This is a genomic window from Streptomyces sp. TE5632, assembly GCF_054061295.1.
Genome location: NZ_JBSSEA010000003.1, coordinates 1 through 914617 on the forward strand (window position 1 = coordinate 1; position 914617 = coordinate 914617).

The 914617-nt window shown below is 71.4% G+C and carries 813 protein-coding genes, 9 tRNA genes, 3 rRNA genes, 26 pseudogenes and 3 riboswitches; of the genes and pseudogenes, 335 read left to right on the forward strand and 516 right to left on the reverse strand.

Annotation, left to right across the window (positions count from 1 at the left end):
- The 8 genes and pseudogenes from ACVW19_RS05020 to fmt all read right to left on the reverse strand — a co-directional run.
- Positions 1 to 553: pseudogene (locus tag ACVW19_RS05020) on the reverse strand (nitrilase-related carbon-nitrogen hydrolase); the annotation flags it as partial.
- A 626-nt stretch (positions 554 to 1179) separates the two neighbouring features.
- Positions 1180 to 2382 (reverse strand): MFS transporter, encoded by a 1203-nt coding sequence (locus ACVW19_RS05025; protein ID WP_457456994.1) that lies wholly within the window; start codon positions 2380 to 2382, stop codon positions 1180 to 1182.
- Positions 2383 to 2741: 359 nt separating this feature from the next.
- Positions 2742 to 3194: an Lrp/AsnC family transcriptional regulator gene (locus ACVW19_RS05030; protein ID WP_109379437.1), complete on the reverse strand. Its 453-nt coding sequence runs from the start codon at positions 3192 to 3194 to the stop codon at positions 2742 to 2744.
- Positions 3195 to 3277: 83 nt separating this feature from the next.
- The gene (locus tag ACVW19_RS05035; RefSeq protein ID WP_457464446.1) at positions 3278 to 4720 is read right to left on the reverse strand and encodes a GuaB1 family IMP dehydrogenase-related protein; all 1443 of its coding nucleotides are present in this window, start codon (positions 4718 to 4720) and stop codon (positions 3278 to 3280) included.
- 282 nt (positions 4721 to 5002) lie between these two features.
- Positions 5003 to 6049, reverse strand: coding sequence for a sugar-binding transcriptional regulator (locus ACVW19_RS05040; protein WP_457456996.1), 1047 nt, complete (start codon positions 6047 to 6049; stop codon positions 5003 to 5005).
- A gap of 78 nt (positions 6050 to 6127) precedes the next feature.
- On the reverse strand, positions 6128 to 6814 hold the full coding sequence (gene rpe / locus ACVW19_RS05045; protein WP_361457917.1) for a ribulose-phosphate 3-epimerase: 687 nt from the start codon (positions 6812 to 6814) through the stop codon (positions 6128 to 6130).
- 90 nt (positions 6815 to 6904) lie between these two features.
- The gene (locus tag ACVW19_RS05050; protein WP_457456999.1) at positions 6905 to 8323 is read right to left on the reverse strand and encodes an RsmB/NOP family class I SAM-dependent RNA methyltransferase; all 1419 of its coding nucleotides are present in this window, start codon (positions 8321 to 8323) and stop codon (positions 6905 to 6907) included.
- Positions 8324 to 8397: 74 nt separating this feature from the next.
- Positions 8398 to 9330, reverse strand: a complete 933-nt coding sequence (gene fmt / locus ACVW19_RS05055) for a methionyl-tRNA formyltransferase (RefSeq protein ID WP_457457001.1) — start codon at positions 9328 to 9330, stop codon at positions 8398 to 8400.
- 233 nt (positions 9331 to 9563) lie between these two features.
- Here fmt and ACVW19_RS05060 point away from each other — a divergent pair, with 233 nt between their 5' ends.
- Positions 9564 to 10133 carry a hypothetical protein gene (locus ACVW19_RS05060; protein WP_457457002.1) on the forward strand — a complete coding sequence of 190 codons (570 nt, stop codon included), beginning with the start codon at positions 9564 to 9566 and terminating at the stop codon, positions 10131 to 10133.
- Positions 10134 to 10154: 21 nt separating this feature from the next.
- On the opposite strand, the gene ACVW19_RS05065 is transcribed toward ACVW19_RS05060, so the two are convergent.
- From ACVW19_RS05065 to pyrR, 14 genes are all read right to left on the reverse strand, one after another.
- Complete coding sequence (locus ACVW19_RS05065; RefSeq protein ID WP_457457004.1) at positions 10155 to 12302, reverse strand: primosomal protein N'; 2148 nt, start codon at positions 12300 to 12302, stop codon at positions 10155 to 10157.
- A gap of 125 nt (positions 12303 to 12427) precedes the next feature.
- A complete protein-coding gene (gene metK / locus ACVW19_RS05070; RefSeq protein ID WP_457457006.1) occupies positions 12428 to 13651 on the reverse strand; it encodes a methionine adenosyltransferase in 1224 nt (407 codons plus the stop codon).
- Positions 13652 to 13887: 236 nt separating this feature from the next.
- Complete coding sequence (coaBC, locus tag ACVW19_RS05075; protein WP_457457007.1) at positions 13888 to 15090, reverse strand: bifunctional phosphopantothenoylcysteine decarboxylase/phosphopantothenate--cysteine ligase CoaBC; 1203 nt, start codon at positions 15088 to 15090, stop codon at positions 13888 to 13890.
- Positions 15091 to 15341: 251 nt separating this feature from the next.
- On the reverse strand, positions 15342 to 15614 hold the full coding sequence (rpoZ, locus tag ACVW19_RS05080) for a DNA-directed RNA polymerase subunit omega (protein WP_006382157.1): 273 nt from the start codon (positions 15612 to 15614) through the stop codon (positions 15342 to 15344).
- An 83-nt stretch (positions 15615 to 15697) separates the two neighbouring features.
- Positions 15698 to 16291, reverse strand: a complete 594-nt coding sequence (gene gmk / locus ACVW19_RS05085; RefSeq protein ID WP_457457008.1) for a guanylate kinase — start codon at positions 16289 to 16291, stop codon at positions 15698 to 15700.
- 60 nt (positions 16292 to 16351) lie between these two features.
- Entirely contained in the window at positions 16352 to 16675 is a 324-nt protein-coding gene (locus ACVW19_RS05090; protein ID WP_003977346.1) for an integration host factor, read from the reverse strand.
- 257 nt (positions 16676 to 16932) lie between these two features.
- Positions 16933 to 17778, reverse strand: coding sequence for an orotidine-5'-phosphate decarboxylase (pyrF, locus tag ACVW19_RS05095; RefSeq protein WP_457457010.1), 846 nt, complete (start codon positions 17776 to 17778; stop codon positions 16933 to 16935).
- A complete protein-coding gene (locus ACVW19_RS05100; protein ID WP_457457012.1) occupies positions 17775 to 18881 on the reverse strand; it encodes a quinone-dependent dihydroorotate dehydrogenase in 1107 nt (368 codons plus the stop codon). Before ACVW19_RS05100 ends, pyrF begins: the two co-directional genes overlap by 4 nt.
- A 74-nt stretch (positions 18882 to 18955) precedes the next feature.
- Complete coding sequence (gene carB / locus ACVW19_RS05105; protein WP_457457014.1) at positions 18956 to 22264, reverse strand: carbamoyl-phosphate synthase large subunit; 3309 nt, start codon at positions 22262 to 22264, stop codon at positions 18956 to 18958.
- Positions 22257 to 23438 carry a glutamine-hydrolyzing carbamoyl-phosphate synthase small subunit gene (gene carA / locus ACVW19_RS05110; RefSeq protein WP_457457016.1) on the reverse strand — a complete coding sequence of 394 codons (1182 nt, stop codon included), beginning with the start codon at positions 23436 to 23438 and terminating at the stop codon, positions 22257 to 22259. The genes carB and carA overlap by 8 nt, the downstream gene beginning before the upstream one ends.
- The gene (locus ACVW19_RS05115; protein WP_457457018.1) at positions 23435 to 24007 is read right to left on the reverse strand and encodes a PH-like domain-containing protein; all 573 of its coding nucleotides are present in this window, start codon (positions 24005 to 24007) and stop codon (positions 23435 to 23437) included. Before ACVW19_RS05115 ends, carA begins: the two co-directional genes overlap by 4 nt.
- Positions 24004 to 25299 (reverse strand): dihydroorotase, encoded by a 1296-nt coding sequence (locus ACVW19_RS05120; RefSeq protein ID WP_457457020.1) that lies wholly within the window; start codon positions 25297 to 25299, stop codon positions 24004 to 24006. The genes ACVW19_RS05115 and ACVW19_RS05120 overlap by 4 nt, the downstream gene beginning before the upstream one ends.
- A gap of 4 nt (positions 25300 to 25303) precedes the next feature.
- Positions 25304 to 26278, reverse strand: a complete 975-nt coding sequence (locus ACVW19_RS05125; RefSeq protein ID WP_457457021.1) for an aspartate carbamoyltransferase catalytic subunit — start codon at positions 26276 to 26278, stop codon at positions 25304 to 25306.
- Positions 26279 to 26386: 108 nt separating this feature from the next.
- A complete protein-coding gene (pyrR, locus tag ACVW19_RS05130; RefSeq protein WP_457457023.1) occupies positions 26387 to 26944 on the reverse strand; it encodes a bifunctional pyr operon transcriptional regulator/uracil phosphoribosyltransferase PyrR in 558 nt (185 codons plus the stop codon).
- 274 nt (positions 26945 to 27218) lie between these two features.
- Between pyrR and bldD the strand changes: the two genes are divergently transcribed.
- Positions 27219 to 27722: a transcriptional regulator BldD gene (bldD, locus tag ACVW19_RS05135; RefSeq protein WP_202276780.1), complete on the forward strand. Its 504-nt coding sequence runs from the start codon at positions 27219 to 27221 to the stop codon at positions 27720 to 27722.
- 236 nt (positions 27723 to 27958) lie between these two features.
- Here bldD and nusB read toward each other — a convergent pair.
- From nusB to ACVW19_RS05225, 18 genes and pseudogenes are all read right to left on the reverse strand, one after another.
- Positions 27959 to 28394: pseudogene (nusB, locus tag ACVW19_RS05140) on the reverse strand (transcription antitermination factor NusB).
- Positions 28395 to 28396: 2 nt separating this feature from the next.
- Entirely contained in the window at positions 28397 to 28963 is a 567-nt protein-coding gene (gene efp / locus ACVW19_RS05145; RefSeq protein ID WP_457457026.1) for an elongation factor P, read from the reverse strand.
- Between the two features lie 57 nt (positions 28964 to 29020).
- On the reverse strand, positions 29021 to 30127 hold the full coding sequence (locus ACVW19_RS05150) for an aminopeptidase P family protein (RefSeq protein ID WP_457457028.1): 1107 nt from the start codon (positions 30125 to 30127) through the stop codon (positions 29021 to 29023).
- 91 nt (positions 30128 to 30218) lie between these two features.
- Positions 30219 to 31088 carry a Pro-rich N-terminal domain-containing protein gene (locus tag ACVW19_RS05155; RefSeq protein ID WP_457457029.1) on the reverse strand — a complete coding sequence of 290 codons (870 nt, stop codon included), beginning with the start codon at positions 31086 to 31088 and terminating at the stop codon, positions 30219 to 30221.
- 248 nt (positions 31089 to 31336) lie between these two features.
- Entirely contained in the window at positions 31337 to 32431 is a 1095-nt protein-coding gene (gene aroB / locus ACVW19_RS05160) for a 3-dehydroquinate synthase (RefSeq protein WP_457457031.1), read from the reverse strand.
- Positions 32428 to 32910, reverse strand: coding sequence for a shikimate kinase (locus ACVW19_RS05165; RefSeq protein WP_457464448.1), 483 nt, complete (start codon positions 32908 to 32910; stop codon positions 32428 to 32430). Before ACVW19_RS05165 ends, aroB begins: the two co-directional genes overlap by 4 nt.
- A gap of 26 nt (positions 32911 to 32936) precedes the next feature.
- On the reverse strand, positions 32937 to 34121 hold the full coding sequence (gene aroC / locus ACVW19_RS05170; RefSeq protein WP_457457033.1) for a chorismate synthase: 1185 nt from the start codon (positions 34119 to 34121) through the stop codon (positions 32937 to 32939).
- A 277-nt stretch (positions 34122 to 34398) separates the two neighbouring features.
- Positions 34399 to 35238, reverse strand: coding sequence for a shikimate dehydrogenase (locus ACVW19_RS05175; RefSeq protein WP_457457035.1), 840 nt, complete (start codon positions 35236 to 35238; stop codon positions 34399 to 34401).
- Positions 35219 to 36979 carry an endolytic transglycosylase MltG gene (mltG, locus tag ACVW19_RS05180; protein WP_457457037.1) on the reverse strand — a complete coding sequence of 587 codons (1761 nt, stop codon included), beginning with the start codon at positions 36977 to 36979 and terminating at the stop codon, positions 35219 to 35221. The genes ACVW19_RS05175 and mltG overlap by 20 nt, the downstream gene beginning before the upstream one ends.
- A 124-nt stretch (positions 36980 to 37103) precedes the next feature.
- Positions 37104 to 37568 (reverse strand): Holliday junction resolvase RuvX, encoded by a 465-nt coding sequence (ruvX, locus tag ACVW19_RS05185; protein ID WP_457464450.1) that lies wholly within the window; start codon positions 37566 to 37568, stop codon positions 37104 to 37106.
- A gap of 44 nt (positions 37569 to 37612) precedes the next feature.
- Positions 37613 to 40282: an alanine--tRNA ligase gene (alaS, locus tag ACVW19_RS05190; RefSeq protein WP_457457039.1), complete on the reverse strand. Its 2670-nt coding sequence runs from the start codon at positions 40280 to 40282 to the stop codon at positions 37613 to 37615.
- Positions 40282 to 40653: a hypothetical protein gene (locus ACVW19_RS05195; protein ID WP_457457041.1), complete on the reverse strand. Its 372-nt coding sequence runs from the start codon at positions 40651 to 40653 to the stop codon at positions 40282 to 40284. The genes alaS and ACVW19_RS05195 overlap by 1 nt, the downstream gene beginning before the upstream one ends.
- Before the next feature lie 7 nt (positions 40654 to 40660).
- A complete protein-coding gene (locus ACVW19_RS05200) occupies positions 40661 to 41104 on the reverse strand; it encodes a DUF948 domain-containing protein (RefSeq protein ID WP_279337050.1) in 444 nt (147 codons plus the stop codon).
- Positions 41105 to 41340: 236 nt separating this feature from the next.
- Positions 41341 to 41955, reverse strand: a complete 615-nt coding sequence (rpsD, locus tag ACVW19_RS05205; protein WP_279337049.1) for a 30S ribosomal protein S4 — start codon at positions 41953 to 41955, stop codon at positions 41341 to 41343.
- A 330-nt stretch (positions 41956 to 42285) separates the two neighbouring features.
- Positions 42286 to 43641 carry a replication-associated recombination protein A gene (locus tag ACVW19_RS05210; RefSeq protein WP_457457044.1) on the reverse strand — a complete coding sequence of 452 codons (1356 nt, stop codon included), beginning with the start codon at positions 43639 to 43641 and terminating at the stop codon, positions 42286 to 42288.
- Positions 43642 to 43684: 43 nt separating this feature from the next.
- Complete coding sequence (locus ACVW19_RS05215; protein ID WP_457457046.1) at positions 43685 to 44344, reverse strand: vitamin K epoxide reductase family protein; 660 nt, start codon at positions 44342 to 44344, stop codon at positions 43685 to 43687.
- Between the two features lie 317 nt (positions 44345 to 44661).
- A complete protein-coding gene (gene hisS, locus ACVW19_RS05220; protein ID WP_457457048.1) occupies positions 44662 to 45924 on the reverse strand; it encodes a histidine--tRNA ligase in 1263 nt (420 codons plus the stop codon).
- 12 nt (positions 45925 to 45936) lie between these two features.
- Positions 45937 to 46647, reverse strand: coding sequence for an MBL fold metallo-hydrolase (locus ACVW19_RS05225; RefSeq protein ID WP_457457049.1), 711 nt, complete (start codon positions 46645 to 46647; stop codon positions 45937 to 45939).
- A gap of 204 nt (positions 46648 to 46851) precedes the next feature.
- Here ACVW19_RS05225 and ACVW19_RS05230 point away from each other — a divergent pair, with 204 nt between their 5' ends.
- Positions 46852 to 47673: a peptidylprolyl isomerase gene (locus tag ACVW19_RS05230; protein WP_457457050.1), complete on the forward strand. Its 822-nt coding sequence runs from the start codon at positions 46852 to 46854 to the stop codon at positions 47671 to 47673.
- A gap of 137 nt (positions 47674 to 47810) precedes the next feature.
- Positions 47811 to 49040 carry a DUF349 domain-containing protein gene (locus tag ACVW19_RS05235; protein ID WP_457457052.1) on the forward strand — a complete coding sequence of 410 codons (1230 nt, stop codon included), beginning with the start codon at positions 47811 to 47813 and terminating at the stop codon, positions 49038 to 49040.
- 110 nt (positions 49041 to 49150) lie between these two features.
- Here ACVW19_RS05235 and ACVW19_RS05240 read toward each other — a convergent pair whose 3' ends face one another.
- From ACVW19_RS05240 to pgsA, 15 genes are all read right to left on the reverse strand, one after another.
- The gene (locus tag ACVW19_RS05240; protein ID WP_457457054.1) at positions 49151 to 51718 is read right to left on the reverse strand and encodes a RelA/SpoT family protein; all 2568 of its coding nucleotides are present in this window, start codon (positions 51716 to 51718) and stop codon (positions 49151 to 49153) included.
- A gap of 195 nt (positions 51719 to 51913) precedes the next feature.
- Positions 51914 to 52462 (reverse strand): adenine phosphoribosyltransferase, encoded by a 549-nt coding sequence (locus tag ACVW19_RS05245; RefSeq protein ID WP_457457056.1) that lies wholly within the window; start codon positions 52460 to 52462, stop codon positions 51914 to 51916.
- Complete coding sequence (gene secF, locus ACVW19_RS05250; RefSeq protein ID WP_457457058.1) at positions 52459 to 53586, reverse strand: protein translocase subunit SecF; 1128 nt, start codon at positions 53584 to 53586, stop codon at positions 52459 to 52461. Before secF ends, ACVW19_RS05245 begins: the two co-directional genes overlap by 4 nt.
- Before the next feature lie 3 nt (positions 53587 to 53589).
- Entirely contained in the window at positions 53590 to 55392 is a 1803-nt protein-coding gene (gene secD, locus ACVW19_RS05255) for a protein translocase subunit SecD (RefSeq protein WP_457457060.1), read from the reverse strand.
- A gap of 128 nt (positions 55393 to 55520) precedes the next feature.
- Positions 55521 to 56030, reverse strand: a complete 510-nt coding sequence (yajC, locus tag ACVW19_RS05260) for a preprotein translocase subunit YajC (protein WP_457457062.1) — start codon at positions 56028 to 56030, stop codon at positions 55521 to 55523.
- Positions 56031 to 56195: 165 nt separating this feature from the next.
- Positions 56196 to 57266, reverse strand: a complete 1071-nt coding sequence (ruvB, locus tag ACVW19_RS05265; RefSeq protein ID WP_457457064.1) for a Holliday junction branch migration DNA helicase RuvB — start codon at positions 57264 to 57266, stop codon at positions 56196 to 56198.
- A 104-nt stretch (positions 57267 to 57370) separates the two neighbouring features.
- Complete coding sequence (ruvA, locus tag ACVW19_RS05270) at positions 57371 to 57979, reverse strand: Holliday junction branch migration protein RuvA (protein ID WP_457457066.1); 609 nt, start codon at positions 57977 to 57979, stop codon at positions 57371 to 57373.
- Positions 57976 to 58533 (reverse strand): crossover junction endodeoxyribonuclease RuvC, encoded by a 558-nt coding sequence (gene ruvC, locus ACVW19_RS05275; RefSeq protein WP_457457067.1) that lies wholly within the window; start codon positions 58531 to 58533, stop codon positions 57976 to 57978. The genes ruvA and ruvC overlap by 4 nt, the downstream gene beginning before the upstream one ends.
- A gap of 204 nt (positions 58534 to 58737) precedes the next feature.
- A complete protein-coding gene (locus ACVW19_RS05280; protein WP_457457069.1) occupies positions 58738 to 59490 on the reverse strand; it encodes a YebC/PmpR family DNA-binding transcriptional regulator in 753 nt (250 codons plus the stop codon).
- Positions 59491 to 59569: 79 nt separating this feature from the next.
- Complete coding sequence (gene pdxT / locus ACVW19_RS05285) at positions 59570 to 60175, reverse strand: pyridoxal 5'-phosphate synthase glutaminase subunit PdxT (protein WP_457457071.1); 606 nt, start codon at positions 60173 to 60175, stop codon at positions 59570 to 59572.
- Positions 60176 to 60177: 2 nt separating this feature from the next.
- On the reverse strand, positions 60178 to 61089 hold the full coding sequence (gene pdxS, locus ACVW19_RS05290) for a pyridoxal 5'-phosphate synthase lyase subunit PdxS (protein WP_202276752.1): 912 nt from the start codon (positions 61087 to 61089) through the stop codon (positions 60178 to 60180).
- A 189-nt stretch (positions 61090 to 61278) separates the two neighbouring features.
- Entirely contained in the window at positions 61279 to 61821 is a 543-nt protein-coding gene (locus ACVW19_RS05295; RefSeq protein ID WP_457457073.1) for a hypothetical protein, read from the reverse strand.
- 78 nt (positions 61822 to 61899) lie between these two features.
- On the reverse strand, positions 61900 to 63063 hold the full coding sequence (locus ACVW19_RS05300) for a glycosyltransferase family 4 protein (RefSeq protein ID WP_457457075.1): 1164 nt from the start codon (positions 63061 to 63063) through the stop codon (positions 61900 to 61902).
- Positions 63060 to 63971 (reverse strand): phosphatidylinositol mannoside acyltransferase, encoded by a 912-nt coding sequence (locus tag ACVW19_RS05305; RefSeq protein WP_457457077.1) that lies wholly within the window; start codon positions 63969 to 63971, stop codon positions 63060 to 63062. Before ACVW19_RS05305 ends, ACVW19_RS05300 begins: the two co-directional genes overlap by 4 nt.
- The gene (gene pgsA, locus ACVW19_RS05310) at positions 63968 to 64699 is read right to left on the reverse strand and encodes a phosphatidylinositol phosphate synthase (protein WP_457457078.1); all 732 of its coding nucleotides are present in this window, start codon (positions 64697 to 64699) and stop codon (positions 63968 to 63970) included. The genes ACVW19_RS05305 and pgsA overlap by 4 nt, the downstream gene beginning before the upstream one ends.
- A 311-nt stretch (positions 64700 to 65010) precedes the next feature.
- On the opposite strand from pgsA, the gene ACVW19_RS05315 reads away from it, so the two are divergent.
- Both ACVW19_RS05315 and ACVW19_RS05320 read left to right on the forward strand, forming a co-directional pair.
- Positions 65011 to 67206 (forward strand): elongation factor G-like protein EF-G2, encoded by a 2196-nt coding sequence (locus ACVW19_RS05315; RefSeq protein WP_457457080.1) that lies wholly within the window; start codon positions 65011 to 65013, stop codon positions 67204 to 67206.
- Positions 67207 to 67516: 310 nt separating this feature from the next.
- Positions 67517 to 69172, forward strand: coding sequence for a hypothetical protein (locus tag ACVW19_RS05320; RefSeq protein WP_457457082.1), 1656 nt, complete (start codon positions 67517 to 67519; stop codon positions 69170 to 69172).
- A gap of 57 nt (positions 69173 to 69229) precedes the next feature.
- Here ACVW19_RS05320 and ACVW19_RS05325 read toward each other — a convergent pair whose 3' ends face one another.
- Both ACVW19_RS05325 and thrS read right to left on the reverse strand, forming a co-directional pair.
- On the reverse strand, positions 69230 to 69778 hold the full coding sequence (locus ACVW19_RS05325) for an HIT family protein (protein WP_457457084.1): 549 nt from the start codon (positions 69776 to 69778) through the stop codon (positions 69230 to 69232).
- 91 nt (positions 69779 to 69869) lie between these two features.
- A complete protein-coding gene (gene thrS, locus ACVW19_RS05330; protein WP_457457086.1) occupies positions 69870 to 71849 on the reverse strand; it encodes a threonine--tRNA ligase in 1980 nt (659 codons plus the stop codon).
- A 329-nt stretch (positions 71850 to 72178) separates the two neighbouring features.
- On the opposite strand from thrS, the gene ACVW19_RS05335 reads away from it, so the two are divergent.
- Positions 72179 to 72904 (forward strand): exonuclease domain-containing protein, encoded by a 726-nt coding sequence (locus ACVW19_RS05335; RefSeq protein ID WP_457457087.1) that lies wholly within the window; start codon positions 72179 to 72181, stop codon positions 72902 to 72904.
- A gap of 77 nt (positions 72905 to 72981) precedes the next feature.
- On the opposite strand, the gene ACVW19_RS05340 is transcribed toward ACVW19_RS05335, so the two are convergent.
- From ACVW19_RS05340 to ACVW19_RS05380, 9 genes are all read right to left on the reverse strand, one after another.
- Positions 72982 to 73053 (reverse strand) — tRNA-Val (locus tag ACVW19_RS05340).
- A gap of 39 nt (positions 73054 to 73092) precedes the next feature.
- Positions 73093 to 73554: an SRPBCC family protein gene (locus ACVW19_RS05345; protein WP_457457089.1), complete on the reverse strand. Its 462-nt coding sequence runs from the start codon at positions 73552 to 73554 to the stop codon at positions 73093 to 73095.
- A 40-nt stretch (positions 73555 to 73594) separates the two neighbouring features.
- Positions 73595 to 76330: an exo-rhamnogalacturonan lyase family protein gene (locus ACVW19_RS05350; protein ID WP_457457091.1), complete on the reverse strand. Its 2736-nt coding sequence runs from the start codon at positions 76328 to 76330 to the stop codon at positions 73595 to 73597.
- A gap of 102 nt (positions 76331 to 76432) precedes the next feature.
- Positions 76433 to 77032, reverse strand: coding sequence for a hypothetical protein (locus ACVW19_RS05355; RefSeq protein ID WP_457464451.1), 600 nt, complete (start codon positions 77030 to 77032; stop codon positions 76433 to 76435).
- Positions 77033 to 77059: 27 nt separating this feature from the next.
- Positions 77060 to 77992, reverse strand: a complete 933-nt coding sequence (locus tag ACVW19_RS05360) for a carbohydrate ABC transporter permease (RefSeq protein WP_457457093.1) — start codon at positions 77990 to 77992, stop codon at positions 77060 to 77062.
- Positions 77989 to 78990 carry a carbohydrate ABC transporter permease gene (locus ACVW19_RS05365; protein WP_457457094.1) on the reverse strand — a complete coding sequence of 334 codons (1002 nt, stop codon included), beginning with the start codon at positions 78988 to 78990 and terminating at the stop codon, positions 77989 to 77991. Before ACVW19_RS05365 ends, ACVW19_RS05360 begins: the two co-directional genes overlap by 4 nt.
- Entirely contained in the window at positions 78990 to 80312 is a 1323-nt protein-coding gene (locus tag ACVW19_RS05370; RefSeq protein ID WP_457457096.1) for an ABC transporter substrate-binding protein, read from the reverse strand. Before ACVW19_RS05370 ends, ACVW19_RS05365 begins: the two co-directional genes overlap by 1 nt.
- 356 nt (positions 80313 to 80668) lie before the next feature.
- Positions 80669 to 80740: transfer RNA gene (locus ACVW19_RS05375), tRNA-Val, on the reverse strand.
- Positions 80741 to 80819: 79 nt separating this feature from the next.
- A complete protein-coding gene (locus tag ACVW19_RS05380; RefSeq protein WP_457457098.1) occupies positions 80820 to 81281 on the reverse strand; it encodes a TIGR02611 family protein in 462 nt (153 codons plus the stop codon).
- A 191-nt stretch (positions 81282 to 81472) separates the two neighbouring features.
- Here ACVW19_RS05380 and ACVW19_RS05385 point away from each other — a divergent pair, with 191 nt between their 5' ends.
- Together ACVW19_RS05385 and ACVW19_RS05390 are read left to right on the forward strand one after the other, a co-directional pair.
- Complete coding sequence (locus ACVW19_RS05385; RefSeq protein ID WP_004002642.1) at positions 81473 to 81886, forward strand: SsgA family sporulation/cell division regulator; 414 nt, start codon at positions 81473 to 81475, stop codon at positions 81884 to 81886.
- Positions 81887 to 82173: 287 nt separating this feature from the next.
- Positions 82174 to 82734, forward strand: a complete 561-nt coding sequence (locus tag ACVW19_RS05390) for a CGNR zinc finger domain-containing protein (protein WP_457457099.1) — start codon at positions 82174 to 82176, stop codon at positions 82732 to 82734.
- A 148-nt stretch (positions 82735 to 82882) separates the two neighbouring features.
- On the opposite strand, the gene ACVW19_RS05395 is transcribed toward ACVW19_RS05390, so the two are convergent.
- Both ACVW19_RS05395 and ACVW19_RS05400 read right to left on the reverse strand, forming a co-directional pair.
- The gene (locus ACVW19_RS05395; protein ID WP_181383571.1) at positions 82883 to 83035 is read right to left on the reverse strand and encodes a hypothetical protein; all 153 of its coding nucleotides are present in this window, start codon (positions 83033 to 83035) and stop codon (positions 82883 to 82885) included.
- A 207-nt stretch (positions 83036 to 83242) separates the two neighbouring features.
- Positions 83243 to 83692 carry a hypothetical protein gene (locus ACVW19_RS05400; RefSeq protein ID WP_457457101.1) on the reverse strand — a complete coding sequence of 150 codons (450 nt, stop codon included), beginning with the start codon at positions 83690 to 83692 and terminating at the stop codon, positions 83243 to 83245.
- A gap of 239 nt (positions 83693 to 83931) precedes the next feature.
- Between ACVW19_RS05400 and ACVW19_RS05405 the strand changes: the two genes are divergently transcribed.
- Positions 83932 to 84450 carry a DsbA family protein gene (locus tag ACVW19_RS05405; RefSeq protein WP_457457103.1) on the forward strand — a complete coding sequence of 173 codons (519 nt, stop codon included), beginning with the start codon at positions 83932 to 83934 and terminating at the stop codon, positions 84448 to 84450.
- Positions 84451 to 84507: 57 nt separating this feature from the next.
- Here ACVW19_RS05405 and ACVW19_RS05410 read toward each other — a convergent pair whose 3' ends face one another.
- From ACVW19_RS05410 to ACVW19_RS05420, 3 genes are read right to left on the reverse strand one after another with little or no spacing between them, the layout of a single operon-like run.
- Complete coding sequence (locus ACVW19_RS05410) at positions 84508 to 85338, reverse strand: GNAT family N-acetyltransferase (protein WP_457457105.1); 831 nt, start codon at positions 85336 to 85338, stop codon at positions 84508 to 84510.
- A 52-nt stretch (positions 85339 to 85390) separates the two neighbouring features.
- Entirely contained in the window at positions 85391 to 86212 is an 822-nt protein-coding gene (locus ACVW19_RS05415) for an aminotransferase class IV (protein WP_457457107.1), read from the reverse strand.
- A gap of 2 nt (positions 86213 to 86214) precedes the next feature.
- Positions 86215 to 87261, reverse strand: a complete 1047-nt coding sequence (locus tag ACVW19_RS05420; protein WP_457457109.1) for a chorismate-binding protein — start codon at positions 87259 to 87261, stop codon at positions 86215 to 86217.
- Positions 87262 to 87416: 155 nt separating this feature from the next.
- Here ACVW19_RS05420 and ACVW19_RS05425 point away from each other — a divergent pair.
- The 5 genes from ACVW19_RS05425 (at position 87417) to ACVW19_RS05445 (ending at position 87881) form a co-directional block, all read left to right on the forward strand.
- Positions 87417 to 87489 (forward strand) — tRNA-Gly (locus ACVW19_RS05425).
- 36 nt (positions 87490 to 87525) lie between these two features.
- A tRNA-Cys gene (locus tag ACVW19_RS05430) sits at positions 87526 to 87599 on the forward strand.
- 1 nt (position 87600) lies between these two features.
- Positions 87601 to 87672: transfer RNA gene (locus ACVW19_RS05435), tRNA-Val, on the forward strand.
- A gap of 19 nt (positions 87673 to 87691) precedes the next feature.
- Positions 87692 to 87763: transfer RNA gene (locus tag ACVW19_RS05440), tRNA-Val, on the forward strand.
- A gap of 43 nt (positions 87764 to 87806) precedes the next feature.
- A tRNA-Val gene (locus ACVW19_RS05445) sits at positions 87807 to 87881 on the forward strand.
- 55 nt (positions 87882 to 87936) lie between these two features.
- On the opposite strand, the gene ACVW19_RS05450 is transcribed toward ACVW19_RS05445, so the two are convergent.
- The 4 genes from ACVW19_RS05450 to ACVW19_RS05465 all read right to left on the reverse strand — a co-directional run bounded on the left by ACVW19_RS05450 (position 87937) and on the right by ACVW19_RS05465 (position 90219).
- Positions 87937 to 88209 (reverse strand): TFIIB-type zinc ribbon-containing protein, encoded by a 273-nt coding sequence (locus tag ACVW19_RS05450; RefSeq protein ID WP_457457111.1) that lies wholly within the window; start codon positions 88207 to 88209, stop codon positions 87937 to 87939.
- Between the two features lie 79 nt (positions 88210 to 88288).
- The gene (locus tag ACVW19_RS05455) at positions 88289 to 89221 is read right to left on the reverse strand and encodes a phosphotransferase family protein (RefSeq protein WP_457457113.1); all 933 of its coding nucleotides are present in this window, start codon (positions 89219 to 89221) and stop codon (positions 88289 to 88291) included.
- Positions 89222 to 89492: 271 nt separating this feature from the next.
- Positions 89493 to 89702, reverse strand: a complete 210-nt coding sequence (locus ACVW19_RS05460; RefSeq protein ID WP_457457115.1) for a hypothetical protein — start codon at positions 89700 to 89702, stop codon at positions 89493 to 89495.
- A 286-nt stretch (positions 89703 to 89988) separates the two neighbouring features.
- Positions 89989 to 90219, reverse strand: a complete 231-nt coding sequence (locus ACVW19_RS05465) for a hypothetical protein (protein WP_109379505.1) — start codon at positions 90217 to 90219, stop codon at positions 89989 to 89991.
- Positions 90220 to 90415: 196 nt separating this feature from the next.
- Here ACVW19_RS05465 and ACVW19_RS05470 point away from each other — a divergent pair, with 196 nt between their 5' ends.
- On the forward strand, positions 90416 to 91807 hold the full coding sequence (locus tag ACVW19_RS05470; RefSeq protein ID WP_457457117.1) for a protein kinase domain-containing protein: 1392 nt from the start codon (positions 90416 to 90418) through the stop codon (positions 91805 to 91807).
- Between the two features lie 56 nt (positions 91808 to 91863).
- Here ACVW19_RS05470 and ACVW19_RS05475 read toward each other — a convergent pair whose 3' ends face one another.
- The 9 genes from ACVW19_RS05475 to ACVW19_RS05515 all read right to left on the reverse strand — a co-directional run bounded on the left by ACVW19_RS05475 (position 91864) and on the right by ACVW19_RS05515 (position 104397).
- Entirely contained in the window at positions 91864 to 92682 is an 819-nt protein-coding gene (locus ACVW19_RS05475; protein WP_457457119.1) for a TrmH family RNA methyltransferase, read from the reverse strand.
- Positions 92683 to 92771: 89 nt separating this feature from the next.
- Positions 92772 to 94031 (reverse strand): uroporphyrinogen-III C-methyltransferase, encoded by a 1260-nt coding sequence (gene cobA, locus ACVW19_RS05480; RefSeq protein ID WP_457457120.1) that lies wholly within the window; start codon positions 94029 to 94031, stop codon positions 92772 to 92774.
- Positions 94032 to 94182: 151 nt separating this feature from the next.
- Positions 94183 to 98031, reverse strand: coding sequence for a nicotinate-nucleotide--dimethylbenzimidazole phosphoribosyltransferase (cobT, locus tag ACVW19_RS05485; RefSeq protein ID WP_457457122.1), 3849 nt, complete (start codon positions 98029 to 98031; stop codon positions 94183 to 94185).
- A gap of 381 nt (positions 98032 to 98412) precedes the next feature.
- On the reverse strand, positions 98413 to 99624 hold the full coding sequence (cbiE, locus tag ACVW19_RS05490; RefSeq protein WP_457457124.1) for a precorrin-6y C5,15-methyltransferase (decarboxylating) subunit CbiE: 1212 nt from the start codon (positions 99622 to 99624) through the stop codon (positions 98413 to 98415).
- Positions 99625 to 99781: 157 nt separating this feature from the next.
- A complete protein-coding gene (locus ACVW19_RS05495) occupies positions 99782 to 100423 on the reverse strand; it encodes a GNAT family N-acetyltransferase (protein ID WP_457457126.1) in 642 nt (213 codons plus the stop codon).
- Between the two features lie 174 nt (positions 100424 to 100597).
- Entirely contained in the window at positions 100598 to 101425 is an 828-nt protein-coding gene (locus tag ACVW19_RS05500; protein WP_457457128.1) for a MetQ/NlpA family ABC transporter substrate-binding protein, read from the reverse strand.
- A gap of 104 nt (positions 101426 to 101529) precedes the next feature.
- Complete coding sequence (locus ACVW19_RS05505) at positions 101530 to 102267, reverse strand: methionine ABC transporter permease (protein ID WP_457457130.1); 738 nt, start codon at positions 102265 to 102267, stop codon at positions 101530 to 101532.
- A complete protein-coding gene (locus tag ACVW19_RS05510) occupies positions 102264 to 103337 on the reverse strand; it encodes a methionine ABC transporter ATP-binding protein (protein ID WP_457457132.1) in 1074 nt (357 codons plus the stop codon). Before ACVW19_RS05510 ends, ACVW19_RS05505 begins: the two co-directional genes overlap by 4 nt.
- 409 nt (positions 103338 to 103746) lie before the next feature.
- The gene (locus ACVW19_RS05515; RefSeq protein WP_457457133.1) at positions 103747 to 104397 is read right to left on the reverse strand and encodes an HAD family hydrolase; all 651 of its coding nucleotides are present in this window, start codon (positions 104395 to 104397) and stop codon (positions 103747 to 103749) included.
- A 69-nt stretch (positions 104398 to 104466) separates the two neighbouring features.
- Here ACVW19_RS05515 and ACVW19_RS05520 point away from each other — a divergent pair, with 69 nt between their 5' ends.
- The gene (locus ACVW19_RS05520) at positions 104467 to 104826 is read left to right on the forward strand and encodes a hypothetical protein (protein ID WP_457457134.1); all 360 of its coding nucleotides are present in this window, start codon (positions 104467 to 104469) and stop codon (positions 104824 to 104826) included.
- Position 104827: 1 nt separating this feature from the next.
- Positions 104828 to 105244 carry a hypothetical protein gene (locus ACVW19_RS05525; RefSeq protein ID WP_457457136.1) on the forward strand — a complete coding sequence of 139 codons (417 nt, stop codon included), beginning with the start codon at positions 104828 to 104830 and terminating at the stop codon, positions 105242 to 105244.
- 10 nt (positions 105245 to 105254) lie between these two features.
- On the opposite strand, the gene ACVW19_RS05530 is transcribed toward ACVW19_RS05525, so the two are convergent.
- The 3 genes from ACVW19_RS05530 to ACVW19_RS05540 form a co-directional block, all read right to left on the reverse strand.
- Positions 105255 to 105752 (reverse strand): GNAT family N-acetyltransferase, encoded by a 498-nt coding sequence (locus ACVW19_RS05530; RefSeq protein ID WP_109379516.1) that lies wholly within the window; start codon positions 105750 to 105752, stop codon positions 105255 to 105257.
- 57 nt (positions 105753 to 105809) lie between these two features.
- On the reverse strand, positions 105810 to 106313 hold the full coding sequence (locus tag ACVW19_RS05535) for a sigma-70 family RNA polymerase sigma factor (protein WP_457457138.1): 504 nt from the start codon (positions 106311 to 106313) through the stop codon (positions 105810 to 105812).
- 76 nt (positions 106314 to 106389) lie between these two features.
- The gene (locus ACVW19_RS05540) at positions 106390 to 107589 is read right to left on the reverse strand and encodes a glycerophosphodiester phosphodiesterase (protein WP_457457139.1); all 1200 of its coding nucleotides are present in this window, start codon (positions 107587 to 107589) and stop codon (positions 106390 to 106392) included.
- Between the two features lie 486 nt (positions 107590 to 108075).
- Between ACVW19_RS05540 and ACVW19_RS05545 the strand changes: the two genes are divergently transcribed.
- The gene (locus ACVW19_RS05545) at positions 108076 to 108747 is read left to right on the forward strand and encodes a lysophospholipid acyltransferase family protein (RefSeq protein ID WP_457457141.1); all 672 of its coding nucleotides are present in this window, start codon (positions 108076 to 108078) and stop codon (positions 108745 to 108747) included.
- Positions 108748 to 108815: 68 nt separating this feature from the next.
- Here ACVW19_RS05545 and ACVW19_RS05550 read toward each other — a convergent pair whose 3' ends face one another.
- The 3 genes from ACVW19_RS05550 to ACVW19_RS05560 all read right to left on the reverse strand — a co-directional run bounded on the left by ACVW19_RS05550 (position 108816) and on the right by ACVW19_RS05560 (position 112861).
- Positions 108816 to 109787: an aldo/keto reductase gene (locus ACVW19_RS05550; RefSeq protein ID WP_457457143.1), complete on the reverse strand. Its 972-nt coding sequence runs from the start codon at positions 109785 to 109787 to the stop codon at positions 108816 to 108818.
- 76 nt (positions 109788 to 109863) lie between these two features.
- A complete protein-coding gene (argH, locus tag ACVW19_RS05555) occupies positions 109864 to 111291 on the reverse strand; it encodes an argininosuccinate lyase (RefSeq protein ID WP_457457145.1) in 1428 nt (475 codons plus the stop codon).
- A gap of 376 nt (positions 111292 to 111667) precedes the next feature.
- The gene (locus ACVW19_RS05560) at positions 111668 to 112861 is read right to left on the reverse strand and encodes an argininosuccinate synthase (RefSeq protein WP_457457147.1); all 1194 of its coding nucleotides are present in this window, start codon (positions 112859 to 112861) and stop codon (positions 111668 to 111670) included.
- A gap of 345 nt (positions 112862 to 113206) precedes the next feature.
- On the opposite strand from ACVW19_RS05560, the gene ACVW19_RS05565 reads away from it, so the two are divergent.
- The 4 genes from ACVW19_RS05565 to ACVW19_RS05580 all read left to right on the forward strand — a co-directional run bounded on the left by ACVW19_RS05565 (position 113207) and on the right by ACVW19_RS05580 (position 117306).
- Positions 113207 to 113794: a pyridoxamine 5'-phosphate oxidase family protein gene (locus ACVW19_RS05565; protein ID WP_457457149.1), complete on the forward strand. Its 588-nt coding sequence runs from the start codon at positions 113207 to 113209 to the stop codon at positions 113792 to 113794.
- Positions 113795 to 113930: 136 nt separating this feature from the next.
- Positions 113931 to 115313 (forward strand): ferredoxin reductase family protein, encoded by a 1383-nt coding sequence (locus tag ACVW19_RS05570; protein WP_457457151.1) that lies wholly within the window; start codon positions 113931 to 113933, stop codon positions 115311 to 115313.
- A gap of 39 nt (positions 115314 to 115352) precedes the next feature.
- Complete coding sequence (locus ACVW19_RS05575) at positions 115353 to 116513, forward strand: FMN-binding protein (RefSeq protein ID WP_457457153.1); 1161 nt, start codon at positions 115353 to 115355, stop codon at positions 116511 to 116513.
- On the forward strand, positions 116506 to 117306 hold the full coding sequence (locus ACVW19_RS05580; protein WP_457457155.1) for an FAD:protein FMN transferase: 801 nt from the start codon (positions 116506 to 116508) through the stop codon (positions 117304 to 117306). The genes ACVW19_RS05575 and ACVW19_RS05580 overlap by 8 nt, the downstream gene beginning before the upstream one ends.
- A 46-nt stretch (positions 117307 to 117352) precedes the next feature.
- On the opposite strand, the gene ACVW19_RS05585 is transcribed toward ACVW19_RS05580, so the two are convergent.
- From ACVW19_RS05585 to argC, 5 genes are all read right to left on the reverse strand, one after another.
- Positions 117353 to 117892, reverse strand: a complete 540-nt coding sequence (locus ACVW19_RS05585; protein ID WP_109379526.1) for an arginine repressor — start codon at positions 117890 to 117892, stop codon at positions 117353 to 117355.
- 112 nt (positions 117893 to 118004) lie between these two features.
- On the reverse strand, positions 118005 to 119201 hold the full coding sequence (locus ACVW19_RS05590) for an acetylornithine transaminase (RefSeq protein WP_457457157.1): 1197 nt from the start codon (positions 119199 to 119201) through the stop codon (positions 118005 to 118007).
- A complete protein-coding gene (gene argB, locus ACVW19_RS05595; RefSeq protein ID WP_457457158.1) occupies positions 119198 to 120163 on the reverse strand; it encodes an acetylglutamate kinase in 966 nt (321 codons plus the stop codon). The genes ACVW19_RS05590 and argB overlap by 4 nt, the downstream gene beginning before the upstream one ends.
- Positions 120160 to 121320 (reverse strand): bifunctional glutamate N-acetyltransferase/amino-acid acetyltransferase ArgJ, encoded by a 1161-nt coding sequence (argJ, locus tag ACVW19_RS05600; protein WP_457457160.1) that lies wholly within the window; start codon positions 121318 to 121320, stop codon positions 120160 to 120162. The genes argB and argJ overlap by 4 nt, the downstream gene beginning before the upstream one ends.
- 112 nt (positions 121321 to 121432) lie before the next feature.
- Positions 121433 to 122473, reverse strand: coding sequence for an N-acetyl-gamma-glutamyl-phosphate reductase (gene argC, locus ACVW19_RS05605; protein WP_457457161.1), 1041 nt, complete (start codon positions 122471 to 122473; stop codon positions 121433 to 121435).
- A 194-nt stretch (positions 122474 to 122667) separates the two neighbouring features.
- On the opposite strand from argC, the gene ACVW19_RS05610 reads away from it, so the two are divergent.
- Positions 122668 to 123534 carry an AraC family transcriptional regulator gene (locus ACVW19_RS05610; RefSeq protein ID WP_457457163.1) on the forward strand — a complete coding sequence of 289 codons (867 nt, stop codon included), beginning with the start codon at positions 122668 to 122670 and terminating at the stop codon, positions 123532 to 123534.
- Positions 123535 to 123635: 101 nt separating this feature from the next.
- Here the strand turns inward: ACVW19_RS05610 and ACVW19_RS05615 are convergent.
- Positions 123636 to 124580: pseudogene (locus tag ACVW19_RS05615) on the reverse strand (barstar family protein); the annotation flags it as partial.
- Between ACVW19_RS05615 and ACVW19_RS05620 the strand changes: the two are divergent.
- Positions 124520 to 124729 (forward strand): annotated as a pseudogene (locus tag ACVW19_RS05620) (VOC family protein); the annotation flags it as partial. The pseudogenes ACVW19_RS05615 and ACVW19_RS05620 overlap by 61 nt on opposite strands.
- 55 nt (positions 124730 to 124784) lie before the next feature.
- Here the strand turns inward: ACVW19_RS05620 and ACVW19_RS05625 are convergent.
- Entirely contained in the window at positions 124785 to 125426 is a 642-nt protein-coding gene (locus tag ACVW19_RS05625; RefSeq protein WP_457457165.1) for an alpha/beta hydrolase, read from the reverse strand.
- A 204-nt stretch (positions 125427 to 125630) separates the two neighbouring features.
- Between ACVW19_RS05625 and ACVW19_RS05630 the strand changes: the two genes are divergently transcribed.
- Complete coding sequence (locus ACVW19_RS05630) at positions 125631 to 126185, forward strand: DoxX family protein (RefSeq protein ID WP_457457166.1); 555 nt, start codon at positions 125631 to 125633, stop codon at positions 126183 to 126185.
- A gap of 236 nt (positions 126186 to 126421) precedes the next feature.
- On the forward strand, positions 126422 to 126862 hold the full coding sequence (locus ACVW19_RS05635; protein ID WP_457457168.1) for a DUF6314 family protein: 441 nt from the start codon (positions 126422 to 126424) through the stop codon (positions 126860 to 126862).
- Here the strand turns inward: ACVW19_RS05635 and ACVW19_RS05640 are convergent.
- Both ACVW19_RS05640 and ACVW19_RS05645 read right to left on the reverse strand, forming a co-directional pair.
- Positions 126844 to 127437 (reverse strand): histidine phosphatase family protein, encoded by a 594-nt coding sequence (locus ACVW19_RS05640; protein WP_457457170.1) that lies wholly within the window; start codon positions 127435 to 127437, stop codon positions 126844 to 126846. The genes ACVW19_RS05635 and ACVW19_RS05640 overlap by 19 nt on opposite strands.
- 142 nt (positions 127438 to 127579) lie before the next feature.
- Positions 127580 to 129049, reverse strand: a complete 1470-nt coding sequence (locus tag ACVW19_RS05645) for an aminotransferase-like domain-containing protein (protein ID WP_457457172.1) — start codon at positions 129047 to 129049, stop codon at positions 127580 to 127582.
- Here ACVW19_RS05645 and ACVW19_RS05650 point away from each other — a divergent pair.
- Positions 129048 to 130049, forward strand: a complete 1002-nt coding sequence (locus ACVW19_RS05650; protein ID WP_457457174.1) for a DMT family transporter — start codon at positions 129048 to 129050, stop codon at positions 130047 to 130049. The two genes, ACVW19_RS05645 and ACVW19_RS05650, sit on opposite strands and share 2 nt — an antisense overlap.
- A gap of 148 nt (positions 130050 to 130197) precedes the next feature.
- Complete coding sequence (locus ACVW19_RS05655; protein ID WP_109380432.1) at positions 130198 to 130392, forward strand: DUF1918 domain-containing protein; 195 nt, start codon at positions 130198 to 130200, stop codon at positions 130390 to 130392.
- Positions 130393 to 130413: 21 nt separating this feature from the next.
- Here the strand turns inward: ACVW19_RS05655 and ACVW19_RS05660 are convergent, their stop codons facing one another.
- Positions 130414 to 131673: a glycoside hydrolase family 10 protein gene (locus tag ACVW19_RS05660; protein WP_457457176.1), complete on the reverse strand. Its 1260-nt coding sequence runs from the start codon at positions 131671 to 131673 to the stop codon at positions 130414 to 130416.
- Between the two features lie 424 nt (positions 131674 to 132097).
- Here ACVW19_RS05660 and ACVW19_RS05665 point away from each other — a divergent pair, with 424 nt between their 5' ends.
- The gene (locus ACVW19_RS05665) at positions 132098 to 132958 is read left to right on the forward strand and encodes a 3-hydroxybutyryl-CoA dehydrogenase (RefSeq protein WP_109380433.1); all 861 of its coding nucleotides are present in this window, start codon (positions 132098 to 132100) and stop codon (positions 132956 to 132958) included.
- 49 nt (positions 132959 to 133007) lie between these two features.
- Here ACVW19_RS05665 and ACVW19_RS05670 read toward each other — a convergent pair whose 3' ends face one another.
- The 10 genes from ACVW19_RS05670 to infC form a co-directional block, all read right to left on the reverse strand.
- Entirely contained in the window at positions 133008 to 133553 is a 546-nt protein-coding gene (locus tag ACVW19_RS05670) for an NUDIX hydrolase (protein ID WP_457457178.1), read from the reverse strand.
- A 181-nt stretch (positions 133554 to 133734) separates the two neighbouring features.
- Positions 133735 to 135075: a transcriptional regulator gene (locus ACVW19_RS05675; protein WP_457457179.1), complete on the reverse strand. Its 1341-nt coding sequence runs from the start codon at positions 135073 to 135075 to the stop codon at positions 133735 to 133737.
- A 274-nt stretch (positions 135076 to 135349) separates the two neighbouring features.
- On the reverse strand, positions 135350 to 136390 hold the full coding sequence (locus ACVW19_RS05680; protein WP_457457181.1) for a PP2C family protein-serine/threonine phosphatase: 1041 nt from the start codon (positions 136388 to 136390) through the stop codon (positions 135350 to 135352).
- 239 nt (positions 136391 to 136629) lie between these two features.
- Positions 136630 to 139176: a phenylalanine--tRNA ligase subunit beta gene (gene pheT, locus ACVW19_RS05685; RefSeq protein WP_457457183.1), complete on the reverse strand. Its 2547-nt coding sequence runs from the start codon at positions 139174 to 139176 to the stop codon at positions 136630 to 136632.
- Entirely contained in the window at positions 139176 to 140297 is a 1122-nt protein-coding gene (gene pheS, locus ACVW19_RS05690) for a phenylalanine--tRNA ligase subunit alpha (protein WP_457457185.1), read from the reverse strand. Before pheS ends, pheT begins: the two co-directional genes overlap by 1 nt.
- A 150-nt stretch (positions 140298 to 140447) precedes the next feature.
- The gene (locus ACVW19_RS05695) at positions 140448 to 141593 is read right to left on the reverse strand and encodes an ATP-binding protein (RefSeq protein ID WP_457457187.1); all 1146 of its coding nucleotides are present in this window, start codon (positions 141591 to 141593) and stop codon (positions 140448 to 140450) included.
- Between the two features lie 130 nt (positions 141594 to 141723).
- Entirely contained in the window at positions 141724 to 142614 is an 891-nt protein-coding gene (locus ACVW19_RS05700; RefSeq protein WP_457457189.1) for a TrmH family RNA methyltransferase, read from the reverse strand.
- 97 nt (positions 142615 to 142711) lie between these two features.
- Positions 142712 to 143095, reverse strand: coding sequence for a 50S ribosomal protein L20 (rplT, locus tag ACVW19_RS05705; protein WP_055470307.1), 384 nt, complete (start codon positions 143093 to 143095; stop codon positions 142712 to 142714).
- 100 nt (positions 143096 to 143195) lie between these two features.
- The gene (gene rpmI, locus ACVW19_RS05710; protein WP_109380440.1) at positions 143196 to 143390 is read right to left on the reverse strand and encodes a 50S ribosomal protein L35; all 195 of its coding nucleotides are present in this window, start codon (positions 143388 to 143390) and stop codon (positions 143196 to 143198) included.
- A 108-nt stretch (positions 143391 to 143498) separates the two neighbouring features.
- On the reverse strand, positions 143499 to 144167 hold the full coding sequence (gene infC / locus ACVW19_RS05715) for a translation initiation factor IF-3 (protein ID WP_457464452.1): 669 nt from the start codon (positions 144165 to 144167) through the stop codon (positions 143499 to 143501).
- 405 nt (positions 144168 to 144572) lie between these two features.
- Between infC and ACVW19_RS05720 the strand changes: the two genes are divergently transcribed.
- Positions 144573 to 144977: a DUF1844 domain-containing protein gene (locus tag ACVW19_RS05720; RefSeq protein WP_457457191.1), complete on the forward strand. Its 405-nt coding sequence runs from the start codon at positions 144573 to 144575 to the stop codon at positions 144975 to 144977.
- A 14-nt stretch (positions 144978 to 144991) separates the two neighbouring features.
- On the opposite strand, the gene ACVW19_RS05725 is transcribed toward ACVW19_RS05720, so the two are convergent.
- Positions 144992 to 145723 carry an SseB family protein gene (locus tag ACVW19_RS05725; protein WP_457457193.1) on the reverse strand — a complete coding sequence of 244 codons (732 nt, stop codon included), beginning with the start codon at positions 145721 to 145723 and terminating at the stop codon, positions 144992 to 144994.
- 70 nt (positions 145724 to 145793) lie between these two features.
- On the opposite strand from ACVW19_RS05725, the gene ACVW19_RS05730 reads away from it, so the two are divergent.
- A complete protein-coding gene (locus tag ACVW19_RS05730) occupies positions 145794 to 146609 on the forward strand; it encodes a serine hydrolase (protein ID WP_457457194.1) in 816 nt (271 codons plus the stop codon).
- A gap of 67 nt (positions 146610 to 146676) precedes the next feature.
- Here the strand turns inward: ACVW19_RS05730 and mycP are convergent, their stop codons facing one another.
- A complete protein-coding gene (gene mycP, locus ACVW19_RS05735) occupies positions 146677 to 147852 on the reverse strand; it encodes a type VII secretion-associated serine protease mycosin (protein ID WP_457457196.1) in 1176 nt (391 codons plus the stop codon).
- Entirely contained in the window at positions 147849 to 149459 is a 1611-nt protein-coding gene (locus ACVW19_RS05740) for a hypothetical protein (RefSeq protein WP_457457198.1), read from the reverse strand. The genes mycP and ACVW19_RS05740 overlap by 4 nt, the downstream gene beginning before the upstream one ends.
- Positions 149460 to 149726: 267 nt before the next feature.
- Here ACVW19_RS05740 and ACVW19_RS05745 point away from each other — a divergent pair, with 267 nt between their 5' ends.
- Positions 149727 to 150929, forward strand: coding sequence for an amino acid deaminase/aldolase (locus ACVW19_RS05745; protein WP_457457200.1), 1203 nt, complete (start codon positions 149727 to 149729; stop codon positions 150927 to 150929).
- Positions 150930 to 150954: 25 nt separating this feature from the next.
- Here the strand turns inward: ACVW19_RS05745 and ACVW19_RS05750 are convergent, their stop codons facing one another.
- The gene (locus ACVW19_RS05750; RefSeq protein ID WP_457464454.1) at positions 150955 to 151860 is read right to left on the reverse strand and encodes a DUF2510 domain-containing protein; all 906 of its coding nucleotides are present in this window, start codon (positions 151858 to 151860) and stop codon (positions 150955 to 150957) included.
- Positions 151861 to 151974: 114 nt separating this feature from the next.
- Between ACVW19_RS05750 and ACVW19_RS05755 the strand changes: the two genes are divergently transcribed.
- A complete protein-coding gene (locus ACVW19_RS05755) occupies positions 151975 to 152664 on the forward strand; it encodes a gamma-glutamyl-gamma-aminobutyrate hydrolase family protein (protein WP_457464455.1) in 690 nt (229 codons plus the stop codon).
- A gap of 54 nt (positions 152665 to 152718) precedes the next feature.
- Here the strand turns inward: ACVW19_RS05755 and ACVW19_RS05760 are convergent, their stop codons facing one another.
- The 5 genes from ACVW19_RS05760 to ACVW19_RS05780 form a co-directional block, all read right to left on the reverse strand.
- Positions 152719 to 153657, reverse strand: coding sequence for a LysR family transcriptional regulator (locus tag ACVW19_RS05760; protein ID WP_457457202.1), 939 nt, complete (start codon positions 153655 to 153657; stop codon positions 152719 to 152721).
- Positions 153658 to 153687: 30 nt separating this feature from the next.
- On the reverse strand, positions 153688 to 154416 hold the full coding sequence (locus ACVW19_RS05765) for a helical backbone metal receptor (protein ID WP_457457204.1): 729 nt from the start codon (positions 154414 to 154416) through the stop codon (positions 153688 to 153690).
- On the reverse strand, positions 154413 to 154982 hold the full coding sequence (locus ACVW19_RS05770) for a helix-turn-helix domain-containing protein (protein ID WP_109380448.1): 570 nt from the start codon (positions 154980 to 154982) through the stop codon (positions 154413 to 154415). Before ACVW19_RS05770 ends, ACVW19_RS05765 begins: the two co-directional genes overlap by 4 nt.
- Before the next feature lie 428 nt (positions 154983 to 155410).
- Positions 155411 to 158032 carry an ABC transporter permease/substrate binding protein gene (locus ACVW19_RS05775; protein WP_457457206.1) on the reverse strand — a complete coding sequence of 874 codons (2622 nt, stop codon included), beginning with the start codon at positions 158030 to 158032 and terminating at the stop codon, positions 155411 to 155413.
- A complete protein-coding gene (locus tag ACVW19_RS05780) occupies positions 158025 to 159113 on the reverse strand; it encodes a quaternary amine ABC transporter ATP-binding protein (RefSeq protein ID WP_457457209.1) in 1089 nt (362 codons plus the stop codon). The genes ACVW19_RS05775 and ACVW19_RS05780 overlap by 8 nt, the downstream gene beginning before the upstream one ends.
- Positions 159114 to 159344: 231 nt before the next feature.
- Between ACVW19_RS05780 and ACVW19_RS05785 the strand changes: the two genes are divergently transcribed.
- The 4 genes from ACVW19_RS05785 (at position 159345) to ACVW19_RS05800 (ending at position 162646) form a co-directional block, all read left to right on the forward strand.
- The gene (locus ACVW19_RS05785; RefSeq protein WP_457464456.1) at positions 159345 to 160274 is read left to right on the forward strand and encodes a 5'-3' exonuclease; all 930 of its coding nucleotides are present in this window, start codon (positions 159345 to 159347) and stop codon (positions 160272 to 160274) included.
- A gap of 94 nt (positions 160275 to 160368) precedes the next feature.
- Entirely contained in the window at positions 160369 to 161226 is an 858-nt protein-coding gene (locus ACVW19_RS05790) for a siderophore-interacting protein (RefSeq protein WP_457457210.1), read from the forward strand.
- A 159-nt stretch (positions 161227 to 161385) separates the two neighbouring features.
- Positions 161386 to 161673 (forward strand): hypothetical protein, encoded by a 288-nt coding sequence (locus ACVW19_RS05795; protein WP_457457212.1) that lies wholly within the window; start codon positions 161386 to 161388, stop codon positions 161671 to 161673.
- A 19-nt stretch (positions 161674 to 161692) separates the two neighbouring features.
- Positions 161693 to 162646, forward strand: a complete 954-nt coding sequence (locus tag ACVW19_RS05800) for a pseudouridine synthase (protein ID WP_457457213.1) — start codon at positions 161693 to 161695, stop codon at positions 162644 to 162646.
- A 261-nt stretch (positions 162647 to 162907) separates the two neighbouring features.
- Here ACVW19_RS05800 and ACVW19_RS05805 read toward each other — a convergent pair whose 3' ends face one another.
- From ACVW19_RS05805 to ACVW19_RS05830, 6 genes are all read right to left on the reverse strand, one after another.
- Positions 162908 to 164473: a cytochrome P450 gene (locus tag ACVW19_RS05805; RefSeq protein ID WP_457457214.1), complete on the reverse strand. Its 1566-nt coding sequence runs from the start codon at positions 164471 to 164473 to the stop codon at positions 162908 to 162910.
- 90 nt (positions 164474 to 164563) lie between these two features.
- Positions 164564 to 165184, reverse strand: coding sequence for a GTP-binding protein (locus ACVW19_RS05810; protein WP_457457216.1), 621 nt, complete (start codon positions 165182 to 165184; stop codon positions 164564 to 164566).
- Positions 165165 to 165569, reverse strand: a complete 405-nt coding sequence (locus ACVW19_RS05815; RefSeq protein WP_457457217.1) for a DUF742 domain-containing protein — start codon at positions 165567 to 165569, stop codon at positions 165165 to 165167. Before ACVW19_RS05815 ends, ACVW19_RS05810 begins: the two co-directional genes overlap by 20 nt.
- A complete protein-coding gene (locus ACVW19_RS05820; protein WP_202279050.1) occupies positions 165566 to 165973 on the reverse strand; it encodes a roadblock/LC7 domain-containing protein in 408 nt (135 codons plus the stop codon). Before ACVW19_RS05820 ends, ACVW19_RS05815 begins: the two co-directional genes overlap by 4 nt.
- Positions 165970 to 167604: a sensor histidine kinase gene (locus ACVW19_RS05825; protein WP_457457219.1), complete on the reverse strand. Its 1635-nt coding sequence runs from the start codon at positions 167602 to 167604 to the stop codon at positions 165970 to 165972. The genes ACVW19_RS05820 and ACVW19_RS05825 overlap by 4 nt, the downstream gene beginning before the upstream one ends.
- Before the next feature lie 550 nt (positions 167605 to 168154).
- Positions 168155 to 171010, reverse strand: a complete 2856-nt coding sequence (locus ACVW19_RS05830) for a DEAD/DEAH box helicase (RefSeq protein WP_457457221.1) — start codon at positions 171008 to 171010, stop codon at positions 168155 to 168157.
- A 293-nt stretch (positions 171011 to 171303) separates the two neighbouring features.
- Between ACVW19_RS05830 and ACVW19_RS05835 the strand changes: the two genes are divergently transcribed.
- Positions 171304 to 171789, forward strand: a complete 486-nt coding sequence (locus ACVW19_RS05835) for a hypothetical protein (RefSeq protein ID WP_457464457.1) — start codon at positions 171304 to 171306, stop codon at positions 171787 to 171789.
- Positions 171790 to 171864: 75 nt separating this feature from the next.
- Here ACVW19_RS05835 and tatC read toward each other — a convergent pair whose 3' ends face one another.
- From tatC to ACVW19_RS05885, 10 genes are all read right to left on the reverse strand, one after another.
- Positions 171865 to 172821 carry a twin-arginine translocase subunit TatC gene (gene tatC, locus ACVW19_RS05840; RefSeq protein WP_457457223.1) on the reverse strand — a complete coding sequence of 319 codons (957 nt, stop codon included), beginning with the start codon at positions 172819 to 172821 and terminating at the stop codon, positions 171865 to 171867.
- Positions 172822 to 172869: 48 nt separating this feature from the next.
- Positions 172870 to 173163, reverse strand: a complete 294-nt coding sequence (gene tatA / locus ACVW19_RS05845) for a Sec-independent protein translocase subunit TatA (protein WP_457457225.1) — start codon at positions 173161 to 173163, stop codon at positions 172870 to 172872.
- Between the two features lie 250 nt (positions 173164 to 173413).
- Positions 173414 to 173608: a hypothetical protein gene (locus ACVW19_RS05850; protein WP_202279055.1), complete on the reverse strand. Its 195-nt coding sequence runs from the start codon at positions 173606 to 173608 to the stop codon at positions 173414 to 173416.
- 34 nt (positions 173609 to 173642) lie between these two features.
- Entirely contained in the window at positions 173643 to 173936 is a 294-nt protein-coding gene (locus ACVW19_RS05855) for a hypothetical protein (RefSeq protein ID WP_457457227.1), read from the reverse strand.
- A gap of 61 nt (positions 173937 to 173997) precedes the next feature.
- Entirely contained in the window at positions 173998 to 174993 is a 996-nt protein-coding gene (locus tag ACVW19_RS05860) for a helix-turn-helix transcriptional regulator (RefSeq protein WP_457457228.1), read from the reverse strand.
- Positions 174994 to 175009: 16 nt separating this feature from the next.
- Entirely contained in the window at positions 175010 to 175963 is a 954-nt protein-coding gene (locus ACVW19_RS05865; RefSeq protein WP_457457230.1) for a helix-turn-helix transcriptional regulator, read from the reverse strand.
- A gap of 162 nt (positions 175964 to 176125) precedes the next feature.
- Positions 176126 to 176497, reverse strand: coding sequence for an FKBP-type peptidyl-prolyl cis-trans isomerase (locus ACVW19_RS05870; protein ID WP_030835713.1), 372 nt, complete (start codon positions 176495 to 176497; stop codon positions 176126 to 176128).
- Between the two features lie 60 nt (positions 176498 to 176557).
- Positions 176558 to 177559, reverse strand: a complete 1002-nt coding sequence (locus tag ACVW19_RS05875) for an FKBP-type peptidyl-prolyl cis-trans isomerase (RefSeq protein WP_457457232.1) — start codon at positions 177557 to 177559, stop codon at positions 176558 to 176560.
- A 135-nt stretch (positions 177560 to 177694) separates the two neighbouring features.
- The gene (gene pafA / locus ACVW19_RS05880) at positions 177695 to 179056 is read right to left on the reverse strand and encodes a Pup--protein ligase (protein WP_457457234.1); all 1362 of its coding nucleotides are present in this window, start codon (positions 179054 to 179056) and stop codon (positions 177695 to 177697) included.
- Between the two features lie 9 nt (positions 179057 to 179065).
- Positions 179066 to 180325, reverse strand: coding sequence for an MFS transporter (locus ACVW19_RS05885; RefSeq protein WP_457457236.1), 1260 nt, complete (start codon positions 180323 to 180325; stop codon positions 179066 to 179068).
- A gap of 129 nt (positions 180326 to 180454) precedes the next feature.
- Here ACVW19_RS05885 and ACVW19_RS05890 point away from each other — a divergent pair, with 129 nt between their 5' ends.
- On the forward strand, positions 180455 to 181471 hold the full coding sequence (locus ACVW19_RS05890) for a LacI family DNA-binding transcriptional regulator (RefSeq protein ID WP_457457238.1): 1017 nt from the start codon (positions 180455 to 180457) through the stop codon (positions 181469 to 181471).
- 65 nt (positions 181472 to 181536) lie between these two features.
- Here the strand turns inward: ACVW19_RS05890 and prcA are convergent, their stop codons facing one another.
- The 6 genes from prcA to arc all read right to left on the reverse strand — a co-directional run bounded on the left by prcA (position 181537) and on the right by arc (position 187688).
- The gene (prcA, locus tag ACVW19_RS05895) at positions 181537 to 182304 is read right to left on the reverse strand and encodes a proteasome subunit alpha (RefSeq protein WP_457457240.1); all 768 of its coding nucleotides are present in this window, start codon (positions 182302 to 182304) and stop codon (positions 181537 to 181539) included.
- A gap of 64 nt (positions 182305 to 182368) precedes the next feature.
- Positions 182369 to 183214: a proteasome subunit beta gene (gene prcB / locus ACVW19_RS05900; protein ID WP_457457242.1), complete on the reverse strand. Its 846-nt coding sequence runs from the start codon at positions 183212 to 183214 to the stop codon at positions 182369 to 182371.
- Positions 183166 to 183741 (reverse strand): endonuclease VII domain-containing protein, encoded by a 576-nt coding sequence (locus ACVW19_RS05905; protein ID WP_457457244.1) that lies wholly within the window; start codon positions 183739 to 183741, stop codon positions 183166 to 183168. The genes prcB and ACVW19_RS05905 overlap by 49 nt, the downstream gene beginning before the upstream one ends.
- Positions 183742 to 183804: 63 nt before the next feature.
- Positions 183805 to 184020 (reverse strand): ubiquitin-like protein Pup, encoded by a 216-nt coding sequence (locus ACVW19_RS05910; RefSeq protein ID WP_457457246.1) that lies wholly within the window; start codon positions 184018 to 184020, stop codon positions 183805 to 183807.
- A 155-nt stretch (positions 184021 to 184175) separates the two neighbouring features.
- Positions 184176 to 185687, reverse strand: a complete 1512-nt coding sequence (dop, locus tag ACVW19_RS05915) for a depupylase/deamidase Dop (RefSeq protein ID WP_457457248.1) — start codon at positions 185685 to 185687, stop codon at positions 184176 to 184178.
- Between the two features lie 234 nt (positions 185688 to 185921).
- Positions 185922 to 187688: a proteasome ATPase gene (gene arc / locus ACVW19_RS05920; protein WP_457457250.1), complete on the reverse strand. Its 1767-nt coding sequence runs from the start codon at positions 187686 to 187688 to the stop codon at positions 185922 to 185924.
- A gap of 245 nt (positions 187689 to 187933) precedes the next feature.
- Between arc and ACVW19_RS05925 the strand changes: the two genes are divergently transcribed.
- Positions 187934 to 188239 (forward strand): ferredoxin, encoded by a 306-nt coding sequence (locus ACVW19_RS05925; RefSeq protein ID WP_457457252.1) that lies wholly within the window; start codon positions 187934 to 187936, stop codon positions 188237 to 188239.
- Between the two features lie 70 nt (positions 188240 to 188309).
- On the opposite strand, the gene ACVW19_RS05930 is transcribed toward ACVW19_RS05925, so the two are convergent.
- From ACVW19_RS05930 to ACVW19_RS05940, 3 genes are all read right to left on the reverse strand, one after another.
- Positions 188310 to 188906, reverse strand: a complete 597-nt coding sequence (locus ACVW19_RS05930; protein WP_457457254.1) for a hypothetical protein — start codon at positions 188904 to 188906, stop codon at positions 188310 to 188312.
- A 215-nt stretch (positions 188907 to 189121) separates the two neighbouring features.
- A complete protein-coding gene (locus ACVW19_RS05935) occupies positions 189122 to 190024 on the reverse strand; it encodes a tRNA (adenine-N1)-methyltransferase (protein ID WP_406728352.1) in 903 nt (300 codons plus the stop codon).
- A 57-nt stretch (positions 190025 to 190081) separates the two neighbouring features.
- Positions 190082 to 191803: a site-2 protease family protein gene (locus tag ACVW19_RS05940; protein WP_457457256.1), complete on the reverse strand. Its 1722-nt coding sequence runs from the start codon at positions 191801 to 191803 to the stop codon at positions 190082 to 190084.
- 268 nt (positions 191804 to 192071) lie between these two features.
- On the opposite strand from ACVW19_RS05940, the gene ACVW19_RS05945 reads away from it, so the two are divergent.
- Together ACVW19_RS05945 and ACVW19_RS05950 are read left to right on the forward strand one after the other, a co-directional pair.
- Positions 192072 to 193049, forward strand: a complete 978-nt coding sequence (locus tag ACVW19_RS05945) for a RecB family exonuclease (RefSeq protein ID WP_457457258.1) — start codon at positions 192072 to 192074, stop codon at positions 193047 to 193049.
- Between the two features lie 14 nt (positions 193050 to 193063).
- Complete coding sequence (locus tag ACVW19_RS05950; protein WP_055597029.1) at positions 193064 to 193735, forward strand: response regulator; 672 nt, start codon at positions 193064 to 193066, stop codon at positions 193733 to 193735.
- Between the two features lie 117 nt (positions 193736 to 193852).
- Here the strand turns inward: ACVW19_RS05950 and ACVW19_RS05955 are convergent, their stop codons facing one another.
- The 3 genes from ACVW19_RS05955 to metH all read right to left on the reverse strand — a co-directional run bounded on the left by ACVW19_RS05955 (position 193853) and on the right by metH (position 200289).
- The gene (locus ACVW19_RS05955; RefSeq protein ID WP_457457260.1) at positions 193853 to 195457 is read right to left on the reverse strand and encodes an ABC transporter substrate-binding protein; all 1605 of its coding nucleotides are present in this window, start codon (positions 195455 to 195457) and stop codon (positions 193853 to 193855) included.
- Between the two features lie 445 nt (positions 195458 to 195902).
- Entirely contained in the window at positions 195903 to 196631 is a 729-nt protein-coding gene (locus tag ACVW19_RS05960) for an HAD family hydrolase (protein ID WP_457457262.1), read from the reverse strand.
- Positions 196632 to 196767: 136 nt separating this feature from the next.
- Positions 196768 to 200289: a methionine synthase gene (gene metH, locus ACVW19_RS05965; protein WP_457457264.1), complete on the reverse strand. Its 3522-nt coding sequence runs from the start codon at positions 200287 to 200289 to the stop codon at positions 196768 to 196770.
- Between the two features lie 293 nt (positions 200290 to 200582).
- On the opposite strand from metH, the gene ACVW19_RS05970 reads away from it, so the two are divergent.
- From ACVW19_RS05970 to ACVW19_RS05990, 5 genes are all read left to right on the forward strand, one after another.
- Positions 200583 to 201347, forward strand: coding sequence for an IclR family transcriptional regulator (locus ACVW19_RS05970; RefSeq protein WP_457457266.1), 765 nt, complete (start codon positions 200583 to 200585; stop codon positions 201345 to 201347).
- A gap of 409 nt (positions 201348 to 201756) precedes the next feature.
- On the forward strand, positions 201757 to 202551 hold the full coding sequence (locus ACVW19_RS05975; protein WP_457457268.1) for an MIP/aquaporin family protein: 795 nt from the start codon (positions 201757 to 201759) through the stop codon (positions 202549 to 202551).
- 110 nt (positions 202552 to 202661) lie between these two features.
- Positions 202662 to 204197, forward strand: a complete 1536-nt coding sequence (glpK, locus tag ACVW19_RS05980; protein WP_457464458.1) for a glycerol kinase GlpK — start codon at positions 202662 to 202664, stop codon at positions 204195 to 204197.
- A gap of 29 nt (positions 204198 to 204226) precedes the next feature.
- The gene (locus ACVW19_RS05985; protein WP_457457269.1) at positions 204227 to 205843 is read left to right on the forward strand and encodes an FAD-dependent oxidoreductase; all 1617 of its coding nucleotides are present in this window, start codon (positions 204227 to 204229) and stop codon (positions 205841 to 205843) included.
- Between the two features lie 501 nt (positions 205844 to 206344).
- Positions 206345 to 207322 (forward strand): PAC2 family protein, encoded by a 978-nt coding sequence (locus ACVW19_RS05990; RefSeq protein WP_457457270.1) that lies wholly within the window; start codon positions 206345 to 206347, stop codon positions 207320 to 207322.
- Between the two features lie 77 nt (positions 207323 to 207399).
- On the opposite strand, the gene mshC is transcribed toward ACVW19_RS05990, so the two are convergent.
- The 4 genes from mshC to ACVW19_RS06010 all read right to left on the reverse strand — a co-directional run bounded on the left by mshC (position 207400) and on the right by ACVW19_RS06010 (position 210932).
- The gene (mshC, locus tag ACVW19_RS05995) at positions 207400 to 208629 is read right to left on the reverse strand and encodes a cysteine--1-D-myo-inosityl 2-amino-2-deoxy-alpha-D-glucopyranoside ligase (RefSeq protein WP_457457272.1); all 1230 of its coding nucleotides are present in this window, start codon (positions 208627 to 208629) and stop codon (positions 207400 to 207402) included.
- Between the two features lie 126 nt (positions 208630 to 208755).
- Positions 208756 to 209589, reverse strand: coding sequence for an SCO1664 family protein (locus ACVW19_RS06000; protein ID WP_457457274.1), 834 nt, complete (start codon positions 209587 to 209589; stop codon positions 208756 to 208758).
- Positions 209553 to 210143 carry a DUF3090 domain-containing protein gene (locus tag ACVW19_RS06005; RefSeq protein WP_202279078.1) on the reverse strand — a complete coding sequence of 197 codons (591 nt, stop codon included), beginning with the start codon at positions 210141 to 210143 and terminating at the stop codon, positions 209553 to 209555. The genes ACVW19_RS06000 and ACVW19_RS06005 overlap by 37 nt, the downstream gene beginning before the upstream one ends.
- 102 nt (positions 210144 to 210245) lie before the next feature.
- Positions 210246 to 210932, reverse strand: a complete 687-nt coding sequence (locus ACVW19_RS06010; RefSeq protein WP_457457276.1) for a histidine phosphatase family protein — start codon at positions 210930 to 210932, stop codon at positions 210246 to 210248.
- Between the two features lie 109 nt (positions 210933 to 211041).
- Between ACVW19_RS06010 and corA the strand changes: the two genes are divergently transcribed.
- Positions 211042 to 212037: a magnesium/cobalt transporter CorA gene (gene corA, locus ACVW19_RS06015; protein ID WP_457457277.1), complete on the forward strand. Its 996-nt coding sequence runs from the start codon at positions 211042 to 211044 to the stop codon at positions 212035 to 212037.
- A 38-nt stretch (positions 212038 to 212075) separates the two neighbouring features.
- On the opposite strand, the gene ACVW19_RS06020 is transcribed toward corA, so the two are convergent.
- Complete coding sequence (locus ACVW19_RS06020; protein ID WP_457457279.1) at positions 212076 to 212864, reverse strand: ferritin-like domain-containing protein; 789 nt, start codon at positions 212862 to 212864, stop codon at positions 212076 to 212078.
- Positions 212865 to 213143: 279 nt separating this feature from the next.
- Positions 213144 to 214199 carry an LLM class F420-dependent oxidoreductase gene (locus ACVW19_RS06025; RefSeq protein ID WP_457457281.1) on the reverse strand — a complete coding sequence of 352 codons (1056 nt, stop codon included), beginning with the start codon at positions 214197 to 214199 and terminating at the stop codon, positions 213144 to 213146.
- Positions 214200 to 214379: 180 nt separating this feature from the next.
- On the opposite strand from ACVW19_RS06025, the gene ACVW19_RS06030 reads away from it, so the two are divergent.
- The gene (locus ACVW19_RS06030) at positions 214380 to 215366 is read left to right on the forward strand and encodes an aldo/keto reductase (RefSeq protein ID WP_457457283.1); all 987 of its coding nucleotides are present in this window, start codon (positions 214380 to 214382) and stop codon (positions 215364 to 215366) included.
- Positions 215363 to 217606 carry a helix-hairpin-helix domain-containing protein gene (locus ACVW19_RS06035; RefSeq protein ID WP_457457284.1) on the forward strand — a complete coding sequence of 748 codons (2244 nt, stop codon included), beginning with the start codon at positions 215363 to 215365 and terminating at the stop codon, positions 217604 to 217606. The genes ACVW19_RS06030 and ACVW19_RS06035 overlap by 4 nt, the downstream gene beginning before the upstream one ends.
- Positions 217607 to 217685: 79 nt before the next feature.
- On the opposite strand, the gene ACVW19_RS06040 is transcribed toward ACVW19_RS06035, so the two are convergent.
- On the reverse strand, positions 217686 to 218390 hold the full coding sequence (locus ACVW19_RS06040) for a hypothetical protein (protein WP_457457286.1): 705 nt from the start codon (positions 218388 to 218390) through the stop codon (positions 217686 to 217688).
- Positions 218391 to 218437: 47 nt separating this feature from the next.
- Between ACVW19_RS06040 and ACVW19_RS06045 the strand changes: the two genes are divergently transcribed.
- Positions 218438 to 218626, forward strand: a complete 189-nt coding sequence (locus ACVW19_RS06045) for a DUF5703 family protein (RefSeq protein ID WP_020276814.1) — start codon at positions 218438 to 218440, stop codon at positions 218624 to 218626.
- 82 nt (positions 218627 to 218708) lie between these two features.
- Here ACVW19_RS06045 and ACVW19_RS06050 read toward each other — a convergent pair whose 3' ends face one another.
- From ACVW19_RS06050 to ACVW19_RS06060, 3 genes are all read right to left on the reverse strand, one after another.
- Positions 218709 to 219464 carry a chaplin gene (locus tag ACVW19_RS06050; RefSeq protein WP_457457287.1) on the reverse strand — a complete coding sequence of 252 codons (756 nt, stop codon included), beginning with the start codon at positions 219462 to 219464 and terminating at the stop codon, positions 218709 to 218711.
- Positions 219465 to 219629: 165 nt separating this feature from the next.
- Positions 219630 to 219863, reverse strand: a complete 234-nt coding sequence (gene chpH, locus ACVW19_RS06055) for a chaplin ChpH (protein ID WP_457457289.1) — start codon at positions 219861 to 219863, stop codon at positions 219630 to 219632.
- 149 nt (positions 219864 to 220012) lie between these two features.
- Positions 220013 to 221341 (reverse strand): M20/M25/M40 family metallo-hydrolase, encoded by a 1329-nt coding sequence (locus ACVW19_RS06060; protein WP_457457291.1) that lies wholly within the window; start codon positions 221339 to 221341, stop codon positions 220013 to 220015.
- A gap of 207 nt (positions 221342 to 221548) precedes the next feature.
- Here ACVW19_RS06060 and ACVW19_RS06065 point away from each other — a divergent pair.
- Positions 221549 to 221636 (forward strand) — tRNA-Leu (locus tag ACVW19_RS06065).
- 133 nt (positions 221637 to 221769) lie between these two features.
- Positions 221770 to 222144, forward strand: a complete 375-nt coding sequence (locus tag ACVW19_RS06070) for a YchJ family protein (protein WP_457457293.1) — start codon at positions 221770 to 221772, stop codon at positions 222142 to 222144.
- A 6-nt stretch (positions 222145 to 222150) separates the two neighbouring features.
- Here ACVW19_RS06070 and ACVW19_RS06075 read toward each other — a convergent pair whose 3' ends face one another.
- Complete coding sequence (locus tag ACVW19_RS06075; protein WP_457457294.1) at positions 222151 to 222852, reverse strand: FadR/GntR family transcriptional regulator; 702 nt, start codon at positions 222850 to 222852, stop codon at positions 222151 to 222153.
- A 136-nt stretch (positions 222853 to 222988) separates the two neighbouring features.
- On the opposite strand from ACVW19_RS06075, the gene ACVW19_RS06080 reads away from it, so the two are divergent.
- The 4 genes from ACVW19_RS06080 to ACVW19_RS06095 all read left to right on the forward strand — a co-directional run bounded on the left by ACVW19_RS06080 (position 222989) and on the right by ACVW19_RS06095 (position 226807).
- Positions 222989 to 223507 (forward strand): gluconokinase, encoded by a 519-nt coding sequence (locus tag ACVW19_RS06080; protein WP_457457295.1) that lies wholly within the window; start codon positions 222989 to 222991, stop codon positions 223505 to 223507.
- Between the two features lie 88 nt (positions 223508 to 223595).
- Positions 223596 to 224993, forward strand: coding sequence for a GntT/GntP/DsdX family permease (locus tag ACVW19_RS06085; RefSeq protein ID WP_457457297.1), 1398 nt, complete (start codon positions 223596 to 223598; stop codon positions 224991 to 224993).
- A 12-nt stretch (positions 224994 to 225005) separates the two neighbouring features.
- The gene (locus tag ACVW19_RS06090; protein WP_457457299.1) at positions 225006 to 225767 is read left to right on the forward strand and encodes an SDR family oxidoreductase; all 762 of its coding nucleotides are present in this window, start codon (positions 225006 to 225008) and stop codon (positions 225765 to 225767) included.
- Between the two features lie 14 nt (positions 225768 to 225781).
- On the forward strand, positions 225782 to 226807 hold the full coding sequence (locus ACVW19_RS06095; protein ID WP_457457300.1) for an L-idonate 5-dehydrogenase: 1026 nt from the start codon (positions 225782 to 225784) through the stop codon (positions 226805 to 226807).
- A 95-nt stretch (positions 226808 to 226902) separates the two neighbouring features.
- Here ACVW19_RS06095 and ACVW19_RS06100 read toward each other — a convergent pair whose 3' ends face one another.
- Together ACVW19_RS06100 and ACVW19_RS06105 are read right to left on the reverse strand one after the other, a co-directional pair.
- Positions 226903 to 228444 (reverse strand): APC family permease, encoded by a 1542-nt coding sequence (locus ACVW19_RS06100; protein ID WP_457457302.1) that lies wholly within the window; start codon positions 228442 to 228444, stop codon positions 226903 to 226905.
- A 118-nt stretch (positions 228445 to 228562) separates the two neighbouring features.
- A complete protein-coding gene (locus tag ACVW19_RS06105) occupies positions 228563 to 229513 on the reverse strand; it encodes a hypothetical protein (protein WP_457457304.1) in 951 nt (316 codons plus the stop codon).
- 282 nt (positions 229514 to 229795) lie between these two features.
- Between ACVW19_RS06105 and ACVW19_RS06110 the strand changes: the two genes are divergently transcribed.
- The 3 genes from ACVW19_RS06110 to ACVW19_RS06120 are packed head-to-tail and all read left to right on the forward strand — an operon-like array spanning position 229796 to position 231134.
- Positions 229796 to 230350, forward strand: a complete 555-nt coding sequence (locus ACVW19_RS06110) for an NUDIX hydrolase (RefSeq protein ID WP_457457306.1) — start codon at positions 229796 to 229798, stop codon at positions 230348 to 230350.
- A gap of 53 nt (positions 230351 to 230403) precedes the next feature.
- The gene (locus ACVW19_RS06115; protein WP_457457307.1) at positions 230404 to 230796 is read left to right on the forward strand and encodes a YidH family protein; all 393 of its coding nucleotides are present in this window, start codon (positions 230404 to 230406) and stop codon (positions 230794 to 230796) included.
- Positions 230793 to 231134: a DUF202 domain-containing protein gene (locus ACVW19_RS06120; RefSeq protein WP_457457309.1), complete on the forward strand. Its 342-nt coding sequence runs from the start codon at positions 230793 to 230795 to the stop codon at positions 231132 to 231134. Before ACVW19_RS06115 ends, ACVW19_RS06120 begins: the two co-directional genes overlap by 4 nt.
- Before the next feature lie 46 nt (positions 231135 to 231180).
- Here the strand turns inward: ACVW19_RS06120 and ACVW19_RS06125 are convergent, their stop codons facing one another.
- Positions 231181 to 232125, reverse strand: a complete 945-nt coding sequence (locus ACVW19_RS06125; protein WP_457457311.1) for an NADP-dependent oxidoreductase — start codon at positions 232123 to 232125, stop codon at positions 231181 to 231183.
- A 177-nt stretch (positions 232126 to 232302) separates the two neighbouring features.
- Here ACVW19_RS06125 and ACVW19_RS06130 point away from each other — a divergent pair, with 177 nt between their 5' ends.
- Together ACVW19_RS06130 and ACVW19_RS06135 are read left to right on the forward strand one after the other, a co-directional pair.
- Complete coding sequence (locus ACVW19_RS06130; RefSeq protein WP_457457313.1) at positions 232303 to 233328, forward strand: phosphotransferase family protein; 1026 nt, start codon at positions 232303 to 232305, stop codon at positions 233326 to 233328.
- 6 nt (positions 233329 to 233334) lie between these two features.
- The gene (locus ACVW19_RS06135) at positions 233335 to 234549 is read left to right on the forward strand and encodes an acyl-CoA dehydrogenase family protein (RefSeq protein WP_457457314.1); all 1215 of its coding nucleotides are present in this window, start codon (positions 233335 to 233337) and stop codon (positions 234547 to 234549) included.
- A 14-nt stretch (positions 234550 to 234563) separates the two neighbouring features.
- Here the strand turns inward: ACVW19_RS06135 and ACVW19_RS06140 are convergent, their stop codons facing one another.
- Together ACVW19_RS06140 and ACVW19_RS06145 are read right to left on the reverse strand one after the other, a co-directional pair.
- Positions 234564 to 235157, reverse strand: coding sequence for a TetR/AcrR family transcriptional regulator (locus tag ACVW19_RS06140; RefSeq protein ID WP_109380545.1), 594 nt, complete (start codon positions 235155 to 235157; stop codon positions 234564 to 234566).
- A 230-nt stretch (positions 235158 to 235387) separates the two neighbouring features.
- The gene (locus ACVW19_RS06145; RefSeq protein WP_457457315.1) at positions 235388 to 236161 is read right to left on the reverse strand and encodes an SDR family oxidoreductase; all 774 of its coding nucleotides are present in this window, start codon (positions 236159 to 236161) and stop codon (positions 235388 to 235390) included.
- A gap of 266 nt (positions 236162 to 236427) precedes the next feature.
- On the opposite strand from ACVW19_RS06145, the gene ACVW19_RS06150 reads away from it, so the two are divergent.
- Together ACVW19_RS06150 and ACVW19_RS06155 are read left to right on the forward strand one after the other, a co-directional pair.
- Positions 236428 to 237687 (forward strand): exo-beta-N-acetylmuramidase NamZ family protein, encoded by a 1260-nt coding sequence (locus ACVW19_RS06150; RefSeq protein ID WP_457457317.1) that lies wholly within the window; start codon positions 236428 to 236430, stop codon positions 237685 to 237687.
- A 646-nt stretch (positions 237688 to 238333) separates the two neighbouring features.
- Positions 238334 to 238936, forward strand: a complete 603-nt coding sequence (locus ACVW19_RS06155) for a hypothetical protein (RefSeq protein ID WP_457457319.1) — start codon at positions 238334 to 238336, stop codon at positions 238934 to 238936.
- Between the two features lie 39 nt (positions 238937 to 238975).
- Here ACVW19_RS06155 and soxR read toward each other — a convergent pair whose 3' ends face one another.
- The gene (soxR, locus tag ACVW19_RS06160) at positions 238976 to 239509 is read right to left on the reverse strand and encodes a redox-sensitive transcriptional activator SoxR (protein WP_457457321.1); all 534 of its coding nucleotides are present in this window, start codon (positions 239507 to 239509) and stop codon (positions 238976 to 238978) included.
- A gap of 132 nt (positions 239510 to 239641) precedes the next feature.
- Between soxR and ACVW19_RS06165 the strand changes: the two genes are divergently transcribed.
- Positions 239642 to 240103: a MaoC family dehydratase gene (locus ACVW19_RS06165; RefSeq protein WP_457457323.1), complete on the forward strand. Its 462-nt coding sequence runs from the start codon at positions 239642 to 239644 to the stop codon at positions 240101 to 240103.
- On the opposite strand, the gene ACVW19_RS06170 is transcribed toward ACVW19_RS06165, so the two are convergent.
- The 3 genes from ACVW19_RS06170 to ACVW19_RS06180 all read right to left on the reverse strand — a co-directional run bounded on the left by ACVW19_RS06170 (position 240094) and on the right by ACVW19_RS06180 (position 242349).
- Entirely contained in the window at positions 240094 to 240738 is a 645-nt protein-coding gene (locus ACVW19_RS06170; RefSeq protein ID WP_457457324.1) for a TetR/AcrR family transcriptional regulator, read from the reverse strand. The two genes, ACVW19_RS06165 and ACVW19_RS06170, sit on opposite strands and share 10 nt — an antisense overlap.
- 111 nt (positions 240739 to 240849) lie before the next feature.
- On the reverse strand, positions 240850 to 241137 hold the full coding sequence (locus ACVW19_RS06175; protein WP_189560488.1) for a YiaA/YiaB family inner membrane protein: 288 nt from the start codon (positions 241135 to 241137) through the stop codon (positions 240850 to 240852).
- A gap of 60 nt (positions 241138 to 241197) precedes the next feature.
- A complete protein-coding gene (locus ACVW19_RS06180) occupies positions 241198 to 242349 on the reverse strand; it encodes an acyl-CoA dehydrogenase family protein (protein WP_457457327.1) in 1152 nt (383 codons plus the stop codon).
- A gap of 60 nt (positions 242350 to 242409) precedes the next feature.
- Here ACVW19_RS06180 and ACVW19_RS06185 point away from each other — a divergent pair, with 60 nt between their 5' ends.
- Complete coding sequence (locus ACVW19_RS06185) at positions 242410 to 243054, forward strand: TetR/AcrR family transcriptional regulator (RefSeq protein WP_457457329.1); 645 nt, start codon at positions 242410 to 242412, stop codon at positions 243052 to 243054.
- Positions 243055 to 243153: 99 nt separating this feature from the next.
- Entirely contained in the window at positions 243154 to 243864 is a 711-nt protein-coding gene (locus ACVW19_RS06190) for an ArsR/SmtB family transcription factor (protein ID WP_457457331.1), read from the forward strand.
- A gap of 34 nt (positions 243865 to 243898) precedes the next feature.
- Here ACVW19_RS06190 and ACVW19_RS06195 read toward each other — a convergent pair whose 3' ends face one another.
- The 6 genes and pseudogenes from ACVW19_RS06195 to ACVW19_RS06220 form a co-directional block, all read right to left on the reverse strand.
- Positions 243899 to 244984 carry a zinc-binding dehydrogenase gene (locus ACVW19_RS06195; protein WP_457457332.1) on the reverse strand — a complete coding sequence of 362 codons (1086 nt, stop codon included), beginning with the start codon at positions 244982 to 244984 and terminating at the stop codon, positions 243899 to 243901.
- 15 nt (positions 244985 to 244999) lie between these two features.
- Complete coding sequence (locus ACVW19_RS06200) at positions 245000 to 246388, reverse strand: aldehyde dehydrogenase family protein (RefSeq protein WP_457457334.1); 1389 nt, start codon at positions 246386 to 246388, stop codon at positions 245000 to 245002.
- Positions 246389 to 246579: 191 nt separating this feature from the next.
- Complete coding sequence (locus ACVW19_RS06205) at positions 246580 to 247848, reverse strand: MFS transporter (protein ID WP_457457336.1); 1269 nt, start codon at positions 247846 to 247848, stop codon at positions 246580 to 246582.
- Positions 247849 to 247880: 32 nt separating this feature from the next.
- Entirely contained in the window at positions 247881 to 249326 is a 1446-nt protein-coding gene (locus ACVW19_RS06210; protein ID WP_457457337.1) for a CitMHS family transporter, read from the reverse strand.
- Positions 249327 to 249497: 171 nt separating this feature from the next.
- A pseudogene (locus ACVW19_RS06215) lies at positions 249498 to 251776 on the reverse strand (molybdopterin oxidoreductase family protein).
- 132 nt (positions 251777 to 251908) lie between these two features.
- Positions 251909 to 252114: pseudogene (locus ACVW19_RS06220) on the reverse strand (TetR/AcrR family transcriptional regulator); the annotation flags it as partial.
- A gap of 265 nt (positions 252115 to 252379) precedes the next feature.
- On the opposite strand from ACVW19_RS06220, the gene ACVW19_RS06225 reads away from it, so the two are divergent.
- From ACVW19_RS06225 to ACVW19_RS06240, 4 genes are all read left to right on the forward strand, one after another.
- Positions 252380 to 252667, forward strand: coding sequence for a hypothetical protein (locus ACVW19_RS06225; RefSeq protein ID WP_457457339.1), 288 nt, complete (start codon positions 252380 to 252382; stop codon positions 252665 to 252667).
- Positions 252668 to 252976: 309 nt separating this feature from the next.
- The gene (gene hmgA, locus ACVW19_RS06230; protein ID WP_457457341.1) at positions 252977 to 254329 is read left to right on the forward strand and encodes a homogentisate 1,2-dioxygenase; all 1353 of its coding nucleotides are present in this window, start codon (positions 252977 to 252979) and stop codon (positions 254327 to 254329) included.
- Between the two features lie 28 nt (positions 254330 to 254357).
- Positions 254358 to 255107, forward strand: coding sequence for a GntR family transcriptional regulator (locus ACVW19_RS06235; protein WP_457457343.1), 750 nt, complete (start codon positions 254358 to 254360; stop codon positions 255105 to 255107).
- A gap of 25 nt (positions 255108 to 255132) precedes the next feature.
- On the forward strand, positions 255133 to 256398 hold the full coding sequence (locus ACVW19_RS06240; protein ID WP_457457345.1) for a type ISP restriction/modification enzyme: 1266 nt from the start codon (positions 255133 to 255135) through the stop codon (positions 256396 to 256398).
- Between the two features lie 207 nt (positions 256399 to 256605).
- On the opposite strand, the gene ACVW19_RS06245 is transcribed toward ACVW19_RS06240, so the two are convergent.
- From ACVW19_RS06245 to ACVW19_RS06255, 3 genes are all read right to left on the reverse strand, one after another.
- The gene (locus ACVW19_RS06245; protein WP_457457347.1) at positions 256606 to 256869 is read right to left on the reverse strand and encodes a hypothetical protein; all 264 of its coding nucleotides are present in this window, start codon (positions 256867 to 256869) and stop codon (positions 256606 to 256608) included.
- Positions 256870 to 256991: 122 nt separating this feature from the next.
- Positions 256992 to 257828: an anti-sigma factor gene (locus ACVW19_RS06250; RefSeq protein ID WP_457457349.1), complete on the reverse strand. Its 837-nt coding sequence runs from the start codon at positions 257826 to 257828 to the stop codon at positions 256992 to 256994.
- Positions 257825 to 258370: a sigma-70 family RNA polymerase sigma factor gene (locus ACVW19_RS06255; protein ID WP_457464459.1), complete on the reverse strand. Its 546-nt coding sequence runs from the start codon at positions 258368 to 258370 to the stop codon at positions 257825 to 257827. Before ACVW19_RS06255 ends, ACVW19_RS06250 begins: the two co-directional genes overlap by 4 nt.
- Before the next feature lie 304 nt (positions 258371 to 258674).
- Between ACVW19_RS06255 and ACVW19_RS06260 the strand changes: the two genes are divergently transcribed.
- Positions 258675 to 260351, forward strand: a complete 1677-nt coding sequence (locus tag ACVW19_RS06260; protein WP_457457350.1) for a serine/threonine-protein kinase — start codon at positions 258675 to 258677, stop codon at positions 260349 to 260351.
- A gap of 30 nt (positions 260352 to 260381) precedes the next feature.
- On the opposite strand, the gene ACVW19_RS06265 is transcribed toward ACVW19_RS06260, so the two are convergent.
- Positions 260382 to 261185 (reverse strand): SGNH/GDSL hydrolase family protein, encoded by an 804-nt coding sequence (locus tag ACVW19_RS06265; protein WP_457457352.1) that lies wholly within the window; start codon positions 261183 to 261185, stop codon positions 260382 to 260384.
- A gap of 771 nt (positions 261186 to 261956) precedes the next feature.
- Here ACVW19_RS06265 and ACVW19_RS06270 point away from each other — a divergent pair.
- The 4 genes from ACVW19_RS06270 (at position 261957) to ACVW19_RS06285 (ending at position 265869) form a co-directional block, all read left to right on the forward strand.
- Entirely contained in the window at positions 261957 to 262778 is an 822-nt protein-coding gene (locus ACVW19_RS06270; protein WP_457457354.1) for a glycosyltransferase family 2 protein, read from the forward strand.
- Complete coding sequence (locus ACVW19_RS06275; protein ID WP_457457356.1) at positions 262775 to 263875, forward strand: glycosyltransferase; 1101 nt, start codon at positions 262775 to 262777, stop codon at positions 263873 to 263875. The genes ACVW19_RS06270 and ACVW19_RS06275 overlap by 4 nt, the downstream gene beginning before the upstream one ends.
- Entirely contained in the window at positions 263868 to 264668 is an 801-nt protein-coding gene (locus ACVW19_RS06280) for a polysaccharide deacetylase family protein (protein ID WP_457464461.1), read from the forward strand. The genes ACVW19_RS06275 and ACVW19_RS06280 overlap by 8 nt, the downstream gene beginning before the upstream one ends.
- A 106-nt stretch (positions 264669 to 264774) precedes the next feature.
- Positions 264775 to 265869, forward strand: coding sequence for a DUF5925 domain-containing protein (locus tag ACVW19_RS06285; RefSeq protein WP_457457358.1), 1095 nt, complete (start codon positions 264775 to 264777; stop codon positions 265867 to 265869).
- Positions 265870 to 265904: 35 nt separating this feature from the next.
- On the opposite strand, the gene ACVW19_RS06290 is transcribed toward ACVW19_RS06285, so the two are convergent.
- Positions 265905 to 266273, reverse strand: coding sequence for a GntR family transcriptional regulator (locus tag ACVW19_RS06290; RefSeq protein WP_457457360.1), 369 nt, complete (start codon positions 266271 to 266273; stop codon positions 265905 to 265907).
- 71 nt (positions 266274 to 266344) lie between these two features.
- On the opposite strand from ACVW19_RS06290, the gene ACVW19_RS06295 reads away from it, so the two are divergent.
- Positions 266345 to 267274 carry a GNAT family N-acetyltransferase gene (locus tag ACVW19_RS06295; protein ID WP_457457362.1) on the forward strand — a complete coding sequence of 310 codons (930 nt, stop codon included), beginning with the start codon at positions 266345 to 266347 and terminating at the stop codon, positions 267272 to 267274.
- Positions 267255 to 267755, forward strand: coding sequence for a DUF402 domain-containing protein (locus ACVW19_RS06300; protein ID WP_457457364.1), 501 nt, complete (start codon positions 267255 to 267257; stop codon positions 267753 to 267755). Before ACVW19_RS06295 ends, ACVW19_RS06300 begins: the two co-directional genes overlap by 20 nt.
- Before the next feature lie 24 nt (positions 267756 to 267779).
- Here the strand turns inward: ACVW19_RS06300 and ACVW19_RS06305 are convergent, their stop codons facing one another.
- Positions 267780 to 268397: a class I SAM-dependent methyltransferase gene (locus ACVW19_RS06305; RefSeq protein ID WP_457457365.1), complete on the reverse strand. Its 618-nt coding sequence runs from the start codon at positions 268395 to 268397 to the stop codon at positions 267780 to 267782.
- Positions 268398 to 268534: 137 nt separating this feature from the next.
- Between ACVW19_RS06305 and ACVW19_RS06310 the strand changes: the two genes are divergently transcribed.
- Both ACVW19_RS06310 and ACVW19_RS06315 read left to right on the forward strand, forming a co-directional pair.
- Positions 268535 to 268669 (forward strand): hypothetical protein, encoded by a 135-nt coding sequence (locus ACVW19_RS06310; protein ID WP_457457367.1) that lies wholly within the window; start codon positions 268535 to 268537, stop codon positions 268667 to 268669.
- A gap of 199 nt (positions 268670 to 268868) precedes the next feature.
- On the forward strand, positions 268869 to 269930 hold the full coding sequence (locus ACVW19_RS06315) for a lytic polysaccharide monooxygenase auxiliary activity family 9 protein (RefSeq protein ID WP_457457368.1): 1062 nt from the start codon (positions 268869 to 268871) through the stop codon (positions 269928 to 269930).
- Between the two features lie 114 nt (positions 269931 to 270044).
- On the opposite strand, the gene ACVW19_RS06320 is transcribed toward ACVW19_RS06315, so the two are convergent.
- From ACVW19_RS06320 to ACVW19_RS06340, 5 genes are all read right to left on the reverse strand, one after another.
- Complete coding sequence (locus tag ACVW19_RS06320; protein WP_457457370.1) at positions 270045 to 270905, reverse strand: esterase/lipase family protein; 861 nt, start codon at positions 270903 to 270905, stop codon at positions 270045 to 270047.
- Between the two features lie 340 nt (positions 270906 to 271245).
- Positions 271246 to 272328, reverse strand: a complete 1083-nt coding sequence (locus tag ACVW19_RS06325; protein ID WP_457457371.1) for a S1 family peptidase — start codon at positions 272326 to 272328, stop codon at positions 271246 to 271248.
- Positions 272329 to 272594: 266 nt separating this feature from the next.
- Positions 272595 to 273452 (reverse strand): slipin family protein, encoded by an 858-nt coding sequence (locus ACVW19_RS06330; protein ID WP_457464462.1) that lies wholly within the window; start codon positions 273450 to 273452, stop codon positions 272595 to 272597.
- Positions 273453 to 273712: 260 nt separating this feature from the next.
- Positions 273713 to 274618, reverse strand: coding sequence for a S1 family peptidase (locus ACVW19_RS06335; protein WP_457457373.1), 906 nt, complete (start codon positions 274616 to 274618; stop codon positions 273713 to 273715).
- Positions 274619 to 274895: 277 nt separating this feature from the next.
- Entirely contained in the window at positions 274896 to 276056 is a 1161-nt protein-coding gene (locus tag ACVW19_RS06340) for a DUF5685 family protein (protein ID WP_457457375.1), read from the reverse strand.
- A 290-nt stretch (positions 276057 to 276346) separates the two neighbouring features.
- On the opposite strand from ACVW19_RS06340, the gene ACVW19_RS06345 reads away from it, so the two are divergent.
- Complete coding sequence (locus ACVW19_RS06345) at positions 276347 to 276784, forward strand: cell division protein SepF (RefSeq protein ID WP_457457377.1); 438 nt, start codon at positions 276347 to 276349, stop codon at positions 276782 to 276784.
- A 35-nt stretch (positions 276785 to 276819) separates the two neighbouring features.
- On the opposite strand, the gene ACVW19_RS06350 is transcribed toward ACVW19_RS06345, so the two are convergent.
- Positions 276820 to 278019, reverse strand: a complete 1200-nt coding sequence (locus ACVW19_RS06350) for an acyl-CoA dehydrogenase family protein (RefSeq protein WP_457457379.1) — start codon at positions 278017 to 278019, stop codon at positions 276820 to 276822.
- 137 nt (positions 278020 to 278156) lie between these two features.
- The gene (locus ACVW19_RS06355) at positions 278157 to 279857 is read right to left on the reverse strand and encodes an MFS transporter (protein ID WP_457457380.1); all 1701 of its coding nucleotides are present in this window, start codon (positions 279855 to 279857) and stop codon (positions 278157 to 278159) included.
- Positions 279858 to 280215: 358 nt separating this feature from the next.
- On the opposite strand from ACVW19_RS06355, the gene ACVW19_RS06360 reads away from it, so the two are divergent.
- Together ACVW19_RS06360 and ACVW19_RS06365 are read left to right on the forward strand one after the other, a co-directional pair.
- On the forward strand, positions 280216 to 281508 hold the full coding sequence (locus ACVW19_RS06360; protein WP_457457382.1) for a mannosyltransferase family protein: 1293 nt from the start codon (positions 280216 to 280218) through the stop codon (positions 281506 to 281508).
- A 248-nt stretch (positions 281509 to 281756) separates the two neighbouring features.
- Positions 281757 to 282779, forward strand: coding sequence for a phosphatase PAP2 family protein (locus ACVW19_RS06365; RefSeq protein WP_457457383.1), 1023 nt, complete (start codon positions 281757 to 281759; stop codon positions 282777 to 282779).
- Between the two features lie 24 nt (positions 282780 to 282803).
- Here ACVW19_RS06365 and ACVW19_RS06370 read toward each other — a convergent pair whose 3' ends face one another.
- The gene (locus tag ACVW19_RS06370) at positions 282804 to 283019 is read right to left on the reverse strand and encodes an I78 family peptidase inhibitor (protein ID WP_457457385.1); all 216 of its coding nucleotides are present in this window, start codon (positions 283017 to 283019) and stop codon (positions 282804 to 282806) included.
- Between the two features lie 354 nt (positions 283020 to 283373).
- A pseudogene (locus tag ACVW19_RS06375) lies at positions 283374 to 284683 on the reverse strand (ABC transporter substrate-binding protein).
- Here ACVW19_RS06375 and ACVW19_RS06380 point away from each other — a divergent pair.
- Entirely contained in the window at positions 284671 to 285489 is an 819-nt protein-coding gene (locus ACVW19_RS06380) for an ATP-binding cassette domain-containing protein (RefSeq protein WP_457457386.1), read from the forward strand. The pseudogene ACVW19_RS06375 and the gene ACVW19_RS06380 overlap by 13 nt on opposite strands.
- On the opposite strand, the gene ACVW19_RS06385 is transcribed toward ACVW19_RS06380, so the two are convergent.
- Positions 285461 to 286105, reverse strand: a complete 645-nt coding sequence (locus ACVW19_RS06385) for a LysM peptidoglycan-binding domain-containing protein (RefSeq protein WP_457457387.1) — start codon at positions 286103 to 286105, stop codon at positions 285461 to 285463. The two genes, ACVW19_RS06380 and ACVW19_RS06385, sit on opposite strands and share 29 nt — an antisense overlap.
- 439 nt (positions 286106 to 286544) lie before the next feature.
- Between ACVW19_RS06385 and ACVW19_RS06390 the strand changes: the two genes are divergently transcribed.
- Positions 286545 to 287378 (forward strand): hypothetical protein, encoded by an 834-nt coding sequence (locus ACVW19_RS06390; protein ID WP_457457389.1) that lies wholly within the window; start codon positions 286545 to 286547, stop codon positions 287376 to 287378.
- Between the two features lie 128 nt (positions 287379 to 287506).
- Positions 287507 to 287944 carry a hypothetical protein gene (locus ACVW19_RS06395; protein WP_457457390.1) on the forward strand — a complete coding sequence of 146 codons (438 nt, stop codon included), beginning with the start codon at positions 287507 to 287509 and terminating at the stop codon, positions 287942 to 287944.
- A gap of 86 nt (positions 287945 to 288030) precedes the next feature.
- On the opposite strand, the gene der is transcribed toward ACVW19_RS06395, so the two are convergent.
- The 5 genes from der to aroH form a co-directional block, all read right to left on the reverse strand.
- Complete coding sequence (der, locus tag ACVW19_RS06400) at positions 288031 to 289509, reverse strand: ribosome biogenesis GTPase Der (RefSeq protein ID WP_457457392.1); 1479 nt, start codon at positions 289507 to 289509, stop codon at positions 288031 to 288033.
- Between the two features lie 71 nt (positions 289510 to 289580).
- Entirely contained in the window at positions 289581 to 290228 is a 648-nt protein-coding gene (locus ACVW19_RS06405; protein ID WP_457457394.1) for a lysophospholipid acyltransferase family protein, read from the reverse strand.
- Positions 290225 to 290905 (reverse strand): (d)CMP kinase, encoded by a 681-nt coding sequence (cmk, locus tag ACVW19_RS06410; RefSeq protein WP_457457396.1) that lies wholly within the window; start codon positions 290903 to 290905, stop codon positions 290225 to 290227. Before cmk ends, ACVW19_RS06405 begins: the two co-directional genes overlap by 4 nt.
- Positions 290906 to 291078: 173 nt before the next feature.
- Complete coding sequence (locus tag ACVW19_RS06415; protein ID WP_457457398.1) at positions 291079 to 292164, reverse strand: prephenate dehydrogenase; 1086 nt, start codon at positions 292162 to 292164, stop codon at positions 291079 to 291081.
- Positions 292161 to 292523, reverse strand: coding sequence for a chorismate mutase (gene aroH, locus ACVW19_RS06420; RefSeq protein ID WP_457457400.1), 363 nt, complete (start codon positions 292521 to 292523; stop codon positions 292161 to 292163). Before aroH ends, ACVW19_RS06415 begins: the two co-directional genes overlap by 4 nt.
- 218 nt (positions 292524 to 292741) lie before the next feature.
- Here aroH and ACVW19_RS06425 point away from each other — a divergent pair.
- Both ACVW19_RS06425 and ACVW19_RS06430 read left to right on the forward strand, forming a co-directional pair.
- Positions 292742 to 293172: pseudogene (locus ACVW19_RS06425) on the forward strand (Rieske (2Fe-2S) protein).
- Between the two features lie 22 nt (positions 293173 to 293194).
- Entirely contained in the window at positions 293195 to 293884 is a 690-nt protein-coding gene (locus ACVW19_RS06430) for a nucleotidyltransferase domain-containing protein (protein WP_457457402.1), read from the forward strand.
- Here ACVW19_RS06430 and ACVW19_RS06435 read toward each other — a convergent pair.
- The 11 genes from ACVW19_RS06435 to ACVW19_RS06485 form a co-directional block, all read right to left on the reverse strand.
- Entirely contained in the window at positions 293881 to 294909 is a 1029-nt protein-coding gene (locus tag ACVW19_RS06435) for an ADP-ribosylglycohydrolase family protein (RefSeq protein ID WP_457457403.1), read from the reverse strand. The two genes, ACVW19_RS06430 and ACVW19_RS06435, sit on opposite strands and share 4 nt — an antisense overlap.
- Positions 294906 to 295625 carry an NUDIX hydrolase gene (locus ACVW19_RS06440; RefSeq protein ID WP_457457405.1) on the reverse strand — a complete coding sequence of 240 codons (720 nt, stop codon included), beginning with the start codon at positions 295623 to 295625 and terminating at the stop codon, positions 294906 to 294908. Before ACVW19_RS06440 ends, ACVW19_RS06435 begins: the two co-directional genes overlap by 4 nt.
- Positions 295626 to 295688: 63 nt before the next feature.
- Positions 295689 to 296738 carry a pseudouridine synthase gene (locus ACVW19_RS06445; protein ID WP_457457407.1) on the reverse strand — a complete coding sequence of 350 codons (1050 nt, stop codon included), beginning with the start codon at positions 296736 to 296738 and terminating at the stop codon, positions 295689 to 295691.
- On the reverse strand, positions 296738 to 297394 hold the full coding sequence (gene scpB, locus ACVW19_RS06450) for an SMC-Scp complex subunit ScpB (protein WP_457457409.1): 657 nt from the start codon (positions 297392 to 297394) through the stop codon (positions 296738 to 296740). Before scpB ends, ACVW19_RS06445 begins: the two co-directional genes overlap by 1 nt.
- Entirely contained in the window at positions 297391 to 298527 is a 1137-nt protein-coding gene (locus ACVW19_RS06455; RefSeq protein WP_457457411.1) for a segregation/condensation protein A, read from the reverse strand. The genes scpB and ACVW19_RS06455 overlap by 4 nt, the downstream gene beginning before the upstream one ends.
- Positions 298528 to 298545: 18 nt before the next feature.
- Positions 298546 to 299127 carry a hypothetical protein gene (locus tag ACVW19_RS06460; RefSeq protein WP_457457413.1) on the reverse strand — a complete coding sequence of 194 codons (582 nt, stop codon included), beginning with the start codon at positions 299125 to 299127 and terminating at the stop codon, positions 298546 to 298548.
- On the reverse strand, positions 299112 to 300104 hold the full coding sequence (locus ACVW19_RS06465) for a ParA family protein (RefSeq protein ID WP_457464464.1): 993 nt from the start codon (positions 300102 to 300104) through the stop codon (positions 299112 to 299114). Before ACVW19_RS06465 ends, ACVW19_RS06460 begins: the two co-directional genes overlap by 16 nt.
- Positions 300105 to 300672: 568 nt before the next feature.
- The gene (ald, locus tag ACVW19_RS06470) at positions 300673 to 301797 is read right to left on the reverse strand and encodes an alanine dehydrogenase (protein WP_457457415.1); all 1125 of its coding nucleotides are present in this window, start codon (positions 301795 to 301797) and stop codon (positions 300673 to 300675) included.
- Positions 301798 to 301930: 133 nt separating this feature from the next.
- The gene (locus ACVW19_RS06475; RefSeq protein WP_457457417.1) at positions 301931 to 304015 is read right to left on the reverse strand and encodes a tetratricopeptide repeat protein; all 2085 of its coding nucleotides are present in this window, start codon (positions 304013 to 304015) and stop codon (positions 301931 to 301933) included.
- Between the two features lie 161 nt (positions 304016 to 304176).
- Complete coding sequence (locus ACVW19_RS06480) at positions 304177 to 304803, reverse strand: NUDIX domain-containing protein (RefSeq protein ID WP_457457419.1); 627 nt, start codon at positions 304801 to 304803, stop codon at positions 304177 to 304179.
- Positions 304804 to 304912: 109 nt separating this feature from the next.
- Positions 304913 to 306559, reverse strand: a complete 1647-nt coding sequence (locus tag ACVW19_RS06485; protein ID WP_202280507.1) for a CTP synthase — start codon at positions 306557 to 306559, stop codon at positions 304913 to 304915.
- Between the two features lie 544 nt (positions 306560 to 307103).
- On the opposite strand from ACVW19_RS06485, the gene ACVW19_RS06490 reads away from it, so the two are divergent.
- Both ACVW19_RS06490 and ACVW19_RS06495 read left to right on the forward strand, forming a co-directional pair.
- Positions 307104 to 308906 carry a glycoside hydrolase family 15 protein gene (locus ACVW19_RS06490; RefSeq protein WP_457464465.1) on the forward strand — a complete coding sequence of 601 codons (1803 nt, stop codon included), beginning with the start codon at positions 307104 to 307106 and terminating at the stop codon, positions 308904 to 308906.
- 50 nt (positions 308907 to 308956) lie between these two features.
- Entirely contained in the window at positions 308957 to 310609 is a 1653-nt protein-coding gene (locus ACVW19_RS06495) for a PucR family transcriptional regulator (RefSeq protein WP_457457421.1), read from the forward strand.
- A 14-nt stretch (positions 310610 to 310623) separates the two neighbouring features.
- Here the strand turns inward: ACVW19_RS06495 and ACVW19_RS06500 are convergent, their stop codons facing one another.
- From ACVW19_RS06500 to ACVW19_RS06520, 5 genes are all read right to left on the reverse strand, one after another.
- The gene (locus ACVW19_RS06500; protein ID WP_457457423.1) at positions 310624 to 311760 is read right to left on the reverse strand and encodes a glycosyltransferase family 4 protein; all 1137 of its coding nucleotides are present in this window, start codon (positions 311758 to 311760) and stop codon (positions 310624 to 310626) included.
- A gap of 227 nt (positions 311761 to 311987) precedes the next feature.
- On the reverse strand, positions 311988 to 313706 hold the full coding sequence (recN, locus tag ACVW19_RS06505) for a DNA repair protein RecN (protein ID WP_457464466.1): 1719 nt from the start codon (positions 313704 to 313706) through the stop codon (positions 311988 to 311990).
- A gap of 146 nt (positions 313707 to 313852) precedes the next feature.
- On the reverse strand, positions 313853 to 314758 hold the full coding sequence (locus ACVW19_RS06510) for an NAD kinase (protein ID WP_457457425.1): 906 nt from the start codon (positions 314756 to 314758) through the stop codon (positions 313853 to 313855).
- The gene (locus ACVW19_RS06515) at positions 314755 to 315570 is read right to left on the reverse strand and encodes a TlyA family RNA methyltransferase (protein ID WP_457457427.1); all 816 of its coding nucleotides are present in this window, start codon (positions 315568 to 315570) and stop codon (positions 314755 to 314757) included. The genes ACVW19_RS06510 and ACVW19_RS06515 overlap by 4 nt, the downstream gene beginning before the upstream one ends.
- Positions 315571 to 315577: 7 nt before the next feature.
- Complete coding sequence (locus ACVW19_RS06520; RefSeq protein WP_457457429.1) at positions 315578 to 315958, reverse strand: hypothetical protein; 381 nt, start codon at positions 315956 to 315958, stop codon at positions 315578 to 315580.
- A 42-nt stretch (positions 315959 to 316000) separates the two neighbouring features.
- Between ACVW19_RS06520 and ACVW19_RS06525 the strand changes: the two genes are divergently transcribed.
- The gene (locus ACVW19_RS06525) at positions 316001 to 316348 is read left to right on the forward strand and encodes an SCP2 sterol-binding domain-containing protein (RefSeq protein ID WP_457457431.1); all 348 of its coding nucleotides are present in this window, start codon (positions 316001 to 316003) and stop codon (positions 316346 to 316348) included.
- On the opposite strand, the gene ACVW19_RS06530 is transcribed toward ACVW19_RS06525, so the two are convergent.
- The 4 genes from ACVW19_RS06530 to ACVW19_RS06545 form a co-directional block, all read right to left on the reverse strand.
- A complete protein-coding gene (locus tag ACVW19_RS06530; RefSeq protein WP_457457433.1) occupies positions 316332 to 317249 on the reverse strand; it encodes an ABC transporter ATP-binding protein in 918 nt (305 codons plus the stop codon). The genes ACVW19_RS06525 and ACVW19_RS06530 overlap by 17 nt on opposite strands.
- Positions 317246 to 318283 carry a FecCD family ABC transporter permease gene (locus ACVW19_RS06535; protein ID WP_453756816.1) on the reverse strand — a complete coding sequence of 346 codons (1038 nt, stop codon included), beginning with the start codon at positions 318281 to 318283 and terminating at the stop codon, positions 317246 to 317248. Before ACVW19_RS06535 ends, ACVW19_RS06530 begins: the two co-directional genes overlap by 4 nt.
- Positions 318280 to 319326: a FecCD family ABC transporter permease gene (locus ACVW19_RS06540; RefSeq protein WP_457457435.1), complete on the reverse strand. Its 1047-nt coding sequence runs from the start codon at positions 319324 to 319326 to the stop codon at positions 318280 to 318282. Before ACVW19_RS06540 ends, ACVW19_RS06535 begins: the two co-directional genes overlap by 4 nt.
- A 70-nt stretch (positions 319327 to 319396) precedes the next feature.
- Complete coding sequence (locus ACVW19_RS06545) at positions 319397 to 320431, reverse strand: HAD hydrolase-like protein (RefSeq protein WP_457457437.1); 1035 nt, start codon at positions 320429 to 320431, stop codon at positions 319397 to 319399.
- A 71-nt stretch (positions 320432 to 320502) separates the two neighbouring features.
- Here ACVW19_RS06545 and ACVW19_RS06550 point away from each other — a divergent pair, with 71 nt between their 5' ends.
- Complete coding sequence (locus tag ACVW19_RS06550; protein ID WP_457457439.1) at positions 320503 to 321789, forward strand: DUF1015 family protein; 1287 nt, start codon at positions 320503 to 320505, stop codon at positions 321787 to 321789.
- 120 nt (positions 321790 to 321909) lie between these two features.
- Here the strand turns inward: ACVW19_RS06550 and ACVW19_RS06555 are convergent, their stop codons facing one another.
- From ACVW19_RS06555 to ACVW19_RS06585, 7 genes and pseudogenes are all read right to left on the reverse strand, one after another.
- Positions 321910 to 322662, reverse strand: coding sequence for a tetratricopeptide repeat protein (locus ACVW19_RS06555; RefSeq protein ID WP_457464468.1), 753 nt, complete (start codon positions 322660 to 322662; stop codon positions 321910 to 321912).
- 267 nt (positions 322663 to 322929) lie between these two features.
- Positions 322930 to 323910, reverse strand: a pseudogene (locus ACVW19_RS06560) (hypothetical protein); the annotation flags it as partial.
- Positions 323911 to 324033: 123 nt separating this feature from the next.
- Positions 324034 to 324150: ribosomal RNA gene (gene rrf / locus ACVW19_RS06565) — 5S ribosomal RNA — on the reverse strand.
- A gap of 102 nt (positions 324151 to 324252) precedes the next feature.
- Positions 324253 to 327374: ribosomal RNA gene (locus tag ACVW19_RS06570) — 23S ribosomal RNA — on the reverse strand.
- 301 nt (positions 327375 to 327675) lie between these two features.
- A 16S ribosomal RNA gene (locus tag ACVW19_RS06575) occupies positions 327676 to 329201 on the reverse strand.
- The 16S, 23S and 5S rRNA genes sit together here, the layout of an rRNA operon.
- 600 nt (positions 329202 to 329801) lie before the next feature.
- Complete coding sequence (locus tag ACVW19_RS06580) at positions 329802 to 330413, reverse strand: DNA-3-methyladenine glycosylase (RefSeq protein ID WP_457457441.1); 612 nt, start codon at positions 330411 to 330413, stop codon at positions 329802 to 329804.
- A gap of 14 nt (positions 330414 to 330427) precedes the next feature.
- Positions 330428 to 330685 (reverse strand): annotated as a pseudogene (locus tag ACVW19_RS06585) (DNA-3-methyladenine glycosylase); the annotation flags it as partial.
- 163 nt (positions 330686 to 330848) lie between these two features.
- Between ACVW19_RS06585 and ACVW19_RS06590 the strand changes: the two are divergent.
- The 3 genes from ACVW19_RS06590 to ACVW19_RS06600 all read left to right on the forward strand — a co-directional run bounded on the left by ACVW19_RS06590 (position 330849) and on the right by ACVW19_RS06600 (position 332917).
- Positions 330849 to 331631, forward strand: a complete 783-nt coding sequence (locus tag ACVW19_RS06590; protein WP_457457443.1) for a sporulation protein — start codon at positions 330849 to 330851, stop codon at positions 331629 to 331631.
- Positions 331632 to 331672: 41 nt separating this feature from the next.
- The gene (locus ACVW19_RS06595) at positions 331673 to 332212 is read left to right on the forward strand and encodes a YbhB/YbcL family Raf kinase inhibitor-like protein (protein ID WP_457457445.1); all 540 of its coding nucleotides are present in this window, start codon (positions 331673 to 331675) and stop codon (positions 332210 to 332212) included.
- A gap of 198 nt (positions 332213 to 332410) precedes the next feature.
- Entirely contained in the window at positions 332411 to 332917 is a 507-nt protein-coding gene (locus ACVW19_RS06600) for an HNH endonuclease (RefSeq protein WP_457457447.1), read from the forward strand.
- Between the two features lie 139 nt (positions 332918 to 333056).
- Here ACVW19_RS06600 and ACVW19_RS06605 read toward each other — a convergent pair whose 3' ends face one another.
- From ACVW19_RS06605 to ACVW19_RS06615, 3 genes are all read right to left on the reverse strand, one after another.
- A complete protein-coding gene (locus ACVW19_RS06605) occupies positions 333057 to 334004 on the reverse strand; it encodes an SPFH domain-containing protein (protein WP_457457449.1) in 948 nt (315 codons plus the stop codon).
- Between the two features lie 147 nt (positions 334005 to 334151).
- Positions 334152 to 334583 (reverse strand): NfeD family protein, encoded by a 432-nt coding sequence (locus ACVW19_RS06610; protein ID WP_457457451.1) that lies wholly within the window; start codon positions 334581 to 334583, stop codon positions 334152 to 334154.
- Positions 334584 to 334687: 104 nt separating this feature from the next.
- On the reverse strand, positions 334688 to 335485 hold the full coding sequence (locus ACVW19_RS06615; protein WP_279336804.1) for an ABC transporter ATP-binding protein: 798 nt from the start codon (positions 335483 to 335485) through the stop codon (positions 334688 to 334690).
- A gap of 152 nt (positions 335486 to 335637) precedes the next feature.
- On the opposite strand from ACVW19_RS06615, the gene ACVW19_RS06620 reads away from it, so the two are divergent.
- Positions 335638 to 336426: a hypothetical protein gene (locus tag ACVW19_RS06620; protein WP_457457453.1), complete on the forward strand. Its 789-nt coding sequence runs from the start codon at positions 335638 to 335640 to the stop codon at positions 336424 to 336426.
- A 93-nt stretch (positions 336427 to 336519) separates the two neighbouring features.
- Here the strand turns inward: ACVW19_RS06620 and ACVW19_RS06625 are convergent, their stop codons facing one another.
- From ACVW19_RS06625 to ACVW19_RS06635, 3 genes are all read right to left on the reverse strand, one after another.
- Positions 336520 to 336765 (reverse strand): chaplin, encoded by a 246-nt coding sequence (locus tag ACVW19_RS06625; protein WP_457457455.1) that lies wholly within the window; start codon positions 336763 to 336765, stop codon positions 336520 to 336522.
- A 220-nt stretch (positions 336766 to 336985) separates the two neighbouring features.
- Positions 336986 to 337627, reverse strand: coding sequence for a response regulator (locus ACVW19_RS06630; protein ID WP_406728246.1), 642 nt, complete (start codon positions 337625 to 337627; stop codon positions 336986 to 336988).
- Positions 337620 to 338807: a GAF domain-containing sensor histidine kinase gene (locus ACVW19_RS06635; protein WP_457457457.1), complete on the reverse strand. Its 1188-nt coding sequence runs from the start codon at positions 338805 to 338807 to the stop codon at positions 337620 to 337622. The genes ACVW19_RS06630 and ACVW19_RS06635 overlap by 8 nt, the downstream gene beginning before the upstream one ends.
- A 473-nt stretch (positions 338808 to 339280) precedes the next feature.
- Here ACVW19_RS06635 and ACVW19_RS06640 point away from each other — a divergent pair, with 473 nt between their 5' ends.
- Positions 339281 to 340009 carry a transglycosylase SLT domain-containing protein gene (locus ACVW19_RS06640; protein ID WP_457457459.1) on the forward strand — a complete coding sequence of 243 codons (729 nt, stop codon included), beginning with the start codon at positions 339281 to 339283 and terminating at the stop codon, positions 340007 to 340009.
- A 130-nt stretch (positions 340010 to 340139) separates the two neighbouring features.
- Here the strand turns inward: ACVW19_RS06640 and ACVW19_RS06645 are convergent, their stop codons facing one another.
- On the reverse strand, positions 340140 to 342704 hold the full coding sequence (locus ACVW19_RS06645; protein WP_457464470.1) for an FHA domain-containing protein: 2565 nt from the start codon (positions 342702 to 342704) through the stop codon (positions 340140 to 340142).
- 242 nt (positions 342705 to 342946) lie between these two features.
- Between ACVW19_RS06645 and ACVW19_RS06650 the strand changes: the two genes are divergently transcribed.
- Positions 342947 to 344938, forward strand: a complete 1992-nt coding sequence (locus tag ACVW19_RS06650) for a streptophobe family protein (protein ID WP_457457460.1) — start codon at positions 342947 to 342949, stop codon at positions 344936 to 344938.
- A 119-nt stretch (positions 344939 to 345057) separates the two neighbouring features.
- Positions 345058 to 346266 carry a phosphoserine phosphatase SerB gene (serB, locus tag ACVW19_RS06655; RefSeq protein ID WP_457457462.1) on the forward strand — a complete coding sequence of 403 codons (1209 nt, stop codon included), beginning with the start codon at positions 345058 to 345060 and terminating at the stop codon, positions 346264 to 346266.
- Positions 346267 to 346352: 86 nt separating this feature from the next.
- On the opposite strand, the gene ACVW19_RS06660 is transcribed toward serB, so the two are convergent.
- From ACVW19_RS06660 to ACVW19_RS06675, 4 genes are all read right to left on the reverse strand, one after another.
- Positions 346353 to 346871 carry a SixA phosphatase family protein gene (locus ACVW19_RS06660; RefSeq protein WP_457457463.1) on the reverse strand — a complete coding sequence of 173 codons (519 nt, stop codon included), beginning with the start codon at positions 346869 to 346871 and terminating at the stop codon, positions 346353 to 346355.
- Positions 346872 to 346935: 64 nt separating this feature from the next.
- Positions 346936 to 347142 carry a hypothetical protein gene (locus ACVW19_RS06665; RefSeq protein ID WP_457457465.1) on the reverse strand — a complete coding sequence of 69 codons (207 nt, stop codon included), beginning with the start codon at positions 347140 to 347142 and terminating at the stop codon, positions 346936 to 346938.
- A 177-nt stretch (positions 347143 to 347319) separates the two neighbouring features.
- On the reverse strand, positions 347320 to 347436 hold the full coding sequence (locus ACVW19_RS06670) for an SGM_5486 family transporter-associated protein (RefSeq protein WP_457457467.1): 117 nt from the start codon (positions 347434 to 347436) through the stop codon (positions 347320 to 347322).
- Between the two features lie 57 nt (positions 347437 to 347493).
- Positions 347494 to 348834: a CynX/NimT family MFS transporter gene (locus tag ACVW19_RS06675; protein WP_457457469.1), complete on the reverse strand. Its 1341-nt coding sequence runs from the start codon at positions 348832 to 348834 to the stop codon at positions 347494 to 347496.
- A gap of 76 nt (positions 348835 to 348910) precedes the next feature.
- Between ACVW19_RS06675 and ACVW19_RS06680 the strand changes: the two genes are divergently transcribed.
- A complete protein-coding gene (locus tag ACVW19_RS06680) occupies positions 348911 to 349603 on the forward strand; it encodes a FadR/GntR family transcriptional regulator (RefSeq protein WP_457457471.1) in 693 nt (230 codons plus the stop codon).
- Here ACVW19_RS06680 and ACVW19_RS06685 read toward each other — a convergent pair.
- From ACVW19_RS06685 to fabG, 3 genes are all read right to left on the reverse strand, one after another.
- Entirely contained in the window at positions 349581 to 349949 is a 369-nt protein-coding gene (locus ACVW19_RS06685) for a hypothetical protein (protein WP_457457473.1), read from the reverse strand. The genes ACVW19_RS06680 and ACVW19_RS06685 overlap by 23 nt on opposite strands.
- A 239-nt stretch (positions 349950 to 350188) precedes the next feature.
- Positions 350189 to 350956, reverse strand: coding sequence for an enoyl-ACP reductase FabI (gene fabI / locus ACVW19_RS06690; protein WP_457457475.1), 768 nt, complete (start codon positions 350954 to 350956; stop codon positions 350189 to 350191).
- Between the two features lie 5 nt (positions 350957 to 350961).
- The gene (gene fabG, locus ACVW19_RS06695) at positions 350962 to 351666 is read right to left on the reverse strand and encodes a 3-oxoacyl-[acyl-carrier-protein] reductase (RefSeq protein WP_457457477.1); all 705 of its coding nucleotides are present in this window, start codon (positions 351664 to 351666) and stop codon (positions 350962 to 350964) included.
- Between the two features lie 277 nt (positions 351667 to 351943).
- On the opposite strand from fabG, the gene ACVW19_RS06700 reads away from it, so the two are divergent.
- From ACVW19_RS06700 to tyrS, 3 genes are all read left to right on the forward strand, one after another.
- Positions 351944 to 353467, forward strand: a complete 1524-nt coding sequence (locus tag ACVW19_RS06700; protein ID WP_457457478.1) for a TldD/PmbA family protein — start codon at positions 351944 to 351946, stop codon at positions 353465 to 353467.
- Positions 353464 to 354867 (forward strand): metallopeptidase TldD-related protein, encoded by a 1404-nt coding sequence (locus ACVW19_RS06705; protein WP_457457480.1) that lies wholly within the window; start codon positions 353464 to 353466, stop codon positions 354865 to 354867. Before ACVW19_RS06700 ends, ACVW19_RS06705 begins: the two co-directional genes overlap by 4 nt.
- An 81-nt stretch (positions 354868 to 354948) precedes the next feature.
- On the forward strand, positions 354949 to 356217 hold the full coding sequence (tyrS, locus tag ACVW19_RS06710) for a tyrosine--tRNA ligase (protein WP_457457482.1): 1269 nt from the start codon (positions 354949 to 354951) through the stop codon (positions 356215 to 356217).
- A gap of 112 nt (positions 356218 to 356329) precedes the next feature.
- Here the strand turns inward: tyrS and ACVW19_RS06715 are convergent, their stop codons facing one another.
- The gene (locus tag ACVW19_RS06715; protein WP_457457483.1) at positions 356330 to 356608 is read right to left on the reverse strand and encodes a GlsB/YeaQ/YmgE family stress response membrane protein; all 279 of its coding nucleotides are present in this window, start codon (positions 356606 to 356608) and stop codon (positions 356330 to 356332) included.
- Positions 356609 to 356887: 279 nt separating this feature from the next.
- Between ACVW19_RS06715 and ACVW19_RS06720 the strand changes: the two genes are divergently transcribed.
- Positions 356888 to 357295, forward strand: a complete 408-nt coding sequence (locus ACVW19_RS06720) for a DUF3099 domain-containing protein (protein ID WP_457457484.1) — start codon at positions 356888 to 356890, stop codon at positions 357293 to 357295.
- Positions 357296 to 357560: 265 nt separating this feature from the next.
- The gene (locus ACVW19_RS06725; protein WP_109383225.1) at positions 357561 to 357785 is read left to right on the forward strand and encodes a hypothetical protein; all 225 of its coding nucleotides are present in this window, start codon (positions 357561 to 357563) and stop codon (positions 357783 to 357785) included.
- Positions 357786 to 357830: 45 nt separating this feature from the next.
- On the opposite strand, the gene moaA is transcribed toward ACVW19_RS06725, so the two are convergent.
- The 3 genes from moaA to ACVW19_RS06740 form a co-directional block, all read right to left on the reverse strand.
- Positions 357831 to 358820 carry a GTP 3',8-cyclase MoaA gene (gene moaA, locus ACVW19_RS06730; RefSeq protein ID WP_457457486.1) on the reverse strand — a complete coding sequence of 330 codons (990 nt, stop codon included), beginning with the start codon at positions 358818 to 358820 and terminating at the stop codon, positions 357831 to 357833.
- A gap of 171 nt (positions 358821 to 358991) precedes the next feature.
- On the reverse strand, positions 358992 to 360620 hold the full coding sequence (locus ACVW19_RS06735; protein WP_457457488.1) for a solute symporter family protein: 1629 nt from the start codon (positions 360618 to 360620) through the stop codon (positions 358992 to 358994).
- A complete protein-coding gene (locus tag ACVW19_RS06740; RefSeq protein WP_457457490.1) occupies positions 360617 to 360973 on the reverse strand; it encodes a DUF485 domain-containing protein in 357 nt (118 codons plus the stop codon). The genes ACVW19_RS06735 and ACVW19_RS06740 overlap by 4 nt, the downstream gene beginning before the upstream one ends.
- Before the next feature lie 316 nt (positions 360974 to 361289).
- On the opposite strand from ACVW19_RS06740, the gene ACVW19_RS06745 reads away from it, so the two are divergent.
- The 4 genes from ACVW19_RS06745 to ACVW19_RS06760 all read left to right on the forward strand — a co-directional run bounded on the left by ACVW19_RS06745 (position 361290) and on the right by ACVW19_RS06760 (position 366709).
- Positions 361290 to 362825, forward strand: coding sequence for a S8 family peptidase (locus tag ACVW19_RS06745; RefSeq protein ID WP_457457491.1), 1536 nt, complete (start codon positions 361290 to 361292; stop codon positions 362823 to 362825).
- 192 nt (positions 362826 to 363017) lie between these two features.
- On the forward strand, positions 363018 to 364472 hold the full coding sequence (locus ACVW19_RS06750; protein ID WP_457457493.1) for a CoA transferase: 1455 nt from the start codon (positions 363018 to 363020) through the stop codon (positions 364470 to 364472).
- 171 nt (positions 364473 to 364643) lie between these two features.
- Positions 364644 to 365651, forward strand: coding sequence for a CopD family protein (locus tag ACVW19_RS06755; RefSeq protein WP_457457495.1), 1008 nt, complete (start codon positions 364644 to 364646; stop codon positions 365649 to 365651).
- Positions 365652 to 365722: 71 nt separating this feature from the next.
- Positions 365723 to 366709: a DEDDh family exonuclease gene (locus tag ACVW19_RS06760; protein WP_457457496.1), complete on the forward strand. Its 987-nt coding sequence runs from the start codon at positions 365723 to 365725 to the stop codon at positions 366707 to 366709.
- Positions 366710 to 366988: 279 nt separating this feature from the next.
- On the opposite strand, the gene ACVW19_RS06765 is transcribed toward ACVW19_RS06760, so the two are convergent.
- On the reverse strand, positions 366989 to 367237 hold the full coding sequence (locus ACVW19_RS06765) for a hypothetical protein (protein ID WP_457457497.1): 249 nt from the start codon (positions 367235 to 367237) through the stop codon (positions 366989 to 366991).
- Positions 367238 to 367384: 147 nt separating this feature from the next.
- Between ACVW19_RS06765 and ACVW19_RS06770 the strand changes: the two are divergent.
- Positions 367385 to 368334 (forward strand): annotated as a pseudogene (locus tag ACVW19_RS06770) (NAD-dependent epimerase/dehydratase family protein).
- 154 nt (positions 368335 to 368488) lie between these two features.
- Here the strand turns inward: ACVW19_RS06770 and ACVW19_RS06775 are convergent.
- Entirely contained in the window at positions 368489 to 369475 is a 987-nt protein-coding gene (locus ACVW19_RS06775) for an SDR family NAD(P)-dependent oxidoreductase (protein WP_457457499.1), read from the reverse strand.
- 417 nt (positions 369476 to 369892) lie between these two features.
- Here ACVW19_RS06775 and ACVW19_RS06780 point away from each other — a divergent pair, with 417 nt between their 5' ends.
- From ACVW19_RS06780 to ACVW19_RS06790, 3 genes are all read left to right on the forward strand, one after another.
- Positions 369893 to 370693, forward strand: coding sequence for an SURF1 family cytochrome oxidase biogenesis protein (locus ACVW19_RS06780; protein ID WP_457457501.1), 801 nt, complete (start codon positions 369893 to 369895; stop codon positions 370691 to 370693).
- 141 nt (positions 370694 to 370834) lie between these two features.
- Positions 370835 to 372616 carry a glycoside hydrolase family 15 protein gene (locus ACVW19_RS06785; RefSeq protein WP_457457503.1) on the forward strand — a complete coding sequence of 594 codons (1782 nt, stop codon included), beginning with the start codon at positions 370835 to 370837 and terminating at the stop codon, positions 372614 to 372616.
- Positions 372617 to 372620: 4 nt separating this feature from the next.
- Positions 372621 to 373376, forward strand: coding sequence for an SDR family oxidoreductase (locus ACVW19_RS06790; RefSeq protein WP_457457505.1), 756 nt, complete (start codon positions 372621 to 372623; stop codon positions 373374 to 373376).
- Between the two features lie 50 nt (positions 373377 to 373426).
- Here the strand turns inward: ACVW19_RS06790 and amaP are convergent, their stop codons facing one another.
- Genes amaP through ACVW19_RS06815 form a run of 5 tightly spaced genes read right to left on the reverse strand, consistent with a single transcriptional unit; the run spans position 373427 to position 375746 of the window.
- On the reverse strand, positions 373427 to 374005 hold the full coding sequence (gene amaP / locus ACVW19_RS06795) for an alkaline shock response membrane anchor protein AmaP (protein WP_457457507.1): 579 nt from the start codon (positions 374003 to 374005) through the stop codon (positions 373427 to 373429).
- Positions 374006 to 374010: 5 nt separating this feature from the next.
- Entirely contained in the window at positions 374011 to 374640 is a 630-nt protein-coding gene (locus ACVW19_RS06800) for a DUF6286 domain-containing protein (RefSeq protein ID WP_457457509.1), read from the reverse strand.
- Positions 374637 to 375023 (reverse strand): hypothetical protein, encoded by a 387-nt coding sequence (locus ACVW19_RS06805; RefSeq protein WP_457457510.1) that lies wholly within the window; start codon positions 375021 to 375023, stop codon positions 374637 to 374639. The genes ACVW19_RS06800 and ACVW19_RS06805 overlap by 4 nt, the downstream gene beginning before the upstream one ends.
- Positions 375020 to 375205: a hypothetical protein gene (locus ACVW19_RS06810; RefSeq protein WP_279336771.1), complete on the reverse strand. Its 186-nt coding sequence runs from the start codon at positions 375203 to 375205 to the stop codon at positions 375020 to 375022. Before ACVW19_RS06810 ends, ACVW19_RS06805 begins: the two co-directional genes overlap by 4 nt.
- 46 nt (positions 375206 to 375251) lie before the next feature.
- Positions 375252 to 375746 carry an Asp23/Gls24 family envelope stress response protein gene (locus tag ACVW19_RS06815; protein ID WP_457457512.1) on the reverse strand — a complete coding sequence of 165 codons (495 nt, stop codon included), beginning with the start codon at positions 375744 to 375746 and terminating at the stop codon, positions 375252 to 375254.
- A gap of 88 nt (positions 375747 to 375834) precedes the next feature.
- Between ACVW19_RS06815 and ACVW19_RS06820 the strand changes: the two genes are divergently transcribed.
- Positions 375835 to 376608, forward strand: a complete 774-nt coding sequence (locus tag ACVW19_RS06820; protein ID WP_457457514.1) for a nucleopolyhedrovirus P10 family protein — start codon at positions 375835 to 375837, stop codon at positions 376606 to 376608.
- Positions 376609 to 376675: 67 nt separating this feature from the next.
- Here the strand turns inward: ACVW19_RS06820 and ACVW19_RS06825 are convergent, their stop codons facing one another.
- The 3 genes from ACVW19_RS06825 to ACVW19_RS06835 all read right to left on the reverse strand — a co-directional run bounded on the left by ACVW19_RS06825 (position 376676) and on the right by ACVW19_RS06835 (position 379848).
- Positions 376676 to 377479 carry an enoyl-CoA hydratase/isomerase family protein gene (locus ACVW19_RS06825; protein WP_457457515.1) on the reverse strand — a complete coding sequence of 268 codons (804 nt, stop codon included), beginning with the start codon at positions 377477 to 377479 and terminating at the stop codon, positions 376676 to 376678.
- Positions 377480 to 377630: 151 nt separating this feature from the next.
- A complete protein-coding gene (locus tag ACVW19_RS06830) occupies positions 377631 to 377852 on the reverse strand; it encodes a helix-turn-helix domain-containing protein (RefSeq protein WP_029385158.1) in 222 nt (73 codons plus the stop codon).
- Positions 377853 to 378249: 397 nt separating this feature from the next.
- Positions 378250 to 379848, reverse strand: coding sequence for an ABC-F family ATP-binding cassette domain-containing protein (locus ACVW19_RS06835; RefSeq protein WP_457457517.1), 1599 nt, complete (start codon positions 379846 to 379848; stop codon positions 378250 to 378252).
- A 286-nt stretch (positions 379849 to 380134) separates the two neighbouring features.
- On the opposite strand from ACVW19_RS06835, the gene ACVW19_RS06840 reads away from it, so the two are divergent.
- The gene (locus tag ACVW19_RS06840) at positions 380135 to 380548 is read left to right on the forward strand and encodes a VOC family protein (protein WP_457457519.1); all 414 of its coding nucleotides are present in this window, start codon (positions 380135 to 380137) and stop codon (positions 380546 to 380548) included.
- An 89-nt stretch (positions 380549 to 380637) separates the two neighbouring features.
- On the opposite strand, the gene ACVW19_RS06845 is transcribed toward ACVW19_RS06840, so the two are convergent.
- The 3 genes from ACVW19_RS06845 to ACVW19_RS06855 all read right to left on the reverse strand — a co-directional run bounded on the left by ACVW19_RS06845 (position 380638) and on the right by ACVW19_RS06855 (position 384171).
- A complete protein-coding gene (locus tag ACVW19_RS06845) occupies positions 380638 to 382089 on the reverse strand; it encodes a hypothetical protein (protein ID WP_457457521.1) in 1452 nt (483 codons plus the stop codon).
- Between the two features lie 224 nt (positions 382090 to 382313).
- Entirely contained in the window at positions 382314 to 383441 is a 1128-nt protein-coding gene (locus tag ACVW19_RS06850) for an alpha/beta hydrolase (protein WP_457457522.1), read from the reverse strand.
- A 61-nt stretch (positions 383442 to 383502) separates the two neighbouring features.
- Entirely contained in the window at positions 383503 to 384171 is a 669-nt protein-coding gene (locus ACVW19_RS06855) for a class II aldolase/adducin family protein (RefSeq protein ID WP_457457524.1), read from the reverse strand.
- Between the two features lie 241 nt (positions 384172 to 384412).
- On the opposite strand from ACVW19_RS06855, the gene ACVW19_RS06860 reads away from it, so the two are divergent.
- The 15 genes from ACVW19_RS06860 (at position 384413) to cobC (ending at position 403804) form a co-directional block, all read left to right on the forward strand.
- Positions 384413 to 385666 carry an anion permease gene (locus tag ACVW19_RS06860; protein WP_457457526.1) on the forward strand — a complete coding sequence of 418 codons (1254 nt, stop codon included), beginning with the start codon at positions 384413 to 384415 and terminating at the stop codon, positions 385664 to 385666.
- A gap of 31 nt (positions 385667 to 385697) precedes the next feature.
- Positions 385698 to 385919 carry a hypothetical protein gene (locus tag ACVW19_RS06865; RefSeq protein ID WP_457457528.1) on the forward strand — a complete coding sequence of 74 codons (222 nt, stop codon included), beginning with the start codon at positions 385698 to 385700 and terminating at the stop codon, positions 385917 to 385919.
- 151 nt (positions 385920 to 386070) lie between these two features.
- Positions 386071 to 386209: riboswitch (cobalamin riboswitch) on the forward strand.
- Between the two features lie 125 nt (positions 386210 to 386334).
- Complete coding sequence (locus ACVW19_RS06870; RefSeq protein ID WP_457457529.1) at positions 386335 to 387300, forward strand: cobalamin biosynthesis protein; 966 nt, start codon at positions 386335 to 386337, stop codon at positions 387298 to 387300.
- Positions 387297 to 388832: a cobyric acid synthase gene (locus tag ACVW19_RS06875; RefSeq protein WP_457457531.1), complete on the forward strand. Its 1536-nt coding sequence runs from the start codon at positions 387297 to 387299 to the stop codon at positions 388830 to 388832. The genes ACVW19_RS06870 and ACVW19_RS06875 overlap by 4 nt, the downstream gene beginning before the upstream one ends.
- Positions 388829 to 392506, forward strand: a complete 3678-nt coding sequence (gene cobN / locus ACVW19_RS06880; RefSeq protein WP_457457533.1) for a cobaltochelatase subunit CobN — start codon at positions 388829 to 388831, stop codon at positions 392504 to 392506. Before ACVW19_RS06875 ends, cobN begins: the two co-directional genes overlap by 4 nt.
- A 169-nt stretch (positions 392507 to 392675) precedes the next feature.
- On the forward strand, positions 392676 to 394685 hold the full coding sequence (locus tag ACVW19_RS06885) for a putative cobaltochelatase (protein ID WP_457457535.1): 2010 nt from the start codon (positions 392676 to 392678) through the stop codon (positions 394683 to 394685).
- Entirely contained in the window at positions 394685 to 395284 is a 600-nt protein-coding gene (cobO, locus tag ACVW19_RS06890; RefSeq protein WP_109379946.1) for a cob(I)yrinic acid a,c-diamide adenosyltransferase, read from the forward strand. Before ACVW19_RS06885 ends, cobO begins: the two co-directional genes overlap by 1 nt.
- Positions 395278 to 396654: a cobyrinate a,c-diamide synthase gene (locus ACVW19_RS06895; RefSeq protein ID WP_457457537.1), complete on the forward strand. Its 1377-nt coding sequence runs from the start codon at positions 395278 to 395280 to the stop codon at positions 396652 to 396654. The genes cobO and ACVW19_RS06895 overlap by 7 nt, the downstream gene beginning before the upstream one ends.
- On the forward strand, positions 396651 to 397400 hold the full coding sequence (gene cobI, locus ACVW19_RS06900) for a precorrin-2 C(20)-methyltransferase (RefSeq protein ID WP_457457539.1): 750 nt from the start codon (positions 396651 to 396653) through the stop codon (positions 397398 to 397400). Before ACVW19_RS06895 ends, cobI begins: the two co-directional genes overlap by 4 nt.
- Positions 397401 to 397489: 89 nt before the next feature.
- On the forward strand, positions 397490 to 398308 hold the full coding sequence (gene cobM, locus ACVW19_RS06905; protein ID WP_457457541.1) for a precorrin-4 C(11)-methyltransferase: 819 nt from the start codon (positions 397490 to 397492) through the stop codon (positions 398306 to 398308).
- Positions 398305 to 399552 carry a precorrin-6y C5,15-methyltransferase (decarboxylating) subunit CbiE gene (gene cbiE, locus ACVW19_RS06910; RefSeq protein ID WP_457457543.1) on the forward strand — a complete coding sequence of 416 codons (1248 nt, stop codon included), beginning with the start codon at positions 398305 to 398307 and terminating at the stop codon, positions 399550 to 399552. The genes cobM and cbiE (ACVW19_RS06910) overlap by 4 nt, the downstream gene beginning before the upstream one ends.
- The gene (gene cobJ / locus ACVW19_RS06915; protein ID WP_457457545.1) at positions 399549 to 401240 is read left to right on the forward strand and encodes a precorrin-3B C(17)-methyltransferase; all 1692 of its coding nucleotides are present in this window, start codon (positions 399549 to 399551) and stop codon (positions 401238 to 401240) included. Before cbiE (ACVW19_RS06910) ends, cobJ begins: the two co-directional genes overlap by 4 nt.
- Positions 401237 to 401824 (forward strand): precorrin-8X methylmutase, encoded by a 588-nt coding sequence (locus tag ACVW19_RS06920; RefSeq protein WP_457457547.1) that lies wholly within the window; start codon positions 401237 to 401239, stop codon positions 401822 to 401824. Before cobJ ends, ACVW19_RS06920 begins: the two co-directional genes overlap by 4 nt.
- A complete protein-coding gene (locus ACVW19_RS06925; protein ID WP_457457549.1) occupies positions 401821 to 402735 on the forward strand; it encodes a sirohydrochlorin chelatase in 915 nt (304 codons plus the stop codon). Before ACVW19_RS06920 ends, ACVW19_RS06925 begins: the two co-directional genes overlap by 4 nt.
- The gene (gene cobC, locus ACVW19_RS06930; protein ID WP_457457551.1) at positions 402725 to 403804 is read left to right on the forward strand and encodes an Rv2231c family pyridoxal phosphate-dependent protein CobC; all 1080 of its coding nucleotides are present in this window, start codon (positions 402725 to 402727) and stop codon (positions 403802 to 403804) included. The genes ACVW19_RS06925 and cobC overlap by 11 nt, the downstream gene beginning before the upstream one ends.
- Positions 403805 to 403917: 113 nt before the next feature.
- On the opposite strand, the gene ACVW19_RS06935 is transcribed toward cobC, so the two are convergent.
- From ACVW19_RS06935 to ACVW19_RS06955, 5 genes are all read right to left on the reverse strand, one after another.
- Positions 403918 to 404889, reverse strand: a complete 972-nt coding sequence (locus ACVW19_RS06935) for an SCO1860 family LAETG-anchored protein (protein WP_457457553.1) — start codon at positions 404887 to 404889, stop codon at positions 403918 to 403920.
- Positions 404890 to 405085: 196 nt separating this feature from the next.
- A complete protein-coding gene (locus ACVW19_RS06940) occupies positions 405086 to 406177 on the reverse strand; it encodes an amidohydrolase family protein (protein WP_457457555.1) in 1092 nt (363 codons plus the stop codon).
- 134 nt (positions 406178 to 406311) lie between these two features.
- A complete protein-coding gene (locus ACVW19_RS06945) occupies positions 406312 to 407142 on the reverse strand; it encodes an amino acid ABC transporter ATP-binding protein (protein ID WP_457457556.1) in 831 nt (276 codons plus the stop codon).
- The gene (locus ACVW19_RS06950; RefSeq protein ID WP_457457557.1) at positions 407139 to 407972 is read right to left on the reverse strand and encodes an amino acid ABC transporter permease; all 834 of its coding nucleotides are present in this window, start codon (positions 407970 to 407972) and stop codon (positions 407139 to 407141) included. Before ACVW19_RS06950 ends, ACVW19_RS06945 begins: the two co-directional genes overlap by 4 nt.
- 4 nt (positions 407973 to 407976) lie before the next feature.
- Positions 407977 to 408828 carry a transporter substrate-binding domain-containing protein gene (locus ACVW19_RS06955; protein WP_457457558.1) on the reverse strand — a complete coding sequence of 284 codons (852 nt, stop codon included), beginning with the start codon at positions 408826 to 408828 and terminating at the stop codon, positions 407977 to 407979.
- Positions 408829 to 409053: 225 nt separating this feature from the next.
- On the opposite strand from ACVW19_RS06955, the gene ACVW19_RS06960 reads away from it, so the two are divergent.
- From ACVW19_RS06960 to thpD, 5 genes are all read left to right on the forward strand, one after another.
- Positions 409054 to 410157 (forward strand): pyridoxal-phosphate-dependent aminotransferase family protein, encoded by a 1104-nt coding sequence (locus ACVW19_RS06960; protein WP_457457559.1) that lies wholly within the window; start codon positions 409054 to 409056, stop codon positions 410155 to 410157.
- Between the two features lie 446 nt (positions 410158 to 410603).
- Entirely contained in the window at positions 410604 to 411110 is a 507-nt protein-coding gene (ectA, locus tag ACVW19_RS06965) for a diaminobutyrate acetyltransferase (protein ID WP_457457560.1), read from the forward strand.
- Positions 411111 to 411197: 87 nt separating this feature from the next.
- A complete protein-coding gene (gene ectB / locus ACVW19_RS06970) occupies positions 411198 to 412469 on the forward strand; it encodes a diaminobutyrate--2-oxoglutarate transaminase (RefSeq protein ID WP_457457562.1) in 1272 nt (423 codons plus the stop codon).
- A 115-nt stretch (positions 412470 to 412584) separates the two neighbouring features.
- Positions 412585 to 412983 (forward strand): ectoine synthase, encoded by a 399-nt coding sequence (locus tag ACVW19_RS06975; RefSeq protein ID WP_279336742.1) that lies wholly within the window; start codon positions 412585 to 412587, stop codon positions 412981 to 412983.
- A gap of 6 nt (positions 412984 to 412989) precedes the next feature.
- Positions 412990 to 413901 carry an ectoine hydroxylase gene (gene thpD, locus ACVW19_RS06980; protein WP_457457564.1) on the forward strand — a complete coding sequence of 304 codons (912 nt, stop codon included), beginning with the start codon at positions 412990 to 412992 and terminating at the stop codon, positions 413899 to 413901.
- 140 nt (positions 413902 to 414041) lie between these two features.
- Here the strand turns inward: thpD and ACVW19_RS06985 are convergent, their stop codons facing one another.
- The 4 genes from ACVW19_RS06985 to ACVW19_RS07000 form a co-directional block, all read right to left on the reverse strand.
- On the reverse strand, positions 414042 to 415094 hold the full coding sequence (locus tag ACVW19_RS06985) for an aminotransferase class V-fold PLP-dependent enzyme (RefSeq protein WP_457457566.1): 1053 nt from the start codon (positions 415092 to 415094) through the stop codon (positions 414042 to 414044).
- 61 nt (positions 415095 to 415155) lie between these two features.
- Positions 415156 to 415866: a DsbA family oxidoreductase gene (locus tag ACVW19_RS06990; protein WP_457457568.1), complete on the reverse strand. Its 711-nt coding sequence runs from the start codon at positions 415864 to 415866 to the stop codon at positions 415156 to 415158.
- 75 nt (positions 415867 to 415941) lie between these two features.
- Entirely contained in the window at positions 415942 to 416448 is a 507-nt protein-coding gene (locus ACVW19_RS06995; RefSeq protein WP_457457570.1) for an N-acetyltransferase family protein, read from the reverse strand.
- A 121-nt stretch (positions 416449 to 416569) separates the two neighbouring features.
- Complete coding sequence (locus tag ACVW19_RS07000) at positions 416570 to 418099, reverse strand: aldehyde dehydrogenase (NADP(+)) (RefSeq protein ID WP_457457571.1); 1530 nt, start codon at positions 418097 to 418099, stop codon at positions 416570 to 416572.
- A 150-nt stretch (positions 418100 to 418249) separates the two neighbouring features.
- Between ACVW19_RS07000 and ACVW19_RS07005 the strand changes: the two genes are divergently transcribed.
- The 3 genes from ACVW19_RS07005 to ACVW19_RS07015 all read left to right on the forward strand — a co-directional run bounded on the left by ACVW19_RS07005 (position 418250) and on the right by ACVW19_RS07015 (position 420547).
- Positions 418250 to 419023, forward strand: coding sequence for an IclR family transcriptional regulator (locus ACVW19_RS07005; protein ID WP_457457573.1), 774 nt, complete (start codon positions 418250 to 418252; stop codon positions 419021 to 419023).
- Positions 419024 to 419228: 205 nt separating this feature from the next.
- Positions 419229 to 419807 carry a SigE family RNA polymerase sigma factor gene (locus tag ACVW19_RS07010; RefSeq protein WP_457457575.1) on the forward strand — a complete coding sequence of 193 codons (579 nt, stop codon included), beginning with the start codon at positions 419229 to 419231 and terminating at the stop codon, positions 419805 to 419807.
- On the forward strand, positions 419804 to 420547 hold the full coding sequence (locus ACVW19_RS07015) for a hypothetical protein (protein ID WP_457457576.1): 744 nt from the start codon (positions 419804 to 419806) through the stop codon (positions 420545 to 420547). The genes ACVW19_RS07010 and ACVW19_RS07015 overlap by 4 nt, the downstream gene beginning before the upstream one ends.
- Positions 420548 to 420615: 68 nt before the next feature.
- On the opposite strand, the gene ACVW19_RS07020 is transcribed toward ACVW19_RS07015, so the two are convergent.
- The 14 genes from ACVW19_RS07020 to ACVW19_RS07085 all read right to left on the reverse strand — a co-directional run bounded on the left by ACVW19_RS07020 (position 420616) and on the right by ACVW19_RS07085 (position 436861).
- Positions 420616 to 421689, reverse strand: coding sequence for a dienelactone hydrolase family protein (locus ACVW19_RS07020; protein WP_457457578.1), 1074 nt, complete (start codon positions 421687 to 421689; stop codon positions 420616 to 420618).
- Positions 421686 to 422813: a pectinesterase family protein gene (locus tag ACVW19_RS07025; RefSeq protein WP_457457579.1), complete on the reverse strand. Its 1128-nt coding sequence runs from the start codon at positions 422811 to 422813 to the stop codon at positions 421686 to 421688. The genes ACVW19_RS07020 and ACVW19_RS07025 overlap by 4 nt, the downstream gene beginning before the upstream one ends.
- Before the next feature lie 93 nt (positions 422814 to 422906).
- On the reverse strand, positions 422907 to 424247 hold the full coding sequence (locus tag ACVW19_RS07030; RefSeq protein ID WP_457457581.1) for a pectate lyase family protein: 1341 nt from the start codon (positions 424245 to 424247) through the stop codon (positions 422907 to 422909).
- A 241-nt stretch (positions 424248 to 424488) separates the two neighbouring features.
- Entirely contained in the window at positions 424489 to 425361 is an 873-nt protein-coding gene (locus tag ACVW19_RS07035) for a rhamnogalacturonan acetylesterase (protein ID WP_457457583.1), read from the reverse strand.
- A gap of 163 nt (positions 425362 to 425524) precedes the next feature.
- Positions 425525 to 426886, reverse strand: coding sequence for an ABC transporter substrate-binding protein (locus ACVW19_RS07040; RefSeq protein WP_457457585.1), 1362 nt, complete (start codon positions 426884 to 426886; stop codon positions 425525 to 425527).
- A gap of 156 nt (positions 426887 to 427042) precedes the next feature.
- Positions 427043 to 428644: a family 43 glycosylhydrolase gene (locus ACVW19_RS07045; RefSeq protein WP_457457587.1), complete on the reverse strand. Its 1602-nt coding sequence runs from the start codon at positions 428642 to 428644 to the stop codon at positions 427043 to 427045.
- Positions 428641 to 429486: a DUF6807 domain-containing protein gene (locus tag ACVW19_RS07050; RefSeq protein ID WP_457457589.1), complete on the reverse strand. Its 846-nt coding sequence runs from the start codon at positions 429484 to 429486 to the stop codon at positions 428641 to 428643. The genes ACVW19_RS07045 and ACVW19_RS07050 overlap by 4 nt, the downstream gene beginning before the upstream one ends.
- Positions 429483 to 430721 carry a Gfo/Idh/MocA family protein gene (locus ACVW19_RS07055; RefSeq protein WP_457457591.1) on the reverse strand — a complete coding sequence of 413 codons (1239 nt, stop codon included), beginning with the start codon at positions 430719 to 430721 and terminating at the stop codon, positions 429483 to 429485. The genes ACVW19_RS07050 and ACVW19_RS07055 overlap by 4 nt, the downstream gene beginning before the upstream one ends.
- On the reverse strand, positions 430718 to 431620 hold the full coding sequence (locus ACVW19_RS07060; protein WP_457457593.1) for a carbohydrate ABC transporter permease: 903 nt from the start codon (positions 431618 to 431620) through the stop codon (positions 430718 to 430720). The genes ACVW19_RS07055 and ACVW19_RS07060 overlap by 4 nt, the downstream gene beginning before the upstream one ends.
- Positions 431617 to 432552 carry a carbohydrate ABC transporter permease gene (locus ACVW19_RS07065; RefSeq protein ID WP_279336723.1) on the reverse strand — a complete coding sequence of 312 codons (936 nt, stop codon included), beginning with the start codon at positions 432550 to 432552 and terminating at the stop codon, positions 431617 to 431619. Before ACVW19_RS07065 ends, ACVW19_RS07060 begins: the two co-directional genes overlap by 4 nt.
- 135 nt (positions 432553 to 432687) lie before the next feature.
- Positions 432688 to 434445 carry an L-arabinonate dehydratase gene (gene araD / locus ACVW19_RS07070; protein ID WP_457457595.1) on the reverse strand — a complete coding sequence of 586 codons (1758 nt, stop codon included), beginning with the start codon at positions 434443 to 434445 and terminating at the stop codon, positions 432688 to 432690.
- The gene (locus tag ACVW19_RS07075) at positions 434442 to 435350 is read right to left on the reverse strand and encodes a dihydrodipicolinate synthase family protein (protein ID WP_457457597.1); all 909 of its coding nucleotides are present in this window, start codon (positions 435348 to 435350) and stop codon (positions 434442 to 434444) included. Before ACVW19_RS07075 ends, araD begins: the two co-directional genes overlap by 4 nt.
- On the reverse strand, positions 435347 to 436081 hold the full coding sequence (locus ACVW19_RS07080; protein ID WP_457457599.1) for a GntR family transcriptional regulator: 735 nt from the start codon (positions 436079 to 436081) through the stop codon (positions 435347 to 435349). Before ACVW19_RS07080 ends, ACVW19_RS07075 begins: the two co-directional genes overlap by 4 nt.
- Positions 436082 to 436261: 180 nt before the next feature.
- Entirely contained in the window at positions 436262 to 436861 is a 600-nt protein-coding gene (locus ACVW19_RS07085) for a TIGR03086 family metal-binding protein (RefSeq protein ID WP_457457601.1), read from the reverse strand.
- A 143-nt stretch (positions 436862 to 437004) separates the two neighbouring features.
- On the opposite strand from ACVW19_RS07085, the gene ACVW19_RS07090 reads away from it, so the two are divergent.
- Positions 437005 to 438270 (forward strand): MFS transporter, encoded by a 1266-nt coding sequence (locus ACVW19_RS07090; RefSeq protein WP_457457602.1) that lies wholly within the window; start codon positions 437005 to 437007, stop codon positions 438268 to 438270.
- Here ACVW19_RS07090 and ACVW19_RS07095 read toward each other — a convergent pair.
- Complete coding sequence (locus tag ACVW19_RS07095) at positions 438207 to 439373, reverse strand: hypothetical protein (RefSeq protein WP_457457604.1); 1167 nt, start codon at positions 439371 to 439373, stop codon at positions 438207 to 438209. The two genes, ACVW19_RS07090 and ACVW19_RS07095, sit on opposite strands and share 64 nt — an antisense overlap.
- Complete coding sequence (locus tag ACVW19_RS07100; protein WP_457457606.1) at positions 439370 to 440311, reverse strand: 5-dehydro-4-deoxyglucarate dehydratase; 942 nt, start codon at positions 440309 to 440311, stop codon at positions 439370 to 439372. Before ACVW19_RS07100 ends, ACVW19_RS07095 begins: the two co-directional genes overlap by 4 nt.
- 233 nt (positions 440312 to 440544) lie before the next feature.
- On the opposite strand from ACVW19_RS07100, the gene ACVW19_RS07105 reads away from it, so the two are divergent.
- The 6 genes from ACVW19_RS07105 (at position 440545) to ACVW19_RS07130 (ending at position 447252) form a co-directional block, all read left to right on the forward strand.
- On the forward strand, positions 440545 to 441354 hold the full coding sequence (locus tag ACVW19_RS07105; protein WP_457457608.1) for an NAD-dependent epimerase/dehydratase family protein: 810 nt from the start codon (positions 440545 to 440547) through the stop codon (positions 441352 to 441354).
- A gap of 374 nt (positions 441355 to 441728) precedes the next feature.
- On the forward strand, positions 441729 to 442499 hold the full coding sequence (locus tag ACVW19_RS07110) for a DeoR/GlpR family DNA-binding transcription regulator (RefSeq protein WP_457457609.1): 771 nt from the start codon (positions 441729 to 441731) through the stop codon (positions 442497 to 442499).
- A 145-nt stretch (positions 442500 to 442644) separates the two neighbouring features.
- Entirely contained in the window at positions 442645 to 444018 is a 1374-nt protein-coding gene (locus ACVW19_RS07115; protein WP_457457611.1) for an ABC transporter substrate-binding protein, read from the forward strand.
- Positions 444015 to 444956: a carbohydrate ABC transporter permease gene (locus ACVW19_RS07120; RefSeq protein WP_457457612.1), complete on the forward strand. Its 942-nt coding sequence runs from the start codon at positions 444015 to 444017 to the stop codon at positions 444954 to 444956. Before ACVW19_RS07115 ends, ACVW19_RS07120 begins: the two co-directional genes overlap by 4 nt.
- Positions 444953 to 445804, forward strand: coding sequence for a carbohydrate ABC transporter permease (locus ACVW19_RS07125; protein WP_457457614.1), 852 nt, complete (start codon positions 444953 to 444955; stop codon positions 445802 to 445804). The genes ACVW19_RS07120 and ACVW19_RS07125 overlap by 4 nt, the downstream gene beginning before the upstream one ends.
- 233 nt (positions 445805 to 446037) lie before the next feature.
- Positions 446038 to 447252 carry a TerD family protein gene (locus tag ACVW19_RS07130; protein WP_457464472.1) on the forward strand — a complete coding sequence of 405 codons (1215 nt, stop codon included), beginning with the start codon at positions 446038 to 446040 and terminating at the stop codon, positions 447250 to 447252.
- Between the two features lie 181 nt (positions 447253 to 447433).
- Here the strand turns inward: ACVW19_RS07130 and ACVW19_RS07135 are convergent, their stop codons facing one another.
- The gene (locus ACVW19_RS07135) at positions 447434 to 448888 is read right to left on the reverse strand and encodes an alkaline phosphatase PhoX (protein WP_457457616.1); all 1455 of its coding nucleotides are present in this window, start codon (positions 448886 to 448888) and stop codon (positions 447434 to 447436) included.
- 171 nt (positions 448889 to 449059) lie between these two features.
- Positions 449060 to 450514: a hypothetical protein gene (locus tag ACVW19_RS07140; RefSeq protein ID WP_457457618.1), complete on the reverse strand. Its 1455-nt coding sequence runs from the start codon at positions 450512 to 450514 to the stop codon at positions 449060 to 449062.
- Between the two features lie 291 nt (positions 450515 to 450805).
- Here ACVW19_RS07140 and ACVW19_RS07145 point away from each other — a divergent pair, with 291 nt between their 5' ends.
- Complete coding sequence (locus ACVW19_RS07145) at positions 450806 to 452632, forward strand: endonuclease/exonuclease/phosphatase family protein (protein ID WP_457457620.1); 1827 nt, start codon at positions 450806 to 450808, stop codon at positions 452630 to 452632.
- 127 nt (positions 452633 to 452759) lie between these two features.
- On the opposite strand, the gene ACVW19_RS07150 is transcribed toward ACVW19_RS07145, so the two are convergent.
- Both ACVW19_RS07150 and ACVW19_RS07155 read right to left on the reverse strand, forming a co-directional pair.
- The gene (locus ACVW19_RS07150; protein ID WP_457457622.1) at positions 452760 to 453155 is read right to left on the reverse strand and encodes a DUF3618 domain-containing protein; all 396 of its coding nucleotides are present in this window, start codon (positions 453153 to 453155) and stop codon (positions 452760 to 452762) included.
- Positions 453152 to 453613: a phage holin family protein gene (locus ACVW19_RS07155; RefSeq protein ID WP_457457624.1), complete on the reverse strand. Its 462-nt coding sequence runs from the start codon at positions 453611 to 453613 to the stop codon at positions 453152 to 453154. The genes ACVW19_RS07150 and ACVW19_RS07155 overlap by 4 nt, the downstream gene beginning before the upstream one ends.
- A 146-nt stretch (positions 453614 to 453759) precedes the next feature.
- On the opposite strand from ACVW19_RS07155, the gene dapA reads away from it, so the two are divergent.
- Entirely contained in the window at positions 453760 to 454653 is an 894-nt protein-coding gene (gene dapA / locus ACVW19_RS07160) for a 4-hydroxy-tetrahydrodipicolinate synthase (protein ID WP_457457626.1), read from the forward strand.
- 80 nt (positions 454654 to 454733) lie between these two features.
- Here dapA and ACVW19_RS07165 read toward each other — a convergent pair whose 3' ends face one another.
- The gene (locus tag ACVW19_RS07165) at positions 454734 to 456083 is read right to left on the reverse strand and encodes a hypothetical protein (RefSeq protein ID WP_457464474.1); all 1350 of its coding nucleotides are present in this window, start codon (positions 456081 to 456083) and stop codon (positions 454734 to 454736) included.
- Between the two features lie 238 nt (positions 456084 to 456321).
- Between ACVW19_RS07165 and ACVW19_RS07170 the strand changes: the two genes are divergently transcribed.
- The 7 genes and pseudogenes from ACVW19_RS07170 to ACVW19_RS07200 all read left to right on the forward strand — a co-directional run bounded on the left by ACVW19_RS07170 (position 456322) and on the right by ACVW19_RS07200 (position 460480).
- Positions 456322 to 456735: an ATP-binding protein gene (locus ACVW19_RS07170; protein WP_457464475.1), complete on the forward strand. Its 414-nt coding sequence runs from the start codon at positions 456322 to 456324 to the stop codon at positions 456733 to 456735.
- A 337-nt stretch (positions 456736 to 457072) separates the two neighbouring features.
- Positions 457073 to 457546 (forward strand): annotated as a pseudogene (locus tag ACVW19_RS07175) (radical SAM protein); the annotation flags it as partial.
- Positions 457547 to 457607: 61 nt separating this feature from the next.
- A complete protein-coding gene (locus ACVW19_RS07180; protein ID WP_457464896.1) occupies positions 457608 to 458099 on the forward strand; it encodes a hypothetical protein in 492 nt (163 codons plus the stop codon).
- The gene (locus ACVW19_RS07185) at positions 458096 to 458734 is read left to right on the forward strand and encodes a dTMP kinase (protein WP_457464476.1); all 639 of its coding nucleotides are present in this window, start codon (positions 458096 to 458098) and stop codon (positions 458732 to 458734) included. The genes ACVW19_RS07180 and ACVW19_RS07185 overlap by 4 nt, the downstream gene beginning before the upstream one ends.
- Positions 458727 to 459233, forward strand: coding sequence for a hypothetical protein (locus ACVW19_RS07190; protein ID WP_457457628.1), 507 nt, complete (start codon positions 458727 to 458729; stop codon positions 459231 to 459233). Before ACVW19_RS07185 ends, ACVW19_RS07190 begins: the two co-directional genes overlap by 8 nt.
- Entirely contained in the window at positions 459230 to 460027 is a 798-nt protein-coding gene (locus tag ACVW19_RS07195) for an STM4013/SEN3800 family hydrolase (protein ID WP_457457630.1), read from the forward strand. Before ACVW19_RS07190 ends, ACVW19_RS07195 begins: the two co-directional genes overlap by 4 nt.
- Before the next feature lie 18 nt (positions 460028 to 460045).
- The gene (locus ACVW19_RS07200) at positions 460046 to 460480 is read left to right on the forward strand and encodes an NUDIX domain-containing protein (protein ID WP_457457631.1); all 435 of its coding nucleotides are present in this window, start codon (positions 460046 to 460048) and stop codon (positions 460478 to 460480) included.
- Positions 460481 to 460618: 138 nt separating this feature from the next.
- On the opposite strand, the gene ACVW19_RS07205 is transcribed toward ACVW19_RS07200, so the two are convergent.
- Both ACVW19_RS07205 and ACVW19_RS07210 read right to left on the reverse strand, forming a co-directional pair.
- On the reverse strand, positions 460619 to 461356 hold the full coding sequence (locus tag ACVW19_RS07205; RefSeq protein WP_457457633.1) for an SAM-dependent methyltransferase: 738 nt from the start codon (positions 461354 to 461356) through the stop codon (positions 460619 to 460621).
- A gap of 107 nt (positions 461357 to 461463) precedes the next feature.
- Positions 461464 to 461547, reverse strand: a pseudogene (locus ACVW19_RS07210) (TetR/AcrR family transcriptional regulator); the annotation flags it as partial.
- A gap of 26 nt (positions 461548 to 461573) precedes the next feature.
- Here ACVW19_RS07210 and ACVW19_RS07215 point away from each other — a divergent pair.
- A complete protein-coding gene (locus ACVW19_RS07215; RefSeq protein ID WP_457464477.1) occupies positions 461574 to 462335 on the forward strand; it encodes a CocE/NonD family hydrolase in 762 nt (253 codons plus the stop codon).
- Positions 462336 to 462643: 308 nt separating this feature from the next.
- Positions 462644 to 462982, forward strand: coding sequence for a YciI family protein (locus ACVW19_RS07220; protein ID WP_457457635.1), 339 nt, complete (start codon positions 462644 to 462646; stop codon positions 462980 to 462982).
- Between the two features lie 4 nt (positions 462983 to 462986).
- Here the strand turns inward: ACVW19_RS07220 and ACVW19_RS07225 are convergent.
- The 12 genes and pseudogenes from ACVW19_RS07225 to ACVW19_RS07280 form a co-directional block, all read right to left on the reverse strand.
- Positions 462987 to 463127 (reverse strand): annotated as a pseudogene (locus ACVW19_RS07225) (septum formation family protein); the annotation flags it as partial.
- 117 nt (positions 463128 to 463244) lie between these two features.
- Positions 463245 to 464234, reverse strand: coding sequence for a 2,3,4,5-tetrahydropyridine-2,6-dicarboxylate N-succinyltransferase (dapD, locus tag ACVW19_RS07230; protein WP_457457637.1), 990 nt, complete (start codon positions 464232 to 464234; stop codon positions 463245 to 463247).
- A 53-nt stretch (positions 464235 to 464287) separates the two neighbouring features.
- Positions 464288 to 464830 carry a TetR/AcrR family transcriptional regulator gene (locus ACVW19_RS07235; protein ID WP_457457639.1) on the reverse strand — a complete coding sequence of 181 codons (543 nt, stop codon included), beginning with the start codon at positions 464828 to 464830 and terminating at the stop codon, positions 464288 to 464290.
- Complete coding sequence (locus ACVW19_RS07240; RefSeq protein WP_457457641.1) at positions 464830 to 465150, reverse strand: DMT family transporter; 321 nt, start codon at positions 465148 to 465150, stop codon at positions 464830 to 464832. Before ACVW19_RS07240 ends, ACVW19_RS07235 begins: the two co-directional genes overlap by 1 nt.
- Positions 465151 to 465278: 128 nt before the next feature.
- A complete protein-coding gene (locus ACVW19_RS07245) occupies positions 465279 to 465611 on the reverse strand; it encodes a metal-sulfur cluster assembly factor (RefSeq protein WP_457457643.1) in 333 nt (110 codons plus the stop codon).
- Positions 465608 to 466072, reverse strand: coding sequence for a Fe-S cluster assembly sulfur transfer protein SufU (gene sufU / locus ACVW19_RS07250; protein ID WP_361459445.1), 465 nt, complete (start codon positions 466070 to 466072; stop codon positions 465608 to 465610). Before sufU ends, ACVW19_RS07245 begins: the two co-directional genes overlap by 4 nt.
- A gap of 19 nt (positions 466073 to 466091) precedes the next feature.
- The gene (locus tag ACVW19_RS07255) at positions 466092 to 467348 is read right to left on the reverse strand and encodes a cysteine desulfurase (protein WP_457457645.1); all 1257 of its coding nucleotides are present in this window, start codon (positions 467346 to 467348) and stop codon (positions 466092 to 466094) included.
- A complete protein-coding gene (gene sufC, locus ACVW19_RS07260) occupies positions 467345 to 468109 on the reverse strand; it encodes a Fe-S cluster assembly ATPase SufC (protein WP_457457646.1) in 765 nt (254 codons plus the stop codon). The genes ACVW19_RS07255 and sufC overlap by 4 nt, the downstream gene beginning before the upstream one ends.
- A 7-nt stretch (positions 468110 to 468116) precedes the next feature.
- Complete coding sequence (locus ACVW19_RS07265) at positions 468117 to 468434, reverse strand: non-heme iron oxygenase ferredoxin subunit (protein ID WP_457457648.1); 318 nt, start codon at positions 468432 to 468434, stop codon at positions 468117 to 468119.
- On the reverse strand, positions 468431 to 469615 hold the full coding sequence (gene sufD, locus ACVW19_RS07270) for a Fe-S cluster assembly protein SufD (protein ID WP_457457650.1): 1185 nt from the start codon (positions 469613 to 469615) through the stop codon (positions 468431 to 468433). The genes ACVW19_RS07265 and sufD overlap by 4 nt, the downstream gene beginning before the upstream one ends.
- 58 nt (positions 469616 to 469673) lie before the next feature.
- Positions 469674 to 471095, reverse strand: coding sequence for a Fe-S cluster assembly protein SufB (sufB, locus tag ACVW19_RS07275; RefSeq protein WP_457457652.1), 1422 nt, complete (start codon positions 471093 to 471095; stop codon positions 469674 to 469676).
- Positions 471092 to 471917, reverse strand: a pseudogene (locus tag ACVW19_RS07280) (helix-turn-helix transcriptional regulator). The gene sufB and the pseudogene ACVW19_RS07280 overlap by 4 nt, the downstream one beginning before the upstream one ends.
- Before the next feature lie 216 nt (positions 471918 to 472133).
- Between ACVW19_RS07280 and ACVW19_RS07285 the strand changes: the two are divergent.
- The 3 genes from ACVW19_RS07285 to ACVW19_RS07295 all read left to right on the forward strand — a co-directional run bounded on the left by ACVW19_RS07285 (position 472134) and on the right by ACVW19_RS07295 (position 474976).
- A complete protein-coding gene (locus tag ACVW19_RS07285) occupies positions 472134 to 473057 on the forward strand; it encodes an ABC transporter ATP-binding protein (RefSeq protein ID WP_384200248.1) in 924 nt (307 codons plus the stop codon).
- 116 nt (positions 473058 to 473173) lie between these two features.
- Positions 473174 to 473890, forward strand: a complete 717-nt coding sequence (locus ACVW19_RS07290; RefSeq protein WP_457457654.1) for an ABC transporter permease — start codon at positions 473174 to 473176, stop codon at positions 473888 to 473890.
- Between the two features lie 87 nt (positions 473891 to 473977).
- Positions 473978 to 474976, forward strand: a complete 999-nt coding sequence (locus ACVW19_RS07295) for a COX15/CtaA family protein (RefSeq protein WP_457464478.1) — start codon at positions 473978 to 473980, stop codon at positions 474974 to 474976.
- 43 nt (positions 474977 to 475019) lie between these two features.
- Here ACVW19_RS07295 and ACVW19_RS07300 read toward each other — a convergent pair whose 3' ends face one another.
- The 3 genes from ACVW19_RS07300 to ACVW19_RS07310 form a co-directional block, all read right to left on the reverse strand.
- A complete protein-coding gene (locus tag ACVW19_RS07300) occupies positions 475020 to 476129 on the reverse strand; it encodes an amidohydrolase family protein (RefSeq protein ID WP_457457656.1) in 1110 nt (369 codons plus the stop codon).
- A 140-nt stretch (positions 476130 to 476269) separates the two neighbouring features.
- A complete protein-coding gene (locus ACVW19_RS07305; RefSeq protein ID WP_457457658.1) occupies positions 476270 to 476650 on the reverse strand; it encodes a hypothetical protein in 381 nt (126 codons plus the stop codon).
- Positions 476651 to 476745: 95 nt separating this feature from the next.
- Complete coding sequence (locus ACVW19_RS07310; RefSeq protein ID WP_457457660.1) at positions 476746 to 477699, reverse strand: heme o synthase; 954 nt, start codon at positions 477697 to 477699, stop codon at positions 476746 to 476748.
- A 342-nt stretch (positions 477700 to 478041) separates the two neighbouring features.
- On the opposite strand from ACVW19_RS07310, the gene tkt reads away from it, so the two are divergent.
- Genes tkt through pgl form a run of 5 tightly spaced genes read left to right on the forward strand, consistent with a single transcriptional unit; the run spans position 478042 to position 484770 of the window.
- Entirely contained in the window at positions 478042 to 480129 is a 2088-nt protein-coding gene (gene tkt / locus ACVW19_RS07315; RefSeq protein ID WP_457457662.1) for a transketolase, read from the forward strand.
- Between the two features lie 37 nt (positions 480130 to 480166).
- A complete protein-coding gene (gene tal / locus ACVW19_RS07320) occupies positions 480167 to 481285 on the forward strand; it encodes a transaldolase (RefSeq protein WP_457457664.1) in 1119 nt (372 codons plus the stop codon).
- 4 nt (positions 481286 to 481289) lie between these two features.
- Positions 481290 to 482813: a glucose-6-phosphate dehydrogenase gene (gene zwf / locus ACVW19_RS07325; protein ID WP_457457666.1), complete on the forward strand. Its 1524-nt coding sequence runs from the start codon at positions 481290 to 481292 to the stop codon at positions 482811 to 482813.
- Positions 482810 to 483988: a glucose-6-phosphate dehydrogenase assembly protein OpcA gene (gene opcA / locus ACVW19_RS07330; RefSeq protein WP_457457668.1), complete on the forward strand. Its 1179-nt coding sequence runs from the start codon at positions 482810 to 482812 to the stop codon at positions 483986 to 483988. Before zwf ends, opcA begins: the two co-directional genes overlap by 4 nt.
- Entirely contained in the window at positions 483985 to 484770 is a 786-nt protein-coding gene (gene pgl / locus ACVW19_RS07335; protein WP_457457670.1) for a 6-phosphogluconolactonase, read from the forward strand. Before opcA ends, pgl begins: the two co-directional genes overlap by 4 nt.
- Before the next feature lie 79 nt (positions 484771 to 484849).
- Here pgl and ACVW19_RS07340 read toward each other — a convergent pair whose 3' ends face one another.
- The 5 genes from ACVW19_RS07340 to ACVW19_RS07360 form a co-directional block, all read right to left on the reverse strand.
- Positions 484850 to 485689 (reverse strand): carbohydrate ABC transporter permease, encoded by an 840-nt coding sequence (locus ACVW19_RS07340; protein ID WP_065003010.1) that lies wholly within the window; start codon positions 485687 to 485689, stop codon positions 484850 to 484852.
- The gene (locus ACVW19_RS07345) at positions 485686 to 487056 is read right to left on the reverse strand and encodes an ABC transporter permease subunit (RefSeq protein WP_457457672.1); all 1371 of its coding nucleotides are present in this window, start codon (positions 487054 to 487056) and stop codon (positions 485686 to 485688) included. Before ACVW19_RS07345 ends, ACVW19_RS07340 begins: the two co-directional genes overlap by 4 nt.
- Positions 487057 to 487061: 5 nt before the next feature.
- On the reverse strand, positions 487062 to 488396 hold the full coding sequence (locus ACVW19_RS07350; RefSeq protein WP_457457674.1) for an ABC transporter substrate-binding protein: 1335 nt from the start codon (positions 488394 to 488396) through the stop codon (positions 487062 to 487064).
- Positions 488397 to 488466: 70 nt separating this feature from the next.
- Positions 488467 to 490089 carry a glycoside hydrolase family 13 protein gene (locus ACVW19_RS07355; RefSeq protein ID WP_457464479.1) on the reverse strand — a complete coding sequence of 541 codons (1623 nt, stop codon included), beginning with the start codon at positions 490087 to 490089 and terminating at the stop codon, positions 488467 to 488469.
- Positions 490090 to 490411: 322 nt separating this feature from the next.
- Entirely contained in the window at positions 490412 to 491686 is a 1275-nt protein-coding gene (locus ACVW19_RS07360; RefSeq protein ID WP_457457676.1) for an ABC transporter substrate-binding protein, read from the reverse strand.
- Between the two features lie 184 nt (positions 491687 to 491870).
- Here ACVW19_RS07360 and ACVW19_RS07365 point away from each other — a divergent pair, with 184 nt between their 5' ends.
- The 3 genes from ACVW19_RS07365 to ACVW19_RS07375 are packed head-to-tail and all read left to right on the forward strand — an operon-like array spanning position 491871 to position 495469.
- Positions 491871 to 492386 carry a PadR family transcriptional regulator gene (locus ACVW19_RS07365; protein WP_457457678.1) on the forward strand — a complete coding sequence of 172 codons (516 nt, stop codon included), beginning with the start codon at positions 491871 to 491873 and terminating at the stop codon, positions 492384 to 492386.
- The gene (locus ACVW19_RS07370; protein WP_457457680.1) at positions 492383 to 493132 is read left to right on the forward strand and encodes an ABC transporter ATP-binding protein; all 750 of its coding nucleotides are present in this window, start codon (positions 492383 to 492385) and stop codon (positions 493130 to 493132) included. Before ACVW19_RS07365 ends, ACVW19_RS07370 begins: the two co-directional genes overlap by 4 nt.
- Before the next feature lie 54 nt (positions 493133 to 493186).
- Entirely contained in the window at positions 493187 to 495469 is a 2283-nt protein-coding gene (locus ACVW19_RS07375) for an ABC transporter permease (protein WP_457457682.1), read from the forward strand.
- Between the two features lie 25 nt (positions 495470 to 495494).
- Here ACVW19_RS07375 and ACVW19_RS07380 read toward each other — a convergent pair whose 3' ends face one another.
- The 11 genes from ACVW19_RS07380 to uvrC form a co-directional block, all read right to left on the reverse strand.
- Entirely contained in the window at positions 495495 to 496433 is a 939-nt protein-coding gene (locus ACVW19_RS07380; RefSeq protein ID WP_457457684.1) for a hypothetical protein, read from the reverse strand.
- 91 nt (positions 496434 to 496524) lie between these two features.
- Positions 496525 to 498180 carry a glucose-6-phosphate isomerase gene (pgi, locus tag ACVW19_RS07385; protein WP_457457686.1) on the reverse strand — a complete coding sequence of 552 codons (1656 nt, stop codon included), beginning with the start codon at positions 498178 to 498180 and terminating at the stop codon, positions 496525 to 496527.
- 253 nt (positions 498181 to 498433) lie between these two features.
- Complete coding sequence (locus tag ACVW19_RS07390) at positions 498434 to 498769, reverse strand: RNA polymerase-binding protein RbpA (protein WP_457457688.1); 336 nt, start codon at positions 498767 to 498769, stop codon at positions 498434 to 498436.
- A 221-nt stretch (positions 498770 to 498990) separates the two neighbouring features.
- On the reverse strand, positions 498991 to 499221 hold the full coding sequence (gene secG / locus ACVW19_RS07395; RefSeq protein WP_457464481.1) for a preprotein translocase subunit SecG: 231 nt from the start codon (positions 499219 to 499221) through the stop codon (positions 498991 to 498993).
- 113 nt (positions 499222 to 499334) lie between these two features.
- Positions 499335 to 500090: a triose-phosphate isomerase gene (gene tpiA, locus ACVW19_RS07400; protein ID WP_219933638.1), complete on the reverse strand. Its 756-nt coding sequence runs from the start codon at positions 500088 to 500090 to the stop codon at positions 499335 to 499337.
- Between the two features lie 39 nt (positions 500091 to 500129).
- The gene (locus ACVW19_RS07405) at positions 500130 to 501341 is read right to left on the reverse strand and encodes a phosphoglycerate kinase (protein WP_457457690.1); all 1212 of its coding nucleotides are present in this window, start codon (positions 501339 to 501341) and stop codon (positions 500130 to 500132) included.
- 148 nt (positions 501342 to 501489) lie between these two features.
- Positions 501490 to 502497 carry a type I glyceraldehyde-3-phosphate dehydrogenase gene (gap, locus tag ACVW19_RS07410; RefSeq protein ID WP_457457692.1) on the reverse strand — a complete coding sequence of 336 codons (1008 nt, stop codon included), beginning with the start codon at positions 502495 to 502497 and terminating at the stop codon, positions 501490 to 501492.
- A gap of 301 nt (positions 502498 to 502798) precedes the next feature.
- Positions 502799 to 503788 carry a DNA-binding protein WhiA gene (gene whiA / locus ACVW19_RS07415; protein ID WP_457457694.1) on the reverse strand — a complete coding sequence of 330 codons (990 nt, stop codon included), beginning with the start codon at positions 503786 to 503788 and terminating at the stop codon, positions 502799 to 502801.
- Entirely contained in the window at positions 503779 to 504849 is a 1071-nt protein-coding gene (locus ACVW19_RS07420; protein WP_457457695.1) for a gluconeogenesis factor YvcK family protein, read from the reverse strand. Before ACVW19_RS07420 ends, whiA begins: the two co-directional genes overlap by 10 nt.
- Positions 504846 to 505868, reverse strand: a complete 1023-nt coding sequence (rapZ, locus tag ACVW19_RS07425; RefSeq protein ID WP_457457697.1) for an RNase adapter RapZ — start codon at positions 505866 to 505868, stop codon at positions 504846 to 504848. Before rapZ ends, ACVW19_RS07420 begins: the two co-directional genes overlap by 4 nt.
- Positions 505865 to 507973 carry an excinuclease ABC subunit UvrC gene (gene uvrC, locus ACVW19_RS07430; protein ID WP_457457699.1) on the reverse strand — a complete coding sequence of 703 codons (2109 nt, stop codon included), beginning with the start codon at positions 507971 to 507973 and terminating at the stop codon, positions 505865 to 505867. Before uvrC ends, rapZ begins: the two co-directional genes overlap by 4 nt.
- Positions 507974 to 508143: 170 nt before the next feature.
- Here uvrC and ACVW19_RS07435 point away from each other — a divergent pair, with 170 nt between their 5' ends.
- A complete protein-coding gene (locus ACVW19_RS07435) occupies positions 508144 to 508368 on the forward strand; it encodes a hypothetical protein (RefSeq protein ID WP_457457701.1) in 225 nt (74 codons plus the stop codon).
- Between the two features lie 286 nt (positions 508369 to 508654).
- A complete protein-coding gene (locus ACVW19_RS07440; protein WP_457457703.1) occupies positions 508655 to 509602 on the forward strand; it encodes a hypothetical protein in 948 nt (315 codons plus the stop codon).
- 31 nt (positions 509603 to 509633) lie between these two features.
- On the opposite strand, the gene ACVW19_RS07445 is transcribed toward ACVW19_RS07440, so the two are convergent.
- Positions 509634 to 510053, reverse strand: a complete 420-nt coding sequence (locus ACVW19_RS07445; protein WP_457457705.1) for a Rieske (2Fe-2S) protein — start codon at positions 510051 to 510053, stop codon at positions 509634 to 509636.
- 223 nt (positions 510054 to 510276) lie between these two features.
- Between ACVW19_RS07445 and ACVW19_RS07450 the strand changes: the two genes are divergently transcribed.
- The gene (locus tag ACVW19_RS07450; protein WP_457457707.1) at positions 510277 to 511383 is read left to right on the forward strand and encodes a LacI family DNA-binding transcriptional regulator; all 1107 of its coding nucleotides are present in this window, start codon (positions 510277 to 510279) and stop codon (positions 511381 to 511383) included.
- Positions 511380 to 512288 carry a carbohydrate kinase family protein gene (locus ACVW19_RS07455; RefSeq protein ID WP_457457709.1) on the forward strand — a complete coding sequence of 303 codons (909 nt, stop codon included), beginning with the start codon at positions 511380 to 511382 and terminating at the stop codon, positions 512286 to 512288. The genes ACVW19_RS07450 and ACVW19_RS07455 overlap by 4 nt, the downstream gene beginning before the upstream one ends.
- Positions 512289 to 512378: 90 nt before the next feature.
- Here ACVW19_RS07455 and uvrA read toward each other — a convergent pair whose 3' ends face one another.
- Complete coding sequence (gene uvrA, locus ACVW19_RS07460; RefSeq protein ID WP_457457711.1) at positions 512379 to 515372, reverse strand: excinuclease ABC subunit UvrA; 2994 nt, start codon at positions 515370 to 515372, stop codon at positions 512379 to 512381.
- Positions 515373 to 515595: 223 nt separating this feature from the next.
- Here uvrA and ACVW19_RS07465 point away from each other — a divergent pair, with 223 nt between their 5' ends.
- Positions 515596 to 516291: a maleylpyruvate isomerase family mycothiol-dependent enzyme gene (locus ACVW19_RS07465; protein ID WP_457457713.1), complete on the forward strand. Its 696-nt coding sequence runs from the start codon at positions 515596 to 515598 to the stop codon at positions 516289 to 516291.
- A 10-nt stretch (positions 516292 to 516301) separates the two neighbouring features.
- Positions 516302 to 516958: an MBL fold metallo-hydrolase gene (locus ACVW19_RS07470; protein WP_457457714.1), complete on the forward strand. Its 657-nt coding sequence runs from the start codon at positions 516302 to 516304 to the stop codon at positions 516956 to 516958.
- A 94-nt stretch (positions 516959 to 517052) separates the two neighbouring features.
- Here the strand turns inward: ACVW19_RS07470 and aroQ are convergent, their stop codons facing one another.
- The 7 genes from aroQ to ACVW19_RS07505 all read right to left on the reverse strand — a co-directional run bounded on the left by aroQ (position 517053) and on the right by ACVW19_RS07505 (position 526490).
- Positions 517053 to 517526 (reverse strand): type II 3-dehydroquinate dehydratase, encoded by a 474-nt coding sequence (gene aroQ, locus ACVW19_RS07475; RefSeq protein ID WP_457457716.1) that lies wholly within the window; start codon positions 517524 to 517526, stop codon positions 517053 to 517055.
- Positions 517527 to 517775: 249 nt separating this feature from the next.
- Positions 517776 to 518897, reverse strand: a complete 1122-nt coding sequence (locus ACVW19_RS07480) for a calcium:proton antiporter (RefSeq protein ID WP_457457718.1) — start codon at positions 518895 to 518897, stop codon at positions 517776 to 517778.
- Between the two features lie 370 nt (positions 518898 to 519267).
- The gene (locus ACVW19_RS07485) at positions 519268 to 520251 is read right to left on the reverse strand and encodes a TerC/Alx family metal homeostasis membrane protein (protein WP_457457720.1); all 984 of its coding nucleotides are present in this window, start codon (positions 520249 to 520251) and stop codon (positions 519268 to 519270) included.
- 317 nt (positions 520252 to 520568) lie between these two features.
- Entirely contained in the window at positions 520569 to 522578 is a 2010-nt protein-coding gene (locus ACVW19_RS07490; protein ID WP_457457722.1) for a TerD family protein, read from the reverse strand.
- A 52-nt stretch (positions 522579 to 522630) separates the two neighbouring features.
- Positions 522631 to 523209: a TerD family protein gene (locus ACVW19_RS07495; protein WP_055597847.1), complete on the reverse strand. Its 579-nt coding sequence runs from the start codon at positions 523207 to 523209 to the stop codon at positions 522631 to 522633.
- A gap of 164 nt (positions 523210 to 523373) precedes the next feature.
- Positions 523374 to 525509, reverse strand: coding sequence for an excinuclease ABC subunit UvrB (gene uvrB, locus ACVW19_RS07500; protein ID WP_457457723.1), 2136 nt, complete (start codon positions 525507 to 525509; stop codon positions 523374 to 523376).
- A 63-nt stretch (positions 525510 to 525572) separates the two neighbouring features.
- Complete coding sequence (locus ACVW19_RS07505) at positions 525573 to 526490, reverse strand: MHYT domain-containing protein (protein ID WP_457457725.1); 918 nt, start codon at positions 526488 to 526490, stop codon at positions 525573 to 525575.
- A gap of 325 nt (positions 526491 to 526815) precedes the next feature.
- Here ACVW19_RS07505 and ACVW19_RS07510 point away from each other — a divergent pair, with 325 nt between their 5' ends.
- Positions 526816 to 527688: a glycerophosphodiester phosphodiesterase gene (locus ACVW19_RS07510; RefSeq protein WP_457457727.1), complete on the forward strand. Its 873-nt coding sequence runs from the start codon at positions 526816 to 526818 to the stop codon at positions 527686 to 527688.
- Between the two features lie 114 nt (positions 527689 to 527802).
- Entirely contained in the window at positions 527803 to 528366 is a 564-nt protein-coding gene (locus ACVW19_RS07515) for a methylated-DNA--[protein]-cysteine S-methyltransferase (protein WP_457457729.1), read from the forward strand.
- A 28-nt stretch (positions 528367 to 528394) separates the two neighbouring features.
- Here the strand turns inward: ACVW19_RS07515 and ACVW19_RS07520 are convergent, their stop codons facing one another.
- Entirely contained in the window at positions 528395 to 528823 is a 429-nt protein-coding gene (locus tag ACVW19_RS07520; RefSeq protein WP_457457731.1) for a VOC family protein, read from the reverse strand.
- A 100-nt stretch (positions 528824 to 528923) separates the two neighbouring features.
- Here ACVW19_RS07520 and ACVW19_RS07525 point away from each other — a divergent pair, with 100 nt between their 5' ends.
- Together ACVW19_RS07525 and ACVW19_RS07530 are read left to right on the forward strand one after the other, a co-directional pair.
- On the forward strand, positions 528924 to 529832 hold the full coding sequence (locus tag ACVW19_RS07525) for a pseudouridine-5'-phosphate glycosidase (RefSeq protein ID WP_457457733.1): 909 nt from the start codon (positions 528924 to 528926) through the stop codon (positions 529830 to 529832).
- 74 nt (positions 529833 to 529906) lie between these two features.
- On the forward strand, positions 529907 to 530797 hold the full coding sequence (locus ACVW19_RS07530; RefSeq protein WP_457464482.1) for a carbohydrate kinase family protein: 891 nt from the start codon (positions 529907 to 529909) through the stop codon (positions 530795 to 530797).
- 52 nt (positions 530798 to 530849) lie between these two features.
- On the opposite strand, the gene ACVW19_RS07535 is transcribed toward ACVW19_RS07530, so the two are convergent.
- From ACVW19_RS07535 to ACVW19_RS07545, 3 genes are all read right to left on the reverse strand, one after another.
- Complete coding sequence (locus ACVW19_RS07535) at positions 530850 to 531644, reverse strand: class I SAM-dependent methyltransferase (protein ID WP_457457734.1); 795 nt, start codon at positions 531642 to 531644, stop codon at positions 530850 to 530852.
- A gap of 140 nt (positions 531645 to 531784) precedes the next feature.
- Positions 531785 to 532213, reverse strand: a complete 429-nt coding sequence (locus tag ACVW19_RS07540; RefSeq protein ID WP_457457736.1) for a CBS domain-containing protein — start codon at positions 532211 to 532213, stop codon at positions 531785 to 531787.
- A gap of 193 nt (positions 532214 to 532406) precedes the next feature.
- On the reverse strand, positions 532407 to 533039 hold the full coding sequence (locus ACVW19_RS07545; RefSeq protein ID WP_457457738.1) for a uridine kinase: 633 nt from the start codon (positions 533037 to 533039) through the stop codon (positions 532407 to 532409).
- Between the two features lie 187 nt (positions 533040 to 533226).
- On the opposite strand from ACVW19_RS07545, the gene ACVW19_RS07550 reads away from it, so the two are divergent.
- A complete protein-coding gene (locus tag ACVW19_RS07550) occupies positions 533227 to 533706 on the forward strand; it encodes an anthrone oxygenase family protein (protein WP_457457740.1) in 480 nt (159 codons plus the stop codon).
- 167 nt (positions 533707 to 533873) lie between these two features.
- Positions 533874 to 535397 carry a glutamate synthase subunit beta gene (locus ACVW19_RS07555; protein WP_457457742.1) on the forward strand — a complete coding sequence of 508 codons (1524 nt, stop codon included), beginning with the start codon at positions 533874 to 533876 and terminating at the stop codon, positions 535395 to 535397.
- Between the two features lie 76 nt (positions 535398 to 535473).
- Here the strand turns inward: ACVW19_RS07555 and ACVW19_RS07560 are convergent, their stop codons facing one another.
- The 3 genes from ACVW19_RS07560 to ACVW19_RS07570 all read right to left on the reverse strand — a co-directional run bounded on the left by ACVW19_RS07560 (position 535474) and on the right by ACVW19_RS07570 (position 537575).
- Positions 535474 to 536280, reverse strand: coding sequence for an SAM-dependent methyltransferase (locus tag ACVW19_RS07560; RefSeq protein ID WP_457457744.1), 807 nt, complete (start codon positions 536278 to 536280; stop codon positions 535474 to 535476).
- Between the two features lie 122 nt (positions 536281 to 536402).
- The gene (locus ACVW19_RS07565) at positions 536403 to 536684 is read right to left on the reverse strand and encodes a DUF397 domain-containing protein (RefSeq protein WP_457464484.1); all 282 of its coding nucleotides are present in this window, start codon (positions 536682 to 536684) and stop codon (positions 536403 to 536405) included.
- Between the two features lie 30 nt (positions 536685 to 536714).
- Entirely contained in the window at positions 536715 to 537575 is an 861-nt protein-coding gene (locus ACVW19_RS07570) for a helix-turn-helix domain-containing protein (RefSeq protein ID WP_457457746.1), read from the reverse strand.
- 215 nt (positions 537576 to 537790) lie between these two features.
- Here ACVW19_RS07570 and ACVW19_RS07575 point away from each other — a divergent pair, with 215 nt between their 5' ends.
- Together ACVW19_RS07575 and ACVW19_RS07580 are read left to right on the forward strand one after the other, a co-directional pair.
- Positions 537791 to 538519 carry an ATP-binding protein gene (locus tag ACVW19_RS07575; RefSeq protein ID WP_457457748.1) on the forward strand — a complete coding sequence of 243 codons (729 nt, stop codon included), beginning with the start codon at positions 537791 to 537793 and terminating at the stop codon, positions 538517 to 538519.
- Between the two features lie 14 nt (positions 538520 to 538533).
- Positions 538534 to 538944, forward strand: coding sequence for a hypothetical protein (locus ACVW19_RS07580; RefSeq protein ID WP_457457750.1), 411 nt, complete (start codon positions 538534 to 538536; stop codon positions 538942 to 538944).
- Here the strand turns inward: ACVW19_RS07580 and ACVW19_RS07585 are convergent.
- The 5 genes and pseudogenes from ACVW19_RS07585 to ACVW19_RS07605 all read right to left on the reverse strand — a co-directional run bounded on the left by ACVW19_RS07585 (position 538934) and on the right by ACVW19_RS07605 (position 542785).
- Positions 538934 to 539140 carry a hypothetical protein gene (locus tag ACVW19_RS07585; RefSeq protein ID WP_457457752.1) on the reverse strand — a complete coding sequence of 69 codons (207 nt, stop codon included), beginning with the start codon at positions 539138 to 539140 and terminating at the stop codon, positions 538934 to 538936. The genes ACVW19_RS07580 and ACVW19_RS07585 overlap by 11 nt on opposite strands.
- Positions 539141 to 539293: 153 nt before the next feature.
- Positions 539294 to 539383 (reverse strand): annotated as a pseudogene (locus ACVW19_RS07590) (DUF899 domain-containing protein); the annotation flags it as partial.
- 138 nt (positions 539384 to 539521) lie between these two features.
- Positions 539522 to 541408: an FUSC family protein gene (locus ACVW19_RS07595; protein ID WP_457457754.1), complete on the reverse strand. Its 1887-nt coding sequence runs from the start codon at positions 541406 to 541408 to the stop codon at positions 539522 to 539524.
- 334 nt (positions 541409 to 541742) lie between these two features.
- A complete protein-coding gene (locus ACVW19_RS07600; protein ID WP_457457755.1) occupies positions 541743 to 541949 on the reverse strand; it encodes a DUF397 domain-containing protein in 207 nt (68 codons plus the stop codon).
- On the reverse strand, positions 541946 to 542785 hold the full coding sequence (locus tag ACVW19_RS07605) for a helix-turn-helix domain-containing protein (protein WP_457457757.1): 840 nt from the start codon (positions 542783 to 542785) through the stop codon (positions 541946 to 541948). Before ACVW19_RS07605 ends, ACVW19_RS07600 begins: the two co-directional genes overlap by 4 nt.
- Positions 542786 to 543099: 314 nt before the next feature.
- Here ACVW19_RS07605 and ACVW19_RS07610 point away from each other — a divergent pair, with 314 nt between their 5' ends.
- The 3 genes from ACVW19_RS07610 (at position 543100) to ACVW19_RS07620 (ending at position 544508) form a co-directional block, all read left to right on the forward strand.
- A complete protein-coding gene (locus ACVW19_RS07610; protein WP_457457758.1) occupies positions 543100 to 543231 on the forward strand; it encodes a hypothetical protein in 132 nt (43 codons plus the stop codon).
- Positions 543232 to 543626: 395 nt separating this feature from the next.
- Positions 543627 to 544091 carry a DUF3592 domain-containing protein gene (locus ACVW19_RS07615; protein WP_457457759.1) on the forward strand — a complete coding sequence of 155 codons (465 nt, stop codon included), beginning with the start codon at positions 543627 to 543629 and terminating at the stop codon, positions 544089 to 544091.
- A gap of 90 nt (positions 544092 to 544181) precedes the next feature.
- Entirely contained in the window at positions 544182 to 544508 is a 327-nt protein-coding gene (locus ACVW19_RS07620; RefSeq protein ID WP_457464898.1) for a hypothetical protein, read from the forward strand.
- On the opposite strand, the gene ACVW19_RS07625 is transcribed toward ACVW19_RS07620, so the two are convergent.
- Positions 544469 to 544843 (reverse strand): hypothetical protein, encoded by a 375-nt coding sequence (locus ACVW19_RS07625; protein WP_457457761.1) that lies wholly within the window; start codon positions 544841 to 544843, stop codon positions 544469 to 544471. The genes ACVW19_RS07620 and ACVW19_RS07625 overlap by 40 nt on opposite strands.
- Before the next feature lie 354 nt (positions 544844 to 545197).
- On the opposite strand from ACVW19_RS07625, the gene ACVW19_RS07630 reads away from it, so the two are divergent.
- The 7 genes from ACVW19_RS07630 (at position 545198) to ACVW19_RS07660 (ending at position 552155) form a co-directional block, all read left to right on the forward strand.
- Entirely contained in the window at positions 545198 to 545602 is a 405-nt protein-coding gene (locus tag ACVW19_RS07630; RefSeq protein ID WP_457457763.1) for a hypothetical protein, read from the forward strand.
- Between the two features lie 3 nt (positions 545603 to 545605).
- Entirely contained in the window at positions 545606 to 547924 is a 2319-nt protein-coding gene (locus ACVW19_RS07635) for a tetratricopeptide repeat protein (protein WP_457457764.1), read from the forward strand.
- A 51-nt stretch (positions 547925 to 547975) separates the two neighbouring features.
- Positions 547976 to 548770: a 2OG-Fe(II)-dependent halogenase WelO5 family protein gene (locus tag ACVW19_RS07640; protein WP_457457767.1), complete on the forward strand. Its 795-nt coding sequence runs from the start codon at positions 547976 to 547978 to the stop codon at positions 548768 to 548770.
- 123 nt (positions 548771 to 548893) lie between these two features.
- Entirely contained in the window at positions 548894 to 549892 is a 999-nt protein-coding gene (locus tag ACVW19_RS07645) for a serine/threonine dehydratase (RefSeq protein WP_457457769.1), read from the forward strand.
- A gap of 98 nt (positions 549893 to 549990) precedes the next feature.
- A complete protein-coding gene (locus ACVW19_RS07650; protein WP_457457771.1) occupies positions 549991 to 551196 on the forward strand; it encodes an amidohydrolase in 1206 nt (401 codons plus the stop codon).
- Between the two features lie 192 nt (positions 551197 to 551388).
- Complete coding sequence (locus ACVW19_RS07655; RefSeq protein WP_457457772.1) at positions 551389 to 551613, forward strand: hypothetical protein; 225 nt, start codon at positions 551389 to 551391, stop codon at positions 551611 to 551613.
- A gap of 221 nt (positions 551614 to 551834) precedes the next feature.
- Positions 551835 to 552155 (forward strand): 3'-5' exonuclease, encoded by a 321-nt coding sequence (locus ACVW19_RS07660; RefSeq protein ID WP_457457774.1) that lies wholly within the window; start codon positions 551835 to 551837, stop codon positions 552153 to 552155.
- Positions 552156 to 552176: 21 nt separating this feature from the next.
- Here the strand turns inward: ACVW19_RS07660 and ACVW19_RS07665 are convergent, their stop codons facing one another.
- Positions 552177 to 552965 (reverse strand): nucleotidyltransferase domain-containing protein, encoded by a 789-nt coding sequence (locus ACVW19_RS07665; protein ID WP_457457776.1) that lies wholly within the window; start codon positions 552963 to 552965, stop codon positions 552177 to 552179.
- A gap of 81 nt (positions 552966 to 553046) precedes the next feature.
- On the opposite strand from ACVW19_RS07665, the pseudogene ACVW19_RS07670 reads away from it, so the two are divergent.
- Positions 553047 to 553274, forward strand: a pseudogene (locus ACVW19_RS07670) (GNAT family N-acetyltransferase); the annotation flags it as partial.
- Between the two features lie 9 nt (positions 553275 to 553283).
- On the opposite strand, the gene pip reads toward ACVW19_RS07670, so the two are convergent.
- The 3 genes from pip to ACVW19_RS07685 are packed head-to-tail and all read right to left on the reverse strand — an operon-like array spanning position 553284 to position 555293.
- Positions 553284 to 554249 (reverse strand): prolyl aminopeptidase, encoded by a 966-nt coding sequence (pip, locus tag ACVW19_RS07675; RefSeq protein WP_457457778.1) that lies wholly within the window; start codon positions 554247 to 554249, stop codon positions 553284 to 553286.
- 38 nt (positions 554250 to 554287) lie between these two features.
- Positions 554288 to 555040, reverse strand: a complete 753-nt coding sequence (locus ACVW19_RS07680; RefSeq protein WP_457457780.1) for a uracil-DNA glycosylase — start codon at positions 555038 to 555040, stop codon at positions 554288 to 554290.
- Positions 555041 to 555089: 49 nt separating this feature from the next.
- A complete protein-coding gene (locus ACVW19_RS07685; protein ID WP_457457782.1) occupies positions 555090 to 555293 on the reverse strand; it encodes a hypothetical protein in 204 nt (67 codons plus the stop codon).
- Between the two features lie 100 nt (positions 555294 to 555393).
- Here ACVW19_RS07685 and ACVW19_RS07690 point away from each other — a divergent pair, with 100 nt between their 5' ends.
- Positions 555394 to 555861: an RNA-binding S4 domain-containing protein gene (locus tag ACVW19_RS07690; RefSeq protein ID WP_457457784.1), complete on the forward strand. Its 468-nt coding sequence runs from the start codon at positions 555394 to 555396 to the stop codon at positions 555859 to 555861.
- A 47-nt stretch (positions 555862 to 555908) separates the two neighbouring features.
- Here the strand turns inward: ACVW19_RS07690 and ACVW19_RS07695 are convergent, their stop codons facing one another.
- Complete coding sequence (locus ACVW19_RS07695; protein WP_457457785.1) at positions 555909 to 556607, reverse strand: class I SAM-dependent methyltransferase; 699 nt, start codon at positions 556605 to 556607, stop codon at positions 555909 to 555911.
- A 121-nt stretch (positions 556608 to 556728) separates the two neighbouring features.
- On the opposite strand from ACVW19_RS07695, the gene ACVW19_RS07700 reads away from it, so the two are divergent.
- A complete protein-coding gene (locus tag ACVW19_RS07700; protein WP_457457787.1) occupies positions 556729 to 556989 on the forward strand; it encodes a DUF6343 family protein in 261 nt (86 codons plus the stop codon).
- A 36-nt stretch (positions 556990 to 557025) separates the two neighbouring features.
- On the opposite strand, the gene ACVW19_RS07705 is transcribed toward ACVW19_RS07700, so the two are convergent.
- The 4 genes from ACVW19_RS07705 to rpsA all read right to left on the reverse strand — a co-directional run bounded on the left by ACVW19_RS07705 (position 557026) and on the right by rpsA (position 560799).
- Positions 557026 to 557406 (reverse strand): tetratricopeptide repeat protein, encoded by a 381-nt coding sequence (locus ACVW19_RS07705; protein WP_384200135.1) that lies wholly within the window; start codon positions 557404 to 557406, stop codon positions 557026 to 557028.
- Positions 557407 to 557456: 50 nt separating this feature from the next.
- Positions 557457 to 558077 (reverse strand): dephospho-CoA kinase, encoded by a 621-nt coding sequence (coaE, locus tag ACVW19_RS07710; RefSeq protein WP_457457789.1) that lies wholly within the window; start codon positions 558075 to 558077, stop codon positions 557457 to 557459.
- A 49-nt stretch (positions 558078 to 558126) separates the two neighbouring features.
- Positions 558127 to 559065 (reverse strand): PAC2 family protein, encoded by a 939-nt coding sequence (locus ACVW19_RS07715; protein ID WP_457457791.1) that lies wholly within the window; start codon positions 559063 to 559065, stop codon positions 558127 to 558129.
- 234 nt (positions 559066 to 559299) lie between these two features.
- Positions 559300 to 560799 (reverse strand): 30S ribosomal protein S1, encoded by a 1500-nt coding sequence (gene rpsA / locus ACVW19_RS07720; protein ID WP_109380611.1) that lies wholly within the window; start codon positions 560797 to 560799, stop codon positions 559300 to 559302.
- 405 nt (positions 560800 to 561204) lie between these two features.
- Here rpsA and ACVW19_RS07725 point away from each other — a divergent pair, with 405 nt between their 5' ends.
- Positions 561205 to 562026 (forward strand): class I SAM-dependent methyltransferase, encoded by an 822-nt coding sequence (locus tag ACVW19_RS07725; RefSeq protein WP_457457794.1) that lies wholly within the window; start codon positions 561205 to 561207, stop codon positions 562024 to 562026.
- 4 nt (positions 562027 to 562030) lie between these two features.
- On the forward strand, positions 562031 to 564601 hold the full coding sequence (hrpB, locus tag ACVW19_RS07730; protein WP_457457796.1) for an ATP-dependent helicase HrpB: 2571 nt from the start codon (positions 562031 to 562033) through the stop codon (positions 564599 to 564601).
- 60 nt (positions 564602 to 564661) lie between these two features.
- Here hrpB and ACVW19_RS07735 read toward each other — a convergent pair whose 3' ends face one another.
- On the reverse strand, positions 564662 to 566461 hold the full coding sequence (locus ACVW19_RS07735) for a lytic murein transglycosylase (protein WP_457457798.1): 1800 nt from the start codon (positions 566459 to 566461) through the stop codon (positions 564662 to 564664).
- A gap of 274 nt (positions 566462 to 566735) precedes the next feature.
- Here ACVW19_RS07735 and ACVW19_RS07740 point away from each other — a divergent pair, with 274 nt between their 5' ends.
- Positions 566736 to 567596, forward strand: a complete 861-nt coding sequence (locus tag ACVW19_RS07740) for a DUF4184 family protein (protein ID WP_457457800.1) — start codon at positions 566736 to 566738, stop codon at positions 567594 to 567596.
- Here the strand turns inward: ACVW19_RS07740 and ACVW19_RS07745 are convergent.
- Together ACVW19_RS07745 and polA are read right to left on the reverse strand one after the other, a co-directional pair.
- Positions 567514 to 567936 (reverse strand): hypothetical protein, encoded by a 423-nt coding sequence (locus tag ACVW19_RS07745; RefSeq protein ID WP_457457802.1) that lies wholly within the window; start codon positions 567934 to 567936, stop codon positions 567514 to 567516. The two genes, ACVW19_RS07740 and ACVW19_RS07745, sit on opposite strands and share 83 nt — an antisense overlap.
- A gap of 381 nt (positions 567937 to 568317) precedes the next feature.
- Complete coding sequence (gene polA, locus ACVW19_RS07750) at positions 568318 to 571044, reverse strand: DNA polymerase I (protein WP_457457804.1); 2727 nt, start codon at positions 571042 to 571044, stop codon at positions 568318 to 568320.
- 192 nt (positions 571045 to 571236) lie between these two features.
- On the opposite strand from polA, the gene ACVW19_RS07755 reads away from it, so the two are divergent.
- The 8 genes from ACVW19_RS07755 to ACVW19_RS07790 all read left to right on the forward strand — a co-directional run bounded on the left by ACVW19_RS07755 (position 571237) and on the right by ACVW19_RS07790 (position 581169).
- On the forward strand, positions 571237 to 573525 hold the full coding sequence (locus ACVW19_RS07755) for an FdhF/YdeP family oxidoreductase (protein ID WP_457457805.1): 2289 nt from the start codon (positions 571237 to 571239) through the stop codon (positions 573523 to 573525).
- A gap of 87 nt (positions 573526 to 573612) precedes the next feature.
- Positions 573613 to 574104, forward strand: coding sequence for a PaaI family thioesterase (locus ACVW19_RS07760; RefSeq protein WP_457457807.1), 492 nt, complete (start codon positions 573613 to 573615; stop codon positions 574102 to 574104).
- 359 nt (positions 574105 to 574463) lie between these two features.
- Complete coding sequence (locus tag ACVW19_RS07765; RefSeq protein WP_457457808.1) at positions 574464 to 574637, forward strand: hypothetical protein; 174 nt, start codon at positions 574464 to 574466, stop codon at positions 574635 to 574637.
- Between the two features lie 699 nt (positions 574638 to 575336).
- Positions 575337 to 576566: a branched-chain amino acid ABC transporter substrate-binding protein gene (locus ACVW19_RS07770; protein WP_457457810.1), complete on the forward strand. Its 1230-nt coding sequence runs from the start codon at positions 575337 to 575339 to the stop codon at positions 576564 to 576566.
- 111 nt (positions 576567 to 576677) lie between these two features.
- A complete protein-coding gene (locus ACVW19_RS07775) occupies positions 576678 to 577610 on the forward strand; it encodes a branched-chain amino acid ABC transporter permease (protein WP_457457812.1) in 933 nt (310 codons plus the stop codon).
- A gap of 5 nt (positions 577611 to 577615) precedes the next feature.
- The gene (locus tag ACVW19_RS07780; protein ID WP_457457814.1) at positions 577616 to 579445 is read left to right on the forward strand and encodes a branched-chain amino acid ABC transporter permease; all 1830 of its coding nucleotides are present in this window, start codon (positions 577616 to 577618) and stop codon (positions 579443 to 579445) included.
- 3 nt (positions 579446 to 579448) lie between these two features.
- Entirely contained in the window at positions 579449 to 580456 is a 1008-nt protein-coding gene (locus ACVW19_RS07785) for an ABC transporter ATP-binding protein (protein ID WP_457457816.1), read from the forward strand.
- Positions 580453 to 581169: an ABC transporter ATP-binding protein gene (locus tag ACVW19_RS07790; protein ID WP_457457818.1), complete on the forward strand. Its 717-nt coding sequence runs from the start codon at positions 580453 to 580455 to the stop codon at positions 581167 to 581169. The genes ACVW19_RS07785 and ACVW19_RS07790 overlap by 4 nt, the downstream gene beginning before the upstream one ends.
- A gap of 74 nt (positions 581170 to 581243) precedes the next feature.
- Here ACVW19_RS07790 and ACVW19_RS07795 read toward each other — a convergent pair whose 3' ends face one another.
- The gene (locus ACVW19_RS07795; protein ID WP_457457820.1) at positions 581244 to 581900 is read right to left on the reverse strand and encodes an ANTAR domain-containing response regulator; all 657 of its coding nucleotides are present in this window, start codon (positions 581898 to 581900) and stop codon (positions 581244 to 581246) included.
- Positions 581901 to 582002: 102 nt separating this feature from the next.
- On the opposite strand from ACVW19_RS07795, the gene ACVW19_RS07800 reads away from it, so the two are divergent.
- Together ACVW19_RS07800 and ACVW19_RS07805 are read left to right on the forward strand one after the other, a co-directional pair.
- Positions 582003 to 582085, forward strand: a tRNA-Leu gene (locus ACVW19_RS07800).
- Between the two features lie 81 nt (positions 582086 to 582166).
- Positions 582167 to 582946, forward strand: a complete 780-nt coding sequence (locus ACVW19_RS07805) for a helix-turn-helix domain-containing protein (RefSeq protein ID WP_457457822.1) — start codon at positions 582167 to 582169, stop codon at positions 582944 to 582946.
- Positions 582947 to 582964: 18 nt separating this feature from the next.
- On the opposite strand, the gene pyk is transcribed toward ACVW19_RS07805, so the two are convergent.
- The 3 genes and pseudogenes from pyk to ACVW19_RS07820 all read right to left on the reverse strand — a co-directional run bounded on the left by pyk (position 582965) and on the right by ACVW19_RS07820 (position 587590).
- Positions 582965 to 584401, reverse strand: coding sequence for a pyruvate kinase (gene pyk, locus ACVW19_RS07810; RefSeq protein ID WP_457457824.1), 1437 nt, complete (start codon positions 584399 to 584401; stop codon positions 582965 to 582967).
- A 207-nt stretch (positions 584402 to 584608) separates the two neighbouring features.
- Positions 584609 to 587123: pseudogene (gene pepN / locus ACVW19_RS07815) on the reverse strand (aminopeptidase N).
- Positions 587124 to 587227: 104 nt separating this feature from the next.
- Positions 587228 to 587590: a chorismate mutase gene (locus ACVW19_RS07820; protein WP_457457825.1), complete on the reverse strand. Its 363-nt coding sequence runs from the start codon at positions 587588 to 587590 to the stop codon at positions 587228 to 587230.
- A 151-nt stretch (positions 587591 to 587741) separates the two neighbouring features.
- On the opposite strand from ACVW19_RS07820, the gene ACVW19_RS07825 reads away from it, so the two are divergent.
- From ACVW19_RS07825 to ACVW19_RS07835, 3 genes are all read left to right on the forward strand, one after another.
- Positions 587742 to 588659, forward strand: coding sequence for a hypothetical protein (locus ACVW19_RS07825; RefSeq protein ID WP_457457826.1), 918 nt, complete (start codon positions 587742 to 587744; stop codon positions 588657 to 588659).
- Positions 588660 to 588823: 164 nt separating this feature from the next.
- Positions 588824 to 589753: a rhomboid family intramembrane serine protease gene (locus tag ACVW19_RS07830; RefSeq protein ID WP_457457828.1), complete on the forward strand. Its 930-nt coding sequence runs from the start codon at positions 588824 to 588826 to the stop codon at positions 589751 to 589753.
- A gap of 53 nt (positions 589754 to 589806) precedes the next feature.
- Positions 589807 to 590655 (forward strand): chitosanase, encoded by an 849-nt coding sequence (locus tag ACVW19_RS07835; RefSeq protein ID WP_457464485.1) that lies wholly within the window; start codon positions 589807 to 589809, stop codon positions 590653 to 590655.
- 155 nt (positions 590656 to 590810) lie between these two features.
- On the opposite strand, the gene ACVW19_RS07840 is transcribed toward ACVW19_RS07835, so the two are convergent.
- The 3 genes from ACVW19_RS07840 to ACVW19_RS07850 form a co-directional block, all read right to left on the reverse strand.
- Positions 590811 to 592274, reverse strand: coding sequence for a glutamate synthase subunit beta (locus tag ACVW19_RS07840; protein WP_457457830.1), 1464 nt, complete (start codon positions 592272 to 592274; stop codon positions 590811 to 590813).
- Complete coding sequence (gltB, locus tag ACVW19_RS07845) at positions 592267 to 596823, reverse strand: glutamate synthase large subunit (RefSeq protein WP_457457832.1); 4557 nt, start codon at positions 596821 to 596823, stop codon at positions 592267 to 592269. The genes ACVW19_RS07840 and gltB overlap by 8 nt, the downstream gene beginning before the upstream one ends.
- Before the next feature lie 542 nt (positions 596824 to 597365).
- Positions 597366 to 598097, reverse strand: coding sequence for a VIT1/CCC1 transporter family protein (locus ACVW19_RS07850; RefSeq protein WP_457464487.1), 732 nt, complete (start codon positions 598095 to 598097; stop codon positions 597366 to 597368).
- 283 nt (positions 598098 to 598380) lie between these two features.
- On the opposite strand from ACVW19_RS07850, the gene ACVW19_RS07855 reads away from it, so the two are divergent.
- The 6 genes from ACVW19_RS07855 to ACVW19_RS07880 are packed head-to-tail and all read left to right on the forward strand — an operon-like array spanning position 598381 to position 605220.
- Entirely contained in the window at positions 598381 to 599418 is a 1038-nt protein-coding gene (locus tag ACVW19_RS07855; RefSeq protein ID WP_457457834.1) for an ADP-ribosylglycohydrolase family protein, read from the forward strand.
- A complete protein-coding gene (locus tag ACVW19_RS07860; protein WP_457457836.1) occupies positions 599415 to 600554 on the forward strand; it encodes an ADP-ribosylglycohydrolase family protein in 1140 nt (379 codons plus the stop codon). The genes ACVW19_RS07855 and ACVW19_RS07860 overlap by 4 nt, the downstream gene beginning before the upstream one ends.
- A gap of 7 nt (positions 600555 to 600561) precedes the next feature.
- Positions 600562 to 601743: an ADP-ribosylglycohydrolase family protein gene (locus ACVW19_RS07865; protein WP_457457838.1), complete on the forward strand. Its 1182-nt coding sequence runs from the start codon at positions 600562 to 600564 to the stop codon at positions 601741 to 601743.
- Complete coding sequence (locus tag ACVW19_RS07870) at positions 601731 to 603137, forward strand: ADP-ribosylglycohydrolase family protein (RefSeq protein ID WP_457457840.1); 1407 nt, start codon at positions 601731 to 601733, stop codon at positions 603135 to 603137. The genes ACVW19_RS07865 and ACVW19_RS07870 overlap by 13 nt, the downstream gene beginning before the upstream one ends.
- On the forward strand, positions 603134 to 604351 hold the full coding sequence (locus ACVW19_RS07875) for a CaiB/BaiF CoA transferase family protein (protein WP_457457842.1): 1218 nt from the start codon (positions 603134 to 603136) through the stop codon (positions 604349 to 604351). Before ACVW19_RS07870 ends, ACVW19_RS07875 begins: the two co-directional genes overlap by 4 nt.
- Entirely contained in the window at positions 604348 to 605220 is an 873-nt protein-coding gene (locus ACVW19_RS07880; RefSeq protein ID WP_457457844.1) for an HpcH/HpaI aldolase/citrate lyase family protein, read from the forward strand. The genes ACVW19_RS07875 and ACVW19_RS07880 overlap by 4 nt, the downstream gene beginning before the upstream one ends.
- A 76-nt stretch (positions 605221 to 605296) precedes the next feature.
- Here ACVW19_RS07880 and lgt read toward each other — a convergent pair whose 3' ends face one another.
- The 11 genes from lgt to hisI form a co-directional block, all read right to left on the reverse strand.
- Complete coding sequence (gene lgt / locus ACVW19_RS07885) at positions 605297 to 606346, reverse strand: prolipoprotein diacylglyceryl transferase (protein WP_457457846.1); 1050 nt, start codon at positions 606344 to 606346, stop codon at positions 605297 to 605299.
- A 77-nt stretch (positions 606347 to 606423) separates the two neighbouring features.
- Positions 606424 to 607203 carry a thioredoxin domain-containing protein gene (locus ACVW19_RS07890; protein WP_457457848.1) on the reverse strand — a complete coding sequence of 260 codons (780 nt, stop codon included), beginning with the start codon at positions 607201 to 607203 and terminating at the stop codon, positions 606424 to 606426.
- 137 nt (positions 607204 to 607340) lie between these two features.
- A complete protein-coding gene (gene trpA, locus ACVW19_RS07895) occupies positions 607341 to 608159 on the reverse strand; it encodes a tryptophan synthase subunit alpha (RefSeq protein ID WP_457457850.1) in 819 nt (272 codons plus the stop codon).
- Complete coding sequence (gene trpB, locus ACVW19_RS07900) at positions 608156 to 609478, reverse strand: tryptophan synthase subunit beta (protein ID WP_457457852.1); 1323 nt, start codon at positions 609476 to 609478, stop codon at positions 608156 to 608158. Before trpB ends, trpA begins: the two co-directional genes overlap by 4 nt.
- A gap of 58 nt (positions 609479 to 609536) precedes the next feature.
- The gene (trpM, locus tag ACVW19_RS07905) at positions 609537 to 609788 is read right to left on the reverse strand and encodes a tryptophan biosynthesis modulator TrpM (RefSeq protein WP_457457854.1); all 252 of its coding nucleotides are present in this window, start codon (positions 609786 to 609788) and stop codon (positions 609537 to 609539) included.
- Positions 609789 to 609810: 22 nt separating this feature from the next.
- Positions 609811 to 610620, reverse strand: coding sequence for an indole-3-glycerol phosphate synthase TrpC (trpC, locus tag ACVW19_RS07910; RefSeq protein WP_457457856.1), 810 nt, complete (start codon positions 610618 to 610620; stop codon positions 609811 to 609813).
- Between the two features lie 180 nt (positions 610621 to 610800).
- On the reverse strand, positions 610801 to 611253 hold the full coding sequence (locus tag ACVW19_RS07915) for a DUF2752 domain-containing protein (RefSeq protein WP_457457858.1): 453 nt from the start codon (positions 611251 to 611253) through the stop codon (positions 610801 to 610803).
- 77 nt (positions 611254 to 611330) lie between these two features.
- A complete protein-coding gene (locus ACVW19_RS07920) occupies positions 611331 to 611582 on the reverse strand; it encodes an HGxxPAAW family protein (protein ID WP_457457860.1) in 252 nt (83 codons plus the stop codon).
- 145 nt (positions 611583 to 611727) lie between these two features.
- On the reverse strand, positions 611728 to 612366 hold the full coding sequence (locus tag ACVW19_RS07925) for a TIGR02234 family membrane protein (RefSeq protein WP_457457862.1): 639 nt from the start codon (positions 612364 to 612366) through the stop codon (positions 611728 to 611730).
- 61 nt (positions 612367 to 612427) lie between these two features.
- The gene (locus tag ACVW19_RS07930) at positions 612428 to 613936 is read right to left on the reverse strand and encodes an anthranilate synthase component I (protein WP_457457863.1); all 1509 of its coding nucleotides are present in this window, start codon (positions 613934 to 613936) and stop codon (positions 612428 to 612430) included.
- A gap of 11 nt (positions 613937 to 613947) precedes the next feature.
- Positions 613948 to 614364 carry a phosphoribosyl-AMP cyclohydrolase gene (gene hisI / locus ACVW19_RS07935; RefSeq protein ID WP_457457866.1) on the reverse strand — a complete coding sequence of 139 codons (417 nt, stop codon included), beginning with the start codon at positions 614362 to 614364 and terminating at the stop codon, positions 613948 to 613950.
- Positions 614365 to 614461: 97 nt separating this feature from the next.
- Between hisI and ACVW19_RS07940 the strand changes: the two genes are divergently transcribed.
- Both ACVW19_RS07940 and ACVW19_RS07945 read left to right on the forward strand, forming a co-directional pair.
- Positions 614462 to 615097, forward strand: coding sequence for a TIGR03085 family metal-binding protein (locus ACVW19_RS07940; RefSeq protein WP_457457867.1), 636 nt, complete (start codon positions 614462 to 614464; stop codon positions 615095 to 615097).
- 63 nt (positions 615098 to 615160) lie between these two features.
- Complete coding sequence (locus ACVW19_RS07945) at positions 615161 to 615559, forward strand: VOC family protein (protein ID WP_457457869.1); 399 nt, start codon at positions 615161 to 615163, stop codon at positions 615557 to 615559.
- An 89-nt stretch (positions 615560 to 615648) separates the two neighbouring features.
- On the opposite strand, the gene hisF is transcribed toward ACVW19_RS07945, so the two are convergent.
- Genes hisF through hisD form a run of 8 tightly spaced genes read right to left on the reverse strand, consistent with a single transcriptional unit; the run spans position 615649 to position 621448 of the window.
- Positions 615649 to 616434: an imidazole glycerol phosphate synthase subunit HisF gene (gene hisF / locus ACVW19_RS07950; RefSeq protein WP_457457871.1), complete on the reverse strand. Its 786-nt coding sequence runs from the start codon at positions 616432 to 616434 to the stop codon at positions 615649 to 615651.
- Entirely contained in the window at positions 616431 to 616841 is a 411-nt protein-coding gene (locus ACVW19_RS07955) for a RidA family protein (RefSeq protein WP_457457873.1), read from the reverse strand. Before ACVW19_RS07955 ends, hisF begins: the two co-directional genes overlap by 4 nt.
- Positions 616838 to 617563, reverse strand: a complete 726-nt coding sequence (gene priA / locus ACVW19_RS07960) for a bifunctional 1-(5-phosphoribosyl)-5-((5-phosphoribosylamino)methylideneamino)imidazole-4-carboxamide isomerase/phosphoribosylanthranilate isomerase PriA (RefSeq protein WP_457457875.1) — start codon at positions 617561 to 617563, stop codon at positions 616838 to 616840. The genes ACVW19_RS07955 and priA overlap by 4 nt, the downstream gene beginning before the upstream one ends.
- Before the next feature lie 4 nt (positions 617564 to 617567).
- Positions 617568 to 618209, reverse strand: a complete 642-nt coding sequence (hisH, locus tag ACVW19_RS07965) for an imidazole glycerol phosphate synthase subunit HisH (protein WP_202280713.1) — start codon at positions 618207 to 618209, stop codon at positions 617568 to 617570.
- A 2-nt stretch (positions 618210 to 618211) separates the two neighbouring features.
- Positions 618212 to 618370, reverse strand: a complete 159-nt coding sequence (locus ACVW19_RS07970; RefSeq protein WP_457457877.1) for a hypothetical protein — start codon at positions 618368 to 618370, stop codon at positions 618212 to 618214.
- A 2-nt stretch (positions 618371 to 618372) separates the two neighbouring features.
- Entirely contained in the window at positions 618373 to 618966 is a 594-nt protein-coding gene (gene hisB, locus ACVW19_RS07975; RefSeq protein ID WP_457457879.1) for an imidazoleglycerol-phosphate dehydratase HisB, read from the reverse strand.
- A complete protein-coding gene (locus tag ACVW19_RS07980) occupies positions 618963 to 620111 on the reverse strand; it encodes a histidinol-phosphate transaminase (protein ID WP_457457881.1) in 1149 nt (382 codons plus the stop codon). The genes hisB and ACVW19_RS07980 overlap by 4 nt, the downstream gene beginning before the upstream one ends.
- Positions 620108 to 621448: a histidinol dehydrogenase gene (hisD, locus tag ACVW19_RS07985; RefSeq protein ID WP_457457883.1), complete on the reverse strand. Its 1341-nt coding sequence runs from the start codon at positions 621446 to 621448 to the stop codon at positions 620108 to 620110. The genes ACVW19_RS07980 and hisD overlap by 4 nt, the downstream gene beginning before the upstream one ends.
- Before the next feature lie 211 nt (positions 621449 to 621659).
- Here hisD and ACVW19_RS07990 point away from each other — a divergent pair, with 211 nt between their 5' ends.
- The 4 genes from ACVW19_RS07990 to ybaK all read left to right on the forward strand — a co-directional run bounded on the left by ACVW19_RS07990 (position 621660) and on the right by ybaK (position 625829).
- A complete protein-coding gene (locus ACVW19_RS07990) occupies positions 621660 to 623237 on the forward strand; it encodes an oxidoreductase (RefSeq protein WP_457457884.1) in 1578 nt (525 codons plus the stop codon).
- A gap of 212 nt (positions 623238 to 623449) precedes the next feature.
- Positions 623450 to 624532, forward strand: coding sequence for a hypothetical protein (locus tag ACVW19_RS07995; RefSeq protein WP_457457886.1), 1083 nt, complete (start codon positions 623450 to 623452; stop codon positions 624530 to 624532).
- An 11-nt stretch (positions 624533 to 624543) separates the two neighbouring features.
- Positions 624544 to 625284, forward strand: a complete 741-nt coding sequence (locus ACVW19_RS08000; RefSeq protein ID WP_457457888.1) for an LON peptidase substrate-binding domain-containing protein — start codon at positions 624544 to 624546, stop codon at positions 625282 to 625284.
- A gap of 44 nt (positions 625285 to 625328) precedes the next feature.
- Complete coding sequence (ybaK, locus tag ACVW19_RS08005) at positions 625329 to 625829, forward strand: Cys-tRNA(Pro) deacylase (protein ID WP_457457890.1); 501 nt, start codon at positions 625329 to 625331, stop codon at positions 625827 to 625829.
- Between the two features lie 165 nt (positions 625830 to 625994).
- Here ybaK and ACVW19_RS08010 read toward each other — a convergent pair whose 3' ends face one another.
- From ACVW19_RS08010 to ACVW19_RS08025, 4 genes are all read right to left on the reverse strand, one after another.
- Entirely contained in the window at positions 625995 to 626768 is a 774-nt protein-coding gene (locus tag ACVW19_RS08010; RefSeq protein ID WP_457457892.1) for an AAA family ATPase, read from the reverse strand.
- A 34-nt stretch (positions 626769 to 626802) separates the two neighbouring features.
- A complete protein-coding gene (locus ACVW19_RS08015; RefSeq protein ID WP_457457894.1) occupies positions 626803 to 627624 on the reverse strand; it encodes an ABC transporter permease in 822 nt (273 codons plus the stop codon).
- A gap of 131 nt (positions 627625 to 627755) precedes the next feature.
- The gene (locus tag ACVW19_RS08020) at positions 627756 to 628730 is read right to left on the reverse strand and encodes an ABC transporter ATP-binding protein (protein ID WP_457464488.1); all 975 of its coding nucleotides are present in this window, start codon (positions 628728 to 628730) and stop codon (positions 627756 to 627758) included.
- 191 nt (positions 628731 to 628921) lie between these two features.
- On the reverse strand, positions 628922 to 630124 hold the full coding sequence (locus ACVW19_RS08025; RefSeq protein WP_457457896.1) for an NYN domain-containing protein: 1203 nt from the start codon (positions 630122 to 630124) through the stop codon (positions 628922 to 628924).
- 222 nt (positions 630125 to 630346) lie between these two features.
- Here ACVW19_RS08025 and ACVW19_RS08030 point away from each other — a divergent pair, with 222 nt between their 5' ends.
- The gene (locus tag ACVW19_RS08030; protein ID WP_457457898.1) at positions 630347 to 630511 is read left to right on the forward strand and encodes a hypothetical protein; all 165 of its coding nucleotides are present in this window, start codon (positions 630347 to 630349) and stop codon (positions 630509 to 630511) included.
- A gap of 151 nt (positions 630512 to 630662) precedes the next feature.
- Here ACVW19_RS08030 and dnaE read toward each other — a convergent pair whose 3' ends face one another.
- On the reverse strand, positions 630663 to 634202 hold the full coding sequence (gene dnaE, locus ACVW19_RS08035) for a DNA polymerase III subunit alpha (RefSeq protein WP_457464489.1): 3540 nt from the start codon (positions 634200 to 634202) through the stop codon (positions 630663 to 630665).
- 194 nt (positions 634203 to 634396) lie between these two features.
- On the opposite strand from dnaE, the gene ACVW19_RS08040 reads away from it, so the two are divergent.
- The 4 genes from ACVW19_RS08040 (at position 634397) to ACVW19_RS08055 (ending at position 639445) form a co-directional block, all read left to right on the forward strand.
- On the forward strand, positions 634397 to 635755 hold the full coding sequence (locus tag ACVW19_RS08040; RefSeq protein WP_457457900.1) for a DUF2252 domain-containing protein: 1359 nt from the start codon (positions 634397 to 634399) through the stop codon (positions 635753 to 635755).
- 101 nt (positions 635756 to 635856) lie between these two features.
- A complete protein-coding gene (locus ACVW19_RS08045; RefSeq protein ID WP_457457902.1) occupies positions 635857 to 636561 on the forward strand; it encodes a hypothetical protein in 705 nt (234 codons plus the stop codon).
- 106 nt (positions 636562 to 636667) lie between these two features.
- Positions 636668 to 637492 carry a thioredoxin domain-containing protein gene (locus tag ACVW19_RS08050; protein WP_457457904.1) on the forward strand — a complete coding sequence of 275 codons (825 nt, stop codon included), beginning with the start codon at positions 636668 to 636670 and terminating at the stop codon, positions 637490 to 637492.
- 267 nt (positions 637493 to 637759) lie between these two features.
- Complete coding sequence (locus ACVW19_RS08055) at positions 637760 to 639445, forward strand: alkaline phosphatase D family protein (protein ID WP_457457906.1); 1686 nt, start codon at positions 637760 to 637762, stop codon at positions 639443 to 639445.
- A 10-nt stretch (positions 639446 to 639455) separates the two neighbouring features.
- On the opposite strand, the gene ACVW19_RS08060 is transcribed toward ACVW19_RS08055, so the two are convergent.
- Complete coding sequence (locus ACVW19_RS08060; RefSeq protein WP_457457907.1) at positions 639456 to 640031, reverse strand: dienelactone hydrolase family protein; 576 nt, start codon at positions 640029 to 640031, stop codon at positions 639456 to 639458.
- Positions 640032 to 640156: 125 nt separating this feature from the next.
- On the opposite strand from ACVW19_RS08060, the gene ACVW19_RS08065 reads away from it, so the two are divergent.
- Entirely contained in the window at positions 640157 to 641359 is a 1203-nt protein-coding gene (locus tag ACVW19_RS08065) for a mechanosensitive ion channel family protein (RefSeq protein WP_457457909.1), read from the forward strand.
- Positions 641360 to 641366: 7 nt separating this feature from the next.
- On the opposite strand, the gene ACVW19_RS08070 is transcribed toward ACVW19_RS08065, so the two are convergent.
- The 6 genes from ACVW19_RS08070 to ACVW19_RS08095 form a co-directional block, all read right to left on the reverse strand.
- A complete protein-coding gene (locus ACVW19_RS08070; protein ID WP_457457911.1) occupies positions 641367 to 642113 on the reverse strand; it encodes an SDR family NAD(P)-dependent oxidoreductase in 747 nt (248 codons plus the stop codon).
- 41 nt (positions 642114 to 642154) lie between these two features.
- Complete coding sequence (locus ACVW19_RS08075) at positions 642155 to 643741, reverse strand: Na+/H+ antiporter (protein WP_457457913.1); 1587 nt, start codon at positions 643739 to 643741, stop codon at positions 642155 to 642157.
- 87 nt (positions 643742 to 643828) lie between these two features.
- The gene (locus ACVW19_RS08080; protein WP_457457915.1) at positions 643829 to 644296 is read right to left on the reverse strand and encodes a GNAT family N-acetyltransferase; all 468 of its coding nucleotides are present in this window, start codon (positions 644294 to 644296) and stop codon (positions 643829 to 643831) included.
- On the reverse strand, positions 644293 to 645237 hold the full coding sequence (locus tag ACVW19_RS08085; protein WP_457457917.1) for an RluA family pseudouridine synthase: 945 nt from the start codon (positions 645235 to 645237) through the stop codon (positions 644293 to 644295). The genes ACVW19_RS08080 and ACVW19_RS08085 overlap by 4 nt, the downstream gene beginning before the upstream one ends.
- A 55-nt stretch (positions 645238 to 645292) precedes the next feature.
- Positions 645293 to 645910 carry a signal peptidase II gene (lspA, locus tag ACVW19_RS08090; protein WP_457457918.1) on the reverse strand — a complete coding sequence of 206 codons (618 nt, stop codon included), beginning with the start codon at positions 645908 to 645910 and terminating at the stop codon, positions 645293 to 645295.
- A gap of 88 nt (positions 645911 to 645998) precedes the next feature.
- A complete protein-coding gene (locus ACVW19_RS08095; RefSeq protein ID WP_457457920.1) occupies positions 645999 to 646946 on the reverse strand; it encodes a TraR/DksA family transcriptional regulator in 948 nt (315 codons plus the stop codon).
- A gap of 643 nt (positions 646947 to 647589) precedes the next feature.
- Here ACVW19_RS08095 and ileS point away from each other — a divergent pair.
- The gene (gene ileS / locus ACVW19_RS08100) at positions 647590 to 650733 is read left to right on the forward strand and encodes an isoleucine--tRNA ligase (protein ID WP_457457922.1); all 3144 of its coding nucleotides are present in this window, start codon (positions 647590 to 647592) and stop codon (positions 650731 to 650733) included.
- A gap of 237 nt (positions 650734 to 650970) precedes the next feature.
- Here ileS and ACVW19_RS08105 read toward each other — a convergent pair whose 3' ends face one another.
- From ACVW19_RS08105 to rsmH, 16 genes are all read right to left on the reverse strand, one after another.
- Positions 650971 to 652224: a DivIVA domain-containing protein gene (locus ACVW19_RS08105; protein ID WP_457457924.1), complete on the reverse strand. Its 1254-nt coding sequence runs from the start codon at positions 652222 to 652224 to the stop codon at positions 650971 to 650973.
- A 52-nt stretch (positions 652225 to 652276) separates the two neighbouring features.
- On the reverse strand, positions 652277 to 652567 hold the full coding sequence (locus tag ACVW19_RS08110) for a YggT family protein (RefSeq protein ID WP_109383520.1): 291 nt from the start codon (positions 652565 to 652567) through the stop codon (positions 652277 to 652279).
- A gap of 50 nt (positions 652568 to 652617) precedes the next feature.
- Positions 652618 to 653259: a cell division protein SepF gene (locus ACVW19_RS08115; protein WP_457457926.1), complete on the reverse strand. Its 642-nt coding sequence runs from the start codon at positions 653257 to 653259 to the stop codon at positions 652618 to 652620.
- Positions 653260 to 653386: 127 nt separating this feature from the next.
- Positions 653387 to 654118 carry a YggS family pyridoxal phosphate-dependent enzyme gene (locus ACVW19_RS08120; protein WP_457457928.1) on the reverse strand — a complete coding sequence of 244 codons (732 nt, stop codon included), beginning with the start codon at positions 654116 to 654118 and terminating at the stop codon, positions 653387 to 653389.
- A gap of 6 nt (positions 654119 to 654124) precedes the next feature.
- Positions 654125 to 654853 carry a peptidoglycan editing factor PgeF gene (gene pgeF / locus ACVW19_RS08125; RefSeq protein ID WP_457457930.1) on the reverse strand — a complete coding sequence of 243 codons (729 nt, stop codon included), beginning with the start codon at positions 654851 to 654853 and terminating at the stop codon, positions 654125 to 654127.
- Positions 654850 to 656043, reverse strand: a complete 1194-nt coding sequence (ftsZ, locus tag ACVW19_RS08130; protein ID WP_109383516.1) for a cell division protein FtsZ — start codon at positions 656041 to 656043, stop codon at positions 654850 to 654852. Before ftsZ ends, pgeF begins: the two co-directional genes overlap by 4 nt.
- A gap of 279 nt (positions 656044 to 656322) precedes the next feature.
- A complete protein-coding gene (locus ACVW19_RS08135) occupies positions 656323 to 657117 on the reverse strand; it encodes a cell division protein FtsQ/DivIB (RefSeq protein WP_457457938.1) in 795 nt (264 codons plus the stop codon).
- 49 nt (positions 657118 to 657166) lie between these two features.
- Positions 657167 to 658261 carry an undecaprenyldiphospho-muramoylpentapeptide beta-N-acetylglucosaminyltransferase gene (murG, locus tag ACVW19_RS08140; protein ID WP_457457940.1) on the reverse strand — a complete coding sequence of 365 codons (1095 nt, stop codon included), beginning with the start codon at positions 658259 to 658261 and terminating at the stop codon, positions 657167 to 657169.
- A 6-nt stretch (positions 658262 to 658267) separates the two neighbouring features.
- On the reverse strand, positions 658268 to 659620 hold the full coding sequence (gene ftsW, locus ACVW19_RS08145; RefSeq protein WP_457457941.1) for a putative lipid II flippase FtsW: 1353 nt from the start codon (positions 659618 to 659620) through the stop codon (positions 658268 to 658270).
- Between the two features lie 80 nt (positions 659621 to 659700).
- A complete protein-coding gene (murD, locus tag ACVW19_RS08150; protein ID WP_457457943.1) occupies positions 659701 to 661128 on the reverse strand; it encodes a UDP-N-acetylmuramoyl-L-alanine--D-glutamate ligase in 1428 nt (475 codons plus the stop codon).
- Complete coding sequence (mraY, locus tag ACVW19_RS08155; protein WP_457464491.1) at positions 661110 to 662201, reverse strand: phospho-N-acetylmuramoyl-pentapeptide-transferase; 1092 nt, start codon at positions 662199 to 662201, stop codon at positions 661110 to 661112. Before mraY ends, murD begins: the two co-directional genes overlap by 19 nt.
- On the reverse strand, positions 662201 to 663631 hold the full coding sequence (locus ACVW19_RS08160) for a UDP-N-acetylmuramoyl-tripeptide--D-alanyl-D-alanine ligase (RefSeq protein ID WP_457457945.1): 1431 nt from the start codon (positions 663629 to 663631) through the stop codon (positions 662201 to 662203). Before ACVW19_RS08160 ends, mraY begins: the two co-directional genes overlap by 1 nt.
- A gap of 4 nt (positions 663632 to 663635) precedes the next feature.
- Entirely contained in the window at positions 663636 to 665213 is a 1578-nt protein-coding gene (locus ACVW19_RS08165; RefSeq protein ID WP_457457947.1) for a UDP-N-acetylmuramoyl-L-alanyl-D-glutamate--2,6-diaminopimelate ligase, read from the reverse strand.
- A 254-nt stretch (positions 665214 to 665467) separates the two neighbouring features.
- Positions 665468 to 667444, reverse strand: coding sequence for a peptidoglycan D,D-transpeptidase FtsI family protein (locus ACVW19_RS08170; protein WP_457457948.1), 1977 nt, complete (start codon positions 667442 to 667444; stop codon positions 665468 to 665470).
- 5 nt (positions 667445 to 667449) lie between these two features.
- The gene (locus tag ACVW19_RS08175; protein WP_457457950.1) at positions 667450 to 667953 is read right to left on the reverse strand and encodes a septum formation initiator family protein; all 504 of its coding nucleotides are present in this window, start codon (positions 667951 to 667953) and stop codon (positions 667450 to 667452) included.
- A gap of 102 nt (positions 667954 to 668055) precedes the next feature.
- A complete protein-coding gene (gene rsmH, locus ACVW19_RS08180) occupies positions 668056 to 669039 on the reverse strand; it encodes a 16S rRNA (cytosine(1402)-N(4))-methyltransferase RsmH (RefSeq protein WP_457457952.1) in 984 nt (327 codons plus the stop codon).
- Between the two features lie 435 nt (positions 669040 to 669474).
- Between rsmH and ACVW19_RS08185 the strand changes: the two genes are divergently transcribed.
- The 4 genes from ACVW19_RS08185 to ACVW19_RS08200 all read left to right on the forward strand — a co-directional run bounded on the left by ACVW19_RS08185 (position 669475) and on the right by ACVW19_RS08200 (position 675090).
- Positions 669475 to 670023 carry a beta-class carbonic anhydrase gene (locus ACVW19_RS08185; protein WP_457457954.1) on the forward strand — a complete coding sequence of 183 codons (549 nt, stop codon included), beginning with the start codon at positions 669475 to 669477 and terminating at the stop codon, positions 670021 to 670023.
- Positions 670024 to 670277: 254 nt separating this feature from the next.
- Positions 670278 to 671351, forward strand: a complete 1074-nt coding sequence (locus ACVW19_RS08190) for an AAA family ATPase (RefSeq protein WP_457457956.1) — start codon at positions 670278 to 670280, stop codon at positions 671349 to 671351.
- The gene (locus ACVW19_RS08195) at positions 671351 to 672715 is read left to right on the forward strand and encodes a DUF58 domain-containing protein (RefSeq protein WP_457457958.1); all 1365 of its coding nucleotides are present in this window, start codon (positions 671351 to 671353) and stop codon (positions 672713 to 672715) included. The genes ACVW19_RS08190 and ACVW19_RS08195 overlap by 1 nt, the downstream gene beginning before the upstream one ends.
- Positions 672712 to 675090 carry a transglutaminase TgpA family protein gene (locus tag ACVW19_RS08200; RefSeq protein WP_457457960.1) on the forward strand — a complete coding sequence of 793 codons (2379 nt, stop codon included), beginning with the start codon at positions 672712 to 672714 and terminating at the stop codon, positions 675088 to 675090. The genes ACVW19_RS08195 and ACVW19_RS08200 overlap by 4 nt, the downstream gene beginning before the upstream one ends.
- Positions 675091 to 675300: 210 nt before the next feature.
- Here ACVW19_RS08200 and ACVW19_RS08205 read toward each other — a convergent pair whose 3' ends face one another.
- The 3 genes from ACVW19_RS08205 to ACVW19_RS08215 form a co-directional block, all read right to left on the reverse strand.
- Positions 675301 to 675714 carry a DUF3040 domain-containing protein gene (locus ACVW19_RS08205; protein WP_202279651.1) on the reverse strand — a complete coding sequence of 138 codons (414 nt, stop codon included), beginning with the start codon at positions 675712 to 675714 and terminating at the stop codon, positions 675301 to 675303.
- 293 nt (positions 675715 to 676007) lie between these two features.
- Positions 676008 to 676778, reverse strand: a complete 771-nt coding sequence (locus ACVW19_RS08210; RefSeq protein ID WP_457457962.1) for a methyltransferase — start codon at positions 676776 to 676778, stop codon at positions 676008 to 676010.
- A gap of 195 nt (positions 676779 to 676973) precedes the next feature.
- A complete protein-coding gene (locus ACVW19_RS08215) occupies positions 676974 to 677576 on the reverse strand; it encodes an SAV_6107 family HEPN domain-containing protein (RefSeq protein WP_457457964.1) in 603 nt (200 codons plus the stop codon).
- A gap of 202 nt (positions 677577 to 677778) precedes the next feature.
- Between ACVW19_RS08215 and ACVW19_RS08220 the strand changes: the two genes are divergently transcribed.
- Positions 677779 to 678408: a TetR/AcrR family transcriptional regulator gene (locus ACVW19_RS08220; protein ID WP_457457966.1), complete on the forward strand. Its 630-nt coding sequence runs from the start codon at positions 677779 to 677781 to the stop codon at positions 678406 to 678408.
- Between the two features lie 464 nt (positions 678409 to 678872).
- Entirely contained in the window at positions 678873 to 680393 is a 1521-nt protein-coding gene (locus ACVW19_RS08225; RefSeq protein WP_457457968.1) for a phytoene desaturase family protein, read from the forward strand.
- Between the two features lie 30 nt (positions 680394 to 680423).
- On the opposite strand, the gene ACVW19_RS08230 is transcribed toward ACVW19_RS08225, so the two are convergent.
- The 6 genes from ACVW19_RS08230 to ACVW19_RS08255 all read right to left on the reverse strand — a co-directional run bounded on the left by ACVW19_RS08230 (position 680424) and on the right by ACVW19_RS08255 (position 685544).
- A complete protein-coding gene (locus tag ACVW19_RS08230) occupies positions 680424 to 681455 on the reverse strand; it encodes an SCO2102 family sporulation regulator (RefSeq protein WP_457457970.1) in 1032 nt (343 codons plus the stop codon).
- Between the two features lie 56 nt (positions 681456 to 681511).
- Positions 681512 to 682435, reverse strand: a complete 924-nt coding sequence (metF, locus tag ACVW19_RS08235) for a methylenetetrahydrofolate reductase [NAD(P)H] (protein WP_457457972.1) — start codon at positions 682433 to 682435, stop codon at positions 681512 to 681514.
- A gap of 106 nt (positions 682436 to 682541) precedes the next feature.
- The gene (thiE, locus tag ACVW19_RS08240; RefSeq protein WP_457457974.1) at positions 682542 to 683216 is read right to left on the reverse strand and encodes a thiamine phosphate synthase; all 675 of its coding nucleotides are present in this window, start codon (positions 683214 to 683216) and stop codon (positions 682542 to 682544) included.
- Positions 683217 to 683437: 221 nt separating this feature from the next.
- Complete coding sequence (locus ACVW19_RS08245) at positions 683438 to 683803, reverse strand: Rv2175c family DNA-binding protein (protein WP_109377886.1); 366 nt, start codon at positions 683801 to 683803, stop codon at positions 683438 to 683440.
- Between the two features lie 116 nt (positions 683804 to 683919).
- On the reverse strand, positions 683920 to 685161 hold the full coding sequence (locus ACVW19_RS08250) for an NAD(P)/FAD-dependent oxidoreductase (RefSeq protein WP_457457976.1): 1242 nt from the start codon (positions 685159 to 685161) through the stop codon (positions 683920 to 683922).
- Positions 685158 to 685544 carry a hypothetical protein gene (locus ACVW19_RS08255; protein ID WP_457457977.1) on the reverse strand — a complete coding sequence of 129 codons (387 nt, stop codon included), beginning with the start codon at positions 685542 to 685544 and terminating at the stop codon, positions 685158 to 685160. The genes ACVW19_RS08250 and ACVW19_RS08255 overlap by 4 nt, the downstream gene beginning before the upstream one ends.
- Positions 685545 to 685593: 49 nt before the next feature.
- Positions 685594 to 685705: riboswitch (TPP riboswitch) on the forward strand.
- Here ACVW19_RS08255 and thiO point away from each other — a divergent pair.
- Positions 685703 to 686887, forward strand: coding sequence for a glycine oxidase ThiO (thiO, locus tag ACVW19_RS08260; protein ID WP_457457979.1), 1185 nt, complete (start codon positions 685703 to 685705; stop codon positions 686885 to 686887). It overlaps the preceding riboswitch by 3 nt.
- Before the next feature lie 30 nt (positions 686888 to 686917).
- On the opposite strand, the pseudogene ACVW19_RS08265 reads toward thiO, so the two are convergent.
- A pseudogene (locus ACVW19_RS08265) lies at positions 686918 to 687883 on the reverse strand (RNA-guided endonuclease InsQ/TnpB family protein); the annotation flags it as partial.
- An 80-nt stretch (positions 687884 to 687963) separates the two neighbouring features.
- On the opposite strand from ACVW19_RS08265, the gene ACVW19_RS08270 reads away from it, so the two are divergent.
- Both ACVW19_RS08270 and ACVW19_RS08275 read left to right on the forward strand, forming a co-directional pair.
- Positions 687964 to 688476 (forward strand): DinB family protein, encoded by a 513-nt coding sequence (locus tag ACVW19_RS08270; protein ID WP_457457981.1) that lies wholly within the window; start codon positions 687964 to 687966, stop codon positions 688474 to 688476.
- An 82-nt stretch (positions 688477 to 688558) separates the two neighbouring features.
- Positions 688559 to 689692, forward strand: coding sequence for an IS630 family transposase (locus ACVW19_RS08275; protein ID WP_457457982.1), 1134 nt, complete (start codon positions 688559 to 688561; stop codon positions 689690 to 689692).
- A gap of 10 nt (positions 689693 to 689702) precedes the next feature.
- Here ACVW19_RS08275 and ACVW19_RS08280 read toward each other — a convergent pair.
- Positions 689703 to 689921: pseudogene (locus ACVW19_RS08280) on the reverse strand (helix-turn-helix domain-containing protein); the annotation flags it as partial.
- A gap of 147 nt (positions 689922 to 690068) precedes the next feature.
- Between ACVW19_RS08280 and thiS the strand changes: the two are divergent.
- The 4 genes from thiS (at position 690069) to ACVW19_RS08300 (ending at position 694258) form a co-directional block, all read left to right on the forward strand.
- A complete protein-coding gene (thiS, locus tag ACVW19_RS08285) occupies positions 690069 to 690299 on the forward strand; it encodes a sulfur carrier protein ThiS (protein WP_457457984.1) in 231 nt (76 codons plus the stop codon).
- Between the two features lie 2 nt (positions 690300 to 690301).
- Positions 690302 to 691096 carry a thiazole synthase gene (locus ACVW19_RS08290; protein ID WP_279336513.1) on the forward strand — a complete coding sequence of 265 codons (795 nt, stop codon included), beginning with the start codon at positions 690302 to 690304 and terminating at the stop codon, positions 691094 to 691096.
- Positions 691097 to 691396: 300 nt separating this feature from the next.
- Entirely contained in the window at positions 691397 to 693325 is a 1929-nt protein-coding gene (gene pknB / locus ACVW19_RS08295; protein WP_457457986.1) for a Stk1 family PASTA domain-containing Ser/Thr kinase, read from the forward strand.
- 48 nt (positions 693326 to 693373) lie between these two features.
- Positions 693374 to 694258 (forward strand): deoxyribonuclease IV, encoded by an 885-nt coding sequence (locus ACVW19_RS08300; protein WP_457457988.1) that lies wholly within the window; start codon positions 693374 to 693376, stop codon positions 694256 to 694258.
- A gap of 36 nt (positions 694259 to 694294) precedes the next feature.
- On the opposite strand, the gene ACVW19_RS08305 is transcribed toward ACVW19_RS08300, so the two are convergent.
- Positions 694295 to 694942 (reverse strand): sulfite oxidase-like oxidoreductase, encoded by a 648-nt coding sequence (locus ACVW19_RS08305; RefSeq protein WP_457457990.1) that lies wholly within the window; start codon positions 694940 to 694942, stop codon positions 694295 to 694297.
- 184 nt (positions 694943 to 695126) lie between these two features.
- Here ACVW19_RS08305 and bfr point away from each other — a divergent pair, with 184 nt between their 5' ends.
- Positions 695127 to 695645, forward strand: coding sequence for a bacterioferritin (gene bfr, locus ACVW19_RS08310; RefSeq protein WP_457457992.1), 519 nt, complete (start codon positions 695127 to 695129; stop codon positions 695643 to 695645).
- An 11-nt stretch (positions 695646 to 695656) separates the two neighbouring features.
- Here bfr and ACVW19_RS08315 read toward each other — a convergent pair whose 3' ends face one another.
- Entirely contained in the window at positions 695657 to 695884 is a 228-nt protein-coding gene (locus ACVW19_RS08315) for a (2Fe-2S)-binding protein (protein WP_457457994.1), read from the reverse strand.
- 161 nt (positions 695885 to 696045) lie between these two features.
- Complete coding sequence (locus tag ACVW19_RS08320; protein WP_457457995.1) at positions 696046 to 697401, reverse strand: class II 3-deoxy-7-phosphoheptulonate synthase; 1356 nt, start codon at positions 697399 to 697401, stop codon at positions 696046 to 696048.
- Positions 697402 to 697644: 243 nt separating this feature from the next.
- Here ACVW19_RS08320 and ACVW19_RS08325 point away from each other — a divergent pair, with 243 nt between their 5' ends.
- Complete coding sequence (locus tag ACVW19_RS08325; protein WP_142195936.1) at positions 697645 to 697701, forward strand: trp operon leader peptide; 57 nt, start codon at positions 697645 to 697647, stop codon at positions 697699 to 697701.
- A gap of 112 nt (positions 697702 to 697813) precedes the next feature.
- Positions 697814 to 699745 (forward strand): anthranilate synthase family protein, encoded by a 1932-nt coding sequence (locus ACVW19_RS08330; RefSeq protein ID WP_457457997.1) that lies wholly within the window; start codon positions 697814 to 697816, stop codon positions 699743 to 699745.
- Here the strand turns inward: ACVW19_RS08330 and ACVW19_RS08335 are convergent.
- From ACVW19_RS08335 to ACVW19_RS08350, 4 genes are all read right to left on the reverse strand, one after another.
- A complete protein-coding gene (locus ACVW19_RS08335; protein WP_457457999.1) occupies positions 699697 to 700692 on the reverse strand; it encodes a 2-hydroxyacid dehydrogenase in 996 nt (331 codons plus the stop codon). The two genes, ACVW19_RS08330 and ACVW19_RS08335, sit on opposite strands and share 49 nt — an antisense overlap.
- Positions 700693 to 700780: 88 nt before the next feature.
- Positions 700781 to 701479, reverse strand: coding sequence for a response regulator (locus ACVW19_RS08340; RefSeq protein WP_457458001.1), 699 nt, complete (start codon positions 701477 to 701479; stop codon positions 700781 to 700783).
- Complete coding sequence (macS, locus tag ACVW19_RS08345; protein ID WP_457458002.1) at positions 701476 to 702741, reverse strand: MacS family sensor histidine kinase; 1266 nt, start codon at positions 702739 to 702741, stop codon at positions 701476 to 701478. The genes ACVW19_RS08340 and macS overlap by 4 nt, the downstream gene beginning before the upstream one ends.
- A 36-nt stretch (positions 702742 to 702777) precedes the next feature.
- A complete protein-coding gene (locus tag ACVW19_RS08350) occupies positions 702778 to 703533 on the reverse strand; it encodes a lysophospholipid acyltransferase family protein (protein WP_457458004.1) in 756 nt (251 codons plus the stop codon).
- A gap of 230 nt (positions 703534 to 703763) precedes the next feature.
- Between ACVW19_RS08350 and ACVW19_RS08355 the strand changes: the two genes are divergently transcribed.
- Both ACVW19_RS08355 and ACVW19_RS08360 read left to right on the forward strand, forming a co-directional pair.
- Entirely contained in the window at positions 703764 to 704561 is a 798-nt protein-coding gene (locus tag ACVW19_RS08355) for an alpha/beta hydrolase (protein WP_457464493.1), read from the forward strand.
- The gene (locus ACVW19_RS08360) at positions 704554 to 705183 is read left to right on the forward strand and encodes a hypothetical protein (protein WP_457458005.1); all 630 of its coding nucleotides are present in this window, start codon (positions 704554 to 704556) and stop codon (positions 705181 to 705183) included. Before ACVW19_RS08355 ends, ACVW19_RS08360 begins: the two co-directional genes overlap by 8 nt.
- 31 nt (positions 705184 to 705214) lie before the next feature.
- Here the strand turns inward: ACVW19_RS08360 and ACVW19_RS08365 are convergent, their stop codons facing one another.
- The 8 genes from ACVW19_RS08365 to ACVW19_RS08400 form a co-directional block, all read right to left on the reverse strand.
- On the reverse strand, positions 705215 to 705973 hold the full coding sequence (locus ACVW19_RS08365) for an endonuclease/exonuclease/phosphatase family protein (protein WP_457458007.1): 759 nt from the start codon (positions 705971 to 705973) through the stop codon (positions 705215 to 705217).
- Between the two features lie 37 nt (positions 705974 to 706010).
- Entirely contained in the window at positions 706011 to 706247 is a 237-nt protein-coding gene (locus tag ACVW19_RS08370) for a hypothetical protein (protein ID WP_457458009.1), read from the reverse strand.
- A gap of 134 nt (positions 706248 to 706381) precedes the next feature.
- On the reverse strand, positions 706382 to 706918 hold the full coding sequence (locus ACVW19_RS08375; RefSeq protein WP_457458010.1) for a VOC family protein: 537 nt from the start codon (positions 706916 to 706918) through the stop codon (positions 706382 to 706384).
- Positions 706919 to 707110: 192 nt separating this feature from the next.
- Positions 707111 to 708064 (reverse strand): ROK family glucokinase, encoded by a 954-nt coding sequence (locus ACVW19_RS08380; RefSeq protein WP_457458012.1) that lies wholly within the window; start codon positions 708062 to 708064, stop codon positions 707111 to 707113.
- Positions 708065 to 708165: 101 nt separating this feature from the next.
- Positions 708166 to 708756, reverse strand: coding sequence for a DUF5304 domain-containing protein (locus ACVW19_RS08385; protein WP_457458013.1), 591 nt, complete (start codon positions 708754 to 708756; stop codon positions 708166 to 708168).
- A 57-nt stretch (positions 708757 to 708813) separates the two neighbouring features.
- Positions 708814 to 710028: an ArsA family ATPase gene (locus ACVW19_RS08390; RefSeq protein WP_457458014.1), complete on the reverse strand. Its 1215-nt coding sequence runs from the start codon at positions 710026 to 710028 to the stop codon at positions 708814 to 708816.
- 59 nt (positions 710029 to 710087) lie between these two features.
- Positions 710088 to 710567: an SRPBCC family protein gene (locus tag ACVW19_RS08395; RefSeq protein ID WP_457458016.1), complete on the reverse strand. Its 480-nt coding sequence runs from the start codon at positions 710565 to 710567 to the stop codon at positions 710088 to 710090.
- A 138-nt stretch (positions 710568 to 710705) separates the two neighbouring features.
- Positions 710706 to 711503, reverse strand: coding sequence for a metallophosphoesterase family protein (locus ACVW19_RS08400; RefSeq protein WP_457458018.1), 798 nt, complete (start codon positions 711501 to 711503; stop codon positions 710706 to 710708).
- Between the two features lie 298 nt (positions 711504 to 711801).
- On the opposite strand from ACVW19_RS08400, the gene ACVW19_RS08405 reads away from it, so the two are divergent.
- Positions 711802 to 713610 (forward strand): AMP-dependent synthetase/ligase, encoded by a 1809-nt coding sequence (locus ACVW19_RS08405; protein ID WP_457458020.1) that lies wholly within the window; start codon positions 711802 to 711804, stop codon positions 713608 to 713610.
- A 121-nt stretch (positions 713611 to 713731) separates the two neighbouring features.
- Here ACVW19_RS08405 and ACVW19_RS08410 read toward each other — a convergent pair whose 3' ends face one another.
- Positions 713732 to 714874 carry a glycosyltransferase family 4 protein gene (locus ACVW19_RS08410; protein ID WP_457458022.1) on the reverse strand — a complete coding sequence of 381 codons (1143 nt, stop codon included), beginning with the start codon at positions 714872 to 714874 and terminating at the stop codon, positions 713732 to 713734.
- A 160-nt stretch (positions 714875 to 715034) separates the two neighbouring features.
- On the opposite strand from ACVW19_RS08410, the gene ACVW19_RS08415 reads away from it, so the two are divergent.
- Positions 715035 to 716264: a glycosyltransferase 87 family protein gene (locus tag ACVW19_RS08415; RefSeq protein ID WP_457464495.1), complete on the forward strand. Its 1230-nt coding sequence runs from the start codon at positions 715035 to 715037 to the stop codon at positions 716262 to 716264.
- A gap of 56 nt (positions 716265 to 716320) precedes the next feature.
- Here ACVW19_RS08415 and ACVW19_RS08420 read toward each other — a convergent pair whose 3' ends face one another.
- The 5 genes from ACVW19_RS08420 to ACVW19_RS08440 form a co-directional block, all read right to left on the reverse strand.
- Positions 716321 to 717511 carry a hypothetical protein gene (locus tag ACVW19_RS08420; RefSeq protein WP_457458023.1) on the reverse strand — a complete coding sequence of 397 codons (1191 nt, stop codon included), beginning with the start codon at positions 717509 to 717511 and terminating at the stop codon, positions 716321 to 716323.
- Positions 717512 to 717544: 33 nt separating this feature from the next.
- Complete coding sequence (locus tag ACVW19_RS08425; RefSeq protein WP_457458025.1) at positions 717545 to 718561, reverse strand: NlpC/P60 family protein; 1017 nt, start codon at positions 718559 to 718561, stop codon at positions 717545 to 717547.
- Between the two features lie 250 nt (positions 718562 to 718811).
- Complete coding sequence (locus tag ACVW19_RS08430; RefSeq protein ID WP_457458026.1) at positions 718812 to 719909, reverse strand: NlpC/P60 family protein; 1098 nt, start codon at positions 719907 to 719909, stop codon at positions 718812 to 718814.
- Between the two features lie 330 nt (positions 719910 to 720239).
- Positions 720240 to 721589, reverse strand: coding sequence for an NYN domain-containing protein (locus ACVW19_RS08435; RefSeq protein WP_457458028.1), 1350 nt, complete (start codon positions 721587 to 721589; stop codon positions 720240 to 720242).
- 65 nt (positions 721590 to 721654) lie between these two features.
- Entirely contained in the window at positions 721655 to 721894 is a 240-nt protein-coding gene (locus tag ACVW19_RS08440) for a hypothetical protein (RefSeq protein ID WP_457458030.1), read from the reverse strand.
- Positions 721895 to 722051: 157 nt separating this feature from the next.
- On the opposite strand from ACVW19_RS08440, the gene ACVW19_RS08445 reads away from it, so the two are divergent.
- The 3 genes and pseudogenes from ACVW19_RS08445 to ACVW19_RS08455 form a co-directional block, all read left to right on the forward strand.
- Complete coding sequence (locus ACVW19_RS08445) at positions 722052 to 722786, forward strand: rhomboid family intramembrane serine protease (RefSeq protein WP_457458032.1); 735 nt, start codon at positions 722052 to 722054, stop codon at positions 722784 to 722786.
- Positions 722783 to 723064: an Lrp/AsnC family transcriptional regulator gene (locus ACVW19_RS08450; protein ID WP_279336483.1), complete on the forward strand. Its 282-nt coding sequence runs from the start codon at positions 722783 to 722785 to the stop codon at positions 723062 to 723064. Before ACVW19_RS08445 ends, ACVW19_RS08450 begins: the two co-directional genes overlap by 4 nt.
- A gap of 174 nt (positions 723065 to 723238) precedes the next feature.
- Positions 723239 to 723622: pseudogene (locus ACVW19_RS08455) on the forward strand (glycerate kinase); the annotation flags it as partial.
- Here ACVW19_RS08455 and ACVW19_RS08460 read toward each other — a convergent pair.
- From ACVW19_RS08460 to ctaE, 6 genes are all read right to left on the reverse strand, one after another.
- Positions 723577 to 724965: an aminotransferase class V-fold PLP-dependent enzyme gene (locus tag ACVW19_RS08460; RefSeq protein WP_457458034.1), complete on the reverse strand. Its 1389-nt coding sequence runs from the start codon at positions 724963 to 724965 to the stop codon at positions 723577 to 723579. The pseudogene ACVW19_RS08455 and the gene ACVW19_RS08460 sit on opposite strands and share 46 nt — an antisense overlap.
- Before the next feature lie 202 nt (positions 724966 to 725167).
- A riboswitch (SAM riboswitch) is annotated at positions 725168 to 725284 on the reverse strand.
- Between the two features lie 135 nt (positions 725285 to 725419).
- On the reverse strand, positions 725420 to 726484 hold the full coding sequence (gene trpD / locus ACVW19_RS08465; protein ID WP_457458035.1) for an anthranilate phosphoribosyltransferase: 1065 nt from the start codon (positions 726482 to 726484) through the stop codon (positions 725420 to 725422).
- A 151-nt stretch (positions 726485 to 726635) separates the two neighbouring features.
- Complete coding sequence (gene qcrB, locus ACVW19_RS08470; protein WP_457458036.1) at positions 726636 to 728288, reverse strand: cytochrome bc1 complex cytochrome b subunit; 1653 nt, start codon at positions 728286 to 728288, stop codon at positions 726636 to 726638.
- Positions 728285 to 729334, reverse strand: coding sequence for a cytochrome bc1 complex Rieske iron-sulfur subunit (gene qcrA / locus ACVW19_RS08475; RefSeq protein ID WP_457458038.1), 1050 nt, complete (start codon positions 729332 to 729334; stop codon positions 728285 to 728287). Before qcrA ends, qcrB begins: the two co-directional genes overlap by 4 nt.
- The gene (gene qcrC / locus ACVW19_RS08480) at positions 729331 to 730143 is read right to left on the reverse strand and encodes a cytochrome bc1 complex diheme cytochrome c subunit (protein ID WP_361462099.1); all 813 of its coding nucleotides are present in this window, start codon (positions 730141 to 730143) and stop codon (positions 729331 to 729333) included. Before qcrC ends, qcrA begins: the two co-directional genes overlap by 4 nt.
- 79 nt (positions 730144 to 730222) lie before the next feature.
- The gene (gene ctaE / locus ACVW19_RS08485) at positions 730223 to 730834 is read right to left on the reverse strand and encodes an aa3-type cytochrome oxidase subunit III (RefSeq protein WP_457458040.1); all 612 of its coding nucleotides are present in this window, start codon (positions 730832 to 730834) and stop codon (positions 730223 to 730225) included.
- 200 nt (positions 730835 to 731034) lie between these two features.
- Here ctaE and ACVW19_RS08490 point away from each other — a divergent pair, with 200 nt between their 5' ends.
- A complete protein-coding gene (locus ACVW19_RS08490) occupies positions 731035 to 731436 on the forward strand; it encodes a hypothetical protein (protein WP_457458042.1) in 402 nt (133 codons plus the stop codon).
- 38 nt (positions 731437 to 731474) lie between these two features.
- On the opposite strand, the gene ACVW19_RS08495 is transcribed toward ACVW19_RS08490, so the two are convergent.
- The 4 genes from ACVW19_RS08495 to ctaC all read right to left on the reverse strand — a co-directional run bounded on the left by ACVW19_RS08495 (position 731475) and on the right by ctaC (position 735981).
- Entirely contained in the window at positions 731475 to 732734 is a 1260-nt protein-coding gene (locus ACVW19_RS08495) for an Ig-like domain-containing protein (protein WP_457458044.1), read from the reverse strand.
- Positions 732735 to 732863: 129 nt separating this feature from the next.
- Positions 732864 to 733262, reverse strand: coding sequence for a cytochrome c oxidase subunit 4 (locus ACVW19_RS08500; protein ID WP_457458045.1), 399 nt, complete (start codon positions 733260 to 733262; stop codon positions 732864 to 732866).
- Complete coding sequence (gene ctaD / locus ACVW19_RS08505) at positions 733259 to 734995, reverse strand: aa3-type cytochrome oxidase subunit I (protein WP_457458046.1); 1737 nt, start codon at positions 734993 to 734995, stop codon at positions 733259 to 733261. Before ctaD ends, ACVW19_RS08500 begins: the two co-directional genes overlap by 4 nt.
- On the reverse strand, positions 734992 to 735981 hold the full coding sequence (gene ctaC, locus ACVW19_RS08510; protein ID WP_457458048.1) for an aa3-type cytochrome oxidase subunit II: 990 nt from the start codon (positions 735979 to 735981) through the stop codon (positions 734992 to 734994). The genes ctaD and ctaC overlap by 4 nt, the downstream gene beginning before the upstream one ends.
- A 365-nt stretch (positions 735982 to 736346) precedes the next feature.
- Here ctaC and ACVW19_RS08515 point away from each other — a divergent pair, with 365 nt between their 5' ends.
- Positions 736347 to 737756, forward strand: a complete 1410-nt coding sequence (locus ACVW19_RS08515; protein WP_457458050.1) for an aminotransferase class V-fold PLP-dependent enzyme — start codon at positions 736347 to 736349, stop codon at positions 737754 to 737756.
- A 39-nt stretch (positions 737757 to 737795) separates the two neighbouring features.
- Here ACVW19_RS08515 and ACVW19_RS08520 read toward each other — a convergent pair whose 3' ends face one another.
- Positions 737796 to 738770, reverse strand: coding sequence for a carbohydrate kinase family protein (locus tag ACVW19_RS08520; protein ID WP_457458052.1), 975 nt, complete (start codon positions 738768 to 738770; stop codon positions 737796 to 737798).
- A gap of 131 nt (positions 738771 to 738901) precedes the next feature.
- On the opposite strand from ACVW19_RS08520, the gene ACVW19_RS08525 reads away from it, so the two are divergent.
- Together ACVW19_RS08525 and ACVW19_RS08530 are read left to right on the forward strand one after the other, a co-directional pair.
- Positions 738902 to 739111: a hypothetical protein gene (locus ACVW19_RS08525; RefSeq protein WP_457458054.1), complete on the forward strand. Its 210-nt coding sequence runs from the start codon at positions 738902 to 738904 to the stop codon at positions 739109 to 739111.
- 880 nt (positions 739112 to 739991) lie between these two features.
- On the forward strand, positions 739992 to 741572 hold the full coding sequence (locus ACVW19_RS08530; protein WP_457464496.1) for a hypothetical protein: 1581 nt from the start codon (positions 739992 to 739994) through the stop codon (positions 741570 to 741572).
- Between the two features lie 116 nt (positions 741573 to 741688).
- Here ACVW19_RS08530 and ACVW19_RS08535 read toward each other — a convergent pair whose 3' ends face one another.
- Positions 741689 to 742045 (reverse strand): HesB/IscA family protein, encoded by a 357-nt coding sequence (locus tag ACVW19_RS08535; protein ID WP_109377461.1) that lies wholly within the window; start codon positions 742043 to 742045, stop codon positions 741689 to 741691.
- Between the two features lie 369 nt (positions 742046 to 742414).
- On the opposite strand from ACVW19_RS08535, the gene nadA reads away from it, so the two are divergent.
- Both nadA and ACVW19_RS08545 read left to right on the forward strand, forming a co-directional pair.
- The gene (gene nadA / locus ACVW19_RS08540; protein WP_457458056.1) at positions 742415 to 743599 is read left to right on the forward strand and encodes a quinolinate synthase NadA; all 1185 of its coding nucleotides are present in this window, start codon (positions 742415 to 742417) and stop codon (positions 743597 to 743599) included.
- 226 nt (positions 743600 to 743825) lie between these two features.
- Positions 743826 to 745197: pseudogene (locus ACVW19_RS08545) on the forward strand (MFS transporter).
- Between the two features lie 57 nt (positions 745198 to 745254).
- On the opposite strand, the pseudogene ACVW19_RS08550 reads toward ACVW19_RS08545, so the two are convergent.
- Positions 745255 to 745555 (reverse strand): annotated as a pseudogene (locus tag ACVW19_RS08550) (hypothetical protein).
- A gap of 158 nt (positions 745556 to 745713) precedes the next feature.
- Between ACVW19_RS08550 and ACVW19_RS08555 the strand changes: the two are divergent.
- Together ACVW19_RS08555 and ACVW19_RS08560 are read left to right on the forward strand one after the other, a co-directional pair.
- Positions 745714 to 746559, forward strand: coding sequence for a helix-turn-helix domain-containing protein (locus ACVW19_RS08555; RefSeq protein ID WP_457458058.1), 846 nt, complete (start codon positions 745714 to 745716; stop codon positions 746557 to 746559).
- Positions 746538 to 746735 carry a DUF397 domain-containing protein gene (locus ACVW19_RS08560; protein WP_457458059.1) on the forward strand — a complete coding sequence of 66 codons (198 nt, stop codon included), beginning with the start codon at positions 746538 to 746540 and terminating at the stop codon, positions 746733 to 746735. Before ACVW19_RS08555 ends, ACVW19_RS08560 begins: the two co-directional genes overlap by 22 nt.
- Positions 746736 to 746800: 65 nt before the next feature.
- On the opposite strand, the gene ACVW19_RS08565 is transcribed toward ACVW19_RS08560, so the two are convergent.
- The 5 genes from ACVW19_RS08565 to ACVW19_RS08585 form a co-directional block, all read right to left on the reverse strand.
- Positions 746801 to 749947, reverse strand: coding sequence for an efflux RND transporter permease subunit (locus ACVW19_RS08565; RefSeq protein WP_457458061.1), 3147 nt, complete (start codon positions 749945 to 749947; stop codon positions 746801 to 746803).
- Between the two features lie 178 nt (positions 749948 to 750125).
- On the reverse strand, positions 750126 to 750812 hold the full coding sequence (locus ACVW19_RS08570) for a response regulator (RefSeq protein ID WP_457458063.1): 687 nt from the start codon (positions 750810 to 750812) through the stop codon (positions 750126 to 750128).
- 25 nt (positions 750813 to 750837) lie between these two features.
- Positions 750838 to 752076, reverse strand: coding sequence for a sensor histidine kinase (locus tag ACVW19_RS08575; protein ID WP_457458065.1), 1239 nt, complete (start codon positions 752074 to 752076; stop codon positions 750838 to 750840).
- A 115-nt stretch (positions 752077 to 752191) separates the two neighbouring features.
- A complete protein-coding gene (gene pspAA / locus ACVW19_RS08580; protein WP_109377634.1) occupies positions 752192 to 752473 on the reverse strand; it encodes a PspA-associated protein PspAA in 282 nt (93 codons plus the stop codon).
- 58 nt (positions 752474 to 752531) lie between these two features.
- Complete coding sequence (locus ACVW19_RS08585) at positions 752532 to 753329, reverse strand: PspA/IM30 family protein (RefSeq protein ID WP_406727951.1); 798 nt, start codon at positions 753327 to 753329, stop codon at positions 752532 to 752534.
- Between the two features lie 255 nt (positions 753330 to 753584).
- Here ACVW19_RS08585 and ACVW19_RS08590 point away from each other — a divergent pair, with 255 nt between their 5' ends.
- Both ACVW19_RS08590 and ACVW19_RS08595 read left to right on the forward strand, forming a co-directional pair.
- Complete coding sequence (locus ACVW19_RS08590) at positions 753585 to 754220, forward strand: DUF3043 domain-containing protein (protein ID WP_457464498.1); 636 nt, start codon at positions 753585 to 753587, stop codon at positions 754218 to 754220.
- Between the two features lie 149 nt (positions 754221 to 754369).
- Positions 754370 to 755083: a class I SAM-dependent methyltransferase gene (locus ACVW19_RS08595; protein ID WP_457464499.1), complete on the forward strand. Its 714-nt coding sequence runs from the start codon at positions 754370 to 754372 to the stop codon at positions 755081 to 755083.
- 72 nt (positions 755084 to 755155) lie between these two features.
- Here ACVW19_RS08595 and ACVW19_RS08600 read toward each other — a convergent pair whose 3' ends face one another.
- Positions 755156 to 755380 carry a hypothetical protein gene (locus ACVW19_RS08600; protein ID WP_457458067.1) on the reverse strand — a complete coding sequence of 75 codons (225 nt, stop codon included), beginning with the start codon at positions 755378 to 755380 and terminating at the stop codon, positions 755156 to 755158.
- 163 nt (positions 755381 to 755543) lie between these two features.
- Here ACVW19_RS08600 and ACVW19_RS08605 point away from each other — a divergent pair, with 163 nt between their 5' ends.
- On the forward strand, positions 755544 to 756743 hold the full coding sequence (locus ACVW19_RS08605) for a bifunctional adenosylcobinamide kinase/adenosylcobinamide-phosphate guanylyltransferase (protein ID WP_457458069.1): 1200 nt from the start codon (positions 755544 to 755546) through the stop codon (positions 756741 to 756743).
- A 14-nt stretch (positions 756744 to 756757) separates the two neighbouring features.
- On the opposite strand, the gene ACVW19_RS08610 is transcribed toward ACVW19_RS08605, so the two are convergent.
- A complete protein-coding gene (locus tag ACVW19_RS08610) occupies positions 756758 to 757876 on the reverse strand; it encodes a methyltransferase domain-containing protein (protein WP_457458071.1) in 1119 nt (372 codons plus the stop codon).
- A 233-nt stretch (positions 757877 to 758109) separates the two neighbouring features.
- Between ACVW19_RS08610 and cobT (ACVW19_RS08615) the strand changes: the two genes are divergently transcribed.
- Entirely contained in the window at positions 758110 to 759177 is a 1068-nt protein-coding gene (gene cobT, locus ACVW19_RS08615; protein WP_457458073.1) for a nicotinate-nucleotide--dimethylbenzimidazole phosphoribosyltransferase, read from the forward strand.
- A 180-nt stretch (positions 759178 to 759357) separates the two neighbouring features.
- Here cobT (ACVW19_RS08615) and ACVW19_RS08620 read toward each other — a convergent pair whose 3' ends face one another.
- Complete coding sequence (locus ACVW19_RS08620; RefSeq protein ID WP_457458075.1) at positions 759358 to 760104, reverse strand: hypothetical protein; 747 nt, start codon at positions 760102 to 760104, stop codon at positions 759358 to 759360.
- Positions 760105 to 760164: 60 nt separating this feature from the next.
- Here ACVW19_RS08620 and ACVW19_RS08625 point away from each other — a divergent pair, with 60 nt between their 5' ends.
- The 11 genes from ACVW19_RS08625 (at position 760165) to ACVW19_RS08675 (ending at position 773625) form a co-directional block, all read left to right on the forward strand.
- Positions 760165 to 760959, forward strand: coding sequence for an adenosylcobinamide-GDP ribazoletransferase (locus ACVW19_RS08625; protein ID WP_457458077.1), 795 nt, complete (start codon positions 760165 to 760167; stop codon positions 760957 to 760959).
- A gap of 294 nt (positions 760960 to 761253) precedes the next feature.
- Positions 761254 to 762834 (forward strand): leucyl aminopeptidase, encoded by a 1581-nt coding sequence (locus tag ACVW19_RS08630; RefSeq protein ID WP_457458079.1) that lies wholly within the window; start codon positions 761254 to 761256, stop codon positions 762832 to 762834.
- Between the two features lie 319 nt (positions 762835 to 763153).
- Positions 763154 to 764542, forward strand: a complete 1389-nt coding sequence (lpdA, locus tag ACVW19_RS08635) for a dihydrolipoyl dehydrogenase (protein ID WP_457458081.1) — start codon at positions 763154 to 763156, stop codon at positions 764540 to 764542.
- A 60-nt stretch (positions 764543 to 764602) separates the two neighbouring features.
- On the forward strand, positions 764603 to 766396 hold the full coding sequence (sucB, locus tag ACVW19_RS08640) for a 2-oxoglutarate dehydrogenase, E2 component, dihydrolipoamide succinyltransferase (RefSeq protein ID WP_457458083.1): 1794 nt from the start codon (positions 764603 to 764605) through the stop codon (positions 766394 to 766396).
- A gap of 283 nt (positions 766397 to 766679) precedes the next feature.
- The gene (locus ACVW19_RS08645) at positions 766680 to 767318 is read left to right on the forward strand and encodes a GntR family transcriptional regulator (RefSeq protein WP_202282380.1); all 639 of its coding nucleotides are present in this window, start codon (positions 766680 to 766682) and stop codon (positions 767316 to 767318) included.
- A gap of 176 nt (positions 767319 to 767494) precedes the next feature.
- Positions 767495 to 768136, forward strand: coding sequence for a cation transporting ATPase C-terminal domain-containing protein (locus tag ACVW19_RS08650; RefSeq protein WP_457458085.1), 642 nt, complete (start codon positions 767495 to 767497; stop codon positions 768134 to 768136).
- Between the two features lie 57 nt (positions 768137 to 768193).
- A complete protein-coding gene (locus tag ACVW19_RS08655; RefSeq protein ID WP_457458087.1) occupies positions 768194 to 768325 on the forward strand; it encodes a hypothetical protein in 132 nt (43 codons plus the stop codon).
- Positions 768326 to 768443: 118 nt separating this feature from the next.
- Positions 768444 to 768833 (forward strand): hypothetical protein, encoded by a 390-nt coding sequence (locus tag ACVW19_RS08660; protein ID WP_457458089.1) that lies wholly within the window; start codon positions 768444 to 768446, stop codon positions 768831 to 768833.
- A gap of 349 nt (positions 768834 to 769182) precedes the next feature.
- Positions 769183 to 771885 (forward strand): pyruvate dehydrogenase (acetyl-transferring), homodimeric type, encoded by a 2703-nt coding sequence (gene aceE / locus ACVW19_RS08665; RefSeq protein ID WP_457458091.1) that lies wholly within the window; start codon positions 769183 to 769185, stop codon positions 771883 to 771885.
- Between the two features lie 73 nt (positions 771886 to 771958).
- Complete coding sequence (locus ACVW19_RS08670; RefSeq protein ID WP_457458093.1) at positions 771959 to 773059, forward strand: helix-turn-helix transcriptional regulator; 1101 nt, start codon at positions 771959 to 771961, stop codon at positions 773057 to 773059.
- Between the two features lie 47 nt (positions 773060 to 773106).
- Entirely contained in the window at positions 773107 to 773625 is a 519-nt protein-coding gene (locus tag ACVW19_RS08675) for a DUF4240 domain-containing protein (protein WP_457464500.1), read from the forward strand.
- On the opposite strand, the gene ACVW19_RS08680 is transcribed toward ACVW19_RS08675, so the two are convergent.
- Complete coding sequence (locus tag ACVW19_RS08680; protein ID WP_457458094.1) at positions 773592 to 774563, reverse strand: peptidoglycan recognition protein family protein; 972 nt, start codon at positions 774561 to 774563, stop codon at positions 773592 to 773594. The genes ACVW19_RS08675 and ACVW19_RS08680 overlap by 34 nt on opposite strands.
- Positions 774564 to 774752: 189 nt before the next feature.
- Between ACVW19_RS08680 and ACVW19_RS08685 the strand changes: the two genes are divergently transcribed.
- Positions 774753 to 775937 carry a MarP family serine protease gene (locus ACVW19_RS08685; RefSeq protein ID WP_457458096.1) on the forward strand — a complete coding sequence of 395 codons (1185 nt, stop codon included), beginning with the start codon at positions 774753 to 774755 and terminating at the stop codon, positions 775935 to 775937.
- Between the two features lie 25 nt (positions 775938 to 775962).
- On the opposite strand, the gene ACVW19_RS08690 is transcribed toward ACVW19_RS08685, so the two are convergent.
- The gene (locus tag ACVW19_RS08690) at positions 775963 to 776454 is read right to left on the reverse strand and encodes an N-acetyltransferase family protein (RefSeq protein WP_457458098.1); all 492 of its coding nucleotides are present in this window, start codon (positions 776452 to 776454) and stop codon (positions 775963 to 775965) included.
- Positions 776455 to 776524: 70 nt separating this feature from the next.
- Here ACVW19_RS08690 and ACVW19_RS08695 point away from each other — a divergent pair, with 70 nt between their 5' ends.
- Entirely contained in the window at positions 776525 to 777460 is a 936-nt protein-coding gene (locus ACVW19_RS08695; protein ID WP_457458100.1) for a TIGR01777 family oxidoreductase, read from the forward strand.
- A 271-nt stretch (positions 777461 to 777731) separates the two neighbouring features.
- The gene (locus ACVW19_RS08700; RefSeq protein WP_457458102.1) at positions 777732 to 779126 is read left to right on the forward strand and encodes an NAD(P)/FAD-dependent oxidoreductase; all 1395 of its coding nucleotides are present in this window, start codon (positions 777732 to 777734) and stop codon (positions 779124 to 779126) included.
- Between the two features lie 110 nt (positions 779127 to 779236).
- Here the strand turns inward: ACVW19_RS08700 and ACVW19_RS08705 are convergent, their stop codons facing one another.
- Complete coding sequence (locus ACVW19_RS08705) at positions 779237 to 780697, reverse strand: regulator (protein ID WP_457458104.1); 1461 nt, start codon at positions 780695 to 780697, stop codon at positions 779237 to 779239.
- A 438-nt stretch (positions 780698 to 781135) separates the two neighbouring features.
- Between ACVW19_RS08705 and lipB the strand changes: the two genes are divergently transcribed.
- The 4 genes from lipB (at position 781136) to ACVW19_RS08725 (ending at position 784354) form a co-directional block, all read left to right on the forward strand.
- A complete protein-coding gene (gene lipB, locus ACVW19_RS08710; RefSeq protein ID WP_202279532.1) occupies positions 781136 to 781933 on the forward strand; it encodes a lipoyl(octanoyl) transferase LipB in 798 nt (265 codons plus the stop codon).
- A gap of 128 nt (positions 781934 to 782061) precedes the next feature.
- On the forward strand, positions 782062 to 783027 hold the full coding sequence (lipA, locus tag ACVW19_RS08715) for a lipoyl synthase (protein WP_457458106.1): 966 nt from the start codon (positions 782062 to 782064) through the stop codon (positions 783025 to 783027).
- 363 nt (positions 783028 to 783390) lie between these two features.
- Complete coding sequence (locus tag ACVW19_RS08720; protein WP_279336436.1) at positions 783391 to 783594, forward strand: SCO2195 family GlnR-regulated protein; 204 nt, start codon at positions 783391 to 783393, stop codon at positions 783592 to 783594.
- A 55-nt stretch (positions 783595 to 783649) separates the two neighbouring features.
- Complete coding sequence (locus ACVW19_RS08725) at positions 783650 to 784354, forward strand: DUF4191 domain-containing protein (RefSeq protein ID WP_457458108.1); 705 nt, start codon at positions 783650 to 783652, stop codon at positions 784352 to 784354.
- A 164-nt stretch (positions 784355 to 784518) separates the two neighbouring features.
- Here the strand turns inward: ACVW19_RS08725 and ACVW19_RS08730 are convergent, their stop codons facing one another.
- Positions 784519 to 784989: an RDD family protein gene (locus ACVW19_RS08730; RefSeq protein WP_457458110.1), complete on the reverse strand. Its 471-nt coding sequence runs from the start codon at positions 784987 to 784989 to the stop codon at positions 784519 to 784521.
- A 257-nt stretch (positions 784990 to 785246) separates the two neighbouring features.
- Here ACVW19_RS08730 and glnA point away from each other — a divergent pair, with 257 nt between their 5' ends.
- On the forward strand, positions 785247 to 786656 hold the full coding sequence (gene glnA, locus ACVW19_RS08735; RefSeq protein ID WP_457458112.1) for a type I glutamate--ammonia ligase: 1410 nt from the start codon (positions 785247 to 785249) through the stop codon (positions 786654 to 786656).
- Positions 786657 to 786803: 147 nt separating this feature from the next.
- Here the strand turns inward: glnA and ACVW19_RS08740 are convergent, their stop codons facing one another.
- The 14 genes from ACVW19_RS08740 to ACVW19_RS08805 all read right to left on the reverse strand — a co-directional run bounded on the left by ACVW19_RS08740 (position 786804) and on the right by ACVW19_RS08805 (position 798068).
- The gene (locus tag ACVW19_RS08740; RefSeq protein ID WP_457458114.1) at positions 786804 to 788069 is read right to left on the reverse strand and encodes a tyrosine-type recombinase/integrase; all 1266 of its coding nucleotides are present in this window, start codon (positions 788067 to 788069) and stop codon (positions 786804 to 786806) included.
- A gap of 75 nt (positions 788070 to 788144) precedes the next feature.
- The gene (locus tag ACVW19_RS08745) at positions 788145 to 788384 is read right to left on the reverse strand and encodes a helix-turn-helix domain-containing protein (RefSeq protein WP_359729493.1); all 240 of its coding nucleotides are present in this window, start codon (positions 788382 to 788384) and stop codon (positions 788145 to 788147) included.
- 472 nt (positions 788385 to 788856) lie between these two features.
- Entirely contained in the window at positions 788857 to 790335 is a 1479-nt protein-coding gene (locus ACVW19_RS08750) for an ATP-binding protein (protein ID WP_359729564.1), read from the reverse strand.
- 2 nt (positions 790336 to 790337) lie between these two features.
- Positions 790338 to 791186 (reverse strand): bifunctional DNA primase/polymerase, encoded by an 849-nt coding sequence (locus ACVW19_RS08755; protein WP_457458116.1) that lies wholly within the window; start codon positions 791184 to 791186, stop codon positions 790338 to 790340.
- A complete protein-coding gene (locus ACVW19_RS08760; protein WP_359729487.1) occupies positions 791183 to 791911 on the reverse strand; it encodes a methyltransferase domain-containing protein in 729 nt (242 codons plus the stop codon). The genes ACVW19_RS08755 and ACVW19_RS08760 overlap by 4 nt, the downstream gene beginning before the upstream one ends.
- Before the next feature lie 90 nt (positions 791912 to 792001).
- Positions 792002 to 792466: a hypothetical protein gene (locus tag ACVW19_RS08765; protein WP_359729485.1), complete on the reverse strand. Its 465-nt coding sequence runs from the start codon at positions 792464 to 792466 to the stop codon at positions 792002 to 792004.
- 207 nt (positions 792467 to 792673) lie between these two features.
- Positions 792674 to 794788, reverse strand: coding sequence for an FtsK/SpoIIIE domain-containing protein (locus ACVW19_RS08770; protein WP_457458118.1), 2115 nt, complete (start codon positions 794786 to 794788; stop codon positions 792674 to 792676).
- A gap of 91 nt (positions 794789 to 794879) precedes the next feature.
- Positions 794880 to 795200 carry a hypothetical protein gene (locus ACVW19_RS08775; RefSeq protein WP_457458120.1) on the reverse strand — a complete coding sequence of 107 codons (321 nt, stop codon included), beginning with the start codon at positions 795198 to 795200 and terminating at the stop codon, positions 794880 to 794882.
- The gene (locus tag ACVW19_RS08780; protein WP_457458122.1) at positions 795191 to 795508 is read right to left on the reverse strand and encodes a hypothetical protein; all 318 of its coding nucleotides are present in this window, start codon (positions 795506 to 795508) and stop codon (positions 795191 to 795193) included. The genes ACVW19_RS08775 and ACVW19_RS08780 overlap by 10 nt, the downstream gene beginning before the upstream one ends.
- Positions 795508 to 795855: an RRQRL motif-containing zinc-binding protein gene (locus ACVW19_RS08785; RefSeq protein WP_457458124.1), complete on the reverse strand. Its 348-nt coding sequence runs from the start codon at positions 795853 to 795855 to the stop codon at positions 795508 to 795510. The genes ACVW19_RS08780 and ACVW19_RS08785 overlap by 1 nt, the downstream gene beginning before the upstream one ends.
- Entirely contained in the window at positions 795852 to 796466 is a 615-nt protein-coding gene (locus ACVW19_RS08790; RefSeq protein WP_457458126.1) for a GGDEF domain-containing protein, read from the reverse strand. Before ACVW19_RS08790 ends, ACVW19_RS08785 begins: the two co-directional genes overlap by 4 nt.
- Positions 796463 to 797359, reverse strand: a complete 897-nt coding sequence (locus tag ACVW19_RS08795) for a DUF2637 domain-containing protein (protein WP_457458128.1) — start codon at positions 797357 to 797359, stop codon at positions 796463 to 796465. The genes ACVW19_RS08790 and ACVW19_RS08795 overlap by 4 nt, the downstream gene beginning before the upstream one ends.
- On the reverse strand, positions 797356 to 797802 hold the full coding sequence (locus ACVW19_RS08800) for a Pycsar system effector family protein (protein ID WP_457458130.1): 447 nt from the start codon (positions 797800 to 797802) through the stop codon (positions 797356 to 797358). The genes ACVW19_RS08795 and ACVW19_RS08800 overlap by 4 nt, the downstream gene beginning before the upstream one ends.
- The gene (locus ACVW19_RS08805) at positions 797799 to 798068 is read right to left on the reverse strand and encodes a DUF6284 family protein (protein WP_457458132.1); all 270 of its coding nucleotides are present in this window, start codon (positions 798066 to 798068) and stop codon (positions 797799 to 797801) included. Before ACVW19_RS08805 ends, ACVW19_RS08800 begins: the two co-directional genes overlap by 4 nt.
- A gap of 565 nt (positions 798069 to 798633) precedes the next feature.
- Here ACVW19_RS08805 and ACVW19_RS08810 point away from each other — a divergent pair.
- The 3 genes from ACVW19_RS08810 to ACVW19_RS08820 all read left to right on the forward strand — a co-directional run bounded on the left by ACVW19_RS08810 (position 798634) and on the right by ACVW19_RS08820 (position 801732).
- Positions 798634 to 799428, forward strand: coding sequence for a GntR family transcriptional regulator (locus tag ACVW19_RS08810; RefSeq protein ID WP_359729467.1), 795 nt, complete (start codon positions 798634 to 798636; stop codon positions 799426 to 799428).
- Complete coding sequence (locus ACVW19_RS08815) at positions 799425 to 800090, forward strand: YdcF family protein (RefSeq protein ID WP_457458134.1); 666 nt, start codon at positions 799425 to 799427, stop codon at positions 800088 to 800090. Before ACVW19_RS08810 ends, ACVW19_RS08815 begins: the two co-directional genes overlap by 4 nt.
- Before the next feature lie 586 nt (positions 800091 to 800676).
- The gene (locus tag ACVW19_RS08820; RefSeq protein WP_457458136.1) at positions 800677 to 801732 is read left to right on the forward strand and encodes a pentapeptide repeat-containing protein; all 1056 of its coding nucleotides are present in this window, start codon (positions 800677 to 800679) and stop codon (positions 801730 to 801732) included.
- 521 nt (positions 801733 to 802253) lie between these two features.
- On the opposite strand, the gene ACVW19_RS08825 is transcribed toward ACVW19_RS08820, so the two are convergent.
- Positions 802254 to 802610, reverse strand: a complete 357-nt coding sequence (locus tag ACVW19_RS08825; RefSeq protein ID WP_457458138.1) for a toll/interleukin-1 receptor domain-containing protein — start codon at positions 802608 to 802610, stop codon at positions 802254 to 802256.
- An 11-nt stretch (positions 802611 to 802621) separates the two neighbouring features.
- Positions 802622 to 803113 (reverse strand): hypothetical protein, encoded by a 492-nt coding sequence (locus ACVW19_RS08830; RefSeq protein WP_457458140.1) that lies wholly within the window; start codon positions 803111 to 803113, stop codon positions 802622 to 802624.
- Positions 803114 to 804665: 1552 nt separating this feature from the next.
- Here ACVW19_RS08830 and ACVW19_RS08835 point away from each other — a divergent pair.
- Together ACVW19_RS08835 and ACVW19_RS08840 are read left to right on the forward strand one after the other, a co-directional pair.
- Positions 804666 to 804938 (forward strand): SCO2583/SCO2584 N-terminal domain-containing protein, encoded by a 273-nt coding sequence (locus ACVW19_RS08835; RefSeq protein ID WP_457458142.1) that lies wholly within the window; start codon positions 804666 to 804668, stop codon positions 804936 to 804938.
- A gap of 10 nt (positions 804939 to 804948) precedes the next feature.
- Entirely contained in the window at positions 804949 to 806367 is a 1419-nt protein-coding gene (locus tag ACVW19_RS08840) for a HEAT repeat domain-containing protein (protein ID WP_457458143.1), read from the forward strand.
- 28 nt (positions 806368 to 806395) lie between these two features.
- On the opposite strand, the gene ACVW19_RS08845 is transcribed toward ACVW19_RS08840, so the two are convergent.
- Complete coding sequence (locus ACVW19_RS08845) at positions 806396 to 806710, reverse strand: hypothetical protein (RefSeq protein WP_457458145.1); 315 nt, start codon at positions 806708 to 806710, stop codon at positions 806396 to 806398.
- Between the two features lie 240 nt (positions 806711 to 806950).
- Between ACVW19_RS08845 and ACVW19_RS08850 the strand changes: the two genes are divergently transcribed.
- From ACVW19_RS08850 to ACVW19_RS08885, 8 genes are all read left to right on the forward strand, one after another.
- A complete protein-coding gene (locus ACVW19_RS08850; protein WP_457458146.1) occupies positions 806951 to 807325 on the forward strand; it encodes an arsenate reductase family protein in 375 nt (124 codons plus the stop codon).
- Between the two features lie 164 nt (positions 807326 to 807489).
- Positions 807490 to 808179: a hypothetical protein gene (locus tag ACVW19_RS08855; RefSeq protein WP_457458148.1), complete on the forward strand. Its 690-nt coding sequence runs from the start codon at positions 807490 to 807492 to the stop codon at positions 808177 to 808179.
- A gap of 229 nt (positions 808180 to 808408) precedes the next feature.
- On the forward strand, positions 808409 to 808531 hold the full coding sequence (locus tag ACVW19_RS08860) for a hypothetical protein (protein WP_109381837.1): 123 nt from the start codon (positions 808409 to 808411) through the stop codon (positions 808529 to 808531).
- A 119-nt stretch (positions 808532 to 808650) separates the two neighbouring features.
- A complete protein-coding gene (locus ACVW19_RS08865; RefSeq protein ID WP_457458150.1) occupies positions 808651 to 809337 on the forward strand; it encodes a winged helix-turn-helix domain-containing protein in 687 nt (228 codons plus the stop codon).
- Positions 809338 to 809417: 80 nt separating this feature from the next.
- A complete protein-coding gene (locus ACVW19_RS08870) occupies positions 809418 to 810437 on the forward strand; it encodes an SDR family oxidoreductase (protein WP_457458152.1) in 1020 nt (339 codons plus the stop codon).
- A 114-nt stretch (positions 810438 to 810551) separates the two neighbouring features.
- Entirely contained in the window at positions 810552 to 811811 is a 1260-nt protein-coding gene (locus ACVW19_RS08875) for a sensor histidine kinase (protein WP_457458154.1), read from the forward strand.
- Positions 811796 to 812449 (forward strand): response regulator, encoded by a 654-nt coding sequence (locus ACVW19_RS08880; RefSeq protein ID WP_457458156.1) that lies wholly within the window; start codon positions 811796 to 811798, stop codon positions 812447 to 812449. Before ACVW19_RS08875 ends, ACVW19_RS08880 begins: the two co-directional genes overlap by 16 nt.
- Before the next feature lie 350 nt (positions 812450 to 812799).
- Positions 812800 to 814365, forward strand: coding sequence for a DUF1996 domain-containing protein (locus ACVW19_RS08885; RefSeq protein ID WP_457458158.1), 1566 nt, complete (start codon positions 812800 to 812802; stop codon positions 814363 to 814365).
- Between the two features lie 112 nt (positions 814366 to 814477).
- Here the strand turns inward: ACVW19_RS08885 and ACVW19_RS08890 are convergent, their stop codons facing one another.
- A complete protein-coding gene (locus ACVW19_RS08890; RefSeq protein WP_457458159.1) occupies positions 814478 to 814921 on the reverse strand; it encodes a hypothetical protein in 444 nt (147 codons plus the stop codon).
- A gap of 180 nt (positions 814922 to 815101) precedes the next feature.
- On the opposite strand from ACVW19_RS08890, the gene ACVW19_RS08895 reads away from it, so the two are divergent.
- From ACVW19_RS08895 to ACVW19_RS08905, 3 genes are all read left to right on the forward strand, one after another.
- Positions 815102 to 815599, forward strand: coding sequence for a tetratricopeptide repeat protein (locus ACVW19_RS08895; protein WP_457458161.1), 498 nt, complete (start codon positions 815102 to 815104; stop codon positions 815597 to 815599).
- Between the two features lie 71 nt (positions 815600 to 815670).
- Entirely contained in the window at positions 815671 to 817623 is a 1953-nt protein-coding gene (locus ACVW19_RS08900; RefSeq protein ID WP_457458163.1) for a hypothetical protein, read from the forward strand.
- Between the two features lie 64 nt (positions 817624 to 817687).
- On the forward strand, positions 817688 to 818383 hold the full coding sequence (locus tag ACVW19_RS08905; protein ID WP_457458165.1) for a TetR/AcrR family transcriptional regulator: 696 nt from the start codon (positions 817688 to 817690) through the stop codon (positions 818381 to 818383).
- Between the two features lie 39 nt (positions 818384 to 818422).
- Here the strand turns inward: ACVW19_RS08905 and ACVW19_RS08910 are convergent, their stop codons facing one another.
- The 5 genes from ACVW19_RS08910 to ACVW19_RS08930 all read right to left on the reverse strand — a co-directional run bounded on the left by ACVW19_RS08910 (position 818423) and on the right by ACVW19_RS08930 (position 828166).
- Complete coding sequence (locus ACVW19_RS08910) at positions 818423 to 818785, reverse strand: 5-carboxymethyl-2-hydroxymuconate Delta-isomerase (protein WP_457458167.1); 363 nt, start codon at positions 818783 to 818785, stop codon at positions 818423 to 818425.
- Positions 818786 to 818839: 54 nt separating this feature from the next.
- Positions 818840 to 824254, reverse strand: a complete 5415-nt coding sequence (pulA, locus tag ACVW19_RS08915) for a pullulanase-type alpha-1,6-glucosidase (protein ID WP_457458169.1) — start codon at positions 824252 to 824254, stop codon at positions 818840 to 818842.
- A gap of 203 nt (positions 824255 to 824457) precedes the next feature.
- Complete coding sequence (locus ACVW19_RS08920; RefSeq protein ID WP_457458171.1) at positions 824458 to 825831, reverse strand: alpha-amylase; 1374 nt, start codon at positions 825829 to 825831, stop codon at positions 824458 to 824460.
- A 186-nt stretch (positions 825832 to 826017) separates the two neighbouring features.
- Complete coding sequence (locus tag ACVW19_RS08925) at positions 826018 to 826404, reverse strand: hypothetical protein (protein ID WP_457458172.1); 387 nt, start codon at positions 826402 to 826404, stop codon at positions 826018 to 826020.
- Between the two features lie 79 nt (positions 826405 to 826483).
- The gene (locus tag ACVW19_RS08930; protein WP_457458174.1) at positions 826484 to 828166 is read right to left on the reverse strand and encodes a glycoside hydrolase family 13 protein; all 1683 of its coding nucleotides are present in this window, start codon (positions 828164 to 828166) and stop codon (positions 826484 to 826486) included.
- A gap of 140 nt (positions 828167 to 828306) precedes the next feature.
- Here ACVW19_RS08930 and ACVW19_RS08935 point away from each other — a divergent pair, with 140 nt between their 5' ends.
- Complete coding sequence (locus tag ACVW19_RS08935; RefSeq protein ID WP_457458176.1) at positions 828307 to 829515, forward strand: RNA-guided endonuclease InsQ/TnpB family protein; 1209 nt, start codon at positions 828307 to 828309, stop codon at positions 829513 to 829515.
- Positions 829516 to 829674: 159 nt separating this feature from the next.
- Here the strand turns inward: ACVW19_RS08935 and ACVW19_RS08940 are convergent.
- From ACVW19_RS08940 to ACVW19_RS08950, 3 genes and pseudogenes are all read right to left on the reverse strand, one after another.
- Positions 829675 to 830587, reverse strand: a pseudogene (locus ACVW19_RS08940) (sugar ABC transporter permease).
- A 13-nt stretch (positions 830588 to 830600) separates the two neighbouring features.
- Entirely contained in the window at positions 830601 to 831605 is a 1005-nt protein-coding gene (locus ACVW19_RS08945) for a carbohydrate ABC transporter permease (RefSeq protein ID WP_457458178.1), read from the reverse strand.
- 96 nt (positions 831606 to 831701) lie between these two features.
- Positions 831702 to 832973, reverse strand: coding sequence for an extracellular solute-binding protein (locus tag ACVW19_RS08950; protein ID WP_457458180.1), 1272 nt, complete (start codon positions 832971 to 832973; stop codon positions 831702 to 831704).
- 479 nt (positions 832974 to 833452) lie between these two features.
- On the opposite strand from ACVW19_RS08950, the gene ACVW19_RS08955 reads away from it, so the two are divergent.
- Together ACVW19_RS08955 and ACVW19_RS08960 are read left to right on the forward strand one after the other, a co-directional pair.
- Positions 833453 to 834487 (forward strand): LacI family DNA-binding transcriptional regulator, encoded by a 1035-nt coding sequence (locus ACVW19_RS08955; protein WP_457458181.1) that lies wholly within the window; start codon positions 833453 to 833455, stop codon positions 834485 to 834487.
- Positions 834488 to 834618: 131 nt separating this feature from the next.
- The gene (locus ACVW19_RS08960) at positions 834619 to 835629 is read left to right on the forward strand and encodes a phosphatase PAP2 family protein (protein WP_457458182.1); all 1011 of its coding nucleotides are present in this window, start codon (positions 834619 to 834621) and stop codon (positions 835627 to 835629) included.
- On the opposite strand, the gene ACVW19_RS08965 is transcribed toward ACVW19_RS08960, so the two are convergent.
- Complete coding sequence (locus tag ACVW19_RS08965) at positions 835626 to 838628, reverse strand: bifunctional [glutamine synthetase] adenylyltransferase/[glutamine synthetase]-adenylyl-L-tyrosine phosphorylase (RefSeq protein ID WP_457458184.1); 3003 nt, start codon at positions 838626 to 838628, stop codon at positions 835626 to 835628. The two genes, ACVW19_RS08960 and ACVW19_RS08965, sit on opposite strands and share 4 nt — an antisense overlap.
- Before the next feature lie 226 nt (positions 838629 to 838854).
- Between ACVW19_RS08965 and ACVW19_RS08970 the strand changes: the two are divergent.
- Both ACVW19_RS08970 and ACVW19_RS08975 read left to right on the forward strand, forming a co-directional pair.
- Positions 838855 to 839013 (forward strand): annotated as a pseudogene (locus tag ACVW19_RS08970) (pyridoxamine 5'-phosphate oxidase family protein); the annotation flags it as partial.
- A 108-nt stretch (positions 839014 to 839121) separates the two neighbouring features.
- Positions 839122 to 839592, forward strand: a complete 471-nt coding sequence (locus ACVW19_RS08975) for a VOC family protein (protein ID WP_457458185.1) — start codon at positions 839122 to 839124, stop codon at positions 839590 to 839592.
- An 82-nt stretch (positions 839593 to 839674) separates the two neighbouring features.
- Here the strand turns inward: ACVW19_RS08975 and ACVW19_RS08980 are convergent, their stop codons facing one another.
- The 3 genes from ACVW19_RS08980 to ACVW19_RS08990 form a co-directional block, all read right to left on the reverse strand.
- Complete coding sequence (locus tag ACVW19_RS08980; protein WP_457458187.1) at positions 839675 to 840940, reverse strand: nucleotide sugar dehydrogenase; 1266 nt, start codon at positions 840938 to 840940, stop codon at positions 839675 to 839677.
- Positions 840941 to 841041: 101 nt separating this feature from the next.
- Positions 841042 to 842214, reverse strand: a complete 1173-nt coding sequence (locus ACVW19_RS08985) for a DegT/DnrJ/EryC1/StrS family aminotransferase (RefSeq protein WP_457458189.1) — start codon at positions 842212 to 842214, stop codon at positions 841042 to 841044.
- The gene (locus ACVW19_RS08990; RefSeq protein ID WP_457458191.1) at positions 842211 to 843455 is read right to left on the reverse strand and encodes a DegT/DnrJ/EryC1/StrS family aminotransferase; all 1245 of its coding nucleotides are present in this window, start codon (positions 843453 to 843455) and stop codon (positions 842211 to 842213) included. Before ACVW19_RS08990 ends, ACVW19_RS08985 begins: the two co-directional genes overlap by 4 nt.
- A gap of 269 nt (positions 843456 to 843724) precedes the next feature.
- Between ACVW19_RS08990 and ACVW19_RS08995 the strand changes: the two genes are divergently transcribed.
- The 10 genes from ACVW19_RS08995 to ispG all read left to right on the forward strand — a co-directional run bounded on the left by ACVW19_RS08995 (position 843725) and on the right by ispG (position 854977).
- Entirely contained in the window at positions 843725 to 844672 is a 948-nt protein-coding gene (locus ACVW19_RS08995; RefSeq protein WP_457458193.1) for a 4-hydroxy-3-methylbut-2-enyl diphosphate reductase, read from the forward strand.
- Positions 844673 to 844790: 118 nt separating this feature from the next.
- Complete coding sequence (locus tag ACVW19_RS09000; protein WP_457458195.1) at positions 844791 to 845855, forward strand: polyprenyl synthetase family protein; 1065 nt, start codon at positions 844791 to 844793, stop codon at positions 845853 to 845855.
- 57 nt (positions 845856 to 845912) lie between these two features.
- Entirely contained in the window at positions 845913 to 847082 is a 1170-nt protein-coding gene (locus ACVW19_RS09005; RefSeq protein WP_457458197.1) for a Gfo/Idh/MocA family oxidoreductase, read from the forward strand.
- Positions 847079 to 847951, forward strand: coding sequence for a sugar phosphate isomerase/epimerase family protein (locus ACVW19_RS09010; RefSeq protein WP_457458199.1), 873 nt, complete (start codon positions 847079 to 847081; stop codon positions 847949 to 847951). The genes ACVW19_RS09005 and ACVW19_RS09010 overlap by 4 nt, the downstream gene beginning before the upstream one ends.
- A gap of 9 nt (positions 847952 to 847960) precedes the next feature.
- A complete protein-coding gene (locus ACVW19_RS09015; RefSeq protein WP_457458201.1) occupies positions 847961 to 849301 on the forward strand; it encodes a M20/M25/M40 family metallo-hydrolase in 1341 nt (446 codons plus the stop codon).
- A 3-nt stretch (positions 849302 to 849304) separates the two neighbouring features.
- The gene (locus ACVW19_RS09020; RefSeq protein WP_457458203.1) at positions 849305 to 850456 is read left to right on the forward strand and encodes an Ldh family oxidoreductase; all 1152 of its coding nucleotides are present in this window, start codon (positions 849305 to 849307) and stop codon (positions 850454 to 850456) included.
- A 27-nt stretch (positions 850457 to 850483) separates the two neighbouring features.
- Positions 850484 to 851437 carry a Gfo/Idh/MocA family protein gene (locus tag ACVW19_RS09025; protein WP_457458205.1) on the forward strand — a complete coding sequence of 318 codons (954 nt, stop codon included), beginning with the start codon at positions 850484 to 850486 and terminating at the stop codon, positions 851435 to 851437.
- A complete protein-coding gene (locus ACVW19_RS09030; RefSeq protein WP_457458207.1) occupies positions 851431 to 851931 on the forward strand; it encodes a DUF6917 domain-containing protein in 501 nt (166 codons plus the stop codon). Before ACVW19_RS09025 ends, ACVW19_RS09030 begins: the two co-directional genes overlap by 7 nt.
- A gap of 41 nt (positions 851932 to 851972) precedes the next feature.
- Entirely contained in the window at positions 851973 to 853823 is a 1851-nt protein-coding gene (locus ACVW19_RS09035; RefSeq protein ID WP_457458209.1) for a 1-deoxy-D-xylulose-5-phosphate synthase, read from the forward strand.
- Between the two features lie 17 nt (positions 853824 to 853840).
- Positions 853841 to 854977: a flavodoxin-dependent (E)-4-hydroxy-3-methylbut-2-enyl-diphosphate synthase gene (gene ispG / locus ACVW19_RS09040; protein WP_457464501.1), complete on the forward strand. Its 1137-nt coding sequence runs from the start codon at positions 853841 to 853843 to the stop codon at positions 854975 to 854977.
- 228 nt (positions 854978 to 855205) lie between these two features.
- Here the strand turns inward: ispG and ACVW19_RS09045 are convergent, their stop codons facing one another.
- The 5 genes from ACVW19_RS09045 to ACVW19_RS09065 form a co-directional block, all read right to left on the reverse strand.
- Positions 855206 to 857644, reverse strand: a complete 2439-nt coding sequence (locus ACVW19_RS09045) for an ATP-binding protein (protein WP_457458211.1) — start codon at positions 857642 to 857644, stop codon at positions 855206 to 855208.
- Between the two features lie 232 nt (positions 857645 to 857876).
- Complete coding sequence (locus tag ACVW19_RS09050) at positions 857877 to 859256, reverse strand: protoporphyrinogen/coproporphyrinogen oxidase (RefSeq protein WP_457458213.1); 1380 nt, start codon at positions 859254 to 859256, stop codon at positions 857877 to 857879.
- Positions 859257 to 859518: 262 nt separating this feature from the next.
- On the reverse strand, positions 859519 to 861123 hold the full coding sequence (locus ACVW19_RS09055) for a class I adenylate-forming enzyme family protein (protein ID WP_457458215.1): 1605 nt from the start codon (positions 861121 to 861123) through the stop codon (positions 859519 to 859521).
- Between the two features lie 57 nt (positions 861124 to 861180).
- The gene (locus ACVW19_RS09060) at positions 861181 to 862224 is read right to left on the reverse strand and encodes a UbiA family prenyltransferase (RefSeq protein WP_457458217.1); all 1044 of its coding nucleotides are present in this window, start codon (positions 862222 to 862224) and stop codon (positions 861181 to 861183) included.
- A gap of 30 nt (positions 862225 to 862254) precedes the next feature.
- Positions 862255 to 863619 carry an FAD-dependent oxidoreductase gene (locus ACVW19_RS09065; RefSeq protein ID WP_457458219.1) on the reverse strand — a complete coding sequence of 455 codons (1365 nt, stop codon included), beginning with the start codon at positions 863617 to 863619 and terminating at the stop codon, positions 862255 to 862257.
- Positions 863620 to 864148: 529 nt separating this feature from the next.
- Here ACVW19_RS09065 and ACVW19_RS09070 point away from each other — a divergent pair.
- Complete coding sequence (locus ACVW19_RS09070; RefSeq protein ID WP_457458221.1) at positions 864149 to 866419, forward strand: MMPL family transporter; 2271 nt, start codon at positions 864149 to 864151, stop codon at positions 866417 to 866419.
- Between the two features lie 159 nt (positions 866420 to 866578).
- Here the strand turns inward: ACVW19_RS09070 and ACVW19_RS09075 are convergent, their stop codons facing one another.
- The 5 genes from ACVW19_RS09075 to ACVW19_RS09095 form a co-directional block, all read right to left on the reverse strand.
- Positions 866579 to 868492, reverse strand: a complete 1914-nt coding sequence (locus ACVW19_RS09075; RefSeq protein ID WP_457458223.1) for a BTAD domain-containing putative transcriptional regulator — start codon at positions 868490 to 868492, stop codon at positions 866579 to 866581.
- A gap of 1074 nt (positions 868493 to 869566) precedes the next feature.
- Positions 869567 to 870313 carry a response regulator transcription factor gene (locus ACVW19_RS09080; protein WP_457458225.1) on the reverse strand — a complete coding sequence of 249 codons (747 nt, stop codon included), beginning with the start codon at positions 870311 to 870313 and terminating at the stop codon, positions 869567 to 869569.
- Positions 870314 to 870373: 60 nt separating this feature from the next.
- On the reverse strand, positions 870374 to 871216 hold the full coding sequence (locus ACVW19_RS09085) for a helix-turn-helix transcriptional regulator (protein ID WP_457458227.1): 843 nt from the start codon (positions 871214 to 871216) through the stop codon (positions 870374 to 870376).
- A gap of 361 nt (positions 871217 to 871577) precedes the next feature.
- Positions 871578 to 873455 (reverse strand): LuxR C-terminal-related transcriptional regulator, encoded by a 1878-nt coding sequence (locus ACVW19_RS09090; protein ID WP_457458229.1) that lies wholly within the window; start codon positions 873453 to 873455, stop codon positions 871578 to 871580.
- Entirely contained in the window at positions 873445 to 874341 is an 897-nt protein-coding gene (locus tag ACVW19_RS09095) for a hypothetical protein (protein ID WP_457458231.1), read from the reverse strand. Before ACVW19_RS09095 ends, ACVW19_RS09090 begins: the two co-directional genes overlap by 11 nt.
- A gap of 359 nt (positions 874342 to 874700) precedes the next feature.
- Between ACVW19_RS09095 and ACVW19_RS09100 the strand changes: the two genes are divergently transcribed.
- Together ACVW19_RS09100 and ACVW19_RS09105 are read left to right on the forward strand one after the other, a co-directional pair.
- Complete coding sequence (locus ACVW19_RS09100) at positions 874701 to 877184, forward strand: LuxR C-terminal-related transcriptional regulator (protein WP_457458233.1); 2484 nt, start codon at positions 874701 to 874703, stop codon at positions 877182 to 877184.
- Positions 877181 to 879772: a LuxR C-terminal-related transcriptional regulator gene (locus ACVW19_RS09105; protein ID WP_457458235.1), complete on the forward strand. Its 2592-nt coding sequence runs from the start codon at positions 877181 to 877183 to the stop codon at positions 879770 to 879772. Before ACVW19_RS09100 ends, ACVW19_RS09105 begins: the two co-directional genes overlap by 4 nt.
- A gap of 4 nt (positions 879773 to 879776) precedes the next feature.
- On the opposite strand, the gene ACVW19_RS09110 is transcribed toward ACVW19_RS09105, so the two are convergent.
- Entirely contained in the window at positions 879777 to 880502 is a 726-nt protein-coding gene (locus ACVW19_RS09110; RefSeq protein WP_457458236.1) for a response regulator transcription factor, read from the reverse strand.
- A gap of 776 nt (positions 880503 to 881278) precedes the next feature.
- Between ACVW19_RS09110 and ACVW19_RS09115 the strand changes: the two genes are divergently transcribed.
- Together ACVW19_RS09115 and ACVW19_RS09120 are read left to right on the forward strand one after the other, a co-directional pair.
- Positions 881279 to 882217 (forward strand): TauD/TfdA dioxygenase family protein, encoded by a 939-nt coding sequence (locus tag ACVW19_RS09115; protein WP_457458238.1) that lies wholly within the window; start codon positions 881279 to 881281, stop codon positions 882215 to 882217.
- A gap of 190 nt (positions 882218 to 882407) precedes the next feature.
- Positions 882408 to 882581, forward strand: a pseudogene (locus ACVW19_RS09120) (transcriptional regulator); the annotation flags it as partial.
- A 67-nt stretch (positions 882582 to 882648) separates the two neighbouring features.
- Here ACVW19_RS09120 and ACVW19_RS09125 read toward each other — a convergent pair.
- Complete coding sequence (locus tag ACVW19_RS09125) at positions 882649 to 884010, reverse strand: glutamine synthetase family protein (protein WP_457458240.1); 1362 nt, start codon at positions 884008 to 884010, stop codon at positions 882649 to 882651.
- 376 nt (positions 884011 to 884386) lie between these two features.
- Between ACVW19_RS09125 and ACVW19_RS09130 the strand changes: the two genes are divergently transcribed.
- Positions 884387 to 885577 (forward strand): globin domain-containing protein, encoded by a 1191-nt coding sequence (locus tag ACVW19_RS09130; protein WP_457458242.1) that lies wholly within the window; start codon positions 884387 to 884389, stop codon positions 885575 to 885577.
- Between the two features lie 55 nt (positions 885578 to 885632).
- Here the strand turns inward: ACVW19_RS09130 and ACVW19_RS09135 are convergent, their stop codons facing one another.
- On the reverse strand, positions 885633 to 886076 hold the full coding sequence (locus ACVW19_RS09135) for an RrF2 family transcriptional regulator (protein ID WP_457458244.1): 444 nt from the start codon (positions 886074 to 886076) through the stop codon (positions 885633 to 885635).
- A 139-nt stretch (positions 886077 to 886215) separates the two neighbouring features.
- On the opposite strand from ACVW19_RS09135, the gene ACVW19_RS09140 reads away from it, so the two are divergent.
- Positions 886216 to 887970, forward strand: coding sequence for an NAD+ synthase (locus ACVW19_RS09140; protein WP_457458246.1), 1755 nt, complete (start codon positions 886216 to 886218; stop codon positions 887968 to 887970).
- Here the strand turns inward: ACVW19_RS09140 and ACVW19_RS09145 are convergent.
- The 4 genes from ACVW19_RS09145 to ACVW19_RS09160 form a co-directional block, all read right to left on the reverse strand.
- Positions 887948 to 889222, reverse strand: a complete 1275-nt coding sequence (locus ACVW19_RS09145; protein WP_457458248.1) for an MFS transporter — start codon at positions 889220 to 889222, stop codon at positions 887948 to 887950. The genes ACVW19_RS09140 and ACVW19_RS09145 overlap by 23 nt on opposite strands.
- 153 nt (positions 889223 to 889375) lie before the next feature.
- Positions 889376 to 890428 (reverse strand): endonuclease/exonuclease/phosphatase family protein, encoded by a 1053-nt coding sequence (locus ACVW19_RS09150; RefSeq protein ID WP_457458249.1) that lies wholly within the window; start codon positions 890426 to 890428, stop codon positions 889376 to 889378.
- 240 nt (positions 890429 to 890668) lie between these two features.
- Positions 890669 to 891328 (reverse strand): TetR/AcrR family transcriptional regulator, encoded by a 660-nt coding sequence (locus ACVW19_RS09155; protein ID WP_457458250.1) that lies wholly within the window; start codon positions 891326 to 891328, stop codon positions 890669 to 890671.
- Between the two features lie 91 nt (positions 891329 to 891419).
- Positions 891420 to 893009, reverse strand: coding sequence for a DHA2 family efflux MFS transporter permease subunit (locus ACVW19_RS09160; protein ID WP_457458252.1), 1590 nt, complete (start codon positions 893007 to 893009; stop codon positions 891420 to 891422).
- Positions 893010 to 893251: 242 nt separating this feature from the next.
- On the opposite strand from ACVW19_RS09160, the gene panB reads away from it, so the two are divergent.
- The 3 genes from panB to ACVW19_RS09175 all read left to right on the forward strand — a co-directional run bounded on the left by panB (position 893252) and on the right by ACVW19_RS09175 (position 896309).
- Entirely contained in the window at positions 893252 to 894127 is an 876-nt protein-coding gene (panB, locus tag ACVW19_RS09165) for a 3-methyl-2-oxobutanoate hydroxymethyltransferase (protein ID WP_457458254.1), read from the forward strand.
- A gap of 248 nt (positions 894128 to 894375) precedes the next feature.
- Entirely contained in the window at positions 894376 to 895410 is a 1035-nt protein-coding gene (locus tag ACVW19_RS09170; RefSeq protein ID WP_457458255.1) for an ATP-binding cassette domain-containing protein, read from the forward strand.
- A complete protein-coding gene (locus tag ACVW19_RS09175; protein WP_457458257.1) occupies positions 895407 to 896309 on the forward strand; it encodes an ABC transporter permease in 903 nt (300 codons plus the stop codon). The genes ACVW19_RS09170 and ACVW19_RS09175 overlap by 4 nt, the downstream gene beginning before the upstream one ends.
- A 224-nt stretch (positions 896310 to 896533) precedes the next feature.
- On the opposite strand, the gene ACVW19_RS09180 is transcribed toward ACVW19_RS09175, so the two are convergent.
- Positions 896534 to 899815 carry a BTAD domain-containing putative transcriptional regulator gene (locus tag ACVW19_RS09180; protein WP_457458259.1) on the reverse strand — a complete coding sequence of 1094 codons (3282 nt, stop codon included), beginning with the start codon at positions 899813 to 899815 and terminating at the stop codon, positions 896534 to 896536.
- A 194-nt stretch (positions 899816 to 900009) separates the two neighbouring features.
- Between ACVW19_RS09180 and ACVW19_RS09185 the strand changes: the two genes are divergently transcribed.
- The gene (locus tag ACVW19_RS09185) at positions 900010 to 900810 is read left to right on the forward strand and encodes a site-2 protease family protein (protein WP_457458260.1); all 801 of its coding nucleotides are present in this window, start codon (positions 900010 to 900012) and stop codon (positions 900808 to 900810) included.
- 38 nt (positions 900811 to 900848) lie between these two features.
- Here the strand turns inward: ACVW19_RS09185 and ACVW19_RS09190 are convergent, their stop codons facing one another.
- The gene (locus ACVW19_RS09190; protein ID WP_457458262.1) at positions 900849 to 901064 is read right to left on the reverse strand and encodes a hypothetical protein; all 216 of its coding nucleotides are present in this window, start codon (positions 901062 to 901064) and stop codon (positions 900849 to 900851) included.
- A gap of 56 nt (positions 901065 to 901120) precedes the next feature.
- Positions 901121 to 901855 (reverse strand): NADPH-dependent F420 reductase, encoded by a 735-nt coding sequence (npdG, locus tag ACVW19_RS09195; RefSeq protein ID WP_457458264.1) that lies wholly within the window; start codon positions 901853 to 901855, stop codon positions 901121 to 901123.
- 139 nt (positions 901856 to 901994) lie between these two features.
- On the opposite strand from npdG, the gene ACVW19_RS09200 reads away from it, so the two are divergent.
- Positions 901995 to 902594 (forward strand): hypothetical protein, encoded by a 600-nt coding sequence (locus ACVW19_RS09200; RefSeq protein WP_457458266.1) that lies wholly within the window; start codon positions 901995 to 901997, stop codon positions 902592 to 902594.
- 26 nt (positions 902595 to 902620) lie between these two features.
- On the opposite strand, the gene ACVW19_RS09205 is transcribed toward ACVW19_RS09200, so the two are convergent.
- Positions 902621 to 902884: a hypothetical protein gene (locus ACVW19_RS09205; RefSeq protein WP_457458268.1), complete on the reverse strand. Its 264-nt coding sequence runs from the start codon at positions 902882 to 902884 to the stop codon at positions 902621 to 902623.
- Between the two features lie 60 nt (positions 902885 to 902944).
- On the opposite strand from ACVW19_RS09205, the gene map reads away from it, so the two are divergent.
- The gene (map, locus tag ACVW19_RS09210) at positions 902945 to 903802 is read left to right on the forward strand and encodes a type I methionyl aminopeptidase (RefSeq protein WP_457458270.1); all 858 of its coding nucleotides are present in this window, start codon (positions 902945 to 902947) and stop codon (positions 903800 to 903802) included.
- A gap of 143 nt (positions 903803 to 903945) precedes the next feature.
- Complete coding sequence (locus ACVW19_RS09215) at positions 903946 to 904614, forward strand: biliverdin-producing heme oxygenase (RefSeq protein WP_457458272.1); 669 nt, start codon at positions 903946 to 903948, stop codon at positions 904612 to 904614.
- Between the two features lie 192 nt (positions 904615 to 904806).
- Here ACVW19_RS09215 and ACVW19_RS09220 read toward each other — a convergent pair whose 3' ends face one another.
- On the reverse strand, positions 904807 to 905364 hold the full coding sequence (locus ACVW19_RS09220) for an ATP-binding protein (RefSeq protein ID WP_457458274.1): 558 nt from the start codon (positions 905362 to 905364) through the stop codon (positions 904807 to 904809).
- Between the two features lie 257 nt (positions 905365 to 905621).
- Between ACVW19_RS09220 and ACVW19_RS09225 the strand changes: the two genes are divergently transcribed.
- From ACVW19_RS09225 to ACVW19_RS09235, 3 genes are all read left to right on the forward strand, one after another.
- Positions 905622 to 906506, forward strand: a complete 885-nt coding sequence (locus ACVW19_RS09225; protein WP_457458275.1) for a helix-turn-helix domain-containing protein — start codon at positions 905622 to 905624, stop codon at positions 906504 to 906506.
- Complete coding sequence (locus ACVW19_RS09230) at positions 906503 to 906706, forward strand: DUF397 domain-containing protein (protein ID WP_457458277.1); 204 nt, start codon at positions 906503 to 906505, stop codon at positions 906704 to 906706. Before ACVW19_RS09225 ends, ACVW19_RS09230 begins: the two co-directional genes overlap by 4 nt.
- 88 nt (positions 906707 to 906794) lie before the next feature.
- On the forward strand, positions 906795 to 907736 hold the full coding sequence (locus ACVW19_RS09235; protein ID WP_457458279.1) for an aminoglycoside phosphotransferase family protein: 942 nt from the start codon (positions 906795 to 906797) through the stop codon (positions 907734 to 907736).
- 372 nt (positions 907737 to 908108) lie between these two features.
- Here ACVW19_RS09235 and ACVW19_RS09240 read toward each other — a convergent pair whose 3' ends face one another.
- Both ACVW19_RS09240 and ACVW19_RS09245 read right to left on the reverse strand, forming a co-directional pair.
- Entirely contained in the window at positions 908109 to 908651 is a 543-nt protein-coding gene (locus ACVW19_RS09240; protein WP_457458281.1) for a DUF1707 SHOCT-like domain-containing protein, read from the reverse strand.
- 103 nt (positions 908652 to 908754) lie between these two features.
- Positions 908755 to 909051 carry a hypothetical protein gene (locus tag ACVW19_RS09245; protein WP_457458283.1) on the reverse strand — a complete coding sequence of 99 codons (297 nt, stop codon included), beginning with the start codon at positions 909049 to 909051 and terminating at the stop codon, positions 908755 to 908757.
- Between the two features lie 154 nt (positions 909052 to 909205).
- Here ACVW19_RS09245 and ACVW19_RS09250 point away from each other — a divergent pair, with 154 nt between their 5' ends.
- On the forward strand, positions 909206 to 909958 hold the full coding sequence (locus ACVW19_RS09250; protein ID WP_457458285.1) for an SCO4225 family membrane protein: 753 nt from the start codon (positions 909206 to 909208) through the stop codon (positions 909956 to 909958).
- A gap of 208 nt (positions 909959 to 910166) precedes the next feature.
- Positions 910167 to 911318: a serine hydrolase domain-containing protein gene (locus ACVW19_RS09255; protein WP_457458287.1), complete on the forward strand. Its 1152-nt coding sequence runs from the start codon at positions 910167 to 910169 to the stop codon at positions 911316 to 911318.
- Positions 911319 to 911381: 63 nt separating this feature from the next.
- On the opposite strand, the gene ACVW19_RS09260 is transcribed toward ACVW19_RS09255, so the two are convergent.
- Together ACVW19_RS09260 and ACVW19_RS09265 are read right to left on the reverse strand one after the other, a co-directional pair.
- Complete coding sequence (locus tag ACVW19_RS09260; protein ID WP_457458289.1) at positions 911382 to 911741, reverse strand: hypothetical protein; 360 nt, start codon at positions 911739 to 911741, stop codon at positions 911382 to 911384.
- 118 nt (positions 911742 to 911859) lie between these two features.
- Positions 911860 to 913002 carry an ROK family transcriptional regulator gene (locus ACVW19_RS09265; RefSeq protein ID WP_457458291.1) on the reverse strand — a complete coding sequence of 381 codons (1143 nt, stop codon included), beginning with the start codon at positions 913000 to 913002 and terminating at the stop codon, positions 911860 to 911862.
- A 90-nt stretch (positions 913003 to 913092) separates the two neighbouring features.
- On the opposite strand from ACVW19_RS09265, the gene ACVW19_RS09270 reads away from it, so the two are divergent.
- On the forward strand, positions 913093 to 914394 hold the full coding sequence (locus ACVW19_RS09270; RefSeq protein ID WP_457458292.1) for a DUF1479 domain-containing protein: 1302 nt from the start codon (positions 913093 to 913095) through the stop codon (positions 914392 to 914394).
- The last annotated feature ends 223 nt before the right edge of the window (positions 914395 to 914617 follow it).

The following is a 914617-nucleotide window of genomic DNA, read 5'->3' on the forward strand; positions in this document are numbered from 1 at the left end:
CACGACGGATTCGGCGACGAACTGGAACGGGTGCATCAGGGCCGTGGGCACCAGGAGGAGGTCGGTGCCCGCCAGGGCGTGGGCGCGCGCGTTCTCCGGGAACTCGACGTCGTAGCAGATCAGCAGGCCGACGGTGAGGCCGTTGAGCTCGGCCTGGACGACCGGCTGGTCGCCCGGGGTGAAGTGCTCGTGCTCGAAGCTGCCGAAGAGGTGGGTCTTGCGGTAGTTCGCGAGGCGGGTGCCGTCTGCGGAGACGAGCTGGACGGAGTTGTGGACCGTGTCGTCGGTGCGTTCCGGGTAGCTGTAGGCGATGGCGAGTCCGTGCCGGGTGGCCGTCCGTGCGATCGCGTCGGCCGCGTCGCCGTCGGCGGGCTCGGCGAGCACCGTGACGTCGTCGCCGATGGCGTACCCCGTCAGGAACAGCTCCGAGGTCACGAGCAGCCCGGCGCCGGCCGCGGCGGCGCGGCCCGCGGCCTCGTCGAGGACAAATTGCCTTGAGGTTCTCGGCGACGGATCCGGGCCGGCCGGAGCTCTGGAGCAGGGCTGTGCGCATGCGTTTTCCTCATCGGTACGCGGGGGTTTCGGGGGTCTCACAGACGCTACGTCCGGTCGGCTCGACCGGACAAGAAGGAGCCGTTGCGCGCCCATGAGCGAACTGTTGCGTCCGCCGTGGGGTCGGCGGCGATTCGTTGCACGCCCCCGGTTCGGCGCCCGTGTCGGGGGCGGACGCGATGCCGAGGGCCGCCGCGTGGGCAGGGCGGGCGCCGGAGCGAACGCGGGCGCGGCAACGCGGGCGCGGCAACGCGGGCGCGGCAACGCGGGCGCGGCAACGCGGGCGCGGCAACGCGGGCGCGGCAACGCGGGCGCGGCAACGCGGGCGCGGCAACGCGGGCGCGGCAACGCGGGCGCGGCAACGCGGGCGCGGCAACGCGGGCGCGGCAACGCGGGCGCGGCAACGCGGGCGCGGCAACGCGGGCGCGGCAACGCGGGCGCGGCAACGCGGGCGCGGCAACGCGGGCGCGGCAACGCGGGCGCGGCAACGCGGGCGCGGCGACGCGGGCGCGGACCGTGGTGGGACGGCCGCTGAGCCGGTGCATGGCTCCCTCCCCAGGACGCCCGGGTGACTGGGCGGGCGAAGTGGCTGCCGACCGGTGTTGCCGGCCGGCAGCGAGACGCGCCCTACGGAATGCCGCGCGGCGAGCGCAATGGCCTCATGAGCATCAGGAACAACGCTGTCACCAGATACGGCAGCGCGAACACGGCGAAGGCCGTGCTGTGTCCGCCGCGTGAGGCGATCACCGCGTAGCCGCCGAACACCGCGACCGTGGCCAGCTCGGTGCCCAGTCCCGCGACCGAGGTCAGGGTGGCCCGCCCGGTGTCCGCGATCCGCCGTTGGAGCCGCGCGTCGGCCAGTACGGTAGCCGCCTGGAAGCCGCCGAAGGCGAGGGCGACGAGCACGAGCCCGGCCGTCGTGCCCGCGGCGGAGCCGACGGCCAGGACCAGCCCGGAGCCCGCGAGCAGGCTCGCGAGTCCGGTCGTACCGAGGCGTTCGCCCTCCCCGGCCAGCAGGCTTCCGGCGGTGGCACCGGCCCAGATCAGCAGGAGCAGCCAGGGAACCGTCTCGTCCGCTGCGCCGGTGTCCCGCACCAGCAGCGGCGTGTACTCGTCGAGGGCGCCCCAGACGGCGCCCACGGCCGGTACGAGCAGCAGCGCGCCGCGCACCGACCGGTCGGCCCGGGCCTCGGCGAGCCCGGCGCGCAGGGTCGCGGTCCATCCCTCGTGCCCGGTCGCCGGGCGGCGGTGCTCCGGGAACCGGAGGGCCGTGGCCGCGGTCAGCACGCACCCCAGGACGCTGGCGGCGCCGACGGCGGTGTGGCCGCCCCAGGCCAGCACCGGACCGGCGAGCCCCATGGCCGCCATCACGGCGACCAGGCCCGCCGCGCGGGCGCGGCCCATGACGCGGGCGTAGCGGTCGGCCTCGTCGAGCCGCTCCAGTTCGTCGTAGACCAGCGCCTCCAGCGCACCGGACGCGAGCGCTCCGCCGGCGCCCCACAGCACGAAGCCGGCCGCGAAGGCACCGTAGGAGGGAAGCAGCACCCACAGGGCGAAGCCGGCGGCGGTGAGCAACGGGCCGAGCCACAACAGCAGGCGCCGGGACACGGCGTCCGCCCAGACACCGGAGGGGACCTCCAGCAGGACGCCGGTGACCGACCAGAGGGCGAACAGGGAGGAGATCTGCCAGACCGTGAGACCGGTGTCGCTGAACAGCAGCGCGTACACCGGGTAGAGCAGCACGAAGTCTTCGAGGAACGCGTAGCCGTACAGCGTGGTCGTCAGCCGTCGGACGCGGGGGTCGGGCGCACGCGTGGTCGTGAGAGTCATGAGGCCTTCCCGTAAGGGCGGTTCGGACACCGGACGTGGAGGACGTACGGCGCCCGGGGCGGCCCACGGGAGGCACGACGGGTGAATCAATGTCGCCAGGTCATGACACCGATGGTAGAGGCCCGAGCCGGATGCGGTCCGTCGTTTCCGTATCCGGCCGACGTGTCCGGCCGACGTGTCCGCCCGGACGGTCACGGCTCCGGGGTGGAGGGCTGAGGGGGCAGCAGCACGTCTCCACTGCGCCTGAGCCGTTGCCAGGGCGGCCGGGATCGCCACCTGGCCGATCCGGTGCAGGTACGGGATGTTCCGGGCCGCGTTCCGGTCGGCGTTCGCCTCGAAGCCGCAGCCGGGGTTCTTGCCTAGGTGGGCGACCCCGACGAGAAGCGCCGCAGCAGCGGTGACAGCACCAGCACGGACTTGGTCCGCTCGACGAACGGCTCCCCCGCGATCCGTTCCAGGACCCGTTCGAAGTGCCGCATGTCGGCGGCGAAGACCTGGGCGACCGCGTCCGCCTCCCCGGTGACGGTGGAGGCGGAGACGACCTCCTGGTAGCGCTCCAGGCCCCGCTGGATGGTCTCCGGGGAGGTGTTGCCGCGGCAGTAGATCTCGACGAACCCCTCGGTCTCCCAGCCGAGGGCGGCGGGGTCCACCCGTACCGTGAAACCGGTGATGGCACCGGTGGCGCGCAGCCGGTCCACGCGCCGCTTCACCGCGGGCGCGGACAGGCCGACGAGCTGGCCGATGTCCGCGTAGGAGCGGCGGGCGTCCTCGGCGAGGGCGTGCACGATGCGTTCGTCGAGATCGTTCAGCACTGCGGGCGGTTCACTTCACTTCTGGGAGGTCCACAACGGGATCGGCGGGCCGGGCCGGTACGGAATCGGCCGGGCCGGGGCGGTCAGGTCCAGCTGGCGTGCAGCGGCTTGCCCTCCGCGTAGCCGGCGGCGCTCTGGACGCCGACGACGGCCTTCTCGGCGAACTCCTCCAGGGAGCCGGCGCCCGCGTACGTGCAGGAGGAGCGGACGCCTGCGATGACCGAGTCGATCAGGTCCTCCACGCCGGGCCGGGCCGGGTCGAGGAACATGCGGGAGGTGGAGATGCCCTCCTCGAACAGCGACTTGCGGGCCCGGTCGTAGGCCGACTCCTCCGAGGTGCGGTTGCGCACGGCGCGTGCGGAGGCCATACCGAAGGACTCCTTGTAGGGGCGGCCGTCCGCGTCGTGCTGGAGGTCGCCGGGGGACTCGTAGGTCCCGGCGAACCAGGAGCCGACCATCACGTTGGACGCGCCGGCCGCGAGCGCCATCGCGACGTCGCGCGGATGGCGGACACCGCCGTCGGCCCACACGTGCTTGCCGTACTTCCTCGCCTCCGCCGCGCATTCCAGCACCGCGGAGAACTGCGGCCGGCCGACGCCGGTCATCATGCGGGTGGTGCACATGGCGCCGGGGCCGACACCGACCTTGACGATGTCCGCGCCGGCCTCGATCAGATCGCGCACCCCCGCGGCGGCGACGACGTTGCCCGCGGCGACCGGGACCTGCGGATCGAGGTCGCGCACCAGCTTCAGCGCGCTGATCATCGACTCCTGGTGCCCGTGCGCCGTGTCGATGACGAGCGTGTCGACGCCCGCCTCCAGCACCTGCCGGGCCTTGCCCGCGACATCGCCGTTGATGCCGACGGCCGCGGCGATCCGCAGCCTGCCCTGCGCGTCGGTGGCCGGCGTGTACAGGGTGGCCCGCAGGGCGCCCTTGCGGGTGAGGATGCCGACGAGGCGGCCGTCCTCGTCGACGGCGGGGGCGTAGCGCCGGTTGGCACCGTCCAGGGTGTTGAAGGCCTCGCGCGGGTCCATGCCCGCGTCGACGAGCAGCAGGTCGCGGGACATGACCTCGGTGAGCTGCGTGAACCGGTCCACGCCGGACAGGTCGGTGTCGGTGACCACGCCGACCGGCCGGTGCTCGTCGTCCACGACGACGCCCGCGTTGTGCGCGCGCTTGGGCAGCAGGGCGAGCGCGTCGGCGACGGTCTGGTGCGGGGCGAGCACGATGGGGGTGTCGAGGACCAGGTGGCGGCTCTTGACCCAGGAGACGACCTCGGTGACGACCTCGATCGGGATGTCCTGCGGGATGACCACGAGACCGCCCCGGCGGGCCACCGTCTCGGCCATGCGGCGGCCGGCGATGGCCGTCATGTTGGCGACGACGAGCGGGATGGTGGTGCCCGTACCGTCCGGGGAGCTGAGGTCCACGCTCTGCCGGGAACCGATGGCGGACCGGTTCGGCACCATGAAGACGTCGTCGTACGTCAGGTCGTACGGGGGCTCGATGTCGTTGAGGAAACGCACGTGCTGCACATCCCGGTAGTTCAGAGGTGGCCCCCGGACAGGTCAGCCAGGGGGAAGAGCACGTACTTCATTGTCCCATGACGGCCAGAACGCCTTCTCCGGTCTGATCGTCCAGGCCGGGCCGCCGGGCACTGGGAGGAATCTCCGAGCGTCCGGGCCACGGTGAGCGGCGGGGCGCGCAGAACCCCGAGCAGGCAGGCGAGAAGGCGGGGACGAGCCGCGGCACCGTGCGCCCGATGCCGCCGCCACGCCCGCCCCGGGCCCACGCGTCGTCGGGGTCGGTCAGGGGCCGTCGGGGTCCGAGCGGTTGAGGGCGGACCTGGGCGCCGGTCCCGCCGCCATCAGGTAGTCCGCGGCCGAGGTGTCCGTCACCAGGCTGGTGACGAGCCCGGAGCGCAGCACCGCGTCGATGGCGGGGCCCTTGCGCTGCCCGCCGGCGATCGCGACGACCTCGGGGACCCGGCGGAGCTGGTCGGCCTTGACCGTGATGCACCGCTCGCCCAGGTCACGGCCGACCCGGCGTCCGTCGGAGTCGAAGAGATGGGCGGACATCTCGGCGGCGACACCGAGCGAGGCGTAGTGCGCGCGCTCCTCGTCCGAGAGCATGTCGTGCACCGTCGAGATGCCCGGCTCCCACGATCCGATGGAGACACAGGCGACCGTGACCTTGTCGAAGTACTCGAAGGCCCGCGCGATGCCCGTCTGGTGGCGCAGCGCCTGAGCGGTGGCCGCGTCCGGCAGCAGCATCGGCGCGTAGATGGGGTGGGCGTCGCCGCCCGACACCTGCGCGGCCCGCCGTACGGCCTCCACCGAGCCGCGCTCGGCGGTCCCGGCGTCGTACACACCCGTCAGCTGCACGACCGTGCAGGGCGGCAGCCGGTCCAGGGCCGCCGCCATGTGGATGGTGGACCGGCCCCAGGCCAGACCCAGCACATCACCTTCGTCGACCAGTTCGCCGAGCAGGTCGGCGGCCACCTCTCCCAGGTTCTCGGGGTCGGGTGTCTCCTCGGCATCGGCCGGGGACTCCACCACGACGGCGTGCCGCAGACCGTAGCGGGCGCGCAGCGCGTCGGAGCGCTCCGCGTCCAGCTCGGCGGGCACACGGATCTCGATGCGTACGAGATCCCGTTCGAGGGCGGTCTCCAGGACCCGGGCCACCTTGAAGCGGCTGACGCCGAACTCCTCGGCGATCTGGATCTTGGACTTGCCCTCGAGGTAGAAGCGGCGGGCCATGGCCGCCGCCTGTACCAGCTCAGCGGGTCCCATCCGCATGGCTGAACGGCCCGCCGCCGACATACCCGACACGGCGTTCTCCTCACTGCTGTTCACACTCTGGATTCGCCGTTCATCCTCGCAGATCCGGCGCGGTCGATCAGCCCTGCTGAAAGCCGTTCATGTTCTCGTGGCTCAGTGGTCGCACGCCCAGGACGCCTTGCCCGTGGCGGCCTCGGCCTGTCGGCGCAGTGCGCGCACCGCCTCGGCCGGGTCCGCCGCCCCGTACACGGCGGATCCCGCGACGAAGACGTCGGCGCCGGCGTCGGCGCACTGCTCGATGGTGGAGGCCGAGACCCCGCCGTCGACCTGCAGCCAGAGCTCCAGGCCGTGCTTGCTGATCAGCTCACGGGTGCGGCGGATCTTCGGCAGCATGATGTCGAGGAAGGCCTGCCCCCCGAAGCCCGGCTCGACCGTCATGATCAGCAGCATGTCGAGCTCGGGGAGCAGGTCCTCGTACGGCTCGATGGGGGTCGCGGGCTTCAGCGCCATGGAGGCCCGCGCCCCCTTGGCCCGGATCTCGCGGGCCAGCCGCACCGGTGCGGCGGCCGCCTCGACGTGGAAGGTGACGGAACCGGCCCCCGCCTCGACGTACTGGGGCGCCCAGCGATCGGGGGCCTCGATCATCAGGTGGCAGTCCAGCGGAGTGTCCGTCGCACGGGCGAGCGACTCCACGACCGGCACACCGAGCGTGAGGTTCGGGACGAAGTGGTTGTCCATGACGTCGACGTGGAGCCAGTCGGCTCCCTCGACCGCCCGCGCCTCGTCCGCGAGGCGGGCGAAGTCGGCGGACAGAATACTGGGGTTGATCTGCGCGGCCATGCATCAAGCCTGCCATGCCCTTCGGGGGTCGGCGGCATCGGTCGGGTACCAATACGGTCGCGTGCGGACCGGCCGCCGCTTCGGGGCGGGTCAGCCGGTCCGGCGGATGAGCGCCAGATACATGGCGTCGGTCCCGTGCAGATGCGGCCACAGCTGTACGTCGGGGCCCTCGCCCAGCTCCGGGACTCCGGGCAGCAGCGGCCGGGCGTCGAGGAGCTCGGTGTCCGGGAACTGTTTGAGCAGGTCGGCGACCACGGCCCTGGTCTCGGCGAGGTGCGGCGAGCAGGTGGCGTAGCCGACGACGCCGCCGACCCGTACGGCTTCCAGGGCGCCGCGCAGCAGCTCCCGCTGCAGCGGGGCGAAGCCGTCCAGGTCGTCCGGCCGGCGGCGCCAGCGCGCCTCGGGCCGGCGGCGCAGGGCACCGAGCCCGGTGCACGGCACATCCACCAGCACCCGGTCGAAGCTGCCGGGCCGCCACGGCGGCCGGGTCCCGTCGGCGGCGACGACCTGGTACGGCCCGGGGTTCCCGGCCAGCGCCTTCGCGACCAGTCCGGCCCGGTGCGGCTGCTTCTCGGAGGCCAGCAGGGCGGCGCCCCGCTCGGCGGCGAGCGCGGCGAGCAGCGCGGCCTTGCCACCGGGACCGGCGCAGCCGTCCAGCCACCTGCGGTCCGGCCCGTCCAGCGGAGCGTTGGCGACGGCGAGGGCGACGAGCTGACTGCCCTCGTCCTGCACTCCGGCCCGGCCGTCCGCCACGGCCGGGATCGCGCCCGGCTCGCCGCCCTCGCTCAACCGCACCGCGTACGGCGACCAGCGTCCCGGGAGCGCGGCCTCCTCGCCGAGCAGTTCCTCGGGGGTGGCGCGCCCGGGACGGGCGACCAGGGTCACCTCGGGCCGCTCGTTGTCCGCCCGCAGCAGCTCCTCTATGCCGGCACGGCCACCGCCGAGGGAGTCCCACAGCGCGGAGACGATCCAGCGCGGGTGCGAGTGCACGACGGCGAGATGGTCCTCGGGGTCCTCGTCGTAGGGCGGCGCGACCCGCTCCAGCCAGCCGTCGAGATCGTGCTGCGCGACCTTGCGCAGCACGGCGTTGACGAACTTGGCCCGCCCGTCGCCGAGCACCACGCGCGCGAGCTCGACGGAGGCGGAGACTGCGGCATGCGTGGGGATCCGGGTGCCGAGCAGTTGGTGCGCGCCCAGGTTGAGCACGTCCAGCACGGGCGGGTCCACCTCCCGCAGCGGCCGGTCGACGCAGGCCGCGACGACCGCGTCGTACGTGCCCTGCCGGCGCAGCGTCCCGTACACCAGCTCGGTGGCGAGCGCCGCGTCCCGGGCGTCGAAGTCACCGCCCTCGCGGGCCCTGCGCAGCAGCGGCGGCAGGACGAGGTTGGCGTAGGCGTCCCGCTCGTCCACGGCCCGCAGGGCCTCGAAGGCGAGGATGCGGACGGGGTCCTTCTTGGGCCGACGGTAGGGCTTGCCGGGTTTGCGGGGCCGACGGGGCTGGTCGCTCACGAAAAGGTGCTCCGGGTGTGGGATGAAGTGCGCGGTCCAGCCTACGTCGTCAAGGGGGCCGGGGTCCCGCGGCGTCAGGCGCCGACTGTCTCCTCCCCGCCGATCCGCGCGCCGCGAGCCCAGTCCGCCGCCCGCATCGGCTTCTTGCCCTGGGCCTGCACCCACAGCAGCTCCACGGCGTGCGAACCGGTGCCGACGTACACGTTGTTCTTGCCCGCGGACACCCGGCCCGGGGCGAGGTCCGTGCGGTCGGGAGCGGGGACGACCTGGACGAGCTTGAGCCGCTCGCCCCGGAAGGTGGTCCAGGCACCGGGTGCGGGAGTGCAGCCGCGCACGATCCGGCCGACGCGCAGAGCCGGGGCGTTCCAGTCGACGCGGGCGTCCTCGACGGAGACCTTCGGGGCGAGGGTGACCCCGTCGGCGGGCTGCGGTACGGCCTTCAGGGTGCCGTCCGCGATGCCGTCCATGGTCGCGGCGAGCAGCCCGGCACCGGCGAAGGCTAGCCGGGTCAGCAGGTCGCCACTGGTGTCGGTGGGGCGGATCTCCTCGGTGACGGTGCCGTAGACCGGCCCGGAGTCGAGCCCTTCCTCGATGAGGAAGGTGGACGCACCGGTGATCTCGTCCCCCGCCATGACGGCGTGCTGCACGGGCGCCGCACCGCGCCAGGCGGGCAGCAGCGAGAAGTGCAGGTTGACCCAGCCCCGCTCCGGGATGTCGAGGGCGGCCCGGGGCAGCAGGGCACCGTAGGCGACGACGGGGCAGCAGTCGGGGGCGATCTCGCGCAGCCGCTCCAGGAACTCCGGGTCCCGGGGCTTCACGGGCTTGAGCACCTCGATCCCGGCCTCCCGCGCCCGCTCGGCGACCGGGGAGGCCACCAGCCTGCGGCCCCGCCCGGCCGGCGCGTCGGGCCGGGTGACGACGGCGGCCACCTCGTGCCGCTCCGAAGCGAGAAGAGCTTCCAGGGCGGGAACGGCAACCTCGGGGGTACCGGCGAAGACGAGCTTCATGGAGTGGTTCGGGCCTCTCGGGCGGGGACGGATGCGGGCAGCGCACCAGTCTATGGGGGGACGACGCGTCGGACGAAGCCGAGGCGCACGCTCCCGCCCGGGGGCGCACGCATATGCCGCCACGCCCCCACCCCGTGACTCACGGAGCGAATCCGCGTTGGTCAAGAAAGAGTTGACCACATCGGGCCCGGACGCGGCCCGCTCCTTTCAACGCCGGCTCGAGAGGCTTGTTCATGGCCGACCACGCAACCCACGACGCCCAGGCCCGCGCCAGCCTGCACTTGCTGGTGCGGGACATCGAGCGGGTCCGCCGGCAGGTGGACGCACTGCGCACGCTCACCGCCCAGCTGGGCAACGTCTACCGCCCGCGCCGCTCAGGCCCCTCCACGGGCTTCGTCGTCTACGGACGTGCCCCCGCTCCGACGGTCCGCCTCGCCCAGGAGCTGCGGGACAGCGTCGAGACCCTGGTCACCGCGGCCGTCGACTTCGACCGTTCGCTGGGTTTCTCGTGGGACGCGGTGGGCTCCGCGCTCGGCGTCACCAAGCAGGCGGTGCACCGCCGCTACGGCGCCCGCCGTGCCGCGGCCGCCCGGACCGCCCCGGCCGTGGAGGCGGAGCGCACCGCGGAGCCGTCGGGGACCCGCACCGTCAACGTGGGCGCCGGGGTCTCCACCGTGCCGACGGTCCCGGCCGCCCGTTCCATGCCGACCCAGCCCACAGCGAGCAGCTCGTCCCTCCGTAACGACCCCCGCCCCACGGCGTTCCCCGCTCCCCCGACCTTCCCGGGCCCCCGCAACGGCTGACCGACGGTCCTACGGCGCCGTTCAGCCGATGTCGGGTGGGTCGATCCGCACCCATACCGGCGTGTCGCCCCCGCGGGCCATACGCGCCGCCTGGGCCGACTTCAGCGCGCCGGTGAGCGCCGCTCCCCTGCCCGGCGGTACCCGGATCAGCGCCCGCTCCCAGTGGTCCCCGGGCGGCGAACCGCCTGGTCGCCGGGGGCGGCCAGCGGGGGTGGGGGGCAACGGGACGGGGCCCAGTACCTCCGCCTCCCCCGGCAGTTCGGCCGCGCGGAGAAACTCCGCCACGGCCTCCCCCGGTCCCGACACGGCCGCCATCCGCGACACCGGCGGAAAGCCCAGCTCGGTCCGCTCGCTCAGCTCCCGCACCGCGTGTCCCACCGGGTCCCACCGCACCAGCGCCTGCACGGGACGCAGCGTCGGCTCGGCGATCACCACCACCGTGCCGCCGGCCGTCTGCGGACGCACCAGCGCCGCCGCACCCACCCATCGGCGCAGCGCGTCCTCTGCGGCCCGCAGGTCGGGCCGGCCCAGCATCGCCCAGCCGTCCAGCAGCAGCGCCGCCGCGTAGCCGCCCTCCGCGACCGGCTCGGCCCCGGGGGTGCTCACCACCAGCGCGGGCGCGCCCGGCACCGTGTCCAGCACATGCTCGCGCCCTGAGGTGCGCACCGGCACGGCGGGGAAGGCCCGCCCCAGCTCCTCGGCGGTCCGGCGGGCCCCCACCACCTGGGCCCGCAGCCGGAACCCGCCGCACTCCGGGCAGTGCCAGCCGGCCTCCTCGCGCCCGCACCACCCGCACCGCAGATCGTCGGCACCGTGCGCCTCCAGCGGCCCGGAGCAGTGCCGGCACCGCGCCGGGGTACGGCAGTTGGCGCACGCCATCCGGGGGACGTAGCCGCGCCGGGGCACCTGTACGAGCACCGGCCCGTGCCGCAGCCCCTCCCTGACGGTCTGCCAGGCGAGCGTCGGCAGCCGGGCGGCACGGGCGGCCTCGTCCCGCGCGAGGTCCCCGTCTCCGACGGTCCGCACCAGCGGCGCGGCGGCCCGCACCCGGTCCCTTCCGGCGACCAGCGGTCCGGCCCAGCCGGTCTCGACCAGCTGGGCGGCCTCCACCGTGCAGCTCCAGCTCCCCAGCAGGAAGCCGCACTTGTCCTGTGCCGCCCGCAGCAGCAGCACTTCTCGCGCATGCGGCTGCGGGGCGTGCTGCTCGCTGTGGCTGGTGTCGCCGTCGTCCCAGAGCGCGATCAGCCCGAGATCCTGGACGGGCGCGAACATCGCCGCACGGGTGCCGATCACGGCGCGCACGGACCCTCGCCGCACGGCGAGCCACTGCGCGTACCGCTTCTCGGGTCCGGCGTCGGCGGTCAGTACGGCATGTCGCCTCTTGCCGAGGAGCTCGGTGAGCGCGGCGTCGACACGGGCGACGGTCCGTCCGTCCGGCAGGACGACGAGCGCTCCGCGCCCCGAGGCCAGCGTCGCCGCTACGGCACGGGCCAGTTCCTCGCTCCACAGCGGCCCGGGCAGCGCGTTCCACACGGCGCGCGGAGCGCCGCCGGAGGCCAGCGACCGGAGGAAGGCCTCCCCCTGTTCGTACCGGGCCCAGGAGCCCGGCTCGGGTGCCGGGGGCGGCGGCGCGGGGTCGGGCGAGGGACGCCGCTCGGCGCGGGCGTTGCGCGGCGGCACGGCGAGCTGAAGCACGTCGGCGAGGCTGCCCGCGTACCGGTCGGCGACCGCGCGGGCCAGCCCCAGCAGCTCCTCGCTCAGGACCGGCTCGGGCGACACCACCTGGGCGAGAGCGGCCAGCGGGCCGGAGTAGTCGGACTCGGCGAGCCGCTCGACGAGGAACCCGTCGATCAGCCCCCCGCCCTCGCGGCGTCCCTCGCGCACCCGGTGCCGGCCGGCCCCGAACCGCACCCGCACCCGCACGCCCGGCTGCGCGTCGGCGTCGAGTTCCTCGGGCACCGCGTAGTCGAAGTACCGGTCGAGGTGCAGCACGCCCTTGTCGACCAGGACGCGCGCGACCGGCAGTTCCCTTGCCAGCGCGGCACCCCGCCAGGTCCGCGGTTTGGCCCGGGGCGTGTCCGCCTTGCGCACGGTCTCGCGGATGAGCGCGAGCTGCTCCGGCGGGGCGCCCCGCGCACCACCGTCCACCTGCCCGTTCTCGCTGCTCACGCTTGCATTCTTACCAAACGTGACTGACAACCGGCGGCGTTCCCGCCCTCAGGAACGCGCCGAGGCCCGGCGCCCCGAAGGGACGCCGGGCCTCGGCGGACGTGCCATGGGTGCGGGCGTGCGGTCTACAGACCCGCCGCCTTGCGCAGCGCGTCCACGCGGTCGGTGCGCTCCCAGGTGAAGTCGGGCAGTTCCCGGCCGAAGTGACCGTAGGCGGCGGTCTGCGAGTAGATCGGGCGGAGCAGGTCCAGGTCGCGGATGATGGCGGCCGGACGGAGGTCGAACACCTCATCGATCGCCCGCTCGATCAGCTCGGTGTCGACCTTGGCGGTGCCGAAGGTCTCCACGAACAGACCGACCGGCTCGGCCTTGCCGATGGCGTACGCCACCTGGACCTCGCAGCGGGCGGCCAGGCCGGCCGCGACCACGTTCTTGGCGACCCAGCGCATCGCGTACGCCGCCGAGCGGTCCACCTTGGAGGGGTCCTTGCCGGAGAAGGCGCCGCCGCCGTGCCGGGCCATACCGCCATAGGTGTCGATGATGATCTTGCGGCCGGTGAGGCCCGCGTCGCCCATCGGTCCGCCGATCTCGAAGCGGCCGGTGGGGTTGACCAGCAGACGGTAATTCTCGGTGTCCAGCTTGATGCCCTCGTCCAGCAGCGCCTTCAGCTCCGGCTCCACGACGAACTCGCGGATGTCCGGGGCGAGCAGCGACTCGAGGTCGATGTCGGAGGCGTGCTGGGAGGAGACGACCACGGTGTCGAGGCGGACCGCCTTGTCGCCGTCGTACTCGATGGTGACCTGGGTCTTGCCGTCCGGGCGCAGGTAGGGGATCGTGCCGTTCTTGCGCACATCGGACAGGCGCTTGGACAGGCGGTGCGCGAGGAAGATCGGCAGCGGCATCAGCGTCGGCGTCTCGTCCGTCGCGTAGCCGAACATCAGACCCTGGTCTCCGGCGCCCTGCCGGTCCAGCTCGTCCGTTTCCCCACCTGCGGCGGCACCCTCGACCCGGCTCTCGTACGCGGTGTCGACACCCTGCGCGATGTCCGGGGACTGGGCCCCGATCGACACCGACACGCCGCAGGAGGCACCGTCGAAGCCCTTCTTCGAGGAGTCGTAGCCGATCTCCAGGATCTTCTCCCGCACCAGCTGCGGGATCGGCGCGTAGGCCTTGGTCGTGACCTCTCCGGCCACGTGCACCAGGCCGGTGGTGATCAGGGTCTCGACGGCGACGCGCGAGGTCGGGTCCTCACGGAGCAGTGCGTCAAGAATGGTGTCGCTGATCTGGTCAGCGATCTTGTCGGGGTGACCCTCGGTCACGGACTCCGAGGTGAAGAGACGACGGGACACAACGCTCCCTGGGGTTGCAGCGGCTGCTGGCTGATCATTGGCGGACGGCGGGGGCTGCACCTCACGCCGTCCGTGGAACAGTTTATCTGTCGCGCTTCGCCACGGGGCCCCCTGTCTCGCCTCTCGGGAGCGCCATGACCTGCGGCACGGGCATTCTGCCCATGCCGAGGCGGGTTGGCCAGAGGCGCCACACCCCGGCGGGCGGCATTTCCGGCCCGTACACCGGATGTTTCCGTTCAGCCCAGGCGTTCGGCGACCAGGTCCCAGACCGTGTCGGCCAGGGCTTCCTTGGGGCCGTGGGCTACGGGCGTCTCGCTGCCGTCGGCCCCCAGCACCACCGCCTCGTTCTCCTCCGAGCCGAACGTCTTGCGCTCACCGACCTCATTGACCACGAGCAGATCGCAGCCCTTGCGCTTCAGCTTGGCGCGGCCGTTGGCGAGTACGTCGTCCGTCTCCGCGGCGAAGCCCACGATCACCTGTCCGGGGCGGGCCCGGTCGGCGGAGATCTCGGCGAGGATGTCCGGGTTGCGCACCAGGGTGACGGGCTCGGGTTCCTGGCCGTCCTTCTTCTTGATCTTGCCGGTCGCGTAGGCCGCGGGCCGGAAGTCGGCGACGGCGGCGGCCATGACCACCGCGTCGGCGTCGGCGGCGGCGCGCAGTACTTCCGCACGCAGTTCCACGGCGGTCCCGACGGGGACGACGTCGACCCCCGCGGGGTCGGGCAGGGACGCGTTGGCGGCGATCAGCGTGACGCGTGCGCCCCGCGCGGCGGCGGTACGGGCGAGGGCGTAGCCCTGCTTGCCGGAGGAGCGGTTGCCGAGGAAGCGGACCGGGTCGAGGGGCTCGCGGGTGCCGCCGGCGCTGACCACGACGTGCCGTCCCTCGAGGTCGGGCTCGGCCGCTCCCCGGTCCAGCACCCGGCGGCAGACCTCGAATATCTCGCCGGGGTCGGGCAGCCGACCCTTGCCGGTGTCCACGCCGGTGAGTCGGCCGACCGCCGGTTCGATGACGACGGCACCGCGGCGGCGCAGAGTCGCCACGTTCTCCCGGGTGGCCGGGTGCTCCCACATCTCGGTGTGCATGGCGGGGGCGAAGACCACCGGGCAGCGGGCGGTGAGCAGGGTGTTGGTGAGGAGGTCGTCGGCCAGGCCGTGCGCCGCCTTCGCCAGGATGTCCGCGGTGGCCGGGGCGACGACCACCAGGTCGGCGTGCTGCCCGATGCGGACGTGCGGCACCTCGTGGACGTCGTCCCAGACCTCGGTCGTGACCGGGTTCCCGGAGAGGGCGGACCAGGTGGCGGCGCCGACGAAGTGCAGAGCGGAGGCGGTGGGCACGACACGCACGTCGTGCCTCGACTCCGTCAGCCGCCTGAGCAGCTCACAGGCCTTGTACGCGGCGATGCCGCCGGTGACGCCCAGAACGACCTTCGGCTTGTCCATGCCTCTCCGTCTCTTTCCGGTTCTTTTCGGTTCTTTTCGGCTCTTCCCGGTTCTTCCCGGTTGCCCGACTCCCGTGCGCGCTTCGGACGGGCGCACACCTCTCATGCTGCACCACCGCGGGGAACGGCCCCCACTCCCCCAACAAGACCACAGGCCCGGCAGCCGTGCTGCCGGGCCTGTGGAAAAGTCGGTTGAGAGCCGCTGATACGACGTTGCGACCGCAGTACCGAATGACTGCGCGACGGTACGACTTACTGAGCGGGGCCTTCGACGGCCTCGGAGGTCAGCAGTCCCGCGTTGATCTCACGCAGGGCGATCGAGAGCGGCTTCTCGTGGACGTGGGTGTCGACGAGGGGACCGACGTACTCGAGGAGCCCTTCACCGAGCTGCGAGTAGTACGCGTTGATCTGGCGAGCCCGCTTGGCCGCGTAGATCACGAGGCTGTACTTCGAGTCCGTGGCCTCGAGAAGCTCGTCGATCGGCGGGTTGATGATGCCCTCGGGCGTGGAGATGGAAGAGGACACGCTCTACCTTCCGATGGATGGGAAAGATGGGTGCAGATGAGGTCTGCGTGATCGTGGGACGGCCGCTGAGGAAACGCTGACGATCACACGACGTTCATCAAGGCTAGCAGCTCGCGGGCCACGTCCTCGACGGAGGTGTTGACCAGGGCCGTGTCGAACTCCGGCTCGGCGGCCAGTTCGATCTTCGCGGCCTCCAGCCGACGCTCGACCACCTCGGGCGACTCGGTGCCCCTGCCCGTGAGCCGGCGCACCAGCTCCTCCCAGGAGGGCGGGGCCAGGAACACCAGCTGGGCCTCGGGCATGGACGTACGGACCTGCCGGGCGCCCTGGAGGTCGATCTCCAGGAGGACGGGCAGGCCCGACTCCAGGTGCTCCAGCACCGCCGCGCGGGGGGTGCCGTAGCGGTTGCCCGCGAACTCGGCCCACTCCAGCAGCTCACCGTTGGCGATCAGCTTGTCCATCTCGTCGTCGGTGACGAAGAAGTAGTGGACCCCGTGCTGTTCCCCAGGGCGCGGCTTGCGGGTCGTCGCCGACACCGAGAGCCAGACCTCGGGGTGGGCCTTGCGCATATGGGCGACGACCGTGCTCTTGCCGACCCCCGAGGGGCCGGAGAGCACGGTCAGCCGCGGACGAGCGTCCGGGGGTACGGGGGTCGTCCCCCGGGGTGTTGCAGCCATGCGGCGATTATTCCAGCAATCCCGGGGTGCCCGGGACGCCGGTCCCGGACCGCCCGGTACTCAGGAGCCGGTGCTGCCGAACTCGCGCTCCAGGGAGGCGATCTGGTTGGAGCCGAGGCCACGCACCCGGCGGCTCTCGGAAATGCCCAGTCGCTCCATGATCTGCTTGGCGCGGACTTTGCCCACGCCCGGCAGGGACTCGAGCAGCGCGGAGACCTTCATCTTGCCGATGACGTCGTTCTCCTGGCCCTGCTTGATGACCTCGTGGAGGGAGGCACCGGAGTGCTTGAGTCGATTCTTGACCTCGGCCCGCTCCCGGCGAGCCGCGGCGGCCTTTTCGAGCGCGGCTGCGCGCTGTTCAGGGGTAAGGGGCGGAAGAGCCACGCCTACGTCACCTCGGATGTCGAACTGTCGGATACGGACCGGTGAGGAACCTGGTCGCCCCACACCTGGGAGTCACGGGCAACATACTCTTACCCGTTCACTCTCCGTCGGAGACTAGCGTCCAACTCCGCCAGAGTCAGCGAGAACAGAGGAAAAGTCCAGGTCAGCCTCGATCAGGGCAAACATTTGGGGCAAAACGCCCCGGATTCTTCATCCTATCCAGGCCTCGGCTGGCTCCTGCGTCCCTCGTCGGAGGCTCAAGCCGGTGTCACGGCCGCCCTGATCTCCTCCGCGAACCGCTCCGTGGCGTCACGCAGCGCGACCACATCGGCACCGTGGCGCAACACGCCCCGGCTCACGTTCGGCACGACATTGCGCACCGCCTTCCCGAAGACCGCCGGGAGATCCGCCGCCGTGGCCCCCTGGGCACCGATGCCGGGCGCGAGAAGCGGACCGTTGATCTCCAGGTCGTACGACGACAGGTCGCCGAGCGTCGCGCCGATCACCGCGCCGAAGGAACCCAGGGGCGCCTCCCCCGCGTTCTCGGCGGCCAGGTGGGCGAGCACGGTCGCCGCGACGCTGCGCCCGTCGGGGCGCACCGCGTGCTGCACCTCGCCGCCCTCCGGGTTGGAGGTCAGCGCCAGGACGAACAGTCCCGCGCCGTTCTCCCGGGCCGTCTCCACCGCCGGGCTCAGCGAGCCGTAGCCGAGATAGGGGGAGACGGTCAGCGCGTCCGAGAACAGCGGGGAGTCCCGGTGCAGGAAGGACTCGGCGTAGGCCGCCATGGTCGAGCCGATGTCGCCGCGCTTGGCGTCCATGACGACCAGCGCGCCGGCCTCCCGCGCCTCGGCGACCGACCTTTCCAGTACCGCGACGCCGCGTGAGCCGAAGCGCTCGAAGAACGCGCTCTGCGGCTTGAGCACGGCGACCCGGTCCGCGACCGCCTCGACGACCGTGCGGCTGAACCGCTCCAGACCGGCCACGTCGTCGTTCAGGCCCCACTCGGCGAGCAGGGAGGCGTGCGGGTCGATGCCGACGCACAGCGGACCGCGCGCGTCCATGGCACGGCGCAGACGCGCGCCGAAGGGGTCGAGTCCGCTCATGTCGTCTTCCTCACGTCGGCGCCCACCGCGTCGGCGAGCGTGCTGTACGGACTGGTGCGCAGCCGCGCGGCGAGTCCCTTGTGGACGGCACGGCTCCAGAAGGGGCCCTCGTAGATGAGGGCGCTGTAGCCCTGGACCAGCGTGGCGCCGGCCAGAATGCGCTGCCAGGCGTCCTCGGCGTTCTCGATGCCGCCGACTCCGATCAGGGTGATCCGGTCCCCCACGCGCGCGTACAGACGGCGCAGCACCTCCAGGGAGCGTGCCTTCAGCGGAGCGCCGGACAGGCCCCCGGTCTCCGCGACCAGGGCGGGCTCGGAGGCCAGGGAGAGCTCCGTGCGCGCGATGGTGGTGTTGGTGGCGATGATCCCGTCCAGGCCGAGTTCCACGGCGAGGTCGGCGACCGTGTCGATGTCCTCGTCGGCGAGGTCGGGGGCGATCTTGACCAGCAGCGGCACCCGGCGGCCGGGGGCGCTGCGGTCGGCGGCCTCGCGGACGGCGCTCAGCAGCGGGCGCAGCCGGTCCGCGGCCTGGAGGTCGCGCAGCCCCGGCGTGTTCGGGGAGGAGACGTTGACCACCAGGTAGTCGGCGTACGGCGCCAGCCGCTCGGCGGACTTCACGTAGTCCGCGACGGCCTCGTCCTCCGGCACCACCTTGGTCTTGCCGATGTTGACGCCCACCACGGTCCGGAAGACGGGGGTGCGGGAGGCCAGGCGGGCGGCGACGGCCAGTGAGCCCTCGTTGTTGAATCCCATACGGTTGATCAGTGCCCGGTCCGGCACCAGCCGGAAGAGCCGCTTCCCGGGGTTTCCGGGCTGCGGTTCCCCGGTCACCGTGCCGATCTCGACATGGTCGAAGCCGAGCATCGCCATCCCGTCGACACCGACGGCGTTCTTGTCGAAGCCGGCGGCGAGCCCGAAGGGGCTGTGCAGACGCAGCCCGAACGCCTCGGTGCGCAGTTCCTTGATGCGGGGGGCGAGCACGGCGGCGACGAAGGTCCGCAGCACGGGGATGCCCGCGACGCGGCGGATCCAGCGGAAGGCCAGCCGGTGGGCCCGCTCGGGGTCCATGCGCTGGAAGAGCAGGCGGAAGAAGTACGTGTACATCGGGTGTCCTGTCCCAGGTGGTCCTCATGAAGAGGGGGACACCGTCGACGGTGTCCCCCTCCGGCGGCTCAGCCCTAGTCGCGGGCCGCTGTCAGATGGTGCGCGTGTTCCTGGAGCGAGCGGACGCCCACCTCGCCGCGGTTGAGGGCGTCGATGCCCTGGACCGCCGCGGCGAGCGCCTGGACCGTCGTCAGGCACGGCACGGACCGCGCCACCGCGGCCGTGCGGATGTCGTAGCCGTCGAGACGGCCGCCGGTGCCGTACGGCGTGTTGACGATGAGGTCGACCTCGCCGTCGTGGATCAGCTGGACGATGGTCTTCTCGCCGTTCGGGCCGGTGCCCTCGGACTGCTTGCGCACCACGGTGGCGTTGATGCCGTTGCGCTTGAGGACCTCGGCGGTGCCGGAGGTGGCGAGCAGTTCGAAGCCGTGGGCGACCAGCTCACGCGCGGGGGAGATCATCAGGCGCTTGTCCCGGTTGGCGACCGAGATGAAGGCGCGGCCCCGGGTGGGCAGCGGCCCGTAGGCGCCGGCCTGCGACTTGGCGTAGGCCGTGCCGAAGACGGAGTCGATGCCCATGACCTCGCCGGTGGAGCGCATCTCCGGGCCGAGGACCGTGTCGACGCCGCGGCCGTGGATGTCACGGAAGCGTGACCACGGCAGGACGGCCTCCTTGACGGAGATCGGCGCGTCCAGGGGCAGCGTGCCGCCGTCCCCCTGGGCGGGGAGCAGGCCCTCCGCGCGGAGTTCGGCGACGGTCGCGCCGAGGGAGATCCGGGCGGCCGCCTTGGCCAGCGGCACCGCGGTCGCCTTCGAGGTGAAGGGGACGGTGCGGGAGGCACGCGGGTTGGCCTCCAGGACGTAGAGGATGTCCCCGGACAGCGCGAACTGGATGTTGATCAGGCCGCGCACCCCGACCCCGCGTGCGATGCCCTCGGTGGAGGCGCGCAGCCGCTTGATGTCGAAGCCGCCGAGCGTGATCGGGGGCAGGGCGCACGCCGAGTCGCCGGAGTGGATGCCGGCCTCCTCGATGTGCTCCATGACGCCGCCGAGGTAGAGCTCCTCGCCGTCGTACAGCGCGTCGACGTCGATCTCGACCGCGTCGTCGAGGAACCGGTCGACCAGCACCGGCCGGGAGGGGCTGATCTCGGTCGACTCGGCGATGTACGACTCCAGCCGGTTCTCGTCGTAGACGATCTCCATGCCGCGCCCGCCGAGCACGTAGGACGGGCGCACGAGGACCGGGTAGCCGATCTCGTCGGCGATGGCCTTGGCCTCGGCGAAGGTGGTGGCGGTGCCGTGCTTGGGGGCCGGCAGGCCGGCCTCCGCCAGGACGCGGCCGAAGGCCCCTCGGTCCTCGGCGGCGTGGATGGCCTCGGGGGGTGTGCCGACGATCGGCACGCCGTTGTCCTTCAGCGCCTGGGCCAGGCCCAGCGGGGTCTGGCCGCCGAGCTGGACGATCACGCCCGCGACCGGTCCGGCCTGCTGCTCCGCGTGGACGATCTCCAGGACGTCCTCCAGGGTGAGCGGCTCGAAGTAGAGCCGGTCGGAGGTGTCGTAGTCGGTGGAGACGGTCTCCGGGTTGCAGTTGACCATCACGGTCTCGTACCCGGCGTCGCTCAGCGCGAAGGAGGCGTGGACGCAGGAGTAGTCGAACTCGATGCCCTGGCCGATGCGGTTCGGGCCGGAGCCCAGGATGATCACCGCGGGCTTCTCGCGCGGGGCGACCTCGGTCTCCTCGTCGTAGGAGGAGTAGAAGTACGGCGTGTCCGCGGCGAACTCGGCGGCGCAGGTGTCGACCGTCTTGTAGACCGGGCGGATGCCCAGGGCGTGCCGGACCTCGCGGACGACGTCCGCGCGCAGGCCGCGGATCTCGCTGATCTGCTCGTCGGAGAAGCCGTGCCGCTTGGCCTCGGCGAGCAGGTCCCGGGTCAGCTCGGGTGCCTCGGCGAGCTCGTCGGCGATCTCCTTGAGGAGGAAGAGCTGGTCGACGAACCAGGGGTCGATCTTGGTGGCGTCGAAGACCTCCTGGGGGGTGGCTCCCGCGCGGATGGCCTGCATGACCGCGTTGATACGGCCGTCGGTCGGGCGGATCGCCTCGTCGAGGCGGAGCGCCTTGTCCCCGGGGTCGCCCACGAGGGTGAACCGGCTGCCCTTCTTCTCCAGCGAGCGCAGCGCCTTCTGCAGGGCCTCGGTGAAGTTGCGGCCGATCGCCATGGCCTCGCCGACCGACTTCATGGTGGTGGTGAGGGTGGAGTCGGCGCTCGGGAACTTCTCGAAGGCGAACCGCGGGGCCTTGACGACGACGTAGTCGAGGGCCGGCTCGAAGGAGGCCGGGGTCTCCTTCGTGATGTCGTTGGGGATCTCGTCGAGGGTGTAGCCCACGGCGAGCTTCGCGGCGATCTTGGCGATCGGGAATCCGGTCGCCTTGGAGGCCAGGGCCGAGGAACGCGACACACGCGGGTTCATCTCGATGACGATGACGCGCCCGTCCTCGGGGTTCACCGCGAACTGGATGTTGCAGCCCCCGGTGTCGACGCCGACCTCGCGGATGACGGCGATGCCGATGTCCCGCAGGGTCTGGTACTCGCGGTCGGTCAGCGTCATCGCGGGCGCGACGGTGATCGAGTCGCCGGTGTGCACGCCCATGGGGTCGAAGTTCTCGATGGAGCAGACGACCACGACGTTGTCGTGCTTGTCGCGCATCAGCTCCAGCTCGTACTCCTTCCAGCCGAGGATGGACTCCTCCAGGAGCACCTCGGTGGTCGGCGACAGGGTGAGGCCCTGTCCGGCGATGCGGCGCAGTTCGTCCTCGTCGTGGGCGAAGCCGGAGCCGGCGCCGCCCATGGTGAAGGACGGGCGGACGACGACGGGGTAGCCGCCGAGCTCCTCGACGCCCTTGAGGACGTCGTCCATGGAGTGGCAGATGTAGGACCGGGCGGACTCGCCGTGTCCGATCTTCTTGCGGACCTCCTCCACGACCTCCTTGAACAGGTCGCGGTCCTCGCCCTTGTGGATGGCCTCCACGTTGGCGCCGATCAGCTCGACGCCGTACTTCTCCAGGACGCCGTTCTCGTGCAGGGAGATCGCGGTGTTCAGGGCCGTCTGGCCGCCCAGGGTGGGCAGCAGGGTGTCCGGCCGCTCCTTGGCGATGATCTTCTCGACGAACTCCGGGGTGATCGGTTCGACGTAGGTGGCGTCGGCAATCTCCGGGTCGGTCATGATCGTCGCCGGGTTGGAGTTGACCAGGATGACGCGCAGGCCCTCGGCCTTCAGCACCCGGCACGCCTGGGTGCCGGAGTAGTCGAACTCGGCGGCCTGGCCGATGACGATCGGGCCGGAGCCGATGACCAGGACGGACTGGATATCGGTGCGCTTAGGCACGCTGGCCCTCCATCAGGGATACGAAGCGGTCGAACAGGTAGGCGGCGTCGTGCGGGCCCGCTGCCGCTTCCGGGTGGTACTGGACGCTGAAGGCCGGCCTGTCGAGCAGGCGGAGCCCCTCCACCACGTTGTCGTTGAGGCAGACGTGGGACACCTCCACCCGGCCGAACGGTGTCTCGGAGACCTTGTCGAGCGGGGCGTCGACGGCGAAGCCGTGGTTGTGCGAGGTGACCTCGACCTTGCCGGTCCTACGGTCCTGCACCGGCTGGTTGATGCCGCGGTGGCCGTACTTCAGCTTGTAGGTGCCGAAGCCGAGGGCGCGGCCGAGGATCTGGTTGCCGAAGCAGATCCCGAAGAGCGGGGTGCCGCGCTCCAGGACGCCCCTCATCACGGAGACGGGATGGTCGGCGGTGGCGGGGTCGCCGGGGCCGTTGGAGAAGAACACCCCGTCGGGGTTGACGGCGTAGACGTCGTCGAGGGTGGCGTTCGCGGGCAGGACGTGCACCTCGATGCCGCGCTGTGTCATGCGCTGGGCGGTCATGCCCTTGATGCCGAGGTCGATCGCGGCGACGGTGAACTTCGCGGTGCCGACCGGGAGGGGTGCGCCGTCGGGGCCGACGGCGGGGACGACGTACGGCTCGGTGGTGGCGACCTCGGCGGCGAGGTCGGCGCCCTTCATCTCGGGGGCTTCCCGCACGTCGGCCAGCAGCGCGGCGTCGTCCCGTACGGCGTCGCCGCTGAAGATGCCGACGCGCATGGCGCCCCGTTCGCGCAGGTGCCGGGTCAGCGCGCGGGTGTCGATGCCGCTGATGCCGACGATGCCCTGGGCGGCGAGCTCCTCGTCCAGGGCGCGGCGGGAGCGCCAGTTGGACGGCACGCGCGCGGGGTCGCGCACGACGTAGCCGGCGACCCAGATCCGCTGGGACTCGGGGTCGTCGTCGTTGACGCCGGTGTTGCCGACGTGCGGCGTGGTCATCACGACGACCTGGCGGTGGTAGGACGGGTCGGTGAGGGTCTCCTGGTAGCCGGTCATCCCGGTGGAGAACACCGCTTCGCCGAAGGTCTCCCCCACCGCCCCGTAGGCACGGCCGCGGAAGACCCGGCCGTCCTCCAGGACGAGTACGGCGGGAATCACCTTCTTGCGAGAGGTGGTTTCCCGGGTGGAGGTTGTCATCGTTCGGCGCCTTCCGTTGTGACGTTCGTCTTGCTCATGGAGTTGACGGCCGGGACCCACTCGTTGTGGTCGGCCGCGTGGTCGAAGCGGAAGCCGGAGTCGATCAGCCGCTCACCGTGTGCCCAGGTGACGACGAGCAGACCGCCCTCGGTGAGCACTTTGCCGGCGATGCCCTTGTCGAGCCGGGCCCCGCGCAGCGCGTCGGCCGGGACGAAGAAGTCGCCGGCTCCGGGGCGTACGACGTCCAGGCCCGCGTCGGTGAGGGTGAGCTCCACCCGGCTGCGGGTGCCCAGGCCGTGCGCCACGATGCGGTCGAGCCACTGACCGGCGGTGGTGGAGCCGTGGTAGCGGCCGCTCGCGCTCAGTTTCGCCGGGCCGGGGTCGTCCGGGGTCGTGGGCAGCCCGGGGAGGTCGCTCTGGAGGGTGCCGCGCCACTTCCAGCCCTCGCGCATCAGCCAGTAGACGAGCGCGACGAAGAGGGCGAGTCCGACGACCCAGCCGATCCTGGCCGCCCAGTCGGTCACTTCCGCCGATCGTTTCTCGGCGGCCAGCAGGATTACAGGTGTCACGTGAGCTTCCCGTCGACGAGCGTGGCCGTGCCCCGGAGCCAGGTGTGCGTGACACGGCCCGGCAGCTCGCGGCCCTCGTACGGGGTGTTGCGGCTGCGCGAGGCGAAGCCCGCGGGGTCCACGGAACCACGGTATGCCGTGTCGACGAGGGTGAGGTTGGCGGGCTCACCCACCGAGACGGGACGGCCGTGTCCCTCGGCCCGTCCGATGCGCGCGGGTGCGAAGGACATCCGGTCGGCCACGCCGGCCCAGTCCAGCAGGCCCGTGTCGACCATCGTCTCCTGGACCACCGACAGCGCGGTCTCCAGGCCGACCATGCCCATGGCCGCGGCCGCCCACTCGCAGTCCTTGTCCTCGTGCGGGTGCGGGGCGTGGTCGGTGGCGACGATGTCGATCGTGCCGTCGGCGAGCGCCTCGCGCAGCGCCAGGACGTCCCGCTCGGTGCGCAGCGGCGGGTTGACCTTGTAGACCGGGTTGTAGGTGCGCACCAGTTCGTCGGTGAGGAGCAGGTGGTGCGGGGTGACCTCGGCGGTGACGCGGATGCCGCGGGCCTTGGCCCAGCGCACGATCTCGACGCTGCCCGCCGTCGACAGGTGGCAGATGTGGACACGGGAACCGACGTGCTCGGCGAGCAGGACGTCCCGGGCGATGATCGCCTCCTCGGCGACGGCCGGCCAGCCGCCCAGGCCCAGCTCTGCGGAGACGACGCCCTCGTTCATCTGGGCGCCCTCGGTCAGCCGGGGTTCCTGCGCGTGCTGGGCGACGACGCCGTCGAAGGCCTTCACGTACTCCAGGGCGCGCCGCATGATCACGGCGTCGTGGACGCACTTGCCGTCGTCGGAGAAGACGGTGACGCCGGCCGCGGACTCGTGCATGGCGCCCAGTTCGGCGAGCGTGCTGCCCTCCAGGCCGACGGTGACGGCGCCGATGGGCCGTACGTCGCAGTAACCGTGCTCCTTGCCGAGCCGCCAGACCTGCTCGACGACACCGGCGGTGTCGGCGACCGGGAAGGTGTTGGCCATGGCGAACACGGCGGTGTAGCCGCCGCTCGCCGCCGCGCGGGTGCCGGTCAGCACGGTCTCGGAGTCCTCGCGGCCCGGCTCGCGCAGATGGGTGTGCAGGTCGACCAGGCCGGGCAGCAGCACCTTGCCGGCGGCCTCGACGACCTCGGCGCCCTCGACGGCCTCGGCGCTCAGTCCGGTGCCGACGGCCGCGACGGTCCCGCCGTCGATCAGCACGTCCTGCGGGTCTCCGCCGAGCACCTTCGCACCGCGGATCAGGGTCTTGCTCATGGTGTTACTTCTCCTCCGTGGTGCGGGTGAGGGCGGGTTCGTTGCCCCCGAGCAGCAGGTACAGGACGGCCATCCGGATGGAGACCCCGTTGGCGACCTGCTCGACGACGGTGCAGCGGCCGGAGTCGGCCACCTCGGCGGTGATCTCCATCCCGCGGACCATGGGGCCGGGGTGCATCACGATCGCGTGCTCGGGCATCCGCCGCATGCGCTCGCCGTCGAGGCCGTAGCGCCGTGAGTACTCGCGCTCGGTCGGGAAGAACGCGGCCTTCATGCGCTCGCGCTGCACGCGCAGCATCATCACGGCGTCGGATTTGGGCAGGGTGCGGTCGAGGTCGTAGGAGACCTCGCAGGGCCAGGACTCGATGCCGACCGGCAGCAGGGTCGGCGGGGCGACGAGGGTGACCTCGGCCCCGAGGGTGTGCAGCAGGTCGACGTTGGAGCGGGCGACCCGGCTGTGCAGGACGTCGCCGACGATCGTGATGCGTCGGCCGGCGAGGTCCTGGCCGATCCCGGCGTCCGGGCCGACGAGCCGGCGCCGCATGGTGAAGGCGTCGAGCAGGGCCTGGGTGGGGTGCTGGTGGGTGCCGTCGCCGGCGTTGATGACGTGCGCGTCGATCCAGCCGGAGGTGGCCAGCCGGTACGGGGCCCCCGAGGCGCCGTGCCGGATGACGACGGCGTCGACTCCCATGGCTTCCAGGGTCTGCGCGGTGTCCTTGAGGGACTCCCCCTTGGAGACGCTGGACCCCTTGGCGGTGAAGTTGATGACGTCCGCGGACAGCCGCTTCTCGGCGGCCTCGAAGGAGATCCTGGTCCGGGTGGAGTCCTCGAAGAAGAGGTTGACGACGGTCCGGCCGCGCAGGGTCGGCAGTTTTTTGATCGGCCGGTCGGCGACCCGGGCCATCTCCTCGGCGGTGTCGAGGATCAGGACGGCGTCGTCGCGGGTGAGGTCGGCGGCCGAGATGAGATGACGGTGCATCTGTCAGGCTCCGTAAGACGGTTCAATCGGAAGAACGGGAGAATCCGGGCATTTGGTGGCGCGGAGGCGCCCCGGGCCGGCGCATGCCGACGACGTGCGCCCGGATCGCTACGGGGAGGTCCGCTTGGCGCCGAGCAGCACGGTGTCGCGACCGTCCTCCTCGGCGAGCAGGACCTTGACCGTCTCCCGCAACGACGTGGGGAGGTTCTTGCCGACGTAGTCGGCACGGATGGGCAGTTCGCGGTGACCGCGGTCGACGAGAACGGCGAGCTGCACCGCGCGGGGACGCCCGATGTCGTTCAGCGCGTCGAGGGCGGCGCGGATGGTGCGCCCGGAGAAGAGCACGTCGTCGACGAGGACGACCAGCCGGCCGTCGATGCCGTCACCGGGGATCTCGGTGCGGGCCAGCGCACGCGGCGGCTGCATGCGCAGGTCGTCGCGGTACATGGTGATGTCGAGCGAGCCGACCGGGACTTTGCGTTCGGTGACCTGCTCGAGCTTGGCGGCGAGCCGCTGGGCGAGGAAGACGCCCCTGGTCGGGATGCCGAGGAGAACCACGTCGTCGGCACCCTTGGCGCGCTCGACGATCTCGTGGGCGATGCGGGTCAGTACCCGCGCGATGTCGGGGCCTTCGAGAACGGGCCGCGCATCGGTGTGCGTGTCCATGTGAACGGACCTCCTTCTCCGCCTCACGGGACGGACCTTAAAGGACGTCGGAATTGCGGCGCCCACGTTATCAGGTCGGCAGCGACACCCCTGTTCACCCCTTCGCCCGCCGCCCCTCACCCCCCTGGCGCAACCGATCCGACGTAGCACGGAAGAGTCGGTGTGGACCATTCGGCTTGACGGGCGAGAGTAACTCTGCGTAACCTCACAGTGAGTTACCAGCCGCGCGGCCTGGAAACATGCCAGCCGCGTCGACACAGTGCCGGGGAGCTATATGTCCAGCGAATACGCCAAACAGCTCGGGGCCAAGCTCCGAGCGATCCGCACCCAGCAGGGCCTTTCCCTCCACGGTGTCGAGGAGAAGTCCCAGGGCCGCTGGAAGGCGGTCGTGGTCGGTTCGTACGAGCGCGGCGACCGCGCCGTGACCGTGCAGCGTCTTGCCGAACTGGCGGACTTCTACGGCGTTCCGGTGCAGGAACTCCTTCCCGGCACCACTCCGGGCGGAGCCGCCGAGCCGCCGCCCAAGCTGGTCCTCGACCTGGAGCGGCTGGCCACGGTGCCGCCGGAGAAGGCGGGCCCGCTGCAGCGGTACGCGGCGACGATCCAGTCCCAGCGCGGCGACTACAACGGCAAGGTGCTCTCGATCCGTCAGGACGACCTGCGCACCCTCTCCGTGATCTACGACCAGTCCCCCTCGGTTCTCACCGAGCAGCTGATCAGCTGGGGTGTCCTGGACGCGGACGCGCGCCGTGCGGTCGCCTCGCACGACGAGAGCTGATCACGGAGCGCTCTGCGGGTTGAGCAGAAACGTACCGCCGGGGTGGCCCGAACCTCACACGTTCGGGCCACCCCGGCGGTCTTCGTCCGGCCCGCCCCGTCACCGGGGGGGCCGGGCGCACCGAGTGCGCCGGAGGGCCCGCAGCGGTCGTGCTGCGGGCCCCTCCGGCGTGTCTGTGTCGGCGCGGGTGCCTGCCGGGCGCCTGTACCGGTTCCTGTCCCGGTGGCGGTGCCCGCTCAGCTCTCGTCGCGGCGCAGTGAGGGCTTGAGTTCCTTGAGCCCGGCCGAGGAGGCCGTTGATGAACGAGGGCGACTCGTCCGTGGAGAACTCCTTCGCCAGCTGCACCATCTCGTCCAGGACGACGGCGTCCGGGGTCTCGTCGACCCAGATCAGCTCGTACGCGCCGAGACGCAGGAGGTTGCGGTCGACGACCGGCATCCGGTCCAGCGTCCAGCCGACCGAGTACTGGGCGATCAGCTCGTCGATGCGCTTCGCGTGCTCCGCGTAGCCCTCGACCAGCTGCATCGTGTACTCGCTCACCGGCGGCTGCCGGGTGTCGGAGCGGGAATGCCGGACCCAGTCCGCGAGGACTGTCAGAACGTCGGCGCCGCGCTGGTCACCCTCGAAGAGGATCTGGAAGGCGCGCTTGCGGGCCGTGTTGCGGGCAGCCACGGTTAGCTGGTCACCCGGCCGAGGTAGTCGCTGGTGCGCGTGTCGACCTTGATCTTCTCACCGGTGGTGATGAAGAGGGGCACCTGGATCTGGTGACCGGTCTCCAGCGTGGCCGGCTTGTTGCCGCCGGTGGAGCGGTCGCCCTGGACGCCCGGCTCGGTCTCGGCGACGGTCAGCTCGACGGCGGCCGGCAGCTCGACGAAGAGCACCTCGCCCTCGTGCTGGGCGACGGTGGCCTCGAAGCCCTCGACGAGGAAGTGGGCGGCGTCGCCGACGACCTTGCGGTCGATGTGCATCTGGTCGTAGGTCTCCATGTCCATGAAGACGAAGTAGTCGCCGTCCATGTAGGAGAACTGCATGTCCCGCTTGTCGACGGTGGCCGTTTCGACCTTCACGCCGGCGTTGAAGGTCTTGTCCACGGTCTTGCCGGAGAGCACGTTCTTGAGCTTGGTGCGCACAAAGGCCGGGCCCTTGCCGGGCTTGACGTGCTGGAACTCGACTACGGACCAGAGCTGGCCGCCTTCGAGCTTGAGCACCATGCCGTTCTTGAGGTCGTTCGTGGAAGCCACGTTGCGGAATCTCCTGGACTGACGTGAGACGACCCGGGGCCGGCACTCGGCGCGAGGCTAGAGCGCCAGCAGTTCCTTGGTCGTGATGGTGAGTAGCTCGGGTCCGCCGTCCGCCTCGGGGCGTACGACGAGCGTGTCATCGATCCGGACACCGCCCCGGCCCGGGAGGTGAACCCCTGGTTCGACGGTGACCGGCACACAAGCGTCCAGTTTACCCATGGCCGCCGGGGTCATTTGCGGGTCCTCGTCGATTTCGAGTCCGACTCCGTGTCCGGTGACGGCCGGAAGGGCCTCGGCGTACCCGGCCCCGTCCAGCACCTGACGGGCCGCGCGGTCCACGTCACGGCAGGCGGCGCCGGGAACGAGGGACTCCCGTCCGGCCCGCTGAGCGGTGAAGACGAGGTCGTACAGCTCGATCTGCCAGTCCGCGGGGGCGGTGCCGATGACGAACGTACGGCCGATCGCGCAGCGGTATCCGCGGTAGGCGGCGCCGAGACAGACGGAGAGGAAGTCGCCCTCCTCCACCCGCCGGTCCGTGGGCCGGTGACCGGGCCGACCGGAGTTCGGGCCGGTGGCGACGGAGGTGGCGAAGGCGGGCCCGTCGGCGCCGTGGTCGACCAGCCGGCGCTCCAGCTCCAGCGCGAGATGCCGCTCGGTGCGGCCGACGAGGATCGACTCCAGCAGCTCGCCCAGGGCCTGGTCGGCGATCTCCGCGCCGATGCGCAGGCAGGAGATCTCCTCCTCGTCCTTGACCACCCGGAGCTGCTCGACCGCTGTTCCGACGTCGGCCAGCCGCAGCCGGGGAGCGGCCGAGCCGAGGGCACGGTGCCGGGTCACGGTGAGGTGGTGCTCCTCGACGGCCAGGGAGTCGGCGCCCTGCCCGTCGGCGAGACCGGCGGCCAGGGCGGCCGGATCGCCGCCGGCCGCCGGCACGACGTGAACACGCAGCGCCTCGTCGGGCCGAGTCTGCGGGGAGCGGTCCTCGAGGGGCGCGGCGCACACCAGCAGGTCCTCGGCCGGGCCCAGCAGCAGCACGGTGTCCTCGGGGACGGCGCCCGCGAGATAGCGCACATTGGCGGGGCGGGACACCAGCGTCGCCGCGCTGCCGCCCGCGTTGCAGCACTCCCTCAGCCGCGTCCGGCGGACCGCGTACACCTCAGACATGACCCGAGCCTATGAGCGATGGCCGGATACCGCCGGTCGAGAGGTCCGAGTGGGCGGACCGGCCCGGGGCGGCGGCCCCGTGGGGCGTGATTCACCAGGCCGGAGGGCTGGCGATGGACCGGGCCAGGACGTCGTCCAGGACCGCGGCCGTTTCCGGTATGCCGAGCTGGGAGTTGTCGATGATCGGGAGGCCCGAGCCGTACCAGCCGGCCATGCGGCCGTGAATGCGGGCTACCTCCTCGTCGCCGAGGCGGCGGTTGCCGGACCGCTCCGCGTTGCGTTCCAGGACGATGTCCAGGCCCGGCAGCAGGACGACGGGCAGCAGGCCCGGCCCCACATGCCGTTTCCAGCCACCGAGGCCGACGACGGGGCGGTCGGGGAAGACGGCGTCGTCGAGGATGCAGGAGATGCCGTTGGCGAGGAAGTTGCGCGCGGCGAAGCCACAGGTGCGGCGGGCCAGCCGGTACTGCGCCTCCGAGTGGTCGTTCCATCCGGTCTGCGGGTCGGCGAAGCCCGACCGCACCCACTCCCGTACGTCGTCCAGGCTGATGTGCGCGGTCGGCACCCGGCGGTGGTCCGCCCAGTACTTGGCGACACTGGTCTTCCCCGCTCCCGCCGGGCCTATGAGCAGCACCGCGAGGGTCGTACCGGCCGGGTCGGCGGCCGCTGGAGCCTGCGGGGCGCTGGGCACGGCCACGGGGCCGCCGGGCGGCAGCGGCATATGACCGGTGGCCTCCGGCGGAATCGAGGGATGCCCGGCCTGCGGAACGCCCGCGGGGCGGGGTACCGGCCCGGGCGGGGGCGCAGGGTACCCCGGAGCAGGAGGGGCTGGAGGGGGCGGGGGCACCGGGGCGGGCCCCTGGTGCGCTCCCGGGTGGTGTGCGGCCGGTGACCAGCCGTCGGCCGGTCCGTGCCCCGGTCGGTGGGGCGGCGGCAGCGGAGAACCCACTGCGTGCTGCATCCGGTGCCACTCCGTCTCGGTCTGCTGGGCTCGGTTCACTCGCCACAGGCGACAAGCACTGAAGGCAGGGTGGGTCCCCGCTCTCCCCCACCCTAGAGCGTCGGGCCGGCTGTTCGAACGGTACGGCTCACTGCCGTTGTCGGATGAACGGCCGGGGGCGTCCCCGAGTGCCCCGATCGCCGGACCGAACGGCCCGGCGATCGGGGCAGGGGGTCTGCTCCGGGTCTGCTCCGGGTCTGCTCCGGGGGCTACTCCCCCACTTCTCCGTAAGCGGCGAGCAGCACCGCCGGGTCCGGGCCCTCCAGCACGGTGGGCCGGGCGAGACCGTCGAGGACGATGAAGCGCAGCAGGTCGCCGCGGGACTTCTTGTCGACCTTCATGGTCTCCAGCAGCTTGGGCCACTGGTCGTAGCGGTAGTGCAGGGGCAACCCGACCGACTCGAGGACGGCGCGGTGCCGGTCGGCGGTGGCGTCGTCCAGACGGCCGGCGAGCCGGCCGAGCTCGGCGGCGAAGTGCATCCCCACCGACACCGCCGCGCCGTGGCGCCACTTGTAGCGCTCGTTCTTCTCGATGGCGTGGCCGAGGGTGTGCCCGTAGTTGAGGATCTCCCGGCGGCCCGCCTCCTTCAGATCGGAGGAGACGACCTCGGCCTTGACCCGGATCGAGCGCTCGATGAGCTCGGCGGTGTGCGGGCCCGACGGGGTGCGGGCGGCCTGAGGGTCGGCCTCGATGAGGTCCAGGATCACCGGGTCGGCGATGAAACCGGCCTTGATGACCTCCGCCAGCCCGGAGACGTAGTCGTTGACCTGGAGGGAGTCCAGGGCGGCAAGGTCGCACAGCACACCGGCGGGCGGGTGGAAGGCACCCACCAGGTTCTTGCCCTCGGCGGTGTTGATGCCGGTCTTGCCCCCGACGGCCGCGTCCACCATGGCCAGCACCGTGGTCGGGACCGCGATCCAGCGCACCCCGCGCAGCCAGGTCGCGGCCACGAAACCGGCCAGGTCGGTGCTGGCGCCGCCGCCCACGCCGACGATGACGTCGGTGCGGGTGAATCCGGACTGGCCGAGCGCCTTCCAGCAGTACGCGGCGACCTCGGCCGTCTTGGCCTCCTCCGCGTTGGGCACCTGGATGGCGATGGCCTCGTAGCCCTGCGCGGCGAGGTCGGCGCGGAGCACGTCGCCGGTCTCGGCGAGCGCCTCGGGGTGCACGATCGCGACCCGCTTGGCCTTGTCCCCGATCAACCCGCCGAGCTCACCCAGGAGCTGACGACCCACCAGGACCTCGTACGGGTCGGTGCCCGCGGTGCCGCCGATGGGGATCCGCGTCACTGCCTCGCTGCTCATGCTTGCTTCATCTCCAGTGCGTCCAGGGCGGAGCGGGTGACTTCTTCCGGCGTGCGGCCGTCCGTGGCCACGACGGCCGTCGCGGCCTCCTCGTACAGATGGCGCCGGGCCTCCATCAGCTCGCGCCACTGCTTGCGCGGATTGACCGCGAGCAGGGGGCGGGCGGCGTTGAGCCCGGTGCGCTTGACCGCCTCCTCGACGTCCATCGACAGATAGACGACCCGCTCCCCGGCGAGCAGCGCACGCGTGTCGGCGTCGAGGATGGCGCCGCCCCCCAGGGCCAGGACGCCCTCGTGCTCGGCGAGCGCGGTGCGCACCGCCTGCTTCTCGATCGCGCGGAAGGCGGACTCGCCCTCGTCCACGAAGATCTCGGCGATGCTGCGGCCCTGCGCGGCGACGATGTCGTCGTCGGTGTCCCGGTAGCCGACGCCCAGCCGCTCGGCCAGCAGCCGCCCGACGGTGGACTTGCCCACGCCCATCGGGCCGACCAGCACGATCAGCGGGGTCACCGGACGGCCAGGTTCTCGAGGTAGGACGTCACGTTGCGGCGGGTCTCGGTGACGCTGTCGCCGCCGAACTTCTCCGCGACCGCGTCCGCGAGGACCAGTGCCACCATGGCCTCGGCGACGATGCCGGCCGCCGGCACGGCGCACACGTCGGAGCGCTGGTGGTGGGCGGCGGCCTCCTCGCCGGTGGCGACGTCCACGGTCCTCAGCGCCCGCGGCACGGTCGCGATGGGCTTCATCGCGGCCCGCACCCGCAGCAGCTCACCGGTGGTCAGGCCGCCCTCGGTGCCGCCGGAGCGGCCCGAGGTGCGTCGGATGCCCTCGTCGGTGGGGACGATCTCGTCGTGCGCCTTGGAGCCGGGCACCCGGGCCAGGTCGAAGCCGTCGCCGACCTCGACGCCCTTGATCGCCTGGATGCCCATGAGGGCGGCGGCCAGCCGGGCGTCGAGGCGCCGGTCCCAGTGCACGTGCGAGCCCAGCCCGACGGGGACGCCGTACGCCAGCACCTCGACCACACCACCGAGGGTGTCGCCGTCCTTGTGGGCCTGGTCGATCTCGGCGACCATCGCCTCCGACGCGTCCGCGTCCAGGCAGCGCACCGGGTCCGCGTCCAGCTTCTCCACGTCGGCCGGGGTCGGGTACACCCCGTAGGGCGCCTTGGCGGCGGCCAGCTCCACCACGTGGGAGACGATCTCGATGCCGGCCGTCTCCTTCAGGTACGACCGGGCCACCGCGCCCAGTGCCACGCGGGCCGCGGTCTCGCGCGCGGAGGCCCGCTCCAGGATCGGACGGGCCTCGTCGAAGCCGTACTTCTGCATACCGGCGAGGTCGGCGTGGCCGGGGCGCGGGCGGGTCAGCGGGGCGTTGCGGGCGAGGCCGGCCAGCACCTCGGGGTCGACCGGGTCGGCCGCCATGACCTGCTCCCACTTCGGCCACTCGGTGTTGCCCACCATGACCGCGACCGGGGAACCGAGGGTGAGGCCGTGCCGGACGCCGCCGAGGAAGGTGACCTCGTCCCGCTCGAACTTCATCCGGGCACCGCGACCGTAGCCCAGCCGCCGCCTCGCGAGATGATCCGCCACCATGTCCGTGGTGATCGGTACGCCGGCGGGAAGACCCTCCAGCGTCGCGACGAGTGCGGGGCCGTGGGACTCCCCCGCGGTCAGCCAGCGCAACCTGCTCAACGGTGCTCCTCGGTACTCGCGCCCTGGTACTGCTCTGCGCACGCGCGTCCTCGCGTACGGCTACGGCGCGACGGGGTGCGCGGCCCCGGCCCGCCGTTTCCGATCCTCCCACGTCCGGGCGGTGCGTCCGGCCGCCGGTCCATCAGACGGACGGGCTGCGGCGGAGCGTAGGCCCCCGAGGAAGTCGGCCCCGCTTCCCTGCCCGTGTCCGGCCGCCCGCGGCCAGGAGAGGCATGCCCCTTCCCTGTTTCACCCCCTGCGGAACCGGGACGGGACCCTATCGGGCCGCGAGAGCGCGCTCGCCTGCTTCTCGCATGACGGCCAGTGGGGCCGGGGAACGCCCCGTCATCTGCTCCACCTGGAGCACCGCCTGGTGCACCAGCAGGTCGAGCCCGCCGATCACGGCGCCGCCGTAGGCCGACCAGCGGGCCGCGAGGACGGTCGGCCAGGGGTCGTAGAGCACGTCGAACAGGGCCACGGGGCGTTCCGGTACGGCTCGGGCGAGGGTGTCGGTGACGCCCGCCGGGGTGGTGGTGACGACCAGCGGGGCGTGCAGGGCCTGCTCGGCATCGTCCCAGTCGGCGATGCGCACCGCGACGCCGAGCCGCTCGGCCCACTGCCGCATCTCGGCGGCGCGGGCCGCGCTGCGGACGTAGACGGCGACCTCGCCCGTGCAGATCCGCGCGAGCGCGGCCAGCGCGGACGAGGCGGTGGCTCCGGCGCCGAGGACGGCCGCGGTGTCCACCTTCTCGATGCCGTGCTCGCGCAGGGCCGCGACCATGCCGGGGATGTCGGTGTTGTCGCCGGTCCGGCGGCCGTCCTCGGCGAACACGACGGTGTTGACCGCGTCGACCGAGGCCGCGGTCTGGCTGATTTCGTCCAGCAGCGGGATCACGGCCCGCTTCAGCGGCATGGTCAGCGACAGCCCGGCCCACTCGCGTCCGAGCGTCCCGAAGAAGCCCGGCAGGGCCCGCTCGTCGACCTCGAACCGGTCGTACGTCCACTCCCTCAGCCCCAGCTCCGCGTACGCGGCACGGTGCAGCACCGGGGAGAGGGAGTGTGCGATCGGCGAGCCGAGAACGGCGGCGCGGCGACGGTCAGTTGCCCGAGCTGGCATCGAACTTGTCCTTCAGCTTCAGGAAATCGTCGTGCGTCCTCGCGAACTCGGTCTTGCTTATTCCGTCGGTGGCCACGAAGTAGATCCAGCCGTCCTTGGTCGGCTTCAGGGCCGCGGTCAGCGCGTCGTCACCGGGGTTGCCGATGGGGCCGGGCGGCAGTCCCTTGCGCGTGTAGGTGTTGTACGGGTCCTTGTTGCTGTTGATCGCGGACTCGCTGATGTGGATATTGCTCTGCTTCTGCAGGTAGTTGTACGTCGAGTCGAACTGCAGCAGTTGGTTGGTCTCGGTGTTGGTGGGCTTGAGGCGGTTGTAGATGACCTCGGACATCTTGCGGAAGTCGTCGTGGGTCTTTCCCTCGGCCTGCACCAGACTGGCGACCGTGACCAGTTCCCACGGCCCTTCGAGACCGAGGCTCTCGGCCTTCTCCGGGAACTGCAGTTCCTCGTACTTTTCAGTGGCCCGGCCCACCATCTCCTTCAGCACGTCCGCGGGCTTCGCGTCCTTGCCCACCGCGTAGCTGGAGGGGTAGAGGAAGCCCTCCAGCGGGTCCTTGACGTCCCCGCCGTTCACCGCCCAGTCGGGCAGGCCGAGCTTCTTCCAGTCCTTCTCGGCGACCTTCGCAGTGGTCCCGTCGTCGAGCTTGAGGCGTTTGTCGATGCGCTCGTAGACGGTGTCGTTGCGCAGGCCCTCGGCGATGATCAGGTTGTCGCGGCTCTTCGGGCTGAGCATGAGCTCGAGGGCGGCGTCGGCCGACATCTCCTTCTCGAGCGTGTAGACGCCGTCCTGGAGGCTCCCGCCCTGCGGGTTACCGGCCTGGGCCGCGATGAAGGCGTCGACGCTTTTCACCACACCGGCGTCCTTGAGCACCTTCCCGATCTGGTTGCCCAGGGCCCCCTTGGGGATCGTGACGGTGACCTGCTCGCCGTTCCCGTCGCCCGCGAAGTCCGGGGCGCTGCCGAAACGATCCTGGAAGAACTGCCAGCCGAAATAGCTCACACCGGCCAGACCGCCGCCGAGGACCAGCACCACCACGAGGCAGGCGGATCCGTTGCGCCGCTTCTTGTCCTTGGCGCCCTTGGCTCCCTTATCGGCCTTGCCGCTCTTGCCTCGGCGCTCGCCGCGGCCGCGGCGAGCGCCCTGATCGTCGTCATCGCCGTCGTCGTCGCCGTCGTCGGCGTCCGAGAAGAAGGCGTGTTCGCCCTGGTCGGGCCCGGGGTCCCAGTCGGTGTCCGGCTCCGGGTCCGCCTCCCGCTCCGGCCGCCGCTCGGGCTCGGCGTTCCGGTGGGCCGGGGGCTCCGGCGGCGGGTAGGCATCCGGTGTGCCGTAGTAGTCGGACTGCTGGGCGCCGTACGCACCGCCCTGCTGCCCGTACGGGTCCGTCGGATCGGCCGCCGCGTACGGGTCCTGCGGCTGGCCGCCGGTGTGCCAGCCGCCGGTGTCGTACGGCTGCTGGCCGGGCTGCTGCATCTGCTGAGGGGCGTACTGCTGGTCGTACTGCTGCTGACCGTACTGCTGCTGGTCGTGCTGCTGCGGGTACTGCTGCTGGCCGTATCCGCCCTGCTCGGCGCTGCCCCAGTCGCCGTACTGCTGTTGCGGGTAATGCTGTGCTTGGCCCTCGTAGGGGGACTGCTGACCCGGCTGGGCCTGCTGGGCCTGCTGCCCGGTCCACCCGCCGTCGCCGTACAGCGGGTCGTCCGGGTGCCACGGTTCGGAGCCTTGGCCCCGGCCATACTCAGTCATCGATCCCCTAGAGCCGCGAGGCGGCGGTCGCGCGGCTGTGGGGGCGCCGGGACCCGTCCCGCCTCTCTCTGTGCGGCGGCTGTTCGAACGCCACCGCATCGCGCGGAACGTTACCGTACCGCGATCACCTCGCCACTTCGACGCCCTCACCGGGTGGTTTGCCTGACACCCGTTCGGATTCGAGTGCCTGCTGGAGGATGATCACCGCGGCGGCCTGGTCGATGACGGAGCGTCCCTTCTTGGACTTCACGCCCGAGGCACGCAGCCCCTGGCTCGCCGTCACCGTGGTCATGCGCTCGTCGACGAGTCGCACCGGCACCGGCGCGATCCCGCGGGCCAGCTCCTGGGTGAAACCGCGGACCTTGGCCGCGGCGGGGCCCTCGCTCCCCTTGAGGGAGCGAGGGAGGCCGACGACGACCTCGATCGGCTCGTACTCCTCGACGAGCTGCCGAAGGCGCCGGTGAGCCGCCGGGACGTCCCGGCCGGGGACGGTCTCGACCGGGGTGGCGAGGATCCCGTCGGGGTCGCACGAGGCGACCCCGATACGGGCGTCCCCGACGTCGATCGCGAGCCGGCGCCCCCGGCGCATCGCGGGGCCGTCCCCGCCCGGCGTGGGGCCGGCCACGGGCTCGTTCACTTGGCCGTGTCCGCCACGAGCCGCTCGACGGCGTCGACGGCTTCACCGACGGCGGCCGGGTTCTGGCCGCCGCCCTGGGCGACGTCCGGCTTGCCGCCGCCACCGCCACCGAGGGTCTTGGCGGCCGTGCGGACCAGGTCACCGGCCTTGAGGCCGCGCTCGCGGGCGGCCTCGTTGGTGGCGATCACGGTGAGGGGCTTGCCGTTGTTGACCGTGAACAGGGCGACGACGGCGGCCCGGCCGCCCTGGATGCGGCCGCGTACGTCCAGCACCAGCTTGCGCAGGTCGTCGGCGCCGGTACCGTCCGGCACCTGCCCGGTCACCAGGGCGACACCGTGGACGTCCTTGGCGGACTCGGCGAGACCCGCGGCGGCCTGGAGCACCTTCTCCGCGCGGAACTTCTCGATCTCCTTCTCGGCGTCCTTGAGCTTGCCGAGCATGGCGGAGACCTTCTCCGGGAGCTCCTCCGGGCGGCCCTTGATCAGCTCCTGGAGCTGGGCGACGACCGTGTGCTCGCGGGCGAGGAAGTTGTAGGCGTCCACGCCGACCAGGGCCTCGATGCGGCGCACACCGGAGCCGATGGAGGACTCGCCGAGCAGCTTGACCAGGCCGAGCTGGGCGGTGTTGTGCACGTGGGTGCCGCCGCACAGCTCCTTGGAGAAGTCGCCGATGGTCACCACGCGCACGCGCTCGCCGTACTTCTCGCCGAACTCGGCGATGGCGCCCTGCTTCTTGGCCTCGTCGATCCCCATGACGTCGGCACGCACGTCGAGGTCGCGGGCGAGCACCTCGTTGATCTTCTGTTCGACGTCGGTCATCACGGCCGTCGGAACGGCGGACGGCGAGCCGAAGTCGAAGCGGAAGCGGCCGGGCTGGTTCTCGGAACCGGCCTGGGCGGCCGTCGGGCCGAGGGCGTCGCGCAGGGCCTGGTGGGTGAGGTGGGTGGCGGAGTGGGCGCGGGCGATGGCCTTGCGGCGGCGGTCGTCGATGGAGGCGTGGGCCTTGGCTCCGACGGTCACCTCGCCGACCTGGACGACGCCCTTGTGGACGTACACGCCCGGAACCGGCTTCTGGCAGTCTCGGACCTCGATGACGGCACCGGAGTCGGCCCTGATCCGGCCGGTGTCGCCGATCTGGCCGCCGCCCTCGGCGTAGAACGGGGTGCGGTCGAGGACGATCTCCACCTCGTCCCCCTCGGTGGCGGCCGGTGAGGAGACGCCGTCGACGAGGATGCCCACGACGGTGGACTCGCCCTCGGTGTCGGTGTAGCCGGTGAAGTCGGTGGCACCGGCCCGGTCGGCGATCTCGCGGTAGGCGCCGAGGTCGGCGTGGCCGGTCTTCTTGGCCCGGGCGTCGGCCTTGGCCCGCTCCCGCTGCTCCTTCATCAGCCGCCGGAAGCCGTCCTCGTCCACGGACAGCCCCTGCTCGGCGGCCATCTCCAGGGTGAGGTCGATCGGGAAGCCCCAGGTGTCGTGGAGCAGGAAGGCCTTGTCGCCGGCCAGGACCGCGCCACCGGACTGCTTGGTCTCGGTGACGGCGGTGTCGAGGATGTTGGTGCCGGCCTTCAGCGTCTTGAGGAAGGCGTTCTCCTCGGCGACGGCGACCTTCTCGATCCGCTCGCGGTCGGTGATCAGCTCGGGGTACTGCTGCCCCATCATCTCGATCACGACGTCGATGAGGTCCTTGACGACCGGGCCGGTGGCGCCGAGGAGGCGCATGTTGCGGATGGCGCGGCGCATGATGCGGCGCAGCACGTAGCCGCGGCCCTCGTTGCCGGGGGTGACACCGTCGCCGATGAGCATCACGGAGGTGCGCATGTGGTCGGTGACCACGCGCAACGAGACGTCGGAGGCCCGGGCGTCGCCGTAGGACACGCCCGTCAGCTCGGTGGCCTTCTTGATGACGGCCATGGAGGTGTCGATCTCGTACATGTTCTGCACGTCCTGCAGAATCATGGCGAGCCGCTCCAGGCCGAGGCCCGTGTCGATGTTCTGGCTCGGCAGGTCGCCGAGGATCGGGTAGTCCTTGCCCGGCCCCTCGCCCCGCTCGTACTGCATGAAGACGAGGTTCCAGATCTCCACGTACCGCTCGTCGTTGACTGCGGGGCCGCCCTCGACGCCGAACTCGGGGCCGCGGTCGTAGTTGATCTCGGAGCAGGGACCGCAGGGGCCGGGGACGCCCATGTCCCAGTAGTTGTCCTTCTTGCCCAGGCGCTGGATGCGCTCCTCGGGCACACCGACGACGTCGCGCCAGATCCGCTCGGCCTCGTCGTCGTCCTGGTAGACGGTGATCCACAGACGCTCGGGGTCCAGGCCGTAGCCGCCCTGCTCCTGGGAGCTGGTGAGCAGCTCCCAGGCGAGCTTGATGGCGCCTTCCTTGAAGTAGTCGCCGAAGGAGAAGTTGCCGCACATCTGGAAGAAGGTGCCGTGCCGGGTGGTCTTGCCGACCTCTTCGATGTCGGGTGTGCGCACGCACTTCTGGACGCTGGTGGCGCGGTCGAAGGGCGGCTTGACCTCGCCCAGGAAGTAGGGCTTGAAGGGCACCATGCCGGCCGGGACGAGCAGCAGAGTCGGGTCGTCCGCGATGAGCGACGCCGAAGGGACGACGGTGTGCCCGCGCTCCTCGAAGAAGCTCAGCCAGCGGCGGCGGATCTCGGCCGACTCCATCAGTGGTCCTCATTCCGGTTGTACGGGTGCGTCAGGTACGTCGAGCCCTCGACGTACCGGGAGTTGTGCTTCGGGCTGTTGCGGTTCTCGATGGCGGCGTACCGGCGGGCCTCCGGGAGTTCCCGGTCGGCGGGGGCGTCGAGGCCGAGGGCGTCGCCCAGTTCGGCCTCGCGCCGGGCCATGTGGTCGCGGACGTCGAACGCGAAGTCCACTGCCCGGTCCTTGAGCCGGCCGCCCGCCTCGATCGCCTTGTTCGCCGCGGTCACGGCGAGGTTCTCGGGGGTCAGCTGCTTCAGCTTGCGGTTGACCTTGGTGGTGGCCCACACCCCGGCGGCGACGCCGGTGCTGAACCAGAAGGTACGGCGGAACATCGCTGCGTCAGTCCTTCTTTCCCCGGGTGCGCCCCGCCCGCCGCATGCCCGGGACGGCGCGGCCCACGATCACGGTGCGTCCCGGTGTCCTGGCGGACGTGTCCTCCTTGCGGCCGCTGACGGCCCGGCGCACGCCGTAGCCGAAGGCGGCGACCTTGACCAGCGGGCCGCCGAAGGTGGAGGCGACGGTGGTCGACAGCGCGGAGGCGTTGGAGGTGACCTCCTGGACGTCGGAGGCGATCGCGTCGACCCGTTCGATCTGGGTCTGCGCGGAGCGCACCGCCGAGGAGGCGTCCGCCAGCAGCGGGACGGCCTGGTCGGTCACGTCCGCCACGAGCTTGGTGGTCGCCCGGAGCGTCTGGGCCAGCCTCGCCAGTGCGACGGCGAGGAAGGAGACCAGGATCGCCCAGAACACGGCCACCAGGATTCCGGCCACCTCTCCACCGGACACTGTGTGCACCTGCTCCCTGAGAAACGTGCCTGCCGCATCGATAGACATCGACGGACACCGAGAACGTCAAGAAATTCGTGCACCGAGCCTATCGCGCCGGTGGCGGGACTCCGTACCTGATTACCGTCCGGCGGGGTCGGCACGTCGCGGCCGGGGCGCCCATGCAGCAGCCCGCCGCCCCGCCCGCCCTGAAGGGCGGGGAGACGGCGGGCTGAGGTACCGCCTGCCTGCTGGGGTCAGCGGGCGTAGAACTCGACGACGAGCTGCTCGTCGCAGATCACCGGGATCTCCTTGCGGTTCGGCTCACGGTCCAGGCGGAACGCCAGGGCCTTGAGGTTCACCTGGAGGTAGCGCGGGGTCTCGCCGTCGGGGGCGAAGCCACCCTCGCGGGCGATCGTGAAGAGCGTCTTGTCCTTGCTGCGCTCACGGACCTGCACGACGTCGTCCGGGCGCAGGAGGAAGGAGGGCTTGTCGACCTTCTTGCCGTTGACCTGGATGTGGCCGTGGGTGACCATCTGACGGGCCTGGTAGATCGTGCGGGCGATGCCCGAACGCAGGACCAGGGCGTCGAGACGGCGCTCGAGCTCGATGACGAGGGCGTCACCGGTCTTGATCGTCGTCTTGGCGGCACGCTCGTACGCGCGCACGAGCTGGCGCTCGCTGATGTCGTACTGGGCGCGCAGGCGCTGCTTCTCCAGCAGACGGACCTTGTAGTCCGAGTTCTGCTTGCGGCCGCGGCCGTGCTCACCCGGCGGGTAGGGGCGGGCCTCGAAGTACTTGACGGCCTTCGGGGTCAGCGCGATGCCGAGGGCACGCGACTTCTTGACCTTGGGGCGGGGCTGATTCGCCACTGTCTCTGTCTCTTTTCCAAAGTTTCCGGCTCACCAGGGTTAAGGGAGGTCGCATCCGCAGCCGGGGAAACCCCGCGGGTCCTGTCGGACCTGCCGGGCAGCCGCTCCCCTGATCTGGGCACATACGTGCAGCACGCGAGTGGCCCACCGACCGCTCCCGGGGCTCCGGGTGGTGGCGGGCTGCCCGCGACACCGTTCGACGGTGCGCGACGCTCCTGGAGATCCATGCCCCAGGGGCATGCCTCCGGCTGGTTGTCCCGCTCTGGTGATGCCGGTTTTCCCTTGCGGGGCCGGACACGGGACGCAGCTTCGGAAGATTCTACAGGGTGCTCACGGCTGCTTCCGACCGAGGTGCTTCCTGGTCCACTCCACCGCGTCGGCGTACCGCGCCTCGGCTCCGTGCCGGGTGGGCTCGTAGTACGCGCGGTCCTTCAGGGCGTCCGGGGCGTACTGCTGGCGCGCGATGCCCTCGGGCAGGTCGTGCGGGTACACGTACCCCTGCGCGTGGCCCAGTTTGGCCGCGCCCTTGTAGTGCCCGTCACGCAGATGCGGCGGCACGGTCCCGGCCAGTCCCTTGCGCACGTCGTCCAGGGCGGCGCCGATCGCGGTGGTGGCCGCGTTGGACTTGGGGGCCAGGGCGAGGGCGATGGTGGCGTGGCTCAGGGTGAGGGCGGCCTCGGGGAAGCCGATCATGGCGACGGCCTGGGCGGCGGCGACCGCGATCGGCAGCGCGTTCGGGTCGGCGAGGCCGATGTCCTCGCTGGCGGAGATCATCAGGCGGCGGGCGATGAAGCGGGGGTCCTCACCGGCCTCGATCATCCGGGCCAGGTAGTGCAGGGCGGCGTCGACGTCGGAACCGCGGATGGACTTGATCAGGGCGCTGGCGACGTCGTAGTGCTGGTCTCCGGAGCGGTCGTACTTCACGGCGGCCCGGTCGACCGTCTCCTCCAGGGTGGCCAGGGAGATCGCCGTCTCACCCTTGTCCAGCGCGGCCCCCGCGGCGGCCTCCAGGGCGGTCAGGGCGCGGCGGGCGTCCCCGCCGGCGATGCGCACCAGGTGGTGCCCGGTGTCCTCGGGGAGGGCGACGGCGCCCTTCAGGCCCCGTTCGTCGCCGAGCGCGCGGTGCAGCAGGCCGCGGACGTCGTCGTCGGTGAGGGGTTCGAGGGTGAGCAGGAGGGAGCGGGAGAGCAGGGGGGAGATGACCGAGAAGTAGGGGTTCTCGGTGGTCGCGGCGATCAGCGTGACCCAGCGGTTCTCGACCGCGGGGAGCAGGGAGTCCTGTTGGGCCTTGCTGAAACGGTGGATCTCGTCGAGGAAGAGGACGGTCTCCGTGCCGTACCCGCCGGAGGCGCGGCGGGCGCCGTCGATGACCGCGCGGACCTCCTTGACGCCCGCGGTGATCGCCGACAGCTCGACGAAACGCTTGTTGGTGGCCTTGGAGACGACGTAGGCCAGGGTCGTCTTGCCGGTGCCGGGAGGCCCCCACAGGAACACCGAGGACGGGCCCGCGGGGCCCGAGGCGCCCTCGCCGACCAGTCGGCGCAGGGGTGAGCCCGGCTTCAGCAGATGCTGCTGGCCCACCACCTCGTCGAGCGTGCGCGGGCGCATCCGCACGGCGAGGGGGCTGCCGGTCGGGTCCTTCTGCTGGCGTTCTTCTGCTGCGGCGGTGAACAGGTCGGGCTCCACGTCGGCAACCCTAAATGACCGCACCGACAACGCGGCGGGCCCGTCAGCTGATCCAGAAATGCCACCAGCGGGTCAGGATCAGCATGCCGATGACGCCGATGTGCAGCACCGGCATGACCCAGGTGAACTCGCCGAAGAAGCTCTTCAGCCAGCCGGGGGCGGGCAGGAAGCCCTTGCGGACGTTGAACGACGTCACGTACCAGAACATGATGATCGTGGCGACCCAGGCCAGGCAGCACCACAGGCACAGGGCGTTGATCCGGTACAGGGACTGGAACATCAGCCAGGCGCAGAAGCCGGTGCCGAACAGGGTGCCCGCGTTGAGGGTGAGCCAGTACCAGCGGGGGAAGCGGGCTCCGGCGAGCAGGCTCATGCCGACGCAGACGACGATGCCGTAGGTGACCAGGCCCAGCATCGGGTTGGGGAACCCGAAGACGGACGCCTGGTCGCTCTCCATCACGCTGCCGCAGGAGACCACCGGGTTGAGACTGCATCCGGGGACGAACGTCTCGCCCTTGACCTTGGCCTCGAGCAGCTTGAACTTGTCCAGCGTGATGACCCACGCGGCCAGTACGCCGGCCGCGCCGGTGATGACCAGGAGCAGGGCGAACGCGCGGCCGGCGCCCTCGCGGGGCGGCCCGGACGCGGGTCCCGGCGAAGGCTCGGGCACGGTGGAAACGTCCTTCACAGTCGTCTTGCTCATCACGCCGATTCCGTCACGGGGAAGTGTGGACCTGCTTCGGGCAGGGCCATTGTGCCGCACGTACCTGTGAACCCACCGCCCACCGGTCGCAAGAACACACGAGTTACCCCTGCGGGTGCTCGGTTTCGGCCGCTGTCTGTGCCATGACCGCACACATGCCCCAGCCGGGTTCCCCGTTCGGGCGAATCGGCGCCCCCCCGTGTTCCCGGGGTTCCCGGCATTGACGGTTCCCGGCATTGACGCCGAAGGCACCGGGTGCCGCAGGGGCACACCGACGCCTCCGTGGCGCGCGGTCCGCGCGTGGCCGCGTACGGGGGTCAGCCGAGCCGTGCCTCCAGCTCGGCCACGATCTCGTTCACGCCGACCGCGGTCTGCTCGCCGGACTCCATGTCCTTGAGCTGGACGACGCCCTCGGCGAGGTCGCGCTCGCCGAGCACCAGGGCGTAGCGCGCGCCCGAGCGGTTGGCCGCCTTCATCGCCGCCTTCAGGCCCTTGCCACCGTAGGCGAAGTCGGCGGCGACGCCGTTCTTGCGCAGTTCGGTGACCTTGGCGAACAGCACCCGGCGGGCCTCGTCGCCGAGCGGGACGGCGAACACTCTGGTGGTGGCGGGGAGCTCGAGTTCGACGCCCTCCGCCTCCAGGGCCAGCACGGTGCGGTCGACACCGAGCGCCCAGCCGACGGACGGCAGCGCGGGGCCGCCGATCATCTCGGAGAGACCGTCGTAGCGGCCCCCGCCGCCCACCGCGGACTGGGAGCCCAGACCGTCGTGGACGAACTCGAAGGTGGTGCGCGTGTAGTAGTCCAGGCCGCGCACCAGCCTCGGGTCGTCCTCGAACGCGACGCCCGCGGCCGTGATCAGCTCGCGGACCTCCTCGTGGTACGCCTTGCAGGCGTCGCACAGGTAGTCGCGCAGCAGGGGGGCGCCGGTCAGCTGCTTCTGGACCGACTCGCGCTTGTCGTCCAGGACGCGCAGCGGGTTGATCTCCGCGCGGCGCAGGGTGTCCTCGTCCAGGTCAAGGCCGCGCAGGAAGTCCTGCAGTGCGGACCGGTAGACGGGGCGGCACTCCTTGTCCCCCAGGGAGTTCAGCAGGATGCGGAAGTCCCTGAGTCCCAGGGAGTGGTACGCCTGGTCCGCCAGGATGATCAGTTCGGCGTCCAGCGCCGGATCCTCGGCACCGATCGCCTCCGCGCCCACCTGGGAGAAGTGGCGGTACCGGCCCTTCTGGGGGCGCTCGTAGCGGTAGTACGAGCCGGAGTACCAGAGCTTGACCGGGAGGTTGCCGGCCTTGTGCAGGTTGGCCTCCAGGGCCGCGCGCAGCACGGAGGCCGTGCCCTCGGGCCGCAGGGCGAGGCGGTCGCCGCCCTTGGTCTCGAAGGCGTACATCTCCTTGGTGACGATGTCGGTGGACTCGCCGACGCCGCGCGCGAACAGCTCGACGTTCTCGAAGCCGGGTGTCTCGATGTAGCCGTAACCGGAGTCGCGCAGCGGGGCGGCGATGGCCTCACGGACGGCGAGGTACTTGGCGCTGTCCGGCGGGATCAGGTCGTACGTGCCCTTGGGGGCCTTGAAGGTGCTCACGGAAGTCTCTCGTCACATTCCTCGTCGGGGGGCGTCCACATCCGCTCCCTGGCCGGCGGCCACCTGCCGCAGGTACGGGTTGGTGGCGCGCTCCTGGCCGATGGTCGTCTGGGGTCCGTGTCCGGACAGCACCACGGTCGAGTCGTCGAGCGGCAGGCACACACGCGCCAGCGAGTCGAGCAGGTCGGCCATGTCACCGCCGGGCAGGTCGGTGCGTCCGATGGAGCCGGCGAACAGCAGGTCGCCCGAGAAGAAGACCGGCGGGATGTCCGCCGCCTCGGGCAGTCCGAAGGTCACCGACCCCTTGGTATGCCCCGGCGCGTGCGCGACCGTCAGCTCCAGCCCGGCCAGTTCGAGTTTCACGCCGTCGGCCAGCTCCTTGACGTCGTCCGGCTCCCCCACGGTCAGCTCGCCCATCAGCGGCATCCCGATGGAGCGGCCCAGGGCCTTCTCGGGGTCGCTCATCATGTACCGGTCCTCGGGGTGGATCCAGGCCGGTACGTCGTGCGCCCCGCACACGGGGACGACGGAGGCCACGTGATCGATGTGACCGTGGGTGAGGACGACGGCCACGGGCTTCAGCCGATGCTTGCGGACCGCCTCCTCCACTCCCGGGGCGGCCTGATGGCCGGGGTCGATGATCACGCACTCCTCACCGGCGGCGGGGGCGACGAGATAACAGTTCGTCCCCCAGGCCCCGGCGGGGAACCCGGCAATGAGCACGATCGTCCTTCGTTGTGTCGAGGGTCGTGTCGACGGTTGTGTCGATACGGGAGGCTTGCGACGGGGCTCGCGCCCGCCGTCAGAGCCTACCGGCGCTGCCGATCCCACAGCGAACCCATATACGGTACGGGGCACACGCAGACGGTCGGTCCGCCGCAGGCACGCGTACCGGTCGGCACACGAGACGCATGAGGAGTAAACCCGGTGGTCAGCCAGGAACAGCGGCGGCGTCAGCTCGCGCGGGAGAAGTTCTTGCGGCAGCAGCAGCGCCGCACCCAGGCACGGCACAAGGCGCGGATCCGCAACTCGGTGATCGCTTCCGCGCTCGGTGTGGTCCTGATCGGCAGCCTCGCCCTGTACACGACCGGGGCGTTCGAATCGGACGGGGACAAGGCCAACGCGAGCGCGGAGGTCACGCCGAGCGCCGAGGCGCCCAGCAAGGCGCCCGACCCGTGCGAGAAGCCGGCCGGGGGCGAGGTCGCGTCGAAGACCTGGAAGAAGGAGCCGGCGATCTCCATCGACGAGTCGGCGAAGTACACGATGACGCTCGAGACGACCTGCGGCACGATCGACATGGCGCTCAAGGCGTCGGCGGCCCCGCACACCGTCAACTCGTTCAACTTCCTCGCCGACAAGGGCTACTTCGACCACAGCAAGTGCCACCGGCTCACCACCAACGGCATCTACGTGCTGCAGTGCGGTGACCCGACGGGCACCGGCACCGGCGGTCCCGGCTACACGATCCCGGACGAGAACCTGAAGGACGAAAGCCTGAAGGACAACACGTACCCGGCGGGCACCGTCGCGATGGCGAACACCGGGCAGAAGGACAGCGGCGGCAGCCAGTTCTTCCTGGTGTACGAGGACAGCCCGCTCCCGCCGAGCTACACGCCGTTCGGCACCGTCTCGGAGGCCGGCATGAAGGTCCTGAAGAAGATCGCCGCCGCCGGTGACAGCACCGGAGCGGGTGACGGCGCGCCCAACGCGACGGTCGTGATCGACAAGGCGACCGTCACCGAATCCTGACCGCCCAACTGCGGAATTTCGGTCGCGCGGGATGCGGACAGGTGTCCCGCCGGTCGCCTATGTTGGCCGTGACGAAAACTGTGGACGATGCCCGGGGGTAGCAAAGCCCTCCGCAGGCATCATGTGGAGGAGGCGCTGTGAGCAGCGACCCGTGGGGCCGCGTCGACGAGACGGGCACCGTGTACGTGCGTACGGCCGACGGAGAACAGGTCGTCGGTTCCTGGCAGGCAGGCTCCCCCGAGGAGGCCCTGGCCTACTTCGAGCGCAAGTACGAGGGCCTGGTTGTCGAGATCGGCCTCCTCGAGAAGCGAGTGAAGACCACCGACCTGTCCTCGAAGGACGCCATGACGGCGGTCGAGCACCTGCGGGAGCAGGTCGACGCCCATCACGCGGTCGGTGATCTGGCCGCCCTGCGCGTGCGTCTGGACAAGCTCGTGGAGCTGGTGGACAAGCGGCGCGAGGAGCGCAGGGCGCAGCGGGCGAAACAGTCCGACGAGGCCCGTCAGGCCAAGGAGACGCTGGTCGCCGAGGCGGAGGAGCTGGCGGGCTCGGACCAGTGGCGGGCGGCCGGTGAGCGGCTGCGGGCGCTGGTGGACACCTGGAAGGGGCTGCCCCGGCTGGACCGCAAGTCCGACGACGAGCTGTGGCACCGCTTCTCGCACGCCCGGTCGGCGTTCTCCAAGCGGCGCAAGCAGCACTTCGCGCACCTGGACGCGCAGCGCGAGGAGGCCCGCAAGACCAAGGAGCGTCTGGTCGCCGAGGCGGAGGCGCTGTCGAACTCCACGGACTGGGGTGCGACGGCGGCACGCTACCGGGACCTGATGGCGGAGTGGAAGGCCGCGGGCCGCGCCCAGCGCGAGCACGAGGAGGATCTGTGGAACCGATTCCGCGGCGCCCAGGACGTCTTCTTCGCCGCCCGCGGCTCGGTCTTCGCCGAGCGTGACGCGGAGCAGGCGGAGAACCTCAAGCTCAAGGAGGAGCTGGCCGAGGAGGCCGAGAAACTCCTGCCGATCACGGACCTGAAGGCCGCCCGTGCCTCGTTCCGCGCGCTCAACGAGCGCTGGGAGGCCATCGGCCATGTGCCGCGGGACGCCCGGCCGAAGGTCGAGGGCCGGATGCAGACCGTGGAGCGGGCCATGCAGGAGGCCGAGGAGGCCGAGTGGCGCCGGACCAACCCGGAGGCACGCGCGCGTGCCGAGGGTCTGACCGGTCAGCTCCAGGCCGCCGTGGACAAGCTGAGGGGCCAGATCGAGCAGGCGCGGGCGCAGGGCAACGAGGCCAGGGCCCAGAAGCTCGAGCGGGAGCTGGAGGGCCGCCAGGCGCTGCTGGACCAGGCGCTGAAGGGACTGCAGGAGTTCGGCGGCTGACGACGGTCGCCGCGCGCTGAGAGGGGGCTCCCGTACCGGGTGTACGGGAGCCCCCTCTTGCGTGTCCTTCGCGGCTTGCGGGCCGGGCGTGTCCTTCGTGCGCGGCGGGTCTACCGGTTGCGGGCCGAGGTCACCCGGTACACGTCGTAGACGCCCTCCACGCCCCGTACCGCCTTCAGGACGTGCCCGAGGTGCTTCGGGTCGCCCATCTCGAAGGTGAAGCGGGAGGTGGCGACACGGTCGCGGGAGGTCTGGACGGCCGCGGAGAGGATGTTGACGTGCTGGTCGGACAGCACGCGCGTGACGTCCGACAGCAGCCTGGAGCGGTCCAGCGCCTCGACCTGGATGGCGACCAGGAAGACCGAGGACTGGGTCGGCGCCCACTCCACCTCGAGGATGCGCTCGGGCTCCCGGGACAGCGAGTCGACGTTCACGCAGTCGCTGCGGTGGACCGAGACACCGCTGCCGCGGGTCACGAAACCGATGATCGGGTCACCGGGGACCGGCGTACAACAGCGGGCCAGCTTGACCCAGACGTCGTCGACGCCCTTGACGACGACACCGGGATCGGCGCTGGTACGGCGCTTGCGACCGCGGCCGCGGGCCGGCGGCACCGACTCGTCGATCTCCTCGGTGGCCGCCTCCTCCCCGCCGAGGGCCTGCACCAGCTTCTGGACGATGTTCTGCGCCGCGACATGGCCCTCGCCGATCGCCGCGTAGAGCGCGGAGATGTCCGAGTAGCGCATCTCGTGCGCCAGCGTGACCAGCGAGTCGCCGGTGAGGATGCGCTGGATCGGCAGGTTCTGCTTGCGCATCGCGCGGACGATGGAGTCCTTGCCCTGCTCGATGGCCTCGTCGCGGCGCTCCTTGGAGAACCAGGCGCGGATCTTGTTGCGGGCGCGCGGCGACTTCACGAAGCCCAGCCAGTCCCGGGAGGGGCCCGCGCCGGCCGCCTTGGAGGTGAAGACCTCCACCAGATCGCCGTTGTCCAGGGTCGACTCGAGCGGTACGAGACGGCCGTTGACCCGCGCCCCGATGGTGCGGTGGCCGACCTCGGTGTGGACCGCGTACGCGAAGTCCACCGGGGTGGCGCCCGCGGGGAGCGCTATGACGTCGCCCTTGGGCGTGAAGACGAAGACCTCGTTGCGGGACAGGTCGAAGCGCAGCGACTCCAGGAACTCCCCGGGATCCTCGGTCTCCTTCTGCCAGTCGAGGAGCTGCCGCAGCCACGCCATGTCGTTGATGGCGGCAGAATCCTTGCCGGCCTTGCCTGCCGCCTTGGGCACGTCCGTGCGGACCTTGGAGGCTCCGGCGACGGCCTCCTGCTTGTACTTCCAGTGCGCGGCGATGCCGTACTCGGCGCGGCGGTGCATGTCGAAGGTGCGGATCTGGAGCTCGACGGGCTTGCCGCCGGGGCCGATGACCGTCGTGTGCAGCGACTGGTACATGTTGAACTTGGGCATCGCGATGTAGTCCTTGAACCGGCCGGGGACCGGGTTCCATCGCGCGTGCACCGTGCCGAGGGCCGCGTAGCAGTCGCGGACGGTGTCCACGAGGACGCGGATGCCCACCAGGTCGTAGATCTCCGCGAAGTCCCGGCCGCGGACGATCATCTTCTGGTAGACGCTGTAGTAGTGCTTGGGGCGGCCGGTGACGGTGGCCTTGATGCGTGCGGCCCGCAGATCCTGCTGCACCTCGTCGGTGACGACGGCGAGGTACTCGTCGCGCTTGGGGGCCCGCTCGGCGACCAGGCGGACGATCTCGTCGTACATCTTGGGGTAGAGGATCGCGAAGGCGAGGTCCTCCAGCTCCCACTTGATGGTGTTCATGCCCAGCCGGTGGGCGAGCGGCGCGTAGATCTCCAGGGTCTCGCGCGCCTTCTTCTCCTGCTTCTCGCGCTTGAGGTAGCGCATGGTGCGCATGTTGTGCAGGCGGTCGGCGAGCTTGATGACCAGGACGCGGGGGTCCTTGGCCATGGCGACGACCATCTTGCGCACGGTCTCGGCCTGCGCGGCCTCACCGAACTTGACCTTGTCCAGCTTGGTGACGCCGTCGACCAGCAGGGCGACGGTGTCTCCGAAGTCGCGGCGGAGCTGCTCCAGGCCGTACTCGGTGTCCTCCACCGTGTCGTGCAGCAGGCCGGCCATCAGGGTGGCCGGGTCCATGCCCAGTTCGGCGAGGATCGTGGTCACGGCGAGCGGATGCGTGATGTACGGGTCGCCGCTCTTGCGCTTCTGGCCGCGGTGCCAGCGCTCGGCGACCTGGTAGGCGCTCTCGATCTGGCGGAGCGTGGCGTTCTCGATCTTGGGGTCGTTGCTGCGGACTATCCGCAGCAACGGTTCCAGCACCGGGTTGTACGGGTTGGCGCGCTGCACACCGAGTCGGGCCAGCCGGGCGCGGACGCGGTTGGAGGAACCGGCGCGGGCGGGCTGTCCGGTGTTCGGGCGGGCCATGGGGGCGGAGCGCTCGGGCGACGGTCCCCCCGCTCGAGCGGAGTCGAGAGGCGGGACGGGCTTGGGACGCGGCTGCTCGGGCTTGTCCGCGGCGGCGGCCTGGGCGTGCTGGACCGGCCCGCGCGTGTCGTTCTTCGCGTAGGGCGTGCTGAGCACGGGCTTGGCCGCGGCAGCCGAGTCGGACTCGGGCTTGTCTGCCGTCAGGTGCTGGGCCTCGTCTGGCAAGAGGACTCCTCGTGCGCTTTCCGGGTCCCCCGGCAGGCTCCGGAGCCCCCATGGTAGCCATCCCCGGCCGGTGGCTGCCCTGCGGACCGGTGTGAGGACCGTATACCCGTGAAACGCACGGGGCGGGCACCGGATTCCCCCGGTGCCCGCCCCGTGCGGTGTTCACCGCGCTCCACGCGCGTCCCGCGTCGGCGCTCAGAGCCTGAGCAGTGCCTCCAGCGGGGCACCGGCCAGGGCCGGTTCCACCCTGGCCCGGCCGCCGAGGAAGCCGAGTTCCATCAGCACGGCGAGGCCCACGACCTCGGCGCCGGCCCTGCGGATGAGCCGCACCGACGCCTCGGCGGTACCGCCGGTGGCGAGCACGTCGTCGATCACCAGGACGCGGTCGGTGGCGGTCAGGTCCTCGGCGTGCACCTCGATCTCGGCGGAGCCGTACTCCAGGTCGTACGCCTGGCTGAGGGTGGCTCCGGGGAGCTTGCCCGCCTTGCGCACGGGGATGAACCCGAGGCCGGCCTGGACGGCGACCGGGGCACCGAGGATGAAGCCCCGGGCCTCCAGGCCGACGATCTTGGTGGCGCCGGTGGCTCCGGCGATCCCGGCGAGGGCGTCGCTGAGCACGGCGAACGCCTTGGGGTCGGCCAGGAGCGGGGTGATGTCCTTGAACATCACACCCGGCTCCGGGTGGTCCTCGACGTCCCGGATACGGCTCAGCAGCAGTGCGGAGGCGTCGGTTGTTTCGGTCATCTGCGCTTTCCTGAGGGTCGGCCGCGCCCGCGGTTGCGGGACGCGGGTTGATGGCGTGGCCCCACAACGGCGGGGGCGGCGGGAACGGCGTCCGCCGGCCCGTCGTCGTGGCTGTCGTCGGGCACCCGGATCTCGGCCGGCTCGCCCGTGTCCGTGCCCTGGGCCCGCTTGGCCAGGACACGCTTCCTCAGGGTCCGCATCGACGGCTCGCGCTCCTTGAGGTCGGCGACGAGCGGCGTGGCGATGAAGATCGAGGAGTACGCACCGGCGGCGAGACCGACGAACAGCGACAGTGAGATGTCGTTCAGCATGCCGGCGCCGAGGACTCCGCCGCCGATGAACAGCAGGGCGCCCACCGGCAGCAGCGCGACCACCGTGGTGTTGACGGAGCGGACCAGCGTGCTGTTGATGGAGCGGTTGGCGATCTCACTGTAGGTCCAGCGGGTCTGCTTGGTGATGTCGTGGGTCTGTTCCTTGAGGCTGTCGAACACCACGACCGTGTCGTAGAGCGAGTATCCGAGGATGGTCAGCAGACCGATCACCGTACCCGGGGTGACCTCGAAGCCCACGAGGGCGTAGATGCCGACGGTGATGGTGAGGTCGTGGATCAGCGCGATGAAGGCGGCTACGGCCATGCGCCACTCGAAGGCGACGGCCAGATAGATCACGACCAGGAACAGGAAGATGCCGAGGCCCAGCCAGGCCTTGTTGGCGATCTGCTCGCCCCAGCTGGGACCGACCAGGTCCGTGTTGATCTGCTCGGGGTCGACCTTCAGGTCCTGGGAGAGCTCCGTCTTGATCTTGTCCGAGGCGCCGGTGTCGACGGCCGCGATCTGGATGCGCAGACTGCCGTCACCGAGCTTCTGGACGATGGCGTCGTGGCCGGAGGCCTCTTCCGCGTAGGTCTCGGCCTGGGCGACCGAGGCGCTCATGTTCTTCGGGGTGGTGAAGACCGCCCCGCCCTGGAACTCGATGCCCATGTGGAGGCCGCGCACCGCCAGGCCGACGATGGCCAGGACGGTGATCAGGATGGAGATGCCGTACCAGATCTTGCGGCTCTTGATGAAGTCGTAGCCGACCTCACCGTGGTGCAGTCGGGCGCCGAGAGTACCGAGCTTCGACATCTCTCACGCCTCCTTCGGACGGGAGGGGGCGGAGTGGTGGCGGGTGCGGCGCAGCGGCGGCTTCACTCCCAGGGCCTTCGGATCGAGACCGGACCACTTGTGACCGCTCGCGAAGAACTTCCGGCGGGCCATCAGCGTCAGCAGCGGCTTGGTGAACAGGAACACCACCACGACGTCGAGCACCGTGGTCAGGCCGAGCGTGAACGCGAAGCCCTGGACCTTGCCGACGGTGACGGCGAAGAGCACCGCGGCGGCGAGGAACGAGACGAAGTCGGAGACCAGGATGGTGCGCCGGGCGCGCGGCCAGGCCCGCTCCACGGCGGGGCGCAGGGTGCGGCCCTCGCGGATCTCGTCCCGCACGCGTTCGAAGTAGACGATGAACGAGTCCGCCGTGATGCCGATCGCGACGATGGCACCGCAGACGGCCGGCAGGTTGAGCGCGAAGCCGATGGTCGGGCCGAGCAGGGCCATGATCACGTAGGTGAGGGACGCGGACACCAGCAGCGAGGCGACGGCGATGAAGGACAGACCGCGGTAGTAGACCAGCAGGTACAGGACGACCAGGGCGAGGCCGATCGCGCCGGCGATGAGACCGGCGTGCAGCTGGTCGCCGCCGAGCGCGGCGGTGACGGTGGTGACGCTGTCCTCGCGGAACGTCAGCGGCAGCGCACCGTAGGACAGCATGTTGGCGAGCTCCTCGGCCGACTTCTGCGTGAAGTTGCCGGAGATCTCCGCGTTGCCGCCGGTGAGGGCCTGGCTGACGTAGGGGGCGGAGACGACCTCGCCGTCCAGGACGATGGCGAACTGGTTCTGCGGGGACGGGTTCTGGGCCAGCTTGCCGGTGATGTCGGCGAACTTGCTGCTGCCCTTGCCCGTGAAGTCCATGGTGACGGTCCAGCCGGCACCGGACTGCGTGTTGAGGACGGCCTTGGCCTGGTCGACGTCCGTGCCGTCGACGGCGGCGGGGCCGAGGATGTACTTCTGCCACTGGCCCTGGGAGTTCTGGCCGCAGGCCACGGTCGAGTCGGTGGACTTGGCGCCGTCTCCGGCGGTGGCGCGGGCGCTCGCCTTGGTGCAGTCGAGCGCGGCGTACTGGGCCTGGAGCCCGCTGTCCGTCTCGCCCGGGGTACCGCCCGTGGCGGAGGGGGAAGGGGTGCCCCCTTCCTCGGCCGGGCCGCTGGGGGTCGCCGACGGCGTGGCGTCGGCCTTCAGGGCGTCGGTGATCGCGCGGCCCTGGGTGGTGGAGTTCGCCGACGGGCTGGTGGAGGCGGACGGGGACCCCTTGTCGGTGGTCTTGTCCGTGGCCTTCTCACTCGCCCTGTCGGTGGCCTTGTCCGCTCCGGCGCCCCGGCTCGAGGCGTCACCGGTGGTGCTGGGCGTGGGGGCGACCCCGCCGGCGGCGAGCTCGGTCGCGAGGACCGGGCGGAAGTAGAGCTTGGCGGTGGTGCCGACCTGTTTCCGAGCCTGTTCGGAGTTGGTGCCCTTGGGGATGTTGACGATGATGTTACGGTTGCCCTGCGTTTGGACCTCTGCCTCGGAGACGCCGAGACCGTTGACGCGACGTTCCATGATGGAGACCGCGGTCGCCATGTTGGCCGGGTTGATCGCGGATTCCTGGCCGGCTTCGGGGACCGCCGCCAGCGTGATGCTGGTGCCGCCGGCCAGATCGATGCCCAGACGCGGGGTTTTGTGCCCGGAGGCGAACATGCCTCCGGTGAGCGCCACGATGGCGATCAGGATCAGGGTGAGCGAGCGCCACGGCTTGCTTGTGACGCTCGCCTTGTTTCCCTTTTTGAGTGCAGCCACCTTCGTACTCCCTCTCGGGCCGCCTCGGGCCCGGTCGATGGGCGGGCGGCCATGACTGGTCTGGGGATTCCGTGCGAGCGTGGCGGGTCCCGGGGTGCGCGGGCGGGCCCGCGCACCCCGGGGCTCGACTACTTCGCCCCGGAACCGCCCTCGGACTTCTTCGGCTGCTCGTCCGTCTTCGCCTTGTCGGCGGCGTCGGCCGGCTCGTCGGCCGTGTCAGCCGTTTCCTTCTCGTCCTTCTTACCGAAATCGACCGGCGCGTCGTCGGAGGCGGCAGCGCCGGGGGAGTCGTCGGTCTCGGTGAGGGAGGAGGCGTCGTCGGGGACGACGTCGGCGTCGGACTTCAGGTCGTGCTCGATGCCGTGGACGATGTGGTTGTACTCGTCGTCGCTCAGGACGGCACCGATGGAGTTCTTCGCGAACAGCAGTTCCACGCCGGGGCCGGCGTCGAGGAGGACCGTGTCCTCACTGACCTCCTTGACCGTGGCGTACATGCCCCCGATCGTGCGGACACCGGAACCCGGCTGCATCTGGTTCCGCATATCGATGGCCTGCTGCTGCTTCTTCTTGGCCGACCGGGTCATCAGGAACATGGCCCCGATGAGCACAATGAACGGGAGGAGGGTCAGGAGACTCACGGGTCGGACTTCCTTCACATGACCGCGATGGTGAACGGCCTGTTGGTTGGGGGTGTGTGATGCCGCCTACAAGCGGTGGCATCGGCGGAGTCTAGGCGAGTCCGCGCGCAGGGAACAACGCTCAGCGTGGCACCGGGGTTCCTGTCCCGGCCGGTGCCGGCCCCCTCATGCCCCGAACAAGTCCCCTTGTCCGTTTCCGGTTCCGCGGGAGCCGGGCGGGGTGAGACCGAGATGCGCCCATGCCGCCGGAGTCGCGACCCGGCCGCGCGGGGTACGGGCGAGCAGTCCCTCCCGGACGAGAAAGGGCTCGGCGACCTCTTCCACCGTCTCACGTTCCTCGCCCACCGCGACGGCGAGCGTGGACAGGCCGACCGGTCCGCCGCCGAACAGCTTGAGCAGGGCCTCCAGCACCGCCCGGTCGAGCCGGTCCAGGCCGCGGCCGTCGACCTCGTAGACCGCCAGGGCCGCCGTGGCGATCTCCCGGGTGATCCGCCCGTCGGCCCTGACCTGGGCGTAGTCCCGGACCCGGCGCAGGAGGCGGTTGGCGATGCGGGGCGTGCCGCGGGAGCGGCCGGCGATCTCGGCTGCGCCGTCGGTCTCTATCCCGACCTCCAGGAGACCCGCCGAGCGGTGGATGACCCGCTCCAGCTCTGTGGGCTCGTAGAACTCCATGTGCGCGGTGAAGCCGAAGCGGTCGCGCAGCGGGGGCGGCAGCAGGCCCGCCCGGGTGGTGGCGCCGACCAGGGTGAACGGGGGCAGCTCGAGGGGGATGGCGGTCGCGCCGGGGCCCTTGCCGACGATGACGTCGACGCGGAAGTCCTCCATCGCCATGTACAGCATCTCCTCGGCGGGCCGGGACATCCGGTGGATCTCGTCGAGGAAGAGGACCTCGCCCTCCTGGAGGGAGGACAGGATCGCCGCGAGGTCGCCGGCGTGCTGGATGGCCGGCCCGGAGGTGATGCGGATGGGGGCTTCCATCTCGGCCGCGATGATCATCGAGAGGGTGGTCTTGCCCAGGCCGGGGGCACCGGACAGCAGCACGTGGTCGGCGGTGGCGCCCCGCGCGCGGGCGGCGCGCAGCACCAGGTCGAGCTGCTCGCGGACCTTCTCCTGGCCGATGAACTCGTCCAGGTCCTTGGGCCGCAGGGCGGCCTCGACGGCCTGGTCCTCCCCGTCGGCGACAGATCCCACCAGCCGCTCCGCGGCGGCGGGGTCGGTCGTGTCGTCCCAGTTCACTGAAGTCTCCTAGCCGGGGTGGGGCGGGCGTGCGGGTGTTCCGGCCGGGGCCGGCGGCCCGGGTGCCGTATCTGGCGGTGGTGGTCCGTGGATCGTGGGCCGGACTACCGGGCGCGGTTCAGGGTCTGCAGAGCCGCCTTCAGCAGCGGGCCCACCTGGGGGGTGCCCTCGGCCGCCTCGGCCTGCGGAGTGACGGCGGCGACCGCCTCGTCGGCCTCGCGTGTCGCGTACCCGAGGCCGATCAGTGCGGCGTGCAACTGGTCGCGCCAGCCCGTGGTGCCGGGAGCGGCCGCGGCCGCCGCCGCGCCCACCGGTGCGCCGAGGCGGTCCTTCAGCTCCAGGAACAGCTTCTGGGCACCCTTCTTGCCGATGCCGGGCACGGCGGTGAGGGCCTTCTCGTCGGTGGTCGCGACGGCCCGGCGCAGCGCGTCCGGGGTGTGCACGGCGAGCATGGCCTGGGCCAGGCGCGGGCCCACGCCGCTGGCGGTCTGCAGCAGTTCGAAGACCTGCCGCTCGTCGTCGTCCGCGAAGCCGTAGAGGGTGAGCGAGTCCTCGCGCACGACCAGGGACGTCGCGAGCCTGGCGTGCGCGCCGACGCGCAGCGCGGACAGCGTGTTCGGCGTGCACTGGACGGCCATGCCGACGCCGCCGACCTCGACGACCGCGGCGTCGGGGGCGAGCGCGGCGACCGTGCCGCTGACGAAGGCGATCATGCGGAGCGCCCCTTCGGTGAGTTCGGTGCTGTGGGTGTGCGCGAGGCGTGCAGGGCGGCCGCCTGACGCAGCCGGTTCTGGGCCGGGGCCCGCCAGATGTGGCAGATGGCGAGCGCCAGGGCATCGGCCGCGTCGGCGGGCTTCGGGGGCGCGTCGAGCCGCAGCAGGCGGGTGACCATCGCGCCGACCTGGGCCTTGTCCGCGCGGCCGGAGCCGGTCACGGCGGCCTTGACCTCGCTGGGCGTGTGCAGGGCGACGGGTATGCCTCGGCGCGCGGCGCACAGCAGGGCGACGGCGCTCGCCTGGGCGGTCCCCATCACCGTCCGGACGTTGTGCTGGCTGAAGACACGTTCGACGGCGACGAACTCCGGCCGGTGTTCGTCCAGCCACTGTTCCAGGCCCTGCTCGATGGCGACGAGGCGGTGTCCGAGATCGGCGTCGGCGGGCGTGCGTACGACACCGACGCCGAGCATGGTGAGCGGTCGCCCGGCGACCCCCTCGACCACCCCGACACCGCACCGCGTCAACCCCGGGTCGACCCCCAGCACCCGCACGCCGGCCTCCCCTCTCTCTGCGGCTCATCCGCCGCCGCTCTCGCGGACCTGGCCGATCGCCGTCGGGGTTCCTCGATCGAGGTCACGGTCCGCGTACGGTGATCTTTGACGTACGCCAGGCTATCGGCTGCCACTGACAGGAGCTGCGGGCCGGTGGGGACATGTCCCCACCGGCCCGCTGGAATCGTCGCGCACGCAGCCGCGTCACACGTCGACCTTCTCCATGATCTCGTCGCTCACGTCGAAGTTGGCGAAGACGTTCTGCACGTCGTCGCTGTCCTCCAGCGCGTCGATCAGCTTGAAGATCTTCTTGGCGCCCTCCTCGTCCAGCTCGACCTGCATGGTCGGGACGAAGTTGGCCTCGGCGGAGTCGTAGTCGATCCCCGCGCCCTGCAGTGCGGTACGGACCTCGACGAGGTCGGTGGCCTCGCTGAGCACCTCGAAGGACTCACCGAGGTCGTTGACCTCCTCGGCGCCCGCGTCCAGGACGGCGGCGAGGACGTCGTCCTCGACCAGCTCACCCTTGGGGACGATCACGACGCCCTTGCGGTTGAACAGGTACGACACCGAACCGGGGTCGGCCATCGAGCCGCCGTTGCGGGTCATCGCGACCCGCACGTCCGAGGCGGCGCGGTTGCGGTTGTCGGTGAGGCACTCGATGAGCACCGCGACACCGTTCGGGCCGTAGCCCTCGTACATGATCGTCTCGTAGTCGGCGCCACCGGCCTCGAGACCGCCACCGCGCTTGATGGCGGAGTCGATGTTCTTGTTCGGCACCGACTGCTTCTTGGCCTTCTGAACGGCGTCGTAGAGCGTGGGGTTGCCGTCCAGATCGACACCGCCCATACGCGCGGCGACCTCGATGTTCTTGATCAGCTTCGCGAAGAGTTTGCCGCGCTTGGCATCGAGGACGGCCTTCTTGTGCTTCGTCGTGGCCCATTTGGAGTGGCCGGCCATCTGACTCTCTCCTTCGCGTAACCCAATCCCTGCAACAAACTCCCCCAGGACTCGAAAGCCCGGGAGGTACCCAGGAATCCTACAAGGCGTCGGCCGCCCGGCACTCGCGTGTCATGGTGACGAACAGGCCGTGCACACGGTGGTCCCCGGTCAGTTCCGGGTGGAAGGACGTGGCCAGGGCATTGCCCTGGCGGACCGCGACGATGTGGCCGTCGTGCTCGGCGACCACCTCGGCCCCGGCTCCGACGGACTCGACCCAGGGGGCGCGGATGAAGACACCGTGCACGGGGCCGCCCACCACTCCCTTGACGTCGACCGCGGCCTCGAAGGAATCGTTCTGCCGTCCGAAGGCGTTGCGGCGCACGATCATGTCGATCCCGCCCACGGTCTCCTGACCCGAGCGCGGGTCGAGGATCTTGTCGGCGAGCAGGATCATCCCGGCGCAGGTGCCGTAGACGGGCATGCCGGCACGCACGCGTGCGCGCAGGGGCTCCATCAGGCCGAACAGGACGGCCAGTTTGGAGATGGTGGTGGACTCGCCGCCGGGCAGGACCAAACCGTCGACCTCGGCGAGTTCGTCGGGCAGGCGCACCGGCCTGGCCACGGCACCGGCCGCGGCCAGGGCGACGAGGTGCTCCCGTACGTCGCCCTGGAGGGCCAGGACGCCTGCCACGACGTCGCTCATGCCTACCAGCCGCGGTTGGCGTAGCGCTCGGCCTCGGGAAGGGTGTCGCAGTTGATGCCGACCATGGCCTCGCCGAGGTTGCGGGACGCCTCGGCGATCACCTTCGGGTCGTCGTAGAAGGTGGTGGCCTTGACGATGGCGGCGGCACGCTTGGCCGGGTCGCCGGACTTGAAGATGCCGGAGCCGACGAAGACGCCCTCGGCGCCGAGCTGGCGCATCAGCGCGGCGTCGGCGGGAGTGGCGACACCGCCGGCGGAGAACAGCACGACCGGCAGCCTGCCCAGCTCGGCGACCTCCTTGACCAGCTCGTACGGGGCGCGCAGCTCCTTGGCGGCGGCGTACAGCTCGTGGTTGTCGAAGCCGCGCAGCCGGGCGATCTCGTTCTTGATCTGGCGCAGGTGACGGACGGCCTCGACGACGTTGCCGGTGCCGGCCTCGCCCTTGGAGCGGATCATCGCGGCACCCTCGGCGATGCGGCGCAGGGCCTCGCCGAGATTGGTGGCACCGCAGACGAAGGGGGTGGTGAACGACCACTTGTCGGAGTGGTTGACCTCGTCGGCCGGAGTGAGGACCTCGGACTCGTCGATGTAGTCGACGCCGAGGGACTGCAGGACCTGGGCCTCGACGAAGTGGCCGATGCGGGACTTGGCCATGACCGGGATGGAGACGGCCCCGATGATGCCGTCGATCATGTCCGGGTCGGACATGCGTGCCACGCCGCCGTCCTTGCGGATGTCGGCGGGCACGCGCTCCAGGGCCATGACGGCGACGGCGCCCGCGTCCTCGGCGATCTTCGCCTGCTCCGGTGTGACGACGTCCATGATCACGCCGCCCTTGAGCTGCTCGGCCATGCCGCGCTTCACGCGGGCGGTGCCGGTCTCGGGAGCCTGGTTTTCGGAGAGCGTGCTGGACACGAATGACCTCACTGTTGCGAAGAGGGGGTTTCTACAGCACTGAGGAAACGTGAACGGACCAGTCCACAGCAAGAGCCAATGATGAGGCGGTGGATCCTTTTGGGCGGATCCTTCCGGGCGGCTCTCCCGGTACGGCTCTCGGTGCGACCGGCTCCGGGCGGGCTCCTGGTCCTCCCGGGCGGGGCCGCGCTACGCGGCCCGCTCCATCAGGGAGGCCGGTGGTTCGTCGTCCATTTCGAAGGCCATCGGGAACGGCGCGTGTCCCGCCAGCCGGAACCAGCGCACCTTGCGGTGCCGGCGCAGAGCGCGTGCGGCCCGTACGGCGTCGTTGTGGAAACGCCGTGCCATGGGCACCCTGCGAACCGCCTCGGCGAGTTCCAGGGCCGCTTCCTCTCCCCCGGGCGCGTCCCTGACCGCGTCCACCTGCTGTGCCTCGGCGAAGACGGCACGCAGCGCCTGGCTCAGTTCACTCTCGGCGACCTCCCGTTGCTCCTCCACCGTCTGCCGCGCGGCGTGCGCGGCCTCGTAGAGCACGATCGAGGCGGCCGGATCGAGCACCCCCGACGTGGCCAGTTCCTGCGCCACTGAGGCGCGACGCAGCAACTGCGCGTCCAGCGCGGCACGGGCGGCGTCGATCCGGGCGTGCAGCCGGTCCAGCCGCCCCGCCGTCCAGCTCAGATAGAGGCCGCTCGCGGCGAGGACGACAAGGATCCAGATGAGGGTTGCGGTCACGGGCGGCAAGGCTACCGGGAGCCCCATCCGGACCCGAACGGGCCGGAGCCCGACCGGCGGGTCAGGCCCTTCCCGGCCTCAGTCCCGCGTCAGACCGAAGCGTGCCCACCGCTTCGTCGTCCGGTCGTCCGCCGCCACCGCGGCCGCGCCGGCGGTCACCGTCTCGTAGACGGACATGATGTCCGCGCCGACGGTCGACCAGTCGAAGCGGCGGACGTGGGCGCTGCCCCGTTCACTCAGCTTCGCGCGGCGCTCCGGGTCCTCCAGGAGGCGTATCGCGGCGTCGGCGAGCGCGTCGGCGTCCTCGTTGGGGAACAGTTCGCCCGCCGCCCCCCGGTCGAGGACCTGGGCGAAGGCGTCCAGGTCGGCAGCGAGCACCGGCGCCCCCGCGGACATCGCCTCGACCAGGATGATGCCGAAGCTCTCGCCTCCGGTGTTGGGCGCCACGTACAGGTCGACGCTGCGCAGGAGCCGGGCCTTGTCCTCGTCGCTGACCATGCCGAGGAACTCGACCCGGGAACGGAGTTCGGCGGGCAGGCTCTCCACCGCCTCCTCCTCGTCACCGCGTCCCGCGACCAGCAGCCGCGCCCGCGGGCGGGCGGCGAGGATCTTCGGCAAGGCCCGCATCAGCACCGGGAGGCCCTTGCGTGGCTCGTCGATACGGCCGATGAAGCCGATCGTCTCCCCCTGCCACCGCGGATCGGCCTCGGCGCGGGCGAAGAAGTCGACGTCCACACCGTTCGGGATCACCACGGCGTCCCCGCCGAGGTGTTCGACGAGCGTGCGGCGGGCGTACTCGCTCACCGCGATCCGCGCGCTGATCTTCTCCAGGGCCGCCTGCAGGATGGAGTAGGCGGCGATCATGGCCCTGGAGCGCGGGTTGGACGTGTGGAAGGTGGCCACGATGGGTCCCTCGGCGGCCCAGCAGGTCAGCAGGCCGAGCGAGGGCGAGGTCGGCTCATGGATGTGGATCACGTCGAAGGCGCCCTCGTGCAGCCAGCGCCGCACCCGGGCCGCCGACAGGAAACCGAAGTTGAGCCGGGCCACCGAGCCGTTGTACGGCACCGGCACCGCGCGGCCGGCCGAGACGACGTACGGCGGCAGCGGGGTGTCCTCGTCGGCCGGGGCGAGAACGGACACCTCGTGGCCGAGCCGGATGAAGTACTCGGCCAGGTCACGGATGTGGAACTGGACGCCACCCGGTACGTCCCAGGAGTACGGGCAGACGATGCCGATTCTCACGGAGTCGCCTCCCGCGCGGGATCGAGGTCCTTGAGCCACAAGCGCTGCAGCATGTGCCAGTCCTCCGGATGCTCGGCGATCCCCGCGGCGAAGGCGTCGGCCAGCGCCTGTGTCATCACGGACGTCTTCTCGGCGCGTGTGCCCGACTCGGGAATTCCGACCGGTGGATGGACCCGTCCTCGCATCACGGGCGAGTCGTCGTACCAGAGCGTCACCGGCAGCAGCAGCGCGCCGGTCTGCTGGGCGAGCAGGGCGGGGCCGGCCGGCATCCGCGCGGTCTCGCCGAAGAAGTCGACCTCCACGCCGGAGGCCGACAGATCGCGGTCGGCGACCAGGCAGACCAGTCCCCCGCCGCGCAGTCGCCGGGCCAGCGTGCCGAACGCGCTGCCGCCGTTGTGCGGGAGCACCTCCATGCCGAGGCCCTCGCGGTAGGCGACGAACCGGTCGTACAGCGTCTCCGGCTTCAGGCGCTCGGCGACGGTGGTGAAGGGGATACCGAGTCCGGTGGTGGCCCAGGCGCCCGCGAGATCCCAGTTGGCGAGGTGCGGCAGTGCCAGGACGACGCCCTTGCCGGCCGCCATGCCGTCGGTCAGACGGTGGATGTCCTCGATGTCCACGCCGCCCGCTATGCGCTCCCGGCTCCAGGCCGGCAGCCGGAAGGACTCCATCCAGTACCGCAGGTACGAGCGCATGCCCGCGCGGGACAGTTCGGCGAGCTGCTCGGGGCCCGCGCCCGGCACCACGCGCGCGTAGTTGCTCTCCAGCCGCAGCACGCCCTTGCCCCGCCGCTTCCAGGCCAGGTCGGCGATGCTCCGGCCGAGCCGTACGGCGACGGGTTCGGGGAGTTTCCTGACGGTGGCCCAGCCGGCGCCGTACAGGGCGTCGGTCAGCCGCTCCTGGACACTCACTTCGCGGTCTCGCTCCCCCGGGTCCGCCGGCCCTCGGCGGACTCCCCCACCTCGGACTCCCGCGCCCCCGCCTCCCGCACCCCGGACTCCCGTTCCGCGGCTTCGGCCTCGGCGGACTCCCGGCGCACGGTGACGACCCGCTGGATCAGCGTGATCAGGCTGCCGACGGCGACGATCCACAGAGCGATCGGCAGCAGGTACTGGATTCCGGGCACACCGAATGCGTGCAGGCCCGCCAGACCCGCCGCGACCAGCGAGATCACCAGCCGCTCGGCCCGCTCGATCAACCCGTTCACGGCGACCGGCAGTCCGATCGACTCGCCGCGCGCCTTGGTGTACGACACCACCTGACCGCTGGCCAGGCAGAAGATCGAAACGGCACACAGCACGAGGTCGTCGCCCCCGCCCGCGTACCACAGGGCGAAGCCGGCGAAGACGGCCCCGTCGGCGACCCGGTCGAGGGTGGAGTCGAGGAAGGCCCCCCAGCGGCTGGAGCGGCCCAGCTGGCGGGCCATGTTGCCGTCGACGAGGTCGGAGAACACGAACAACGTGATGACGACCGTGCCCCAGAAGAACTCGCCCACGGGGTAGAAGACCAGCGCGCCCGCGACCACACCCGCGGTGCCGATGAGCGTGACCGTGTCCGGGCTGACCCCCCGCCGGATGAGAAACGCGGCGAACGGCGTGAGGACACGCGTGAAGAATGCACGCGCGTACTTGTTCAGCATGGCCTTCCCGACGGTCGGTGTGGCCGCGTGGCCCTGCTGGCCACCGGCTGGCCCATCGTAGTCACGCGCGCGTACCGCCGTTGGCCGGGCACCCGAACGTCCGGTGCACGGGCCGACGGCACACGCGGTGGCGGACCGGGAGACGGGATCACGTCCCTCGTATGGACGCACCGTGACGGGAGTGCAAAGCTCGAAGGACCGCGGGCGTCGCCGGAGCCGTCACCGCTCGGGGTGCCCCCGGGCGAGCACCCGGGGGAGGATTCCGCGTGTCCGCGCCCACAGTGACCTCACCGTGCACGGGAGGCAGGACCATGGGCGACAAGGCGCACACACACCCCGGAGCCGCCGGAAGGGCACAGGCGGCCGACCACCCCACGTCCGTACGGAATGTGGTGCTGGTCGGCCACTCCGGATCGGGCAAGACGACCTTGGTGGAGGCTCTCGCGCTGACCGCGGGAGCGGTGAACCGGGCGGGCCGGGTGGAGGACGGCGGCACCGTCTCCGACTACGACGACATCGAGCACCGGCAGCAACGCTCGGTACAGCTCTCCCTGGTGCCCGTCGAATGGGACGGCATCAAGATCAACCTGCTGGACACCCCCGGATACGCCGATTTCGTCGGGGAACTCAGGGCCGGTCTGCGAGCGGCGGACGCGGCCCTTTTCGTCGTCTCGGCCTCCGACGGCGTGGACGGCTCGACCCGGATGGTGTGGGACGAGTGCGCGGCCGTCGGCATGCCCCGGGCCATCGTCGTCACGCACCTGGAAGCGGCGCGCGCGGACTTCCAGGAGATGACGCGCGTCTGCGCGGAGGCGTTCGGCGGGGACGACCCCGACGCCGTACTGCCGCTGTACCTGCCCCTGCACGGCCCTGCGGGGCCTGACGGGCACGCGCCCGTGACGGGGCTGATCGGCCTGCTGACGCAGAAACTGTTCGACTACTCCTCCGGGGAGCGCGAGGAGTCCGAGCCCGGCCCGGACCGGCTGCCGCTGATCGAGGAGGCACGCAACCGGCTGATCGAGGGGATCATCGCGGAGAGCGAGGACGAGACCCTCATGGACCGCTACCTCGGCGGCGAACAGTGCGACGTCGAGACCCTGATCGAGGACCTGGAACGCGCCGTCGCGCGAGGTGCGTTCTTCCCCGTCCTGGCCGCCGCTCCCGCGGCCGAGGGCGCCCGCCAGGGCCTCGGCACCGTCGAACTGCTGGGGCTGATCACCGGCGGCTTCCCGACCCCGCTGGAGCACGTCACACCGCAGGTGACCACGGTCGACGGCACACCGCGCGAGCTGAAGCCGTGCGATCCCGACGCCCCGCTGGTCGCGGAGGTCGTCAAGACGTCCTCCGATCCGTACGTCGGCCGGCTCTCGCTGATCCGCCTCTTCTCCGGCACCCTGCGCGCCGACCAGACGGTGCACGTCTCCGGGCACGGACTGGCCGACCGGGGCCACGAGGACCACGATGTCGACGAGCGGATCGGCGCACTGTCCACGCCGTTCGGCAAACAGCAGCGGCCGGTGCCGCACGTCATCGCGGGCGATCTGGCGTGCGTGGCGAAACTGGGCCGTGCCGAGACCGGGGACACCCTGTCCGCCAAGGACGACCCGCTGCTCATGGAACCCTGGGAGATGCCCGACCCGCTGCTTCCGCTGGCCATCGAGGCGCACAGCAAACCCGACGAGGACAAACTCTCGCAGGGACTGTCCCGCCTCGTGGCGGAGGACCCGACGATGCGCCTGGAGCAGAACCAGGACACCCACCAGGTGGTCCTGTGGTGTCTGGGCGAAGCACACGCGGACGTGGCCCTGGAGCGACTGCGCAGCCGGTACGGCGTCCAGGTGGACGTCGTGGCCCACCGGGTGCCGTTGCGGGAGACGTTCGGCGACCGGGCGGCCGGACGCGGGCGGCACGTCAAACAGTCCGGCGGCCACGGGCAGTTCGCCATCTGCGAGATCGAGGTGGAGCCGCTGCCGGGCGGCTCGGGCATCGAGTTCGTGGACAAGGTGGTCGGCGGCTCGGTGCCTCGGCAGTTCATCCCGTCCGTCGAGAAGGGCGTACGGGCCCAGGCCGCCAAGGGCATCGCGGCCGGCCACCCGCTGATCGACGTACGGGTGACGCTGCTGGACGGCAAGGCGCACTCGGTGGACTCCTCCGACGCGGCGTTCCAGACGGCGGGCGCGCTGGCGCTGCGGGAGGCGGCCGCGGACGCGCGGATCCACCTCCTGGAGCCGGTGGCCGAGGTGAACGTCCTGGTCGGCGACGACTACGTGGGACCGGTGATGAGCGATCTGTCCGGCCGGCGCGGCCGGGTGCTCGGCACCGAGCAGTCGGCCGGCGGCCGCACCCTCATCCGGGCCGAGGTGCCGGAGATCGAGATCGGCCGGTACACCGTCGATCTGCGGTCGCTCTCGCACGGCACCGCGCGCTTCAGCCGCCGGTACGCGCGGCACGAGCCGATGCCACCGCAGGTCGCGGAGCGGGTGCGGGAGGAGGCCCGCAGCGCCTGACGGCGCCGGGCGGGCCTCGCGGCCAACGGTGCGCGGGCCGCGAGGCCGGCGCCGGCGGTGCCTCACCGGTCGGCGCCGGGCGCCCGTGGGGAAGCCCCGCGGGCGCCCGCGTACGCCTTCGCCCGCACGCGCCCCGGGAGCCCGCCGAACACGCCCTCAAAGCGTCGGCCGCCGCCCCGGCAGGCGGCTTTCGGTCGTCCACCGACGGACACCGGTGGCTGCCGATACTCTGAAGTCCAGATCAACAGGTGTGCGCGGCAAGGAAGTCGGGAAGGCCGCAAGACGACAGTCGCGGCGATCGGGGGCGGGAATGACCGTTGAGGGCGGTTACGCGGATTTCTTCGGTCCGCAGGTGCCACGCACCGGCGACGAGGGGCAGACCCCGACGTTCGCACTGGCCTCGGCGGCCTACCGGGACAACGAGGCCGAGGAGATACTCAAGGCCAACAACGAGTGGCACAAGTCGTCCGTCGACAAGCCCAGGATCGCGCTGTTCCGGCCGAACCTGGGCGAGGCGTTCTCCCGGGCGATCATCGACCGGATGCTGGGCTCCGGGCGGGCGCCACTCATCCAGTCCTTCGGCGCCCACCCCCAGGTGGTGGTGGAGCACAGCCTCGCGGCGCACCGCATCCGGCGGGAGCGGGACAACTGGCTGAGTGCCGTGATGGTGCTGTGCGGCCTGCTCTTCCTGCCCGGACTGCTGGTGTGGCTGCTGGTCTTCCAGATCCGCACCACCATCGCCAGACGCGAGGACAAGCGGGCCGGCGCGCTCGCCACCACGCTCCTGGTCGCGGTGGGCGTCCTCGCGGTGATCTTCCTGCTCCGGATGCCCTTCGACGGGTTCTGGGGCTGGTACGCGCGGGCGTCGGTCGTCGCCCCGGTGGTGGGCTGGTTCTGGGCCAAGCGGATCTGCGAGCGCACGGCGCAGGACCTCAGGGAGCGCTGGAGCAGTCTGCTCTCCGGCGGCAGTGTGGGGGCCAAGGTGCCCGAAGCGGTGCCGAGCAGCCCCGGTGAGACGGCCGCCGAGCAGTTGCGTCAGTCGCTGGCCCGGCTCAGCGCCGAACAGCAGTCCAATTCCGTGTTCTACGCCGGGCCCAAGGGGATACTGGGCATGGGCACGCGCTGGGGCAGCTGGCAGCTCGCCGAGGAGCTCATACCGATCGACCCGGACCGGGAGATCAACCCGTTCCGCAGCTGGGACGTGATCAAGGCCATCCACGACCGACTGCGCATGCTGGAGCGCGGTCCGCTGCACACCGGCGGCTTCCCCAAGCCGTCGGTACGGCACTGGATCGTCACCCCGATCGGGGAGAACGCGGACGGGGTGTCCCGGCCCGAGGGCACCGACGTCGAGGCGTACCAGGTCAAGCAGCACGCCATACAGGAGATCTGCAACAACCAGCAGTTCGGCGCGGGCGACCGGCACTACCTGGGCGTGCAGTGGACGCTGTGGGACGGCCAGCTGGTCCTCACCATGCTGATCACGGTGACGGTGCTGCACGAGACGCTGCGCATCGAGGTCACCGGGCATGCCCTGGGGCCGGTGCACTCCCTGTTCACGACCAAGCCGGCGGCCAAGGAGAAGACGGTCCAGAAATCGGTCAGGTTCTGGGAGACCCGGACGGTGAAGCTCCCCCTGGTCGACGCGGACGAGGTGGTGCGCCTGGCCGCCCGGGCGCCGCTGACCTGGTATCCGCCGCTGCTGTACTGGCTGGGCGGCAAGCTCTCGCTGCCCGAGCCCTTCGGCCTGCGGCACGCCTGGGCCGACAAGCCGTGGCGGCACCGTTTCATGGCCGACGACGCGCTGCGCGCCGCCACACCGGTCCTGCGGGCGGTGCACGCGGCGGCGATCAAGGTGCTGAAGGAGAACGGCGTGGACACGGAGAAGTTCGGTGCCCGCTCGGCGGGCCTGAGCGGAGCCGTCCAGGAAGCGGCGCCCAAGAAGGCCGACGTGTACGACGCGTAGGTCTCCGGCGGTGGGCCGGAGACCTACGCGTCCGCCGGTGCGGGCGTCAGCCGCAGATCAGTCCGTCGGCCAGGCTTCCGCGAGCATCTTGCGGGTGTCGCCCAGCAGTTGCGGCAGCACCTTCGTGTGGCCGATCACGGGAAGGAAATTGGTGTCGCCGCCCCAACGGGGCACGACGTGCTGGTGCAGGTGGGCGGCGATGCCCGCGCCGGCCACGGTGCCCTGGTTCATGCCGATGTTGAAGCCGTGGGCGCCGGAGGCACTGCGCAGGGCACTCATCGCCTGCTTGGTGAACTCGGCGAGCTCCGCCGTCTCCTCCGCCGTCAGCTCCGTGTAGTCGGCGACGTGGCGGTACGGCACCGTCATCAGGTGGCCGCCCGTGTAGGGGTACAGGTTGAGCACGGCGTAGACCAGCTCGCCGCGCTTGATGATCAGCCCGTCCTCGTCGGACCTGGCCGGGATGGAGCAGAAGGGGCAGCCGTCGTCGGCACCCGGGCCACTCGGCTTGTTCTCGCCCTGGATGTAGGCCATCCGGTGGGGCGTCCACAGACGCTGGAACGCGTCCTGCGTGCCCACTCCCAACTGCTGCTCCGGCTCACTCGTCATGCGTGCAGCATATGGCGTCGCCGTGGGGTGACGGCAAAGGCCCCCGGGATACATCCCGGGGGCCCGAAGCCCCGCGTCGGCGGGGAGCAGGTCATACCTGAGCGCGACGCTCCACCACGTCAACGAGCTTGGCGATGGCCTCGTCACGCGGAATGCCGTTCTCCTGCGAACCGTCGCGGTAGCGGAACGACACGGTGCCCGCGTTCATGTCGTCGTCACCGACGATGATCATGAACGGGACCTTGAGCTTCTGCTGCGTGCGGATCTTCTTCTGCATGCGGTCCGAGGAGGAGTCCACCTCGACCCGCAGGCCCTGCTTCTTCGCGTCGGCGGCGAACTTCTCCAGGTACTCCACATGCGCGTCGCCCACCGGGATGCCCACCGCCTGCACCGGAGCCAGCCATGCCGGGAAGGCGCCCGCGTAGTGCTCGAGGAGCACCGCGAAGAACCGCTCGATGGAGCCGAACAGCGCGCGGTGGATCATGACCGGGCGGGTCTTGGAGCCGTCCGCGGCGGTGTACTCCAGGTCGAAGCGCTCCGGCAGGTTGAAGTCGAGCTGGATCGTCGACATCTGCCAGGTGCGGCCGATGGCATCGCGGGCCTGCACGGAGATCTTCGGTCCGTAGAAGGCGGCGCCGCCCGGGTCCGGGACCAGCGGCAGGCCCTGCTTCTCGGCGACCTGGCGGAGGGTCTCGGTGGCCTCCTCCCACGCCTCGTCCGTGCCGACGAACTTCGTCTCGTCCTTGGTGGACAGCTCCAGGTAGAAGTCGGTCAGGCCGTAGTCGCGCAGCAGGTTCAGGACGAAGGTGAGGGTCTTGTCGAGCTCCTCGGACATCTGCTCGCGGGTGCAGTAGATGTGCGCGTCGTCCTGGGTGAAGCCGCGGGCGCGGGTCAGACCGTGCACGACGCCCGACTTCTCGTACCGGTACACGGTCCCGAACTCGAACAGACGCAACGGCAGTTCCCGGTACGACCGGCCGCGCGCGTCGAAGATCAGGTTGTGCATCGGGCAGTTCATGGGCTTGAGGTAGTAGTCCACGCCCTCGTCGAGCTGCATGGGCGGGTACATGCCGTCGGCGTACCAGTCCAGGTGGCCCGAGGTCTCGAAGAGCTTCCCCTTCGTCGCGTGCGGGGTGTAGACGAACTCGTAACCGGCTTCCTCGTGCTTGCGCCGCGAGTAGTCCTCCATGACCCGGCGGATGATTCCGCCCTTGGGGTGGAAGACGGCGAGGCCGGAGCCGATCTGCTCGGGGATGGAGAACAGGTCGAGCTCGCTGCCGAGCTTGCGGTGGTCGCGCTTCTCGGCCTCGGCGAGGAACTCCAGGTGTGCCTTCAGCTCCTCCTTGGAGGGCCAGGCGGTGCCGTAGATCCGCTGGAGCTGCTTGTTCTTCTCGCTGCCGCGCCAGTACGCCGAGGCGTTGCGCATGAGCTTGAACGCCGGGATGTTCCGGGTGGTCGGCAGGTGCGGGCCACGGCAGAGATCCCGCCAGCACAGCTCGCCGGTCTTGGCGTCCAGGTTGTCGTAGATCGTCAGCTCGCCGGCGCCGACCTCGACGTCCGCGCCGTCGTCGTGCGACGCGGAACCCTTGATACCGATCAGCTCCAGCTTGTACGGCTCGTCGGCGAGCTCCTCACGGGCCTCGTCGTCGGTGACCACACGGCGGGAGAAGCGCTGGCCGCGCTTCTGGATCTCCTGCATGCGCTTCTCGATGGCCTTGAGGTCATCATCGGGGTGGAAGGGCTTGTCGACGTCGAAGTCGTAGTAGAAGCCGTCCCGGACCGGCGGGCCGATGCCCAGCTTGGCCTCGGGGAACAGTTCCTGCACGGCCTGCGCCATGACGTGCGCGGTGGAGTGGCGCAGGATGTTCAGGCCGTCCTCGGAGGAGATCTCGACGCCCTCGACGGTCTCGCCGTCCTTGACCTCGTAGGCGAGGTCCTTGAGCTCACCGGCCACCCGCGCCGCGATGATCGAGCGCTCGCCTGCGAAGAGCTCGGCGGCCGTGGTGCCCGTCGTCACCACGCGCTCGTCCCGCTCGGAATCGCGTTGGATGATCACACGGACGTCTGACACCGGTCTCTCCTGACTGAAGGCTTTGGCTGCGGCGCCATACCTGAGCGCACGCATGGGTGCGATCGTACCGACCCGGACCGGTCGGGTGCGAAATCATTCCTCGCGGCCGGCCCGCTCGGCCTCGCCGGCCCGTACCGGGTGCGACACGGGCCCTCACTGAGCGTGATCGGCTCGTATCCGGCCCGGCCTCCGCGAGCGCCCACGGCCGCACGGAGCCGGGCGGCGACGGAGCGGCCGGGGCCCGCGTACGGCGCGCACCGGCCGGGTATCACCGGAGCGGGCAGCGGACTTGGCGTCAACTGCCGATGGTGCGCGAGGGGTTGGTGGGCATGAGGTGCTGGTACGAGGGGCCGCTGGCCGCCTTCGACACGGAGACGACGGGGGTGGACGTCGAAACCGACCGGATCGTGTCGGCCGCCGTCGTCGTCCAGGACTCGCCGGGCAACCGGCCGCGGGTCAGCCGCTGGCTGGTCAGCCCGGGGGTGCCGGTGCCGGCCGCGGCGACGGAGGCACACGGGCTGACGGACGAGCATCTGCGGCGCAACGGCCGCTGGCCGGCACCGGTGATGTACGAGGTGGCGGAGGCGTTGGCCGAGCAGGCGGGGGTGGGCCGGCCGCTGGTGGTGATGAACGCTCCGTTCGATCTCACCCTGCTGGACCGGGAGTTGCGCCGTCATCGGGCCACGCCGCTGAGCCGCTGGTTCGAGCGGACGCCGCTGCTGGTGCTGGACCCGCGGGTCCTCGACAGGCATCTGGACCGCTACCGCAAGGGCGGCCGCACGCTCACCGATCTGTGCGCGCTCTACGGCGTCCCGTCGGAGGGCACGCCCGGCGCGGAGGCGGGCGCGGCGGCGGCGCTGGAGGTCACTCGCGCGGTGGGCCGCCGCTTCGCGTCCCGGCTGGAGCACCTGTCCCCCGGCGAGCTCCACACGTTGCAGGCGGTGTGGCACGCGGGCCAGGCCCGGGGCCTGACGTCCTGGTTCGCCCGTAACGGCACACAGGAGGCGGTGGACCCGGCCTGGCCGCTGCGCCCGGACCTGCCGACGGCTGCGTGAGACCCCGGCCAGGAACGCGTGAACACGGGCCGGGGCACACAAAAGCCGGTCCGCCTGTGGCGGACCGGCTTTCCCGGTGGGCGATACTGGGTTCGAACCAGTGACCTCTTCGGTGTGAACGAAGCGCTCTCCCACTGAGCTAATCGCCCGGGAACGGACTGAACAATACAGGTCCGGGCGCGCTTGGTTCAAACCGCTTGCAGGTGGGCGGCCAGGCCGCGCCGCCCGGCCCGCATCATGAGTACGTGGTTCGCGCGGAGGACGGGCCGTCCCGGCCGGGCGAGGCGGCGCAGCAGCGGTTTACGGACGTCGACCTCCTGGGCGTAGCGGGCGAGGGTGCCGCCGGGGCCCCGGGGGACGACGGTCCAGCGGGCCCAGCCGTCGATGTCCCCGGACAGGGCGACTTCCAGGATTCCGGCCGCGGGGTCGCGCCTCGTCTCCCGCACGGTCGCCACCAGGGAGAAGGGCAGCACGGAGCGGATCCGGAGGATCCCCACGCCCCCGCCGACGGCGTCGGCGAGCCGCGTGACCTCTTTCACCTGCGGCCACCAGCGGGGATAGTCCTCGACGCGTTCCAGGGCGCGGTACACGGCGGGCGCGGGCGCCGGCAGGGTCCACAGACTGCGGAAGCGGTAATGGTTCCGGTCCATGGACGGAGTGTGCCCGCCCGCGCCCGCGTCGTGCGGTTCCCTACGGCATCCGGTCGCCGAGCAGGGCCAGGTTCTCTATGGCGGCGAGGCCGTAGAGCGCGGTGTCGTTGGTGGACACCCAGGTGGCCTCGCTGCCGGCCACCAGGGCGGTCGGGCCGGTCACCTTCTCGGTCTTCCAGGGGGCGGATTCCCGGTAACCGTCGGAGTGGTAGAACTTCTCCCAGGCCCGGCGGGCGAGTTCGTCGTCGCCGGTCTGCACGGCGGCGTAGGCGTCCAGGCGGGAGTGGCCCTGGAAGAGGATCAGGCTGCCGAAGTTGCTGCCGTAGCGTGCCGCCTGCTCCGTCTTGCTCGCGTTGAAGTAGCGGCAGTAGTCGTAGTACGCCTCGTTGAACTCCGGCATGTCGACCAGGTCGATGAGTTCGGCGCACAGTTCGTTCAGGCCGAAGACGGCCGACAGGTGGGAGACCTCGACCTTCGGGGTGTCGGCGACCGCGAACCTGCCGGTGTCCAGGTCGTACAGGCCGCTGCCCTGGACGAAGCCGTTGGGCTGGGCGGCGATGGTCTCCATGGTGGACAGGACACGCGCCTTGGCCTTCTTCCACTTGGGGCCCCGGCGTTCCCACTCGGTGAGCCAGGCGGAGACCAGGCCGCTCCAGTCGGTGCCGAAGCCGATCGACAGGGCGTTGCGGTCGGGGGTGTACGGCTCGGTGCGGATCTTGCGCAGGGGGTCCAGGGCGAGGAAGGTCTCGTCGGAGTCGACGTTGGCGTGCATGAGGTCGCCGACGCGTTCGTCGGCGGTGAGGAAGTAGTAGTACCGCCGGTAGGTGGTGTTGGCGATGCGCTGCTGTTTGGCGCTGTCGGCGAAGTGCTGGACGCCGTGCCGGGTGCCGAGGCCGGCCCACTTGCCCAGGTGGTAGACGTCGACCTCGCCGGTGTGCCGGGTCATCGCCTCGGCGAAGCGGAAGATGTCGGCGCGGCCGGAGCGCAGGTAGGCGTACCAGAGCCAGAGGTCTGGCGAGAGTTCGGAGTTGTCCCAGGCGTAGCCGCCGACGTCGTAGCGCCACTGGTGGCGGACGGTGTCGTAGGTGTGCATGACGTCGCCGTAGTCCCAGAAGCCGTACCAACGGCGCATCTCCACCTGGTCCTTGTAGTAGGTGAAGAGGAAGTCGAGGTGGTCCTCGATCTTCGCCTTGGCCGGGGTGGAGCGGTCGGGTTCGGCGAACAGGCCGGGGCCGAACACCTTGGCGCCGATGAGCTGCTTGGGCGGTGCGGCGAGTTGCGGGAGGACGCGGACGGCCTCGACCTGCTCGGCGAGGCGGTCGGCGTTCGGGGTCGACTCGTTGGCCCAGAAGAGGAGTTCGGAGGTACGGGCGATGCCGTAGGGGGTGCCGAACTCGGGCTCGTAGTCCTCGTAGGTGATGTTGAGGCCTTCGAGCTGTTCGGGGAAGGTGTCCTGGCCCATGCCGTCGTGGTAGAAGCGCAGGTCCATGGGCTGTGCCTCGGGCGACCAGAGCCAGAGGGTGACCTCGGCCTCGTCGGTGTGGGCGCCGCGGATGTCGAGCTGGGCGGGGTGTTTCTGCCAGAAGTCGCGCAGGCCGAAGGAGAGTCCGCCGCCGACCCCGCCGACGTAGCCGAAGCCGGAGGCGCGTCTGCCTCCGCCGGCGCCGATCCAGCCGTAGCCCTTCTTGGTGCGCTTGCGCAGGGCGAAGCCGTCGGCGGAGAGCTGGGAGAGGGTGTAGTCGCCCCATTCGGGGATGTACCGCAGGCGGGTGGTGACGCGTTGGTCCCAGGTGGCGGGGTCGGGCAGCTTCTCACCCGCGTACTGGGCCGCCTGCACGGCCGCCCCCGGGTCGCGGCGCAGTCCGGTGACGCCCTTGACGGCTTCGCGCAGCAGGCCGGTGCCCTCGCCGCCGATGCGGATGTGCCGGTCGTAGGCCTCGTCGCGCATCGGCACGGAGAAGCGGACGCCGATGCCACGGATGAAGTCGCCGCTCGCCCTGCCGGGTTCCTGCTGTCCGTCGTAGGTGATGGTGTGCACCATGCGGAAGGAGTCGGCGCCCGCGTAGAAGTAGAGGCGGATGGAGAAGGGGAGCCAACTGCGCTGTCCCTTGCGGTGCTTGCCGTCGATCCGGACGACGGCGCGGACCGGCCCTTCCTGTTCGACGGTGACATCGGTGATGGTGCCGTCGAAGCGTTCGGTCCTGACGGTGGTCTGGTCGCCGTCCTCGAACTCGGGCTGGCGCAGCAGGACGAGGCGCCCGTTCCTGGCGATCTCGGTCGAGCCGCGGGTGACGGACTTGATGATCGTGGCGCCGGACTTGCCGATCCTCGCGGTGATGACGCCGGTCGATACCTCGATGGTGCCGCCGCGTTTGCCGACGGTGACCTTCTTCTCCGGTGCTGCGGGGGTGCCGGCGGTGAGGGTGAGTGTGCCGGAGCCCGAACTCACGGCGTGTGCCGTCCACTTGAGGGAACCGTCGGGCCAGTGGGCGATCGGCCAGGACTGGACGGGTACGGCATTGCCGTCGGAGTCGGCCAGTGCGAAGGTCTGGTCGTCCCGGTGGAGGCCCTTGGGCCAGGGCACGCCGACGGTGGAGCCGGACGCCGCGCCGAGGCCGCCGTCCTCGAGCCAGTCCAGGGTCACGGGGTCGCCGGCGGCGGTTTCGGCTTTCGGCGCGGCGGCGGCATCGCGCGCGCCGAGTGCCCAGCCGAACTGGGCGGCGGCGCCTGCGACGGCGGCTGCCTTCAGGAGGGACCTGCGGGGGACGGGGGACATGGCCTTTCCTTTCCGTGCGGGATGCACCGTGATGTCAAGGGCATGACAGGAAGAGGCGCGACGCCGGGGCGTCGGCCCTGGTACGAAAAGGCACCGCCCGCGTCAGCGGTGCCGGTGGCGCTCTTCCACGGCGACGGCCGCCGCCGCGACGGCCCCCAGGACGGGGAGCGCGAGCGGCGCGCTGAACCAGGCGGAGCAGACCACCACGGCCAGCCCGCCGACGATCAGGAAGGATCCGGCCGGGTCGAGCACGGTGCGGCGGCCGGCCCGCGCGAGCAGCGACCGCCAGGAGGCGCCGGGCCGCCACTCGGCCGCCGCGCGCAGCCCGGCGACGACCGCCGCGATCAGGGCGACCACTCCGACAGCGGCCACGAGCGCACCACCGGGCAGCCCGGCCCGTACGGCCCGTACGTCCACCCACACCACGGCGAGGGCGGCCCATCCGGCGAGTCCGACGAGCCATCCGCCGCGCAGTGCCGACCGGAAGTCGGCCGCGAACTCCCGCAGCCCGCCGTGCTCGTGGGCGAGCCGGCGCCCGAGGTGCCGCGCACCGGCCGCGAACGCGGCGGGGTAGGTGACAAGCGGCAGCGATGCCAGCGCGATCCACACTCCGGTGAGCAGGCACTCGGCGAACAGGGCGAACCTGCCGGTGAACAGTGACTCGCCGCGTTCCCGGAGGACCTCGTCCCGCGCCCTGGCCATCATCGGTTCAGTCATGCTCGGTTCTCCTCAGCCCTTCAGGCCGGACGTGGCCATGCCGTCGATGAGGTGACGCTGGAAGGCCAGGAAGAAGGCCAGTACCGGCAGGAGCGCGACGAGGGACATGGCGATCATGCCGCCGTAGTTCGCCAGCGCCTCCTGGTCGACGAACATCTTCAGGCCGAGGGAGACCGTGTACTTGCCGGGCTCGTTGAGGTAGATCAGCGGGCCCATGAAGTCGTTCCAGGCGTTGATGAAGGTGAAGATGGCACTGGTGATCAGCGCGGGACGGCACAGCGGGAGCACGATCGACCAGTAGATGCGGAAGTGCCCGCAGCCGTCGAGGCGTGCCGCCTCGTCGAGTTCCCTGGGCAGGTTGCGCATGAACTGCACCATCAGAAAGACGAAGAACGCCTCCGTGGCCAGATACTTCCCCAGCAGGAGCGGGGTGTACGTATTGATCATGTCCATGTTGCGGAAGAGCACGTACTGCGGGATGAGCAGCACGTGGTACGGCAGCAGCAGCGTGCCGATCATCAGGGTGAAGAGCAGATTGCGGCCGGCGAACCTGATCTTCGCGAAGGCGTAGGCGGTCAGCGAGCAGGACACCACGATCCCGATCACCGAACCGACCGCGAGGAAGAGCGAATTGAAGAAGAACGTGGAGATCGGGATGTCCGCGATGCCGTCGGCGAGGCTGGTGTAGTTCGAGGTGATCGGGTCGCCCGGGAAGAGGTCCAGGCTGCCGACGATGTCCTCGCTCTTCTTGAACGACCCACCGATGACCCAGATCACCGGGTAGAGGATCACCGCGAGAATCGCCAGCGACCCGAGGTGCCAGGCCAGTGAGCCGGGCAGGCTACGCCGGAAGGCCGTTGTCCGCGGGGAGCGGGCCGGTGTGACGCCGGTGGTCGACGGGGGCGCCCCCTGATCGAGCGAGGTCGAGAGATCGGGGGAGCTCATCGGCCGCCCTCCTCGTAGTGCACCCAGCGTTTCTGGGACCAGAACAGCACCGCGGTGACCAGGGCCACCGCGACCAGCAGCATCCACGCCATGGCGGAGGCCAGGCCCATCCGGCTGTTCTCGAAGCCCTGGACGTACAGATAACAGGTGTAGACCATCGTGCCGTCCGCGGGACCGCAGGCGTTGCCTCCGGCGCCGCCGCCGACGATGTAGGCCGAGCTGAAGATCTGGAAGGAGTGGATGGTCTCCAACAGGACGTTGAAGAAGAGCACCGGGGAGATCATCGGCAGGGTGATGTTCCAGAACTGCCGCAGTCTGCCCGCCCCGTCGACGTCGGCCGCCTCGTACAGCTCGCGCGGCACCTGCTTCAGACCGGCCAGGAAGATGACCATGGGGGCGCCGAACTGCCAGACGGTGAGCGCCACCAGGCTGTAGATGATCAGGTCCGGGTCACCGGTCCAGCCGCCGGCGTCGACTCCGAAGAGCTTCTGCGTGCGGTCGACGATCGCGTCGTCGGAGAAGATCGCCTTCCACACGATGGCGACGGAGACGCTCGCCCCGATCAGCGACGGCGCGTAGAAGGCGGCCCGGTAGAAGGCCTGCCCGCGCCGCTTCTGGGCCAGCAGCAACGCCACCCCGAGCGCGGCGACCAGTTTGATCGGCGTGCCGACGGCCACGTACCAGAGCGTGACCTGCACCGAGTGGCGCCAGCGCGGGTCGGCGAACATCTCGGAGAAGTTGTCCAGGCCGATCCATCGGGGAGCGTCGAACAGGTTGTAGTCGGTGAACGCGAAGTACAGGGAGGCGATCATCGGGCCTGCCGTCAGCAGCAGGAACCCGGCGATCCAGGGGGACATGAAGAGGTAGCCGGCCAGGTTCTCCCGGCGGCCCCGGCGCTTCAGGGCGGCGGGGCGCGGGGACTTCACCGGACCGTGCCGCGGCTCGGAGTCCCGGGTCGGGGCCTCCGTCGCAGGGGCGTGTGTCACGGCGGTTCCCATCAGCCGGCGAGAGCCGTCTTCGACTCGGTGAAGAACTGCTTGACGGCGTCCGCCACGGAGCGCTTGCCCAGGCCCAGTTCCTCCGCGATGCGCAGGAACGCGGCCTCGCAGATGTCGGCGCCGTTCGGGTGCGGGGTGATGGGCTCCAGGACACCCGCGCCGACGAGGGACTCCTCGTAGGCGGCGATCGCCTTGTTGACCGGGTCGGTCGGCTGGTACGCGTCGTACTGTGCCTGCGTCGCGGGCACACCGCGGTCGTATCCCATGATCTTGGCAACCTCGGGATCATGCACCATGAAGTCGATGAACCGGGCGACCTCCTTGGGGTGCCGGGTGCGCTTGGACGCGCTCAGCATCAGGGAGCCGAGGTACTGACCGGTCTTCTTGCCGTCCGTGGTCGGAATGGGCGCGAGACCGTACTCGCTCTTGCCCTCGGAGGTGTAGCGGACGGTGAAGTTGTCCCAGGTGAACTCGGATCCGGCGAGTTCGGCGGAGAGCGCCGCCTTGGGCTTGATCTGGGAGACCTTCCTCGGGTCGGCGAACAGGCCCGACTTGACGCCCTTCTCGGCCTTGGTCCACCACTGGGTGAGATCCGCCTCGGTGAATCCCAGACCGTCCTCGGTGAAGAACGCCTTGCCGTTCTGCCGCAGATACAGGTCGTAGAGGTACATGACCCCGTACATGCCGCTGTCCCCGGCCCGCCCGGTTCTGTCACGGATCTTCGCCATCGCCTCGTCGAAGTCGTCCCAGGTCCAGCCCTGTTCGGGCTTGACACCGGCCCGGGCGAAGACGGGCTTGTCGATGACCAGGGCCATCGAGTTCGAACCCACGGGCACGCCGAGGAGCTTGCCGTCGATCTCACCGAACTTCTCCAGGCCCGCCCGGAACCCGTCCATGGAGAGGTTGCCGGCCTCGACCTGCCCGCTGAGGTCGAGCAGAACGTTCTTCGCGTCGTACTTACGCAGAAATCCGACGGCATTCTGGAACACGTCCGGTGGATTCCCCCCGGAGGCCTGCGTGTTGAACTTCTTCCAGAAGTCGGTATACGGCTGGAAGTCGGTCTTGATCTTGATCTTCGGATACTTCTTCTCGAAAAGCGCGATGGTTTTGTTGATGCGCTCGGCCCGGTCCTCGGCACCCCACCACGAGTAACGGAGCGTCACCGTCCCGTCTCCCGAACCGCCACCGCCACCGCATGCGGTGGCGGTGGCGCCCAGTCCCGCGACGGCCAGCGAGGTGCCCGCCGCCTTGAGGACCGTCCGCCTCCCGACCCGCCCCCCAGCCGGCCTCTCCGTATTCTCGCCGTTCTCGCCCTGCTGCATACGAGCCTCCCCACGACGTCGCGTTCGCCTCATGAATCGTTTCAAGCAAGCGCTTGCTGGCACAAGGTACGGAGGGCCCACGGGCGCGTCAATGATCCGGACAGGAATTGCCGGGCGCGGCGATCGAGCGCGACCGGCGACGGCCCCCCGCCCCCCACGCGGGCGGGGGGCGGAAAGACCCAGGTCTGCGCGGGTGCGACCGACGGACCGAACACCGAAGGGCCCGCCGGAACACGAGCCCGGGAAGGTCACGGTTGAATGAAGGGCGACGCAAACGGGACGGCCGCGCCGATCCCGTGCGCAAACGCGGTACGGCCCGGCTCACCGTCGGTGAGCCGGGCCGTACCGCGATCCGGTGGGCGATACTGGGTTCGAACCAGTGACCTCTTCGGTGTGAACGAAGCGCTCTCCCACTGAGCTAATCGCCCGGACGCAGGAAGAACATTACCCCATGTCAGCCAGTGCCCGTGACGGGCGGGGGGCCGGTCGCCGCACCCCCGCCCCGGCTCACTGGTTCTCGATCTTCCAGGGCATCACAAGGCCGAACTTCCACAGATAGGCCCCGGTCAGCGCGGCCGCGATCACCAAGCCGATCGAGGTCAGGATGATGTTCCGGCGCCGCACCCGTGGATCGAGGGCGCGTTGCGCCGCCTCGGTGACCTTGCGCTTGGTCCACCGGAGCACCATCTGGGCCCAGACGAACTCCGTCGCCCAGATCGCCATACCGGCGAAGATCACCACCCACCCCGGCCCGGGCAGCACCAGCATGGCGGCACCGGCCGCCACCACCGCGAGTCCCACGATGAAGACGCCGACCTGCCAGCTCACGTGCAGGGCGCGCCGCGCCTGGACGAACGCCGGCGCCCGCGAGCCCAGCGCGCGCTCGTCCTTCACCTGGTCCGCCCCGTCCGTCCCCGCCCGATCCGCCGTCATGGCCGCCTCGCCGGGTGAGTCACTCCCCGTGTTCATACCGCCAAACACTACCGGAGCCGATCCGGCCACCGGAACGGGCGCACCGGGCGAACAATCTCTCGGCCGGTTGAGTTACGTATACCGATGCAAAACCCCCAGAGGGGTTTACAACGGCACCGTAGGTGGCATGTCGATTTCGCCGACGTGCGAATCCCCGAGCGCACACTGAGCGAAAGGCCCTGGCGCTTATGAACACCACGGTCAGCTGCGAGCTGCACCTGCGCCTCGTTGTGTCGAGCGAGTCCTCCCTGCCTGTCCCCGCAGGCCTGCGGTACGACACGGCCGACCCCTACGCCGTGCACGCCACTTTTCACACCGGAGCCGAGGAAACCGTCGAGTGGGTGTTCGCCCGCGACCTCCTCGCCGAGGGACTTCACCGCCCCACGGGCACCGGCGACGTCCGCGTCTGGCCATCGCGCAGTCATGGTCAGGGCGTCGTCTGCATCGCCCTGAGCTCCCCGGAGGGGGAGGCCCTGCTCGAGGCCCCGGCACGGGCTCTGGAGTCCTTCCTGAAGCGCACGGACGCCGCCGTGCCTCCCGGCACGGAACACCGGCACTTCGATCTCGATCAGGAGCTCTCGCACATCCTGGCGGAAAGCTAGGGAGGGCTCACCGAACCGCCCGGCGCCGTCGACTCGGGGAGACGGCGCGGGCCCTGACAGCCGTGCGACGGCACACAACGGCGCCGACGCCGCGGGGCACCGCGGGCGGCGCCGTTGTGTTGCGCCCGCGGTCCCGGCCGAGCAGGTGATCTGAAGCCCCGGCCGGCTTTCCCGTGTTGCATTTCGAAGCCATGTGCGGGCCGGACAGCGGTCGGGGGTCGCGGGAGCCACTACCATCGGCCAGCATCGGCGGGCGCCCGCCCGACCCTCAGGCCAGGGAGCGAATCGTGCTGATCACCCACGACACCCGGTGCGCGCTGGACACCGTGGTGGATCTGGTGAACACCGCACCGGAGGACGACTCGGTACCGGACGGACTTCCGGACATCGCGGCGCTCGAGAGCTTCGTGCACTCGCACCAGGTCAGTGAGGTCGGGGTGCTCACGGAGTTCGACCTGTCGGCGGTGCGCAGGCTCCGCGGACGGTTCGCGGCGGTCTTCGCCGCTCCCGACGCCCACACCGCCGCCAAACTGATCAACGAACTGGTCGCGGCCGCGGGCACCACGCCCCGGCTCACGAACCACGACGGCTACGACTGGCATGTGCACTACTTCGCCCCCGGCGCCTCGATCACCGACCACCTGGCCGCGGACTGCGGAATGGCGCTGGCCTTCTTCGTGGTCGCCGGTGAGCAGGAGCGGCTGCGGCGCTGCGAGGCCCCGGACTGCCGGCACGCCTTCGTCGATCTTTCCCGCAACCGTTCGCGCCGCTACTGCGACAGCCGCACCTGCGGCAACCGCCTGCACGTCGCCGCGTACCGCGCGCGGCGCAAGGAGGCGGCTGGCTGATCGCCGGGCTCCCCGGGCCGGGCGTACGGCGTGCCCGGGCATCCGGGCGGGCCTGATGGGCCCGGCAGGCCCGGCGTGGGGACGGGAAGGAAATCGATGCCGTGCCGACGCGGTCCCGACGGGTGGCGCCGGGTACCGCGGGTACGGCTCACAGCCACAGCAGGTCGTGCAGGGCAGCCGTGAGCAGCAGACACCCGATCACCGCAAGGAAGATCATCAGCGGTGGCTGGGAAAGGGCGAAGAGGCATCCGCGCGGCTCTTCCTGCGGCGGCGCGGCCTCGCTCTGTGTCGTGTCCAGCATCTCGCGGCGATCATGACGCATCGGAAGCGCCCGACGCGATCACCACTCAGGGTGTGAACGCGAGTTCACCGATTCCGTGGCCTACGGCCCGAATCGCGATCGTTTACGGGCACTCCGGGACTGACTGTGACGTTTCAGTCGTTTCTCCGACTCAGCCCCCGCGTCGCACCCGTCACCTGCGGAGCGGCACTTTCATGTGCGGCACCTTCATATGCCGTGCTTCTTGAGGATCGCCTCGATGTCGCTGAAGTCGTCGTCGCCCCCGGCCGCGGGCCGGGACGCCGGGCGGGAGCCCTGGCCCAGTGAGGGCGCCGAGGCCTTCGGGGCCACCGCCCCGGGCTGGGCGGCCGCCTCGGCCGAGCGGCGCTCCTTGCGTCCCTTCCGCTCCTCGCGTGTGCCGCCGCGACGGCGCTCCACCGCTCGTGTGGTCATGAACAGCACCCAGGCCAGGCCCAGCAGCCCGAAGCCGGCCCAGGCCGTGGGGCTGAAGGCGGTGTCGGCCAGCCACTCGACGACGCCGGTCATCACCAGGCCGATGGGAACGAGAGAGTAGGCGGCGATGCGGGTCGCGGCGAGGAAGCGCTTGCGCCACGCCGTGACCAGCGCGATGCCCAGGCCGGCCGCGGAGACGGCGGCACAGACGGTCTCGGCAATCATCCGGTCCTCCAGGCAGGGTCGGTTCGGTGGCGACGGGCACGTGACAACCAGCACTTCGTTTCCTTCCATCCTGCACCTTCCGGACCCCGTCGGGCCATGCTCCGATCGCAGATCAGGGACATCTCCGGGTCGGCTCCTCCCCAGGTGCCGGTGCGCCGCACTCCCTCGTCGGACCCGGTACGGACGATCGTCCGAGGTCCGATTGGGTGCTGTGGGACGGGGCTGGGAGACTGTCGGCCATGAGTGACTCCTCCCCCGACCGCGTCGCCGCCCCCGTTCTCGACGTGTGGTGCGAGCTGCAGTGCCCGGACTGCCGCGGCGCCCTCGACGATCTCCGCGCCCTGCGTGCCCGCTACGGCGACCGTCTGGAGGTACGGCTGCGGCATTTCCCGCTGGAGAAGCACAAGCACGCCTTCGCCGCCGCGCAGGCCGTCGAGGAGGCGGTCGAGCAGGGGCGGGGCTGGGAGTACGTCGAGGCCGTGCTGGGGCGGGTCGAGGAGCTGGCCCGTGGGGGAGAGCCCTTCCTGGTCCAGGTCGCCCGGGAACTCGGGCTGGATGCCGAGGAGTTCGACACCGCGCTGATCGACGGCCGGCACATCCTGATCGTGGACGCGGACCAGGCCGAGGGCAAGGCGATCGGGGTGACCGGCACTCCGACCTATGTCATCGGTGGCGAGCGCCTCGACGGCGGCAAGAGCCAGGAGGGCCTGCGCGAGCGCATCGAGGAGATCACGGACCGGCTGCTGGCCGAGCAGTAGGGGTGGACCTGGGCCGCTCGGCCTCCCCGAGCCGGCCCCACCTGCCACGTGGCCCCGTCACAGCAGGTGCTTGTACATCGCGTACCGCGTCGTCCGGTAGCCGAGTGACGCGTAGAGCCGCTCCGCCGGGGTGTTGCCCGTGAAGACGTTGAGCCCGATGGCCCGTTTCCCGGCGGCGACCGCCTGGGCCTCGGCGAGCCGCATGAGGGAGCGTCCGTGCCCCCGGCCGCGGTGCGCGGCGCCGGCCTCGACGTCGAACACGAACGCACGCTCCCCGCGCACCGCGAGCCACAGTGTGCCCACGGCTGTGCCCCGGTGTTCGAGGACGCTGAGGAGCATGCCCTCGGTCCTGAGTCCGTCGGGCAGCAGGGCGGCACGGTCCCCGGCCGCCTTGGCCCGCGCCTCGGCCTCCGGCACGCCGCGCTCGGCCCAGCTCTGCGCGTAGTCCGCCTCGCTCTTGGCGGACCACGGGCCGTACTCGGCATCGGTCATCGGCCGTGCGTGGCTGCCCTCCGGCAGGGCGGGCGGGGCGTCGCCCAGCACCTTTTCCATGGCGTAGTTGCGTACGACGTAGCCGAGCGCCGTGGCGAGGCGGAAGGCGGCGTCAGCACCGGGGTCAGCGGGGACGCTCGCCTCGATGCGGCGGCAGCCCCAGCTCCGCGCGATCTCCTCGGCGGCGAGCGCGGCCACCGTGCCCCGGCCGCGTCTGCGGTCCGGCTCCTCGATCCGCAGGCTCATGATCCGGGCCACGGCGTCACCGAGGACGGGCACGGTGCCGAGTCGTACGCGTCCGACGGGACGGCTGTTCACGCACACCTGGTAGCGGCGGGAACGCGTGCCGTCGGGATTCTCCTGGAGCGGCTCGGCCGGCCGCAGGGTCGTGGTCATCACCGGTGTTCTACCCACTGCGGCCCGTCGGGTCAGCCGAATTTCCGCGCGCTCACGGATCGAGGTCGGCCGTGGCGTGCTCGTCGAAGATCCGCATGGCCTTGGCGGTCACCGGGCCCGGCGCGCCCGGCAGTTCACGGTCGTCGACACGGTGCACGGCCTGCACGTCCCGCAAGGTGGAGGTGAGGAAGATCTCGTCGGCCCGCTGGAGGACGTCCATCGGCAGATCGGTCTCGGCGGCGCCGGTCCACTGGATGACCAGCGCCCGGGTGATGCCAGCGAGGCAGCCGGAGGCGACCGGCGGGGTGTGGATCTCGCCGTCCAGGACCACGAAGACGTTCGAGCCCGTGCCCTCGCAGAGCCGGCCGACCGTGTTGCCGAACAGCGCCTCGGAGGCACCCTGTTCACGGGCGCGGGCGAGGGCGACCACGTTCTCGGCGTAGGAGGTGGTCTTCAGGCCGGTGAGCGCGCCGCGTTCGTTGCGGGTCCAGGGGACGGTGATCACGGCGGTGGAGTCGGGACGGCGGGTGGTGTCGCCCAGGGCGACGAGGAGCGTCGGACCGTGTTCGCCGCGGTCGGAGCCGAGGGGGCCGTGGCCGCCGGTGTAGGTGATGCGCAGCCGGCCGAGCGGCATCGGGTTGGCCTCGAGGACGGCCGCGCAGGCGTGGCGGACCTCGTCGGCGTCGGGTTCGGGCAGGCCGAGGCCGCGGGCCGAGCGGGCCAGCCGGTCCAGATGCCGGGTCAGCGCGAACGGTCTGCCGTTCACGGCCTTCACCGTCTCGAAGATGCCGTCGCCCACGGTCAGTCCGTGGTCGAAGGCGGAGACGCGGGCGGACTCGGTGTCCTGCAGCCCGCCGTCGAGCCAGATCTTCACCTCTAGGTCCCTTCACTCACCTCGTGCCTGCCCGACGCTACCGCGAGCAGCCGGGACGCCTTCAGTTCGGTCTCCCGCCACTCCCTCTCCGGGTCCGATCCCCAGGTGATGCCGGCGCCGGTGCCGAACCGGAGCACGGCGGCGCCGTCCGCCCGCCGGTCGATCCAGAAGGTGCGGATGCCCACCGCCAGCCCGGCGGTGCCCCGGTCGGCGTCGACCCAGCCGATGCCGCCGCAGTACGGGCCGCGGGGCGCCCGTTCCAGGGCGCCGATGATCCGCAGGGCGCTCGACTTGGGCGCGCCGGTGACGGAGCCGGGCGGGAACGCGGCGGCGAACAGGTCGGGCCAGCCGGCCCCGGGCCGCAGTTCGCCCCGCACCGTGGACACGAGGTGCACCAGCCCCGGATGCTTCTCGACGGCGCACAGGTCGGGCACCGTGACGCTGCCGGTGGCGCAGACCTGTCCGAGGTCGTTGCGGACGAGGTCCACGATCATCACGTTCTCGGCATGGTCCTTGTCCAGGAGGTCGGCCTCGGTGCGCCCGGTGCCCTTGATCGGCCCGGACTCGACGGTCCGCCCCGCGCGGCTCAGGAAGAGCTCGGGCGACGCGGTGGCGATCTCCACACCGTGTCCGGGCAGGCGGATCGTTCCCGCGTACGGGGCCGGGTTGCCGCGTGCCAGCAGGGCGGTGAGGGCGTCCACGTCGGCGTCGGCCGGGACGGGTGCGGAGAGCACCCGGCAGAGGTTGGCCTGGTACACCTCGCCGGCGGCTATGTGCTCGCGGATGCGCCGGACGCCGGCCACGTACGCCTCGTGGTCGAGGGAGGATGCCCAGTCGCCGACGGCGGGCCCCTGCCAGCCGCCGGGCACGGGCGCGGGCACCGGCTGCTCGCGGACGTCCCGGAACCGTGCGCAGGTCAGACGGCCCTCGAAGTCCGCGCAGACGGCCCAGAAGCCACGGGAGTCCAGTGCCTCGGGGTCGTCGGTGACGTCGAGGAGTCCGGTGGCCACGCGGCTGCCGAAACGGGCGAGGGGCGGGAGATCGAGCACGTCGTCGAGTCTATGGCGGGGGACGCCGAGGTGACCTGGCCGTGTCCGTGGGCGGGCGCAGCGCAGCACGCTGCACAAACGGGTTTTTGTACTGGCCCCGGAATCCGCTAGAGTTCACCACGTCGCCGGGACGCGGAAGCGGACCGGACCGACAGGCGGACGTAGCTCAGTTGGTAGAGCGCAACCTTGCCAAGGTTGAGGTCGCGAGTTCGAACCTCGTCGTCCGCTCGAAGGAACGGGGGCCTCCCGGGCCCCCACGCTCCTGGTGGAGTGGCCGAGAGGCGAGGCAACGGCCTGCAAAGCCGTCTACACGGGTTCAAATCCCGTCTCCACCTCCATGGACGATTAGCTCAGCGGGAGAGCGCTTCCCTGACACGGAAGAGGTCACTGGTTCAATCCCAGTATCGTCCACTGGATCTTCGGATCCTCCGCGCGATTAGCTCAGCGGGAGAGCGCTTCCCTGACACGGAAGAGGTCACTGGTTCAATCCCAGTATCGCGCACGCACCGTCCGCGATCCGCTCCTCGGAGCGATCGTGGTCCCGAGGACGATTAGCTCAGCGGGAGAGCGCTTCCCTGACACGGAAGAGGTCACTGGTTCAATCCCAGTATCGTCCACCACCCCGGAACCCCCGGCCGTTCAGCGGCCGGGGGTTCCGTCGTCCTCGGGGTGCGATCAGGACGAGAACAGCATACGGCCGAAGCCCTTGTTCCGGTGGTGGCCGTAGTGGTGACCGCCGTGCGGGGCGCCCCAAGCGGGCTGCGGCGCCGCCGGGTACGCCTGCGGGGCGGCGGGCGGCGCGGGCTGGGACCACTGGGCCTCCAGCCGGGTCAGCGACTCGAGTTCGCCGTAGTCGAGAAAGATGCCTCGGCAGCCGCTGCACTGCTCGATCTGGACACCGTTGCGGTTGTAGGTGTGCATCGGCGCACGACACTTCGGACACTGCATGTTCGGTCAACTCCTCGCCGGTCGGCCCTGCTTCGTGTTTCGCCAGGACAGACTCCGTCCGGGTGTGGTCGGTTGCACCCTACTTCGTCGACTTGCGCGTCGACTGGCCCGGGATCGCGGCCATTCGCCGACAGGCGTCGACCACGGCACGGTCCAGCTCGTCCAGGTCCCGCCCCTCCGCCACGGCCTTGGTGACCGTTCGCGCGGCGGTCTGCACGGTGAGGGCGCGGGCCGGGACGTCCAGGGCGGTCCAGGGGTCGTCCCCCGGACCGAACGCGGTTCCGCCCGCGGTCCGGTAGGCGTCGAGGAACCGGGTCCATTCCTCCCCCCGCAGCAGCCCGCAGGCGAACCAGGCCGCGGGGCGTGCGAGGTCCCAGGCCGGGGTGCCCGCGCCCAGATCGTCGATGTCTATCAGTCGCCAGGGCCCCTCGGCCAGGCGTACCAGCTGGCCCAGGTGGAGATCGCCGTGGCACAGGGCGGCCGGCTGCGGCATGGGGGCCTCGGCGCGCGCCCAGGCGGGCAGGGCCGCCCAGGCCCGCAGCACGGGAGCCGCGGCCGGGTGATCGCCGACGGCGCGGAGCCCGGCGACGGCACGGGCCGCCTTGAGGGGGCCGCGCATGTCCGGCGCCGACTCGGGCACGGGTGCGCGGTGCAGCAGGGCGAGCAGGGTGCCGACGGCCTCCCAGGGGGCGGCGTCGGGGTCGTCCGGGTCGACCGGGCTGCCGTACGGCCAGAAGGTCACGAGGCGTCCGTGCAGGTCGACCGGTGCCGGTCCGAGCGAGGGCAGGAACACGTCCGGGAGCCCGGCGGAAATGGTGAGGCGCCGGGCCAGTTCGCCGGCGTCGGTGTCCGGGGCGTGGGCCTTCGCGACGGTGTCCGCGTGCCGGACGACGGTGCCGTCCGGGCGGTCGGCCAGGGTGCCGGCCGCCCCGCAGGGGCAGGTGGGGGCGCGGCTGTGGGCGACGCCTTCGGCCCGGGCGGTGAGGTCGGGAAGAAGGGTGGTGACTGTCACGGGACTCCCAGGGTGCGGCCTGGGGAGAGCGTACGCGGGGCCATGACCGGCGTCGGCCCCGGTGGCGCGGGCGAGACACCGCTCACCGCGATGACGCGGTGCCGAGGGTTCTCTGCGGCCTGATCCGTCGGACGGGTCCGGGCACGGAAAAGTGCCGGCGCAGCTCCCCAGCTGCGCCGGCATTTGTGCCGTCCGCCGCACCCCCGTCCCCACGGGGTTTCATGGGTGGATGTCCCCGCCCGGACCGCTCTTCCGGGCCTGGGGTCGCCGCTCAGCGCCCCAGCATCTCGCCCACGGACGACGCCTGTGTGGCCACCGTCTCCCACCCGTCGAAGACGAGGAGGAGCAGGACCGCCAGGGGGAGAGCCATGAGCGTCGCCACCACGGGGTGGCGACGGCCCTCGCGGCGCGGGCGGAACGCGGCGATGCCCGCCTGCTGTACCCGCGTGCGGACGAGTGTCCGCGGTGCCGTGTGGGCCATGACCCATCTCCTGACCGTTTCTGTTGTCATGCTGCCTCAGGTGCTTTTGTGCGCCTTGGGCAGCGGCGGGCGTCCGACCTCGGGGGACGAGTACCGCACCCGCCGCTCGACCTCAAATCTAGGGGTCCGGCGCCGCCCGGACGTCATGCCCTCGTACCGATTACCGGGCCTCCCGGAGGATGAGCCATGCCCTGCGGCGTACTCCCCTGGGTGGAGACCGGCTCCTCCATGTCAGGGACATCCCCGAGGGGGCGGCCGCTCCGGGCCGCCCCGCCCGTCCCCTCGCCTACTCGGAGTCGTCCGCCCTCGGCACCGGCTGCTCGACCAGCGCGAGCACGCGGTTCGCCATGAAACGGGCGGTCCGCACCACCGAGCCCGTACGCGTGACTTCACTCACTTCCACCACGCCCCGGCGCACCGCTGTCTCCACCCTGCGGCCCGCCCTGCTCGCCACCACCTCGTACGTCCGCGTCGTGTCCCCCGCGTCCACGACTATCTCCACACGATCACCCTTCACTTGATCAATCCCCCTTCGGTGTCAAGTGGTTGGGATCATGCTCGGGCGCGGGCCCGGCATGCTCGCGCCTTCCCCGACCACTCTTCGATTTTCCCACCCACCACTGACAATCCGTCGTCGCGAGAGGGCGCGGCCTCTGCGCAAGGGCGCCCGGGGAAACGTAAGCTGAGGCACGTCACAGGACCGGGCAGCGGGGATGAACATGGCGATGATGCGCCTGAGGCGCGAGGACCCGCGCGTCGTCGGCTCTTTCAGGCTTCACCGACGGCTCGGTGCGGGCGGTATGGGTGTCGTCTACCTGGGCTCCGACAAGAAGGGGCAGCGGGTGGCGCTGAAGGTCATCCGGCCCGATCTGGCGGAGGACCAGGAGTTCCGTTCGCGGTTCGCCCGCGAGGTCTCCGCCGCGCGCCGGATCCGCGGCGGGTGCACGGCCCGCCTGGTGGCCGCCGACCTGGACGCGGACCGGCCGTGGTTCGCCACGCAGTACGTGCCCGGCCCGTCGCTGCACGACCGGGTCGCCGATGAGGGGCCGCTCGGCGCGGCCGAGGTCGCCGCGGTCGGCGCGGCCCTGTCGGAGGGGCTGGTCGCCGTCCACGAGGCCGGGGTGGTGCACCGGGACCTGAAGCCGTCCAACATCCTGCTGTCCCCGAAGGGACCGCGGATCATCGACTTCGGCATCGCCTGGGCCACCGGCGCCTCGACGCTCACCCACGTCGGTACGGCGGTCGGCTCCCCCGGCTTCCTCGCCCCGGAACAGGTGCGCGGCGCGGCCGTCACTCCGGCCACGGACGTGTTCTCGCTGGGTGCCACGCTCGCGTACGCGTCGATGGGCGACTCGCCCTTCGGGCAGGGCAGTTCCGAGGTGATGCTGTACCGCGTCGTGCACGAGGAGGCTCACCTGCACGATGTCCCGGACGCGTTGGCGCCGCTCGTCCGCGCCTGTCTGGCGAAGGACCCCGAGGAGCGGCCCAGCACCCTCCAGTTGTCGCTGCGGCTCAAGGAGATCGCCGCGCGGGAGAGCCAGGGATTCGCCGACGTACGTCCGCCCGCACCCCGTGGCGCGGAGCCGGAGCGGATGACCGGGCGACAGTCCGGCACCTATCCGGACCGCGTGCAGCGTCGGGCCCCGGGTCAGCAGGGCGCGTCCGGAGGCCGGGCCACTCCCCCGCCGTCCGGGGCGTCCGCCGGACGCGGTGCCGCTCCGGCCGGGAGCGGGCCGTCGCCGCGGCGCGGCGACCGGCGGGTGCCCGCGGCGCGCGGGGGCGGCGCGTCACGCGGGGGCGCCTCGCGCGGTGGTACGCCGTCCCGGTCCGGCCCACGGTCCACGTCGGGGTCGCGGAACCCGAGCCGGTCGAGCACCGGCTCCCGTCGTCCCGGGCCCCGGACGGCGGGTGGCGGGCTGCGGCCGGCCAATCCGCGGCTGCTCCGGCAGCGGCTGTTCGTGTTCGTCGTGGTGACGCTGGTCGTCGCGGTCGGCATCGCCCTGGTCCAGGGCTGCCAGGGCCCGGCACACGGACTCGGTGACGACGGCAACGGCGGCGGCAACGGCGTGCGGGCCCAGCAGCAGGAGTGGGGGCGGAGCGGCTAGGGCCGTCCGGCTGATCCGGGCGCAGATCGGCATCCGCCTGACAGGTCCTGCACCCCTCACGGGGCCGGTCGGCCCGTCGCCACCGCGTAGAAGGCGACCGCGGCCGCGGCGCCCACGTTGAGGGAGTCGACGCCGTGGGACATCGGGATGCGGACCCGTTCGTCGGCCGCGACCAGGGCCTGGGTGGACAGCCCGTCGCCCTCCGCGCCCAGCATGAGGGCGACCCGGTCCATCCGGTGCGGGGCGGCCTCGTCGAGGCTTCGGGCCTTCTCGTCGGGTGTCAGGGCGAGGAGTGTGAAGCCCGCCTCGCGGACCGTTTCCAGGCCCTTGGGCCAGTTGTCCAGCCGGGCGTACGGCACGGAGAAGACCGCGCCCATGGAGACCTTGACGCTGCGGCGGTAGAGCGGGTCGGCGCAGTCCGGGGAGAGCAGGACGGCGTCCATGCCGAGGGCCGCCGCCGAGCGGAAGATGGCCCCGATGTTGGTGTGGTCGTTGACCGATTCCATGATCACCACCCGGCGGGTGGTGCGGAGGAGTTCGGCCGCCGTGGGCAGTGGCTTGCGCTGCATGGAGGCGAGCGCGCCGCGGTGCACGTGGTAGCCGGTGACCTGTTCGGCGAGTTTTGGGCTCACGGCGTAGACCGGCGCGGGGAGTTCGTCGATGACGTCACGCATGACGTCGACCCACTTGGCCGAGAGCAGCATGGAGCGCATCTCGTAGCCCGCGTCCTTGGCGCGCCTGATGACCTTCTCGCCCTCGGCGATGAACAGGCCCTCGGCGGGTTCGCGGGTGCGGCGCAACTCCACGTCGGTCAGGCCCGTGTAGTCGTGCAGGCGCGGGTCGTCGGGGTCCTCAAGGGTGATGAGATCGGCCACAGGGGTGATACTGCCTTGTCCTGGATGGGGTGCCAACGGCCGGGACCGGCCGTGTTACCGAGGGTTACTTCCGGAGGGGTCGCCCGGGGTCACCGCGAGGCCCGCGAAGGCTTCGGAACCTGCGCGGACGGGGGGCCGACGTTCACGACCTCCCCGATGACGATCACCGCCGGCGGTCTGACCTCCTCGGCGCGGACGGTCTCGGCGACCGTGGCGAGGGTGGCGTCGACGCGGCGCTGCGCGGCCGTGGTGCCCTCCTGGACCAGGGCGACCGGGGTGTCCGGGGACCTGCCGTGCGCCACGAGGGTCTCGGCGATCCGGCCGATCTTGTCGACCCCCATGAGGACCACCAGGGTGCCGGTCAGCTTCGCCAGGGACGGCCAGTCGGCCAGGGAACGCTCGTCGTCGGGCGCGACATGGCCGCTGACCACGGTGAACTCATGGGCCACACCGCGGTGGGTGACCGGAATCCCGGCAGCGCCCGGCACCGAGATGGAGCTGGAGATGCCGGGGACGACCGTGCACGGGATGCCCGCCTCGGCGAGCGCCTGAAGCTCCTCCATGCCGCGGCCGAAGACATACGGGTCGCCGCCCTTGAGCCGGACCACCGACTTGCCCTGCCTGGCGTGTTCGATCAGCGCGTTGTTGATGGCCTCCTGCGCCATGAACCGGCCGTACGGGATCTTCGCCGCGTCGATCACCTCGACGTGCGGCGGGAGTTCGGCCAGCAGGTCGCGCGGGCCGAGCCGGTCGGCGATGACGACGTCCGCCTCGGCGAGCAGCCGGCGGCCGCGCACGGTGATCAGGTCCGGGTCGCCGGGACCGCCGCCGACCAGGGCGACGCCCGGGGTGCGGGTGCGGTGGTGCGGGGCGACGAGGGTGCCGTCGCGCAGGCCCTCGACCACGGCGTCGCGGATGGCGGCGGTGCGGCGGGGGTCGCGGCCCTTGGCGTCCGTGGTGAGGACGGCGACGGTGACGCCCTCGCTGTGCCCGGTGGCCGGGGTCCAGGCGGTGGCCCGGTCCGCGTCGTCGGAACGGACGCACCAGACGCGGTGGCGTTCCGCCTCGGCGGAGGCCCTGGTGTTGGCCTCGTCGTCGCCGGTGGCGATCAGGGCGTACCAGGCGTCCGCGAGGTCGCCCTCGGTGTACCGGCGCCGCTGCCAGGTGATCTCGCCGGCGTCCGCCATCGCCTCCACCGACGGCGTCGCCTCGGGGGAGACCAGAAGGATGTCGCCGCCGGCCGCGATGAGGGCGGGCAGGCGGCGCTGGGCGACCTGGCCACCGCCGAGCACGACCACTCGGCGGCCGGTGAGGCGGAGGCCCACGGGGTAGGCGGGGTGTTCGGCCATGAGGTGCGGCTCCTCGTACGGGCGGCGTGCGCGGGCGCTACGGCACTGGAGCGGCCCTGACGTGCGGTGTGCGGATGGGGACTTCAGCGTACGGCGGGGGCGGGGCGACGACGGAGTACCGGCCGCCGCCCCGCCCCTTGCCGGGTGCCTGCTACTTCTCGGTGACGCCCGCCGAGTCGAACGTCGCCACCTCGTGCATGGCACGCGCCGTGCTCTGCACCATCGGCAGGGCGAGCAACGCACCTGTGCCCTCGCCGAGGCGCAGGTCGAGGTCGACCAGCGGGCGCAGCCCCAGCTTGTTGAGGGCGGCCACATGGCCGGGCTCGGCGCTGCGGTGTCCGGCGATGCAGGCGGCCAGCACCTCGGGGGCGATGGCACGGGCCACCAGGGCCGCGGCCCCGGCGCTGACGCCGTCCAGGATCACCGGCGTACGCAGCGACGCGCCGCCGAGGAGCAGGCCGACCATGGCCGCGTGCTCGAAGCCGCCGACGGCGGCGAGGACGCCGAGGGGGTCGGCCGGATCCGGCTGGTGCAGTTCGAGGGCACGGCGCACGACCTCGGTCTTGCGGGCCAGGGTCTCGTCGTTGATGCCGGTGCCCCGGCCGGTGACCTCCGCCGGGTCCGCGCCGGTGAAGACCGAGATCAGGGCGGCGGACGCGGTGGTGTTGGCGATGCCCATCTCACCGGTGAGCAGGGCCTTGTTGCCGGCCGCGACCAGGTCGCGGGCGGTCTCGATACCCACCTCGACGGCCTGCTTGGCCTCCTCGCGGGTCATCGCGGGGCCGGTGGTCATGTCGGAGGTTCCGGCCCGGACCTTGCGCGGCAGCAGCCCGGGGGTGGCCGGAAGGTCGGAGGCCACACCCACGTCGACGACGCAGACCTCGGCACCCACCTGGGTGGCGAAGGCGTTGCAGACCGCTCCCCCACCGAGGAAGTTGGCCACCATCTGGGCGGTGACCTCCTGCGGCCACGGGGTGACGCCCTGGGCGTGCACGCCGTGGTCGCCCGCGAAGACCGCGACGGCCGCGGGCTCCGGGACGGGCGGCGGGCACTGGCGGGACAGCCCGGCCAGCTGGGCGGAGATGATCTCCAGCATGCCGAGCGCGCCGGCCGGCTTGGTCATGCGCTTCTGCCGCTCCCACGCCTCGCCGAGCGCCTTGGCGTCCAGCGGACGGATCTGCGCGACGGTCTCCGCGAGCAGGTCGTGCGGGTCCTCTCCGGGCAGTGCGCGCCTGCCGTACGTCTCCTCGTGCACGACCCAGGACAGCGGGCGGCGCTTGGACCAGCCCGCCTGCATCAGCTCGGGTTCGTCCGGGAACTCGTCGACGTAGCCCACGCAGAGGTAGGCGACGACCTCGAGGTGCTCGGGCAGGCCCAGCGCGCGGACCATCTCGCGCTCGTCGAAGAAGCTGACCCAGCCGACCCCGAGCCCCTCGGCGCGCGCGGCGAGCCACAGGTTCTCGACGGCCAGCGCGGAGGAGTAGGGCGCCATCCGGGGCTGGGTGTGGCGGCCCAGGGTGTGCCGGCCGCCGCGGGTCGGGTCGGCGGTGACGACGATGTTCACCGGGGTGTCGAGGATGGCCTCGATCTTCAGTTCCTTGAACTGCTTCGCCCGGCCCTTGGGCAGGGACTTGGCGTAGGCCTCGCGCTGACGCGTGGCCAGTTCGTGCATGCCGCGCCGGGTCTCGGCGGAACGGATGACGACGAAGTCCCAGGGCTGCGAGTGGCCCACGGAAGGCGCCGTGTGGGCGGCCTCCAGAACACGGAGCAGGACCTCGTGCGGGATGGGGTCGTCACGGAAGCCGTTACGGATGTCCCGGCGCTCCCGCATGACCTTCAGCACGGCCTCGCGCTCGGCGGCGTCGTAGCCGGGGGCGGGGGGACCGGCGGGACCGGCGGGCGGTGCGGCGTCGGGCACTCCGGCGCCCTGGGTGTCCAGGTCGTCCGGGTTCTGGGCCGGCTCGTTCTGCGCGGGTTCGTTCTGCGCGGGTTCGTTCTGGGCCGGCTCGTTCTGGGCCGGCTCGTTCTGGGCCGGCGTGGTGGGCACCGCGTCGGTGTCGGCGGCGCCGGCCGGGCGGGGTGCGGGCAGCGGGGCGGCGGCTTCCGCCGCGGGCTGTTCCCCGGTGGGGAGGATCAGGGGCTGCGGCGGCGTCGGCGCGAGGTGCGGGGCGGTCGGAACGCTCCCCTCCACGGAGACGAACTCCCCCAGCGTCTGCTCCGGCTGGGCCTCCGGGAGAACAGTGCCGTCGGGGGCCGCCACGGGTCCGGCGGAAGGGGTCGCGTCCGGCGCGGGGGCCTCGGCGCCCGAGGGGGCCGAGGCCCCGGGAAGCGGCGCCCACGCCTCCTGGACGGGCGGGGCGAAGGGGGCGGTCGGAGCCTGGGGCTGGGTCTGGGCCTGCTGCGGTCCCTGGACCGGGGGCACGACCGGGTGGTGCCCGCTGTTCAGGCTCTCGGCGGCCGGCTCGGCCTCCGTCCGCCGGAGAAGCGGTTCGGCTGCCGCGACGGGAGTGGGCGCCGTGTCAGGGGCGGGTGCGGCGGGCTCGGGGGCTTCGGCCGTCTCCACCGGGCCGGGAGCGGGCACGGACACGGGAATCGGCTGCTCCGTCTCCGTTGCGGAGACGTGCTCGGGGACCGGAACGCTGTCAGCTGCGGCCAGGGGTACGGAGGCTGATGCCTCGTCGTCCCCGACAGCGGTCGCGGCAGGGGCGGCCACGTGCGGGTCGGTCAGGTCGGCGACCGGGCCGTGGGGCTCGTGGGCCCCGGTGTCCGCCTCGTCGGTCGCTGCGGGGACGGCGGCGTCACCGGTCGTCGTCCCCGCCTCGGGGGCAGCGGCATCCGCTGCGCCCGCGTCGGGTCGGTCGGCGTCGGGGGTGACGCTCTCCGGCGTCCGAGCGGCCACGGACTCCTGGTCCGAGGCTCCCGGCACCACGGCGACAACGGGGGTGGAGGCCTCCTGCCCCGCGGCATCGGCCCCGGTGGCCCCGGCGTCGGCCGGCGCGGCGGCCTGCCCGTCGGCAGCCGGTGCCGGAACGGTCCCGGCGCCCTGGCCGGCCTCCGGAGCGACGGGAGGTACGGCGTCCGCGGCAGGGCCCGTGCCGGACCCGTTCGCATCGGCCGCCGTCGGTGCGGACGCCCTCTCAGCGCCCTCAGCGCCCACAGCGCCCACAGCATCCTTGGAGCCCTGCGTCCCCTGGCCGGAACCGGTGTCCGTGCCGGAGGCCACCGCGTCGCCCTGCCATGCCTCCGCGGTTGCTGCCGCCACTGGCGCGGGGGTCTCCGCCGCCGCAGGTGTCGCCGGTGCCTGCGCCGTCGCCGCCGTCGGCCCAACGTCCTGCGGGGCGACCTGCGCCCCGGCGGTGCCGCCCGCCTCCGTCGAGACGCGGGCGACGAGCGCCTGGGCGGCGCCCCCCGGCCGCGGCGACGGAGCAACCGTTTCCGCCTGGGCCGTCACACCCGCGCCCACCGGCGCCGGGGCGCCCCAGGGCTCCGCCGTCTGCGGGGCCGCCTCCCGGGGCCGCGGCACGTCGAGGTACTCCGGGCCGACGGTCGGCGGGCCGACCTGGCGCACCGGCACGTCGGCCGGGCCGCGGTCGGCGAGCGAGCGGACCGGGCCGGTGGTGGCGCTGGGGATGGGCGGGCCGAGGTGCAGCGGACGGCGTGGCGCCGCCGGCGCCTCCGGCTCACGCGTGAACGCGCGGCCGGGTGCCTGCGCCCGCTCCGGTTCGGGGAGGCGGACACCGCCGAGGTCGACCGAGCCGGTGTCCCGGCCGGCCGTCTCGTGCGGTCCCGGCTCGTGCACGGTCTCGACGACCGGCTCGGGCGCGGGTGGGGCGACCTCGTTGCCCCAGGCGCCCTGGGCACCGGGCAGCAGCAGCTCTTCGTCTTCGGCGGAACTCTCGGAGAGGTAGGTGTACGGGTCGGGCGCGGGAACGCCCGGCTGCTCCACCATGCCTGCGTTCTCCGGCAGTCCCTCGCCCGGGACCTGGCCGGTGTCGGTCATGCGTACCCCTCGCCCATCGGTTAGTGCTCCTACGACCAGCTCACCCGGAACGGCGCACCGACCGCCCCACACTGAAGAACGAGCGTGCGTCCCCAGCGGCACGAACGGCCTGCCGAGAAAAGGCGACAAAGCCATTCACTGGCATTGTCGCTGCCGTACTGCCGTCGCGTCAGCTTGATCGGCGACGGTTCCGCTGTGGACTGCGCCACGTTGCGCGTCCTTGGGTTCTGCCGTACCACACACACCGCGAAACGGGCGTGTTTTCGGGACATCGGCCGACGAATCGGCGAGCGTCCGAGTTGCGGTACAACGATCGGCCAGCCTACCGCGAGCGGTACGACAACCCGATCACGGGGACGGCATCGGAACCGGGTGACGCGATCAGGGGGTGCGCGCGGGCAGTACGCCGCTGAGCAGGAACGCGACGCTCCGCTCCGTCTCCGTCCAGACCCTGGTGTCGAGTTCGACGGACTGCAGGAGGGCGCACTCGACGGCGTAGCCGTGTTCCGTCAGTTCCCGGCCGATGCGTTCGGCCGCGTCGCGGGTGGCGGCGTGCGTGACGATGCGCTGCGGGCGGCGGTCGGCGACCGCCGTGACCACGGCCACTCCCCCGCCGCCGACCCGGACGACGTCCGGTTCGGGGAGGTCCTCCAGGACGTGCGGGGCGGTGCCGTGCACGATCTGGAGCTGGACGCCGTACCGGCGGGCGGTGGACTCGGTGCGCGCGCAGGCCCGCGGGTCGCTGTCGACGGCGATGACCGCGGCGCCGGCCCGTGCCGCCTCGGTGGCGAAGGCACCGCTGCCGCAGCCGATGTCCCACACGAGGTCGCCCAGCCGCGGTCCGAGCCGGGCGAGTTGGGAGACGCGCAGCGGCTCCCGCTCGCCCTCTCCGAGTTCACCGCCGTAGGCCTCGGCCGGCAGCGACCAGCCGCGCGGGCCGGCGGCGGGGTCGCGTCCGGCGATCCAGCCGCCGGACTCGCCGGCGGCGGCCGGACCACCGATCACGATGACGACGTTGGGGTCGCGCCAGGTGTGGTCGGCGGCCTTGTCCGAGGTGACGACGCTGACCTGTTCGCGAGCGGTGCCGAGTTCCTCACAGATGACGAAGGTGCGGTGGATGCCCTCCATGAGCAGGCCCAGTTCGGCTGGGCCTGCGCCGGGAGAGGTGAGAACCGCTACTTTGGTGTGGGCTCGGCATACGTTCACCGCGCGTCGCAGGGTTCGGGGGTGTGCGACGACCACCTGTGCGTCGTCCCAGGGCATTCCTGCCCTGGCGAAGGCGGCGGCGACCGGGGAGACGGCGGGGACGACCTCGACCTCCAGGCCGAACTCGGGTGCGCGCAGGGTCCGCACGACGCCGAAGAAGCCGGGGTCGCCGTCGGCGAGGACCACCGCCGTGCCGCGGTGACCGGCGACCCGGCGGGCGGCCAGGGCGGCACTGCCGAGCCGGACGCGCTCGGCGCCCGCGGGTACCTCGGGGAGTTCCAGATGGTGCGGGGCGCCTGCCACCAGGGTGGCGGCGCCCAGTGCGGCGCGGGCCGCTGCGGTCAGCGGCGAACCGTCCCAGCCGATCACCGTGACCCGGTCGGCCATCGTCGTCAGTCTCCTGGGTTGTGCGCGGGTCGTCTGGGGGGGGTGTGCGCGGGTCCGTCGTCGGCCGCTCCGCCCGCGGACGGGCGGGCTTGGTGAGAGTACCTGGTACGGCCATGCAGTGGGTGGACGGTACCGCCGGCCGCGGGTTCGCGGAGGGTCAGCTCCAGTCGGTGAGGGTGGTGAACTCGCCGGTGTCGGCCAGGGGTCCGGACGCGCCCTCGAGGTCCTCCGGCAGCAGGCTCCAGACGATGAAGTCGGTGCGTACGTCCGTCCAGCCGCCTTCCTCGGTGCGGACGTGGGCTATGCAGGCGTTGCGCAGGACGCCCTCACTGATGCAGCCGATCTTCTGGGCGACCTGTTGCGAGGCGGTGTTGTCGGCGGCGGTGCGCAGCTCGACGCGTTCCAGCTTCTGGTCGTCGAAGAGCCACTGGGCGGTGGCGAGCGCGGCCTCGGAGGCGTATCCCTCGCCCCGTGCCCAGGGGGCGACGATGTACGACAGTTCGGTGGACCGGATGTGCCAGTCGGTGCCGGTGAGCCGGATGACGCCGACCAGGCGCTGGGTGAGGAACTCGGTGACGGCGAGGTCGAGCCCGCGTCCGGCCATCCGTTCGGCGGGGGCCTCCTCGGTGATCCAGCTGCGGACGGCCTGTTCGGTGAAGGGCCGGGGAACGTCGGTCCAGGCGGCGACCTGTTCGTCGTTCATCATCTCGGCCAGGGCGGGGACGTCGTCCTCGTCGAGGGGACGCAGCACCAACCGCTCCGTGCTGATGGAGATGTTGGGGAAGGTGCTGCTCGTCATGCGCCGCTCCGTAACCTTCGAGACCTTCGAAACCGTCGGGTCCTGCTGAACTGCCCAGCATGCAGCATGAAAGCACCGAACCGCACCACGGGGGCCACTCCGTGTACCGGAGTGGCCCCCGTGGGTGCCGGACGGGTCGTGCGCGTGGTGCTCGGGGTGCGCGTGTCCCTCGGATCAGAAGGCGGCGACGACCGAGCCGGCGTACTTGTCGTCGATGAACTTCTTGACCTCGTCGGAGGTGAGGAGCTCGGCGAGCTTCTTCACGCGCGGGTCGTCCTCGTTGCCCTCCTTGACGGCAAGGAAGTTGGCGTTCGGGTTGCCCTCGGCGGACTCGAGGACGAGAGCGTCCTCGGCCGGCTTGAGGTCGGCCCCGATGGCGTAGTTGCCGTTGACGACCGCGGCGTCGACGTCGGCCAGGGCGCGCGGCGTCTGGGCCGCCTCCAGCTCCTTGAACTTGAGCTTCTTCGGGTTCTCGGTGATGTCCGAAGGGGTCGCCTCGAAGCCGACGCCGTCCTTGAGCGTGATGATCTTGTTGGCGGCGAGCAGCTGCAGCGCGCGTCCCTCGTTGATGGTGTCGTTGGGGATGGCGATGGTCGCACCGCTCTTGAGCTCGTCGGCCTTCTTGACCTTCTCGGAGTAGAGGCCGAGCGGCTCCAGGTGCACGTCGCCGGCGGGCACGATGTGCGTGCCGTTCTTCTTGTTGAAGTCGTCGAGGTACGCCTGGGTCTGGAAGTAGTTGGCGTCCACCGAGCCGTCCTCCGTGGAGGTGTTCGGCGTGACGTAGTCGGTGACCTCCTTGACCTCCAGGTCGAGCCCGGCCTTCTCGGCCAGGTTGTCCTTGACGAAGTTGAGGATCTCGGCGTGCGGCACGGGGCTCGCGGCGACGGTCAGCGTGCCGGAGGCGTCGGACCCGGATTCCTTCTCCGAGCCGCAGGCGGTGAGGCCGAGGCTGAGGGCTCCGGCGGCGAGGACAGCGGTGGTGATCTTGATGGTGTTACGCACGAAAAGTGCCTTTCCTTCAGGGTGGTGCGGCCCCGACTCGGGTTGGTGCGGGGCCTTCGGGGAAGTGGGGATCAGGGGGCCGGGAGACCGAGGGCGGGCCGGGGTCACCCGGCCTTGCCGGCATCGGCCGTCGCCGGTTCCTCGGCCTTGAGCAGCCGCAGCTTCGGCCCGGCGCCCGGGCGTCCGCCGCGGTGGTGCAGGGAGCGGGCCGCGTAGTCGCCGGCGAACTGGATGAGGGAGATGACCACGGCGAGGATCGCGACGGTGATCCACATCAGCCCGGTCTCGAAGCGCTGGTAGCCGTAGCGGACGGCGAGGTCGCCGAGTCCGCCGCCGCCCACGGTGCCGGCCATGGCCGAGTAACCGATGAGGGCGATGATCGTGGTGGTGGTGCTGGCGATCAGCGAGGGCAGCGCCTCGGGCACGAGGACCCTGCGGACGATCGTCCAGGTGTTGCCGCCCATGGCCTGCACGGCCTCGACGAGCCCGTGGTCCACTTCGCGCACGGCCGTCTCGACGAGCCGGGCGAAGAAGGGGATGCCGCCGATGGCGAGCGGCACGATCGCGGCCTCGCTGCCGATGGTCGTCCCGGTGATCCAGCGGGTGAAGCTCATCAGGGCGACCATGAGGATGATGAACGGCATCGAGCGACCGACGTTCACGATCTGCCCGACGACCTTGTTCACCAGACTGTTCTGCAGCAGCCCGCCCCTGTCGGTGAGGACGAGCAGCACTCCGATCGGCAGACCGACGACCACGGAGATCAGGGTGGACCAGCCCACCATGACCAGCGTTTCCCAGCACGCCTGTTCCAGCAGGGGCTGCATCTGGGACCAGGTCACTTGGCCGCCTCCTTCACGAGGGTCCGCGCGCCCGGTTCCGCCTGCGCGGCCTGCGCCGCCCGCGCTGTCTGTTCGACGATGTCGATCTGCAGCCCCTGCTCCCGCAGGAAGCCGACCGGTACGACGTTGTCCTCGTAGCGGCCCGGGAGTTCGATGCGCATCCTGCCCACCTGGAGGCCTCCGACGGTGTCGATGGCGGCACCGAGGATCGATATGTCGATGTTGTAGGTGCGGGCCAACTGGGAGATGACCGGCTGGGTCGCGCTCTCGCCCTGGAAGGTGACGTCCAGGACGGTGCGGTCGTCGTCCGAGGCCTCACCGGCGACCGGGAACAGCGCGGAGGCCAGTTCGGAGCCGGGGGTGGCGAGGAGTTCGGTGACCGTGCCGGACTCGACGATCCGGCCCTTCTCCATCAGCGCGGCCGAGTCGCAGATCGTCTTCACGACGTCCATCTCGTGCGTGATGAGCAGGACGGTCAGGCCTAGCTGGCGGTTCAGGTCGCGCAGCAGCGCCAGGATCGAGCGGGTGGTCTCCGGGTCGAGAGCGCTGGTGGCCTCGTCGGACAGCAGCACCTTCGGGTCGCCGGCCAGCGCGCGGGCGATGCCGACGCGCTGCTTCTGGCCGCCGGAGAGCTGGGCGGGGTAGGACTTGGCCTTGTCGGCGAGGCCCACCAGGTCGAGCAGTTCCAGCGCCTTGCGGGAACGTTCCTTCCCCGACCGCCCGAGGATCTCCAGCGGCAGTTCGATGTTGTCCTGCACGGTGCGCGAGGAGAGCAGGTTGAAGTGCTGGAAGACCATGCCGATACGGCTGCGCGCCTGCCGCAGTTCCCGTCCGGCGCGCGGGCCGCGCCCGGCCAGGGCGGTGAGGTCCTGCCCGGCTACGGTCACGGTGCCCGAGGTGGGGCGCTCCAGCAGGTTGACGCAGCGGATGAGCGAGGACTTTCCGGCGCCGGACTGGCCGATGACGCCGTAGACCTCGCCTTCGCGGACGTGCAGGTCCACGCCGTCCAGGGCGGTGACCTCGCGTCCGCGAGAACGATAGACCTTGCTCAGGCCCGAGGTGGTGATCACGTGAACATCCGTCACTGTCGAGTGCGCGACACGTCGTGGCGCCGGCACGAGGCATTCAGGGTCGAAAGCAGCCCGTACGCGGCACGGCTTCTCCCGAGCGCGGCGGAGGTGAACCGTGGAGAGACGTGCGCGGGGGGCGTGGTTCCGTCGCGCATGCGGGACCCGGGGGACACGCGGGCGGACGGGAACCGGCTCTCGCTTCGGGGCGCGAGGCTCAAGTGGTGCGGGGGCCCTCTAGAAGGCGCGCATTCGGAGCGGACACATACAACCGGCACCGGGCGGCATGTACGCCTCGGTCGCGGGGCTGCGGTCGCTCATCGTGGTCATGCGGTCAGTAAAGCAGACCTTTACTGCCGACCGGACACCCATGTCCACATTCTGGACAGTCGTGGACACAAGTGAGCGCACGTCAGGGGCGTACGGCGATCTCCACCCCCGCGTCCGTGACCAGTGCGGACAGGGCCGACAGGTCCTTCACCACCAGGTCGGCGGTCAGCTCGTGGGCCTGGTGGGTTGTGGCCAACGCCACGGTGGTCATGCCGGCGGCCCGGCCGGCCTGGAGCCCGGCGGGAGCGTCCTCGAAGACGACGCAGTGTTCGGGGTCCACGCCGAGAGTCCGGGCGGCGAGCAGGTAGGGCTCGGGGTCGGGCTTGCCCCGGGTGATGTCGTCGGCGGCCACCAGGGTCTTGGGCAGGATGCCGGCGGCGGCGAGGCGGGCCTCGGCCAGCCGTCGGGTGGCGGAGGTGACGACGGCCCAGCGCTCGGCCGGCAGCGCGTCGAGGAAGTCCCGGGCGCCCGGCAGCAGAACGGCCCCGCCGTTCGGCACGTCTTCCACCTCCAGGTCCTCGATCCGCGCGACGGCTTCCGGCACGACGTGGGCGGGCAGCAGGTCGGCGGCTATCTCGACGGCCGGCCGGCCGTGCAGCTCGATCCGCCCGAACTCCTCGGCCGTGATCCCGTACTCCATGGCCCACCGCGTCCAGCAGCGCTGCACGGATTCGAGGGAGGACACGAGGGTCCCGTCGTTGTCGAACAGGAGAGCTTGCGCATGGATGGTCATGCCATCGACCATACGGTGCCGGTGGGGCCGGGCACGGTAGGGCCGTTCCGGCGTAATAAGGTCGCTGACATGCTTGATGTCCTGACGCTGACGACCGGCGTCGCCGCGCTGCTGCTGGCCGCCTGGTGCGGCTGGGCCGCCTACCGGGATCAGCCGACGAAGGACTGGCACTTCATCGGCATGGCCGTGGTCACGCTGCTGACGCTGGTTCAGCTGATCGTCGGGATCGTGCAGCTGGCCCGGGGCGAGAAGCCCGAGCAGGGGACGACGATCTTCCTCGCGTATCTGCTGGGCTCGTTCGCGTGTGTCCCGGCGGCGGGCTTCATGTCGCTGGCCGAGCGCACCCGGTGGGGCTCGATCACGGTGGCCGCGGGCGGTGTCGTCCTGGCCGTGCTCGAGGTCCGGCTCTATGACATCTGGGGGGCCTGAGATGGCCGCGCCGGAACGGAAGCCGACCGGGACCCGGCTGATCGGCGGGCCCGGACTGCTGCTGGTGTGGCTGTACGGGGTGATGGTCGTCGGCGCCGTGTCGCGCTCCGCGTACCAGATCGCCACCGAGTTCGACCGGGCACCGCTCGCCTACTCGCTCTCGGCGATCGCCGGGGTGGTCTACGGATTCATCACGTACACCCTGGTACGCGGCGGGGAGACGGCCCGCAGGGCGGCGCTGGTGTGCTGCGCCGCCGAGCTGGTGGGCGTCCTGACGGTCGGCACCTGGACCCTGGCCGATCCGTCCGCCTTCCCCGACGCGACGGTGTGGTCGGACTACGGGATGGGGTACCTGTTCATCCCCGTGCTGCTGCCCCTCACGGCCATGTACTGGCTGCGCAAGGCACGCACGGCGTAACGCCCCCCGGTCAGGCGGTGGTCGCGTACGTCTCGGCCGACTTCTCCAGGACGATCTGCGGTACGCCGTCCGCTCCCCGGGACGTCCCGACCCGCTGGTAGCCGACCCGGCTGTACAGCTGGAGGTTGCTCTCGCTGCGATGCCCGGCGTGCAGGCGGAAGGTCCTGGCGCCCCGCTCGTCGGCGAGGGCGGCCTCGGCGACCCGCAGGAGCCGGGCGCCGATGCCGTGCCCCTGGAGGCGGGGGTGGACACAGAGCTTGCCGATGGCCGCGGCGGCGTCCTCGGTGCTCCTGCCGTGCACCGAGCCGACGATCTCGTCACCGAGGCGGGCGACGAAGACCAGGTCGGCGGCGACCTCCTCGCGGACCGAGTCCAGACTCTGGACGAGCGGGTCGATGCGGTAATTGCCGTACAGCGCCGCTTCGCTCTGGAAGCACAGGTACTGCAACCTGAAGATCTGCTCGGCGTCCTGCTCGGCCGCCGCAGAGATGGTCACGCTCATGCCCATGTGCGCATGCCTCCCGCTCACCTGATCACCTGTGGTCCCTCACTCCTATCCCCGTCCTCAACGCGACGCAACCTTCGGCGCGAGCAATCGGCGCAGACATCCCAGGCATCTGGAACGTTCCGGACCCAGGCTGCCCTGTGAGATACCCAACTCCCCTGCGATTTCCCGGTATGTCGGGTCATGCGGGGCCAGCAGCGCCTCCAGCAGCCGGGGGCAACGGCCGGGCAGCCGGCGCACCGCGTCCCGCAGGGCGCGGCGGCGGGCGGCGGCGACGGCGAGGAGCTCGGGGTCGCGGCCGCGGGGGTCGCCGGGATCGACGGGGTCACCGGCCCACGGCCTCTCGTGCCGGACGGCGCGGCGGCGGCGCCGGGCCTCGGTGCGGACGGCCCTGCGGAGCCAGTCCTGGGGGTCGCGCGGCGGGCCGTGGGCCTCGAGGCGTTCCAGGAGGCGCAGCCAGACCGCCTGTTCCAGGTCGGCGGGTTCGGCCCCGGACGCGTACGCCTCGGCGGAGGCCTCCGCGGTGAGCAGCGGACGGAGAGCGGCGACCAGGTCATGGGTCATATGCGCAACGACACGGCCGCCCCGGGCCCGGTTGCCCGGAGCGGCCGGAAATCACCCTGAACGGGGACAGAGCGGCTCAGCCGTTGACGAAGTCCTCGCGGGCGAGCAGAGCGGTGTCCGGGTGGTCGGTGAAGACGCCGTCGATGCCGGTGGCGAAGTAGGTACGGAAGGCGCCGAAGACGTCGCCGTAGGCGTCGGGGTCACTGCCTCTGCGGAAGTTCGCCGGCAGGAATGGGTTCTCGTTGCGCATCGTGTACGGGTGCAGGATCAGTCCGGCCCGGTGCGCGTCGTGGACGAGGCCGGTGGGCTCGGTGAGGTTTCCGGCCGCGTCCCGGGGGATGACCAGGTCCAGGGTGGGGCCGATGCCCTGGGCGTAGGAGGCGATCTCCTTCAGGCCCTTCGGCGTGATGAGGTCGGCCACCGTGCGCGGGTCACCGTTCTCGACGAAGTCCCAGGGGCGGCTGTTCGCACCGGAGAGCAGCACGGCGAGCGGGTTGCCGACGAGCCTGCTCATCCGCTGGATGCTGGTGGGTTCGAAGGACTGGACGATGACGGGCGAGTTCTTCTTGTCCTTGCCGTACGTGCGCAGCAGCCGGGCGAGGCGCTCCTCGGTGCCCAGGCCCAACCGGCGGAAGTAGGTGGGGTGCTTGAGCTCGGGGTAGATCCAGACCTGCTTGCCGCGCTTGCGGGTCTGCTCGTTCTGCCAGCGCAGCACCTCTTCGAAGGTGGGGATCTCCCAGCGTCCGTCGTAGAGGGTGTTGTGCGGGCGGTTGGCCGGGATGCGCTCGGTGGCCCGGAGCGTCTTGAGTTCGGCGAGGGTGAAGTCCTCGGTGAACCAGCCGGTGACAAAGACGCCGTCGAGTCGCTTCGTGCGCTTGCGGTCGGCGAACTCGGGACGGCTCGCGACGTCCGTGGTGCCGCCGATCTCCGGCTCGTGCCGGCAGACGAGGTGGCCGTCCCTGGTGGGCACCAGGTCACCGGCCTCGACGATGTCGGCACCCATGTCGAGGGCCAGTTCGTAGGCGCCGAGCGTGTGCTCGGGCCGGTAGCCGCTGGCCCCCCGGTGGCCGATGACGGTCGGGACGGGCAGGCCCTTGACGCCCCGTCCGCCGCCGCTGCGCCCCTCGGCGTGCCGGGCCTCGGCCGCTCTCGCCGTGCCGCCCAGCCCGAGGACGGTGCCGCCCGCGCCGAGCACCGCCGCGCCCAGGAGCGCCCGCCGTCCGGTTCCGCCGTCCGCGGCCTTGCCCGTCCGCTCGTCCGACTCCTGCGTTCCCATGAGGTGCCTCCTGCCGTCGACCGTCAGTGCGGGGTGATCGTAGGGGCGCGTGCATGACGAACGGGAGACCGCGGCCGGAACACGCGGGGGCCACCGGATGGCGTACGGCCCCGGGCCCGGCGCGTCGGGCTCCGGACGGGTGCGCCAGGCGGGGGCCTGACGATCCGCCGGCTTCGGAGGCGCCGTACCGGGTACTCGTAGGCATGCCGCCGACGGCGCGCCTCCCGCAGTCCGCGGGTCGCGCGTGCTTCGATCCGGCCGTGTCCGCACCCCGGACCGACGACGCCGCGGATCGGCCTCCGCGGACGCGACGTGCCTCACATCACGTCGTGCGCGTTACGGCCGCACTGCACCACGTCACCGCAGGTGAACATGCGTCTGCACCGCGTGACACCTCGGTGGACCCGACGTGCGCGTCCCCCTCGCCCGCGAGTAATGTCCTTGCCTGCACAGACTCATACCGCATTCCCGACACCGGAGGACCCGTTGTCCCGCTTCGCGCTCATCAAGGCAGTGCTCGGCCCGATCATGCGCTTGATGTTCCGCCCACGGGTGGAGGGTGCGGAGCACATCCCGGGTGACGGTCCGGTGATCCTGGCCGGCAACCACCTCACGTTCATCGACTCGATCGTCCTGCCGATCGTCTGCGACCGCCAGGTCTTCTTCATCGGCAAGGACGAGTACGTCACCGGCAAGGGCCTCAAGGGCCGGGTGATGGCCTGGTTCTTCACCGGCGTCGGCATGATCCCGGTCGACCGGGACGGCGGCCGGGGCGGGGTCGCGGCGCTGATGACGGGCCGTCGGGTGCTGGAGGATGGCAGGGTCTTCGGCATCTACCCCGAGGGCACCCGCTCCCCCGACGGCCGCCTCTACCGGGGCCGCACCGGTATCGCGCGGCTCACCCTGATGACGGGCGCGCCCGTCGTCCCGTTCGCCATGGTCGGCACCGACAAGCTGCAGCCGGGCGGCGCGGGCCTGCCCCGGCCGGGCAAGGTCACGGTCCGCTTCGGTGAGGCGATGGAGTTCTCCCGTTACGAGGGCATGGACCGCGACCGCTACGTCCTGCGGGCCGTGACCGACTCGGTGATGGCCGAGGTCATGCGCCTGTCCGGGCAGGAGTACGTGGACATGTACGCCAGCAAGGCGAAGGCCGCCTGACCTCGCTCGCCGCGAGGACCACGCACGCCGACGGCGGACCGCTGCTGAAGCGGTCCGCCGTCGGCGTGTCAGTGCCAGGCCAGCTGCCCGCGTCGTTCCCAGTACGCGTGCGGGTCCTCGGGCAGCGCGGCGAGGCGGGACAGCTGGTCGTCGTCGAGGTCGACGGCCGCCGCTCGCAGGTTGGAGGCGAGCTGGACGACGGTGGCGGCACCGGAGAGGACGACACCGGCCCAGGGCCGGCGCAGCACGAGCGCGAGGGCGACGGCGTCGCAGTCCAGTCCGGTCTCCGCGGCGACGGCCCTGAGCGCGTCGGGGGCGTGGGCCGCGGCCAGCCGTCCGTTGGCCATGCCCTCCTTGACGATCACCGTGAGCCCGGCGTCGTGGGCCTCGGCCAGCGCGGGCTCGGCGGACGTCTCCAGCGCGTTGTACGTGGACTGGACGGTACGGAAGAGGGGTTCGCCCTCGACCGTGACGGCGAGCGCCGCGCGGATGGCGTCCGCCTGGGCCGGACCGCTGGTGGAGAACCCGACCGTGAGGCCCTGGGCCGCCGCCTCGGCGAGCCGGGCGTGGAGGTCCTTGTCGGTGAGGGCGGGGCTGTCCGGGGTCACCGAGTGGATCTGGTAGAGGTCGAGCCGGTCCCCGAGCAGTGCGTCGGACTCGGCGCGCTGGCGCTCGTACGCGGCGAGGGAGTGCTCCTTGACCTCGTGCCGCTCGGCGTCGGTGGACCAGTCCGCGGTGTACGTGTAGCCCCATTTGCTGCCGATGACGACGTCGTCGGCGTCGGGCCGGTCGCTCAGCCAGCCGGCGAGGAACTCCTCGGACCGGCCGTAGGAGCGGGCCGCGTCGAAGTAGCGGACGCCCTGGGCGTAGGCGGCGTCGAGGAGGTCGTGGGTGCGGGTGCGCAGGGCCTCGACGCTGCGGTCGTCCCCGAGGTCGGCGTCGCGGCCCAGGTTGATGTAACCGGGCCGTCCGACGGCGGCGAGTCCCAGGCCGATGTGGCAGGTGGGGGTCGTCGCGGAGGAGAGGCGTGTGAAGGGCATCGGGGGCTCCGTCCGGTCGGCTCCTTGCGGCTGCCCGACCAACGTAACCCGCGATGCCCCTGCGACACCTGAGTGATTACTTCTTGGCGTTCGCCCACGCGTGCTGGGCGGCCAGGTCCGCCTTGACCTCGGCGAGCTGCGTGGCGACCGCGCTCGGTGCCGTGCCGCCGCGGCCGTTGCGGGAGGCGAGGGCACCGGGGACGTTGAGGACGGTGCGCACCTCGGGGGTGAGGTGGGTGGAGATCTTCGCGAACTGTTCGTCGGTCAGCTCGTCGAGCTCCTTGCCCTCCGCCTCGGCGGCCTTGACGCACTCCCCCGCCACCTCGTGCGCGACCCGGAACGGTACGCCCTGCTTGACCAGCCACTCGGCGATGTCGGTGGCCAGCGAGAACCCGGCCGGGGCCAGCTCCTCCATGCGCTCGCGGTGCACGGTGAGGGTGGCCATCATGCCGGTGAAGGCCGGGAGCAGGATCTCCAGCTGGTCGATGGAGTCGAAGACCGGCTCCTTGTCCTCCTGGAGGTCGCGGTTGTACGCGAGCGGGAGCGCCTTGAGGGTGGCCATCAGGCCGGTCAGGTTGCCGATCAGCCGTCCCGACTTGCCGCGCGCCAGCTCCGCGATGTCCGGGTTCTTCTTCTGCGGCATGATCGACGAGCCGGTGGAGAAGGCGTCGTGCAGGGTCACGAAGGAGAACTCCTTCGTGTTCCAGATGATGACCTCCTCGGCGATCCGGGAGAGGTTCACGCCGATCATCGCGGTGATGAAGGCGAACTCGGCGACGAAGTCCCGGGAGGCCGTGCCGTCGATGGAGTTGGCCGCGCTGCCGTGCTCGAAGCCGAGGTCGCGGGCCACCGCCTCCGGGTCCAGGCCGAGGCTGCTGCCGGCCAGTGCGCCCGAGCCGTACGGCGACACCGCGGTCCGCTCGTCCCACTGGCGCAGCCGTTCGGCGTCCCGGGACAGCGACTGGACGTGGGCGAGGACGTGGTGGGCGAAGAGCACCGGCTGGGCGTGCTGGAGGTGGGTGCGGCCGGGCATGGCCACGTCCGGGTGGGCCTCGGCGAGGCCGACGAGGGCGTCCTGGAGATCGGCGATCAGGCCGCCGAGCGTCCGGGCGTGATCCCGCAGGTACATCCGGAACAGGGTCGCGACCTGGTCGTTCCTGGAGCGGCCCGCACGCAGTTTGCCGCCGAGGTCGGGGCCGAGGCGCTCCAGCAGGCCGCGTTCCAGGGCGGTGTGCACGTCCTCGTCGGCGATGGTGCCCGTGAACGAGCCGTCGGCGACGTCCGCCTCGAGCCGGTCGAGGCCCTCGATCATGCGGGTGAGTTCGTCCTCGGTGAGCAGGCCCGCCCCGTGCAGCACGCGCGCGTGCGCACGCGATCCGGCGATGTCGTAGGGCGCGAGCCGCCAGTCGAAGTGGACGGACGCGGACAGCTTGGCCAGGGCCTCGGCGGGACCGTCGGCGAAACGGCCGCCCCAGAGCCGTACGTCACCGCTGTTGCTGCTCACTTGAAACCTCCGAGGGCGCTTTCGGCTCCAGCCGGGGAATGAATCGAACTTCCGCGGAGCGGAGCTTCACCCGAAAAGTGATAGACCACCCACACGGTTGAGCAAGCTGACTTTCGTGCGTTGCGAGAGCCAAGCACGCGCAGCTCCTTTGTCTTGACGGGCAACCGGGCAGGTTCCGTCCCGGCTGGTGCTGAGAGCGTCAGTCTCGATCGCTCGCTGAGCGAATGAGCTGCTTGAGCCGGGAATCCCCTGCTTCAGCCGGGGGAGGGTTCCATTGCGTTGCCCCTCGAAAAGTGGTGCTGTGTGACCGCCTCCCCACTTTCGGTGAGCGAGGAGGCGGTTGTCAGACTGATGCGGGTGAGGCGACCGGACGCCCCTACGCGAGGTCGCGCCTGGCGGCGATCTTCGACGACAGGCTGTAGATGTCGATGAAGCCCTTGGCCGCCGCCTGGTCGAAGGTGTCGCCGGTGTCGTAGGTGGCGAGGTTGAAGTCGTACAGGGACGACTCGGAGCGCCGGCCGGTGACGACGGCCCGGCCGCCGTGCAGGGTCATCCGGATGTCGCCGTTGACGTGCTGGTTGGCCTCGGCGATGAAGCCGTCCAGGGCGCGCTTGAGCGGGGAGAACCACTGGCCGTCGTAGACCAGTTCGCCCCAGCGCTGCTCGACCTGCCGCTTGTAGCGGGCGAGTTCGCGCTCGACCGTGACGTTCTCCAGCTCCTGGTGGGCCGTGATCAGCGCGATGGCGCCGGGCGCCTCGTACACCTCGCGGGACTTGATGCCGACGAGGCGGTCCTCGACCATGTCGATCCGGCCGACGCCCTGGGCGCCCGCGCGCTCGTTGAGCTGCTGGATGGCCTGGAGGACGGTGACGGGCTTGCCGTCGATGGCGACCGGCACACCTTCCTTGAAGGTGATGACGACCTCGTCGGCCTCGCGCGCCACGGCGGGGTTCTGCGTGTACTCGTAGACGTCCTCGATCGGCGCGTTCCAGATGTCCTCGAGGAAGCCGGTCTCGACGGCGCGCCCGAAGACGTTCTGGTCGATGGAGTACGGCGACTTCTTCGTGGTCGCGATCGGCAGGCCCTTGGCCTCGCAGAAGGCGATGGCCTTGTCGCGGGTCATGGCGTAGTCACGGACCGGGGCGATGCACTTCAGGTCGGGGGCGAGGGCGACGATGCCGGCCTCGAAGCGGACCTGGTCGTTGCCCTTGCCGGTGCAGCCGTGGGCGACGGTGGTGGCGCCGTGCTTCTCGGCGGCGGCGACGAGGTGCTTGACGATCGTCGGCCGGGACAGCGCGGAGACCAGCGGGTAGCGGTCCATGTAGAGGGCGTTGGCCTTGATCGCCGGGAGGCAGTACTCGTCGGCGAACTCGTCCTTGGCGTCGGCGACCTCGGCCTCGACGGCACCGCAGGCGAGCGCGCGCTTGCGGATGACGTCCAGGTCCTCGCCGCCCTGGCCGACGTCGACCGCAACGGCGATGACCTCGGCGCCCGTCTCCTCGGCGATCCAGCCGATGGCGACGGAGGTGTCCAGACCGCCCGAGTAGGCGAGTACGACGCGCTCGGTCACGGGATTCTCCTTACAGTGCATTCGCTGACATGCATGAGTATGCAGTAGAGCGCATGATTCGTCAATCCATCTCTGCGCAGAGGGTGACCCCGGGAGCGACTCCGGGGGTGACTGAACGCGGGAAACCGCTTTCCCGCATCCCCCAGGACGCAGGCGTCGCGTCGGCACGACCGGGACACCAGGAGACACCAGGAGACACCAGGAGACACCGACGAAACCCGACCCCACCCCCTCGACCCGAGTGACGCGACAGGCGCCGTGGCCACCCCGTATTCACGCCGGCCGGGGCGACCACGGGCGATAATCCTTAGACAGTCGAAAGAAACGTGCCCATAATCGGTGCCCATGGGAAAGACCTATGAACGCATAGACGGCCGCCTGCGCACGTTCATCGAGGCGCAACCGCTCTTCTTCACCGCCACCGCGCCCCTGTCCGCCGACGGCACGGTCAACCTCTCACCCAAGGGCCTCAAGGGCTCCTTCGTCGTCCTCGACGAGCTCACCGTGGCCTACCTCGACTTCGCCGGGTCCACCGCCGAGACCATCGCCCACCTGCGGGAGAACGGCCGTATCACCCTGATGTGGTGCGCCTTCCAGGGGCCGCCCAACATCGTGCGCGTCCACGGCCGCGGTGAGCCCGTCTTCCGGGACGACCCGCGCTTTCCCGAACTGCTCGCCCGCTTCCCCGACATCGATCCGACGGCCCACGGCCTGCGCGCGATCGTCGTCGTGACCGCCGAGCTCATCCGTGACACCTGTGGCTACGCCGTCCCGTTCATGGCCTACGAGGCGGAGCGCGACCTGCACGCAAAGCGGTTCGCGCGGGAGGACGACGCCTCGCTGGACGCGTACTTCACCAAGAAGGAACACGTCGCGACGAGCCTGGACGGCCTGCCCGGGCTGCCCCTGCCGCTGCCCCCGTCCCCGGCCTGAGCCGTCAGCCCGGACGCCTCGATCTCCCGAGGGACGTCCCGGGGCTTTTTTCCTCCGCACGCTCCGACGTTTCGCTGAACGCTCCCGAGTCACGGCACGTATGTGTGGGCCAAGGGTCAAGTCCCACGGAGGAACCGTGACCACCACGCTCGCAGGCGGACGTGCCGCCCGCCGTCAGACGATGCGCCGCATCCGTCCGCGCCGCTCCCCCGCCGTGCCCCTGCTGCTCGCCGTGGGGGCGGGCGCGGTGGCCGTGCTGTGGTTGTGGTGGAACAACACACCGTCCATCTCGGACACCACCGGAAGGATCGTCGCCGCGGGACGCATCACCGGCCTGCTGGCCGGCTATCTGATGGCCCTCGTGGTGCTGCAGATGGCCCGGGTCCCCGCACTGGAACGCCGGGTGGGTTCGGACCGGGTCGCCCGCTGGCACGCGATGAGCGGGCGCTACACCATCAGCCTGGTCGTCGCCCACGTCTTCCTCATCATGTGGGGATACGCCCTCCAGGCCGGCAAGGGCCTCGGCGACATCGTCCAGCAGACCGTCACCTCCATCGACCAGCTGCCGGACATGGGCAAGGCCGCCATCGGCACGGGTCTGCTGTTCGTGATCGCGCTCATCTCGATCGGCCCGATCCGTCGCCGAGTGCCGTACGACAGCTGGTACCACGTGCACCTGCTGACGTACGCGGCGATGTACCTGACGTTCTGGCACCAGATCACCACCGGCAACGAGTTCGCCGTCGAGCCGTCCGCGAAGACCTTCTGGTACGGGCTCTACGGCGCCGTGACCGCGCTGGTCCTCTGGTACCGGGTGCTCACCCCGATCCGGCTGAACCTGCGTCACCGGATGCGGGTCGAGGCGGTCATCGAGGAGACGCCGGGCATCACCTCGGTGCTGATCAGCGGGCGCAAGCTGCACCGGATGGGCGCGGAGGCCGGTCAGTTCTTCCGCTGGCGGTTCCTGGCGCCGGGGATGCGGTTCAGCTCCCACCCGTACTCGCTGTCGGCGGCTCCCCGCCCCGACATGCTGCGGATCACCGTGAAGGCGATCGGCGACCACACCTCCCGGTTGCGCGAGCTGGAGCCCGGCACCCGGGTGTGGGCGGAGGGACCCTACGGGGCGATGACCGCCCAGCGCCGCAGCCGCGGCAAGGTGCTGCTGGTCGCGGGCGGGGTGGGGATCACCCCGATGCGGGCCCTGTTCGAGACGCTGCCCGGCGCCTCCGGGGACATCACCCTGCTGTACCGGGCCAACACCACCCAGGACCTGGCCCTGTGGGGCGAGCTCGCCAAGATCGCCGAGGAACGCGGTGCGCGCCTGATGTACGCGGTGAACAGCCCTGAGGGAGAACGCCCCGACATCTCGGCGGACAGCCTTCGGCGGAAGATCCCCGACATCGACGACCACGACGTCTTCATGTGCGGCCCGCCCGGGTTCGCCCAGTCGGTGTACGACGCACTGCGCGGCGCCGGGGTCCCCGCCCGCCGTATCCACCACGAGTCGTTCGAGATGTGAGCGACGGGTCATCCACACCCATCAGGAGCTTGAGAAGCGATGAGGAAGAGTCACCCCGTCCGGCGTGCTGTGCTGGCCACCGCCGCCACCGTCTCCGGGATCGTGCTGCTGCTGACGCTGAAGCCGGATTCCGACCCGGGCTCGGTGGACGCGGCCGGCGGCACGGTCCCGCCCGCGGCCGCGCAGTCCCCGCAGGGCGGCGCCCAGGCCCTCGGCGACGGCACCGTCACCGGTGACGCGGCGCAGACCGAGTACGGGGCGGTACAGGTACGCCTGACGGTCAGCGGCGGGAAGATCACCAAGGCCGAGGCCGTCCAGTCCCCCAAGGGCGGCCAGAGCGACCAGATCAACGCCAACGCCGTACCCAAGCTCAACCAGGCCGTCGTGGCGGCGGGCAGCGCGGACATCGACGCGGTGTCCGGCGCCACCTACACCAGCGCCGGATACAAGAAATCGCTGCAGTCCGCGCTCGACAAGGCCAAGGCCGCCGCACCGGCCGGGAACGGACAGGGCACGGAAAACGCCCAGGCCCTCGGCGACGGCACCGTCACCGGTGACGCGGCGCAGACCCAGTACGGAGCGGTACAGGTACGGATCACCGTCCAGGGCGGGAAGATCACCAAGGCCGAGGCCGTCCAGTCCCCCAAGGGCGGCCAGAGCGACCAGATCAACGCCAACGCCGTACCCAAGCTCAACCAGGCCGTCGTGACGGCGGGCAGCGCGGACATCGACGCGGTGTCCGGCGCCACCTACACCAGCGCCGGATACAAGAAATCGCTGCAGTCCGCGCTCGACAAGGCCAAGGCCGCCGCACCGGCCGCGTCCGACAATGGGTCCGCCGGGAAGAAGGAGTCCGCCGCCGAGGAGCCCGCCGAGAAGGAATCCGCCGGGACCGGGCAGGGCTCGGGGGGCGGGCAGACCCTCAAGGACGGCACCGTCACCGGTGACGCGGTGCAGACCGAGTACGGGGCGGTACAGGTACGGATCACCGTCCAGGGCGGAAAGATCACCAAGGCCGAGGCGGTGCAGGCGCCCAAGGGCGGCCAGAGCGACCAGGTCACCTTCTCGTCCGTGCCCCGGCTCAACAAGGCCGTCGTGGAGGCCGGCAGCGCGGACATCGACGCGGTGTCCGGCGCCACCTACACCAGCGCCGGATACAAGAAATCGCTGCAGTCCGCGCTGGATCAGGCCGGTGGCTGACACCGTGGCCGAGTCCGCACAGGCTCCCGCCGCGGTGCGTCGTACGGAGGAGACGATGGGGACCGTCTTCTCCTTCGACGTCCGCGGCGGGGAACCCGCCGCCGTACACGCGGCGCTGGAGGAGGCGGTCGCCGGGCTGCGCCGCGTCGACGAGGTGTTCAGCACCTACCGCGACGACTCCCAGATCTCGCGGCTGGCACGCGGCGACCTCACGGTCGAGGAGTGCGATCCCGAGGTCGCCGAGGTACTGGAGCTTGCCGCGGAGGCTGAACGGGTGAGCGACGGCTGGTTCAGTCCGCGCTACCGGGGCCGGCTCGATCCGACCGGCATCGTCAAGGGCTGGGCCACCGAGCGGGCCGCGCGGCGACTCGCGGAGGCCGGGGCGGTCGGCGTGAGTCTCAACGGCGGCGGTGACGTCCAGTTGCTGGGCTCCCCGGGAGCCGGGCGGCCGTGGCGGGTGGGCGTGGCGGATCCGCTCCGTCCGGGCGGTCTCGCGGCCGTGGTCTCCGCGGCCGGTGTGGACGAACTGGCCGTGGCCACCTCGGGCACCGCCGAGCGCGGCGACCACATCGTCGACCCGCGCACCGGCCGCTCCGCGGTCACCGACCTGGTCTCGGTGACGGTGGTGGCACCCCGGCTGGTCTGGGCCGACTGCTGGGCCACCGCCGCCTTCGCCATGGGATCGAGGGAGGGGCTCGCCTGGCTGGAGACGCTGCCCGACGTGGAGGCGCTGCTGATCACGGCGGGCGACGAGGTGCGCTGCACGGGGGGCCTGGCGGGCCGGCTGGGGTGATCGGGCTGCTCGGGTGCCCGCGTGCCCCGGCCGGTCCGGTTCGCGCTCAGTGCCCGTTCTGGGCCAGCCGCAGCATGTGCTCGGCCAGGGCCGGCCCGCCCACCGGGTCGCGGCTGATCAGCATCAGCGTGTCGTCACCGGCGATGGTCCCCAGGATGTCGTGCAGTTCGGCCTGGTCGATGGCCGAGGCCAGGAACTGCGCGGCACCCGGAGGGGTGCGCAGGACCACGAGGTTGGCGGACGCCTCCGCGGAGATCAGCAGCTCCTGGGAGAGCCGCCGCATCCGCTCCTCCTTCGCCGACTCCCCCAGCGGTGCGCGCGGGGTGCGGAAGCCGCCCTCGCTCGGCACCGCGTAGATGAGGTCGCCGTCGGTGTCGCGGATCTTCACCGCGTTCAGCTCGTCCAGGTCCCGGGAGAGCGTCGCCTGGGTGACGGTCAGTCCGTGGTCGGCGAGCAGCTTCGCCAACTGGCTCTGGGAACGCACCGGTTGTCGGTTGAGGATGTCCACGATCCGGCGGTGGCGGGCGGTGCGGGTCTGCGGTACGGCAGGCCCGACAGGCTGTCCGTGGTCCTGATCGTGGCTCATCGTCGTCTCATTCTCCGGTCATCCTCGGGGCGTTCCCCGGCGCGTGGTCCGGTTCATCGCCCTGCTCGTCGCCCTGCTCGTCGTCCGGGTCTCGCCCGGCTCGTGGTCCGGCTCACCCTTCCCCGTCCGCCGCCCGGCCGACGGCGTCCAGGACGCCGGGCAGTGCCCCGAGGAAGGCGTCCACCGCGTCGTCCCCGAGGATCAGCGGCGGCATCAGCCGTACGACATCGGGGGCGGGCGCGTTCACCAGGAAACCGGCGTCCTGAGCCGCCTGTTGCACCTGGGGCGCGAGCGGTTCGGTGAGCACGATACCCAGGAGCAGGCCGGCGCCACGGACATGGCTGACCAACGGGTTGCCGAGGGCCTCGATTCCGTCGCGGAGCCGCTCGCCCTGCCGCTTGACGTTCTCGAGCAGCCCTTCGTTCTCGATGGTGTCGAGGACGGCGAGACCGGCGGCGCAGGCGACCGGGTTGCCCCCGAAGGTCGTGCCGTGGTGGCCGGGGTGCAGCAGTTCGGCGGCGCGTCCGAAGGCGACGGCCGCGCCGATCGGCAGCCCGCCGCCGAGTCCCTTGGCGAGGGTGACGACGTCGGGCAGGACGCCTTCGTGGGCCTGGTACTCGAACCAGTTGCCGGTGCGGCCGATGCCGGTCTGCACCTCGTCCAGGACGAGCAGCGCGCCGGTGGCGGCCGTGATGGCGCGGGCGGCCTTCAGATAGCCGGGCGGGGGCACCACGACCCCGTTCTCGCCCTGGATCGGCTCGATGACGACCAGCGCCGTGTCCTCGGTGACCGCGGCGGCCAGGGCCTGCGCGTCGCCGTAGGGGACATGGGTGACGTCCCCGGGCAGCGGCGCGAACGGCTCCCGCTTGCCCGGCTGGCCGGTCAGCGCGAGGGCGCCCATGGTACGGCCGTGGAAGCCGCCGTCGGTGGCGACCATGTGGGTCCGCCCGGTCAGCCGCCCGATCTTGAACGCGGCCTCGTTGGCCTCGGCGCCCGAGTTGCAGAAATACACCCGGCCCTCTCGGCCGAAGAGCCGCAGGAGCCGTTCGGCGAGTGCGACGGGCGGTTCGGCGACGTACAGGTTGGAGACGTGGCCCAGGGAGGCGATCTGCCGGCTGACGGCCTCCACGACGGCCGGGTGGGCGTGGCCGAGCGCGTTGACGGCGATGCCGCCGACGAAGTCGGTGTACTCCTTGCCGTCGGCGTCGCGGACGGTGGTACCCGCGCCGCCGACCAGGGACAGCTTCGGTGTGCCGTAGTTGTTCATGAGCGCGCCCTGCCACCGCGCGCTCAGCTCCTCATTGCTCACGACTCCCCCTGTTCGTGCTGCCCGTGCTGTTCATGCCGTGTGCCGTCGGGTACGGCCCCGGTGGCGTCGGCGGGGTCGTCGGGCACGACCATGGTGCCGATGCCCTCGTCGGTGAAGATCTCCAGCAGGATCGAGTGCTGGACCCTGCCGTCGATGACGCGGGCCGTGGTCACGCCGTTGCGTACCGCGTGCAGGCAGCCCTCCATCTTCGGCACCATGCCCGAGGACAGCTCCGGCAGCAGTTTCTCGAGCTGGGAGGCGGTGAGACGGCTGATCACCTCGTCGGAGTTCGGCCAGTCCTCGTAGAGCCCCTCGACGTCGGTGAGGACCATGAGGGTCTCGGCGTCCAGAGCAGCAGCGAGTGCCGCAGCCGCCGTATCAGCATTGACGTTGTAGACATGGTGGTCGTCCTGGCTCCGGGCGATGGACGAGACGACCGGTATACGGCCGTCGGCGAGCAGAGCTTCGATGGCGCCGGTGTCGATCTCGGTGATCTCACCGACCCGCCCGATGTCGACCGGCTCTCCGTCGATCTCGGGCCGGTGTTTGGTCGCGGTGAGGGTGTGCGCGTCCTCACCGGTGAGGCCGACGGCGAACGGGCCGTGCCGGTTGAGCAGCCCGACCAGCTCACGCTGCACCTGTCCGGCCAGCACCATCCGTACGACGTCCATGGCGTCCTCGGTGGTGACCCTGAGGCCGGCCTTGAACTCGCTGACGATGCCGTGCCGGTCGAGCGCGGCGCTGATCTGCGGGCCGCCGCCGTGCACGACGACCGGTTTGAGGCCGGCGTGCCGCAGGAAGACGACGTCCTGGGCGAAGGCGTTCTTCAGTTCCTCGTTCACCATGGCGTTGCCGCCGAACTTGATGACGACGGTCTTGCCGTGGTGCCGGGTCAGCCAGGGCAGCGCCTCGATGAGGATCTGCGCCTTGGGCAGGGCGGTGTGCTTGCGGGTGGTGGTCATGAGGAGTAGGCGCTGTTCTCGTGGACGTAGTCGGCGGTGAGGTCGTTGGTCCAGATGGTGGCGGTCGCGTCACCGGCGCCCAGGTCGGCGACGATGTGGACCTCGCGGTAGCGCATGTCGACCTTGTCGCGGTCCTCGCCGACGCCGCCGTTCTTGCACACCCAGACGCCGTTGATGGCGACGTCGAGTTCGTCGGGTTCGAAGGCGGCCTTCGTGGTGCCGATCGCGGACAGCACCCGGCCCCAGTTGGGGTCCTCGCCGTGGATGGCGCACTTGAGGAGGTTGTTGCGGGCGATGGAGCGGCCCACCTCGACGGCGTCGTCCTCGGTCGCGGCGCCCACCACCTCGACCTTGATGTCCTTGCTGGCGCCCTCGGCGTCGCCGATGAGCTGACGGCCGAGGTCGTCGCAGACGGCGCGTACGGCCTCGGCGAACTCCTCGTACGCGGGGGTGACGCCGGTGGCGCCGGAGGCGAGCAGCAGCACGGTGTCGTTGGTGGACATGCAGCCGTCGGAGTCGACGCGGTCGAAGGTGACCCTGGTGGCGGCGCGCAGGGCCCGGTCCAGCGTCCCGGCGTCGACGTCGGCGTCGGTGGTGAGGACGACCAGCATGGTGGCGAGGCCGGGGGCGAGCATGCCGGCGCCCTTGGCCATCCCGCCGACGGTCCAGCCGCCGTCCGTCGCCGAGGTGACGACGGCCGTCTTGTGCACGCTGTCCGTGGTCTTGATGGCGATGGCGGCCTTCTCCCCGCCGTGCTCGGACAGCCGGCCGGCGGCCGCCTCGACCCCCGGCAGCAGTTTGTCCATGGGGAGCGTGACGCCGATGAGCCCGGTGGAGCAGACGGCCACCTCGCCCGCGCCGGTCCCGAGCACCTCGGCGGCCTTCTCGGCGGTGGCGTGGGTGTCCTGGAATCCCTTGGGACCCGTACAGGCGTTGGCGCCGCCGGAGTTGAGGACGACGGCGGAGACCTGGCCGCCCTTGAGCACCTGCTCGGACCAGAGCACGGGTGCGGCCTTGACGCGGTTGGCGGTGAAGACGCCCGCTGCGGCGCGGCGCGGCCCGTTGTTGACCACGAGGGCCAGGTCCGGATTGCCGTTCTCCTTGATCCCGGCGGCGATGCCCGCCGCCGTGAATCCCTTTGCTGCCGTCACACTCACTGCGTCTCCTTGTTCGCCCTGCCGCGGTAGCGGCTGATGTCACTGCCGCCCGTGCAGCGCAGAGGTGCGGGCATCGTGCTCGTCTGCGGCCCGGCGGCTGCACGTGCGTCGCTCACGGAGCGACTCCGATCGTCGTCAGTCCGGTGGACTCGTCGAGCCCGAGGGCGATGTTCATGCTCTGCAGAGCGCCGCCCGCGGTGCCCTTGGTGAGGTTGTCGATGGCGCTGATCGCGATGATCCGCCCCGCGGCCTCGTCGTACGCGACCTGGATCTGAACGGCGTTGGAACCGTAAACGGACGCCGTCGCGGGCCACTGGCCCTCGGGGAGGAGACGGACGAAGGGCTCGTCGGCGAACGCCTTCTGGTAGGCGGCCCGGACGGACTCGGCGGTGACCCCGGGCCTGGCCTTGGCACTGCACGTGGCGAGGATGCCGCGGGGCATCGGCGCGAGGGTCGGCGTGAAGGATACGGAGACCCGCTCCCCCGCCGCCGCGCTGAGGTTCTGGATCATCTCGGGGGTGTGCCGGTGGGTGCCGCCGACGCCGTAGGGCGACATCGACCCCATGACCTCGCTGCCCAGCAGGTGCGGCTTGGCCGCCTTGCCCGCGCCGGAGGTGCCGGAGGCGGCGACGATCACTGCCTCGGACTCGGCGAGGCCCGCCGTGTAGGCCGGGACGAGGGCCAGCGAGACGGCGGTCGGGTAGCAACCGGGCACCGCGATGCGCTTGGACCCCTCCAGCGCAGCGCGGCCGCCCGGCAGTTCGGGCAGGCCGTAGGGCCAGGTGCCGGCGTGCGGGGAGCCGTAGAACCGTTCCCAGTCGGCGGCGTCGGCGAGCCGGTGGTCGGCGCCCATGTCGACCACGAGCACCTCCGGCCCGAGCTGCTCGGCGACGGCGGCGGACTGCCCGTGCGGCAGGGCGAGGAAGACCACGTCATGCCGTCGGCCCTGCCCGGCGAGCACGTCGGCCGTGGTCGCCTCCAGCACCCGCTCGGCGAGCGGCGCCAGATGCGGCTGCAGGCTCCCGAGCCGCTGCCCGGCATTGGAGTTCCCGGTCAGCGCACCGATCTCCACCCCGGGGTGCGCCAGCAGCAGACGCAGAAGCTCCCCACCCGCATATCCACTGGCCCCGGCCACAGCCACTCGTACGCTCACGGAAACCTCCTCCTCGACAGCATGACTATACGTACACCCGCACGTTTATGCAACGCCGCACGGGGAGCGCCCGGCGACAGCCTCGTGGCGGAGCCGGCATGCGCACCCGACTCGATCGGGCACAGGATGTCGGGTCCGGCGGGATGCGTGCTGCCTAGCGTGTTGATCGCAAGCAAGAAGGAAGGGGACCGGGCGTGCTGGAGCGGCTCAACCAGGCCATGGAGCAGATCGAGCACGGTCTCGACCGGCCCGTCGATGTGGCGGGGCTGGCACGCACCGCGATGACCTCGGAGTACCACCTGCGCCGGATGTTCTCCGCGCTGGCGGGCATGCCGTTGTCGGAGTACGTCCGGCGTCGGCGGCTGACCGTCGCGGGTGCCGAGGTGCTCGCCGGCCGTGAGCCGCTGCTGGAGATCGCGGTGCGCTACGGCTACGGCTCGGGAGAGGCGTTCGCGCGGGCGTTCCGCGCCATGCACGGTGTCGGTCCGGGCGAGGCCCGGCGCACCGGTTGCGCGCTCGTCTCCCAGCCCCGGTTGACCTTCCGCCTCACCGTCGAAGGGAGCAGCAGCATGCGCTATCGCGTGATCGACCGTCCGGCCTTCACCGTTGTCGGCCTCAAGGCCCGGGTGCCACTGGTGCACTTGGGGCCGAACCAGGCGATCATCGACTTCGTCCGCGGCATCGAGCCGCGGACCGTGGAACGCCTGGAGCAACTGTCGGACCAGGAGCCGCAGGGCATCGTCGCGGTCTGCGACGACCTGGACCCCAGCCGCGCCGAGGGGACCGAACTCGACTACTACCACGGGGTGATCACGTCGGCGGCCGCCCCCGAGGGAACGGCGTCACTGGCCGTCCCGACCGGCGCCTGGGCGGTCTTCACCACCTCCGGACCGGCCCCGCAGGCCATCCAGGAGCTGTGGCGGGACGTGTTCACCCAGTGGTTCCCGTCGAACCCGTACCGCAGCCGCCCCGGCCCGGAGATCCTGCGCACCCGCCTCTCCCCGGACAGAACCGAAGCCGACGCCGAACTGTGGCTCCCGGTGGAGCGTGAGCAGGATTGAACACGGCACCGGGCCGGTAGCCGCCGTCCGGACCGAGTGCCTCAGCCGACAGCACACGCCGGCCGAGGCACTCGGTCCGGACGTGGACGGCCGGCCACGCGTCACACCAGGCTGACGTGCGTGCCGCCCTCGGCCAGGACGTCGAGGACCTCGGCGAACAGGTCGAAGGGCCGGCCGCACGGTGCCGGCTTCCGGGAGAGGTGTTCGCGCGCGGTGGCGGCGTCCCGCCAGAGCAGGGTGGCGGGGGCCGTGCAGCCGAAGGAACCGCGCAGGCAGTCCGTGCGGGCTTCGAGACAACCTCCGAAGTAGCCTCCCGGCCCGTTCACCGCCTCGCCGAGCGCCAGGTAGAGGCCTGGTTCGTCGGTGATCTGCCGGCCGTCGAGTTCGTGGGCGTGGCCAGCCGGCCGGTCACGATGGGTACGACGGCAGGCCCGGTCCCGGGCCAGGTCGAGCCAGGCCTCGCGACGGCGCGTGTCGAGTGCGGCCCAGGCGCCAAGGGTGTCCGGCGGCCCGGCGAACCATTGCTCCCAGACTGATTGCGCGTACCCGGGAACGGGTGTGAAGAGCTCTCCGTCGAGTTCCAGGTCGATCAGGTCCACCCCGTAGGAGGACGGGCCCCGGTCACGGACCGTGGTCCACAACAACCGACCGGTGAGCGGCTCGCCCCGGGCATCCCATATCTCCAGCGCGGCCTGTTCCAGGTCCAGCGCCCGCCGGGTGCCCGTCCTCAGTGCCGTTCGCAGTCGATCACTCCGGGCCAGCCCTCGCAGGACGAGTGGGGGCGCTGCTCTCTCCTGCGGCAGGACGCGGGCGAATTCCCGACAGGAGCCCAGCCACCGACTTCCGTCATGGACTCGGACTGGGCCCCGATGCCCCTCGGGCGGGCCTTCGTAGTCGTCCCGGCCGGTGAGCACGAGGCTGGCCGACCCAGGAAGCAGCCCGAGGCCCTCCGCGTCCTCCAGCAGCCAGGGTTCGAGCACCCCGTCATCCGGTCGTGGCGGCGTACAAGACGGGACTGCCCACGGACGGCATCCCGGCCATCTCCTTCGCCGTGGACGACGTCCACGCGGAGTTCGACCGGCTGCGCGGGCTCGGAGTGCAGTTCACCCGGGAGCCGCTCGAAATGGGCCAGGTCACCACCGCGGTGCTGGACGGCACCTGCGGCAACCTGATCCAGATCGTGCACAGCAGGTAGGGACCCGGCGAAGGCCGGCGGCGCGCCTTCCCTCACCGCCCCCAGGCCCTGCCCCTCAGGCCTCGCCCCACGCGCGTCGCAGGAAGGCCGAGGCGTCGGCCAGTTCCGGGAGGGCGATGGCGTGGCCCAGACCCGGGTAGCGGTGCTCTTCGAGGTGGGCGCCGGATTTCTCGCGGAGCCAGGTCCCGGTCCGGGTGACGAGGTCGGCGGGGATCACCTGGTCGGCGGTGTCGCGGCCCCAGAAGACCGGCGTGCCGGTCAGGCGGCCCTGCTCCTCGGGCAGGTCCGCGTCCCACGGCAGGGTGCCGGACAGGAGGACGGCGGCGGCGAACCGCTCCGGGCGGGCGAGCAGCAGGCCGCCCGCCATGGCCATGCCGCCGGAGAAGCCGAGGAGTGAGACCGACGTGTGGCCGGCGGTCTCGGTGTCGAGCCAGTCGAAGAGCCAGTCGGCGGTGGCCGCGATGGAGTCGGGCAGGGGGCGCCCGATCCCCCGGTTGGCGAACCACGCGTATCCGCCGCCCTCGGCCAGCGGGGCACGCACGAAGGCCGCCGTGGCCTCCTTCGGCAGATGCGGCGCGAGCTGCGCGAACGACGCCTCGTCCGCTCCCCGCCCGTGCAGGGCGACGACGAGCGGCGTGCCGGGCCTGCGGTCGGGTTCGACGGACCAGCTGACCGTGGGTGCGGCGGTGTGGGGCATGGCAGCGGCTCCTTGGGCGGCGTGGGGCAGACACAGGTCTCGGCTCGGGACCGGGCACGGTCGAGCGTACTCGCACTGCTTGAAAGTTGAAGCAAGGGCTATGGTTGGTTTAGCTTGAAGCTTCAAGTTTGCCGGGGCGGGGCGTCGCTCAGTGCCGCGCGGCGCCCCCACCGTCTTCGCCGTCCCCTCCCGAGGAGTCCCCCCATGGCCAGTTCCACCACCTTGTCCCGCCCCGCCGCCGCGACGTCCGGCCAGGACGGCCCCGCCGCTCCCGCCCGCGCCTACGACATCGGGCTGCTGGTCCTGCGTCTCGTGCTCGGCCTGACCATGGCCGTGCACGGCGCCCAGAAGCTGTTCGGCTGGTTCGGCGGGGGTGGTGTCGAGGGCACCGGGATGTTCTTCGAGTCCCTCGGCTACCCCTCGCCCGAGGCGTTCGCCGTCGTGGCCGGGCTCACCGAGACCCTGGGCGGGCTCGGCCTCGCGCTCGGTCTGTTCACCCCGCTCGCCGCCGCGGCCGTCGCCGGCACGATGGTCAACGCGATCGCCGTGAAGTGGGGCGGCGGCTTCTTCGCCCCGGAGGGTGTGGAGTACGAGCTGCTCCTCACCCTGGCCGCGGTGGCGCTCGCCCTGACCGGCCCCGGCCGGATCGCCGTGGACCGGCTGCTGCCCTGGCTGCGCACGCACCGCCTCACGTACGGCGTCGCCGCGGTCGTGCTCGGCGTCGTGGTGGCCGGTGTCACCCTGCTGCTGCGCCACTGACACGGCGGGTGGCCTCCCGGTCGGTGCCGGGTGCGGGCCGCCGTCCCCGTGACGGCGGCCCGCACGCCACCGAGGCCGATCGCCGTGCGGGCCTCGGCCTCGCACCGGTCCCACCCTCGAGAAGTCGTACGCTTGCCCTTCTCCCTCCGGAGGCCGGTTTCGAACGGCGAGACAGGAGAAGGCAGAAGCACGTCAACGGTTCGTGCGACGGCGGACACAACGGAGAACGCGACGGAATGGACGAGTTCTGGCCGGTACCGGACGCGCTCACCTATCTCGGCGGACGCTGGCGGGTGACCCGGACCGTGCGGGACCTCGCGAGCGGCGACCTGGGGCGTTTCGAGGGAACCACGCTTTTCGGCCCGCTCGTGGGCGGCGGCCTGCTGCACCAGGAGTCCGGCACCTTCACCTGGCAGGGCGTCCCCCGGCCCGCCGAACGCACCCTGCGCTTCCTCCCCGGACCCGGCGGCGCGGTGGACGTGCGGTTCGCGGACGGCCGGCCGTTCCACGACCTGGATCTCTCGACGGGCCGGTACGTCGCCGACCACCCCTGCGCCGCGGACCTCTACCGGGGTGAGTTCACCGTCCGCGACGAGGACCACTGGCGGACCCTCTGGCGGGTGCGCGGCCCGGCCAAGGATCTGGAGCTGGCCACCGGCTACATCCGCGTGCGCTGAGGGGAGACACCCTCGATGCGCAGGCTCCAGCGGCCCGCCCGCCCGGTGACGCTGACCCGCGACAGCGCGCGGACGTCGATGTTCCAGTAGGTCGCGGGCGGCGCCTTCAGCGCGTACACCAGCGCGGCGCGGATCACGGAGGGTTCGGCCACCGCGACGACCCGGCAGTTCTCCTCCAGCGGCCGGGTGTCCAGCCAGCCGCCCACGCGGGTGATGAAGTCCAGCAGCGATTCCCCGCCGTGCACGGTGGCCCGCGGATCGGCCAGCCAGGCGTCCACGACCTCCGGCTCCCAGGCCATCGCCTCGCCCAGGGTCAGCCCGCGCCAGCGGCCCATGTCACAGTCGCGCAGGGCGAGCTGGACCAACGGGGCATAGCCGAGCCCGTCCCCGGTGGCACGGCTGCGTGGGCTCGGCGAGCAGTAGCGCAGGTCGGCCGCGGCGAGTGGCAGCAACTCATGGGCGACGCGCTGCACCTCGCTCCACCCGGCCCGGTCCAGTGGCCGGTCGTCCTCGAAACGCTCGGCCAGCCGCGAGGAACTCCCCGCTGCGGCAACGAACGTGACCCGAAGTGCCATGCGGCGATCGTCGACCCCCAAGGTGAGCAAATCAAGGGGTCCGGCCGGGGTGTTACCCAGCGTCCATCAGGCCTTGAGCGCAGATCACCCCTCACCGGACAAGTGCCGCGAAACGCCTGCCCCTTCACCCCCGGTACCCCGGTCAGCCCAGCACCTCGTCGCAGGCGGTGCGCAGTCGTCGTACGCCATCTGTGATCTCGCCGGCGCCCGCGACCGCCGCGAAGCTCAGCCGCAGGTGGGCGGCCGGGGCCTCGGCGCTGAAGTACGGGCGGCCGGGGGTGACGGCGACGCCCGCGCGCAGGGCCGCCGCGGTGAGCGCGGTCTCTCCTCCAGAGCCGAAAGCCCGGGAGGTGCCCCCGGTGCCGTCGGGCAGGCGCAGCCAGAGGTGGTAGCCGCCCGCCGGGATGTGCGGCAGGGCGAGTTCGGGCAGGCGGAGCCGGAGCGCGGTGGTCATCGCGTCCCGACGGGACCGCAACTCGGCGGAAACCGACCGCAGATGGCGCGGCCAGGCGGGCGAGCCGACGAGTTCCAGCGCAGCCTCCTGGAGGGGCCGGGGGACGAAGAAGGTGTCGACGATCTGGATGGCTCGCAGCCGCTCCAGCACCGGACCGTGCGCGACGAGGGCGCCCACCCTGAAGCTCGGCGAAGTCGCCTTGGTGAGCGAGCAGACGTGAACGACGACGCCGTCGGGATCGTCGGCGGCCAGCGGGCGCGGCACTGGGCCCGCGTCCTCGTGGACCAGGTGCCGGACGAAGTCGTCCTCGACGACGAACGCGCCGGCCCGGCGTGCGATGTCCAGCACCTCACCGCGCCGTTCGGGCGCGAGCACGGCACCGGTGGGGTTCTGGAACAGGGGCTGGCAGACGAGGACCCGGGCGCCGGTGGCCCGGAACGCGTCGGCGAGCAGCGTCGGCCGCACCCCGTCGGCGTCCACCGGAACGGGCACCGGCCGCAGTCCGGCGGCGCGGGCGACGGCCAGCATGCCGGGGTAGGTGGGTGACTCCACGAGGACCGGGGCACCGGGCGGGGCGAGTGCGCGCAGGGCGGTGGTCAGCGCGGACTGACCACCCGCGGTGATCAGCACCCCCGCCGCGGTGACTGCGCCTCCGACGCCGCGCGCGAACCACTCGCGCAGTTCCGGCAGCCCTTCCATGGGCGGCCTCCCCCAGGCGCCCGGCCTGCGCCCGGCCCGGGACAGGGCCGCCGCCATCGCCCGCTCCGGCTGCAAGGACGGATGCAGATAGCCGCCGTTGAACTCGATCACCCCGGCCGCCGGAGCGGCGAGGGAGACCAGGACCCCGGAGGCGTCCACCGAGCGCGGTACGAGGTCGGCGGCGCCGTCCGCGCTGAGCGCGACCTCCTGCCAGGACGTGTCTCCCGCCGCGGCGGCCGGGGCCACAGGCCGGTCGGCGCGGAACGCGCCCGCGCCGGGCCGGGTCACCACCAGTCCCTCGGCGGCGAGCTGCGCCAGCGCCCGCGAGACGGTCACGGGACTCACCCGGAACCGCTCCACAAGGGCTCGACTCGATGGGAGCTTTCCGCCGGGCGAGTAGCGGTCCAACTCTCGTCGCAGCTTTTCTGCCAGTTCAGCGACACTGCTACGCTCATGCATGAGAGAACAGAGTAGCGCTACTACCGACGCCCCGATAGCGGTCACCGGCCGTCGGGATCGCGTCGGCTTCGGCACCCTGCAGGCCGCCCTCGGCGTCATCGCCTTCTCGCTCACCTTCCCGGCCACCGCCTGGGGACTTGAGGGGTTCGGCCCCTGGTCGCTGGTGGCCGTGCGCAGCGTGCTGGCGGGGCTGGTAGCCGGCGTCTGTCTGCTCGCGGTGGGGGCGCCCACCATGGGAGCCGGCGCGGCAGGCACGGCAGGAGGGTCCTCGCGCGGGCGGGTTCCGGTGCGGTGGCGCGCATGGCGTGTCCCGCTGCCCGCCCGCCGGCACTGGCCGGGGCTCGCCGTGGTCGCCGTCGGAGTCGTCCTCGGTTTCCCACTGCTGACCACGCTGGCCCTGCAGACGTCGACCACCGCGCACGCGGCCGTCGTGGTCGGGCTGCTCCCGCTCACCACCGCCGTGTTCTCCGCCCTGCGCGTCGGTTCCCGCCCCTCGCGCACCTTCTGGGCGGCCGCGCTGGCGGGTGCCGTGGCGGTGCTGGCCTTCACCGTGCGACAGAGCGGCGGCGCGCTGACCACGGCCGACCTGTACCTCTTCGCGGCGCTGGTGGTGTGCGCGGCCGGGTACACGGAGGGCGGCAGGCTGGCCAGGGTGATGCCGGGATGGCAGGTGATCGGCTGGGCGCTGGTGCTGTGCCTGCCGTTCACCGTGCCCGCCGCCGCCCTGGCGCTGGCCGTCGAGCCGGTGCGGCTGACCGCGCACAGCGTGGCCGGGGTGCTGTGGGTGGCGGCGGGTTCGCAGTTCCTGGGCCTGGTCGTCTGGTACCGGGGCATGGCGGCGATCGGCATTCCCCGGGCCAGCCAGCTGCAGCTGGCCCAGCCGCTGCTCACCCTGGTGTGGTCGGTGCTGCTCCTGGGCGAACATCTGACGGCGGCGGCCCCGCTGACGGCGGCCGCCGTGCTGGTGTGCATCGCCGTCACCCAGCGGGCGCGCACCTGAGGAGCGGTACGGGCCACGGACGCTCGGCCCGTCGCCGCACGGACCCCGGAGCGCGGGGTCGCTCGCGCACGGGGCGTGCCGGGTGGTGCGCTGCGCCGTAGACTCGAAGCCACGGACCGCTGCTCCCGCACTTGGTGAGGAGACCCCGATGCGCGCAACTGTGGGCGACCAGCTTGTTCAGCACGGCAGGGTGGTCGGTCAGCACGACAAGGTGGCCGAGATCGTCGAAGTGATGGGCCAGAAGGGCGATCCGCCCTACCGGGTCCGCTTCGAGGACGGGCACGAGGCCGTGTGCTCACCCGGCCCCGATTCCGAGATCCGGCACAAGAACCGTCAGCGATAGCCCGGCGACCGCCGGGGTGGATCAGCGTGAAGGTGGCGCCGGCTGCCCGTAGTGGTCGGCGACCACCCGCGCCATCGCGCCGACCGGATCGGTGCTCAGCTCCCGGGCGGCGAAGAAGACGTGACCGCGCACCTGCGGGTGCTCCTCGGCGAGTGTGAGGTGCCGGGAGAGTTCGGCCGGGTCCTGCCAGGGGGCGGGCTGCGCCGGGTCGCCCGCCTTGTAGAGCGCCTCGCCCACGTACAGCTGTGTCCCGGAGCCCTCCACCACCGCGGACCACCAGGCCAGCAGCTTCGCGTAGTCGGCGGCGGCGAAGCCGATGTTCCAGTAGAGCTGCGGACAGATGTAGTCGATCCAGTTCTCCCGCGCCCACCGGCGGGTGTCGGCGTGCAGATCGTCGTAGGTCTGCACGCCGGCCCGGGTTTCTGAGCCGAGCTGGTCGGTTGCCGCGTTGCGCCACACCCCGAAGGGGCTGATGCCGAAGCGGGTGCCTGGCCGGATCTCCCGGATGCGGGCCGCCGTCTCGCGCACCAACCGGTCGATGTTGTCCCGCCGCCAGGCCGCCCGGTCGGGGAAGGCCCCGCCGTGGGTGTCGTAGGCGGTGTCGTCGTCGAAGGTCTGCCCCGCCACGGGGTACGGGTAGAAGTAGTCGTCGAAGTGGACCGCGTCGACGGGATACCGGCGCACCGCGTCGAGCATCGCGTCCACGACGAAGGCGCGGACCTCGGGCAGCCCGGGGTTGTAGTAGAGCTTCCCGCCGTACGGGACCACCCAGCCGGGGTTCCGGCGGGCCGGGTGCGTGGCGGCGAGCCGGGTGGGGTCGGTGTGCGGGGCGACCCGGTACGGGTTGAACCAGGCGTGCAGTTCCAGGCCGCGGGCGTGGGCCTCGGTGACGGCGGCGCCCAGCGGGTCCCAACCGGGATGCGCGCCCTGGGTGCCGGTGAGGTACGCGGACCAGGGTTCGTACGGGGACGGCCACAGGGCGTCGGCCGTGGGCCGTACCTGGAGGATCACGGTGTTGAGCCGGTTGCGGACGGCGGTGTCGAGGTGGGCGATCAGCTCGGCCCGCTGCCGGTCGGCGCTCAGTCCCGGACGCGACGGCCAGTCCCGGTTGGCCACGGTCGCCAGCCACACGCCCCGCATCTCCCCCGCCGCCGCACCCCGGCCCCCCGCCGCAGCCGAGGGACCGGGCCCCGGCCGGGCCTGGCCGGCCGAGACGGCCGTCATCATCGTCACGGCCGACAGCGTGGCCGTCGCGAACGCCCTGCGTGACACTCGTCCCATTTCACACCCGTCACAAAAGCTTCGATCCGCCCAGTCCCGCGGCCCGTTTCGCGCTCAGGATGCCCACCCCTACGATCGATCATCGATACTTCGGGGTAACGTGCACGAACGGAGCAGGCCCGGAAGAATTCCGGGCCTGCTCCAGCCCCGATAAGTAGCGAAAGGGACGATTTGAACCCTCCCCCGACTGAAGCGGGGGATTCCCGACTCAAGCTGCTCATTCGCTCGGCGAGCGAGCAAGTCTGACGCTCTCAGCACCAGCCGGGACGAAACCTGCCCGGTTGTCCGTTTAGACAAAGGAGTTGCGCGTGCTTGGTTCTCGCGACGCACACCGGCCACCCTATCCAATCATGTGGGCGATCTCTCATACTTGGGGCAAAACTCCTCCCTCGGCTGCGGCCGGGGCCGCCTTCGGAGGTTCCCGGTGACCGACATCGAACGCGTCGGAGTGGTGGGCTGCGGTCAGATGGGCGCGGGAATCGCCGAGGTGTGCGCTCGCGCCGGACTGCACGTGATGGTCGCGGAGACCACCGGCGAGGCCCTGGAGATCGGCCGTACCAGGCTGTACAACTCCCTCACGAAGGCGGCCGAGCGCGGCAAGATCACGGCGGAGGAGCTGGAGGCCGCCCAGGCCCGGCTGAGCTTCACCACGGACCTCGGCGAGTTCGCCGACCGCGACCTGGTGATCGAGGCCGTCGTCGAGAACGAGCAGGTCAAGACGGAGATCTTCCAGGTGCTCGACCAGGTGGTGACCCGGCCGGACGCGATCCTGGCCTCCAACACCTCCTCCATCCCGCTGGTGAAGCTGGCGGTCGCCACCTCGCGGCCCGACCACGTCATCGGCATCCACTTCTTCAACCCGGCCCCCGTGCAGCAGCTGGTCGAGCTGATCCCGGCGCTCACCACCTCCGAGGGCACGATCAGCCGGGCGCAGATCTTCACCGAGAAGGTGCTGGGCAAGCACGCGATCCACGCCCAGGACCGTTCCGGGTTCGTGGTGAACGCGCTGCTGATCCCGTACCTGCTCTCCGCGATCCGGATGTTCGAGTCGGGCATCGCCAGCCGTGAGGACATCGACAACGGCATGGAGATGGGCTGCGCCCACCCGATGGGCCCGCTGAAGCTGTCCGACCTGATCGGTCTGGACACGGTGGCCTCGGTCGCGCACTCGATGTACGAGGAGTACAAGGAGCCGCTGTACGCCGCTCCCCCGCTGCTCCAGCGCATGGTCGACGCGGGCCGTCTGGGCCGCAAGAGCGGCTCCGGCTTCTACAGCTACGGCTGAGAGACGCTTCGTGGGCCCGGCACCCCGACGAGGCGCCGGGCCGTCGGCGTCAGGACCTGCCGTCCTGGCCGAGCCTGAGATGGTGCAGCAGCAGTAACGCGGCCGCCATGTTGGCGGCCGGGACCTCGCCGCGGGCGACCAGGTCGGGGACCACCTTCAGCGGCACCCACTCCCGGCGGTCCGACTCGAAGTCGTCCACCGGGTGTCCGACGTACTCGCCCTCGTCGGCCCAGTAGATGTGGTGCCGGGCGTCGGTGAGCCCGTTGGACGGTTCCACGCTCATGAGGTGGTGCAGGGGCCCGGGCCGCCAGCCGGTCTCCTCCTCCAGTTCCCGGGCCGCCGCCCGGACGACGTCCTCGCCGTCCTCGACCACACCGGCCGCGAGCTCCCACCCCCAGCTGTCGGTGATGAAGCGGTGGCGCCACAGGAGGAGGACCTCGTTGGCCTCGTTCACCACCGTGGCCACGGCGACGGGCCGCAGCCGGATGAGGAAGTGGTCGAGATGCCGGCCGTCCGGTAGTTCGACATCCGCGAGATTGACGCTGAACCAGCGGTTCGAGTACACAATTTGTTCGTTCTGCTTCGTCCACTGCACGGTTATGCCACCTTCCGCTGAGTACGTGGCAATATCGCAGCAGCAGCGGTCCGGCAGCAGGCGCACAGGAGGCCGCCCGCGACGCAGCGGACGGCGCGACACGGGCGCACGGCGCGGCCACCTGCGGCGGGCCACCGGGAGCACCGCGCGCGCGGACGAGCCACCGGGCACGCTCGGCGGGCTACAGCGGTACACGCAGGGCACCGTCGATGAGTTCGGCCGCCTCACCGGTGCCGGCGCAGCCGTTGCGCACCAGGTGCTCGCGCACGGCGCGCAGTCTGTCGCGCAGTCGCTGCGACTCCATTCCACGGGCCTGCTCGGCCATCTGCACCGCGATGACGACCGCTTTGTCGGCGTTGCCCTGCCGTAGTTCGATGGTGCTCAGCATGGCGAGCCGGTGTACCCGTCCCCGGTCGTGCGCGGGGTTGTCGACGGCGGCGGCCGCGTGCTCGCCCGCCGCGGCCAGCTCGCCGAGGCCGAGCAGTGCCTCCGCCACCTGCACGTTGACCAGGCCGGGTTGGACATAGCCGGTCTCGTCGGGTTCGTGGCCGCGCCGGATGCGTTCGGCGGCCTGCTCGGCACGCCGGATGCAGGACAGTGCGCTCGTGCCGTCGCCGAGGTGTGCGTACGCCTTCGCCTGCATCGCGTACAGGTCGGAGGCGAGGGCGGGGGTGATGTGCCTGCCCGCGGCGCGCAGCGCGGCCTCCGCGAAGGCGACGGCCTGCCGGTACTCCCGCATGAACAGTGACTGGTTGACCAGAAGCGCGATCACGTACGCGCCAAGTCCGCGGTCCCCGCTGGCCTTTGCCAGCCGGAGCGCCTGGTGGAAGTAGCGCTGGGCGAGTCCGTGCGCGTCGGAGTCGTACGCGCAGATCCCCGCGACCGCCACCAATCCGCCGGTGGCCCGGTGCAGTTGACGGCCGGTGGAATCGGTGTAGCTGCCGCGCAGCAGCGGAGCGGCCTCGGTGTTGAGGAAGCCCACGATGCGGGCGCGGGTCGCGACACCGCCGGCCTTGCGGTACATCTGCTCGTAGTGGGAGCGGGCGGAGCGCAGCATGTCCAGGTCGCCCGGCGTGACCCGGTGGCGGCCGCCGCGTGAGACGTCCACGTCCTCGGGCGGGTTCTCCCACTCCCAGACGGGCATCACGGCGGGGGTGCCGGTGACCGCGGGCGCTCCCAGTATGTGCGGGCGCCGCTGCTGGTCGGAGCGCCACAGTGCGGTGGCCCGCTCGACGAAGCCGGAGAGCGAACCGGGGTGCGGGGCGGACGGTCCGCCGGGGACACCGAGGCCGATGTCGTCGAGGGTGACCTGGCGGTGCAGCCGGACGGCCAGGACCTCGCAGATCAGGTCGGGCACCTGGCCGCGGGGCCGCTGCCCCTTCAACCAGCGGGCCACGGCGGTGTGTTCGTACCTGAGTGACAGTCCGCGTGCCCGGCCGGCCTGGTTGACGTGCGCGGCCAGACCGGCGTGCGAGATGCCGGCCTCGTCCAGGACCGCGTCGAGCAGAGTGTTGGGCTGCATGAGGCCCCCCGGAGGATCGGTGTCGACAGAGTAGTGGCCGGGTGTTCACACGGGGTGTGAACGGAGTGCTCGAATCCGCAGTGCGCGCGCGCTGTCGCGGAGAGTTCCCGGACGGTTGACTGAGTTGCCTCGAAAGAGGCCGGCCGGGCCGCCGGCTCCCCCTCGTACAGTGCGGCGGCCCGTATCCGCGCCGTCCGCCCAGCCGCCTGCCCGACACTCCGCGGCGGGGCGGACGGCCCCGCCGGCTGTCCGCGCACGCTGCGGGGGACGCACGCTATGCGGGGAACTGCTGGCGGCTCGCCGCATGCGGGTCCGTCGTGATCGACCGCGGGGATTCCGGCGCGATCGAGGGGGCACGCGGAGACGGGCGCTCGTTCCTGAGGATCATGAAGGCGATGTCGTCCTTGGGTGAGCCGCCGGTGTGGCGGGTCAGCGCCGTGAGGACCGTGCGCAGGACCGCCTGCGGTGTGCGCGGTGCCTCGCGCGCGGCCGCGGCGAGCACCTCCGGCAGCGGGAAGAAGCGGCCGTCGGCGTCCCGTGCGTCCTCGGCTCCGTCCGTGTGCAGGACGAGCATGTCACCGGGCAGCAGTCGTCCGCAGGGGACGGTGGGGAGCTCGGCGGGCAGCGGGAACGGGCCCAGCGGCGGGTGCGGCTCGGCGCGGGCGAGCGGTTCGGCCCGTGCGCCGCTCAGCAGATGGGGCCAGGGGTGCCCGCAGTTGAGCGCCCGGACCTGCCCGTCCGGGAGGATCTCGAGGAGCAGTACGGTGACGAACTCCTCGGCGACCTGATGGCCGTCGGCGCCTGCCGGAAGCTGCTCGGCACGGGCCCGCTCCCGCAGGTGCCGGTCCATCGCCCGCTCCAGCCGGCGCAGCACTCCGGCCAGGTCGGGTTCGTCGTACGCGGCCGCGCGGAAGCCGCCGAGGACGGCGGTGACGGTGGGGACGGCACCGAGCCCGTGCCCGCGGACGTCGCCGATGACCGCCCGTACGCCGTACTCGGTGGCGACCACCTCATACAGATCGCCGCCGAGCCGGGCACCCCGGTCGGCGGAGAGCTGGACGGCGGCGACCGTCAGTCCGTCGACGCGCGGCAGCGGCCGCAGTCTCCGCTGCGCGGTGCGGGCGATCGTGCGGGTCCGCCGCAGCTCCCGCAGCAGGCTCTGCCCGACGTGCAGCGCCAGTCCGGTGCCGATGGCGCTCAGGGCGGTGGGTGGCAGTCCGCGTGCGAGCGCCCGGCGCAGCGGGCAGTGGTCGGGATTCCATGAGGTGGTCCTGGGCCGCCCCGTGCGGGGTGCTCCAGCCTTGAAGCGGATCATGCCGATGGCCCCCCATTGTGGCCCAGACAGCGCAGACCGGCCTCGGAGAGGCCGGTCTGATTCTTTCGACCACACGATCCGATCCGGATGTATCGCCCGAAAAGTCACCCGAACGAGTGAGGTGACTGGCGGTAACAGATGCGTGAGAGACCTACGTGACCCCAGGGGCCCACGGGAACTCGTGCACCCCACGAAAACCCGAGGACCGGCCCCGAAGAGCCGGTCCTCGAGAGGAGCCACTAGCCGCGAAGGACCGCCCCGGTGCGCTCGCCCGCGAGGGCGACCGCCGTCTCCCGGGCCGCGGACGCCTCGTCGACCGTCAGCGTCCGGTCGGGCGCGCGGAACCGCAGCGCGTACGCCAGGGACTTGCGTCCCTCACCCAGCTGCTCGACGTTCTCGTACACGTCGAACAGACGGATGGACTCCAGCAGTTCACCGGCGCCCTCGCGCAGTGCCGCCTCCACGTCCGACGCCGGCACGAACGCGTCGACGACCAGCGCGACGTCCTGCGTGGCGACCGGGAAGGTGGAGATGCCCGGCGCCTGCGGGGTCTCGTCGCCGGCCTGTTCCAGGACGTCCAGGTCGAGCTCCATCGCGCAGCTGCGCGCGGGCAGGCCCAGGGTCTTCAGCACGCCGGGGTGCAGCTCTCCGGCGTGCCCGATCACCCGCTCGGTGCCGTCGACGACGACCGCCAGCTCGGCACAGCGGCCCGGGTGCCACGGGCCGTACTGGCCCTTGCGCACGACGAGTTCGGCGCCCGCCTCCGCGGCGACGGTGCGGGCGGCCTCGATCGCGTCGGCCCAGTCGGCCGGGCGGCCCGCGCCCCACCAGCCGGTCTGCTCGCGGGCGCCGGCGAGGACCGCGGCCACGTGCCGCGGCTGGTCCGGCAGCGCCGCGTCGAGGCCGGCGAGTTCCTCGTCGGTGGGCCGCCGGTCCACCGGCAGCCGGACGGCGGTCCGCTGCTCCTCGCGCGGGAAGAAGACCAGACCGGTCTCGAACAGGGCCAGGTCGTGCGAGCCGCGTCCGTCGTTGCGCCGCAGCGCGCCGAGCAGGCCGGGCAGCAGCGAGGTCCGCAGCGCGGGCTCCTCGTCGCTGAGCGGGTTGGTCAGCTTCACCACCCGGCGGGCCGGGTCATCGGCGTCCAGGCCGAGCTGGTCGAAGACCTGCTCGCTGACGAACGGGTAGTTCGGCGCCTCGACGTATCCGGCGCCGGCCAGAGCCCGGCCGATCCGGCGGTGCAGCCGCTGCCGGGAGGTCAGTCCGCGGCCGGCGGGCGGCCTGGGCAGCGTGGCGGGCAGGTTCTCGTAGCCCTCGAGCCGGATGACCTCCTCGGCCAGGTCGTTCGGGTCGGTCAGGTCGGGCCGCCAGGACGGCACGGTGACGATCAGCTCATCCTGGCCGTAGACGTCGCAGCCGACCTGCTGGAGGCGGCGTACGACGGTCTCGCGGCCGTAGGCGACGCCCGCGACCTTGTCCGGGTGGTCGGCCGGGATGGTGATGGTGTGCGGCGCGGTCGGGGCGACGACCTCGGTGACCCCGGCCTCGGCGGTACCGCCGGCGAGCAGCACCAGCAGGTCGACCGTGCGCTGCGCGGCAGCGGCGGCGGCCTGCGGGTCGACGCCGCGTTCGAAGCGCCGGGACGCCTCGGAGGACAGCTTGTGCCGGCGGGCCGTACGGGCGATGGACACCGGGTCGAAGTGCGCGGCCTCGACGACGACCTCGGAGGTCGCATGGTCGAGGGTGGGGGTCCCCCCGGTCGAGTCTGTTCGAGACCGGGGGAGGTCGGCGATCTCGGTGTCGGCACCGCCCATGACACCGGCGAGCCCGATCGGGCCGCGCTCGTCGGTGATCACCAGGTCCTCGGCGTCGAGCGTGCGCTGCACCCCGTCGAGGGTGGTGAGCTTCTCGCCCTGCTCGGCCCGGCGCACGCCGATGGTGCCCTGGACCATGGAGCGGTCGTAGGCGTGCAGCGGCTGGCCGAGCTCCAGCATCACGTAGTTGGTGATGTCCACGGCGAGGGAGACCGGGCGCATGCCGGCCTTCTGCAGCCGGCGCTGGAGCCAGATCGGGGAGCGCGCGTCGGGGCTCAGGCCGGTCACCGTGCGGGCGGTGAAGCGGTCGCAGCCGACCGGGTCGGAGACCTTCACCGGGTAGCCGAAGGCGTTCGGTCCGGGCACGTCGAGCAGGGCCGGGTCGCGCAGCGGCAGCCCGTAGGCGGTGGCGGTCTCGCGGGCCACGCCGCGCATCGACAGGCAGTAGCCGCGGTCCGGGGTGACGGCGATGTCGAGGACCTCGTCGACCAGCTCCAGCAGCTCGATCGCGTCCTTGCCGACCTCGGTCTCCGGCGGCAGCACGATGATGCCCTTGGAGCCGTCGTCGCCCATGCCCAGCTCGTCGCTGGAGCAGATCATGCCGTGCGAGACCTTGCCGTAGGTCTTGCGGGCGGCGATCGCGAAACCGCCGGGCAGCGTGGCCCCGGGCAGGACCACGACGACCTTGTCGCCGACCGCGAAGTTGCGGGCGCCGCAGACGATCTCCTGGGGCTCACCGGTGCCGTTGGCCCGGCCGACGTCGACGGTGCAGAAGCGGATCGGCTTCTTGAAGCCCTCCAGCTCCTCGATGGTCAGTACCCGGCCGACGACCAGGGGGCCCTTGAGGTCGGCTCCGAGGTGTTCGACCGTCTCGACCTCGAGGCCGGCCGAAATGAGTTTGGCCTGGACGTCGCGGCCGGTCTCCGTTGCCGGCAGGTCGACGTACTCCCGCAGCCAAGAAAGCGGGACCCGCATCAGATCTCCATCCCGAACGGCCGGGTGAACCGGACGTCACCCTCGACCATGTCTCGCATGTCCTCGACGTTGTGGCGGAACATCAGCATCCGCTCGATGCCGAACCCGAAGGCGAATCCGCTGTACTTCTCGGGGTCGACGCCGCAGGCGGTGAGCACCCGCGGGTTGACCATGCCGCAGCCGCCGAGTTCGATCCAGCCCTCGGAGGAGCAGGTGCGGCAAGGGCGGTCGGGGTTGCCGACGGACTCGCCCTTGCAGACGTAGCAGAGCATGTCCATCTCGGCGCTCGGCTCGGTGAAGGGGAAGAAGTTCGGCCGCAGCCGGGTCGTCATGCCCTCGCCGAACAGCGACTGCACCATGTGGTCCAGGGTGCCCTTGAGGTCCGCCATGGTCAGGCCCTCGTCGACGGCGAGGAGCTCCACCTGGTGGAAGACGGGGGTGTGGGTCGCGTCCAGCTCGTCGGTGCGGTAGACGCGGCCGGGGCAGATCACGTAGACCGGCAGTTCGCGGTCGAGCAGGGTGCGGGCCTGCACGGGCGAGGTGTGGGTGCGCAGCACGACGCCGGACTCGGTGCCGCCCTTCGGGCCCTGCACGAAGAAGGTGTCGTGCTCGCCGCGGGCCGGGTGGTCCGGGCCGATGTTCAGGGCGTCGAAGTTGAACCACTCGGCCTCGACCTGCGGGCCCTCGGCGACCTCGTAGCCCATGGCCACGAAGATGTCCTCGATGCGCTCGGACAGCGTGGTCAGCGGGTGCCGGGCGCCGGCCGGTACGCGGTCGTGGGGCAGTGTGACGTCCACTGCCTCCTCCACCAGTACACGCGCGTCGCGCTCGGCCTCGAGCTCGGCCTGGCGGCCGGCGAGGGCCTTGTTCACGGCACCGCGCGCCTGGCCCACGCGCTTGCCCGCGTCGGCCTTGGCGTGCGGGGGCAGGGCGCCGATCTCGCGGTTGGCGAGGGCCAGCGGGGAGGTGGCGCCGGTGTGGGCGACCTTGGCCTCGTGGAGCGCGTCGAGGGAGTCCGCGGCGGCGAAGGCGGCGAGCGCCTCGTCCCGCATGCGCTCGATCTCTTCCGGTTTCAACGCCTCGACCTCTACTGGGTCGTACGACTTATTGGGTGCCGACATCTCTTCCCGTACTTCCGTTTGGCTGGCTGATGGTCCCCGTCACCGGCTCGTGGACGAAGCGTCTTTCGTCTGCGGGACACAATGGTGGCCAGAGGCCGAGTCTAACGGGGTGAGGACAGACGAATGCGCCCGTGGGGCCCTGGGTGCGCTCTAGGTGAGATACGCCGGGGCCGCCACGGGCAACGTGAATCGGAGCTCCGCGCCGCCGCCGCGGGCGCGGCCGACGGTGATGGTGCCGCCGTGGGCCTCGACGATGCCCTTGACGATGTACAGCCCGAGGCCGGTGCCGCCGCGCTTGCTGCCCCGCCAGAAGCGGGTGAAGACGCGGTTCATGGACTCCTCCGGGATGCCGGGGCCCTCGTCGCTCACGGTGACCGACGTGGCCGCGTGCTCGCCGTTCTCCCGGTCTCGGGGGGACGCCGAGGGCGTGATGTCGATGGTGACGGTTCCCTCGCCGTGGCGCACGGCATTTTCCAGCAGGTTGCTGAGCACCTGGTCGACCTTGTCGGGGTCGGCCCACAGATCCGGCAGGGGGTGCTGGATCCGCAGCAGGAACCGGTCGGCGGGCTGTCCGGCGGCGACGTACGCCTGGATGTGCCGTCCGACGGCCGTGCCGATGTCGACGGGCTGGCGGCGCACCTCAAGGCGCCCGGAGTCGATGCGGGAGATGTCGAGGAGTTCGGCGATGAGCCGGGTGACGCGGTCGGCGTCGGCGTCGACGGTCTCCAGCATCAGCTGTTTCTGCTCGTCGGTGAAGCGTTCCCACTTCGCGAGCAGGGTGGCGGTGAACCCCTTGACGGAGGTGAGCGGGGAGCGCAGTTCGTGGGCGACGATGGCGATCAGTTCGGCGTGGCTGCGTTCGGTGCGGCGCCGGGCCTCGGTGTCGCGCAGGGACACCACGACCCGGCGGACCGGGCCGGTGGGGCGGGTGCGGACGTAGCGTGCCGAGACGAGGACCTCCCGGCCGCCGGGCAGCAGCAGGTTGCGCTCGGGCTGGCTCACCCGGATGGCGAGGCCGCCGTAGGGGTCGGTGAGCTGCCACCAGCGCCGGCCCTCCAGGTCCTCCAACGGCAGGGCCGCGTCGAGGCGTTGCCCGAGGGCCTGTCCGGCGGGGACGGCGGTGATCCGGGCGGCCGCCGCGTTGAAGCAGATCACCCTGCCGTGCTCGTCGGCGACGACGAGTCCGTCGGGCAGCTGGTCGGGATCGATGCCGAGCTCGGCGGGGCCGGCGGACCGGGGCGCGGGCGGGTGCGCCGCTTCCGGTGCTCCCGGTGCGCTGCTCGTGCCGACGGTCATCCCCGTACCCCACCTCTCAGAACTCCCTCGGGGCGCCCCGTGCTCCCGGCGGGTGCCCCGGTCCGGGCGAAGCCGGGGGCCTGGGGTACGGCCGAAAGCTCGGGGGAGGGTCCCCGAGCAGGTCACCCTACTAGCTCTCGGTGACGGAGCGGCACCCTCCGGCGGCGCGCTGTGCACGCGCCGACGCGTAGAGACATACGGCGGCGGCGGTGGCGAGGTTCAGACTCTCGGCCTTTCCGTGGATCGGGACGCGGACGACGGCGTCCGTGAGCGCGCGGGTCTCCTCGGGAAGGCCCCATGCCTCGTTGCCGAAGACCCAGGCGGTCGGTCCGCCCATGGTGCACCGGTCGAGTTCGTCGTCGAGGTCGCGGTCGCCCGCGCCGTCCGCCGCGAGCACCCGTACTCCGGTGTCCCGGAGGGCGGCCACGGCCCGCTCTACGGGTACGCCCACGGCGACGGGCAGGTGGAACAGCGACCCGACGGAGGCGCGTACGGCCTTGGGGTTGTACAGGTCGACGGAGGCGTCGGTCAGGACGACGGCCTCGGCGCCGGCCGCGTCGGCGCACCGCAGTACGGTGCCCGCGTTGCCGGGGTCGCGTACGTGCGCGAGGACGGCGACGAGCCGGGGCCGGGCGGCGAGGATCTCCTCGAAGGGGGTGTCCAGGAAGTGGCACACCCCGACGAGGCCCTGCGGGGTGACCGTGGTGGAGATGTCGGCGATGACCTGCTCGGCGGCGAGGTGGACGCGGGCGCCTGCGTCCCGCGCGGCGCCGATGATGTCGGCGTACCGCTCGGCGGCCTCCGGTGTGGCGAACAGCTCGACGAGCGTGGCGGCGCCGGTGGGCCGGTGACCGCCGTCCCGGCCGGCCGTGGCCCGGTGGCCTGCGGCCTCTCGTACGGCCTGCGGCCCCTCGGCGAGGAACAGCCGCTCCTTGCCCCGGAAGTTCCGCTTGGCCAGCCGCCGCGCGGCGGACACGCGGGGCGAGCTGGAGGAGATCAACTCGGGGATGGCGGGGGGCATTCGGTTCACTTTCGCTCGCAACTTCCGCACATACGACGGACCCGCAGGCAGCGCCTACGGGTCCGTTGGATCACGCCGGATCAGGGCCGGCGTGGCGTCACGCGGCCTTGGGCGCGTTCACGTCGGACGGCAGCGCCTTCTGCGCGACCTCGACGAGGGCGGCGAAGGCGGTGGCGTCGTTCACGGCCAGCTCGGCCAGGATCTTGCGGTCGACCTCGATGTTCGCGGCCTTCAGACCCTGGATGAAGCGGTTGTACGTGATGCCGTTCGCGCGGGCAGCGGCGTTGATGCGCTGGATCCACAGCTGGCGGAAGTCACCCTTGCGCTTCTTGCGGTCGTTGTAGTTGTAGACCAGCGAGTGGGTGACCTGCTCCTTGGCCTTGCGGTACAGGCGCGAACGCTGACCGCGGTAGCCGGAGGCCTGCTCGAGGATCGCCCGGCGCTTCTTGTGGGCGTTGACTGCCCGCTTGACGCGTGCCACTTGTTAACTCCTTGTAGCGGGGCCGCGGTCGTTGCTCACACGGCCCGAAATCGATTGGGTCCCGGTCCTGACGTACATACGGCGCCTGGGCGCCGTGACGTCACTTGCCGAGAAGCTTCTTGATCTTCTTGGCGTCGCCCGGGGCCATCTCGGCGTTGCCGGTGAGGCGACGCGTCACACGGGACGACTTGTGCTCGAGCAGGTGGCGCTTGCCGGCGCGCTCACGGAGCACCTTGCCGGAGCCGGTGACCTTGAAGCGCTTGCGGGCACCGCTGTGCGTCTTGTTCTTCGGCATAGCGCCGTTATCTCCTCGTCGGTGGCGCTCCGATGCCCGGTCACGAAAACCGGGCACGGTGGAGCGTCGTACTTGTTTCGGTTATGTCCCGGGGGCGAACCCCCGGAATCACGCCTCGGCGGCGGCCTGGGCCGGAGCTTCGGTCTCCGCCTCGTGGTCGTCGTCGTGGTCACCCTCCGCGGCGTTCTGCGAGCGGCCGGGGTGGGCCTTCGCGTCCGCCTTGCGGGCTTCCTGCGCCTGACGGGCCTCGGCCATCGCCTCGGTCTTCTTCTTGTGCGGACCGAGAACCATGATCATGTTTCGGCCGTCCTGCTTCGGGTTCGACTCGATGAACCCGAGGTCCTGGACGTCCTCCGCGAGCCGCTGCAGCAGTCGGTAGCCCAGCTCGGGCCGGGACTGCTCGCGACCACGGAACATGATCGTGATCTTGACCTTGTCGCCCTGCTTGAGGAACCGGACGACGTGACCCTTCTTGGTGTCGTAGTCGTGCGGGTCGATCTTCGGCCGGAGCTTCATCTCCTTGATGACCGTGTGCGCCTGGTTCTTGCGCGCTTCACGGGCCTTCATGGCCGACTCGTACTTGAACTTCCCGTAGTCCATGAGCTTGCAGACGGGCGGACGGGCGTTCGCCGCGACCTCGACCAGGTCCAGGTCGTACTCCTGCGCAAGCTCCAGTGCCTTGGCCAGCGGGACGATGCCCACCTGCTCGCCACTGGGACCGACAAGTCGCACCTCGGGAACGCGAATCCGGTCGTTGATGCGGGGCTCGGCGCTGATGGATCCTCCTCGATAGCACCACGCGACGGTCTGGCGGACAGCCGCGTAACGTCTGTTTTCGTTAGACCTAACCGCGCCGAAGCAATAAAAATGCCCCGGACGATCACAGGCGGGGCTCCTCGAACTACCGGAGCACCGCCGCGATCACCGCGGGGCGCACTTTCGGGCGGATCGCCGCCGAACGGCACCGCCTGACCGGTGACCTGTCATCCCCAGAGACGATCAGGTGGGAGTTCGAAAGCCTCCACTTGTGGGCCGGGCTCGCATGCCGTGGGCAGACGGGTCCGACCGGTCGTTACACAAGGTTAGCAGCTTCCGCAGGGGTGCGCTAACCGTTCGTCCCGCACTTCTCCGCCGCGCCTCCTGCTGTCAAGAGGACACGCACCTGGCCCTATCGTGTGGGGCATGAGTGAGACCTCCCCCTCGGACACCCCCGCGACCCCCGAGAGCGCCGCGACCCCCGAGATCACCGACACCCCCGACTTCGACGCCATGACCCGGGACATCGCCGAGGTCCCGGCGGTCGAGGTGATCGTGACCGTCGCCGTCAACCTGATGAGTGCCGCCGCGGTGAAGCTCGGCCTGACCGAGGAGGGCGACCAGCACAAGGACCTGGACGAGGCCCGCAAACTGGTGCACGCGCTGGCCGGCCTGCTGGACGCGTCCGCGACCGAGATCAGCTCCTTCCACGCGGCGCCGCTGCGCGACGGCCTCAAGTCGCTCCAGCTGGCGTTCCGCGAGGCCTCGCTCGTCCGGGACGAGCCGGGGCAGGGCCCGGGTGAGAAGTACACGGGCCCGCTCTACGCCTGAGAGGTCCGGCCCCGTCAGGGGCGTACGTAGAAGGGCTCGCCCGGCGGCGTCGCCTCGGCCGGCAGTACTGCCAGGTCGAGGCCGCGCACCAGGCGGGCCCTCAGTGTCTCGTCGGCGGCGAGGCGCTGCGCCACGGACCTGGCCGCCTCGGCCACGGGTGCGGCGGGGTCGAAAACCAGGGCGAGGGTGCCGTCGGCCTGCCCCGGCCCGAGGTGGGCGCGCAGCACGGCGGGCTCCGCGGCGACGACCGCGCGCAGGGCCTCGGTGACCGCGGGGTCGGCCAGCGGGTCGGTCGTCGTGCGTCCCTCGGCGAGCGCGAGCAGCAGCGGCCCGGTCAGCTCGAAGGGCACGGGCCCTGCCAGGTCGAGTACGACCGTGTCGGCCTTCTCGTGCGCGGCGGCCTGCAGGGCCTGGTGCAGCGGTACGGCGACGGGGCGGGCCTCCGGGTCCCAGCGGGCGAGCGAGTCGGTGGAGGTGAACGCGGGCAGCGCGGTGCGGTGGCCCGCCTTCAGGGTGGGGACGGCCATGTCGCTGGTCTTCTCGCGGCGCAGCCCCTGCTCGTCCTCCTCGACCTCGCCGAGCACGGCCACCACGGGGACCAGCAGCCGGGTGCCCTTGAGCGCTTCGAGTACCGGGGTGACGGCGTTGCCGTCCTCGGCCCACGCGGCGAGTGCCGCGCTCAGCCGGGGGTCGGCGGAGCCGTCGTCGTCGCGGTAGCCCGGGTCGGGAATGTTCTTGTTCGCCACGGTCCTCGAGCCTATCGGCCGTCGGTGGCGGGCTCGGACCGGGGCGGCCGAGAAGCGGAAGGGGCAGGAGATGCAGGAGGTGCGGGAGATGCGGGAGGTGCCGGTGAGGTCCGATGGGCTGGGGGCCCGGCTGGCAGCCGCCATGACGGCGGTGCCGGTGGCGGACGGCGCCGAGGTGTCGGTGGGGGTCCTGGATCCGGTTGCCGCGGTCGGCGTCTGCCACGGTGACCGGGCGTTCGTCACCGCGAGCATCGTGAAGGTCGACATTCTGGCGGCGCTGCTGCTCGGGGCGCAGGACGCGGGACGGGAGCTCACCGGGGAGGAACGTGCGTACGCCGCCGCGATGATCGAGCGCAGCGACAACGACCCGGCGTCGGCGCTGTGGCGCTCGATCGGGCGGGCGGCCGGGCTCGACGCGGCGAACGCCCGCTTCGGGCTCACCCGGACCGCGGGCGGCGACGGCCCCCGGTGGGGGCTGACCCGGACCACCGTCACCGATCAACTCCTGCTGCTGCGGCAGGTGTTCGGGGCAGGTGCGGAATCGGAGCTGACCGGGGCCTCGCGGGCGTACGTGCGAGGGCTGATGGAGGGGGTGGTCACGGACCAGGCATGGGGGGTGCCGGTCGTGGCGGACGGCGTCCTGGCGGGCAGAGGCCCGGGGGACGGCTCGGCGTGGGCGGTGAAGAACGGCTGGGTGCCGCGCGACGCGACCGGGCTGTGGGTCGTGAACAGCGTCGGACGCGTCACGGTGGACGGCCGGGACCTGCTGGTGGCCGTGCTGTCCGACGGCAACGCGACGATGGCTCGGGGCGTCGCGCTGGTGGAGGCGGCGGCACGGGCGGCGGTGTCGGTGTTCACGGGGGACGGCGGGCACCGCGCCGGCTGACTCCCGGTGACACCGCTCGGTCCTCGTGGCACCGGACGTCCGGGCGGGCCCGGACGTCCTCGCTCGCCTAGACGTCCTCGCGGCTCGTGCGGCGGCCGCGCCACAGGACGACCGTGGCGACCAGCAGGACGCCGCCCGCGCCGCCCGCCAGGGGTGCGGCCCAGTCGGCGGTGTCGCCGTCGGAGTCGGCGGTCTCCGGGCCGGGGCCGAAGTACGTGTCGCCGTGGGCCGCCGCCTTCAGGCCCTCGGGCTTCAGCCGGGCCGCGGCCTCGATGGCGGCGGCCGGGTCGACGAAGCCGAAGCCGCGTGAGTCGTCGCGGCCGTCGGCGGGGGCGTTGCGGGCGGTGTCCTCCAGGAGGCTCTTGAGCTGGGACGGGGTCAGGTCCGGGTGGGCCGCCCTGACCAGGGCGACGGCGCCGGAGACGAACGCCGCGGCGGCGCTGGTGCCCCAGCCCTCGTAGTACTTGCGGTCGGGGTCGGCGATGATCACGTCGACGCCCGGGGCGCTGACCGTGGCGTACCAGCGCCGGGTGGAGAACGGGGCGCGGGTGCCGTAGCGGTCGACGGCGGTGGCGGCGATGACGCCGGGGTAGGCGGCCGGGTAGGAGACGCGGTCGCCCTTCTCCCCGCCGTTTCCTGCGGAGGCGACGACGGCCACGCCTTTGCGGAGGGCGTACTGGATGGCCTCGTCCTCGCCGGACTCGGGGTGCGCGGAGGCCGAGTCGTCGCCGAGGGAGAGGTTGATGACGTCGGCGCCGTGGTCGGCGGCCCAGCGGATGCCCTCGGCGAGGGCGTTGCCGCGGGTGCGGCGGGCCTCGGCGCGGGACGGGTCGCCGTCCTCCAGGATCACCCGGACGGGGAGGATCTTCGCTCCGGGCGCGATGCCCAGGACACCGTCGGCGTTCCCGGGGCCGTGTCCGTGACCGGCGATGATGCCCGCCATGGCGGTGCCGTGCCGGGCCCAGGCACGGTCGCCGGCTTCGGCGCCGAAGCCGACCAGGTCCTTGCCCTCGAGGACGTTGCCGGCGAGGTCGGGGTGGTCGGCGTCGACCCCGGTGTCCAGGACGGCGACGACGACGCCGTCGCCCTGGGTGGTGCGCCAGGCCTCCTGGGTGTGCAGGGCGTCCAGGCCCCACTGCCGGGCGCGGATGCCGTCGGCGTGCGCGGCGGTGACGGGGAGCAGGGCGAGGGTGGCGGCGAGGAGGGTGCTCAGGGTCGCGGCCCTGGCGGTCGCGGTCCTCATGACGGCTGCTCCGTGGTCGTGCCGACGTTCTTGCGCAGGCCGCGTTCGACGCGGTCGGCGAGGCCCCGTGCCTCGTGGCCGAGGCCCGCCTGGGCGGGGGCACTGGTGGCACCGGACTCCATGGCGTCCGCGGCGGGCTGCGGGGTCTCGACGGCACGGCCGTCGGCCCAGCCGGAGACGGCGTAGACGACGACGGGGGCGTCGGTGAGGACGGAGATCGCCCAGGAGGCACGCTGCCCGGCACCGAAGTCGGCGGCGGCGGTGCCCTTCGCGGGGTACGGGAGGGGCACCAGGTCGGTGCGGCGGTCCAGGCGTTCCTTGTCGACACGGTCGGCGAGGGAGGCCATGGCGGCGGCGTCGGCCTCGGTGAACAGCAGGCCGACGGTGGTGACGTGGCTCTGGGTGGCGTCGGTGTAGGTGGCGCGCAGCAGGCGTTCGCAGCCGAGGGGGGCGAACAGCTTGCGCAGCAGGGGGTCGAAGGCGTCCTCGCAGCCGCTGTCCGGGGCCACGGCTATCCGGGTCCAGAGCCGGTCGGCGTCGCCGGGACCGGCGCCCTTGCCCTGCACGGTGGGCGGGAACAACTGGTCGACCGGGACGCTGTGCCACAGGCTTCCGGCGGCGGTGAATCCGCTGCGGGCACCCGTCTCACCGGAGTCCCCGGCGAGCCAGCTCCCGGTGACGGCGCCGCCTATCAGTCCCACCCCGAGGACGAGGCAGGCCGCGGCGGCCACGATCTGGGACCGGTCCCGCTGCCCGAGGAGCCGAGGCCGGGCGTTCTCGTCGTACCCCTCGGGCCGCGCGAACGACACGACGGGCCGGCGGGGGCCGAAGGCGCCGCCGGGTGTCATGGGGCCGCTCCAGGAGAGCGCGGGGTCGGGAGAGCCCGGCTGCGGGGCCGGAGCCCGGGCGTCGTCCGGTGCCGGGCGGGGCGGCATGGCCGACCGGGGCGGGGTGACCGTGCGGGGGGTCGGTTCGGCGGGTGCGGGTGCGGCTATCGGGCGCAGGCGGGTGGTCGTCTCCGACGGGGTTTCGGCGGGGGTGTCCCGGTGCCGGACGGTGGGGCGGTGGGCGGGCTGCCGCGGTACGGCGGCCGAGCCGTTCGGGACGGTGCCCGCAGACGGTGTCCCCCGGCCGACGGTCGGTGGCGTGTCCGGGAATCGGGCGGAGGCCTGCGGCGGGGGCGGCGTGCCGTCCGGGCCGTGTGTACCGGCCCTCGGTCCGCCGGCGTCGAAGCGTGGGAACCGGGGCCGGGGCGGCGCGGAGTCGGAAGGCGAGAGGCCGGAACGCGAAAGGCCGAAGGGCGAGGAAGCGTCGGGCGGGGCAGCGGCGGGCGACGGTGCCGTCGGCCGCCGTATGTCGAACGCGCCCGTTCCGCCCGAGGTCCTGCCCTTGGGCTGGACCGGCGCGGTGTCGTTCGCCGGTCCCCCGGCGGGTGTCGCGGGTGTCTCCGGGAACGTCTCCTCGGCGCCGGTTTCCGGCTGTCGCCGGTCCGGCTCCCGGGTGCCGTCCGGTCTGCCCGGCGGGTGGGGCGGGCGCGGCGGCGTGGACGGTGGCGGAGGGGTCGTGGGGCGCGGAGGGCGGGAGGCGCGCTGCGCTTCCGTGCTCATGCACCCCCCGTTTCGTCGTGCCCGGACCGTTTCCTCGCGGCGGGCCGGTGTCTGCTGCCGTACCCGGTACGAAAGTCGTCCCGGGCAGAGATACCCGCACGGGTGGAGCGTCATCCCGGTACGAGCCTTCGTCCGGCGTGGTTCTGCCGGGTGTGCGCGTCACTCTACGGCGTGATCCCGATCGAACGGGAACCAGTCGGCAGGGCCGCGGCATCTGCCCGGAACATCCCCCTACCCTGCGGTAATCCTTTCTGGCAGGCTTCGTTCATGACTGTGCGCGCCTCCGACCGGGCCCGTTACGACCAGGCCACCGCCCATCTCGACGCCCCGCTCGCGATCGTGGATCTGGACGCCTTCGACGCCAACGCGGACGATCTGCTCCGCCGGGCCGGCGGGAAACCGGTCCGGGTGGCGAGCAAGTCCGTACGCTGCCGCGCCCTGCTCGAACGGGTCCTCGCCCGGGACGGTTTCGCGGGGGTCATGTCGTTCACTCTCGCCGAGTCCCTGTGGCTGGCCCGCTCCGGTTTCGCCGACGTCCTGCTCGCATATCCCTCCGCCGACCGCGCGGGGTACGCCGAGTTGGCCGCCGATCCCAAGCTCGCCGCCGCCGTCACCGTCATGGTCGACGACCCGGCGCAACTGGACCTGATCGACGCCGCGCGCGCGGGCGGCGGTGAAGTGGTGCGGGTCTGCCTGGAGTTGGACACCTCGCTGAAGCTGCTCGGCGGCCGGGTGCGGGTCGGGGCGCTGCGTTCCCCGCTGCACTCCCCCGCACAGGCCGCCGAGGTGGCACGCGCTGTGGTCCGGCGCCCCGGGTTCGAACTGGCGGGGATCATGGCGTACGAGGGTCATGTCGCGGGCGTCGGTGACGCGGTGGCCGGGCAGCCGCTGCGCTCCCGGGCCGTGCGGCTGATGCAGGCCGCCGCACGGCGGGAACTGGCCGGGCGGCGTGCGGCGGTGGTGCGGGCGGTACGGGAGGTCGCACCCGATCTGGAGTTCGTCAACGGCGGCGGTACGGGCAGTGTGCAGTTCACCGCGGAGGAGGACGCGGTCACCGAGGTCGCGGCGGGTTCGGGGCTGTACGTGCCGCGGCTGTTCGACAACTACACGTCGTTCACCGGGCGTCCGGCGGCGCTCTTCGCCCTGCCCGTCGTACGGCGGCCGGGCGTGGGCGTGGTGACGGTGCTCGGCGGCGGGTACCCGGCCTCCGGCGCGGCCGGCGCCGACCGGCTGCCGGTGCCGTATCTGCCCGAGGGCCTGCGCTACGACCCGCGGGAGGGGCCCGGCGAGGTCCAGACGCCGCTGCTGGGCCCGCCGGCCGACGATCTGCTGATCGGCGACAAGGTGTGGTTCCGGCACGCCAAGGCGGGCGAGCTGTGCGAGCGGTTCGACGCGCTGCGGCTGGTCGAGGGCGGCGAGGTGACGGCGACCGTGCCGACGTACCGCGGCGAGGGCATGACGTTCCTCTGACACCGGAGCCCCGGCCCTGCGCGGGTCACGGGCGGGGGCCGACGCTGCTGCCCACGCCGCCGCCCGGGTCCGCGTCGCCGACCGCGCGGATGCCCTGGGTGATGCGGTCCATGTCGGACAGGGGCGGGGCGTCCTCGCCGCTCTCGAAGACGTAGCGGACGACGACCGGCGACTCGGTGCCGACGCTGGACGGGAAGACCAGCGACTGCACATGGCCGCCGGGCCCCTTGCCGGTCGTGACGCGCCAGCGGACGAGGTACCCGGCGCGGCCCGCCACCGCGACCGGGCCGGACTTGACGACCTTGTGGGACTCGATGCCGCCGTAGGGGCTCTGGTCGAGGGCGTCCTCCTCGAAGGCGTCCTCGGCGGCGTCGGAGATGTCCTGCTCGGCGAGCAGTTCGGGGGACGTCTCGTCGGTCGCGGTCACCGTGCGGGAGATGACCATGCCGGAGCGGCAGACACTGCCCTCGCCGGGGCAGTCGTGGATGTCGGGGGTGGTCATGACGACATCGGGCCGGCTGACGTGCTCTGGCCGGACCCAGCCGTCGAGGAGCGGGAAGGTGACGCCGTTGAGCTGGTCCTCGACGACGGTGGGGGCGTCGGCGGATTCGGACGCGGACTCCGGTGCGGACCGTGAGGGGGTCTCACTGTCCGGTGCGTGGGCGGACGCCGTGCCCGTGGGGCCGGTCCTGGTCTCCGGGGCGCCGTCGTCGCCCAGCAGTACCGCGCCGGTGACGACCGCGGTGACGAGCACGGCCGCCGCCGCGGTGAGGGCGATGGCCCGGGCACGGCCGGTGCCGCCGGGAGACGGGGGTACCGGCCCGCCGGGGACTTCGGGGGCGCGCCGGTGCTCGGTCCAGGCCGCACCGTCCCACCAGCGTTCCAGGTGCGGGGCGTGCGGGTCGGGATACCAGCCTGGTGCGGGCGTCATGCTCATCCGGGCACTGTAGGGGGAAAGCCGTCGCAGCCCCTAGTGCGATGGGACGTGCGCCCCCGGATTCCGCCGTCCACGAGGAAGCCGGTGGCGTCGACGAAGGAGTACGGCATGGTGGCCAGGCCGCTGATCGGCACCAGTACGTATGTGGAATCCGGGGTTAGTTGGGGTGTGTGGCAGCTGGACGCCGCACTGCTGCCCCTCGGGTATCCGCGGCTGGTACAGCGGGCGGGGGGATTGGCCGCGATGCTCCCGCCGGACGCGCCCGAGCACGCCGCGGCGGCCGTGGCCAGGCTCGACGGGCTGGTCGTCGCGGGCGGTCCGGACGTGGAACCGGTCCGCTACGGCGCCGAGCCCGACCCGCGCACCGGGCCGCCCGCCCGCGCCCGGGACGCCTGGGAACTCGCCCTGATCCGGGCGGCCCTCGACCGCCGTGTCCCACTGCTCGGGATCTGCCGGGGCATGCAGCTGCTGAACGTCGCCCTGGGCGGCACCCTCGTCCAGCACCTCGACGGCCACGCGGAGGTGCCGGGGGTCTTCGGCCACCACCCGGTCAAGCCGGTGCCGGGCACCTTGTACGCCGGTGCCGTCCCGGAGGAGACCTCCGTACCGACCTTCCACCACCAGGCGGTGGACCGCCTCGGCGAGGGCCTGATCCCGTCCGCGCACGCCGCGGACGGCACCGTGGAGGCGATCGAACTCCCCTCCGCCGACTGGGTACTGGGCGTGCAGTGGCACCCGGAGATGGGCGAAGACCTACGCGTCGTGCGCCACCTGGTCCGAGCGGCCACGACGCTCTGACCCACCCGCCACACCCCTCGGCCCTCCCTCCCCCGGCGTACGGCGGGCAGGTGCTCAGCCGCGGGTCAGGGTCAGCAGGTCGCGGGCGGGGCCCGTGGGGCGGTGGCCGGTCGGCCAGACCGCGCGGAGGTCGCGGGCCAGGGCTATGCCGTGTACGGGGATGCGGATCAGACGGCGCATCGCCAGCTCCTCGCCGACGGCCAGTTCGCTGAGGACGGCCGGGCCGGCACCGCTCACCGCCGCGGCCTTCACGGCGGTCGTGGACGACAGTTCGATCAGCGGGCGGGCCAGACCGCCCAGGGCGGTGTCCAGGACCTGCCGGGTGCCGGAGCCCTTCTCGCGCAGGATCAGCGGGGTGGTCGCCAGTTCCTCGGTGGCGAGCGGGCGACGGCGGCGGGCCCAGGCATGCGTCGGTGCGGTCACCACGATCAGCCGGTCATGGGCGATCACCGCGGAGTCCAGGCCAGACGGCACCGTCACCCCCTCCACGAAACCCACGTCCGCCTCGTCCGACAGCAGCCGCTGTGCGACCGACGCGGAGTTCCCGGCCAGCAGCGACACCGCCGTGTCCGGCCGCTGCGAACGCAGCGCGAGCAGCCAGCCCGGAAGCAGATACTCGGCGATCGTCATGCTCGCCGCCACCCGCAGCCGTGAGTCCCGGCGGTCCCGCAGTGCCTGCGCCCCCGCGTCGAATGCCTCCGCCGCCTCCACGATCCGCCGGGCCCAGTCGGTGACCAGCGCGCCCGCGTCGGTCAGCCGCGACCCCCGCGGTGAGCGGTCCACCAGTGCCACGCCGAGCTGCCGCTCCATGGACCGGACCCGGCTGCTGGCCGCGGGCTGGGTGATGCCCAGTTCGCGTGCCGCGCCGCCCAGGCTCCCGAGCCGTGCCACCGCCAGCAGCAGCTCCAGCGCCCCGAGGTCCGGCACCCGGTGGGTCAGGGTGCCGGCGGTCACGGACCTGGGTCCCGCACGGCCGTCGTCCGTCGCACTCATAAGGTCAGCTTATGCCCTGCCGCTGGGGTGTCAGCGGCGCGCTGCTCTCAGCTCCCGGGGCAGCACCGTCGCGGCTTTCGCCAACGACGGCCCGTACCAGGTGAGCCACCGGCCCCCGACCAGCGCGCACGGCACTCCCGGGAAGGCGTCCGGGCCGTCGGCGGCGGTGAAGCGGTAGGGCTCGTCGGGCAGCACGACGAGGTCGGGGGCCGCCGCGCGCAAAGCGTCCAGGGGGACGCGGGGATAGCGTTCCCGGTGATCCGCGTAAAGGTGGTCGACGCCGAGGCGGGACAGCAGATCGCCGGCGAAGGTGTCCCGGCCCAGCACCATCCAGGGCCGCCGCCAGACGGGCACGACCGCGGTCCGGCGCGTCTTCGAAGGCGCCACGGCGTCCCAGGCGGCTTCGGCGTCGTCCAGCCACCGGGGGCGCGCGTCCACGCCGCACGCCGTGAGCACCCGAGCCAGCTCGCCGAAGGCCTGGGGCAGCGTCCGTACCTCCGTCACCAGCACCTCGAGGCCGGCCGCGCGCAGGTCGGCGAGGTCGGACGGGCGGTTCTCCTCCTCGTTGGCGATCACCAGGTCGGGGGCGAGGGCGGCGATCCGCTCCGCCTTCGGGTTCTTCGTGCCGCCGATCCGTACGACGTCGAGATCTGCCGGGTGGGTGCACCAGTCGGTGGCACCGACCAGGGCGCCGGGGGCGGAGAGCGCCACGGCCTCGGTCAGGGACGGGACGAGGGAGACGATCCGCACGGAACTCATCGGCGCGGCTTGTCCCGGACCGCCTCGATGTGCTCCGCGACGGCGACGACGATCAGCCGGGTCTCCGCGACCGTGGCCCGCCACCGGTGCCGGACGCCTCCGGTGAGGTACAGGGTGTCGCCGCGGCCGAGGCGATAGGCGCGGCCCTCCGCCTCGATCTCCACGGCGCCGTCCGCCACGTACATCAACTGGTCGTTGCGGAACTGGAATTCGCGCCCGGCGTCGTGGTCGCCGGTGAACTCGGAGGCGTGCATCTGGTGATGACCGCGCACCAGGGACCGGACGCGCGGTTCGAGCAGCGGCTCGGTGTCCTCCGCGCGGACGACGTCGACGCTGCACGCCGGGTCGGCGGCGGCGAGCAGTTCCACCGCGGTGGTGCGCAGGGCGTCGGCGACCTTCTCCAGGGAGCTCTGGCTGGGGCGCGCGCGCTCGTTCTCGATCTGGCTCAGGAACGGGACCGACAGGCCGCTGCGCTCGGCCACGACGGCAAGGGTGAGGTCCAGCGCCCGGCGTCGCCGCCGCACGGCCGCGCCCACCCGCAGAGGCTGCTCTTTGTGGTCGCCCATCGCTCCGGCTCCCTCCTTCGCCCGTCGTCCCGTACCCGGTGTGTGCGCCGCTGTCCGGCGCACTCCTTCTTTTGAGCTGTCTGCACCCTACGCATGTTCGGCAAACCGTTTCAGGCGCCTGTCACGTCGGCGTCATGAGCGATCGCGCACGACCCCACGGTTCACGCCGGCCGGCGCCCGGTCTGTTCGGTTCGATGTGCGCAGGGTGCCAGGTGTTTCCGCCATTGTCGCCCGAAGTGGGGCGGGAGGTCACGGGGAGGTGCCCTGAGGCCGGGAAGGGCCTCGCGGTGTGTGATTGTCCGGATCCTCACCGTGCTCCGGACGTGCCCGAGGGGCGGGCCCGGCCCCGCTGTCAGGTGCGGGGCCGGGCCCGCCCCTCGGGGCGGCCGGTGGCGGCCGGCGCGGTGGTCACCGCGGCGGCGTCGCCGTCACTGCGGGGTCATGCGCTCCGGTACGTCCGGGTGTTCCTCCAGCCAGGCGGCGACGGCTTCCTCCTCCTGGCCCTGGCCGCGGTCCTTGATCTCCTTCTCGAGCGTGCCGAGTTCGTCCTCGCTCATCGTGAATCCCTTGATCCACTTCGTGAGTTCGGGGTACTGCTCGGGGAACTTCTTGCTCGCGATGGTGTGGATGGTGTTGCTCTCGCCCCAGGCGCCCTTGGGGTCCTTCAGCTTGGTCAGCTCGTACTCGCTGTACGTCCAGTGCGGCGACCAGAGGGTGACCGCGATGGGCTCCTTCTTGCTGTGGGCCCGCTTGAGCTCGGCCAGCATCGCCGGCGAGGAGCCGTCGACGACCTTGTACTCCTTGTCCAGGCCATAGGCCGGCAGGACCTTGTTCTTGAGGAGGTCCATCTGGCCGGTGCCCGGCTCGATGCCGACGATCCGCCCCTTGAACAGGTCGGCCTTGCCCTTGAGGTCCTCGAGCGACTTGACGTCCTTGACGTACGAGGGGACGGAGACCTCCAGTGAGACCGGTTCGTACCAGGTACCGAGGTCGGTGAGTTTGTCCTTGTTCGGCTCGTAGAAGTTCTTCTGGGAGTGCGGCAGCCAGGCGTCGAAGTTGAGGTCGAGATCACCGGTGGAGAGGCCCGTGTAGACCGGCCCGACGTCCATCTGCTTCAGGTTCAGCGTGTAGCCGCGCCGCTCCAGGACGTTCTTCCACAGGTAGGTGATCGCGACGTCCTCCTCCCAGGGGAACCAGGCCACGTCCAGCGGACGCTTCGCCTCGGCGGGAGTGTCACCGGAACCGGACGACTGCACGGGCGCGAGCTTGTCGACGATGCCCGGGTTGCCCTTCAGCCAGGCGCGGACGGCTTCCTGCTGCTTGCCCTTGCCGGCCTTGTTGATCTCGGCCTCCAGGCTGGTGAGTTCCTCCTCGGTCATCGAGAAGTCCTTCAGCCACTTGCCGACGGTGGGATGGTCGGCGGTGAAGTCCTTGCGGGCCAGGGAGTGCACGCCGTCGCCCTCGCCCCAGGTGCCCTTGGGGTCCTTCAGCTTCTTCAGGTCGAAGTCGCTGTACGCCCAGTGCGGCGACCAGAGCGTGACGACGATCGGTTCCTTCTTGCTGTAGGCCCGCTTGAGCTCGGCCAGCATCGCCGGCGTGGAGCTGTCGACGACCTTGTACTCCTTGTCCAGGCCGTACTCCTTGACGACCTTGTCCTTCAGCAGGCCCATCATTCCGGCGCTGGACTCGATGCCGGTGATCTTCCCGTTGAAGGTGCCAGCCTTGCCCTTGAGGTCCTCGAGGGAGTCGAAGTCCTCCATGTAGGCGGGCACGGCGAGTTCGAGCGACGTCTCCTCGTACCAGGTGCCGAGGTCCTCGAGCCGGTCGCCGTACTTCTTCCAGTACTCGGCGTGGGTGGTGGGCAGCCACGAGTCCGTCTGGAAGTCGATGTTGCCCTGCGCGAGCGCGGTGTAGAGCGGGCCGGCGTCGAACTGCGTGGCCTCGACCTCGAAGCCCCGCTGCTCGAGCACCTCCTTCCACAGGAAGGTGGAGGCGACGCCCTCGTCCCAGGGGATGTAACCGATGGAGATCTTCTCGCCCTTGCCGACGTTCTTGCCGTCGGCGGTGGTGCCCGTGCCGTCGGTGGTACCGCCGAAGATGCTCATGCCGCCGGCCACCAGGGCGAGGACGACGACGCCGATCACGGCGACCTGCGGACGCGGCCGGTAGGACCAGATCTTGAGTCCCTGCGCGGCACGGGCCTTGGCAGCGGCGCGGCGGCCGAGCGGGGACACCTGGGTGCCCAGGGCACTGGTCATGCGGTCGAGGTAGATCGCCAGGATGACGATGGCGAGGCCGGACTCGGCGCCCAGACCGATGTTGAGCTGGCCGATGGCCTCGATGACCGCGCCGCCCAGGCCACCGGTGCCGACCATGCCGGCGATCGCGGCCATGGACAGCCCGAGCATGATCACCTGGTTGACGCCCGCCATCACGGTGGGCAGCGCCAGTGGCAGCTGGACACGCAGCAGGGTGTTGCGGGGCGTGGTGCCGAAGGCCTCGGCCGCCTCCACGAGGTCCTTGTCGACCTGGCGGATGCCCAGCTCGGTCATGCGCACGCCAGGGGCGAGCGCGAAGATCAGGGTGGCGACGATGCCGGGGGCGGGGCCGGTCCCGAAGAAGAGGATCGCCGGGATCAGGTAGATCATCGCGGGCAGCGTCTGCATGAAGTCCAGGACCGGCCGCACGACGGCACTGACCCGGTCCGAGCGCGCCGCCCAGATACCCACGGGCACCGCGACGACCAGCGCGATGACGGTGGCGACGATGACCAGCGCCAGCGTGACCATCGAGTCCGCCCACAGTTCCATGGAATCCAGGAAGGCGAATCCCAGGAAGGTGAGGACACCGGCGAAGGTGCCGCGCAGCCAGAAGGCGATCAACGCGAAGATACCGGCGAGCAGCAGCGGTTCCGGTGCCTGCAGGACGGCGTTGACACCGTCGTAGGCGCCGGTGAAGACGGCCTTGAAGAAGTCGAACAGCCAGGTCACGTTGTCGAGCAGCCAGTCGACGCCGCTGTTGACCCATTCGCCGAGCGGAATCCTAGGCACGGGCCATCACCTTCTCGCCCTTGCCCCGCTGGGAGTCGCAGGTGCCGGGAGCGGCCTCCTCGTCGCCGAGGAAGCCCACCAGCCGCTGCCGGGGCACGACCCCGACGACCGCGCCCTCGCCGTCGAGCACCGCCACGGGGTGCGCCGCGCGGGCGCTGATCGCGCACAGCTCGGTGAACGGCGTCCGAGGTGTCGCGGTCTCGCAGTCGCAGTCGGCCTCGTCGCCGCGCACCTGCTGGTCCATCACGGCGCCGGCGGTCAGCACTCTGGAGCGGTCGACGTCCTGGGTGAAGGAGGCGACGTAGTCGTTGGCGGGGCGGATCAGGATGTCCTGCGCGGTACCGATCTGCACGATGCGGCCGTCACGCATCACCGCGATGCGGTCGCCCAGGCGCATGGCCTCGTTGAGGTCGTGGGTGATGAAGACGATCGTCTTCTTCAGCTTCTTCTGCAGCTCCACCAGCTGGTCCTGCATGTCGCGGCGGATCAGCGGGTCGAGCGCGCTGAAGGACTCGTCCATCAGCAGCAGGTCGGCGTCGGTGGCGAGCGCGCGGGCCAGACCCACCCGCTGTTGCATACCGCCGGACAGCTCGTCGGGCCAGGACTCCTCCCAGCCGGCCAGGCCGCACAGAGCGAGCGCCTCGTCGGCGCGGCGTTCGCGCTCGGCGCGGGGCACGCCCTGCACTTCCAGTCCGTAGGCGACGTTCTCGCGAACGCTGCGGTGCGGGAACAGAGCGAAGTGCTGGAAGACCATGCTTATCTTCTTGGAACGGACGTCGCGCAGTTCCCGGTCGGACAGCGCGGTGAGGTCCTCACCGTCGAAACGCACCTGTCCGGAGGTCGGCTCCGACAGACCGTTGAGCATGCGCAGCAGGGTGGACTTGCCCGATCCGGACAAGCCCATGACGACGAAGATCTCGCCCGGCTCCACGGTGAACGAGGCGTCGATGACGGCGGCCGTGACCCCCTGGTCGCGCAACTCCTCGCGGTCGGTCTCGTCGTTACGCAGTCTCTCGACCGCCTGTCCCGGTCGTCTGCCGAACACCTTGTACAGATGTTCCGCTTCTAGCCTGGTTGACACGCGCACCTCGTTGTCTCGACAGCAATGGCAGGAGCGATGCCCGGCGGTAGGCTCACGCGGTTCTGAACAGTTGAACCTGCAACCGGCATCGCTCCGTGGCGGCGCCTCCCCTGTTTCAGCCAAGCCAAACGTGTGTCCTGCTTCACAGAAGAAGCGCATGGCGCGAAGCGTTGCGCATCCCGCCCTCCCTGTCGTGCGACTGGGGGGGCACTGTCGGTGGCGTACGGCATGATGCGGAACGTGACCGGACGACTCATGCTCCTCGACACCGCCTCCCTCTACTTCCGCGCCTACTTCGGCGTCCCGGACTCGGTCAGGGCCCCGGACGGCACGCCGGTGAACGCCGTGCGCGGGCTGCTCGACTTCATCGACCGCCTGGTCAAGGACCACCGGCCGACCGATCTGGTGGCGTGCATGGACGCCGACTGGCGTCCGAAGTGGCGGGTGGAGCTGATCCCCTCCTACAAGGCGCACCGCGTCGCCGAGGAGCGCCCGTCGGGCCCCGACGAGGAGGAGGTACCCGACACCCTGTCCCCGCAGGTGCCGGTCATCGAGGCCGTCCTGGACGCCATCGGCATCGCGCGCGTGGGGGTCGCCGAGTACGAGGCGGACGACGTCATCGGCACGTTCACCGCGCGGGCGCGCGGTCCGGTCGACATCGTCACCGGCGACCGCGACCTGTACCAGCTGGTGGACGACGCGCGGGGGGTGCGGGTGCTGTATCCGCTGAAGGGTGTCGGCACGCTCCAGACCACCGACGAGGCCGTACTGCGCGAGAAGTACGGGGTCGGCGGCACGGGGTACGCGGATCTGGCGCTGCTGCGCGGCGACCCGAGCGACGGCCTGCCCGGCGTGCCGGGCGTCGGTGAGAAGACGGCGGCCAAGCTGCTGACCGAGTTCGGCGACCTGGCCGGGATCCTGGCGGCGGTGGACGATCCGCGGGCCCGGCTCACGCCGACCCAGCGCAAGCGCCTCACCGAGGCGCTGCCCTACCTGGCGGTCGCGCCCAAGGTCGTCCGGGTCGCGGACGACGTACCGCTCCCGGACGTCGAGACGGCGCTGCCGCGGGCGCCTCGCGACCCGGACGCCGTACGGGCCCTGGCGGCCCGCTGGGGCCTGGGCGGGTCCCTGGAGCGGCTGCTGACGACCCTCGCGCGGTAGGGACCGAGCCGGGGGCGGCAGCACGCGGGCGGGAGGCATTCCCTGGACGAAGGTGTTAGGTTAGGTAAACCTAACTGAGCAACAGGGAGCCTCCATGGCAGAGCGACCGGGACGCCAGCCGCGCAAGCCGCACTCCGGGCAGGTGATCCGCACCGAGCAGCTGACCCCGAACATGCGGCGCGTGGTGCTGGGGGGTGACGGCCTGGCCGACTTCTCGGCGGACACAGCCACCGACCACTACGTGAAGCTGCTGTTCCCGGCCGAGGGCGTCACCTATCCGGAGCCGTTCGACATGAAGCGGATCCGCGAGGAGTTCCCACGCGACCAGTGGCCGGTGACCCGGACCTACACCGTGCGCCACTGGGACGCCGAGCAGCGTGAGCTGACCCTGGACTTCGTGATCCACGGGGACGAGGGGCTGGCCGGTCCGTGGGCCCTGCGGGTCCTGCCGGGCGAGACCGTGTTCCTCATCGGGCCCGGCGGCGCCTACGCTCCCGACCCGGCCGCCGACTGGCATCTGCTGGCGGGCGACGAGAGCGCGCTGCCCGCGATCGCCCGGTCGCTCGAGGCGATGCCGAGCGGGGCCGAAGTGCATGCCTTCGTCGAGATCGACGGCCCCCAGGAGGAACAGAAGATCGACTCCGAGGTGGCGGTCACCTGGCTGCACCGCGGGGACCGCCCGGTCGGCGAGGCGCTGGTGGAGGCCGTGCGGGGCCTGGAGTTCCCCGAGGGCCGGGTGCAGGCCTTCGTCCACGGCGAGGCGCACTTCGTCAAGGAGCTGCGCCGTCTGCTGCGGGTCGAGCGGCAGATCCCGCGCGAGGACCTCTCGATCTCCGGCTACTGGCGGCTCGGTCACAACGAGGACGGCTGGCAGGCCTCGAAGCAGGATTGGAACACACAGGTCGAGGCGGAACAGGAGCAGACGCCGCAGCAGGCCGCGGCAACCTCCTGACCCTCCGCACTCGAAACCCGAACCGGCGTCATCCGATCCGCCCGGCCGGAACGGGTGCCTCGCGTGGCGGCGCCGGTCGGGTGAACCCTGGGTCCCGCGCCGCGGTGGGCGGCGTGGCGAGACCGGCCGGGCCGGGGTACTGGCCGAGGATCCGGGCGCGTGGCAGACACCTTTGAAGAACTTGTGGCCAAGCAGCGCGCGGCGGACGAGGCACATGTCCGCGTACGTCATCTGCAGGAGACCTACGGCCCGCCCACCCGGACCAGGTGGAGCGGGCAGCAGACCAGCACCTGGGAGACCGCCTGGCGGGCCTGGCGCGACCTCGCCCGGGAGGTCCAGCTGGCGGTGAGCGAGTACGCGCGGGCCGAGGGAAAGCCGCGCCACGTGGTCGAGGCCGAGGTCAAGCAGGCGGTACGGCACGAGGAGCAGGGCGGGCCGGACATGTAGCCCCGTAACCTTGGCCCTCGTGACACGCAGACGCCGGATCCTCCCGCCCTCCCCGCTGCCCCAGCGCGACGGTGTGGACCCGGTGCGGCTACGGCTGCCCGCGGCGGGGCCGGGGGCCACCGTGCGGGAGCATCTGGTGTCCCGGCTCCCGGCCGGCGCCGGTGTCATCGACGGCATGTTCGACGCGGGGCTGATCGTGGGGGTGGACGGGCGGTCCGTACCGGCGGACACCCCGTACACGCCGGGGCTGTACGTGTGGTTCCACCGGGAGCTGCCCGCCGAGGTGCCGGTTCCCTTCCCGCTGGAGATCGTGTACCGGGACGAACACATCGTCGTCGCCGACAAGCCCCACTTCCTGGCCACCACACCGCGCGGCAGTCATGTCGCCGAGACCGCGCTGGCCCGGCTGCGCCGCGAGCTGGGCATCCCCCGGCTGGGTGCCGCGCACCGCCTGGACCGGCTCACCGCGGGGCTGGTGCTGTTCACCGTGCGGCCCGAGGAGCGCGGCGCGTACCAGACGCTGTTCCGGGACCGGCGGATGCACAAGGAGTACGAGGCCGTCGCCCCGCACGATCCCGCGCTCGTACTGCCCCGGACCGTGCGCAGCCGGATCGTGAAGGAGCGCGGGGTGCTGGCCGCCCGCGAGGTCGAGGGGGAGCCGAACGCGCTCAGCCGGGTCGAGCTCCTGGGCCACCGGGCGGACGGACTGGCCCGGTACCGGCTGGTGCCCGGCACCGGGCAGACCCATCAGCTGCGGGTGCACATGACCGCTCTGGGCGTGCCGATCCTCGGAGACCCGCTGTACCCCGAGGTGACAGCGCCCGTCCCGGCCGGTGTTTTCCGGCGCCCGCTGCAACTGCTGGCACGGACGCTGGAGTTCACCGACCCGGTGACGGGCACGGAGCACCGGCTGCACAGTCGCCGGACACTCGCGGCCTGGACCTCGTACGAGCAGTGGGCCGCTGGTCATTGACGCCCTCACCTACGTGAACGCAGGCGATTTCGGTCAGCACCGCTACGCGGCGCTCCCTCGGGTTCCTGCTTCACAGGCCCTTGCCACCCGGAGGTGGTCTTACCAGACCTCCACAAGCCCGACTTCCCGCCCGTCCGGCGGTAGGTCCGCCAACTGCGTTGTCGGACAAGGCGACTTCAGCAGTGACACTGCGTCCCTACGGGCCGCTATGGCGAGGGCGCCCAGTGCTCCACCCTGAAGGGCGGGGCGCTGGGCAAGTGTTCAGTGGCCGCCCCACCACCGCAGGAAGCGTTGCCGGGCGCCGGCCGGGCGGGCTGGTTCGGCGGCCGCGGTCGCCGTCGGTTCCGCCACCGGCCCGGCGGGCTGTGGCGGGGCCGGAGCCGGGGACCGCGGCGCGGGAACGTCGTGGTGCCCGAACGGCTCGGGGCGGACGTCCGGCTCGGGGCGGACGGCGGGCGACGGCGTGGCCTGCCGCTCCGGTTCGGGGGCACCGATGTGCCAGTTGGGTCGCGGGGCCGGCCGGTGGTCGTGGTTCGGCTGCTGGGTCACCTCCTGGGGCGGCCTGGGCATGAACTGGACGGGCAGCTCGATGAGATGCCGGGAGGCGATGGACTCGGCGTGGCGCAGGTCCTCGTCGTCGACGTCGAGTTCGAGGTCGGGCAGCCGCATCAGCAGCGCGTCGACGCCGATCTCGGCGATGGCGCGCCCGATGTCCTGTCCGGGGCACTCGTGCGGGCCGCCGCCGAAGGCGAGGTGGGAGCGGTTGCCCTGCATGTGGGCGGCGGGGTCCGGGCGTACCCGCGGGTCCACGTTGGCCGGGGCGGGGGCGAACAGCAGACCGTCGCCCTTGCGGATGCGCTGGCCGCCGAGTTCCGTCTCCTGCTTGGCGAAGTAGGCGAAGATGGTGCTGAACGGCGGTTCGTCCCACAGCAGTTGCTCGACCGCCTCCGGCACCGTCATCTGCCCGCCGTTGAGCTGGGCGCGGAAGCGCGGGTCGACCAGCACCGTGCGCAGCACGTTGGCGAGGAGGTTGGCCGTCGACTCGTAGGCGGCGATGAGCACCACCCGCAGGTGCTCCCTGACCTCGTCGTCGGTCAGCCCGGCCGGGTGGGTGACGAGATGACTGGCGAAGTCCTCCCGCTGCTCCGCCCTGCGGCGCGCGGTGAGCCGGCTCAGGGCGTCCCTGATGTACTCGTTGCTGGCGATGGCGGTCTCGGTGCCCCTGAGCATGTCACGGGCCGCCTCGACCATCCGGTCGTTGTATTCGTCGGGCATGCCCAGGACGTGGCACATCACGGCCATCGGCAGGTGCTCGGCGAACTGGCTGACGACCTCGGCCTCGCCCACTTCGCAGAACCGGTTGACGAGACGCTGGGTGCAGCGGTTGATGTGTCGGCGCAGACTGCGGAAGTCGATGGTCGACACGGCGAAGTCGATCACGCCGCGCAGCCGCTTGTGTTCGTCGCCCTCGGCGTGGGCGCACATCGGCTGCCAGGCGATGTGCGGCATCAGCGGGTGGTCGGGTTTGACCAGGCCGTCCCGGAGCGGGGACCAGATACGGCTGTCCTTGGTGTACTGCGCGGGGGTGCGCACCATGTGCAGGTTCTCGGCGTGACCGAGGACCACCCACACGGGCACGTCGTCGTGGAGCAGCGCCGGGGCCACGGGGCCGTGTTCGGCGCGGAGTTCCTCGTACAGCTTCTTCAGGTCCGCCGACTCGTGCAGCCGGGGCAGCCCTCCGGGGCCCAGGCCGTGCGCGGGGCAGCCGGGGGGCGGGCCAAGCCGGGGGGCGTCCGTTCCGGCCGGGGAGTGGGATTCAGGCGTCACAGTGGTCGCTCCGGAAAAGGAGGGAGAGCAGGGGGCGGGGGTGAGACGGTTCGGGACACACGGTGCGAAGGGGCGGGCCGGACGGCGGGGTCAGGCGAGCGACCTCGTCATGGCGAGCGAGTGCAGGAACCGCATCAGCGTCATCAGGACGTCCCGGCTGGAGGCCCGGCGTCGCACATCGCATTCCATGATGGGAACGTCCTCGGACAGATCGAGCGCCGTACGCAGATCCTTCAGCGGGTAGCGGGGCGCGTCCGGGAAGGAGTTGACGGCGACGACGAACGGCACTCCGCGTTCCTCCAACCGTCCCATGACGTCGAAGCTGACTTCGAGGCGCCGCGTGTCGACCAGCACCACCGCACCGAGCGCTCCCTCGAACAGCCCGTTCCACAGGAACCAGAACCGCTCCTGGCCCGGGGTGCCGAAGAGATAGAGCACCAGCTGGTCGGTGATCTTGATGCGGCCGAAGTCCATGGCCACCGTGGTGGCCGTCTTGGTCGCGGAACCGAAGTTGTCGTCGACTCCGACGCCGGCCTGGGTCATGGTCTCCTCGGTGGTCAGCGGCTTGATCTCGCTGACCGACCCGACCATGGTCGTCTTGCCGACCCCGAACCCGCCCACGATGACGATCTTCGCCGCGGCCTCGGCCGTGTGCGGCAGCCGATCCTCGGTTCGTGGGCCCGGGATGGTCTCAGAGCCTTTGAAGTCCATGCATCACCGCTTCGAGAAGGGAACGGTCGGGGAGCGCCTGACGGACGATCGGGGCGCGCGCCTGCACCAGTTCCGCCGTCAGCATCTCGGTGAGCAGCACGGTCACCACGCTGAACGGCAGGCTGAGATAGGCCGAGAGTTCGGCCACGGACAGGGGGGCGGCACAGAGCCGGAGCAGTGCCGCCTGCTCGGGTGTGGCGGAGGGCGGCGGGTCCTCGACCCGCGCCACGATCAGCGTGACGAGGTCGAGGTTCGCGCGGTTCCCGTCCGCCCCGGCGACGACGTACAGCCGTTCCGGGTTGGGCAGCTCGCCTTCCTTGGCCTGGACCGGCTTCGGAGGGGGGCCCTCCCTGGCGGTGCGCCTCTGGCGTTGCGGAGGCGTCATACGGTCTGCCCGTTCCGACGGGGCGGGCTGGTGAGGTGGGCGCCGATGCGGACGACGAGGTCGCGCATCATGGCCCCCATCCGCCCGGGTTCGCAGGTCATGTCGGAGAGCACCGCGAGGTAGGCGTTGGCGCCGGCGGCCATCAGGTAGAAGTAGCCGCCGTTGATCTCGATGATCACCATCTTCATCTCGCCGTCGCTGCGCGGGAGTTCCCCGGCGACGGCACCGGCGAGGCTCTGCACGCCGGCGCAGGCCGCGGCGACCCGGTCGGCGGCGTCCGGCTCGCCGCCGTAGCGGGCGATGCGCAGGCCGTCCGCCGAGAGGACCACGATCATCTCGACGCCGGGTACGCCGTCGGCGAGCTCCTTGAGCATCCAGTCGAAGTTGGCGCGTTGCTGGATCACTTCAGGTCCCCCTCGTCGTCGGCCTCGGTACGGGCCGGTTCGTTGATCAGATGCAGGTACGCGGTCGGGTTCCGGGTGAAGTCGGTGGGGTGGACGCCGGGTTCGAGGTCCTTCTTCAGGCCGTCCCAGAACGCGTCGACCCACAGACCGGGTTCGCGGTCGTCCTTCGGCTCCGCGGGCTCGGGTTCGGGCGTCGCCCAGGGGGACCGGACGGTCTCGCCCCGTTCGGCGGCCTCCCGTTCGGCCCGTTCGGCGGCGGCCTGTTCGGCGTACCGCTGGGCCAGCGGGGTCTTCACCCGGCTGCGGCGCTGCGGCAGGCCGCCCGCGGTCCACTCGGTGACCACGGGGACCTCGTCCTCCATGGAAACGGTGGTGGGAATGGTCGGGCTGGTGGGGCGGCGCTTCTTGGGGGCGCGCTTGGGGCCCGGGAGCGCGTCGATCTGCATGGGCACCGCGGTCGCCCCGATGCCGTGGGCGAGGCCGACGCCGGGTTCGGTGGTCATCATGTTGCTCGGCACGACGAGGACGGCGCGGACGCCGCCGTAGGCGGAGGCCCGCAGCGAGACCTGCATGTCGTAGCCGGAGCAGAGCCGGCCGATGACGGCGAGGCCCAGGCGCGGGCTCACCCCGAGGTCCTGGAGGTCGACGCCGGCCTTGGCCTGCTCCAGCTTGGTCTCGATCCGGGTCCGGGCCTGCTCGTCGAGGCTGACCCCGGCGTCCTCGATCTCGATGGCGACGCCGGTCTGCACCTCGATGGCGGTGACGTGGACCTTGGTGTGGGGCGGCGAGTACCGCGTGGCGTTGTCGAGGAGTTCGGCGACGGCGTGGATGACGGGCTCGACGGAGATGCCCTTGATGTTGACCTTGGCGATGGACTTCAGGTCGATGCGGCGGTACTCGAGGATGCGGGACATGGCGCCGCGCAGCACGCTGTAGAGGGCGACCGGCTGGGGCCACTGGCGTCCGGGACGGCCGCCGCCGAGTACGGAGATGGAGTCGGCGAGGCGGCCGATCATCGCGGTGCCGTGGTCGATGCGGAGCAGGTCGTCGAAGACCTCGGGGTTGCGGCCGTGGTCCTCCTCCATCTCCCTCAGTTCCTTGGCCTGCTGGTGGACGATCGCCTGGACGCGGCGGGCGATGCTGACGAAGGAGCGCTGGGAGGAGTCGCGCAGTGCTTCCTCGTCGTCGATGATCTTCAGCATCGTCTTGAGGAGTTCGATCTGGTACTGGGGCAGATCACGCCAGGCCGGGTTGACCTCCTTGAGGTGGAGGAGCACTTCCCTGGGGGTGTTTCCGCGGTGCAGGAAGTCCAGGGCCTCGGGTACGACGGCGTCCGCGAAGTGCAGCGTCTCCGTGTCGTGGGCGGCGATCCGCGCCTCCAGATACGCACGGTGACGATCGTGCCCGGCGCGCTCGTCCCGCAGGAGGCGGCCGCGGCGTACCGCCTCGGCCGCGGCGGCGGTCACCAGCAGGGTGGCGACGGCACCGCACACGCCGACGGCGATCCGGGCGGGCTCCGTCACCAGGGCGACGGCGGCTCCGGTTGCCGCGGCCATCAGTATGGCGGGGAGCAACAGCACGCGCGCATAGGGAAGTTCACTGCGAACGGGCGGGGATTGGACACTCACCATGTAGGCCTCTGAAACGAATCGGCTGGCGGTCGGGGGACATACGAGATGCGATGGATCAGGAAACCGCGGAAGACATCCACACAATGGGGAACAAGCGCACGGATTCATCCCAACTCGGTGCGCTGCGGGCGAGCTTAGTCCGACCGGATCATCGCCGTGTCATATTCAGCAAGTGCCGGAAATGGCCGATGGGACAGGAGTACCCTCGAACCCATTTGCACGCTGGGATTCCGATCGAACACCGTGCGTAACGGCGCACGGGTGTGCGGTGTTCACTCACCGTGAAGGGTGAAGGGCACTCGCGCTGCGCGGTGTCGCGGAGAAGGGGTGAGGTGCCCGGGACGGGCGTCTCGGAGAAGTCCGGGGTGGTGCCGGGGCCGTGCGGGTCCCGATTCTGCCCACGGAACCACCACGTCATGCTCCCGGCAGGGGCGCACCGTACGCAGAAGCCCGGCGCGCACGGAGCGCGCCGGGCTTCACGGCGTACCGGACGGGGCCGACCGGGCGGCCGGTTCGGGGCGGGGCCGGGCGGGGTGGAGCGCCGGGACGGTCAGCCCACGGACGAGTAGGCCACCACTCCCCTCAGCAGCGCGTCCACCGCCCTGCGGGCGTTCTTCGCTACCGTCGAGCCCTCCACCGCCGGTGCCGCGGCCGAGATCTGGCCCAGTACGTCGATGACCTGCTTGCACCAGCGCACGAAGTCCCCCGCCGGCATCTCCGCCTCGCGCAGCACCTCGTCGAGGCCCTTGCCTGACGCCCACATGTAGGCGGCCCAGGCGAAGCCGAGGTCGGGCTCGCGCTGCCCCACGCCCTCGGTCTGGGTGATCCGGAAGTCCTCCTCCAGGGCGTCGAGGCGCCCCCAGATCCGGACCATCTCGCCGAGCGCGGCCTTCGCCTTGCCGGTGGGCACCTTGGGCGCCATCGCGTCGTCGCTGACCCGGGCCTCGTACACCAGCGCCGAGACGCAGGCTGCCAGTTCGGCCGGGCCCAGCTGCTCCCAGACGCCCTCGCGCAGGCATTCGCTGGCCAGCAGGTCGAGTTCGCCGTACAGCCGGGCGAGCCGCTTGCCGTGCTCGGTGACCTCGTCGCCCCGCAGATAGTCCAACTCGGTCAGCAGGGCGACGATGCGGTCGAAGGTGCGGGCGATGGTGTTCGTCCGGCCTTCGATGCGTCGCTCCAGCTGCGCGGTGTCCCGCCGCAGCCGGTGGTAGCGCTCGGCCCAGCGGGCGTGGTCCTCCCGGTCGTCGCAGCCGTGGCACGGATGCGCCCGGATCTCCTTGCGCAGCCGGGTGATCTCCCGGTCGTCGGCCGCCTGGGAACGCCGCTTGCGGTGCCGCTCCGGCACGATGTGCCCGGCCTTGGTGCGCAGGGCGGACGCCAGGTCCCGACGGGACTGCGGTGAGCGCGCGTTGAACGACTTCGGGATGCGCATCCGCTCCAGCGCCTCGACGGGCACCGGGAAGTCGATCGACGCCAGCCGCTTGACCTGCCGCTCCGCGGTCAGCACCAGGGGGCGCGGACCGTCGTGGTACTCGACGCCGCGGTGGCCGCCCGCGCGGCCCGCGGGCAGCCCCGGGTCGAGGACCAGCGCCAGCCCCGCGTACTTGCCGGTGGGTACGTGGATGACGTCACCGGGCTTGAGCTTCTCCAGCGCGACGGCCGCCTCCGCGTGCCGCTGCGCCACGCCCTCGCGGGCCAGCTCCGTCTCCCGGTCCTTGAGGTCGCGGCGCAGCCGCGCGTACTCCTCGAAGTCACCGAGGTGACAGGTCATGGAGGCCTGGTAGCCCTCGAGGCCCTCCTCGTTGCGCTGTACCTGCCGCGAGATGCCGACCACCGACTTGTCCGCCTGGAACTGCGCGAACGACGTCTCCAGCAACTCGCGCGAGCGGTGCCGGCCGAACTGCTCGACCAGGTTGACCGCCATGTTGTACGACGGCTTGAAGCTGGACCGCAGCGGATACGTACGCGTGCCGGCCAGTCCCGCGAGGTGCTCGGGGTTCATGCCGCGCTGCCACAGCACGACCGCGTGGCCCTCGACGTCGATGCCGCGCCGGCCGGCCCGGCCGGTCAACTGGGTGTACTCACCGGGAGTGATGTCGGCGTGCTGCTCGCCGTTCCACTTGACGAGCTTCTCCAGCACCACCGAGCGGGCGGGCATGTTGATGCCGAGGGCGAGGGTCTCGGTCGCGAAGACCGCCTTGACCAGGCCGCGGACGAACAGTTCCTCGACGACCTCCTTGAACGTCGGCAGCATGCCCGCGTGGTGGGCCGCGATGCCGCGCTCCAGGCCCTCCAGCCACTCGTAGTAGCCGAGGACGTGCAGGTCCTCGGCCGGAATGGAGGCGGTGCGCTCCTCGACGAGGGAGCGGACCTGCTCCCGCGCCTGGTCGTCGTTGAGCCTGAGGCCCGCGTACAGGCACTGCTGGACGGCGGCCTCGCAGGCGGCACGGCTGAAGATGAAGGTGATGGCGGGCAGCAGGCCCTGTGCGTCGAGCCGCTCGATCACCTCGGGGCGGCCCGGTGTCCAGACCCGTGAGCGCTGTCTGCGCTCACGCTCCCGGTCCGCCTCGCGCATGGCGCGGCCGCGGCGCCGGTCGCCCCACGACGGGCGGGTCGCCTCCATCCGGGCCATTCGCACGAGGTCGGGGTTCACGGCCTTCTTCTGGCCCTCGCCCTCCTCGAACAGGTCGTAGATCCGGCGCCCGGCGAGCACGTGCTGGAACAACGGCACGGGCCGGTGCTCGGAGACGATCACCTCGGTGTCACCGCGGACGGTGTCCAGCCAGTCGCCGAACTCCTCGGCGTTCGACACCGTCGCCGACAGTGACACCAGGGTCACCGACTCGGGAAGGTGGATGATCACTTCCTCCCAGACGGCGCCCCGGAAGCGGTCGGAGAGGTAGTGCACCTCGTCCATGACCACGTACCCGAGGCCGAGGAGCGTCTGCGAGCCCGCGTACAGCATGTTCCGCAGCACCTCGGTGGTCATCACGACCACGGGGGCTCCGGAGTTGACGCTGTTGTCGCCGGTGAGCAGACCGACCTTGTCGGTGCCGTAACGGCGGCACAGATCGGTGTACTTCTGGTTCGAGAGCGCCTTGATGGGCGTCGTGTAGAAGCACTTCTTGCCCTGCTGGAGGGCGAGGTGGACGGCGAACTCGCCGACGATCGTCTTGCCGGAGCCGGTGGGCGCGGCCACCAGCACGCCCTTCCCCGCTTCGAGCGCCTGGCATGCCTCGATCTGGAAGGGGTCGAGGCCGAAGTCGTACATCTCGCGGAAGGAGGCGAGCGCGGTGGCCTGCTCGGCAGCGCGCCTGCGTGCTGCCGCGTACCGCTCGGCCGGTGAGAGGTCCTCTGTCATCGTGCTCCCGAGCGTACCGGGCCGCACTGACAACAGGACGATCATTATCCCGAAGGGGCGGCCACGCGACGTGAGCACGGGCGCCCCGGCCTGGAGTCCGGAATGCGGCCTGTCAGAGGCAGGTGTGACGCCCGCCTCAAGAAGCAGTTCAGCAGGCGGAGCCTCGGGCCGACTTCGAGATGCATTTCAGTCATATTCCGAAATGACCTTGACACCCTCCGCGTCCTCCGCGTCCTCCGCGTCCTCCGCGTCCTCCGCGAAATGATCACACCACGGTGAACACACGTTCGCTGATCGTTCGGATCCTGTCGATCGGGAGAGGCATGAAGCGTAGGATCGTGCGCTTGACCAGTGCCGCCGCGGTAGTGGGCATGACTGCGGCTGGCGCAGTCGTCATGACGCCGGGCTCTGCCATGGCTGCCGCTGCCACCAAGTGCAGCAGCCAACAGCACAAGGAGTTCGACACGGTCGGGCCGAACCTCGATCTTTATGTCACGCTCTGTGTACACCGCAGCTCCAGCAACTACTACAACGCGTACGCCGACATCTCCTGGAAGGACGGCGGCGGCGGCCTGAGCGCCGGCATGGAAGACCTCGTCCTGAACCTCCGGCTGGAGCGGAACGACGCGGACTACAAGAACCAAAACTTCAACATCGCGGGGACCGTCAACTACAAGGAATCCGGGAGCACCCGGGTCACGGGCGACAGTCACTACAGCAGCACCACGGGCGGATGGACCGCCGATGGTCACGTTGCGTGGGATATTCAAAATGACGGCGCAGGTGGCGGCACCTGGTCTCTCGGCGGCTCCCCCAGCATCTGACATCTGACCGATGACGAAGGGCGGCCCACTGCTTGACGGTGGGCCGCCCCCATTGGGTTCATGACACTGTGGAGCTCAGGTGATGTCCTCGAACCCCTTCGTGCGCCCTGAATCGTCGTTGGCCTGTTGCGGCAGCTGCCGACTGGCCGACACGGGCTCGGCCTCGCCCACATCCTCTGGAGTCAAATCAAGCACCGATGCCTCGTCGTCGGCGGGGCCTTCGGCTTCGCGGCGGGCCCGGCGCCGGTCGTTGAGCAACGCGACCGACACCGCGCCGAAGTACAGGACCCAGATGGGACCGGCGAGCGCGAGCATCGAGATCGGGTCGGTGCTGGGCGTGGCGATCGCCGCGAAGAGCGTGATGCCCATGATCATTCCGCGCCACCAGCCTGCCATCCTCTGGCCGGACAACACAGACCCGAAGTTGAGCATCACCAGAAGCAGCGGCAGCTCGAAGGAAAGACCGAAGACGATGATCATCCGCATGATCAGCTGCAGGAGATCATCGAGAGGCAGTTGGTTGTCGCTTCCGATGATGGAGAACTCGATCATTACCGAGGCCATCTTCGGCAGCGACCAGTATGCGAAGTAGGCCCCCGAGACGAACAAGGGGAACCCGGCAGCCACGAAGGCGAGGCTGTACTTCTTCTCGTGACGATGGAGCCCCGGCGCGACGAAGGCCCAGAGTTGGTAGAGCCACACGGGTGTGGCCAGTACGACACCTGACGACAGCGCGACCGTGAGGGCGAGGGTGAACGGACTCAGCAGGCCGTTCTGCACGATACGCGCACACTGAGTCTCGCTGGTGCCCTTCGCCAGTTCGGCGAAGCTGTACTCACACCCCACTGCAACCAGGATGGGATCCGTGAAGAACTCAATGATGTCCTTGTAGAAGAAGGCCGTGATCACAGTTGCGACGACGATCGCCGCGAGACTCTTCACGAGCCGGTTGCGGAGCTCGCGAAGGTGCTCCGCAAGAGGCATGCGCCCCTCAGAATCCTTCTTCTTCGTGTTGCGGGCAGTCTTGAGCAACCCACGTTCCCATCTCGTGCGGCGGGCTGGAGAGCGTCCGGCCCTGCGTCAGCGCTTGGTCGTGTCCGTCGGCTCCGCGACCGGGCGGGAGCTGGTCACGTCACCGGGGGCGGCCTGGATGGTGCGCTGCGCCGAGGACTCGTCGCCGGGGGCGGGCGGGTCGGCCGGGGCGGAGGACTTGTCCCCCTTGTCCTCCTTCATGGCCTTCGCCTCGCTCTTGAGGATGCGGGCGGACTTGCCGAGGGACCGCGCCATGTCCGGAAGCTTCTTCGCACCGAACAGCAGGATGACGACGACGAGGATGAGAACGATCTCGGGGGTGCCGATCTTGCCACCGAACATAATCTTTACCTTCTCACCGAGGCTGCTGGGGGGTGGGTGCTGCTGTGCCCGACCGTACGACCGTTCAGACACGCGTCCGACAATCGCGTTGCCAGCGATCGTAACGCTCAGGGGTGAACGTGAGGCTATCCCCGTGCGTACTCCCGTCCGCGGTCCGGGCCTCGTTCTCCGGGCCGCGGTCAGCCAGCGTACCCGCCCGGGTCGGCAGGGTGACAGGGCGAAGCGGCCAGGAGGGCGGTCCGGAAACCGATCAGAGGGCCTCCGCGGAGCGGGCCGCGCCGGTCGCCGCCCGCTCCAGGTCCTCCGCGGCCCGGTTGATGCGCCGCGCCGAGTCACTGACCTGTCTGCCGAGCCGCTCCGCCTCGACGAAGACCCGTACGGCGAACACCCCGAGCACCACAAGACCCAGGAACCCCACAGCAACCGCGAACATCGGCCAGAACATGGGGTCGAGCCTAGACCGTCCCGCCGCGGAGGTCCTACGCGGTGGAGTGCAGCCGCAGGGTGCTGACCCCGCCGCCGGTGAGCAGTTCGACGACCCGCTCTCCGGCCGGCTTGCGGACCGCGGTCTCGCACGCGGGGCAGGTGAACGAGTAGAAAGTGGTCCGTCTGCTGGCGCCTATGACCAGACGCAGCGCGCTCGCGGCGAGCTCGAAACGCCCCCTGCAGTCCGGGCAGCCCGCCCGGAACACGACCGGCGCCACGCTTCTCATCCCGGAGAACGCGGACGCCACCGTGATGCCCCGAACACCAGGGGTCGCCGACTCGCTCACAGCCCTCGCTCCTGCCTGTCGTCCTGCCCGCCCCGGACCACGCGTACGGCGCGCGGTCCGCTCATCCGGCCGCCCCGGCCCCGTCGTACGCCGCCAGCGCCTCGCGGGCCGCCCGCCGGGCACTCTCGGCGAGATCGTGCGGCGCGACGATCCGGCCGTCCTGCCCGAGCCGCAGCGCCAGCCGCTTCAGCGACGCCGGGTCGGGCGTCCGCAAGGTGATACGCAGCCCGCCGTCGGCCAGCTCATCCGCGCTGTCGTGCGGGTAGTACTCGGCGACCCAGCGCCCGCCCGGCCCCACCTCGACCACGACCTCCGGATCCTCCGCGGCCGGCTGTACCAGCCCCTCCGACAGGTCCCGCAGTTCGACCTCGGGCGGCGCGGACGGTTCGTCGAGGATGCGGATCTCGGCGACCCTGTCGAGCCGGAACGTGCGCCGCGCCTCGGAGCGACGGCACCATGCCTCGACATAGGTGTGCCCGACGCTGACCAGGCGGATGGGGTCGATCTCACGCTCGCTGAGCTCGTCGCGTGCGGGCGAGTAGTAGCGGATCCAGAGTCTGCGGCGCTCGGCGATGGCCCGGTCGACGTCCGCGAACACGCCGCCCTCGGACTCGAAGGTCACCGACAGCCGGGAGCTGGCGCCCGCCGCCTCACCGGCCGCCGTCTCCACCTTGGCGGTGGCCCGCAGCAGCGCCTGCCGGTCGCTCTCCCGCAGACCGGGCAGCGTGGCCACGGCCCGTGCGGCGACCAGCAGGGCGGTGGCCTCGTCTGCGGCGAGCCGCAGCGGTTCCGCGGCCTCCGCCCCGAGGGCGGCCGGGTTGTGCCACCAGATGCGCTCGCCGTCGGTGTCGATGTCCAGCAGATCGCCGCCTCGGAAGCTGGTGCCGCACATGGGCAGCACGTCGAGGTCGGAGACCAGCTCGTCCTCGGTGATGCCGAAGGCGCGCGCGACGTCCTCGATCCGGGCGCCGGGGCGCTCCCGCAGATAGGTCACCAGGGAGAGCATCCGCCGGGTCTGGTCGATGGCGTTGACTGGCCTGACCGGTTTGCCTGCCACGTTCTTGTCCGTCCCCTCAGCCCTTGGCGACGGCGCGCAGCCGGTCCACCACGTCGGCCCGCAGCTCGGCGGGCTCCAGGACCACCACGTCCGCTCCGAACTCCACCAGCCAGGCATCCAGGCCGTGCCCGTACGGAATCTCCAACTCTTCCCAGCCGTCACCGAGTTCCCGTACCGCGGTGGCTTTCGCCCGAAGGGGGTACCCCGCGTCGGAGCGCAGCCGGATGCGCGCGGAGCGGTCGGCGCTCTCCCCCGCCCAGCTCGCCACCGTCTCGCGGACGGTGACGACGTCCGGCACCGGGGTGGTGTAACGAGTGCCGCGTGAGCGCACCTTGCCGGTGATCCGGGACAGCCGGAACACCCGCTCGGCGCCTCGGTCGCGGTCCCAGCCCGCCAGATACCAGTGGCCCCGCCAGCATTCCAGCGCCCATGGCTCGACATGGCGGGATTCGGGTTGCACGGCGTTGGCCTTGCGGTAGTCGAAGACGACCGGCCGGCGGTCGCGGCAGGCCAGCATCAGCGGTTCGAAGGCGGCCTCGTGCACGGGGATGCGCGGTTCGAGCGCACTGTGCGCCCCGTAGGGGTCGACGTCCTCGGGCAGCCCCGCCGCCCGCAGCTTCTGCAGGGCACCGCTGGCCGCACCGGCCAGTCTGGCCTGCTGCCACACCTTGGCCGCCAGCCCCAGCGCGGCGGCCTCCTCCGCGTCGAGGGTGATGGGCGGCAGGCGGTTGCTGTCCCGCCGGGCCAGATAGCCGACCTCGCCGTCGAGGTTCTCGACGGTCTCGATGACGAGCCCGAGTTCGCGCAGATCGTCCTTGTCGCGCTCGAACATCCGGTTGAAGGCGTCGTCGGAGGCCGCCTCGAGGTATGCCTCGACGGACTCGCGCAGCTCACGCTTGCTCAGTGGCCGCCGCGTCCCCAGCAGACACAGCGCCAGGTTCATCAGCCGCTCGGCCTTGGCAATGGCCATCGACGCCCTTCGCCTCCCTATGGTGCTCAGTCCGATGACCGTACCGCCCCGTGGTGGCGCGGCAAAAGCCGAGGGCCCATGCCCGGGCAGGCATGGACCCCAGGTGATCGACTCCGGTCGTAACCCGACCCGACGGCGATCAGGCCGCGATCGAGTGGGCGATCAGACGCCGAGCAGGTCGACCACGAAGATCAGTGTCTCGCCGGGCTTGATCGCCGGAGTCGGGCTCTGGTTGCCGTAGGCGAGGTGGGCGGGAATGGTCAGCTGGCGACGGCCACCGACCTTCATGCCCTGCACACCCTGGTCCCAGCCCTTGATGACCCGGCCGCCGCCCAGCGGGAAGCGGAACGGAGTGCCACGGTTCCAGCTGGCGTCGAACTCCTCACCCGTGCTGAAGGCGACACCGACGTAGTGGACGGTGACGGTCTGACCCGCCTGCGCCACCTCCCCGTCGCCCTCCCAGATGTCCTTGATCTCGAGGTCCGCCGGGGGCTCGCCGCCCGGGAAGTCGATCTCGGGCTTGTCGATGCTCACGTCTAACGCTCCTGCTTGTCTACGGAAAGGCGAACACACACAGTCTTACATCACGCGCGGTCACAACTTCGCGAGGATGTCGACCGAGAAGACCAGTGTGGAGTCCTTCTTGATGTCACTGCCCTGCGGCGGGTTGTCGCCGTAACCCAGCTCCGGCGGAATGACGATGAGGACCCGGCTGCCGACCTTCTTCCCGGTGAGTCCCTGCGCCCAGCCCTTGACGACCTGCTGCAACGAGAACGAGGTCAGCTGCTCCCGGGAGTACGTCGAGTCGAACTCCTTGCCGCCGTCCCACAGCACGCCCTTGTACTGCACGAGCACGCTGTCCTCGGCACCGACCTTCGGTCCGTCGCCCTCGAGGACGTAGCTCGACACGAGCTTCTCCGGGGCGGCCGCGTCGGGCACCTCGATGGCGGGGGCCTTGCCGTCGGTGTTGGTACCCACCTTGGGCAGACCGGTGTCGTCCTGGGCGACCTCGGTGCCCTTGGCGGAGCTCTTGGCATTGAACGCGTCCTGCACGTCCACCACGAACACCAACGTGTCGGTGCCCTTGATGCCCCCCTGCTCATTGCCCTGCGTGCCGTATCCCCAGGTGGGCGGGACGGCCATCTCGACCCGGCTGCCGGCCTTGCGGCCAGCCAGCGCGTACCGCCAGCCGTCGATGATGCTGCCCTGGGCCAGCTGGATCGCCAGCGGGCTCTTGCGGTCGTAGGAGTTGTCGAACACCTTCGCCGTGCTCCACACCTGGCCCAGGTAGTGGGCCACCACGAAGTCGTTCTCGGCGATGGTCCTGCCGCCGCCCGCGATGACCGTCTTCACCGCGAGATCCTTGGACGGCTCACCGCTGCCCTTCGCGATCGTGGGCTTCTCGCCGAACTTCACGCCCTCGGTGATCGCCGGCAGCGGACCGTCGACGATCTTCGGCGACGGCGCGGCCGAGGCGTCCGGAGCCGACGGCGAGGCGCTCTCGCTGGCCTCGCTCGAATCGGACTCACCGTCGCCGCACGCGGCGAGGGTGACCAGTCCGGCGGGTACGGCAATGAGGAGTGAGCGTCGGCGCACGGTGGGGGCCTCGTAATCGTTGATCCTGTGGGTGGCGTCCGCGCAACTCTACGGCGTGAGAAGGGCGCCGCACTGAGTAACGTGCGGCGCCCGTGTGGCGTTCCACGGTTCCTGGGATCCGCGGAACACTCTGTCTCACATTCCGGCGATCAGCTTCTCCACCCGCTCGTCCACCGACCGGAACGGGTCCTTGCACAACACCGTCCGCTGTGCCTGGTCGTTGAGCTTGAGGTGGACCCAGTCGACGGTGAAGTCCCGCCGCTGCTCCTGCGCCCGACGGATGAAGTCACCGCGCAACCGCGCCCGGGTGGTCTGCGGCGGAACGGACTTGCCCTCGAAGATCTTCAGATCGTCGCAGATCCGGGCGGCCTGCCCCTTCTTCTCCAGCAGGTAGTAGAGACCACGACGGCGGTGGATGTCGTGGTAGGCGAGGTCTATCTGCGCGACCCGCGGATGCGACATGGTCATGTTGTGCTTGGCCCGGTACCGCTCGATGAGCTTGTACTTCATGACCCAGTCGATCTCGGTGTCGATACGGTCGAGGTCCTCGGCCTCGATCGCGTCCAGCGTACGGCCCCACAGTTCGAGCACCTGCTCGACGGTGCCGGTGCGGATACCGCGACGCTCGCAGAAGTCCAGCGCCTTCTCGTAGTACTCGCGCTGCACCTCCAGCGCGGAGGCCTCACGGCCGCTCGCCAGGCGGACCTTGCGGCGGCCGGTGATGTCATGGCTCACCTCACGGATCGCCCGGATCGGGTTCTCCAGGGTGAGGTCACGCATCACCGTGCCCGCCTCGATCATGCGCAGCACCAGATCGGTGGCGCCGACCTTCAGCAGCATGGTCGTCTCGGACATGTTCGAGTCGCCCACGATGACGTGCAGCCGGCGATAGCGCTCGGCGTCCGCGTGCGGTTCGTCACGCGTGTTGATGATCGGCCGGGAACGGGTCGTCGCCGAGGAGACTCCCTCCCAGATGTGCTCCGCCCGCTGACTGACGCAGTAGACGGCTCCACGCGGCGTCTGCAGCACCTTCCCGGCACCGCACAGCAGCTGGCGGGTCACCAGGAACGGGATGAGGATGTCCGCGAGTCGCGAGAACTCCCCGTGCCGCGCCACCAGATAGTTCTCGTGGCACCCGTACGAGTTTCCCGCCGAGTCGGTGTTGTTCTTGAACAGGTAGACGTCGCCTGCGATTCCCTCCTCGTGCAGGCGTCGTTCGGCGTCCACTTGGAGCCCTTCGAGAATGCGCTCCCCGGCCTTGTCGTGCGTGACCAGCTCGGTCACGTTGTCACATTCGGGCGTGGCGTATTCCGGATGCGACCCCACGTCGAGATAGAGACGGGCGCCGTTGCGCAGAAAAACATTGCTGCTTCGGCCCCATGACACAACACGGCGGAAGAGGTACCGCGCCACCTCGTCAGGAGACAGGCGCCGCTGTCCCCTGAACGTGCACGTGACGCCGTACTCGTTCTCCAGCCCGAAAATGCGGCGGTCCATGACTGAACATTACGCCCGATCCCCTGAACCCAAACGAGGTTCGAGGGCACGGTTCGGATCATTTTCCGAACCGACCGCAACGACCGCCCCCTGAACGGCAACCCCCAATACCCGTCCGGTGGAAATCAAAACCAGCAAAGCCACAGCTCCCGCGGCGGCCGGAACCGCGAACCCCCACTGCGCGCCACCCGCCTCGACCACCGGGCCCGCCAGGCCCGTTCCCACCGAGGCACCCACCGTGAACATCGTCACCAGCCACGAGAACGCCTCCGTGACCGTCCCGGCCGGCGCGTGCCGGTCCACCAGCACGAAGGCACAGGCGATCACCGGGGCCAGGAACACACCCGCGAGCACCGTGAGGAAGGTCATCGCCACCGCGCCCGGCATCAGCGTCAGCGGCAGGTAACACACCGCCAGAAACGCGACCAGCACCTGAAGTCGCCGCGCCGGCTCACCCGCCCACTGCCGAGCCCCGTACGCCATACCGCCGATGAGCGCGCCGAAACCGAGACCCGCCATCAGCCAGCCGTACACATGGTCGCCCCCGTGTCCGTCCGCGTACGGCACCGACGCCACCGTGATGGACCCCATCGCGACACCGACGAACAGGAAGGCGCCCAGCAGCGCCAGCAGCCCCGGCGAGCGCAGCGCGCCCAGCCAGTGCGCCTCACGCGGCGCCGACCGCCACGCGCGCGAGGGCGCCGACACGACCACGGACAGGGCGCCCAGCACCCCCAGCACGTTCAGCACCAGCAGCGCGGCCTGGGGCGACCACAGCGACGCGCACACCGTCACGAGCAGCGGCCCGACGGTGAACATGACCTCCTGCGCCACCGCGTCCATCGCGTACGCCCGGTGGATCTGCTCCTCCCGGTGCAGCACCGAGGACCACAGGGCCCGCAGCCCGCCCTCCAACGGCGGTGTGAACAGCCCCGCGGCGGCCACCGACGCGTAGGCCGCGGTCCGCGGCTCGATCCCCACGAAGGCGAAGACCGCCATCGCCAGCGCCGACAGCACCGCGGCCGGCAACTGCACCCGCGGCTGCCCCCGCAGATCCACCAGGCGCCCCAGCACCGGCTGGCCGACCGCGTTGGCGACGCCGTACACCGCCGCCAGGGCACCGGCCAGACTGTACGAACCGCCCTGCGCGCGGACGAACAACACGATCGCGATGGCCGCGGTCGCGTTCGGCAGCCGCCCGACCAGCGTGCCCACCAACAGCCGAGTGGCGTGCCGCGCCCGGAGGATCTCCAGGTATCCCGTGGCCATGCCGCGCCTCCACTCACTACCGGCGTCCACCGGAATCATCGACGTTGTACGTATAACTAAGGTCCCCATACGTACCATGTCGGCTGTTCGCCAGTCCAGACGGAGTCCAGACGAAGGAGCGGCCCCACGGTGGCCCGAGCCCAGATCCGCCCCACGAGCAGGGACGTCGCCCAAGCCGCCGGCGTCTCCCAGGCCGCCGTGTCCCTCGTCATGGGCGACAAATGGCGCGGCCGCGTCTCGGAGGCCACCGCACAGCGCGTACGCGACGCCGCGCACCGCCTCGGCTACCGCCCCAACCTCGCCGCCCGCAACCTACGCCTCGGACACACCCGCACCGTCCTTCTCGTCGTCCCCGCCCTCACCACCGAGTTCTTCGCCGGCGTCTACACCGGAGCCGCCCGCATCGCCGCCCAGCACGGCTTCGGCGTGGTCCTCTACCCCTCACCCGAGGGCATCGGCCCCGCACGCAACCCCTTCGCCTCGGCGCAGGCCGCGCTCGACGGCGTCATCGCCTCCTCCATGGCCGCCGACGCCCTGACCGACATCCGCGGTGACCAGCTCCCCCTGGTCATGCTCGACAGCGACCCCGCGAGCAACCCGGGCGCCGCCACGGTCAACCTCGACATCGCCGACGGCATCCGCCAGATCACCCGCCACCTCGTGGCCCTGGGCCACCGCAGCTTCCTCCACCTGGCCGCCGACGTCCCCTCCTGGACCTTCGAGGTACGCGCCCGCGAACTGACCACCCGACTGGCCGCGACCCCCGGCACCACGCTCCGCACGGCCCGCTCGCCCATCTCCATCCAGGGCGCCGTCACCGCCGCCCAGGCCGCCCTCACCGGACCCGACCGCCCCACCGCCGTCATCTGCGACGACGACCAGCTCGCGGCCGGCACCTACAAGGCGGCCCGCCGCCTGGGCCTGCGCATCCCCGACGACCTCTCCGTCACCGGCCTCGACGACCTGGCCCTGGCCACGGCCCTCGACCCGGAACTCACCACGGTCCGCCTCGACGCGGAGCTCTTCGGCGAACGCGGCATGCAGGCCCTCCTCGCGGTCCTGGACCACCGCGACCCCGAGGCCGGGGACATCCCCGTCCACCTGGTGCCCCGGGGCTCGACCGGCCCGGCCGCCGCACACCCCTGAAGCGGAAAGGTGACGGGGCGGGGGTCGCCCCCGCCCCGTCACCGACAGGCCCGCTCCGGACGCGCCTACTCCTCGCTCCCGGCCCCGGTCTCCGTGTCCGTCCCGGCCTCCGCCTCGGACACCGTCTCCGCGCCGCCGGCCTCCAGCAGCCGCGCCAGCTGCCGTCCCGTGATCCGCCGGAACTTCCGCTGCTGCGGCCGCGTGCGGTCCAGCACCGCCACCTCCAGCCGCTCCGCGGGAATCTCCCGCTCACCGCCGTTGGTGTCCCGCGACAGCGACTGCACCGCCAGCTCCAGTGCCTGGGCCAGCGTCATCCCGTCCCGGTGGCGCTGATCCAGATACCCGCTGATCTGCTCCGCGTTGCCCCCCACCGCCACCGAGCCGTGCTCGTCCACGATGGAACCGTCGTGCGGCAACCGGTAGATCTGGTCGCCCTCCGGGGTCTCCCCGACCTCGGCCACCACCAGCTCCACCTCGTACGGCTTCTCCGCCGCACTCGAGAAGATCGTCCCCAGCGTCTGCGCGTACACGTTCGCCAGGCCCCGGGCGGTCACGTCGTCACGGTCATAGGTGTAACCCCGCAGATCGGCGTAGCGCACACCGCCGATCCGCAGGTTCTCGTACTCGTTGTACTTGCCGGCGGCGGCGAAGCCGATCCGGTCGTAGATCTCACTGAACTTGTGCAACGCACGGGACGGGTTCTCACCGACGAACACGATGCCGTCGGCGTACTGCAGCACGACCAGGCTGCGGCCACGGGCGATCCCCTTGCGGGCGTACTCCGCCCGGTCGGCCATCGCCTGCTGGGGTGAGACATAGAACGGCGTCGACACGGGTCAACCGTCCCTTTCTGTCGAAGTCACTGGATGGAGGTCCCTCGGCATCGAACCGCCCGCCCTACAGCAGCGAGGCCCGCGGGCCGTCCGGCTGCTCCAGCCGCCGCTCCAGCACGGACCGGGCGATCCCGGACGCCTCGTCCTCGGAGAGCCTGCGGTAGCCGTCCTCGGTGATCACCGTGACGATCGGGTAGATCCGCCGGGCGACATCGGGACCGCCGGTCGCCGAGTCGTCGTCCGCCGCGTCGTACAGGGCCTGCACGACCAGTGTGGTCGCCTCGGTCTCGCTCAGGTCGTCCCGGAAGAGCTTCTTCATGGCGCTGCGCGCGAAGACGGACCCGGAACCGGTGGCGGCGTACCCCTTCTCCTCCGAGCGCCCGCCCGTGACGTCGTAGGAGAAGATCCGCCCCTTCTCCCGGTCCGTGTCGTACCCCGCGAACAGCGGGACCACGGCCAGCCCCTGCATCGCCATCGCGAGGTTGGACCGGATCATGGTCGACAGCCGGTTCGCCTTGCCCTCCAGGGACAGCTGCGTCCCCTCGACCTTCTCGAAGTGCTCCAGCTCCAGCTGGAACAGCTTCACCATCTCCACGGCGAGCCCCGCCGTACCGGCGATGCCCACCGCCGAGTACTCGTCCGCCGGGAACACCTTCTCGATGTCCCGCTGAGCGATGACGTTGCCCATGGTGGCCCGGCGGTCACCGGCGAGCACGACACCACCGGGAAAGCTCGCGGCCACGATCGTCGTACCGTGCGGCGCCTCGAGCACGCCCTGAACGGGCGGCAGCTGCCGCTTCCCCGGGAGCATCTCGGGCTGATGCTCGGACAGGAAGTCCATGAAGGACGACGACCCAGGAGTCAGGAAGGCAGCCGGTAGACGCCCGGTGCTACGAGTGTTGGCTTCCACGCGATTCCTTCCACGTAAGCGGCAGCCCGCCTTATGGCATCGGGCCGGTCCTTGAACTGCCCCAGTGCGGCATTGCAGCTGAAGCACAGTACGCCACGGACCCTACCCGTCTTGTGGCAGTGATCCACATGTGCGGCCGGGGCAGACAAACATATGCAGCAGGCGCCCCCTTGAGAGGCGATCAGCTCGTCACGCTCAGCTTCGGTGATGCCGTACTTGCGCTTCAGGCGGCCTGCACGCCCCTTGTCCGCCCGGCAAGCCTTGCAGCTCGTCAAAAGGCCATCGGAAGCGCCGGCATTGCGATGCCACTCGCTGTGAGGTTTGGTCTCACCGCGGCTGCGACAGAACTTGTGCCCCTCAGGCGCCTCCACCCTCGGCCGGACCTTCTTCCCCCTGGCCAGTTGGCGGGCCCGGTGGTATCCCGCCCAGCATTTCCGGCAGTAGGCCCGCAGCCCCTCACGGGCCGCTCTGTTGCCGGTGAAGGCTGCCCGCGGCTTGGACTCTCCGCACCGCGAGCAGCGCTTCACCGTCTGCTCTTTCCGCACTCACGACCCTCGACGCGCATCCTTCGATCCGAAGGATGAAGCGACCTACTGGCCACCCTTTTGAACGAAACTTCGAACGAAATCCTCTGCGTTAGCCTCGAGGACGTCATCGATCTCGTCGAGGACGTCGTCCACATCGTCGCTCAGCTTCTCCTGGCGCTCCTGGAGGTCTTCGGATGCCTGTACCTCGGGCGCCTCCTCGACCTCCTCGGTGGAGCGCGTCGCCTTCTGCTGTCCGCCGCCGGTGTCCTTGGTCGCCATAACCCTCACCCCGCTCGGTTCGACGTTCTTGATCAGACCCTACAAGCAGGGTCCGACATGGGCCCCGTAGTTCCTGAAACGTACGGTGGCCCCCTGGATGATTCCCTGTCGCCGAACTTTCCACCCTGTCCGACGGCCCGGTCATGCGTGTCGGCTCAGCCGCCGGACAACACCCTGACCAGGTCTTCTGCCGTGCGGCAGCGGTCCAGGAGCTCCTTGACGTGATTACGCGTTCCGCGAAGCGGTTCCAGGGTTGGGACGCGCTGGAGCGAGTCCCGGCCCGGCAGATCGAAGATCACCGAGTCCCAGGAGGCCGCCGCCACATCGTCCGCGTACTGCTCCAGGCAGCGTCCGCGGAAGTAGGCGCGGGTGTCCTCCGGCGGCTTCGTGCGGGCCCGCTCGATGTCCCTCTCGTCCAGCAGCCGCTTCATGCGGCCGCGGGCGACCAGGCGGTTGTAGAGCCCCTTGTCGGGGCGTACGTCGGCGTACTGGAGGTCGACGAGGTGCAGTCGGGCGGCGTCCCAGTCCAGGTCGTCCCTGCGCCGGTAGCCCTCCATGAGTTCCCGCTTGGCGACCCAGTCCAGCTCGCCGGCCAGGCTCATGGGGTCGTTCTCCAGGCGGTTGAGGGTGTCCTCCCAGCGGGCCAGGACGTCCTTGGTCTGGTCGTCTGCGTCGGCCCCGTACCGTTCCTCGACGTATTTGCGGGAGAGCTCGTAGTACTCCATCTGGAGCTGGACCGCGGTGAGTGTGCGACCGCTGCGGAGGGTGACGAGCCGTTTCAGGCTCGGGTCGTGCGAGACCTGGTGCAGCGTCCGTACGGGCTGGTCGACCGCGAGGTCCACGGCGATGAAGCCGTCCTCGATCATCGACAGGACGAGCGCGGTCGTGCCGAGCTTCAGGTAGGTGGAGATCTCGGACAGGTTCGCGTCACCGATGATCACGTGGAGCCGGCGGTGTTTCTCGGCGTCCGCGTGCGGTTCGTCGCGGGTGTTGATGATGGGGCGCTTCAGCGTGGTCTCGAGGCCGACCTCGACCTCGAAGTAGTCCGCGCGCTGGCTGAGCTGGAAGCCGTGCTCGTGACCGTCCTGGCCGATGCCGACGCGGCCCGCGCCGGCGAAGACCTGGCGGGAGACGAAGAACGGGGTGAGGTGGCGGACGATGTCCGAGAACGGGGTCTCCCGCCTCATCAGGTAGTTCTCGTGGGTGCCGTAGGAGGCGCCCTTGTTGTCGGTGTTGTTCTTGTACAGGTGGATGGGCTGGGCGCCGGGGAGCGCCGCCGCCCGCTCCGCGGCCTCGGCCATGATCCGTTCGCCGGCCTTGTCCCAGAGGACGGCGTCGCGGGGGTTGGTGACCTCCGGGGCGCTGTATTCGGGGTGCGCGTGGTCGACGTAGAGTCGTGCGCCGTTGGTGAGGATGACATTGGCCAGGCCGATGTCCTCATCGGTGAGCTGGCTGGCGTCGGCGGCCTCACGCGCGAGGTCGAAGCCTCGCGCGTCGCGCAGCGGATTCTCCTCCTCGAAGTCCCAGCGGGCCCGGCGGGCCCGGTGCATCGCCGCCGCGTAGGCGTTCACGATCTGGGACGAGGTGAGCATGGCATTGGCGTTGGGGTGGCCGGGGACGGAGATCCCGTACTCGGTCTCGATGCCCATTACTCGCCGTACGGTCATGCGGCCCTCCTTGCCCGGCGGCGTCCCCGGTCGGGGGCGCTGCTCAAGTACCGCTGGCGCTCCGTGCGTGTGCGGTGCCCGTCCCCGCACCGCGCGACTCGGCGGTACCGAAGAGCCTAGAACGCCTTTGCGCTAGTGGGGAGATCATTTGCGTCTTTGCCGTGTTCCCGGTCATGTCCCAAAAAGCGGTCGGCTGCGGGTACCCGTCGAGGGCACCCGCAGCCGCCCTGCTTTTTACAGGTATTGACCGGTGTTTGCCACCGTGTCGATGGAGCGTCCCGTGTCCGCGCCCTGCTTTCCGGTGATGAGGGTACGGATGTAAACAATCCGCTCACCCTTCTTACCGGAGATTCGGGCCCAGTCGTCGGGGTTGGTGGTGTTGGGCAGGTCCTCGTTCTCCTTGAACTCGTCCACACACGCCTGGAGCAGGTGGGAGACGCGGAGACCCTTCTGGCTCTTCTCGAGGAAGTCCTTGATCGCCATCTTCTTGGCACGGCCGACGATGTTTTCGATCATGGCGCCGGAGTTGAAGTCCTTGAAGTAGAGGACTTCCTTGTCTCCGTTGGCGTACGTGACTTCCAGGAAGCGGTTTTCCTCGCTTTCGGCGTACATCTGTTCCACCGCGGTCTGGATCATGCTCTGGACCGTCATGCCCCTGTCGCCGCCGTGCTCGGCGACGTCGTCGCCGTGCAGCGGGAGGCGCTGGGTGAGGTACTTGCCGAAGATGTCCTTGGCCGCCTCGGCGTCCGGACGTTCGATCTTGATCTTCACATCGAGCCGGCCGGGCCGCAGGATGGCGGGGTCGATCATGTCCTCACGGTTGGAGGCACCGATCACGACCACGTTCTGCAGGCCCTCCACGCCGTCGATCTCGGCGAGGAGCTGCGGGACGATGGTGTTCTCCACGTCGGAGCTGACGCCGGAGCCGCGGGTGCGGAAGAGGGATTCCATCTCGTCGAAGAAGACGATGACGGGGGTGCCCTCGCTGGCCTTCTCGCGGGCCCGCTGGAAGACCAGGCGGATCTGCCGCTCGGTCTCACCGACGTACTTGTTCAGCAGCTCGGGGCCCTTGATGTTGAGGAAGAAGCTCTTGCCGGCGGCCTGGCCGGTGACCTCGGCGACCTTCTTGGCCAGCGAGTTGGCGACGGCCTTGGCGATGAGCGTCTTGCCGCATCCGGGAGGCCCGTAGAGCAGTACGCCCTTGGGCGGGCGCAGTTCGTGCTCCCTGAACAGGTCCGGATAGAGGTAGGGCAGCTCGACGGCGTCGCGGATGGCTTCGATCTGGTTGCCGAGGCCGCCGATCTGCTCGTAGCCGATGTCGGGGACTTCTTCGAGGACGAGCTCCTCGACCTCGCTCTTCGGGACGATCTCGTAGACGTACCCGGAGCGGGGTTCGAGCAGGAGGGCGTCACCGGGGCGGATGGTGATGCCCAGCAGGGGTTCGGCGAGCCGGACCACCCGTTCCTCGTCGGTGTGCCCGAGGACGAGGGCTCGTTCCCCGTCCTCGAGGATCTCCTTGAGGGTGACGATGTCACCGACGCGCTCGAACTCCATGGCCTCGACCACGTTGAGCGCTTCGTTGAGCATCACTTCCTGGCCACGCCGGAGCTCGTCGAGGTCGACGCTCGGGCTGACGTTCACCCGGAGCTTTCTACCGCCGGTGAAGATGTCGGCGGTGCCGTCCTCGTTCGCCAGGAGGAAAACTCCGAAGCCGGCCGGTGGCTGGGCCAGCCGGTCCACTTCCTCCTTGAGGGCCACGATCTGGTCGCGGGCCTCTCGGAGCGTGCCGGCCAGTCGTTCGTTCTGGGCGGACACGCCGGCCAGGTTGGTCTGCAGCTCGACGATCCGCTCTTCGAGAATCCTCGTGTGTCGCGGAGAGTCGGCGAGCTTGCGGCGCAGGACGGCGATCTCCTGCTCAAGGTAGGCGATCTGCCCGGCCGGGTCGTCGGACCCGCGTCCCGAGCGGATGCCGCGGTTCATGTCGTCGTCGTGGGCTGCCACGGTCCTCACCTCCTCCAAGGGGAGCTGGACGCTTCCAGACCCTACCTGGGCGGGTGTCGATTGAAACCCCTAGATCACAAAGACGGTCGAGGTGTGTCCGATCTTCACCCTTGCGCTCTCCCTCACGCCAGGGGAATACCCACCGAGGGTGGCGGGAACCCCGGCGGAGGTAGGGTCGATGTGTTCAACACCCGTCGGAGCTGGCTGGATTCCCGTCCGGTCCGACGCGAAGGACGGCAGGGGAGATGAGCGTGCAGCAGGAAGCCGGAGTCGACGCCGGGGCTCTGGAGGTCTGGATCGACCAGGACCTGTGTACCGGTGACGGCATCTGCGCGCAGTACGCGCCCGAGGTGTTCGAGCTGGACATCGACGGTCTGGCTTATGTGAAGGGCCCGGACGACGAGTTGTTGCAGGCCGAGGGGGCGACGGCGCGGGTGCCGCTGCCGGTCCTCACGGATGTGGTCGATTCGGCGAAGGAGTGTCCGGGCGAGTGCATTCACGTGCGGCGCGTGGCCGACGGCGTGGAGGTGTACGGCCCGGACGCCGGGTGACCGGTTTGACGCCTTCCGTCACCACTCTCCGATTTCTCACATGTCCGTTCTCGCCTCACGCGCGCGGGGTTCACGCGTTCCGGGCGTTGGAGGACGCGGACCGGACGAACGCGCCGTTGCCCCAGTGCCACTTCAGGCTCTTGCGCACGTCGGGACAGCAACTGGGTATGTCGGAGGACGAGTAGCCGAGGAGTGCCGCGGTGATCTCGCCGTCGCGTACGGCGAAGTCGTCGACGTTGGTGCGGTCCTTGGGGTCGACGAGGGTGGCCACCACACGTGGTGTGCCGGCTCCGGCGGCCTCGGTCAGGACGTACATGCCGTCGGGCGGGGTGCCCATGGGTGCGTCGCAGTGGACGACCACCACGGTCTCGGGCCGTCCGTCGCCGTCGAGGTCGCCGGCCGCCTCCTTCTTGACCACAGCCTGCACCGGACCGCATTCGATCGGGAACTCGACGTCCGCGGGGTCCGGCGGGGCGATGTGCGCCGGGGCACTCTTGGTCTGCGGGGTCTGCGGGGTCTGCGGGTCGGGTGTCTGGGCCGCGGTCGCGGCTCCGGGCTGCAGCAGACCGGAGAGCGCCACGACTCCGGCGACGGCCGTGGCGGTGGCGACCCAGTGGATCGGGCGGGTGTGCGTGTGGGCGAGTTCCGGGACGGCGGATGACTGCACGAGGAGTGTCTCCTGTGAGAGCTGTGCCGGTGGGGGTGGCCAGCATCGTGCCACACGTCACAGTGCGGGGGAACGCCGGGGTGTGCGGTTCCGGTGCGGGGCCCGGGAAGACACCGACCGCCCGCGCGTCAACATGAGGGCGCCGTGGCGCAGTTCCCGGTGCGGTCCGGGAACTGCGCCACGGCGCCGGTGCGTTGTCGTGGTGGTGGGACGGGTCAGCGGGCTGTGCCCGCGTCGGCGTTGGGTCCCGAGTAGTCCTCGCCGTAGGCGCCCTTGGCGGGGCGGCGTCGACGCATGGGGGGCTCGACCCCGTCCGCGAGGCGGCGGGCGGTGAGCAGGAAGCCGGTGTGGCCGATCATCCGGTGGTCCGGGCGGACGGCCAGTCCTTCGATGTGCCAGTTGCGGATCATGGATTCCCAGGCGGTCGGCTCGTTGAAGGAGCCGATCTCGCGGATGGACTCGACGGTCCGGGCGAGCTGGGTCGTGGTCGCGACGTAGCAGCAGAGGATGCCGCCGGGGACGAGCGCCTTGGAGACGGCTTCCAGGCATTCCCAGGGGGCGAGCATGTCGAGGATGACGCGGTCGACGTCGGTGTCGGACAGATTGTCCTGGAGGTCGCCGACGGTGAGCTGCCAGGCGGGGTGCGGGCCGCCGAAGTAGCGCTCCACGTTGGCCTGGGCGATCTCGGCGAAATCCTCGCGGCGTTCGTAGCTGTGCAGCATGCCCTGGTCGCCGATGGCGCGCAGCAGGAAGCTGCTGAGCGAGCCGGAGCCCACGCCTGCCTCCACGACGCGGGCGCCGGGGAAGATGTCGGCGAAGGCGAGGATCTGTCCCGCGTCCTTGGGGTAGACGACGGCTGCCCCGCGGGGCATGGACAGGACGTAGTCGGGGAGCAGGGGGCGCAGCGCGAGGTAGGCGACGTTCCCGGTGGTGCGGACAACGCTGCCCTCGGGTGCGCCGATCAGTTCGTCGTGGGGGAAGGAACCCTTGTGGGTGTGGAAGTTCTTCCCGGCCTCGAGCGTGAACGTGTAGTGGCGGCCCTTGGGGTCGGTCAGCTGTACCTGGTCCCCGACCTTGAAGGGCCCACGTCGGCGGGCGGCACCGGTCGGTTCGGACATGTGACCAGCCTACCGGTCCCGACGTGGGCCACTGACCACTCGAGGGCGGGGCGGATGTCAGGCGGGGCGGGCCATGGCCTTGACGAAGGCCCGCTCGACGTCGGCCGCGGACAGGACGCCGTAGATCTCGCCGGTGGTCTCGACGACCAGGTACTCGGTGGCGGGGGCGGCGCGCAGGGCCTCGAGGAGGTCCTCTCCCGCGAGCTCGGCGGAGACGCGCATGCCGTCGGTGAGGTCCTGGGCGAGTCCGCTGACCGGGATCCAGGGGCGGCGGTGTTCGGGTACGCCGACGATGGCGGCCTCGCGCACCAGGGAGAGCGGGGTGCCGTCGGGGTCGACGACGACCAGGGCCCGGGCTCCGGCGGCGTTGGCGCGGCGCAGGGCCTCGGAGAGCGGGGTGTCCGTCTCCACGGGCACCGCGCGGCGGGTGAGGGCGCGGGCACGCAGTTCGGGAAGGTGTTCGCGCAGGCGGGCCATGCGCAGGCTGTTGCCGGCGCCGGTCCAGATGATCGCGGCGAGGATGGCGGCGAGCAGCGCGTCGAGGACGGTGTCCATACCGACGCTGTCCTCGGCGGCGGAGCCGAGGGCTCCGGACTGGGTGAGCAGGGGAAGGCCGATCAGGACGGAGACGGCGAGGGCGCGGCCCACCCAGGCGGCGGCGATGGTGCCGCTCATCGGCTTGCCGGTGAGTTTCCAGACGACCGCGCGGAGCATGCGTCCGCCGTCGAGGGGGAGGCCGGGCAGGAGGTTGAAGACGGCCACGATGAGGTTGGAGATCATCAGGCCGGCCAGCAGGACGCCGGGGACGGAGCTGGGTTCGACGGCGAGCAGGGCGACGTAGAACAGGCCGGACAGGACGAGGGAGAGCAGGGGGCCGACGAAGGCGAGCACGAATTCCCGCCCGGGTGTCTCCGCCTCCTTCTCGATCTCGGAGACGCCGCCGAAGAACTGGAGCTGGATGCGGCGCACCGGCAGCTTGAAGCGGAGGGCGGCGAGGGTGTGGGCGAGTTCGTGGACGAGTACGGAGGCGTAGAAGGCTACGGCGAAGAACAGCGAGACCAGATAGCTGGCGGCGCCGAGTTCGGGCAGCACGCGGTCGATCTGGCCGCCGAAGACCCAGGTGATCAGGATGGCGACGAGGAACCAGCTGGGGGCGACGTAGACGGGCACGCCGAACGGGCGTCCCATCAGCAGTCCACCGCGCTGCTGCTCCGGGGGACGCGGGGCGGTCCCCTTGCCGGATCCGGAATGGGCGAGGGTGCGGTCGGCGCTGTGGGGCTCGGAGGGCTCGGGCCGATGGCCGTCCCGCGGAGCACCCTCGGACGGAACGCCCGCGGGTGCGGGGGACTCGGACCGGCCGTCGTCCGGGGTCCGCGGGTCATGGTGCTCGGCGGGCCGGCTCGGACCGCCCGGCTCCCCCGGACGGTCCGGGCCGGCCGGACCCTGCGGATTCTGCGGGTGGATGTCGATGTCCGGGGCAGGGGGTTGCGCGGGCTCCCCGTTCCGGGGCGTGACCCCGGTGTCCGCCGGAGCCGGGGTCTCCCCGGTGTCCGCCGGAGCCGGGGTCTCCGCCGGGGTACCGCCGGTCCGTGACGGAGCGTCGCCGGAGGCCGACGGGTCACGGTCGGCGGTGCTGTCGTCGGGGGTGCTCGAGGTGGTTTCGGCCGGGTCGAAGCGGCCCCCGTCCGTGGGGGGTGTGCCCGCCGGGGCCCCCACGTGGCGCTCGGCCGGCTCGTCGTTGCCGGATCGCGGCTGCCCGCGTCCGCCGCTTGCGTCCACCGGTGTCCCCTCGTCGCTGCGTTTCCCGTGCCTGCCGGACGGGAGGCTCTGGTATCGATGGTATGCGGCCGTCGCCACACCTCTCGCCTCGGCACCCCTGTCTCTTCCCGTCCGGCACCGCGCCCGCTCGCCTTCTCCTCTCCTTCTCCCCTTCCTCTTTTCCCCTTTACCCCTTGCTCCTTGCTCCTTGCTCCTTGCTCCTTCTCTCCCCCCTCGTCACCCTTGGCGTGCGGATCCCTGTCAGTACCGGGCCGTAAGGTCTGTGGGCATGGAGACGAGCACCGAGGGCACGGGACGGCCCGACAGCATGCCGGTCGTGGCGGCGGATCCGCCGGTGGTGGCCGGGGCCCCGCCCGGGGCGGCCGCCGCGCCGCCCGCCTCGCTGTCCCCGTCGCGTGCCAGTGACTTCATGCAGTGTCCGCTGCTGTACCGGTTCCGGGTCATCGACCGCCTGCCGGAAAAGCCGAGCGAGGCGGCGACCCGGGGCACGCTGGTGCACGCGGTGCTGGAGCGCCTTTTCGACGCTCCGGCCGCCGAGCGCACGGCACCGCGGGCGAAGGAACTGGTCCCGGGCCAGTGGGACCGGCTGCGGGAGTCGAGGCCGGAAGTCGTGGAGCTGTTCGCCGAGGACCCGGAGGGCGAGCGGCTGGCACGCTGGCTGGCGGAGGCGGAGCTGCTGGTCGAGCGCTGGTTCACCCTGGAGGATCCGAGCCGGCTGGAGCCCGCCGAGCGGGAGCTGTTCGTCGAGGCCGAGCTGGATTCCGGGCTGAGGCTGCGCGGCATCATCGACCGGGTGGATGTGGCGCCCACCGGCGAGGTGCGGCTCGTCGACTACAAGACGGGCAAGGCGCCCCGGCCGGAGTACGCGGAGGGCGCGCTGTTCCAGATGAAGTTCTACGCCCTGGTGGTGTGGCGGCTGAAGCAGGTGATCCCGCGCCGGCTGCAGCTCGTGTACCTGGGCAGCGGTGACGTGCTGACGTACGACCCGGTCCGCGCCGATCTGGAGCGCGTGGAGCGCAAGCTGCTGGCCCTGTGGGAGGCGATCCGGCTGGCCACGGAGACGGGTGACTGGCGGCCACGTCCCACCAAGCTGTGCGGCTGGTGCGACCACCAGGCGCACTGCCCGGAGTTCGGCGGCACTCCCCCGCCGTATCCGCTGCCGGTGCGGGTGTCCGGGCCGGCGCCGGCCGATGTGCCCCGGAGGCAAGAGGGGCAGGGCACGCAGGGCACAATGGGGGCGGACTAGCGAAGGAGAGTCACGTGGCCATCCGCGTCCTACTGGTTGACGACCAGCCGCTGCTGCGCACGGGCTTCCGGATGATCCTGGAGGCCGAGCAGGACATCGCGGTCGTCGGTGAGGCCGGGGACGGCCTCCAGGCCCAGGACCAGGTGCGGGCGCTGCAGCCCGATGTGGTGCTGATGGACATCCGCATGCCGCGGATGGACGGGGTGGAGGCCACCCGGCAGATCACCGGCCCGGAGCGGGACGGCCCGGCGAAGGTGCTGGTGCTCACGACGTTCGATCTCGACGAGTACGTGGTGGAGGCGCTGCGGGCGGGTGCCAGCGGCTTCCTGCTGAAGGACGCCCCGGCCAATGAACTGGTGCAGGCGATCCGGGTGGTGGCCGCCGGTGAGGCGATGCTGGCCCCGAGCATCACGCGCCGGCTGCTGGACAAGTACGCCACGCATCTGCCGTCCGGTGACGAGCCGGTGCCGGACACACTGCACACCCTGACCGACCGTGAGGTCGAGGTGCTGAAGCTGGTGGCACGGGGGCTCTCCAACGCGGAGATCGCCGCGGACCTGTTCGTCAGTGAGACGACCGTGAAGACGCACGTCGGTCATGTCCTGACGAAGCTGGGGCTGCGTGACCGGGTACAGGCCGCGGTCTACGCGTACGAGAGCGGTCTGGTGCGCCCTGGGGCGCAGTAGCTCCCGCTCCGGTTCACACACCGGCTCCGATCCACACACCGAGGGCGCCTCCGACTTCCGCAAGACGGGAAGTCGGAGGCGCCCTCGGTGTGTGCGCCCGCTCGGGGCTCCGCGGCGTCAGCCGCTCACGCCTCGTCCCAGCTCCCATATCTGGAGCGTGGAGGAGGAGTTGAGCATGTAGGCGGTGCCGGTGATGTTGTCACGTGCGGCGCCGTACTGCTTGCCCTGCCACAGGGGCAGCACGGGCACGTCCTCCGCGACGATGTCCTGGATGTCGTTCAGGTTGCCGACCGCGGAGAGCCGGTCGGCCTGGCGGCGGGACTGCGGGATGAGCTCCTTGCGGATCTCGCTGTTGGCGTACGGCGAGTTGAGGAAGTTGTCCTCGTCCAGGAACGGGGCGAGGAAGTTGTCGGCGTCCGGGTAGTCGGGGAACCAGCCCATGCCGTAGACGTCGAACTTGCCCTTCTTGCCGTCCGGCCGGAAGGTTTCCCAGGCCGCGCCCTTGATGTCGGTGTCGAAGAGGCCGCTGTCGTTGAGCTGCTTGCTGAGCTGCTCGAACTCCGCCTTGGTCGCGGGACCGTAGTGGTCGGTCGTGTAGTGCAGCGTCATCTTCACCGGGGTGGTGACACCGGCCTTCTCCAGCAGCTGGCGGGCCTTGGAGACGTCGGGGTCACCGTACTTGTTGAAGAACGCGTTGGAGTGACCGGTGACGGCCGCGGGGACCAGCGAGTACAGCGGCTCGGCCTGGGAGCCGTAGACCTTGGCGACCAGTTCGCTGCGGTTGATGATCTGGGCCATGGCCTGGCGGACGGCCTTGGTCTCCACGCTGGGGGCTTCGGTGTTGAAGGCCAGGTAGCGGATCTCCAGACCCGGCGACTCGACGAGGTTGATGGCGTCCTCGTTGTCGTCGCTGAGTTCCCGGATCTGCTCCGGCGACATGCTGCGGGTCATGACGTCGATGTCACCGTCCGCGAGCGCCTGGCCCATGGCCTCGGCGCTCTCGAAGCTGTGCATCTCTACCTTGTCGTTGGCCACTTCCAGGGACCCCTTGTAGGAGGGGTTCTTGACGTAGGTGGCGCGGACCAGTTCATCGCCCTCGACCTCGGTCTCGAAGGTGTACGGGCCGGAGCCGTCGACGTCGAAACCTTCGCGCAGCTTGCCCTTGTCGTACTTCTTCTCGCTGAGGATGCCCGCGACCGGGGTCGACAGCTTGTAGGGGAAGGTCGCGTCGGCCGACTTGAGGTGGAAGATCACCTCGCGGTCGCCCTTGGTCTCGACGGTGTCGATCGTGGACAGCAGTGCGAACACACCACTGTCGGACTGGATCGAGAGGGCGCGGTCGATGGAGAACTTCACATCGGCGGCGGTGACGGGCGAGCCGTCCGAGAACTTCAGTCCTTCGCGCAGGGTGCAGCTGTACCGCTCGTTGCCGGTGTCGGTGAAGCCGCAGCTCTCCGCGGCCTCGGGCACCGGCTCACCGTCGCCACGCGGCTGGATCAGCAGGGTCTGCACCGTCTGGCGCAGGATGTTCCAGGTGCCGACGTCGTAGGCGTACGCCGGGTCGACCGGAGCGGGCTCCTCCTCCGAGACGGTGAACCGGTCCGTGGTGCCGACGACGATCGCGTCGCCGCCGCCGCTCCCACCACCGGTGTCGCCACAGCCGGCGAGTACCGGCGCGAGCAGGCCGATCGCGGCCGCCAGCACCAAAGTCTTGCGGTTCATGCTCGAGTTTCTCCAGAGCTGTCGACTCCGTGTATGCGGCATACGGGGTTGTTACTGCCGGCCACGGGGATGGGGGCGATGTTCTCGCGATGAGATTAGTCCGCGCCCGCAGGGAGGGTCGCGGCGACCGGAGTTGAGCCGCCATCACGCAGTGGAACCGGGTGTGAACGCACCGGCGAACGTGGACGGAGCAGGATTGGGGCAGCGTTCCACCAATCGGGACACAAAGGAACGCGAACGACCTCAGAAACGGCGCGGACACCACATGCCGACCCCCCTGCCACCCCCTCAAAAGGTGGTGAACATCACACGATAACCAGGTCGGGTGGTACCGGAATTCATCAGCCGGTAGCGCTCCGAATTCCTTCGGACACACAACCCGCCGACCCGAACGCGGGCCCTGGGGAATTCCGGTCCCGCAGGCCGCTCCACACTGGGTGAACCCCTAGCGCATTTCCGTCATCAGCCCGCGCAGAAAAGTCAGATCGACCGTTTCCAACGACGGTACGACGGTCCGCCGGGCGGCCGGCGTGATGGGGGCCACGGAGGGCACCGCCACGACGTGACAGCCCGCGGCCTCGGCGGCGGCCACACCGGTCGCCGTGTCCTCGACGACGGCGCACCGCACGGGGTCCACGCCGAGACCGAGGGCGGCGGTCAGGTACGGGTCGGGGTGGGGCTTGGTGCGCGGGACCTCGTCACCGGCCACCGACAGCGCGAAGTGGTGGGCGCCCAGCGAGGTCAGTACGCGGTCGATGATGCGCCGGTGCGAGGCGGAGACCAGGGCCGTGGGGACGCCGTGCTCGGACAGTTCGGCGAGCAGCCGGGCGGCACCGGGCATCAGCGGCAGGGCACTGGAGATGCGGTCCTCGAAGCCGTCGTTGAGCAGTACCGTCAGTTCGGCCAGGGGGATGTCGGCCCCGGTCGCCTCGATGAGGAAGCCCGCGCTGCGGGTCATGGGGCCGCCGACCACGACATGGCGCCACGAGTCGTCGAGGGCGTGGCCGAGGGAGGCGAACACCTCGACCTCGACGTCCCACCAGAAGCCCTCGGTGTCGACCAGGGTGCCGTCCATGTCCAGGAGCACGGCCTGCAGGGGGGAGCCTTCGGCCGGGGAGGAGTCGAGGGCCTGGGGGAGAGTGCCGAGCGCGGTAACCGGAACCGTACTGGTCATCCACGTACCTCCTTCAAGGGACGATCAGGCCGGTTCCCACAAGGGGAACCGGCCTGCGGTGGACCGACCAGTGTACGTCGTGCGCGACGCAGCCGCTCATGACGCTCCGCGAGCCCGGGCGAACCGCCGGACGGGGTCAGCGGGCGTTGAAGTACTTGGCCTCCGGGTGGTGGATCACGATGGCGTCCGTGGACTGCTCGGGGTGCAGCTGGAACTCCTCGGACAGGTGGACGCCGATGCGCTCCGGCTGGAGCATCTCCGCGATCTTGGCACGGTCCTCCAGATCGGGGCAGGCGCCGTAGCCGAGGGAGAAGCGGGCACCCCGGTACTTCAGGGCGAACATGTCCTCCATCGCGGCCGGGTCCTCACCGGAGAAGCCGAGCTCGGAGCGCACCCGCGCGTGCCAGTACTCGGCGAGCGCCTCGGCCAGCTGCACGGACAGCCCGTGCAGTTCGAGGTAGTCGCGGTAGGCGTTGGCCTGGAACATCCGCGCGGTCTCCTCGCCGATGCGGGAGCCGACGGTGACGATCTGGAAGCCGACGACATCCGTCTCCCCGGACTCCTCCGGGCGGAAGAAGTCGGCCAGGCACAGGCGCCGGCCGCGGCGCTGGCGCGGGAAGGTGAAGCGGGTGCGTTCGTTGCCCGCCTCGTCCAGGACGATCAGGTCGTCGTCCTTGGAGACGCACGGGAAGTAGCCGTACACGACGGCCGCCTCCAGCAGGTTGTCCGTCTGGAGCCGGTCCAGCAGGCCGCGCAGCCTGGGCCGGCCCTCGGTCTCCACCAGCTCCTCGTACGTCGGCCCGTCACCCGTGCGGGCCTGCTTCAGGCCCCACTGGCCCTTGAACAGGGCGCCCTCGTCGAGCCAGCTCGCGTACTCCTTGAGCTGGATGCCCTTGATCACCCGGGTGCCCCAGAACGGCGGCTCGGGGACCGGGTTGTCGGTGGCGACGTCCGAGCGGACGTGCCCGGCCTCGGGGCGCTCGTCGATCTCCACGGTGGCCGCGCGGACCCGGCGCTGCCGCAGCTCGGGCAGCTTGGCGCCGGGCACACCGCGCTTGATGCCGATGAGGGCGTCCATCAGGCGCAGCCCCTCGAAGGCGTCGCGGGCGTAGCGGACCTCGCCCTGGTAGATCTCGTGCAGGTCCTGCTCGACGTAGGCGCGGGTCAGGGCGGCGCCGCCCAGGATGACCGGGTAGTCGGCGGCCAGTCCGCGCTGGTTGAGCTCCTCCAGGTTCTCCTTCATGATCACCGTGGACTTCACCAGCAGCCCGGACATGCCGATGACGTCGGCCTTGTGCTCGTCGGCGGCGTCCAGGATCGCGGAGACCGGCTGCTTGATGCCGAGGTTGACGACGTTGTAGCCGTTGTTCGACAGGATGATGTCGACCAGGTTCTTGCCGATGTCGTGCACGTCGCCGCGGACCGTGGCCAGCACGATGGTGCCCTTGCCCAGGTCCTCGCCGTCCTCGACCTTCTCCATGTGCGGTTCGAGGTGGGCGACGGCCGTCTTCATCACCTCGGCGGACTGGAGCACGAACGGCAGCTGCATCTGGCCCGAGCCGAACAGCTCGCCGACCACCTTCATGCCGTCCAGCAGGGTGTCGTTGACGATGTCGAGGGCCTTGCGGGTCTCGAGCGCCTGGTCGAGGTCGGTCTCCAGGCCGTTGCGCTCACCGTCGATGATCCGCCGCTTGAGCCGCTCGTCCAGGGGCAGCGCGGCCAGTTCCTCGGCCTTGTCGGCCTTCAGGGACTTGGCGGTGGCTCCCTCGAAGAGCTGCATCAGCTTCTGCAGCGGGTCGTAGCCCTCGCGGCGCCGGTCGTGGATCAGGTCGAGGGCGGTGGTGACCTCCTCCTCGCTGAAGCGGGCGAGGGGCAGGATCTTCGACGCGTGCACGATCGCCGAGTCCAGGCCCGCCTTGACGCACTCGTCGAGGAAGACGGAGTTGAGCAGGATGCGGGCGGCCGGGTTGAGGCCGAAAGAGATGTTCGACAGTCCCAGGGTGGTCTGCACCCTGGGGTGGCGCCGCTTCAGCTCGCGGATGCCCTCGATGGTGGCGCTGCCGTCCTTGCGGGACTCCTCCTGGCCGGTGCAGATGGTGAAGGTGAGGCAGTCGATGAGGATGTCCTCCTCTCGGATGCCCCAGTTGCCGGTCAGGTCCTCGATGAGGCGTTCGGCGATCTCGACCTTCTTCTCGGCGGTGCGGGCCTGGCCCACCTCGTCGATGGTGAGCGCGATCAGCGCGGCACCGTGCTCCTTGGCCAGCTGCGCGACGCGCGCGAAGCGGGACTCGGGGCCGTCGCCGTCCTCGTAGTTGACCGAGTTGATGACCGCCCGGCCGCCGAGCTTCTCCAGGCCGGCCCGGATGACGGGGACCTCGGTGGAGTCCAGCACGATCGGCAGGGTGGAGGCGGTGGCGAACCGGCCGGCCAGTTCCTCCATGTCGGCGACGCCGTCGCGGCCCACGTAGTCCACGCACAGGTCCAGCATGTGCGCGCCCTCGCGGATCTGCTCCCGGGCCATCTCCACGCAGTTTTCCCAGCGGCCCTCGAGCATCGCCTCACGGAACTTCTTCGACCCGTTGGCGTTCGTCCGCTCACCGATCGCCAGGTAGGAGGTGTCCTGACGGAAGGGAACGGTCTGGTAGAGGGATGCCGCACCGGGTTCCGGGCGCGGGTCGCGCTCCGCCGGGGCGAGGCCGTGCACGCGCTCCACGAGCTGCCGCAGGTGCTCGGGCGTCGTACCGCAGCAGCCGCCGACCAGGGACAGGCCGTAGTCGCGGACGAAGTTCTCCTGTGCGTCCGCCAGCTCCCCAGGAGACAGCGGGTACCGCGCGCCGTCCTTGGTGAGTTCCGGCAGACCGGCGTTCGGCATGCACGACAGCGGGATGCGGGAGTGGCGGGCCAGGTAGCGCAGGTGCTCGCTCATCTCGGCCGGGCCGGTCGCGCAGTTCAGCCCGATCATGTCGATGCCCAGCGGTTCCAGCGCGGTGAGCGCGGCGCCGATCTCGGAGCCCAGCAGCATGGTGCCGGTCGTCTCCACCGTGACCGACACGATCAGCGGGACCTCGTGGCCGGCGGTCTCCATCGCGCGGCGGGCGGCGATGACGGAGGCCTTGGTCTGCAGCAGGTCCTGGGTCGTCTCCACCAGCAGCGCGTCCGCGCCGCCCGCGAGCAGGCCCTCGGCGTTCTGCTGGTAGGCGTCCCGGATGGCGGCGAAGGTGGTGTGGCCGAGGGTGGGCAACTTGGTGCCGGGGCCCATCGAGCCCATCACCCAGCGGAGGCGGCCGTCCCGCCCCGTGAACTCGTCCGCCGCCTCGCGGGCGATGCGCGCGCCCGCCTCGGACAGTTCGACGACGCGGTCCGCGATGTCGTACTCACCCAGGGCGGTGAGGTTGGCGCCGAAGGTGTTGGTCTCGACGCAGTCGACACCGGCGTCGAAGTACGCGGAGTGGACCGAACGGACGATGTCCGGGCGGGTCAGGTTCAGGATCTCGTTGCAGCCCTCGAGGTCCTCGAAGTCTTCGAGCGTGGGGTCCTGTGCCTGGAGCATGGTGCCCATCGCTCCGTCGGCGACCACCACTCGGGTGGCGAGCGCCTCTCGGAGAGCGGACACACGGGTCCGGCTGTCGGCGGAAGGGGTCAGCGGCAACGAGGCCATGTACGGGGCTCCCTCAGGTGCGACGGCTGTCGGCTTTGCGGCTGTCCGGAAAGCACCCTGGTGGCGCTCCCGGGCAGGGGCACGCCGCCAGGGTATCGGGGACCGGGTCCCGGTGCTCAGGAGGTCCACAGGCCGGACGAAGATGGCCGGGTTCCGACGCCCCGCGTACGGGTGACGCGGCGGATGGCGGCGGATCATTGGCGGGAGATCGGCATCGAGCGGTAGTGTTCGGCATTGCCGAACAATGGCAGCGACCGCGCGCGACGGTCGAAGGGGACGGAGGCAGCACGGCGATGGCACGGAACATCCAGTCGCTCGAACGGGCGGCGGCGATGCTGCGCCTGCTGGCGGGCGGCGAGCGGCGGCTCGGCCTGTCGGACATCGCCTCGTCCCTGGGCCTCGCCAAGGGCACCGCCCACGGCATCCTGCGCACCCTCCAGCACGAGGGCTTCGTCGAGCAGGACGACGCCTCCGGGCGCTACCAGCTGGGCGCCGAACTGCTGCGCCTGGGCACCACGTACCTCGACGTGCACGAGCTGCGGGCACGCGCCCTGGTCTGGACCGACGACCTGGCCCGCTCCAGCGGTGAGAGCGTCTACCTCGGCGTGCTGCACCAGCAGGGCGTGCTGATCGTGCACCACGTGTTCCGCCCCGACGACAGCCGGCAGGTCCTGGAGATAGGGGCCATGCAGCCACTGCACTCCACGGCCCTGGGCAAGGTGCTGTCGGCTTACGACCCGGTGGCGCACAGCGAGGCCCTGGAGGCCGACCGCAAGGCGTTCACCGACCGCACGGTGTGCGATCCGGACGCCTTCGAGCACATCCTCGACCTCACTCGCGCGCGTGGGTACGCGGCGGACGTCGAGGAGACCTGGGAGGGCGTGGCCTCGATCGCGGCCCCCGTCCACGACCGGCGGCGGATGCCGGTCGGCGCGGTCGGCGTCACGGGCGCGGTGGAGCGGCTGCGGCAGGGCGGCGAGCTGCGTCCGGAGCTGATCGCGGCGGTGCGGGACTGCGCCCGCGCGGTGTCGCGGGACCTGGGCGCCCGGCGGTTCTGAGCGGACCGGGCGAGCACGGGCGGGACGAACACACTCCGACACACTCCGAAGAGCGGGCCGGGACGCCGTACGGCGTTCCGGTCGTCGCCGTACCCGGGGTCGGGCGAATCGGCCGACCCCGGGTACGGCGGCAGATCCGGCAGACCCGGCAGATTCCCCGGCGAAGATCAACGACTCGGCGCAATCGATGCGATCGATAACGATCGCATTTTCGACAACCAGACCCTTGACGTGCGTGCGGGGCGGGGAAAGACTCCCGTCCATCGGTCGGCATTGTCGAACAGCTACCGGCAATACGCGTTAGGGTGTGACAACGCCAAGGGCCGACATCGCTCTCACCCCTGAGGGCGCCGATCCCCGGCGGGACCCGGGGGTCGGCTTCCCTGGACGAAGGACAAAGGAGTCGCGGGTGTCCAGCTCCGACATCTTCATCGGCGAGACCCTCGGTACCGCCGTACTCATCCTGCTCGGCGGCGGCGTCTGCGCCGCCGTGACGTTGAAGGCCTCGAAGGCCCGTAACGCCGGCTGGCTCGCCATCGCCTTCGGGTGGGGCTTCGCCGTCATGACGGCGGTGTACATCGCGGGGCCGCTCTCCGGCGCCCACCTCAACCCGGCCGTGACCCTGGCGCTCGCCATCAAGGACGGCGAGTGGAGCAACGTCCCGGTCTACTTCGCCGGAGAGTTCCTCGGCGCGATGATCGGTGCGGCGCTGGTCTGGGTGGCGTACTACGGACAGTTCCAGGCCCACCTGACCGACCAGGAGATCGTCGGCGGTCCGGGCGCACAGGCCACTGCGGCCAAGGCCGTGGAGGCACAGGAGAAGGGCGCCGGCCCCGTGCTCGGCATCTTCTCCACCGGCCCGGAGATCCGGAACGCGGTGCAGAACCTCGCCACGGAGATCATCGGCACCATGGTGCTGCTGCTCGCCGTGCTCACCCAGGGACTGAACGCCGAGGGCAACGGCCTCGGGGTGCTGGGCGGTCTCATCACGGCGCTCGTGGTGGTCGCCATCGGCCTGTCCCTCGGCGGCCCGACCGGCTACGCGATCAACCCGGCCCGTGACCTCGGTCCGCGCATCGTGCACGCCCTGCTGCCGCTGCCCAACAAAGGCGGCTCCGACTGGTCCTACGCCTGGGTTCCGGTCGTCGGTCCGCTGATCGGCGGCGCCCTCGCGGCAGGCTTCTACAACATCGTCCTCGCCTGACGGCGACCCTGCTGCCGCGCGACCCCGAGTCTCGTGGAAACGCCGTCCGTACAGCCCCGCAATCAAGGAACCCCCAGGAGCACACAGTGACCGACGACCAGACCGCCGGCATCGCCTCCCACGGCCACGGCCCGTTCATCGCCGCCATCGACCAGGGCACGACCTCCTCCCGCTGCATCGTCTTCGACCGCGACGGCCGCATCGTCGCCGTCGACCAGAAGGAACACGAGCAGATCTTCCCCAAGCCGGGCTGGGTCGAACACGACGCCACCGAGATCTGGACCAACGTCCAGGAGGTCGTCGCCGGTGCCATCGAGAAGGCCGGCATCACCCGGGACGACATCAAGGCCATCGGCATCACCAACCAGCGCGAGACCACCGTCCTGTGGGACAGGAACACCGGTGAGCCCGTCCACAACGCCATCGTCTGGCAGGACACCCGCACCGACGCCCTGTGCCGCGAACTCGGCCGCAACGTCGGCCAGGACCGTTTCCGCCGCGAGACCGGGCTCCCCCTCGCCTCCTACTTCGCCGGCCCCAAGGCCCGCTGGCTGCTCGACAACGTCGACGGGCTCAAGGAGCGCGCCGAGGCGGGCGACATCCTCTTCGGCACCATGGACACCTGGGTCATCTGGAACCTGACCGGTGGTACGGACGGCGGCCACCACGTCACCGACGTCACCAACGCGTCCCGCACGATGCTGATGAACCTGCACACCATGCAGTGGGACGAGCGGATCGCCGAGTCCATCGGCGTCCCGACGGCGATGCTGCCCGAGATCCGCTCCTCCTCCGAGGTCTACGGCGAGATCAAGGGCGGCAGTCTGGGCGACCTGCTCGGCGGCATCCCGGTCGCCTCCGCGCTCGGCGACCAACAGGCCGCCCTGTTCGGCCAGACCTGTTTCGCCGAGGGCGAGGCCAAGTCGACGTACGGCACCGGCACCTTCATGGTGATGAACACCGGTGACAAGATCATCAACTCCTACAGCGGCCTGCTGACCACCGTCGGCTACCAGATCGGCGGCCAGAAGCCGGTCTACGCGCTGGAGGGCTCCATCGCGGTCACCGGTGCGCTGGTGCAGTGGATGCGCGACCAGATGGGCCTGATCTCCACCGCCGCCGAGATCGAGACGCTCGCGCTCTCGGTCGAGGACAACGGCGGCGCCTACTTCGTGCCGGCCTTCTCCGGTCTGTTCGCCCCCTACTGGCGCTCCGACGCCCGCGGTGTGATCGCCGGCCTGACCCGGTACGTCACCAAGGCGCATCTCGCGCGCGCCGTCCTGGAGGCCACCGCCTGGCAGACCCGGGAGATCGCCGACGCCATGACGAAGGACTCCGGCGTCGAGCTGACCGCCCTCAAGGTCGACGGCGGCATGACCTCCAACAACCTGCTGATGCAGACCCTCTCGGACTTCCTGGACGCGCCCGTGGTGCGTCCCATGGTCGCCGAGACCACCTGCCTCGGCGCCGCCTACGCCGCCGGCCTCGCCGTCGGCTTCTGGAACAGCACCGACGACCTGCGCGCCAACTGGCGACGGGCCGCCGAGTGGACCCCCCGCATGGACGCGGAGATCCGCGACCGTGAGTACAAGAGCTGGCTCAAGGCCGTCGAGCGGACCATGGGCTGGCTCGGCGACGAAGACTGACACAGCCCGACGAGGAGCAAGAACCCGACATGACCACTCAGTCCACCCTGCAGTCCGTGCCTGCCCTGGGGACGCGCCCGGCCTCCCGCTCGAACCCGAGCCGGGCCGAGACCCGGGAGCGGCTCGCCAAGGCGTCGTACGACCTTCTCGTGATCGGCGGCGGCATCCTGGGCATCTCCACCGCCTGGCACGCCGCGCAGTCCGGCCTCAGGGTGGCACTGGTGGACGCCGGGGACTTCGCCGGCGCCACCTCCTCCGCCTCCTCCAAGCTCCTCCACGGCGGTCTGCGCTATCTGCAGACCGGCGCGGTGAAGCTGGTGGCGGAGAACCACTTCGAGCGCCGTGCGGTCTCCCGCCAGGTGGCCCCCCACCTGGCGAACCCGCTCACGTTCTACCTCCCCGTGTACAAGGGCGGGCCGCACGGCGCGGCGAAGCTCGGCGCCGGTGTCCTCGCGTACTCGGCGCTCTCGGCGTTCGGCGACGGCGTCGGCCACCTGCTCTCCCCCGCCAAGGCCGCGCGGGACGTGCCGGAGCTGCGCACCGAGAACCTCAAGGCCGTGGCCGTGTACGGCGACGACCAGATGAACGACGCGCGGATGGCGTTGATGACGGTCCGCGCGGCGGCCGATTCGGGCGCGGTCGTCCTCAACCATTCCGAGGTGACCGGTCTGCGGTTCACCCGGGGCCGGGTGACCGGCGCCGAACTGCGCGACCGGCTGTCGGGCGAGGAGTTCGGCGTCGACGCCCGCCTCGTGCTGAACGCGACCGGCCCGTGGGTCGACCACCTGCGCCGGATGGAGGACCCGAACGCGGCACCGTCCATCCGGCTGTCGAAGGGCGCGCACCTGGTCCTGAAGCGGACCTCCCCGTGGAAGGCCGCCCTGGCCACGCCGATCGACAAGTACCGCATCACCTTCGCCCTCCCCTGGGAGGACATGCTGCTGCTCGGCACGACCGACGAGGAGTTCGAGGGCGACCCGGCGGATGTCGCGGTCACCGAGAAGGACACCGCCCAGATACTCGACGAGGCCGCGTTCTCCATCCGCGACCAGCAGCTGGACCGCGATCTGATCACGTACTCGTTCGCGGGCCTGAGGGTGCTGCCGGGCGGCCCCGGGGACACGTCGAAGGCCAAGCGGGAGACGGTCGTCAGCGAGGGCCGCGGCGGGATGCTGTCCGTCGCGGGCGGCAAGTGGACCACCTTCCGTCACATCGGCCGTACGGTGATGCGCAAGCTCCAGGAGCTGCCGGGCCACCCGCTGGGCGACGACTTCGAGCCGGTCGCCTCGCTGCCGAGGAAGCTGCCGCTGCCCGGGGTGGCCAATCCGCGCGCGGTCGCCCACCGGCTGCTGGTCGACCACCCGGCGCCCGGCCCGCGGATGGCGGCGGACACCGCCCGGCACCTGGCGACCCACTACGGTTCGCTGGCCTTCGACATCGCCCGGCTGGCCAACGACGACCCGCGGCTGGCCCGGCGCGTCCATCCGGACGCTCCGGAGATCTGGGCTCAGGTCGTCTGGGCCCGGGACCACGAGTGGGCCGAGACGACGGACGACGTGCTCCGCCGCCGCACGACCCTGACCATCCGGGGGCTGGCCACGGACGAGGTCCGCGCCGGGGTCCAGGACCTGCTCGACGAGAAGTAGGGGGCAGGGTGCGGGCACCGGCTCCCCGTACGGGAGCCGGTGCCGGGAAGGGGCGACTCCGCGCCGACGGAGCCGCCCCTTCCGCCTGCGCCCCGCGTCCGGCGGCTCCCTCGCCGCCGCTCCGACCCCCACCGGGCGGTCCCGGCGGTCCTGCGGGGCCAGGGCACGGAAGCCGGGACACGGAAGCCCTGAGACGGGGCCAGGGCACGGAAGCCGGGACACAGAAGCCCTGAGACGGGGCCGGGACACGGAAGCGGCGCGGTCGTGGGCGGCCCCGTCCGCATCGCGAGCGCGGAGCAGTGGCAGCGGTCCGCTCCCCGGCACCCGAGCGTCCGCACCGTGAGCCGCTCGCGTTCCCCAACGGCTCCACCCCTGCGGGGTGTTTCCGGGTGCCTCCCGGGGCAGTGTTCGGTCATTCCCCCTGCGAGGGGGCTGCGTACGCCCCCTTGGCACGCCGTAAGGTTGGTGCGTACGCGAGGGCACGTCGGAAGGAGGCGCTGGGTGATCGAGCTCGAGGGGGTTCCCGAGCTGATCGACCCGGTCATGGTGGCCGCGTTCGAGGGCTGGAACGACGCCGGCGACGCCGCCTCCACCGCGGTCGCGCATCTGGACAGGGAATGGAAGGGCGAGGTGTTCGCGGCGCTGGACGCCGAGGACTACTACGACTTCCAGGTGAACCGGCCCACGGTGTTCATGGACGGCGGGGTCCGCAAGGTCACCTGGCCGACGACGCGGTTGTCGGTGGTCCGGGTCGGCGGCGACAAGCCACGCGATCTGGTGCTGGTCCGCGGTATCGAACCGTCCATGCGCTGGCGCTCGTTCTGCAACGAACTGCTGGGGTTCGCCCATGAACTCGGGGTGGAGATGGTGGTCGTCCTGGGCGCCCTGCTCGGTGACACCCCGCACACCCGTCCGGTCCCGATCAGCGGGACCACGTCCGATCCGGACCTGGCCCGCCGTATGGATCTGGAGGAGACCAAGTACGAGGGCCCCACGGGGATCGTCGGCATCCTCCAGGAGGCGTGCACCCATGCCGGTGTCCCCGCGGTCTCGCTGTGGGCGGCGGTCCCGCACTACGTGTCGCAGCCGCCCAACCCCAAGGCGACGCTGGCCCTCCTGAACCGGCTCGAGGACCTGATCGACGTGCGTATCCCGCTGGGCGAACTGTCCGAGGACGCGCGCGCCTGGCAGGTGGGAGTGGACCAACTGGCCGCCGAGGACAGCGAGGTCGCCGAGTACGTCCAGTCACTGGAGGAGGCCCGGGACACCGCCGAGCTGCCGGAGGCGTCGGGCGAGGCGATCGCCCGCGAGTTCGAGCGCTATCTGCGCCGCCGTGACGGTGGGTCCGGCCCGCCGCAGCCCGGTGGGCACGCCACTGCCGACGGCTCGGACGGCCCGTCGTTCCGGCGGGAGGGCCCGGGCAGCCGGCCCCGCCCGCCGAAGCCGGACGCGGACGGCCAGGATTCCCCGGAGGACTGACCGGAACGAGGGGGGCGCCCCGTCCATGGACGGGGCGCCCCCCTCGACCGTTCGCGCCTGTGGTGGTGTGCCGGCGGCTACAGTGCCACGCCGAGCAGGGCGTCCACCGCGCGGGAGACGATGCCGGGCGCGCCCGCGTCCGTGCCGCCGTTCTGCTCCTGGGCCACGGCCCAGCGGTCGACGGCGGCCAGGGCTGCCGGGGCGTCCAGGTCGTTGGACAGGGCCTCGCGGATCTCCTCCACGAGCGCCTCGGCGGGCGGGCCGTCGGGGCGGGAGACGGCGGCCCGCCAGTGTCCGAGCCGGGTCCCGGCATCCAGGAGGACCTGGTCCGTCCATTCCCAGTCGGCGCGGTAGTGGTGGGCGAGCAGCGCCAGCCGGATCGCCGCCGGGTCCACGCCGTCGCGCCGCAGTCGGGACACGAAGACCAGGTTGCCCTTGGACTTGGACATCTTCTCGCCGTGCAGGGCGACCATTCCGGCGTGGACGTACGCCTTGGCCATGGGGAACTCCCCGGTGAGCACCTGGGCGTGCGAGGCGCCCATCTCGTGGTGCGGGAAGACCAGGTCGGAACCGCCGCCCTGGACGTCGAAGCCCATGCCCAGATGGTCGAGGGCGATGGCCACACACTCGATGTGCCAGCCGGGTCGGCCCCTGCCGAGCGACCCGCCGTCCCAGCTGGGTTCGCCCTCGCGGGCGGCCATCCAGAGCATCGGGTCGAGGGGGTTCTTCTTGCCCGGACGGTCCGGGTCGCCGCCGCGTTCGGCGGACAGCAGCCGCATGGCGGCCGCGTCGAGGTTCGAGACCCGACCGAAGTTCGGGTCGGACTCCACGGAGAAGTAGACGTCGCCCTCGAGTTCGTACGCCGCGCCGAGGTCGCGCAGTCGTTCGACGAGCGGGACGATGCCGGGTATCGCCTCCACCGCGCCTATGTACTGCTGCGGCGGCAGCATCCGCAGGGCCGTCATGTCCTCGCGGAAGAGCCGGGTCTCCTGCTCGGCGAGCGCGGCCCAGTCGACGCCGTCCCGCTCGGCCCGCTCCAGCAGCGGGTCGTCGATGTCGGTGACGTTCTGGACGTAATGAACCTGCCGCTTGGTGTCGAGCCACACGCGCTGCACGAGGTCGAACGCGTTGTACGTCGCGGCGTGTCCGATGTGGGTGGCGTCGTACGGGGTGATGCCGCAGACGTAGATACGGGCGACGGGGCCGGGGTCGAGCGGGGTCAGGCCCCCGGTCGCGGTGTCGTGGATCCTCAGGTCGCGCCCCTGACCGGGAAGGGCGGGGACCTCGGAAGCGGGCCAGGCATGCATCCCATGAGCGTAACCGGACCGCGGTCCCCAATACGAACCGGAGCAGCTCGGACGACCGGGAAGGCACTCTTGCGCACCACCGCCGGACGTGCTCCGTCGCGCGGGAGCCGCGTGCCGGCGCTCGGGTCAGACGGGTGGCCAGGGAATCGCCGGCCACCGGCCGCCGGGCTGCGGATGGGTGCCGGAGGCGAGCAGGGACGCCACCCGCGCGCGTGTCGCGTCGATCTCCGCGCGGGTGATCAGCGGGGCCAGCGAGGCGGCCAGCGCGCCGCCTTCGGCGAGTGCCTTCCCGAGGACCTCGAGGACGTCGTGCGCCTCCTCGGTCAGCGGTTCCCCCGCCCAGCCCCACAGCAGGGTGCGCAGCTTGTCCTCGGCGTTGAAGGTGACCCCGTGGTCGATGCCGTAGAGCCGGCCGTCCCGCGTGGGCAGCAGGTGCCCGCCCTTGCGGTCGGCGTTGTTGATCACCGCGTCGAGCACGGCCAGCCGCCGCAGCCGTACGTCGTCGGCGTGCACGAGCAGCGCGGTGCGTCCCTCGCCCACCTCGGCGAACCCGACCGCCTTCCAGCCGGGTCCGGGCTCCTCCCGGTCCACCAGCGCGAGCAGTTCCGCCTCCGGCGTGGCGTCGATCCACAGCTGGCACATGCCCTCGCCGTGCGGCCCGTCCCGCAGCACGGTGGGCGGCACCAGCCCCCAGCCGGTCGCCTCGGAGACCTGGTACGCCGCAACCTCGCGCCCGGCGAGCGTCCCGTCGGGGAAGTCCCACAGGGGACGCTCCCCCGCGACGGGCTTGTAGACGCAGGCGGCCTCGCGGCCCTCGTGGGTCACGGTGCAGTACAGCGCCGCGTTCGACGCCTCACGGATGCGTCCGCGCACGGTCAGCTCGCCCTCGGCGAGCAGCACCGCGGCGGCGGGGTCGACGGTGGTCACGCCCCGCGGCGGTATCCGTTCTGGCGCGGACATACGTGTCCTTCCGGGTCGAGGGGGAGGCTGCACAGCGGGCACGGCGGCCGTCCCGCGTTGACGACGTCGAGGGCGCGCTTGGCGAAGGCACGGGCCTGGACCCCGGTGAGCCGGACCCGGAGCATCGGGGGCCCGTTCTCCTCGTCCTGGAGCAGCCTCTCCTCCGCCTCGGCGAGATCCTCCTCGGACTCGGCGTCCAGCTCGACGAGTGCCTGCGCCTCGACGATCATGCACTCCTCCTCGCCGTCCCAGGCGAGGGCCATGGTGCCGACACGGAACTCCTCCTCCACCGGAGCGTCCAGCGGGGCGGTGTCGGCGATCTCGGCCGGTGCCACGGCGGGCACCGCGGCGCTGCCCCCGCTACGGCGTACGACCTCGTCGAGCAGTTCGTCCATGCGCTCGGCGAGCGCGGCGACCTGGGTCTTCTCCAGAGCCACGCTGGTCACCCGGGAGCCGGCTGAGGCCTGGAGGAAGAACGTACGGCGCCCTGGCAGTCCGACCGTACCGGCCACGAAACGTTCCGGTTGGTCGTAGAGGAACACCTGACGGGACACGTCCTGTCTCCATTGAGAGTTGTGGGTACGGGTATCAGTTGACCCGGCTGACACGGCTGACACGGTGCTGCTGCGACCGCTTCACCCTACTGCGGCGGACGATCACGGTGCGCCCGCACCGCCCCCGACCGGGGCGTCGTCGGCGGGCGGTTCCTCGCGCGGCACCAGGGAGGCGAAGTCACCGGTGTCGCCGAGCCGGACGAGGTAGGGGCGCAGCCTTGTGTACCGGATCGCGGTGATGGAACACGGATCGACGGAGATCCGCTGAAAGAGGTCGAGATGAAGTCCGAGCGCGTCCGCGACGAGGGACTTGATGATGTCCCCGTGCGAGCACATGAGGTACACGGCGTCGGGGCCGTGATCGCGTTCCACTCGCGCGTTCCACTCGCGCACCGCCTCGGCGGCGCGTGTCTGCATGGCGCGCATGGACTCCCCGCCGGGGAAGGCGGCCGCCGACGGATGGGCCTGCACCACCTCCATGAGGGGCTCGTCCTTCAGTTCGGCGAGCTTGCGGCCGGTCCAGTCGCCGTAGTGGCACTCCCCGATGCGTTCGTCGGTGTGGACGGTGAGGCCGGGCCGGGCCCTCAGCAGCGGCTGGATCGTCTCCTGGCAGCGCTGGAGAGGGCTGGCGACGATCTCGGAGAGGGGCAGTTCGGCGAGCCGTCCGGGCAGCGCGGCGGCCTGCGCGGCCCCGCGTTCGTCCAGGGCGACGCCGGGCGACCAGCCTGCGAGCAGTCCCTCGGTGTTGGCGGTGGACCGTCCGTGCCGGACCAGGAGCAATGTGGGCATGCGGACCAGGGTAGGCGCACGCACGTGTGTGCCGTCAGGTGCTGTGCCGGGGGTACCGGCGGTTGTGCTGCCGGTGTGCCGGCCGGCCGGTGAAGGGAGAATGCGTTCCGTGATCGTCGACTGTGCCATCTACCGGGGCGGGCACCGTACGGAGGGGCCCGAGGACTTCTCCGACGCGCTGGAGGACGCGCGGGCGGCGGGGGGTTTCGTCTGGATCGGGCTGCACGAGCCGACGGCGGACGAGTTCGCCCTGGTCTCGCAGGAGTTCGGCCTTCATCCGCTCGCGGTCGAGGACGCCCTCAAGGCACATCAGCGGCCCAAGCTGGAGGTGTACGACGACTCGCTGTTCATGGTCCTCAAGCCGGTCGAGTACGAGCCGGACAACGACACCGTCTCCACCGGCGAGATCATGATCTTCCTGGGCGACTCGTTCGTGGTGACCGTCCGGCACGGCGAGGGCTCCCCGCTGAACACCGTGCGCAGCCGGCTGGAGCACGAACCGGAGCTGCTGGGCAAAGGACCGACGTCGGTGGTGTACGCGATCGCCGACGCCACCGTCGACCACTATCTCGTCGTGGCGACCGAGCTGCAGACCGATCTGGAGGAGCTGGAGGCGGAGGTCTTCTCACCGGAGGGCGCCGGCACCCGGCTCACCGCGTCCCGGATCTACATCTTCAAGCGGCAGATCCTGGAGTTCCGCCGGGCGACCGGGCCGCTGACACCGCCGATGGCGCGGCTGGCGGAGGTGGGCGCGTTCGGTGCGGCGGTGCCCTTCGTGTCCGAGAAGGCGCGCCCCTTCTTCCGTGACGTGCACGATCACCTCACGCGCGTGAACGATTCCGTGGAGGGTCTGGACCGGCTGGTTTCTGACATCCTCTCGGCGCATCTGGCCCAGGTGAGCGTCCGCCAGAACGACGACATGCGGAAGATCTCCGCGTGGGCGGCCATGGCCGCGATCCCCACCATGCTCGCGGGGATCTACGGCATGAACTTCGAGCACATGCCGGAACTGCGGTGGGAGTGGTCCTACCCGGTGGTGATCCTGGTGATGGCCGCGCTGGAGGTGCTCCTGTACCGGTTGTTCAAGCGGCGCGGGTGGATGTAGCGGGGCGGGACGCGGGCCTCCTCCAGGGGTCCCGGGAGTCAGGCGAACTCGGGCGCGGTGCTCGCGGGACCGCCCAGGGCGTTGCGGCGTTCCGGCATCCTCAGGGAGACCATGCGGCGCCAGCCGCCCAGGCGCTCGTAGGCGTACACCGCGTGGATGCCGGCCGCCAGGAGCGCCCCTCTGGCCCGGGACCAGCCGAGGATGTCTCCCATCCGGGCCATCACCGCGAGGCTGACGTCGCGGTGGACGCGGATCTCGGTGAGCGCGCACGCGCGCAGGGTGCGCTGGATGGCGCGGCCGTGGCCGGCGTACGCGAAGCGCAGCAGTTCCTCGTGGCAGTAGGCGAGGTGGTTGTCCTCGTCGCGGGAGATCATCGTGACGGCGCGGCCGAGTTCGGGGTGGTCGGCGAAGTGCTTGCGGAGCAGTTCCATCTGCTCGGAGGCGCGCTGTTCGGTGACCCGGCTGTGCGCGAGGTAGGTGACGATGTCCTGGACGGTGAGCGGTTCGTCGCGCCTGAGCTTGTCGTGCGCCAGGCCGATGCCGCTCCGCTCGAGGAGCATGGTGTAGTCGGTCTCGGGCGGGACGGGGACCGGTCGCACACCGCGCTTCTTCATCAGGGCGTCGAAGATGCGGCCGTGCTTGTCCTCGTCGGCGCCGTGCCTGGTGATCTTGGGGGCGAGTCCGCGCTGGCTCTCGGGAACCAGGGCCGCGATCCGGGCGTTCTCCCAGCCGCCCTGTGACTCGCCGCTGGCGGCGATGGAGCAGAACAGCGCGAAGGAGTCGTCGTCGTCGAGGATCTCCTGGAACAGACTCTTGGCCGACAGCATCTTGGGCCCCTCTCCGCAACGATTCCGCACGTTCCGTGGTCCGGTGCTTCCGTGCTCCGGTGGTTCCGTGGTCCGCGAAGAACGAGTCAATTGCGAGGAGGCGCGCACGGCAACAGGTGTGCCCGACAACTCCGCCAAAAGGCGGACGGGCGCGGGGGCGTAACCGGAGGGGGCCGCCGGGCGTTGTGGTGGGTGACGGCCGTGGCGGGGAAGCCCCCCCGAGCCCCCGCCACGGCCGCGGAAACTTCGCATGCGGCGCCCGGCGCCCCGGGGCAGGGCCTACGCGAGGCCCGCGCGCTCCAGCGCCTCGGTGCCGGCGCGCAGGGAGGCGAGGCGCTCGTCGAGCGTGAAGCCCGCGGGGGCGAGGGTGAGGGTGGTGACCCCCGCTGCCGCATAGGCCTTCATCCGGTCCGCGATGCGGTCCACGGAGCCGAGCAGTGTCGTGGAATCGATCAGGTCGTGCGGCACGGCCGCGGCGGCGCCCTGCTTGTCGCCTGACAGGTACTTGTCCTGGATCTCGGCGGCTTCCCGCTCGTAGCCCATGCGCCCGGCGAGCTGGTTGTAGAAGTTCTGCTTGCGGCTGCCCATGCCCCCGACGTACAGCGCGGTGTAGGGACGGAAGGTGTCGGCGAGGGCGGCGACGTCCTTGTCGTCGCCGACGGCGAGCGGGAGCGTGGGGCAGATGTCGAAGCCGTCGAGGGTCTTGCCGGCCTTCTCTCGGCCCGCCCTGATGTGCTTGACGGCGGTGTCCTCCAGGTGGTCGGCGGAGGGGAAGATCAGCAGCGCGCCGTCGGCGATCTCACCGGTCTGCTCGAGGTTCTTCGGGCCGATCGCGGCGATGTAGAGGGGGATGTGCTCGCGCTGCGGGTGCACGGTGAGCTTGATGGGCTTGCCCGGACCACCGGGCAGGGGCAGGGTCCAGTGCTCACCGTCGTGGGAGAGACGCTCGCGCGTCATGGCCTTGCGGACGATCTCGACGTATTCGCGGGTCCGCGAGAGGGGCTTGTCGAACTTGACGCCGTACCAGCCCTCGGAGACCTGGGGGCCGGACACGCCGAGACCGAGGCGGAACCGGCCGCCGGAGAGGGAGTCGAGGGTGGCGGCGGTCATCGCGGTCATCGCGGGCTGACGGGCCGGGATCTGGAAGATGGCCGAACCCACGTCGATCCGCTCGGTCTGGGCGGCGACCCAGGTGAGCACGGTGGCCGCGTCGGAGCCGTAGGCCTCGGCGGCCCAGCAGACCGCGTATCCCAGGCGGTCGGCCTCCTGCGCCACGGCGAGGTTGTCCGAGTCCATTCCGGCACCCCAGTAGCCGAGGTTGATCCCGAGCTGCATGACCCTCTCCCCTTACCCATCAGTAACGTCGCTTGCGGTGACCCTATACCGCCGACGGCCGGGCCGGGGGGTGGTGCCGCGCCGCAGGAGACCGGGCCCGGGGGAACCTGGGGAAACCCGGGGAAATCAGTTGTCCACAGGCACCCGCACCGCAGGTCCCGGCCAGTAATCTCGGCGTTCATGGAGCAGAGGCATCTCGGCCGTACCGGCCTGCGCGTGTCCCGCATCGGTCTCGGGACCCTGACCTGGGGTCGGGACACCGACGAGCACGACGCCGCGGACCTCTTGAAGACGTTCTGGGAGGCGGGCGGGACCCTCGTCGACACCGCCGACGTGTACGGCGACGGGGAGGCCGAGTACCTGCTCGGGCAGCTCATGGGCGGGCTGGTGCCGCGCCGGGACCTCGTCATCTCGACGAAGGCCGGGAGCGTACCGGACCCGGAGCGCAGATTCGACGGCTCGCGCGGTCATCTGCTCTCCGCCCTGGACGCCTCGCTCGCCCGTCTCGGCACCGATCACGTCGACGTGTGGCACGTCCACGCCTACGACCCCTCCACCCCGCTGGACGAGACGCTCCAGGCCCTCGACATCGCCGTCGCCAGCGGGCGTGCCCGCTATGCCGGGGTGTCCAACTTCTGCGGCTGGCAGCTGGCCAAGGCGGCGACCTGGCAGCTCGCCGCGCCGGGGGTGCGGGCCCGGCTGGCGAGTACCCAGATGGAGTACTCGCTGCTCCAGCGGGGCGTGGAGCGGGAGGTGCTGCCGGCGGCCGTCGACACGGGGATCGGGATCCTGCCGTCCTCGCCGCTCGGGCGGGGCGTACTGACCGGCAAGTACCGGGGCGACGCCTTGCCACCGGACTCGCGGGGTGCCTCCGAGCACATGGCGCCGTTCGTCGCGCCGTATCTCGACGACACGGCGAGCAGGATCGTGGACGCCGTGACCACGGCGGCGGACGGGCTCGCCGTGACCGCGCTCCAGGTCGCCCTCGCGTGGGTGCGGGACCGGCCGGGCGTGGCCGCTCCCATCGTCGGCGCGCGCAACGCGCGGCAGCTCGCGGCGGCACTGTCAGTGGAGGCGCTTAGTCTTCCTGACGAGATCTGCCGGGCGCTCGACGACGTGTCGGCGCCCGTGCATCGCTATCCCGATCACGACTGGAGCACGCTGTGAGCACGGAGCCGTCCGAGACCGCGGAGGACGCCGAGCCGGGGACGCCGGACGAGCCGACTCGGACCGAACGGGCCGGGGCGGAGGCCGACCCGGCCGGGCAGGGCGGAGACGCGGCCGAGCAGGGCGGAGACGCGGCCGAGGGGCGGCAGGTGTCCGAGGCCGAGGCCGAGTTGCTCGCGCAGCGGGCCGAGCGGGAGCGGATCGAGCGGCGGAAGGCGGAGCGGCGGGAGCCGATCGAGGCCGGCGCCAAGCTGAGCGGCCGGGCCGCCGATCTGCTCGCCGCCGTGCGGGCCGTGGAGAGCGGCGAGAAGCCGGTGGCCGCCGTGTTCGAGGAGGCGGCGCCCGCGCCGCGGCGGCCCGCTCCCGAACCGGAGCGACCGGCGCCGCCGGTGACCGTCGAGGCGGCTCCCGCCACCGAAGTGGTCGCGGCCGTACGCGCGGTACTGGCCCAGGGCGGTGCACCCGAGACGCTCGCCGTACAGACCGCCGGAGTGCTGGGCGAGGGGGCCGAGGAGGCCCTGCGCGCCGATCCGTGGCAACTGCTGCGGGTGACCGGTGTACGGCCGGTGCAGGCGGACGGGTTCGCCCGTGCGCTGCTCGGCTCCGCTGCCGGGCCGGACGACGCGCGGCGGGTGCGCGCCGTCACCGGGTGGCTGTTGGAGCAGGCCGCGGCGGCCGGGCACACCGCACTGGAGATGTCCGTGCTGACCGCCGCCCTCGCGCAACAGGGGGTGCCGGATTCCGAGGAGGCCGTGCGGAACTCGGTCTCGGACGGTGACGTCCTCGTCTTCCAGGACCCGATGCCGGAGGCGGGCGCCCCTGCACCGCAGCGGGGCAGTGCCGGAGCCGGGGAGCGCGAGGACGGAGCGGACGAAGCGGACGGAGCGGACGGAGCGGACGAGGAGCGGCCCGTCAGGGTCCTCGTGGGGCTGGAGCGGTACGCGATGGCCGAGGAGAGCCTCGCCGACGGCCTGGCCCGGCTCGTCGGCTCCGCTCCCCGGCAAGAGGCTTCGGGTGCCGGGTGGGAGCGGGCCGCCGCCTCGGCGGGCGGCTCCGGGGGTGAGCTGATCCGCGCGGTCGCCGGCCACGGCCTCGTCCTGCACACCGGCGGGCAGGCGTCCCTCGCCGAGCCGGCGGCCCTGCTGCGGGCGGCGCACGGTCTCGGGCTGCGCGCCTGGGCCGCCGCACACGGTCCGACCGGGCGCGCCCGGTTCGCGGCACTGCTGGAGGCCGCCGCGACCGAGGGTGCCGGGGCGGCCGACGATGCCGGAGCCGAGCGTCCCGGGGTCGCCACCGTCGCCGGGCTGCTGTCCGGTGCCGAGGGGCCGGGGCGGGACGCCGACGGGGCGCTGCGGCTGGATCTGCTCGTCGTGCTGGACGCTCCCCAGCTGGACGTCGAGGCGGCCGCGCTGGTCACGGAGTCGCTGCCGGACGGTGCCCGGCTGGTGCTGGCCGGGGATCCGGGGGTGCTGTGGTCCGTCGGTCCGGGACGGGTGTTCGCCGATCTGCTGGCGGCGCGCGTCTGCCCGCAGATCGCCTCCCGGCGGCCGGATCCGGGGCCGCTGGGCGAACTGGTCTCCGGTGTCGGCGTCGGTGAGCTGAACCAGGTGGCGGCGCCCGGCAAGGAGGTCGTCATCGTGCCGGTGCGGGATGCGGGCGAGGCCGTGCACCGGACCGTGCAGCTCGTGGTGGACTCGGTGCCGCGCGCGATCGGGGTACCGGCCGAGGAGACGCAGGTGATCACCCCGGGTCACGGGGGCGCGGTGGGCACGCGCGCGCTGAACGCCGCGTTGAAGGAGCGGCTCAATCCGGGACCGGGGCGCTTCGGCGGATTCGACCCGGGCGACCGGATCGCCTACTCCCCCGCCCGGGGCCGTACGGTGCCGGGCCGGGTGGTGCAGGCCGACGCCGACGGCCTGCACCTGTCCTGCGCGGGCGAGGCCGTCGTCGTGCCGCAGGAGCGCGTGGAGGAGTCCGTACGGCATGGTTGGGCGCTGACCGCGCACCAGGCCGTGGGGTGCCGGTGGCCCGCGGTGGTCGTGGTGCTGCCGGGCGATGCCGTTCCGGCGTTGAGCCGGCCCTGGGTGTACACCGCGTTCAGCCGGGCGGACCGCCATCTGTCCGTGGTGCACGGTGTGGAGCAGGCGCTGCCGCACGCCGTGGCGGAAGTGGCGGCCAAACCCCGGACGACCCGGCTCCCGGTGCTGCTGGCGCCGCAGATTCCGGCAGCGACCGGCTGACTCCCGCCACCCGCGACGGCGACGGCGGTGACACCGGGGGTGTCACCGCCGTCGCCGTGTGTCCGGGTCCCGAGCCCGGTCAGCGATCCGCGTCCAGGGGCTCCAGATCCTCGTCCTCGTCCGGGATCCGCACCTGCCGGACGACGAGGTCGTCGTCCCTGTCGTCGTCGAGGTCGTCGTCCAGGTCCTCGTCGAAGACCGCGCTGACGTCGAAGCGGCACACGACCCGGGCCGGGTCCACCTGCTCGAACGGGGCCGCCAGCCATTCACCGGGCTCCGCCGGTTCGTCCGATGCCGTCACCCAGAGCGTGGAATCCCCCTCCTCCAGGCCGAACTCCTTGTGCCGGGATGCGATCTCGTCCGGTTCGAACTCTCCGAACAGGACGCCGAGCGCGCCGTGGACGGTGGCCGAGGTGTCCGAGCCCTCCTCGTCGTCCGCCGCATCGATCCGCTGTGCGTGCGCCAGCAGCCGCTGTGGTTCCACGACGGCGTAGTCGCGGCGGATCAGCACGCTCAGCGCGTTCGGCTCCTCCGGTCCGGTGTAGGGCGGCAGGGCGTCCTCCGCACCGGGGATCTCGAAGGGCGTCACCTCGTCGTGGCGGTCGTAGAGCAGTTCGTCGTACGCCTCAGCGGCCACGGCCAGCTCGTTGAACGCCTCGTAGACGGCCGGGTCGTCCTCACCCGACCGGCGCTCGACCGCGGCCAGGTGGCGGTCGAGCGCGGTCTTGACCGCCTCGGCGGCGGCGCGTACCTCGGCAGCGGTGGGCTGCGCAGCATCAGACATAGTGCAGACGCTATCCGTACCGGGGCCCAGCACGCACAATAGATGCGATGCCGGAATACGAATTTGTCGACGTGTACGTACCGCGCGGGGTTTCCCGCAAGGAGGCGGCACGTCTGCTGACGGACCACGCAGAGTACGGTCACTGGGAGTTGGACCGTCTGAGCCTGCTGCGCGACGGCAGCCGCAAGGTGCGGCTGCGGCGGCGGATCATCCGCCAGGTACGCGCGACCTGGTGAGCTCGGGCCACCTGCCGACAGCTACGAGATCAGCACATGGAGCGGGCCCCGCGACTGCGGGGCCCGCTCCATGTGCTCTGCGTCACGCGGCGGCCCGTGCCTTGCGGTAGAGGACCGCTCCGGCGAGCAGCGCGCCCGCGCCGACCGGCAGGACGAGGCCCATAGGCAGCTCACTGCCGGTCCGGGCGAGCTGCGCTTCGGCCTGGGGCGCGGCGATGGACCGGGGGCCCGGCTGGTTGCCCTGCGAGGGGCCGGCCGGGGTCTCGTCGCGCGGAGCGGACGGCGTGCTCGGTTCGTCACCGGGCTCCTGCGGCTCCGCCGGGGTGCCCGGGTCGCCGGGCAGGCCGGGCGTCCCGTGGTCGCCGTCGGCGCAGTCGTTGCCCGTGGCGGCGTTACCGGCGCCGATGACGTCGACGCTGTTGCCGCAGACGTTCACCGGGATGTGGATCGGTGCCTGGATCTGGTTGCCGGAGAGCACGCCGGGCGAGTCGGCGGCGTGTCCGTCGGCGTGCGAACCGCCGTGGCCGCCGGAGTCGCGGTGGCCGCCGGAGTCGCCGTGGTAGACGGACTCGCCGTGGCCGGCCGAGGCGGAGCCGCCCTGGTTGGCGCAGGAGTTACCCACGGACGGGTTGAGGACGCCGACGACGTCGACGGTGTTGCCGCAGACGTTGACCGGCGCGTGCACCGGCGCCTGCACCGTGTTCCCGGAGAGCACGCCGGGCGAACCCACGGCGGCGCCCTGCGCGCCGGAGTCGGCGTGGGCGACCCCGCCCGCGGCGGCGATCACGCCGGTGGCGGCGGCCACGGTCATCAGGCCCTTGCGGGTGACCTGTCGCATAGCTGAAATTCCTGCCTTCGACCTTGTGCCGGGAATTCCGTCCGTCGGGTTCCCGGTGTTCCGACGTTCTGCGAAACCGGTCGGCCCCGGAGCGCATGGCGGACGCCCCGGGACCGACGAGCTCAAACACTGGAAAGTGCTTGCCCTAAGGGGCGAGGCACAACGTCACTGGTTGACGCAGACGTTGCCGACGGCGGGGTTCAGCAGCCCGATCACGGAGACCGTGTTGCCGCAGACGTTCACCGGGACGTGCACCGGGGCCTGAACGACGTTGCCCGAGAGGACACCCGGGGAGTGCACGGCGGCGCCCTGGGCACCGGAATCGGCGGCGGCCATGCCCGCACCCGCGAGAACCAGTCCACCGGTGGCGGCGGCGACAGCGACGACCTTCTTGATCATTATTCCTCCTCGTTGGCAATGCGATCCCAAGTCGCGGATCACATCACGGGTAACGAGGAAGGAGTAATGAGGCTACGAGCTTATCGTCGCATTCACTCTTCCCGGTCAACTCCGCACGTCTGCACGATTGTTGGAATCGCCGGAATACCTCAGGAGGCGTCCAGGAACCGGTCGAGCACCCGCACGCCGAACTTCAGGCCGTCCACCGGCACCCGCTCGTCGACCCCGTGGAACATTCCGGCGAAGTCCAGCTCCGGCGGCAGCTTCAGCGGGGCGAAGCCGAAGCAGCGGATCCCGAGGTCGTCGAAGGACTTGGCGTCGGTGCCGCCGGAGAGCATGTACGGCACCGCCCGCGCGATCGGATCCTCGGCGCCGAGCGCCAGCTGCATGGCGTCGACGAGCCGGCCGTCGAAGTCGGTCTCCAGCGCCTTGTCGGCGTGCACGTCCTCCCGCCTCACGCGCGGGCCGAGGATGCGGTCCAGGTCGGCCAGGAACTCCTCCTCGTGTCCGGGCAGGAAACGGCCGTCGACGTGGGCGGTGGCCTGGCCGGGGATGACGTTGACCTTGTAGCCGGCGCCGAGCATGGTGGGCGCCGCCGAGTTGCGCAGCGTGGTGCCGATCATGCGGGCGATGCCGCCGAGCTTGGGGAGGGTCTCCTCCATGTTCTCCGGATCGAGCTCGGTGCCGAGCGCGTCGGAGAGCTCGTCCAGGAAGGCCCGTACGGTCTTGGTGACCCGTACCGGCCACTTGTGCCGGCCGAGCCGGGCCACCGCCTCGCTGAGTTCGGTGATCGCGTTGTCGTCGTTGGTCATCGAGCCGTGGCCCGCCGTGCCGTCGACGGTGAGCCGCATCCAGTGCATGCCCTTCTCGGCGGTCTCGACGAGGTAGAGGCGCAGCTTCTCGTTGACGGTGAAGGAGAACCCGCCGACCTCGCCGATCGCCTCGGTGACACCCTCGAACAGCTCGGGGTGCTTGTGGACCAGATGCTTGGCGCCGTAGGTGCCGCCGGCCTCCTCGTCGGCGAGGAAGGCGAGGACGATGTCGCGCGGGGGCTTGCGTCCGCTGCGCATGCGGTCGCGGACGACGGCCAGCGTCATCGCGTCCATGTCCTTCATGTCGACGGCGCCGCGCCCCCACACGCAGCCGTCGGCGATCTCGCCGGAGAAGGGGTGGTGGGTCCAGTCCTCGGCATTGGCCGGCACGACGTCGGTGTGGCCGTGGATCAGCAGCGCGGGCCGCGAGGGGTCCTCCCCCTCGATACGGGCCACGGTGGAGGCCCGGCCCTTGTGGGACTCGAAGATCTGCGGTTCCAGGCCCACCTCGGCGAGCTTCTCGGCCACGTACTCGGCCGCCTCGCGCTCGCCGGGGCCCGAGTGGTCGCCGTAGTTGCTGGTGTCGATCCGGATCAGGTCGCGGCAGAGGTCCACGACCTCGTCCTCACCGGTGACGCCCTTGGCCGTGCCGTCCGTCGCGCTCACGTGTTCCTCCCGCTGTCACTGCTGGTGGGTCCCCCTCATCCTCTCCCCTGGACGCGTCCGCCCCAAGACCGGACCCGGCCCGTCACACGGTGTTCACCCCGGGACGGAGCAAGCCGGCAACGAGCCCACCGGGGTGATCGGCCACCCCGGAAAGCCTGGTAATGTTTACGTCGTCGCAGCGGGGAGAACCCGCGCGTCAGACACCTTGTCCGGGTGGCGGAATGGCAGACGCGCTAGCTTGAGGTGCTAGTGCCCTTTATCGGGCGTGGGGGTTCAAGTCCCCCCTCGGACACCAGTGAGAACGAAGAAGGGCCCTTGATCTTCAAGGGCCCTTCTTCGTTGCTCGACCGTCCGGGTCGGCACGTCAGGCACAGGCCGCCCCGCACACCGGGCTTCCGCTTCGACGACGACAGGACAGAATGGCCGACATGACCACGCGTTCCTGCCCCTGTGGGCTGCCCCAGGCGTACGAGGCCTGTTGCGGCCGCTTCCACACCGGTGCCGCTGCCGCACCGACCGCCGAGAAGCTCATGCGGTCGCGGTACTGCGCCTTCGTGCGGCTGGACGCCGGTCATCTGCTGCGGACCTGGCATCCGCGGACGCGGCCGGAGCGGGTGGACCTCGATCCCGGGATGCGGTGGACCGGGCTGGAGATCCTGGACACGGTCGGCGGGTCCGCCTTCCACTCCACCGGGACGGTGACCTTCCGGGCGTCCTACCGGGGCGGTTCACTGCACGAGCGCAGCCGCTTCGAGCGGGTGGACGGGGCGTGGGTGTACGTCGACGGGGACTTTCTGAGCTGACGTCACTCAGGGCGCCAGAATGTCCAGTTCCTCGAGTGCGCCGACCGTGATCTGGCGGGTCAGCTCCTCCGCGCGGGCGGCGTCGCGCTCGCGGACCGCCTCCGCGACCTGGACGTGCAGCGTGACGGCGGCCGGGTCCGGGTCGTCGAACATCACGTCGTGGTGCGTGCGGCCGGCCAGGACCTCGGCGACGACGTCACCGAGGCGGGCGAACATCTCGTTGCCGGACGCGGTGAGGATCACGCGGTGGAAGGCCATGTCGTGGACCAGGTACGCCTCCAGCTTGTGACCGCGTGAGTTGGCGACCATGCCGATGGCGCACTCGGTGAGTTCGGCGCACTGCTCGGCGGTGGCATGGCGGGCGGCGAGCCCCGCCGCGACCGGTTCGACGGCCGAGCGCAGCACCGTGAGGGAACGCAGTTGCCGGGGGCGGTCCGCGCCGGCCAGGCGCCAGCGGATGACCTGGGGGTCGTAGACGTTCCACTCGCAGGTCGGGAGGACCGTCACGCCGACGCGGCGCCGGGACTCGACCAGATGCATGGACTCCAGCACGCGGACCACCTCGCGCATCACGGAGCGCGATACGTCGAAATGCTGGGCGAGTTCGTCGGTGCGCAGGACGCTGCCCGGCGGGTATTCGCCTGCGGTGATCTCGGGGCCGAGGGTGTCCAGTACACGGCCGTGCAGTCCCCGGCCCGTTGCGCTCATGGACACAGAGTACGGGGCAGATCACAGAGACGAAAAGTCAGATGTTTACGTCACATCCTCTTGTATTCGTCTTACCAATGGGTTTCAGTTACCCCGACATCACGTGTCAACGAAGACATAAGACAGTGAGGCAGCGATGAACACCCCCCATGTCGTCGTGGTCATGGGCGTCGCAGGCACCGGCAAGACCACCATCGGTCCCCTGCTCGCGACCCGGTTCGACGTCCCGTACGCCGAGGCCGACGAGTTCCATCCGGAAGCCAACATCGCCAAGATGTCGGCCGGTACCCCGCTCACCGACGAGGACCGACTGCCCTGGCTGGATGCGATCGGTGACTGGGCACGCGGGCGGACCGGCCTCGGCGGGGTCGTCAGCTGCTCGGCACTGAAGCGCTCGTACCGCGACCGGCTGCGGGCCGCCGCGCCCGGCGTGGTCTTCGTGCACCTCACCGGTGACCGCGCGCTCATCGAGGACCGGATGTCGCACCGCGAGGGGCACTTCATGCCCACGGCCCTGCTCGACTCCCAGTTCGCCACCCTCCAGCCGCTGGAGCCGGACGAGGTGGGAATCGCCGTGGACGTGGCGGGCGGCCCGGAGGAGATCACCGAGCGGGCGGTCACCGCCCTTGAGGGCCTCTCCGAGCCGGCTCCGTAGGTCCCGCCCCGGACCCCACATTCCCCCGGGGCGCACCCCGCCGCCCCGGTTTTTTTCTCCAACTCCCCGTACTGACAAGGGATCCACCGTGACCAGACTCAGTGTCGAGATGCTGGCAGCGGACGTACCCGAGCCGATCACCTCGGCCGGCCACGCTCAGCTGGGCATCGCCGTCCTGGCGGGCATCGCCGTCATCGTCCTGCTCATCACCAAGTACAAGTTGCACGCCTTCCTGGCGCTGACCATCGGCTCACTGGCGCTCGGCGCGTTCGCAGGGGCGCCGCTGGACAAGGCCATAGCCAGCTTCAGTGCCGGACTCGGCTCCACCGTCGCCGGTGTCGGCGTGCTCATCGCCCTCGGGGCGATCCTGGGCAAGATGCTCGCCGACTCCGGCGGCGCCGACCAGATCGTCGACACCATCCTCGCCAAGGCGAAGGGCCGCACCATGCCCTGGGCGATGGTGCTGATCGCCTCGGTGATCGGTCTGCCGCTGTTCTTCGAGGTCGGCGTCGTCCTGCTGATCCCGGTCGTGCTGATAGTCGCCAAGCGCGGCAACTTCTCCCTGATGCGCATCGGTATCCCGGCGCTCGCCGGTCTGTCCGTGATGCACGGTCTGGTCCCGCCGCACCCCGGCCCGCTGGTCGCCATCGACGCGCTCAGCGCCAACCTCGGCGTGACGCTGGCGCTCGGTGTGCTCATCGCCATCCCGACGGTGATCATCGCCGGTCCGCTGTTCGCCAAGTACGCCGACCGCTGGGTGGACGCCCAGGTTCCCGACCGGATGATCCCCCAGCGCGCCTCCGAGGACCTGGAGAAGCGCCCCGGCTTCGGTCCGACCCTGTTCACCATCCTGCTGCCGGTCGTGCTGATGCTGGGCAGGGCCCTGGTCGAGATCGTCGTCGACGACCCGGAGAACGGCGTTCAGCGCGTCTTCAACGTCGCCGGCTCCCCGATGATCGCCCTGCTCGCCTCCGTGCTCGTCGGCATCTTCACCCTGGGCATGCCCGCCGGGTTCAGCAAGGAGCGGATCTCGCAGCTGGTCGAGAAGGGGCTCGCCCCGATCGCGGGCATGCTGCTGATCGTCGGTGCGGGCGGCGGCTTCAAGCAGACGCTGATCGACTCCGGCGTGGGCCAGATGATCCTGGAGATCTCCAAGGACTGGTCGATCCCGACGCTGCTGCTGGGCTGGCTGATCGCGGTGGCGATCCGGCTGGCGACCGGTTCGGCGACCGTGGCCACCATCTCGGCGGCCGGCCTCGTCGCGCCGCTCGCGGCCGACCTGTCGACCACGCACGCCGCCCTGCTGGTCCTCGCCATCGGCGCCGGCTCGGTCTTCTTCAGCCACGTCAACGACGCCGGCTTCTGGCTGGTGAAGGAGTACTTCGGCCTGAGCGTCGGCCAGACCATCAAGACGTGGTCGGTCATGGAGACGATCATCTCGGTGGTCGCCGGCGGTCTGGTCCTGCTGCTCTCGCTCGTCATATAGGGGTACGGAAAGATGACGGCTCATTCCCTGTTCGACATCAGTGGCCGCACGGCCCTGGTGACCGGCTCCAGCCGGGGTATCGGACTCGCTCTCGCCCGCGGACTGCTCGAGGCGGGCTGCAGGGTCGTGCTCAACGGGCGGGACGGCGAACGCCTCGCCGAGGTCGCGGCCGAACTGCCGGGCGACGTCCACACGGCCGCGTTCGACGTGACCGACAGCGCCTCGGTGGCCGCGGGGATCGCGGATGTGGAGGAGCGGGTGGGCCCGCTCGACATCCTGGTCAACAACGCGGGCATGCAACTGCGCGCCCCGCTGCTGGAGTTCACCGACGCCGACTGGCACCGCATCCTCGACACCAACCTCACCAGCGCGTTCCTGGTCGGCCGGGAGGCCGCCCGCGGGATGACGGAACGCGGCCACGGGAAGATCATCAACATCTGCTCGCTGCAGAGCGAGGTGGTCCGCCCCGGCATCGCGCCGTACGCGGCCACCAAGGGCGCGCTGAAGATGCTCACCAAGGGCATGTGCGCGGACTGGGGCCCGCACGGGGTTCAGGTCAACGGGCTCGGCCCCGGCTACATCGAGACCGAGCTGACCGAACCGCTGGTGAAGAACGAGGAGTTCAGCGCCTGGGTGCGCAAGCGGACGCCCGCCGGGCGCTGGGGGCGTACCGAGGACCTGGTGGGCGGGGTGCTGTTCCTCGCCTCTCCCGCGGCCGACTTCGTCGGCGGGCAGGTGCTGTACGTCGACGGCGGCATGACGAGCGTGCTGTGAAAGAGGTGGCGGAAATGCTCGGTTGTGTGATTCACGGTCAGGGCGACCTGCGGGTCGAGGAGCAGGCGGTGCCGGCCCCCGGTCCGGGTCAGGCGCTGGTCGCCGTCCGGTACGGCGGGGTGTGCGGTTCCGACCTGCACTACTGGCGGCACGGCGGGGTGGGCGACTTCCGGCTCCGGGAGCCGATGCTGCTCGGGCACGAGGTCGTCGGCACCGTCGTCTCGTACGGTGACGGGGCCTCGGGTCCGGCCGCCGGTACGGCCGTCGCCGTGCACCCGGCGACCCCGTGCGGGGTGTGCCCCGAGTGCGTGGACGGGCGGCGCAACGTGTGCCGGGACACCCGGTACCTGGGCAGCGCGGCGCGCTTCCCGCACGTGCAGGGCGGTTTCGCGGCGCAGATCGTCGTCCCCGCCGAGCAGCTGCGTCCGCTTCCCGCCGGGCTGGAGCTGCGGCGGGCGGCTCTCGCCGAGCCGCTGTCCGTCGCCCTGCACGCGGTGCGGCGGGCCGGGGAGGTGGCCGGCCGGCATGTGCTGGTCACCGGGGCCGGGCCCATCGGCTGCCTGGTCGTGGCGGCGGCGAAGGCCGCCGGGGCGGCGAAGGTGACCGTCACCGATCTGCTGCCGAAGGCGCTGGAGTACGCGCGGGCCGCGGGCGCCGACATCCTCGTACGCGCCGACGACCCGGACGACGCCGGGTGGCCGGCGGAGGTCGACGTGGCGATCGAGGCGTCCGGCGTGGCGGCGGGGCTGGAAGCCTGTCTGCAGCGCGTGCGGCGAAGCGGCGTCGTCGTGCAGCTCGGCATGCTCCCGGCAGGGCAGAGCCCGTTCGCGGGCAACCTGGTGGTGAGCCGGGAGATCGAGCTGCGCGGGGCGTTCCGCTTCGACACCGAGTTCGACGCGGCGCTCGACCTGCTCGCGGCCGAGCCGTCGTTCGACGACCTGGTCAGCGCGGTCGTACCGGTACGGGACGCGGAGTCGGCGTTCACCCTCGCCGCGGACCGGAGCCGGTCCTGCAAGGTGCTGCTGGACTTCGCCTCCTGAGCCCTTCTGGCCACCGCCTTCCCGGCACGGCCCCGGCGGGTCCACTGACCCGCCGGGGCCGACGCGTTCCCTCGGACGTACGTTGCCCGTCCGTCCTACGCGCCGCGCTCGGCCTCCTTGTCCAGTCGGAAGGCCTCGTTGCCGAGCCCGATGCGGGCGTGGACCTCGGGCGCGCGGGCGCGCAGGACCAGGCCCTGGACCAGGCCGGCGACGAGGGCCAGCCCGATGACGCCGGGCAGCAGCCGGCTCAGCGCGGAGCCGGGGCCGGCGCCGACGAGGACGTCGAAGTCCTTGACGGTGTACCCGGCGATCACGACCAGGGCGAGGCCCGCCAGCGCCGAGGTGGCCAGCCGCCAGGCCTGGGCGCCGGCGGCCCCGCGGCGGACGAAGAAGACGACGACGGACAGCGAGGCGATCGCCATCAGCACGATCACTCCGAGGGCGCCGATGTTGCCGAACCAGGTGAACAGGTGCAGGACGGGCGCGGTCGGGTCGCCGGTCGGCTTGTCGTCGGTGAGCGCGAAGGCGAGGACGAGCACCACGGCGATGCCCGTCTGGAGCAGCGAACCGGTGCCGGGGGCGCCGCTGGTGCCGGTGGTGCGGCCGAAGGCGCCGGGCAGCAGGCCCTCGCGGCCCATGGCGAAGGCGTACCGGGCGACGACGTTGTGGAAGCTGAGCAGCGCGGCGAACATGCCGGTCACGAAGAGGACGTGCAGGACGTCCGTGAAGGTGCCGCCGAGCCGGGCCTCGGTCAGGTGGAAGAGCAGTCCCGCGCTCTGTTCCTGCGAGGTGGCGACGACATCGGCGGGGCCGGTGGCCACGGTGAGCGCCCAGCTGCTGATCGCGAAGAAGACGGCGACGCCGGTGACCGCGAGGAACATCACGCGGGGCACCAGGATGTGCGGCCGGCTGGTCTCCTCCGCGTAGACCGGGGCCTGTTCGAAGCCGAGGAAGGCGGCGATGCAGAAGCACAGGGCGGTGCCCACGCCGGCGCCGGTGAGGGTGTCCGGGTTGAAGGCGTGCAGTGACAGCCCTTCCTTGCCGGGGTCGGCGATGGCGGCGACGTCGAAGACGACGACCAGGAGCACCTCGATGACCAGCAGGACGCCGAGCACGCGCGCGTTGACGTCGATCTTCAGCCAGCCCAGCGCGCCGACGGCGACCGCGGCCGCGAGCGCCGGTATCCACCAGGCGACCTCCAGGCCGGCGTAGGTGGCGAAGAGCCCGGAGACCTCGAAGCCGAAGATGCCGTAGATGCCGACCTGGAGCGCGTTGTAGGCGACCAGCGCGACCATGGCGGCGCCCGCGCCGGCGGTGCCGCCGAGGCCGCGGGAGATGTACGCGTAGAAGGCGCCGGCGTTGTGGACGTGCCGGCTCATCTCGGCGTAGCCGAGGCTGAACAGCACCAGCACGGTACCGAGGACCACGAAGAGCAGGGGCTGGCCGACGATTCCCATCACCGCGAATGTGGTGGGCATGACACCGGCGACCACCATGAGGGGGGCGGTCGCGGCGAGCACGGAGAGCAGCAGACCGCCCGTGCCGAGACGGTCGGCGCGCAGGGCGCGCTCCTGCCCCTTGAAGGTGCTGATGCCGTCCGCTGCGGATCTGCTCGGGCTCGAACTGTCCGTGGTCATCGGGAGACCGTCCTTGGGTCGGGAGTGGTTGTCGGGTGTGACTGCGGGGCGTGGCTGCGGGCGTGATGCGGCGAGCCGGTTCGGGTTCCCGGGTCGGCCGGATCGGGCTCGTGCGGGTTCATCCGGTGCCGAGGGCGGCGGCCCGCGCGGCGCGGAAGGCGGTGAGCGGGTCGCGGTCGGGGTACGACCAGGGGGCCGGGGTGGCCTTGTCGCCGATGCGGTGGAACAGGGCGGCGGCCTCGGCTCCCCGGCCCTCGCAGACCTTGGCGTGGGCGAGGAAGTTCAGGTCGATCAGGCGGCGCGGATGGCCTTCGTGCTCCCACTCCAGCCACCAGTCGAAGGCGGCCTTCATCACCTGCCGGGCACGGCGGCCCACCCAGTGGCCGGAGGCGGTCGGATCGGCGCGCTCGTGGCCGGCGGCGGCGAGTGCGCGGTAGCGCTCGGCGTGCGCGATGACCGGCAGCATCGCCAGGGGGGAGTCGGCGGGCGCCTGTTCGGCGGACCAGTTGGCGAAGTCGTAGACCTCGTGCAGCGGGTCCGGGCCCGTCTCCACACGGCGTTCGGCGAGCCAGGCGACCACCAGGTGGTGGGCGTGGTGGTGGTCCGCGTACCGGGTGCGGACCTGTTCGAAGATCCGCACCACGTCGCCCTCGGTGCCCCGGGCGCACTCCAGCAGCAGCAGACCGAGCCACGGGGTGGGGTCGGCGGGTGACGCCGCGGCCGCCTGGCGGCAGGCCTCGCGCGCGTGGGCCGCCTTCTCCTTGCCGCGCAGGGCGCGCCTCACCTGGGCCAGGGCGAGCAGGACCGACGCGTCCCCGGAGTCGGGCTCGGCGAGCAGCCAGTCGCGGACCCAGGCGGCACTGTAGGACTCCCGGGCGAGCACGGTGATCCGGTGGCCGCGGCGGTCCCAGTCGTCCCCCGTACGGACGAGCAGCGAGCGGGCGTTCTGCCACCGGCCTCGCGCCAGCGCGGCCCGCGCGGCGACGAGTTGCTCGTCGTCGAGGGCCTCGTCGAAGGCCTGTGCCGCACGTCTGCGGGCACGGCCGAGGGGAGGCGGGGGTGGAGACACCGCGGACTTCCTCACGCGCTCTTCTTGTGGCTCGGCCCATGTCGGACGGTCGGTCGGTACGGCAGTGGTCGGCTGCCGATAGCCATGGGCTGATCACGGACAGCAAACCGGCAGCCAACAGTTGACGTCAAGGGCACCCGAGTCATTACACGCGTCAACCAGCGTCACGGACAGGTCACTTGGGATTCGGCGGCCGGGCTCACGTCCGTCCGGCGGGACAGAGCCGGCAGCCCCCAAAAGCCGTATCCGCCGCGGACGGCGGGGCCTGCTTGGATGGGGGTCATGAGTGCCGCTGACGGACCCGCGCGTGCCGCCGACGAGATCCTCGACATCGTGGACGAGGACGACCGGGTGACCGGCCGGTCCCCGCGCGGTGAGGCCTACGCCCGGAAACTGCGGCACCGTTGCGCGTTCGTCCTGGCCAGGGACGCCGAGGGCCGGATCTTCGTGCACCGCCGCACTCCGACCAAGCTGGTCTTCCCCTCCCTGTACGACATGTTCGTCGGCGGGGTCGTGGGCGCCGGGGAGAGCTACGACGAGGCGGCCCTGCGCGAGGCCGAGGAGGAACTGGGCGTGTCCGGGCTGCCCCGCCCCGAGTACCTCTTCAAGTTCCTGTACGACGACGGCGCCGGCCGGACCTGGTGGTCCGCGGTGTACGAGGTCCGTTGCGACCCGCCCGTACGGCCCCAGGCCGAGGAGGTGGCCTGGCACGCCTTCCTGACCGAGGCGGAACTGGAGCAGCGTCTGGACAAGGGGAGCGAGTGGACGTGGACACCGGACAGTCTGGCGGCGTACGAACGGCTCAGGGCCACCCGGAAGCCGGAGCGTCCGAGCTAGGTGCTGTCCGGGCTAGGTGCTGTCCGGGCAGGGCACCCCGGTAGGGTCGCGGCGTGATCGACTTCGTACGGAACGTCCGGCTGTGGTTCGCGCCCGAGGACGTGCGGCAGGAGGGGGACACGCCCGACTACCGGTTCTCGCTGGCGAACGAGCGTACGTTCCTGGCCTGGCTGCGCACCGCCCTCGCGCTGATCGGCGGTGGCTTCGCCGTGGACCAGTTCCTGCCGGACCTGCGCTGGGGCTGGCGGGTCGGGCTCGCGCTGACGCTGCTCGCCGCCGGGGTGCTGTGCGCTCTGCGCGCGGTCGATCACTGGGTGCGCTGCGAGCGGGCCATGCGGCGCGGTGAGGATCTGCCGGTGTCCCGGTTCCCGGTGCTGCTGAGTCTGGTCGTCGCCGTCGTCGCCGTCGCGATGATCGTCATGGTGCTCGTCGGGTGGGAGGGGTGAGCGGGTCGGCCGGGGCCCGGGCGGCCCGGGACCCCGGGCTGCAGCCCGAGCGGACCCGGCTCGCGTGGCGGCGTACGACCCTCGCGTGCACCGTCGCGTCCGTGCTCGCGGTGCGCACGGCGCTGAGCGGCGGGATGTCGGCTGCCGGGGTGGTCCTGTGCGCGCTGTGCTGCGCCTGCTGGCTGGGGTTCCTCCTGGTCGCCCACCGCCGGATCCACGCCCTCGCGGCCACGGCCGCCCCGGCCGCGTCCTCCCCCCGGCGCCTCACCGCGGCGGTGCTCTGCACCGGGGCCCTGGCCTTGTGCGGGGCGGTCCTCGTCCTGCTGGACGGACCCTAGGCGCGCTGTCCGGAGAGGTCGGTGACGTGGTTCCCGGAAGGCCGCCTCACCGGTCCTCCGTCTCCCCGTCCACGGTGACCACGATCTTGCCCCTGGTCCGGCCCTCCTGGTTCAGCCGGTGGGCGTCCGCCGTGCGTTCCAGCGGGAACGCCTTCGAGACGTGCACGCTCACCACGCCCTGTTCCGCCAGTTCGGACAGGTGTCCGAGGTCCCGGGGATCGGGGCGGACGAAACAGTAGCGGCCTCCGTAGCCCACCACGTCGTTGTCGGCGATCGACGCCAGCCGGCCCTCGGGGGCCAGCAGGTTCGCCGAGACCTTCAGGGCGTCGCCGCCGACCGTGTCGAACACCGCGTCAACGCCTTCGGGGGCGATCCCCCGCACCCGCTCGGCGAGGCCCTCGCCGTAGGACACCGGTTCCCCGCCCAGCTCGCGGACGAAGTCGTGGTTGTGCTCACTCGCCGTGCCGATGACCCGGGCACCGAGGTGGACGGCGAGCTGGACGGCGACGGAACCGACGCCGCCGGCCGCGGCGTGCACCAGGACGGTCTCGGCCCGCTTCACCTCAAGGGCCCTGTACAGCACCTGGTAGGCGGTGAGTCCGGCGAGGGGCAGTCCGGCGGCTTCCTCGAAGGACAGGTTGCGCGGCTTGCGCGCGAGGGCCCGTACCGGGGCGGCCACGTACTCGGCGAAGGTGCCGCGGGAGAGGAAGTCCTCACGCACATAGCCGATGACCTCGTCGCCGACGGCGAACTCGGGGACCGCGACACCGGGCCGTACGACCACACCCGAGACGTCCCAGCCGGGGATCACCGGGAACACCGGGGCCAGGACCGGGTCGAGATGGCCCTCGCGGCACTTCCAGTCGACGGGATTGACGGCCGCCGCCCGTACCTTCACCAGCACCGAGTCCGGGCCGACCCGGGGGTCGTCGACCTCCCCGTACTCGAGCACCTCGGGGCCGCCGTACCGCGCATAACTGATCGCCTTCATGGGGTAGACCCTCCGGCGTCGCCTCCCGCCGCGCAAGCCGAATGGCCGAACGGGTGTGCCGCGTGCGCGTGCGGTGGACGGGGCGTGGCTCCGGTCACGTTTCGCTCACCCCCTGGACGACATACCGACCGGTCGGCATCATGTGTCGGGTACCGTCGCCTGCCCGTAGGAGCGAGAATGAGCCCCGACCACCCGCCCGGACTGGATCTCGACCGGCTGAGTGCCCTGCTCGAGCGGGAGCGCCCCGGTCTGGTGAACGGCCCGCTCTCCGGCCGGCTGATCGAGGGCGGCAGGTCGAACCTCACCTACGCGCTCTCCGACGGCACCGCGCGGTGGGTGGTACGGCGCCCGCCGCTCGGGCATGTGCTGGCCACCGCGCACGACATGAGGCGTGAGCACCGGGTGATCACCGCGCTGCACCCGACCGCCGTGCCGGTGCCCCGCACCGAGTTGCTGTGCGAGGACGAGGAGGTGCTCGGGGCGCCCTTCTACGTCATGGAGTTCGTCGACGGCGTCCCGTACCGGACGGCGGACCAGCTGGTGCCGCTGGGGCCGGAGCGCACCCGTCGGGCCGTGCTCGGCCTGGTGGACACGCTCGTCGACCTGCACGCGGTGGATCCCGGCGAGGTGGGTCTGGCCGACTTCGGCCGCCCCGAGGGCTTTCTGGACCGGCAGCTGCGGCGCTGGGGCAAGCAGTTGGACGCCTCCCGCGACCGGGAGCTGGCCGGGATCGACGAACTGCACGCCGCGCTGGGGCGGGGGCTGCCCCGCTCCCCCGCGCCGGCCGTGGTGCACGGTGACTACCGCCTCGACAACGTCCTGATCGGCGAGGACGACGACGAGATCAAGGCGATCCTCGACTGGGAGATGTCCACGCTCGGCGATCCGCTGACCGACCTCGGCCTGCTGGTGATGTACAGCATGCCGCTGGCCATGCCCGACTCCCCCGTCTCCACGACGGCCGAGGCGCCCGGGCATCCGGCGCCCGCCGAGCTGATCGAGCGGTACGCCGCCCGCTCGGGACGCGACGTCTCCGCGGTGTCCTGGTACACGGCGTTCGCCTGGTTCAAGCTCGCCGTGATCCTCGAGGGCATCCACTACCGCTACACGCTGGGCCAGACGGTCGGCCGCGGTTTCGACCGCATCGGCGATCTGGTCCCCGTCTTCATCGAGCACGGTCTGACCACTCTTCAGGAAGGCTGACGGGACATGGACTTCGCGTTCGACGCGCGCACCGAGGAGCTGCGCGCCAGGCTGCTCGCCTTCATGGACGAGTACGTCCACCCGGCCGAGCAGGTCGCCCACGAGCAGCGCGCCGGGCTGGCCTCACCCTGGGACACCGTCCCCGTGGTGGAGGACCTCAAGGCCGAGGCCCGTCGGCAGGGGCTGTGGAACCTGTTCCTGCCCGACTCCGCGTACGGTGCCGGCCTCACCAACCTCCAGTACGCCCCGCTCGCCGAGATCACGGGCCGTTCCCCGCATCTGGCGCCCACCGCCACCAACTGCGCGGCGCCCGACACCGGGAACATGGAGGTGCTGGCCCAGTTCGGTGACGAGCAGCAGAAGAAGCAGTGGCTGGAGCCCCTGCTGGCGGGGGAGATCCGCTCGGCGTTCGCGATGACCGAGCCGGAGGTGGCCTCCTCGGACGCCACCAACATCACCACGCACATCGAGCGGGACGGCGACTCGTACGTCGTCACGGGCCGCAAGTGGTACATCTCCGGGGCGATGAACCCGGACTGCCGGATCTTCATCGTGATGGGCAAGACCGACCCGGACGGGGCGGACATCCGCCGCCAGCAGTCGATGATCCTCGTGCCCCGCGACACGCCCGGCGTCACGATCACGCGCGCCATGCAGGTGTTCGGTTACGAGGACCACTCCCACGGCGGCCACGCCGAGGTGGTCTTCGACCGCGCGCGCGTGCCGGTGGCGAACCTGATCGGTGAGGAGGGCGGCGGTTTCGCCATCGCCCAGGCGCGGCTCGGCCCCGGCCGGATCCACCACTGCATGCGGTTGATCGGCATGGCCGAGCGGGCGATCGAGCTGATGTGCCGGCGAGCCGTGTCCCGTGACGCCTTCGGCAAGGCACTGGCCCAGCAGGGCGTGGTGCAGAACTGGATCGCGGACGCGCGGGTCGCGGTCGAGCAGCTGCGGCTGCTGGTGCTGAAGACGGCCTGGATGATGGACACCGTGGGCAACAGGGGCGCCCACACCGAGATCCAGGCCATCAAGATCGCCACCCCTCGCACGGTCGTCGGCATCCTCGACCGGGCCATCCAGTTGTACGGGGCGGGCGGGGTCAGCCAGGACTTCCCGCTGGCCGAGCTGTACGCCGGTGCCCGCACGCTGATGATCGCCGACGGCCCGGACGAGGTGCACCAGCGGTCGCTGGCGCGACGGGAGCTGAAGAAGTACCTGTAGGAAGCTCCGGTACCTCAGGGACGGAGTGCGCGCAGCAGCAGGTCGGCGAGGTGGTCGGCGACCTGCTGCGGCGTGAGGGGCCCGTCGGGGCGGTACCAGGTCGACAGGTGGTGCACGGAGCCGAAGTGGTAGTCCACCACCAGGTCGGCCGGGGTCGCCGTGGAGAACACGCCCGCCGCCTGGCCCTCCTCGATCAGGGCGCGGAAGCGCTCGTGGTAGCGGCGGCGCTCGGCCCGTACCTGTTTGTTCTTCTCCGGGCTCAGATGGTGCATGGAGCGGAAGAAGATCGATGCGTCGTCCAGGTTCTCGATCGTCGTGACGACGACGTCGGCCGCGGCGCCGCGCAGGCGCTTCTCGATCGGCTCGTCGGCGCTCGCGTAGGAGTCCAGGCGTTCCTGCTGGAGGCGCAGCATGCGCGCGTAGACCTCGTGCAGCAGGTCGTCCTTGGAGCCGAAGTAGTGGTAGAGCGCGCCCTTGGTGACGCCGGCCGCCTCGACGATCTCCTGCACGGAGGTGCGGTCGTAGCCCTGCTCCGCGAAGAGCCGGGTGGCGGCGGCCAGGAGCCGCTGCGGTACCGGGGGCCCGTCACCGTCCGTCGTCCTGGGCACTGCCGCCACCTGCCTTCCGTGTCGCTGTCGCTGTTCGTTGTCGCTGGCCGCTACCGGCCGTCGTCACCACTGGTCGTCGCCGCCGCCGGTGCCGCCGGCCGTCCCGCGTCGGGGAAAACGGTTCCCCGACGGGGATCTTCCCACCTGCCGTCCGCGACGCGTCGGGCAGGATCTCCGGCTGCCGCGCGGGCTCGCGTGCGGTCACGGCCGGTCATGGCCGTCCGGGCGGCTCACCGGGTGGCCTCCCAGTGCCGCTGGATGCGGTTCATGCCGCCGAGCCAGCGCTCCGGGTCGGCGGCGCGGGCCTGGTAGTACTCGGCGACCTCGGGGTGCGGCAGGATCAGGAAGCGGTCCTCCTCGATGCCGCGGAACAGGGCGTCGGCCACGTCGTCGGGCTCGATCGCGGTCGGCTTGAGCACCAGGTCGCCCGCGCTGCCGCTGTCGGTGAGCATGTCGGTGCGCACACCCTGCGGGCAGATCGCGTGGACCTTCACACCGCGGTGGCGGTACGTCAGGGAAAGCCATTCGGCGAAGGCGTAGGCGCCGTGCTTGGTGACGCTGTAGGGGGCGGTGCCGATCATGGTGAGCAGTCCGGCGGCGGAGACGGTGGAGACGAAACGGCCGCTGCCGCGTTCCAGCCAGTCGGGGAGCAGCGCGTGCGCCGCGCGGACGTGGGCCATGACGTTGACGTCCCAGGAGAGTGCCCAGCCCTGTTCGTCGAGCGGCCCGCCGGGCTCCCCGCCGTCACGGCCGACGCCGGCGTTGGCGCAGTAGACGTCGATCCTGCCGCCGAGCGCGTCCAGGGCCTCGGGGACGACGCGGGACGCGTCGCCCGGGACCGCGATGCCGCCGATCTCCTCGGCGACGGCCTTGACGCGGTCGGCGTCCAGGTCGTTGACGACGACCTGGGCCCCCTGGCCGACGAAGCGACGGGCGAGTGCCGCCCCGATGCCGCCCCCGGCGCCCGTGACGACCACCTTCGCACCCTGCACGGCTTCCACCATCGGACTCCTTCGACGCGGCGGCCGGCCGCCTGCCCGGCCGGCTCTTTTCCCGGTGATTCCGGCGATTTCGGCGATCTCGGCTCGGCCGCGGTGGTGACGCGCCGCGTTGCCGCCGTCACGCCGCTCGCACCACGCCAGACTAACCGGTCGGTATGCCGGGCGGAAGAAGAAGACGGGAACCGGCCAGGTCCGACTCGTTCCCCGGCACGGTTCACGCGCGTTAACGTGCGTGGGCATGACACCGCAGCGATCACGGAGGTCACAGTATGAAGCTGTCCAGACGGAGCCTGCTCGCCACCACCACAGCCACCCTCGCGGCCACCGCGGCCACCGCCGTCCCGGCACACGCAGCCCCCGGACGGGCCCCTGCCGCGGGCCGCAGGCTGCGCACCGGCTTCGAGCAGCTCGCGGCGGACGGTTACGCGCTGCTCGACGGCCGACGCGTCGGTGTGGTCACCAACCCGACGGGCGTCACCCGGGACGTACGGCACATCGTCGACGTCATGCACGCCGACGACCGCGTGGACCTGACCGCCGTGTTCGGGCCCGAGCACGGCTTCCGGGGCACCGCGCAGGCGGGCGGCTCCGAGGGCCGTCACGACGACCCGGCGACCGGCCTGCCCGTCTACGACACGTACCTGAAGAGCGGCCGGCCGCTCGCCGACGTCTTCACCGCGTCCGGCGTCGACACGGTCGTCTTCGACATCCAGGACGTGGGCGCCCGCTTCTACACGTACATCTGGACGCTCTACGACTGCATGGAGGCGGCGCGGCTCGCGGGCAAGCGGTTCGTCGTCCTCGACCGGCCGAACCCGATGAGCGGGCGGGCCGCGCTGGGGCCCGTGCTGCATCCGGAGTTCGCGACGTTCGTCGGGCGGCAGCCGATCTCGCAGGCGCACGGGATGACGGTGGCGGAGCTGGCGCGGTTGTTCAACGCGGAGTTCCTGGCCGATCCGGTGCGACTGGAGACGGTACGGATGTCGGGCTGGCGGCGGTCCGACTTCTACGACGCCTCGGGGCTGCCGTGGGTACCGCCCAGCCCCAACATGCCGACGCCCGAGACGGCCCTGGTGTACGCGGGGACGTGCCTCTTCGAGGGCACCAACCTGTCCGAGGGGCGCGGGACGACCCGGCCGTTCGAGCTGCTGGGCGCGGAGGGGATCGACGGACGCTGGGCGGCCGAGGCGAACGGGCTCGGCCTGGCGGGCGTGCGGTTCCGTGAGGCGTACTTCGCGCCCACCTTCTCCAAGTTCCAGGGGAGGACCGTCGGGGGCGTGCAGCTCCATGTGCACGACCGTGACGCGTTCGATCCCGTACGTACGGGAGTGGGGCTGCTGGTCACCGCCAAGCGGGTGTGGAGCGGATTCGCCTGGCGTCCGGACAACTGGATCGACAAGCTGACCGGCTCCACGCGCGTGCGCACGATGATCGACGCGGGCGCGGACACGGACGAGGTCGTGGCCGGCTGGCGGGACGAACTGGCGGCGTTCCGGCGGATGCGCCGGGAGTATCTGCTGTACCGCTGACGCGCGGGCGTTCGCCCGGCGAGCAGCCCGCCGGGCACGCGCCGTACGGCGACCACGGCGACAGCGGTGACAGCGGTGACAGGAACGGCGGCGGGCCGGGCAGTGGCCCGCCGCCGTCCGGTTTTCGCATGCCGGTCGTCCACCTGCTCACCGAGCACCACCCGCATGTCGTTCACCTCTGCGACCTGCGGCGATGCCGTTCCTGCCGCGTTCGCCGGGACAGCGGGGCGATCAGGGAAGCGATCGGTGCGCATAACGCCGCGCTCTTCAGGAACCCGTGGAGGCCGCGGGGAGTTCCCAGACTGTCGAGGGGTGTGCGCGGCACGCCGCGGCACGGGGGCTCCTCCCGACGGGGACGGAGCGGGACGTCACCGCCGGCATCCCCGCGAGGGAAGGTGAACACGCGTCACTTTCCGCTGCGGCGGCGCTGGAGATGTCCACGAGGGACCACAACTGAATCATCGGACACGGGAGTTGACCGGTGACTCACCACGACCGACCGATGGCCGGCCCGTGACCGCCCGACAAGGGGCCATCGAAAAAAGATGGAGCCGATTCGCGTGTCGATACGTCTACTCGACGACGTCCGTTCGACGACGCCGAAGTGACCGGATTACAGGTGCAGGTGTGACGGAGGTGCAGGATGATGGCCGGTTTCCGAAGTCTGGCGAGACAGGTCCGCGATCCACGGTGCGACCTGGCGCTGCGGCGCTATTCACTGCGCAAGTGCCTCGAGCGATTCGCTCCGTACGGGCACAGGGCGACCTGGGACCATCTGTGCTCACGTGCCGGGTTCGATCCCGAGGACCGCTCCGTCGACCCAGCGCGGCTCGTGGCCGCACTGGACGAACTGGAGGAGGCCCGGGCGGTCTGGCAGTCCTACGAGGTCGAGTTCGCCGAGCGCCGCAGGAAGGAGAAGCACGACGGCCTGCGCAGGCCGGGCAGCGTGGACGACTGGCACCGGCTGACCTGGGGCGGTTTCGGCGTGGCCTGGTGCGACGACCCGCGCGTGCATCCGCGTGAGCCACTGGCCGAGGTGCTGCGACGACTGATCGCCGCGCTGGAACGAGAGCCGGGTGCGGCCTGCCCCGTGTGCCGGGGGGAGCGGCTCATGTGGCGGTACGACCTGGACCACGAGCCGTCGACGGGCCCGGTCTGCACGGACTGCGGAATCCTGGTGCCGCGCCCCGTCCTGACCGCCGAAGCGCTGGCGGACGCCAGGCGGTCGAAACTGCTGGTGTCGGCCTGAGGGGTGTGGGGGCGCGCCGGGGATGCCGCGCCCCCACTGTCACACGGACCCTCGCCCGGGCGGAACCCGGCCCACCCGGTTGCCCGGTCGTCCGCCGGCTGTGTTCTCGGGGTTCTCGGGCTTCTCGGGCAGCAGTCGCGAGCCCGTCAGGCGTTCGCCGAAGACGTCGTCCGGGTTGGACAGGACGCAGGTGTCCAGTGAGAGGCAGCCGCAGCCGATGCAGTCGGTGAGGTGGTCGCGCAGCCGGTTGAGCTGCTTGATGCGCTCGTCCAGTTCGGCGCGCCAGGCCGCGGAGAGGTGCGCCCAGTCGCCCCGGGTGGGAGTACGTTCCTGGGGGAGCTCGGCGAGCGCCCCGCGGATCGTCGCGAGCGGGATGCCGACGCGCTGGGCGGCCCGGATGAACGCCACCCGGCGGAGAGTGTCACGGCTGTAGCGGCGCTGGTTGCCCGTGGTGCGGCGACTGCTGATCAGGCCCTTCGACTCGTAGAAGTGCAGGGCCGACACGGCGGCGCCGCTGCGCGCGGAGAGCTGGCCGACCGTGAGTTCGTGGATCTTCTCCGGAATCTGGGGCACCCCTCGAAGCCTACCCGTCCCGCACGGCGCCGGTCCGTTGACAAGGACCGCACCGCCGACCATGCTAAGCAGTCGCTTAGGCAGACGCGCGCGGGTGGGCGCGTGCGATCACGTGACGCGAAAGGCCGGGACATGGCAGAGCCGAGAATCTTCACGTCCGTCGACGACCTGAAGGCGGCGGTGGGTGAGCAACTGGGGTACACGGACTGGCTGGAGATCGACCAGAAGCGGATCGACCTGTTCGCCGAGGCCACCGGTGACCACCAGTGGATCCATGTCGATCCGGAGAAGGCGGCGGCCGGGCCGTTCGGCACGACCATCGCGCACGGCTATCTGACGCTGTCGCTGCTGCCGCTGTTCGGCCCGCAGCTGCTCTCCGTCGAGGGCGTGAAGATGGGCGTCAACTACGGCACGAACAAGGTGCGTTTCCCCGCGCCCGTCCCCGTCGGGTCGCGGGTGCGTGCCACCGCGAAGGTCACCGCCGTCGACGAGGTGGCGGGCGGCGTCCAGGTGACCACGGCTTTCACCGTGGAGCGCGAGGGCGGCGAGAAGCCGGTGTGCGTGGCCGAGTCGGTGGCCCGCTACTACCTCTGAACGGTGCCCGTCCGGTCGGCGCCGACCATCCGCAGTACGAGATCGGCGTAGAGGGCGCCGACCTCCTCGGGGGTCCGGGCGCCGTTGATGTTGAACCAGCGTGCCACGTCGACGCAGAGGGAGAGCACGGCGCGGGTGGCGCCCCGCACGTCGGGGACGTCGAACTCGCCCGTGCGCACGCCCTCCTCGATGATCCCGCGCACCTCGGCGTCGACCTGCCGGCGCAGGGCGATGATCTCGGCGCGGGCGTCGGGGCCGAGCGAGTCGAGTTCGTACTGCACGACCCGCGCGGTGGTACGCCCGCCGGCGTGCCAGCGGACGAAGGAGCTCACCGCGTCGGCGAGCCGTTCGGTCGGGCTGCCCTCGGCACGGGCCGCGGTACGCAGGATGTCCACGGCCTTCTCGTGGCCGATCCTGCTGATGCGGTGGAGCAGCTCTTCCTTGGTCTTGTAGTGGATGTAGAGCGCGGCCGGGCTCATGCCGGCGCGGCCCGCGATGTCGCGGGTCGTCGTGGCGTGGTAGCCGCGTTCCGCGAACGCCTCCACGGCGGCGAGCAGCAGCCGTCGGGCCGCGTCGGGTGTGACCTCACCCCACGGCTGCGCCCCATCGTCGGCCGTGTCCTCCGCCGCACTCATCGCTCACCCCATTCGCTGACAGGGGTAACACCATACCGGCAAGGGTGAGCGGGCGCTTAGGGCCGGACCGGCGGATCCCGGCGGAGAGGCGGCTGAGCGGCGGGTCCGGTGTCAGAGCTTCTGCAGCGGGTCGTGTTCGGCGAGGAGCTTCTCCAGGCGGGCCTGGTCGACACGGTTCACGATCTGCCCGGCCTCCTGGCGGTCACGGATGACCTTGGCCAGGGTGAAGGCGGAGGTGACGAGGTACAGGACCGCGATGCCCAGGAAGGCGCGGACCCAGGCGTCGGTCTCGAGGTTGAAGATGCCGACCGCGGTGGCACCCATGGCCACTCCGAAGGACGCCACGGCCTGACCGTAGAAGGCGGCCGTGCTCTGCTGCTTGACCGGTGTGTCGCTCATGGGGACAAGAATCGGCGGATGTGGCCGCGGCCACATCCGCTCGGATACCCAGGCAGGTACTCAGAACGCCGAGACTCCGGTCAGGGCGCGTCCGATGACCAGCTTCTGGATCTGGCTGGTGCCCTCGTAGAGGGTCATGACGCGGGCGTCGCGCAGCAGCTTGCCCGCCGGGTACTCGTCGATGTAGCCGTAACCTCCGTGGACCTGGAGGGCGTTGTTCGCGGCGCGGACGGCCGCCTCCGAGGCGAAGAGCTTGGCCTTGGAGGACTCCACGGCGAACGGCTGTCCGCGGTCGATCAGGTCCGCGACCCGCCAGGTCAGCAGTCGGGCGGCGTCGACGTCCACGGCGATGTCGCTGATCAGCTCCTGGACGAGCTGGTGGTGGGCAATGGTCTTCCCGAACTGCTCGCGTTCGCCCGCGTACCGCACGGCCGCGTCGAGCGCGGCCTGGGCTATGCCGACACAGCCCGCCGCGACCGACATGCGCCCCTTGGCGAGGGCGGACATGGCGACCGAGAAACCCTTGCCCTCGGGGCCCAGCATCGCGGACGCGGGCACACGCACGTCCTCCAGCACCAGCTCGGCGGTGGCCTGACCGCGCAGACCGAGCTTGCCGCGCAGGGTGCGACGCGTCAGGCCGGGGGTGTCGGCGGGAACGAGGAAGGCGGACATCCCCTTGTGGCCGGGGGCGTCGGTGGAACGGGCGAAGAGCAGGACCACGTCGGCCCAGGTGCCGTTGGTGATGAACATCTTGGTGCCGTTGATGACGTAGTCCCCGCCGTCGCGCACCGCGCGGGTGGAGACGGCGCCGGCGTCGGAACCCGTGCCCGGCTCGGTGAGGCCGAAGCAGCCGACGTACGCGCCCGAGGTGAGCCCGGGAAGCCAGGCCCGCTTCTGCTCCTCGTCGCCCCAGGCGGCGACCGTCTTGGCGACCAGCCCCAGGGACACGGAGACGATCCCGCGCACGGAGGAGTCGCCGCGGCCCAGTTCCTCGGTCACCAGGCAGTACGCGAGGTGGTCGCCACCGCAACCCCCGTACCGCTCGTCGATCGTCAGCCCGAGGAACCCGACCTCGCCGAGCTTCTTCACGATGCCGCGGTCGACCTCCTCGGCCCGGTCCCAGGCCGTGGCGTGGGGGACGACCTCCCGCTCGACGAATTCCCGGGCGAGCCGGCGGACGGCGCTGTGCTCCTCGCTGAGCTCCAGGTTCATGACGGCCACCCCACTTGATTAGCACTGCTAGTTTTATGGTGCAGCCCTACTATGTGCGCCATGGCCCGACCACGCAAGCCCCTGCTCAGCCCCGACCGGATCGTCGAGACGGCCCGTGCGCTCGTGGACGCGGAGGGCCTCGCGGCCGTCTCCACGCGGCGGCTCGCCGCACAACTGGGGGTCAGTGGGCCCTCGCTCTACAACCACTTCCGCACCAAGGACGAGATCCTCGAGGCGGTGGCCGACTCGGTGAGCGCGCTGGTCGACCTGTCGATGTTCGAGGACGGCCGGGACTGGCGGACCGCGCTGCACGACTGGGCCGTCTCCTACCGCGCCGCACTGCGCGACCACCCCAACATCGTGCCGGTCATGGCACGCGGCCCCGGCCGCCGCCCGGCCGGCCTACGGCTCGCCGACGCGGTCTACGGCGCGATGGTCGACGCCGGCTGGCCGCCGGCGCAGGCCACGTCCATCGGTGCGCTGATGCGGTACTTCATCATGGGCTCGGCGCTCGGTTCCTTCGCCGGTGGTTTCGTGGACGACGCCGGCGCCTACGATCCCGCCGACTACCCCCACCTCGGGCAGGCCCATCTGCTCGCCGAGAAACAGGAGAAGATCGACGAACGGGCCTTCGAGACGGGGTTGACGGCGCTGCTGGACGGTCTGGCCGAGCAGTACGAGCAGGTGCGGGGCGGCACGGCTTAGCCGCGTACGGCGCTGCAAGTGGTGCGGCGGGGATCCGGGGCGGTGGCTGCGCGGACGGTTCGGCCGGCGCCGAAGAGTGCGTGCCGCATGCTGGGGCGCATGACGTCGAAGGACCTCCGGGCCCCCGGGCTCGCCCGGCTCGCCGGGCTGATCGCCGACGAGACACGGGCCGCGTGCCTGCTGGCCCTGCTGGACGGCCGGGCGTGGACGGCGGGCGAGCTGGCGCGGCACGCGGGCGTCGCCCCGTCCACGCTGAGCGAGCACCTGGGCAAGCTGGTCGCCGGCGGGCTGCTCGCCGAGGAACGCCAGGGCCGACACCGGTACGTACGGCTCGCCGACGCGCGGGTCGCCCAGTTGGTGGAGGAACTGGGCGGGCAGGTCGCCCCGGACGCTGCCGTGCGCCCGCGCACCCTGCGGCAGGTCGGCGCGGGCTCGGCGATGGCCCGTGGACGCACCTGCTACGACCATCTCGCCGGCCGGCTCGGCATCGCGGTGACGGACGCGTTCACGGCACGCGGACTGCTCCGCCGGGACACCGGGTTCGCGCTCACCGACGCGGGCCTGCGCTGGTTCGACGCCCTCGGCATCGGACTCGACCGCCGCGGCCGCCGCCCGCTGGCCCGCGCCTGCCTCGACTGGACGGAACGCCGCCACCACCTCGCCGGAGTCGCCGGCGCGGCCCTGTGCCGGCACGCCCTGGACGCACGGTGGTGTGTCCGCATCGGCTCCGAGCGCGCGGTGAAGGTGACGGAGGCGGGCGAGCGGGCGCTGTCCGGACTGCTGGGGATCGAGGAAGCGGCCCTGCACTGACCGGCGCCCCGCCGCGCCGCCCCCGTACCACGCCCTAGAAGACCACCAGGGCTCGTCCGCCCTTGCCCGCCGACATGGTGTCGAAGGCCGCCGGGATGCCGTCCAGGGTGATCCGTTCCGTCACCAGGGCTCCCAGGTCGAAGCGGCCCGCTCGGATGTGTCCGGCGAGGACGGGGAGGTCCCGGGCGGGGTCGGAGTTGCCGTAGACGCAGCCGGACAGGGTCCTGCCCCAGTGGAAGATCTCCAGGGCGTTGAAGGTGACCTGCTGGTCCTTGCCTCCGATGCCGACGACCGTGGTGCGGCCGCCACGCCGGGTGGAGTCCCAGGCGGTGCGGATGGTGGTCGCGCGGCCGACGCATTCGACGGCCGCGTCCACGCCCTGCTTCCCGGTGAGGGCACGGATCTCGCGGGCCGTGGTGTCCGAGGCGACGAGATAGTCGGTCGCCCCGGCGGAGCGCGCCAGTTCCTCCTTGGCCGGGGAGACGTCGACCGCGACGATCGTCGTCGCGCCGGCGATCCGGGCCGACTGGAGGGCGGCCAGGCCCACTCCCCCGACACCGAACACCGCGACCGACTCGCCCGGCCGGACCTGCGCGCAGTGGTGGACGGCGCCGTAGCCGGTGAGCACGGCGCACCCCAGCAGGGCGGCGTCGGTGAGCGGGACGCCGTCCGGAGCGGGCAGGACGCAGGACGCGGGCACCACCGTCTCCTCGGCGAAGGCGGCGACGTTCAGGCCGGGGTGCAGCGGGGTGCCGTCGTCGGCACGGTGGGCGTGCACCCGGGCGGCACCGCCCAGGGCGTCGGCGCACAGCCACACCTCGCCGCGTGCGCAGGCGGGGCAGACGCCGCAGGAGGGCGCCCAGTTGAGGACGACGCCGTCGCCGGGAGCGACACGGGTGACGCCCCCGCCGACGGAGACGACCGTGCCGGCACCCTCGTGGCCGAGCACGGCCGGGACCGGGAGACGCATGGTGCCGTTGGTCAGGGACAGGTCGGAGTGGCAGACACCGGCGGCGGCGAGCCGGACCCGGACCTGGCCGGGGCCGGGCTCGGGCAGGTCGATCCCCGTGGTCTCCAACGGGGCGTCGACGGCGGACAGTACGGCGGCACGGACGGACATGATGGATGGACTCCCCTAGAACTGGAGGGACTTGGTCTGGAGGTACTCGGTCAGGCCGTGCACGCCGAGTTCGCGTCCCACGCCCGACTGCTTGTAACCCCCGAACGGCGCCAGGGGGTTGAAGCGGCCACCGTTGATGTCGACCTGACCGGCATCCATGCGGCGGGCGAACGCCGTCGCCTTGGCCTCGTCGCCGGCCCAGACCGCGCCGGCGAGTCCGTAGACGGTGCCGTTGGCGATGCGCAGGGCGTCCTCCTCGTCCTCGTAGCGCAGGACGGACAGGACGGGCCCGAAGATCTCCTCCTGGGCGATCGTCATGTCCGGGGTGACGTCGGCGAAGACGGTGGGGCTGACGAAGCACCCCTTCTCGCGCGGGGCGTCGGGGCCGCCGGTGACCAGACGCGCGCCCTCGGCGACGCCCTTCTCGATGTAACCGCGCACGCGTTCCTGCTGCTTGGCGTTGACGAGGGGGCCGATACGGTCGCCGTACTTCGCGGCGGCGGCCGCGGCGAGCTCGACGGCCTCGTCGTACTGGTCGCGATGGACCAGCATGCGGGTCCAGGCGCTGCACGTCTGGCCGGAGTTGGACATCACGTTGGCGACCCCGACGTTGACCGCCCGGGCCAGATCGGCGCCGGGGAGGATCACGTTGGCGGACTTGCCGCCCAGTTCGAGGGCGACCTTCTTGACCGCGCCCGCGGCGACGGCGCCGATCCGGCGGCCGACGGCGGTGGAGCCGGTGAAGGAGACCAGGTCGACGCCCGGGTGTTCGGCGAGGGCCTGGCCGGCCACCGGGCCGAGGCCGGTGACCAGGTTGAACACGCCGGCCGGAACCCCCGCCTCGTGCACCGCCTCCGCGAAGAGCCGGGCGACCAGCGGGGTGTCCTCGGCGGGCTTGACGACGATCGTGCAGCCGGCGGCGAGGGCCGGGGCGGCCTTCGCGACGATCTGGTGGAGGGGGTAGTTCCAGGGCGTGATCGCACCGACCACACCGACCGGTTCGTGCAGGACGGTCGAGTTGCCCGTCTTCTCCTCGAAGGGGTACGTCGCCGCCAGCTCGGCATACGAGCCCGCCACCGCGACGGGCACGCCCGCGTGCACGGTCTGCGAGAGCTTCAGGGGCGCGCCGAGCTCGGCCGTCACCGTCCGGGCGATCTCCTCCTGCCGGGCCACCAGCACGTCACGGAGGGCGGCGAGGCGGGCGGCGCGCTCCGCGGGCGGGGTGGCGGCCCAGGCCGGCAGGGCGGCACGGGCGGCCCGTACGGCGGCGTCCACGTCCTCGGCGGTGCCCGCGGGGACGGTGGCGATCACCTGCCCGTCGGCCGGGTTCACGACCTCGATCACGTCCGGGCCGGCGGCGGGGCGCCAGGCGCCGTCGATGTACATGCCGTCATATGCCTTCATCGCGCTTCCTCCGGGGCAGGGGTCGACGTCCGCCACATAAACTAGCGATGCTAATTTCCTGGCGCCAGAGGGACCGTGTCACTCGTTCGGGTAGGGCAGCCGTGCCGGGTTGGAGCAGCTGCGGTCGCCGTGCCGGTCGAAGACGAACAGGCGGGCGGTGTCGACGCCCGGAACGGAGCGGACGGACGCGTTCAGCCCGATCGACGTGGCGCGTCGGCGCGTCTTGCCTCAGCCGGAGACCCTCCGCCGGCCGGAGACCCTCCGCCGGGCGCCGACGGGCCGGCCCGCTCCGTCGGCCGGGACGGCGCGCGCAGCGCCACCCCCGCGGAGAGGAACAGCAGCGCGCCCAGCATGACGAACGGGGCCGCCACGCCCGCCACTCCGGCGATCAGGCCGGCCGCGGCGGGGGTGGCGACCTGGCCCAGCCGGTTGCCGGTCAGGCGGAGGGCGAGAGCGGTGGAGCGCGCGCCGGCCGGGGAGGCCTGGACGACCGTCGTCATGGAGAGCGGCTGGCCGACGCCCAGGCAGAAGCCGAGCACCGCCAGCATCACCGCCAGGACCCACCCGGGTACCGGCAGGGCGATGCCCGCGCAGAGCAGTGCCGCCAGCAGACAGGTCACCGTCAGCAGCAGGGTGCGGCCGAGCAGCCGCAGCAGCGGGGTGAGGACCAGCCGGCAGGCGATGGTGGCCGCGGCCCGCAGGCTGAGCAGAAGACCGATGACGGACGGGGCGATGCCCCGCTGTTCTCCGACCACCGGCAGGTAGGCGGTGAGGATGTCGGTGGCGGACAGCACGGCCAGGCTGACGAAGATGCCGGCGGGCACCCCCCGGGCCCGCAGGATGCGCCCGACCGGGACGCGCGCGCCCGGTGCCGGACGGGACCCGGGCGGCGTCGGACGCTCTGTGCGCCACAGCGAGGTGAACGCCATCGCCGCTCCCCCGCCCGCCGCCAGCAGGGCGAACGCACTGCCGGCGGCCATGTCGGCGCCGCCGACCAGCGCGCCCGCCGCGATCGGGCCGATCAACTGTCCGAGGGAGGCACCGATGGTGAAGTGGCCGAAGTTGCGGTCCTGTTCGTGCGGCGCGGACCGGCGGGCGACGAGCGACTGCGCGCCGATGACGAAGCAGAGGTGGCCGAGCCCCATCACCCCGCTCCACAGGGTCATCGCCCACAGGGAACCGGCGAGCCCGCTCAGGGCGCAGCCACCGGCTATGAGGACCACGCCGACGGACAGCAGGGGCGCGCAGCGGCCGTGGTCGGTGCGCCGGCCGAGCGGCACGGCGGCGAACAGGGGCAGCAGCGCGTACACTCCGGCGATCACACCGACCGCCCGCTCGTCCGCGCCCAGCGCGAGCGCCCGGTAGGAGACGGCGGGCCGGGCCATCGACACGGCCCCCTGCGCGAAGCTGAAGGCGATGACGAGGCGGAGCAGCCAGCCGCGGTTCCCGCCGGGCGCCATGGTCGGGTCCTCTCTCGAGCCGGGCCGGGGTCTCAGATGATGCCGAACAGGATTCCCGCTGCGAGGATCACCAGACAGACCAGGGCCGCCCACTTCACCACGAACCGCGTGTGGTCGCCGAACTCGACCTTCGCCATGCCGACCAGGACGTAGACCGCGGGGACGAGCGGGCTCGACATGTGCAGGGGCTGGCCGACCAGCGAGGCACGGGCCATCTCCAGCGGGGAGACGCCGTGGGCCGCGCCCGCCTCGGCGAGGACGGGCAGGACGCCGAAGTAGAAACCGTCGTTGGACATGAAGTAGGTGAGCGGCAGGCTCAGCAGTCCGGTGACGAGCGCCATGTGCGGGCCCATGCCCTCGGGGACGATGTCGACCAGCCAGGTGGCCATGCCGTCGACCATGCCGGTGCCCTGGAGGACGCCGGTGAACACGGCGGCGGCGAAGACCATGCCGGAGACGTTCAGGACGTTGTCGGCGTGGGCCGCGATACGGGCCTTCTGGTCGGGGATGTGCGGGAAGTTGACGGTGAGGGCGGTCGCGGCGCCGAGCAGGAACAGTACCGGGATCGGCAGCAACTGCATGATCATGGCGGTGAGCAGGACGATCGTGAGCAGCGCGTTGAACCAGTACAGCTTGGGCCGCAGGGTGGGGCGGTCGGGGTCCAGGCCACGGAAGTCGTCGGCGCCGTCGGCCTCCGGGCCCGCGCCGGGACCGTCGGCGGGGAGGGCGCCCTTGCCCGAACCGGCGCCGGAACCGGAAGCGGTGCCGGTGCCCGCGCCGACCAGCGCGGTCGCGGGACGGCGCACCACGGTGTCCGCCCCGGCGTCGGTCTGCTCCGTCTCCAGCGCCTCGTCCAGGGTCAGCACGCCCAGCCGCCGGCGCTCGCGCACCCCGAGCGCGTACGCCAGGACGAAGACGCCCAGCAGACCGGTCAGCAGCGCCGGGATCATCGGCACGAAGAGGTCGCCGGCGTCGAGCTTCAGCGCGGTCGCGGCACGGGCCGTCGGGCCGCCCCAGGGGACGGTGTTCATCACGCCGTTGGCCATCGCGGCGACACCGGTCATCACGACCAGGCTCATCTTCAGGCGCTTGTACAGGGGGTACATCGCCGAGACGGTGATCATGAAGGTGGTGGAGCCGTCGCCGTCCAGCGACACGATCGCGGCGAGGAGCGCGGTGCCGACGACGATCCGCATCGGGTCGGCCTTGCAGAACCTGAGGATCCCGCGGACGATCGGGTCGAAGAGCCCGACGTCGATCATCACACCGAAGTAGACGATCGCGAACATGAGCATCGCCGCGGTGGGGGCGAGGGTGGACACACCGTCGATGACGTAGTCACCGAGGTGCGCACCCTTGCCCACGAAGACACAGAACAGCGCGGGGATCAGCACGAGCGCCGCGATCGGCGACATCTTCTTCAGCATGATCAGGACCAGGAAGGTCGCGATCATGGCGAAGCCGAGGATGGTCAGCATGGGGGGGTACCTAACGTTCGCCCTTGAACATCCCACCGGGGACGGCGGTGCGACGACGTTAGGACCCCCGAAGCCGCGTTAACAAGACGTTGACATGCGAGCAATAAGCGCAAAACACCAGGTCACAGCTTTGCTCAGGTCAGCGCGGTGCGCTTTTCGGTCACGAGGCGGTCATGGGTTGTCCCCGGGGGCGATCTCGACGGGCACCCCGTTGAGTACGGCGTTGCCCGACAGCGGGTCGAGGAGGCTGCCGTCGAGCAGCTGGTTCACGTTGACGCCGGGGTCGGTCGTGGCGTGCCGCAGCCGGGTGCCGGGCCGGTCGTGGCCCCAGCCGTGCGGGAGGCTCACCACGCCCCGGCGTATCCCGTCGGTCACCTCGGCGGGCGCGGTCACCTCTCCCCCGGCGCCCTTGACCCGTACCGGCCCGCCGTCGCGGATGCCGAGGCGTTCGGCGTCGTCGGGGTGGATCTGCAGGGTGCACCGGTTGGAGCCGCCGGTGAGGGCGGGGACGTTGTGCATCCAGCTGTTGTTGGAGCGCAGGTGGCGGCGGCCGACGAGGGCGAACCCGCCGGGGCGTTCGTCGAGGGCGGCACGCAGCCGGGGCAGGTCGGCGGCGATCGGTTCCGGCAGCAGCTCCACCCGGCCGCTGCGGGTCCTCAGGGGGTGCGGAAGGCGCGGGGGCGCAGTGGGCCGAGGTCGATGCCGTGCGGGTGGGCGAGCAGTTTGTCCAGGCTGAGGCCGTCCGGTTCGGCGCCGAAGCCGTCGCCGTAGGGGCCGAGGCGGAGCATCATGTCCAGCCGCCGCTCGGGCCCGTCGTCGCCGGTGAGCAGTTTCGCGAGTTCCTCCGGGTCGCGGCCGTGCACCGGGGAGTGCGGGTCGTTCACCGCCTTGCCGAGGGTCTGGTCCACGACCAGCCGGTCGACGGCCGCCGGGTCCGTACCGTGCTTCCCCAAGCTCTCGGCTCCGCTCGAGCAGGGGAGACCCCAATCCGTGACGGCGAGGACGAGCCGGGCCAGGATCTCGGTCTCCGCCATGCGGCCGGGCTCCAGTGGGAGCGCGGGGCGGGTGTAGCGGACCTGGTTGCGCACGGCGAGGGCGTTGAAGGCGAAGTCGTGGTGCGGGCTCTGCGCGGGCGGGGGCGGCGGGAGGACGACGTGGGCGTGGCGGGAGGTCTCGTTGAGGTACGGGTCGACGCTGACCATGAAGTCGAGTGAGGCGAGGGCCTTGTCGAGGCGGTCGCCGTCGGGTGCGGAGAGAACCGGGTTGGCGGCGACGGCGATGAGGGCGCGCACCGGCTCACCCCCGTCGGTGGCGGTGTCGATCTCCTCGGCGAGGGCGGACAGCGGCAGTTCGCCCTTGGTCTCGGGGTGCCGGCTCACCCGGGAGTGCCAGCGTCCGAGGGCGAAGCCGCGGCCGGGTCCGGCGGGGCGCGGGGCCCTGGCGGTGGCGGCCAGCGGGAAGAGGACGCCGCCGGGTCGGTCGAGGTTGCCGGTGAGGGTGTTGAGGACGTCCACGAGCCAGCTGGCCGAAGTGCCGTGCGGGACGGTGCAGCTGCCGATGCGGCCGTAGACGGCGGCGGTGGGGGCGGCGGAGAGTTCGCGGGCGAGGGTGCGGATGGTGGCGGCGTCCACGTCGCAGGCCGGGGCCACGGCTTCGGGGGTGAAGTCGTGCAGCGCCGCGTCGACTTCGTCCACACCCTGGATGTGCGGCGCCCGCTCCCCCAGGTCGACGAGGCCCTCGTCGAACAGGACGCGCGCCATGGCCGCGAGCAGCAGTGCGTCCGTGCCGGGCCGGATGGCGATGTGCCGGTCGGCGAGGCGGGCGGTGCGGGTGCGGCGCGGGTCGATGACGGTGAGGGTGCCGCCGCGGGCCCTGAGTGCCCGGAGGCGGCCGGGGAAGTCGGGTGCCGTGCACAGACTCCCGTTGGATTCCAGGGGGTTGGCACCGATCAACAGCAGGTGGTCGGTGCGGTCCAGGTCGGGTACGGGGATCGCGTTGGCGTCGCCGAAGAGGAGCCCGCTCGAGACGTGCTTGGGCATCTGGTCGAGGGTGGAGGCGGTGAAGAGGCTGCGGGTGCCGAGGCCGGCGATCAGGACGGGCGGGTACAGGGCACCGGCCACGGTGTGCACGTTGGGGTTGCCGAGGACGACTCCGACGGAGTGCGGGCCGTACCGTTCGACGACGGGCCGGACACCGGCGGCGACCGCGTCGAACGCCTCCTCCCAAGTGGCCTCGCGCAGCTCGCCGTCGACCCGGACGAGGGGGGTGCGCAGCCGGTCGGGGTCCGCGTCCAGGGCGGGGAAGGAGGCGCCCTTGGGGCAGATGAACCCCTTGCTGAACACGTCGTCACGGTCGCCCCGGGCGCCGGTGACGCGTCCGTCGTCGAGGGTGAGGGTGAGGCCGCAGGTGGCCTCGCACAGCGGACAGATGCGAAGGGCGGTGCGGGGCACGGGGCCTCCCGGGTACGGCGGCGGTGACGCGCGGGCGGACGGGCGGACACCCGGAGCATACCGACCGGTACGCATGTGGGGGAGCCTCTTGCAGGGACCTTCTCGGCCGATCGGCCGAGCCGCCCCGGACGGTCAGTCCAGTACCCGCGCCGGACAGGCCCGCAGCATCTCCCGCAGTTCGGCGATGACCTTCTCGTCGCCCTCGGGCGCCGTGTGGAGGGCGAGGTGGATGAGGGTGCCGGCGGTCTCGACGCGATGAGGAAGGCGCGGCGCGGGTCCTCGTCGGGTTCGCGTCGCAGGTGGCCGGAGAGCAGATCGGTGAGCCGGTCGGCACTGCGCCGTTGCACGGGTGCGCTGCAAAGCGACGTCGCGTGGGGCACGGACCTCATGACGCCCGTCGGGTCCCCTCCGGCGCACCTCACCCCCCGACAGGGCCGCGGCCCTCCGCCATGGAGGAGGGCACGGCGGGGGCACGGTCTGGCGCCTGGCGGGAGTCGCGGTCGGGGCCGGTTCCGAGACCGTGATGTCGACCGTGCTCTCCACCGGCTTTCCGCGTACGGCCCACACCGAGTCGTCGTCCGCGTAGAGGCGGGCGGTGACCTGGTGCGTGCCGCGCCGGACGGTGTGGGCGGGGAGGTGGTGACCGGGGGTGCGCAGCTGTGCGACGAGGCGGTCGTTCACGTAGAGGTGGGCGAGGCCGCGGCCGGGCACCGCCCGGCGGGCGGTGCCGTCCGGCGAGAAGCGGAAGTTGCGCACGGTCAGCCGTACGTCCCAGCCGCCGTCGGCGTCGGGCGTCACCTCGACTCCGACCTCGGGTGCGTCCTTCTCCTCCACCTCGCGGCAGGGACGGCCCTCGTCGTCCTGCTCCTCCAGGAGCCTGCCGACCGGTGAGGGCGACTCACCGTTCTTCCCCCGTTCCGCACGCGCGCCGCAGCCCGTGGTTCCGGCCAGCAGTACGACACTGACCGCGAGTGCGGTGACCGGCTTCCCCGTCCACACCATGCCGGGGAGCGTAGAACGCGGGTACGGATTCCCGGATCCCCCCGGAGTCGGGTTGCCGCGTCCTCCGCCAAGAGCAGGACGCGGCCCGGGAGCGGGGACGGCCGCGACACGAGGGACGGGATCGCGCAGCCCTCTTGCGCCGGGGAAACCGCAATCCTACGGTATTACATAGGAATCGCACGCAAGGGAGCAGCGAAGATGAGCGATGGGGGCACCGCCCGCGCGAGCACATTCGAGCGTGGGGGAGCGCGCAAGACCGCCGAGGGACTCGACCACCTCTCCGGTTTCGGCAACGAGCACAGCTCCGAGGCGCTCCCGGGCGCCCTGCCCGAGGGACGCAACTCACCTCAGCGCGCGCCGCTCGGGCTGTACGCGGAGCAGCTGAGTGGTACGGCGTTCACCGAGCCTCGGGCCGACAACCGCCGCTCCTGGCTGTACCGGATCCGCCCGTCGGCCGCGCACCCGGCGTTCACCCGCACGGGCAACGGAGCGGTCCGCACCGCGCCCTTCACCCAGACCGTGCCCGACCCCAACCGCCTGCGCTGGAACCCGCTGCCCGCGCCGGCGGAGGGCACCGACTTCCTGGCCGGCCTGTGGACGCTGGGCGGCAACGGCGACGTCACCCAGCGCACCGGAATGGCGGTGCACCTCTACCACGCGACCGCCTCGATGGAGCGGGTGTTCAGCGACGCCGACGGTGAGCTGCTGATCGTCCCGGAGCAGGGCGGGCTGCTGCTGCGCACGGAGTTCGGACTGCTCCATGTGGAACCGGGACACATCGCGCTGATCCCTCGCGGGGTGCGCTTCCGTGTGGAGCTGCTGGACGCCTTGGCCCGCGGTTATGTGTGCGAGAACTACGGGGCGCCGTTCCGGCTCCCCGACCTCGGCCCGATCGGCGCCAACGGGCTCGCCAACGCCCGGGACTTCCGGGCCCCGGTCGCCGCGTACGAGGACGTCGAGGGGCCGGTGGAGGTGGTGAACAAGTTCTGCGGCAACCTGTGGTCGGCCACCTATGACCACTCCCCGCTGGATGTCGTCGCCTGGCACGGCAACCATGTGCCGTACGCCTACGACCTGCGCCGTTTCAATGCGATGGGCACCATCTCGTACGACCACCCGGACCCGTCGATCTTCACGGTGCTGACCTCGCCGAGCGACACCCCGGGGCTGGCCGGGGTGGATTTCGTGGTCTTCGCCCCGCGCTGGCTGGTGGGCGAGGACACCTTCCGGCCGCCGTACTTCCACCGGAACGTGATGAGCGAGTACATGGGCCTGATCGAGGGCGCGTACGACGCGAAGGCGGAGGGCTTCGTCCCCGGTGGGGGCTCGCTGCACAACATGATGTCGGCGCACGGCCCGGACCGGGAGACCTTCGAGAGGGCGAGCTCCGCCGAGCTTCGCCCGCAGAAGATCGACGACGGCCTGGCCTTCATGCTCGAGACCCGCTGGCCGCTGACCCTGACCCCCGAGGCGGCCCGGGCGGAGCACCTGCAGCAGGGCTACGACAACGTGTGGCAGGGTCTCGAACGTCACTTCCGCCCGTTGCACTGAACGTTCCCCGACCGGTACGGATGACCCCGTGACCTCCTTCGCTCCGGACTCGATCGTCCTGAACCGCAAGTTGCCGCTCTGGTATCAGGTGTCGCAGTCGCTGCGCGCCTCGATCCTCAGCCGCTCACCCCAGGACCCGCTGCGCCTGCCCACCGAGGAACAACTGGCCGGGCACTACGGGGTGAGCGTGCTGACCATGCGGCAGGCGCTGAAGGAACTGGAGGACGAGGGGCTGATCACGCGGCACCGCCGGCGCGGCACGTTCATCGAGCCGGATGCCCGGCGGGGCGCCCCGGTGCGCCTGCTGGGCTCGGTGGACGCGATCGTGGCCCAGCAGTCCGGTATGACGACCGAACTGCTGGAGCACGGCCCGGTGCCGGTGCCGGCCGAACTCACCGAGTACTTCCCGGACTTGTCCGAGGCGGCGGCGTACCACCGGCTGCGCAGCGACGAGAGGACGGGAGAGCCGACCAACCACGCCCGCAACTACGTCCGGCCCGAACTGGCCACCCGTATCGACCTGGACGACCTGGTGCGCTGGCCGATGACCAAGGTGCTGCGGGATGCCGTCGGGGCTGACATCAGCCGCATCACGGACATCGTGGAGGCGCGGCTCGCGGACCCGGAGACGGCCCGGCTGCTCCAGGTCCCGCTGCTCAGCCCGATCCTGCACTACACCGGGATCACGTACGACACCGACGGCCGGCCCCTGGACGTGGCCGTCATCAACTACCGGGGCGACCGCTTCTCCTTCACGGTGACCCTGGAAGCCACCTGATCCGGTCGGCCCTTCAGGCCGTACGATGCCCAGCGTGACGCACGACGACGCTCCGCTGCTGGCGGACCTCATGCCGTGGTCCGTCGCACCGCCGCGTCTCGGCCGGGGGTGGCCGGCGGCCCCCGACCCGGCGGCCCTGAAGGCCCGTTGGGACGCCCTGCTGAAAGCCGTGGGGCCCGACCGGGAAGCCCTGTTCCAGCCGACGCGTTCGCGGACGGTGCACACGGCGGTCGGGCAACTGCCGGGCCGGTCGGGCGGCACGGAGAAGCTGGCGCGCGCCTCGGGCCCGTGCCCCGAGCCGGTCCGCGTGCTGCACTCCCCCTTCGACGAGCGGTGGCTGATCCCCGACCAGCGGTTGATCGACGCGGCCCGCCCCGAACTGTGGCGGGTGACCGACGAGCGGCAGGTCTTCGTCGTCGAGGCCACCACGGGGCGGAGCGACCGTATGCGGGGTGAACGCACGCGGAGCGACCGCCCGCCGGGTGGATGCGCCGGGAGCGGCGGGGCCGGCGCCGACGGCCCCGCCGGTCCGCTGCTGCTCGCCACGTCCCTGCTGCCGGTGCTGCGTCCCGGCCGTGTCCGCCCGCTGTACCGCCGGCCCGGAGGCACGGAACCGAACCTGGCCCCGACCCTGTCCGGGCACCTCGCGGCACGGCTCGGCCGGGAGGTCCCGGCCGTCGACGTGCTCGCCTGGACGATGGCCGTGGTGCGCAACGGGCCCGGCGGGCTCACGGTGCCGCTCACCGGGGACGCCGAGGTGTGGGCCACGGGCGTGGAGATGGGTCACCGGCTGCTGTGGCTGATGCGGCGCGACGGGGAGCGCCCCCGGCTCCCGGGCGGACGCCGCCCCTACGTCCGGGCCCCGCTCCCCTCCCGACCGCTGACCGTGCGCTACGACCCCGACGCGGAGGTCCTGTTCCTCGACGAGGGCCGCATCTCACCGGTGCCGCCGACGGCCTGGGAGTTCGAGGTGGCCGGGGTCCGGGTGCTGGAGCGCTGGTGCGCGGCCCGCACGGACGAGGCCGAGCCGGGCACCCTGGACGCGATCCGTCCGGCCGTCTGGCCGCAGACCTGGACCTCGGAGCTCCTGGAGCTGATCACGATCCTCGCACTCATGGCCGAACTGCGCCCGCGTCAGGTCGCCTTGAGGAACCGTTTGGCGGCCGACCCGATCACGTCGACGGAGCTGCACCGGGCCGGCGTGCTCCCGGCGCCGAGATCCGCGCACCGGCCCGCCTCGGTACTGGACGCCCACGAGGAGGGACCGGAGGGCCAACTCGCCCTGCTCTGACGCGCCGGACAGCGGCGCGCCGCCCGGACCGCGACGGAGGCGGACGCGACGAGTACGACAGGGGGCGACACGGCGGGACCGTGGGCCGGGGAAGGGGTGTGGAAGGGGGGCGACGTGCCGGTGCTCGGGGTGTGCGTCGTGTGCCGTGGGGTGACAGGGGACGCGCGTGGTGCCGCGCCAGGACGGTGGGCCCGTCCGGGCGCGGGTCTAACGGCTGCCGAACAGGGAGCGACGCAGCCGACGCAGCGGAGCGAAGAGCGAGACACGGCTCGTCCGTTCCCGCACGCCTCTGACTCCGTGGTCGCGTGCGGTCAGCTCACGCATCAGCGACGTCGCCTCGACCGTCTCCCGCTGCGGGACGGCGGGTCCCGCCAGCACCGAGAGGTGGCGGTCCAGGCGCGTACTGGTCGCGCTGCTTCCACAGGTGATCGCAGGGACCCTGGCCCTGCTGTGCACCGTTATCCGTTCCATGTCACTCCCCACCCGTACGAGTCCACCCCGGGCAGGGTAACCCTATCGCCCCGTACGGGGACTCGTGTATCGCGGTCGCAGGATTCACCTTCCCCGTAAGGAGGTTGACGAACACTCGACGATTACTCTCCGAATCCGACCGTTTTCAGGGCGAGTTGGACGACAGGCTGGGTGGTGGGCTGCGGAGATCCACCGTCAGGCTCGACGGTCACGGCGAGTGACGTCGCGGATGTGTCGAGGTCGGAGGCGACCAGGGGCGTGTCGGCCTCGAAGAGCCCCAGGGAGCGCGGTTCGGCGCCCGGGCGCATCAGCCACAGTTGGCGCACACGTCCGTTCGGCGGGTTGCCGTATCCGCCGAGGGTGACGACCGCGCTCCCCGCCGATACGGAAGCGATCACTCCGATCGTGCCGCCCGCAGCGCCCCGGCCGCTGCTCGCGCGGGCGTCCGGGGCCGCGAGAACGTGTGCGATCTCACGTGAACGGTCCCGTTCGGCGTTCAGTTCGTCCTGGGTCCGGTCCGCCTGGACGGCGAACAGCGAGGCGACGACGAGGGCCGCGGCAGCCGTGGCCGTCGCGAAGGGGACGAACAGCGGCATCCCGCGCCGCTCACGGACCGGCGGCGGGGACTCGGCACCCCATGTGCGGGGCGGCAGTTGCGGGGCACGCGCGCGTATCTGTTCCCGGGGCCCGGACACGGCTTCGGGGGCGGAGTCCTGCGGGGTGGTCCGTACGGCGGCCAGCACCCGGTCGCGCAGGGCGGGCGGCGCCGGGGCGGCGGTGGACCAGGCGAGGCGGACGGCGTCCTCGGCCAGGACGCGCACCTCGGCGGCGCAGCGGCGGCAGGCGCTCAGGTGCCTCTCGAAGCGGACGCGCTCGGCGGGTTCCAGCGCGTCGAGCGCGTAGGGGGCGGCCAGTGAGTGGAGGTCCCCTCGGCGCGACAACCGGTCCAGGACGCTCATGCGGCACTTCCCAGGCAGTCACGCAGTCGGGTGAGGCCGTCGCGCATCCGTGTCTTGACCGTGCCCAGCGGCAGGGAGAGCCGCTCGGCCACCTCACGGTAGGTGTAGCCGTCGTAGTAGGCGAGGGTGACCGACTGCCGCTGCAGGGCGGTGAGGCGGTCCAGGCAGCGGCGCACCCACTCGCGTTCCAGGCCGGCCTCGACCTCCTCGGTGACCTGGTCGAACGCGGGCCCGCTGCCGTGCCGGGCGGCCTCCCGCCGCTCGCGCTCGTCGGCCGCGCGGGCACTGCGCACCCGGTCGACGGCCCGGCGGTGGGCGAGCGTGAGGACCCAGGACAGCGCGCTGCCCCGTCCGGGGTCGAACCGGGCGGCGGAGCGCCAGAGTTCGAGCAGCACCTCCTGCGCGACCTCCTCCGACTGGGCGGGATCGCGCACCACCCGCCGCACGAGCCCGTACACCGGCCCGGACACCAGCCCGTACAGCGTCTCGAATGCCTTCTGGTCGCCGCCTGCCACTCGCACCAGAAGCTCGTCCGCCTCCAACACGCCTCCCTTCTCCCGGCCCCGCGGGGCCACCTGGTCGCACGAGGCATGCGCCATGAGCATCCCTCCGGAGGGGAAGTACGGATCAGCGGCCCGAAAACGCGGGTCGAGCAGCGGGAAATGTCTCGTCGCGCGGTACGACCTCACGGCGGTCGCGCTCGTGCGCCGGAGCGCACCCCGGGGGTCGGCGTGCGCCGTCGTGGCCCTGGAGGCCGGATTGCCGTCCAGGGGGGCGGCATCCGCACTCGGCTGAGTTACTTTCATGAGGAAACGGAGAATTCGCCCGGATGCGATGGGGGGCGCCATGTCCGAGGAACCAGGCAGTGAGCGGGTGGTCGCGGGCCGGTACCGGCTGCTGTCCCCGCTGGGCGAGGGCGGTATGGGAACCGTGTGGCGGGCCCGCGACGAGGTGCTGCACCGCGAGGTCGCCGTCAAGGAGGTACGTGCCCCGGCCGGACTGCCGGCGTCCGACGTGGAGCGGATGTACGCCCGGCTCGAGCGGGAGGCGTGGGCGGCCGCCCGGATCACCGACCGCAATGTGGTGACGGTGTACGACGTGGCGACCGAGGGCGGTCGTCCGTGGATCGTCATGGAACTGGTCCGCGGTCTTTCCCTGGCCGATGTCCTGGAAGCCGAGGGCCCACTGGACCCGCAGCGCGCCGCGCACGTCGGCGCGGAGGTGCTCGCCGCGCTGCGCGCCGCGCACGGTGCCGGGGTGTTGCACCGGGACGTGAAGCCCGCCAACGTGCTGATCGCGAACGACGGGCGGATCGTGCTCACCGACTTCGGGATCGCCGTGGTCGAGGGCAGCTCCGCGCTGACCATGACCGGGGAGGTCGTCGGATCACCCGAGTTCCTCGCCCCGGAGCGGGCGCTGGGCCGCACCCCCGGCCCCGAGTCGGACCTGTGGTCGCTCGGTGTACTGCTGTACGCGTCGGTGGAGGGCTGTTCGCCGTTCCGTCAGGACACCCCACTGAGCACCCTGCGTGCGATCGTCGACGAGGAACTGCCGCCGCCGCGCCGGGCCGGGCCGCTGGCCCCGGTCGTCGAGGGGCTGTTGCGCAAGGACCCGGCCGAGCGGCTGTCGGCGGCGCGGGCGCAGCAGGACCTGCGGCTCGTCGCCGCCGGGGGTACCCCCTCCCGGGGAGGCACGCCCCGCGCCGGCACGGCGGGGTCGGCGCCGTACATCCCCACCGTCACCACGCACCCCCACCCGCACGGAGCCACTGCCTCTCCCCCGCCCCTGCCCCTGCCCCCGACCCCGACTCCGGCGGCCGGGGCCACCGAAACCACCCGCCCCTGGCGTGGCCGCCGTACCGCCGCCGTCCTGATCGCGGGCGTGGCCGTACTGGTCCTGGCGCTGGCCGGGCTGACGTACGCGCTGCTGAACCGCGGGAACGGCGGGGACGCTCACGGCACCGGCCCCCGGGGAGGCGGCGCGAGTTCGTCCGTACGGACCGGCGACGAGAACCAGGACAAGGGCGGCGGGGAGACGGCCGGGCGGACCGACGGACCGGCCCCGACCGACTCCGCGAGCGGCAACGGCAACGGCAACGGCAACGGCAACGACGAGACCACCCCGCCGCCGCAGTCGGTACGGGTGACGGTGGAGGGCGCGCACACGGAGTACTCCGGGGTCTGTCCGCCGCCGAGGGAGCGGGCACCGGCGTTCACGGCGACGTTCACGGTGGGCCGGCTGCCCGCGGAGGTGTCCTACCGCTGGGTGTCCGAGGACGGTTCGGTGGCCGACCGGGGGTGGCGGACGCTGTCGTTCCCACGGGACGGCGGGCGCACCAAGCGGGACACGGTGATCGTGACGACGTACTCGACGACCGGGATGTTCGAGAACTGGATCGGTGTGGAGGTGCGGGAGCCGGTGCGCACGACGTCCGACTCGGTGCCGTTCTCGGTGACGTGCGAGACGGAGGCCCCGTCGGACGGGGCCTCCCCTTCTTCTTCCGGTTCGGTGGCCGCCCCCTGAGCGGACGGCCACCGGGGTCTTGCGTCCGGATCAGGCCGCGCTGTTGAGCACCGGGAGGTAGCCGCCGGACTGGCCGGCCGCCTTCGGGTGGTAGGACTCACCGATGTTGAGCCAGTTCACGCTGTGCAGCCAGGAGTTGGCGGAACAGATCTCGTGGCCGGTGAAGGGGGTGCGTACGTCGCCGAAGGTGAAGGCGTGTGCGCGGGCGCGCTGGGCGATGGTGGTGGCGAGGAGGTCGGCCGCGTCGTTGATCGCCTTCCGCTTGGTCTCGGAGAGGCCGACGCAGGACGTGCCGAGCTGGTAGAAGCGGGGGTAGCCGAGGACGACGACATGGGCGTTCGGGGCCCGGGTGCGGATGGCCGAGTAGACGCTGTCGAGCCGACCGGGCAGCGTCGACTCGACGTACGCCCGCGCGGTGGCGATCCGCGAGAGACAGGTGCTTTCGGACTGGAGCACACAGGTCGTCATGACGTCGGCGAAACCGGCGTCGTTGCCGCCCACGCTGATCGAGACGAGTCCGGTGGTGGCACTGAGCGGGCCGAGCTGCCCGGAGACGACGTCATTGGTCCGCGCGCCCGAGCAGGCGGTGAAGTCGAAGGACGAGGGTGAGTTGGCGGCGGCCCAGAGGTAGGGGTGGGCCTTCGTGCTGCGCTTGCAGTCGCCGCTGGAGCCGATGTAGCTGCCGGCTCCGACGCCGGAGGAGTAGGAGTCGCCGAGCGCCACATAGCCGTCGGCGGCCTGTGGGGAAGCCTGCGCCGTGGCTGCCCCGGTGAGGGCGGTCGCGACGGCGAGGAGGAGTGAGCCGAGAAGGACGGAAAGTCGGGAACGTCTCATGGAACCTCCCTGTAGCAGGATCTCTGCCGCAACTTTCATAGCAACTACGCGCGTTGACTGGAAGTGTCCATGCCAAAACTGTGACTTCCCCCAAGGAGCAGGCGGCTTGCCCGCTTCGGACCTCATCCGGGCAGGCCCGTTCAATCCCGGACGAATTCAGGCCTTAGGGCCGTTCGGGCCTTGACGCCCACAACGGGCTGCGCCACATTGAAGCCCGGCATCCGGCGCTTCGGGGGGCAAAGTCGGCCATGCAGACCATGCGGATCATGCAGACCATCGGCGTCAACTCGTCTTCACCGAGGCCTTCTTCGGAACCCGCCGGTCCAGGATCTTCCGGCCGGCCGGCCGGAAGGCCTTCTTCGTGCGGGCCGGGACCATCCGGCCAGAGGCGCACGTGACAGCCGAACCAACAAAAACGTGAGATCTGACTCCAGGTCTTGCCATACGGTTTCAATCATCAATACCGTCGCACATTGCGATACATCTCACTCGCACCGGTTCGTCAGTATGCGGCTCCAGGGGAGGGCTCAGGACCGCGACGAACCGAGGCGGGGCGCGGTAGGGGGGTGCCGTGCTCGGTGACCGCAACGGTGACCGAGCCGTGCCGCGCGGTCGGCCGTCGCATTCTGCGGCCGGCCAGTTTTGCCAGCTCACCCGGCGTGCGCGGAACTCCGTTCCGTCGTGCCGCGGGTGAGAACCCCCCTTTCGAACCGGACGAATAGCCGGGCCACCCGGGGGCGGGCGGCCCACCGGACGAGAGGGACCAGACTCATGAGTTCCGTTCTGCAGCCGGCGACCGCGGACGAGAATCCGCCGGCCACCGGAAAGTACCGGCCCGTCTCCTCGCACCTGGCCATCGCACCGCCGGTGAGCGTGGTGATACCGGCCATGAACGAGGCGGAGAACCTGCCGTACGTCTTCAAGACGCTTCCCGACTGGATCCACGAAGTGGTCCTGGTCGACGGCAACTCCACCGACAACACCGTCGAAGTGGCCCGCGGGTTGTGGCCGGACGTCAAGGTCGTCGAACAGCGCGGCAAGGGCAAGGGGGACGCCCTGAACGCCGGGTTCCAGGCCTGCACCGGCGACATCATCGTGATGGTCGACGCGGACGGCTCGGCCGACGGCAACGAGATCGTGTCGTATGTCTCCGCCCTCGTCTCGGGCGCCGACTTCGCCAAGGGGTCCCGCTTCGCCAACGGCGGCGGCACCGACGACATGACCTTCATCCGCAAGCTCGGCAACCGGGTCCTGTGCGGCGTCGTCAACCGCAAGTTCGGCGCCCGCTACACCGACCTCTGCTACGGCTACAACGCGTTCTGGCGGCACTGCCTGGACAAGATCGACCTCGACTGCACCGGCTTCGAGGTCGAGACCCTGATGAACATCCGGGTCGTCAAGGCCGGGCTGAGAGTGCAGGAGATACCCAGCCACGAGTACCTGCGCATCCACGGCACGAGCAATCTGCGGGCCGTGCGGGACGGGTTCCGCGTCCTCGGGGTGATCCTCGGGGAACGCTCCAACCGGCGTGCCCTGCGCCGCCGTCCGCATCACTCACCGCTGCTCGAAACGGTCCGGGGGAAGGTGTCTTGAGCGATCCCGGCATCCCCGGTGTCCCCGGTGTCCCCGACAACTGTGGTGACACCGGGATCTCGGTCGTGATCTGCGCCTACACCGAGGACCGCTGGGAGGATGTCCTCGCGGCGGTCGCCTCGGTGCGGGCGCAGTCCCGGCCGGCCCTGGAGACCCTGCTGGTCGTGGACCACAACCAGGTTCTGCTGGACCGTCTGGTCAAGGAGTACAAGGACACCGACGACGTGCGGGTGCTCGCCAACGCGGGCCCCCGCGGCCTGTCCGCCGGCCGCAACACCGGTATCGCCGCCTCGCGCGGTGAGATCGTCGCGTTCCTCGACGACGACGCCGTGGCCGAACGCGACTGGCTCAGGCACTTCGCCGAGGGCTACGCCGATCCGCGGGTGATGGCGGTCGGCGGGCGCACCGAGCCCGTCTGGGCGTCGGGCCGGCGCCCCGGCTGGTTCCCCGAGGAGTTCGACTGGGTGGTGGGCTGCACATACCGGGGGCTGCCGCGCGGGCGGGTGCGGGTGCGCAACGTCCTCGGCGGCAACGCCTCCTTCCGGCGCAGCGCCTTCGACGCCGCGGGCGGCTTCGCCACCGGTATCGGGCGGGACGGCGACAAGCGCCCGCTGGGCGGGGAGGAGACGGAGTTGTGCATCCGCCTCAGCCGCGCCCGGCCCGACGCGGTCCTGCTGATCGACGACCGCGCGGTGATCCACCACCGGGTGCCCCATGTCCGCGAGCACTTCCGCTACTTCCGCACCCGCACCTACGCCGAAGGGCTGTCCAAGGCGCTGGTGGCGCGGAGCGTCGGCACCGGGAAGGGGCTGGAGTCGGAACGCCGGTACGCCACGCGTGTCCTGCCGGCCGGGGTGGTACGGGGGTTGCGCGACGCCCTGCTGGCCCGGCCGGGTGGCGCGGGACGCGCGGGCGCCATCGTCGCCGGGGTGCTCACGGCGGCGGGCGGATACGTGGTGGGGAGCGTCCGGGCCCGGCGGGGCGGGGTCACGTTCTCCGTGGTGGACGTCGGCGGCGAGGTCCGCCGTGCCGGGGAGCGTCCGGTCGGGGAGCGTCCGGTCGGGGAGCAAGGGGGCGCCCGTGGCCGACGTGACTGACGAACGCGTCCCGATCCTCATGTACCACTCGGTGGCCACCGAGCCCAACGACGCCACCCGCGCGCTGTCCGTGACCCCGCAGGCGTTCGCCGAGCAGATGACGGTGATCGCCGAGCGGGGCCTCACCCCCGTGGACACGGCGGAACTGGCCGCCTGCTGGCGCACGGGACGCCCGCTGCCCGAGCGGCCGGTGCTCGTCACGTTCGACGACGGCTACGAGGGCGTGCACCGGCACGCCCTGCCCGTGCTCGCCCGGCACGGCTTCCCGGCCACCCTGTTCGTCTCCACGGGATGGCTCCGGGGACCGTACGACACCGGCGGCGGCCTGGACACCATGCTGGACTGGGACCAGGTGCGCGAACTGGCCGACGCGGGGGTGGAGATCGGCGGCCACAGCCACAGCCACCCACAGCTCGACCAGCTCGACGACCGGCGGCTGCGCTCCGAGCTGATCCTCTGCAAGGAGATCGTCTCGGACCAACTGGGCCGTGCGCCCGCCTCGTTCGCCTATCCCTACGGCTACTCCAGCCGCCGGGTGCGGGAGGCGGTGCGGGAGACGGGGTACGCGCAGGCGCTCGCCGTCGGCAACGGTCTCGCCCGCCGTGCCCAGGGGCCGTACGCGCTGCGGCGGGTCACCGTGCGCCGGTCGACGGACACCGCCGAGTTCGAACGGCTGGTGGAAGGCCGCGCCCTCAGCCGTGTGTTCGTCCGGGACCGGGCCCTGACCAAGGGGTACGCGGTGGTCCGCCGGGCGCGGCACGCGCGACGGCTGGCGGCGCACGGTCTGCGATGACACCGTCCGGCACGCCCGGGCCGGCCACCGCCCCGGGCGGCCCGGGCGGTCCGCGCGCCCACGGAAACCGGGTGCGCGGGGCGCCCGGGTGACCGATCATGGCGGCATGCCTGCAGACCCGTGCGACGCCCTGCCGATCCGGCTCAACGTCGACGACAGCGACTCCCCGTCCGACGTCGTCGACGCGCTGTTCCTCGGCCGCTTCGCCACGGGCGAGCAGCCGTTCGCGCACGCGGCCACCATCGACCGGGTGCGCTCCGCCGCGACCCTGCTGCCCACCGGCGCCGAGGTGCTGCGGGTCGCCCGGGACGACGACCGGAGCGCCACCCTGGCCGAGGGCGACGGCTGGACTCTGCTGGTCTCCCGCTGGAACCGGGGCGCCGACGTCACCGTCACCGCGACCACCGCCGAACTCGCGGCGAAGATCCTGGACGAGGCGACGGACGGCGCGGCGGACGAACCGGAACCGCAGCCGGAGAACGTGCCCATGGGATTCTGGTACGTCTCCCCGCGCCGTGGTCCGCACCGCACCACACGGCAGATCTCCGCGGGCACCTGGGACGAGATCCGGCCCAACTACACCGCGCCGGTGGCCCACGCGATGGACCGACTGATGGAGACCACGCCCGAGGACATCGCGGGCCGGCTGCTCCTGCTGCACGGCCCGCCGGGCACCGGCAAGACGTCCGCGCTGCGCACACTGGCCCGTTCCTGGCGGGACTGGTGCCAGGTGGACTGCGTCCTGGACCCCGAGCGGCTCTTCTCCGACGTCGGTTATCTGATGGACATCGCCATCGGCGAGGAGGACACGGCGGGGAAGGGGCGCTGGCGGCTGCTGCTGCTGGAGGACTGCGACGAGCTGATCCGCGGCGAGGCCAAGCACACCGCGGGACAGGCCCTGTCCCGGCTGCTCAACCTCACCGACGGCCTGCTCGGCCAGGGCCGCAACGTCCTGGTCGGCGTCACCACCAACGAGGACCTGGAGCGCCTCCATCCGGCCGTCGTCCGTCCGGGCCGCTGCCTCGCCCGCATCGAGGTGGGGCCGCTGACCCGGACGGAGGCGGTGGACTGGCTGGGCCACGAGGACGGCGTCGGCCGCGAGGGCGCCACCCTGGCCGAGCTGTACGCCCTGCGCCGGGGCACCTCCCCGACGGCACTGCCGGAGCCGCGCGGGAGGGCGGAGGCAGGGCTGTACCTGTAGCCGTCCGCGGCTACCTCCCGTAGGCCGCCCGCGGCTTACCCCCTGTAGGCCGCCCGCAGCGCGTCCCGTGCGGCGGCCAGGGCCGCTTCCTCGCTCAGCCCGAGCCTCCGCACCCGCTCCGCGTAGGCCTGGGCCGCCGACGCCGTCTCCCGCTCCGCGGCGGAACCCGCGGCGGCGACGAACGTGCCGTTGCGGCCGCGGGTCTCGATCACGCCGTCCGCCTCCAGCGCACGGTAGGCCTTGGCCACCGTGTTCGCGGCGAGGCCGAGCGTCTCGGCCAGGCCCCGCACCGTCGGCAGCCGGTAGCCCACCGGCAGGGCTCCCGACCGTGCCTGCTCGGAGATCCGCGCCCGCACCTGCTCGTACGGGGGCGCGCTGTCGTCGATATGGATCTTCAGGGTCACGGCCCGATTGTCCCGCACCCTGCGGAAAATGAGAGGCAGCACCAGCGCGTCCCTGCGTAACGTGCGCCCCCATGGCCATCATCGTGCGCGACCTGCGCCCCGAAGTCCGGGCCGACGTGGAGGGGTTCTCCCACGTCCGCAGGCTCGCCATCCCGTTCATGCTGTCCACCCCCGAGTCCGTGCTGCACCATCTGCGGCGCTCCCACCCCGACGCCCACTTCGGGCAGCTCGTCGCCGAGGAGGACGGGGAGATCATCGGCACCGTCCAGCTCAGCCTCGCCCACGACAGTCCGGAGCCCGGTCAGGGCTCCGCCAACGTCTACGTACGGGCGGACAGGGCCCGGCGCGGCGCCGGGTCGTTGCTGCTGCGCGCCGCCGAGGAGCGCCTGGCCGCCCTCGGCGCCCGCAAGGTCTACGCCTGGGTCATGGACGCCCCGGACAACCGCGCGTTCGCCGAGCTGCGCGGCTACCGGGCCAGCCGGTCGGCGTACTTCCTGCGGCTGGACCTGGCCGGCGGCACCCTGCCGCCGCTCCAGGATCCGCCGCCCGGCGTCGAACTGCGCACCGGCGCCGACTTCGCCGACGACCCGCGCCCGCTGTTCGTCCTGGACGCGGAGACCTCGTCGGACGAACCGAGCGACATCGACACCGAGTTCGCCGACTACGAGGCATGGCTCGAGGAGACCTGGCGGCACCCGCTGCTCGATCCCGCCCTGACCACGGTCGCGGTGGTCGACGGCAGCCCCGCCGCCTTCACCGCGGCCTACACCGACGGCGCCGGCCGCTACAGCACCGCCATGACCGGTACCGCCCGCGTCCACCGCGGCCGGGGCCTGGCCAAACTCGCCAAGAACGCCTCCCTGCACCGCGCCCGCGCCGCCGGGTGCACGGAGGCCTTCACGGGCAACGACACCGGGAACGAACCGATGATCGCGATCAACAAGTGGTTCGGCTACGAAATCTGCGCAACGGAGGTACGCCATGTCCGCGAACTCGTCTGAGAGCCCCTCACACGTCGAGGTCGTCCTCGTCAAGGCGGGCCGCACCAAGATCCGCTACCCCGCCGACCTCCTCTCCGACGACGGCACCCGCGTCACCGTGCGTGCCCCCTGGGCGGGCGACGGCACCCGCGACTTCGGCTTCGTCCGCTTCGAACCCGGTGACGTCTTCACCGAGCACTACTGGCGCGACCGGTGGTACTCCGTGAAGGAGGTGCGCACCGCCGGGGGCACCCTCAAGGGCCACTACTGCGACATCACCCGCCCGGCCGTGCTCACCGGTACGGAGCTGGTGGTCGAGGACCTCGACCTGGACCTGTGGCGCTCCGCCGACGGCACGGACGTACGACGGCTCGACGAGGACGAGTTCGCAGCGAGCGGCCTCCCGCAGACGGACCCCCGGGCGGCGGCCACCGCCGTCGCCGCCCTCGACGAACTGGAAGCCCGAGCCCGCGGGGGCGACTTCGACGCGCTCCTGAAGTGAGGAGGTGGGTCGGCCGGGCCCGTCTCACTCCGGCATCGCGACCACCGCGTACCGCTCGTCCCCCACCTCCCTCCCCCACAGCGCCGTCTCGTCCGACAGCCCCTCGACCCGCACCTGTCCGGCGAGCGGGGCGAGGAGCGAGGTGAGCCGGTCCTTCGGTATGCCGGCCGGACTCACCGTGCCCCAGACTCCCTCCACCAGCACGAGCCGGCCGCCGGGACGCAGCAGCTCCCGCCAGTGCCGCAGCACCCGGGCCGGATCGGGCAGTGTCCACAGCACATGCCGCACGAGAACGACGTCGTAACGCCGATCCCCCGTCGGGGGCGCCGCGGCGTCACCGAGGAGGAACACCGCGTCGCGTCCGGCGAGCTTCTCCCGGGCGAGCGTCACCATGGCCGGGGACCGGTCGACTCCGGTCACCCGGTGTCCCTGCTCGGCGGCGAGCAGGGACAGGCTGCCGGTGCCGCAGCCGAGGTCGAGGACATCGCTCGCCCGAGCGGGCAGCCAGGAACGCAGCCGCCCGGCCCAGGCCTCGCGCACCCGGGGATCGCGCAGCCCGTGGTCCGGTTCCTCGTCGAAGGCCGCGGCCGCCAGGTCCCAGTCGACACCCACCGTGCCCGTGACGTCACTGTCGTCGGTCATGGGGCAAGAGTGGCAGCTGCCACTGACAATCGATTCGTGATCGGGGCCACAGACAGATCGGGATCGATGAGGAACTCTCCCCCGAAAGGTCCACCTCTGCGAGACCGCGGTGTCCGTGGACCCCGGAGGAGGCAGCCATGCGCCGTGTCACCGCACAGAAGCCCCCGAAGAAGACGGAAGCCCGCCGGATCCGCGAGAAGACCGACGAGCCCGCGGCCACACGCCCGGAGATCCGCGAGGACATCGCCCGCACCTGGTGGCCGGACGGCTGAGCCTGTGCGGTCGGCGGCGTCCGTCACGCCGCTCGCGCTTCTACCTGATCTCAGCCTGAGCGCTTCCTTAACGCGGCCATAAGGATCTCCTCGCACAGCCTCTGCCAGGCGATCTCACTGTTCCTTGGGGCTAGTTTCTGACCCGTCCCCCCACGGGATTCCCCCAAGTCCAGTGATCGTTCCGAGGAGTTGCTGCCCCATGACCGCACGCCGCAGGGCCGCTGTCGCCGCCGTCGGTATCGTCCCGCTCGCCCTGACCGGCCTGTCCGCCGCACCGGCGGCCGCGCACGGTTCGATGGGCGACCCGGTCAGCAGGGTCGCGCAGTGCTTCGCCGAGGGTCCGGAGAGCCCGAAGTCGGCGGCGTGCCGGGCGGCGGTCGCGGCCGGCGGCACCCAGGCGCTCTACGACTGGAACGGCATACGCATCGGCGACGCGGGCGGACGCCACGAGGAGCTCATCCCCGACGGCAAGCTGTGCAGTGCGAACAACGAGGCGTTCAAGGGGCTCGACCTGGTCCGCGACGACTGGCCGACCACTTCGGTGAGCAGCGGCTCGTACACCTTCAAGTACCGGGTGACCGCCCCGCACAAGGGCACCTTCGAGGTGTACATCACCAAGCCCGGCTACGACCCGTCCAAGCCGCTGGGCTGGGGCGACCTGGATCTGGCGAACCCGGTGGCGACGTCCACCGACCCGGCCGCCTCCGGCGGTTTCTACACGTTCACCGGCACCCTCCCCGAGCGCTCCGGCAAGCAGCTGCTGTACGCGGTGTGGCAGCGTTCGGACAGCCCGGAGGCGTTCTACTCCTGCTCGGACGTCACGTTCGGCGGGGCGAACGGGAGCACCGCTGGAAGCGGTGCCGAGTCCGGCGGCGACACTCCCAAGAGCGCGGCCGCCCCGGCGCCGGTCGCCTCCGCGCCCTCCGAGAAGCAGGTCGAGGACGGTGCCGAGAAGTCGACCATCGAGAACCACGGGCACGGGGACGACGACCCGCACACCACGGCGCAGCCGACCCCGGCGGCCGACGACGCCTCCGGTGACACCGCGGACGACGGCTCCGACGCGACGGCCGACGACACCACCGGGACCACCCCCAACCAGCCCAAGGCGGCCGGTGCTTCGGAGAACCTCGCGGAGACCGGGGGCGACGGGAACACCCCGTACCTGATGGTCGGCGGAGCCGCGGCGCTGGCGCTCGGTTCGGCGGCGCTGTTCGCCTCCAACCGGCGGCGTGCGGCGAGCGGACGGAACGGCCGCTGACCCGACTCCGCCCGTACCCGGGGGCCTGTCCGGCGGCTCAGGCCGGACAGGCCCCCGGCACGCGTGTCACCGACCGCACGTGTCACCGGCTGCACGTGTCACCGGCTACACGTGTCAGCTGAACACCGAAGCGCAGGTGGTGGGTTGGGCGTGGGCCGGGTCGAGGGCGTTGGCGACTTCGTGGAAGGCGATCCGGTCGAGCACCCCGATCGCCAGATGCTCGGACAGGTCGAGCGGGCACAGGTCCTGGAGCAGGACGTTGCGCACGTTCGGCCCGCTCAGGTACTGGCTGCGGTAGGGGGTGACCACCTCGTCGTACCGGGTGGCGAGGACGGTGTAGCGGACGCCGGGCACGGTGTCGCCGCCCGCGTTCAGCTTGGCGAGGAAGGCGGATCCGGCGATCTGCTGGGCGAGTGCGGGGGTGTTCTCGTTCAGCAGGTCCCCGGCGCCCGGGAAGTAGGGCAGCAGGTTGGTGAGGCCGCCGAGGGTGGTGCCGTGATTGCTGGGCGCGATCCCGACGAGGGCGTTCACCTCGTCGGCTCCGCCGAGGAACTTGAGGTAGTAGCGGGGCATCATGCCGCCCTGCGAGTGCCCGACGAGGTCGGCCTTGGTGGCGCCGGTCGCGGCGAGCACCTTGTCGACGAAGGCGTCGAGCTGTTCCGCGGACCGCTCGATGGGGCCGAGGCCGTGGAAGAGGGGGACGCCGGCGAGCTGGCCGTAGTCGAGGGAGAAGACGCAGTAGCCGCGGTGCTTCAGATAGGGCGCGAGGCCCAGCCAGTTGTCGACGGAGTTCCCGAAGGTGCCGTGGACCAGGACGACGGGACGGGGATGGGCGGCGGACGGCTTGCAGGTGTAGTCGTTCCAGCCCGAGCTGGGTGCAGCCGCGGCGTGGGCGCCGGTGGTGGGGACGGTGAGGGCCGCGGTGGCCAGCAGCAGTGCGGCCAGCGGTCTGGCCACTCGCTTCCAGGGCAGCATCGAGTGATCTCCTTGCGCGTCGAGGGGAGAATGCGACGGCCTTGCGCCCTGTGACCCGGATCACGAGGATGTTGTTCACTCGTCAAGTTACGGGTGAGTAGCCACACAGGGAAGTTACGCGTCAGTAAAAACTTCCCGTGGCGGCCGACGACGTGCGACGCCACCTGATAATGAGTCACCAAGCGGGACGAAAAGGCCCGTTGGGTGCAATGTGCAGCAGACCTGCGCGCAGCAACCGCGCTTCCCGCACCGGGCGGGCACACGAAAACGTCCCGCCCCTCACGTGGAGGGACGGGACGTCCGTGTGCGTACCGCAGGTACTACGGGTACCGCGGGTGGATCAGCCGATCTGGGTGCCGGTCGCCGAGAGGGCCTCCGTCACCGGCTGGAAGAAGGTCGTGCCGCCGGAGGTGCAGTTGCCGCTGCCGCCGGAGGTCAGACCCACCGCGCTGCTGCCCGAGAAGAGTGAGCCGCCGCTGTCGCCCGGCTCGGCGCAGACGTCGGTCTGGATCAGCCCGTTGACGATGTCGCCGTTGCCGTAGTTCACGGTGGCGTCCAGGCCCGTGACCGTACCGGAGTGCACCTGGGTCGTGGAGCCGCTGCGGGTGACCTGCATGCCGACGGTGGCATCGGCGGCGCCGGAAATCGCCCGTGTGGAGCCGTCGTAGAGGTTCACCTCACTCGGGTGGTCCACGTCGGCGGTGTACTTGACCAGGCCGTAGTCGTCGCCCGGGAAGCTGGACGCCTCGTTCTCGCCGATCACGTTGCCGGAGGAGTCCGACCACGTGGAGATGCCCTCGGTGCAGTGCCCGGCGGTGAGGAAGAACGGCTCGCCGCCCTTGGTCACGTTGAAACCGAGCGAGCAGCGGCCGCCGTTGCCGGTGATGGCGTCGCCGCCTGCGACGAAGGTCTTGAACTCATCCTTGGTGCGCTGGAGTTCGGCCTTGGCCCCGAGCCCGTCGACGACCTTCGTCAGGGCGGCCCACTCGGCCTCGGAGACCGTGCGGTCCGCGGTGACGACGACCTTGTTGGTGGTCGGGTCGGTCACCCAGGAGGTGCCCGGGATGGTCGCGTCCTGCTTGAGGGTGGTGTGCGCGTTCTTCAGCTCCGCGAGGGAGTTCGCCACGACTCTCGCCTTGGCGCCGGCCGCCTCGACGGTCTCGGCGGCGGCCTCGTCGAGCACGTTCACCACGAGGCTCTTGCTCTTCGCGTCGTAGTACGTTCCCGCCGCGTCGGCGCCGAGGTCCTCGGCGAGCGTCGAGGCGAGGTTTCCGGCCGCCGCGATCGAGAGAGTCCGGGGCGTGGAAGCCTCCGGGGTCTCGCTGGCGTTCGCAGTCTGGAAGGTGATTCCCGCGGCGACCAGTGCGGTGATGCCCGCACCCGTCATGGCAACGCGCCGCTTGGGTATGCGTCGGTGCTTCAACTCACGTCCTCCTGTGGGGGGACGGTCCGGGAGGTTGTGGGGACCTCACGGACCGGAAGGCGTACGGCTACGGGGGCGGCACACAAAAAGCCGCACCCCTGCCGGTTGAACGCCGCCCACTATTCCGATGCCCACCGGGAGCACACAAGGTCGACTTCAGGACGCGCGTACGGCAACGTCCGTGCGCCCCCCATGTCCTGACAGGTCATGGACACGCAGGTCGGTTCACATCGCAAACGCTACGAGCGAGTAACCCGCAGGGGGATTCAGGGGGTCTGGCCCTGGCTTGAATTCAACCCCTCCTGGTCCACATTCGAGCGGGACGGGGCGGACTGACGTTGCTCCACCGAGCCCTGGGCCGGCTGCTGGGCGGACCGTTCCAGGAAGCGCAGCAGCTCCACCGGGAAGGGCAGCACCAGCGTGGAGTTCTTCTCGGCGGACACCGCCACGATGGTCTGCAGCAGCCGCAGCTGCAGCGCGGAGGGGGTGTCCGCCATCTGCTGGGCGGCCTCGGCCAGTTTCTTCGACGCCTGGAGTTCGGCGTCGGCGTTGATGACCCGGGCCCGCCGCTCGCGGTCGGCCTCCGCCTGCCGGGCCATGGACCGCTTCATCGTCTCGGGCAGCGAGACGTCCTTGATCTCGACCCGGTCGATCTGCACGCCCCAGCCGACCGCCGGGCTGTCGATCATCAGCTCCAGGCCCTCGTTGAGCTTCTCCCGGTTGGACAGCAGGTCGTCGAGGTCGCTCTTGCCGATGATCGAGCGCAGTGAGGTCTGCGCCATCTGGGAGACCGCGAACCGGTAGTCCTCCACGTTGATGAGCGCGGCGGAGGCGTTGACGACCTTGAAGTAGACGACCGCGTCCACCCGTACGGTGACGTTGTCCCGGGTGATGCCCTCCTGTGCGGGGATCGGCATCGTGACGATCTGCAGATTGACCTTGTGCAGCCGGTCCACGAACGGAACGACCAGGGTGAGCCCCGGCCCCCGCACCTGGGGGCGGAGCCTGCCGAGCCGGAGGACCACCCCGCGCTCGTACTGCTTGACGACCCGCGCCGCCGACATCAGACCGACCGCTCCGGCGGACGCCAGCGCCACTCCCGCCGTCACCAGTTCCTCGACCATCACGGCCCCCCAGGGTCCGAAGTGGCGCATCAGGTGATCCCGCGACCGGCGCCGCCCGGCGCGTCCTGGTGTGTGTCCCTCGACGGTAACTCCGTGCCCCCACAAGAGCGAGCCCCCGCACGGCGATTGCCGTGCGGGGGCTCGTCATGCAGCCGGCTGCGGTGAAACCCGCGGGGGCCGGTGGTACCGGCCGGCTCCCGGTCCGTCCTCCTGGACGGGCGACCCGCTGCTGGTCCGTCGACCCAGCGGGTCCGGCAGACCTAGTAGACGCTGACGCCGTAGGCGCTCAGGGCCTCCGTCACCGGCTGGAAGAAGGTCGTGCCGCCGGAGGTGCAGTTGCCGCTGCCGCCGGAGGTCAGACCGTACGCGGTGCCGTCGCTGCCGTAGAGCGAGCCGCCGGAGTCGCCGGGCTCGGCGCAGACCGTGGTCTGGATGAGACCGGAGACGATGTCGCCGCCGCCGTAGTTCACGGTCGCGTTGAGCGCGGTGACCCGGCCGCTGTGCGTCCCCGTGGTGGAGCCGTCACGGATGACGGTGGTGCCCACGGCCGGGGTGGCCGCGCGGGTGATGTCGACGCCGTTCGCGGTGCCGGGGCGGCTGACGGAACCGGTGTAGCGCACGATGCCGTAGTCGTTGCCCGGGAAGCTGGAGCCGGCGGTCGTGCCGATGGCCGTGGTGCGGGCGGAGTTGGAGTACCAGGTGCCCGCGCCGTCGGTGCAGTGACCGGCGGTCAGGAAGTACTCGACACCGCTGCTGCTGCGGACGTTGAAGCCGAGGGAGCAGCGCCAGCTACTCGCGTAGATGGCGTCGCCGCCCTGGATGAGCTTGCTGAACGTACCGGGCGTGCGCTTGATCTGCAGCGCGCCGGCGTCGGCACCGGCCTGCTGCTTGATCTGCGCGATCTCGGCCTGGGACACCGTGCTGTCGACGGTGACGACGACCCGGTTGGTCTTGCTGTCGACGGCCCAGGCGGTACCCGGGATGTCGGCCTCCAGCACCGATCCGCTGACGCTCTTGAGCTCGGCGGAGCTGAAGGTGGTGGGTGTTTCGGACGCGTTCGCGCTGGGGATCGCGATCGCGGCGGCGGCCACGAGGCCGGTGGAGACGGCGATCAGCCGGGTGCGTCTCGAGATGCCGCTGCGGGGGGTGGTGCGCTTGATCCTCACTTCTCGTTCCTCCACAAAGGAAGTAGGGGGCCCCGTGGGGTTCGGGCCCGTGAGGCGCAGTCAGGGGACCGGCCGTCCGGATTCCGAACATGCCGTGCCCCTGACAAGCGCTGGGGGTGAGTATTCGGCCGAACGACCGGTCGGCGCAAGAGTGCCTTTCGGCCGTCACCCGCCCGGAGATGACCGGAAGTCGCCCCTCCGATTCTTCTCCGGTTCCCCTTCGGGTCCTTCCGGCCGCTTCTGCGGATCTCCTCCGAACACCTTTGCGGACGCCGGTTCAGCAGTCGCAGCCGCAGTCGCAGCCGCCGTCCTCGCCGCAGCAGCTGCAGCACTCACAGCAGTTGCAGCAGTCGCAGCAGCCGCCGCAGTCGTACCGGGAGCAGACCGTGTCCTTGCGCTCCCGGCTCCAGGGGTCCTCGTAAGTGCCGCAGCACATCTGGCACGTACAGGCCAGCCCCAGCCACACGGCGCAGCCGGCGAGCAGCCCGCGCCGGTCGCGGCGCGGCGGATCGGGCGGCATCGGGCCTCCGGGCATGCCCGGTGTGCCGGGCGGTGCGTAGGGGCCGGAGCCGTGGGCACAAGAAACGGTGTCGAAGGCACGGTGGACGGAGTTGGGCAGTTCATGGACGAGCAGCCGGTGCGCCAGAGTGCCGTCGCCGAACTCCACCTCGCGCAGCGCGAGCCGGATGCCGTGCACGGCGTCGTCGGCGAGCCGGCGGGCCTCGGTGAGGGGGGTGCCGGTGGCGGCGAGGGGGTTCCACGCGCCCGCCGCGGCGTCGGCCTCCCGGTCCTCCACGGCGTCCAGGAGATGGGCGAGCCGGCCGAAGAGACGCCCGGCCTCGGCGAGCGGCCCGGCGTTGTGCGGGCGCCCGGCGAGCACCGCGGTGTGCGCGAAGGCCGCCGCGGTGGCGGTCTCGGTCGGTTCGGTGACGGTGAGGATCGGGGTGCCCGGCCCGGCCAGGACCTCGATGCCGGCCTGCCGGTCGACGGCGTCGACCAGGACGGCCGTGTCGAACCCGACGTCCGAACCGGTCCGCGCCCCGGCCCGGTCCCAGCTCGCGGCGACGCGGCGAGCGGCGAGCGCCACCGGCCGGCGGGCCAGCAGCCCGTCCCCGTCGGCCACATGGTCGCGCACCTTGGCGGAGGCCAGGACCAGCGAGACGGCCGCCGCGAGTCGCGCGCCCTCACCGTGCGCGACGGAGGCGGTCCGCATGCCGCGCAGCGGACACGGCCCCGCCGTGCGCCGTCCGGCGTCCGCGCGCATCGCCTGAGCCTCCGTCAGGACCGAGACGAGCAGCCCGTCGTAGTTGGTGACCACGCGTGCGAGCTGCCCGTGGTCCCCGCGCAACGCCAGGCACAGTCCGCACAGATGCGCCGTCCACTGAGTCGTGAGTCGTTCACCGAGCCGATGCCGGCAGGGCCTGACCATTCCGAACATGACGTTCCCCCGTGGGTGCCGCGAAGTGGAGCGGCGGCATCGTATCGACTGTCGCGTTCACCCGTACGCGCCGTTCATCACCCATACGCCGAGAAGAATCATATTTCACTCACAGTCAGCATCCGCTTACGCCAAGGCCCTTGGGGGGCTTGGGCTCTCGACGGATTCTCCGTGCACCAGTACCGTCACAAACCCCCCGCGCGGCGTCCCATCACTTGGCGCGCCATCCGCATCATGGACGACCATAGGGATGCGGAAAGCAAGAAGGACCGCTGTGAGAGGAGGCGTCCATGGGATCGGTACGCAAGGCAAGTGCCTGGCTTGGCCTCGTCGACGACAACGAAGACGAGCGTTACTACGACGACGACTACTCCGACGGGACCGAGCCGGGGGACGCCTGGGTCACCGATCCGCGGGTCAAGGTGGCCACGGACGTCGCCGAGGAGAGGGGCCGCCGCATCGGCACGGTCACCCCGGACAGCTTCCGGGACGCCCGCGCCATCGGCGAGCTGTTCCGGGACGGGGTCCCCGTCATCATCAACCTCACCGCCATGGACGCCGGTGACGCCAAGCGCGTCGTCGACTTCGCCGCCGGGCTGATCTTCGGTCTGCGCGGTTCCATCGAGCGCGTGTCCAACCGTGTGTTCCTGCTCAGCCCGGCCGACACCGAGGTCGTCAGCGGAGAGCCCGCGGTACACCGGTCGGACGGCTTCTACAACCAGAGCTGAGGCAGGGCCGCTCGTCGGCCCTGCCCCCACCGGGCCTACCGGAACGCGTCGATTCCGGTGAGCGCCTTGCCCAGCACCAGCTGGTGCATCTCCACGGTGCCCTCGTAGGTGAGCACCGATTCGAGGTTCGTCGCATGCCGCATCACGGGGTATTCGAGCGAGATCCCGTTGGCGCCGAGGATGGTGCGGGCCGTGCGGCAGATGTCGATGGCCTCGCGGACGTTGTTCAACTTGCCGAAGCTGACCTGCTCGGGACGCAGGCGGCCGGCGTCCATGCGCCGCCCGAGATGGTGGGCGAGCAGTATCCCCTTGTGCAGTTCGACCGCCATGTCGGCGAGTTTGGCCTGCGTCAGCTGGAACCCGCCGATGGGCCGCCCGAACTGCTCCCGCGACTTCGCGTAGTCGACGGCGGCCTCGAAGCAGGCGCGCGCCGCGCCCATCGCGCCCCAGACGATCCCGTACCGGGCGTGCGTCAGGCAGCTGAGCGGTCCGCGCAGCCCGGTCACCTCGGGCAGTACGGCGTCGGCGGGCAGCCGTACGTCGTCGAGGACCAGCTCGCTGGTGACGGAGGCGCGCAGCGACCACTTGTGCTTGATCTCCGGCGCCGAGAACCCGGCGCTGTCGGTGGGCACCACGAACCCCCGGATCCCGTCGTCGGTCTGCGCCCACACCACGGCGACACCGGCCACGGATCCGTTGGTGATCCACATCTTGCGACCGTTCAGGACCCAGTCCCCGCCGTCGCGCTTGGCGTACGTCCGCATGGCCGCGGGGTCGGAGCCGTGGTCGGGTTCGGTGAGCCCGAAGCATCCGATGACCTCACCAGCGGCCATCTTCGGCAGCCACCGCTGCTTCTGCTCCTCGCTGCCGAACCGGTGGATCGCGTACATGGCGAGCGAGCCCTGTACGGAGACCAGGGACCGGATGCCGGAGTCGGCGGCCTCCAGTTCCAGGCAGGCGAGCCCGTACTGCACGGCCGAGGCGCCCGCACAGCCGTAGCCGCGAAGGGGCATGCCGAGCGCGCCGATCCCGCCGAGCTCCCGGGCCAGTTCCCGGATGCCGGGCAGTTCGCCCTTCTCGTACCAGTCGGCGACGTGGGGCAGCACCCGGTCTCCCGCCCAGGCGCGCACGGTGTCCCGGACCGCCAGGTCCTCCGGCTCCAGCAGGTCGTCGAGACCGAGCGGGTCGGCCGGGTCGAAGGGGGGCAGCTTCGCTGACTTCGCTGACGCGGACATGGGACACCCTCCGAGGATCTGACCGGGGCGGAGCAGGCCGGCGCACTTGTCAACTAGCGCTGCTAGTCACGGCTTGGACCGACCTGACGTTACGACGCGGTGTCGCGCACGTCCACCCGGCCCGGCAGCGGTGTGCCTCACACCGAGACACGGGAGTTTGCGGCCGCCCGCGGCGCGGGCACCTCGGCGGCTTTGCCCGATTCGCCCGAGGGTGCATCGGCGGGCACATCCGTGGACACGTCCGCGGGGGCCTCGGCCGGCATGTCCGCGGGTGCCTCCTCGGCCGTCGCCGTCTCGCAGTGCATCGCCCTCGGCAGCCGCAGCGCCATCGCGGCCCCGAGCAGCAGCAGGCCGGCGCTGACCAGCAGGGTCACATGCAGCCCGTGCACGAAGGCGTGGCGTGCCGCGTCCAGCAGGGCGGATCCGGCGGGCCCGCCCAGTCGGGTGGCGACCTCGTGGGCCTCCCCCAGCGAGTGTCCCGCCGCCGTGGACGCCGACGCGGGTACCCCGGGGACGCCGGTGAGGCCGGGCGCGTAGGCGGCGTTCATGACACTGCCGAGGAGCGCGATCCCGATGCCGGCGCCCAGCTGGTACGAGGTCTCGCCTATGGCGGCGGCCCCGCCCGCCTGTTCCGGGGGCGCTTCGCTCAGCATCGACTCGTACGCCCCGAACAGGGTGGTCTCCAGGCCGAAGCCGAGCAGGACGAATCCGCTCAGCAGCAGGGTGCGGTTGTCCTGCTCGCCCATCGCGGTCAGCAGCAGCACCGCGGCGGCCGTCAGACAGAAGCCGAAGCAGACCATGCGGCGCGGCCCGAACCGGCGCAGCAGCCGCGCACCCGCCAGCCCCGCCGCCATCGCCGCGAACGTCAGCGGCAGCAGGCGCAGTCCGGTCTCCAGCGGGGACAGTCCCAGGACGAGCTGGAGGTACTGCGCGGCGATCAGTTCCAGGCCCACCAGGGCGAGCATCGCCAGCACGATGCAGCCCACCGACGTACTGAACGCCGGCCGGGCGAACATCCGCAGGTCGACCAGTGGATGCGCGCGTCGCCGCTGCCGGCGGACGAAGGCGGCCAGCAGGGCGGCGCCCGCGACCAGCGCCAGGGCGGTCCACACACCGCCGCCGGCGGCGGATTCGCCGCCGCCGAGCCGCTTCACGCCCAGGACCACCGCGAACAGCCCGGCGGCGGCCATCAGCGCGCCCGCCACGTCCCAGGGGCCGCTGCCGTCGCCCTTCGACTCCGGCAGCAGGATCCGCCCCACCGGGAGGCTGACCAGCATCAGCGGAATGTTGATGAGGAAGACCGAACCCCACCAGAAGTGCTCCAGCAGGAACCCGCCGAGCAGGGGTCCGACCGCCGCACCGACCGCGGCGACCGCGCTCCAGATGCCGATGGCGAGCGCCCGCTCGCGCCGGTCCGGAAAGACCTGCCGCAGGATCGACAGCGTCGCGGGCATGATCATCGCGCCGCCGACGCCCAGCAGCGCCCGCGCCGCGATCAGCACCTGCGCGTTGTCCGCGAGGGCCGCGATGCCGGAGGCGACGCCGAACAGGGCGTAGCCGAGCAGGAGTACGCGTCTGCGTCCGACCCGGTCGCCCAGGGTGCCGAACAGGATCAGCAGTGAGGCGCAGACCAACGGGTAGGAGTCGACGATCCAGAGCAGTTCCATCCCGCCGGGCCTGAGGTCCTCCGTGACGGCGGGGACCGCCACGTGCAGCACGGTCGCGTCGACGGCGACGAGCAGCAGACTGGCGCAGAGGACGACGAGTACCACCCAGCGGTTGGCACCGGCCCCGGCCGCCCTACGGCGCAGCGCGGCGGCCGTGGTCGTCCCGGACATGCACAGACCTCCCAGATGTTCCCTCGCGCTCGGCGGGCCCGCGGGGTGGGGGGACTCCCCCCGCGACTCGACCGGAGAGGAGCGGTGTGGCCTCCGGCCTGCGCAACGAACGGCGAGTGACACGTCAGCGTACGCGAGGGAACGGCGGTATCGAGTGGCGGGCCTCTCACAGATTCGGCAGAAACGTGTGGCGTACACCACTTTCTTTCGGGTTCCTTTCGGGCCGCCTCCGGTACCTTCCGGTCGTCCCCGTGGCCCGTACGCCCTGCCGGGCCGCCCGTCCGGGTGGGCAGCCCGGCAGGGAGGACCGGACGCGTGGCGGGCCGCCCCGCCACGCGTCCGGTCGATAATCGGGCCCGTGACCGATCTCGAGACGCGTGCCCTGCCGTCCCGCCCCGGTGTGCTGCGCCGGGCCGCGCCGGCGCTCCTCGGGTACGCGGCCGTGCGCGCCCTGGGCCTGGTCACCCTGGCTCTGTGGAGCGAGGCGCGCGGCAAGAGCGCGTACACCCTGCTGACGGCCCGCTGGGACGCGCTCTGGTACACGAGGATCGCCGAGCTGGGGTACGGCTACGAGGTGCGCCTCCCGAACGGGGACGTGCACTCGAACCTGGCCTTCTTCCCCCTGCTCCCCTGGCTGGAGCGGCTGCTGGCGGCGGTGTCCCCGCTGTCGTACGCCGACGGGGGCTTCGTCGTCGCCGTGCTGGCCTCGCTCGCCGCCGCCTGGGGGATCTTCGCGGTGGCGGACCACGTGCACGGGCCGCGGGTCGGGGTGTGCGCGGTGCTGCTCTGGGCGGTGCTGCCGGTCGGTGTCGTCCAGTCGATGGCGTACAGCGAGTCCCTGTTCACGGCACTCGCCGCGTGGTCGTTGTACGCGGTGCTGACCGGGCGCTGGGTGACGGCCGGGGGGCTGGCGTGTCTGGCCGGCCTGACCCGCCCGGTGGGGCTGGCGGTGGCCGCGGCGGTCTGGGTGGCGGGCCTCGCCTCTCTCGCGCACAGCCGCCGCTTCCCCGCCGGCTTCCGCTCGTTCGGGGGAAGCCGGGGTGCGGCAGCGGTGGGCGGCGCGCGCTCCGGGGAACGCGCCGCACCGCACGAAGACACCCGGCGTGTTCCCGCACCCGAGGGCGCGCACGTGCCGCCGGGCGCCCCCGGCGTCCGCGTCCGCCGGGCGCTCGGCATGTTCCTCGCTCCGCTCGGCGCCGCCGGTTACGTTCTGTGGGTCGGCCACCGGACCGGGAAGGGGCCGTTCGGGTATCTCGATGTGCAGGCCGGATGGCGGAACGGGTTCGACGGGGGTTATGCCTTCGCCCGGTTCACCCTCGAGAAGTTCACGTCGTTTCCGTCGGCCCTGGCGGGGCTCGGACTGGTCCTCGGAGTCGGTCTGCTGGTGCGGCTGTACGTGATCTGCGTACGGCAGCGCCAGCCGCTCCCGCTGCTGGTGTACGCCGGTGTCGTCACCGCCCTCGCCCTGTGCGCGTCGAGCTACTTCGGTTCGAAGCCACGTCTGCTCATGCCTGCCTTCCCGTTGCTGCTGCCCCTCGCGCAGGGCCTGGCCCGGCTGCGTACGCCCAGGTCGGCGCTGGTGGTGGCGTCCGTCGCGGTGGCCTCGGCGATGTACGGAGCCTTCTGGCTGAACGGTTCCGGTCCGCCCTGAGCCCGCCCCCGCCCCGCCCGCCGGCGGTGAGCACCGGGGAAATTCCGCGCCATCCCCTGGTGAACGAATTCCAAAAGCGCGATAAATCTTCGCCATCGAATGATCAAAAGAATTGAGGGAGACGATGTCCGGGGATTATCGATTCACCAAGAATAAAGGTCACCCTGAGAGTAATCCCACATCACATCGTCATCACAAAGCCGCTGATTCGGCGGGGCTGCGCGTTCACTCCCTGTAACGTCGATTGGGTGCGTACCGAACGTAAGCCCACCCGTCTGGACCGGGTGTTCGCGAGGCTGGATCGTGAGCCGGAACGACCGGCTCACATCGACATGCCCCGAATGAGCCGGCACCGGACGGTGCTCTTCGGCTCCGCCCTGGCCTTCTACGTGGCGATCGTGTGGGCCGTCGTCATCACGTCCTGGCTGGTCCGGCTGGACTGGCGGGTGATGTTCTTCCGCCCCTACGAGCAGTGGGCACAGCTCCACGCCTTCGTCGACTACTACGTGGTGCTCGGCCAGCGCGGCCCGACCGCGGTGATGGTCGCCGCCTGGCTGGGCTGGCGCTCCTGGCGGCAGCACACGCTGCGTCCGCTGCTCGCGCTAGGGGTCTCCCTGCTGCTGCTCAACATCACCGTCGGTGCCGCGAAGTACGGCATGGGGCGCCTCGGACCGCACTACGCCACCGAGATCGGATCCAGCGAGATGTGGCTCGGCGGCAGTATATTTCCCAGCGGCCACACCGCCAACGCCGTGGTGACCTGGGGAATCCTGGCCTATCTGGCCTCCACTCCGAGAGCCCGGCGCTGGCTGTCCGCCCTGTCCGCGGTGACCTCGCTCGGTGTCGGTCTGTCCACCGTCTACATCGGCACCCACTGGCTGAGCGACGTACTGCTCGGCTGGGTGGCCGGCCTGCTGATCCTGCTGGCGCTGCCCTGGTTCGAGCCGATGATCGCCCGTGCCGAGGACCGGATCTTCGTCTGGCGCGACCGCCGGCGCGAGCGCCGGTACACACGTCAGGGCCGTACGGCGCCCGCCGCCCCCCTGCCCGCCGCAGCGCCGGTCGTGCTCAAGCCGCTCGCCGACCGCGAGGACACCGCGGCCCCCGAGCCGGTCTCCGCGTCCCGTTCCACCACCCGGTCACCCGTCTACCTGGCGCCCGGCCCGCACACGGGCCGGGCGGAGCGCAGTCCGGTCACCCCGACGGGCAGCCGCCGCCCGTCGCACGGGGAACGCCAACCGCGCGGCAACGCGCCGTCGGCCCGCTCCTGACGGATCCCGGGGCGCCGCCGTGTCTCAGCCCTTCCAGGACCGCGCCACGCTGCCGTCCCTCACCTCGAAGTTCAGCCGTCCCACGAGGTACTCCATGGTGATGATCGCCCCCGGCGGCAGCGCCCGCACCGTCGACCAGCCGCGCTCGCGCGCGAGCTGCTCGGCGCGGTCCGCGGGCAGGCCCACATAGGCGTCCGGGCTGTCGTCGGGTTCCGCGGAGGGTGTCGGAATGGGTGCCATACGGTCACGCTATGCCCTGCCCGGCGGACGGGGAAGGCCCGGCCGGGAACACGCTCCGAGATCCCCCGAGGGTCACACTTCTGTCACAGGATCACGACAGGCGTTTATGTCCGCGACCATCACACGAATGGGTGATTCGGCGTCTCTTCCGGAGGAAGTCGTGGACAATTCCCGAGCGTCGCGCCGGGGCACGAATAAATCCGGCAGCGGGCCCCGGAAGAAACGTCCGGGGCCTCATGCATTTCGCCGTCCGCATGCCCGTGAAGGCGTTACCGCACAGAATGTTCGCGTTTCCCTCACACGGCCCGCCGTCTTCGCGGTCCCGGCGCGGGAACCGGGACCGCGGCCGATGCCTCAGGGCTTGTAGGCCAGGTGCGGTACGTCGAAGCAGGTGCGGTTCATGTCGCCCTGGGAGATCCAGCCCTCGCCGTCCCGCCAGCGGGCCACCGACAGACAGGTCCTGCCGGCCCCCGGCGGTTCGGGCGAGCGGGCGAACGTGACGGGAAGCAGCAGCCCGCCCGCGGTGTAGCCGTGGGCGCGGTTCACGAAGTCGTCGACGCACGCGCGCGTGACGCCCGTGCGGGCGCCCGTGCGCGCACAGGACCTCGCCGCGTCGGTGAACCAGCGCGCGGCGGCCCACCCCTCCGACTGCCACTGGGAGTGTGTCTTCAGGCCCTCGGTGGCGGCCCGGAACTCCCGTACCGCCTTGTGGCCGGTGTCGTCGAAGTTGCGGCTGGAGCCGGTGGCCCACAGGGCGTTGCGGCAGTGCGGGGCGTCCTTGTAGTCCTCGGCGACGGTGGACGTCCAGTTCCGCACGTTGGTGACCTTGGCGGTGACCCGGGCGCCGGCCTCGTCCATCGCCTGGCAGAGGCGTGCGTTGCCGTGGCTGTCGATGGAGTCGAAGACGAGGTCGGCGCCCTGCTGTTTCAGGTCGGCGGCCACCGCGCGGAAGTCGGGCAGGGCGAAGTCGACCTCCTCGGTGACCACCTTGTAGCCCTCGGTCCTCAGCCCCCGCTCGACGAGCCTGGCGTAGGCGGCGGACGCGGACTGGTTGTAGGAGACGACGGCGGCCGTGCGGGCACCGTACTCGCGCTTGAAGTAGCGGTAGACCTCGGTGCCCCGTACAGCAGCCCGTTCCAGCCGGGTGTGCCGTTCCGGGGCGCCGTGCCGCCGTGGATGCCGTACAGGTGCGGGTAGGTGTCGTGGGCCGCGCCGATGGGCTGCCCGCCGATGTCGGGCACGCGCGCGTGGGAGACGCGGGAGGCACCCGCGTAGTCCAGGGCGGTGGTCGCCACCAGGGCGACGACGTGGTCCTCGTCGATCAGCCTGTGCACGCACTCGTTGTTGCCGACACCGCTGCCGCCGTCGTCGCACAGACGCACTTCGACCCGGCGGCCGTCGATGCCGCCCCGCGCGTCGAGGCGGTCGAAGTAGGCCTTGGCACCGTCGCGCGGGCCGGTGAAGGCGCTGCCGCCGACCGGGCTGGTGGCGCTGGTGATGATGCCGACGCGGATCGGCTCGGTGGTGGCCCGGGTGGGCGCGGGCGGGCGGCCGTCGTGCTCGAAGTCGCTCTCCGGCAGGCGGCTGCCGCAGGCCGCGGTCAGGGCGAGCAGCAGGACTGCGGCGACTGCCTCAGCACCCCGGGACGGCCGTGGCCGAGCCATTGCCACTCTGTTGCACCAGCGCGCACAGGGTCTTGGTGGCCCCCGGCCCGGGCCTGACCGTGCTGCTGGGCCGCAACGGCTCCGGCCGTACGACCGTCCTGCGCGCGCTGGCCGGTACGGTGCCGCTGTACGGCGGGGCGGTGGTGTGGGACGGCGCCGACGTGACGGGCGTACCGGCCCATGCTCGGGCCCGGCGCGGGATGCGCCTGGTGCCGGAGCGGCAGGCGGTGTTCGACTCCCTCACCGTGCGCGAGAACCTCGTGCTCGCCGCTCCCGCGCGCGCCGGGGTCGGCTCCTCCGGCGACTTCGCGGTCCGCGGCGCGACGGCCCTCGACCCGGCGGCCCTCGACGCCTATCCGGAGCTGCGGCCGCTGCTGGAGCGCCGCGCGGGCACCCTTTCCGGCGGTGAGCAGCGCATGCCGGCCCTCGCACGGGCGTTGTCGGCCCACGCGCGCGTGGTGCTCGTCGACGAGCCCGCTCAGGGCATGTCGCCGGCGGTCGCGGCCCGCACGTACGGACTGCCGGCCGCGGCCGCGCTCCACGCGTGCGTGGTGATCGCCGAACAGCGGCTCCCGTCCGCGCTGCGCGACCGGCCCGCCTTCGTCTACGAACTGCACCGGGGTGCGGTGGTGTTCGCCGGGGAGGCGGGGGGAATCCGGCCGCCGGACCTGACACCGGAGGCCCCGTCCGGGCGGCCGAGGACCGGCGGCCGCCCGGACGGGGCCTCACCTCGGGTGGACCGGGCCTCACCTGGGGCCCTGGTCCACCCGGAACGGTTCAGAGCGCGAGACGCTGTCCGGGCATGATCACGTCGGGATCGCCGCCGATGACCTCCTTGTTGGCGGCGTACAGCCGCTGCCAGGTGGTTCCGTGCCGGGCGGCGATCCCGCTCAGTGTGTCGCCCTTGCGGACGGTGTAGTAGCCGCCGGACGAGTCCTGCTTCGCGTCGCCCGACGACTGTTCCGGTGCCTTCGCCGGCTTCGCCGGGTCCTTCTGCGCGGGCTCCGGGTCGACAGCGGGTGCGCTCCCGGACGCCCCGGCGCGTACCGAGCAGGTGGGCCAGGCGCCCCACCCCTGGGTCTGCTGGACCTTGGTGGCGACAGCGATCTGCTGGGACTTGGTGGCCCGGTCGGCGGTCGGCGCATAGGCCGTGCCGCCGAAGGCGCGCCAGGTGGAGGCGGTGAACTGCAGCCCGCCGTAGTGGCCGTTGCCGGTGTTCATGTGCCAGTTGCCGCCACTCTCGCACTGCGCGATGCGGTCCCACACTCCGCTGTCCGCCGCCGCGGCGTTGCCGGTCCCGGCCAGCAGCCCGAGGGGCGCGAGCAGTGCCGCGCCGGCCAGAACCGCCGCCGTACGGGGCCTCTGAACCTTCCGGGCGTCGTCGTGGATGTTGCCGCGGGTGTTGCCGGCACATTCGAACATGTAGTTCCCTCTCCAAGGACTCGGGGTCCCCCAAGGCGGAGCGCCGCCACCACGTCATGGGACGCCGTGCGTCAACGCCCGAACCGGCAGGATCAAGCAACTCCCCGTCCTCCCAGGCCAGTTCACCTTTACCCTAAGTAGCGTCAGTTTCCGGACACCCACTTTATTCCCCTATTTCCTGATTTACCGACCGACACGCCGGATGCCTCGTGAGCCACTTCATCCGGGTAACACCATTGATGTCGCAGGCAGTTGACGACGAGTGTCCGATTCCGCGCCGGAAGTGACCGTGTGCGCCAGATGGTTCGATTCCGTTCGCTCCAGGGCGTGACTCCCCCCGCAGATCGCCCGTTGTCTTCTGTATGAGCCGGGGACCCACCCGGACCACGGGCCGGGAGCCCCCGGCCTCGCCACGCACCGCATCCCGAGGGAGCCACCCGTGCCGCGCATGCTCGACGTCAGCGACGAGGTACGCGCCGAGATCGGCGACGAAGAAGCCGACCGCCTGCTCGCCGGAGATTCCGCCCCGGGCGGCTACGACTGCACCTCCTGCCGCACCCCGGGCGACCCGGAGCAGGAGCGCACCAGCACAGTCCTGTTCATCGGGGACGAGACCGCCGTCCTCGCCTTCGCCCACTCCACCTGCCTGCCCTCGCAGGTCGTCCAGGTCACCGAGGAGCAGCTCCAGGGAGCCGTGCGGTCCATCGGCGGAAACGACGCCGCGCCCGCACAGGCCGCACCCGCCATGCGGGCCGCACACGTCGCACCGGGGCACACCGCACCGGAGCAGGTCGTACCGGAGCAGGCCGTGCTCGGCGTGACCAGCGGACTGGTCCTGATCGCCGGGGAGCTGCACCCGGCCCTGGTCGTCGAGCCGACCGCGCCGGTCGCGCGGCCTGGTTCGCTCGCGTCCGGCGACGACTTCCTGCCGCTGCTCGCCGAACAGGGCTTCATCCCCGTGACCGAGCTGTCCACCACACCGCCCGTGCTGCACGGCTGGTCGGTACTGCTGGCCGTGGGCCAGTTGCACGCGGTGCTCCAGCCGAATCCGAACGGCGGACAGCCGGTGGCCTGGTGGCAGGCGCACCAGCCGCTCCAGGTCACCGAGGGCTGGCGAACGGCCGCCAACAAGCACCAGCAGGTGCTGCTGTTCGCGGCCCCGGTCGGCTCGATCGGCCGTCAGCCGCGCGAGGACCTGCTGCGCGACGCCCTGGACCGGGCGGCGGCGAACGGAAGGCTGGTCGCGGCGGCACTGCCGCTCGCCGGCCTCTGACCGGCGAAGAGCGTCGGCCGTCGGACGGGCGAAGGGGGTCGGCCGTCCGACGACGGCCGTCCGGCCGGTGACCGGCGAAAACCCCACGTGGGCCGCATCCCTTACCGGGCGGGGTCGTTTGGAGATATGTGCACGCATACGACGCTCCCCGCCGCCAGACCTTCCCGTTGGTCCCCGCCCCGGTGCGGTCGGCTCAGGGCTCCACGAGCGGCCCTTCGGCCACGCCGATCTACGACGCGCTCTACGCCGAGTACGTGAAGTCCTTCCGCTCACTGCCGGGCGACCGCAGCGGCGAGGAGAAACTGGGCTTCACCGCCTTCGGAAGCATCCCGCACAGAACGAGCCCCTCCGCCGGTACGGACTCGTCCGTCGGCCACGGTTCGGGGACCTTCGGCGGTTCCCTCGGCGGCGGATCGTACGGCTCCTACAGCGCGGGGGCGAGCAGCGCCCGTCAGACCGCCGGGCAGCAGCCGCAGTGGCAACAGGTCACAGCGGTCGGCCGGCACGCCATCGGGATGCACCACGTGCCGGCGGCACTGCCCCCGGCCCCGCGCCGGGAGTCCTGACCGAGGGCCACCGAGCCCGCAGACGAGGCAGGGTGAAGGGGGCGGTCCCGTTCGGGACCGCCCCCTTCATCCTGTGTGCCGTCGGGTCACTTCTTCTGGCCGCGCTTTTCGCGCACCCGCACCGAGATGTGGATCGGCGTGCCCTCGAAGTCGAACTCCTCGCGCAGCCGGCGCTCGATGAACCGCCGGTAACCCGCCTCGATGAAGCCGGAGGCGAACAGGACGAACCGCGGCGGCTTGGTGCCGGCCTGCGTGCCGAACAGGATGCGCGGCTGCTTGCCACCCCGCACGGGGTGCGGGTGGGAGGCGACCAGCTCGCCGAGGAAGGCGTTCAGCCTGCCCGTCGGGACACGGGTCTCCCAGCCCGCCAGGGCCGTCTCGATCGCCGGGACCAGCTTCTCCATGTGGCGTCCGGTGCGGGCCGACACGTTCACCCGCGGCGCCCACGTCACCTGGCCGAGCTCGGTCTCGATCTCCCGCTCCAGGTAGTAGCGGCGCTCCTCGTCGAGGGTGTCCCACTTGTTGAAGGCCAGGACGAGCGCCCGCCCCGCCTCTACGGCCATGGTGACGATGCGCTGGTCCTGTACCGAGATGGAGTCGGCGGCGTCGAGGAGGACGACGGCCACCTCGGCCTTCTCCACGGCGGCGGCGGTGCGCAGCGAGGCGTAGTAGTCGGCGCCCTGCTGCAGGTGGACGCGCTTGCGGATGCCCGCGGTGTCGACGAACTTCCAGGTCTTCCCACCCAGCTGGATCAGCTCGTCGACCGGGTCACGGGTGGTGCCGGCGATCTCGTTGACGACGACGCGCTCCTCACCGGCCACCTTGTTCAGCAGCGAGGACTTGCCGACGTTCGGGCGGCCGATCAGGGCGACCCGGCGGGGGCCGCCGACCACCGTGCCGAAGGTCTGCGCGGGTGCCTGAGGCAGCGCCTCCAGGACCTGGTCCAGCATGTCGCCGGTGCCGCGGCCGTGCAGGGCCGAGACGGGGTGCGGCTCGCCCAGGCCCAGGGACCACAGATAGGAGGCGTCGGCCTCGCCGCTCGGGCCGTCCACCTTGTTGGCGCACAGGACCACCGGCTTGCCCGCCTTGCGCAGCAGCCGGACGACGGCCTCGTCGGTGTCGGTCGCGCCGACCTTGGCGTCCACCACGAACACCACGGCGTCGGCCGCCTCGATCGCGTACTCGGCCTGCGCCGCCACGGAGGCGTCGATACCGAGGACGTCCTGCTCCCAGCCACCGGTGTCGACGACCTTGAAGCGGCGGCCGGCCCACTCGGCCTCGTAGGTGACGCGGTCGCGGGTGACGCCGGGCTTGTCCTCGACGACGGCCTCGCGGCGGCCGATGATGCGGTTCACCAGGGTCGACTTGCCGACATTGGGGCGTCCGACGACGGCGAGCACGGGCAGCGGACCGTGTCCGGCGGCCTCGATGGCGCCCTCGACGTCCTCGAGGGCGAAGCCCTCCTCCGCGGCGAGCTCCATGAACTCCGCGAACTCGGCGTCACCGAGCGCCCCGTGGTCGTGCTCGTGCTCGGCCGAGCCGTCGGGCTGGATGTGGTCGTTCATGAAGTCGTACCTCGTTGTCCATCGTGGTCGGTGGAATGCCCGGTTCCGGGTGATCCACTACTCAGTGTCGCCTAGCGCCCGGTGAGGCGTCTGGCGTTTTCCAGGTGCGCGGTGAGCTGCTTCTGGATCCGCTCGGTCGCCGCGTCCAGCGCCTTGCGGGTGCGGCGGCCGTCGCCGTCGCCCGCGTCGAACGGGTCGCCGAAGACGACGTCGACACGGGAGCGCAGCGGGGGCAGCCCCTTTATCAACCGTCCGCCCCGCCCGGAACTTCCCAGCACGGCGACGGGCACGATCGGCGCGCCGCCGCGCACGGCGAAGTACGCGAGCCCCGCGCGCAGCGAGGCGAAGTCGCCCTCGCCCCGGGTGCCTTCGGGGAAGATGCCGAGGACGCCGCCCTCCCGCAGGACGCCGAGCGCCCGGGAGATCGCCGTGCGGTCGGTGGTGGCCCGGTCCACCTTCACCTGGCCGATGCCGGTCAGGAACGGGTCGAGCGGTCCGACGAACGCCTCCTTCTTGATCAGGAAGTGCGTCGGCCGGGGCGCCACGCCCATGACCATCGGTCCGTCGATGTTGTGGGAGTGGTTCACGGCGAGCACCACCGGACCGGTCGCGGGCACCCGCCAGGCGCCCAGCACGCGCGGCTTCCACAGCCCGTACATCAGGCCGACGCCGATCCGCCGCCCGACCTCGGCGCCCCGCGCCGACGGAAGTTCGGTCACCGTCCGGCTCTCTTCTCCTCGACGAGGGTGACGACACACTCGATGACCTGCTTCAGCGTCAGGTCGGTGGTGTCCACCTCGACCGCGTCGTCCGCCTTGGCCAGCGGGGAGGTCTTGCGGCTGGAGTCGGCGGCGTCCCGCTTGATCAGGGCCTCGCGGGTGGTGTGCAGGTCGGCGCCCTTCAGCTCACCGCTGCGGCGGGCGGCGCGCGCCTCCGGGGAGGCGGTGAGGAAGATCTTCAGGTCGGCGTCGGGCAGCACGGTGGTCCCGATGTCGCGGCCCTCGACGACGATGCCGGTGACGGCGGAGCCGGCGATCGTGCGCTGCAGCTCGGTGATCCGGGAACGCACCTCGGGGACCGCGCTGACGGCGCTGACCTTGGAGGTGACGTCCTGCTCGCGGATCGGACCGGCCACGTCGACACCGTCGACCGTTATGGTCGGTCCCGCCGGGTCGGTGCCGGAGACGATCTCGGGCTTGCCGGCCACGGCGGCGATCGCGGAGGGGTCGGTGACGTCGATGCCGTTGGTGACCATCCACCACGTGATCGCCCGGTACTGGGCGCCGGTGTCCAGGTAGCTCAGGCCGAGCTGTGCCGCCACGGCCTTCGACGTGCTCGACTTGCCCGTGCCGGACGGACCGTCGATGGCGACAATCACTGGCGTGGCGCTTTCCACAGTGGGGACCTTCCTGGACCTGGCTGGCGGGGAGCGGGGCGCGACTGCCCTGGACAAGGTTACTGGGTGTATGTCCCCCGATCGGCCCTACCCGCTCCCGGCTGCGCGCAGGGCCCCGGAAGCGGTACGGGCGCTGTCGCGGGACACACCGCCCGCCCGCCGCCCGGCGGGTGCTACTGGCGGATCGCCCAGCCCCGCTCCCGGAGTGCCGCGGTGAGTACCGGGGCCGCGTCGGGTTCCACCATGAGCTGCATCAGACCGGTCTGCTGCCCGGTCGCGTGCTCGATGCGCACGTCCTCGATGTTGACGCCCGCACGTCCCGCGTCGGCGAAGATGCGGGCCAGTTGGCCCGGCTGGTCGTCGATGAGCACCGCCACGACCTCGTAGACGCGCGGCGCGGAGCCGTGCTTGCCGGGGACCCGGACCTGCCCGGCGTTGCCGCGGCGCAGCACGCCCTCGATGCCGGTGCTGCCCTCGCGGCGCTTGTCCTCGTCGGAGGACTGCAGCGCGCGCAGGGCCCGCACCGTCTCCTCCAGGTCGGTGGCGACGTCGGTGAGCAGGTCGGCGACCGGTCCGGGATTCGCGGAGAGGATGTCGATCCACATCCGGGGGTCCGAGCCGGCGATCCGGGTCACGTCCCGGATGCCCTGCCCGCACAGCCGTACGGCGGCCTCCTCGGCGTGCTCCAGGCGCGCTGCGACCATGCTGGACACCAGGTGCGGCATGTGGGAGACGAGGGCCACGGCACGGTCGTGGGCGTCGGCGTCCATGACGACCGGCACGGCCCTGCAGTGCGAGACCAGTTCGAGGGCGAGGTTCAGCACCTCGGTGTCGGTGTCCCGGGTGGGGGTGAGCACCCACGGGCGGCCCTCGAAGAGATCCGCGCCGGCGGCCAGCGGGCCGGACTTCTCCCGGCCGGACATGGGGTGGGTACCGATGTATGCCGACAGGTCGAGCCCCCGCTGCTCGAGCTCACGGCGCGGACCGCCCTTCACGCTGGCGACGTCGATGTAGCCGCGCGCCGCACCACGGCTCATGGCCTCGGCGAGGGCTTCGGCCACGTGGGCGGGCGGGGCGGCGACGATCGCCAGGTCCACCGGCCCCTCCGGCTCCCGGTCGGTGCCGGCGCCGAGCGCGGCGGCCGTACGGGCCTGCTCCGGGTCGTGGTCGACGAGGTGGACGACGACGCCCCGCCGGGACAGGGCGAGGGCGGCGGACGTGCCGATCAGCCCGGTGCCGATGACGAGTGCGGTTCTCACTGGGCGATGTCCTTGCGCAGGGCCGCCGCGGCACCGAGGTACACATGGGCGATGTCGGCACGCGGCAGGTCGGACTCGACGTGCGCGAGGATGCGGACGACGCGGGGCATGGCGCCCTCGATGTCCAGTTCCTGGGCACAGATCAGGGGGACGTCGACGATGCCGAGCTTGCGGGCGGCAGCGGCGGGGAAATCGGAGTGCAGGTCGGGCGTGGCCGTGAACCAGATGCTGATCAGGTCGTCCACTGCCAGACCGTTGCGCTGCAGAACAGCGGTGAGCAGGGCGCCGACCTGCTCCTCCATGTGGCCGGACTCGTCCCGCTCGAGCTGGACGGCGCCCCGGACCGCTCGTACCGCCACGGCGATGCTCCTTGCTGGTGCGCTGATGTACGGGTGTACCGGAGTGCCTGCGTGTTCACTCGCCGGCACTCCGACGTGGGTGTCGGTCGTCCAGCCTAGTCAGAACGGGCGCGGCCGGTGTCCGGTGCCCGCCCGCCGAGACGGACGGCGCGTCCGGTGCCAGACTGCTGGGGTCCCCTCCACCTCGCCCACGGTTCTCTCCCCCCGGAGGTGACGACATGCCCCCTCCCGAAACGCGGCGCACGGTCCTTCTCGCGACAGGCGCGACGGCACTGGCCGCCGGCTGCGGCGGGGGCGGGAACAGAGCGAGGGTTCCTCGCCGGACTCCGCCACGGACACCGCCGCGCCCCACGCGTCGGCAGGCCGGGAACTGGCCTCGACCGGCGACGTCCCGGTAGGTGGAGGGGTGATCCTCAAGGACGAGAAGATCGTGGTGACGCAGCCGGAACAGGGCGACTTCAAGGCCTTCTCGGCGATCTGCACCCACCAGCACTGCCTCCTGGCGAACGTCCCGGACGGCACCGTCAACTGCGCCTGCCCCGGTAGTCGGTTCCGGATCACCGACGGCTCGGTGGACCGGGGCCCGGCGACCAGTCCGCTGCCTTCGGAGCAGATCACGGTGGAGGGAAATTCGATTCGCCTGGTGTGAGCCGCCGCATACGCTCCCGGGCATGCGCCCCGAGCACCTGGTCCGCGACCACACCGTCTACGCCTGCGTCATGGGGTCGCGTGCCTTCGGTCTGGCCGCGGAGGGCAGCGACACCGACCGCCGGGGCGTCTTCCTCGCCCCCACTCCCCTGTTCTGGCGCTTCGAGAAGCCGCCGACCCATGTCGAAGGACCGGTCGAGGAGCAGTTCAGCTGGGAGCTGGAACGCTTCTGCGAGCTGGCCCTGCGGGCCAACCCCAACATCCTGGAGTGCCTGTACTCCCCGCTCGTGGAGTACGCCGACGACACCGGACGCGAGCTGCTCGCCCTGCGCGGCGCGTTCCTCTCCCGCCGGGTCCACGAGACGTTCACGCGGTACGCCTACGGCCAGCGCCGCAAACTGGAGGCCGACGTCCGCGCCCACGGGGTGCCCCGCTGGAAGCACGCCATGCATCTGCTGCGTCTGCTGGCCTCCGCCCGCGACGTGCTGCGCACGGGCACCCTCACGATCGACGTGGGCGAGGAGCGCGAGTCGCTGCTCGCGGTGAAGCGGGGCGAGGTCGCCTGGCCCGAGGTCGAGGCGCGGATGACGCGCCTGGAGCGGGAGGCCGGGGAGGCCGCCCGCCGCAGTCCGCTCCCCGCAGGACCGGACCGCCGACGGGTGCAGGACTTCCTCGTCCGCACCCGCCGCGCCTCGGCCCTCCGGGCGGGTTAAAAACGGGCGTCCCAGAGCGTACCGAGCGCCAGCAGCTCCTCGCGGTACTCGATGCGGTCCGCCCACTCGGCGGGCCAGGCGTCCGCGCCCAGGTGGGCACCGGCGAAGGCGCCCGTCAGGCAGGCGATCGAGTCGGAGTCGCCCGCGGTGCAGGCGGCGCGGCGCAGGGCGGTGAGCGGTTCGTCGACGAAGAGCAGGAAGCAGAGCAGGCCGGTCGCCAGGGCCTCCTCCGCGATCCAGCCCTCCCCCGTCGCCAGGCACGGGTCGGTCTCCGGCGAGACGGTGCGCACGGCGTGCTGGAGGCGTTCCAGGATGTCCAGGCACTCGTCCCAGCCGCGGGTGATGAAGTGCTCGGGGGTGGGGTCCTGGGCGCGGGTCCACAGGTCGCCGAGCCAGAACTCGTGGTAGCGGGTGCGGTTCTCGTAGGCGTAGGAACGCAACAGGCCGATCAGGCCGGTGGGTTCGGCGCCCTCGGCGAGCAACCGTACGGCGTGCGCGGTGAGGTCGGAGGCGGCGAGCGCGGTCGGGTGCCCATGGGTGAGGGCCGACTGCAACTGGGCGGCGCCCGCGCGCTGTTCGTCACTCAGCCCGGGGACCAGACCTATGGGCGCGACCCGCATGTTGGCGCCGCAGCCCTTGGAGCCGACCTGGGAGGCGTCCTGCCAGGGCCGGTCCTCGCGGGCCAGCAGGTGGCAGGCCTTGAGGCAGGTGTTGCCGGGGGCGCGGTTGTTCTCGGGCGAGCGGTACCACTCCACGAACTCCTCGCGCACCGGACGCTCCAGCCCTTTCGGGGTGAGCACGCCCCGGTCCATCGCCGTCCGCAGGCCCCTCCCCAGAGCGAGGGTCATCTGGGTGTCGTCGGTGACGATCGCCGGCTTCGGCAGGTCCATCCCCCGCCAGGGACCGAACTTGGCGAGGATCGACGGAACGTCGTTGAACTCGGTCGGGAAGCCCAGCGCGTCCCCCAGGGCGAGTCCGGTGAGCGCACCTGTGGCGGCGCGCTTGGTGACGGTGGTCGTGGTCATGCGGGACGTCCTTCCGGAGTCGGCCGGAGCAGTGGTGGGTGGAGGGTGGCGGCGGTGCCCGCGCGGTACAGCGCGGCGGGTTTGCCCCGGCCGCCGGTGAGGCGCGCGGCGCCCGGGACGGCCTCGACGAAGCCCGGGGTGGCGAGCACCTTGCGCCGGAAGTTGGGTCGGTCGAGCGCGGTGCCCCACACGGTCTCGTAGACCTGCTGCAGCTCCCCGAGGGTGAACTCGGGCGGGCAGAAGGCGGTGGCGAGGCAGGTGTACTCGAGCTTGGCGCCGACGCGTTCCCGGGCGTCGGCCAGGATCCGGTCGTGGTCGAAGGCGAGCTTCCGCGCGAAGTCGTACGGCGTCCAGCGGGCCTGTGCCGCGTCGCTGCCGCCATGCGCCTCGGGAGCGTGGGGCAGCAGCGCGGCGAAGGCCACGGACACGACGCGCATCCGCGGGTCCCGACCGGGTTCGCTGTAGGTCCTCAGCTGCTCCAGATGCAGCCCGGACACGTCCGTCAGCCCGGTCTCCTCGCCCAGCTCGCGCCGCGCGGCGCCCTCCGCGGACTCGTCCGGCCGGACGAAGCCCCCCGGCAGCGCCCACCGGCCGGCGTACGGCTCCTGGCCGCGTTCGACGAGCAGCACGTGCAGCGCGCCCCCGCGGATCGTGAACACGGCGAGGTCGACGGTGACGGCGAAGGGTTCGAAGGCGTACTTGTCGTAGCCGTCCATGACCCACACCCCCTTTTATAGTCAGGACGACTATAAAAGGGGGTGTGGGTCGGCGACAAGCCTTTAGAGCTCGACCTCCTGCATCAGCATGCCGACCTCGGTGTTCGACAGCCGGCGCAGCCAGCCCGACTTCTGGTCGCCCAGGGCGATCGGCCCGAACGCCGTGCGCACCAGCTTGTCGACCGGGAAGCCGGCCTCCGCGAGCATGCGGCGCACGATGTGCTTGCGGCCCTCGTGCAGGGTCACCTCGACGAGGTAGTTCCTGCCGGTCTGCTCGACGATGCGGAAGTGGTCCGCGCGCGCGTAACCGTCCTCCAGCTGGATGCCGTCCTTCAGCCGCTTGCCCAGGTCGCGCGGGACCGGTCCGATGATGTGCGCGAGGTAGGTCTTCTTCACCCCGTACCGCGGGTGGGTCAGCCGGTGCGCCAGCTCACCGTGGTTGGTGAGCAGGATGACGCCCTCGGTCTCGGTGTCGAGCCGGCCGACGTGGAACAGCCGGGTCTCCCGGTTGGTGACGTAGTCGCCGAGGCACTGACGCCCATCGGGGTCCTCCATGGTGGAGACGACACCGGCGGGCTTGTTCAGCGAGAAGAACTGGTAGGACTGGGTGGCGACGGTCAGCCCGTCCACCTTGACCTCGTCCTTCTCGGGGTCGACCCGGCGGCCCTGCTCCAGCACGATCTCGCCGTTGACCTCGACCCGCGCCTGCTCGATCAGCTCCTCACAGGCGCGCCGGGAGCCGTACCCCGCGCGGGCGAGCACCTTCTGCAGCCGCTCGCCCTCCTGCTCGGCGCCCGGGAAGGTCTTCGGGAGCTTCACGTCCTTCTTGCCCGCGTACCGGTCGCGGTTGCGCTCCTCGATCCGCGTCTCGTACTCGCGCGAACGCCCCGGGGCGGTACGACCGCCCCGGCCGCCGCTCTTCTGGGACGGCGGCTTGGCGCCGCCACGGCCGGACTTGGGGCCGTCCTTGGTGTCCCCGGGGCCCACGTCGTAGCGGCGCTCCTCGGGGCGGGGCTTGTCGGGGCGGCCCTGCCCCTGCCTCTGGCCCCTGTTGCCGCCTGCCCCGCGGGGGGTACCGCGTCCGCCGCTCTTGCCGCTGCCGCTGCTTCGCATCACAATTCCGTGTTCGTAGGGGGACCGTCGTCCGGGTCCGGGGCGTCCGGATCGAACGACGGTACGGCTTCCTGGGTCTCGGCCTCGATCGCCTCCGCCTCCGGGAGGAAGGGCGCGAGCTCCGGGAGCTCGTCCAGACCGCGCAGGCCCATCCGCTCCAGGAAGTAGTTCGTCGTCGTGTACAGGATCGCACCTGTTTCGGGTTCCGTGCCCGCCTCCTCGACCAGACCGCGCTGCAGCAGGGTGCGCATGACCCCGTCGCAGTTCACTCCGCGTACGGCGGAGACCCGGCTGCGGCTGACCGGCTGGCGGTAGGCGACCACCGCGAGGGTCTCCAGGGCGGCCTGGGTGAGCCGGGCCTGCTGGCCGTCCAGGACGAAGCCCTCGACGGCCGCGGCGTACTCGGGGCGGCTGTAGAAACGCCAGCCGCCGGCGACGATCCGCAGCTCGAAGCCGCGCCCCTGCACGGTGTACTCGTCGGCCAACGCGCGCAACGCGTCCGCGACCTGGCGTCTCGGCCGTTCCAGTGTCTTCGCCAGGTGCTCCTCGGTCACGGGCTCGTCCACGACCATGAGGACCGCCTCCAGGGCGGGCCCGAGGTCGAGGTCCGCGACGGTGCGCAGCCCCGCGGGAACGTCGGTCGTGTCCTCGCTCACGCCTTCTCCTCCTCCGGCCGTCCCTCCGGCCGTCCCTCCGGCCGCTCCTCCGACTCCCTCTGCTGCTCGGGCGGCCGGTCGAACTCGTCGGTGACGGCGGGGGCGACGTCCCCGTCACCGCCGGTCCAGCGCACGGTCAGCTCGGCGAGCGCGGTCTCCTGCTCGAGGGCGACGGCCTTCTCCCGGTACAGCTCCAGGAGCGCGAGGAAGCGGGCGACGACGGTCAGCGTGTCGTCGGTGTCCTCGATCAGCTCCCGGAAACCGGCCTCGCCGAGTTCCTTCAGCCGTGCGACGACGATCCCGGCCTGCTCCTGCACGCTGACCAGCGGCGCGTGGATGTGGTCGACGTACACCTGCGGCTTGGGCTTGGGCTGCATCGCCTTGACGGCGAGCCTGGCGAACCCCTCCGCGCCGATGTTAATGACGACCTCGGGCAGCAGCTCGGCGTGGTGCGGCTCGAGCCCCACGGTCCGGGGGTGGCGCCGGGCCTCCTGGTCGAGCCGCCCGTCGAAGATCTCCGCGATCCGTTTGTACGCCCGGTACTGGAGCAGGCGGGCGAACAGCAGGTCCCGGGCCTCCAGCAGGGCGAGGTCCGCCTCGTCCTCCACCTCGGCGGCGGGCAGCAGGCGTGCCGCCTTGAGATCGAGCAGGGTGGCCGCCACGACCAGGAACTCGGTCGTCTCGTCCAGGTCCCAGTCCGGTCCCAGTGCCCGGATGTACGCCATGAACTCGTCGGTCACCCTGGACAGCGCGACCTCGGTGACGTCCAGCTTGTGTCTTGAGATCAGCTGAAGCAGCAGGTCGAACGGTCCCTCGAAGTTCGACAACCGGACCTTGAACCCGCCGTCGCCCTCCTCGGTGCCCTCGGTGCTTTCGGCACCCTCAGCCCCCTCACCCGCCTCAGGGCTCCCGGGTGCCGGCTCGGGCGGCCGCCCGGCGTCCGGTACGTCCTCCAGGGCCGCCGGAGCCGGAGCCTGGACCTCGGGGGGAGGCACGGTCATCGGTCCCGGTCCCTCGGCCCCCGCCTCCGCGGGCGGTGTCACCGGCGGCGCGACCCCCGGCCCCCGCCCCAGCGCACGCCGGCGGCCGGGCCGCGGACCGTGGCCGGTGGCGGGGGTGTCGTTCGAGGTCATGGCCTCCGCAGGCTACCCCTACCGCCCGCGCAGGCGCCGTACGAGGATGCTGGCGTCTCCGCGGGACTCCAGGTCGGCGAGGACCACGGCGACCGCCTCGCGGACGATCCGGCCCCGGTCGACGGCCAGTCCGTGCTCGCCCCGAAGCACCAGACGGGCGTGCTCGAGGTCCATGAGCTCCTCGGCGGACACGTACACCGTGATCTTCTCGTCGTGCCGCTCACGTCCACTGGGCCGTCGCGCCACCGCTCTTCCGCGCTTGCGCGGGGCCGCCTCGGCGGCCGTACCGGCGGAGCCGGCCGAACCCGTCGCCCCCTGCCGTCGCGCGGGGCGCTCCTGCGCGGCGCGGCTGCGGGACTCGCCGGCTTCGGCCGGCTCGGCGTCCGTGGCGACGTGCTCGGCACCCTCGCCGTCGCCGCCCTGCGCGGGCACCGACTGCGGAGTGTCGTTCTGGGCCGCGGCCGCGCCGCCCTCCCCCGCGGGAGCGGGGACCCGGGCCTCGCCGCCCGCCTGGCGCCTCGGCGTGGACGCCTGGAGCGCCATCCCCCCTGTCGTACGGAAGAGTTCGTCGGCCCCCGGCAGACTCACTCGGCGTGACACCGGGCGAGCACCTCCCTGGCAAGCTGGCGATAGGCGGCGGCACCGACGGAGTTGGACGCGTACGTGGTGATCGGCTCACCGGCGACGGTCGTCTCCGGGAAGCGGACCGTACGCCCGATGACCGTGTGGTAGACGTGGTCGTCGAACGCCTCGACGACGCGTGCGAGCACCTCGCGACTGTGCACCGTGCGCGAGTCGTACATCGTGGCGAGGATCCCGTCGAGCTCCAGCTCGGGGTTGAGCCGTTCCTGGACCTTCTCGATGGTCTCGGTGAGCAGCGCCACACCGCGCAGGGCGAAGAACTCGCACTCCAGCGGCACGATCACCTTGTGCGCCGCCGTCAGCGCGTTGACCGTGAGCAGGCCGAGCGAGGGCTGGCAGTCGATCACGATGTAGTCGTAGTCGTCCATGAGCGGCTTCAGCGCGCGCTGAAGCGTCGACTCGCGGGCGACCTCGGAGACGAGTTGGACCTCGGCCGCCGACAGGTCGATGTTGCTGGGCAGCAGGTCCATGTTGGGGACCGCCGTCTTCAGCAGCACCTCGTCGGCCGCCATGCCCCGCTCCATGAGCAGGTTGTAGACGGTGAGGTCGAGTTCCATCGGGTTGACGCCGAGCCCGACCGACAGCGCGCCCTGCGGGTCGAAGTCGACGAGCAGCACCCGGCGGCCGTACTCGGCGAGCGCGGCACCCAGGTTGATGGTCGACGTCGTCTTGCCGACGCCGCCCTTCTGGTTGCACATCGCGATGATCTTCGCGGGGCCGTGGTCGGTCAGCGGGCCCGGGATCGGGAAGTACGGCAGCGGGCGGCCGGTCGGGCCGACGCGCTCACGGCGCTGGCGGGCAGCGTCGGGCGCGAGGGTGGCCGCGTACTCGGGATCCGGCTCGTACTCGGCGTCGGGGTCGTAGAAATGCCCCTCGGGCAGTTCGTCGTAGTCGGCGAGTTGGTTGTGGGGCGCGCCACTTCCGTCGCCGGCCATGGCGTTCACGTGATGGCCATCCATGCTCGGGTGTGCAGTGAGAGTCGCCTGCTGACTCTGTTGGGCTGCGAAGGTGTGCACGGCGACGGAGCCGACAGCAGCGAACCCCGCGGGACCCCGGTCCCGTGCAGGCGTTCCTGGTTGACCACCCCCGGGAGTAAATGTCGACTCATTCACAAGTCGTCTTACCTCCTTGGTGACCAGGAAACTTCTAGACAGGTCAGCGTGGCATCATGCCGACGGTTGGCGACTCTATGGCGTGTCGGCGGTCCGCAGCAACACAATCCGCCGGACCCGGCCCGATGTGTCGACAATGAAACATCCCTCTGTCAAGGGCGTACGACCGTCGCACAGCAGGTTTCACCGGTGTGCGAATCGGTGGAAGCGTTACGTTCGAGGCGAGTTGCCCTGGATCCGTGAAGTGACCATACACACATCTCGCCGGGCCTGACGGGCAAGGCCGGGCCGAGTCGGCCGCGTTGATGAAGGAGGTTGACCTATCGCCTTTGCCGGTCGGTGACTTGGTCGACTTGACGCCCGGAGGTCACCTTCCCCTCCTCCCCCGGGTTCAGTCGAGCAGCGCGGCGACTTCCACGTGGTCCAGGCCGTGGGCTTCGGCGACCTCCTGGTACACGACCTTGCCGTCATGCGTGTTGAGGCCCTTGGCGAGCGCGGGGTCGTGGCGCAGCGCCTCCACCCAGCCGCGGTCGGCGAGTTCGACGACGTAGGGCAGCGTGGCGTTGGTGAGGGCGTAGGTGGAGGTGTTGGGCACCGCGCCGGGCATGTTGGCGACGCAGTAGAAGACCGATTCGTGGACCGTGAAGGTCGGCTCGGCGTGCGTGGTCGGGCGGGAGTCCTCGAAGCAGCCGCCCTGGTCGATCGCGATGTCGACAAGGACACTCCCGGTCTTCATCCGTGAGACGAGGTCGTTGGTGACCAGTTTCGGCGCCTTGGCGCCGGGAATCAGCACCGCGCCGATCACCAGATCGGCCTCCAGGCAGGCCTTCTCCAGCTGGAGGGTGTTGGAGACGACGGTCTGGATCCTCGTGCCGAAGACCCGGTCGGCCTCACGGAGTTTGTTGATGTCCTTGTCGAGCAGGGTCACGTGGAACCCCATGCCGACGGCGATCTGCGCGGCGCTCCAGCCGGAGACTCCTCCGCCGATGACGACGGCCCGGGCCGCCTGCACCCCGGGGACACCGCCGGGCAGCACGCCGCGGCCGCCGTTGGCCCGCATCAGGTGGTAGGCGCCGACCTGGGCGGACAGTCGCCCCGCGACCTCGGACATGGGCGCGAGCAGCGGCAACGCACGGCCGGGCAGCTCGACGGTCTCGTAGGCGATCGCGGTGGTGCCGGACGCCAGCAGCGCGTCCGTGCACTCCCTGGAGGCGGCCAGGTGCAGATAGGTGAAGAGCGTCTGGTCCTTGCGCAGCAGGCGGTACTCCGCGGCGACCGGCTCCTTGACCTTCAGCAGCAGGTCGGCGGCGGCCCAGACCTCGTCGGCGGTGTCCAGTGTCTGCCCTCCCGCGGCGATGTACTCACCGTCCGGGATCGAGGAGCCGACGCCTGCGCCGCGCTCGATGACGACCTGGTGGCCGTGGCGCACCAGCTCGTGCACGCCGGCGGGGGTGATGGCCACCCGGAACTCGTTGTTCTTGACCTCGCGGGGGATGCCGACCTTCACATCGATCACGGTCCTCGGTTCGCAGGGTATGAGGTATTACTACCCCTCCCCGGGCACACGCGCGCACACCGGGAGACCGCTGAAGGAAACGCCGCAGCACCTTCCCAATGAAGGCCTTACCGCTGCCCGGCCTTGCAAAGCATCAACTCTCCGCAGGGACCCCACGAATTTCACAGGCGCCGCCTCCTTGTTCCGGGCGGATGCCGGATGCCTGGGACGCCTCGGCCTCCTCCTGCAGCATCCGCTCGGCCGTTTCCCGGTGCAGCGCGGCCGACGCGGGGTCGCCGAGGTGCTCGAAGGTGTCGGCGAGCCGCAGGTGCAGCGCCGCCTGCAGCCGGGTGTCCTCGGCCCGCCGGGCCCACTCCACCGCCTCCCGGCAGGTGCGCATCGACTCCTCGGGCCGGCCCGCGTACTCCTGGACCCGGGCCAGTTCGCTCAGCGCCCGCGCCTGGGCGGTCACATCACCGCTCTTGCGGTACCCGGCGACCGCCGCCCGCCAGTTCCGCAGCGCCTCGCCGTAGCGGCCGACATAGGTGTGGGCGGCGGCGATCCGGCCGTAGAGGCGGGCGGCGTCCGCGCGCTCGTCCCGGGCGAGCCGCTCGGCGAGGGCCCGCCCGAACCAGTCGGCGGCCCGGTCGAAGTCCCCGAGCTCCAGATGGGCGCCTCCCACGGATTCCATCGCGCGGCCGGTCGCGTACGGGTCGTTCGCCGCGCGTCCGGCGTCCAGCGCGGCCCGGTAGCGCGCCAGCGCGTCGGCCGTGCGGCCGGTCCGGGCGTCGAGGTCGCCGAGGTTCAGCAGGGCCGCGGCCTTCTCGCGGGGCAGTCCCCGGCGCTCGGCCACGTCGAGGACGAGGTGGTGGATGCCGTACAGGTCGCTCGCGGCGGCCTGGGTGCCGAAGTGGGCCACCATGGCACGCACCAGCTGCGACATCAGGCGGCGGGCCAGGGTGTCCAGCGTCCCGTCGGCGACCGCGAGCCGGGCCGAGGCCAGCAGGGCGGGCCTGCGGGCACGCAGCCAGTCGGCGGCGTCCCGGGGAGTGGCGAAGCGCAGGGAGCGCGGCATCCCGAGCAGTTTCTCGCGTGCCTGGGGACTGTCGGTCTCGGTGATGGCCCTGCACGACTGGAGCAGCCGTACGGTCCGCTCCAGCATGCGGGCGCGGGCCAGCTGGAGCTCCCCCGGCCGTTCATGGGTCTCGGCGAGACCGCGCAGCAGGGGGTGCAGGCAGCAGGGCACCTCGTACTGCGGCAGCGACGACCCCACCGGGTGCAGCAGGCCCACGGAGACGAAGTCGTCCAGGGTGGCGCGTGCGCTGCTCACCGGGCAGCCGGCGAGCGCGGAGGCGGTGTGCGGGTCGACCAGGCCGGCCGGGGCCAGGCTCAGCAGGCGCAGGGTCCGAGCTGCGGGCGCGGGCAGTTCGGCGTGCACGAGGTGGAGGACACGGCTGACCGCGGTGCCCGCGGTGCCGACGGTGCCGTTGTCGGGGTCGGCGTGCAGCTGCCTGGCGAGGTCGGCGACGGCGGCCTTGGGCCGGGCGGCGAGCCAGCCGCCGGCCAGCACCAGGGCGGCCGGCTGCCCCTGACACTGTTCGGCCAGGCCCTCCGCGGCCCGGGGGTCGACGGTGATGCGGACCGAGCCGGTGGACCGGGAGAGCAGTTCCACGGCGGACTTGGTGTCGAGGCCGCCGAGGGTGCACGGGCGGACGTCGGAGATACCGGTCAGCGGACCCTCCGAGACGGCGACCACCAGGCAGTCGGGGTTGTCCGGCAGCAGGGCGTCGACCTGCTCGGCGTCGGCCGCGTCGTCCAGCAGGAGCAGCACCCGGCGGCCGGCGAGGGCGGTCCGCAGCGCCTCGACGAGATCGTCCTCGGCGGCGCCGGCCGGGGCGGACACCTCGAGCGCGTCGAGCAGTTCGCGCGCGGAGCGCTCGACGGGCACGCGTGTGCCGTCGGTTTCGCTCAGCCGGGCGCGCAGCACCCCGTCGGGGTACCGGTCGGCGACCTGGCGTACGAGTTCCTCGCCGAGAGCCGTACGGCCCGAACCCGGCCGGCCGGCGATGAGCAGCACACGCGCGCGGGGAGCCTTGCGGCCGGAGAGGGTGTCCAGTCCCGCGCGCTCGATGTCGGCGCGCAGTTCCTTCAACTCCCTGGCACGGCCCAGGAATCGATCACCCACGGTAACGTCCTGGGAGAGCCGTGCACCGTCCGTGTCCATCGCCTGATCCGTCACGGGCCACACTCCCGTCCCACCGCACGCGCAAGCCCGCCGGGACTCCGGATCGGGCGTTTTCCCGAGCCTAGTTCACGCTCTGCTACGTTCCGTGTGGAGCGCGGCGAATGCGTCCCTCGATCGGATCAGCCGATGGTCACATCGCAAGGGGCCGAGGCGGTTCAGACCTCGAACGGGCGCGCCGGCCACGGCGCCTCGGCGGGGCGCAACGCGTCGAGCCCGTCCCCGCCCCGTGCGGCGACGAGCGAGAGGACGCCCACCACCAGGCAGTTGTTGTGCAGTTCACCGGCCAGCACCTTGCGGACCAGGTCCACGGCGGGCACCCGGGCCAGTTCCATGTCGGCCTCTTCGTCCTCGACCTCGAAGCGGTCGCCCTCGGCCTCGGACAGTCCGCGGGCCAGGAAGATCCGTACGGCCTCGTCGCAGCCGCCGGGGGTGGTGTAGACGTCGGTCAGCACCCGCCAGTCCTCGGCCTTGACGTGCGCCTCCTCGTAGAGCTCCCGCTGGGCGGCGCGCAGCGGGTTCTCGCCGGGTACGTCGAGCAGACCGGCCGGGATCTCCCACAGCTTGTGGCGCACGGGGTGGCGGTACTGGCGCAGGACCAGAACGCGATCGGCGTCGTCGAGGGCAAGGACGGCCACGGAGCCCGGGTGGACCTGGTAGTCGCGGTGGGCCACGGTCCCGTCGGGCATGACCACGTCGTCGGTGCGGACGGAGGTCTTGTTGCCGACGAAGGGGGTCCGGGTCGCCCGGATCTCCCACTCCTCCGGGGTGTCCTTGATCGTCATGCCCGTCCTTCCCGACGTACAGGGGTCGTGCGATTGCGGTGGGTGAGAAAAGCGGCCGGGGTGCTCACCCTTTGAGGGTTCGCACCCCGGCAACCGTACAACCGGTGTGTTACTTCGAGATCTTCCGCTCGACGGCGGCCCTGACGAGACCCGCGAACAGGGGGTGCGGACGCGTCGGACGCGACCGCAGTTCCGGGTGTGCCTGGGTCGCGACCAGGTACGGGTGGACCTCGCGCGGGTACTCGACGTACTCGACGAGCTTGCCGTCCGGGGAGGTACCGGAGAAGACGATGCCGGCCTTCTTCTCCAGCTCCGCGCGGTAGGCGTTGTTCACCTCGTAGCGGTGCCGGTGGCGCTCCTCGACGTACTCCTTGCCGTCGTACACCTCGCGCACGATCGAGCCCTCGGCCAGCTTCGCCGGGTACATGCCGAGCCGCATCGTGCCGCCCAGATCGCCCTCACCGGCGACGATGTCGAGCTGCTCGGCCATGGTGGAGATGACCGGGTGGGAGGTGGCCGGGTCGAACTCGGTGGAGTTGGCGTCGGAGACGTCCGCGAGGTTGCGGGCCGCCTCGATCACGATGCACTGCAGGCCCAGGCAGAGACCGAGCAGCGGAATCCGGTTCTCGCGCGCGTAGCGGATCGCGCCGACCTTGCCGAGCACACCGCGGTCCCCGAAGCCGCCGGGGATGCAGATCGCGTCGACGTCACCGAGCTGCGCCTGGGCGCCGGCCGGGGTCTTGCAGTCGTCGGAGGTGACCCACTTGATCTTCACCCGGGCCTTGTTGGCGAAGCCGCCCGCGCGCAGCGCCTCGGTGACCGACAGGTAGGCGTCGGGCAGGTCGATGTACTTGCCGACCAGGGCCATGACGATCTCGTGGTCGGGGTTGTGGACCCGGTCGAGCAGGTCGTCCCAGGTCGTCCAGTCCACGTCCCGGAACGGCAGGTCCAGCTTGCGCACGACGTAGGCGTCCAGGCCCTCGGCGTGCACGACCTTCGGAATGTCGTAGATCGAACGGGCGTCGGGGCAGGCGACCACGGCGGCCTCGTCGACGTCGCACATCAGCGAGATCTTCCGCTTGATCGCGGTCGGCACCTCGCGGTCGCAGCGCAGCACGATCGCGTCCGGCTGGATACCGATGTTGCGCAGCGCGGCCACCGAGTGCTGGGTCGGCTTCGTCTTCAGCTCACCCGAGGGGCCGATGTACGGCAGGAGCGAGATGTGGACGACGAACACGTTGTCACGGCCGACCTCGTGCCGCACCTGGCGGACGGTCTCCAGGAACGGCAGCGACTCGATGTCGCCGACCGTGCCGCCGACCTCGGTGATCACGACGTCGACCTCGTCCGTCGCCATCCGGCGGATGCGGTGCTTGATCTCGTTGGTGATGTGCGGGATGACCTGCACGGTGTCGCCCAGGTACTCGCCACGCCGCTCCTTGGCGATCACCGTCGAGTAGACCTGGCCCGTGGTGACATTGGCGGAGCCGTCCAGGTCACGGTCGAGGAAACGCTCGTAGTGCCCGATGTCCAGGTCGGTCTCGGCGCCGTCGTTGGTGACGAACACCTCACCGTGCTGGAAGGGGTTCATCGTGCCGGGGTCGACGTTGAGGTACGGGTCGAGCTTCTGCATCACGACGCGCAGGCCGCGGGCCTTGAGCAGCATGCCGAGGCTGGAGGCGGTCAGGCCCTTGCCGAGAGAGGAGGCGACACCCCCGGTGACGAAGATGTGCTTGGTCGTCGTGGATTTTGGCATGGCCAAGAGGGGGCTCCCGTGGTCGCGGTCTGGGGGTGCGGGGCGGCTGCCTGCCGGAGGTCTCCGACGGTGCCGTCGCTGCGGTTCGGGGGTGCCCTGTTCGGATTTCCCTCTGGGGAAGGGGCCCACCGGTCCACGGGCTACCAGCGTATCAGCGACGCGGGGCGATGCCGTCCGGCCACGCTCCGCGCACGCTCCGGCACGGGTCCGTCACCTCTCACAGGCCCATCACCCGCTGCTCACCCGTTCGGCGGTGGTGCGTTGCCCGGAGCGGCACACAGACCCTCTATGTGCGTCGTATCCTGCTCGGACACCCCACTGTCGAGCCCGACCGGCCGGACGGCACCACCCCAGCCCGTCACACCGGAACAACGAAAGCTCGTCAGTTCGTTGACTAATAATCGGCGCTTTGCATTCATGGCTGAGCGACTGCTTTGCTTCGTCGCTCAACGACGCATGACGTCATTCATCGTTCACTGTCCCCTTGACCGCACTAGCGACAGCCCCCTCGTGGGGTGACGTGGCCGTTCGACTGGAGTTGCACGTGGCCGGGCGCATCGAAGACTACGCACTCATCGGAGACATGCAGACCGCCGCCCTGGTCTGCCGGGACGGCACAGTCGACTGGCTGTGCCTGCCCCGCTTCGACTCGCACGCCATCTTCGCCGGCCTACTGGGCACCGAAGAACACGGCTTCTGGCGGATCGGCCCGGCGCACGCCCCCGACGCCCCGCCACCGGCCGCGACCCGGCGCGGCTACCGCGGCGACTCGCTGGTCCTGGAGTCGGAGTGGGACACCGGGCACGGGACGGTCCGGGTGATCGATTTCATGCCCCCGCGCGACGGCGCCCCGCAGCTCATCCGCATCGTGGAGGGCGTCTCGGGCCGGGTGCCGATGCGTTCGGCGCTCCGGATGCGCTTCTCCTACGGCCGGGTGGTGCCGTGGGTGCACCGGCACGAGGAGCGCACGGTCGCCGTCGCGGGCCCGGACTCGGTGTGGTTCGACACATCCGCCAAGACGTACGGGGAGTCGCTGACGACGTACTCGGACTTCACGGTGGCGCCGGGCGACCGGATCGCGTTCACGCTCTCGTGGCAGCCCTCGCACAAGGAGCCGCCGCCGCTGCCGGAGCCGGAGCAGTCGCTGGAGGCGACCGAGGAGTTCTGGCGGGAGTGGGTGGAGCACTGTACGTACCACGGTCCCTACCGCGAGGCCGTGATCCGCTCCCTGATCACGTTGAAGGCCCTCACCTACGCCCCGACCGGCGGCATCGTCGCCGCGCCCACCACCTCCCTGCCGGAGGACATCGGCGGCGTCCGCAACTGGGACTACCGCTACACCTGGCTGCGGGACGCGGCGATCACCCTGTCCTCGCTGCTGCGCACCGGCTACCGCGAGGAGGCCCGCGCCTGGCGCGAGTGGCTGCTGCGCGCGGTGGCCGGCGACCCGGAGAACCTGCAGATCATGTACGGCATCGCCGGTGAGCGCGAGCTCGGCGAGGCGGAGCTGGACTGGCTGCCCGGCTACGAGAACTCGACTCCGGTCCGGGTCGGCAACGGCGCGGCTCACCAGCTCCAGCTGGACGTGTACGGCGAGGTCACCGAGGCCCTGCACCTGGCCCACATGACGGGTCTGACACGCAACGACTACGCGTCCCTGCTCCAGGTGAAGCTGATCTCCTACCTGGAGAAGCACTGGACGGAGCCGGACGAGGGCATCTGGGAGGTGCGCGGCCCGCGCCGCCACTTCGTGCACTCCAAGGTGATGGCCTGGGTCGCCGTCGACCGCACCATCAAGCTCATCGAGTCCGGTGACGCGGACGGCCCGCTGGAGCGCTGGAAGCAGCTGCGCGACGACATCCACCGGGACGTGTGCGAGAAGGGCTACGACAAGGAGCGCAACACGTTCACGCAGTCGTACGGCTCCAAGGAGCTGGACGCCGCGCTGCTGCTGATCCCGCAGGTGGGCTTCCTGCCGCCGGACGACAAGCGGGTGATCGGCACCATCGAGGCGATCCAGCGCGAGCTGTCCACCCCGGACGGCTTCATCCTGCGCTACCCGACGGAAGGCGCCGACGAAGGCGTCGACGGGCTGCCGGGCGACGAGGGCGCCTTCCTCGCCGTTTCGTTCTGGATGGCCGACGACCTGGCGATGATCGGCCGCGTGGACGAGGCCCGCAGGCTGTTCGAGAGGCTGCTGGCCCTGCGCAACGACCTCGGCCTGCTCGCCGAGGAGTGGGACCCGGTCAACCAGCGCCAGGTCGGCAACTTCCCCCAGGCCTTCAGCCACGTCCCCCTCATCGACACGGCCCTGCGCCTGACCGCCTCGGGGGCGTACGGGGGCTGAGGGGCCGCCCGACGACCCGTGCGCCCGTGCGCACGGGTAGCGTCCGGTGCATGGGCGGCAGCGACAGGGGCAGGGACGGCGAGTACGACACGCAGGGTGCCGGGATCACCGTGCGGCAGGCGCTGGAACTGCCCGCGCTGCGCAGCGGGCTGCCCGAGGTGGTGGCCGGAGCCGACGGCCTGGGGCGCACGGTGCGCTGGGTGCACGCGGGCGAGGTGCCCAACATCGCCTCGCTGCTCAAGGGCGGGGAGCTGCTGCTGACCACCGGATACGGTCTCGGCAGCCGCCCCGCCGAGCAGCGGGCGTTCGTGCGCACACTGGCCGAGCGGGACATCGCGGCCCTCGTCGTGGAGCTCGGCACCCGCTTCACCCGCCTGCCCGCCGCCCTGGTCGACACGGCACGGACGGCGGGGCTGCCCCTGGTCCAGCTGCACCGCGAGGTGCCGTACGTGACGGTGACCGAGGAGATCCACACCGAGATCGTCAACGGTCACTACACGCTGCTGCGGCGCGCCGAGGAGGTGCACCGGCGCTGCACCGAGGCGCTGCTGGGCGGTGGGGGTGTCCCCCAGGTCCTGCGGATCCTGGCCGACGTCAGCGGCAACCCGGTGTTCCTGGAGACGACGGACGGACGGCTGCTGTACGCCGCCGGGGAGGGCCCCGAGGGCGCCGACCCGCTTCAGGTGTGGGAGGGGCTGCGCGACCGGCACCAGGACGCCCCGCCGGCCGGTTCGGCGCTCGTCGACGTGCCGGGCGGCGGGCCGGGCGGCGGCGGGGTGCGGGCGCGTCTGGTGCTGCTTCCGGTGCGGACGGCGCCGGCGCCGGTGCACCGCATGGCGGCCGAGCGTGCGGCGGGCCTGCTCGCCGTGGTGCTGATGCAGGCCCGTCAGGAGGAGGAACTGGCGGCACGCGGACGCGGCGACTTCCTCGTCGACCTCTCCGAGGGCCGGGTCGCCCCGCAGGACGCGCCCGCGCAGGCGCGCGTGCTGGGTTTCAGACCGGGCACCGGCCCGCTGCTCCCGGTGGTGATGCGGCTCGACGACGTCCTGTCCCCGCAGGACGGCGGCTGGGCGGTGCTGGCCCGCGCGGTCGCCGAGGAGCTGGCCTCGCTCGGGGTCCCCGTACTGCTGGGTGTGCGGCCGGTGGAGGGGCGGGTGCCGCTGCTGCTCGGGCTGCGCGCGCAGACGGAACGGCCGGCGATCGCGGACCGGGTGGCGGCGGCGCTGCGCGCCGGGGCGGAGCGGGCGGGGATGATGCCGCCGGGGGCACGGCCGCCCGTGGTGGTGGTCGGGGCGGCCGGTGACTGGGCGGCGGCGTCGGCGGGTCTGCGGCACGCGACCCGGACCGCGAGCGCGGCGCAGGGGCTGCCGGACCGTCCCTGGTACGACGCCCGCCGCCTGGACATCGACCTGCTGATGTGGCGGCTGCGCGACCAGCCGGACCTGGCGGCCTTCGTGGACCGCGCGATCGGCCCGGTCCTGGAGCACGACCGCCGCTCGCGGCCGCCGCTGCTGCCCACCCTGGAGACCTATCTGGCCCATGCGGGCCGCAAGGCGGAGACGGCCCGCGAACTGCACCTGAACCGCCAGACGCTGTACAACCGGCTGGCCCGGATCGGGGAGTTGCTGGGCAGTGACCTCGACGACCCGCACACGGTCCTGACCCTGAGCCTGGCCCTGCGGGCACGGCGGCACGTGCCCTGACGCGGCAGGTGACGTCAGATCAACGGGCGGTGCTGCGTCAACTCGTCGTAGACACTGAGCACCTGGGCCACCGCCTCGTCCTCCGTCGGCCACCCGGCCGCCTGCCGGGTGGCCCTGGCCCTGAGTTCCTCCCGGCGCCCCGGGTCGCCCAGCAGCCGTACGACGGCGTCGGCGAGCGCACGCGCGTTGCCGGGGGGAACGAGTTCGGCGGCGTCGCCGACGAGTTCGGGCATGCCGCCGGCCCTGGTCGCGACGAGCGGCACGCGCGCGTGGAGGGCCTGCTGGGCGAGCGCGGAGCGCCCCTCCCACCGGCTCGGCAGCAGCGCGAGATCCGCGGCCTCGAGCAACTCGGTGACGTCGTCGCGTCGTCCGACGAGCCGGACCGGCAGTTCCTCGTCCGCGATCCGCCGTTGGAGTTCACCGCGCAGCGGGCCCTCCCCCGCGACGACGACCAGCGGCACGGGGTCGAGGCGGCGCCACCCGTGCGTGGCGTCCAGCAGGGTGTGGTGGCCACGGCGCCGTTCGAGGGAGCCGACCGCGACCAGTAAGGGGCGACCGACGGCGCCGAGTTCGGCACGCAGTTTGGGCCGCGCCCCGTCGGAATCCTCCGGCTCCTCGGCCGTGCGGGGCGCGGGGAAGGCGGCGGCCGCCAGCCGCGCGTCCCGCGCTCCGGTCCGGCGGGCCCGGTCGACCAGGGCGGAGGTGGTTCCGAGCACCACGGTGGCCGCCTTGACGACCCTCCGCTCCAGCAGCCGCAGGAAGTGCGCGCGGGCGCCGTCGGCGGGCGCCCGGTCGTGCCAGGTGACGATCAGCGGGGTGTGCCGGCCGCTGAGGGCGAGCACGGTCCGGAAGGAGGCGTGCAGGCCGTGCGCGTGCACCAGGTCGGCGTTCGCACAGGCCGTCCGCAGGGCGGCCACCGAGCCGGGGTCGCTGCTGCGCGGGACGTGCACATGGCCGGCGCCGACGCCCGTGAAGTCGTGGGTGTGCTCCGCCTCGGCGGGGGCGCACACCGTGACCCGCACGCCCCGTGCGACGAGCCCCGCCGCCAGTGAGCGCACATGGGCGCTGGTGGCGGCGTTGCCACCGCCCAGCACCTGCACGGTGCGCAGCGGCGACTGGCCGTGCGGTGAGTGGCTGCTCACGGGGGTCACGTGGCCGAGCTCCTGGTTCGGGTCGGATGGTCCCGAAGAACGTACAGAAGGACCGTGCGGAGAGGGTGTACCGCACGGTCTTTCACGCGTGCTCCGCCAAGCATGCCAGGGCGCACGGGGATCGCGGCAACGACGGGAGCGCCCGCCTGCACCGGACCGGACAGAAATTTCACCCACACGAGTGCGGAAGAACCTCCCGTCGGCCGAGGCGCCGGGAGGTACGACGGCTAGCCCTCCGCGCGGGCTGTCGCCAGGAGTTCCTCCGCGTGGGCACGGGCCGTTTCGGAGTTCTCCTGGCCGGCCAGCATCCGGGACAGTTCCCGGATCCGTTCCTCCCCTTCGAGCACCTTCACGCCGGACCGGGTGACCGACCCGTCGTCGGTCTTCGCCACCAGCAGCTGCCGGTCGGCGAACGCGGCCACCTGCGGCAGATGCGTGACGACCACGACCTGCGCGCTCTTCGCCAGTTTGGCGAGCCGCCGTCCGATCTCGACGGCCGCCTTGCCGCCGACACCGGCGTCGACCTCGTCGAACAGATACGTCGGCACCGGGTCCGTCCCGGCGAACACGACCTCCACGGCCAGCATCACGCGCGACAGCTCACCGCCGGACGCGCCCTTGGCGATGGGCCGGGGCGGCGCCCCGGGGTGCGGGGCCAGCAGCAGCTCGACCTCGTCCACACCCGAGGGCCCGTGGGCGACGGTGCGCCCGCCGACCTCGACACCGTCCGGGTCGTCCGTCTGCCGGATGTCGAACGACACGCGCGCGTGCGGCATGGCGAGGGACGCCAGCTCCGCGGTGACGGCCGCCGCGAACCGCTCCGCGGCCTCGGTCCGTACCTCCGACAGCGCCTGCGCCAGCCCGCCCAGTTCGGCGCGCAGGCCGTCCCGCTCGGCGGTGAGTTCCTCGATCCGCTCGTCGTCACCGTCCAGTTCCGTGAGCCGCGCGGCGCTCTGCTCGGCCCAGGCCAGTACGGCGGCGACGTCCTCGCCGTACTTGCGGGTCAGCCCGGTGAGCGCGGCCCGCCGCTCCTCGACGGCCGCCAGCCGCAGCGGGTCGGCGTCCAGGTCCTCGGCGTACCCGGCGAGCTCCCCGGCCACGTCACGCAGCAGGATGCCGATCTCACCGATCCGGTCGGTGAGATCGGCCAGCGCGGGATCGTGCGCCCGGACGGCCTCCAGGGCCCGCTGGGCGCCCGCGACGAGCGTTCCGGCGTCGACGCCCTCGGGGTCCTCCGGGTTACCGGCGAGGGCGGTGTGCGCGGCGTGCGCGGCGGATGCCAGGGCCTCGGCGTGACCGAGCCGCTCGGCCTCCTCGGCCAGCTCCGCGTCCTCACCGGCGCGGGGCTCCACGGCGGCGATCTCGTCGAGCCCGAAGCGCAGCATGTCGGCCTCCTGGGCCCGCTCACGCGCGCGGGTGGTGATCTGTTCGAGCTCCGCGGCGACGGCCCGCAGCCGCTTGTACGCCCCGGTGTACTTGGCGAGCGGACCGGCGACCGCGTCGCCCGCGTACCGGTCGAGCGCCTGCCGCTGCCGGGACTGCTTCAGCAGCCCCTGCTGGTCGGTCTGCCCGTGCACGGCCACCAGGTCGTCGGCGAGTTCGGCGAGCAGCCCCACGGGCACGCTCCGCCCGCCCAGGTGCGCCCGTGAGCGCCCCTCGGCGGAAACGGTGCGGCTGATCAGCAGCGCTCCGTCGTCGAGCTCGGCCCCGGCCTCCCCCGCGCGTGCGACGGCCGCGGCGTCCTCGGGCACGGCGATCCGCCCTTCGACGACCGCGTTTCTGGCGCCGATCCGCACCAGGGCCGCGTCCGCCCTTCCGCCCAGCAGCAGCCCGAGGCTGGTGACCACCATGGTCTTGCCCGCGCCCGTCTCACCGGTGACGGCGGTGAAACCTGGTGACAGCTCGACCACGGCGTCGTCGATGACTCCGAGCGACCGTATCCGCATCTCCTCCAACACGTCCCAGACCTTACGAGGTTTTCCTCGTGCTGTGCGACGCCGCCCCCCGGCCGTCCGGGATCGTGGCAGGCCGTCACCCGTGAGTGGGAACCGCTCCCCGGCGGGTCCGGCCACGCACCGCCTCAGGGCACGCCCTAGTGCGGAGCCCCCCGCCACCCCGAGACCGGCAGGGCGAACTTCGCGACCAGCCGGTCCGTGAACGAGGCGTGATGCAGCCGGGCCAGTCGTACCGGTACCGCGCCGCGCCGCACCTCGACCCGCGCCCCGGGCGGCAGCTCCAGGGTCCGCCGTCCGTCGCACCAGAGCACACCCGGCGGAACGTGCGGCAGGACCTCCACGGCCAGCACCGAGTCCGGCGAGGTCACCAGTGGCTTGGCGAACAGCGCGTGCGCGCTGATCGGCACCATCAGCAGCGCCTCGACCTCCGGCCACACCACGGGCCCGCCCGCGGAGAACGCGTACGCGGTGGATCCGGTCGGGGTGGCGCACACGATCCCGTCGCAGCCGAATCCGGTCACCGGCCGCCCGTCGATCTCCAGCACGACCTCCAGCATCCGCTCGGCGGACACCTTCTGCACGGCTGCCTCGTTCAGCGCCCAGTCCGTGTGCACGATGGTGCCGTTCCGGTGCACGACGACATCGACGGTCATCCGTTCCTCGACCTCGTACGCCTTGCTCACCACCCGGTCGACGACCTTGTCGAGGTCGTCCCGCTCGGCCTCGGCGAGGAATCCGACGCTGCCGAGGTTCACGCCGAGCATCGGCACCCCCGAGGCGCGGGCGAACTCCGCGCCACGCAGCAGCGTGCCGTCACCGCCCAGCACGATCAGCAGTTCGCAGCCGTCGAGGCACTCGGGCGTGGCCTCCTTGACGGTCTCCACCTCGTCCGGCAGCGGCAGGTCCTGTGCCTCGGCCTCCAGCACCCGCACGCCGAGCCCGGAACGCAGCAGCCCCTTGACCACGAGCTCCGCGCTGCGGATGGCCGCGGGGCGGCCGGTGTGGGCGAGCAGGAAAACGGTACGAACTCGATTCGGTGTCAACGCGGCCCCTCCGCCACTGCACGGTCAACGTCGGCCGGGTCCAGTTCCGGAGCCCCGGCCCGCAGCCACAGAAAGTATTCGACATTCCCCGAGGGTCCGGGCAGCGGACTCGCCGTCACGCCCTTCGCTCCCAGTCCCAGCTCCCAGGCCTTGGCGGCCACCCCCCGCACGGCGTCGGCGCGCAGTTGCGGACTGCGTACGACTCCGCCGCTGCCCAGCCGCTCCTTGCCCACCTCGAACTGCGGCTTGACCATCATCACCAGATCGGCGTCCGGCCGCGCGCACCGTGTCAGGGCGGGCAGGACCAGCCCGAGCGGGATGAAGGAAAGATCCCCCACGACAAGATCCACAGGCTCCCCATCGATTGCTTCAAGCGTCAACTCCCGTACGTTCGTACGGTCCTTGACGGTGACGCGTTCATCGTTGCGGAGAGACCACGCGAGTTGTCCGTATCCGACGTCCACGGCGACCACGTGCGCGGCCCCGGCCCGCAGCAGGACGTCGGTGAAGCCCCCGGTCGAGGCGCCGGCGTCCAGCGCCCGCCGCCCCTCGACGACCAGCCCTCCGGGCATGAAGGCCTCGAGGGCGCCGGCGAGCTTGTGGCCGCCGCGTGACACGTAGTCCGGGTCTCCGGCGTCCTCGGCGACGAGGATCGCGGCGGCGGTCTCCACCTGCGTGGCGGGTTTGGTCGCGACGGTCTTGCCGACGCTGACCCGCCCGGCGGCGATCAGCTGGCCCGCGTGTTCACGCGAGCGCGCGAGCTTCCGGCGGACCAGCTCCGCGTCGAGACGGCGGCGTGCGACTCCTGCCACGTTCGGTTCAGCTCCCCTGTCGGTGCGGCGAATGGGACTCGTGACCCGAGGGGCCCCGGTGAGGGGTGGTGGTCGGGTGACGGGTGGGAGCCGGAGGCCCCGGGCGGGCGTCGAGCTCGGTGAGCGCGTCGCGCAACCCCCGGTGCACATCTTCGTACACCTCGACATGGCCGTCCGTGGTGAGGTGGTCGGCGTCGGCCAGCCGCTCCAGCCGCGCGTCCACCTCGGCGTCGCCGGTGGGGGTACGGGGCACGTTCAGGGGTGCGGGGGCGGCGGGGGCGTACTCGGGCGCGGTGCGGGGTGTGGTGTCCTCGGCCGGTGGTGCGGCCTGCTCCGCCTGCGGGGGCGGCTGCTGCGCGCTCCCCGGCCGGGGTACTGCGTCGTTCATGCTCCGACGCTACCGCGAACCACTGGGGTACCGTCGTCCGCGATGGCCACGATCGAGGAGTGCCGCGCCGCGCTCACCAGATTTTCGGACAACATGCAGCACGCCGAGGGCGACGTCCGTGCGGCGGCGGCGATGGACCGCTCCGTCAGCTGCCACATCACCGACCTGGACGTGACCTTCGTCGGCCGCCTCACCGGCGGGCGGATCGAGGTGCACGACACCCTTGAGGGCCCTCCGCGCGAGAAGGCCCAGCTCAGGCTCGCCACGAAGGGGGAGGACCTGCTGGCCCTGGTCGACGGCGAACTGCACTTCGCCAGGGCCTGGGCCTCGGGCCGGGTGAGACTGGAGGCGGGTCTGCGCGACCTGTTCCACCTCAGGAAGCTTCTCTAGCGCCCACCTTCTCCTGCCGGCCCGCGACCCGCCTGGTGCCGGCTGCGACGCGCGCCTTGCGGGCCGCCGGCACGATCAGCGGCGTGCCCGTCTCGGGGTCGTCGATGACCTGGCAGCTCAGTCCGAAGACCTGCTCGACCAGCCCGGCGGTGACGATCTCCTTCGGCGCACCCTGCGCGATGACCTTTCCCCCGCGCAGGGCGATGAGGTGGGTGGCGTACCGGGCGGCGTGGTTGAGGTCGTGCAGGACGGCGACGAGGGTGCGTCCCTGCTCCTCGTGCAGTTCCGCGCACAGGTCGAGCACGTCGATCTGGTGCTGGATGTCCAGGTAGGTCGTCGGCTCGTCGAGGAGCAGCAGCGGGGTCTCCTGGGCGAGCGCCATGGCAATCCACACGCGCTGGCGCTGTCCGCCGGAGAGTTCGTCGACATGGCGTTCGCCGAGGTCCGCGATGCCGGTCCGGGCCATCGACTCCTGGACGACCCGCTCGTCCTCGGCCGACCACTGGCGCAGGATGCCCTGATGCGGGTACCGGCCCCGGCCCACCAGGTCGGCGACGGTGATCCCGTCGGGCGCGATGGACGACTGGGGCAGCAGTCCGAGGGTGCGGGCGACCTTCTTCGCGGGCATCGACTGGATGACCTGGCCGTCCAGCAGCACCCGTCCCTGAGTGGGCTTCAGCATCCGCGAGAGCGCCCGCAGGAGCGTCGACTTGCCGCAGGCGTTCGGGCCGACGATCACGGTGAAGGAGTTGTCCGGTATCTCCACCGACAACTGCTCGGCGATGACACGCTGGTCGTAGGCGAGGGTGACGTCCTCGGCGGACAGTCGGTTCACGGTGCTCCTTCGGTTGTTCCGTCCGCCGCCGGCGGTGGTGGGGTTCCTGGCGCTCCCGGTGCTCATATCCGGCCCGCCTTGCGCTCGGTGACCAGCAGCCACAGCAGGTAGACGCCGCCGAGTACCCCGGTGACCACCCCCACGGGCAACTGCTCGGCGCCGAAGGCCCGCTGCGAGATCCAGTCGGCGCTCACCAGCAGGGCGGCGCCCATGCACATCGACGCCACCAGGTTGGGACCGGGCGAACGGGTCAGGCGCCGGGCGAGCTGCGGCGCGGTGAGCGCGACGAAGCCGACCGGCCCGGAGGCGGCGGTCGCGGACGCGGTGAGCAGTACGGCGGAGAGCATCAGCAGCAGCCGTACGCGCTCCACCCGGACCCCGAGGGCGTACGAGATGTCGTCGCCCATCTCCATCATCCTGAGCCCGCGGGAGTTGGCGAGGACCAGCGGCACGAGGATGACGCACAGCGCGAGCAGGGGCCAGACCTGGTCCCAGTCACGGCCGTCGAGGGAGCCGGTCATCCACACCACCGCACGGGCCGCGTCGACGATGTCGGACTTGGTGAGCAGATAGCCGTTGACCGCGGTGACGATCGCGGAGACACCGATACCGACCAGGACCAGCCGGTATCCGTGCACGCCCCGCTTCCAGGCGAGCACATAGATGGCGAACCCGGTCACCAGTCCACCGATCAGCGCACCGACGGCGACCTGGTTGGCGGTCCCGGAGAACAGCACGATCATCACGAGTGCGCCGGCCGTGGCTCCCTGGCCGAGGCCGAGGACGTCCGGACTGCCCAAGGGGTTGCGGGAGATGGACTGGAACAGCGCACCGCCGAGCCCGAGCGAGACGCCGACCAGCAGTCCGACCAGCACCCGGGGCAGCCGCAGTTCGGTGACGATGAACTCCTGGCCCGGGTCGCCCTCGCCCAGCAGGGTCCGGATCACGTCGGCAGCCGGGATCGGGAAGTCGCCGGTGCCGATCAGCACCACGCTCGCGGTGAGCGCCACGAGCAGGAGCAGGACGGCGACGACGAGGGCCCGCACGTCCACCCGGAACGAGAGGCCGCCCGGCGTCCGCACAGCACGGTTGGTCTTCACAGCTGGGCCGTCCTCCGCCGTCGTACGAGAAAGATGAAGACCGGGCCGCCGATGATCGCGGTGACGATGCCGACCTGGAGTTCCGCGGGCCGGGCCAGCACACGGCCGAGGACGTCGGCTCCGAGCAGCAGCACCGGCGACAGGACCGCCGCGTACGGCAGGATCCAGCGCAGGTCGGGTCCGGTGAACGAGCGCACGACGTGCGGCACCATCAGACCCACGAAGACGATCGGCCCGCAGGCGGCCGTCGCGGCCCCGCACAGCACGGTCGCGGCGAGCATGGCCAGCGCCCGCGTGCGGTTCAGGTTGGCGCCGAGGGCCCTGGCGGTGTCGTCACCCATGGCCATGGCGTTCAGCGGCCGGGCGAGCAGCAGCGCCAGCACGAAACCGACCAGCAGGAACGGCAGTACCTGCCGGATGACCGAGCCGCTCGCCGAGGACAGCGACCCGACCGTCCAGAAGCGCATCCTCCCCAGGGCCGCCTGGTCCAGGATCATCACCGCCTGGAGGTAGCCGTACAGCGCCGCGGTGATCGCGGTGCCGGCCAGCACCAGGCGCACCGGGGTCGCGCCCCGGCTGCCGCCGAGGAACCACACCAGGGCCCCGACCCCGGCCGCCCCGCAGAACGCGAACCACACATAGCCCGACAGCGACGTGACGCCGAAGAAGGTGATGGCCGTGACGACCGCCGCCGACGCACCCGCGTTGATGCCGAGCAGTCCCGGATCGGCGAGCGGATTGCGGGTGAGCGCCTGCAGCACCGCCCCCGCCAGGCCGAGCGCGGCGCCGGCCAGCGCGCCGAGCAGGGTCCGTGACAGCCGGTCGGCGACGACGACGTCACCGTAGGTGCCCGATTCCTCGAACAAGCCGTGCCAGACCTGGTCCAGGGACAGGTCCTTCGCCCCGATCGCGATACTCGCCAGGGCGATGACCACCAGGATCGCGGCGGAGAGGAACAGACCGAGGACGCGTAGCATCGCCCGGCGGTTCGGGGGCGCGGGAGAAATGTCCGCGCGCGGTTCGGGAGGACTGTCGACCAACACGCAGTTAGGTTAGCCTACCCTCCCAAGCGATCACGATCCTGAGGTTCTGAGGTTCTGAGTCGAGGGTGCCTCACAAACCCAGCCGGGCCAGCGCCTTCGCTCCGTCCAACGCGCACACGCCGTCGCCCGCCGCTGTCCACGCCGCCGCGCACAACGCCCGCAGCCCGTCCAGAGCGGCACCGTCCCCGTCCAACGCCAGGGCCCCGCCGTCCGCTGCCGCCGTCCAGCCGCCGCACCGGAATCCGCCGTCGCCGTCCGCCACGGTCACTTCCGGCTGCCCGGTGAGCATCCCGCGCAGGTCGGCGTCGACGTAGGTCGGCCGGTGCTGGGGCGGCGCGGCCAGCAGCTGCGCCCCGTCGGTCACCCCGGTCAGCACCAGCAGCGAATCCACCCCGCCGTTGAACGCGCCCTCGATGTCCGTGTCCAGCCGGTCCCCCACCACCAGGGGCCGTTCGGCGCCCGTGCGCAGAATCGTCTCCCGGTGCATCGGCGGCAGCGGCTTGCCCGCCACCTGCGGCTCGGCGCCCGTGGCGATCCGTACGACCTCCACCGCCGCGCCGTTGCCCGGGGCGATGCCCCGCCCGCTGGGGATCGTCAGATCCGTGTTGGACGCGAACCACGGCACCCCGCGCGCGATCGCGTAACTCGCCTCCCCGAACCGGCCCCACGGGAAGTCGGGCCCGCCGTACCCCTGGGCCACCGCGACCGGATCGTCGTCCGCCGAGTCCACCGGCACCAGGCCGCGCTCACCCAGCGCCACCCGCAGGCCCTCGCCGCCGATCACCAGCACCCTGGCCCCCTGCGGCACCTGCTCGCTGATCAGCCGCGCGACCGCCTGCGCCGATGTGATCACGTCTCCGGCGTCCGTCGGTATCCCCAGCTCCGTCAGATGCGCGGCCACCGTGTCCGGAGTGCGCAGGGCGTTGTTCGTCACGTACGCCAGGTGCATGCCTCCCTCGCGAGCCGTGGCCAGCGAGTCGACCGCATGGACGATCGCCTCCCCGCCCGCGTACACCACACCGTCGAGGTCGAGCAGCGCCGTGTCGTACGCCTCGCTCAGGGCCTGCCCACTGCCCCCGGGCCTCGTCCTGACGCTCCGGCTCATTCCGCATCGCTCCTCGTTCGACGGCTTTCCCCCGATCATCCCTCATGCCACCGGCCCCGTACGATGCCCTGATGAAGACTGCAGGTCCCTCGGAAGCAAAAGCGCGCCGAGGCCTGGAACTCACCCCGTTCCAGGGCCTTCGCTACGATCCCGACCGGGTCGGCAGCCTGGCCGCCGTGACATCCCCGCCGTACGACGTCGTCGTCCGCCCCGACGGGCTGCATCACCTGCAGTCCGCCGACCCCTACAACATCGTCCGGCTGATCCTGCCCGAGGCCGACACCCCCGAGGCCCGCAACGTCCAGGCCGCCGACACCCTGAACCGCTGGCGCGCCGAAGGCGTCCTGACCGCGGACCCCGAACCCTGCCTGTACGTCTACGAACAACGCGACGGCGACGGCCTGCTGCAACGCGGGATCATCGGCACCCTGCGCGTCTCGGACCCCGACGAACGGCTGGTCCTGCCGCACGAGGACGTCATGCCGCACATCGTCGCCGACCGCGCGGCCCTGATGCTGGCCACGTCCGCGAACCTCGAGCCCCTGTTGCTGAGCTATCCCGGCGACGGTTCGACCGATGCCACCGCCAACCTGATCGAGCGCACGGCCAAGACCTCTCCCCTCCTCGCGACCACCACCGAGGACGGCTTCTGTCACCGGCTCTGGTCCCTCACCGACCCCGCCGACCTGGCCACGGTCCGGACCGACCTGGCCGGCCAGCAGGCCCTCATCGCCGACGGCCACCACCGCTGGGCGACCTACCGCCGGCTCCGCTCGGAGCACCCCTCCCCCAGTCCCTGGGACGACGGCCTGGTGCTCCTGGTCGACACGGCCCGGTACCCGCTGCGTGTCCGTGCGATCCATCGCCTGCTGCACGGCCTGCCCGTCGCGGACGCGCTGGCCGCCCTGCACGGCCTGTTCCGGGTCCGCCGCGTGGACGCCCCGTTGCCGGACGCCCTGGAGGTACTGGCCGAGGCGGCCGGCACGGGCAACGCCTTCCTGCTGGCCGGTGACGGCACCTTCCACCTCGTCGACCGCCCGGACCCTGATCTGCTGGCCCGCACCGTCCCCGGCGACCGCCCGGCGGCCTGGCGCACCCTGGACGCCACGGTCCTGCATTCCACGCTCCTGAAGCAGGTGTGGCGCATCCCCGAGGACTCCCCGGCCCATATCGCCTACATCCACGACACTGCCGCGACCGTCGAGAAGGCGGAACGCGACGGCGGTACGGCGGTACTGCTGCACCCGGTCCGTGAGGAAGTCGTCCGCGACCTCGCCCGCCAGGGCGTGACGATGCCCCGCAAGTCGACGTCCTTCGGGCCCAAGCCGGCGTCGGGGCTGGTGCTGCGCGCGTTCTGACGGGTGGCTCGGGAAACAGAAAGGGGGAAAGGGGGGAAGGGGGAAACGGGAAGGGGTGGGATTCCCGGTCAAGGGAACCGGAAATCCCACCCCTTCGTCCTGCGTCACAGGCGCGATCCGTCAATCCTTGTCGGCTTCGCTCTCGTCCTTGCCCTCCGAGGCGTCGGAGTCGGCGTCGATGTCGTCACTCTCGTCGTCGAGCGCGTCCGTGAACTCCACGCCGTCCAGTTCGGCCAGCCGGTCCGAAGCGTCCGTGCTGCCGTCCCGGTCGGCCTCCACGGCCTTCGCGAACCACTCCCGTGCCTCGCCGGCCCGTCCGGCGGCGAGAAGCGCATCAGCGTACGCGTACCTCAGCCGCGCGGTCCACGGCTGCACGGAGTGGGACGCGAGCTCGGAGCTCTGCAGCGTCACGATGGCGGCGTCCAGCTGCCCCATGTCACGCCGAGCGCCGGCCGCGACGAGCCGCATCTCGACCTGCCCGGCCTTGTCGAGCTTCTGCACTTCGGGAGCACCGGCCATGTCCAGTGCCTTCTCCGGTCGCCCGATCCCACGCTCGCAGTCGGCCATGAGAGGCCACAGCTCCGCGGTCCCGGTCATCCGCCGCGCCGCCCGGAACTCGGCAAGCGCCTCGGAGTACTTCTGGTTGGCGTAAGCGGCGAAGCCGGCGGCTTCCCGTACAGCGGCGACACGCGACGCCAGCCGCAGAGCCACCTTGGAGTAGCCGTAAGCGCCCTCGGGGTCCTCGTCGATCAGCCGGGCGACCATCACCAGGTTCTTGGCGACATCGTCCGCGAGGGTCTTGGGCAGGCTCTGCAGCTCCTGCCGTACGTCCTTGTCGATCTCCTCGCCCGTGACGTCCTCGGGGATCGGCAGCCGCTTGATGGGCTCGCGGTCCCGGTCGCGCTCCTCATGGAACCGGCCGCCTCCGTGCCGGTCGTCGCGCCCGCGGAACCCACCCGGTCGCCCACCCCGGTCATCCCGGCGCGGCCCACGCCCACGGTCGTCGCGGCCACGGTCCTCGCGACTCCGGAAGCCGCCCCGCTCGCCGCCACGGCTGTCGTCGCGCCGACCGTAGCCCCGGTCGGCACCGCGGCTGTCCTCGCGGCCCCGGTAAGCACCCCGGTCACCACGATCGTCACGCCGGTCATCCCGGCGGTCGTCACGCCGGTCATCCCGGCGCCCGTAACCCCGGTCGTCGTCGCGGCGGAAGCCGGAACGCTCGCGTTCACCGCCACGGTTGTCGTCACGGCCTCGGAAACCGCCCCGCTCACCACCACGACTGTCATCGCGACGGAAACCACCACGATCACGGTCACCACGGTCGTCACGGCGGAAGCCGCCACGATCGCGGTCGTCACGGTCGTCACGGCGGAAGCCGCCACGATCGTCACGCCCGCGGAAACCGCCCCGCTCGCCGCCACGGCTGTCGTCGCGCCGACCGTAACCCCGGTCACCACCACGGCTGTCCTCGCGGCCCCGGTCACCACCACGGTCCTCGCGGCCCCGGTCACCACCACGGTCGTCGCGGCCCCGGTCACCACCACGGTCGTCACGACGGAAACCACCACGATCGCGGTCACCACGGTCGTCACGGCGGAAGCCGCCACGATCGTCACGCCCGCGGAAACCGCCCCGCTCGCCGCCACGGCTGTCGTCGCGCCGACCGTAACCCCGGTCACCACCACGGCTGTCCTCGCGGCCCCGGTCACCACCACGGTCGTCGCGGCCTCGGTAAGCACCCCGCTCACCACGGTCGTCACGCCGGTCATCCCGGCGGTCATCACGCCGGTCATCCCGGCGCCCGTAACCCCGGTCGTCGTCGCGGCGGAAGCCGGAACGCTCGCGTTCACCACCACGGCGGTCGTCGCTGCGGTCGTCCCGACTGCGGTAACCACCGCGCTCGCCACCACGGTTGTCGTCACGGCCTCGGAAACCACCGCGCTCCGGCCGGCTGCCACCACGGTCGTCCCGACGGAACCCGCGGTCGCGGTCTCCGTCCCTGCGGTCATGGTCACCGGACCGACGCGGGCCTCCTCGCTGACCGCCACGGTCCGAACGGTCACCACTGTCCCGTCGCCGCTGGTCGCGCTCCGGTCGATCGTCGGGAGAGTTGGTGGACATGGGTGACTCCTGTCTTCGGTACCGCAAACATTCTCGCGCAGCCGGACCCCCGGTGCGCTCCAGAAATAAAAAAGGACCCTTGGTCCCAGCTGAACGCTGGGACCAAGGGTCCTTCCAAAGATTGTTCGGCGGCGTCCTACTCTCCCACAGGGTCCCCCCTGCAGTACCATCGGCGCTGTAAGGCTTAGCTTCCGGGTTCGGAATGTGACCGGGCGTTTCCCCTACGCTATGACCACCGAAACCCTAATGGTTTCGAGCGAACAAGCACACTCTTCTATTGTGTTCCGCTCAAAGCCGACAACGGTCGTTGTCTCAGAACTTACACAGTGGACGCGAGCAACTGAGGACAAGCCCTCGGCCTATTAGTACCGGTCAACTCCACACCTTACGGCGCTTCCATATCCGGCCTATCAACCCAGTCGTCTACTGGGAGCCTTACCCCATCAAGTGGGTGGGAGCCCTCATCTCGAAGCAGGCTTCCCGCTTAGATGCTTTCAGCGGTTATCCCTCCCGAACGTAGCCAACCAGCCATGCCCTTGGCAGAACAACTGGCACACCAGAGGTTCGTCCGTCCCGGTCCTCTCGTACTAGGGACAGCCCTTCTCAAGACTCCTGCGCGCGCAGCGGATAGGGACCGAACTGTCTCACGACGTTCTAAACCCAGCTCGCGTACCGCTTTAATGGGCGAACAGCCCAACCCTTGGGACCGACTCCAGCCCCAGGATGCGACGAGCCGACATCGAGGTGCCAAACCATCCCGTCGATATGGACTCTTGGGGAAGATCAGCCTGTTATCCCCGGGGTACCTTTTATCCGTTGAGCGACGGCGCTTCCACAAGCCACCGCCGGATCACTAGTCCCGACTTTCGTCCCTGCTCGACCCGTCGGTCTCACAGTCAAGCTCCCTTGTGCACTTACACTCACCACCTGATTGCCAACCAGGCTGAGGGAACCTTTGGGCGCCTCCGTTACCCTTTAGGAGGCAACCGCCCCAGTTAAACTACCCATCAGACACTGTCCCTGATCCGGATCACGGACCCAGGTTAGACATCCAGCACGACCAGACTGGTATTTCAACGACGACTCCACCACCACTGGCGTGGCGGCTTCACGGTCTCCCAGCTATCCTACACAAGCCGAACCGAACACCAATATCAAACTGTAGTAAAGGTCCCGGGGTCTTTCCGTCCTGCTGCGCGAAACGAGCATCTTTACTCGTAGTGCAATTTCACCGGGCCTATGGTTGAGACAGTCGAGAAGTCGTTACGCCATTCGTGCAGGTCGGAACTTACCCGACAAGGAATTTCGCTACCTTAGGATGGTTATAGTTACCACCGCCGTTTACTGGCGCTTAAGTTCTCAGCTTCGCCACCCCGAAGAGTGACTGACCGGTCCCCTTAACGTTCCAGCACCGGGCAGGCGTCAGTCCGTATACCTCGCCTTACGGCTTCGCACGGACCTGTGTTTTTAGTAAACAGTCGCTTCTCGCTGGTCTCTGCGGCCACCCCCAGCTCACCGAGTAAATCGGATCACCGGTGATGGCCCCCCTTCTCCCGAAGTTACGGGGGCATTTTGCCGAGTTCCTTAACCATAGTTCACCCGAACGCCTCGGTATTCTCTACCTGACCACCTGAGTCGGTTTGGGGTACGGGCCGCCATGAAACTCGCTAGAGGCTTTTCTCGACAGCATAGGATCGTCCACTTCACCACAATCGGCTCGGCATCGGGTCTCAGACTACGTGTCAGACGGATTTGCCTGCCTGACGTCCTACACCCTTACCCCGGGACAACCACCGCCCGGGCTGGACTGCCTTCCTGCGTCACCCCATCACTCACCTACTGCAGGTCTGGTCCGTCGGCTCCACCACTCCCCTTCACCCGAAGGATCCGGGGCGGCTTCACGGACTTAGCATCGCCTGGTTCGATGTCTGTCGCTTCACAGCGGGTACCGGAATATCAACCGGTTGTCCATCGACTACGCCTGTCGGCCTCGCCTTAGGTCCCGACTTACCCTGGGCAGATCAGCTTGACCCAGGAACCCTTGGTCAATCGGCGCACACGTTTCTCACGTGTGTATCGCTACTCATGCCTGCATTCTCACTCGTGAACCGTCCACAACTCGCTTCCGCGGCTGCTTCACCCGGCACACGACGCTCCCCTACCCATCACGATCCCCGTTGGGGGCACATATCGCAATGACACGACTTCGGCGGTACGCTTGAGCCCCGCTACATTGTCGGCGCGGAATCACTAGACCAGTGAGCTATTACGCACTCTTTCAAGGATGGCTGCTTCTAAGCCAACCTCCTGGTTGTCTGTGCGACTCCACATCCTTTCCCACTTAGCGTACGCTTGGGGGCCTTAGTCGATGCTCTGGGCTGTTTCCCTCTCGACCATGGAGCTTATCCCCCACGGTCTCACTGCCGCGCTCTCACTTACCGGCATTCGGAGTTTGGCTAAGGTCAGTAACCCGGTAGGGCCCATCGCCTATCCAGTGCTCTACCTCCGGCAAGAAACACGCGACGCTGCACCTAAATGCATTTCGGGGAGAACCAGCTATCACGGAGTTTGATTGGCCTTTCACCCCTAACCACAGGTCATCCCCCAGGTTTTCAACCCTGGTGGGTTCGGTCCTCCACGAAGTCTTACCTCCGCTTCAACCTGCCCATGGCTAGATCACTCCGCTTCGGGTCTTGAGCGTGCTACTGGGGCGCCCTGTTCGGACTCGCTTTCGCTACGGCTTCCCCACCCGGGTTAACCTCGCAACACACCGCAAACTCGCAGGCTCATTCTTCAAAAGGCACGCAGTCACGACGCGGGGACGAATCCCCGCGCGACGCTCCCACGGCTTGTAGGCACACGGTTTCAGGTACTATTTCACTCCGCTCCCGCGGTACTTTTCACCATTCCCTCACGGTACTGTCCGCTATCGGTCACCAGGGAATATTTAGGCTTGGCGGGTGGTCCCGCCGGATTCACACGGGATTTCTCGGGCCCCGTGCTACTTGGGTGTCTCTCCAACGAGCCGCTGACGTTTCGACTACGGGGGTCTTACCCTCTGCGCCGGACCTTTCGCATGTCCTTCGTCTACGCCAGCGGTTTCTGACTCGTCTCATGGCCGGCAGACCATGACCGAGAGATCCCACAACCCCGCATGCGCAACCCCTGCCGGGTCTTGCACGCATGCGGTTTGGCCTCATCCGGTTTCGCTCGCCACTACTCCCGGAATCACGGTTGTTTTCTCTTCCTGCGGGTACTGAGATGTTTCACTTCCCCGCGTTCCCTCCGCACTGCCTATGTGTTCAGCAGTGGGTGACAGCCCATGACGACTGCCGGGTTTCCCCATTCGGACACCCCCGGATCACAGCCTGGTTGACGGCTCCCCGGGGCCTATCGTGGCCTCCCACGTCCTTCATCGGTTCCTGGTGCCAAGGCATCCACCGTGCGCCCTTAAAAACTTGGCCACAGATGCTCGCGTCCACTGTGCAGTTCTCAAACAACGACCGACCACCCGTCACGCACCGCGTGCGCGGTGCTGTACCGGGGCCGGCAACTGAGGGTTCGTTCCCTCAGACACCCAACAGCGTGCCCGACACGGCCGGCCGACCAGATCAGCGTTCCACGCCCCGAGGGGCAGTACTAGCGCCTGGTCCGTCCTGGACCGTGCCGAATAATCAACGTTCCACCCATGAGCAACCAGCACCGGACGTGCGCCGGTGTTCTGGCCCCTGACCCGGACAGGTCCGGGTGAGAAGTGCTCCTTAGAAAGGAGGTGATCCAGCCGCACCTTCCGGTACGGCTACCTTGTTACGACTTCGTCCCAATCGCCAGTCCCACCTTCGACGGCTCCCTCCCACGAGGGGTTGGGCCACCGGCTTCGGGTGTTACCGACTTTCGTGACGTGACGGGCGGTGTGTACAAGGCCCGGGAACGTATTCACCGCAGCGATGCTGATCTGCGATTACTAGCGACTCCGACTTCATGGGGTCGAGTTGCAGACCCCAATCCGAACTGAGACCGGCTTTTTGAGATTCGCTCCACCTTGCGGTATCGCAGCTCATTGTACCGGCCATTGTAGCACGTGTGCAGCCCAAGACATAAGGGGCATGATGACTTGACGTCGTCCCCACCTTCCTCCGAGTTGACCCCGGCGGTCTCCCGTGAGTCCCCAGCACCCCGAGGGGCCTGCTGGCAACACAGGACAAGGGTTGCGCTCGTTGCGGGACTTAACCCAACATCTCACGACACGAGCTGACGACAGCCATGCACCACCTGTACACCGACCACAAGGGGGCGCCCGTCTCCGGGCGTTTCCGGTGTATGTCAAGCCTTGGTAAGGTTCTTCGCGTTGCGTCGAATTAAGCCACATGCTCCGCCGCTTGTGCGGGCCCCCGTCAATTCCTTTGAGTTTTAGCCTTGCGGCCGTACTCCCCAGGCGGGGAACTTAATGCGTTAGCTGCGGCACCGACGACGTGGAATGTCGCCAACACCTAGTTCCCACCGTTTACGGCGTGGACTACCAGGGTATCTAATCCTGTTCGCTCCCCACGCTTTCGCTCCTCAGCGTCAGTGTCGGCCCAGAGATCCGCCTTCGCCACCGGTGTTCCTCCTGATATCTGCGCATTTCACCGCTACACCAGGAATTCCGATCTCCCCTACCGAACTCTAGCCTGCCCGTATCGACTGCAGACCCGGGGTTGAGCCCCGGGCTTTCACAATTGACGCGACAGGCCGCCTACGAGCTCTTTACGCCCAATAATTCCGGACAACGCTCGCGCCCTACGTATTACCGCGGCTGCTGGCACGTAGTTAGCCGGCGCTTCTTCTGCAGGTACCGTCACTTGCGCTTCTTCCCTGCTGAAAGAGGTTTACAACCCGAAGGCCGTCGTCCCTCACGCGGCGTCGCTGCATCAGGCTTGCGCCCATTGTGCAATATTCCCCACTGCTGCCTCCCGTAGGAGTCTGGGCCGTGTCTCAGTCCCAGTGTGGCCGGTCGCCCTCTCAGGCCGGCTACCCGTCGTCGCCTTGGTGAGCCGTTACCTCACCAACCAGCTGATAGGCCGCGGGCTCATCCCTCACCGCCGGAGCTTTCAACCCCCGCCCATGCGGGCGGGGGTGTCATCCGGTATTAGACCCCGTTTCCAGGGCTTGTCCCGAAGTGAGGGGCAGATTGCCCACGTGTTACTCACCCGTTCGCCACTAATCCCCACCGAGGTGGTTCATCGTTCGACTTGCATGTGTTAAGCACGCCGCCAGCGTTCGTCCTGAGCCAGGATCAAACTCTCCGTGAATGCTTCCGGGGTGTCCCGGTGACACACACGGGAGCGGAACCGCCGGAGGAATGATCCGGCGGTTCACAGCGTCCTCGCTGTGTTTTTTCAAAGGAACCTCGTCCCGGCCCTGGGGGCCGGAGACGGGGTATCAACATATCTGGCGTTGATTTTTGGCACGCTGTTGAGTTCTCAAGGAACGGTCGCTTCCTTTGTACTCACCCTCGCGGGTTTTCCTCCGGGCGCTTCCCTTCGGTCCTGCGTTTCCGACTCTATCAGACTCTTTCGGTCCTGATTCCCGGTCGGCGGGACGTACCGTCGGCTTCAGGGCTTTCGCTCGTCGGCCTTTCGACATTCACTACGTTAGCCGATTCCCCCGCTCGATTCATAATCGGGCTTCCGGGTTCGAAATTCAGGCATGCGAGCATGACGAATTCGACCCCGATGAGGGGCGATCTTGAGTAGTGGGTTGGCCGCTCCGGCTGCAGGCGATTGCCGTACCCGGTTCAGCGGCTCGGGCCACGTTACGCGTCTTCCAGGGGGGAGTCAACTTCGTCAACGCTTCGGGACATGGGCCCGGTACGGGCTCACCGTCGGCTCGCCGGCGCGGCGCACAGCGGCTCAGGCTCCGCCGGACTGCTTGGCCCTCGGGCTCAGTCGGTACGCCGAGACTGATGGATCACCGGCGAGGTAGAAGCGATGCTGCCAGTCATGGGCTCTGCTCACACCCACCCGAGGGCCGACCCGGATGAGTGCGGCGGGTACCGGCTCGCCCTCGGACAGCACGACCGAGGCGCCTGTCAGCAGGTCTGTGCCGTTGTGCTCTGCCGTGATGCCGAGCGCCTGGCAGAAGTTCCCCGGACCGCGCGCAAGGCGTGGGCTCTCGATCTTCGCCCCTCGCCGCTTGCGTGCCAGGTCTTCCCCTTCGATAACCCTGCCCGCGCGGATGAGGACGGCCGAGGCGGTGCCGTCTGTTCCGGTGACGATGTTGGCGCACCAGTGGAGACCGTGAGACCGGTAGACGTACAGATGTCCCGCGGCCCCGAACATGACGGCGTTGCGGGGTGTCCTGCCTCGGTAGGCGTGGGAGGCGGGGTCGGCCGCACCGGAGTACGCCTCGGTCTCCGTGATGGTGATGCTCACGGTCCCCTCGTGGGTCTCGTGGGTGAGGACGGCACCGAGCAGCTCGGGGGCGACTTCTTCAGCGGGGTGAGCGAGATCCACAACGTTCATGCCGACCGCCTTGGCATGCCGTAGGTGGAGTAGACGTATACGTGGCCGGGGGGACCGGACATCACACCGTTGCGAGAGGCGCGTCCCCGGTAGACGTGGGAACCGGGATCGTTGGAGCCGTCGTAGGCCTCGACCTCGGTCAGGCGGAGGGCGATCGGACCGTCCGGGGTGGTACGCGCGACGATTCGGCCGAGCAGGTCGAGGGCGACCTCGAGGACAGGGCGGTCGAAGAACTTCCTGAGCAGGGGCGTACGGTCAGGGGTCGCGATCATGGCGTCCGAGCGTACTCCTGCCAGGGTGCTGCCATGGGGTGGTCACCGGACGCCGTGCTTGCAAGGGTGACGGACACGGAACCGGCCAGGGCCGGATCGCGTTGTTAGGGATCGAAGGTCCACGCGTGGCAACGACGCGATAGAGGACGACAAGGGGAGAGACATGGCGTTCAAGAAGCTGCTCGCGAGCCTGGGAGCCGGCGGGGCTTCGGTCGAGACGGTGCTGCACGAGGACAACGTCGTTCCGGGTGGGGTCGTCCAGGGTGAGGTTCGCATCCAGGGCGGGTCCGTGAACCAGCAGATCGAAGGTCTGTCGGTCGGGCTGCAGGCCAAGGTCGAGGTGGAGAGCGGCGACGAGGAGTACAAGCAGAACATCGAGTTCACCAAGTCGCGGCTCGGCGGCGCCTTCGAGCTCCAGGCGGGCGCGGTGCACGCGGTGCCGTTCGGGCTGGAGATCCCGTGGGAGACGCCGATCACGATGATCGACGGGCAGTCGCTGCGCGGGATGAACATCGGTGTGACCACGGAGCTGGCGATCGCGCGGGCCGTGGACTCGGGTGACCTGGACCCGATCAATGTGCACCCGCTGCCGGCGCAGAAGGCGATCCTGGACGCGTTCATCCAGTTGGGCTTCCGGTTCAAGAGCGCGGACATGGAGCGCGGGCATGTCCGGGGGACGCGTCAGCGGCTGCCGTTCTACCAGGAGATCGAGTTCTTCCCGCCGCAGCAGTACCGGGGGCTGCACCAGGTCGAGCTGACCTTCGTGGCCGACGAGCAGGCGATGGACGTCGTGCTGGAGATGGACAAGAAGCCCGGTCTGTTCAGCGAGGGCAGCGACACGTTCCGGTCGTTCAAGGTGGGGCTGAACGACTACCAGGGCACGGACTGGGCGGCGTACCTCAACCAGTGGCTGTCGGAGGTCGGCAGCAAGCGCAACTGGTTCTAGGCTCGCCTCCGACTGAACGCAATCGATCAGGAGGTACCGAGGTGACCGAGCTCGAGCGGCGTCCGCTCCCCCATGACTTCCACCCGCCCGTGCCGTCGTTCACGGTGACGAGCGAGGACGTCGAGGAGGGCGCGACGCTCCCGGACGCCCAGGTGCGGGCGGGCGGCAACACGTCGCCGCAGCTGCGCTGGTCGGGCTTCCCGCCGGAGACCAGGAGCTTCGCCGTGACCTGCTACGACCCGGATGCCCCGACGGGCAGCGGGTTCTGGCACTGGGTGGCATTCGACATCCCGGTCTCGGTGACCGAGCTGCCGGCCGGCGCGGGCAGCGGCGGGTTCGAGGGACTGCCCGAGGGCGCGATTCAGGCGCGCAACGACTACGGCACCAAGGACTTCGGCGGGGCCGCGCCGCCTCCCGGGGACGGGCCGCACCGGTATGTGTTCACGGTGTACGCCGTGGATCAGGAGAAGCTCGGTCCGGACTCGGACGCGTCCCCTGCCGTGGTGGGCTTCAATCTGCGGTTCCACACGCTCGCGCGGGCCCAGCTGATCGGTGAGTACGAGGTGCCCGCCGGCTCCTGAGCCGATCCCGGCGTTCACGGAACGTTTGCCCGCCCCTGGTCTTGGAATTGATCAGGGGCGGGCATTTTTGTTGCCGGGGGCGCGGGGGTCGCCTCCCGTCGAAGCAGCAGATATTGCGTTGTTCATCCCGGCGTGCCCGGCCAGAGTTGATCCCAGCCCGCCGAGGGGTGGGCCGGTGCACACGGGAGGTGGGCTGGTATGCGGGACACGCTGGTACTGAACGCGAGCTTCGAGCCGCTGTCGACGGTGACGCTGAACCGAGCCGTCGTTCTGGTGCTCCAGGACAAGGCGGTCGTCGAGCAGGCCCACCCCGAACTGCGGATGCGGGGAGCCGAGGTGGACATACCGGTGCCACGGGTGATCAGGCTCTGCCAATACGTCAGGGTGCCGTTCCGAAGACGGGCGCCGTGGTCGAGGCGGGGTGTGCTGGTGCGGGACCGGCACCGGTGCGCGTACTGCGGGCGGCGGGCCACCACCGTCGACCACGTGGTGCCGCGGTCGCACGGTGGGCAGGACACCTGGCTGAACACGGTGGCCTCGTGCGCGGAGGACAACCACCGCAAGGCGAACCGGACTCCGGAGCAGGCGGGGATGCCGCTGCTGCGGCAGCCGTTCGAGCCGACGCCGGCGGACGCGATGTTGCTCGCGCTGGCGAGAGACGATCTTGAGGCGCTGCCGGACTGGCTGGTGCTGGACGCGGCGTGAGGGTTTCGCCGTAGGGCTTGGGGTTCCCGGCTGCGGGTTGTTCGTGGCTGATCGCACCCGGGGGGGGGCGGAGCTGCGCATCGAACAGGTCCCCGCACCCCTGGAGGGGTGCGGGGACCTGTTCGATGCGCAGCGGCGGTCAGTCGATGGAGGGCTTCTCGCGGCGCTCCGGGATGCTGCCGGAGGCGCTGTTGCCGCCCGAACCGCCGCCCAGGCCACCGAAGTTGCCCATGGCGCCGGAGAGTCCCTTGAGTGCGTCGCCGATCTCGCTGGGGACGATCCAGAGCTTGTTGGCGTCGCCCTCCGCGATCTTCGGGAGCATCTGGAGGTACTGGTAGGAGAGCAGCTTCTGGTCGGGGTCGCCCGCGTGGATCGCCTCGAAGACCGTACGGACGGCCTGGGCCTCGCCCTCGGCCCGGAGGGCTGCGGCCTTGGCCTCGCCCTCGGCGCGCAGGATCTGGGACTGCTTCTCGCCCTCGGCCCGCAGGATCTCGGACTGCCGGACACCTTCGGCCTGGAGGATCGCGGCGCGCTTGTCGCGGTCGGCGCGCATCTGCTTCTCCATCGAGTCCTGGATGGAGGTGGGCGGCTCGATCGCCTTGAGTTCGACGCGGTTGACGCGGATGCCCCACTTGCCGGTGGCTTCGTCGAGGACCCCGCGCAGGGCCGCGTTGATCTCCTCGCGGGAGGTCAGGGTGCGCTCGAGGTCCATGCCGCCGATGATGTTGCGCAGGGTGGTGACGGTGAGCTGCTCGATCGCCTGGATGTAGCTGGCGACCTCGTAGGTCGCGGCCCGTGCGTCGGTCACCTGGTAGTAGATGACGGTGTCGATGTTGACGACCAGGTTGTCCTGGGTGATCACCGGCTGCGGCGGGAACGGGACGACCTGTTCACGCAGGTCGATCCGGTTGCGGATGGTGTCGATGAACGGGACGACGATGTTGAGGCCCGCGTTGAGTGTGCGGGTGTAGCGGCCGAAGCGCTCGACGATGGCGGCGCTGGCCTGCGGGATGACTTGGATCGTCTTGATCAGGGCGATGAAGACCAACACCACCAGGATGATCAGAACGATGATGATCGGTTGCATCGTCGGTTTCCCGAACCCTTCTTCGCCTCGGCGTTTTCGTCAGATCCTGTGCCGGTTACGGATCTTGCTGTCGAGTCTGACAGACCGTCGTGCAACTCGGTGGCCGTTCGGCCCAGTTGTTGTCCTGTGTGAGCCGGTCGTGCGGGATCACATGACGATCGCCGTGGCTCCCTCGATCTCCACGACGTCCACTTCCTGGCCCACTTCGTAGACGCGGGAGGCGTCGAGGGCACGTGCCGACCAGATCTCGCCGGCCAGCTTGATCCGGCCGCCGGAGCCGTCGACCCGCTCCAGCACGACGGCCTGCTTGCCCTTCAGGGCGTCGACGCCGCTGGCGAGGTGGGGTCGTTGTGCGCGTTGTCTGTTCGCGATGGGGCGTACGACGGCGATGAGGGCGGTCGAGACGACGGCGAAGACCACGACCTGGACCACGGCGCCGCCGCCGAAGATTCCGGAGACCACCGCCGCGGCGACGGCGCCCACCGCGAGCATGCCGAGTTCGGGCATCGCGGTGATCACCAGCGCGATGCCGAGTACCGCCGCGCCAATCAGCCACCACAGCCATGCATCGATGTCCACATGGGCATGGTAGGACCGCGCACCCGGTCACCGACAGGGCGCCGGGGCATTCGAAAGGGCCTTCCAGGCCCGGTTTCTGAGTGGGCGGAACCCGCCGACCGGGTTCAGGCCATCGGGAGGCCCTGCGCGGTCCAGCGGTCGCCGACCTGCTCCACGACGAGCGGAAGGCCGAAGCAGAGGGAGAGGTTGCGGGAGGTGAGTTCGAGCTCCAGCGGGCCGGCGGCCAGGATCTGGCCCTGGCGGATCATCAGAACGTGGGTGAAGCCGGGGGCGATCTCCTCGACGTGGTGCGTGACCATGATCATGGAGGGGGCGATCGGGTCGCGGGCGAGGCGGCCGAGGCGGCGCACGAGGTCCTCGCGGCCGCCCAGGTCGAGGCCGGCGGCGGGCTCGTCGAGGAGCAGCAGCTCGGGGTCGGTCATCAGCGCGCGGGCGATGAGGGTGCGCTTGCGCTCACCCTCGGAGAGGGTGCCGAACCTGCGGTCGACGAATTCGGACATGCCGAGGCGGTCGAGGAAGGCGCGGGCGCGCTGTTCGTCGATGTCCTCGTACTCCTCCTGCCAGCCGGCGGTCATTCCGTAGGCGGCGGTCAGCACGGTCTGCAGGACCGTCTGGTTCTTGGGGAGCTTGTCGGCCATGCCGTTCCCGGCGATGCCGATGCGCGGGCGCAGCTCGAAGACGTCGATGCCGGGGGCGCCGAGGGTCTCGCCGAGGATGGTGGCGGTGCCCTTGCTCGGGAACAGGTAACTGGAGGCGATATTCAGCAGGGTGGTCTTCCCGGCGCCGTTGGGACCGAGGATGACCCAGCGCTCGCCCTCCTTCACCGACCAGGAGACCTGGTCCACCAGAGCCCGGCCCTCGCGGACCACGGATACGTCCTGAAGCTCCAGAACATCGCTCATGAGCGCGTTGTCTCCCCTTACAGTGTGGCCGGGTTCTCGGCTCTGTCGTACGCCTGTGGTCGGTCCGCCGTGCCCGTGGACGCGGCCCTCCATGAAATCTACGCCACCGGTCGGCCCGGACATCCCCTCGGTCCTGTCCTTAGGGTGGAGGCATGCTCTCGGAACCACGTTCAGGACGTCTCACCTCTTGGGGAAATGCCCTTATTGCCGGTCTTGTCTCGCCGGATGACGCCGTGCTCGCCATCGTCGGCGAGGACGCGGTGCACCGGGTGGAGGGGGTGCCGGGTGAGTCCGCGCCGGTGGGTCTCACGCTGGCGCTGGGGCGGCTGCGGACGCTCGGGGTGACCGGGCTGCGGGTCGCGCTGCCCATGCCGGGGCATCCACTGGGGCTGAGCGGTCCGCCGGAGTTCAACGCGCGGGCGCTGGAGGCCGGGGAGGCGGTGGTCGGTCACGGGGCCGCCTTCGGGCTGGTGCCGCAGGTACGGGAGGCCGGGCCCGCGGGTGATGTGCATGTGGAGGTCGTCTGGCACTGCCTGGCGGTGCGGGAGGCGCCGCCCGCCGACGTGCCCTCGCTCGGCGAGGCGGAGCGGGAGCTTGCGGAGGCGCTCAGGGAGGCGACCGAGGTGCTGACGCGGCTGGACGTGGCCGGCTCGGGACCGGTGGCCGAGGCGGCGATCGACGCGTACCGGGCGCGGGCGGAGGCAGGCCGTGAGGTGCTGGCGCCGGGGTATCCGCCGCGAGCGGTACGGGTGCTGGAGCTGGCGCGGCGGGTGGGGACGCTGGTCTCGCTGGCCGGTGCGAACGGGCACGGGGGCGCGGTGAGCGCCTCGGAGATGGCGGCGCGCGGGGAGGCCCTGCGGCCGGTGGAGCGGACGGCCCGGCGGGCGCAGGTCGCGGCGTACAACTCCGTTGTGGAGGAACGGGAGCGGGGAGTCGGGTGAGTCCCGGCCCCTGCGGTGACCGGCGCGGGCAGGCCGAGCGGCCTCCCGGGTGGGGCCGGGAGGCCGGGAGCGTCACCGGTGGGGTGACGGGCGTCAGCCGTTGACGGCCACGTTGCCGAAGGCGGGGTTCAGCAGGCCGATCACGTTGACGCTGTTGCCGGACACGTTGACCGGGACGTCGACCGGGACCTGGATGACGTTGCCCGAGACGACGCCCGGGGAGCCCACGGCCTTGCCGCCGGCGTGCGCGCCGTCGGTGGCGGAGGCCATGCCCGTACCGGCGGCGAGCAGACCGCCGGCCACCATCGTCACGGCCGCTGCCCTCTTCAGGTTCTTCACTTTCCGAGCCCTCCTCGCGGTCACCGCGGCAGGCGCCGCGGTACGCACTGGAGAACGGCGGGAGGCCGAAGAAGGATGCGCCATCCGGGGGACATTCCCACTACGGTATGAATCTCGCACCGGAGGGGAACCATCCGCCCGACCCGGTACGTCACGGGTCGGCCTCCCCGGCTCCCCGGCTCACCTGCTCGGCTACTCGGCTACTCAGATGCCCGGGTGCTCAGCCACTCAGGCCGTGGCGCACCGCCCACAGGGCGGCCTGGGTGCGGTCCGCCAGGTCCAGCTTCATCAGGATGTTCGAGACATGCGTCTTCACGGTCTTCTCGGAGAGGACCAGGGCGCGGGCGATCTCCCGGTTGGAGCGGCCGTCCGCTATGAGGCCGAGCACCTCGCGCTCCCGCTCCGTGAGCGAACCGGCCCGGCCCTGGCCGGAGTGGGTCTCCTCCTGGGCCAGCAGGGCGCCGGCGACCTCGGCCTGGAGGAGGACGTGTCCGGCGTGCACCGAGCGGATGGCTCCGGCAAGCGCGTCGGGGTCGATGTCCTTGTACACGTATCCGGCGGCGCCCGCGCGCAGGGCCGGGACCACAGTGCGCTGCTCGGTGAAGCTGGTGACGATCAGCACGCGCGCGGGGTGGTCCAGTTCGCGGAGCCGGCGCAGGGCCTCCACGCCGTCCATGCCCGGCATCCTGACGTCCATCAGGATCACGTCGGGCCGCAGCTCCCCGGCGAGGGCGACTCCTTCGGCGCCGTCCGCCGCCTCGCCGACGACCTCGATGTCGTCCTGCACCTCCAGAAAGGTGCGCAGCCCTCGGCGGACCACCTGGTGGTCGTCGACGAGCAGCACCCTGATCGCGTCAGCCACCGGGGACCTCCATCTCGATCGTGGTGCCCTTGCCGGGCGCCGATTCCACGGTCAGGCTGCCGCCGACCCCGCTCGCCCGGTCACGCATGGAGACCAGGCCGAGATGTCGTCCTGCGCTGCGGATGATCTGGGGGTCGAACCCCTTGCCGTCGTCGGTGACCCGCAGAACGGCGCCACTGCCGCGGCGGCCCAGGGTGACGTCGACATGGTCCGCCCCCGAGTGCCGCAGGGCGTTGTGCAGCGCCTCCTGGGCGACGCGCAGCACTGCCTCCTCCTGTGCGGCGGGCAGGGCCCGCGCACCGTGCCCGGCGAAGGTCACACGCGCGGTGTGGGCGCGGTCGAGGACCTGGATCTGGGTACGGAGGGTGGGGACGAGGCCGTCTTCGTCGAGGGCCGCGGGGCGCAGCTCGACGACCGCGGCGCGCAGTTCGTCGGCGGCCTCGGCCGCCAGGGCGGCCACCTGCTGGAGCTCCCCCTTGGCCCGGGTCGGGTCGCGGTCCACGAGGCGGGCGGCCGCCTGGGCGGTGAGGCGCAGGGAGAACAGCTTCTGGCTGACGGCGTCGTGCAGTTCATGGGCGAGGCGGGAGCGTTCCTCGGCGATGGTCAGTTCGCGGCTGCGCTCGTAGAGCCGGGCGTTGGTGAGGGCGATCGCCGCGTGCTGGGCCAGGATGCCCAGCACGTCCTCGTCGTCCTGGGTGAACCCGCAGGTGCCCTCGGGTGCGGGGCACGGAGGGCCTGAGGGGTCTTGGGGGTGTTCCCCCGCGGGGGTCCGTTTGTTGGCCAGGAACAGGGCGCCGATGACCTCGTCGCCGTCGCGGATGGGCAGGCCCAGGAAGTCGACCAGGTCGGGGTGGGCACTGGGCCAGCCCTCGAAGCGGGGGTCCCTGCGTACGTCGGCGAGGCGCTGGGGTCCGTCCTCCCGGAGCATCGCGGCGAGGATGCCGTGCTGGCGCGGGAGGGGACCTATGGCCTTCCACTGGTCGTCGCTGACGCCGTCGACCACGAACTGGGCGAAGCCGCCGTGGTCGTCGGGGACGCCGAGCGCGGCGTACTCCGCGCCGAGCAGTTCGCGGGCCGAGGCGACGATCGTCTTGAGGACGTCACGCACCTCGAGGTGCCTGCTCATGGCCAGCAACGCGGTGCTCACCGCTGCGAGGCCGGACCGGGGGCCGTGGCTCATGTCCTCACGGTACCGGCGGGCACCGGCACCGCGGATCCGACCAGTAGCGGCGGCGACCTGGGCCGGAGGTCCTAGGACCTCCGGTCTCCCCGGGGCGGACCCTGGTCCTTTCGCGGGCCGGCCCAGGGCTCGCCACACCCCTCACACAGAGCATTGCGCCAGCAACTCCAGGTAAGGGCGACGGCCGCCCGGTGTGAGGCCGGGCATAGGGCACACATCACGTACGAAGGAGCATAGGAGGGCCATAACGGGCATGTGAGCGGCGAAAATAGTCCCCTCTGCCCTGTTTTGACCTCCCCCGATCCACTACCCGGCTTCGTACGTCACACCTTTGCCTAGCCATTTTGCGGCCGCTAAGAATGGCTCCCGTCGCTCAGCGCCGCGGGTTCCGCCCGCGGCGTTCGTGCCGGAAGAACCCCTGTCCCCACCGGACGCTGAGCGACCTCCGCGCTATTCGAAGAGGTCCATCACCCATGTCGAAGAACTTCCTCGCCCGAGGTCGCATTCGTGCTCTGAACCGTCACCACAAGATCGCCGTCGCCGGTGTCGCCGCCCTCGGTGCCGCCGCCATCGCCTTCTCGGCCACGCCGAGCGAGGCGTCGACGACCGTCACGAGCGAGGCCGCTCCCACCGCGCAGGTCGCCTACAGCACCGAGCCGATCAAGGACGTCAAGGGCACCGTCACCGACCAGCTCGCCGTCTCCGGCGTGAAGACCGAGCAGATCGCGGCGAAGAAGCAGGCCGCGGCCGACGCCGTCGCCGAGAAGCAGGCCGCGGCGGCTGCCGCGAAGGAGCAGGCCGCGAAGGAGCGCGAGGCCGAGCAGGCCGCAGACCGCTCCGCACAGCGGGCCGAGGTCGACAAGGCCGCCCCCAAGACCTACAGCAACAACCTGGACGGCTGGATCCGCGAGTCCATGGACATCATGAAGAAGCACGGGATCCCGGGTTCCTACGAGGGCATCCACCGCAACATCATCCGGGAGTCCTCCGGCAACCCGATGGCCATCAACCTCTGGGACATCAACGCCAAGAACGGCATCCCGTCCAAGGGGCTGCTGCAGGTGATCCCGCCGACGTTCGAGGCGTACCACGTCCCGGGCACGCCGAAGGACATCTACCACCCGGTCTCGAACATCACCGCCGCCTGCAACTACGCGGCCGACCGGTACGGCTCCATGGACAACGTCAACAGCGCGTACTGAGGTCGGCGCGGACCTCTTCACGCGGCCTGACGCGCCCGGATACGCCGAAGGGCGGCACCCTCCTGACGGGGTGCCGCCCTTCGGGCGTACGGCGCGCGAACGGCCGCGCCGGTCACTTGCGTTACTCGCGTTACTTGCGCATGACCTCGGGCTCGTGGCGACGCAGGAAGCGGGCCACGAAGAAGCCGCAGATCACGCCGAGGGCGATGAGCGCGCCCATGTCCATGAACCAGGCCCCCGCCGTGTGCTCCCACAGCGGGTCGGGGTCACCTGCGGTCTCCGGCGGGCTGATCCTGTTGAAGTCCAGCGTGGCACCGGAGGCGGCGACCGCCCAGCGCGACGGCATCAGGAACGAGAACTGGTTGACGCCGATCGAGCCGTGCAGCGCGAACAGACAGCCGGTGAAGACGACCTGGACGATCGCGAACATCACCAGCAGCGGCATGGTCTTCTCGGCGGTCTTCACCAGCGAGGAGATGATCAGGCCGAACATCATCGAGGTGAAGCCGAGCGCCATGATCGGGATGGACAGTTCCAGCAGCGTGAAGCCGCCGAGGACCAGCCCCTCCTCGGGGAGCTCCCGGTTGGAGAAGCCGATGACGCCGACCATCAGGCCCTGCAGCACGGTGATCATGCCGAGCACGAACACCTTGGACATCAGATACGCCGAGCGGGACAGGCCGGTCGCGCGTTCCCGCTCGTAGATGACCCGTTCCTTGATCAGCTCACGGACGGAGTTCGCGGCACCGGCGAAGCAGGCGCCGACCGCGAGGATCAGCAGGACCGTGGTCGCCGTGCCGTTCGGGATGATCCGGCCGGTCTGCGGGTCGGGCGGGTTCGGCAGCAGACCCTTGTCGGCCTCGATGAGCAGGCTGACCGCGCCGAGGACGGCCGGCAGGATCACCGTCAGGGCGAGGAACCCCTTGTCGGAGACGATCACCGAGATGTAGCGGCGCACCAGGGTGGTGAACTGTGACATCCAGCCCTGCGGCTTCGGCGGCTTCATCGCCTGCATCGCCGGGACCTGTACGGACTGCGGCGCGACCGCGTCGATGTCCGCCGCGTACATCTGGTAGTGCTGCGAGCCCTTCCAGCGGCCCGCCCAGTCGTAGTCGCGGTAGTTCTCGAAGGCGGAGAAGACGTCGGCCCAGGTGTCGTAGCCGAAGAAGTTCAGCGCCTCCTCGGGCGGACCGAAGTAGGCGACCGAGCCGCCGGGCGCCATCACCAGGAGCTTGTCGCAGATCGCCAGCTCGGCCACCGAGTGGGTGACGACGAGGACGGTGCGGCCGTCGTCGGCCAGACCGCGCAGCAGCGTCATCACGTCGCGGTCCATGCCCGGGTCGAGACCGGAGGTCGGCTCGTCCAGGAAGATCAGCGACGGTTTGGTGAGCAGCTCCAGGGCCACCGAGACGCGCTTGCGCTGGCCGCCGGAGAGGGAGGTGACCTTCTTCTCCTTGTGGGGGTCCAGTTTCAGCTCGCGCAGCACCTCGTCGATGCGGGCGTCGCGCTCGGCGGCCGTGGTGTCGGCCGGGAAGCGGAGCTTGGCCGCGTACCCGAGGGCCTTCTTGACGGACAGTTCCTTGTGCAGGATGTCGTCCTGCGGGACCAGACCGATGCGCTGGCGCAGTTCGGCGAACTGCTTGTAGAGGTTCCGGTTGTCGTAGAGGACCTCGCCCTGGTTTGCGGGCCGGTACCCGGTGAGCGCCTTGAGCAGGGTGGACTTGCCGGAGCCGGAGGGGCCGATGACCGCGATCAGCGACTTCTCCGGGACGCCGAAGGAGACGTCCTTGAGGATCTGCTTGCCGCCGTCGACCGTGACGGTGAGGTGGCGGGCCGAGAAGGACACCTCACCGGTGTCGACGAACTCCTCGAGCCGGTCGCCGACGATCCGGAACGTCGAGTGGCCGACGCCCACGATGTCGGTCGGGCCGAGCAGTTGCGTGCCGCCCTTGGCGATCGGCACACCGTTGACGTAGGTGCCGTTGTGCGAGCCCAGGTCGCGGATCTCCATGCGGCCGTCGGGCGTCGAGTGGAACTCGGCGTGGTTGCGGGAGACCTGCAGGTCGGAGACGACCAGGTCGTTCTCCAGAGCACGGCCGATACGCATCACGCGGCCGAACGAGAACTGGTGGAACGTGGTCGGGCTGCGGTCGCCGTACACCGGCGGCGCCCCCGCCGCGCCACCGGGGCCCTGCTGCTGCGGGACATACGGCGTGGACTGCTGCTGCGGCACCGGCTGCTGCGGCTGTGCCTGCTGCTGCCAGCCGGCCTGCGCGGACTGCTGCTGATGCATCTGCTGCTGCCCCTGCTGGACCCAGCCCGGGACCGCCCCCTGCACCCCCTGCGCCGCGTACGGCTGTTGCGTCTGCTGCGGTTGCTGCTGCGGCGAGGCGGCCTGGGCCGCGGTGCCGGACAGGGTCACCCGCGGCCCGTCGGTCGCGTTGCCCAGGTTCAGCGCCGTACCGGAGCCGATCTCCAGATGATGGATCCGCTGCCCCTGCACGAACGTGCCGTTGGTGCTGCCATGGTCCTCGACGACCCAACTGCGGCCGTTGAAGCTGATCGTGGCGTGTCGCCAGGACACCCTGGCGTCGTCCACCACGACGTCCCCCTGCGGATCGCGTCCCAGGGTGTAGGACCTGGACGGATCGAGCGTCCAGGTCCGTCCGTTTGATTCCAGTACGAGTTCCGGCACTCCATGCCCCACTGAGTTGTCCCCCGAATTCCCCCCGTCGCAGGGAGTCTAGGGATGTCGAACATCGGGGGGAACTATTTCAGGCTCGGCCGCCGAACCGGAAGCCGGGCCATGGGAAGGGGGCTCTCGGACGTTTTCCGTGCTCCCGTCGACGGGGTTGAAACCGGGCCGGAGAGTGGTAATCCACCCGAGGGGGACATGCGCGGCCACCGTGTGCCGCGCCGCGGGTCGGGGGGTCTGCCATGAGCGCTGCCACGGGCGTCGGTACCGCGGGGCACGGCACGCGCGTGCCGTGGGTGGACGTCGTGATGTCCGCGGTCGCCGCGGTGAGCTGGACGCTGATCGGGATGGCGGGGACGGCGGCGCTCGGGCTGCGTCTGCTGGACGCGGACTCGGCGGGTTCGCTGGGGCCGATGACGGCCGCGGTGGTGGCGTCGGCGGCCGGCGGCTCGGTCACGCCGTCCGTCGAGATGTCGGCGTTCGGGCTGTCGGGCGCGGAGGCGAGTACGGCCGTCGGGGTCACGCCGCTGGGAGTGAGCCTGGTGGGCGCGCTGCTGCTGTCGTCAGTCTTCCTGCGGTCGCTGCGGACTGCGGGTGACGTCCTGTCCCCGGCCGAACTCGCCGCACGCGCCGGCGCGGTCGTGACGCTCTTCGTGGGGATGACGGGCGGCCTGGTGTGGGCGGGTCACGGCGTCGTCTCCATCGACGGGGACGCGCTGGGTCCGGACGGGTGGCCGGGCGCCGGCGGGGGCGACGGCGGGATCGAGATCCCGGGACTGGGTGATGTCGGGGGTCTGCTGCCGGAGCGGATCGGTGATCTCGTCGACGCGAAGGCCGCGGTCGGGTTCACCGTCGACACCGTGCCGACGGTGCTCGGTGGCCTGGGCTGGTCGGTCGGCGTCCTGGTCGTCGCGTTGCTGGCGTCCAGGCGCACTCCGCTGCCGCGTGGCTGGACCGTCCTGCACCGCGCCGTACGGCCCGCGGTGTCCGCCCTCGTCGTGGTGGGGCTGGTGGCGGTGGCGGCGGGGTACGCGGCGGCGGGGTGTGCGGCGACCGGTGACGACCATCCCCGGCGGATCGCGGGAGCGGCCCTGCTGGGGGTGCCGAACGGGGTGTGGCTCGGCATCCCGGTCGGGCTGTTCGTGCCGTGGGAGGGGCGGGCGACGGGGGCGCTGCTCGGCGTTCTGCCGCACCCCTTGGACGACCTGCTGCGGATGGACTCCGGCCGGCCGGTCACCCTGGCCCGGCTGGCCGGGTTCGACGGGCGGGTGTGGCTGCTGGGGGTGGCGGCCGCGGTGACGATGCTGCTGGCCGGTGTGCTGGTGGCGGCGCGGACACCGCTGGGGGTGGCGGGTGGTGCCGGTGGTGTACGGGAAGGGGGCGCCGCGGGTTTCGCCGGGCGGTGTGCGCTGCGGTTGGGGGTCGCGACGGCGTCGGCCCTGCCGCTGCTGGTGTGGCTGACGGAGGTGTCGGTGGACGCCTCGCTGTCCGTGCTCGGCTTCGACGCGTTCGGCGCGGGCGTCGAGCTGCGCGGTCACCTCGGCGTGGCCCTGCTCCTGGGGGCCGTCTGGGGTGCGGGCGCGGGCGCGGCGGGGGCTCTGCTGGCATGGGTGAGCGGGGTCGCGGGTCGGCGGGCGGCGCCATGGGCGCGGGTCGCGGCCGGGGGCGGGGCGGTGGAAGGCGCCGGGAGCCCGGGGTGCACCGAGGGTGCCGCCGGCCCGGGGGACGGCACGGGGGCCGGGCCCCGACCTGCCGGGGCGGAGGTCGGACCGTATGCGCCGGGGGTGCCGTATCGGCCACCGAATCCGGGGACGAATCCGTACCTGGTGGTGCCCGAGGAGCTGCGGGGGCGGGCGGAGGCCCGGCCGGGTGGTGCGGGGCGGTGGCCCGGCGCGTGGTCGGGGCACGCTCCCCCGCCGGAGCCCGATGACGCGCGGCCGCCCGGCCCGCCGGCGGCACTCGGTGACATGCGGCCGCCCGGCCGGCCCCCGAACGAGCCTCCCGGGGACGACGGCGTGCCGGACGACGGCGACGTCTCCGGCGCTCCGACCGTGATCCGTCCCGTCGAGCCGCCGCCACCGGGAAGGGCCGCGCGCGGGAGGCCCGGGGGCGGACGGTCCGGGCGTGGTGCCGGATCCCCCACGGGGAAGCGCCCCTCACTGTGGCCGGACGAGGGGCCTCCGCCTCCGCCGCCCCCTCCCCCGGCGCCACGTCGACCCGGCGGGGACCGGTGAGGCGGGCGGCGGCCAAAGCGCGTAAGGTCCAAGACACCTCGGCGACGCCGAGAGTTCGCTGTCCGCCAGACGGACCTCGGGCGCGCAGGGCACTGCGTGCCCGATACGGTAAGAACACCATGAACGCATCGCAGACCTCGGACGTTCCCACACTCCTTGTCAAGATTTTCGGCAAGGACCGACCCGGTATCACCGCCGGTCTCCTCGACACCCTCGCCGCCTACTCCGTCGACGTGGTCGACATCGAGCAGGTCGTCACCCGTGGCCGAATCGTGCTGTGTGTGCTCGTGACCCAGCCGGCGCAGGGCCTGGAGGGCAGCCTGCGGGTGACCGTCCACAACTGGGCCGATTCGATGAAGATGCAGACGGAGATCATCTCCGGCATCGGCGACAACCGTCCGCGCGGGCTCGGCCGTTCCCTGGTCACCGTGCTGGGCCACCCCCTGACCGCCGAGACGGCGGCGGCGATCGCCGCGCGGATCACGAAGACCGGCGCCAACATCGACCGTGTCTTCCGGCTCGCCAAGTATCCGGTGACCGCGGTGGAGTTCGCGGTGTCCGGCGTGGAGACGGAACCGCTGCGCACCGCCCTGGTGACCGACGCGTCGAAGCTCGGGGTCGATGTCGCCGTGGTCGCGGCCGGTCTGCACCGCCGGGCCCAGCGCCTGGTCGTCATGGACGTGGACTCCACACTCATCCAGGACGAGGTGATCGAGCTCTTCGCCGCCCATGCCGGCTGCGAGGACAAGGTCGCCGAGGTGACCGAGGCGGCGATGCGCGGGGAACTGGACTTCGAGGAGTCGCTGCACGCGCGTGTGCGGCTGCTGGCGGGGCTGGACGCCTCCGTGGTGGACAAGGTGCGCAGTGAGGTGCGGCTGACACCGGGTGCCCGCACCCTGGTCCGCACGCTGAAGCGGCTCGGCTATCAGGTGGGCGTGGTCTCCGGGGGGTTCACCCAGGTCACGGACGATCTGAAGGAGCGGCTGGCGCTGGACTTCGCCCATGCCAACACCCTGGAGATCGTCGACGGAAAGCTGACCGGCCGGGTCACGGGCGAGATCGTGGACCGGCCGGGCAAGGCGCGGCTGCTGCGCCGGTTCGCGGCCGAGGCGGGTGTCCCGCTGTCGCAGACCGTGGCGATCGGCGACGGCGCGAATGACCTGGACATGCTCAACTCGGCGGGTCTCGGCGTCGCGTTCAACGCCAAGCCGGTGGTGCGCGAAGCGGCCCACACCGCGGTGAACTTCCCCTTCCTGGACACGGTCCTGTATCTGCTGGGCATTACGCGTGAAGAGGTCGAGGCGGCGGACATCCTCGACCTGGACTGAGCCACGCGGGCCCACGGCATCCGGTTCACGGCGGTGCGGGGCCCGGCGCCGGACCGGTGCCGGGCCCCGCTGTCATGGCGTGTGGGTCACTCGCTGGGCGCCCAGTAGTCGAGCAGGGTGGCGACCCCGGGCTCGAGGGACTTCCAGGAGCCGGTGAAGGACAGCACGGCGAAGGCGGCGGCGGGATAGCCGCGACGGCTCATCCGCTCACCCGCGTCCCCCTCGGCCGCCCCGGAGAGGATCTCGGCGGCTCCCTGGACGCCGGGATTGTGGCCGACCAGAAGCACGTTCTGCGCGTCGTCGGGGGTTTCGTTCAGCAGGGTGATCAGCTCACCGGGCGAGGCCTCGTAGATCCGCTCCTCGTAGACCGTCTTCGGGCGCTGTGGGAACTCGTGCACCGCGAGTTTCCACGTTTCCCGGGTCCTGGTCGAGGTGGAGCAGAGGGCCAGGTCGAACGCGATGGCGGAGTCGGCGAGCTTGCGTCCGGCGACTGCGGCGTCCATCCTGCCGCGCTCGGCGAGCGGACGCTCATGATCGGTCACCGGTGGCCAGTCGGCCTTCGCATGCCGGAAAAGGACAATCCTGCGGGGTTCTGCGACGCTCATGTGCCCCAGCTTCGCATGAAACAGGCCATGGGGCGCGGGTAGTTGACGGCCACTTCCGGGGCACTCAGCGGGTTATGAGCTGTTGAACACGCTCGAGGAGGTGGGTGATCCCGGGCTCGGCGGTCACCGCGTGCGCGTCGGCGGGATTCAGGATCAGCGCGAGCAGCGTGCCGAAGGCGAGCGTGGGCAGGGCGAGGGCCCACCACGGCAGCCGGCTGTCGACGCCGCCCCGGAGGGCCGGGTGGGGCCGGGTGTGGGTGCTCGCCGACATGGGGGCCTCCGCTCTTCGAGTGTTCCGGGCCGCGTCCCGCGGCCACATCTCGAAGGTATGTACTCCTCGGCCCTCAACCCATCCGGTGACCCACCCACTTGACCCTGAGCCTGGCCCCCTAGGGGACAGGGGGGCCAGCACCACCATGGCCCCCGGACAGGGCCGGTGCCGGGGGTGTCACGGCGCGAGGAGGGTCGCGATCACACCGATGACGATGAAGATGGCGAAGAACGCTCCGAAGACGAGGAGCAGCTTCTTCTGGCCGTTCTGCGGGTTCGGGTCGAGGACTGGCATGGGTCAAGTCTCGCACCCGTCGGCGCTGCAGCGCGCCCGGGGTCGGGCGGAGCGGGCTCAGCGGGCCGCCGCCTCGTCCTCCACCGTGCGGTCACGGCCCGCCAGGACTCCGGCGATCGTCTGCGGGATCATCAGGCCGGCCAGGAGCGCGAGCGGCAGGCCCCAGCCGCCGCTGTGCTGGTAGAGCACGCCCACCAGGAGAGGGCCCGGGATGGAGATCAGATAGCCGGTGCTCTGGGCGAAGGCCGACAGCTTGGCCACGCCCACGCCGGACCTGGCCCGCATCCCGACCATGGTGAGCGCGAGGGGGAAGGCACAGTTGGCGATGCCCAGCAGCAGCGCCCAGACCAGGGCGCCGGCGGCCGGTGCGAAGTACAGACCGGTGTAGCCGATCAGGCCGCTCACGCCGAGCACGAGCACGATCGGGCCCTGCTGGGGCAGGCGCGTGGCGAGGCGCGGGATGACGAAGGCGAGCGGCACGCCCATCATCATGATGAACGCGAGCAGCAGCCCGGCCGTGCTCGCGGGCACGCCCGCGTCCCGGAAGATCTGTGGCATCCAGCCCATGGTGATGTAGGCGACGGTCGCCTGGAGCCCGAAGAAGACGGCCAGCGCCCAGGCGGTCCGGCTGCGGGTGATGCGCACCTCGGGCGCGGGCGCGCCCGCCGACGCCGCCGTGCCCGCGGACGACGGCCCGGGCACGGGGGCCCGCTCGGCCGGTGGCCCGCCCCGCTTTCCCGTGTTTCCCGCGAACGGGATCCAGGGCAGTACGGCGGCCGCGGCGAGCGCCGCCCACAGGGCGAGTCCCGACCGCCAGTTCCCGCCCAGTGCCTCGGTCAGCGGCACGGTCACCGCGGCGGCCGTGGCCGTGCCCAGGGCGAGGGCCATGGAGTACAGGCCGGTCATGGAGCCGACCCGGTCCGGGAACCACTGCTTGACGATGACCGGCATCAGGACGTTGCTGACGGCGATGCCCATGAGCGCGAGGGCGCTGGCGGCCAGGAAGCCCGCCGTGCCTCCCGTGAACGGGCGTATCAGCAGGCCCGCGCCGATGGCGACCATGCCGGCGCACACCACCGCGCCCGCTCCGAAGCGGCGGGCCAGCCGCGGGGCGGTGACACCGAAGACGGCGAAGCACAGCGGGGGCACGGAGGTGAGCAGCCCGGCCACGCTGCCGCTCATGGCGAGGTCGGTCCGGACCTCCTCGAGCAGTGCGCCGAGGCTGGTGATGGCGGGACGGAGGTTCAGCGCCGCCAGCACGATGCCGACGACGAGCAGCCGGATCGTCCACGCGTGCGGGGCGGTATCCGCGGTCTCCCGGGGTTCGGACGGAGTCGCCGTGCGTACGGTCGTGGACTTGAGCGTCCGGGTTTCCTCACCAGCCATGAGAGACATCATAGAATCATGGGATGATTGGTTGTCCATGGCGAGACTACCGTCCGGCGTCAACGCTCCTGCCGTGCAGAGGTGTGTCATGTCCCTGAGCCATCCCCGTCGTTCCGCGCTGTCCGAGCAGGTCATCGCTGCTCTGCGGGCCCAGATCACCTCAGGTGAGTGGCCGGTCGGCTCCCGCATTCCGACCGAGCCGGAGCTGGTCGAGCAGCTCGGGGTGGCACGCAACACAGTCCGCGAGGCCGTGCGCGCCCTGGCGCACAACGGGCTGCTCGACATCCGTCAGGGCTCGGGCACGTATGTCGTCACCACGAGCGAGCTGGCCGGGGTGATGCAGCGCCGTTTCGCCGACGCCGACCCCGGGCACATCGCGGAACTGCGCTCCGCCCTGGAGTCGTCCGCGGCGCGGCTGGCCGCCGAGCGGCGCACCGAGAAGGACCTCAAACAGCTCGACACCCTGCTGCTGCGCCGTGAGGAGGCCTGGGCGTCGGGTGCGGCGGAGCAGTTCGTGGCGGCGGACACGACGTTCCACCTGGCCGTCGTGGCGGCGTCGCACAACGACGTGCTGACCGAGCTGTACGCGGACCTGAGCGAGGTGCTGCGGGACTGGCTGCGCGACGACGTCGGCCGGGAGCTGACCCCGGAGACCCACACGGACCACGCGCGGCTGCTGGACGCGATCCGCGCGGGCGACGCGGCGACGGCGGCCGAGGAGGCCGCCGCCCACTCGCTGATGTGCCGTCCGGGACGGTTCAGTCCGCCTTCCGGTGGCTGATCCACGCGGCTCCGACCTCCTTCCAGCAGCGGCCGGTCAGCCGCACGGTCTGTGCGGGCGCGACGGCCACCGGGGCGCTGTCGCTGTCGAGGTCCCACCAGGGGACGCACTCGATGTGCAGGCTCACATGATCGGTGTCCGGATAGGGGTTGTGGCAGTACGCGGTCACCCGGGAGCCGTCGGCCTCGATCCGGCAGGCGGCTCCGAACGGATCCTCGGACTCCGCGCCGTCTGACGACGACCCGACGGCCGACGCCACGCGCGCGTGCGACGTCGCCTCGTGCGGCATCGCCTCGTACGCCAGGGCGGGCACGAGAGCGATGCCGACAGCGATGGTGAAGGTCACTGAGGCCAGGCGGTAAAAGCGCACAAGGGGACCTCCTCGGCCGTGCTGGGAGGGAGATCAAGCGGGGATCAGGCAGGGATCACGCGATGTCCGCATGCTCACAGTGACCTGTCGCTCCACAGTGCCCCGCCGGCGCCGCGCACCGCCCGCGCTGCTGAGCCGAACGGGTGACGCCGTGAGGGCCCGCACCCTTCCCGGGTACGGGCCCTCACCGGCCGCTTCGGGCCAGGTCGCGGCGCTCAGGCGCCGATGGCGTGCAGACCGCCGTCCACGTGGACGATCTCGCCGGTGGTCTTCGGGAACCAGTCGCTCAGCAGGGCGACGATGCCGCGGCCGGCCGGCTCCGGGTCCTTCAGGTCCCACTCCAGCGGCGCACGGGTGTCCCAGACGGAGGCCAGCTCGCTGAAGCCCGGGATGGACTTGGCGGCCATGGAACCGAGCGGGCCCGCCGAGACGAGGTTGCAGCGGATGTTCTGCTTGCCCAGGTCGCGGGCCATGTAGCGGCTGGTCGCCTCCAGGGCGGCCTTGGCGGGGCCCATCCAGTCGTACTGCGGCCAGGCGTACTGCGCGTCGAAGGTGAGGCCGACGACGGAGCCGCCGTTCTGCATCAGCGGCAGGCAGGCCATGGTCAGCGACTTCAGGGAGAACGCCGAGACGTGCATGGCCGTGGAGACCGACTCGAACGGCGTGTTGAGGAAGTTGCCGCCGAGCGCGTCCTGCGGCGCGAAGCCGATGGAGTGCACGACGCCGTCGAGGCCGCCGAGCTCCTCGCCCACGACGTCCGCGAGGCGGCCCAGGTGCTCGTCGTTGGTGACGTCGAGCTCGATGACCTTGGCGGGCTTGGGGAGCTTCTTGGCGATGCGCTCGGTCAGGGTGGGCCGCGGGAACGCGGTCAGGATGATCTCGGCGCCCTGCTCCTGTGCCAGCTTGGCGGCGTGGAAGGCGATGGAGGACTCCGTCAGCACACCGGTGATCAGGACGCGCTTGCCCTCGAGAATTCCGCTCATGTCTTTCAGTGACCCATTCCCAGTCCGCCGTCAACGGGAATGACGGCTCCAGTGATGTACGAGGCGTCGTCCGAGGCGAGGAACCGCACGGCCGCGGCGATCTCCTCCGACTGCGCGTACCGGGCGAGCGGTACCTGCGCGAGGATCTTCGCCTGCTGTTCCTCGGTGAGCTCCCGGGTCATGTCGGTGTCGACGAAGCCGGGGGCGACGACGTTGAAGGTGATGTTGCGCGAGCCCAGCTCACGGGCGAGGGAACGCGCGAAGCCGACCAGCGCGGCCTTGGAGGCGGCGTAGTTCGCCTGCCCGGCGGACCCGAGGAGCCCGACGACCGACGAGATGAGCACGACGCGGCCCTTCTTGGCCCGCAGCATGCCCCGGTTGGCGCGCTTGACGACACGGAAGGTGCCGGTGAGGTTGGTGTCGACGACGGACGTGAAGTCCTCCTCCGACATCCGCATCAGCAGCTGGTCCTTGTTGATGCCGGCGTTGGCGACCAGCACCTCGACGGGACCGTGCGCTTCCTCGATCTCCTTGTAGGCCTGCTCCACCTGCTCGCTGTCGGTGATGTCGCACTTGACGGCGAGGAAGCCCGTGGGGGGCTCGCCCGAGCGGTACGTGATCGCGACCTTGTCACCGGCATCGGCGAACGCGCGGGCGATGGCGAGGCCGATCCCCCGGTTACCTCCGGTGACGAGAACCGAGCGGCTCAACGGATCACCCTTTCGATAGCGGTCTGGAGCCCCTGCGCGCGGCAGGCGCCTTCACCGAAAACCTATCGGTCCACCCGCTCCCCGGAGCGATCGGGCACCGACAGTGACACCGGGTTGCCACTGTTGGATCCCTACAGTCGGCGGGCTCACAGACTCCCTTGGACACGACCGCCGTCCCGGGGGCGTGCTGTCGGCTCTGATGCGTCGCAGGTGTCTCCGTGCGTGATTCACTGCCTTCGACGGTCAGCAGGCGAGCGCCCGAAGGGAACCCCCACTCGTGCCCCATGAAGTCGATCAGTCGTTCCTGGCACTGCCCCTGCGCGCCCTCGCCGACGCCGCGCTCGCGCGGGCGCGGGCGCTCGGGGCGGAGCACGCGGACTTCCGCCTGGAGCGGGTGCGCAGCGCCTCCTGGCGGCTGCGGGACGCCAAGCCGGCCGGGTCGTCGGACACCACCGACCTCGGGTACGCGGTGCGCGTGGTGCACGGCGGGACGTGGGGGTTCGCCTCCGGGGTGGACCTCACCCTCGACGCCGCCGCCAAGGTCGCCTCGCAGGCCGTGGCGATGGCGCAGCTGTCGGCGCGGGTGATCCGGGCGGCCGGGTCGCAGGAGAGGGTCGAACTCGCCGACGAGCCCGTGCACGCCGAACGGACCTGGGTGTCGTCGTACGAGGTCGATCCGTTCGCCGTGCCCGACGCGGAGAAGGCCGGGCTGCTGGGCGAGTGGAGCGCGCGGCTGCTGGCGGCGCGCGGGGTGGACCACGTGGACGCCTCGCTGCTGACCGTGCACGAGAACAAGTTCTACGCCGATACGGCCGGGACCACGACCACCCAGCAGCGGGTGCGGCTGCATCCGGTGTTCACGGCCGTGTCGGTGGACGAGTCGAGCGGGGAGTTCGACTCCATGCGGACGCTCGCGCCGCCGGTGGGCCGTGGCTGGGAGTACCTGAGGGGCACCGGCTGGGACTGGGACGACGAACTGGAGCGGATCCCCGAGCTGCTCGCCGAGAAGATGCGCGCGCCGAGCGTGGAACCGGGCCTGTACGACCTGGTCGTCGACCCGTCCAACCTGTGGCTGACCATCCACGAGTCCATCGGGCACGCGACGGAGCTGGACCGGGCCCTCGGCTACGAGGCGGCCTACGCGGGCACCTCGTTCGCCACCTTCGACCAGCTGGGGAAGCTGAAGTACGGCTCGGAGCTGATGAACGTCACCGGTGACCGCACCGCCGAGCACGGGCTGGCGACGGTGGGGTACGACGACGAGGGGGTCGCGGCGCAGTCCTGGGACCTGGTGAAGGACGGCACACTGGTCGGCTACCAGCTGGACCGGCGGATCGCGAGGCTGACCGGGTTCGAGCGGTCCAACGGGTGCGCGTTCGCGGACTCCCCCGGGCATGTTCCGGTGCAGCGGATGGCCAATGTGTCGTTGCGGCCGGATCCGGCGGGCCTGTCGACCGAGGATCTGATCGGGAGCGTGGACCGGGGCATCTACGTCGTCGGTGACCGGTCGTGGAGCATCGACATGCAGCGGTACAACTTCCAGTTCACCGGGCAGCGTTTCTTCCGGATCGAGAACGGGCGGCTCACCGGGCAGGTGCGGGACGTCGCCTACCAGGCGACGACCACCGACTTCTGGGGCTCGATGACGGCGGTCGGCGGTCCGCAGACGTACGTCCTCGGGGGCGCCTTCAACTGCGGCAAGGCCCAGCCGGGGCAGGTCGCGGCGGTCTCGCACGGCTGCCCGTCCGCCCTCTTCAAGGGAGTCGGCATTCTCAACACCACCCAGGAGGCGGGGCGATGAGCGCTCGTACCACCAAGCCGTACGAGCTCGTCGAGCGTGCTCTGGAGTTGTCCCGGGCCGACGGCTGTGTCGTGATCGCCGACGAGGAGTCGACCGCCAATCTGCGCTGGGCGGGCAACTCGCTCACCACGAACGGTGTCACGCGCGGGCGCACGCTCACCGTCATCGCGACGGTGGACGGCCGGGAGGGCACGGCGTCCGGCGTCGTGTCCCGGTCCGCGGTGACCGTCGACGAACTGGAGCCCCTGGTGCGGGCCGCCGAGGCCGCCGCGCGGGGCGCCGGGCCGGCCGAGGACGCCCAGCCGCTGGTGACGGGGGTGACGGGGACGACTGAGTCTCCCGATTTCAGGGAGGCGCCCGCGGAGACCTCCTCCGCCGTGTTCGCCGACTTCGCACCCGCCCTCGGTGAGGCGTTCGCACACGCGCGTGCGGGCGGCCGGGAGCTGTACGGCTTCGCCAACCACGAGCTGGTCTCCAGCTACCTCGGTACGTCCACGGGGCTGCGGCTGCGGCACGACCAGCCGAGCGGGACGCTGGAGCTGAACGCCAAGTCTTTGGACCGTACGCGCTCGGCGTGGGCGGGCCGTGCCACGCGGGACTTCAAGGACGTCGACCCGGGGGCGCTCGACGCCGAGCTGGCCGTGCGGCTGGGCTGGGCCGAGCGGCGGCTCGAGCTGCCCGCGGGCCGGTACGAGACGCTGCTGCCGCCGACCGCCGTCGCGGACCTGCTGATCTACCAGCTGTGGTCGGCCTCGGGCCGGGACGCGGCCGAGGGCCGTACGGTCTTCTCCAAGCCGGGCGGCGGCACCCGGGTCGGCGAGCGGCTGACCGGGCTGCCGCTGAGCCTGCGCAGCGACCCCGCCGAGCCGGGGCTGGAGTCGGCGCCCTTCGTGATCGCCCACTCCTCCGGTGGCGACCGGTCGGTGTTCGACAACGGGCTGCCGCTGACGGCCACCGACTGGGTGCGCGACGGCGAACTGAACCGGCTGACCACCAGCAGGCACAGCGCGGCCCTCAGCGGGCTGCCGGTGGCTCCGGCGATCGACAACCTGGTCCTCGACGGGGGCGAGGACCGCTCCCTGGAGGAGATGGTCTCCGCCACCGGGCGCGGGTTGCTGCTGACCTGCCTGTGGTACATCCGCGAGGTGGACCCGGCGACGCTGCTGCTCACCGGTCTGACCCGGGACGGCGTCTACCTCGTCGAGAACGGCGAGGTCATCGGCGAGGTCAACAACTTCCGGTTCAACGAGTCGCCGGTGGACGTACTGGGCCGTGCCACGGAGGCGGGGCGTACGGAGAGGACGCTGCCCCGGGAGTGGGGCGACTGGTTCACCAGGGCCGCGATGCCGCCGCTGCGCGTCCCCGATTTCAATATGAGTTCTGTCAGCCAGGGCGTATAACCTCGTAGGCGTTCGCCCTCGGCGGTCACCCGACCGGCCGAGGACCGGCGAACCGAAGATCTTCGAGGAGACGCGAGAACCGTGACGGACATCGTCGACGAGCTGAAGTGGCGCGGGCTGATCGCCCTGTCCACCGACGAGGACGCTTTGCGCAAGGCGCTCGCGGACGGTCCCGTCACGTTCTATTGCGGCTTCGACCCGACCGCGCCGTCACTGCACGTCGGACATCTGGTGCAGGTGCTCACGATGCGTCGGCTCCAGCAGGCCGGGCTCCGGCCGCTGGCGCTGGTGGGCGGTGCCACGGGCCAGATCGGCGACCCCCGCCCGACGGCGGAGCGCACGCTGAACGACCCGGAGACGGTGGCCGGCTGGGTGGACCGGCTGCGCGACCAGATCGAGCCGTTCCTGTCCTTCGAGGGCGAGAACGCGGCCACGATGGTCAACAACCTCGACTGGACGCAGAACCTGTCCGCGATCGAGTTCCTGCGGGACATCGGCAAGCACTTCCGCGTCAACAAGATGCTGACGAAGGACTCCGTCGCACGGCGGCTGGAGTCCTCCGAGGGCATCAGCTACACGGAGTTCAGCTACCAGCTCCTGCAGGGCATGGACTTCCTCCAGCTGTACCGGCGCTACGGCTGCACGCTCCAGCAGGGCGGCAGCGACCAGTGGGGCAACCTCACGGCCGGGCTCGACCTGATCCACCGCCTGGAGCCGGACGCCGGGGTGCACGCGCTGGCCACGCCCCTGATGACGAAGGCGGACGGCACCAAGTTCGGCAAGACCGAGGGCGGTGCCGTCTGGCTCGACCCGGAGATGACGACGCCGTACGCGTTCTACCAGTTCTGGCTGAACGCGGACGACCGGGACATCTCGTCGTACATGCGCATCCTGTCCTTCAAGTCCCGCGAGGAGCTGGAGGAGCTGGAGCGGCAGACGGCGGAGCGTCCGCAGGCGCGTGCCGCCCAGCGCGCCCTGGCCGAGGAGCTGACGACCCTGGTGCACGGTGCCGACCAGACGGCCGCCGTGATCGCCGCGTCGAAGGCGCTGTTCGGTCAGGGTGAGCTGGCGGAGCTGGACGAGCGGACGCTGGCGGCGGCCCTCTCGGAGGTGCCGCACGTCCGGGTCGCCGAGCTCGGTCCGGTCGTCGACCTGTTCGCCGAGGTCGGCCTGGTGGCGAGCAAGTCGGCCGCGCGGCGCACGGTCAAGGAGGGCGGCGCCTACGTGAACAACGGCAAGGTCGCCGCCGAGGACGCCGTCCCCGCGAAGGAGGACCTGCTGCACGGGCGCTGGCTGGTGCTGCGCCGGGGCAAGAAGAACCTGGCGGCGGTGGAGGTCACGGCCGCCTGAGCCGCTGAAACGTCCGGGCGTCCGGTTGCCGTCCGGGCACCCGGACGTCCGAGGGGGCGAACAACCTCGCAGGATGCCGGGTGCCCGGACGGCACCTCGTGGGGCCCGTGCGTCAGGCCCGCTGCTGTTTGCGGCCCCGCATCTGCATGTAGAGCATGTCGACGAAGAAGACGATGACGATCGCCGCCACCAGCTGGAAGATGTGCCGACCCCAGTCGATGCCCGAGGTCTCCGCGATACCGAAGCCGCGCGCGATCGCGTTGCCCGCGATGGCGCCGAGGATGCCGCAGATGGTGGTCAGCCACAGCGGGCTGTGCTGCTTGCCGGGGATGACCGCCTTGGCGATCAGGCCGAGCACGAATCCCACGATGATCGCCCACAACCAGCCCATGACTGCCTCCCATATGCCTAGACGCGAGCATTACGGCCAGTGTCGGCCCGAATCCGTTGCGCCGCATGTCGGGTGCGCCGCAGAGGCTGCGGCGCAGGCAGGGCGGACGGAAAGGGGGTACGGACAGGGGACGTGGACGGACCCGCGGACCGGGGTGCCCCGGTCTCGTGGGCGGTGCGGGCGCGGCGTAACGTGGTCCGCGTACGAGCCCGGTGCCCCGGCCGGTCGCGAGGCGGCCAGGGGCGGGAAAAGTCCGATACGGGCGGATGGTGGAATGTGATGCGGAAGCAGCACGGCAGCAGCGTCCAGGTGTTCCGGATCACCGGAGCCAGGGCGGGCCTCCAGGACGATGTGCGTGCGCGGCAGCGCCGGTATGTGATCTCGATGACCGTTCGTACGATCTCGGTCATCCTCGCGGCGTCGCTCTGGAACGTGGAACGACACGTCGCGATCGTGGCGCTGGCCCTCGGCATGCTGCTGCCGTACATCGCGGTGGTGATCGCCAACGCCGGGCGTGAGAACGCACCGTCACTGCCGTCGGCCTACATGTCGACGCAGATGCGGCCGATGATCGAGCCGTCGGCGACGGATGACGACACGGCGGAACCCGGGACGGAGGGTGCGGGGTCCGAACCCACCCCCGAGCCCACGCCCGGCACACGAACGGAGCGGCCCGGGCCGTCATGACCTTCGGAACATGACCATGACCGGCCCGGAACCAAAAGACACTTCCCCGCCAAGCTCAAGAAAAGCTCAGATCAATCATGTTGTTCCGGTGCCGGGGGCGGGGTGACCCATGACATACTTCGTACGCGCTCCGCATCCCCCGTCGGAGCGACAGACCGACGCCGGGCAGCTCCCCCCGTGGCTGCTCGGCGTCGCCTTTGCGCCGGGTGCGCCAGGTGCTCCCGGCCGTTGCCACTGAGCCGGTCGGGTTAGGGTCGGCGGTGTGATGGACCCTGATCCCGAGACACCGATCTGTTCCGCCAAGGGCTGCCGTGCCGCCGCCGTGTGGGTGCTCGCCTGGAACAACCCGAAGATCCACACGCCGGAGCGCCGTAAGACCTGGCTCGCGTGTGAGGAGCACCGGGAGCATCTGTCGCAGTTCCTCGGCGTACGCGGGTTCCTGAAGGACGTGGTGCGCTTCGAGGAGTGGCGGGCGCCCGAAGAGGCGTAGTCCCGACCCCTGCCCCGGCCTCCGAGCCCCAGCCCTTCGGCCGCTTCAGCCGCCGATGGCGGACATCGGGCGGTCGGGCTGCACGAACGTCGGGTCGTCGAGGCCGGCGCCCGCCTTCTTGCCCCACATGGCCAGCCGCCAGATCCGGGCGATCTCCTCGTCGGTCGCGTCGGAGCGCAGGGCCGCGCGCAGGTCCGTCTCCTCGGTGGCGAACAGGCAGGTGCGTATCTGTCCGTCGGCGGTGAGCCGGGTGCGGTCGCAGGCCGCGCAGAACGGGCGGGTGACGGAGGCGATGACGCCGACGCGGTGCGGGCCGCCGTCGACCAGCCAGCGCTCGGCCGGGGCGGAGCCGCGGGCCTCGTCGCCCTCGGGGGTCAGCTCGAAGCGGGTGCGCAGGGAGGCGAGGATGTCGCCGGCGGTGATCATGCCGTCGCGCTTCCAGCCGTGCTGGGCGTCCAGGGGCATCTGCTCGATGAAGCGCAGCTCGTAGCCGTGTTCCACGGCCCAGGCCAGCAGGTCGGGGGCCTCGTCGTCGTTGAGCCCCGGCATCAGGACCGAGTTGACCTTCACCGGGGTCAGGCCGGCCTCGCGGGCCGCGTACAGGCCGTCGATGACGTCCTGGTGGCGGTTGCGGCGGGTGAGGGTCTTGAAGACGTCCGGGTGGAGCGTGTCGAGGGAGACGTTGACCCGGTCCAGGCCCGCCTCCTTCAGGGCCGCCGCGGTGCGTCCGAGGCCGATGCCGTTGGTGGTGAGGGACGTCTGGGGACGGGGCTCCAGGGCCGCGACCCGCTCGACGATGCCGACCAGGCCGGGGCGGAGCAGGGGCTCACCGCCGGTGAAGCGGACCTCCTCGATACCGAGGGAGGTGACGGCGATGTCGATGAGGCGGACGATCTCGTCGTCCGTGAGCAGGTCGGGCCTGGCCAGCCACTGCAGACCCTCCTCGGGCATGCAGTAGGTGCACCGCAGATTGCACCGGTCGGTCAGTGACACCCTCAGGTCGGTTGCCACGCGGCCGTACGTGTCGATGAGCACGTGGCCCCCTCCCTCGACTCGGATCACTCGGATCACGCGTACTCCGGCTGTCTGCGAGCCTACGTGACGGCACCGACAAGCACAGCGTCCCGAGGCGGTGGGATGTACGACGGCCGCGTCGTGCGGACCTCCGGGGAGGTCCGCACGACGCGGCCCGGCCGCCGGTGCGGGTCAGTGGGCGCCGGTGCCGGTCAGCGACCGGACCTCCAGCTCCGCGTACTTCTTGGCGTCCGGTTCCTCCTTGGACAGGACGGTGCCGAGCCAACCCATCAGGAAGCCGAACGGGATGGAGATGAGTCCCGGGTTCTTCAGCGGGAACCAGGAGAAGTCGACGTCGGGGAACATCGCGGTCGGGTCTCCGGAGACGACGGGCGAGAACAGCACCAGGCCGACGGCGACGATGAGACCGCCGTAGATCGACCACAGGGCGCCCTGGGTGGTGAACCGCTTCCAGAACAGGCTGTAGAGGATCGTCGGCAGGTTGGCGGACGCGGCGACCGCGAAGGCCAGCGCGACCAGACCGGCCACGTTCAGGTCGCGGGCGAGGGCGCCGAGCGCGATGGAGACGACGCCGATGAGGACGGTCGCCCAGCGGGCCGCCCTCATCTCCTCCTTCTCCGTGGCCTTCCCCTTGCGGATGACGTTGGCGTAGATGTCGTGCGCGAAGGAGGAGGACGAGGCGAGGGTGAGACCGGCGACCACGGCGAGGATCGTGGCGAAGGCGACCGCCGAGATGGTGGCGAGCAGGATCGCGCCCCAGGTCGAGTCGGTGCCGCCCAGGTGCAGGGCGAGCAGCGGCGCGGCCGTGTTGCCGGACGGGTTGGAGGCGATGATCTCGTCCCGCGAGATCAGCGCGGCGGCGCCGAAGCCGAGGGCGATGGTCATCAGGTAGAAGCCGCCGATGATGCCGATGGCCCAGTTCACGGACTTACGGGCGGCCTTGGCGTTGGGCACCGTGTAGAAGCGGATCAGGATGTGCGGCAGACCGGCGGTGCCGAGCACCAGGGCGATGCCGAGGGAGATGAAGTCCAGCTTGGTGGTGCCGCTCGCGCCGTACTGCAGGCCGGGCTCCAGGAAGGCCGCGCCCGCGCCGCTGTTGTCGGCGGCCTTGCCCAGCAGGTCGGAGATGTTGAAGTTGAACTTCAGCAGCACCAGGAAGGTGATCAGGATGGTGCCGCCGATGAGCAGCACGGCCTTGATCATCTGCACCCAGGTGGTGCCCTTCATGCCGCCGATGGAGACGTAGACGATCATCAGGACGCCGACGAGGGCGACGATGAGGATCTTGCCGGCGTCGGAGGTGATGCCGAGCAGCAGCGAGACGAGGACGCCGGCGCCCGCCATCTGGGCCAGCAGGTAGAAGATCGACACCACGATGGTGGAGGTGCCGGCCGCGGTGCGCACGGGCCGCTGGCGCATGCGGTAGGCGAGGACGTCGCCCATCGTGTAGCGGCCGGAGTTCCGCAGCGGCTCGGCGACCAGCAGGAGGGCGACCAGCCAGGCGACCAGGAAGCCGATGGAGTAGAGGAAGCCGTCGTAGCCGAAGAGGGCGATGGCGCCGGCGATGCCGAGGAAGGACGCGGCCGACATGTAGTCGCCGGAGACCGCGAGTCCGTTCTGGAAGGCGCTGAACTGCCGTCCGCCCGCGTAGAAGTCGGCGGCGTCCTTGGTCTGCCGGCCCGCCCAGACGGTGATGCCGAGGGTCGCGACGACGAACAGCGCGAACAGCGTGATGATCAGTGCGCGGTGTTCGCTCGCCTCGTTCGCGGCGAGGGTGACGTGGGTGATCGCGGGGCTCATGCGCCGCCCTCCATACGGGTCTTGATGGCCTCGGCCTTGGGGTCGAGGTTGGTGGCGGCGTGCCGGGAGTACCACCACGCGATGAGGAACGTGGTGACGAACTGCAGGAGACCGAAGACGAGGGCGACGTTGATGTTGCCGAACAGCTCCGTGCCCATGAAGCCGCCCGCGTAGTTCGAGAGCAGCACGTACAGCAGGTACCAGAGGATGAAGCCGACGGTCAGGGGGAAGGCGAAGGAGCGGTGGGAGCGGCGCAGTTCACCGAACTCAGCGCTCTCCTGCACCGCGGTGAACTCCTCGGGTGTGGGGAGTTTGTGTTCCTCTGCTGAGGGGGATGGCGCTTCGGCGGCCACGGAGTCTCCTCGCGTTGCGGGTGCGGTTACGGCGGAATGACGGAATGACGGAACGACAGGACTACGGAACTACGGGACTACGACGGGAACGGGGGCGAGTGTCCTCGCGCTCCCTGCACAACGTCACGGCGCCACGCGAGCACCGGTTCAACGGTCCGCGTTTTCTTTTCGGGGGACGTTTTCCGAAGTCGTTACGGCAAAACGTTGTTGCCCGGAGAGGGCACGGGATAACTTCACCCTGCACCACCCGTCATGTCCCTGCCCGAGCACCACCTGTGCCTCGGGCGGTTTCGTTTCCGGATGATGTGGAGATCCCATGGCTCATCTGCGTTCCAGACGCCGTCTCGCCCTCGCCGTGCCTGTCGCGCTGTCCCTGACCGCCTCGCTCGGCTTCCTGCCGGTGGCGGCGTCGGCGGCTCCGCAGGCGGTGCCGGCGGCGAAGCAGGCGACGGACGCGCCCGCCTTGGCGTATGTCGTCAACACCAAGGCGGACCACCGCACCATCGCGTCGGTGAAGAAGGCGATCGCCGCGGCCGGCGGGACCGTCGTGGTCACGTACGACAAGATCGGTGTGATCGTCGTCCACTCGGCGAACCCGGACTTCGGCAAGGAGATCCGCGCCGCGCGGGGAGTGCAGTCGGCCGGGGCCACCCGTACCGCGCCGCTGGCCCCGGCCGGGACGACCGACGTGGGAGCCGCCGACTACATGACGGCCGCCGAGGCCGCGAAGACGAAGGCCGCCTCGGACAAGGTCCCCGGCAGCGAGCCCCTCGAGGCCGACCAGTGGGACCTGCGGGCGATCGGCGCCGACAAGGCCGCGCGGATCAACCCCGGTAGCCAGAAGGTGACCGTCGCCGTGATCGACACCGGCGTCGACGACACCCACGACGACCTCAAGGCGAACTTCTCCGCCGCCCAGTCGGCCAACTGCGTCGGCGGCAAGGCGGACACCAGCGAGGGCGCCTGGCGTCCGTACACGGACGACGACTACCACGGCACCCACGTGGCCGGTGAGATCGCCGCGGCCCGCAACGGCATCGGCGTCGCCGGTGTCGCGCCCGGCGTGAAGGTGTCCAGCATCAAGGTGAGCGACCCGGACAACGGTCTCTTCTACCCGGAGAACGTCGTCTGCGCCTTCGTGTTCGCCGCCGACCACGGCGTCGAGATCACGAACAACAGCTACTACGTGGACCCCTGGCTGTACAACTGCAAGGAGGACCCCGACCAGAAGGCGATCGTCGACGCGGTCAACCGGGCCCAGCTGTACGCCCAGAAGAAGGGCACCCTGCACGTCGCCGCGGCCGGCAACTCCAACCACGACCTGGCCTCGGACGCGATCGACGACGCCTCCAGCCCGAACGACACCACTCCGGTCGAGCGCACCATCGACCCCTCCGAGTGCCTGGACCTGCCGACCCAGCTGCCGGGTGTGGTCACGGTCAGCGCGACCGGTGTGCACAACGCCAAGTCGTTCTTCTCCACTTACGGCAACCGCGTGGTGGATGTCGCGGCACCGGGCGGCGACAGCCGCTACCAGCTGCCGGACACACCGTCGAAGAACGGCCGCATCCTGTCCACCATGCCGAACAACGCGTACGGCTTCCTCCAGGGCACCTCGATGGCCTCACCGCACGCCGCCGGTGTGGCCGCGCTGCTGAAGTCCAAGCACCCGTGGGCGACCCCGGCCGCGCTGCAGGCGCTGCTGAAGGCGCAGGCGGACAACCCGGGCTGCCCGGCGTCCTACGACCAGGACGGCGACGGAGTGCAGGACGCGACGTGCGAGGGCGGCAAGCGGGTCAACGGCTTCTACGGCTTCGGCATCGTCGACGCGCTGGACGCGGTGAAGCGATAGGCAGAGCAGTAGCAGCACCGCGTGACCTGTGCGACCTGTGAGACCTGTGAGAGGTGAAGGGCCGGGCGATCCGCCCGGCCCTTCCGGTGTCCCGGGGGCCCTACGGGTGGATCGTGGGCGGGGCGTCAGCGGGTGCCCGAGTGTGATGATCGGCTCGTGCCGCATGGGCGGCCGGTGCGGCACAGTGCACCCATGCCCAACACCGAATCCCGCGTCGGCCTCGCGGCCGCGTGGTCCTCGCTCGGCGGCGATCCCGCCCTCCTCACGCGCGTGTCGACCGTCGAGCGCCCCGAAGTGCTTCCCGCCCGGCTGCCGGTACGGGAGCTGGCGCGCGCCTGTGTGGGCGCGTGCGCGCTGGCCGCGGCCGAACTGGGCGCGCGGCGGGCGGCGCGCACGCCTTCGGGGCGCGCTCCTACGGGACGTCCCGAAGTCTCCGGGACGCCCGCTGTGCGAGTGGACGACGGAGCGGTGGCCGCGGCGTTCGTCAGCGAGCGGCATCTGCTGGTCGACGGGCGGGCCCCGGTGGCCTTCGCGCCGCTGTCGCGTTTTTGGCGCACGGCCGACGGATGGGTGCGCACGCACGCCAACTACCCCCACCACCGGGCCCGGTTGCTCGCCGCGCTGGGGACGTCCGAGGACACGCAGGCGGTGGCGGCGGCGCTCGCCGAGCGGTCGGCCGTCGAGGTCGAGGAGGCCGTGTACGCCTCCGGGGGACTCGCCGTCGCGCTGCGGACGCCCGGGCGGTGGGCGGCGCACGAGCAGGCCGCGGCGGTGGCGGAGCGTCCGCTGGTGGAGCGCGGGCGGCTGGACGCCGCACCCGCGCGCGTGCTCGCCCCCGTGGGCCGCGATCCGCTGCTGCCCGCGGCAGGGCTGCGGGTGCTGGACCTGACGCGGGTCATCGCGGGGCCGGTCGCCACCCGCACGCTGGCCCTGCTCGGCGCGGACGTGCTGCGCCTGGACTCCCCGCGGCTGCCCGAACTCCCCGGCCAGCACACCGACACGGGGTTCGGGAAGCGCTCGGCCCTGCTGGATCTGACGGCCGACCGGGATGCCTTCGAGGAGCTGCTCGCGGCCGCGGACGTGGTGGTCACCGGGTACCGGCCGGGGTCCTTGGACCGCCTCGGGCTGAGCCCCGAGGCACTGGCCGAGCGCCGGCCCGGGGTGGTCGTGGCGCAGTTGTCGGCGTGGGGTGCGTACGGGCCGTGGGGCGACCGGCGCGGCTTCGACAGCCTGGTGCAGGTGGCCACGGGGATCGCCGCGAGCGAGGGTTCACCGGAGCGGCCGGGGGCACTCCCGGCGCAGGCCCTCGACCACGGCACGGGGTATCTGCTGGCGGCGGCGGTGCTGCGGGCGCTGACCGAGCAGGCGGACGAGGGGGGCAGCCGGTTCGTGCGGCTGGCGCTGGCGCGGACGGCGGGCTGGCTGCTGGAAGGAGCCGCACACACGCGTGCGCCGGCCGGAGGGGCGGCAGCCGCTTCCGCCCCGGTCGCGGGCGGGTCCGCCGACGCCTGGCTCACGGAGGCGGACAGTGCGCAGGGCAGGCTGCGGTACGTCCGGCCCGCGGTGTCGTTCGCCGGAGGGCCCCGTGACTGGGCCCGGCCGCCCGGACCGTGGGGGGCGGACACCGCGCGGTGGGGACGGGGCTGACGGTGGGGACGGCGCCGGACAGCACTGGAAGCGTCGGGAGGGACGGACCGCGGCCGGTGTCGGCAGGCCGCACGAGCACGGCCGGGGCGTTGGATCCGGTTTTGGCGCGAACCGTCCCCTCCTCCGCACCCCACGCTTGCCCGTTCTGTGAGCGCTTGTGAAGATCCTGGGGTGACTCTGACAAATCCCAGGTTCGGGGCGGCCGGTGCGCACAGCGGTACGCGGCGTTCCGGCACCGGCCCGGCCGTCGCCGTACTCGTGCTGGTGGCGCTGGCGGCGCTGATACCCCTCCTCGGCCCGTCCCCCGCCCTGCGCGGAACCGGTGAGGCCCAGGCGCCCGGTACCGGCGGCATAGCCCTGCTGCGGACGGTGCTGTTCGCGGCTCTGGCGATACCCGTCGGCGAACTGTTCGTGAAGCGGCTCCTGCGTTCCGTGCCCGACGCGCCCCCGCCCGCGCCCCGCAGCTGGTCGACCGTCGCGAACGCCGTCGGTTTCGCGGCCGCCGTCGGACTCGCCTCCGTCGTGGCCACCGGCAACCTGGTTCCCGAAAGCCTCGCCGCCATCGACGTGGGCGGCCTGTACGACTCCCGGGACGGCAAGCTGGCCCTCCTGGAGGTCAACGCGTTCCTGCTCGCGGCCCTGTGCGCCGCCTCCGGCCGCCCGGGCACGCAGGCCTGGCCGCTGGCCGCGGTCATCGCCGCCGAGGCCCTGCGCGCGCACCCGAAGACCGAGTACACCCCGTTGATCGGCTCCGGCCTGACGCTGATTCACCTGACCTGCGCCTCGCTCTGGGTGGGCGGCCTGCTGTACGCGCTGCGCACCACGCGGGCGTGGCGGGGCTCGGAAGCGGGTGGCGTGCTGCTGGGGCTGTACGCGCGCGTGGCGGCCGTTCTGCTGGCCGCCATCACCGCGACCGGGGTGTGCAGTTCACTGCGCCGGATGCCGCCGGGGACGATCCTGGAGCAGCTGACGGACACCGCGTACGGGCGTGTCCTGCTCGCGAAGGTGATCCTGATGGCCGGCGTCTCGGCCCTCGCCCTGTGGGCCCGGATCCGACTGGCCCGCGCGGCCGATCCGCTGAGCGCCCGCGGCCCCGCGTGGGCGGAGGCGTACCTGCTGGCCCTGGTGGTGGCGGTGTCGGGCCTCCTGACGGCGCTTCCGGTACCGATCCGCTGGTGAGGCCGGGCGGCGGGGCCCGCAGGGTACCTGACGGGCAGGGCTGTCAGTCGTGGCCCGTATCCTCATGAACCATGCTCGAAGACCTCACGACCGCAGCATCCTCCGCCACCGTCTGGCCGGCCTCGTATCCGCGGGGGTACGCGGTCGTCGACGTGGAGACCACGGGACTCGCCCGGGACGACCGCATCGTCTCCGCGGGCGTCTACCGGCTGGACGCGCGCGGTGAGGTCGAGGACCACTGGTACACGGTGGTCAATCCGGAGCGGGACCCCGGTCCGGTGTGGATCCACGGTCTGACGAGCGAGTCGCTCGAAGGGGCGCCCCTCTTCGGTGACATCGCCGAAGAGTTCGCCACCCGGCTGGAGGGGCGGGTGCTCGTCGCGCACAACGCCGTCTTCGACTGGCAGATGATCGCCCGCGAGTACGCCCGCGCCGGCGCGCAGGCGCCGGTGAAGCAGCGGCTGTGCACGATCGTCCTCTCCAAGGAGCTCCGGCTGCCGCTGCCCAACCACAAGCTGGAGTCGCTCGCCGCGCATTTCGGTGTGGTGCAGCAGCGCGCGCACCACGCGCTGGACGACGCGCGGGTGCTGGCGGAGGTGTTCCGGCCCAGCCTGCGGGCGGCGGCGGTGGGCGGGGTGCGACTGCCACTGCACGAGTGTCTGCCGCTGACGGAGTGGACCGACCGGCCTCGGGTCGCTCAGCAGGCCGGGTACGGCGGCGGTTCTCGGTCCACCGGTTGGCGTCCCTCCCGCAAGCGGCCCGCGTGCCCCTACCCCAACCCGGGACGGTACGAACCGGGCAAGCCGCTCAAGCAGGGCATGCGGGTCGCGTTCTCCGGTGACACCTCCGTGGAGCGGGACCTGCTGGAGGACAGGGCGACCGAGGCCGGGCTGCACGTCGCCACCAGCCTGTCCCGGCTGACCAGCCTCCTCGTCACCAATGATCCGGACTCGGGCACGTCCAAGGTGGTCAAGGCCCGGCAGTACGGCACCCCGGTCGTGGACGAGGCGGCCTTCGGCCAGCTGCTCGGTGACGTCGCCCCCGCGTCGGAGGGCTGACCGCGCCGACGGCGGGCGGGACGCCGCACGCCCGCCGGAGCGCGGAGGGGGCCGCACGCCCGCCGGGGTGCGGTCAGCCGTGCGGGCGACTCACCCGTCGCCCGCTCGCCCGCACCGGCGGCCCGCCCCGTGGCGCACGGCGACATGTCACGGGGCCCGGTCCTCGGCGGTCCCGGCGCCTGCTGCCCGGTACAGGCCGAAAAGGCCGCGGCGGCCGGTTCCGCTCGGCCCGCGCCGGTCTTCCCCGCATCCTGACCCGAACGCCAAGGAGCCTGTCGGCTACACCGCAGAACCCACCTTGTCCACGATGCCGACCTTGCCCTCCGCGCGGGCGCAGTGGGCGCCGCAGTACCAGTGGCCGTCCACCTCGACACCCTGGCCGATGATCTGCACCCGGCAGTGCTCGCAGATGGGGGCCATCCGGTGGATCGCGCAGGCGAACGAGTCGAAGACGTGACGCGCCCCGTCCCGGGTCTCGACGGTGAACGCCAGCGCGTAGTCGTTCCCGCACACTTCGCAACGTGTCATAGCCTCATCGTCGGAGGCGGGACGGGCGCTCGCAAGCCGGCGCCACCCGGAGCGCAATTTCTGCATCAGGTGACAATCGGCCCGTAAGGGACTCCTCGGGGACATCCGGACGCGCCCGGCAACCGAGAGCACCGTGAAGGAGACGTCATGTCCACTGCCGACGGTGATCTGCAGGTCGTACCCGGCTCCGGACCGGCAGGGTCTGCACTGGCTCAGGAACTGGTCCGCCGCGGCCACGCAGTGCGTCTTGTCGACCGCAAGGCCACAGGCCCTGAGGTGGCCGGGGCGGAGAGGTACGCCGCGGACGTGAGCACCGCAGAAGGTGCCAGGGCGGCATCGGCGGGAGCCGCCGTGGTCTACCACTGTGTGAACGTCGGCTATCACCTGCAGGTGGAGGTGATGCCGCGGATCCAGGAGGCAGTGCTCGACGCGGTGGAGACCACAGGAGCGCGTCTGGTGGTGCTCGACACCCTCCACCCGTACGGCGAAACCCACGGGAGGCCGATGACCGAGGACACGCCGTGGAACGCCACCACACGCAAAGGGCGCATGCGCGCGGAGCTCGACAGGAACTACCTCGCCTCCCACCGCGAGGGTCGCGCCCGCGTGGTGCTGGGCCGGTCAGCCGACTTCGTCGGCCCCGGAGTGATCAGTTCGACCCTCGGCGGAGCCGTGTTCCCCGGCGCCCTGACCGGTACTGAGGTGCTGGGTCTGGGCGACATCGATCTGCCGCACAGCTACACGGACACAGCCGATGTCGCCGCGGGGCTGGCCACGCTGGGCGAGCACCCGGAAGGCGACGGTCGGGTCTGGCACCTCCCCACAGCACCCGCGCTCACCACGCGCTGGATCCACGGCATGATCGAAGAGCGCGTCGGCCGGCCACTGAACGTCGTCGTCCTCCAAGAGGCACGCCCGTTCGGCCCCTTCGACCAGACCTTCATGAACGAGTACGCCGAGCTCTTCCACCAGCACACCGAGCCGCAGATCATGGACTCCTCCGCCTTCCAGGACACCTCCGACGCGCTCCCGCACCGCTCACGCAGACGCTCGACAGCACCCTTGCCTGGTACCGGGAACGGCTCGCCCGCCGATGAACCCGTCGTCTCAGCCTGTCGTCGGGGCGCCGTGCCCCGACCGTTCCCGACGGGGCGGGGGACTCGGGGATCCCCACGGATCAGGTGTGCGCCCGGGGTCACCTGCAAACACCCGGGGGCACCTGCAAACAAGGGCTCGGCATACGGTGGCCTCTCAGACGTCGGCCGTGAACGCGTCGACACCTGTGAGCTCGGCCGAGAGCCTCCACAGCCGCGCCGCCTGCCCGGGGTCCGTCGCGTAGGCGCGTACGCCCTCGGTGATCTCCCCGTCGCCCGCGGACTCCGCGTCGTCCGTGAGCTCCGCGATGTCGCAGTCCTCGCAGTACACGCCGCCCATGCCCGCCAGCTGCGGGGAGGTCGCCGCCCACACCTGGGTCGCCGCCCCCTGGGCCGGGGTCTTGAACCCGGCGTCCACCGGGTTGCCGTCCTCGTCGATCCAGCCGGCAGCGAACATTTCCTCCCTGGGCACGTGGCGCCCCAACCGGGTGGCGACAATGACGCCGGGGTGCACCGAGAACGCCCGTACACCGGTGTCCCGGCCGAGCACGTCGAGCTGTACGGCGAACAGTGCGTTGGCCGTCTTCGCCTGACCGTATGCCTGCCACTTGTCGTAGCCGTGCTCGAACTGCACGTCGTCCCAGTGGATGCCCGAGAACTGGTGGCCGCTGGAGGACACCGCGACGACTCGCGCCCCGCCCTGCGCGATCGCCGGCCGGAGCCGGTTGACGAGCGCGTAGTGGCCGAGGTGGTTGGTGGCGAACTGCGCCTCCCAGCCCGGTCCGACCCGTGTCTCCGGGGAGGCCATGATCCCGGCGTTGTTGATCAGCAAGTCGACGCTGCGGCCGGAGGCGAGGAAGCGTTCGGCGAAACCGCGGACACTCCCGAGGTCGGAGAGATCCAGTTCGTCGACCTCCACGCCGCCGATGCCGGCGACCGCCTCCTGGGCGGCCGCGCGGCGCCGGGCGGGCACCACGACACGGGCGCCGGCGCCGGCGAGCGCGCGCGTCGTCTCCAGCCCGATGCCCGAGTAGCCGCCGGTGACGATCGCGAGCTTTCCGGTGAGGTCGATCCCGCGCAGGACCTCCTCCGCGGTGCTCCGCGCTCCGAAACCCGACCCGATCCTGCGCTGCGGAGTTGCCATGCCGCCAGGCTACGAGCGGGAAAGCCGATCGAAGCCACATGCGCGGCCGAGCCCTCGCCCGGTTCACTCCGGTGACGGTCCGCAGGGGTGCAGGGCCGGCACACCCGAGTGGAGGAACCTCCTGCCGGACCGCCGAGAGCCCCAGCCCGACGTCGCCGGAGGCCCGGGCCTCCTCGAAGCCGGCCGCCCCGGAGACCCACCTCGCCCTGCGCGGAGACGGACTCCCCGCCGCCGTCGCCGAGAGCAACTCACCGGGGGCTCGTGGGCAGGGCCCGCCCGGGTGCTCCTCCCGCACGCTCCACCGCACGGCCCCGATCTGCGAGCACTGCGCGCGGAGGGAAGGGCGGGCCTCGTCGACCGGGTGTGAGGACGTACCCGCCTGAATGCACCCCACGGCCCTGGTTGTACGGTCGTGGGGTGTACCGCTTCCTGTTGTCCCGCCAGTGGGTGATCCTCACCCTCCTGGCACTCGTGCTCATCCCGACGATGATCGAGCTGGGCTTCTGGCAGTTGCACCGTCACGAACGCAAGGTCGCCCTGAACCAGGTGATCGCCAACTCCCTGGCGGCCGAGCCGGTGCCCGCCGAGTCCCTGACCTCGCCCGGGGCCAAGGTCGAGCACGAGCACCTGTACCGCAGGGTGACGGCGAGGGGAAGCTTCGACACCGCCGACGAGGTCGTCGTGCGCCGCCGGACCAACGCGGACGACAAGGTCGGCTACCACGTGCTGACCCCGTTCGTCCTCGAGGACGGCAGGGTCCTGCTGGTCAACCGGGGCTGGGTTCCCGCGGACGGTCCGAGCCAGAGCGAGTTCCCCGAGATCCCCCCGCCGCCCGAGGGTGAGATCACCGTCACCGGACGGCTGATGCAGGACCAGACGACCGAGGACAGCGGCATCAAGAACCTCCAGGGCCTGCCCGACCGGCAGATCATGCTGATCAACAGCGAGCTGGAGGCCGAGCGGCTCGGCAAGGAGGTCCTCGGCGGTTACGTCGACCTGACGGAGCCCGCGCCGAGCGAGGGCTCCCCGGAGCTGATCCCCGAGCCCGTGCACGACGAGATCGGCCCGCACATGGCGTACGCCGTCCAGTGGTGGCTGTTCACCGCGGGCGTCCCCATCGGCTGGGTGATCCTGGTCCGCCGCGAGGCACGGGAGCGGGCGGAGCGGGCGGCAGCCGGGACGGCGGACTCGGAGCGGGCCGAACCCGCGGCGCTCTAGGACCTGGCCGGTGACGGGGCGGCCTTCCGGGCCGTCACCGTCGCCACCGCCGTCACCGTCGCCGTCGCCGTCGCCGCGACGGTCGTCACTCCCCGGCGCCGTCCCTGATTGCCGCCCCCGGTGGCCGGGCATCCGCACCTCGTGCACCGCATCGAGGACTACGCGCTCATCGGCGACGAACAGACCGCTGCCCTGGTGGGCGCGGACGGGTCCGTCGACTGGCTCTGTCTGCCCCGCTTCGACTCCGGTGCCTGCTTCGCCCGGCTGCTCGGCGACGAGACCAACGGTCACTGGCGACTCGCGCCGCTGGGCGCCGAGCGGTACACGCGCCGCGCCTACCGCCGGGACACCCTCGTCCTGGACACCGAGTGGGAGACCGACGAGGGCGCGGTGCGCGTCACCGACCTGATGCCGCAGCGCGACCGTGCCCCCGACCTGGTCCGCATCGTCGAGGGCGTGCGCGGCGAGGTGACCGTCCGCAGCACGCTGCGGCTGCGTTTCGACTACGGCTCGGTGGTGCCCTGGGTGCGCAGGGACGACGGCCACCGGGTGGCGGTCGCGGGGCCGGACTCGGTGTGGCTGCGCAGTGTGCCGGAGGTGCCCACCTGGGGGGAGGACCTCGGCACGCACTCCGAGTTCACGGTCGGGCCGGGCGAGCGGGTCGCGTTCGTCCTCACCTGGCACCCCTCCCACGAGCCTCGCCCGCCGCTGGTCGACCCGTACTCCTCGCTGCGGCACAGCATCGCCGACTGGCGTGCGTGGGTGTCCCGGTGCCGTTACACCGGCCCGCACCGGGACGCGGTGGTCCGGTCCCTGATCACGCTCAAGGCGCTCACCTACTCCCCCACCGGCGGTATCGTCGCCGCGGCCACCACCTCGCTGCCGGAGGAGCCGGGCGGGGTGCGCAACTGGGACTACCGCTTCTGCTGGCTGCGTGACTCCACGCTGACCCTGAGCGCGCTGCTGGCGGCCGGGTACCAGGAGGAGGCGGAGGCCTGGCGCAACTGGCTGCTGCGCGCGGTCGCGGGCGACCCCGCGGATCTGCAGATCATGTACGGGCTGGCGGGCGAGCGGCGGCTGCCCGAGTACGAGCTGCCGTGGCTGCCCGGCTTCGACGGCGCCACCCCGGTACGGGTCGGCAACGACGCCGTGAACCAGCTCCAGCTGGACGTGTACGGCGAGGTCGTGGACTCGCTGGCGCTGGCCCGGCGTGCGGGCCTCTCCCCGCACCCGGACGTGTGGGCCCTGCAGACCGTGCTGCTGGACTTCCTGCGCACGGCCTGGCGGCAGCCGGACGAGGGGCTGTGGGAGGTGCGCGGCGGCCGCCGCCACTTCGTGCACTCCAAGGTGATGGTGTGGGTGGCCGCGGACCGTGCCGTGCGCCTCCTGGAGGAGAGCCCGGACCTCGAGGGCGACGTCGACGGCTGGCGCGCGTTACGTGACGAGGTGCACCGTGACGTGTGCGAGAAGGGGTACGACCCCGAGCGGAACACGTTCACGCAGTCCTACGGATCGCGCGAACTGGACGCCGCGCTGCTGCTGATCCCCCGGGTGGGTTTTCTGCCGCCCGACGATCCCCGGGTGCTCGGCACGATCGACGCGATCCGCGCGGAGCTGGGCCAGGACGGGTTCGTACGCCGTTACACCCCGGACGCCGCATCCGTCGACGGTCTGCCCGGTGAGGAGGGCACGTTCCTGGTGTGCTCGTTCTGGCTCGCGGACGCCCTGCACATGGCGGGCCGGACGGATCAGGCACGTGAGCTGTTCGAGCGGCTGCTGGGGCTGGCCAACGACGTGGGTCTGCTGGCGGAGGAGTACGACGCGGTGGGCGGGCGGCTGCTGGGCAACTTCCCGCAGGCGTTCAGCCACATCGGCCTGGTGAACACCGCCCTCGCCCTGTTCGGGGACGAGGAGGCAGGATAGGGCCATGGATCTTGGACTGAAGGACCGGGTGTACGTCGTCACCGGGGCGACCCGCGGGCTGGGCAACGCCACCGCGCGCGAACTGGTCGCGGACGGTGCGAAGGTGGTCGTCACGGGCCGGGAGGAGAAGAGCGTCGCCGAGGCGGTCGCCGGTCTCGGGCCGGACGCGGTCGGTGTGGCGGTCGACAACGCCGACCCCCGGGCACCGGAACGGCTGATCGCGACCGCGCGTGAGCGGTTCCACCGCTTCGACGGCATCCTCGTCAGCGTGGGCGGACCGCCGCCCGGGTTCGTCGCCGACGCCACCGATGAGCAGTGGCAGTCGTCGTTCGAGTCGGTGTTCCTGGGCGCGGTGCGACTGGCCCGTGCCGCCGCCGCGGAGCTGGGCGAGGGCGGCGTCATCGGCTTCGTGCTGTCCGGCTCGGTGTACGAGCCGCTTCCCGGTCTGACCATCTCCAACGGCCTGCGCCCCGGACTCGCCGGCTTCGCCAAGTCGCTCGCGGACGAGCTGGGCCCGCGCGGCATCCGCGTCGTGGGGGTGCTCCCCGGGCGGATCGACACGGACCGGGTCCGTGAGCTCGACGCCCTCTCCGCCGACCCGGAGGCCACCCGTCAGGCGGCCCGGTCCCGCATCCCCCTGCGCCGCTACGGCACCCCGGCCGAGTTCGGCCGCACCGCCGCCTTCCTCCTCTCCCCGGCCGCCTCCTACGTCACCGGCGTCATGGTCCCGGTGGACGGCGGGGTGCGGCACGGGTTCTAGGGTCGCGTCCGGCACCGGGACCCGTCCGGTTCCGGGTCGGGGGGCCGGGGTCAGCTGACGCGTTCCGCGCGGTGTTTGACCGCTCGTAGGCGGACCTCTGCCGGGAGGGCGGTCAGGCCCGTCGCCTCCCGGGCATGGGTGAGGGCTCCGGTGGTGAGGGTGTTCAGCGCGGTGCCGGGATCGACGTGGGGCTCCAGACGGAGGCGGACATGGGTCCGCGGGGCACCGCGGCGGCCGGTCAGCCGGACGTGGGCCTGGTCGACGCCGTCCAGCCGGCCCGCCTCCTCGGCGAGTGCGGCCTCCAGGGCCCGGCCGCGCAGGATCGCTCCGTCGCCGTCGCCGGTGTCGACGAACACCTCGGCCGGCCGGCGCCGGCGCATGACCGCGACCAGCCACCAGAGCAGGAGCAGGATGAGGACCGCGAGTGCGGCGATCACGACGGGCCACCACCAGCCCGCGTCCCGCCACCGGGTCCGCTCGGCGTCGCTCAGCAGTACGTCGTGCCGTCCGTGGTGCAGCCACCAGGAGGGCGCCGGCGCCCCCAGCCCGATGGCCAGCACGGACCCTCCGAGGGCCACCAGGAGCAGGCCCGTGATCCCGAGCAGTACACGGTTGACGACCCTGATCACCGGCCTCACCCCTTCCGGCCGGGACGTCGTACCCGTACCGACAGGGCGGGCGGCCGGGACAGCCCCAGGCCCCTGACGGTGTCGGCGAGTACCGCGTCCAGATCGGCCCGTACGTCGTCAGGTTCACGGAAGTGCGACACCGCGCGGACGTCGGCCCGCTTGCGGGCCACCCGTACCCGCACCGTCTGCACCCCGGCGATCTCCATGGCCCGGTCCCGCAGCACCATCGCCGCCGCCTCCCGGTCGAGCCCGGCGCGGACGTCGGAGTGGGTGCGGCGCATCGGGAGCAGGGCCCGCAGCCCGGGGGTGAGGGCCAGCAGGAGCAGCCAGAGTCCGAGGGCGACGGCGACCCCGGCGCCCAGCAGCACCCAGACGTCGTCCAGCGGCCGTTCGGCCAGTTGGCGGGCCAGTTCCCGGCGCCAGCTCATCGCGGGCCGGCCGGCGCGCACCGCGGCGATGTCGTACAGGAACGCCACCGCGATCACCAGGAGCAGCAGCGCGAGCAGGCCCGCGGGGACCTTGCGCGCCGACCAGAAGCGCCGGGGGCCCAGGGCCGCGGCGTCGTCCGGCGCGGGGGGCGGTGTCTTCTCCAGGACGGTGCCCGCGGGCTGCTCGACGGCTCCGGGTCCGCTCATCGGGTCCTCCCCCGTGCCGCTCCCGGCGCCGCTTCCAGGTGCAGCCGTTCCACCTGGACGACGACCTCCGGCACCTGCATGCCCGCCAGCACGGACACCCGTTCGACCACCTGGCGGCGTACCCGCCCGCACCGGCCGCCGATGTCGCCGGGGTAGCCGAGTTCGACGTGGACGCGGACCCGCGCGGTGTCGTCGCGGTGGACGACGACCGTGGCGTGCGGCGGCTCGGCGTCCGGGGGCAGCGGTCCGAGCGCCTCACGGGCCGCCTGGGAGGCGATCTTCGCGACCACCCGGTCGGCGATGCTGGTCGCACCGCGCTCGCGCGGCGGCACGACGACGCGAGCGCCGTCGGCTGCGCCTTGCCCCGTGCTCACCGGTGTCACCTCCGACGATCGTCACGGGGGCGGAAGAAGTCACCGAGCTCCAGGTCCCCCTGGAGGAACCGCCCGGCGACGAAACCGACGGCCCCCAACGCGGCCACCAGCACGAAAGCCCCGAATCCGCCGAAGTATCCGGCGAAGCCCAGCGCCATGCCGGCGATCATGCCGACCACGGCCATGTTCATGGTGCGCTCCTCAGCTCCTCAGCTCCTCGACTCCCACGGGTCTGCCTCACTGGAGACGGGTCTCCGGCTCCTCTTCTTCCTCGTCCGGCAGTTTCACGTCGCTCACCGCGATGTTGACCTCGACCACCTCGAGGCCGGTCATCCGCTCGACCGCCGCGACGACGTTCTCCCGCACGTCCTTGGCGACGTCGCTGATGGACACGCCGTATTCGACGACGATCTCCAGATCCAGCGCGGTCTGTACCTCACCGACCTCGGCCTTCACCCCACGCGTCACCGATTTCGACCCGCCCGGTACCCGGTCGCGCACGGCCCCGAAGGTCCGGGACAGGCCGCTGCCCATGGTGTGCACGCCGAGCACGTCCCGCGCGGCGAGACCGGCGATCTTCTCCACGACGCCGTCGGCGATCGTGGTGCGGCCGCGGGTGGCGGGTTCGCCTCCGCCGCGCCGGGTGCCCGGCCCCTTGCGCGTGGAGGTGTCCGGCACGGTCTTCTCGAGGTCGGTAGCCCTCGTCGAGCCGCCCTCCGTCATGTCGGTCATCGGTGCACGTCCCTTCCGGTCGTCGTCCACGTGCCCACCGTATGCGCGGTTGCGTGATAGCGCGCCGTGGATACGGCAGGCTGGAGGAATGACGGCGGACCGGTGGACTCGGACAGTGCGACAGCAGTTGGGGCTGGGCAGACTTCTGCCTCTGGGCGGACCGCGGGACGGCGCGTGGATCTCCGAAGCAGCCGCCGGGGAGGCCCTGCGGCGCGCGGTGGCGCGGGACGAACCGGGCGTGCGCGTGGACGGACTGCGGATCGCGCTCGCCGATCCGCAGGAGGCCGGTGAGTCGGTGGTGCCGCTCCCGCCGAGCGCCCTGCCACCGGGGGCGCTGCGGGTGACGGTCCGGTTCGCGGCCACGGCGGCAGAGCCGCTGCCGGTGACGGCGGACCGTCTGCGGGCTGTGTTGTCGCGGGCCGCGGCGGAGCGGATCGGGCTGGTGGTGGCGGAGGTGGACCTGCGGGTGACCGAACTGCTGGACCCGCAGGCCGGGCCGCCTCCGGGCCCGGCGTCAGGTGCGGGGGCGGCGGGCGGTCCCGTGGAGGGGGCGGACGGGTCGGCCGACGCCTCGCCGTTCGGCGCGCCGGAGCCCGGTGACTCCGACGGGAGCCGGGTGGCCGCCGCGGCGCTCGCCGTCCCGGGGGTGTCCCGGCTGACGGGCGCCCTGGGCCGCCCGGTGCACCTGACGGCTCACCAGCAGCCCGGCGGAGCCTTTCTGGCCCGCCGTCACGCGCGCGTGGACCTCGCCGCCCGAGCGGACCGCCGGGCGGTGGACGTGGCCCGAGCGGTCCGCTCGGCGGTGTCGGCCGCCCTGCCGGATCACCCGACGGTGGCGGTACTGGTCACGGCGCTCGACTGACGCTTCCCGCGCTTCCCCCGTGCCTCATCTGCGCCTCCCGGTTCCTCATCGGTGAGGCGCGGGTCCCTCACTCGCCGAGACCGGCCAGATCCCGCAGCCTGCGGCCCTGGGCCGCGCGCTCGGCGACCCGCTGCTCCTCGTACGTACGCTCCTGGGCGCCGCGCAGGAGCGCCTTCGTCTCGATCACGGCGTCGCGGGGCGCGGCCAGCAGCGCCGCCGCGAGGTCGCGCACCGCCGAGTCCAGTTCGTCGCCCGGCACGGCGAGGTTGGCCAGCCCGGTGCTCACGGCCTCCTCGGCCGTGACGAACCGCCCGGTCACGCAGATCTCCAGCGCGCGGGCGTACCCGACGAGCCCGACCAGCGGATGCGTGCCGGTCAGGTCCGGTACCAGCCCCAGGCTGGTCTCGCGCATGGCGAACTGGACGTCGTCCGCGACGATCCGCAGGTCACAGGCGAGGGCCAGCTGGAAACCGGCCCCGATGGCGTGTCCCTGCACGGCCGCGACGGACACGAGGTCACTGCGCCGCCACCAGGTGAACGCCTCCTGGTACCCGGCGATGGTCGCGTCGAGCTCGGCCTCCCCACCGCGCGCGAGGTCGACGAACGAGGTCTCGCCCTCGATCCCCTCGGGCGTGAGCATCTGCCGGTCGAGCCCGGCGGAGAAGGACTTGCCCTCACCCCGGAGCACCACGACCCGGACGGAGCCCGGCAGCAGCCGGCCCGCCTCGGTCAGCGCGCGCCACAGAGCGGGGCTCTGCGCGTTGCGCTTGGCCGGGTTGGTCAGTGTCACCGTGGCGATCGCGTCGTCGACGGTGAGCCGTACGCCGTCCTTGTCGAGTACCGGACCGAGGTCCTGGGCGGACGAAGCCATGGGGCGCCTCCGATGGGTGCGGTCGTCTTCCGCACCGCACGACGGCGTCGAGCCGTCCTGCGGCACAGCTAAGTGACTGCACAGTAACCACCCGGCCGGTCAGTCGGCCGACCGGGTGGCCACCATCGGGGTCGAAAGGCGGCGCCCGGAATCAGGCCGAAGGGGCCTTCTTGCCTCGCGTCGCCCCGCCACGCCCTCGGAGCGTGACGCCCGACTCGCTGAGCATGCGGTGCACAAAGCCATACGAGCGGCCGGTTTCCTCGGCCAACGCCCGGATGCTCGCACCGGCGTCGTACTTCTTCTTCAGGTCTGCCGCGAGCTTGTCGCGCGCGGCGCCGGTCACCCGGCTGCCCTTCTTCAGAGTCTCGGCCACCCGTGCCTCCTCATGGGAAGTGCGCTCTGGTCTCCTCATGATCACCCCTCTCGGGCCCGATGGCCACCCATTCGGCAAGGTCCGTGCGACAAGGTTGTGACGACAGGAGCGCATCCCCACAAACGGAGTAATAGATTCCGCCGGATGCCGAGGACACCACCGAACGGGTTGTCCCGCGAAGTCCCAGGTCAGAAAGACGTCGCGGCCGAGCCCCGGGGAATCAGGGGCTCGGCCGCGAAACGCGTGGAGGACACACCTCGGTATGAGGGGATCTCACACGAATGGTGGATCACCGATGGGCCGAATGATCCATACGCGGTGGATCACTCCGTCGATCATGTCAGCAGTCACTCCCGCGGTCGCACCTGCCGTCACGCGCGCGGCGGCCCGAGGCGGCTCAGGCGAGGGCGACGAGGTCCGCGTAGTCGGCGCCCCACAGGTCCTCGACGCCGTCCGGCAGCAGAATGATCCGCTCCGGCTGGAGCGCCTCGACGGCGCCCTCGTCGTGGGTGACCAGAACGACCGCGCCCTTGTAGGTGCGCAGCGCGCCGAGGATCTCCTCGCGGCTGGCCGGGTCGAGGTTGTTGGTGGGCTCGTCGAGGAGGAGCACGTTCGCCGAGGAGACCACGAGGGTCGCGAGCGCGAGACGGGTCTTCTCGCCGCCGGAGAGGACAGCGGCGGGCTTGTCGACGTCGTCGCCGGAGAACAGGAACGAGCCGAGCACCTTGCGGACCTCGACGAGGTCCATGTCGGGCGCGGCGGAGCGCATGTTCTCCAGCACCGTGCGGTCCTGGTCGAGGGTCTCGTGCTCCTGGGCGTAGTAGCCGACCTTGAGCCCGTGGCCGGGCACGACCATGCCGGTGTCGGGCTGTTCCACTCCGGCGAGGAGGCGCAGCAGGGTGGTCTTGCCCGCACCGTTGAGACCGAGGATGACGACCCGGGAGCCCTTGTCGATGGCCAGGCCGACGTCGGTGAAGATCTCCAGGGAGCCGTACGACTTCGACAGGCCCTCGGCGGTCAGCGGGGTCTTGCCGCAGGGTGCCGGGTCGGGGAAGCGCAGCTTGGCGACCTTGTCCGACTGGCGGACGTCCTCGAGACCGGACAGCAGGCGCTCCGCGCGGCGGGCCATGTTCTGCGCGGCGACCGTCTTGGTGGCCTTGGCACGCATCTTGTCGGCCTGGGCGTTGAGGGCCGCGGCCTTCTTCTCGGCGTTCTGCCGCTCGCGCCTGCGGCGCTTCTCGTCGGCCTCGCGCTGCTGCTGGTAGAGCTTCCAGCCCATGTTGTAGATGTCGATGGTGGAGCGGTTGGCGTCCAGGTAGAACACCTTGTTGACGACCGTCTCGACCAGGTCGACGTCGTGGGAGATGACGATGAAGCCGCCGCGGTAGGTCTTGAGGTAGTCGCGCAGCCAGACGATCGAGTCGGCGTCGAGGTGGTTGGTCGGCTCGTCGAGCAGCAGGGTGTCCGCGTCGGAGAACAGGATGCGGGCCAGTTCGACACGGCGGCGCTGACCGCCGGAGAGCGTGTGCAGCGGCTGGCCCAGGACCCGGTCGGGCAGGTTCAGCGCGGCGGCGATGGTGGCGGCCTCGGCCTCCGCGGCGTACCCGCCCTTGGTGAGGAACTCCGTCTCCTGGCGCTCGTACTGCCTGAGTGCCTTCTCCTGGGTGGCGCCCTGGCCGTTCGCGATGCGCTGCTCGTTCTCGCGCATCTTGCGGATCAGGACGTCCAGGCCGCGGGCGGAGAGGATGCGGTCGCGGGCGAGCACGTCGAGGTCGCCGGTGCGGGGGTCCTGGGGGAGGTAGCCGACCTCGCCGGAGCGGGTGACGTTGCCCGCGGCGGGGATGCCCTGGCCGGCGAGGACTTTGGTGAGCGTGGTCTTGCCGGCGCCGTTGCGGCCGACCAGGCCGATGCGGTCACCCTTGGTGACGCGGAAGGTGGCGCTCTCGATGAGGACACGGGCACCGGCGCGCAGCTCGATGCCGGAGGCGGAGATCACGGGTCAGACTCCAGGCGTTGGGGTCCCCTGCTCGAACGGAGCCCGGGGGAAGTCGGCGGTGGGCGGCTGAGGGCGTTCCCGCCGTCTAATGCACAAGGAGAATGGCCATGCGAGCCATTCTAACGGGGTCGCGCAACCACTTTCCCGGGGTGCGGGTGTGCGATGCCCCGCGCCCGGCCGGGTCACGGGGCGTTGTCAGTGGTCGCTGCCAGACTGGCGGAAGGTCGAGTTTCCGGTGGTTTTCCCGTCGCGGGGCATCCGGCTGCGGGAGGTGAGGAGTGGGGCCGTGGCAGGTACGGGTGGCGGGCGTCCGAGCATCTTTCCGACGCTGTTGTACGCGGACGCGAAGGCGGCGATCCGGCAGCTCACGGAAGCCTTCGGCTTCACGGAGCTGTCGGTGTACGAGGGCGAGGACGGCGCGGTGATGCACGCCGAGCTGGTGCAGGGCAACGGCGCGGTGATGCTGGGGTCCCAGGGCCGCGGCGGCGTGTTCGACGCGGCGATGAAGGGTGCGGGGCCGGCCGGGGTGTACGTCGTCGTGGACGACGTCGACGCACACCACCGGCGGGCGGTGGAACAGGGCGCGGAGATCCTGATGCCCCCGACCGACCAGGACTACGGCTCGCGGGACTACACGGCCCGGGACCGCGAGGGCAACATCTGGAGCTTCGGTACGTACGCGCCCGAGACCGGGGCCTGAGCCCGGTCCCGGGCCGACGGAGCCGGGACGTCGCCCTCGCGGGCCGGTGGGATCTCGTGGGACTCCGCGGGACGGCGGCGGCGGCGGTGTCAGCCTCCGGTGTGCACCTGGAAGGCTGCCCGCCGGACTGCCTTGGCCAGGGCCGGGTCGGGGTGCGCGGCGGCGAGCGCGACCAGTACCTGCACGGTGCGCGGGTGTCCGACCGCGCGCACCTCGTTCAGCAGCGCGGGGACGGTCGGCTGGACCGCGGACTCCAGGTGCCGTACCAGCAGCGGGGCCTCACCGTGGTCGGCGACCGCGGCGGCGGTGTCCACCCACAGCCAGGTGGCCTCGTCCCGGGTGAGGACCTGGTGGGCGTCCTCGGGGTCGGCGCCCTCGTACTCGGCCAGCCACAGCAGGGCGTAGGGCCGCAGCGTCGGCTCGTCGTGCACGGCGCGGACCTCGGGTTCGGCGGGGGCGCCGACCACGCGCAGCGCCTCGAATGCGAGGCCGCGCAGCAGGGCGTCCTCGCCCCGGGCGGCCTCGAGCAGTTCGGTGACGGCGCCGGCGACCGGGCGGGCGGCGAGCCAGGCGCGGTACTCGGCGCGGGCCGCGTTGGGGCGCAGCTGGGCGCAGCCGCGGAGCATGTCCTCGGCGCTCTGCTCGATGTTCCCGGCGGGGCTCTGCGCGGCGACGCAGATCTGCTCCAGCTTGACCCAGACCGCCCAGCTGCCGAGCGGGGTGAGCGTGGCCTGTCCCTCACCGTAGGTGAGGGCGCCCACCGCGGCGAGGGCGCGCAGGGCCCATTCGAGAAGCGGGGCGAGCGGGGCGTCGGCGGCGCCCGGCTCGACGGGCGCGGGCCGGGCGGAACGGAGTGCGGGGCCGGGAGTGGCCCCGGGGTGGGCGGTGTCGGCGGAGTGGGGCGCGTAGTCGACCTCGCAGCGCTCCGTGCGCAGTTCGGTGACCCGTTGCTGCAGGAGGTCGAGGAGCTGGGGCACGGGGACGGGCCCGGCCGAGAGCTGGAGGAAGGAGAGCACCTGCGGCATGGCCGAGACGACCTCGCTGACGGTGGCGGGTTCGTGGTCCTCGGGTTCCGGGTGCGCCAGCGACCAGGCGTCGAAGAGGGCGACCCAGCCCCGCAGCACGGCGCTGTCGTCGCGGTCCCAGGCGCGCAGCCGCCAGCCGGGACGGGCCGTGTCGCCGTGCACCTCGACCAGACCGGCGAGCCGGGCCGTGTCCCAGTCGGCCCGGACCTGAGCCGGGGTCAGACCCAGGTCGTCGGCCGCCCACTCGGCGGTCGTGTCGGAGAGGATGGCCTTGCCGGCGGCGGTGGCGCTGCTCCGGCCGGGACCGAGGGCCGCGTCGGCCCAGCGGGCGACGCGAGCCGCGCCGGCCAGACCGGAGCGTGCCATCCTGGCCAGCTCCGCGGGGGCCGGTGTGCCTTCCGGAGGGCGCGGCGCAGGACGGCGCGAGCGCTGCTGGTTCATCGCCCTGGGGGCGGCGGCCAGGGGTCGCGGGCGGACAAGTCGAAGCCTGGAGTCGCGCGGGATACGGGACGTCACGGGTGCAGTCTTGCGGTTGACGGTCCGAAAACCCAAACGGAATGTCACGGGCGGCGACGGAGAGGGCCAACGCACCGGGTCGCGCGGGCGGTCGAGAGGTGGTGACAGGCCGGTGCCACGGCCCCGAGCGGAATCCCCGGCGGGGACCCGCTCCACCGGCCACCCGCCGGAGCGGACGAACCGGACGGGCCGGGCACAGGGGTCACACGCGGAAGGCTCGGGGGTCACATGAGAGGGGTGAGGAAGCGGCGCAGGGCCTCTTCGTAGGCGTCCTGGTCGGCGTTCCACATGGCGCCGTGCGGAGCGTCCTCGACCGTGAGCAGGGTGACCGTGTTGGGCTGGGCGGCGGCCAGGCGGCGGGAGAGCCGCCAGGGGGCCACCACGTCGCCGGGGCCGTGGACGATCAGGGTGGGCACGTCGACGCGTTCCTCCCCCGCGGTGCCGGGGTGGTGGTCGCCGTAGCGGCCGGTGCGGCCCTGGGCGGCGCGGACCGCCAGCGGCAGCAGCGCGCCCGGGGTGCGGCGGGCGGCGGCGAGGGCACGCAGGGTCGATTCCCAGCTGAGCACCGGGGAGTCGAGGACGAGCCCGGCGATGTGGTCGCGCAGGGTGGAACGGGCTGCGGCACGCAGCGCCATGGTCGCTCCGGTGGACCAGCCGAGCAGGACGACCTGCCGGGCACCGGCGTCCAGCGCGTGGCGGATCGCCGCGTCGAGGTCGCGCCACTCGGTCTCGCCGAAGTGGTTGAGGCCGTCGGGCGAGCGCGGCGCGCCCGGATCGCCCCGATAGGAGGGAACGAGTATCGGGAAGTGGTGGCGGTGCAGGAACTCCATGACGTTCATGGGGTGTTCCCGGGTGGTGCCGAGGCCGTGCACCGCGAGCACCCAGGTCTCCCGGACGCCCGGCAGGAACCAGGCGGGAAGGGGGCCGAGTTCGCCGAGGACGACGACGTCGGTGTGGTCCAGGCCCAGTGCGGTGCCCGGGTCGCCTATGTACAGGTTCGGAGTGAGCCAGGCCCGGTCGCCGGGCTTCAGGGTGCCCCGCACGACGCGTTCGAGACGGCGTACGACGGTGTCGGCGGAGTCCGACATGCCTTCCAGTACGGGTCCGACGACCGCGTGGGAGTCGTCACCGGCGAGGCCGTAGCGGCCGGGGCGCAGCGCGGCGAGGTCCCGGGTGAGGCTGACCTGGCCGGCGGCGGTGCCGTGCACGGTGAGCCGGGGCTCGGTGGGCAGCGGTCTGCCCGGCGGCGCCTTGAGGGCCGCGTCGCTGGCGAGCCGGCCGGCCGCCACCGCGGCGGCTCCGGCACCTATCACGGCGGTGACGGCAGCGGCCGTCGCTCTGACAGTGCGCACGGAACCCAGTGTCCCGGGGGACCGGTCCCCCGGCCAGTGGACGTCCCGCCCGGGGGACACCTCAGCCGCGCTGCCCGTAGCCCCGCAGGCGGTCCGCGACCTCTGCCAGCTGGTCGGCCGACAGGAGGGCCGGGGAGCGGCCCGGGACGGACGACGCGGTCAGCCAGAGCCTGCACATCCACTCCAGCTGGGCGGTGCGGTCGTAGGCCTGGTCGAGGGTGGTGCCGTGGGTGAGGGTGCCGTGGTTCCTCAGGAGGCAGCCGGTGCGGCCGTCGAGGGCGCGCAGCATGTGCTCGGCCAACTCGTCGGTGCCGTACGTCGCGTACGGGGCGACCCGGACGGGCCCGCCGAGCGCGGCGGCCATGTAGTGGACGAGCGGGAGTTCGTCGACGAGCGTGGAGACCGCCGTCGCGTGCACGGCGTGCGTGTGCACCACGGCGCGGGCTCCGGTCGTGCGGTACACCGCGAGGTGCATGGGCAGCTCGCTGGTCGGGACCAGGGTGCCGAGGACCTGTCGGCCGGTGAGGTCGACACCGGTCACGTCGTGCGGGGTCAGCCGGTCGTAGGGCACTCCCGACGGGGTGACCAGCACGGTCGAACCGACCCGCACCGAGACATTTCCGGAGGTGCCGACGACGAGCCCGTCGGAGACGGTCCGGCGGGCGGCCTCTACGAGGCCGGTCCAGGCACGCGTCTCCTCGTCACTCACGTCCCGTCGCTGCTCGGTCATGCAGTGATCCTGCCGGGTGACGAAGGTCTCTTCAACGGCTCCGCGGTCGGCCGCGGACGCCCGTCGACGGCGCACAGCCCTTCAGCCGCACCGCCACGGAAGGGACATGGTGGACATAGGGCCGTCCGACGGAGCGGCCACACCCATCACGGTCATCCCGGCGCCCATCCCAGTTCATCTTCTGTTCACTCAGGTTACCTACGTTCAACGCGCCAATGACTTCGAACGATTGCCTGGGTAAATGGAAAGCTTCTCGCTGATCCTCGCGATTGTGGTGGTAACCGCACTCGCGTTCGATTTCACGAACGGTTTCCACGACACCGCGAACGCGATGGCGACAACCATTTCGACCGGTGCTCTCAAGCCCAAGGTCGCGGTGGCCATGTCCGCCGTGCTGAACCTGGTGGGCGCCTTCCTCTCCGTGGAGGTCGCCAACACGATCTCCAAAGGCCTCGTCGACGAGGCCGGCATCCGTCCCGAGGTCATCTTCGCCGCACTGGTCGGCGCGATCCTCTGGAACCTCCTGACCTGGCTGGTCGGTCTGCCGTCCAGCTCCTCGCACGCCCTGATGGGCGGCCTGATCGGCGCCACCGTCGCCTCGGCGGGCTTCGGCGCGGTGCACGGTGACGTCCTGGTCACCAAGGTGCTGATCCCCGCGATCGCCGCGCCGCTGGTCGCCGGCCTCGCCGCGATGTTCGCGACGCGGCTGACCTACCGTCTGGGCAAGAAGGCCGACGGCAAGGCGTCCGAGAAGGGCTACCGGGCGGGTCAGATCGCCTCCGCCGGCCTCGTCTCGCTGGCCCACGGCACCAACGACGCGCAGAAGACGATGGGCATCATCACCCTGGCCCTGGTCGCCGGCGGCACCCTCGCCCCGGACTCCGACCCGCCCCTGTGGGTCATCGTGTCCGCGGGCGTCGCCATCGCGCTCGGCACCTACCTCGGCGGCTGGCGCATCATCCGCACGATGGGCAAGGGCCTGACGGACCTCCAGCCGCAGCAGGGCTTCGCCGCCCAGACCAGCGCCGCGACGGTCATCCTGGCCTCCTCCCACCTCGGTTTCTCCCTCTCCACCACGCACTCGGTCTCCGGTGCCGTGATGGGTGCGGGCCTGGGCCGCAAGGGCGGTGTCGTCCGCTGGTCGACGGCCACCCGGATGTTCGTCGCCTGGGGCCTGACGCTGCCGGCGGCGGCCCTGGTCGGGGCCATCGCCGAACTGGTCTGCCGGGCCGGCAGCTGGGGCACCGCCGTCGTCGCCGTCTTCCTGGTCGCCTCCAGCGCGGCGATCTGGAAGATCTCCCGGCGTGAGGTCGTCGACCACACCAACGTCAACGACACCGGCGCCACCGACGCCACCGCCGAGGAGCCTGCCGGTGTGGTGACCGCCGCCATGGCCGCGGTGACCCCGCCCCCGGCCGGCAGCCTGAGCGAGGAGCTCTCGGCCACCATCCCGGCCCCGGTCCCCACCGATCCGGCAGCCAAGACCACCGTCTGACCGCGCCCCGGTACGAAGGAAGAAGAGCACCATGAAGATCGACTGGGCGGCCCTCGGTTCCGTCTTCGGCGTCAGCCTCGTGGCCACCGTGGCCCTGGTGGCCCTGTTCACCCTCGGCATCGTCGGCCTGTCCCGCCATGAGCGGGCCGCCGCCCAGGGCGGGTCCGCGGCCCTGGCGGTCGCCGGCGCCTACGCCTGCTTCGCGGCCTGCACGGCGGCGGTGGCATACGGGATCTATCTGATCATGGCTTGATCGAGGCCTGATCAAGGCCTGATCAAGGTCGTCTCCGTCCGACGGGCGGTGCGGGGCTTCGCGCCCCGCACCGCCCGTTCGCGTTCCCCCACCGGAACCCCTCTGTGGGCCTCAGCACACTTCAGCCTCGCAGGTCAAAGGCAGGTTGACGGTTCTTCCGGACCGTGGTGGACTGCCGGATGCCAATGCGGCGGCAGGAGAGGAAGCCGGTGGAAGTCCGGCGCGGTCCCGCCACTGTCACCGGGGTGAACACCCCGGGAGCCAGGAACTCTCACCGCCGGTCTCGTCGAACCAGGGCGCGGACACCCTGAGTGAGGACATATCGCCATGCCCGGCTGCCCGTCGAGGTCGACCAGCGACGCCCCACCCCGGCTCGGGGCGGACATTTCCACCGGATCCCCCACCGGCTGAACCCGTGGGTGCCGATCGCGAGTTCGCGTACGGCGCCGCCGTCGGCCTCCTCGGCGACCTGCTCCTCGGCGATCCCCGCCGGGGGCATCCGGTCGCCGCTTTCGGGCGGGCCGCGGCTGCCGTGGAACGGGTGCTGTGGCGGGACGACCGTGGCCGGGGCGCGTTGCACACCGCCGTCTGCGTCGGCGGGGCCCTCGCTCTGGGGAGCCTTGCCGCCCGGTGCGTACGTTCCTCCCCCGCCGCCTCGGTCGCCCTGACCGGCGCCGCCACCTGGGCCGTCGTCGGCGGGACGTCGCTGGCGGTCGAGGCCCGCGCCATCGGGCAGGCCCTTCAGACCGGGACCGCCGAGGGCATCGAGGCGGCGCGGGCACGGCTGCCGCACCTGTGCGGCCGGGACCCGCAGGCGCTGGACGCCGACGGGATCGCCCGCGCGGTGGTGGAGTCCGTCGCCGAGAACACCTCCGACGCCGTGGTGGGCGCCCTGGTGTGGGGCGCCGTCGCCGGGGTGCCGGGACTGCTCGGGTTCCGGGCCGTCAACACCCTGGACGCCATGGTCGGCCACAAGTCGCCCCGGTACCGGCGCTACGGCTGGGCCTCCGCCCGCCTCGACGACGTCGCCGGGTGGCCCGGGGCGCGGCTGACCGCCGTACTCGCCGCGGTCGCCGGGCCGGACCCGCGGGGCGCCGTCCGGGCGTGGCGCGCGGATGCCGCGAAACACCCCAGCCCCAACGCCGGCCCCGTGGAGGCGTCCTTCGCGGGCGCGCTCGGCGTGCGGCTCGGCGGAACGCTGTCCTACTCCGGGCGGGTCGAACACCGGCCCGTCCTCAACGGCGCCGGCCGTCCCGTGGCCGTGGCGGACATCGACCGGGCGGTACGGCTCTCGCGGCGCGTCGGCTGGCTGGCGCTCGGCGTCGGTGCCGTCGCGCGGATCGTCGCCGCGCGGATCGTCGGGAAGGGACACAGGTCATGAGCGGTGGGGGTCTGCTGGTCGCCGGTACCACCTCGGACGCCGGCAAGAGCGTCGTGACCGCCGGGATCTGCCGGTGGCTGGTACGGCAGGGCGTCAAGGTCGCGCCGTTCAAGGCGCAGAACATGTCGCTGAACTCGTTCGTGACGCGCGAGGGCGCCGAGATCGGGCGGGCACAGGCCATGCAGGCCCAGGCCTGCCGGGTCGAGCCGACCGCACTGATGAACCCCGTGCTGCTCAAGCCGGGCGGCGAGCGGAGCAGCCAGGTGGTGCTGCTGGGCAAGCCGGTCGGCGAACTGAGCGCGCGCGGCTACCACGGCGGACGGCAACAACAGTTGCTGGGCACGGTGCTGGACTGCCTCGCACAGTTGCGGGGCACGTATGACGCGGTGATCTGTGAGGGGGCAGGCAGCCCGGCCGAGATCAATCTGCGGCGCACCGACATCGTGAACATGGGGATCGCCAGGAACGCCGGGCTCCCCGTCCTCGTCGTCGGCGACATCGACCGCGGCGGGGTCTTCGCCTCCTTCTTCGGCACCGTCGCCCTGCTCTCCCCCGAGGACCAGGCGCTGGTCGCCGGGTTCCTGGTGAACAAGTTCCGGGGCGACGTGACCCTGCTGCAGCCGGGCCTCGACATGCTGCACGGCCTGACCGGGCGGCACACGTACGGCGTACTGCCCTTCCGGCACGGGCTCGGCATCGACGAGGAGGACGGGCTGGGGGTGTCCCTGCGCGGTGCCGTGCGGGAGTCGGCCGTCGCCCCGCCGGTCGGCGAGGACGTGCTGCGGGTCGCCGTGTGCGCGGTGCCGTTGATGTCCAACTTCACGGACGTGGACGCGCTGGCCGCCGAACCGGGCGTCGTCGTGCGGTTCGTGGACCGGCCCGAGGAACTGGCCGACGCCGACCTCGTCGTGCTGCCGGGAACCCGCGGAACCGTGCGGGCCCTTGAGTGGCTGCGCGAGCGGGGGCTGGCGGACGCCCTGGAGCGGCGGGCTGCCGAGGGGCGGCCCGTGCTGGGGATCTGCGGGGGTTACCAGATCCTCGGCGAGCACATCGAGGACGAGGTCGAAAGCCGCGCGGGGCACGTCGACGGGCTCGGACTGCTGCCCGTACGGGTGCGGTTCGCGCGGGAGAAGACGCTGACCCGTCCCGTCGGGGAAGCCCTCGGGGAGTCCGTCGAGGGGTACGAGATCCATCACGGGGTCGCCGACGTGCAGGGAGGCACAGCGTTCATCTCTGATGACAGTGGACACGGCCTGGACGGCTGCCGGGTCGGCCAGACCTGGGGCACGCACTGGCACGGCTCACTGGAGTCCGACGGCTTCCGGCGGGCCTTCCTGCGCGAGGTGGCCGCCGCCGCGGGGCGCCGTTTCGTGCCGGCCCCCGACACCTCGTTCGCCGCGCTGCGCGAGGAGCAGCTCGACCGGCTCGGCGACCTGATCGAACAGCACGCGGACACGGACGCGCTCTGGCGGCTCATCGAGTCGGGCGCGCCACAAGGACTGCCTTTCATTCCACCGGGAGCGCCCGCATGAGCACAGTGTTGTTGTTGTCGACCGCCGACACGGACCTGCTGGCGGCCCGCGCCGCCACCGGCGTCTCCTACCGGATCGGCAACCCGACCCGCGTGGACGTGGCGGCCGAACTGCCCGCGCTGCTCGACGGCGCGGACCTCGCCGTCGTACGGCTGCTGGGCGGCAAGCGTGCCTGGGAGGACGGACTCGCGGCGCTCCGGGCGTCCGGCATCCCGACGGTGCTGCTCGGCGGCGAGGCCGTGCCGGACGCGGAGCTGATGGCCGAGTCGTCGGTGCCCGCGGGTGTCGTGGCGGAGGCACTGAAGTACCTGGTGGAGGGCGGCCCGGACAACCTGGCCGAGCTGGCCCGGTTCCTGTCCGACACCGTGCTGCTCACCGGCGAGGGCTTCGAGGAGCCGCGCAGGATGCCGGAGTACGGGGTGCACGGCTCCCGCATCGTGTCGCCGGACCGTCCGACCGTCGGCGTGCTCTTCTACCGCGCCCACGAACTGAGCGGCAACACCGCCTTCGTGGACACGCTCTGCGACGCGATCGAGGCACACGGCGCCAACGCCCTGCCCGTGTACTGCGGTTCACTGCGCGGCGCCGACCCCGGGCTGTACGAGATCCTCGGGCGGGCGGACACCCTGGTCGCCACCGTGCTCGCGGCCGGCGGCACGCACGCCTCGCAGGCGTCGGCGGGCGGGGAGGACGAGGCCTGGGACATCGGGGCGCTCGCCGACCTGGACGTCCCGGTGCTGCAGGGACTGTGCCTGACCTCGTCACGCGCCGCCTGGGAGGAGTCGGACGCCGCCCTCTCCCCCATGGACGCGGCGATGCAGGTCGCCATCCCGGAGTTCGACGGACGGCTGATCACGGTCCCGTTCTCCTTCAAGGAGCGGGTCGACGACGACGGGGCCGACGTCCCGGTCTACGTCGCCGACCCCGAGCGGGCCGCGCGCGTCGCCGGGATCGCCGTACGCCACGCCCGGCTGAAGCACCTGGACAACGCGGAGAAGAAGCTCGCGCTGGTCTTCACCGCCTACCCGACCAAGCACTCCCGCGTCGGCAACGCGGTGGGGCTCGACACCCCCGCCTCGGCGGTACGGGTGCTGGACGCGCTGCGGGACGCGGGGTACGGGGTGCACGGGTACCCCGACAACGGCGACGAGTTGATCCACCGGCTCATCGAGGCGGGCGGCCACGACGTGGAGTGGCTGACGGAGGACCAGCTGGCCGCCGCGCCCGCGCGGGTGCCGCTCGCGGACTACCGGGCCTGGTTCGAGAAGCTGGACCCGGAGCTGCGGGACGCGATGACCGAGGCGTGGGGCGAGCCGCCGGGCTCGCTGTACGTCGACGGCGACGACATCGTGCTGGCCTCCCTCCAGTTCGGGAACGTCGTGGTCATGATCCAGCCGCCGCGCGGCTTCGGCGAGAACCCCATCGCCATCTACCACGACCCCGACATGCCGCCGTCGCACCACTACATGGCGGCCTACCGGTGGCTGGAGGCCGCGACATCGGAGGGGGGTTTCGGCGCCGACGCGATCGTGCACATGGGCAAGCACGGCACGATGGAGTGGCTGCCCGGCAAGGGCCTCGGGCTGAGTTCGGGCTGCGCGCCGGACGCCGTCCTCGGCGACCTCCCGCTGATCTACCCGTTCATCGTCAACGACCCGGGTGAGGGCACCCAGGCCAAGCGGCGCGGGCACGCGACGGTGGTCGATCACCTCGTCCCGCCGATGGCCCGCGCCGACACCTACGGCGACCTGGCCAAGCTGGAGCAACTCCTCGACGAGTACGCCCTGGTCTCCGACCTGGACCCGGACAAGGCCCCGGCGGTACGGGCGCAGATCTGGACGCTGGTGAAGGCGGCCGAACTCCACCACGACCTGCACGTGGACGACCAGCCGGACGACGACGACTTCGACTCGTTCGTCATGCACATCGACGGCTATCTGTGCGAGATCAAGGACGTGCAGATCCGCGACGGCCTGCACGTTCTCGGCGGCGGCCCGGTCGGTGAGCCGCGCGTCAACCTGGTGCTCGCGGTGCTGCGCGCCTCACAGGTGTGGGGCGGCCAGGCGAACGCGCTGCCGGGGCTTCGGGCTTCCCTCGCCGAGCACTTCGGCCTGGTGGAGAAGGAACTGCTGGCCGAGCCGGGCGCCCCGCTGAAGGTGCCGGCCGAGCTGACGGACCTGGTGGACGGCCCGGCGCGGTCGGCCTCCGACGCGATCGACCTGCTGGAGCAGCTGTGCCGGCGGATCGCGGAGGGCATGGAGGAGCGCGGTTGGGCGGTCGAGGCGAGCGCGCCGCTGGTGCGCGAGGTGCTGGGTGCCGAACTCCCGGACCCTGTGGCCGTGGTGGAGTTCGCCTGCACCGAGGTCGTACCGCGGCTCGCCCGGACCACGGACGAGATCGGGCACATCCTGCGGGCGCTGAACGGCGGTTACGTCCCGGCGGGCCCGTCGGGTTCACCGACGCGCGGGCTGGTCAACGTCCTGCCGACCGGCCGGAACTTCTACTCCGTCGACCCCAAGGCGATCCCGTCCCGGCTGAGTTGGGAGGTCGGGCAGTCGCTGGCGGACTCTCTGGTGCAGCGGTACCTGCAGGACACGGGTGAGTATCCGAAGTCCGTCGGCCTGACGGTGTGGGGTACCTCCGCGATGCGCACCCAGGGCGACGACATCGCCGAGATCCTGGCGCTGCTGGGCTGCCGTCCGGTGTGGGACGACGCCTCGCGCCGGGTGACCGGCTTCGAGGTGGTCGGGCTGGAGGAGCTGGGCCGGCCGCGCATCGACGTCACGGTCCGCATCTCCGGCTTCTTCCGGGACGCGTTCCCGCACGTCGTCGGGCTGATCGACGACGCGGTGCGGGCGGTGGCGGAGCTGGACGAGCCCGCCGAGCAGAACTACGTCCGTGCCCACGCCGACGAGGACACCGCCGAGCACGGCGACCGGCGCCGGGCCACGGCCCGCGTCTTCGGCTCCAAGCCGGGCGCGTACGGCGCCGGTCTGCTGCCGCTGATCGACGCGCGGAACTGGCGCAGCGACGCGGACCTCGCCGAGGTGTACGCGGTCTGGGGCGGCTACGCCTACGGGCGCGGGCTCGACGGCCGGGCGGCGCGCGGCGACATGGAGACGGCGTTCCGGCGGATCGCGGTGGCGGCGAAAAACGTCGACACGCGCGAGCACGATATCCACGACGCTGACGACTACTTCCAGTACCACGGCGGCATGGTCGCCATGGTGCGACACCTGACGGGCGAGAGCCCGGAGGCGTACGTCGGGGACTCGGCGACACCGGACCAGGTGAAGACACGCACGCTGGGCGAGGAGACGCACCGCGTCTTCCGGGCGCGGGTGGTCAACCCCCGCTGGATGGCCGCGATGCGCAGGCACGGCTACAAGGGTGCTTTCGAGATGGCGGCGACCGTCGACTACCTCTTCGGCTACGACGCCACGGCCGGGGTCGTGGACGACTGGATGTACGAGAAGCTCAGCGCCGAGTACGTCTTCGACGCCGAGAACCGGGACTTCATGCGGAAGTCGAATCCCTGGGCCCTGAGAGGCATCACCGAAAGGTTGCTGGAGGCGGCGGACCGTGGCCTTTGGGCGGAGCCGGACCAGGAGACCCTGGACCGGCTCCGGGCGACCTACCTCGAGCTCGAGGGCGATCTGGAGGGAGACGCGTGATCTCCCCGAACATCCCCGCATCGGCGGGGAGCAGTCGACAAGGTCGTGTTCCCGAATGTCGACGTTCGGACCATCCCCGCGTCGGCGGGGAGCACCTCTCGACCATGGCAGCTCGGCAGCCGGCGCTCATGGAGACCTGGCATGAATCACCCGGAGGAGTGATCAGTTCGTGAGTACCCCCTACCCGTTCACCGCGATCGTCGGCCAGGACGATCTGCGCCTCGCGCTGCTGTTGAATGCCGTCTCCCCGGCAGTCGGCGGTGTGCTGGTGCGCGGCGAGAAGGGCACCGCGAAGTCGACGGCGGTACGCGCCTTGTCGGCACTGCTGCCGGAGGTTGCAGTGGTGCCCGGCTGTCGCTTCTCCTGTGATCCCTTGGCCTCGGACCCCGCATGTCCGGACGGCCCGCACGAGTCCAGCGGGAGCACCGCTCGGGCCGCACGTATGGTCGAGCTGCCCGTCGGTGCTTCCGAGGACCGGCTGGTGGGTGCGCTCGACATCGAGCGGGCGCTCGCGGAGGGTGTGAAGGCGTTCGAGCCGGGTCTGCTGGCCGACGCGCATCGCGGGATCCTGTACGTCGACGAGGTCAATCTCCTGCATGATCACCTCGTCGACCTCCTGCTCGACGCCGCCGCCATGGGTGCCTCGTACGTCGAGCGCGAGGGTGTCTCCGTGCGGCACGCGGCGCGTTTCCTGCTCGTCGGGACCATGAACCCCGAAGAAGGCGAGTTGCGACCCCAGCTGTTGGACCGTTTCGGGCTCACCGTGGAGGTGTCCGCCTCGCGGGAGCCCGATCAGCGGGTGGAGGTCGTCCGTCGGCGGCTGGCGTACGACGACAACCCGGCCGGCTTCGCCGCACGCTGGGCCGACGAGGAGGCCGCCGTGCGGGCGCGGATCGTGGCGGCGCGGAAGCTGCTGCTCTCGGTGCGCCTCGGTGACGGGGCGCTGCGGCAGATCGCGGCGACCTGCGCGGCTTTCGAGGTGGACGGTATGCGGGCCGACATCGTGATGGCGCGGACCGCGACCGCGCTGGCGGCCTGGGCCGGACGGACCGACGTGCTCGCCGAGGACGTGCGGCAGGCCGCGCTGCTGGCGCTGCCGCACCGCAGGCGTCGTTCGCCGTTCGACGCGCCCGGACTCGACGAGGACAAGCTCGACGAGACGCTGGAGGAGTTCGGCGGGCCTGGTGAGGACGGGGGCGAGGACGATCCCGACCCGGGACCCGGCGGTGGCCCGGGTGGGCAGCCGGCACCCGATGAGGGCCCTCAGGGCGATGGTGACACCGCTGCCCGGCCCGAGGCCGGTGAGGGCGGGGAGCCTCAGGCGGGACCCGGTGCCGGGGAGCAGTCCGCCGTACGGGCCGCGGAGCCGTTCCGGACGAAGGTGCTGAACGTGCCGGGCATCGGCCAGGGGGCCGCCGGGCGGCGTTCCCGCGCCCGGACCGAGCAGGGACGGACCACCGGGGCCCGGCGGCCGCAGGGGACGCTGACCAAGTTGCACCTCTCGGCGACCGTGCAGGCGGCGGCCCCGCATCAGCGGGCGCGGGGGCGCAGTGGCCCGGGGCTCGTGGTGCGGCGGGACGATCTGCGGCAGGCGACGCGGGAGGGGCGCGAGTCCAATCTCGTCCTTTTCGTCGTCGACGCCTCCGGTTCGATGGCCGCGCGGCAGCGGATGAGTGCCGTGAAGGGTGCCGTGCTGTCGCTGCTCCTGGACGCCTATCAGCGGCGGGACAAGGTGGGGCTGGTCACCTTCCGGGGATCGGCCGCCGAGGTGGCGCTGCCGCCGACCTCGTCGGTGGACGCGGCGGCGGCCCGGCTGGAGTCGCTGCCGACGGGTGGGCGTACGCCGCTGGCGGCGGGGCTGCTCAAGGCGCACGACGTGCTGCGGGTGGAGCGGTTGCGGGACCCGGCGCGACGGCCGCTGGTGGTCGTGGTGACGGATGGCCGGGCCACCGGCGGTCCGGAACCGGTCGCCCTCGCGGGGCGGGCGGCGCGGCTGTTCGCCGCCGACGGGACCGCGTCCGTGGTCGTGGACTGCGAGTCGGGGCCGGTGCGGCTGTGGCTCGCCGGGCAGCTCGCGGGTGAGCTGGGCGGTACGGCGGTGACGCTGGACGAGCTGCGGGCGGACTCGATCGCCGGGCTGGTCAGGGACGTACAGGGGACTTCGAGGAGGGCCGCGTAATGCCGAAGGGGCAGCCGAGTGTCGTACCGGACGACGGACTGACGACACGTCAGCGGCGCAACCGGCCGCTGGTCGTGGTGCACACGGGCATCGGCAAGGGCAAGTCGACCGCCGCGTTCGGGCTGGCGCTGCGGGCCTGGAACCAGGGGTGGCCGATCGGGGTGTTCCAGTTCGTCAAGTCGGCGAAGTGGAAGGTCGGCGAGGAGAACGCGCTGCGGGTGCTCGGCGCCTCCGGCGAGGGTGGCAGCGTCGACTGGCACAAGATGGGCGAGGGTTGGTCCTGGGTCCAGCGGGACGCGCAGATGGACAACGAGGAGAAGGCCCGCGAGGGCTGGGAGCAGGTCAAGCGCGACCTGGCCGCCGAGACGTACAAGTTGTACGTGCTGGACGAGTTCGCGTACCCGATGCACTGGGGGTGGATCGACACCGACGAGGTCGTGTCGGTGCTGCGGGACCGGCCGGGGACGCAGCATGTGGTGATCACCGGGCGGAACGCGCCCGACGAGCTCGTGGAGTTCGCCGACCTGGTGACCGACATGTCCAAGGTCAAGCACCCCATGGACGCCGGGCAGAAGGGGCAGAGGGGCATCGAGTGGTGACCTCCGTACCCCGGTTGGTGATTGCCGCGCCCTCTTCGGGCAGCGGCAAGACCACCGTCGCCACGGGGTTGATGGCCGCGCTCACCGCGCGGGGGCTCGCGGTGTCCCCGCACAAGGTCGGGCCGGACTACATCGACCCCGGGTACCACGCGCTCGCCACGGGACGGGTGGGGCGCAACCTCGACGCGTACCTGTGCGGTCCGGAGCTGGTCGGTCCCCTGTTCGCGCAGGGTGCGCGCGGGTGCGACATCGCCGTGGTCGAGGGCGTGATGGGGCTGTACGACGGGGCCGCGGGGGAAGGGGAGTTGGCGTCCACGGCCCATGTGGCGAAGCTGCTGCGGGCGCCGGTGGTCCTGGTCGTGGACGCCTCGTCGCAGTCGCGGTCGGTGGCGGCGCTGGTGCACGGGTTCGTGACGTGGGATCCGGAGGTGCGGGTCGGGGGCGTGATCCTGAACAAGGTCGCGTCGGACCGGCACGAGGTGTTGCTGCGGGAGGCGCTGGACTCCGTCGGTGTGCCCGTGCTGGGTGTGCTGCGGCGGACCGCCCGGGTCGGGACGCCGTCGCGGCATCTGGGGCTGGTGCCGGTCGCCGAGCGGGGGGCCGCGGCGGTCGGGGCGGTTGCGGCCATGGCCGCGCAGGTGGAGGCGGGGTGCGATCTGGAGGGGCTGGTCGCGCTGGCTCGGGGTGCTGGTGCGTTGTCGTGTGCTGCGTGGGATGCCGCTGAGGTCTTGGGTTCCTCGCCCCGGGGGGCTGCACCTGCGGACCCGTTGGTTCGGGTCGCCGTCGCCGGTGGGGCCGCGTTCACGTTTTCCTACGCCGAGCACTCCGAGTTGCTCGCCGCCGCCGGAGCCGAGGTCGTCGTCTTCGACCCCCTGCGGGACGATGAACTGCCCGACGGGACCCGTGGGTTGGTGATCGGCGGCGGGTTCCCCGAGGTGTACGCCGCGGAGCTGTCCGCCAACGAGTCACTGCGCAGGGCCGTTGCCGAACTGGCGTTGAGCGGTGCGCCGGTCGCCGCCGAGTGTGCGGGGCTGCTGTATCTGTGCCGGGAGTTGGACGGGCTGCCCCTGTGCGGGGTGCTGGACGCCTCCGCGCGGATGAGCGAGCGGCTGACCCTGGGCTACCGGGACGCCGTTGCCGTGACCGACAGTGCGCTGGCCGCCGCCGGGACGCGGATGCGGGGGCACGAGTTCCACCGGACGGTCGTGGAGCCGGGGGCGGGGGCTGCCCCCGCGTGGGGGATGCGTGCGCCCGAGCGCCGCGTCGAGGGTTTTGTACAGCGAGGTGTGCACGCGAGCTTCCTGCACACGCACTGGGCGTCCGAGCCCGGTGTCGCCCGTCGGTTCGTGGAGAGGTGCCGGACGTCATGAGCAGCAGGCTGATCGGAGTCGGGGTGGGCCCCGGGGACCCCGAGCTGGTGACCGTCAAGGGCGTCAACGCCCTGCGCGCCGCGGACGTCGTCGTCGTACCGGTGATGGCCGCACCCGATGGAAGGGACGGCGGGGAGCCGGGGCGGGCCGAGGCGACCGTGCTGCACTACGTGCCCGAGGAGAAGGTCGTCCGGGTGGTGTTCGCGCTGAACGAGCGCACCGACCGGGCGCGGCGCGAGGCGGCCTGGGACGCTGCCGGTGAGCGGGTGGCCGGGTTGCTGCGGGAGCGGGGCCATGTCGCGTTCGCGACCATCGGCGACCCCAACGTGTACTCGACGTTCACGTATCTCGCCCAGACCGTCGCGGAGTCGGTGCCGGGGACGGTGGTCGAGACCGTGCCGGGGATCACCGCGATGCAGGATCTGGCGGCGCGTTCCGGGGCCGTGCTCACCGAGGGGACCGAACCGCTCACCCTGGTGCCGGTGACCGCCGGGGCCGCCGTGCTCAAGGAGGCGCTGGCCGGCCCCGGCACGGTCGTCGCCTACAAGTTCGGGCGGCGGGCGGGCGAGGTGGCCGAGGCGCTGCGGGAGAGCGGGCGGCTCGGTGACGCCGTCTGGGGGTCGGCGCTCGGGCTGCCGGAGGAGTTCGTCCGGCCGGCCGCCGCGCTGGACGGGTCGCCCCTGCCCTATCTGTCGACGCTCATCGCGCCGCCCCGGCGCGACGGCGGGCGGGGCGGCAAGCTGTGAGCGGGCAGCCGGGCGAGGGCAGCCGACCGCCCGGTCCCTTCGCAGACATCACACCAACCGCACGAACCGCACGAGAGGATCGTTTCCCCATGGCCGATGCCCCCACCGGCAAGGTGACCTTCGTCGGTGCCGGCCCCGGCGCCGCCGATCTGCTGACGTTGCGCGCCGCGCGCGCGATCGCCGAGGCCGACATCGTGATCTGGGCCGCCAGCCTGGTCCAGGCGGAGGTCCTCGAGCATGCGCGGGAGGGCGCCGAGATCCTCGACTCGGCGACGATGTCGCTGGAGGACGTCGTGGCCGTGTACGGGCGGGCCCGCGCTCAGGGGCTGAGGGTGGCCAGGATCCACTCCGGGGACCCTGCGCTCTGGGGCGGCACGCAGGAGCAGCTCGACCGGTGCGTGGAGCTCGGCATCGCGACCGAGATCGTGCCGGGTGTGTCGTCCTTCTCCGCCGTCGCGGCGCTGGCACAGCGGGAGTTGACCATCCCCGAGGTGGCGCAGTCCGTGGTGCTGACCCGGCTCGGCGGCGGCAAGACGCCGATGCCGCCCGGGGAGGAGGTCCGCGAGTTCGCACGGCACGGCACCACCATGGCGATCTTCCTGTCGGCCGCGCGCAGCGGGCAGCTGGTGCGGGAGCTGCTGGAGGGCGGCTATCCGACGAGCACGCCGGTGGTGGTCGCGTACCAGGCGACCTGGCCGGAGGAGCTGGTCGTGAAGTGCACGATCGGCACGCTGGAGGAGACGGTCAAGGAGCACAGGCTCTGGAAGCACACGCTGTTCCTGGTCGGCCCCGCCCTCGACGCGCGCGGCACCCGCTCGCACCTGTACCACCCCGGTCACTTCCACGGCTACCGCAAGGCCGACCCCGAGGCCCGCAGGGCGCTGCGCACCCGGGGCGCGAACACGTGATCACGGTCGTCGGTACGGGGACCGGGGCGCCGGTCGAGGAGGCCGTGCTCGCCGGGGCGGAGCTCGTCGTGGGCGGGCGGCGGCACCTGGACGCCGTTCGGCTGCCCGAGGGAGCCGAGCGGGTCGTCCTCGGGGCGCTGGCTCCCGCGCTGGACACCGTCGGGAAGTACGTCGCCGAGGAGCGTCCGGTCGTCGTGCTGGCCTCCGGCGACCCGGGGTTCTTCGGGGTCGTACGGGCGCTGGCCGAGCGGTTCGGGTCCGAGCGGCTGGACGTGCGGCCGGGTGTCTCCTCCGTCGCCGCCGCCTTCGCACGGGTCGGATTGCCCTGGGACGACGCCGTGGTGGTCAGCGCGCACGGCCGGGATCCGCGGACGGCCGTCAACCTGTGCCGGGCTCACCCGAAGGTCGCCGTGCTGACGGGACCGGGGGCCGGTCCGGCGGAGCTGGGGGCGGCGCTGGCCCGGCACTCCCCCGGCCGGGTCCTCGTCGTCGCCTCCGCGCTGGGCGACCCCGGGCGGGAGCGGGTGGAGCGGGTCACGCCCGCCGCCGCGTCGGCACGGGACTGGGGTCCGGCGGTCAGTGTCGTGCTGTGCCTGGACGAGTCGCGGGCTCTCGGTCCCGTGCGGACCGTCGCGGGCTCCTGCGCGCCGCCCGCCGGTTGGGCGCTGGACGAGGCCGGGTTCGCCCACCGGGACTCGATGATCACCAAGTTCGAGGTGCGGGCGCTGGCCCTGGCCCGGCTCGGGCCGCGCCCCGGCGAACTGGTGTGGGACGTCGGCGCGGGTTCGGGGTCCGTGGCCGTGGAGTGCGCCCGGCTGGGCGCCGCCGTCACCGCGGTGGAGAAGACCGCGGACGGGGTGGGGCGGATCCGCGCCAACGCCCTGACGCACGGGGTGGACGTCCACGTGGTGCACGGGGAGGCGCCGACCGTGCTCTCCGATCTCGACGACCCCGACGCCGTGTTCGTCGGCGGGGGCGGGCGGGAGCTGCCCGCCGTCGTCACCGCGTGCGCGCGGCGGGCGCGGCGCACGGTCGTCGTCGCCCTGGCCGCCCTGGACCGGGTGCCGGCCGTGCGCGAGGCGCTGGCCGGTGCCGGCTTCAGCTGCGACGGGGTGCTGTTGCAGTCGTCGCGGCTGGCGCCGCTGCCCGGGGACGTGACCCGGCTGGCGGCGGCCAATCCCGTTTTCCTGCTGTGGGGTTCCAGATCCCCCGCACGTACCGACATCGAAGGAGCCGCCCTGTGATCGGCCTCATCTCCGCCACCGCGGCGGGAGCCGCCGCGCGGGACCGACTGGCAGCCGCGTGGCCGGACCGTACGCGGGTGTACGAGGGTCCCGTCGGGGACGCCGTACGGGCCGCGTTCGCGCAGTGCGAGCAGCTCGTGTGTTTTCTGGCCACGGGTGCCGTGGTGCGGCTGGTGGCACCGCTGCTGGACGACAAGGCGAGCGACCCGGGCGTGGTCTGTGTCGACGAGGGCGGCCGGTTCGCGGTCTCCCTGGTGGGCGGGCACGGCGGCGGGGCGAACGACCTCGCCCGTGAGGTCGCCGAGGTGCTGGGCGCCGAACCGGTGGTGACCACGGCGACCGATGCGGCGGGGCTGCCCGGTCTGGACACGCTGGGCCTCCCGGCGGAGGGCGACGTGGCCGCCGTGTCGCGCGCCCTGCTGGACGGTGAACCGGTGGCGCTGCGCACCGAGGTGGCCTGGCCGCTGCCCCCGCTGCCGGTCGCGGACGAGGGTGCGTACACGATCCGTCTCACGGACCGGCTGGTCGAGGCGGGGCAGCGGGAGGCCGTCCTCCGGCCGCCCACCCTCGTGGTCGGGGTGGGTGCCTCGAAGGGTGCCCCCGTCGAGGAGGTGCTCGCGCTGGTCGAGGGCACCCTGCGTGAGGCCGGTCTGTCGGCCGCGTCGCTCGCCGAACTGGCCACCGTGGACGCGAAGTCCGACGAGCCCGGCATCGTGGAGGCGGCCCGGCGGCTGAACGTGCCGCTGGTGGCGTACGCCGCCGAGGCGCTGGCGCGCATCGAGGTGCCGAACCCCTCCGACGCGCCGCTCGCCGCCGTGGGAACCCCCTCGGTCGCGGAGGCCGCGGCGCTGGCGCGCGGGGGTGAACTCCTCGTGCCCAAGCGGAAGTCGGAACGTGCGGACGGGCAGCCGGCGATGGCGACCTGTGCCGTCGTACGGCGGCCGGGGCGCGGGCGGCTCGCGGTGGTCGGACTCGGGCCGGGTGCCCGGGACCTGCTCACCCCGCGGGCGAAGGCGGAACTGCGGGGCGCGTCCGTGCTGGTGGGCCTCGACCAGTACGTCGACCAGATCCGCGATCTGCTGCGGCCCGGCACCCGGATCCTGGAGTCCGGGCTCGGCGCGGAGGAGGAGCGGGCGCGCACGGCCGTCGAGGAGGCCCGCCGGGGGCGGACGGTCGCGCTGATCGGCAGTGGGGACGCGGGCGTGTACGCCATGGCCTCCCCGGCGCTCGCCGAGGCGTCCGACGACATCGACGTGGTCGGCGTGCCCGGGGTGACGGCGGCGCTGGCGGCCGGGGCGATCCTGGGCGCGCCGCTGGGCCACGACCACGTGTCGATCAGTCTGTCCGATCTGCACACGCCGTGGGAGGTCATCGAGCGGCGGGTGCGGGCGGCGGCCGAGGCGGACATCGTGGTGACGTTCTACAACCCGCGCAGCCGGGGCCGTGACTGGCAGCTGCCGAAGGCGCTGGCGATCCTCGCCGGGCACCGGGAGCCGACGACGCCGGTGGGTGTCGTACGGAACGCGTCCCGTGCCGACGAGTCCAGTCGTCTGACCACGCTCGCCGCGCTCGACCCGGCGACGGTCGACATGATGACGGTCGTGACCGTGGGCAACACGGCGACCCGTGAGATCGCGGGGCGCATGGTCACCCCGCGCGGCTACCGCTGGCAGGAGGAGTCCCGGTGAAGCGTGTGGTCCATCCCATCGAGCAGGAGTCCTTCCGCCGGTTGCGCGCCCGTCTGGACACCGGGCACTTCCCGCCGCTGACCCGGGCGGTCGTGGAGCGGGTCATCCACTCCTCGGCCGATCTGGCGTACGCGGACGATCTCGTCATGGACGAGGGCGAGTTGGCGAAGGCGCACGCGGTGCTGCACGCCGGGGCGCCCGTCGTGGTGGACGTGGAGATGGTCGCGGCCGGGATCACCCGGCGCGGGACCGTCTGCCGTCTCAAGGATGCCGAGGCCGGGCCCGAGCTCACGCGTTCGGCGCACGCGATGCGTCTGGCGTACGAGGAGGTCGGCCCCGGGGCCCTCTGGGTGATCGGCTGCGCGCCGACCGCCCTGGAGGAACTGCTGACCCTGGACGCCTCCCCCGCGCTCGTCATCGGGCTGCCCGTCGGTTTCGTCGGAGCGGCCGAGTCCAAGGCCGCGTTGCGCGAGAGCGGACTGCCCGCGGTGAGCAACGTGTCCGAGAAGGGCGGTTCGGCGGTCGCCGCAGCCGCGCTCAACGCCCTGCTGTACCAACCCACTTCGCTTGAGGAGACCTTGTGACCACCCCGCCCGCCCTGCTCATCGCCGGACACGGCACCCGGGACGACGCCGGAGCACAGGCGTTCCGCGACTTCGTAGGGGAGTTGGGGCGTCGTCACCCCGAACTGCCCGTCGCGGGCGGCTTCATCGAGCTGTCCCCGCCGCCGCTGGGCGAGGCCGTCGCCGAGCTGGTCGGGCAGGGGGTGCGGCGGTTCGCCGCCGTGCCGCTGATGCTGGTGTCCGCCGGGCACGCCAAGGGCGACATCCCGGCGGCGCTGGCCCGTGAGAAGGAGCGCCACCCCGGGATCTCGTACACCTACGGCCGTCCGCTGGGCCCGCACCCCGCCCTGCTGAGCGTGCTGGAGCGGCGGCTTCGGCAGGCGGCGGATCCGTCCTGGGACCCCGCCGAGGTGACGGTGCTGCTGGTGGGGCGCGGTTCGACGGACCCGGACGCCAACGCCGAGGTGTTCAAGGCGGCGCGGCTGCTGTGGGAGGGGCGCGGCTACGGGGCCGTGGAGACGGCGTTCGTGTCGCTGGCGGCGCCGGACGTGCCGAGCGGGCTCGACCGGTGTGCGCGGCTCGGCGCCCGGCGGATCGTCGTCCTGCCGTACTTCCTGTTCACCGGCATCCTGCCGGACCGGGTGCGGCACCAGACCGAGCAGTGGGCGGCGGCGCACCCGGAGACGGAGGTGCGGTCGGCGGACGTCATCGGGCCGGAGCCGGAGCTGCTGGACCTGGTGATGGAGCGGTACGCGGAGGCCGTGCAGGGCGATCTGCGGATGAACTGCGACAGCTGCGTGTACCGGATCGCGCTGCCGGGCTTCGAGGACAAGGTCGGGGCGCCGCAGCAGCCGCACTTCCACCCGGACGACGACGGCCACCACCATCACGGCCACCACGGGCACGGCCACACGCACTCCCATGCGCACTGAACCGGAAGCCGCCGCACCAATGACGGTGCACGACCTGCGGCACCACGGGGACGCCGAGGTCCGTGACGACGGCGCCGCTCTGGTCGACCTCGCCGTGAACGTCCGCGCGGACACGCCCCCGGCGTGGCTGCGGGAGCACATCGCCGCCTCGCTCACCGGTCTCGCCGCCTACCCGGACGGGCGGGCGGCGCGGGCGGTGGTGGCGGCGCGGCACGGGCTGCCGGTGGAGCGGGTGCTGCTGACGGCGGGGGCGGCGGAGGCGTTCGTGCTGCTGGCGCGGGCGTTGACGGTGCGCCGGCCGGTGGTGGTGCATCCGCAGTTCACGGAGCCGGAGGCGGCGCTGCGGGACGCGGGGCACACCGTCGGCCGGGTGCTGCTCCGCGCGGAGGACGGTTTCCGGCTGGACCCGGCGGCGGTCCCCGAGGACGCGGACCTGGTGGTGATCGGCAACCCGACGAACCCGACGTCGGTGCTGCACCCGGCCGCGGCGATCGCCCGACTCGCCCGTCCCGGGCGGACGTTGGTCGTGGACGAGGCGTTCCTGGACGCGGTGCCGGACGAGCGGGAGGCGCTGGCCGGCCGGACGGACGTACCGGGCCTGGTGGTCCTGCGCAGCCTCACCAAGACGTGGGGGCTGGCGGGGCTGCGCATCGGTTACGTCCTGGCCGCGCCGGAGACCGTCACGGTGCTGGAGCGGGCGCAGCCCCTGTGGCCGGTGTCCACACCCGCGCTGGCGGCGGCCGAGGCGTGCGTGGGGGCCGGGGCGCTGGCGGAGGCGGCCGGGGCGGCCCACCGCATCGCCGCGGACCGGTCCCATCTGCTCGCGGGGCTGGAGAAGTTCGCCGCGCGCGGTCTGAGCGTCGTGCGTCCCGCCGAGGCTCCGTTCGTGCTGCTCCGGCTGGAGCACGCGACCGTCGTACGCCGTCGGCTCCGCGACCTCGGCTTCGCGGTACGCCGCGGAGACACCTTCCCGGGGCTGGACGAGCGGTGGCTGCGCCTCGCGGTACGCGACCGGCAGACGACGGACGCGTTCCTGGGGGCGCTGGAGCAGGCGCTGGACGGAAGCTGACCTGACCTGCCCTGCGCGGCCCGCGGGGAGGGACCGGCCGTCGGTGTCCCGGTGGGTACGGCGGGGGCCGGCGGTGGGAGCGCCGGTCCCCGTCGACATACCGGTGTCCGGCGTCAGTTGCGGCGGCCCCGGCGGGAGAGGGCGACTCCCGCGCCGCCCGCCGCGAGGAGCGCGACGGCGGCGCCCGCGATGTACGGGGTCGTCGAGTCGCCGCCCGTCTCGGCCAGGTCCGCCCCGGCCGGCTGCTCGGCGGGGGCCGCCTGCCGGGCCCGCGCGCCCTGGGGCTGCACGTCGGCGGTCTTGGACTCCTCGGACTCCGCCGGGGCCGCCTGCTCCTCGGCCGGGGCGGGCTGCTCGGCCGGTGCGGCGGGGGCCTCGCACGTCGCTTCGGCCAGGGTGACGGTGCCGTTGACCTCGGCGACGTTCAGCTTCGACGGGTTGACGGAGACCTTGAGCTGGAGCGCGGTGGCGGCGGCGGTGCGGGACGTGGTCTCCGTCCTGGACAGGTCCAGGCGGACCTCGCCGACGCCCGGCACCGCGACCTCGGTGGTGCCCTCGGAGGTCAGCGTGACGCGTTTGCCGAGCACGGTCACCGAGCCGGGCAGGGTGGCCGAGGCGAGCGGGGTCCGGCCGGTCTCGCAGACGGCCTTGGAGGTGACCTTCTCGAGCTCGATCAGCGACAGCAGCGGCAGTCCGGGCACCTGGACCCGGGCCTTGGCGAGGGTGGTGGAGGACTCGGCCCGCTCCCCCTCCACCGTCGCCTTCGCGTCGGCCACCTCCGCGCGCAGCACGCTGAAGGGTCGGCCCTTGTCGACGCCCTCCAGGTCCGCGGTGAGGACGGTCTTCTGCGCGCTCTGCGGCGCGTGGACCTCGTTGAGGGTGACGCCGAGCGGGACGTTCGCGCTCTTGTCGAGCAGGGCCACGTCGAGCCCGGCGCGCAGGACGGCCGCGCTCGCGCTGCCGTGTTCCCCGGTGGCCTGCGCGGAGCCCGCTCCGGCCAGCGCCGCGGGACCTGCGGCGAGGGCGGTGGCCGCGGCGACGACGGCCAGGCGGCGTGCGGGCATGCGGAAGTTGGTGCTGTTCAAGGTGGTGGGACCCCCATGAGACGTGAGTGGGACCCGGAAAGAATGACCGCCCCGGGAGACCACCGTCAGCGATCCGAGGACACTTCACTCCTTCGTGGCGGGCCCGTCGGCACATTCGAATCCCGGGGCACGGTTGTTCCCCACCGCCGCCCACGCGTCACCCGGTGGGCGGGTTTCACCCGCCGAGCAGCGGGTCCTAGCCGACCACGCGCCCGTTCAGTACCACCCGGCGCGGATCGGTGAGCACCCGTACGTCCGCGCGCGGGTCGGACGCGTAGACCACGAGGTCGGCCGGGGCGCCCTCCTCCAGGCCGGGGCGGCCGAGCCATGCCCGGGCGGCCCAGGTGCCGGCCGCGAGGGCGTCGACGGGCGGGATGCCGGCGGTGACCAGTTCGGCGACCTCGGCCGCCGCCAGGCCGTGCGGGAGGGTGCCGCCCGCGTCCGTGCCGACGAAGACGGGGATGCCGGCGTCGTAGGCGGAGCGCACGGTGTCGTAGCGCCGCTCGTGGAGCCGGCGGAGGTGGGCCGACCAGCGCGGGAACTTGGACTCGCCGCCGTCGGCGAGTTCCGGGAAGGTGGCGATGTTGACGAGGGTCGGGACGATCGCCACGCCCCGTTCGGCGAACAGCGGGATGGTGTCGTCGGTCAGGCCCGTCGCGTGCTCGACGCAGTCGATGCCGGCCTCGACCAGGTCCCGCAGGGAGTCCTCGGCGAAGCAGTGCGCGGTGACGCGGGCGCCCAGCCGGTGCGCCTCGGCGATCGCCGCCTCGACGGCGCCGCGCGGCCAGCAGGCCGACAGGTCGCCCAGGTCTCGGTCGATCCAGTCGCCGACGAGTTTGACCCAGCCGTCGCCGTGCCGGGCCTCCTGGGCGACGTAGGCGACGAGGTCGTCGGGTTCGACCTCCCAGGCGTAGTTGCGGATGTAGCGGCGGGTGCGGGCGATGTGCCGGCCGGCCCGGATGATCTTCGGGAGGTCGTCGCGGTCGTCGATCCAGCGGGTGTCGGAGGGTGAGCCCGCGTCCCGCAGCAGCAGGGCGCCGGCGTCGCGGTCGGTGAGCGCCTGCTTCTCCGCGACCTCGGCGGGGACCGCGCCGTGCCGGTCGAGGCCCACATGACAGTGGGCGTCGACCAGTCCGGGCAGCACCCAGCCCTCGACGGTCCGGACGTCACGGGCGGTGCCGGGACGGTCGTAGGAGATCCGCCCGTCGACCACCCACAGTTCGTCGCGGACCTCGTCGGGCCCGACGAGGATCCGCCCCTTCACGTGCAGCACCGCGCGTTCACTCATGTACGGCACCCTAGAGCCTGCCGTCCGGACGGTGCCGGGCTCCCGGGACCGGGCACCGCCGCCCGGTCCGGCGCGATCCGGACGACGGACCCGGACGAAGGACCCGGTGAGCCGCTGCCCGCCGCGCCCACGGCTCACTCCACGGACTTGCCCACCTGGTCGGAGGTCTCCTCCTCCACGTCCGCCATGGCGGGGTCGAGGAGCCGGGAGAGGAAGTGCCGGGTGCGTTCGTGCCGCGGGGCGCCGATGACCTGCTCGGGGGTGCCGTCCTCGACGATCACCCCGCCGTCCATGAAGACGACCCGGTCGGCGACCTCGCGGGCGAAGGTCATCTCGTGGGTGACGACCATCATGGTCATGCCCTCGTTCGCCAGCATCCGCATCACGGCGAGCACGTCGCCGACCAGCTCGGGGTCGAGCGCCGAGGTCGGCTCGTCGAACAGCATCACCTCGGGGCCCATCGCCAGCGCGCGGGCGATGGCGACGCGCTGCTGCTGGCCGCCGGAGAGGGAGGACGGGTAGGCGTCCGCCTTCTCCGCGAGGCCCACCCGCTCCAGGTTCGCGGCGGCGATCCGGGCGGCCTCCGCCTTGCCCCGCCGGAGCACCCGGCGCTGCGGCAGGGTGAGGTTCTCGGTCACCGTGACGTGCGGGAACAGGTTGAACTGCTGGAAGACCATGCCGATACGGCGGCGGGCGGCGTCGATGTCGACGTCCGGGTGGGTGAGTTCCGTACCGCCGACGTACACCTGGCCCTTGGTGGGTTCCTCGAGGAGGTTCACGCATCGGAGCAGGGTCGACTTGCCCGAGCCGGACGGGCCGATGACGCAGACGACCTCGCCCCGGCGGATCTCCAGGTCGATGCCGCGCAGCACCTCGTTGCCGCCGAACGACTTGTGCAGCCCGCTGACCCGGATCTCCGGGCCGCCCTCCGGCCGGTTCTCCGATCGCTTGTCCGGTCGGCTCATTTGACGGCCTCCTGGGCCTTGGCCTCCATACGGCGTACGACGAAGCCGAGCGGGATGGTGATCAGCAGGTAGCACAGGCCGGCGACCAGGATCGGGGTGGAGTTGGCGGTCTGGCTGGCCAGGTCGCGGCCGTACTTGGACAGTTCGCGCTCCTCCAGGGTGACGCCGAGGAACAGCACCAGCGAGGAGTCCTTGAAGAGCAGGACGAGTTCGTTGGTGAGCGGCGGCAGGATGATCCGGAACGCCTGCGGGATGATGATCGAGATCATGGCCCGCGCGGGCGAGAAGCCCAGTGACCGGGCCGCCTCCATCTGTCCCTTGGGCACGGCCTGGATGCCCGCGCGGATCGTCTCGGCCATGTAGGCGGCGGCCACCAGGCCGAGCGCGAGGGCGACCTTGCCGTAGGTACCGCCGATGATCTCCGTACCGGGGAAGGCGAGCGGCACGGCCACACCGATGAAGATGAAGATCAGCAGGGCGGGCAGGCCCCGGAAGATCTCGATGTAGACGCCGGCCAGCCAGCGGTACGGGCCGACCGACGACAGCCGCATCAGCGCGATGACCATGCCGAGGGCGAGCCCGACGGCGAAGCCGGTCAGCGTGTAGATCACGGTGTTCTTCAGCGCCAGGGTGATGACGTCCGGGAACATCCGCTCGGCGATGTCGGCCTGCGCGAACTGGTTCTGCAGCCTGCCCCAGTCGGCCGAGGCCGCGAAGGCGGCCACGGCCGCGACGAAGACGACGTACTGGGCGCCGCGCGACAGGCCGCGCTTCTGACGTCGCGTCAGGCCCTTCTTCCTCAGCTCCGGTTGCACCTTCGTGTCGGCCATGGGATCAGGTGGCGGACGGTTCGGCGGCGGACTCGTCGTACGGGCCGATCCACTGCTCGTACAGCTTCTGGTACGTGCCGTCGGCCTTGGCGTCCGAGAGCGCCTTGTTGACGGCCTCGCGCAGCTCGGTGTTGCCCTTCTTCACCGTGAAGCCGTACTGCTCACCGGTGTCGAGGTTGTCGACGACCTCGAAGGAGTCGGCAGTGGCCTTGTCCTTCAGCCAGCCCTGGACCACCGGGAAGTCGATGACGACGGCCTTGACCTGGCCGGTGCGCAGGCCGTTGAGGACGGCGTCGGAGGACTCGAAGGAGACCGGGTCGAAGCCCTGCTTCTTGGCGTAGTCCTCGCCGGTGGTCTGCGCCTGGGCACCGAGCTTCACGTTCTCGGACTTCACCTCGGCCAGCGAGGTGACGCCGGCCTTCTTGTCGACGAGGACGGCCTGGGTGGCGTTGAAGTACGGGTCCGAGAAGTCGACGTTCTTCTTGCGCTCCTCGGTGATGGTCATGCCGGCCGCGGCCAGGTCGCACTCGCCGGAGTTGAGGAAGGCGCCGGTCTTGAAGTTCTCGAACGGCGTGTCGAGGATCTGCTGCTCCACGCCGAGGTCGTCGGCGACCAGGTCGATCACCGCCACGTCGAAGCCCTGCACCTTGCCGTCGATCTCCGACTGGAAGGGCGGGTACGGGAGGTGGGTGCACGTGGTGAGCTGCCCCGCCTTGACGAGTTCCACACCGCCGGCCGTGGTCCTGGAGGCACCGTCTCCGTCGTCGCTGGAGGTGCAGGCGGTCAGGAGCACCAGCCCGGCCGTAGCGGTGGTGGCGGCCAGAACGCGGGTCCGGCGGCCGAGGGGCGTCTTCACGTGGGCCTCCTGTCAGGGAACTGTGGGTTCTGATTATAAGGAGAGGTTTAGGCATCTCAAACCAAACCGATGGTTGGAGAGCCGTCCGACCTAAGAACCCGGCGTCGGACAGGCTCCCGTACGCTCGCAGATGTACCCCACGACCTCGTGCAGGCCCGGCCTCGCGCAGGCACGGCATCGTGGCGGCACCACCTCGTGAAGCCGCGACCTGGAGAGAGCACCGCCGTGAGCACCCACCCCTTCCTCGGCCTGGCCCCGCTGAGCGCCACGCGCTTCGCCTCGATCGAGGACCGCGTGGCACGGCTGCTGCGCACCACGCAGGACGTCGTGATCATGCAGGGGGAGGCGCTGCTGCCGCTGGAGGGCGCGATCCGCGCGGCCGCGGGCCCCGGCACGACCGCCCTGAACGTCGTCACGGGCCCCTACGGGCAGACCTTCGGGGACTGGCTGCGGGACTGCGGCGCCACGGTGGTCGACCTGGCGGTGCCGTTCCACACGGCGGTGACGGCCGGACAGATCCGCGAGGCCTTCGCCGAACATCCGGAGATCGACTTCGTCTCCCTGGTGCACGCGGAGGCGGCCACCGGGAACACCAACCCGGTCGCGGAGATCGGCGAGGCGGTGCGGGAGCACGGAGCGCTGTTCTACCTGGACGCGGTGGCGTCGATCGGGGCGGAACCGGTGCTGCCGGACGCGTGGGGCGTGGACCTGTGCGTGATCGGGGCGCAGAAGGCGATGGGCGGTCCGGCGGGCGTGTCGGCGGTGTCGGTGAGCGAGCGGGCGTGGGCCCGGATGGCGGCGAACCCGCGGGCGCCGCGCCGCTCGTACCTGTCGCTGCTGGACTGGAAGGAGCGCTGGATCGACGGGGGCCGTACGGCGCTGCCGCACGCGCCGGCGCAGCTGGAGATGCTGGCGCTGGAGGCGTGCGTGGAGCGCATCGAGGCGGCGGGCCTGGACACGGTGACGGCGCGGCACGCGGCGGCCGCCGCGGCGACGCGGGCGGGTGCGCTCGCACTGGGCGGCGGCCTGGTGCCGTACGTCCACGAGGCGTCCGAGGCCGCTCCGGTCGCCACGACCCTGCGGGCCCCGTCGGGCACGGTGGCCGCGGAGCTGGTGGCCCACGCCCTGGCCGTGGACCCGGCGCTGCCGCTGGCCGCGGGGGGCGGGGCACTGGCCAAGGAGATGATCCGCGTCAACCACTACGGCTCCGACGCGACCCGGGGCGCGGTGCGGGCGAGCCTGGCGGCCCTGGGCACCGCACTGGCGGAGCAGGGCCTGACGGTGGACGTGCGGGGCGCCCTGAGCGCGGCCGACGACGCCTGGCGGTAAGCCCGCGCGGGACGCCCCGAAGCGGAGCGGGAGTGCGCCGACGGCACGACGGGGACCTGAGCGACCGGTCGGCCACGGATGACCGAATCGTGAATTCCACAGGATTACCGGAACCAATCGAGGGCATTCTTGACCGGCATTCTCCCGCTTATTTCAATATGACCTTCCAGAGCAGCTTCCCACTTCCTTCTGCCCGCTTTTCTCGGACCTAAACGCAGCGATTCAGCGGGGCGGGAAGTGACGCATCCGGGGCCCCCTCACGGGAGTTACGTACTTGTGACCAGCCCCACAGCGCGACCGATTTGCGCCTTGTATTCACTGCAAAACGGGGCATCTCGCCGAGCTTCCGCTTGCGGCTTCACGCCCGCGCGATAACATAGTTCAAGCCACCAGGTAACCCCGGCAGTCGATGCATTTTCGAATTTACCTGGGTAAGTTGAATTCACATGACTGCCGCTCAAGCAGACCCGAAAATCGACCGCCCCGCCCTGGCGGACGGAGCCGCGCTGTGGCGGATAGCGAGGGACTCGAAAACCCTCGACCTGAACTCGTCGTACAGCTATCTCCTGTGGTGCCGGGACTTCGCCGCCACCTCGGCCGTCGCACGCGACGCCGGCGGGGAGGCGATCGGCTTCGTCACCGGCTACGTACGGCCGAGCAGCCCGCACACCCTGCTCGTCTGGCAGGTCGCGGTGGACGAGGCGCACCGCGGCCGCGGTCTGGCCGCCGCGCTGCTCGACGGTCTGGTCGCACGGACCACCGCGGAACACGGAGTGAACACCGTGGAGACCACCATCACCCCGGGGAACACCGCCTCCGAGCGCCTGTTCACCGCGTTCGCCGAACGCCACGGCGCCCGGCTGGAGCGCGAGGTGCTGTTCGAGACCGACCAGTTCCCCGACGGACCGCACGCCCCCGAGGTCCTGTACCGCATCGGTCCCCTCGCCCCCTGACCTTCGGCCCCCGCGCACGAAGAAGTGCCTCACTCCGCCGATCCCCGTCTCCCTCCGACCTCCCACGCCAACGAGGAGCGATTCGTCGTGACCATCACCCAGCCCGATCTGAGCGTCTTCGAGACCCTTGAGTCCGAGGTGCGCAGCTACTGCCGTGGCTGGCCCACCGTCTTCGACCGCGCACACGGCAGCCGCATGTACGACGAGGACGGCCACGAGTACCTCGACTTCTTCGCCGGAGCCGGTTCACTCAACTACGGCCACAACAACCCCGTACTGAAACGGGCGCTGATCGACTATCTGGAGCGGGACGGCGTCACCCACGGGCTCGACATGTCGACGACGGCCAAACGCGCCTTCCTGGAGTCCTTCCAGAACTGGATCCTGCGCCCGCGCGACCTGCCGTACAAGGTCATGTTCCCGGGCCCGACCGGCACCAACGCCGTCGAGTCGGCGCTGAAGCTGGCGCGGAAGGTCAAGGGGCGCGAGTCGATCGTGTCGTTCACCAACGCCTTCCACGGCATGTCCCTGGGCTCGCTCGCCGTGACCGGCAACGCCTTCAAGCGGGCCGGGGCCGGCATCCCGCTGGTGCACGGCACGCCCATGCCGTTCGACAACTACTTCGACGGCACGGTCGAGGACTTCCTGTGGTTCGAGCGGCTGTTGGAGGACCAGGGCTCCGGCCTCAACAAGCCGGCCGCCGTGATCGTCGAGACCGTGCAGGGCGAGGGCGGCATCAACGTCGCCCGGCCCCAGTGGCTGCGCGCCCTGTCCGAGCTGTGCGCACGCCAGGACATGCTGCTCATCGTCGACGACATCCAGATGGGCTGCGGCCGCACCGGCGCCTTCTTCTCCTTCGAGGAGGCGGGCATCACTCCGGACATCGTCACCGTGTCCAAGTCGATCAGCGGCTACGGCCTGCCCATGGCGCTGACCCTGTTCAAGCCCGAGCTGGACGTCTGGGAACCGGGTGAGCACAACGGCACCTTCCGCGGCAACAACCCGGCCTTCGTCACGGCGACCGCCACCCTGGAGGCCTACTGGGCCGACGGGGCGGCGATGGAGAAGCAGACCCGTTCGCGCGGCGAGCAGGTCGAGCAGTCGCTGATCGCCATCGCCGAGGAGAACCTCGCCGACGTGAAGGAGTACCGCGGTCGCGGGCTGGTGTGGGGCATGGAGTTCCACGACAAGGAGCGCGCGGGGCGGGTCGCCGAGCGCGCCTTCCAGCTCGGACTGCTGATCGAGACCTCCGGCCCCGAGAGCGAGGTCGTCAAACTCCTCCCGGCCCTGACCATCACCCCGGACGAGCTGGACGAGGGGCTGAGGACGCTGGCCCGCGCCGTCCGCGAGACCGCCTGAACCACCTGAACCACCTGCTGAGCCGTCCGGGCCCCCGGCCTCGGCCCGGGGCCCGGACGACCCGCAGGCACCATCACCACCATCGCCACCATCGCCAAGGAGGCATCGCAGCACCGTGATTGTCCGTTCCTTCAAGGAGCTCGAGGGCACCGACCGGCATGTGAAGTCCGCGTCGGGCACCTGGGAGAGCAAGCGCATCGTCCTCGCCAAGGAGAACGTCGGGTTCTCCTTGCACGAGACCGTCCTGTACACCGGTACGGAGACGTCGATGTGGTACGCCAACCACATCGAGGCCGTCGTCTGTGTGGAGGGAGAGGCAGAGCTCACCGACCACGACTCCGGGCTGACGCACACGATCACGCCCGGGACCATGTACCTCCTCGACGGGCACGAGAAGCACACGCTGCGGGTGAAGAAGGACTTCCGCTGCATCTGCGTCTTCAACCCGCCCGTGACCGGACGGGAGGACCACGACGAGAACGGCGTATACCCGCTGCTCACCGAGGAGGTGTGAGGTTCCATGACCACCGTGACCCCCAGCACCGAGACGCACGTCCCCGACCTCTATCCCACCCGCGGCTCCGCCGAGGTCATCACCCCGCGGCAGGACCCGGTCGTCTGGGGCGCCCCGGACGCGCCCGGCCCGATCTCGCCGGCCGACCTCGGGGCGTTCGAGCGTGACGGCTTCCTCGCCGTCGATCAGCTGATCACCGAGGACGAGGTCGCCGTCTACCGGGACGAACTGAACCGGCTGGTCGCCGACCCGGCGATCCGGGCCGACGAGCGGTCGATCGTCGAACCGCGGTCCAAGGAGATCCGCTCGGTCTTCGAGGTCCACCGGATCAGTGAGGTGTTCGCGCGGCTGGTGCGCGACGAGCGGGTGGTCGGCCGGGCCCGGCAGATCCTCGGCTCGGACGTGTACGTCCACCAGTCCCGGATCAACGTCAAGCCGGGCTTCGGGGCCAGTGGCTTCTACTGGCACTCGGACTTCGAGACCTGGCACGCCGAGGACGGTCTGCCGCGGATGCGGACGGTGTCCGTGTCGATCGCGCTGACCGAGAACTTCGACACCAACGGCGGACTGATGATCATGCCGGGGTCGCACAAGACGTTCCTCGGGTGTGCGGGGGCCACACCGAAGGACAACTACAAGAAGTCGCTGCAGATGCAGGACGCGGGCACGCCGTCGGACGAGGCGCTGACCGCGCTGGCCTCCGAACACGGCGTCAAGCTGTTCACCGGCGCGGCCGGCTCGGCTACGTGGTTCGACTGCAACAGCATGCACGGCTCCGGGGACAACATCACGCCGTTCCCGCGCAGCAACGTGTTCATCGTGTTCAACAGCGTCGAGAACACCGCCGTCGAGCCGTTCGCGGCGCCGGTCCGGCGTCCCGATTACATCGGGGCGCGGGACTTCACGCCGGTGACGTGAGCGCGGGACCTGAGACAGGTGCCGCGAACGCGTGACGTGCGCGCGTGACGGCGGCTGCGGGCCGGGCCTCCTCGTGTGGGACGGGAGGCGCCGGCCCGCTGTCGTGCGCGTGACCGGGCCGGCGTGGGTCCCCGGCCTTCTCAGCCGGACAGGGCGTCCAGCAGCCGGTCCACCTCGGACGGTGTGTTGTAGAGGTGGAAGGACGCCCGCAGATGGCCGGCCCGGTTGGACAGAGCGAGGCCGGCCCTGTCCAACTCGGGCTCGAGACGGCCCAGTTCCGGCACGGAGACGATGGCCGAGCCGGGTGCGGGCACGGGCTCGTGGCCCAGCCCGGCAAGCCCCGCCCGGAAGCGGTCGGCGAGGGCGAGGTCATGGGCGTGGATCGTCTCCACACCGATCTCCTCGACGAGTTCGAGGGAGGTACGCAGTCCCGCGTAGGTGAACAGGGCAGGGCTCACGTCGAACCGGCGGGCCGAGTGGGCGAGTTCGGTGACGGGTCCGTAGCAGCTGTCCCAGGGCCTCTCCGCCGCGACCCACCCCGCCTGCACCGGGGTCAGCCCACCGAAGTCCTCCGGCACGACGAGGAAGGCCGCCCCGTGCGGGCCGAGCAGCCACTTGTGGACGATGGCGACGGAGTAGTCGTGTGCGTCGGCCTCGACCGGCAGCCAGCCGGCCGCCTGGGAGAAGTCGACATAGGTGCGCGCCCCGTGCTCCCCGGCCGCCTCCCGCAGCGCGGGCAGATCGGCGATCCGGCCGTCGGCGGACTGCACGGCGCTCACGGCGACCAGGGCGGTGTCCGGACGGACGGACTCGGCGAGCCGCTCCAGGGGAACGGCCCGCACCTTGAGGTCGCCGCGGACGTGGAACGGGTTGAGCACCGAGGTGAAGTCACCCTCGACGGTGAGGACTTCGGCGCCCGGCGGCAGTGCGGCCGCGATCAGCCCGGTGCAGAGAGCGGCGGTGGCGCCGGCCGCCACGCGCTCGACGGGGACACCGGCCAGCCGGGCGTAGGCGGCCCGGCACGCCTCGACGTCGTCGAACAGCGGATCCAGCGGGCCGCCCTCGGCCCTCAGCCGAACGGCCTCTTCGAGGGCGGTCACCGTACGTGCGGGCAGCAGGCCACTGCTCGCGGTGTTCAGAAAGGTGCTCTTCGGGGTGAACTCGGCACGGACGAGGTTCGCGAAGGTCTCCATGGCACCACTCTGTGGTCCCGGGACCTCCCCGTCCATCGGCTTTCAGGCCCGTCCGGCGGAGTCAGCTCTGCGGGACCGCGCAGCCGTCGGGGCCGCAGGCCTCCGCGTCGCCGTCGACGATCTTCAGCGGCGACCGTTCGCCCCACGCCTGGGTCAGCGCCCGGGCGAACACCTCGGCGGGCTGGGCGCCGGAGACGCCGTACGTGCGGTCGAGGACGAAGAAGGGCACACCCCGTGCGCCGAGTTCCGCGGCGTCCCGCTGGTCCTCGCGCACCTCTGCGGCGTACGCGTCCGGGTCGGCGAGGACCGCGCGGGCGGCGTCGGTGTCGAGGCCGGCGTCGGCGGCGAGTTCGAGGAGGCGTTCGTCGTCGCCGAAGACGGACCGCTCCTCGGCGAAGTTCGCCCGGTAGAGGAGGTCGAGCAGCTCCACCTGGCGGCCCTGGGTGCGGGCGAAGTGCAGCAGGCGGTGCATGTCGAAGGTGGCGCCGTGGTCACGGCCCCGGGTGCGGTACGGCAGTCCCTCGGCCGCGGCCTGGGCGCCGAGGTTGTCCTCACCGGCCTCGGCCTGTGCCTGGCTCATGCCGTACTTCTTGGTCAGCATCGTGAGCACGGGCTGGATGTCGTCCTTGGCCCGGCCGGGGTCCAGCTCGAAGGAGCGGTGCACCACCTCGACGTCGTCACGGTGCGGGAACTCGCCGAGCGCCTTCTCGAACCGCGCCTTGCCGACATAACACCAGGGGCACGCGATGTCCGACCAGATTTCGACACGCATCGTTCAGGCACTCTCCCGGCCGTGGGGACACGGAGACTCCCTCCGCTGCCTGCGTGAACGTTCAACCAGTGGGGTTCATTCCCCCGGCACGGCGAAGCACAGGTGGAGGTGGTGGTCGTCCTCGGCGGGCGGATGCCCCGGGTCCGGGATCCAGCCCCGGCGGGCGTAGAAGGCCTGGGCCCGCCGGTTGTCGGCGTGCACCTCGAGCACGGCGGTCCGCCGGCCCTGCGCCCGCCACTCCTCGACGCAGGCGGTGTGCAGGGCCGTGCCGATGCCGGCGCGCCACTGGCCCGGGTCGACGTGGAACTGGAACAGCTTGACCGTGCCGGCGGGGGCGTCCGGCGGGGTGCGGAACGAGGCGATGCCGGCCAGTTGGCCGTCCCGCACCGCGCACAGCACCTGCCCGTCGGGGTGCTCGACGGCCTCCTGCCAGCGCGCCCGCCAGTCGGCGCCGTCGTCGGGGAGGCCGTCCGGGTAGTACGTGGACCGGGCGCGCAGGTGCAACGCGGCGATGTCCGCGACCTCGGCCGTCAGGGCGGTCCTGATCAACAGGGAGTCCGTGGTCCGGTGCGATCTGATCATGCGCTGTACGACGTTCCCCGGCGGGCGGGTGGTTCCCGGGGGGCGGCTTCCGTCGCGCGGGGGCCCCTTCGGCGGGTCGTGCCGGAGGGGCCCCGCGTGCCGTGCGGTGCCGGGCGCGCGTTCAGCGCTCCAGGCTCCCGTTGAAGCGGCGCGGCAGTTTCTGCGGGTTGTCGTCGCGCAGTTCCGGCGGCAGGAGGGCGGCCGGGCTGTTCTGGTAGGCGACGGGACGCAGCCAGCGCTCGATGGCGGTGCCGCCGACCGAGGTGGAGGTGGAGGTCGTCGCCGGGTACGGGCCGCCGTGGTGCTGGGCCGGGGCGACCGCGACGCCGGTCGGCCAGGCGTTGACGAGTACCCGGCCGGCGAGCGGGGTCAGCTCGGCGAGGATCTCGGCGCCCCGGCCCTGGCCGGTGCCCTCCTCCTCGGACAGGTGGACGGTGGCGGTGAGGTTGCCGGGGAGGCGGGAGAGGACGGAGCGGACCTCGGTGTCGTCCTCGTAGCGGGCCACGACGGTGACCGGGCCGAAGCACTCCTCCAGCAGCAGGTCGTGCTCGCCGTCCGTGGCGAGCCTGCTCGCCGGGACGGTGAGGAAGCCGGCGCTGACGGTGTGCTCGCCGCCCGAGCCCGGGGTCACCGGGGACTCCACGTCGGGCAGTTGGGCGCGTTCGGCGACCCCGGCGACGAAGTTGTCGCGCATGCGGTGGTCGAGCAGGACACCGGCGTCGGTGTCGCTGACGGCGTCGGTCAGGGACTTGACGAGGCGGTCGCCGGCCGCGCCGGCGGGGGCGAGGACGAGGCCCGGCTTCACGCAGAACTGGCCGACGCCCAGCGTCATCGAACCGGCGAGACCGGCGCCGATCGCCTCGGCGCGCTCGGCGGCGGCGGCCTCGGTGACGAGGACCGGGTTCAGGGAGCCCAGCTCCCCGTGGAACGGGATCGGGACCGGGCGGGCGGCCGCCGCGTCGAAGAGAGCCCGGCCGCCGCGCACCGATCCGGTGAAGCCGGCTGCCGCGACCAGCGGGTGCCGGACCAGTTCGACGCCGGCCTCGAAGCCGTGCACCAGGCCGAGCACGCCCTCGGGGACGTCGTGCCGGGCCGCCGCGCGGCGCAGCACCTTGGCGACCAGCTCGGACAGGCCCGGGTGGTCGGGGTGGGCCTTGACGACCACCGGACAGCCGGCCGCGAGCGCGCTCGCGGTGTCGCCGCCGGGGACGGAGAAGGCGAAGGGGAAGTTGGAGGCCGAGTAGACGGCGACGACACCCAGCGGGACCTTGTAGCGGCGCAGGTCCGGGACGGGCGGGGTCGCGGTGTCGTCGGGGTGGTTGATGACGACGTCGAGGAAGGCGCCCTCGTCGACGATGTCGGCGAAGGCCCGCAGCTGGTAGCAGGTGCGGGCGAGTTCGCCGGTCAGCCGCACGGGGCCGAGGGCGGTCTCGGCGTCGGCGGCCTCGACGAGCCGGCCTTGGGCCGCCTCGAGTTCGTCTGCGGCGGAACGCAGGAAGGCCGCACGGACGGTGCGGTCGGCCAAGGCGCTCCGCGCGTCGTGCGCGGCCCGGACGGCGGCGTCCACCTCCTGGGCCGTGGCCTCCACCGCAACCTGTTCCCGCTGCTTCCCGGTTCGGGGGTCGACGCTCCAGACTGGTGCTGCTGCCACCGCGAGTCCCTCCACTTGACTGCCGCCCTCAATGCCGCAGTATGTACGTCACCCGTCGGCGGCGTTCGATATACTGAACACTGTCTCTGATGATGAATGTGCTGCTGGAGACTATAACTTCAGCTTCTCGTCGAACGAAGGGTCAAGGGCATGTCGGCTGGCGAGACGGGCGGCGGCGCGCAGGTCAAGTCCGCGGTGCGGACCGTTGAACTGCTCGAGTACTTCGCCGGGCGCCCCGGCATGCACTCCCTGGCGGCGGTCCAGGAGGCCGTCGGCTACCCCAAGTCCAGTCTCTACATGCTGCTGCGCACCCTTGTCGACCTCGGCTGGGTGGAGACGGACGCGACGGGCACGCGGTACGGCATCGGCGTGCGGGCGCTGCTCGTGGGCACGTCCTACATCGACGGCGACGAGGTGGTGGCGGCGGCCCGTCCCACCCTGGACCGGCTCTCGGACGACACCACGGAGACCATCCACCTGGCCCGGCTCGACGGCACCAACGTCGTCTATCTGGCCACCCGGCAGTCGCAGCACTACCTGCGCCCCTTCACCCGGGTCGGCCGCCGGCTGCCCGCGCACTCGACGTCGCTCGGCAAGGCGCTGCTGAGCACGTACGCGGACGAGCAGGTGCGCAAGATGCTCCCTCAGACGCTGCCCGCCCTCACCGAGAACACCATCACGGACCGGGAGAAGCTCATCGAGGAGCTGCACCAGGTGCGTGAGCAGGGCTTCGCCGTGGACCGCGAGGAGAACACGCTCGGGCTGCGCTGCTTCGGGGTGGCGATCCCCTACCGCACGCCCGCACGGGACGCGATCAGCTGCTCGGTGCCGGTCGCCAGGCTCACCCCCGCGCACGAACAGATGGTCAAGGACGCCCTGTTCGACGCGCGCGACCGGCTGACCCTGGCCACCCGGAGGCTCTGACCGCGCAGACCGCCCTGCGCGCGGTGCCGTGCGACGGCGACCCGATCTCCCCGCCCGCCACGCCTCATTCGGCTGCGCCTCGTGTTCCGGGTTCGGGCGACGACCGGTCGTGCACCGTTCGATCAGCCATACGAACCGACGGGTGATCACTGCTACGCTCCGGGGCTCGCGGGGCACCCGACACCGCTGCGAGGGGAGGTGGCCCGTGGGCCCGCCCGTCGAGGACGCCGCCTCCGTGGAGTTCCACGCCTTCTTCGAGCGTCACTACGCCGAACTGTCCCGTCTGGCCTGGCTGCTGACGGGCGAGGCGGACGCCGCCGACGACCTGGCCGCGGACGCGCTGCTGGCCTTGTGGCACCGCTGGGACCGGGTACGCGCCGCCGAGCATCCGGTGGCGTACGCGCGGGGCGTGGTCGCCAACATGGCGCGTACCCGCATCCGCGGCGCGGTGCGCGAGCGGCGCCGGATCGCCCTGTTCTGGTCGCAGCGCGAGGAGCGGGTCGAGAATCCGGACGTCGCGGGCGTGGTGGATGTGCGGGAGGCGTTGCGCAGGCTGCCGTTCCGCAAGCGGGCGTGTGTGGTGCTGCGGCACTCCTTCGACCTGTCGGAGAAGGACACCGCGCTGGCTCTGGGCGTCTCGGTGGGTACGGTGAAGAGCCAGACCTCGAAGGGGATGGCCGAACTGCAGCGGCTGCTGGGCACGGCGGAGGTGCCCCGAAAGGTGCACGCCGCGGCGGGGTGCCCGGGGAGGCCCGCCGGCGAGGACACGGGAAGGGACCGATGACGATGCGGCGGGACGTGCACGACGAGCTGCGCGCCCGGCTGCACGAGGTCGCCGGGGAGCACGAGCCCGACCGGGAGCGCATCCTGGCCCGGGTCGAACGCGGCACGGCCGGGACGGTCCGTCCGGTCCGACCGGCCTCGCGTCCACCGGTGTCGGGCTGGGTCCGGGTGACGGGCGCGACGGCCGCGGTGGCCGGTGTGCTCGTGGTGGGCGGTTACACGGTGACATCAGCGGTACGGGGCGACGAGGCACGCCCGCAGCGGCAGGTGGCCGTCTCCCCGGCCCCCGTGCCGACGTCGGCACCGGACGCGCCCGGCACGGTGGGGCCGCCCGCCGGTGTCGAGGACGGTCCCCTGTGGTCGGACGGTGCGGTGAACCCGCACAGCAACGAGTTCTGGGCGCAGAGCGACGTCACCCTGCGGACGAGTGAGCCGCTGACCGCGCTGACCGTGCGGCTGCGGATCGCGCAGACCGGCGGGGTCTCCTCGACGGGGGCCTGGCGGTCGCTGCCCGAGGAGGACTTCGCACTCACGGTGGACGAGCGGAACGGTCACCTCGTCTACACCTGGACGCTGAAGGGGGGCCGCACGGTCCCGCCGGGCGAGTGGGTGTTCGCCGGGCAGTACAACCATGCGCGCGGCGGCCGGGACGCGCGGAACGACACCTATGCGGCGACCGCCGCCGGGGGGTCCGAACAGCTCTCCGTGGGCGGCGGCTTCGCGACCGACGACGGAGCGTGACGGACTTCGTGACAGGCTTCGCGACGGACTTGCCCGGTCCGGTCGAAGGGTCGGGGGGCGGGTGGCCCTCACAGGACGGAGCCGAGCCAGGCGTACACCTCGTCCTGCATCGCGTCGTCGAAGACGTGGCCCCTGTCCGGCCACGTCTTCAGCCGCAGCCGGTCCTCGGCGCCCTGTGAACGCCAGACGGCACTCAGCTTGTCGTAGGCGGTACGCACCCCGTCGGCGGGGAACAGGGCGTCGAGCCCGCCGTGGAAGAACAGCATCGGCCGGGGTGCGGCGATGCTCGCCACGTCGGGGATGTCCAGGTGCCGGGCGAGCCCGGGGTGGAGCATGTGGAACGCCGACTGCCCGCGCAGCGTGTTGTTCCCGGGCACCATCATCTCCTTCAGCCCGGTCATCCAGCACACGCTCGCCGCCGCCGCGATGTGGTCGCTGAGCGCGGCCACCTGCCAGGACCGGTAGCCGCCCATGGAGAAGCCGAGGGCGGCGACCCGGCGCGCGTCCACCCGGTCGAGGCCGGCCAGGAAGGCGGCGGCCCGCTGGTCCTCGCGGGCGTGGAGTCCGGCGAGTGAGGAGCCGAGGTGGAAGAGGTTGCTCGCCAGTTCCTGCTGCCGCTCGTAGACCAGCGGCCCCCGCTCCCCCCAGCCGAGGGCGTCCAGGCAGAGCACGACATGGCCGCGCCGGGCGAGTTCGTCGCCGACGAAGCGCCCGGCGAAGTACCGCTCGGCCCACTGTTCGGCGGAGGCGAGTCGGGTGTCGTCGTACCAGGGCCGGACGCCCTTCTCCTTGCCGATGTCGAAGCGGGAACCGTGGTCGTGCAGGAGCAGTACGGCTGGGAAGGGCCCGGCGCCCCACGGGGTGAGCAGGGCGCCGCGGACCCTGCCGTACCGGGTGAGCGAGAGCTCCACGCACTCGCGGGTGTAGCCGTCCCCGGGAGGGCCCGCGGTGAACTCGGGCGCGTACGGTGTGCCGTCCTGGTCCGCCACGACGAGCAGTTCCCCGACCTTGTCCCGGGCCGTCCGCCGCCACGCCGGGAAGTCCCGGACGGGTGAGGTGCCCCAGGCCAGTGGGAACGTCAGGTCGTCCTTGAGCGCCGGATGGAGGCCGGGCGGACCGGGCGGACCGGGGACGGGGTTCACGGGCCGGTCCGGGGGCGCCAGTCGCCGAGGTGACTCTCGCGGGTGTGGGCGGCGGCCTGGGCGCGGGTGAGCCGGGGCCGGTTCTCGGGGACGGTGACCACGGAGCCGGGACCGGAGTTGCAGTACTCGGCGAAGCGCTGGCCCTGCCAGGGGTGGCCGCTCGCCATGTCGGTGTACGGCGCGACGGCGTCGATGCCGGGGCCGAGGTGGGTGTCGCGGACGGTGAGCATCGGGCGGGCGGTGGGGTCGGAGCTGGGAACCCAGGGGCGTGCCAGCTTGTAGTAGCCGTCGGGTGCCTCGCTGCTGATCCTGCTCCGCGTGACGAGGTAGCCGCGCGGGTTGGCGCCGGCCGTGGAGGGCGCGAAGACGAAGCCGTGCGGGGGGCCGGTCAGGTCCGGACGGATCAGGGTGCGGAAGTGGCAGTGCTCGAAGACGGCGGTCGCCCGGCCGAACACGAAGTCGACGTCGCCCTCGGCGTAGCAGTGGGAGAAGTACTGGCGGGCGAAGGTGCCGAGCGCCGTGGAGTCGGCGTACAGGGTGTCCTGGTGGCCGAGGAACCGGCAGTGTGTGAAGGCGCTGCGGTCGCCCTGCACCTTGAGGGCGACGGCCTGGGTGCCGCTGGTGCCGGGGAGGTCGGTGCGCAGCCAGTCGTTGGCGAAGGTGATCCAGCGGGCGGTGAAGCCGTCGGGGCGCACGGTGGTGGTGGCGGAGCCGGAGGTGCCGTGGTTTCCGGAGCCGTCCGGTTTCGGGGTGCCCGCCGCGTTGTCGTACACGATCACGACGTCACGGGGGTTCTGCGAGGCGCCGATCCAGGTCATGTCGGTGCGGTCGGCGGCCACGGACACCGTCTCCCGGTAGGTGCCCGGGGCCAGGACGAGGACGCGTCCGGTGCCGGTCGCGGCGGTCACGGCCGCCTGGACCGAGGTGAAGTCACCGGCGCCGCCGAGGTGGACGTACAGGGTCCCGGGGGTCAGGCGGTCGGCCGGCGAACCGTACCGGCCGAACGGACGGCGCGGGTGGTGGGCCGCCCGGGCGGGTGCCCCGTCCGCCAGGGCGAGCGCGGTGGCGGCCGAGGCGCCTGCCAGCAGCAGACCCCTTCTGGACACGGGCAGCGAGGAGGGCATGCGGGGCTCCTTCGGTACGGGAGGACCGGGGCGGGCGCGCGCCACAGTGGGGGTGGAACGCGCCCGCCCCGGCGAACGGGGGTGCGAGGGGTGTCAGCGGATGCGGCCCGCTCCCGCGCCGTGCTCGACCAGCGCCGGGACCGCCTGCGCCGGGTGGACTGCGGTGCGCAGGGTGGGCGTCCAGCCGGCACCGGACCGGAGGGTCCCCTCGGGGTTCTCCGCGTTGTGCACGGCGATCAGGTCGACCTGCTTGCCGTTGACGCGGTTGTTCCGGGCGGTGAGCGGCGAGTCGTTCCACCGCTTGAGGATCTTCGCCGGGCTGACGCCCTTGGCCAGCGTGAACGCGTTCTGCTCGGCGACGAGTTGGGACTCCTTGCCGACGCCGAAGCTGTAGCCGTAGCCCTGGCCGGCCACGAAGTGGTTGTTGTAGACGTCGACCTGTCCGAAGCGGACGCGCGGTGCGCGCTCGACCAGCTTCGAGAACAGGTTGTGGTGGAAGGTCACCTTCAGCTTGCCCCGGTCGCCGACGGCCGTGGACTCGCTGTCGCTGTTGCCGATCAGGATCGTCTTGTCGTGCTCGGTGAAGACGTTCCAGGAGGCGGTGACGTGGTCGGCGCCCCGGACGATGTCCAGCTCGCCGTCGTGCTGCTGGTACAGCATCCCGAAGTGGGTGGGGGCCTCGCTGTCGGGGTGGTCGCCGTCGGTGAAGGTGTTGTGGTCCAGCCAGACATGGGTGGAGCCGTACACGACGGCGGTGTCGTACTCGGAGTTCCAGTTGCCCCGGTCGCCGTCGGTCGGGTCCCACTGCGGGAAGCAGTCCACCGGGCTCTCGAGGGTGAGGTTGCGGACGATGACGTTGTCCACGCCCTTGATCTGCAGGCTGGCGCCCTTGAACCCGGCGTTCCGGCCAATGCCGATGATCGTGGTGTTGGCGGGGATGTTCACCTTGACGGCGGTGTCCTGGTTGGCGGCCGAGGCCCTGCGCAGGCCCTCGGGGCTGTCGTCGGGCTCGTCGGCCAGGTCCTGTTCCAGGCCCCAGGTCTCGGGCGCGTACTTCTCGAGGTAGTCGTCGAAGTCGTAGCCGGGGGCGGCGAGCGCGGCGCAGCCCTCGGAGACCGCGTCGATCGTCCCCCGCACCTTGATGATCTTCGGGGCGCTGCCGCCGTCCGCCAGGGCCGCCTTGAATCCGGCCCAGTCGCTGACGGTGTGGACGTGCTCGGCAGTGGCGTCGGCGCCTCCGGTGGTGCCGGTTCCGTGGGACGCCCAGCCGTCGTTCGCGCCGAGCGTCTGCCGGGCGACGTCGCGGGGGTGGCCGGGGTGATGGCCGGAGTGGGCCAGGGCGCCGGTGCCGGTCAGGGCCAGCACGAGGGCGGTGCAGCCGGCCAGCGAGGCGGCTCTCACTATGGCATGCCCCTGCCATTTCGGTCTGTTCATCAAGTCTCTCCGTACAGCGGGAGTCGGGTGGATTGAGTGGTGGAGTCGGCTTCGCCCTGCTGGCGAAAACCAAGTCGGTCGGGTCTGCCGCCGGGGCGGCGGGATGTCAGGTCTGTGGAGCCGGCTCAAGACCGATGGCTGGCACACCGGCCCCTGCCGTTCATTCGGGCCGGCCGCTGTCGATGAAGCAGAAAAACCGACCCGCGAGGGCTGAATCTCCCTGCTTCGGCTGGGAGAGATGTCAAGGTGCCGCTCTCCCTTGTTTCTCGTGGTCCTCGTGGTCCTCGTGGTCCTCGTCAGATCGGTCAGCCGCCGGTGAGACGGCGTCCGGCCAGGTGATCCAGGACTCGGGGATCGCCTCGTCCAGCCGGCGCACGTCCCGCGGCGCGAGCACCCGGGTGCGCAGCAGTTCCCGGGCGACCAGCCGGGCCACGGCGATCGCGCCGGGCGGGTTGAAGTGCGTGTTGTCCTGCTCGGTCGGCGTCCAGTTGAAGTACTTCTTGGTCTCCTCGACGCCCAGCTCCTGCCACAGCGCCAGCGACAGGGCCTGGACGTCGAGCAGCGCGACCCGCTCCTCCTCGGCCAGCGCCCGCATCGCCTCCGGGTACGCGCCGTGGCTCGGCACGGCGTCGCCGGCCGGGTCGAACCTCCGGCGCTCCACGGCGGTGGCCAGCACGGGCCGCGCCCCGCGGGCCCTGGCCCCGGCGACGTACAGCCGCAGGTGCTCCCGGTACGTCGTCCAGGGCTCGGTGTAGCGGCTCGGGTCGGTGGCCTTCTCGTCGTTGTGCGCGAACTGGATCAGCAGGAGGTCACCGGGCCGGATGGCGTCGAGGACGGCGTCGAGCCGTCCCTCGTCGACGAAGCTCTTCGAACTCCGTCCGTTCACGGCGTGGTTGGCGACCACGAGGTCATGGCGGAGCAGGAAGGGGAGCGCCATGCCCCAGCCGGTCTCCGGCGCCGCGTCGGCGTACTTCTGGGCCGCGGTGGAGTCCCCGGCGATGTAGAGGGTGCGGGGCCGGGGCCGCCGGGGCGCGGCCTGGGCGGTGCCGGTCACCGCGAGGGCGAGGGGAAGGCCGAGTCCGGCGGCGGAAACCTGTCTGCGAGTGAGCGACACAAGCCTGTGCCTTTCAGCAAGGGTCCGAAAGAGCGCCTCTCGGGGGCGCGGGACTGTACCTGTGTGCGGGTGGCCGCGCCGCGGGGGCGCGGCCGGGCGCGGGGACGGCCGCGGCCCGGAGCGAACGGGCCGGCGGCCGCCCCGCGGTGACGCCGGGAACCGCTCAGGCCATCTGCTCCTGCCACTCGGCCTGGGCCTCGTTGAGCTGCTCGGCCAGGTTGTCGAGGAAGTCCTTCGCGCTCATGTCCCCGAGCAGCACCTTCTGGAAGTTCGGCTCGTTGTCGGCCTTGGAGATGGTGTTCCAGTCCGGCAGGTAGTACGGCAGCTGGACGATGGTCGTCGACCCGTCGCTCAGCGCGTCCGCGGCCAGCTTGGTCGGCTCCGCCTCGGCGATCCAGTCGTCCTTGGCGGCGTCCAGGTTCGAGGGCACCTGGCCGGCGGACTCGTTGAACTTCGAGTTCGCCTCGGCCGAGACGGCGTACTCGATGAACTTCCAGGCGGCGTCCTTGTTCTTGGAGCTCTGGAACACGCCGAGACCGTCGACCGGGTTGGAGACCTGGACCCGGCCGCCGTCGGGGCCGGTGGGCTGCGGGATGCCCCGGAACTTGTCGTCGCCGAGCGCCTTCACGTGGTCCTGGTACGAGCCGAGGTTGTGGTTGAGCATGCCGATGGTGCCCGAGTCCCACTGCGCGACCATCTTGGTGAAGTCGTTGTTCAGGTCGGCGGCGGGAGTGACCTTCTTGAACAGGCCCGCGTACTTCTCGAGGGCGTCGACGTTCTTCGGGTCGTTGACCGTGGTCTTCTCACCGGTGGAGTCCCAGAACGTGGTGATGCCGGACTGGCCGTACATCGCGTCCAGGGCCTGGGCGATGGAGCCGGCGCCACCGCGGATGGTGTAGCCGAACTCGTTCTTGCCCTTGTCGCTGAGCTTCTCCGCGGCCTTGAAGAAGCGCTCCCAGCTGGTCGGTTCCTCGAGGCCCGCCTTCTCGAACAGGTCGGTGCGGTAGTAGAGGACGCCGTTGTTCGCGGAGGTCGGGACCGAGTACAGCCGGTCGTCACCGCCGCCGGCGGCGCGCAGCGACTCGATCATGTCCTTGTTGAGCTTGCCGTCGAGGGGCGACTTGCCCAGCCGGTCGTCCAGCGGGGCGAGCGCCTTCTGGGCGGAGAAGCCCGCGAGCATCGACGCGCTGATCCCGCCGACGTCCGGCAGGCCGCCGCCCTGGATGGCGGTGTCGACCTTGGACTGGTACTCGGTGGCGGCGATCCCGACGTACTCGACGTCGATGTCCGGGTTGGCCTTCTCGAAGTCGGCGATGATCTCCTTCCAGATCGCGGTGCGGACACCGCCGTTGTTGTCCCAGAAGGTGATCTTGCCCGTGCCGCTGCCCTCGGCACCCTTGTCGCCGCCGGCTCCGCTGCCGTCGTCGCCGCAGGCGGTGACGGTCAGCGCGAGCACGGCGCCCAGGGCGACGGCGGCCGACGTCCGGCGCCTGCCTGTGCTGCTTCTGCGATTGCTGATCTTCATTGGTCGGCTCTCTTCTTCTGGTTCCAACGGGATGTGCGGGTGTGGGGGCGTCTCGCGGTCGTCCGGTGGCGCTCAGCCACGTGGGGGCGGTGTCGGCAAGCGCTTGCCGTGGAGATGCGTCATTGCGGCTCCCGACAGGCTCACGGAGGAGGGTGGTTACGCGGCGCTGATCCTGAACTGCGTGAAGGTCGCCGTCCCGGCGTGCCCCTGGCCCGTCGGGGCGAGGGCGACCAGGCCGAGCAGGGCGCCGACCCAGCGCCACGGAGTGGCGGCGAAGATCTGCCCGGAGGAGCGGAAGCCGTCCCCGGTGTCGTACGAGAAGCGGCAGCGGGCTCCGGCACCGGCCTCGATCCGCAGCCTCGCCCGGCCCTCGGGGGCGAGCCGCGGGTGGGCGGCGTCGCGTTCCTTCTCGGCGGCCGTCTCGGCGAACCGGTGCACCAGGTGCGCGGTGCCGTCCGGTCCCCGCTGGAGTCCGATCCAGCGGTAGGCGTCGCCGAGGACCGCGAGGCCGGCCCGTGCCCCGGGCTCCCGGCTGTCGAGCCGCAGCTCCACGTCGACGGTGCACGGGGTGCCGGGCAGCCGCTGGGTGAGCACGTTCGCCAGCCTGCGCAGGTCGTGTGCGTCGGCGGTGCGCACGCAGGTCAGCCGCAGCCCGTCGGCGGAGTGCTGGGTGGCCCAGCCGTCGTGGGGGTCCCCCCTGCTCGTGGGGGTCCCCCCTGCTCGAGCAAAGTCGAGAACTTGGGGGAGGAGCCGAGAGCTTGGGGGAGGATTGGCGGTCCACTGCCACTGGCTGCCGTGGCGGCCTCCGGGGAAGTCGTCGTCGGTGGCGGGCGCCGTGGCCGGCTGCGCGGGCAGGTCCGGCCGGCGGTGCCCGGCGACCGGCGCGCCGGCGTCCCCCAGCACTGGCCAGCCTCCCGCGGACTCCCAGCGCATCGGCTGGAGGTGCACGACCCTGCCGTACGCCCCGCGCTGCTGGAAGTGCAGGAACCAGTCCTCGCCGGACGGGGTGCGCACCCAGCCGCCCTGGTGGGGGCCGTTGACGTCGGTGTCCCGCTGTTCCAGGACGACCTTCTCCTCGTACGGCCCGAAGAACTCACGCGACCGGAAGGCGCCCTGCCAGCCGGTCTCCACTCCCCCGGCGGGCGCCAGGATCCAGAACCAGCCGTCGTGCCGGTAGAGCTTGGGGCCCTCCAGGGTGAACCAGCCGGGTATGCGGTCGGCGTCGACGATCACCTTGCCCTCGTCGAGGAGTCCGGTGCCGTGGGGATGCATGCGGTGGCCGGTGAGCCGGTTGTTGACGCCGCTGCGGGACCTGGCCCAGGCGTGCACGAGATACGCCTCGCCGCTCTCCTCGTCCCACAGCGGGCACGGGTCGATCAGGCCCTTGCCGGCCTTCACCAGGTGGGGGCGGGTCCAGGGCCCCCGGATCTGCGGGGCGTTGACCTGGAAGATGCCCTGGTCGGGGTCGCCCCAGAAGATCCAGAACCGGTCGTCGTGGTGGCGCAGGGACGGCGCCCAGACCCCGCAGTCGTGCCGGGGGACCGCGAACTCGCTCTCGGGTTCCAGTCGTTCGAGGGCATGACCGACGAGCGTCCAGTTGACCAGGTCGCGGGAGTGCAGCAGCGGCAGACCGGGGACACGGCCGAAGCTGGAGGCGGTCAGGTAGAAGTCGTCGCCGACGCGGATCACGTCGGGGTCGGACCAGTCGGCGTTCAGGACCGGGTTCTGGTAGGTGGCGTCCGACGGCGCGACGCTCATCGGCTCACCGCCTTGCGGACCAGGGCGGCGGCGTCGTCCCGGCCGAGCCGGCCGTCGGCGACGACGGTGACGACACGGCGGACCACCGTCTCCCCGGGCGGGATCGGCAGCCGTTCGTCGTGGGCGAGGGAGGAGCCGACGCCGGGGTACTCGGCGGTGCGCACGAACCAGGGGTCGCGGCGGGTCGGTTCGGTGGCCCCGGCGAAGACCAGCGTCCAGCGGGTGCCGGCCAGGGCGAGCCAGTCGGCCCGGTGCCCGTGTGCCGCGGCCTCGCCCTCGGTGGAGGCGGTGAAGACGTCCGGTGCCGTCGCCTCCTTGCGGGCCCGCCAGAAGAAGCCTCCGTAGGCCGCGCCGGGGCGGCCGTTGGTGGCCGGGCTGCCGATGGAGAGCGGGAGCCCGGTGGCGTTGGTGAGGGAGAAGGTGAAGTCCAGCGCCCAGGCGGTGTCGGTGAGTTCGGTGGCGGTGACCGTACGGCGCTCCCGCAGCAGCTCGCCCGGTGCGGCGATCCAGCGCAGTTCCTCCACGAAGCCGTCGGGGTCCCGCAGCTGGAAGGAGGTGTGCCGCTGGGAGCCGTGGTTGTCCAGTTCGGTCGGGCCCCGGTCGCGGACGTAGGTGCGTCCGCCCCAGAAGTTGTGCCCCTCGACGTCGGGAACGGCGACACCGACGCCGAGGTGGTGGGTGTGGTCCGCGGGGGACAGTTCGGTGACCGCCGTGCCGGCCAGGGTGGTGACGGGGTGCAGATAGGGGCGCGGGGAGAGCCTGCGGGGCAGCTCGGGCCGGGGGACGTACCGGCCGACCGGCCGCCCGGCGACGCGCAGGACCGTGGAGTCGTCGCTGGTCATCGGGTGTTCACCTCTTTCGGCGGGTGCTGTGCGGGGCGCTGGGCGGGCGGCGCCCAGGGGGCGCCGAGTTCGGAGTAGAGGGACAGGGTGTCGGCGGCGGCCTCGACGAGCCGGTCGATGCCGGGCACGGCACGGCGGTTCTCGCCGGGAACGCGGTGCCAGGCGCCGTCGGGCAGCGGGGCGGGGTCGGGGGCCTGCCGGATCGCCTCGACGACCTTCATGAAGGCGCCGGTCGCGTCCGGGGGGACCAGCAGGGGGGCGTCGGTGGTGAGGTGCGCGACGAGGTTCTCCAGCAGGTCGGTGCGGTCGAAGTGGAGTTCCTCGGGACCGTGGCCCGCGCGCTGGAGCAGTACGCGGTCCTGCTTGTACCAGAAGGTGATCCGGCCGCTGGTGCCGTGCACGAGGACGTACGGCTCGTCGGCCCGCTCCGCGCACAGGGTCGCGGCGACGGTGACCGGCCGGCCCTGGGCGGTGGTGACCCGGACGCAGGAGGTGTCGTCGGACTCGATGTCGTTGGCGCGCAGCAGTTCGGTCTCGATGCCGGTGACGTCCTCGGCGCGGGTGCTGTTGCCCAGCGCCAGCGCGGTGGCGACGGCGTGGGCAAGCGGGTTGGTCAGCGCCCCGTCGACCACGTCGACGCCGTTCAGCCGGCGCCGGCCCGCCCAGGGCGCCCGCCGGAAGTAGTCCTCGGCGCGCACCCAGGCCCCGGCGCCGCCGATCCCGGTGACCCGGCCGATCGCGCCCTCGGCGACCAGTTCGCGGATCGCGGGCACGGCGTGCGAGCCCAGCGACTGAAAACCGATCTGGCAGGCGACACCGGCTGCGGCGACCCCGTCGGCCATCCGGCGGAACTCGGCGTAGGACGGCGCGGGCGGCTTCTCCAGCAGGAGGTGCACGCCCCGTTCGGCGGCGGCGAGGGCGAGGTCGGTGTGGGTGGGGATCGGGGTGCAGACGACGGCGATCCCGGCTCCGGTGTACTCCAGCAGGGCGCCGAAGTCGGCTGACTGCTCGGGAAGTTCGTCCCCGGACCCACCCTCGAACTCGTCCTCGGTGAGCGGGGTGAGCTCGCAGACGCCGGCCAGCCGGACGAGTCCCGCCTCCTGGAGCCGGCGGATGTTCTCCAGGTGCCAGCGTCCGTGGCCGCGGGCACCGGCGAGCACGACGGGGATCGGCGGGGGCGCGGACCGGGGCGCGGACCGGGGCGCGGACCGGGGCGCGGACTGGGGCGCGGTCATCCCTTCACCGCCCCCGCGCTGAAGCCGGTGATCAGCCACTTCTGGATGAAGGCGAACACGATCACGACGGGCACGGCCGCGATGATGCCGCCCGCGGCGAGGGCGCCGAGGTCGACGCTGTCCGCGCTCATCAGGGTGTTGAGGCCGACCGGGATGGTCTGCTTCTCCTGGTTGTTGAGGAACATCAGGGCGAACAGGAAGTGGTTCCAGGAGTGGACGAAGGCGAACGAGCCGACGGCGATCAGACCGGGCCGCAGCAGCGGCAGGACGACCACCCGGAACGCCCGCATCCTGCTGCACCCGTCGACCCAGGCGGCCTCCTCCAGGGAGTACGGCACGTTCTTGATGAAGTTGCTGATGAGGATGATCGACAGCGGCAGCTGGAAGACCGTCTCGGCGATGATGACGCTGCCCAGCGAGTTGATCATCTGCAGCCCGGCGAAGATCTCGAACAGCGGGACCAGGAGCAGCGCGCCGGGCACGAACTGGGAGCACAGCAGGGCGAGCATGAAGACCCGCTTGACGCGGAAGTCGAACCGGGCGAGCGCGTAGCCGCCGGCCAGTGCGACGAGCGTCGTCGCGAGCAGGGTGGCGACGCCCACGAGCACGCTGTTCTGGAAGAAGGTGCCGAAGGCGCGGTCCGTCCAGACCTTCTCGAAGTGGACCGTGGTCATCGGCCAGGGCACCAGCGAGGTCGAGCCGGCCGGGCGCAGGGCGAAGAGCAGGATCCAGTAGAAGGGGATGAGCGTGAACAGCAGGTAGATGCCCAGCGGGAGGTAGATGTGCCAGCGGGGCACCTCGTCCCAGGCGCGGTGCTTCCTCCTCGCGGGGCGGCTCGGCGGCTCGGCGGTGGAGCGCGCGGGGGCGGGGGCGGCCGGGGCCGCCTCTTTGGTGATCACTTGCTTTCGCCTCCGAACTTGCTCAGCCGCAGGTAGACGATCGAGCAGAAGAGCAGAATCACGAACGCGACCGTGGTGAGCGCCGAGGCGTAACCGAAGTTGTGGGCGTCGACGCTGGTGTTGGCGATGTAGAGCGGGAGCGTCGTGGTCACGCCGGCCGGTCCGCCGCCGGTCAGGGTGTAGAGCAGGTCGACGTTGTTGAACTCCCACACCGCGCGCAGCAGCGTGGACAGGATGATGGCGTCCTTGAGGTGGGGCAGGGTGATGTGCGTGAACTGCTGGAAGCGGCTGGCCCCGTCGACCTCGGCGGCCTCGTACAGGTCCTTGGAGACGGACTGGAGGTCGGCCAGGATGAGGATGGCGAAGAAGGGGACACCGCGCCACAGGTCGGCGACGACCACCGCCGAGAAGACGGTGGAGGTGTCCGACAGCCAGCTGGTGCCGTAGTCGCCGATGCCCATGTCGGCGAGGTAACGGGTGATGCCGGTCTGGGAGTTGTAGAGGAGCACCCAGATCGCCGAGGTCAGTACGCCGGAGACGGCCCACGGGGAGAAGACCAGGGCGCGGCCGATGCCCCGGCCGACGAAGGTCTGGTTGACGATGAGCGCCAGCGCGAGCCCGAACATCAGCTGCAGGCCGACCTCGACGAAGACCCACTTGGCGCTGAAGACCAGGGTGTCCCAGAACAGCGGGTCCTCGGTGAAGAGGTGGACGAAGTTGTCGAAGCCCGCGAATCCGTTCCGCCACGGCTTGGTCGGGTTGTAGTGCTGCAGGCTGTAGTAGAAGACGCTGATGACGGGGTAGGCGATGAAGCCCAGCATGAGCAGCCCCGCCGGGGCGATCAGCAGGTACGGCAGTCTGCGCGGCGTGGCGGAGGCACGGCGCCGCCTCGGTGGCGTGGGCGGTTTCGCCACGGCTGCGGCTTGGGCCATGACTGTTCTCCGTTTCTCGGTACGTCGTGCTGTGCGGTGCGGTGCCGGTGCGGTGCGGTGCCGGTACGGTGCGTTCCCGATGCGGGGTGAAGCGCTTTCTACATGGGTGTGCGGACAGGCCGGCGATCCGGCGGATCAGCCGGCGTAGGGGTCCTGCACCGCGCCCGGCCGGGCGAGGAACTCGAAGTCGCAGCCGGTGTCGGCCTGGGTGATCTGCTCGTTGTAGAGCGCGCCGTAACCGCGCTCGTAGCGCACGGGCGGCGGCGTCCACTCGGCTCTGCGCCGCGCCAACTCTTCTTCGTCCACGTTGAGTTGCAGCTTTCGCTGCTCGACGTCGAGGGTGATCGAGTCGCCGGTGCGTACCAGCGCCAGCGGCCCGCCGACGTACGACTCGGGGGCGACGTGCAGCACGCAGGTGCCGTAACTCGTGCCGCTCATCCGGGCGTCGGAGATCCGCACCATGTCCCGCACCCCCTGCTTGAGCAGGTGGTCGGGGAGGGGCAGCATGCCGTACTCGGGCATGCCGGGCCCGCCCTTGGGGCCGGAGTTGCGCAGCACCAGCACGTGGTCGGCGGTGATGCCCAGGTCCGGGTCGTTGATGGTGCGCTGCATGGTCCGGTAGTCGTCGAAGACGACCGCGGGCCCGGTGTGCCGCAGCAGGTGCGGTTCGGCGGCGATGTGCTTGATGACGGCGCCGTCCGGGCAGAGGTTGCCGCGCAGTACGGCGAGCCCGCCCTCGTCGGCGACCGGCTTGTCCCTGGGCCGGATGACGTCGTCGTGGTGCACCTGCGCGCCGGCGATCTGTTCGCGCAGGGTGTCGTGACAGACGGTGGGCCGGTCCAGGTGGAGCAGGTCCGGTATCCGGGAGAGGAAGCCGGGCAGACCGCCCGCGAAGTGGAAGTCCTCCATCAGGTACGTCTGTCCGCCGGGCCGTACGTTGGCCAGCACCGGGACGGTGCGGGCGATGCGGTCGAAGTCGTCGAGGGTGAGTCCGACGCCCGCGCGGCCGGCCATCGCGATCAGGTGGATCACGGCGTTGGTGGAGCCGCCCAGGCCCAGGACGGTCGTCACCGCGTCCTCGAAGGCCTCCGCGGTGAGGATGTCGCTCAGTCTCCGGTCCCGGTGGACCAGTTCGACGATGCGCAGGCCGGCCGCGGCGGCCATCCTGTCGTGCCCGGAGTCGACGGCGGGGATGCTGGAGGCGCCCGGTACCGTGACGCCGAGGGCCTCGGCGGCGGCGGTCAGCGTGGAGGCCGTCCCCATGGTCATGCAGTGACCGGGCGAGCGGGCCAGGCCGCTCTCGATCTCCTGCATCTCGCAGTCGCCGATGACGCCGGCCCGCTTGTCGTCCCAGTACTTCCACATGTCGGTGCCGGAACCGAGCACCTCGCCCCGCCAGTGGCCCGGCAGCATGGGCCCGGCCGGGACGAAAACCGTCGGCAGGTCGGCGCTGGCCGCGCCCATGAGCAGGGCGGGCGTGGACTTGTCGCAGCCGCCCATCAGCACGGCGCCGTCGACCGGGTAGGACCGCAGCAGTTCCTCGGTCTCCAGGGCGAGGAGGTTGCGGTAGAGCATCGGGGTCGGCTTCTGGAAGGTCTCGCTGAGCGTGGAGACCGGGAACTCGAGCGGGAAGCCTCCTGCCTGCCAGACACCCCTCTTGACCGCCTGCGCGCGGTCGCGCAGGTGGCTGTGGCAGGGGTTGATGTCGGACCAGGTGTTGAGCACCGCGATGACGGGCTTGCCCAGGTGCTCCTCGGGCAGGTAGCCGAGCTGACGGGTGCGGGCGCGGTGGCTGAAGGAGCGCAGCCCGTCCGTGCCGTACCACTGGTGGCTGCGCAGCTCCTCGGGCCGCTTCTTCGGGGTGTCCATCGGGGTGCCCAGCGGGGTGCTCATACGGACCACCCCGCGGCTATCGCGGCGACCTCGGCCCGCTCGTGCTCGGCCAGTTGCCTGCTCGGCGGGCGGACCTCGCGGCGGCACAGCCCGAGGGAGGCGAGGGCCTCCTTGACGACGGTGACGTTGTCGGCGGAACCGTTGGCGCCGCGCAGTTCCTCGAAGCGGCGGATCTGCTCCCAGACCTTCATGGCGGTCGCGTAGTCACCCGCCCGGAGCGCCCCGATCATGTTCAGCGACACCGACGGGGCGACGTTGACCAGGCCGGAGGTGAAGCCGGTGGCGCCCGCCGAGAAGTAGGAGGGGGCGTACGGCTCGGCCAGCCCGGCGACCCACACGAACCGCTCGATGCCGGCGTCCCGCGCGAAGGCGGCGAACTTCGCCGCGTCCGCCACGGAGTACTTCACGCCGATGACGTTGGGGCAGGCGTCGGCGAGTTCGGCGAGGCGGGAACCGGTGAGCCGGGCGTTGCGGATGTAGGGGACCACGCCCAGTTCCGGCACGGCCTCGGCGACGGCGCGGTGGTAGTCGACCCAGCCGCTCTGGGAGACGTAGGGGTGGACGGGCTGGTGCACCATCACCATCCGCGCGCCGAGGTCACGGGCGTGCCGTGCGGAGGCGACCGCGGTCGGTACGTCGTGGCCCACGCCGACCAGGACGGACGAGCCGTCACCGGTCTCCTGCATGGTCAGCTCGGCGACGGTGCGCCGCTCCTCGGGCGTCAGGGCGTAGAACTCGCCGGTGTTGCCGTTGGGGGTCAGGGTGGTGATGCCGGCGTCGAGGAGGCGGCGCAGCAGGGCCCGGTAGCCGGCCGGGTCGACGGAGCCGTCCTCGGCGAACGGGGTCACCGGGATCGCCACCACGTCGGCCAGGGCCGCCCGCTGGGTCTCGAACGTCGTCGTCATGCCTGACCGTCCTCGCTCTTCTGGTTCTGGGCTTCCGGTACTTCCGGTACTTCCCTGGCTGCCCGGGGTACCTGGGTGTCGAGGTCCGCGTCGAGGTCCGCGTCGGGAAAGGCCCGGCGCACGAAGGACGCGATGTGCGCGTGCAGGGCGCGTGCCGCACCGTCCGCGTCTCCGCCCAGGGCGAGGCGCAGGATCTCGCGGTGCTCGCTCGCCTCCCGCTCCCAGGAGGGGTCGGCGGCCCAGGCCACGGTGGAGACGAGCGCCGCCTGGTCGCGGACCTCGTCGAGCATCCGGCCGAGCAGCGGGTTGCCGCACGGCAGGTACAGCGCGCGGTGGAACTCGCGGTTGCTCAGGGAGCGTTCGGCGGTGTCGGTGGCCTCGTCGGCCCGGGTCAGCGCGTCGCGCGCGGCGTCCAGGGAGGCACCGCGCCGGACGGTGCGCCGGAGCGCCTCGGGTTCGAGGAGGAGCCGCACGTCCTGGACCTCGCGCGCCATGTCCGCGTCGACCATGCGCACCGTGACGCCCTTGTACTGGCTCATCACGACCAGCCCGGTACCGGCCAGGGTCTTGAGGGCCTCGCGCACCGGGGTCTTGGACACCCCGAACTGCGCGGCGAGGTCGGTCTCGACCAGAGCCTGGCCCGGTGTCAGCCGGCCGGTGAGGATGCGTCGTTTGATCTCCTCCAGCACGTACTGCGTGCGGGAGGGGATCGGCATGGGCACAGAGGTCATGCGCGCCTCTCGGATCTCACATATCGCGTCTCATATATGACGTACGAAGTACGACGCGATGAAACTAGAAGCGGCCCGGGGTTTCGTCAATGCTTCTGACAAAGGAAGTTCCGGGGCCGCGCACGCGACGGCCGGGCACCCGCCTCGTCCGGGTGCCCGGCCGTCCGGGAGAACTCCTGGTCAGGCCTTTCGCGTCCACCCCGGATCGCGGCCGCTCAGCCCCACGGTCCGGTCCAGCAGCGGGGCTTCGGGCGGCACCGGCACCACGGGGCCGAAGATGCCCTCACCGCCGTCCCGGCCGGGTTCCGCCGCGGCGGCGCGGAGGAAGGCGTGCGCGGCGTCGAGGGCGGCGGGGTCGGGCGCGTAGTCCTGGCCGGTGGCACGGGCCAGGTCCCAGCCGTGGATCACCAGTTCGTCGGCGGCCACGGCTCCGGCCACCTCGCCCGGCAGGTCCACTCCCCCGGCCCTGGTCATACCGGCCCAGGCCCCGGGGTCCCGCCAGGCGTCGGCGAGTTCGCCGAGCACCCGGGGCAGCTCCTCGCGCCAGCCGGGCCCGAAGTCCGGCAGGGCGGTGTCCGGGCTGGTGTCGGTGGTGGCGCCGAGGTCCTTGCGCCCGGCGTCACGAAAGGCGGCGGACAGCCCCACGAGGTGGCTCAGGATGTCGCGCACCGCGTACCGCGGGCAGGGCGTCCCGTCCACGAGCTGCACGTCGGCGACCCCCTCGGCAAGCCGCGCCACGACCCGCACCTGCGGCCCGAGGTCGAGAATCGAGTCGGTCATGGGCTGCTCCTCCGTGGCCGTGCATGGATGTGCTTCCTGGGAGGTGGACCTATGCCGGACCCGGAACTCATCGCTCCTCCCTGTCCCCTCTACGGCGCCTGCCCGATCCCCGCGTCCGGTCCTTAGCCCCACGATGACCGGGTATGACGACGAACAGGACGACAGGCAGGACGCCGAACGGCCCGACGTGGGCGCTGGTGCGCGTGCTCCGTGACCCGAATGCCGGGCTCCTCCTCGCCGGGGTCGTGGTCTCCGGCTTCGGCACCTCCGCGCTGTGGCTCGCCTCCGGGATCTGGGTCAAGGACCTCACCGGCTCGGACGGCCTCGCCGCCCTGTGCCTGCTGGCCATGTGGGCGCCCGCCCTGGCCGGCCCGCTGCTGGGCACACTCGCCGACCGGGTGCCTCGCAAGCCCCTGCTGATCGGCACGAGTCTGCTGATGGCCGCGCTCCTGCTCACCCTCCTCACCGTCGACTCACCGCAGACCGTGTGGCTCCTCTACGCCGTCCTGGTCATGTACGGCGCGGCGGGCGTCGTGAACGACGCGGCCGAGTCGGCGCTGGCCGCCACCGCCGTGGACCGGTCGCTCCTCGGTGACCTGGGCGGGCTCCGCATGACCGCCACCGAGGGCATGAAACTGCTGGCCCCACTGGCGGGCGCGGGGCTCTACACGGCCCACGGCGGACCGGCAGTCGCCTTTCTGGACGCAGTCACGTTCGTAGGCGCGGCGGTGCTGTACCTGTTTCTGAACGTCCGCGAGAAGCGTCCCGCGCCGCCGACCGACGGCCGACGTGGACGGACCGCCGAGGGTGTCCGCTTCCTCCGCTCGCACCCGGTCCTGCGCCCCTTGGTCCTGGCGGGTGGCGCCACGATGCTGTGCGCGGGGCTGAACGGTGCGCTGGTCCACGCCGTCGTCGACGGCCTCGGCCACTCCCCCGCGTACTCCGGTGTGCTGTACGCCGTCCAGGGCGCCGGGTCGGTGGCGCTCGGCCTGTGCGCGGGGCCCGCCCTGCGCCGCCTGGGCGAGCGGCGGTTCGCGGCGTACGGGATCGTCCTGCTGGCCGGTGGGGTGGCACTGCGGGCGGTGTCGTCCGATCCGGTGGCGTGGGCGTGCAGCGCGGCGATCGGTGCGGGGCTGCCCGCCCTGCTGATCGCCGCGCTGACCGCCGTGCAGCGCGAGACCCCGGGCCCGCTGCTGGGCCGGGTCACCGCCACCGCCAACACCCTGGTGTTCACCCCGAACGTGATCGGGCTGGCGGCCGGCGCGGCACTGGTGGAGCTGATCGACCACCGGCCCGTACTGGCCGCCCTCGGACTCGCCCTGCTGGTGCCGGCGGCGGGGTTGTTTCAGAGCGCGGCGAGCGCCGAGCGCACCGCCTCCAGGTCGCCGTCCGACGCCAACCCGGCGTGATAGAGCCGTAGTTCCGTCGCGCCGAGGCGGCGGGCCTCGGACGCGTCCGTGGTGAGGGTGCCGGGGTTGCCGCCCATGCCGGAGACCACGGTGAAGTTGGCGGCGAGGACGCTCCCGCCGTGGTTCTCCTGTGCGAACGGTGTCAGCAGGCCGGGGCCCCCGGTGCAGGGGACGACCACACCGTCGGCGACGGAGAGGATGTGCGCGGGGTCGACGCCGGCGTTGGCGCCGCAGTGGTACGGCACCGGGTCCGCGTGCAGCAGGACCTGGAAGCCCTCGGGCGCCGCGCCGCGTACCGCCCGGACCGCCGCCTCCTGGAGCGTGCGGGCCGTTTCCTCGCGCCACGCGCGCGTGGCGGCCGCCGTCTTGGCACCGAGGAGCTTCTCGACGCCCGTCCAGCCTCCCCCACCGGAGGCCGCTCCCCGCCACACCGGCTCCAGCACGGTCCGCACGGACGCGGCCAGTTCACCGGCGTCCAGGCCCTGGGCCCCGTAGCCCTCACGGCAGGACGGGCAGAAGCACAGGGACATCAGGTACTGCCCCGCGTCCCCGAGGCCGACCCCGGCGGTCTTGTCGTGGGCGTGCAGATGCGCCAGCCCGTACCAGCCGAGGGACTCCAGCTCGGTGCCGCGCGCTCCGGGCCGCACCGCCGCCTCGGCCGCCAGGTCGGTCAGGTACGCGCGCGTGGCGGGCTGCGCGATGCACGGTGCCCAGGGGTAGCGGTCGCTGTAGGCGTTGACGACCGAGGTCTCGGGGTGTTCGGCGCCGAGCCGCGAGTTGTGCGCGAGCACGACCCAGGTGTGCACCTCCATGCCGGCGTCCGCGAGCGCCGTCGCGGCCTCGCCGAAGGCGTCGCCGGGGGCCCAGTCCCCGGCCGGGTGGGGGCGCGGGGTGCGGCCCGACCAGTGGGCGCCGGCCGGGTAGAGCACGGCCGCGTGCTCGGCGGTGACGACGCGGTGGCGCGGGTGGCGGGGGGTCAGCGCGCGGGTGGAGTGGTAGGCGGAGGCGAGCGTCACCTGCGCCACGCCGAGCGCGGCGATCCGCGCGGGGGCCTCCGGGTCCCCGTTGACGTCCCAGGGGTAGACGAACGCCGATGCCTTCACTTGGCCTCCTCGAGCAGCGCGAGTCCTCGCTCGATCAGCCGAGCGAGTTGTTCGACATGATCCCCGGACGGCTCGTTCAGCGGCGGCCGTACCTCGCCCACGTCGAGTCCGCGCAGCCGTACCCCGGCCTTGACCAGGGAGACGGCGTACCCGGGGCCCTGGTCGCGCAGTTCGACGAAGGGCCGGTAGAAGCCGTCCAGCAGGCGGTCCACGGTGACCCGGTCGCCGGTGCGCAGGGCCTGGTGGCAGGCGAGGGCGACCTCGGGCAGGAAACAGAACACCGCGGACGAGTAGAGGGTGACGCCGATGCCCCGGTAGGCGGGCTGGGTCAGTTCGGCGGTGGGCAGCCCGTTGAAGTACAGGAAGTCACCGGGAGCCTCGGTGCGTACGGCGCTGACGGTCCGCTGCAGGAGGTCGAGGTCGCCGTGGCCGTCCTTGAGGCCGATGATCCCGTCGGTGCGGGCCAGTTCGACGACGCTCGCGGGGGTGAACACGGCGTTGTCGCGCTGGTAGACGATCACCGGCAGGGCGGTCGCCGCGGCGAGTTCCCGGTAGTGCCGCAGCAGCCCCTCCTGACCGGCCCGTACCAGGTAGGGCGGCATGGCGAGCAGCCCGTCCGCCCCGGCGCGTTCGGCGAGCCCGGCCCAGTGCACCGCGAGCTTGGTGCCGTAGCCGGCGCCCGCGACGACCGGGACGCGTCCCTCGGCCGCTTCGACGGCGGCCCGCACACAGGCCTCGAACTCCTCGGGCGTCAGAGCGTGGAACTCCCCGGTCCCACAGCAGGCGAAGACGGCGGCGGCCCCGGCCTCGACCCCGCGCCGTACATGGAGCCGGTAGGTGTCGAGGTCGATGGTGCCGTCGGTTCCGTAGGCGGTGACCGGGAAGAACAGCGGTCCGCCGGGGTTGCCGAGTCGGGTGGCGAGAGGGGCTGGTGTCACAAGCTCTCCCTGGTCATATTCGTGATTGACGTCTACATCCCTGAATCGTGTCACGCTAAGGCGCCCCGGGGACGCCGGTCAAGCACGCCAGCCCGGCAGACACCAACCGATTCCCCTCCATCCGCGGGAAGACGCGGGATACTTGACGGGCCACGGCCCACCTCCTTAGCGTGTCCACGAACATGAATGCCGTGCATGCATGTGCACGGCCGGTGACGCAAGGAGATCCCTGGATGCCCGCTCCCCGCACCGTTCTGCTCACCGGCGCCGCCGGCGGCCTCGGCACCCTGATGCGGGGCCTGCTCCCGGACTACGGCTACGAGCTGCGCCTGCTCGACCTGCATCCGGTCGAGGGCGAGCCGGACGCGATCGTCGCGGACCTGGCCGACAAGGAGGCCGTGCGCGAGGCGGTCCGCGGTGTCGACGCGATCATCCACCTCGCGGGCATCTCCCTCGAGGCCTCCTTCGAGAAGATCCTCGCGGCGAACATCGAGGGCACCTACCACCTGTACGAGGCCGCGCGCGAGGAGGGCGTCGGGCGCATCGTCTTCGCCTCTTCCAACCACGCCGTCGGCTACACCCCCCGCCCTCCGGCCGGCGACCCGCTCATCCCCGTCGACACCCCGCACCGCCCCGACACCTTCTACGGCCTGTCCAAGTGCTTCGGCGAGGACCTCGCCCAGCTCTACTGGGACAAGCACGGCCTGGAGACCGTCTCCGTACGCATCGGGTCCTGTTTCCCCGAGCCGACCAGTGTGCGGATGCTCTCGATCTGGATGAGCCCCGCCGACGGCGCCCGCCTCCTGCACGCCGCCCTCACCGCCGAGCACGTCGGCCACACCGTCGTCCACGGCTCCTCCGCCAACACACGCCTGTGGTGGGACCTCACCTCCGCGCGTGCGCTCGGTTACGACCCGCAGGACGACTCCGAGCCGTTCGCCGCGAAGCTCGTCGCCGAGCAGGGCAAGCTGGATCCGGACAACGAGGCGCACGCGCGCATCGGCGGCCACTTCGTGACCGACCCGCCGATCTGGCCGTACTGAGACCACGAGTCCGACGCGCCACCGAAGCCGCGGGCCCGACATCGACACCGGCACCGGCACCGGCACCGGCACCGGCACCGGCACATCGACGGCACGCGTATGCGCGGCCGCGGCAAGAATCCGACGCCCCACGGCGGGCGGGCACCGAACGGGCCCGCCCGCCGCCGCATTCGGGCACGCGTGATGCCCGTTTGCGTGCCGCGGTCCGTCCCCGCGCAGGTCCGAGCCGGACACAGCCGGAGCCTAACGGGCAAAAACAGGCAGTACCGATTCCACAACAGACCTGGTCAGCAGCGCACATCACCTGTACAACTGCCTGCAAGGCCCCCACAGGGCCCGAACGGGCAGCGACATCAGGAAGCAGGTGTTCGGCCATGCGCGACAGAACGGCCGAAGAGCGCCAGCGTGAGATCGTGCGGGTGGCGCGCGCCACCGGCTCGGTCGACGTCACGACGCTCGCCACCGATCTGGGCGTGGCCAAGGAGACCGTACGACGGGACCTGCGCGCTCTGGAGGACCACGGCCTGGTGCGCCGCACCCACGGCGGCGCCTACCCCGTGGAGAGCGCCGCCTTCGAGACCACGCTCGCCTTCCGCGCCACCAGCCATGTGGCCGAGAAGCGCAGAGTCGCGAACGCCGCGGCCGAACTGCTCGGCGACGCGGAGACGGTCTTCGTCGACGAGGGCTTCACCCCGCAGCTCATAGCCGAGGCACTGCCCCGGGACCGGCCGCTCACCGTGGTCACCGCCTCCCTGCCGGTCGCGGGCGCGCTCGCCGAGACCGGCACCATGTCCGTACTCCTGCTCGGCGGCCGGGTCCGCTCCGGCACCCTCGCCACCGTCGACCACTGGACGACGAAGATGCTCTCCGGCTTCGTCGTCGACCTGGCGTTCATCGGAGCCAACGGCATCTCCCGCGAACACGGTCTGACCACGCCCGACCCGGCGGTCAGCGAGGTCAAGACGCAGGCGGTCCGGGCCGCGCGCCGGGTGGTGTTCGCGGGCGTCCACACCAAGTTCGGGGCGGTCAGCTTCTGCCGGTTCGCCGAGGTCGGCGCGTTGGAGGCGGTCGTCACGAGCACGCTGCTCCCGGCGGCCGAGGCCCACCGCTACTCCATGCTGGGACCCCAGGTCATCCGGGTCTGACCCGGCGGAACCGCACCCCGCGCACCCCACGCATCACACGCACCGCGCACCGCGCACCGCGCAAGGTTCCGCCTCCCCGCGGGCCGAGCCGTCCGGGCGACGTCCGGTACCTCCCTGTACCACCGCTTTCGTCGAGGAGTGATCCATGCGAACCCAGAGCCGACGGCGGCCGCCGCGAGCCACGCTCGCCGCGGTCGCCGCAGGGACGCTGCTCGCCCCGCTGCTCTCCGGTTGCTGGGTCGGAGCGGGCGGGGCCGGATCCGGCGGTGACGCCGTCAACGTCCTGATGGTCAACAACCCGCAGATGGTGCAGTTGCAGAAGCTGACCGCCGCGCACTTCACCAAGGACACCGGCATCGAGGTGAACTTCACCGTGCTGCCGGAGAACGACGTCCGCGACAAGATCAGCCAGGACTTCGCCAACCAGGCCGGCCAGTACGACGTCGCCACCCTGTCCAACTACGAGATCCCGATCTACGCCCGCAACGGCTGGCTCCGGGAGATGGACTCCTACGTCGCCGAGGACACCGCCTACGACGAGCAGGACATCCTGGGGCCGATGCGCCAGTCCCTCAGCGGGGACGACGGCAGGCTCTACGGCCAGCCCTTCTACGGCGAGTCCTCGTTCCTGATGTACCGCAAGGACGTCCTCGAGCGGGAGGGCCTGACGATGCCGGCCGACCCCACCTGGGAGCAGGTGGCCGACATCGCCGCGAAGCTCGACGGGGCCGAGCCCGGCATGAAGGGCATCTGCCTGCGCGGGCTGCCCGGCTGGGGCGAGGTCATGGCACCGCTGACGACCGTGGTGAACACCTTCGGCGGCACCTGGTTCGACGAGGACTGGAACGCCCGCCTCGACTCCCCCGAGTGGCACGAAGCGACGAAGTTCTATGTCGACCTGGTCCGCGAGCACGGCCAGGCCGGCGCCGCCCAGTCCGGCTTCGCCGAGTGCCTGAACAACACCACCCAGGGCAAGACCGCCATGTGGTACGACGCCACCTCCGCGGCCGGTTCCCTGGAGTCCGCCGGCTCCCCCGTCAGGGGCAAGATGGGCTACGCCCCCGCCCCCGTGGAGAAGACGGAGTCGGCCGGCTGGCTCTACACCTGGGCCTGGGGCATCCAGAACGCCTCCCGGAACCCGGACAACGCCTGGAAGTTCGTCTCGTGGGCCTCCGGCAAGGAGTACGAGCGGCTGGTCGGCGACGAGATCGGCTGGTCGAACGTCCCGGCCGGCAAGCGCGCCTCCACCTACGAGAACCCCGACTACCGCGCGGAGGCCGCGGCCTTCCAGGAGATGACCAGGTTGGTCATCGGGCGAGCCCGCCCGGACGACCCGGGTGTGCAGCCGCGGCCCGCGCCCGGCATCCAGTTCGTCGGCATCCCCGAGTTCACGGACCTCGGCACCCGGGTCTCCCAGGAGATCAGCGCGGCCATCGCCGGACGCCAGTCCGTCGAGTCGGCCCTGAGGAAGTCCCAGCGGCTCGCCGAAGAGATCTCCGAGGAGTACGAGGGACGGTGACCGCCACGACAACGGCCCCCGTGGCCGCCCCGGACATCCGCCCGAGCGGCGGCCGGCGCTCCGACCGGCTGCGCGGCTGGGCCACCAGGGCCCCGCTGCTGCCCGCCCTGATCTTCATGATCGCGGTCACCCAGCTGCCCTTCGTGGCCACGCTGGTGATCTCCTTCTTCGACTGGAACTCCCTCTATCCCGACGCCCGGCGGTTCGCCGGCTTCGAGAACTACGGAGAGGTCCTCGGCGACCCCGGCCTTCGCCAGTCGGTCTGGACGACGATCCTGCTGACGGTGGCGGTCGTCCTCACCAGCCTGGTCCTCGGACTGCTGCTCGCCCTGCTGCTCGACCGGAGGTTCCGCGGCCGGGGCATCGTCCGCACCCTGCTCATCGCCCCGTTCCTGGTGGTGCCGGTGGCGGCGGCCCTGCTGTGGAAGCACGTCCTCTACAACCCCGAGTACGGCCTGTTCAACGGCCTGCTGCACTCCGTCGGCGGGCCGCAGCCCGACTGGATCTCGGGCACCCCGCTGCTCGCGGTCCAGGCCGCGCTGGTGTGGCAGTGGACGCCGTTCATGATGCTGATCCTGCTCGCCGGGCTGCAGAGCCGGGACCAGGAGCAGATCGAGGCGGCCCGCGTCGACGGTGCGAGCGACTGGCAGATCTTCCGCCACCTCACCCTGCCCCACCTGCGCCGCTACCTCGAACTGGGCGCCCTGCTCGGCTCGATCTACATCGTGCAGAACTTCGACGCGGTCTTCACGCTCACGTCCGGCGGCCTGGGCACCGCCAACCTCCCGTACACCGTCTACCAGACCTTCTACCAGGCCCATGAGAACGGTCTGGCCTCGGCCGCCGGCGTCCTGGTCGTCATCGGTTCGATCATCATCGCGACCTTCGCCCTGCGCGTCGTGTCGTCCCTGTTCCGTGAGGAGGTGGCCCGCGCATGAGCACCACCGCCGTACGCGGCCACGGCCGGATCCGCAAGGGAGCGGGTCTCGGCCTGGTGGCCTGGCTGGCCGGGATCGTCTTCTTCCTGCCCATCGCCTGGATGGCTCTGACGTCCTTCCACTCCGAGGAGGACGCGGCCACCAACCCGCCGTCCTTCACCGCCGCCCTCACCCTGGACGGCTACCGCGAGTTCTTCGGCGCGGGCGGCGGCGCGAGCCCCTGGCCGTCCCTGATCAACTCGACGGTGGCGTCCGTGGCCTCGGTGGTCCTGGTCCTGCTGCTCGCCCTCCCGGCGGCGTACGCCCTGTCCATCCGTCCGGTGAAGCGGTGGACGGACGTCCTGTTCTTCTTCCTCTCCACCAAGATGCTGCCGGTCGTGGCCGGTCTGCTGCCGATCTACCTGTTCGCCAAGAACGCCGGGATGCTCGACAACATCTGGCTGCTGGTCCTGCTCTACACCTCCATGAACCTGCCGATCGCCGTGTGGATGATGCACTCGTTCCTCTCGGAGATCCCGGTCGCGGTGATCGAGGCCGCCCAGATCGACGGAGCCCGGCTGCCGACGGTACTGGCGCGCGTGGTCGCCCCGATGGCGCTGCCCGGCATCGCGGCGACGGCCCTGATCTGCTTCATCTTCAGCTGGAACGAACTGTTGTTCGCCCGGGTGCTGACGGGCGTGGTCGCCGAGACCGCCCCCGTCTTCCTGACCGGCTTCATCACCAGCCAGGGCCTCTTCCTGGCCAAGGTGTGCGCCGCGTCGCTCGTCGTCTCCCTGCCGGTGCTCGCCGCGGGGTTCGCCGCTCAGGACAGACTCGTCCAGGGTCTGTCGTTGGGAGCCGTGAAATGAAGGCCGCCGTCATCGAGCCTGAACGGCGACCGCGCCGCCCGCTTCCTCACCGCGGTCACCACCGCCGGCGCCCCCCGGCTCGTCATGGCCCGCTGGACCGGCAACTACAAACACGGCAACGAACGCACCGCCCGCAACCACCCCCGCAACCGGCGCTGAGCGTCACCGCCCCGTTCGAGCCACAGGTAAGGGAACGGTAAATCGCCTCCGCTCGTTCACCCGGCATGACAGCTATGACCCCCGGCTCGAACATCCCCCTCCCCACCGCCCGTGTGACGGTGGACGTCGCCGCCCCGGTGCGGCTCGACGTATCGGGCCTGCTGCTCACCGCCGACGGCAAGGTGCGCTCCGACGACGACTTCATCTTCTACAACCAGCCCGCGGGCCCCGGTGTGACCTACCGTTCCGGCGGCGGCACGGCCCCCGACGCCATCACCATCGACACCGCGGCGGTCCCGCCCGGCATCGAGAAGATCGTCGTCACCGCGAGCCCCGACGCCCAGGGCCAGACGTTCCAGGGCATCGAACCGACGGCCACCATCCGGAGCGCCGACGACAACGCGGTCCTGGCCACCTTCACTCCCCCGCGCCTCGGCACCGAGACCGCCCTGGTGATCGTCGAGATCTACCTGCGCAACGGCGCCTGGAAGGCCCGCGCGGTCGGCCAGGGCTACGCCAACGGCCTGGCCGGCATCGCCACCGACTTCGGAGTCACGGTCGAGGAACCGGCCGCCCCCGCCCAGCCGACCACTCCGCCCCCGTCCGCCATACAGCCGCCGGTGAGCCCGCCGGCCCCGCCGATGCCCTCCCCGCAGGCCCCGGCGGCGCCCGCCGCTCCCCCGGCGCCGCCCGCCGCCGCACCCGGCACCGGGAAGATCAACCTGGACAAGGGCCGGGTCAGCCTCCAGAAGAACCAGACCGTCTCCCTGATGAAGGGCGGCCGCCCGCTGCTCTCGCGGGTCCGGATGGGCCTCGGCTGGGAGCCCGCGTACCGGGGCAAGGACATCGACCTCGACGCCTCGGTCATCGCCTACGGCCCGCAGCGCAACCACATCGACAGCTGCTACTTCGGCAAGCTCCAGATCGTGGGCGGCGCGATCCAGCACTCCGGCGACAACCTCACGGGCGAGGGCGGCGGGGACGACGAGACGATCACGGTCGACCTCGGCCGCCTCCCCCAGGACGTCACCGGCCTGGTCTTCACGGTCAACTCGTTCTCCGGCCAGAAGTTCACCCAGGTGGCCAAGGCGTACTGCCGCCTCCTGGACGCCACCACCGGCGAGGAACTGGTCCGCTTCGACCTCACCTCCGCCGAGCCGCAGACGGGCGTGATGATGGCGAAGCTGATCCGCCAGTTCTCCGGCGAGTGGGAGATGACCGCGCTGGGCGAGTTCGTGAAGTCCCGCACGGTACGGGGCATGGTCAAGCCGTCCGCCCAGTCCCTCTGACCGCGCGGACGAACCGACCGCGCGGACGTGCCCGGGGGCGCCCCCGTCCGCAGGGGGCGCCCCCGGGGCACCCGGCCCCGGACCGGGGGGCCACGGTCGCAACCCCTCCCTCAGCGGTCCCGAACACCGGCGCAAGCGCTGCTCCTCGCCACCGTGATGGCGGGTGACACGGGCAGAGGGTTCAGTCGCGCTGCTGGCGCTTCCAGGGGCCGGTGACGGCGAGCATGATGCCCGGTTCCTGGATGTTGGCGTACAGGGTCTTCCCGTCGGGCGAGAAGGTGACGCCGGTGAACTCGCTGAACTCCGGCTCCTGTTCGGTGCCGATGTTCAGCTCGTTGCGTGCGATGGGGTAGGTCCGTCCGCCGTCGGTGGCGCCGAACAGGTGCTGCACGCCGTCGCCGTCCTCGGCGATGACCAGCCCGCCGTACGGGGAGACGGTGATGTTGTCGGGGCCGTCGAAGGCGCCGTTTTCGCCAGGGTCGGGGTTCACGCCGAGCAGGACCTTGAGGGTCACCGTGCGGCGCCGGGGATCGTAGAACCAGATCTGGCCGTCGTGCTGAACGGGGCTCTCCTCACGGGCGTACGAGGAGACGAAGTACGCCCCGCCGTCGCCCCACCACATGCCCTCCAGCTTGCGGCCCCGGGTGATCTCGCCGGGCCCGAACTGCTCGCGCACGGAGACGGTCCGCGCGTCGCGGTCCGGTACGTCGACCCAGTCGACGCCGTACACCGTGCCGGTCCTCGTGGCGCGGGAGAGGTCGTCGACGAACCGGCCGCCGGAGTCGTAGCACTTGGGCGCCTGGAGGACTCCCGCGTCGTCGGCGAGGGCGCGGAACCTGCCGGGGCCGTGGCGGAAGTCCTTGGGCGGGGTCCAGCGGAAGAACAGGCCGTTGGGCTCGTCGGCGTCCTCGGTGAGGTAGGCGTGGCCGCGCCTGGGGTCGATGACTACGGCCTCGTGGTCGTAACGGCCGAAGAACTTCAGCGGCTTGGGGTCGCGGTTGGCGCGCCGGTCGGCCGGGTCGACCTCGAAGACGTAGCCGTGGTCCTTGGTCATGCCGTTCTCGCCGGCCCGGTCGGAGTTCTCCTCGCAGGTGAGCCAGGTGCCCCAGGGGGTGCTGCCGCCCGCGCAGTTGTCGGCGGTGCCGGCGATGCCGACCCACTCGGCGACGCTGCCGTCGGGGCGCACCTCGACGACCGTGCAGCCGCCGGGGGCGCCCGGGTCGTAGACGAGGCCCTCGGCGAGCGGAACCGGGTGCTCCGCCTCGTCGCGCGGGCCGTCGATCTCGTGGTTGTTGACCAGGAGGGTGGTGCCGCGGGGGCCCTCGAAGGCGGCGGTGCCGTCGTGGTCGGACGGGGTGAACTCGCCGGACTCGAGCCTGGTCCTGCCCGTGTACGTGAGGATGCGGTACGAGAAGCCGGCGGGCAGGGCGAGAATGCCGTCGGGGTCGGGGATCAGGGGGCCGTAGCCGACCGCGGGGTGGTGCCGGGCCTGCTCCCGCTCCTCCCCCACGCTCTCGGCGTCGTGGGACGCGAGGGCGTGGGGTGCGGAGGCGAGGGCGCCGACGCTGCCCACCAGTGCGACACCGGCACCGGCGACCGCGGTTGTTCTGGTGAAGTCCCTGCGGGTGAGCGACATGGAGTCTCCTGTGGCGGTGGGTTGCCGTGAGGACCGACCTCGTACACCGTCACGCTTCCGCCCACGCCTGAACGCCGATTGAACTCCACGGGACACCCCGGCGGCCGCTTCGGTGAACCGCGCGGGGCCGTCCGGCCCCGCGCGTGCTCCAAGGCCCCCGAGCGGGAACCCTCAACCCCCGTGCTGCGAGCGGGCCTTGAAGGCTGCCTTGCGGGCCTCCTTGGCGATCTTCTTGTCCGGGTGCAACCGGCCCATCGCCTCCAGCACGTCCGCCGTGGCCGGGTGCTCCACCCGCCAGGCCGTGGCGAAGAATCCGCTGTGCTGGCGGGCCAGCCCCTCCACCAGGGCCCGCAGTTCCTCGGAGTTGCCCTCGGCGGCGAGCTGCGCGGCGACCGTGTCGACGGTCAGCCAGAAGATCATTGCCTCGGAGGGCGGCGGGACGTCGGTGGCTCCGTGCTCGGTCAGCCACACCCGGGCCAGCCCGCCGAGTTCCGCGTCGTCGAGCACCTCCCGCAGGGCGGGCTCGGCCGAGAGGCCGACCAGCGACAGCGCCTGCTGGCACTGCAACCGCCGCAGTGGGGCGCTCTTGTCGCTCCCGCGCGCCGCGGCCAGCAACTCCCGTGCCGCGGCGAGCGGTTCACGCCGGGCGAGCCACTGTTCGGTCTCCGCGTGGGCCGCCGCCGGCGGGAACACGGCCGTGCCGTCGAGCAGCGCGTCGGCGCCCTTGTCCGCGAGGTCCCCGACCGCCGGTGCCTCGAACCCGGCTTCCAGCAGCCGGGCGCGCAGCCCGTACAGCCCGAGCGGGGTCAGCCGCACCACGCCGTAGCGGGAGACGTCGGTGTCGTCCTGCGGCTCCCCGGACTCCGCGGGCTCCCCGGGCTCTTCATCGGTCTCGACCAACAGCGCCTCGTCGACCGGCTGGTACTCCACGAGCCCGACCGGCTCCAGCATGCGGAACTGGTCGTCCAGCCGCATCATCGCGTCGGACACCTGCCGCAGGACGTCGTCGGTGGGCTCCGGCATGTCGTCGGGGACGAGCACGGACGCGGCCAGCGCGGGCAGCGGCACCGGTGCCCCGGCGGGGCCTTCCTCGCCGGCGGTCAGCAGATAGAGGTTGCGGAGCACCCCGTCCAGGAACTCCGCCTCGGCCTCGGGGTCCCAGTCGAGCGAGGAGAGGTCGAGTTCGCCGGATCCGTCCCCGGCGGCGATGGCGTCGACGAGCCCGTCCAGGTCGGGCACGCTCGCGTCGGCGAGCACCGTCTCCAGGGCGGCGAGCCAGACCGTGAGGACGTCCTGCGGCGAGCCTCCGGTGAGCAGCGCGAGGTCGGCACCCGTGGTGACGGTGCCCTCCTCCTCGTCGACCACGTCGACGAGCCCGGCGTCCACGGCGACGCGCCATGCCTCACCGGCGTCGGCGGCGGCCTCCTCCCCGCTCAGCCCGAGCGCCTCGGCCGCCGCGGGCAGCTGCTCGTCGACGAGCCCGCCACCGGCGTCGACCCGGGTCGCGGGCCCGGCCCAACGGGCGAGCCGGACCGCCCGGGACAGCAACGGCGTGGACAGTGCTTCACGCGCCAGCTCCGCGTCGGGGTGCAGCCGCACCGGCGGCAGGGTGGAGCTGTCTGACATCGGCTGTTTCTCCTAGGTGCTGTCCTCGGCGCCTCTTGCGACTCAACCGCCCAGCCTAGACGGATTTCCCCCCAAGCCGCCCGCTTCACCTCTCCTTCAGCCGCCGTACATGGCTGAAACCTTGACAAGTGGCCTGGCCAGGCTGGAGATTGACGCGCGTAGAAAACGGCGGACGGTTGTTCACCGGACCCGCACGGGCCCATCCCGTCCCGCATGTCCTGCACGCACGCCCCGCACGTCGCACCTGCCACTCTCGCCCCGGCACTCATCACGTTTCCCGGAGGGAATCCGTTGCCGAGCAAGTCGTCCGCGCGCCTCGCCGCGCTCACCGTCGCCGCCGTGTGCGCGGCGTCCACCGTCACCCTCGCTTCGCCCGCGCACGCGGAGTCCGTGCGCATCTACGACATCCAGGGCGACACCCGGATATCGCCGTACGCCGGACAGCAGGTCACCGACGTGACCGGAATCGTCACCGGTGTCCGCACCTACGGCTCGTCCCGCGGCTTCTGGATCCAGGACCCGAACCCGGATGCCGACCCGGCCACCAGTGAGGGCGTCTTCGTCTTCACTAGTTCGACCCCCCAGGGGGTGGCCGCAGGCGACGCCGTCACGGTCTCCGGCACGGTCACGGAGTTCGTCCCCGGCGGTACGGCCTCCGGCAACCAGTCGCTGACGCAGATCACCCGCCCCACGGTCGCCGTCGTCTCCCGCGGCAACCCGGTCCCGGCCGCCACCAGGATCGACGCGAGGTCCGTCCCCGCCGCCTACGCCCCGGCCGGCGACCCCGCCGCGAACGGCTCGGTCAACGCGCTCCCGCTGCGCCCCGAGCGGTACGCCCTGGACCGCTACGAGTCCCTGGAGGGCATGAACGTCCGGGTCTCCGACACCCGGGTGGTCGGCGCCACCGACCCGTACACCGAACTCTGGGTCACCGTGAAGCCGTGGGAGAACCGCAACCTGCGCGGCGGCACGGTCTACGGCTCCTACGACGACCGGAACACCGGCCGCCTGCAGATCCAGTCCCTGGGCCGAGCCGCGGACTTCCCCGACGCGAACGTCGGCGACACCCTCGCCGGCACCACCGCGGGCCCGCTGGACTTCAACCAGTTCGGCGGCTACACGCTCGTGGCGGGCGAACTCGGCACGCTCGAGAGCGGGGACCTGCGGCGCGAGTCGACGCGCGCGCAGCGCTCCGGCGAGCTGGCGGTCGCCACGTACAACGTGGAGAACCTGGACCCGTCCGACGACACGTTCGCCGCGCACGCCGAGGCGATCGTGGGCAACCTGAAGTCGCCCGACATCGTGTCCCTGGAGGAGATCCAGGACAACAACGGCGCCACCGACGACGGCACGGTCGCCGCCGACCGGACGGTGGCCCGGCTGATCGACGCGATCGAGGCGGCGGGCGGCCCGCGCTACGACTGGCGCGGGATCGACCCGGCCGACAAGGCCGACGGCGGCGAGCCGGGCGGCAACATCCGCCAGGTGTTCCTCTTCAACCCGGAGCGGGTCTCCTTCACCGACCGCGCGGGCGGCGACGCCACGACGGCCACCGGCGTCACCAAGGTGCGCGGCAAGGCGGCCCTGACGGTCTCCCCCGGCCGCATCGCCCCCGGTGCCGAGGCGTTCGAGGGCAGCCGCAAGCCGCTGGCCGGCGAGTTCGTCTTCCGCGGCCGCACGGTCGTCGTGGTCGCCAACCACTTCGCCTCCAAGGGCGGCGACCAGGCCCTGACGTCGCAGTACCAGCCGCCGTCGCGCAGCTCGGAGACCCAGCGCCACCTCCAGGCGAAGGAGGTCCACGACTTCACCGCGAAGATCCTCACCGCCCAGAAGAACGCGGACGTCGTCGTCCTCGGTGACATCAACGACTTCGAGTTCTCCACGACCACGAGGATCCTCGAGGGCCGGGGCACGCTCTGGTCGGCGGTCAAGTCCCTGCCTCGGAGCGAGCGTTACTCGTACGTCTACCAGGGCAACAGCCAGGTGCTGGACCAGATCCTGATCAGCCCGTCGATCCGCCGCGGCGGGTCGTTCACGTACGACAGCGTGCACCTCAACACCGAGTTCCACGACCAGATCAGCGACCACGACCCGCAGATCCTGCGTTTCCGCCCGTAGGGCGTACACCCGCGTCGGGGGCCGGCCGGACGCTCCCGTCCGGCCGGCCCCCGGCCGTGCCCGCCCGGCCGTGCCCGCCCGGGTCCGCGGCGCTTCCGGTCCGCGGCCGGTACACCCCGGTCCGCGGTCAGTGCGCCCCGCGCCGCCGCAGCACCGCCATCCCGGCCGTCGCGGCCAGCCCGGCCGCCGTTCCCCCGGCGACCATTACCGGCCACGGCTTCCGTGTTCCGGCCCGCCGGACCTGGGTGGCGCTGCTCCGCAGCTGCACGGTCATCGCACCGGCCTTGTCGCGCAGGTCGTCCACACGGGCCAGCGCATGCCCCTTGACGTCCATCTTCCCGGCCAGCTCCTCGACGGTGTCGCCGAGTTCGTGCCGGGTCCGCTCGATCTCCTGCCGCAGTTCGTCCGGCCCCTTGGCTCCGCGGGCGGCGGTGTCCTGCTCGACCCCGGGCTCGATGTGGGCCCCGGAACCGGAACCCACCGCCCTCGCAGGCGGGTTCGCCCCGTTCACATCCCGCGTCATCGGTGCGCCCTCCCCTTGATCTCCTCCACGTCGGCCTTCACGCTGCCCAGCGTCTGTTCCGGGGTGGCCGGCGTGGCCTTCCTGAGCTCGGCCCGGCCGAGCGCGGCCAGCACGGCGGCGATCACGAACAGCACGGCCGTGATGATCAGCGCCGCCGCCCACACCGGCAGGACGAGAGAGAGTGCGGCACCGCCGGTGAAGGCCGTCGCCAGCAGGCCGGCGTAGGCGAAGGCGCCCGCGGCGCCCAGCATGCCGCCGCCGCGTCCGGCCCGGCGGCCCTTCTCGGCCAGCTCCACCTTGGCCAGGGCCACTTCCTGCCGCACCAGCCGGGAGACCTGCTCGGTGGCCTGTCCGACGAGTTCGCCCACGCTGTGCTCGTCATGGCTGTATTCGGCGCGGCTGCCGCTGTCGCGGCTGCGCGTGTCGCGAACCGGCGGTTGCTCGATGGTTGCGGTCACGGTGTTCCGCCTCCTCTCGGTCGGGTGCCTTCCGAGTACCCGGAGCGCGGGGCGCCTATCCTGAGCGCCATCCCTTACTGATGCTTATCAATAAAGGATAGAAGATTTAAGTAGAGCTACACAGTGATCGGGCAGAGACTGCTCCCATGACCCCATCGACGCCCCCCTTCGGCCGCGCCCTGTGCGCCATGGTCACGCCGTTCACCCCTGTCGGCGCCCTGGACCTGGACGGTGCCGCGCGTCTGGCCGACCACCTGGTGAGCCACGGCTGCGACGGCCTGGTGCTGTCCGGTACGACGGGCGAGTCCCCGACCACCACGGACGCGGAGAAGTCGGCCCTCATCACGGCGGTACGGGAGGCCGTGGGCAACCGCGCCTCGATCGTCGCCGGCGTCGGCACCGCCGACACCGCGCACACCGCCGACCTCGCCCGTGAGGCCGAGCGGGCGGGCGCCGACGGTCTCCTGGTCGCCACCCCGTACTACAGCCGCCCGCCGCAGGACGCGATCGAGGCGCACTTCCACGAGGTCGCGGACGCCACGGGCCTCCCCCTGGCCCTGTACGACATCCCGGCCCGCACGGGCACCCGCATCGAGCCGGACACGATGCTGCGGCTCGCCGAGCATCCCCGGATCGTGGCGGTGAAGGACTGCTCGTACGACTTCCTGGCCGCCCAGAAGATCATCGCCCGCACGGATCTCGCCTACTACGCGGGCTGCGACGAGCACATCCTCGCCCTGTACGCGGTCGGCGGCGCCGGGTACGTCAGCACGGTCGCGAACGTGGTCCCGGACCACCTGCGCTCCGTCCTGGACGCCTTCGACGCGGGCGACACGGCCCGCGCGGCCGACCTCCAGCAGCGGGCCACCCCCCTCATCGAGGCGATGACGGCGAACGGCCTCCCCGGCACGGTCACCACCAAGGCCCTCCTCACCACCCTCTCCCTCCCCGCAGGCCCACCCCGCCCGCCCCTGAAGCCTGCCGACCGCGCGACAGTCGACGGGCTCAGGTCCACCTACGACGACCTCATGGCGAACTGACCGCCCGGCTGCCGGGTCGCCCAGGAGTTGTGGCCCGAGAACCTTCGGGGTTTGCCGACAACTCCCGGAGGCACCCCGATTCAGGCCTTGGCCGCCGCGACCTGGTGTACCCGGCCGGTCAGCTCTCGCACCGCGCGCGTCTTGGCGTACGGTGTCAGGTCCTTGCGCATCGTGGCGAAGTGGTCGTCACCGCGGACGGACGACACATGCTCGTACTCGTCCAGGAACCGCCCCCACGACTCGCACGACGCCTCCAGGTGCCCGTGCCGCAGTTGGCGCTGCGCCAGGAGCGCGTGGGCGTGGACACGGCCCTGCCGTTCATTGGCCGGCTGGACCTTGATGGACTGTCGCAGAGCATTGATGCTGCCGGGCAGATCGTTCTCCTCCATGAGCACGTGGGAGACGTGGAAGAGGTAGGCCGTCTGGTCGTAACCGCCGATCGCGTCACGCCGGTTGTCGGCCTTCGCAAGCGCCGTCTCGGCTTCACTGAGCCGGGCATGGGCCTGACGCCGGTCCCCGACCATGCTCGCCGCATGAGCCTGCTGCCCCCGCAGGAACGCTACAAGGCGCGGGCCCGCCGACGGCGCTGCCTCAGCAGCGGAGTCCGCCAACTCCAGTGCCATCCGCCCGTGCCGCAGGTTCGAAGCCTGAAGCGACATGCCGCGCAGCGTGCGGCAGTAGGTGACGTGGTCGTTCGCCTCATCAGCGAGCTTGAGCGCCCGGACGTAGTACTTCTGTCCCAGGCCGTGGGCTTTCTCGTACATGGCCATCCACCCGGTCAGATAGGTCAGGTCGGACGCTGCGGCCAGTATGTCCCGTTTCACCGGCTCGGACGCCTCCACTTTGAGCCATGGACCGACTGTGTTGACGAGGAACGCGGCCGCCATGGGGCGCGCGTGACCGGCACCGAACTCGTCGAGGATGTCGGCGATCCGCGCCGTCATGGAGCGCACCGATGCGACTTGGGAGGCCCCGATCCGGGTGGTGGCCTTCCCTGGGACAACCGGATCCGTAGCGGCTCGGGCACTGTGCTGGAACCCGGGAACGGAAAGAGCCGCGGAGAACAGAGTCACGGCCAGGACACCGCGACGGGATGGGTCCATATCCGCCCTTCCTAGTTCGATCAACTCCTCCACAGTGTCGACTGGTTGCGAGCCGTCGGCGGACACAGCAGGCCGGAGCCCAGCTTCCGCGTGGGTGATCGGCCGCCCCAGCCGAGCAGACAAGGCTTCAAGAATCAGCGGCCTGACCTCGGGCTTCGGCGGTGTACCGGCGATCCAGTGCGCAACGGCCGTCCGGTCGTACGAAAGGTGCAGCCCGGCTTGCGGGCCGAGCCTGTTCACCTGCTGGGCCAGCTGCGTACGAGTCCATCGTGCCTGCTCAAGCAACCTGTCCAAGGCAGGGTTGGGCGTGCGTTTCCTCGTGGCCATGTTCTCAACTCCCGATAGCCCCATGGCGTTCACGGTGTTCACGGTCCCACCTGCCATCAACGGTACCCGCAGACAGTGACCGCGCGGTTACCTCTTACGAGTCAAGCAACCGATCGTCCCTTGGGAGCAGAGGGTGACCAGCGCACCACCATCGAGAAAAGGCGCCGCCGCGGAGGCAGGCGGTCATGGCCAGGAGCGTCGGCCCGGGCAGACACGCCTGACCAACGATCTGTTGAGCGTGTGCTTCGAGATCTCCCCGGGCCGGGCCGGGGGCGACATCGCCGAGGACGACGCGCGTCGTGTGCAGATGGCCCGGCGGGTGACCGCGGCCCGGCTGCGGTACTGCGGACTGGAGAGCCTGGTCGACGACGCCACGCTCATCGTCTCGGAGCTGGTCACCAACTCCATCCAGCACAGCGGCGGCACACGGATCACCTTCGTCCTGACGGTCGACGGCGGCTTCCTGCGTATCTCTGTGCACGACGAGATGCCCGGCCGCCCGGTCGTCTGCAACACCGACGACGATGCCGAGCGAGGCCGCGGCCTCTTCCTCGTCCAGTGCCTCACCGCCGCCCACGGCGGCACCTGGGGAACCAGCAACGACGGAGCCACCACTTGGTGCAACCTCGCTCTCCCTGGCGGCCGGCCGTGACCGCCCAGGGCACCGTGCCAGTCCTGGTCCGCTTTGCCCTCCAGCGAGAGGGCGAGGAAGCCGCCCCGGACAACCTCACTGGTCCGACGGCTCAGCTCCTTCCGGCGCATGGACCTGGGCGAACTGGTGCATGAACTGAAGTTCGCCGCATAGACACCTGCCCCGGCGGACCGAATGTCCTCTCGAAGCCGGGACCGACCGGAGCAGGACCAACTCCCGGTGCCGGTTGTCTGACCTGCTCCCCCACTGATCCAGTGCCGGTCCCGATCCCCCTTTGCCTCGCTGCCCTCGACGGAGCAGCAAAGGGGCTCTCCCGAAGAATGGGTTGGAGGCCCACGTGCAAGAACTGACCAGGCCCGCAGAAACCGACATCGTCGACTTCACGGCCCTGCGCAACTTCGCTGCGCTTCGCGGGCAGCTCCGCGTCTCTTTCACGCCGCGGTGCAACATCGCCTGCTGGTTCTGCCACAACGAGGGCGACGTTCCGCCCCCGCTCACCAAGGTCGACCGCTCCCGGCAGCCCCGCGCCCGCGCGCTGGATCCGGACGGCTATCTGGCGATCGTCAAGACGCTGATGGACGCAGGTCTCAGGCGCGTGTACTTCACCGGCGGTGAACCGCTGACGTCCCCCATGGCCCGGCCGGTCCTGGAGAACCTGCCGGAGCAGGGCCCGGACGCCTCGTACACCCTGCTCACCAACGGGACCCGCATCCGCACCCACCGGGCATGGCTGGCACGCACCCGGTTGGACAAGGTGAAGGTGTCGCTGCACTACTTCTCGGACGAGAGCCTGCGCGCCATCGCCGGAACCCGCATCAGCATCGACACCATCCTCGACGGCATCGAGGCCGCCCGGGAAATGTTTCCCCCAGGTGGAACTGAACACGCTGCTCCAACGGGAGAACGCGCACGAGGTCGAACGCATCCTCGACTTCGCCCTGGAGCGGCGCCTGCCGGTGCAGTTCATCGAGTTGGTGAGTACGGACTTCAACGAAGGCCGAGCCTTTTCCGCGGTGTCGGCCGAAGCGATCCTGAACCACCTGCGCACGCTCACCACGGACGAACACGTGGAGGTCGCCGGGGTCGGCCAAGGCCGGCGCGTCTTCCGTATCGACAGCATCGAGGTCGACGTCATCCACCGCAACCTCGGCCGTCACCACGTCGGCCAGTGTGGCGCCTGCCCCCGCCGCACCGAGTGCGTCGAAGGCTTCTGGGCGCTGCGGGTCGACCACAACGGCGGCGTCCAGCCGTGCCTGCTGCGCGACGACCTGCGCCTGAACGTCAACGAGTTCCTGGCCGACCCGAAGCGGCTGGTCGAAGTCGTCGCCGGACACATCACGTCATTCACGGAAGGGACGCTATGAACCGCTTACCACCTCCCTACCAACCGCTCTTCTTCGAGAGCCGGCCGCAGCCGGTCATCGTCCTCGAAGGCGTCTCCGGGATCGGCAAGTCCACACTCGCCGACCTGCTGGCCCGGCGCCTGAAGGCGTCCAGCTTCCACACCCTGCCGGAGCCACACACCGGCTGGTCGCCCACCATCAACGCGCACCTACGGTCTCTGCCGCAGTTCGCGTTCTACCTCTCCGGCGTACTGCATGCTTCCGACCGCGTACGCCACGCCCGCACACTCGGCCCCGTGGTGGCGGACCGCTACGTGTCGTCCGTCATCGCCTGTCACGCCGCCGTCCATCACGTACCGGTGGACACCGTCGCCAATCTCCTGGAGCCCTTCCGCCCCTACCTGGTGACGCCGACCCGCACCGTCTATCTGCGCTGCTCGGAGGAGTCGCTGCGTGAGCGGATGGCGGCCAAACAGGACGTGAAGAGCGACGACACCGACCTGTTCGAGGTTCCCGGCCGACTGTCCCGGCTGCTCGCGAACTTCGCCCATGTGGCCGAACGAGACAAGACCGCGGTCTGGCTCGACACCGACGGCAGGACGCCGGAGGAACTCGCCGACCAGGTCCTTGCCGATCTGGAGCACACCCTTGCTTAACCCCATCGACACGGCCGCCGTCATCCGTGACGGCGGTGCGGTCGGGCAGTACCCCGACCAGATCCACGAAGGCGTCGCCTGGTGGCTCGGCGCCTGCATGATCGTCACCCTCCAGGCATCGCGGCTCGCGGTCGCTCACGACGGACACCCCGTCAGCGCCGTGTTCGCAGAACGACTGTGCCGAGGAGCGATCAACGCCCAGCACTACGCCTGCAACGTCCGCCACCTCGGCCAACAGTCCGAGCAGGAACTGCTCGCCGCCATGACCGACCCCTACCGGGCCCCTGGAGCGTGGTTGTCCGCCGACGTCGCCGAGAGCTTCACCACCATGCGGATCCGTCTGTACGACTCGCACGGCGCGCTGCTGGACGACGCCAACGGCCTCGCCGCGATCCGTGACCTCATCGCCCAGGACCGCGTACCGATCCCCGTGAACACCCGGGCCAAGGGGAGCATCGAGTCCTGGCAGCCCCAGACGACCGAGGGAGGCCGCCCGTGATCGACGCAGCACGGATCATCGACTCCGGCACCAACATCCTGTTCGTGACGTTCGACTCCCTGCGCCACGACGTCGCCCGCACCGCACTGGCAGAAGGCCGCACCTCACGACTCGCCGGATACCTTCCGGGCGGGCAGTGGGAACGACGGCAGACTCCCGGCACCTTCACGCTTCCCGCGCACATGGCGTTCTTCTCCGGCTTCCTGCCCAAGCTGCCCCAGCCCGAGCAACCGGCACGCCTGTGGGAGTGTCGGCCGCCGGCCTTCAAGACAGTGCCGACCGAGACGTTCGTCTTCGACGCTCCGAATCTCCTTGAGGGTCTCGCCATGCACGGCTACCGCACCGTGTGCGTGGGCGGAGTCACCTACTTCTCCCAGGAGACGCCTCTCGGATCGGTGCTGCCCGTCATGTTCCACGAAGCGCGCTGGCGACCCGAGTTCTGCTCCCCGGCGATCGAATCCACCCGCCACCAAGTGGACCAAGCCCTCGACATCGCTGACCGCGCCGGCAGCCGCACGCCGCTGTTCCTGTTCGTGAACGTCTCCGCCACGCATGTGCCGCACAGCCACTATCTGGGCAGCAGCGAGGACACCACCGCCTCACAAGCCGCGGCGCTCGCCTATGCGGACGGGCACGTGGGGAGGCTGCTCGACGGGCTGACCAGCCGGGGAAGTTGGCTCGTCATCATGTGCGCCGACCACGGCGACGCCTACGGTGACGACGGCTGTCACGGCCGCGGCATCGCCCACCCCGTCGTGTGGAACGTGCCGTTCGCCTCCTGGGTGCAGGGCTGAACGCTACGCTCGCTCACCATGAGCGAGGGATCGATGCGCGACGCCTCCGTGGTCCTGGCACGCGACGCAGACGACCTGGTCGCACTGCTGAGCGCGGACTTCCCCGCCCATGGAGGCGAGTACCTGTTTCTTCCCGGCGGCCGCCGGGAAGACGGCGAGAGCCCGCTGGAATGCGCCCGCCGTGAACTGCGCGAGGAAGCCGGCGTGACCGCACAGCGGTGGCGTTCACTCGGATCGCACGCGATCACGCAGGCCTCCCCCGCGCGCGTCCACCTTTACGAGGCCCGTGACCTGACACTCGGCCCGCAGGAACTCACCGGGACGGAACAAGGTTTCAAACTGATGTGGTGGACGATGACGGACGCCCTCCAGGCCGTCCACGAGGGGCGGTTCCTCCTTCCTGCCGGGCCGCTCGCCCTGCTCCTCGCAGAGCACCGCCCCACGGGCGGCTGAGGCACCGACTCGCCGAGGGGAACTCGGGCTCTTCGTCCGCCCCTGAAGCCCGCCGACCGTGCAACGGCCGACGGGCTCAGCTCCCTCTACAAGGCCCTGACCACAGCCTGCCCCCACCAGCGCAGCTTCGCCCAGAGTTCAGTCCCGCGTCGGACGCAGGACGAGGCAGACGAAGCCCAGCACGTCCCGGTAGACACGCAACCATTGGTCGCGGTGAGTGGTGGCCACCTCGAGCGCCTGGGCGCTGCCTGGATCGTCGGGATGGTCCAGGGCCCATGAGGCCAGCGACCCCGTCCAGGCCCACTCGTAGTCGTCGAGCTCCTGGCGGGTGCTGATATGTCCCTGGACAGGCGTCCACCCGTCCGCGACGACCCGATCCAGCGTGGTCGGCAGGTCGGCGAGGTCCCCGAACAGCTCGACAGCCTCGGGAGAGGGCTCCCGGTCCCAGAATCCGTCACCGACCAGAATGCACCCCCCGGGGGCCAGGTGCTCACGCGCCGCCGCAAGAGTGGGGAGCAGGCCGCCGAAAGCGTGCGTGGCTCCCACACAAAGCACCAGGTCGAAGGCGTGGGAGGCCGCGAAACGCACAGCGTCCTGATGATGGAGGACCAGGCGGTCCTCCACCCCGAGCCGACGCGCAGCCTGACGCGCTTGTGCCAGCGAGCTCTTGGAGATGTCGACGCCCTCGGCCCGCAGCCGCGGATGCACGGCCAGGGCCCGCAGGAGCCACTCTCCGCCGCCGCAGCCGAGGTCGAGTACGCGCTCGGCACCGCGTGAGAGACCACGTTCCAGCAGTCGGCGCACCGCGTCGTCGTCGAGCGGGGCTGCGATCGGATGGTCCGCATGAGCACGCCTGGAGATCTGTTCCCGGTCCACGGGCGGAGCCTGACATGCCCGGCGATTCACACGCACCTGATTTCCGGTCGGCCCCCGGGCCGGAGACCGGATTCGACCGTTCTCACGGTCGGGGCAGGCGGTCGGAATCAGTCGGTGGTGAGGCCGTCGATCAGGCGGTTGAGGAATCGGGTGAAGGTGGCTTCGGGGGCGAGTGGGCGGCCGGGGGCGCAACGAGGCCGCCGACGGGCGGGCCACGGTGTCCTGGCTGCGTGAGCAGCCCTGGTTCAACGGAACACTCGGGACCGTCGGCCCCAGTCACCTGGGCTACGTGCAATGGGCCCTCGCCCTGGACCCGCCGCCGGAACTGAAGGCGATGGTGGTGCAGGTGGGCCTGCACGATCCCTACGCCCTGTTCCACACGCGCGGTGCGCTGCGCCTGGAGAACGCCCTCGCCGTCGGGGTGGGCATGACCTACCAGCACCAGGGCATGGCACCCTTCCTGAGGGCGACTCTGCGCCTGCAGCGCCGTCTACGCGACGTCACCACCGCCCAGCCCCTGCGCGGGGCGTACGCAACGGCCCTCGGGGGCGAGCTGCCCTGGCTGGACGACGCCATGACGCACCCGGACCCCAAGAACCCGTACTGGCACGGCGCGTCATTGGCGCGGCCGGCGGAGCGGCTCGGCGTGCCCACGAGCCTGATCACCGGATGGCACGACGCGCCGGCCGGTCAGACCTTCGAGCAGTACGACCGGCTGCGGCGGGCCGGCTGCGAGACCGCCCTGCTCGTCGGCCCCTGGATCCACACCTCCGCCCTGCAACAGGGCCGGCCCGAGGTGTTCGCCGAGAGCCTCGCCTGGCTGCGCGCCCACCTGCACGCCGATGCTCGATCGGCTTTACGGGAGTCGACGGCGAGGGATTCCTGGAGCCGGACGTCGACAAGTGGTTCACCGCAGTCGGCCACCGGGATCGCCGCGATCTTCGGATCCGACATCAGCACGATCTCGTTCATGTACTGATCATTGCCGCTCACCCCGCTCAACGGCGATGCCCCTGCTCCCCCTTGGCCAGAAGCCGTCGGCTCGTCCCCGTGACGGCCTTCGCTGCACCATGTCCCAGACGTCGCTGCGGTACTCGTCCGCCGACCCGGTTCTGAGGGTGATCCCTGGGTCATTACCCGTACGACGGCTTCACTCGGCGCCCCAACATGCCTACAACGGGCGTTGGGGCCTGTTTCGAAAGCCGGGGAGAGCATCGGCTCTGAGGGGAGGCGTTCGTCGTAGGGTGAGAGGCGGCCGAAGGAGGCCACCGGCCGAGGGAGCCATGGATGACGCGGTACCTGATCTCGTTCGATGACGGCGCGATGACCTTCCCCGAGGAGGAGTTGCCCGAGGTGGCCGAGGCCTCGCACAAGGTGGTGCGGGAGGCTCAGGACGCCGGTGTGTGGGTCTTCGGCGGCGGACTGGAAAGACAGCAGGCGAGCGTCGTGGCCACCGACGGGACCGTCACCGAGGGCCCGCACCCGGAGACCAAGGCGGTGCTCGGCGGGTTCTCGGTCATCGATGTGCCCTCACGCGAGGACGCGCTGGAGTGGGCTGCCAAGATCGCCGCCGCGTGCCGCTGCGCGCAAGAGGTCCGGGAGATCATGCCCGACCCGACCGTCTGATCGAAGACGAAGCCACCGTCCTCAGCGTCGCACGGAGCTTGCCGACCTCGGTGCCCTCGATACCGCTCAGGCCCTCGACGTGTGCGTCGAGAGCGGCCGCGACGGCCTTGGCCTGCGCCTTGTAGCCGGCCAGGTCGTCCTCGACGATGGGAGCCGGGAGCCCCCTGTCCACGCACGAGCGCCCTCCCGGGCCGTTCTGGGGCCGTGGAAGGGCGCTCGGTGTGGTGACCGCGGTGCCGACGGAGCTGCCGGCTGCCGGTGGTCAGTTGTGGCGGTGCAGGACGTCGTTGAGGCCGCCCCAGACCGCGTTGTTCGGGCGGGCCTCGACCGTGCCGGTGAGCGAGTTGCGGCGGAAGAGGATGTTGGAGGCGCCGGACAGCGCGCGGGCCTTGACGACCTCGCCGTCGGGCATGGTCACACGGGTGCCCGCGGTGACGTACAGGCCGGCCTCGACCACGCACTCGTCGCCGAGTGCGATACCGACGCCCGCCTCGGCTCCGATCAGGCAGCGCTCTCCGATGGAGATGATCACGTTGCCGCCGCCGGACAGCGTGCCCATCGTGGAGGCGCCGCCACCGATGTCCGAGCCGTCGCCGATGACGACGCCCGCGGAGATGCGGCCCTCGACCATCGAGGTACCGAGGGTGCCCGCGTTGAAGTTGACGAAGCCCGCGTGCATGACCGTGGTGCCCTCGGCGAGGTGGGCGCCCAGGCGGACCCGGTCCGCGTCGGCGATGCGGACGCCCTTGGGCGCCACGTAGTCCGTCATCCGGGGGAACTTGTCGATGGACGTGACGGCCAGGTGCAGGCCCTCGGCGCGGGCGTTCAGCCGCACCTTCTCGATGTCGTCGACGGCGACCGGGCCGAGCGAGGTCCAGGCGACGTTGGCGAGGAAGCCGAAGATGCCCTCCAGGTTCTGGCCGTGCGGCTTGACCAGACGGTGCGAGAGCAGGTGGAGACGCAGGTAGGCGTCGTGGGCGTCGACCGGCTTCGCGTCGAGCGAGGAGATGACCGTGCGGACCGCGACCACCTCGACGCCCCGGCGGGCGTCCGGCCCGATCGCCGCGGTCGCGCCGGCGCCGAGCAGTTCGGCGGCGCGCTCGGCGGACAGCCGCTCGGTGCCGGACGGGCCCGGCGCGTCGGAGAGTTCGGGGGCGGGGAACCAGGTGTCGAGGACGGTGCCGTCGGCGGCGAGGGTGGCGAGGCCGGCGGCCACCGCGCCGGTGGTGCTCTGAGCAGTCGTGTCGGTCATGAGGGCAACCTAACCGGGGAGAGCCCGGCGATGCGAACCGGTGTCGCGCCGTCTCAGCTACCGGAGACGACCCGGTCCAGCATCTCCCGCGCGTACGCCTCGTCGTACGGCGTGTCGGTCAGCAGTACCTGGAGGCAGATGCCGTCCATCAGGGCGACCAGGGCGCGGGCCGTGACCGGGTCCGTGCGGCGGGACAGCAGCACGGTGACGTCCTCGCACCACTCGGCCGCCACGGGGCGCAGCGCGGGCCGGCGCAGGGCGGCCAGATACAGCTCGTACTCCAGCTCGACGCCGGTGCGCTCGCCCGCGAGCCATTCGCCGAGCAGCCCGGCGAGCTCGGTCGCCAGGTCGGTGCGCGTGTCCTCCAGGCCGCCGCGTGAGGCGACGGCCTTGGCGAAGCCCTCGTTCGCCTGGCGCAGCGCGGCGACCATCAGCTCGTCGAGGGTCTTGAAGTGGTACGTCGTGGAGCCGAGCGGCACATCGGCCTCGGCGGCGACGCTGCGGTGGCTGAGCCCCGCGATGCCGCTCCTGCCGACCACCCGGATCGCCGCGTCGATGATCCGCCGGCGCCGCTCGGGGTCGTACCGCCGGGCCATCAGTGCGCGCCGCCGAGGTTGAGCACGACCACGCCCACGATGATCAGCGCGATGCCGAGGGCCTTGACCGCGGTGAGCCCCTCCCCCATGAACATGACGCCGATCGCGGCGATGGCGGCGGTGCCCACCCCGGCCCAGATGGCGTACGCGGTGCCGATGGAGAGGGTGCGCAGTGTCTGGGCGAGCAGGCTGAAGGAGACCACGTAGCCGAGCAGGGTCAGCAGTGAGGGCCAGAGTCTGCTGAAGCCGTCGCTGTACTTCATGGCGGTGGTGGCGCCCACCTCCGCGACGATCGCCCCGGCGAGCAGCAGATATCCCATGTGTACGAGCGTACACAACGGACGGCCACCCGAGCGTGGAGAACGGCAAAGAGGAACGGCGGGTGGTGATCCCCCTGTGGGGATCACCACCCGCCGTTCCTCCGACGTGCGTGCGCCTGCCGTGTGTCTCAGACGTTGAAGCCGAGCGCCCTCAGCTGCTCACGGCCGTCGTCCGTGATCTTGTCGGGACCCCACGGGGGCATCCAGACCCAGTTGATGCGCAGTTCGTTGACCAGGCCGTCCGTCACGGACTTGGCCTGGTCCTCGATGACGTCCGTCAGCGGGCAGGCCGCGGACGTGAGGGTCATGTCGATGGTCGCCACATTGCTGTCGTCGACGTGGACGCCGTAGATCAGGCCGAGGTTGACGACGTCGATGCCCAGTTCGGGGTCGACGACGTCCATCAGGGCCTCGCGGACCTCCTCCTCGGAGGCCGGTTTCATCTCCACGGTCTCGCTCATGCCGTTGTCCTTTCGGCGTCGGAGCCCAGCGCCTGGGCCGTCGCGTCCTTCCACGCCATCCAGCTGAGGAGGGCGCACTTGACCCGGGCCGGGTACTTGGAGACCCCGGCGAACGCGACCGCGTCCTCCAGGATCTCCTCCATGGCGTCGTCGGGCTCGATCTTCCCCTTGGACTGCATCAGTTCCAGGAAGGTCTCCTGGATCTTCCGCGCCCTGGCGAGCTCTTCTCCGACCAGCAGCTCGTTCAGCACGGAGGCGGAGGCCTGGCTGATGGAGCAGCCCTGCCCCTCGTAGGAGACGTCGCTGATCGTCGTGCCGTCGTACTTCACGCGCAGCGTGATCTCGTCGCCGCACGTCGGGTTGACGTGGTGCACCTCGGCGTCGCCATCCCGCAAGCCCCGCCCGTGCGGGTTCTTGTAGTGGTCCAGGATGACTTCCTGGTACATCGAATCCAGCTTCATGCGATCGCTCGCCAGCCCCTCAGCCGAAGAAGTTCCGTACGTGCTCCAGTCCGTCGACCAGAGCGTCGATCTCGGCCGGCGTGGAGTACAGATAGAACGACGCTCGCGTGGTCGCGGGAATTCCGTACCGGAGGCAGACCGGCCGCGCGCAGTGGTGGCCGACCCGGACCGCGATGCCTTGCTCGTCGAGGACCTGGCCCACGTCGTGCGGGTGGATGTCCCCCAGCACGAAGGAGATCGCGGCGCCGCGCTCCTCGGCCGTGGCGGGGCCGATGATGCGCAGGTCCGGGACCTCGGCCAGCCGCTTGACGGCGTACTCGGTGATGGCGTGCTCGTGGGCGAGGATCTTGTCCATGCCGATGGCGCTCAGGTAGTCGATCGCCGCGCCCATGCCGACCGCCTGCGCGACCGGCGGGGTGCCCGCCTCGAACTTGTGCGGGGCCGGGGCGTACGTCGACGAGCTCATCGACACGGTCTCGATCATCTCGCCGCCGCCGAGGAACGGCGGCAGGTCCTCGAGCAGTTCCTGGCGTCCCCACAGGACGCCGATGCCGGTCGGAGCGCACATCTTGTGGCCGGTGAAGGCCACGAAGTCGGCCTGGAGGGCCTGTACGTCCATCGGCATGTGCGGCGCGGCCTGGGAGGCGTCGATGCACACCAGGGCGCCGACCTCCTGGGCGCGGCGCACGATCGCCTCGACCGGGTTGACCGTGCCCAGGATGTTGGACACCAGCACGAAGGAGACGATCTTCGTCTTCTCGGTGATGATCTCGTCGATGTTGGACAGGTCGAGGCGGCCGTCGTCGGTGAGGCCGAACCACTTCAGCTTGGCACCGGTGCGCTGCGCGAGCAGCTGCCACGGCACGATGTTGGAGTGGTGCTCCATCTCCGTGATGACGATCTCGGTCTCGTGGTCCACCCGGTAGGGCTCGTCGGCCCAGCCGAGCATGTTCGCCACGAGGTTGAGCGACTCGGAGGCGTTCTTGGTGAAGATCACCTCGTCGCGGCTGGGCGCGTTGATGAACGCGGCGACCTTGTCGCGTGCGCCCTCGTACAGTGCCGTGGCCTCCTCGGCGAGGACGTGCACGCCACGGTGGACGTTGGCGTTGTGACGCTCGTAGTACTCGCTGAGCGCGTCCAGCACCTGACGGGGCTTCTGGCTGGTCGCCGCGTTGTCCAGGTAGACCAGTTTCCGCCCGTCGTGGAGCTGGCGGTCCAGGATCGGGAAGTCCTTGCGGATCGCCTCGGTGTCGAGGAGGCCCGGCAGCTGTGTCACGCGGATGCGCCACCCTTCACGTATGCCTCGTAGCCCTCGTTCTCCAGCTTGTCCGCGAGCTCGGCGCCGCCGGACTCGGCGATCCGGCCGTCGGCGAACACGTGGACGTAGTCGGGCTTGATGTAGCGCAGGATGCGCGTGTAGTGCGTGATCAGCAGGGTGCCGACCTCGCCGGACTCGCGGACCCGGTTGACGCCCTCGGAGACGATGCGCAGCGCGTCGACGTCCAGGCCGGAGTCGGTCTCGTCGAGGATGGCGACCTTGGGCTTGAGCAGCTCCAGCTGGAGGATCTCGTGGCGCTTCTTCTCACCGCCGGAGAAGCCCTCGTTGACGTTGCGCTCGGCGAAGGCGGGGTCCATGTGGAGGCGCTCCATGGTCTCCTTGACCTCCTTCACCCAGTGGCGCAGCTTGGGCGCCTCACCGCGGATGGCGGTGGCGGAGGTGCGCAGGAAGTTGGAGACGGAGACACCGGGGACCTCGACCGGGTACTGCATGGCGAGGAACAGGCCGGCGCGGGCGCGCTCGTCGACGGTCATCTCCAGGACGTCCTCGCCGTCGAGGGTGACGCTGCCGCCGGACACGGTGTACTTGGGGTGACCGGCCAGGGCGTAGGCGAGGGTCGACTTGCCGGAGCCGTTGGGGCCCATGATGGCGTGCGTCTCGCCCTGCTTCACGGTGAGGTCGACGCCCTTGAGGATCTCCTTCGTGGCGTTGTCGGCCTCGACGGTGACGTGCAGGTCTCGGATTTCAAGCGTTGCCATGGGTGCCTCAGGACTCCTGGGTGAGGGAGACGAGCACGTCGTCCCCTTCGATCTTTACGGGGTATACGGGGACGGGGCGCGTGGCCGGAAGACTGTCGGGCTTGCCCGAGCGGAGGTCGAAGCGCGAGCCGTGCAGCCAGCACTCGATGTGGCAGTCGTCGACCTCGCCCTCCGAGAGGGAGACGTTGGCGTGCGAGCAGATGTCGTTGATCGCGAACACCTCGCCCTCGGTGTGCACGATGGAGACCGGCGTGCCGTCGAGTTCCACCCTTTTCGGGGTGTCCTCCTCCAGCTCGCTCAGCCCGCAGGCGCGTTGGAAGGTCATGCGACCGCGGCCTCCAGCTCCTCCTCGATCTTGGCGATCAGGCGCTCCTCGATGTCCGGGACGCCGATCTGCTGGACGAGTTCGGCGAAGAATCCGCGGACCACCAGGCGGCGGGCGTCCTTCTCGTGGATGCCGCGGGCCATCAGGTAGAAGAGCTGCTCGTCGTCGAAGCGGCCGGTCGCGGAGGCGTGGCCGGCGCCGACGATCTCACCGGTCTCGATCTCCAGGTTGGGCACGGAGTCGACGCGGGCGCCGTCGGTCAGCACCAGGTTGCGGTTCATCTCGTAGGTGTCGGTGCCCTCGGCCTTGGCCTCGATGAGCACGTCACCGATCCACACGGCGTGCGCGTCCTCGCCCTGGAGCGCGCCCTTGTAGACGACGTTCGACTTGCAGTGCGGAACGTTGTGGTCGACCAGGAGGCGGTGCTCCTGGTGCTGGCCGGCGTCGGTGAAGTACAGGCCGAACAGCTCGGCCTCACCGCCGGTGCCCGTGTAGGCCACCCGGGGGTGCAGCCGGACCACGTCGCCGCCGAAGGTGACGACGACCGACTTGAAGGAGGCGTCGCGGCCGACGAGGGCGTTGTGCTGGGCGACGTGCACGGCCTTCTCGTCCCAGTCCTGGACGGAGACGACGGTGAGCTTGGCGCCGTCGCCGAGGACGTACTCGACGTTCGCGGCGAGCACCGCGTCACCGGTGTGGTCGAGGACGACGACCGCCTCGGCGAAGGCACCGAGCTCGATCACCTGGTGCCCGTAGGCGGCGCCGCCCTCGCCGTGCACCGCGATGCGGATCGGCTCGGTGAGGACGGTCTCCTTCGGCACGGTCACGACCGAGGCCTGCTCGAAGGCGGAGTACGCCTGGGCGGCGACGCGGTCGACCGGCTTGCCCGCCCGGCCGAGCCGCGCGTCGTCGCGGCCGACGGTCTCGACGCGGACGCCCTCGGGCACGTCGACGGCGACCTTGACGCCTTCGCCGGTGGCGACGGCGGTGCCGTCGTGCAGACCGCGCAGCCGCTCCAGCGGGGTGAACCGCCATTCCTCCTCACGGCCGTGGGGGACGGGGAAGTCCGCCACGTCGAAGGACGGGGGCGCGCTCATGCGGGTGGCGACGGTCGACTCGGCGGCGACCGCGATCGAGCCCGTGGTGGTGGAGCCCACGGGGATGTTCTGAGCCTCAGCCATGGCTGTCGTAGTGCTCGCTTTCCTTTGCGTAAGGGGCTTGACGGAACGGCGTGGTGTGTTAGCCGACCGCGCCTTCCATCTGCAGCTCGATCAGCCGGTTGAGCTCGAGCGCGTACTCCATGGGGAGTTCCTTGGCGATCGGCTCGACGAAGCCGCGCACGATCATCGCCATCGCCTCGAACTCGGTCAGACCGCGGCTCATCAGGTAGAAGAGCTGGTCCTCGGAGACCTTGGAGACGGTCGCCTCGTGGCCCATGGACACGTCGTCCTCGCGGACGTCGACGTAGGGGTAGGTGTCGGAGCGGGAGATGGTGTCCACGAGCAGCGCGTCGCACAGCACGTTGGACTTGGCGCCGGGAGCGCCCTCGCCGATCTCGATCAGACCGCGGTAGGAGGTACGGCCGCCGCCGCGCGCCACCGACTTGGAGACGATGTTCGACGAGGTGTTCGGGGCCATGTGGACCATCTTGGCGCCGGCGTCCTGGTGCTGGCCCTCGCCGGCGAAGGCGATGGACAGGGTCTCGCCCTTGGCGTGCTCGCCCATGAGGTAGACGGCCGGGTACTTCATCGTCACCTTGGAGCCGATGTTGCCGTCGACCCACTCCATGGTCGCGCCCTCGTAGGCCACGGCGCGCTTGGTGACCAGGTTGTAGACGTTGTTCGACCAGTTCTGGATCGTCGTGTAGCGGCAGCGGCCGCCCTTCTTGACGATGATCTCGACGACGGCGCTGTGCAGCGAGTCCGAGGTGTAGATCGGGGCGGTGCAGCCCTCGACGTAGTGGACGTAGGCGTCCTCGTCGACGATGATCAGCGTCCGCTCGAACTGGCCCATGTTCTCCGTGTTGATGCGGAAGTAGGCCTGCAGCGGGATGTCCACGTGGACGCCCTTGGGGACGTAGATGAACGACCCGCCGGACCACACGGCCGAGTTCAGCGACGCGAACTTGTTGTCGCCGACCGGGATGACGGTGCCGAAGTACTCCTGGAAGAGCTCCGGGTGCTCCTTCAGCGCGGTGTCGGTGTCGAGGAAGATGACGCCCTGCTCCTCCAGGTCCTCGCGGATCTGGTGGTAGACGACCTCGGACTCGTACTGCGCGGCGACACCGGCGACCAGGCGCTGCTTCTCCGCCTCGGGGATGCCGAGCCGGTCGTAGGTGTTCTTGATGTCCTCGGGCAGGTCCTCCCAGGAGGCGGCCTGCTTCTCGGTGGAGCGCACGAAGTACTTGATGTTGTCGAAGTCGATGCCCGACAGGTCCGAGCCCCAGTTCGGCATGGGCTTCTTGTCGAACAGCCGCAGACCCTTCAGCCGCAGCTTCAGCATCCACTCCGGCTCGTTCTTCTTCGCGGAGATGTCGCGGACGACGTCCTCGTTCAGACCGCGCTTGGCCGCGGCGCCTGCCTCGTCGGAGTCGGCCCAGCCGAATTCGTACGTACCCAGGCCCTCGAGTTCGGGGTGGGCAGTCTCCGTGGGGAGAGTCATGCGGGGTTCCTCCCGGCCGTGCTTGCAGATGCGTTGTGGATGTGCGGCGAAGTCTTCTTCGCAGAAGTCTTCGAAGTCTGTGAGGTGCGTGCGGTCCTGGCGGACCGCGGCGCGGGCTGCGGTGCGGACGTCGCCGTCTGCGATCCCTTCGGGATGAAGGTGGTGCAGACACCGTCGCCGTGCGCGATGGTGGCCAGCCTCTGCACATGAGTACCGAGCAGCTCGGCGAAAAATTCCGTCTCCGCCTCGCACAGCTGCGGGAACCGCTCGGCCGCGTGGGCGACCGGGCAGTGGTGCTGACACAGCTGCTCGCCCTGCTGCGGGTCGGGGGCGCTGCGCGCCGTGGCAGCGTACCCGTCCGCGCTGAGCGCCTTGGCCAGCGCCCGGGTCCGCTCCTCGGGGGCCCGCGGCCTCGACCGCCTCGCGGTACGCGCCCGCCTGGGCGGCGATCCGGGCGCGGGCGAACGCCGCGATCGCCTCGTCGCCGCCCCCCTGCTCGCCGATCCAGTGCAGGGCGTCCACGGCCAGCTTGTCGTACGACTGGTCGAAGGCGTCCCGTCCGCAGTCCGTGAGGGCGAAGACCTTGGCCGGGCGCCCGCGGGTGCGTGCTCCGTAGACCCGTCGTTCGCGCGCCTCCACGATCCCGTCGGTGGCCAGGGCGTCGAGGTGGCGACGGACGGCCGCCTGGGTCAGCCCGAGCCGCTCGGCGAGTTCGGAGACGGTCGACGGGCCGTGGTCCAGCACGGACCGAGCGACCCGGTTGCGGGTGGACCGCTCACCGGTCGCAAGTTCCTCCTGGGGAGCCTCGCCAACCTTTTTCACAACGCCATTGTTGCGTAATTCATCAGGGCCGGGCAAGCCGCACCCGATCACCCCCGGGTGCACTTCATCACTTAGGTAAACCTAATCCGACCTGCGGAAACGATCTTTGATCGCTCGGACCAGCGGTTTCCGGTGCCGCTTCCGGCACCCTCCCGGGCATGCCCGCACCCGCCCCCGGCGTCCGGGGGTCCCGGCGCGTCCCTAGACTCGTGACCCATGCGAAGTGAGCCCGTGGTCCAGGTGCAGGCCCTGGTGAAGCGGTACGGCACGAAGACCGCGGTGGACGGCCTCGACCTGGTGGCACGGCAGGGCGTGACGGCCGTGCTCGGACCCAACGGGGCGGGCAAGACGACCACGGTCGAGACCTGCGAGGGATACCGGCGGCCGGACTCCGGCACGGTGCGCGTCCTGGGCCTGGACCCGGTCCGGCAGTCGGCCGCGCTCCGGCCCCGGGTCGGCGTGATGCTCCAGTCCGGCGGCGTCTACTCGGGCGCGCGGGCCGACGAGATGCTCCGCCACACGGCGAAGCTGCACGCCCACCCCCTGGACGTGGACGCGCTGATCGAACGCCTCGGGCTCGGCTCCTGCGGCCGTACGACGTACCGGCGGCTCTCCGGCGGCCAGCAGCAGCGGCTCGCGCTGGCGATGGCCGTGGTCGGGCGCCCGGAGCTGGTGTTCCTGGACGAGCCGACCGCCGGACTCGACCCGCAGGCCCGCCGCGCCACCTGGGACCTCGTACGGGATCTGCGCGCCGACGGGGTCTCCGTCATCCTCACCACGCACCACATGGACGAGGCCGAGCAGCTCGCCGACGACGTCGCGATCATCGACGCCGGCCGGGTGGTGGTCCAGGGCAGCCCCGAGGAGCTGTGCCGGGGCGGCGCCGAGAACACCCTGCGCTTCTCGGGCCGGCCGGGGCTGGACGTGGCCTCCCTGCTCAAGGCCCTGCCGCCCGACTCCCAGGCCGCCGAGCTGACCCCCGGCTCGTACCGGGTCGTCGGCGAGGTGGACCCGCAGCTGCTCGCCACGGTCACGTCCTGGTGCGCACAGCACGGCGTGCTGCCGGACCGGATCTCGGTCGAACGGCACACCCTCGAGGACGTCTTTCTGGAGCTGACGGGCAAGGAGCTGCGTTCGTGAATCCAGTGAACCCGGTGAACCCGGTAAACCCGGCGAACCCGGTGAATCAGGCGACTCCGGCACCCCCGGGATCCGGCGCCTACGCGCCGCGGCCGGGCGCGGCTCCGCTCCCCCGCATGATCGCGGCGCAGGCCCTGCTCGAGACGAAGATGCTGCTGCGCAACGGTGAGCAGCTGCTGCTCACCGTGGTCATCCCCACACTGCTGCTGGTGCTGTTCAGCACCGTGGACATCGTGGACACCGGCGAGGGCGAGGCCGTGGACTTCCTCACCCCCGGGGTCCTCGCGCTGGCGGTGATGTCGACGGCGTTCACCGGGCAGGCCATCGCCACCGGCTTCGAGCGCCGGTACGGGGTGCTGAAGCGGCTGGCGTCCTCACCGCTGCCGCGGTGGGCGCTGATGACCGCGAAGACGCTGTCGGTGCTGGTCACCGAGGCGCTCCAGATCGTCCTGCTCACGGTGATCGCGTTCGCGCTGGGCTGGTCGCCGCAGGGCAACCCGCTCGCCGTGCTTCTGCTGCTGGTGCTGGGCACGGCCGCCTTCTCGGGACTCGGTCTGCTGATGGCGGGCACCCTGAAGGCCGAAGCGACGCTGGCCGCCGCCAACCTGGTGTTCCTGCTGCTGCTCGTCGGCGGCGGGGTCGTCGTGCCGCTGGACACCTTCCCGGAGACCGCACAGAACGTCCTCGGCCTGCTGCCCATCGCGGCGCTGTCGGAGGGCCTGCGGGACGTGCTCCAGCACGGGGCCGGGCTGCCCTGGGGCGACCTCGGGATCCTCGCCGTGTGGGCGGCGGCGGGGCTCGCGGCGGCCGGCCGGTTCTTCCGCTGGGAGTGAGAAGGCTCCCGGTACCACCGACCCACCGACCAGGACCCTCGTGAAAGCGTGCACAAGCGGGCGCCCTACGATGGACGCGTGCCAAACGTGACCCGCGCCGACGCCCAGGCGGTCCTGCGCAACCCGCTCGCCTTCATCGCCGCACGCTGGACCCCGGACCCCCGGACGGTCCGGCGGGCGGCCCTCGCCGCGCTCGTCATGGCGGTGGTCATCGTGGTCACCGGTGGGGCCGTGCGGCTCACCGGCTCCGGCCTGGGCTGCCCCACCTGGCCCAAGTGCACCGACGACTCGCTCGTCTCCACCCGGGAGATGGGCCTGCACGGGGTCATCGAGTTCGGCAACCGCCTGCTGACGTACGTGCTGTGCGCCGCCGTCGGCTGGGCGATCGTCGCCGCGCGCTCCCAGAAGCCGTACCGGCGCAGACTGACCCGGCTGGGCTGGGCGCAGTTCTGGATCGTGATGGGCAACGCGATCCTCGGCGGCATCGTGGTCCTCGTCGGCCTCAACCCGTACACGGTCGCGGCGCACTTCCTGCTCTCCTCGGCGCTGATCGCGGTGGCCGCGGTGATGTGGCAGCGCGTCCGTGAGGGCGACGGGGAGCCCCGGCCGCTGGTCGGCGCAGCCGTGCGGCAGCTGGTGTGGTTCCTGGTGGTGGCGTCCGTCCTGGTCATCGCGGTCGGCACGGTGGTGACCGGCTCGGGACCGCACGCGGGTGACTCCAGCGAGGTCGCGCGGATGCCGTTGGACCCGGCGATGGTCAGCAAGGTGCACGCCGTGCTGGCGTGGATCGTGGCGACGCTGACGTTCGCCCTGTGGTTCGTGCTCAAGGCGGTGGACGCGCCCAAGGGGCCGCTGCACCGCACCCGCGAACTGTTCCTGATCATTCTCGCGCAGGGTGTGATCGGTTACGTGCAGTACTTCACGGACCTGCCCGAGGTCCTGGTCGGCGCCCACATGTTCGGCTCCTGCGTCATGTGGATCTGGGTGGTGCGGGTGCTGCTGTCCCTGCGGGAGCGGCCCGAGGCCGTGGCCGATCTGCCGGGTCCGGCGGACGCGGCGGCCGAGACGAAGCTGACGACCGCCTGAGCCTGCGGGGCGGTGGGCCCTCGGTTCCGGTCCCCCGCAGCCGTCAGTCCAGCCCGTACACCCGGCCCGCGTTCCCCGACGCGATCATCCCGGCCACCCGCTGCGCGTCCTCCAGGGACCAGGCTCCCTCGGTCACCCAGGCGCCCAGCACCCGGCCGAGCGCCTCACGGAACAGCCGGGCGCCCACGACGTGCAGTTCGGGCAGTCCCTGGGCGCCGCTGGAGAAGAGGATCTTGCCGAAGGGCGCGAGTTCCAGGACCTCCTCGAGGACGGTCGCCGCGCGGGCGCCGGTGCGGGCCAGGGCGGCGCCGGAGTCGACGTAGACGTGCGGGTGGACGCCGGCCAGGTGGGCGGCGTGGCGGTGGTCCGGGTAGCCGTGCAGCAGGACGAGGTCGGTGCCGAGCCCGGCGGTGGCCCGGACGAACCCGTCGAGGAACCCCTGGTCGGTGCCCTCCGCCCGGGAGCCGCCGGGCGCGCCGAGCCCCGCGTGCAGTTGCAGGGGCCGGCCCGAGGCGACGGCGGTCCACAGCAGGTGCCGCAGCAGCACCGGGTCGCTCGGCTCGTCCCCGACCCGGCGTGCGGCCAGCCACCGCGCGGCCGCGCCGCGCACCTCTCCGGGCCCCGGCGGATCGGGCGCGAGCGCCGTCCCGTGCCGTATGCCGGCGACGGAGGTGAAGGCGACGGTGTGCGCGGCGGCTCCGTGCACGGACTCGGCGAGGTTGGCGAGGAAGGACTCCACGGTGCCGGAGGTGTCGGCGACCTGCTGGGCCAGCTGTTCCAGGCGCACGATCTCGTGGGCCGCGGCGGCGCCGGCCGTGGCCAGCTCGGCCGTGCCGGTGAGGTCGCCGGGCAGTCCGGTGTCGACCAGGTAGGTGGTGATGCCACTGGCCCGCAGCAGCCGGCGGGCCGTCTCGGCCACGCCCAGTTCGCGGCGCCGGGCGAGATAGCGGACGGGCGGGCAGTGCGGCTCCAGGCCGAGCAGGGGCGGGCACCAGCGGCGTACGGCGAAGCCGGTCTGGGTGTCGAACAGGGTGGTCCCCGGGGCGGGCGGGCCCTCGGTGCGGACCAGCTGGGCCTCGAAGGTGCCGAGGCCCAGCTCGGTGCGCAGCACGCCGTGGCAGTACTGGTCCACGAGGGACGGCATGTCGATCATCCGGGCTCCCCGCGAGAGACGCTGTGCCTGCTTCCACAGGTCTCTAACGGGTGAACCGGGGTCGAGGTGTTGCGGTGCGTCCGACACGGTGCCTGCCGCGGACGGCCGGTGGGCTGATCGGTGGGCCGGCAGGCCCGGGGTCAGCCGTTGGCCGGGCCGCCGATCTGACTGCCCGCCATCCGGGTCCACTCGTACGGGCCGGTCCTGACCTTGGCCGCGAACTCGCCGTCGAAGTCCTCGTGGAGGGTGATCCCCGCCTTCTCGGCCGCCTTCTCGGCGATCGCGTAGGAGTGGGCGACCAGGTCGCCCCAGTCGCCGTCCTCACCGACGAGCACGATCCGGGCGCCGCGCTGTCCCAGGTAGGCGATCTGCCCCTCGGCGCCGCCGTGGGCCGTGGCGAAGCCGTTGATCCGCTTGGTGAGCCGGGCCACCTTCCGCGCGGCCTTGCGTTCGGTCCTCTGCTCGGCCCGCTGACCGCTGTTCTGCTCGGCCGCCGGGTCCGCCTGCTGCTTGTCTGCCATGACCAGGATGCTACCGACGGGTAGATCGAACGGCGACGGGCGGGGTCCGTGGCCTTGGCCACGGACCCCGCCCGTCGGAACGTCTCCGAGGTCGCCTACCGCAGGAAGGGGTCCACCGCGACGGCCACGAAGAGCAGCGACACATAGGTGATGGACCAGTGGAACAGGCGCATCTCCTTGAGCTTGCTGCCGGTCACCTCGGACTTGGCGCGGTTGAGGAGCGCGTGCGCCTCCCACAGCCACCAGCCGCCCGCGGCCAGCGCGACCGCGGTGTAGAACCAGCCGGTGTAGCCGAGCGGGGTGAGCAGCAGCGACACCGCGACCATGACCCAGCTGTAGAGCACGATCTGCTTGGCGACGACCTTGTTGCTGGCGACCACCGGGAGCATCGGCACGCCCACGCGCGCGTAGTCCTCCTTCACCTTCATGGACAGCGGCCAGTAGTGCGGCGGCGTCCAGAAGAAGATGACGAGGAAGAGGATGACCGGTGCCCAGGACATCGAGTTGGTGACCGCGGACCAGCCGATCAGCACCGGCATGCAGCCGGCGATGCCGCCCCACACGATGTTCTGCGCCGTACGCCGTTTGAGGATCATCGTGTAGACGACGACGTAGAAGAAGAGCGCCCCGAGGGAGAGCCAGGCGGACAGCCAGTTGACGGTGAGGCCGAACAACAGCGTCGAGACGACGGCCAGGGTGATGCCGAAGGCCAGGCACTCGCGCGGGCTGACCATGCCGGTGACCAGGGGGCGCTGCGAGGTGCGGTCCATCAGCGCGTCGATGTCGCGGTCGAGGTACATGTTGAGCGCGTTGGCACCGCCCGCCGACAGGTAACCGCCGACGCAGGTCAGCAGCACCAGTCCCAGGTCGGGCACACCCTGCTGCGCCAGGAACATCACCGGGACCGTGGTGATGAGCAGCAGTTCGATGATCCGCGGCTTGGTCAGCGCCACGAACGCCCTGACACGGGCCCCGAACGGCCGGTGACTCGGGCTCTGGCTGGTCCCGACAATCCCCGCAGGACGGGATTCAACGGCCGTCACTCGCACCCCTGACAGAGTTCCCAGCAAGCCCTCCCGTGTGAGGTGTCGGTAAAGGCTCGCGCGTACCACGCCACCTTAGACGCTGCCCAGACCCGGACAATCGCGGGGGTCCGGTCGTGTTGGCGGCGGCCGCTCACAACAGAGTCCCGAGCTCGATTGAGCAACCGGATGAGCGGCTCCGTATTCATCTGCCGAACGGGAAGACTTCCCAGTCAGGAGGCGGATCGCCGGGACTCCCGGCAGTCTGGAACGACTCGGGGGATGCGCGTCCTACGGGGGTAGGCTCGACCTCGCCGGTGTGTACTCATCCGGCATCCGAAAACATGTGGAGAGGAGCCCTGACTCAGGGTGAGCACCAAGCCGACCACCACAGACCTCGAGTGGACCGAACTGGACCAGCGGGCCGTGGACACCGCCCGCGTCCTGGCCGCCGATGCCGTACAGAAGGTCGGCAACGGCCATCCCGGTACGGCGATGAGCCTGGCGCCCGCCGCGTACACCCTCTTCCAGAAGGTGATGCGGCACGACCCCGCGGACGCCGACTGGGTCGGGCGGGACCGTTTCGTCCTGTCCGCCGGCCATTCGTCCCTGACTCTCTACACCCAGCTGTACCTGGCCGGTTTCGGTCTGGAACTGGACGACCTGAAGGCGTTCCGCACCTGGGGTTCGAAGACGCCGGGTCACCCGGAGTACGGGCACACCACGGGCGTGGAGACGACGACCGGGCCGCTGGGGCAGGGCGTCGCCAACGCGGTCGGCATGGCCATGGCCGCCCGCTACGAGCGCGGGCTGTTCGACCCGGAGGCCGCCCCGGGCGAGTCTCCGTTCGACCACTTCGTCTACTGCATCGCCGGTGACGGCTGCCTGCAGGAGGGCATCTCCGCGGAGGCGTCCTCGCTGGCAGGCCACCAGAAGCTCGGCAACCTGGTCCTGCTCTGGGACGACAACCACATCTCGATCGAGGGTGACACCGAGACGGCCGTCTCCGAGGACGTCACCAAGCGGTACGAGGCCTACGGCTGGCACGTGCAGCGGGTGGCCCCGAAGCCGGACGGCGACCTGGACCCGAACGCGATCTACGACGCCGTCCAGGAAGCCAAGAAGGTCACCGACCGGCCGTCGTTCATCGCGATGCGCTCGATCATCGCCTGGCCGGCCCCGAACGCGCAGAACACCGAGGCCTCCCACGGTTCGGCGCTCGGCGACGAGGAGGTGGCGGCCACCAAGCGGGTGCTGGGCTTCGACCCGGAGCAGACCTTCGAGGTGACCGACGAGGTCCTCGGCCACACCCGTGGCGCGCTGGAGCGCGGCAAGCAGGCGCGGGCCGAGTGGGAGAAGTCGTTCCAGGAGTGGCGGAGCAACAACGCGGAGCGCGCGGCCGAGTTCGACCGGATCGCGGCCGGTGAGCTGCCCAAGGGCTGGGAGGACACGCTTCCCGTCTTCGAGCCGGGCAAGGCGGTCGCCACCCGTGCCGCCTCCGGCAAGGTGCTCCAGGCGCTCGGCGCGGTCGTCCCGGAACTGTGGGGCGGCTCGGCCGACCTGGCGGGCTCCAACAACACGACGATCGACAAGACGTCGTCCTTCCTCCCGGTCGGCAACCCGCTGCCCGAGGCGAACCCGTACGGCCGCACCATCCACTTCGGTATCCGCGAGCACGCCATGGCCGCGGAGATGAACGGCATCGCGCTGCACGGCAACACCCGGATCTACGGCGGCACCTTCCTGGTGTTCTCCGACTACATGCGCAACGCGGTGCGGCTGTCGGCGCTGATGCACCTGCCGGTGACGTACGTGTGGACGCACGACTCCATCGGTCTGGGCGAGGACGGCCCGACCCACCAGCCGGTCGAGCACCTGGCCTCGCTGCGCGCCATTCCCGGTCTGAACGTCGTCCGCCCGGCGGACGCCAACGAGACCGCGATCGCCTGGCGCGAGATCCTCAAGCGCTGGACCAAGGAGTTCGGCAAGGGCCAGCCGCACGGTCTGGCCCTCACCCGCCAGGGCGTGCCGACGTACGAGCCCGACGAGGACGCGGCGCGCGGTGGTTACGTGTTGTTCGAGGCGGACGGCGGCAAGCCGCAGGTCGTGCTGATCGCCACCGGTTCCGAGGTGCACGTCGCCGTCGAGGCCCGTGAGCAGCTCCAGGCCGACGGGGTACCGACGCGCGTGGTGTCCATGCCGTCGGTGGAGTGGTTCGAGGAGCAGGACCAGGGGTACCGGGACAGCGTCCTGCCGCCCTCCGTGAAGGCGCGCGTCGCGGTGGAGGCCGGTATCGGTCTGACGTGGCACAAGTACGTCGGGGACGCCGGGCGCATCGTGTCCCTGGAGCACTTCGGCGCGTCCGCCGACGGCAAGGTGCTGTTCAAGGAGTTCGGCTTCACCGCCGAGAACGTGGCGGCCGCGGCCCGGGATTCACTCGCCGCAGCCCAGCGCTGACGCTCACATACGACACGTAGTAGGAGATGGAATTTCCATGACAGACGCATTGAAGCGCCTTTCCGACGAAGGCGTCGCGATCTGGCTGGACGACCTGTCGCGCAAGCGGATCACGTCCGGCAACCTCGCCGAGCTGATCGACCAGCAGCACGTCGTGGGCGTCACCACCAACCCGTCGATCTTCCAGAAGGCGATCTCCGAGGGTGACGGCTACGAGCAGCAGCTCGCCGACCTCGCCGCCCGCAGGGTCACGGTCGAAGAGGCCATCCGGATGATCACCACGGCGGACGTCCGGGACGCCGCCGACATCCTGCGCCCGGTCTTCGACGCCACCGACGGCAAGGACGGCCGGGTCTCCATCGAGGTCGACCCGCGTCTGGCGCACGAGACGCGCGCCACCGTCGCCGAGGCCAAGCAGCTGGCCTGGCTGGTGGACCGGCCCAACACCCTGATCAAGATCCCGGCGACCGAGGCGGGCATCCCGGCGATCGCCGAGGTCATCGGCCTGGGCATCAGCGTCAACGTCACGCTGATCTTCTCCCTGGAGCGGTACCGCAAGGTCATGGACGCGTTCCTGACCGGCCTGGAGAAGGCCAAGGAGCGCGGCCTGGACCTGTCGAAGATCCACTCGGTGGCGTCGTTCTTCGTGTCCCGCGTGGACACCGAGATCGACAAGCGGATCGACGCGCTCGGCACCGACGAGGCGAAGGCGCTGCGCGGCAAGGCCGCCGTCGCCAACGCGCGCCTGGCCTACCAGGCGTACGAGGAGGTCTTCGCCACCGACCGCTGGAGCGCGCTGGAGCGTGAGGGTGCCAACAGGCAGCGTCCGCTGTGGGCCTCCACCGGGGTGAAGGACAAGGCGTACAAGGTCACGATGTACGTCGACGACCTGGTGGCGCCGAACACGGTGAACACCATGCCGGAGGCGACGCTGTTCGCCACCGAGGAGCAGGGCGAGATCAAGGGCAACGCCGTCGCCGGCACCTACGAGCAGGCCCGCGCCGACCTCGACGCCGTGGAGCGGCTGGGGATCTCGTACGACGACGTGGTGCAGCTGCTGGAGGAGGAGGGCGTCGAGAAGTTCGAGGCGTCCTGGAACGACCTGCTGAAGTCGACCGAGGCGGAGCTCGCGCGCCTCGCCCCTTCGGAGGGCTGACACCTTGTCGAGCAGCAACCCGCTGCGTGACCCAGCGGACCGACGGCTCCCGCGTATCGCGGGGCCGTCGGGCCTGGTCATCTTCGGCGTCACGGGCGACCTCTCGCGCAAGAAGCTGATGCCGGCCGTGTACGACCTCGCCAACCGGGGTCTGCTGCCGCCGGGCTTCTCGCTGGTCGGGTTCGCCCGCCGCGAGTGGGCGCACGAGGACTTCGCACAGGTGGTGCACGACGCGGTCAAGGAGCACGCCCGCACTCCGTTCCGCGAGGAGGTCTGGCAGCAGCTCATCCAGGGCATGCGCTTCGTCCAGGGCACCTTCGACGACGACGACGCCTTCGAGCGGCTGCGCGGCACCATCGAGGAACTGGACAAGGCGCAGGGCACGGGCGGCAACTTCGCGTTCTACCTGTCGGTGCCGCCGCGGTCCTTCCCGGTGGTCATCCAGCAGCTGAAGAAGCACAGGCTGGCCGACCAGAGCAGCGGTTCCTGGCGGCGCGCGGTGATCGAGAAGCCCTTCGGCCACGACCTGAAGTCGGCCGAGGAGCTCAACGCGATCGTCCACGAGGTGTTCGCCCCGGACCAGGTCTTCCGGATCGACCACTACCTGGGCAAGGAGACCGTCCAGAACATCCTGGCGCTCCGCTTCGCCAACACGATGTTCGAACCGATCTGGAACCGGTCCTTCGTGGACCATGTGCAGATCACCATGGCCGAGGACATCGGCATCGGCGGCCGGGCCGGCTACTACGACGGCATCGGCGCCGCCCGTGACGTCATCCAGAACCACCTGCTCCAGCTGATGGCGCTCACCGCCATGGAGGAACCGGCCTCCTTCGACGCGGACGCGCTGGCCGCGGAGAAGACCAAGGTGCTCGGCGCCGTGCGGCTGCCGAAGGACCTGGGCCGGGACACCGTGCGCGGGCAGTACGCGGCGGGCTGGCAGGGCGGCGCGAAGGCGGTCGGGTACCTGGAGGAGGAAGGCATCAACGCCTCCTCGAGGACCGACACGTACGCCGCGATCAAGCTGGGGGTCGACAACCGCCGCTGGGCGGGCGTCCCCTTCTACCTGCGCACCGGAAAGCGGCTGGGCCGCCGGGTCACCGAGATCGCGGTGGTGTTCCAGCGGGCGCCGCACTCGCCGTTCGACACGACGGCCACCGAGGAACTGGGCTCCAACGCGATCGTGATCCGCGTCCAGCCGGACGAGGGTGTCACGGTGCGGTTCGGCTCCAAGGTGCCGGGCACGTCGATGGAGATCCGGGACGTGTCGATGGACTTCGCCTACGGCGAGTCGTTCACCGAGTCCAGCCCGGAGGCGTACGAGCGGCTCATCCTGGACGTCCTGCTCGGTGACTCCAATCTCTTCCCGCGCACCGAGGAGGTCGAGCTGTCCTGGAAGATCCTCGACCCGATCGAGGAGTACTGGGACAACCACGGCCGACCGGCCCAGTACCCGGCCGGTACCTGGGGGCCCGTGGAGGCGGACCACATGCTCGAGCGAGACGGACGGAGCTGGCGCCGGCCATGAAGATAGACCTCACGGACACCACGGCCGGCGAGATCAACAAGTCGCTGGTGCGGGCCCGCCGGGCCATCGGCACTCCGGCGGTCGGCATGGTGCTCACCCTGGTCATCGTGACCGACGAGGAGAACGCCTACGACGCCCTGAAGTCAGCCGGCGACGCCTCGCGCGAGCATCCCTCGCGCACCCTGGTCGTCATCAAGCGGGTGTCCCGCTCCCCCCGCGACCGCACGCAGTCCCGGCTGGACGCCGAGGTGCGGGTCGGCGCGGACGCGGGCACCGGCGAGACGGTGGTGCTCCGGCTGTACGGCGAGGTCGCCGACCACGCCCAGTCGGTGGTGCTGCCGCTGCTGCTGCCGGACGCCCCGGTGGTGGTCTGGTGGCCGGTCAACGCCCCGCTGAACCCGGCCGGCGACCCGCTGGGCGCGCTGGCCCAGCGCCGGGTGACCGACACCTACGCCTGCGAGCAGCCGGTGCGGGAGCTCGCGGCCCGCGCCGAGGCCTACACCCCGGGCGACACGGACCTGTCCTGGACCCGGATCACGCCCTGGCGTTCGATGCTGGCCGCGGCTCTGGACCAGGTGACCTGCGAGGTGCAGGGCGTGGAGGTCGAGGGCGAGGAGTTCAACCCGAGCTGCGAGCTGCTGGCGATGTGGCTCGCGGACCGGCTGGGCGTGCCCGTGAAGCGCTCGCTGTCGAGCGGTCCGGGGCTCACCGCGGTCCGGCTGTCGACCGACTGCGGCCCGATCGTGCTGGACCGTGCCGACGGTTCGCTCGCGACCCTGTCCATCCAGGGCCAGCCGAAGCGGGCGGTGGCGCTCAAGCGCCGGGACACCGCGGAGCTGGTCGCGGAGGAGCTGCGCCGGCTGGACCCGGACGACACCTACGCGTCGGCCCTGCGGTACGGGATCGAGCGGCTGCGGAGTCCGGCGACGGGGGCGGGCGCGACGAAGGCGTCGTCCGGTGCTCTGGACGAGGTGTCGCGCGGGCTGACCGAGGCGTCGACCGCGCTCGACGAGGTGTCGCGCGCGCTGGACGAGGCATCGGGCGGCTCCGGGAAGCCGGCGGGTGAGTCGCCGGCCAAAGGAGCGGCGGGCACCGCTTCCGGCGGACCGGCTGCGGAAGGTTCCGCGGGCGAAGCGACGGCGCAGGCAACGTTGAAGAAGGTGGAGGCGAAGTGAGTACGGCACCGCAGCTGGTCGTGCACCGCGACAAGGAGCTGATGGCGCAGGCCGCGGCGGCCCGGCTGATCACCAGGGTCGTGGACGCGCAGGCCTCGCGGGGTTCGGCGTCCGTGGTGCTGACCGGCGGCCGCAACGGCAACGGTCTGCTGGCCGCGCTCGCGGCCGCGCCCGCCCGGGACGCGGTCGACTGGAGCCGGATCGACCTGTGGTGGGGCGACGAGCGGTTCCTGCCGGACGGCGACCCGGAGCGCAATGTCACCCAGGCCCGTGAGGCGCTGCTCGACGCGGTGCCGCTGGACCCGAAGCGCGTGCACGCCATGCCCGCGTCCGACGGACCGCACGGCGCCGACGTGGACGCGGCGGCGGCCGCGTACGCCGAGGAGCTGGCCCGTGCCGCGGGCCCGACGGACCACGGCGCGGTGCCGACGTTCGACGTGCTGATGCTGGGTGTCGGCCCGGACACGCATGTGGCTTCCCTCTTCCCGGAGTTGCCCGCGGTGCGGGAGACGGAGCGCACGGTGGTCGGCGTCCATGGGGCGCCCAAGCCGCCGCCGACCCGGGTGACACTCACCCTCCCGGCGATCCGCGCGGCCCGCGAGGTGTGGCTGCTGGCGGCCGGTGAGGACAAGGCGGAGGCCGCGGCGATCGCCCTGTCGGGCGCGGGCGAGATCCAGGCCCCGGCGGCGGGCGCGTACGGCAGGGCCCGCACCCTGTGGCTGCTGGATGCGGCGGCGGCCTCGCAGCTGCCGCGGTCGATGTATCCACCGGCGTCGGCGTAACGCGCGCGGCGCACGAGACGCACGGACCCCCGCTTCCTGACGAAGCGGGGGTCCGTGCGTCTCGGGTGGGACGGTGTCGTCACTTCACCGAGCCCGCCATCACCCCCTGCACGAAGTGCCGCTGGAAGGCGAAGAACACGGCCACCGGCACCACCAGCGACAGGAACGCGCCCGGCGCGAGCACGTCGATGTTGCTGCCGAACTGGCGGATCTGCGACTGGAGTTCCACCGTCAGCGGCTGCGAGGAGCTGTCCGCGAACAGCAGCGCCACCAGCATGTCGTTCCAGACCCACAGGAACTGGAAGATGGCCAGGCTGGCGATCGCCGGCCGCCCGACGGGCAGGATCAGCCGGGTGAAGATGCGCCACTCGCTGCCGCCGTCCATGCGGGCGGCCTCCAGCATCTCCTTGGGCATCTCGGCGAAGTAGTTCCGCAGCAGGAACACCGCGAACGGCAGTCCGTACGCCACGTGGAACAGCACGACCCCGGGGATGGTGCCGAACAGGCCCAGCTGGCCGAAGAGTTTGGCCACCGGCAGCAGCCCGATCTGCACGGGCACCACCAGCAGGGCGACCACGACGAGGAAGATCGTGTCCCGGCCGGGGAAGTCCAGCCAGGCGAAGGCGTATCCGGCGAGCGCCGCGACGATCACCACCAGCACCGTGGTCGGCACCGAGATCAGCACGGTGTTCCAGAACGCCTGGGTCATCCCCGAGTTCTTCAGCAGGGCCGCGTAGTTGTCGAAGGACAGCTGCCCGGGGCTGGTGAACACCGTCCACCAGCCGCCCTTGGCCGTGTCCTCGGCGGAGCGCATCGAGGACAGGAACAGGCCGGCCAGCGGGGTCATCCACACCAGGCCGATCACGACCAGGAAGGCCTGCACGACCGCGTTGCCCAGGCCGCGCCGGATCGCGTTCATCGCTGGCTCCTTCGGAAGCGGCGGACGTTGAAGGCCATGGCGGGGACGACCAGCAGCAGGAGCAGCACACCGAGCGCGCTGCCCATCCCCTGGTCGTTGCCGCCGCCGAACGACACCAGCCACATCTGGGTCGCGAGCACGGTCGCGTCCTCCTGCACGGGTCCGGGCGCGATGATGTAGACGAGGTCGAAGACCTTCATCACGTTGATCACCAGGGTGACGAAGACGACGGTGAGGACCGGTGCGAGCAGCGGGACGGTGATCCGGCGGAAGATCTGCCACTCGTTGGCGCCGTCCATCCGGGCCGCCTCCAGCGCGTCCCGCGGCAGCGCGGCGAGGCCGGCGCCGATCAGCACCATCGCGAACCCGGTCCAGATCCACAGGTAGGCCCCGATGATGGCCGGGGTGACGAGTGCCGGTCCGAGCCAGGAGATGCCCTGGTAGGGGGGTGCGAAGTTCTCGGCGGGCAGTTTCAGCGTGTAGGGGCCGTCGTCCAGGCCGGTGAAGCGGAACGAGCCGTCGGCCCCGGTCGTCGTGCTCGCGACCGTGCGTCCGTCGCGGAGCGCCTCGACCTTCATCCCGGGCAGTCCGCTCTCCCCCTCGTCGACCCGGCCCTGCTCTCCTCCCCCGCCGGGGGTGAAGTCCAGGTACACCACGCCGCCGACCTCGTCGGCGGCCGCCTCGCGGGAGGCCGCCGGGGAGGCGGGTGCCGCGTCGCCGGGCAGGTCCTTGGGGGCCACGCCGACCAGGCCCAGCGCCGCCGTGCCGCCCGGCGACACGTCCGTCCCGGTCACGTACGAGCCGTCCGCCTCCTTGGTCAGGCTTGCGCCGTCGCCCTCGCGGGCGCGGGCCGTCGGGTACGAGGAGCTGCCCTTGAAGGTGTCGTGGACCGAGACGACGGCCGCGTTCAGCACGCCCTTGTCCGGGTCCTCGTCGTAGGCGAGCCGGAAGACGATGCCGGCCGCCAGGAAGGACACCGCCATCGGCATGAACAGCAGCAGTTTGAAGGCGGTGGCCCAGCGGATCTTCTCCACCAGCACGGCCAGGATCAGGCCCAGGCCGGTGAGCAGGGTGGGGGCGATGACGACCCAGATCGCGGTGTTCCGGACGGCCTTGAGGGTGACCGGGTCGCGGAACATCTCGAGGTAGTTCTCGCCGCCCACGAACCGGGTGCCGGAGGCGTCGAAGAGGCTGCGTCCGACGGAGAACAGCACCGGGTAGACGACCAGCGCGCCCAGCAGGAGCAGGGCGGGCAGCACGAACAGCACGGCGACGATCCGCCCCCGCCGGCGCAGGCGCCGGCGGCGGGCACGATCGGGGTGCGAAGGAGCCGGAGGGCTCGCCTCTTTCACCAGGGTGGCGGTCATGACCGTCAGTTCCCGTAAGCCTTGGCCGCCGCCTTCTCCAGCTCGGCCGCGGTCTTCTTCGGGTCGGACGGGTCACGCAGGAAGTCCTGGAGGATCTTCCACTCGCCCTTGCCCTGGGTGCCGCCGAAGGCCGCCGGGGCCTGGTCCGACATGTCGAAGCGGACCGAGTCGCCGGCCTCGATCAGGGACTCGGCGGTGGCGCGGGTGACGTCGTCGCCGTAGGAGGAGAGGTCCAGCTCCTTGTTCGGGGAGAGGAAGCCGCCGGCCTCGGCCCACACGGCGGCGGCCTCCGGCGTGGCGAGGTACTCGAGGAGCGCCATGCCGGCTTCGGCGTTCTTGCCGTCCTTGAGCACCACGGCCGCGTCGCCGCCGCTGACCACCGGAGCCTCGCCGTCGCCGACCGGCGGGAACGGGAAGAAGTTCGCGTCGGTGCCGATGTTCTTGCCGAACTGGTCCTTGGCGACGCCGGCCACGAAGTCGCCCTCGTAGACCATGGCGGCGTCCGGCTGGGGACCGAAGACCTTCTCCACCGAGCCGGGGAAGTCGGTGTTCAGGGCTTCCTTCTGGCCGCCCGAGACGAGTTGCTTGTCCTTGAAGAGTTCGCCGAGCGTGGTGAGCGCCTTGACCACCGTCGGGTCGGTCCACTTGATCTCGTGCGCGGCGAGGGCGTCGTACTTCTCGGGCCCGGCCTGGGAGAGGTAGACGTTCTCGAACCAGTCGGTCAGCGTCCAGCCGTCCTGTCCGGCGACCGAGAAGGCGGCGAGGCCGGAGTCGGAGACCGTGCGTCCGTCCTTCAGCATGGCGTCGTAGGTCTTCGGCGGGGTGATGCCCGCCTGCTCCAGGGCCTCGGGGCTGTACCAGACGGTCGACTTGTGGGCGGCCTTGAAGTAGAGGCCGTACAGGGTGCCGTCGACGCTGCCGTAGTTCTGCCACACCTCGGCGAAGTTGTTCTCCACGGTGCCCTGGACCTTCTTGTCCAGCGGCTTGAGCCAGCCCGCCTCGGCGAACTGCTTCAGCACGCCGACCTGGGGGACCATCACGACGTCGGGGGCGTTGCCGCCCTCGATCTTGCTGCCGACGACGGTGGAGACGTTGTCGCCGGTGGAGACGAACTCCGTCTTGGCGCCGGTCTTCTCGGTGAAGGCGTCGAGCACCTTCTGGAAGTTCTTCTGCTCGCTGCCGGACCAGACACCGGCGACGGAGACGGTCTGGCCGCCGAGCGCCTTGTCACCGTCACCGCCGCCGGCCGAGACGGGCTCGCCCGAGCCGCAGGCGGTGGCGCCGAGGGCGAGCACCAGGGCGGTGCAGCCGGTGAGCAGGGTGGTACGTCGTCGCATCATCGTTGATGTCCCTTCAGAAGCGTTCGAGATTACGTTCGGAAGACTTTCGGGTGCGTGGAGTGAGCGGGTTTCAGGAGTCGTCGATCCACCAGGCGGCCGTGGCACCGGGGAGGACTCCGTCCGGGCACGGGCCGCTGGCCAGCAGCGGGGTGCCGGGGACCGGCGCGGGTGCGGGGGCGGTGCCGAAGTTGACGGCGCACACCAGGCCGTCGGCGCGGACGAAGGCCAGGACGTCCGGCTCGGTCTCCAGCCAGCGCAGTGTGCCCTCGCCCAACTGGGGCAGCGTGGCCCGCAGTTGCAGACCGTCGCGGTACAGGTGCCAGAAGGAGCGGGTGTCGGCGAGGGCGCGGTCGGTGGCGTGTTCGGCGAACCACTCGGGCTGCGGCAGCCAGGGGGCGGCCCCCTCGGTGCCGGAGGTGAAGCCGAACGGGGATGCCTGTCCCGACCAGGGCAGCGGCACCCTGCAGCCGTCGCGGATCCGGGCCCGGCTGCCGGTGCGGCGGAAGATCGGGTCGGTGAGCACGTCGTCGGGGAGGTCGACGACCTCGGGCAGGCCCAGTTCCTCGCCCTGGTAGACGTAGGCGGCGCCGGGCAGCGCCAGCATCAGCAGCGCGGCGGCGCGGGCGCGGGCGGCGCCGAGGCCGCTGCCCTGGGGGGTGGGTTCGCCGTAGCGGGTGACGGTGCGGACCTGGTCGTGGTTGTTGAGGACCCAGGTGACGGTCGATCCGGTGCCGGCGATGTCCTGCATGGCCTCGGAGATGACCTTGCGGAAGGCGTCGGCGTCCCAGGGGGCACCGAGCAGGTCGAAGAAGAAGGCCTGGTGGAGCTCGTCGGGGCGGACGTAGCGGGCGTGTTCGCGGGCGGTCGGCACGGAGACCTCGCCGACCAGGAGCCGTTCGCGGCCGTCGCGGGCGGTGTACTCCTCGCACACCGCGCGCCAGTGCCGCCACACGTCGTGCACCTCGGGCTGGTTCCAGGCCAGCGGGTTGACCGAGTCCCGGGTGCGTGCGTCGGCCTCCGGGTCCGGGGAGTCGGGAAGTTCCGGGTGCTTGAACAGGCCGGCGGCGACATCGATGCGGAAGCCGTCGACGCCCCGGTCCAGCCAGAACCGCAGGGTCCGGTCGAAGTCGGCGGCGATCTCGGGGTTGCGCCAGTTCCAGTCCGGCTGTTCGGGCGTGAACATGTGCAGGTACCACTGGCCGGGCCGGCCGTCCGGCTCGGTGACGCGGCTCCAGGCGGGCCCGCCGAACATGGCGTGCCAGTTGTTGGGCGGCTCGGCGCCGTCGGGGCCGCGGCCGTCGGTGAAGTGGAAGCGGGCGCGTTCCGGGCTGCCGGGGGCCGCGGCGAGTGCCTCGCGGAACCAGGGGTGCTCGCTGGAGCAGTGGTTGGGGACGATGTCCAGCAGCACCTTGATGCCGAGCCGACGGGCGGCCCCGATCAGCAGGTCGAACTCGGCGAGGTCGCCGAAGACCGGGTCGACGTCGCGGTAGTCGGCCACGTCGTAGCCGTGGTCGTGCTGCGGCGAGGGGTAGAAGGGGCTCAGCCAGATCCCGTCCACGCCGAGCTTCTTCAGATAGGGCAGGCCCGCCCTGACCCCGGCGAGATCGCCGATGCCGTCACCGGTGCTGTCCAGGAAGCTGCGGACGTACACCTGGTAGATCACTGCGTCGCGCCACCAGCGGTGGGTGTCGATGCGCTTGAGACTCACCCCGTCGACCCGTCTGTGCGTGCGGAGACCCGGGACTCCCGGGCCGGCGGTACCGGCCGCCGTTATGCATGCATGTTAGGTAGAGGTGTCGCGAGGGTGTCAATGAACGAACACAATCTGTCGGGCAGTCGACATGGACGAACGCTCACCTATCTGGATACATCGGGCACAGTTGAGACGTCCGCGTTACCTAACGGGTAATTAGAGGCAGCCGGCTGGGATGCGAGGCCCCGGGAAGCCGCGGAGGAGCGGCCCGGGAAGGGGCGGCCCGGGGAGGAGCGGCCCGGGGAGGGGCCCGAAGGGCCGTCTAGCGCGCGGAGACGGCGGCGAGTTCGCGCGCCAGCCGCCGCACCGCCGCACCGGGCGTCTGCCGCCCGGCCATCGCGTCGTGCACCACCGCCTGCACGACCAGGCTCACCTGGTCGTAGTGCGGGCTCTTGGGGCGCGGGGCGGCGGCGAGCACGCTCTCGCGCAGCGTCGGCAGATAGGGGAACCGCCGGATCAGTTCCGGATCGTCGTACAGCGCGGCCCGTACGGGCGGCAGCGCGCCCCGGGTGAGGACCTGGCGCTGGACGCTCTCGCCGGTGAGGTACGCGATCAGCCGTGCGGCGGAGTCGGGGTGGCGCGCGTGGGTGGCGACGGCGAGGTTGGAGCCGCCGAGGACGCTCGTGCCCGGCCCGTCCGGTCCCGGCAGCGGTACGGCGCCGACCCTCCCGGCGACCGCGGAGTCCTCGGCGGACGCGGCGACGTAGGCGTAGGGCCAGTTGCGCAGGAAGAGCAGCCGGCCGTCCTGGAATGCCTGCTTGGACTCCTCCTCCTTGTACGTCAGCGCCTCCTCGGGGATCCAGCCCTCGCGGACCCCGCGGGCGAGGAACCCGATGCCCTCGCGGGCCGCCCGGGAGTTCACGGTGACGCGCTCGCCCTCGTCGCCGAGGATGGTGCCGCCCGCCGAGTAGACGGCCTCGGCCGCGTTGACGGTCAGGCCCTCGTAGGGCAGGAACTGGCCCGCGTAGCCGTCGAGGCCGTGCCGCGGGGCAAGGGTCTTCGCGGCCCGTTCCAGTTCGGCCCAGGTGCGCGGGGGCGCCACGCCCTCCGCGTCGAGGACGTCCCGGCGGTACAGCAGCAGGCCGGCGTTGGTCACGTACGGGACGGCGTACAGCCGGTCGTCGTAGGTCGCGGTGTCCACCACGCGCGGCAGGAACGTGTCCAGCGGGAAGCGGTCGCGCGGCAGCGGGCGGATCCAGCCGGCCGCGGCGAACTCCGAGGTCCAGCTGACGTCGATGTTGAGCACGTCGAAGCGGCCGCGGCCGGCGTCGCGCAGCTCAGTGATCATCTGCGCGCGGGTCTCGTCGGCCGAGTCGGGCAGTTCGACGAGGGTGACCTCCTCGCCGGGGTGGGTGCGGTTCCAGCCCTGGAGCAGCGGGCCGAGATAGCCGGTGAGGTCCCCGGCGGTGGCCAGGGTGAGCGGACCGCGGCCGTCGGCGGGAGCGGCCTGTTCGGCCCGCGCACCGGAGGCAACACCCACGGTCAGGAGCACGACGAGGACGAGAAGGCCCCTACCCGCGGCATGGATCCACCGCATAGGTTCCTCCCTGTGCACCGGCACCCGGGCACCCTTGCCGGGGTCAGAGGCCATGTATACCTGTTAGGTATGGGCGATACTAGGGCCCGCGACACATTGCGTCGGGTGAGACATCGCGTCGGGCGAGACGCTCGGCATCGGACGCGTGGCACACGGCACGAAGGACGCGGGGAGGAGAGCACGAGTGCGGCAGTCCCTCCTGGCCCTGCTCGCCCGCGGCCCGGCCCACGGCTACGAGCTCAAGCAGGACCTTGAGCAACTGCTGGGCTCCGCGTACCCTCAGCCGAACGTCGGCCAGATCTACGTCACCCTGGGCCGCCTCGAGAAGTCGGGGCTGATCGAGGGCGAGGACGTCGAGCAGTCCAGCCGGCCCAACAAGAAGGTCTACCACCTCACCGACGCCGGGCGGGAGGCGCTGCGCGCCTGGTTCGAGGAGACCGCGGACGAGCCGCGGGTGCGGGACGAGTTCTTCATGAAGCTGGCCCTCGCACCGCAGAGCGGGCTCGCCGACCAGATCGCCCTGATCAACCGGCAGCGGCGCCAGTACCTGAACACCATGCGGCAGTTGTCGAAGCTGGCCGCCGCCGAAGACCGGGACAACCGGGTCGCCCATCTGCTGATCGAGGGCGCGATGCTGCACCTGCAGGCCGACCTCGACTGGCTGGAACGGTGCCAGGAAGAGCTGGAGGAGCTGGAGTGAGCGAGAGCACCGCTCCCGTGCTGCGCGCCGAAGGCCTCGTCAAGACGCATCACGGTGAGGGAGCCCCGGCGCACGCGGTGCGCGGGGTCGACCTGCGGGTGACGCGCGGCGAGTTCGTGGCGGTGACCGGGCCGTCCGGCGCCGGCAAGTCGACCCTGCTGCATCTGCTCGGCGGGCTCCAGGGGCCCGACTCCGGCAGCATCTGGCTGGACGGCGAACGCACCGACGCCTACAGCGAGGCACGCTGGGCGGTGGAGCGCAGGAAGCGCATCGGGATCGTCTTCCAGTTCTTCAACCTCGTCTCCGACCTGTCGGTCGCCGACAACGTGGAACTGCCTGCCCTGCTCGCCGGGACGTCGCCGAAAAAGGCCCGCGCCGAGCGGGAGGGGCTGCTGGCCGAGCTGGGCCTGACGGGCAAGGAGCGGAGCATGCCGGGCGAGCTGTCCGGCGGTGAGCAGCAGCGGGTCGCGCTGGCCCGTGCCCTGGTCAACCATCCGCCGCTGCTGCTCGCCGACGAACCCGCGGGCAGCCTGGACAGCAAGGGCACCCGCGAGGTGATGCGGCTGCTGTCCCGCTTCCACCAGCGTGGCCAGACGATCCTGCTGGTCACCCATGACGCCCGGCTGGCGAGCGCCGCCGACCGGGTGATCAGTTTCTTCGACGGGCGGATCGCCGACGACGCGGAACTCGACGGAGCGCCCTCGCGCGGCCGGGGCATCTCCGGGGTGCTGGAGCTCAAGGACTGACATGCGGATGTACGACGGTCCGGGCGTCCGGCGTGAGCGAAGGGGCTGACACCGGTGCGAGCGACCCTGCGCTGGGCGCACTCCGATCTGCGCACGCACCGCGGTGAGGCGCTGTTCCTGGTCCTCGCCACCGCGGGCGTCGTAGCCTCCCTGCTGCTGGCCACGGCCCTGTTCGGGTACGCGACCAACCCCTGGCAGCGGATCTTCGCCCAGGCGCGCGGCGCCCACGTCACGCTGCACACCACCGCCCCGGCCGACGCCGCGAAGCTGGCCGGCCTGGACGGCGTGGAGTCCGTCGCCGGCCCCTACCCCACCGCCGCCGTCACCCTCGCCGCCCGCGGCAGCCGTGCCTCCGCCGAACTGCGCGGCACCGCCGAACAGCCCGGCACCGGCCGCCCGCTGATCACCTCGGGGCGCTGGCTGGACCCCGGCACCCCCGACGGCGTGGTCCTGGAGGGCAGTCTCGCCCGTGCCCTGCTCACCACGCCGGGCGACACCCTCACCGTGCCCGGCACCGCGCGGACCCTGACCGTGGTGGGCGTGGCCGACAGCGCCGAGCCGCGCTACCGGCCGGGGGAACAGCCCGGCCTGGTGTGGGCGCTGCCGTCGGCCGTGACCGACCCCGACGGGCAGGTGACCGGGCTGCGGCTGACCGACCCCGCCGACACCGGGTACGCGGTGCAGCGGGCGGTGACGGTACTGGGTGCGGGCGCCATCGGCGAGGTCTCCACCTGGCAGCAGGCACGGGCCGAGGCGCAGGGCGACAACCGGCTGCTCGGCCAGGTGCTGGGGCTGTTCGGTCTGGGCGCGCTGGTCGCCGCCGGTTTCGCCGTGCACGGGGCGATCAGCACCCGGATCCGGGGGCATCTGCGGGACATCTCCGTCCTCAAGGCGATCGGCTTCACCCCGGGACAGGTCGTCCGTGTCTTCCTGCTCCAGCATCTCGGCTACGCCCTGCTGGGTGCCGTGGCCGCCGCCGCGCTGACCGGGGCGCTGGGCAGCGGCATACCGGGGCGGCTCGGGGAGGCGGTCGGCGTGTGGCAGGGGCTGCCCGGCCACACCCTGGCGCTGTTCGTGGTGCCCGTGGGGGCGGTGCTGTTCATCGGCGCCACCACCGGGCTCGCGGCGTGGCGGGCGGGCCGGGTGCCGCCGGTGCCGGTGCCGAGGCCGGCGGCGCCCGAGGCGGGCGGGCTGACGGGCGTGGCGCGGCGGGCGCTCGGGGCGCGGGTGCCGCCCGCACTGGTCCTCGGCTGGCACAAGGCGTTCACCCGCCGCCCGCGTGCGCTGGGCACGGTGGCCAGGCTGACCCTGCCGCTGCTGCTGATCGTGGTGGCACTGAGCGCGTGGACCACCATCGACCGCTTCCAGAGCAGCCCGGAGCGGATGGGGCTGCCCACCGCGCTCAGCGTCCGTGCGGACACCTCGCTCAGTGACGGTCAGGCCCGCGCCCTGCTGGAGCGCGATCCGCAGGTCGCCGCCGCCCACCCGGGCGTCGAGGTGGCCGCCCTGGTGCCCGGCCAGACCGCCACGATCGCCCTGCGCGGCTACGGCACCCACCAGGAGCCGTACCCGTTCGCCCTGGCCGAGGGCCGCGCGGCGCACGGGCCCGACGAGGCGGTGGCCGGGCAGGGGCTGCTCGACCTGCTGCACGTCCAGGTCGGCGACTGGGTGCGCATGACCGTCGGCGACCGGCCGCAGATCCTGCACATCGTCGGACGCAGCATCGAACCGGAGAACGCCGGCCGGACCATCTCCACCTCGCTCGACACCCTCCGCGGCAACGACCCCGACCTGCGGCCGACCCTCTACCAGCTCCGGCTGGACCCCGGCGCGGACCCGCAGACCGTCGCCGAGCGGCTGACCAGGGCCGGGGGCGGCCTGCTCGACGTGCACACCGTGACCAACCCGGCCGACGGGCTGTCCCCGCTGCGCGCGGTCGTCCTCGGTCTGATCGCCGTACTCGCCCTGATCGGGTTGGTCGAACTGCTCACCGCGATCGGCGGCACGGTCCGCGAGGGCGAACGGGACCTGCTCGCACTCAAGGCCATCGGCCTCTCCCCGCGGCAGATCACCGCGATCACGGTCACGGCCACCGCCGGTACGGCGCTGGCCGCCGTGCTCGTCGCCCTGGCCCTGGGGCTGCCGCTGGCGCACTGGCTGATCGACGAGCAGGGGAGGTCGAGCGGCATCGGCGCCGGTATCGCCCGGGGGCCCTCCCCCGTGCTTCTGCTGCTGCTCGGCGCCGCCGCGGTGCTGGGCGCCGCCGCCCTGGCCGCCCTCCCGGCCGCCCGCGCGGCCCGCCGCCGCCTCGCGGACACGCTGAGCGCGGTGGCCTGACGTCGGCGCCGGGACGCCCCGGCCGTCAGCCTCCGTAGGGGTGACGCCGCGGTGGGTACGGCGGCTGCGGAGGCGGGGCGTACGGATGCCGCGGGCCGGGCGCGTACGGGTTGCCGCCCGTCGCGGGCGGGTGCGGGTGGCTGTAGGGGTTCCCCTGTGGCGGTACGTGCGGCAGCCCGGTCGGCGGCATCGGCGGGACGGTGCCGGGGGCGGGGGTGGACGGAAGGCTTGCCGGGTGCGTGCCGAGCCGGATGCCGTAGCGTCGCTTGAGCCGGCTCGTCTCCAGCAGTGCGATGGCCGTGACGGTGACCGGGGCGCCCAGGATGAAGACGACGCCCATGGTGAGGCTGAGCCCGTGCAGGTCACCGGTGACCAGGTCGGGGACGGCCATCAGCCAGCTGGTGACGGTGGCGAGCAGGGCCGGCAGCGAACGGTGCACGGCGGCCGTGCCGAAGAAGTTGCCGGAGACCCGCACGGCTCCCCAGACCACGAAGACGACCATCCACAGCAGCATCCCGGCGGTGGCCAGGGACAGCAGCACGCCCCCCGACGTGCCCGACGTCTGCGTCAGCAGAACCAGCGCCGTCACGCAGCCGATGAACAGCAGGAGCAGCTTGAGGGAGTTGAGCAGCGGGGCCCGCAACTGCCGCACGGTACCGGTGCGTCGCCAGACGAGGAGCATCACGCCGACCGTGAGCGGGGTGAGGATCAGCAGGACCGCGGAGGCGGTCATCGTGTTCTCCAGCAGCTCCGTGAAGTCGAAACCGCCCTGGACGAAGGTGTAGACACCGAGCGACGCGACCACCCCGGCGACGACCCGCATGCGTTTGAGCCGCTCGATGGACGGATCGGGCGAATCCGGTATCCACGCGGGATGGAACAGCACCCGGGCGACCTTGTGGGGCTTCAGGAAGGACCCGGCCGTCAGCGTGCCGTCCGTCCAACCACCGCTTGCACGTGCCACCTCGTGTTCCCCCGCGAGCGTCCGCCTGCATGATCGCCGGGGATTCTACGGGAAGCGGACGGCACCCTGCCGTCCGCTTCCCGCACCGTGCTCACCGCCGGCCGCGCAGCTCCCGGTAGGTGGCGACCAGGGCCTGGGTGGAGGCGTCCAGGCCCGGCACGCCGGCGCCTTCGGTGAGCGCGGGCTCGACGCGCTTGGCGAGCACCTTGCCCAGCTCGACACCCCACTGGTCGAAGGAGTCGATGTTCCAGATCGCGCCCTGCACGAACACCTTGTGCTCGTAGAGGGCGACGAGCTGGCCGAGGACGGACGGCGTCAGCTCACGCGCGAGGATGGTGGTCGTGGGGTGGTCGCCCTTGAAGGTCTTGTGCGGCACCAGTTCCTCGGGCACGCCCTCGCTGCGCACCTCGTCCGGGGTCTTGCCGAACGCCAGGGCCTGCGTCTGGGCGAAGAAGTTGGCCATCAGCAGGTCGTGCTGCGCCTTCAGGTCGTCGCTCAGCTCGGCGACCGGCTCGGCGAAGCCGATGAAGTCCGCCGGGATCAGCTTCGTACCCTGGTGGATCAGCTGGTAGTAGGCGTGCTGCCCGTTGGTTCCGGGCGTGCCCCAGACGACGGGGCCGGTCTGCCACTGGACCTCACGCCCGTCCCTGCCGACGTACTTGCCGTTGGACTCCATGTCGAGCTGCTGGAGATAGGCGGTGAACTTCGACAGGTAGTGCGAGTACGGCAGCACCGCGTGCGACTGGGCGCCCAGGAAGTTGCCGTACCAGACGCCCAACAGGCCCAGCAGGAGCGGCACGTTGGACTCGGCGGGAGCCGTCCGGAAGTGCTCGTCGACGAGACGGAACCCGTCGAGCATCTCCCGGAAGCGGTCCGGGCCGATGGCGATCATCAGGGACAGGCCGATCGCCGAGTCGTACGAGTAGCGCCCGCCGACCCAGTCCCAGAACTCGAACATGTTGGCCGTGTCGATGCCGAAGTCGGCGACCTTCTCCGCGTTCGTCGACAGGGCGACGAAGTGCTTGGCGACGGCGGCCTCGTCCCCGCCCAGCGCGTTCAGCAGCCAGGTCCGGGCGGAGGTGGCGTTGGTGACCGTCTCGATGGTGGTGAAGGTCTTGGACGCGATGATGAACAGCGTCTCGGCCGGGTCCAGGTCGCGGAGGGCCTCGTGCAGGTCGGCGCCGTCCACGTTGGACACGAAGCGGACCGTGAGGTCGCGGTCGGTGTAGGCGCGCAGCGCCTCGTACGCCATCGCGGGGCCGAGGTCCGAACCGCCGATGCCGACGTTGACCACGGTGCGGATGCGCTTGCCGGTGTGGCCGGTCCACTCCCCGGAGCGGACCCGGTCCGCGAAGGCGGCCATCTTGTCGAGGACCTCGTGCACACCCGGTACGACGTTCTCCCCGTCGACCTCGATCACCGCGTCCCGCGGCGCCCGGAGCGCGGTGTGCAGCACGGCCCGGTCCTCGGTGGTGTTGATCCGCTCACCGCGGAACATGGCGTCGCGCAGTCCGAACACATCGGTGGCCGAGGCCAGTTCACGCAACAACCGGAGGGTCTCGTCGGTGACGAGGTGCTTGGAGTAGTCGATGTACAGGTCACCGACCCGGAGGGTGTACCCGGTGCCGCGGTCGGGATCGGCGGCGAACACCTCGCGCAACCGCACGTCCCCGAGTTCCTCCCGGTGCTTGGCCAGTGCGGTCCACTCGGGGGTCTGGTCGAGCCTGGTACGGCCGTCTGCGTTCATCTCGGACTCAGCCTTCTTCCTTGCTGCCTGTGCTGCGTATCCGCCCCGCTGCCGGTTCCAACCTAATGGAGCAGCGGTGGACGTGACCTGTCGTGCCGCCCTCGTGGGGCACGACAACAGATACGGCCGTCCGGCCCCCGGGTATCAGCACGGCGACAGGCGGGACGGCGAACGGAGCTGCGGGCAGGAGGAAGAAGCCGACCGTGAACGGCGCGGCCGACCGTTGGTGCGACTGCGGCGACTACCGCAACTGCTAGATCTCGCCCCGCAGTTTGGCGAGCGCCTCGGCGAGAATCGCCTCACCGTCCGCGTCGCTGCGCCGCTCGCGCACATAGGCGAGGTGCGTCTTGTACGGCTCGGTACGCGGCGGGTCCGGGGGGTTCTCACGGTCCTGACCGGCCGGAAAGCCACAGCGGGTGCAGTCCCAGGTATCGGGCACCTGCGCGTCGCTCGCGAAGCTCGGCTGGGTCTCGTGCCCGTTGGAGCACCAGAAGGAGATGCGCAGCCGCGGCGCGGACTCGCCGCGCTCGGCCTCGCCCATCGGCCCCGCCCCGACCCGGCTTCCCCGGATCGCGTTGCCACTTGCCACGGTCGTAACTCCCTGCGTGATGGTGCGGCGAAACGAGTCGGCGTGCCGCTTCGCTGCGAGCGCCTCAGTCTACGTAAGGCCCAACGCGCGTCCAGTCATTGGAGTTACCGCTCCCCCATCCAGACGCAAGCCCCATGATAGGACGCGCTGTGCTGCGCGTACCGGACATGGGGCCTTACGTATGGAATGCGTACCCGATGCGTACGGATTGTTCTCCCGGGTCAGCTGTTCGTCTTCATCATGATGCCCAGCACGACGATGCACGCGACCCAGAGCAGACCCACCACGAGGGTGATCCGGTCGAGGTTGCGCTCGGCGACCGAGGAGCCGCCGACGGAGGACTGCATGCCGCCACCGAACATGTCGGAGAGGCCTCCGCCCTTTCCCTTGTGCATCAGCACCAGCAGCATCAGCAACAGGCTGAAGACGATCAGGGCGATCGAGAACCCCAGAACCACGGCTGGACCAACTTCCTCGGATTCGGATGGACGACGCGGGGTCCAGTACAGGACTGGACCCCGCAAGGGTACGACGGATCGCCGCTAGCGCATACTCACTGCTCGGCTCACTGGTCGCGGAACCGGACGATCTTGACGAACTCGTCCGCGTCCAGCGAGGCACCGCCGACGAGGGCGCCGTCGATGTCGGCCTGCGCCATGATCTCGGCGACGTTGCCGGACTTGACCGAACCGCCGTACTGGATGCGGACCTGGTCGGCGACGTCCTGCGAGTACAGCTCGGCGAGCTTGCCGCGGATGGCGGCGCAGACCTCCTGGGCGTCCCCGGCGCCGCAGACCTTGCCGGTGCCGATGGCCCAGACGGGCTCGTAGGCGATCACGACGGACTCGGCCTGCTCGGCGGGGAGGTCCTTCAGACCGCCCTCGACCTGGGCGAGGGTGTGGGCGACGTGGTTGCCGGCCTCGCGGACGGACAGCTCCTCGCCGACGCACAGGATCGGGGTGATGCCGTGCTTGAACGCGGCCTTGACCTTGGCGTTCACCAGTTCGTCGGTCTCGCCGTGGTACTGCCTGCGCTCGGAGTGCCCGACCGCCACGTACGTGCACTTCAGCTTGGACAGCATCGGGCCGGAGATCTCACCGGTGTAGGCGCCGCCGTCGTGCGCCGAGATGTCCTGGGCGCCGTACTTGATCTTCAGCTTGTCGCCGTCGACGAGGGTCTGGACGGAGCGCAGATCGGTGAAGGGCGGCAGGACGGCGACCTCGACGGCCTCGTAGTCCGTGTCGGCCAGGGCGAAGGCGAGCTTCTGGACGTGGGCGATGGCCTCGAGGTGGTTGAGGTTCATCTTCCAGTTGCCCGCCATCAGCGGCATGCGGCCTTTTTCAGCAGCGGTCATTGGGGGTCAGTCCTCCAGTGCGGCGAGGCCGGGGAGCGTCTTGCCCTCGAGGTATTCGAGGGAGGCGCCGCCTCCGGTCGAGATGTGGCCGAATGCCTTTTCGTCGAAGCCCAGGATGCGTACGGCCGCGGCGGAGTCGCCGCCGCCGACCACGGTGTAGCCCGGGGAGTCGAGAAGGGCCTGGGCGACCGCCTTGGTGCCCTCGGCGTAGTCGGGGTGCTCGAAAACGCCCATGGGGCCGTTCCAGAAGACGGTGGCCGCGTCGGCGAGCTTCGAGGCGTACAGGGTGCGGGTCTCAGGACCGATGTCCAGGCCCTGCCGGTCGGCCGGAATGGCGTTCGCGGCGACGGTGGCGGGATGGGCCGGAGCCTTGGTCTTCAGGTCCGGGAACTCCTCGGCGACCAGCGTGTCGACCGGCAGCACCAGCTCCACGCCGTTCTTCTCGGCGCGTTCCAGGTACTCGGTGACGGCGGACAGCTGGTCCTCCTGGAGCAGCGACGTGCCGATCTCGTAGCCCTTGGCCTTGAGGAAGGTGTACGCCATGCCGCCGCCGATGAGGATGCGGTCGGCCTTGCCGAGCAGTTCGTCGATGACGGCGAGCTTGTCGGAGACCTTGGCGCCGCCGAGGGCCACCACGTAGGGCCGCTCGACGTCGTCGGTGAGCTTCTTCAGGACGCCGACCTCGGTGGCGATGAGGAAGCCCGCGGCGTGCGGCAGGCGCGCCGGGAGGTCGTACACGGACGCGTGCTTGCGGTGCACCGCGCCGAATCCGTCGCCCACGTAGAGGTCGGCGAGCGCGGCGAGCCGGTCGGCGAAGGCCCCGCGCTCGGCGTCGTCCTTGGCGGTCTCGCCGGCGTTGAAGCGCAGGTTCTCGAGGACCGCGACCTGTCCGTCGGCGAGGCCCGCGACGGTGGCGGTGGCGGAGTCGCCGACCGTGTCCGTCGCGAACGCCACGTCGGTACCGAGGAGTTCACCGAGGCGCGCGGCGGCCGGGGCGAGCGAGAAGGCGGGGTCCGGGGCACCCTTGGGGCGGCCCAGGTGCGAGGCGACGACCACGCGGGCGCCCGCGTCGGCGAGGGCCTTGACCGTGGGCAGCACGGCGCGGATACGGCCGTCGTCGGTGATGGTGGTGCCGTCCAGCGGCACGTTGAGGTCGGCGCGGACGAAGACCCGCCTGCCCTCGACCCCTTCGGAGAGGAGTTCGTCGATCGTCTTCATGAGGGGACTCCTTGAAGAGAGCTTGTGTTCGCTCGTGATCGCTCGTGATCGGAAGAGGTCGACCGCTCCGATACGTGCGTCAGGGCTCGGACAGCGCTGTGGCGCGCCGGCCGAGCCCTGCACTCATATCAGGCGGTCTGCTCCACGATCAGAGCTGGTTGCCGACGAAGACCGTGAGGTCGACGAGGCGGTTGGAGTAGCCCCACTCGTTGTCGTACCAGCCGATGATCTTCACGCTCTTGCCGTCCTGGACCATGGTCAGGGACGAGTCGAACGTGCAGGACACCGGGGCGTTGACGATGTCGGAGGAGACGATCGGGTCCTCGGTGTACTCGAGGAGGCCCTTGAGCTCGCCCTCCGCGGCCTTCTGGAAGGCGGCGTTGACCTCTTCCTTGGTGACCTCGCGGCCGAGCTCGACGACCAGGTCGGTGACCGAGCCGGTCGGGACCGGGACGCGCATCGCGATGCCGTCCAGCTTGCCCTTGAGCTGCGGCAGCACCAGGGCGGTGGCCTTCGCGGCACCGGTGGTCGTCGGGATGATGTTCTCGGCGGCGGCACGGGCGCGGCGCAGGTCCTTGTGCGGGAAGTCCAGGATGCGCTGGTCGTTCGTGTACGCGTGCACCGTCGTCATCAGGCCCTTGACGATGCCGAAGTTCTCGTCGAGCACCTTCGCCATCGGCGCCACACAGTTGGTGGTGCAGGAGGCGTTGGAGATGACGTGGTGGTTCGCCGGGTCGTACTTGTCCTGGTTGACGCCCATCACGATGGTGACGTCCTCATCCTTGGCCGGAGCCGAGATGATGACCTTCTTGGCGCCACCGGCGATGTGCTTCTCGGCGTCCGCCTTCTTGGTGAAGATGCCGGTCGACTCGATGACGACGTCGACGCCCAGCTCGCCCCACGGGATGTCCGCGGGGTTGCGCTCCGAGAGCACCTTGATCGTCTTGCCGTCCACGGTGATCGTGTCGGCGGTGTGGGAGACCTCCTGCTTGAGGCGCCCCAGAATGGTGTCGTACTTCAGCAGGTGGGCAGTGGTCGCGGTGTCACCCAGGTCATTGACCGCCACGATCTCGATGTCTGCGCCCTGCTCGAGCAATGCGCGGAAGTAGTTCCGACCGATGCGGCCAAACCCGTTGATGCCTACGCGGATCGTCACGAACCGATCTCCTCGTTGGTGCGCCGGCTCAAGTCGCCGGCGAGCTGTATGGGATGTCCCCGACCACCCCCGACCCTACCTCTCCGGGGCCCCGGCCGTGACATTGAGTCGACGCATACCCGGCACGACGCCCTTTACCCGTCGGTAAGGCATGGACCGCCCAGTCCGATGCGCCTGGTCGGACCCAACCACCGGGGCCCCGCGGCCCCTTCCGGCTCGACCGAAAACCTCCGGCTCCCTTGACGACCGCCGACCGGCCGTGCACACGGCCGTTGCCGGTCGGCTGCGGGCGGGTCAGGGGTCAGCCGACGAGGTTGTCGGCGAGTTCCTCTCCGATGTGGGCCTCCGTGCCCGGGATGCCGAGGTCGGCGGCGCGCTTGTCGGCCATGGCGAGCAGCCGGCGGATCCGCCCGGCGACGGCGTCCTTGGTCAGCGGCGGGTCGGCGAGCGCGCCCAGTTCCTCCAGGGAGGCCTGCTTGTGCTCCATGCGCAGCCGGCCGGCCGCGGCGAGGTGCTCCGGGACGTCGTCGGCGAGGATCTCCAGGGCGCGCTGCACCCGGGCACCGGCGGCGACGGCCGCGCGGGCCGAGCGGCGCAGGTTGGCGTCGTCGAAGTTGGCCAGCCGGTTCGCCGTGGCGCGCACCTCGCGGCGCATCCGGCGTTCCTCCCAGGCCAGCACCGAGTCGTGGGCGCCGAGCCGGGTGAGCAGGGCACCGATCGCGTCGCCGTCACGGACGACGACCCGGTCCACGCCGCGCACCTCGCGGGCCTTGGCGCCGATCGACAGCCGCCGGGCGGCGCCGACCAGGGCGAGCGCCGCCTCGGGGCCGGGGCAGGTCACCTCCAGGGAGGAGGAGCGGCCCGGCTCGGTGAGGGAGCCGTGCGCCAGGAAGGCCCCGCGCCAGGCAGCCTCGGCATCGCAGGTGGCCCCAGAGACCACCTGCGGAGGCAGGCCGCGGATCGGGCGGCCCCGGCCGTCCACCAGGCCTGTCTGGCGGGCCAGCTGGTCGCCGCCCGCGACCACCCGGACGACGTAGCGCGAACCGCGGCGCAGCCCGCCGGGTGCCATCACGATCAGTTCGGAGCTGTGGCCGAAGATCTCCAGGACGTCCCGCTTGAGGCGGCGGGCGGCCATCGCCGTGTCCAGCTCCGCCTCGATCACGATGCGCCCGCTCACCAGGTGAAGGCCGCCGGCGAACCGCAGCATGGCGGAGACCTCCGCCTTCCTGCAGCAGGTCCGGGTGACGGGGAGCCGGGAAACCTCGTCCTTCACCGCTGCCGTCATCGCCATGGGCCGATCCTTCCATGCATCCGAAAAATACGGTCGTACGCGGCGGCCAACAGCTCCGGGTCGTGCCTGGGGCTTCCGTCGGGCCGGGCCACCGGCGCCAGCTCGACCGCGGCACCGCCGAACCCCTTCGCGGCCTCGGTCAGCACATCGCGGTCGGGTACGGCGGCCTCGTCGGCCAGCACCACGTCCAGGGCGAGTTTAGGGGCGTGTCGCCCCAAAACCTCCAAATGACGCTGCGGGGAGAAGCCCTCGGTTTCTCCGGGCTGCGGGGCGAGGTTCAGGGAGAGCACCCGGCGCGCCTTCGTCTCGACGAGCGCCTCCAGCAGTTCGGGCACCAGGAGGTGCGGGATGACCGAGGAGAACCAGGAACCGGGACCGAGCACCACCCAGTCGGCGTCGAGGACCGCCGCGACCGCCTCGGGGACGGCGGGCGGGTCGTTCGGCACGAGGTGCACGGACTGCACCTCGCCGGGGGTGAGGGCGACGGTCGCCTGTCCCCGGACGGTCTCCACGGCGTCCGGATGCTCGGGGTCGTGCCCCTTGACCAGCGCCTGGAGCTCCAGTGGCACCGCGGACATGGGCAGCACGCGCCCGTGCGCGCCGAGCAGCCGGCCGACCAGGTCCAGGGCCTGGACGTGGTCGCCGAGCTGCTCCCACAGGGCGACGATCAGCAGGTTGCCGACCGCGTGCTCGTGCAGGTCGCCCTTGGACTGGAAGCGGTGCTGGATGACCCGGGCCCAGGTCTGGCCCCAGTCGTCGTCGCCGCACAGCGCGGCCAGCGCCTTGCGCAGATCGCCGGGCGGCAGCACGCCCAGTTCGTCGCGCAGCCGCCCGCTGGAGCCGCCGTCGTCGGCCACGGTGACGACGGCGGTGAGGTCACCGGTGATCCGGCGCAGCGCGGCGAGCGAGGCGGACAGCCCCATGCCGCCGCCGAGGGCCACCACCTTGGGCTGGGTGCCACGGCGTCGCGGCTTGGCCCCACGGGCCCCGACCGGCCGGCCGACGCGCCCTTCGGGCTGCGCCCGGCGCAGCCGGTGCAGCCTCGGAGTACGTGCGGTCATTCCCGGCCCATGTCCCGGTGGACGACCACCGTCTCCACGCCCTCCGCGGCGAGGCGGGCGGCGAGCTTCTCCGACATGGCGACCGAACGGTGCTTGCCACCGGTGCAGCCGACGGCGATGGTCACATAGCGCTTGCCCTCGCGGCGATAGCCCGCGGCGATCAGCCGCAGCAGCTCGGTGTACCGGTCGAGGAACTCCTTGGCGCCGGGCTGGTTGAAGACGTACGCGGCCACCTCCTCGTGTCGGCCGGTGAAGGGGCGCAGCTCGGGAACCCAGTGCGGGTTGGGCAGGAACCGCATGTCCACCACCAGGTCGGCGTCGACCGGGAGGCCGTACTTGAAGCCGAAGGACATCACGGTGGCCCGCAGCTCGGGCTCCTCGTCACCGGCGAACTGGGCGTCCATCTTGGCGCGCAGCTCGTGCACGTTGAGGCTGGAGGTGTCGATCACCAGGTCGGCGTCGCCGCGCAGTTCGCGCAGCAGTTCCCGCTCGGCGGCGATGCCGTCGACGATGCGGCCGTCGCCCTGGAGGGGGTGCGGGCGGCGCACCGACTCGAAGCGGCGCACCAGGGCATCCTCTGAGGACTCCAGGAACACGATCCGCCGGGTGACGCCCCGGGTGTCGAGGTCGGCGAGCGACTCGCGGAGGTTGTCGAAGAAGCGCCGGCCGCGGACGTCGACGACGACCGCGATCCGGGCCACGTTGCCCTGGGAGCGGGCTCCGAGCTCCACCATGGTGGGGATCAGCGCGGGCGGGAGGTTGTCGACGACGAACCAGCCCAGATCCTCCAGACACTTCGCGGCCGTGGAACGGCCGGCCCCGGACATGCCGGAGATGATCACCAGCTCGGGGATCGCCGTCTCGGAGACCCCGGCCTTTTCCTTGCCCGTATTCACCTGTGCTCCGTCGTTCTGACGCGTCTCGTCGTGTGTGCCCCGACCCGCGTCCTGTGCAGCGTCATGGGGTGTGCCATGGGATGTCTCATGGCCTGCGTTCCGGTGTGTCTCGTGCTCGGTCATCTCTCCAGCCCCCGTCGGTCGTCCGGGGCGCCCGCGGACACGGGCTCCCCGGGGGAACCCGGCGCCTTCCCGGGTTCTTCCACGTCATCCATGATCTCGCCCGTCGCCGTGTTCACGGCCGGGGCGGCCGGGGCCGCCCCGGCGAGGGCCACGGCGATCACCTCGGCCGTTTTGCGGCCTATGCCCGGCACTTCACAGATCTGCTCGATCGTCGCCGAGCGAAGCTTCTTCACCGACCCGAAGTGCTTGATCAGTGCCTGCTTGCGGGTGTCGCCGAGGCCCGGCACATCGTCCAGCGGACCGGACCGGAAGCGTTTGGCCCGCTTGACGCGCTGATAGCCGATGGCGAAGCGGTGGGCCTCGTCACGGACGCGCTGGAGCAGGTAGAGGCCCTCACTGGTGCGGGGCAGCACCACCGGGTCGTCGTCGTCCGGCAGCCACACCTCCTCCAGCCGCTTGGCGAGACCGCACACGGCGATGTCGTCGATGCCGAGCTCGTCCAGGGCCCTGCGGGCCGCCGCCACCTGGGGGGCGCCGCCGTCGACGACCACGAGCTGGGGCGGGTAGGCGAAGCGCTTGGGGCGGCCGTCGTCCTCGGTGAGCGTGCTCGCGGGCGGCTCACCGGGGGTGCCGGCGGGGGTGCTGTCCGCTCCATCGGGCACGCCGTCGGTCGCCTCGGTGCCGTCGGTCCACTCGCCGGTCCTCTCCTTGTCGGCGAGGTAGCGCCGGAAGCGGCGGGTGATCACCTCGTGCATGGAGCGGACGTCGTCCTGGCCGGCGAAGCTCTTGATCTGGAAGCGGCGGTACTCGCTCTTGCGGGCCAGCCCGTCCTCGAAGACGACCATGGAGGCCACGACGTCGTCGCCCTGGAGGTGCGAGATGTCGTAGCACTCGATCCGCAGCGGGGCGCTGTCCAGGTCGAGGGCGTCGGCGATCTCCTCCAGCGCGCGCGAGCGAGTGGTGAGGTCGGAGGCGCGCCTGGTCTTGTGCAGGGCGAGAGCCTGCTGGGCGTTGCGCTGCACGGTCTCCATCAGGGCCCGCTTGTCCCCGCGCTGCGGGACCCGCAGGGAGACGCCCGACCCGCGCCGCCCGGTGAGCCACTCCTGGACCGGCTCCAACGGGTCGGGCAGCGCGGGGACCAGGACCTCCCTCGGCACGGCGTCGCCGGTCTCCTCGCCGTACAGCTGCTGCAGGGCGTGCTCCACGAGGGCGCCGGTGGTGATCTCCTCCACCTTGTCGGTGACCCAGCCGCGCTGGCCGCGCACGCGTCCGCCGCGGACGTGGAAGATCTGGACGGCCGCCTCCAGCTCGTCCTCGGCGACCGCGATCAGGTCGGCGTCGGTCGCGTCGGCGAGTACGACGGCGCTCTTCTCCATGGCCTTCTTCAGGGCGCCGATGTCGTCACGCAGCCGGGCGGCCCGTTCGTACTCCATGTCCTCGGCCGCCTCGGTCATCCGCTGCTCCAGGCGGCGCAGATAGGTGCCGGTGCGGCCGGCCATGAAGTCGCAGAACTCCCCGGCGAGCTCGCGGTGCTCCTCGGCGGAGACCCGGTCCACGCAGGGCGCCGAGCACTTGCCGATGTAGCCGAGCAGGCAGGGGCGGCCGGTGCGGGCGGCGTTCTTGAACACACCGGCCGAGCAGGTGCGCACCGGGAAGACCCGCAGCAGCAGGTCCACGGTGTCGCGGATCGCCCACGCGTGCCCGTACGGACCGAAGTACCTCACGCCCTTCTTCTTGTGACCCCGCATCACCTGCACGCGCGGGAACTCCTCGTTCATCGTCACCGCGAGGTACGGGTAGCTCTTGTCGTCGCGGTACTTGACGTTGAACCGGGGGTCGTACTCCTTGATCCAGGAGTACTCCAGCTGGAGCGCCTCGACCTCCGTGGACACCACCGTCCACTCCACGGAGGCGGCCGTGGTGACCATGGTGCGGGTGCGCGGGTGGAGTCCGGCGAGGTCCTGGAAGTAGTTCGCCAGGCGCTGGCGCAGGCTCTTCGCCTTTCCGACGTAGATCACCCGGCGGTGCTCGTCGCGGAACCGGTAGACCCCCGGCGAGTCGGGGATCTCACCCGGTTTGGGGCGGTAGCTGGAGGGGTCGGCCATGTCTCACACCCTACTGGCGAAGACCGACACCGCGGCGGGGCCGCGGAACCGCCGGACGGGCGTCGCTCCGGAAGGTTACGGCCGCCGGGAAGCGGGAAGATGGGAGGTCCGGCCTGAGGACAGGCCGCAGGACGGGAAGCGGACGCGGTCACGAGTCGGAGGCTGGTCGAATGCGGCAGACACAGGTCGAGAAACGGCGAACGCCGGCCCGCGCGCGCCGGTCCGCGGACGAGACGGCTCCATTCCTCGACTCCTTCGACTCCTTCGACCCCTTTGGCTCCTTTGGCTCCTTTGGCTCCCTGGGCCCCTTCGACCCGCGCGATCCCGCCATCGTGCGCGCCAAGCGCCTGCGCGCGCGCCTTGCGGACGACCATGGCCGAACCGGCCGCTCCTAGAGGGCTCAGTCGCGGCAGAGCCGCAGTTCAGGGGCCGTACCGACCTTCGGGTCCGGTACGGCCCCTGAGTTGTGTGCTCCGCGCGTACACACCGTGCGGGTGCGCCTCCGTCGGGCATCAGGTGTTGTCGGGAATTGGTCAACACGCTTCAATGCGGGGGAACTCGGGGCCCTGAACGACGGCGTACGGATGTGAACGCTCCGCCGCGCCGACGGGGGGCGGACCCGGGGTGCCCCGAGCGAACGGTCTGACCAGCCGTTGTGGACATTCAGAGAAAGGCCCCTGCATGCCGCACGCCACACCGCACACGGACACCACCACCGCGGAACTGGACTCGGTTCTGCGGGGCGGGCCCTTCCATGTCGCCCTGCGGGCCGCGATAGCCGCCCGCGGACTGCCGCTGCAACGTGTGCAGCACCATCTGTCGCGCCACGGCGTGAAGGTGGGCGTCACCAGCCTCAGTTACTGGCAGCAGGGCGCCCGCCGCCCGCAGCGTCCCGAATCGCTGCGCGCCGTACGGGCCCTGGAGGAGATTCTGCAGTTGCCGGAGGAGTCGCTGATCCGCCTGCTCGCGGATTCCGGCGATCAGGCACCGGACCGCGGCCCGGCAGGCCGCTCCTACCGCTCGCTGGTGGAGGCTTCGGGCGTCCTGGCGGGGCTGCTGGCCGAGCTCGGCGTCACACGGGACAACGGGCTGCACACTCTGGCGCACCACGAGCGGGTCCTGATCGGGGCACACCGCGAGCTTGCGGAGCGCGAGTCGCACCACATCGTGCGCGCCCAGCGGGACGGCATCGACCGCTTCGTGGCCGTCCACCACGGCGATCCCGGTTCCGCGCCGGCCCGGATGACCGTGCACGCCCTGGAGAACTGCCGCACCGGCCGGATCCGCCTGCAGCAGGACACCGGTGTGCTCGCGGCCGAGCTGCTCTTCGACACCCGGCTGCGGACCGGTGACACGTTCCTCTTCCGCTACGCCGTCGAGGACGGCACGGCCGGCGTCTCACGCGAGTACGTGCACGGGACCGACTCCCCCGGCGGCCAGTACGCGCTCCAGGTGTGCTTCGACGCCGGAGCACTGCCCGCGCGCTGCCACCGGTTCACCCAGCACTCCGCAGCGGCACCGCGCGGCGGTCACCAGGAGCTGGCGGTGAGCGACCTGCACCGTTCGGTGCACCTGGTCGAACCGCGGCTGCGGTCGGGGTACGTGGGGATCGGCTGGGACTGGGACTGAGGCCGGGTGAGGGCCGGGCCGGGCGGCCCGGTCAGCTCTGCGGGCCGGCGACGATCGTGCCGTTCCGCACGTCCACGGAGAGCGGTGTCAGCGGCGCCACCGCGGGCTCGCGCAGCACCTTGCCGGTGGTGGCGTCGAATTCGCTGCCGTGGCAGGGGCAGATCAGCTTCGTCCCCTCCAGCTTGCCGATGGCGCAACTCGCGTGCGTGCAGACGGTGCTGTAGGCCGTGAAGGAGTCGTCCGCGCCCCGGCTGACGACGATGTTGTGGTCCCGGAACAGCTTGGTGCTCCCCGGAGCGATCTCGCTCTCCGCGCCGAGCTCGACGGGCTCGGTCGGCGGCGCGGGCCTCTCCTCGGGGGCCCCGCAGGCGGTGAGGCCGAGTCCGGCGACTGAAGTGAGGGCCACGCCTCTGAGAACGGTACGACGGCTCGCGGCGGGTCGGCCGGGCATGGGAACTCCACTGGTCGGACGGTTGTACGAGGCCGACCATACCGGGGGCGGCCGTTCCGGTTTCCGGGCGGGGAGCGAGTGAGCCGCCGGGCGGGCGGGCTCCCGCCGCCGGACGTAAACGCTTGCGCAAACGTTTACGTCTGCTGCCGGATGGGATACCTTCCTCGTCACGGCGCCGCGAGGACGGACGGCAGCCGGTACACGGACCGGAAAGGGGCGGGCGATGGCGACCATGACGGACGTGGCGCGGAGCGCCGGTGTCTCGGTCGCGACCGTCTCGCACGTCCTGAACGGCACCCGGCCGGTGCTCCCGCACACGCGCCAGGCGGTCCTGGACGCCGTGGAGGAGCTCGGCTACACCCCGAACACCCTGGCCCGCTCACTGGTCACCTCCCGCACCCGCTCGATCGGGCTCGCGGTGTCGGCGATCAGCAACCCGTACTTCACCGAGATCCTCCAGGGTGTCGAGGCGGCTGCCCTGGAGCGCGGCTACAGCCTGCTCATCGCCGACCCGCACGACGACCCGGAGCACGAGCGCAAGGTCGTCCAGCTGCTGCACGAGCGCCGGGTGGAAGGCATGATCGTCGCGCCTTCCGCGCATCCGCGCGAGCTCCTCGCCTACCTCGGGCGTCACCGGGTGCCGGCCGTGTTCCTCGACCGGGTGGTCGAGGAACCGGGGGACGGCGGTCCGCGCTTCGACCAGGTCTGCGCCGAGAGCGCGGAGCCCGTGGCCCGCCTGGTCACGCACCTGGCCGGGCTCGGTCACCGCCGGATCGCCCTGGTGGCGGGGCTGCCCGGGTTCAGCACCACGTCCGAGCGGATCACCGGGTACCGGCACGGCCTCACGGGCGCGGGGCTGCCGTTCGACGAACGGCTCCTGGTGCACGGCGACTCCGAGTCGGCCGGCGCCGAACGGGCCACCGGTGCCCTGCTGTCCCTCGACGCTCCCCCGACCGCCCTGGTCACCGCCAACAACGCCATGACGATCGGCACGCTGCGCGCCCTGCGCGCCCACGGTCTCTCGGTGCCCGAGGACATCGCGCTGTGCTGCTTCGACGACTTCGCCTGGGCGGACCTGTTCTCGCCCCGGCTCACCGCGATCGCCCAGCCCAGCAGGGAGATCGGCGCCCGGGCCGTCCAGGTGCTCCTGGACCGTCTCGCCGCGCCGGACCGACCCGCGCGGACGGTCCGGCTCCCCTGCGCCTTCGTGCACCGCACCTCCTGCGGCTGCCCGGACCGGCCGGAGCAGCGCGCACGGCCCCCGCAGCCGCCACGGACACAGCGGCCCGGGCAGAAGACCCAGCAGCCCGAGAAAGGGAACCCCTCGTGATCGTCGTAGCCGGTGAGGCACTGATCGACCTGGTACCGCGGGGCGCGGACGCGCTCGCGGCACTGACGCCGGCGCTCGGCGGCGGCCCCTTCAACACGGCGGTGGCGCTGGGCCGTCTCGGCTCCCCCACCGCGTTCTGCTCCCGGGTGTCCCGCGACGCCTTCGGCGAGGCGCTGCTGGACCGGCTGCGCGGGACCGGCGTGGCGGTCTCGGCGGTGCAGCGGGGCGACGAACCGACGACACTCGCCGTCGCCACGGTCGGCGCGGACGGCTCCGCGGTCTACTCGTTCTACGTGGAGGGGACCGCGGACCGGCTGTTCACGGCGCCCCGGGCGTTGCCTCCCGGTACCCGCGCGGTGTCCTTCGGCACCTGCTCGCTCGTGCTGGAGCCGGGGGCGAGCGCGTACGAGGAGCTGATGCGCGCCGCTCACGCGCGCGGCGTGTTCACGGCGCTGGATCCCAACATCCGGCCGGGGCTGATTCCGGACGCCGACGCCTACCGGGCCCGGTTCAGGAGGTGGCTGCCGTCGGTGTCACTGCTGAAGCTGTCGGAGGAGGACGCCCGGTGGCTCGGCGGCACCCCCGAAGAGTGGCTGGCGGCCGGTCCGGCGGCGGTCGTGGTCACCCGGGGCGGTGACGGGCTGACCGCCTTCACCCGGGACGGCGGCGAGTACTCCGTGCCGGGTGAGCCGGTCGAGGTGGTGGACACGATCGGCGCGGGCGACACGGTCAACGCGGCGCTGCTGCACGGCCTGGCGACCCGGGACGCGCTCAGTGAGCGGGGGACGTCCGCTCTGGGCGCGGACGGATGGGGGGACGTGCTCGGTTTCGCGGCCCGCGCGGCGGCGATCACCTGCTCACGCGCGGGGGCGGAACCCCCGTACGCCCACGAGCTGGCGGGCTGAGCACACCGTCCGAGCCGTCGGACCGAGCCTTCGCGCGGGTGCCCCGCGGGACGTTCCCGCGGGGCACCCGCGCGGGAACGTCCCGCGGGGTCAGGCCTTGGCCGCCCGGGGCGCTCCCTTGGCGCCGGTTTTGGCGGTCGCCGCGGTCTTCCGGGTGGTGGCCTTGGCGGCGGCCGTCTTCTTCACCGCGGTCTTCGCCGCCGTCTTGCGGGGGGCGGGCACCGAGGCGGCGTCGCTGATCCTCTCCGCTCCCAGGACGTCTCGGAGGAACTTGCCGGTGTGGCTGGTCGAGACGGCCGCGACCTGCTCGGGGGTGCCCTCCGCGACGACCAGGCCGCCACCGGCGCCGCCCTCGGGGCCCATGTCGACGACCCAGTCGGCGGTCTTGATCACGTCGAGGTTGTGCTCGATGACGATGACCGTGTTGCCCTTGTCGACCAGGCCGGAGAGGACCGCCAGCAGCTTGCTGATGTCCTCGAAGTGCAGGCCCGTGGTCGGCTCGTCCAGGACGTAGACCGTGCGGCCGGTGGAGCGCTTCTGCAGTTCGCTGGCGAGCTTCACCCGCTGCGCCTCACCGCCGGACAGGGTGGTCGCGGCCTGGCCGAGCCGGACGTACCCGAGACCGACGTCGTGGAGCGTCTTCATGTGGCGGGAGATCGCCGGGACGGCCTCGAAGAAGTGCATGGCCTCTTCGATCGGCATGTTCAGGACGTCGGCGATGGACTTGCCCTTGTAGTGGACCTCCAGGGTCTCCCGGTTGTAGCGGGCACCGTGGCAGACCTCGCACGGGACGTACACGTCCGGGAGGAAGTTCATCTCGATCTTGATGGTGCCGTCGCCCGCGCAGTTCTCGCAGCGTCCGCCCTTGACGTTGAAGGAGAAGCGGCCGGGCAGGTAGCCGCGGACCTTGGCCTCGGTCGTCTCGGCGAACAGCTTGCGGACGTGGTCGAAGACACCGGTGTACGTCGCCGGGTTGGAACGCGGGGTGCGGCCGATGGGCGACTGGTCGACATGCACGACCTTGTCGACGAGGTCGTCGCCGTCCACCCGCGTGTGTCGGCCGGGGACGCTGCGTGCGCCGTTCAGCTCGCGGGCCAGATGGGTGTACAGGATGTCGTTGACCAGGGTGGACTTGCCGGAGCCGGAGACTCCGGTGACCGCGGTGAACACCCCCAGGGGGAAGGACACGTCGATGTCCTGCAGGTTGTTCTCGCGGGCGCCGTGCACCGTGAGCCGGCGCGCCGGGTCGTGCGGGCGGCGGACGTCCGGCAGCGGGATGGCCTTCTTGCCGGACAGGTACTGGCCGGTCTGCGACTCCGCGTTGTCCAGCAGCTCCTTCAGAGCGCCGCTGTGCACGACCTTGCCGCCGTGCTCACCGGCGCCCGGACCGATGTCGACGATCCAGTCGGCGACCTTGATGGTGTCCTCGTCGTGCTCGACGACGATGAGCGTGTTGCCCATGTCGCGCAGCCTGACCAGGGTCTCGATCAGCCGGTGGTTGTCGCGCTGGTGCAGGCCGATGGACGGCTCGTCGAGGACGTACAGGACGCCCACCAGGCCGGAGCCGATCTGGGTGGCCAGGCGGATGCGCTGGGCCTCGCCACCGGAGAGCGTGCCCGCGGCGCGGTTCAGCGAGAGGTAGTCGAGGCCGACGTCGACCAGGAAGCGCAGCCGCTCGTTGACCTCCTTCAGCACGCGCTCGGCGATCTTCTTGTCGCGGGCGGTGAGCTTCAGGGCGCCGAGGAAGTTAGCGCACTCGCTGATCGACATGGCCGAGACGTCGGCGATCGACTTCTCCATGACGGTGACGGCGAGAACGATGGGCTTGAGGCGGGTGCCCGCGCAGGAGGGGCAGGCCACCTCGCGCATGTAGCCCTCGAAGCGCTCACGGCTGGCATCGCTCTCGGCCTCGCTGTGCCGGCGCTTGACGAAGGGGACGGCGCCCTCGAAGGCCGTCGTGTACCGGCGCTCCCTCCCGTACCGGTTGCGGTAGCGGACCTCGACCTGGGTCTTGTGGCCGTTGAGCAGGGCCTTCTTCGCGCGCTGCGGCAGACCGGCGAAGGGGATGTCCGTACGGAAGCCCAGCGCGTCGGCGAGGGCGCCGATCAGACGGGCGAAGTAGTCCTTGGTGTGGCCGTGCGACCAGGGGTGGATGGCGCCCTCGTCGAGGCTCTTCTCCTCGTCGGGGACGATCAGCTCCGGGTCGACCTCCATGCGCGTGCCGATGCCGGTGCACTCGGGGCAGGCGCCGAAGGGCGAGTTGAAGGAGAAGGAGCGGGGCTCCAGTTCCTCGAAGGACAGGTCGTCGTACGGGCAGTACAGGTGCTCGGAGAACATGCGCTCGCGCTCGGGGTCGTCCTCCGGGAGGTCGACGAAGTCGAGCACGACCATGCCGCCGGACAGGCCGAGCGCGGTCTCGACGGAGTCGGTGAGCCGGCGCTTGGCGCTGTCCTTCACCGTGAGGCGGTCGACGACCACCTCGATGGTGTGCTTCTCCTGCTTCTTCAGCGTGGGCGGGTGGGAGAGCTGGACGGTCTCGCCGTCCACCCGCGCGCGGGAGTAGCCCTTGGTCTGGAGGTCGGCGAAAAGGTCGACGAACTCGCCCTTGCGCTCGCGCACCAGCGGCGACAGCACCTGGAAGCGGCTGCCCTCCGGCAGCTCCAGCACCCGGTCGACGATGGCCTGCGGCGACTGGCGCGAGATGGGCCGGGCGCACTCGGGGCAGTGCGGCTTGCCGATGCGCGCGAAGAGCAGCCGCAGGTAGTCGTAGACCTCGGTGATGGTGCCGACCGTGGAGCGCGGGTTGCGCGAGGTCGACTTCTGGTCGATGGAGACCGCCGGGGACAGGCCCTCGATGAAGTCGACGTCCGGCTTGTCCATCTGGCCGAGGAACTGCCGGGCGTACGAGGAGAGCGACTCCACATAGCGCCGCTGGCCCTCGGCGAAGATCGTGTCGAAGGCCAGCGAGGACTTGCCCGACCCCGACAGGCCCGTGAAGACGATGAGCGAGTCGCGGGGGAGGTCGAGCGAGACGTTCTTGAGGTTGTGCTCGCGTGCTCCACGGACGATGAGACGGTCGGCCACGCCGGTCCGCACCTTTCTTGAGAGAAGTGACAGGGGCGGGACCCCCGTGCTTTCTCACACTAGGGCGAGCCACTGACAACGCCGGTCGGATTCACGGGTTGACAACAATCCCCGGCTCTCCAGCATGCCCGACGCCGGAAACGACCTTATAGCACGTGCATTCGATTTACGGCCCTTCTTCGCCGCCTTCACCCGAAGGTGTGGCGGGGCTAGGGTCGGTCCCATGACCGATCACGCTCATGACCTGGCATCTGTACGTGCCGCGACCGAGCGGCTGCTCGACGCGGTCGGCGCACTGGACAACGCCGCTGTGACCCAGTCGTCACGGCTTCCCGGCTGGACGCGTGGACATGTGCTGGCCCACCTGGCCCGCAACGCGGACGCCCTCGTGAACGTCCTGGAGGGGCGTCCGATGTACCTCTCCGCCGAAGCCCGGGAGGCCGACATCGAACGGGACGCCCCGCGCCCCCTGGACGTCCAGCTCGCGGACCTGCGGGAGACCGGGGCCCGCTTCCAGGAGGTGGGCGCGGCGCCTGCGGACTGGTCACGCACCGTGGCACTGCGCAACGGGGTCACGGACCGGGCGGCCCGGGTGCCGTTCCGGCGCTTGATCGAGGTGGAACTGCACCACGTGGACCTCGGCATCGGCCACGAGCTGGAGGATCTTTCGGCGGAGTTCACCGAGCGGGAGATCCGCTTCCTGGTGGCACGGTTCAAGGGCCACCAGGACGTGCCCACGACGCGGCTGACCACGAGTGACGGCCGGAGCTGGACCACCGGCGGCGGGGCGCCGGACGGCCCGGTCGAGGTCGAGGTGGAGGGTCCGGCCGCCGACCTGCTCGGCTGGCTCGCCGGACGCCGCGACGGCTCCGGGCTGACGGTGAAGAACGGCCCGCTGCCCGCCCTTCCTCCGATATAGGCTGGCCGCCATGACCTACAGCGGGCAGGTGTCGGTCGGCGGGCCGGCCGACGTGCACGAACTCAAGGACCTGATGATCACCAAGGTCGCGGTCGGGCCCATGAACAACAACGCCTATCTGCTGCGTTGCCGGGCCACCGACGAGCAGTTGCTGATCGACGCGGCCAACGACGCGGAGACCCTGCTGGGCTCGATCGGTGACGACGGCATCGCGTCCGTCGTCACCACCCACCGGCACGGCGACCACTGGCAGGCGCTCGCCCAGGTCGTGGCGGCCACCGGCGCGCGCACCCACGCGGGCCGGGACGACGCCGAGGGCATCCCGGTGCCGACGGACGTCCTGGTCGACGACGGCGACACGATCCGGGTGGGGCGGGTGGAGCTCACCGCGCGCCATCTCGTCGGCCACACTCCCGGGTCGATCGCCCTCGTCTACGACGATCCGCACGGGCATCCCCATGTGTTCACGGGGGACTGCCTGTTCCCGGGTGGTGTGGGCAACACCCACAAGGACCCGAAGGCGTTCGCCAGCCTGATCCACGACGTGGAGACCAAGATCTTCGACGTGCTCCCGGACGAGACCTGGGTCTACCCCGGACACGGCGACGACACCACGCTGGGCGCGGAGCGTCCGCATCTGCCGGAGTGGCGCGCCCGGGGCTGGTGAGCGCCACCGGGCGACGCTGCGGACGGACCGGTAAGGGTTGCGGGGCCGGCGCGGGTGAGGGGCGCCCGGAGGGCGCCCCTTTTGTTCGGGGCTCTCACGCCTGTGCCCTGCCCGGGCCGGCCAGCGCCGCGATGCGCTCCACGGCGAACACATAGCCCTGCACCCCGCACCCCGCGATGACCCCGTCGGCCCGCAGCGAGACGTAGGAGTGGTGCCGGAAGGACTCGCGCCGGTGGATGTTGGAGATGTGGACCTCCACCACGGGCAGGCCGTCACAGGTGTTGAGTGCGTCGAGGATCGCGACGGAGGTGTGCGAGTAGGCGCCGGGGTTGATCACGATGCCGCAGTGGTTCAGCCGCGCCTCGTGGATCCAGTCCACCAACTGGCCCTCGTGATTGGACTGCCGCAGATCCACCGTGCCCCCGTGCGGGCCCGCCGCCTCGACGCACAGCGCCTCGACATCGGTGAGCGTCTCGGAGCCGTAGATCTCCGGCTGGCGCTGCCCGAGCAGGTTCAGATTGGGGCCGTTGAGAATCATGATCGGGGCATCGGCCAGGTTGCGGCGCACAGTTCCTCCGGTCTGTTCGGAAGGTTCGCGATGAAACGGGCATGAAAAATTCAGGAACCGGCATGAACCGGCATGAAGTCGGTCGCAACGGCCGGTCGTCGCCGGAACGCTGCTCGGACCGGTCTATCACGGGGCCCCGGACGCACGCCGGGCCCCCGGGGGTGCCGACGGAACCGCCTCCGGGTGGGGGTGCGCCCGCGCGTGTGCCGCGGGGCGCGCGCCCGCCCGGAGGCGGTTCCGCGATCGGTGTTACGGGTTGAGCGCCAGTTCGAGATAGGCGGCGAGGATCACCAGGTGCACCCCGCCCTGGAGCGGTGTGGCCCGGCCGGGGCGTACGGTCAGGACGCCGACCATCACGGTCAGAGCGAGCAGCACCATATGGGTGTTGCCGAGGCCCAGAACGAGCGGACCGGAGAGCCAGAAGGAGGCGATCGCGACCGCGGGGATGCTCAGTCCGATACTGGCCATCGCCGAACCGAGTGCGAGATTGACACTGGTCTGCACACGATTGCGCCGCGCGGCCCGCACGGCTGCGATGGTCTCGGGAAGCAGGACCAGCAGCGCGATGATCACACCGACGACGGCGTGGGGCAGCCCGGCAGCCGATACACCGGACTCGATGGCGGGCGAGACTCCTTTGGCAAGGCCGACCACCCCGACCAGGGCCAGGCCGAGCAGACCGAGGCTGATCAGCGCGGTGCGGTTGGAGGGCGCGACGGCGTGCTCGTCCTCGTCCTCGACCTTCGTGACCGGCATGCCCTGCTTGCCCAGCTTCTGTACGGGCAGGAAGTAGTCACGATGTCGAACGGTCTGGGTGGCGACGAACAAGCCGTAGAGGATCAGTGAGGTGACCGCGGCGAAGGTGAGTTGCACCGCGGAGAATTCCGGCCCGGGCTTGCTGGTGGTGAACGTCGGCAGCACGAGGGTGAGCCCCGCCAGCGTCGCCACCGTGGCGAGCGCCGCACTGGCGCCTTCCGGGTTGAAGACGGCCATGCCGTGACGCAGTGAGCCGACCAGAAGACTCAGGCCGAGAATGCCGTTACAGGTGATCATCACGGCTGCGAAGACGGTGTCCCTGGCCAGGGACGCGGTCTCGGGCCCCCCGTCGATCATCAAGGTGACGATCAGCGCGACCTCGATGATCGTGACGGCGACCGCGAGGACCAGTGAACCGAAGGGTTCACCGACCCGGTGGGCCACCACCTCCGCATGGTGCACGGCGGCCAGCACCGCTGCCGCCAGCACGACGACCGCCACGGCGACGACCGCTCCGGGCAGTTCGCGTCCCCAGGTGAGCAGCAGAAGCACCACGGCGAGCACCGGCACCACGGTCGTCCACCGGTTCGTCAGCCCTTTGACCCACCTGCTCATGAAGCGAGGCTCTCGGAGATGAACGAGCATCGCATTCCGGTCTCCCCGAGCTCTGACGGCCCGCTCGTCACACCGGCTGCCTCAACATCCGCACTGCCGGCGGGTCTCGGGCAGTACGGCCGGTCTCGCCGGTGTCCGGCGAGCCCCATCGCTTGCACGTTCCTTGTCGTTCTGGGGTAGTCGTTGTCGCGCATGATCTCCTCTACTGCTGGAGGAATGGTCAGTGACGGGCGGCAGCGAGTGTGGCCGCGATTCCTTCCGCTGAGGTTTCCTGTCGTGATCCGGCGGGAGACAGGCAGATACCGGGAGCGGTGCTCGGCTGTGGGCCGCGCCCCGCTCCCGGAAATTTCCTGTCCGGTTACGGACCGGGTCAGACGTCGATGCTGTTCTTGTCGACGGAGCCCTCGGCCTGGGCCTGCTTCTTGGAGGCCCGCAGGCTGGTGATCGTGGTGACGATCAGGACGGAGCAGATCACGCCCAGCGACACCGGGATGCTGATCACGGGAACGTGCACCCCGGACTCGTGCAGCGCGTGCAGCACCAGCTTCACGCCGATGAAGCCGAGGATGATCGAAAGGCCGTAGGCCAGGTGGACCAGCTTGCTCAGCAGGCCGCCGAGGAGGAAGTAAAGCTGCCTGAGGCCCATCAGGGCGAACGCGTTCGCGGTGAACACGATGTACGGGTCCTGGGTCAGGCCGAAGATCGCGGGGATCGAGTCGAGCGCGAAGAGCACGTCGGTGGTGCCGATGGCGAGCATCACGACCAGCATCGGGGTCATGACCCGCTTGCCGTTCTGCTCGATCCACAGCTTGGTGCCGTGGTACCGGTCGGCCACGCCGAACCGGCGCTCGGCGGCCTTGAGGAGCTTGTTCTCCTCGAACTCCTCCTCCGCTTCGGGAGCGCGGGCCTCCTTGATGAGCTTCCACGCGGTCCAGATGAGGAAGGCGCCGAAGATGTAGAAGATCCACGAGAAGTTGGCGATGATCGCGGCGCCCGCGGCGATGAAGACGGCCCGCAGCACCAGGGCGATGAGCACACCGACGAGGAGCACCCGTTGCTGGTACTGCGAGGGCACCGCGAATTTCGTCATGATCAGGACGAAGACGAAGAGGTTGTCGACGCTCAGCGACTTCTCGGTGATGAAGCCGGCGAAGAACTCACCGGCGGGCTGGCCGCCGCCGAAGACCAGCAGGCCGAGTCCGAAGAGCACGGCCAGGACGATCCAGACGATGGTCCAGATCCCGGCTTCCTTGATCGATACGTCGTGCGGCTTGCGGCCGATGAAGAAGTCGACCGAGATGAGGGCGGCAAGGCCCACGATTGTCAGGACCCACAGGGTCAGGGAAACATCCACTACGCCTCCGGCAGATACGTCTCACGGCAAAAGTCAGCGTCGTCGCTGCCGGAGGTCTCTTCCACCCGGGTTCCGGCGTTCGAAAGCAGCGCCGGACAACACCTCGGGCCGACGCCCCGGGATCAGGTCTGATCCGTATTGACGGGGTCGCCGCACAGGCAGGGAGTACTCCCCTCCGTGCGGAAAACTTTACCCCCATGCCCAAGGATTGGTAAAGAGGTGGGTAAAAGAAAGGCCAAAGTGCCAGATGAGACGTGGTGCGATGGGCACTCGTTCCAAGGGGCGGGACACGCCCGGTCGGGCGGACCGGGGCGCGGTCAGGGCCCCCAGGCGCGGCGGGCCTCGGCGACCCGGGTGAGCACCTGCTGGAGGACCTCGCTGCCGGGCGGCACCAGCGGGGGCTCGTACGTCCAGGCGTGCCCGACCCAGGGGTCGGCCAGGTGACTGTCGGCGACCGGTGTCAGCCGCAGCAGCGCCCGCCACAGCGGGTCGAGCAGCGGGCCGTAGCCGGCGGACTCCTCACGGTCGGCGACCATCATCAGGTGGACGCCGACGGACGGGCCCTCGTCGGCGAGGTACCGCAGCTGGTTCACGGCACGGTCGTCGAAGCCGTGCGGGAAGTCGTTGACGATCAGCAGTTGCTGGGAGGTGTCGAAACCGGGCGGCAGCGAGTCGGCCGCTCCGCCGCGCAGTGCCATCTGCACCAGGTCGACCCGCTGGGTGAGCCGGCTCAGGACCTCCGCGACGCCCGCGGCGCCCTGGGCGGGCGGGGCCGCCAGCACACCCGCCCGCGTCAGCGGTGCCAGCGGCTGCGCGCCCGATCCGGCCGGGTCGATGACGTGCACGGTGAACTCGCCCGCCGGATGGACGGCGAGCAGCCGGGCCGCGTGGGACACGGCCGTCTCCATGGCGAGGCGTCGCATGTCGTGGGGGTCGGTGAACGACTCGTCCAGCGCGTCGGCCCGTCCGCTGTCGATCCACAGACCGCGTTCCAGCGGCAGCCGGAGCAGCATCGGGATGCGGAGGCGGTCGGCCTCGGGCAGCCGGAGGTCGCCCAGGCGCAGCGCCATGGGTATCTCCATCGGCACCCGGTAGGCGTGCCAGACGGGGTTGTCCCAGCGCGCGTAGGCCGGCGGGAGGGCGGGCTCGACGACATCGGCCTCGGCGACGAGCTGGGCGAGGTCCCGGTCGAATACCTCCCTCGCCTGGTCGACGAGCTGGGCCTGCCGTGCCCTGGCCGCCTCGCGCGCGGCGTCGCCCTGGCTCCCGATCCGGCTGCGCGGGTCGGACAGGACCTGTTCCAGCTCCTTGTCCATGCGTGACTCGGCGAAGTCGACGGCGCTGCGGTAGGCGGCGGTGGTGCGGGCCAGGTCCTCGAACATGCCCCAGACCTGGTTGTAGAGGCGCTCGTCCATGGACCAGCCGGTCGCGTCACCGGCGACGGGCCGGGCGGGCTGTCCCGGCTGGGCCGGGGGCGCGGTCGGCGGGGGCGGCGGCGGAGCGGCGTTCCGCCGGCGGGGGTGGCTGTAGTCGATCGGGCCACCGGTGGTCGCCGCGGACGGGTCGGCGGCTCCCCCGGGGTACGCCGGCTGCGGTCCGCCCTGTCCCGGCGGGCCGGCCGGCTGACCGCCGTACGCGGGCGGCACGGGGTCGGAGGTGCCCTGTGGTGCGGTGCCGGCGCCCTGGTCGAGGTGGCGGGCCGGGGTGGCCGTCTGCCGGGAACGGTCGCCGTCGGACGGACGGGACGAAGGTGCCTGTACGGAGCGGGCGAGGCCCCGCGCGACCGCTTCGTCGATGTCGCCCGCGAGCTGCCGTGCCTGGGGCAGGCCCTGGTCGGTGAAGAGTTCGGTCAGGCCCCCGGCGTAGCCCTGGCCGACCGCACGGACCTTCCAGGCGCCCTGGCGCCGGTAGAGCTCCAGGGCGACGACGGCCGACTCGGCGTCCAGGCCGGTGACGGTGTAGCTGGCCACTTCGGTGCCGTCCAGCCCGGTGACCGCGACGAAGGGGGCGGCGACGGCGCCGAAGCGGGCGGGGCCCCGGCCGTCGGCCGCGGCGGGCAGGGCGAGCAGCACGCTGACGCGGTGGACCGCGTCCGCCAGCGCGTCCAGGTCCACCGCGAGCCGGTGGTCGGCCGCGGCCTGCCGCGACACCTCCAGGCCGGGCCGGGTGGGCGCGCCCGGGTGGGCCACCCACTCCACCCCGTGGATCCGGCCGTTCTCGTCGCCGAGCGCGGCCGCGGTCACGATCGGCGTACCGGCCGAGACCCGGATCTCGAGACGGGACTGGGAGAGCGGGTGATTCTGCCCCCGCACCAGCTCAGCCGTCATTGCCTTCGTCCCCCTGTGTCACGTGCGGTGCGGTGGTCGCGTGCGGTGCGGCTCAGAGCACCGGCAGGATCGACGGCATCAGGTCCTGGAAAGTGCGGCCGTTGGCCGGGTTGCCGAGGGCCGTCATCGTCCAGCCCGTGCCCGAGCGGTGCACCTTCGCCATGAGCTGGGCCGTGTAGGCGCCGCCGCCGGCCAGCGTGTAGCGGGCCAGTTCCTGGCCGTTGGTCTCGTCGACGAGCCGGCAGAACGCGTTCTGCACCTCCTGGAAGGTCTGGCCCGTGAAGGAGTTCACGGTGAAGACGATCTGGTCGATGTGGACCGGGACACGGGAAAGGTCGACGAGGATGGCCTCGTCGTCGCCGCCCTGGCCGACGCCACCGACGAGGTTGTCGCCGGTGTGGCGCACGGAGCCGTCGTCGCTCACCAGGTGGCGGAAGAAGACGACGTCGACCGGCTGCTTGTCGGCGAACAGAACGGCGGAGGCGTCCAGGTCGATCTCCCGGGTACGCGAGCCGAACAGGCCGCGGCGGGGGGCCGCCTGCCAGCCGAGACCCATACGGACCGCGGTCAGGCTGCCGCCGTCGTTCTTCTGCAGACTGATGGCCTGACCCTTGGTCATGTTGACGGTCACGCGCTGATTCCCCTCTCGGACTTCCCCTGTTGCCGCGGAACCGCGGTTGCCCAGAACCCTACGCAGGGGCACTGACGGTGACGTACCCCGGTCCGTACTTTGTGTCGGTCTTGCAACACAGTCCGTGCGGGGCGGAGAACCGCACGAGCCCGGCGCCGGCGCCGTCAGGACAGGCCGGCCTCGCGCATCTGGCGCAGTTCCTTCTTCATCTCGGAGACCTCGTCACGCAGCCGGGCCGCGATCTCGAACTGGAGGTCGGCGGCGGCTGCCCGCATCCGCGAGGTCAGCTCCTCGATCTGTTCGGCGAGTTCGGCCGCGGGGCGGTCGGTGGGCACCGGCTCGGCGCTCTTGGCCCTGCCCTTCGCGCCCTTCGCGCCCTTCCCGAGCGCGGGCGCGGGTGCCTTGGCCGCGCCGCCGTCCTTCTTGGCCTTGCGGTAGCCGGAGTCGAGCAGCTGCTCGGTGTCGATGTCCTCGCGGGCGATCTGCGCGACGATGTCGTTGATCTTCTTGCGGAGCGGCTGGGGGTCGATGCCGTTGGCCTGGTTGTAGGCGACCTGCTTCTCCCGGCGGCGGTTGGTCTCGTCGATGGCCTTCTCCATCGCCGGGGTGATCTTGTCGGCGTACATGTGGACCTGGCCGGAGACATTGCGCGCGGCCCGGCCGATGGTCTGGATCAGGGAGGTGCCGGAACGCAGGAAGCCCTCCTTGTCGGCGTCGAGGATCGCCACCAGGGACACCTCGGGCAGGTCGAGGCCCTCCCGCAGCAGGTTGATGCCGACGAGGACGTCGTACTCGCCGCTGCGCAGCTCCCGCAGCAGCTCGACCCGGCGCAGGGTGTCGACGTCGCTGTGGAGGTAGCGCACCTGGATGCCGAGTTCGAGGAAGTAGTCGGTGAGGTCCTCGGCCATCTTCTTGGTGAGCGTGGTGACCAGGACACGTTCGTCCTTCTCGACGCGCGAGCGGATCTCGTGCACCAGGTCGTCGATCTGGCCCTCGGTGGGCTTGACGACGACCTCGGGGTCGACCAGTCCGGTGGGGCGGATGATCTGCTCGACGACTCCGTCCGAGCGGGAGAGCTCGTACTGGCCGGGGGTGGCCGAGAGGTACACGGCCTGACCGATGCGCTCCTGGAACTCCTCCCACTTCAGCGGGCGGTTGTCCAGGGCGGAGGGGAGCCGGAAGCCGTGGTCGACGAGGGTGCGCTTGCGTGAGGCGTCCCCCTCGTACATGGCGCCGATCTGCGGCACGGTGACATGCGACTCGTCGATGACCAGGAGGAAGTCTTCCGGGAAGTAGTCCATCAGGGTGTTCGGCGGGGAGCCGGGCAGGCGGCCGTCGAAATGCATCGAGTAGTTCTCGACGCCGGAACAGCTGCCGATCTGGCGGAGCATCTCGAGGTCGTAAGTGGTGCGCATCCGCAAACGCTGGGCCTCCAGGAGCTTGCCCTGCTTCTCCAGCTCGGCCAGGCGCTCGGTGAGCTCCTTCTCGATGTCGCCCACGGCCCGCTCCATGCGCTCGGGGCCGGCGACGTAGTGGGAGGCGGGGAAGACGTACAGCTGCTGGTCGTCGCTGATGATCTCGCCGGTGACCGGGTGGAGAGTGGAGAGCGCCTCGATCTCGTCGCCGAACATCTCGATGCGGACGGCGAGCTCCTCGTAGACCGGGAAGATCTCGATGGTGTCGCCGCGGACGCGGAAGGTGCCGCGGGTGAAGGCCAGGTCGTTGCGCGTGTACTGGATGTCCACGAAGCGGCGCAGCAGCTCGTCCCGGTCGAACTCCTCGCCGACGCGGAGCGGCACCATGCGGTCGACGTACTCCTGCGGGGTGCCGAGGCCGTAGATACAGGAGACGGAGGCGACCACGACGACGTCACGGCGGGTGAGCAGGGAGTTGGTCGCGGAGTGGCGCAGCCGCTCGACCTCCTCGTTGATCGAGGAGTCCTTCTCGATGTAGGTGTCCGACTGCGGGACGTACGCCTCGGGCTGGTAGTAGTCGTAGTACGAGACGAAGTATTCGACCGCGTTGTTCGGCAGTAGTTCGCGGAACTCGTTGGCCAACTGGGCGGCCAGCGTCTTGTTCGGTGCCATCACCAGGGTGGGGCGCTGGAGCTTCTCGATCATCCACGCGGTGGTGGCGGACTTGCCGGTGCCGGTCGCGCCCAGGAGGACGACGTCCTTCTCACCGGCTTCGATACGCCGGGCGAGATCGGCGATGGCCGCCGGCTGGTCGCCGCTGGGCTGGTAGGGGCTGACGACCTCGAAGGGCGCCACCGTGCGTTCGATCTGGGAAACGGGCCGCATGTCACCCACCGTACGACCCGCCACTGACAACGGGTCCCGACCGGGCCCGGTGGAGGACTGCGGTCAGCGCTTCTGCGGGGTGCGGGAGCGGTGCTCGACGGGGCCGCGGGCACGCAGCCGAAGACGGGTCGGAAAGGAGGCGGCTGCGGAGGCGGCGGAGGTGGAGGAGGTGGAGGAGGAGGTGGAGGAGGAGTGGTGTCGGCGGTGGGCGGGGACGCCGGGCTTGTGCTCGGCGGGGGCCGGGCCTGGCCGCCCCATGATCATCAGCGGGTCGAAGATCACCACGACACCGGCCAGGACGAGGAGGGCGAGCGGGCCGAGCATCATGGGCGCGAGCAGGGAGGCCGCGGACTCTCCCTCGGCGGGGGCGGCCGTTCCGTGGACGTGGACCTCCAGGGCGGCCATGCCGGTGTAGTGCATGCCGGTGACCGCGAGGCCCATGACGAGGCTCGCGCCCACGCTCCACAGGAAGCCTCTGGCCTGTCCGGCCGCCCACAGGGCGGCGGTGGCGGCGACCATGGCGATGGCGACGGACGCGGAGACGGTGAGCGTGTCGTACTCCAGCGTTCCGTCGAGGCTCATGCTGGCCATGCCCAGGTAGTGCATGGAGGCGATACCGAGGCCGGTGATGGTGCCCCCGGTGAACAGCGGAGTCCCGGTCGCGCCCCGGTAGCCGACGATGAAGATCCCGATGCCCACCATGGCGAGGGCGACACCCAGGCTGGCGAGCGTCGTCACACGGTCGTAGTGGATGGGCGTTCCCTCGATCGTGAAGCCCGTCATCGCGATGAAGTGCATCGTCCATATACCGGAGGCGATGGCCGCCGCACCCAGGGCGAGCCAGCCGGGGCGCCAGGACCGGGCCACGGCGAGGGGCCTGGTGGCGCACCGCAGGCCCAGGGCACCGCCGAGGCAGGCCATGAGGAAGGCCGCCACCGGTGTGACCATGCCGTAGCTGAATCCGTCGACCGTGCTCTGCATGCGCGGCTGCCCTTTCCCGCCGTTTGCATCCCGGAATCGTGTGTCGTGAACCCCCTCCCAGGACCGCTCGGCGGTCAGGGTTGACGCAGAGAGTATGACTGCCACCGGAATGGTCGAACGACTATCCGGGCAAAGAAACACGCTCTTGCCTCACTTGTGCGGCTCCAGTGTGCGGAGTTGGGGCAAGGCCGTTCAATCCGTGGTCATCCCGCACCCGTCCCGCGTTGACCTTCTGCTGTCAGAGTTGCACTGTCCGCATTGCTCGGGATGTCTGAAACATCCGAAACGACCGGAACAGCCCGACCGCTCGACGCGAGGAGTCCGCATGTACATGCGCGCCGTTGTCGCCTCGACCACCGCGCTCCTGGGAACCACCGCTCTCCTGCTTCCCCTCTCCGCCGCGCGTGCCGCCGACAGCGGCGCACCGCCCGTGGTGGTCGCCCACCGGGGCGCCTCCGGATACGCGCCCGAGAACACCCTGGCAGCCGTCGACGAGGCCGCCGCACTCGACATCGACTGGGTGGAGAACGACGTCCAGCGCACCAAGGACGGTGAACTCGTCGTCCTGCACGACGACAGTCTGGCGCGCACCACGAACGTCGAGACGGTCTTCCCCGGCCGGTCGCCATGGAAGGTGAAGGACTTCACAGCCGCGGAGATCGCCCGTCTCGACGCGGGCAGCTGGTTCGACCCCGCGTACGCGGGCACGCGCGTGCCGACTCTGGAGCAGTTCGTGCGGCGTGTGGAGCAGCACGACCAGAAGCTGCTGCTGGAGCTCAAGAGCCCGGAGCTGTATCCCGGCATCGAGCAGGAGACCCTGAAGGTCCTGAGCAACGAGGGGTGGCTCGACCGCGCGCATCTGAGGGACCGGCTGGTCGTACAGAGCTTCAGCGTGGACAGCGTGCGGACCGTCCACGAGCTGAAGCCCGGGGTGAAGACCGGTGTCATCGGTGCGCCCCCGGTGAGCGATCTGCCCGCGTACGCGGACTTCGCCGACCAGATCAACCCCCCGCACACTTCGCTGTCCGGCGCCTACGTCGCGGCGGTCCAGGCCTTCGACGGGCCGCACGACAAGCCGCTGGAGGTCCTCACCTGGACCGTGAACGACGCGGCGGCGGCCCGGCGGGTCGCGGGATTCGGGGTCGACGGGATCATCAGCAACAAGCCCGACGTGGTGCGGGACGCGGTGGACGGCTGACGGCTGACGGCTGACGGCCGATGGCCCACCGCACGGTGCCCCTCGCGGTTCTTCGCGGTTCTTCGCGGTTCTTCGCGCCCGGCGTTGTCAGTGGCGGGTCGTACGGTGGGGCGCATGGACAGCCATGGGCAGTACGAGCAGCGGGTCGTGTGGGCGGTCGTCGGCACCGGCATCGGCCCACTGCTGCTGGCCGCGACCCGTGAGGGCCTGGTCAACGTCGTGTTCCACGCCACCGACGAGGTGCGCGACGGCGCGCTGGAGCGGCTGGCGTCCCGGCTCGGCACCGAGCCCTCCGAGGACCCCGGCTCCCCGCTGCTGACCGAGGCGATACGCCAGGTCGAGGCGTACTTCGCGGGCGAGCTCCACGACTTCGACCTGCCACTGGACTGGTCGCTGGTCTCGGGGAACTCGGGCTTCAACCGCGCGGTCCTGCGGGAGCTGGCCTCCGGTGTTCCGTACGGCACGGTCGTCGGGTACGGCGATCTGGCAGGGCGGGCCGGTCAGCCCGGCGGCGCCCAGGCCGTCGGCATGGCGATGGGCGCCAATCCGCTGCCGGTGGTCGTGCCCTGCCACCGGGTGGTGGAGAGCGACGGCGGCATCGGCGGGTTCGGGGGCGGGGTGGAGACCAAGCGCCGACTGCTCGCGCTGGAGGGTGTGCTGCCCGAGCCGCTCTTCTGACGGGCGCGTCAGTCCGCGTCAGTCCGCGTCAGTCGTAGTGGCGCGCTTCGAGCACGTTGCCGTCGGGGTCGCGGAAGTAGAAGCTGCGCCTGGCCGGGCCGCGCGCCCCGAAGGAGTCGTGCGAGAAGTCCGTCACCGGTACGGAGCGTTCCTCGAGGCGCCCGCGCAGTGCCTCGAAGTCGTCGGCGGGCAGGGACAGACAGACGTGGTTGACGGGGTGACCGGAGCTGTCGGCCGCGCCGGGGAGCATCGTCATCCGTTCCGCCATCGTGAGGGGCATGAGGTCGAGGAGGGTCTCCTCGTTGACCCGTACCGAGGGGAAGGGCGCCTCGCCCGCGGCGAAGTCGGCGACCCTGACCGGTTCCAGGCCGACCGCCTCCTCGTAGAAGCCGGCGGCGGCGATCGGGTCGCGCACCCAGAGGACGACGTGGTCGAGACGTGCCGTGCTGTCCGTCATGGTTCCCAGGCTCCGTGACGTCCATGACGGGGCGCAAGAGGTTTGTCTCGGCGTCCGGCCCGCCAGGGATGAGGGAGGAGCGACAGACGGGAGACGGCGCGTGACCCTGACGGTGTCCGAAGAGGTACGGGAGGCCATCGCCGCGCGTCGGCCGGTGGTGGCCCTGGAGTCCACGATCATCGCGCACGGGCTGCCCCGGCCGCGCAACCTCCGGGTGGCGACGGAGCTGGAGGCGGCGGTGCGGCAGGAGGGTGCCGTACCCGCCACGATCGCGGTGCTGGACGGGCGGCCCCAAGTCGGCCTGGACAAGGATCAGCTGGAGCGGATCGCCCATGAGGACGGCATCCGCAAGCTCGGCCATCGTGACCTGCCGCTCGCGATGGCCTCCGGGACGAGCGGCGCCACCACGGTGTCGGCCACCGCCCTGCTCGCGGCGCTGGCGGGCGTACGGGTCTTCGCGACCGGTGGGCTCGGCGGGGTGCACCGCGAGTGGATCGTGACGCAGGACGAGTCGGCCGACCTGGGGCTCCTCGCGCGGACCCGGATCACCGTGGTGTGCGCGGGGGTGAAGTCGATCCTGGACGTACCGGCGACGCTGCAGCGGCTGGAGACCCTGGGGGTCGCGGTCGCCGGGTACGGCACGGACCGCTTCCCCGGCTTCTACCTGTCGGACTCGGGACACCCCGTGGACTGGCGGCTGGACACCCCGGAGCAGGTGGCCGGGGTGATGCGGGCGCAGGACGCGCTCGGTGGGCCCGGGTCGGCGCTGATCGTGGCCAACCCGGTGCCCGAGGAGGAGCAGTTGGATCCCGGGCTGCACGCGCGTGTGCTGGACGAGGCGCTGCGCGCGTGCGAGGCGGAGGGCGTCACCGGTCAGGCCGTCACTCCGTTCCTGCTCGACCACGTGGTGCGCCACACCGACGGCGCCTCCCTCGCCGCCAACCTCGCGGCGGTCCGGGGCAACGTACGGCTGGCGGCACGTGTCGCGGCTGCCTGGACCGGGGCGTGACGGAGCCCTGGCCGGGCGACGGGTCCGGCGCCGCGGGCCGCACGGCGGGGCCGGCCGGCGGACGTTCTGGTGCGCTGCTGGTCGTCGGTGACGTCATCACCGACGTGGTGGCCCGGCACCGGGGGCCGCTCGCCCCCGGTACGGACACGGCGGCGGCGATACGGACGGTCCCCGGTGGCGCGGGGGCCAATGTGGCCTGCTGGGCGGCGTGTTGGGGTGACACGGAGGTGCGGCTGCTCGGACGGGTGGGCGAGGACTCGGCGACGTGGCACACCCGGGAGCTGATCGCCCGCGGGGTGCGCCCCTCGCTGGTGGTCGATCCGCGGGCACCGACCGGGACGGTGATCTGCATGGTCGACGAAGGTGCGGCGGCCGAGCGGACCTTCCTGACCGACAGTGGCGCCTCCCTGCGGCTCGAACCCGGTGACTGGTCGGACGCGCTGCTGGACGGGGTGGCCCGGCTGCACCTGTCGGGATATCTGCTGTTCGCCGAACCGAGCAGGGCGTTCGTGGCGGTGGCCGTGAAGGCGGCACGCGCACGTGGGGTGCCGGTGAGCCTGGATCCGGCGTCGGCCGGTTTCCTCGCGGAGCTGGGTACGGACCGTTTCCTGGCCCTGGTCGAGGGGGTGGACGTCCTGCTGCCGAGCCGTGACGAGGCATGCCTGCTCACCGGGGCGTCCGAGACGGCGGACGCGGCGGCCCGGTTGAGCCGACGGTTCCCCCTGGTCGTGACCAAGCAGGGCGCCGAGGGCGCGTTGCTGGCCCGGTCCGGCCGGGTGTGCGCCCGTATATCCGCCGTGGCCACGACGCCCCGGGACAGCACGGGCGCCGGTGACGCCTTCACCGGCGCGTTCCTCACCGCCCTCATGGCGGGCGCCGGTCCGCGGCACGCGGCGGCGGAGGGGTGCAGGGCGGGTGCGCTGGCGGTGCGACAGGTGGGCGGCCGCCCGCCCTCACCCGTGTGACGGGCCCGACCGTCCGGCCGGCCACGCGTCCGGGCATCCGGCGGCCCCGGGCCTACGCCTTGCGTCCCCAGGCCGAGATCATCGGGGCCGTCGCCAGGTCCAGGGTGCCGGAGGCGACGTTGGCGAGGTGGCGGTCGATGTCCTGGGCCGTGGCGATGCCCGCGGTGACGAGTTGGTCTCGGACGAGGCGGATGGTGGCGGACTCCAACGCCTCACAGGCCGGTGCCGCGACCGGGAAGTACGCGTCGGCCCGCACCTCGGTCAGTCCGGTCTCCCGCAGCAGGCGCGGGAGTCTGCGGCCACGGGCGAGGTCGGTCCCCCGGTCGCTGAGGAGCTTGCGCAGGCCCTGCCGGAGCCGGTTCGCGAGCCGCTGTTCGGGGCCGTACTCGTCCGGGCAGACCAGGGGCTGCAGGGCGGGGTCGGTGTCCTCGACCAGAAGACGCCCGCGGGGGCGCAGGGCCCCGACCATCGACCGCACCGCACGCTCGCGGTGCGCCACGTCGATGAGCGGGAGCCGGACGTGCACCAGGTCGAAACCGCCCGCCGGCGGCTCCTCCGTGCCGATGTCGTGGATGCGTACCTCCACCGGCGGGCGGGCGACCGGGGCGAGCCGGGTGACGTCGGTGCCGGTGACCAGCACCCGTCCGGTCGGTCCGACCTTCTTGGCGAGCCAGGACACCACGGAGACGCCGTCGGCGCCGACCTCCCAGCAGCGCCAGCCGGGCCCGACGCCGACCCCTTCGAGATACCGGAACGTGGTGGGATCGAACAGATCGGCGAAGGCGTCGAGGCGCTCCGCAGCCTCGGTCTCCCGGTGATCGAGCGGGTACCCGTCGGTTCGCATCATGCCGCGATCATCCCAGTTGCCCGGCTTGTCCGGCACGGGTGACGCTCCGGCCCGTTCGTGTCCACAGCCCAGCCGGAAACCAGGCGGACGGGACGGACGGAGAGGCAGAAGAGCGGGAGGACGGCGGTGGGGAACGGGGGTCAGCCGGTCGCGGTCCTGGCGTAGACGTTCTCGGCCCAGGTGGCGAGCTGGTCGTCCGTCAGGTGCCGGGCGAGATCGGCTTCGCTGATCATGCCGACCAGGCGCTTGTCGTCGATGACGGGAAGCCGGCGGATCCGGTGCGTCTCCATCTCCTGGAGGACCTCGCTGACGTCGGCGTCCGCCTCGATCCAGCGCGGTGTCCCCTTGGCCATCTCACCCGCGGTGGTCCTGGCCGGGTCGTGGCCCATGGCGACGCAGCCGACGACGATGTCGCGGTCGGTGAGAATGCCGCAGAGCCGCTCGTTCTCATCACTGATGGGCAGCGCGCCGACGTTCAGGTCGCGCATCAGCTGGGCTGCGCGGTCGAGCGTCTCGTGGGCGGGGACCCACTGGGCGCCGCGGTGCATGATGTCTCCGGCGGTGGTCATGAGGTGCCTCCCGATACCGGACGGCCGGCGCGGCACGGGGCGCACCGCGAGTACCGGCGCTCTCCATTGTCCGCCGCACCACACGGGCCCCGCACTTCCGCCCGGCCCCGGCACGTGTGCGCGACGTCCCGACCCCGCGACGTCCCGGCCCCGCGACGTCTCAGCCGTTCCAGGTCACAGCCGCTGCCAAGTATCAACCGTGCCAGGCCGGGTGGCGTGGGTCGTCGGCGCGCACCAGGACGTCGGCGGTGCCGGCCGGGTCGGTCTCCTGCTCGTAGCGCTCGAAGGCGGGCAGGGTCCAGTGCCCGGACTCGGGGGTGCGACGGCGCAGGGCGCCCGGGGAGAGCGAGACGTGGACGCTCAGGTCGAAGGGGAACCAGTGCCGCAGGAGGAGCGGGCCGTGCAGCAGCAGTACGCCGCCGGGCGGCAGCGGGACACGGGGGCTGCGGGTGGCGCGGTCGGTGACCGGGTCCCACAGGTCGGGCAGGACCCGTCCGCTCCCTCCCGGTTCGAGGGGCCCGAAGACCTCACGCCGGAGGGCGCCGGTGTCGTACCAGCCGTCGTAGTAGGACTCCGGGTCCTGGCGGCCGTACTCCAGCCGGACCGAGGCGGGACGCAGGAAACCGTCCGCGTTCACGACGAGGGAGGGGCGCCCGAGGACGCGCAGGGACGCGGCGACGCGTTCGGCGAGATCTCCGGGACGGCCGGCCGGGGCGCCGTCGAGGGCGACGCGCGGCCAGGGGCTGCCGTCGGCCGTCCGCAGCGTCGTCAGGCGCTCGGCGAGGAGGTCGCCGAGCCGGTCCCAGGTGATCGCTTCGAATCGCACACGGCCATGATGCGCCGTCCGCCGGCGACGACACCCACCTGCTCCGGGTTCTCCGCCGGAGGCGCGCTGGACGTCCGCGTACGGTCCCGCGACGCTCGGCCATGGGCACCGGGCCCGTGTCCGGCTTCACTGGTGGTGACGGTGGGCGGCGGGAAAGGGTCCCGGCCGCCGGACGGGAGTCGACGACGTGATCGAGGGACCATCCTCCGTGCTGACGGTGCCGGGGGTGCTCGGGACCGGGCTGGTGGCGGGAGTCTTCTGCGCCTTCTCGACGTTCGTGATGAGAGGGCTCGCGGCGTTGCCGCCCGCGCGGGGCGTGGCCGCGATGCGGTCGGTCAATGTGGCCGCGGTGCGGGCGCCCTTCATGCTGGTGTTCCTCGGCTCGGCGCTGCTGTGCGCGGCGATCGCCGTGGTGACGTCGCTGAGGTGGCCGGACGAGGGCGCGGTCGAACTGCTGGTCGGCAGCGCGTTGTATCTGTTCGGCGGGTTCGGGGTCACCGTGGTCGCGAACGTGCCGCGCAACGACGTGCCGGCCGGGCTCGCCCCGGGCACCGCCGAGGCCTCCGCGTACTGGACCGCCTATGTGCGCGAGTGGACGCGGTGGAACCACGTGCGCACGGCCGCCTCGGCGGGTGCCGCGCTGTCCTATGTACTGGCCCTCACCTGACGGAGGCGAAAAGCGCTGTCCGCAGGCCTGCGCGCGGGCATGAGCAGTCGTATCGTGGCCAAGGAGCAGAGCGCCGGGGAGAGCGCACCCGAGGGGTGCCGCCCCACCGCCGAGGAGCGCCGCCCCACGACGCCTGGCCCGTCACCGCGTACGCAAGGAAGACGGCCATGGCCGATCCCAAGGGTTTCCTGACCACGCCGCGCCAGGACCGGCCGCGCCGGCCCGTCGAGGAGCGGGTCCGCGACTGGGACGAGGTGTACGTCCCCGGCGCGCTGCTGCCCATCGTCAGCAAGCAGGCCGACCGCTGCATGGACTGCGGTGTCCCCTTCTGTCACGAGGCGTGCCCGCTGGGCAATCTGATCCCCGAGTGGAACGACCTGGTCTCGCGCGAGGACTGGCGGGCCGCTGCGGAGCGGCTGCACGCCACGAACAACTTCCCCGAGTTCACCGGCAGGCTCTGCCCGGCGCCCTGCGAGGCGGGATGTGTGCTGGCCATCAACCAGCCCGCCGTCACCATCAAGGACGTCGAGTGCGCCATCGCCGACCGCGCCTGGGCGGAGGGCTTCGCCGCACCGGTCCCGCCGGACCGGCTCTCCGGCCGTACGGTGGCGGTGATCGGCTCGGGTCCCACCGGTCTGGCCGCGGCCCAGCAGCTGACCCGGGCCGGTCACACGGTCACCGTGTACGAGCGGGACGACCGGCTCGGCGGGCTGATGCGGTACGGCATCCCCGAGTTCAAGATGGAGAAGCGTCATCTGGAGCGGCGCATCGAGCAGATGCGGACCGAGGGGACGACGTTCCGTACGTCCACGACGGTCGGGCGCGATGTCGACGCCGCCGAGCTGCGGGCGCGTCACGACGCCGTGGTGATCGCCACCGGGGCGACCGCGTGGCGTGAACTGGCCGTCCCGGGACGGGAACTGACCGGTGTCCACCAGGCCATGGAGTATCTGCCGCTCGCCAACCGGGTCTGTGCGGGGGACCTGGAGACGTCCCCGCTGTCCGCCGCGGGCAGGGATGTCGTCATCGTCGGGGGTGGCGACACGGGCGCCGACTGTCTGGGCACGGCCGTGCGGGAGGGAGCGGCGTCCGTGACCCAGCTGGACATCTACGAGCGGCCGGGCGCCGTTCGCGACGAGGAGACCGAGCCCTGGCCGACGTACCCGAAGCTCTACCGGCTGTCCCCCGCGCACGAGGAGGCCCGCGCCCTGCGGACGGCACCTGCGGTAGCCGAACATGCCGACAATGCCGGGAATACCGGGAATTCCGACGCGCGGCTGTTCGCGGCGTCCACGCTCCGCCTCACCGGCGACGCGGACGGGCGGGTCCGGGCGGTGCACCTGGTCGAGGTGGACGCGGAGCGCCGCCCCGTACCGGGCACCGAACGTGTTCTCCCGGCCGGCCTCGTCCTCCTCGCGCTCGGCTTCTTCGGACCGGACCGGGCGGACGGGCTCGTCAGCGGGCTCGGTCTGGAGCTGGAGCCGCGCGGCACGATCGCGCGCGACGCCGGCTTCGCCACGAACGTGCCGGACGTGTTCGCGGCGGGGGACGCCGCCCGTGGGCAGTCGCTGATCGTGTGGGCGATCGCCGAGGGCCGGGCGGTGGCGGCGGCCGTCGACCGTCACCTGACCGACGGCACCACCCGTCTCCCGGCTCCCATCGGCCCGTACGACCGCCCGATGAGGGCATGACGCACCGACGGGAACCGCCCCGGGCAACCCGGCCGACCCGCGACCCGTACGAGCCGCGCCCCGCGGGCCCCGCGGCCTACGCCTTGCGCCCCACCGCCCCGTATCCCGGGATCACCCCGTCGTCCTGGCCGGGCACGGGCTCGCCCAGCTCGGGGTGCCACAGGTGGGGCACCTGGACACCGGGTTCGACCAGTTCGAGGCCGTCGAAGAAGCGGGTGAACTCCTCGCGGGAGCGCAGGGCCAGGGTGACGCCCGCGGCCCTGAGCTTCTCGGTGGCCGCCTTCGACTCCTCGGGGGTGAAGTCGGAGGTCGCGTGGGAGATCACCAGGTGGCTGCCGGAGGGCAGCTCGGCCAGCAGCCGTCCGACCAGCTCGTGGGCGCCGTCCTCGTCGGAGACGAAGTGCAGCAGCGCGATGAGGGAGAGCGCGACCGGCCGGCCGAAGTCGAGGATCTTCCGCGCACCCTCCAGGATGGATTCCGGCTCGCGTACGTCGGCCTGGATGTACTCGGTCACCCCCTCGTCGGTGCCGCGCAGCAGCGCCCCGGCGTGGGCCAGCACGATCGGGTCGTTGTCGCAGTAGACGACGCGCGCGTCGGGTGCGATCCCCTGGGCGACCTGGTGGAGGTTGGGCTCGGTGGGGATGCCGGTGCCGATGTCGAGGAACTGGCGTACGCCCTGGCCGGCCAGCCAGCGCGTGGCGCGCTGCATGAAGGCGCGGTTCACCCGGGCCATCACCGGCACTCTCGGGTCGAGAGCGAGCATCTGCCGGCCCATGGCCTCGTCGACCGGGTAGTTGTCCTTCCCGCCGAGGTACCAGTCGTACATCCGCGCGGTGTGCGGCTTGCTCGTGTCGATCTCGACGGAGGGCTGCTGCCCGGTCATGACGAACTCCGTAAGTGTCTGCAACTGTCAGTGATCAATTTCAGGGCCGAACCAGGGTGCGGGGGGAAACAATCAACGTCGGCTTGTACGCAGGGAGGCAACGGTAGAACGGTCGGCAAGCGTCAGGACAGCAGGAAATCCGCCTCTCCCGCTTTCGCTCCCTCGATGAAGGCCGTCATCTCGGCCGAGGTGTAGATGAGCGCCGGCCCGTCCGGGTCGGTGGACTGCCGTACGGCGATCCGGCCGTCGTCGAGCTTCATCGCCTCCAGGCAGTTGCCGCCGTTGCCGCCGCTCCACGGCTTGTGCCAGCCCTCGCTGCCCAGCTCCCGCGCGGGCATGCCGTTGTAGATCCGCTCGGTGCGGACCCGCGGCCGGGGCAGCGGGAGGGGGGAGCCCAGTGCCATGGACAGGGACAGGGACGTGAGGTGGTTCATTCACAACTCCTTGCGGAGATCCCTGAGGATCACCTTCGTGCGATGTGCTGTGGCGGCCTGCGCCGCCATGCGGTCCATGACCTCGAGGTGGGTCGCCACCTCGGCACGCGCGTCCAGGTAGACGGCACCGGTCAGGTACTCGCTGTAGACCATGTCCGGCAGTTCGGGCATGCCGAACCGGAACAGCACGAACGGCCCGTACGTGCCGGGGTGCGGACCGCCCGCGAACGGGGCGACCTGAAGCGTCACGTTGGACATCTTCGTGGCGTCGAGAAGTCTGTCGATCTGGGCACGCATCACCTCCGGGCCGCCGACCGGGCGGCGCAACGCCGTCTCGTCCATGACGACCCACAGCCGGGGCGCGTCGTCACGGGTGAGCAGTTCCTGTCGTTGCATGCGCAGCGCGACGTGACCCTCGATGTCCTCGGGACTGGTCTGCCCGATGGCACCCGAGCGCAGCACGGCACGCGCGTAGTCCTCGGTCTGCAGCAGTCCGGGGACGAAGTGGGGCTCGTAGCTGCGGATGAGGGTGGCCGCGCCCTCCAGGCTGACGTACATCGAGAACCAGCCGGGCAGGATCTCGTGGAAGCGCTGCCACCAGCCGGGCCGGTTGGCGTCCTCGGCCAGCTGCACGAAGGCGTCGGTCTCCTCGTCGGAGACGCCGTATGCCTTCAGCAGCATCTGGAGGTACGGGATCTTGAGCGCGACCTCGGCCGTCTCCATGCGGCGGATCGTGGCAGGGGCGACGCGAAGGACGCGGGCGGCCTCCTCACGCTTGAGGCCGGCGCTTTCCCGCAGATCCAGCAGACGCCGGCCGAGGACGACCTGGCCGACCGTCGGCGCGGACCGCGGTTCACTCACGCTCCACCTCCACGAAAAGGATTCCTGACAGCCCGGCGGCGCCAATCCGAGAGCTCCTCGAAGATCCGTCCACTCATGCGAACTTTTCTTCGACAGCCTCAACTGGCGCCGCGCGGGGTGCTGTTGCGAGCAGTGTGCCACGGCCGTCCAGACCGTCACACAGCACTCTGGATTTTTCAGAGTGATGCTTGCCAAGTGTGCACGGCGGGGCGATAGTGGCAAGCGTGATTCCGCCCGCGCCCTTAGAAACAGACACCGCTGCGAGCCCCTCCGGTCTCGGCCCCGCCCCGGGAGCCACCGACGCCGCAGGGGCTGCCGCCCGGCGCCGGTTCCGTTTCGAACTGGCCGCCCATCCGGGTTCCCCCGCGCAGGCCAGACGCCTGACGAGGGCCCGGCTGACCGGCTGGTCGGTGAGCGAGGACACCTGCGACACGGCGGTCCTGGTCGTCTCCGAGCTCGTCACCAACGCCATCGTGCACACGGCCAGCAGCCACATAGTCTGCGAGCTGCACGACGGCGACGATCTGGTGCGCATAGCCGTGCGGGACGAGGGCTGCGGCCCCGACCAGCCCCGGGCGAACACCCGGCGGCAGCCGGAGGACGAGCACGGAAGGGGCCTGCTTCTCGTCGACGCCATGTGCCACGCCTGGGGCGCCCACGAGCACGGTCCCGGGCTGCTGGTCTGGGCCGAGCTGCCCCGCAAGACGGGCCTGGCGCGCCCTCCCAACGAGCCGCACAACGACCTCGGCTGGGGCGAGCGGCCCAAGCCGGACCCCGCCGGCGGCCCGGACGGCGCCCCGGACGACGAAGAAGCCCAGCAGCGACACCACGCCGCGGCGGCCCCGAAGCCCGCGGCGTCCGCGACATCGACGGCAGCCCCGCACGCACATCAGCGCGAGTACGTCCCCACGCACCGGCACAGCCTCGACGGAGGACGGGCGTGACGGGCGCTCGCACCATGAGCCTGAACACGCTGGTCCACCTCCAGCGCGGGCGGCACGCCCCGGCCGTACCGCCCCGGCGGCTGCCCGTCCCCGACGGGATGACGGCGCCGATGGGCTGCGACGCGGTGGCGGTCCCGGCCCGCTTCGGACCACTGGTCATGCCCCGGCTGCCCCGGGTGGGATGCGTCTACGCCGACGAGACGCACTGGTGGTGGCTGGTTCCGTCCGATTCCGACTACGCCCTGGAGTGGCCCGCCCCCGCGCGCTACGACACCGGTGCCCTCGTGCCGGACGCCCCGCACCTCCCCGACCTGATCCACCGCCCCGACTGCACGCTCCCGTACACCCCGCCGATACCGCTCTACCTCGCGGTGTGCCGCCTGACGGACACCACCCCGAGCTGGTCCCGCCCGATCACGGCCTAGGCACCGGGCCCCCCGCGGCCGCGGGGGCGCCGCCGTCGCCGCCGCGGACGATCACCAGGAACATGTCGGTCGCGAGGTCCATGACGACCTCGGCGGGCAGGCCCTCCAGACGCCGTGCCCGCGCGAACTCCTCCGCCGGCCAGGACCCCCGCGGCCCACCCGCGGGAAAGCGTTCAATCACCGTTCGCCCGTTCACCTGCTGCCTCCCGTTCGGCGTCGCACTCGTAGAGTCAAACGCCGACGGCAGAGGAAACGCCTCGCCCAGTGACGCTACTGAGACCTACTCGTCACCCGTTCACCGTCAGGAGTGGGCCACCTCTCCGTCCTACTCGTCGTACTCGTCGTGATAGCGCGCGCGGGTGACGACCTTCTCCTTGACCAGGAGTCCCTCGCGCGCCGCGCGCCAGTCGGCACGCGAGACGATCTCCGGAAGCGACATGGTTCCTCCTGTGCGACGGTCCCGTTGCGAGGGGTGACCGACGACGCCTTCGGAACTCATCGGAACCCGCCCGCCCGGTTCCAGGATTTTTCGCACCGGTCGCGCGAGCGCGGGTGCGCCGAGGGGGGTACCGGCCGCTCACGGCAGCACGGACCGCACCCCGTCATCGGCTCGCCCGGCGACGGGCAGCTCCGGCAGCCGGCCCCCGACGCGCTCGCGGCGCCGGTCGAGGGCGTCCCGGAGTTCGGCGAGCTGCTCGGCGTGACGGGCGTCGAGCCGTCCCGTGTCGTCGAGGTGGACGGCGCAGGCGGTGGTGGTGTCGACGAGCCGTTCGAGGAGGGCGGCGAACTCGTCCGCGCCGTCGGCGTGCCGGGCGAGCGCGGGCAGCTCCGCGGAGGCGAGCGCGATGGCGCCGCGGGCCTCGGCGAGGGCGCGGTAGGCCTCACGGCGCAGGACCCAGCGGGCCGCGCGGTCGCCGGACCCTTCCAGCACATGGGCGAGGTACGCGTGCGCGGCCTCCCCCGCTTCCGTGAGCCGGACCCGGATGGCGCCGCCGCGCCGCACGGGCATCGGCAGGTGTCCGACGACGAGCACGATGACACAGGCCAGCAGCGTCTCGCCGATCCGTGCCACGGAGGCCTGCGGTTCACCTCCCACCATCACCAGGGCGAGCACGAGCACGGTGATGACGGTGGTCTGCGCGGCGAAGTGCCGGGCGGCGACCGGGATGAGCGCCCCGCTGACCGCCACCAGCGAGATGAGTCCTTCCGGCCGGGGCAGCACGGCGGCGGACCCGGCGAACAGGAGCGCCCCGAGCACCGTTCCGGCAGCCCGGTTCAGCACCCGCGAGGCGAGCGGTCCGAGGTCGGGCTTGACGAGGAAGACGGCGGTGACGGGCAGCCAGTACCAGTACTCGTGTTGCCCGTACCAGCGGGCGTGGTACAGGGCCTGGGCGACGGCGACGCTCACGCCGAAGCAGAGGGCGACCCGCAGGCCGTACTCCTGTCCCCGGGTGCCGAGGAGGGTACGGGTGAGAGCGGCGCGGGACCGGCGGCGCGTGTGCAGGTCGCCGCCGTCGGCCCGGTCGAAGGCCACGGCGGCGCGCAGGAGGGCGTCGTCGAGGGCGCGCAGCGCGGGGACGGACCGGGAGGGTGCGGGCAGCGGCCCGCTGGGGACGCCGCCGCGTACGGCGACGGCGAGCCGCCGGGGCCCTTCGGACGCGCGAGCCGGTACGACCTCCCCCGCCCAGGCCAGCGCGGTCGCGGCCTCCGCCAGCGGCAGCGCGGCGGCGTACTGCGCGTGCAGTCGCCGTTCGGCCGCGGAACCGGCGTACCGCCGCAGCCGGGGTCCGGCGAGCGCGTCCTGCGCGTGGTCGAGGGCGGCGGTGAGTGCGGCGCGCCGCGCGGTGGCGGTGGGTGAGCCGGCGGCGTCGAGCAGCGCGGCGACGGCCTCGTACACGCCGGCCACGGCATGCCGCTCGCCGTCGAACCGGAAGTCTCCTGCGAGGGACCCCGGAGCGGGCAGCGCCAGCCGCAGCAGGAGCAGCCACGCGGCTCCGGCGAGGAAGGCGAGCGCCCGCTGCCCTCCGGGTTCGGGCAGGGGCATTCCGGCGCCGACGGCGGCCCCGACGAGCAACTGGATCCCGGCGGCGGAGCCGATGGGACTCAGCGCGCTGACCGCGCCGGCGACCAGCCCGCACCCGGTCAGTGTCAGCGTCAGCAGCACGGCTGGGAGGTGGTCCCCCGCGTGCGTCCCGACGAGGAGTCCGGCCGCCCCGGCGAGCGCGGGCGCTCCGATCCCGCTGACGGAGGCGCGTCGGCTGCCCGGCCGGTCGTTGATCCCGGCGAACATGGCGCCGATGACGGCTACGACGCCGAGGGTGGGCCGCCCGGCGAGGACGGCGGCGACCAGCAGGGGTCCGCCGCCCAGCACTCCCCGCGTGACCGCGCTCCACGGGACCGGTCCGCGCTGGGCCCGCAGGGCGTGGGCGAGCCAGAGAGGTACGGCGGGCGTGGTGCGGGACACGGTGCTCCAGTCGTCTCGTCGGGGGCGGGGTCGGGCTCGCGGGCGACGGTGACCGGGCAGGGGCGCGGTGTCCACCGTAAACGGGACTGTCGGAGGGAAGGGGGCAGTCTCGTTTCCAGGATGTGACGGTGCGAGCGAAAGGGGTGTTCTCGGAGGAACACGGTCCGCGGTGCGCTTGTTCCGTGGGATTCCCGCAGGACCGGGGTCGGTCCTCCCTCCCGTGGGCCACGGGTGCCGAGATCGCGGCCGGCCGCCGGCCGCCGCAGTCCTCGTGGGTACGCCGGTGCCCCATGACCCAGGTCAGCGGTCACGGGGCACTGGGGTGCTCTTCGCTCTACGCGGTGTGCCGAGCGGCGAACCCGACGAACTCCGCCCACGTCTCCGGTGCGAGGCTGACCATGGGGCCAGCCCTGTGCTTCGAGTCGCGCACATACAGGGCGCCGCTCCCGGCAGCCACCTCGACGCACTGGCCGCCATCTCCAGCGCTGTAACTGCTCTTGAACCACGCCAAGTCATCGAACCTGGCCTTGTCCCCGCTCATCTCTCTCCCAGCAACTTCTCGATCAACGCAAGCGAGTCTGTCGGAGTGAGGGCCTGCGCGCGAAGGATCCCGTACGTGCGCTCAAGACCTCGCACTTTCTGACGCTCTGTGTGGACACGGCTGTCACCTTGCACTTCCGTGTAGGCGATCCTCCGCTCATCCCTGGTCTCCATCAAGGTGAACGGGCCGGCCAGTCCCGCGTGTTCCTGACGAGCGAGCGGCATCACCTGAATCACCACGTTGCGCTTCTCCGCTATCAGCATCAGGTGCTCCAACTGGCCCCGCCAGGCTGCCTTGCCGCCAATCGGGCGGAGCAGGACAGTCTCCTCGATCACGAAGCTGAGGTGTGGCGCGGGGCGCCGAGTGAAGATCTCCTGTCGTGCCAGTCGCGCGGCGACACGCTGCTCGATGATCGCCTCATCCGGAAGCGGCTGCCACATGGCGAAGACCGCCCGCGCGTACTCCTCCGTCTGCAGCAGCCCGTTGACCAGATGAGTGTCGTACAGGTGAATTTCAACCGCCTCGCCCTCCAACCGCGCCGCATCCCGAAAGAACGCCGGATACTGCGCCCGAGCCACCTCCCCCTTCCCCGCCTTCAACAACCCACCCGCGTGCAGCAGTTCATCCGCGTTGTCGATGAACTTGGGCGGCGGGATCCGCCTCCCCTGCTCAAAGCCGGCGGTGGTCGACGCGGAGTACCCCGCCCTGCTCCCCAGCGTCGCCCGATCCAGCCCCGCCCGCTCCCTGCACAGCTTCAACTGCCGCCCGAAGACGTGCAGGATGCCCGCGCTCGCCTCCTGCTCCCGGCCGTCCACCTGCTGCCGCTGTTCCTCCACGCCCGGCACCTCCCGTACGTACTCACCGCCGAACACCCCGCGTGGTCATCGCGTACGCAACCAACCCGCCCCGCGGAGGCCCCGTCACGGCTCACCCCGTGTACAAGCCCCGCGTCGGCGACGTACAGCCACCGCCGGTCAGCGCGTCACACCCACCCGACGCTACGTACAGTTCGCAACGGTTACCCCATGGAGTCGGCAGCTCCCCCGCAAAGACATACGTCCCGGCCGACCCACACGTTCGCGATGCAGTTCACCTCGACCCCGCGCGGCGCGCGCCTCGCCCGCCGGCTGGTCTCGCACCGCCTGGACGCATGGGCCGCCCGTACGCCTCACCGGCGAACGAGACGCTCACCCTGACCGTCTCCGCCGACCCGATCGGGCTCGGCTTTCCGCTCGAGTGCGTCGACGGCGAAGTCAGCAGCACCTACAACGAACTGACCTGAAGCGGACCAGGCCCCGAGCCACGGTGAAGGTCGAGGCCCCCTCACCGGTCCGCTGGTCACTGACCAGCGGACCGAACGGGAACCACCACACCCCGCCTCGGGGCACCACCGCCAGTCGCCCGGTCGGCAGTCACCGTCGGCTGCTGCCGGCCGTTTTCCCGTCGGTCACCGTGGGAGGTACGTGAGGGTCCGTCGCTGACACGGAGGTGACACGGGCATCGGGTTTCACTGTCATGAGGCAAAAGATCCCCAGGTGGTCTGCCGGCATGAAGCCGAGAGATCGCATCTCTCCGTCATGGTTCGGGCATCTTCCGTGTGACACTTCTGCGGGCGCCGTGACCAGGCGCCCACCGTGCCGGTCGTCCCCGACGCGGACGGAACCAGTGGGGGAACTGATGGAAGCTCTTTTCTACGTCATACCTGTCATCGTGATCGTCGGCGTGTCCGTCATGGCCGCCAGGACCATCAGCCGCAGCAGGCAGGTCAGCGGCGCCTGGAACCACGGCCTCACGGCCGAGGGGAGATGTCTGCGGACCTACACCAGGGCCAGAGGCGGCGCGGGGGACACCGGCGTGCGCACCACCCTGCACCACGTCTACGAGTTCACGACCCGGGAGGGGCGTGTCATCCGCTTCGACGAGCCGAACGGCCCGTCGACGGTCGTCGTGGGCGACCACGTCACCGTGTACTACCTCGCCGACAGCCCGGAGCGTGCCACGGCGCACGCCCCGGCCCGCGGGAAGCTCGCCGCGGGGACGGGTTGCGTGCTCGCCTTCCTCGGTGTGGTCATCGCCGCGTGCGTGGGCTTCATGGTGTTCGCCCACACCGTGTTCATGGAGGCGGACGACCTCCTGCCGTAGGACTTCCCGCACGACTGTGCGGCCGCGCCCGGAATGGGTCATGGAGCCGCGGACGGCGTCCGGCGCGGGCGCGGACCGAAGCTCTCGGCTTTGCTCGAGCAGGAGGGGCTCCATCGCGTCGACGTGTCCAGCTCCGCCCTGCGCTTCCTGTCCGCCAAGCTCCGCAACGGCCACCCGTACGCCCAGCCCGCGGCCGGGTTCGGCATCAGAACCACGACACACGGCATCGGCTCGCTGACGCGCCTCATGTACGGTCCGGGTCCGCGCCTCGGCGGTGTGGATGTTGATCACGTACTGGTTCCCGCGGGCCTGGTACACCTGCCCGTTGCCCGAGGCGCGGCCCCGCGTCCCGGCGCCCTCGCCATCCTCCGGTTCTCTCATCGCCCGATGATGTGCTGGTCCCGGCCCGCCTGGTAGGCGCGGGCGTTGCCCTCCGCCCGCGCCTCCATGCGCACGTCGCCGCGGATCTCCTGGCCGCCGGCCGCCCGCCGTTGCGACCCGTCCACCAGGTCCCGCAGTTCGTCGGCGGCCTCGGGGTGCTCACCGAGCGGCGCGGCGAACCGCCCGACCCACTGCCCCTCCAGCCGCCCGGCCGGATCGGGACCGTCCCCCTCACCGGCGTCGAGCACGGCGGCCCGGGACGCTTCCAGCTCCCGCTCGACCTCCTCGGCGACCCCCGGACGGAAGCGGCGCCAGACGGTCACCACCCCGTCCCGCGTCTGCTGCCAGCCCTCGGCGACGAGCAGTCCCACCAGGGATGTACCGGCCGTACCGGCCAGTGTGAGCAGACAGGGACCCGTCGAAGCCCCCGAACCTTCCGATCCACCGGGAGGCGTGCGTTCCCCCCGGCCGCGACGATGCCCCCTCCGTAACCCAACCCCCCGCTCTGAACAACGTCGTTGGCCCCCGCGATCGCGCCCTCGAGCGCTCCGCCCCGCACCACCGGTTCACCACCCCCTCGCCGGACGGAAAGAAGAGAGGAAAGGCAACTCGCGTTACCCAAGGGATAAAAGGGATTTGTTCAAGCATGTCCGTGAAGCGGTGGAATGGCTCTACAGTTGAATTCCGGCCGACCGATGAGGGGGGACGTGTTGGATCCGATCACCATGGCTCTGGGAACGGCGCTGGTGTCCGCGATGGCGACCGACACCTGGAAGCAGGCCAAGGACGCGCTGGTGGCCATGTGGCGCCGCGGGCGGCCGGAAACGGCCGAAGCGGTCGGCAGGGAACTGGAAGTGCTGCGGCCGCAGGTCGTGTCGGCCCGGGAGGACGAGGACACGGCGACCGAGGAAGCCCTGGCGGGGATGTGGCGGCTACGGCTTCAGGAGTTCCTGTCGGAACACCCCGCACTCTCGGCGGAGATGCGGACGGTACTCGAGGAGCGGATCGTTCCCACGCTGGAGCCGGACGAGCAGGACCAGGTCCGGTCGATCGTCGTCAAGACGGAGACGCACGACCAGTCACGGGCCTACATAGCCGCCCGGGACATGCACATCACCGACGGGGATTGACACATGGACTGCCAGGACCCGGCGTCCGGACCGGGCGACCGGGGTCCGCACGACCAGGACCCGCGGTACGGGCAGCGGGATTCCGAGCACATCCCCTCCGGCACGTCGCTCAACGCCTCCGGCAGCAGCCGGGTGGCGTTCGCCTACCGTGACATCAACTACTGGTATCCGCACCACTCGGACCGGTCGGCCGAACAGTTCCGTGCCCACTCCATCGACGTACCGTTGACGGACTATCCGCACCGGCTGCGTGGCCGGGACGGTCTCCTCGCGGTCCTGGAGCCCTCGTTGGCCCTGGTGCCCGCGGCGGCCGACGGGGACGACGCGCAAGCCCGGGTACACGTGCTGCACGGGCTGGGAGGCTGCGGCAAGAGCCGGATCGCCCAGCAGGTCGCGTCGCAGGCCACCGGCAACGGCAGGATGGTGTGGTGGATCGACGCGCGCGGCGCCGCCCGCATCAGCAGCGGACTGCGGGAGGTCATCGGCCGGCTCGGGGCCGACCCCAGTCAGGTGGACATCGCCTGGTCCGGCAAGCGCAGCCCGGCCGACCTGCTGTGGGACCACCTGGACGCGCTGAGGACGCCGTGGCTGCTCATCTTCGACAACGCCGACGAGCCGGGGCTGCTGGCCGCGTCCGGGCGCCCGGTGCCGGACGGGACCGGCTGGCTCCGGCCGCCCCGTACGCCCTTCGGCAGGGTCCTGATCACCTCACGCAACGGAAGTGTGGGGGCGTGGGGGGCGTGGGTGCGGTTGCACCACGTGGACGTCGTGGATCCCGCCGTCGGCGCGCTCATCCTGCTGGACTACGCGGGCCCGGACGCCGGTCCGACGGCGGAAGCCCACCGCCTGGCCGAGCGGCTGGGAGGGCTGCCCCTCGCGCTGCGAGCCGCCGGACGCTACCTGGCCAGCGAACTGGCCGGTCCGGTCTGGCGCTCGGGCAGTACCACCCGGACGTTCACGCAGTACCAGGCCGCCCTCGATCGGGCCCTGGGCGATTCGTGGCAGCATCCGCGGGAGATGGGCCCCGAGGAGCAGACCGTCATGGAGGCGGTGCACCAGACGTCCGAGCTGTCCCTGACGCTGCTGGAGAAATCGGGACTGCCCGTCGCCCGGCCGCTGCTGAAGCTGCTGGCCCTGCTCGCCGACGCGCCCCTGCCGTATGCGGCGGTGCTCAGCCACCTGGTGATGCGGCGCACTCCGCTGTTCGCCGACATCACCTCGGCCCAGTTACGGGCGACCGTCCGCGCGCTGTCGGACATGGCGCTGGTGGAGCTGGGCAGCACCGCCGGGGCCACCGATCCCACGTACTCTCACCATCTGACCATTCATCCCCTGGTGCGTTCGAGCTGCTGGACGGGGCCGGGCGAGAAGGACCGCACCCGGTACCAGGAACTGGTCATCGACCTTCTGACGGACGCGACGGCAGGCCTGGACCCGGACGCCCCGGAGTGCTGGACCTCGTGGTTGCGGCTCAGCCCGCACTGCGCGGATCCCCTGCTGCGCGCGCTGCGGCGGGAGGTCCCGTTGCGGCTGCCCCTGCGCAAGGAGGCCCTGCGCCTGATCCGTGTCGTCGCCAGGTACATCATCGCGTCCGGGCTCCCGCGGCAGGGCGAGCTCTTCCTGCGTGACGTGCTCGCCCTCGACGCGGTCCGCTCCGAGGACTGCCGTGCGAGGGTCCTCGCCGTCCGGCACGAGTACGCCAGGTCGTTGTTGGAGCAGGGCAAACTGCATGCGGCGGAAGCGGAGTTCAGGGAGGTCCTGGAGGCCAGGACGGCTCTGCTGGGCATGGCTCACGCCGACTGCCTGGCGACCAGGCACAAGCTGGGCCGTTCACTGCTGGAACAGGGCCGCTGGGGGGACGCGGAGGAGCAGTTCTCGGTGGTCGTGGCGGACGAACGGGTGCTGCGCGGGGAGAGCCACCCCGACACCCTCACCGTCCGGCACAGTCTGGCGCGTGCGCTGCTCCAGCTGGATCGTACGGAGGAGGCCGAGCGGGAGATACAGGAGATCGCCACGTTGTGGGAGCGGCGGGGGGAGTCGAGTGCGCCCGAAGCACTCAACGTCCGGCACAGTCTGGCCAGAACGCTGCTGAGACACGGTCGCACCGAGGAGGCAGAGTACATCCTGCGTGAGGTGCTCGTGGCCCGTCTCCAGCTCTGGGGGCCGCTCAACCCCGAGACCCTGGCGGTACGCACCACGCTGGCCGACGCCCTCGACGCACTGGGCAAGCAGGAGGAGTCGGCTGCGGAGCGCGCCACGGCCGAGCAGGGAGGTCGGGAAGTGCTCGGCTTCGAGATCGCATGGCGTGATTGCCGGACCTGAGGAACGGTGCGGTCGGTTCCAGGAGAGCAGTGAGACAGCGGAGGCTGTGTGATGGAGAACGCGCCGGAATTCGTCGACGACGACGTACTCAGGGCTCCCCGGCTCACCCGGTCCGCTCTGGCCGAGGTCTTCTCCGGCCGGGTGACCATGGTCCAGGTGGCCCAGGTGGTCGCGGAAAAGGAGTGCCGTCTCGCCGTCGACGAGATCACGGCCGCCGGAACCGGGGAGTACGACCGGAAGGTCGTCTTTCCCCCCATCGCCAAACTGGGGCCCGCGGTCAACGAGTTCGAGGCGGCCACCGCGCTGCCCGCCCCGTACTGGGAGGAAGCGGAGCGCGCGGACCGGTTCTGGCGGACGACGTCCTGGGGAGGCGGGCTTCGCAGCCGGGTCCTCGCCGCGGTGGGTGAGGCGTGGGGAGCACCGGTGACGCGAGCGCCGCTCCAGGGCCGCAGGCTGTATGCGGGAATGGTGCGGGAGATCAACCACGGAACACATGTTCATTTCGATGACGTCCTGCACGAGTGCCCCGAACTGTTCAGACCTCTGGATCTGATAGGGCAGGCCGCCATGAACGTGTTTTTATCGGTTCCGGAGAGGGGCGGAACCACACATGTGTGGCGTCACCGCTGGCAGCACGGGGACGAGGAACGGAGACGGGGATACGGCTACGAGGACGACGTGGTGTCCAAAATCGCCGGCGCGACGGTGGCACCCGGGATCGGAGATGTCGTGCTGCTCGGATCCCGCTGGTTCCACAAAGTGGACCCGTCCGAAGGGGGCAGGCGTATCACGTTGAGCTTCTGCCTCGGACTGACGGCCGACGGTCATATCATCACCTGGTCCTGAAAGATTAGAAGAACCCCCTCCGGAACGTCTCTTCAGCCGTTTCCGACAGCGGACCGCGGAATTCCCCTCACATCCACCAACCCCCTATAATCCCCTCACATTTTCCGCAGACAAGGAGATGCGATGCTGGCACAACGGGACATCCTGGAGGCGGCGGATCGCATTCGGTCACACGTACGCCGGACTCCGGTGATCAGCGTCGACTTCCCGAACATGCGAGGGATTCATTTCAAACTGGAGAGCCAGCAGGTCACCGGATCGTTCAAACCCCGCGGCATCTTCAACAAGATGCTCCTGGCCCGGCAGGCGGGCACGCTCGGACCGGCCGGGGCCGTGATCGCGTCCGGCGGGAACGCCGGGCTCGCCGCAGCACACGCGGCACGCACCCTCGGGGTTCCGGTCCGCGTCTTCCTGCCGCGGACCGTCTCCCCCGTCAAGGTGCGCAAGCTGGAGCAATGGGGCGCGCAGGTCTGCATCGACGGCGACTTCTACCCGGACGCGCTGGCCGCCAGCCAGGCACACGCGAAGACGTCGGGCGCGCTGTTCCTGCACGCCTTCGACCAGCCGGAGGTGGCCATCGGCCACGGCACCATGGGCCTGGAGATCATCGAACAACTACCGCAGGTCGACACGGTGTTGGTCGCGGTGGGCGGCGGCGGACTCCTGGCCGGGGTGATCGCGGGCACCCCGGCGCACGTCCACGTCGTCGCGGTGGAGTCGGAGGGCTGCCCCTCCCTGCACCGGGCCATCCGGGCGAGCGGACCGGTCGACGCCCCGGTGGGCGGCATCGCCGCCGACGCGCTGGGGGCCAGCCGGGTCAGCCGGCTCGCCTACGACCAGGCCGTCTCGCGCGAGGTGTCGAGCGTACTGGTCACCGACGAGGCGATCGCCGCGGCCCGGCGGGACCTGTGGAAGGCGGCCCGACTGCCGGTCGAATGGGGTTCGGCGGCACCACTGGCCGCCCTGCTCTCCCACGTCTACGAGCCGAGAGCGGACGAGACCGTGGCCGTGGTGCTGTGCGGCGCCAACACCGACCCCGGCGACCTGGAGTCAGCAATGCCGGGCAAAGCCACCACATCCGAGGCGAAACAGCCCGCCACCGGCATGGTCAAAACGCCCTGAACCGACCTCACCGCTCTGCTAGTCTCGGCGCTCATCGGCCAGAGGACGCGGTAAGGCCGCGCGCGCCGGACGCATCCCCATCAAAAGCAAAGTTGACCATGGACTCAGCGACGCTCAACACGTTGATCGAAATCAGGCGCCGTATTCACGCGAACCCTGAAATCGCACGTCAGGAATTCGCCACGACCGCGCTTGTCGCCGACACGTTGCGGGGGTTAGGGCTCGAACCCCGGTTGTTCCCCTCGGGGACGGGCGTTTTCTGTGACATCGGAACCGAGAACGGCCCGATCGTGGCATTGCGCGCCGACATCGACGCTCTTCCGGTGACGGACGAGAAAGACGTTCCCTACAGGTCGACGAAGCCCGGTTTCTGTCACGCGTGCGGTCATGATGTGCACACGACGGTCGTCTTGGGCGTGGGGATGGAACTCGCTCCTCGTGCCGACGAACTGGAGGGGCGCGTCCGGCTGATCTTCCAGCCCGCCGAGGAATCGGTGCCGAGCGGTTCACTCGATGCCATCGACGCCGGAGTGCTCAAAGACGTTTCGGTGATCTACACACTGCACTGCGATCCCGCCGGTGAGGTCGGTACGGTCGGCGTCCGGGTGGGCCCCATCACCTCCAGCCTGACCACGTTCGACCTCCGCCTCACCCATGCCGAAGCGAGCCCGGCGCGGCGCGTGGATCTCATCGCGGTGGCGTCCCTGCTCGTCGTCCAGATGCCGCGGGCCCTCCAGGACGCTTTGACGCCGGGACCGGACATGGTCTCGTCCGTGGTCTTCAGTGCCCTCAACAGCGACGCCGGGACCGGTGACGGACCGGCGGGGGTCACCGCCCGGGGGACCATCCGCTCGCTGCACCGTGACGCCTGGGCGGAGGCGCCCGGCCACTTCGACCGCATCGCGAGCGCCATCGCGGCCACCTACAACGTCACCTGTGCCACGGACTTCGTACAGGTCGCGCCGGCGGTGACCAACGATCCGCAGGCGATGGCGGTGATGAGCAAGGCCGTCACCGACGTACTGGGACCCGGAGCCACCTACCCCACCCCGCAGAGCCTCGGTGGCGAGGACTTCGCCTGGTACCTCGAACAGGTTCCGGGAGGGCTGCTGCGGTTGGGGGTCCGGGAACGCGGGCGGACAAGCGCCCCGGACCTCCACTCGGGCGCGTTCGACGTGGATGAGGAGTGCATCGCCGTGGGCGTCCGGGTCATGAAGGCCACGGCTCTGTCCGCTCTGAGCGCGCACGCTCCGGTGCTGGAGACCGACGCCCTCGGTTCGTCCGCCGTACTGGCCGACGCGTAACCCGCGCCGACCGGCCGTCACAGCCCCGGCGGCAACCGTCACCGCCTGAAGGTCGCACAGTTCGTTCCTGTCCCGCCGAGGGGCTTCGCCACCGTCCGTCGTGGTCGGTGGCGAAGCCCCTCGGCGGATGTCCTTGTCCACCTCCAGGACGGTTCGGCGGGGTGGCTGCGCCACCGCTACCGGCACATCGTCGTGGACGAGGCCCAGGACCTGCGCCCGGGCCACTGGAAGACGCTGCGCGCCATGGTCACCCGCGACCGCAACGACATGTTCCTCGTCGGCGACACCCACCAGCGCGGCTACGGCAACCAGGTGACGCTCGGCAGCTTCGGCGTCAACGTCCGCGGCCGCTCCGCCCGGCTCACCTCGGCTACCGCACCACCCGGCAGATCCTCGGTTCGGCGCTCGGGCTGCTGAGCGGGGAGCCGTTCGACGACCTCGACGGCAGCACCTCGACGGCAGCGAGGAGACCCCTGCCGGATACCGGTCGGTGCTCAGCGGCACCCGCCCGCTGCTGCGTGCGCCGACTGGGAGGACCATCGGGAAGCCGTCGCCGAGCTGGTCACGGAGTGGAGCGACGTCCCGTCGGAACAGATCGCGGTCTGCGTACCGACGAACGACATGGCGTGGAGGTCGCCGTGGCTCTCCGGCAGGCGGGCGTCCACGCGGTGGAGACCGGTCCGGACGGGCCACGCGGCGACGAAGGCGTGCACATCGGCACGATGTTCCGCTTCAAGGGCCTGGAGTACCAGCGCATGATCGTCGTCGGCGCGGCGGAAGGCCTCGTGCCGCGCGCGGACGTGATCCGCGTGCAGCACACCGACGCGCTACGCCACCGCCGGGAACTCCAGCGGGCCCGCTCCCCGCTCTTCGTCGCGGCCACCCGCTCCCGCGACGCCCTGGCCGTCCTCTGGCACGGCACGCCCAGCAGATTCCTCGCACCGCTGCTCGCCGGCTGACACCGCCGACGCCGCCTGCGCTCAGCCGGATCGCCGCCGGGCCGTCTCCACGGCCCGGCGAAACAGCGCTTCGGCTGCCGTGACCGCGCGCACGAGATCGTCCGGGCTTGCCGTCAGTCCCTCCAGCAGAGCGTCGACTTCGGTCAGTCCCGCCCGGTGGATCAGGCCCTTCTCATTGGTGACCCACTCCCCCCGCGCCGCCATCACCGCGTGCGCGGTGTGGGTCGCGGCGACGGCGACGGCCCCCGCGACCTGGGTGAGGGCGCCCTTGGGCGCGTGGCCGGCCTTGGCGTAGGCGAGGGTGGCGGTGGCCGTGCCGTACCAGCGGGGCGGGGCGGTCTCGCGCAGGGCCCGCGGGTAGGCGGCGGGGCCGGGGAGGTCGCCGCGCAGCACCCTGTTGATCGCGAGCTCCGCGACCAGCAGGTATGTCGGGATGCCGGCGAGGTGGAACATCAGCGGCTCGACGCGGAAACGACCGTGCTCCGCCTCGGTCAGCTCGTGCTCGACGACGTCGAGGTCACGGTAGTGGACGTCGACGCGGCGCTCGTCGACGGTCAGCCAGGCGCCGCCGTTGAAGACGCCGCCGCCCCAACCGCCGATCTCGGAGACCTCGCCCTCCCAGCCGACGGCGCGCAGGTCGTCGGGGTCGAAGGATCCCCGGTAGTAGACCGCCAAGTCCCAGTCGCTGTCAGGCCGTTCGGCGCCCTGGGCTCGTGAGCCGCCGAGGGTGACGGCCCGGACGCCGGGGAGGGTGGCGAGCCGGTCGGCGGTGCGGTCGAGGAATGCCCGGTCGGGGAGGGAGGGGGGCACTGCGGAGCTCCTGACGGTCATCGGTGTGCGGGGTGGCCGACGCGCAGGGTACGGGGGTGGCCGAGGAGGGGCGAACGAAAAGAGGAGCCGGCGCAGTTGTACCTCGCCCCCGAGTGGCGCGGGCTCGGTGACCGGTTCGTCGCGCCGGCCGAGGAGCGCGGCCCCGAGGGGCTTTCCCCGTGGACCTTCCAGGTCAACGCGCCCGCGCACCGCTTCTACGAGCGGCACGGCTTCGAGGCCGTGGAGTGGACGGACGGTTGCGGGAACGAGGAGCGGGAGCCGGACGTGCGGTACGTGTGGCGGCCGTAGGGCGGATCGTCAGCCGTGAGTGCGCGCGTACCGGTCGGTCGCTGCCACCAGTACGTCGTTCCCGGTCGCTCCGGCGTCGTGCCCGGCCTCGTCCACGATCACCAGTTCGCTGTCCGGCCAGGCGTGATGGAGGCGCCAGACGGTGCCGAGGAGGTTGCCGAAGTCGAGGCTGCCCTGGACCAGGGTGCCGGGAATGCCCTTCAGCAGGTGCGCGTCGCGGAGGACCACACCCTCGTCGTTGCCCTCGCCCAGGAAGTGGTCGTGGCCCCAGTAGTGGGTGACGGCGCGGGCGAAACCCGTACGGAACTCCGGGTCCTCGAACCGCGCGACCGAACCGGGCGGGGCGGGGATCGTCGCCGTCTCCCAGTCGGTCCAGGCCCGTGCGGCCCGTTCCCTCACTTCCGGGTCGGGGGACTCCAGCAGCCTGCTGTACGCGGCGGCCAGGTTGCCGTCGCGCTCGTCGGCGGGCAGTTCGGCGAGGAAGCGGGCGAAGGCCTCCGGGAAGAGTTTCCCCAGTCCTCGGGTCAGCAGGGCCACTTCTGGGTTGGAACCGGTCGCCACTGCCGTCAGCACCAGCTCGGACACCACCCCGGGGTGCGTCTGCGCGTACCGCAGTCCCAGCACCGAACCCCAGGACGCGCCCCACACCAGCCACCGCTCGATGCCCAGGTGGGCGCGCAGCCGCTCCAGGTCGGCCATGAGGTGCACGGTCGTGTTGACGCTCATGTCGGTGGCGGATTCGGCGGAGTGAGGGGTCGAACGTCCGGCGCCGCGCTGGTCGAGCAGCACGATGCGGTACGCGGCCGGGTCGAAGTAGCGCCGGAGGGTGGGGCTCGCGCCGCTTCCCGGTCCGCCGTGCAGCACCAGCGCGGGCTTGCCGTGCGGGTTCCCGCAGGTCTCCCAGTACACGCGGTTGCCGTCGCCGACGTCGAGCATGCCGTGGTCGTACGGTTCGATCTCCGGATACAGGCCCATTGCTGCACCGTAGCGGGCCGTGCAGCGCGGGCTCATCTCTATTTCCGCGTGGGCAGCCCCGCCGCCTCGGCTGCCGCGTACAGCACCTCCCGGAGCATTCCGGGGGTGAGTTTGCCGGTGAAGGTGTTGCGCTGGCTCACGTGGAAGCAGCCGTACAGGTGCAGGTCGTCGCCGTCCGGGGTGGGGAGCGTGACACGGGTGCCGTGGGCGAAGGCCGGGCGGGGGCGGGGCACGGTCCAGCCCGCCTCGGTGAGCGCGGGCAGCGCGGCCTGCCAGCCGAAGGCGCCGAGGACGAGCGCGGCCCGCAGCGTCGGCCGCAGCAGCCGCAGTTCCCGGACCAGCCAGGGCCGGCAGGTGTCCCGTTCCCCGGGGGTCGGCCTGTTGGCGGGCGGGGCGCAGTGCACGGGTGCGGTGATGCGTACGCCGTACAGTTCCAGGCCGTCCCCGGCGTGCGTGGAGGTCGGCTGCGAGGCGAGTCCGACGTCGTACAGCGCCTCGTACAGCACGTCGCCGGAGCGGTCCCCGGTGAACATCCGGCCGGTGCGGTTGCCGCCGTGCGCGGCGGGTGCCAGCCCGACGATCAGCAGCCTGGCGTCCGGCGACCCGAATCCCGGCACCGGCCGGCCCCAGTACGTCCAGTCGGCGAACGCGGCGCGCTTGGTACGGGCGACCTCCTCCCGCCAGTCCACCAGCCGCGGACAGGCGCGACAGCCGGCGATGCGCCGGTCGAGGTCGAAAAGGCCCGGGAGGTCGTGGGTGCCGGCCGGGCCGGGGAGGCCGCTGGGGTCCATAGCTCCACGGTAGGACGGGCCGCCGTCCGCGGGTTCACGGCCCGCGGGTTCACAGCGCTGACCGGATGGTGCCGCGCGCCGCCGACACGGCGGGCCGGTCGGGCTCGCGCAGCCACAGGAGAGCTCCCGAGAGCAGCATGGCCGCCGTCAGCAGCCAGGGCAGCGACCCGGGGCAGCCAGGGCAGAGCGCAGACGGTGACGTAGCGGCGTCGGACCGTCCGTGTCTCCGGCGGCCCAGCGGTTCGGCGCTCACGCCGTTCCCTCCAGGGCGACGGATGCGGAACTTCTTTGGGATCTTGGTTCCGGCGAATTCCCTTCCCGCCCGGCCGTCCCGGAGGGCTAAGGTCGGGACCATGGCTTCCGAGGATCCGAAGACCGCCGCCGCTGTGGCCGCTGCCGAGGCTGCCGGCCCGCAGGCCGGCGAGACCGTTCGCACCGACAGCTGGATCTGGTCCGTGCGCCTGCTCAAGACGCGTTCCCTCGCTTCCACCGCCTGCCGGGGCGGCCATGTGCGGGTGAACGGCGAGCGGGTGAAGCCCGCGCACTCCCTGCGCGTCGGTGACGAGGTGCGGCTGCGGCACGAGGGCCGGGAGCGGGTCGTCGTCGTCAAGCGGCTGATCCGCAAGCGGGTGGGCGCCCCGGTGGCCGTCCAGTGCTATGTCGACAACTCCCCGCCGCCTCCGCCCCGCGACGCCGTCGCCCCCGCCGGTGTCCGGGACCGCGGCGCGGGCCGCCCGACCAAGCGCGACCGACGCGAACTGGAACGCCTGCGAGGTCTGGGGGGTCCTGGCGTCCCCGGCGGCACGGCGCCGCGCCCCTGAAGGAACGGCGCCGGTCCGAGGCGGGCCCACGATCAGGACGGGCGGTGTCACCGGCTCTCCGGCGCCACCGCCCTCACCCAGATCCCGTCCTTCGTCAGATACCGGTCCACGGCCAGGCCCGCCTCCTCCAGCGCCTCCTCGAACTGCTCCCTCGTCAACCGCCGCGACCGGAACGTCTGCGTCCATACCGCGTCCGGGAACACGTACTCCGCGTGCACGGAGTCGACCCCGTCGCCGACCGGCTCGGCCGACACGATCCGCACGGTGAAGCCGGCCGGGTCCACCCGCTCGCGCGGCAGATTCGTGTGGTAGTCCTCGCCCTCCCGCTGGATCAGTACGCACCCTCCCTCCGCCAGATGCCGCGCGCAGGTACGCAGCATTCCCCGCCGTACCTCCGGGTCGCCCGCGTGCACCAGGAACGACGCGAGGAGCACCACGTCGAACGTCTCGTCCAGTCGCAGCTCCTCTACGGGGCCGCATATGGTCCGGGCCCCGCGGACGCGCTCCAGCATCTCGGCGGACTCGTCCACCGCGGTGACCTCGAATCCGCGCTCCAGCAGCGCGTGGGTCATCCGCCCCACTCCACTGCCCAGTTCCAGGATGCGCGCGCCGGCCGGAACGGCGGCGGCGATGATGTCCGGCTCGTCACCGACGGGCAGTCGCGAGTACAGCTCCACCGCGCAGCCGTCCGGGGTGATCGCCCCGGGGCCCGTCCCCTTGTATCCCTCACGCGTTCTCGGCTCCATGTCCGTCCAACGGACCGGATCCGCAAGCCCGTTCCCCTCCTCCCTCGGTCCACCCGAACGAGTGAAGACGCCGCCCCTCGCCGTCCTGGCGTACGGTGAAGTCGGGAGGGGTGGTGACGAGATGCGTACAGGCAGTGAGCCGAGGACCGCGCGCAGTGCGCTGCGCGCGCGGCTCTGGCTGAGTGTGTGGGGCGAGGTGTGGACGGTCTGCGGGACGGTGGCGTTCATGCTCTCCGGCCACCCGGGCTGGGCGCTCCTGTGCGGGGTGCTGTGGCTGGTCGTCACGATCGATCTGATCGTGGTCGTCCGGCACCTCCGTCAGGGGCCGCACTACCAGCCGGGCCGCGGCGTCCCCCCGTACGAACCGCCCAGGGGCCCGTGATGACCGTGTGACCGGCGGAAGCGCGGGCGGTCCCGCTCAGGTGTCGAAGCTCGCGGCCTTCAGGTACTCCGGGTTCGGGTCCAGCGCGGCGGCCAGCCGGAAGTGGCGCCTGGCCGGGTCGGGCCGGCTCTGCCGCTGGTAGGTACGGGCGAGCGCGAAGTGCGCGAAGGCGTTGTCCGGCTCGCGCTCCAGGACGATGGAGAACTCGAGCTCGGCCGGCCTCAGCTGGGCCGCCGCGAAGAACGCACGCGCGCGCAGCAACCGCGCAGCGGTGTTCTCCGGGTACGCGTCTATGACCCCGTCGAGCAGCTTCACCGCACCCCGCGGGTCCCGCGAGGCGAGCAGTTGCTCGGCGGCACGGAAGTCGATGACATGCGTCTCCGGCGTACGTCCGGTCGAACCACTGAGCTCGGGCACAGCCGCATCCTTCCCTCGTCGAACCGGTTCAACGCCCCGGACGGGGGCGCCTATTCCTGCGCGGGCCGACGGGCCGCCCGCTCCCTGCGGACGAGTTCGGCCCATACGTCCTTCACCCGCCGCGCCAGGTCCTCCAGGGGGACGTCGTTGTCGATGACGATGTCCGCGATCTCCCGGCGCTGCTCGCGCGTCGCCTGGGCCGCCATCCGCGCGCGTGCGTCCTGCTCGCTCATGCCGCGGCGGCCCGTGAGACGGTCGAGCTGGGTCTCGGCGCTCACGTCGACCACGATCACGAGGTCGTAGAGGGAAGCGAGGCCGTTCTCCGTGAGGAGGGGTACGTCGTGGACGACGACGGCGTCCTCGGCGGCGGCTTCCTCCAGCTCACGGGAGCGTGCGCCCACCAGGGGGTGGACGATCGAGTTGAGGACGGCGAGCTTCTCCGGGTCGGCGAAGACGATCGATCCCAGTCCCGGCCGGTCCAGGCTGCCGTCCTCGGCGAGTACGCCCTCGCCGAAGGACTCCACGACCGCCGTGAGTCCGGGTGTCCCCGGTGCGACGACCTCGCGCGCGATGCGGTCCGCGTCGATCAGTACGGCCCCGCACTCGACGAGCAGCCGCGACACCTCGCTCTTGCCGGCTCCGATCCCGCCGGTCAGGCCCACCGTCAGCATGACCCGAAGCTTAGGGCCTGCCACCGGCGGCGACGGTGGCGGCCCTGTCTCAGTTGTCGCCTTCGCGCTCCGCGAGGAACCGCTCGAACTCGAGCCCGATCTCGTCCGCCGACGGGATCTCCACCGGCTCGGCGAGCATGTTGCCCCTGGTCTCGGCGCCCGCGGCGGCGTCGTACTGGTGCTCGAGGCCCTGGATGAGGGCCGTGAGCTCGTCGTCGCCCTCCCGGACCTGGCGGTCGATCTCGGTCTGCGTGCGGTGGGCGTCGGTGCGCAGGGAGTGCGCCACACCCGGCAGGACCAGGCCGGTCGCGGCCGTGATGGCCTCCAGGGCGGTCAGCGCCGCGTCCGGATAAGCGGAGCGGGCGATGTAGTGCGGCACGTGCGCGGCGACACCCAGCACGTCGTGCCCGGCCTGCATGAGCCGGTACTCGACGAGTCCCTCGGCGCTGCCGGGCACCTGCGCCTCCTCGAAGGGGCCGGTGTGGCCCGGGACGAGGTCGGTGCGGTTGCCGTGCGGGGTGATGCCCACCGGCCGCGTGTGCGGGACGCCCATCGGAATGCCGTGGAAGTTCACCGACAGGCGGACGCCGAGCCGCTCCACGATCTGCTGCACCGCGGCGGCGAACCTCTCCCACTCGACGTCCGGTTCGGGCCCGGACAGCAGCAGGAACGGCGCCCCGGTGGCGTCCTGGACCAGTCGCACCTCGAGGGCGGGCACCTCGTAGTCGGTCCAGCGGTCGCGGGTGAAGGTCAGCAGTGGGCGCCGGGCCCGGTAGTCGATGAGCCGGTCGTGGTCGAATCGGGCGACCACCTGGTGGGGCAGCGAGTCGAGCAGCCGCTCGGCGATCTGGTCGCCGGTCTCGCCCGCGTCGATGTACCCGTCGAAGTGGTAGAGCATGACAAGTCCGGCCGATTCCTGGGCGAGCGCCATGTCGACGACGGCCAGCCCCTTCGGCTCCCATGCGTACAAACCCTGCGGATCAAGCACCGTGACCGCTCCTCCTCGTGTTCCTAGTGGACAACGTGACGCGCGGCACCTGCATTCCCGGGTGAGGACAACTCCCTGAGGGGCGCGGGGCTGTGTCGACGCGGCTCCGCCGCACGGGCGCGACAGGCCCCCGCCGGCCCACGGGCAACGTCCGACCCCGAAGCGCAGCACTGAGGGGCCGCACCTCGAAAGGTGCGGCCCCTCAGTTACCGGCTAAACCTCAGCGACCGGAGTTCAGCTCTGGCCGCCGGCCAGCTTCTCCCGCAGCGCGGCCAGCGCCTCGTCCGAGGCCAGCGCACCGGAGTTGTCGCCGCCCTCGGAGGAGTACGAGCCGCCACCGGACGCGGCCGGAGCCGCACCCGCGGTGTCGCCACCCTCGGCAGCGGCCTTCTCGTCCGCCTCGCGGGACTTGATGACCTGCGCCTGGTGCTGCTCGAAGCGGGACTGCGCCTCGGCGTACTGGGTCTCCCACGCCTCGCGCTGAGCCTCGTAGCCCTCGAGCCAGTCGTTGGTCTCGGGGTCGAAGCCCTCGGGGTAGATGTAGTTGCCCTGGTCGTCGTAGGACGCGGCCATGCCGTACAGGGTCGGGTCGAACTCGACCGCCGTCGGGTCGGCACCGAAGGCCTCGTTGGCCTGCTTCAGCGAGAGGCTGATGCGACGGCGCTCGAGGTCGATGTCGATGACCTTGACGAAGATCTCGTCGTTGACCTGGACGACCTGCTCCGGGATCTCCACGTGGCGCTCGGCCAGCTCGGAGATGTGGACCAGACCCTCGATGCCCTCGTCCACGCGGACGAACGCACCGAACGGAACCAGCTTCGTGACCTTGCCGGGCACGACCTGGCCGATCTGGTGGGTGCGGGCGAACTGCTGCCACGGGTCTTCCTGGGTCGCCTTCAGCGACAGGGAGACACGCTCGCGGTCCATGTCGACGTCGAGGACCTCGACGGTGACTTCCTGACCGACCTCGACGACCTCGGAGGGGTGGTCGATGTGCTTCCAGGACAGCTCGGAGACGTGCACCAGGCCGTCGACGCCACCCAGGTCCACGAAGGCACCGAAGTTGACGATCGAGGAGACGACGCCGGAACGGACCTGACCCTTCTGGAGGGTGGTGAGGAACGTCTGGCGGACCTCGGACTGAGTCTGCTCCAGCCAGGCACGGCGGGACAGGACCACGTTGTTGCGGTTCTTGTCCAGCTCGATGATCTTCGCCTCGAGCTCCTTGCCCACGTAGGGCTGGAGGTCGCGGACGCGGCGCATCTCGACCAGGGAGGCCGGGAGGAAGCCGCGGAGGCCGATGTCGAGGATGAGACCACCCTTGACGACCTCGATGACGGTACCGGTGACGATGCCGTCCTCTTCCTTGATCTTCTCGATGGTGCCCCAGGCACGCTCGTACTGGGCGCGCTTCTTCGAGAGGATCAGGCGGCCTTCCTTGTCCTCCTTCTGGAGAACAAGGGCTTCGATCTCGTCACCGACGGCGACGACCTCGTTGGGGTCGACGTCGTGCTTGATCGAGAGCTCGCGGCTCGGGATGACACCTTCGGTCTTGTAACCGATGTCGAGCAGGACCTCGTCCCGGTCGACCTTCACGATGACGCCGTCGACGATGTCGCCGTCGTTGAAGTACTTGATCGTCTCGTCGATCGCTGCGAGGAAGGCTTCCTCGTTACCGATGTCGTTGACCGCAACCTGCGGGGTGGTGGCGGTGGTCTCGGTGCTGCTCGTCATGTGGGAAAGGGCTCCGGTACGGACAGTGAGTCGTAGGTACTGCTACGCCGGAGCCCGTTTCGCTCTGCAGAAGCCGGACAGCAAAAGAAGCGCCGTTCCAGACACCGGGTATACCGGTGGCGCCTCGAGAACCGAGGGGACATACAACAGATGCGAGCGCAGCCTGCTATGTCTGAGGCGCGCAGGCCCGCAGCGCAACTTGTAGCATACGGGGGCAGCCGGGCAGGGTCAATGCGCGAAGCCCCCCACCCGGGGCGGATCGCCACATAACCGGCACAATTCCCCCTTCTGGGGGAGCGCCGCATGTCAGATGCCGCCTCGAGACCACGCGGACCCGCGCCACGCAGGACCTCACGCGCCCCCATGTAGGCGACAGCCGGGGCAACTGGACGGAAGAGTACGACGATGGAGCCGATCATCCAAGAGCCCGAAGCGTCCGAACCCGAGGCGACCCGACGGAACGCCGGCGTCACCGAGAGCTCCCGCGCCAACCGGGGCTGGTGGGACCGCAACGCGGACGAGTACCAGGTCGAGCACGGCACGTTCCTCGGCGACGACCGCTTCGTGTGGTGCCCCGAGGGGCTGGACGAGGTGGAGGCCGAGCTGCTCGGCCCGCCGGAGGACCTGAAGGACCGCGACATCCTGGAGCTCGGCGCCGGCGCGGCCCAGTGTTCCCGCTGGCTGGCCGCGCAGGGCGCGCGTCCGGTGGCCCTGGACATCTCGCACCGGCAGTTGCAGCACGCGCTGCGCATCGGGGGCCCGTTCCCGCTGGTGTGCGCCGACGCGGGCGCCCTGCCGTTCGCGGACGGCTCCTTCGACCTGGCCTGCTCGGCGTACGGGGCGCTGCCCTTCGTCGCCGACCCGCGGCTGGTGCTGCGCGAGGTGCGCCGGGTGCTGCGGCCCGGGGGCCGGCTCGTCTTCTCCGTCACGCATCCGATCCGCTGGGCGTTCCCGGACGAGCCCGGCCCGGAGGGACTGAGCGTCTCCGGGTCCTACTTCGACCGCACGCCCTACGTCGAGCAGGACGAGCAGGGCCGCGCGGTGTACGTCGAGCACCACAGGACGCTCGGCGACCGCGTCCGCGACATCACCGCCTCGGGCTTTCGTCTGGTGGACCTGGTGGAACCTCAGTGGCCGGAGTGGAACACCTCCGAGTGGGGAGGCTGGTCCCCGTTGCGCGGACACCTGATCCCGGGCACGGCGATCTTCGTGTGCGTACGGGACTGAGTGCGTGATCCGCCACGACGCTCTCGACGCCCTCCCGGTGCGCGAGGCCCTTCCCGCGCTGACCGACGCCCTGGAGGCGCACGGCACCGCCGTTCTCGTCGCACCGCCCGGCACCGGGAAGACGACCCTCGTGCCGCTGGTGCTGGCCGGGCTGATCGGTGGCGGGCCCGCGCGGCGGGTGGTGGTCGCCGAGCCCCGGCGGATCGCGGCGCGGGCGGCGGCCCGGCGGATGGCCTGGCTGCTGGGCGAGAAGGTCGGCGGGTCCGTGGGTTTCACGGTGCGCGGGGAGCGGGTGGTCGGGCGCCGCACGCGCGTGGAGGTCGTCACGACCGGCGTGCTCCTGCAGCGGCTGCAGCGGGACCAGGAACTGACCGGGGTGGACGCGGTGGTGCTCGACGAGTGCCACGAGCGGCATCTGGACGCGGACACGGCGGCGGCGTTCCTGTGGGACGTGCGCGAGACCCTGCGGCCGGAGCTGCGGCTGGTGGCCGCGTCGGCGACGACCGACGCGGCGGGCTGGGCGCGGCTGCTGGGCGACGCGCCCGTGGTCGAGGCGCACGGCACGGCCCATCCGGTGGAGGTGGTGTGGGCCCCTCCCGCGCGTCCGGTACGGCCGCCGCACGGCATGCGGGTCGACCCGGCGCTGCTGACGCATGTGGCGTCGGTGGTGCGGCGGGCGCTGGCCGAACGGGACGGTGACGTCCTGGTGTTCCTGCCCGGCGTGGGCGAGATCGCCCGGGTCGCCGCGCGGCTGGGGCAGCCGGGGCAGCGCGGAGAGGTCGAGGTGCTCCAGGTCCACGGGCGGGCGCCGGCATCGGTGCAGGACGCGGTGCTGGCACCCGGACAGCGGCGCCGGGTGGTGCTGGCGACCTCGGTGGCGGAGTCGTCGCTGACGGTTCCGGGGGTCCGGGTGGTCGTGGACGCGGGGCTCGCGCGTGAGCCCCGCGTCGACCACGCGCGCGGGCTGAGCGCGCTGACGACGGTACGGGCCTCGCAGGCGGCGGGCAGGCAGCGGGCGGGGCGGGCCGGACGTGAGGCGCCGGGTGCGGTGTACCGGTGCTGGGCGGAGGCCGAGGACGCGCGGCTGCCCCGGTTCCCCGCTCCCGAGATCAAGGTGGCCGACCTGACGTCGTTCGCGCTGCAGGCGGCCTGCTGGGGCGATCCGGACGCCTCCGGGCTCGCGCTGCTCGATCCGCCGCCGCGCGGGGCGATGACGGCGGCCGGCGCCGTCCTGACGGCGATCGGGGCCGTCGGCGCCGACGGGCGGGCCACGGAGCGGGGCACGCGGCTGGCCCGGCTGGGCCTGCATCCCCGGCTGGGGCGGGCGCTGCTGGACGCGGCACCGGCCGTGGGGCGCGCGCTCGCCGCCGAAGTGGTCGCGCTGATCGGCGAGGAGGCACCACGCAGCTACGGGGACGATCTCGCCGATGCGCTGCGCACCGCGCGGCGCGGGGACGACGCCTATGCGCAGCGGTGGCGGGTGGAGGCGCGCCGGCTGCGGTCGCTCGCCTCGGAGGTCTCCCCGGAGGTCTCCCCGGAAGCCGTCCACGCCGCGCCGCCCGTGCCGACGGGCACGGTGGGCGGCGGTAGCCGGGAGGGCGGGGAGGGCGCCCGTGTCGGGCTGGTGGCCGCGCTCGCGTTTCCCGAGCGGATCGCCCGCGCGGAGGGCGGTTCGTATCTGATGGTGTCCGGGACGCGTGCCGAGGCCGGCGAGGACACCGGGCTGCGGGGCGCTCCCTGGATCGCGGTCGCCGCCGCCGACCGGCCGGTGGGGCGGGGGCACGCGCGCGTGCAGCTCGGCGCGGTCGTCGACGAGGAGACCGCGCGGTGGGCGGCCGGGGCCCTGCTGGAGACACGCGAGGAGGTGCACTGGGCCGACGGCGATGTCGTAGCCCGCCGTGTCGAGCGGCTGGGGGCGGTGGAGCTGGCGGTACGGCCCCGCACCGACGCGGAGCCCGCCCTCGTACGGGCCGCGCTGCTGGACGGGCTGCGGCAGGAGGGGTTCGGGCTGCTGCGGTGGCCGGCGGGAGCGGCCGTGCTGCGGCAGCGGCTGGCCTTTCTCCACGGCCGGCTCGGCACCCCCTGGCCCGATGTGTCCGACGACGCGCTCCACGCGCGCGTGGAGGAGTGGCTGGAGCCCGAGCTGAGCCGCGCCCGGCGCCGGGCCGACCTGGCGCGGATCGACGCCGGCCAGGCCCTCGGCCGGCTGCTGCCGTGGGCGTCCGGGCAGGCCGCCCGGCTGGACGAGCTGGCCCCCGAGCGGATCACCGTACCCAGTGGGTCCGCGATCCGGATCGACTACTCCGACGCCGGACAGCCGGTGCTCGCGGTGAAACTCCAGGAGATGTTCGGGCTCCAGGAGACGCCGCGGGTGGCCGGGGTGCCCCTGCTGGTGCATCTGCTCTCCCCGGCCGGGCGGCCCGCCGCCGTCACCTCCGACCTCGCCTCCTTCTGGCAGGACGGGTACAAGGGCGTACGGGCCGAGCTGCGCGGCCGTTACCCCCGGCATCCGTGGCCCGAGGACCCGGCTGCCGCCGAGCCGACCCGGCACACCAACGCGCGGCTCAGGCGGTGACCTGCTCCTGCTCCGTCTCCGACCCGCGCCCTGTGACCGGGCCGGTAGGGGTACGGCCGGCTATGAGCCGGTGGTGGGGCCGGGGGACGCCGTCTCGGCGGTGGCCACGGTCAGTTCGACCGTGAGGGTCGCGCCGCCCGCGGTGGTGACGCGGAGCAGGAAGGTGCCGGTGGTGTCGTCCGCGTAGAGCTGCGGCAGCGTCAGAAGACCGTCCGCGTCCGTCTCCAGACCGCTCAGGGTGCGGACGGCCTTGCCGTCGCCGTCCTTGAAGTAGGGGCCCTCGTCGTTGACGGCCGGGTCGTCGGCCGACGTGATCAGCGTGGCGGTGGCCGCGACCTTGCCGGCCGGGGCGCCGTCGTGGGTGGCCCGTACCTCGACCCGGTGGGCGAACTCGCCGCCCGGGGTGCAGGTCAGTGCCTCGTCACCGGTGCGCACAACGGTGTCGGCGGTGCGCTCGGTGACGGTGGCCCGGTAGTCGAGGCCCGGGACGACGCGGCCGACGACGGTGGCGCGGACGGTGACGTGGCCCGTCTTCTCGCCCGCCCGCAGCGCGGGCGCCACGGCGACACCGGCGCTGTCGGTGACGACGGTGGCCACGCTCTCGCCGCCGGTGAAGGTGGTGTCGGTGTCGCCGAGGACGGTGAAGCGGATCCGCACCTTCGCGACGGCCTTGCCGTCGTCCGTCTCCGCGCGGGCGCGGATCCTCTCGGTGAACGCGTCGCCCGCCCTCGCGGTGAGCTTGCCCGTGCCGGCGTTCTCCAGGTGGTCCACCGTGTCGGTGGGCGTGGGGGGCTTGCTGGGCGGCGATGCCGTCGGGGGCTGTGTCGTCGGGGGCGGTGTCGTGCCCGGCGGTGTGCTCGGCGTGCCCGGGGAGGAGGCCGGCGGCTTGGGGCCGGTGCTGCTGCCGCCACCCGGCTTGTCGGGGCTGGGCTTCGGCGACGTGCCCGGGGCCGCCGGGGTGGTGCCCGGCTGCGTCGACGGCGTCGACGGCGCCGACGCCGCCGGGGTGGGGCGCGTGGTGTGGTCGTCGCTGCGTTCGCCGGGCAGGGCGCCGGTGCCGTCCGGGATCTCGTGCGTGCCCTTGCGGTAGTACTCCAGCCACGACAGGACGGTGTTCAGGTAGTCCCTCGACGGGTTGTAGCTGAGGATCGCCTTGTCGAGGTCCGCCCGGTCGGACATGTCCCAGCCGAAGCGGCACAGGTAGTGGCCGGCGGCCAGGGCGGCGTCGTAGATGTTGTTGGGGTCCTTGCGGCCGTCGCCGTTGCCGTCGCGGCCCGCCCACGCCCAGGTGGACGGGATGAACTGCATGGGGCCGACGGCGTTGTCGTAGGCGCTGTTGCCGTCGTACACGCCGTTGTCGGTGTCCCGGATGAGCGCGAAGCCGTTGCCGTCGAGCTGCGGGCCGATGATCGGGGAGAGGGTGGTGCCTTCGGCGTCGACGCGTCCGCCGCGGGCCTGGCCGGACTCCACCTTGCCGATGGCGGCGAGCAGTTGCCAGGGCAGGTTGCAGCCGGGCTTGGACTCGCGCAGCGCCGCCTCGGCCTTCTTGTAGGCGTCGAGGACGGTCGCGGGTATGCCCGCCTCGGAAGCGCCCGGCGTGAGCGGGTCGGTGCTCGCGGACGGAGAGGGGTTGGGGCTGTTGAGCGGCGGCAGGTCCGTGTAGTAGGGCGAGTTGCCGGTCGCTCCGGGGCCGTCGGCGCTCTCCTCGGGCGCCGAGGCGGCGTCCGGGGCGGCCCGTCCCGCCGGGTCGTCGATCGTCGCACCCGGAGCCTGGGACGCGGACAGGGCCGCCACCGCGGCCGCCGCCACGGCGGTGGTTGCCGCTCCCTTGCGCAGCCTCCTGCCGAAATGCGCCGCCATAGAGTGAACCCCTCCCCGCGGACACCGGAGCATCCGTCAACGTCTGCCACGCTCGCCCAGTTGTGACGATTCAGCCCGCCCGCCGGTTGCACCTGGCACGGCGACTCTCGCGACCCTACGGCAACATCCTTTGCCCGCACACCTGTTCACGCCCGGTATTCGCCGGTTGGCCACGTTCGTCCCCGCACGGGCACGGACGGGGTGTCGCGCATACTGGGGTCCGCCGAGCGCCGGGGCCGACCAGCCCGGTCAACGACCCACCCGAGGAGCCGAGTTGCCCTTCACGTTGAGCCATGCGGCGGCGGTCCTGCCCGCCGTACGAACCGACGGGACCGGCCGGGGCCCCCTGGTGCCGGCCGTTCTCGTGGCGGGCAGTCTCGCTCCGGACCTGACCTACTACGCGGCCAGTGTCCTGTCCGGAGCAATGGAGTTCGGAGACTTCACCCACTCGTTCCCCGGCGTTCTCACCGTGGATGTGTGCATCGCCTGGGCGCTGGTGGGTCTGTGGCTCCTGATCCGCGAACCGCTCGTGGCGCTGCTGCCGCGGCCCTGGCAGGGCCGGCCGGCCGCCCTGCTGCGCTGCGGCACGCCCCCCGCGCGCGTGCGGGCCTCCCTGGTGGCGCGCTGGTACGTCTCGGCCGTGCTCGGTGCGCTGACGCATGTGGTGTGGGACGCCTTCACGCACCTCGACCGGTGGGGGATGCGGGTCTTTCCCGTCCTGGGACGGGAGATCGCGGGCTCACCGCTGTACTGGTACCTGCAGTACGGCGGTTCGGCGGTGGCCGCGGTGGTGATCGTCGTGTTCCTGGCGCGGGCGCTGAAGCGGGCGGCGCCCCGGTCCGCGCCGGCGGGAGTGCCGTCGCTGTCCACGGCCGACCGGTGGGCGGCCGCCGCGCTGCTCGGCGGCTGCGCGCTGGCGGGGGCCGTGCATCGGGCCTCGCGGTGGTGGGACTACTGGGGAGCGGCCGCGAAGCCCTGGGAGTTGATCCCCACGGTGTGTTTCGGAGCGGGCGCCGGGCTCGTGGCCGCGCTGCCGCTGTACGCCGTGGCGGTCAGGGCGCTGCGTCCGGTCCCGGCCACCGGGGATCCCGATGACGTCGGTACGGGGCGGCCGAGCCGTACGGCCGCACGCTGAGGGTCTCCCCGGCCGCCACGAACACGGTGACGGTACGGACGGGGCGGGGGCGGGGCAGCAGGGTGAGGGCGAGCGCCAGATAGCTGCGGGTCAGCTCGGCCCACAGCCGCCACGGGGGCCGCTCGCCGACGCCGGGCGACGGGGCGGGCGGTGCTGCGGTGGCACCGCGGCCGGTGCACCGTCGGCCGGCGCGGCGCAGCGCGGTCGTGAGGGGGGCGGGAGTACGGGCGGTACTTGCGGTGGCCGCGAAGACCGGAACCGGCGAGAACGCCTCGAGGGTGGGTCCGTCGGCGTCGGTCGGCGGGGGCCCCGCTCTGCGGTGAAGCATGCGTATACCCATGCCCCGCATCCTGGCGCCCGGCCCCCGCGACGGCCCGCCCGCGAGGTCCACGCGAGTGAGACCCCATCACGGACACGGGACACGGGCGTGGCCGGCACACGGTGTGCCGGCCACGGACCGCGAAAGCCCCGAGGAGGGGACACCCGACAGCCCCGGCCGGCCCCGCCACGCGACGGACGGGTGGCCTACCGCAGGTGCCGTCAACAGCGGGGCCCTGGTGCCCGCGGCGGCCTGCGCTCGGCGGGCCGGCCCCGTGGCCACCGCACTGGGCCGGGCCGGCACCTTCGGGCGGCCTGCCCGCGCACGGGGCGTCACGGGTTCGTGCCGGAGGGCGCCCGTCGAGCGCCCTCCGGCACGACCCACCGACTCCGCCCGGCAGGGCTAGTGCGCCGCCGACTCCCAGTCCGGGCCCGCGCCGACCGAGACGCCCAGGGGGACGCGGAGCCGGACCGCGGCGGCCATCTCCCGGCGGATCAGCTCTTCCGCGGCCGGGCGCTCGCCGGGGGCGATCTCCAGGACGATTTCGTCGTGGACCTGGAGGAGCATCCGGGACGTGAGGTCCGCCTCGCGCAGCGCTCGGTCCACGTTCAGCATGGCGATCTTGACGATGTCCGCCGCCGTGCCCTGGATCGGCGCGTTCAGCGCCATCCGCTCGGCCGCCTCCCGACGCTGGCGGTTGTCGCTGTTGAGGTCGGGCAGGTAGCGCCGACGGCCGAAGAGGGTCGCCGTGTAACCCGTGGCCCGAGCCTCGTCGACCACGCGGCGCAGGTAGTCCCGCACCCCGCCGAACCGCTCGAAGTACGCGTCCATCAGGGCGCGGGCCTCGGCCGCCTCGATGTTCAGCTGCTGGGAGAGGCCGAAGGCGGACAGTCCGTACGCGAGGCCGTACGACATCGCCTTGATCTTGCGGCGCATCTCCGCGTCGACCGCGGACTGCTCGACCCCGAACACCTGCGCGGCGGCGGTGGTGTGCAGGTCCTCGCCGGAGGTGAACGCCTCGATGAGTCCGGCGTCCTCGGAGAGGTGGGCCATCACCCGCAGTTCGATCTGGCTGTAGTCCGCCGTCATCAGCGACTCGAAGCCTTCCCCGACGACGAACCCGCGACGGATCGCGCGGCCCTCGTCGGTACGGACCGGGATGTTCTGCAGGTTCGGGTCGGTCGACGACAGGCGGCCGGTGGCGGCGACCGTCTGGTTGAACGTGGTGTGGATGCGGCCGTCCGCGGCGATCGTCTTGATCAGCCCCTCGACGGTGACGCGCAGCTTCGCCTGCTCACGGTGCCGGAGCATGATCACCGGCAGCTCGTTGTCGGTCTGGCCCGCCAGCCAGGCCAGGGCGTCGGCGTCGGTGGTGTACCCGGTCTTGGTCTTCTTCGTCTTCGGCAGGCCGAGTTCACCGAAGAGGACCTCCTGGAGCTGCTTGGGCGAGCCCAGGTTGAACTCGTGTCCCGCCGCCGCGTGCGCCTCCTTCACGGCCTGCTGCACGGCGCCCGCGAACATCTGCTCCATGCCCTCGAGGTGGGCCCGGTCCGCCGCGATGCCGTGCCGCTCCATGCGGGCCAGCAGGACGGACGTCGGCAGTTCCACGTCCCGCAGCAGATCCGCGGCGCCCACCTCCTGCAGGCGGCCCTCGAAGGCCTCGCCCAGGTCGAGGACCGCGCGGGCCTGCACCATCAGCGCCTCGGCCTCGGCGGTGTCGTCCGCGCCGAAGGCCAGCTGGCCGTCGGCCGCGGCGGCGGGCGCCAGCTCGCGGTGCAGGTACTCCAGGGACAGCGCGTCCAGGTCGAAGGAGCGGCGGCCCGGCTTGACCAGGTAGGCGGCGAGCGCGGTGTCCATGGCGACGCCCCGGATGCTCCAGCCGTGCTCGGCGAAGACCCGCATCGCGCCCTTGGCGTTGTGGAACACCTTGGGCCGGTCCGCGTCGGCGAGCCATGCGGCGAACGCCTGCTCGTCGCCCTCGTCCAGCTCGGCCGGGTCGAACCAGGCGGCCGGTCCCGCGGCCGCGGCCAGGGCGATCTCGGCGACCGAGCCGGTCCCCAGCGCCCAGGTGTCGACCGTGGCGACGCCGAGGGGCGCGGTGCCGTGCTCGGCGAGCCAGCCGGCCAGCTCGCCCGCGCCCAGGACGGTGCCGTCCAGCTCCACCCCGTCCGCGACGACCGGGGCGGCCTCAAACTCCTGCGCGCCCGGGTCGACGGCGAAGAGCCGCTCACGCAGCGACGGGTTCCTGATCTCCAGGGTGTCCAGGATCATCGCGACGGCCTTGCGGTCGTAGGCGGTCCGCTCCAGGTCGGCGACGCCCCTGCCCAGCTCGACCTGCCGCTCCAGCTCGGTGAGGCGGCGGTTGAGCTTGACCGACTCCAGGTGGTCGCGCAGGTTCTGCCCGGCCTTGCCCTTGACCTCGTCGACGCGCTCGACGAGGTCCGCGAAGGAACCGAACTGGTTGATCCACTTCGCGGCCGTCTTCTCGCCGACGCCGGGAATGCCGGGCAGGTTGTCGGACGGGTCGCCGCGCAACGCCGCGAAGTCCGGGTACTGCGCGGGGGTCAGCCCGTACTTCTCGACCACCTTCTCCGGGGTGAACCGGGTCAGCTCGGAGACGCCCTTGGTCGGGTACAGCACCGTGGTGCGCTCGGAGACCAACTGGAAGGAGTCCCGGTCGCCGGTGACGATCAGCACGTCGAAGCCCTCGGCCTCGGCACAGGTGGCGAGCGTGGCGATGACGTCGTCCGCCTCGAAGCCCTCGACGGCGAAGCGCGGGGCGCGCATCGCGTCGAGCAGCTCACCGATCAGCTCGACCTGTCCCTTGAACTCGTCCGGTGTCTTGGAGCGGTTCGCCTTGTACTCGGGGAACTCCGCCGACCGCCAGGTCTTGCGGGAGACGTCGAAGGCCACCGCGAAGTGGGTGGGCGCCTCGTCGCGCAGCGTGTTCGCCAGCATCGACGCGAAACCGTAGATCGCGTTCGTCGGCTGGCCCGTCGCGGTCGTGAAGTTCTCCGCGGGCAGCGCGAAGAACGCGCGGTAGGCCAGCGAATGCCCGTCCATGAGCATCAGTCGCGGACGGGCCTCGCCGGAGGTCTGGTCGGTCTTCTTCGCTGCTGTCTCTGCCACGCCCCCGATCCTGCCACGCGCCACTGACACTCGGCCCCGCCCCCGTACCCCGCGGCTGCCCGCGGCTGCCCGCGCTCCGAATCCTTCGGCGTCCTTCGGCATCCTTCGACGTCCTTCGGCCTCCCTCGTCGTCACCGCCGCGTGCGAGGATCGGAGGCTTACGTCACACGTGTACGCGAAGAGGAGTGCGCGATGGCCACCAAGCCGCCCAAGGGTGATCCGGTCCAGGACGCGCCGCAGGTCACCGAGCCGAAACACGCGGCCGCGGGCCTCACGGCGATCGGCCACAGCCTGCGTATGGCGCACCAGCAGATGGGCCTGAGACGGACGGCGCTGACCCTGCTCAACGTCAACCAGAAGGACGGCTTCGACTGTCCGGGCTGCGCGTGGCCGGAGCCGGAGCACCGGCACACCGCGGAGTTCTGCGAGAACGGCGCGAAGGCCGTGGCCGAGGAGGCCACCCTGCGCCGGGTCACCCCCGAGTTCTTCGCCGCGCACCCCGTCGCCGACCTGGCCGGCCGCAGCGGCTACTGGCTGGGCCAGCAGGGCCGCCTGACCCACCCCGTGTACCTCCCCGAGGGCGGCGACCGCTACGAGCCCATCACCTGGGAGCGTGCCTTCGACATCGTCGCCGAGGAGATCGCCGCCCTCGGCTCCCCCGACGAGGCCCTCTTCTACACCTCCGGACGCACCAGCAACGAGGCCGCCTTCCTCTACCAGCTCTTCGCGCGCGAGCTCGGCACCAACAACCTGCCCGACTGCTCGAACATGTGCCACGAGTCCTCCGGCTCCGCCCTGTCCGAGACGATCGGCGTCGGCAAGGGCAGCGTCCTGCTGGAGGACCTCTACAAGTCCGACCTGATCATCGTCGCCGGACAGAACCCCGGCACCAACCACCCCCGCATGCTGTCCGCCCTGGAGAAGGCCAAGGCGAACGGCGCGCGGATCATCACCGTCAACCCGCTGCCCGAGGCGGGCCTGGAGCGCTTCAAGAACCCGCAGACCCCCAAGGGCCTCACCACCGGCGCCGCGCTGACCGACCTGTTCCTGCAGATCCGCCTCGGCGGCGACCAGGCCCTCTTCCGCATCCTCAACAAGCTGATCGTCGACACGCCCGGCGCCGTCGACGAGGACTTCGTCCGCGAACACACGCACGGCTACGAGGAGTTCGCCGAAGCCGCCCGCGCCGCCGACTGGGACACGACGCTCACCGCGACCGGCCTCACGCGCGGCGACATCGAGCAGTGCCTGCGCATGGTCCTCGAATCGAAGCGCGTCATCGTGTGCTGGGCGATGGGCCTCACCCAGCACAAGCACTCCGTGCCCATGATCCGCGAGATCGTCAACTTCCTGCTGCTGCGCGGCAACATCGGCCGCCCCGGCGCGGGCGTCTGCCCGGTGCGCGGCCACTCCAACGTGCAGGGCGACCGCACCATGGGCATCTTCGAGAGACCCGCACCGGAGTTCCTGGACGCCCTGGAGAAGGAGTTCGGCTTCGCGCCCCCGCGCGAGCACGGCTACGACGTCGTACGGGCCATCCGCGCGCTGCGCGACGGGAAGGCGAAGGTGTTCTTCGCCATGGGCGGCAACTTCGTCGCCGCCTCCCCCGACACCGAGGTCACCGAGGCCGCGATGCGCCGGGCCCGGCTGACCGTGCACGTGTCGACCAAGCTGAACCGCTCGCACGCCGTCACCGGCGCGCGCGCCCTGATCCTGCCGACCCTGGGCCGCACCGAACGCGACCTGCAGGCCGGCGGCGAGCAGTTCGTGACGGTCGAGGACTCCATGGGCATGGTGCACGCCTCCCGCGGCCGCCTCGAACCGGCGAGCGGGCATCTGCTGTCCGAACCGGCCATCGTGTGCCGGCTGGCCCGCCGGGTCCTCGGCGCGGACAGCAAGGTCCCGTGGGAGGAGTTCGAGAAGGACTACGCGACGATCCGCGACCGCATCGCGCGCGTGATCCCCGGCTTCGAGGACTTCAACGCACGCGTGGCGCGCCCCGGAGGGTTCACCCTCCCCCACGCCCCGCGCGACGAACGGCGCTTCCCCACGGCCACCGGCAAGGCCAACTTCACCGCCGCGCCGGTGGAGTACCCCGAACTGCCCGAGGGGCGGCTGCTGCTGCAGACACTGCGCTCGCACGACCAGTACAACACCACGATCTACGGCCTGGACGACCGCTACCGGGGCATCAGGAACGGCCGCCGCGTGGTGCTCGTCAATCCGCAGGACGCGCGGGAACTGCGGCTCGCGGACGGCTCGTACGTCGACCTGGTCAGCGAGTGGAGGGCCGACGAGGACAACGTGGAGCGCAGGGCGCCCGGTTTCCGCGTGGTGCACTACCCGACGGCCCGCGGCTGCGCCGCCGCGTACTACCCGGAGACCAACGTCCTGGTGCCGCTGGACGCGACCGCGGACACCAGCAACACCCCGGCCAGCAAGTCCGTCGTGGTCCGCCTGGAACAATCGGCGACCGACTGAGCGTTTGCTCAGTGGCCACCGCCGCGGTCGCGGCGGTGGCCGCAGTGCCGTATGCCGTAGTGATCACGACGAACGGAGCCGGGCCCCATGGGAGAGCAGCAGCACGTGAAGTTCCCGCAAGAGGTCATCGACGAGTACGCCGCGCTCGGCGTGGATCTGCAGGCGCTCTTCTCCGCGGGCCATCTCGGTACGCGCATGGGCGTGCAGATCCTGGAGGCCTCGGCCGAGCGGGTCGTCGGGACGATGCCGGTGGAGGGCAACACCCAGCCCTACGGGCTGCTGCACGGCGGCGCCTCCGCCGTACTGGCCGAGACCCTGGGCTCGGTGGGGTCGATGCTGCACGGCGGCAGCTCCAAGATCGCCGTGGGCGTCGACCTCAACTGCACCCACCACCGGGGCGCCCGCTCCGGCCTGGTCACCGGCGTCGCCACCCCGGTGCACCGGGGGCGGTCCACGGCGACGTACGAGATCGTCATCAGCGACGAGGCCGACAAGCGGGTGTGCACCGCGCGCCTGACCTGTCTGCTGCGGGACGTGAACCCGGGCGACGCGGAGCGGACGGCCGGCGCCACGAACTGACCGGCATGTGAGGGTGCGGGGGCGGCCGTTCGGCCGCCCCCGCACCCGTTCCCCGGCCCGGCCTCGCCGCGGCCCCGCACCGCCGTCGCCCGGGGGCGGCGGGCGCTCTATCGTTTCGGCCATGAAGCGGGGAGGCGTCCTTCGGCCCGCGGGGCGGGCTCTCGGCCCCCCGCTCACCGCGGTACCGCTCCTGACGGTCGTCCTGGCCACCGGCTGCGGCCCGTCCGGAACCGGCCGCACCGGCGCTCCTCCTTCGTCGTCACCGTCGGCAACCTCCGCCGAGGACGTGTGCGTGCGGCTCGTCGCCCCCTGGGCCCGCGAGGTGCCGAACCGGGACCTCCTACGGCGACTACCGGTCGATGGGGCTGTCCAACGGCCAGTACGCCATCCTGTGCGAAGCGGTGGACGCCGCACGCCCCGTCAGGAAACGCCAAGGCGCCGAGGCCGCCCATGGAGTGATCGACCGTCAGGTGCGTGAGGCCTGCGCCGAGCGGTACCGCGCCGACACGCCGGGCCCGGCCCCCTGGAGATGAGCGGGGCGGTCCCGTGGACGAACTCGCCGCCCTCCCCGTCGTCCAGCCGAAACCGCAGGTCACACCCCCTGAAACAGGAAAACGGAACGCCATGTCCGCCGCCGGGCTCCGGGCGGAATCCCGCACTACGGTCACCGTTACGGTGACATCCCGGCCATAGGCGTCCTTTCCGCTCTCCCCGCCCCACGCATCCCCTTTCCGGACAAAGAACCGACTCTCCCCGCAAGATCACCACCGGGTCCGTGCACCCCGGAGTGCAGAAACGTTCCACGGAACGCCGAGTTCCCCTTCCCGGCCGTGACTCTACGTATTACGTGTGCAATACAGGTATTATCCTTCACTCCTGGATCACACCCCCCACGGAGCTTCTCACACCCCTTGCAAGTCGCCCGCGGCAACGAATTCAAGTAATCACCAAAACGGCTGATACACCTGAACACCCCCCGCCGGGTCCTGCGGTTTCTCATGATGCGGACGGGGCAAAACGGCGGGAATTCCACCGTTCCCCCCGCCAAGTACCGCTCTGCAATACGTCGTGTCATAACAAGAGAGTCACAGCCTTGGTCAGACCCTCCTCCCTATTCCCCACACCCGCTTAGAGTCACGGCCAGTCACCGCGCCGCCTGATTGTCATTTCGGCCCAGCGCTCGACTCGGCCGTTTCCACCGGGAAACGCCCGTCAGGGGAAAGGACTGGATCGTGCGTCAACGTTCGCTCATCGCCATCACTGCCGCGCTGGCAGCGGGAACGCTCACCCTCACCGCCTGCGGCTCGCGAGGCGGAGACGAAGGCTCGGACTCCGGCAACGGCGGCACCACCGTCACCATCGGCGTCGACGCCCCGCTGACCGGCGACCTGTCCGCACTGGGTCTCGGCATCAAGAACTCCGCCGACCTGGCCGCCAAGACTGCCAACAAGCAGAACTTCGTCAAGGGCGTCACCTTCAAGATCCTGGCCCTCGACGACCAGGCACAGCCCTCCTCGGGCCAGCAGAACGCCGTCAAACTCGTCGCCGACAAGACCGTCCTCGGCGCCGTCGGCCCCCTCAACACCTCCGTCTCCGAGTCCATGCAGAAGGTCTTCGACGACGCGAAGCTGGTCCAGGTCTCCCCCGCCAACACCGGCCCCTCCCTCAGCCAGGGCCCCGACTGGCAGACCAAGAAGGTACGCCAGTACAAGGCGTACTTCCGCACCTCGACCACGGACGCCGTCCAGGGCCCGTTCGCCGCGCAGTACGTCTACAACGACGCCAAGAAGAAGAAGGTCTTCGTCATCGACGACAAGAAGACCTACGGCGTGGGCCTCGCCGGCACCTTCACCGAGGAGTTCAAGAAGCTCGGCGGCAAGGTCGTCGGCACCGAGCACATCAACCCCGACACCAAGGACTTCTCCGCAGTCGCCACCAAGGTGAAGAAGTCCGGCGCGGACGTCGTCTACTACGGCGGCGAGTACCCGCAGGCCGGCCCGCTCAGCAAGCAGATCAAGGCCGCCGGCGCCAAGATCCCGCTCGTCGGCGGCGACGGCATCAACGACGCCGACTTCGTCAAACTGGCCGGCCCCGACAGCACCGGCGACCTCGCCACCTCCGTCGGCGCCCCGGTCGAAGAACTCGACTCCGCCAAGCAGTTCGTGGCCGACTACAAGGCCGCCGGCTACACGGACGAGTACTCGGCCTACGGCGGCTACTCCTACGACTCCGCCTGGGCCATCATCGAGGCCGTCAAGAAGGTCGTCGAGGACAACGGCGGCAAGCTGCCCTCCGACGCCCGCGCCAAGGTCACCGAGGCCATGCAGAACGTCTCCTTCGACGGAGTGACCGGCAAGGTCTCCTTCGACGAGTTCGGTGACGCCACCAACAAGCAGCTCACCGTCTACACCGTCAAGGACGGCGCCTTCGCGCCCGTCAAGTCCGGTACCTTCACGGGCTGATCAAGTCCCACCACTCACCAGCCGCGCGGAGCGCTGTTCCACTGGCGCTCCGCGCGTGCTCGCATCCGGCCACAATCCGTCGAAGCATCCGAAAGTCTCGGAGGACATGCGGTGAACGAACTGCCGCAGCAGCTGGTCAACGGCCTGCTACTGGGATCCATGTACGGGCTGGTCGCCATCGGCTACACAATGGTCTACGGCATCGTCCAGCTCATCAACTTCGCCCACGGCGAGATCTTCATGACCGGCGCCTTCGGCGCACTCTCGGTCTACCTGTGGGTACTTCCGAACGGCACGTCCATGTGGATCGCGCTGCCGCTCATGCTCCTCGGCGCCATCATCGTCGCCGTCCTCGTCGCCATCGGGGCGGAACGGTTCGCCTACCGCCCCCTGCGCGGCGGCCCACGCCTGGCGCCCCTGATCACCGCCATCGGCCTCTCCCTCGCCCTGCAGCAGGCGGTATGGGCCTGGTACCCGGAAGCCAAGTCCGCCCGCCCCTTCCCGCAGATCGACGGAGGCCCCTTCGAGATCGGCAGCGTCACCATCCAGACCGGTGACATCTTCGTCTTCTGCGCCGCCCCCATCAGCATGGCCATCCTCGGCTACTTCGTCATGAAGACCCGCACGGGACGCGGCATGCAGGCCACCGCCCAGGACCCCGACACCGCCAAACTCATGGGCATCAACACCAACCGCATCATCGTGGTCGCCTTCGCCCTCGGCGCCACCTTCGCCGCCGTCGGCGGTGTCGCCTACGGCCTCAAGTACGGCCAGATCGAATTCCGCATGGGCTTCATCCTCGGCCTCAAGGCCTTCACCGCGGCCGTCCTCGGCGGCATCGGCAACATCTACGGCGCCATGATCGGCGGCATCGTCCTCGGCGTCGCCGAAACCCTCGCCACCGCCTACATCTCCGACATCCCCGGCATGCACCAGTTCGGCAGCCAGTCCTGGGCCGACGTCTGGGCGTTCGTACTCCTCATCCTCGTGCTGCTGTTCCGGCCCCAAGGCCTGCTCGGCGAGCGCGTCGCGGACAGGGCGTGACACCGATGACCACACAGACCACCGCACCCGAAACCCCCAGCGCCCCCACCACCGGCAGCGAACCCACCGGACTCATCCCCCTCCCGGAACACATCGGCCGCGCCCTGGCCACCGGCGGCGCCCTCCTGACCATCGTCTCCACCTTCCTCGCCTGGACCTGGACCTCCGCCTTCCCCGGCAACCTCACCGTCTATGGCTACCCCGGCGGCCTCCAGGTACTCGTCCTCATCAGCGGAACCCTGACCGCCCTCTTCGCCCTCTCCTCCTACACCATCAAGGGCCTCGGCTGGGCCACCCCCGCCGGCGCCGACGCCGCCATCAAACTCACGGCCCTCGCCACCTTCGGCACCACCTGGTACACGGTGCTCGCCATCAGCGTGAAACTCGGCGGCGTCGTCAACCTGGAACCCGGCGGCTACCTCGCCGCCGCCACCAGCCTCACCGCCCTCCTCGGCGCCCTGGCCCTCCCCTTCGAACACCCCGACCCCGACCCCATCGACCCCGACGACAACGGCTGGAACCAGCTCAAGCACAAAACAGCCCACCGCAGGAAGCAACTCCAGGCAGCCTTCGCCACCGGCACCACCCGCCCCCTCGGCAAGCTCCCCTCCTACGCCGAAATCCTCATCATCATCGCGGCCATGGCCATCGGCCTCACCGTCTTCACCTACGGCATCGGCACCGCGTACGACGAACTCTTCATCGGCTTCCTCATCACCGTCGGCTTCTGCTTCACCGCGCTCCTCAAGGCCGGACTGGTCGCCCGCATCTCGACGATCACCGCCAAACACCGCAACATCACCATGATCGGCGCCTTCGTCGCGGCCGCCGCCTTCCCCTTCACCCAGTCCGACGACCAGTACGCGACCATCGGCGTCTACATCCTGATCTTCGCCACCGTCGCACTCGGCCTGAACATCGTCGTCGGCCTCGCCGGCCTCCTCGACCTCGGCTACGTCGCCTTCCTCGGCGTCGGCGCCTACACCGCCGCCCTGGTTTCCGGCTCACCCTCCTCACCCCTGCACCTTCAACTGCCCTTCTGGGCCTCGGCACTGCTCGGCGCCCTGGTCTCCATGATCTTCGGCGTCCTCATCGGCGCCCCCACCCTGCGACTGCGCGGCGACTACCTCGCCATCGTCACCCTCGGCTTCGGTGAAATCTTCCGTATCGCCGTCCTCAACACCGACGGCACCTCCGGACCCGACATCACCAACGGCTCCGCCGGCATCTCCTCCATCCCGAACCTGGAGATCCTCGGCTTCGACTTCGGCCAGGAACACACCCTCCTCGGATTCACCATCGGCCGCTTCGCCAACTACTTCCTGCTGATGCTGCTCATCACACTGGTCGTCGTAGTGGTCTTCCGGCGCAGCAGCGACTCCCGCATCGGCCGCGCCTGGATCGCCGTCCGCGAGGACGAGACCGCCGCACGCGCCATGGGCATCAACGGCTTCCGCGTCAAGCTCATCGCCTTCGCCCTCGGCGCCACCCTCGCCGGCCTCGCCGGCGCCGTCCAGGCCCACGTCACCTACACCGTGACCCCCGAGCAGTACATGTTCGCCCACGTCGTCCCGCCCAACTCCGCCTTCCTGCTCGCCGCAGTCGTCCTCGGCGGCATGGGCACCATCAGCGGCCCGCTCGTCGGCGCAGCCCTGCTCTACCTCATCCCGGCCAAGCTCCAGTTCCTCGGCGACTACCAGCTCCTGGCCTTCGGTCTCGCACTCGTCCTGCTGATGCGCTTCCGCCCGGAGGGCCTCATCCCCAACCGGCGCCGCCAGCTCGAGTTCCACGAAGACACGGAAACGCCCGCAGCCCTCAGCAAGGCAGGGGTCTGACCCATGACAACCGACACCACCACCAAGGGCACCACGCCCGACGCGACCGCCCCCCGCGAGACCGTCCTCGACGCACGAGGCGTCACCATGCGCTTCGGCGGCCTCACCGCCGTACGCGGAGTCGACCTCACCGTCAACAGCGGCGAGATCGTCGGACTCATCGGCCCCAACGGCGCCGGCAAGACCACCTTCTTCAACTGCCTGACCGGCCTCTACATCCCCACCGAGGGCGAAGTCCGCTACAAAGACAAGGTCCTGCCGCCCAAATCCTTCAAGGTCACCGCAGCCGGCATCGCCCGCACCTTCCAGAACATCCGCCTGTTCGCCAACATGACAGTGCTGGAAAACGTACTCGTCGGCCGACACACCCGCACCAAAGAAGGACTCTGGTCAGCCCTGCTGCGCGGCCCCGGCTTCCACAAGGCCGAAGCCGCCTCCCGCGAACGCGCCATGGAACTCCTCGAGTTCGTCGGCCTCGCCCACAAGGCCGACCACCTCTCACGCAACCTGCCCTACGGCGAACAGCGCAAACTCGAGATCGCCCGCGCGCTGGCCAGCGAACCCGGCCTGCTGCTCCTCGACGAGCCCACCGCCGGCATGAACCCGCAGGAAACCCGCGCCACCGAGGAACTGATCTTCGCCATCCGGGACATGGGCATCGCCATCCTCGTCATCGAGCACGACATGCGGTTCATCATGAACCTCTGCGACCGCGTCGCCGTACTCGTCCAAGGCGAAAAGCTCATCGAAGGCGACAGCGCCACCGTCCAGCACGACGAACGCGTCATCGCCGCCTACCTCGGCGAGCCCTTCGAGGGAGCGCCCGGCGAGGAGGAGAGGGCCGAGGTCGAGAGGGCCGAGGTCGAGAGGGCCGAAGCGGCCGAGACGCAGGCCGAAGTGGCCGAGACGCAGGCCGAGACGCAGGCCGGGGCAGAGGCTGAAACCACGACAGACGCCGAGGCCGCCGACACCACGACGGACGCCACGCCCGGCAAGGAGAACGACCGATGACCGCACTGCTCGAAGTCGAGGACCTCCGCGTCGCCTACGGCAAGATCCAAGCCGTCAAGGGCATCTCCTTCACAGTCGAGGCCGGCCAGATCGTCACCCTCATCGGCACCAACGGCGCCGGCAAGACCACCACCCTGCGCACCCTCTCCGGGCTGCTCAAGCCGGTCGGCGGACAGATCAAGTTCAACGGCAAGTCGCTGAAGCAGGTCCCCGCCCACCAGATCGTCTCCCTCGGCCTCGCCCACTCCCCCGAGGGACGGCACATCTTCCCGCGGATGACGATCGAGGACAATCTCCGGCTCGGCGCCTTCCTCCGCAAGGACAAGGACGGCATCGAAAAGGGCATCCAGCACGCCTACGACCTCTTCCCCATCCTGGGCGAACGCAGAAAACAGGCCGCAGGCACCCTCTCCGGCGGCGAGCAGCAAATGCTCGCCATGGGCCGAGCCCTGATGTCCCAGCCGAAACTGCTCATGCTCGACGAACCCTCCATGGGCCTCTCCCCGATCATGATGCAGAAGATCATGGCAACCATCGCCGAACTGAAATCCGAGGGCACCACAATTCTGCTCGTCGAGCAGAACGCCCAGGCAGCACTCTCCCTGGCCGACCAGGGCCACGTCATGGAAGTCGGCAACATCGTCCTCTCCGGCACCGGACAGAACCTCCTCCACGACGAATCCGTCCGCAAGGCCTACCTCGGCGTCGACTGACCCACCCACAACGCAACACAGCACTGAGGCCCGGCTCCCCCTTGGAAACCGGGCCTCAAGCGCACAACCCACACCTACCCCTTCGACGCCTTCTTCTCCGCCGCATCATCGATAACCGCCTGTGCCACCTGCTGCATCGACATCCGACGATCCATCGACGTCTTCTGAATCCACCGGAACGCCGCCGGCTCCGACAACCCGTACACCGTCTGCAACACCGACTTCGCCCGATCCACCAACTTCCGCGTCTCCAACCGCAGACTCAGATCCGCGACCTCACGCTCCAGCTCCCGCAACTCCGTGAACCGCGACACCGCCATCTCGATCGCCGGCACCACATCACTCTTCGAGAACGGCTTCACCAGATACGCCATCGCCCCCGCATCCCGCGCCCGCTCCACCAGATCCCGCTGCGAGAACGCCGTCAGCATCAACACCGGCGCGATACTCTCCTCAGCGATCTTCTCCGCCGCCGAGATACCGTCCAGCTTCGGCATCTTCACATCGAGAATCACCAGATCCGGCCGGTGCTCCCGCGCCAGCTCCACCGCCCGCTCACCGTCACCGGCCTCACCGACGACGGTGTACCCCTCCTCCTCCAGCATCTCCTTGAGATCGAGCCGGATCAGCGCCTCGTCCTCAGCGATCACGACACGCGTCGTCATCGGAGGCACGTGCGACTTGTCGTCGTCGGACGCGTCTACTGGCTGGGGCAACTCGGGGACGCTCACGTGGGCTCCTTGATGGCAGGCCGGGCAGGTGCTGCTGCCTATGCAGCCTACCTAGCAGCGGCGACTACGGCTGACCCGGTATGCTTCCGAACAGCCAGTCCTGCCGGGTTGGTGGAATGGCATACACGGATGTCTCAAACACATCTGCCCGAGAGGGCTTGCGGGTTCGAGTCCCGCACCCGGCACCCAGCAAGCGGAGGATCACATTCGCGCGATCCTCCGCTTTTCCATGCACTCAGTGATGATGCATGACGCACAGTGGCCGCATGGATCAGCACAGCCCTTCGATCCGCGCGCAGGCTGTCGGCCTGATGCGCCAAGGCGTTCCGAACCGTGTGGTCGCGGAGCGGCTCAGAGTCCCCCGGGGTACCGTCGGCTGGTGGCGCAGCGAGGACCGCAAAGCACGCGGCGAGGTGTACGAGCCGCCGACCGACTGCCCCCAATGCATCGACCGCGAGTTCGACACCGGGGCGTACTCATACCTGCTGGGTCTGTACCTCGGTGACGGACACATCATCTCGAAGCGCAAGCAGCACCATCTGTCGATCTTCTGCAACGCCACCCAGACCGGCCTGATCGCTGCCGCCGAAGATGCCATGCGCAGGGTCATGCCGTTACCCAGCGTGTCGCAGCGACACAAGACCGGCTGTGTCGAGGTGAAGTCGTACAGCAAGCACTGGATCTGCATGTTCCCCCAGCACGGCCCCGGAAAGAAGCACGAGCGCCTGATCGTCCTCGAGCCCTGGCAGCAGGCCGCCGTCGACGCTCACCCCTGGGAGTTCGTTCGCGGCCTCATTCACTCCGACGGGTGCCGGATCACCAACTGGACCACCCGCATGGTCGGCGGTGAGCGGAAACGCTATGAGTACCCCCGGTACTTCTTCACCAACAAGTCGGACGACATCCGGAGGCTGTACACCCACACCCTGGACCGGCTCGGTGTCGAGTGGACGCACTGCACCCGGGGCGGCGCCCCCTTCAACATCTCCGTCGCCAAGAAGGCATCCGTCGCCCTGATGGATCTCCACGTGGGCCCCAAGTACTGAACCGGGGCCCTGCGAAGGCTATTTGGGGGTGTCGTCCTCGCCGATGTGGTGGACTCGGACGAGGTTGGTCGAGCCGGGGACGCCGGGTGGGGAGCCGGCCGTGATGACGACCGTGTCGCCCTTCTCGCAGCGGGCGTACCGCAGGAGGAGCTCGTCGACCTGGTCGACCATGGCGTCGGTGGTGCCGACGTGGGGGCCGAGGAAGGTTTCGACGCCCCAGGTGAGGCTGAGCTGGGAGCGGGTGGCGGGGTCGGTGGTGAAGGCGAGGAGGGGGATGGGTGAGCGGTAGCGGGAGAGGCGGCGGGCGGTGTCGCCGGACCGGGTGAAGGCGACGAGGAACGTGGCGTCGAGGAAGTCGCCGATTTCCGCTGCCGCGCGGGCCACGGCGCCGCCTTGGGTGCGGGGTTTGTTGCGTTCGGTGAGGGGTGGGAGGCCTTTGGCGAGGATGTCTTCTTCGGCTGCTTCGATGATGCGGGCCATGGTGCGGACGGTGTGGATGGCGTGTTTGCCGACGCTGGTTTCGCCGGAGAGCATGACGGCGTCGGTGCCGTCGATGACGGCGTTGGCAACGTCGGAGGCTTCGGCGCGGGTGGGGCGGGCGTTGTCGATCATCGAGTCGAGCATTTGGGTGGCGACGATGACTGGTTTGGCATTGCGTTTGGCGAGTTTGATGGCGCGTTTTTGAACGATGGGGACTTGTTCGAGTGGCATTTCGACGCCGAGGTCTCCGCGGGCGATCATGACTGCGTCGAAGGCGGCGACGATGTCGTCGATGTTCTCGACTGCTTGGGGTTTTTCGATTTTGGCGATGACGGGGAGGTGGCGGCCTTCTTCTTCCATGATGCGGTGGACGTCCTTGATGTCGCGTCCGCTGCGTACGAAGGAGAGGGCGATGGTGTCGAAGCCGGTGCGCAGGGCCCAGCGGAGGTCGTCTTCGTCTTTTTTTGAGAGGGCGGGGACGGAGACGGCGACGCCGGGGAGGTTGAGGCCTTTGTGGTCGGAGACCATGCCGCCTTCGATGACGGTGGTGTGGACGCGGGGGCCGTCGATGCCGGTGACTTCGAGGGTGACTTTGCCGTCGTCGACGAGGATGCGTTCGCCGGGGGTGACGTCGTCTGCGAGGCCGGCGTGGGTGGTGCCGCTGGTGTGGCGGTCGCCTTGGGCGCCGTCTTCGACGGTGATGGTGAAGGTGTCGCCGTGTTCGAGGAGTACGGGGCCTTCGGTGAAGTGGCCGAGTCTGATTTTCGGGCCTTGGAGGTCGGCGAGGAGGCCGACGCTGCGGCCGGTTTCGTCGGCGGCTTTTCGTACGCGGTGGTAGCGCTCCTCGTGCTCGGCGTGGGTGCCGTGGCTGAGGTTGAATCGGGCGACGTCCATTCCGGCGTCGACCAGGTCTTTGATCTGGTCGTATGTGTCGGTGGCGGGCCCTAGCGTGCAGACGATTTTGGCTCGGCGCATGGTGTGAGCCTAGGGCTTACCGATGGGTAGCGATGAGGTCATATGTGACCGTTTGGCGGACTGCGCATGAATGGTTATGGGCAAGAGTTGAATTGTGCGACCGGATGCTCGTATGAGCATTCATGGCTACCGCCCATATGTCGGTCATGAGTTCGCATGGTCGGGGTGCCGTGAGGTGCGGCGCCCCGACAGCGAAGCGTCCGCAATTTATGCCTGGCGTACGCGCAGTGCCCGGGCCAGGTCGTCGAGCTGGTCGACGAGTTTGCGGCGGAGGGCGGGGGTCGGGTCGGCCTTGCGGAGGCATTTCTCGCCGAGGCGGAGGGTTTCGGGGTCGACGGCGTGGACGGGGAAGGCCCAGTGGCCGGCGGCTTCGGCGATGGCGGGGCCGCGGCGGGCGGCGAGGGCGACGGCGTCCTTGTAGTAGCGGGCGACGTAGGGGCGTACGAGGTCGGCTTGTTCGGGTTGCCAGAAGCCCTGGGCGGTGGCGGTGAACAGGTAGTTGGACAGGTCGTCGGTGTGGAACATGGCGTCCCAGGCGCGGGCCTTGGCGTCTTCGTGGGGCAGGGCGGCGCGGCAGCGGGCGGCGCCTTGCTGGCCGGTGGCGCTGGGGTCGTGGGCGAGTTCGGCGGCGATGGCGGTTTCGTCGGTGGCGTCGAGGACGGCGAGGCGGGTGAGGATGCGCCAGCGGAGTTCGGGGTCGAGTTCGGGGCCGCCGGGGACGGTGCCGTCGGCGAGCCAGGCGGCGATGGTGTGGGGGTGGGCGGCGGTGTCGATGCGGTGGCGTACGGCGATGAGGCGCAGGTCGGGGTGGTCGCCGTCCTCGGTGCGGCGGATGAGGTCGCGGCACAGGTCGGTGAGGGTGGTGAGGGCGGCGGGGCGTTGTTCGGGGGTGATGTAGCGGTCGGCGATGTGGGTGGTGGCGAAGGCGAGGGCGCCTTGGGCGAGGGCGAGGTCGGTTTCGTGCGGGAGGTGGGTGCGGGCGATGTCCAGGTAGGTGGTGGGGGGGAGGTCGCCGTCGCGGACGGCGTCGCGCAGGGCGTTCCAGACGACGGCGCGGGTGAGGGGGTCGGGCAGTCCGGACAGGTGGGTCCGGATGGTCTGGAAGGACTGGTCGTCGAAGCGGATCTTGGCGTAGGTGAGGTCGCCGTCGTTGAGGACGAGGAGGGCGGGGCGTGGGCCCGGGGCGCTGATGGTGGTGTCGCCGTGGGTGGGGAGGTCGGCTTCCAGGCGGGTGCGGGGGGTGAGGCTGCGTGTGTCGTGGAGGTCGTGGTCGTAGAGGCCGAGGGTGATGCGGTGGGGGCGGTTGTCGCCGTCTGTGTGGCGGATGGTGAGGTGCCAGTGTCCGTTGTCGGTGTGGAGTTGGGGGGTGAGGGTGTCGACGCCGGTGGTGCGGAGCCAGGCGTTGGCCCAGGCGTGGACGTCGCGGTCGGTGGCGGAGGCGAGGGAGTCGATGAAGTCGGCGAGGGTGGCGTTGGCGAATTTGTGCCGGTCGATGTGGGTGTTGATGCCGGCGAGGAAGTCCTTTTCGCCGAGCCAGGTGACGAGTTGGCGTAGTGCGGAGGCGCCCTTGGCGTAGGAGATGCCGTCGAAGTTGAGGAGGGCGGAGGCGGTGTCCTGGACGTTTTCGGGGGCGACGGGGTGGGTGGAGGGGCGTTGGTCGGCGTCGTAGCCCCAGGGTTTGCGGGTGATGCCGAAGTCGGTCCAGGTGTCGGTGAAGCGGGTGGCTTCGGCGGTGGTCTGGTAGCCCATGTATTCGGCGAAGGACTCGTTGAGCCAGATGTCGTCCCACCAGGTGAGGGTGACGAGGTCGCCGAACCACATGTGGGCCATTTCGTGGGCGATGACCATGGCGCGGGTCTGGCGTTGGGTGTCGGTGACGGCGGAGCGGAAGACGAATTCGTCGCGGAAGGTGACGAGTCCGGGGTTTTCCATGGCGCCGGCGTTGAATTCGGGGACGAATGCCTGGTCGTAGGAGTCGAAGGGGTAGGGTTCCTGGAATTTTTCGTGGTAGCGGTCGAAGCAGGCGCGGGTGATGTCGAGGAGTTCGTCGGCGTCGGTGTCGAGGTGGGGTGCGAGGGAGCGGCGGCAGTGGAGGGCGAAGGGCAGGCCGCGGTGTTCGGTGCGTACGGTGTGCCAGGGGCCTGCGGCGACGGCGACGAGGTAGGTGGAGATGAGGGGGGTGGGGGCTGCTTTCCAGCGGCCTTGGCCGAGGTGTCGGGTGATGCCGTTGGCGAGGACGGTCCAGTTGTGGGGGGCGGTGACGGTCACGTCGAAGACGGCTTTGAGGTCGGGTTGGTCGAAGGCGGCGAAGACGCGTTGGACGTCGTCCATGAAGAGCTGGGTGTAGGTGTAGGTCTCGCCGTCGGCGGGGTCGGTGAAGCGGTGCATGCCTTCGCCGGTGCGGGAGTAGTGCATGGTGGCGTCGACGCGTAGTTCGTGTTCGCCGGGGGTGAGGTTCTTGAGCGGCAGTCGGTTGCCGTCGAGGGTGTCGGGGTCGAGGGGGTGTCCGTCGAGGGTGACGGAGCGCAGCTCGGCGGGCTTGACTTCGACGAAGGTGTCCGTGTTGTCCTGGTCGGTGAGGACGGTGAAGCGGATCAGGGGTGTGGGAGTCGAAGGTGTCGTCACCGGTGGTGAGATCGAGTTCGATCGTGTAGCGGTGGACGTCGAGGAGCTGTGCTCGGTTGTGCGCTTCGTCGCGCGTCAGTACGGACATGCAGGCCATGCTGCCCGATGCCGCCGGTGTGGCACAGGGGCGGATCGGTACGCGGTGTATGTCCGGTGTTGTCGGGGCTCTCCGATGCGCGCCTCTGTGGGTTTTCGGGGGTGTCAGTCGGTGGTGGGTGGGGGGTTGCCGGTGGTGTTCTTGGTGGTGGTGTCGGCGATGTGTTCGTGGTGGCGGATGACCTCGGCGATGATGAAGTTGAGGAATTTCTCGGCGAAGGCCGGGTCGAGTTTGGCGTTCTCGGCGAGGGTGCGCAGTCGGGTGATCTGTCGGCTTTCGCGGGCGGGGTCGGCGGGTGGCAGGTGGTGGCGGGCTTTGAGGCGGCCGACTTGTTGAGTGCATTTGAAGCGTTCGGCGAGCATGTGGACGACGGCGGCGTCGATGTTGTCGATGCTGTCGCGCAACCGGGCGAGTTCCTCGCGGACTGCGGGGTCGTTGTGTCCGGTACCGGTGTTGCTGGTGGTCATGGGGTGGCAGCCTACGGGGCGGTGGTGGGTGGGGGGTGTGGTGTTCGGGGTGTGGACGGTCGGGGGTGGTTGTCGGGGGTGGTCGGTCGGGGGCGGTTGTCGGGGCGGGGCCGTAGGGTGGAATCGGTTTTTGGCGTCTTGGGGGTGAGGCGTGGCGAACGGTGGGCCGGTGGAGCACGGTTTTCCGCATCTGGAGACGGTGCGGTCGGCTGTCACGGCGGTGTACCGGCGTTTGTCGTACGACACGGTGCGGTCGTTCTCGACCAGTGTGGCTCCGGTGGATGTGGCGTTCGACGACCTGGATGATCTTCATTTGGGGGCGCAGCGGGTGGCGCGGGAGTTGGTGCGGCATTACCGGTTGCCGGATGCGCGGTTGATCGTCGGTTTTCGTGAGATGCGGCATGCGGCGAATGTCGAGCTTGCGGCTGGTCCGGAGTATTTCGTGGAGCTGAATGATCGGTTCCGGACGCATCGGCGGGATATCGGGGCGGCGCTGGCGCATGAGGTGATGCATGTGTATCTGCATCGTCTGGGGTTGTCGTTTCCCGGTACGCGGGACAACGAGATCCTGACGGACACGGCGGCGACGTATCTGGGTGCGGGGTGGCTGCTGCTGGACGCGTTCCGGGAGGACGGGGTGTCGTCGCAGAAGCTGGGGTATCTCACGCCGGAGGAGTTCGGGTATGTGCTGGCGAAGCGGTCGCTGGTGTTCGGTGAGGATCCGTCGGTGTGGTTCACCAGTGCGCAGGCTTATGCGGCGTATGTGAAGGGGATGGATTTGGCGCGGCGGGACGGGCAGCAGCCGCCGTTGGCGGCGGCCGGCTGGGTGGGGCGTCGGCGGTACGCGCGGGACCGCCGGCAGGCTGGGGAGCGGCGGCAGGCTCTCGTCGCGGTTCCGTCGGCGTCGGGGGGTGTGCCGTACAGCTTCACGTCCGGCGGTGACGGTGAGGGGGCGTTGCGGGTGTCGTTTCCGTGTCCGACCTGTCATCAGTGGATCAGGGTCGCGGTGCGGGGGCGGGTGCGGGTGCGGTGCGGGTTGTGCCGGACGGTGCTGGAGTGCGACACGTAGGGGTGGGCGTCCGGGGCGGGCGTCCATGGTTCTCCGGGGTGGACCGCGGCCTGCGGCCCGGGCGCTTCGACCCCGCTTCCGCGTGACTGCACCGATGTTCGATACTTTTGTTCGCCGCCGTCCCCGCCGGCTCGTCCGTCCCGTCCCTCACAAGGAGCCGGCTCGTGGATTCCGAGTCCACCGTCACCACCTGTTACCGCCATCCCAGGGTGGAGTGTCACGTCAGCTGTGTGCGCTGCGAGCGGTACATCTGTCCGGACTGCATGCGGGAGGCGGCCGTGGGCCACCAGTGTCCCGAGTGCGTGAAGGAGGGCGTGCGGTCGATGCGGCAGGCCCGCACCGTGGTGGGTGGCCGGGTCTCGGCGGTGCCGGTGGTGACGTACGCGCTGATCGTCGTCAATGTGCTGGCCTATCTGGCGGAGGTGGCGCTGCCGGAGGTCGTGGACCGGTTCGCGATGCTGGGCGCGGGGTTGGTCGGGCCGGACGGCGGGCACTACGTGTGGGTCGAGGGCGGGTACTTCGGGGCCTTCCGTCCGGAGGGTGTGGCGGGCGGGGAGTGGTACCGGCTGCTGACCGGCGCGTTCCTGCATCTGCCGCCCACCGGGGGAACGTTCGGCATCCTGCACATCGTGATGAACATGGTGGTGCTGTGGAACCTGGGCCGGGTCGTCGAGCCGATGCTGGGCCGCGTCCACCATCTCGCCCTGTATCTGCTGTCGGCGCTGGGCGGTTCGGTGCTGGTGCTGCTGCTCGCGCCGCAGGACGTCGTGGTCGGGGCGTCCGGGGCGATCTTCGGGCTGGGGGCCGCGTACTACGTCGTGGCGCGTCGGATCGGTGCCGACATGAGCGCGGTCAACCGGTTCATGGCGGGGCTGCTGCTGTGGCTGGTGGTCTCCGCGGTGTTCACGTCGTGGGAGGGGCACCTGGGCGGGCTGCTGGCGGGCGGTGCGGTGGCGGTGGCCTTCGCGTATGTGCCCAGGGGCAGGCACCGTGCGTTGTTGCAAGCGGGGGCGTGTCTGGTGCTGTTCGCGCTGCTCGTCGTCCTGGCGGCGGTCAAGGTGGCGGATCTGACCGGTGGAGGTGTTTTCCGGTGAGGCGTCCGGCGCTGCTGATCGCGGCCGTTCCGGTGGTGGCGACGGCCGTGTACATGCTGATGCCCGGTGGGTCGGACGGTGCGGCCGCCGGCCACGGTCCGGCCGTGTCCGTCTCGCCGAACGCGCGCGAGCAGGCCAAGGAGCGTGCCGAGTCGGAGTCGGCCAAGGACGACGCGCTGGTGGCGAGCCGGCCGCCGGGTCTGGCCGACCCGGCGAAGAAGGAGCTCGCCCAGCAGCTCGTGGCGAGTGCCGAGAACTCGACGCTGCGCTGGCGTGAGACCTACGGCGCCATCGAGGACGTCGGGGACGGTGTCGGCTACACGGCCGGCATCGTCGGCTTCACCACCGGCACCCACGACCTGCTCGCCCTCGTGGAGGGCTACACGAAGGATCACCCGGACAACGGGCTGGCGGAGTTTCTGCCCGCGCTGCGTGAGGTGGACGGCACGGACTCGCACGAGGGTCTGGACCCGGGCTTCACAACGGCCTGGCGGGCGGAGTCGGAGAAGCCTGCTTTCCGCGCGGCCCAGGAGGCCGAGCGCGACCGGGTCTACTTCGATCCGGCGGTGCGCATGGCCAAGCTGGACGGTCTCGGCACGCTCGGCCAGTTCGTGTACTACGACGCGATGGTCCGGCGTGGTCCCGACACCGGCCCGGACGGTTTCTACGGCATGCGGGAGCAGGCCATGCGCAAGGCGAGGACGCCGGGGCAGGGCGGTGGTGAGGAGGCGTTCTTGGAGGCGTTCCTCGATGTGCGCCGCGCGGCCGTGCTCGCGAGGAAGCCGGGCGCCGACACGTCCCGGGTGGACACCGTTCAGCGCCGGTTCCTGCGGGAGGGGAATCTGGAGCTGGCGACGCCGCTGACGTGGCAGGTGAACGGGAGCACCTTCCGGGTTCCCTGACGGGATGCGGCGGCGCCTGCCCGGTTTCGTCCGGTCGGGGACGGCGGGCAGGCGCCACCTGGTGTTCCGTACGCCGTTGTACGGGACCTCTGTGGGGGACCGTCAGGTCCCTCGTGCGGTGCGGTCCGCCACCGGGTGGTGGGCGGGGCGGGCCGTCACACCGTCAGTGAGCGGTCGGTGGGGCGGATCGGTGCGGGCAGGTCGCTCGCGCCGGTGAGGTGTCGGTCGCAGCCGCGGGCGGCGGAGCGGCCCTCGGCGATCGCCCACACGATGAGGGACTGGCCGCGGCCGGCGTCACCGGCGACGAAGACACCCGGCACGCTGGTCTGGAAGTCGGTGTCTCGGGCGATGTTACCGCGTTCGTCGAGGTCCAGGCCGAACTGCTCGACGAGGCCGTTGTCCCGGTCGGTGCCGGTGAAGCCCATGGCGAGGGTGACCAGCTGGGCCGGGATCGCCCGCTCGGTGCCGGGCTTGTGGGTGAGTTTGCCGTCGACGAATTCGACCTCGGTCAGGTGCAGCCGCCGCACGTTGCCGTCGGCGTCGCCCTCGAAGTGGGTGGTGGAGACGGAGTAGACCCGCTCGCCGCCCTCCTCGTGCGCGGGGGTGACCTTGTAGAGCATGGGGAAGGTCGGCCACGGCTGGGAGAGCGGGTTCCGTTCCTCGCCCGGGCGGGGCATGATCTCCAGCTGGGTGACGGAGGCGGCGCCCTGGCGGTGGGCGGTTCCCACGCAGTCGGCGCCGGTGTCGCCGCCGCCGATGACGACGACGTGCTTGCCCTCGGCGGAGATCGGCGGGGTGACGTGGTCGCCCTCCTGCACCTTGTTGGCCAGTGGCAGGTATTCCATGGCCTGGTGGATGCCGCCGAGTTCGCGGCCCGGCACCGGCAGGTCGCGTGCCGTGGTCGCGCCGACGGCGAGGACGACGGCGTCGTAGCGTTTGCGCAGTGCGGTGGCCGGCATGTCACGGCCGATCTCGATGCCGGTGCGGAACTTGGTGCCTTCCGCGCGCATCTGCTCGATACGGCGGTTGATGTGCCGCTTCTCCATCTTGAATTCGGGGATGCCGTAGCGCAGGAGGCCGCCGATGCGGTCGGCCCGTTCGTACACGGCGACGGTGTGGCCGGCCCGGGTCAGCTGCTGGGCGGCGGCCAGGCCGGCGGGGCCGGAGCCGACGACGGCGACGGTCTTGCCGGAGTGGCGTTCGGGGATGCGCGGGGCGACGTCGCCGGTCTCCCACGCCTTGTCGATGATCGAGACCTCGACGTTCTTGATGGTGACGGGCGGCTGGTTGATGCCGAGGACGCACGCCGATTCGCAGGGGGCGGGGCACAGGCGGCCGGTGAACTCCGGGAAGTTGTTGGTGGCGTGCAGGCGCTCGGAGGCCGCCTGCCAGTCCTCGCGGTAGGCGTAGTCGTTCCACTCGGGGATGAGGTTGCCCAGCGGGCAGCCGTTGTGGCAGAACGGGATGCCGCAGTCCATGCAGCGGCCGGCCTGCTTGCTGATGATCGGCAGCAGGGAGCCGGGGACGTGGACCTCGTTCCAGTCCTTGACGCGTTCGGTGACCGGGCGGGAGGTGGCGACCTCGCGCCCGTGGTTCAAGAAGCCCTTCGGGTCAGCCATGGGTCGCCGCCTCCATCATCTTCTGGTGGGTGTCGGACTCGGAGAGTCCGGCTCGCTCGGCGGCGTCCTTGGCGGCGAGCACTGCCTGGTACGTACGGGGGGTGATCTTGCTGAAGCGGGCAGCGCCCGCGCCGGGGCCGTCCCACTCGGCGAGCAGCCTGGCGGCGACGGTGGAGCCCGTCTCCTCCTGGTGCCGGCGCACCACGTCGTGCAGCCAGGCGCGGTCGGTGTCGTCGAGTTCGTGGACGGCGTCCAGGTTGCCGGCGTTGACGTTGTCCCGGTCGAGGTCGATGACGTAGGCGACGCCGCCGGACATGCCGGCCGCGAAGTTGCGGCCGGTCTCGCCGAGGACGACCGCGTGGCCGCCGGTCATGTATTCGCAGCCGTGGTCGCCGACGCCCTCGGAGACGACCAGCGCGCCGGAGTTGCGGACGCAGAACCGTTCGCCGACCTTGCCGCGCAGGAACATCTCGCCGCCGGTGGCGCCGTAGGCGAGGGTGTTGCCGGCGATGACGCTGTACTCGGCGAGGTGGTCGGCGCTGTGGTCGGGGCGGACGACGATGCGGCCGCCGGAGAGGCCCTTGCCGACGTAGTCGTTGGCGTCGCCCTCCAGGCGCAGGGTGATGCCGCGGGGGACGAAGGCGCCGAAGGACTGGCCGGCGGAGCCGGTGAAGGTGATGTCGATGGTGTCGTCGGGCAGGCCGGCGCCGCCGAACTTCTTCGTCACCTCGTGGCCGAGCATGGTGCCGACGGTGCGGTTGATGTTGCGGATGGCGACCTGGGCGCGGACCGGCTGGGCGTCGGGGGCGCCGTCGGCGGCGAGTGCGTCGGCGGCGAGTTTGATCAGCTCGTTGTCGAGGGCCTTGGCCAGTGCGTGGTCCTGGGGGACGGTCCGGTGGCGGGCGGCGCCGTCGGGCAGGTCCGGGACGTGGAGCAGCGGGGCCAGGTCCAGGCCCTGTGCCTTCCAGTGGTCGACGGCGCGGGTCACGTCGAGGACCTCGGCGTGGCCGACGGCTTCCTCGAGGGAGCGGAAGCCGAGTGCGGCGAGGAGTTCGCGGACCTCTTCGGCGATGAACCGGAAGAAGTTCACGACGTGCTCGGCCTTGCCGGCGAACCGGTCGCGCAGCACCGGGTTCTGGGTGGCGATGCCGACCGGGCAGGTGTCCAGGTGGCAGACGCGCATCATGACGCAGCCGGAGACGACCAGGGGTGCGGTGGCGAAGCCGAACTCCTCGGCGCCGAGGAGGGCGGCGACGACGACGTCGCGGCCGGTCTTGAGCTGGCCGTCGGTCTGGACGACGATCCGGTCGCGCAGGCCGTTGAGGAGGAGTGTCTGCTGGGTTTCGGCGAGGCCGAGTTCCCAGGGGCCGCCGGCGTGCTTGAGGGAGGTCAGCGGGGCGGCGCCGGTGCCGCCGTCGTGTCCGGAGATGAGGACGACGTCGGCGTGTGCCTTGGAGACGCCCGCGGCGACGGTGCCGACGCCGACCTCGGAGACCAGTTTGACGTGGATGCGCGCCTGGGGGTTGGCGTTCTTCAGGTCGTGGATGAGCTGGGCGAGGTCCTCGATGGAGTAGATGTCGTGGTGCGGCGGCGGGGAGATGAGGCCCACGCCGGGCGTCGAGTGGCGTGTCCTGGCGATCCACGGGTAGACCTTGTTGCCGGGCAGCTGGCCGCCCTCGCCGGGCTTGGCGCCCTGGGCCATCTTGATCTGGATGTCGTCGGCGTTGACCAGGTATTCGGAGGTCACGCCGAAGCGGCCGGAGGCGACCTGCTTGATGGAGGAGCGGCGGGCCGGGTCGTACAGGCGCTCGGGGTCCTCGCCGCCCTCGCCGGTGTTGGACTTGCCGCCGAGCTGGTTCATGGCGATGGCGAGGGTCTCGTGCGCCTCCTGGGAGATGGAGCCGTACGACATGGCGCCGGTGGAGAACCGCTTGACGATCTCGGAGGCCGGCTCGACCTCGTCGAGGGGGATCGGTTTCCGGTCGGTGGTGAAGCCGAACAGGCCGCGCAGCGTCATCAGGCGTTCGGACTGCTCGTTGACGCGGTCGGTGTACTGCTTGAAGACGTCGTAGCGGCCGGAGCGCGTGGAGTGCTGGAGGCGGAAGACGGTCTCCGGGTCGAACAGGTGCGGTTCGCCCTCGCGGCGCCACTGGTACTCGCCGCCGATGTCGAGGGCGCGGTGGGCGGGGGCGATGCCGGAGGCGGGGTAGGCCTTGGCGTGGCGGGCGGCGACCTCCTGGGCGACGACGTCGATGCCGATGCCGCCGATCTTGGTGGCGGTGCCGTGGAAGTACTTCTCGACGAACCGCTCGTCGAGGCCGACGGCTTCGAAGACCTGGGCGCCGCGGTAGGAGGCGACGGTGGAGATGCCCATCTTGGACATGACCTTCAGGACGCCCTTGCCGAGGGCGTGGATGAGGTTGCGGATGGCCTTCTCGGACTCGATACCGGGCAGGAAGGTGCCCGCGCGGACGAGGTCCTCGACGGACTCCATCGCCAGGTACGGGTTGACGGCGGCGGCGCCGTAGCCGATGTGGAGGGCGACGTGGTGGACCTCGCGGACGTCTCCGGCCTCGACGAGGAGGCCCACCCGGGTGCGCTGCCTGGTGCGGATGAGGTGGTGGTGGACGGCCGCGGTGAGCAGCAGCGACGGGATCGGCGCGTGCTCGGCGTCGGAGTGCCGGTCGGACAGGACGATCAGGCGGGCGCCGTTGCCGATGGCGGCGTCGGCCTCGGCGCAGATCTCCTCGATGCGGGCGGCGAGGGCGTCGCCGCCGCCGGAGACCCGGTAGAGGCCGGAGAGGGTGGCGGCCTTGAAGCCGGGCAGGTCGCCGTCGGCGTTGACGTGGATGAGTTTGGCCAGCTCGTCGTTGTCGATGACCGGGAAGGGCAGGACGACGGAGCGGCAGGACGCGGCCGTCGGCTCGAGCAGGTTGCCCTGGGGGCCCAGGGAGCTGCGCAGGGAGGTGACCAGTTCTTCGCGGATCGCGTCCAGTGGCGGGTTGGTGACCTGCGCGAACAGCTGGGTGAAGTAGTCGAAGAGCAGCCGGGGGCGGTCGGAGAGCGCGGCGATCGGGGAGTCGGTGCCCATGGAGCCGATCGGCTCGGCGCCGGTCTTGGCCATCGGGGCGAGCAGGACGCGCAGTTCCTCCTCGGTGTAGCCGAAGGTCTGCTGGCGTCGGGTGACCGAGGCGTGGGTGTGCACGATGTGCTCGCGCTCGGGCAGGTCGGACAGTTCGATCTCGCCGGCTTCCAGCCACTGGGCGTAGGGGTGCTCGGCGGCGAGGGCGGCCTTGATCTCGTCGTCCTCGATGATGCGGTGCTCGGCGGTGTCCATCAGGAACATGCGGCCGGGCTGCAGGCGGCCCTTGCGGACGACCTTCGCCGGGTCGATGTCGAGGACGCCGACCTCGGAGCCGAGGACGACCAGGCCGTCGTCGGTGACCCAGTAGCGGCCGGGGCGCAGGCCGTTGCGGTCGAGTACGGCGCCGACCTGGGTGCCGTCGGTGAAGGTGACGCAGGCGGGACCGTCCCAGGGCTCCATCATCGTGGAGTGGTACTGGTAGAAGGCGCGCCGGGCTGCGTCCTTGGAGTTCATCGATGCGTGGTTCTCCCACGCCTCCGGGATCATCATCAGCACGGAGTGCGGCAGTGAACGCCCGCCGAGGTGCAGCAGTTCGAGGACCTCGTCGAAGGAGGCGGAGTCGGAGGCGTCGGGGGTGCACACCGGGAAGATGCGCTCGAGGTCCTTCTCGGGACCGAACAGGTCGGAGACCAGCTGGGACTCGCGGGCGCGCATCCAGTTGCGGTTGCCCTTGACGGTGTTGATCTCGCCGTTGTGGGCGACGAAGCGGTAGGGGTGCGCGAGCGGCCACGACGGGAAGGTGTTCGTGGAGAACCGGGAGTGCACGAGCGCGATCGCGGAGCCGAAGCGGCGGTCCGACAGGTCCGGGAAGAAGGGCTCCAGCTGGCCGGTGGTGAGCATGCCCTTGTAGACGATGGTCCGCGCGGACAGCGACGGGAAGTAGACGTCGGCTTCGCGCTCGGCGCGCTTGCGCAGCGCGAAGGCCGTGCGGTCGAGGTCGATGCCGGTCGACGCGTGGTCCGTGACGAAGATCTGGCGGAAGGCGGGCATCGTGGAACGGGCGGTGGCGCCGAGCAGTTCGGGTGCGACGGGCACGTCGCGCCAGCCGAGGACGGTCAGGCCCTCGTCGCGGGCGATCTCCTCGATGTGGGCGGCGGCCTCGTCGGCCGTGTCGAGGGGGAGGAAGGCGGTGCCGACGGCGTAGGCGCCGGCCTCGGGCAGTTCGAATCCGGCCACCTCGCGGAAGAAGGCGTCCGGGACCTGGGAGAGGATGCCCGCGCCGTCGCCGGAGTCGGGCTCGGAGCCGGTGGCGCCGCGGTGCTCCAGGTTGCGCAGGACGGTGAGTGCCTGCTCCACCAGGGTGTGGGACGCCTCGCCGGTGAGGGTCGCGACGAAGCCCACGCCGCAGGCGTCGTGCTCGTCGCGGGGGTCGTACAGGCCCTGGGGGGCGGGGCGGGCATCCATGGAGGACCGGTTCTGGCCTTGTGCGGAATGCTGGCACGGCTGACGCGGCATACGCATCGGCTCTCCCGTCGTCGTCATGTGGCATGTGCCGAGGGACGACGTTGGCCCTCTGCGTGGCTGGGAAATTTCGTGCGGATTACATGATGGATCAAGTCCCGGAAAGCGGGATTTTCCATCCCATTATGCGGACATTTTGCAGGTCAAGGCGGGGTTCCGCACCTGGCGGTGGAGGCTGGGGGGACCGGGGCGGACAGATCGGTGTCCGCCGGTCCGAGGGCGGGGGGAGGGCGTCTTCGCCCGCCCTCGCGGGTGCGTCACGAGCTTCATTACCCGCAGCGCTTTCGGCTCATGCCCCGTCGTCACACGCTCGAAACCAACGAGTAACGGCTACTTGTGCGGTCCGCCGCACGAAAGCGGAGCCGGATCGCCGGACGGCCCGGTCGGATCACGCGAGCCGCGTGATCCGACCGGGCCGTTCGAACCGGATCATCCGAACCGGATCATCCGAACCGGATCGCCCGTCCGGGCCGGGTGGAGCCGGGTCATCCGATGGCGGTTCCGAACAGCGTGCCCAGGGCGTAGGTCACGCCGGCCGCCGCGCCGCCGAGGGCGAGCTGCCGCAGCCCGCTGAACCACCAGGTCCGCGCGGTCACCTTGGCCACCAGCGCGCCGCACAGGAAGAGTCCCAGCAGGGCCACCAGCACGGCCGGCCACAGGCTGCTCGCGCCGAGCAGATAGGGCAGTACGGGCAGCAGCGCGCCCAGCGCGAAGGCGCCGAAGCTGGAGACGGCGGCCACGGTGGGCGAGGGCAGGTCGCCGGGGTCGATCCCCAGTTCCTCGCGGGCGTGGATCTCCAGCGCCTGCTCGGGGTCCTTCGACAGCTGCCGGGCCACCTCGCGGGCGAGCTCCGGCTCGACACCGCGGGACTCGTAGAGACCGGCGAGTTCGGCCTCCTCGTCCTCGGGGTGCTTGCGCAGTTCGCGCCGTTCGACGTCCAGTTCGGCTTCGACGAGGTCGCGCTGGGAGGCGACGGAGGTGTATTCGCCGGCGGCCATGGAGAAGGCTCCGGCCGCCAGGCCCGCGAGGCCGGTGATGACGATGGTCTGCTGACCGACCGAGCCGCCGGCGACGCCGGTGATCAGCGCGAGGTTGGAGACCAGTCCGTCCATCGCGCCGAACACGGCGGGGCGCAGCCAGCCGCCGTTCACGTCACGGTGGGTGTGGTTGTCGCGGTGCGCCTCGTGCAGCGTCGCCTCGGTCTCGATGATCGCCATGCGGTCCCCCAGGGAGTTCACGGGAGCGTCTGCGAACAGACGCAACTTTAGACACGTTCTACTTTTTTACAACGCTCAAGATACCCCTCCTGATTCCCCTCCGCCAGCAAGGAAAGGCTGGGCTAACCTGCGGTTTTGCGGATCCTGCACGTCTGTGCGGAGGGCCGCGCAGATGTCGACCGGGTGACGCTGAGGCGTGTGAGGCTGCGCCGCACACCTCACCGGGGACAGTTCCGCAAAGGGCTTCGCGCCTCTCGGGGCGCCCCTGAGAGGAGAGCCGCGTATGGCATCGATCGCCTGCATCCCCTCCGCCCCGGCGCCCGAAGGCTCCGCCGGGCTCCGCGAGCGGGCACGCGGCACGCTGCTCGGCCTGGCCGTCGGCGACGCGCTGGGCGCCCCGGCCGAGAACATGCGGCCCTCCGAGATCCGCGCCCGGTGGGGCCGTATCACCGGGTACGTCGCGGAGCACCCCGCGGGCACGGACGACACCGAGTACGCGATCCTCACCGGCCTGCTGCTGGCCCGGCACGGCTCCGCGCTCACCCCGGAGCAGGTGGGGGCGGCCTGGCACGAGTGGATCGCGGACCGCTCCGAGGGGTCCTTCCGTGGTGCGGGCTTCAGCGAACGCGGCACCCTGGAGAACCTCCGCCGAGGACTGGCCGCCCCCCTCTCCGCCCAGCACCGCCACCCCTGGAGCGACGGGCTGGCGATGCGGGCGGCACCGCACGGCGTCTTCGCGGCCGGCCGTCCCGCCGAGGCCGCCCGGCTGGCGGCCGTCGACGGCTCGGTCAGCCACGACGGCGAGGGCATCTACGGCGGCCAGGCGGTCGCGGCGGGCGTGGCGGCGGCGATGGCGGGGGCACCGGTGGTCACCGTCGTCGCCTCCGCGCTGGCCCTGGTGCCGGAGGACTCCTGGACCGCCCGTTCCCTGCGCCGCGCCGTCACCGCCGCCCACCTGGGCGAACGCGCGGTCCGCTCCGCCGTCGTGGTCGGTGGCTACCCCTGGACCGACCTGGCCCCCGAAGCCGTCGCCCTCGCCTTCGGCGCGTACGCGGCCGCGGACGGCGACTTCGAACAAGCGGTGCTGACGGCCGTCAACATGGGCCGCGACGCCGACACCACGGCGGCCGTGGCGGGCGCCCTCGCGGGGGCGACCCGGGGTGTTCACGCGATCCCGGAGGCCTGGGCCGCAGCCATCGGCCCGGCCCGCGGCAGCTGCCTCCCCGCGATGGCCGGCCACCACGTCCTGGACATCGCGGACCTGCTCGCATCAGGCACTTTCGTCCTGGCAGCGGACAACGACATGGAGGCCCCGGCATGACCCCACCCCCTTCCCCGCCGCCACGGGCGCGCATCGAGGGCCTGCTGCTCGGCCTCGCCGCCGGTGACGCCGCCGGCTGGCCCGCCGCACGGCACCGGGCCGCCCGGATGCCCGAGTGGACCCGGCGGCTCACCCGGGAGCTGGACGCCTTCGCCGAGCAGAACGCGACCACCACCCTCCCCGTGCCGATCGCCCTCAACCAGTGCCCGGAGCCCTTGCGGCTCGGCCCCTCCGACGACGCCGAGTGGGCGGCGTTCGCGGCCGAGGCGGTCCTGCTGGCCGGCCACGACAGCGTCCTGGGGGACCTGAGCCGGGAACGCCGCACCCGGGCCGCCATCGACCTGACCTGGAACGTCGTGGCCGGCGAGGTCGCCGCGGCGGCCGCCCGCGCCCCCGAGATCGAGTCGGCCGTGCTCCCCCTGCGCGCCCGCATCTCCGTACGGGCCGGGCTCGGCAACCTCGCCACGGGTCTGCGTCCGCCCGCCACCGGCCACGACAACCCGCACTACTTCGACGACGCGGCCTGCGTACGGGCCTGCGTGCTGGCCGTCGCCCAAGCCGGAGACCCCGCACGCGCCGCGGCGCTCGCCGAGTTCGACGCCCGGTACACCCAGGACGGCGACGGGGTGCACGGCGCCCGCGCGATGGCCGCCGCCGTCGCCCTCGCGCTGGCCGGAGCGGACGTGGCGGCGTGTGTCGCCGCCGCGGTCGCCGAGCTGCCCGAGGAGACGGAGATCGGCCGCAACGCCCGGCACGCCCTGCGGCTCGCCGCGGACACCGACGGCGCCTTCGCCCTCGTACCGCTTCTGGAACACCAGATCGTCGACCACGTCTACAGCTACGGCGTCGCCGCCGCCGAAACCGTCCCCGTCGCTCTCGCCCTGGCCACCGCCGCCCACGGCCGGATCGCGGAGGCGGTCCCCGCCGCGGCCTGCCTGTCCCGGGTCGCGGACTCCGCCCCCGCCCTCGTGGGCGCCCTGACCGGCGCGCTGGGCGGCGGTGCGGCGATCCCCGGATCGTGGCGGGAGAGCTGCCGCACCCTCTCCGGCTGCGCGCTCCCCCGGTTCACCGGCACCGACCTGGTGGAACTCGCCGGACTCCTGGAAGCCGCGCAACCGCCCCCGCCAGGGGGATGATTCGGACATGACGCTCACAGAGGACGACAAGCGGGGCCGGGGTGCGCCCCTGGAGGAGCGGATCACCGGCGCGCTGGTGGGAGCCGCCGTCGGCGACGCGCTCGGCGGCCCCGTCGAGGGGTACTCCCCCGAGCAGATCGCCGAACGCCACGGTGGCCGCGTCCACGGTGTCGTCGGCCCCTGGAACGGCGACGCCTGGCGCACCGCCCGGCCCATCGCCCCGTACCACAAGGGAGACGGACACGTCACCGACGACACCCTCATGACGCACGCCCTGGTCCGGGTGTACGCGCGGGTCCGGGACCATCTGGACGCCCACGCCGTCGCCGACCATCTGGTGCCGGACCTGATGGGCACCCCGCGCTGGATCCCGGAACTGGAGGCGGAGGCGCTCCCGCTCCAGCGGATCTTCCTCGCGGAGAAGTGGCTGGTGGCCCGGATCCACTACGGCCACGTCGACCCGCGCGAGGCGGGCGCCGGCAACATCGTCAACTGCGGTGCCGCGATGTACATGGCCCCCGTCGGCCTGGTCAACGCGGCCAACCCGGCGGGCGCGTACGCCGAGGCGCTGGATGTCGCGGGGGCCCACCAGTCGTCTTACGGCCGGGAGGCGGCGGGGGTGCTCGCCGCGGCCGTGGCGGCGGCGTGCGCGCCGGGGGCGAGTGCGGACTCGGTCGTCGACGCGTGCCTGTCGCTGGCGAAGGACGGCACCCGGGAGGCCATCGAACGGGTCTGCGAAGAGGCGTCCCGGCACCCGGACTTCGAGTCCGCGCTGCGCCCGCTGCGGGAGGCGGTGGCCCCGTACGACACCGTGGGCCCCGACTACCGCTCCCCCTCACTGGGCGCCCGCCGGCCGTCCCGGCTGCACGCCGTCGAGGAACTCCCCGTCGCGCTGGGCATGGTGGTGGTGGCCCGCGGCGACTTCCGGCAGGCGGTGCTGGGCGCGGTGAACTACGGCCGGGACTGCGACTCCATCGCCACGATGGCCGGGGCGGTGACCGGCGCCCTCGGCTCGCCGGTCCCCGGGGACTGGGCGAAGACCGTGGCGGACGCCAGCCGTCTCGACCTCTGGGCGCCCGCGGTCGCGCTGACCGCGGTGACCTGCGAGGTCTTCGCGCGTGACGTGTCCCGACGCCGAGCGCACGAGCAGGCGTTCGCCGAGTTGGGAGGCCCGGCATGCTCCGACTGACCTGGGTCCAGCCGGAGGACCTGATCGGCCACGAGCTGCGCCAGGCGGCCCAGGACGGCAGGGCGCCCTCGGCCGTCGCGGCCCGCTGGCGCGCGGCGGGCGGCTCCGAGGCCCCGCTCCGCGCCGGCGCCTCCCCGCGTCCGGTGTCCCGCTACCTCAGGCTGCTGGCCGGGGACCTCCTGGACGAACTGGCCGACCTGCCCAGCAGCCTGGCGGACGACGAGCCGACGGACCTCGCCGCGATCAAGTCCCTGTGCCCCGACTGGCCCTCCCCCGCAGGCACCGGTCCGCCGGCTCCCGGCCACGCCGACGCGGACCACCGCCGTACCGACCGCCTCGAAGCCGCCTGGCTCGGCCGGGCCGTCGGCTGCCTGCTCGGCAAGCCCGTGGAGAAGCTCCCCCTCGACGGCATCCGCATGCTCGCCCGGGCCACCGGGAACTGGCCCTTGAACGGCTACTTCACCGCCCGCGGAGTCCCCGGGGAACTGGCCGCCCGGTACCCCTGGAACCGTCGCTCCGCGGCCACGTCCCTCGCCGAGAACATCGACGGCATGCCCGAGGACGACGACCTCGACTACCCCCTCCTCAACCTGCTGCTGCTCCAGCGGTACGGCAGGGACTTCACCACCACGGACGTGGCCCGGCTCTGGCTGGACGAACTCCCGGCGGGCCGCGCCTTCACCGCCGAACGCATCGCCTACCGCAACCTCCTGAGCGGCCTGGAGCCCCCGCGCACCGCCCGGCACCGCAATCCGTTCCGCGAGTGGATCGGCGCCCTGATCCGCGCCGACGTGCACGGCTGGACCAACCCGGGGGACCCGGCGGGCGCGGCGGAACAGGCCCACCGCGACGCGACCCTCACCCACACCGCCAACGGCGTCTACGCCGCGATGTTCGCCGCGGCCGTCATCGCCGCCGCCGCGGACCGCGCCGCCGGCAGCGGCGGCGGCCAGGACGTGCATGCCTGTCTGCGGGCCGGTCTCGCCGTCGTACCGCCCCGCTCCCGGCTCGCCCGCGCCGTGCGCCACGCCGTGCGACTGGCGCACGAGCACGACGACTTCGCCACCGTCGTCGACGCGATCCACGCCCGGCACGCGGACGTCCACTGGGTGCACGCCGTGCCCAACACCGCGCTGATCGCCGCCGCCCTCACCCACGCGGACGGCGACTTCACCGGCGCGATCTGCCGCACCGTGTCCGGTGGCCTCGACACGGACTCGGGCGGCGCGACCGCCGGCGGCATCGCCGCTCTCCTCGCCGGCTCCCCCACCGCGCTCCCCGAACGCTGGACGGCCCCGCTGAAGAACCGGCTGGCCACCTCCGTCGGCACCTTCGACGGCATCGGCTTCGACACCCTGGCCCGTCTGACCCACCTGGAGGCCTCCCGCCCATGACCCGGCCCACCGCCCCCACCGCCCCTGTCGGCCCCCCGCTGACCGGCCTGCGCGTCCTGGACCTCGCCACCCTCTTCGCCGGGCCCCTCGCCGCGACCCTGCTCGGCGACTTCGGCGCCGAGGTCGTCAAGGTCGAGCACCCGAGGAAACCGGACCCCTCCCGCGGCCACGGACCGTCGAAGGACGGCGTGGGGCTGTGGTGGAAGATGCTCGGCCGCAACAAACGGACCATCACCCTCGACCTGTCCACGCCCGGCGGCCGGGCGACCCTGCTGCGCCTCGCCGAGACCGCCGACGTGATCATCGAGAACTTCCGGCCGGGCACCCTGGAGAAGTGGGACCTGGGCTGGCCCGAACTGTCCGCCGCCAACCCCCGGCTGGTCCTGGCCCGGGTCACCGGCTTCGGCCAGTTCGGCCCGTACGCCCATCGCCCCGGCTTCGGCACCCTCGCCGAGGCGATGAGCGGCTTCGCCGCCATCACCGGTGAACCGGACGCGCCCCCGACGCTGCCGCCGTTCGGGCTGGCCGACTCCATCGCGGGCCTGACCACGGCGTACGCGGTGCTGACCGCGCTCGCCGGGCGCGCGCACACCGGCGAGGGCCAGGTCGTCGACATGGCCCTCATCGAACCGATCCTCACCGCGCTCGGCCCGCAGCCGACCTGGTACGACCAACTGGGCCACGTCCAGCCCCGTACCGGGAACCGCTCCCAGAACAACGCCCCGCGCGGCACCTACCTCACCGCCGACGGCACCTGGGTCGCCGTCTCCACCTCGGCCCAGTCGGTCGCCGAGCGGGTGATGCGGCTGGTGGGACGGCCCGAACTCATCGACGAACCGTGGTTCGCCACCGGCGCCGGCCGGGCCCGGCACGCGGACACGCTGGACGAGGCCGTGGGCGGATGGATCGCCCGCCGCACCCGCACCGACGTGCTCGCGGCCTTCGAGAAGGCCGAGGCCGCGGTGGCCCCCGTCCAGGACGTGCGGGACGTGATGACCGACCCGCAGTACCAGGCCCTGAACACCATCACCACGGTCGACGATCCGGAACTGGGCCCGCTGCGCATGCAGAACGTCCTCTTCCGGCTCTCCCACACCCCCGGCGCGATCCGCTGGGCGGGCCGCCCGCACGGCGCGGACACCGACGAGGTCCTGACCGAACTGGGCCTCACCCCGGCCGAGCTGACGGCGCTGCGCGCGGAGGGCGCACTGTGACGGGGGCGGTGCCCGGGGCGGCCGTGCCGGGGACGACGGCGAAAGCCGCCCCGCTGACCTGGCTCTACGCCCCCGGCGACCGGCCGCGGGTGGTGGCGAAGGCCCTCGGCTGCGGGGCCGACGTGGTGGTGATCGACCTGGAGGACGCGGTCGCCCCCGACCGCAAGGCGTACGCCCGTGCCGCCACCGCCGAGTTGCTGCACGACCCGCAGCCGGTCCCGGTCCACGTCCGCGTCAACGCCCTGACCGGTCCCTGGGGCGAGGCCGACCTCACCGCCGTCGCCCCGGCCCCGGGCCTGGCCGGCCTCCGGCTGCCCAAGGTGTCCTCACCCGCCGACGTCGTACGGGCCGCGCAGCGGGCCGTGTCCGCCCGCGGCGGCGCGCTCCCCCTGTACGCACTGCTGGAGACGGCCCTCGGCATCGAACGGGCGCACGCCGTGGCCACCGCGCACCCGTCCCTGCGCGGCATCTCGATCGGCGAGGCGGACCTACGGGCCGACCTGGGCGTACGGGACGACGCGGGCCTCGACTGGTCCCGCTCCCGTGTGGTCGTCGCCGCGCGGGCGGCGGGGCTGGCCCCGCCGACCCAGTCCGTCCACCCGGACACCCGCGACCTGGACGGCCTCCTCGCCTCCTGCCTCCGTGGCCGCGACCTGGGCTTCATGGGCCGCGCCGCCATCCACCCCCGACAGCTGCCGGTCATCGAGCGCGCCTATCTGCCGACGGAGCAAGAGATCGAACGGGCGGAGCGGATCGTCAAGGCGGCGGTCGGCGAACGGGGCGCCCAGGCCCTTTCCGACGGCTGCTTCATCGATGCGGCGGTGGTGACGGCCGCCCGGTGCGTCCTGTCCCTGGCCCGCCGGGCCTGAGGGCCACACACGCCGTGGAGCGCCCGGAGGTCCCGGGCGCCCCACGGCGTCGTTGTCGCAGAAGGCCGGCAGGCCGTCAGTTCTTCTTCGCCGACCCGGCCCCGTCCTTGGAACGGGCGTCCCCGGAAACCGCCTCGGCGTCTTCCTCGGCCTTGGCGCTCTTGGCGTCTTCCTCGGCGTCGGCGTCTTCGCCCGCCTCGGTGTCCTCCGTCGGCTCGGCGTCGTCCTTCGCCTCCGGGGAGTCCGCCTTGCCCTTCTCGCCGGTCCCGGTCCCACCGGAGGCCTCGGCCGCACCGCCGGAGGCGGCAGCCGCGCCCGGTTCCACCACGTCCTCGCGTCCCGGCCGCTTCTTCGCCGACACCACGATGTAGACCACCGCGAGCACGAACACGATCATCGCGGTCCAGTTGTTCAACCGCAGGCCCAGGATGTCGTGGGCCTCGTCGACGCGCATGTACTCGATCCAGAACCGGCCCGCGCAGTACGCCGCGACGTACAGCGCGAACGCCCGCCCGTGCCCGAGCTTGAAACGACGGTCCGCCCAGATGACCAGCAGGGCGACACCGACGCACCACAGCGACTCGTACAGGAACGTCGGGTGGTAGTACCCCGGTACCCGGCCACCCTCCGTGGACGTGATGTGCAGGGCCCAGGGAAGATCCGTCTCCCGCCCGTACAGCTCCTGGTTGAACCAGTTGCCCCAGCGTCCGATCGCCTGTGCCAGTGCCAGCCCGGGGGCCACGGCGTCGGCGTACGGCGGCAGGGCGATGCCCCGGCGCCGGCAGCCGATCCAGGCGCCCAGGGCGCCCAGGGCGACGGCTCCCCAGATGCCCAGGCCGCCCTCCCAGATCTTGAAGGCGTCGACCCAGTCGCGGCCCTCTCCGAAGTAGAGCTGGTAATCGGTGATGACGTGGTAGAGACGGCCGCCGACCAGGCCGAACGGGATCGCCCAGAACGCGATGTCCCAGGCGGTGCCCTTCTGGCCACCGCGCGCCACCCACCGGCGGTCGACGATCCAGAGGGCGACGAAGAGGCCGGCGAGGATACTGAAGGCATAGCCGCGCAGCGGGATGGGGCCCAGGTACAGCACCCCGCTCGACGGGCTGGGAATGTAGGCAAGTTCCATGGCAGGGTCGACGCTACCGTGCCGGACCGGTCCCACGTCGGGTGGCCCGGCTACGGCTCCATAACGGGAAGGCGCGCCTACTGTCCCTGATTGGCCTTCCGGACCATCTCCTTCAGCTTCGCCGGCGTCATCGTCTGGTCCTGGTAGATGTTCTTGTCGCCGAGCAGGACGGTCGGTGTGCCCGAGAAACCGCCCTTCTGGAAGGCCTGCTGGGACTTTCCGATCCAGCTGTTGTGCGTGCCGTCCTCGACACAGCCGCGGAAGGCGGGCGTGTCGAGACCGTCGACCTTGCCTGCCAGCTCGATGAGCTTGCCGTTGTCGGCGAAGGCGTCGTCCGTCTCCTGGGGCTGGTTGTCGAACAGCACGTCGTGGTACTCGGCGAACTTGCCGGCGTCCTGGGCGCAGGCCGCCGCATTGGCGGAGTTGCGGGAGCCGGTGCCGCCCATGTTGCCGTCGATGAGCGTGACCAGGTGGTACTCGATCTTCAGCTGGCCGGACCCGGTCAGCTCGTGCAGGGTCGGGCGGTACGCCAGCTCGAAGGACCTGCAGGCGGGGCAGCGGAAGTCCTCCCACACGGTGAGCGTGGACTTGGCGTTCTCCTTGCCGACCGGGATGGCGAGGCCGTCCTTGCCGAGGGCCCCCGAGGGCGCCACCACCGGGCCGGCCTCTTCACTTCCGTCGTCCTTTCCGGCGTTGGCTGCGACGACTCCGATCACCGCCGCGAGCGCCAGGACACAGACCACGCTCGCACCCACGATCAGGGTGCGGCGCCGCCTGTCCGCCGTCCTCTGCTTCTCGCGCTCGACCGCCAGCCGCTCCCGGGCGGTGCGCTTTCCCTCACGATTCTTCTCGCTCACACCCCGCAGAACGAACCGGGGAGGCGCACCGCGCCTCCCCGGCCTCAGGTCCACCCGTACGAGGGACCCGTATGACTATCTGCTGACGACTTGCGGATGACCGGCCACCCGCGGTGTCCGGTCCGGGAACGGCGTGCTCACGCCTGTCCGCGCACGCCCTTGGCGAGTTCGCCGGCGAGCGCCCGGACGGCCTGGATCCCGGCGGCCGGGTCGGGGGCGTCCAGCATCCGCTTGACGAAGGCGGAGCCGACGATCACACCGTCGGCGAAGCGGGCGACCTCGGCGGCCTGGGTGGCGTCGGAGACGCCGATCCCGACGCACACCGGCAGGTCGGCGCGGCTCGCCCGGGTGCGTGCCACGAGTTGCTCGGCCTGCGTGCCGACCGACTCGCGGGTTCCGGTGACCCCCATGAGGGACGCGGCGTAGACGAAGCCGCTGCCCGCCGCGGTGATCTCCGCGAGCCGCTCGTCCTTGCTGCTGGGCGCGACGACGAAGACGGTGGCGAGCCCGTGCTTGTCGGCGTGTTCCCGCCACAGCGCCGACTCCTGGACGGGCAGGTCGGGCAGGATGCACCCGGCACCGCCCGCTTCGGCGAGCTCGGCGGCGAACCGCTCGACGCCGTAGCGGTCGACGGGGTTCCAGTACGTCATGACGAGGATCGGCTTCCCGGTGGCCCGGTGCGCCTCCCTGACCGTGCGCAGCACGTCGGCGATCCGGACGCCGCCGCGCAGGGCGATGTCGTCGGCGGTCTGGATGACGGGCCCGTCGAGGACGGGGTCGCTGTGCGGCAGGCCCACCTCCACGACGTCGGCACCGCCGTCGATGACGGCCTTGACGGCGTCGATGCCGCCGTCCACGGTCGGGAACCCGGCCGGGAGGTAGGCGATGAGGGCGGCCCGGCCCTCGGACTTGGCCGCGGCGAGGGTGTCGCTCAGCAGCTGCACGTTCCCGCTCACTTGGCGTCCCTCTCGATCTCGGCGGTGTCGGTGTCCGCGTCGGCGGCGACGGTCTTGTCCGTGGTGGCGGTGGTGGCACCGGCGTCGGCGGGGCCGGTGTCGTACAGCCCGAAGTAGCGGGCGGCGGTGTCCATGTCCTTGTCGCCCCGGCCGGACAGGTTGACCACGATCAGCCCGTCCTTGCCGAGTTCCCTGCCGACCTCCAGGGCACCGGCCAGCGCGTGGGCGCTCTCGATGGCCGGGATGATGCCCTCGGTGCGCGACAGCAGCCGCAGTGCCTGCATGGCGGCGTCGTCGGTGACCGCGCGGTACTCGCCGCGGCCGGAGTCCTTGAGGTAGGCGTGCTCGGGTCCGATGCCCGGGTAGTCGAGCCCGGCCGAGATGGAGTACGGCTCGGTGATCTGGCCCTCGTCGTCCTGGAGGACGTAGGAACGCGAGCCGTGCAGGATGCCGGGCTCGCCCGTGGTGAGGGTGGCCGCGTGCTCGCCGCTCTCGATGCCGTGGCCCGCGGGTTCGCAGCCGATCAGCCGTACCGAGGCGTCCGGGATGAAGGCGTGGAAGAGTCCGATGGCGTTGGAGCCGCCGCCGACGCAGGCGACGGCGGCGTCGGGCAGCCGTCCGGCGCGCTCCAGGAGCTGGCGGCGGGCCTCGACGCCGATGACCCGGTGGAAGTCGCGCACCAGGCCGGGGAAGGGGTGGGGCCCGGCGACGGTGCCGAAGAGGTAGTGCGTGTTGTCGACGTTGGCGACCCAGTCGCGGAACGCCTCGTTGATGGCGTCCTTGAGGGTGCGGCTGCCGGACTTCACGGCGATGACCTCGGCGCCGAGCATGCGCATCCGGGCCACGTTGAGGGCCTGACGCCGGGTGTCGATCTCGCCCATGTAGACGGTGCAGTCGAGGCCGAACAGGGCGCAGGCGGTGGCGGTGGCGACGCCGTGCTGGCCGGCGCCGGTCTCGGCGATGACCCGGGTCTTGCCCATGCGCCTGGTGAGCAGCGCCTGGCCCAGCACGTTGTTGATCTTGTGTGAGCCGGTGTGGTTGAGGTCCTCACGCTTGAGGAAGACCCGGGCACCACCGGCGTGTTCGGCGAAGCGCGGCACCTCGGTGAGGGCGCTCGGGCGGCCGGTGTAGTTCACCAGCAGGTCGTCGAGTTCGCGGGCGAACTCGGGGTCGGCCTTGGCCTTGTCGTACTCGACGGCGACCTCGTCCACGGCGGCGACGAGCGCCTCCGGGATGAACTTGCCGCCGAACGCTCCGAAGTAGCCTTCGGCGTTGGGGGTTTGACCCTCCGGGTCGGGGATGAAGAACTGGCTGGGCATGCGGAAACCTCACGGTGAGCGTTGTTCTCGGTCACTGGTCGCCGTGGGGGCGGGGGTGTCAGGCCGCTGCGGGCCGTGTGCGGCTCGTCGCGTCCGCGCGACGGAGCCGCACGTGTTCAGGTACAGTCCCGCGCCCCTGGAAGGGGCGCTGCCATCGCATGCCGTTGACCTGACCCGGCTCGTCACCGATCGCGTACCGGACCCGGCGCCCGTGGACCCGGCGCGCGGGCGCGCGGCAGCCGCGCGGGCGGCAGCCACGGGCGAGGCGCGCGTACGGGTCCCTGGCGGTCAGGGTGATCGGGAGCGTCATCGGGGCCAAGCCTACCGGGGGGTCAGCCGCGGCCGTGCCGCAGCGCCGGGTGCTCGCCCGCCGCCACCAGGTCGGCGACCGCCGTCTTCGGGTCGCGGCCGGTGACCAGGGACTCGCCGACCAGGACGGCGTCGGCGCCGGCGTTGGCGTAGGCGATCAGGTCGTGCGGGCCCCGGACGCCGGACTCGGCGACCTTGACGAGGTGGTCCGGGAGCTCGGGGGCGATCCGCTCGAAGGTGCCGCGGTCGACCTCGAGGGTCTTGAGGTTGCGCGCGTTGATGCCGATGACCTTGGCGCCCGCGTCGATCGCGCGCTCGGCCTCCTCCTCGTCGTGCGCCTCGACGAGCGGGGTGAGCCCGATGGACTCGGCACGCTCGATCAGCGACTCCAGGGCCGGCTGGTCGAGGGCGGCGACGATGAGCAGCGCGAGGTCGGCGCCGTGCGCCCGCGCCTCCCAGAGCTGGTACGAGGTGACGATGAAGTCCTTGCGCAGGATGGGGATGTCCACGCGCGCACGGACCGCCTCCAGGTCGGCCAGCGAGCCGCCGAAGCGGCGCTGTTCGGTGAGGACGGAGATGACGGCCGCGCCGCCCGCCTCGTAGTCGGCGGCGAGTCCGGCCGGGTCGGCGATCGCGGCGAGCGCGCCCTTGGACGGGCTGGAGCGCTTGACCTCGCAGATCACCTTGACGCCCTCGCCCCGCAGGGCGGCCACGCCGTCCTTGGCCGCGGGGGCCTTGGCCACACGCTCCTTGAGCTCGTCGAGGCTCACACGTGCCTGCCGCTCCGCGAGGTCGGCACGGACTCCGTCGATGATCTCGTCGAGCACACTCACGCGAGAGGCCCCCTTCCAGACGGTCCGTCTTCAGTGCGTTCGTTTCCGTCCCGGGGCGTCCCCGCCCTCATGGTCGGGTCGCCGGACGAAACCGGTGGTCATTGCGATGGTATCCGTAATGGGGCGTACCCCTCGCATCCGGTGGATGCCGGTCCCACTGGCTGGACGTTCAGCGGTTGATCAAGGGTGCAGCCAGCTGCCGAACGGCAGGTTCCGGACAACCGTGAAGACCAGCAGCAGCGCCCCCAGGGACCACAGGAGTGCGGGTGGGGGGTCGATGCGCAGGGGCTTGCCGCGCGCCGCGCGGGCCACCCATGCGGTCCAGAGCACGGCGAGGGCCGCGTAGCCGAGGACCGCGGGCGCGTTGGCCTGGAGGGCCGTCAGGAGGTCGCCGTGGACGACGGCGTGGGCGCTGCGCAGCCCTCCGCAGCCGGGGCAGTACAGGCCGGTGAAGCGCAGCAGCGGGCAGACGGGGTAGTGGCCGGGTTCGTTGGGGTCCACCGCTCCGACGTAGGTGAAGGCCCCGGCGACGGCGGCGAGCGCCCCGGCGGGGAGGGCCAGGCGTGCGGCCCTGCCGCGGGGTGCGCGGGGCGTGCCGGGTGTGCGGGGGCTGACGGCGTTCACAGGGTGCATTGTGCCCCGCGCGCATGCGTCAGGGGCGGTTGCGGCACCCGTGTGCCGACCGCCCCTGGCCGGAGCGCTCCCGGCGTTCAGCTCTGGGCGCGGGCCGGCTCGCGGTCGCCGGTGGCCTGGTTCAGGGGGTGGACGTGCTCCGGCTTGCCCATGCCCATCTTGCTCATGATCCCGCCGACGGCACCGCCGAGCAGCGCGATGCCGATGCCGGCCCAGAAGCCGACCGGCGAGCTCACGACCGTGAACACGCTCGCGACGCAGAAACCGATGAAGGCGATGATGACACCGGTCCAGGCGGCCGGGGTGTGACCGTGGCTGCTGCCCGCCATTGCTTGCTCCTCGTTGCTGTGTACTTGTCTGAGCAGGATGCTCGGACTCATTGTCCCGCACCCGCGTGCGTGCCGTCAGTGGGGGTGCACCTCCGCGCGGCGAACATGCCTTCCGGTGCTCGACCGGACCGCGGTGCGGCCCGGTTCAGGTCCCGGTCGGGTCCTCCCCGCGGTCGAGGGCCTTCCACAGTTCCTCGGGCCGGTCGGGATCGGCGGCGGCCGCGCGGCGTGGCCGGGGGGCACCGCCGCGCTCGTAGCGGCCGGACATCGCGGGCCACAGCCTGCCGTAGCGCAGGGCGAGCGCGCCGGCCAGCAGGAGCAGCAGACCGCCCACGGCCGCGACGTAGGGCCAGGCCGTGTGGCTGAGGGCCGCCACCGTGGCGGAGGTGTCGCCGGAGACCTCGGCGGCCTTGTCGTCGAGCGCGGAGCTGTCGGAGGCGCCGAGCAGGGCGGCCGTGACGATGCCCGCGCCGGACAGGGCGAGCAGCGCGGCGACGGCGAGGCGGCCGGTCCGCCGGACGGCGAAGACGGCGACGAGCGCGGCCAGACCCACCACGGCGAGGGCGGCGGGGACGCCGGTGACGTCACTGCCGTTGGCGGTCAGGGGAAAGGCGCCGCCGGCCACCGTGGCGGTGCCCTGGGACCACTGCTGCCGGGTGGCGAGCAGGGCCACGGCCGCGCCCAGGGCCCCGCACAGCAGGGCGACGGCGAGACTGAGGCGGCCGGCGCGGGCGGGGCCGGCGGCGTCGGAACGGGGGGGAGGTGCAGCAGTCACGTACTCCACTATCGCGTGACCCGTGCGCGAACCGTCACCCGGGGCTCGTCCCGGACCGCCCCGCACCGTCTCACACCGTGCCCAGCCGGTTCGCCGTGTGCACGGCCCGCAGCACCGCGGCCGCCTTGTTGCGGCACTCGACGTCCTCGGCCACCGGGTCGGAGTCGGCGACGATTCCGGCGCCCGCCTGGACGTACGCGGTGCCCCCGCGCAGCAGCGCGGTGCGGATCGCGATGGCGGTGTCGGAGTCGCCCGCGAAGTCCAGATAGCCGACGCAGCCGCCGTACAGCCCGCGCCGGGACGGCTCGAGTTCGTCGATGATCTGCATGGCCCGGGGCTTGGGCGCACCGGAGAGGGTGCCGGCCGGGAAGCAGGCGGTGAGCACGTCGAAGGCGGAACGGCCGGCCGCGACCCGGCCGGTGACCGTCGAGACGATGTGCATGACGTGCGAGTACCGCTCGACGGACATGAAGTCGACGACCTCGACGGAACCGGGCTCGCAGACCCGTCCGAGGTCGTTGCGGCCCAGGTCGACGAGCATGAGGTGCTCGGCGCGCTCCTTGGGGTCGGCGAGCAGTTCCTCCGCGAGGGCCTGGTCCTCCTGCGGGGTGGCGCCGCGGGGCCGGGTGCCGGCGATGGGGTGGACCATCGCCTGCCCGTCGTCGACCTTCACGAGTGCCTCGGGGGACGATCCGACCACGTCGAAGGCCTCGCCGTCCCCGTGGGGGAACCGGAACAGGTACATGTAGGGCGAAGGGTTGGTGGCCCGCAGCACCCGGTAGACGTCCAGGGCACTCGCCGTGCACGGGGTCTCGAACCGCTGGGAGGGGACGACCTGGAAGGCCTCCCCCGCGCGGATGCGTTCCTTGATGTCCTCGACGGCCGCGCGGAAGTCGGGGCCGCCCCACAGCGCGGTGTGGTCGGGGAGTTCGGAGGGCGGGAGGACGGCCGGGGGCTGGGCCACCGCGCGGGTGAGGTCGGCCTCCATGGCGTCCAGGCGGGCCACGGCGTCGGCGTGGGCCTCGTCGACGCCGGTGTCCAGGTCGTTGTGGTTGATCGCGTTGGCGATCAGCCAGACGGAGCCCTCCCAGTGGTCCATGACGGCGAGGTCGCTGGTGAGCAGCATGGTCAGTTCGGGCAGTCGCAGGTCGTCCCGTTCGCCGGGGCCGATCTTCTCCAGCCTGCGCACGATGTCGTAGCCGAGGTAGCCGACCATGCCGCCGGTGAAGGGCGGCAGGCCGAGGTCGTGGGCGAGGTCGCGCGGGGTGTGCAGGGTTTCGAGCGTGGCGCGCAGCGCGACGAGCGGGTCGCCCTCGGCCGGCACTCCGACGGGCGGGGTGCCCTCCCAGTGCGCCTGTCCGGCGCGTTCGGTGAGGGTGGCGGCGCTGCGGACGCCGACGAAGGAGTACCGGGACCAGGACCTGCCGTTCTCCGCGGACTCGAGCAGGAAGGTGCCGGGGCGCTCGGCGGCGAGCTTGCGGTAGAGGCCGACGGGGGTGTCGCCGTCGACGAGGAGCTTGCGGGTCACCGGGATGACCCGGCGGTCGGTGGCGAGCTTGCGGAACGTCTCGAGGTCCATGCCGGCCGACCTTACTGATCCGAGGCGGGCACGTCGGTGCCGGCGCCGTCCGGGCGGGCGTCCGTGAGCAGCACGTCGGCGTCGAAGCAGGTGCGGGCGCCGGTGTGGCAGGCGGCGCCGACCTGGTCGACCTTGACCAGGAGGGTGTCGGCGTCGCAGTCCAGGGCGACGGACTTCACGTGCTGGACGTGTCCGGAGGTGTCCCCCTTGACCCAGTACTCCTGGCGGCTGCGCGACCAGTAGGTGCAGCGGCCGGTGGTCAGCGTGCGGTGCAGCGCCTCGTCGTCCATCCAGCCCAGCATCAGCACCTCCTGGGTGTCGTACTGCTGGGCGATGGCGGGCAGGAGACCGTCGGGGCTGCGCTTGAGCCGTGCGGCGATCTGCGGGTCTAGGCGGCCGGGCCGGGACGTGCTGGTCATGGGGACCATTGTGCCGTGCGGGACGGGTGTGCCCGGGTCCCGTCCACCGACTGGAAAGGGGGCGGATCGGGTGGGCGGGCCGGGCGGGTCGCCGTAGGCTGACCCCATGTCGACCCATGCCAAGCGTGAACGACTTCTCCTGGCCGATCTGCTGGAGACGGCGGGCCCGGAGGCCCCCACTCTCTGCGAGGGCTGGCGCGCCCGTGATCTCGCCGCGCACGTGGTGGTGCGCGAGCGCCGTCCCGACGCCGCCGGCGGCATCCTGGTCAAGCAGCTCGCGCCGCGTCTGGAGCGGGTGATGGCGGAGTTCACCGCCAAGCCGTACGAGGAGCTGATCCAGCTGATCCGTACCGGCCCGCCGCGCTTCTCGCCCTTCAACCTCAAGCAGGTCGACGAGCTGTCGAACATCGTCGAGTTCTACGTCCATACGGAGGACCTGCGCCGCGCCCGGCCCGACTGGACGCCGCGTGAGCTGGACCCGGTGTTCCAGGACGCCCTGTGGTCCCGGCTGGAGCGCAGCGCCCGGCTGATGGGCCGCGGCGTCCCCACGGGCCTGGTGCTGCGCCGTCCGGACGGCCAGACCGCGGTGGCCCACCGCGGCACGCCCGTGGTCACGGTGACCGGCGAGCCGTCGGAGCTGGTGCTGTTCGCCTACGGGCGGCACGGCGCCGCCAAGGTCGAGCTGGAGGGCGACGCGGACGCGATCACGAAGCTGAACGAGTCCAAGCAGCTCGGGATCTGAGACTTCGTTCCCCCGGAGATCTGATAGATCTGAGGCACCTGAGAGATCGGAAGAAGAAGTCCCATGATCAAGGTCGCCATGACCAGCGTGTATGTCGACGACGTCGCGAAGGCGCACGCGTTCTACACCGATGTGCTCGGCTTCGAGACCCGTACCCGGATGGACCTGGGCGGCGGCACGCTGTTCATCACGGTCGGGGCTCCCGAGGGCGCTCAGCGGGACCTGGAGCTGCTGCTGGAGCCCGGCCAGGGGCCCATCGCGGAGCCGTACCGCAGGGCGGTGCGTGAGGCGGGCCTGCCCGCCATGGTGTTCTCCGTGACGGACCTCCGCGCGGAGTACGAGCGGCTGCGCGGCGAGGGCGTGATCTTCGTGCAGGAGCCGCAGGAGCAGGGCCCGGTGGTCACCGCCCTCCTGGACGACACGGTGGGCAACCTGGTCCAGCTCTCCCAGCCCAAGGACTGAGCGCCGGCGGCGCATGCGTCCGCCCCGTAGGGCAGTTGGCCCCGGCCGTCTCGAGACGGCCGGGGCCAACTGCCCTACGGGGCGGGGCGTCACCGGACCGGGTGGCCCGCTTCCCGCAGGGTCTGCTTCACCTGGCCGATGCGCAGGTCGCCGAAGTGGAACACCGAGGCGGCGAGGACCGCGTCGGCGCCCGCGGCGACCGCGGGCGGGAAGTCGGTGAGCCGGCCGGCGCCGCCCGAGGCGATCACCGGGACGGTGACGTGCTTGCGGACGGCGGCGATCATCTCCAGGTCGTAGCCGTCCTTGGTGCCGTCCGCGTCCATGGAGTTGAGCAGGATCTCGCCCGCGCCCAGCTCCGCGGCCCGGTGCGCCCACTCCACGGCGTCGATGCCGGTGCCCCGGCGGCCGCCGTGCGTGGTGACCTCGAAGGAAACGCCGGACTCACCGGACTCACCGGACTCGGTGGACCCGGTGCGGCGGGCGTCGACCGACAGGACGAGGACCTGACGGCCGAAGCGTTCGGCGATCTCCCGGATGAGGTCCGGGCGGGCGATCGCCGCGGTGTTGACGCCGACCTTGTCGGCGCCCGCCCGCAGCAGCTTGTCCACGTCCTCGACGGTGCGGACGCCGCCGCCCACGGTCAGCGGGATGAACACCTGCTCGGCGGTGCGGCGCACCACGTCGTAGGTCGTCTCGCGGTTGCCCGACGAGGCGGTGATGTCCAGGAACGTCAGTTCGTCGGCGCCCTCGGTGTCGTACACCTTGGCCATCTCGACGGGGTCGCCCGCGTCACGCAGGTTCTGGAAGTTGACGCCCTTGACGACCCGGCCGTTGTCCACGTCCAGGCAGGGGATGACTCGTACGGCCAGGCTCATGCGGGTACTCCGTGGTCTCCGCCGGGACGGAACGCCTCGACCTCGATCTCGACCACCAGGCTGGGGTCGACGAAGCCGGAGACGATGATCATGGATGCGGCGGGGCGGACGGAGTCGAACAGCTCCTTGTGTGCGCGCCCCACCTCGTCCACGTCCCGGGCGTGGGTGATGTACATACGTGTCCGTACGACGTCGTCACGGCCGAGGCCCAGCTCCTCCAGCGCCGCGAACGCGACGCCGAAGGAATTGACGGTCTGCTCGTACGGGCCGCCTCCGACGATCTGACCGTCCACGATCGACGTGCAGCCGGCGACCAGCACGAGGCCGTTCGGCAGCTGGACCGCCCGGGAGTAGCCGAACGACTCCTCCCAGGGCGCGCCGGTCATGACGCGTCGTACGTCGCTCACTGGGCTACCGCCTCCAGGGCCGCCTCCAGGGTGAACGCCTTCGCGTACAGGGCCTTGCCCACGATGGAGCCCTCGACACCGAGCGGGACGAGCTCGGCGATGGCCCGCAGGTCGTCCAGCGAGGACACGCCGCCGGAGGCCACCACGGGGCGGTCGGTGGCGGCGCAGACGTCCTTCAGCAGCTCCAGGTTCGGGCCCTGGAGGGTGCCGTCCTTGGCGATGTCGGTGACGACGTACCGCGCGCAGCCCTCCTTGTTGAGGCGCTCCAGCGTCTCGTAGAGGTCGCCGCCGTCCCGGGTCCAGCCGCGTCCGCGGAGGGTGGTGCCGCGCACGTCGAGGCCGACGGCGATCTTGTCGCCGTGCTCGGCGATGACCTTGGCGACCCATTCGGGGGTCTCCAGGGCGGCGGTGCCGAGGTTCACGCGGGTGCAGCCGGTGGCCAGGGCGGCGGCCAGGGAGGCGTCGTCGCGGATGCCGCCGGACAGTTCCACCTTGATGTCCATGGCACGGGCGACCTCGGCGATCAGCTCGCGGTTGTCGCCGGTGCCGAACGCGGCGTCCAGGTCGACCAGGTGCAGCCACTCGGCACCCGAGCGCTGCCAGGCGAGCGCGGCCTCCAGGGGGGATCCGTAGGAGGTCTCGGTGCCGGACTCGCCGTGCACGAGGCGGACGGCCTGGCCGTCGCGGACGTCGACGGCGGGGAGGAGTTCGAGCTTGGCCATGTCGCTACAGGGTTCCGATCCAGTTGGTGAGGAGCTGGGCGCCGGCGTCGCCGGACTTCTCGGGGTGGAACTGCGTCGCCCACAGGGCACCGTTCTCCACCGCGGCGACGAACGGCTTGCCGTGCGTGGACCAGGTGACCGTCGGCGCCCGCATCACCGGGTTGTCCGCCGGGAGGGTCCAGTCGTGGACGGCGTAGGAGTGCACGAAGTAGAAGCGGGCGTCCGCGTCCAGTCCGGCGAACAGTTCGGAGCCGGCCGGCACGTCCACGGTGTTCCAGCCCATGTGGGGCACGATGTCGGCCCGCAGCGGCTCGACCGAGCCGGGCCACTCGTCCATGCCCTCGGTCTCGACGCCGTGTTCGATGCCCCGCGCGAACAGGATCTGCATGCCGACGCAGATGCCCATCACGGGCCGGCCGCCGGACAGCCGGCGGTCGATGATCCAGTCGCCTCTGGCCTCCCTGAGGCCCTTCATGCAGGCGGCGAAGGCGCCGACGCCGGGGACCAGCAGGCCGTCGGCGTTCATCGCCGTGTCGAAGTCGCGGGTGATCTCCACGTCGGCGCCCGCGCGCGCGAGGGCGCGTTCGGCGGAGCGGACGTTGCCGAAGCCGTAGTCGAAGACCACGACCCGCTTGGTGGCGCTCACGGTCACACCTCCAGCCGAAGGACGCCGGCGGTCAGACACATCGCGGCGCCGATCGCGAGCACCACGACGAGACTCTTGGGCATCTTCTGCTTGATGAACGAGACGACCCCGCCGACGAAGAACAGGCCGACGACGATCAGGGCGGTGGACAGGCCGTTCATGCCTACAGGGCGCCCTTCGTGGAGGGCACGATGCCCGCCGCGCGGGTGTCGCGTTCGGACGCGTACCGCAGGGCCCGGGCCAGTGCCTTGAACTGGCACTCCACGATGTGGTGCGCGTTGCGCCCGTACGGCACGTGCACGTGCAGGGCGACCTGGGCCTGGGCGACGAAGGACTCCAGGATGTGCCGGGTCATCGTGGTGTCGTACTCGCCGATCATCGGCGCCATCTTCTCGGGCTCGGTGTGCACGAGGTAGGGGCGGCCGGACAGGTCGACGGTGACCTGGGCGAGGGACTCGTCCAGGGGGACCGTGCAGTTGCCGAAGCGGTAGATGCCCGTCTTGTCGCCGAGCGCCTGCTTGAAGGCGCCGCCGAGGGCGAGGGCGGTGTCCTCGATGGTGTGGTGGGAGTCGATGTGCAGGTCGCCCTCGGTCTTCACGGTCAGGTCGAACAGACCGTGCCGGCCGATCTGGTCGAGCATGTGGTCGTAGAAGCCGACCCCGGTGGAGATCTCCGTCTTTCCGGTGCCGTCGAGGTCGATCTCGACGAGGACCGACGTCTCCTTCGTCGTCCGCTGCACGCGTCCTACGCGGCTCATGCGCTCTGCTCCTTAGGGGGTGTGGGGGTGGCCCCCACGTAACTGACCAGTTCACGGACCGCGTCGAGGAACGCGTCGTTCTCGGCCGGGGTGCCCGCGGTGACCCGCAGCCGTCCCGGTACTCCGTTGTCCCGGACCAGGACGCCCCGGTCGAGGATCTTCTGCCAGACCACGTGGGCGTCCGCGAACGTGCCGAACTGGACGAAGTTCGCGTCGGACGCGGTCACGTCGTAGCCGAGGTCACGCAGTTCGGTGACCAGCCGGTCCCGCTCCCGCTTCAGCTGCTCGACGTACTTCAGCAGCGTGTCGGTGTGCTCCAGGGCGGCCAGCGCGGTCGCCTGGGTGATCGCCGACAGGTGGTAGGGCAGCCGGACGAGCTGCACGGCGTCCACGACCGCCGGATGCGCGGCGAGGTAGCCGAGGCGCAGGCCGGCCGCGCCGAACGCCTTCGACATGGTGCGGGAGACGACGAGGTTAGGGCGTCCCTCGAGCATCGGCAGCAGCGAGTCGCCGTGGCTGAACTCGACGTACGCCTCGTCCACGACCACCATCGACGGCTTGGCCGCCTGGGCGGCCTCGTACAGCGCGAGGACCGTCTCGGCCGGGACCGCGTTGCCGGTGGGGTTGTTGGGGGTGGTGACGAAGACGACGTCCGGGCGGTGTTCGGCGATCGCCTTCTCGGCGGCGGGCACGTCGACGGTGAAGTCGTCGCCCCGGGGGCCGGAGATCCATTCGGTGCCGGTGCCGCGCGCGATGAGTCCGTGCATCGAGTACGACGGCTCGAAGCCGATCGCCCTGCGGCCGGGCCCGCCGAAGGTCTGCAGCAGTTGCTGGATGACCTCGTTGGAGCCGTTGGCCGCCCAGACGTTCCGGGCGCCTACGGGGTGCGAGCCGGTCTTCGTCAGGTACTCGGCCAGCCTGGTGCGCAGCTCGACCGCGTCCCGGTCGGGGTAGCGGTTGAGGTGCCGGGCGGCCTCACGGACCCGCTCGGCGATCCGCTCGACGAGCGGTTCGGGCAGCGGGTAGGGGTTCTCGTTGGTGTTCAGCCGTACGGGGACGTCCAGTTGGGGCGCTCCGTAGGGGGACTTGCCGCGCAGTTCGTCCCGTACGGGGAGGTCGTCGATGGTGACGTGCGTGTCGTTCACTTGCTCTCGGGCACCTTCCAGCCGAACCTCGCCTTGATCGCCGCGCCGTGTGCGGGCAGGTCCTCCGCCTCGGCCAGTGTGACCACGTGGTGCGCGACGTCGGCCAGCGCGTCCTCGGTGTAGTCGACGATGTGGACGCCGCGCAGGAAGGACTGGACGGACAGGCCCGAGGAGTGGCAGGCACAGCCGCCGGTGGGCAGGACGTGGTTGGATCCGGCCGCGTAGTCGCCCAGGGAGACGGGGGACCAGGGGCCGACGAAGATCGCGCCGGCGTTGCGCACCCGGTCGGCGAGTGCGGCGGCGTCGGCGGTCTGGATCTCCAGGTGCTCGGCGCCGTAGGCGTCGACCACCCGCAGGCCCTCGTCGAGGCCGTCGACCAGCACGATCGCGGACTGCCGGCCGGCGAGCGCCGGGACGATCCGGTCCTCGATGTGCTTGGTGGCCTTGACCTGCGGCTCCAGTTCCTTCTCCACCGCGTCCGCGAGGTCCGCGGAGTCGGTGACCAGGACGGCGGCGGCCAGCGGGTCGTGCTCGGCCTGGCTGATCAGGTCGGAGGCGACGTGCACCGGGTCGGCCGTGGCGTCGGCGAGGATCGCGATCTCGGTCGGGCCGGCCTCGGCGTCGATGCCGATCCTGCCGGTGAAGTAGCGCTTGGCGGCGGCGACCCAGATGTTGCCGGGGCCGGTGACCATGGGGGCGGGCGGGCAGGACTCGGTGCCGTACGCGAACATCGCGACGGCGGTGGCGCCGCCCGCGGCGTACACCTCGTCGACGCCGAGCAGCGCGCACGCGGCGAGGATCGTCGGGTGCGGCAGTCCGCCGAACTCCTTCTGGGCCGGCGAGGCCAGCGCGATCGACTCGACGCCGGCTTCCTGGGCCGGGACCACATTCATGATCACGGAGGACGGGTAGACGGACCGGCCGCCGGGCGCGTACAGGCCCACTCGGTCGACGGGCACCCACTTCTCGGTGACCGTGCCGCCGGGCACGACCTGGGTGGTGTGGGTGGTGCGGCGCTGTGCGCGGTGGACGAGGCGGGCGCGTCGGATGGACTCCTCGAGGGCCGCGCGCACGGCCGGGTCCAGCTGCTCCAGCGCGTCGGTGAGGGCCCGCGCCGGCACCCGGACGGACTCCAGACGCACGCCGTCGAACCGTTCGGCGAAGTCGATCAGCGCCGCGTCGCCCCGATGATGCACGTCCTCGCAGATGGGCCGCACCTTCTCCAGGGCGGCCGCGACGTCGAAGTCGGCTCGGGGCAGCAGGGCGCGCAGGGCGGGGCCCTCGGGGAGGGCGGCGCCGCGCAGATCGATTCGGGCCAGGAAGGAATGTTGCAGCACGGGGTCAATTCTCTCAGACCCGCGCCGGACGCCGTGCGAGCGTTCCAGTGACTGATACGGACTCCTCACGGTGACGCATTGTGCACATCGAGAAGACCTTCCTCACTTTCTGTGTTCAACGGGTCACCCAGTGGGCATGAACCGCTGTACGAAGAGACGAACTCGCAAGTATCCGGGGAAACACCTGGAAAGGCCGGAAAGGGGGGAGGACGTGACCGAGGGAGCGGGGCCGCGCGCCGGGGAGCCGCCGGACGACCTGACCGCCGTGGAGGCGGGCATGTGGCAGGCCTTCCGCAACGGCAGCGTGTACGACCTGAGCAGCGGGGACAGCGTCGTCGACGATCCGCACGGAGGGCACCCGTGGGGGCCGGAGCGGACCGTGCGGGCCCGCGTCGTGTGCTGGCTCCTGCTGGACGGACCGTCCGCGCTGGCCGGCCGGGTCTCCTCACTGAAGCTGGTCGGAGTGCGGATCAGCGGTGTGCTGGACCTGGCGGGCGGCACGGTGGCGCCGTACGTCGAGATGCGCGACTGCCGCTTCGAGCGGGACGTGCTGCTGCCGGAGGCCCGGTTCACGACGATGCGGCTGGTGGACTGCTCGGTGCCGCGTCTGGAGGCGGCCCGGTTGCAGACGGAGGGCGATCTGCATCTGCCGCGCTGCCGGTTTTCGGGTGGCATACGGCTGACCGACGCCCAGATCGGTACGGATCTGCTGCTCAACCAGGCGGTCGTGCACCGCGACCGCAGCGGCCGCTCGATCGCCGCGGACGGCATGACCGTCGGCCAGGACCTCCAGGCCGAACTGCTGGAGTCGCACGGCGAACTGAGCCTGCGGACCGCGCAGATAGGTGTCTCGCTGAGTCTGCGCGGGGCCCTGCTGGACAATCCGTCCGCCCGGCTCGCGCTGAACGCGCCCCAGCTGACCGTCGAGCGGTCGCTGTATCTGACGCCCGCCGGGGTCGGTTCCCAGGCGAGGAGCGGGATGACACCGGCGCGCGGGACGCGGATACAGCGGTTCGAGTGCCGGGGCGGGGTGCGGCTGGACGACGGGCGGTTCGGTGACGCGGTCGACTTCGAGCGGGCCCGGTTCACCCTGACCGACGACCAGGAGCTGTCGCTGTGCCGGGTGCAGACGCCGGAGCTGCGGTTCCTCGGGGAGCGGCCGGCCCGCGGGCGGGTGACGCTGTCGGGAGCACGGGTGGTCAACCTGGTGGACCGGGCGGACAGCTGGCCGGGGCCCGGTCGGCTGCACATGGGCGGCTTCGTCTACGAGACCCTCGTGCCGCGCGGGCCGTTCTCGCTGGCGGAGCGGCTGGAGTGGGTGGCCGCGGCGAGCGCCGAGTACACCCCGGAGCCGTACGAGCGGCTGGCCGCCGTGCTGCGGGCGGGCGGCGAGGACGAGGACGCCCGCGAGGTGCTGCTCGCCAAGCAGCGCAGGCGCCGCGAGAGTCTGCCGGTGGCGGCCAAGCTGTGGGGCTACGCGCAGGACTGGACGGTCGCCTACGGCTACCGGCCGGGGCGGGCCGCGGTGTGGATGGCGGTGCTGTGGGCGGGTGGCTCACTGGCGTTCGCGCACGCGCACCATCCGCCCATCAAGGACGGCGAGCACCCGACGTGGAATCCCGCCCTTTTCGCCCTGGACCTGCTGTTGCCGGTGATCGACCTGGGCCAGGTGGGGTTCTGGCAGCTGCGCGGCGGCTGGCAGTGGCTCGCGGCGGCGTTCATCCTGCTGGGCTGGATCCTCGCCACAACGGTGGCGGCGGGGGCCACCCGAACCCTGCGCCGCCTCTGACCTTCTCCGACTCCCTTCGACACCCTTCGACACCCTTTGATGCCCTTTGACCCCCTTTGATCGGCCCTGCCCGGACCAGCCCCGACAGCACTCCCCCGGCCCCGGCAGTCCCGGCGAGCCCGGGGGCTTTTTACCCGGCCTTGACCAGGTCGCGTACAACTTTCCGTGACTTCCGTGAAGGGTCTGGCGCTGCTGTGACCTGCGGTCTTTCAATGGTCGACACCATGGCTCTGCTGCATGCGTTCACCCGTGCGTCCCGGGTGCGAGGAAAGACGGGCACCGCCTCGCCCACCGCCCCTGTGCTGCCCGCCGACGACGAGGTGCTCCTCGACGCGCCCGACGAGGCGCTGGGTCCGGCACTGGTCGGGGCCGCCGCCGGCGACCCCACGCCCGCCGCCGAACTGCTCGCCGCCACCCGGCGCAGCGGGGCCTGGGAGCACCGCGACCGGAAGGTGCAGAAGCTCGCGGCCTTCGCGCGCTCGCGCCCCGAGTGGCTGGACACCTGGCGTGTCCTCGACCCGCACAACCCCGACGGGCTGCTCGTGGACGCCCAGCGGGCGGTGCACCGCGCCTGGGACTCACCGGCCCGCGCCGAAGCGCTGCGCGAGGTGAGCCCGCTGATCACGGCCGCCGCCCGGGCCGACCACCGCGACCCCGTGCCGTGGCGGCTCGCCCTGGACCACGCCCGCGGCGCACGCGCCGGACACCGGTACTTCCAGGAGCTGTGGGAGGCGGCGGTCCGCCGCGCCCCGCACCACTACGGCTGCCATGTGGCGGCCCTGCGCTACCTGGCGTCCTCCTGGCACGGCGCGCACCACGAGTGCTTCGACTTCGCCGACCAGGCCGCGCAGGACGCGCCGGAGGGCTCGCTCACGCAGGCGCTGCCGCTGTGGGCGGCCTTCGGTTACCTCACCGACGGCTGCGGTCCCGAGGTGCCGCGTGCTCGGCTCGAAGCGGCGGCCGACCGCGCCGCGTCCCTGTCCGCCCGGCTTCCGGCGGCCCACCCCCGGCCGGCCGAGCTGCGCAACCTGCTGGCCTACGTCCTCCTGCGCCTGGAGCGATGGCCGGACACCCTGGAGCAACTGCGCCTCACCGGCCCGTACGCCACCTCCTCGCCCTGGGACCGGGACACGGACGATCCCCTCGGCCGGTTCCTGGAGGTTCGCCGGGGCGTGTACGCGGCGGTGGCCGCCGGTCCCGCCGCCGCCTCCACCACGGGCTCCGGCGCCTTCACCACGGGCTCCGGGCATCCACGGAGTGAACGTGGCGGCCGGGTCCGCTTCGGCGACCATTAGGCTTTTGCGTCGTGACCACCGTCCGGCTCCCGCTCTTCCCCCTGAACTCGGTGCTGTTCCCGGGGCTCGTGCTTCCGCTCAACATCTTCGAGGAGCGCTATCGCGCCATGATGCGCGAGCTTCTGAAGACCCCCGAGGACGAGCCGCGCCGGTTCGTCGTCGTGGCGATTCGCGACGGCCACGAGGTCGCCCCGAGCGCCCCCGGCATGCCCGACCCGACGGCCGTACCCGAGCGGGGCCCGGCGGCGGGCTTCGGACCGGACCCGCTGCGGGCCTTCCACAAGGTGGGCTGTGTGGCCGACGCGGCCACGATCCGGGAGCGGTCCGACGGCACCTTCGAGGTGCTGGCGACGGGAACGACCCGGATGCGGCTGCTGTCGGTCGACGCCTCCGGGCCGTTCCTGACGGCCGAGCTGGAACCGGTGGCCGAGGAACCCGGTGAGGAGGCGGGGGCGCTCGCGGAGGGGGTGCTGCGGGCGTTCCGCCAGTACCAGAAGCGGCTGGCGGGAGCGCGGGAGCGGTCGCTGGCGACCGGCGCGGAACTGCCGGACGAGCCGGGAGTGGTGTCGTACCTGGTCGCCGCCGCGATGATGCTCGACACGCCGACCAAGCAGCGTCTGCTCCAGGCACCGGACACGGCGTCCCGGCTCCGCGACGAGCTGAGACTCCTTCGCACGGAGACGGCCATCATCCGCCACCTGCCGTCGTTGCCCGCGGCCGAGCTGACCCGCGGACCGACCAATCTCAACTGAGGCAGCAGAGGCAGTAGCGGCAGCGGCAGGGCCAGGGGGCAGGAATGGCGAAGAAGTCCAAGAAGCAGCAGCCGGGCGGTACGCCCGCGACGGTGGCACTCACCGCGGCCGGGGTGCCGTTCACGGTCCACTCCTACCACCACGACCCCGCGCACCCGTCCTACGGCAAGGAGGCGGCCGAGGCGATGGGCGTCTCCCCGGACCGTGTCTTCAAGACGCTGGTGGCGGACGTCGACGGCGTGCTGACGGTGGCGGTGGTCCCGGTGGCGGGGCAGCTGGACCTGAAGGGCCTGGCGGCGGCGGTGGGCGGCAAGCGGGCCGCGATGGCCGACCCCGCCCTCGCGGAACGCACCACGGGCTACGTCCGCGGCGGCATCTCGCCCCTGGGCCAGCGCAAGAGGCTCCGGACGGTCCTGGACGACTCGGCCGGCCTGCACGAGACGATCTGTGTCTCGGCCGGCCGCCGCGGCCTGGAGGTCGAGCTCGCCCCGGGCGACCTGGCCGAGCTGACCGCGGCGGTACTCGCCCCGATCGGGCGTGTCTGAGCCCTCGACGAGCCCCACTTCTTCGGTCGATCAGAAGAGGCACGGCGGGGCTTGTCGGAGAAAACCCGCAAACGCAAGTGGCGCACCGGGACGGGCCGTGCGAACCACGGCAGGCGCCCCGCCCGAACCGGACCTCCGCACGCCCCGCCCCGGACCGCCGGGGAGCTACGCTCCCGGGGCCCCGTCGTCCGGCCGCTGCGGGACGTACGGGACATAGGAGTCCACCGGCGGGAAGGGGTCGGGGTCGCGGGGGCCGAAGAGCGCGGTCAGTCCCAGGTGGACGACCAGCCCGGCGAACGGCCAGGCCAGCAGCGCTCCTTTGGCGCTCAGCTTCAGTGGCGCGTCGAACGTCACCCCTTTGCCCACGTCCTTCGCGTGGGCGACGACGTCCTGCGCGGGCCCGAGCCACACCCCGAGCCGCCACGCCAGCAACGACCCGAGCAGCCCGCCGACCCCGAGCGCCACCACGAGCGGCACGCCCCCGCGCCGTCGCACGAGGAACGCGGCGAGCGCGCTCACCGCGCCGAGCCCCAGGGCGAGCAGCGTGAACGTCCCGTCCACCCCGATGGCCTGCTCACCCTCGGTGTCCTTGAGGTAGACGACCCAGTTGTCGCCCACGACGTCGCCCGTCAGCGGCACGCGCGGCGCCAGCCACCACCACAGCACGCCGAGCAGCACCCCGCCGAGCGCCACCGCCACCGCGGTCACGGCGGCCTCGCGCAGTTCCGTCCTCATCCCGGGGCCGTCCTGTTCGTACCAGCCGTAGCCGGTGTGGCCACCGTGACCGGCGGGCCCGGCGGATCCGGCGGGCCCGGTATGGCCGGGGCCGGTGGACCCGTCCGCGGACGCGGCGGCCACCTGGCCGGCCGACGGCGGCTGCCACCCGCCGTGCGGGGAATGTTCATGCGGAGGCGGTGGTGGTGTCAGAGGTGCGCTCACCCTGACATCGTGCCAGGCCCGGCTGTGCGACGCGTCACCGGACAGCGGCCCTGCGGTACGCCCAGGTCGCCACGGCCAGCGAGAGCACACCGACCACCCCGCACACGGCGAGGTCGCCCAGGACCAGGGCCCAGTCGGGATGCGGCGCGAAGGTCCGCGCGAGGGCCTCGACGCCGTACGTCGACGGCAGCAGGTCCCGGGCCAGGCGTACCGCCTCCGGCATCCGCTCCGCCGGCAGCACACCCAGCAGCAGTGCCGCCGACATGCCCAGCTGGCCGAGGAGCGTGGCGAACTCGGCCCGCGGCGCGAGCAGCCCCAGCGCGGCCCCCAGCCCGGCGAGCGCGGCTCCCGAGAGCGGGATCACCGCGGCCAGCACCCACAGATGCGTCAGCGGCAGCCCGAACAGCACACATCCGAAGGCCGCGGTCACCACGGTCCCCGGCACGGTGAACGAGGCGTAGGCGCCGGCGGCTCCCAGCACCACCGCCGCCGGCGGGACGGGCAGGGTCGCGTAGTGGTCGAGGCCGCCGCCGGCCCGCAGCTGTCCGAAGTACTGCGCGAGCAGGTTGAGCGCGACGAAGGCGACGACCAGGACGGACGATCCGGCGACCACCGCCCGCGCCTCACCGCCGCCGTCCACGACCCCGCGCATCAGGATCATGATCCCGACGGACTGGAAGGTCGCCACGAACAGCAGCGGGATCCGCGCCACCCGCGCCCGGGACAGCTGCGCCCGGTACACGGCCGCCAGTGAGGGCCACAGCCGCGCCCGCGGCCCGAGTACGGCCGGCTCCGGCGCGGCCTCCTCCGCGGCCAGGGCGCCACCCGGCAGGACATCGGCGGGTACGACACTCACGTCGCGCTCCCCTTCCCATTCCAACGGAGGTTCCCTCGGAGGTTCAGCCGGAGACTCACTCGTATCCACCCCGGCAGCCGTCCTGTTCCGTACGGATACGGTGCCCGGTGCGCTCAGCGCCCCGCCGTCGCTCACGCCTTCACCAGTCCCTGCCGCACGGCACCGCCCAGCGCCAGGTACACGTCCTCCAGACTGGGCGTGGCGAGCGTGAAGTCGTCCAGCGCGGCGAAGGCGGCGCCGCCGGTGACGGTGGCGACGACCGTACGGGCCTCCTCGGGTGCGAGCCGCAGCGTCCAGCGGCGACCCGACTCGACGGCGCGGTCCACGAGCGCGGCCACCTCGGGCACGTGCAGCGGGGCCGCCTCGCGCCACACCAGGTCGACCCGTACCTCGCCCGCGACCCGCTCCTTCAGCCCGGCCGGGCTGTCACAGGCGATCACCCGGCCCCGGTCGAGGACGGCGACCCGGTCGAGGACGGTCTCGGCCTCGATGACGTTGTGGGTGACCAGCAGCACGGTGGTGCCGTGCTCGACCCGGCGCCGGTCGACGGCGGACCACACGGCGCGCCGCGCCACCGGGTCCATCCCGGAGGTGGGTTCGTCGAGCACGAGCAGCGGCCGCTCCCCCACCAGCGCGGTGGCGAAGCAGGCCAGCCGGCGCTGACCTCCGGACAGCTTCTTCAAGGGGCGTCCGGCGATCGGGGTGAGCCCCAGTTCGTCGAGGACGGCGTCCCGGTCCGTACGAGCCTGCTTCGCGTCGAGGCCGCGCAGCCGCGCGGTGGTCTCGACGGCGAGCGAGACCGTCAGCTCGTCGAGCGCGGTGGACTCCTGCCCGAGGTAGGCGAGGATCCGCGCGGCGCGCTCGGGGTGACGCACGATGTCGTGGCCGAGGATCCGCACACTGCCGTGGTCGGGCCGCATCAGACCGGTGAGCTGTCGTACCAGGGTGGACTTGCCGGCCCCGTTCGGCCCGAGCAGCCCGAAGATCTCACCGCGCCGGACGTCGAGCGTCACGTCGTCGGTGGCCCGGACCTCGGGGGTCGCCGGGACTCCGCGGCGTCCGCGGGCCGCCGGATACGTCTTGGTCAGCCCGCGCACCGCGCACACGATGTCGCCATCGTGCCGGAATGCGTGTACCGCGCGCGTGCTCACAAGGGACGAGACTACGGGGTCCGCGGCCCGGGTCCGCTCCCGGGTCGGCCGACCGCCCCAAAACCACCGGTAGAACGACAAACCCGCCGCACCCGCCGCGAAGGGCCGCCGTCGCGCGGCGGCGCGGACACCGGGCGGGCTCTCGGTCACTCCGCGGCCGCTGCGCGCTCCGTCCCCGTGCGCAGGTCCAGCTCGCGCCAGAAGCCCGCGCGGATGGCGTACCGGTCGCGTTCGTCGATCTGGTCGTCCTTGTGGGCGAGCAGGCCGAAGCGGGCGGCGTAGCGCAGCAGCTCGCCGTCGACGCGGTGCGGGATGCGGGGGTACATGGCGGACAGCCTCTGGATGCCGCTCTGGTCCCCGAGCCGGTCCACCCAGCGGCGGGCGAAGACCTGCCCCACCTCGAAGGGGTCTCCGCCGACCGTGGTGATGTCCTCCTCGCGGTCGGCCCATCGCTGCTCCGCGGAGGTCAGCTGGGCGAGCGTCGGCAGCGATGCGGCGTCGGCGGGCTCGGTGACGGACCGGTCGACCCAGCCCTTGTCGGAGGACCAGCGCAGGGTGGCGGACTGCGGCTGGTGCGGGTGCGGGGCACTGGGGCCGCGGAGGGCCGCCAGATCCTTGGGGGTGGGTACGCCCTTGGGGGCGGGCGACCGCTCTCCGGTGCCGTTGTGCCCGGCGCCGACCGGATGCGGGGGTTCCTGCTCGGCCTGCTCGGCGGCCGGGGCGGACTCCGGCAGCGGGGCGGAGAGGATCGCGGCGATGTCGGGACGGGCGGGGGGCGGCGGGGCGCACACCCCGGAGAAGTCCTTGGCCCGCACCGCCTTGGTGATCCACGCACGGTCCAGCACCCGGCGTTCGTCGGCCTCGGCGACCAGGTCCTCGGACTGGTTGTAGTCGCCGTCGGCGGCCTGCACGGCCCACAGGTGGACGGCGACGCCGTGCTCCTTGGCCGCCATCATGCCGGGCAGCAGATCGCCGTCGCCGGTGACCAGGACGATGTCGGAACAGGCGCGGTTGCGGGCCAGCTCGGTCAACTCGGCGTGCATGGCGGCGTCCACGCCCTTCTGCGCCCAACGGCCGTCACTGCGCGTGAGAGCTCCGAGCCGAACGGTGACCCTGGGCATCACCCGCAGCCGGCGGTGCTCGGGCTGCGGCACGCGGTCGGGGGCGCCGTCGAACCAGTAGATCCGCAGCAGGGGCTGACTCGTGTCGGACTCGGCACGGTCGCGCAGCCCCTGGATGAGGGCGGCGTGATCGACGGTGATGCGGGACCGCGAGGGCTCCCCGGCGAGGAGACTGGCGGCGGCCCCCAGCAGATACCCGGCGTCCACCAGGACGATGCAGCGGTCCACGCGATCCACCCTCTTTCCGGGAGGTTTGCTTCGGGCTTGCTTCGAGTCTGCCCGACCGTGCCGGGGTTAACGGTCCGAACTCGATCTTCGGCGTGGCGTTTCCACACTCCCTTCGCCCACTCACCCTGTCACACACGGTAATTGTCCGACATGCGACCATCACTCTGCTATGTGAGTCTGGTCCCGGCCCTGGCCCCTAGATCCCCCACAGGAGGCATCACCATGGCCAAGAACAAGAACCGTGAACGGAAGCAACAGCCGGCCGCGCGCTCCCAGCAGGCGACCCAGCCGGCCGCCGCGGAACCGCAGACCGAGCAGCACGGCCCGCAGATCACTCCCGGCGACATCTCCCGCAAGGGCCGGCAGAAGCGCTTCGGCCACAACTGACACCTGCGCGAGGGGCCGTTGAGCGCCCCGCGCACGGTACACGCAGAAGGGTGCGCCCGTCACCGGGCGCACCCCTCTTACGTCTCGGGTATCTCTTCACACGTCGGCCGACCGGCCCGGCGCACACCGGTCCCTGGGGTCCCTCGGGGTACTAGCCCGCCAGGCAGGACGGGCCGAGGAGGACCTTGAGGTCGCCGAACAGGGCGGGGTCCGGCTTGACCCGGTGCCGGTCCAGGCGCAGCACCGTCGTCTTCGTCGGCCCCTGGAGCCTGATGCGGACCTCGCTGTCGCCCTTGTGGTGGCCGAGGATCTCGCCGAGGCGGCTGACCATCGGCGGGGTGACCCTGGTGGCCGGGATGGTGAGCACGACGGGCGCGTTGGTGCCCGCGTTGGACAGGTCGGGCACCTGGAGCTCCATGGCGACCAGGCGCGGCACGTCCTCGCGCTTGTCGAGCCTGCCCTTGACGAACACCACGGCGTCCTCGACGAGTTGGGTCGAGACGAGCTGGTAGGTCGCGGGGAAGAACATGCACTCGAGGGAACCGGCGAGGTCCTCCACGGTGGCGATCGCCCAGGCGTTGCCCTGCTTGGTCATCTTGCGCTGGAGGCCCGAGATGATGCCGCCGATGGTGACCACCGCGCCGTCGCCGAAGTCACCGCCGGTGAGCTGGGAGATGCCCGCGTCGGCCTTGTCGGACAGGACGTGCTCCAGTCCGAACAGCGGGTGGTCGGAGACGTACAGGCCGAGCATCTCCCGCTCCTGCGCGAGCAGGTAGGTCTTGTCCCACTCGTCGTCGGTGAAGGTGACGTCGAGGCCGAAGCCGGGCTCGCTGGTCTCCTGCTCGCCCATGCCGCCGAAGAGGTCGAACTGTCCCTCGGCCTCCTTGCGCTTGACCGCGACCACGTTGTCGATCATCGGTTCGTACTGGGCGGTGAGGCCCTTGCGGGTGTGCCCCATGGAGTCGAAGGCACCCGCCTTGATCAGTGACTCCGTGGTCCGCTTGTTGCAGACGACCGCCTCGACCTTGTCGAGGTAGTCCGGGAACGAGGCGTACTTCCCCTTGGCCTTGCGGCTCTTGATGATCGACTCGACGACGTTGGTGCCGACGTTGCGGACCGCGGACAGGCCGAAGAGGATCACGTCGTCGCCCTGCGCGGCGAAGTTCGACTCGGACTCGTTGACGTTCGGCGGGAGCACCCTGATGCCCATGCGGCGGCACTCGTTGAGGTAGACGGCCGACTTGTCCTTGTCGTCCTTGACCGAGGTGAGCAGCGCGGCCATGTACTCGGCGGGGTGGTTGGCCTTGAGGTAGGCGGTCCAGTACGAGACCAGTCCGTACGCGGCGGAGTGCGCCTTGTTGAAGGCGTAGCCGGCGAAGGGCACCAGCACGTCCCAGAGGGCCTGGATGGCTTCGTCGCTGTAGCCGTTCTTGCGGGCGCCGGCCTGGAAGATGACGAAGTTCTTCTCCAGCTCCTCCGGCTTCTTCTTGCCCATCACGCGGCGGAGGATGTCGGCCTCGCCGAGTGAGTAGCCCGCGATGATCTGGGCGGCCTTCTGCACCTGCTCCTGATAGACGATCAGGCCGTAGGTGACCGACAGCACCTCCTGGAGCGGCTCCTCCAGTTCCTTGTGGATCGGCGTGATCTCCTGGCGGCCGTTCTTGCGCTCCGCGTAGTTGATGTGCGAGTTCATGCCCATCGGGCCCGGCCGGTAGAGGGCCGAGACGGCGGAGATGTCCTCGAAGTTGTCGGGCTGCATCTGGCGGAGCAGCGAGCGCATCGGACCGCCGTCGAACTGGAAGACACCGAGGGTGTCACCGCGGCAGAGCAGTTCGAAGGTCTTGGGGTCGTCCAGCGGCAGGGCGAGCATCTCCAGGTCGATGCCCTTGTTGGCCTTCACCATCTTGATGGCGTCGTCCATGATCGTGAGGTTGCGCAGGCCCAGGAAGTCCATCTTCAGGAGGCCGAGCGACTCGCACTGGGGGTAGTCCCACTGTGTGATGGTCACGCCGTCGGTGTGCCGCACCCAGATCGGGGCGTGGTCGACGATGGGTTCGCTGGACATGATCACGCCGGCCGCGTGCACACCCATCTGCCGGACCAGGCCCTCGACGCCCTTGGCGGTGTCGATGACCTTCTTCACGTCCGGCTCGTTCTCGTACATCGCGCGGATCTCGCCGGCCTCGTTGTAACGCGGGTGCGAGGGGTTGGTGATGCCGTCGAGGTCGATGCCCTTGCCGAGGACGTCGGCGGGCATGGCCTTGGTGAGCCGGTCGCCCATGGCGTACGGGTAGCCCAGCACGCGCGCGGAGTCCTTGATGGCGTTCTTCGCCTTGATCTTGCCGTAGGTGCCGATCATGGCGACCTTGTCGGCGCCGTACTTCTCCGTCACGTACCGGATCACCTCGACGCGCCTGCGCTCGTCGAAGTCGATGTCGACGTCGGGCATGGAGATGCGCTCGGGGTTGAGGAACCGCTCGAAGATCAGGCCGTGCGGGATCGGGTCGAGGTCGGTGATGCCGAGGGCGTAGGCGACGATCGAGCCGGCGGCGGAGCCACGGCCGGGGCCGACCGCGATGCCCTGCTTCTTGGCCCACATGATGAAGTCGGCGACGACGAGGAAGTACCCGGGGAAGCCCATCGAGATGATGGTGTCCATCTCGTACTCGACCTGCTTCATGCGGTCGTCCGGGATGCCGCCCGGGAAGCGGCGGTGCATGCCGCGCAGGGTCTCCTCGCGGAACCAGCTGACCTCGGTGTACCCCTCCGGAATGTCGAACTTGGGCATCAGGTCGCGCTTCTCGAACATGCCCGTGGTGTCGACCATCTCGGCGATCAGCCTGGTGTTGTCGCAGCCCTGCTGCCAGGCGTCGGAGGAGTCGATGGCGTACATCTCCTCGGTGGACTTGAGGTAGTAGCCGGTGCCGTCGAACCTGAAGCGGTCGGGGTCGGAGAGGTTCTTGCCGGTCTGGATGCACAGCAGCGCGTCGTGGGCGGTCGCCTCGTGCGCGTACGTGTAGTGCGAGTCGTTGGTGACCAGGGGCGGGATGCCGAGCTTCTTGCCGATCTCCAGGAGGCCGTCGCGGACCCGGTGCTCGATGTCGATGCCGTGGTCCATCAGCTCCAGGAAGTACCGGTCCTTGCCGAAGATGTCCTGGTAGTCGGCGGCCGCCTTGAGCGCCTCGTCGAAGTGGCCGAGGCGCAGCCGGGTCTGGACCTCACCGGAGGGGCAGCCGGTGGAGGCGACGAGCCCGGTGGACCACTGGGCGATGCTCTCCTTGTCCATCCGGGGCCACTTCTGCAGCCAGCCCTCGGCGTACGCGTCGGAGGAGAGCCGGAAGAGGTTGTGCAGACCCGTGCTGTCGACCGCCCAGATGGTCTTGTGGGTGTAACCGCCGGAACCGGAGACGTCGTCCCGCTTCTGGTGCGGCTGGCCCCACTGGATCTTGCGCTTGGTGCGCCGCGACTCGGGCGCGACGTACGCCTCGATCCCGATGATCGGGGTGACTCCGGCCTTCTCCGCGGTGTGGAAGAAGTCGTACGCGCCGTGCAGGTTGCCGTGGTCGGACATGGCGATGTGGCTCATGCCCATCTCGTTGCAGGCGTTGAACATGTCCTTCAGCCGCGCGGCACCGTCCAGCAGCGAGTACTGGGTGTGGACGTGCAGGTGCGTGAAGGGCGACTTCGGCACGGTGCGGCCTCCGAGGAGAACGAGGGGTGACGGGCAGGTGGTCAACGTCGAAGTCTATGCTCCGGCACTGACACTCGAGGGCCCCGCCGTCGTACCTTCCGGCGAGTGGCGCGGGCACTCCCGTGACGCGCCGCGCGTTAGGCAGGGGACGGATCAGCCGTCCCCGGACGTCCCGTACCAGGAGGCACTCAGCGATGTCGGTCCCGCAGCTCGACGACGAGCACCGCGGCGAGGAGATCCTCGCCGTTCTCGACACCGCCTTCGGCGAGCTCCTGGCCGCCGACCCGGCCGCGTTCCGCGTGAAGTTCCGGAAGATGGCGGCCTCGGCGTTCGCGTTCTACCGGGGCACGGCGTGCCTTTTTTACCATGATCAGAAAGCTGAGAAATCCGAGAACGCCGGGCGGGGTGGTGGGAGGGTGTACAGCGGCCCGTACCTGGACGACCGGACGTCCCGGGTGTGGATCCACGGCGATCTGCACGCGGAGAACTTCGGCACGTACATGGACTCCAACGGCCGCCTGGTCTTCAACGTCAACGACTTCGACGAGGCCTACGTCGGCCCCTTCACCTGGGACCTCAAGCGCTTCGCCGCCTCCATGGCGCTGATCGGCTACGCGAAGGCGCTCAGCGACGAGCAGATCACCGAGCTGGTGCGGATCTACACGGCCGCCTACCGGGAGCGCGTCCACGCGCTGGCGACCGGAGCGAAGCGCGACGAGGTGCCGCCGTTCACGCTGGACACCGCGCAGGGTCCGCTGCTCGACGCGCTGCGCGACGCCCGCTCGCTGACCCGTTTCGGGCTGCTGGACTCGATGACCGTCATCCGTGACTTCGAGCGCCGCTTCGCCTCCGGCGGCGGCGCGGTCGAGCTCGACGCCGCCACGCGTTACAAGGTCCTCGCCGCCTTCGACGGCTATCTGGAGACGCTGCCGGACGCCTCGCTGGCCCGCCCGGACTCCTACCGCGTGAAGGACGTCGTGGGCCGCCGGGGCGTGGGCATCGGCTCGGCCGGGCTGCCGTCGTACAACATCCTGCTGGAGGGGCACAGCGACGCCCTGGAGAACGATGTGGTGATCTACATCAAGCAGGCGCAGACCCCGGCCGTCTCCCGGCACATCACCGACCCGTCGATCCGGGACTACTTCCAGCACGAGGGCCACCGCACGGTGATCTCCCAGCGCGCCCTGCAGGCGCACGCCGACCCGTGGCTGGGCTGGACCGAGCTCGACGGCGCGGGGCAGCTGGTCGCCGAGGTCTCGCCGTACGCCGTGGACCTGGACTGGGGCGACATCGACGAGCCGGAGGAGATGGCCCAGGTCGTCGCCGACCTCGGCCGGGCCACGGCCACGATGCACGCGGCCGCGGACGACACCTCCGGCGAGTCCCTGGTGCCGTTCTCCACCGAGCGCGCCATCGACGCGGCGATCGCGGCCGACGAGGACGGGCTGGAGCCCCTGCTGGTCGACTTCGCGCACACCTACGGCGCACGCGCGCGCCGTGACCACCAGATCTTCCTGGACCTGTTCCGCAACGGCAGGATCCCGGGCCTGTGACCTTCCCCCTGCCCGGGGAGGCACGGCCCGCCGGGGAGACACAGTCCACAGGACCCCTTCAGGGATCCCTTACCGGAGCACGTGACACACTCGTTCCCATCATGGACATACCCGGAGCCCCGCTCAGAGCCGTGCGCGCGGCGCTGTTCACGACCATGGTCGTGACCCTCAGCGCCGCGTCGCACGTGCTGCTGTCCGGGGCTCCGCTGCCGCTGAACACGGTGGCGATGATCGCCGCCGCCGTGTTCGTCCTGGCCTACGCGCTCGCGGGCCGGGAAGGCTCCTTCGGGCGGATCGCGGCCCTGCTGATCCCGCTGGAGCTGGCCGCCGACACCGTGTTCACCACCGGGCAGCACCTCTGTTACGGACGGATGGGCGGCCCGGTCGCGGGTCCGCTGCGCTCGGTCGGCTTCGACCTGCTGTGCGGCGACGGCGGCAGTGTGGGCACCCCGCTGACCCGGGTGGCCGGCACCGCGGCCGAGGGCGGTGACCGGTTCGCCGGTCTGCTCGCCCAGGCCGACCCCGCCATCGCCTGGCTGCTGCTCGGCGCGCACATCGGCGTCGGCCTGCTCGCCGCCGCCTGGCTGCACCGCGGCGAGCGTGCGCTGGCCCAGCTGCTGGGCGCGATGGCGGCGAACACGTTCCGGCCGCTGCTGCTGGCGGTCGCCGCGGTGACCGTGCGCCGGGCCCCGAAGGCCCGTCGGCCGCATCGCCCGGCCCTCCGGACCACCACGGCCGTGGTGGTCCGGTTCCTCGTGCACTCCCTGGGACGGCGCGGACCGCCGCGCTCCGCCGCCCTCGTCTGAGGCGGCCCTCCGCCCCGGCGTCGGCGACCCGGAGTCCGAGCATCTGCAGTCCCCCCATACGTATCCCGCACACACACTGTGCGCGTCCCCTGTGGAGAGCATCACCATGAGCAAGCGGAACAGCCAGGCGGCGAAGACGGCGGCCCGTGAGCGTCTGCGCGTCGAGCGCGAGCGCGAGGCCAAGAAGGCCAAGGTCAAGCGCCAGCTCGTCGTCGCCGGCTCGATCGTCGGCGTCCTGGCGATAGCCGGCGGCATCGGCTACGCGATCGTCCAGGCCAACCAGCCCAGCGCCTGGGAGGCCGCGGCGGACGCCAAGCTCGTCAAGCCGGCCAACAGCAGCGGCGAGAACGGCACGACCGTCGTCGTCGGCAAGTCCGACGCGAAGAAGACCTTGAAGCTGTACGAGGACCCGCGCTGCCCGGCCTGCGCCGCCTTCGAGCAGCAGGTCGGCCCGACGATACACAAGGACGTGAAGGCCGGTAAGTACAAGATTCAGTACGTCGGCGCCACCTTCATCGACAACAACGTCCCCGGCGAGGGCTCCCGAAACGCCTTGAGCGCACTGGGCGCCGCTCTGAACGTGAGCCCCGAGGCGTTCTTGGACTACAAGACGGCCCTCTACTCGACGGAGTACTACCCCGAGGAGACGGACGACAAGTTCAAGGACGACGACTACCTGATCAAGGTGGCGAACAGCGTCGACGCGTTGAAGGGCAACACGGCGTTCCAGAAGGACGTGAAGGACGGCACCTACGACAAGTGGGCGTTGCTCATGAGCGACAAGTTCAACGAGGACGGGAACAAGTACGACTTCCGGGGAACCCCGAGCCTGGTCATGGACGACAAGAAGGTCACCGGGAGCGACGGCCAGAACACCCCCATGACCGCCGAGGAGTACACGACGGCGATCGACGCGGCGCTCAAGGGCTGATTCCTCCGCACGACGTGGCACTGCCCCCGGGGGCGGGCGGCCGGGTATCGCGCCGCCCGGGACTTCAGCGTTACCGAGACAAACCGGGCCCTTCTGGAGGTTTGCCTCAGAAGGGCGCCGACGGCACTCTCACGTACTGCTCCGGCAGCAAGGAAGGCAGGGCCTGAGCCCGTGAGAAGCCCGGTCGGCTGACCACGCACTGAAGAGCGGGCGAACTTTTGCGAGTTCGCCCGCTCTCACGTGTACCTGCCAGTAACCTGATCGGCTGTGACCAGTCGACACAGATCATCCGAGAGCACCGGCTCCGCCGCCGCGGACGCCAACTCCCTTGCTCCGCGCCGCCGTACGGTCGTCAAGGCAGCCGCCGCCGGTGCGGTCCTGGCGGGGCCGCTCGCCGCCGCGCCGTCCGCCCGCGCCGCCACCGCCCCGGCCCCCGCCTTCCTGCACGGGCTGGCCTCCGGCGACCCGCTGCCGGACGGCGTCCTGCTGTGGACGCGGGTGACTCCGACGCCGGAGGCGATACCCGGCTCCGGACTCGGCCCCGACACCGAGGTCAGCTGGACCGTCGCCCTGGACAAGGCGTTCAGCACCGTCGTCGCGAAGGGCTCGACCCGCGCCACCGCCGCCTCCGACCACACCGTCAAGGCCGACATCCGCGGCCTGACGCCGGCCACCGACTACTGGTTCCGCTTCTCCGCCGGCGGCACCGATTCCCCCGTCGCCCGTACCCGCACCGCCCCGGCCGCCGACGCCGCGGTGACCGGTCTGCGCTTCGGCGTGGTCTCCTGCTCCAACTGGGAGGCCGGGCACTTCTCGGCGTATCGCCATCTCGCGGCCCGCGGCGACCTGGACGCCTGGCTGCACCTCGGCGACTACATCTACGAGTACGGCACCGGCGAGTACGGCACCCGCGGCAGGACCGTCCGCCCGCACGCGCCCGCCCACGAGATCGTCACCCTCGCCGACTACCGCGTCCGGCACGCGACGTACAAGACCGACCCCGACCTCCAGGCGCTGCACGCCAAGGCACCGGTCGTGGCGATCTGGGACGACCACGAGTTCGCCAACGACGCCTGGTCGGGCGGCGCCGGGAACCACACCGAGGGCGCGGAGGGCTCCTGGGCCACACGTCAGGCCGCGGCCAAGCAGGCCTACTTCGAGTGGATGCCCGTGCGTCCCGCGCTGGCCGGCACCACCTACCGCCGACTGCGCTTCGGCAGGCTCGCCGACCTCTCGCTGCTGGACCTGCGTTCCTTCCGCTCCCAGCAGGTCCCGCTCGGCGACGGCGAGGTCGACGACCCGGACCGCACCCTCACCGGCCGCGCCCAGCTCGACTGGCTGAAGGCGGGACTGTCGGCGTCCGACACCACCTGGCGGCTGGTCGGCACCTCGGTGATGATCTCGCCGCTCGCCCTCGGCGCGCTCCCGGCCAGTCTGCTGAAGCCGCTCGCCGAGCTGCTGGACCTGCCGCAGGAGGGCCTCGCCCTCAACACCGACCAGTGGGACGGCTACACCGACGACCGCCGCGAACTCCTCGCCCATCTGCGGACGAACGCGATCGGCAACACGGTCTTCCTCACCGGCGACATCCACATGGCGTGGGCCAACGACGTGCCGGTGAACGCGGGCACCTATCCGCTGTCCCCGTCGGCGGCCACCGAGTTCGTCGTCACCTCGGTCACCTCCGACAACCTCGACGACATCGTCAAGGTTCCCGAGGGCACCGTCTCCACGGTCGCCTCACCGCTGATCAGGGCCGCCAACCGGCATGTCCACTGGGTCGACACCGACCGCCACGGCTACGGCGTGCTGGACGTCACCGCCGAGCGGGCGCAGATGGACTACTACGTGCTGTCCGGCCGCACCGACCCGGCCGCCACGTCCGCGTGGGCCCGCTCGTACCGGACCCGCAGCGGCACGCAGCGGGTCGAGCGCGTCCACACCCCGGTCTGACGTCCCCGGATCAGTCCTCCAGCGAGTCGAGGAAGCCGAGCGCCACCCGCCAGGTGGCCTCGGCGGCCTCCTCGTCGTGGTCCGGCAGGCCGGGGTCGGTGTAGAGGTGACCGGCCCCCGCGTACCGGTACACCTCGACGTCGGCTCCGGCGCGGCCCATCTGCAGGTACCAGGCACTCAGCCAGTCGTCGGTCTCGAACGGGTCCGGCTCGGCGACGTGCAGTTGCACCGGAAGGTCGTCCACCTCGGCGTTCGCCGCGATGTCCGAGGTGCCGTGCAGAAGCAGCAGCCCGCGCGCCTTGCCGTCGCCCAGGGCCAGCGTCTGGGCGACCGAGGCGCCGAAGGAGAAACCGGCGTACACCAGCCCCCGCTCCGAGTAGGGCGCGGCGGCGAGGACGGCCCGTCTCAGCAACTCGTCCCTGCCGATCGACTCCTGGTGGGCCATGCCCTCCTCGACCGTGTCGAACGTACGGCCCTCGAAGAGGTCGGGCGTCCACACCTCGTGTCCGGCGCCGCGCAGCCGGTCCGCGGCCCGGGACACCGCGGGCCGGAGGCCGTAGGTCGAGTGAAACAGCATGATGTTCATGACGCCCATGGTGCCAGCCGGGTGTGACATCCCGTGCCGGCCCGGTCGGCCGGGCCGGGGGCCGTACCCACGACGGCGCGAACCTCACATGTTCACTCCGCGCGAGGCCGGTTACGTTCGAGGGCATGGAAGATGTGCTCCGCCCATTGATCGTGGTCGGCGGCTCGGTCGTGCTCACCCTGGTGCTCGGCTGGGCCACCGACCGACTGCTGCGCAAGGCCGACGAACAGCACCCCGAGACCCCGCTGTGGGAGCTGCTCCGCCGCGCCCGCATCCCCTACCAGCTGCTGATCTGCGCGGCCCTGCTGAGAGGGACGTACGACCAGGCCCGGCTGTTCGAGGACCACCGGGAAGGCATCGGGCGGATTCTGACGCTGGTGCTGATCGGATCGGTCGCCTGGATGGCGATCCGGATCGCGGCGGCCGTCGTCGAGACCTCGTACACCCGGTACGCCAACGTGCACCGCGAACGCTCCCCGGCCAGGGTCCGCCGGGTGCGCACCCAGGTGACGCTGATCAGGCGGGTGGTCTCGGCGATCGTCGGGGTGGTGGCGGCGGCCGCGATGCTGCTGACCTTCCCCGCGATGCGCACGGCCGGTGCCTCGCTGCTGGCCTCGGCCGGTGTCCTCGGCATCGTCGCCGGTGTCGCCGCCCAGTCCACACTCGGCAACCTGTTCGCCGGACTGCAGATCGCCTTCGGCGACATGGTGCGCATCGGCGACACGGTCGTGGTGGACGGCGAGTGGGGCACGGTCGAGGAGATCACCCTGACCTTCCTGACCGTGCGCACCTGGGACGAGCGCCGGATCACCATGCCGGTGTCGTACTTCACGTCCAAGCCGTTCGAGAACTGGTCGCGCGGCACACCGCAGATGACCGGCACCGTCTTCTGGCACCTCGACCACTCGGCCCCGCTGGAGGCGATGCGTGAGAGGCTCCGCGACATCCTGCGGGAGTGCCCGGCCTGGGACGGCCGCGCCTACAACCTGACCGTGACGGACAGCACGCCCAGCACCATGGAGGTGCGGGCCCTGGTGACGGCCAGGGACGCGGACGACATATGGACGGTACGGGTCACGGTCCGCGAGCGGATGATCCGCTGGCTGGCCGAGGAGCACCCCTACGCCCTGCCCCGGGTCAGCACGGCCGCCGCGCAGCTGCCGCCGGGCCTGGCGCCGGAGTTCGACGGCCACCGTCGCTCCCCCGGCACCGTACCGGCGGCCCGCGGCCCGCACGAGACCACCGGGAAACGGGAAACGCCTGCAAACCCGTCAAACCCGGCAAACGCAACAAGCTCAACAAGCTCAACAAGCACCGACCAGCGCTGACGGCGTCTCAGTGGCCGCGTTCCGCACCGCCGTTGACCTGGATGATCTGCGAGGTGATGTGCCCGGCGCCCGGGGAGGCCAGCCAGTGCAGGGTGGCGGCCACGTCCCCGGGCCTCCCGGCCCGGCCGTCGGACGTCTCGGCGATCAGCCGCGCCCGCCGCTCGTCGTCGAGGCCGTCGCCGAAGAAGGCGGTGTCCTCGATGTAGCCGGGCGCGACCACGTTGACCGTGATGCCGTGCGGCCCCAGCTTCCGGGCGAGGTCGTGGGCGTACGGGTGCAGCCCGGCCTTGGCCGCCGCGTACGCGAGCTGCCCGGACCCCCGGTAGGCGGCGATGGAGCTCAGGAACAGCACCCGCCCGCCGGGCTCGGCGAGCCGGTCCTTCAGGGCCTCCGTGAGCAGTACGGCGGTCAGCAGGTTGAGCCGGAAGTTGACCGTCCAGTGGCGGGCGACGGCGTCGAGCGGGTCGTCGCCCCCGGCGGGGGGCTCGAGGAGGCCGTTGCCCCCGGCGCTGTGGATCAGCACGTCGACGGCCCCGAACTCCCGGCCCACGAAGCCGCTGACACCGCGCACGGCCACCGGGTCGGCGAGGTCGGCGGCGTACACCGACGCCCCCGGCACCCCGGCCCCGGCCCGCTCCAGCACGTCCCCGCGCCGCCCGAGCAGCAGCACCCGGTCCCCGTCCGCGGCGAACATCCGTGCCGCCGCCAGCCCGATCCCCGTACCGCCCCCGCTGATCACCACGTTTCTCGTCATACCCCGACCCTACGAACAGAGGGCCGCACCAGGGGACGAACTCACCGCATGCTCCGCACATCCAGATGTCGCAGCACCCGGTCCACCACCCCGGGATCGGCCCCCGCCTCACTGCGCGCCGCCAGCACCTCGTGCCGGGCGGCGCTCAGCATCTCGCCCTGGATCCGCCGCACCCGCTTCGCCCGCCGGGCCCGCTGCCGGTGGAACTCCCGCCGCTCGTCCTCCGCCATGTCCGGGTTGATCCGCATCCCGATGTCGAAGGCGCTCCTCAGCATCTGCTCGGCCAGCTCCTCCGGCAGCTCCTCGACCTCCTCGATCTCCCGCAGCCGCCGCTTGGCCGCCCGCGCCGCCCGTACCGCGAGATCCCGCTCGTACTCCTTCTCCCGCCCGGTGTCGGCCTCCACTCCCAGCCGCTTCACCAGCCACGGCAGGGTCATCCCCTGGACCAGCAGCGTCGCCATGATCACACCGAACGCGATGAAGACGATCTCACTCCGGACGGGAAAGGCGTCCCCGGCATCGGTCTGCAGCGGAATCGCCAGCGCCAGCGCCACGGAGGCCACCCCGCGCATCCCGGACCACCACATCACCACGGCTTCGCGCCAGCCGACCGGAATCTCCTCGTCGAGGTTCCGCGCGGAGTGCAGCCGCTTCGTCAGCCAGGTCGCCGGCAGCAGCCACAGCAGCCGGACGAGGACGACCACGCCCACGATCGCCGCCGCCCAGCGGAGCAGCTCGCCCCAGTGGCCGGCCGCGGTCCTGAGCGCGTTGTGCAGTTCGAGGCCGACCAGCCCGAACGCGACGCCGGTGACGAGCGTGTCCACGATGTCCCAGAAGGCGTGCCCGGCCAGCCGGGTCATGACCTCGTCGGCGTCGGTGGCGTACTCCACCAGGAACAGCGCGGTGGTGAGTACGGCGAGCACCCCCGAGCCGTGCAGTTCCTCGGCCAGGGCGTAGGCGGCGAACGGCACCAGCAGGCTCATCGCGATCTGCAGGGTCGCGTCCCCGAGCAGGCCCATCAGCCTGTTGGCCCCCCAGCCCAGCGCGAGGCCGACCGCGACCGCCACCACCCCCGACAGCACCAGGTCCAGCCCCGCCCGCCAGGGCGAGAAGGTTCCGCTCACGGCGGCGGCGATCGCCACGTGGTACAGCACGATCGCCGTCACGTCGTTGAACAGGCCCTCGCCCTCCAGGATCGACACCAGCCGGCGCGGCAGCCCCAGCTTCCCGGCGACGGCGGTCGCCGCAACCGGGTCGGGCGGCGCGACCAGCGCACCGAGGGCCACGGCGGCGGCCAGCGGCAGACCCGGCACGATCGCGTGCGCCACGACGGCCACACACAGCGTGGTGACGAACACCAGCGCCACGGCCAGCAGGAGGATCGGTCTGACGTTCGCGGCGAACTGGCGCCAGGACGTCCGGCGGACGGCGGCGTAGAGCAGGGGCGGCAGCAGCAGCGGCAGGATCAGGTCCGGCGGAATGTCGATGTTCGGGACGAACGGCAGCAGCGCCAGGGCGATCCCGAAGACCGTCATCAGCACCGGCGCCGGCAACCCCAGCCGGTCCCCGACCGGGACGCTCACCACGGCCCCGAGCAACACGGTGAACAGCAAGGCCAACTGATCCACGGTCAGCGCTCCGGGCGGGTCGACGGTCGCACAGCAGGCTTCCAGCCTGCCACGTCCCTGCCCTCACCAGGCCGTTCGATGCCCCGGTTACAGAACGCGCCGCATGGCCCGGTGCGGCATGCCCGCGTCCGGGAACTCCGGCCCGTACGCCTCGTACCCCAGCCGCTCGTAGAACCCCAGGGCATGGGTCTGCGCGTGCAGGTCGACGGCGGTGAGTCCGCGTGCGCGGGCCGCCTCCTCGATGCCCCGCACCAGCGCCGCCCCGACGCCGAGCCCGCGCGCCCGGCGGGTCACCGCGAGCCGCCCCAGAGCGCCGACCGACGCATCCCCGCCGTTCTTCGCGGCGGCGGCCTCGCCGTGCAGCAGACGACCGGTGCCGAGCGCCGTGCCGTCCTCGCCGAGCGCCAGCACATGCACGGCACCGGAGTCGTACGCGTCGTACTCGAGGTTCTCCGGCACGCCCTGCTCGGCGACGAAGACCTCCTTGCGCACCGCGAAGCACGCCTCCCGGTCGCCGGGCCCCACCGCCTCGCGGACCACGTACGGGGTGCTCACGCGTACGTCTCCTCCCGGACCTGGTCCAGCGCCTGCTGCAGGTCATCGGGGTAGTCGCTGGTGAACTCCGCCCACCGGCCGTCCCCCGGGTGCTCGAAGCCGAGCCCCACGGCGTGCAGCCACTGGCGGGTCAGGCGGAGCCGCTTGGCGAGCGTGGGATCGGCGCCGTACGTCAGGTCGCCCACGCAGGGGTGCCGGTGGGCGGCCATGTGGACGCGGATCTGGTGGGTGCGGCCGGTCTCCAGCTTGACGTCGAGGAGGGAGGCGGCGCGGAAGGCCTCGACGAGGTCGTAGTGCGTGACGGAGGGCTTGCCCTCGGCGATGACCGCCCACTTGTAGTCGTGGTTCGGATGGCGGCCGATGGGCGCGTCGATGGTGCCGCTGGTCGGGTCGGGGTGGCCCTGGACCAGCGTGTGGTAGCGCTTGTCGACCGTGCGCTCCTTGAACTGGCGCTTCAGCGACGTGTACGCGTACTCGGACTTGGCGACCACCATGAGACCGGAGGTGCCGACGTCCAGGCGGTGCACGATGCCCTGGCGCTCGGCGGCGCCGGAGGTCGAGATCCGGTACCCGGCGGCGGCGAGACCGCCGATCACGGTCGGTCCGGTCCAGCCGGGCGAGGGGTGGGCGGCGACCCCGACCGGCTTGACGATCACGACCACGTCGTCGTCGTCGTGCACGATCTCCATGCCCTCGACGGGCTCGGCCACCACCTGGACCGGCGCGGGCGCCTGCGGCATCTCCACCTCGAGCCAGGCGCCGCCGCTGACCCGCTCCGACTTGCCGACCACCGATCCGTCGACCGTGACCTTTCCCGCGGCGGCGAGCTCGGCCGCCTTGGTCCGGGAGAAGCCGAGCATGCGGGAGATGGCGGCGTCGACGCGCTCGCCCTCCAGGCCGTCGGGCACGGGCAGGGTACGGATCTCGGGAATGGTGCTCACCCGTCGAGTATGCCGGACCGGTCGGACAACCCCGTACGCGCGTTCAGTGGGCCGGTCAGTCCTTGTGGACGGTTCCGTCCGGGTCCAGGCCCCGGAAGGACAGCAGGACGATCAGGATGCCGCCGCAGACGATCGCCGAGTCCGCCAGGTTGAAGACGGCGAAGTGCTTGGGCGCGATGAAGTCCACGACCGCTCCCCGGAAGACACCCGGGGAGCGGAAGATCCTGTCCGTGAGGTTGCCGAGGGCACCGCCGAGCAGCAGCCCCAGTGCGATCGCCCAGGGCAGGCTGTACAGCTTGCGGGCGAGCCGGACGATCACCACGATCACCGTCGCCGCGATCACTGTGAAGATCACGGTGAATGCCTCGCCGAAACCGAAGGCCGCGCCCGCGTTGCGGATGGCCTCGAACCTCAGCCAGTCCCCGATGATCTCGATGGGCTCGTGGTGCTCCAGCTTGGCGACCACGATCATCTTGCTGATCAGATCGAGGGCGTAGGCGACGGCGGCGACGGCGAACAGCACGGCCACCCGCCGCTTGCCGCGGGATGTCCCGGCTGCCGTGTCCTGACCATCGGCCTGGGCATCGGCCCGGACCTCCTCGGCCCGGTCCTGCCCGTCCCGGTCCGCGTCCGGGGTCTCCGGCGTACCGATGATGCGCTCCGCCTCTGCCACGTGAGTCCCTCAACCTAGGTACCTGACTGAGGACGAGGGTACGACACACCCCGCACGGCCCCCGTGCTCAGGAGGCATATGGAGGTGATCAGTAGCGTCGCTCCTGCTTCTGCTTGCACTCGACGCACAGCGTGGCCCGGGGGAAGGCCTGCATACGGGCCTTCCCGATGGGGTTGCCGCAGTTCTCGCACAGGCCGTAGGTGCCGGCGTCCAGACGCTGCATGGCGCGCTCGTACTGGGTGAGCATCTCGCGCGCGTTGGCGGCGAGCGCCAGTTCGTGCTCCCGCGTGATGTTCTTCGTACCGGTGTCGGCCTGGTCGTCGCCCGCGCCGTCACCGGAGTCCCGCATCAGGCCGGCCAGCGATCGCTCGGACGAGCTGATCTCCTCGCGCAGCCGCAGCACCTCGGTCATCAGTTCGACCCGCGCGTCCTCGACCTCCTCCGGTGTCCAGGGATCCTCGCCCGGGCGCACCGCGAGATCGCCGGGCTCCACCGCCGCGATCCGCGCCTTGGGCACGGCGGTCTTCGCCGCCGTCGCCGTACCAGGAGTCTTCTTAGCACCCACCGTGGTCGCTCCCGTCTGCGTCGCGGTCCCGGCCGCGCCCGCGTCAGTGGCCGTGCCGCGCCCGGCCATGTCCTGTGTGCCCCCGCTGGTCCTGGTGGTGCCCTTGTGTGCGGCGCCCCGGCCGGTCCGCTCCCCGGTGCCCCGCGAAGCACCGGCCCGCCCGACGCCGGCCCCCGCTCCGGCCGCTTTCCCGCCCGAGCCGTCGGCCGCCGCCGCTGCGGAGACCGCCTTCTTCGCGGCCGCCGCCTTCCCCGCCGTTCCCTTCGCGGCCTTTCCCCCCGCCTTCTTCGCGGCCGCCTTCCGCATGGCCGTTCTCTTCGTGGCCGTCGCCTTCCCGGCCGCCTTCTCCGCCGTCGTCTTCCCGTCCCCCTGGGCACTCCTCCTCCCGCCCTCCCCCTTGGCTCCGCCGCCGGGAACGGGCGCGGCCCTGCTGGACGCCGACTTCTCGTCGGCGGTCTTCTTCGCCACCATGGCCGCGGCCCCTTCACATACCGTGATCTTGCGCGCGAATCGTGCTGGGACGATAAATCGACTCGGGTCCCGCGGCAACGGGGCGCACCGCCCGATTCGCCCGCCCCGCCGACGCCGCGCGGCGGACCTGCATGCGTTGTGCCCAGCTCCCCGCCGGGTATGCCATCAAGCCGGACGTCCGCGAATCCGAACGTCCGTACCACTCCATTTGGGCGTATGTCACCCCACAGGGAGTCTCCGCGGCGCCCGCGCGGGCCTCGCCCGCCGCCCGCTCGACAACCGGTCGGCCGCTGTCGCCTCCGCGCCGTACACTGGGCGCAGCGAAAAGCGTGGATGGGGACGAGTAGCGGCGTACGCAGCCCAGAGCGACCCGGGGACGGTGTGAGCCCGGGGGCGAGCCCGACGTGAAGATCACCCCGGAGCCGCCGGAGGAAAGTCCTGGACAGTGGGCTCGGCCCACAGGTCCGCCCGGGCGAGTAGAACCGGCATCGCGACCCCAATGAGGGGGCTCACCGGAGCACACGACGCACCGGGGGGCCAAGGAGGGTGGTACCGCGGGAGCGCGCCGACGGCGGCGCAGGGATCGACACAGCTCTCGTCCCTCCGGACGGAAGGCAGCAAGTCCGCCGGAGGAAGCCCGCTGATGACAACGCCGACTTACCGACAGGTGCCAGCCCAGGTCGACCTGCCCGCCCTCGAGCACGCCGTGCTCGACTTCTGGCGGGAACAGAAGATCTTCGCCAAGAGCCTCGAGCAGTCCGAGGGCCGCCCCGAGTGGGTGTTCTACGAGGGCCCGCCCACCGCCAACGGCATGCCGGGCGCCCACCACATCGAGGCGCGCGTCTTCAAGGACGTCTTCCCCCGCTTCCGGACCATGCAGGGCTACCACGTGGGCCGCAAGGCCGGCTGGGACTGCCACGGCCTCCCGGTGGAGCTGGCGGTGGAGAAGGAGCTCGGCTTCTCCGGCAAGCAGGACATCGAGGCGTACGGCATCGCCGAGTTCAACGCCAAGTGCCGCGAGTCGGTGACCCGCCACACCGACGCCTTCGAAGAGCTCACCACCCGGATGGGCTACTGGGCCGACCTCAACGACCCCTACCGCACCATGGACCCGGAGTACATCGAGTCCGTCTGGTGGTCGCTGAAGGAGATCTTCAACAAGGGTCTGCTGGTCCAGGACCACCGTGTCGCCCCCTGGTGCCCGCGCTGCGGCACCGGCCTGTCCGACCACGAGCTGGCGCAGGGCTACGAGACGGTCGTCGACCCGTCCGTCTACGTCCGCTTCCCGCTCACCTCCGGTCCGCTGGCCGGCGAGGCCGCGCTCCTCGTGTGGACGACCACCCCCTGGACCCTGGTCTCCAACACCGCGGTCGCCGCACACCCCGAGGTGACCTACGTGGTCGCCACCGACGGCGAAGAGAAGCTGGTCGTCGCCGAGCCGCTGGTCGCCAAGGCCCTCGGCGAGGGCTGGGAGACCACCGGGCAGACCTTCACCGGCGCCGAGATGGAGCGCTGGACGTACCGGCGGCCCTTCGAGCTCGTCGAGTTCTCCGAGCCGGCCCACTACGTGGTGAACGCCGACTACGTCACCACCGAGGACGGCACGGGTCTGGTCCACCAGTCCCCCGCCTTCGGTGAGGACGACCTCAGGGTCTGCCGCGCCTACGGTCTGCCGGTGGTGAACCCGGTCCGCCCGGACGGCACCTTCGAGGAGGACGTCCCGCTGGTCGGCGGCGTCTTCTTCAAGAAGGCCGACGAGAGGCTGACCGAGGACCTGGACAGCCGCGGCCTGCTCTTCCGGCACACCCCGTACGAGCACAGCTACCCGCACTGCTGGCGCTGCCACACCGCGCTGCTGTACTACGCGCAGCCGTCCTGGTACATCCGGACCACGGCCGTCAAGGACCGGCTGCTCGAGGAGAACGAGAACACCAACTGGTTCCCGGACTCGGTCAAGCACGGCCGGTACGGCGACTGGCTGAACAACAACATCGACTGGGCGCTGTCCCGCAACCGCTACTGGGGCACCCCGCTGCCGATCTGGCGCTGCGCGGACGACCACCTCACCTGTGTCGGCTCGCTCACCGAGCTGACCGGGCTGACCGGCACCGACCAGTCGGGCCTCGACCCGCACCGCCCGTACATCGACGAGGTCACCTTCGCCTGCCCGCAGGACGGCTGCGCGAAGACCGCCACGCGCGTGCCGGAGGTCATCGACGCCTGGTACGACTCGGGTTCGATGCCGTTCGCGCAGTGGGGCTACCCGTACAAGAACAAGGAACTGTTCGAGGCCCGCTACCCGGCGCAGTTCATCTGCGAGGCCATCGACCAGACCCGCGGCTGGTTCTACACCCTGATGGCCGTCGGCACGCTGGTCTTCGACAAGTCGTCGTACGAGAACGTCGTCTGCCTCGGCCACATCCTCGCCGAGGACGGCCGCAAGATGTCCAAGCACCTGGGCAACATCCTGCAGCCGATCCCGCTGATGGACCAGCACGGCGCGGACGCGGTCCGCTGGTTCATGGCGGCCGGCGGTTCCCCGTGGGCGGCCCGCCGGGTGGGACACGGCACCATCCAGGAGGTCGTCCGCAAGACGCTCCTGACGTACTGGAACACGGTCGCCTTCCAGGCGCTGTACGCGCGCACCTCCGGCTGGGCCCCGTCCGAGGCCGACCCGGCGCCCGCCGACCGTCCGCTGCTGGACCGCTGGCTGCTCTCCGAACTGCACGCGCTCACCGACCAGGTGACCCGGGCGCTGGAGGGCTTCGACACCCAGCGGGCCGGCAAGCTGCTGTCCGCGTTCGTCGACGACCTGTCCAACTGGTACGTCCGCCGTTCCCGGCGCCGCTTCTGGCAGGGCGACAAGGCCGCGCTGCGCACCCTGCACGAGGTCGTGGAGACGGTCACCAAGCTGATGGCCCCGCTGACCCCGTTCATCACCGAGCGGGTCTGGCAGGACCTGGTCGTGCCGGTCACCCCGGGCGCCCCGGAGTCGGTCCACCTGTCCTCCTGGCCCGAGGCGGACCTGACCGCGATCGACCCGGAGCTGTCCACCCAGATGGTGCTGGTGCGCCGCCTGGTGGAGCTGGGACGGGCCACCCGCGCGGAGTCGGGGGTCAAGACCCGCCAGCCCCTCAAGCGCGCCCTGATCGCGGCGAGCGGCTTCGGCGCCCTCCACCCCGAGCTGCACACGCAGATCACCGAGGAGCTGAACGTCGAGTCCCTGGCGTCGCTGTCCGAGGTGGGCGGCTCACTGGTGGACACGACGGCGAAGGCCAACTTCCGCGCGCTGGGCAAGCGGTTCGGCAAGCGGGTCCAGGACGTGGCCCGGGCCGTCGCGGACGCGGACGCCGCCGCGCTGTCCCTGGCGCTGCGCGAGGGCACCGCCTCGGTGGAGGTCGACGGTGAGACGATCACCCTCTCCCCGGACGAGGTGATCATCACGGAAACCCCGCGTGAGGGCTGGTCGGTGGCGTCCGACTCGGGTGCCACGGTCGCACTGGACCTGGAGATCACCGAGGAGCTGCGCCGCGCGGGCCTGGCCCGGGACGCGATCCGGCTGATCCAGGAGGCCCGCAAGAACAGCGGCCTCGATGTGGCCGACCGGATCGCCCTGCGCTGGACGGCCACGGAGGCCGCCACCGTCGCGGCCCTGACCGAGCACTCCGCCCTGATCGCCGAGGAAGTCCTGGCGACGGACTTCGCCCAGGGAGAGGCGGACGGCTCCTACGGACAGGCGTTCACGGACGAAGGCCTGTCCCTGACGTTCCGGCTGCGCAAGGCGTAGGCACCCGGGCACCCGCCCCGCGTCGCCCAGTACCCCCGAGGGCCCGGGCCCGCCGAACTTTCTCGGCGGGCCCGGGCCCTCGGCGTTGTGTCCGTCGGACAACTGCCCCGGGTCTCGAACAACCACCGCGAAGAGCCCGAACGCGCGTAGCGAAAGGGCGGGGCCCCGGGTTGTCGAACCCGGGGCCCCGCCCTGAACGCTGTCGGCCGTCAGGCCGTACTCATGGCCGTGAGGCCGTCAGTTGTCGTCCTCGTCGATCAGGAACCCGCGCATCGGCGAGGGGGCCTGACCCATCGGCGACGGCCCCTGCGGGCGCACCGGCGCCATGGGCTGGGTCATCGCCGGCTGCATCTGCTGCTGGCTGCCGTAGGACGGGCCGGGCTGGGCGCCCGGACCGCCGCCCATCGGCTGGTTGCCGCCGTAGGACGGCGCACCGGCACCGGCCGGAGCCATCGAGGGCGCCGGGGACGGCGGCAGCGACGCGGCGGCCGGCTGACGCGGCGGGGCGAGCGAGTCGTCCGCCTGGGTCTCCAACTGACGCAGCTGCGACTCCAGGTAGGACTTCAGCCGCGTGCGGTACTCGCGCTCGAAGCCGCGCAGGTCCTCGACCTTGCGCTCCAGCGTGGCGCGGGCGGACTCCAGGGAGCCCATCGCGACGCGGTGCTTCTCCTGCGCGTCCCGCTCCAGGGCGTCCGCCTTGGCGCGGGCGTCCCGCTCGAGACCCTCGGCACGCGAACGCGCCTCGCCGACGATCTTGTTGGCCTCGGAACGGGCCTCGGCGATCGCCTGGTCCGCGGTCTGCTGGGCCAGCGAGAGCACGCGGGCCGCGCTGTCGCCACCGGGGCCGCCCTGCTGGCCGGGGAGGCCGGGAGGACCGCCCATGGGGCCGCCGGGGCCGCCCATCGGGCCGCCGGGGCCCATCTGGCCCATCTGGCCCATCTGGCCCTGCATCGGACCGCCCTGGCCCATCTGGCCCTGCATCGGACCGCCCTGGCCCATCTGGCCCTGCATCGGGCCGCCCTGGCCCATCGGCCCGGGACCCTGGCCCATGGGACCCTGACCCATGGGGCCGGGACCCTGCGGGCCGCCCTGTCCGCCGGGGCCGGCGGGCAGCTGCGGCGCACCGCTCGGCAGCTGGGGCGGACCACCCATGGGGCCACCCATCTGCTGCTGCGGCGGGCCCGATATGCCGGCGGGCACCGGTCCGCCGGGACCTCGCATGCCCTGCTGGGGCATGCCCTGGGGGGGCGGCCCCTGCTGGCCCTGCTGGTCCTGCTGTTCAGGAGGCTTGCGCATGTTCTGCTGGTTCTGGGCAGCAGCGCGCGTGGCCGCGGCCAGTTTGGCGCGCAGGTCCTCGTTCTCGCGGAGCAGGCGCGTCAGTTCGGCTTCGACCTCGTCGAGGAAGGCATCGACCTCGTCCTCGTCATAGCCTTCTCGGAGGCGGACGGTCGTGAACTGTTTGTTCCGCACGTCCTCGGGGGTCAACGGCATCTCTTCACCTCAACGTAGTCATCGGCAGTCGGCAGGCCCATGTCGTCCACAGTCACCTCAGCGCACTGCCCACGAGGGAGATCAAAATGTAGACAATGATCATCAGTACGAAGAAGGACAGGTCGAGCGCCACGCCCCCGAGACGCAGCGGCGGGATGAACCGCCGCAGAAGCTTGAGCGGTGGATCGGTGACAGTGTAGGTGGCCTCCAGGACGACCACCATCGCCTTGCCGGGTTGCCACGAGCGGGCGAACTGGAAGACGTAGTCCATGACCAGACGGAAGATGAGCACGATGAGGAACACCATCAGCGCGATGTAGATCACCTGCGCGAACACGCTCATGGTCTGTCGGTCCCTCTCCCCTGTGTCCTGCTTCTGTCCGGTACTGCGTCTCAGCTCTGGTTGAAGAACCCGCCCTCTGCGATACGGGCCTTGTCCTCCGCCGTGACATCGACGTTAGCAGGAGACAGCAGGAACACCTTCTGCGTCACCCGCTCGATGCTGCCGTGAAGACCAAACACCAGACCGGCCGCAAAGTCGACAAGTCGCTTCGCGTCTGTGTCATCCATCTCAGTAAGATTCATGATCACCGGAGTGCCCTCACGGAAGTGTTCCCCGATGGTACGGGCCTCGTTGTAGGTCCGCGGGTGAAGTGTGGTGATCCGGTAAGGCTCTCGTTCCGACACGACCTTGGGCATGATCACCGGTGCGTTCTTCTCCAGGTTCGCGCGCTCTTGTGTGATGGATGCCACGGGCGCGATCCGCGCCGGGCGTGCCGATTCAGCGGGAAGCGAAGCGGACCGGGCAACCGGTTCGCGGGGCGGGGGCGGTTGCGCCACTCGCACCTCTTCGTCCCTTTGGAGTTGATGTGCCCCATGCAACTGGTGCGACGGTTCGTGCCGCCGGTGGTCCCGTTCGGGCTCCGGGTCGAGTTCGGGCTCGAAGTCGTCGTCTGGGTCAAATCCGCGGCCGTCGTACCCATCGTCCTCCACGAGGCCGAGGTAGACCGCCATCTTGCGCATCGCGCCGGCCATGCTCCGAGTCCTCCTCTGTGGTGGATCCGCTGACGACCGCCAAGTGCCTGCGATCCACAAGGTCCTCAAGTCCGCCCATCAGCGGCAATGACCATATTTTCTACTGTGGTCCGACTTCCTGGCGACGTTACCCGAGCCCGGGGCGGACTCCGAGTACCGCACTGCCGACGCGCACATGTGTCGCTCCGGCCGCAACGGCCTGTTCGAGATCCGTACTCATCCCCGCAGAAACCATTTTCGCAGCCGGATGAGCCTTGCGCAGGTCGGTCGACAAATCCATCAAGCGCTCGAACGCCGCCCGTTGCCGCCCGGCGTACTCCCCGGCGAGCGGGGCGACGGTCATCAGCCCGTCCAGCCGCAGCCCTTCGGACCCGGCGATCAGATCGGCCAACTCCGCGACACCGCCCGGCGCGACGCCACCGCGCTCCCCGCGGCCCCCGCCCGCCGCGCGTTCATCGGCGTCGAGCGCGACCTGGACGAGGCAGCCGAGTTCGCGCCCGGCCCGCACGGCCTCCTTGGCGAGAGCTGTGACAAGACGCCCACGGTCGACGGACTGCACGAAATCCGCGTAACCGACCACGGATCGCACCTTGTTGGTCTGAAGTTGTCCGACAAAATGCCAAGAAAGGGGCAGATCGGAGCATTCGGCCGCCTTGGGGGCGGCGTCCTGGTCACGGTTCTCGGCGACATGACGTACACCGAGTTCCGACAGGATCCGCACATCACCGGCGGGGAAGGTCTTGGTGACCACGATCAGGGTCACCTCGTCCCGCCCACGTCCGGCGGCCGCGCACGCGGCGGCGATCCGTCGCTCCACATCCGCGAGGTTCGCGGCGAGTTCTTCCCTACGTTCCGTCATGCCCCATCAGTCCAGCCACACATAGCCCGCGAGCCGCCCGGTGGAGCGGTCGCGCCGGTACGAGAAGTGATCGTCCGACTCCAGAGTGCACACCTGCGACCGCTCGCGGTCGCGCACCCCGAGCCGTTCGAGCTGGGCGTGTACGCCCCCGTCCACATCGACCGCCGGCGTCCCCCAGCTCGTCTCGGCGTGCGCCGCCGGTTCGACGGCGGCCACGTCGGCGCGCATCTCCCCCGGCACCTCGTAGCACCGGCCGCAGACGGCGGGCCCGGTGCGGGCGACGATCCGGGCCGGGTCGGCGCCGAGTCCGATCATGGCCCGCACGGCGGCGGGGACCACCCCCGCGACCAGTCCGGGCCGTCCCGCGTGGGCCGCCGCGGCCACACCGGCGACGGGGTCGGCGAGCAGCACCGGCACGCAGTCGGCGGTGAGCACGGCAAGGGCGAGGCCCCGTCGCGCGGTGACGACCGCGTCGGCCTCGGGGACCGGACGATCGACCCACGGCGCGTCGACCACCTCCGTGTCGGCGCCGTGCACCTGGTTCATCCACACCACCCGGGCCGGGTCGAGGCCGAGGGACTTCGCGGCCAGTTCACGGTTGACGCGTACGGCGTCGGGATCGTCGCCGACCGCTCCGCCGAGGTTGAGTTCCGCATACGGAGCGGCGCTCACCCCGCCCCACCGGTCGGTGAAGGCGAAGTGCGCGCCGCGCACGCTCTCGTGCCGTCCTATCACTTGAGGAAGTCCGGGACGTCCAGTTCCTCGGCCGCGCTGTCCGAGTAGGCCCTCGTCGGCTGGACCGGCGGCTGGGCCACCGGGATGTCACTGACCGGCTCGGGGGCCGGCTCCGGCTCCTCCTTGGGCGTGACGCTGCCGAGCGAGCCGAAGGACGGCCTGCTCTCGGGCTGCCGCGCGGGGGCGGGCTCCTCGCGCTTGGCCGAGGACGAGCCGAGGACGTTGTCCCGCTTCGCCGGCGGCTGGCCTCCGTCGAAGCCGGCCGCGATCACGGTGACCCGGACCTCGTCGCCCAGCGCGTCGTCGATGACCGCGCCGAAGATGATGTTGGCCTCCGGGTGGGCGGCCTCGCTGACCAGCTGGGCGGCCTCGTTGATCTCGAACAGGCCGAGGTCTGAGCCGCCGGAGATGGAGAGCAGCACGCCCCGGGCGCCGTCGATGGAGGCTTCCAGCAGCGGTGAGGAGATCGCCATCTCGGCCGCCGCCACCGCGCGGTCGTCGCCGCGGGCCGAGCCGATGCCCATGAGGGCCGAACCGGCCTCGGACATGACCGACTTGACGTCGGCGAAGTCCAGGTTGATCAGGCCGGGCGTGGTGATGAGGTCGGTGATGCCCTGTACACCGGAGAGCAGGACCTGGTCCGCCGACTTGAAGGCGTCCAGGACCGAGACCTGGCGGTCCGAGATGGACAGCAGCCGGTCGTTGGGGATGACGATGAGGGTGTCGACCTCTTCGCGGAGCTCGGCGATGCCGTCCTCCGCCTGGTTGGCGCGGCGCCGGCCCTCGAAGGTGAACGGGCGGGTGACCACGCCGATGGTGAGAGCGCCGAGCGAGCGGGCGATGTTGGCCACGACGGGGGCGCCGCCGGTGCCGGTGCCGCCGCCTTCACCGGCCGTCACGAAGACCATGTCGGCCCCCTTGAGGACCTCCTCGATCTCCTCGCGGTGGTCCTCGGCCGCCTTGCGGCCGACGGCCGGGTTGGCTCCGGCGCCGAGTCCGCGGGTGAGTTCCCGGCCGACGTCGAGCTTGACGTCGGCGTCGCTCATCAACAGGGCTTGCGCGTCGGTGTTGATGGCGATGAACTCGACGCCCTTGAGACCGACCTCGATCATCCGGTTGATGGCATTGACACCACCGCCGCCGACACCGATGACTTTGATGACTGCGAGGTAGTTCTGCGGTGCTGCCACGTCGAAGGCCTCTCGCCTCGAGTTACGTGTCGCCGTCTCACGGCCTTGCCGCGGTCCGACGACTGATGCCGATGGGGACGGTCCGTATCACCGACCCGAACCCTAACGTTGAAGTTTAGGGTTACCAGTGTGTCTGCTCCCTGGAGTCTTCTGAACAGGACACTAAGTCGACAAGTGGCGCGCGTTCAACGAACACGCCGAACCTCCCGTTTTTCTTTTCACCCTATGTGATCAGCCGTGGCACCGCCCAACCAGGGGGTTGACGTGCACTGATGCACGTCAACCCCCTGATGACGCGGGGGCGGTGGGCACGCTCACGTCGAAGTGCCGCGCGTCCGGCGCCGCTTTCAGCAGAGCGGTGAGGGTGCGACCCTTCGCGGCACCCTTCTCCGCGCTCCCCCAGACGACCTCCCTGCCGTCCGTCAACTTGAGCGAGATGTCGTCGTGGGTACGGACGTTGACGCTCCGGATGACCCGGGCGACGGAGTCCGGGACGTCGCGGACGACCCGGACCGCCTCCCGCACCAGCCGCGCCTCGCCGAAGCGACGCAGACTCGCGGCCGTGGTGCCGCTCCGGCGGACGGTCAGTTCCAGCCGGGGAACGCCGCGGGGAGCCTTGGAAACCGTGGCGTACCGGACACCCTCGGCGTCGATCTCCACGAACTCCCCGCCCTTTTCCATCAGGAGAACCGGGGCGCGCTCGGTGATTTTCAACCCGATTTCGTGCGGCCAGGAACGAACCACGTCAACCGTTCCGATTCGGGGCATTTCCTGGCGGAGCCGCGATGCGATCGCCTCGGTGTCCACCATGGCCAGCGGGTCCCCGAGGGGAACGTCGGCGACCTCGCGCACCTGCCCGGGAGTCAGAACACGGGTCCCGGACACGGAAACCCGCTCCACCCTGGCCAGATCGGAGCCGTACAACAGCCAGAACGTCCCGCTCCCGAGGAACACCAGGGCGACCGCCAGGATGATGATCAGACGAAGGTGCCGCCGCCTCAAGCGCCTGACGGGCGGCGGGCCGGACGACTCCCGCTGGCGTCCACCGCGCTCAGCGGTCGTCGATCCGGCCACGAATCCTGCCTCCCGTCATCCGCGTTCACCTACGCGTCCAGGGCCTGTCCTAGTGCCGCGCACGGGCGGCGATCGCCTCGTACACCATGCTGACGAGCAGGTCGTCGGCGTCCCGGCGGCCGAACTCGGCGGCGGCGCGGGACATCTCGTACAGCCGGTGCGGGTCGGACAGCACCGGCAGCACGCTCTGCCGCACCCACTCCGGCGTCAGCTCCGCGTCGTCGACCAGCAGACCGCCGCCGGCCTTGACCACCGGCTGGGCGTTCAGCCGCTGCTCGCCGTTGCCGATCGGCAGCGGAACGTAGGCGGCCGGGAGCCCGACGGCGGAGAGTTCGGCGACGGTCATCGCGCCCGCGCGGCAGAGCATCATGTCGGCCGCGGCGTACGCGAGGTCCATCCGGTCCAGGTAACTTACCGGGATGTAGGGGGGCATTCCCGGCATCTGCTGCACCTGGGGCAGCTCGTTCTTCGGGCCGACCGCGTGCAGGATCTGGATCCCGGCCTGCTGCAGCCACGGCGCGACCTGCTGGACGACCTCGTTCAGCCGGCGGGCGCCCTGCGAGCCGCCGGAGACCAGCAGCGTGGGCAGGTTGGGGTCGAGCCCGAACGCGGCGCGGGCCTCGGGGCGCATGGCGGCCCGGTCCAGGGTGGCCACGGAGCGGCGCAGCGGGATCCCGATGTAGCGGGCGTCGCGCAACTTGCTGTCCGGGGTGGAGACCGCGACCTGGGCCGCGTACCGGGAGCCGATCTTGTTGGCCAGGCCGGGGCGGGCGTTGGCCTCGTGGACGACGATCGGCACACCGAGCCGCTTGGCGGCGAGGTAGCCCGGCAGGGCCACGTAACCGCCGAAGCCGACCACGGCGTCCGCCTTGGTGCGTTCCAGGATCTGCTCCGTCGCCTTGATGGTGCCGCGCAGCCGGCCCGGGACGGTGATCAGCTCCGGGGTGGGCTTGCGCGGCAGCGGTACGGCGGGGATCAGCGCCAGTTCGTACCCGCGCTCGGGTACCAGACGTGTCTCGAGACCGCGTTCCGTGCCCAGGGCCGTGATGCCCACGGTCGGATCCTGCCTGCGCAGGGCATCCGCGAGGGCGAGCGCGGGCTCGATGTGGCCCGCGGTTCCTCCGCCGGCGAGTACGACATGCACCGAAATTCACCGCTCTCCGGACGAACGTGCCGCCGTGGCGCGCCGTCGCATCGTGTTCCATCTCCGGGGCTGCTGAGAACCCCCGGCCCGCTTTCTACCAAAGCGAGGTTGCCGCATCGCAAGCGCCGCCCGCGCAGCGGGCTCGTCACGCGCGAAGGCGATCAGCAGCCCGATGGCGAACATGGTCGGCAGCAGGGCGGACCCCCCGTAGGAGAACAGCGGGAGCGGGACACCGGCGATCGGCAGCAGTCCGAGGACCGCACCGATGTTGATCACGGCCTGCGCCGTGATCCAGGTGGTCACGCCTCCCGCGGCATACCTCACGAAGGGGTCCTCCGTGCGTCCGGCCACGCGGATACCCGCATAGCCTAGAGCCGCAAACAGGGCGAGTACCGACAGCGTCCCCGCCAGGCCCAGTTCCTCACCGGTGACGGCGAAGATGAAGTCGGTGTGGGCTTCCGGTAGTTGGCCCCATTTCTCCACACTCGCACCCAGTCCGGAACCGAAGATCCCGCCGGACGCGAGGGCGTAGATCCCGTGCACGGCCTGCCAGCAGTCGACGGGGCCCGCCTGGGGTTCGGTGGCGCCGAGGCAGGCGAGCCGGGCCATGCGGTTCGGGCTGCTCCAGATGAGGAACGCGCCGATCAGCGTGGCGACGGCCAGTACACCCGCGAACAGCCGGGTGGGGGCCCCCGCCAGCCAGAGCAGGCCGAACAGGATCGCCGTCAGGATGATCGCCGTGCCCATGTCGCCGCCCAGCATGATCAGTCCGAGCAGCATGAAGGCGGCCGGGACGAGCGGCACCAGCAGGTGCTTCCACTGGGCCAGCAGCCTTCTGCCCTGTTTGCGGGCGAGCAGGTCGGCGCCCCACAGCACCAGGGCGAGCTTGCCGAACTCGCTGGGCTGGAGCTGGAAGGAGCCGCCGAGGTCGATCCAGTTCTGGTTGCCGTTGACCGCCATCCCTATCCCCGGCACCTGCACCAGGACCATCAGGAAGACGGAGCCCGCGAGGATGGGGTAGGCCAGCGCCCGGTGCAGTTTCACCGGCATCCGGGCGGCCGCGAGCAGCAGCACGGTCCCGATGCCGGCGGCCAGGAGCTGTTTGCGGAAGAAGTACGAGCCCGGCAGCGACTTCTGCAGCGCGGTGATCTGGGAGGCCGAGTAGACCATCACCAGACCGAGCACGGTGATCAGCGCGCTGCCGCCGAGGATCACGTAGTAGGCGGTCAGCGGCCGGTCCCAGGCCCTGCGCGCCCGTGTGTGCAGGGTACGGACGGTGTTCCGGCGGGCGGGCCGGGGCGCGGTGGGCGGGCGGGGCGCCCGCGGCGCGGGCGGCCGCCCGGTGCGGCTACTGGGCATGGTGGCCTCCGCTGTGCGCCCCACGGTGCCTCGACGGTCCCACAGGTCCCTCCCAAGGTCGCCCGGCGCAGGCGGCCGGGTCAGGCACCGAGTTCGCGCACCGCCTGTGCGAACGCCTCACCGCGCCTGTTGTAGTTGGCGAACATGTCCATCGATGCGCAGGCCGGGGCCAGCAGCACCGTGTCGCCGGGCCGTGCGAGCCGCTTCGCCTCCTGGACAGCCTGGAGCATCGCCCCAGTGTCGGTCCGGCCGAGGTCCACCACGGGTACCTCCGGGGCGTGTCGCGCCAGGGCTTCGCGGATCAGCTCGCGGTCCCGGCCGATCAGGACGGCGCCGCGGAGCCGCTTCGCCGCCCCCGCGACCAGTTCGTCGAAGGTGGCGCCCTTGGCGAGTCCGCCGGCGATCCACACGACCGACTCGTAGGCCGCCAACGACGCCTGTGCCGCATGGGTGTTGGTCGCCTTGGAGTCGTCGACCCAGGCGACCCCGTCCACGTCGGCGACGTGCGCGACGCGGTGGGCGTCCGGGGTGAAGGCCCGCAGCCCGTCCCGTACGGCCGCCGCCGGCACCCCGAAGGCGCGCGCGAGGGCGGCCGCGGCAAGGGCGTTGGCGATGTTGTGCGGGGCGGGCGGGTTGACGTCGGTGACCTCGGCGAGTTCCTGGGCGCTGCTGTGCCGGTCCTCGACGAAGGCGCGGTCGACCAGGATGCCTTCGACGACGCCGAGTTGGGAGGGGCCAGGGACGTTGAGGGTGAAGCCGACGGCGCGGCAGCCCTCCTCGACGTCGGCCGCGCGGACCAGGTCCTCGGTGGACGGCTTGTCGGTGGCGTCGGCGTTGTAGACGCAGGCGACCCGATTGCCCTCGTAGACACGGCCCTTGTCGGCGGCGTACGCCTCCATGGAGCCGTGCCAGTCGAGGTGGTCGGGGGCGAGGTTCAGCACCGTCGCCGAGTGGGCGCGCAGGGACGGCGCCCAGTGGAGCTGGTAGCTGGACAGCTCCACGGCGAGCACGTCGTACTGTTCCTCGCCGGTGACGACGTCGAGCAGGGAGACGCCGATGTTGCCGACGGCGGCCGTCCGCAGGCCCGCGGCGCGGAGGATCGACGCGAGCATCTGGACGGTGGTGGTCTTGCCGTTGGTGCCGGTGACCGCGAGCCAGGGCGCCGCGTCGGGCCTCCTGAGCCGCCAGGCGAGTTCGACGTCGCCCCACACCGGCACCCCGGCCTCGTCCGCCGCCATGAACAGCGGCTTGTCCGGCTTCCAGCCGGGAGCGGTGACGATCAGCTCGGTGCCGTCGGGCAGGGTCGCGCCGTCACCGAGGCGCACGGCGATGCCGAGCGCCTCCAGTTCGGCGGCCTGCTCGCGGGCGCGTGCGTCGTCTCCGTCGTTGACGACGGTGACCCGCGCGCCGAGCCCGTGCAGCACCTTCGCCGCCGGGACACCGGAGACTCCGAGCCCGGCGACGGTGACGTGCTTGCCCTGCCAGTCGGTCACTTGTCCGCTGCCCATCCCGCGTAGAAGATGCCGAGTCCGACGATCACACAGATGCCCTGGATGATCCAGAAGCGGACCACCACAAGGACTTCGGACCACCCCTTGAGTTCGAAGTGGTGCTGGAGCGGCGCCATCCGGAAGACGCGCTTCCCGGTGAGCTTGAAGGAGCCGACCTGGATGACCACCGACATGGTGATGAGGACGAACAGGCCGCCCAGGATGGCGAGCAGCAGCTCGGTGCGGGAGCAGATCGCGAGGCCCGCGAGGACACCGCCGAGCGCGAGCGAACCGGTGTCACCCATGAAGATCTTGGCCGGCGAGGTGTTCCACCACAGGAAGCCGAGGCAGGAACCCATCAGCGCGGAGGCGACCACCGCGAGGTCGAGGGGGTCCCTCACCTCGTAGCAGGCACCCGGGTTGGTCAGGGTCGTCGCGTTGGCGCAGGACTCCTGGAACTGCCAGACGCCGATGAACGTGTAGGCGCCGAAGACCAGCACGGAGGCGCCGGTGGCCAGACCGTCCAGGCCGTCCGTCAGGTTCACGCCGTTCGACATCGCGAGGATCATGAACAGCGCCCAGACGACGAACAGCACCGGGCCGATCGTCCAGCCGAAGTCGGTGATGAACGACAGCTTCGTGGACGCCGGGGTGTTGCCGCGGTTGTCCGCGAACTGCAGCGAGAGCACCGCGAACGCGATACCGACGATCAGCTGGCCGGCCATTTTCGCTTTGGCCCGCAGGCCCAGCGAACGCCGCTTGACGATCTTGATGTAGTCGTCCAGGAAGCCGACCAGGCCCATGCCCACCATCAGGCCGAGCACCAGCAGACCCGAGAAGGTCGGCGCCGCGTCGACCTTCGGGTCCACGTAGCCCGTGACCAGTTTCGCCAGGAAGTACGCGGCGACCGTCGCCAGGATGAAGGCGATACCGCCCATGGTCGGCGTACCGCGCTTGCTGGCGTGCTCGCGCGGGCCGTCGTCACGGATGTACTGCCCGTACCCCTTGCGTGCGAGCAGCTTGATCAGCAGCGGGGTGCCGACCAGCGTCAGGAAGAGGCCAATGACTCCTGCGAACAGGATCTGCTTCATCATCGGGTGACGACCTCACCCTCGGTACCGGTCGCGAGCAGCGCCTGCGCCACGCTCTCGAGACCGACCGAACGGGACGCCTTCACGAGAACGACGTCTCCCTGGCGCAATTCGCTGCGCAACAGGTCGACAGCCGCCTGTGCGTCGGACACGTGCACCGACTCCTCACCCCACGAACCCTCGTTATATGCGCCCAGTTGCAGCCAGGCGGCTTCCCTGCCCCCGACCGCGACGAGCTTGCTGACGTTGAGCCGGACGGCGAGCCGTCCGACCGCGTCGTGCTCGGCGAGCGCCTCGTCCCCGAGCTCGGCCATCTTGCCGAGCACCGCCCACGTACGGCCCCCCTTCGCCTGTGAGGCTTTGCCCATGGCCGCGAGCGCGCGCAGGGCGGCTCGCATGGACTCGGGGTTCGCGTTGTAGGCGTCGTTGACGACCGTCACGCCGTCCGGGCGCTCGGTGACCTCCATCCGCCAGCGGGAGAGGGAGCCCGCCTCGGAGAGCGCGAGTCCGATCTCTTCTGCGGACATGCCCAACTCGTGGGCGACGGCGGCCGCGGCGAGCGCGTTCGACACGTGATGCTCACCGTACAGGCGCATGGTCACATCGCTTGCACCGGAGGGTGTGTGAAGCCTGAACGAGGGCTGTCCGCTGTCCGTGAGTCGCACGTTCTCGGCCCGAACGTCCGCTTCGTCGGTCTCTCCGAAAAGGAGCACCTTCGCCTTCGTACGGGACGCCATGGCGCGTACGAGCGGGTCGTCCGCGTTGAGGATCGCGGTGCCGCCCTCCTCGGCCGGCGGCAGGGCCTCCACCAACTCGCCCTTGGCCTGGGCGATCTGCGCCCGGCCGCCGAACTCGCCGATGTGGGAGGTGCCGACATTGAGGACGAGTCCGACCTTCGGGGGCGTCAGGTCGGTGAGGTACCGGATGTGGCCGATCCCGCGGGCGCCCATCTCCAGCACGAGGAACTTCGTCTCCTCGGTGGCGGTGAGCGCGGTCAGCGGCAGCCCGATCTCGTTGTTGAGCGATCCGGGGGTGAAGACGGTGGGCGCCTTGCGCCGCAGCACCTGCGCGATGAGGTCCTTGGTGCTGGTCTTGCCGGACGAGCCGGTGAGTGCGACGAGGGTCGCGCCAAGGCGCTGCACGACGTGCCGGGCGAGGGCGCCCAGCGCTCTTGGGACGTCGTCGACGACGATCGCGGGCACGCCCACGGGGCGGGAGGCGAGCACGGCGGCCGCGCCCGCCTCGACGACCGCGGCCGCGAAGTCGTGGCCGTCCACGCGTTCGCCGACGAAGGCGACGAAGAGGCTGCCCGGACCCGCCTCCCGCGAGTCCCGGACGACACCTCCGGTGACCTGGACGGACGGATCCGGTATGTCGTGCGTCTGCCCGCCGACGACTTCGGCGATCTCGGCGAGGGAGAGGGCGATCACAAGTTCATCCCTGGGTCTGCTGGATAGCTTCGCGAAGCACCTGGCGGTCGTCGAAGGGACGCACCACCCCGGCGATGTCCTGCCCCTGCTCGTGGCCCTTGCCCGCGACCAGCACGGCGTCGCCGGGCTGCGCGCGGGCTACGGCGGCGGCGATCGCCGCGGCCCGGTCCTCGAAGACCTGCACCTCGCCGCGCTCGTGGGCGGGCACGGAGGCCGCGCCCTGGAGCATGGCGGCGAGAATGGCGAGGGGGTCCTCGGAGCGGGGGTTGTCGGAGGTCAGTACGGCGGTGTCGGCGAGCCGGGCCGCCGCGGCGCCCATCGGCTCGCGCTTGGTCACGTCCCGGTCGCCGCCGCAGCCGAGCACCACGTGCACCTTGCCCTCGGTGACCCTGCGCAGGGCGCGCAGCACCGACTCGACGGCGTCGGTCTTGTGGGCGTAGTCGACCACCGCGAGGTACGGCTGGCCCTCGTCCACCCGCTCCAGCCGGCCGGGCACGCCGGGGACGGCGGCGACACCGTCGGCGGCGGCCTGCGGGTCGAGTCCGGCGGCGGCCAGGGCGACGATCGCGGCGAGGGTGTTGGCCACGTTGAACGGGCCCGGCAGCGGCGACCGGGCGGTGATCCGCTCGGCCCTGGGCCCGATCACGGTGAACGTCGAGTCGGTCGGGCCGACCTCGACGTCCTCGGCGCGCCAGTCGGCGTCGGGGTGCCCCTCCGCGGAGTAGGTGATGACGGGGACGCCGGCCTCCTTGGTGAGGCGGCGGCCGTACTCGTCGTCGGCGTTGACCACGGCGAGCCGGCTGCGCCGGGGGGTGAAGAGCTGCGCCTTGGCCGCGAAGTAGTCCTCCATGTCGGAGTGGAACTCCATGTGTTCCGGACTGAGGTTGGTGAAGACGGCGATGTCGAAGACACAGGCGTCCACCCGGCCCAGCACCAGGGCATGGCTGGAGACCTCCATGGCGACCGCGTCGACCCCGCGTTCGCGCATGACGGCGAACAGGGCCTGGAGGTCGGTGGCTTCCGGCGTGGTGCGTTCGGACTTGATGCGCTCGTCACCCACGCGCATCTCGACGGTGCCGATCAGCCCTACCCGTCGCCCGCCACCACCCTCGACCGACGGCGCTTCGCGCCGGCCCCCCTCGTCCGTGCTGTGGACGGCCCTGAGGCCCCCCTCGACGAGATAGGCGGTGGTGGTCTTGCCTGAGGTGCCGGTGATGCCGATCTGGAGCAGATCGCGGCCAGGGTGGCCGTAGATCGTGGCCGCCAGTTCGCCCATCTCCCCGCGGGGGTCGTCGACCACCAGCGCGGGCAGTCCGGCCGCGGCGACGCGTTCGGCACCGCTCGGGTCGGTGAGCACGGCGACCGCGCCGAGGCCCGCGGCCTGGGTGACGAAGTCGGCGCCGTGCGCGCGGGCGCCGGGGAGGGCGGCGTACAGGTCGCCGGGACGTACGGCGCGCGAGTCATGGGTGATGCCCGTGACGTCGGCGGTCCGGGACGGTGCGGTGACACCCAGTTGACCGGCGAGTTCCGCGAGGGGGGTGGCGGAGACCCGCGCCGGCCGGGGCGGCCCGGGGAATGTCACGGGTTGACCCTTCTGAGTGGTTTGCGACTGATCAGCGTGTGGCACGGCGGTGAGCGTACCGGGCGCACCCGCCGCGGAGCCAAAGCGGGGCTCGCCCGCGGCCCCGTCCGGCGGGGGTGACGGGGGGAGCGGCGTGGACGAGGGGTCCGGTACACGGCGGGGGGCGTCCCGGTTCCCGGGATCGGGGGTGATCGTTGTCACGGGCTGTTCCTGGGTGGTTCCGTGCCGGCCGGACGCGAGGGGTTCGCGGCCGGTCAGCGTTTGAAGGTGACCGGGAGGTTGGCCGGTTCGGCACCGGTCGGCGGCACCTGGAGGGTCTTGAGGGCGAACTCCATGACCTTCTTGTAGACGGGTCCGCAGATCTGGCCACCGAAGTAACTGCCCTCGGTGGCGTTCTGGATGGCGCAGTAGACGGTGATCCGGGGCTTGTCCGCGGGTGCGAACCCGGCGAAGGAGGAGGTGTAGCCGTGGTACTTGCCGGTGGCCGGATCCACGCGGTTGGCCGTACCCGTCTTCCCCGCGACCCGGTAGCCGGGGATGCGCGCCTTGGTTCCGGTGCCCTCCTCGTCGTCCACGACCGACTCCAGCATCCGGGCGAGGGTCTTCGCCGTCTTCTCGCTGACCACCCGTGACTTCTCGGGCTCCGGGGCGGGGGTGAAGCGTCCCTCGGGTCCCTTGGTGCCGCGTACGAGCGTGGGTTCGATGCGTACGCCGCCGTTGGCGATGGTCGAGTAGACGGACGCGGCCTGCATGGCGTTGACGGACACTCCCTGGCCGAAAGGAATCGTGTACTGCTGCGAGGTCGACCAGGCGTCGGGCGGGGCGAGGATGCCCTTGGTCTCGCCGGGGAAGCCGAGTCCGGTGTGGCTGCCGAGGCCGAACTTGCGCAGGTAGTCGTAGAGGACCTTGTTGGCCTGGGCCTGGGTCTTGCCGAGCTGGCCGGTGGCCAGGATGGTGCCGATGTTGCTGGACTTGGCGAGCACCCCGTTGAGCGTCAGGTACCAGGTCGGGTGGTCTACGTCGTCCTTGAACAGCCGGTCGCCGCGGTGCAGCCGGTTGGGCACGACGACGTGCGTCTGCGGGGTGGCCGCCTCCTCCTCCAGTACGGCCGCCATCGACATGACCTTGGCGGTGGAGCCGGGCTCGAAGGCGTCCTGGAGGGCCGCGTTGCCGAGCGCCGCCGGATCGGCCTCGGAGAGGTCGCCCGGATCGAACCCGGGCGCGTTGGCCATGGCGAGGACCTCACCGGTGCGGGTGTCCTGGACGATGACGTAGCCGCGGTCGGCCGCGGACTTCTCGACCTGCTCGCTGATGGCGTTCTGCGCGGCCCACTGGATGTCGCGGTCGACGGTGAGCTCGACGTCGCTACCGGGCACGGCCGGTGTCTCGCTGGACCCCGCGGTCGGCACCAGACGGCCACCGGACTGGACGAAGCGGATGCTGCCGTCCTCACCGGCGAGCCGCTTGTTCAGCTGGAGTTCGATGCCGCCGCCGCCCTTGCCCTCGGCGTTGACCCAGCCCAGTATCCCGGCGGCGAGTTCGTTGTTCGGATAGACCCGCTTGCTGGTGGGCACGGACAGGACGCCCGCGAGGACGTTGGCGGAGGACGTGTCGGTCTCCGCCTTCTTCGCCAGCGCGGCCTTCAGATCCTTGATCTGCTTCCAGACCTGCGGGGTCTGGCGGCTCGCGAGTTTGACGTAGCGCAGGGCCTTGTTGTCCGGCCGCAGCTTCTCGACCAGCTTGTCCTGGTCCTGGCCGAGGATCGGGGCGAGGAGGGCGGCGGCCTGTTCGGGGCCGTCGGCGATCTCCAGCTGGTCGGGGGCGAACATCGTGGGGTCGGCGGTGATGTCGTAGGCGTCCTCGCTGGTCGCCAGGGCGACGCCGTTGCGGTCGGTGATCTCGCCGCGCTCGGCGTCCAGCACCTGGCCGACCTGGAGGTTCTGTCCGGCCTTCGCCGCATAGGTGTCGGCCTCGACGGCCTGCACCTGGAGCAGGCGTACGACGAAGACGCTCATGATGAGGGTCAGGGCCAGGCCGACCAGGCGCAGGCGGGGGCGCGGGCTGCCCAGCCGGAGGGCCTTCGGGGCCGCCGGGCGGGGCGGGGCGGGGCGGCGGGCCGGGCGGTGTCCGGGTCCGGGGCGCTGCCGGGCTCTCGGGCGGGCGGGCCCGGGCACGCGGCGGCGCGGCGGTTGCCTGGCGGTGTTTCCGGTGTTTCCGGTGTTGTCGGCCACTTCCGTCACCTGCCGGGAGTCGACGCGGGCGTGGGCGTGACCGCGGGGGTCGGGGGAACGGCTGCGATGCTCGGTACCGCGTAGGGGGGCGGGGCCGTCGCGGTGGCCAGTGCCTCGGGGGGGATCACCAGGGGGGCGCGGGCGGCGGAGGCCGGGGCGGGGGCGCCCTTGACCTTGCCGTCGGGGCTCAGGAAGGCGGGGTCGCCGCCGGGCACCATGCCGAGTTCGCGTGCGCGGCGCTGCAGGGCGTCGGGGGCGGAGTAGGTGTCGATGTCCCGTTGCAGGGCCTGTTCCTCGTCGGTGAGGCTCTTCGTCTCCCGCTTGAGGTCGTCGAGTTCGAACGCGCCCTCGCTGAGGGCCGAGTTCAGCACCAGGAGCCCGATCAGGCCACCGCCCAGGAGGAGGACGACGAGCAGCACGAAGGGGGTGCGGGCCGCCTGGGCCCGTCCCGTGGGGAGGAGCCTCGCGAGACGGGCCGCCCTCCCCTTCAGTTCGGGTTTCCTGCTCACTCGCGCTCCCTTGGGTTCGCCTGCCTTCCGCACCCGCATGCCCTGCGCGGCGCCGGGCTCACGTGTCGTGACCGCCTCACGCGCCCCTCCGCCTCACACGTCTCATTCAAGGTGCTCCCTGATCCGCTGGGCCCCCCGCAGTCGTGCGGGTGCGGCCCGCCGGTTCTCGGCGATCTCCTCCTCGGTGGGAAGTTCGGCACCACGTGTGAGCAGCTTGAGCCGGGGCTGGTAGCGCTCGGGGACGACGGGCAGCCCGGCGGGCGCGGTGGTGGCGGCGCCCGCCGCGAACACCTGTTTGACCAGCCGGTCCTCCAGGGAGTGGTACGACAGCACGGCGATCCGGCCACCGACGTCGAGCGCCTTCACCGCGGCCGGGACGGCCCGCTCCAGTACGGAGAGTTCGCCGTTGACCTCGATGCGCAGGGCCTGGAAGGTACGCTTCGCCGGATTGCCACCGGTGCGTTTGGCGGCCTGCGGAAGCGCGTCCCGGATCAGCTCAACCAGGCGTGCGCTGTTGGTGAACGGCTCCTTCTCCCGCTCGCGCACCACCGCGGCCACGATCCGCTTGGCCTGCTTCTCCTCGCCGTAGGCGCGCAGGATGCGGACGAGTTCACCGGGCGGGTAGGTGTTGAGGACGTCGGCGGCGCTGACGCCGGTCGTCTGGTCCATGCGCATGTCGAGCGGGGCGTCCTGGGCGTAGGCGAAGCCCCGGTCGGCCTCGTCGAGCTGCATGGAGGACACTCCCAGGTCGAACAGGACGCCTTGCACGCGCGCGATGCCGAGCCGGTCGAGCACCTCGGGGAGTTCGTCGTAGACGGCGTGCACCAGGGTGGCGCGCTCGCCGAACGGGGCGAGCCGTTCGCCGGACAGGCGCAGGGCCTCCTTGTCCCGGTCCAGGGCGACCAGCCGCGCCTCGGGGAACCGCGTCAGCAGGGCCTCGCTGTGGCCGCCGAGACCGAGGGTGCAGTCGACGACCACCGCTCCCGGCTGCTCCAGGGCGGGCGCCAGCAGGTCCAGGCACCGCTGGAGCATCACCGGGACGTGCCGACTCTGCCCGCCCGTGTTCGCAAACGCTTCGCGCCCCATTGGATCTGGGCCCTCTCAAGGTCCGGCGCGGCCGTGACGCACCGCCGGGTCCCCGCCCCTCCCCCGGTGTGGACGGGGCGGCCTGCCGGCGCCGGAGGCGTCAGCCGGCCGGGAACGGGAGGAGGCCGAGCCGTACGTACGCGCAGCGCACGCGGGGAGATCTCCGGGACGCTGCCCGGGTCTCCGGGGGAAATCAGTGCAGTGGGGAGGGTGTCGCCTCCCGCTCCGCGTCACTTTAGTCCACGGTTTCGCCCGGTCAATCAACCGGCCTGTGCGGCGCGGCCCTCGGCTCGGCGACACCCCTCGTCGAGGGAAACCACCCGTACGAGGAGGATCACGCCACCCTTGTGGGTCATCTCACTCCAAAGCATGATGACGTTCTTTGTCCTGTCTCACAGCAGGACCGGAGAGCATGTGGCCAGTACCGTCATGGCTATGACGACTTCTGCATCGGTTCCCGCGAGCTCCGGAAGTGCGACGGTCGACCACGGCACGGTCACCGACCGGCTGGTCGATGCCAACGAGCAGTACGCCGGCGCCTTCACCGATCCCGGGATGGACGCCCGCCCCGTTCTGCGCGTCGCCGTGGTGGCCTGCATGGACGCCCGGCTCGACCTGCACGCCGCGCTCGGCCTCGAGCTCGGCGACTGCCACACCGTCCGCAACGCGGGCGGTGTGGTCACCGACGACGTGATCCGGTCGCTGACCATCAGCCAGCGCGCGCTGGGCACCCGCAGCGTGGTGCTCATCCATCACACCAACTGCGGCCTGGAAGCCATCACCGAGGAGTTCCGGCACGAGCTGGAGATGGAGGTCGGTCAGCGTCCGGCCTGGGCCGTGGAGTCCTTCCGCGATGTCGACCAGGACGTACGGCAGTCGATGCAGCGGGTGCGCACCTCACCGTTCCTGCTGTACACCGACGACGTGCGCGGGTTCGTCTTCGACGTGAAGACCGGCCTGCTGCGCGAGATCGACCCCGCCTGACCTGCTGCCCCGCCCCGAGGGTGACCGGTCTCCGGCTCCACAAAGGTCGCACGACATGCCATATCGCCGCCGGTTGTCCACAGGCGAGTGACACGAATCGGTAACGGCGGCAAGAATGCGGGAGTGGTGCCGCGCGGAACTTTCCCGCGCGGTGTCCGTGATTCGGGGTGAGCCGGGCCGCACAGCAAGGTGCCGGCCCGGACATTTGGGGCCCTTGTTCCTTGGGAGCGAGGGGAAAGGCCGAGGAGGGCCGGGTGCCGACCTATGACGATCGAGCGAGCCTTGGGGGTTCCCCCACGCGAGCGCAGCCCAGCGTGGGGGATGACCTGACCGCCGTGGTCGAGCGGGTGCGGGATTCGGTGGAGAGCGTGATCGAGGGCAAGCCCGAGGTCGTACGGCTCTCGCTGACCGTGCTGCTCGCCGAGGGACATCTGCTCATCGAGGACGTTCCGGGAGTCGGCAAGACGATGCTGGCCAAGGCGCTGGCGCGGTCCATCGACTGCTCGGTGCGGCGCATCCAGTTCACACCGGACCTGCTGCCGTCGGACATCACCGGTGTGTCCATCTGGGACCAGCAGCGTCAGGACTTCGAGTTCAAGCCGGGTGCCATCTTCGCGCAGGTGGTGATCGGTGACGAGATCAACCGCGCGTCGCCGAAGACGCAGTCCGCGCTCCTGGAGTCGATGGAGGAGCGCCAGGTCACCATCGACGGCAGGACCTACGAGCTGCCCAGCCCCTTCATGGTGGTGGCGACGCAGAACCCGGTCGAGATGGAGGGCACCTATCCGCTGCCGGAGGCCCAGCGCGACCGGTTCATGGCCCGGGTCTCGGTCGGCTATCCGAGCGCGGAGGCCGAGCTGCAGATGCTGGACGTGCACGGTGGGGTCTCCCCGTTGGAGGACCTCCAGCCGGTGGCCCACGCGCACGAGATCCTGAAGCTGATCGAGACGGTGCGCGCCGTCCATGTCGCCGAGCCGATACGCCGGTACGTGGTGGAGCTGGTCGCCGCCACCCGCACGCACCCCGACCTCAGACTCGGTGCCTCGCCGCGCGCGACGCTGCACCTGCTGCGCGCGGCGAAGGCGTCCGCGGCGCTGAGCGGCCGGGATTACGCGCTGCCGGACGACGTGCAGGCGCTCGCCGTGGCCGTGCTGGCCCACCGGCTGCTGCCCACCGCCCAGGCCCAGCTCAACCGCCGCACCGCGGAGCAGGTGGTCCAGGAGATCCTGCAGCGCACCCCGGTACCCGCCGCCGCCCCGCAGCAGGCCGGCATCGGCCTGGGCCGGGGCGGTCTGGGGTACGGCCGGCACCAGCTGCGGAGGCTGTGATGACCACCGCGGGATCGGCCCGAGCGGAGGGTGACCGCGGTGACAGGGGCGGCCTGCGCACGGCTCTGGCCGGGTTGACCACCCGCGGGCGCTCCTTCCTGGCCGCCGGTGTGGCCGCCACGGTCTGCGCCTACGTGCTCGGGCAGAGCGATCTGCTGCGGGTCGGGCTGCTGCTGGCGGTGCTTCCGCTGCTGTGCGCGGGCGTGCTCTGCCGCACCCGCTACCGGGTGGCGGGCAGCCGCCGGCTGTCCCCCGCGCGGGTGCCCGCCGGCTCCGAGGCGCGGGTGCATCTGCGGGTGGACAACGTCTCCCGTATGCCCACGGGCCTGCTGATGCTCCAGGACCGGGTGCCCTACGTGCTCGGGCCGCGTCCCCGGTTCGTGCTGGACCGGGTGGAGGCGGGCGGCCGCCGCGAGGTGTCCTACCGGGTCCGCTCCGACCTGCGCGGCCGCTACCCGCTCGGCCCGTTGCAGCTGCGCCTGTCCGACCCGTTCGGGATGTGCGAGCTGACCCGGTCCTTCTCGACGTACGACACGCTGACGGTGATCCCGCGCGTGGAGCCGCTGCCGCCGGTGCGGCTGAGCGGTGAGGCGAAGGGGTACGGCGACGGACGGCAGCGTTCGCTGGCGCTGGCCGGCGAGGACGACGTGATCCCTCGCGGCTACCGCTACGGCGACGATCTGCGCCGGGTGCACTGGCGTTCCACCGCGCGCTACGGCGAGTTGATGGTGCGCCGCGAGGAGCAGCCGCAGCGGGCCCGCTGCACGGTGCTGCTGGACACCCGCGCCGTCGCCTACGACGGCGCGGGGCCCGACTCGGCGTTCGAGTGGGCGGTGTCGGGTGCGGCCTCCGTCCTGGTGCACATGCTGGAGCGGGGCTTCTCGGTGCGGCTGCTGACCGACACCGGCAACTCGGTGCCGGGCGAGGGCTCCGACGGGTTCGCGGGCGCGAGCCAGGAGTCGGCGGACGCGGCCGGGCTGATGATGGACACCCTCGCCGTGGTCGACCACTCCGACGGGGCGGGCCTGTCCCGGGCGTACGACATGGTCCGCGGGGGGAACGAGGGGCTGCTGGTGGCCTTTCTCGGCGATCTCGACGAGGAGCAGGCGGCGGTGCTCGCCCGGATGCGGCAGCGCAGCGGGGGCGCCGTCGCCTTCGTGCTGGACAGCGGGACCTGGCTGCGGGAACCGTCGAACGTGTCCGGCCCGTTGGACGGGGGCGGGCAGCGGCTGCGGATGCTGCGCGAAGCGGGCTGGACGGCCGTGAGCGTGCCGCGGGGCGCCTCCCTGGAGGAGCAGTGGCGGCTGGCCGACCGGGAGCGGTTCGGTCTGGTGGCGGCGCGCGGTGGGGAGGGAGCAGGGTGAGCGGACGACTACGGCTGACGCTGGCCTCGTGGGCGGCCACGCTGCTGGCCGCGTGCGCGCTGCTGCCCCTGGTCAAGCCGGCCTCCTGGATCGTGCAGGCGGCCTTTCTCCTGACCGTGCAGTCCGGCGCGGGCGCGCTGGCCCGGCGGGTGCCGCTGGCCCGCCCGCTGACCGTGGCCGTGCAGGCGCTGGTCGCGCTTGTGCTGCTGACGCTGGTGTTCGCGCGTGAGCACGCGTTCGCCGGCCTGGTTCCGGGACCTGACGCCTTCCGCTTCTTCGCCGAGCTGCTCGGACAGGGCGGTACCGACGTCGGCCGTTACGCGATACCGGCGCCGTTGTCCGACGGCATCCGGCTGATGCTGATCGGCGGGGTCCTGGTGATCGGGCTGCTGGTGGACGCCCTCGCGGTGACCTTCCGCAGCGCGGCCCCGGCCGGGCTTCCACTGCTCGCGCTGTACTCGGTGGCCGCTGGGCTGTCCGACGGCGGCAACGACTGGCTGTGGTTCCTGCTGGCGGCGGTCGGCTATCTGACGCTGCTCCTCGCGGAGGGGCGTGACCGGCTCTCCCAGTGGGGGCGGGTCTTCGGCGGGGCGGCTCGGGGTCCGGCCACCGAGTCGACCGGAGCCCTCGCCCCGGTACGCACCGGCCGGCGGATCGGGCTGCTGGCGGTGGGCATCGCCCTGGTGGCGCCGCTCGCCCTGCCCACGATGAACGGCGGCCTGCTGGACCCGGCGGGTTCGGGCGCCGGGTCGGGCTCCGGCGGGGGTGGCACGATCTCCGCGGTGAACCCGCTGGTGTCGCTGCGCGACTCGTTGAACGTGGACGAGGACCGCCAGGTCATGTCCGTGCGCACCGGGATGGAGGACGTCTCGGACCTGTATCTGCGGATCGTCTCCCTGGACGACTTCGACGGCACCACCTGGAAGCCGTCCAAGCGGTCCATCACCACCGTGCCCGACGGCGCCTTCCCGACTCCGGCCGGCCTCGGCCCGGACATCGAGCGTGCGGAGATCGCCACGACGGTCTCGACCGCCGACTGGTACGGGCAGGACTGGCTGCCGATGCCGTACCCGCCGAGCGGCGTGGACATCAGGGGAAACTGGCGCTACGAGCCCGTCGGGATGACGCTGGTCGGCGACCACGGCCAGAACACCCGGGGACTGACGTACAGCGTGCGCAGCCTCGACGTGCGGCCCACGGCGGAGCAGCTGGCCGACGCGTCGGCACCGCCGGCCGCCCTGAAGCGGGACTACACCGAGCTGCCGGACTCGCTGCCCGCGCTGGTGTCCCGGACCGCCCGCCAGGTCACCGAGGGGGCGACGAACGACTACGACCGGGCGGTCGAGCTCCAGGAGTACTTCGCCTCGACCGGCGACTTCGAGTACGACACCGAGGTCGCCGTCGGAAGCGGCTCGCAGGCGATCGCCCGCTTCCTGAGGGACAAGGAGGGCTTCTGCGTCCACTTCTCCTTCGCCATGGCGTCGATGGCCCGGTCGCTGGACATACCCGCCCGGGTCGCGGTGGGCTTCGCGCCCGGCACCCCGCAGGCGGACGGCTCGGTGTCGGTGGGACTGCGGGACGCGCACGCCTGGCCGGAGCTGTACTTCGAGGGCGTGGGCTGGACCCGCTTCGAGCCGACCCCCACCCGTGGTTCGGCGCCCTCCTACACCGTGCCGGACACCTCGGACAGCACGGTGCCCGACCCGGCCCAGCCGTCCGAGGCCGCGTCCTCGGAGCCCTCGGCCGCCCCGTCGTTGCGCGAGGGCTGCACGCTGGAGCAGAGGAGGCTGGACGGTGACTGCGAGAGCGAGGCGCCGTCGGCGGCGCTGCCCACGGACGGCGACGGGCCCCGGTGGTACACGGCGCCGGCATGGGCGCTGGCGGGTCTCACCGTCCTGGTGCTGCCGCTGGCGCCGATGTTGTGGCGGCTGCGGATCCGGGCGGTGCGCCTGGGCGCGCACGGCCGTTCGGAGGCGGACGCGGCCACGCACGTCCTGGCCGTCTGGGACGAGCTGACCGACACCGCGTGGGACTTCGGCATCTCCCCGGACGAGTCACTGACCCCGCGCAAGGCGGCGGCCCGGATCGTCCGGCTCGGCCGGCTCGACCCGGATGCCGCGGCCTCGGCGCACCGGGTGGCGGACGCCGTGGAGCAGGTCCTCTACGCGCCGCGGCCGCGCCCCGCGGTGGGGCCGGCGGACGACGTGCGCCGGGTGACGGCCGGTCTGCGGTCCGTGGCCGGCCGTGGCACGCGGCTGCGCGCGCTGTTCGCCCCGCGCTCCACGGTGCGGGTGGTGTGGACGGCGTCGGCCCGGTGGGCCGGCGTCCGGGAACGCGCCCTCGCGCTGCGGCCGACGTGGCGGCGGCCCACGTAGTGGGAAGCCGCCGCAGGAGCCCTTGCGGCAGCAGGGGTGAAGCGGGAGTGAAGCAGGCGGGGTGGGGCGGGGGCCGAGCGGAGCTGTGAGGCCCCCGCCTCCGGGCCCCGGTGCGGACATGGATCAGGGGGTGGCCACCGGGTCGGTGGCCACCCCCTGATCCATGTCTTCAGATGTCCTGGAGCTGTCTGCGGGAGCCGGGTGCGGGAGCTACTGCCCGCCGCCCTGTTCGTCGCGGCGGCGCTGCCAGCGCTCCTCTATGCGGTTCATCACGGAGCGCCGCTGCCTGCCCTGACGGCCGGACTGCGGCAGACCCGTGGAGCCCTCGGCTCCGGCGGCCTGCTCACCGGGCTTGGGTGCCTTGCGCCAGCCCGTCACGGCGAGAACCGCGCAGCCCAGCATGACGAGGAAGCCCACCACACTGAGCCAGACCTGCTGGGCGACCATTCCGGCCATGAGGAGCGCAATACCTACGAGGAAGCCCGCGATCGCCTGGTAGACCCGCCGACGGGTGTACGTACGCAGGCCACTTCCCTCGAGCGCCGACGCGAACTTGGGATCTTCGGCGTACAGCGCTCGCTCCATTTGCTCGAGCATGCGCTGCTCGTGCTCCGAGAGCGGCACGGCGTCCTCCTCATCGTGCAAGTCGCCGGGGCGACCCGGGGGGTCCCTTCAGGATAGGCGGGGAATCGACCCCGTGAAACCCGCCCCTCTGCGCCAATTGGCCGACCGGAACCCGCCATGCTCGTCCCGGGCCGCTCGAGACTTCTCATTCCCCGATGGCCGAGCCGTCATGCCGGACGGTCTCCCTCGATCATACGGTGCCCCGCCGCCATTCGGGGGGCCTGTGGCGCACTCCATGCACAGGCGGGCCGGCGGACGCGTCGCTGATCAGCGACGCGTCCGCCGGCGATCACTCAGGCCCCGGTGGTCCCCCGCGCCTCACCGAGCACATGGAGTTGGGTGGCCACGGAGTGGAAGGCGTCGAGTTCCGCCGCCGCGGCCTCCAGCTTCAGCAGCGCGTCCAGGGCACCGGGCTCGGTGTCCACGAGCACGCCGGGGACGAGGTCGGCGAAGACCCGCACCCCGTGCACGGCGCCGACCCGCAGTCCCGCGTCCTCGACCAGACCGGTGAGCTGGTCGACGGTGAAGCGGCGCGGTACGGGATCGCCCGTGCCCCATCGGCCGTTCGGGTCATCGAGCGCCTGCCGGGCCTCCTTGAAGTGACCGGCGAGGGCGCGGGCGAGCACGGCGCCGCCGAGGCCGGCGGCGAGCAGGCTGAGAACACCCTCGGGGCGCAGGGCCGCCACCGTGTTGCGCACGCCCTCGGCCGGGTCGTCGACGTACTCCAGGACGCCGTGGCACAGCACCGCGTCGTAGCCGCCGCGCTCGGCCACGTCGAAGAGACCGTGCACGTCGCCCTGGACGCCCCTGACCCGGTCGGCGACCTCCTCCTCGACGGCGCGGCGCTCCAGGGCGAACAGCGCGTTGGGACTGGGGTCGACGACGGTGACCCGGTGGCCGAGACGGGCCAGGGGCACCGCGAAGTTGCCGCTGCCGCCGCCGGTGTCGAGGACGTCCAGCGCCGGCCGGCCGGTCGCCTCGGCCCGGCGTCGCAGGGCGTCCTGAAGGATCTCCCAGACCACGGCGGTACGGAGAGCGGCGCGGGGGCGCAGGGTGTCCGACACGGCAGTTGACTCCTCGGCGCGGCACCGCCTCATCCACGGCGGAGCGATCGGGCTGCCTCCCCGGCCCGGACACAGGTAAGGGCGGCGGAGGCTTCAGGCGCCTTCCACCCTATTGCCTGCGGCACGTTCCCCCGCCACCGCGGGGCGGCACCCCGGGCCGCCCCGCGGTGGCGGGCGCCGGCGCGCCCGCGCGGGTCAGCCGGCGTCGGGCATGTCCCGGTCCGCGCCGCCGCCGGGGTCGTGGCCGTCGGGGTGGGCGGCGCGGGCGGTGCGGTTCGGGCGCTCCGTGTCGGTACGGGGCTGCGGGAGGACCGGCTGGAGGACGAGCATCCGCTCCACCAGGCGCAGGAACATCGCCACGTCCCGTATCAGGTCGTCGGCGTCCCGGTCGCTCGCCGCGTCCCGGATGCCCGCCTCGGCCCGCGCGCGACGCCGGGCGCCCGAAGCGAACAGGGCGCTCCACTCGGTGAGTTCGGGCACGATTTCGGGGAGAACGTCCCAGGCGCTGCGGATCCTGCTCCGGGCCCGGGGCGTGGTCTCGGGCCGCCCCCGCGCGGCGAGCACGGCGGCGGCGGTGCGCAGGGCGGCGAGGTGGGCCGTCGCATAGCGCTCGTTGGGTGGGTCGAGGACGGTGGCCTCGTCGAGTCCGGCACGGGCCTGGGCGAGCAGGTCGAGGGCGGCGGGCGGGGCGGTGGCACGGCGCAGCACGGGGTGGACGTCGTCCGCCGGGCCGGTCAGTGAGGGGGCAGGGCCGGTTGCGCGGCGCCGACGGGCGGCCGCTGCGGAGGAGTGGGCCATGACGAACCTCCTGTCGTCTTCGTGACGGCATCCCCTGCTACCGGGTGCCGTATGCGCTCATCGTGCGGTATGGCACTGACAACCCGTTCCGACCTGAGGTTTTACGGGGTTCTGCTTCGATCGACAGTTCGAGCCCGGACCGGCCGCCCCCTGGGCCGAGCCTGTGGAGGGGCGGGGCGGCGGTCCTGTGACAATCAGGGCCATGGAACGCAGCAGCACCACGTCGGGCGGCAGCACCCGCCGCGAGGTCACCCGGCAGAAGCTCTACGAGGCGGCCGTCACCCTCATCGCCGAACAGGGTTTCTCCGCCACCACGGTGGACGAGATCGCCGAGCGGGCAGGGGTCGCGAAGGGCACGGTCTACTACAACTTCGCGAGCAAGTCGGTCCTCTTCGAGGAGCTGCTGCGGCACGGGGTCGGGATCCTCGCCGCCTCGCTGCGGGAGGCGGCCGACCGGACGGCCCTCCAGGGCGGCGGGAGGGGCGACGCCCTGGACGCGATGATCCGCGCGGGGCTCGTCTTCATCGACCGTTACCCGGCCTTCACCCAGTTGTACGTGGCCGAACTGTGGCGCACCAACCGGGCCTGGCAGTCCACGCTGCTGGTGGTCCGGCAGCAGGCCGTGGCGGTCGTCGAGGACGTGCTGCGCGAGGGCGTGGAGAGCGGCGAGTTCAGCGCGCAGACCGACGTTCCGCTCACGGCCGCGGCGCTGGTCGGCATGGTGCTGGTGGCCGCCCTGGACTGGCAGGCCTTCCAGCCGGGGCGCTCCCTGGACGAGGTGCACGCGGCGCTGTCCCGGCTGCTGCCGGGACGTGTGGGCGGCCGCCCCTGAGCCTACCGGTCGGGCGGTGCCACCCGGTCGTGCGCCCCGGCGCGCACGAAAGCGCCGGTCCGGCGGTGGCTGCGTCCCCCGCGAGCCACTGCCGGACCGGCACCTTCCTGCTCCCCCGTGGTTCCCCCTGTACGTCCCCCCGCAGGGCCCCCGTTGCGGTCGTCCCCCGGTACCCCCCGTGCCTCGCTCCCGCCGACGACGCCGGCGGAAGGAGCGGATCGCGGGCCGGTCCGTTTCCGGCGCCCCGTGTCGCCGGTTCCGGAGCCGTGCCCCTCTCCGTGCTCTCCACTTTCTCGTTTCCGCAGGTCGTGGCCCATCCGCGCGCGTACTCATCTCGGGAACTAGGTACGGATACTCAGTCCTGCGCACCCGCCCCCACGACGCCGTGTCGCCGGCTGGTCACCGGAGCGGGGGCGCCGGTACTCGGGGCCGGGGTGTCAGCAGGGGCGGATAAAGTCCCTGGCATGGCACGGATTGCGGTGATCGGCGCCGGGATGGGCGCGATGGCGGCCGCTGCCCGGCTGGCCGTCGCGGGCCACCGGGTGGCGGTGTACGAGCGGACGGACACGTACGGCGGCGCGCTGCGCCGGCTGGAGCGGGACGGCTTCGCGTTCGACACCGGCCCCGGACTGCTCCCGCTGCCCGCGGTCTACCGCGACCTGTTCGTCAAGACCGGCAAGGAGCCGTTGGACGCCTGCGTCGACCTGGTCCAGGTGGACCCGTCGTCCCACCATGTGTTCGCGGACGGTACGCGTGTCTCGCTGCCGAACGCGTCCCGCGCGGGTGTCGTCTCCGCCCTGCAGGAGGCCCTCGGTCCCGCTGCCGGACAGCGCTGGGGCGACTTCCTGGTGCGCGCCCGCGAGGCCTGGGACAGGACCCGCCGACCGCTCCTGGAGGAGCCGCTGTGGCCCAACTGGCGGGTGCTCGCCGACCGCGAGCCCTACCCGGCCGTCCCCCACAAGAAGCTGCTGCGCACGCGCACCGCGGGCACGCTCGCCGAGATCGGTGCCTGGGAGCTGCGCGATCCCCGGCTGGTCTCCCTGCTGGGGAGTTACGCGCTCGAGCACGGCCTCGACCCCCGGTCCACGCCGGCGAGCGCGGCGGTGCTGCCGTACATGGAACACGCCTTCGGCACCTGGTACGTCCGCGGCGGCATGCGGGAACTGGCCCGCGCGGTGTACGAGCGGTGTGTGGCCCGCAGGGTGAAGTTCCACTTCGGCTCCGAGGTCACCGGCGTGCTGGAGAAGGACGGCCGGGTGGCGGGCGTGGAGTTCGCCGGGGGCCGCTCCCCGGCCTCCGGGGGCAAAACGGTGGCCGAGGCGGACCACGTGGTCGCCGGGGTGACGCCCGCGGTGCTGGACCGGCTGACCCGGGGGAGCCGGGTACGGGGTGACGGCGAGGTTCCGGGCAGGACCGGGGCGGCGAGCCGTCTGACGGTGCTGCTGGCGCTGCGCGGGGGGCGTCCGGAGGGGACACCGCACCGGACGGTCGTGCACGCGGAGGACCCGGAGGCCGAGCTGGAGTCCCTGACCGGCTCCCCCGCGAGCCTGCCCGCGCACCCCACGGTCACGGTCCTGCGGCCCGACGACCCGGCGCTGGTCCCCGACGGCGCCCATGAAGCGGTCACCCTCACCTCGGTGGTGCCCCCGGGCGCCGGGCCGGGCCTGGACGGGCACGCGCAGCGCATGATCACCGCCGCCGAGCGGGCGGTACCCGGCCTGCGCGACCGGCTGATCCGGCACGAGGTGCGCACTCCGGCCGACATCGCGGAGGCGACGGGCGCGGAGGGCGGAGCCGTGCCCGTACCGGCGCTCGCCGCGGCGGACGGACGGCTGCTCCACCCGTCCAACGGCACGCGCGTACCCGGGCTGTTCACGGTCGGCGGCTGGTCGCATCCCGGCGGAGGGCTGCCGCACGCCGGGATGTCGGGCGCGTTGGTCGCCGGCCTGATCGTGGAGGGCCCGGAGTTCCGCGGCTCCCAGTGAACGACGGGGACGCTTTCGGATCCTGGCTGATCAGTAACGGTACTGCTGTTCGTCGTACCCGTTGCCGTTCCCGGGCGCCTGGCCCGTCTGGCCGTCGCCCTGGTACGGGTACGGCTGCTCCTGCGGGAGTTCACCGCCGTACAGGTCGTCGGCGTTGCGCTGCTGCGGAACCCACAGGCCGCCGGCCGGAGTCTCGCCGCCGTAGGTGCCGCCGTCGTAGGTGCCACCGCCGTACTGGTCCTGGCCGTAGTCCTGTTGGCCGTACTGCTGCGGGTCGGCGTAACCGGTGCCGTACGAGGCGTCGCCATAGCTCGAGTTGCCGATGTACGGGTCGGAGTAGGCGGCGTACTGCTGCTGTTGGCCCGTGCTGTCGTAGGCGGCCTGCTGCTGGCCGTAACCGGAGTAGTCGTAGGCGTAGTTCTGGTCGGTGGCATAGCCCTGGTCGGGGCTCTGGGCGGTCGCCGCGTACTGGTCCTGGGCCGGGGTGCCGTACCCGTTGTCGCCGTTGTCGCCGTAGACGCCGTACGAGCCGGTGTCGTCGGGCATGGGCTGCGGCTCGTAGACGGCGGTGGTCTCGGCGGCCGTCGGCTGCTCGGTGCGCGCCGGCGTGAACACGTCGTCGCGGTCGTAGTCGTCCGCGGCGTAGGAGTTCCGGTCGGTGCGGTAGGCGGCGGCCTCGTCGCCGTAGCCGTCCCCGCCGCCATAGCCGTCCCCGTGGCCGTCGCCGGTGGCCTCCAGGCCGGAGACCTCCAGGGTCGGTTCCTGCCGCCCGCGGTCACCCCGGCCGCCCTTGACGGCGGCCAGCGCAGGGGCGTTGACCGCCCAGCCGGCCGCGAAGCCGCGGCGGAACGACAGGGTGACGTAGGTCTGGCCGATCGCGAAGGCCGCGGCACCCAGTCCGATGACGAGGACGGCCTGGATCAGCACACCGAGCACGACGCCCAGGAAGCCGGCGAAGGCGAGCAGCCGCCAGCGCAAGCGTGCCTTGTACTGCAGCAACACCTCGCCGAGCAGCCACAACGCGACCACGCCGAACGCGATGTAGAGGACCGTCCAGCCCATGTACGCCCCTCTCCCAGCGGCCGCTACGCAGTGTGTCGTACACCGGTGCGACCGGTCTAGGCCCGCAGCGGGTGGTGCAGGCCCAGGTTCTCGTAGATTTCCAGCGTCGCCGTGGAGTTGTTGAGCGTGATGAAGTGCAGTCCGGGCACTCCCTCGGCCAGCAGCCGCGCGCAGAACTCCGTGGCGAAGTCGATGCCAATGGAGCGTACCGCCGCCGGATCGTCCGCCGCTGTGAGGATCCGCTCTTTCAGGGCATCCGGGAACGACGCGTTACTGAGCTGCGGCAACCTCTCCAGCATCTTCACACTGGTCACCGGCATGACCTCGGGAATCACCGGCGTCTCACAACCCGCCGCGTCGACTCGGTCACGCAGGCGCAGGTACGACTCGGGGTGGAAGAACATCTGGGTGATCGCGTAGTCGGCGCCCGCCCGGCACTTGTCGACGAAGTGCGCGACGTCCGTGTCCCACTCGGCCGACCTCGGGTGCATCTCCGGGAAGGCGGCGACACCGACGCAGAAGTCACCCGACTCCTTGATGAGCCGGACGAGTTCGGCGGCGTAGGTCAGCCCCTGCGGGTGCGGGATCCAGTCGGCCATCGGGTCGCCGGGCGGGTCGCCCCGCACGGCGAGCATGTTGCGGATCCCGGCGTCGGCGTACTGGCCGATGATGTTGCGCAGTTCGGCGACGGAGTGGTTGACCGCGGTGAGGTGGGCGACGGGGGTGAGGGTGGTGTCCGCGACGATCTGCTCGGTCTCGTGGACCGTGCCCGCGCGGGTGGATCCCCCGGCACCGTAGGTGACGGAGACGAAGTCCGGGGCGACCGCCTCGACCCTGCGCAGCGCGCTCCAGAGGTTCCGCTGACCCTTGGGAGTCTTCGGCGCCGAGAACTCGAACGAGTACGTCGTCTTTCCGGCGGCGAGCATGTCGCGCACGGTGCGTGCGCGGTCAGTCCTGGTCGATGCGGTTCCGAGGGCCATACCGGCAGGTTAGCCAGGGGGCGGCGGTCACCCAACCGAATGGGGGTTATTTGCCCGGTTGGCCGCTTTCTTGTCCACCCTTTGGACAAACCTGAGACGAACTCGGTCACCGGGTGCCGGGCGCCGCGCGCAGCCGCTTCGCGAACTCGGACGCCGCCGCGCCCGGGTCGTCCGCCTCGGTGACGGCCCGTACGACGACGACCCGGCGGGCGCCGGCCTCCAGCACCTCGTCGAGGTTGCCGAGGTCGATGCCGCCGATGGCGAACCAGGGGCGGTCGGTGCCGAGGGCGGCGGTGTACCGGACCAGGTCGAGGCCGGGGGCGTGGCGGCCGGGCTTGGTGGGGGTGGGCCAGCAGGGGCCGGTGCAGAAGTAGTCCACGCCCTCCTGCACGGCCGCGGCGGCTGCCTCGGGCTCGGCGTGCGTGGAGCGGCCGATCAGGACGTCCTCGCCCAGGACGGCTCGGGCCGCGGGGACGGGAAGGTCTCCCTGGCCGAGGTGCAGTACGTCGGCGCGGGCGGCGTGGGCGACGTCCGCGCGGTCGTTCACCGCGAGCAGCTTGCCGTGCCGGGCGCAGGCGTCCGCGAGGACCGCCAGGTGCTCCAGCTCCTCGCCGGCCTCCATGCCCTTGTCCCTCAGCTGCACGATGTCGACGCCACCGGCCAGGACCGCGTCCAGGAACTCCGCGAGATCACCCTGCCGCTTGCGGGCGTCGGTGCAGAGGTAGACCAGGGCGTCGGAGAGCCGGGCGCGCGCGGTAGTACCTGCGGTGGTGACTGGCATGCGGGTGTCCCCCCGTGTGTCGGTGGCGGCCGGACCGGGGCGCCCCGGGGCCGGGTGGAGCACGGCCCACGGCGGACTACGGCACGGGGTGCCGGACGGTCGCGGGCCCGGGCCCGGCGCCCTGGGACAGCGGCGCCGGGCGGCGGTTCACAGCCGGATGCGGGTCCCCGTCCCGATGCGGGTACGGGCCGGGGCCCGGGCCCGGGTGTGTCGTCGCGGGCTCAGACGGCGAGCGCCTGGGCGCGGCGCTTCACCTCCGTGCCGCGGTTCTCGCTCAGCGCCTGCGCGGGCGTGCCCGGCAGGCTCTCGTCGGGGGTGAAGAGCCATTCCAGCATCTCTTCGTCCGTGAAACCGTCGTCCCGCAGGAGCGTCAGGGTGCCGGAGAGGCCCTTGACGACCTTGTCCTCGTCGATGAAGGCGGCGGGGACGTGCAGTGCGCGGTTCTCACCTCGGCGTACGGCGATGAGCTGGCCCTCCTTGACCAGCTGCCGGACGCGCGTCACCTCGACACCGAGCATCTCGGCGATGTCGGGCAGGGTGAGCCAGGCGGGGACGAGAGCATCGATCTTTGCGTCAATCTCGGTCACGGGACAAGCGTGCCATCTGGCACTGACAGTCGGAAGCCGAGCCCCTCCGCCCGGGGTCCGTCCGGCGGATCACCGTGCACGGACGTGTCGGCCGGACGGACTCCAGGGGCCGGGGTTCACCCCTTCGCCGACTTCAGTGGCCTCGCCGGGTCGGCCAGCAGCTCCGCGTCCATCACCGTGCCCGCCTCGATCAGGCGGCGCCCCTGGGCCAGGTCGCGGGGGCGGCCCACCGCGAGCAGCGCCACCAGCCGGGACGCGCGGAGCCAGCAGACCGTCCAGGCAGGCCCGTCGGCGTCCCCGCGCCACACCGTCCGGTCGGCGTCCGCGTGATGCCCGGCGTACTGGACGAAGCGGCCGAACTGCTCGGACCAGAAGTAGGGCACCGGGTCGTACACCGCCGGAGGTTCGCCGGTGGCCGCCCCGAGGATGTTCGCCGCGACCGTGCGCGGGCCCTGCAGGGCGTTGTCCCAGTGGTGCACCAGCAGGCGTTCGCCGTACCGCCCCGAGGGGAAGGACGCGCAGTCGCCGACCGCGTACACGTCCGGCACGGAGGTCATCAGGTGCGGGTCGGCGATCACGTCACCGCGCTCGCCGAGCTCGACCCCGGAATCGTCCAGCCAGGCGGTGGCGGGGCGGGCCCCGACCCCGACGACGACGGCGCCCGCGGACAGTCGCGAGCCGTCGTCCAGCACCACCGCTCCGGGCTCGACGCGCTCCACGCGCGCGTGGGTGCGCAGCACCACCCCCGCGTCGCCGTACCAGGCGGTCATCGGGGCGGTCACCTCGGCGGGCAGCGCCTCGGCCAGCGGCCGGTCGGCCGCCTCCACGACGGTGACCGCGCAGCCCGCCTCGCGCGCAGCCGTGGCGAACTCCGCGCCGATCCAGCCGGCGCCGACGACCACGATGTCCTGGCGGCCCGCGAGCACCGGCCGCAGCCGTTCGACGTCGTCCAGGGTGCGCAGCAGATGGACGCCCGGGACCCCGTCCGCGCCCGGCAGCCGGACCGGTTCGGCACCGGTCGCGACGACCAGGACGTCGTAGGGGACCGGACCGGCCTCCGTGTCCAGTTCGTGGTCGGCGGGACGCAGCCCGAGCACCTCGCAGCCGAGCCGCAGTTCGATGCCGAGCGCCTCGAAGTCGACGTCGAAGGCGGAGCCCTCCGCCTTGCCGAGCAGCACCGCCTTGGACAGGGGAGGCCGGTCGTACGGCTGGTGGGGTTCGGCGCCGATCATCGTCACGGTGCCGGTGAATCCCTGCTCCCGGAGGGCGACGGCGGTCTGCACACCGGCCATTCCGGCCCCCGTCACCACCACGCGCCGCGGCTCGGACGGTCCCCGTTCCTGCGTCTGCTCGCTCACCTGATCACCATAGACACCTGACCATCGGTCAGTCGGTCTCCGGCTCTCGTGAGCTGCTCCACGACGCTGGTCCCGCTGCCCGGCTGCGACTCCCACTCCCAGGTCTCCTCCAGCCGCACCCGCCCGTCGGGCAGCTCCACGACCGTCGACACGCAGTGTCCCGAGGACGTGGTGCCGTCCTGCTTGAGCTGCACGTACCGGAAGTCCAGCCGGTCCCCCTCCCGGGTGCCCACCAGGTACCCGCGGACGACGTCACCACCCGCGTACTCGGCCCAGATCCCGCCGTCCCGCTCGTGGTACGTGAACCGGGTGCGGGTGCCGACCTGGCCCGGCGCCTGGTCGGCGACGGGGGCGAGGACGAGACCGTCGAGCGAACCGGCCATGCGAAGGCTCCCTACACGTTCGTTGATCCGGAGGCTAGGGTGGCCAACGTAAGACACTCGCGGGAGCCCGGACGCACCGGGCTGAGAGGGAGGCTGGCGGCCTCCGACCGTATGAACCTGATCCGGGTCATGCCGGCGAAGGGAGGGGCTGGACGCCCATGCCGCCCACACACACCTCGCAGCGCTCCCCCGACGTCCTCGTCGTCGGGGGCGGCGTCATCGGTCTGGTCACGGCCTGGCGGTCCGCGCAGCGCGGGCTGGCCACGACCGTGCTGGACCCCGAGCCGGGCGGCGGCGCCGCCCAGGTGGCCGCCGGGATGCTGGCCGCCGTCACGGAACTGCACTACGGCGAGCAGACCCTGCTCGGCCTGAACCTCGCCTCCGCGCTCCGCTACCCCGACTTCGCGGCCGAGCTCACCGAGGCCACCGGTCACGACCTCGGCTACCGCCGGTGCGGCACCCTCGCGGTCGCGCTGGACGCCGACGACCGCACCCATCTGCGCGAACTGCACGTCCTGCAACAGCAGTCGGGGCTCGACGCGCAGTGGCTGTCGGGGCGGGAGTGCCGGCGCCTGGAGCCGATGCTCGCACCCGGTGTGCGCGGCGGGCTGCGGGTGGACGGCGACCACCAGATCGACCCCCGGCGGCTGGCGGCGGCGCTGGTGACCGCCTGCGAGCGGGCGGGCGTGGTCCTGCACCGCGCGTGGGCCGACCGGCTCACCGTCTCCGGGGAGCGGGCCACGGGCGTGGTCACCGCCGACGGCGCCGAGCTGACCGCCGGACAGGTGGTGCTGGCCGGAGGCAGCCTCAGCGGGCGGCTCGCGGGCGTCCCCGCGGACCTGCTGCCTCCCGTGCGTCCCGTGAAGGGGCAGGTGCTCCGGTTGGCGATGCCCGACCGGTTCGGTCCGTTCCTGAGCCGGACGGTGCGTGCGGTGGTGCGGGGCAGCCAGGTGTATCTGGTGCCGCGCGAGAGCGGGGAGCTGGTGATCGGGGCGACCAGCGAGGAGCAGGGCTGGGACACCACCGTCACCGCGGGCGGGGTGTACGAGCTGCTGCGCGACGCCCACGAACTGGTTCCCGGCATCACCGAGCTGCCGCTCACCGAGACCCGGGCCGGACTGCGCCCCGGCACCCCCGACAACGCGCCCCTGCTCGGCCCGTCCGGGCTCGAGGGGCTGGTCCTGGCGACCGGGCACCACCGCAACGGTGTGCTGCTCACTCCGGTCACCGGCGACGCCCTGGCGGAGTTCCTGGCCACCGGTGAACTCCCGGCACAGGCCCGTCCCTTCACCCCCCGGCGGTTCGCCGCGACCGCCGCCGCACTCACGGAGCAGCCCGTTTGACTTCCTCCCCCTCCCGAAGGAGGGGGAGTCCTACGGCTCGCGCCGTGGGGTTTCCTGCTTCACTGCCGACCGCCCGCCCGGAGTTCTCCGTTGAGGTCTTACACCGGCTCCACAGGCCGACACCGCCAGTCCGACGGCCAGCAGGTTCTGCGCCGCGTTCACGTCCCGGTCATGGACCGTGCCGCAGCTCTCACACGTCCAGGCGCGGACGCCGAGCGGCATCCTCTTTGCGAGGGTGCCGCAGGCGGAGCACAGCCGGGAGGAGGGGAAGAAGCGGTCGACCGCGATCACTTCCCGCCCGTACCAGGCGGCCTTGCACTCCGGCAGGCTCCGGAACTGCGACCACGCGGCATCACTGATGGCGCGGGCCAGGCTCCGGTTCTTGACCATGGTGCGCACGGCCAGGTCCTCGATCACGAGCGTTTGGTTCTCACGCACGAGTCGGGTGGTCAGCTGGTGCAGCACGTCCCGCCTGCGGTCGGCGATGCGGGCGACCCTGCGCCGGGCCTTGGCCCGGTTGGCCGAGCCCTGCGTCTTGCGCGACAGCTCCCGCTGGGCCCGGGCCAGACGGGCGCGGTCGCGGCGCTGGTGCCGGGGATTGGTGACCTTCGCCCCGGTGGAGAGGGTCAGCAGGTGGGTGAGGCCCGCGTCGATCCCGACCGCCGTACCGGTGGCGGGCAGCGGCCGCACGGCGGGGTCCTCGCACAGCAGGGACACGAACCAGCGGCCGGCCGCGTCCTGCGAGACGGTCACCGTGGACGGCTGCGCGCCCTTTGGCAGCGGCCGGGACCAGACGATGTCCAGCGGCTCGCCCATCTTGGCCAGGGTCAGCTTCCCGTGTCGGTAGCGGAACCCGCTGGTGGTGCACTCGGCGGACTTTTTCGACTTCTTCGACTTGAAGCGCGGATACTTCGCCCGCTTGCCGAAGAAGCCGGTGAACGCCGCCTGCAGGTGGCGCAGGCACTGCTGGAGCGGGACCGAGGAGACCTCGTTGAGCTAGTGCCGCATCAGGCAACGTTCGCCCTGTTGTGAGGTCCCGCCTGTCAACCTCTTCGGCCCCTGGTGATAATCGACCGATGAGCGCCATCGAACGTCCCATGCCGCCCCTGAACGTCGACGAACGCGCCACGCTCGAAAGCTGGCTTGACTTTCACCGCACCACCCTCGCCATGAAGTGCGAAGGTCTGGACAATGGGCAGGCCACCGTCGCGTCCGTGCCGCCGTCCGGCTTTACTCTGACAGGCCTCGTCCAGCACATGGCGGAGGTGGAGCGGAACTGGTTCCGCCGAGTGTTCGCCGGAGAACAGGCCCCGCCCATCTACAACCCGCAGGCCGACCCGTCCGCCCCTGACGGCGGCTTCGACCTGGCCGAGGGCGCCACCCTGCGTGACGCCCTCACCACCTGGCAGGAGGAGATCGCCCACGCCCGCAAGCACTGCGCCGACCGTGCCCTGACCGACACGGGTCGCTTCATGGACCAGGACGTCAGCCTCCGCTGGATCTACGTCCACATGATCGAGGAATACGCCCGCCACAACGGCCACGCCGACCTGCTCCGGGAACGCATCGATGGCAGCACCGGTGTATGACGCCAGATCAGGGAGCATTCGCCTGTCGTGACGTGCCGTCCAGAAGCTGTGCTGGACGGCACGTCACCGGCATCCTGTCGGGGTGGCTGAACGAGTACATGTACGCGAGATCGACGATGACGAGGGCCGACGGCTGCTGCGGATCATCCGCCGTGGCACGGGGTCGGTGGTGACCTGGCGGCGGGCCCAGATGGTGCTGCTGTCCGCGCAGGGCATGCCGGTGGCGAAGATCGCCGAGGTGTCGTTCACCAGCGATGACCGGGTCCGGGACGTGATCCACAACTTCAACGCCGACGGCTTCGAGTCGCTGTATCCGAAGTACAAGGGCGGCCGCCCCAAGACGTTCACGCTGCCCGAGCGGCGCGAGATCAAGAAGATCGCGAAGTCGAAGCCGACCGAGCACGACCTACCGTTCTCCACCTGGAGCCTGACAAAGCTGGCGGACTTCCTGGTTGCCGAGGGGGTGGTCGACGACATCAGCCACGAGGGCCTGCGCATCCTGCTCCGCGAGGAAGGCGTCTCGTTTCAACGCCTGAAGACCTGGAAGACCTCCCGCGATCCGGACTACGCGGCCAAGAAGGCACGCGTCGAACACCTCTACGCGATCGCCGACGGCGAGGTCATACCCGAGGACGGCGAGCCTGAAGTCATTTTCTGCCTCGATGAGTTCGGACCGCTCAACCTGATGCCCCACCCGGGCCGGCAATGGGCCGAGCGCGGCGGCAGGCACAAAGACCCCGCCCGTGAACCACGCCGCAGGCGGCGGGCGACCTACAACCGCTACGGCGGAGTGCGGCACCTGTTCGCCGCCCTGGACCTGTCCAGGGACAAGCTCTACGGCCACATCAAACCGGTCAAGAAGCGGACGCAGTTCCTGGAGTTCTGCCGCTACCTGCGCAGCCTCCACCCTCCGACGGTGCGGATCGCGATCGTCTGCGACAACTTTTCCCCGCATCTGACCACGAAGAGGTGCCAGCGGGTCGGCACCTGGGCGGCTGCGAACAACGTCGAGATCGCCTACACCCCGACCAACTCCTCCTGGCTCAACCGCATCGAGGCCCAGTTCACGGCCCTGCGCTACTTCACCCTCGACGGCACCGACCACGCCGACCACAAGGAACAGGGCAGCATGATCCGCCGCTACATCATCTGGCGAAACCGCCACGCCGACGACCAGCGCCTACGCGTCGTCGTCGACAGGGCGAACGTTGCTTGATGCGGCACTAGGCGAGTTCCTCGGTCTTCTTCCAGGTTGTCAGCAGCGCCGACGTCTGGTTGCAGTTGACCCGTTCCTGGCGTGCCCAGGCCTCGGTGTGGGCCGCGAGGGCCAGGTCGTAGACCTTCCGCACGCAGCCGAACGTGCGCGACAGCTCGGCCGCCTGCGCGTCGGTCGGGTAAAAGCGGTACTTGAACGCCCGCTTCACGCACGCCGTGGTCACGCTCACAAACTAGTGCGACTGCCTGTGAGCATCAAATCTGCCGGTCAGGGCATAGTTCTCCGCCTTGACGGCGGAAAACCGCTCGATGTCCCGATCCGCGGGGGTTTCGTTTCTCCCCTGCCTGAAGGCGGGGGTCTCCACGAAAGGACTCAGATGAACACTCCTGCGCATACCCCGGTCACGGTCCCGGTCACGCTCAACGGGGAGCCGCGCGAGGTGGCTCCCGGTACGGCGCTCGACGCGCTGGTCGGCACGCTCACCGAGGCGCACTCCGGGGTGGCCGCCGCCCTCAACGAAACGGTCGTCCCGCGCGCGCAGTGGCCGCTCACGCCCCTCGCCGAGGGGGACCGGGTGGAAGTCCTGACCGCCGTGCAGGGAGGCTGATCATGGCCGACGATCCGTTCGTCCTCGGCGGTACGTCCTTCACGTCCCGTCTGATCATGGGCACCGGCGGGGCGCCCAGCCTCGAGGTGCTGGAGCGGGCGCTGGTGGCGTCCGGGACCGAGCTGACGACCGTCGCGATGCGGCGGGTGAACCCCTCGGTGCACGGCTCGGTGCTCTCGGTACTGGACAGGCTGGGCATCCGGGTGCTGCCGAACACGGCGGGCTGTTTCACCGCGGGGGAGGCGGTGCTCACCGCCCGTCTCGCGCGGGAGGCACTCGGCACCGACCTGGTCAAGCTGGAGGTCATCGCCGACGAGCGCACCCTGTTGCCGGACCCCGTCGAACTGCTGGAGGCGGCCGAGACCCTGGTCGACGACGGGTTCACGGTGCTGCCGTACACCAACGACGATCCGGTGCTGGCGCGGAAGCTGGAGGACGTCGGCTGTGCGGCGGTCATGCCGCTCGGGTCGCCGATCGGGTCGGGGCTCGGCATCCGCAACCCGCACAACTTCGAGCTGATCACGCAGCACGCGCGCGTGCCGGTGATCCTGGACGCGGGTGCCGGTACGGCGTCGGACGCGGCGCTGGCGATGGAGCTGGGGTGCGCGGGGGTGATGCTCGCCTCGGCGGTGACGCGGGCGCAGGAGCCGGTGCTGATGGCCGCCGCCATGCGGAGCGCGGTCGAGGCGGGGCGGCTGGCGCGGCGGGCGGGGCGGATTCCGCGGCGGCACTTCGCCGAGGCGTCCTCTCCCGCGGAGGGGCTGGCCGTGCTGGATCCGGAGCGGCCGGCGTTCTGAGGGTGTTCTCCCACCCGCGCACCACCCGTTTCCAGTCGGCCGAGAGGCGGAGGCTCCCCGCGGGGGCCGAGCACCACCGGCGACCGCGGCTGCTGCCGACGGCGGCAACCGCAGGCACCGAGCCCCAGCGGCGGCCGCAGGACCGAATCGCACCGACGGCCGCGGGAGCCGGTGAGACCGGCGGGCGTAGGGGGTTCCTTCGTGGGGTGCGTCACAGGCCGGCTGCAGTCGTGCCCCGATCCGGGACCGTTCCGGATCGATCCGGTCGGCGCCGTCGGCGGCTCCTCGTAGACTCCCAGCGTGGACACGACCCTTCAGGACCCTCTGGTCGGGCAGCTGCTCGACGGCCGGTACCGCGTCGAGGCGCGTATCGCGGTCGGCGGGATGGCCACGGTCTACCGGGCCGTGGACACCCGTCTGGACCGTGTGCTCGCGCTCAAGGTGATGCACCCTGCGCTCGCCGCCGACGGCTCCTTCGTCGAGCGGTTCATCCGCGAGGCGAAGTCGGTCGCCCGGCTGGCCCATCCGAACGTGGTGCAGGTCTTCGACCAGGGCACCGACGGCGCGTACGTCTACCTGGCGATGGAGTACATCGCCGGCTGCACCCTGCGTGACGTGCTGCGCGAGCGCGGTGCGCTGCAGCCGCGGGCCGCGCTGGACATCCTGGAGCCGATGCTGGCCGCGCTCGGCGCCGCGCACCGGGCCGGGTTCGTGCACCGGGACATGAAGCCGGAGAACGTGCTGATAGGGGACGACGGCCGGGTCAAGGTCGCCGACTTCGGGCTGGTCCGGGCCGTGGACACGGTGACGAACACCACCGGCACCGTGCTGGGTACGGTCTCGTACCTGGCGCCGGAGCAGATCGAGAGCGGCAGCGCCGACCCCCGCGTGGACGTGTACGCGTGCGGCATCCTGCTGTACGAGATGCTGACCGGTGAGAAGCCGCACGACGGCGACTCCCCCGCGATCGTGCTCTACAAGCATCTGCACGACGACGTGCCGCCGCCGTCGGCCGCCGTTCCCGGTATGGCGTACGCGCTGGACGAGCTGGTCGCCTCGGCGACCGCGCGCAACCCGGAGGTCCGCCCGTACGACGCGGTGGCACTCCTCGCGCAGGTCCGCGAGGCGCGCGGCGGACTCGACGACGAGCAGCTGGACGCTATGCCGCCGCAGGCGCTGACCTCGGAGGACCAGTCCGTCCGGGGCGCCGAGAACCGTACGAGCGTCATCCCGCGCGCGCTCACGGTGCCCCGCCCGCTGCCCGTCGACGAGGACCGCCACACCAGCCGGCTCCAGTCCCCGGCGCCGCCGCCCCGGCGCGGTGTGTCGCTGCGTGGTCCGCTGCTGCGGCGCGGCCCGATGGCGATCGTCGTCGCCGTGCTGCTGGTGCTGGGCGCCGGGGCAGGCGTGTGGTACATCAACTCCGGCCAGTTCACCAAGGTCCCGCCGCTGCTGGCGAAGACCGAGAAGGAGGCCCGGGAGCGGCTGGCGGACGCCGGGCTGGGTGTCGGCCAGGTCGAGGAGGCGTACAGCGACACCGTGGAGCGGGGCACGGTGATCAGCACGGATCCCAAGGCGGGTGCCCGTATCCGGGGCACCGACTCGGTCTCGCTCACCCTCTCCAAGGGGCCGCAGACCGTGCGGGTTCCCGATGTCGACGGCTACCGGCTGGACAAGGCGCGGTCCGTGCTGAAGGACGCGGGCCTGGAACCGGGCATGGTCACCCGGGAGTTCAGTGAGGACGTGTCCAAGGGCTTCGTGGTCTCCACCGGGCCGGGCAAGGGCACGAAGGTCCGTGCGGGCTCGGCGGTGGCGCTCACCGTGAGCAAGGGCAGCCCGGTGGACATCCCCGAGGTGGTCGGCCAGGACCTGGACGACGCGCGCGCCGAGCTGGAGGAGGCCGGTCTGAAGGTGAGCATCGCCGCCGAGCGGGTCACCTCCGAGCACGACGCGGGCCGGGTGGCCCGGCAGAGCCCGGAGGCCGGCCGTGAGGCCGCCGAGGGGGACAGCGTGACGCTGACGCTGTCCAAGGGGCCCGAGATGGTCCCGGTCCCGGACGTGGTCGGCGACAGTGTGGACGAGGCCACCGGGAAGTTGGAGGGTGCCGGGTTCCGGGTCAAGGAGGACCGCGGGCTGCTCGGTCTGTTCGGCGACACCGTCAAGGCCCAGTCCGTGTCCGGCGGGGACACCGCGCCCAAGGGCTCGACGATCACCCTCAAGATCCGCTGACGGAGGGCTCAGGGGCTTCGGCGACCCGGGGCATGACACCCTGGAAGGGTGAAGAGTCACCTGTCCGGCCCTGCCCGCAACCCGGTCGGCGGCCATGTCCCCGTGGCCGGCGGTCTGCATTCCGTCGGTCTGTCCTATGCCCGTGAGCTGAGCGCGGAGGCCGTGCAGGTCTTCGTCGCCAACCCGCGCGGCTGGGCGACGCCGACCGGCAACCCGAAGCAGGACGCGGCGTTCCGCGAGGCGTGTGCGGCCGAGTCGATCCCGGCGTACGTGCACGCTCCGTATCTGATCAACTTCGGGTCCCACACCGAGGCGACCGCCGAACGGTCCGCCGAGTCGCTGCGCCACTCGCTGCGGCGCGGGCGCGAGATCGGGGCGCTGGGTGTGGTGGTGCACACCGGAAGCGCGACCGGCGGACGGGAGCGGTCGGTGGCGCTGAGGCAGGTACGGGAGTACCTGCTGCCGCTGCTCGACGAGCTCACCCATGACGACGACCCGTTCCTGCTGCTGGAGTCGACGGCCGGCCAGGGCGCCTCCCTGTGCTCGCTGATCCGGGACTTCGGTCCGTACTTCGAGGTGCTGGACGCCCATCCGAAGCTGGGCGTCTGCCTGGACACCTGCCATGTCTTCGCGGCCGGCCACGACCTGACCGGGCCGAGCGGGATGCGCCGGACGCTGGATCTGCTGGTGGAAACGGTCGGCGAGGGTCGGCTGAAGCTCATCCACGCCAACGACTCCATGGATGTGGTCGGCGCACACAAGGACCGTCACGCGAACATCGGCGCAGGCCACATAGGCGAGGAACCGTTCCGCGCGCTGATGACGCATCCGGCGACCGAGGGAGTGCCCCTGATCATCGAGACCCCCGGCGGCAAGGAGGGTCATGCTGCGGACGTGGAACGCCTGAAGAAACTCCGGGATCAGGGCCTCTGATCCGCAGATCAGGGGCCTGCGGGCCGCCCGGCCCGGTCAGAGTTCGGGGCCGTCCCCGGGTTCCTCCTGGTAGGAGTAGCGCTGTTCCCTCCAGGGGTCGCCGACGTTGTGGTAGCCGCGCTCCTCCCAGAAGCCGCGGCGGTCGGCGGTCATGTACTCCACGCCGCGGACCCACTTCGGCCCCTTCCAGGCGTAGAGGTGGGGGACGATCAGACGGAGCGGGAACCCGTGCTCGGCGGTCAGCAGTTCGCCGTCCTTGTGCGTGGCGAAGAGCGCCTGCTCGGACGAGAAGTCCGCCAGCCGCAGGTTGGAGCTGTATCCGTACTCGGCCCACACCATCACATGGGTGACGTCGGGCGCGGGCGGGGCGATTTCCAGGAGGGTACGGGCCGGAATCCCGCCCCATTCGGCGCCGAGCATGCTGAACTTCGTGACACAGTGCAGGTCGGCCACGACACTGTGGTACGGCAGGGACGTGAACTCCTCGTGGTTCCAGCAGTGCTTGTCGCCGTCGGCGGTGGCGCCGAACACCCTGAACTCCCAGCGCTCGGGCCGGAACCTGGGGACGGGCCCGTAGTGCGTGACCGGCCAGCCCTTCTGCAGCCGCTGCCCCGGCGGAAGCTCGAACCGCGCCGCTCCCTCTGCTGTGCGCTCCCCCGATTCGCGTTCCGCCGGCTGACCCATGCTTCCATCCTGACAGACCCGGTACGACGCATCGGACCGGGGCTCCATGAAGTCGGACAATATCTGTCAAATAGCAGCAAGCACTCCCTTACTTAGTAAGTATGGGCTTACTGGACGATCTTCTCGGCCGGTGGAATCATGCGGCGCATCTGGCCCGTTCATTCGCATGGAAGGAGCCGCTGCGATGCAGGGCGATCCCGAGGTCATCGAATTCCTCAACGAGCAGCTGACCGCCGAGCTGACCGCGATCAACCAGTACTTCCTGCACTCGAAGCTGCAGGACCACAAAGGATGGTCCAAACTCGCCGAGTACACGCGCGCCGAGTCCTTCGACGAGATGCGGCACGCGGAGGTCCTCACCGACCGCATCCTGCTGCTCGACGGCCTGCCCAACTACCAGCGGCTCTTCCACGTCCAGGTCGGGCAGACGGTGACGGAGATGTTCCAGGCCGACCGGAAGATCGAGGTCGAGGCCATCGACCGCCTGCGCCGCGGCGTGGAGGTCATGCGCAACAAGAACGACATCACGTCCGCCAACATCTTCGAGGCGATCCTCGCCGACGAGGAGCACCACATCGACTACCTGGACACCCAGCTGGAGCTCATCGAGAAGCTGGGGGAGGCGCTGTATCTGTCGACGGTGATCGAGCAGTCGCAGCCGGACTCCTCGGGCCCGGGGACGAGCGGATTCTCGACCCACTAGGACGACAGGGCTTACGCGGCTTCGGGGAGCTCCGTCGTGAGGGGCGGCCGGTCCTGGCCGGTCGGCTGCCGACCGGGGCAGGCACCACGCCCGAGCAGCGCCTGGATGCGTCGCACGCAGCCACCGCAGTCAGTGCCCGCCTTGCAGGCGGAGGCGATCTGCCGGGGAGTGCAGGCCCCGGCGGCCGCGTGGCTCCTCACCTGCTCCTCGGTCACTCCGAAGCAGCTGCAGACGAACACGCGGTCCACCTCCCGAGGTAGTGCTGGGTCGTGCCGTCCCGACCCCTGATCGGTGAGGCTAACCTAACCTTACCTGCCGTCCGGAGGGCAGAAAAGTGGGGTGGGGCCCGATCCTGTGTGATCCGTGCCCCACCCCTCGCCGTTTCGGCAGGTGAGCGGTGTTACTGGTCCCGGTACATCTCGGCGACGAGGAACGCCAGGTCCAGCGACTGGCTGCGGTTCAGCCGGGGGTCGCAGGCGGTCTCGTAGCGCTGGTGCAGATCGTCGACGAAGATCTCGTCGCCGCCGCCCACGCACTCGGTGACGTCGTCGCCGGTGAGTTCCACGTGGATGCCGCCCGGGTGGGTGCCGAGCGCCTTGTGGACCTCGAAGAAGCCCTTCACCTCGTCGAGCACGTCGTCGAAGCGGCGGGTCTTGTGCCCGGAGGCCGCCTCGAAGGTGTTGCCGTGCATCGGGTCGGTCACCCAGGCGACGGTGGCACCGGAGGCGGTGACCTTCTCGACCAGCTCGGGAAGCCGGTCGCGGACCTTGTCCGCGCCCATCCGGACGATGAAGGTCAGCCGGCCCGGCTCACGCTCGGGGTCGAGCCGCTCGATGTACTGCAGCGCGTCCTCGGCGGTGGTGGTCGGGCCGAGCTTGACGCCGATCGGGTTGCGGATCTTCGAGGCGAACTCGATGTGCGCGTGGTCCAGCTGCCGGGTGCGCTCACCGATCCACACCATGTGCGCGGAGACGTCGTACAGCCGGCCGGTGCGCGAGTCGACGCGGGTCAGCGCCGACTCGTAGTCCAGCAGCAGCGCCTCGTGCGAGGAGAAGAACTCGACGGTCTTGAACTCCTCCGGCTCGACCCCGCAGGCCTGCATGAAGTTCAGCGCGTTGTCGATCTCGCGGGCGAGCTGCTCGTAGCGCTGGCCGGACGGGGACGACTTCACGAAGTCCTGGTTCCAGGCGTGCACCTGGCGCAGGTCGGCGTAGCCGCCGGTGGTGAAGGCGCGCACCAGGTTCAGCGTGGAGGCCGAGGCGTTGTACATCCGCTTCAGCCGCTCGGGGTCCGGGACGCGGGCCTCTTCGGTGAAGTCGAAGCCGTTGACGGAGTCGCCGCGGTAGGTGGGCAGGGTCACGCCGTCGCGGGTCTCGGTCGACTTGGAGCGCGGCTTGGAGTACTGGCCGGCGATCCGACCGACCTTCACCACGGGCACGGAGGCGGCGTAGGTGAGGACGGCGCCCATCTGAAGCAGGGTTTGGAGTTTGGCGCGGATGTGCTCGGCGGACACCGCGTCGAAGGACTCGGCACAGTCGCCGCCCTGCAGCAGGAACGCCTCGCCCCGAGCGACCGCGGCCATACGCGCGCGCAGCTGGTCGCACTCGCCGGCGAACACCAGTGGGGGATACGTTTCAAGCTCGGCGATCACATCGCGCAGAGCCTCGGCATCCGGGTACTCGGGCTGCTGCGCCGCGGGCAGGTTTCGCCAAGTCGCCTGAGCGGCGACGTTTCGAGAATCAGCGTTCACGGTCACGGGTCCAACAGTACGCGGTCGATTCGGCTATCCATCGCCACGCTCAGTCCGTGAGACGGGTCTGCCCGGCCGGTGCGAACCGGGGCACAGACCCTCACATCCCCACAGCGGCGGGGAGCAACCGCACGACGCCCATCTGGAGCAACGTCTTGAGCGGAGCGCCCCCGCCTCGGCGGGGAACATCGTGTGCAACGACGCGGGACGGCACACGTCACGCATCCTCATCGTGTTAGCGTGCGTGACATGTTCGCGCACTCGATCCAGAACTGGTGGTGGACCGCTTCTCCGGCGGCCCACTGACTCATCGCGCGTACGCAAGACTCCGCGAAGGCCGCCCGAGGGGCGGCCTTCGGCGTTTTCGCGGCCCGCGCGGCGCCCCGGCCGGCCCTCCGTCACCGAGGGACCACGACCGATGAACCTGCTCGACCTGCTGGACGACCCCCGCCCGTTCGCCCTGCTGCGCCGCCGCACCCCCGGCCACGACGACACCGTGGTGGAGCTGCTGCTCGGCCCCGTCAGCCCCCGTGACCGGCTGGCCGACCTGCCCGACGAGGGGCTGGCGCTCATCCCCTTCCGGCAGATCCGGGAGCGCGGTTTCGACGTGCGCGACGACGGCACCCCGCTGCTGGTGCTGACTCCCGAGGAGCGCCACGAGATCCCGCTCTCCGCTGCCCTGGAACAGCTGCCCGCGCACGACGTCCGGGTGGAGGGCGGCGGCTTCGACGTCGACGACGACGCGTACGCCGAGATCGTCGGGCGGGTGCTGCGGGAGGAGATCGGACGGGGCGAAGGCGCCAACTTCGTGATCCGGCGGACCTACGAGGGTGAGATCCCCGGGTTCGGGCGGGCCGACGCGCTGGCGCTGTTCCGGCGGCTGCTGGAGGGCGAGCGGGGCGCGTACTGGACGTTCGTGGTGTGCACCGGGCAGGAGGCGGGCGGGCGGACGCTGGTCGGCGCGAGCCCCGAGGTGCATGTGCGGGCGTCCGGCGGGACCGTCGTGATGAACCCGATCAGCGGCACGTACCGCTACCCGGCCGGGGGACCGACCCCCGAGCACCTGCTGGACTTCCTCGCCGACGGCAAGGAGATCGAGGAGCTGTCGATGGTCGTCGACGAGGAGCTCAAGATGATGTGCACCGTCGGTGACATGGGCGGGGTCGTGGTCGGTCCCCGGCTGAAGGAGATGGCGCATCTCGCCCACACCGAGTACGAGCTGCGCGGCCGCTCCTCGATGGATGTGCGGGAGGTGCTGAAGGAGACCATGTTCGCCGCGACCGTCACCGGGTCGCCGGTGCAGAACGCCTGCCGGGTGATCCGGCGGCACGAGCCCGCCGGGCGCGGGTACTACGCGGGAGCGCTGGCGCTGATCGGCCGGTCCGCGGGTGGCGGGCGGGAGGGGTCCGTCGGTGCGCAGAGCCTCGACTCCCCCATCCTCATCCGCACCGCCGACATCGACGCGGCGGGGCGGCTGCGGGTGCCGGTCGGCGCCACGCTGGTGCGGGGCTCGGACCCGGCGGCCGAGGTCGCCGAGACCCATGCGAAGGCGGCCGGGGTGCTGGTCGCGCTGGGGGTGCGCCCGGGACGGCCGCGTGAGGAGTCCGTACGGCCGCGGCTGGCCGACGATCCGCGGGTGCGGGCCGCGCTGGACGGGCGGCGGGCCTCACTGGCCCCGTTCTGGCTGCGGATGCGGGAGCCGTCGGCCGCGCCGGCGGGACGGGCGGGACTCGCGGGACACGCCCTGGTCGTCGACGGGGAGGACACCTTCACGGCGATGCTCGCGCATGTGCTGCGCTCCTCGGGGCTCGCGGTCACCGTCCGGCGGTACGACGAACCGGGGCTGCGGGAGACGGTGCTCGGGCACGAGGGGCCCGTGGTGCTGGGGCCCGGCCCCGGTGACCCGTCCGACACGGCCGACGCGAAGATGCGGTTCCTGCGCGGCCTGACCGCCGCGGTGATCAGGGACCACCGGCACGGCGTCCTCGGCGTCTGCCTCGGCCACGAGCTGATCGCGGCCGAGCTGGGTCTCGACACGGTCCGCAAGGAGGTGCCGTACCAGGGGGCGCAGACCGGGATCGACCTGTTCGGGCGGCCGGAGACGGTCGGCTTCTACAACAGCTTCGTCGCCCGGTGCGACGACGGGGCGGCGGCGGAACTGGCCGCGCACGGCATCGAGGTGAGCCGCGCGGCGAACGGCGAGGTGCACGCCCTGCGCGGGCCCGGCTTCGCGTCGCTGCAGTTCCACCCCGAGTCGGTGCTCACCCTGAACGGCGCGGCGCTCGTCGCGGAGCTGATGGGTCAGCTGCGCGGTACGAGGACGTTCTCCGAGCGGCGGCCCTCGGTGTAGTCGAGGACGTTGCGCACCGTGGTCTCGATGATCTGGCTGACCGCGTCCACGGTGTAGTACGCCTGGTGGGACGTCACCAGGACGTTGGGGAAGGTGACGAGGCGGGCCAGGGTGTCGTCCTCGACGGCCTCCAGGGACTTGTCGAGGAAGAACAGGCCCGCCTCCGCCTCGTACACGTCCAGTCCGACGCCGGTGAAGCGGCCCGCGCGCAGTTCGGCGACGAGGGCGGCGGTGTCGACGAGTCCGCCGCGGCTGGAGTTCACCAGGATCGCGTCGTCCCGCATCGTCCTCAGGGCGGGTCCGTCGATCAGCCGCTGGGTCTCCGGCACGAGCGGAACGTGCAGGGTGACCAGGTCGGACTCGGCGAGCAGTTGCTCCTTGGGGACGTAGGTCATGCCGAGTTCCCGGCAGGCGGGGTTCTCGGCGACGTCCCAGCCGAGCAGCCGCATGCCGAAGCCGTGCGCGATCCGGGCGAACGCCTCGCCGATCTTGCCGGTGCCGAGGACGCCGGCGGTGCGGCCGTGCATGTCGCGGCCCATCAGGCCGTCGAGGCGGAAGTCGAAGTCGCGGGTGCGGGTGGAGGCGCGGACGATACGGCGGTTGACCGCCATGGCGAGGGTCCAGGCGAACTCGGCGACCGAGTGGGGCGAGTAGTACGACACCCGGGCGACCGTCAGGCCGAGCCGCTCGGCCGTCTTCAGGTCGACGTTGTTGAAGCCGGTGGACCGCTGGGCGATCATCCGGGTGCCGCCGGCCGCCAGGTTCTCGAGGACCCCGGCGCCGAGGTCGCAGTTGACGCTGGTGGAGATCACCTCGTGGCCGGTCGCGATGAGGGCGGTGTCCTCGTTGAGGAAGACGTCCAGGCCACGTACCTCGTGATGGCCCCGGAAGGCCCGTTCGATCATGGGCTTCTCGTCGGACTGCACACCGAACGCGAGGATTTCCACGGGGTCCCTCCGGGGGTCGTGCCGGGCTTGTCGCCTCATGCGTGAATATACGGGGCTGGAGCGGAGTGCGGCTGGGGCCTGACGGGCCCTACTCGTCGTCGAGGCCGCGTTCGATGGCGTAGCGGACGAGTTCCACGCGGTTGTGCAGCTGGAGCTTGCCGAGGGTGTTCTGGACGTGGTTCTGCACCGTGCGGTGGGAGATGACGAGCCGTTCGGCGATCTGCTTGTAGCTGAGGCCCTTGGCGACCAGACGCAGCACCTCGGTCTCCCGGTCGGTCAGCCGGGGCGCCTTGGTTCCGCCGCTCTCCGGGACGGGTGCCGGATCGGAGGCCAGACGGCGGTACTCACCGAGGACCAGCCCGGCCAGGCCCGGGGTGAACACCGGGTCGCCGGCCGCCGTACGGCGCACCGCGTCCTGGAGCTCCTGGGTCGAGGCCGACTTCAGCAGATAGCCGGTGGCGCCCGACTTCACCGCTTCCAGGACGTCGGCGTGCTCACCGCTCGCCGAGAGCACCAGCACGCGCAGGGCGGGGTCCGCGGCGACGACCTCCTTGCAGACCTGGACACCGGGCTTGCCGGGCAGGTTCAGGTCGAGGACGAGGACGTCGGGGACGGCGGCCCTGGCGCGGCGCACGGCCTGGTCGCCGTCACCGGCGGTGGCGACCACCTCGAAGCCGGACTCGGACAGGTCGCGGGCGACGGCGTCGCGCCACATGGGGTGGTCGTCGACCACCATCACCTTGACCGGGCCCTGGCCTGTTCCCCGTTCGGCTGCCGTGTCCGTCATCGCTGCTCCGCCTTCCCCCGCGGGTCGTCCGCTTCCTTCATGTCCTTGGGCACCTTCAGCTCGACCTCCGTGCCCTGGCCCGGCACCGAGATCAGTTCCGCGCTGCCGCCGAGGTCGCGCAGCCGTCCGCGGATCGACAGGGCCACCCCGAGCCGTCCCTCACCCTCGGCCTGGGCGAGCCGGCCCTCGGGGATGCCGGGCCCGTCGTCGCGGACGGTGACGATCACCTCGTCCGGTTCGTCCTCGACCAGGATCCAGGCGCGGGCGTCCGGCCCGGCGTGCTTGCGCACGTTGTCCAGGGCCGCCCCGACGGCGGCGGCGACCTCCCGCGCGGCGGCCGGCGCGAGCGGCACCGGCGCCCCGGGTTCGGCGAGGTTGACCAGGGCACCGGCGTACGGGGCGAGCAGGGCACGCAGGTCGACGGGGCCGTCCCCGCTGCCGTTCTCCGGGACGCCGCCGGCCGCACCGGCGGTGTCGTCCACGGTGCGTACGGCCTCTCCCCCGGCCGTGTCCCGCGGGGCCCTGGGTACGGGCACCAGGCCGCCGGAGACCAGTGTGCGCAGCGCCACCTCCTGCTCGCCGGCCATCCGGCCCAGTTCGGCCGCCTCGCCGCCGATCACCGCGCCGCGCCGCTGCACCATCGCGAGCACCTGGAGCACGCCGTCGTGGATGTCGCGCGCGAGCCGCTCCCGTTCCCTGGTCGCGGCCTCGATCTCCAGGGCGCGGGCGAGGGTGCGCTCGGAGGCGCGGGCGACCTCGACGACGTAGCCGATGGCGATGGCGGCGACCCAGACGAGGATCACGTTGTGCACGGTGTCGCGGGCGGGGCTGCCGCGCTCGATCAGGTTGGCGACGGCGACCAGGGTGGAGGCGAGGGCCGCCCAGCGCCAGCCGCCCTTGATGGCGAAGGCGAGCACCGAGCCGGCGGTCCAGATCGAGGGCATGGTCGGGCCGCCCGCCTGGACCCGCTCGTGGGCGTCGGCGACGGGGGTGAGCAGGATGCCGACGAGTGCGACGGTCAGGTCGGCGGTGAGGAAGGGCTTGGTGCAGCGGGCGGCGTTCGCGATCCGGGGCAGGGTGGTCAGGGTCCACACGGCCAGCACGGCGAAGTAGGCCACGGCGAGCCAGGGGCGCTCGAACTCGTCGTGGGCGGTGGCGAACAGGCCGACCGCGTAGACCATGGCGAGGACCCGGTAGCCGGTGAGCGCGCGCCACAGCGGCTGCTCGACCGACATCCTCATGACTTTCCCACCCCTGGGCATGTCCTCCCCCACTCCCGCCCCGGACCCGCCGACGGACTACTGGGGATCGGACCGCCGCTGCTCGGCGGCCTCGTCCCGCTGTGCTTTCCTCTCCGCCTTCTCCGCTTCCTTGTCGGCCTTGGCCGCGTCCGCGAGCTGCCGCTTCATGGCGGTCGCGTAGATGTCGACGTACTCCTGGCCGGAGAGCTTCATGATTTTGTACATGACTTCGTCGGTCACCGCGCGGAGCACGAAACGGTCGTGCTCCATACCGTGGTAGCGGCTGAAGTCCAACGGCCTGCCTATGCGGATGCCCGGCCGGATCAGCTTCGGGACGACCTTCCCGGGCGGCTGGACCTTCTCCGTGTCGATCATGGCGACGGGTATCACGGGCGCACCGGTGGCCAGCGCCACGCGCGCGAGACCGCCGGGCTTGCCCCGGTAGAGACGCCCGTCGGGCGAGCGGGTGCCCTCGGGGTAGATGCCGAACAGCTCACCGCGCTCGATGACCTCTATACCGCTTTTGATCGCCGCCTCGCCCGCGCCGCGCGCGCCGGAACGGTCGACCGGAAGCTGACCCACACCTTTGAAGAAGGCGGCCGTGAGCCGGCCTTTGACACCCGGGCTGGTGAAGTACTCGGCCTTGGCGATGAAGGTGACCTTGCGGTCGAGCACGGCCGGCAGGAAGAAGGAGTCGGAGAACGACAGGTGGTTGCTGGCCAGAATGGCCGGGCCGTCGGCGGGTACGTTCTCCAGACCGTCCACCCAGGGCCTGAAGGCGAGCTTCAGCGACCCTCCGACGGTGAACTTCATCGCGCCGTACAACAACCGAGTGCCTTCCTCTGCGTGTGGGTCAGACCATATCCCGGGGCACCGTCAATGGCTCCGACGGCCCTGGTCGGTGTCAGTGCGGTCGCGTACGGTGAAGGTCCTGCAACTCGTGTGCGGGCGCGACCCATGACACCCGCGCCATGACCGTCATGGCGTACAGCCCCTTTGTACGACTGCTACGACTCCTACGACTTTCAGACCGGGAGGCCAAGGTGCCGCTCCTGACCGGAGCCGAGCCGTATCGCCATGAGGGCGGAGAGACCGCGGTCCTCCTCTGCCACGGCTTCACCGGTTCGCCGCAGTCGCTGCGCCCCTGGGCGGAGCATTTCGCCGAGCACGGCCTGACCGTCTCGCTGCCCCTGCTCCCCGGGCACGGCACCCGCTGGCAGGACCTGCGGGTGACCGGCTGGCAGGACTGGTACGCGGAGGTGGACCGCGAGTTGCGGCTGCTGCGGGACCGGTGCGCGCGGGTGTTCGTGGCCGGCCTGTCCATGGGCGGCGCGCTCGCCCTGCGGCTGGCCGCGCGGCACGGCGACGCGGTGAGCGGCGTCATGGTCGTCAACCCGGCGAACAAGGTGCACGGACTGACCGCGCACGCGCTCCCCGTGGCCCGCCATCTGATCCCCACGACGAAGGGGATCGCGAGCGACATCGCGATCCCGTCGGTCACGGAGCTGGGGTACGACCGGGTACCGCTGCACGCGGCCCACTCCCTGCGCACCTTCCTGCGCATGCTCGACGGCGAACTGCCCCAGGTCACCCAGCCGCTGCTGCTTCTGCGCAGCCCGCAGGACCATGTGGTGCCGCCCGCGGACTCGGCCCGGATCCTCGGCCGGGTCTCGTCGCTCGACGTGACGGAGATCCTGCTGGAACAGAGCTACCACGTGGCGACGTTGGACTACGACGCGGAGCGGATCTTCCAGGAGAGCACCGCGTTCATCGGCCGGCTCGCACCCGGCGCCGTCAACGAGCCCGGTCTCGGCAAGGAAGGGACGACCACAGGTGGCTGAGCACGACTCGGACCGTGAGGACCGCGAAGGGCGTGAGGACCGGGAGGCGCGCGAGGTCGGCCGGGGCCGTGACGGCCGGGGTCCGGAGGAACAGGCCGTTCCCTTCGACGAGGATGCCGCATGGGCGGCGATCGTCGCGGGGTACGGGGACGAGCCGCCGGACCCGGCGGGCGCCAAGCCGTTCAAGTCGGTCGAGGATCTGGCGTTGCTGGAGTCCGAGACCAATGACGAGGGGCCGGCGCAGGCCGAGGCCCCGGCGAAGACCGGGGAGAAACCGGCCAAGCCGCTGGGCGGCTCCATCGCCTTCGCGCCGGGCGTGGGCCCGCGCGACTACAGCGTGTCCGAGCCCTCGGACGACGACTTCGACGACGGCGACGAGGGCCACTTCGTACCGCCGGAGCCGCCGCCGCTGCCCGAGTCCGACCTCACCTCCAAGGCCGCCTGGCTGGGGGTGCTGGGCGGCCCGGTGCTGCTCCTGCTGGCGATACTGCTCGGCTGGGAGATGACCTGGTGGCTGACCACGCTCTGCATCGGCGGCTTCCTGGGCGGCTTCGCCACCCTGGTGATGCGGATGCGCACCGGCGACGAGGACGACGATCCCGGCCGCGGCGCGGTGGTCTGAGAGCGGGCCCCTCACCCGCACGGCCCGCGCTCTACGCGACCGCCGGCACTCTGAGAGCGGCCAGGACCGGCAGGTGGTCGGTGGCCGCCCTCAGGTCGGCCTCGCTCACCCCGGGCTGGTCGAGCGGGACACCGCAGCCCAGGACCTCGACGCCCTCTGTGGTGAACAGGGCGTCGATGCGCTGATGCGGCTCGGTGGGCGTCGAGGTGTACTCACCGCCCCAGGGCGCGGCCGCCCAGCAGTCCGTGAGGGAGTCGCCCAGCCGCCGGAAGGTGCGGCCGTCCGGCCGCTCGTTGACGTCACCGCCCGCGACCGCGTGCTCCACGCCCATCCCGGCGAGCCGGTCCAGGAGCATGCCGCCCTGCGCGTACCGCTCGTCCTTCGCCAGCGACAGATGGCAGCTCAGCACCCCGAGCCGGGCACCGCCGAACCGTACGACGGCGGTGGCGAAGCCGCGCCGGTGCAGCCCCGGGGTGAGCGGCAGCAGCACGTCCTCGGTGCGTTCGACGGTCGCCCGCAGGGAGCACAGGACGGCGGGCCCGGCGGCCGTGGCACCCCCGGACAGCGTGACCAGTTTGGAGGCGGAGGCGAGCCGCGCCAGTTTCTTGCGCCACCGGAAGAACCGCGGCGCCTCCTGCACGAGCACCAGATCGGGCGCACACGCCCCGATCACCCGGGCCAGCGCGTCGGTGTCATCGCGCATCGAACGGATGTTGTAACTCAGCACCCGGACCACGGCCGAACCGTCCGGCTCGGTACGGGAGTCGGGCAGCAGCGGAGTCGTCGCCATGGGGATCAAGATACGCCGACCCGCCCGGCCGGGAGGGTCACACGGGTCGGCGTCGGCCCGGAACGAACCGGGTCGGCGTCTCCTCCGCCCGTTCGACGAAGACGGCGGTCGGCATCCGTCTTCCCTGCTCGACCGAAGCGACCGACGCGTGCGGGCGGTTGGGCCGCCCGGCGAGCTGCTCCTGGGCGGGCAGGGCACGTTTTCGGAACGTCTTCGGGGCCGCCCCGAAGGCCTTGAGACCGTCGGACGACTCAAGCGTGCTGCCGTTCGCCATGGACGACGACCCCCCTGTCGCGCTGGTGGCACACCTTGCAGCCGTACAACGCCCAGGCGGCCGGGCGGGTTGCGCGTGAAGCCCGGCCACGGCCCGTACGGGCCGCCGTGTGCGGGCCGTGAGCCCGCCGCGGGTCATCCGGTCGTCGACCTGACCGGGGCACTGGCGCGCCCCTGGCGCCGGCCGCTGAGCTCGGCGTCGAGCGTCTCCTGGGCCACCCGCATCCCCTCGGCGTACACGGGGTCCTGCAGCCGCTCCCACATCTCGTCCTCGGAGAGGTCCTCGACGTGGCTGGTCACCCACCAGATGTTGCCGAAGGGGTCCTTGACACGCCCTCCCCGCTGCCCGAAGGCGTCGTCGGCCACCGGAGTGACGACCTGGCCACCCGCCGCTACGGCCCGCGCGCACGCCTGGTCCGCGTCGGCGACGAACACGGTCAGCAGGCTCGGCAGGGCGGGCCAGTCCGGGCGCCGGTCGAAGGCCGCCACGACGGTGTCCCCGACCCGGATCTCACCGTGCCCGATGGAGCCGTCCCCGGTCCGCACCCTGCCGCGCTCCTCACCCCCGAACGCCCGGGTGACGAAGTCGAGGAAGGCCCCCGTGTCGTCGGTGACGACCCGGGGCGCGACGGTGGTACGGCCCTCCGGTGCGGCGTCGGTCTGCTCGGGCATCGCGTTCCCTTCGCTGAAGTCGACGGTCGACGGTCGACGGCGACGGTAGGCGAGGAATAGGCCTGCGGCCGTCCTGCACAGCCCGCGGCCGTCCTCTGCAGAAGGCCGCAGGCACGTGCGGTGCGGAAACGGCGGCGCCCGCCGTCCCCGAGGGGACCGGGCGGGCGCCGCCGTGCGCGTGGGAAAGGGAGATCACATGATCGGGTCGGGCTGGCGGGCCAGGTCGGCTGCGCCCACCAGGCCGGCCTTGTTGCCGAGTTCGGCGGCGCGGACCTCGGCCACCGGGCGCCAGTTGCCGCCGACCAGCCAGCGCTTGTAGGACTTGCGGATCGGGTCGAGGACCAGCTCGCCCTCCTCGGAGAGACCGCCGCCGACGATGAACGCGGACGGGTCGAAGAGGGAGGCCAGGTCGGCGAGGCCCGCGCCGACCCAGCGGGCCAGCTCGCGGTAGGAGTCGACGGCCACCGGGTCGCCCTGGCGGGCGGCCATGGAGACGTGCTTGCCCTCGATGCCCTCGGGGGTGCCGTCCCCCAGGGAGAGCAGCGTCTCCGCGCTCTCGGGAGTCGCGTTGGCGCGCTGGGTGGCGTACCGGACGAGGGCGCGGCCGGAGGCGTACTGCTCCCAGCAGCCCTGCGAGCCGCAGCCGCACAGCAGGCCGTCCGGCACCATCCGGATGTGCCCGAACTCGGCGGCCACGCCGAAGTGGCCCCGGCGCAGCTTGTTGCCGATGATGACACCGCCGCCCAGGCCGGTGCCGAGCGTGATGCAGATGACGTTGCGGTGGCCCTTGCCGGCGCCGAACTTGTACTCGCCCCAGGCCGCGGCGTTGGCGTCGTTCTCCACGACGACGGGAAGACCCGTGCGCGCCTCGACCTTCTCCATGAGCGGCTCGTTGCGCCAGTAGATGTTGGGGGCGAAGTACACCGTCGAACGCTGGCGGTTGACGTATCCGGCCGCACCGATGCCCACGCCGACGATCTCGTGGCCCGCGCGCGCGCCCTCCACCGCGGAGGCGATGGCGTCCACGATGCCGTCGGGCGTGCCCGGGGTCGGCACCTTGTGGACCGAGAGGATGTTGCCGTCCTCGTCGACCACGCCGGCCGCGATCTTGGTGCCGCCGATGTCGACGCCGATGGTGAGTCCCATGAATCCCTCAGTTCCGGTCGAGCCCCGCTACCGCCCACGGTACCCGAGGCCCTGCCGCCGGGTTCCCGGCACCGGCGGGACCGGCCATCGGCTTCGGGCTCTCAGTCCAGGTCGATGCGTTCCCCGCCGGGGCCCGGCTCGTCGCCCCGGTCCGGGCCCGGGTCGTCCTCGTCGCCCTTGTCGCCCTCGTCCCGGGCCTCGTCGGGGTTCCAGGCACGGGTGTCCCGGGTCGTCCAGCGGCGTTCCTGGTCCTGGACCGCGGAGCGGTAGGCGGCGAGCAGTTCGTTGCCCGCTGCGGCAAGGTGGTCGAAGACGTCCGGGTTGCGTTCGACGACCGGTTCCACGGCCGCCTTGGCCTGCTGGACGACCTGGCGCACCATCTGCTGCGCGGCCGGCCCGGCGACCGCGCCGAACAGGGGGGACTGGAGGCCTCCGGTGAACTGGTCGAACTTCTCGGCGACCGCGTCGACGAGCTTGCGCAGTTCCTCGGCCGCCGAGCCGGGCGGCGGTCCGTACTGGGCGCGGCGGCGGACCTTCTCCGCCTCGAGGTCCTCGGCGCACGCCGTCGCCCAGGCATCCGCGTCGGAGGCGGTGCGCGCCTCGTCCACGGCGCGTACGTCGTCCTCCACGGCGCGCACGTCGTCCACGGGCTCGTCCCCGGCGGCGTCGGGCGGGGGGAGCTGATCGCTCATGATGGACTCCTGACTACGGTGGGCCCCTCCGACGTTACCCGAACGGCCGCACCGGCTTCACGAGGTGCGCGGCCACAGCCGCGGGTCCGGCCGGAACCGGATGCGCAGCTCTCCCTCGCGCAGGGCCGCGCCGTCCACGGTGCAGCGGCGCAGCGCGGAGGGCAGCGGGACGGTCCGCCGGAACGGCCCGGCGGTGACGGCGAGTTCGTCGCCGCGCCGGATCAGGTCCAGTTCCTCGCGCCGGGCGCCGGGCAGGGGGATGTGCCAGACCAGTACGCCGTCGTCGGCGGCGGAGGGCTCCCCGCTCGAGGGGAGCCGGGAGTGGGGAAGGCCGGTGACGGGCCACTCGACCCCGGCCCGCGCCCCCTCGACGGCCGGCATGCCGGGCACGGCGAGCGCGGCGAGGTCGTCCGGCCCCCGCGGGTCGCGTCCCAGGTGGGCGACCGGGTGGACGTCGTACGTCTCGCGCCACTCCTCCAGGGTCTTGCGCTGCTGGGCGACCAGGCCGGCGAGCCGGCTGTCCTCGACGTTCTCGGGCAGGAGGCGCCCGGCGACCAGCGCGTCGGTGCGCAGTCCGCGCAGGGCGAGGCCCAGGCCCGCGGTGCGTACCGCGTCGGCGCCGGCCGGTCCGGGTTCGGCGACCAGCCGTACGGCGGTGCCCCGGTCGGCGAGGACGGCCTCGACCGCGGCCAGTTCGGTGTCCCAGCGGGCGGCCGTCTCGTACAGCCACTCCGCGGGCATCGGGACCCCGGCGAGGCGGCCGAGTACGGGACGCAGGGCGCGGGCGGCCTGGCGTTCCGGCGGGAGCAGGCGGCGCAGGCAGCGGCGGAGTTCCTCGGGGAGGGCGAGGAGGGCGAGGGCCTGCGGGGTGGGCGGGAGATCGACGACGAGCAGGTCGTACGCCTCGGACAGCGCCGCGTCCCGCAGGGCGCGCAGCACGGAGAGCTCCTCGGCGCCGGGCAGCGGGCCGAGGTCCTCGGGGTCGAGCCGGGACGCGCCGAGCAGGTCGAGCACCGTGGCGGCCCGGTCCTGCAGGGCGGCCAGGTCGGCGCGGAAGTCCGCACCGGCGTCGACCCGCCGGGCGGTGAGCCCCTGCTCGACCTCGACGGGCTCGGCGCCCACGGGTGTCCCCAGTACGGTGCCCAGCGTGTCCACCCGGTCGGTGCCCAGCACCAGGACGCGGGCGCCTCCGCGGGCGGCGGCGAGCGCGGTGGCCGCCGCGACGGTGGTACGTCCGTTGCCGCCGGGGCCCGTGATCAGGAGGGTACGCATGAGGGTGAACGGTACCCGGGCCCGTGCCCGACCGGCGCCGCTCCCTCCCGGCCGGTGCTCTACTCCGCCGCCGGCTTTCCGCCGGACCCGGCGGCCGGCTCCTCGCCCGACTCCACCCGCTTCTTCAGTCCCGCCAGGGCCCGGTCGATGATGACCTTCTCGGCCTTGCGCTTGATCATGCCGAGCATCGGGATCTTGACGTCGACGGTGAGCCGGTAGGTGACCTCGGTGGTGCCCGCGCCGGTCGGCGTCAGGAGGTAGGAGCCGTCCAGGGAGCGCAGCATCTGGGACTTCACCAGCGTCCAGGAGACCTCGTGCTCACCGGTCCAGGTGTACGCGAGGGTCTGGTCGTCCTTGATCGCGCCGGCGTCCATGACGAGGCGCACCTGCTCGGCCCGGCCCCGGTCGTCGGACGTGAGGACCTCGGCCTCCTTCACCTCGCCGGTCCAGTCCGGATAGCGGGCGAAGTCGGCGATCACCCCCATGACATCGGCCGGTGCCGCCTCGATCGTGATGCTCGAGCTGGTGTGTTCCGCCATCGCCGTGGCTCCTCCAGGTGCGGGCCGGTAGTTCGGATCGCCGTGCGTGGCCCCCGCGCACGCCCGTGCAGCGGAAGGCTATCGCGCACCCGGCGGGCGCCACTCATCCGACCGCGACTCGTCCGACCTGGGACATCCTCACCACTCGAGGGCCCAGGGCCGGCCGCCGGCCGCGAAGTGCCCCACGTTCACGCACTCGGTGGCCCCGATCCGCATGCGCCGGACCAGCGGCTGGTGCACGTGCCCGAACAGCGCGTACCGCGGCCTGGTGCGGTGGATGGCGTCCAGCAGGGCCCGGCTGCCGCGCTCGAAGCGGCGCGCGACGGTGTCGTACACCAGCTCCGGGACCTCCGGCGGAATGTGCGTGCACAGCACGTCGACCTCGCCGACGGCCTCGATCTTCGCCGCGTACTCCTCGTCGCTGATCTCGTACGGCGTTCTCATGGGCGTGCGCAGACCGCCGCCGACGAAGCCGAACACCCGGCCGCCGATCTCCACCCGTTCGCCGTCGAGGACGGTGGTGCCGGGGCCGGCGTACTCCTGCCACAGAGCCGGTATGTCGACATTGCCGTAGGTGGCGTACGTGGGTGCGGGGAAGGCGGCGAACAGCTCGGCGTACTGCTTGCGCACCGCCTTCTCGATCGCCCCGGCGCGGTCCGCGCCGATGCCCGCCCACAGCCGGGACTGGAACGCGCGTGCCTCCTCGAAGCGGCGGGCGGTGCGCAGTTCCACGATCCGGTCGGCGTTCTCCACGCCGAACAGGTCGGGGAAGATGCCGCGGGAGTGGTCGGCGTAGTCGAGGAAGAGCACCAGGTCGCCCAGGCAGATCAGGGCGTCCGCGCCGTCGCCGGCGCGGGCCAGGTCACGGGCGTTGCCGTGCACGTCGCTGACCACATGGACGCGCGTGCGCCGGTCCCCGTCTGGTGTGGAAGCCATGGCGATCAAGGGTAGGCGTGTACGTCCCGTGTGAACAGTGGTGACCGGACCTGCGGTAACTGGCTCGGCGGTGCGGCAGTGGAATACTGTGCGTGATGAAGCACCCAGCTGTGTGACGCAGCGAACATCTCCCCGGGCCCCCTGTCGTAGTACCCATACCGACGGGTAACGTCCGGGCAGTCCACTCGTGCTCGGGTTTTCAACAGCTGAATCCTCGAGTACCCGCCCAAGCCTTGGACCGCACCTTCGTCGCGTCGCACAACGTCGTGGCGCCGGCGCCCTAAGAGGAGCAGCAGTCTTGCGCGAGTTCAGCCTTCCGGCTTTGTACGAGGTCCCCGCGGACGGCAATCTGACCGACATCGTCCGCAGAAACGCCGCGCAGCACCCCGATGTCGCCGTCATCGCCCGCAAGGTCGGCGGCGCGTGGCAGGACGTGTCGGCGACCGCCTTCCTCGGCGAGGTGCGGGCTGCCGCCAAGGGGCTCATCGCCTCCGGTGTCCGGCCCGGCGACCGGGTGGGGCTGATGTCCCGCACCCGCTACGAGTGGACCCTGCTGGACTTCGCGATCTGGAGCGCCGGCGCGGTCACCGTGCCGGTGTACGAGACCAGTTCGCCGGAACAGGTGGCCTGGATCCTCGGCGACTCCGGCGCCACCGCCTGTGTGGTGGAGAGCGACGGCCACGCGGCTGCGGTGGAGTCGCTGCGCGACCGGCTGCCCGCGCTGAAGCACGTGTGGCAGATCGACGGCGCGATCGCGGGCGGAGCGATCGAGGAGCTGGGGCGGCTCGGTCAGGACGTCACCGACGAGACGGTCGAGGAGCGCAGCTCCGTCGCCAGGGCCGACGACCCGGCGACCATCGTCTACACCTCCGGCACCACCGGCCGCCCCAAGGGCTGTGTGCTCACCCACCGCAGCTTCTTCGCCGAGTGCGGCAACATCGTGGAGCGGCTGCGCCCGCTGTTCCGCACCGGCGAGTGCTCGGTCCTGCTCTTCCTCCCGCTCGCGCACGTCTTCGGCCGGCTGGTGCAGATCGCGCCGATGATGGCGCCGATCAAGCTGGGCTGCGTCCCGGACATCAAGCAGCTCACCGACGAACTGGCCGCGTTCCGGCCGACGTTGATCCTGGGCGTGCCGCGGGTCTTCGAGAAGGTCTACAACTCGGCGCGGGCCAGGGCGCAGGCCGACGGCAAGGGCCGGATCTTCGACCAGGCGGCGGACACCGCCATCGCGTACAGCAAGGCGCTGGACACGCCGTCGGGCCCGTCCCTCGGTCTGCGGATCAAGCACAAGGTCTTCGACCGGCTCGTGTACGGCAAGCTGCGCGCGGTGCTCGGCGGGCGCGGCGAGGCCGCCATCTCCGGCGGCGCGCCGCTGGGCGAGCGCCTCGGCCACTTCTTCCGCGGCATCGGCTTCACGGTGCTGGAGGGGTACGGGCTCACCGAGTCCTGCGCGGCCACCACGTTCAACCCCTGGGACCGGCCGAAGATCGGCACGGTCGGACAGCCGCTGCCCGGCTCGGTGGTCCGCATAGCCGATGACGGCGAGGTGCTGCTGCACGGCGAGCACCTGTTCAAGGAGTACTGGAACAATCCGGGCGCGACGGAGGAGGCGCTGGCCGACGGCTGGTTCCACACCGGCGACATCGGCACCCTCGACGAGGACGGGTACCTGAGCATCACCGGGCGCAAGAAGGAGATCCTCGTGACCGCGGGCGGCAAGAACGTGGCGCCGGCCGTGATCGAGGACCGTATCCGCGCGCACGCGCTGGTCGCGGAGTGCATGGTGGTCGGCGACGGGCGGCCGTTCGTGGGCGCGCTGGTCACCGTCGACGAGGAGTTCCTGGTCCGCTGGGCGGCGGAGCACGGCAAGCCGGAGGGGGCCACGGCGGCGTCGCTGAGCGAGGACCCCGATCTGATCGCCACGATCCAGACGGCGATCGACGACGGGAACGCTGCGGTCTCCAAGGCGGAGTCGGTGCGGAAGTTCCGGGTGCTGCCCGCTCAGTTCACGGAGGAGTCGGGGCACTTGACTCCGTCGTTGAAGCTGAAGCGGAACGTGGTGGCGAAGGACTACGCGCACGAGATCGAGGCGATCTACGCGAAGTAGGACTGCGGTGCCGATTGGGGTGCCGGGGGCGCTGCGCCGGCGGGCGCGGGTTGTTTGTGGCTGATCGCGCCCACACGGCGGAGCCGCACAACGTCACAGCCCCGCGCCCCTGGGGGTTGTCCTACAGCAGCGCTTTCAAGTGTTCGGCCAGGAGGTCCCAGCGCCATTTCTCCTCGACCCAGGCCCGGCCCCGCTCGCCCATCCTGCGGCGGAGTTCGGGGTCGGCGAGGAGGGTGATGACGCGGTCGGCGGACTCGGCGGGGGTGTCGCCCCGGACGACCCAGCCGGTCTCGCCGTCGAGGACCGCGTCGGGGGCGCCGCCCGAGTCCCCGGCGACGACGGGCAGGCCGGTCGCGGAGGCCTCCAGGTAGACGATGCCGAGCCCCTCCACGTCCAGTCCGCCGCGCCGGGTGCGGCAGGGCATCGCGAAGACGTCGCCGGCGCCGTAGTGGGCGGGCAGCTCGGACCAGGGCACGGCGCCGGTGAAGCGGACGGAGCCGGCCACCCCGGTGTCCTGGGCGAGCCGGCGCAGGTCCTTCTCGTAGGGCCCGCCGCCGACGATCAGCAGCACGGCGTCCGGCTCGGCGGCCAGGATCGCGGGCATGGCGCGGATCAGTGTGTCCTGCCCCTTGCGCGGCACCAGCCGGGAGACACAGACGACCACCGGGCGGTCGGTCAGGCCGAGCCGGGCCCGGACCTCGTCGCCGCCGGAGCCGGGGTGGAAGGTCTTCTCGTCGACCCCGGGCGGCAGCCGCGTCATCCGCGAGGCCGCCCCGGGCGTGAGCGCCCCCGCGATCCGCGAGCGCGTGTACTCGCCGAGGTAGGTGATCGTGTCCGTGGACTCACCGATCCGGCGCAGCAGTCGCCGGGCGGCGGGGAGCTGGGCCCAGCCCGCCTCGTGGCCGTGGGTGGTGGCCACGATCCGCTCGGCGCCCGCCCGGCGCAGCGCCGGTGCCATCAGCCCGAGCGGCGCCGCCGCTCCGAACCACACCGAGGTGCAACCGTGTTCGCGCAGCAGGGCGACGGCCTGCCGGGTCGCCTGCGGGGTCGGCAGCAGCATCGGCGTACGGGCGCGTACGACGGTGAAGGGCTGCTCGGCGTCGAAGGCGGCGGTCGCCTCGATGCCCTCCCGGGTGCGCTTCCAGGTGGAGGCGTGGACGACGAGGCGCTCGGGGTCGAGCCGCAGCGCCATGTTGTGCAGGAATGCCTGGATGCCGCCGGGCCGGGGCGGGAAGTCGTTGGTCACGATCAGGGTCTTGTGCATCGTCGCCGACCCTACCGAACCGCCGGCACCCGGCACCGAACCGGCCGGGTGGGCTGGTCGGCACCGGGTCCCGGCGGGCCGCTGTGGCACGCTCACCGGGGTCCGCGACATCATGGCCCCTCAGGACCGCACACGGACGGGCAGGAATCACGTGGACACGATGGGCTCGCGCGGGTTCCCGGCTCGGCCGCTCGCACTCTGGGGGCTGACGAGAACCGTCCTGCTGCTGTGGGTCCTGAAGGTGGTCGTCTTCCCCGGCCCTGACGTCACCAGCGACGTGTCCGGGATCTACCGGGGCTGGTACGACGTCCTGCGCACCGGAACGTTCCCGCTGGACGACGTGACCTGGCAGTACCCGCCCGCGGCGGCGCTGGCGATCCTCTCCCCCGGCCTGCTGCCGTTCCTGGAGTACGCCACGGCGTTCTTCGTCCTGGTGCTCCTCGCCGACCTGGCCACCCTGGCACTGCTGCTGTACGCGGGCGGACGGCCGGGCCGAAGCCGTCGCGGCGCCTGGGTGTGGGTGGCGGGCGTGCCGCTGCTCGGGCCGACGGTGTACGCCCGCTACGACGTGATGGTGACCGCGGTGGCGGTGGCCGCGCTGCTGGCCGGTGCCCGGCGCCCCCGGCTGCTGGGGGCGCTGGCGGCCTTCGGCGCGTTGCTGAAGGTGTGGCCGGCGATGCTGCTGCTCGGTGTCCGCCGGCGTTCCGCGTGGGTGTCGGCCGCGGTGACCGGTGTCGCGGTGGCGGGCGGGTTCGCGGTGTTCATGCCGGGCGCGTTCGCGTTCCTGGGCTTTCAGCGCGACCGGGGCACGGAGGTGGAGTCGCTGGGCGCGCTGGTCTTCCATGTCGCCCGGCACTACGGCTGGGACGGCCAGGTGCTGCTCAACTACGGCTCGGTGGAGTTCCTCGGCCCGTATGTGACCTGGGTGAGCACGGGCGCCATGGTCCTGACCGGGGCGGCCCTGGCCTGGCTGGTGCTGTGGCGGCTGCTGGCCACCCGCTTCGAGCCGCACACCCTCGCCGACGCCGCGTTCGTGGCCGTGCTGATGTTCACCACCACCAGCCGGGTGATCAGCCCGCAGTACATGGTGTGGCTGGTCGGGCTCGCCGCGGTCTGCCTGTGCCACCCCGGGAGCCGGATGCGGCTGCCGGTGGCCCTGGTGCTGGTCGCTTCGTTCGTGACGGTGCTGGAGTTCCCGCTGTGGTTCGCGCACGTCGTGGCCAGTGACCCGCTCGGCATCGCCCTGCTGTTCCTCCGCAACGGCCTGCTGGTGGCCGCCACCTTCCTCGCCGCCCGCGCCCTGTGGCGCGCGACGGTCCCCCGGGGGCTCCCGCCCGCGGCCCCCGCTCCCCATCCCCGAAGCGCCACGCGAGCACCGGTCTCCTCCTGACCGGTCTCCTCCTGGCTCCGGCCCGGCCTCCCGGTGCGGCGAACGCCCGGGCCGGATCAGTCGAGTTGCTCGCGCAGGTAGTCCTGCCAGGCGACGGTGAAGGCCTCCGGTGTGGTGCCGAGGACCCGGTGCATCGCGTCCTCGACCGCGCCGTCCCGCTGCGCGTGCGCGCCCACGGCACGGTAGAACGCGCCGAGGCGTTCCTCGCCCCAGCGCTCCGCGATGAGGCGGCAGGCCATCCAGCCGCTCTCGTAGGCGCGGGCGAGGCCGTCGGCGTCGCCGGAGAAGCCGAAGTCGCCGTCGTCCGGCAGCCCGGAGGGCACCTCCCCGTGGCTCACCGCACGGGCGAGTTCCGGTGCCGCGTCGGCCGGGAGGAGGTCGCCGCCCCGGTAGCCGACCCAGTCGGCGAAGCCCTCGGACAGCCACAGCGGGGTCGAGGCGGTGGTGTGGGCGCGGGTGGCGACGTGGGTGGTCTCGTGGGTGACCACGACCTGCCGGCCCGAGTCGCCGAGCAGTCCGAAGGCATCCGGGTTGACGATGACCCGGTCCGCGGGTGACTTCGCGTCGGCGCCGGTCTCGCCGGTGGTGACGGCCGCGATCCCCCGGTAGGAGGAGGCGGGCGAGCCCAGCAGCCCCGCCATCTCCTCCAGGGAGCCCGGGACCAGGACCACCACGCGCCGTTCCCACCGCGGGCTCCACGCCTCCGACACCGACGGCACCGCGCGGTCGGCCAGTTCGGCGTAGTCGCGCAGTTTCCCGTCGGACTGCCCGACACCGAGCACCAGGCTCCGTTCCCCGTGCACGGCACGCACCGCGCCCTGGTCCCAGAGCTGCCGGCCGGTCTTCCCGGCCGGCCGGTCGGAGTCGACGGACCACCGGCCGTCGTCGTGCCGGGTCAGGCGCAGGGTGCGGGCGGTGGTGACCGGGGCCCGGTCGTAGCCCGCGACGCGGTAGCCGAGGTAGGCGTCGACGGTGGCGGTGTCACCCGTGCGGCGCACCGCGGTCACGCGGTAGGTCCAGTCGGCCAGCGGCACCTCACGCAGGCTGTCGTACCCGGCCCGGGTGCCGGTACGGGCGTAGGCGGCGGCGTCGTGGCCGAGGACGGCCCCGGCCCGCCGGTCGAGCAGTGCCTGCACCTCGGCGTGGGCGCCGTCGACGGCCGGCCGGTCGCCGCAGCCGACCAGTGAGACGAGCAGCAGGCACAGCGCCATCACCGGCGCACCCGACACCCGCCTCCGACCAGCCACCCTTGTGAGGGTACGGGCGCCGGGCCGCTCCGGTCAGACCCTGGTGACGGACGAGACCGGCATCATCCCGACCGGGTCGTAGCGCACGGGGGCGCCGGGGTAGGGCGCGTGGATCACCTGACCGTTGCCCGCGTACATCCCGACATGGCTGGCGTCGGACCGGTAGAGCACCAGGTCACCGGGCCGGGCCTGGGAGAGCGGGACCTGCCGGCCGGCGTGCCGCTGGGCCTGCGAGGTGCGTGGCAGGGCCACCCCGGCCTGCGCGTACGACCATTGCATCAGGCCGGAGCAGTCGAAGCCGGAGGGCCCGTTGGCGCCCCAGACGTAGGGCGAGCCGAGGGCGGAGCGGGCGGCGGCGACGGCGGCGGCCGCGCGGCCGGAGGCGGCCGCGGCGCCGACCGGGCCGGGCAGGCCGGAGCGGCCGGATCGGGCAGTCCGCTCGTAGGCGGCGCGTTCGGCGTCGGGGAGCGCGTCGAGCAGCCGCCGGGCCTCGGCGAGTTTGCGCTCCACGGTCTTCTTGTGGGCGGCGGCCGCCCTGCGGCTCCGCTCCAGCTCTTCCAGCTTGTGGGAGGTCTTCGCCCGGTTCTGGTCCAGGGAGCGCCTGGTCTTCTGGAGTTCCTTCAGCCGGCCGGTCTGGCGGACGGTGAGCCGGTCGAGCACCGAGGCCCGCTCGAGGTAGTCCTCCGGGTCCTCGGAGAGGAGCAGGGTGAGGGAGGGGTCGAGCCCGCCGGAGCGGTACTGCGCGCCGGCCAGCGAACCGAGCGACTCCCGCAGGGTGTTGACACGCTCCTGCTGCCGGGCGATCTCGTCCTGGACGGTGTTGATCCGCCCCCGCAGGGTGTCCGCGCGGGAGTCGGCCTCGTTGTACGCCTCGGTCGCCCGCTCGGCCTCCTCGTAGAGGCGGTCCACGTCGGCCGTCGGGTCGTCGTGCGGGACGGCCGTCGCCGGTACGGCGCCCAGGGCGGCCGCCGCCGCGGACAGGAGACCTACGGCGACGGTGGTGCCCCGGTCGAGACCGGGAGAGGGTGCAAGGCGTCGATGGGACCCCACGGGGACCGCGCTCCTTCCGCTGACGGACAGGGAAACGCGGCAGACAGTAACCCCGAGGCGGGCGGCCGACCAATGACCCGGCCGGCCACACACGGTGACGCCCCGCCTCTGACCGCAGGTCACAGGCGGGGCGTGGGGTCGGACGGCGGGCCACGATTCCCCCGAACGGAGGTACGCGGCCCTGCCGCGGCCGACAGGAGGCCGAGAGGAGTACGAGCCGGGTCCGACAGACCCTGCGCTCCGACCCCTTCTAGACGCGGACGCCGAACATGAACGGGCCGCCGATGGTGTTCATCGACTCGTAGCGGACGACGGTGCCACTGCGCGGGGCGTGGATGATCTGGCCGTTGCCCGCGTAAAGACCCACGTGGTGCAGGTCGTTGAAGAAGAAGACCAGGTCGCCGACCTGGAGCTGGCTGGCCGAGTAGATCCTGGTGCCCGCGCCGGTCTGCGCCTCGGAGGTGCGCGGGAGGCCGACGCCGGCCTGGGCGTACGCCCAGGAGGTGAGGCCCGAGCAGTCGAAGGAGGACGGGCCGGTGGCACCGTAGACGTAGGGGGTGCCGAGCTTGCTCTGGGCGGCGGCGAAGGCGGCACCGGCGCGGCCGGAGCCGCTCGAGACCGGGGCGGAGGTACCGGTACCGGCGGCGGTGCCGGCGTCGGCACCGGAACCGGCGCCGGAAGCCTTGAGGACCTCCCGCTCGCTGGCGCGGGTGGCGCGGGCCTCCTCCTCGGCGAGCTGCGCCTTCTCCTCCGCGGTCAGGCTGTTGAGCAGCTTCTGCGCGGCGCCCAGCTTGCCCTGGACTTCCTTCTTCTTCTTGCCCAGTTCGGTGCGGGTGGAGGCGAGGTCCTCGAGCTTGCCGGATGCCTCGGAGCGCTGCTGGGCGAGCTCGCGCTGCTTCTCCTGGATCTTCTTCAGCGCGTCGACCTGCTGGGTGCTGAGCTGGTCGAGGGTGGACGCCTTGTCGAGGTAGTCGTCCGGGTCGGCGGAGAGGAAGAGCTGGAGCGAGGGGTCCAGGCCGCCGCTGCGGTACTGGGCACTGGCCATCGAACCGAGGCCGTCGCGCAGCTCGTTGAGCTCCTGCTGGCCCTTGGCGACGTTGTCCTGGATGGTGGAGATCTCCTTCTGGAGCTTCTCCTGCTTCTCCTTGGCGCCGTTGTACTTCTCGGTGGCCTGCTCCGCCTGCTGGTAGAGCTTGTCGACCTTGGCCTTCACCTCGCCCTTGCTCGGCTTCTCGCTGGGGGCCGCGTTGGCGGCCTGCGAACTCAGGACGACGGCAGCTGCGGCAGCGGTGGTGAGCACAGTGACACGTGCCCGGTTCGGCTGCTTGGGACGACGGTGGGACGCCACGAAGGCGAGCTCCTTCTTCCTCCAGCCGCCTACCGACACGCCGGCGGGCGGGACCTCCGCCGTCGCCACCCCATGTGAACGATCACCCGAGCGGAGGTTCGAGGCCTGACCCTAGTGATTCTCTTGTGATCAGTTCAAATCCTCGGGCACAAAATCTACGTCACAGTACGTTTCTTTGCCCTCAACTCACGTGCAGTGATATCGACCTGACGCTACGTTGCGTGAATACCGCGCCAATTCGGTCAATCGGCAGGTACGTTGCGGTTGGGGCTTACGTTCCGGATGGGACGTACCGCTCCGCCGTCGCCACCGGGCTCCGCGCTCTGCGCTCTACGCCCGGGAGAAGCGCTTCAGCAGGACCGCCGAAGCGACCGGGCGGGCACCCGCGCGGGCGACTCCGTCGGCGACCTCGCGGTCGGTGGAGACGACGATGACCGGCCGCCCCGGCGGCTCGGCCCGGACCAGCTGGCGGATCAGCTCGTCGGCGGTGACGCCGGGCTTGGAGAACAGCACCCGCACCCCGCGCGGCGGCGCCAGCAGTACCGGAGCGGCCAGTTCGGCCCCGTCGAAGACGCAGGTCACCTCGGCGCCGGTCTGCGCGGCGAGCTGGGCGAGCTGGCCGAGCACCCGCAGGCGCTGCTTCTCCAGCGGCATCTGGGGATAACCGGTCTTGGTGACGTTGTAGCCGTCGACCACGAGATGCGCCTGCGGCAGCGCCAGCAGCTGCTCGAGGACGGCCGGGTCGTCCTCGGACAGCGCCCGGGCCGCGATGTCCTTGGGGGACATGCGCCCCGGCTCGACGGCGTCCACGGTCTCGGCGGGCCGGACGGACACGGGGGGCAGCGCGAGCTCGCGCCGGAGCCCCTGGGCTGCGTCCAGCACGGTGTCCAGGAGCAGCCGCACCCGCATGTCCTCGACGCTGCGGCCCTCCCGGGCGGCCCGGCGGGCGGCCTCCAGGGCCGCCTCCGACTCACCGAGGCGCGCCTTGAGCCGCCGGCTCTCGCTCTCGGCGGCGGACACCTGTGCCTGCCCGTCGGCGCGGACGGCGTCCAGCTCTCCCTGCAGTTTGCGCAGCGCGGCCGCACCGCGCTTGACGTCACTGAGCGCGGACCGCAGCTTGCGGTGCAGGGAATCCGCTTCTTTCCTGGCCGAGTCCAGGTCGCCACGCAGCCGCTCGGTCTCGGACCTGGCGTGCTCGCGGGCACGGACGAGTTCGGCGCGCAGCCGCTCCACCTCGGCCCGGCTCTCCTCGTCGGCGCGCTCGGCGTCGGCCCGCTGGGCCTCCTCGCCCGCGGCGGTCACCAGCTTCACCCAGCCGGGCGGCCGCATGACATAGGCCGCGGCCGCCACGTCCAGCGGGTCGGCGGCCGGGGGCGGGGAGCCTGCCTCTAGGGCGCCGGACAGTTCCGGCTGGGCCTCTTTCAGCCGCTCCGCGATGCGCTGGCGGAACAGCGGTTCGCTCTCCAGCGCGGCGGCCATGGCGTTGCCGGCGAACTTGGCGCGGCGGTTCGGGGCGAACCGGGCGTACTGCCTGAGCTGGGCGGGCAGCTCGGTGACCGTCAGTCCGCCGAAGCCGTCGGAGACGATCTGGACGACCCGGCGGCGCACGCCGTCGGGCAGCGGACGGTCGAGCACCTCAGCGGCGCCGTCCTCCGGCCTCCCGTCCGCGGTCTCCACCATCCGTCACACCCCAATGCCTGTGTGCGACCCCGCGTGCGGGGTCTGCTGAGCGGGGCCCGCTCCACTCAGGAGCCGGCGCCCGGCCTGTCGACGAGTTCCACCTGGTCCACGGCGTTGCACCAGCGGCACCGCACCGACTCGATCGTCTCACCGAGGACCTCGCGCTCCTCGACCTTCGGCTCCCCCGCCAGGTCGAGGTGGACGTACTCGACGACCTTGGACGAGCGGGTCACGTCGAACCGGGTGAGGTTGCCGCAGAGGGTGCAGCGCCACCGTGTCGCGGCAGTCGGCTGGGGGACCGTCATCGTGGCTGTTCGCCTTTCTTCCAGTGTCCGTGACGCGCCGGGCACCCCGGCGCGTGTGGCACGTAACCCTACGGCCTGGCGGGTCCTCGCCGCCCGCCCGTCCACGGCGGCGAGGCGGTCTGTGCGGTTGCGTCCCCTTACGTCATGCTCTGTGTTCATGATCCGTGACTGGGGGGCGTCGGCCGCCGGAGCGCTGAGGCGCCCGTCGGCACCGGTGACCCACACCCTCATCGTCCTGTGCTGCGCGGTCTTCCTCATGGGACCGGCCTCGGGGCTCGATCCGGCGTACGGGTCCGGGGAGGAACTGCTGGCCGCGCAGCGGAGCTACTTCCGCCGCTGGGGCGTGATCCCCGCAGAACTGTTCGAGGGCTCCCCCGGCGCCGCTCTCACCCCCGCCACGGCCCTGTTCGTTCACGGCGGCTGGGTGCATCTGCTCGGCAACATGCTCTTCCTCCATGTCTTCGGGACGATGGCCGAGGCACGGATGGGCCGCCTGCAGTTCCTCCTGTTCTACGTCGGCTGCGGCTACCTGGCCCTGCTCGGGTACGCCGCCGTCCACACGGACTCCGAGCAGTCCGTGGTGGGGGCCTCGGGAGCGATCTCGGCGGTCCTCGGCGCGTTCCTCTTCCTGTTCCCCCGGGCGCGGGTGACCAGTCTGCTGCCGTTCCTGTTCTTCCTGCCGGTGCGCTTCCCGGCATGGGTCGTGCTGCCGTTCTGGGCGGTGCTGCAGTGGCTGGCGGCGGTGCCCGCCTCCGACGGTCCCGGGGTGGCGTATCTGGCGCACCTGGTGGGCTTCGGGCTGGGCTTCTGCTGCGCGTGGGCGCGTTTCCGAGGGGCGACTACAGTGAGAGCCGCCCCAGCTCCGGCTCCCGAGGGAGAGAACCAGCCGTGATCACCGCGATCGTCCTCATCAAGACCAGCGTGGACCGGATCCCCGAGATCGCGGAGCAGATCGCCGCACTGGACAGCGTCAGCGAGGTCTTCTCCGTCACCGGCACCTACGACCTGATCGCCATGGTGCGGGTCAAGCAGCACGAGGACCTGGCGGAGGTCATCCCGGGCCGGATCAGCAAGATCCCGGGCGTGGAGGGGACCGACACGCACGTGGCGTTCCGCGCGTACTCGCAGCACGACCTGGAGGCCGCGTTCGCGATCGGTCTGGACAGCTGAGGCGACCACCGCGACCACCGCGGCCGGGCGGCCGGAGATGAGGAGTCCTTCGTCTCCTGCTCATCCGCGCAGTCCGGTCGGGTGCGCAGGACCGGGTCCATGGTTTTCACCCGCCGGACGGCGGACCTGGCCGCCGTCGCACTGATCCCGCCGGGCATCGCCGCGACCGGTTTCGCGCTCTCCGACAGCCCCGCACAGCCCGAGGGCGCCCTGGACCACCGGACACCGCGCGGGAAGGTACCGGCGGAGGTGGCCCGCCGCGCCGAGCTGTACGGGCGGCGGGCGGTGCTCGCCCTGGCCGGGACGCTCGGCGAGGGCGCGCACGAGGTGCCGGGCGTGGACGCCTGCCACGGCGTCCTCCCCGCCCCGACGCCCCTCGCCGAGGCGCCGGCCCGCGGCGCCGAACTCCTCACCGGCGCCACGGAACGTGCCCTGCGCGTGATCGTCCCGGGCACCCGCCTGCCCGGCCCCGCCTCCGCCGGGCTCCGGCCCGGTGCCCTGGGCGGCCCGGCTCAGGCGGACGTGTCCGGTACGCAGCGGCCGTCGACCGTGCGGTAGCTCCACCGGGCGCCGTCCCGCACGAGCTCCCTGACGGCGCGGACGAAGCGCTCCACGTGTTCGTCCGGGGTGCCCGCGCCGAAGCTGACGCGGATCGCGTCGAGGGGCCTCTCGCCGGACGCCGCCTCGGGGGCACCGCACTCGCCCGGGGTCCGCGGGTCGCCGCCGAGCAGGGCGCGCAGCAGCGGGTGGGCACAGAACAGCCCGTCCCGTACGCCGATGCCGTACTCGGCGGACAGGGCCGCGGCGAAGTGGGAGCTGCTCCAGCCGTCGACGACGAAGGAGAGCACGCCGACGCGCGGCGCGTCGTCCCCGAACAGCGACAGGAACCGCACCTCGGGCACGTCCGCGAGCCCGTCCCGTACCGTGCGGATCAGCCGCTCCTCACGGGCGGCCAGCGCGTCGAACCCGGCCTCGCCGAGCGCCTCGCAGGCCGAGGCGATGGCGTGGGCTCCGATGACGTTGGGCGAGCCCGCTTCGTGCCGGGCCGCACCCTCGTGCCACCGGACGTCCAGCGAACCGTCCGCGCGCCGGGTGACGGTGCGGCTGGCGCCGCCGCCCGCGAGGTAGGGCTCGGCCCGGCGCAGCCAGTCGGCGCGGCCGGCCAGGACACCGGAGCCGAACGGCGCGTACAGCTTGTGGCCGGAGAAGGCCACCCAGTCGACGTCCAGGTCACGCACGCTCACCGCGCGGTGCGGGGCGAGCTGGGCGGCGTCCAGGACGATCCGGGCGCCGTGCGCGTGGGCGGCGGCGGCCAGTTCCCGTACGGGCCACAGCTCGCCGGTGACGTTGGAGGCGCCGGTGACGCAGACCAGGGCCGGGCCGTGGGGCTCACGGTCGACGAGGGCGTGCTCCAGGGACCGCACGGCCTGCTCCGGACTGTCCGGGGCGTCGAGGAGGGTGACGCGGGAACCTCCGCGCCAGGGCAGCAGCGAGGCGTGGTGCTCGGTCTCGAAGACGAAGACCTGGCAGTCCTCCGGGAGGGCGGCGGCGAGCAGATTGAGCGAGTCGGTGGTGGACCGGGTGAAGACCACCTGGTCCCCGTCACGGCAGCCGAGGAACTCGGCGACGGTCCGGCGGGCGTTCTCGAAGAGCTCGGTGGAGAGCTGGGAGAGATGTCCCGCGCCCCGGTGGACGCTGCCGTAGTACGGCGCGTACGCGGCCACGTCGTCCCACACGCGCTGGAGCGCGGGGGCGCTGGCGGCGTAGTCGAGCGCGGCGTGGCCGATCTCGCCGCCGGTGACGAGCGGGACGGCGACGTCGCGCCCCAGGACCGGCAGCAGCGCACCGCCGAACCGGTCGTCGGCGACGGGGGCGACAGCGGGGACAGTGGAAACGGACATGGGTGAACTCCCGTGGAGGCAGGCGGAATCACCACGCGAGCGCACACGGCTCGAGCGTGGGAGAGGCGAAAAGGGGGTGCGGAGGCGGGGCTCTGCGGCCTCTTCGGGGCCGTCAGAAACGCCCTAGCGCATTCGCTGGTTCACTGGGAGGCTCCCTCGAACGACCAGGACCCCTGGTGTGTCCACTCGATCGAGTGCGAGGGGTCCGCGCTTGCCGCGAGCCCTGCTGCTCGCGGCCTGGTCCTCACCCGGGGCACCCCGCCACGGACGGAGGGTTGCCGGACAGCCGGCCGGGGCCTGATGGCTGTCACTCATGACCTGGTCCGAGATCCTGCCACACGGTCCGCGACACGCAAGGCGCGGTCCGGATCCTGGACGGTTCCGGACCGCGCCCCTGTCGCGTCGGATGCGGCCGGGCGGCGGCCGAACGGGGGCCGGCCGCCGCGGCGGCGGTTCACGCGTTGCTGACCGCCACCCAGTGCTCCAGGACCCGCTTGGCGGCTCCCGAGTCGATGGAGTCGGCGGCCTCGGCCATCCCCGCCCGGATCTGCTCCACCAGGGTCCCGGTGCCCGGCTTCAGCGCCACCAGCGCCGCCGCCGAGTTCAGCAGCACCGCGTCCCGCACCGGGCCCCGCTCGCCGTCCAGCAGCCGCCGGGCGACCTCGGCGTTGTACGAGGCGTCGGCGCCGCGCAGCGCCTCCAGCGGCACGGGCTCGATGCCGACGTCTCGCGGGTCGAAGTGCTCCTCGGTCACCTTGCCGTCCCGGACCACCCACACCCGCGAGGTGCCGGTGGTCGTCAGCTCGTCGAGGCCGTCGTCACCGCGGAACACCAGCGAGGAGTGACCGCGGTCGGCGAACACACCGGCCATGATCGGCGCCATCCTCGGGTCGGCGACCCCGACGGCCTGGGCCCGGACCCGGGCCGGGTTGGCCAGCGGGCCCAGGAAGTTGAACACCGTACGGACACCCAGCTGTCCTCGCGCGGCGGCCACATGGCGCAGCGCCGGGTGGAACTTCACCGCGAAGCAGAAGGTGATCCCGGCCTCCTCCGCGACCTCGGCGACCCGCTGCGGGGTCAGCTCCAGGTTGACGCCGAGCTTCTCCAGGACGTCGGAGGCGCCGGACGCGGAGGAGGCGGCCCGGCTCCCGTGCTTGACGACCTTCGCTCCGGTTCCCGCGATGACGATCGAGGACATCGTGGAGATGTTCACCGTCTTGGCGCCGTCGCCGCCGGTGCCGACGATGTCGACGGTCTCCCCCGGCACCTCGATCGCGACGGCGTGCTCGTACATCGCCCGGACGCAGCCGACGATCTCGTCGACCGTCTCACCCTTGGCCCGCAGGGCCACGGCGAACCCGGCGATCTGCGCGTCGGTGGCCTCACCGCGCATGATCAGGTCCATCGCCCAGGCGGTGTCGTCGGCGGACAGGTCGTGTCCGTCCAGCAGTCCGTTCAGCAGGACGGGCCAGGAGCGGTCCGCCGCGGTGTTGCCTCCTGCGGGGGTCACAGCGCTCATCTGCCGCTCCTGGGTCATAGACAGGTGTAAAGAAGGGGTTCGTCTCCCACCTTATCCAGCCCGGAGCACGGCGAAGGGCCCCCGTCCGGTCTGCGGACGGGGGCCCTTCGCCGTCGTGTGGCGACTTGGGTGTCGTACGAGGTTCAGGTGATCAGTGGTGGCCGTGGCCGCTCGTGATCTCCTTGTACTCCTCGACGGTCGGCTTCGAGATCTGGGATCCCTCGCCGTAGTACCCCTTGCTGAGCTTGGCGCGCAGCTTCTCGGTCGGCTTCACCTTGCGCTCGACGCCGTTCTCGTCGACCAGCGGGCCGATCTCGACCGGCTTGTACTGCTCGTGCGCCGTGAGGGTGTGCAGCTGCTCCTGGCTGAGCGGCTCGTGGACCTCGATGAACTCACCGTGCGGCAGGCGCTTGATGATGCCCGTCTCGCGGCCGTGCAGCACCTTGTCCTTGTCCCGGCGCTGCAGGCCGAGGCAGATCCGCTTGGTGACGATGAACGCCACCACGGGCCCGGCGAAGAACCCGATGCGGACGAACCAGGTGATCGCGTTGATCGACAGGTTGAAGTGGGTGGCCCACAGGTCGTTGCCACCGCCGACGAGGGAGATGAAGTACAGGGTGATCCACGCGACGCCGAAGGCGGTGCGCGTCGGGGCGTTGCGCGGGCGGTCCAGGATGTGGTGCTCGCGCTTGTCCCCGGTGACCCAGGACTCGATGAACGGGTAGACGGCGATGGACACCAGGACCAGCCCGAAGACCATCAGCGGGATGAACACACCCAGGGCGAGCGTGTGGCCCCAGAAGTTGATCTCCCAGCCCGGCATCACACGGACCAGGCCCTCGGAGAAGCCCATGTACCAGTCGGGCTGGGCTCCGGTGGAGACCATGTCCGGCCGGTAGGGGCCGATGTTCCAGACCGGGTTGATCGTCGCGACCGCCGAGACGACGCACAGCACACCGAAGACCAGGAAGAAGAAGCCTCCGGCCTTGGCGACGTACACCGGCAGGAACGGCATGCCCACGACGTTCTTGTTGCTCTTGCCGGGGCCCGCGAACTGCGTGTGCTTGTGGTAGAAGACCAGGATCAGGTGCGCCACCACGAGGCCGAGCATGATGCCCGGCAACAGCAGGATGTGGATCGAGTAGAACCGGGCGACGAAGTCGTCCCCCGGGAACTCCCCGCCGAAGAGGAACATCGAGATGTACGTGCCGACGATCGGGACGGACAGGATCGCGCCCTGCGTGAAGCGGATGCCGGTGCCGGAGAGCAGGTCGTCCGGGAGCGAGTAGCCGGTGAACCCGGTGAACATGCCCAGGACGAGCAGCAGGAAGCCGAACACCCAGTTGACCTCACGCGGCTTGCGGAACGCGCCGGTGAAGAACACACGCATCATGTGCACGAACATGCCGGCCACGAAGATCAGCGCGGCCCAGTGGTGGATCTGCCTGATCAGCAGACCGCCACGGACGTCGAAGCTGATGTCCAGCGTCGACTTGTAGGCCTCACTCATCAGCTGTCCCTGCATCGGGACGTAGCTGCCGTGGTACACCACCTCGTTCATCGACGGGTGGAAGAACAGCGTCAGATACACACCCGTGAGGATGATGATGATGAAGCTGTAGAGGCAGACCTCACCCAGCATGAACGACCAGTGGTCCGGGAAGATCTTGCGCATGTTGGCCTTGGCCAGGGAGTAGATCCCCAGCCGGCTGTCCGCCCAGTCGGCGACCCGTTCGCCGGCCGGCGCCTTCCCACGGGAGCGACCCGCGCCCGATGGGTTCGTGCTACTGGTCGTGGTACTCATCCGCGCTCCCAGAATGAAGGACCGACGGGCTCGTCGAAGTCGCCGAGCGCTTCGAGGTAGCCCTCGTCGTTCACACCGATGCGCAGCTGCGGCAGGGCGTGTCCGGCGGGACCGAAGATGACCCGGGCTCCGTCGGCAAGGTCGAAGGTGGACTGGTGGCAGGGGCACAGGGCGTGGTGCGTCTGCTGCTCGTACAGGGAGATCGGGCAACCGACATGGGTACAGATCTTCGAGTAAGCGAGAATACCCTGGTGCGACCACTCGAGCGACTGCTTGTCCTTGATGTTGTCCGGCTGGATGCGGACGAGCATCAGGGCGGCCTTGGCGATCTCGTTCATGAACCCGTGCTCGTCCTCCTCCAGGCCCTCGGGCTTGGCGAAGGTCAGCGAGCCCACGGCGATGTCGGACGGCCGCATGGGCTCGTTCGTGTTCATGTTGATGAGCAGCTTGCCCTTGGACCACAGGGTGTGGCGCAGCTTGTCCTCGGGCAGCGGCCCGAGGTCACGCAGCAGCACCACTCCGGAGAGCGGGAACAGGGCGAGCGCGCCGAACATCGTGTTGCGGATCAGCTTGCGCCGTCCGAGCACCGACTCCTTGGCGCCCTGGCGGAAGTCGTCCATGACCTTCTCGCGGACCTCGGGCGGTGCCGCGATCGGGTGCCGCTCGTCGGTGAGCTCGTGGTCCGACATCAGCGTGCGGGCCCAGTGGACCGCGCCGGCGCCGATGGCGAACAGGGCGACACCGAGGGTCGTACCGAGCGCGAAGTTCAGCGCGCCGATCTGACCCAGCGGGAAGATGTAGACGGACTTGTCGATCGGGATCGCCACGAACGCGACGATGAAGGCGACGGTGGCCAGCATCGACAGCGTGAACAGGAGGGCGACCGTACGCTCGGACCGCTTGGCGGCCCGCTCGTCGATGTCCTGGATCCGGGGCTCGTGCGGAGGCAGCCCGGGGTCGGCGAACGGGTTCTTCTCGTCCGCGACGCGGACCGCGCCGCCCTGCTCTGCGGGCAGCTTCTCGTCGGGGGTCTCTTGGCTACTCATGACTTCCTGGCCTTTGCGGTCCGAGCGGCGACCCAGACGGCGGTCACGATCAGCCCGCCGAGTCCGAAGATCCACGCGAACAGACCCTCGGACACCGGGCCGAGTCCGCCGAGCGTCAGACCGCCGGGGCTCGAGGTCTCCTTGCCGTTGACCGCGTTCACGTAGGCGATGACGTCCTTCTTGTTCTGCTCCGACAGCGAACCGTCGGGGAAGGAGGGCATGTTCTGCGGACCGGTCAGCATGGCCTCGTAGATGTGCTTGGGGTCCACGTCCTCGAGGCTCGGGGCGTACTTGCCGTGCGTGAGCGCACCGCCCTGGCCGGTGAAGTTGTGGCACTGTGCGCAGTTGTTGCGGAACAGCTCACCGCCCTTGGCGATGTCGGCGCCCTCGGGGCCGTACTGCTCCTCGGTGGGAATGGCCGGGCCGGCGCCCAGGGAGGCGATGTACGCCGCCAGCTGGTCGATCTCGGCCTGGTTGTAGACGGCCTTCTTTCGCGGGAGCTGCGCGCTCTGCGAGGTGGCGGCCGGCATCCGGCCGGTGGCCACCTGGAAGTCAACGGCCGCGGCGCCCACGCCCACCAGGCTGGGGCCGTCGGTGGTGCCCTGACCGCCGGTGCCGTGGCAGCTGGCGCAGCCGACGGCGTAGAGCTTCTTGCCCTCCTCGATGGCGAGGGACTGGGCGGTTTCGTCGGCCTGCGCCTTGCTCGCGGGTGCGAACACGGCGTACAGCCCCCCGGTGCATGCCAGCGCGAGGAGCAGAACGACGAGCGCCGCCAACGGGTGGCGTCGTCGTGCGGAGAGCTTTTTCACGGATTACCCCGGTGTCAGGATCTTCTGCGTCGATGCTTCTGGATGGATGCGCTCTTCGAGCGCGCGGATTCGAGCCCGCCTACTTGATCATGTAGATCGTGGCGAAGAGGCCGATCCAGACGACATCGACGAAATGCCAGTAGTAGGACACGACGATGGCCGCCGTCGCCTGGTCATGGGTGAACCTCCGAGCCGCGTAGGTCCGGCCGAGGACCAGCAGGAAGGCGAACAGGCCGCCCAGAACGTGCAGGCCGTGGAAGCCGGTGGTCAGATAGAAGACCGAGCCGTACGGGTCGGAGGAGATGGTCAGACCGTAGTGCTTGACCAACTCGGTGTATTCCAGGACCTGACCGCCGACGAAGACCGATCCCATGATGAACGTGACGATGAACCACGTCCGGAGCTTCTTCACGTCACCGCGCTCGGCTGCGAACACGCCGAGCTGGCAGGTGAGGGAGGAGAGCACCAGGATCGTGGTGTTCGTCGCCGAGAACGGGAAGTTCAGGGTGTCGGCCTTCTCCGACCAGAAGTCGGGTCCGGTCACCGATCGCAGGGTGAAGTACATCGCGAAGAGGGCCGCGAAGAACATCAGCTCGGAACTCAGCCAGATGATGGTTCCGACGCTGGTGAGGTTCGGTCGGTTGACCGACGGGAGCGCGTGCCCGGTGTCTACTGTCGTTGCTGTCGCCACGCCGACATTATGTCGGTCGCTTATCCCGCCCTCACCCCGGGGGGTGCCGTTCGGTGTGTTCGCCCCTCCTGTAGTGCCCGGATGGCCCATCGAAGCGACGTCCGAACCAGTGTTGACAAGCTGCCGGAAGGGGTAGCATCCGCGCCATCGGCACGCGCGGTACCGCCGATGCCGAGCCCCCTCAGAAGCGTGGAGGAACAATGCAGGCGACCGCCACGGTGCTGGTCTACAGCGACAACGCCAACACCCGGGAGCAGGTGCGGCTCGCCACCGGCCGGCGGCCGGCCCCGGACGTGCCCGTCGTGGAGTTCTTGGAGTGCGCGACCGTCCCGGCCGTCCTCAAGGAGCTGGACCGGGGCGGCATCGACGTCTGCGTCCTGGACGGCGAGGCCACGCCCATGGGCGGCATGGGCCTGTGCCGGCAGATCAAGGACGAGATCTTCGAGTGCCCGCCGGTGCTGCTGCTCATCGGCCGGCCCCAGGACGCCTGGCTGGCCACCTGGAGCCGCGCGGAGGCGGCTGTGACGCTGCCGGTGGAGCCGGTGGAGTTCGCCTCGGCCCTCGCCTCCCTGCTGCGGCAGAAGAGCGCCCTGAACGTCTGAACGCACGGTCCTCACCGGCGCGGCGCTCGCGGTGGCTCTCAGGCCGGCTGCGGGCGCAGGCGGGCCTTCTCCTCCGGGGCGGGGCCCCCCGCGGCGCCGCCCGTCAGGGCGCTGCCCGCGCGCCAGTCGGTCCAGCTGAGGTTCCAGTCGCCGAAGCCGTTGCCGAACGGCTCCATGTCGGCGCCGCCCGAGTTCACGACCGTGACCAGGTCCCCCCTGCGGACGGTGGCGTAGAACCACTCGGCCTCACCGGTGCTCATGCCGACGCAGCCGTGGCTGACGTTGGCGTACCCCTGGGAGCCGACGGACCAGGGGGCGGCGTGCACGTACTCGCCGCTCCAGGTCACCCGGGCGGCGAAGTGGACGGGCATGTCGTACGACTCGGCGGAGCCCTCGGCTATGCCTATGCTGCTGCTGCGCATCCGTACGGTGCGCTCCTTGCCGAGGACCACCTTGACGCCGTTGCGCGTCTCGAACCCGGGTTTGCCGGCGGTGACGGGGATCGTTTTGATCTGCTTGTCGCCCTTGTAGACCGTCAGCCGGTGCGACGCGACGTCGGTGACGGCTATGACGCGGTCGCCGGTCCTGATCGTCAGCGGTTCGGTCCGGCCGCCCCGGAGGCGGTCGTTGATCCTGACGCCCTCCAGGGTGCTGCGCACCCGGACGGTGGCGTTCTCGGGCCAGTAGTCCTTCGGACGGAAGTGGAGCTTCTTGTCGTCCACCCAGTGCCAGACGCCCTGCACCGAGGGCGTGGAGGACACCTTCAGGCCGCGCTCCACGACGGCGCGCTGCGCGGGGTCCTTGACCGGCTCGGTCAGCTCGGCGGTGAGCGGCTGGCCGACGCCGTAGGTGCCCGCCTCGGGGCCGAAGGCGACGCCCAGGCTCTTGCTGGCCGGCTTGCCGGTGGTGAGGGCGAGGACCTTGCGGCCGGGAGCCCCGTCCACGCCCTCGGTGCTCACCCGGATCGTGTAGCTCGCGTCGGCGACGAGCGGGGAGGTGCTGTGCCAGCGGCTGCCGTCGGCGGCGAGTTCGCCCGCCACGTGGCGGCCCTTGGTGTCCACGGCCGTGACGTCGGTGATGCGCCCGTCGGAGTCCTCGGCGACGACCTCCAGGGGCGTGTCCGGGTCGGCCGTCCCGCCCTCGGCGGTGGGGCCGTTGAAGGATATCTGGTCCGCCGCGTCGTAGGGCTCGGCAGACAGCGGGTCGCCGGCGGCGGAGCAGCCGGCGACGCCCGCACCCAGGGCGATCACCAGCAGCGTGCAGCCGACGACGGTGCGGTTACGCGGATCACGTCTCATGGCCTCACGCTAGGAAGCTTCGTCAACCCTGGCGCGCCGAAAGACTCGAACGAGTGACATATGACATGGCAGACGCAGGGCCCGGACGCTCCTGACGGAGTGTCCGGGCCCTGCGGCGCGCGGCATGTGCTACTGGGTGCGGTTCTCACCGTGGTAGTACTCGAAGACCCAGCCCCAGATACTGAGCAGGATCAGCGGCAGCGCGAAGTACATCAGCCACCAGCCGACGGCGATGGCCAGGAATCCGAAGGCGCCACCGAGCCCCAGACCGAGCGGCTGCCAGCTGTGCGGGCTGAAGAACCCGACTTCGCCGGCGTCGTCGGCGACGTCCGCCTCCTTGTTGTCCTGCGCGCCCACGTCGACCCGCCGGGCGGTGAAGCCCAGGTAGAAGCCGACCATGATGCTCAGGCCGAAGGCCAGGAAGAGGGCCGTGGTGCCGGCCGGCTCCTTCGACCACACGCCGTAGACAACCGCCACGACGAGCAGGAAGAGGCTCAGCCACATGAACATCTTGCCCTGGATCTTCACTTGCCGGCCTCCTTACCGCCGGAGAGGGCCTTCTCACCGTGACCGGCGTTCTCGAGCTGGTCGAGAGCGGCGATCTCCGGGTGGTGCAGGTCGAAGGCCGGGGATTCGGAGCGGATCCGCGGCAGGGTGAGGAAGTTGTGCCGCGGCGGCGGGCAGGAGGTGGCCCACTCCAGGGAACGGCCGTAGCCCCACGGGTCGTCGACCTCGATCTTCTCGCCGTACTTGGCCGTCTTCCAGACGTTGTAGAAGAACGGCAGCAGCGACATGCCGAGCAGGAACGAGGCGATCGTGGAGACCGTGTTCAGCGCGGTGAAGCCGTCGGCCGCCAGGTAGTCCGAGTAGCGGCGCGGCATGCCCTCCGCACCCAGCCAGTGCTGGATCAGGAAGGTGCCGTGGAAGCCGATGAACAGCGTCCAGAAGGTGACCTTGCCGAGCCGCTCGTCGAGCATCTTGCCGGTGAACTTCGGCCACCAGAAGTGGAAGCCGGCGAACATCGCGAAGACGACGGTGCCGAACACCACGTAGTGGAAGTGCGCCACGACGAAGTACGAGTCGGTGACGTGGAAGTCCAGCGGCGGCGAGGCCAGGATGACACCGGTCAGGCCACCGAACAGGAAGGTGACCAGGAAGCCGATGGACCAGAGCATCGGGGTCTCGAAGCTCAGCGACCCCTTCCACATGGTGCCGACCCAGTTGAAGAACTTCACGCCGGTCGGGACCGCGATCAGGAAGGTCATGAAGGAGAAGAACGGCAGCAGCACCCCGCCGGTGGCGTACATGTGGTGTGCCCACACCGTCACCGACAGACCCGCGATGGCGATCGTCGCGCCGACCAGACCCATGTAGCCGAAGATCGGCTTGCGCGAGAAGACCGGCACGATTTCACTCACGATGCCGAAGAACGGCAGCGCGATGATGTACACCTCGGGGTGGCCGAAGAACCAGAACAGGTGCTGCCACAGCAGCGCCCCGCCGTTGGTGGCGTCGAAGATGTGCGCGCCGAACTTCCGGTCGTACTCGAGCGCGAACAGCGCGGCGGCCAGCACCGGGAAGGCGAGCAGGACCAGGACACCGGTCAGCAGCACGTTCCAGGTGAAGATCGGCAGGCGGAACATCGTCATGCCCGGAGCGCGCATGCAGATGATCGTGGTGATGAAGTTGACCGAGCCCAGGATGGTGCCGAAGCCCTGCAGGGTCAGACCCATGATCCACATGTCGGAGCCGGCGCCCGTCGAGCGGACGGCGTCCGAGAGCGGGGCGTAGCCGGTCCAGCCGAAGCTGGCCGCTCCGTCCGGGGTGAGGAAACCGCCGATCGCGATCAGCGAGCCGAACAGGTAGAGCCAGTAGGCGAACATGTTCAGCCGCGGGAAGGCGACGTCGGGCGCGCCGATCTGCAGCGGCATCATCCAGTTCGCGAAGCCGACGAACAGCGGCGTCGCGAACATCAGCAGCATGATCGTGCCGTGCATCGTGAACGCCTGGTTGAACTGCTCGTTCGACATGATCTGCAGACCAGGCCGGGCGAGTTCCGCGCGCATCACCAGCGCAAGGACGCCACCGACGCAGAAGAACACGAACGACGTCACCAGGTACATGGTGCCGATCGTCTTGTGGTCCGTGGTCGTCAGCCACTTGACCACGATGTTGCCGGGCTGCTTGCGCCGTACCGGCAGCTCGTTCTCATAGGAGTCCACAGCTGCCGCGGCACCCTGGGATTCGTTGAGGATGCTCACAGTGTGCTCGTCTCCCGGTTCTTCTCGTGGCTCGTCTGCGCGATGCCGGCGGGAACGTAACCGGTCTGTCCCTTCTCCGCGAGCTCCTTGAGGTGCGCCTCGTAGCGCTCGGGGGAGACGACCTTCACGTTGAACAGCATCCGGGCGTGGTCGACACCGCAGAGCTCGGCGCACTTGCCGAGGAAGGTGCCCTCACGGTTGGGGACCACCTCGAAGGCGTTGGTGTGGCCCGGAATGACGTCCTGCTTCATCATGAACGGCACCACCCAGAAGGAGTGGATGACGTCGCGCGAGGTCAGGACGAACCGGACCCGCTTGCCCTCGGGCAGCCACAGGGTGGGACCCGGGTTGTTCGTCTGCGGGTTCCGCGTGGAGGGGGTACCGCAGTCGTTGACACCGCCGGCGTCGGCCGGGAAGGCGTTCTTGTAGCGGTCCGGGATCGCGTCGAGTTCCTTGGAGGTCTTCGCGTCGCCGGAGGAACCCTCCACGTTCTCGATGTAGTTGAAGCACCAGCTCCACTGGAAGCCGACGACGTTGACGGTGACGTCGGGCTTGTCGAGCTTCATCAGCTCGGACTCGTCCCGGGCCGTGAAGTAGAAGAAGACCGAAACGATGATGAGCGGAACCACGGTGTACAGCGCCTCAATGGGCATGTTGTACCGGGTCTGCGGAGGTACCTCGACCTTGGTGCGGCTGCGCCGGTGGAAGAAAACACTCCACAGGATCAGGCCCCACACGAGCCCGCCGATGGCGAGCGCGGCCGCCCACGAACCCTGCCACAGGGAGAGGATTCGCTCCGCCTGCTCTGAGGTGGGGGTGGGCATACCAAGGCGAGGGAAGTCCTCCCATGTGCAACCGGTGGCGGTCGCCAGGACCAGGCCCGCGGTCAGTGCCTGCAGCAGCTTCCGCTGCATCGGGCGCCGCGGCTTGGGGGTACCACCCACGCCCTTCAGGCCGTGGGGGAGGTCGGAGCCGTTGGGACTCACGTAGCGCCTTCCCGAGAGTCTCGCCCGCGCTGTACGGCTGCGGCCTGGCCTTCTCGCTGGTCGGTCGCCGCCCTGCGTCGGGCAGGGGTTTGGATGTTTATGCGGACCAAACCCTAGCCGACGCCTTCCGAGGGGTCGCGGGGAGGGGGGCATACGCGCCGCCCGTCACCCCGAAGAGAGGGGAAGGAGGCGTCCTGTCACCTGAAAGTACCGCTCACACGGGGGACTCGGCCGGCGGGACGGGTGTGGGACGGGGCCGAGGCGGGTACAGAAGGGCCGGCTCGTCCGCCCTTCCCCGTGGCAAGACAGCCGAGGGGCGCGGCCCCTGGCCGCTCTCCGGCCGGGCCACGCCTTAACGTTGCCGTATGGCCTACTTTGACGCCGCGTCCTCCGCCCCGCTTCACCCCGTCGGCCGTCAGGCCCTGCTGGCCGCACTGGACGAGGGGTGGGCGGACCCCGCGCGGCTGTACCGGGAGGGCAGGCGGGCCCGGCTGCTGCTGGACGCGGCGCGCGAGGCGGCCGCCGAGGCGGTGGAATGCCGCCCGGACGAGCTGGTGTTCACCCCGTCCGGCACACGGGCGGTGCACGCCGGTGTCGAGGGGGCGCTGGCCGGGCGGCGACGCGTCGGATCGCACCTGATCGTGTCCGCGGTCGAACACTCGTCGGTCCTCCATACGGCGGAAGTGCACGAGGCCGGGGGCGGTTCGGTCACCGAGGTCGCGGTGGACCGTACGGGTGCCGTGGATCCCGCGGCGTACGCACAGGCCCTGCGGCCGGACACCGCGCTGGCCTGTCTCCAGTCGGCCAACCACGAGGTGGGGACCGTGCAGCCGGTGGCCGAGGTGGCCGAGGCGTGCCGGGCGGCCGGCGTACCGCTGCTGGTGGACGCGGCCCAGTCGCTGGGCTGGGGGCCGGTGGCGGGTGACTGGTCGCTGCTCACGGCGAGCGCCCACAAGTGGGGCGGCCCGTCGGGGGTCGGGCTGCTCGTGGTGCGCAAGGGGGTGCGGTTCGCTCCCCAGGGGCCGCCGGACGAGCGGGAATCGGGGCGGGCGGCCGGGTTCGAGAACATCCCGGCGGCGGTGGCCGCGGCGGCGTCGCTGCGGGCGGTGCGCGCCGAGGCGGCCGAGGAGGCGGCCCGGCTGCGGGAGCTGACGGAGCGGATCCGGACGCGGGTGCCGGCCCTGGTGCCGGACGTGGAGGTGGTCGGCGATCCGGAGCGGCGGCTGCCGGGGATCGTCACCTTCTCGTGTCTCTTCGTCGACGGGGAGACGGTGCTGCACGAGCTGGACCGTGCGGGCTTCTCCGTGTCGTCCGGTTCCTCGTGCACGAGCAGCACGCTCACCCCGAGCCATGTGCTGAGGGCGATGGGGGTGCTCAGCGAGGGCAACGTCCGGGTCTCGCTGCCGCCGGGGACGGAGTCCGAGGACGTCGAGCGGTTCCTGACCGTCCTGCCCCGGGTGGTGGCGGAGGTGCGGGAGAAGCTGGGGGCTCCGGTGGCGGCGGGGGCCGCGGGAGCCGGGGAAGCTGCCGAGCACACCGCTGGGGGAAGCGGCGCCCTGGTGGTGGACGCGCTGGGCCGGCGCTGCCCGATCCCGGTGATCGAGCTGGCCAAGGTGATCGGCGACGTGCCGGTGGGCGGCACGGTCCGGGTCCTCGCGGACGACGAGGCGGCCCGGCTGGACATCCCGGCGTGGTGCGAGATGCGCGGGCAGGAGTACGTGGGCGAGGAGCCGGCGGACCACGGCTCGGCCCATGTGGTCCGCCGGCTCTCCTGAGCGGGCGGACCACATGGGCCGGGGAACCCGTCGGGGGCGTCAGGCCAGGTGCTTCTGCACCTCGGCCGCGGGCTCGTCGCCGTAGGCCTGCGCGAAGCGCTCCATGAAGTGGGCGCGGCGCAGCTGGTACTCCTGGGTGCCGACGGTCTCGATGACCAGGGTGGCGAGCATGCAGCCGACCTGCGCGGCGCGCTCCAGTGAGACGCCCCAGGCCAGTCCGGACAGGAACCCGGCGCGGAAGGCGTCGCCCACGCCGGTCGGGTCCGTCTTGCGCTCCTCCCGGGCGCAGCCGACCTCGACGGGGTCCTCACCGGCGCGTTCGATGCGTACGCCCCGGGCGCCGAGGGTGGTGACGCGGTGGCCGACCCTGGCGAGGATCTCGGCGTCGGTCCAGCCCGTCTTGGTCTCGATGAGCCCCTTCTCGTACTCGTTGGAGAAGAGGTAGGTCGCCCCGTCCAGCAGTATGCGGATCTCCTCCCCGTTCATCCGGGCGATCTGCTGGGAGAAGTCGGCGGCGAACGGGATGCCCCGCGAGCGGCACTCCTCGGTGTGCCGGAGCATGGCCTCCGGGTCGTCGGCGCCGATGGAGACCAGGTCGAGGCCGCCCACCCGGTCGGCGACGGTCTTCAGCTCGATCAGCCGGGCCTCGCTCATCGCGCCCGTGTAGAAGGAGCCGATCTGGTTGTGGTCGGCGTCCGTGGTGCACACGAAGCGGGCGGTGTGCAGCGTCTCCGAGATGCGGACGGACGCGGTGTCGACGCCGTGCCGGTCCAGCCAGGCCCGGTACTCGTCGAAGTCGGGGCCCGCGGCGCCGACGAGGATCGGCCGGGTGCCGAGCTGGCCCATGCCGAAGGCGATGTTCGCGCCCACGCCGCCCCGGCGCACGTCGAGCTGGTCGACCAGGAAGGACAGCGAGACCGTGTGCAACTGGTCCGCGACGAGCTGGTCGGAGAAGCGCCCGGGGAACGTCATGAGGTGGTCGGTGGCGATGGAGCCGGTGACTGCGATGCGCACGGCGTGGACTCTCCTGAGGGAGGGGGGATTGACACCCCACGCTACCGGGTACCAGCCGTCCACTTGAAGCCGACAAAACTACCCGATAGTAGATCTTTCTTCGTGACCTTCGACATGCGTACGGTGCCGCTATGACGAACCTCAAGGTGCACGTCCCCACGCAGGCCGACCTCGAAGGCGACCTGGAGTCGCTGCGCGGCGACTGCGCCCGGATGGCCTCCCGCTGGGCGGCGCCGGATCACGGCGACACCCGGCCGGTGCCTCCGTCCCTGATCCACGGCGTGTCCGTGCCGTCGTCCTCGGCCCGGCTGCTGGACGCCATGTCGGATTACGGCGACTGAGCCGGGCCTTCGCCGGTCAGGATCACGGCTCCCGGGGAAACAAACGGGAACCGTGCGCTCCCCCGCTGCGTCCCATCGCTGTCCCCCGTAAAGGGGATACGGGATACGACCCACCAGCAGTCCCGGTGCGACCGGGAAGGGTCGTCAGGGACAGCTGTGCAGCCGAAGGAGCGATGCGGTGAACACCGAGCGGCCCGACAACGACGACGCCGAGGCGAGGGCCTCCGGCAGCGCGCGCGACACCGGGGGCGCTTCGGCCGACGGCCCGACGAAGGACGCCCCGGAGCAGCAGGCCCCGGACCGAACCCCCGCATCCGGCTCCGCCACGCCCGAGGCCACCGCCGAGGAAGCCGTCGAGGACGATGCAGCGAAGGCGCCGGAGCCGTCGGCGGACGACCCGGAGACCACCCCGGCAGGGGAAGCCGCCCCGCAGGCCGCCGGCGGCAAGGGCCCGGAGAACGGCCCCGCGGAAGCCCCCCGGCCCCAGGCCGGACAGCCGGAGGCCGAAGGTCCGGACTCCGGTGACGCGAAGGTCGGCACCACCGAGCCGCAGACCCCGGAGCCCGAGGACACGAAGCCCCCGGAAGGCGAGCCCGAGGCACCCTCGGCGGACGGCACGGACAGCCCGGCACCGGAAGCCGCGGCCGCGGAGGCGGGCAGCAGCGAGGACCCGGCCCCGAAGAGCGAGCCCTCGACGGCCGACCAGGATCAAGGCGAGAACCCGGAGACCGGGGCCTCGGAGGCCGACGCCACGCGGGCCGACGCCGCCGAGCCGTCGACGCCGGAGCCCGAGAACGCGAAGGTCCCAGAAGGTGAGCCCGGGGCCCCCGGGAGCGAACCCGGTGAGACCCGTCCGGACCGGGACGGGCAACCGGAGGCCGTGGGCGGCGGGGCCGAGGTGCCGGAGGGTGACGCAGGAGCGTCTGAGCCCGCCGCCCCGCAGGCGGCCGTCAGCCCGGAGTCCGGGAGCGGCGCCGGTCGTGACGGAGACGGCGGCGGAGCCGGGTGGCGGCGGTCGCCGGTGCTGGTCGCGTCGGTGGCCGCGGCCGTGCTGCTGGTCGGGGGCGGCGGAGCGTACCTCGCCGCCAGTGCCGTCGGCGGGTCGGGCGGCGGTACGGCTCCGGGGGCGAACGGGGACGCCACTCCCCCGCCGCTCACCCTCGACGCCTACGCCGAGGGCGGGCCGCACGGCATCGCGCCCGGTGAGCCCAACCCGTACGGCGCCGCCTACCGCGCCGACGGCGCTCTCCCCGACGGCCCCGACTCGGCGCCGGTCTACCGCGCCCGGGGGCAGATCACCGAGGCGCAGGTGGCCGACCTGGCGAAGGCGCTCGACGTCGACGGCAAGCCGGTGGCGGAGGGCGACTCCTGGCGGATCGGCGGCAAGGACGGCAGCGGGCCCACCCTGCGGGTGGACCGGGACGCCCCCGGCACCTGGACGTTCAGCCGGTACACGCCGGGCACCGACGACTGCAAGGGCGAGACCTGCCGGACCCCGCCGATCGGCGGGGATCCGGCGGTGACCGAGGAGGCCGCGAGGAAGGCCGCCGCGCCCGTGCTGAAGGCGCTCGGCCAGGACGACGCGAAGCTCGACGCGAGCCAGGTCATGGGCGTCAAGCGGGTGGTGAACGCGGAGCCCGAGGTGGGCGGGTTGCCGACGCACGGCTGGACGACCGGCGTGGTCGTCGGCGCCGGAGGCGAGGTCGTCGGCGGCAGCGGCCGGCTGTCGACGCCGGTGAAGGGCGACACGTATCCCGTGGTGAGCGCCGAAAAGGCGCTGGCGCTGATGAACACGGCACCGGGCGCGGGCGACCGTGCGGAGATCGGCGGCTGCGCCACTCCCGTACCGCTGGAGGGCGAGCAGCAGGAGCAGTCGGAGCCGTGTGTCACGGCGACGACCCTGCCGGCCAAGGACACGGTCACCGTCGACAAGGCGGTGTTCGGGCTGGCCGCGCACTCGGTGGACGGGCGGCAGATGCTCGTACCGTCCTGGCTGTTCGAGACGCGGCCGACGGCCTCGCAGGACGGCGGCACGGTGACCTATCCGGCGGTCGCCCCTGAGTACCTCGCCCCCGGGGCCCGGCCCGGGGAGTCCGGCACCGGGCGGCCCACGGAGCCGGGCAACGGCGACGAGCCGACCTCGGCGCCGTCCACCCGCGAGGTCGGGGTCGAGGGCTACACCGCCGAGGGCGGCGAGCTGACGGTGACCTTCACGGGCGGGGTGTGCGCCGACTACGAGGCGACGGCGAGCGAGCGCGGGGACCGGGTCACCGTCACCGTGACCGAGACGCCCTGGCCGAACAAGGTGTGCATCCTGATCGCCAAGCAGTACCAGCAGACGGTACGGCTCGACGCGCCGCTGGCCGCCCGTGAGGTGGTGGACGCCGACGGCGAGCCGGTGCCGCTGCACAAGGACGGCGCGCGACTGCCCACGGCACCCTCCGCCGACAGGACGCGATGAAGCGCTGAGAACGTCCGGACAGCACGAAGGCGGCGGCTCCGTCGGAGGGGGCCGCCGCCTTCGTCATGTGCCGTGCCGTTCCGTCCGGGAGGGGTCCCGGCCCGGAAGGGCCCGGCTCAGCTGAAGGAGTCGCCGCAGGCGCAGGAGCCGGTGGCGTTCGGGTTGTCGATGGTGAAGCCCTGCTTCTCGATGGTGTCGACGAAGTCGATGGTGGCGCCGCCCAGGTACGGGGCGCTCATCCGGTCGGTGACGACCTTCACCCCGTCGAAGTCCTTCTCCACGTCGCCGTCGAGGGAACGCTCGTCGAAGAAGAGCTGGTAGCGCAGGCCGGAGCAGCCTCCGGGCTGGACGGCGACGCGCAGCGCGAGGTCGTCACGGCCTTCCTGGTCGAGCAGCGCCTTGACCTTCGCCGCGGCGGCGTCGGTCACGATGATGCCGTCGGTGGCGGTGGTGGTCTCGTCCGATACGGACATCTACATCTCTCCCGGGTTGTACGGAGACTGCTTGCCGACGGTTGCAACCGGCGGGGCCGCGGATTCATTCCGGGCCGGGAGCTTGTTCTCTCGGCTCCGTCTTCATGCTCGCACACGCCCCGGCGGGCGGAAAACGGTCCATGCGGCCCCCTTCGGAATCGTTCCGAATCGTTTTGGCGGGGCTTCGGGAATGAACGGCGGGGCGCCGGGATTCACGTCACATGGACGCTATGGCCGTCGTCAAACTGACGTGAACCGGATATGATAATAGCGTCAATTCGACGAGAAGTCGTCGAACCGGTGTCCCGCTTGTCCCGCCGGGCCGTTCCTCACGGCCCGGCGAGCCGCAGAACAGAAAGGGTGCGTGTCGTGACCACCGCCCAGACCCAGGAGCTCGACGTACAGCCGACGCCCCTCGCCCTGCTGCTCCTCGGCCGAGAGGCCGACCCGAGGAGCGAGCGCGGTGTGGAGTGTCCCGGCGACCTGCCCTCGCCGTCCGACCCGAACCTGGTGGAACGCGCCCGCGCCGCCAAGGAGAAGCTCGGCGACAAGGTCTTCGTGCTCGGCCACCACTACCAGCGCGACGAGGTCATCCAGTTCGCCGACGTCACGGGCGACTCGTTCAAGCTGGCGCGGGAGGCCGCCGCGCGTCCGCAGGCCGAGTACATCGTGTTCTGCGGCGTGCACTTCATGGCCGAGTCCGCCGACATCCTCACCGGTGACGACCAGAAGGTCGTCCTGCCGGACCTCGCGGCCGGCTGCTCCATGGCGGACATGGCCACCGCCGAGCAGGTCGCGGAGTGCTGGGACGTGCTGACCGAGGCCGGCATAGCCGACCGGGTCGTGCCCGTCTCGTACATGAACTCCTCCGCCGACATCAAGGCCTTCACCGGCAGGCACGGCGGCACCATCTGCACCTCCTCCAACGCGAAGCGCGCCCTCGACTGGGCCTTCGAGCAGGGGGAGCAGGTCCTCTTCCTCCCCGACCAGCACCTCGGCCGCAACACCGCGGTGCGGGACATGGGGATGTCCCTGGAGGACTGCGTCGTCTACAACCCGCACAAGCCGAACGGCGGGCTGACGGCGGACGAGCTGCGGGCCGCGAAGATGATCCTGTGGCGGGGCCACTGCTCGGTGCACGGCCGCTTCAGCCTGGACTCGGTCAACGACGTGCGCGAGCGCATCCCGGGCGTCAACGTGCTGGTCCACCCCGAGTGCCGGCACGAGGTCGTGGCCGCGGCGGACCATGTCGGGTCGACCGAGTACATCATCAAGGCGCTGGAGGCGGCCCCGGCCGGCTCCAAGTGGGCCATCGGCACGGAGCTGAACCTGGTCCGCCGACTGGCGAACCGTTTCGCCCCCGAGGGCAAGGAGGTCGTCTTCCTCGACAAGACGGTCTGCTTCTGCTCCACCATGAACCGCATCGACCTCCCCCACCTGGTCTGGGCCCTGGAGTCCCTCGCCGAGGGCAAGCTGGTCAACCGCATCGAGGTCGACAAGGAGACCGAGGAGTACGCCAAGCTGGCCCTGGAGCGGATGCTGGCGCTGCCGTAGCCGGGCCGTTCCTCGGCACGAGGAACTCCCCCGCGCGAAGGCCCCGAAGATTCCCCGCAGGACACCCGTCTCGGGCCCCTGCCCGGAACCTTCGGGGTCTTTCCGCCGATGCGGCCGAAACCCGCTGACGGATCGAGGCTGAGCGCTAAATTGTCGACCGCCTGGTAACGCCACCCGGGGTCGCGGCAACTGCGCGGGCTCCCGCACCGCGCGCGGAAGGATCCCCATGTCGACCGTGGCCACAGAAAAAGGCCTGGGCCTGGGCTCCGTCGCCGCGAGACTCGAACGGCTGCCGCACTCTCGGTGGCACGTCAAGGTCCGCTTCCTGATCGGCGCCGTCACCTTCTTCGAGGGGTTCGACCTCCTGCTCGCCGCCTCCGCACTGCCCGTCCTGACCGAGCAGTGGAACCTCTCCACCGGCCAGGCGACCTTCGCCGTCACCGCCGCCTCGGTCGGCATGCTGCTCGGCGCGTTCGGCGCCGGCTGGCTCGGCGACAGGATCGGCAGGGTGCGCACCGTCGCCCTCGGCGTGCTGATCACCGGCCTCGCCGGCATCCTGGTGGCCTGCTCCGCCGACATCGAGATGTTCGCCGGCTTCCGCTTCGTCCAGGGCATCGGCATCGGCGGCGTGGTGCCCATCGCCGCCACCTACATCAACGAGATCGCCCGCTCCGACAACCGCGGCAAGCTGGTGCTGCTCTACGAGTTGATCTTCCCCGCCGGTCTCTCGGCGGCCTCCCTGACCGCCGTCTGGATCGTCCCCAACCTCGGCTGGCAGGCGATGTTCCTGATCGGCGGCCTGCCGGTGCTGCTGGCGCTGCTCCTGGTCCGCAAGGTGCCCGAGTCGCCCCGCTGGCTGGCCTCCCAGGGACGCCTGGAGGAAGCCGAGGAGGTCATCACCGAGGATCGAGGCCGAGGTCCGGGCCTCGGTCAAGGAGCCGCTGCCCCAGCCCTCCCCGGACATCCCGGCCGAGGAGTCCCGCGGCCGCCTGCGCGAGATCTTCCAGGGCCGCTATCTGCGGCGCACCGTCATCCTGTCGACCCTGTGGTTCGCGGCCTACTACGTGAACCACGGCATCATCACCTGGCTGCCGTCGCTCTACACCAAGCAGTTCGGGCTGGACCTCACCGCCGCGCTGACCTACTCCCTGATCAGCAACGCCACCGGCCTGCTGGGCACGCTGATCGCCGCGCTGGTGGTCGACCGCATCGGCCGCAAGCCGCTGCTGCTCACCGCACTGCTCGGCACCGCGGCCGCGCTGGCCGCGCTCGCGGTGGCCGGCGCCACCTCCGGCGGCCAGGTCGCGCTCTTCGCCTCCTGCGCCACCTTCTTCGTCTTCGTCATCAACGCCTCGCTCTACCTCTACTCGCCGGAGCTGTACCCGACGCGCAACCGCGCCAAGGGCGCCGCGTTCGGCGGTGTGTGGAACCGCCTCGGTGTGATCCTCGGCCCGATCACGGTCGGCGCGATCATCGCCTCCGGAGCCAGCCTCGACGTCATCTTCATCCAGCTGGCGGGCGTCGCCGCGGTGGGCGCGATCGTCGCCTGCTTCGCAGTGGAGACCAAGGGCAGGACACTCGAGGAGCTCAACGCCTGACGGCTGCCTCCGCGCTCGTATCGGGCGGTCGGCCGGCGGTACCGCCGGCCGATCCGTTCACGGTTCCGGCAGGCGGGCGCCTCGGCTTGCCGCGATCCGGAGTGCGTCCGTGAGGGCTTCGGCGAGGCGGGTGCCCGCGAAGCGCAACTCCCGCTCCCCCCGCGCACTCGTCGGCGAGCAGCGGCTTGGCCTGGGTCAGGACCGTCTCGGCCGAGTCGAGCAGGTCGGCCTCCAACTCGTCGGCCAGGCGGGACAGTCGGCTGTGCGGGTCGTCCGTGCTCAGGTAGCAGGGGGCGCCCTCCGGTGTCGTCCACGGCAGCAGCCGCAGTGGCGTGCCGTCCCGTCCGTCGCGGATCATCCTGTCGCTCCCTCCGGTGAGATCCGGCCGTTTCGCTGCGGAGCCGGATCCGCCTTCATTACTTTCCGTGTCGCCATCGTCGCGCTGCGGGACCTGCTCGCACCAGGAGCGCCGCGTCCCAGCGTGGAGAACGAGACGATCAGCCAGAGAGGCAGCCGATGACGTTCAAGCCGCAGACCCTGACCCCCTATCTGTCCGCCCGCCACTACTTCGGCGCCGAACAGCGTCGTCATCGCGAGGCCGCCCGGCTGTCGTTGCTGCAGCTCGCGGACATCCTCAACTCCAGCAAGAGCACGCTGGCGCGCATCGAGACGGCGGAGCTGATGCCGCCGCCGGACCTGCCGGACCGGCTGGACGCCGCGTTCGGCACGGACCGGCACTTCCACGGGCTGTACGAACTGGCCAAGCGCGAGGCGCACCCGGACCAGTACCGGCGGTTCATGGACTTCGAGGCGCAGGCGGAGGTCGTCGAGAACTTCGGGGCGCAGGCTCTTCCGGGGTTGTTGCAGACCAGGGAGTACGCCGACGCCCAGCTCAGCCTGCGGGAGGAGTTGCTGCCCGATCAGGTGGAGGAACGGGTCAACGCACGGATGTCCCGACAGGAGAGGATCCGCTCGGCCCAGCCCCCGCTGCGGTGGGCGATCATCGACGAGTCCGTGCTCCTGCGCCCCTTCGGCAGCCGGGAAAGCATGTACAGGCAACTGGCCCGGCTGCTCGAACAGATGGATACTCCAGACAGCAAGGTCCAGGTGATGCCCTTCAGCGTTGGTGCGCACTACCTGATGGGCGGCGCGCTGACCCTGCTGACCCTTCCCAACGGCTCAACCGTGGCCTACGAAGAGGGCATCGAGGTCGGTCACCTCTACGAGGACCGGGACTCGGTGAAGAAGTGGCGACGGCACTACGAGGTGCTCCGCGCCAAGGCTCTCTCTCCGGCTGCCTCGGCGGAGCTGATCCGACAGGCGATGGAGGACTACAAGCCATGCGACACAGCCCCGAGCTGATCTCTGCCCGCTGGCGCCGAAGCAGCTACAGCAACGCCAACGGGGGCGAATGCATCGAGATCACAGGGGACTTCCCCGGCATCGTCCCCGTGCGCGACAGCAAGACCCCCCACGGCCCCGTCGTTGTCGTCCCGGCTGCCGCCTGGGACGTCTTCGTCAACTCGCTGAAAGCGTAAGCACGTACGAAGGGGCGCCCCGGGATGACTCCACGGGGCGCCCCTTCGCCGTACGCGTACGGCCGTCAGACCTGCGCGGCCTCCGGCTCGCCGGACTCGGCGGACTCCTCCGCTTCCGCCGGCTCCACTTCGTCCCCGGCGGCCGTGCCCTTCTTCAGCGCCTTCTTCTTCGCCCGCCGCTCCTTGCGGAGCTCCAGCATCGCGTAGAGGGTCGGGACCAGGAGGAGCGTCAGCAGGGTCGACGTGATCAGGCCGCCGATCACCACCACCGCGAGCGGCTGGGCGATGAAGCCGCCCTCGCCGGTGACGCCGAGCGCCATCGGGAGCAGGGCGAAGATCGTCGCCAGGGCCGTCATCAGGATCGGGCGCAGCCGGTGACGGCCGCCCTCCAGTACGGCCTCGACGACGCCGTAGCCGCGGTCGCGGTACTGGTTGATCAGGTCGATCAGCACGATCGCGTTGGTCACCACGATGCCGATCAGCATCAGCATGCCGATCATCGCCGGGACGCCCATCGGGGTGTCCGTGACGATCAGCAGGCCGAGTGCGCCGGTCGCCGCGAACGGGATGGACACCAGCAGGATCAGCGGCTGGGCGAGCGACCGGAAGGTGCCGACCAGCAGCATGAAGACGATCGCGATCGCCGCGAGCATCGCCAGGAGGAGGTTGGTGAACGCCTCGTCCTGGTCCGCGGTCACGCCGCCGATCTCCGCCGTCGCGCCCGCCGGGAGGGAGAGCGCGTTGATCTCGGCCTGGAGTTCCGCGCTGACCGCGCCGGTGTTGTCGCCGGTGGGCCGGGCGGTGACGGTGGCCGAGCGCTGGCCGTCGATCCGGGTCATGGACACCGGGCCGTCCACCAGCTCGACGGTGGCGATGTCACCCAGCTTCACCGGGCCGAGCGGCAGCTTCTTCAGCTCGGCCAGGGTCGTGGCCGACTGAGCCGACCGGACGACGACGTCCCGCTCGGTGTCGTCCAGCACCGCCTTGGCGGCCGGGGTGCCCCGTACCGCCTGGGCGACGGCCGCGCCGAGCGTCTGGTCGTTGAAACCGGCCGCGGCGGCACGGGAGTTGGCCTTGACCGAGATGCGCGGCACGCTCTGCGCCAGGTCGCTGGTGACGTCGGTGACGTCGTCCAGGGAGGCCACGGCCTTCTGCACCTGGTCGGCCGCCTTGCGCAGCACCTGCGGGTCGGCCGCCTTGACGACGACGCTCAGGTCCTGGTTGCCGAAGCCGTCGCCGGCCGCGACGGTGGTGGTGCCGATGCCGTCGAGGCCGGCGAGCCCCTTCTCGAGGCTGTCCCGCACGTCCTCGTGGGAGGCGGAGTCCTCCAGCATCACCTGGTACGTCGCCTGGTTGGTTTCCGTACCGCCGCCGAAGGCCGCCATGAAGCCGGAGGAGCCGATCGTGACCTGGTGGTCCTTGACGCCCTCGGTCTCGCCGAGCAGCTTCTCGACCTTCTCGGCCTGGGCGTCGGTGGCCGCGAGGCTGGTGCCCGGCTTCAGCTCCTGACGGAGGGTGAGGACCTTCTGCTCGCCCTGGTCGAAGAAGTTGGTCTTGAGCAGCGGCGTCATGGCGAGCGTGGCGATCAGGACGACGACCGCGATGGCCAGGCTGGCCAGCCTGCGCCGGGTGGCGAAGCGCAGCACGGAGAGGTAGCCGCGCTGGAGGCGGCTCTTGGCTTCCTTCTCCTCGGCCAGCCGGCGGGCCTCCTCGGCGTCCTCGGGGGTGCCCTTCGGGGGCCGCAGGAACCAGTACGACAGGACGGGGACGACCGTCAGCGACACCAGCAGGGACGCCAGCAGCGCGGCGGTGACGGTGAGGCTGAAGGAGCCGAACAGCTCACCGACCATGCCGCCGACCAGGCCGATCGGCAGGAAGACGGCGACGGTGGTGAGCGTCGCGGAGGTCACCGCGCCGGCCACCTCACGCACCGCCTTCATGATCGCCTCGTGGCGCTCCTCGCCGTAGCCGAGGTGCCGCTTGATGTTCTCCAGGACGACGATGGAGTCGTCCACGACCCGGCCGATCGCGATGGTCAGCGCGCCCAGGGTCAGCATGTTCAGCGACAGGTCACGCGTCCACAGCACGATCAGGGCGAGGACCACGGAGAGCGGGATGGAGACCGCCGTGACCAGCGTCGAGCGGATCGAGGCGAGGAAGACCAGGATCACCAGGACCGCGAAGACGAGGCCGAGCGCGCCCTCGGTGGTCAGGCCCTCGATGGCCTGGGACACCGCCGGGCCCTGGTCGCTGACGACGGTGAGCTCAGCGCCCGAGCCGAGGTCCTCGCGCAGGCCGGGCAGCAGGTCGGCGACGGCGTTCGAGATCGTGACCGCGCTGCCGTCGTGGTCCATGGTGACCACCACGGCGAGGCTGGGGCTGCCGTTGGTGCGGGTGAGGGAGTCGGTCGTGGCCTCCCGCTGTTCGACGTCGGCCACCGAACCGAGGCGGACCGGCTTGCCCTTGCCGGGCTCGCCGGTGACCATCAGGTCCTCGATCTGCTGGATCGAGGTGTAGCCGCCGCCCACCTGGACGGTGCGGTTGGCGCCGTTCTCGTCGAAGGAGCCGGCCGGGACGGTCGCGCCGCCCGCCTGGAGGGCCTGGGTCAGTGCCTGCGGCGTGAGACCGGCCTTGGCCAGCCTCGCGTCGTCGGGGGTGACGGTGACCTGGAGGTCCCGTACGCCGTCCACCATGACCTGGCCGACACCGTCGATGTCCTTCAGCGCGGGCACCACGGTCCGGTCGAGCTGCCCGGCGAGGGCCTGCTGGTCCTTGTCGGAGGTGACGGCGAGGACCACGGTCGGCATGTCGTCGGTGGAACCGGCCACGACCTGCGGGTCCACGCCGTCGGGCAGCATCGCGCGGGCCCGGTTGACGGCCTGCTGGACGTCGGCGACGAGCTGCTCGGTGTCGTTGCCGAAGTCGAAGGACGCCATGATCACGGCGCTGCCCTCGCTGGCCTTCGAGGTGACGCCGGAGATGCCGTCGACGGCCTCCAGGTTGGCCTCGATGGGCTCGACGACCTGCTTCTCCACCACGTCGGGGGACGCGCCCTGGTACGGGGCGATCACGGAGACCATGGGCAGTTCGATGGTGGGCAGCAGCTGCTGCTTGAGCTGAGGTATCGCGATCGCCCCGAACACGAGCGCGATGATCGACATCAGTCCGATCAGCGCCCGTTGTGCGAGGCTGAATCTGGCCAGCCAGGACATGGGTGACGGGTCTCTCTTCTGTGAACGGTCAGGGGTACGGGACGTACCTGGGAGGGGTAGGGACGGGCGCGAGAGGCGTCCGTTCTCCACACTGGGGCATCGACGAGGGCCGATCCGTAGGCCCGAGGTCCTGTTCCTCGGGCGGCGGGTACTCCCGCCGCAGTACGCGCGGTGGCGTTCACTCCACCCGCGGGCGTACCAGCCCCGACTCGTAGGCGGTCACCACCAGCTGGGCCCGGTCGCGGGCGCCGAGCTTGGCCATGGCCCGGTTGACGTGGGTCTTCACGGTCAGCGGGCTGACCTCCAGGCGTTCGGCGATCTCGTCGTTCGAGTGGCCGCCGGCGACCTGGACCAGCACTTCACGCTCCCGCACGGTCAGTGAGTCGAGCCGCTGTGCGCGGGCCGGGTCGCGGTCGGTGTCGTCGGCGGTGCCCCCCTGGGCGAGGAAGCGGGCGATCAGGCTCTTGGTGGCGGCCGGGGAGAGCAGCGCCTCGCCCTCGGCGGCGATCCGGATGGCGTTCAGCAGTTCCCCGGGTTCGGAGCCCTTGCCGAGGAAGCCGGAGGCGCCGGCCCGCAGCGACCGCACCACGTAGTCGTCGACCTCGAAGGTCGTCAGGATGACCACGCGGACCCCGTCGAGCTCGGGGTCGGCGCTGATCAGCCGGGTGGCCGCGAGGCCGTCGGTGCCGGGCATCCGGATGTCCATGAGGACGATGTCGGCGCGCTGTTCACGGGCGAGGCGGACCGCCTCGGCGCCGTCGGACGCCTCGCCCACCACCTCCATGTCCGGCTCGGAGTCGACGAGCACGCGGAACGCGCTGCGCAGCAGCGCCTGGTCGTCGGCGAGCAGGACTCGGATCGTCATACGGATTCCCCCCGGGGGGCGCTGGTCACGGACCGTCCTGGGCTGCGGACGTGCGGGGCTCGACGGGCAGGATCGCATGGACGCGGAACCCGCCGCCGAAGCGGGGGCCGGTGGTGAGGGTGCCGCGCAGGGCGGTGACGCGTTCCCGCATGCCGAGCAGGCCGTGCCCGCCGCCGTGGCCGGCGCCCTGCCCGCCGTCACCGTGGCCGGCGGCTCCGGCGCCGTCGTCGAGGACGGTGATCTCGATGCGGGGCCCCACCCTGACGACGCTGACCTCCGCCTTCGCCTCGCTGCCTGCGTGCTTCTGGACGTTGGTGAGGGCCTCCTGGATGACCCGGTAGGCGGCCAGGTCGACGGCGGCGGGCAGCGCGGGGCCCTGGTCCTCGCGGGCGACCAGGACCCGCAGGCCGGCGCTGCGGAAGGTACCGGCGAGTTCGTCGAGGCGGTCCAGCCCGGAGGTGGGCTCGGTGGGTGCCTCGGGGTCGTCGGACTGACGCAGCAGACCGACGGTGGCGCGCAGTTCGCCCAGCGCCGAGCGGCTGGCCTCCCGTACGTGGGCGAGGGCCTCCTTGGCCTGGTCGGGCCGTTTGTCCATGACATGGGCGGCGACCCCGGCCTGGACGTTGACCAGGGCGATGTGGTGGGCGACGACGTCGTGCAGGTCGCGGGCGATGCGCAGGCGTTCCTCGGCGACGCGGCGGCGGGCCTCCTCCTCACGGGTGCGTTCGGCCCGCTCGGCGCGTTCCCGGATGGCCTGGACGAAGGCGCGGTGGCTGCGGACGGCGTCCCCGGCGGTGGCGCCGATCCCGGTCCAGGCGAAGAGCCCCAGGTTCTCCTGGGCGTACCACGGCAGCGGGCCGGCGATCACGGCGGCGCCGGTGAGGACGGTCATGGTGAGCAGGCCGACCCGCCAGGTGGTGGGGCGGTCGGTGGTGGAGGCCACGGTGTAGAGCGCGACGACCACGCACATCGCGACCGGGGCGCGGGGGTCGCCGGTGACGGACTCGACCACGGAGGCGGCGCCGGTGAGGGCGAGGACCGCGCGGGGTGCCCGGCGCCGGAGGACCAGCGCGGCGGCGCCGAGGGCCATGAGGGCCAGGCTGAGCGGGTCGGGGGTGCGCAGCTCCCAGGTGACGCCGTGCGGGCCGTGCGGGTCCACGAAAGACCCTGCCACCATGCACACCAGGACGCCCGCGGCCAGGGCGGCGTCCAGGGCGAAGGGATGGGCGCGCAGCCGGCACCGGGCGCGCTGGATGGTGCTCACGACCGTTCACCGTACGGCGCCCCCGTGACGTCCGGTGCGGCGCCCGGTGCGCGGGCCGGTCGTGGACCGCCCGTGGGGGGGGACCCGGCGGGCCCGGGGTTCCCGGGCCCGGTGTTCACGGCCCCGGGATCAGTCCGTCGTCGCTGAGCAGCTCCCGGACCTCCTCGATGGTGGCGTCCGGGGAGGGCAGGATGAGGTCGGAGGGTTCCAGCGCGTCGTCCGGCAGCGGTTCGCCGAGCTCGTGGACCCTGGACAGCAGAGCGGTGAGGGTACGGCGGAAACCGGGGCCGTCGCCGGTCTCCATCTCGGTGAGGAGTTCCTCGTCCAGTTTGTTCAACTCGGCGAGGTGGCTCTCGGCCAGAGCCACCTGCCCCTCCCCCATGATCCGTACGATCATGTCGGCCTCCTGGGTCCGGCGAGGACCTCGGTCGTCGGCACGGCTTCCCGTGCGGCGGTCACTGCTTGTCGAACCGCGGGGTGTCCTGCGGCTGCTGCTGGGCCTGGGACTGCTCGCTGCCGCCCTCGATGGCCTGCTGCTCGGCGGAGGGGCCTCCCGCCAGCTCGGCCTTCATGCGCTGCAGCTCCAGTTCCACGTCCGTACCACCCGAGAGCCGGTCCAACTCGGCCTGGATGTCGTCCTTGTGCATGCCGGACTGGTCGTCCAGGGCACCGGAGGCCAGCAGTTCGTCGATGGCTCCGGCCCGCGCCTGGAGCTGGGCGGTCTTGTCCTCGGCGCGCTGGATCGCCAGCCCGACGTCGCCCATCTCCTCGGAGATGCCGGAGAATGCCTCGCCGATCCGGGTCTGCGCCTGGGCCGCCGTGTACGTGGCCTTGATGGTCTCCTTCTTCGTGCGGAAGGCGTCGACCTTGGCCTGGAGCCGCTGGGCCGCGAGGGTGAGCTTCTCCTCCTCGCCCTGGAGCGTGGCGTGCTGCGTCTCCAGATCGGTCACCTGCTGCTGGAGGGCGGCGCGGCGGGAGAGCGCCTCGCGGGCCAGGTCCTCCCGGCCCAGCGCGAGCGCCTTGCGCCCCTGGTCCTCCAGCTTGCCCGACTGGGACTGGAGCTGGTTGAGCTGGAGCTCCAGGCGCTTGCGGCTGGTCGCCACGTCGGCGACACCGCGCCGGACCTTCTGGAGCAGCTCCAGCTGCTTCTGGTACGAGTAATCGAGGGTCTCGCGCGGATCCTCGGCCCGGTCAAGGGCCTTGTTCGCCTTCGCGCGGAAGATCATCCCCATACGCTTCATGACACCGCTCATGGGCTTCGCGCGCCCCCTTCTGACGGACTCCGGCTCACAGCTCTGCGACAGAACCCACAGTACGGGCCCTGCATCCATTACCGCACTGTTCGGGGACCGATGCGCTCATCCCCAAGGACGACTGAGTGGCCGCCCGCTCCGGCCCAGGGAGTAGGTGACCCCCGGGGCGGACGGGACAACACACCCCAAGACGTGCGCAACGTCCCCTCTGTCCTTCTACAGACGACTGGTGTTGCCGGATCGTTCCCCCCGGGACTGGGGTCCAACCCCACGGACCCCGTACCCTTGGGTTTTGTGTTCCGTAGCCGTGCCAAGGAAGAGAAGGCCCACGCCGACAAGGCGACGGTGACCGACTCCAAGCAGACCCGCCACCCGGAGGCCCCCAAGGGCCGTCCCACGCCCAAGCGCAGCGTGGCCCAGACCCAGCGCCGCAGCGTGGCCAACACGTCGATGACGCGCAAGGAGGCCGCCAAGCGGCAGCGTGACGAGCGCCGTGCCGCGATGGAGCGTCAGCGCCAGGCGCTGGCCAGCGGCGACGAGCGTTACCTGCCCGCCCGTGACAAGGGGCCGGTGCGCCGCTTCGCGCGCGACTTCATCGACTCGCGGTTCCACATCGCGGAGTACTTCCTGCCGATGGCCGTGGTCATCCTGGTGCTGAGCATGGTCCGGGTCCCCCAGTTGCAGAACATCGCGCTGCTGCTGTGGCTGCTCGTGATCGTGACGATCGTGCTCGACTCCATCGTGACCGGCTTCCGGCTGAAGAAGCGGCTGGCCGAGCGCTTCCCCACCGACAACCGGCGCGGGGCCGTCGCCTACGCCCTGATGCGTTCGCTCCAGATGCGCCGGCTGCGGCTGCCCAAGCCCCAGGTCAAGCGCGGAGAGCAGCCCTGAGCACCCTGCCGTTCGCCGAGGGCGAGGCGCCCTCGGCGAGTCCGGCGACGAGTCCGGCACAGCCCGCGGTACCCGCGCCGGCCTCGCCGGTCGGGACCGGCGGACCGGGCGGGTCCGGTGGTGTGCCGGAGGTCGTACGGCTGGAGCTGGTGGCCCGTCAGCTGGACGAGCAGATAGTGGGACGGTTCCCGGTCGGGCGGCGGCTGCGCGTGCTCGACGTCGGCATGGGCCGGGGCTCACAGGCACTGCGGCTGGCGCGGGCCGGTCACTCGGTGACCGGTCTCGAGCGGGACGCGGAGATGCTCGCCGCCGCGCGTGCGGCGCTCGCCCGGGAGCCGGAGGGCATCCGGGAGCGGATGCGGGTCGTCGAGGGCGACGGCCGGGACACCGGGGTGCACTTCCTGCCGGGCAGCTTCGACGTGGTGCTCTGCCACGGCGTGCTCATGCACGTGGCGGAGCCGGACCCGCTGGTGGCGGGGCTGGCCCGGATGCTCGCCCCCGGCGGACTGCTGTCGCTGCTGGTGCGCAACGGTGACGCGCCCGCGATGCGGTCCGGCCTGCGCGGCGACTGGGCCGGCGCGCTGACCGCGTTCGACGCGACCTGCCACGTGGACGAGGAGTCGGGGCTCGAGATACGGGCCGACCGGCTGAAGAAGCTGACGGCGACCCTCGCCGGGCTCGGGGCGCCGCTGCACACCTGGTACGGCGTGCGGGTCTTCACGGACACGGCGGCGGGCGACACGCGCGCCCCCGGCGTCCCGGACGACCTGGCGACCCTCCTGGAGGTCGAGGAGCGGGCCGGGCGGACGGACCCCTACCGCGGAGTGGCGTCGCTGCTGCACCTGTGCGGCGTACGGGGCTGACGCGGGCACGGCCGGGCGGGCCCGAAGTGGGCGAGGGCCGGAGCCCTCGCCCATCAGCTCAGGTCTCAGACCTCAGACCTCAGTACTCGCCTGGTCAGCGTGGAGACTCATCGGCCCGTAGATCTCCGTGGTGTCCTCCAGCAGCCGCACCTGGTCGGCGCCGCCCTCCTGCAGGGCCTTCCAGTTCTCCCCGATCCAGGACTCGGCGTCCCCCTGCGTGGTGAACTCCTCCGGCTGCACCGCGGGCTCGACCTGCGTCCCGTCGGCCTTCTCGAACCGCCACGTCCATGCCGCCATGTACGCCTCCGTGGGTGTCAGCACACTGCACAACAGGAGCCGGATCTTGGTCCGGCTCCTTGCAAGAGCCTAGGCCAGGACGTGGCGTCCGTGCGGTGGATCATGTGGGGTGGTTGCCCGGTCGGGCGCGCAGGAGCCCTGGGGACGGGTGAAAATCGGGTCCGTGGAACTCACTCTGCTCGGTACCGGTGCCCCGGCGGGGCTGCCCCGCCCCGACTGTCCCTGCGCCGCCTGCGCGTCCGCCGCCGGCCCGCACGCACGCGCGGCGACCGCGCTGCTGGTGGACGGCTCACTGCTGCTCGACCTCATGCCGGGTGTGGCGTTCGCGGCGGCCCGCGCGGGGCACTCGCTCGGCGGTGTGCGCCAGGTGCTGCTCTCCCATCCGCACGACGGGCCCCCGGTCGAGGTGCCGGCCGGCCTGCCGCAGCCCGGCCGGGTGCCGGACGGGCGGGAGCTGGCGCTGCTGACGGGCCACAGGGTGCGGGCGGTGGCGCTGGACTCGCCGGGCACCGGGTACGCGGTGACCGGCCCGGACGGGCAGCGGCTGCTGTATCTGCCGCCGGGCGCGGCGCCGGCCGGTCTCGAGGAGCCGGCCGAACCGTACGCCATGGTGCTGCTGGACGTCGTGGGGCGCCCGGACGCGCTGGCGCGGTTGCGGGCGGTGGGCGCGGTCGGGCCGACGACGGACGTCGTCGCCGTGCACCTGGACCACGACGTGCCGCCCGGCGCGGAGGTGCGCCGTCGGCTCGCGGCGGCCGGGGCGCGCGCCGTGCCGGACGGGACCACGCTGGAGGTGGGCGCCTACGAGGACGTGCCCGATCTGCCGCGGCGGACGCTGGTGCTGGGAGGGGCCCGGTCGGGCAAGTCGGTGGAGGCCGAGCGCCGGCTGGAGACGCTCCCTCAGGTGCTGTACGTGGCGACCGGCGGGTCCCGCAACGGGGACACCGAGTGGGCGGCCCGGGTGTCGGCCCATCAGGAGCGGCGGCCCGGGTCGTGGCGGACCGTCGAGACCTGTGATCTGGTGCCGCTGCTGGAGGACGACGGGCCGCCGCTGCTGGTGGACTGTCTGTCGCTGTGGCTGACGGACGCGATGGACTCCGTCGGGGCGTGGGACGACGCCGAGTGGGCCGACGGCGGGGAACGGGCGCTCAGGGAGCGGGTGCGTGAGCTGACGGACGCGGTGCGCGCGACCCGGCGGACCGTGGTCGCGGTCTCCAACGAGGTGGGCTCGGGCATCGTGCCCGCCACCGCGTCCGGCCGCCGTTACCGGGACGAACTCGGGCGGCTGAACGCGGCGTTCGCGCAGGAGTGCGAGCAGGTGCTGCTGGTGGTGGCGGGGCAGGCGCTGATGCTGAAGGGGTGAGCGGGCGGGCCGGGTCAGCCCGTCGGCTTTCTCGCGATGATCCGGTACGCGTTGGCGAACGGGGTGTGCCGCAGCAGCGGGGCCAGCGCGAGGTCCGTGATCGCCGCGGCGGCCACCACCGGGGTGCCCGCGCGCAGCAGGACGGTGCGCGCATGCCGCTGGAACGGGGTCGGCGGGATGGCGCGCCAGGGGGCGTCCGGGGCGGGCAGGGCGTGGGAGAGGGCCAGCGCGGTGGCACCGGCCAGGTCGTACGGGACGTGCACCGCGCGGTGCCCGGAGCCGGATCCGAACGGGGCTCCGGACCTGGTGGTGACGATCTCGCAACCGAGCCGCTCCAGTTCGGCGCGGAGGTTGTGCGGCGGGAGCAGGTGCAGTCGGCGGGGCTGGTCGTAGGAGAGCCACCACCGGCCGAACAGGGCGGCGAACGCGCTGCGGGGGTCCAGGGTCTCGATGAGCAGATGGCCGCCGGGGCGCAGGGCGTCGAGGGCGGCGTGGAGTTCCGCCCTCGGGTCGGTGGTGTGTTCGAGGTGGTGCAGCATGCTGACCACGTCGTAGCGGCCCGCCACCCGGGCCCGCAGCCGTGGGGACGTCAGCGGGCCGATGTGGGCCTCCTCGACCCGGCCGAGGACGCGGGCGCGTTCGACGCGCGGGGTGAGGTCGGTGCCGTCGAACGCGGTGTACGGGAAGAACTCCCGCGCGGTGTCCGGGAAGCGGGCGTGGCCGGTGCCGACGTCCAGCCAGCTCTCCGGTTCGCCGAAGCGCAGCATCGTGCGGGCCGTGGCACGGCGGCGGCGCGGGGCGTCGCGCAGCGCGAGGACGGCGTCGGTGACGGCGTCCCGGGGGGCTCCGCGCAGCACCCGCCGGTGGAAGGCGAGGCCCTCGGCGGTGAGGCGGGGGTTCTGGAAGGTGTGCCCGCAGTCCCGGCAGGCGTCGACGGTGAACCGGCCCGGCCGGTGCCGCCGCAGGTCGCCGGTGCGCAGCCGGTTGCGCAGCCGTGCCGAGCCGCACCAGGGGCAGTCGGCGCGGCGCGGCTCGTGCACCCGCGCGGAGGCCTGCTGGGCGGGTACGACAACGGCGCCGGCGCCGGGCAAGGCGGCCGACGGGGAGGCGATGGGTGCGTCGGGCACGGACATGGGCGGCTCCCGGTGGGTCGGGCGGGCGAGCGGACGAGCGGACGAGCAGGGGGACGCAGGGGCGGGCGAGTGGAACGTCGGCACGTGCGGATGACATTCCACTGCAAAACGTTACGGATCGGATGGCCGTCCGAGGCGTAACGACGTCGGGGTGGCGTCACCCGGCGGGCGGGAAATCATCGACGGGACCTGGGACTCCGTGGTGTTCGATCCGGGCCGGTACTGTTCGGCGAATGAGCTCGCTTAATCTCGACGACTTCACCGATCTGATCGAGCGTCCGGACGGCGGGGTGCGCCGTGACGCGGAGGAGCACCGCGAGCGCCGGGTCGTACCGCCCGGGTCGCTGGGCCGCCTCGACGAACTGGGCGAGTGGCTGGCCGCCGCGCAGTCCGCGGTGCCGGTGCGGCCGGTCGAACGGCCGCGGGTCGTCCTCTTCGCCGGTGACCACAAGATCGCCGAACTGGGCGTCTCGGCGCGGGCGGCGGGCAGCGCCGGGGAGCTGGTGCGCGAGGTGCTGGAGGGCGGCCGTCCGGTCTCCGTGCTGGCACGGCGGCTCGGGGTGCCGGTGCGGGTGGTCGACATGGCCCTGGACTGCGATCCGGAGACCCTGCCCGAGGACGTCGTACGGCACAGGGTGCGGCGCGGGAGCGGACGCGTCGACATCGAGGACGCGCTGACCCTCGAGGAGGCCGAGGCGGCGTTCCGGGCCGGGGTCGCGGTGGCCGACGAGGAGGCCGACTCCGGTACGGATCTGGTGGTGCTCGGCGACGTGAGCGTGGGCGGCACCACGGCGGCGGGTGTGCTGGTGGGTGCGCTGTGCGGGACGGACGCGTCCGTGGTCACCGGGCGCGGCGGGCTGGCCATCGACGACCTGGCCTGGATGCGCAAGTGCGCGGCGATCCGCGACGCGCTGCGGCGGGCCCGGCCCGTGCTCGGCGACCAGTTGCAGCTGCTGGCGACGGTGGGCGGGGCCGATCTCACCGCGATGACGGGCTTCCTGCTGCAGGCCGCCGTACGGAAGATGCCGGTCGTGCTCGACGGCGTCGTGACGGCGGCGTGCGCGCTGGTGGGGCAGCGGATCGCGTTCCGGGCACCGGACTGGTGGCTGGCCGCGCACGACAGCGGGGAGCCGGGGCAGGCGAAGGCACTGGACCGGATGGCGCTGGAGCCGCTCCTCACCCACGGGGTCACCGTGGGCGAGGGCACGGGGGGCCTGCTGGCCCTCCCCTTGGTGCAGGCCGCGGCCGCGCTGGCGGCGGAGCTCCCGGAGAAGCCGGGGGAGCCTGAGAAGCCGGAGTGACCGAGGGCGTCTGCCCTTTTTCCTCGCCCCCCGCCTCCCCTTCCCTCCCCCGAGCTCTCGGTTCCTCCCCCGAGCTCTCGGCTCCGCTCGAACAGGGGGGACCCCCATGAGCAGGGGGACCCCCATCGTCCCTGGGGCTCCGCCCCCAGCCCCCCCGTTCGCGCAGTTCCCCGCGCCCCTTCAGGGTCGGGGTGGGTCCGGTTTGCCGCCGAGCCAGTCCTCGAAGGCCCGGCGGGGGCCGGACCAGCGGCGGTCGTGGTGGTAGGCCCGCAGGAGGGCCTTGGCGCGGGCGCGGTGCCGGCTCCGGTAGAAGCGTCTGGCCCACGGGGAACCGGGGCGGGCCAGGCGCAGCGAGCCGATCAGGGCGACGACGGGCACGATCACTCCGAAGACGGCGGTCCTGGTCTTGCCCTTGCTCAGGGCGATCAGGGAGAAGAGGAAGTTGACCGCCACGTTCAGGGCGACGCTCGCGCGGTCCTGGAGTTCGTCCTGGGAGACGTCGTCGACGCCGAACGGCGAGAACCCGGCCAGCAGCAGTCCGACCAGGGAGGCGGTGATGACGACCACCTCGACGCTCTGGCGGCCGGCCTCGGTCCAGTAGACGTCCTGGAGGTGCAGGATCAGCGCGAACTCGTCCAGGACCAGGCCGGCGCCGATGCCGAAGGCGACCGCGCTGAACGCCGAGCCGAAGCCGTGCCGGCCGCTCGCCACCGCGCCGAAGCCGCCGACGACGGTGAGGATCACGCCGGGCACGACGTGGTGGACGTGCACACCGCCCGACTCGACGTTGCCGAAGGGGCCCTTGCCCGCCCGGATCAGCCGGGTGACGACCCGGGTGATCACGAAGGTGAGGACGAAGGCGGCGAGGGCGAGGAGCAGCGGCAGCTTGCCCGGTTCGATGATGTTCCGCTGCAACCAATGTCCCATAAGCGCACTTTATCCACGACCGCCGGGGGCACCCTGCTGACCGCCGGATAATCTGCGCCGGTGCCCGCGCCCTTCCCGACCCCCCTGACCGACGGCCTCCGCTTCGCCTTCGGCACCCTCACCGTGTTCCCCGTCGAGGTGACCCGCTGGGATCGCCCGGCCGCACGCGGCGGCATGCTGTGCGCCCCGCTGGCCGGGCTGGCGGTCGGTGCCGTGGCCGCCGCCTGCGGACTGCTGCTGCTGTCCCTCGGGGCGGGCGCGCCACTCGCCGCCGTCGCCACCGTCGCCGCGCCCGCCGCGCTCACGCGCGGGCTGCACCTCGACGGGCTCGCCGACGTCGCGGACGGGCTCGGCAGCGGAAAGCCGGCCGAGGACGCGCTGCGGATCATGAAGCAGTCGGACATCGGGCCGTTCGGCGTGCTCACCCTCGTCCTCGTGCTGCTGGCGCAGGTGGCCGCGCTGGCCCAGGCATACGGCGACTCCTGGGCGCGGGGGGCGCTCGCCGCCGTGGTCGCGGCGGTCACGGCCCGGCTCGCCCTCACCCTCGCCGCCCGCGCCGGGGTGCCGCCCGCCCGGCCCGAAGGGCTGGGAGCCGCCGTCGCCGGGGTCGTCCCACCGGCGGGTGCGGTGGCCGTCGCCCTCGCGGTGGCCGGGGCGGCGGCCGCCGCCGGGGGCGCCCTGCTCGGGGTGGACGGTGCCGTCCGCGCCGTCCTCGCGGTACTGCTGTCCGTCGCGGCCGCGGAGCCGCTCCTGCGGCACTGCGTCCGCCGCTTCGGCGGGATCACCGGCGACGTGTTCGGCTCGCTCGCGGAGACCGCGGCGACGACCGCGCTCGTCGTCGCGGCACTGGGCTGAGAGCCCGGCGGCCCGCGCCCGCCTCCCGGCAGGCACGGCGCCGGCCCCCCAGTTCGTAGGGTGGTCCTTGAGGGGGGCGGGGCCCGGAAGGTGTCCGTCACGTCACCGAACGGTGAAGACCGCGCGAGGGAGCGTACGCGCAGACGCGCGTAGGCTCGTCCGCAGTGTGCGCCGTACCGGGGCAGGCCCCGCCGAGACCGTACCGCCAGGTCGTCGTTAGGGTCGGCGCCGGGCCCGGTCGACCCACGCTTTTCGGCCACAGCAACTTCACATCGGAAGCGAGAATTCACCACCGTGACTGCTCTCACTCTCAGCACCGCCGCGATCCCCGGTCTGAAGGCCGACGCGATCGTGATCGGTGTCGCCAAGGGCACTGCGTCCGGGCCCGGGGGCCTGGTCGTCGCACCGGGTGCCGAAGCCGTGGACAAGGCCTACGACGGCGGGCTCACCGGCGTCCTGGAGACCCTCGGCGCGTCCGGCGCCGAGGGTGAGGTGACGAAGCTCCCCGCGCCGGCCGGCTTCAAGACGCCGCTCCTGGTCGCGGTGGGCCTGGGCACCCAGCCCGAGAAGGACGCCGCGCCCGACCCCGAGGCGCTGCGCAAGGCGGCCGGTGTGGCCGCCCGTGCCCTCACCGGATCCAAGAAGGCCGCGTTCGCCCTCCCCCTGACGGACGCGGCCGACGCCGGCGCGGTCGCCGAGGGCGTGCTGCTCGGCGCCTACTCCTTCGACGCCTACAAGAGCAAGGACGTCCACAAGAACAAGGACGCCTCCAAGAACAAGGCCGAAGGCGGCAAGGACAAGAAGAAGGACGCGAAGGCGCCCCTCGCCGAGGCCGTGCTGCTCTGCGACAAGTCCCGCGACAAGGCGTACACGGCGGCCGTGGAGCGTGCCACCACGGTGTCCGAGGAGCTCAACCGGGCCCGCGACCTGATCAACACCCCGCCCAACGACCTCGACCCCGAGGCGTTCGCCGCCGTCGCCCAGGCCGCGGCCAAGGAGCACGGCATCAAGGTGCAGGTGCTCGACGAGAAGGCGCTGGCCAAGGGCGGCCACGGCGGCATCCTCGGCGTCGGCGCCGGCTCGGCGTCGGGTCCGCGGCTGGTGAAGCTGTCGTACACCTCCGCCAAGGCGAAGAAGCACCTCGCCTTCGTCGGCAAGGGCATCACCTACGACTCGGGCGGCATCTCGCTGAAGCCGGCCGGGCACAACGAGACGATGAAGTGCGACATGAGCGGTGCCGCCGCCGTGTTCGCCGCGGTCGTCGCCGCCGCCCGCCTCGGTCTCGAGGTCAACGTCACCGGCTGGCTGGCCCTGGCCGAGAACATGCCCTCCGGTTCCGCCACCCGCCCGGGTGACGTGCTGCGCATGTACAGCGGCAAGACGGTGGAGGTGCTCAACACCGACGCCGAGGGCCGGCTCGTGCTCGCCGACGCGCTGTGGGCCGCCTCGGAGGAGAAGCCGGACGCGATCGTGGACGTCGCGACCCTGACCGGCGCGATGATGCTGGCGCTGGGCAACCGCACGTTCGGGATCATGGCCAACGACGACGCCTTCCGCACGGCGGTGCACGAGGCCGCCGAGGAGGTCGGCGAGCCCGCCTGGCCGATGCCGCTGCCGGAGCACCTGCGCAAGGGCATGGACTCGGCCACGGCCGACCTCGCGAACATGGGTGAGCGGATGGGCGGCGGGCTCGTCGCCGGGCTCTTCCTGCGCGAGTTCGTCGGCGAGGGCATCACCTGGGCCCACCTCGACATCGCCGGTCCGGCCTTCAACGAGGGCAGCCCCTTCGGGTACACGCCCAGGGGCGGTACGGGCTCGGCGGTACGGACGCTGGTCCGCCTCGCGGAGCAGACGGCGGCCGGCGACCTGGGCTGAGCCGACCGGTCACCGGCGGGGCCCCGTGCGCGGGTAGGACGGGGCCCCGCCGGCCGGCGCGTCATGCGGATCCGCCGCGGGTGTCGGCGCGTGTGCCGGGGCATGCGGTCCCGGAAGTCCTCGCGCGTGTGATCGGGCGGACGTTCGAACGTGGGACGTGTCACACCCCTGCCCCACGTCTCGTTCGGCTCGGACAAGTGCGAGGATAGGGCTCGGCAGGACAGGGCCCCACCGAAGGGCCGAAGGCAAAAGCGGCCGGACACCAGCCGCCGACCGGTCACTGGAGACCGGCGTGGCGCACATGCATGGAGGACGTGACGTGGCGAACGACGCCAGCACTGTTTTCGACCTAGTGATCCTCGGCGGTGGCAGCGGTGGTTACGCCGCGGCGCTGCGCGGGGCGCAGCTGGGCCTGGACGTCGCCCTGATCGAGAAGGACAAGGTCGGCGGTACCTGCCTGCACAACGGCTGCATCCCCACCAAGGCCCTGCTGCACGCGGGCGAGATCGCCGACCAGGCCCGCGAGAGCGAGCAGTTCGGTGTGAAGGCCACCTTCGAGGGCATCGACATGGCGGCCGTCAACAAGTACAAGGACGACGTGATCTCGGGCCTGTACAAGGGCCTGCAGGGTCTGATCGCCTCGCGCAAGGTGACCTACATCGAGGGTGAGGGCCGGCTGTCGTCGCCGACCTCCGTCGATGTGAACGGTCAGCGGATCCAGGGCCGCCACGTCCTGCTGGCGACCGGCTCCGTGCCGAAGTCGCTGCCGGGCCTGGAGATCGACGGCAACCGGATCATCTCCTCGGACCACGCCCTCGTCCTGGACCGCGTGCCGAAGTCCGCGATCGTGCTGGGCGGCGGCGTCATCGGCGTCGAGTTCGCCTCCGTGTGGAAGTCCTTCGGCACCGACGTCACGATCGTCGAGGGCCTCAAGCACCTCGTCCCGGTCGAGGACGAGAACAGCTCGAAGCTGCTGGAGCGCGCCTTCCGCAAGCGGGGCATCAAGTTCAACCTGGGCACCTTCTTCCAGAAGGCCGAGTACACCCAGGACGGCGTCAAGGTCACCCTCGCCGACGGCAAGGAGTTCGAGGCCGAGGTCCTCCTCGTCGCCATCGGCCGCGGCCCGGTCTCGCAGGACCTGGGCTACGAGGAGGCCGGGGTCGCCATGGACCGCGGCTACGTCCTGGTCGACGAGTACATGCGCACCAACGTCCCGACCATCTCCGCCGTCGGCGACCTCGTCCCGACGCTCCAGCTGGCGCACGTCGGCTTCGCCGAGGGCATCCTGGTGGCGGAGCGGCTGGCCGGCCTGAAGGCCGTCCCGGTCGACTACGACGGCGTGCCGCGGGTGACGTACTGCCACCCGGAGGTCGCCTCCGTCGGCATCACCGAGGCCAAGGCCAAGGAGATCTACGGCGCGGACAAGGTCGTCGCCCTGAAGTACAACCTGGCGGGCAACGGCAAGAGCAAGATCCTCAAGACCGCCGGCGAGATCAAGCTCGTCCAGGTCAAGGACGGTGCCGTGGTCGGCGTCCACATGGTCGGTGACCGTATGGGCGAGCAGGTCGGCGAAGCCCAGCTGATCTACAACTGGGAGGCGCTGCCTGCCGAGGTCGCGCAGCTGATCCACGCCCACCCGACGCAGAACGAGGCGCTCGGCGAGGCCCACCTGGCCCTCGCGGGCAAGCCCCTCCACTCCCACGACTGACGCCTTCGGTCACGGGCACGACGACACAGACTTCCGCACTTCTAAGGAGCAACCGAAACCATGGCGGTTTCCGTAACCCTTCCGGCGCTCGGTGAGAGCGTCACCGAGGGCACTGTCACCCGCTGGCTGAAGGCCGAGGGCGAGCGCGTCGAGGCCGACGAGCCGCTGCTCGAGGTCTCCACCGACAAGGTCGACACCGAGATCCCCGCTCCGGCCTCCGGCGTGCTGTCCTCCATCAAGGTCGCCGAGGACGAGACCGTCGAGGTCGGTGCCGAGCTGGCCCTGATCGACGACGGCAGCGGAGCGGCTGCCGAGGCTCCGGCCCCGGCCGTCGAGCAGCCCGCCGCACCGGCTCCCGAGCCGGCCGCCGCGGCCCCCTCCACCGAGCAGGCCGCCCCGGCGCCCGCTCCCACCGCTGAGGCCGCCGCCGGCGGCGGCTCCGCCGAGGGCACGGACGTGGTCCTGCCCGCGCTCGGCGAGTCCGTCACCGAGGGCACCGTCACCCGCTGGCTGAAGTCGGTCGGCGACAGTGTCGAGGCCGACGAGCCGCTGCTCGAGGTCTCCACCGACAAGGTCGACACCGAGATCCCGGCGCCCACCTCCGGTGTGCTGCTGGAGATCACGGTCGGCGAGGACGAGACCGCCGAGGTGGGCGCGAAGCTCGCCGTCATCGGCGCTCCGGGTGCCGCCCCGGCGGCCGCTCCGGCACCGGCGGCTCCGGCCGCCCCGGCGCAGCCCGAGCCCGCCCCGGCCCCGCAGCAGGCCGCTCCGGCTCCCGCGCCGGCCGCTCCCGCCCCGGCTCCCACTCCCGCCCCGGCTCCGGCTCCTGCCCCGCAGGCCGCCCCGGCACCGGCCGCCCCGGCCCCCGCCGCCCCGCAGGCCGCTCCGGCCCCGGCTGCCGCTCCGGCCGCCGCGCAGCCGACCGACGAGGGCGCCTACGTGACCCCGCTGGTGCGCAAGCTCGCCGCCGAGCACGGCGTCGACCTGTCCACCGTCAAGGGCACCGGCGTCGGTGGCCGTATCCGCAAGCAGGACGTCGTCGCCGCCGCTGAGGCCGCGAAGGCCGTCCCCGCCGCGGCTCCGGCCGCCGCTCCGGCCGCGGCGAAGCGGACCCCGGTCCTCGAGGCCTCGCCGCTGCGCGGCCAGACCGTGAAGATGCCGCGGATCCGCAAGGTCATCGGCGACAACATGGTCAAGGCGCTGCGTGAGCAGGCGCAGCTGTCCTCGGTGGTCGAGGTCGACGTCACCCGGCTGATGAAGCTGCGGGCGCGGGCCAAGGACTCGTTCGCGGCCCGCGAGGGCGTCAAGCTCTCCCCGATGCCGTTCTTCGTCAAGGCCGCCGCCCAGGCGCTGAAGGCCCACCCGGCCGTCAACGCCCGGATCAACGAGGCCGAGGGGACCATCACGTACTTCGACACCGAGCACATCGGTATCGCGGTGGACTCCGAGAAGGGCCTGATGACCCCGGTCATCAAGAACGCCGGTGACCTCAACATCGCCGGTATCTCCAAGGCCACGGCGGAGCTGGCGGGCAAGGTCCGGGCCGGCAAGATCACCCCGGACGAGCTGTCCGGCGGGACCTTCACGATCAGCAACACCGGTTCGCGCGGCGCGCTGTTCGACACGATCATCGTGCCTCCGGGCCAGGTCGCGATCCTCGGTATCGGTGCCACGGTCAAGCGTCCGGCCGTCATCGAGACGGAGGAGGGAACGGTCATCGGCGTCCGCGACATGACCTACCTGACCCTCTCCTACGACCACCGGCTGGTGGACGGTGCCGACGCGGCCCGTTACCTGAACTCGGTCAAGGCGATCCTGGAGGCGGGCGAGTTCGAGGTCGAGCTCGGCCTGTGATCCACGGCCGCTGATCCCGGTCACCGGTGCCCCCGTCCGGAGCTTCCAGGCTCCCGGGCGGGGGCACTGTCGTGGGCACGGCGTGAGCCGCGCCGTATGCGCCGTGTAAGCCTCGTCTCACCTGGGCGAAAGCACCCCGTGCGCCCCTCCGGGACGGTGTGTCAGCCGTATTGTCTAAGGGTCAATCGACCTCAAGGGTCCTGTCCGTCGTCCGTCCGCCGCCCCTCGACGGGGCCTTTCGGGCGGCTGCCCCGGATTCACGAGCCCTGTCCAAGGAGCACTCATGACCGCGCCCGTCGTCCACTCGCTGCGCGAACAGATCCGCGAGCACATCCTGGAAGGGATCATCAGCGGGCGCTGGCAGCCGGGCGAGCGGATCGTGGAGCGGCGGATCGCGACCGAGCTGGAGGTCAGTCAGACACCGGTGCGGGAGGCGCTGCGCGAGCTGGAGTCGCTGCGGCTGATCGAGTCGGCGCCCAACAAAGGCGTGCGGGTGCGCAACCTCTCGGCCACCGACCTGGAGGAGAGCTACCCCGTACGGGCGGGTCTCGAGGCGATCGCCGCGGAGCTGGCGGCGGAGCGGCTGGCGGAGGACTGCTCGGCGCTGGAGCCGCATGTCGCCGCGCTGTACGAGGCCGACCGCACGGCCGACGGCACGGCCCAGGTGCGGCACACGGTCGCCTTCCACCGTGAACTGGTCCGCGCGGCCGGCAACTCGGTGCTGCTGCACACCTGGGAGGGCCTGGGCATCGAGGTCTTCACGGCCCTGTCCATCCGCTGGCTGGGCACGGTCCAGCAGTCCTATGCCGAGGAGCACGAAGAGCTGGTCGCGGCGTTCCGGCGGCAGGATCCGGACATCGGCCGCCTGGTGAAGGAGCATGTGCTGGGCTGCGCGCCGCACGCCGCCGACGCCCCCGCCTGATCTCCCGTCCGCACCCGTTCCGGCCCCGGCACCGCCCTCCCGCCTCGCCGCGCCCGGCCGGCCGTACCGTCGCCGTCACGGGCGACGGCGCCAACGACGCGCCCGCCATCCGGATCGCCGACGTCGGCACCGCCCTGGGATCCCGGGCCACGCCGGCGGCCCGCGCCGCCGCCGGCGTGCTCGTCACCGACGACCGGATCGAGACCATCGTCGACGCCTTCGTCGAGGGCCGGGCCATGTGGGGCTCGGTGCGCAGGGCGCTGGGCATCCTGCTCGGCGGCATTCCGGGAGAGACCGTCTTCACGCCGGCGACCACACTGTTCACCGGGTGCAGCGCGCTCAACGCCCGCCGGCTGCTCCTGGTCGACCTGCTCACGGACATGCTGCCCGCCATGGCCATCGCCGCCCGGCCGCCCGCCGACCACCCCGCCCGGCGGCTCGCGGAGGGCCCGGAGGCCTCGCTCGGCAAGGCACTGATCCGTCACATCCGGCTGCCTGCCGCCGTCACCACGGCGGCGGCTACGGCCGCCTGGATCGTCGCCCGGGCCACCGGCACCCGGGGGCGCGCCGACACCGCCCTGGCCGCCCTGGTGACCTCCCGGCTGTTCCAGACGCTCCGGGACGCGGGCCGTGATCCGGTGGTGGGCGTGCCGGGGCTCAGCCACTTCTTCGGCAGCCGGCCCCCGGGCCCCGCGGCCTGGACGATCGCGCTGGCGTCGGCGGCGGGATCGGTGCCGGTGCCCCTCGCGGTCCGGGGCGCCGCCGGTACGCTGAAAAAAGTTCACCTGCAGAACACCCGTGTGCAGCCTGCTGGATGACATCGGGGCCGACAAAGGAGTCGTACCCGGCACGACACACACGAAAGGCGGCGGACCATGCCGCACATCCTCACCACGATCCTGACCCAGGCGGCGGTCGCCCTGCTCGAGGCCGCCGTGGTCCGGCTGGCCGTCCAGCTCTGGAAGGCCTTCGGCACGAGCGGGCGCCCGGCGACCGCACACGCCTGAGCGACCCCGAACCGGCTTGCCCGAATTGTCCGTTCAGGCGGGTTTATTCGCGTGCGTTGATGGAAGGCGGCCAGGAAGACCCCTCGCCACTCGCGCCTCACGGCAGGAGAGGACGGAGATGACTTCCCCAGAAGCACAGACCCAGCCACCGCAACAGCAGGCCCCGACGGAGCGCCCGGAGGAGAAGCGGACGGGCGGCAAGCTGCTGCACCTGCACACCGCGCACGCCCGGGTTCCGATCCCCTACGTGACCCCGGGGGACATGTTCTCCGGCGCCCGCAAGGCCGCACCCGTGTCCACGGCCACCTCCCTGCTCCCCTCGCCCCGCAAGCTGGCCCTCTACGGCGTCCTCGGCGGCATGACCGTCGCCGGAGCCATCGGCTGGCCGGTCGCGGTCGCCGTCGGCGCCGCCACCGAGGTGATCACCCGCGAGCAGGCGGCACGGCAGCGCCAGGGGCACGAACACACCGAACGGACGGAGACCGTGACGCAGCCGCTGCCGGCCTGACAGTCCCGCCCGGACGCCGGTGGGGTCGAACACCCGGAGGCCACCCGGGTGTTCGACCCCACCGGCGTTCAGCACGTCCGAGCCGGCCCGCACCCCGCCCGAATCGGCCGCCCATCCCTCAGATGAGCAGGGAAAATGCGGCACCGCGTGCCTGAATCTCCGGCACAGGATGCCAATTTCTTGATATCGAGACTTTTTCGGCCTAGTACCTTTGATCGATCATCGATCAGCGGGTTATTGTCGCCAGCGGGGTCTCCACCAGAGCCCCAGCCCTGTCCTGCCAAAGACCAAGGGCACCCCCGAACCCTTACCGATGAGGGAACCCCCTTCGACTGAGGAAGGCGGCGACATGACCGACCCCAAGGCCATCCAGCCGAGCGAGCTGGACCAGCTCCCGGACCGCGACCCCGAGGAGACCGCCGAGTGGCAGGCCTCCCTCGGCGCCGTCACCGAGGCAGCCGGGCCGCACCGTGCCGCGTACCTGATGCGCCGTACGCTGGAGCGCGCCGAGGAGGCCGGCGTCGCACTGCCGAAGCTCCTCGAGACCGACTACATCAACACCATCCCCACCTCCGCCGAGCCCGCGGTGGACGGCGACGAGGCGATGGAGTCCCGCATCACCGCGTGGAACCGCTGGAACGCGGCCGCGATGGTGACCCGCGGCAGCGAGTACGGCGTCGGCGGCCACATCGCCACCTTCGCCTCCGCGGCCTGGCTCTACGAGACGGGCTTCAACCACTTCTTCCGCGGCAAGGAGGCCGACGGCTCCGGCGACCAGCTCTACATCCAGGGCCACGCCTCCCCCGGCATCTACGCCCGCGCCTTCCTCGACGGACGGATCGGCGAGCGGCACCTGGACAACTTCCGCCGTGAGGCGGGCGGTGACGGCCTCCCCTCGTACCCGCACCCGCGGCGTCTGCCCTGGCTGTGGGAGTTCCCCACGGTGTCGATGGGCCTCGGCCCGATCTCCGCGGTCTACCAGGCGCGGTTCAACCGCTATCTGACCAGCCGCGGCATCAAGGACCTGACGAACTCCCACGTGTGGGCGTTCCTCGGCGACGGCGAGATGGACGAGCCGGAGTCCACCGCCGCCCTCACCCTCGCCTCCCGCGAGGGCCTGGACAACCTGACCTTCGTCATCAACTGCAACCTGCAGCGCCTCGACGGTCCGGTCCGCGCCAACTTCAAGATCGTGCAGGAGCTGGAGGCCCTGTTCCGCGGCTCCGGCTGGAACGTGGTCAAGAGCCTGTGGGGCACCGCCTGGGACGAGCTGTTCCAGCTGGACACCACCGGCGCGCTCGTCCGCCGTCTGCGCGAGGTGCCCGACGCGCAGGTCCAGACGTACCAGACCCGCGACGCGGCCTACATCCGCGAGGACTTCTTCGGCAAGGACCCGGCGCTCGTCGAGATGGCGAAGCTGCTGAGCGACGACAAGATCCTCGAGTGCTTCCACCTCTCGCGCGGCGGCCACGAGTCCCGCAAGGTCTACGCCGCCTACCGTGCCGCGCTCGCCCACAAGGGCGCGCCGACCGTGATCCTGGCCCAGACGGTCAAGGGCCACACGCTCGGCGAGGGCTTCGCCTCGAAGAACGCCAACCACCAGATGAAGAAGCTCTCGGTGGACGAGTTCAAGGCGATGCGCGACCGCCTCGACCTGCCGATCAAGGACAGCGACTTCGTCGACGGCGTGGTCCCCTACGGCCACCCGGGCGCCGACTCCCCCGAGGTCCGCTACCTCCAGGAGCGCCGCGCCGCTCTCGGCGGTCCGGCCCCGGCCCGCCGCGTCCACCCCGTCGCCCCGCTGCCGGCCCCGGCCGACAAGGCGTTCAGCGCCTTCGACAAGGGTTCCGGTTCGCAGAACGTGGCGACCACCATGGCCTTCGTCCGCCTGGTCAAGGACCTGGTCCGCGACAAGGAGACCGGCAGGCGCTGGGTGCCGATCGTCCCCGACGAGGCGCGCACCTTCGGCATGGAGTCGCTCTTCCCGTCGCTCGGCATCTACTCGCCCAAGGGCCAGACGTACGAGCCGGTCGACCGCGACCAGCTGATGTACTACAAGGAGGCCAAGAACGGCCAGATCCTCAACGAGGGGATCACCGAGGCCGGTTCCATGGCCAGCTTCATCGCCGCCTCGACGTCGTACGCGACGCACGGCGAGCCGGTGATCCCGTTCTACATCTACTACTCGATGTTCGGCTGGCAGCGCACGGCCGACCAGATGTGGCAGCTCGGCGACCAGCTCGGCCGCGGCTTCCTCGTCGGCGCCACCGCCGGCCGCACCACGCTCACCGGTGAGGGCCTCCAGCACGCCGACGGTCACTCCCCGGTCATCGCCGCGACCAACCCGGCCGCGCTGACGTACGACCCGGCGTTCGCGTACGAGATCGCCGTCATCGTCAAGGAGGGCCTGCGCCGGATGTACGGCGCGGCGGCCCCGGACGAGGACCAGGACGTCTTCTACTACCTGACGGTCTACAACGAGCCGCTGCGGCAGCCCGCCAAGCCGGCCGGTGCCGGGGTCGACGAGGGCATCCTCAAGGGCCTGTACCGCTTCAACACGGCGGAGTCTGCGGGGCTGACGGCACCCGCCAACGCCCCGCGCATCCAGCTGCTCGGCTCCGGTACGGCGATCCACTGGGCGCTGAAGGCGCAGCAGCTGCTCGCCGAGGAGTGGGGCGTGGCGGCCGACGTGTGGTCGGCGACGTCGTGGACCGAGCTGCGCCGGGACGCCATGGAGGCGGACGAGGCGCTGCTGCGCGGCGAGGAGCGGGTGCCGTTCGTCCGGCAGGCGCTCCAGGGCGCCGAGGGTCCGGTGCTGGCGGTCTCGGACTACATGCGCCAGGTTCCCGACCAGATCGCGCAGTGGGTCGAGCAGGACTACACCTCGCTGGGCACCGACGGTTTCGGCCTGTCGGAGACCCGCGAGGCGGCCCGCCGCTACTTCGGTGTCGACGCCGAGTCCATCGTCGTCGCGGCCCTGGCGCAGCTCGCCCGGCGCGGCGAGGTGCAGGTGACGGCCGTGAAGGAAGCGCGCGAGAAGTACGGTCTGTAGGCACCCGGGTGCTACGGATGTGAGGCAGGAGGCCCCCGCTGCGGCGGGGGCCTCCTGCTGCATGATGGGCCGTATGCGCGCTGCCCGGCTGATCAAGATGGTGCTGCTGCTCCAGTCCCGGCCCTCCATGACCGCCGCCGAGCTGGCGCGGGAGCTGGAGGTGTCGGAGCGGACGGTCACCCGGGACGCGCAGGCGCTGTCCGAGGCCGGGGTGCCGGTGTACGCGGACCGGGGACGGGTCGGGGGCTACCGGCTGGTCGGCGGGTACCGGACGAGGCTGACCGGGCTGGCCCGGGGCGAGGCGGAGGCGCTGTTCCTGTCCGGGGTGCCGGGGGCGCTGCGGGAGATGGGGCTCGAGGACGCGGCCTCCGCGGCCCGGCTGAAGGTGTCGGCGGCACTGCTGCCCTCCCTGCGGGACGCGTCGCGGACGGCCGCGCAGCGCTTCCATCTGGACGCCCCGGGCTGGTTCCGTGAGCCGGTGACGCCCGAACTGCTGCCGGCCGTGGCGGACGCGGTGTGGGACGACCGCCGGGTCACCGCCCGCTATCTGCGCGGGGAGGGGGAGCACCGGCGGGAGGTCGTGCGGGAGCTGGAGCCCTACGGGCTCGTGCTCAAGGCGGGCGTCTGGTACCTGTGCGCGCGGGTGCCGGGGCACGGGGCGTTCCGGGTGTACCGGGTCGACCGGTTCACCGCGGTGGAGCCGGTCGACCCGGGCCCGGCACACCCCGCACGCTTCGAACGCGACCGGGAGTTCGAGCTGCCCGTGTTCTGGGAGGAGCGGGCGGAGGAGTTCGCACGTTCGCTCCTGCGGACGGAGGTGGTGGTGCGGCTGTCGCCCGAGGGGGTACGCGCGCTGCCGCACTCCGTTGAGGCGTCGGCCGCGGCGGCCGCACGGGAGGCACTGGCCGCGGCGGCCGAGGCCGCTGAGGCGGCCGACGCAGCCGGGGAGTTCGGAGGGGACGGCGGCGGGTGGGTGACGGTGACCCTGCCGGTGGAGTCCGAGGAGGTCGCCCACACCCAGCTGACGGCGCTGGGTCCCGAGGTGGAGGTGCTGGCGCCCGCGTCGTTGCGGGAGCGGTTCGCCGCCCAGGCCGTGCGGCTGGCCCTGCTGTACGGGAGGGACGCTCCCGGCACCGACACCGGCCCTGCCCCTGCCCCTGAGCGATCCGGGTGACACTCCGGGGTGCGCCCCCCGGTCCCAGGGCCGATGCTTGACGCGTGATGGACGAGACGGAGTTCTGGGAGCTGGTCGACACCGCCCGCGAGGACGCCGGGGGCGACCCGGAGGAGCAGGCCGACCTGCTCGTGGAACGGCTCGCGCGGCTGGACCCGGAGTCGGTCCTGGACTTCGCCCGGCACTTCGAGTCCCGCTATCACCGCGCCTACCGCTGGGACCTGTGGGGCGCCGCCTGGGTGCTGCTGGACGGGGCGAGCGACGACGCCTTCGACTTCTTCCGGTGCTGGCTGATCGGCCAGGGCCGTGAGGTCTTCGAGGGCGCGCTGCACGATCCGGACGCCCTGGCCGGCCTGCTGGAGGACTTCGACGAGGAGGTCGACGGCGACGCCGAGGACCTCGGCTACGCGGCGGACGAGGCGTACGAGCAGCTCACCGGCACGGTGGCGCCCGATCTGGACCTCCCGCCGGCCCCCGCGGAACCCGAGGGCACGCCGGTCGACTTCGAGAACGAGTCCCGGCTCGCCGAAGGCTACCCCCGGCTCTGGGAACGGTTCCGGTCCTGATTCCCGTGCTGTTCCCCGTGCTGATTCCCGCCCTGCTCCCCGCCCTGTCCCTCGTCCCGCCCCCCGGAGGACCCCGCGATCCGGCTGTCCTCCTGCTGCCGGGCGCCCGGCCGGCGGCCCTGCAGTTCCGCGGCCCGTTGCCTGATCGCCGGGAGGCGGGCCTGCAGGGCGGCGCCCGGGCAGCTGGTCATGTAGCCGTCGCTGTGGCCCGCGAGGGCGGGCAGCACGGCCGTGGTGCCGGCCGCGTACCGGCTGGCGCCGTTGCTGGAGACCAGCCGGACGTCGGAGCGCGGGTCGGTGCCGGACAGGCCGAGCTTCCAGGCGGCCAGCTCGGCGATCGCGCGCTCCATCGCGGGCGGCACCGGCACCCCGGCGGTAAAGGTGCCGAGGGCGGCGATCCCCGCGGTGCGGTGGTTGAAGCCCTGGGTGTGGGCGCCGGTGACGGGACGGTCGGTCCCGCCCGCGCGGCCCTCGTAGATGGTGCCGCAGCGGTCGACGACGAAGTTGTAGCCGATGTCGTCCCAGTCCCGGCCCAAGGTCTGGCCCTCGTAGACGCTGCGGATGTTGGCCGGGGCCTCGGCGCAGTCGTAGTCGTTGGGCGAGTCGGTGTGGTGGATGAAGACGGCGACGACCTCGTCGTCGTAGCGCGGGGGCGGCTGCTCGTGGGCGGCGCCGGCCGTCCAGGCCGCTCTGGACACGATGGGCGGCCTGGGCGCCGTGTACGCGGCCGCCTCGCGGGTGGCGGTGGGGGCGGCCGAGGACTCCGCGGCCCGCTCGACGCCGTACGCGCACAGCACCAGCGCGACGGCCGCGGCGATGCCCGGCAGACAGCCGAGCAGCACCTTGACGCCTCTGGGCAGGCCCGTGAGGCCCGGGCTGTGGGGTATCCGGGAAGCAGGGCGCCGCCGCGCTCCCCGCGGCCTCATGAGGACACGCATGGTTTCACTGTCGGTCGGATCCACCCCGTCCGCGACGTGTGCTGTGCCGACCGGTGGAACCATCTCCCTGGTCCGCCGCGTTCTTCCGAGTGCACGCGCGCGTGACCGCTTCCGTGGTTCCACGCGCGCGTGGCTGATCACCGGGCCCCTCCCCCACGTATGAGGGGGTCCGAGAGAAAGGCGGCGTGCGTGGACCTGCTCGACATTCTGCTGCTGCTGGTCGTCCTGGCCTACGCGGCGTCCGGCTACCGGCGCGGTCTGCTGGCCGGCTGTGTCTCGCTGGCCGGTTTCGTGGGCGGTGCGGTCGTCGGCGTGTGGATTCTGCCCTGGGTGACGGATCTGGTGGACCCGGGGACGACCGCGGCGACGGTGACGGCCGTTTTCACGGTGCTGCTGCCGGCCGCGGTGGGCCATGAACTGGCGGGCCGGCTGGCGCTGCGGTTGCGGCGGGAGCTGGACCGGGGGCCGCTGCGGGTGGCGGACGGGATCGGCGGGGCCGCGGCCAACTCGGTGGCCGTGCTGATCGTGGCCTGGGTGGTCGCGTCCGTGCTGGGCGCCTCCTCGTCCCCGCTGGTCACCTCCGCGATCCGCGACTCGCGGCTGCTCGGCGCGGTCCACGAGGTGATGCCGGACACCACGCCGGCCTGGTTCTCGCGGGCCACCTCGGAGCTGACCGAGGCGGGCTTCCCACAGGTCTTCAACCCGTTCGAGAACGAGTCGACCGCCGAGGTCGCCGAGCCCTCCGGCGACAGTGTCACCGCGGCCGCCACCCGGGCCGCCCAGCGGAGCACGGTGAAGGTCGAGGGCGTCGCGGGCGTCCAGGGCCGCGAGGGCAGCGGCTTCGTGTACGCGACGGAGCGCGTGATGACCAACGCCCATGTGGTGGCCGGGATCGACGAGCCGACCGTGCGGGTCGGCGGCGTCGGGCGGGCGTACGAGGCCCGGGTGGTGCTGTTCGACCCGCAGAAGGACGTGGCCGTGCTGTACGTCCCCGAACTGCGGGCGCCCGTCCTCCGGTTCGACGACGACGCCGACCGCGGCGACGCGGCGGTCGTCGCGGGCTATCCGCAGGACGGCGATCTGGACCTGCGGGCGGCGACGGTCGCCAACCGGGTGCAGGCGAAGGGGCAGAACATCTACGGCGACCGGTCGGTCGTCCGCGAGATCTACTCGATCCGTTCCCTCGTGCGCCCCGGCAACTCCGGCGGCCCGCTGCTGACCACCGACGGCCGGGTGTACGGCGTGGTGTTCGCCCGTTCCACCTCGGACGCGGAGACCGGCTACGTACTGACGGCGGACGAGGTCGCCGACGACGCGCGGCGCGCGGCGAACGCCACGGCACCGGTGGACACGGGCGACCTGACGACGTCGTAGGACCACGCCCGGGCGGGGCCGGAGGTCAGAGCAGGGACTGCCCCATCAGCACGTCGTCGACGTATGTGCCGTCGAGACAGAACTCCTCCGGCTGGACGCCCTCGACGACGAAGCCCTCGGACGCGTAGAGCGCGCGGGCGGCAAAGTTGTGGCCGAGGACGCGCAGGGTGATGCGGCGCGCGCCGCGCTCCCGGGCCTCCCGGACGGCCGCCCGCACCAGGGCCCGGCCCACTCCCGTGCCGCGGGCCGCTTCGGCGACGGCGAGACCGCGGATCTGCTGGACGTGCGCGTTCGAGGACAGTTCCGTGGGGAAGCCGAGGCGCACATAGCCGACGACGCGGCCCGCGTGCTCGGCGACGATGTGGTCGCGGGGGCCGGACCGCTCGCTGAAGAAGGAGTCGTACGGCGGCTGCGGCGGCGGGGTGACGGCGTGCAGGACGGACCAGGTCTCCCGGTCCAACAGGGCCAGTTCCCTCTCGTCGGCGGGGCGGGCGGCGCGTATCAACGGCTCGGGCATGAGGGTCACTTTACGACCGCTCGCGCGGTGCGCCCGCGGTGTCGCCCGGGCTGCGTGCAGGATGGTCGCCATGAGTTCTGCATCCTCTGGGTCCTCCCGGTCTTCCCGGCCCTCCCGCATCGCGGTGGCCGGCGCGTCCGGTCTCATCGGCGGCGCGCTCGTACGGTCCCTGACCGCCGACGGGCACACGGTGGTACGCCTGGTGCGGGCCGAGCCGCGCGCGGCGGACGAGGTCCGGTGGGACCCGGAGCGCGGCTCCGTGGACGCGGCCGGTCTCGCCGGGTGCGACGCCGTGGTCAATCTCGCCGGTGCCGGGGTGGGCGACCGGCGCTGGACGCCCGCGTACAAGGAGCGGATCCGCACCGGCCGGGTGCGGGGCACGGCGGCGCTCGCCGAGGCCCTCGCCGGGCTCGCACCGGACGTACGGCCCCGGGTGTTCGTCAACGGCAGCGCGATCGGCTACTACGGCGAGACCGGTGAGCGGACCGTCGACGAGAGCGCGCCGGCGGGCACGGGCTTCCTGCCGGAGCTGTGCGTCGAGTGGGAGGCCGCGGCGACGCCCGCGCGGGAGGCGGGCGTGCGGACGGCGTTCGCCCGGACCGGTCTCGTGGTGGCCCGCGAGGGCGGGGCGTGGGCCAGGCTCTTCCCCCTGTTCCGGGCCGGACTGGGCGGGCGGCTGGGCGACGGGCGCCAGTACTGGTCGTTCGTCGCGCTGCACGACGAGGTGGCCGCCCTGCGTCATCTCCTCGACACCGACGGGCTGTCGGGGCCGTTCAACCTGACCGCGCCGCATCCGGTGACCAACCGTGAGGTCACCGAGGCGATGGCGCGCGTGCTGCACCGGCCGGCGGTGTTCGCGGTGCCCGCGCCGGTGTTGCGGACCGTGCTCGGCGAGATGGCCGGGGATGTGCTGGGCAGTGCCCGGGTGCTGCCGACCCGGCTGCTGGAGTCGGGGTTCCGTTTCGCCTTCCCGGAGATCGACGGCGCGATCCGCGCGGCCCTGTGAGCCTCCGTCAGCACACCTGAGCCGCGCCCCTCCCGCCCCGAGGGGCGGGCGGGAGGGGCGCGGAGGGCCGGTGCCCGAAGCCGGTGCGCCCCCGGGGGTCCGTGCGGTGACCGTCCGGCGTGTGTGTGCGACCGCCGTGCGCCCGTGCCCCTGCCGATGCGCGACGCCACGCGATCCGTCACGGACCTAACCTCGACCAGAACTCGGGTATTCCTGGGGCCTGTTGGGGGCATCACGTCTCCAGCGTCCGCGCAACCTCGAGGAGGGGCACGTGCTTGAGCCCACGTACCAGGCGGACGTCGTCGTCGTGGGAGCCGGGGTCGCCGGACTCTCCGCGGCGCGACGCCTGACCAGCGCTGGAGTCACCACCGTGGTCCTTGAGGCCGCCCATACCGTGGGCGGCCGGATGGCGACCGACAAGGTCGACGGCTTCCGGCTCGACAGAATCGGGCAGTTGCTGTCCACGGCGTATCCCGAACCGCGGCCGGCCGCCGACCGGGACGGGCTCGCCCTGCGCCCGTTCGCACCCGGCGTCCTGCTGCACAGCGGCGGACGCCACCACCGGGCCGGCGTACCGATCGGTGCGAGGGGCGCAAGGGGCGCACTTCACACGGTGCGCGCCCTCGCGAGCGCCCCCCGGGCGGGGGCCGCGCCCAGGAGGCCGGCGGCCGTTCCCGGACGGCAGGTGTCCACGCCCCGGAGCCGGACCGGCGCCCCGCTGGGCACGGCCGTCGACCAGGCCCGCCTGGGCGCCGCGTTCACCCGGCTGGCCGGCACTCCGGTGGAGCGGCTGCTGGCCCGGCCCGAGTCGACCGCCGCCGAGGCACTCACCGCCCGGGGCCTGCCGGCCCGCACCGTCGACGGCTTCCTCCGACCGCTGCTCGCCGCCCTGCTGAGCGACCCGGACCTCACCACGTCGAGCCGGTGCGCGGATCTCGCGCTGCGTGCCTTCGCTGCCGGGCGGCTGTGTGTGCCGGAGGGCGGCGCGGAGGCGCTGCCGGAGTTGCTGGCGCGGGGGCTGCCGCCGGGGACGGTGCACACGGGCGTCCGGGTCACCTCCGTCTCCACGACATCGGTGACCACCGCCGAGCACGGCGAGTTCCGCTGCCGCGCGGTGCTGATCGCGACGGACGCGCGGGCCGCCGCCCAGCTGCTGCCGGGACTGCGGGTGCCGGACTTCCACCCGGTGACGGTGGTGCACCACGCCACCGACGAGCCCCCGGAGACCGGCGCCTCGCTGCTCCTGGACGCCGACCGGGGCGGACCGGTGGCGCACACGACGGTGGTCAGCCGGGTCGACCCGTCCCGGGCCCCGGCCGACCGCGCGCTGGTCTCGTCCACGGTCCTGGGCCCGCCCGGCGCCCAGATCGACACCGGTGTGCGCGTGCATCTGGCCAGGCTGTACGGCACGTCGACGGCGCGCTGGGAGACGCTCGGGGTGTATCACACCGCCGACGCCGTCCCGGCCATGCGGCCGCCGCACGATCTGCGGCGGCCGGTGCGGCTGCTGGCGGGCCTGTACGTGTGCGGCGACCACCGGGACACCAGCACCGTGCAGGGCGCCCTGCACTCGGGCCGCCGCGCCTCGGCCGCGATCCTCACGGACCTCGGCGCGGGCCGCCCGATGCACAGGGCGGACCCCCTCCCCACGGCCCGAGCGGCCTGACCGGCCGCTCCCCCCAGCCGCCCCGCGTCCCTTCGGTGACCACCCCCGGAGGGGCGTGGTGGCTCCAACCACGCACCACCGCGGTGGCTCGGCCGCGGTGGCTCAGCGGCTCAGCAGTACGCCGCGATCCTGTCGCGGTAGACGCGTACCGGCGCCGTGTCGCGGTAGGGCTCCAGTCTGCGTTCGAAGTCCCGGACGTACTCCACGGCCCGCACCGAACGCATCTCGGACGCCTGGCCGGCCGCCTCGGCGGCGAGCAGGCAGGCCTGGTCGAGTTCGCCGAGGCCGAGGCGTGCGGTGGCGAGGACGACCCGGCAGAACAGGCGGCTGCGGGCGTAACCGGGGGCGCGCAGCTGCAGCGAGCGCTCCGCGTGCTGGGCCGCGGCGCGGTACTGCTGGAGGTCACGGTGGCAGTGGCCGAACTCGTCGGCGAGCTGGGCCTCGTCGAAGAACCGCACCCAGTGCGGGACCTCGTCGCCGGGCCGGGCGTTCTCCAGGGCGCGTTCGGCGCGCACCAGGGCCGCGGTGCAGGCCCGTACCTCGCCGAGCACGCCGTGCCCGCGTGCCTCGACCGCGTGCAGCAGGGACTGCACGGCGGGCGGGGCGGAGCCGCCCGCGCCCTGCTGGGCCACTCGCGCGAGCTGCACCGCCTCCCGCCCGTGGCCGAGGTAGACGGCCTGCCGGCTCATGGTGACCAGCACGTACGCGCCGTAGGTCCGGTCCGCGGCGGCCTGCGCGAGGCGGAGCGCCTGCACGAAGTAGCGCTGGGCGAGTCCGTGCGCGCCGATGTCGTACGACGTCCAGCCGGCCAGCCGGGTCAGGTCGGCGACGGCGGCGAACAGGCGGCGGCCGGTCTGCTCGCCGTAGGTGCCGCGCAGCATCGGCTCGCACTCGTGCTCCAGGTAGCGCACCAGGGCCTGGCGGGCGTGGCCGCCGCCGTAGGCGTCGTCGAGGGTGCGGAACAGCTCGCCGACCGAGCGCAGCGCGGCGATGTCGCCGCCGGTGACCCGCTGGCCGGGGCCGCGCTCGGCCGTCCGGCGGCGGGTGCCGAACTCGGGCAGCCCGGTGGGGCGGCCGACCGGACGGGCCTGGGCGGGGACGCGGACCGGCGGCTCGAGGCGGGCCACCTTCTCGTCGGCGCGGCCGATGAGCCAGTCCCGGCTGGGCACGACGAGCCCGGCCGAGGTGAAGGCGATCTTGCGCAGCTCGGCGTGGCTGCCGGAGTCCTTGCGCCACAGCCCGCTGACGATGTCCACGGCCTCCTCCGGGGAGGCGGCGAACTCCAGGCCCGCGTAGACGGGGGCGCAGGCGTCCAGGCCGAGGTCCTGGGCGGTGAGCCGACGGCCGAGGCGCCGGGTGAAGACCTCGGCGATCAGCGCGGGTGTGGCCCCCCTGGGCTGCTGCCCGCGCAGCCAGCGGGTGACGGAGGTCTTGTCGTATCTCAGGTCGAGCCCGTGTTCAAGACCGAGCTGGTCCACGCGACGGGCGAGTCCCGCGTTGGAGAACCCCGCTTCTGCGATGAGCGCGGCGAGCTGGCGGTTGGGGGTGCGCTGCGCGGATCGTTCCGTCATCTGTGGTGCGGTCTCCTGCCTTCCGGCGAACGTTGATGCCCGGATTACCTGTGAGCAGCCCTTATGGCCTCCTGGACGGCGCGAATGTAGCGGAGAGTAAACGCCTGGTCGCACATTTCGATCCGCATTCATCCGATCGTGTGAGAATTACCGCTGAGGCTGACGGACAGCGACCGGCACGGGGCCCGCACGCGCGCCGAACGCGCGCCGGACGCGCGCCGGGACTGCCACCGGAGCCGCCCCCCGGAACCGCCGCCGAAAGGAAAGCCGGTCGTACGGTCGTACAGTGGCTTGGGCACCTTTCGTGCCTTACTGCGCTCCGCGTTGTTCCGCGTGGTTCCGCGTGGTTCCGCGTGGTTCCGCGTGGAACCGCGTGGTTCCGCGTGGAACCACGTTCCACCTTTGTTCTGCCTTACTACCTTCCGGGAGGCGCTCGCCGTGAGTGAGTTGCGGTTCGTCCGAATGGGCTTCGGGGCCGAGGCCGTCGACTACCAGGTGGCCTGGGACGAGCAGCGCCGGGTGCACGCGGCACGGTTCGCCGACGAGGTGCCCGACACCGTCATCCTGCTGGAGCACCCCCCGGTCTACACGGCCGGCCGGCGCACCCAGGACAGCGAGCGCCCCCTCGACGGCACCCCGGTCATCGACGTGGACCGCGGCGGCAAGATCACCTGGCACGGTCCCGGCCAGCTGGTGGGCTACCCGATCCAGAAGCTGCCCCGCCCGGTGGACGTGGTCGCCCACGTCCGGCGCCTGGAGGAGGCCCTGATCCGCACCTGCGCGGAGTTCGGCGTGGAGACCACCCGGGTCGAGGGACGCAGCGGTGTGTGGGTGCTCGGCGACCCTGTCGAGCAGCGCCCGGCGCTCGGCGGGCTCTCCCTGGACTTCGACCCCCGCCTGCACGACGAGGAGTTCGACCCGCGGCTGAACGGCCCCCAGTACGCCCCCTCCAACGCCGGCCAGCGCCGCGAGGACCGCAAGATCGCCGCGATCGGCATCCGGGTGGCCAAGGGCGTCACGATGCACGGCTTCGCGCTCAACGTGCAGCCCGACAACAAGTGGTTCGACCGGATCATCCCGTGTGGCATCCGCGACGCGGGCGTCGCCTCCCTCGCGAGCGAACTGGGCCGTGACATCACGATCGAGGAGGTGCTCCCCGTGGTGGAGCGGCATCTGCGCGACATCCTGGAGCACGCCGACCTCAAGCCGCGGGAGATCGTCCGCGCCACCGCCTGACCCGGCGGTCACGACCGTCCGACGCGGTGGGAATGGGCCCCGGGTCTCGGAGGTTGGCCTGACCGTCAGGCCCGTCAAACACGGGCGTACCCTGGTGTACGCCGAAGAATCGAAGCTAGGGAGCCGACGTGTCCGCAGTCGCACCGGACGGACGCAAGATGCTGCGCCTGGAGGTCCGCAACAGCCAGACCCCGATCGAGCGCAAGCCCGAGTGGATCAAGACCCGGGCGAAAATGGGGCCCGAGTACACGAAGATGCAGAACCTCGTCAAGAGCGAGGGCCTGCACACGGTCTGCCAGGAAGCCGGCTGCCCGAACATCTACGAGTGCTGGGAGGACCGCGAGGCGACCTTCCTCATCGGCGGCGACCAGTGCACCCGGCGCTGCGACTTCTGCCAGATCGACACCGGCAAGCCCGAGGCGCTCGACCGTGACGAGCCGCGCCGCGTGGGCGAGTCCGTGGTCACCATGGACCTGAACTACGCCACCATCACCGGCGTCGCCCGCGACGACCTGGAGGACGGCGGCGCCTGGCTGTACGCCGAGACCGTGCGCCAGATCCACGCGCAGACCGCCGGGCGCGCGGACGGCCGCACCAAGGTCGAGCTGCTGGCCCCCGACTTCAACGCGGTCCCCGAGCAGCTGGAGGAGGTCTTCTCCTCCCGTCCGGAGGTGTTCGCGCACAACGTCGAGACGGTGCCCCGCATCTTCAAGCGGATCCGCCCCGGCTTCCGCTACGACCGCTCCCTGAAGGTCATCACCGCCGCCCGGGACTACGGCCTGGTCACCAAGTCGAACCTGATCCTCGGCATGGGCGAGACCCGCGAGGAGATCAGCGACGCGCTCCGGCAGCTGCACGACGCCGGCTGCGAGCTGGTCACCATCACGCAGTACCTGCGCCCGTCGGTGCGGCACCACCCCGTCGAGCGCTGGGTGAAGCCGCACGAGTTCGTGGAGCTGAAGGAGGAGGCCGAGCAGATCGGCTTCTCCGGTGTGATGTCCGGCCCGCTGGTCCGCTCCTCGTACCGGGCCGGCCGCCTCTACCGGATGGCGGTCGAGAAGCGCGGTACGTACATCGCCGCCCAGGCCGTCTGACACTGCGTCCCCCGCGTCCCGGTGTCCCCGCGTCCCGCACTCGCGCGGGACGCGGGGACACCGCGATGCGGTGTGCGGCATGCGTGTGAACTCGCGCACAAGAAACTACCGGCCAGTAATGGCCGAGACGACGCGGTCCCGGCCGTCCTCGCAGATGAGGGCGTACGCCGGGGCCGCGTCGGCGTTCGCGAGGCTCGAACCGGGGCTTCATGTGCGTTTGACCGGGGGGTCACGCCCTGGTAACACCAATCAGTGACCCTGGAATCACGGCACGTGCACCCGCGCTCACAGCCGCACCCACTTGCCGTGCTCGCAGTCGCACCCGCACCCGTACCCGAAGACGCTTCGAGAGGGACCTCCACGATGCAGGCCGCGCCGGTCCGTGCCACCGCCATCCCGTCCTTCGGCACCGCGCTGCGCGCCGTCGAGTCACTGCTGATGAGCAGCGGCCAGCGCACCGCCCGTCGCAACGCCTGGACCTCCGTCCTGGAGGACCGCCGTCGCGCCAAGGACCGGGTGGAGGCGGAGCGCGTACTCGACCAGTCCCCGACCGTCACCGGTCTCTGAGCCTCCGAAGGCACTGCCGTCGTCCTCGCTTCCGGGGACACGTAGACTTCGTGGCATGGCGAGGAAGGAAACCGCAGCGGACGCTGCGAACCCCGGGCGACTGAAACAGATCGCTCTGACCTACAAGATGACCCGCAGGGTCGACAAGAAGATCGGCCTTGTACTCGCGGCTATCGGAATCGTCACCTTCGGTGTCTTCCTCGCGATCGGCTTCTTGATCGGTCACCCCGTTTATCTCGGCATCCTGGGCGTCCTGCTCGCCTTCCTCGCGACGGCGATCGTGTTCGGGCGCAGGGCCGAGCGGGCGGCCTTCGGGCAGATGGAGGGACAGCCGGGCGCCGCCGCGGCCGTACTGGACAACGTCGGCCGGGGCTGGTCGACGACCCCCGCGGTCGCGATGAACCGCAACCAGGACGTGGTGCACCGCGCGGTCGGCAAGGCCGGCATCGTGCTGATCGCCGAGGGCAACCCGAACCGGGTGAAGAGCCTGCTCGCCGCCGAGAAGAAGCGGATGAACCGCATCGTCGCGGACGTCCCGGTGCACGACATGATCGTGGGCACGGGCGAGGGCCAGGTCGAGCTGAAGAAGCTGCGCACGACCATGCTCAAGCTGCCCCGTGTCCTCACCGGCCCGCAGGTCACCGCGACCAATGACCGGCTGCGCGCGCTGGGCGACCTGATGAGCAACATGCCGCTCCCGAAGGGCCCCATGCCCAAGGGCATGAAGCTCCCCAAGGGCGGCGGCCCGAAGTCCCGCTGAGGCCGCGGTACACACGGTTCACGCCGCGGTACACACGGTTCACGACGAGGGGCGCCCGGAATGTTTCCGGGCGCCCCTCGTCGTGAACGACGGTCCTGCCTGCTGCTCTGTCGTCGCTGTCCTTCGGGGTCCCTCGGGTGCCCTCGGGGTCCTTCGGGTCCGGCTCAGATCCGGACCTCGACCGTGCGGGCCAGTCGGTCGTGCAGGCCGCGGCCGTCGTGGTCCCAGATCAGGGCGGGGACGGCGAGGCAGAGCAGCGCGGAGCGGACCAGGGCGCGCAGCGGCTGCACCCGGCCGCTGTCCACAGCGACGACGCGCAGGCCGAACAGGCGCTTGCCCGGAGTGAACCCGACCGTGCCGACGGTGAGAACGCTCAGCACGAAGAACACCAGCAGCGTCCAGTTGCTGGTCGTCTGCCCGTTGAAGCCGTTGGTGATCAGGCCGGATGCGACCAGCGCGCACAGGCCCCAGTCGACGGCCAGGGCGCCCAGCCTCCGGCCCGGACGGGCGATGGAGCCCGGCCCGTCCTTCGGCAGCCCGAGCTGCTCACCCCGGTATCCGAAGTCGGCGCCGGCTTCTTCCAGGGCCGCGCGCGGCCCCGAAAGCCACGATCCGATTACCTGCCTGTTGTCCACCCCTACACGGTACTGCGCCCGAATACGGCCGAGGGACAGCGGGGTGCGGGCCGGGGGCGGTCCGGGCTCGGGACGAGGCGCGACGGCGACGCGTGTCCGGACTACCGTGAGGGATGTGCCGGTTAACTTGTGCGAAACAAATGGGTCACGCCGGAGAAATGCCCCGTCCCTAGGGTCGAGTACGACGCGGGCCACCTGCACCGGCCGCACGAACGATCTACCACCCCGGCGGGACGGTCGGGAGTAGGAGGAGCTGGATGTTCCAGAACGCCGACGAGGCCAAGAAGTTCATCGCGGACGAGGACGTCAAGTTCATCGACGTCCGCTTCTGCGACCTCCCGGGTGTGATGCAGCACGTCACGGTGCCCGCCGAAGCGTTCGACCCGGACGAGGAGCTGGCCTTCGACGGATCCTCGATCCGTGGTTTCCAGGCCATCCACGAGTCCGACATGTCGCTGCGCGCGGACCTCTCGACCGCGAGGCTCGACGCGTTCCGCCGCGACAAGACGCTGAACATCAACTTCTTCATCCACGACCCGATCACGGGCGAGCAGTACTCCCGCGACCCGCGCAACGTGGCCAGGAAGGCCGAGGCGTACCTGGCCTCCACCGGCATCGCGGACACCGCGTTCTTCGGTCCCGAGGCCGAGTTCTACGTCTTCGACAGCGTGCGCTTCAAGACGTCCGAGAACGAGTCCTTCTACCACATCGACTCCGAGGCGGGCGCCTGGAACACCGGTGCGCTGGAGGACAACCGCGGCTACAAGGTCCGCTACAAGGGCGGCTACTTCCCGGTCCCGCCGGTCGACCACTTCGCCGACCTGCGCGCCGAGATCTCGCTGGAGCTGGCCCGCTCCGGCCTGAAGGTCGAGCGCCAGCACCACGAGGTGGGCACCGCCGGCCAGGCCGAGATCAACTACAAGTTCAACACCCTGCTCGCCGCCGCCGACGACCTGCAGCTCTTCAAGTACATCGTGAAGAACGTCGCCTGGCGCAACGGCAAGACCGCGACCTTCATGCCGAAGCCGATCTTCGGTGACAACGGCTCGGGCATGCACGTCCACCAGTCCCTGTGGGCGGGTGGCGAACCGCTGTTCTACGACGAGCAGGGCTACGCCGGCCTGTCGGACATGGCCCGCTACTACATCGGCGGCATCCTCAGGCACGCCCCGTCGCTGCTGGCCTTCACCAACCCGACGGTGAACTCGTACCACCGCCTGGTGCCGGGCTTCGAGGCCCCGGTGAACCTGGTGTACTCGCAGCGCAACCGTTCCGCCGCGATGCGTATCCCGATCACCGGCTCGAACCCGAAGGCCAAGCGCGTCGAGTTCCGCGCCCCGGACGCCTCCGGCAACCCGTACCTGGCGTTCTCGGCCCTGCTGCTCGCGGGCCTGGACGGCATCAAGAACAAGATCGAGCCGGCCGAGCCGATCGACAAGGACCTCTACGAGCTGGCTCCCGAGGAGCACGCCAACGTGGCCCAGGTCCCGACCTCCCTCACCGCCGTCCTCGACCACCTCGAGGCCGACCACGAGTTCCTCCTCCAGGGCGACGTCTTCACGTCCGACCTGATCGAGACCTGGATCGACCTGAAGCGCACCACCGAGATCGCCCCCCTGGCCCTCCGCCCGCACCCGCACGAGTTCGAGCTGTACTTCGACGTGTGATATTGACCCAGGTCAGAGCGGGTTTCCGCTCCCCTGGGCCGTCTGTGGGCCGTCGGCCGTGTCCTTCCTGCGTGGAAGGACACGGCCGACGGCCTGTTTCGGGCCCTGCACCGCGAACGATCGTCGGGGCTACGGCCGGGCCGTCGCTCAGATCAGCGCATCAGCTTCGCCAGGACCGGTGTCCGCACCCGGCACGCCGAACGCGGCATCGATGGCCCTACGGGCACGGTCCTGACTGTTCGGCATGAGGTGCGTGTACGTCCGGAGCGTGAATCCCGGGTCGGAGTGACCGAGGTACTCGGCCAGGGCCTTGATGTTCTCTCCCGAGTCCAGCAGCACCGACGCGTAGTAGTGCCGCAAGGCGTGCATGCCGTGCTCACGCGACGGCTTGAACCGCTCCCCCGGCACCCGTTCCGGAATGACGCCGGCAGCAATCAGAGCGGGCTTCCACAGGTACATGTTGAAGTAGTTCCTGTTCAGCGCCTTACGCTCCCGCGAGTAGAACAGCAATTTCGCTGTGACCGGCGGGCCGTCCGGGGTCTTCCACGGCAGAGTGACGTCAGTAGGGGGCCGGCGGGTGATGTGTGCGGCAAGCGCATCCGACACCACGTCGGGCAGCGGCACGTCTCGCAGCTTGCCTCCCTTGGGCGGGGCAAACACCATCTGCGGGCCGACCAGCTTGACCTGTCGCACGACGTGCACCACTCCCCCGACGAAGTCGACTTCGTCGACGGCAAGCCCGAAAATCTCGCCCTGCCGCAAACCGCACCCGGCACCGACGTCGACGGCCATCGCGTACTGGCTCGGGAGTCCGTCCCGGACGGCGACCACCCGGGCACGTGTCCACGGCTTGATCTTCCGCCGATCCAGCTTGGGCGCCCGTACGGAGCCTGCGCGGCAGGGATTCCGGGCCAGAATGCCGTCGTCCACGGCAGCACCGAACACAGCAGAGACGTTCGCGAAGACCGTCCGCTGATACGACGCTGCCATCCCGGAGTCTGCGAGGGCCCGTGCCCACATGCGGATATGGGCAGGTTGAAACACGCTCAGGGAGCGAGAGCCGATGTAGGGGAAGGCGTGCAGCCGGAGCCTCAGCTCCATGTTCACGATGGTGGAAGGATCTGTGGTCTGAGATGCCAGCCACTGAGTGGCGAACTCCCTGAACGTCACCTTGCCGGCCGACGGATCGACGTACTGGCCACGGGTCATGTCAGCCGCGATCTGCGTCAGCCACGCTTCTGCGAGTCGCTTCTGTTTGTCCGGGAAGGACCTGCTGCGTTCGCTCCCGTCCGGGGCGACGTAGCGGGCCCGGTAGCGCAAGCCCGTCCCATATCGGTCGGTCTTTGCCCTGATCGTCCTGCCATTGGATGCCGTCTCGGTCTTGTACCAACGGTCTTGGATGTGGCCAGCCATACGGCGGCGGTCCTCTCGACATGCAGCAGGGAGAGCCGCCCGCGGCGGTTCTCCCTGCTATCTGGGGTTGGTTGGCTACGCGGTGCCCTGGCAGGCGCTCTTGCGCTGAATGACGTAGGCGCGCACGTCGGCCGGGTCGTAGCGGAGGTGCTTGCCGATACGGAAGCCGGGCGGTCCGGTGCGCTTCCTGCGCCACTGGTAAACGGTTTCGAGCGGCACGCCGAACATGTCGGCGATGTCGTCGGGGGTGAGATACCGGTCTGGGAGACCGCCGCGGAGGGTCACGCGGGGGTCGCTCGCGACAACGGTCGGCACGTCGAGACCTCCAGAGAAGGCGGAGCCTGCGAATGGTGTTGGTTTCAGTGGCTCAGCAGCCCGCGTCTGTCCGAGGGGCGGATTTCTGCGTCACCGCGTCATCTGTGTCATACATGGCTCTGACCTGCGGGTTTGAGCGACGCAGGGGGTTCGGGATGCGTCATCCGGTGACGCAGGCTTTCGTCACCGGGTGACGCGGGTGACGCGGGGTGACGCAGCCTTTGCCCATCTGCGTCACCGCTCTATCGGCAGGTCACGGGCCGTTTTCCGTCCATGGGTGACGCAGGTGACGCAGCGTCTCTTTTCTTCGGACAAGAGAGGCGGTGTCTGTTGTGGTGCGCGGCTCAGAGCGTGAAGAAGGAGCCGCTTCGCGGCGCGACCATCGCAGGGCGGCACCGCCGCCGAACAGCAAGAGGAGCACGTCTGGCGGGGGTGCTCCTCTTGCTTGTGCCGGCGTTCGTAGTGCCGCCGGTCAGAACGCCGCTTCCTGCTCCTGCGGGGGCAGTGAGGCCGGGGGTCGGGTCATTTCGATGTAGCGGGCCGTTCGGGTGCGGCCCCAGTCAATGAGGACGCCCCGGGCCGCGAGGGTGGGCTGAAGGCGCTTGAGGCGGTCGGAGAGCACCTTGCCCGTGGTCGGCCAGCCCTTGGGCAGGGGACGGCACTCCTCACCGCTGTAGAGACCGGTGAGGCAGTGCAGCCACTCGGTGGACGTCATCCGCTGCTCTGCCCCGGCATCCAGGCCGACGGCGTGCTTCAGCACGGTCTGCGCCAGGAGGTCGCCCTCGATGACGTCGTCGTTGAGGTCGTCCAGGGCGGCCCGGTAGGCGCCCAGCGCTCCGAGACCGGTCGCCGCGTCGAGCTGCGCGCACAGGTGGGCGAAGTCGGCCATCCGCAGGTCGGTGGGGATGTCCGCCTCCGCCGCCCGCACCTGCACGGTGAGGTCGAGGAGGGAGCCGAGGACGATGGGCAGGACTTCTTCGAACTCCGCCCACAGTTCGGCTTCGGTGCGCCGGGTGCGGGGGCGTTCCAGGCGCAGCGGCAGGAGGCGTTCGGCGAGGTCGGGGCGGATGACGCCGACGTCGATGCCGGTCAGGAGCAGGGGGCGGCGGTAGCGGGCGCGGACGACGTCGCCGTCGGTGTACAGGGCGCGTTTGATGGTCTCGGCGCCGGTGACGATGCAGCACATGAGGTCGGACAGGTCTGGTGCCAGGTGGGAGAGGTTGTCCAGGGCGGTGACCCATCCGGCGGCCACGGCCGCGATCAGGTTCTCCTCGTCCTTCGGCGCGCGGCGCAGGTCACCACTCATCCCTTCGATGATCCGCACGAGCATCCGCCCGCCGGTGGACTTGCCAGCGCCCTGCGGGCCGGTGAGGAACGGGGCGGGGACGGGCACGGACGGCCCGAGGCAGCCGATGAGCCAGGCGACGGCCAGGCACTCGGTCTCCGCGGTGGCGAAGTTGCACAGCCGCAACAGCAGATCGATGCCCTTGCCGTCGGTGTCCTTGACCGGCAGGGGCAACTCTCCGGTGAGCTGGGTGCGCCGCCAGCACACCTCCCGCGGGTCGGGGACGGTGATGTCCCAGCCGGTGGGGTGGATACGGACGGAGCGCCCGTCATCGCGGCCCAGGTCCAGCCACGTCGCCCCGTCGAATCCCGGCGCGACGCGGATGTGCACGGGCTGCACGTCCTGGCTCATCGCCAGGGCTTCGATCAAGTCCAACGCCTCCTTGAGCGCGGTGCCGTTGAACACGCCCAGTCCGTCGCGGAAGAGACCGACCATGAGTTCCTGGCGGTGGCTGCCCGAGGTGCCCTGGGAGCGGATCGGACGGGCCACGGGGTGGCCGTTCTTCTGCGCGAACACGGTCCCGTCCGCAGTGCGGAAGTACCGGAAGTGCGCTTGCGCGTAGTCCGCGATGACCTCGCGGGCGGGAGTCTTGTCGTCGTCGGACATGGTCACAGTCCCAACGTGGTGCGGGCGTTGGTCCACGCGTCGGTGCAGTGCCGCGGGGTCTCGCCCTTGGCCTGCGCGGCGGTGAACAGCCGCGCCATGTGGGCGTCGGTGAGGCAGCCGCACCGGCCGTGGACGGACAGCACGGCGAGGAAGGTCCGGTACACGGTGGCGTGGATCGCGCTGCGGGCGTCGGTGATGCGCTGCTCGGCCATGGCGATGCCACGCTCCAGGTAGGCGGGCGTGCGATGGCGACACTCCCCGTCCCCGGACCGTGCGGGAACGGTGAGGGCGTGCGACGCCGGCCGGACCGTGGGAGGTTCCTTCACGGCCAGCGCGCGCACGGCGTCCGGCAGGGCGGTCATGGTGCCGGTGCCGGGACCGAGGTAGCGGGCGTAGGCCATGGTCGACTTGATGTCGATGCCGTCACGGACGGAGTTCACGGAGCGCATCGCGCCCCGGTAGATCCAGTGCTCACCGCGCGTCGTCGGCACGGTCCGCGTGGCGGGCAGGGCACTGTGGGCCCATGCGATAGCTGCCGCGTTGTCCAGGTCCACCACGGTCAGACCGGCGCCGCCGGGGTGGTAGGCGACGGAGACGGCCCGCCGCCATGCGGCCGTCCACAACGGGGAGGTGAGGGCGGCTGGGTTGGTGGTGGCGGCGGCCCATGCGTGGCAGACACCGGGGCACCGGCAGGACCCCGGGTGCTTCATGTTCGGCCGGCCGCCGCACGCGTTGCCCGCGCAGGAGCGGCAGTTGCCGAACGGCACCTTGCCCCGCCGCAGGGGCAGCACCGGCACGCCGGACGCCGCGAGGCTCAGCGCAGTGGGCAGGGGGCGCAGCGTCTCGCTCATGCCGCCACCCCCAGCGCGGCCGTGGTGAGGAAGGCGCGGCCGATGTGCTGGGTGTAGGCGGGCGGGATGGCCTCGGTGAGTTCCTCGCGGACGTCGGTCCAGTCGATGCCCATCGCGGCTTGCAGCTCGAGGACGGTGGGTTTACCGCCGCCGTTGCCGTAGGCGGCGACATACGGACCGTCGTAGAAGCGGCCGTGCCGGTAGCCGCGCACGCGGCCCCGGTGCGGGCGGTGCGCCGGCCGTGCGATGGTCCAGCGGCCCAACTCGAAGTTGCGGTGCCGGATCACCCCGAGCCCGAACATCTCCCCGCACAGGGTCAGGTCCTTACGGATCTCCGCACGGCCGTTGGGCTGCTCGATGACGTACGGCAGACCCGTCGCGTCCAACAGGGCGCGGGTCGGCGCCACAAGGTCGACGTGTGTGCCGCCCCAGCCCTGAGAGGCGTTCGTGCCCACGGTGAGCGCGCATCCGTGCTGGCAGGGCGGGGAGGCGTGGACGAACGCGTACCGGCGGATTCCCCCAGAGGCGATCAGCGCCGCGAGGTATTCCAGGGCGTCACCGTGGTGGTAGGGGAAGGGGTAGTTCGGCCGGTCGGCGATGTCGCAGCCGTCCACGTCGAACCCTGCCCGCGCGTAGCCGGTTCCGGCACCGCCCGAGCAGCAGAACAGATCCAGCAGCCGTGGCCGTGGGCCGACCGCTCGCCGGATAGTGGTGGGTTGGGTCATGCTGGGGTTCTCCAGTTTCTTGAACGGATGCTGGCGAGCAAGGGCGGCCCCGCGTTCATTGGCGTGAGGTGGGGGCCGCCCTTGGCGTAGCTACTGGTGGAAGTGGTTGCGCTTGATGACGGCCCGGCGGATGTTCACCGTGCTGCCGCCCCGGTGGCCGGTGCCGGTGAAGACCTGGACGGCGATCCAGCCGCCGAAGACGACGGCGGCCAGGGTGATGAGCTGGGTGATGAACGCGGTCAGGGCGGCGATGAACGAGGTGAGCAGCAGCAGTCCGCCGCAGACCGCGAGGAACCCGACGCCCCCGAGGGCGACGTTCACCGCCGCGCGGGAAACGGCCGGCTTGACCGCAACCGGCTCGGGCTGAACGGGGCTGATCGCGTAGCCGGTGACGACACGGCCGTCCGGCAGGACGATGCTCGCCACCGCCGGGACCGCGCCCGGCTGCACCGCAACGACCGGCGCCGGGACGGCGACGGCGGGCGGGAGCGGGGTAAGGTGGTGGACCTCTATGGTCCGTTCGGCGGGCGGGTGGTGGGTGTGGTCGGGGTACATGCGGAATCCCTTCCGGCGCTAGGCCAGGGAGGTGGAGACACCCCCTTGGGGGTGCCGTGTGGAGGGGTGTTCGGGGGGTCTGAGCTGCGTGCCGCCCTGACTCCCTGAACGATCATTCGTGCAGGTCAGGGCCAGGGAGTCGGGTCAGGGAGGCGGTCAGGGAGTTCTCCCTGCCTCCCTGACCCGTCGGCGGTGCGCTCCCTGTCGTCAGTCGGCAGAAGCGGAACCCTCGGTGTCGCGGTGGGCGAGGGCGCGGGCGACGCGGTCGCGGGCGACGACCATCACGCCGTCGGACTTGTAGGGCTCGGCGCCGGCGTCGTCCAGGACGCGCTTGAGGTCGATGAACGACCAGCCGCCGTAGGCGTCCGCGTTGAGCGTGGCGAGCCGCGCCAGCACGTCCTTGGTCCGCACGCGGGGCGCGTCGCCGACGACGGCGGCGACGTCGGCGAGCGGATCGTGTGCCGCGCCCCGCGCGACGGCGTGCAGGGTCGTGACGCCGTCGCGCAGGGCCCTGGCCCTGTCGGTGATCGCGGTGGCGGCGTCGTCGTCGATGTAGTGCGTACGCACCGTGAGGGACGCCTGTCCGGCCGGGATGGTGATGCCGTCGGAGGCGACGACCAGGGTGCCCCGGTCCAAACCGGGCCGGAGCAGGTTCGGAGCCGCGCCGCCGTCGACGGCCTTGTCCCCCAGCGCCATCCGGGCCTGCGACTCGGTGCCCAGAGCGAGCGAGGCGCGAGTGTGGGCGCCCTCGCGGACCAGCTTGGGCAGGTTCTCGTTGGTCGGGTCCTGAGTGCCCTGCCACATCAGCACGTTCACCGCCCGCCCCTGATTGTGAATCTTCCGGACGGCCATGAAGTACCGGGAGTTGGCCTTCGACCCGCCATACGGGCGCCTGTCCTCGTCCTTGGCCGGGCACATGAACGCCACCTGCGCCTCATCCACCAGCACGATCAGCGGCGGGAACACGGTGCCGGGCGGGGCCTGGATCCGGCGGTTCATCTCGTCGACCGCGCCCTCGACCATCTCGGTCACCTGGATCACGTGCTCATCCGTCGGCCCCTGGATCAGGGTGGTGGCGAGCCCGTCGAACATGGCCCAGTCGCCCACGCCCTTGAGGTCACCCATGAGGAACTGCACCGACCTGTCCAGCGACAGCCACAGCGCCAGAGAGCGCAGGGCAACCGTCTTGCCCTGATTCGACAGGCCCGTGATGAGCAGGTGACGCTGGTACAGGCTCAGCGCGGCGGCGTCCCCGCGCAGGTCCTGCCCCCACGGCGCCTTGCCCTTGGCGTAGTCGGCGGTCATCGACTCGTCGGTGACCAGCGGCGACGGCCCGATCGGCTCGTCCAGCGCCCCCGAGTCGGCGACCCACAGCCGCACCGTCCGGGCGGCCTGGGGGATGGTGATGAACACCTCGTGCTCGTGCCGGGTCAGGTTCTCGGCAAGCTTGCGCCGCTTGCCCTGCACCTCGTTGGTCGACACCCCGGAGGGAAGGGTCACGTCGACCTCGACACCGCATCCGGCGATGGTGATCGGTCCGAGCATGGACGCGCCGGCGTCGCCCATCTCCTTGATGGCCCGTGCCAGGGCGGGCACCCCCAAGTCTCGGAGGGCCTTGACCACGATCGACGGCGTGATCGGCTCCCCCTCGCCGTTGCGCACGTTGGCGGGCAGGGCCCAGGCGGGGGCGGCGTGCTGCTTGCGTCCGACGGCCCACAGGGCGAGCAGGGCCAGGAACGGGCCGATCGTCAGCGCCGGACCCCACACCACCTGCACGATCCGGATCAGCAGGGCGATGAAGTCGACGGTCGCCGACAGCGGGGTGACGACGTCCCCGACGTGCCCGGTGTTGAGGGCCATCACGACCCCGAGGGCGACCAGGACACCGACGCTCATGCCGGCGCCGACGGCCACCCCCTTCGCGGCGTCGATGGGGGAGTGCAGGAGGTCCATGCGGCGGTGGTGGCGGGCGGCGCGGAAGCGCTGCAGCCGCTCCTCCCACTCCTCGGCCGCTTCCAGGTTTCCCGCGGCTTCCGCCGTCCGGATCATGCGCTCGTAGCGGGCGCCGGTGCGGCCGTCCCAGGTGCGGCGGGCCACGATCCGGCCCCCGTTGAGGGTGTAGAGGCTGTGCCGGGCCGCCGCGCGGACCGTCGCCCGGGTCGTCTCGTGCGTGGCGGCGGTCTTCACCGCGCGGCCGGAGCGGACCCACAGCGGCACGGGGGCGGCCGGGGCCGGGTCGGGCACGACGGTGAGCACGGTGGGGGCGGTGTCGGGGGTCGGGGGGTCGGTGGGCTTGTGCAGGTGAACGACGTTCTCGGACATGCGGGAGGTTCTCCTGACTGCCCCACAGGGGGGCCGGAAGCGGGGCGAGGCACCGCCCCCGCCCGGCATCGGCACGGGCGGGGCGGGCGGGTCAGCGGTTGTTGCGGGCGCGGGTTTCGGCGCGGCTGAGCTGGGAGGGGTCGGTGCGCGGTCCGTCGATCCAGCAGAACGGGCGGATGGTGTCGGCGGCCTTGAAGGTGCGGAGCGCGGCGCCCGCCGGGGCGTTCGGCAGGGCGTGGACGCGGCCCCGGTCCAGGGAGGCGAGCAGTCGGGCGCCGTGGTGCTCGCAGCCGTTTGCCCCCGCGCCCGTGGCGTCCAGCACGGTCACCGCGAGCGGACCGGTGCACGGCGTCGGGTCCTCGGGGTGCGCGGCAGCGCAGCGCCGGGCGGTGTGCCGCACCGTCACCACCACCCCGACGACTTCTTGGCGGCCTTGTCGCGGGCGGCCTCGGTGATGAGCCGCTGCCGCTCGGCGTGCAGGGCGGTCAGTTCCGCGTTCAGCCGCATCTCGGCCGCGCTGCCGGTGGAGTCCATCTGCGACTCGGCACGGCCGGTGCTGCGGCCACGCACGACGCGGTAGGAGCCGCCGGCCAGCGCGCGGGCCATGGCCCGGCGCTCGCTGCCGTTCAGCGGCCACCACTCACCGCGGCGGACCGCTTCCAGCTTCTTCGCGGTCACCTTGATCTCGCGGTCCAGGCGGCGCAGGTCAGCATTGCCCATCAGGTGTTCCCTTCGGAGTCGTGCGGGTCGGGGTAGGCGCAGGGCACGCAGGTGCCGAGCGCGGCGGGGATGACGTAGCCGGCATCGCGCCGGCAGGCGGGGCAGGTGCGGCGGGCCCGGTTCGCGGCGGCGAGCGCCGCCCACCGGGCCGGCGTCATCGGCCGTACCGGCTTGGCCAGGTCGACGCGGTAGAGGTAGGCGACCAGCGGGCCCCGGCGGCGGCGCGGCCGCTCGAGCTGCGCGGCCACGTCCTGACCGCCGGGCCGCAACCCTTGGGCGCGGAGCTGTCGGCGGGTGGCGTAGCCGTCCGGGGCCAGCCGCCACGGGTAGACGGGCAGGGTGCTCATGCCGCGCCCCGGCGGCCGGGCCGGCGGCCCATGACGCCGGTGAGCAGGCGGCCCAGAGCGGCGCGGTGGACGCGGCCGGGGCCACGCTTGGCCGCATACATGGCCTCATCCGCCCGCCGCAGCAGCCCCGACAGGTCATCTGACGGATGGTCACCGCGCCGGACCCAGCCCAGCGACACCGTGGTGTGCACCTCGGGTGCGGTATCGACGGGGCGGGCCAGGACGCGGGAGAGGACGGCGAACCGGTCGGCGGCCGTATGGTCGTGGTCGATGAGCACGGCGGCGAACTCGTCGCCCCCGAGCCTGCCGGCCACGCCGGCACGGCCGACCGCGTGGGCGAGCCGGTCGGCCGTTGCGGCCAGCAGGGCGTCACCGGCGGCGTGGCCGTGGGCGTCGTTGACCTGCTTGAAGCGGTCCACGTCCGCCAGGACCACCACCGCGTGCGGGTTGCGCAGCAGGCGGCGGGCCCGGCGGGTGAACGCCTCCCGCGTCCATAACCCCGTGAGCGGGTCCCGGCGGGCGGTCCGCAGACGGCGGGACATCCACCATCCGTGGACACCCCACACCAGCGCCACACCGGCCGCGATCAGAACCAGCGCCGGTGTACTCACGAGGTCGCCCCCGCCCCGGCGCGTTCGGTAAGGATCGTGTCCCGCAGCGTCCGCGCGTTCACCGGCGACGTGCGCACCGCGCGGCGGATGCCCTCGGCGGTCACCTTCGAGTCCGGCCAGCCGGCCGTCACCGACCGTGCTTCGGCGAGCAGTTGTTCCGGCGTGCGCCTGGGTCGACTCGACTTCGCCACCGCCGGGACACGCCCGGTGGCGCGGCGCGATCGGGTCGACTCTGCCGCCACCGGGCGCCGCTCGATCGAGACGACGGGGGCCGGTGCGATCGAGGGCAGCGGCTTGGCCGGAAGACTCGACTTCAGGAAGCCGACGGCCACCGGTCGGGGCAGCACCGCCGCGTTCGACGTGATCGGCGCCGGGGTCGATACCGCGAGGTCAGCCGTAGACCGTTTCCCATCGGTCTCGGTCGCTTCCTCCGCATTCGTACTCACGGGTGGAATCGGGCCGGGGCGGCGGTGGAGCACCTTGGCGACCAGATCGGAACCGAAGTAGATCGATCCGACCGGCAGCGACGTGGCGAGCAGCACGAGCGCCCAGTTCGCCGGGTCCCAGTCGGCCAACCGGCCGAAGTCGACCGTGCCGTCGTGCAGCTCCGGAACGAGTCCGTGCACGTAGTTGAGGACCAGGGAAGCGACGGTGTAGGCCCCCAGCACCCGCAGCGCGAACGTCCGGTCGCGGTCGGCGAGTACGAGGGTGGCGACCAGGGCGAGCGCCATCAGGCCGTCGACCACGAATGGGTACAGCATGGCGGCCGTGTCGTCGGCTCCGACGGCGCCGGCGATGTCCCGCAGCGCGTTCCAGGACACCCGGAACGCCATGGCGACGACGGCGACCAGGGCCAGCACCAGGGCGGCGCGTCCCTTGCGGTGAAGGTTCATGCCGCACCCCCGAGGGCGAGCAGGGCGGCGAGGATGAGCAGGGCGCCGCCGGTCAGGGTGAGGTCGACCGCGCGGCGCAGGCAGGTGAACTTGGCGACCGCGAGGCGGGACAGGCCGGCGATGTCGGCGGCCGGATCCGAGGCGACGGCGGTACTGATCTCCTCGGCCGGGAGCGTGGCCCACAGCGGGAAGCCGTGCCGGCCACGCAGGTTCGGGCGCACCGACCGCAGCAGCAGACCGGCCGCGCCGACCAGCAGCGCCAGACCGCACCCGCCCGCCACACAGGCGGCGGGGTTCAGCGGCAGGTCGCGGGCGACCGTCCACGTGCCGGCGAGGACCGCGCCGACGAACGCCAGCAACAGCGCCGTCTTCGTGTCCGTCCGCGTAATCTCCGCCTTCACCTCGGCGTGCGCGGCACTCAGGTTCCGGTCGGTGACGCTCACGCGACACCCCCGGGCAGGCTCGCGCCGGCCGTGCGGTTGAGCAGCGCGACCCGCGCGGCCAGCGCCCGACGGCGGGCCCGGCGGATGCGGCGCGCGTCCAGCTCGGTCGGCGTGCGGTCCAACGTGATGATCTGCGCGTCCAACAGGTCGACATCCGCGAGGATCACGGGCATCTCCCGCTCGATCGCGTCCAACTCCGCGGCCGTCGGCTCCATGAAGTCGGCGAACGCGGTAACAGCATCCTGAACAGTGACGATGTGGTTCATGGGTCGTGGTCTCCCTAGCAGGTGAAACGGCCCGAACAGCGCCCCCGGTGTTCCAGCACCGGGGGCGCACGCCGTTGGAGTCGGTTCCGGCTCCCCGCGCTCCCGTCCGTACGTCCTCACGCAATGCGCGGAACGGACGGGCGGGAGAGGCAGTCGGCCGCAGCGTCACGCACTGCGAAACCGGATGAGATGGACCGGGCTTGTCGTACGGGCGCCGCCGGTCGATCCATCGCGGCGGTCGCCCAAAGTCTTCGTCGGTACACCGGGATTCCTCTCAGGCGAAAACAACAGGGATGAAGCACTGCAAGGGGGACCACGTCCCCACTCGCCGGCCGTTGCTCGCGGTCACCGGGCCACCTCGCCAGTCGGGCCGAAACCCTGTCCCCTGGCCTTTACGGGCGGTCTTGCAGCGTCCTCCGCCCTGCGCTCGGACAGCCCAAATAGGACTCTCCTTACCCGCTGTCCTAGGACTGCGAGCCGCTAAGCAAGACAATGGCTCACAGTCCCAGGACTGTCAACAGTCCTGGGACTGTGTTTCACTGGTCGATGTCGAGAGGAGTGCTGCATGGCGCCGAAGTGGCGGGAACTTGCGGACCGGCTGGCCGAACAGATCAGGAACGGCGAGTACGCGCCCGGTGCCCAGTTGCCGCAGATCAGGGAGCTGGTGGAAGCGGGTGAAGGCTCGAAATCCACTGTCCACGCGGCGTACAAGGCACTGGAAGCCGAAGGGCTGGTCACGTCATCGCGGGGCCACGGCACGGTCGTGCGCGAGCAGACACCGCTGAAGCGGCTGGGTATCGCGCGGTACGACAAGGCGAAGTGGCGCGACGGCGACGAAGTGGCGTTCATCGCGGACCGCGTGGCGTCCGGACGCACGTACAAGCGGAACGAACAGACGCAGACCGTCAGCCGAGTGAAGGCGCCGGCCGCCGTCGCCCAAGCGCACGGCCTGCCGGAAGGCGCAGAGGTCTACGCACGTGCGCGCGTGGTGAAGGAAGGTACGCAGCCGACGCACACGCTGACCAGCTACTACCGCCCCGAACACGTCGAAGGCACGCGCATCGTCGACCCCACGCCGGGACCAGCCGGGCGAGGCGGTGGCTTCCGTGTTCTGTACGACGCCGGGTACGAGATTGACCACATGGAGGAGACCCTGTTCGCGCGTGTCCCCACGGCGGAGGAAGCGCAGCTCCTCCAGCTCTCGCCGGGGGAGTGGGTGGTGGAGCTGCACCGGACGACCTGCACCGCGGATGGAACCGTGGTGGAGTTCGCGATTGGAGTTCACGCGGCGACACGCTTCGCGTGGACGTACGACTTCAAGGTTCCCGACTCAGCGAAGGCAGAGGGCGAGAGCAAGTGATCTCAGCGCAGGCATGGGCGGACGCGCAACGGGTCTGGGACTTCCAGCAGATGGGCCACGACGTGCGCCCATGCTCTGTCGCCATCGGGCTGGGCAGCCATGACCTCGGGGTGGCGGACACGACCGCTGATCTCTACCACCGCGGCATGATGCCCCTGATCGTGTTCACGGGAGCGACCAGCCGGACGACTCGTGAGCGCATGCCCCGCGGCGAGGCCGAGCACTACCGCGAACGAGCGGTAGAGCTGGGGGTGCCGTCCGAGGCGATCCTTGTTGAGCCGCGGGCCCGGAACACGGGAGAGAACATCCGCTTCTCCCGCACGCTCTTGGAAGAACGGCATGCCCCCGTCTCGTCGGCCCTGCTGATCAGCAAGCCGTACGAGGAACGGCGGTCCTACGCGACGGCGTGCAAACTGTGGCCCGAGGTTGAGTGGGTCAGCGCGTCAACACCCATGACCATGTCCGAGTACGTCGATTCCATCGGGGACGCACACTTGGTCATCGACATGCTGGCCGGCGCACAGCAGCGGCTCATGATCTACCCCCGGCAGGGATTCATGACTGAGCAGAACGTTCCCGGGGACGTGACCACAGCGTATGAGCGCCTACGCGACGCCGGTTTCACCAGTCGGCTTGTGCCGGAGACCACAGAGCGGAATTGAGGTGCTGGACGGCGCCGCGCGACGTGGTGCGGCCACCCTCCGGCCAAACCGGCCGCGCACGTCTGTGGTTGCAGCAGAAAGGAGCAGGTCAACGACCGTGTGGGCAGCGATAACGGGACGCTCTTGAAACCGTCATGCTCCCAACGCGGTACAACTTTCTCTACTTCATCAAGGCCCGCGCACGGCGCGGGCGCGCGCCGCCTTGTCGGCGGGGCCGCCGCCCTGTCTTCGCCAGCGGCGGCCCCGCCCGGCGGCGCGCTAGCGGCTGCGGGCATGAAGGTGGGAGACACCCTCTGTGGCTGGGGCGGTCGGCTCCACGGCTTTAGGCAGCCACTTTGGGGCGAGCCTCGAAGATCATGGCCCCAACGTCGTGCTTTAACGGGCAGGTCCACAGACTGCCCGACTCGCCGGAAGCTTACGGGGCCATGATCACTCGCCCCAAAGCAGCTCCCGCCCAAAGCCGCTCCGCCGACCTTCGTACACCCTGTTGGCTTCCTTGGTTCTCGTACCTCAATTGTTCCTCAGAGTTGCACAGTTCAGTGGTTGTGTCCTTGCTCGCCGAGGCATGAGGGCATGGGTGAAACCTGTGAGTATCGGTCTTGCGGTCGCCGCGGTCGTGCTGGGATATGGGCTCCTCCTTTGGAAGGGGCCCTGGTGGTTCGATAGCAGCCACCTGCGACAGAAAGATCTCCAACCCGCAGACGGTGTTGTCATCACGGGCTTCCGCACGACCCTCGTAGCACTGGGCGCAGGGGCGATCGCTGGACTCGGGCTTTACTACACCCACCGCAGCCATAAGCACACAGAAAGACTCTTCGAACAGTCAGAGAAACTCTTCGAGCACACGCGAGAGAAGGACCGAGAGCAGGCGCAGCTTACCCGCGAGGGTCAAGTAACTGACAGGTACGTAGAGGCGATCAAACTCCTGTCTTCGGAAAATATGACAGTGAGGATCGGCGGGATTTTCTCGCTCGAACGCATCGCCAGGGATTCAAAGGACGATAGGCCCACGGTGGTGGAGCTACTAACAGCCCATATCCGTGAGAACACCAGAGATGATCCGCGTTCCCCTAAAGATACTCATGTGACCGCAGACGTTCAGGCCGCCCTCACCGTGCTTGGAAGGCGATCATTCGACCCGAGCGACTCCAGGCTGGACTTCTACCACTGTGGATTGACTGATGCTCATCTGCGTGGAGACTACCGGAGGTCTATGTTCTACTACAGCAACTTGACCGGAGCCGGGTTCTCAGGCGCACAGCTCGACGGTGCGGGCCTGTCTTTCTGTGAGGCAGAAAGAGCAGCTTTCACGCGCTCCACTGCCCGTGGAGCCAACTTCGTGAATGCCATTTATCGAAACTGCTGGTTTCTTGCAGCCGATCTAGTGGATTGCGATTTTTATGGCTGCGACCTGAGTGGATCTGATTTTGGGCGAAGGTATGCAGAAGATGGGAACCCCCCGCTACCCCCCGCAATCCTGAGAAATGCAAGGTTCACCCGCGCAAAACTTAACGGAACTAACCTTCGCGGCGTCGACTTGAGTACCGTTCGCGGACTGGAGCAAGATCAACTAGCCGAGGCAATAACTGATGAAAATACAGTTCTTCCGTTGAAATGGGGCGGAGGGGAGGATGAGTACTGACGCGGAAGGTTACTCACGGCCCTGCCGCAGTAATCGCGGGTAGCAGCACTTCAAACACCCGAACACGGCGATGCCGTTCAGGGCAGCGCGTCGCAGGCGCGGGAGCTTTGCAGTGCATTTCTAATTGCGTGACAACGCCGACGTGAAGCAGCAACCAACCGCGCACATCCACGCACCACGGCCGCAGGTGAGAGGCGCAGCGACCCCAGGTCAGGCGCCCGCTCAGGTCGCTTCGGGACGAAGAGGTCGTGTGGTGCCGGCCAGGCATAACGCAAGCTGACGGTGAGGAGAATCGGCCCCGTGCTCCTGCGTCAACCGGAAATAACCTGATCTAAGTCCGGGACGTCCCTGGGCTGTTCAAGGTCAACCCGCGCCGACCAACAACGACAGAAGCCCACGACATCTGACCTGGTCAAAGCCGTGAGCCTCTTTTGTTCCGCTGGAAATCGGAAGGAGTAATCAGTAAACCGGCCGCTACTCACACTCAATGATTTTGACTCACTCATAAGGATCCACGGGCCTTATGGAACCGCAACCACTGTCACAGGAGAAAAGCTCCTAGACCAAGGCCATCGAGCATCAGCAGGATGCACGACAACGTCGCCAGGCAGCACCGCTAGCATTTCGATCCCCATGTGCAGCGCAGTATCAAACTCCCACCGAGTCCATTCAGTAGTCAGATAGCTGTCCGACCGAATGGCAACGAAGATGTCTGCACACGTTAGCGCGTTTACTACAGACTGCACTCTATCGGCACCCAGGCTGTGAGCCTCTAGGTCATCCACATAGACGTGACCTGCCTCACCGAGGAGCGCTCGCACTTCGTGCAGGCGCTCGACGCTGTTATCACGCCTTGCATAACTCACAAAGTAGCGCACCAACTAGCATCCTATCCATCGAGCCAACCGACGGCGTAGGCCCATGACGCAAGGGCGAACAATACGCCGAGGATTGCATAGTAAGCCATCGATGCGTTGAAAGCCGCGCGCCAGGCAGTAACGGCGCCCGACGTCGGAACAGATGGCGGAGGATTCTCGCCAGCCGGACAACGCTGCACTCTCCGTTGCCAAATATCAACCATCGCCCCCCTGATCTTCCTCTGATAGAAGTAGCTGAAACTGTCAGCAACCCAAAAGGCGATTATTACCATAAGGCCAGCCGCGAATAGTGAAGGCCCCGGCTTCTTGTCACCAAAGGAAGTGATGATGGTCCCGACCGGAACAAGAATAAGAGCACACAGCTTCTTGAGTTCTAGGCAAGCTTCTGAAGCCTTCAGTGTTGCCGCATGAAGCTGGTCAAGCTGTTCCTTGTCGAGGTCGTCTGCTGTCGGAGAACTCACTTCTGCGCCATCCGTGTGTCGAGGGGTGGGCTCGGCCTGCATCACTACAGCTGACGGACATCCCACCACGAACCAACTGGCACTGTGTGTGGATTCAGTGATCTAGTGGCGCAGCCTCACGCACGAGCGCCCTCCCGGGCCGTCCTCGGGCCGTGGAAGGGCGCTCAATGATGACCAACGTCGACAACTGCCGACAGCTCGGCAGCAGGTCAGGACGTTGATCGGTAAGGCGGCCGCAGGTCACGGCCGCCGGTGATCAGTTGTGGCTGTACAGCAGCGAAGTACAGCAACCTCGTCGACCAACTTCAGCCGTCTGTGTCGCTCACAGCCCGTCTGACCAGCCCAGGAGACCTCAGCGACCGCCCCGCCCGTAGTTCGCATCGAGGGGCACACCACGACACCCCCGCTCGGGCCGTCTCTGGGCCGTGCGGGGGTGCTCAACGACGACCAACGTTGACAACCGTTGACAGCTAAGCCGCAGGTCGCAACGTTGATCGATTAAGCGGACGCAGGTCAGGGACCCGGCCCGTCACTTCTTCGACGTGTGAGACCCGAGGTCGGGCGACCCGGCCTTGTGCACCGGGTGTGCACCGCCCGGCCCCTTTTCTGATCTCGTGCCAGAGACGCCACGAGGGCCGCCACCCCATGGTCGGGGTGGCGGCCCTCGCCGAATCTCCAGGCTCTGTGTACGGCGGCAGCCTCCTTGCTCTCCTGGTGAGGAGAGCAGGGCGAAGCCCGGTGAGCATCGCTGTCTCCTTGGGCCGGCAGCGGAGACATCTCCCGCTCGACCAGGGATTTGAGCAGGTCGAGCGCCGCGCCGCGTATGGGCGCGAGGGGACTCGGGGCCTTGTCGGGGCGTACGACACCGCTCTCGACGATGCTGCGGAGAACGGTGGTCACCTCGGCGGAGTCGGTTTCGGCCGAAGCAGCTGCAAAGCGCAGAGCATCCGTCCGGGGCCCCGTCGTCCAGCGCTCCGCCAGGTGCAGGACGCGTACCCGAGGCGCCGTGCCGAGTTGCTGCCGCGAGGGCGGCGAGGGTGAACTGCACGGCTTCATCCTCACTGTCCCAGCGGTCCAGGAGGTACGGCGCTGCGGCTTCGACCGCGTGACGGGCCGCGCGTTCGTCCGCTGTCCCCTCCAGTGGAATACCCGGGGCGACTCTGTGGTCGGCCCCGGAAGCAGCCAGGCGCTGCCCGGCGGCGGCTGCTTCGAAGTTCCCCGACCGCCCGGTGGGGCGGCGGTCTCGACGTGTGCGCTGCCGGGACACGCGTCCATGCCCCGGGGAGGACACACCGCCCCGAAGGCGTGAGCACTTTGACCAACACTGTCCCGATAGCGCTCGTTTGAGCGCTCACGTGACACATATCCGCTGACTGCTCACGGTTTTCCGCAGGGCATCCGTCTCCGGCCCCGCAGCATCGGGGCTGCGGAGATCCCCCTGCACCACCCGGCGGGACACCGTCTTGATACGGCGCCCCTGCCCCTGTGTCTCCGGGAGCAGGGGCGTCTCGCGTGTCCGGAACATGCTTTCCTCGGCGGGGCCGGAGAGGGATGATGGAAAACTGACACTGCTGTTCGAGAGAGGTTCACGGGGATGCCCGAAAGGGACGACGAGGAGCGCGAGTTCGACATCAAGTGGGCGGACAGGGCCGAGCACAAGGAGCCGTCGGCCCGTGCCCGGATGCTCGCCGCGCGCTGGAAGGACAACCCGCCCGGTCCGGTCCCGTTCCGCGGCGAGCCGGAGCACAGGGGATCCCGACGGTCGTCGCCCCGGGGATCGTCGTCCTGGGCGTCCACGGCCGTGGTCCTCGGCTGCGTCGCCGCGGTGATCGTTTTCCTCGGCTACATCAACTTCCGCCCGTACTGATCAGCACGGGATGAACGAGGACGTCGTCAGCGGGGAGACGGCGGCGGTGCGCCTGGCCCGGGGGGCCGCCCTCGGTGAGGTGCTGGACATCGCCGACCCGAGTGGGAGTGCCTGGATCTCGCTGGACGAGGGCGTGCGCGCGTCGGCGTGGTGTCGGCCCGCGCCGCTGCCGGACGCAGGGTCCGTGGAACTGCCGGAAGAGTCGTGGCTGGCTCTGGCGTTGTGCCATCCCGACGGGCGGATACGTGAGCGTGCGCTGGCCGGGGTGGCGGAGCACCCCGCACTGCTGCCCCTGATCGTCGTGCGTGCCGCCGACTGGGCCGGACCCGTGCGCGAACGGGCCCGGCAGTTGCTGGGCGAGGCCCTTGCCGGGGAGGTGAGTGCCGAGAGGGTCGTCTCCCTCGCACCGCTGGTTCTGCGGGTCGCCCGCCGCGAGCGCGGGGACTTCGGTCTCGAACTGCTCGGCACCGCGCTCCGCCGGGCTCCGCACGAGCTGCTGCTGCCCCTGTGCGCCCACCCCGACCGCCTCCTGCGCCGGTTCGCCTTCCGGGCGGCCGTCGAAGGAGGTCTCCTCTCCCCCGGTGAGCTGGCCCGCCACGCCGCACGGGACGACGACGCGGTCGTCCAGACCCTCTGCGCCGACGCCGCCCTGGCTGCCCCAAGCACCGGCGACGGCCGGGACGACTGGGACGACGTGCTGGAGCCGCTGCTGGGCGCGCGCAACCCGCGGGCACGGTCGGCCGGTGTCACCGCGCTGAGGCGGGCCGGGCGGCCCGAGCGGGCAGTGGAGTTCCTCGCCGACCGGTCCGCGGTCGTCCGGGCCTGCGCGCGCTACGTTCTACGACAGCACGGGACGGATCCGCTGCCCTGGTATCGGGAGCGGTGCACGGACCCGGCGGTGCCGCCCGGTGCGGTCATCGGACTGGCGGAGTGCGGGCAGCGCGCCGACGCGGAACTGCTGTGGCCGCTGCTCGCCCACCCGGCACCGGCCGTACGGGCACGGGCGGTGGCCGGGCTGCGCACCCTCGACGTGAGCGCCACGGAGCAGCTGTTGCCGCTGCTCGACGACCCCGCGTCCGGTGTGGTGCGGGAGGCGGCCGCCTCTCTGCTTCCCCTGGCCGGGGCGCTCCCCGCCGGCCGTCTGCTGGGGCTCCTCGACAGCGGGTGCCCCCGGCATGTCCGGGTCACCGCGTTCCGGTTGCTCGACGCCCGGGGCGGGGTCATCGGGCTACGGGCGGCGGTCACCCTGCTGGAGGATCCGGACGACAAACTGCGGATGTGGGCCGGACAGTCGGTGCAGCGCTGGCATCCGGCCGCCGACACGCGCCCCGGGGACCCGGAGGTGGGCGAACTGCTCGACCGGGCCGGCCATCTGTTCAGCGAGTACGTCCTGAAGCGACGCAAGTGGGAGGCGGGGCTGCCCTCCTGAGACAGACCCCGCCCGTCGGCCCTGTCGGCTAGCGGTTGTGGCGCATGAAGGTGCGGACCATGTGGCAGGTCGTGTGCGACGGCGGGTGTATGCCGATCAGTTCCGCCGTGCTTCGTATCGTCTCGTCGGGTGCCTGGTCGGGCAGGTAGACGCCGGAGTCGAGCAGGGCGATGGCGAGCCGCATCGCCTTGAGCCGGCGGTTGTGCGTGACGTACCACTCCCGCGGACGGCTCGGCGGCAGCGGCCGCTTCTCGACGGGCGCGCAGGGCGTTTCGAGCAGGACGGGACGCTTCGCGGTGGACTGGGTGGGCAGGGGCTTCGGCTTCAGTGCGGCAGCGGGCACGGCATCCTCCTGTCGCGGTCAGGGTGCCCACCGAGATCCACGCCGATCCCGGTAACACCCTCGAACACTGCATCCAGTTTACTGCCCGGCACTGACATCCGGGGGTCCCTGAACGTTCGCCGAATGCCCAGGTGAAGAAGGGGTTCCGGCCATGGAACCCCTGGTTCGGAAGATGTCCCCGAGGTGACGGGGAATTCGAACAGCGGCTTGGCGGAGCGGAGGGGGCGTACGGTGAGCGGCATGGAGATCTGGATCAATCCGGCCTGTTCCAAGTGCCGCAGCGCCCTCACCCTGCTGGACGCCGAGGGCGCCGCCTACACCGTCCGCCGTTATCTGGAGGACGTGCCGAGTCAGGGCGAGATCCGTGAGGTGCTGGAGCGGCTGGGACTGGAGCCGTGGGACATCACCCGCACCGGGGAGACGGCCGCCAAGGAACTCGGTCTCGGGGAGTGGCCGCGGGACGCCGGCTCACGGGAGCGCTGGATCGCGGCGCTCGCCGAACACCCCGTGATGATCCAGCGCCCGATCATCACGGCCGAGGACGGCACGGCGGTCGTGGCCCGCAGCGAGGAGGCGGTACGGGACGCCCTGTCCCGTCAGACGCCTGACACCTGACGCCTGACACCTGACGCCTGACACCTGAGACCTGAGACCTGAGACCTGAGACCAAGCGGCCTGTGACACAGGCCACTTCGGGGAGTCGACCGGACCGCTGAGTAACTTCGTTCGGCATCTCGTACATAGCGGCGTACGTTCCCCTACCGCTTCAGGAGGCGCGCATGTCGCGCAGGAGAACTCTCGGCCCCAAGAAGAAGCTCGCGTTGCTGCTGAGCGCCGCGACGGTGGCCGGTGGCGGCGCCTTCGTCATGGCGACCACGTCGAACGCCTCCCAGACGACGGCGGCCACCACCAAGTCGGCGGCCGACTCGACGGTCTGCCAGGGTCTCGCCACGGCGCTCGGCAACAACCAGAAGTTCATCGAGGGCCAACGGGCCAATCCCGACGCGCAGTCCGAGGCCCGGATCGCCAACCGCGAAGCGGTCATCGCGGAGATCGAGCTCAAGCAGCGGGCGTCCGGGTGCACGGTTGGGGAGTCGGCTCAGGACTCCCAGCCCGCACAGCCCTCGCAGCCCGCACAGCCCGAGCAGCCCGCCCCCGGTGAGCAGGCCGGTGGGGGCGACGCCGCGCAGAACCCGGGCGGCGACGGCGCGGCGGCCTCCGGCCAGCAGGTGTGCAACGGCTCCACGGTCACCCTCTCCGGTGAGGCCGGCGCCCCGGCGGCGTCCAGCAACCAGTTCCCGGCCGGGACCAAGCTGAAGGTCACCAACCTGGACAACAACAAGTCCACCACGGTGGAGGTCACCGGGGTGTCCGGCAGCTGCGCCCTGCTCAACGACGCGGCCTTCGAGCAGGTCCGGGAGCCCGGCAAGTTCCTGATCCGCCGGGCGCTCATCGAGAAGGTGGGCTGACCTCGGGCAGCCACAAGCCCCCCGGGGCGGAGACCCAGTTCGGGGGGCGGGGCGTGCCACGGTACCGCCCCGACCCGGGTCGCCGCCCCGGGGTGTGACCGGAGCCCTTCCCCGCTCGACCGCCGTCGAGAGCGGGGGAGGGCTCCCTGCGTCCGGGGGCGAGGGCCCCACGCAGTCCACGTTGTGAACCGGGGTTCCTGCTGGGGCCCCGGTCTGCTTCAATCGGCGCATGGACGGTTTCCGGGAGCTCATCGCGACAGGTCGTCAGGACCTCGAGCCCTTCTGGCCCTCCCGTCAGCACGACGACTTCGACCGCGAGTGTTGCCGCGCGACGACCGCGCCGGCCCTCTGACGCCGCACCTCCCGGCCTTCCACCGGCGCGAACCGCGTACGTCCTCGACCAGCCCGACCACGAACTCGTGGCGGTCGAGTCCTCTCGACGAACCCTTCGCGCGAAAGAGCTGACCCCTCATGGCGACCACTCGTTCCCTCTCCCCCGCGAATCCCGTGAACCCCGCGAACGCTGCGGCCCCCGCGAACTCCGTGCGCGCTGCGAACTCCGTGGCCCCGGTGGCCTCGGCGTCCTCCTCACCCGCTGCCCCCATCGCACCCCGTACCGCCCCGGCCGACGGCCGCCCCCGCCACCGGCTGCGGGCCGTCGCCCCGGACGAGGTCGTCACGGTCGCGGACCTGCTCCCTCCGGGGGCCACCTGGCTGCCCGCACCCCAGCACACCCTGCCCGTCCTGCCCGGACGCCCGCCCATGGTCGGCTACCTGGTGCTGGTCCCCGCCGACCAGCAGCCGCCGTTCCCGGTGGCGGTACCGGACGCCGGCCCGTCGTCCGCCCTCGCCGCGCCCTCCGGGCCCGACGAGGCCGACGAACCGGTCCGCGTCGACACCGTGCGGCGCACCGCCGAGGTGGACGGGCGGCAACTCGACCTCACTTACCTGGAGTTCGAACTGCTCGCCCATCTCGTGGCACACCCGAACCGGGTGCACACCCGCGACCACCTGGTCGCCACCGTGTGGGGCTACGGCCATGTGGGCGATGGCCGCACCGTCGACGTCCACGTCGCACGGCTGCGCCGCAAGCTGGGCGCCGAGCACCGGGGCAGGATCCAGACCGTGCGCCGGGTCGGCTACAAGTACACGCCTTGAGGGCGGCCCGTCCCTGCTCTGCTCTGCCCTCGGCAGATTCCTGTTCCCCCGGCCCTCCCGACCCGGCAGAGTCGGACGGTATGAGGCTTCTGATGCTGGGTGGCACGGAGTTCGCGGGGCGGGCCGTCGTGGAGGCGGCGCTCGGGCGGGGCTGGGAGGTGACCGTCTTCCACCGGGGGCGGCGCGGGGCCCCGCCGGGCGTCCGGTCGCTGCTGGGCGACCGGACCGCGGTGGACGGTCTGGCCGCGCTCGACGAGGCGGCCGGCGAGTGGGACGTCGTCGTCGACACCTGGTCGGCCGCCCCGCGCGCCGTCCGGGACACGGCGCGGCTGCTGCGGGGCCGCGCAGGGCGGTACGTGTACGTGTCGAGCTGCTCGGTGTACGAGTGGCCCGCGCCCGCCGGGTACACCGAGCAGGCCCCGGTGGTGGCGGGCGCCCGCGCGGACGCCGACCACACCGAGTACCCGCAGGACAAGCGGGGCGGTGAACTGGCCGCCGTGGACTCCTTCGGCGCGGACCGGTCGGTGCTGGTGCGGGCGGGGCTGATCCTCGGGCCGTACGAGAACGTCGGCCGGCTGCCCTGGTGGCTGAACCGGATGGCACGCGGCGGCCCGGTCCTCGCTCCGGGGCCGCGTGACCTGCCCGTCCAGTACGTCGACGTCCGCGACCTCGCCGAGTGGATCCTCGGGGCGGCCGAGCGGGAACTGGGCGGGCCGTACAACCTGTTCGGCCCGCAGGGGCACGCCACGATCGGCGCACTGCTGGAGGCGTGCGCGGAGGTGACCGGGGGCGCGGCCGAACTGCGCTGGACCGCGCCGGAGACGATCCTTCAGGCCGGCATCGAACCGTGGACGCAGCTGCCGGTGTGGGTGCCGCCGGACAGCGAGGCGCACGGCGCCCTGCACCGCGCGGACGTCTCCCGGGCGGTCGCGACGGGGCTGCGCTGCCGTCCCGTCGCCGAGACCGTGGCCGACACCTGGCGCTGGCTGCGGGCCATCGGCGGAACCTCACCCCAGCGTCCGGACCGGACGTTCAAGGGGCTCGACCCGGAGGTGGAGGCGAAGGTGCTCGCGGCGGAGGGAGGCCGGGGCGAGCCGTAGAGCAGGGTGAGCCGTAGGGCGGGGGGTGTGCCCGGCCGGGTGTACGTGGCACCACCCCGTGACCGGGGGTTCGGGCCAGTGACCCGGGTGTCGGTGCTCGGACAGACTTGTGACATGAGCATCGACACGAGAAGCGGCACCAGACGTACGAAGGGCCTTGCGAAGGCCGCACTGCGGGGGTTGGGGCTGGCGCTGGTGTCGCTCCCGCTGTCAGTGCTGTGCTTCACCCTGACCCTGCTGTCGATCGCGCTGATTCCGGTCGGGATCGGCATCGTCACGACGCCGTACGTGCTGACCCGGGCGCGCACCTACGCGAACTGGCGGCGGGTGCTGGCCGCCGAGTGGGGCGGGGTGCGCATCCCGCCCGCGTACCGTCCGCTGCCGAAGGACGCCAACCCGTGGGCGCGTACCTTCGGAATGCTGCGAGATCCGGCGACCTGGCGGGAACTGTGGTGGCTGCCGGTCGACATGACCGCGGGGTTCGTCACCGCGCTGCTGCCGGCCGTGCTGCTGCTGTACCCGCTGGAGGGGTTCGCGCTCGCGGCCGGGCTGTGGCGGGTGATGCCGGACCCGTACTGGTACGGCTTCGTCCCGGTCGGCGACCAGGCGTCCGCGCTCGGCGCCGGCGCACTTGCCCTCGGTCTGGTCTTCCTCGCCCACTTCGTCACCCCGTCGGCGCTGAACGCCCATTACCGGCTCACCCGCGCCGTCCTCTCCCCCAGTCAGGGTGAACTGAGCGAACGGGTGAGGGTGTTGACCGAAACGCGGCGTGACGCCGTCGACACGTCCGCGGCCGAGCTGCGGCGCATCGAGCGGGATCTGCACGACGGGGCGCAGGCCCGGCTGGTCGCGATGGGCATGGATCTGGGGACCGTCGAGACACTGCTCGACAAGGACCCGGAACGGGCGAGGGAGTTGATCGGACAGGCCCGCAGGTCCTCGGTGGAGGCGCTGTCGGAACTGCGGGAGCTGGTGCGCGGTATCCATCCGCCGGTGCTGGCCGAGCGCGGCCTGGGCGACGCGGTGCGGGCGCTGGCACTGCGGCTGCCGGTGGCCACCGAAGTGAACGTGGAGTTGCCGGGCCGGGCCGGGGCGCCGGTGGAGTCGGCCGTGTACTTCGCCGTCAGCGAGGTGCTCACCAACGCGGTGAAGCACGCGGACGCCGACCGGATCTGGGTCGATCTGCACCACACCGGCGGCCATCTTCGGGTGAGCGTCACCGACAACGGCAAGGGCGGGGCGGTGATCGGGGCCGGCTCGGGGCTGACCGGGGTAGAACGGCGCCTGGGTACATTCGACGGCGTCCTGGCCGTCAGCAGCCCCGCGGGCGGTCCCACCATGGTCACCATGGAGATCCCTTGCGAGTTGTCCTAGCCGAAGACCTGTTCCTGCTGCGCGACGGGCTGGTCCGGCTCCTTCGGGCTCATGACTTCGAGATCGCCGCGGCCGTGGAGTCCGGACCCGAACTGGCCCGGGCACTGGCCGAGTCGGAGCCGGACGTGGCCGTGGTCGACGTACGGCTGCCGCCGACGCACACCGACGAGGGGCTGCAGTGCGCGCTCGAGGCACGGCGCCGCAGGCCGGGGCTTCCGGTACTGGTGCTGTCGCAGCACGTGGAGCAGTTGTACGCGCGGGAGCTGCTGGCCGACGGCAGTGGTGCGGTGGGCTATCTGCTGAAGGACCGGGTGTTCGACGCGGAGCAGTTCGTGGACGCCGTACGGCGGGTGGCGGGCGGGGGTACGGCGATGGACCCGCAGGTGATCCAGCAGTTGCTGGCGCGGCGGTCGGGTGACGACCGGCCGCTGGCGCGGCTGACGCCCCGGGAGCGGGAGGTGCTGGAGCTGATGGCGCAGGGGCGCTCCAACGCGGCGATCGCCGGCAGGCTGGTGGTGACGGAACGGGCCATCGCCAAGCACACCGCGAACATCTTCACCAAACTGGGACTGGAGGTCTCGGACGACGACAACCGTCGTGTGCTGGCGGTTCTCGCGTATCTCGACCAGGACCGGTGAAACCGGGCCCGCACCCTCACCCGACGTCCATGACCAGCAACTCCCCGTTGTTCCAGAGGGCGTTGAAACCAGAGGGCCGTACGAACTTCTCATCAATTTCCGTGACGGTTGAACACCCCCGGGGCGGCTCCCGTACTCAAGGGAGCCGCTCCGCTTCTGTTGGGCGATTCGATGCCCGTAAGGGGGTGCTCCTCAACAAGGTCAGAGGAGTTCCGTGACTCCACCCACCGCTGAGGCGGCGGGCTTCCAACCCGAAGGTTGCGGTCCAGCCCGAACCGACCCCTTTGCGGGGGCAGAGCGCAAATTACCAGAGCACCGGGAAGGCCAAGGGCCCCCTTGCGAGGAGAATGATGGGACGCAATACAAGAAAACGCCGTATGCCGTTGGCCGCCAAAGCCGTGGCCGGGACGGCGGCCTTGGCACTCGGTGGGGGCGGGCTGGTCTGGGCGAACTTCTACGCTTCGGCCGGCGAGTCGGACCCGTCGCAGAGCCGGACGAAGGCGAGCGCGGCGCAGATCGCCACGATCGACTGCCCGGACGTCGGTCAGCAGCTCTCCGACGTGCCGGACCAGGCACGCGGTGAGGTCGACGGTGAACTGGCCTCGATGGACCAGCAGATCACCGACGCCTACCAGCGCCTGGTCACCACGCGCCAGGCACAGGCCGGGGACTCGCGGTACGTCCAGAATGCCATTCTGGGTCCGCTCAAGGACCGTCGTAAGGTGCTCCTCGACCGGATCAAGCTGGAGATCAGCCGCGCGGGCGGCCAGGCTCCCGGAAACCTGGACGAGCTCGCCTCCTGCTCCGGCCGTCCCGCCGACCAGCCGCAGCCGACCGACGGCCAGAACGGCGACGGTCAGAACGGCGAGGGTCAGGACAACGGCCAGGACAACGGCCAGGGCAATGACCAGGGCCAGGACAACGGCCAGGGCCAGGGCGACGGTCAGGACCAGGGCGAGGGGCAGACCCCGAACGACAACGGCAACGGTGCCGCGGGTCCGTTCGCCGAGGACTTCATCGACATCAACGACGTCCCGCCGAACTCGCGCAACCTGCCGAACGGTCTGGCCGCCAACGGCAGGTCAGGCTCCAAGGGCAGCTTCACCACGAAGTGCGGCGTCAACGAGAACAAGCTGTACAACAGCGACAACATCATCGTGGCCCCCGGTGTCGCGAACGGCGCGCACCACATGCACGACTACGTCGGCAACCAGAGCAACAGCTCGCTCTCCAGCGACGACGACCTGGTCGCCGCCGAGACCAGCTGCCAGAACCAGGGCGACAAGTCCTCGTACTTCTGGCCGGTGCTGCGCGTGCAGGACGGCACCCAGGAATTCGACGCGGCCGACCAGGGCGGCGGCGCCGAGGGCAACGTCGGCAGGATCCTGCAGGTCCAGGAGGCCCAGCTCCGGTTCGTCGGCAACAAGCGGAGCAAGGTCGTCGCGATCCCGAAGCTCATGCGCATCATCACCGGTGACGCCAAGGCGTTCACCAACGGCCTCAAGAACGCCAACACCTCGTACAGCTGCACCGGCTTCGAGGACCGGCAGTCCACGGACAAGTACGTGCTGTGCCCCGAGGGCAGCAAGCTCGTGCGCACGTCCAACTTCCAGAGCTGCTGGGACGGACAGAACGCCGACAGCGCCAACCACCGCGACCACGTGGCGTTCGTCCAGGCGGACGGCAGCTGCGCGAACGGCTTCAAGGCCATCCCGCAGCTCCAGGTCCGCCTGGTGTACGACGTTCCCACCCCGACCATCGAGAACGGTCAGGTGAAGAACCCGTACGCCGTGGACAGCTTCCCGGAGCAGCTGCACAAGCCGATCACCGACCACAACGACTTCATCAACGTCATGGACGAGAGCCTGATGAACAAGGTGGTCAAGTGCATCAACAAGGGCAAGAAGTGCACGTAGTTCCATCGGTTCACTCGGTCGCCCACTGAGAGGAGGAGGGCCGGCGGCGGGATTCCCGCCACCGGCCCTCCTCTCGTGTGCCCTGTGTGCCCGGTGTACCCGGTGAGCTTGTTCAGCCTCCGTGCCCGGCGTGGCCGGACGCGTGCGCACCGCCTCCGTGGTCCATGTTGCTGTGGTCGATGCCCTCCTCCACGTCTCCGCCGAGCCGGCCGCGCAGGTCGTCGAGCACATTCTCCTCACCGACGGCGACCCACTTGCGCCCGACTAGGTAGTGACCGCCGTAGTCCTTGGCCATGTCGATCCACTCGCGCTGGCCGCGGTCGGTGGCGAAGGTGGCCAGGACGTACTTCTCCTTGCCCTTCTTGCAGATGGCCTGACGGATCGTGTCGGCGTCGGTCTGCATGTCCGGCTTGCACTTCGCCTCGGCGGCCAGGTGCTCCAGACTGCCGGTGGCCGTGGCGGGCACCTCGCTCTCGGCTTTGCCGGACCCGCAGCCCGCCAGCGCCAGTACCGCCACCGCGCCGGTCAGCGCGAGCACCTGTCGGGTCAGCCTCATGAGTTCCTCCGGTCCTTCCGGCGACATGCCGCACGGAGCCCCGGCAGGGGGCTCTTCGCCTTCGATACGGCTCCGACGCCCGGACTGCTCAATCCCGGGCGCCGGAATGTTCGCTCCCGGATGCGTCGGAGCGCGGCCGCGTGCGAGGGTGACCCGGTGGACAAGGACTGGGAAGATCGCATGACCGCCGCCTGGGCGACGTTCGACGACTATGCGGAGGACGAGGCGCCCGCCTTCCGCGCCGTGATCGACGCGCTCGTCGCCGAGCTGCCCGACGGCAGTCCGCTCGGGCCGTTCGAGCGGGCCTGTGCCTGGGACTCGACGGGACGCTCGGACCATGCGGTTCCGCTCTACCGGCAGGCGCTGGAGGGCGGACTCGCCGGTCTCAGCGGATACAAGGCGCGCCGGGCGAAGATCCAACTGGCCAGTTCCCTGCGGAACATCGGCCGGGCGGAGGAGGGAGTACAGCTACTGACGCCCGAACTGGACTCCTCCTCGGACGAGTTGGACGACGCCGTACGGGCCTGTCTCGCACTGTGCCTGTCGAGCCTCGGACGGGACCGCGAGGGGCTGTCGCTGGTCCTCGGAGCTCTCGCCCCTCATCTGCCGCGTTACCAGCGCTCGATGGCCGCCTACGCCCGGTTGCTGGTCGATGGGGAGGAGCAGTCCGGCCGTTGAGGGCCCGCTCGGGCGGACAGTGACGCTCCGCAATCAGGTGACCATCGACCGGTTTGCTCGTTCTGTTGGGCGTGCAGTCACAGCATGCCGCCCAGCGCCTCCCGCACTCCTCCCCCGACGGCCCGGTCGTCGATGTCGAGCAGGCCGAGGCCGCGCTCGCCGAGCACTATCCGCGGCTCGTCCGGCTCGCCTACCTGCTGCTGCCACCGGGTACGGGCCGGAGCAGGCGGGTGCTGACCGCGCACGCCCTGGCCCAGCGCGCGCTGCCCCGCGGCCGCACCACGGCGCCCGTGATCCCCGCCCAGACCACCCAGGCCGTCCAGTCCGCCGAGGCCCCGCAGGCCGCCCCGTCCCCCGGGTGGGACGGCGATCCCGGGTACACGCTGGTCCGGCTGCAGGTGGTGCGTACGGCGCTGCGGGCGGGCGGGCCGCTCAGGCGGGCGCTGCTGTCGCCGCCGTTGCCCCGGGTGTGGGGGCTGCGGCTGCACCCGCGGTCCGGTGGCGCCGACGAACTCGCCCTGGACCAGCGGTTGTCCGCCCTGTCCGGACCGGCCCGCGCCGCCTACGTGCTGCGGGGCCTCGAGCGGCTCGCGGACGACGACGTACGCAAGGTGCTCACCGACGCGGGGGTCGCCGACGCGGCCGCCGCGCTGCGCGAGGCCGACGGGGTGCCGGCCGAGTACCGGCTGCTCGACTCCGCCGAGTTCGACCCCTGCTCGCTCCAGGCCCGGCCCACCGATCTGCTGCGCCGCCGCCGGCACCTGAAGGCCGGGCTGACCGCGGGGTGCGCGCTCGTCGTCTGCGGCGCGCTGCTCGGGCTGCCGGGTGACGGCTGGGGGCCCGACGGTGCCGCCGCGCCGCCGTACGCACGGAACCCGGCCGCGCAGGCCGCCCTGGACCCGGCGAAGCTGACCCGGGTCTCCCCCGCCGCCTGGAAGACCTCCGCGCGCACCGACTTCTCCGTGTGGCCCGCCCGCGGCGACCTGACCGGTGACACGGACCTGCTGCGCCGCGCCCTCGCCGTGTGGGCCCGGCCCGGCGAGCGGGTCCAGGTGTCGGCGACGCCGGGCACCCCGTCCGGCGGCCCGGCCGGACCGCCCCAGTTGCTGTACGCGGGGGCGGTCGACAGCGCGCGTGTGGTGATCCTCCACGACGGTCTGCGCATCGCCAGGTACGCCGAGCCGAAGGGCGGCGCCCGGGGCGCCGTTCTCGACCTCGCCCGGGTCGACGGCACGGACAGGGCCGGGGCGAGTGCGGTGGTGCTGAGCCGGGTCGACGGCAACGTCCGTTATCTGACGGCCCCTTGGGTACGCGAGGCCCGTCATCGGGACCTGCGCGAGCCCGACACCGACGCGACGGACCTCACGCTCACCGGCGGCGTCACCTCGCCGCTGGCCAGTCCGGCGCTGCGGGCCGGCTCGTGCACCTCGTGGAACGTGCTGGAACTGACCGACGGGACCGGCACCCGGCTGATGACCGACCTCGCCGAGCTGGTCCCGGCCCGGCTGACCGCGGGACGGCCCGGGGCCGCCGGTGAGGCGTCCGGCGCCGAGGCACTGCGTGCCTGGGCGCCGTTCGCGTGCTCGCTGACCTCGGTGCGTTCGGCGGGCGTACGGAGCGTGAACACGTGGACGTTCGCCGAGCAGCCGCTGCCGGACGGCGGGGCGGGTCCGGCGGACTGGGTGTGCACGCGGGCCGAGACCTGGCGGGGCGGTGGCACCCGGGTGCTGGCGCAGTTCCACACGCCGGGCGGGCCGGTCGGGACGGTGGTGGCCAAGGCCGAGGACGTTCCGCAGTGCGGGGCGCGTGAGCCGCGGGTGCTGGCCGGGGTGCTGTGGAAGTCCCCGGCGGGCACCTGGTACCTGCTGGCCGCCGGCAGCCGCGGCACGACGTCCGTCACCGCGACGGGCGGTGTCGAGGGCACCGCGCAGGGCAACCTGCTGACCGTCGAGGCCGAACAGGGCTCCCAGGCCGACCTTGTGGGCACCCTGAAGGACGGGGGCTCGATCACCGGGCTCGGCTGACCCGGTGATCACCGCCGCCCGGTCCGGACCGTTCGAGTCCGGAATCGATCGGTAGGCTGTGGGTATGACTACCGGGGCACGCCGCAGAATGGGAGTCGAGGAGCGCCGGCAGCAGTTGATCGGCGTCGCCCTCGAACTGTTCAGCCGTCGCTCGCCCGACGACGTCTCCATCGACGAGATCGCATCGGCGGCCGGTATCTCGCGCCCGCTGGTCTACCACTACTTCCCCGGCAAACTCAGCCTCTACGAGGCCGCGTTGAGGCGTGCCTCGGACGACCTCGCGTCGCGGTTCGTGGAGCCGCACGAGGGCCCGCTGGGGGCTCGGCTGCTGCGCGTGATGGGCCGGTACTTCGACTTCGTCGACGAGCACGGGCCGGGTTTCTCCGCCCTGATGCGCGGCGGCCCGGCGGTCGGCTCATCGACCACCAACGCGCTGGTCGACTCCGTACGGCAGCGGGCGTACGAACAGATCCTGTCGCACATGGGCGCGGTGGACCCGCCCGCGCAGCTGGATCTGGTGGTGCGTTCCTGGATCTCGCTCGCCGAGTCGACGGCGCTGATCTGGCTGGACGGCCGGCGCATACCGCGGGCCGAGCTGGAGGCCCAGCTGGTGCACGACTTCGCGGCGCTCGCCGCCGTCGCCGCGGCGCACGACGAGGAGCTGAGCACACTGCTGCGCGGCCTGCTCAAGGACGAGCCGGGTGACGGGCCGTTCACCGACCTGGTCACCCGGCTGATCGCGCTGGCGTCCTCGTCCTGACCGGCCGCCCGGCTGCTGCTCCCCTACGGCCCTACGCCCCTACTCTTCGAATTTCCGGTACGAAGCGTCGAGCTCGCGTACCTCCGCGGAGGCGTGCAGCATCGTGCCGTCGAGGGACTTCACATGCTGCCGGACCAGTTCCAGGACGGCCTCGGTGAGCCGGGCCTTGGTCTCCTCGGTCCGCCCGGGGAGCAGTCCGATGTGGACGTGCACCAGGGCGTGGCCGTCGATGTCGGGGCCGACCACGACGTCCTCGGTCCGGCGGAACCGGGTCTTGCACGCCGCCGGTCTCGCCGTCGCGATCTCCACCACGGTGGTGTGCAGGTCCCGTGCGAAGGCGCGCCGGTCGAAGTCGAAGCCGGCCTTCAGCTGATCGGAGTAGTCGACGGTGATCTGCGGCATCGGTGGGCCCTCCAGTTGCAGGTCGGAGGGCCCACCCTAGCCGCAGCCGTCCGGTCAGCCGGTCGTGGTGAACACCGCGACCGTGCGGGCCGGGACGGTGAAGGTGCCGGTCTTCGCCGCGTAGGACGAGGTCTTCACCACCGGGTCCGACCCCGCGGCCTGCACCGGGTGCAGGCGGTGGCCGGTGCCGGCGAGGGCGTCGACGCGCTGCTTCTGCCGCTCCGGCGTGGCGTTGAAGACCACGACCAGGTCACCGAGCCGCATCGTGATCACGCCGGGTGTCTCGTCCTTGCCGGACAGCGGGAAGGACAGCCGGGACTGCACCTGCTCCGCGGTGTCGAGGGAGAAGACCTTCTCCGACGTACGGATCTTCAGCAGGTCCCGGTACGCGGCCGAGGCGCCCTCGATCTGCGGGCAGCCGACCTGTACCGCGCCCAGCAGGGGTGTGGCGTAGGGCCACTTGTCGGCGTTGTCGGCGGCCGGCGGCAGACCGCGGCCGAAGCCGTTGCCCGCGGCGCAGTTCCAGTGGATGGCGTTGAACCAGTCGCCGCTGTCGTAGGAGTTGCGGTCCAGGGACTTGGAGCGCAGCAGGTCGGTGCCGGCCTGGGAGAGCGCCGGGCCCTGGGACAGGGTGGCCGTCGCCATGGCGAGGACCTGCGCGCGCGCCCGGTCGTCGGCGCTCACGGAGACCGGCAGCTTGAAGGCGAGCGCGTCGAACAGGGACTCGTTGTCGTGCGCGTCGGCGTAGGCGAGGGCGTCGCCCGGCACGGCCGCGTATCCGGCGGGCGAGCCGTTGTAGTCGACCTGGGAGCCCTTGACCTCCTTGCCGTCGGTGTCGGTGAAGCGGTACTCGGCGAGGTTGCCGCTCAGGCCCACCTTGATCAGGTCCTGGTAGTGCAGGAGCCGGGCCTTCTGCTCGGTCTCGGTGCCGTTGCTCTTGGAGGAGTTCGGGTCGGTGTGGAGGCCGGACGCGAAGCCCTGGACGCCGGGGTCCTCGTCGAAGGGGCCGCCGCCGCGGACGGCGTCACGGGCCCGGTCGGAGAAGGTGGCGATGCCGGTGCCGGCCATGTTCTGCTGCGTGGCCTGCTCGAAGCGGGCGTCGTCGGCGATCTCGCCGAAGTTCCAGCCCTCGCCGTACAGGATGATCTTCTTGCCGTCGACGCCGTCCTTCTTCGGGGTCAGCGCGTCGAGGGCCTTGCGCACGGCGAGCATGTTGGCCTTCGGGTGGTGGCCCATGAGGTCGAAGCGGAAGCCGTCGACCTTGTACTCCTTGGCCCAGGTGACGACCGAGTCGACGACGAGCTTGCCCATCATGGCGTTCTCGGGCGCGGTGTTGGCGCAGCAGGTGCTGTTGGCGACGGAGCCGTCGGCGAGCAGCCGCTGGTAGTAGCCGGGCACGATGCGGTCCAGGACGCTGGTGTCCGCCTGGCCGCTCGCCGCGGTGTGGTTGTAGACGACGTCCAGCACGACGCGCAGGCCGTCCTCGTTGAGCGCCTTGACCATCTTCCGGAACTCGACCGTGCGGGTCGTGCCCTCCGGGTCGGTGGCGTAGGAGCCCTCGGGGACCGTGTAGTGGTACGGGTCGTAGCCCCAGTTGTAGGCGTCCTTGGCGGCGGCCTTCGCCACGCACTCCTGCTGCTTGTCGGAGTCGGCCGGGAAGGAGGCCGGGTCGCAGTCGACGGTGGCCTGGTCGGACTTCTTCTCGGGGATGGTGGCGATGTCGAACGCGGGCAGCAGGTGCACGTACGAGGTGCCGGCCTTCGCCAGCTCCCGCAGGTGCTTCGAGCCGTCGCTGTCCTTTTCGGTGAAGGCGAGGTAGGTGCCGGGCTGCTTCGCCGTGCGGTCCTCGACGGAGAAGTCGCGGATGTGCAGCTCCTGGATCTGGGCGTCCTTGAGCGGTACGGCCTTCGGCTTGTCCAGGTCCGACCAGCCCCTGGGGGCGAGCTCGCGGTCGCCGAGGTCGACGACGAGGCTGCGCTTGGAGTCGGTGGTCAGGGCCAGCGAGTACGGGTCGGTGACCTTGTTGGTGACGATCTCGCGGGTGCTGGGCGCCCACACCTTCACGACGTACCGGTAGGGCTTGCCCTTCCAGGACTTCGGACCGGTGACGGACCAGACGCCGGTGGCCTCGTCGCGCTGCATGCGGGCGGTGGAGCCGCCGATCTCCAGCGAGACGTGCTGCGCGGTCGGCGCCCACACGGAGAGCGTGGGCCGGCCGTCACGGAAGACGGGGCCGAGCTGCGCCCTGGTCGCGCCGGCCGCGTACAGGTCGTCGAGGACGCCCGCGATCTGTACCCCGGTCGCGGCGAGCACGGCGCCGGTGGCGGCCCGCTGGGAGGCGACGACCTGGCCGCGCAGGGCCTCGCGTACGCGGTCCCGGTCGCGCGGGTCGACGGTCCAGGCCGTGTCGCCCCTCAGGTGCGGGAACCTCGCCTGCTGGGCGTCGGTGAGGGACGTCTTGGTCAGCCGGAGCACGCGCGTGTCGTCGCCGCCGGTGAGCGTGCCGTCCTGCGCCCTGATCGAGCCGGTGCGGGAGGCGAGGAGCTGGGTGGAGGCGGCGGCGTCGGAGCCGTTCCAGACGACGGTGTCCCGGTCGATCCAGACCGCCTTGGAGGTGGTCAGGTCGAGGGCGGCCGCGGAACCGGCGGGCTGCGGCAGCAGGTACTTCTCCTGGCCGCTCACCAGCCACACCTCGTGGCCGTTCGCCTTGAGGTCGAGCGACTGGTCGGACGGGAGGTCCTTCTCGTCGCCCTTGTGGATGATGTAGCTGAGGCTGGTGGCACCCTCGGTGAGCGGCACCTCGAAGACCGCGCCATAGGGATCAGTCTTCACCGGCTTCAGGGGGTTCGACCAGTCGGTGGGGTTCGCGGCGCCGGCCCAGGTGTGCAGACCCCAGCCGTCGTAGTTCCCGTCCGCGCGGTGGTAGTGGAGCACCGCCTTGGTCGTGTCCTGCGCCGGGTACTCGGGGCGTTCGGTGGTGACGGTCTCCTTGCCCTGCTCGATCCAGATCTCACCGGTCCTGGTGACGTCGATCGTGCGGTCGGTGGAGACGTCCTTGTTCCCGTCCTTGTCGATGACGAGGAAGCCGACGTCGGACGCGCCCGGCTTGAGCTTGACGTACGCGAAGGCGCCGTAGGCGTCGCGGCCGGTGAAGGGGTGGCTGTCCGGCCATTCGGTGGCCTCGCCCTCGGCGAGGTCGCCCCAGGCGTACAGGCCCCAGTCGTCGTAGTCGCCGTCGGCGCGCTGGTAGTGGACGATCGCGTGGTCGCGGGAGGCGGCGGAGGGCGGCGCCTCGACGGGCGGGATGCCGGTGGTGGAGGCGGCCGTCGCGCTCGCGGTGCGTCCGGCCGAGTCGATCACGACGGCCTTGTAGCGCAGGGCGGTGCCGGCGGGGACGTCCGCGCCGATGGTGTGGGTGACCTTGTGGGGGGCGTGGTCGGCGGAGCCGAGGGTCTGCCACTTCCCGTTGCCGGTCTGGGCGGCGAAGACGACGCGGTTGAGCTGTCCGCCCTCGACGTCGGCGGTGAGTTCGACGGTGCCGGTGGCGCCGGCCTCGGGGGCCTTCAGGGTGAGCGTGGGCTTCGCGGCGGGCTGGGCGAGCCTGCCCGCGGCCTTGAGCACGATCGCCGCGCCGGCCGGGACGGTGACGGTGATCTTCCGGTCGGCGCCGCTGGTCACGGAGGCGCCGGTGCCGTGGATGCCGCGGAACGTCATGCGGGCCGAGTTCGTGGCGAAGGTGGCCTTCTTCGCCTCGTCGGCGTTGTTGAAGGCGACCACGTACTCGGTGGTGTCCTTCTCCGTGCCGGTGCGGGAGAAGGCGTGGACGCCGGGGCCGTCGGCCGCGTACCGCTGCTGCTGGACGCCGTCGGTGAGGGCGGGGTGGGCCTTGCGGAGCCCCGCGAGGGCGCTGATCTGCCGGTAGAGCGGGGACTTCGTGTCGTAGGTGTCCTCGGCGTGGGTGCGGTCGGTGCCGATGAGGTCGTCGTCCAGGTAGTCGGCGGTGCGGGACGCGAACAGGGTCTGGCGGGCGTCCTTGTCACCGCCGGCGCCGGTGAAGCCCTGCTCGTCGCCGTAGTAGACGACCGGGTTGCCGCGGCTGAGGAACATCAGCTCGTTGGCGAGCATGGCCTTCTTCAGCAGTTCGGCGTCGGACGCCTTCGGGTCGTCCTGCTTGAGGAACGTCCCGATGCGGCCCATGTCGTGGTTGCCGAGGAAGGTGACCTGCTCGTAGGCGTTGGCCTTGTCGGTCGTGTACTTGTGGTCGTCGCCGAAGACGGCCGCGAGCTTCTGGGCGCTGCCGCCCCGGGAGGCGTACTGGCGGGCCGCCTCCTGGAACGGGAAGTCGAGGGTGGCGTCGAGGCGGCCCTCGGTGACGTACGGGGCGGTGACGTCCGTGTCGGCGGAGTAGACCTCGCCGAACATGAAGAAGTCGTCCCGGCCCCTCTTGGCCGCGTAGGCGTCCAGGGCGGTGGCCCACTGGGTCCAGAACTCCATGTTGACGTGCTTCACGGTGTCGATCCGGAAGCCGTCGATGTCGAAGTCCTTCACCCACCGCTGGTAGATCTTCTCCATGCCGTCGACGACCTCGGGACGCTCGGTCCACAGGTCGTCGAGGCCGGAGAAGTCGCCGTGCTCGCTGGACTCCCCGGCGAAGGTGGAGTCGCCCCGGTTGTGGTAAATCGCCGGGTCGTTGAGCCACGCCGGAACCTTGACGTTCTTCTTCGCGGCGGGGACGACCGGGGTACGCGGGAAGGAACCGGCGTCGACGTGCGGGAACTTGCCCGAACCGTCGGCGTAGTCGGCGTCGTCGAAGGGCTTCCCGTCCTTGGTCAGGTAGGGGAAGGCGCCCTTGGAGAGGTAGTCGTAGGACTTCTCCTCGTAGTCGACGACGTCGGCGGTGTGGTTGGTGATGACGTCGAAGAAGACCTTCATGCCCTTGGCGTGGGCCTTGTCGATGAGGGTCTCGAGGTCCTTGTTGGTGCCGAAGTGCGGGTCGACCTGGGTGAAGTCGGTGATCCAGTACCCGTGGTAGCCGGCGCTCGCGTCCTTGCCGGTGCCCTGGACGGGCTGGTTCTTGAAGATCGGCGCCATCCAGATGGCGGTGGTGCCGAGCCCCTTGATGTAGTCGAGCCTCTGGGTGAGGCCCTTGAGGTCGCCGCCCTGGTAGAAGCCCTTGTCGGTGGGGTCGTACCCGGTGGTCAGACGCGAACCGGTGAGCCCACCACGGTCGTTCCTCGTGTCACCGTTGGCGAACCGGTCCGGCAGCACGAAGTAGAACTGCTCCCGGGTCAGGTCGTGCCGCGCGGGCTCCTTCGCCAGTCGGGCGTCGGACGGGGGCTTGGGCGGTGTGGCGGCTCCGGCGGAGAGCGGCTGCACGAGGGCCACGGCGAGCGCGGCCACGGTGACGGCGGCGACCCGCCTCCCCCTCGCGGTGCGGCGCCCCGGGGGCGCGGGCCATCTGGGTATCAAGGCGTGAACTCCTTGTGATTACGGCACGTTTGGATCCGACCCCACGCCACGGCGCGGCCTGTTTCGGCCATGTCACCGGGCTCCGGGCGTGACGCTATCGCCGTTGAAAGCTTTACAGCAAGGGTCTTGAAAGTAACGGTAAGGATTTGCATGCGGACGCCGGTCGCACCACCCCCGTGAACGGCGGTGCGACCGGCGCGCGTTCAGCAGGAGGACTTGCCCGCGTACACCGCGAGGGCCGTGTTCGAGCCCAGGGTGGCGGTCAGTTGCCCCGAACCGTTCACGCTCACCTGCGTGTTGTTCTGGACGTTGCAGTACGTACCCGCCGGGAGGGACGTCTGGTAGGTGCGGGTCAGGGAGCCGGACTCGTGGTTGACGGCCACGAAGCCCTTGTTGCCCCGGCCGAAGGCGATCGCGTCGTTGCCGTTGTCCCACCAGTTGGTGACGGCCTGGCCGCGGGTGGCGTTACGGAAGGCGACCATGGACTTGATCTCCGGCCAGGCGTGCTGGCACTTCCAGCCGTTCTGCCAACAGGCGTTGACCTGACCGCCGTTCGGCGGGCCGGCGTCCGTGGAGGAGAACTCGTAGCCGGAGTTGATGTCCGGGGCGCCGTAGGGCCAGGCCAGCATGAAGACGTTGGCCAGGGTGTAGTTGGCGTTGTCCTTGTAGCTGAGCGTGGAGCCGTTGCGCTCGGTGTCGTGGTTGTCGACGAAGACACCGGCGACGGAGCTGTTCATGTAGCCCCAGCCCTCGCCGTAGTTCTTCAGGTAGGCGAGGTTCTCGTTGTTGAAGACCCGCTTGAGGTCGTACGCGTAGCGGAACTCCTGGACGTCTCCGCTCCCCGTGTACTCGCTGGGCTGGACGGCCTCGCCGGCGCCGTAGATGGCCTCCTGCTTCCAGTAGACGCCGGGGTGGGAGAGCCGGGACTTGATGTTGGCGAGGTCGGCGGCCGGCATGTGCTTGGCCGCGTCGATCCGGAAGCCGTCGACGCCGAGGGAGAGCAGGTCGTTGAGGTACCCGGCGATCTTCCCCCGTACGTACTCCTCACCGGTGTCGAGGTCCGCGAGACCGACCAGCTCGCAGTTCTGGACGTTCCAGCGGTCGCGGTAGTTGGTGATCTCCGAGGTGCAGGTGTCGAAGTCGTTCGAGGAGTACAGGCCCGGGTAGTTGTACTTGGTGTACGCCGAGCCGCCGGTGCCGGTGCCGTTGCCCGCGGACATGTGGTTGATGACCGTGTCGGCGACGACCTTCACACCGGCCGCGTGGCAGGTGTTCACCATGTTCCGGAACGCGGTGCGGTCGCCGAGCCGGCCGGCGATCTTGTAGCTCACCGGCTGGTACGACGTCCACCACTGCGAGCCCTGTATGTGCTCGGCGGGCGGGGAGACCTGGACGTATCCGTACCCGGCGGGGCCGAGGGTGTTCGTACACTCGCGGGCGACCGAGTTGAAGTTCCACTCGAACAGGACGGCGGTGACGTCCTTGCTCCCGGGCGGCGCGGCCTGCGCGACAGTCGGGGTCATGACAACCGAGGCGACCGCGAGCGCGGCGACCCCGGCGAGGGTTCTGCGTGCCATGTGGGGTGTCCTTCTTCATCGAAGGGTGTGGGGAGTGCGAAGTCCCTGAAGCTTCTTGCTGAAACCTTCAGAAACCTTGCGTGACGCAGATGTTAAAGCTTCACCCTCCGAAAGGGCAGCACCTCGAACGAAGTTGCGGCAAGAATTCCGGTCCGCCGGCTTGCGCGACGTCCTTGTCGGGGAGCCTCAGCGGCGGCCGGGACCGACCCCGGCCAGCCCTGTACCGAGAAGAACGTAGGCGGCGAGGGCGAGGATCGGCATGTGCCCGCCCGGGAAGTCGATGTCGTCGATGCAGTACCCGGAGAACCCCACCCAGACCAGCCCCCCGACGAGCACGAGCACGGCGTTGCCGGTCTCGCCCATCACCCGCATACCGGCCCACAGCAGGAAGGGCATCAGAGCCCAGGAAGCGGCCGTGGTGAGTAAGAACTCGAAGGCGCCGGAGAATATCGTGTCCCCGCTCGCGGCTGCACTGTCGCGGGCCCACGCATAGCCGGCGGACATGAGGGCGTGGCAGGCCGCGGTGGCGGCGACGACGGCGAGGGCGCCCTTGGCGTGTCGTATGTACTGCATGGTGGAATCCTTGCTCATCACAGGCCGAGGGCCCGCCGCCCCGTCAGGAAGCGGCGGGCCCTCGGCCCGCTCGTGAGCATCAGCCCGTGGTGAACCACACCGTCGTGTCGCCCGGCACGTTCCTTCCCTCGTCCGCCAGGTCCGCGTCGGCGCTGGTGAGCAGTACCCGACCGTACGCCGGAGTCGTCACCGGCTCCCCCGTGGTGTTCGCGACGCACACGAACTCGCCGCGGCGGAAGGCGAGTACGCCCTCCGGGGCCGGGAGCCACTCCACCGTGTCGCCCGCGCCCAGGTCGGCCTGTTCCCGGCGCACGGCGAGCGCGGCGCGGTACAGCTCCAGGGTGGAGCCGACCGTCCCGGTCTGCGCCTCGACGCTCAGCTCGCCCCAGCTCTCCGGCTGCGGCAGCCAGCTGCCGCCGGACCCGAAGCCGTACGAGGAACCGGCGCGGGTCCACGGGATCGGCACCCGGCACCCGTCGCGGAAGCCGTCCTGGCCGGCGCCCCGGAAGTACGCCGGGTCCTGGCGGACCTCGTCGGGGAGGTCCACGACGTCCGGCAGGCCCAGTTCCTCGCCCTGGTAGACGTAGGCCGAGCCGGGCAGCGCCAGCATCAGGAGGGTCGCCGCGCGGGCCCGGCGCAGGCCCAGTTCGCGGTCGCCGGGCAGCCGGAGCTGGGTGCCGAGACCGGGCGGGTTGCCGAAGCGGGTGGCGTGCCGGGTGACGTCGTGGTTGGACAGCACCCAGGTGGCGGGGGCGCCGACCGGGCGCATGGCGTCCAGGGTGCGGTCGATGACCTCGCGCAGCTCCTCCGCGTCCCAGTGGGTGCCCAGGTACTGGAAGTTGAAGGCCTGGTGCAGTTCATCGGGGCGGACGTAGTTGGCGGTGCGCTCGACGGTCGGCGTCCATGCCTCGGCGACGAAGATGCGCTCGCCCGAGTACTCGTCGAGGATGAGGCGCCACTGCCGGTAGATGTCGTGCACGCCGTCCTGGTCGAAGAACGGCATGACATCGTTGCCCAGCAGCTTCAGTTGCTCGTGCGATCCCAGGTCCGGCAGGCCCTCGGCCTTCACCATGCCGTGGGCGACGTCGATGCGGAAGCCGTCGACGCCCATGTCCAGCCAGAACCGGAGGATGGAGCGGAACTCGTCGCCGACGGCGGGGTGCTCCCAGTTGAAGTCGGGCTGCTCGGGGGCGAAGAGGTGCAGGTACCACTCCCCCGGGGTGCCGTCGGGCTCGGTGACCCGGGTCCAGGCCGGGCCGCCGAAGATCGACTCCCAGTCGTTGGGCGGCAGTTCGCCGTTCGCGCCCTTGCCGGGCCGGAAGTGGTAGCGGTCCCGGGCCGGCGAGCCGGGGCCCTCGGCGAGTGCCCGCTTGAACCACTCGTGCTGGTCGGAGGAGTGGTTGGGCACGATGTCGACGATGATCCGCAGGCCCAGTTCGTGGGCGTCCCGGATCAGGGCGTCCGCGTCGAGCAGGTTGCCGAACATGGGGTCGACCGCGCGGTAGTCGGCGACGTCGTAGCCGGCGTCGGCCTGCGGCGAGGCGTAGAAGGGGCTGAGCCACACGGCGTCCACCCCGAGGTCGCGCAGGTACGGCAGGCGGGAGCGGATGCCCTCCAGGTCGCCCATGCCGTCGCCGTTGCTGTCGGCGAAGCTGCGCGGGTACACCTGGTAGATCACCGCCTCGCGCCACCAATCACGCCGCCTGGTGGCGGTGGCGACGGCGGCGGATGCGGCCGGGGATGTGGAGTGCTGCTGGCTCATCGGAATCTCCTTGCGTGGAAACCCCGTCCTTCAGGGCGGGGAGGAAGCGCTTCCTCGGAGTGGAGCCGCGCAGCGGCGAAGCACGCTCTGCCGGCCACCCAACGTACTCCACTCACACGGAAGCTGATAAAATGTGAGGTATGTCGCAGCAGGTGAAGCGGGCGTTCAAGTACCGCTTCTATCCCACGAACGAACAGGCAGCGGAGCTGTCCCGCACGTTCGGCTGCGTCCGCCTCGTCTACAACAAGGCACTGGAAGAGCGCACCCGCGCTTGGTACGGGGAGCAGCGCCGCGTCTCCTACGTGCAGGCGTCCGCCGCGCTGACGGAGTGGAAGAAGACCGTAGAACTCTCCTTCCTGACCGAGGTGTCCTCCGTACCGCTCCAGCAGGCCCTGCGCCATCTCCAAACCGCGTTCGGGAATTTCTTTGCCAAGCGCGCTCAGTACCCGCGCTTCAAGAGCCGGAAGAAGTCGCGTGCATCGGCCGAGTACACCCGTTCCGGGTTCACTTGGCGCAACGGGAAGCTGACACTGGCGAAGATGACCGAGCCGCTGGACGTCCGCTGGTCGCGTCCGCTGCCCAAGTGTGCGGAGCCCACGACGGTAACAATTTCCCGTGATGTTGCGGGGCGCTGGTTCGTGTCCTTGCTGTGTGAGGACACCATCGCGTCGGCTCCGGCCTCGACGGACGCGGTCGGCATCGACGTGGGTCTTACGTCCTTGGTGACCCTGTCGACCGGGGAGAAGGTCGCGAACCCGAAACACGAGCGGCGCGACCGCGCGAGGCTGGCCAGAGCGCAGCGGGAGTTGTCCCGTAAGGTCAAGGGCTCGAACAACCGGGCCAAGGCCCGCCGTCGTGTCGCCCGCGTTCACGCCCGAATCGCCGACCGGCGCCGGGACTTCCTGCACAAGCTCACCACTCGACTCGTCCGCGAGAACCAAACGGTCGTGATCGAGGACCTCACCGTCCGCAACCTGCTGAAGAACGGCAAGCTCGCGCGCGCCATCTCCGATGCGGCCTGGACGGAACTCCGCTCCATGCTGGAGTACAAGTGCGCCTGGTACGGGCGCGAACTCGTCGTGATCGACCGCTGGTTCCCGTCCAGCAAGCTGTGCGGGACCTGCGGCGCGGTCCGCGAGAAGCTGCCGTTGAACGTCCGTGAGTGGACGTGCGACTGCGGCACGGTGCATGACCGCGACGTGAATGCGGCACGCAACATCCTGGCGGCCGGGCTGGCCGTGTCTGCCTGTGGAGACGGTGTAAGACCTCAACGGGAGTCCTCCCGGACGGGGCGGTCGTCGGTGAAACAGGAAGCCCCACCTGCGAAGGCGGGAATCCCTCGCCTCTAGGCGGAGGAGAAAGTCAAGTCGTCCTGTTCGTGTCACCGGAGTGGTGCAGTAAACGAGGAGAGAAGGCGGCCGCGGTGGCCGGCGGGGTCGGTTCGGGCCGCCGCGGCCGCCACCCGCGCGCTCGGGGCGCGCGGGGGTCCTCGTACGAGGGCGCAATGGTCAGCCCTTCGTGCCGCCCGCGGTGAGGCCGGTCACCAGGTTCTTCTGCACGAGGTAGAAGAACGCGGAGACGGGTATCGCGATCAGGACCGCCGTGGCGGCCATGAGGTTGCGCTGGGCGTCGTGCTCGCTGACGAAGCTCTGCAGGCCGACGGCGAGCGTGTACTTCGTGTCGTCCAGCATGAACGTCGTGGCGAAGGCGACCTCGCCGAACGCGGTGATGAAGCTGTAGAAGGCAGCGACCGCGAGGCCCGGCTTGGCCAGCGGCAGGATCAGCCGCGCGAACGTGCCGAACGGGGACAGCCCGTCGACCCGGCCCGCCTCGTCGATCTCGAACGGAATGGTGTCGAAATAGCCCTTCATCAGCCAGGCACAGTACGGCACCGCGGTCGAGCAGTAGACGAGGATGAGGCCGAGATAGGTGTCGATCAGCTGAAGGTCGGAAAGGATCTGGTACATCGGGACCATCAGGACGGCCACCGGGAACATCTGGGTGACCAGGAGGGCCCACATGAACTTCTTGTATCCCGGGAACCGCATCCGGGACACGGCGTACCCGGTGGTGGCGGCGACGAGGACGCCGATGACCGTGGTGCCGAGCGAGACGATCAGCGAGCTCTTCAGCCAGTGGAAGAAGTTCGTGTCCTGCAGCACGAACGCGTAGTTGTCCAGCGTCATCTTGCCCCAGATGCCGCCGGGGCGGAGGTAGTCGTCCTTGTCCGGGCCGAGGGACAGGAAGACCAGCCAGGCGACCGGGAACAGCGCGATGAGGCTCGCCGCGACCAGGATGCCGTGCGAGGTGAGACTGGCCAGCGGACCGCGTTCCCCCGCGCCCGCGCACCTTCACGGGCGGGGTCCTCTCGCCGGCCGGACGGTCCGTCGGAGCCGCGGTCTTGACGGTGGTGGTGCTCATGGGGGCTCCTGCCTCAGATCGCGAGCTGCTGCTCATTGCGGTTCAGCCAGCGGCGGTAGAAGGAGGTGAAGACGATCAGGACGGCCAGCAGCAGCATGCCGTAGGCGGCGGACTGCGCGAAGTCACGTGGCTGCTGCCCGAAGCCCAGCTGGTAGGCCCAGGTCACGAGGATCTGCGCGTCCGGGGCGGTGTTGCCGAACAGCAGGAAGATGATGGCGAACTGGTTGAAGGTCCAGATGACGCCGAGCAGCACGACGGTGGAGCTGACCGACCTGAGGCCCGGCAGGGTGACGTGCCGGAACCGCTGCCAGGCGTTGGCACCGTCCATCTCGGCCGCCTCGTAGAGGGCGCCGTCGATGGACTGGAGCCCGCCGAGCAGGGAGATCATCATGAACGGCACACCGCACCAGGTGTTGACCATGATCGCGGCGAACCGCTGCCAGAAGGTGTCCTCCAGCCACAGCGGTGTCGGCAGGCCCAGGGACTCCAGGCCCGAGTTGATGATGCCGCTGTCCGCGAGCATGAACCGCCAGCCGAAGACGGTGACGAAGGTCGGCACGGCCCACGGCAGGATCAGGATCAGCCGGTAGAAGGTGCGGCCCCGCAGCTTCTGGTTGAGCAGCAGGGCCAGGCCCAGGCCGATGGTGTAGTGCAGGACGACACAGGCCATCGTCCATACGATCGTCCAGATGAAGTGCGACCAGAAGCGGTCGTACGCCGTCTCGCCCCACAGGATGTCGGCGTAGTTGTCCAGGCCGACGAACTTGTAGGTGGCCTCGATCTCGTTGACGCCGATGGTGCGGGCCGAGTTGAGGCTGTTGGCGTCGGTGAGGGTGAGGTAGAAGCCGTAGGCCAGGGGGTACAGCACGATGGCGCCGAGCACGACGACCACGGGCACGATCATGGCGTAGGCGTACCAGTACTTCTGGTAGGCGTGCTTCAGGCGGCTGACCGGGCCGGGGCGGGGCGCGCGGTCACCGCGGCGTTTGCCGGTCGCGCGGTCGATGGCGACTGTCATGGTTCGGCACCTTCTGGATGATCAAGGGGTTCGGCACAGGCCGGTGGCCGCCGGACCCTCCCCTCCTGGAAGCGGGTCCGGCGGCCACTCGGGCGGTTACTTGCTGAAGTCCGGCACCAGCTTGGTGATGGCGATCTCCGCGTCGTTCAGCCCCTTGTCCAGGGACTTCTTGCCGCCCGCGATCTGGGGCAGTTCGTCGTCCATCGGAACCCACAGCGAGCTGTACTCGGGCAGGGCCGGGCGCGGCTGGGCGGCCTCGAGGACCGTCTGGTAGCCGGCGATGCCCGGGTCGGCCTTGACCTCGTCGGTGTAGGCGTCGTCACGGGTGGGCAGCGTGGAGTTCTTCAGGGCGATGGTCTCCTGCGCCTTGGCCGAGGTCATGAAGTTGACGAACTTCAGCGCGGCCTCCTGCTTCGCCTCGCTGGACCCGGCGTAGACGGACAGGTTGTGGCCGCCGGTCGGGGCGCCCGCCTTGCCGGTGGAGCCGGCCGGGACGGTGGCGATGCCCAGGTTCCCCTTGTCCTTGAAGGCGGAGCCCTTGTAGAAGTTGGTGATCTCCCACGGGCCCTGGATGATCGAGGCGACCTTGCCGTTGATGAACGCGTCCTGGATGTGGGCGTACGCGTCGGCGGTGACGTCGGCCTTGTGCAGGCCCTTGCCGTCGAAGAGGTCCAGCCAGGTGCCGTAGGCCTTCTTGGCCTCGGCCGACTTCACGGTGATCTTCTTGGCGTCGGCGTCGACCATGTCGGTGCCCTCGCCGTAGAGGAACGACTGGGCGTAGTAGCCCGCGGTGGAGCCCCAGTAGCCGTCGACGCCGGTCTTGTCCTTGATGGTGGCGGCGGCCTTCTTCAGGTCGTCCCAGGACTTGGGAGCCTCGACGCCGGCCTTCTCGAACAGTTCCTTGTTGTAGACGAAGGCTAGGGTGTCCGTGACGAACGGGACGCCGTAGACCTTGTCCTCGTACTTGGCCTGCTCGATCAGGTTGGGCTTGAACGCGGCCTGGTCCTTCAGCGCCTCGGTGCCGTCCAGCGGCAGGAAGAAGCCCTTCTTGGCGAAGGCGGGGGTCCAGCCGACCTCGGAGCGCAGCACGTCGGGGGCGCCCTTGGAACCGGCGGCGGTGTCGAACTTGTTCTGCGCCTGGTCGAAGGGGACGTTGACGAAGTTGACCTTGATGCCCTTGTTGGCCGCCTCGAACTCCTTGACCAGGGCCTTGTAGGTCGGTGCCTCGTTGGTCGCGTTGGAGGTGTCCCACCAGGTGATGGTGACCGGGCCGTCGGCCTTGTCGCCGCTGTCGCTGTCTCCGCCGCAGGCCGTCGCTGTGAGGGCGAGGGACGCCACCAGCGCGGTGGCCGCTATGCCACGCCGCATGAGTACTCCTTGAGGGTGTGAAGCCCGGGTGTGCAGGGTGCGGCCCCGTCTGCCGTCCTGCCGACTGCCGGCCGCGCCGATGGGGCCGCCGGGCGACGTGAACGTAACAGCGATGCAACCGATCCGAAAGACCTTGCTGAAAAATTTTGCAAGAAGGCTCGACAGTTATGGTGCCGTGACCTCCCCTTGACCCGGTCCGGGTGGCTCCCCGACCACCGTGCGACCCCGGGTTTCCGGTCGCAGGACCGGGGTTCGGACTGTTGTGCAAGACTCTGCAAGTACTTGCCATCCGTTTCCGTCGGGGGAATCATCCGTTGCGGTGCGGACGCCGATCACGACATGCCGACCGCGACTTGCCATGACATGTCAAGACATGAGGGACAGCGATGACCCAGCAGCCCGCAGCGGGCCGTTCGACCGGGCGCACCAGGCGTCCGTCCGGTGTGCAACGAGTGGGCCGGCCGATACAGTCCCGTGCTGTGACCACACGTCTTGCCGACATCGCCGCTCAGGCCGGGGTGAGCGAGGCGACCGTCAGCCGCGTGCTCAACGGCAAGCCGGGCGTCGCCGCCACCACCCGCCAGTCCGTGCTCGCCGCCCTCGACGTCCTGGGCTACGAGCGCCCGGTGCGGCTGCGGCAGCGCAGTGAGGGCCTGGTGGGCCTGATCACCCCGGAGCTGGAGAACCCGATATTCCCGGCCCTGGCCCAGGTCATCGGGCAGGCGCTGACCCGTCAGGGCTACACGCCGGTGCTCGCCACCCAGACCCCGGGCGGGTCGACGGAGGACGAGCTGACGGAGATGCTCGTGGACCGGGGGGTGGCCGGCATCATCTACGTCTCCGGACTGCACGCGGACACCACCGCCGACATGCAGCGCTACGAGCGGCTGCGCGCCCAGGGTGTGCCGTTCGTGCTGGTCGACGGCTTCTCCCCGAAGGTGCAGGCGCCGTTCATCTCCCCCGACGACCGGGCGGCGATGGCGCTCGCGGTCACGCATCTGGCCTCCCTCGGTCACACCCGCATCGGGCTGGCGCTCGGGCCGAAGCGGTTCGTGCCCGTGCAGCGCAAGATCGAGGGCTTCGTCCGCGCCATGCAGGACCAGGTGGGCCTGGACGCCCGGACCGTGGAGACGGAGCTGGTCCAGCACTCCCTGTACACCCTGGAGGGCGGCCAGGCCGCCGCCAGCGCGCTCATGGACCGCGGGTGCACGGCGGTGGTGTGCGCCAGCGACATGATGGCGCTGGGTGCGATACGGGCGGCGCGGCAGCGCGGTCTGGACGTGCCGAAGGACATCTCGGTGGTCGGCTTCGACGACTCCCCGCTGATCGCCTTCACCGACCCGCCGCTGACCACGGTCCGCAAGCCGGTCCCGGCGATGGGCCAGGCCGCGGTGCGCACCCTGCTGGAGGAGATCGGCGGGACGCCCGCCCCGCACAGTGAGTTCGTGTTCATGCCGGAGCTGGTGGTGCGCGGTTCGACCGCTTCGGCCCCTGGGGACCGAAATCGCCCTTAGGCCGGAGGGCACGTCATCGCGCGCACCGCCCCGGGAGGAGACCGTGGGCCGCTGCCCGGGGGAGAACATGCGGGTCGGCCCCGACCGGGGGATGATCTGCGGAAGGGGCTTTTCTGGCAGACTCTGTGCCCATGGGTGAAACGACGGTGACCACGCTGAACGGCCGGGAGGACCGGGCCGCAGCGCACCCCGTCGAAAACGGGGCGGGGCGGAGGTTCCTGCGCCGCCTGCGCACTCCCCGCCGGCCGCGGTTGTGGTTCGAGATCCTGCTGATCGCGGTGAGTTACTGGACGTACTCACTCGTCCGCAACGCCGTGCCGGAGCAGAAGTCCAAGGCGCTGCGCAACGCGGACCGGCTCTGGGACCTGGAGCAGCAGCTCGGTCTCGCCTTCGAGCAGTCGGTCAACCACGCGGTGAACTCGGTGACCTGGCTCGTGGTCGGCATGAACTACTACTACGCCACACTGCACTTCGTGGTCACGCTGGGTGTCCTGGTGTGGCTCTACCGTGGCCATCCCGGCCGTTACGCGGCGACCCGGACGGTGCTGTTCTCGACCACGGCCGTCGCCCTGGTCGGCTACTACCTGTTCCCGCTCGCCCCGCCGCGCCTGATGAACGGCGGCGGTTTCGTCGACACCGTCGTGGTCCACGAGACGTGGGGGTCGATGGCCTCCGGCGACCTGAAGAACATGTCCAACCAGTACGCCGCGATGCCGTCGATGCACATCGGCTGGTCGGTGTGGTGCGGGCTGACCATCTTCGCGCTGGCGACCGTCCCGTGGGCACGGGTCCTGGGGCTGCTGTATCCGGCGGGCACGCTGGTGGTCATCGTCGCCACCGCCAACCACTTCTGGCTGGACGCGGTGGGCGGCCTGCTCTGTCTCGCCTTCGGCTACGCGCTGGCGACGGTCTGGTACGGCGGCCGCCCGTACGCCCTGCCGAGACTCGTGCCGGACCACGACGGCGGAAGCCTCACCGGCACGGGCGGCGGGAGCGGGGGTTCCGAAGACACCGGCGGCGGCGAGAGCCCCGACAGCCCCGACAGCAGGGTCCCGGACAGCGGGAAGACGGGCGTGGTGGCCCCCCGTACGCCGGACTCCGCCCTTGCCCCGGGCGGCTCCCGCGCCCCGGACAGGCCCTAGGACCCGCCGTAGAACAGTTCCTCCATCACGCCTCGCGCCCTGCGGGTCGTGCGCCGGTACGTGTCGAGCATGTCGCCGGCGCGGCCCGGACCGTAGCCCAGGTAGCGGCCGACGGCGGCCAGTTCGCGGGGGTCGGTGGGGAAGGTGTCGCCGGCCCGCCCGCGGACCAGCATGACCGCGTTGCGCACGCCGGTGGCCAGCACCCACGCCTCGTCGAGGGTGGCCGCGTCCTCCTCGGAGATGAGCTCCGCCGCGTGGGCGGCGGCCAGCGCCTCCCGGGTCCTGGTCGTGCGCAGAGCGGGCTCCCGCGCGCCGTGCCGCAGCTGCATCAGCTGCACGGTCCACTCCACGTCGGACAGGCCGCCCGGGCCGAGCTTGGCGTGCAGTTTGGGGTCGGTGCCGCGCGGCAGCCGTTCGGACTCCATCCGGGCCTTCAGACGGCGGATCTCGCGCACCGCCTCCTCGTCGAGCCCGGCGGCCGGGTAACGCAGCGGTTCGATCAGCTCGATGAAGCGGCGGCCGAGGTCCTCGTCGCCGGCGACGTGCTCGGCGCGCAGCAGCGCGTGCCGCTCCCACACCAGGGACCAGCGGCGGTAGTACGCCTCGTACGACTTCAGGGTGCGCACCAGCGGCCCGGACCGGCCCTCCGGACGCAGGTCGGCGTCGATGAGCAGGGGCGGGTCGGCGCTGGGGAGCTGGAGCAGTCGGCGCATCTCGGCGACGACCTTGCCGGCCGCGTCGGCCGCCTCCCGCTCGTCCACGCCGTCACGCGGTTCGTGGACGAACAGGACGTCCGCGTCGGAGCCGTAGCCCAGCTCGTGGCCGCCGAAGCGGCCCATGCCGATGATCGCGAAGCGGGTGGGGAGGATGTCCCCCCAGCCCTCCCGGACGACCGCGCGCAGGGTACCGGCGAGGGTGGCGGCGGTCAGGTCGGACACGGCGCCGCCGACCAGGTCCACCAGGGCGCCCTGGTCGGCCTCGGCGGGCTGGGACTCGGTGCCGTAGGAGCCGACGATGTCGGTGGCGGCCGTACGGAACAGCTCGCGGCGGCGCACCCCGCGGGCGGCCGTGACCGCCTGGTCCGCGCCGTCGGCGCGGCGGACCGCGGCGAGGATCTCCTGCTCCAGGTGGGCGCGGGAGCGGGGCCTGAGGCCCCCGGCCTCCCCGTCGCCGAGCAGGGCCACCGCCTCGGGGGCGCGCATCAGCAGGTCGGGGGCGAGCCGTCCGGCGGACAGCACCCGGGCCAGGTTCTCGGCGGCGGCGCCCTCGTCCCGCAGCAGCCGCAGGTACCAGGGGGTCTTGCCGAGCGCGTCCGAGACCTTGCGGAAGTTGAGCAGGCCGGCGTCCGGGTCGGCGGAGTCGGCGAACCAGCCGAGCAGCACGGGCAGCAGGGTCCGCTGGATGGCCGCCTTGCGGGTCACGCCGGACGCCAGCGCCTCCAGGTGCCGCAGGGCGGCGCCGGGGTCGGCGTACCCGAGGGCGACCAGCCGCTCCCGGGCCGCCTCCGCGCTGAGCCGGGCCTCGCCGGGGGCGAGCTGGGCGACCGCGTCGAGCAGCGGCCGGTAGAACAGCTTCTCGTGCAGCCGCCGTACGACGGTGGCGTGCCGCTTCCACTCGCGGGTCAGGCTCGTCACCGGGTCGTTGCGCATGCCCAGGGATCGGCCGATGCGGCGCAGTTCGGCCTCGTCCTCCGGGACCAGGTGGGTGCGGCGCAGCCGGTACAGCTGGATGCGGTGTTCGAGCGAGCGCAGGAAGCGGTAGGCGGCGTCGAGCTGGGCGGTGTCGGCGCGACCGACGTAGCCGCCGGCGGCGAGGGCCTTCAGCGCGTCGAGGGTGGTGCCGCTGCGCAGGGAGGGGTCGGTGCGGCCGTGCACCAGCTGGAGCAGCTGCACGGCGAACTCGACGTCGCGCAGCCCGCCGGGGCCTAGTTTGAGCTGGCGGTCGACCTGGGCGGTGGGGATGTTCTCGACGACCCGGCGGCGCATCTTCTGGACGTCGGCGACGAAGTTGTCCCGCTCGGCGGCCTGCCACACCAGCGGCTGGAGGGCGGCGACGTACTCCTCGCCGAGGGCGAGGTCGCCGGCCACCGGGCGGGCCTTGAGCAGCGCCTGGAACTCCCAGGTCTTGGCCCAGCGCTGGTAGTAGGCGCGGTGCGAGGCGAGGGTGCGGACGAGGGGGCCGTTGCGTCCCTCGGGCCGCAGGTTGGCGTCGACGGGCCAGATGGTGCCCTCGACGGTGTTCTCGGAGCAGATCCGCATCATGTGCGAGGCCAGCCGGGTCGCGGCACGCAGGGCCTTGTCCTCGTCGGCGCCCCCCACCGCCTCACCGACGAAGATGACGTCGACGTCCGACACGTAGTTCAGCTCGTGCCCGCCGCACTTGCCCAGTGCGACCACCGCGAGCCTGCACAGGGCGGTGTCCTCGGGGGCGTCGGCCTCGGCGAGCGCGAGGGCGGCCCGCAGGGTGGCGGTGGCCAGGTCGGCGAGTTCGGCGGCGGTCTCGGACACCTCGGTGGTGCCGCAGACGTCCCGGGCGGCGATGGACAGCAGGCAGCGCCGGTAGGCGACGCGCAGCGACACGGGGTCGGTGACGCCGGCGAGGCCGTCCTCGAACTCGGTCAGGCCGGGGTGCAGGTCCCGCGCCTCGTACGTGACGAGTGCCCGCCAGTCGCCGGCGTGCCGGGCGAGGTGGTCGGCCAGGGCCTCGGAGGCGCCGAGCACACCGAGCAGCCGGTCGCGCAGCGGCTTGGCGGCGATCAGCGTGTCGAGCACTTCCTGCCGGTCGGTGGCGGTGGTCTGCGCCTCCAGCAGCCGGACCAGCCCGTGCAGTGCGAGATCGGGGTCGGCTGTCGCGCCGAGCGCCTCCAGCAGCACCGGGTCGTCGCGCACGGGCATCAGCTCGGGTCCGTCCAGCAGCCGCTCGGCGGCGGACGGGTCGGTGAAACCGTGCCGCAGCAGCCGTGTGAAGGTACTGCTCCTGCGCCCCGGCGCCGACGTCATCCCCGGCCTCCCTCGGTCCTCGGATCACGGTGGTCGTACTGGCGACGAGCCTATCGGCACCTTCGGGGCCCGGCCCCGGGACGGCGTGCGACGGGTTCCGGGGCGCGCGGGGCCCGACCTTTCGAGGCGAAAGCGAATCCTGCCGCCCCGAACCCGACTGCCGAGGTACCCATGACCGACCGGACGTCCGAGACGGGCACGCTCTCCGCGTCGCCAAAGGCCCATGTGGCCCTCGTTGTACGGCGGCTTCCGGCACTTCGAGGTCCGGGACGGGTATTTCCGCCACGGCCCGGGACACGCCGTCGTGTTCTCGGTGGCGCCGCGCACCGTTTTCGGCTTCGGTGAGGGGGAGCCGTTCAGCCGGACGAGGTGGCGGTACGCGTGATGCCGAGGCCGACGCCCGCCGGACGGCCGGACCGCCCGTCCGGCCCAGCCGGGCCGAACGGTCCAGGCGGTCAGGACAGCCGGCCGGACCGACACAGGAGCTGTGCCCATGGACATGACCTTCGAAGTGCTCCCGCTGCCCGTCAGCGACATCGACCGGGCCCGGGACTTCTACCGGGACAAGGTCGGCTTCCACGTCGACATCGACCAGGAGGTCATGCCGGGCATGCGCATCGTCCAGCTGACCCCTCCCGGCTCCGGCTGCTCGATCGCGCTGGGCGACAGCATCTGGGAGATGGCGGGCGACACCCGGCCGACCCCCGGCTCCTACCAGGGCCTCCAGCTCTGCGTCGCCGACATCGAGGCGGCCCGCGCCGAACTGACCGCCCGCGGCCTGGAGATCTCCGAGCCGGTCGAGTACGCCCCGGACGACGGCGCCACGTTCATGTACTTCAAGGACCCGGACGGCAACGGCTGGGCCGTCCAGGAGTACCGCCGCCGGGCGACGGAGCCGCTGCACCGGCTCCTGTCGAGCATGGCGGGACAGGCGGCACGGGCGGACCGGGCGGACGGTCGGTAGGAGGGCCTCACGTCACGGCCGGCCGTCTCGCTTGCCGTGCTCCTCCGCCGGGTGCTCCCGCGGTCCGCCGCACGTCCGCCGGTCAGAGGACTTCGACCGTGGGGCCGGTCTCCAGCCGGTGCCGGCAGTCCAGTACGAAGTCCGCGCTGCGGGCGAGGAGTTCGTAGTCGAAGGCATCGTGGTCGGTCAGCAGCACCACCGCGTCCGCCGCCGTCAGCTCCTCCTCGGAGAAGGCGCAGCGGGTCAGGTCGCTGTTCACGGTGACCGCCTCGACCACGTACGGGTCGGCCGCACGCACGTCGGCGCCCAGACCCAGCAGCAGCTCCGCCACCCGCAGCGCGGGCGACTCGCGTGCGTCGCTGGTGTTCGGCTTGTAGGCGAGACCGAGCAGCAGGACGCGGGAGCCGGCCAGCGGCCTGCGGCGGGCGTTGAGGGCGAGCAGCAGCCGCTGGACGACGTGGTCGGGCATGTGTCCGTTGATGTGGTTGGCCAGCTCCACGAACTGGAAGCTGCGGCCGAGCGTCCGCCGTACCCGCCAGGAAAGGTACTCCGGGTCGACCGGCAGACAGTGCCCGCCGACTCCGGGGCCGGGGGTGAAGTGCATGAACCCGAACGGCTTGGTCGCGGCGGCGTCCAGCGCCTCCCAGACGTCGACGCCGAGTTCGTGCGCGTACATCGCCATCTCGTTGACCAGCGCGATGTTGACGTGCCTGAAGGTGTTCTCGATCAGCTTGGACAGCTCGGCGACCTCGGTGGTGCGCACCGGCACGGTGGTGCTGGTGACCGTGTCGTAGAAGGCCTGTACGGCGGTGAGCGACGCCGCGTCGATGCCGGACACCACCTTGGGCGTGTTCTCCAGGTGCCAGGTGGGGTTGCCCGGGTCGATGCGCTCGGGGCTGTAGCCGAGGTGGAAGTCGTCGCCCGCGACCAGGCCCGAGCCCTCCTCCAGTAGCGGGACGAGCAGTTCGACGGTGGTGCCGGGATACGTGGTGGACTCCAGGACCACGGTCGCGCCGGGGCGCAGCCGCCCGGCCAGGGTGTGGGCAGCCGACTCGATGTACGAGAGGTCGGGTGCACCGTCCCGCAGCGGGGTGGGCACGGTCACCACGGCGACGTCGAAGCCGTCGAGGTCGGCCGGCTCGGTGGTCGGCAGGTAGGAGCCCTGGTCGAGGACGACGGCGAGCTGCCGGTCGGGGACGTCCTCGACGTAGGACTCACCTCTGATGAGCCGTTTGACGCGGTCGGTGTCCACGTCGTAGCCGACCACCTGATGGCCGGCCAGTGCGGCCCGGACCGCGAGCGGCAGGCCCACGTATCCCTGCCCGACAACGACGACCTTGCTTTTCACGATTGCTCCCGTATCGAAAGAAGTCTCGCTCTGCAACTCGGCCGGAGGGGGGCTCCGAGCCGGTCGGGCTGGGGGCGGGGTCGGGGGAGCCGCACCCGTGGTCAGTCGAAGAAGGCGCAGACCACGTCGGAAACTCGTTCCACCTGACTGCTCGTCAGATTCAGGTTCAGTGGCAGCGCGAGATGCCGGGCGCTCGCCAGCTCCGCACCGGGACGCCGCCCGTGCGCCCCCTCACCGGCGTACGCGGCGAAGGCGGCGAGGCGCGGCAGCGGCACCGGGTAGTAGACGCGGCTGCCGATGCCGTGGGCGGCCAGGTGGGCGGCGAGCGAGTCCCGGCAGATGGTCTGCACGGCGTAGACGTAGTGGCACTGGCCGTCGGCGCCGTTGGCCGGGGCGATCAGGCCGTTCCCGCTCAGCGCCGCGAAGCGCGCGTTGTAGTGCTCGGTGATGGCGGCGCGCCGGGTGACCATGCCGTCGGCACGCTCCAGCCGGGCTAGCTGGAAGCCGGCCAGCACCTCGTCGAAGCGGCTGTTGAAGCCGATCTCGTGGTGCACGAACCGCTGCACGCCGTCCTGCCCGTGGTTGCGCAACCGTCTGACCGCGGTGGCGAGTTCGGCGTCGTCCGAGAGGACGACGGCACCTTCGCCCGGCATCCCGAACGGCTTGACCGGGAAGAAGGAGTAGAGCCCGACGTCTCCCCAGGTACCGGCCGCCCGACCGCCCAGCGTCGCGCCCTGGGCCACCGCCGCGTCCTCGACGACCGCGATGCCGCGATGCCGCGCGAAGGCCAGGATCGCGGGCATGTCGGCCATCGTCGTGAAGGTGTGGGCCGGGACGACCGCCCGGGTGCGGTCCGTGACCCGGCTCTCCGCGTCGACCGGGTCCATGACCATCGTCAGCGGGTCGACGTCGGCGAAGACCGGCACCGCGCCGATGCCGAGCACCGTCGCGGCCAGCGGCTCCGCCCCGAAGGCCGGCACGATCACCTCGTCGCCGGGAACCACCCCGACGGCCCGCAGGGCGAGGGTCAGAGCCCCGGTCCCGCTGGCGCAGGCGACGGCGTCGCGCACACCCGCGCGGTCCGCCAGTCGCCGCTCCAGCTCGGCGGTGCGGCGGCCGAGGATGAACTTCTGCTCGGGGTCGGTGCCGACCGCGTACAGCGCCTCGCGCAGCAGTTCACGCTCGCTGTCGGGGAGCAGGGTGTACGCGTAGGGGATGTCCTCGCAGGCGGCGGCGCGGGACGGGGCCTGCGGGGTCCACGTCTCGATCGTCATGACGTACTCCCGGTGAAGAAGGATCGGACGGCGTCGCACACCCGGCCGATCTGCGTGAGGGTCAGATCGGGGTAGAGCGGCAGGGCCACGGTTCGGTGGCTGGCCGCCTCGGCGTGCGGGAAGTCGCCTTCCTGGTGGCCGAGATGGGCGAAGCACGGCTGGAGGTGCAGCGGCAGCGGGTAGTAGGTCTCGGTGCCGATGCCCGCGGCGGCGAGGTGGGAGACGAGGGCGTCGCGCCGGTCGGTCTCGATCAGGTAGACGTAGAAGACGGGGTCCACCGGCTCGCCCCTTTCCACGACCGTCGGCAGCCTGCGGACGCCGGGGATGCCGCGCAGCCTGCGGGTGTACGCGTCGGCCAGTACGGCGCGGCGGCGGATGTCGTCGTCCAGAGTGGTCAGCTTGGTGAGCAGGGCCGCGGCCTGGAGTTCGTCCATCTTGCTGTTGGTGCCCGCCAGTTCGCCCTGCCGTGCCCGCTCGGCGCGCGCCGCCGGGGCGTCGGCCGGCTTCTTGCCGGCACCGGCCGCCGGGGGCGGCAGAGCCGGCCGGCCGTGGTCGCGCAGCCGCTGGACGGCACCGGCGAGGGCGTCGTCGTCGGTCAGCACCATTCCGGCGTCGCCGAGCGCTCCCAGGGTCTTGGTGGGGAAGAACGACAGCACGCCGCCGGCGCCGATGAGCCCGGTGTGCCGTCCGTTCAGCCGCATCCCGACGCCCTCCGCGCTGTCCTCCAGGACAAGCAGGCCGTGGCGTTCGGCCACTGCCTGCACCGAGGCCATGTCGGCGGGCTGGCAGAACAGATGCACCGGCATGACGGCCTTGGTGCGCGGGGTGATCGCCGCTTCGATCGCGCCGGGGTCGAGGTTGTAGGTGAGCGGGTCGACGTCGACGAAGACCGGCACCGCCCCGGCCAGCGCCACCGAGCTGGCGGACGCGAAGAAGCTGAAAGCCGGAACGATCACCTCGTCGCCGGGGCCGATCCCCGCCGCGCGCAGCAGCAGGACCAGCGCGTCGGTGCCGTTGCCGACCGCGACGGCGTGCCGGGCGCCGGTGTAGGCGCGCAGCGCGGCTTCCAGCTCGGCGGTCTTCGGCCCGTTGGAGTACGTCCCCGACTCGCACACCTCGTCGAGATACGCGCTCAGGCGTGGCCACAGCCGCTCGAAGGACTCCGCCTGGGTGAAGAACGGGACTGCGTCCACAGCGATGGCTGGGACGTTCCCCGCGGCCGGCGTCGCCTTGCTGTCCATTTCACTCCACTCGTGTCAGCGGTTCTCAGCGGTGCGGTTCGTGAACGTTCCTGACGTCCGATCGAACGTAGACCGCACGCCGACACGCCTTCGATAGCAATCACCCGGCAACTCATTGGCACTCGCGGGGGGACAGTGCAGGCAAGCGCGTGCAGGACTCTGCCTATTACCTGGCTCTTTACTTATTGCCGGTCATAAAAACCTTGACCTGTCTCTTCGTTTGCTCGACGGTGAAGTCCAATTCCACGGATCGACAGGAGTTTCCAGTCGTGACCGACAAAAGAGTGATCCTCGCCGAGCCACGCGGATTCTGTGCGGGGGTACGCCGGGCGATAGAAATCGTCGAGAAGGCATTGGAGGTCCACGGAGCTCCCGTCTACGTGCGAAAAGAAATCGTGCACAACCACTACGTGGTGGGGGTGCTGAAGCGGCGCGGCGCGGTCTTCGTCGACTCCGAGGCGGACGTACCGCCCGGCGCGGTGTGTGTGTTCTCCGCACACGGAGTGGCCCCACAGGTCCGCGAGAACGCGAAGGCCCTCCGGCTCGACACCATCGACGCGACCTGCCCGCTGGTGGCGAAGGTGCATCAGGAGGCACGGCGCTACGCCCGCGACGGCCGCACCCTGCTGCTGGTGGGCCACGCGGACCACGAGGAGGTCGAGGGCACGTACGGCGAGGCCCCCGACCGCACGGTGATCGTGGAGAGCGTGGAGAGCGCGCGACGGCTCGACCTGCCCCGCGACACCCCGGTGGCGGTGCTCACGCAGACCACGCTCTCGACGGACGAGACCGCCGGCATCGTCTCCGTGCTCAGGGAGCGCTTCGACGACCTGCGCAGCCCCGCCGACGGCGACATCTGCTACGCGAGCACCAACCGGCAGGTCGCGGTGAGGCAGATCGCCGCACGCAGCGATCTCGTCCTGGTCGTCGGGTCGCGCAACTCGAGCAACTCGGTACGCATGGTGGAGGTGGCCCTCCGCGAAGGAACCGCCGCCCATCTGGTGCCGGACGTCTCGGAGCTCGACACGAGCTGGCTGGACGGGGTGCGGACGATCGGACTGAGCGCGGGCGCCAGCGCGCCGGAACTACTGGTCGACCAACTGCTCGAAAAATTGCACCAGTTGGGCTACCAGGAGGTGGAGCTGTCCGTCACCGCCAAGGAAGACGTCGTCTTCCAGCTGCCGCCGGGCCTCGCCCAGGCGCGTCCGTCCGCCTGACGGGAGCCGCACCGCCGGCCCCGTACGCCCGAGTCGTGCCGCCGGCCCCGACCCGGAGTCCGAGCCGCGGCCGCAGCGGCCGCAGGGACCAGACAGCCGACACGACAGGAGAACACTCATGACCGTCTCACCGCCCGCACCGGCCGTCGAGCACGTCGGGGTCGCCGCCCGGTCCCGCGCGGCCGTCCTGGACCGCACCGAGAAGCGGCTCGACGACCTCCTCACCGCGGAGCGCTCCCGCTGGGCTGCGGTCGACGCGCGCGCCGCGGTCCCCGTCGACGCCGTGGGCGAACTGATCCGCGCGGGCGGCAAACGGCTGCGACCCGCCTTCTGCGCGGCCGGATTCCTCGCGGTGGGCGGGGACAGCGCCGACTCCCGAGTGGTGGACGCCGCTGCGGCCATCGAGATGCTGCACGCCTTCGCACTGATCCACGACGACGTCATCGACGACTCCGCCCTGCGCCGCGGCGAGCCCACGGTCCACGTCCGGCACATCGAGCAGCACCGGGCGCACGGCTGGCAGGGCGAGGCCCGTCGCTACGGCGAGGGCATCGCCGTCCTGGCGGGCGACCTGGCCTTCTCGTACGCCGGACAGCTCATCCAGGAGCTGCCCGCCGAGGCCCGGCGGGTCTGGGGCCGGCTGGTGAGCGAGATGATCATCGGTCAGCACCTGGACGTCACGGTCGCCGCGGCATCCCTCCCGGACCCGAAGCTGGCCCGCTACATCGCCAACGCCAAGTCCGGCCGCTACAGCATCCAGCGCCCGCTGGAACTCGGCGCGGCCATCGCCGGCGACTCCACCTCGGCCGCCGCCTTCGAGGCGTACGGCACCGCGCTGGGCGAGGCGTTCCAGCTGCGCGACGATCTCATCGACGCGTACGGCGACGCCGACGCGGTCGGCAAGCCGGTGGGTGCCGACATCGCGCAGCACAAGATGACACTCCTGGTGAGCCTCGCCGCGCTGCGCGACGCCCAGGTCGGCGAGCTGGTCCAAGCCGCCGACTGGGACGGCGCGGCCCTGGCCGAGGCGCTGGCCGACAGCGGTGTACGCGCTGAAGTGGAGCACCGGATCGACGAGTTGGTGCGTCAGGCACACGAGGCGCTGTCGGCCGCCCCCATCAGCGAGGAGTGGAAGCGTGAACTCGCCGACATGGCATCGGCCGTGGCCTACCGCGACCGCTGATCCGACGGCCCGTCCCCTCTCGAAGTCGTCAGGTCTCCTCACGAGCGAAGGTTGGTCATGCTGAACACGTTCATCGTCGGCGGTGGGCGAGCCGGCCTCGGGCTGCACTGGCCGGTGCTGCGCAAGCTGCGCGCCCGGCCCGACGAATCCGGCCTGTGGTCACCGGACCCGCCCGTCATCTGGGACCTCCAGGACATCCGTGAACAGGCCCTGTCCGAGGGCCTGGTGGTGGCGAACTCGCCGGCCCACGCGGCCGAGCTCGCGGACCCCGCCACCACGGTCGTCCATGTGTGCACCCCGCCGGTGGACCGGTTCGCCACGCTCCAGGAACTCGCCGACCTCGGCTACACGCGCATCGTGGTCGAGAAGCCGATGGCCGTCGGTGTCGCCGAGCTGGAGGCCATCGACATGCTGGCGCGTGAGCGCGGTCTGCGGCTGCGGATCGTCTCGCCCTGGCTGGCCAGTTCGCTCACCCACGAGCTGGCGGAGCTGGTGCGGCACGGCGCGTCGGGCGGGCTGCGTTCGCTGTCCTTCACCCAGTTCAAGCCCCGGTGGACACGCACGCTGCGTTCCGACAACCACACCACCGCCTTCGACGTGGAGCTGCCGCACTCGCTCGGGGTCGCCCTGAGGCTCGCCGGGGACGCCCGGATCACCCACGCCGCGCTGACGGACATGCGGATCGGCGACACCGTGATCCCCCGGATGGGCGGCGCCCGGCTGACGCTCGAGCACCACGACGGCGTCACCACGGAGATCGTCTCCGACCTCACCTCGCCGATCCGCGAGCGCCGGATCGGGCTGCGGTTCGACACCGGTCATGCCGTCGGCCACTACCCGATCAGCGACGTCGACCACCACGCCAGCCTGACCGTCCACGACGGCGGAGGCACGGCGGCCCCCCGGCTCCTCTTCGACGACGCGCTGACCAGCTACATCGAGGACACCTACCGCAACTACCGGGCGGGCACGGACCGGCCGGACGGCCCGGACGGCCCGGACGTCTCGGACGGCCCGGACGTCTCGGACGGCCCGGACGTCTCGGACGACTACGCGATCGCCCGGCGCGTGGTCCAACTCCTGGACGAGGCACACCTGATGGCCACCGCACAAGAGGCCCGCGAGGTCCGGGAGATCCCCACGCGCGGACCCCGCGAGAGCTCGACGGAGGTCCGGCCGCCCCTGACGGGCGCCTCCACCGCGCTTTTGGGCGGGGGCGGGGCATGAGGGCCGACATCCGTTTCAGCGGCATCGGCGACGAGGCCGCCCCGGGGCTGGACCGCCAGATCGAGGCGGTACGAAGGCTCGGGTGGGACAGCCTGGAACTGCGCTCGGTCGACGGCGTCCCGCTCGCCGATCTCGAAGACCCGGCGTTCGACCGTGTGGCGGGCCGGATCGCCGACGCCGGGCTCGGCGTCTCCTGCGTCGACTCCAGGATCGGCAACTGGGCCCGTACGGTCGTCACCCCGTTCTCCGAGGACCTCGCCGAACTGGAACGGCTCGCCGACCGGTGCGCCACCCTCCGCACCCGCTGTGTGCGCATCATGTCGTACCCCAACGCCGGTCTCCCGGAAGACGACTGGGAACGCGAGGTGCTGCGTCGGGTGCGCCGGCTCACGGCCCGCGCCGAGTCCGCGGGCCTGGTGCTGGTGCACGAGAACTGCGCGGGCTGGGCCGCCACCGACCCCACGCGCATGCTCCGGCTGCTGGAGGCCGCCGACAGCCCGGCGCTGCGGCTGCTCTTCGACGTCGGCAACGGCATCGCGTACGGCTACGAGGCGTACGACCTGCTCGCGCACATCGCGCCGTACGTCGCCCATGTGCATGTGAAGGACGGTACGGGTGACGTCCACCGGCAGTTCTACACGCTGCCCGGCGACGGGGACTGCCGGGTCGCCGACTCGCTGCGGCTGCTGTTCGCCCAGGGCTACTCCGGTGTGGTGTCGATCGAGCCGCACATCAACATCCGGCCGCACGAGGGGTGGTCGGATCCGTCCGGGGACTACCTCGACGAGTTCGTGGCCTACGGGCACCGGCTCGAAGAGCTCGTACGGGCGCTGAGCCCGGCGCCCCCGACCGCGAACCGCGCGAACTGAAGGACGGAGATGAGAACCCGCATGACCTACGCCCAGCACCCCCGGCAGACCACCGCGTGCGCCGCCGCCGGGCTGACCGAGTCCGACCGGGAACTGCTCCTGAACCTGCTCGCCCTGCGCACCGCCGGACCGCTGGAGACCGGCGGCGGCGAGCCGGTGGAACTCTGGGAAGCACAGAACGCGTTCGCAAAGGCCGCCGCCGAACTCGGCTTCCGGGTCGTCCACCACGCCCCCGCCGGGCAGGACGCCCTCACCCGCTCCGACGTGCCCCGAGCGGTGAGCCAGGCGGCCGACGCCCTGCCCGGATTCCTCGACTGCCAGCCGAACATGGTGCTGCGGCTCGGCCCCCGGCTGCCGCGCGCGGCCACGGTGATGTTCAACGTGCACCTGGACACCGTCGCCGGCGGCGGCCCGGTCTCGTTCACCGGTTCGCGGTTCCACGGGCGCGGGTCCATCGACGCCAAGGGACCCGCCGTCGGACTGCTCGCCGGGCTGCGGGCCGCCCTCGGGGCCTGCCCCGCGCTCGGCACCGAGGTGGGGGTGCTGATCCAGCTCGTCTCGGGCGAAGAGGGCGGCGCCATGGGCGTGTTCGGGACCAGACCACTGGTGGAGCAGGGGTTCGTGGGACGGCTCAACGTGTTCTGCGAGCCGACCGGACTCCGCGTACTGAACAGGGCCACCGCCTCCATGACCGCGCGCCTGCGTGTCGACGGCCGCGACGGCATCGACGACGAGCCGGGCGCGGGCCACAACGCGACCGTGCTCCTGGGCTATCTCGCCCAGCACCTCGCATCGGAACTGCCGCCGTACGCGGTCGACGGGCAGGTCTGCGTGGCCGGGATGAACACCGGCACCATGCACAACAAGGTCTACGGCACCGGGCAGTTGCTGATCAATCTCTCGTACGGCTCCCAGGACACCGGGCGCAGGCTGGAAACCGCGCTCGACGACGTGGTGCGGACCGGGGTGGAGCGGTTCCGCGAGCTCTTCGCCGACAGCCCCACCTTCGCCACCACCGCCCGCGACGCCGCCGGGGTGACCCGGCTGGACTGGCTCAAGCGCGGCCTGCCCGCGCTGTACACCGACGACGCGTGGGTCGGCGAGCTGTTGCTCGACGGGGCGGGACTCGCCCCGTGGCCGGCCGGGCTGCCCGCCTTCACCTGTGACGCGATCTGGCTGGCCGGCGTACCGGACACCTCGACCGTGATCTTCGGCCCCGGTGATCTCGGCGCCAACCAGGCCCACGCCGAGGGCGAGTTCGCCGATCTGGCCGACCTCGACCGGTACGCACGGCACATCGAGCGCCTCCTCATCTCCTTCGTACGCAATCGGCTGGACCAGGGGAACTGACCCATGACGACGACCACGCCCGCCACCGACACGACCGACTCCCCGACGCCGCCCCCGACACGACGCGTCGACCGCACCGAGCTGGAGGAGTTCACCGCCGCCGTGTTCCGGCACCACGGCCTGCCCCCGGGGCGGGCCCTGACCGCCGCGCACGCCCTGGTCCACGGAGACCTGACCGGCATCACCTCGCACGGCCTGACCAACCTCACCCGTCTGTACCTGAAGCTGTTCGAGGACGGCCGCTGCGACCCGGCCGCCGAGCCCGAGGTGCTGGCCGACCGGGGCGCCGCCGTCCTCCTCGACGCCCGCCGGGCCCTCGGCCTGTGGTCGGCGAGTGAGGCCGTGGACCTGGCCGCCGAGCGGGCACTGCGGTACGGCGTGGGGCTCGTCTCCGTACGCGACGCCACGCACCTGGGCTGCGCGGGCGTGCACGCCAAGCGCGCGGCCGATCGCGGGATGATCTGCCTGCTCGTCTCCAACTGCGGTCAGCAGCGCATCATCCGGCCGCCCGGCGGCCGGGCGGCCCTGCTCGGCACCAACCCGCTCGCCTTCGCCGCGCCCGCCGGTCCGCGCCCCCCGTTCGTGCTCGACATGAGCACCACCGTCGTCCCGACCGGGCGGGTCCGGGGCGCGGCGCGGGCCGGACAGCCCATTCCGGAGGGCTGGCTGGAGGACGGGGACGGCCGTCCGGTGACCGATCCCCACGCGCTGGACCGGGGCGAGGGCTATCTGAAGTGGCTCGGCGGCGATCCGGCCACCGGGGAGTTCAAGGGGTACGGGCTCGGCCTGCTCGTCGAAGTCCTGGGCGCGCTCCTGCCGGGCGCCGGGCTCGGCCCCGCCCCGGAGGCATGGTCCGGCAGCGGCAGCCCGAGCGGCCAGGACGACGACATCGGCTTCACCGTGCTGGTCGTCGCCCCGGCGGAGCTGCGCCCGCGGGAGGACTTCGAGTCGGACGCGGCCGGGATGTTCGACGCGCTGGTCGGTTCCCCGGCGGTGCACGAGGACCGTCCCGTCCGCTACCCCGGCTGGTTCGAGGCCGAGCGCGCCACAGAGCACGAGAAGAGCGGAGTCCCGCTGTCCGCCGCTCTGTTCGACGAGCTCCACTCGGTCGCCGCCGAACGCGGCCTGACCGCCCCGGCCGCCCTCGCCGACTGACGTACGCCCCCAAGGAGGACACACGCGATGAAACCCCTGCGGACAGCCGTGGTGGGGCTCGGGGTCATCTCCCGGTTCTACCTCGACGCCTTCCCCGGCCTGCCCACGCTCGACCTGGTCGCGGTGTGCGACCTGCGCGAGGACGCGCTGGCCCCGCACCGCGCGGCGGGACTGCCCTGTTACCGGGACCACCGCCGGATGCTGGCCGAGGTCCCGCTCGACGCGATCGTGGTCAACGTCCCCAACGACGCGCACGCGGCGGTCTGCCGGGACGCGATCGACGCGGGCGTCGCGGTCTGCGTGGAGAAGCCGCTCGCGCTGGACCTGGCCGAGGGCCGCGCGCTGACCGAACTGGCCGTGCGCAGCGGCTCGGTGCTCTTCACGGCGTTCCACCGGCGCTACAACGACAACGTGCTCGCCCTGCTGCGTGCCGTGCCCGCCGGCCCGGACGGGGCGGCCGTCGAGTCGGTGACCGTGCGCTACCTGGAGAAGATCGAGGAGCACGTCGGCCAGGACCGCTGGTACCTCGATCCCGAGCGCTGCGGCGGCGGCTGCGTCGCCGACAACGGCCCGAACGCCTTCGACGTGGTACGCCTGTTCCTCGGCGAGCTGACGGTCGAGTCCGCCGAGGTCGTACGGGACGAGAAGGGCGTCGACCGGCAGGCGCGGGTGGAGCTGCGCTCCGCGGGCGGGGTGCCGGCCACCGTCGAACTCGACTGGTCGTACCCCGACGGCGAGGCCAAGGACGTCACCGTCCGCCTCAAGGACGGCACCGAGCACCACGCCGACATGCTCGCCGGACACCACGGGTTCAAGAGTTCGCTGCGACACGAATACGTCGGCGTGCTCCAGGAGTTCGAGCAGGCGGTACGCGCCGGTACGGACGCCTCCCGCGCCGGGCTCGCGATGCTGGAGCTGGTCGACGCGGCGTACCGGGCGCAGGCCGGGGAGCAGGAGCGGGCGGGGGCGTCGCCGTGCTGAACAGGACGGCATACGGGCCGTCGGTCCCTGCCCAGCCGACTCCCGCGCCGCTGGCGCCGAGCCCGGAGAACGGCGCCAAGCGCACGGTCAGGTCCGAGTTGGTCAAGGTACTGCGGCACCGCCGTACGGACCGCGGGATGCGCCTGGAGGAGTTCGCCTCCCGCTGTGTGCGCCGGGGCGAGCTGCACGAACTGGTCACCACCGACCACCTGGAGACCGCGGGGGGCTCCCGGATCGACCGGGTCGGCTTCCTCGGATTCGTGGAGATCTCCGTGGCCGGGGTGCTGGACCGGGGTGACATCGTCCTCGTGGACGGAGAGCCCATCGGCACCCTCCTGGGCTTCGACGCCTGCCACTTCCCCAACCACTACAACGTACTGATCCACACCGCCTGGACGCTCACCGGCCCCGAGGCCGGACTGCGGCCCGGCTCGCAGGTCAGCTTCCAGCCGCCGCCGTCCACGGACGGCGAGCCGGGCACCAGTCGGCCGTGACGGATCCGTACCACCGCCGCACGGACATGGAGGGTTCAGTCATGGCACTACTCGACAGGATCGCGGCCCCCCGCGATCTCCGCGGGCTGTCGCACGCACAGCTCGACCAACTGGCGTCGGAGATCCGTGAGGTGATGATCGACACGGTGTGCCGTTCCGGCGGCCACCTCGGCCCCAACCTGGGCGTGGTCGAGCTGACCATCTCGCTGCACCGGGTCTTCGACTCGCCCAAGGACACGCTGCTCTGGGACATCGGCCACCAGACGTACGTACAGAAACTGCTCACCGGCCGGCGCGCCGCGTTCGGCGGTCTCCGGACGCGCGACGGACTGTCCGGCTACGCCTCGCGCACCGAGTCCGAACACGACGTGATCGAGAACTCCCACGCGTCGACGGCGCTCAGCTACGCGGACGGGCTGGCGCGCGCCCGTGAACTGAGCGGCGACACGGACCGCGCGGTGGTCGCCGTCATCGGGGACGGGGCCCTGACCGGCGGCCTGGCCTGGGAGGCGCTGAACAACCTGGGCGGCGCGCCGCAGCGGCCGGTGGTCGTGGTCCTGAACGACAACGAGCGCTCGTACGCGCCGACCGTGGGCGGCCTGGCGGCGCACCTCGGACGGCTGCGGGCAGCGGCGGAGGAAGGCGGCGGCCCGGCGTCGGGGAACGTCTTCGAGGAGTTCGGGTTCGGCTATCTCGGTCCGGTCGACGGGCACGACATCGCCGCCGTCGAGGACGCCCTTCGCCGGGCCACGGCGCTGGGTGGCCCGGTGGTCGTCCATGTCGTGACGGAGAAGGGACGCGGCTGGGAACCGGCCGAGACCAACGAGCTGGACCGGTGCCATGTCGTACGGGCGACCCCGCCCGCCGCGCCGGCGCGTGCCACCACCGCCACCACCGCGCCGGCGAGCCCCTCGTGGACATCGGTGTTCTCCGACGAGATGGTACGGATCGGGGCGGCACGGCCCGATGTGGTCGCGATCACGGCGGCGATGCCGGAACCGGTGGGACTGCTGGAGTTCCAGCGGAAGTTCCCCGCCCGCACGATCGACGTGGGGATCGCCGAACAGCACGCGGCGGCATCCGCCGCCGGCCTGGCCCTCGGCGGTCTGCACCCGGTCCTGGCCCTCTACGCCACCTTCGGCAACCGCATGATCGACCAGATGGTCACCGACATCGCCCTGCACTCCGCCCCCGTCACACTGGTGATGGACCGCGCGGGCGTGACCGGCGACGACGGCGCCAGCCACAACGGCATGTGGGACCTGACGCTCTTCCAGGCCGTACCGGACATCCGCATCGCCGCGCCGCGCGACGGTGCCCGGCTGCGCGAACTGCTGCGCGAGGCGGTCGCCTGGGAGCAGGGGCCTACGGTGCTGCGCTTCCCCAAGGGCACCACCGGCGCGGACATCCCCGCCATCGACACGACCGACGGCTTCGACGTGCTCCACAACGCACCGGGGCGCGACGTGCTGATCGTCTCGGTGGGTCCGATGGCGCGGCTGGCGCTGGACGTCGCCGGGCAGCTCGCCGACGCGGGCATCGGGGCGACCGTGGTCGACCCCCGGTGGCTCGCGCCGGTCAACCCCACACTGGTCCAGGCCGCCGCGTACTTCCGGCATGTGATCACCGTCGAGGACGGCGGGCGCGTCGGCGGGGCCGGCGCCGCGTTCGCGCAGGCCCTGGGCGACGCCGGGATCGACACCCCGGTACGGAACTTCGGGCTGCCGCAGGAGTTCCTGCACCACGGGTCGCGGGCCCAGGTCCTCGCCCACTGCGGGCTGACCGCCGACGCCGTGGCCGGCGAGGTGATCGCCCGTACGGCCCGACAGACCGCCGCTCCGGCCCCGGCCTCCGCCGAATCCGGTACCTCGGGAAGGACACTCACCTCATGACCGCCGTCGCCCTGGGCATGCCGTCCGTTCCGATCACCCTGGCCCCGCGCCGCACGAGCCGGAAGATCCAGGTCGGATCGGTGGCGGTGGGCGGCAACGCGCCGGTGTCGGTGCAGTCGATGACCACCACCCGCACCGCGGACATCGGCGCGACGCTGCAGCAGATCGCCGAGCTGACCGCCTCGGGCTGCCAGATCGTGCGGGTGGCCTGCCCCACCCAGGACGACGCGGACGCGCTGGCCACCATCGCCCGCAAGTCGCAGATCCCGGTGATCGCCGACATCCACTTCCAGCCCAAGTACGTGTTCGCCGCGATCGAGGCCGGCTGCGCGGCGGTGCGGGTCAACCCGGGCAACATCAAGCAGTTCGACGACAAGGTCAAGGAGATCGCGCAGGCGGCGAACGAGCACCGCACGCCGATCCGGATCGGGGTCAACGCCGGGTCGCTGGACCGGCGGCTGCTGCAGAAGTACGGCAAGGCCACCCCGGAGGCGCTGGTGGAGTCCGCGCTGTGGGAGGCGTCGCTGTTCGAGGAGCACGGCTTCCGGGACATCAAGATCTCCGTCAAGCACAACGACCCGGTGGTGATGGTGGAGGCCTACCGGCAACTGGCGGCGCGGTGCGACTATCCGCTGCACCTGGGGGTGACCGAGGCGGGTCCGGCGTTCCAGGGCACCATCAAGTCGGCGGTGGCCTTCGGCGCGCTGCTCAGTGAGGGGATCGGCGACACCATCCGGGTGTCGCTGTCGGCGCCGCCGGCCGAGGAGGTCAAGGTGGGGCTGCAGATCCTGGAGTCGCTGAATCTGCGGCAGCGGGGTCTGGAGATCGTCTCGTGTCCGTCCTGCGGGCGGGCGCAGGTGGATGTGTACAAGCTGGCCGACGAGGTGACCGCCGGGCTGGAGGGGATGGAGGTGCCGCTGCGGGTGGCGGTGATGGGCTGTGTGGTCAACGGTCCGGGCGAGGCCCGCGAGGCCGACCTCGGGGTGGCCTCGGGCAACGGCAAGGGGCAGATCTTCGTGAAGGGCGAGGTGATCAAGACCGTCCCGGAGTCGAAGATCGTGGAGACCCTGATCGAGGAGGCCATGAAGATCGCCGAGCAGATGGAGGCCGAAGGCGTCGCCTCCGGCGAACCCTTGGTCGTCGCGGGAGCCTGAGCACCGCCGGGCGACGGGCGACGGGCGACGCCCGGTGAAAGGCCCTGTGAGCTGTCCCGCCGGGGACGGCGGGACAGCTCACAGGGCCTGTGCGGCGGATCATGCCGCAGACGCGGGGGCCGGCACGTCCTCCGCCGCCTTGCAGCCGCACGCTCCCCCGTCGCCCCCGCTCACCCGCGCCGATGAGGGCGCCGTCGTTTCCCTGCGACCTGACCCGTCGGACAGGCCCTAGCCCTGGGCGGCGCCTTGGGGTTCCAGTGGGCGGAGCATGCGGCCCGCCACCTGCACGCGGGACGTGCAGCCCAGCTTCTGCATCACCTTGCGCATGTGGTTCACCGCCGTCCACTCCGCGATGCCGAGCCTGCGGGCGACCTCCCGGTTGGTCAGGCCCTCCGTGACCAGCATCGCCACTTCGTGCTCCCGCCTGGTCAGCGAGCCGACGAGATCCGTCGGGTGCGGCTGGTGCTCGGCCGGTTCGACCAGGGCGAGGGCCAGCGCAACGGCCTCGTCCGGGGTGCACCGGCCGCCCTCCTGCCACGCCCTCTCGAAGGCGCTGCTCCCCATACGCTCGCTGACCTGGTCGAGCAGCGTGCCGCTGACAGCCCCCGGCTGGCCCGCCAGGGTGTCGCCGACCCTACGGCGAAGCGCGTCCGCCGCGCCGAGCAGCCGCGCGGCGCGCTCCCACACCGCCGCCGTGCGGCTGTACTTGTGGGTGAGCAGTTCGGCCAGGATCGCCAACCCGCGTGCTGTCTCCGGGAGATCACCCTGACCGTGCAGCACCAGCAATGCCTGAGCGGCGAGTTGCTCGGCTCGACCGTGGTTGCCCTGCGCGCCCGTCAGGCCCGCCAGGGTGAGCTTGGCACGGGCCGCGGACCGGGCGTCCTCCGACCGCTCGAAGAGCCGTACCGCTTCCCACGCGTGCCGCACGGCCGCCGCCGCATCGCCCCGGTCCCGGCGGACCTCCGCGAGCTGTGCCAGCACTGCCCCCCGGCACCACTGACCGCCCTGCGGGTCGAGGTCCGCCAGCACCAGCGTCAGCTGGTTCTCCGCGGCGGGCAGGTTCTGCTCGATCTGGGCGAGCCTGGCCAGGTGCCGGCGCACGGTCGCGGTCCCCGGTCCGTCCGCCGACTCGGTGTACGCGGCCAGCGCCTCGTCCAGGAGCTGCCGAGCCGCCGCGGGGTCGTCCGTCAGCAGCAGCGCCTCACCGAGTGCTCGCAGCACGGCGAGGTGCAACCGGTGCCGTCCGACGCCGAGCCGCAGGGCAGCGGAGAGCCAGTCCACCGCGCTCCCGGGCTCGCCGCGCAGCAGCCAGTACGGCGTCGCGGCGGTGGCCAGTGTCGCCACGGCCTCACCGTTGCCCTCCTCGACCAGGAACTCCAGCGCCGCGAGCACGTCCTGGTGCCAGTGGCCGAACTGTTCCAGCGCCACGGTCTGCCCGGGTCCCTCCAGCTGCCGCCGAATGCCGTGCAGTTGCCGGAGGAAGAAGGCGGCGTGACCGGCGCGGGCCGGAACCAGGGCGTCCTGCCGCCGCAGGTGTTCCAGGGCCTGCGCACGGAAGGTGCGCAGCATCCAGAACCGGATGCTGCCGTCCCGCTGCTCCTCGGTCAGCAGTGCGCTGTGGTCGACCATCTCCTCCAGCGCGTGCCGGGTGACGTCCAGCGGGAGTTCGAAGACCCCTGCGGCCTCGGCGACACCGAAGCTCTCGGTGAACACCCCGAGTCGTAGAAGGAGTTCGAAGGCCTGCGGTCCGAGGCCCAGCGCGTCCGCACCCGCCGCGGCGTCCGGGTCCCCTGCCGCGTCCCGGTCCCGGTCGGTCTCCGCCAGCGTCCCGGGCCGGCGACCGAGCTCGTCCAGCAGCGCACGCGGCGAACTCACCTTCAGCCGTGAGGCGGCCAGTTCGATGGAGAGCGGCAGTCCGTCGAGCATCCGGCAGAGCGCGGCGACGGTCTCGCGGTTCTCCTCGGTGAGCCGGAACCCGGGCCGTACCGCCTGGGTGCGGTCCACCAGCAGCCGTACGGAGTCCACCTGCCCGAGCCGGCCGAGGTCGGCCGTGTCGTGCGCCGTGGGCACCGCCAGCGGGAAGAGCGGGACGCGGTGCTCGCCGTACATCCCGAGCACCTGGGTACCGACGGTCACCAGGCACAGTCGGTGGGCGGCCGAGGCGACCGCCTCCCAGAGCTCGGCGATGCCGTCCGGGGAACGCCTTCCGCAGTCGAGCACGAGGAGGAAGTCCCGCCCGCCGAGGTGATCGCGCAGCAGGTCGAGCGGGGCGCCGGCGTCCGCGCCGGCGGCAGCCGGTGTCAGCTCCAGGGCCTCGGCGACGACGTGCGCGAGCCCTCGGCCGGGGGCGGCGGCCTCCAGCCGGGGCGTGTCCAGTTCCACGTAGCGCCCGCCGTCGGCGAAGTCGCCGCAGATCTGCTCGAAGAGCTCGGCGGCCAGCCGGCTCTTGCCCACCCCCACGGGGCCGGTGAGGGTGAGCACCTGCCCGTTCGGGGCGGCGGCGCGGGCCTTGAGTTCCACCAGTTCCGCGTTCCTGCCGACCCGCGAGGTGAGCGCGTAGCGCGCCCGCTGGTGGGTGAAGGGCTGCACGGCGGGCGGCGTGCAGAGTGCGGCGTGCCGGACGCCGCCCACCTGCGCCACCTTGACCGGCATCGACCTTGCTGTCACGCCATTGACCAGTTTGCGCATTTCGGCCCCCGTGGCTCATCTTGTTCGCACAACTGACTTGTTTTCTCTAGACGGGAACCTCACAGACCCCATCCAACGACCGGTCAAGGCTTGGTCAACGCGTTCCCGACGACGGGGGTGTCGACGAGAAGGCCCGCCCGCCGACGGATCGGCGGGCGGGCAAGGCGGTGACGCGGGTGACCTGCGGCGCGCACGGGGACGAACCGGTCGGTCAGGTGCGGGGGGTCGGCACCGTTTCCCCGGCGGGGCTCCGCCGCCGGGCCAGGATCCGCTCCGCGGCCAGTTCCCCGGCCTGCACGGCGGCCTCGCTCGTGGGACGCTGGAAGACCCAGTCCCCGGCGAACTCGACCGCTCGTGCGGGCCGGTCGAGGAACGCGCTCTGGAGCCGCAGAGCGTCCGGGGTCGCCTCCGGAGCCGCGTGGGGGAACCGGTGCACATACGACTTGACCAGCGCCGTACGCAGCTGGGGCAGGTATTTCGCGGCGCGGCCGAGCAGCGTCTCGACGACTTCCTCGTCGGGCCGTTCCATCAGCTCGTCGGTGGCGCGCGCTGCGGTCAGCATGCTGACCAGACCCTGACCGCGCGGAGCGCGGTTGGCGGCCTTGAAGTGCTCGAAGGTCAGACCGGCCAGGTAGCCGTCCTCCTTCTCCGGGATCAGCAGCGCGTAGACCTTCTTCGTGCCGCGCGTCTGAGGGACGGCCAGGGGCCGGTTCACCAGACACGTCACCCGGATCATCCGGGAGTACGACGTGGCGTCCAGGAAGGGACGTTCCTCGACGGGTGCCGAGGGGTAGATCTTTCCGGCCACCGGCGCCGGCACCGCGAGTACGGCCTCACGGGCCGTCACCACCCTGCCGTCGGCGAAGACCAGCCGCACGCCGCCCGGACCCTCGGTGACCTCCTGGACGGCTCTCCCGGTGTGCACGGTCAGCCGAGCGGCGACCTTGCGGGCGAGGGAGTCCATCCCGTCCCGGTAGGTGCGCCAGCCGTGCAACCCCCGCGTGGCGACCATCGTGGCCACCAGCGGGGCGACGCACGAGCGCCGGGTGTCCCAGGCCCAGCCGGTGCCCGCCGCCGGCTGAAGGAGGTAGTCGTGCAGGTCCGGGTGTCTGCCGTCGACGAACTCGGCGACCGTACGCAGGCCGAGCGGGCTCTCCCCCGGCCGCCGGGTGCTGACCTTGCCCAACGCCGGCAGCAGTCCGCCCAGCATCCCGGTCATGGCCATCCGGCCGCCGAGCGACAGCCCGGCGCCGGTGAGGGCGCCCACCCAGTGCCCGCTGCCCGCGTGCGCCTTGCCGTCACGCCAGACGCCCGCCAGGCTGCCGACTTCGAGCACCCCGCCGTCCCGGTCCAGTCCGACGTCCTTGATCAGTCGCCAGGTGGCGGGATAGCCGTGCGAGGCCAGGGTCTCGGTCCCCTTCTCCACCAGCCAGCCGTCCTCCTTCCGCGCCTGCATCCGGCCGCCGATGTCGTTGTCGGCCTCGAAGACCTCCGGCGCGCGGCCGGCTTCCTTCAGCCGGTACGCGGCCGTGAGACCCGCGATCCCGGCTCCGACGACGGCCACATCGACGTCCGTGCTCGCCTCAGCCATGGCTGCTGCACTCCCCTCTCGACGCTGTGGGCCCGCTGGACCCGTGGGGCTCTCGCGGCCCCGCTGGACTGGTACGACGACGTGACCCCGGGCAGGACGGGCGCGATGCCGGGGTCCTCAGGACAGGCCCCGGGGCCTCTCGTTCGGCTCGTGCCGGGCTCGCGGGGCCCGGCACACACTCCCCCGAGCTCTTCGGGCAGGGACCCCCGGGGCGCCGCGAGGCCCGCTCTCCGGGCGGACGACGCGAGTCCGACGACAGGACCTAGGTCCAGCGCCCGGTTCCGTACGTCTCCTCGCCCAGCAGCCGCTCGCGCAGCTCCACCCGGCGCACCTTGCCCGTGCTGGTACGCGGGATCTCCTCCAGCGGCAGTACCCGCGGGTCCCCGAGGGCGGGCAGGTCGGCCGTCGCGCGCCGCCACTCCGCCTCGTCCAGCGAGCCGTCCCGGGTGCACAGCACCGGCAGCGGGAGCTTGCCCGGTATGCCGATCACCGCGGCCTCCAGCAGCTGTGGCAGCCGGTCGGCCAGCACGTCCTCGAGCTCGATGCAGCTCATCCCGGGAATCACGTCCACCTCGCGGTCCAGCAGCCTGAAGCCGCCCGCCCTGGTGCGCACGCCGTAGTCGCCGGTGTTCCACCACTTGCCCCGCACCTTGTCGTGCCAGCGCCGCTGCTCGCCGAGGTAACCGATGCAGCGCCCGTCGGTGCGGGTCAGCAGCACGCCCGGCGTGCCGTTCGGAACCGGCTTCATCGTCGTCGGGTCCACCACCTTCATCGCCGTGAAGCCGGGGATGGGACGGCCGACGTCGCGCGTCGTGGGGTGCCGCTCGCCCTCGGCCGCCAGTGCCCTGCGGGTGAGCAGCCGGAAGGTCATGGGGCCGGTCTCCGACTGGCCCCAGCCCTGAAGCCAGGCCGGAAAGCGCCGCTTGCTGGCGTGCAGGAAACGACGGACCGTGGGCGGGTGGATCGCGTCGAAGGTGCTCACGTAGAGCCGTACGTCGGAGTACAGCTCCGGCCGCTGTCCGGCCAGCTCCTGCCAGCCGACGTACGTGGCGGGCACCGCCTCCAGATACGTCGGCCTGCGCCGGGCGAACATCCGCTCGGCGGTGGCCGGGTGGGCGTCCGCGAGCAGCAACGCGTCCTTGGGCTCCAGCCTCAGCGTGCCGGTGCTCCAGGTGATCATCCGCATGTGGTTGAAGGGAGTGGCGGTGGCCACCGTGTCGGAGCGCTTCATGGCCACGATCGGAAAGCGCAGCGACTCCGTGCGGCCGAGGTGGCCGAGCACGGTGTCGACGGAGTGCACCACCAGTTTGGGCACCCCGGTGGTACCCGAGGTATGAGTGGCGATCATCGGCTCGTAGCCGGCCGTTCTGAACACCTTCGGGGTGCGCGCGCCGCGCAGGTCGTCCAGCGCGACCGCGCCCGGGGCCCCGGCTCCGACGGTCACCGTGCGCGGGACGAGGGACTTCAGATCCACGCCCTGCTCGTCGGCCGAGCGCAGGATGTCCGCGGTGGTGACGAGCAACTGCGCCTCGGCGTTCTTCAGTACGGTGCCGAGCGTCTGGGCCGGCAGGCTGCCCGCGATCAGCACCGGGAGGCCTCCGAAGCGCGCGGTCGCACAGGCCAGGATCAGGTAGTCCCAGTGGTTGTCCTTGGCGATCGCGACCCGGTCGCCGGCCCGTGCCCCCGCCTCGTACAGCAGGCCGGAGACCTGCTGCACGAGGTTGGCGAGACCGGCCGTGCTGAACTCGGTACCCGCGCCGGGGTCGATGTCGAAGGGCCGGCTGAGGTGGAAGCGGGTGCTGCGGCCCGCCGCCGCATGCTCGTCGAAGAGCAGGCCGAGTCCGGTCGGTTTGTTCTTGGTACCCATGTCCGTGTGTCCTGTCCGGGGCTTCGGCCGCCGGCTCGGGCGGTCGGCCGTCGCCCCTCAGTTCGCGAAGTGGATGAGGTTGGCCAGGACGATGCCGGCGACGCCCGTCCGGAACGCCACCACTCCTCGCCTGCGCGCCAGCAGTGCGTCACCGGTACGGCTGAAGGATGCGAACTGGCGTATCCGAAGCATCAGTTCAGGCAGCAGTGCCGCGAAGAACCACCACGGCGCCCAGCCCACGGCCGACGCCCCGACAGTCAGCAGCAGGTCCGCGGCGGACAGCACGCCGATGAAGACCAGGTTGCCGCGTGCCGAGACGCGCACGGCGACCGTGCTGCGGCCGACCGCCGCGTCCCCGCTGATGTCCTTGGTGTTGGAGTAGCAGGAGACCAGGATCTGCCAGAGGCCGAACAGAACCGCCTGTACCAGCACCATGGCGGGCAGGTGTCCGGTCACGAAGCCGTAGGGCGCGATCACGATGACCAGCGGGCAGCCCATGATGAGGACTTCGCCCAGGCCCCGGTAGCTGAACCTGAGGCCCCAGGAGTACTGGAAGCCCGCGAACAGGACCAGCCCGGTGGCGATCAGTGCCCACATCGGCCGCTGAGGAGACGCGACCGCCGACGCCGTCCAGAAGACCGTGCCCCACAGCAGGCTCAGATAGCCGAAGCGGGTGGCCTGGGGGACCGTCAGCGCACCGGTGAGCAGGGGCTTGCGCTCGATCGGGCGCAGCGGAGTGCCGCCGGTACCCAGGTAGTTGGCCCGGTCGCTGCCGTCCTTGATGCCGTTCACGTCGTCGAGCGCCATCACGGCGGAGACGACCCCGATCTCCCCGAGAAGGAAGAGCAGCAGCGTGGTCAGCGTGTCGGGCGCGAACCGCACACCGCTCGCGAGCGCGGTCCACAGCACCAGCATGCTGAGGTAGTAGTCGAGGACGAACTCGAACTTCGCGAGCCGCGCGTAGGCGACGAACCGGCTGCGGACCCCGACGGCGGGCCGCCCCGTGACGGCTCCCGCCGGTGCGTCGGCCGACCCCTCGGGGGCCGTGCCGCGGGTGCGGCCGGCACCGGAAGCCGCTTCGGCGGGAGTGAACGCGTCCATGTCTTCTCCTCTGGTTCCCGCGGTCCCGGATCAGCGGGCCGCCGTCGGCTTCCCGCCCGTCGTCAGCTTCTCGGCGGCCCGGATGCCCGAGAGCATCGCCGCCTCCGAGATGGGTGAGGTGAAGTAGTCGCCCGCGAAGACGACCGGCGCGTGCTGGAGTCCGATGACCCGAGCGGACTTCCGGTAACGGCCCGGCGCGGGCAGCGGCATCGCGTGCGGGCGTACGGCGATCTCGAACGGCTCCGCCTCGTCGACGGGGAAGTCCGGCCACAACCGGGTGACCAGCCGGGTCGTCTCGGAGTACTGCTCCTCGGGGGTCAGCGCGAGCAGACGGCGCGTCTCGGCGCGGCCCGGGTAGACGAACGCGAGGTGCTTGTCGACCGAACGCCCCTGCGCGTCCTTGACCTTGCGGGGGAAGGTGATGATCGTCTTCACCGGCGGGTCGTCCGCGCCCGCGGCCACGATGTGCGCCTCCGACGGCATGCTGCTGAAGTCGACGAGGTAGGAGACCGACAGGGCGGGCTCGTACACCTGGGTCTCCAGGAACTCGCGGGTGTCGCGGCCCACGATGTCGTTCGGCAGCGCGGCCGTGAGCTTGGCGGCGACCGGCGCGATGGTGGCGACCACGACGTCGTCGAAGACATCGGAGTGGCTTTCGCCGTCGGCGGACCGGGCCGTGATGTGCACCCGCCCGTCCGTCACCTGGAGGTCGGTGACCTCGTGTTCGAGCCGGATGTCGGCCCCCTCGGCGTTGCGCTCGGCGATGACCTCCATGCCGTTGCGGAACACGAAGAACTTCGCGCCGGCCACCTGTGCCTGCATCGCCCGTACGTGGGCGGCGGAGACGTCCTCGCAGCGCCACAGCCAGAACGACTCGATCTCCGGTCGCAGCAGGTTGTCGAAGCCTCGCTGGGACAGGCTCTTGCGGGCGTACTCGGCCGCGGTGGTGCCGTCGTCGAACGGCGCGAGCTTGAGCGGGTCGAAGATGTCGAGCTGCTTGCGCTTGAGCGTCTCCTTCATCGTGCCGGTCAGGAAGCCGATCCGGTCGCGGAGGCCGACGTGCTGGTACGTGAGCAGGCTGCGCAGCGAGTCGGAGAGCAGTTCCGCGGGCCGGCCCTCGTCCACGACGATGACATTGTTGGACATCTCCACGAGCTGGTCCTCGAGCCCGTACTCGTGAATTCGCTCGAACATCAGCTTGTAAAAGCTGGTGAACCAGAGGTTGATACCGACCGAGGGCTCGATCTCCGAACGGTGCCACGAACGGGCCCGGCCGCCGAGTCCGGCAGCCGCCTCGAAAATGACAACCTCGCGGCCCGCCTTGAGCAACTCCTTGGCGGCGGCGCAGCCGGCCATCCCTCCGCCGATGACAGCAGTCCTCGCACGCTGACTCATTCGATTTCCCTCCAGGGAATGGCTCGGATTACCCCCGACCGTTTCTCGCCACAATTTAGGAGGGTGAAGTGTCTGTTAGATATAGCAGTCCTCCAGGAAATGACCCGCACACATCTGTCATTGTGCCCATTCACGCGATGGTGGACCGTAGTCGGGGCACAGGCTGCCCAGCCGTTCCGGGGCGCGCCGGGGATGCGGCCGACTGCGCCGACGAGCACCGCCCGCCGGGGCGTCGAGCAGTTGCACCCCGGCGGTCCGGCCATGCTGCTGCGGCCCGCCGACGCGGAGCGGACCCGCCCTGTGCGGTCGGCCGGCGGACGGCGAGAGGAAGGCCCGAGAGGGAGACCGGGGACGTACGGGTACCGACCTTCGCGCAGGATCCCTTCCGGCTGTCCCGTGGTCACCCGACTGCGTCCGGCGTACAAAGGGTTGTCATTGCCAGTACCGTCGCGCGATCCCTATTTTGATCGCGTGAACGGGACCGACGCGCCGCCCCCCGTAACGGCGTTCCCCCTCGAAAGGTTGCCGAATGTTCGTCGCACTGGCCAGATTCACCACACACCGCAGCAGACTGTTGCTCTATCTTTCCGGCGTACTTCTGGTGCTCGCGGGAGCGCTGGGCGGTGGCGTGATATCGACCCTGTCCGCCGGTGGGTTCACGGACAGTTCCACCGAATCCGCGCGAACTGCCGAGATCATGGACGAACGATTCCACTCGGGTGCCCCCAATCTGACCCTGCTGGTATCGGACACCCGCGGTGTCGACGACCCGGCGGTCAGCGCGGCCGGTGAGCGGATCACGCAGCGCATCGGCGCCGAGTCCGGGGTGGAACAGGCCCTCTCCTACTGGACGACGGGCAAGACCCCGGCACTGCGCGGCGAGGGCGGCGACAGTGCCCTGATCCTGGTGCGGATCTCGGGTGACGAGGACCAGGTACAGACGACGCTGAAAAGGATCCAGCCGGAGTACGACGGCACCGTCGAGGGCCTGGAGACGCGCCTGGGCGGCGCCGCGGTCGCGAACAAGGAGATCACGGACACCACCCAGGACGACCTTCTCATGATCGAGATGGTCACCTTCCCGGTGCTCCTGGTCGTGATGCTCTTCGTCTTCCGCAGTGTGGTGGCCGCGCTGGTGCCGCTGCTGGTCAGTGGACTGACCATCGTCTCGGTGCTGCTGACGCTCCGTATCCTCACGTTGTTCACCGACGTCTCGGTGCTGGCCACCAACGTCGCGACGGGACTCGGGCTCGGTCTGGCGATCGACTACAGCCTCATCCTGCTCAAGCGGTACCGGGAGGAGCTGCGCGGCGGGGCCGGCACCGACGAGGCGATCGCGACGGCACTGCGCACCGCCGGCCGGACTGTCCTGTTCTCCGCGGTGACGGTGGCGCTGGCCCTCGCCGGCCTGCTGGTCTTCCCGTTCTACTTCCTGCGCTCCTTCGCGTACGCGGGCATCCCCACCGCGCTGCTGGCCGCGTTTGTCTCCGTCACCTTCCTGCCGGCGCTGCTGAAAGCACTCGGCCCGCGCATCGACAAGGGCCGCATCCTCGGCCGCGGCACGGCGGAGAAGGCACCGAAGCCGGAGGCCGAGCGTTTCTGGTACCGCCTCGCCACGGGCGTGATGCGCTTCCCGATGCCGGTCGCGGTCGCCGTGATCGGGCTGCTGCTCTTCCTCGGCTCGCCGTTCCTGTCACTGCACATGAGCCTCGCCGACGACCGCGTTCTGCCGGCCGACACCCAGTCGCGCCAGTTCAGCGACATCGTGCGGAAGGACTTCAGCACCCAGGAGTCGCAGGCACTGAACGTGGTGCTGAGCGACACCCCGCCGACCGGGGAGCGTGAGGTGGAGGCGTACGTGCGCGAGCTGTCCACGCTCGGCAACGTGGCCCGGGTCGACAGCGAGGTCGGCTCCTTCGCGGCGGGTGAGCTGGTCGCCCGGCCCGGTCCCGGCTCGGACCGGTTCAGCGCGGACGACAGCACCTACCTCTCGGTGATCCCCAAGAGCGAGTCGCTGAGCGAGGAGGGCGAACGGCTGGTCAAGGACATCCGGACGACCGAGGCGCCGTACGACGTCCAGGTGGGTGGCCCGGCGGCCGAACTGGTGGACTCGCTGGACTCCATGTACGACCGGCTGCCGATCGCCCTCCTGATCATCGGCGTCACGACGTTCGTTCTGCTGTTCCTGTTCACCGGCAGTCTGGTGCTGCCGCTGAAGGCGCTGGTCCTCAACTGCCTCAGTCTCAGCGCCACCTTCGGTGTGCTGGTGTGGGGCTTCCAGGACGGCCATCTGGAGGGCTTCGTCGGTGACTTCGTGGTCACCGGCACCATCACCTGGACCGTGCCCGTCCTGCTGTTCTGCATCGCGTTCGGCCTGTCGATGGACTACGAGGTCTTCCTGCTCTCCCGGATCAAGGAGGAGTGGGACCGGTCGGCGGACAACACCCTGGCGGTGGCGCGCGGGCTGGAGCGCACCGGTGCGATGGTGACCGCCGCGGCGGCACTGATCGCCATCGTGTGGTTGGGCTTCGTCCTGTCCGGGATCTCGTACCTGAAGGCCATCGGCCTGGGGCTGGCCATCGCGGTCCTGATGGACGCGACGCTGGTGCGCGGCGCCCTGGTGCCGGCGTTCATGCGGCTGGCGGGGCGCGCCAACTGGTGGGCGCCGGCGCCTCTGGTCCGCTTCCACAACCGGTTCGGCCTGCGCGAGGCGCCGGACGCGCCCGCGGGGCCGCCTTCCGCTCCTTCGGAGTCCGGACAGGCGTCCGAGGGGCAGGCGAGGTCTCAGAGCGTGCGCTGAGCAACGCGTCCGACCGCTCAGGGCCTGGTCCGAACGACAGCCCCTGGGCGGCCGGACGGTACCGGGGGCCCGCCCGCGCACAGTGCGCGGGCGGGCCCCTCCCGTTCGGGCGTGGGTGGGCCAGAACGCCTGACGACGGACGTGGGGCGTCGGCGGCAGTCACCCGCCGAAACGGGGGGCCGGTACGGAGTCGAGGCGCGGTACGGGAGCGTCCAGCTCGTAACGTCCCGAGGGCGTCCTCGGCTCGGCGGCCGCGCCGTCCTGCGCCTGGGTCAGCGCGACGAGGCGGATCAGCTCGGGGATGCGGTAGACCGTCGCCGAGCCCGGCGTCGAGCCGACGGCCTCCACCACATGGTGTTCCAGGAGCCGGCCCACCAGGAGGTCGGCGGCCCAGGTGTCCAGGGCCAGGGCGCGCGCCGCGCGGGGAATGTCGAACGGGACCGCCCCGGCGCGGGCCAGACAGGCCAGCGCCCAACCGTGTTCGGCCAGCCGGGCGCACGCGTCCGTCATCCGCCCCCGGACGTCGAGGGAGCCGCTGCTCAGTTCGGCCAGCCGGCGGTGCTCCGGCGTGAGCCGGGCGGCCAGCTCGGTGACCGACCACATGGAGCGTGCCGCCAGCTTCTCCCCCGCCGCCCGGACCCCCAGCGCGCGGTTGCCGGTCAGGCGCACCACCTGCCGGGCGGCGGCGACGTCCGCGCCGATCCGGTCGGCCCCGGCGAGCGAGGCGAGCAGTTCGACGGCGTCGTCCGTCTCCATCGGTCCCAGCTCGATGTTGGCCGCACCGGGCAGACCCGGCAGCCGTACGCGCGAGGTGACCAGGACCGCGCTCAGCGAACCGCCGGGCAGCAGCGGCAGGACCTGCTCGGGCCCGAAGGCGTCGTCCAGGAGCAGCAACAGGCTCCGGTTCGCGCTCCAGCTGCGGAAGTTCCGCGCCAACTCGTCGATCTGGTCGGGCAGTTCAGACATGGGCATGCCAACATCGCGCAGCAATGCGCGCAGCACGGAGACGAGATCCTTCGGACAGTTGCCCCCGTCGTGCAACCGCACGTAGAACTGCCCGTCCGCGAAGTGCTCGCGCAGCAGATGCGCGGCCCGTACGGCCACGGCGCTCTTGCCCGAGCCGGCACCGCCGAGGACGGTCACGATCCGTGGCGCCGCCAATGACCTGCCGTTGCCCGATCCGGCATGCGTGACGATATGGGCCAGCTCCGCCCGCCGGCCTACGAAGTCCGGTGTGTCAGGAGGCAGTTGAGCGATCATGGGCTGCCCCGCCGGGACGCCGCCCCGCCCGGTGGCGGGTGCGGCGGTGACGGCTCGTACGGCCACCGGCCGGACCGGCGCCAGGTCCAGCGACGGCGCCTCGTTGAGTACGTCGCGCTGGAGTCGCTGGAGCCGCTGCGAGGGCTCGATGCCCAGCTCGTGGACCAGATCGCGCCGCAGCCGCACGAAGGTCTCCAGCGCGGTGCCCCGCTGGCCCGAGCGGTAGGCCGCGAGCATCAGCTGGGCGGCGAACTCCTCGTTCAGCGGGTGGTCGGCGGTCAGCTGCCGCAGCTCACCCATCAGCCGGTGATGGCGACCGAGCCGCAGATCGGCCTCGATCCGCAGCTCCAGGGCGCTCAGCCGCACGTACTCGAGCTGCGCGATGCGCGCGGCCAGCGCCGGGCCGGCCTCGACGTCGGTGAACGCGTCGCCGCGCCACAGGGCGAGCCCCGCACGGAGCTCACGGGCGGCGCTCTCGGGGTCGCCCTCGCCCAGATCGGCGCGCGCCCGCGCGAGATGACGCTCGAACTGCCACAGGTCCACCTCGTCGGGGACGAGCCTGATCCGGTAGCCGTTGGGACAGGTCTCCAGCCGCTCGCCGGGGTCCCCCGCGCAGTGCAGGCTCTTGCGAAGCTGGTACACATAGGTCTGGATGGTCTTACGGGCCAGCCGGGGCGGGTCGCCGTCCCACAGTTCGTCGATGAGTGTGGACGTCCGCACCTGTTCGTTGGCATGGAGCAGCAGAACGGCGAGCAGCCGCCGGGCCATCGGGGCGGACGGAGTCCGGTCCCCTCCCTGACCGCTGATCTCCATCGGCCCGAGGATCCGGATCCGCAGTGGATGGGTGCCGTCCGGGTGAGCACAGTCCGGGTGAGGACCGAAGCCGTCGGTCCTTTCGGTCGCCGAGTGCGTCAAAGCCCTTCGTGTCCCTTCGGATTGTCTTGCGGGGACCGTGCTTCCCCGTGGAACGGTGCTCAGGTGCCACGAACCGTGAAGGTCACATACATGTTGCTGCAAGGTCATCGATGGTCTCTGCTGCGGAAACGACGCGTCAACAGACTTACGGATCAAACGCGTTGGTTCCTCGGTCCGCCCCTTCCACCCGGTTCCCGACTCCCCTTGACAAAAGCGCCGCCCAGGCCGCCGGGCCCCGGGCGGCATGGACGGCGGGACTCCGCGCGGCGCGGTCCGTCCCGACGGCGGCCGGGTCCGTCAGCTCCGCGCCGCGGACGGGCGGGGTCGTCCTCGCCCAGTGCGAAGCGCCCCGCCGAAACCAGCAGAATCACCGCGGTCGCGGAACACCTCGGACGGCACTGGTGGATCGAGAACAAGGAACGCCGCGTCCGGGACACGACGTTCGACCGAATCCCCGGACATCTCCCGACACGGGCCCGTCAGCCGGGCAGAACCGGCAGCACGCCGCAACCGGATCGATCATGGGAACGCCGAGAGCGACGAGAACTACGAGAACGACGGACCCCCGAGTCCGCCGCGCATCCCAGGGCGGTGGCTGATATTCGACGGCGACGGGTGAACCGGGCTGATGACACTCTTCGTCCCCTCACAAGAGAATGCGTTGTCACATGACCTGGGGCGCGGCGGATGCCCGGCGGATCGGCGATACATGCCTCGCGGACGGCGCCGGCCAGCGTCGCCGACCACGTTCCTCGCATTGGCGGGAATTCGCCGGGTTCGACGCCGATCACTGAAAGAATTCCCAGACCTGCCGCCCCGCGCTTGCATCGTTCGCACTCCTGGGAGGCCGAGCGGTCCCGTATCCGGGAATTCATCTCGCCCGGCCTCTTTGGACACCCCGGATTCCACCGCCCGCGGCCCGGGCCGGAACACGGTGCCTTCTTCCTGCCCGTCCGGGGGCGCCCCGGGCCGTCAGGCGTACGGTTCGGGGGCCGGGAGCCGGTAGCACCCGTCCTCGGGGGACTCGACCAGCCGGGACGGTCCGAGCCGCTCCCTCAGCGAGGCGATCCGGGTCGGCAGGGTGGCGTGCAGTAACGCCCGGTGCGCGCGCAGGACCTCCTCGACGATCTGGTCGGCACGCAGTGTCCGGCCCGGCTGCCGGGCCAGCGCGGCCAGGATGTCGAACTCGTCGTCCGGCAGTTCGGTCGGGGCACCGTCGACCAGGACGGCCCGCTCCCGCAGGTCGATGCGTACTCGCCCGGCCAGCAGCAGGTCTGCCGGCGGCTCCTCGAAGGGCCCGTCGGGGACGGCCGCGGCGGGGGCGGTGCCGGTTCCGGGGTCAGTGGTGGCGGGCTCGGCGGGCCGGCCGCGGCGCAACACCGCCCTGGCCCGGGCCAGCAGTTCGGCCAGGTTGTAGGGCTTGACGAGGTGGTCGTCCGCGCCCAGGTCGAGCGCTCGCACGCAGGACAGATGGTCCCCGCGCGCGGTGGTCACCAGGATCGGGACCGTACTGGCGGCCCGCATCGCGCCGCACAGCCCGAAGCCGTCACAGTCGGGGAGGGCGAGGTCGAGCAGGACGACATCCGGGCGGGCCCGGTCCAGCAACTCGAGCGCGGCCCTGCCGGTGGACGCGCACACCGCCTCCAGACCCTGTTCCTCCAGAGCTGCCCCGAGAGCCGCCGACACCCGTTCGTTGGCCTCAACGACCAGTAGTTTCACATCGTCCTCGTTCTGGCGTGGTTCTGGCGTGGTTCTGGCGTGCTCAGCGTTCCGAGGCGTTCAGCGTCCCGAGGTCTGGCGCTGCCGCGATCGTGCGCGTGTCTCGCCCCATCCGTTCCCCGCTCCCTGCTGGTCCGAGCGGATGTAGTCGGGGAGCACCCTAGGCGGCCAGCTGCCGATGCTGAACATGCCCATCGAGTACGCCTTCGCCGCCAGTGCCGTCCGGTTGGGCACCTGGAACTGCCGCAGCAGCATGCCGACGTGGTACTCGATGCCCTGTCGGCTGAGGAACAGCTTGGCCGCCAGACGTACGGTCGGATCACCCGCCGCCACGCCCTCCAGGACCTTCGCGCTGAGCGGGGCCAGCTTCCACGGCGAGTCGTCGTGCGCCTCGCGGTCGACGGGTGTTTCCTCCGGCGTGAACTGGACCACGATCATCTCGACCCGGCCCGCGGCGTCGGTCACCGGGAACGCGGTGATCTTGCCGGAGACCGTGTTGCCGTAGACGGACAGGACGACGGAGTGACCGACGAGACGAGTCCGGTGTCCCTGCACAAGCAGGCCGAACTGACGCAGCATGTGCTGCCGCACGCTCGGGTGCAGGAACTCCACGAATTCACGGCCGCGCAGTTCGTCCGCCCGCTGGGCGCACCGGGGCATCACGGGGCTGTTGACGGAACGCACCCGAAGATTCAGGTCGAGAATGGCGAGAGCGATTCCGGAGCGCTCGAAAAGCGAAAGGAACGCATCACGGTACTTCTCGCTTCCGATTTCCGCGTCGAACAGAGAAGAATCTATTTCATACAGCGTTTCGGCGGAATACGGGCTTTTCCCGGGCAAGGTGGCATGCGCCTCCGCCACCCGGAGGAGCCCGCCCACCGTACTGATCTTCGCGTGGGCCATGTAAGCCTTTCCCTCCCTCTCGAATCTTTCACTGGCCGCGAGCCAGCGTACGGAGTAAGGGCGTTGACGTGCAATGGAATCCGGAACCCCCGCGAAAGACTGTGGTCGCCGTCCCGCGGGTTCGGAGAGACCGTCGCGGCGGGCCCGGGAAGCAGTGGGAAACGCCCCCCGACACCGCTCGGCAACCTCCGGTCATCCGCGAATTACCGGCATTTCCACCCACATTTTCCATTACCGGACGGGACCAATCCGACTTACCGGCGAGTAGCCCGTTCGGTGCACCGATCGGGCACCGGCCCCCGGTCCCGACACCGGCCCTCACCCCGGCACCACTACCCACATCGGCGCCCCGACTACCGGGTCACAGTCGCTCGGCGAGCACGCCCGAGCCGAAGACCGCCCTTCCGGCCATGCGGCGCACCGCCGGAACCAGCCCGGCCCTGCCGTCCACGTCCAGCCGGTGGTACAGCCTGGTGAGGATCTTCTCCACGGCCCGCCGGGTGACTCCGAGCGCCTCGGCGGTGTCCTGGTTGGTGTGCCCCAGGGCCACCAGGGAGGCGACCCGCCGCTCGGTGTCGCTGAGCGCCCCGCCGGCCACCGGTACGCCTCCGCACGGCGGCGCACCGTGCGGGGACGGCGGCTGCGAGGCGGTCCAGCGCCGCAGCACCGCCTCGCCCGTCGCCTCGGCGATCCGGTCCGCCTCGGCGAGGATCTCGTCGGAGCCCGGCCGTCCGGCGGCCCGCATCCGGTTTCCGTACGCCGTCAACGACCGTCCCAGCTCGAGGTGGTTGGAGCTCTCCCTGAGCACGGCGACGGACTCCGCGAGCAGGGACAGGGCGTAGCGGCCGCGCACCACGGTGCCCCACATGCGCAGGCTCCGGCCGAGTGCGGTCGGTGCGCCGAAGCTCCGTGCCCGGTCACAGGCGCGGGCGAGGAGCCGGAGCGCGGCCTCCGGGTCGCCGAGGCGGAGCAGCAGGGTCGCGCGCCACACGTCGACCGGGAACAGGGTCCGGTTGCACCAGCCCGCCGCTTCGGCGCGGCGGGCGGCGTCCTGCAGGTCGGCCGCGAGGGCGGGCAGTTCACGCTCCGCGGTCAGCGGGATCTGCAGCACCCGCAGGGCGAGCCCGCACACCGGTTGCCCGGCGCCCTGCCCCTGGGCCAGCCGGTCCCGCAGCCGTTCCGCCAGCCAGGTGTCCCCCGTCTCGACCGCCACGGACGTCAGGCTCAGCACCGTCAGCCAGTCGTGGTCCCCCAGCGATTCCCCTGCCGGGTCCCGCGCCGGGTCGGGAGCCGTCGCGCAGGCCTCCCGCGCGTCCGCCCGGGCGTCGGCCGGCCGGCCGGCGTGCACGGCGGTGAGCGCGCGCCAGCTCAACACGGCCGTGCGCAGCCGCCGGTCGTCGCGCTGCCGCGCCGTCTCGAGCGCCGTGTCCAGCCAGCAGCGCGCCGGTTCACTCTCCTCCGCGACGGCCGCGCAGGCGATCGTCAGCGCGGACGCGGTGTACTCCGAGGCGGCCGACGCCGGTTCGTGCTCCAGCAGCCACCGCGTGCGGTCGGCGACCTCGGTGGCGGGCAGCCGGCCGCCGAGGACGCCCGCGAAGACGAGGACCGCCATGAGTTCCCGCCGGGCCGCGGTACCGGGACCGGGAACCGGTCCGGGGTCGAGGGCTCGGCCGGCGTCGAGGAATCCGCCGGGATCGAGGGCTCGCAGCCGTTGGACGGCGGCGGCCTGAGCCGCCGGGTCGCCCAGCCGCGACAGCCGTACGCGGGCCTCCAGCCGCAGCCCGAGTTCCGACGTCTCCGGGGCGGCCCGTTCCACCGGGTCGGCCGTCGGCACCATCGGCTCCGTGCGCCCCGCCCCGGCTTGTTCCAGCATCTCCGACGCCGCGTGCGGGGCGGAGAGGAACAGCGTGAGCGGCACACGGGCCACGACCGCGGCGCGTTCCGGGACCGCGTCCAGCAGGGGAAGCGCCTGGCCCACGTGGCGCAGCATCGCGGAGGTGTCGGCGTTCTGTTCCACGTCGGCGAGGGCGGCCAGCAGGTCGCCGCGCTGAGGGCTGTCGGGCGGGAACTCGCGCAGGGCTCGGCGCAGACAGCGGATCGCGAGCGCGTCGTCGCCACTGCGCCACACTTCGCGGGCGGTCTCCCGCATCACCCGTGCGGCCCCGGTCCAGTCACCGGGGCCGACCTCCATGAAATGGGGGACGACCCGCTCGGCCGGTGCGCCCGAGTCATGGAGCAACTCGGCCGCCCGGCGGTGCAGCCGGTCGCGGTCGGTGAGCGAGATCCCCCTCCTCGGCGGCCTCCCGTACGCAGTCCCACAGTACGGGCGGTGTCCAGCGGTCGGCGGCCCAGCCGAGTCTGATCAGTGCCCTGGTCGCGGCGTCCCCTTCGGCCGGGTCCAGGTCCGCCAGACGGGCGAGGATGTGCGTCTCGGTCTCCCCGCCGAGGAGCGCCGCGCAGGCGGCGAGCCGGCCGACGGACTCCGGGTGACCGGTCAGGGCCGCGGCCACGCGGGACCGCAGGCTCCAGGGCGCGGGCTGGGCACGGGCGAGATCGAGCAGGCATGCGGAGGCACCGCGGCCCGCACGCTCCAACCGCTCCAACCGCTCCAACAGGGAGATGATCAGTGTCGGGTTGCCGCCGGTGGCGTGGGTCCAGGCGTGGACCTGGTCGTCGGCGAGCACGATGCCGCGTTCCCCGAGCAGGGCACGTACTCCCTCCGTGCCGAGCGGCCCCATCCGGATCACCTGGTCGGCGGCCGACAGGATCTCCTGCACCCCCGGCATCTCGGTGGCGAACTCGCCCTCGCACACGGCGACCGCCATGAGCAGCGGGCCCGGCCCCGGGTCGGCGAGCAACGCGGTCAGCCGGGTCAGGGCCGGCTCCCCCGCCCGCTGCAGGTCGTCGACGAGCAGCGCGACCGGGCGGTCGGCGGGTTCCGGGCGGGCCGGACCGGGGTGGCCGAGGGGCAGCCCCTGTTCCAGTCGGCTGCCTCGGGCTCGCCGTACGACGAAGCCGTGCTGTTCCGCGTGGACCGCGACCGCGTCGAGGAAGGCCGAACGCCCCACACCCGGAGTTCCGGTGACCGCCATGAGCACGGTGTCGCCTGTTTGCGTACTGTTCATCGCACGTTGGACCGTGTCGAGATCCTTTATCCGCTCCAGGAGCCGCACGGAGCCTCCATTCATCAGCGGAACCGGTCAAGTGCGGGTCATTCCGGGCCGATTGACCCTGGCGCGCCGCCTGGACACAAAGGCCCGGCACCATCAACAAAAAGTCACAGCACTGTCATATCGTAATGATTATGAGTTCGAGACGATCAAAGCCGGCGCATCCGGTTCCCTCGGTTCTTTCGGTTCCCTCGTTCTCTGTCTCCCGTTCCCACACGCTCAGAACGGGAACCGCTGCCGTGCCGGCCGCCACGCCACGCGGGCCGTCCACCTGCCCGGTCCGTGGCGGACACCGCGGCGCACGCTGCGTGGTGATGCTGGGTACCCCCGGCCGTGGCTCGGTGGACGCCATCGCCCGCCATGTCAGTGTCACGTACGGACGGGAGGCGAACGTACGGCGCGTGGGCTGTCGGCGTGAAGCGGCCGGCACGGAGCACGCCGTGCTGCGACGCCTGCTCGGCGCCTCGCCGCCGGGTCACGAAATCCGTTACGCGGCCCACTCGTTGGTCTGCGGGCTGCTGGCGCGCGGGCCGCTCGTCCTCGCCATCGGCGATGCACAGTGGTGCGACGAGGGCACACTGCGCTTCATCGACCAGCTGATGCGCGCCACCTACCGGCAGCCGCTGACCGTCCTGCTGCACCTGCCCCCCGGACTGCCGGGGCCCGCCGCGGCGGCGTTCCACGAACTGGCGACGCGGGACTACTGCACGGTCATCGACGCCGCGGGCCTCTGGCCCGCCGACACCGCCCGGCCGACCGCCGAAGACCTGGCCGAACTCGCCCGGCGCGAGCCCCGGTTGCTCGAGGTCGCCCGGGCTGCGGCGGCACTCGGCAGCACCGACCCGGACCTCGTCGGCGCCCTGGCCGGGCTCCCGTCCAAGGCGACGGGCCGGCTCCTGGAGGAGGCCGAGGCCCGCGGCCTGCTCCCCGGGCCCCTACCGGCCCACGGCACCCTCTCGCTGCTGGACCCCCTGCCCGAGGCCGAGCGGGAGCGAATGCGCGCCCAGGCCGCCGAGATCCTCAACGACGCGGCCAAACCGGCCGAGCAGGTGGCCGACCTGTTGCTCGAGCAGAGCACGCTGGACCGCTCCTGGATGCGTGCCGTCCTCAAGGAGGCGGCGGCAGCCGCCCGGCACGACCGCCCGGCTGCCGCGGTCTCCTATCTGACGCGGCTCCACGCCGCCGACCCCGACGATGTCGCCGTCCGCATCGACCTCGCCACCGCGCTGGTCGACATCGATCCCCTGGCCGCCCGGGAACACCTCGCCCACCTCGCCGGGACACCCCCCGGCACGGACGATCCACTGGTCCGGGCCCACGCCGCCGACCTGCTCCGGCTCACCTCCCTCATGGTGCACGACTCCCCCGACACCCCCGCCGCGCTCGACGCGCTGCTGCGTGAGCTGGACCCCGGCCGTCAGGACGGCCCGCCGACCGGGCGGGCGCAACGGGCTCCGGCCCCCGCCCCCACCGCCCCCACGGCCTCTGCGGTCCCTGAGGTCTCTCCGGTCTCCGCGATCCCTGTCGCCCTCACCTCACCCGCCTCCTCCGCCATCCCGGTCTTCACCGACCACCCGACCGAGCGCACGGTCCTCGCCGTCCGCGCGCTGCGCACCGCGCTGACCGCCTCCGGGCCGGAGGCGCGGGAGACGGCGGTCGCGGGCGCCCGTCAGGTCCTCTGGTCCGGGCGGCCGCACACCGCCTGGGCCAGGGTCGCCGCAGCGCAGGTCCTCGCACTGGCCGACGACACCGCGACCGCACTCGACCAGTTGCAGCGGACCGTCGCCGACAGCGCCGAGCGTGAGGAGATGTGGGCCGAGTGCCACGCCGCTTCGGCGCGGGCCCTGGTGCTGCTCGAATCGGGCCAGGCGGCCGAGGCCGCCGAGGCGGCGTCGGCCGCGTCCCGTCTCTCCGAGACAGAGGGCACGTCGGGGCGGAGCCGGCTGGCGTCGATCGCCCACGCCCACGCCCTGGTCGCCCGGGGCGACCTCGACCGGGCACAGGAGGTACTGCTCCGGCTCGACGGCCGCCGGCTCGACGACTGCGTCTGGGAGTACCACCACCGTCTGACGGCCCTGGCCCTGGTCGAGCGTGGCCGTGGCCGGCCCGAGCAGGCCCTGCGTCTGCTCGAGCGGTGCGGGGCGAGTCTCGCCGCCGCCGGCGTGGGCAACCCGGTGTTCACCCTCTGGTGGGTGCACAGCACCGAGCTGCTCATGCGGCTGGGCCGACCGGGCGCCGCCGCCCGACGGGCCGAGTTCGGAGAACAGTTGGCCGAGCGATGGCCGACGGCCCGCAGCGCGGGGCTGAGTCTGCTGGCCCGGGGCGTGTCGGCCGACCCGGCCGGCTGCGTCGAACTGCTCACCGAGAGTGCTCGGGTTCTGGCCCAAAGCTCCGACCGGCAGTCCCACGCCCTCGCCGAACTCCGCCTCGGCAAGGCCCTGTTGCACCGGTCGGACCGGGGTGCGCCCTCCCGTCTGCGCGCGGCGCTGGCGATCGCCGTGCGGTGCGGCCTGACCTCCGTCGCCGAACAGGCACGGTGCGCGCTCCGCTCGGCGGAGGGCCGGCACACCCTGGCGGCGCTCAGCCATGCCGAACGTCCCGTGGCGGAACTGGCGGCGGCCGGGAAGTCGAACCGGGCGATCGCGGACGCCCTGTGCCTGACGGTACGCACGGTCGAGTACCACCTGACGAACGTGTACCGGAAACTCGGCGTCCCCGGGCGGGCCGGCCTCGCGAAGTGGTTCCCGGCACAAGGACCGCAGCCCGTCGAGACGCGAGCGCTCGGCGAGACACGGTGAACCGGCCGCTCCGGTCCCCGGGTTCACCCGGCGCGCCCGACGGGCTCCTGGAACGGGCCGGGGAACTGGCCACGTTGGAGCGGGCCGTGCGCCAGGTCGTGGACGGCGGGACGGCGACCGTCGTCGTGCGCGGGCGCCCGGGCACCGGACGCAGCGCCCTGCTCGCCGAGGGCGCGGCCCTCGCCCGGCAGTTCGGCCTGCACGTCCTCACGGCACCCGGACAGGGCGAACTCGCCTCGATCAGCGGCCCGTCGGCCCTGTTCACCGACGACACCCGGGGCACGTCGGAGACGGAACGGGCCACGTCCCCCACGGGCCACCCGACACCGCGACCCGCGTTGCGGGTGGTCGTCGAGGGCTCCGAGGACTCCGACCCCGCGCCGCCCGGCGCGCAGGCCGGTCCCGGATACGAGCTGTCGCTGCGCCCGCTGACCGAGCACGCCGTACGGACGCTGCTCGTACGGGCGTACGGCGAGGAGGCGGCCGACTCGCTCCTGCCGGCCGCGACCGCCGCGACCGGCGGCAACCCGGCGGTCCTGTGCGCCGCGCTCCGGCGATGGCCCGGTCCGCCCCCCGACGCCGCCGAATTCACCGCGCTCGCCGACCAGACGGGCCGGCACCATCTGAGGACCGTACTGGCGCGGGCGTCCGCGCGGGCGTCCGCGTTCGTCGCGGCGAGCGCGGTGGCGGCGGGACACTTCTCGTTCCGCCAGGTCTGCGAGCTGGCCGGGATCTCCGTGCCGGACGGCGAGCGGGCGCGTACGGAGCCGGCCGTCACCGGCCTGCTCGACTCCGCCGTACGGCCCCGGCTGTACGACCCGCTGGTGGCCGAGCGGGTACTGGGCCTCCTGGACGGCGACCGACGCCGTGAACTCCACCAGTGTGCCGTGCGGTTGGCGCACCGCGAGGGTTTCCCTCAGGACGTGCTCGGCGGGCTGGCCGCGCGGACCTCGCTGGACGAGCCCTGGGTGCCCGGCGCGCTCCACGCGGCGGGTGTGGCCGCGCGCCGGTCCGGCGACGACGACGCGGCGGTGGTGTTCCTCGAACGGTCGTTGGACCACGGAGCGGCCGACGGGCTGCGCACGGACGTACTGCTGGAACTGGCGAAGGCGCAGTCGTCGCGGCGGCCGGCGGCGGCCGAGCGCGGATTCCGGCGGATCCTCAGGGAGACCGGCGTCCCGGACCGGTCCGGGGCCCTGCTGTTCGCCGCCGACATGCTGGCGCTGCACGCCGGGGACGACGCGGCGGCGGCGCTCAGCGCGACGGCGGCGCGGACGACGTCGGAGGCGGAGCGGCGTACGCTGCGCGGCCTGCACGTGCTGGCCGCGGAAACCTGCCCGCCCGGATCGGCACCGGCACCGGCACCGGACGCCTCGGCCCTCGGCCCGCGGGACGACCGGGAGGCGCCGGAGTTCGACGCGACCCGGGCCGCGGCCGAGGCTTGGCGGCACTGTCTGGCCGGGCGGAAGATCGGCGAGGCCCGCCGACTGGCCGGGACCGTGCTGATCCGGGCGGGAAACGGGCTGTTCACTCCCCGGCTGTTCGCCGCGCGCGTGCTCGCCGTCACCGAGGACGTGGCGCTGGCCCGGTCCGGGCTGCAGCGGATCACGGCCGAGGCGCGACGGCACAGGGTGAGCCCGGTGACCGGTCAGTCACTGCTGGGTCTTGCCGAACTCGCCTTGCGTACAGGCGAGTTGGAGCAGGCCAGGGAGCGGCTGGCAGAGGCGGTCGCCGAGGTGCCCAGGCACCACTGGCATCCGCGGGCGCTGCCGAGACTGACCGCGGTGGAGGCACTCGTCGCCCTGGAGTCAGGACGGACGGACCTGGCGGAGTCGACCCTGGAGCGGTCGGCCCGGGCGGAGGCCCCGCCGGACCGCAACGAGCACGGTCTGGGCCGTGCCCACCTGCTGTTCGCCCGGGGCGTCCTCTGCCTGCGCACCGGCCGGACCGCCGAGGCGAGGGCGCATCTGCGCGAGTGCGGCCGGATTCTGCGGCCCCTCGGCTGTGTGAACCCCGCCGTCATTCCCTGGCGTTCGCATCTCGCCATGGCGGAGGCGGCCTGCGCGGCCCCGCGGACGGCGGAGCGCCTGGTGGTCGAGAGCCTCACGGCGGCCCGGACCTGGGGCGCGCCGGGCGCGGTCGGCGCAGTCCACCTCTGGGCGGGACCGGCCCTCCCCGACCGTACGGCGCTCGGGCATCTACGGACCGCGGTGCGTCTGCTCGCCGGCATGCCGACCCGGAGGCTGTACGCGCGGGCGATGGTCGCGCTGGCCTCCACCCTGCTCGACACCGGCCGGTCGACGGAGGCGCGGCACCTGCTCGACGAGGCGGTCAGACGGGGCCGGCCGTTCCCGCTCACCGAGGAGGTCGCCGCCCGGCTCGCCGCTCAGCCCGGCTCGAACCGGGCACGGTTGAGTCCGGCTCAGCTGCGGGTCGCCCTGCTGGCGGCGGAGGGCCTGTCGAACACGGCGATCTCCAAGGAGCTGTCGGTCGGCGTCCGCACCGTCGAACTCCACCTGACGCACACCTACCGCGCCCTGGGCGTCAACGGCCGCTCCGACCTCGCGGTGGTACTGGGCCACCCATAAGGCCCTACGCGCCCAGCGCCTCCCCCAAGCCCGTACCCACGAGCCCCTCGCGCAGGGCGACCGCGGCGGCCTGGGTGCGGTTGGGGCAGTCGAGCTTGGCCAGCACGAGCGCGACGGTGCGCTTGGCGACATGCTCGGACACCTCGAGGGCCTGCCCGATCTGCCGGTTGCTGAGCCCTTCGACCAGCAGTTCCAGCACCCGGCTCTCCCGCTCGGTGAGCTGCCTCCTCGGAAACCGGTTCCGCGGCCCGGCGGCGCCCCGGGCGGGCCTGACGGACCAGGGGGCGGTCACCGGCTGCCCGGCCGGCACCGGCGCCGGCCGGACCGCCTCGGCCGGGTTCCGCAGGGCCTCGTCGAGCCCCTCGCTGGTCAGGGCGTCCTGGTCGAGGATTCCGTCACAGGGCACGACCTCGCCGGACGCGGCGCGCCGCACCTCGGCACCGGGCAGCACCAGCAGGACCCGGACCCCGTTGCGGCGGACGACCTCCGCCAGTTCGGCGGCCCACGCGTCCTCGCCCTCCCCGGCGCCGTTCACACACCAGAGCACCAGCACGTCGCAGGAGAGGATGAGCAGTTGGACGGCGTCCTCGGGCGACGCCGTCGTGAACTCCTCCGGCCGGAAGACGGTGGTCTGCTTCACCTGGGCGGCTTCCCCCAGCACGGCTGCGAGCCCCCTGCGCGCGACAGCGCCCCGCGCCACGACCGCGACCCTGACCGATCCCTGGTTCATCCAGCGCCCCCGTCCCTCCGCCGACCGGCTCCCCCACCGAGCCTCCGTCGCACAATCCCAGCGATTATGTCCCGGCGGGGTGCGGTTTTGCGCCACCCGGAGGGTTGCAGTAGATCGACGATCCCGTCACCACTCCGCGACATACGGTCATTCCGACCCCTCCCCCGGCCCCCACCCACAAGATCTCGGCCAACCGCTGCACTCGGTGAGGACCAGCAGGGTGACGACGAGGTAGCCACACCGGTCACGGCCCATCACCCGTAGGTGTACCGCTCTCCTCCTTCCCCTCCTGACGCTTGTTACGGAGGCAGTCGCGCAAACCTGAGTTGACCGTGACGCACACCCGGCCGGCCCGGGGGCGATGATGGCGGGCACCGGACCGGGTGGACGCGTTCGGCGGCCGGACGGGGCCCGTTGACAGAACACGGGCAAGATCACACAATCGTCGCCATGACCACGTACTGGTTCGTCAGGATGTCGGTGGCGCCGCGCGTCCCGGATCGAACCGGCTGCGAGCGCTCCGGCCGATAGCCGACCGCACCCTCTGACCCGGCCCGGCCCCTCACCACCCGGGCCCGCTCCCCGTCTTCCCGGCCGACGGCCCCGCACAGCCCCTTTACCGGGCCGCCCCGGCAGTCCTCCCACACACCCGCGTACGGGCGGGTGTGCCCCTCGGCGTCCGCGACGCCGGGACGGTCCGCGCCCCGTACCCCGGCACGGCCGGCCCGTCCGCATCCGTGACCCGTTCGAACCCGTGTGCAGAGGAAGGACGTCCCATGACCGTCACGAACACCGCACCACCCGCCACCCTGCGTGAGGCACGCATCCCCGGAGACGGCGTCTACGAAGGACGGCGCGTCCTGCGCCGGGTGCCCGAGGGGTGGGAGGAGCGGCCCTACGAGCTGTTCGAGGTCGAGCCGCAGGCGCGCACGATCGGCGCCGAGATCAGAGGGGTCGACCTGTCCCGCCCGCTCGGCCCCGAGCTGCGCGCCGAACTCCACCGGGCCCTGCTGGAGTGGAAGGTGCTGTTCTTCCGGGGCCAACACCTCGCCCCCGACCGGCAGCGCGCCTTCGCGCGCCACTGGGGCGAGTTGGAGACCAACCCGCTGCTCGCCGCCGGGTCCAGCGAGGACGTCGTCCGCTTCGACAAGGGCAGCGGGTCCACTCCGACGTTCGAGAACGTCTGGCACGCCGACGTCACCTTCCGCGAGCGGCCGGCGCTCGGTGCCGTCCTCCAGTTGCGCGAGGTGCCGCCGGCCGGCGGCGACACCCTGTGGGCCGACATGGCCGCCGCCTACGACAACCTCCCGCAGGACGTGAAGGACCGCATCGACGGTGCCCGCGCCGTGCACGACTTCATCCCCGGTTTCGCACGGTTCTACGGGCCCGAACGGCTCGCGCCGCACCAGGAGCACTTCCCGCCCGTGGAGCACCCCGTCGTGCGCACGCATCCCGACACCGGGCGGCGCATGCTGTTCGTGAACGTCTCCTTCACCACCCGGATCACCGGCATGCCCCGCGAGGAGAGCGACCGCCTGCTGCGCTACCTCTTCCAGCAGGCACACATCCCCGAATACCAGGTCCGTTTCCGCTGGCAGCCCGGCGACGTGGCGTTCTGGGACAACCGGGCCACCCAGCACTACGCGGTCAACGACTACGGCACCCACCGCCGGATCGCCGAACGCGTCGCCATCGCGGGCGACCGCCCCTTCTGATCCCCCGGCCCACGGCCGTGCGGGGTCCCGGCCCCCGCACGGCCGACGAGGGAAGGCCCCGAAAGAAGCTGTACCGTCCGGATCACCCGTAGGTGTACCGCGCGCCGCTCTCCCTCACCCACCGTCGCCGCCGCACCCCTCCGTCGTACGCCTCGCGATACGACGCGACGCGTACGACGGAGGGGTGCGGATGTCCGTGGACGGTGAGGCGGTACGGGTCAGGGATGAGACGGACGAGCCGGGCTGGGCGGTCGACCCGGACGACGAGTGGGGAGTGGCCGTCATCACCACGGTGGGGCGGCAGTTGAGGCTGCGGCGGGAGTCCGTGGGCATGCGGGTCGCCGCCTGGGCGGACTTCCTGGGGATGGCAGGGTTCGTGAGCCGAGGGTGACCGCCAGAGCGGACACCCCCTTCCGCGCCGCAGCGGAGCGTTACAGCACCGGCAGGTTCTTGCGGAGTTCGAAGGCGGTGACCTCGGAGCGGTACTCCTCCCACTCCTGCTTCTTGTTGCGCAGGAAGAAGTCGAAGACGTGTTCGCCCAGGGTTTCGGCGACCAGGTCGCTGCGTTCCATCAGGGTGAGGGACTCGCCGAGGTTCTGCGGGAGGGGTTGGATGCCGAGGGCGCGGCGCTCGGCGTCGGAGAGGGCCCAGACGTCGTCCTCGGCGCCGGGCGGGAGTTCGTAGCTCTCCTCCACGCCCTTCAGGCCGGCGGCCAGGAGGAGCGCGTAGGTCAGGTACGGGTTGGCGCCGGAGTCGATCGAGCGGACCTCGACGCGGGCCGAGCCGGTCTTGCCGGGCTTGTACATGGGGACGCGCACCAGGGCCGAGCGGTTGTTGTGGCCCCAGCAGATGTACGAGGGGGCCTCGCCGCCGGCGCCGGCGGTGCGCTCCGAGCCGCCCCAGATGCGCTTGTAGGAGTTGACCCACTGGTTGGTGACCGCGGAGACCTCCGCCGCGTGCTTCAGCAGGCCCGCGATGAAGGAGCGGCCGATCTTGGAGAGCTGGTACTCCGCGCCCGACTCGTAGAAGGCGTTGCGGTCGCCCTCGAAGAGGGAGAGGTGGGTGTGCATACCGCTGCCCGGGTACTCCGAGAACGGCTTCGGCATGAACGTGGCCTGCACGCCCTGTTCCAGCGCCACCTGCTTCATGACCAGGCGGAACGTCATGATGTTGTCGGCCGTGGACAGCGCGTCCGCGTAGCGGAGGTCGATCTCCTGCTGGCCGGGGGCTCCCTCGTGGTGGGAGAACTCCACCGAGATGCCCATCGACTCCAGCATCGTGATGGCCTGGCGGCGGAAGTCCTGGCCGACGTTCTGCGGTGTGTGGTCGAAGTAGCCGGAGTTGTCGGCGGGGGTCGGGCGGCTGCCGTCGAGCGGCTTGTCCTTCAGCAGGAAGAACTCGATCTCGGGGTGGGTGTAGAAGGTGAAGCCCATGTCGGAGGTGCGGGCCAGGGCGCGCTTGAGGACGTAGCGCGGGTCGGCGAAGGACGGGGAGCCGTCCGGCATGAGGATGTCGCAGAACATGCGGGCCGTGCCGGGCGCCTCGGCACGCCAGGGCAGGATCTGGAACGTCGACGGGTCCGGCTTGGCGATCATGTCGGACTCGTACACCCGGGCGAAGCCCTCGATCGCCGAGCCGTCGAAGCCGATGCCCTCGTCGAAGGCCTGCTCCAGCTCGGCCGGGGCCACGGCCACGGACTTCAGGAAGCCCAGCACGTCCGTGAACCACAGCCGTACGAAACGGATGTCGCGCTCCTCCAACGTCCGGAGCACGAACTCCTGCTGCTTGTCCATCTTCCGCTTCCCCATCATCGCCGGTCGGACCGTCTTTCCCTTGCCTCGACGGTTGGCCTCCTCGGGCTGCGGTCGGGCAGTCGGGCCATCCCACCACATCCGGGTTTCACGCGTGTTGCCGACCATGATCGTCCGGCGGCCCCGTGGTTCATCGCGCCCGCTGTCCATCTTGCCCGTTCGGGCCGGTGTGCGTAACGGCGGGCGCCGCCCCGGCACGCCGTCGGCGCGTCACCGGCACGTCGTCGTCGGCGGCCGCTCCGGCGCGTCGCCCTTCAGCAGGGTCCCCTCGGTCGGCTCAACCCCACCCCCCCCTTAATTGGTATTTCAGATGCAAGTTTTAATGGGTGGCGCAGGCAGTCGAGAACGAGGAGACCTGATGCTGTCCGAGCAGTCCGCCGTCACCGTCCGTGCCACGCTCCCCGCCGTCGGAGCGGCCCTCGGCGAGATAACCGAGCGCTTCTACGCCGGGATGTTCGCCGCCCGCCCCGAGCTGCTGCGCGACCTGTTCAACCGCGGCAACCAGGCCGCGGGCACCCAGCGCGAAGCCCTCGCCGGTTCCATCGCGGCCTTCGCCACGCACCTGCTGGAGCACCCCGACGACCGGCCCGACGCGATGCTGCGGCGCATCGCGCACAAGCACGCCTCGCTCGGCATCACCCCGGACCAGTACGCCATCGTCCACGAGCACCTGTTCGCCGCCATCGCGGAGGTCCTGGGCGAGGCCGTCACCCCCGAGGTCGCGGCCGCCTGGGAGGAGGTCTACTGGCTGATGGCGAACGCCCTCGTCGCCGTCGAGAAGCGGCTCTACGAGGAGCAGGGCGGGCCGAGCTGGCGCGCCTGGGAGGTCGTCGAGCGGGTCACCGAGACCGCCGACGTCGTCTCCTTCCGGCTGCGCCCGGCCGACGGGGGCCCGGTGCGGGACTTCCGCCCGGGCCAGTACGTCTCCGTCCGCGTCGCCCTCGACGACGGCGCCCGGCAGATCCGCCAGTACAGCCTCTCGGGGGCGCCCGGCCCCGGTGAGCGGCAGTTCAGCGTCAAGCGCGTGCACGACGAGGACGGAACGCCCGAGGGCGAGGTCTCCGGCCACCTCCACGCGCGGGTGCGGGCCGGTGACGTCCTGGAGCTGTCCGAGGCGTACGGCAATCTCGTCCTCGACGCCGAGCCCGGCACCCCCCTCCTGCTGGCCTCGGCGGGGATCGGGGTCACCCCGATGACCGCGATGCTGGCGCACCTCGCCGACGGCGGGCACCGGGCCCCGGTCACCGTCGTGCACGGCGACCGCTCCCCCGCCGACCACGCCCAGCGCTCCGACCACGAGGGGTACGCGGCCAAGCTGGCGGACTCCACCGTGCACCTCTGGTACGAGCAGGACGCCCCGGCCGGCACCTCCACCGGCTACGTCGACCTCACGGACGTGCCGGTCGCGCCGGGCACGCGCGCGTACCTGTGCGGTCCGCTGCCGTTCATGCGGACGGTGCGGGAGCAGCTGATCGGCAAGGGCGTCGCCCCGGCCGACATCCACTACGAGGTGTTCGGCCCGGACCTGTGGCTGGCCGAGCAGGGCTGAGCACGCCCCGGGAGAGCTGTCGGGTGGACGGGGGGCGTCCATCGGACGGGCGGGCTCAAGGCGCCCGGGAGATCTCCAGCAGGAGCGGGCCCGTCGGGCCCGTGGCGAGGTCCGCCACCGTGAGCGGGTCCAGTGAGGCGAAGAACGCCTCCTGGGCCCGCCGCAGCGCGCCCCGCAGGCGGCAGGCGGAACGGAGCGGGCAGGCCGCGAGGGCCGAGGTGCCCTCGCAGTCGACGACGTCGTCCTCCCCCTCGAAGGCTCGGACCACGGCGCCCACCGAGGCGGTGCGGCCCCGCTCCGTGAGGGCGAGGCCGCCGCCCCGGCCGCGCCGGGCCGTGAGCAGTTCCATGTGCTGGAGTTCGGCGACGACCTTGGCGGCGTGGGTGTACGGCACGTCGACGGCCGCCGCGACATCGCGCGTCGTCGGGTTGGAGTCGCCTGCCACGACGAGGCGCATCAGGACCCGCAGGGCGAGGTCGGTGGAGCGCAGCAGCCTCATACCGGGCAGGGTAGGTAACGCGCATCCGGCATTCAAATTATCCGAGGGGAGTTCTTGTGGAGTTTCCGGGCGGGGTCCGCAGCCGCCCCCGCACGGCCTCCCACCCCATCGCGTCGGTTTGACGATTACACTGGGCCGCGTGCCTCAACTACGTCTCGCCCTGAACCAGATCGACTCGCGCGTCGGTGACCTCGCCGGCAACGCCGAAGCGATCGTCCGCTGGACCCGGCACTCTGCCGAACAGGGAGCCCACCTCGTGGCGTTCCCGGAGATGGCGCTGACCGGGTACCCCGTCGAGGACCTCGCCCTGAGGTCGTCCTTCGTGGCGGCCTCCCGAGCGGCCCTGCGCTCCCTCGCCGCGCGGCTCGCCGACGAGGGGTTCGGGGAGCTGCCCGTCCTCGTCGGCTACCTCGACCGCAGCACCACCGCCCAGCCGAAGTACGGCCAGCCCGCCGGTGCGCCGCGCAACGCGGCGGCCGTGCTGTACGGCGGTGACGTCGTGCTGGGCTTCGCCAAGCACCACCTGCCCAACTACGGCGTCTTCGACGAGTTCCGGTACTTCGTGCCCGGCGAGACCCTTCCCGTGCTGCGGCTGCACGGCGTGGACATCGCCTTCGCCATCTGTGAGGACCTGTGGCAGGACGGCGGGCGGGTGCCGGCCGCCCGGTCGGCGGGGGCCGGGCTGCTCCTCTCGGTCAACGCCTCGCCGTACGAGCGGGAAAAGGACGACACCCGGCTCGAGCTCGTGCGCAAGCGGGCCCAGGAGGCGGGGTGCACGACGGCCTACCTCGCGATGACCGGCGGGCAGGACGAACTCGTCTTCGACGGGGACTCGATCGTCGTCGACCGGGACGGCGAGGTCGTGGCGCGCGCACCGCAGTTCACCGAGGAGTGCCTGGTGCTGGACCTCGAGCTGCCGGCGGCCGCCGCCGACGCGCCCGTCGCCGGCGAGGTCGTCGACGACGGACTGCGGATCGACCGCGTCGTCCTGTCCGAGGCACCGCTGCCCGCCTACCCGGCGGAGCGGAAGGGGACGCACGCGAAGCCGCTCGACGACGACGAGGAGGTGTACTCCGCGCTGGTCACGGGGCTTCGTGCGTACGTCGAGAAGAACGGGTTCGAGTCCGTGCTGATCGGGCTGTCCGGGGGCATCGACTCGGCGCTCGTCGCCGCGATCGCCTGCGACGCGGTGGGTCCGGAGCACGTGTACGGCGTCTCGATGCCGTCCAAGTACTCCTCCGATCACTCCAAGGACGACGCGGCGGAGCTGGCGCGGCGGACCGGGCTGAACTACCGGACGGTCGCCATCGAGCCGATGTTCGACGCGTACATGGGGGCGCTGGGCCTGTCCGGGCTGGCGGAGGAGAACCTCCAGTCCAGGCTGCGCGGGACGATGCTCATGGCGATCTCCAACCAGGAGGGCCACATCGTGCTGGCGCCGGGCAACAAGTCGGAGCTGGCCGTCGGTTACTCGACGCTGTACGGGGACTCGGTGGGGGCGTACGGGCCCATCAAGGACGTGTACAAGACGTCGGTGTTCCGGCTCGCCGAGTGGCGGAACCGCTCGGCGCGGGAGCGGGGGCAGACGCCCCCGATCCCGGAGAACTCGATCACGAAGCCGCCCAGTGCCGAGCTGCGGCCGGACCAGGTCGACACGGACTCGCTGCCGGACTACCCGGTGCTCGACGCGATCCTCGAGCTGTACGTCGACCGGGACCGCGGGGCGGACGAGATCGTCGCGGGCGGGTTCGACGCGGAGTTGGTGGCGAAGACGCTGCGGATGGTCGACCGGGCCGAGTACAAGCGGCGGCAGTACCCGCCGGGGACGAAGATCTCCCCGAAGGGGTTCGGCAAGGACCGCCGGCTGCCGATCACGAGCGGCTGGCGGGAGTAGCGGCCGGGGCCTGCGCCTGCTGGGGAACCGGGGACTGCGCCTGCTGGGGCACGTGGCCGGTGACGACGCGGTCCCGGTTCGGGGACGGGGCCGCGGTGGGCGACGTCCTGCGGTCCACCGTGTGGGCCACCGCGGCCACGCCGATGCCGAGAGCGGCCAGCAGGGCGCCCGCGAGGGCCGGGGACGTCGTCCCGAAGCCGGCCGCGAGGGTCAGGCCGCCGACCCAGGCGCCTCCGGCGTTGCCCAGGTTGAAGGCCGCCTGGTTGGCGGACGAGGCCAGGGAGGGAGCCGCCGCCGCCTTCTCCATGACCATCAGCTGGAGCGGGGAGCCGGTGGCGAAGGCGGCCGTGCCGAGGAGGGTCACGGCCACGGCCGCGCCGGCCTCGGTGCGCATCAGGAGGGGGAAGAGCGCCAGGACCGCCGTCAGCGCGGCCAGGCCGCCGAAGAGGGTGGCGCGCAGGGAGTGGTCGGCCAGCCGGCCGCCCAGCAGGTTGCCGGCCGTCGCTCCGACGCCGAACAGGGCGAGCAGCAGCGTCACGCTCGCTTCGGCGTAGCCGGCGGAGTCCGTCAGCATCGGCGTGATGTAGCTGTACGCCGCGAAGAGCCCGCCGAAGCCCGCCACCGTGGTGCCGAGGGCCAGCCAGACGGGCAGGGAGCGCAGGGTGGCCAGTTCGCCGCGCAGGCCGGCCGTGGGGGCGGCCGGGGTGTGGTCCGCCGGGATCAGCAGGGCCAGGGCGGCTATGGCGGCCAGGCCGATCGCGCTGACGCCGAGGAAGGTCACCCGCCAGCCGAGGTGCTGGCCCATGAAGGTGGCCGCGGGCACGCCGACCACGTTGGCCGTCGTCAGGCCCAGGAACATCAGGGAGACCGAGCGGGCCTTGCGGTCGGGGGTCACCATGTCGGCGGCGACCACCGCTCCCACGCCGAAGAAGGCACCGTGCGGGAGCCCGCTGAGGAAGCGCGCGGCCAGCAGCCAGTCGTGGTCGGGGGCGAACGCCGAGAGCGCGTTGCCCGCGACGAAGAGGACCATCAGGGCGATCAGCACCGTGCGCCGGGAGATCCTCGCCGTCGCGGCGGCGAGCAGCGGGGCGCCGACGACCACACCGAGGGCGTAGGCGGAGACCAGGTGGCCGGCGCTCGGGATGGAGATGTTCAGGTCGTCCGCGACGTCCGGGAGCAACCCCATGATCACGAACTCGGTGGTACCGATGCCGAAGGCGCCCACGGCGAGGGCGAGCAGGGCCAGGGGCATGAGGGGGACCTTTCGAGGCTGGGGTTCCGCGCTGTTCCGCGCCGTTCCGCGCGTCCATATGTTCAAGTGCGGAACAAAGCCTCTCAGGTCCGGTGTTCCGGCGATCGACGCACAGCTTGCCGACGGCCGTACGGACGGGGTTGACCTGGGGTTTCAGTCGCCCGGTGTGGCGAGCTTCACGCGGGCCGCGATCGGCAGGTGGTCGCTCGCCGTCCTCGGGAGCGACCACGAGCTCTCCGGCTCCGCGCCCTTGACCATGATCTGGTCGATCCGCGCCATCGGGAACGCCGCCGGCCAGCTGAAACCGAATCCGCTGCCCGCGGCCCCCTGGGTGGAACGCATCTGGGAGGTGACGGCGTTCAGGGCGCGGTCGTTCATCGTGCCGTTCAGGTCGCCGAGCAGGATGACGTTCTCCAGCGGCTCCCGGGCGATGGCGGAACCCAGGGCGTCGGCACTCTTGTCGCGCTGACGTGCGGTGAAACCGGCCTCCAACTTCACGCGCACCGAGGGGAGATGGGCGACGTACACCGCGACCTGCGCCTCGGGCGCCGTCACCGTGGCCCGCATCGCGCGCTCCCAGCCCAGACGGATGTCGACGGCCGCCACGCCGCTCAGCGGGTACTTGCTCCACAGCCCGACCGTGCCGACCACCGCGTGGTACTTGTACGTCGGCGCCAGCGCCCTCTCGTACGTCGGGACCGCGGACGCCTTCAGCTCCTCGAGGGCCACGACGTCCGCCCCCGAGGCGGCGATGTCGCGGGCGGTGCCGGACGGGTCCGGGTTCTCGGCGTTGACGTTGTGCGTGACCACCGTGAGGTCGCCGCCGGGGCCGGTCCGGTCGAAGAGCAGGTTGCCGAAGACGCCCAGCCAGACGACGGCGGGCAGCAGCACCGCGACGAGGGCGGTGGCGGACCTGCGGACCAGTGCCAGCAGGAGGAGGACCGGGACGGCCAGCCCCAGCCAGGGCAGGAACGTCTCGGTCAGACTGCCCAGGTTGCCGACCGCGTTGGGGATGTGGGCGTGGGCCAGCATGACCAGGGCGAGCAGGACCGCGAACACGGCCAGGACCACGCCCCGGCGCCAGATGCGGCGGTCCCCGCGCCAGCCCCGGGTCAGGCGGTCCCACAGGCGCCGAAGCCCGGGGGTCCGACGCTCGGGCCCCGAGCCGCCGTTGTCCGTCTCCGTCGCGTACGCCTGCTGCGCCATACCGTCGCCTCACACCTTGCCGTGCACACCGTCGCCCCCGCGTGCAAGACCCTAGGGGATGATCGGCGCCTTTCCCGCCGTCCGTCGACGGCCGTACGGAGGCGAGGACGAGCGGGACCGCTCCGGGAGTTCCGGGCGGGATCATGGAAAGCGCGCTCTATGACGGAACGCGCACATCGAGACGGCCGTGGCGGGGCGTGTCGGCCGGGGCGTGTCGGGGTGACGGGTCGGGGTGGGCGGTCAAGCCTTGTTGACGGGGCGCAGGCCCTGGAGCAGCGTGTCGACGACCTGTTCCGCGAGGCCGTCCGGCAGTCCGGCGTCGGGGCGCAGGAGGGTGCGGACGAGCAGGGGGCCGACGACGATGTCGTTCAGCAGTTCGAGGTCGACGTCGGCGCGGAGTTCGCCGTTCTCCCGGCCGCGGCGCAGCACCTCCAGGCCGAGGCGGCGGCGCGGCAGGAGGACGGTGTTGTGGTAGGCGGCCCAGATCTTCGGGCTGCTCTTCATCTGGGTGTGCACGTTGTGCAGGATCACCGAGGCCCTGCTGGCGAGGCCGCGCCGGCGCAGGGACTCCAGCAGGACGACGAGGTCGTCGCGCATGGAGGTGCCGGGGAGTTCGGGGTCGACCGGTTCGGCGGCCCGCAGGACGTCGACGAAGAGTTCCTCCTTGCCGCTCCAGCGGCGGTAGATGGTGGCCTTGCCGACGCCGGCGGTGCGGGCGATCCGCTCGATGGACAGCTCCGCGAGGGGCACCCCGTCCTCCAGGAGCTTCATCGCGCCCTCGATGATCGCGCGTTCCACCGCCTCGCTGCGGGGGCGGCCCCGCGCGGGCCCGTCCGGCCGGGGATCGGCGTCCGCCCCGGTACCGGTGTCGGTGTCGGTGTCGGTGTCGGTGAGGCTCACGTAGCTGCGTCCTTTCCGTGGGGCCGGGGGGCGATCGGCTGGGACGATTCTCCCCGGTGTCCGGCGAGCCGGCCCACCACCCCTTCGGCCGTCAGTCCCTCGTCGACACCAACTCCTCTGCCTTCTCGTCCCCTTCGGGCACCGGTGTCCGGCCCGGCAGGAACAGCCCGACGACGATCGCGCCGATCACCGCGACACCCGCTCCCCCCAGTGCCGTGACGTGCATGGCGTGCAGGAACGCGTCGTTCGCCGGCCCGACCAGGGCGTCACCGCGCGGGCCGAGCCTGGCCGCGACGCCCAGGGTGGCCTCGATGGACTCGCCGGCGGACTCCCGCAGGCCCGGCGGCAGCAGGACCAGCTTGTCCTCGATGTGCGAGCGGTACGCGGTGGACAGCACCGAACCGAGGACGGCGATGCCCAGGGCGCCGCCGAGCTGGCGGAAGGTGTTGCTGAGCGCGGAGGCCGAACCCGCCTTCTCCCGCGGCAGCGTCTGCATGATCACGACGCTGACCGGCGTCATGATGTTCGCCATGGCGGCACCCATCAGGAAGAAGATCACCTCGAGGACCCAGATCGGCGTGTCCCCGTCCAGCAGGCAGAACCCGGCCAGCATCGCCGCGAGGAGCAGCATGCCGCCGGTGGTGGTCGCCCTGTTGCCGAAGCGGTTCACCAGCAGCCGGGCCCGCGGCGCGAAGATCATCTGTGCGGCGGCCAGCGGCAGCATCAGCAGACCGGTCTCCAGCGGCGTGTACCCGCGCACGCTCTGCGTGTAGAACACCGCGAAGAACATCACGCCCAACAGCGCGAAGAAGACCAGCGCGATCGCGACGATCGCGGCCGAGAAGACCTTGTTCCTGAAGTACGCCATGTCGATGGACGGGTGCGTGCTGCGCTTCTCGAACACCACGAAGGCGGCGAGCACGGCAAGGCCGGCGCCGACGGTCACCAGCACCGTGGCGTCGGTGAAGTCGGCGAGCTGGCCGCCCTTGATGATGCCGTAGACCAGCAGGACCAGACCGACCACGGACAGGGAGACGCCGACGGGATCGATCCGGCCGGGGTCCGGGTCGCGGGAGTCCGGCACCAGCCACAGCATCAGGGCGAGGGCGGTCAGCACGATCGGCACGTTGACGAGGAAGACCGAGCCCCACCAGAAGTGCTCCAGGAGCAGTCCGCCGGTGACCGGGCCGATCGCGATGGCGAGACCCACCCCGCCCGCCCAGATGCCGATGGCCTTCGGCTGCTCCTCGCGTTCGAAGATGTTCATCAGCACGGCCAGCGTCGCCGGCATCACGAACGCGGCGCCCAGTCCCATCACCGCGCGGAAGCCGATCAGCTCCGCCGGGGTGCCGGAGAACGCGGCGAGTGCCGAGCCGAGGCCGAACACCGCGAGGCCCCCGAGCAGCACTTTCTTGCGGCCGATCCGGTCGCCGAGCAGGCCCGCCGTGAACAGCAGGCCCGCGAAGACGAGCGTGTAGGCGTTGATCGCCCACTCCAGCTCGCTCTGCGTGGCGCCCAGGCCGGTGGGAGCGGGCGTGGAGATCGTTTTGATGGCGACGTTCAGGATCGAGTTGTCCAGTACGACGATCAGCAGGCTCAGGATGAGCACGCCGAGGATCACCCAGCGGCGCCGGTGCACGTGTTCCGGTATCCGGCGGGCCGGGGCGGTGGGAGAAGTCATGCGGCCACCGTAGAACCGTTTCGATACGAGACCGTCTCGTATCGAAACCCTTTTGCCGAGACCTTGCCGGGGCATTGCGCCGCCTTTCGCGGGGCTTTGCGTGGTCGACCGGGAGGCCGGTGCGGCGGCCGGGCGGAACCCTCAGACCTCCCCTAGGCACCGGCCCGCTCGGAATGCCACCATGGAGGGGATCCGGGGACGCCGTCAGGGCGCCTCGAGATGACCTGTTAGGAGCCGTTGCAATGACGCAGCTTTCGGCTGCCCCGACTGGCAAGGCAGTCCCCTCCGACGGCAGCAAGACGCTGTACGGAGGCAAGGGCACCCGCCGCATCACCGTCCGCGACATCGCCCTCGCCAAGGAACGCGGCGAGAAGTGGCCCATGCTCACCGCCTACGACGCGACGACCGCGTCCGTCTTCGACGAGGCCGGCATCCCGGTCATGCTCGTCGGCGACTCGGCGGGCAACTGCCACCTCGGGTACGAGACCACCGTGCCCGTCACCCTCGACGAGATGACCATGCTGTCCGCCGCGGTGGTCCGCGGCACCCATCGCGCACTGATCGTCGCCGACCTGCCCTTCGGCTCGTACCAGGAGGGGCCGGTGCAGGCGCTGCGCTCGGCGACCCGGCTGGTGAAGGAGGCCGGTGTCGGCGCCGTCAAGCTGGAGGGCGGTGAGCGCTCGCACCGGCAGATCGAGCTGCTGGTCGAGTCCGGCATCCCGGTGATGGCGCACATCGGCCTGACCCCGCAGTCCGTGAACGCCATGGGCTACCGCGTCCAGGGGCGCGGCGAGGAGGCCGCGCAGCAGCTGCTGCGGGACGCCAAGGCCGTGCAGGACGCGGGCGCCTTCGCCGTCGTACTGGAACTGGTGCCGGCGGAGCTGGCCGCCGAGGTGACCCGGACCCTGCACATCCCCACCGTCGGGATCGGCGCGGGTGCCGGGACCGACGCGCAGGTGCTGGTGTGGACCGACATGCTCGGGCTGACCGGCGGCCGGGTGCCGAAGTTCGTGAAGCAGTACGCGAACCTTCGGGAGGTCATGGGCGGCGCGGCGAAGGCCTTCGCCGAGGACGTCGTCGGCGGAACGTTCCCGCAGGAGGAGCACTCCGTCCACTGAGCGCTGAGCGCTGCCGCTGAGCCAACGCCGCACCACGACGGCCCGCCGATCTTCCCCCGTCGGCGGGCCGTCGCCCCACCGGGGCTGATGTCCTTCTGGGGGCTGCGCCCCCGGACCCCCCTTCGGCCTGAACGGCCTCGTCCTCAAGCGCCGGACGGGCTGTCGGTGCCGGCCTCGCCGACAAACCGTCCCGCCCCTGTCGGAAGTCTGTCGGGGGTTTGTCAGTGGGAGGTGACAGTCTCGGGGGCATGACGCGAAACGACAACGACTCCGGGGGCGCGGGCAGTGCCGTCACCGTGCGGGGACTGGTCAAGCACTACGGCGAGACCAAGGCGCTGGACGGTGTCGACCTGGAGGTCCGCGAGGGCACCGTGATGGGGGTGCTCGGGCCGAACGGGGCCGGCAAGACGACCCTCGTACGGATCCTGTCCACCCTGCTCGCCCCGACCGCCGGCCAAGCCACCGTCGCCGGTTACGACGTGGTCCGCCAGCCCCGGCAGCTGCGCCGGGTGATCGGGCTGACCGGGCAGTACGCCTCCGTGGACGAGAAGCTCTCCGGCTGGGAGAACCTCTACATGATCGGCCGGCTGCTCGACCTGCCCCGCAAGGAGGCCCGCAGCCGCGCCGACGGAATGCTGGAGCGGTTCTCGCTCACCGAGGCGGCCCGGCGCCCGGCGGCCACCTACTCCGGCGGTATGCGGCGCCGGTTGGACCTGGCCGCCTCGATGATCGGCCGGCCGACCGTGCTGTTCCTGGACGAGCCGACCACCGGACTGGACCCACGCACCCGCAACGAGGTGTGGGTCGAGGTCAAGCGGCTGGTCGGGGACGGGGTGACGGTGCTGCTGACCACCCAGTACATGGAGGAGGCCGAGCAGCTCGCCTCCGAACTGACCGTCGTGGACCGCGGCAAGGTCATCGCGAGCGGCGGCATCGAGGAGCTGAAGGCCAGGGTCGGCGGCCGTACCCTGCGCGTCCGTCCGGCCGATCCGCTCCAGTTGCGCCCGCTCGCCGACGCCCTCGACGGCCTGGGCGTCACCGGGCTCGCGAGCGCGGCCGTGGACACCGAGCGGGGCACCGTACTGGTCCCGATCCTCAGCGACGAGCAGCTGACCGCGGTGGTCGGCGCCGTCACCGCGCGCGGCCTCACCCTCGCCTCCATCACCACCGAACTGCCCAGCCTGGACGAGGTGTTCCTGTCCCTCACCGGCCACCGTGCCAGTGCCCCGCAGGACACCGTGTCCGCCGAGACCGCCGAGACCCACGAGGAGGCCGCCGCATGAGCTCCGCGACGACCGTGACCACTTCCGGCGACGCGCCCGGATCGACCGGCGGACCCGGCTCGACCGACGGACCCGGATCCACCGACGGTTCCGGAGCGGCTCCCGTGATCAGCGCGGACGGCCGTATCCCGCTCCGTTCCCATCTGCGCCACACCGGCGCGCTGGTCCGCCGCAACCTGCTGTGGATCCGGCAGGACCCGGAGTCCATGTTCGACGCCGTGCTGTTCCCGATCGTCTTCACGCTGCTGTTCGTGTACGTCTTCGGCGGCTCGATCGGGCAGGCACTGGGCGGCGGGCAGGAGGCGTACGTCCAGTACATCGTGCCCGGCCTGATGGCCATGATGGGCATGAACATGGCCATGGGGGTGGGTACCGGCTTCAACCAGGACTTCAACACGGGTGTCATGGACCGTTTCCGGTCGCTGCCCATCGGCCGCGGCTCGGTGCTCTTCGCCAAGATCGCGGTCGAGATCCTGCGGATGCTGATCGCCACCACGATCCTCCTGGTCGTCGGTGTCCTGGTCGGCTTCGACATCACCCGCTGGCCGGGGCTGTTCGCCGCCGTGGGACTGTCCGTGGTGTTCGGCTCCGCCCTCATGTGGATCTTCATCACGCTGGGCGTGGCGATGAAGAACGCGCAGTCGGTGCAGGCGATGGGCTTCCTGGTGCTGATGCCGCTGCAGTTCGGTTCGTCGATCTTCGCGCCGACCCAGTCGATGCCGGGCTGGCTGCAGAGCTTCACCGAGTACAACCCGCTGTCCTCGCTGGCGGACGCCGCGCGCGGGCTGATGGTGGGCGGCCCGGTCGCGCACGACCTGTGGATGACGCTGGCCTGGTCGGTGGGGATCACCGCGCTGATGGCCCCCATCGCGGTCCACAAGTTCCGCACCAAGAGCTGACCGCCCGGGCCCGCCCGGCCCGGCGGTCGCTCCGCCGGGCCGGACCGCCCACCATGCCGAGTGACCCACCGGGCCGGGCGATGTGTCATACCGGGAAACGCACCCGGTCCGCCGGGCGACCCGGCGGACCGCGTTCCGTACCCGCCCGCGGCCGTGCGACCCGCCGTGCCGAGTGGCGCGCCGTACCGGGCGGTGCACCTCGCCGTACCGGGAACCACGCGGGCTCAGACCAGGGTGGCGGCCTTCTCCGGGGAGAGGGCGGCGCCCTCGGTGTACGCGGCCTCGTAGGCCGGGTCGCCGAGGGCGGCCCGGGCCCTCCGTTCGGCCAGGACGCGCACCTCGCGCTCCATGCGGGCGGCGACATGGCCGGGCGGCAGCAGGGCGTCGGCGGCGCCGAGGCAGCGGGCCGCGTCCCGGGCGCGCCGTCCGCCGTCCACCACGGCCAGTGCCGTGGCGCCCATGGTCAGATACGCCGCGCGCATGTGGGAGGCGATGGCCACGGTCAGCGGATCGCCGGACCGCGCGAGCGCCGCGCGGACGGTGACCAGCGCCTGTTCGTCGTGCCCGTCGACGATGTCCAGCCAGCCCTCGGCCCCGAGGATGAACGCGTCGAAGACGACGTAGTGCGCGATACGGAACTCCTCGCGCAGCGCTCGTAGTTGGGTCCGCGCCTCGGCGGTCCGGCCGGTCATGCCGAGCCAGCCGGTCAGAAAGAGCCGGGCGGCGGGCAGCGCCTCGTTGTGCCTGTCGCCCGGCAGGTCGATGACCTCGCGCAACAGCCGTTCGCCGCGCTCCACTTCCTCTTCGTCGCCTGCCTCCAGCAGCGCGCTGCCCAGCCGGGCGGTGAGCACCGCCACCTGGGTGCGGGCCCCGAGGTGTTCGGCGTACTCGATCGCCGCCTCGTAGTCCGCGGCGGCGAGCCGGTACTCGCCGCCGCGTTCGCGTGCCTCCCCGCGCGCGGAGAGCGCCTCTGCGGTGCCCCAGGCGTCCCCGAGACGCCGGTAGACCTCCAGGGCCTCGTCGGCGTCGCGTCGCGCGTCACCCGCCCAGTCGCTGCGGTTGGCGAGGAGGTTGGCCCGCATCTGCAGGGTGGAGGCCAGCTCCCACTCGAAGCCGGGCGTCCGCCGGCAGGTGCGGACGTTGTCGTCGAGGACGGTGCGCAGCGTGCTCATGTTGCCGGTCAGCATCAGGGCGAACGCCCAGAACGTGCCGGGCGGGCGGCAGGTCTGCGGCAGGCCGGGCTCGTAGGCCGCGGCGATCAGGCGCAGTCTGTGCTGTGCCTGCGGGGTCTGCCAGTCGTCCAGCTCCGTGTCCATGCACGCCATGTGGGCCAGATGCACGCCGCGCCGGGCCTCGGCGAGCACCTCACCGGCCAGCGGCGGCGGGGCGTCGGTGCAGCGCTGCCACAACGCGGCGGCGGGGCGCACCGGTTCGGCGAACGGGTCCGGGCCGAGCGCCATGACCTCGCGGCACCAGTTGCGGGCCTCGATCCGCTGGTCGCGCATCTGCCAGTACCAGACCAGCGACAGCGTCAGGCACAGTGCCTCGTGCTCGTCGCGCGCGGCGACGGCGTGCCGCAGCGCGGTGCGCAGGTTCTCGTACTCACGCTCCAGCCGCTGGGCGGCCCCGAGCTGCTCCGGACCACGCAGCAACGGATCGGTGGTCCGGGCGAGTTCGCGGTAGTACGTCAGATGCGCGCGCTCGGCCACGGCCCGCTGCCCGGCCTCGTCGAGACGTTCGGCCGCGTACTCGGCGACCGTCTCCAGCAGCCGGTAGCGCATCCCGGCGTCGCCCGAAGGGGCCGCCACCACCAGGGACTTGTCCACGAGCGAACCGAGCGCGTCCAGGGCCACCGGCCCGCAGACGGCCTCGGCGGCGGCGAGGTCGCAGCCACCGGCGAAGACGGACAACCGCCGCAGCACGTCCCGTTCGTCCGCGCCGAGCAGGTCCCAGGACCAGTCGACGACGGCCCGCAGGGTCTGCTGGCGGTGCCGCGCGGTGCGACTGCCGGAGGTGAGCAGCCGGAAGCGGTCGTCGAGGCGGTCGGCGATCTGGCGCGGGGCCAGCATCCGCAGCCGGGCGGCGGCGAGTTCGATGGCGAGGGGCAGCCCGTCCAGCCGGCGGCAGATCTCCGCGCAGGCCTCCGGATCGTCGTCGACGCGGAAACCGGGACGGGCGGCGGCCCCGCGGTCGGCGAGCAGCCGCAGCGCGACCGGCTCCGGAAGCGGCTCCACCGGTCTCAGCAACTCCCCCGGTACGCCAAGGGGTTCGCGGCTGGTGGCGAGCACGGTGAGGCCGGGGCAGCGCTCCAGCAGCGCCTGGGCCAGCCGGGCGGCGGCGTCCACGACGTGCTCGCAGTTGTCCAGGACGAGCAGCATGCGGCGCCTGCCGCAGTGTTCGGCGAGCCGGTCCAGGGGGTCGTCACTGCGGTCGGCACCTGCCGCCCGCATGCTCTCGGCACCGGCGCCGTACAGCACGGTCTCGCGGGCGCCGACGGCGGTGACCACCGCCTCGGGGACGTCGGCGGGGTCGTCGACCGGAGCCAGTTCGGCCAGCCACACGCCGTCCGGACTGTGCTGGCGGACGGCTTCGGCGGCCTCCTGCGACAGCCTGGTCTTGCCGGCCCCGCCCGGTCCGAGCAGGGTGACCAGCCGGGCGGCGGCGAGATCGTGGCGGATCGCCTCGATGTCGGCCTCCCGGCCGACGAAGGAGGTCAGCCGGGCCCGCAGGTTGCCGGGCGGCCGGGAGGCCTTGGACGGCGGCTCCGGCGCGGGTGTGTCCGGGCTCAGCAACTCGGCGTACAGGAGGCGCAGTTCGCTGCCGGGATCGGAGCCGAGGCGGTCCACGAGCAGCCGCCGTACGTCCTCGTACGCGGCCAGTGCCTCGGCGGTGCGGCCCACGTCGCGCAGGGCGCGCAGCCGCAGCGCCTGCAGGGGTTCGTCGAGCGGATGGCTGTCGCACAGGGCGGTCAGCTCGGGCAGCGACTGCTCGGCCCGGCCGAGGGCGAGGGCCGCGCCGTGCCGGGCGCGCAGGGCGTCCAGGCGCCGGGTGCCGAGCCGGGCCGCCTCCGCGGTGCGGTCGGGCAGGTCGGCGAGGGCGGGACCGTGCCACAGGGCGAGGGCGTCGTCGAGCACGGCGCCCGCCTTGGCCGGATCCCCGCCGGACAGCGCGCGCAGGCCCTCTCCGGCCAGCCGCTCGAACCGGTGCAGGTCGATGTCGTCGGGCTCGGCCGTGAGCCGGTAGCCGCCGTCCTCGGAGGCCACCGCGTCCGCGCCGAGCGCCCGGCGCAGCCGCCCCACCAGTGCTTGCAGCGCCCCCGTCGCGTCGGCCGGCGGGTCGCCGCCCCACACCTCGTCGACGAGCAGCCGCACCGGCACCGTACGGCCGGCCCGCAGCGCGAGCACGGTCAGCAGCGCGCGCAGCCGCGCCCCGCCGACCGGGACGGCGGTGCCGTCGGGGCGGAGTGCCTGTGTGGTGCCGAGGATGCGATAGCGCACGGGGTCCATTGTCTCCGGTGGTGCGGGGGCGATCACGGGTCGGGGCCGGTGGCCCGATCGGGGGCGGGCCGGGGCCGGGCGCCCTCGTCCCACCCTCTCCGGAACCGGTGGCCGGCGCGAGACGTTTTCCGGGTGCGCCCGGTACGGTCGGGCAGTCCGCCCCGCGTGCCGCCGTGCGCCCGACGAGCAGTCCAGGGAGCCCCATGACCACCGCCGCCACCCGCCGCAGCGACCGGAGGATCAGCCCCGTCTTCCTGGGCATCCTGGCCGTCACGGCGGTGGCGGGATGGGCCACCTGGACCGGGTTCGCGGACCAGGCCGGCTTCGCCGTGTTCCTGTTCGTGACCGCCGCCTGGATCGTCTCGCTGTGCCTGCACGAGTACGCGCACGCGCGCACCGCGCTGCACAGCGGCGACATCTCGATCGGCGCGAAGGGCTACCTGACGCTGAACCCGCTGAAGTACACGCACGCCCTGCTGAGCATCGTGCTCCCCGTGGTGTTCGTGATCATGGGGGGCATCGGTCTGCCGGGCGGGGCGGTGTTCATCGAGCGGGGCCGGATCCGGGGGCGCTGGCGGCACAGTCTGATCTCGGCGGCGGGTCCCCTGACGAACGTCCTGTTCGCGGTGGTGTGCACGGCACCGTTCTGGCTGGACGCGCTGGACGGCGTACCGGTCCACTTCCGGTTCGCGCTGGCGTTCCTCTCGCTGCTCCAGGTGACGGCCGCGATCCTGAACTTCCTGCCGGTGCCGGGGCTGGACGGCTACGGCGTACTCGAGCCCTGGCTGTCGCACGGGTTCCGGCGGCAGGTGGAGCCGCTCGCGCCGTTCGGTCTGCTGCTCGTGTTCGCGCTGCTGTGGCTGCCCGCGGTGAACGGTGTGTTCTTCGACGTGGTCGACTCGATCCTGTCGGCCCTGGGCATCCACGAGATCGAGACGTACTGCGGTCTGGACCTGTTCCGCTTCTGGCAGGACACGAACGGGCGCTGCTCGGTCGTCGCTTGACGGAACCGGCCGTCAGCAGCCGGTGCCGGAGCCGACCGTCAGCGCGTGGCGGACTGGTCCGCCTGGGCGGCCTGCGCCGCCCGCAGCTTTTTCTGCGCCCGGGCGCGCCGCACGTAGTACCAGGTCATGTTGGACGACAGGCCCACGAGCAGGATCCAGACGACGCCCAGCCAACTGCCCCGGGCGAAGGACACGACGGCCGCGGCGACGGCGAGGAGGCAGACGATGAAGGCGTAGAGAGCGAGGCGGGGCATGGCGGCTGGGCTCCTGTCGGGGGACACTGCTTCGTCGACCAGTGTCCCCCATCGCCTCATACGTCCGTGACGCGGAGCCCGGCGTGTGCCTTGTAGCGGCGGTTGACGGAGATCAGGTTGGCGACCAGGGACTCCACCTGGTGGGCGCCTCGCAGCCGCCCGGCGAAGACGCCCCGCATGCCCGGGATGCGCCCGGCCAGCGCCTGCACGATCTCCACGTCGGCGCGGACCTCGCCGAGCACCATCACGTCGGTGTCGATCTGGTCGATCTCCGGGTCCTGGAGCAGTACCGCCGACAGGTGGTGGAAGGCCGCGGTGACCCGGGAGTCCGGAAGCAGGGCCGCGGCCTGCTCGGCGGCGCTGCCCTCCTCGGGCTTCAGCGCGTAGGCGCCCTGCTTGTCGAAGCCGAGCGGGTTGACGCAGTCGACGACGAGCTTGCCGGCCAGTTCCTCGCGCAGGGACTCCAGGGTCTTGCCGTGGCCGTCCCACGGCACGGCGACGATCACGATGTCGCTGCGCCGGGCGGTCTCGGCGTTGTCGGCGCCCTCGACGCCGTACCCGAGTTCCTCGGCGGCGGCCTGCGCGCGTTCGGTGGCGCGCGAGCCGATGATCACCTTCTGGCCGGCCTTGGCGAGCCGGTACGCGAGGCCCTTGCCCTGCGGTCCGGTGCCGCCGAGCACACCGACGACGAGCCCGGAGACGTCGGGCAGGTCCCAGGGGTCCTTGGCGGGGGCCTTCGCGGGGGCGTTCCGGGGCTGCTGTGCGCTGTCGCTGGGGATGCTGGAAGTCATGGCCTGACTCTATGTGCGCGGCGGCGCCGTTTCCGGCCGAGTGAGCCCCGTCACCCCACCGTTCTCCATGTCCCCCGGGCCGGTGAATCCCCGGCGAACCCCGGGACGCGACGGCCCGGCCGGGGCAGGATGCGGCGCCATGGACGCCGTACGGGTCGCGCTGCTGCGCGAAGTGCTCGCCGGGACCGAGTGGCTGGGGGCCACCCGGCGGTTCGCGGGAACGCTGCGGGCCTCGGTGGTGTCGCACGGGGGCGGGCTGCTGATCGTGGGCACACCGGAGTACGAGCCGTGGCACCTGGCGGCGCATCTGGTGGACGAGGCCGCCTGGTCGGGCACGCCGGAGCTGGCCCCGACGCTCGTACGGCACGGCGCGCGCCCCTCGGACCCCGCGCATCTCGCGGTGGGCCTGGGGCGGCTGGAGGCGGCGCGGCGGGGCGAGACGCTGCTGGTGGTGGCGCCCGGGGAGCCCGCGGCCCCGCTGCTGGAGCGGGTGTCCGACGCCCGCCGGGCCGGCGCGACGCTGCTGTCCCTCGGCGTCGGCGACGGTGAGCTTCCGGCGCTGGCCCACGAGACGCTGGCCGTCCCCGAGGGCGCCGAGCTGGACCTGGACACCGTGCAGCACCTGGTCAGCGCGGCGGCCGGGGAGAACGCGCTGCCGCCGCGGGGCCGCCGCGGCTTCCGGGACCGGCTGTCCCGGCTGGCGGACCTCCTGACGGCCCCGCCCCCGGCCCGCTGGTAGCAGGAGCGACCCCGCCCCGCCCGTGCTCAGTCCCCGCGACCGCCTTCGGGGCCGCCCTCGGGGGCGCTCTCGGGGCCGCCCTCGGGGGCGTCGTGCCACTTGGGGTCGTTCTCCCACTGGAGGTTGCGCTCACGCGCCGTCGCCATGGCGTGCTCGGCCTCGGTACGGCTCGTATAGGGGCCGAAGCGGTCCTTGGCGGGACACTCCGGACCCTCCTCGACCTTCTGGTGTTCCAGGCAGTAGAACCACTCGCCCGGCTTCCCGACCGTCCGCTTCTTGAACAGGGGCATGACCGGCTCCTCTCGTCACGGAAGATGGTCCCCCGCGGCCACTCAATTAGACTCGCCGCCATGTCTGGCCAGTCGCTGCTCATCCCAGGGGAGCTGTCTCCCACCCGTTCCGTACCCGGAAACATCCGTCGCCCCGAGTACGTCGGAAAGCCCGCTCCCGCGCCGTACGCCGGTCCGGAGGTGCAGACCCCCGAGACCGTCGAGGCGATGCGGACCGCCGGGCGGATCGCGGCGCGGGCGATGGCGGAGGCCGCCAAGCACATCGCGCCCGGTGTGACCACCGACGAGCTGGACCGGGTGGCGCACGAGTACATGTGCGACCACGGCGCCTACCCGTCGACGCTCGGTTACCGGGGTTTCCCCAAGTCGCTGTGCTCCTCGGTCAACGAGGTGATCTGCCACGGCATCCCGGACTCGACGGTGCTGCGCGACGGCGACATCGTCAACCTGGACGTGACGGCGTACATCGGCGGGGTGCACGGCGACAACAACGCGACGTACCTGGTCGGCGACGTGGACGAGGAGAGCCGCCTGCTGGTGGAGCGCACCCGTGAGGCGCTGAACCGGGCGATCAAGGCGGTCAGGCCGGGCCGGCAGATCAACATCATCGGCCGGGTCATCGAGTCGTACGCCAAGCGTTTCGGCTACGGCGTGGTGCGGGACTTCACCGGCCACGGCATCAACACCTCGTTCCACTCCGGTCTGATCGTCCCGCACTACGACAGCCCGCACGCGACGACGGTCATCCAGCCCGGGATGACGTTCACGATCGAGCCGATGCTGACCCTGGGGACCCACGAGTACGACATGTGGGACGACGGCTGGACGGTCGTGACGAAGGACCGCAGGCGAACGGCCCAGTTCGAGCACACCCTGGTGGTCACGGACACGGGCGCGGACATCCTGACCCTGCCCTAGCCCCACCGACCAGCCCTTCGACCTCGAAGCCCGCCCTCCCCCGAGGGCGGGCTTCCGTCGTTCCGCAACGGGGTAGGGAGATACCGACAAACTGTCGGCAAGCTATTGACTTAGGTAAACCTAACCATAGAAGATCTGGACTCATGGACTCCTCCTCCTCGACCTCCTCAGCCTTCTCGACCCTCATTCGCACCGCCTCCCACGAGCAGCACATGGAGGCGGAGACCTCGACCTTCATGAGCGACCTGCTCGGCGGCCGACTGGGCGTGGACGCGTACGCCCGCTACACCGAACAGCTGTGGTTCGTCTACGAGGCGCTGGAGTCGGGCGCGCGGCAGCTGGCGTCGGACCCGGTGGCCGGCCCCTTCATCCGCCCGGAACTGCCGCGCCTGCCCTCCTTGGAGCAGGACCTGACCCACCTGCGCGGCCCCGAATGGCGGTCGACCCTGACCCCCCTGGCCGCCACCCAGGCCTACGCCGACCGGGTCGCCGAGTGTGCCCGGGACTGGCCGGCCGGCTACATCGCCCACCACTACACCCGCTACCTCGGCGACCTCTCCGGCGGCCAGATCATCCGCGACAAGGCGGAGCGCACCTGGGGCTTCCCTAAGAAGGGCGACGGCGTCCGCTTCTACGTCTTCGAGGACATCACGAACCCCGCCGCCTTCAAGCGCGAGTACCGCGAACTCCTTGACGACATCCGGGCCGACGACCTGGAGAAGCAGCGCATCATCACCGAGTGCAAGCGCGCCTTCGCCCTGAACACAGCCGTCTTCCACGCCCTGGGCGAGGAGTTCCCCCTCTCCGCCTGACAGGGACGTGTCTATGCCCCATGCGCGTACCGGCCCATGAGGTCAAGGCACTTCCCTACCTCGACCGGAGTGACGAACGCCCCGCACTCGCCGCTGTCGGCCACCTTCCGCGCCCGGGCCAGCCGACGCGGCGGAAGCCCGTCACCGAACCGGGTCACCGCGTCCAGGGACCCCACCGAGTCCGGGGCGTCCTCATCGCCCGGAGCGCTCGCCCGTCCGTACGGTCAACGGCTCGGCGGCATGGACCCGCAGTGACGTGCCATCGGCGAGCTCGAGCACCACGGCGGGTCCGCCGGCCGCGTACCGGTCATTCCGCACACCGAGCACGGTCCGCCACTCGCCCCGGACCCGCACCACCTGTCCGGCCCGGACCATGACCGCCGCCGTCTCGCGCGTCGCGGGCTCGGCCACGATGTCCGGGGCCTTCAGCTCCGCGAACACCGTCTTCCCGATCCCGGCCGTGCGCTCCTCATACCCCCAGCGATGCGCGAGCGCCGCCACGAGCAGCAGCCCCCGCCCACCGGTCTCGTCCTCACCGGGCTCCCGGACCTCGGGCCGGCCGCCCCCGGCGTCGCTCACCTCCAGTCGCAGCAGCCCCTCCGCCACGGAGCGTGCGATGCGCACCCCGATCTGCCGATCACTCGGCACCGGCACGCGCAGCGCGTTGGTCACCAGCTCGGAGAGCAGCAACTCGGCATCTTCCAAAACGTCTTGGTCGACTCCCCAACCTCCGAGCACCGCATGCAGCATCGCCCGCGCCCGGGCACGCTGCCGCGACTGCGGGAGAGGCGGAAGATGACTTCGTTCGATGAGGTCATGAGGGCTCCCCAGGACTCGGCTTCAGCGGCGAAATCCGCACGGCGCAAGTTCCGCTGGGATTGCGCACATCGACAGCCTGAAGGCGCACCATGCGAACTAGCAACGTTTCCAGTAGGAATGCACCCAATGTTCCATCTTTCGAGTTAAGTCCCGCACATCCCAGCCACCCCGCTGCTAGAGCTGTTGCCATGTCCGCAAACGCCACTGCCTCCAGCCCGTCAACCGTCCTCGGACGCCAACTCGGCGATGAACTACGTCGACTGCGTGAGGCCGCCGCACTCACCACCACGCAAGCGGCCGAGGCACTCGACTGCACCAAGGGAAAGATCAGCCGTATCGAGAACGGTCGCGTGACTGTTCGCATCCCCGACCTGACCGCAATGCTGCTCGCGTACGGGGCTGCGGACGCCGAACTGCGTGACAGGCTCAGTCTGCTCGCCCGCAAGGCAAATCGCCGCCGCAGGCAAGGGTGGTGGAACCAGTACGGACCGGTGCTGGCCGACACCTACCGCGACTACATTGCGCTGGAAGCCATGGCCGGCACCATCCGCACCTTCCAGGCGCAGCTGGTGCCGGGCCTGTTGCAGACCCCTGAATACATCCGCGCGGTGACCGTCGCCTCGCATCAGTGGCAGACGGCGGACGAGATCGAACAGTTCGTCCAGGTGCGCCTCGCCCGTCAGGAGCGCCTCGTCAGCGACTCACCACTCCAGCTCTGGGCGGTACTGTCCGAAGCCGTACTTCTTCAGCAGGTCGGGGGGCCAAAGGTGATGTCCGCACAGTTGGAACAGCTCCTGATCGCGTCCGAGCAGCCCAACGTAACCGTCCAGATCCTGCCGTTCTCCCGGGGAGCGCATGCGAGTATGTTCGGGCCGTACGTAGTACTGGGCTTCCCCGAGGAAGCTGCGCTGGACGTGGTACTGGCGGACAATCCCACCGGCTCGATGTGGCTGGAGCGAGAGGCCGAAGTCGGCCGCTATCAGGAGTTGTTCGACGCAGCCCGTACTTCTGCGCTCTCCCCCGTGGAATCTCGCATGGTCATCCAACGCAGAGCCAAGGAGCACAGGGCATGAACACCGCACGCCACGGCACGCCGGATCTGTCAGGCGCGAAGTGGCGTAGCAGCAGCCACAGCGGCGGCAACAACGAATGCCTTGAACTCGCTCACGAAGTCCCCGCCTTCGCCCCCATACGCGACAGCAAGGACCCCAGCGGGCCGGTCATCCCCTTCGGCCGTGCCGCCTGGGGCGCTTTCGTCGCACACCTGGGCTGACGTCGACCGGGCAAGGAGTGCAGGATCAGGACGGGCCGCCTGCACACCGGAACCCAGGCAGGCAGCTCCCCGACTACCGTGGCTCCGTATGACGGCCACCGCGACGGACATCACCGAGGACCTGATCCGGGATCTGCTGCGCGAGCAGCACCCCGACCTGGCGGACCGCCCCCTGAAACTCGGCGCGCTCGGCTGGGACAACCAGGTGTGGCGGCTCGGCGACGACCTCGCCGTCCGGTTGCCCTGGGCGACGCAGTCCGCGGACGCGCTGCTGCGCAAGGAACACACCTGGCTGCCCCTCCTCGCCCCGCACCTTCCGCTGCAGATCCCCGTCCCGCAGCGCCTCGGCGAGCCCTCCGCACGGTTCCCGCGGCCCTGGCTCGTCACCACCTGGGTGCCGGGCGAGCCCGCCGACCGCGCCCCCGCCACGCGCCCCGCGGAAGCGGCCGTCGCCCTGGCCTCCTTCCTGACCGCCCTCCACCGCCCTGCCCCCGCCGGGGCACCCGAAGGCCGGGACCGCGGTGGCCCGCTGGCCGACACCGCCGAACACTTCACGCACTCGCTCGCCTCGGCCACCGAGCTGGGGCTGATCCCCGACCCGGACGCCGTCCGCGCCGTCTGGGAAGACGCCGCCGCCGCGCCCGAGTGGGCAGGCCCACGTCTCTGGCTCCACGGCGACCTGCACCCGGCCAACATCCTGACCACGGACGGCACCTTCTGCGGTGTGATCGACTTCGGCGACCTCTTCGCCGGCGACCCGGCCTGCGACCTGGCCGCCGCCTGGATCCTGCTGCCGGACGGCGCCGCCGACCTCTTCCACCAGACCTACCGGCCAAGCCCGGACGCCGCGACCCTGCGCCGCGCCCGCGGCTGGGCGGTGCTGCGCGCCCTCGCCGGCATCCACATCGGAGACGCCGGCGTCCACGGCCGCCCCGGAGGCAAGCCCACCTGGGGCCCACCCGCCCACACCGCACTCCAACGCCTCACCGCAACGGCCCACCAGCGAACAAGCACCCCGGCAGGAGGGTGAAAGGCATGCTCGGGAGGTGAGGATCCAGGAGGTGCGGAGCGGCTCGGCCGAAGCCATGCGAGGCCGGGACAGGCGTTCGTGCCCCGGGCGTGACACACCTTCCCGAAAGCGTGAACACTTTGGCCACCACTGTCCTGTTGCCGCTCTTTTGAGCGCCCTGATGACACTTTCCCGCCGACTGCTCACGCTTTTCGGCAAGGCGCCCCTCCCCGGCCCCGCAGTACCGGGACCTCGGAGATCCCCTGCACCAGCCGCAGGGACACCATCCGGGAAAAGGCGCCGGCCTGGCGGCGTACCCCCGTACTCGGCGAGGTACGCCGACAGGTGCGTCACCAAGCGTTCCGTCAGCAGCTCTTGGTGCCGGACAGAGCCTCAACGCCGGGCATGACGGATCTTCAAACGTCCGAATCCCATGGTCCCGGAGATTCGGATCTTCGGCCCGCCGGGGCGGGAAGGCCGCCGGGCCTTGTAGCGCAGGTCCTTCCACCCCGTGCGCAGACCCTCGACGTCAACGACCGCATCGCGAGGCACCGTGATCCTGGCCCCGCCGGTTCCGAGTTGCAGCTCGATGTCGAGGACCGGATACTCGATGACCGCCCGGGACAGATCCAGGCGCACCCTTCCGTATGCGGACTCGACCTTGAGGATCCGTGGTACCCGCCATGCGCCTAGCCGCTGGATCCGTCCGCCGGCGGCAGCGATCGTTGACGTGGTGCCCGTGTGCTCCTCCGGAAGCGAGGCCACAGCCGACGCGAGTTCACTGCGCGTCCTGGCGGTGAGTACCTGGTCGAGACGTTCGTCCATCTCCTCGTGCGAGATGCGCTGACCGGCGTATGCCTCTTGCAGGCGCTGCAGGGCTGTCTCGCGGTCGTCTTCATTGAGTAGTGGCGACGGATCTTCCTGCGGAGAGGTCACTGCCTCACTCCAGTTCCGCTTCGACGGTGTGAATGTGCCGAGATCCGAAGCAGGCAAGGCATCCGATACGGAGGCCGACTGCTCGCCCTCATGGCCTGCTCTCTCAATCCGGCGAACCTGTGCGGTCAAAGCGCCGGCCGGCAACTGTCCACCAGGCGGTCACTCGGGCGGCCATCGCTTCGGGCCGCAGTCCCAGAGGGTCGAGCCCGAAGTGGTCCTCCAGTTCACGCCGCAGGAACTCACCGATCTCCGTCTGGCTCGCACCACCACGGAGCCGCTGGAGCAAAGGGCCCAGCATGCAGTCGTACTCGTCCTGAACGAGGTCGGCGACGCCGACCGGATCCCACTCGTTGAGCAGATGCCGAAGGTCGCTCTCGGTGGAGAGGGTCCAGGGTCGCATGGCCCCAGAATGCCACCCGGAAACCACTGTCGACGAGGGGAGGGGCGGCTCCCCGAAATCCCCTGCAGAAATGAGCACTTGTACTCATCCCTGCACCGGCTCCCTGGCCCACCGTGGAGAACACCGAGCCTGGACCGATCTGAAGGAACCCGCGATGCCGAATGACTCCCGTCCCCGCAGCCTTCCGCACCGGCTCCTTGTGCTCGCCACGGGCAACTGGCTCGCTCGGGGCTATCTGGCTGTCTTCGCCCTCTCCCTCCTGGTCATGTTCCTCTTCCCGGAGAGCGGCTTCGCCATGAGCTTTCTGCTGCTCACGGCGCCCCTCTCCCTCCTGACCATGGTCCTGCCCTTCGGCCCGGGCACCGAGGGCGGCGGGGCGGTCGAGGTACTGGCCATCGGCTTCTGGGCCGCATGGCTCCTTCTGTGCGCCTTCGTGAACGCCGCCGTGCTCGGCGCCCTCCTCCGGAGATCCGCGACCTCCGCATCAACCGGCTTCCGCAAGCCCTCCCCTCCTGTCTCGGACCTCCCGGAACGGGAGGAAACGGGCACGGCGCACCCCGCGTCCCCTCGTCTGCACAGGGCGCGGGCCCTGCTGACACCCGCGGTGGACAACTGGCTCGCGCGGGGGTATCTCGCCGTGGTCGCGGCGTCACTGGGGTTCTTCCTGGTGGCCGCGTACCTGCTGCCGGACCCGGGGTTCGCCGGGATCTGGCCGACCATGGCCACGGCGCCGCTCGGCGTCGTCGCCCTTCTGGTGGCCTCCCCCGTCGAGTGGACCTCCTCCCTCGCCTGGCTGAACCCGTTGGTCTTCTCCGCCGGGGCGGCCCTGTCCGGGCTGTTCAACGCCGTACTGCTCGGCCGGCTCGCACATACGCTGCGGGCACGGGAGACGCCTCCGGCCGCCTGATCGAACTCTCGGAGCGCGCACCGCAGAGCCCGAAAGCGGGCCCGTGCGGAGGGGCCGGTGGGCCCTTCCAACTAAGGGTGGCCCCGACAACTGGCACCTGGAGATGAGGGATTGGTCTCGTCTGCGCGCAGGATCCCAGTGGCGTACGTGATCACCAGGATGGGGTTCGCCCGAAGTGTTGCCCCTGGGGAAGCAGGAGAACCCGTTCATGAGTGCTCATGGCCATGTCCGTATCGCCGTCGCCTCCGCGTTGTTGGCCGGTCTGGCTCTCGGGCCTGCTGCCGGAGCGGCCGCCGCCCAGCCCGTCGGAACGGCTCCCGCGGTGGCGGTGCCGGACTCCGAGGGACCCGACGTCGCCGCTCTGGAGAAGGCCCTCACCGGGATCCCCGACGGGGACATCTCTGCTGCCCTTGTCCGGGTGGGAGGCAAGGGCGGTTGGAAGGGGGTCGCCGGGGTGCGGGACCTGCGGACCGGGGCCCCGGCTCTGGAGAACGCGCGGTTCCGGGCCGGGTCGACGACCAAGGTGGTCACCGCGGCGCTGATGCTGCAGCTCGTCGCGGAGGGGCGGGTGGAGCTCGACGCGCCCGTCACCCGGTATCTGCCCGGTCTGCTGCCGGACTCCTTCACCGAGCCGCCGACCGTACGGCATCTGCTCACGTACACCAGCGGCCTGCGGCCCGGCGCGAACCTCGGGTCGACCACCGAGGAGATGTATCCCCACCGGTTCGAGACCCTCAGCCCCGAGCGGGTGGTGGCCACAGCGGTCGCGAAGGGGCCGGCGTTCGCCCCGGGGGAGCGGCAGGTCTACCAGAACATCGACTACACCGTGCTCGGTCTGCTGATCGAGAAGGTGACGGGTGACCGTTACGAGCACCGGGCCGAGGTACGGATCTTCCGTCCGCTGGGCATGCGGCACACGAGCTTCCCGGTCGGGCCGGACCCGCGTATCCACGGCCCGCACCACCGGGCCTACACGGACATCGGGGGCCGGACCACCGACGTGACGGAGTGGAACATGTCCGACCGCTGGGCGGTCGGAAACATGATCTCCACCACCGCCGATCTGGAGCGGTTCCTGGTGGCCCTGTTCCGGGGCCGGGTGGTGCCGCAGCCGCTTCTGGACCAGATGCTCACCGTCCCCGAGGTCGAGGGCGCGTCCTACGGCATGGCGTTGGAGCGCTTCGTCCACAACGGGACGGAGATCTGGGGCAAGACGGGATCCCGGCCCGGCTACCACACGGTGCTGGCCGCGACCCGCGACCTGTCCCGGACGGTGGTGTACTCGGTGAACGCCAAGAGCGCCCGGGAGGACGGCTTCCCGCTCATCGCACGGTTCGCCCTGCCCGCCTTCAACCGCTAGGGCTGTCCGTCTCCCCGGGGCCCGGGGCCGGGGTCGCCCAAAGCAGGCGCGGCAGGGTGCCTCTCAGCCTTCCCGGGTTCCGACCGGGCCGGCCCTCCGAGCGACTGAATCCTTGCGGGCCGAGAGCAGGAACAGGACTACAGCGACGGCCATGAAGCCCATGCCCACGTACATGCAGGTCATGACCGTGTCGATGGAGGCGTCGGCGATCCGGGGGATGCCGTTGGCGAGCATGCAGGCGTAGACGCCCAGCACGCCGTAGGCGCGAAGCCGCATCCCGGCCTGTCGCTCCCGCATCCACGGCGGTGTCCACCCCGCCAGTACCGCCACCGACAACGGCAGCATGATCACCGTGGACACCGCCAAGCCTATCCAGTGGTACAGCGGATTGCCGTTCACTCCGCCCCCTTCGTAGATGATCATCAGCCTACGGGGGTCGGCATGACCTGTCCATGTCGAACACCGCGAGTTTCAGGGGGACTTGTCCGGTCAGGGCACCAGCGGCGTCGCGGGTGGGCGCCAAACACTCGGACGCTTCGGGTCAGTCGGACGGTTCCGGGCGCGGCGTGGTGATGATGGCGGTGCGCAGGGCCTCCACGGCGCGGGTGCGGGCGCCGGCGAGTTCGGGTTCGGGGACCTGGGCCGCGGCGACCGGGACGCTGCGGGGCAGTCCGGCGAAGTGCTCGCGGATCGCCTCGGCGATGTGCGGTTCGGTGCCCCAGGTGCCTCCCAGGACGATCAGTCGGGGGTCGGCCAGGGCGACCGCCGCCGCCAGCACGCCGCCCACCGCGCGGGCCAGCGCGCCGCGGGTCCGCCGCGCGGTCGCGGAGTCGCCGAGGGCAGCGGCGCGCAGGGCGTCGACGTCGATGGCGGTGGACTCGGCCCGGCGCAGGCCGAGTTCGGCGAAGACCTCGATGAGGGGCAGCGCCGTGCCCCGGGGCCCGGCGGTGTAGAGGTGGGCGATCTCGCCGGCCAACCCGTGGTGTCCGCGGCGGACTTCCGCGTCGGTGACCACCGCGCAGCCCAGTCCCTCGCCGAGGTGGACGTAGACGAAGTCGTCGACGCCGAGGGCGCATCCGGTGGCGCGCTCGGCGCGGGCGGCCCAGTTGATGTCGTTGTCGACCAGCACCGTCCCGTCCACCGCACCGGCCAGCACCGCCGCCGGGTCCAGGTCCCCGACCAGGAAGGGGGCGTCCGGCAGGTGCACCAGGCGTCCGGTGACGCGGTCGACCGGATCGGCCGCGCTGACCACGGCCGTACGCAGTGGGCCGTGCACCCGGGGCCGGACCAGCGCGACCGCTTCGGTCAGGGCCTGTGCGGTCGCGTGCGGGCCCGGGGCGCGGCCCAGGCCGACCTCGGCGCGGGCGGTGGCGGTGCCGAAGGCGTCGACCGTCTCCGCGACGACTCCTTCGGGGCTGATGCTCGCCACCAGGGCCGCCCCGGTGTCCGCGGCCAGCGAGTAGTAGGTGCCGACCCGGCCGCGGCCGGTGGTGCGCTCGCCCGTGTCGGCGAGCAGGCCGGCCTCGCTCAGCCGCCGCACGCTGTCGGAGACCGTCGGCTTGGAGATCCCGGTCCGGGCGGCGATCTCCGCGCGGGTCAGGCGCCCTTCCTCCATCAGTGCGCGCAGCACGTTCTCGTCGGTCAGGGCGCGCAGCATTTCGAGTGACGGCTTGGCCAGTGACATGCCGAGGATTTTAGTCAGGACTCTTGCCCAAATGTGGGCGGGCGGTTAGGTTGCCGTCTAGTAAGGAGTCCTGACCAAAGGAGCCGAGCAATGACGCTGGCAACCGAGACACAGCAGGCCGGTCTCCCCGCCCTGCCGCACTGGGAGACCACTCCCGACGATCTGGCCGCCGCCATCCGCGAGATCAAGCCCGCGCTGCGCGCCCGCATCGAGGCCTCCGGACGCACCGTCGAGGAGGTCTTCGCCGTCGTCGAGGAGCGCGTCCGCGCCCGCCTGGCCGAGATCCAGGCGGACAAGGAGCGCGGCGAGACCGTGTGGCCGGTCATCGACTACGCGGACATCGCGAACGGCACCGTCACCCCGGAGCAGCTCGACAAGCTCCGCCGCCGCGGCTGTCTCGTCGTCCGAGGCCACTTCGAGCGCGACCAGGCCCTCGCCTGGGACGCCTCGATCGTGGACTACGTGGAGCGCAACGAGTTCTTCGAGAACTACCGGGGCCCCGGCGACGACTTCTTCGGCAGCGTCGGCTCCAAGCCGGAGATCTACCCCATCTACTGGTCGCAGGCCCAGATGGAGGCCCGCCAGAGCGACCGGATGGCCAACGTCCAGTCCTTCCTCAACTCCCTGTGGAAGCACGAGTCCGAGGGCGTGCAGTGGTTCGACCCGGACCGCGACGCGCTCTACCCCGACCGCATCCGCCGCCGTCCCCCGGGCGCCGACTCGGGCGGGCTCGGCACCCACCTCGACCCCGGCACCCTCGACCTGTGGATGACGCAGGCCTACCAGCAGGCCTTCCGCCACCTGTTCGACGGCAGCGTCGAGGAGTACGACCCCTGGGACGCCGCCCACCGCACGGCCGGCCCCCAGTACCCCGGCTCCACCATGTGCTCGGCGTTCCGCACCTTCCAGGGCTGGACCGCCCTGTCGGACATGGACCACGACCAGGGCGTCCTGCACACCGTCCCGATCCCCGAGGCCATGGCGTACCTCATGCTGCGGCCGCTGCTCCCGGACGTCCCGGACGACGACATGTGCGGGGTGACCACCAACCAGGTCTTCCCCGCCGACGAGAAGTGGCACCCGCTCCTCATGGAGGCCCTCACCGGCATCCCCGACGTCAAGGCGGGCGACTCCGTCTGGTGGCACTGCGACATGATCCACAGCGTCGCGCCGATCACCGACCAGAAGGGCTGGGGCAACGTCATGTACATCCCCGCCGCCCCCTGGTGCCCCCGCAACGAGGAGTACGCGGCGAAGGTCCGCGAGGCGTTCCTGACCGGATCCAGCCCCAGTGACTTCCCCGAGGAGCACTACGAGCGCACCTGGACCGACCGCTTCGACGTCGACCGGCTCAACGAGACGGGCCGACGCGGCCTGGGCCTCGACGACTGACGGACCCGCCCCCCGTGCACCGGGTCGGCGCCGAAGCCTCTCGGCCGGCGTGACCCGGCATGCCGCGAACGGGGCGGCGCCCGGTCCTCCGCGACACCGTCCTTCCCGGACGGCGGACGGGCCGGGCGCCGCCCGGGCTCGGGCGTGTTCGAGCGCCCCGATCGACCGACCGGCCGATCAACCATTTCCCCTGCTTCCCACGTCCGGAAGCCGGGCCCCACTT

Excerpts from the sequence above, each read along its gene's own strand:
- ACVW19_RS06725 (WP_109383225.1), top strand. The coding sequence starts at position 357,561 with ATGGACCCTGATCCCGAGACACCGATCTGTTCCGCCAAGGGCTGCCGT.
- ACVW19_RS06590 (WP_457457443.1), top strand. The coding sequence starts at position 330,849 with ATGGCGTTCAAGAAGCTGCTCGCGAGCCTGGGAGCCGGCGGGGCTTCG.
- ACVW19_RS05335 (WP_457457087.1), top strand. The coding sequence starts at position 72,179 with ATGAGGTGCTGGTACGAGGGGCCGCTGGCCGCCTTCGACACGGAGACG.
- ACVW19_RS08120 (WP_457457928.1), bottom strand. The coding sequence starts at position 654,118 with ATGACGGAACGTAGGGAAGAACTCGCCGCGAACCTCGCGGATGTGGAG.
- ACVW19_RS05365 (WP_457457094.1), bottom strand. The coding sequence starts at position 78,990 with ATGGGAACCGCCGTGACACACGCCCCTGCGACGGAGGCCCCGACCCGG.
- ACVW19_RS07150 (WP_457457622.1), bottom strand. The coding sequence starts at position 453,155 with ATGACGCGGGATGTGAACGGGGCGAACCCGCCTGCGAGGGCGGTGGGT.
- ACVW19_RS06040 (WP_457457286.1), bottom strand. The coding sequence starts at position 218,390 with ATGTCTGATGCTGCGCAGCCCACCGCTGCCGAGGTACGCGCCGCCGCC.
- ACVW19_RS06165 (WP_457457323.1), top strand. The coding sequence starts at position 239,642 with ATGGCAGAGCCGAGAATCTTCACGTCCGTCGACGACCTGAAGGCGGCG.
- ACVW19_RS07765 (WP_457457808.1), top strand. The coding sequence starts at position 574,464 with ATGGGGCTGTCCAACGGCCAGTACGCCATCCTGTGCGAAGCGGTGGAC.
- ACVW19_RS07440 (WP_457457703.1), top strand. The coding sequence starts at position 508,655 with ATGCCGCACGCCACACCGCACACGGACACCACCACCGCGGAACTGGAC.
- ACVW19_RS07870 (WP_457457840.1), top strand. The coding sequence starts at position 601,731 with ATGCTCCGACTGACCTGGGTCCAGCCGGAGGACCTGATCGGCCACGAG.
- ACVW19_RS06030 (WP_457457283.1), top strand. The coding sequence starts at position 214,380 with ATGGAGCAGAGGCATCTCGGCCGTACCGGCCTGCGCGTGTCCCGCATC.
- ACVW19_RS07490 (WP_457457722.1), bottom strand. The coding sequence starts at position 522,578 with ATGACGGCTGAGCTGGTGCGGGGGCAGAATCACCCGCTCTCCCAGTCC.
- ACVW19_RS08720 (WP_279336436.1), top strand. The coding sequence starts at position 783,391 with ATGCAGGCCGCGCCGGTCCGTGCCACCGCCATCCCGTCCTTCGGCACC.
- ACVW19_RS06520 (WP_457457429.1), bottom strand. The coding sequence starts at position 315,958 with ATGAACGACGCAGTACCCCGGCCGGGGAGCGCGCAGCAGCCGCCCCCG.
- ACVW19_RS07505 (WP_457457725.1), bottom strand. The coding sequence starts at position 526,490 with ATGCAGAGCACGGTCGACGGATTCAGCTACGGCATGGTCACACCGGTG.
- ACVW19_RS06810 (WP_279336771.1), bottom strand. The coding sequence starts at position 375,205 with ATGAACATGGCCGTGGTCGGCATGATCGCCGGCATGGCGCTGGGCTTC.
- cobI (WP_457457539.1), top strand. The coding sequence starts at position 396,651 with ATGAGCAGCAGGCTGATCGGAGTCGGGGTGGGCCCCGGGGACCCCGAG.
- ACVW19_RS05650 (WP_457457174.1), top strand. The coding sequence starts at position 129,048 with ATGAGAGAACAGAGTAGCGCTACTACCGACGCCCCGATAGCGGTCACC.
- ACVW19_RS07930 (WP_457457863.1), bottom strand. The coding sequence starts at position 613,936 with ATGGACCTCGAGACGTTCCGCAAGCTCGCCACCGACCGCCGGGTCATC.
- ACVW19_RS05645 (WP_457457172.1), bottom strand. The coding sequence starts at position 129,049 with ATGCATGAGCGTAGCAGTGTCGCTGAACTGGCAGAAAAGCTGCGACGA.
- ACVW19_RS05410 (WP_457457105.1), bottom strand. The coding sequence starts at position 85,338 with ATGACCACGACCCTGCGGCCGGCCGAGCCGCTCCAGGAGAATCCCGAC.
- ACVW19_RS07555 (WP_457457742.1), top strand. The coding sequence starts at position 533,874 with ATGGCCGATCCCAAGGGTTTCCTGACCACGCCGCGCCAGGACCGGCCG.
- ACVW19_RS06650 (WP_457457460.1), top strand. The coding sequence starts at position 342,947 with ATGAGCGCTGCCACGGGCGTCGGTACCGCGGGGCACGGCACGCGCGTG.
- cobT (WP_457457122.1), bottom strand. The coding sequence starts at position 98,031 with ATGACCGACACCGGCCAGGTCCCGGGCGAGGGACTGCCGGAGAACGCA.
- ACVW19_RS05640 (WP_457457170.1), bottom strand. The coding sequence starts at position 127,437 with ATGGCACTTCGGGTCACGTTCGTTGCCGCAGCGGGGAGTTCCTCGCGG.
- ACVW19_RS08570 (WP_457458063.1), bottom strand. The coding sequence starts at position 750,812 with ATGACGATCCGAGTCCTGCTCGCCGACGACCAGGCGCTGCTGCGCAGC.
- ACVW19_RS06125 (WP_457457311.1), bottom strand. The coding sequence starts at position 232,125 with ATGAAGGCGATCAGTTATGCGCGGTACGGCGGCCCCGAGGTGCTCGAG.
- ACVW19_RS05550 (WP_457457143.1), bottom strand. The coding sequence starts at position 109,787 with ATGCCCTTCACACGCCTCTCCTCCGCGACGACCCCCACCTGCCACATC.
- ACVW19_RS08490 (WP_457458042.1), top strand. The coding sequence starts at position 731,035 with ATGCAGGCGACCGCCACGGTGCTGGTCTACAGCGACAACGCCAACACC.
- ACVW19_RS05540 (WP_457457139.1), bottom strand. The coding sequence starts at position 107,589 with ATGGGAACGCAGGAGTCGGACGAGCGGACGGGCAAGGCCGCGGACGGC.
- ACVW19_RS08785 (WP_457458124.1), bottom strand. The coding sequence starts at position 795,855 with ATGAGCACCCTGCCCGTCTACCCGTGGCGGCTGGCCCCGGACGGCTAC.
- ACVW19_RS08780 (WP_457458122.1), bottom strand. The coding sequence starts at position 795,508 with ATGGGCAATGCTGACCTGCGCCGCCTGGACCGCGAGATCAAGGTGACC.
- ACVW19_RS07635 (WP_457457764.1), top strand. The coding sequence starts at position 545,606 with ATGGACTGCCAGGACCCGGCGTCCGGACCGGGCGACCGGGGTCCGCAC.
- ACVW19_RS07760 (WP_457457807.1), top strand. The coding sequence starts at position 573,613 with ATGGGAGAGCAGCAGCACGTGAAGTTCCCGCAAGAGGTCATCGACGAG.
- ACVW19_RS08610 (WP_457458071.1), bottom strand. The coding sequence starts at position 757,876 with ATGTCCGTGCCCGACGCACCCATCGCCTCCCCGTCGGCCGCCTTGCCC.
- bfr (WP_457457992.1), top strand. The coding sequence starts at position 695,127 with ATGCAGGGCGATCCCGAGGTCATCGAATTCCTCAACGAGCAGCTGACC.
- ACVW19_RS09270 (WP_457458292.1), top strand. The coding sequence starts at position 913,093 with ATGACGCTGGCAACCGAGACACAGCAGGCCGGTCTCCCCGCCCTGCCG.
- ACVW19_RS07420 (WP_457457695.1), bottom strand. The coding sequence starts at position 504,849 with ATGACCGCACGTACTCCGAGGCTGCACCGGCTGCGCCGGGCGCAGCCC.
- ACVW19_RS05635 (WP_457457168.1), top strand. The coding sequence starts at position 126,422 with ATGGACGAGTTCTGGCCGGTACCGGACGCGCTCACCTATCTCGGCGGA.
- ACVW19_RS09050 (WP_457458213.1), bottom strand. The coding sequence starts at position 859,256 with ATGGCTGAGGCGAGCACGGACGTCGATGTGGCCGTCGTCGGAGCCGGG.
- hisI (WP_457457866.1), bottom strand. The coding sequence starts at position 614,364 with ATGGTCCCCATGACCAGCACGTCCCGGCCCGGCCGCCTAGACCCGCAG.
- ACVW19_RS06720 (WP_457457484.1), top strand. The coding sequence starts at position 356,888 with ATGCGGAAGCAGCACGGCAGCAGCGTCCAGGTGTTCCGGATCACCGGA.
- ACVW19_RS07735 (WP_457457798.1), bottom strand. The coding sequence starts at position 566,461 with ATGGCGGCGCATTTCGGCAGGAGGCTGCGCAAGGGAGCGGCAACCACC.
- ACVW19_RS08925 (WP_457458172.1), bottom strand. The coding sequence starts at position 826,404 with ATGCAGTACATACGACACGCCAAGGGCGCCCTCGCCGTCGTCGCCGCC.
- carA (WP_457457016.1), bottom strand. The coding sequence starts at position 23,438 with ATGACAACCTCCACCCGGGAAACCACCTCTCGCAAGAAGGTGATTCCC.
- ACVW19_RS05740 (WP_457457198.1), bottom strand. The coding sequence starts at position 149,459 with ATGAGCACGGAAGCGCAGCGCGCCTCCCGCCCTCCGCGCCCCACGACC.
- ACVW19_RS06600 (WP_457457447.1), top strand. The coding sequence starts at position 332,411 with ATGCGGGACACGCTGGTACTGAACGCGAGCTTCGAGCCGCTGTCGACG.
- ACVW19_RS08975 (WP_457458185.1), top strand. The coding sequence starts at position 839,122 with ATGGACATGACCTTCGAAGTGCTCCCGCTGCCCGTCAGCGACATCGAC.
- ACVW19_RS08370 (WP_457458009.1), bottom strand. The coding sequence starts at position 706,247 with ATGGCGAACGGCAGCACGCTTGAGTCGTCCGACGGTCTCAAGGCCTTC.
- ACVW19_RS07940 (WP_457457867.1), top strand. The coding sequence starts at position 614,462 with ATGTCGACCCATGCCAAGCGTGAACGACTTCTCCTGGCCGATCTGCTG.
- ACVW19_RS05395 (WP_181383571.1), bottom strand. The coding sequence starts at position 83,035 with ATGCTGGACACGACACAGAGCGAGGCCGCGCCGCCGCAGGAAGAGCCG.
- ACVW19_RS05350 (WP_457457091.1), bottom strand. The coding sequence starts at position 76,330 with ATGTCCCCCGTCCCCCGCAGGTCCCTCCTGAAGGCAGCCGCCGTCGCA.
- ACVW19_RS08870 (WP_457458152.1), top strand. The coding sequence starts at position 809,418 with ATGAGGCTTCTGATGCTGGGTGGCACGGAGTTCGCGGGGCGGGCCGTC.
- tal (WP_457457664.1), top strand. The coding sequence starts at position 480,167 with ATGACAGACGCATTGAAGCGCCTTTCCGACGAAGGCGTCGCGATCTGG.
- ACVW19_RS08755 (WP_457458116.1), bottom strand. The coding sequence starts at position 791,186 with ATGAGCGAGACGCTGCGCCCCCTGCCCACTGCGCTGAGCCTCGCGGCG.
- ACVW19_RS08560 (WP_457458059.1), top strand. The coding sequence starts at position 746,538 with ATGCGACACAGCCCCGAGCTGATCTCTGCCCGCTGGCGCCGAAGCAGC.
- ACVW19_RS07650 (WP_457457771.1), top strand. The coding sequence starts at position 549,991 with ATGGACTCAGCGACGCTCAACACGTTGATCGAAATCAGGCGCCGTATT.
- araD (WP_457457595.1), bottom strand. The coding sequence starts at position 434,445 with ATGAGCACCCCGCTGGGCACCCCGATGGACACCCCGAAGAAGCGGCCC.
- ACVW19_RS09060 (WP_457458217.1), bottom strand. The coding sequence starts at position 862,224 with ATGGACGCGTTCACTCCCGCCGAAGCGGCTTCCGGTGCCGGCCGCACC.
- bldD (WP_202276780.1), top strand. The coding sequence starts at position 27,219 with ATGTCCAGCGAATACGCCAAACAGCTCGGGGCCAAGCTCCGAGCGATC.
- ACVW19_RS08270 (WP_457457981.1), top strand. The coding sequence starts at position 687,964 with ATGAGCGCCATCGAACGTCCCATGCCGCCCCTGAACGTCGACGAACGC.
- ACVW19_RS07080 (WP_457457599.1), bottom strand. The coding sequence starts at position 436,081 with ATGACCTCTGTGCCCATGCCGATCCCCTCCCGCACGCAGTACGTGCTG.
- ACVW19_RS08385 (WP_457458013.1), bottom strand. The coding sequence starts at position 708,756 with ATGAGCGATCAGCTCCCCCCGCCCGACGCCGCCGGGGACGAGCCCGTG.
- ACVW19_RS09115 (WP_457458238.1), top strand. The coding sequence starts at position 881,279 with ATGACCGTCACGAACACCGCACCACCCGCCACCCTGCGTGAGGCACGC.
- ACVW19_RS05245 (WP_457457056.1), bottom strand. The coding sequence starts at position 52,462 with ATGACCGAAACAACCGACGCCTCCGCACTGCTGCTGAGCCGTATCCGG.
- ACVW19_RS07510 (WP_457457727.1), top strand. The coding sequence starts at position 526,816 with ATGTACATGCGCGCCGTTGTCGCCTCGACCACCGCGCTCCTGGGAACC.
- ACVW19_RS06480 (WP_457457419.1), bottom strand. The coding sequence starts at position 304,803 with ATGACGATCAAGGACACCCCGGAGGAGTGGGAGATCCGGGCGACCCGG.
- ACVW19_RS09260 (WP_457458289.1), bottom strand. The coding sequence starts at position 911,741 with ATGATCATCTACGAAGGGGGCGGAGTGAACGGCAATCCGCTGTACCAC.
- ACVW19_RS09000 (WP_457458195.1), top strand. The coding sequence starts at position 844,791 with ATGACCGTCTCACCGCCCGCACCGGCCGTCGAGCACGTCGGGGTCGCC.
- ACVW19_RS08930 (WP_457458174.1), bottom strand. The coding sequence starts at position 828,166 with ATGAGCCAGCAGCACTCCACATCCCCGGCCGCATCCGCCGCCGTCGCC.
- ACVW19_RS08555 (WP_457458058.1), top strand. The coding sequence starts at position 745,714 with ATGACGTTCAAGCCGCAGACCCTGACCCCCTATCTGTCCGCCCGCCAC.
- ACVW19_RS06430 (WP_457457402.1), top strand. The coding sequence starts at position 293,195 with ATGCGCCCCGAGCACCTGGTCCGCGACCACACCGTCTACGCCTGCGTC.
- ACVW19_RS08725 (WP_457458108.1), top strand. The coding sequence starts at position 783,650 with ATGGCGAGGAAGGAAACCGCAGCGGACGCTGCGAACCCCGGGCGACTG.
- ACVW19_RS08330 (WP_457457997.1), top strand. The coding sequence starts at position 697,814 with ATGAACCTGCTCGACCTGCTGGACGACCCCCGCCCGTTCGCCCTGCTG.
- ACVW19_RS06350 (WP_457457379.1), bottom strand. The coding sequence starts at position 278,019 with ATGTCCGCGTCAGCGAAGTCAGCGAAGCTGCCCCCCTTCGACCCGGCC.
- ACVW19_RS09110 (WP_457458236.1), bottom strand. The coding sequence starts at position 880,502 with ATGAACCAGGGATCGGTCAGGGTCGCGGTCGTGGCGCGGGGCGCTGTC.
- ACVW19_RS05960 (WP_457457262.1), bottom strand. The coding sequence starts at position 196,631 with ATGACCAGTACGGTTCCGGTTACCGCGCTCGGCACTCTCCCCCAGGCC.
- ACVW19_RS08440 (WP_457458030.1), bottom strand. The coding sequence starts at position 721,894 with ATGACGGTCCCCCAGCCGACTGCCGCGACACGGTGGCGCTGCACCCTC.
- ACVW19_RS07820 (WP_457457825.1), bottom strand. The coding sequence starts at position 587,590 with ATGACCACCAGCAACACCGGTACCGGACACAACGACCCCGCAGTCCGC.
- cbiE (WP_457457124.1), bottom strand. The coding sequence starts at position 99,624 with ATGGCCGACCGGGTCACGGTGATCGGCTGGGACGGTTCGCCGCTGACC.
- pheS (WP_457457185.1), bottom strand. The coding sequence starts at position 140,297 with ATGTCGGCACCCAATAAGTCGTACGACCCAGTAGAGGTCGAGGCGTTG.
- ACVW19_RS07805 (WP_457457822.1), top strand. The coding sequence starts at position 582,167 with ATGGATCAGCACAGCCCTTCGATCCGCGCGCAGGCTGTCGGCCTGATG.
- ACVW19_RS05745 (WP_457457200.1), top strand. The coding sequence starts at position 149,727 with ATGACTGTGCGCGCCTCCGACCGGGCCCGTTACGACCAGGCCACCGCC.
- dop (WP_457457248.1), bottom strand. The coding sequence starts at position 185,687 with ATGACCGTACGGCGAGTAATGGGCATCGAGACCGAGTACGGGATCTCC.
- rpmI (WP_109380440.1), bottom strand. The coding sequence starts at position 143,390 with ATGCCGAAGAACAAGACGCACAGCGGTGCCCGCAAGCGCTTCAAGGTC.
- qcrA (WP_457458038.1), bottom strand. The coding sequence starts at position 729,334 with ATGAGTAGCCAAGAGACCCCCGACGAGAAGCTGCCCGCAGAGCAGGGC.
- ACVW19_RS05765 (WP_457457204.1), bottom strand. The coding sequence starts at position 154,416 with ATGAGTTCCGTGCGGATCGTCTCCCTCGTCCCGTCCCTGACCGAGGCC.
- ACVW19_RS09160 (WP_457458252.1), bottom strand. The coding sequence starts at position 893,009 with ATGACTTCTCCCACCGCCCCGGCCCGCCGGATACCGGAACACGTGCAC.
- ACVW19_RS08050 (WP_457457904.1), top strand. The coding sequence starts at position 636,668 with ATGAGCAAGCGGAACAGCCAGGCGGCGAAGACGGCGGCCCGTGAGCGT.
- npdG (WP_457458264.1), bottom strand. The coding sequence starts at position 901,855 with ATGACTTCCAGCATCCCCAGCGACAGCGCACAGCAGCCCCGGAACGCC.
- ACVW19_RS06090 (WP_457457299.1), top strand. The coding sequence starts at position 225,006 with ATGACGGCTCATTCCCTGTTCGACATCAGTGGCCGCACGGCCCTGGTG.
- ACVW19_RS06705 (WP_457457480.1), top strand. The coding sequence starts at position 353,464 with ATGAGCGCTCGTACCACCAAGCCGTACGAGCTCGTCGAGCGTGCTCTG.
- ACVW19_RS07850 (WP_457464487.1), bottom strand. The coding sequence starts at position 598,097 with ATGGCGATCATCGAGACCGAGGCGACGCTGCACGAGGCGCACCGCGAC.
- ACVW19_RS08195 (WP_457457958.1), top strand. The coding sequence starts at position 671,351 with ATGACCACCGCGGGATCGGCCCGAGCGGAGGGTGACCGCGGTGACAGG.
- ACVW19_RS07470 (WP_457457714.1), top strand. The coding sequence starts at position 516,302 with ATGACCTACAGCGGGCAGGTGTCGGTCGGCGGGCCGGCCGACGTGCAC.
- ACVW19_RS06070 (WP_457457293.1), top strand. The coding sequence starts at position 221,770 with ATGACCACGCGTTCCTGCCCCTGTGGGCTGCCCCAGGCGTACGAGGCC.
- ACVW19_RS06495 (WP_457457421.1), top strand. The coding sequence starts at position 308,957 with ATGGGCGGCAGCGACAGGGGCAGGGACGGCGAGTACGACACGCAGGGT.
- ACVW19_RS08435 (WP_457458028.1), bottom strand. The coding sequence starts at position 721,589 with ATGGTGGAGACCGCGGACGGGAGGCCGGAGGACGGCGCCGCTGAGGTG.
- ACVW19_RS07140 (WP_457457618.1), bottom strand. The coding sequence starts at position 450,514 with ATGTCAGACAGCTCCACCCTGCCGCCGGTGCGGCTGCACCCCGACGCG.
- thiS (WP_457457984.1), top strand. The coding sequence starts at position 690,069 with ATGAACACTCCTGCGCATACCCCGGTCACGGTCCCGGTCACGCTCAAC.
- pafA (WP_457457234.1), bottom strand. The coding sequence starts at position 179,056 with ATGGACCGCCGCATTTTCGGGCTGGAGAACGAGTACGGCGTCACGTGC.
- sucB (WP_457458083.1), top strand. The coding sequence starts at position 764,603 with ATGGCGGTTTCCGTAACCCTTCCGGCGCTCGGTGAGAGCGTCACCGAG.
- ACVW19_RS09205 (WP_457458268.1), bottom strand. The coding sequence starts at position 902,884 with ATGCCCCTGTTCAAGAAGCGGACGGTCGGGAAGCCGGGCGAGTGGTTC.
- ACVW19_RS07855 (WP_457457834.1), top strand. The coding sequence starts at position 598,381 with ATGGCATCGATCGCCTGCATCCCCTCCGCCCCGGCGCCCGAAGGCTCC.
- ACVW19_RS08290 (WP_279336513.1), top strand. The coding sequence starts at position 690,302 with ATGGCCGACGATCCGTTCGTCCTCGGCGGTACGTCCTTCACGTCCCGT.
- ACVW19_RS08185 (WP_457457954.1), top strand. The coding sequence starts at position 669,475 with ATGACGACTTCTGCATCGGTTCCCGCGAGCTCCGGAAGTGCGACGGTC.
- ACVW19_RS06050 (WP_457457287.1), bottom strand. The coding sequence starts at position 219,464 with ATGCGACAGGTCACCCGCAAGGGCCTGATGACCGTGGCCGCCGCCACC.
- ACVW19_RS07790 (WP_457457818.1), top strand. The coding sequence starts at position 580,453 with ATGACCGCACTGCTCGAAGTCGAGGACCTCCGCGTCGCCTACGGCAAG.
- ACVW19_RS08960 (WP_457458182.1), top strand. The coding sequence starts at position 834,619 with ATGGGTGAAACGACGGTGACCACGCTGAACGGCCGGGAGGACCGGGCC.
- ACVW19_RS07085 (WP_457457601.1), bottom strand. The coding sequence starts at position 436,861 with ATGACCGACTCGATTCTCGACCTCGGGCCGCAGGTGCGGGTCGTGGCG.
- ACVW19_RS06320 (WP_457457370.1), bottom strand. The coding sequence starts at position 270,905 with ATGCTGCCCTGGAAGCGAGTGGCCAGACCGCTGGCCGCACTGCTGCTG.
- sufU (WP_361459445.1), bottom strand. The coding sequence starts at position 466,072 with ATGAAGCTGGATTCGATGTACCAGGAAGTCATCCTGGACCACTACAAG.
- ACVW19_RS09095 (WP_457458231.1), bottom strand. The coding sequence starts at position 874,341 with ATGAACAGTACGCAAACAGGCGACACCGTGCTCATGGCGGTCACCGGA.
- ACVW19_RS06635 (WP_457457457.1), bottom strand. The coding sequence starts at position 338,807 with ATGAGCCACGGCCCCCGGTCCGGCCTCGCAGCGGTGAGCACCGCGTTG.
- ACVW19_RS09035 (WP_457458209.1), top strand. The coding sequence starts at position 851,973 with ATGGCACTACTCGACAGGATCGCGGCCCCCCGCGATCTCCGCGGGCTG.
- ACVW19_RS07040 (WP_457457585.1), bottom strand. The coding sequence starts at position 426,886 with ATGAAGATCAGCAATCGCAGAAGCAGCACAGGCAGGCGCCGGACGTCG.
- ACVW19_RS09085 (WP_457458227.1), bottom strand. The coding sequence starts at position 871,216 with ATGGCCCACGCGAAGATCAGTACGGTGGGCGGGCTCCTCCGGGTGGCG.
- ACVW19_RS05215 (WP_457457046.1), bottom strand. The coding sequence starts at position 44,344 with ATGAGCAAGACGACTGTGAAGGACGTTTCCACCGTGCCCGAGCCTTCG.
- ACVW19_RS07340 (WP_065003010.1), bottom strand. The coding sequence starts at position 485,689 with ATGAACGCGATCCGGCGCGGCCTGGGCAACGCGGTCGTGCAGGCCTTC.
- uvrC (WP_457457699.1), bottom strand. The coding sequence starts at position 507,973 with ATGGCCGACCCCTCCAGCTACCGCCCCAAACCGGGTGAGATCCCCGAC.
- ACVW19_RS06820 (WP_457457514.1), top strand. The coding sequence starts at position 375,835 with ATGACGGCGGACCGGTGGACTCGGACAGTGCGACAGCAGTTGGGGCTG.
- ACVW19_RS06550 (WP_457457439.1), top strand. The coding sequence starts at position 320,503 with ATGAAGACTGCAGGTCCCTCGGAAGCAAAAGCGCGCCGAGGCCTGGAA.
- ACVW19_RS08350 (WP_457458004.1), bottom strand. The coding sequence starts at position 703,533 with ATGAAGTTCACCGTCGGAGGGTCGCTGAAGCTCGCCTTCAGGCCCTGG.
- thpD (WP_457457564.1), top strand. The coding sequence starts at position 412,990 with ATGACCACCGTGACCCCCAGCACCGAGACGCACGTCCCCGACCTCTAT.
- priA (WP_457457875.1), bottom strand. The coding sequence starts at position 617,563 with ATGGCCAAGCTCGAACTCCTCCCCGCCGTCGACGTCCGCGACGGCCAG.
- ACVW19_RS07360 (WP_457457676.1), bottom strand. The coding sequence starts at position 491,686 with ATGCGGTGGATCCATGCCGCGGGTAGGGGCCTTCTCGTCCTCGTCGTG.
- ACVW19_RS08030 (WP_457457898.1), top strand. The coding sequence starts at position 630,347 with ATGGCCAAGAACAAGAACCGTGAACGGAAGCAACAGCCGGCCGCGCGC.
- sufC (WP_457457646.1), bottom strand. The coding sequence starts at position 468,109 with ATGGCAACGCTTGAAATCCGAGACCTGCACGTCACCGTCGAGGCCGAC.
- der (WP_457457392.1), bottom strand. The coding sequence starts at position 289,509 with ATGAACGACCACATCCAGCCCGACGGCTCGGCCGAGCACGAGCACGAC.
- ACVW19_RS05730 (WP_457457194.1), top strand. The coding sequence starts at position 145,794 with ATGCAGGAGGTGCGGGAGATGCGGGAGGTGCCGGTGAGGTCCGATGGG.
- ACVW19_RS07995 (WP_457457886.1), top strand. The coding sequence starts at position 623,450 with ATGGTCGACACCATGGCTCTGCTGCATGCGTTCACCCGTGCGTCCCGG.
- ACVW19_RS06665 (WP_457457465.1), bottom strand. The coding sequence starts at position 347,142 with ATGTCGGCGAGCACCCACACCCGGCCCCACCCGGCCCTCCGGGGCGGC.
- ACVW19_RS08095 (WP_457457920.1), bottom strand. The coding sequence starts at position 646,946 with ATGGTGGCGAAGAAGACCGCCGACGAGAAGTCGGCGTCCAGCAGGGCC.
- ACVW19_RS05450 (WP_457457111.1), bottom strand. The coding sequence starts at position 88,209 with ATGCAGTGTCCGAAGTGTCGTGCGCCGATGCACACCTACAACCGCAAC.
- ACVW19_RS06250 (WP_457457349.1), bottom strand. The coding sequence starts at position 257,828 with ATGAGCGTCCTGGACCGGTTGTCGCGCCGAGGGGACCTCCACTCACTG.
- ACVW19_RS07680 (WP_457457780.1), bottom strand. The coding sequence starts at position 555,040 with ATGGACCCCAGCGGCCTCCCCGGCCCGGCCGGCACCCACGACCTCCCG.
- ACVW19_RS07130 (WP_457464472.1), top strand. The coding sequence starts at position 446,038 with ATGACCCCCGGCTCGAACATCCCCCTCCCCACCGCCCGTGTGACGGTG.
- ACVW19_RS09265 (WP_457458291.1), bottom strand. The coding sequence starts at position 913,002 with ATGTCACTGGCCAAGCCGTCACTCGAAATGCTGCGCGCCCTGACCGAC.
- ACVW19_RS06715 (WP_457457483.1), bottom strand. The coding sequence starts at position 356,608 with ATGGGCTGGTTGTGGGCGATCATCGTGGGATTCGTGCTCGGCCTGATC.
- ACVW19_RS06995 (WP_457457570.1), bottom strand. The coding sequence starts at position 416,448 with ATGATCAGATCGCACCGGACCACGGACTCCCTGTTGATCAGGACCGCC.
- pdxT (WP_457457071.1), bottom strand. The coding sequence starts at position 60,175 with ATGAGCGACGTCGTGGCAGGCGTCCTGGCCCTCCAGGGCGACGTACGG.
- ACVW19_RS08765 (WP_359729485.1), bottom strand. The coding sequence starts at position 792,466 with ATGTACCCCGACCACACCCACCACCCGCCCGCCGAACGGACCATAGAG.
- tatA (WP_457457225.1), bottom strand. The coding sequence starts at position 173,163 with ATGTTCGGTGGCAAGATCGGCACCCCCGAGATCGTTCTCATCCTCGTC.
- ACVW19_RS05150 (WP_457457028.1), bottom strand. The coding sequence starts at position 30,127 with ATGTCTGAGGTGTACGCGGTCCGCCGGACGCGGCTGAGGGAGTGCTGC.
- sufD (WP_457457650.1), bottom strand. The coding sequence starts at position 469,615 with ATGGCTGAGGCTCAGAACATCCCCGTGGGCTCCACCACCACGGGCTCG.
- ACVW19_RS05885 (WP_457457236.1), bottom strand. The coding sequence starts at position 180,325 with ATGGCCACGGGATACCTGGAGATCCTCCGGGCGCGGCACGCCACTCGG.
- glnA (WP_457458112.1), top strand. The coding sequence starts at position 785,247 with ATGTTCCAGAACGCCGACGAGGCCAAGAAGTTCATCGCGGACGAGGAC.
- ACVW19_RS08515 (WP_457458050.1), top strand. The coding sequence starts at position 736,347 with ATGGCCTACTTTGACGCCGCGTCCTCCGCCCCGCTTCACCCCGTCGGC.
- ACVW19_RS05850 (WP_202279055.1), bottom strand. The coding sequence starts at position 173,608 with ATGTTCTGGCCGATGTTCGCGGTTGCTGTGGGGTTCCTGGGTCTTGTG.
- ACVW19_RS08115 (WP_457457926.1), bottom strand. The coding sequence starts at position 653,259 with ATGGCCGGCGCGATGCGCAAGATGGCGGTCTACCTCGGCCTCGTGGAG.
- ACVW19_RS07135 (WP_457457616.1), bottom strand. The coding sequence starts at position 448,888 with ATGTCGCTCACCCGCAGGGACTTCACCAGAACAACCGCGGTCGCCGGT.
- ACVW19_RS05565 (WP_457457149.1), top strand. The coding sequence starts at position 113,207 with ATGGGAAAGACCTATGAACGCATAGACGGCCGCCTGCGCACGTTCATC.
- fabI (WP_457457475.1), bottom strand. The coding sequence starts at position 350,956 with ATGAGCGGAATTCTCGAGGGCAAGCGCGTCCTGATCACCGGTGTGCTG.
- ACVW19_RS05535 (WP_457457138.1), bottom strand. The coding sequence starts at position 106,313 with ATGACCCATGACCTGGTCGCCGCTCTCCGTCCGCTGCTCACCGCGGAG.
- ACVW19_RS05785 (WP_457464456.1), top strand. The coding sequence starts at position 159,345 with ATGCGGAACGTGACCGGACGACTCATGCTCCTCGACACCGCCTCCCTC.
- ACVW19_RS09145 (WP_457458248.1), bottom strand. The coding sequence starts at position 889,222 with ATGCCCCTGGCCCTGCTCGCCCTCGCCGTGGGCGCCTTCGGCATCGGT.
- ACVW19_RS05100 (WP_457457012.1), bottom strand. The coding sequence starts at position 18,881 with ATGTACACGTACTTCTTCCGCCTGCTCTTCCAGCGCATGGACCCCGAG.
- ACVW19_RS07165 (WP_457464474.1), bottom strand. The coding sequence starts at position 456,083 with ATGGCCACGAGGAAACGCACGCCCAACCCTGCCTTGGACAGGTTGCTT.
- ACVW19_RS05955 (WP_457457260.1), bottom strand. The coding sequence starts at position 195,457 with ATGAACCGCAAGACTTTGGTGCTGGCGGCCGCGATCGGCCTGCTCGCG.
- gmk (WP_457457008.1), bottom strand. The coding sequence starts at position 16,291 with ATGGCTGCAACACCCCGGGGGACGACCCCCGTACCCCCGGACGCTCGT.
- tpiA (WP_219933638.1), bottom strand. The coding sequence starts at position 500,090 with ATGGCGGGCAACTGGAAGATGAACCTCAACCACCTCGAGGCCATCGCC.
- ACVW19_RS09200 (WP_457458266.1), top strand. The coding sequence starts at position 901,995 with ATGGACGCCGTACGGGTCGCGCTGCTGCGCGAAGTGCTCGCCGGGACC.
- ACVW19_RS07445 (WP_457457705.1), bottom strand. The coding sequence starts at position 510,053 with ATGCCCGGCCGACCCGCCGCGAGCCGTCGTACCGTTCTCAGAGGCGTG.
- ACVW19_RS07520 (WP_457457731.1), bottom strand. The coding sequence starts at position 528,823 with ATGACGGACAGCACGGCACGTCTCGACCACGTCGTCCTCTGGGTGCGC.
- ACVW19_RS06270 (WP_457457354.1), top strand. The coding sequence starts at position 261,957 with ATGAGTTCCGTTCTGCAGCCGGCGACCGCGGACGAGAATCCGCCGGCC.
- aroB (WP_457457031.1), bottom strand. The coding sequence starts at position 32,431 with ATGAGCAGCGAGGCAGTGACGCGGATCCCCATCGGCGGCACCGCGGGC.
- rsmH (WP_457457952.1), bottom strand. The coding sequence starts at position 669,039 with ATGGGGCGCGAAGCGTTTGCGAACACGGGCGGGCAGAGTCGGCACGTC.
- ACVW19_RS05585 (WP_109379526.1), bottom strand. The coding sequence starts at position 117,892 with ATGAGCCACGATCAGGACCACGGACAGCCTGTCGGGCCTGCCGTACCG.
- thiO (WP_457457979.1), top strand. The coding sequence starts at position 685,703 with ATGCCGCCCACACACACCTCGCAGCGCTCCCCCGACGTCCTCGTCGTC.
- cobN (WP_457457533.1), top strand. The coding sequence starts at position 388,829 with ATGAGCACAGTGTTGTTGTTGTCGACCGCCGACACGGACCTGCTGGCG.
- ACVW19_RS06865 (WP_457457528.1), top strand. The coding sequence starts at position 385,698 with ATGAAGATCGACTGGGCGGCCCTCGGTTCCGTCTTCGGCGTCAGCCTC.
- ACVW19_RS05755 (WP_457464455.1), top strand. The coding sequence starts at position 151,975 with ATGGTGGCCAGGCCGCTGATCGGCACCAGTACGTATGTGGAATCCGGG.
- gltB (WP_457457832.1), bottom strand. The coding sequence starts at position 596,823 with ATGGATGCCCGCCCCGCCCCCCAGGGCCTGTACGACCCCCGCGACGAG.
- ACVW19_RS08305 (WP_457457990.1), bottom strand. The coding sequence starts at position 694,942 with ATGGGTCAGCCGGCGGAACGCGAATCGGGGGAGCGCACAGCAGAGGGA.
- ACVW19_RS06445 (WP_457457407.1), bottom strand. The coding sequence starts at position 296,738 with ATGCGAAGCAGCGGCAGCGGCAAGAGCGGCGGACGCGGTACCCCCCGC.
- ACVW19_RS05865 (WP_457457230.1), bottom strand. The coding sequence starts at position 175,963 with ATGGCCATTGCCAAGGCCGAGCGGCTGATGAACCTGGCGCTGTGTCTG.
- ACVW19_RS09255 (WP_457458287.1), top strand. The coding sequence starts at position 910,167 with ATGAGTGCTCATGGCCATGTCCGTATCGCCGTCGCCTCCGCGTTGTTG.
- pspAA (WP_109377634.1), bottom strand. The coding sequence starts at position 752,473 with ATGATCGTACGGATCATGGGGGAGGGGCAGGTGGCTCTGGCCGAGAGC.
- ACVW19_RS07125 (WP_457457614.1), top strand. The coding sequence starts at position 444,953 with ATGAGCACCACCGCCGTACGCGGCCACGGCCGGATCCGCAAGGGAGCG.
- ACVW19_RS05120 (WP_457457020.1), bottom strand. The coding sequence starts at position 25,299 with ATGAGCAAGACCCTGATCCGCGGTGCGAAGGTGCTCGGCGGAGACCCG.
- ACVW19_RS05460 (WP_457457115.1), bottom strand. The coding sequence starts at position 89,702 with ATGGCCCACACGGCACCGCGGACACTCGTCCGCACGCGGGTACAGCAG.
- ACVW19_RS08860 (WP_109381837.1), top strand. The coding sequence starts at position 808,409 with ATGGACGGTTTCCGGGAGCTCATCGCGACAGGTCGTCAGGACCTCGAG.
- ACVW19_RS06355 (WP_457457380.1), bottom strand. The coding sequence starts at position 279,857 with ATGTCCGGGACGACCACGGCCGCCGCGCTGCGCCGTAGGGCGGCCGGG.
- whiA (WP_457457694.1), bottom strand. The coding sequence starts at position 503,788 with ATGGCGATGACGGCAGCGGTGAAGGACGAGGTTTCCCGGCTCCCCGTC.
- ACVW19_RS08760 (WP_359729487.1), bottom strand. The coding sequence starts at position 791,911 with ATGACCCAACCCACCACTATCCGGCGAGCGGTCGGCCCACGGCCACGG.
- uvrB (WP_457457723.1), bottom strand. The coding sequence starts at position 525,509 with ATGCGGCCCGTTTCCCAGATCGAACGCACGGTGGCGCCCTTCGAGGTC.
- ACVW19_RS05385 (WP_004002642.1), top strand. The coding sequence starts at position 81,473 with ATGAACACCACGGTCAGCTGCGAGCTGCACCTGCGCCTCGTTGTGTCG.
- ACVW19_RS07110 (WP_457457609.1), top strand. The coding sequence starts at position 441,729 with ATGCGCGACAGAACGGCCGAAGAGCGCCAGCGTGAGATCGTGCGGGTG.
- ACVW19_RS08525 (WP_457458054.1), top strand. The coding sequence starts at position 738,902 with ATGACGAACCTCAAGGTGCACGTCCCCACGCAGGCCGACCTCGAAGGC.
- ACVW19_RS07565 (WP_457464484.1), bottom strand. The coding sequence starts at position 536,684 with ATGGCACTGGGCTCCCCCCTCCCGCTGCCCCGGCCGCGGGTCCGCACC.
- ACVW19_RS05400 (WP_457457101.1), bottom strand. The coding sequence starts at position 83,692 with ATGATTGCCGAGACCGTCTGTGCCGCCGTCTCCGCGGCCGGCCTGGGC.
- ACVW19_RS07970 (WP_457457877.1), bottom strand. The coding sequence starts at position 618,370 with ATGAACGGCCTGTCCACCGCCCTGATCGTCGTCGGCCTGTTCTTCGTC.
- ACVW19_RS06295 (WP_457457362.1), top strand. The coding sequence starts at position 266,345 with ATGGCCATCATCGTGCGCGACCTGCGCCCCGAAGTCCGGGCCGACGTG.
- ACVW19_RS05175 (WP_457457035.1), bottom strand. The coding sequence starts at position 35,238 with ATGCCAGCTCGGGCAACTGACCGTCGCCGCGCCGCCGTTCTCGGCTCG.
- chpH (WP_457457289.1), bottom strand. The coding sequence starts at position 219,863 with ATGATCAAGAAGGTCGTCGCTGTCGCCGCCGCCACCGGTGGACTGGTT.
- fmt (WP_457457001.1), bottom strand. The coding sequence starts at position 9,330 with ATGAAGCTCGTCTTCGCCGGTACCCCCGAGGTTGCCGTTCCCGCCCTG.
- ACVW19_RS08070 (WP_457457911.1), bottom strand. The coding sequence starts at position 642,113 with ATGACGAGAAACGTGGTGATCAGCGGGGGCGGTACGGGGATCGGGCTG.
- ACVW19_RS07290 (WP_457457654.1), top strand. The coding sequence starts at position 473,174 with ATGATCGCGGCGCAGGCCCTGCTCGAGACGAAGATGCTGCTGCGCAAC.
- ACVW19_RS06200 (WP_457457334.1), bottom strand. The coding sequence starts at position 246,388 with ATGAAGGCATATGACGGCATGTACATCGACGGCGCCTGGCGCCCCGCC.
- ACVW19_RS08670 (WP_457458093.1), top strand. The coding sequence starts at position 771,959 with ATGCGCGCTGCCCGGCTGATCAAGATGGTGCTGCTGCTCCAGTCCCGG.
- ACVW19_RS07615 (WP_457457759.1), top strand. The coding sequence starts at position 543,627 with ATGGAAGCTCTTTTCTACGTCATACCTGTCATCGTGATCGTCGGCGTG.
- ACVW19_RS08695 (WP_457458100.1), top strand. The coding sequence starts at position 776,525 with ATGAGTTCTGCATCCTCTGGGTCCTCCCGGTCTTCCCGGCCCTCCCGC.
- ACVW19_RS07435 (WP_457457701.1), top strand. The coding sequence starts at position 508,144 with ATGCGGCAGACACAGGTCGAGAAACGGCGAACGCCGGCCCGCGCGCGC.
- cobT (WP_457458073.1), top strand. The coding sequence starts at position 758,110 with ATGAGCTCGCTTAATCTCGACGACTTCACCGATCTGATCGAGCGTCCG.
- ACVW19_RS05660 (WP_457457176.1), bottom strand. The coding sequence starts at position 131,673 with ATGGGACGAGTGTCACGCAGGGCGTTCGCGACGGCCACGCTGTCGGCC.
- ACVW19_RS05360 (WP_457457093.1), bottom strand. The coding sequence starts at position 77,992 with ATGAGCTCCCCCGATCTCTCGACCTCGCTCGATCAGGGGGCGCCCCCG.
- ACVW19_RS06310 (WP_457457367.1), top strand. The coding sequence starts at position 268,535 with ATGCGCCGTGTCACCGCACAGAAGCCCCCGAAGAAGACGGAAGCCCGC.
- ACVW19_RS08400 (WP_457458018.1), bottom strand. The coding sequence starts at position 711,503 with ATGGCTTCCACACCAGACGGGGACCGGCGCACGCGCGTCCATGTGGTC.
- ACVW19_RS07695 (WP_457457785.1), bottom strand. The coding sequence starts at position 556,607 with ATGGAGCCGAGAACGCGTGAGGGATACAAGGGGACGGGCCCCGGGGCG.
- ACVW19_RS05195 (WP_457457041.1), bottom strand. The coding sequence starts at position 40,653 with ATGTTCCGCCGTACCTTCTGGTTCAGCACCGGCGTCGCCGCCGGGGTG.
- ACVW19_RS05790 (WP_457457210.1), top strand. The coding sequence starts at position 160,369 with ATGGCAGAGCGACCGGGACGCCAGCCGCGCAAGCCGCACTCCGGGCAG.
- ACVW19_RS07465 (WP_457457713.1), top strand. The coding sequence starts at position 515,596 with ATGACCGATCACGCTCATGACCTGGCATCTGTACGTGCCGCGACCGAG.
- ACVW19_RS07610 (WP_457457758.1), top strand. The coding sequence starts at position 543,100 with ATGGGCCGCCCGTACGCCTCACCGGCGAACGAGACGCTCACCCTGACC.
- pgi (WP_457457686.1), bottom strand. The coding sequence starts at position 498,180 with ATGAACGCAGACGGCCGTACCAGGCTCGACCAGACCCCCGAGTGGACC.
- ACVW19_RS06485 (WP_202280507.1), bottom strand. The coding sequence starts at position 306,559 with ATGCCAAAATCCACGACGACCAAGCACATCTTCGTCACCGGGGGTGTC.
- ACVW19_RS08230 (WP_457457970.1), bottom strand. The coding sequence starts at position 681,455 with ATGGGCTGGACGGTCCTCTACATCGCGTTCGGCGTGGTCGCGTTGTGG.
- ACVW19_RS07645 (WP_457457769.1), top strand. The coding sequence starts at position 548,894 with ATGCTGGCACAACGGGACATCCTGGAGGCGGCGGATCGCATTCGGTCA.
- ACVW19_RS06815 (WP_457457512.1), bottom strand. The coding sequence starts at position 375,746 with ATGACCGACATGACGGAGGGCGGCTCGACGAGGGCTACCGACCTCGAG.
- pyrF (WP_457457010.1), bottom strand. The coding sequence starts at position 17,778 with ATGAGCGGACTCGACCCCTTCGGCGCGCGTCTGCGCCGTGCCATGGAC.
- ACVW19_RS07600 (WP_457457755.1), bottom strand. The coding sequence starts at position 541,949 with ATGAGCGGGGACAAGGCCAGGTTCGATGACTTGGCGTGGTTCAAGAGC.
- ACVW19_RS06150 (WP_457457317.1), top strand. The coding sequence starts at position 236,428 with ATGAAGCTGTCCAGACGGAGCCTGCTCGCCACCACCACAGCCACCCTC.
- ACVW19_RS07245 (WP_457457643.1), bottom strand. The coding sequence starts at position 465,611 with ATGAGCGAGACCGTGGAGATGAAACCGGCCTCCGAGGAGGAGGTCCGC.
- ACVW19_RS05525 (WP_457457136.1), top strand. The coding sequence starts at position 104,828 with ATGGCCGCGCCGGAACGGAAGCCGACCGGGACCCGGCTGATCGGCGGG.
- cobM (WP_457457541.1), top strand. The coding sequence starts at position 397,490 with ATGGCCGATGCCCCCACCGGCAAGGTGACCTTCGTCGGTGCCGGCCCC.
- ACVW19_RS06210 (WP_457457337.1), bottom strand. The coding sequence starts at position 249,326 with ATGCTGACCATCCTCGGCTTCGCCATGATCGCGACCTTCCTGGTCCTG.
- ACVW19_RS06000 (WP_457457274.1), bottom strand. The coding sequence starts at position 209,589 with ATGTCCGCGCCAGAACGGATACCGCCGCGGGGCGTGACCACCGTCGAC.
- ACVW19_RS08770 (WP_457458118.1), bottom strand. The coding sequence starts at position 794,788 with ATGTCCGAGAACGTCGTTCACCTGCACAAGCCCACCGACCCCCCGACC.
- trpB (WP_457457852.1), bottom strand. The coding sequence starts at position 609,478 with ATGCCCAGCCAGTTCTTCATCCCCGACCCGGAGGGTCAAACCCCCAAC.
- hmgA (WP_457457341.1), top strand. The coding sequence starts at position 252,977 with ATGAGCGATGGGGGCACCGCCCGCGCGAGCACATTCGAGCGTGGGGGA.
- ACVW19_RS08805 (WP_457458132.1), bottom strand. The coding sequence starts at position 798,068 with ATGAACCACATCGTCACTGTTCAGGATGCTGTTACCGCGTTCGCCGAC.
- ACVW19_RS06525 (WP_457457431.1), top strand. The coding sequence starts at position 316,001 with ATGGCCACGATCGAGGAGTGCCGCGCCGCGCTCACCAGATTTTCGGAC.
- ACVW19_RS07220 (WP_457457635.1), top strand. The coding sequence starts at position 462,644 with ATGACGCGGTACCTGATCTCGTTCGATGACGGCGCGATGACCTTCCCC.
- ACVW19_RS08535 (WP_109377461.1), bottom strand. The coding sequence starts at position 742,045 with ATGTCCGTATCGGACGAGACCACCACCGCCACCGACGGCATCATCGTG.
- ACVW19_RS05370 (WP_457457096.1), bottom strand. The coding sequence starts at position 80,312 with ATGCAGCAGGGCGAGAACGGCGAGAATACGGAGAGGCCGGCTGGGGGG.
- ACVW19_RS06465 (WP_457464464.1), bottom strand. The coding sequence starts at position 300,104 with ATGGCCGGCGACGGAAGTGGCGCGCCCCACAACCAACTCGCCGACTAC.
- ACVW19_RS06170 (WP_457457324.1), bottom strand. The coding sequence starts at position 240,738 with ATGAGTGCGGCGGAGGACACGGCCGACGATGGGGCGCAGCCGTGGGGT.
- ACVW19_RS08690 (WP_457458098.1), bottom strand. The coding sequence starts at position 776,454 with ATGCCCGAGCCGTTGATACGCGCCGCCCGCCCCGCCGACGAGAGGGAA.
- ACVW19_RS07690 (WP_457457784.1), top strand. The coding sequence starts at position 555,394 with ATGGCTTCCGAGGATCCGAAGACCGCCGCCGCTGTGGCCGCTGCCGAG.
- ACVW19_RS08905 (WP_457458165.1), top strand. The coding sequence starts at position 817,688 with ATGACTACCGGGGCACGCCGCAGAATGGGAGTCGAGGAGCGCCGGCAG.
- ACVW19_RS09180 (WP_457458259.1), bottom strand. The coding sequence starts at position 899,815 with ATGGACCCCGTGCGCTATCGCATCCTCGGCACCACACAGGCACTCCGC.
- ACVW19_RS08945 (WP_457458178.1), bottom strand. The coding sequence starts at position 831,605 with ATGACAGTCGCCATCGACCGCGCGACCGGCAAACGCCGCGGTGACCGC.
- ACVW19_RS08040 (WP_457457900.1), top strand. The coding sequence starts at position 634,397 with ATGTCGGTCCCGCAGCTCGACGACGAGCACCGCGGCGAGGAGATCCTC.
- ACVW19_RS09020 (WP_457458203.1), top strand. The coding sequence starts at position 849,305 with ATGACGACGACCACGCCCGCCACCGACACGACCGACTCCCCGACGCCG.
- recN (WP_457464466.1), bottom strand. The coding sequence starts at position 313,706 with ATGCGGATACGGTCGCTCGGAGTCATCGACGACGCCGTGGTCGAGCTG.
- opcA (WP_457457668.1), top strand. The coding sequence starts at position 482,810 with ATGAAGATAGACCTCACGGACACCACGGCCGGCGAGATCAACAAGTCG.
- ispG (WP_457464501.1), top strand. The coding sequence starts at position 853,841 with ATGCCGTCCGTTCCGATCACCCTGGCCCCGCGCCGCACGAGCCGGAAG.
- ACVW19_RS07725 (WP_457457794.1), top strand. The coding sequence starts at position 561,205 with ATGGAGCCGATCATCCAAGAGCCCGAAGCGTCCGAACCCGAGGCGACC.
- ACVW19_RS05675 (WP_457457179.1), bottom strand. The coding sequence starts at position 135,075 with ATGCAGCCCAACACTCTGCTCGACGCGGTCCTGGACGAGGCCGGCATC.
- ACVW19_RS08935 (WP_457458176.1), top strand. The coding sequence starts at position 828,307 with ATGTCGCAGCAGGTGAAGCGGGCGTTCAAGTACCGCTTCTATCCCACG.
- ACVW19_RS08495 (WP_457458044.1), bottom strand. The coding sequence starts at position 732,734 with ATGAGACGTGATCCGCGTAACCGCACCGTCGTCGGCTGCACGCTGCTG.
- thiE (WP_457457974.1), bottom strand. The coding sequence starts at position 683,216 with ATGCCAGTCACCACCGCAGGTACTACCGCGCGCGCCCGGCTCTCCGAC.
- ACVW19_RS08885 (WP_457458158.1), top strand. The coding sequence starts at position 812,800 with ATGGGACGCAATACAAGAAAACGCCGTATGCCGTTGGCCGCCAAAGCC.
- ACVW19_RS06825 (WP_457457515.1), bottom strand. The coding sequence starts at position 377,479 with ATGGCTTCGTCCGCCCAGGACCTCGGTCCGGTACTCGACAAGGACGGC.
- ACVW19_RS06580 (WP_457457441.1), bottom strand. The coding sequence starts at position 330,413 with ATGAACGTTGTGGATCTCGCTCACCCCGCTGAAGAAGTCGCCCCCGAG.
- ACVW19_RS07640 (WP_457457767.1), top strand. The coding sequence starts at position 547,976 with ATGGAGAACGCGCCGGAATTCGTCGACGACGACGTACTCAGGGCTCCC.
- ACVW19_RS07050 (WP_457457589.1), bottom strand. The coding sequence starts at position 429,486 with ATGACCAGCGACGACTCCACGGTCCTGCGCGTCGCCGGGCGGCCGGTC.
- ACVW19_RS05720 (WP_457457191.1), top strand. The coding sequence starts at position 144,573 with ATGAGTGAGACCTCCCCCTCGGACACCCCCGCGACCCCCGAGAGCGCC.
- panB (WP_457458254.1), top strand. The coding sequence starts at position 893,252 with ATGACGCAGCTTTCGGCTGCCCCGACTGGCAAGGCAGTCCCCTCCGAC.
- ACVW19_RS07075 (WP_457457597.1), bottom strand. The coding sequence starts at position 435,350 with ATGACGACGACGTTCGAGACCCAGCGGGCGGCCCTGGCCGACGTGGTG.
- ACVW19_RS05815 (WP_457457217.1), bottom strand. The coding sequence starts at position 165,569 with ATGACGCCTCCGCAACGCCAGAGGCGCACCGCCAGGGAGGGCCCCCCT.
- ACVW19_RS05495 (WP_457457126.1), bottom strand. The coding sequence starts at position 100,423 with ATGACGAGCAGCACCTTCCCCAACATCTCCATCAGCACGGAGCGGTTG.
- ACVW19_RS07240 (WP_457457641.1), bottom strand. The coding sequence starts at position 465,150 with ATGGGATATCTGCTGCTCGCCGGGGCGATCGTCGCGGAGGTGGGCGCC.
- ACVW19_RS06095 (WP_457457300.1), top strand. The coding sequence starts at position 225,782 with ATGCTCGGTTGTGTGATTCACGGTCAGGGCGACCTGCGGGTCGAGGAG.
- ACVW19_RS06010 (WP_457457276.1), bottom strand. The coding sequence starts at position 210,932 with ATGCCCACATTGCTCCTGGTCCGGCACGGACGGTCCACCGCCAACACC.
- ACVW19_RS05470 (WP_457457117.1), top strand. The coding sequence starts at position 90,416 with ATGAACATGGCGATGATGCGCCTGAGGCGCGAGGACCCGCGCGTCGTC.
- ACVW19_RS06315 (WP_457457368.1), top strand. The coding sequence starts at position 268,869 with ATGACCGCACGCCGCAGGGCCGCTGTCGCCGCCGTCGGTATCGTCCCG.
- ACVW19_RS08380 (WP_457458012.1), bottom strand. The coding sequence starts at position 708,064 with ATGGGACTCACCATCGGCGTCGACATCGGCGGCACCAAGATCGCGGCC.
- ACVW19_RS06240 (WP_457457345.1), top strand. The coding sequence starts at position 255,133 with ATGCCCAGCGTGACGCACGACGACGCTCCGCTGCTGGCGGACCTCATG.
- ACVW19_RS06195 (WP_457457332.1), bottom strand. The coding sequence starts at position 244,984 with ATGTCCGTCCGTGCCGCCGTACTGTCCGCCGTCGACGCCCCGTTGGAG.
- ACVW19_RS05320 (WP_457457082.1), top strand. The coding sequence starts at position 67,517 with ATGACCGTTGAGGGCGGTTACGCGGATTTCTTCGGTCCGCAGGTGCCA.
- murD (WP_457457943.1), bottom strand. The coding sequence starts at position 661,128 with ATGGGCAGCGGACAAGTGACCGACTGGCAGGGCAAGCACGTCACCGTC.
- ACVW19_RS07920 (WP_457457860.1), bottom strand. The coding sequence starts at position 611,582 with ATGGCGGGCAGCAGCCACGGTCACACCCCGGCCGCCTGGACCGGTGTC.
- cobO (WP_109379946.1), top strand. The coding sequence starts at position 394,685 with ATGCCGAAGGGGCAGCCGAGTGTCGTACCGGACGACGGACTGACGACA.
- ACVW19_RS09070 (WP_457458221.1), top strand. The coding sequence starts at position 864,149 with ATGTTCGTCGCACTGGCCAGATTCACCACACACCGCAGCAGACTGTTG.
- ACVW19_RS07515 (WP_457457729.1), top strand. The coding sequence starts at position 527,803 with ATGGACAGCCATGGGCAGTACGAGCAGCGGGTCGTGTGGGCGGTCGTC.
- ACVW19_RS08910 (WP_457458167.1), bottom strand. The coding sequence starts at position 818,785 with ATGCCGCAGATCACCGTCGACTACTCCGATCAGCTGAAGGCCGGCTTC.
- ACVW19_RS09150 (WP_457458249.1), bottom strand. The coding sequence starts at position 890,428 with ATGGCGCAGCAGGCGTACGCGACGGAGACGGACAACGGCGGCTCGGGG.
- ACVW19_RS05910 (WP_457457246.1), bottom strand. The coding sequence starts at position 184,020 with ATGGCGACCAAGGACACCGGCGGCGGACAGCAGAAGGCGACGCGCTCC.
- ACVW19_RS08620 (WP_457458075.1), bottom strand. The coding sequence starts at position 760,104 with ATGGGACATTGGTTGCAGCGGAACATCATCGAACCGGGCAAGCTGCCG.
- ACVW19_RS08985 (WP_457458189.1), bottom strand. The coding sequence starts at position 842,214 with ATGACGATCGAGACGTGGACCCCGCAGGCCCCGTCCCGCGCCGCCGCC.
- mshC (WP_457457272.1), bottom strand. The coding sequence starts at position 208,629 with ATGCATGCCTGGCCCGCTTCCGAGGTCCCCGCCCTTCCCGGTCAGGGG.
- ACVW19_RS05575 (WP_457457153.1), top strand. The coding sequence starts at position 115,353 with ATGAGGAAGAGTCACCCCGTCCGGCGTGCTGTGCTGGCCACCGCCGCC.
- ACVW19_RS07025 (WP_457457579.1), bottom strand. The coding sequence starts at position 422,813 with ATGCCCTCCTCGCTGCCCGTGTCCAGAAGGGGTCTGCTGCTGGCAGGC.
- ACVW19_RS05935 (WP_406728352.1), bottom strand. The coding sequence starts at position 190,024 with ATGTCCGAACCGACCGGTGCCGCCCGCCGACGTGGGCCCTTCAAGGTC.
- hisF (WP_457457871.1), bottom strand. The coding sequence starts at position 616,434 with ATGAGCCTGGCCGTACGAGTCATCCCCTGCCTGGACGTGGACAACGGC.
- ACVW19_RS06990 (WP_457457568.1), bottom strand. The coding sequence starts at position 415,866 with ATGCGTGTCGAAATCTGGTCGGACATCGCGTGCCCCTGGTGTTATGTC.
- aceE (WP_457458091.1), top strand. The coding sequence starts at position 769,183 with ATGACCGACCCCAAGGCCATCCAGCCGAGCGAGCTGGACCAGCTCCCG.
- serB (WP_457457462.1), top strand. The coding sequence starts at position 345,058 with ATGAACGCATCGCAGACCTCGGACGTTCCCACACTCCTTGTCAAGATT.
- secF (WP_457457058.1), bottom strand. The coding sequence starts at position 53,586 with ATGTCGAAGCTCGGTACTCTCGGCGCCCGACTGCACCACGGTGAGGTC.
- ACVW19_RS06800 (WP_457457509.1), bottom strand. The coding sequence starts at position 374,640 with ATGAGCGGACCCGGAGCCGTCGAGCAGCCCGCGGGCACCGTCCTGGAG.
- ACVW19_RS08340 (WP_457458001.1), bottom strand. The coding sequence starts at position 701,479 with ATGACGGACACGGCAGCCGAACGGGGAACAGGCCAGGGCCCGGTCAAG.
- ACVW19_RS06620 (WP_457457453.1), top strand. The coding sequence starts at position 335,638 with ATGCTCTCGGAACCACGTTCAGGACGTCTCACCTCTTGGGGAAATGCC.
- ACVW19_RS06745 (WP_457457491.1), top strand. The coding sequence starts at position 361,290 with ATGGCTCATCTGCGTTCCAGACGCCGTCTCGCCCTCGCCGTGCCTGTC.
- ACVW19_RS08895 (WP_457458161.1), top strand. The coding sequence starts at position 815,102 with ATGACCGCCGCCTGGGCGACGTTCGACGACTATGCGGAGGACGAGGCG.
- ACVW19_RS05830 (WP_457457221.1), bottom strand. The coding sequence starts at position 171,010 with ATGATCGTCCTGTTGTCAGTGCGGCCCGGTACGCTCGGGAGCACGATG.
- ACVW19_RS09135 (WP_457458244.1), bottom strand. The coding sequence starts at position 886,076 with ATGAGGCTGCTGCGCTCCACCGACCTCGCCCTGCGGGTCCTGATGCGC.
- ACVW19_RS07915 (WP_457457858.1), bottom strand. The coding sequence starts at position 611,253 with ATGCACCCTGTGAACGCCGTCAGCCCCCGCACACCCGGCACGCCCCGC.
- ACVW19_RS08865 (WP_457458150.1), top strand. The coding sequence starts at position 808,651 with ATGGCGACCACTCGTTCCCTCTCCCCCGCGAATCCCGTGAACCCCGCG.
- rpe (WP_361457917.1), bottom strand. The coding sequence starts at position 6,814 with ATGGCCGCGCAGATCAACCCCAGTATTCTGTCCGCCGACTTCGCCCGC.
- ACVW19_RS08990 (WP_457458191.1), bottom strand. The coding sequence starts at position 843,455 with ATGGACAGCAAGGCGACGCCGGCCGCGGGGAACGTCCCAGCCATCGCT.
- coaE (WP_457457789.1), bottom strand. The coding sequence starts at position 558,077 with ATGCTGACGGTGGGCCTGACCGGCGGGATCGGAGCCGGCAAGAGCGAG.
- ybaK (WP_457457890.1), top strand. The coding sequence starts at position 625,329 with ATGGCGAAGAAGTCCAAGAAGCAGCAGCCGGGCGGTACGCCCGCGACG.
- ACVW19_RS06265 (WP_457457352.1), bottom strand. The coding sequence starts at position 261,185 with ATGAGACGTTCCCGACTTTCCGTCCTTCTCGGCTCACTCCTCCTCGCC.
- ACVW19_RS07055 (WP_457457591.1), bottom strand. The coding sequence starts at position 430,721 with ATGACCGCGCCCCAGTCCGCGCCCCGGTCCGCGCCCCGGTCCGCGCCC.
- ACVW19_RS06245 (WP_457457347.1), bottom strand. The coding sequence starts at position 256,869 with ATGGAACGGATAACGGTGCACAGCAGGGCCAGGGTCCCTGCGATCACC.
- ACVW19_RS08835 (WP_457458142.1), top strand. The coding sequence starts at position 804,666 with ATGCCCGAAAGGGACGACGAGGAGCGCGAGTTCGACATCAAGTGGGCG.
- ACVW19_RS07005 (WP_457457573.1), top strand. The coding sequence starts at position 418,250 with ATGTCGGCTGGCGAGACGGGCGGCGGCGCGCAGGTCAAGTCCGCGGTG.
- ACVW19_RS05810 (WP_457457216.1), bottom strand. The coding sequence starts at position 165,184 with ATGGACTTCAAAGGCTCTGAGACCATCCCGGGCCCACGAACCGAGGAT.
- ACVW19_RS08705 (WP_457458104.1), bottom strand. The coding sequence starts at position 780,697 with ATGACGGAACGATCCGCGCAGCGCACCCCCAACCGCCAGCTCGCCGCG.
- ACVW19_RS06750 (WP_457457493.1), top strand. The coding sequence starts at position 363,018 with ATGCCCAACACCGAATCCCGCGTCGGCCTCGCGGCCGCGTGGTCCTCG.
- map (WP_457458270.1), top strand. The coding sequence starts at position 902,945 with ATGTCTGGCCAGTCGCTGCTCATCCCAGGGGAGCTGTCTCCCACCCGT.
- ACVW19_RS05700 (WP_457457189.1), bottom strand. The coding sequence starts at position 142,614 with ATGCCCCCCGCCATCCCCGAGTTGATCTCCTCCAGCTCGCCCCGCGTG.
- ACVW19_RS05970 (WP_457457266.1), top strand. The coding sequence starts at position 200,583 with ATGGCACGGAACATCCAGTCGCTCGAACGGGCGGCGGCGATGCTGCGC.
- trpM (WP_457457854.1), bottom strand. The coding sequence starts at position 609,788 with ATGACGCTCCCGATCACCCTGACCGCCAGGGACCCGTACGCGCGCCTC.
- metF (WP_457457972.1), bottom strand. The coding sequence starts at position 682,435 with ATGGCCCTCGGAACCGCATCGACCAGGACTGACCGCGCACGCACCGTG.
- ACVW19_RS07835 (WP_457464485.1), top strand. The coding sequence starts at position 589,807 with ATGCTGATGCCCGGTGGGTCGGACGGTGCGGCCGCCGGCCACGGTCCG.
- ACVW19_RS05760 (WP_457457202.1), bottom strand. The coding sequence starts at position 153,657 with ATGAGTGCGACGGACGACGGCCGTGCGGGACCCAGGTCCGTGACCGCC.
- ACVW19_RS07345 (WP_457457672.1), bottom strand. The coding sequence starts at position 487,056 with ATGACCGCCACCCTGGTGAAAGAGGCGAGCCCTCCGGCTCCTTCGCAC.
- ftsW (WP_457457941.1), bottom strand. The coding sequence starts at position 659,620 with ATGCCCAGTAGCCGCACCGGGCGGCCGCCCGCGCCGCGGGCGCCCCGC.
- ruvA (WP_457457066.1), bottom strand. The coding sequence starts at position 57,979 with ATGATCGCCTTCGTCAGCGGCACGGTCGCCGCGCTCGCCCCCGACGCC.
- ACVW19_RS08810 (WP_359729467.1), top strand. The coding sequence starts at position 798,634 with ATGGCGCCGAAGTGGCGGGAACTTGCGGACCGGCTGGCCGAACAGATC.
- ACVW19_RS06940 (WP_457457555.1), bottom strand. The coding sequence starts at position 406,177 with ATGAGTGAACGCGCGGTGCTGCACGTGAAGGGGCGGATCCTCGTCGGG.
- ACVW19_RS06260 (WP_457457350.1), top strand. The coding sequence starts at position 258,675 with ATGTCCGAGGAACCAGGCAGTGAGCGGGTGGTCGCGGGCCGGTACCGG.
- ACVW19_RS05355 (WP_457464451.1), bottom strand. The coding sequence starts at position 77,032 with ATGGCCAGGGCGCGGGACGAGGTCCTCCGGGAACGCGGCGAGTCACTG.
- ACVW19_RS09100 (WP_457458233.1), top strand. The coding sequence starts at position 874,701 with ATGCTGGGTACCCCCGGCCGTGGCTCGGTGGACGCCATCGCCCGCCAT.
- ACVW19_RS08740 (WP_457458114.1), bottom strand. The coding sequence starts at position 788,069 with ATGGCTGGCCACATCCAAGACCGTTGGTACAAGACCGAGACGGCATCC.
- ACVW19_RS08965 (WP_457458184.1), bottom strand. The coding sequence starts at position 838,628 with ATGACGTCGGCGCCGGGGCGCAGGAGCAGTACCTTCACACGGCTGCTG.
- ACVW19_RS05060 (WP_457457002.1), top strand. The coding sequence starts at position 9,564 with ATGGCCGACCACGCAACCCACGACGCCCAGGCCCGCGCCAGCCTGCAC.
- ACVW19_RS06670 (WP_457457467.1), bottom strand. The coding sequence starts at position 347,436 with ATGCCAGTCCTCGACCCGAACCCGCAGAACGGCCAGAAGAAGCTGCTC.
- ACVW19_RS07865 (WP_457457838.1), top strand. The coding sequence starts at position 600,562 with ATGACGCTCACAGAGGACGACAAGCGGGGCCGGGGTGCGCCCCTGGAG.
- macS (WP_457458002.1), bottom strand. The coding sequence starts at position 702,741 with ATGCCCAGGGGTGGGAAAGTCATGAGGATGTCGGTCGAGCAGCCGCTG.
- ACVW19_RS06330 (WP_457464462.1), bottom strand. The coding sequence starts at position 273,452 with ATGGTCGAGGAACTGGTGACGGCGGGAGTGGCGCTGGCGTCCGCCGGA.
- ileS (WP_457457922.1), top strand. The coding sequence starts at position 647,590 with ATGACAACGCCGACTTACCGACAGGTGCCAGCCCAGGTCGACCTGCCC.
- ACVW19_RS05985 (WP_457457269.1), top strand. The coding sequence starts at position 204,227 with ATGACCACTCAGTCCACCCTGCAGTCCGTGCCTGCCCTGGGGACGCGC.
- metH (WP_457457264.1), bottom strand. The coding sequence starts at position 200,289 with ATGGCCTCGTTGCCGCTGACCCCTTCCGCCGACAGCCGGACCCGTGTG.
- ACVW19_RS07030 (WP_457457581.1), bottom strand. The coding sequence starts at position 424,247 with ATGAACAGACCGAAATGGCAGGGGCATGCCATAGTGAGAGCCGCCTCG.
- pip (WP_457457778.1), bottom strand. The coding sequence starts at position 554,249 with ATGGGCCTGTATCCGGAGATCGAACCGTACGACCACGGCATGCTCGAC.
- ACVW19_RS07945 (WP_457457869.1), top strand. The coding sequence starts at position 615,161 with ATGATCAAGGTCGCCATGACCAGCGTGTATGTCGACGACGTCGCGAAG.
- ACVW19_RS07405 (WP_457457690.1), bottom strand. The coding sequence starts at position 501,341 with ATGAAGACGATCGACGAACTCCTCTCCGAAGGGGTCGAGGGCAGGCGG.
- ACVW19_RS06945 (WP_457457556.1), bottom strand. The coding sequence starts at position 407,142 with ATGAGCCGACCGGACAAGCGATCGGAGAACCGGCCGGAGGGCGGCCCG.
- ACVW19_RS08830 (WP_457458140.1), bottom strand. The coding sequence starts at position 803,113 with ATGCAGGCCGAGCCCACCCCTCGACACACGGATGGCGCAGAAGTGAGT.
- ACVW19_RS09005 (WP_457458197.1), top strand. The coding sequence starts at position 845,913 with ATGCTGAACACGTTCATCGTCGGCGGTGGGCGAGCCGGCCTCGGGCTG.
- ACVW19_RS06100 (WP_457457302.1), bottom strand. The coding sequence starts at position 228,444 with ATGACCACGGACAGTTCGAGCCCGAGCAGATCCGCAGCGGACGGCATC.
- ACVW19_RS08850 (WP_457458146.1), top strand. The coding sequence starts at position 806,951 with ATGGAGATCTGGATCAATCCGGCCTGTTCCAAGTGCCGCAGCGCCCTC.
- ACVW19_RS08460 (WP_457458034.1), bottom strand. The coding sequence starts at position 724,965 with ATGTCCGTTTCCACTGTCCCCGCTGTCGCCCCCGTCGCCGACGACCGG.
- ACVW19_RS08890 (WP_457458159.1), bottom strand. The coding sequence starts at position 814,921 with ATGAGGCTGACCCGACAGGTGCTCGCGCTGACCGGCGCGGTGGCGGTA.
- ACVW19_RS05925 (WP_457457252.1), top strand. The coding sequence starts at position 187,934 with ATGAGCGTGCAGCAGGAAGCCGGAGTCGACGCCGGGGCTCTGGAGGTC.
- ACVW19_RS06545 (WP_457457437.1), bottom strand. The coding sequence starts at position 320,431 with ATGAGCCGGAGCGTCAGGACGAGGCCCGGGGGCAGTGGGCAGGCCCTG.
- ACVW19_RS06985 (WP_457457566.1), bottom strand. The coding sequence starts at position 415,094 with ATGGAGACCTTCGCGAACCTCGTCCGTGCCGAGTTCACCCCGAAGAGC.
- ACVW19_RS09075 (WP_457458223.1), bottom strand. The coding sequence starts at position 868,492 with ATGGAGATCAGCGGTCAGGGAGGGGACCGGACTCCGTCCGCCCCGATG.
- ACVW19_RS07560 (WP_457457744.1), bottom strand. The coding sequence starts at position 536,280 with ATGACCGGGCAGCAGCCCTCCGTCGAGATCGACACGAGCAAGCCGCAC.
- ACVW19_RS05770 (WP_109380448.1), bottom strand. The coding sequence starts at position 154,982 with ATGGGCGACCACAAAGAGCAGCCTCTGCGGGTGGGCGCGGCCGTGCGG.
- ACVW19_RS09225 (WP_457458275.1), top strand. The coding sequence starts at position 905,622 with ATGTCCGCAAACGCCACTGCCTCCAGCCCGTCAACCGTCCTCGGACGC.
- ACVW19_RS06765 (WP_457457497.1), bottom strand. The coding sequence starts at position 367,237 with ATGACACGTTGCGAAGTGTGCGGGAACGACTACGCGCTGGCGTTCACC.
- ACVW19_RS06605 (WP_457457449.1), bottom strand. The coding sequence starts at position 334,004 with ATGCAACCGATCATCATCGTTCTGATCATCCTGGTGGTGTTGGTCTTC.
- ACVW19_RS06370 (WP_457457385.1), bottom strand. The coding sequence starts at position 283,019 with ATGGCACCCATTCCGACACCCTCCGCGGAACCCGACGACAGCCCGGAC.
- ACVW19_RS08950 (WP_457458180.1), bottom strand. The coding sequence starts at position 832,973 with ATGCGGCGTGGCATAGCGGCCACCGCGCTGGTGGCGTCCCTCGCCCTC.
- ACVW19_RS08585 (WP_406727951.1), bottom strand. The coding sequence starts at position 753,329 with ATGAGCGGTGTCATGAAGCGTATGGGGATGATCTTCCGCGCGAAGGCG.
- ACVW19_RS05750 (WP_457464454.1), bottom strand. The coding sequence starts at position 151,860 with ATGACGCCCGCACCAGGCTGGTATCCCGACCCGCACGCCCCGCACCTG.
- ACVW19_RS08600 (WP_457458067.1), bottom strand. The coding sequence starts at position 755,380 with ATGGCGGCATGGACGTGGCGGTTCGAGAAGGCCGACGGGACGCAGGTC.
- ACVW19_RS06300 (WP_457457364.1), top strand. The coding sequence starts at position 267,255 with ATGTCCGCGAACTCGTCTGAGAGCCCCTCACACGTCGAGGTCGTCCTC.
- ACVW19_RS06185 (WP_457457329.1), top strand. The coding sequence starts at position 242,410 with ATGGCCCGACCACGCAAGCCCCTGCTCAGCCCCGACCGGATCGTCGAG.
- trpD (WP_457458035.1), bottom strand. The coding sequence starts at position 726,484 with ATGAGCGCTGTGACCCCCGCAGGAGGCAACACCGCGGCGGACCGCTCC.
- ACVW19_RS06440 (WP_457457405.1), bottom strand. The coding sequence starts at position 295,625 with ATGGACGGCTACGACAAGTACGCCTTCGAACCCTTCGCCGTCACCGTC.
- ACVW19_RS05630 (WP_457457166.1), top strand. The coding sequence starts at position 125,631 with ATGGCCAGTTCCACCACCTTGTCCCGCCCCGCCGCCGCGACGTCCGGC.
- ACVW19_RS09250 (WP_457458285.1), top strand. The coding sequence starts at position 909,206 with ATGCCGAATGACTCCCGTCCCCGCAGCCTTCCGCACCGGCTCCTTGTG.
- ACVW19_RS07580 (WP_457457750.1), top strand. The coding sequence starts at position 538,534 with ATGAGCCTGAACACGCTGGTCCACCTCCAGCGCGGGCGGCACGCCCCG.
- argB (WP_457457158.1), bottom strand. The coding sequence starts at position 120,163 with ATGACCACCACCCGCAAGCACACCGCCCTGCCCAAGGCGCAGATCCTC.
- ACVW19_RS06155 (WP_457457319.1), top strand. The coding sequence starts at position 238,334 with ATGGCCGGTTTCCGAAGTCTGGCGAGACAGGTCCGCGATCCACGGTGC.
- mltG (WP_457457037.1), bottom strand. The coding sequence starts at position 36,979 with ATGACTGAGTATGGCCGGGGCCAAGGCTCCGAACCGTGGCACCCGGAC.
- ACVW19_RS08395 (WP_457458016.1), bottom strand. The coding sequence starts at position 710,567 with ATGGCGGAACACACCAGCTCGAGCATCACGATCGAGGCGGCACCGGCC.
- ACVW19_RS08105 (WP_457457924.1), bottom strand. The coding sequence starts at position 652,224 with ATGCCGTTGACCCCCGAGGACGTGCGGAACAAACAGTTCACGACCGTC.
- ACVW19_RS09185 (WP_457458260.1), top strand. The coding sequence starts at position 900,010 with ATGACCACCGCCGCCACCCGCCGCAGCGACCGGAGGATCAGCCCCGTC.
- ACVW19_RS07115 (WP_457457611.1), top strand. The coding sequence starts at position 442,645 with ATGCGAACCCAGAGCCGACGGCGGCCGCCGCGAGCCACGCTCGCCGCG.
- ACVW19_RS05280 (WP_457457069.1), bottom strand. The coding sequence starts at position 59,490 with ATGGCCGGCCACTCCAAATGGGCCACGACGAAGCACAAGAAGGCCGTC.
- ACVW19_RS05380 (WP_457457098.1), bottom strand. The coding sequence starts at position 81,281 with ATGAACACGGGGAGTGACTCACCCGGCGAGGCGGCCATGACGGCGGAT.
- alaS (WP_457457039.1), bottom strand. The coding sequence starts at position 40,282 with ATGGAGTCGGCCGAGATCCGCCGCCGCTGGCTGAGCTTCTTCGAGGAG.
- ACVW19_RS06530 (WP_457457433.1), bottom strand. The coding sequence starts at position 317,249 with ATGAGCACCGGGAGCGCCAGGAACCCCACCACCGCCGGCGGCGGACGG.
- ACVW19_RS08225 (WP_457457968.1), top strand. The coding sequence starts at position 678,873 with ATGGCACGGATTGCGGTGATCGGCGCCGGGATGGGCGCGATGGCGGCC.
- ACVW19_RS05315 (WP_457457080.1), top strand. The coding sequence starts at position 65,011 with ATGGGCGACAAGGCGCACACACACCCCGGAGCCGCCGGAAGGGCACAG.
- ACVW19_RS06385 (WP_457457387.1), bottom strand. The coding sequence starts at position 286,105 with ATGTTCGAATGTGCCGGCAACACCCGCGGCAACATCCACGACGACGCC.
- ACVW19_RS05825 (WP_457457219.1), bottom strand. The coding sequence starts at position 167,604 with ATGGTGAGTGTCCAATCCCCGCCCGTTCGCAGTGAACTTCCCTATGCG.
- ACVW19_RS07780 (WP_457457814.1), top strand. The coding sequence starts at position 577,616 with ATGACCACACAGACCACCGCACCCGAAACCCCCAGCGCCCCCACCACC.
- ACVW19_RS07300 (WP_457457656.1), bottom strand. The coding sequence starts at position 476,129 with ATGATCGACATGCCGTCCCTCGTGGACCAGTACTGCCACGGCGTGCTG.
- ACVW19_RS05520 (WP_457457134.1), top strand. The coding sequence starts at position 104,467 with ATGCTTGATGTCCTGACGCTGACGACCGGCGTCGCCGCGCTGCTGCTG.
- ACVW19_RS09235 (WP_457458279.1), top strand. The coding sequence starts at position 906,795 with ATGACGGCCACCGCGACGGACATCACCGAGGACCTGATCCGGGATCTG.
- ACVW19_RS07105 (WP_457457608.1), top strand. The coding sequence starts at position 440,545 with ATGCCCGCTCCCCGCACCGTTCTGCTCACCGGCGCCGCCGGCGGCCTC.
- ACVW19_RS08415 (WP_457464495.1), top strand. The coding sequence starts at position 715,035 with ATGGGCTCGCGCGGGTTCCCGGCTCGGCCGCTCGCACTCTGGGGGCTG.
- ruvX (WP_457464450.1), bottom strand. The coding sequence starts at position 37,568 with ATGCGCCGGGGGCGCCGGCTCGCGATCGACGTCGGGGACGCCCGTATC.
- ACVW19_RS08645 (WP_202282380.1), top strand. The coding sequence starts at position 766,680 with ATGACCGCGCCCGTCGTCCACTCGCTGCGCGAACAGATCCGCGAGCAC.
- ACVW19_RS05165 (WP_457464448.1), bottom strand. The coding sequence starts at position 32,910 with ATGGGCGTGGGCAAGTCCACCGTCGGGCGGCTGCTGGCCGAGCGGCTG.
- rpsA (WP_109380611.1), bottom strand. The coding sequence starts at position 560,799 with ATGACGAGCAGCACCGAGACCACCGCCACCACCCCGCAGGTTGCGGTC.
- ACVW19_RS07860 (WP_457457836.1), top strand. The coding sequence starts at position 599,415 with ATGACCCCACCCCCTTCCCCGCCGCCACGGGCGCGCATCGAGGGCCTG.
- ACVW19_RS07875 (WP_457457842.1), top strand. The coding sequence starts at position 603,134 with ATGACCCGGCCCACCGCCCCCACCGCCCCTGTCGGCCCCCCGCTGACC.
- ACVW19_RS06045 (WP_020276814.1), top strand. The coding sequence starts at position 218,438 with ATGCCGGAATACGAATTTGTCGACGTGTACGTACCGCGCGGGGTTTCC.
- mycP (WP_457457196.1), bottom strand. The coding sequence starts at position 147,852 with ATGAGGACCGCGACCGCCAGGGCCGCGACCCTGAGCACCCTCCTCGCC.
- ACVW19_RS09220 (WP_457458274.1), bottom strand. The coding sequence starts at position 905,364 with ATGCTGCATGCGGTGCTCGGAGGTTGGGGAGTCGACCAAGACGTTTTG.
- ACVW19_RS09170 (WP_457458255.1), top strand. The coding sequence starts at position 894,376 with ATGACGCGAAACGACAACGACTCCGGGGGCGCGGGCAGTGCCGTCACC.
- coaBC (WP_457457007.1), bottom strand. The coding sequence starts at position 15,090 with ATGGACAAGCCGAAGGTCGTTCTGGGCGTCACCGGCGGCATCGCCGCG.
- ACVW19_RS05680 (WP_457457181.1), bottom strand. The coding sequence starts at position 136,390 with ATGATCCGCTTCAAGGCTGGAGCACCCCGCACGGGGCGGCCCAGGACC.
- ACVW19_RS06660 (WP_457457463.1), bottom strand. The coding sequence starts at position 346,871 with ATGAGCGTCGCAGAACCCCGCAGGATTGTCCTTTTCCGGCATGCGAAG.
- ACVW19_RS06775 (WP_457457499.1), bottom strand. The coding sequence starts at position 369,475 with ATGGCAACTCCGCAGCGCAGGATCGGGTCGGGTTTCGGAGCGCGGAGC.
- ACVW19_RS05655 (WP_109380432.1), top strand. The coding sequence starts at position 130,198 with ATGCGCGCAACTGTGGGCGACCAGCTTGTTCAGCACGGCAGGGTGGTC.
- ACVW19_RS06205 (WP_457457336.1), bottom strand. The coding sequence starts at position 247,848 with ATGGCGCCCGGCGGGAACCGCGGCTGGCTGCTCCGCCTCGTCATCGCC.
- ACVW19_RS08390 (WP_457458014.1), bottom strand. The coding sequence starts at position 710,028 with ATGCGTACCCTCCTGATCACGGGCCCCGGCGGCAACGGACGTACCACC.
- ACVW19_RS07700 (WP_457457787.1), top strand. The coding sequence starts at position 556,729 with ATGCGTACAGGCAGTGAGCCGAGGACCGCGCGCAGTGCGCTGCGCGCG.
- ACVW19_RS06435 (WP_457457403.1), bottom strand. The coding sequence starts at position 294,909 with ATGACCACGACCACCGTCACCAAGCGCGCCGCCACAGGTGCGCTCACC.
- ACVW19_RS07350 (WP_457457674.1), bottom strand. The coding sequence starts at position 488,396 with ATGATGCGACGACGTACCACCCTGCTCACCGGCTGCACCGCCCTGGTG.
- cobC (WP_457457551.1), top strand. The coding sequence starts at position 402,725 with ATGCGCACTGAACCGGAAGCCGCCGCACCAATGACGGTGCACGACCTG.
- rapZ (WP_457457697.1), bottom strand. The coding sequence starts at position 505,868 with ATGACCGAGCACGAGACACACCGGAACGCAGGCCATGAGACATCCCAT.
- ACVW19_RS06020 (WP_457457279.1), bottom strand. The coding sequence starts at position 212,864 with ATGCTGTCGGCCAAGAGTCTGTTCCAGGAGATCCTCGACGACGACGAC.
- ACVW19_RS06025 (WP_457457281.1), bottom strand. The coding sequence starts at position 214,199 with ATGCAGCTCGGGATCAACCTCGGCTACTGGGGTGCCGGAATGGACTCG.
- dapA (WP_457457626.1), top strand. The coding sequence starts at position 453,760 with ATGACCCCATCGACGCCCCCCTTCGGCCGCGCCCTGTGCGCCATGGTC.
- ACVW19_RS08045 (WP_457457902.1), top strand. The coding sequence starts at position 635,857 with ATGGACATACCCGGAGCCCCGCTCAGAGCCGTGCGCGCGGCGCTGTTC.
- ACVW19_RS06130 (WP_457457313.1), top strand. The coding sequence starts at position 232,303 with ATGAGCCCCGACCACCCGCCCGGACTGGATCTCGACCGGCTGAGTGCC.
- ACVW19_RS08795 (WP_457458128.1), bottom strand. The coding sequence starts at position 797,359 with ATGAACCTTCACCGCAAGGGACGCGCCGCCCTGGTGCTGGCCCTGGTC.
- ACVW19_RS08110 (WP_109383520.1), bottom strand. The coding sequence starts at position 652,567 with ATGAGCGTGTTCGCGCAGGTGATCTACATCGCGCTGATGGTGTTCCTC.
- ACVW19_RS07015 (WP_457457576.1), top strand. The coding sequence starts at position 419,804 with ATGACGATGCGGCGGGACGTGCACGACGAGCTGCGCGCCCGGCTGCAC.
- ACVW19_RS07535 (WP_457457734.1), bottom strand. The coding sequence starts at position 531,644 with ATGATGCGAACCGACGGGTACCCGCTCGATCACCGGGAGACCGAGGCT.
- ACVW19_RS06175 (WP_189560488.1), bottom strand. The coding sequence starts at position 241,137 with ATGAGCGACACACCGGTCAAGCAGCAGAGCACGGCCGCCTTCTACGGT.
- ACVW19_RS05695 (WP_457457187.1), bottom strand. The coding sequence starts at position 141,593 with ATGACCGTCGGCACGAGCAGCGCACCGGGAGCACCGGAAGCGGCGCAC.
- ACVW19_RS07480 (WP_457457718.1), bottom strand. The coding sequence starts at position 518,897 with ATGAGCAGGTGGGTCAAAGGGCTGACGAACCGGTGGACGACCGTGGTG.
- mraY (WP_457464491.1), bottom strand. The coding sequence starts at position 662,201 with ATGAAGCAGATCCTGTTCGCAGGAGTCATTGGCCTCTTCCTGACGCTG.
- ACVW19_RS05155 (WP_457457029.1), bottom strand. The coding sequence starts at position 31,088 with ATGCAGCACGCAGTGGGTTCTCCGCTGCCGCCGCCCCACCGACCGGGG.
- ACVW19_RS09190 (WP_457458262.1), bottom strand. The coding sequence starts at position 901,064 with ATGCCCCGCCTCGCTCTCTACGCCTTCATCGTCTGCCTCCTCGCCGTC.
- ACVW19_RS08660 (WP_457458089.1), top strand. The coding sequence starts at position 768,444 with ATGACTTCCCCAGAAGCACAGACCCAGCCACCGCAACAGCAGGCCCCG.
- ACVW19_RS07630 (WP_457457763.1), top strand. The coding sequence starts at position 545,198 with ATGGCTCTGGGAACGGCGCTGGTGTCCGCGATGGCGACCGACACCTGG.
- ACVW19_RS08875 (WP_457458154.1), top strand. The coding sequence starts at position 810,552 with ATGAGCATCGACACGAGAAGCGGCACCAGACGTACGAAGGGCCTTGCG.
- ACVW19_RS08750 (WP_359729564.1), bottom strand. The coding sequence starts at position 790,335 with ATGTCCGACGACGACAAGACTCCCGCCCGCGAGGTCATCGCGGACTAC.
- ACVW19_RS05125 (WP_457457021.1), bottom strand. The coding sequence starts at position 26,278 with ATGCACCGTCATCTCATCTCGGCCGCCGACCTCACCCGCGACGACGCC.
- ACVW19_RS07045 (WP_457457587.1), bottom strand. The coding sequence starts at position 428,644 with ATGAGCGTCGCGCCGTCGGACGCCACCTACCAGAACCCGGTCCTGAAC.
- ACVW19_RS08375 (WP_457458010.1), bottom strand. The coding sequence starts at position 706,918 with ATGCCCGAGCAGACCGACGCCGCACCGGAGGGCCGTACCACCGTCGCG.
- ACVW19_RS08920 (WP_457458171.1), bottom strand. The coding sequence starts at position 825,831 with ATGGCACGCAGAACCCTCGCCGGGGTCGCCGCGCTCGCGGTCGCCTCG.
- ACVW19_RS08255 (WP_457457977.1), bottom strand. The coding sequence starts at position 685,544 with ATGGCCGGTTCGCTCGACGGTCTCGTCCTCGCCCCCGTCGCCGACCAG.
- hisB (WP_457457879.1), bottom strand. The coding sequence starts at position 618,966 with ATGAGCCGCGTAGGACGCGTGCAGCGGACGACGAAGGAGACGTCGGTC.
- ACVW19_RS09025 (WP_457458205.1), top strand. The coding sequence starts at position 850,484 with ATGAAACCCCTGCGGACAGCCGTGGTGGGGCTCGGGGTCATCTCCCGG.
- ACVW19_RS07200 (WP_457457631.1), top strand. The coding sequence starts at position 460,046 with ATGAGCGAGGGATCGATGCGCGACGCCTCCGTGGTCCTGGCACGCGAC.
- ACVW19_RS09010 (WP_457458199.1), top strand. The coding sequence starts at position 847,079 with ATGAGGGCCGACATCCGTTTCAGCGGCATCGGCGACGAGGCCGCCCCG.
- ACVW19_RS06345 (WP_457457377.1), top strand. The coding sequence starts at position 276,347 with ATGGGATCGGTACGCAAGGCAAGTGCCTGGCTTGGCCTCGTCGACGAC.
- pyrR (WP_457457023.1), bottom strand. The coding sequence starts at position 26,944 with ATGGACACGCACACCGATGCGCGGCCCGTTCTCGAAGGCCCCGACATC.
- lgt (WP_457457846.1), bottom strand. The coding sequence starts at position 606,346 with ATGGAACTTGCCTACATTCCCAGCCCGTCGAGCGGGGTGCTGTACCTG.
- ACVW19_RS09130 (WP_457458242.1), top strand. The coding sequence starts at position 884,387 with ATGCTGTCCGAGCAGTCCGCCGTCACCGTCCGTGCCACGCTCCCCGCC.
- pyk (WP_457457824.1), bottom strand. The coding sequence starts at position 584,401 with ATGCGCCGAGCCAAAATCGTCTGCACGCTAGGGCCCGCCACCGACACA.
- ACVW19_RS07305 (WP_457457658.1), bottom strand. The coding sequence starts at position 476,650 with ATGGCAGACAAGCAGCAGGCGGACCCGGCGGCCGAGCAGAACAGCGGT.
- ACVW19_RS08445 (WP_457458032.1), top strand. The coding sequence starts at position 722,052 with ATGATCCGTGACTGGGGGGCGTCGGCCGCCGGAGCGCTGAGGCGCCCG.
- ACVW19_RS08855 (WP_457458148.1), top strand. The coding sequence starts at position 807,490 with ATGTCGCGCAGGAGAACTCTCGGCCCCAAGAAGAAGCTCGCGTTGCTG.
- ACVW19_RS07185 (WP_457464476.1), top strand. The coding sequence starts at position 458,096 with ATGAACCGCTTACCACCTCCCTACCAACCGCTCTTCTTCGAGAGCCGG.
- ACVW19_RS09055 (WP_457458215.1), bottom strand. The coding sequence starts at position 861,123 with ATGGGTACCAAGAACAAACCGACCGGACTCGGCCTGCTCTTCGACGAG.
- ACVW19_RS06680 (WP_457457471.1), top strand. The coding sequence starts at position 348,911 with ATGTCCCTGAGCCATCCCCGTCGTTCCGCGCTGTCCGAGCAGGTCATC.
- ACVW19_RS07755 (WP_457457805.1), top strand. The coding sequence starts at position 571,237 with ATGGCCACCAAGCCGCCCAAGGGTGATCCGGTCCAGGACGCGCCGCAG.
- ACVW19_RS06180 (WP_457457327.1), bottom strand. The coding sequence starts at position 242,349 with ATGAACCTGGAGCTCAGCGAGGAGCACAGCGCCGTCCGCCGGCTCGCC.
- ACVW19_RS07785 (WP_457457816.1), top strand. The coding sequence starts at position 579,449 with ATGACAACCGACACCACCACCAAGGGCACCACGCCCGACGCGACCGCC.
- ACVW19_RS05530 (WP_109379516.1), bottom strand. The coding sequence starts at position 105,752 with ATGGGCATGAGCGTGACCATCTCTGCGGCGGCCGAGCAGGACGCCGAG.
- ACVW19_RS05945 (WP_457457258.1), top strand. The coding sequence starts at position 192,072 with ATGGAGACGAGCACCGAGGGCACGGGACGGCCCGACAGCATGCCGGTC.
- ACVW19_RS06080 (WP_457457295.1), top strand. The coding sequence starts at position 222,989 with ATGAACACCCCCCATGTCGTCGTGGTCATGGGCGTCGCAGGCACCGGC.
- ACVW19_RS06950 (WP_457457557.1), bottom strand. The coding sequence starts at position 407,972 with ATGGCCGACACGAAGGTGCAACCGGAGCTGAGGAAGAAGGGCCTGACG.
- ACVW19_RS07450 (WP_457457707.1), top strand. The coding sequence starts at position 510,277 with ATGGCGACCATGACGGACGTGGCGCGGAGCGCCGGTGTCTCGGTCGCG.
- ACVW19_RS06305 (WP_457457365.1), bottom strand. The coding sequence starts at position 268,397 with ATGACCGACGACAGTGACGTCACGGGCACGGTGGGTGTCGACTGGGAC.
- ACVW19_RS05025 (WP_457456994.1), bottom strand. The coding sequence starts at position 2,382 with ATGACTCTCACGACCACGCGTGCGCCCGACCCCCGCGTCCGACGGCTG.
- ACVW19_RS05325 (WP_457457084.1), bottom strand. The coding sequence starts at position 69,778 with ATGACGAGTGAGCCGGAGCAGCAGTTGGGAGTGGGCACGCAGGACGCG.
- ACVW19_RS08215 (WP_457457964.1), bottom strand. The coding sequence starts at position 677,576 with ATGGCCCACTCCTCCGCAGCGGCCGCCCGTCGGCGCCGCGCAACCGGC.
- ACVW19_RS07840 (WP_457457830.1), bottom strand. The coding sequence starts at position 592,274 with ATGGCTGACCCGAAGGGCTTCTTGAACCACGGGCGCGAGGTCGCCACC.
- ACVW19_RS09175 (WP_457458257.1), top strand. The coding sequence starts at position 895,407 with ATGAGCTCCGCGACGACCGTGACCACTTCCGGCGACGCGCCCGGATCG.
- ACVW19_RS09015 (WP_457458201.1), top strand. The coding sequence starts at position 847,961 with ATGAGAACCCGCATGACCTACGCCCAGCACCCCCGGCAGACCACCGCG.
- ACVW19_RS08065 (WP_457457909.1), top strand. The coding sequence starts at position 640,157 with ATGGAAGATGTGCTCCGCCCATTGATCGTGGTCGGCGGCTCGGTCGTG.
- ACVW19_RS08655 (WP_457458087.1), top strand. The coding sequence starts at position 768,194 with ATGCCGCACATCCTCACCACGATCCTGACCCAGGCGGCGGTCGCCCTG.
- ACVW19_RS06855 (WP_457457524.1), bottom strand. The coding sequence starts at position 384,171 with ATGACCGAGCAGCGACGGGACGTGAGTGACGAGGAGACGCGTGCCTGG.
- ACVW19_RS06760 (WP_457457496.1), top strand. The coding sequence starts at position 365,723 with ATGCTCGAAGACCTCACGACCGCAGCATCCTCCGCCACCGTCTGGCCG.
- ectA (WP_457457560.1), top strand. The coding sequence starts at position 410,604 with ATGACTGCCGCTCAAGCAGACCCGAAAATCGACCGCCCCGCCCTGGCG.
- ACVW19_RS08565 (WP_457458061.1), bottom strand. The coding sequence starts at position 749,947 with ATGTCCTGGCTGGCCAGATTCAGCCTCGCACAACGGGCGCTGATCGGA.
- ACVW19_RS05345 (WP_457457089.1), bottom strand. The coding sequence starts at position 73,554 with ATGGACCGGAACCATTACCGCTTCCGCAGTCTGTGGACCCTGCCGGCG.
- ACVW19_RS09230 (WP_457458277.1), top strand. The coding sequence starts at position 906,503 with ATGAACACCGCACGCCACGGCACGCCGGATCTGTCAGGCGCGAAGTGG.
- ACVW19_RS08060 (WP_457457907.1), bottom strand. The coding sequence starts at position 640,031 with ATGAACATCATGCTGTTTCACTCGACCTACGGCCTCCGGCCCGCGGTG.
- cobA (WP_457457120.1), bottom strand. The coding sequence starts at position 94,031 with ATGGCCGAACACCCCGCCTACCCCGTGGGCCTCCGCCTCACCGGCCGC.
- ACVW19_RS09215 (WP_457458272.1), top strand. The coding sequence starts at position 903,946 with ATGGACTCCTCCTCCTCGACCTCCTCAGCCTTCTCGACCCTCATTCGC.
- ACVW19_RS08220 (WP_457457966.1), top strand. The coding sequence starts at position 677,779 with ATGGAACGCAGCAGCACCACGTCGGGCGGCAGCACCCGCCGCGAGGTC.
- ACVW19_RS09065 (WP_457458219.1), bottom strand. The coding sequence starts at position 863,619 with ATGAGTCAGCGTGCGAGGACTGCTGTCATCGGCGGAGGGATGGCCGGC.
- ACVW19_RS06735 (WP_457457488.1), bottom strand. The coding sequence starts at position 360,620 with ATGAGCCCCGCGATCACCCACGTCACCCTCGCCGCGAACGAGGCGAGC.
- ACVW19_RS06110 (WP_457457306.1), top strand. The coding sequence starts at position 229,796 with ATGAGTGCCGCTGACGGACCCGCGCGTGCCGCCGACGAGATCCTCGAC.
- ACVW19_RS06075 (WP_457457294.1), bottom strand. The coding sequence starts at position 222,852 with ATGAGCGCAACGGGCCGGGGACTGCACGGCCGTGTACTGGACACCCTC.
- ACVW19_RS07745 (WP_457457802.1), bottom strand. The coding sequence starts at position 567,936 with ATGGGTATACGCATGCTTCACCGCAGAGCGGGGCCCCCGCCGACCGAC.
- qcrB (WP_457458036.1), bottom strand. The coding sequence starts at position 728,288 with ATGAGTACCACGACCAGTAGCACGAACCCATCGGGCGCGGGTCGCTCC.
- ACVW19_RS06145 (WP_457457315.1), bottom strand. The coding sequence starts at position 236,161 with ATGGTGGAAGCCGTGCAGGGTGCGAAGGTGGTCGTCACGGGCGCCGGG.
- ACVW19_RS07540 (WP_457457736.1), bottom strand. The coding sequence starts at position 532,213 with ATGACCACCGCCGGAGACATCATGCACCGCGGCGCCCAGTGGGTCCCC.
- ACVW19_RS05405 (WP_457457103.1), top strand. The coding sequence starts at position 83,932 with ATGAGTGACTCCTCCCCCGACCGCGTCGCCGCCCCCGTTCTCGACGTG.
- ACVW19_RS08410 (WP_457458022.1), bottom strand. The coding sequence starts at position 714,874 with ATGCACAAGACCCTGATCGTGACCAACGACTTCCCGCCCCGGCCCGGC.
- ACVW19_RS08680 (WP_457458094.1), bottom strand. The coding sequence starts at position 774,563 with ATGCGTGTCCTCATGAGGCCGCGGGGAGCGCGGCGGCGCCCTGCTTCC.
- ACVW19_RS08365 (WP_457458007.1), bottom strand. The coding sequence starts at position 705,973 with ATGGCGACGACTCCGCTGCTGCCCGACTCCCGTACCGAGCCGGACGGT.
- ACVW19_RS07285 (WP_384200248.1), top strand. The coding sequence starts at position 472,134 with ATGCGAAGTGAGCCCGTGGTCCAGGTGCAGGCCCTGGTGAAGCGGTAC.
- ACVW19_RS08675 (WP_457464500.1), top strand. The coding sequence starts at position 773,107 with ATGGACGAGACGGAGTTCTGGGAGCTGGTCGACACCGCCCGCGAGGAC.
- pheT (WP_457457183.1), bottom strand. The coding sequence starts at position 139,176 with ATGCGGGTCCCGCTTTCTTGGCTGCGGGAGTACGTCGACCTGCCGGCA.
- ACVW19_RS06790 (WP_457457505.1), top strand. The coding sequence starts at position 372,621 with ATGGATCTTGGACTGAAGGACCGGGTGTACGTCGTCACCGGGGCGACC.
- ACVW19_RS06190 (WP_457457331.1), top strand. The coding sequence starts at position 243,154 with ATGACGTCGAAGGACCTCCGGGCCCCCGGGCTCGCCCGGCTCGCCGGG.
- ACVW19_RS06135 (WP_457457314.1), top strand. The coding sequence starts at position 233,335 with ATGGACTTCGCGTTCGACGCGCGCACCGAGGAGCTGCGCGCCAGGCTG.
- ACVW19_RS06640 (WP_457457459.1), top strand. The coding sequence starts at position 339,281 with ATGTCGAAGAACTTCCTCGCCCGAGGTCGCATTCGTGCTCTGAACCGT.
- ACVW19_RS07090 (WP_457457602.1), top strand. The coding sequence starts at position 437,005 with ATGACGACGAACAGGACGACAGGCAGGACGCCGAACGGCCCGACGTGG.
- ACVW19_RS05625 (WP_457457165.1), bottom strand. The coding sequence starts at position 125,426 with ATGCCCCACACCGCCGCACCCACGGTCAGCTGGTCCGTCGAACCCGAC.
- ACVW19_RS09125 (WP_457458240.1), bottom strand. The coding sequence starts at position 884,010 with ATGGACAAGCAGCAGGAGTTCGTGCTCCGGACGTTGGAGGAGCGCGAC.
- dapD (WP_457457637.1), bottom strand. The coding sequence starts at position 464,234 with ATGACCGACACGACTGCTCAGAGCACCACCGGCGCGGTGGCCGCCGGC.
- ACVW19_RS06285 (WP_457457358.1), top strand. The coding sequence starts at position 264,775 with ATGCCTGCAGACCCGTGCGACGCCCTGCCGATCCGGCTCAACGTCGAC.
- ACVW19_RS07065 (WP_279336723.1), bottom strand. The coding sequence starts at position 432,552 with ATGGCCCAAGCCGCAGCCGTGGCGAAACCGCCCACGCCACCGAGGCGG.
- ACVW19_RS09245 (WP_457458283.1), bottom strand. The coding sequence starts at position 909,051 with ATGCGACCCTGGACCCTCTCCACCGAGAGCGACCTTCGGCATCTGCTC.
- ACVW19_RS06340 (WP_457457375.1), bottom strand. The coding sequence starts at position 276,056 with ATGTTCGGAATGGTCAGGCCCTGCCGGCATCGGCTCGGTGAACGACTC.
- ACVW19_RS08840 (WP_457458143.1), top strand. The coding sequence starts at position 804,949 with ATGAACGAGGACGTCGTCAGCGGGGAGACGGCGGCGGTGCGCCTGGCC.
- ACVW19_RS07235 (WP_457457639.1), bottom strand. The coding sequence starts at position 464,830 with ATGGCCCGGCGGTACGACCCCGAGCGGCGCCGGCGGATCATCGACGCG.
- ACVW19_RS06875 (WP_457457531.1), top strand. The coding sequence starts at position 387,297 with ATGAGCGGTGGGGGTCTGCTGGTCGCCGGTACCACCTCGGACGCCGGC.
- ACVW19_RS05515 (WP_457457133.1), bottom strand. The coding sequence starts at position 104,397 with ATGACCATCCATGCGCAAGCTCTCCTGTTCGACAACGACGGGACCCTC.
- pgsA (WP_457457078.1), bottom strand. The coding sequence starts at position 64,699 with ATGCTGAACAAGTACGCGCGTGCATTCTTCACGCGTGTCCTCACGCCG.
- ACVW19_RS06860 (WP_457457526.1), top strand. The coding sequence starts at position 384,413 with ATGGAAAGCTTCTCGCTGATCCTCGCGATTGTGGTGGTAACCGCACTC.
- ACVW19_RS07265 (WP_457457648.1), bottom strand. The coding sequence starts at position 468,434 with ATGACCTTCCAACGCGCCTGCGGGCTGAGCGAGCTGGAGGAGGACACC.
- ACVW19_RS06675 (WP_457457469.1), bottom strand. The coding sequence starts at position 348,834 with ATGATGTCTCTCATGGCTGGTGAGGAAACCCGGACGCTCAAGTCCACG.
- sufB (WP_457457652.1), bottom strand. The coding sequence starts at position 471,095 with ATGACTCTCCCCACGGAGACTGCCCACCCCGAACTCGAGGGCCTGGGT.
- ACVW19_RS06615 (WP_279336804.1), bottom strand. The coding sequence starts at position 335,485 with ATGAGCGATGTTCTGGAGCTTCAGGACGTATCCGTGGTCCGCGAGGGC.
- ACVW19_RS06455 (WP_457457411.1), bottom strand. The coding sequence starts at position 298,527 with ATGACCTCGAACGACACCCCCGCCACCGGCCACGGTCCGCGGCCCGGC.